Origin of the sequence: Pedobacter cryoconitis, assembly GCF_001590605.1 — a bacterium.
Classification (GTDB): domain Bacteria; phylum Bacteroidota; class Bacteroidia; order Sphingobacteriales; family Sphingobacteriaceae; genus Pedobacter; species Pedobacter cryoconitis_A.
Genome location: NZ_CP014504.1, coordinates 518,872 through 1,441,617 on the forward strand (window position 1 = coordinate 518,872; position 922,746 = coordinate 1,441,617).

A 922,746-nucleotide genomic window follows, 5' to 3' on the forward strand; every position below is an offset into this window, starting at 1 on the left:
AAATAGAAGATTACGCCAAATGTGTTCTGCTGCATACTCATATCATTAAATTTGTTTACAAATGTTTTGTCATTGGCTTTAATGGTATTGTACCCTGTTTCAAAAGGGGCACAACAGACATCAAAAACAAGCAAAATAAAATATATAATTTATTGATAATCAAATAGATAAATTCTGATTAGTGCCCTAATATAAATATTATAAATGGGGCACCGAATAGGGCACGTTTTTCTTGATTTCGATTGATATAGATAGGGTTGAAATAAAACAAAAAACCCCTTAAATCTTTGATTTTAAGGGGTTTCGGTGCCTGTTAGCACTTTTTGTGTCGGGGTGGCAGGATTCGAACCTACGACCTCCTGCTCCCAAAGCAGGCGCGATACCGGGCTACGCTACACCCCGAAAAATTGGTATCACCTTTGTCCCTCTTGCGAAGGGTCTGCAATCCTGCAGAGACCAGACTTCAAACGATCATAAATGATCTTTCTGATTTGGTGTGCAACAAAGGTAAGTAAAGAATTGACATTTTTATCGCTCACGAGCATTTAAACTGTAAAAATATCTTAATGTGTTGCTTTTCAAGGAGAAAAAATTTCAGAGCAGATGTGGATACAGAACAGATAGGAGGGGATTACTTGAAAAAAGCAGTTCAGGCACGTGTTTAAACTTATAAAACAAAGCTTAACACGCACCTGAACACTCAAAATCTCCTGAAAATTCAATTAAGCTATCAATTTTTTTCTTCTGTAGTGCCTGAAAACAAAATAACCAGCAACAGCCAACACTATTAAAGCCCATAAATTAGCCAGGATCAGAATAAATTCCTTAAACACACTCCATCCATTCTCAAAACTTAACCAGAACCGTTTAAAAAAATCAGGCCGATAATCGGACAACTCATCATTGACCACTATCATTTTTTTAACCGTATTGTCCTGGTAAAAATTTAAAGTAATCGTACTGTACCTTACATTCCGGTCAGTCATCAAATTATTCACCTTATTATCTACCAAATCATCTTTCAATGCTAAAGACCTTTCCGCAACACTGATCTTTTTTCCTGAAACAGAATTATTCAACTGCGTTACCGCTTCAACCTTATTCTTATTTTTCAACTGATTGCTCAAATAATTCAAGCTCACATCATCCTGTTTTAAAGACTGTTCATCAATGAACACTGCCATTCTTGTGACCTGGTTCGTAAAATCATCCAGCTTTTCAGAAGGGATTTTTGCAACTACCAGACCCTCCACGCGGTAAGAAATTAATTCCAGCAGAGAATCAGCCGAATACTTTACCTTATCATTCTGTATGACCACACTATGCGTATTAAACTCAGCAATCGTACCACCCTCAGCCCTCAGGATCTTCCCCAGCGTTTCCTTCGTAAGCTGGACATCCTTTACCCTGAACTTCATGTCTGCAGTTTTAACAATTTTTTCAGTTAATGCAGTATCAGATGATAAGGCAGAACTCTGTTTTTGCAGATCAGCAACGTCATAAGCACCCGATTTTTTGTCACTGCTACAACCCAGGGCAGTTAAACCTAGTATTCCATAAATCAAATATTTCTTCATCATGTTAAGGATTAAATTTTCCCTTAATACTGCTATACACCATTAAGTAACCCTATGTCATCAACATATCTCAGAACCCTTACTCAATTAATTTAAAGCCGCTTTAACCAGAAGCAACCTTCCATATCGGTAATCAACCCTTTCATTTTGGAAGGGTTTTAACCTTCTCAATTTTCTTGTAAAATCCATTTACCTGCTTAAAATGCTTGTGTACAGCTATTTAAGTTATGTTGCTTTTCTTTGGTATAGCGATTGGATAAGGCCATAAAAAATAAACACCATGATGACTGTACTATTATTAATCGCTCTTCTGATCCTGACGTGGATCTGCTACAAATCAATCGACTGGTTCGAAAAAATCTAAAATTATGATCGCACTATTTATTATCGCAATCGCAGTATTTATCTATATGATTTACGTGCTGATTAAACCCGAAAAATTTTAATTGAACGCTATGAACACTGAATTATTTGGAATCTTCGCTACCTACCTGCTTACCCTGGTTATAGCTATTCCTTTAGGCAAATACCTCGCAAAGGTATTTGCTGGTGAAAAAGTCTGGACTGACTTCTTAAAACCTATTGAATCTGGTATCTACAAACTTTCCGGAATTAACCCTAACGAGCAAATGAATTGGAAACAGCACATGAAAGCGCTGATGACCATCAACCTTGTATGGCTAGTTTATGGATTCTTCGTTTTAATGAATCAGGATAAGCTGCCACTTAATCCCGACGGTAACCCAGGAATGTCTCCTGATCTTGCCTTTAACTCAATTATCAGTTTCGTTGTAAACTGTAACCTTCAACATTATTCAGGAGAAAGCGGTGTAACCTATCTTACACAACACTTTGTGATGATGTTTCTTCAATTTGTGAGTGCCGCAACCGGTATCGCAGCTGCTGTAGTCTTCTTTAAAGCCTTCAGAGATAAAACCTCTACCAATCTGGGTAACTTCTGGGAATTCTTTGTGAAATCAATCACCAGGTTATTATTACCTCTTTCCCTGATCATGGCTGTTATCCTTGCCTTTTCAGGTACGACCACCAGTTACGAAGGAAAAGACAAATTCATATCATTACAGGGCGATACTGTAAACGTATCAAGAGGCCCGGCAGCTGCATTTGTAGCTATAAAACACTTAGGAACAAATGGCGGTGGCTGGTTTGGTACAAACTCTGCACACCCCTTAGAAAATCCATCCTATTTCACCAATTCGGTAGAACTAATTGCACAGGTGATCATTCCTATAGCGATGGTTATTGCTTTCGGTATTTTTATCAGGCGCAGAAAACTATCCTGGATGATATTCGGCGTAATGACTATCGGTATGCTCTTACTGCTGATCCCAACCGTAAGCAGTGAGCTGGGTGGGAACCCTGCAATTGCAAAAATGGGTATTTCGCAGCTTACCGGTGCAATGGAAGGTAAAGAAGTACGGTTCGGGCCGGCAATTAGTGGTTACTGGAGTACCGTTACCACTATTATCTCTACAGGATCAGTAAACAGTATGCATGACAGTTCGATGCCACTAACAGGCTTATGGCAATTATTAGGGATGATGATCAACTCCTTTTATGGAGGCTGTGGAGTAGGGGTGCTCAATTACTTTATCTATCTCATTATTGCTGTATTCATCTCTGGTTTAATGGTAGGCCGGACACCAGAATTCCTGGGGCATAAAGTAGAAGCAAGAGAAATTAAGATTGCAGCATTAATCACCCTGTTAAGTCCTTTTCTGATTCTTGCTGGTACAGCACTATCAAGTTTTATCATCGTCAATCATGCAGATGCGGCATGGGCAGTACAACCAAAAGCATGGTTAAATAACCCAAGCTTTCACGGTTTCTCAGAGATGTTATACGAAATGACTTCTTCCAACGCAAACAACGGTTCTGGATTTGAAGGCTTAGGCGACAATAACGTGTTCTGGAATGTGTCTACAGGATTTTTATTATTCCTGGGCAGGTTCTTACCAATTATCGGCCCTATTGCTATTGCTGGATTACTGGGTGCTAAAAAATATATCCCGGAATCTGCTGGTACTTTAAAAGCAGAAACACTGACTTTCAGTCTGATGACTTTTGCGGTGATCATTGTTTTAAATGCCCTTTCCTATTTCCCTGCCCTGACTTTAGGCCCGTTGGCAGAATATTTTACCCTGATTAAATAGATTATCATGAAGTCTTCTAATAAATTATTTGAACCTGCATTGGTTCAAAACGCCCTTAAACAATCCTTTATAAAACTTGATCCAAGGGTGATGGTGCGTAACCCAGTGATGTTTACTGTCGAAGTAGGAACACTGGTGATGGCATACGTTACGGTTTATTCTTTCAGCCACGCCGGACAAGGATCACCACTATATAACTTCTTTATTTTCTTAATTCTGTTCCTGACCGTACTGTTTGGCAATTTTGCAGAAGCCATTGCTGAAGCCAGGGGTAAAGCTCAGGCAGACAGCTTAAGAAAAACCAGGGAAGAAACACCAGCTAAAGTAGTTCTGGCAGACGGAACTTTAGAAATGCGTTCATCCAGTCAATTAAAAAAAGGAGATGTTTTTTTCTGTGAAACCGGAGATACCATCCCAACAGACGGAGAAATCATTCAAGGTATAGCTACCATCGATGAGTCAGCTATTACCGGAGAATCTGCGCCAGTAATCAGAGAGTCCGGAGGTGATAAATCGTCCGTAACAGGGGGTACTAAAGTACTATCGGATGAAATTAAAGTGATGGTGAGTACTGAACCAGGAGAAAGCTTTCTGGACAAAATGATTGCGCTTGTAGAAGGAGCATCCCGTCAGAAAACGCCAAACGAAATTGCCTTAACAATCCTCTTAGCAAGTTTTACCTTAGTATTTGTGATTGTCTGTGTAACCTTGAAACCTTTCGCAGATTACGCAAATACACCGATCACAATAGCTGCATTAATCTCTCTGTTCGTTTGTCTGATCCCTACCACAATCGGTGGCCTGTTATCCGCTATCGGGATTGCCGGAATGGATCGTGCCTTACGTGCAAACGTGATTACCAAATCAGGTAAAGCAGTGGAAACCGCAGGTGACATTGACGTACTGTTATTAGATAAAACAGGAACGATCACTATTGGTAACCGCAAAGCGACCAACTTTTACCCTACAGCAGCAGTAGACGTTAAACTGTTTACCAATGCCTGCGTACTGAGTTCCTTAGCCGATGAAACCCCAGAAGGAAAATCAATTATTGAGCTGGCCAATGCACAAAATAATTTTGCATTGCCAACTACTCCAGAAGGCGCAGTATTTATCAAGTTTACTGCCGAAACCAGGTCCAGCGGAATTGATACCCCAGATGGAAGACGTATCCGTAAAGGAGCTTTTGACTCTATCCGTAACATCGTTCAGAAAGCAGGAAATATTTTTCCTCAGGATATCGAAGACGAAGTTAAAAAGATCGCTTCCAACGGAGGAACCCCGCTTGTAGTTTCAGAGAACGAGAAAGCACTGGGTGTAATTGAATTACAGGATATTATCAAACCAGGGATCAGCGAACGTTTCGACCGTCTGCGTAAGATGGGTGTAAAAACAGTGATGGTAACCGGAGATAACCCGTTGACGGCTAAATTTATCGCAGAAAAAGCAGGCGTAGATGACTTTATTGCTGAAGCAAAACCTGAGGATAAAATGAACTATATCAAAGACGAGCAGGCCTTAGGCAAGCTGGTTGCGATGATGGGTGATGGTACAAACGATGCTCCAGCCTTAGCACAAGCAGACGTTGGTGTAGCCATGAACAGTGGAACACAGGCTGCAAAAGAGGCTGGGAACATGGTCGATCTGGACAATGATCCAACCAAACTGATTGAAATTGTAGAGATCGGTAAACAGCTGTTAATCACGCGTGGTACCTTAACAACATTCTCTATAGCGAATGACGTAGCTAAATACTTTGCTATTGTTCCGGCCTTATTTATTGGTTCAATACCAGCTTTACAAGCTTTGAATATTATGGGTTTACATTCCCCTGAAAGTGCAATTATGTCGGCTGTTATTTTCAATGCGATTATCATTCCGATCCTGATTCCACTTGCTTTAAGAGGTGTAGCTTATAAACCAATAGGCGCCAGTGCATTATTACGCAGGAACCTTTTGATTTACGGTCTGGGCGGAGTTATAGCACCTTTTATCGGGATCAAGCTGATTGATTTACTAGTTGGACTATTCGTTTAAAAACATAAAATCATAAAAACATAAAGTCATAATAAACACAAGATCATAATAAACAATAAAAGATCATGAAACCTGCATGAGCTAACAGCTCTCCAATAATTGATCAAGCTCATGCAAGCTTCATAACCATAAAAAAATTAAGAAACCATGAAAAAGTACATCTTACAATCTATACGTCTTACCGCAGTTTTATTAGTGCTGTTATGCGTAATATATCCTTTAATCGTTGCCTTTGCCGGAAGTTTCTCTAAAGGCAGCGGCGGTGGTGAAAAAATCATTCAAAACGGTAAAGTAGTAGGTTATGCCCTGATCGGTCAATCCTTTACAAAACCTCAATATTTCTGGGGCAGACCATCCTCAGTAGGTTACAAAGCAGATGGATCTGGTGGATCAAACAAAGGCCCGTCAAACCCAGATTACTTAAAAGAAGTAAACAGCAGGATAGACTCTCTGCTTAAATACCACCCTTATCTGAAACGCAGTGATATTCCTGCCGATATGGTGACTGCCTCTGGTAGTGGACTGGACCCTGATATTTCTGTAGAAGGGGCAGCTATTCAAATTAAAAGAGTAGCCATGAACAGAAAATTAAGTGAACAAGTCGTATCTGACCTGGTTAAGAAAACTGCGAATGGCCCACTGCTGGGGCTATTTGGCCCAAGTACAATCAATGTACTGGAATTGAATGTTGCATTGGACAACCTGAAAAAATAAGCTGAAGCCAGTTTAAACGAAGCCTGTTTAAAATCAATAATCATAGCCAACCCTGTCCGATTTTAAACAGGCTCTTAAAATTCCTCTGAATTAATACCCTTATCAACAAGAAAAACGCCTTATAATTTTATAATAAAAAATACAATGAACAAAATTTTGATGACAGCTGCCACTGTTTGTATGGGTTTGGGTGCCTTTGCGCAAGACGAACCGAAGATTAAAATTTCTGGTTATGCCGAAGTATACTATGGACACGACTTTAACAAACCAGAGAACAACAGCAGACCTGGTTTTATATATGCACACAATAGAAGTAATGAAGTGAATCTGAACTTAGGTTATATTAAAGCCGCCTACGACTCCGGAAAGATCAGAGCTAACCTGGCCATCATGGCCGGCACCTACGCCAATGCCAATCTTGCTGCTGAATCAGGGGTGTCAAAAAACATCCTGGAAGCAAATGTTGGCTTTAAAATATCCAGCAAAGCCAACCTTTGGATAGACGCGGGTGTATTTTCTTCGCACATTGGTTTTGAAAGCGCAATATCAAAGGACTGCTGGGTATTGACCAGGAATATATCTTCAGAAAATACCCCCTACTTCGAATCCGGAGCGAAGGTTACTTACAGCACCGATGACAACAAGTTTACCGCTTCAGCCCTGTACTTAAACGGCTGGCAGCGTATCGCACGTCAGGACGGGAACAGGCAACCAGCCGGAGGCCTGCAACTTACCTGGAAACCAACCGATAAAATTACAGTAAACTACAGTAATTATCTTGGAACCGAAGGTGCTGACTCCGTGAGAGTAACCCGTTTCTATCATAACATTTACGGTATATTCCAACTGGCTGATGCTTTTGGCGTAACCGTAGGATTTGACTACGCTACACAGCAAAAATCCAAAACTGACCACAGTAAAAATGAAGTATTATCCCCCGTGGTTATTGCGCGTTATACCATTAACCCTAAATGGGCGATGGCAGGCAGATTTGAATACTATCAGGATAAAAATGGGGTCTTGATTGCTACTGATACCCCTAATGGATTTAAAACCAAAGGTTATTCCTTAAACATTGATTATGCCCCGGTACCAAACGCAGTGGTCAGACTAGAAGGTAAAGTATATGATAGTAAAGACAAGATATTTAAAAGAGAGATAAGTGCTGTAAACTATAATGCAGTAGTTACTGCAAGTGTTGCAGTCTTCTTTTAACTCCTTTTAATCCCTGTTGATTCTCCTTTTTAAAAGGATTGACCAGGGAAATGATTTTAAAATGATTAGCCGGAGAAATAAGATCTCCGGCTTTAAAAACTAAAAATTAAAAGCTATAAACATGGAAACATTTTTAGAATTTTTATTTACCGCTTCAATCACTGTTTTTGCAGGATTTCTGTGCTTAAAATACGGACCAAAAACAAAGAGAAAAGCAAGAATTGCCCGGCTGAAAAGAGGGCAGGAAGTCAGGCTTAAAAACCCGCATCAAACGATTGCAATTCAAACAAATTACCGGAATTATTCCGTTAAATTTATATTGATTTTATTAATAGGAATTACGTTCATTACCGGTGTATCCTATCTCGTTGATATTGGATATGTGATCATTACATGGTAAACCGATTATATTGTGGAAGATAATAAAGAACAATCAGTACGTCAATTCCTTGACCTCGTGAAGAAATCACGGCGCGGCAAGTTCAAGATCTATATCGGCATGAGTGCAGGCGTTGGAAAAACCTACCGGATGCTGCAAGAAGCGCATGCCCTGCTCAAAAGCGGGATTGACATACAAATCGGCTATATCGAAACCCATAACAGGGAAGAAACCCATGCCCTTTTAGCAGGAATACCGCTCATTCCCAGGCGTAAACTATTCTACAAAGGCAAAGAAATGGAAGAAATGGACGTGCAGGCCATCCTCAGCAGGAATCCCGAGGTTGTCATCGTGGATGAGCTGGCACACTCCAATATTGAAGGAAGTAAAAACACAAAACGCTGGCAGGACGTCATGGATATCCTAGAATCCGGAATCAGTGTAATCTCGGCTGTGAATATCCAGCACCTGGAAAGCATGAATGAGGAAATCGAGAAAATCACTGGTATTCCCATCACAGAGCGCATCCCGGATAGAGTATTGGACATTGCAGATGAGATCGTCAACATTGACCTGACCGCTGATGAGCTCATAGACCGGCTTAAATCCGGTAAAATATATGATAAAACAAAAATAGAAAGAGCTTTAGGGAACTTCTTTCAATCCGAGCGTATCCTTCAACTCAGGGAGCTCGCTTTGCGGGAAGTGGCTCACCACGTAGAAAGAAAAATCAGTGTAGAAATCCCTAAACAAATCAAACTCAGACCAGAACGATTTATGGCCTGTATCTCTACCAATAACATAACCGCAAAGATCGTTATCCGTAAAACAGCCAGACTGGCATCCTATTACAGATCCCCCTGGATTGTACTCTATGTGCAGAATAATAGTGAAAGTAGTGACCGGATTAAACTAGATTTGCAACGGCATCTGATCAATAACTTTAAGCTCGCTACAGAACTCGGAGCAGAAGTAATTAAAGTAAAAAGTGATGACGTCACTAAAACCATTATAAGAATTGCCCAGGAAAAAGAAATTACCACAATCTGCATCGGTAAACCTCACTTGAACCTCTTTCAGGTCATTATGAGAACCGCTGTCTTCAATGAATTACTCAGAAATATTTCATCCACAGAAACAGACCTCGTCATTCTATCCTAAAGCAATCCAACTAATAAATCAATAAGTGAACCAACTAATGAACTACAATAAGCAATTGAATCAGAAATCCAACTAGTGAACCAATAAGCGATCCAACTAGCAAATCAATAAGTAAACCAATTAGTAAATCAATGGCAATCCAACTAATAAACCAATAAGCAACCCAACTATTAACCCAACAAGTAACTCAATAAAAAAAAATGAAATTGTATGCTACTTTGCAACAGATAAACCTAACTGGATATCCTAAAAAAATATAGATGGTGCTAAGGTGAAGAGCATTGTTTATTCTGCCCATTTCGGGCCTGAATAAATGCCGCTCGAACATAGCACCTCTATATTTTGCGAAGCCAGACAAACCCTTTTTTAAGCAATATACAATGAAACCTGCGGCATTTCGCAAGCTTCATTACCAAAGAAGAACAATAAAAAACGCAATGAAAATAAAAACCAAACTCCGCCTCGGATTCGGATTCCTATTTGTGGTGGTACTCTTATTCGGCTCAATCTCACTCTACTACATGAACCAAATCTCGGTCAGTGCAAAAGTGATTCTGAAAGACAACTACGAAACCCTGAGTTACACCAGAGAAATGCGTTCCATACTCGACCAGAACGACCTTCCCCTCACCACAGAACTACAGAAAAAATTCACAAAACAACTAAACCTCGAATCAAAAAACGTGACCGAGAAAGGAGAAAGAGAGGCCGTAAATAATCTCAAACAATCCTTCAGCGAACTCACTAACCCTGCAAAGCAAAAAACAGCACTTGCAAAGATCAGATCTCAACTCACGATTATCGACAAACTCAACATGGACGGTATCGTCAGAAAAAACGATGTCGCTCAAAAATCCGTTGAAAAAGCCAGCCTGTACCTGATTACCGCGGCCAGCTTCTGCTTCCTCGTTCTATTCTCCTTCATCGTCAACTTCCCGGGATTTGTCGCCAACCCCCTAAGAGAATTCTCCGAAGCCATCCAGGAAATCGGGCGTAAAAATTACAAACAAAGACTCGAATTTGACGGCACTGACGAATTCGCAGAACTCGCCAGATCATTCAATGAAATGGTTGAACAACTCAACAAATGGGAAAACAGTAACCTTGCTAAAATCCAATCAGAAAAACTACGGATCGAAGCCATTATCGAACAAATGCAAGACGCCATCATCGGGCTTAACGAAAAACAAGAAATCCTTTTCATGAATAAAGTTGCCGCACAAATCCTGAACCTTGACAAAGGAAAAGTAAACGGATCCAACGTCAAAGACCTCATGAAGAAAAACGATCTTCTGGCCAGGATCATGAATAACGAAAAAAACGACCAACCCATAAAAATCTACGCAGACCAGAAAGAATCCTACTTTCAACTCCAAAAAAGAGAAATTATCGTACCCATATTCGAAGACCAGGAACTACCCGTTCTGCAAACCGGTAAAACAGCCGGGACAGTCTACATCCTCAATAACATTACCCAATTTAAAGAACTCGACGAAGCTAAAACCAACTTCATTGCTACCGTATCCCACGAACTTAAAACACCCATATCATCCATAAAAATGAGCCTTAAACTCTTGGACGACGAAAGGATCGGGCTCATGAACACAGAACAAAAACAACTCGTTGAACACATCAAAGACGACTGCAGCCGTCTGTTAAAAATTACCAGTGAACTCCTTGACCTTGCACAAGTAGAAACAGGTAACCTGCAACTAAACTTTGTCAAAGCCAATCCATTGGAAATCGTAAACTACGCCCTGAACGCAGTCCGTTTCCAAGCCGGGCAGAAAAACATTCAACTCGAACTCATCAGTAAAGAAAACCTGCCGCTTGTCAACGCAGACGTAGAAAAAACAGCCTGGGTGCTCATTAACTTTCTATCCAATGCCCTGCGCTACAGCTCAGAAAAATCAAAAGTTCAAATCGAAATACAAGAAAAAAAACAAGGAATAGAATTTTCCGTAAAAGACTTCGGAAAAGGAATAGACGAACAATATCAAAAAAGACTCTTTGACCGCTACTTCCAGGTACCCACAGACGGAAACAACAAATCAGGCTCTGGCTTAGGACTGGCAATTTCCAAAGACTTTATAGAAGCCGAAAACGGTAAAATATGGGTAGAAAGTGAAATAGGGGAAGGAAGCCGCTTCTGCTTCTTCCTTCCCGTTGCTGAATAATCTTTTGGTTAGGTGATCATGCTAAAGGCCAGCGCGGCAGCTAACTTAGCCGTGCGCTGGTCTTGATCAAAAACCGGATTACACTCTGCAATATCCATGCTGATAACCTTTCCACTAGCCATCACCGCCTTCAAGCAACTAAAGAAAAACGCATCAGGAATAAGACCACTAAAAGCAGCAGCACTTACCCCGGGTGCAAACGAAGACGAAAATACATCCATGCAAATCGTCAGGTAAATATGCGTTGAACCCGCAATAAACTCCTCCAGCTGACGCTGAATCAACTCCTGATTTGAAGCCATAAAACCTTCTGCAGCAATATGCTGAACACCCAGTCCCGCAGCCGTATCAAATAAATACTTCGTATTGCTGTTCAGCTGGATCCCAACAGGCATATACCTGAATGGCTTGCCCGATACCTTGCAATCCTGCGCAATCTGAAAAAAACCAGTACCAGAATTTGTACCATGCGCATTAGGCTCGCGCAAATCAAAATGCGCATCAAAATTGATCACACCAATATTATCCCCCTTAGCTATATAACTATCGATACCCGTATAATGTCCATAAGCAACCTCATGACCACCACCAATAACCAAAGGCCGGTAACCATCTGCTAAAGCAAAGCCAACAACCTCAGCAAGCGAACGTTGCGCACCCTCCATATCCTGATCCGTACAAAAAATATCACCTAAATCAAGGAAAACAGTATCTTCAGGAAAATGAACAGGTAAATTGCAACAAGCCTTACGGAAATGAGCCGGGCCATCTTTTGCACCAACTCTGCCACCATTACGTCTCACTCCCTCGTCACAAGAAAAACCAATCAAAGCAATTCCCTGCTGACCCGGTGAGAGCAACGGGATAACCCCATGTAAAAGATCAACTAAAATCACCCGCTGATGCCAGCGTTGAACAGCCAGATCAGTCCCATCATTACGTCCAGACCAAGTCTCAACCCATGTTTTGCGATAAAATAAAGAGTCTATCATACGATTGTTCCGTTTTTCCAGACCATACCTGGTTTAATTTTTCCCTGATGGTATAAAATCTCCCGGTAATCACTACAAGGATAAGCCTGCATATCAGCTAACATCCCCTCGGTCAACGTACCACGATCCTTTAAACCCAATGCCTTTGCAGCTCTGAAAGTCAATCCTGCGAAAACCTCAGCTGTGCATAATTTCTCTGCAGCACTCATGACCGCAGCTTGCATCAATAAATCCCCCATAGGCGCAGAACCTGGATTCCAATCACTTGCAATAGCCAGACAAGCACCTGCATCCAATAATTTCCTTGCAGGCGCATATTGCATCCCTAAACCCAAAGAAGCACCAGGAAGCACAACAGCTACCGTCTCAGTACCCTTTAACAACGCAGCTTCTCTTTCCGTACTCGCTTCCAGATGATCTGCCGAAACAGCCCCAACTTCAATAGCTACTTCCAGTCCACTGGTCGTAAACTGATCCGCATGTACTGTAATTTCAAAACCCAGCGCTTTTGCAGCCAGTAAATAAGGAACTGAGGCCTTGCGGTCAAAAGCACTCTCTTCGATGAAAATATCTACCCGGTTTGCCAGATCCTCCGCCTTCACCAACGGTAATAAATCTGCCAGTACATGATCCAGATACTCCACCTGTGAACCCTCAAAATCTTTCGGTAAAAGATGTGCTGCCAAACAAGTAGGAATCAAATCGGCAACAGTAGTTAAAGCAATCTCTTTAATCGCTCTCAGCATTTTCAGCTCATTGCTTACATCCAGTCCATAACCACTCTTAATTTCTATCGTAGTCACTCCATCTGCCAAATGCCGCTGTACCCTTTGCTCCAGTAATTCCACAAGCTTTGGCAACCCTGCTGCGCGCGTTTGCGTTACAGAATCCCAAATACCACCACCACTTTTCGCAATTTCCAGATAAGTTTTGCCTTGAATACGCAAGCTATAATCCTTCGCTCTGCTTCCTGCAAAACAGATATGCGTATGGCAATCAATAAAGCCAGGAAGCAAAACCTGCTCCCCCTCAATTTTTTCCAGCGGCAACTCAGGATTTGCAAGACGTAAACTCTCAAAATCACCAGTAGCCACGATCTTTCCATTTTCTACAATAACCCCACCACCAGGAATCACTTCAAGCTGGTCATCATTTATAGCACCATTCAGCGCTAATCCCGATAAGGTCAGGATCTCGCTGAATGGACCGATTAGTTTTTTCATCTCAAATGTGTTAAACTATCCTATTTTTAAACCGAACTTTTCGGCCCATATTTCTGCCTGCTCATAACCTGCATCTGCATGACGGAAGATACCCATAGCCGGGTCATTGTACAATACACGGCTGATGCAACTCGCAGCGCGCTCAGTTCCGTCTGCCAATACCACCATACCCGCATGCTGCGAATAACCCATTCCTACACCACCACCATGATGGAAAGAAACCCAGGTTGCGCCACCCGAAGTATTGGCCATCAAGTTCAATAAAGGCCAGTCAGAAACTGCATCAGAGCCATCTTTCATAGACTCCGTTTCACGGTTAGGGGATGCAACAGAACCACAATCCAAATGATCGCGGCCAATAACGATCGGCCCTTTTACTTTGCCGCTTGCGACCAGTTCATTGAAAATCAGACCTGCTTTTTCGCGTTCACCCATACCTAACCAGCAAATACGTGCCGGTAAGCCCTGGAAACTAATTTTATCCTGCGCTTTTTGCAGCCAGTTGATCAAATGCGTGTTTTCCGGAAATGCTTCCATCAACGCACGATCAGTTACATAAATATCTTCAGGATCACCAGATAAAGCTACCCATCTGAACGGGCCTTTACCTTCACAGAATAACGGTCTGATATAAGCAGGTGTAAAACCAGGGAAGTTAAACGCATCTTTTTCTCCACCTTGTTTAGCAAACTCTCTTAAATTATTTCCATAATCAAAAGTAACCGCACCCAGTTTTTGCAATTCAAGCATGAAACCTACATGGCGGGCCATACTTTTCAATGACAATGCTTTATATTTTTCGGGATCACTTTTTCTAAGCGCCAGAGCTTCAGGTAAAGATAAACCGTTAGGCACATACCCATTCAAAGGATCATGTGCAGAAGTCTGGTCAGTCAGGATATCCGGAACTAAACCATCAGCAGTTAAACGCTCCAGTAAATCACCGGCATCCATGACAATTCCGATAGAAATAGCCGCACCAGAAGCTTTAGCTTCATTGACCCAATTAATCGCTTCTTCATAAGCATGCGTAATCCGGTCAATGTATTGTGTATCTACACGTTTTTGAATTCTGGTTTCATCTACATCAGCACCTAAAAAGATAGCACCTGCCATAGTTGCTGCCAGTGGCTGCGCGCCACCCATACCACCAATACCAGCACTTACAATCAGTTTGCCCGTCAAATCATGATTGAAATGCTGACGGCCACACTCTACAAAAGTCTCGTAGGTACCTTGTAAAATACCCTGCGTACCAATATAAATCCAGCTACCTGCTGTCATCTGGCCGTACATCATTAATCCTTTGCTGCGCAATTCATTGAAATGCTCCCAATTTGCCCATGCAGGTACTAAATTACTATTCGCAATTAAAACGCGTGGTGCCTGGGGATGACTTCTGATGATACCTACCGGTTTGCCCGATTGTACCAATAAAGAATGGTGCTCATCCAGTTCCAATAAAATTTCAATGATCTTGCGCAATGATTCCGGGTTACGGGCAGCCTGGCCAATACCGCCATAAACTACTAATTCTTCCGGGTTTTCGGCAACCTCACCATCCAGGTTATTCAGCAACATGCGCAATACAGACTCTGTCTGCCAGCTTTTAGCATGTAATTGCATCCCTCTTGGTGCTTTATAAAACGGATGCTTGGCGTAGGTGTTAATAAATTCTGAAGTCGTCATCGTTGAATAGGTTAATATGGTTAGCAATGGCAGTTTCATTCGCAGTCTGCAATAATGAACCGTTAGTTATCAAATGATGTAATTGATTAATATCGTCTGCAAAAAGACGGTCTTCCTTGATATAAGGAACATGTTTTCTGATTAAATCATGGCAGGCCTCAATTACCGGTGTTGATTTCAAAGGCCGTCTGAATTCTATAGCCTGTGCAGCATATAAAAGTTCAATCGCCTGGATAAATTCAAGGTTATCAATCACCATATGCAGCTTTCTTCCGCTAATAGAGCCCATAGAAACATGGTCTTCCTGCCCTAGAGAAGTAGGGACGCTATCCGCACTTGCCGGAAAGCATAAAGTTTTATTCTCGGTTACCAATGCTGCTGTTGTATATTGAGGGATCATTAAACCAGAGTTTAACCCTGCATCAGCAATCAGTAATTTTGGTAAATCATATTTACCTTCATTCATCAGGTAACAACGACGATCTGCAATATTTCCTAATTCTGCTGCGGCAACCGTTGCATAATCAAGCACCATAGCTAAAGGTTGTCCGTGGAAATTTCCTCCACTGATCGTATCTTCTGCACTAAAAATAACCGGGTTATCAGTCACTGAATTCAGCTCAATCTCTGTTAATTCTTTTAAATGTAACCAGGCATTACGCGAAGCACCATGTACCTGCGGCATACAGCGGATAGAATAAGGGTCCTGTACACGGCTGCAATTGATATGTGAAGTTCCGATTGCTGAACCTTCGAGGATTGCAGATAAGCGGTGGGCAACCAGTTTAGTGCCTTTATAAGGTCTTAAATTATGTAAACGCTCATCAAAGGGGCGGGTAGAACCAGTCAGGCCTTCTAAAGACATTGCTCCGCTTAAATCAGCCAGATCCAATGCATCATTCAACCGCTGAACCGCTTTAACAGCAAAAGCAAGAATAAACTGCGTGCCATTAATCAGCGCTAACCCTTCTTTTGGGCCTAATACGATTGGTTTTAAATGATATTGTTCCAGCATTTTTGCAGCTGAGACTTTTTCTCCATGGATAAACACTTCACCTAAACCAATTAAAGGCAGAAACAGGTGAGATAGGGGAGCAAGGTCACCAGAAGCACCTACCGAACCTTTTTCAGGAACAAAGGGAATAATGTCATTGTCAATATGCCAGATAATACGGGTTAATGTTTGTGGGGCAATACCAGAAAATCCCTTTGCTAAAGCCTGAACTTTAGTAATCATCATGATTTTGGCAATTTCCAGAGGAATTGGCTTACCTACACCAACACTATGACTTTTAAGGATATTGCTTTGTAAAAGCGAAGTGTCTTTTTCCGAAATATGGGTATCACATAATGGGCCGAATCCTGTGTTAACGCCATATACAGGTTTTTGACTGCGGACAATCTTTTGTACTTCTTCCCACGAAGATTGAATATTTGCTGCTGCTTCAGGACTAACCTGGCCCTTGGTCTGACCAGCTGCAATAGCCAGGCAAATTCCACTGGTCAGGTGGTCAGTTCCATAAAAAAATGAGTTATGCATTGGATGGAGATTTAACAGGGTGATGAATTTTGTGTTGAATATTTTTAACGATATCGATGGATTTGAAAGTAGTTTCCAGTTTAGTCAGCGTGGCTAATATCGCGCTGCCTTCTTCGCTTGCGCCTGCTACTTCTTCCATGGTTGCAGTGATGGCATCCCAAACAGGAATGATCCGCTCTAAAAGTGCTTTTCCTTCTTCACTCAGGGTCACTAATTGTTTACGGGCATCTTCAGCGCTGGTTGTACTGATGACTAAACCTTTGTTTTTGAGGTTGGTAACCAACTGGCTCGCTGCGGGATGAGAAACTTCAATCTGTTCACATAGTTCCTGAATGGTTAATGTTTTATTTTCAGAGAGTAGGTAGAATACTGGGAACCAGGTGGTTTCAAAGACGATACCTTCTGCCCTGTATGATTTGTTGATTTCTGAAAGAAAGAGTTCACTCAACCGTTTCAACCGGCTGCCTAACACTAAATATCCTAATGACTGATAGTAATTCATACTCAAATATATAAGTAATTATATAAGTACTTATATAATTTGGTGAAAATAATTGTAAATACTATGATAGTTAGGTGCTTAGCTGTGTCTGAGCAGTAGTTGACAAAAGGTTAAGCTCTACTTTGATAAAAGATAAAGCGCATTTTAAACAAGTCTCTAGCTGGGTTCTGTTGCAGTTTGAAGCGGGTTTGATACGGGTTTGATACGGGTTTGAAACGCCTCGACCCGTATCAAACCCGTATCAAACCCGCTTCAAACCCGTATCAAACTGTAAGAGAACACAACCAATGTTACTACTGTTCTATTGTTCTTCGGGTAGACAAATAGAATCTTAAAGGGAAAGTAGCGGTCGTATATGCGCACAAAGAGATAGTGAAGATGATTGCTTTGTTTCTGTCCGGCTAAATTTTATCATTTTGAAATACCTTATTTCTGATAAAAATCATGGATTAAATTTCAAGAAAATCTGAAGCAGATATTAAAGGAATATTAAGGAAAAATAAGATATGATAATTATTACTTTTTGATAGTCAATTGTTTATCTATCCTGTTAAATTTTTGCTTTTCTGACAGATACTCAGGAATTTTTTCGGAAATACTTCTTTTATATTTATTACGTTTAGTTTTTTTTACAACTATTTAATGATAGGTTTGGTAGCTCTTATCAAATGATATATGGTCCCATTAATATTTAAAGGAAGGTACAGTGTTCTGTTTTCCTTTTTTGCTGTTTTTTTATTCAGCTCTTTCTTAATCCGGACAGGTCTGCTGGCCGTTTCATCTGGTAAGACAGATTTTTCCATACTATCCATTATTCAATTATATTTTACAGGCTTTTTCTATGACTTTGGCGTAGCCCTTTTCCTGGTTACACTTTTCAGTATATACCTTTTATTTTTACCTCAGAAGTGGGTAAACACCCTTACCAATAAAATCATTACTTATAGCTGGTTGTTCCTGATCCTGTTGATTTCCTTTTTCTCTTTCTTCGCAGAACTTACCTTCTGGCAGGAATTTGAAAGCCGTTTTAACTTTATCGCGGTTGATTACCTGATTTATACCTACGAAGTTGTAAACAATATCAATGAATCCTATCCATTACCACTTTTGATAGGGGGTGTGTTATTATTGGTATTACTGGTAATGTTTCTGTTTGCGAAAAGAAAAGTTTTTACCCATGCTTTTCAATCTAATACTCCGTTCCGTACCCGGTTAATGATTTCTGGTTCATTGTTAATCCTGACCATACTTTATCCTTTATTTGTTCGCAATTCATTCGCTGAAAGAGGAACTAACCGTTATCAGAATGAATTGTCAAAAGCTGGTATATATTCTTTTTTTGCTGCTTTTAAGAACAATGAACTGGACTATAATGATTTCTATGCTTTGTTACCTGAAAATGAGGCTTTCAAGGTAATCAGGAATGAATTAAAAGAGCCGAACAGTACTTTTGTGACTAACGGAAATTCTATCAAAAGAGAGATCAATAATACAGGAACTACCTATAAACCCAATGTAATAATGATTACGGTAGAAAGTCTGAGTGCTGATTTTATGGAACACTTTGGCAATACGCAGAAGCTGATGCCTGTGCTGGATTCTCTGGCCACAACTAATCTGCTGTTTACCAATATGTATGCTACCGGAACCAGGACAGTGAGAGGGATGGAGGCTTTGACTTTAGCCAGCCCACCGACACCAGGGAGCAGTGTGGTCAGAAGACAAGGAAATGAAAAACTAACTACAGTAGGTCACATTTTTGAAAAAGCCGGTTATAGCAGAGCCTTTTTTTATGGTGGCGATGGCTACTTTGATAACATGAACGAATACTTTGGCAGCAATGGATTTGATATTATAGATAGAGGAAGAAATATTAAACTGGATGATGTTTATGAAACCAAAAGAACAATTATTCAAGACGATCAGGTTCATTTTGAAAATGCCTGGGGAATAAGTGATGAAGACTTATTTGCTGCGGTTACACGTGGTGCTGATGCAGAATTCAAACAGGGTAAACCATTTTATAATTTTGTGATGACAACTTCTAATCACCGTCCATTCACTTTTCCAGAAGGTAAGATTAAGTATACGTCGGGAAGTGGAAGAGAAGGAGCAGTGCGCTACACGGATTATGCAATCGGTGAATTCCTGAAGAATATCAGCAACAAACCATGGTATAAAAATACAGTCATTATTATAGTTGCTGACCATTGTGCAAGCAGTGCAGGCAGAAATGAAATTGATATCAATAAATACCATATTCCGTGTGTTATTCTCAATTTGCCAAAAAAGGGCAGCCAGGTAATTGATAAAATGTGTTCTCAAATTGATATTTATCCTACATTATTCAGTTTATTAGGCTGGAAATATGAAAGTAATTTATATGGGAAAAACCTTTTTGATCCCACTTATCAGCCCCGTGCGGTCTTGGGTACTTATCAAAAGCTGGCTTACCTGAAACAAGATAGCCTGGTGATCCTTGGCCCTCAGCAAAAAATGGAAACCTTCTTGTATAACAAGGCAAAGAATGAACAAGTTCCTGCTAAATTATCAAAAAGGGTAACCGATCAGGCAATCGCGAACTATCAAACTGCTTACGACTTATTCAAAAGCGGGGGAATGCACCAGTAGCTACAAATTTCCTTCAGTATTCAATAGTTTCTTTGCTTAATATCTATAAGCTTAAAGATTATTGCATGAAGTTTTTCAGTTTTATCTTCGCGGTATGTTTACCCGGAATGGTGTTTGCCCAGCAGGTGGATACCCTCAGTAAAGATTCAATTCAACACACGCCAAAACAATCGGTGATGAAAACGCGCGGATTGAATCCTCCTCAAATTAAATCCTTTATAGTCCCGGCAGTACTGATCAGTTATGGCCTGGTATCTTTAGGGAATAATGCCATCAGAAGACTGGATTACAGTACCAGGGCAGAGTTGCAGGAAGACCATCCTACTTTTGCCTTGCATGCGGATAACTTTCTTCAGTTTGCTCCGGGAGCTGCTTTTTACGCGCTGAATCTTGCAGGCGTGAAGAGTAAACATGGAATTGTTGATGGTACGGCAATTTATGTACTGGCCGAAGCGATCATGAGCGGCTCAACTTTCAGTGTAAAGCATATGGTTGGCCGTGTGCGTCCGGATGGGGCAGATAACTACTCTTTTCCTTCAGGGCATACCGCAAACGCTTTTGCAGCAGCCGAATTTCTGAACCAGGAATACAGAGATGTCTCCCCATGGATCGGCTATGCGGGTTATACCGTAGCTACGGCAACCGGTGTTTTAAGAATGTATAACAATAAACATTGGGTAAGCGATGTGGTTGCCGGAGCCGGATTTGGTATTGCTTCTACTAAGCTGGCTTATTTAATTTACCCACACCTTAAAAAACTGGTGATGGGTAAACAGGCTATGAAATATTCTTTAGTACCGATGTATCAGCAAAAGGCAGCAGGACTTTCATTCAATGGCACATTTTAAGACCCATATACTTTTTCTGGTGATGGCCGGATTTGGACTGTGTCCGGTTAGGGCACAGCAACCAGTTAGAAATCTTGAGTATTTTTACCAGGAGGCAGTTAAACGCAGTCCGTTGTTAAAAGATTACCACAATCAGCTACAAAGCAGCAAAATTGATAGTATGCGGGTTAAAGGAGGTCATCTTCCACAGGTTTCAGCATTGGCCAATGGAATGTATGCACCTGTGGTTAATGGTTATGGTTTTGATGAGGTGCTGACCAATGGGAAAGCCCTTGAAGCGGTACTGAATGTAAATTATAACCTGGCCAGTAAAAAGAATATCAATAACCAATTGGAAGGTATCCACCTGCAAGCTGATTCTATCCGGTTTGCGACTGGTCTTTCTGCACTGGATTTACAAAAAGCAGTAACAGATCAGTATATCACTGCATTTGCCAGTCAACAGCAAGCTGCATTTAACCAGGAAGTTTATCAACTGCTCCATGAAGAGGAAATCGTGTTGAAAAAGCTGACGCGTGCAAACGTCTATAAACAGGTAGATTACCTGACTTTTCTGGTTACTTTTCAGCAGCAGCAATTACAGTGGAAGCAAGCTGAACTGCAATTGAAAAATGATTATTCTACACTGAATTATTTAACTGGTATTGCTGATACTACTGCGCACGAATTAGCGGAACCAATGATTGAACCAGTCTTGCTCAATGTTGAAACTGGTTTTTTTTATCAAAAGTTCGGAATTGATAGTTTAAAGTTAATCAATCAGAGAAAAGCGGTTGACTTTAATTATAAGCCTAAAGCCAGTGTATATGCGAATGGTGGATACAATTCATCTTTTGCTTATCAGCCTTATCGGAATTTTGGTGCAAGTGCTGGTTTCACTGTTGCAGTACCAATTTTTGACGGACATCAGCGGAAAATGCAATATGATAAACTGTCAATTTCACAGCGGACTATTAATGTATATAAAGAGTTTTTTCAAAGTCAGCATACCCAGCAGCTTAACCTGCTCAGACAGCAGATTGCTGATCAGAATGGGTTATATAAACAGGTTTCTGAACAGATAAAATTTACTAAAAGCCTGATCCAGGTTGACAGCAGATTATTACAGACCGGAGATATCAGGATCGCTGATTTTGTCATTGCAATTAACAATTATCTGGCAGCGCAAAACCTGAAAAGACAGACTAATATTACCCGGTTAAAACTGTTTAATCAGCTGAATTACTGGAACAGATAACAATACTATTTTTAATAGGTAAACAGGCATCCCAATAGATAACCAGGCTATCCTGAAAATGGAAAAGCTTAAAAATATAAAAATGAAAAAGCTAAAAGTTAACGCCTTATTTCTCCTTCTATTTAGTGGAATACTCGTTTCTTGTCAGCAGTCTTCTAAAACTGCGGCAGAAGATACTCCCGTTCCGGAAACTCCGGTACAGGTTACTACAATAAGTAAGGCGACGCTGAGTGAAGATGTCGTTTTAAATGCTTCTTCTGCTTATCAGGAAAAGAGTTTTGTCAAAGCAAATACAAATGGCTATTTGCAAAGTTCAACATTACAAGCAGGTGCGGCGGTTAGCAGTAACCAGGTTTTATTTAAACTCATCACTAAAGAGGCCAGGGCAATTGGCAATTCGATTAATCAACTCGACCCTGGGTTTAAATTCTCAGGAATCTCAACTATCCGTGCAGAAAAAAGCGGCTATGTTATCCTGGTGAACCATCAAAAAGGTGATTATGTACAGGATGGTGAAGCGCTGGCGACAATTATCAATCAGTCGAGCCTGGTGTTTTTACTGGATCTGCCTTATGAAATGAGGAGTGTCCTGTTGCAAAATAAAGCTTTGGAATTGACACTTCCTGATGGAGAGAAATTAAAAGGAACGATTACTTCCTCTTTGCCTGCTGTTGACTCTTTAGCGCAGACGCAGCGAATAATCATTAAGGTAAACGCTACGCACCCGATTCCTGAAAACCTGATTGCAAAGGTGAAAGTGGTTAAATCGGCAGCAGACAATGTGCAAGTGCTGCCCAAATCGGCTGTGCTTACCAATGAAACCGAAGATGAGTTTTGGGTCATGAAACTGATCAATGATTCTACGGCAGTTAAAACGATCGTGAAAAAAGGAATGGAAGATGGAAAGTCGATTCAGATTTTGTCCCCGGTTTTTGGAGCGAAAGATCGTTTAATCACTATAGGGAATTACGGATTGGCGGATACGGCAAAAGTTAAAATCATGCATTAATGAAAAACTTCTTTATTTCCCATAAAAATCCGCTGCTGGTCGTATTGATCCTGATATTGGCGGGTGGACTGTTTTCTTATCAGCGGTTAAAAACTTCTTTGTTCCCGGAGATTACTTTTCCTAAAATAAAGATTATCGCAGATGCAGAATTGCAGCCTGTAGATCAGATGATGATCACAGTGACACGGCCGCTGGAAAATGCAGTGAAACAAGTGCCAGATCTTCATGTAGTGAGAAGCACAACCAGCAGAGGAAGCTGTGAGATTTCTGCTTACATGAACTGGAATGCTGATATTGATTTGAGTCAGCAAAGGATTGAATCTCAAATCGGGAAGATTAGAAATAGCTTGCCTCCGGGCGTAAATATTTCGGTAGAGAAAATGAATCCCTCGATTCTTCCGGTAAGTGGGTATACTTTAGAGAGCCATACGGAATCACCGATAGCGCTGAAAAAATTAGCTACTTATACGATTAAACCATTTTTGTCGCAGGTCGATGGGGTTTCGGAGATCAGGGTAATCGGTGGAAAAGATAAGGAATACTGGATTCAGCTGGACCGGCAGAAAATGAGTGCTTTGTCTATTAGTCCGGATTTACTGAATACGGTACTTACGCAGACAAATTTTATCAAATCCAATGGTTACTTATCAGATTATAACTATCTGTATTTATCAATTACCGATGCGATTATCAAAACAAAAACGGATCTGGAAAACCTGATTGTCAGTAAAAAGAATAACAGAATAGTTAAGGTCAAAGATATTGGTGAGGTCAAAATACAAGAAGCAGTAGCTTATACCCGGATTAATGCAAACGGTAAAGATGCGATCCTGGTTGCCGTGATTAAACAGCCGAATGCAAATCTGGTTGATTTGTCGGCGCAGCTACAGGAAAAGATAGTGGAGCTTAGAAAAATATTACCAAAAGGAGTAACGATCAAGCCTTATTATCAACAGGCTGATTTTGTAGAAGCATCGGTTAAAAGTGTCAGTGATAGTCTATTGATCGGATTGGTTTTAGCAATTGTTGTGGCCATTATTTTCTTACGTTCTGTGAGGGCGAGTGCAACGATACTGATTACCATCCCAATTACGCTGTGTTTAACTGTGATGGTGCTTTATGGGATTGGATATTCCTTGAATATTATGACTTTAGGTGCCATTGCAGCGGCTATAGGGTTGATTATAGACGATGCTATAGTTGTAGTGGAACAGATTCACCGGACGCATGAGGAATACCCGGAAGAGCCTACTGTTAATTTGCTTAAAAAGGCAATAGATTACTTATTTCCGGCGATGTTGGGATCTTCTATCAGTACAATCGTAATCTTCGTTCCGTTTATTTTAATGACTGGAGTTGCTGGCTCTTATTTTCAGGTGATGACCAATACGATGATTATCACATTAGTGTGCTCGTTTTTTGTAACCTGGATAGGTTTACCGGTGGTATATTTACTGTTAACAAAGGATGCTGCTTCCAATTCAGTTAAATCGGTCGTGCATCAGGTGCATCAGCAAAACTGGGTTTATTATTTTATAAAAAAGCCCTGGATCAGTTATGTTTCTATGGTGATTTTAGCGGTCATTATCTTTTTAATTCTGCCGCGGTTGGAAACTGGATTTCTGCCAGAAATGGATGAAGGTAGTGTCGTAGTCGATTATACTTCTCCTGCGGGAACTTCACTGGTGGAAACAGACCGGATGTTAAAAGAGGTGGAAAAATTGATTATTAAGATACCAGAGGTACAAACTTACTCCCGCAGAACAGGTACTCAAATGGGATTCTTTATCACTGAACCTAATACTGGTGATTACCTGATCCAGCTAAAAGCAGACCGAAAAAGAAGTACAGAGGAGGTGATTAGTGAGATCAGAGCGAAGATACAAGCTTCTCAACCTGCATTAGTGATAGATTTTGGGCAGGTGATAGGAGATATGCTGGGTGATTTAATGAGTTCTACCCAGCCTGTTGAAGTTAAAATATTTGGTAACGATCAGGATAAGTTAAAGGCTTTATCAAAGCAGATTGCAGCACTGATCGGTAAGGTTACCGGAACTGCTGATGTGTTTAATGGGATCGTTATCGCTGGCCCGTCTGTTAATATTCAGCCTGATTTTGCCCTGCTGGCACAATATGGGATTACACCGGGAGATTTTCAGTTTCAGGTTCAAAATGCATTGCAGGGAAATATTATTGGGAATGTATATGATCAGCAGCAGCTTACACCAATCAGGATGATTTATCCGGGGAGTAAACAATTCGGAGTGGCTGACGTCAGTAAATTACAATTGTTTTTACCAGGTGGCGGCGTGGTTCCTGTTCAGCATCTTGCCAGCGTAGCTATAAAAGCTGGCGATGCAGAAATTAAAAGAGAAAATTTACAGTCCATTGGTGTGGTCACAGCAAGGCTGGAATCCAGAGATCTGGGAAGTGTAATGGCCGATATTCAAAAAGAAATTGGCGCAAAGATTAATCTGCCTGCGGGTTACCACATTGAATATGGCGGAGCTTATGCGGAACAGCAGCAGTCTTTTAAAGAGTTGCTTACTATTCTGGCAGCTTCAAGTTTACTCGTGTTTAGTGTAATCCTGTTTCTCTTTAAGGATTTTAAAATTGCTTTTCTTATTCTGATTATATCCTTATTGGGGATTTCGGGAAGTTACCTGGCTTTATATTTAACGCATACACCTTTAAATGTAGGAAGTTATACGGGGTTGATTATGATTGTGGGGATCATCGGGGAGAATGCAATCTTTACTTTCCTGCAATTTAAAGAATCTTTAAAGGATAAAAATGTAGAGGAAGCTATTGTTTATTCTATATCAACACGGTTAAGACCCAAGTTAATGACTGCTTTGGGTGCAATCATTGCACTAATGCCACTGGCTTTAGGAATAGGGGCAGGGGCGCAGATGCATCAGCCGCTGGCTATAGCAGTGATTGGTGGTTTTATTATCGCATTGCCATTACTGCTGATTGTTTTACCGAGTATGATAAGAAGGCTTTATGAGGATAAATAAGCAAAAAGAATTATTTATTGATAATAAGTTATTTTAAGTAATTTTTAGATTATTAATTTTACAATAGGGATGTGTAGTAATATTGATCAACTAATATGTATTTTTGTGAATCGCTTAAATAAAACAAATGCAGGAAAAGATATACGTAGAAAATTTTGGGCCTATTTCTAGTGTTGAAATAGAAATTAAAGACATTAACGTATTTATAGGAACGACTTCAAGCGGAAAAAGCACAATTGCAAAATTGATCTCTGTTTTTAAAAGTGACCAGCTACATTATAAACCAGAATGGTTCGATGGTTCACAGGGGGAAAGTTCTTCCTATATTCTGCAATTTAATAAATTATTGGTTAGTTATAATATTGATTTTCCAATAAAAAGTAATACGCTGATCCGGTACGAAAAGAATGGACAATTTTATGAGATTAAGAACGGAAATATTAACAGCAATTATTCACTTTACAGTAATCCTGGACATTGCAATGCTATTTATATTCCTGCAGAGCGGAATCTTTTTTCTACGCTTTCGCAATCCATTTTCAGCCTGATCAGCAGCGATATTGCACTTCCAAAGTGGCTTCTTGATTTTGGGAAAAAGTTCGAGAACGCCAGAAGGGATATAAAATTCCTTGACATCGATTTTCTTGATATCAAATATAGATTTTCAGAGGGCAACGACATTATTGAGCTTAAGAATAAGGAAACAATTAAACTTTCTCAGGGATCAAGCGGGCTTCAATCAGTAATTCCTTTGATGATGGTTATTCAGCATTTAACGGAGGATATTAATAATATAGATAAAGAGGTAAACTATGATCTTTTTGTAGTTGAAGAACCAGAAATGAATCTATATCCTTCTTCTCAGAAAGAGCTATTGGAATTTATTATTCAACGGGTAAAAAGATGTAAAGACAAACTGATTATTACCACACATAGTCCATATATATTAACCACTCTTGATAATCTTGTTCAAGCAGGAAATGTCAATATCAAAGACCCGAAAACAAGGAGTATGCTTGGAAAAATTGTACCAGATTCATTGTGGACTGATTTTGACAAAGTATCCTGTTATTTTTTCGATGGTGGAACTGCAAAAACTACTTTAGATCATGAATTACGTACATTAGGCTCTTCAAAAATAGATGATGTTTCTGAAAACTTAAGTACTGTATTTGATGCTATACTTTCTTTAAAATATCAGGATAAATGAGTTGTATAGAACTGAAAAGGGTACTCGATCCGAAAAATTTTCATGAGAATTGCTTTTCTTTTTCTTCAGTTGCCACTGAAAACGGAAAAAAGTTTAGGATTGAGAACAAAAGCAATGCGGATATTTGTAAGGTAAAGGTTGATGGATGTTTAATTACCGATAATACAGTCCGGAAATGTGATTTCTTATTTGAGGTTAGCAGCACTACAAAAACTTATTTACTTGTCGAACTTAAAGGTGGTGATTTGAACTCAGCTGTAAAGCAAATAGAATCTACTTATGATTTACTGCATAAAAAACTCAATGTTCCAGTAGAGAACTTCAAAGGTATTATCGTTTCAAGTGCAGTACCTCGCGCTGCTAACTTAGCTTTCAGAAGATGGCAGGAAATACTTCGTAGTGCTAAAGGATTACATCTGGAAAGAAAAACGGATCAGTGTATTTATACCATATTGTGATCTGTTTTATAATCATCTTTTTTACGGCGCGTAAAAAACTAGCGGCACAAATAAATACCTGGTCAATCTCTTAGAATTAATTAATATTTACTATTAGGTATTATATTTTTTATATTTATAAATATATGATCGGTGTATATCTTATATTTATCAGGTCCATATTCAATTACGCTCATCATGAAATTAAGAATTATTAGTGCTTTGCTACTTATAGCATCGTTAAATGCTGTAGCTCAGCAACCAGTTATTAAGGCGGACAGCCGCTTGAATGGGTTAGACACTACTTTTCAACGGGTACTTAAAACCTGGAATGCCGCAGGTTTTGCTGTTGCCGTTATACAAAAAAACAAGGTGATTTATGCCAAAGGTTTTGGTTACCGGGATGTGGCAAATAAATTGCCTGTTACATCAAATACTTTATTTGCGATAGGCTCTTGTTCAAAGGCATTTACGACTACATTGGTTGGCAAGCTGCAAAAGGAGGGGAAAGTAAATATTGATCAGCCTGTAAATAATTATCTGCCCGCATTAAAGTTTTACAACGAGGACATGACCAATCACATTACGCTTCGTGATATGATGAGTCACCGGACGGGGTTGTCCAGGTTTGATATGTCCTGGTATTTATTTAATACATCTTCTGCTGACAGTCTTTTAAAACGTATTCAATATATGGAACCCAATGCAGGATTGAGAGAGAAATGGCAGTACAATAACTTTATGTATATGGCACAAGGGGCACTAATTGAGAAAATAACCGGTAAAAGCTGGGCAGATAACATCAAAGAGAAAATTTTTATACCATTGGGTATGACCCATTCAAATATTAATATACCTGAGCTTTTAAAAGGTGGAGAGATTTCTAAAGGATATGGTGTAAAACCTGATCACACATTAGATCAACTGGATTATTTTAATATTGACGGTATGGCACCTGCTGGTGCTATTAATAGTAATGTAAATGATATGGCGAAATGGATGAGCGCCTGGATCAATAACGGAAAATACGAAGGCAAAGAAATTATCCCCGAAAATTTCCGTAACCAGGCCATCAGTTCACAAGCTATTGTTGAGGGAGGTTTGCCAGAGAAGGAATCTAAGGACATTTATTTCGGAAACTATGGTTTCGGCTGGTTTCTGGATTCTTATAAGGGGCATTACCGTGTGGAACATGGCGGCAATATTGATGGATTTTCAGCTATTTCTTCCTTTTTTCCGGCAGATAGTATAGGCGTTGTTGTACTTAGCAATCAACATGGTTCAAAGGTGCCTGTTGTGGTGAAAGACATCATTGTTGACAGGCTGCTCCACCTGAAATATCAGGACTGGATTAGTCAAATTAAAAACGGGCAGGATAAAGCTGAACTGGCCAGGGATAAGGAAAAGAAAAAAACAATAATAGCTCCGCATCATGCTTCTACCCATCCTATAGCAGATTTTGCAGGGAGCTATAGTCATCCTGCTTACGGTACTATGAAGATTTATGTAGAGAATGACTCTCTGTTTGCAAAAAGTAAAATCCGTGCTTATTGGTTAAAACAAGCTAATTACGATATTTTTGAGTTTTATGATAAAGATCCTAAAGATGGAGTAAATACTGCTACAGGTTATGCTGGTTTTAATCTGCAGTTTCATATGAATTTATCCGGAGATATTGATGGTTTTGAAGCGCAGCTTGAAAGCAGATTAAAACCATTTTTATTTGTCAGAGCGAAAAATGTTAAACAGGCTAAGGCTCCTGAATAAAATAAACTTAAGGGAGTTGTCAACACTCCCTTAAGTTTATTTTGGTTTATTTTTCCTGAAAAATGGAAATTTAATCAATTGAAGAAAGTTAGCCGGAGAATGCCCATGATATACATCCAGTCCGAATTTTATTTCACTGGCCTTCATTTCTTTATAAGTACCAAATAACCTGTCCCAGATACTCAATACATCACCATAATTGCAATCTGTATAAGGCAATTCAAAGTGATGATGTACATGGTGAAGGTTAGGTGTAATAAATAGCAAGCCACATATCTTTTCTGTTTTAGCGGGTAGCTGCAAATAGGTATGTGCAATTAAATTTGCAAACGTCTGCACGGTTTGTCTCAGTAAAAGCAAACCTATAGAAGCTCCGGCCAGAAATACCCAGATTACCTGGAAACATACCCTGACAAAAGTTTCTCCGGGATGCTCTCTTACTGTCGTTGAAACATCCATTTCTATGTCGGTATGGTGAACCAGGTGGAAATTCCAGAGTGGGCCAGCCTTATGCATGATCACATGATACACATATTCGAAAAAGTCCATTAAAAAGAAGCCGGCAACATATTTTATCCATGCGCTTTGACTATGCGGTAACAGGTATAAAATACCCCAATGATGAAGGGTGGCCCAGCCTGAAACGAAGATTACAAGAACGGTCATGGCCAGCTGAACTGGAAGGGCAGTCAGGATAAACATCAGGTTAACCGAAGTATGCTGCCATTTTTCTTTAAGAGAATGCAAGGCAACTCTGAATTCTGCAAGCCATATAGAAACGATAACTACAAGATATAAAATGATTTGTATAAGTGTTCCATGATCATTTAGCATGGATGATATCGTGTTCATGTTGTGGTGTTTATGAATTTTAAATTTAATATAAACGGGGGTGTAAATTAATATTGAAGCAAAACTAAAGTTATAACATGTTTGCATATCACCACATTAAAAGGCGATTAAAATCCATTAACTCAGATTTTGTGATTTCCCTGATTTATCATTAATTTGTAGCAGCTATGAGCTCCCTTATTCTAAAGATTTCCCATTTATGTTTCACGCGCAACTTTTAATTGTACTTACGCTGCTTTTTGCTGTTTTTATCCTCACTATGCTGGGGCAAAAACTCCATATATCTTATCCTATTTTTTTAGTACTGGCTGGTTTGGGAATAAGTTTTATTCCGGGTATGCCCCGGATAGAAATAGAGCCGGAAATGATCTTTCTGCTCTTTCTTCCACCACTGCTTTATGAAGCAGCCTGGTATACTTCATGGAACGATTTCTGGAAATGGAGAAGGGGCATCGGGATGCTCGCCTTTGGCTTGGTATTCCTCACTTCTACAATTGTAGCCTTCGTTTCTACAGCCATGATTCCTGGTTTTACTTTAGCTATGGGCTTTTTGTTAGGAGGGATTATCTCGCCACCTGATGCAGTTGCTGCAAACTCAGTTTTGAAAACCCTGAAGCTTCCTAAACGTTTGACAGCAACATTGGAAGGAGAAAGCCTGATCAATGATGCGTCCAGTTTAATTGTTTTTCGTTTTGCATTGGCAGCAGTATTGTCGGGTTATTTTTCTATGGGACAGGCTGTTGGTCAGTTCTTTTTGGTGGCAGGAATGGGTGTTGTCGTTGGTTTGGCAATTGCGCATATGATGTATGTAGTGCATCGGTTTTTACCCACAACACCGAGTATAGATGCTGCCCTGACCTTGATTACTCCTTATATGATGTATATAGCTGCAGAAGAATTTCACTTTTCGGGTGTAATGGCAGTAGTGAGTGGAGGATTATTTTTGTCTTATCGTTCTCATGAGCTATTCACAACTGGTAATTCGCGTTTGCAGACCATTGGCGTATGGGCTACTGTCATCTTTATTTTGAATGGCCTGGTCTTTATCTTAATTGGTCTGGAACTTCCGGTAATTATGGCCGATATGGGCGGTTATTCCATCGCTGAAGCAATCAAGTATGGAGTAGTGATCAGTTTAATTACGATTGTAGTCAGGATTATTTATGTGATGTCACTCGCTTATGTACCTAAATGGGTTGGAAGTACCAAAAGAATGGATCATTACAATCCGACTTGGAAGGCACCACTGATTGTAGGTTGGGCAGGGATGAGAGGCGTAGTTTCTTTAGCCTCCGCATTGGCTATTCCATTGTTATTAACCAATGGGCAGGCCTTTCCACACCGCAGCTTGATCTTGTTCATCACTTTTGTAGTGATCCTGATTACTTTAGTTTTTCAGGGATTGACCCTTCCATTAATTATCAAATGGGTTAAAATGAAGGATACTGGTGATTATTTGCCAGATGAAGAGCAAGATGCGGGGATCAGCCTCAGGTTAATGAATATTGCAGTGAAAGAGCTGGATGAAAAATATACAGATGAAATACGGAATAACCCATTTGTAGGCTGTTTGAGAGACCAGCTGCAAAATGATAAGGTCATTATGGAGCAGCGTTTAGAATCTTTGGAGTGCGATGGGATGAGAAGAGAAGAAGTGGAGCATTATAACCGGATATTATTGCATATTTATAAACTACAGCGTAGTGAGCTACATGTTCTACGGAAGGAAAATTTTTACAGTGATGAAGAAATCCGTAAGCACGAGAGTCAGCTTGACCTGGATGAGACCAAATTGATAAAAGCTGAACATTAGCGGACAGTAGTTGTTCATTTCCGTACAGTTGATTCCTAATAATACCTCTTTTTTGCTTCTGTAACCTGCTTTTTAGCATGGCACCAGGATGGCTAATAATTTCTGGAAATCAAGCACAATTATGTTTCAACATCATTTATTACTGATCTATAGAAATTTCAAAAAGTATAAGAGTTCATTTTTTATCAATCTGATCGGATTGAGTGCAGGGTTAACTTGTGCTTTACTGATTTATTTATGGGTAAGTGATGAGGTTCAAATAGATCATTTCCATGCTAAAAGCGGACAGCTTTATCAATTGATGGAAAATGAGCAGACAGAAAGTGGAATAAATACTACTGATCAGACTGCCGGTATTTTAGCTGAAGCTTTAGCTAAAGAAATGCCTGAAGTGGAAGATGCTGTAGCAGCTTCGCCTGCGTATTGGATCGCAGAAACTAAACTCTCCGCTAAAAATGAGATGGCTGTGAGGGGTGGTGGACTTTTTGCGGGAAAGGATTTTTTTAAAGTGTTCTCTTATCCTTTGATTGCAGGAAATATCAGCCAGGTGCTGACCGCCAAAAATTCTATTATTGTTTCCGAGCTGCTGGCCATGAAGTTATTTCATACCATAGATGTGCTGGGCAAAGAAATAGTTTGGGAAAATGCAGATATGACCGATGAAAACCACGCCTTGATTTCGGGTGTGTTTAAAGCTATACCAACCAGTTCTTCGGTGCAATTTGATTTTGTCGTATCCCTGCAATTGGTCATGGGGCCATCTTCTTCCTTCTTAAGCTGGGGGAATCATGGGCCAAATACTTTCATTGTGCTGAAAAAGGGTGCAAACCCGGAAACTTTGAATGCAAAGCTTAAGGGCTTTATGAAAGCAAAGGGAGAAAACCGCAGGGAACTCTCTATACGGCCCTATGCAAATGGCTACCTGTATGATCAATACGAAAATGGTAAACAAGTGGGTGGCAGAATTGAATATGTTAAACTGTTTGCACTGATTGCCATTTTCATTTTGATTATTGCTTGTGTGAACTTTATGAACTTAGCTACTGCCAGAGCTGCCGTCAGAATGAAAGAGGTGGGAATCAAAAAAGTAATGGGGGCGAGCCGCCAATCATTGATGATGCAGTACCTGGGGGAATCTGTTTTATTAACTTGCTTGTCTTTATTCTTCTCCTTGCTTTTTGTAGAGCTGTTACTTCCACAATTTAATGTACTGACGGGTAAACATTTGTTCTTACATTTTGACTGGAAGCTTATTTTAACTTTAACAGGGATCATCATTTTTACCGGGTTAATTGCGGGTAGTTATCCGGCTTTGTATTTATCAGGATTTAATCCCGCGGCTGCGTTAAAAGGAAAATTAAGTCATAGTATGGGGGAATTATGGACGCGTCAGGGCTTGGTCGTTTTTCAATTTACACTTTCAGTTATTCTGATCGTTTGTGTATTGGTGGTTTATAAGCAGATCGAATTTGTTCAGCATATTCAGATCGGGTACAAAAAGGACAATGTGTTATATATAGAGAGTGACGGGAAATTAAAAGAGAATCCTGGTGCTTTTATCGCAGAGATCAGAAATATACCGGGTGTAATGAATGCTTCTAGTATAGACAAGCGCTTTATCGGAGATCTGAAAAGCACAGTTGGCTATTTTAACTGGGAAGGAAGAGATCCAAAACGGGTGATCAAATTTCAGTTTGCAGGCATCAATAGCGGTTTAATTGAAACCATGGGCATGCAGATGGCTGGTGGACGTTCTTTTTCCAGCAAATTTGGTGCTGACAGTACGAAAATCATCCTTAATGAAGCTGGAATAAAAATGATGGGTTTAAAAAATCCGATTGGCAAGATATTCAGTTTATGGCATAAGGAATTACAAATTATAGGAATCGTTAAAGATGTCCATTTTGAATCGATGCACGAGGTCGTGAAACCTATGTTTTTTCTGTACAATTCTAAACAGGCGAGCAGGATTATGGTTCAGATTAAAGCGGGACAGGAAAAGGAGGCTATCACTGAATTGCAGCAACGTTATCAAAATTTCAATCCCGGAGCTGGCATGGTTTACCGGTTTTTAGATCAGGATTTTCAGGCTCAATATGTAGCTGAGAACAGGATCTCCCTATTGTCAAGATACTTTGCTGGACTGGCTATTCTTATTTCTTGTCTGGGGCTTTTTGGACTGGCTTCTTTTACGGCACAGCGAAAACTTAAAGAAATTGGTGTCAGAAAAGTACTGGGCGCAAGTGAATGGGGGATTATTTACAGCCTGTCTAAGGATTTCGTTAAACCTGTGCTCATTTCTATAGTGATTGCTTTGCCTTTAAGTTATATCGTTACGAAACACTGGCTGGATACTTTCGCTTACCGGATAGATTTACAGTTTTGGTATTTTGCAGGAGCTGGATTTCTTGCACTCTTTATTTCCTGGCTTACGGTTAGTGTGCAGGCGATCAGGGCAGGGCTGAAAAATCCGGTGGAGTGTTTAAGAGACGAATAAGCAGCAAAGGTGAATAAGATTGGCCATTAAACAAGAATTGCTATCATCTAATAGGAAGATGATAGCAATTTCTTTGTTTAAGCCTATAGTTTAGTCCAGTAAAGTCCAGGTTCTTTTGGTCTGAACCTGTTGTACCATTTGCTGTTCTGCAACCACAATGTTTTCTTTACGCTGCCCGATGTATTCAAGCATGCTGAGTTTATTCCAGAGTGCAACCATTACTTTTAAGAATTCTTCAATGGTTGACATCGAGGCCTGGATATTCTGGTGGTCATAAATCATTTCGATGTTACGGGCCAGCAGTTCTTCAAAGTTTCCGGGAGTCACATCACGCCATTCGTAGAAGTACTTCAACATTTCTTCTCTTTCTTTAGGTTCGATCAGTTTAATGCCTGTAAAAAATACATGCGCCAGGTTTGAGCAATAACCTGCAATGTAAACAGGTGACTGCTGATAACCCAGGTTTCTGTAATTGAAAAAGATCTGGGCAATATAGTCCAGTAGTTTTTCAGACAGTAAACGAATGTTTTTTCCCAGCGGGGTAATCGCATCTCTTGCGGCAGTTTTATCAATGATTTTAAAAGCCGCCAGCTGCAAATCATTGATCAATGTACTAAACGATTCATAATACCTGATTAGTCCCGGGTGGCTCACGATAGAGCTGCTTGGTGGGATATAACTCGTGTTGATAGCAATCCTGCCATTCTCCAGTACAAACTGGCCGATAGTCAAATGATAGTTATCAGTAGCATTCGGAGTCATCTCTGAGGCCGGAAGAATTGAAATACTATACTTTTTGCTGATGTCGGGGTATCTTGGCGGGTTATCCTGTGGATCTGGAGTTCCTGAAGGTACTCTGTCAAAAGGATTTACGAGCAGCAGGATATTATAGATGGCAACTTTAGAATAATCGGTGTTTTCATTGCTGAAAAACTGACTGTAAGAAAGCTGGTTATCATAGTTTGATGTGTTTGGAATATCAATTCTGCATCCTTCGGCAGTAATTGCATTACAATGTCTTACTTTGATTTCAATATGATTTGTTGCCTTTTCTGAGATTTCTATATCATGTGATACGCGCTCACCTGCAAATGGGGGGAGCAGACCATAATTAAAGTTGTTGAGCGATATCGAGTTGGCATCTCTCACAAAGTCCTGGTTAAACTGATCTGTAGCAACAAAATGGCTGCTGGATAGTTTCATCCCATCCACCCAGTTAACGGGTTTGTATTTTAATGGTGAAATCATAGTAATTTAGTTAGATGAAAATAGATTCGTCTCCGATAGTTTCGGGTTTATTGGCGTTTTCAGATACTCTTTTTGCATAAATAGTAATCTTCTCTGTAATCCGGTTATTGATAATATCATGGTCAGGATCTATGAAGATATTCTTTCTGAAGAAAGATGTTTTGATGAAAAATATCCATTTATAAGATTCTCCATCTTCGCCAGTATATTTAACCGGGCTTTTAGGGAATTTCAGGTTGTAATCTTCAATAAATTTATAGAACCAATTACCGAATATCATATTCTCTGGTGCTTTGGCTTTAACACGCAAAGGCTCCGGGTCACTGGTGTTTTTATACAGTTCAAGCTCCAGTACCAGCATCCGGTCAAAATCCAGGTGGTCCATATCAATATTGATTGGACTGGCAGGGTATTGCCAGATCTTATAAATCTCTGTCGGGATACTGATCAGCGCTACATAGGCCCACCAGAAAAGTAAAGGGACAACAAAGGTCAGGATACTGGTTGCTGCCCATAGCCCAAAGTGAATATCACTCAGCCAGTTGAATGCAAGTTGAAACAGGTAAAAACTAAGCAGTGAACCGACTAATATGCCGAATACAATAAAAAGCTTTCTGTCCAGCAGTTCTTTTGGATATTTTTTAGTGAACAGGTAAACAAAAAAGGTACCGGTCATCAGGTAGTAAATCTGGCAGATAATATATCCCCAGGGCATAAAATCAAAGCTCAGGAAGCCAAGGAAGCCAGGCAGTGCCAGTACTATACTTAATACGAGGATGCCAATGATCAGTCTTTTGTTATTAAGAAATTGATTTTTCTTATTTACAATTGAGAGCAAAGCAGCGGATACAACAAATATTAAAGGGAATAATAAATATCGGATAAAGAATGATTGAACGTCCATTAAATTGTACTTGATGTTTTTGTTTAACTGTTAACAAATATAATACCTTAAATCTATCAAAATAAGAATGGTATAGTTATTAGTGTATATTAGTTTAATTATACCGTAAATAAATATATGAATCCTTGATGATTGTTTTAATCATCATTGATCCATCTGACAAAAGAAAAGCAATAAATATAAACAGATGAAACAGAGACTGCATTTAAGGAATGATCTCAATACTGATTTTGAAGCTATCACAAAAGTTGCAGAGTTAATAGAGAATGGTGATTTTCACACTGATCAGATTGCAGTACTCCCTGTCGGCGCTAAACAAAGGGCTTATGCGAAGGATATCAGCAATTATTCATTTTATTATTCGGATAGTAAACGCAAGGACTGTTTAACTATAGAGGTTAACCAGGAAGGTTTTTATGATATGCTCCCTGAGGGCTTGTTCCATACGCCGCCTACTGGCAGTGCGGGCATGTCTGAAGAGGAAATGGTAGAAGATGTACGCCTGAGAAGAACGGAAGAAAAAGACGCCAGGAAGTTCTTTATGCCTTTTGAAGCTGAGGTGAATTATCTTAAAACAGTATTGCAGCTTTATGAGAACAGGTTGGATAAAAGAACTACTTATAACGACCTGACGAATATCTTTGCGGCTGGCTGGAAAGAGTTTGAATTGCTTGATAAAGAGCAAAGTATAATCTGGATGCATTTTTTACCGGTGATCCATCAGAAAAGAAATGACCTTAAATTTCTTGGGCAATTATTGACTGTCCTTTTTAAAGTTCCGGTAGAAGCGGTTTTAAAAAGTACGAATGTGAAGCCTTCACCGATCGATGAAGGATTGCAGTTCAGGCTTGGTGCTGGCGCATTAGGGATAAATTCTATTATCGGCAGCAGTTTTTTGAGTGATGAGGAACAGGTATTTATCAATGTAGGGCCTGCTGATATTAAAAAACTAGTCAATTTTATGCCAGGTACAGCACATGCACATTTAATAGATCTTGCGGTATCTTACCTGGTACCTGTTGAAACTGAAGTGACTACAAATTTAATAGCGAATCAGCAAAACCAGGTTGGATCGCTGGGCGCGGATACCAATAACTCCTATTTAGGGTATACTGTTTATCTTTAGCCCAGGACCGCTTGTTTTTTTTAATTAGTAAAAGTTCTTTTTTAACTTAATAAAAGCCTGTAGTGGATATTCATGGTGCTTCGGATTTCCAGTTTAGATTTGGTTAAACTGAGCATAGATTTCCATTCTTCTTCGTTTAATTCGTTTTGCTGGGCAGGAGTAATGATAATATCCGTGGTTTTAAGAAAACCTTCTTTTGGATTTTGTGCAGGCATCAACCCTTTGCGGATATTTACAGCCTTGATCTTATTCCCTAACTCGAAAAAGCAAAAGTTAATAATGTCTGACTGGGTAACCAGCCTGTTACCGGTTGTGAGCCCGTATTTATAAGCCTGAACTCTGTTGGTCGCATTTAATCTGGATCTTCCCCCTTTAGTATTACTTAATAAAAACAGACTTTCTGGTATCGTTTTGCTGCTTTCAAAGGATTGCAGGTGACTTCCGGATTTAATTTGGTTCCCCATTTCGGCGTTCGTTGACCAGAATTCAAGAAAGAGTATATCGGCGTTATTCAATGGTTTGACAATGATATAATTCAGCAGTTCTTTAATCGTAATGAGCTGTGCTTTTGTCTTTTGTTCAATAATGGAGATATTTTGCTCCAGTTCTTTCAGGGAGCTGTTGAGGAAATCAGATCCATAGGCAGAAAATGCAGCTTTCTCGTCCCTTAACAGTTCAAAAAGATAGTCTACAATTTCCTTCGCATTTCTGTTGTCAAAGCGTTCTGAACCTCCGTAACGTATTGAAAATGAACCTGCATTCGCATCATCATCATGGCTGTGCGGAATTTCAGTATAATAGTTCCCTGCTTTGTCAGTCAGGGAGTCTACACACAGAAACTGGTCATGGTCCTGAAGTTTGATGGGCATAATATTGGTCATCATTTTGAGCCGGTGCTTAAAGTCATGTATCCTTTTATTAACCACGGGAAAGGCATTGATAGCAACATGCAGTTCATCAAGCATGGCCTCATTAATTGCAGCTGGGAAAACGACTTTTAACCACAATATTGGTTTTTTGAAGCTGCTCACGCTGCCTGCCTGGAAGACTGTGTCAAATTCTTTCGGGTAATTTTGAAGATAGGGTTGATGCGGGAATATGTTTTCCTCATCAACGGTCAGGAACCTGTTCGCATAGAAGGCATTAACGTCTTGGGTGATCAGGTTTAAAACATCCTGATTATCAAATGGAGACTGGCTGTTTTGTGCTGTTTCCAGGTAGAATTTATTTAAGGAAAGGTTGACCGGCAGATCATCTAAAAACCATTTAGACAAGGCAATCAGGTCGTATACATTATCATTAACAGCGTAATTACGCCAGTCAAAATAGAAGCTTAGTCCAGGTATAAGGTTTATTGCCGGTGGGTTTTCTATTCCGATATAGAGTGTATTTTTCTCCAGGCCTTCCCCTGGATTACTATGGGTAAGTAAAGTCTTATTGTGCTGCGCATCAATTTTAAATATATTACTTCCGTTGGCGAGGTAAGCTATTTCAGAATGAAATACTTTAACAGCCTTTAAAGGGCTAAAGAAGATGTCTGATGTGTTTTCTCCGCTATTTTCACTTTTATCTTTCAGCCTTTTTCTAAAAAAGAACTGGGTTTTGGTATCAATTGTTTCTGTAGGCTCAATAGCGCGTGCATGTAATATCGCATGCGCTGGGAGGGCAGAGGTTAGGGTGTCTGAAGCTAAAATGCGGGAAATACGATCCAGAATACGGTTCTCCAGATTTTTTACATCATTGGAAACATTGAAAAGTTCTGTACTTAAGGCTTCAATCAGCAATTTAACCAGCGGATCAAAATCATTGGTGTTTTTTATACCCCAGTAATCTAATGCATTTTTTAAAATCCTGTTCCTTATTTCGTCTTTAGAGGAGTAAAATATGTTCTTCATTTAGCGTTTGTCGTTTAATGGGTGATGAAAATGATTTTCACCTTTGTTTTTTGCGCTTAATCGCATTAAAGATCGTGTAAGCTTAAGTAAATTAATTTAAACCAGTAGCATTGTCCTGTCTTTATCGTATTGTAACAGCTTTGTGATGTAGCAGGCTGTATATAAATTAGTTCAGTGTTTCCTTAAAATAGAACACTCTGGTTAACTTGAAAGTGGACTTAAGAATAAGCCAGTGTTAAAATAATATTTTTCTCCTGTGATATTCATTTTTCCCCAGATAGAAATATCCACTTTTTTCTTGATTTCTGTAACATTTCTGAGAGAAAATTTCTTCTCTACTTCGGTCATATTGATTTCAACCTCAACCTGATAGAGGCGACGTTCATATTCTGTAATAGATCTGAGCAAAGATTGCCTGAATTTTTCTTCCCAGGTTGTCTCGCTAACTATTAATTCGAAGTCTAAATCCCATATTTCGCAGCCAAAGTTCCTGTTATGCCTGTGTTCTCCATATCTGGTAAAAATAATCAACTCTATATTCTGAGAGATTGATTTCCCCAAATCGGCCTCTGTAAGGTCTTTGTTGTCGAGAATGTTTTTTAATCGAAATGGTTTGTTATATAAGAAATCTGACATTGGTTAATACTTAAATGGAACAATAATTGGTAAATGGTTAATCAATATTACGTCCAAAATTTATATATTGGAATAGAATACTAACAGACTTTTAATAAACATGTTATTATAATTAAAATCTTACACCTCTCAAATCTAATCAACTTCCGATGAAACCTATAAATGCTCAGGAACTGAACAAGTCATACCGGCTCTTTATTTTTAATTTCATTTCCGTAACCATTTTTGCCGTAATCTGTGTTTATCTGTTTTTTGCAGCTTCCAGATTTGAATACGAGCTTTTGGAAAAGGAAGTGAAACAAACAGAACAGTTGCTTTCTAAACGGAAAGATATCAATACTAAATTTGATATGATCCTGTTAAGATTCAAAGAACTTTCCAAATACACCTCCATCAATTCTGAGGAGATGAATAATCAGGCGATCATGCTTGAAGATATTCAAAATACAAATTTCAAAATCAAAGACATCATTAAAAAAGAAAAGACAACAGTGAGTAGTTTTCTGTTGTATAAAAAAATGACTGAAGATATTTCTCAGATGGCAGGAATCCAGGATTCTTTGTTTACCACGAGATTTCAGATTGAGAATGTAAAAACACAATTGGATGCTTGTTTTCAAACGAACAACAATGCGGCTAAAAAAATAAGAGGGGGAAGGTTTACCAGGTAATTATGATTAAATTAAGTATAAAAGAACGAAGAGATCAATTCCTTTTTTTTATCGGAATATTTCTATTTACTACCGGATTACTAAGCTTTGGTTTGTTTTACGATTATGGTAACGGCAGGGTAGTTTCAAAACAGGATCTTGCTGATAAACTGGAACAGAATGCAGAATTTGAAGCTACGGTTAAAGAACAAAGAGCCACTATTGATACGACTTACAAAAACATTATGACTTTTGATCCCGGGGTACAGGCTGTATTCCTGGAGAATGATATCAAAAACTCAATGGCTTCTATCAAATCGAATTATGAACGGAAAGCTTACGATGCACGTTACAAAACATTTCTGCAGGCTTCTCAGCTTTATAGTGATTTGTTTTATAACAGAAGAGAACTCAAAGGAAATAACAAGGATATTGAGAAATTAAGCAAATCCTTAGAAGATTGTAAGTTATCTACTCGCCAGCTCAGACAGACCATGGGCAGCCAGCCGAACCAGAGATAACCAACCAAACCGAATTAATAACAACAAAATATAAACCTATGGCCGATACTAATACTACGAATGGAAAATCAGTAAGCAGTAATTCACAGGGATACATCTTCCTGTATATTTTTATTGCAATCCTGATTATTGCTGCACTTATCTTTTTATTGAAAAGCTCATTTTTTGATAAACGCAGTGTTGATGCAAGAATCTTAAAAGATGAGATGTACCTGAATGAAGATCTCGTATTTACCGACAATACCAGGAGCGCAAAAAAATGGCTTTGGGAGTTTGGTAACGGGGCGAAATTAACGACACAAAACGGGAGTTACCGCTATACTAAATCAGGTTCTTATATCATCAGGCTAACTGTTGACGGAGAATTAAAAGAGCAATTCCCGGTTACGGTAAGAGATACTGTTGTTGCCGCTTTGGATACGATGGTCACGATCAGCGGTCCAACCTCGGGGGTGGTAAACGAAGAGGTCAGGGTAGAGGCAGAAGGAAAGGGTAACCAGTTTGAATGGTCTTTCGGAGAAACCAACCGGGTAGATGTAAAAGGCAGAACTGCTTTATATACTTTTCATACTCCGGGTAAGTTCATGGTGAAGTTAACAACCGACAGAAGTCACAGACCTATTTATCATACTATTTTTATTACAGATCCAAATGCGGAACTGGATACGGACATGGTGGTACCTGGTGAAGGGGAGCAAAAAGTTATTGATGATATCAGGGCACGTTTGCAGGCAATTGCGAATGGGGCAGATTTCAATTCAAATTATTACTACCTGATCCGCAGGTATATGTGTAACAATGAAAAGGTTACTGTAGCCGTTGACCAGGACGGGGTTAAAAAGTCGAGTGATTTTTATTCTTATTGTATGGGACTGACTTTCGGAGGTGAAATTGTTGTTGATGAAGCTCAATTGACAATCAGCCCTAATTCTACTTGTGCCACTCTGGTAAATATCAAACAACATTCAGCCAATACAGTAAAAAAATAACCACTATGAAAAGAATTATATCCCTCTCTATATTGATTGCCCAAACTGCTTTTGTCATGGCACAATCGCCGGCAGCTTTTGGAAAAAAAGTAAAGTACATGCCTAAGGCTTATGCCAAGCCATCTGCTTTAACGAACCTGAGTGAAGATGGTAGCAGAACTAAACTGCCGTGGATTGTTTTCTCAGACAGAGATGAAAACTATACCACTACAGCACCAGGAGGAAGCCTGATCATGAAAAAGCTGAACTTTATGGAGCCTTTTTATGTTTCTAAAGATGAAAACGGATATTTAAAATTGATTAAATATAAGGCCGGAATGATCAGGGGAAGAAAGATCAATGATAAGAAAAGTGCAATTAGCTATGGCTGGATTCCAAAGTCAAAAATGTTATTGTGGCAGCGTTCTTATTCTAATCAGAAATCAGGCTATCCGGAAAAATCAATTGCTATTGTAACCGGTAAAGTGCCGATGACGGAATCTAAATTCTATTACGACAATACCGATTCTGCTTTCGTTTACAGTTCTCCTGAGCTTAAAAAGAAAGTGAGCAAGGTGAGGTTGCATGAGCTGAATTATATCTTTAAAAAATCTGAAGATGGTAAAAAATACCTGATTGGAAATGAAGATCAGCTGGTTACCGATAGTGCTGCTAAAAGTATTTACGGATGGATAGCTTCTGATGCTGTGCATAGCTGGGGTGACAGGTTATATATCACACCAAAACAAATTGATTCTTATGATCAGAGTGATTCGGTTGCTTTAGCGCTGACTGGTGTACATATGGATCCGCTTTTAGCTGCAAATGATATTATCCTGAGAAGTTCTCCAGTGGTAAATGATGATGGTGCAGGGAATTATACTTTAGGGGTAGCCAGTGATGTCTATAATAAATCAAATAATAAACTGATTACGATTAATGGTGCAACATTGTCTTACCTGACTTATTTGGAGTTAAGAAAAAACATCCACCAGATCAATGTGATTTTTGTTGTGGATGGCGGAAGTCCGATGTCACGTTACTTTTCAGGGTTAACGAATACGATTCAATCTTTTGAGAATATTTTCAATGACTATGGTAAAAAGCATAAGGTAAGTTACGGTGCTGTGGTTTATAGAAATGAGGCTGCCGGAACGTTAAGCACGCCTTCGATCTCTCCTGATTACAGGAAATTAATGAGCTTCCTTTCTACAGAGGCCACGAGAACTGAAAGATACAATGGGAGAATTGTTGCTGAACCTGTTTTTGATGGGGTAAGAGCTGGTTTAAATATGCTTAAAAACCATAAAAACGAAACGAACCTGATTGTGCTGATTGGTAGCACTGGAAATGAGACTTCTTCTGCTTACCGTTTAACGCAGCTGACTGAAGAGTTTGCCCGTGCTGATGCCAGGTTATTGGCGATTCAGTTGTACAGTGATTATGATCAGTTGTTCAATAATTTTGTATTACAGTCTAAGAAACTGGTTTCTGAATCTGCAGTTTATTCGGCAGATAAAAAGAAAAGATTTTTAGTGAAGGGTGAGGGATTGAACAATACACAGGCTTACAATACGAGTCAGCTGGATTCAATTTCTTATTATCTTGATTATCCAAAAAACAGCTTAATCCAGGGCGGGGTAGTTTTCCCGACCAAAGGTTCCGTGAATTCAAATGAGTCTATGAATATTGCCATGAGACGCTTCATCAAAGAAACGGACATGGATATCAATAACCAGGTGAGTTCTCTGGACAGTGCTTTCAGGTTAACCGGGATTGAACGTAAAAACCTGTCTCCGATTGTGGAAGCTCAGCTGAGTGCGCCTGTTGGGGAAGAAGTAGCGGATAAAATGCCGCATAATGGTTTTAAATATTATATGACTACTGGTGTGCATTCAGATATTGTATCGAAGAATAAAGATTTGATGCAATATGCATTAATCCTGAATACCATGGAGTATAAGCAGATTGGTGATATTTTCTCTTTAATGATCGGACAAAATCTTCAGCCTGATCAGTCTTCTTTCAGAAAGAAGTTACAGAAAAACTATTTTAATATTCTCCGTAATTTCCTGGATGTTGATATTTCAAGAGGACATATTAAACCAATGACTTTAGCCAAATATTTCAAAACGGTAACAGGTTTGCCAGTTACCAATGAACTGTTGAATAAATACACAGTTGGCGATTTAAGAAGCCAGAGCAAAATGCCACAGGCAGATTTTGAGTCTTATATTAAATTCCTGATCAACTCAAATGAGCAGATTAAAAGAGGAACGCAGGTTGGTCAGCAATTTATTTCCAACGGAAAAACTTACTACTATATCACGGAGAAGAATTTTGTGCAGGCCGCTGCCAGTGAAAGTGCAGTAAAAGAAACACCTTAGTATCAGATATTATGAGTCTTACAAACATTAGTGAATCAGTAAAGCTAGCAATCAGGGTCGCGCAATCCCTTGCTAAAGAGTACCGTAATCCTGAATTTACTGCTGCTCACCTTTTAAAGGGGTTAATGCATAAGGAAGTTGGATTGAGGGGGTTTTTATCTTCTATTGGAAAAGATGAGGAATATATCAGTGAATGGGCTGAAGTAAGAATTGAAGAGTTAGAAAAGACTTCTTCCTCGCAGGAGGAAGTAAAAGGCAGTCCTGAAATCGCAAAGGTTTTTGAGGAAGCTGACCTGGTAAGGATTAAGCTTGGACTGGATTTAATTACACCTGTATGTGTACTTACTTCTTTATGTAAACCTACGGTAGGGTTTAAGCCGGATCAGTTGAAGTCCTTTCCAATTAAGGAAAAGGAATTGCTGGACCTTTATTTAAAGGATGAAGAGTTACAGGCTGTTGTGGCACCAGTTTCCGGAAGTGGAAAAGGGGCGCAGGGCGGTGTTGGCACGACTGCTTTACATAAGTATTGCATTGACCGGATTGCACTCGCCCGTGATGGCAAAACGGATCCGATTATTGGCCGGGATAAGGAAGCGAGAATGATTATGGAAATCCTCTGCCGCAGAACTAAACCAAATGTAATTATTACTGGTGATGCCGGTGTTGGTAAAACAGCTCTGGTCGATGGTTTTGCACAGGATATTATTGCAGATAATGTTCCTGAGTTATTGAAAGGGGTGCAGCTTTTTGAACTGGATCTGGGTTCTTTAATTGCAGGGGCTTCTTATAAAGGAGAAATTGAAGACCGTTTGAAGAATATCTTAAAAGAGATTAAGCAATTTGATAAGGCTGTATTATTCATTGATGAGATTCATACTTTATTAGATAATAAGGGCCCTATAGGTGGCGGCGTTGGTAATTTATTAAAGCCTGAACTGGCCAGAGGCGAGATTACGGTCATTGGTGCGACAACCATTGATGAGTACAGGAAAATTATAGAGCCGGAACAGGCTTTTAGCAGAAGGTTTGAGGTTTTGCAGGTGAATGAACCTAATGAAGCCTCAGCGATTAAAATGCTGGAAAAACTGACGGTAAAATATGAGGAACATCACCAGCTGAAAGTTCAGCCAGATGCGATTCCTGAGTGTGTGCGGTTAGCGAAACGCTATATGAAAGACCGCAGGCTCCCGGATTCTGCTTTCGACTTGCTGGACCGTTCTATGGCGGCCATGAAAATGATGAACGATACTTCAGAGAAAGTGCTGGAAGAGTTAACCCAGACGCTTGCTGAGTTAGAGTTATCTGATATTGACGAAGTAACTGAACTGACTGACTACAAATGGCTATACAACCAGTTGCAGGATAAAGTAAGCCCGGTATTGTTGGGACAGCTGACGGATGAAACACAAGTAGAGGCTTTTGAAACAGCCGATGAGTATCACCAGTATATTGCTAAAAATCTGGATGCGCTGAAGGTATTGACCGAACGTAAATCAGACGAAGTGACCAAACAGGATATTGCTTCTATTGTTTCTTATAAGACAGGTATCCCACTGGGGAAAATCCAGGCACAGGAGAAAGAAAAACTGATGAACATGGAAGCTTTCCTGAAAAGAAGGGTTGTTGGACAGGATCAGGCTTTAAAGGCTGTTTCTGATGCGATTCTGGAATCAAGAAGTGGGTTGAACAAAAAAGGTCAGCCTATTGGTTCATTTTTCTTGCTTGGGCCAACAGGAACAGGAAAAACAGAACTGGCCAAGTCTATTGCTGAATTCTTATTCAATGATGAAAAGGCAATGATCCGTTTTGATATGTCCGAGTTTAAGGAAGAACATTCTGCGGCTTTGTTGTATGGAGCGCCTCCGGGATACGTGGGTTATGAAGAAGGTGGTATGCTGGTCAATAAGATCAGAGAGCAGCCTTATTCTGTGTTATTATTTGATGAAATTGAAAAAGCGCATCCTTCGGTATTTGATACTTTCTTACAGATTCTGGATGAAGGGCATATGCATGACAGGCTGGGTAAAGAAGGTGATTTCTCCAATTCGCTGATTTTATTCACTTCTAATATTGGTAGTGAGTGGATCTCTGAGCAGGTGGGACAGGGAATTATCCCGACTTCACAGCAGTTAATGGAGATTATGGCACGTCAGTTCAGACCGGAGTTTTTAGCGCGTTTGTCTGAGATTGTACCTTTCGCGCCAATCAATGAAAGCAACGTAGTGCGGATCTTCGAGATTCAGCTCAAAAGTTTAATTGATGCTTTACACAAACAAGGCATAGCTTTTGAGATTGAAGAAGAAGCAACAAAGATGCTGGCACTGAGTGGTTTTACGCCTAAGTATGGGGCGAGACAATTATCGGGGGTAATCCGGAATGAGTTAAGAAGACCGATCTCAAAATATATTATTTCTGGTGCTTTGAAAAAAGGCAGTACGATTGTAATCAGAAAGCATGAAACAGAAGAAAAGCTGGAGTGGGAGATTATTGAGCAAACTCCTGTTACTGAATTAGAAAACGAATTATAGAATTATTACTGTTTTATAAAATTAAATTCAATATTTTTATTGTAAATAGATCTTAAACCCTTAAATATCAACACTATGTTTAACTATGAAATTGGCGGAAACGAAAGAAAAGTAGATACTTCGGAAGCCTTCGCAGATATTGCCCATAATAAAACACTTTTTATCCAGAAATTAACAGATAATGAACCGATCAAACCTGAAAAAGTAGAGGGTTTAAAAACTGTACAGGAGGTCTTTAATCATTATAAACCTAAAGTTAATGTGGGTTTTGAGCGCCAGGATGGTATGCCTGTAGCAGAAACCCTGCATTTCAACAACCTTGGAGACTTCTCTGTAAAAAGTATCATTAACCAAAGTACACACCTGAATAATATCAATATTGAGCGTGAAATGTCTTTAAATGTGATTAAACAGTTGAAATCAAATAAGACATTGAAATCTACGCTGGACGATGCGGAAACTAAACATGCGTTTATCAGTGCATTGAAGAATTTCGTAGCTGAGTTAGAAGAGAATAAATAGATCAGGTATCATAGGTAGAATATAAAATATATTATGGCAACTCCAGAAGAACAAAAAATAACACAAGATAACTCCCAGGCTGCGGGCTTCAAGCCAGCAGAAAAGCAAGAAATGGGGAAACTGTCTCTCCAGGAGAGTTTAGATAAATTAGCAAGAGTTGGTGGTTTCGATTTATTGGAAGCAACTGTTGATGGTTTGCAAAATTTAAACCCTGAAAGAAAAGCAAGAAAGCAGATTTTCCTGACAGGGGATGAAAAGAAAAAAGAAAGAGAAGAGTTAAAGAAGAAAATCCAGTTGTGGATTGATGTATTGGAAGATTCTGATTCTGTAGCTTCCATGACGACAAAAAGTACAGAGAAGTTATTGGCTGCAGAAGAAAATCTGAATAAAAATATAGCTTCTGCGCTGGAAAGTACCAGGGAGTTGGAGCAGGCTTACCGTTCGGTGAATTTGTTTTATCAGAATACTGAGGCAGACAAATTGAAAAATGTAGTCTTGCTAAATGCTTCTATGGATCAGATTAAAGATCTGGACAATCCAAGGTTCGTTGATTATGTGAGCGATGAGCTGAAACAAAAATATGATCGTCTTGATTTACGTGAGAATTACTCTTTAATGGTTATCCCAGGTTATATGGGCTCTAATAAAGTGGTGGAGAAGTGGGGTAAAGTGGCTTATGAAAATAAAGCCATGTTAGTAACTGACTTCGCCGATCTGGATCAGCCTGATGATGTGATTGATTTATTCACGGCAGCTAATTTAACTGGTGCTGATGCTTTCAGATCAAATGTAATCATGACTTGTAACTGGTTAGTAGGCAGGGGTAAAGTGAGTGAGGTTGGTGAGGAAGATGATTTAACGATTCCTGGTTCAGCTGCATTGGCTGGAAAAATGTACTATACTTTGATGTCACAGGTAACTGCTGGTAAAAAGCATGGTGCGATCAATGATGTAGATGGAGTTAAATTTGATCTTAAAAAGAGTGAGATTTCTCATCTGGAACGTATTGGTTTAGTGCCAATGGTGAATGAGTATGGAAAAGTAATGGCTTTTTCTGCTAAAACATTGTTCAATGGTGATAACATTGGCTTACAGACTTATTCTGTAGTGCGTGTGTTTGATTATGTAACTAAAGTGCTTTTTGATTTCTTAAACAGAAGGGCTTTTGAGAACTGGACTTCTAAAACTGAACAAGATCTGCGTGGACAGATTGTGAAGTTCCTGGATGGTATTCAGGGGCCTGAGCGTTTAATTGAGCGTTTCAAAATCATGCGTTTTGAGCGCGATGAATTACAGAAAGATAAAATTCACCTGGATATCCATATTACTCCTTATTTCCCTGCAAAAAGTTTCGTAGTGAAGCTTGATGGACAAAAAGGGGAGGATGAAGAGACAACCTGGAGTTCAGAATATGCACAGCAATAAACTAGGTTCAATGACCAGCTGCTGCTGGTAGCGGAATATTTATTTGTTTTCAAAATATCCGGACAGATTCAAGTAATCTGGACCGGATATTTTTATATATATCGGTTCACATTTCCTGGCTTAACAATTTCTTCATATTTTAGCAATTGATTCTTACATAGGCCCGCAAATAAATGAAACAACTATTGATCATAAATGGTGATCCTGAAAAAACTGCTGCTACAAGTTATTTGATCCAGGCATATGTTAAGGGTGCTAAAGAAGCTGGTGCACATATTAAAGAGATTGCAATTGTTGACCTGATCTTTAATTCCAATAAACAATTCAATAACCGGGTAACTGAACTGGAGCCTGATTTGAAACGTGCGCTTGACCTGATTTTATGGGCAAATCATGTGGTTTTATTCTGTCCTGTCTATTTATCATCTATTCCAACACGTATTACTGGTTTTTTTGACCGGTTATTTATGCCTGACCAGGTTTTTCATCCTTCTCAGCAGAAAGTCAACACTAATTTTAGCGGCAAGTCTGCACGAATAGTTTCTATTCTTGACCAGGAAACTTTTGAGTACTGGAAACAAGACAAGAAAATTACTTACTTGTCTATTAAAAGAAACGTTTTCGAAAATTGCCGGTTTCATCCGGTCTTAACCAATACTATAGGACAGTTATATTCTTTGGATAATGACTACAGTAAGAAGTGGTTAAGGAAGCTTGAGGCCTTCGGATCGAAGATTATTTAGTCTTAAAGCGCTTTTTGCAGTTTTATTTAGAATTATTTATTATCTTGTTGGTAATAAGGTGATTTGGCAAACTATTTGCTATTGTCTTAGTAATTATAAATAATAACCCTAAAACAAAAAGTTATGGCTTTCAAAGCAAGATTAAACTTTTCGGGCAAGGAGTACGATGTACTTCATTGTGCCTATTCTCTAAACCGTGATGTGGATGCAAAAGGAAGACCTTCTTCCGGAGTGTATGGTGGAACAATCGATATCGAACTCGAATCTACTGAAGATACCTCAATTGTTGAAGCAATGGTAAACAATCAGTACAAACCTTTAACAGGCACTTTGCTTATCAAAAAATCTGATGAGGATGCAAAGATGAAGGAAGTTCATTTTGAAGATGGATACATTGTTAAGTATTCAGAAGGAATCAACATCACTGGAGATAATCCAATGACTTTGAAATTTCAGATCTCTGCCCGTAAATTAAAACTGGGTAATGCAGAGCACACTAATGACTGGCCTAAGGCTTAATTGTAATTGACCGTTTAACATTTAAAAAAAAATTATCATGGCGTTTAAAACCAGATTGAACTTAGGTTCTAAAGAGTACGATGTGTTGCAGTGCAGCTATTCATTAAACAGAGATGTAGACGCAAAAGGCCGTCCATCATCAGGAGTTTACGGTGGAACTATCCATCTTGAAGTGGAGTCTACTGAAGATACTTCGGTGATCGAATCAATGGTGAACAACCAGTACAAGCCTCTTTCAGGAACGATTGTGTTCAAAAAAGGCGAAGAAGATGCAAAGATGAAAGAACTGTCATTCGAAGATGGTTATATCATCCAGTACAATGAGGGAATTGCCGTTAACGACAATACACCAATGACTTTAGGTTTTGTAATTTCAGCACGTAAGTTGAAAATCGGTAATGCCGAGCATACTAACGACTGGCCTAAAGCTTAATTAAAATATAATTGAGGGAAAGTCTGCCGCAGCTTAGGTTGCTGGCAGACTTTTTTTTTGTCCCAATGTGTGAACGTATTTTTTTGGTTAATCAATAATTAATTGGCGGAATCCGTTCTGATGGTCCATATAGAGCTTTTCGCAATAACGGCAAACTTTTTGTTAGGGTTTGTATAGTAAATACTAAAAATTTCACCCAAAAATTAAAGTTATGGCTTTCAAAGCAAGATTAACCTTTTCGGGCAAGGAGTACGACGTGCTTCATTGTGCTTATTCCCTAAACCGTGATGTAGATGCAAAAGGAAGACCTTCTTCTGGTGTATACGGTGGTACGATCGATGTAGAAATCGAATCAACTGAAGATACTTCTATTGTAGAAGCGATGGTCAATAATCAGTATAAACCGCTGACCGGGGTATTACTGATCAAAAAAGCTGATGAGGATGCAAAGATGAAGGAGGTTCATTTTGAAGATGGATACATTGTGAAGTATGCAGAAGGAATCAGAATTACAGGAGATAGTCCGATGACAATGAAATTCCAGATTTCTGCCCGTAAATTAAAGCTAGGCAATGCAGAACATACAAATGACTGGCCTAAAGCTTAATTAACCTTTAAATTCTGAGCGTATTTTGTATATAGTATCCTAATTGCGATATTTATACAGATTTCTCAATTTTATTGCGTTAATCAATTAACAAATTTTTACAATAAAATATTATCATGGCTTTTAAAACCAGATTAACTCTTGGATCAAAAGAGTTCGATGTGCTGCAATGCAGTTTTTCATTAAATAGAGATGTAGATGCTAAGGGCCGTCCTTCGTCAGGTGTGTATGGGGGAACTATTCATGTTGAAATCGAATCAACAGAGGATACATCGATCATTGAATCAATGGTGAATAACCAATATAAAGCTTTGTCTGGAACTATCGTTTTTAAAAAGGGCGAAGAAGATGCAAAGATGAAAGAATTATCATTTGAAGATGGTTATATCATTCAATATAACGAAGGAATAGCTGTCAATGATAAAACACCGATGACTTTAAGTTTTGTATTGTCTGCACGCAAGTTAAAGCTTGGAAATGCAGAACATACAAACGACTGGCCAAAGGCTTAAGTTTTTCTTTAAGGCCATCATGTATAGATATGATGGCCTTAATTATAAAATCATTTTAGTAATCCCTTGTATCAATTGATAAGTTATCCAGTACGCAAGCATGTGTTGCAAATTGGATTTAGTAATAGGAGATAAATAATCAGGCTAAAAAATGGTTGAAAAGGGTAATATTATAAAAATATCCAGTGGAACATTCAGTGAAACTGCATCGAAAGACTATACTGCGCTTGCTAACACTATCCATAGCAATGCAGCACATAAAATTATAGAAAATTCTAAAGAAGGTATTGTATTTGGTGAACCAGAGGACATGAAATTTACAACTGTAGATGGAGTAGATGTCATAGCAGGTGTTTTTTTTGATGGAACATTAAATAATATGTACAATACAACAAGTAAAACTGGTGAGGGGAGCTATCAAAATGACTATTCCAATGTTGCCAGGTTATTTCTGGTATGTAGGGAAGTTGGGACTACTATCATAAAGATATATGTTGAAGGAATGGGGAGTAAGAAAGATGAAGAGGATGATTCCGATGGTTCTGGATTTGGAACAAGTAAAACTGGTATTCCCGCGAGAGTTTTAGAGGGCTGTGGAAGTTTGGCTGATCAGATTTTGTCAAAGGTGCCAACCAAAAATATTAAAACACTAACGATTGATGTCTTTGGTTTTAGCCGTGGGGCGGCAGCAGCAAGAAATTTTATTTATGAAGTGGGACTTTCAGATTATCCAGCACATGTTTCAGGACTTTTTAAAAATAAGTTTGATATTCATGGGCAACGTACCACAATGGATAATTTACCAAAGGGTGGTGAATTGGGAAGAAGATTATTGGAGAATAAAATAAAAGTTAAGGATATAAAAATTCGATTTGTTGGTCTTTTTGATACAGTTTCATCTTATAATAGCTCTTTTTCACTTATGCCAGATTTTAGTGATGATGTAAAGGAACTTCATCTGAATTCTCTTGGCAGAGTAGAAAAAGTAATTCATCTTACTGCGGCAGACGAACACCGGAAATACTTTGCACTCACTCATATACAAAGTGCTGGAATTAAGGGTATTGAAAAAGAGATGCCAGGAGTACATTCTGATATTGGCGGAAGTTATCCAGATGGTGAAGAAAAAGTAGAAAGTATTTTAAAGGGTAATAATGAGATTCTGCAAAAAGAGAAGCAACGTTTAGTTAAGGAAAGTTGGTATTTGGATAGGCAGTTGGTAATTAGCAGTGGGAAATTAATTGGTACACGGGACTTTAAAAATCATTATAGCTTTATTCCATTACATTTTATGTGTGAATTCAGTTCAAAATTCTCTAAGCCACTACCTATTGACCAAATTGCTCTTGAAAAAAGATATCCAATTAGTAAGAACCCGAAGTATTTATTGTGTTTTATTAAAACAAGATTACATAATTATGTATTTGGAAATGAGGGGCCGCTTAGATTCAAATATTTTAGTGAATTAGATGAGATGCTAAAAATTGGTAAATTAACTAAAGCTATGTATGATAAAGAGTTTGTTGAACAGAAGAATTTGCGTCTTTTAAGGAATGGCTATTTACATTGGTCATCTAATTTTGAGGGAATAGCAAAAGCATTTCAACCGAATTATGACAATAATAAACAACGTAAAAGAATTCCTTATGACGGTTAAAAAAGCTATAATACTCAAGCTAATCATTATACAATTTATTTTGTCAATTCAATTCTCATCATGTCAACTTATGGAAAAACAAGAATATAAGTGGATTCCTACTATCGGAGCGCCAGAAGAGTATCCAATAAGAATTATAAAAGGAGAGTTTATTTCAATTGATGGCCACAATACTACATTGCCAGGATCTGAGTTTGTCAATCAGGGTTGGGGAACTAGTGGAAGCGTAATGGTGAGTGGCGCGAAAAAAAAAGCTATTCCAGATAGTCTTGCCCTGACGTGGCTTTCTTATGCTGATAATAAATTCTACAGTGGGCGCTTTGCGCTACCGAAACAAAAAATATCAGATTTGTTTAAACTTGGCTACTTAGATCATGATATAAATGAGCAAAGAACTTATAATTACCTAACAATTGGTATGACACCTGGAGGTGGAGTTGTTTTATGGGTTACTGGTGGAGTGAGACAAGTACAAGTGAGTGATTTTTATGCAAAAGAAGTTAAATTGACCAAACAAGATCTTAGGCCAAATGATACTTATTTATTTGAACCAGGCTTTGCAAAGGAGGCATATGAGCGAAATTTAGCACCTGAAATTCTTGAACGTGTAGAAAAAGAAGGAATTAATAAAGACTTGCTTACAAAGTGGTTGAAAAGGTATAATTTGAACTTTACTGTTAATTCAAAAGCTGTTAAGTTTTATCAGCTCAGGTTATTTTACTTAAACGCAGAACAGGAAGAAATTTTTGGCTCCGATTTGCTTGATCATAAATCTGAACAAAGAGCTGCTCCCAAGGAGACTTATGTACAGTGGATTGATTCGAAGGGACGTAAAATGATCACGAAAATAGTCTTTGATGCGGATGAAATTCAGCGTGTATTTAATGAGCTTCCTCAAAATGCTAAAGCAGAATTAAATTTTGAAGTAGATCCTGACGAATATACTGTTGCTGTTACTTTCAAAACAGACGGGAAGGAAATTAAAATAACAAAGCAAAAATCTAAAACTGAGCACGAAACCACTTAAATTAAAACTCAAAGGTCTTCTTCATTATACTTTTGCTGATTTGAAGGTGGCATAGCGGGAGGACTCCCGTTTTTCATGGCTTGGTAATGTGGTGAAATAATCTACGCCAGCAGCATTAAATTCATTCTGAATATTTCAAACAGCTTACTATAAATCAGAGCCTGTTTATTGGCCTCTCTGGTATAGGCATTGATCTGATAGGAGACATAAAAATCATCAAGACTGGTTTACAACAATAAAAATTTTTGGGCTTCCAGTATATATTCGTTCTTTAAGGCTACTATGATTAACATTTTATAAATATCGGTGTAAGGAATATCACAGATCAATGTTAGCGTCTGGTGTATAATAAGACAAGACTTTTTTGTATAACTTGAATAGATGACCCTGCTGCTCGAAACTCTCATCGAGTTTGGTACGATAGGGGTTACTTTAACGAGTTAAGATAATATAAAACTAAAAAAAAGGAAACATGTTTTAAGCCTGGAAATATATTCACTATTTCGGATGTGGATGTTGTAGAGCGTACCCGCTATGATATATCATTCAAATATTTCTTGGAGATGTCTCCTGAAGAGGTTGTGATCAACCCCAGTTCTCGGAAGAAGTTCAGAAAGCTTATTACTGCGCAAGGCAGCGTATCTTGTGGATGATGATTTCAAGAATCAAATGCTAGAGGAAAACGAATCAAATGATATCTTAAAGGAAATAGCATATTGTAAGGAATTACAAAAGTGTATCGAGTCTGATGGGATACTAAGCGAGATACCTGCTGTAAAGAGAAACTCAACTTGTTGAAGCATCTCATACATTGTTTGTCAAAAAATTACCCCGTCAGTAGCCAAACAATGTCACCTGCCAATGCATACAGGAGTCGTATGTCCACTAGCTAAAACATGCCGGATTTAACTTCTGAACCTCGTATATCACGAGTTAGATAGCTGAATTTGCTGTTAAAGCTATATATTCATGTTTTTTATTGGAATTCCGCCATTTTATCTTGACTTTAGAGCGATCGTTAAGCTGTTTACTTTTGATAATCAGGTTCGTATCAGGTCTTTTTTATACACACCACATGAATGATAATAGCGCTTTACCCGATTCGGATCTGGTTATAAGATTAAGGAATGGGGAAGAGGTTGCCTTTAAAATTATCTTTGACAGATGGTTTAAGAAATTGTATTATTTCAGTTTCAGATACCTGAAAAGTAAGGAGGAAGCAGAAGAGATGGTACAGGAGACGATGCTGCAGTTGTGGGTTACCCGTGAAAAGTTAGATGAAAGATATCCCGTTTCTTCTTACTTATATACGATAGTAAAGAGACTTTCCTTAAACAGGCTTAAGCAGATTGCCAGCTCAAAATCTGCGGCTGAACATCATTTCGTCAATTTGAAAGTGACTGTTAATACCACAGAAGATGCATTGTCTTTGAGCGAGCTTAAAAGAATCACTGCGGAAGCATTAGCTTTAATGCCAGAAAAACAGCAGCAGGTCTACAGAATGAGTAGAAATGAGGGGCTTTCGCTTGATGAAATTGCTTTTTCTTTAGGTATTCTTAAAAATACTGTCAAAAAACATCTTTCTGAGGCTTTAAAAATGATAAGAATTCATTTTGCTTCCCGTTATTACCTTCTTGTAGTTTCATTGGTTTCAATTATCAATAAATAATTCATTCAGATATTCTTTGTTTAGAGAGTTTGGACGGCGTTTTGCCGATGGTTAATTTTTTTTTATAAAAAAAATGAAAATTGACTACTTCTTTCTATCACCTGAATTGTATTACTATTAAATCAGATCTATAAAATATCTGATGGCCTACCGGATGAATAGCGAAAGACTAAAAGACTTATTATATAGTTACCTGAACGAAACAATGGATCAGGAAGAATTTGATGAACTGCTTTTGTATATAGGCGATGCCGATTATGAAAGTGTTTTTTATGAATCCATGGATAATGAGTTGCAGGCGGACAGTGTTAAGTCCTTATTAAAGCTGGATGACCAGGAAATATTTTTTAAAAGAATAACAGAAGATCATCGTTTTTCGGCAGCAGTTACTAAGTTGCCTTCGTCAACTGAAGTACCCACGTTGTCTGAAGTACCGGCATCAACTGAAGTACCTGCATCAACTGAAGTACCCGCAGAAAGATTTAAAATTTATAATAAAAAGTTGCTGAGTGCTGCGGCAATACTAATTATCGTTGCTGCTGGTCTATACTTTGGCACCTCTCTTTTTCGCACACCATTATCACCAGCACAGGCATATCAATTTAAGCCAGGTCTGGGAAAAGCTGTTTTGACACTTGCTAACGGCAGCAAAATTAATTTAGAGAAGGCGGGAAAAGGTCAGCTAGTGAATATGGCTGGTATTCAAATTACCAATACAAAGGAAGGCAGCATCGTATATAAGGTTGTAGACCAGGATAAGAAAAGCAAATCTTCACTGAATACTCTGCAGACCCCTATTGGAAGCGGATACCAGTTGCAGCTGCCGGATGGAACCAGGGTATGGCTGAATGCAGCCTCATCACTTACCTATCCTTCGAGTTTTGCCGGTGCCAAAGAACGCAGGGTTATCCTTAAAGGAGAAGCCTATTTTGAAGTGGCACATCAGAAAGATCAGCCTTTCAGGGTAGTGACTCCTCAACAAATACTGGAAGTATTGGGAACGCACTTCAATCTTAATGCATATGATGATGAACCCGATCAGAGAACTACCTTACTGGAGGGATCAGTAAAAATTAAATCCAATGGCGCCAGACAGTTCATCCTTAAACCTGGTCAGCAGGCGCGCGTAAAGCCAGGCTCTGCCCGGATAGTCAATGTGGATCCAGAAACGGTATTAGCCTGGAAAAACAACGATTTTGTTTTAAAGGATGAAGATTTCAGCGCAATCATGCGCAGGATTGCCCGCTGGTATAATGTAGAGATTATTTATGACGCCTCTGCTCCGGAAGATCTGGAGCTTGGCGGATGGGTGTCGCGCACTAAAAATTTAGGTGCTGTGCTGAAAGTGATTGAATCAACCGGAAAAGTTCATTTTAAAGTTGAAGGAAGGAGGATTACTGTGACGAAATAGCTACCCCACATTTTCAACAGTAATGCCTGCAAAGAAAGAAGCCAGAGGTGCGCTAACACCTCTGGCAGATGGTCTGGCCTTACGTCAATAATTTGCATCAGTATCAACTAAACCAACCAAACCTACCAAATGTATAAAATTTATACTAAACCATTTGGCGTGCCGAACAGTCATGTCCATAAATTCTTGCTGATTATGCGATTAACCCTGCTCTTGACCATAGTGGCGATAATGCAAGTAAGTGCTGCTGTATATGCGCAGCGCATTACCCTGAAGGAAAACAATGCACCGCTTGAAAAAGTTTTTAAAGAAATCCGTAAGCAAAGCGGGTATGACTTTGTGTTCGACCGCAAGCTTCTGCTCAAGGCAAATAATGTAAATATCAATGTCAATAATGCTGCGCTGAAAGATGCGCTGGCAGCCTGTTTCGCCAATCAGCCCTTTACTTATACTGTAGAAGAGCAAACCGTGATTGTGAAGGAACGGGTAAAAATAGAAAAACCAAAAAATGATGTGAATGATATTATTGTTACCGGTACGGTGGTTGATGAAAATGGGAAACCACTGCCCGGGATAACAATAGCTATAAAAGGTATTCCCGGAAACATCGTCACCAATAATGTGGGGAGTTTTATTATTGCCAATGTAGATGAAAACGCTGTACTAATTTTTACTGCAGTAGGCAGAGAGCGGGTAGAGATTAAAGTAGAGGGAAGGACCCATGTTATTGTAGTGGTTAAGAGCAGAGTAAGCGACCTGCAGGAAGTTGCAGTAAGTACAGGTTACCAGTTGCTGAAGAAAAGCAATATGGTAGGTGCCACTTCTACCGTCAAAATGTCTGATTTATATAACAATGGTATAAGTTCTATAGAACAGCTGATCCAGGGTAAACTGGCCGGTGTAACCGTTACCAACACCAACGGACTGGTGGGGGCAAGGCAACGGACCAGGGTTCGTGGTACCTCTACACTGTCTGGTTCAGCAGAGCCGATCTGGGTAGTGGATGGTATAGTGCAGGAAGATCCGCTGCCTTTCAAAGCACAGGAATTGAATACACTAGGGGCTATTACACCAGATAATGCTGATTATATCAGAAACTTTGTAGGCAATTCCATTGCCTGGTTAAATCCAAATGACATCAATGAAATTACAGTACTGAAAGATGCCGCTGCAACCGCAATATATGGCGTAAGGGCTGCGAATGGCGTAATTGTGATTACGACCAAACGAGGGAAGGCCGGACCAGTTTCGATCAATTATTCTGTGGCCATGAGTAGCAATGAACGGGTTACTTACGATAAGTTAAACCTGATGAATTCAAAAGAACGGGTGGCTTTATCACGGGAGATTTTTACCCGCGGACTGGTATCAAACCTTGTGAACAATAATATTGGCTACGCTGGTGCGGTAAATGATTATCTGTATGCCAAAACGATCACTGCAGATCAGTTCAATACACGCGTTGCTGCACTGGAAACCATGAACACAGATTGGTTTGATCTCCTTTTCAGGACGCCGTTCAGCATGAGCCATAACCTCAGTGTTTCGGGCGGCAGTAACAATACATCCTATTATACCTCTTTTGGTTACAACGATGTAAAAGGAACAGCAATAGGCAATGATAGTAAAGGCTTCACGGGCAATATCAGTGTAAGTTCCCAGGTTACAAAAAAGTTTAATTTGTCTGCCAGATTATCTGCTTCGAAAAGAACAACAGCAGCTTTCAACCAGGTCGATCCTTATGGATATGCCTCAAAAACCAACCGGTCAATAGCGGCTTACAATCCGGATGGATCGCTGTCATTTTACAGGAACCCCAGTGAAAGAAAGTTTAATATTTTAAATGAAATAGCGAATACCGGAAATACAAATAATGTGCTCTCTGCAAATGCTTCAATTGATGCCAATTATGATATTTTACCTGGCCTTAAAGTACAGAGTTTACTCAGCTATAACTCCATTGCTACAACGGGAGAGAGTTATGCTACAGAGCAGTCTGAGTATGTTGCCAAAACCTACAGGTTTTACGATTATGGGATGTTTAAACCAGTAGATGCGGGGTACCAACAAAGTAAAATGCCTGTTGGAGGTGAATATAATATTGATCAGAACAGTAATACTTCATGGAGCTGGCGTAACAGTATTTCTTACAATAAAGCATTCAATGAGAAACATGTACTGGCGATAATGATTGGTCAGGAAATGAACAGTTCCAGATATACCGGCTATGCAAATACTTCGTTAGGTTACCTCAGAGACCGGGGAAAAGCATTCGCTACACTTCCGGCAAGTACAATCTCTTTCGGGACTTCGTCTGTGAATGATTACACTACCCGTTTCGTGCCTAAAATTACAGATAACCTTACGAATACCACAGGTATATACTTCACTTCGAGTTATACTTATGATAACCGTTATGTGGCCAATTTCAGCTTGCGTAATGACAGGTCAAACCGCTTCGGACAGTTCACCAATGCAAAATTTACTCCTGTATATGCAGGTGGGATAAGATGGAATATGGCCAATGAGAAATGGTTTGCTTCCTCTTACTGGCTCTCTAATCTGAGTCTCAGCGGCTCTTTTGGTTATCAGCGAAATATCTCTGCTGCGGTTAGTCCGGATTTGGTTGTCAAAACACCAGGCTCAGCGGTGCAAAGTGGTGTGATCGATGAGAACACAGGAGATGTGCTGCTTACCATTGGCTCTTTACCTTATGGCAATCTGCGATGGGAACAGAACAGTAGTATGAATTTAAGTTTGGATTTCAGTTTACTCAATAACAAGGTACAAGCATCGTTTTCTTATTATAGCAAACGTGGTAAAGACCTGATTACTGCACTGCAGGTACCGCTGGAATATGGCGTGACCAGTATGCTGGTCAACGGAGGGTCCATGAATAATTCCGGGTATGAGCTATCTGCAAACTTTGTACCCATCAGAACCAAAAACTTTACCTGGTCGGTTGGTATCAATACGTCAAAAAATAACAATGAAATCTTAAATTCAGGCGCACAGCTCCGTACCTGGCGCACAGCAGTATTAGGAGGGCTCAATAATCCTGGTGATCCCGTGTCTGGTTTTTATGCGTTTAAAAATGCCGGGATTGATCCGGCAACGGGTATTCCTAAAATAGACCTGAGTGTGGCCAATGGTAAAGATCCACTCACAGATCCAACGGCTTATCTGCAGTATATGGGAAAAATGGATCCTGATTTTATTTCCGGCCTGAATATGAATTTCCGCTACAAAATGCTCTCGCTGAGCAGCAGTTTTTATCTGCAGCTGGGTGGTAAAAAGTTTCTCACGCCGCTCTATGACGGTGATCAGAAACTCCCGAATGAGTTTGAGAATTTCTCCAGAAATGTGTTGAATAGATGGACGCCAGCTCATAAAGATTCGACTATTCCCGGACTGCCTGATTATACAATTCCTTCTGTAATGATTCCGGGAAGTACACGCGCCGAAAAGATCTATGATTTATATAATTATAGCGCAGACCGTGTGGTAAGTGGTTCCAGTTTACGCTGCCAGAATATCAATGTTTCTTATTCCTTAAGTAAAGAACTGATCAAAAGATTGCGCTGTAAAAACGTAAATATTGGTGCGGGTATCAGTAATCCTTTTTCGTTCAATAGCAAAGCCTTTGAAGGACAGGATCCTGAAGTAGCCACTGGCGGGCAGCCAAGAACCAGGGCATATACACTCAATTTAGCTATCAGTCTATAATTATCAGATCATGAATAAAAAGAAATTTACGCTATATAGCCTTTTACTTATAAGTATAGTATTTGGCTCCTGCAAAAAGTTCCTTGCAGAATACAGTCAGGATGCCATCAGGCCAACTACAACCGCAGATCTGGAAGCATTGATGTACAGCGATGCCTATCCTTATAATACGCCATTTGATAGTTTCGATCTGTTGACTGATGATATCCAGTGTAATGGTTTGGCCAAAGGAAATGACAATCTTCCGGTAGCAGGATATAGTGATATTTTACAGGTGGGCATGGGTATGTTTAAGTTCGACCCTCAGATGTTTGAAGGCTCTTCTGTCATCGCTGAGCGTGCAAATGTATATACTGCGTATTATACTAAAATTAAAGGATGTAATGTGGTGCTGGATTACCTGGATAAGGTGTCCGGAAGTGAAGCCAGTAAGAATGCTATTTTAGGTCAGTGTTTGTTTTTAAGGTCTTTTTACTATCTGAAACTGGTCACTACTTATGGGAAACCTTACAGCGGGACTGGTGTAAATCCGGAAGCAGCGCTTGGTGTACCACTTATACTGTCCAGCCAGGTTAAAGATGGTGGTGTGAAAAGAAATACGCTGAAAGAAGTTTACGATCAGGTTGAAAAAGACCTGTTGCAGGCCGCAGATTTGCTTCAGAATAATTTTGAACCGCCTACCACTTTCAGGGTTGGTGCAACTTCAGCCAATGCATTGTTATCACGTTTTTACCTCTACCGGGGCTTGAATACAGACTGGGACAAGGCTATTGCCTATGCGGGCCGTGTATTGACGGTAAAATCATCATTGACGCAGTTGATTAGTTATTATGCAACAGGTTTTTATATTAATCAGGGCATTTACCTTTCTACCGGGCCAGAAGTTTTATGGGGTTACGGAGGTTCTACAACCACAGAGAGCAATCCTTACTTTCCTTCACAAGAGCAGTTTTATCCACCATATGCTGTTTCTGCAAGTCTTGCTAACCTGTATAACAGAGGAGACGGAGCAAATACAGGCAATGAGGGAGATTTACGCTACAAAACATACTTTCTTACTTATGATAATGGTAGTGTATTCTTGTTTAGGTCAAACAAAGCACCTTCAAATGCCAGGTATGGTGGTAAAGGGTTGCGTGTAGCAGAGGTCTATCTGAACCGGGCAGAAGCTTATATCAAACGTTTTATTCAAAGCGGAAATGCAGCAGACCGGAATGCAGCTTTGTCTGATCTGAATTATTTGAGACGCAACCGTTATGATACACGCAATACACCTTACACGCCAGTGGAGATTACAGATGCTGCTGCATTGTTTAAATTTTGCCAGGATGAGCGGCGCAGAGAACTTTGTCTGGAAGACGGGCATCGCTGGGTAGACATTAAAAGATGGGGGCTTGCTGTTACGCATACTTTTATTGCTGCGTCCGGCAGTACAACACAACATGTACTGCAAGCCAATAGTAATTTGTATGCTTTGCCAATTCCTTATGTTGCTTTTCTCAATAACCCTCAATTGGTCCAGAATCCTCAATAATGCTGCTGTCAGTTGCGATTATCAGTCTTATCTAAATGAATCATCAGATGAACTATAAATATACCTTAAGTCTGCTCACTTTATGTGCGTTGCTTATTTTAAACTCCTGTAAAAAAGAGGAGGGTGCACTAACTCCTTCCGGTAGTATTGACAGCTATGTGCTTCCGCAAGGGAACAATGCATTTGACAATACGATTGTGGGCTACTATCAAAAATACAATTCTTATTTATTGTATAAATTTAATCGTAAAGATATCTACTGGAGGCCTGATGGCTATAACATCCCTGACGAACGTGAGGATAAAACCGGCCATGAAGTAGAGATGGCTGAAGTGGCCTATATTCCGGCACAGCTTGAGCTGATCAAAACGAGTTTTTTTGATTTATATTCAGATAAATTTCTGAAGAAGTTTTTACCTGCAAAAATTTTGCTTTGCAGCAAAGTAGATTCGGTGAGTGGAGTATTTGATTTTGAGACTTTAAAATTCAAGAAGTCAGCCGTAAGTGTGGGTGCCTATACTTATGATAACAGTATTTGCGTGAACTATGGCAATGTGAAAGTTACGACCATGACTGCCGCGGACAAAGTTGTTTTTCTGAAAAAAATCAATACCATGTTTGTGGATAACATCGCTGCCCGTAGTTTATCCTTGCCTACCACTGAATTTACGAATTCAGCTGATTATGCGTCTTCCATGACTACTTATGCTGAAGCGTATGGCAGAGGGATCATTGCTGGTTTCAGTGCAACAAGTCCGTCAATGGATTGGAATATGTATATCAGGGCAATGGTCACCTTGTCTGAAACAAAGCTCAACCAGGAAGTACAGGTGCCTGCATCAGATATATACCCGGCTCCTGAGCCTGTAGGTATTCTGAATCCTGTGATAGATACCAATGGTCAGATCAGGAAGCGCTATACGCTGGTCAGAAATTATTTTATCAATACCTATGGCGTCGATTTGCAAACCATAGGGAATGCGGCCAATCCATCAAATTAAAAATACACATACACACCATGAATCCTTCATGCACCTGTTCCCTGTTTCGGCTGGGGGCAGGACATGAAAAAAGACCAGCCTAATCCAGAATGATGAAAATTAGTAAAAAAATACTGTTGTACCTGCTGCTGCTATTGTCTAGTCAATATCTGCATGCACAATCAGAACAGGCTATCCCGCAAATCAGTAAATATATCAAGCCGGGAGCCAAAACTTTTAAAGGGATGTTTAACATTTATGTACAGGATGATAAATATCTGGTTGAAATTCCCGATCAGCTCCTTGGCAGGGAAATCCTGACCAGTGTAACAATTATCAGCGGTTCTGCACAGCGTAAACGTAATCCGGGTATGCGTTTCGGTTTCGCCGGGGATGCGGTAAATGACCGGGTGATCCGTTTTAAAAAGGGAATAAACGGCAAGATGAACCTGGTTGCACCAGATTTTATTCAGGCTACCGATACCTCAAGCGTGTATTACAATTCGATCAAAGCTAATCTGGTACCCACCTTGCTTGCATTTGACATTATCGCTGTCGGAAATGCGAGCTCACTGATTGATATCACCTCGCTGTTTGCTGGCGATAGTGATCTTTTTTCTCTAAAGGGAGCTGCTGCAGAACTGAAACTGGGAGGATTTGAAGCCGCTAAATCCAGGATACTGGGGGTGAGCAGTTTTGAAAACAACGTCGTGTTTCGTTCCATTAAAAGTTATGGTGAAGCTGCTGCTTCGCCACCAGGACAGGTTGAAGCACCGAAGCCGGACGCACCTGCAAAAGCAGAAGAAACTAATCCTACCATGTGGGAGGTGGGGTCTAGCTGGTTTCTGCTACCACAGCTGCCTATGCATCAACGTTATGCGGATAAGCGAATAGGCTACTTTACCACAAGGTTGACCAGTTATGATAAAAATCCTGAAAAAACTGAAGATTTAGTTGTCGCGAACAGGTGGCGGATGGAACCCAAACCAGAAGATCTGCAGAAATTTAACAATGGTGAACTGGTAGAACCTGCAAAACCTATTGTTTTTTACATTGACCGCAATACACCCGCTTACCTTATTCCTTATATGATTGAGGGCGTAAATGCATGGCGCAAGAGCTTTGAGAAAATAGGCTTTAAGAATGCCATCACAGGTAAGCTGGCACCTACGCTGAAAGAGGATCCCGACTACAGTATGGAGGATGTCAGGTATTCTTATATCTCGTACAAACCTTCGGAAGTGGCCAATGCCTATGGTCCGCAGGTAGTCGATCCGCGTTCCGGTGAAATCCTGACCTCACATGTTGCTGTATTTCACAATATTCTTGAGTTGTTGCAACGCTGGTATTTTTCAATGTGTGCAGCTACAGACCCGGGGGCTCGTAAAATCCCGATGAGTAAAGATTTAATGGGCGCCTTGGTTAAAAACGTGATTACGCATGAAGTAGGTCACACCCTTGGCTTGCGTCATAATTTTGCAGGCAGTTCCTCTTATCCGGTTGACAGTATCCGTAACCGTGATTTTATCAGGAAAAACAGTTTCGGCCCTTCTGTGATGGACTATATGCGCTTCAACTATGCAGCGCAGCCGGAAGATAAGATGACCCCTGTAGATTTATTGCCGGTAATTGGTGTATATGATAATTATGCGATTGAATGGGGATATAAATATATGCCTGAAAAAGATCCAAAAACTACAGCGGAATATCTGACTAAATGGGTTTCTGAGAAAAGAAAAGATCCTAAGTTTTTCTATTTAGAGGAGTCGGATGCTTTCGATCCAAGAGTGCAGAGTGAAGACATTGGCGACAATAACATGAAGGCAAACGCGCTCGGTGTAGAGAACCTGAAAAGGACTATGGTCAACCTTAATCAATGGGGAGACGGTCCGGATCAAGACTATTCTACGTTAAGGTCGATGTACCGTGCCGTTGAAGGACGCTATTTTCAATATTTGCAGCATGTAGTTAAAAATATAGGGGGCGTAAATAGTGACAATGCATTGCGTACTGAAAATAAAAGTAATTATATTCCCGTAAGTGATACCCAGCAAAAGGAGGCAGTAGCCTATTTAAAGAAATATATGCTCACTGAACCCGAATGGTTATACCCTGCAAACATAGGTGCCAAAACAAAATTTAACTTCAATACCGATGTTGAAGATACTTATAGTGATTTATTAGGCAGACTGATGGCTAAATATAATCAGTTGGCCACGATAGAAAATATCACAGGTAAATCAGACTATGCTCCGGGTGAATTTTTAGCTGAGTTGCAGCAGTTTATTTTTAGGGATATTGAAAATGGTAAACCCATTTCGCGTTATAACAGGATGCTGCAAAGGGCCTACCTGAATAAAATTTTATTGCATGTAGATAATCCGTCAAATTTCGGCAACAACATCGGCCTGATTATGAATAAGCAGATGCTGCTCATTCAGCAGCAAGCGAAAGCTGGTGCGGCAAAACAGAGCGATTTCATTACTAAAAGTCACCTTGTTTCCATCGCAAATATGATTGCAGTGTGGCACAGTGGTAAGAATGACGCTTATTTAACCAAATAACCCATATGCTGAGCGCAACAAGTGATATGTACCTTATTGAACCAACAATTTCAACAACTAAAATGAAAAATAGCTTAATTATATTATTTACGGTATGCTTTTTCTTTTCCTCTGCTGCAGCTTCTGCACAGGGAAAACAAAAACCAAAAGTCAAAGCGGTGACCACGGTACCGGCAAATGTGGTGCCGGCCAATGAGCTGATGCCTTTTGATAAGTTCTTTAAAAAAACAATGAAGATTACGCCGGGAGAATTTACCGTTTATCAGGATGACTCGAAGTATTTCCTGGAGATTCCTGCTTCTGCATTAAATACGGATCTCCTGGTAATTGGTGAGATTATACGCGGATATTCGCAAAGTGTTGCGCAATCTTCCGGAATCGTGCGTTTTATCAAAGCTACAGGCAACAATTTGAATGTGACCAGAGAGGTGTATAAAGAAGCACTGTCGCCAGACTTTAACCAGGGTATGGAAAGTTTAGTACAGAAATCCAACCTGATCCCTGTTAGTTTTGTCCTTCCGGTAGAAGCTGCCGGAAAAACGAAGGGAAGTTATATTATTGATGTTACCAGGCAGTTAATGGAAGGCGGAGATCTTTTTTCTTTCAAAGATGTGAGTGATTTAAGTAATTCTGATGCAGCACGTTCTGGTGTACAGCAGGTAAAAGTGGGAGAGAAAGGGGTGGTTTTCACTGTACTGCGTACACAGACACAGCCCGGCAATAACGTTAACGGTAACAAAGCAGTAGACCGTGCCATAGCACTTATGCTGAACCTGAGCATTCAGCGCCTGCCGGATGCGCAGATGAAGGTAAGAGAAGCAGATGTCAGAGTAGGTTTTGGTACGGTGAATTACAACGATTTTGGTAAAAATCCATATGGGGTGCGCAACGTAAAAGTCATCACCAAATGGAATCTTGAAGTGAAGGCGGCCGACCGCAAGAAATATGCTGCCGGAGAATTGGTGGAACCGCTAAAGCCCATCAGCATTTTTATTGATCCGGTTACGCCTGCACCTTTTGTACCTGCTATCAAAAAAGCAATACAGCAATGGAATACTGCGCTCGAGACTGCAGGATTTAAAAACGCGCTGGTAGTGATGAATACTGCAAAAGACAATTGGTTGTCTGCCGGCAAATTATTGATCGAATGGGGAAGTCCAGGTCAGGGTCTTCCAACCAATGTGGTTACGGATCCGCGTACCGGAGAAATACTGGCAGCAAAAATGGATGTCGGCGATAATTTAATCAATGACCTGCTGCCTTCTTATTTTGCTAAATGTGCATTTATAGATCCAAGAATCAAGAAAGACCTGTACCATCCTGAAGTGAGAAAAGAAATATTGGAATGGAAAGTAGCTACGGCATTGGGTGAATTGCTGGGTATGATACCAAATCTCCATGGTAGTGCGGCGTATAGCCCTAAACAACTCAGGTCTGGCGCATGGCTGAAAACCCATAGTTTCACTTCGTCTATTACCGATGATACCGAGTTTAATTACGTATTACAACCAGGAGATCAAGTGGATGTGGCAGATCTGCTGCCGCATGTATCCAGTTATGATAAAATGGCTGTAGGCTGGGCTTACAGAGTTTTTAGCGAGCCTGCTGCGGAGAAAAAAGCTTTAGCCAGCTTAAAATCTACAGATGCCGAACTACTTTTCCTGGAAGAGAATAAAAATGATCCTTTTACACGCAAAGGCGACCTCTCTGATGACCAGCTTGAGGCATCAGAACTGGGCATGAAAAACGTGGAGCGTTACTATCTCCAGGTAGAGCAGATGACAGCAGCAATGAAGGACAAGGATGAGGACTGGACCAACTTCAAAATACTTTCCAACGCTTTTCAAAAAAGTTACCAGCTGTATACAGACAATGTGGTGAGTTATATTGGTGGGATCTCTACCCGCCCGATGTTAAAAGATTACAATGATGTACCTGTAATTTATACGTCTAAAAAAGATCAGAAAAGCGCAATGGCACTATTGAATACCTGGTTCTTCAATGGCCCGCCTGTTTGGATACAAAGTAAACAAATGAATTTACTGAACAGTGAATCTGAAGCTATTAAGATGGGCAGAAGTACGCAGGATGCATTGCGCAAATTCATCACACCGGAAGTGCTCAATAACCTGATTAAGGCAGAATATGCCCTGGGAAAAGATGCCTATACCGTGAGTGATTTATTTGCTGATCTTGACCGTTATGTTTTCAAGGATTTTGATACTACGCTTCCTTTCAATGAATATATCATGCTGATGCAAAATAATTTTGTGTACGATCTTACAGATGCTGCGGTGAAGAACACCAATATTACTGGCGGACTAACTGATGCGAGTGAAGTACTCCATATGTATTTCATCAGAACGATGGCGCATGTTGGAGAAATGGGCGAAAAACACCAGGATCCAAGAGTACGTGAACGGTATAAAATGATGAAGCAGAAGATTGAGCGCGATATCAACCAGAAACCAAATTAATTTATTGACATCCATGATTGATCGTGGCCTGAGGAAATGATGGTCATGATCAATTTTATGCATAAAAAAGATGATGAAACAGATAATGATAGTGTTCTTGATCACCTTCGGCACCACTGCATTTGCGCAGCACCAAAAGATCAATTTTGAGCAGATAACTATTCAGGAAGCATTAAAAAAGGCCAAAGAACAGCATAAGCTGGTTTTCGTAGACTGTTTTACGGAATGGTGTATTCCTTGCAAACAAATGGAGGCAGGCGTTTTCAAGACGGACAGTGTTGCTGCTTTTTTCAACAGCAATTTCATCAATGTGAAAATGGACATGGAAAAGGGGGAGGGACCGGGCACGATGAAAACTTATGCTATAGGCGCTTTTCCTTCTTATCTGCTATTTGATACTGATGGAAAACTGCGCTACAAATTTGTTGGGGGAATGCCTGCAGCAGAATTTATGGCCCATATCAGAAAAGGCATGCATACCGATAATGAGGAATCGAAACTGACGGCCAGGTATGATGCCGGTGAGCGCCAGCCCGATCTGCTGAGGGCACTGGTCCTTTTAAAAATCCGTGTTGCAGAAAGAGGTATAGCAAAAAAGATCAACGATGAGCTGATGGCTGTTCTTACGCCCGCACAGCGTGCCCTGCCGGAAAATTGGGTGCTATTTGGTGAAAACAGGTACGCCATGTACCTGTCTGATGTGGATAGTCCTAATTTCAACTATCTCGTTAACAACTGGAAAGATTTTTCAGTACAGAACAAAAAAGACACAGTAGATCATAAAATGTCTTTTATTTTTAGAAAATTAGCTGGTGAATGTCTGGAGGGCTATTATTTCAAAGATAAGCCTTACAATAAACAAGCATTTGAACAGTACAAAGCGCAGATTGAAGCTACTGAAATGCCTGACAAAATGCAGTTGCTGGTACTGATTGACATGGCAGAGGCAGCGGGCCGGAAAGATTATAGTAAGGTTACCTCCCTGTTTGAAAAAAACGCCAGTACTTTTTCTGAAGATAACCTGAGGATTATGTGGCCATATATCACGATGTGCTCGGTGATTCCCGACTATAAATATCCCCGTGCCAAAGAGATTGCTGATGAAGTGATCAGGCGGACTAAAAATCCTTTTCTGGTTTCAAGCTGTGAAATACTGAAAGAGAATCAAATCAGGGCAAACCAACCTTCCGGCAAATCAAATTAAACCAGGATGGATCAAATTAATGTACTCGGCAAAAGGGCTTTTCTTCTCTTTAAAAGCAAGCATACACTGATATGGCTAATCTGTTATACGCTGCTGGCTATCCCTGCAGAGCTGTGCGCTCAGGTACCTGACTTCACTGCTGCGGAAAAGTTTGATGCACCGAACCTGCAAAAGCTGATGGGAACTACGCAGGTGATCCCTTTTTTCTTAAAAAAGAGCAATCGGTTCTGGATGACAGCAGAAGATCTGCTTGCAAAATCATCATCAGGCAAGAAAATGTCATCGGTGCAGGTGCAGGTGCAAGTGGAAAATACTTCAGTTGAAAGGCAATATTTTCTGGTAGATATGGACAGGAAAGAGAAAAAGCTGCTATTCAATAAAAGTGTAATTCTGGCCCGGCTCGCAAAGCTAACTGGTAAGCCTGTTGAAAAACAGCGAATTGATTATACTGGTGATTTTTCTGAAGATGAAAAGACCGTCAGTATCAATTATGATGGGATCAGGTATGATTATGCTTATCAGCAGGAGACATTGGTTCAGCATGTAGCGCAACAAAAATCAGCCCCTGTTTATCTGATAGGGAATAGCTCACCTGATAAAAAGTGGCTGATTTATGCCCGGCATCATAATCTATATCTTAAGAAAACATCGGGAACAGCAGATACTGCAGCGCGCGTACTTTCTGCTGATGGCGCTGCACATTTTTCGTTTTCCATAAATGATGAAGATCAGTTTGCCAGTAATAACACAGAAACAGATGCCGTATGGGCAGATGACTCCAGAAACTTTTATATTTTGCGGAAAGATACCAGAAAGGTTGAGCATATGACAGTGGTCAATTCATTGTCTGCGCCAAGGCCTTATGTAGTCACTTATCCCTATGAGCTACCCGGAGATCAGTATGTAGCACAATTTGAATTGTTTATTGGAAATACTGCTGCAAATACCTTAAAAAAAGTAGACATTGCACGCTGGCCAGACCAGGAAGTGAGTCTGGTCAGGAACGGTATCCTTAGCAATGGGGAAATCCTGCTGGTTCGCAAAAAAAGGAGCCGAGATGAAATGGAACTGTGTGCTGTGAATTTAAATACCGGTAAACTGCATGTGCTGATCAACGAGGTCAGTAAGCCATTTATCAATGAAGATTTATTTAATGTATCAGTGATCAACGGTCGGAAAAATATTTTATGGTGGAGTGACCGTACGGGTTGGGGACAGTATTACCGCTATGATTTAAATGGAAAACTGCTCAATGCGGTCACTGCCGGAGAATGGACTGCAGGTAAAATTGCCACTGCGGATGATGCGAAACAATGCCTTTACTATTATGGTTACGGGAAAGAGAAAAACTGTAACCCTAATTATGCTTTCGTTTACAAAGTTGGTTTTGATGGAAGGAAGGATAAACTACTGACTCCTGAAAATGCTACCCACGCTGTTTTTATATCGCCAACCAAAGCGTATCTGGTAGACAATTATTCTGCAATAAACCTGGAGCCAAGATCAATAGTTAGAAATAATGAAGGTGGATTTGTGCAGGAAGTGCTAAAACCAGATTTTAGTCAATTGTATACCTACGGATGGAAGCAGCCGGAGATGTTCACCGTTAAAGCAAAAGATGGCGTCACAGATCTTTATGGACTGATGTGGAAACCTTATCATTTTGATCCGGATAAAAAATACCCTATCATCTCACAGGTCTATCCTGGTCCCTTTACAGAAACGGTGTGGAACGAATTCACCGTACTTGACCGTTATAACAATACCTCACTGGCACAAACAGGATTTATAGTGGTGGTAATGGGGCATCGTGGAAGTTCACCTTACCGGAAGGCCAGTTACTATAAATTTGGTTACGGTAATTTAAGGGACTACGCTTTAGAAGATGATAAATACGGACTGGAACAATTAGGTGCACGTTATCATTTTATAGACATGAACAAGATTGGTATTTTCGGTCATTCCGGCGGTGGGATGATGTCTGCGGCCGCAATATGTACTTATCCCGATTTTTATAAGGTAGCCGTTTCTTCATCGGGCAATCATGACAATACTATTTATAACCGTACCTGGACTGAAAGCTATCAGGGATTTGATCAGCCCGTCGCTTTAAATCAGAGTCTCGCTAAAGATCTGAAAGGACATTTGCTATTGGTTTCAGGCGAATCTGATCAGAACGTAAACGTAGCCAATACCTATAGAATGGCAGATGCACTGATCAAGGCTGATAAAGATTTTGATTTGCTGATCCTGCCGGGTCAGAGCCATACTTATGAAGAACCTTACAAAACCTATTTTCAAAAACGTTTAAGAGCGTATTTCGCGAAATATTTACTAATTAAATAGCGAATCAGTAATTAAAGAGCAGACCTGTAATTTTATTACTTAGCAGACTTTAATTAAATATAACTCTTCCTCCCATTAAAAACAGCTATTTTTAATGGGAGGAATTTTCTGACGCTTTAATTGAAACTGCAATCGGATTGCATAGTTTTATTAAATTAGGTGATTAGCTGATTTCTTTATTACCTTCGTCTAAGTATATGAGATTATTATCATTCATAGGGATTGTATTAGTGCTGGCTCTTAATTTAGTGCCATGCGGAGATGCTGTAGCCGGTTTGAATAGTAGTGCCAAAATTGAGCAAGCGCATCATTCAGAAAGAAACAACGATAATTGCAGCCCTTTTTGTAATTGTGCTTGTTGTGCTACTGCTTCTGTAATCAAAGATGCTTTAGTAATTTCTACTCCTTTTGCTGAACATTTACCTGTACTTGCGGTACATTTAGCAGGAAAGTTCATTACTGTCAATCTTCCGATCTGGCAGCCACCACAATTGATTTCTTAACCATCTTCATTTTTCTATACGTGCCTTGCGCATGCTATAGGTCATTATTATTATTTAATAATTCCATCAATGCTTTTATCAAGGATTAGCTGATTCCGTTTGGGAATTATTCTTTGATATCTCATTATAAATAAGATATGCTAAGTAAGCTCATAAAATTTTCCATTCACAATAAATTGGTGATTGGTCTGTTTACCCTGGCGCTGATTGCGTGGGGGGTATATTCACTGAAACAATTACCTATTGATGCTGTGCCGGATATTACCAATAACCAGGTACAGGTGATCACTTTAAGTCCTTCTCTTGCTTCAGAAGAGGTAGAACGGTTAATCACTTTTCCCGTTGAACAAACAATGTCTACCATTCCTGAAATTGAGCAAGTACGTTCTATTTCCCGCTTTGGACTTTCTGTAGTGACTATTGTTTTTCACGATGATGTAGATATCTACTGGGCAAGACAGCAGGTCAACGAAAAGCTCTCCGAAGCGAAGAATAATATACCTCAGGGAATCGGGAATCCGGAAATTTCGCCTATTTCTACTGGTCTGGGGGAGATTTATCAATATGTAATTCATGCTAAACCGGGTTTTGAAAAGACTTATGATGCCAGGGAATTAAGAAGTATTCAGGATTGGATTGTCAGAAGGCAGCTTTTAGGAACGCCTGGAATTGCCGAGGTGAACAGTTTCGGTGGGTTACTTAAGCAATACGAGATCGCTTTGGATCCAAATAAACTGAATAGTTATAATTTAAGTATCAGTGATGTATTTAAAGCACTGGAAAGAAATAATCAAAATACAGGTGGGGCATATATTGATAAAAAGCCCAATGCCTATTTTATCCGTAGTGAGGGATTGGTTGGGAATATAGAAGATATTAATAAGATTGTAGTTAGGAATACCAGTTCGGGCCTTCCTGTTTTAGTCCGTGATATCGCAAATGTACAGCTGGGAAATGCGATACGTTATGGTGCTTTAACCAGAACAACGGCAAAAAGTCATGGGGAGGCGGTTGGCGGAATCGTGATGATGCTGAAAGGCTCAAATGCCAATGATGTAGTTAAAAAGGTCAAAGAGAAGATTGCAAGGATTAATAAAACACTTCCAAATGGTATTGTTGTGGAAGCGTTTTTAGACAGAAGTGCTTTGGTAGACCGTGCAATTGGTACGGTGGCGAAGAATCTGATTGAGGGAGCGCTAATTGTCATCTTTGTATTAGTCTTGTTCCTGGGTAATTTCCGGGCAGGTGTCGTAGTGGCATCCGTGATCCCATTGGCAATGCTATTCGCTATTTCCCTGATGAATGTGTTTGGGGTTTCTGGTAACCTGATGAGTTTAGGAGCTATCGACTTTGGGTTGATTGTAGATGGGGCAGTGATTATTGTAGAGGCTACAATGCACCTTTTGGGCGCAAGTCAGCTGACCCGGAAAATGACACAAGATGAAATGGACCAGCAGGTAGAACAATCTGCTACCCGGATGATGAGCGCCGCTGCTTTTGGACAGCTTATTATTTTGATTGTATATCTGCCGATTCTTGCATTGGTGGGTATTGAGGGTAAAATGTTTGGCCCAATGGCTCAGACTGTTTCCTTTGCTATTTTGGGTGCATTTTTATTGTCATTGACTTATGTGCCGATGATGTCTTCTTTGTTACTAAGTAAAAAGCCAGTTGTTAGAAAGAATTTTTCTGACCGGATGATGGATTTCTTTCAGAAGTATTATACACCATTAATTACGGGTGCTTTGCGTAAACGTATAACAGTTGTTGTTTTATCAGTTGTTTTACTGGTCATCAGTATCTTTTTGTTTACCAGGATGGGTGGAGAGTTTATTCCTACTTTGGAAGAGGGTGATTTTGCTGTGGAAACACGTTTATTGACCGGAAGTTCATTGAGTCAGACGATTGATAAGGTTAATCAGGCATCCAAAATCTTATTAAATGAGTTTCCTGAAGTGATAGAAGTGATTGGTAAAGTCGGTTCTGCTGAAATTCCAACAGATCCTATGCCAATGGAAGCTACTGATTTAACGATTATACTGAAGGATAAAAAGGATTGGGTAACTACAAAATCCAGAGAGGAATTAGCTGATAAAATGGCCGCAGCACTGGATAAGGTTACCGGGGTTACTTTCGGTTTCTCCCAACCGATTCAGCTAAGATCTAATGAACTGATTTCGGGAGTGAGACAGGATATTGGAATTAAAATATTTGGAGATGATCTGGAGACCCTGACAGCTATTTCTCAGAAAATAGGGAAAATTGTGACTACTGTTAAGGGGGCAAAAGATTTATACCTGGAGCAGGCTACTGGTCTTCCGCAGATTGTGGTGAAAATTAACAGGGATCAGCTGGCACGTTATGGAATCGACATTGAAACCGTTAACCAGACTATTAATTCTGCTTTTGCGGGACAGTCGGCAGGATTGGTTTATGAGGGGGAAAGAAGGTATGATATGGTGGTACGTTTATCTGAGCAAAACAGGCAAGGGATAGATGATGTGAAAAACATCTATATTTCTGCACCTAACGGGACTAAAGTTCCATTGATCCAGTTGGCTTCGGTCGAGTTCAAGATCGGCCCAAATCAGATTCAGAGAGAGGATACTAAACGCAGAATCATTGTTGGGTTAAATGTTCGTGGTCAGGATATTTCCACTGTTGTTGGAGAGATTGAGCAAAAGGTCAACGAGAAAATTAAATTGCCTCCGGGTTATTATATTACTTATGGTGGTCAGTTTGAGAATCTTAAAGCGGCAAAACAGCGTTTGACAATTGCTGTCCCGGTAGCATTGTCGCTTATTTTATTATTGCTGTACTTCTCTTTTGGATCAGTGAAACAATCGGTCTTGATTTTTTCTGCTATTCCGATGGCTGCTATAGGTGGCATATTCGCGCTGTTATTGCGGGGCATGCCATTCAGTATCTCTGCTGGGGTTGGCTTTATTGCTTTATTCGGTGTGGCCGTGTTAAACGGGGTTGTGCTGATCACTGAGTTTAACAGGTTGAAGGCTAGCGGGATCAGCGATCTCAGGGAGATTGTGTTGAAGGGTACAGCGCTGAGATTAAGACCTGTATTAATGACAGCGACAGTAGCCTCACTGGGTTTTCTTCCGATGGCACTTTCTACTGCTGCGGGCGCCGAAGTACAAAAGCCATTGGCTACTGTAGTGATCGGAGGCTTATTAACTTCTACAATTTTAACTTTACTCGTTTTACCTGTGTTATATACTTATTTCGAAAATTTCAAAAAGGGCAAAAAGGAAATTGCAACTGCAATGGTTGCTTTGCTGATGGGTTTATTTTTCATGCCGTCAAAAACGATGGCACAAAGCCCGGTAAACAGCAGGGTTATCACTGTGCAGCAAGCTGTAGAAATTGCATTGGCTAACAATCAGTCGGTTAAGTCTTCTCAATTGCAAATCAGCAAACAGCAGGCCATTCAAGGTACTGCATTTGATTTGGGGAAGACCAACCTGAATTTGCAGTACGGACAGTTCAATAGTATCAAAAGAGATAATAACATATCAGTGCAGCAGAATATCCCATTTCCGGGATTGATTAAAAACCAGCGCAATTTATATGATGCGCAGGTCCGCAGCAGCGAGCTAAATCTTTCAGTGACACAAAACGAACTTATTCGCCAGGTAAAGAGTACTTATGCACAATTAAGTTATTTTAAAGCGCTTCAAAAGTTGTATAAAAGCCAGGATTCTATCTTCAGTAATTTTCTGAAAGCATCTTCTCTGCGCTATCAGACCGGAGAAACAAATATGCTGGAACGTACTACGGCCGAAACCCAATTGAATGAAGTACGTAATCAGTCTGAAAAGAATGTGGCTGATATATCAATTTATAGTGTTGAATTACAACGGTTGCTGAATACAAAGGAGATGATAGATGTAAGCAGTGATTATTTAAAGAAAGAGAACTGGAATCTGATTGCCCCTGATAGTCTGGCTAATACTTCTTTGTTGGCTTTACAACAGCAGCAGGTAGAAATCGCTGATCAATCTTTAAGGGTAGAGCGTGCAAAGGCAGGCCCTGATTTTACAGTAGGTTATTTTAATCAGTCGATTATTGGCAGTCAGACTATAAATGGACAAGATCGGATTTTTAGTGCAGGTAAGCGTTTTCAGGGGATACAGGCAGGTATTTCCATCCCGCTATTTTATAAGCCATTTGCAGGGAGGATTAAAACTGCTAAAATAGAGAAACAGATTGCGCAGACTGAGTTCAGTTTATTTCAAACTAATCTGCAAACTCAATATAAGCAGGCCGAACAGGATTTGCTGAAGAATTCACACAGTGTTGATTATTATGAGAAAAATGCTTTGCCAAATGTCAATCTGATACTGAAACAATCACAAATTGCTTTTCAAAGTGGTGATATCGGCTATCTCGAATTTTCACAGGCTTTACGGACTTATTCTGATATCCAGTTTAGCTATTTGCAAGCAATTAATCAATATAATCAATCGGTTTATACACTTCAGTATCTGATTGACCTAAAATAATTTAAAAAACGATATACGATGAAAACAAGAATTGAATTCAAACAGGCTATTTATATACTTTCTTTTGCTATGGTTGTCCTTGCTTCCTGCGGGAATAAAAAAGTAGCAGAAGATCATACTGCTGCTGCTGCTGCTGCTGCTGAAGCTCAGGCGAAGGAAAACGCAAATACAGTGGAATTGAGTGCTGCGCAATATAGAACTAGCGGTGTTACCTTGGGAAGGGTAGAGAAAAAATCAATCAGCGGAGTCCTGAAAGTGAATGGGACAATAGATGTCCCACCTGAAAATCTGATTAGTATCACTACACAAATGGGTGGGATTGTGAAATCTACTCCTTTGCTGCAAGGTTCAACAGTAAGTAAGGGGCAGGTTATTGCTGTACTTCAAAATCAGGAGTATGTGCAGTTACAGCAGGATTATCTGGAAAATAAGAGTCAACTTGAATTGGCAGATTCTGAATATAAAAGACAGCAGGAATTGGCGAGGCAGAATATAAATGCACAGAAAGTGCTGCAGCAAGCCAAGTCCCAATATCAAACGATGTTATCCAGAGAAAGTGCTTTAAGACAACGTTTGATGCTGATTAATATCAATTCAGCTACTTTAACACCGGCCAATATCCGGAGTACAATTAATATTTATGCACCAATAAATGGCTATGTGACCAAGGTAAATGTAAACTCGGGCAAGTTTGTGAGTCCGAATGATGTGATGTTTGAGATTGTAAACAGTGCAAATTTACATGTGGAACTGAAGGTGTTTCAAAAAGACGTAGATTTAATTAAGAAAGGACAGAAAGTTCGTTTTTCGTTACAAAATGAGGCTGAAGAGCGTGTAGCCACAGTTACGTTGGTGGGTAGGGAAATTAATGAAGATAAGACAGTTACTGTTCACTGTGTGGCGAATACGCAAAGCAGAAACCTGATACCGGGAGCTTATTTAAATGCATTGATTGAAACCGGAACTGAAGAGGTAAATGCTTTACCAGAGTCTGCTATAGCTGATTTTGCAGGAAAGAAGTATATTTTTATCGAGACTGGGCAGCGCAAAGGAAAAAATGCTGAGCTTAATTACCATTTTCAGCTTTTAGAGGTCACAGTTGGATCGGCAGCTGCAGGATATGTTGAAGTTGAACTTCCTGAAAGCTTCGATCTGACCGGTGCTAAAGTGGTGACTAAAGGAGCATATGATTTGATATCAAAGATGAAAAATAGTGAAGAAGAGTAGCCGATAAGTATTTTATAACAGCTGATGTGTCCATAGCCAATATTGTCTGTGAAAATTACAATTACATTCGCGCGTTTTTGTTGAGCATACAGCGTAATGAAGGAAGTTAATTAATCAGAACACTTAAATAATATGTTTTCATATTACCAAATTCAATACTTTTACAAGGTGAAGTTCCTGACGATGCTTTTATCCTTTTATTTCCCCCAAATACGGTTTATAAATCTCCGGCTGGGACGTTCCACCCATTGATAAGTAATATAAGAGATCATAATGAGCAGGATCAGATAGGTTACGCAGTATAAAACTCCGCTTGAAAAATCAATATTCTGTTTACCTCTTCCTATTCCTGTAATCCCTGGCAAATAAATACCATGTGAAAATGGTTCTTGCAGAAAGATCTGCATGAGATAAACTGAATAAGAAATATCTCCCAGGAATTGCGGGATTTTCCGGTTGCAGAACTTTGCGATTTTACCAGTATTAGCTGTAAAGCTAAGTACCAGCATAGCGAACAACAAGACTGTGAGACTATCATTAAGTGCAAAATGCATAGACATAATGATCGCGAAAATTATAAGCAGCGCAGTTATATCATGGGATAAAGCTTTTCTGACAGCGAGCAATTCGTAAAGCAGGTATACAAGAATACCAGTTGTAAATCCAGCTATTCCACGGATATATCCATAATCAAAAGTCGTATTCAGGTTATGAGGGACTGGAATGGCAGGATTTATAGGGTTTTTTCGCGGAAGCAAGTACATAATGGAATAATATGCAATTACGATAAGCAAGATCAAAATGATAACAGAAATGGCTTTTTTCTTGTTAATACATAAGGCAATGATTGGAAAAAGCAGGTAAGCAGCCCATTCGGCACTAATGCTCCAGGAAGGGATATTCCAATTATAGATCTTTGTAAAACCAAAGGAATGGAGCAGGAAAATATTCGGTAAAATGTCAGCTGGTTGCTCAAGGATAATTGGAGGATTACCCCAATCTGTAAGCCAGCGCACAAGGACTACGAGCAGCAAGAGTGAAAACAGGTGCAAAGGATAAATTCTGGCAAACCTGGCAACAAGAAAGTTTTTCAACGATTTTGCCTGGATCTTATCTTTAAATTGGCTGTTATATACATGCAGCATGATAAAACCACTCATGATAAAGAACAGATCTACCATCAGGTAACATTTTTCGAAAAACATAGATTGTGCAGCAGGAACAAACCTGGCAACAGCCATTTCAAAATGAAAGACTGCGACTAATAATGCTGCAATTCCACGTAAGGCGGTTAATGAAGAAAGATACTCAACTTTATGGGCTGTGATCTGAGTGGTTTGATTCATATGGGGTTTATAGCTGGTTATATTTTCTTCTTCATTATTCAGGAGATTTTAAAAGTTACGGTATTTTTCTTCCAGAATATAGAGCGTGTCGCTGAGTGATCTTATTAAACATAATTGTTACAAAAATAGCTCGCTATATAAAAGCTTTTGGAAGCAGACATCATACGGTCTGAAGCTTAGGATAGTGAGACTGGAATTAGGGTTGGTTTTTTGCTGAAAGGCCAAAAAAGTGTTCTGATTTAAATCCTTGCGCTCAGATTTTTTTCTTAGTTTGTAATATTGAAGATTTGAACATGGCCAACCAACAAATACAACGTATAAAATCCATCAGCGAATATCACCGGCTCAGGGGCCTGCATCAACCTGAGCATCCATTAATCAGCTTGGTGGACTATGCGGCCATGAAAAATTCACCCGACAACAACAAAATAAGCTGGGTATATGATTTCTATTTCATTGCCTTGAAGAAAAATATGAATGCCAAATTCAAATATGGTCAGCAGGATTATGATTTTGACGAAGGTGTTATGTTTTTTATTGCTCCGGGACAAGTTTTCAGGATTGAAGTGATGCAGGATGCCCCGGATAAATCAGGATGGATGTTATTGATCCATCCTGACTTTTTATGGAATTTTACACTGGCAACCACTATAAAAAAATATGAATATTTTAGCTATTCTGTTCATGAGGCTTTGTTTCTATCAGAAAAAGAAGAGGCTGTAGTTTCGGGAGTTATCCAAAACATTCAGCAAGAGTATCATGCTAATATTGATACATTCAGCCAGCAAATTATCATTTCTCAAATCGAAGTGCTGCTGAATTATTCCCAACGTTTTTATCACCGCCAGTTTATTACCCGCAGAATTGCAAATCACAAAGTCTTCTGGATCAACTGGAAGCTTTACTGGATCAGCATTTCAGCAGTAATGCGATGATCGAAGGACTACCTACCGTTCAATATATTGCGGGGCAGCTTAATCTTTCCGCTGATTATTTAAGCACTTTACTGAAAGTAACTACCGGTCTTAATACGCAACAGCATATACACGAAAAACTGATAGAAAAGGCAAAGGAAAAACTAGCGGGCACTGTGATGTCTGTAAGCGAGATCGCTTATGAATTAGGATTTGAACATTCACAGTCCTTTAGCAAGCTGTTCAAGTCCAAAACCAATCTCTCGCCAAGGGAGTTCCGGCAATCCCTGAGTTAAGGATCGGTTCAGGAGTTTAGAAAGACTTTAAAAGGGATGGGGGTAAGCTTAAAAATATCGTGTTCAAGGGGCACTGGGCTGAGGGAAATATAGCGCAATAGTAATCATTGAGTAATATCCATCCGGTTTCTCCCAACAATCCTTAAAGTTCACTGTTGTCCCTTGTAAATTATAAAAGAGAATGGAGCAATATCTGGTTATACTTACAATTATAGGAGTAGGAATTCTTGGAATGGCCTGGATGCCCTCTTTTACTGCCAAAACCAAGATATCTTATTCAATTGTTTACCTCCTGATCGGTATGCTGCTTTACAGTATTTTTGATTTCCTGCCTGCTCCGAACCCAAGAACACATGGTGAATTTACGCTTCACCTCACAGAACTGGTACTTATTGTCTCACTGATGTGCACAGGGCTGAAAATCGACCAGAAATTTTCATTCAGGACATGGATAATTCCGTTCAGACTGATCACCATTACTATGTTCCTTTGCATCGCAGCAGTTGTAATAATAGGTATCTATTATTTTAAAATGCCGCTATCTACTTCAATATTACTTGCTGCAGTGCTTGCACCTACTGACCCTGTATTAGCTACCGATGTGCAGGTAGGAGACCCCAATGAGCAGGACCGTGACAATGCTAAATTTTCCCTCACTGCCGAAGCTGGTCTTAATGATGGCATGGCCTTTCCGTTTGTGTGGCTTGCCATTGCGTTGGCCATGACCTCAGGAGGTGACACTTCCTTTTTGGTTACCTGGGCATTGAAACATGTATTTTACCAGATTATTGTTGGTATACTTTGTGGATTCTTACTGGGTAAATTATTAGGTTATATACTCTTTACACTTGCTGAGAAATACGAAAATTTCGTCACTCAAGATGGCTTTGTGTCTGTCGCAGCAACCCTGGTTGTTTACGGTGCTACTGAAATTACTCATGGATATGGATTTATTGCCGTATTTGTTGCTGCAATCACACTTAGAGCTTACAAAAGAGATCATAAATATTATAACCGTTTGCATGCATTTTCAGATCAGATTGAAAGAATCCTTGTCGCCATTATGCTGATTCTCTTTGGAGGAAGTCTGGTACGTGGGATTATGAACAGTCTGACCTGGCCAATGGCGGCATTTGGGATTGTCTTTATCTTTGTTATCCGGCCATTGTCCGGGCTGATCGGTTTAATTGGCACAAAACTCAAAATCCAGGAGAAACTGGTCATCAGTTTCTATGGTATTCGTGGAATGGGATCTATTTATTATCTGGCTTTTGCTTTTGGAACCACCTTTTTTAAAGATCAGGATGCCCTTTGGTCAATTATAGCTTTTATTGTACTCATTTCTATTGTTATACATGGCATTACTGCTGGCTTTACCTTTAGAAAGCTTGAGCAAGTATTGCCTGAGGACAATGAAATAATTGCCAGATAATTCTTACTCAAGCTTTAAATTACTAGTTTGTTTTACCAGGGACAGTTTGATTCCGGAAAATATTCTTCACTGTTGGTTATTGAGTCAAAGCAAAGATAATTATAGAAACTGATTGTAATTTTCTGGAAGGGGATGCCTGGTTTTTAATAAGATGATAATGATATATTAATATCAATTCTACCACATATAGACCAGCGCTGCTTACTTTTGCGGCGAAGGAAGAATTGTCTTTTGTTATTTATATCGTTTCCTTCTGGTCAAATCAAAAATATGAGAAAATTAAAAAATCTGAAATCTGCTTTATTCTTATCCGTTGCAATGGGTACAATCCTGGTGTTTGTGAGTATGAAAACTATTGTACCCCGATTGAAACCGGACGTATTTTATACTGTAGGCCATCGTGGCACAAGGGGTCTGATGCCTGAAAATACTATTCAAGCGATGAAAAAAGCAATTGATCTGGGTTCCAATACTATAGAATTTGATATACATATCACAAAAGATGGGCAGGTCATCGTATACCATGATTTCTCATTTAATCCTGAGTATACGCTTTTGCCAAATGGTAAAGAATTTACTGAAGGAGACCGTAAACAATATACCTTTTACCAAATGAATTATGCAGATATCCGCAAGTTTATCATTGGTGAGAAAAAATATTCATCTTTTCCACAACAAAAGCAAGTGGCGTGTTATACACCTCTTCTAAGTGAATTGATTGATTCTGTAGAAACATATACCAAAACCAATAAACTTCCCGGAGTTAATTATTTGATAGAGATTAAGTCTAATCCGTTGACTGATGGTTTTGAACAGCCTGTCCCTGAGATTATGGTAGATAAGATGATGGCCGTAATCAATACCAAAGAAATAAGTAAAAGGTTTATCATCCAATCTTTTGATATACGTCCGTTAAAAGTAATGCATCAAAAATATCCTGAAATCCCTGTGGGGCTTTTAACATGGGACCGTAAAATCAGTATGGCTGAGAATCTGTCTAATATGGGATTCAGTCCTGATTTTTATAATCCTCACTATGGGATGGTTACTCCGGAGCTAATTGATTCCTGCCATAAGAAAGGTATGCTGATAGTTCCGTGGACAGTGAATGAAATTGCTGATATGCAGCGGATAAAAAAGCTTAAAGTGGATGGGATTATAACTGATTATCCAAACTTTTTTTCTGATCTTTTGAAGTAAAGAGCTGCCGCTGATAAGATGTTATTTCAAGGGTTATGCAATCACTTGCTATTTGTTATATATATTCCTGTATCACTTACCAATATTCCTGATTAGCTGGATGAAGTGATCTTTTAGCAGATTCTTATCGTAATTTTGATGTAGAAGATTTGCTAATGAAACCAATAACGAAGCTTGAAAGTGTAACTCATTTTAATGAAGAAAGGGGGCAGGAAGCTTTCCACCCCTTAATTACCTTATTAGATCAAATCCAATAAGGGTACACCGCTTCTTATCAGATCTGTACATTGTTTTTTTTAAGCATGAAAAATGTGCTGACATAATCTATGGTCGCAGTCCATACGATTATCAAGAAGAATCGCTTCTGTTTATAGCACCAGGTCAGCTTGCGGGTTTTGAGGAGGACGGTACAGTGATACAGCCTAACGGCTGGGCCCTTGCTTTTCATCCCGATCTGATCAGAGGAACAAATTTGGGAAAGACGATGAGAGACTACCATTTTTTCTCTTATGATATTCGGGAGGCATTACAGTATCAACAAGTAAAGCACAGAAAAAAGATAATCGCATGGCGGCATTAAATACACATCAGCAAACCTTAGCTGCAATAGCAGCGCTAACTGCAACTGGAAATTTATCAGAACTGAAATCTGCTTTGAACAACGGACTCGATGCAGGTCTTACTATCAATGAAGTAAAGGAATCACTTGTACAATTGTACGCCTATTGTGGTTTTCCCAGAAGCCTGAATGGTATGAGTACATTGATGACCGTGTTGGCAGAAAGAAAGTATAAAAATATAAAGGATCTGGAAGGTAAAGATGCTACACCTGTAAAGGATAGCAATAAGTATCAATCAGGAAAGCATAATTTACAGCAATTGACAGGAGTTGAAGAGAAAGGGCCCAAAACCGGAGTTAATGCTTTTGTACCAGTAATTGACGTTTTTTTGAAGGAGCACTTATTTGCTGATATCTTTAACCGTGATGTTTTGAATTACCGCCAGCGGGAATTTATTACTATTTCAGCATTGGCCGCAATGCCAGGAGTAGAGCCTCAGCTGAAAGCTCACCTATTGATGGGTAAGAACACAGGTATAACTGATACACAGTTAACGGATCTTGCCAATGTGATCGAAATAAACGCTGGCAGAACACAGGCAAATATTTTAAGAAGGCTGATTGATAAGCCTGAATTACCTGTCGTACAGTTTGATATGATGGTGAGGATATCTGAAATAGAAATTCTTCCAGAATATCTTGAAGAATATAAGCGTATTCTTCAAGAGGAATCATCACAGTCTGTAAAAATTGAGCCTGGTGTAATTTCGATCCTCCCGATGTACCAGAAAGAAAATCCAATGCAGTTCAGGCTTTTGGAGATCTATGCCAGTGCGGCTGCTTATCAATCTCATTTGCAGTCAGCGCATTTCAAACATTACAAAACTACCACCTTAAAGATGGTGAAAACATTGAAGCTGGTAGATATGGCTACGCTGGATCCTGAAACGATTGAATTCATCTTTGAAAAACTAAAGTAAAACGTTAATTTTTATTCAGCAGCAAGACTGGCTCACTTTTGAAAATGTTCCCTAAGCCTCCTGATAGGCAGATATCGGGTAGCTCTTGTTTGGTGGTAAGTTTTATCACAACATCATAAAATTTCTTAGATTACCTGATTTATAATCGATAATATGGTCGCTGTTCCAACTTTTTAACGGGTCATAGCTTTGGCACTTGAAACTGCTGTTACAATTGCGCCTTTGGCTACTGCATGATTAAAGTTAAAATTAGGTGTAAATAGTTGGACATCTTTTAAGTTGTTGAAAGATTTAAGCAAAGCATTCTCAGAAACAACCTTCTTGTATTGTTCGTACAATGCTTTCGGGATTAATCGTAAATTCATTTTTCCATATAGTTTTTCCTTTGAGAAAGGGGATTAGCTTCGCTGATTCCTGGGGGGGGTGACCTCCCCCGAAAATCTCTACTTTATAAAAGTCCGGTTTTACGGGGAGAAGTCAATATAATTTACCTGACTAATTTTATTATGACCTATCTTGGGGCGGATTACAAGAAACTTCCGCATTTAAAAATTTCAGCCAAGCTGTACAACAAAGAATTAAAGATGTTATTAAAATAGAGCAAAGCGGAGAAGATACCAACGGCAATAAACGTACTCCTAAAGGAGATACTAAGGGAGGATGTTAAATTTTAAAATATGAAAATCTTAATCAATGTAGCTGCGATTTTTACCTTAATAATTCTAAATTCTAGTTGCTCTACTAACCAAGGATTAATAAAATCGAAAGAAGGAGCTTACGAGATCATTATAAATAAAAGTTCTTCAGATAACGACCCGGTAATTTCAGGGCATGTCTATGAATTTGGAACAAAGGATCCTGTTCTCGCGGCGTTTGTATGGAATGACAAGCATTACGATGTTAAAACCCAAGTTGATTTAAAAGGCAGATTTAGGTATACAACTAAGCCAGGTAAATATAAAACACATGCAAGTTTTGTAGGATTCAGGCCATCATTGACAAAGTCATTTGTAGCTTCAAAAGGAGATACAGTTTATATAGACTTCTATTTGAAGCTTGATACATCTGGTTTTCCCGATCCTGTAATTAAAGCGAGAAAAAGTCAAAAAAAATAAATCTTCTTAAAAAAACTACATCAAAGGGGTCTAAGGTAAACTTAGATCCTTTCTTCTTTGTAGATCCGAGATAAAAATCTTTCTATTTCTGATAATCAGAGGTTGATGCTAAATACAAAAACTATGATTAATACAAAATTAATTCGATCAATAATTTTAACTGCTCTAGTGTATTCTGCTTTTACAGGATGCGTAACAAAGCAATGATTAATAGAAAAGACACTAGGTAATTATGATATACATATATCAAAATCCAATTCAACTAAAGGCCCTTTTGTTTATGGTGATATAAAGGAATATAAGACAAATGACCTATTGAATGGTGGTATAATCAAAATTGATAATAAGATCATTAACAAAGTAAATAACGCGGGTAAATTTAAGTTCAACATCAAATCGGGAAGACATACTTTTACTAGTATGCTTATGGGATACTATGGAATTGCAACAATAAAGTAGACATTCGGTTAAGCTGCAATATTTTGTTTGTTTAAATTTCTTCCGAATTCCCCTGGGGACAAGTATCCCAGTGCAGAATGTAGCCTTTTGCGATTGTACCATGTTTCAATATACTCGAATACGATACGCGCTGCTTGGTCTTTGTCAGTGAACTTATACTGGTAGACATATTCAGTTTTAAGGAGCTTAAAGAAGCTCTCAGCTACTGCGTTGTCCCAGCAATTACCTTTTCGGCTCATGCTCCTGATGATTAAAAGATTTTTTTCCAAGAAGCATCGGAATTCATTGCATGCATATTGAACTCCACGATCAGAATGAAAGATGAGTTGCTGAGTAACTGGTCGTCTTGATTGTGCCATTTTGAAGGCAGGGATTGCGGTGTCATTTGCTTTGATCGTTGTACTTAGCGCCCAGCCGATGATTTTTCTATCCCCCAGATCAATCTCCGTTGTCAAGTATAATAAGATTCAATAATTTCTAAGGTTCCGGAGACCCTCGTTTTGCTCGTAATAGAGCGTGTTTTATAAGCCAAGTAATGGGTTGAGTATTTATAATAGTTTCTGGCTCTTAATCTTTTTCCGTAACAGACTTTGGTAGCATCAATAAAAAGGATAAAGCTTTTGAATAATCCAGATCAGGATATTCCAGACCTAATGCTCTTATATTATTGTAATAAGTCGCATGTTGCATATAGTAATATTTCTCGGACTGGATAAACCAAGCTTTATTTCCTAATTTCTGAGCAAGAAACCATTTCTCAAACAAACGTCCACTGCGCCCGTTGCCATCGTTCCAAGGATGTATTTTTACAAATACTAGATGGATCATGCTGGCAAAAAAGAAAGTCTCTGATATTGTTAGTTCAGTATTCAATAATATCTCCAGATCAGTGTACAATTTATCCATTTCAGACGGCACTTCAAAAGGAGAGGCGGCTACGTATTCAATACGTCCATCTTTTGTCGTTACAAACATATTCTGATTCCTGAACTTTCCCAGCCAGTTTGTAGATACGATGTGTCTGGCTAAAAGGGAATGCATTTCTGCAAACGTTTCTTTGTCTGGTCTGTTTTCTGAAGCAAATTGATAAGCAATATACAGATCGTCTATTTTACGGGTATAATCAGGTTGAAATTCAATATGGAAACGTTTATGTTTAATATAGGAATCCAATTCTATAGCTTCTCCTTCAATTTTGCTGGAATAAACAGAAGCTACTGAATTATAAAAACTAAATTCCTCTGTAGAAAGAGGAGCATCTTCCAATTGATTAAATGCTGTAAATAAGGCTTCCTCGTTAACAGTTGTCTTGTACTGTTCAAGCAAGTCTTTTGGGATGATTTGTAAACCCTCAATTACCAGCATGTTCCTGAATTTAGTTATAAAACAAAAAAAGCTTTAAATCTAGATTTAAAGCTTTTTAGGTATTTCAGCGGAGGAAGAGGGATTCGAACCCTCGGTACCGTTGCCAGTACGACAGTTTAGCAAACTGTTCCTTTCGGCCACTCAGGCATCCCTCCGTTTAAATTTGTTACCCGTTTTCCGGGGTTGCAAATATAGTAATACAATCATTAATTCAAAAATATTTTACACATTTTGTAGGTAATCTATACGCACATGATAGATGCTCATAAGCATCGTCTTGAATATCAGCTTTATAGTTTCTATATCTTTTAACGTTAAATCGCAATTATCTAATTGATTTTGTTCCAATTTGTAATTAATGATGCGTTCAACCAGATCATTTATGTTTTGGGCGTTAGGATTTTTGATACTTCTTGAGGCTGCTTCGACCGAATCGGCCAGCATTAACACCCCTGTTTCCTTAGAAAAAGGGATAGGACCAGGGTAACGGAAGATATTTTCGTCCACAAATTTCTCTGGAGAATTCTTCAGGAAGGACTGGTAGAAATAATCTACACGTGTATTTCCATGGTGCGTTCTGATAAAGTCAATCACACTTTCCGGCAATTGATGTCTTCTGGTAATTTCAATTCCTTTATGGACGTGCTTAATGATAATCTGTGCGCTCTGTTCGTAAGGTAATTTATCATGCGGGCTCAGGGTCGTATTCTGATTCTCTATAAAATATTGAGGATTCTCAATTTTACCAATATCATGGTACAAAGCACCAGCTCTGACCAGCAGGGAATTTCCACCGATTTTGAAGATTGCTGCTTCAGCTAAATTCGCTACCTGTAACGAGTGCTGGAATGTACCCGGGGCTTTAAATGCAAGCTCTCTTAATAGCTTGTTATTTGTGTTTGTCAGCTCGATTAATGCAACATCAGAAGTAATACCGAATACACGCTCAAAAGCATAGATCAGTGGATAAGCTAATAAAGATAAAAGTACACTGATAATGAAAGGAACAAAGTTCATCCACTCAATTTCCTGGAACGAACCATCCCTTAATAAGGCGATTCCGACAAAACAGATAAAATAAGCCGTTAAGATGAATAAAGCAGATAATAACAATTGCTCTCTTTTGATCAGGTTTCTGATACTATAAATTGCAACCATACCCGCAGTCACCTGGTAAAAGACAAATTCAAAACTATTAGGGACAAAGAAGCCCGCTATCAGGATAACAAGCAAATGCAGGTACAAGGCAAGGCGTGTATCAAATAATATCCTGATGATGATCGGAACGATACAGAACGGGATATAATAAAGGCTAGGCAGGTTAAGCTTGATAGACCAGGTCAGTGCAAGCAGCAGCATGGTAATGATCAATAATAACAATGATAACTGCCTGTTATCACTAAAAATATCTTTTCGGAACATCGAAAGGAAGACCATCAATAAACTCAGGATAAAACCTACCAATAAGATCTGGCCCAGGTAAACTAACTTGCTATCCCCAATAGTCTTGGTTTGTGCTTCATACGTTTCTTTGAAAGATTGAAGCTTCTGAAATACCTCATCATCGATCACATTATTTTTAGCGATGATCAATTCTCCTTTTTGAACCATTCCACGAGTCGTAGAAAGGCTGTTTATGGTGTTATTTTGTACAATTGCAGTCAACTTCTCATCAAAAACAATGTTTGGTTGTAAATGATCCTCAACCAGGTTCATCACGACCTCTTTTTCTTTGACTTTAGTCGAAGTAAAAGTTGTATTGAAATAATCAAGCGCTGTTTGTACCGTAAATGCATCCTGTGTGCTGATTGTCTTTGAAATATTATTATTTAACAGCGAGATATCGTAATACTTGCGGCCTTTCTGATGCTTCGGATTGACTGCTATAATTCCCTTTTCATAAATGCTTTTTAATAATTTAAGCGAGGCTATTTTATTCGGTATTTTTTCTTCTTCAGGAAAAGCATTTCCACGCCATTTTACATCAAACTCATTGCTATAAGCTTCTTCAACTGCCGTATATAGCTCAGGACTGTACCGGTAAATTGGAAGGACGTTCTCCAATGCGTCCTGTTTATCTGTGGTAACCTGCGGATTAGTCTTCAAAATGGCGAAACTAAATGGAGAGACAAGGTCTTTGTTCAACCAAACTTTACCCTTTTGAAATTCATACCTGAAACGCGGTTGTTTAGGTAAAAAGAACGTAATGATAAGTACAGTCAGCACCATCATAATATATTTAATATTAGAAGAATACTTTCTGTAAAGGATTTTATGGGAATTCTTTTTGATTTTAGCCAAAATGGTGAAGGTTTTTTATTGTACAAAAATAAGATTTTTTAATGAATATGACCGTGTTACCAATAAATACGGGATCAAGCTTGATTACATCTGTCTTATTATAACTATTTTTGATGAAATTTTTAACCATGCAGCAAAGTGTCCTGATTATTGATGATGAAAAAAAGATATGTAGTCTTTTAGCAAGAATTATAGAATTAGAAGGATTTACAGTGTATCAGGCCAATACAGGGAAAGAAGGACTTAAGGTGCTGGCTAATCAGGAAGTCCATGTAGTGATCAGTGATGTGAAACTACCGGATGTAAATGGCGTAGAGCTGGTTAAACAAATTAAAGAGATAAAACCTTATGCAGAAGTTATCAATCTGACTGCTTTCGGAACCATTCAGGATGGTGTAAAAGCGATGCGTAACGGTGCATTTGATTACATCACTAAAGGAGATGATAATGATAAGATCATTCCATTAGTCTATAAAGCGATGGATAAGGCCAAACTCCAATACAGAGTCTTTGAGCTGGAATCTAAAATACAAAAGCAATACGATTTCAATTCTATACTTGGACAGTCCAAAACTATTTTAGCAGCGGTAGACCTGGCCCGCAGAGTTGCGCCAACAGACACGACCGTATTACTGCTGGGAGAAACGGGGACAGGTAAGGAAGTTTTTGCACAAGCCATACATTTTGAAAGCGAGCGCAAAGTAAAGCCATTTGTTGCTCTAAACTGCAGCGGCTTTAATCCGGACCTGCTCGAAAGTGAACTGTTTGGGTATAAACAAGGAGCTTTTACAGGAGCTCAGAAAGATAAAAAAGGATTACTGCAAGAAGCAAATGAAGGAACACTCTTTTTGGATGAAATAGGAGAAATGAACCTTGATTTACAAGCTAAACTTTTAAGGGTACTGGAAAATCAAACCTTTATCAAAGTAGGGGATACCCAAACCACTAAAGTAAATGTCCGGATTATAGCTGCAACGAACAGGGATTTGAAAACCGAAGCAGAAGAAGGCCGTTTCAGGCTGGATCTGTTTTACAGGTTATCTGTCTTTTCCATAGAGCTTCCTTCTTTAAATGAAAGAAAGGGCGATGTACTGCTGATTGCGAAATATTATCTGAAGCAATTTGCTGCTAAAGTAAATAAACCAGACTTTACGATGGATGAACAGTTTAGCGAAAACCTGCTTAACCATGTTTGGAAAGGGAATATCAGAGAATTGAAAAATGTCATAGAAAGAGTAGTCATTCTATCTGACGGTCAAATCCTGAATGCAAGTTTGCTCCCTTATGAATTTCACCATGGCGCAGCTGAAGGCGACGGGATGAAAATGGAGACTGTAGAAAAAATGCATATCATTAAAGTATTAAAGTATACAGGTAATAATAAAACTGAAACCTCCCGTTTACTGGGAATAGGATTAACTACGCTTTATCGTAAACTGGAAGAATATCATATCTCTTAATCAATTATATAAACTTTAGCCATTCAATGATAGCGAATTTTAATGAAGAACATGCTTTCCCGATCGGGCGTTATGTTCCAGCCGAAACTTATACACCACAATCCCTTAACTCCTGGATAAATTCTATCAAATCTCTCCCTTTGCTACTGGATTATTGTATCGAAAACCTCGATGAAGCACAATTGAATGTACCCTATAGAGAAGGGGGCTGGAATACCATACAGGTAATTCATCATATAGCCGATAGTCATATGAACGCCTATATCAGGTTGAAACTGGCGCTGACAGAAGATCGTCCTACCATTAAACCTTATGAAGAACAACTTTGGGCAGAGTTGCCTGATGTTACGGATGTGCCTTTAAATGTTTCCATCACCCTGGTACACGCTTTACACCGCCGCTGGACATCTTTGCTATTACAAATGACAGATGAGGACTGGAAACGTGAATATCATCATCCCGCATCTGATACTTATGTCCCATTATGGCAGATGACAAGTCTATATAACTGGCACGGCAAACACCATGCTGAACAGATCTTATCATTGCGTAAAAGAATGGGCTGGTAGCTTAAAGCTGCGGATAAATCAGCAGTTTAGTCTGTGACTCAAATAGATGTTCCAGTTTACGCTGCGTATAAGTAAGTGAAAGCAAGTAAGTTGTTTCCAGCTTTCTATCCAGCACAACAATCATGAAATCATCAGGCATGATCCTTTCCTTTAATTTTCTCCAGTCTTTCCAGATTTCTGTGGAATCGAATTTAAAACTGACACTCGATTTCATCAGCAGTAACGCATGTTCAATATGTTTTTTCGTAGACTCGTCACAAAAGCAATCTACAGATAGACTCAGCTCAACACTCAGTTTACAAACCTTGGCAAGCCATACTTGCATATTCTTCTCCATTAAATAAGCTGGTGGACAAACCAATTGGATGCTGGTATGTACAGTAATCGGCTTATGCAAATGCAGGATAAATAAATTTGCTGGTGAGTTTTCAATCAGTGCAGCAGACTTGTCTCCTAAAAACTTATCAATAACGGTGTTCTTCCTCGGCCATCCGCTAATGATAATATTCGCAGATTTTTCCTTGGCAATCCGCAGCACACCACTCGAAACGTTGTGATCCAAAGTAGCAATCACTTTGACCATCGTATCATTTCCAGAAGCATATTTGGCAGAATCATTCAGCTTTTTACGGGCGATAAGCAAGTTTGCCTGTGCATTATCACTATCCGGCACAACTGACAATAAATTAATGGGCTGATCAGAATTCTTATCTTTAAACAATACTGCAAGATCCAGCATGGTGTTCATATTGTTGAAATCTGCAATAGGAATTAAGATATTCTCTTGATTTTGAATCATCTCCGGCCCAGTAAGCTCTTCTTCAGAAACAATGTTCCTGCTAGCTTTCTCCGTTGCAAAAGAAGCAAATACGCAAGTAACCAGGATCAGGATAATAGTTCCGTTCAGGATATTGTCATCAATAATTTTTGCCTGGTAACCCACTAAGATAATCGCTAATGTAGCCGCCGCATGGGCACTGCTTAAACCGAAAATAAGCAAACGCTGGTTTTTAGTATACTTGAAAATCCACTGTGTTAGAGTAGCCGAAAAATATTTACCAACTATAGCAACTACTGTTAAAGCACCAGCAACAATCAAGGCATCAGGCCCCCTGAAAAGTACACGTAAATCAACAAGCATCCCCACGCTGATCAGGAAAAAAGGGATAAACAAAGCATTACCCACAAACTCAATTCTGTTCATCAGGATAGACGAATGGGGAATCAGCCTGTTTAAAGCCAGCCCAGCTACGAAAGCTCCGATAATAGGTTCGATACCCGCAAGCTGCGCTAAGAAAGCAGAGAAGAAAACGACCGATAAAACAAAAATATAGTGAGAAGTCTTTTCACTTTCCAGTTTAGTAAAGAACCATTTCGCAATTTTTGGGATGACAATAAATACCGTTGCAGTAAAAATAGTCAGGGATATAGCCAGCTGAATCCAGAAAGAACTGTTCAGCTCACCCTCCACAGAACCCATAATCACGGCCAGGATAATTAACACCGCAGTATCTGTCAGAATCGTACCTCCAACAGTAACCGCTACCGCTTCATTTTTAGCAATTCCGAATTTATTGACAATAGGATAGGCTACCAGCGTATGCGTAGCAAACATGCTTGCCGTTAAAATGGAAGTCAGTAAAGAATAATGCAGCAAATAATAGCAGACCGGAAAACCAATTAAAATAGGAACAGCAAAGGTCAGAAACCCGAATATAAAACTCTTGTGCTTTTTCTTCTTAAACTCTGCCAGGTCAAGCTCAATACCCGCAATAAACATGATGTACAATAAACCGATGGTTGCAAAAAGCTCTATCGCAGAGTTTTTCTTCAGGATATTGAAACCATTGGGGCCGATCAGGATTCCGGCGATAATAAACCCTACAATGCCAGGGATTTTGATTCTGCCCAGTAAAATCGGGGCAATCAGGATAATAAACAGTAATAAAGAAAATATCAGTACCGGATTGGTAAAAGGAAGCTGGAACTGCTTGGTGATATGGTCAAAAATATTTGTGTGCATATATTCATTATGAATTATTTTACCAATTTGTTAACTACCTTATTTAAGGTTAATCCCTGCACGATAATCGAAAATATAACAATGATATAACTGGCCGAAACAATCAGGGCTTTATACGGAGAATCTGGTAAAGATAAAGCAAGTGCAACAGAAATCCCGCCTCTTAATCCTGCCCAGATCAGAATGCCCAGCTTGTTATAATCAGTCTTTAAAGATCTTCTCATCAAAATACTTGGTACAGCAATACTCAAGCCTCTGGCAATCAGTACAAAAAATACAGAAAGTAAACTAATCAACCAGTAGTTATTGAAGAAAGGAATCACTACGATTTGCAATCCAATCATTACAAAAAGGATCGTATTCAGCAAATCATCGATTAATCCCCAAACCTTATCTAATATATCTTTAAGATCTATAGTATCCGCATTTTCTCCTAATTTCATGTTGCTTAACATCAATCCGGCGGTAACCGCTGCCAAAGGGATAGATACGTGCAATAAACCACCGACTACAGAAATCCCCATCACCATAGCGAGCGTAATCATTAAGATCGTTTGCAACTCATCTACCTTTTTAACCAGTCTGGTGCATAAATAACCTGAGGCCACACCCAATAATATACCGCCAAATACTTCCTGTGCAAATAACAAAGAAGAATGTGACCAGGAAAAAGCTATATCCGTATTTTCAGTAAGCTCCCGCAGGGTTACAAATAAAAGGATACCCACACCATCATTAAACAATGATTCACCACCAATGATGGTTTCCAGTGAAGGTGGGATTTTGGATTTCTTTAAGACTGACAATACAGCCACAGGATCGGTAGGGGAGATCAGCGCACCAAACAGGAAACAATACATTAACGGGATTTCTATATGCAAAAAAGAAGCTGCCCAGAAAAACAGAAAACCAAATATTGTTGTACATCCGATTACACCTACCGTACTCAAAATAAGTACCGGTCTTTTTTGTGCTTTAAGCTTTTCATAATCGAAATGTAATGCACTGGCGAAAAGTAAAAATGCCAGCATCACATCCAATAAGGTTTTGGTGAAATCTATACTCGAAGTAAGTTCGGAAATAAAATTATAAGCTGCCGGGAAAGTCTTTCCCGTAATCAGGATCAAGACAGAAAGGCTGATTGCAATCACCATAATACCTATCGTACCAGGTAATTTAACGTAACGGTGATTGAGGTACGAAATGAGCGCGCTGATGGTTACCAGGATGGTAATCGTAGTAAAAGTATCCATTAATTAAATTAGGGTTTTCATCTCAATTTATTGTTTAAACCACAAAATAGGCTAAATTGTTCATTTTTGGATACATTTATTGGACTCTTTTCCTATTTAAGCACAGCAAACTAAAAGGAATTAATCCTGTTTACCAGAGAAAACCAGAAGGAATTAATCCAGCAAATACCAAAAAATCTACAAACCAATTCAGGGAGCGATAGTCAATAAGTTAAAACAAAACATTGATAAACAGTGCTTAATAAACAATCCTGTAAATCTGTTGCAGAACTAAAAAAAACGATTAATTTAGTCTGCTTGGCAGAACGCTTAAAAATAACACTGGCTGCCCTTAAAATAAGCATAAACACGATACCTAAATCAATAAAATGCAATATTCAAAACTTGGAAGATCCAGTCTGGAAGTTAGTAAAATTGGATTTGGCTGTATGTCCTTAACCGGAGGCACCAGCGAAAACCAACTGATTATTGACCAGGCACTAGACCTGGGAATCAATTATTTTGATACCGCAGATCTTTATGAACATGGAGAAAATGAAACTAAAATAGGTGCATTATTGAAATCCAGGCGGGATCAGGTAATCCTGGCGACCAAAGTTGGCAATCAGCACCGGGCTGATGGAAATGGATGGGACTGGAACCCCAGCAAAAAATATATCCTGTCCGCAGTAGAAGATAGCCTGAAAAGACTGCAAACAGATTATATTGACCTTTACCAGTTACATGGAGGTACTATTGAAGACCCGGTTGATGAAACTATTGAAGCCTTTGAAATTTTAAAACAACAAGGTAAAATCAGGTATTACGGAATCTCTTCTATCCGGCCAAATGTGATCAGGGAATACGTACAGCGCGCTAACATAGTGAGTGTGATGATGCAATATAGCTTACTCGACCGCAGGCCAGAAGAGGAATGCCTGGAATTGCTTCATGACCACAATATTGGTGTAGTGGGGCGCGGAAGTATTGCACAAGGCTTATTAGCAGGTAAACCCGCAGCACCTTATTTGAATTATAGCGAAGCAGAAGTTGCTCAGGCAGCAGAAGTTATCCGCTCCATTACCGATCAAAGCAGCTCTTCAGCACAAACAGCTATTCGTTTTGTTTTACAGCATCAAGCATTGGACAGTGCAGTGATGGGAATCCGTACATTGGCACAATTAAAAGACATTGCTGCAGCAGGAGATTTTCCACCACTTTCTAACTGGGAAATTGAATTATTAATCAAAGCAGTACCTGCAGCTTACTATACAGCACACAGATAATATGAAACTATCATTTGGCACAGAAGTCAATCATCAGCCTAATTATTTTCTGGAGAAAATATGGAAAGGCCTAATGCTGGGGCCTGGTAATCTGGAAGGAAGTTATCAGGATTACCAGCGCCGTCACCTGGAGAAATTTGGGAAATGCTGGGATGGAGATACCTTCGGAGAATTCCTGGAACCAAAAATTCATACTATCCGCAGAGACTTAGACAATGAATGGCGTGCGGGAATGGAAATACAGCTCGTTATTCATCTGAATTCAACCGATGAATTTCAATTTGCACCCATCCTGAGATGTCAATCCGTACAGCGGATACAAATTGATTATTCCAATCTGATCAATGATAAAGGACCGGCTGTTTTTATAAACTATGAATTGATAGACAAAGAAACTTTAGTGCAGCTGGCTATTAATGATGGCTTTGCCACAGTAGAAGACTTTTTTCTTTACTTCAACGAAGAGTTCAGCGGGAATTTAATTCACTGGACACCATTAAAATATTGAAATAGCTTTAATCTACCTGTAACCCATTGCCTGCAGATTAAACAATTCCGCATAACGTCCGTTTTTATCCAGCAATTGCTGATGACTTCCAATTTCTACCAGTTCTCCCTTTTCCAGCACAAGGATTCTGTCGGCCATCCTTACCGTAGAAAAACGGTGAGAAATCAATACCGCTGACTTTCCATGAGTCAGCTCAGAAAAACGTTGAAAAACTTCATACTCGGCTCTCGCATCAAGCGCTGCAGTCGGTTCGTCCAGAATTAGCAACTGTGCATCCTTCATATAAGCCCTTGCCAAAGCCACTTTCTGCCATTCTCCGCCAGAAAGCTCCACACCCTCTGAAAATCTTTTTCCCAGCATCTGGTCATATTGCCCAGGTAATTTTTCTGCAAGCTGATCGGCCAGGCTCTGATGTGCAGCAGATTTGATTAAACTCTCATTTTCTTTCTCCTTGATATTACCAACCGCTATATTTTGAGAAAAACTCATTTGATACCGGATATAATCCTGGAAAATAATCCCCAGGTTCATTCTTAAATCCGCAAGATCATATGCTTTTAAATCTATGCCATCCAGTAAAATCCGGCCTTCTGTAGGATCATATAAGCGCGCCAGCAACTTAACCAATGTTGTTTTTCCAGCACCATTTTCACCAACCAACGCCAGTTTTTCGCCGGGAAACAACGTAAAACTTAAATGCCTGTTCGCCCAGCGTTCAGAATTCAGATAGCGGAAACCAACATCCTCAAAAGTAAAACCTGTTTGAATAGTCTTTGGAAACGGAATAGGTTTGTCTGCTGTAGTAATCTTTGGCATTATCTCAAAGAATTCGAAGAAATCACGCAGATAAATAGCACCCTGGGATACCGCTGTGAAACGGGTCAGGATTCCTTCCAGTAAAGTCCTGAGCTGCCGGAAAGAACCCGCTAAAAAGGTAAGTTCCCCAATTGTTACTTTTCCTGAAACCGCGTCCAGGATAATCACTACATAAGCCCCGTAATATCCTGCCGTGCCCAATAAGGCAAAAAACACACCCCATGCCGAACGTTGTACAGCCAATCTTTTATTCGCCTTGTAAAACCTGTCCGATAAAAGCGAAAACCGGTCAATCACAAAACCAGAAAGATTAAATATTTTGATTTCCTTCGCTGTTTCATCACTAGCCCCCAAAAAACGCAGATAATCCAGCTCCCTTCTTTCGGGCGTCTGGCCTCTGGTTAACGCATAACTTTGATCGTTAAAATAAGACTCCCCCAAAAAAGAAGGCAGAATGGCCACGAATAAAAGTAAAATCAACCATGGATTAAATACAATCAGGCCCGCTGCAAGAAAGCCCATCGTAATCAGATCCTGTAACTGGCTCATCACCTGCGAAAGTAAAATTGTACGTCCCACAGTTTGCTGCCTGGCCCGTTCCAGTTTATCATAAAAAATAGAATCTTCAAACTGATCCAGATCGAGCGTAGCGGCATGCTCCATGATCTGTACAGAAGTATGTTTAGAAAAAAGATCTCCCAATAAACTGTCCAGTAGCGAGATCGCTCTGCTCAATAAATCTGAACAAATAGCCAATGCAAATTCCAGCGCAATCAATTCCCACAAATAAGTCAGATCATGCTGTTGTGGCGTTTTACTGAATAAGATCACCTGATCGATAATCAATTTACCCACATATAACATCGCCAGCGGAGTTGCTGACCGCGCTATCCGCAAAAACAAGTTTGAAATGGTCATCCGGGGGCTTGTTTGCCAGACCATTTTAAAGAATTCCGGCAAATTACCTAAAGCTGCAAGTCTTTCTTTGAGCGTTAAACTTTCTTTTTTGGAATTCTGAAGAGAAGATTTATTGAACAACCTGTTTGTCGCCATGCTTACAAAAATACGTAAACTCTTCGAACAGACTGGCATCTTCACCTGGTTTCAACCCCTCATGCGGAATGGCATAGTATTTTCCATTGATTTGATGTCCCAGCTCAGTTTTCTCAATTTCCAGATTTAAGAAACCATGCTGCATTGTACATGCATTTTCTAAAGTAACGTGATCAAAAAGGTCGCTTTTATCCGTAAACTCGAGGTCATCACTCTCCACTAACCAGTGCATCTCGTCAAAACCGCCCGCACCACAAACGATAAATGGAACTACTTCTCCATTCGCATAAGTTTTATTAAAGCGCTGATAATTATGTACATGTCCACTTAATACAAGATCTGGTGTTACCCCTGCAGCCTCAAAACAATCTTCCAAGAAATTAATCATTGGTAAACTGGAGCTATGGTTAAAATCTGCCGAATAAGGTGCATGGTGAACACAAACTACAATTGCTTTCTCTGCACGTTCAGTAGCAGCCTGTTTCAACTCCTCAATAAACCATCGTTTTTGTTCTTCAGTAATGACCCCGAATTTAGGGACATTGCTATGCAGGCCTATAATATTAGCCAATGGCGTTTGTAAAGTCCAGTACACATGAGGCTGCATTCCACTCATACGATTTAGTTTAGTACCGAAAGGGACCGGTCTTGGCGTCTTTCCGCAAAACACACTCGTAAAGGAAGCAAGACTTGAATAAGGTGTTTTTACATTCGGGTTTACATCACTATCATGGTTACCCGCAATGGCATAAATCGGAGCAGGATAGTCTTTATAGGGGATGAAAAATTGGCGCTCGTACTGTTCAGCTTCTCCAAAATGATAGACAATATCACCCACATGGTAAAGAAACAGCGGCTGATCTGCCGGGCTTTTAGCCTGATGATATTGCTTGCTCATTTCTTCTGCAATAAGCTTTTGAAAAGAAGGGGACTTTAATCCTCCTGTATCACCAGCAATCTGGAAGACCATTTTATGAGGATCAGGCAAAGTTAATCCTGAATTTAACCGGTAAGGATATTCTCCGAACGGTTCCGGCAGCGGCTGAAATTTATAGGTATCGTCTGGTTGGTTTAATTTAAATAAAGGTGTTTTTCTATTTTCTGATGACATGCTTATTTATGCGTTTTTAATCAGGATAGCCTCGAGCACATTCGCTGCATCATCGCATTTATCGGTAGCCATCTCCAGGGTCTGGAGAATCTCTTTTTGCTTGATGAGCTCGATCGCATCTGTTTCTGAGATAAACAAACGGGCGATGGCAGTGTTGCAAAGAAAATCTGCCTGGCTCTCTCCCTTATTAATTCTTAAACAAACATCAGCAATAATATTGGTATTTTTGAAATTACGGAGTTCCATTATCGCTAATTCCAGATCTTTGGACATTTCTGTGATTAACTTGGCCAGATGTACAATTTCCTGACTAAAAACAGTGACTTTATACAATTCAATATTTAAAGAAGTCGCGTAGATATAATCCGCCACATCATCTAGCGCACTTACTAAAGCATGAATATCTTCTCTGTCAAAAGGAGTGATGAAATTTTTGCTCAACTCCAGGAAAATTGAATGTGTAATATCATCTCCAGCCTGTTCCAGCCTTTCCGTTTCTCTGAATTGTGCAATCTGCTGCTCCTGGTCCTCAGTCGTTACCGTTAATAAAAGGCTTTGGGAGATCTTAACCAGATTTTTAGCATCCTGCTCAAACAGTGGCTGGAATTTTTTGTCTTTCGGACTGAAGAAGTTGAATACAGAATTCATCGGAATGGGGTTTCTGTAAAAATAAAAAGGTAATGTTAAGTCTTCATCAACTCTGTATGAGATTAGCTATCAGGCAATAAGTTTCTGTATAGCGGCTTCGGGGATTAAAGTCGGGTCCTTGAATTGTTTGTTTAGTAAACCTCTGCTAATGCGGACTGTACGCGTTGTAGTGACGATAACCGCACCAGATTTGGTATAACTATGGGACACATAAGATCCGATTGAAGGATCAAACAACTGAATTCTAAAAAGTAGTTCGTGGAAAATGAAAATGGGTATCGGCACGTTGTAAAGGTAAATTAACGATTTGGTAATGTTTAATTATCATTCTGTTAATGATGATTTTAAGTTAACATAGATTTAATATTGGATTGGTGTTTTGTCTCAGATGACCTTTATTATATCTATAGAAATTTGTAAGATGTTTAAACAGATTGGATTAAATATTAATTTTTTAAATTATAGTACTCTTCAATGTAGAACAATCCCTACATTTGCGCCACTCAAATTAAAAAAATGGCAAATCATAAAGACGTCAATAAGCTAACCGCGGCAGGTTTATTAATTAGCTTAGGGATTATTTACGGGGATATAGGTACTTCTCCACTCTATGTTTTCAAAGCAATTATTGGCGACAGGTTAATTACTGCAGACCTGATACTGGGAGGTTTATCCTGTATCTTCTGGACATTAACACTTCAAACAACTATAAAATACGTAATCATAACCCTGCAGGCAGACAATAAAGGGGAGGGCGGTATTTTCTCTCTATACTCTTTGGTTAAACGTAAAGCAAAATGGCTCATTATTCCCGCCATGATTGGTGGCGCAGCCTTGCTCGCTGATGGAATTATGACACCAGCGGTAACTGTTTCTTCAGCAATTGAAGGTCTGGGTATTATTTATAAGGATCTGCCAACCGTGCCGATCGTTATCCTGATTATCACTTTCCTTTTCGGTATCCAGCAATTCGGAACTTCATTTATTGGTAAAGCTTTTGGTCCGATTATGTGGATCTGGTTTACAATGATTGCTGTTCTGGGCGCAGCTTATGTCATGCAGTTTCCGGAAATCCTTAAAGCAATCAACCCTTATTACGCCTATCATATCCTGACTACTAATCCTGAAGCATTCCTGATTATCGGTGCAGTATTTTTATGTACAACAGGGGCAGAAGCACTTTACTCTGACCTTGGTCACTGCGGACGCTCTAATATCCGTGTGAGCTGGGTCTATGTTAAAATCTGTTTGATTTTAAGTTACATGGGACAAGGCGTATGGTTATGGCAATTACAAGGTAAACACCTTGGCGAAATTAACCCATTCTTTCATATTATGCCAGACTGGTTCTTGATCTACGGAATCCTGATTGCAACTGTAGCAGCCGCTGTAGCCAGTCAGGCGCTGATATCAGGATCATTTACCCTGATTTCAGAAGCTGTAAGATTAAATTTATGGCCTAAAGTTAAAATCAATTATCCTAGTAATTCAAAAGGCCAGTTATACGTGCCTTCCATGAACTGGGTCTTGTTTATCGGTTGTATCCTGGTGGTCTTGATTTTCCAGAAATCAGAGCATATGGAAGCAGCATACGGTTTATCAATTACCGTAGCCATGCTGATGACAACTATCCTGGTCTCTATCTTTTTAATGCGTAAAAAGGTTCCGATGTACCTGATTGTGATCTTCCTGACGATTTACGGAGTGATTGAATTAACCTTCCTTGCAGGTAACGCAGTGAAAATCCTTCACGGTGGATGGTTTACATTAATCCTGGGTATGTCTCTTTTTTCTATCATGTGGGCCTGGTCAAACGGTCGCCGGATCAGAAACAGGTACATGCGTTTTGTGGATATTGAGAAGTATTTTCCAATCATCAGTAAGATCAGTGAAGATGAGACTATTCCTAAATATGCCTCTCAGTTAGTTTACCTGACCAGTGCCAATTTCAACTTTGAAATTGAATCTTCCATCATGTACTCTATCATTCAGAAACATCCAAAAAGAGCTGATGTATATTGGTTACTACACGTTGATGTAACCGATGAACCTTTTACAATGGAATATAAAGTAGAGCAGTTAGTTGATAAAAAACTGATCAGAATTGATTTCCGTCTTGGATTCAGAGTAGAGCAGCGCGTAAACGTACTGTTCAGAAAAGTAGTAGAAGAGATGGTTAAAAACGGAGAAATTGATATTACCAGTAAATATGCTTCCCTGAAAGAGCACAATATTGCAGGAGATTTCAGGTTCGTTGTGATAGAGAAAGTACTTTCAAACTCCAACAGTTTACGCTTTATCGAACGCTTTACGATGGCTTATTATACTATTCTTAAAACGTTTAGCGTACCAGAAGAAAGAGGATTCGGACTGGACTTAAGCTTTGTCGCGGTAGAAAAGGTTCCGCTGATCGTTGATATACCAACTGATTTTTACTTAAAAAGGCTGGATTAATCCTTCTTGCCAAAATCTGACGGCCTGATGTTTGTGAGCTGAAAAAATGCTTTACTGAAGGCCGCCAGACTATTATACCCTGTTAAATAGGCTATTTCTGTAGTCGTCTTATCACCCAGCATAATGAATTCTATGGCCTTTACTGTTCTGATCAGCTTTAGGTACTGTAAAAAAGAGATACTCATTGTAGACTGAAACAAACGCGATAAAGTACGTTCACCCATTCCAAAGCGGCTGGCCAGGTTTTCCAAAGTCAGCGGTTGCGCAAAATTCTGAGAGAGATATAAGACAATAGGCCTTAACTTCGTATTCGATGTCGTGGGCAAAGCAATCGGAAATGATTTGGTACTTAATTGTGGTAAAATATCTTTGATCGCTACCAGGAAATTGTAACCAGGATCTTTCTTTTCAATTGTTCCTGTCCAGTTCTCTGCAAAGACCAGCATCTCAAATAACAGGCTGTTTACCGGATAGATCCCTAATTTCTGATAAAAAGGGTCTAAATGATCATCTTCCGTATAAAAGTATAAGTTATGGGTCACCGTAGCTGCATTTCTCACATTCAGATAATGTTCCAGGCCTCCTGGTATCCATACATAATGCCTTGCCGGAATAATATAGGTCTTACGCTGGATATGAATATAAGCAATTCCACCTTCCACATAAGTGAGCTGCCCTTTGGTATGAGCATGTCTTGGAAGGCTGCGTTCTAGCTTCTCATGGACAATAAAAATACTTTTTGGCTTAAAATCTATGTTTTTAAGGTAGGCTGCTGTGTCTAAAACTGGCATTGGCTGGAATGGACAAATATTTGGTAATATAGATAAAATTACAAGTATTTCATAGCCGTAATTTTGTATCATTCTTAAAGACATGTACTACATTAATAAAAAACTCGTTTTGTTGCTCTTCCCTATTTTCCTGTTCAACAGGCTGAAAGCACAAGAGACCACTCCAATTTCAATGTCACTGAACCAGATCTGGGAAAAAGTGACCGAAAATAATAAAACCATACAAATGCAGGACCTTCGGGTAAAAGGAACTGCAGAAGGAATTAAGGATGCTAAAGCAGAGCGTCTTCCTGAAATTTCTGCCGAAGGCGAATACGCAAGAGTCAGCAATGTCCCTATTTACGAAAATGGGCTATTCCATACTCCGAGTCAATTTGAAGTGGTACATACCTCCTATAAATTTGGCGGCAGCGCTTATCTTAACTTGTATAACGGGAGTAAAACTAATATCAAGATTGCGGAAGAAAAGAAAGAAAATGAGATCGCTATTGAACAGCGTAACCTGACTAGTTCGGAAATGAAATTAAGGGCTACTGCTTATTTCCTTGACCTGCAAAGGAGTAATATTTTTAAAGCTTTGCTATTAAAAGATATCAGTGATCAGGAAAAACAACTGGCAGAAATCAAACAATTGCTTAAAAATGGGGTCGTACTGAAAAGTGATGTACTCCGTGTGACCCTAAAATTATCCAGACAGAAAATGGCGCTGGTCCAGCTGAACAATGACCTGGCTATTGCCAATCAGAAATTGAACATACTGACCGGATTGCCTGATGAAACAGTGATTCAGCCGGCAGAAGATTTAAAAGCTGATTTGCCGGTGTTGAAGCCTTACAATACCTATTTATCAGATGCGATGGCACATTCTTTTGCTTATAAAATATCCGAAAAAGAAACAGAGTTACGTAAGCTGGAGGTAAAGAATGTAAAAGCAAATGTGTCTTTTAAGCTAGGTTTATTTGCCAATTACGCTTATTCATATCCTCAGATTTTGCTTTACCCTTATTCAATAGCCGTTTACGGCTTGGGTATGACCGGGATTAAAGCAAGTTTCCCGATTTCAGCTTTTTATCATAATACACATAAGGCGAGGGCCGCTGAACTCAAATATCAGCAGCAGGAAGTTGAACATTCGGATACAGGAGATAAAATCAGGCAGGAAGTGAATGAAGCGTATTTGAGATATAAGGAATCGCTCACGAGGATTGATGTGGCGAAGGAAAATATCACTCAGGCGACAGAGAACCTGAGGATAGTAAACAATACTTATTTCAACCAGTTAGCCTTAGTGACAGACTTACTCGATGCAGATACACAATTGCTTCAGACGCGTTTCGATTACGCTGCGGCCAGAATCGCAGCACAACTACAATTTTATCAATTACAAAAGGCAATAGGTAACCTCTAACATGAAAACAAAGAATAACTATACGAATACGGATCAGCTGATTACAAAAATAACAGCCTGGATTGCTGGTGTCATTGCTGTAGGGCTTGCCGTCTGGGGAATTATATCCCTGGTTCAGCTATACAATTACGAGGATACGAATGATGCACAGGTAGAAGAATATATCAATCCGATTACTTCACGCGTGGGTGGTTTTATCAAGGAGATCAAATATGAAGAAAATCAGGAAGTGAAAAAAGGAGACACTTTACTAATCATTGATAACAGTGAGTATCAATTGCAACAAGAAGAAGCTGAAGCTGCACTTTCCAATGCACAGGCGCAGATTTCTGTATTAGAAAGCAATGTTTTAACGACCTCTAAAGTTTCGCAGGCAAGTCAATCACAAATTGCTTCTGCAAAAGCAAAATTGGTAAGACAACAACAAGATTATGACAGGTACTCTAAATTATTTAAAGTAGAATCTGCCACGCAACAACAATTAGAGAACAGTAAAGCAGCGCTGGATGTAGCTACGTCAGAATATCAGGCCGCTCAGGAAAATTACCAGGCATCCTTATCTAAAGTCAATGATATCAGGTCGCAAAAAGGAGTTTACGAAGCGGAAATCAAACGTCGCAAAGCTTTGCTGAACAGGGGTAAACTCGAGGTGAGCTATACGGTTATACGTGCACCATACCATGGTAAAATGGGCAGAAGAACAATTCAGCAAGGGCAACAAATCCAGATTGGACAAACACTGGCCTATATCGTAAATCAGGAGGCAGGTAAATGGGTGATTGCTAATTTTAAAGAAACGCAGATTGCAAAAATGAGAGTCAATGGAACAGCAGAAATTACTGCCGATGCTTTTCCTGGTCAAACATTTAAAGGTGCTATCGTTTCTCTTTCTCCGGCAACAGGAGCAAGGTTCTCCTTACTTCCTCCGGATAATTCTACCGGTAACTTTGTGAAAATAGTTCAGCGTATACCTGTTAAAATTAAACTGACAGAAAGTAAAGAAGTCGTAGATCAGTTGCGTGCAGGGATGAATGTCAATGTCAAAATAAGTAAAGACTAATGAGTTTAACACTGCCAGTATTTAAATCGTGGGTGCCAGTCTGGTTAATCAGGGCAGCTATCTTTCTGGTTATCTTTCCGGGACTTTTGCTATTCGGCTTATCAACTGCCAGTGGCGCCGGAGCAGCTGGATATTATGGTATTGAACCAGCAGACGTCCAGTACTCTATGGTGATTTTTTATGCGGCAGTAGCCGGATTCTTTGCGCTGGAAAGAAGGTTTTTCATTTTCATTGCTACCAGGGAATACTTTATACTCAGCATTCTGATCCAGATGGGGACGGCTTATGTTTGTTTTCATACACAGAATTTATATATCTTATTGTTTTTTAGATTCCTGCAGGGGATGTCTAATTGTATGTCTACCAGTATTTGCATTACGCTGATTTTTGGCAGCCTGCACAATGAAAGAGCAAGGGAAATAGGTTATTCTATCTTTTATGGAATGCTATTGTGTATAACACCCATATCCACTATCATTACCGCACCTATATTAGACGCCTTTGATTATAATGTCTTATATAAGTTTATCATTTTCGCTTATATCCCAGGCGGGATTTTGCTTCTGGTGATTATGAATAATATCAGGCTGAACAAAAAGATGCCACTTTATCAGCTGGACTTTTATAGTTTTATCATTTATGCGCTGGTCTTATGTTTATCAGGCTATACACTAGTCTACGGACAGCAATATTACTGGCTTCATGATTCAAGGATAGTCTGGAGCTTATCGGGAACGCTGGTATTGATAACTTTACATGTCATTCGTCAGCTCCATCTCAGACGTCCATACCTGAATCTGGATGTCTTTAAGCACAGGAATTTTAATGTAGGGATGTTTATGATCTTCATCTTATATCTGGTACGTGGAGCTTTAGGAATTATCCCGGTTTATTTCGCTGTTATTTTAGGGATGGACCCTATACATATAGGCTATATCATGGCGGCGAACATTGCCGGTATTCTATTGAGTGTACTGATCTCCTCGCGTTTGATCATTATGAAAAGACCAATCCGGCTGGTTTGGCTCTATGGTTTTATATTGTTATTGATTTTTCATGTCTGGATGTGGTTCCTGTTTACTACACAGGCTGATCCCTCTACTTTTGTTCTCCCCTTAATTATCCAGGGAATGGGGGCAGGGATGCTGATGACGCCAATTATTGTTTTTGCGATCTCCTCAGTACCTGAACATTTAGGGAGTTCTGCCTCTGCAACCGGCGTATTCTTTCGCTTTACTGGATTTTGTTCCAGCATTGCGCTAATTAATTACTTTCAGCTGCAACAAAAGAGTAACCACATCAACCGTTTCCAGGAACACCTGAGCGGGCTGAATACTGTGGTTACTGAACGCCTTGCGCAATACACAGGTGCGTTAACCAATAAAGGTATGGCACCCGATCAGGCAGCCAAAGTAGCGAGAGGTTTATTGAACAGGACTGTAGACAGCCAGGCACAATTAAGGGCTATGATGGACTATGATCTGCTGATTAGTATTTTGCTGATCGCTGTATTGCTCGTTATCGCTTTATTTCCGAAGCTGAACAGGACTAAAATTAACCTGAAATCCAATCAGCCAGCTCCGGCATCTTATTAAAAACCTGTTTATTCTGATCTCCTGTACGGCAGGGGATCAGGTGCGGATTATCTTCTCTTTTTCATCTTCGTCTTCATCCCTTTGACCTGCACCGAGGTCAGTTTTGGTCTTTTTGCCATACAATGGGTCATCATTTTTCGTCATATTATTGTCAGAATCATTGTTTTTGGCGTCTTTTAGCTGATCTTTTATTCCTTCCTGTTGATTTAGATTTTCAATGGCAGGAAGCTCAGCTCCATCCCGGTGTTCGCTGGTACTATTGTACCGTGGTAAGGTCTGTTCTTGTGGTTTGTCTGTGTTAAAGTCTTCTGAATCAGCTACTTTATGTTTTTCTTGTGAATTGTCTTTTTTCATGCTTTTATGAGTTAGTGAATCATAGCATCTTTAACAATACCCGGTAGAAATGGTTTTAAATAAACATCCAGACATATTAAAACCCAATTATCGTTCGTTAATCATTTGGAAGAAAACAAACAATTATTAACTTTAAGCCCAGAAATCAAATTTAATTAACAAAAATATCATGGAAAAATTCGCAAAATTAAAAGAGTTAATCGCCGGAGTTGAGGCAGATGCAGACAAGTTTTACAATTCAGGTAACGGTGCAGCCGGTACTAGAGTACGTAAAGCAATGCAAGATTTAAAAACACTAGCTCAAGACATCCGTACTGAAGTAACTGAAAAGAAAAACAGCGACAAATAATAATATTTGTACCTGCATTAGCAGGCTTAATAAAAAAACCGGTTCATGATTAATGGATCGGTTTTTTTATTGGAAGAGATTGCTGAATTGAGTATAGCAACGGTAGTAAAAATTAAAACCCGTTTTACTTTTTCAGCGCCAATATATTACCTTCTCCCGGATGAAATTCATTTTCAGTTTTTGCGATTACAATCGTAGCTACCCCATTTCCAATGATATTCGTGATTGCACGCGCTTCACTCATAAACTTGTCTGCCCCTAAAAGGAACGCAAGCCCCTCTACAGGGATTTTATGGATCGCAGTAAGCGTAGAAGCCAATACGATAAAACCGCTGCCTGTCACGCCCGCAGCCCCCTTAGAGGTTAACATTAATATACCAATGATACTCAGCATCTCTGCAAATGATAAATGAACATTATACAACTGCGCTAAAAAGATAACTGCCATTGATAAATAGATAGATGTCCCATCCAGATTGAAAGAATAACCAGTGGGAATAACCAGTCCGACAACCGATTTACTGCAACCCAGCTGCTCTAGTTTTTTCATAATAGAAGGCAAAGCCGATTCCGAAGAAGAAGTTCCCAAAACAAGCAGCAATTCTTCTTTGATATATTTAAGAAAACTAAAGATGCTTAAATTAAAATACCTGAGGATAGAGCCCAGAATTACAAATACAAACAGTGCCATGGTTAAATAGACCGTACCCATCAGTTTTCCTAAAGGGATCAGTGTTTGCAAGCCAAATTTACCAATCGTATAAGCCATTCCTCCGAAAGCACCAAGAGGTGCGAGGTACATTACGTATCTTAAACCGCCAAAAACTAATTTTGAGGCTTTACCTAAAACACCGATAACCGCTTCTCTTTTTGAATAAAAATTGAGTGCAACCCCAATCACAATCGCAACGGCCAAAACTTGTAAGGTCAGGTTAGACATAAAAAACTTGCCCCAGTCAAAACCAGCACCCGATTCGGCAGCTTTAGTGTATTTAGAAGGATCTTGTATATTCAGGCCTGACCGGTCAATGTGCCCCGGACGTATTATATAAGCCACAAATATGCCTATAGCTAAAGCGAATGTAGTTACGATTTCAAAATAAACCAGTGACTTCACACCAATCCGGCCCACCTTTTTCAGGTCGCCCATGCCGCTGATTCCTAAAACAATAGTCAGAAAAATAATCGGCGCAATGAATAGTTTGATAATATCCACGAAGGTCTTACCTACAATTTCCATTTTTATAGCCAATGCAGGATTTGTGGTTCCCAGAACAATCCCGGCAATAATTGCAATCAAAACCCAAAAAGTGAGATTTGTAAATAGTCTTTTCGTAAAGCTCCTTTTTTGTATTTGATCTGAAGTAGTAAGATTAATTTCCATATTGAAGGATTAAAAATAATGATTATTAGTTTAGAATTTTAACCTCTTTTTGGAAAGATCTATAATAGACTTCAGTATAAAACCCAATATTAGCCCGATATTTTTTTGGCGCCTGAGCAAAGGCTGTTTTACCAAAAATAGTAAATAGTGTAAGCAAAAGAATGCCAGTCACCTATAAATTAAATCCCGATATAAACTTCTTTGCCACTCTCTTTTACTGCCGTACTCAGCAAGTATTTGATATCTGGCATGATAGCAAGTGAATGGAAATTTATATTTATGATGTATACCGCGAAGTTTCAAATGGAGTGTGGCTGCGAATGCTGATTTAAAACAGCTGGCGCTTACTGCTTTTGGGAATAAAGATGAGCAGGGCATATTTCATGTAGCGTAAGTTTAACTTACGCTACATTTTATGGTTTTGGACGATGTGTTTTCATCCAGTTATCTACGGAGTACGGTCCCGAACCTACTACCCAAAAAAGAACCAGCAGGAGCAATACAATGATTGACAGCCATAATTCTGAATTGAGAAAAGAGAACCCTTTAGAAATATTAACAAAGAAAATAGCACCCAACAGAATTGGGATTTGTATCACAGCAGCAAAGCGCGTAACCAATCCGATCAGGATCAGTAAACCACCGACCAGGTGCGCAAAAGCCACCGTATGTAATACCGCAACAGCCATTAATCCTGAAAATCCAAGCGTATTGTGCTGTATAATCCATTCTTGCTGAACTCCGGTGTCACTGACAAAGGCAATACCTTTGCTTAAAATCAGTAATCCGAGCCCGATACGGACTATGTCGAGCGATTTGGTATGATGGAGATCACCCCAGTGCTCAATTTTTTGAACCATATTCATAAAACCTCCTTTTTAAGATAAACTCATTTGGTATAAGTAAGTTAAGGATAAAATATAGTTAAAACACAAATAATTGCTGCTTAAATGTTTACGATTTAAAACTTAGGCCATAATCAGTTCGTGGTTAAGCATAGCACCCGCAATACTACCTGCTGCCACTGCGTTTGCAACAGATCTCATCGGACTTGTATTATCTCCTGCTGCATATACTCCCGGAATTGTAGTTTTTTTGAAATCATCAGTCAAAATATAACCTCTTTTATCCAATTCACAGCCCATTTCTGCAGGCACAAGGCAATGTTGTACAAATGGAGGCCTGGTATAAAGTGCATCAATTTTTTCCAATGTTCCGTCTAAAAACCGAATGCCTGTCAATTGTCCTGCTACATGTTCGATGCCCGCGATTGGCTTTTCAATAACGGTAACTTTTGAAGCGCTGATTTCCTGTTGTTGAGCGGCACTGAATTTTGGCGTTCCGTTGGTGAAAACGCGGAGATCTTTGTTCCAGTTGGAAATTAATTTGCTGAAATCTACTGTGTTTTCATCATTTGATAAAATCCCCATTGGCTGATCTTTATATTCATAACCATGGCAATAGGGGCAATGAATAACAGAAATTCCCCAGCAGGACGAAAGTCCGGGAATATCAGCAAGCTGATCTGCTACACCGGTCGCAAACAAGAGTTTTTTCGCGCTGATCTGTAAGCCTGAAGCAGTAGTTACTGTGAAATTAAAGTCTTCCCCAATAGCACTGACCACAGCATCTTCCATAAACTGGATTGTTGGATAAACTGACACCTGATCCTTCGCTGCTTTCGCAATTTGCGCCGGACTAAAGCCATCCTGTGTAATAAAATTATGAGAATGTGGGGTTTGACGGTTACAGGGTTGATTACTGTCAATGATCAATGTTTTTCTGATTGCCCTGCCTAAAGACATCGCTGCTGATAAGCCACTATAGCTACCACCAATAATGATAACTTCAAATTCTTGTTTTTCCATTTTTATAGTTTATTAATTCCGATTCCGTTACTGAATGAAAACCAGGCAAAGCCTTTAATGTCGTTTTTTGCTACCGCTCCACTGGTTGAAGATTGAATGGTCGCTGTGACAATTCCGCTCATCAACAAATTGATCCAGGCAAGCGTAAGGTTAGGACTGATAATTCCCCTTTTTTGTAATTCCTTAATGACAGCTGTAGCCGGAGAAAAAGTCTGGTCATAGGTTGCGCAATCCTCATCTTCTTTCTGGTGCTGATGCCCCTGATACTGATGTAATTTTTGAAAGAAAGCATATTTAGAACCGCAGTCTATACTTGCATATAAAACCCGCTCTAACTGGATAAGCGGATCTTCAGCGCTATTGATGGCATTGGTAATATTGATTTTGCATTTGTTCTGCATTTCAAGGTGGCAAGCCTTTAGCAAATCATTCCGGTCTGTAAAATACCGGTGGAGTGTTCTTCTGGTTACTTGAGCCCGTTCAGCTATCTTTTCAAGTGCGCTTGAATAGTCATCATTAAAGATTTCAATAGCAGTATCAATAATTTTTTGTTTGGTGTCTTTCATGCGTATTCAATTTTACATTTCAATTTATTCAGACACAATTTTAGGATTAATTTCTCAAATGTGAGACATTTAGCAAGACAATTATAGGTGCATTTCTGCTAATCAACTGATTTTTAATCAATTGATTAGCGGTAATAATTTAATTAAGCAATGAAATTAAGGAAGGTAATCCAGTATTTTTTCTAGTAATTCACTCTCTTTGTATGGCTTAACGATATAGTCATTCAAACCTGAAGAAATGTAATTCTGATGAGATTCAGGAGAAATCTGGCCAGTTATAGCGATAATTGGTGTCCTGCATTTTTTTATATCATAGTGCGCTCTGATCTTCTTAGTTAGCTCAACACCATCCATACCCGGCATTTCTATATCTGTTAACACCATATCATAATGTTGGGCATCAAATGCTTTTAAGGCATCTTCACCATTGGTTGCAGTATCAAAACTAATTTTGTGCTTATTAAAAATCATTTTGATAACCAGTAAATTCATATTTGCATCATCCACTACCAGTAAATGAATGTTTTTAAAAGCATCTACTCTGGAAACCAGGGCCTCTTTGTCTGTTAAAACTTCTTGTGGATGCGCTGCAATTGCATAAGGCAGTTCCAGGTGGAAAGTTGTGCCTTTACCCAAAATACTATTCACCGTTATTTTTCCATGATGGAGATCAACCAGCTTTTTGCAAATTGGTAATCCCAATCCTGATCCTTTTTGCCAGTCCATGCGCTTGTTGTTGATGACTTGTGAAAACTCATCGAAGATAAAAGGCAGTTCTTTTTCTGAAATCCCTATACCAGTATCACTGACTTCAATCAACAATAAGACCTGACCAGTTTCTGTTTTCTTACTATTGACCTTTACCCGGACTTCTCCCTGGTCCGTAAATTTAATTGCATTAGCAATCAGGTTGACCAGGATTTGTTTTAACCGGTAAGGATCACCTGTGATCAATAGCTCTGGTGCATCCTTTTGATTCAATATCAATTTCAATCCTTTCTGATCGGCAAGTACAGCGGTGGCTGCAACAATTTCATGCAGAATAGTTTTGTAATGAAAAGGGGTTTTTGAAAGAGACAATTTTCCTGTTTCCATCCTTGAAAAGTCGAGGATTTCATTGACAGCAGACAGTAACATCGAAGAAGAGGTTTCCAGCAAATTTGCCATCGCCGCTTGTTCAGTATTTAATGGAGTAGCTTTAAGCTGTTCTGTTGCGCCCAGAATTGCATTTAACGGTGTCCGCATTTCATGACTTATGCTGGTAAAGAACCTGGATTTAACGATAACCTGTTCAGAAGCTAATTTGTTGGCTTTGACAATCTTATTATAGGCACGATAGAGTATAATCAGCAAAGAAATAATCACGATCATTGAAACTATATTGATCAGGAAATTGATCTTTCCTGAAGTGCCTATGACTTCTAAAGAATGCAATGTTTGGTCTCTTAATGACATCTTTCTAGCTTGCTGAAGCTGATGTTCCCTGGTTCTGAATTCATTAAACATCACTTTGATATTGTCCAGGATCTGTCCGTTGGTTTTTAAAATTGCTCTTTCATTTTCGGTCAGCAACTTGTGATTCCCACGCTGACTTTCAAAAAGGTTTTTATAGAATTTTTCTACATCTTCCAGATTTTTTCTGGTATAAATGTTGTCATTTTCATTAGCCTCGATGATAACGGTCTCTGTTTTACTGGTCAGGGCAGTATCTTTTTTATCATCTTTATTGAGTATGGCACTTTTTATACGCTGAAAGAACTTGGTCTTCTTCGCTTCAGGAACGGGCTTGATGACTTCGGTTTTGATAATCTTTTTGACGACAGGCCGTGGTGGTTTCCTAAAGGAAATGGTGGCAGGTAAAGTTGTACCAGTATCAACTTTCAAATTGACAGACATCAGGGAATCTGTCATCTTTTTGATTTTAGCATAAAGTAAAATCTGCTTATTCCTTTTAGCTAAATCGCTGGAAATATCACTGGAAACAGCATTTAAATCTTCTTTTGAGAAGCTTTCCAATAGAGAAGAGATATGCCGGATGCCCTGGCTATATTTGATGAAATATTTCTTTTCCCATAGGGAGGTGTACATTCTGAAGTTGTTTTCCGCTTCCTGCATTCCCATATTAATGGTATCCAGCTTGTAGATTTGCTCGTTATTTGCATCTCGCTGCAGACTTGTGGCCTGAAGTGTTTTTTGCTCAGTATATTGGTTGAAAGATGTTCTTAACAGCAACCCAATAAATAAGACAATAATTACCAGAATTACTATAAAAGAGATCCGCTTATTCTTCATTTTATTTTTTTTTCAATCTTATTTCCTGTTTTTTTCTACGAAGGAATTTTGGTCCGTGGATCGTAAAAAATCTTACAAGAGGTTTCAGGCTAGGCTATAAACCAGGACAATTTTCAGAAATGGCTTATAAAAGGTTGTAAATGTAGTTGAAAAATTTGTTAGAAATATATCCGGGGGAGAAGCATTCTGATTTGGACCGGACAATATTTTATTTATTGCCATTTTATTAAGACCTTGGCCAGCTATGTCAGACTTTCGTTTAGAAGTTTTTTATACCGTAGCCAAACGGCTTAGTTTTACTAAAGCTGCCGCTGCTTTATTCATCACACAACCTGCGGTGACCAAGCATATTTATGAATTGGAACAGCAATATGATAATAAACTTTTTGAGCGGAAGGGGAATAAAATTCAGCTGACACCTGCCGGAGAGCTCTTACTCAGTCATACGGAATCATTATTTAATATCTATCGGAATATTGATTTTGATATGAATGCCCTGGTTCATAAAAAAGAAGGAATTTTAGCATTAGGGGCCAGCACTACTATTTCCCAGTATGTAATCGCGCCGATCCTTGCAGGGTTCAGGAAAAAATTCAGCGCAATAGCAATCAATTTGATGAATGGAAATACTGAACAGATCGAGAAAGCTTTACTGGATAAAGAAATTCAGCTTGGAATTATAGAGGGAAGATCTAAACATCAGGAAATCAGTTATACCGAGTTTATCAGAGATGAAATTGTATTGGTTTGCGGTCAGGACCATCCTTTGGCTAAAAAATCCGAACTCAGTAAGGCGTTACTGCTGGAAAATTCTTTTGTAATGCGTGAGCAGGGGTCAGGCACACTTGAAGTTATAGATTACGCTTTAAAAGAGATTGGAATGGGGGTATCAGACCTTAAAGCAGAAATACACCTTGGCAGTACCGAAAGTATTAAATCTTACTTAATGCATTCTAACTGCCTGGCTTTTATCTCTATACATGCGCTAACCAATGAACTTCAGCGCGGAACTTTAAGGGTGATTGATGTAGCAGGACTCCACATAGAACGTCATTTCTATTTTATTCATCTTCAGGGTAAGCCAGATGGTTTATCGGAGGTTTTTTTACGGCATGCCCGCTTAACTCATCACCTGAAGTAATGGCGGATTAATTTTCGCGATTTGACCTGCGTGGGCATTAGGGACATCTTTGCAGCATAAATAACTAAGATGATGCAAATGAGCCTGAATACCCGAAAAATTATATTTATTGTTGCCACACTAGTTTGCCTGTTGCCTTGGATGTCCCCGCCATTAGCCCTTTTGCTGGGCCTGATAATTGCCCAGTTAATGGAACATCCATTTCTCAGTTTTAATCCTGTCGCAACTAACTGGCTGTTAAAATTAGCTGTAATCGGGCTTGGATTTGGAATGAACCTTTCCTTTGCACTGAATGCTGGCCGGGAAGGCTTTTTGTTTACAGTATGCTCAATTTTTGGTGTGCTTACACTGGGTTTCCTCCTCGGTAAGGTATTTAAGACCGAACGTAAAACCTCCTTTTTGATTTCTTCTGGTACAGCTATTTGCGGAGGGAGCGCTATTGCAGCATTATCTCCAGTCATGAAAGCCGGAGAAAAAGAGATTTCCGCAGCATTGGGTATTGTATTTATACTGAATTCTGCTGCCTTATTTATATTTCCGGTTATAGGGCATGCTTTGAATTTATCGCAAAGCCAGTTTGGAATCTGGTGCGCTATTGCCATTCACGATACAAGTTCTGTGGTTGGGGCAGCCAGCAAGTATGGGGAGCAAGCTTTACAGATTGCCACCACAGTAAAACTGGCAAGGGCATTATGGATTATTCCGGTTGCGTTTGGTACAGCCTTTATCTTTAAAAGTGACCAGAAGAAAGTTAAAATCCCTTATTTCATTGGATTGTTTGTACTGGCAATGTTAGCGAATACTTATTTACCATTCATTAAACCATTCACTCCGTATGTGGTAAATGTGGCTAAAACAGCATTGACTTTGACCTTGTTTTTGATAGGAAGTGGCTTATCATTTAAAGTGATTAAAGCAGTGGGGATCAAGCCTTTTTTACAAGGAGTTATCTTATGGATCGCTATTTCAACAGTTTCGCTATGGGCAATTATGCTTTTAGCTTAGGAAACTGGATCCAGAGAATAATTTTTGTGCGAACGTTTGATGATTCGCTGTGAGCCATTCCTGACAATATTTGATAAGCTGCTGTAAGCCATTCTTGACAATAACTACGCATAAGCCTTTAAAAAAAGGCCTGCTAAAATGATAGCAGACCTGTTTTAATTGGTGGTTGTGAATTTCTTTGAGTGGTGGTGGAAACGATTCTTATAGAAAGGCAGCATCTTGTGGAAAGGGAGCGGGTTTTTATGGAATTGCTTTTTACAATTTGTTAGCAAAAAACAAGGTCTGAGGTCAGTATAATTACAACAATTTTTGTTTTTCTCATGAAGTAATATTTTTACTATGTATATGATTTTAGTAGATATTCTTATTTTAATGGATAGTTTGGTTAACTAAATAAACTTTAAGTGAATGTAGGTAAAAATATTGTATGTTTTTTGATAATTAAATTTAAAGGCACAGGTGGGGATGACCAGAGGAGCGGACATGGCTTTTATGAAATTTGGCTCATGATTTCCTAAGCAGATTGTTTACAAACGATTAGCTAAGGAGTTACAGGCAACCAGATCAGGAAATGGGAAATTACCGGCTACAGTTTTATAAGACTATAAGCTATTCATTAGTTACCCGGCTGGTTTCTGATCTGTAATTCCTGTTTTGCGCCATCTGCTGTACTTAACAAAACTCTGGCTTCGAATGCTTGGGCTTTTTTCGTTGTAGGGAACCAGTTTCTGTCGGGAGTAACTAAGATCAGCAATCCGTTTTCATCACCGATAACTGCGAAGTTTTCTGTTTTAGGTTGTTTAGCGTAATAATCAAGGCCGTATTGACTAATCAGTTTTTCTGCAGTCGCAAGTACATCGCTGGTTACTATACCAATTTCACTGGCAAATAGTATCGAGCTACTCTCAAATGTAGTATTGGATTGATTGTCAGCATCAAAACGGCAGATCAATTCGAGCAGGTTCCCATTGTTGTCATAAAAATAGAATGACTTTGCATTCCAGGCTTCAAAGGAAGAAAATTGGCTGTTCGTTGTTACTGGTAATACTGTTGTTCTTTTTTTTAGCCATTGAAAGGCTTCTTCCAGCTTATTATTTGGGATATCAAATGCAAGGTGATAATTAGGATCCTGAACAGCTGATTTTTGAAAAGATACCTTTGTCTTTCCAATCAGAAAAGATACTTCATTTTCGCTTTTTGAATTGGTTTTAATATCGAGTATAGTGTTGTAAAATTGCTCGGTTTCTATAATATTATTGCTAAGTAATTCAATCGCTTCAATCTTCATCAAAAGGGTTTTAGTGTGTTCTGTTTGTTTAAAATAGGGCTGTTAGTGTCAATATACCCTTAAATCTTTAATTTTAGCTATCGAAACAGGATGTTGACAATAGCATTATTTTTGAACGATGATAAAGGTGGAACTAGTCCTATTAGCCCCAGCTATCTATTGATATGTGTATGAATAATTGATTTATTTCTTTCTTCAGGAGGTTATTGGATTAATCTGCATCGAATAAATAACCGCTATAAGCAAGGCCTTTGGCAACGCTTGTAAAATTATCTCCCGAATTTACCGGGATATGAGGGAATTTATTCCTGAAAAGATCTTGTACGCCTCCAACTAATGAGCTTCCGCCGGTAAGGAATAAACTATCAATTTCTTCAGGTTTGATCTTATTTTTTAACATGAATTCATCAAGATAAACACTGATCTTTTTGATATCTTTTTCAATTACTGCAGCATATTGTTCTCTGGAAACTTCTTCATCTATTTCAATTTCCATATTTGAATAGGTAAATTGAGAAACCTGCTCATCAGATAAAGTAATTTTTGTTTTTTCAATAGCACGAAAGATAGAATAACCCAGGTTATGATCAATTAGCGTAATCAGGTTTTTGAACTTCCTGTCTTTTTTAGAATAGTGGTAATAATCCTGTAAGTCTTTTTGTATCCTCAACCCGTTAAAGAAGTTCATTTTATCCCAGGTACAGATATTCGCGAAAAGCGACATTGGAACAGTCAGCACTTTTCCGGGCGTAGCTTCATATAAGGTATTCTTCCCGAAATATGGTGTGCCTTTATCCCACATAAAAGCAGAATCAAAGCTGTCTCCACCGATATAAATACCACCAGAGGCTATCATATCATTTCTTCTGTCTTTGTTGCCGGAATGATCAGGATCAAGCATCAGGTAAGTGAAATCTGTCGTTCCCCCACCTAAATCGGCTACCAGTACTTTTTCTTTTTTTGTAATCGTCTTCTCGTAAGCAAAAGCAGCACCAATGGGCTCAAACTGAAAACGTACTGCTGTGAAACCTGCATTTTCAGCTGCTTTACTCAATCTTGTTTGCGCCAGGGTATCTTTGGATGCACTATCATCATCAAAAAATACAGGGCGACCAATCACAGCCTTCTGACAATCATATCCGATGATTTCATCAGCTTTGGTTTTTAAGTCTTTCAGGATTAAAGCGACAAGGTCGGATGCATTGTATCTTTTATTATGAATCCGTGTTTCTATAAAACTGCTTCTGGATAAGATTTGCTTGATAGATTTGATAAACCTTCCCTTCATCCCATCGCTTAGATAAGCATCGATAGCATTTTCACCCACCACGTAATTTAAGGGCAGGGTTGCACTTTGTTCTTGCTGAAAATACAAGAGCGAAGGAACTGTTATAGTACTTATGATTTCTTTCTTTTCTTCGTCATAAATAGATAGTGCAGAATTGGTTGTTCCAAAATCAATTCCATATAGAAACTTACTCATCTCAAAAGGGGAAATATTGTTTTATACTTAATTTTTATGCCGGTCTTTTTCCTTTGGTTATTGGTAATAGGATAGGAGTGAAGACCTTACAGACTATTCAGATTGATATACGCTGTTTTGGCGCGTGCAAAGGTAAAATATTAAAATAATAATTAGATTATAACCTTGTATTTAATGTTTTTTAGCGGATTATTCAGCGTTTTGGACAGCATGCTGCCTACGCCTATATTATAGAAACTGTCAGGGAAAATACTATCTTGTTGTCAATTAATCTTTAATACTATGCATTCAGGAGGTATTCCTTTTCAGAACACAGATTGGGAGAATATTCCCGCGATACAGCATCCGGGAGAAACTGGTGTAGCTTATTGGAAAACTTTAGAATTTGGTGATTTACGGATCAGGGTAGTAGAGTACTCTGAAAACTATAAAGCAGATCATTGGTGCTCCAAAGGACATATCATTTATTGTATTGAAGGTGAAATGATTTCTGAATTGGCCGACGGGAGCCAGCATAAGCTTTCAAAGGGAATGTCTTACCAGGTTTCAGACGAATTGAGTTCGCACCGCACGTTTTCTGAATATGGTGTGAAGCTGTTTATTGTAGACGGTTCTTTTCTGAAGTAATATTTGACGTGCTGACCAATTCTGTTTTTTATAGTCAGCACATCAGCTTTCTTATCTTTTCTGCAGAACGTTCACAATATTAAATATCTGTTTCACTTCATCAAGATGAATATCGAAATCAGGATAGGCAACTTTGTCCGGATTTAACGAATGGCAAGTAATGATACCCGTTTCAGTATCATGGTTTGAGATCCGTTTCGCGATAATACCCATCTTACGGTGTACAATGACATAATCTTTAAATCTGTGGGTATGAAATTTAGAAGTCCACAGGTGCTGCTGGATTTCTCTTCCAGTGGCAATACTTCCATCGCTGATACTCTCTTTAGTGTTATCATCCATACTGTCACCAACTATTTCAAATGCTCTGTAACTGCCTTTATGATATTTGTCCACGATTATTGTATGCTTTGGTAATACTTCTAAATACTCAGTGTCCTTGTAGCCGGATAAATAGCCAGCATAAGCATATTCATTCACTAAAGGTACCACCATTAAATACTGCCCATCTCCCAGGTCTATAAAAGGAGAGTCCGTAAAGTCTAAGGGATATTGTATTTCGCCAATTGATCTGGCATTTGGTTTTACGGTATTCACAGTCATTTCCCCTTTGCCAGTTTCCAACCATTCTATATTTAAAGAAAATTCTTTAAAAAGTGCATTTTTGATATCTCCGGAAACCTTCACTTTTCCTCTTTCGACATCCGCGAAACTTCCTTGTTTTAGTCCGGTAACCATCCCGAACTCCATTTGAGTTTTATTGAGTGATTTCCTGAATATTTTAAGACGTTGATTTTCAGTATTTTCCATGATTATTTAAAGAATATTCTATTTAAGTATTGCAAATATAGAATATTCTATATTATATTTGTATCGTACAACGAAGTAAATGTACAAAAAATAGGATTATACAGGAAATAGATAATTGGCATAAGCTGATTAGCTATACAGATAAAAGGAAAATATGAGTGATTTCAGCATAGCAAAACAGTTGACAGGAATAAATGAAGGCGGATATGTGAATGATCCGAATGATAAAGGAGGAGAGACTTATGCGGGTATCTCCAGAAATAATTGGTCCGGATGGAGAGGCTGGCTGATCATTGACGGGCTGAAAGATACGAATGGTGTTTCTGCTGCGCTGATCAACCAGAAGGCAAAAGCCAATGTGCAGTTAACTCAACTGATCTGGTCTTTTTACAAACAGAATTTTTGGGATATCAATCAGTTGAGTTTGATTCATGATCAGCAGCTGGCCAATACGGTTTATGATTTCGGAGTGAATTCCGGAACGGTAAGGGCGGCTAAATATTTACAGGATTCAGTTAAGCTGGTCTCTGCTATAAAGCTGTCTTCAGACGGCATTATAGGCCCCTTAACTCTCCAGGCAGTCAATAAAAGTGACCCAGCTAAACTTACTTTAATATATAACAGTAAAAGACAGGCTTTTTACAGTTCGATCGCAAAAGGGACACAGGCCAGGTTCCTGAAAAGTTGGTTAAGCAGGATTAAACCTTATAAAACTTAATTACCATGGAAGAAATACAAAATCCACCAACAGAAACACAAGACATGATAGACAGAAAAGCTGCATGGATTGAAAGAATGTTTGACCGGTTGTTTACCGCTGTTCAGCAGAACCCTTTTGCTACGATGCTCCTGCTTTCTGTCGCAATGAACTTTTGGCAATACAGTGTCCTGAATGAGATGAACCAGCTTCGGATCAGAGATATAACCTCATTAAATGAGAAAATTAACCTGGCTGTAGAAAAAGGTGTTCAGCAGGAATTGCCTAAACAGCTTGCCCCTTACAAGGAGCAGCAGGATAGCAATAACAAGAAGCTGGATACTTCTTTAAACCATTTAAATGGAACGGTAGAATCGGTCCGGAAATACTTTAATGAAAATAAGAGATGAAGAAGCTTTTAGCGCTGCTCGGATTGCTGTTGCTCACTGGTATGCTGTCAACAAGGGCCCCCCCTGAAAAAATAGAATTTATAGAAATCACGGACTATCCGGTTAACTGCAGGCTGGATAGCCTTAACAATACTTTGGATGAGTTGAATAAACTTATGAAGCAGTTCGCAGATAAAAAGAAATTTTAAACCATTAAAACAATTAAATTATGAGTCAATTTTCAGTACACTCAACAGCAGCCGCTGCACAAGATCAAACAGGTTCTATTACTGTAAACGGTCAGATCATTACTTACACGGTGAAGGGCAATATCATCATTTATTCTGATGGTAAAGTTGCAGCACCCTCCATCACAAGCACAGATTTTCAAAAGGCTTATGCAACGGCAATTGTGCCGGTAGTAACCCCGGTAGATCCTCCTGTAGATCCTGATTTTGTAAGTATAGGTACAGGTTCAGGTCAGCTGATTCTGGAACCACTTGCCAATACCAATGTGAAGATTGTTCCGGGTAATTACGATTACATCTATGTCGAAAAAGCAACTAATGTCAGAATGGATGCAACAGGAGTAGTCCTGAAAGGTGGATCTATTGATGTTGGTCAGGCAGATAATTTCGAGTTATGGGGAGCATCAATTATTGATCAGTCTTACCGTGCTATTTCTTTTGAAGGCCATAGCAATGGAGTTTATTTGCATGATATCAGCTTTAAAAATGTGGGTGACTATACTATTTCTTATCACTACAAAGGGATATATGATGGTACGGATGCATCTACTTCTAAAGACTGGAAATTGGAGCGGCTTACTTTTGAAAATACGAGTAGCGGGTTTCATTGCGATGGCGCATTTGCAGCAGAAGGGATTGTAAATCTGATGCGAAACTTTAAATTCCTGAATTGTGTAGTTAAGAATTGCCCGGGTATTGGAAATGTAGCTTATGTTGGACAGGTTGATGGTTATGAGATTGCCGGAAATATCATTGATAATATCAATACAAGATATGATGATCCTAATGCGCCAAATGGCTATCATAATGGTATTTTCCATATGAATGGTAATGGATCTTTCCATGATAATAAAATCACAAACCACCAGGGAAATGCAATTCGTGCATGGGGCGTATCCTATGGCGCTGAAGCCAAAGATATTTCGATTTATAATAACATCGTTTGGAACAGTTGGAAGTATTCGGCGTTTGAGCTTCAGGTTACTCCGGAAATACAGGATTATCTGGCGGCTTATCCTTCCAGAATTAAACCTACTAATGCAAAGGTATATAACAATACTGCAGGTCATCTCAACAGATCTCATGACTGGGACGGGGTAATGATTGATTTGTATCATACAGGTGGTACGCTGGAATATTACAATAACCTTGGTTTTGAAATGTACAGACAGGATCAATCCCGTTCAATAGGAGATATGATCAATATGGGCGGCCCGGAAATGATCCGTAATGAGAATAATCAATACTTCCCTACGCAGCAGGAAGCGGTTGCTGATACCGTTACTTTTCTGTCGTTGATACCTGGAGTTGGTGCTCAATAAACTATCAAATAATACCTGTTAAAATTAGTTCATCCGGTCAGCATATTGCACGCTATTGCACAGAGGGAATAACCCCGGGAGCTTTGGTTATCAATATGCTGCACCGGTTTGATTATCAAAATATTAAATATATTCTTATGAAAAATATACACCTTAAAGAATCCTTGTTCTTCATTTCCATACTGATGATTTTATCGGGCTGCGGAACTTCCCGACGGCTGTTTCAGGCAACGGGAAAAATGAAACAGGAAACTGCCCGGCAAATTAAAAAAGATACAGTGAGTTTAACGCTTGATCATTCATTAACTACCATCAGAGAAAAAGCGGATACCATATTGGTTATTCCCGGACAAGTGATTACCACAGATACCTATATTGATTTCGATGAGCTGGTTAACGGAGTAATGGCTATTAAAAGCCCGCTTGCAGAAGTAAGTTTAATCTTAAATCCTGTAACCAAAAAACTTTCGGCCAGAGCTTTGATCAAGGAGCAGGTGATCCCGCTGAAAATTAATAAAGAGACAGTGATACAAAAGAATTTAACGGTACTGTCAAAGAAAAATGAGCTGAGTTTAAATACCAACAAGACTGAAGTTGAACAAGCTGTTAAAGAAAAGGAAACCTTAAAATTAAGCGCATGGCTTCCTGCTTTGTTAGTGTTGATTGTCCTGGGATCTGTTTATTACTGGGTAAGAAATAAAAGCTGGTCATGAACAATTGTTTCCTGTGGTCTTGGATTAAAGGTACCAATGAAACAGCCCTGTTTTTAACTAATGGCGGAGACGATAAATCTTCTCCTTTGCCATTTTAGCTTTTCAGTTCAATAATTTATTATTGCTTATTCACAAAGATACCTCTGAAGGCAGACCAGCACGCGTTCTTTATATCAATAGGAAGTGCGTCTTTTACATAAAATTGAATACCGTTTTCATCATAGAAATAACGGAAATAATTTCCTAGTCTATCAGGTTTCTCACCCGTATGAATATTTTCACGATTAACCAGCCAACGAGAGTAAGTTACTTCAACGCCATTCAATGCATCCTCAAGATCTTTAATCTTGCCAGAGTTCTTGTCGCTGTTAATCATATCACTATAGTCTTTCATATTAAAATATCCATTTAATTGGCAAAGATACGGAATATAAAAGGGTTAAGAGACTATTGATTAGATTGCTGAATAATCGTATTCAAATCTTTACTTGATTTGAGTATGATTATTCAGCAATCTGGTTATCTTCTTTCGGTAAATGCGCCACCGAATTCATTACCTGCTTCATTTAACATTTTGTTAATACGTCTGTCATTTGGCAGCTCTAATTTTGCCCATATTTTATGGGCGAAAACAATACTGTCGGATTTAACGGAGATGATGTAAATAATTTCGATGGAAAAGCATTCGGGGAGCTTTACCGGCGCATGTATCCTACGCTAAAAAAATATGCGATTTACCTGGTAAAGGATGTTGAAGAAGCTCAACTTATTCTGAATGACGTGTTTATTGCCATCTGGAAAAATAATACCCGGATTTCAAATGAAAAAGCATATTTGTTCCGGGCAGTAAAAAATGCTTCAACGAATTACCATAAGGTTTCCAGGATAAATTTTCTGCACCTGGAGGAAGAAGAATTGCCTGACATTCTGGATGAAACAGCAGATCCTGCTCAGCTTTACCTCGATAAGGATCGCAACAGGATCTTATACAGCTTGATTGATCAGATGCCAGAACGCAGGCGTTTGGTTTTCTATCTATTCCGTATAGACGGTTTTAGCTACAAAGAAATCGCCGCTTTATTGGATATTTCAGTCAGAACAGTCGAAGATCATTTGGTTAAAGGCTTTCAGTTCTTGCAGGAAAGGGTGCTGAAAAACGAAGCAGAATTCAGGTAAAAATACCCTTAACCATTTCTTAACGTAATGTTAACGTTTTGCGGCCCGTAGTGCATGCCCGCTTTCTTGTCTTGTTTCTATAAAAGCATAGGAATGGATCAAGAGAACTGGAAATTTGTAATGGATTATTTATCCGCAAAGGAGCATGCCAGCGGCGACGTTCAGAAAATTGAACAAGAAGAGAAAAAGATACAAGAGTGGCTTAGTAAAGATTCCGGACATCAGAAAGAACTGGATCAGGCTTTATGGTTATGGAAGCATACTGCAACGCTGCCGGAAAATGACGAATGGAAGGAAAGTTTCAATGTTATTCAAGCTTCTTTACTTCAGGAGGCACCACAAAAGACCATTAACTTTAAAATCTGGCTAGCTGTTGCCGCTATTTTTACGGCAGTAGCCTTGTTCACTTTATTCTATAAAATACAGCAACCGGTTTTACAGCAGACCAGTATGGCCTGGATCACAAAATCGGCAAGTTCCGGAAAGATGATTAACGTGATGTTGCCAGACGGTACACAAATCTGGTTAAACTCCTGCAGTAGTATCAGCTATCCGGAGAACCTTCGACATGCTGATTTAAGAACGGTAAAACTTAAAGGTGAAGCCTTTTTTAAAGTCAAAAGGGATGTGAAGCATCCTTTTATAGTTCATAGTTTGAACATCCAGACGCGCGTGCTTGGAACAAGTTTTAATATCCGTGCCTGGCAAGGACAGCAAACCGAAGTCACGGTGCTCACAGGTAAAGTGGCCGTTTCCAGAGATTCAGCAGGAACACAATCGGCAGCTATTCACTTATTGCCAAATCAAAAGGCTGCCGGTAATTCTGCTAAACTACATTTGGAAAATGTAGAAGATGCCCAGACTGCTATTGGCTGGACTGAAGGCAAAATGGTTTTTGATCAGTTACCTGTAAAAGAAGTTTTTGAGACTTTAGAAAGGAGATACGCAGTGAAAATTATTGCAGACCAGTCCTTTAAAGGCTGTAAACTCACCGCGAAATTTAATAATGTCAGCTTAAACGAAGTATTGAAGACCCTTCAAATGACTTTAGATATCCATTACACAATCAATAAACACACCATTTATATAAAAGGAGGTAAATGTAATTAGACAACTATAAAGAAAAAGCCGAAGCATGTTGACGCATGCCCCGGCTAATGATTTCAATTTTATTTTAACCCATTCAATGATTAAAACATACAAAGTTATGAAAAAGTCCGCAGTGACTAATCAATTAATTTTTAAAGTAATGCGTTTCCTCACTCTCCTTTATTTTATGCTTACTGTCCTGTTCTTTGCTGCGCAAGCATCGCCTTTAAAGGCGCAGGAACTGAATAACAGGATAAGTTTCAATTTTAAAAACGGCACTTTAACAGAATTGCTGAAAAGCATAGAGAAGAAAACCAAGCTGTCTTTTGTTTACACCAATAAAGATGCAGTCTTAAATCAGCAGATTGATCCTGTTAAAGCCGAAAACGAAATGGTGAGCAGCCTGCTTAACCGGGTTTTGATCCCAAGACAATTAACTTACATCATCCAAAACAACCAGATCATTATTAAAAAGGCTGTTCGGGTCAAAGGTAAAGTTACGGATGAAAAAGGTTTACCTGTACCGGGGGTAAGTGTTTTGGAAAAAGGGAGTAATAATGTCAGCACGACCAATCTGAACGGCGATTATAGCTTAAATGTAAGAGAGCCATCCGCCACTCTGCTATTTAGAATGATGGGCTATCAGCCTAAAGAATTCGTGCTAAAGGGAGAAACAGCAGTCAATATCAGCCTTATTCCGGATGAAACTGGTTTATCTGAAGTAGTGATTACTGCTTTGGGTATTAAGCGGAATGAAAAAGCGCTCGGTTACTCTATCGCTACCCTAAAAGGCAGCGATGTGAATACGGTAAAAGAAGTGAATGTGGTGAATTCCATTGCCGGAAAGGTAGCGGGTGTAAATGTGGTGAGTACGGGCTCTGATCCGGGATCTACTGCGATGATTACCATTCGCGGACAATCATCTATTGCAAGCGATAACCAGCCACTTTTTGTAGTGGACGGTGTTCCTGTAGCACATTCGCTGCGGGCTACTTCCGAAGTTGGCCGTTCTTCTGTAGATTATGGAAGCCCGGTTGCTGATATCAGCCCTGATGATATTGAAAGCATCACCATCTTAAAAGGAGCCAGTGCTGCGGCTTTATATGGCAGCAGGGCAGGAAGTGGAGTGGTATTGATTACCACCAAAAGCGGTTCATCAGCTAAAAAAGGCTTGGGTGTAAGCTTCAACTCCAATGCGATGTTTGACCAGGTGTGGATGTTTCCGCATTTCCAGAATCAGTTTGGTGCAGGGGAATATACGGATGATCAGGCAGTGAGCACTACCTCGGCCTGGGGCCCGCGCCTGGATATAGGAACCAAACATTTGCAATGGAACAGCCCGCTTGATGCCCAAAGCGGAAAAGCTATACCTACCGACTGGGTATCACACCCAAATAATGCTAAAGATTTTTACAATACAGGTTCTACCTATACGAATAACATTGCCATCACCGGTAAAAATGCAGATGGCAATTACAGGTTATCTTATACCAATATGGTCAATAAAGGGATTGTCCCGCATACAGATCTGAGCAGAAATACCTTAAACCTGGCAGCGACTTATGTATTGCATCCTAAAGTAAAAATCAGTACCAATATTGGTTATGTAAATAATAAAAGCGATAACCGCCCTTCTGCTTACAGGGAAAGCGTGACGCAAATGGTTTATTCCATGCCTTCCAATATGAATATTAATGATTTGAAGAATTACTGGAAACCAGGCCGGGAAAACTTAGAACAATTTTCTCCGGATGATTCTGATAACTCCTACTTTGTCGCTTATGAACATACCAATGGCTACGATAGAAACCGTATAACCGGAAACGTACAAGCAGTATTTGATATCACGAATGATTTAAGCTTAATGGTGCGTACCGGACTTGATCTATACAATGAAGCGCATGAGACCAAACGTCCTTTTAGTGCGAAGCGATTTAAATTCGGTGGTTATGGGGTAGATAATTCTTTCTTCAAGGAGCAGAATACAGATTTCCTGCTTAATTATAAGAAAACGCTGAACCAGGATTGGTCTTTCGGTTTGTCGGTTGGTGGGAACCAAATGGACCAGACCAATAGAAGTACTGCTATGCGTACCGAAAGTCTGAGTATTCCAGGGATTTATAATATCAATAATGCACGTGCAGGAACGATCACCAATGCACAGTATAATTCCCGTAAACGAATCAACAGTTTATATGGAATGGGACAGGCTGCATTTAAGAACATGGTATTTCTGGATGTAACCGGCAGAAATGACTGGTCAAGTACCTTGCCTGCTCAGAATAATTCTTATTTCTATCCTTCAGTTTCATTAAGCACTGTTTTAACGGATGTGTTTAAGCTCAAATCTGAGCTGTTATCCTTTGCTAAAATCAGGGCGAACTGGGCACAGGTAGGGAGTGACACTGATCCTTACCAACTCTACAATACAATCCCTTTTAACCAGGATTGGGGAGATGTGAAAAGGGCGACCATTGAGTTTAACCTGAAAAACAATTTCTTAAAGCCTGAAATCGCAACTTCTTATGAGTTCGGTGGAGACCTGCGCTTTTTGAACAACAGGTTAGGTCTGGATGTGACCTGGTATAAAACCAACAAAAGAAACCAGATAATTAATATCCCAACAACGATTACTTCTGGTGCATCGAACCGTTTAATCAATGCCGGAAACATTCAGAATAGTGGTTGGGAAATTGGCTTGAATGCGGTTCCCGTTCAAGGTGCATTTAAATGGGAAATCAATGCAAACTTTACCAAGAATGAAAATAAGGTAATCTCATTAATGGAGGGCTTGCCTGAATATTCTATGGGGAGTGCCGATGGGGATAATATTCGTTATTTAATAAAAGAAGGAACTAAAATAGGAGATTTTTATACACCAAGTTATACTAAAGTTCCAGGCGGACAGTATGCCGGAGCAGCTTTACTGGATAAAACAGGACATTATATCCGTAATAACGCTGAATATATAAAAGTTGGAAACTATAATCCTGATTTTACCATTGGTTTTAACAATACTTTCACTTATAAAAACCTGACGCTTAATTTCCTTCTGGACTGGCGCAAAGGTGGTAACTTCTACTCTTATGTGGTTAAAAGTCTGATCAATGCAGGTTTAACGGATAATACCATTGCCGGCAGAGATGCAGACACCGGAGGTCTGCCATGGGTTGATTCGCAAGGTAACAAGCGCAACGACGGAATGATAATTCCTGGTTATATAGCGAGTTCAGATGGTACTTATAATGAAAATAAAGTCATTATTGCAGCGTCTGATTTTTACAATAACACTTACAATAAGTATTATGAGCGTTTAACCTATTCTGCTTCTTTTCTGAAGCTCAGGGAAGCTTCTATAACCTATGTGTTTAGTAAAAATGTGTTGCGTAAACTTCCGATAAGCAACCTTTCTATTTCGTTGATCGGCAGGAACTTATATACCTGGACTGCGAATGGCCTGGGTTATGATCCGGAAACTACGATGAGTGTTACCGAAGGGTTTAAATTGGGTGTTGGCCATTGGACCTTACCAGGGACACGCTCTTTTGGCTGTAAATTAAGTTGTAATTTTTAATCCGTATCCAAATGAAATTCAGATATAAAACTATCCTGGTGTTGTTCATGGCCATACTGAGTGCCTGCACCAAGGATTTCGACAAAATCAATACCAATCCTAATTCTCCGGAAACGACCAATACAGAGTTCCTGATGTCCGAAGTGATCTTGTCTACAGCTTATGCTTACCAGGAAAATTCAGTGGGCAGAAGACCTGCTTCTGCTGCAAGATATCTTACACTGATCCGTAATACTGGTTATGACCTGTTTGACTGGGGACCGGTGGACTGGGACGATACCTACGCACGTTTATCGGTGAATAAAACCTTGCTGGAAACTGCAAAAAGCCGTTCCGAGAATCAGTACGTCGCAATCAGTAAAATTATGAAGGCTTTTAATTTTGCTTACCTGACTGATCTGTATGGAGATATTCCTTATGCTCAGGCGCTGCAGTCGAAAGAAAGTAACCTCATTTATCCTGAATATGATCAGCAACAGGTTATTTATCCTGATTTATTGAGAGAATTGCAGGAGGCTAACGAGCTGCTGAAAGGAAGTACGGGAGAGATTAATGCTAAAGGTGATGTGCTGTTCAATGGCAAGGCCTTGCAATGGCGTAAGTTTGCCAACACTTTGCGCTTAAGGATGTTATTGCGGATTTCTAAAGTATATGGTGCCGCATTTACAGAGATGCAGACCATGGTGAATGACAAGAGCACTTATCCTGTTTTTGAAAGTAGTGCCGATAATGCAGCAGTTGCTTATCTGGGGAATTTAGCTGCCTATAGCTGGCCTGGAGGCCCATTGGCGATGATTGATTTTGATTATCAAAAGACAAAGGTAAGTAAGGAGCTGGTAGACAGACTTGTTCAAAGAAATGATCCGCGATTAGGTCTTTGGGTAGAACCAGTTAAAAGTACGACAGGTTCAACTGTAGATCTTAATAAATATGTTGGCGTGCCTAATGCTATTGATGCACCTGCTGCTTATAATGGGGGAGAGGACCATGTCTCTGTTTTCTCTTCTTCTTTTTTCAGAAAAAATGGTGGATCCACTAACCCTTTATTGAATGCCAGTCTGATCACTTATACTGAGCAATGTTTTATTCTGGCTGAGGCTATCCAGAAAGGTAAAATCACTGTGCCGGGAGAAACTGCAGAGTCGATGTATTATAAGGGAATCAAGGAGTCCATGAAAAGTTATGGACTTACAGCACCCTCAAATTACTTTGACCAGGCCCTGGTTAAATATGATGGCACATTGGAACAGTTGATCACTCAGAAATGGATAGCGATGCTGTTTAAAGGGTCGGAAGGCTGGTTTGATCAGCGCCGAACTGGTTATCCTGCTTTTGTTACCGGTCCTTTGGCTGCGGGCAGGGGAATTCCAAAACGTTATGTTTTTCCAGATTCTGAAAGTGCTAAAAATAAGTTGAATTACCAGAAAGCTATCGCTGCTTTCGGCCCTGACAAAGAATCCACGCTAATGTGGTACCTGAAATAATTTAAAATTTATCAAATGAACAAATCTATATATACTGCTGCACTACTTGTTATTGCAGCGTTTACAAATATTCAAGCTCAGGACTTTAATCCAAAACCTTTTCCAGACCGCGTCATTTTAACCTGGAAAGGCAATACTGCTGTTAGTCAGACGGTAACCTGGCGTACTGATACTACAATTACAGGGGCTAAAGCACAAATTAAAGCGGAAGATTCCAGTCCTGCGCTGGAAGAGGCTATTACAGCTTATGATGCAGATTCACATGTATTGTCTGGTGGCCAGAATTATGCGACAGCGAAGTATCACCAGGTTACTTTTAACAACCTGAAGCCCGGAACGGTATATGCTTACCGCGTTGGTGCAGGTGAATATTGGAGTGAATGGTTCCAGTTTACCACAGCATCTGCAGATCAGAACAAGCCTTTTTCTTTTATTTATCTGGGGGATGCACAGAATGATATCCGTTCTAAATGGTCGCGCGTAATCCGTAAAGCATTTACTCATGAACCGGACGCACGTTTTATTATCCATACCGGTGATTTGATTAACCGGTCAAACAATGATCAGGAATGGGGCGAATGGCACTATGGTGGTGGTTTTATCAACGGAATGGTTCCGAGTATGCCTTCCCCTGGAAACCATGAGTATGTTCGTGATGAGAAAAGAAAGCTGGTTTTAGATCCGCATTGGGGTGTACAGTATACTTTGCCTGGAAATGGCCCGAAAGGTTTAGAGGAGTCTGTTTATTATATCGACTATCAAAATGTACGTGTGATATCATTGGATTCTCAAATGATTATCCTGGATGAGGCTGCTGCAAAGGCTGAGTATGAATGGCTGGAAAAGGTTTTAAAGGAAAACACAAAATTATGGACAGTGATCACTTTTCACCATCCTATTTTTTCTACGGCCAAAAGCAGGGATAATAAAGATTTCAGAGAGCGGTTTAAACCTTTATTTGACAAGTATCATATAGACCTTGTTTTGCAGGGACATGACCATACGTATAGCCGCGGACAGAATTTACCACGCGGATTATCTGGTAGAGAAGCCAGCGGACCAGTTTACCTGGTTTCTGTGGCCGGCCCTAAAATGTATAAGGTGGATGGCGCTAAGTGGATGAATGTTTCTTTGGAAAATACACAGTTGTTCCAGGTGATTCATGTGGATGGCGGAAACCTGAAGTTTGAAGCTTACAAAACCTCCGGAGAATTATTTGATGCTTTTTCGCTGAAAAAATCAAATAGGGAGCATGCCGCGGAATTTACAGATATGAACCCTGCTGCAAAGCATTAATTAGTTAATGATGAATTGTAAAACAAACTTACTGGTAATGGTATTCAGCTGTTTTGCTTTGATCACATTTGGGCAGCGGACGGTAGCTCCGCTTCCCAAATGTAAAAATGGCTTCGTCGTAATTGCCCATCGCGGAAGCCATCTGGTCAAACCTGAAAATAGCATAGCCGCAATTGAAGACGCGATCAGTCTTGGTGCTGATTATGTGGAACTAGACCTGCGCACAACCCGTGATGGTCAGCTGGTTTTAATCCATAATGAAACCGTTGATCATACGACTAATGGCAAAGGGAGGATTCAGGATTTAAACCTGGATGAGGTGGCGAAGCTGACTTTGAATGCTAAGGATGGTCATTTATATAGCTTGCCTTCTTTTAGAGAAGCTTTAAAAGCTTGCAAAAACAGGATCAATATTTACCTGGACTTTAAGGAAGCTGATGTAGCACAGGCCTACGGGGAGATTAAGGATGCGGGGATGGAAAAGCAAGTGCTGGTTTATCTCAATAAAGCGGAGCAGTATACTTTATGGAGGGCAGTGGCCCCTCAAATGCCGCTGATGTCTGGCCTGCCTTCGTCGATAAAAACAAAAGAAGAATTGAGCGCTGTTTTACGTCAAATGCCATTAGAAGCAACTGATAATATTTCAGATCCAATGCTTGTCGCTGCATTAAAGGAAAGCGGATTGTCTGTGTTTTTGGATGTGCAAATGGCTGATGAAGATGCGATAAAATGGAAAGCGGCAATGGATAAAGGAGTTCAGGGTGTTCAAACCGATCATCCGGAGGCACTGATCAAGTACTTAGAAACAAATGATTTGCGTGATGGTTTGAAGGTTTCCAGGCTTTAGATCTTTACGTGGAATTAATTTTTTTGGCGTATATATTACCCCCCGCGGATGTTATCTAAGGAGTTTGGTTTCTGAAACTATGTGCAACTTACCTTATTTAATAATGTTAAGTTAACACTGAAAGTTATTTTTATCATTATTTTATATGTAGGTTTGCTGATAAAGGCAACATAGTTGTATTTAAGTTTAAACAATCCATGATTCTGTTATGAAAAATCAATCAAGCACTATTTTTCAAGGTGTAAATAAGAAAGAATTTTTAATCAGAAATACTTTCAGACTGGCTATATTAATTGTTTTATTTTTAGGCATCAATACGTTTAAAGCAAGTTGTTTAAATAAACCTCCTCATGTAATTATCGGTTATGTAGCAGGTTATGATGGTTTGGTTGATATGAATATGATCAAACCAGAAAAGTTGACACACCTTAATTATGCGTTTGCTAATATCAAGAACAATAGGATCAATTTAAAAAATGCGACTACAGATATTGTTAATTTAAGAAATCTCAACAAATTGAAAATTAAAAATCCAGATTTGAAGATCCTTATTTCAGTTGGCGGATGGACCTACAGTAATAATTTTTCAGATATGGCGCTGACAGATACTTCCAGAAAGGCATTTGCCAGGAGCGCTGTTGCATTTGTAGAGAAATATAAACTTGACGGACTTGATATTGACTGGGAATATCCGGGGCTGCCCGGCGCAGGCAATGTTCACAGACCTGAAGATAAACAGAATTTTACCTTATTGCTAAAGGCTTTAAAAGAAGATCTCAATAAGCTGGGGAAGCGAATTAATAAAAAACTTGTACTGACCATAGCAGCAGATTGTTCTAAAGATTTTCTGGATCATACAGAAATGAATAAGGCGCAAGCATACCTGGATTATATTAATTTAATGGCGTATGATTTTCTAAATGATCCTCCGGGAAAAACCTTTCATCAGGCGCCGCTATATCCCTCGAAAACTTTCAATAACAATAACTCTATTGTGCAATCCGTTCAGCGGTATTTAAAAGAAGGCATACGTCCGGAGAAAATGGTATTGGGAATACCTTTTTACGGACACATTTATCAGATCAAATCTGATGCGCGCAGTGCTGTCGGAGCAGAACTTAAATCTGCTGTAGGTACCAAAGGTTTTGCGGATATAAAAGACAGTCTCATCAATTCAGGACAATTCCAATACCACAGGGACACAACTGCTAAAGCTGCATACTTATTCAATCCTCATAATCAACAGTTTGTTACTTTTGAAGATGAATGGTCGATCCGGTACAAATGTAAATATTTGAAAGATCAGGGACTAGCAGGGGTGATGTTCTGGGAATATAGTAATGATGAAAAGGGAATTCTTTTGCAGGAGCTTAACCGAATGATGAAATAAGCATCAGGCTCTGCTGTTACCTGATTTTTGTTGCTGATTAAAGCACGGGTTGAATTTTATGGGTTCGTTGTTTGATTCCTTTTGAATTCACTTGGCCTCATTCCATACTTTGATTTAAAGACTGTAGAAAAATAATTTGGGGAAGAAAAGCCAACCATATAGGTGATTTCTGCTATACTATATCTTTCATTGGTCAATAGATACCTTGCTTTCTTCAATCTCCTGTTCAGTATATAATCGTTTACACTACAATCCAGTAAAGCTTTTATTTTTCTATAGAGCTGAACTCTCGAAACCCCTAAAGTCTTACTGATCTGCTCAACACTGAAGTTTTCATTACCCAGGTTCTGTTCTACAAGGCCAGAAAAATCATTGATAAATTTCTTATCCAGACTTTTGGAAATGGGCTGTTTAGCAATTGAACTGATATCGCTTGTATAGTGAGACTTTAACAACAATCGGTTTTTTAGCAGATTCCTGACATTGGCCAGGAGATAATTATAATTAAATGGCTTGATAATATAAGCATCTGCCATGCTTTCAATACCGTTTATCTGCTGCTCGAGGCTGTCTTGGGCTGTTAACAGAATGATCGGTATATGTGAGGTACGGACATCGGATTTAAGCTTTTCTGAAATTTGTCTGCCTGAAAGGTCAGGAAGAACAACATCACAAATAATCAGATCTGGTACTTGCTCATAGGCAGAAGTGATACCACTTTCTCCTGTATTAGCGATGAATATCTCATATTCATCGTCAAATTTATCTCCCAGATAATAAAGCAGGTCAGAGTTGTCTTCAATAATCAATATAGATTGTTCTTTCAGTTGTCTGAGCGCGTCACTGCTTTTTTGTTCTCTGTGCTCCTCTAAATCTGTGGTATAAATTTTTGCATTTTCATGCAGTTCCTCTTTGAGCAAAGGTTCAACGGATTTCTCTTTTACGCTGAAGTGATCTTCCCCGGTTAATAATTTTATAGTAAAGGTCGTACCATACCATTTTTTACTTTCTACTATTAAATCTCCATGATGAAGTTTCATCAGTTCTTTGGATAAGGACAGGCCTAATCCAGATCCTCTTGCAACATTTGATTCGGCCTGATAAAAGTGCTCAAATATATGATTAACCTCCTCGGGCTCCATTCCAGTTCCATTGTCTTTAACTTCTATGGCTATAAAACGGTCCTGACGCTTGATGGTTAAATGTATTGTTCCATTCGCAGTGGTAAATTTAAGGGCGTTGGATAAGAGATTAAAGATCACCTTGTCTAACATATTTGCATCAAACCATACTACAATATCTTTTTCCGTTGAGATCAGCCTAAGGTCTATATTTCTTTTTTTTGCGCTGTGCTGAAAACTTTCCAGTATTTCATTCACAAAATCAGTCAGCTTATTTGCTGATGCCTTTATACGCATTTTATCAAGTTCTATTTTTCGATATTCGATCAGCTGATTAATGAGCCTGAGCAATCTGAATACATTTTTATGAATCAATTTTAAGTTTTGCCCGGCCAGTGCATTTATTTTTTCATTTTTAATCAGATCTTCCAGGGGCGAAAGTATCAATGTTAATGGGGTACGGAATTCATGCGAAATATTTGTAAAGAAATTGAGTTTGGCCTCAGTAGCTGTTTTTGCTTTCTCTGACATCTCGATCAGCTGGTTACGCTGATTTAAGATTTCCAGGTTATTGGCCTCCAGTTTTTTATTGATCTTCCTGTTTTCCTGAAGGGAGAAGAAAGCTAAACCACCAAATACAAAAGAAAGTACCAGTGCAATCACTATAATGTTTAAAATAAACTGCTGGTTATCAAAAAGAGACCGTTGCTCTTCCAATAAGGTCTGCTGACGTTCAATATCCTGCTGTTGGCTGCTGAATTTATTCCACTGCATTTTCATCAGTTGAACATTTGATGAATCAATAACCAATGAAGGCAGTATGTTTTCTTTATCAAAAGATGCTTTGCCCAGTATTTTGAAAGCAGTAGAAATAGCCTCTTTACCCCCGGTAGGGTATAACATGCTTGCATTAATTACTTTACTGTCAATCATCTGCAGTCCACCACCTGCTCCGGGCAGTGCATCTATACCAATAATTTTAATTCTCTTCGTTAAGCCGAGCTGTTGGAGTACCTCTTTTGCGCCTGAAGCCATTTGATCATTATGCGCAAAAATAAGGTCTGTGTAAGTCAGTGCTTCTTTAAATTTCAAGAGTTGCTTTTCTGAGTTGGGCTTTAGCCAGTCTCCATAAATTTGTGCAGAGATTTTGATCCCTTTGAATCTTTCCAGTCCTTTTGAAAATCCTTTTTGCCGCTCAATTGCAGGAGAAGATCCCGGCAGCCCCATAATTTCAATAATATTTCCCTTTCCGGCAAGTAAAGAGCCTACATACTCACCAGCCATCTTACCAATCTGATAATTATCGGCACCAACATAAGCGGTATAGGAGGATGAAGATATTTTACGGTCAATGATAACCACCGGAATACCTTTATTATAGGCCTGTTCTACAATAGGTGTAAGAGGGTTGGCCTCATTTGGAGAGATAATAAGGAGGTCAATTCCTTGGTCAAGCATTTCTTTGACCTGTTTAACTTGCCTTTCGCTGCTGTTGTTCGCATCTCTGTAAATTAATTTAGCATCGGGATGAAGTGAAAGCTCCATTTTCATTTCTTCCAGCATGGTTCTTCGCCATAAATCGGAGCCTACACATTGAGAAAATGCGATTACATATTCAGGATCTTTCTTTTTCTTTTTTCCGCACGATAAAAGGAGCGCACTCAGTAAGACTAAAATAAATATCCTGGCTAGCAAGAGATGTTTTTGAACCATAGTTATCAGTTGATATGAACTGGATTTACCTGAGCAAAATTTATTTGGTTAGATCCTGCTTTTAACAATTTCTATTAAAGGTAGAGAAAATAGACATGGGTTAGAAGATAAGTAGCCTTGACGGGAGAGAACAATTGGAACGTAATGTATCAAAAGTATAAAATGAATGTTTCAAAAACATAAGTCTGGATTTTATTTAACATTATAAATCATTTAAATGACTGAATATCAATGTTTTGTTTATTGTTGATAATTTGTATGTTTTTGAAACAAATTTGATGTTAATGAGCTGTGGTTTTAGGCAACTTACACTCCACAACCAATAATAAACTCTTTATGAAAAAACATTCCGTCCTGGCTTGGTCCATGGTCGTAGCCCTTGGCGGCTTTCTGTTCGGATTTGATACTGCTGTGATTTCTGGTGCAGAGAAATCAATTCAGCAATTCTGGAATCTTTCTGCTTTTGCTCACGGTCTTACGATCTCTATTGCACTTATAGGAACTGTTATTGGCTCTCTTATCGGTTCAAAACCATCAGATCGTTTTGGAAGAAAAAACACTTTATACTTTGTTGCGGCAGCTTATCTGCTCTCTTCGCTGGGAACTGCTTTAGCAGATAACTGGCATGTATTTTTAGCATTTAGATTTCTGGGAGGACTGGGTGTAGGGATTTCTTCAGTTACCGCACCTATCTATATATCTGAAGTTTCTCCCGCGCACCGCAGAGGCAGACTGGTAGGCTTGTTTCAGTTCAATGTAGTACTTGGAATCCTGATCTCTTATCTTTCAAATTATCTTTTAAGCCAGGGAGGAGAAGCGTCCTGGAGATGGATGCTTGGTGTGCAGGCATTCCCTTCCATTATCTTTTTGGTACTGATCTATTTTATTCCGGAAAGTCCCCGCTGGTTAATCCTTAAAAGAGGAGCGACAGAAAAGGCGCTGGAAATCCTCAGAATCATCAATCCGCTAAACTGCAATGAAGAACTTGCTTCAATTCAGAAATCCGGTTTAGACATTCAGCAGAATAAATCAGCAGATGGGCTTTTTTCCGGTAAGTATAACAAACCAGTCATGCTAGCCGTTTTATTTGCTTTTTTCAACCAGGTTTCGGGCATTAATGCGATTATTTATTATGCGCCAAGAATATTTGAAATGGCTGGTCTGGGTGCACATTCTTCGCTGCTTTCTACGGTTGGTATTGGTATGGTCAATTTCATCTTTACATTGCTGGCCATCAATATCATTGATAAAGTAGGCAGAAGAACACTCATGTTAATCGGATCTATTGGATTGATTGTTTCATTGGCACTCATTGCATTTACTTTTTTAGGCGCAAAATCCAGTGGGTTTCAGATTCCAATCTATGTGATGCTTTTTATTGCTTTTTTTGCTTTTTCGCAAGGTGCGGTAATCTGGGTCTTCATTTCGGAGATCTTTCCAAACCAGGTACGCGCAAAAGGGCAAACGCTTGGAAGCTCTACGCATTGGGTCATGGCAGCATTGATTGCATTCTGTTTTCCTTATCTGGCAGAATCCTTTGGCGGTGCTAATATCTTTTTCTTCTTCTGTGCGATGATGGTATTACAGTTAATATTTGTCTGGAGAATGATGCCTGAAACAAAAGGTCAGTCTTTGGAACAGATAGAAACTGGAATTGTAATGCATTAAAAATTAAACCAAATTATAAATCTTATGAGAAAATTTTACCTCACCTGGCTTTTTGTCCTGGTGGCGATTGGCTTGGCATTGGGCCAGACCAAATCTGTCAGCGGAGTCGTTACCGATAGCGAGTCCGTTCCCCTGGAAGCAGTTACTGTTGTTATAGTCGGTACACAGAAAATTACAAGGACAGATGCTAATGGTGCATTTAGAATCGAAGTAACTGCCGGGCAGTCTTTACGGTTTATTTATATCGGTGCCGATCCATTAACCTATCCGATAAATGCAGAATCTGCCAATTTAAAGATCAAATTAGGGATTTCGATCAACAAGCTCAACGAGGTTGTGGTAACGGGTTATCAAAAAGAACGCAGGAAAGATATAACCGGCGCAGTAAATGTTGTTGATGTTGCTAAAATTAAGGATATTCCATCTGGAAATGCAGTGAAGTCACTTCAAGGCCGTGTACCTGGCGTACTGATTACGACAGATGGTTCACCAACCGGGCAGGCAACTGTCAGAATTCGTGGAATTGGTACTTTAGGTAACAACGATCCCTTGTATGTTATAGATGGCATTCCAACCAAAAATGGTATGGAGCAGCTCAATCAAAGCGATATAGAATCTATTCAAGTGCTTAAAGATGCATCGTCAGCCACGATATATGGCTCAAGAGCTGCAAATGGAGTTATTATTATTACCACAAAAAAGGCAAAGAAGGGTTACTCCAAGGTTGATTTTAATGCCTCTGCTTCCATCCAGAATTATGCGACGAAATTAAAAACCCTGAATGCAGAAGAAAGGGGAAGAGCTTACTGGCAAGCCTCTGTCAATGATAAGGTCAATCCTAATAACAACCAGATCTATCAATATAACTGGAATAATAATTTTAACAACCCGGTATTAAACAGCGTAATTTTTCCAGAATACATTGATGCTGCTAAAACTATGAAGCCTGCAGATACGCACTGGTTTGATGAAATTTCTCAAAATTCAATAATTCAGTCTTATGATGCCACAGTTTCCAATGGCGGAGAAAAGGGAAACAGCCTTTTTTCAATTGGTTATTATGACAACAAAGGGATTGTCAGGAAATCAAGAAGTCAGAAATATACGGCAAGATTTAATTCTGATTATAGTTACCTGAATAACAAACTGAAAGTTGGTGAGAATTTTTCGTTGAGCTATATTAAAAATGCACTTATTCCATCGAGCGACATTCTTTTTGCCTCGCTTGTTCAACAGCCGGTTGTTCCTGTACATACGGTAACAGGTGGTTGGGGCGGCCCTGCTGCAGGGATGACCGATAGACAGAATCCTGTAAGGCTAATTGAGGACAATACACAGAATAGCGCTAATTTCTTCAGGCTTTTCGGAAATGCATATGCAGATTACCAGCTTATTCCAGGCTTAAACTTCAGAACCAATTTTGGAGTAGATTATAATGGTACTTACCAGAGGTTACTTAAAAAATCATATACTTCTGGCTTTTTATCTGATCCGGCTAACCAGGTGAGCAATTCTCAAGCCTATCAGGGTAATGTGATCTGGCAGAATACCTTAAATTATAAGGTCACCCGTGAAAAACATAATATTGAAGTCTTGCTTGGGCAGGAATACATTAAAAACATTAACCAGGAATTCTCTGCAAGCAGACAAGGCCTTGCGCTTGAAAATATTGATTATGCCTATCTTAATGCAGGCACAACAAATACGCTGAATGGTGGGAGTGGTGCAGGAAACACATTATTATCCTATTTCGGAAAAGCCAATTACAGTTATAACGATAGATACATTGCATCTGTTACTTTAAGAAGAGATGGGTCTTCGCGTTTCGGTAAAGAAAACCGTTATGGAATATTTCCCGCATTCTCGCTGGGCTGGAGATTGAGTGAGGAGAAATTTATAAAGGATCTTGGTCTGTTCTCTGATCTGAAACTTAGATACGGCTGGGGCCGTTCAGGAAATCAGGAAATTCCAAACAATGCAACGCTTTCTCTGTATTCAGCTATTTATGGTACCGATCCAACATGGGATTTTGATCGTGGGACGGCATATGATATTAAAGGGGCAGGTACTGGTCAGCTTCCTTCTGGTTTTACTTCAATTCAGCAAGGGAATGACAAGCTGAAATGGGAATCGTTGAAAGAGTCTAATTTTGGTGTTGACTTTGGCCTTTGGAACAATAAGGTTACCGGATCAATTGATTATTTTATCAAAAAGACTTCAGATATCCTGATCAGTCCGGGTTACCTGGCCGTACTTGGTGACGGTGGTAACAGCTATAGCAACGGTGCTTCCTTGCAAAATAAGGGGCTCGATGCGATCATTAGCTATGAAGATAAAATTGGAAGTGACTTCAGTTTCAATCTGACTGGTAATTTTTCTCTCTATAGAAATAAGGTAACTTATTTACCTAAGGATGTTTTAGCTTCCTATCCAGGAAATGGTACAGATAAAAATGTACTTGGAAGGCCCATCAATTCTTACTTTGGTTATGTCGCAGATGGGTTGTTTACCTCTCAGGCAGAAGTGGATGCCTATGCCAGTCAACCAGGAAAAGGGTTGGGACGGATTAAATACAAGGATCTGAATGGTGATGGCGTAATTAACGATCTGGACAGGGATTTTATCGGCAGTAACAGTCCTAAATTTACTTACGGTTTAAACGTATCACTTACTTATAAAAACTTTGACATGAGTTTTTTCCTTCAGGCGATAAACGTAGATGTGATGAACGAGTTTAAGACCTATACTGATTTTTCTTCGTTATGGACCGGGACCAACTGGGGAAGCAGAACGCTTGATGCCTGGACGCCAGCTAATCCAAATTCTACTATACCTGCTTTAACGCTGGTAGACCGTAACAATGAAGGCAGATCTTCAACTTATTTCATTGAGAACGGTTCCTACCTGAAGTTGAGAAATCTGCAGATTGGTTTTAACCTGAAAAAGGCGCTGAATATGAAAATACAGAATCTAAGGGTTTATATTCAGGGCAGTAATTTATTCACTATTAAAAGCAAGTCATTTACAGGGACGGACCCGGAAATTCCAAATTACGGATTTCCTGTACCCATTGTTGGAACCATTGGCTTAAATATCACATTATAAAATCTTAGCTATAAAGAAGATGAAGAAAATATTCTACCTACTTGTTTTTTCCTGCATGATACTTTCTTCATGTGAAAAAGCACTGGACGAACCAGCGCAAGGCGTGGTTTCAGGAGAGGATCTCAGTACTCCTGAAAATATTGATAAAATGGTAATAGCGGCCTATTCCGCTCTTGGTAATGACCACTATACCTCACCCTATTCTAGTATGTGGCCTTATGGAAGCGTACGCGGTGGGGATACTTACAAAGGTGGTGATGGCCCCGGAGATCTTTCTGAGTTCCATTTGTTCGAAACCTTTTCATTGAACAGACCGGATAATGCACTTCTTGATCAATTATGGTTCAGGTTGTATATCGGCGTTGGAAGAGCGAATGACGCCCTGATAAAAATGGATGGCGTGGCCGAAAGTGCTTATCCGAATAAAGTACAACGCCAGGCAGAATTGCGATTTTTAAGGGGACATTTTTATTTCCTGTTGAAAATTCTTTTTAAATACGTGCCTTATATTGACCAGAATACAAAAAAAGCTGACTATGCAACCATTTCGAATAAGGCATTGAGCAATGATGCCCTCTGGACCAAAATTGCTGATGATTTCAGAGCTGCGGCAAAAGACCTGCCTGTAGATCAGGGAGATCAGGGAAGAGTAAGCAAAAATGCAGCAAAGGCCTATTTGGCGAAAGTTCTGTTGTATCAGGCTTATGTACAGGGAGAGAATAATAGCGTGAGTGGAATTGACGCTGCTAAATTAAATGAGGTAAATACACTTTGTGATGAGGTAATTGCTTCTGGTAAATTCAGCTTGAATACTGATTATGCCAGTAACTTTCTGTCAGCAGGGGACAATAAACCGGAATCTGTATTTGCTATTCAATACTCAAAAGATGATGGCACACCAAAAGGCAGGTTAGATTACGGGCATGCTTTGAACTATCCAATGAACCAGGAATACGGATGCTGTGGTTTTAATATTCCGAGTCATGATTTGATTAATGCTTTTAAAACAGATCCCAATGGATTGCCGTTATTTACTACTTACAATAATACTGATGCTGCAGCAGCTTTGGATTTTCAGACCAGCTCATTTGACCCGCGTTTAGATCATACGGTAGCCAAACCAGGTGCACCGTTTAAATATAAGTCTGCTTTTGTTTTTCAGCGTTCCTGGGCACGTGCTCCTGCAATTTATGATGCCTTTGCCAGTATGAAAGAAGCTGTGCTGCCTGATGATCCATCTTTTCAAAAAGTTCCGCCGTTTATTGGCAGTTCTAAAAACTGGGCAGTTATCCGTTACGCAGATGTATTGCTTTGGAAGGCCGAAGCACTCATAGAGCTAAACAGACCTTTTGAAGCTGTACCCCTGATCAATCAGCTTAGAAACAGGGCTAATGCAAGTAAAACCCTGCTAAAAAATGCCAGTGGAAATGCAACTTCCAATTATAATGTACAGCTTTACCAACCAGGGGTGAATTGTAACTGGACACCTGAGTATGCGCGGCAGGCCCTGAGGTTTGAAAGAAGACTGGAATTTGCTACAGAGGGTTATCATTTCTTTGATTTGGTGAGATGGGGAATGGCTTCCCAGACGATGAATGCTTATTTCAATATTGAAAAATCTAGGGTTGCACACCTTGGTGATGCCAGATTTACAGGCGGCAGAGATGAATACTTTCCTATTCCTTTAAATCAGATTAACTTTAGCGGCGGTGTATACAAACAAAATAATGGCTGGTAGTCAGCTCAATGTTCAGAAGTATTACGCCGAACATTTAAATTAATTTACATTAAGCAATCTTTATCATATGAAAATCAGCCATATATTACCCTTGCTACTTTTATCCTTTGCTACGATTTCAACTCAATCTATAGCTCAATCTGTTCAGCAAGAAGAATACAGACCGCAGTTCCATTTCTCTCCAAAAGCCCATTGGATGAATGATCCAAACGGAATGGTTTATTACAATGGGACTTATCATCTTTTCTTTCAATATTATCCTGATGGTACCACATGGGGGCCAATGCATTGGGGCCACGCCACCACCAACAATTTTTTGAAGTGGGAGGAGAAACCTATTGCACTTTATCCGGATAGTTTAGGGATGATATTTTCTGGTAGTATCGTTGTTGATCAGCACAATACAGCAGGTTTTGGAGAAAATGCTTTCATTGCGATATTTACGCATCACAATCAAAAGATAGAGGAGGCTAAAACAGGGCTGCACCAGTATCAAAGTATTGCATATAGTAATGATGAAGGAAAAACCTGGACAAAATATAAAGGAAATCCTGTGCTTCCAAATCCCGGGATAAGCGATTTCAGAGATCCAAAAGTAATGTGGTATGAGGCCGGTAAAAAATGGATCATGACCCTGGCTACAAAAGACAGGATAACTTTCTATTCCTCAGCAAATTTAAAGGACTGGAAAAGAGAAAGTGATTTTGGTGCAAATCTTGGTGCACATGGAGGGGTATGGGAATGCCCGGACCTTTTTCCACTGGAACATAATGGCAAAACCGTTTGGGTACTTTTAGTCAGTATCAATCCCGGAGGGCCAAATGGAGGATCAGCGACCCAATATTTCACAGGTGATTTTGACGGTAATAAGTTTGTACCAGGTTCCAAAGCAGAGAAATGGATAGATTATGGAACAGACAACTATGCTGGCGTAACCTGGTCAAATACTGGTAAACGGAAAATCTTTATTGGCTGGATGAACAACTGGCAATATGCAAACGTGGTACCCACAAAGAACTGGAGAGGTGCGACAACAATTGCCAGAGATCTGTCTCTGGAAGAGAAAGCAGGCGATTTTTACTTGCGGTCTGTCCCGGTAAAAGAAATGAATGCACAGCTCAGACCAGTTTATAAAAAACAAGCTTTAACGCTCCATAAGGAAATTGAGTTGTCTGCTTATGCTAAAGATCTCCATGGAAGGTTAAAGCTGGACTTTACCTTTAATACGACTAAAAGTATTCAGGTTGTGCTGAGTAATAAAGAAGGGCAAAAGCTGCTGGTTGGTTATGATCATCAAACAAAAACATACTATATTGACAGAACTCATTCTGGTGCTGCTGACTTTGAAAAAGGGTTCGCAAAAAAGCACAGTGCGCCAAGAATAGCTACTGCAATAAATGCCAGAATCAGCCTGATACTGGATGTGGCTTCAGCAGAACTTTTTGCGGATGATGGTTTAACAGTGATGACTGATATATTTTTCCCTAAAAGCTTAATCAATGGAATTAAGTTATCCGGAAATGGAAACCAAAAAATAACTAACATCGTTATCTCAGCAATACCTTCTTTTAAATAGGTAAGATCTCTGCTTCCGGGCAGTAAAAATACAACGCAATCAGCTCAAGAGCCTGCTCTACACTGCCCCAAATACACTATTTTGGGGGCAGTGTAGAGCAGGCTCTTTTAATATCGCATTCACTGGCTATACTTATTTATAGCTTACAGTTTTTATTTAAATAATTGAGCTAAAGTCTGGTTTAATTCTTCTCCTCTTAAATCTTTTCCTACGACATTGCCATTGGGATCAATAAGGAAACTGGCTGGTACCGCTCTGACACCATATTCTTTGGCAGCGGAATTTTGCCATCCTTTTAGTTCAGAAACATGTGTCCAGATTAGGCCATCAGCTTCAATGGCTTTCAGCCACGCATCTTTTTTTGAATCCAGAGAGATGCCCAGAATTTCAAAGCCTTTATCATGGTATTTCTTATAAGCAGCAACCACGTTAGGATTCTCTTTTCTGCAAGGGCCACACCAGCTTGCCCAGAAGTCAATCAGTACATATTTGCCTTTAAAATCTGACAAATGAACGATCTTACCATCCTTGTTAGACATACTAATTGCCGGAGCAGCCTTACCTTTAGCCGTTTTTGCATCCGTTGCCAGTGCTTTGGTGATCAGGTCACCTATAGCAGATTGCTGGGCTTCTTTCGTTAAACCCGCAAACAGTTCCCTGGCGACAGGAAAGTTTGGATAGCCGATAAAACGGTCGTAAATAATTGCTGCAGTTCCGGCAGAGGAAGAATGCTGATTGACGTATTCTTTTACTGCGATTTGATTTTTTTTATCCAGGTCTGCAAATTCCTTGTCAAATCCGGCACGTGTTAAAGAATCTACTTTAGTTCCGGCAGCTTTGGCGGCTTTTTCCGCTTTATCGAGCCTGTCATAGATACCACCTGCTATTGTGGTAATTTCTTTCCATGGGCCTTTGTAAAAACTTTGGTATACCTCCTGAGCTGAAGATCCTTTGATTTCAGCGCTGGCAAGACTGTCTGCCGGTTTCGTTACAGTAATAGCCGAATTCTCCAGGATAAACTGAATAGGGTATTTCAGGCCTTTAGTATTTAAACTGTAAAAATCCGGGGATTTTACCGATCCTTTGAATACGAATTTACCATTGACCACTTGAGCAGAATCGACTTTAACAGGATTGCCGTTCAGCTCATGCTCCAGGTAAATCTTACCAGATGCAACGGGAATATTTCCCTTCAAAAGGTATTTTCCATTTTGAGCAAAGCTTTGTGCGCCAGAGCAGATCATTACTGCTGCGAAGGGCAATATTGCGAATGCTTTTTTAAAATTTTTCATCTTTGTATTGTTAAATGTTAGGGGTCTTTATAATTTCATTTTAGCGAGCATTTCTTCAAGGCTCAGATTTTCGGCAATAACTATCCCTTTTTCATCAAGTAAAAACATTGCCGGAATGGCTTGTATTTTCCATGCGGCTGAAGTACCCCCATTGTCCAGGAAGCTTGGCCAAGGCAATTGCTCTTCTTTTTGCGCCTTTGTCCAGTCTGCTTCTTTTTTATCAATAGAAATACTCACAATCTGCAGGCCCTTGTCTTTCAGATCCGCATAAGTTTTTTTGAGATGGGGGATAGACTTACGGCATGGCACACACCACGAGGCCCAGAAATCAACCAGCACATATTGATGTCCTTTGGTTAAAGCAGCCAGATCCTTTGTTAAAGTTCCATTACTTTTCAGGTCTAACAAAGGAGCAGACTTACCTGTAAAACCAACCGGATTGATCAATTCACCAAGTATTTTTCCGTAATAGCTGTCTTTGGCCTGTTTCGGGAAAGCAGCATACATAGTATTATCTTTTGGTGTATAATAGCTGTAAAGCTCCAGGGCTAAAAACGGCCCCCACCAGCTGTCCTTGTTGTCACTGACTGCTTTTGCCAGGCTTTGCTCAGCAAGTTTAAAGAATGCAGATTCATTGTCCGCAATCTTTTTCCATGCAGCAGTTTCTTTCAGCTGTTTCACCAAAACTGTATCCTTGGCCTGATATGCTTTGTTCACCTGATCCATAAATCCTTTGCCCGCTTCATTATTGGCTTTATAAAGGGAATCGAGCATATACTTTGGCGCCACTTTTTTAAGGTACAGCAACTGTGCCGCACTACCTTTCACTACCACATCAGTAAATTCATAATACTCGTTTTGACCATCACCTTTCAGCGTAGCAACTGCCTGAAAGTTGATTTTAGCAGGCTCCACCATCAGTGACGTTGCACCCGGAGTTCCTTCTACCTGAATAGAGAAGAACCGTATACCGTCCACTTTACTATTAAAAATGAACTGTCCTTTTAAAACTGTTGCCGTTGCAACTGGTTTTTCATCGGTATGAGTAGCGCCAGGAACGAGGTTTAATTTTGTGCCTTCCGGCAATCCTTTGATACTACCTGTAATGGTAAAAGGTGCTAAAGCTGCTGTTGCAGTACCCACAAACGCCATCAGCAGAAGGAATGTTAGGGTAGCCTTTGTCGTATATTTCATATGCTTTTTAAAATCAGGATTATTTATTTGTCGACATTTTGTTTAATGGTCCCGTTGCCCGGATTTTTAAATGCGCCCTGAGGGAAAGGCATTGTCCACAAATGAGAAGATGGGGACAGGGAGTAATTTTGTCCATTTTCTGTTTTTGTCAGGGTCGTCGCATAGTTCGGGTCTTTATTTAATCGGCGTGCATCAGCGAAAGTGGTAATGCTGTTGATCAGCTCATTGGCTTTGGTACGTTGAATCAGCTTCACTGCCGTTATCATATTCGATGCCGTAAGTGGAACATAGTTTTGTGCGAAGATCCTTTTCACACGAACGGCATTCAATGTGGCCATCGCTCCTGGAATATCATTCAAACGTGCCTGACATTCAGCTTTAATCAGATAAACCTCAGTTGTGGTCAGGCCGCCATAATTATAAAAACCAGTGGTGATGCTGGTATAATAAGTGTCAGCAGCGACAGTTCTTAACTTCCAGCGTGAAGCAAACCTGGCATCACCAGTTTCAAATCTGGTTGCGCGATCAGTTCTCAATGCAGATTCACGTGCCGCATTATAGTTTGTGCCATGTCGGAAATAATAGTTCTCTACAAAGTCAAAGCCCATTGGTGACTGGGCATTGGTATACACATCCGGTTGTTCGATCTGTGTTTTATAAGTTGTATAAAACTGCGTCCAGTCGTATAATTTATCGTTATACTTCAATGCCTCATTTGCCGAGCTCAATGCTGCTGCATACTGGCCCATAGTGAGCAATAAACGAGCTTTGAGCGCATAGGCTGCACCTAAGTTCGGATGTAAAACTGTTGCACTGGTGGCGCGGAGATTTGGAATTGCCTCCTCAATATCTTTCAGCATGAAGGTATACAATTCTTTAATGCTGACCTGCGTATGAGGCGCATTGATGTCGGCACTTAAGATCAGCGGCACTGCTAATTTACTGGCAGCATTAGCCTCCTCATAGGTATCAGCATAATAGTTGGTCAGTACATAATAATTGAGTGCTCTTAAAACTTTTGCCTGGGCAATCAGCTGCGCTTTATCGGCTTCTGAACTTTCTGTTGCAGCAGGAACATGCTCAATCAGGAGGTTACTTGTTGATATCGCGGTATAGGCATTGTAATAGGTTGTCTCGTCACCATTATTCAGTGCGATCCTGTCCGCATTCTCATTCCAGAAATAATTTGCCGAGTATAATGGATAATAATTCAGGTTTGCTGTAGTTTCAAACTTATCATTCATTAAGAGTACCGCCTGCGTTATAGTTGTACGCTGGTTTCCATATTCATCACGAATCATTGCTTCATAATCGGCCAGCGTGGTTGGAACTTTTACTCCTTTTGGAACAACATCCAGAAATTTCTTGCAACTGCTCAAACTAACTAATAGTATCAGTGCTGAGATTTTCAGTGTATTTGATAATATTTTTTTCATCTCTTCTTGCTTTAAAAATTAACATAAACACCCCATACATAATTTGCCGGGAGATATCCATTCAGTAAATATTTAGCGTCTTTGCTTTTCGCTATCGTGAATGCATTCTCCACATTGAACTGGAACCTTAAATTCTCCAGGTTTGCCTTTTTGATAAACGCTTTCGGTAAGCGGTAGGCAATGGAGATGTTTCTAAGACGGATGTTTGACGCATCAATCACATTGATATCTGATTTCTGATAGATATCAGCGCTCTGGCTGTTATAGGCCGGATCTTCTGCAAATACCAATCTGGGAATATCAGTTCTGTTCTCATCACCAGGATTTTTCCATCTGTTGGTAATTTCTTTATTTACCGCAGTAATTTCAGTTACATAACCCCCAAGGGCGCTATTATAGGAACTTCCCAGCGCTGGTAAAAATGTATTTCTCATTTTATGTCCACCTTCAAACGTCAGCAAAAATGAAAAAGAGAAGTTTTTATATTCCAGCAGGTTATTCCATGAACCACTATAAACAGGAACTGTAGAGCCACTGTAAACAATAGATTCTAAAGTGGCTGGTGAACTCAATACTTTTTCCCCTTTCTCATTGTAAACCTGCGGCAGGCCATCTGCGCTTAATCCTGCCCAACGGTAACTATAAAGCGCATTGTAAGGATTTCCAATCCGCGGATATGCCTGTGGCTGATCCAGTTGCAAATAATATACTGGTGCTTCGATGTTAACATAAGTCACCTTATTTTTGTTATGCGCATATAAAATACTGGTATTCCAGGTCAGCTCTTTGCTGCGGATAACATCGGCAGAGATAGAGATCTCAATTCCTTTGTTTGTCATTTCTCCATTGTTGATCGCATAAGTAGAATAGCCAAATCCTTCTGTTGGTACACCCATGGTGCTTGCGAGCAGGTCTTTACCTTGTTTATGGTAGTAGTCAACAGATCCGCTGATGCGGTTTTTGAACAAGGCAAAATCAGTACCGATGTTGTTGGTTGTTGTTTTTTCCCATGACAATAAAGGATTTGGCCGGGAACTTACCGTACCCGACTGACCACCTACATTATTGTTGCTATTGTAATAAGCCGTCAGGTATGGCGCTGCATCCTTTGCGATATTTCCACCGATACCATGCGACACCCTTAGTTTTAGCAGATCTACCCATCCGGCATTGAAGAAAGATTCTTTATAAATATTCCATCCGCCACCAACAGACCACAGAGGTTTATTCTGATATTTAGAATTGGTACCCCATAAGTTGGAACGGTCCCAGCGCAAACTACCAGTTACCAGATATTTACTGTCATAGGCATAAGCTGCATTCGCGTAGACAGACACGAATCTGTTTACATTTTCACGCTGAGTGGCAATATCACTATTCGAAAAATATTTACCACCCAGAATTGCACCTTGTACTGCGGCCAGCGCTTTGGCATCAATCAGATCAAATGTCAAAACATTCGGATCGTAGTTATACAGATACTGATCTTTAAATTCCAGCTTTGTGTTTTTTATTTCAGTACCCACAATGGCAGTCAGGTTATGTTTATCTCCAAATGTTTTGTCGATATTCAGTTGCTGACGGAAATTAGAGGCGGAAGTAAAGTTATTCTGATCGTAATTGATGTTTCCATAAGGCATGTTAAAAGTTACCGGGCCCTGGCCAACCTTTCCGGCATAACCATTGATCATATCTCTCACATAATAAGAGTCTTTTTCATACAGCCTGTTGAAGCGGTCTGAACCAAACTCATATTGAAAAGTAGAACGGTAAGACAGCCATTTTGTAATATTTGCATTTAATTTAATGAATGACCTGTTACTAAAACTTTTTAACCTGCCGAGATTACGGCCCTGCTCATCCAGCGGCGTAATGTCCATGTTGTAAAGGCCATTGGTACTGATCAGCGACATCGTATTTGCACTCAGGCGCGAAGCAGCAGTGGAGGTAAAGTTAGTTCTATCTTCATTGGTCAGCCTGTCATATGGCAAATAGGTATAACCCGGAGATGAAGTGTTATAACTTTGCTGTGCCGCATTATTATAAGACAAGTAATTGCTGAGTTCCAGTGTCAGCCATTTATTGATTTTTGTTGTATTGTTTATGTTTAAGCCGAGGGTTTCGTCTTTTGTATATTTATTTTCAGACTTATCGTTGCGATAGGTAAGTGAAGAATAAAAAGAATTGCTTTCAGAGGCCGTGCCAGCACTCACATTATATTGCTGATAAAGTGGGTTACGCTTGCTATACTTTTTGACATCGTCATAGTATTGATAGCCACCGGATGCCAGCTGATTTAACTTCGCATCCAGCTGCGCCTGAGTTAATGTTCCTGCATATTTTGCCAGGATTGCTTTAATTCCCTGGCTCTGATAACCTGCATTGGTTAATAAATTGGCTGCATAAGCAGCAGAATTTACAGCCTTTAATTCTGGATTTCTGATTTCCCACTCTTTTTCAATATCGATAATATCAGCCGAACTGGTCAGGTTACCGGTATATACTGCAGGTGAGGAAATTGTCAGTGTACTGGAAGCAGAGATTTGAACTTTGCCTTTTTTAGGTTTTTTTGTGACAATAACAACAACTCCATTTGCTGCTCTTGCCCCATAAATAGAAGCCGCTGCAGCATCTTTTAATACTGTAATACTTTCAATGTCTTCCAGATTTAATCCTGGCAGGTTCTCTGTAATCGTACCACTGGTATTGTATTTTGTATTTTCTACCGGAAAGCCGTCAATTACATATAAAGGATTGGTCACGCCTCTCATCGAGGTCGTTCCTCTGATCAGGCCATTGTTATATCCTGCAACCCTGCCTTCCAATAATGAATTCAGACTGCTCAGGCGCTGCTGTTCGAGTTTTTTTACCGGGATGGTGGAGAATGCCCCGGTAACACGCTCTTTTGGGAGCGTCTGATATCCGGTAGAGACGGTAACTTCTTCCAGCTGGCCGGTTTGTTCGGTCAGCTTAATGATCCCCATATTTTCCTGAGCAGGAATTTCCTTACTTTGATAGCCTAGAAAAGATATGACCACAACAGCCTGATCATCAACATTACTTAGATTAAATTCACCATTTGAATTCGTAAGTGTATGTTTCTTTGTCCCTTTAATCTTTACTGTTGCTCCCGGAAGAGGAAGGTTATGCTCATCAAGAACTTTCCCTTTCACCTCAATCTCCTGATACCGGCTGATCAGTTTATCAACGAAACTAAGTTTCTTTTTTTTGATCAGTACGGTCTTGTTGCCGATGCTGAATTCAAGCGGCTGATTTTTGAAAATTTCATCCAGAACATCTTTCAGCTCTGCATCCTTCACATTGATATTTACTTTGTGTGCATCTTTCAGCAACGAGTAGGTGACTATAAAATCATATCCGCTCTGGTCGCTGATCCGATCAAAAATCCTGAACAGTTCTGCATTTTTTGCGGATAACGTGATCTTCTGTGCATAGGTTCCTGCACTGACTTGCATGATCAATGCAAATAAGAGAAAAGTGGTTAGCTTCATGATTCTCCATAGTTTAGACTGCGCGTGCGGAAGGCACAGCAGATGGGTGCAATTTTTGTACATTTGTTTAGGTTGGTTCTGGCTTTTGGCTTTGTATTTTGAGATCGTGGCCTTAAGCGGTTAGTTGACAATTTTGTTGATAGCCAGCTTGTTTTATATACCAGTTCGATTGGCGTCGGGCTGGTATTTATTGGTTCTTCTGGCAGTTAAATTTCAGGTAGTTTTTATTGCATTACGGTCACCCTCCTTCCTTCCACTTTAAATCTCACTGCATTGGAATAGCTGAGCATATTTAACACCTCGCTGATATTCTTATACCGGGAGATTTTCCCGCTGAATTTTTCTTTGGATAGAGTTCCCTGATAGGCAATGTCCATATCATACCATCGGCTGAGTTTCAGCATAACTTCATCAATCTGCTCTCCGTTAAACCGGAAGTACCCGTTTTTCCAGGCCATTGCCGATTTAAGGTCAGCAGGAGAAATCAAGATTTCTGTACCCTTGTTCACGAGCGAAGTTTCCCCTGGCTTGATCAGCTGTTCTTTTTTATGCTTGTTGGTAATCCGCAGACTTCCTTCCAATAGGGTAGTACTGGTCTGCTGTTTATCCTGATAACTGTTGATATTGAAATGCGTTCCCAGGACCTGTACTTCCTGCTGATCTGTTTTCACAATAAAAGGATGTTTCTTGTCTTTTGCAATTTCAAAGTAAGCTTCTCCTTTCAGTTCTACACTACGGTTCTTCAGACCGGCAAAAGATGCCGGGAACCTGATCGAAGAAGCGGCATTCAGCCAGACTTCACTGTGGTCGGGCAGTTGTAACCTGTAGCTCTCCCCATTTACCGTAGATAGCATGTGCATTTTACTTGAAGCATCAATATGCTGACCATTTTCACTATAGATCAACTGGCCGTCTGCTGACTTGCTGATAACGACTCCTGCTTCAGCTGCAAATTGTCCGCTGCCGGCTTCCGAAAGCAGAACTTTCTTACCGTTGTCAAGGGTTAGTGTTGCTGAGTTTTTACCCGCTGGAATGTCATTGCGAAAAATATTAACCGATTGCTGCTGACTGCCTTTCTGAAATACCAGTCCAATGGCAGTCATCACAAATATTGCTGCTGCAACTGCTGAAACCTTCAGCCATAAACTGATGGGCTGACGAGTGATTTCATGGACAGGATTTTTAGAAGGGGCTTCAGGTTCTACCTGTTCCCTGAATTCAGCCCACTTGCTATCGGTATTGAATGCCTGGTATATTTGTAAAGCTTCTGCAGCATCCGCACTGATCCCCTGAAGCTCTTTAAGCAGATTTTTTTCTTCAGCACTAAGCTCCAGACCAGCATCCTGATTTTTCTCCAGTTTTTCCAGAATTTTATCCCAATCAGGATTAAATGGGGTGAGTTTATTATCCATATCAACTAATTGTCGTAAGAAAGTGGGAAATGGGTGACACTAAACTGAAAAAAAGACATCACTAATAAACAAGTGTATGATTATGAGTGGTTTAAATATTGAAAATCTAGAATATTCCCATTAGCAGACCAAGAGTTTTGCTTCTTAATGCGGTATAAGCTCTCCGCAATTGGGTTTTTACAGTGTTGATGGAAATACTTTGTTTTTCAGCAATCTGAGTATAGCTGAGTTTTTCCATCGCATGGAGTATAAAAATATTTCTGCGCTCCTGTGGCAGTGACTGAATCATCTCCATGATTTTTATATAGCGCTGGTGCTGAAGTTCCTGGTCTTCCTGTTCTTGGTACAGCACTGCTTGTTCTTCGATTATTGTCAGCCTCGTATTGAGCTTTTCAGTAGTGGCGGTTTTTCGGATATAGTCGATACTTTTATATTTTACGGCCCTGCGGGCATAGGCCTCAAAGCTGGTGTTGAGCTGTACAAGATCCCGTCTCTGCCAGTAGCTGATGAAAAAATCCTGCACTACATCTTCAGCAATATAAGGATCATGAACGTAGTCCATAGCCACCATACACAAGAATTTATGATTCTTACGAAAAAGTACTTCGAATTCAATAATACTGAGTGCGGCGCGTTCTTCCCCCTCCATAAACCAAATATATAAATATACTTATAGAGAATTCAGCATAACCCCGGCGATTTCAGAAATTTAAAGCTGAGGAAGATTATTGCACTGAAAATTTCATCCGGAAGGAAGATGGCTTAAAAATTTTCTTTCTTAGGTATACACACAAATACTGAAAATTAATTAAAGAAAGCGGTGCTTTCAAAAGGTCCGGAAGCTAAAGATTATTAAAACCATTTTATTGTAAAAAATCGTAAGTTAGGAATATAATAAAATGAGAATAAATGTTATTCTGCACATCAAATGGTTTTTTGTTTAATAACCAGTGGTAATTAGGTGAAAAAATATTAACATTTTTCTTTATGATTAAACGGGTGATTCGTAATTATCGTGCGCTTTTAGCTACAGAACCTAAAATACTAAATAAAGCAAGGATCAGGCTTTTAACTATATTACTGCTTACTTTTATTTTTCAGCGCTTATGTTTGCTGCTTTTTCTGTTTCATGAAGTTCCTGAGCAATTTATCTTGCGTACTGTTCTATTTCTGGGAGTTTTAGTAGCAGGGTTTGCCTTCTTGTTTATTTTTGGATACTGGAAAGCGGTTGCGCATTTCTTTTTGCTCAGTATCAGCTTTTTGATATGGTCAACCATTATTTTTTTTGATCAGGGTTTGAATTTGGTTGTTTTACAATATACTTTAATCATTATATCTTGTGGTTATTATATATTGGGTTCGAGATGGGGATTGGTTTATTCCCTTGCAAATCTTCTTCCGATTATCTTCCTTTTATTGTTTTCGGCATACACAGGTTTTAATGTTAGCTATGATGATCAGAAGTTAAACGTTAATATTTTTAATTTCCTGCTGGTCTATAACTTTCTGGTACTGCTGTTTACGCATTATTATTTTTTCAATGCGTTCAAAAAAACTAATCGGAGGGAGCAGAAATTGAAGGCTAATTTGAAAAAATTATTAAAAGATGCGGAAGAGATTGCATCTGCCAAGACTAACTTCCTTTCTAAAATGTCTCATGAGCTGCGGACACCACTAAATGCTGTTGTTGGTATGGCTAATATACTTTTGATGGATGAAGTGAAAAACAGCAAGAAAGAGAACCTTGAGGTTTTGTTGTTTTCAGCGAATAACCTCATGTTTATTATTAATGAAATTTTAGATTTTGACAAACTTGATTCTGGGAAAATCATTCTCAATAAACAACCTTTCCGTTTTGATGCTTTACTTAAAAATATAGAAGCTGCTTTCAGACCGCAAGCGGAGGCAAAAGAAATCGTTTTCGATATTGTCAGCGATACTTCTATAAACAATCTTGAAATCGTTGAAGATCATAACCGCCTTTCTCAAATCTTTTTTAATCTGGTTGACAATGCCATTAAATTTACGCCAAATGGATCTGTTTTACTGAAGGCTGAAGTCAGGTTACTGACCACAAAACAGCTGAAGGTTTTATTTACAATTCAAGATACAGGTATAGGCATTTCTTCCATACAGCAAAAGGATATTTTTAATCCATATTTACAGAAAAATAGTTCAACAGACCGGCAGCATTACGGTACAGGTTTAGGATTGACGATAGCTAATAAATTGCTGCATCTTCATGACAGTAATTTAGAATTACTCAGCACTGAAGGGAAAGGCACAACTTTGAGTTTTGAATTGAGTTTTGAAGTATGGAATGACACGAGTTCAGTTCCTGCTGAGAGCCAGGGGGAGCATCTTTCAGATTTGACTGCACTAAGAGTTTTGGTTGCTGAAGATAATGCTGTAAATATTCTGGTTATCAATAAAATGTTGAATAAATGGAATATCTTCCCAAAAATAGTTGGGAATGGAAAGGAAGCTTTAGAAGCCGTTTTGCTAACAGATTACGATGTGATCTTAATGGATATAAATATGCCGGTTATGGATGGATTTGAGGCTGCAAAGAAAATCAGACAATTACCGGACGAGAAAAAATCATTGATTCATATTATAGCCGTAACAGCTTCTATAGGTGGAGCAATTGAAAGTCATCCTGGTTATAAATACATTGATGATTGTGTCCTTAAGCCATTTCCTCCGCAGCTGCTAAAGGAGAAACTGGATAAATTAAATCTTTTAAGGTATTGAGGAAAAATAGCCGGCTCATTTAGTAACTTTTGTTCTGGTGATTACTCTAATAATTATAGCCTTATCAAGACTTGGGGTAAGAAAAAAAATCATGAGAATTATTGAGAACAATACTGAACTAAGACCCTTCTGGGCTAAAATTTTTAATTTCGATTGGAAGTTTGGTTCTTTTTTAATCCTTATTATTTGTATTCCCAGGTTCCTGCTTGTTCTTGATGCAAACGCAAGTGGCAACTATAGTTTGATTGGCGCAGTAATGATCGTATCTGCAATTGCACCATTTATCTTTTTAAGTAAAAGCGGCCGAAGGAAAATAGGGATTATAGGAACCCGAAAATATAAGTGGATTTTAAAGTCTCTCATTTTTGGTGCAGCAGCCAGCCTTTTACTTTATTATCTAGGACATATTCTCTATGGTATATCTTATGAAAACTGGTTTGCTTATATCGCAAAATCGTATAAAATCCCAAAAGAAATATGCGGAACGCAAAAAAGCATTCTGTTTATTATTATGGCTGTTACAGGTATGACTTTTAGCCCTATTGGTGAAGAATTGTTCTTTCGGGGAATTGTTCATTCAAGTTTTGCAAAATCTCTGGGAGAAAAACGGGCTTTGCTTATTGATGGTCTTGCCTTTTCTATTACTCATATTTCTCATTTTGGACTTGTTTTCCTAAATAATCACTTTAAATTATATGTGGTTCCAACTATCCTGTGGGTATTGTCTATGTTCCTGTTGAGTTTATTATTTTATTACTGCAAGAAGAAAACAGATTCTCTATTGGGGCCTGTAATCTGTCACGGCGCATTTAATCTGGGAATGATTTACAGTATATTCTACCTTTTATAAAACTATCTTCAGGAGTCGTCAAAAATGAAGGTGAAAAAATATATTTTTGATGTAAGGGCAGAGAACTATGGAAATTTACATTAACAGGGAACATTTATTGAAGGATATTGAATATCCGGATCGTTATCTTCCTGGCAATTTGCTTAAAACTTCGGCTGTTATATTTAGTATTATTCTGTTATTTCTTTTATTGTTTAAGCCCTTTGGCGTGTCTGCGCCGGAACAAAAGATAGACTATTTTCTGATCTGTGTGTTTCATGCATTATCTCCGGCAATAATTATTTATGCTTATTTTGGAATCCTTAACTATTTAAGAGAAAGATCGCAAATGAATAGCTGGACTTTACTTCAGGAGTATGTTCAGATCGGAATTGTCCTGCTCTTAACGGGTATTGCGGGCTTTTTAATGCGTGACTTAATTTATCAGCATATTGATAATTGGTCCTGGTATTATTTGTGGGAAGAAATAAGAAACAGCTTAGTGGCAGGCAGCCTTTTTTATTTTGTTTTGCGAATAGGTAATTTCTATTTTCAATCCAAAAAAGGCGATCCGTTTGTACTTCAATTTATTCCACTGCATATTGAACCGGGGGAATCAGCTGTGTTATCTCCGGTCTTTATTAAAACACAAGTTAAACAGGATGATTTTAGTTTGTATTTAGGCGAACTGCTTTTTGCTAAAGCAGAAGGCAATTATATTGAGCTGACAAGTTATAAAGATGCTCGGCTCAGTACCGAACTTAAAAGAATTTCCCTGACACAGTTTGATGCACAAATTTCCAGTCATCCTCACTTCTTTCGCTGCCACAGAGCTTACCTGGTAAACATGCTCCAGATTGAAAAAGTGTCAGGTAACTCTCAGGGTTATGTACTTGCTTTCAGGTTTACCGAAGCAAAGGTGCCTGTTTCAAGGGCACAGTTAAGCAATTTTAACGGACTTTATGAACAGCTTCAGCAGCAGTATAGTACCTAAGCTTGTTGTTCGTCACAAAGGCTAGTTATTGGTAACAAGTACTTAGGAGGGTGTTTTTTGTTGTGGTAGGTTTGCCATCAGTATCAGTGAAGCTATCAATCCTAAACAAAAATCAATCATGTCCTTAACAAAACCACTCAACCACTCAAACAAGGTATTTTACATCGGCAATATTAAAGTATTGTTAACGCTGCTCGTGGTGCTTCACCACACATTTATTGCTTACGGGTTTTCTGGTGGTTGGTATTATACAGAGAAAACGACTCATATTGGCGCAATGGTTCCTATGACGATGTTTGTAAGTATAAATCAATCTTTCTTTATGGGCTTTTTCTTTTTGCTGTCAGCCTACTTTACAGGCCCTTCTTACGATAAAAAAGGAGCTAGTCAGTTTATGACTGACCGTTTGCTAAGGCTTGGTATTCCGTTACTGTTCTATTCTTTTGTATTATCACCTTTTATCAGTTATCTGGTTTATTATTTCGCGAAAGGACATCGTATCACTTACCTGCAATATTTATCCGGATATAATACCTGGATAGATTTTGGAGTACTGTGGTTTGTGGCTGCTTTATTGGTTTTTACCTTAATCTACCTGACAGGAAGAAGCCTGGTTAATATTACCTTCAAAAAGCCGGTGCCTGTACCGGGGGCTGTGGCTATTCTGCTTTTTGCTGTTTTATTAGGGATAATAAGTTTTTTGACCAGAATATTTTTTCCGGGTGGGTGGGTGCTTAAGCCATTGGGATTTCAATTAGGGCATTTTCCACAATATATTGCATTGTTTATGGTTGGATTGCTGGCCTATCGGAACCAATGGTTTGATGGCTTGTCCGAAAGCACAGGAAAACGTCTTGTATGGTCTGCATGGTTATGCTTATTGTTTTTTCCGGTATTTTTCATGATCAGGGTCAAAATGAATATACCGGTTGCCTGGTACTCTGGCGGGTTTCACTGGCAGTCTTTATTTTACGCTGTATGGGAACAATGGATTGGACTTTCTATCCTGACTGCGCTGCTGAGCAGGGCAAAGCGGTCATGGAATACTTCATCACCGCTGCGTGGCAAGTTATCCCGCTGCTTGTTTGCGGTTTATATTTTTCACCCGCTGGTGATTGTTGCGCTAACTCTTGCGGTAAGAAACTGGGCCGTTGATCCTGCGATCAAGCTTATGCTGGTAGCTCCTTTAGCCGTATTGGGCAGCTTTATGCTCGGAGCATTTGTTTTACTGATTCCGGGAGTGAAAAGGATTATTTAAGCAAAAGCTGTGGTCGTCGTAATATCACTACTTAATTGTTCAAAGAAAATTCTAATAGCCGGAAGTCAGTCTTCCTGAAGATAACTCTTATGGAATTCATAAATGTTTTGTTTAATAACTATAGGAATAGCAGTTACAATTTTCCAGGTATCAATTAAGCAGGCTCAGGAAGAATCAGAATTGGACAGCGTGCCTTATGGATAACATCAAAAATATCACTTCCAAAAATAAAATCTTCAACCTTCTTATTGTGTCCACCCATAACAATCATATAGATTTTTTTTTCTTTTACAACGGACTGAATATTTTCTGCCAGTGAACCCTCTAAATTGAATGTTTTAATAGTTGTTTATTTTGAAACATAATTATTGGTTGCCATAAGTTTCTCTATTCGCTTTGCTTCTTGGATAAGTTCATCCGTACTTTCGTCCTTGTATATGGCTAATAAATGTTTAGGACCAGTAACCGTTTCTGCTACACCAAATGATTGCAGGTAAATGTTTAATGAGGAGCCTATGGGCTGTTTTTAATTAAGGGTCAGATTTATAAAGATCAGCAAGAATGATAAATATTATGGGTTAATACATATTATCTTATTGGTTATCATTTGTTTATGTGATTTTGATCATATTTTAGCCTGAATTTTTTTCTAAAATTTGTTAAGAGGTTTATGGAGGTTATATCCTTTATTAAAATATATTTTATGAAAAAGATCTTAGTCCCAACTGATTTTTCTATACCAGCCGAAAATGCAGCTCAGTATGCTGTAAAGCTGGCAAAATCCTTAAATGCAGATATTTTATTGTGTAATGCAATAAAGGTGCCCTCCGAAACACCAATAGCTGCACAAGTGGCCTGGCCTTTAATGGATTACTCAACGCTGAAGGAAGAAGCTACAACTGAGCTTGATACACTGGTTGAAAAGCTTTGTAATACTTCCGGTTTGGATGAAGAAGAAAATGTTTGCCCAAGGATAGCATGTGAAAGTAATAAGGGGACTGTTCATGAGGTAGTCGGTAAGCTTGTGAAAGAGCGGGAAATAGACCTGGTGGTCATGGGGATGGCTGGGGCAAGTGGGGTGGTTCAATTCTTATTGGGAAGTAATAGTAGAGAAATGATTGAAAAAGCAGATTTTCCTGTTTTATTTATTCCTTATACTGCTGGTTTTAAGAAGATTCGCAAAATTGTATTTGCGACAAATCTGGACAGACACGAATTGGAGCCTCTGCAATCATTAATTAATCTGGCTAATCTACTGGATGCTGAAATCACAATTACCCATATTACCAATAAAGAAATTGATAGAAAGAGCAAGCAACAGCATAAGATTGATGATTTTATGAAAGAAGTTGTTGCGAAGGTAAATCATCCTGAAATTAAATTTGAAAAGGTGTGGAATATAGATGTTGATCATGGATTAGAATGGATTATTGATCAGCAGGATGTAGACCTGGTAGCTGTTGTTCACCACCACCACGATATTTTAAAAAGAGTATTTAATGGAAGTCATACCCAAAGGCTTTCAAGGCATATAGAAATCCCTCTTTTGGTATTTCCACCAGATAAGAAAAATTAAATCACTAATTCAAAAATACATGGAAACATTAATTAAGTTATCCGCGCGTTCGCTTGAATATTATATTAATGCCAAACGATGGAATGCTGACCTTGAATTTTACAAGGATGAAATTGATTTTCTGAATAAATTACTTAAAGAAAAATTTTCACATCTCACCAATACAAAAAGAAGTATCGTGGTTATTCATTTGATAGATAAATTGGCTGAGGTAGTTAATGAAAAGCATCAGGTCAAAGAATTGCTGGATAATCAGCTTAAAGACCTGGAGCTTTTAGCTGAAGATCTGCTCATTGAAAATAAAGAAACTATTGCAGGTAAACAGGCGCATTTAGAATATCTGATAAGGGATCTGGTAAATGAATACCGGGAAATAAAAAAGAGCATTTTTGTGCTGCTGGATCAAATTCTGACCGAAGACAGGTTAATAGTAAATTAACCCGTCATGGAAAAGCCTGAGCCATCCATTCAACAATTCTGGCATTTAAAATTAATCAGTAAATATTTCGAATTTGGTAAGATATCTGCAGCATTACAAGCTGGCATTCAGGAACCAGATTTTGAAAGAGATAGGGATATCCTTTGAACTTATAAAAATTGTACAATTCCCGAAGGTAAGGTTGACTTAAAAGTTTAATGATCAGAACAGTAATCACGTATTAGACTATGCCTGGCTAAACGCCTTTATGCAGCAAAGATTCTATAACTGATCCATATCATTATTTCATCTAATAGATATCATGTTGTCATTGTTTTTTTTAACTCAACTTTAGGTGTAGAATCTTCTTTGGCTTCTTAGCATCAGGTATTATGAAAATTACAACATTATTAACTCTGCTGGTTTTTTCCTCTATATTCTTAATTGGAAGCCCAAAATTGGAAAATAACAGACTGAAGCATGTCAATGACACTGTTGCCATAGCAAAAGCAATACATGAACAACTTAGAAATAATAAGAATGACCTGTATTATCCCGAAACTGTAAAAAGGTTTTATACAAAGACTGATTATAAACTTTTATGGGTATTACCAGACACAGTAAAAAATCATACCTGGGAAGCTATGCTGATGTTGGACTGTGTTTTGCAATTTGGATTAAATCATGCAGATTTTCATCCGGAAAAATTATTGTTTGACAAGTTGCATAAGTTGATTGATCATTATGATACCATAAGTTATACAGAGAAGGCAAAGTTCGATGTGTTATTAACTGATGCCATGATCACTTTTATGAATCAGTTACATTATGGGAAACTTAATCCGGATTATCCCGCAAGAAAGATTGATAGAGAAAAGGTAGACTTTAGGGCTGATCAAGCTCTTTTTAATGCATTTCAAAGTAAAGAATTTATGAGTGCCGTTGTGGATGCTCAGCCCAGGTCACGCCGTTATCGCGCTCTTCAGGAACAGATGCGTTTAATGACCGGACAATATGTTGGTGATTGTTATGAAGTTCCCGAAGGACAGATCAAAAAGGTTGCCATCAATATGGAGCGTTTACGCTGGATCAATATGAATGAAGATAGATTTATTGAGGTCAATATACCTTCTTCTATGTTATCTGTTCATGAAAGTGATACGGTTTATAACTTCAAAGTAGTGGTTGGCCGCCCGGCACATCCTACTCCAATATTGCAGAGTACTATTGGTTATCTGATGACTACAACACGACAAAAAAGTAATTACACTGCTGCATCAGCATCTATTGATTTTTGTTTCCCCAATACTTTTGATATCGGGCTATATGGTACTGCCGGAAAAAAACTATTTGAGAAAAATGACCGTGCTTTTAGCAATGGAAATATATGGGTTGAAAATGCTGGAAAGCTTGCTGCGTTATTATTAAAGAAGGAAAAAGACATTTCTAAAATGGCCTTAATGTATAAAGCGATTAAGAATGGTGAAATCAGGACTTTCAGTCTGAAAAAGACAATGCCGATCAAAGTAATTTATATTACCAGTGAGGTAAAGAATGGGGTAATAGTGACTTATCCAGATTTGTATAACCTGGATAAGTCTATGGAAAAAGCCTTATATAGTGTCAATCCGATTTTAACAATTGTGAAGTGATGAGATTTATCCTAAAATGTAAAAAGGGTAAAAAACCCGATCTGAAAAAGGCAACTGTCACATTGGATATCCATGGAGCTAATTTAGTTGATGGCAGCCTGTTTCCGGTTATGGTATTGATAGATCTTGAAGAGACAGACTTGAGAAGTCTCAAAGAAGAGCTGGATCAGGAATGGGAAATTTATCCTGAGAAAATTTACCAGGTTCCTTCACCAAGGAAGGTAATTAAAAAGTAGTAAGATGATGTTATGAAAACAATTTTAGTACCAACGGATTTTTCAGATGCCGCTCATAACGCGTCTACTTACGCTTTTAACTTAGCAAAGAAGCTGAAAACCAGACTCAGGTTGTGTAATGCGCTATATTTGCCTGAAAAGGGTAATGTATTCTAGCCATCTGATAATTACAATACGCTGAAAAAACAGCAAAAAGATGAATTAAGGGTTTTAGCCAGAAAATTGGTTGTGGAAAGTAAACTATTGGAACCCGAGCCAGCATTACCTGGTATGAAAAATCTTCCTGACCCTGAGATTAGTTATCGCAGTGAGGTGCAGTTATTAATGAGTGTGGTGGTTGGGTTCTTATCTGTAATATGGTATGAAGTGGTGAAATGGAAAAACAAATTTTAACCGGGTAAAATTAATAACGGTGATTTCTGATTTGTAACTAATCTTTTAATCTTGCTTTCATGAAATAGTTTCCACAAAAAAGAATGTTTTTTATGGATTAGCACAAGAAGATCAGCATGTGTTTCTTCTTCAAATTCTATGAGATCCTGAATAATATTCTTTCCTTGTATATTTTTAAAAGATATTTTTTTGAAGGTCAGTTTACCCATTTCCTGAATGAATTCAGATAGATGATATTCTTCATTAAAATCAATTACAATCGGAGTTGGAGGCGAGATATGACAGACGTGAATATGAGATTTAAACAAATCAGCCTTTTCTGTTAGAAGTTTTAATTGTTTTATATCTTCAATTGCAAGGTCTGTTGCAAAGATTATAGTTTTTATAGCATCAGTTAGCACTTTTTCAGAGATCAACAGCACAGGACAATTACTTTTATTGACAATAGTATTGATACCTCCACCAAATAGGAATTCGTTACCTTGATGATGACGGGTGCCTATAGTTACCATCGTTATATTTTTCTCCTTTTTGATTAAGTTTGCTATGGTGGAGAAAGTGTGGTCTTCATCTATAATTGTTAAACCTGGTATTCTGGAGATATCAGTGTCCCTTTTTAAAATGGACTGAAGTCTTATTTTTTCAATTTTAAGGCTATCAATACTTTGCTGTTTTGCAATATCCTCATATCCAGTTGGAAAAAGGATTTCCGCTGAAGATCGTACTGCAGGCACAGGATAAATATTACACAATATAATATCCATTTTCATTTTGTCAGCCAGACTCATTGCAGATTCTGCCGCATTTTTGGCGTACCCGGAAAAGTCAGTTAAAACTAAAATACTTTTCTTATTGATCTTTCTCATATGAACTGGTAGAATTGCAATTGTTATTTTAATGTTCTGCCTGCACTTTATTTTCTGATTTTTCAGCACCTGCTAATTCATGAATAAAGCAGGTAAATATCCTTCTTCCTCTATTTTCAAACCTGCTTGTTGCTAATTGAAAGGGAAAAACTGTACCATCTTTCTTTAAACCAGTTACTTGAAATGTAATGCCTGTGATATCCGGGATTATCCGTGGCAGATAGCGCTGCCTGTAACTAAGAGACTCCAATTTATTTGTACAGGGCATAAACGTTGAAATATTTTTTCCGATTACTTCCTCCGGTGTATAACCGAAAATTTTACAGGCCGCTGGATTTACAGATTCAATCTTGCCAATAAAATCTACAGTAATAATGCCATCTATTGCATTATTGAGGATGCTGATTAATGCGAGGTTGTCCATCGTATTTAATTTAAAATATGTTATCGTTCATAAAAATATAAGATTAGTTAGTGTTGTAACATGATGATTATCAGTGATAAAAATGAGGGATGTCACTTTTTTTTCTTCCAGGTAGAGCGAGCTTAGTAAGCAGTTACCACTGTTATGAAAAGTAAGCTTTCTTCCTATATTTTATGTTTGAATTCAGGCTCTTCGAGTTTAAAGTTTAGTCTTTATGATCCTGTTTCCAGGCAAATGGAAATTGCAGGAGTAATTAATGCTATAGGAACATTAAATGGATGGTTTAAAGTCAGTGACAGTCGGGGTACTTTACTGAAAAATGAGGCCGGGTTGTTCAAGGATATGCATACCGCAGTTGAGTCGTTAACCAAATGGCTGGATGAGCATCAAAGTAAATATCCATTGACTGCTATAGGGCATAGAGTGGTACAAGGAGGGCCTGATCACAGGGCACCTGAAATGCTGACTGAACAACTATTGAAAACACTAAAGCAGTTCATTTTTCTTGCGCCTAACCACTTACCAGAGGAGCTTGCAATAATTCATATATTTCTGGAAAAGTTCAGAAATCTGCCACAAGTTGTTTGTTTTGATACTTTTTTCCACCGTGATATGCCCTTTTGTGGCCATCACTATCCTTTATCATCGAAGTATACTAGTAAAGATCTGATCCGATATGGATTTCATGGTCTGTCTTATGAATATATTATGCTTAGGCTTAAAGCCAAGCACATACCCATAAAAAGCAAAAAGATTATAATTGCTCATTTGGGGAATGGAGCGAGCCTGGTTGCTGTAAAAAATGGATGTTCTATAGACACAACTATGGGTGTTAGTCCAATTGGCGGGCTTGTGATGAGCACACGCAGTGGAGATCTTGATCCCGGAGCAATATTGTTCTTATTAAAGCATAACAAACTCTCGGTAGATGAATTAGATAATTTATTGAGTAAGGAGTCTGGGCTGAAGGCAATTGCCGGAACAGGCGATGTAAGAGAGTTATTGGAAGTTGGGCATACTAATGCAACTGCTGCCAAGGCCCTGGCTTTGTTTTGTTATACAGTCAGAAAACAGATAGGAGCATTAACAGCTGCTATGGGTGGCTTAGATATTCTTGTATTTACGGGGGGAATAGGGGAGAATCTGGCTGTTATTCGTAGCCGGATTTGTAAAGATCTTGCTTTCTTCGGAATAGCATTAGACAGCAGGTTAAATCTTTGCAACCGTGAAGTTATTTCCTCAGAAAAAAGCCGGGTTCTGGTTCACGTAATTAAAACAAATGAAGAACTGGTCATTGCCAGGCATACTCAAAATATGGTCCAACTTAAATAATTAATCATCATGAATGTAATTTCTGATCAAACCATTGAAAAAATGCACGCCTACTGGCAGGCAGCCAACTTTCTTGCTGCCGGGCAAATCTATCTTCAAGATAATCCTTTATTAACAAGCCCGTTGAAGCCGGAGCATATTAAGCCCCGTTTACTTGGTCATTGGGGAACTTCACCAGGGTTGAACCTGATTTATGTTCATCTCAACAGATTGATTAACGAAACAGATGCTGACATCTTGTATGTTTGTGGCCCTGGACACGGAGCTCCGGCTATCGTTGCAAACACTTATCTGGAAGGTACGTATACAGAAGTTTATCCCGCAATTACACAAGATAAAACCGGAATGAAGCAGTTATTCAGACAGTTTTCTACTCCAGGAGGGATTCCAAGCCACGTAAGTGCACATACACCAGGGTCAGTTCATGAAGGCGGGGAGCTAGGTTATGCACTTTCACATGCATTTGGTGCTGCTTTTGACAACTCAGAATTGATTGTGGCTTGCGTGATAGGCGATGGGGAGGCAGAAACAGGCCCATTGGCCGGCAGCTGGATCGGAGCCTCGTTTTTGAACCCGATGAGAGATGGCGCTGTATTGCCAATTCTCCATTTAAACGGATACAAAATATCTGGCCCGACAGTATTGGCCCGTAAAAATGATGAAGCCTTAACCCAGTTATTCAAAGGGCAGGGATATGAAGTGTTTTTTGTGGAAGGAAATGATCCTATGACTGTACATCGCCAGTTCGCAGAAGTACTTGATGAGGTATATCGCAAAATTAAGCTCATCCAGCAAAATGCAAGAATCAGGGGTACATTTAACGATATCTATTGGCCGATGATTATTTTGAGAACCCCTAAAGGATGGACAGGTCCTAAAGAATGGAACCATGTCCCTATAGAGGATACCTTCCATGCACATCAGGTTCCTTTGGCTGGTGTTAAAGAAGATTCTGGGAAATTAAAATTGCTGGAAGAATGGATGCTGAGTTATCAACCCGAAAAGCTATTTGATCAGGATGGACGGCTTATCCCAGAGGTTGCTGCTATGGCTCCATCAGGCAATAAAAGAATGAGTGCATCTGCCTATAGTAATGGCGGTCTTTTGCTGAAAGAATTAATTTTACCGGATTTTAAGGATTATGCACTCCCAATTTTAGCACCTGGAAAGATGGAAGCAGAAAGTACCCGGAATTTGGGCCGTTTTATAAGAGATGTTTTTAAACTGAATGCGGAAAGAAAAAACTTCAGACTATTCTGCCCGGATGAAACTACTTCTAATCGGTTGGAAGCAGTATTCCAGGTTACTAAGCGATGTTTCATGGAGCAAATTATCGATAAAGATGAAAGTCTCTCCCGGGATGGCCGTGTGATGGAAGTGCTGAGTGAGCATCTTTGTGAGGGCTGGCTGGAAGGATATCTATTAACAGGCAGGCACGGAGTTTTTCCTTGTTATGAAGCATTTGTGACCATTGTGGATTCGATGTTCAGTCAATATGCCAAGTGGATTAAAACTTCTAAAGAATTGCCCTGGCGCAAACCAGTGGCTTCACTGAATTACCTGTTAACGTCACATGTATGGAGACAAGATAACAACGGGTACAGCCATCAGGGGCCAGGATTTATTGATACTGTGGCCAATAAAAAGAATACAGTGATCCGTATCTATTTACCGCCTGATGCAAATACACTTTTATCTGTAATGGATCATTGTTTTCGCAGCAAAGACTTTGTAAATGTAATTATAGCTGGTAAACAACCTGAATTGCAATGGTTAACAATAGAAGAAGCGGTTGAACATTGCAGAGCAGGAGCATCTGAATGGAAATGGGCTGGAAACGCAGGGAAAGAAGCTCCTGATGTGATCTTAGGCTGTGCAGGAGATGTTCCTACGCTTGAAACGGTAGCTGCGGCAAGTCTTTTGCGGGAACATTTGCCAGAATTAAAAGTACGTTTGATTAATGTAGTTGATCTGATGTCTTTATCGCCGGTGGCTTATCATCCTCATGGCATGAGTGAAGAAGTTTTTGAATCACTATTTTCTAAGACTACTCCGGTAATTTTCGCTTTTCATGGTTATGTCCGTATTATTCACGACCTGGTACATGGACGGCCAGATCCGGCAAGGTTTCATGTTAGAGGGTATATGGAAGAAGGAACGACAACTACGCCATTCGATATGGTCGTGCTGAATCAGATGAGCCGTTATCACCTGGCAATGGAAGCCGTAAAAAGAGTACCTCATTTCCATCAGCAAGCAGATTCGTTTATTGCTTATTGTGAAGGTAAACTAAAGGAGCATAAAAATTATATCTGTACTTATCTCGATGATATGCCCGAAATAAAGAATTGGAAATGGATAGATAAGCCAATTATTGAAAAATAATTCAGTAACAAACTATGTCGTTTTAACACCGAAAAGATAGCCTACAGCAGCAGTCATTAACATCGCTGCTGTTCCCCAAAAACAAATCCGGATAACAGCTTTGCCCATAGAGGATCCGCCTGCCTGAGCCGCAACAATTGCAGAAATAGCTAAAAATACGATCGAAAAACTATATTGACAAATGACCATCAGGTGAAGTGGCGCGAAAATGGAAACCAACATTGGGAGCATTCCGCCCGTGATAAATGAGCCTGCCGAAGCTAAAGCAGCTTGCATTGGTTTTGCCTGGGTAATCTCATTGATACCAAGTTCATCCCTCGCATGTGCACCTAAAGCGTCATGCGCAGTGAGCTGCATAGCAACCTGCAAGGCCAGATTTTCTTCCAGGCCTCTCTGCTGGTAAAGTTTGGCTAGCTCTTTCAGTTCAATTTCGGGCATCTTTTCCAATTCCATTTTCTCCCTTTTCAAATCGGCAGTTTCAATATCCGATTGTGAACTCACAGAAACGTATTCTCCGGCAGCCATAGACAACGCTCCGGCAACCAATCCTGCTAAGGCAGCCAATACAATTGGTTCTCGTGTTGTACTCGCTGCGGCAATGCCAATGGCCAGACTGGTTGTAGAAAGAATACCGTCATTTGCGCCTAAAACTGCTGCTCTTAACCAACCGCTTCTATTGGTGTAATGTTCTTCAAGTTCCATATTATGTTTTTCCTCCGTTAATCATGTCTGATACTATCCCTTTGCTTTCTTTCCGTTCTGCCAGCAGTACACCAACGATATGTACCAAGATAAAGATCAGGATTAAATACATACAAAAACCATGAAATCCTTTAATGCTGTGACTTAGATTTTGACTGATGCCTAATTCCTGATCAAATGTCATAGATAAGCCTGTTAAAACCATGAGGACAAGTAATGAATAGAAAATGAGGTACAAGCATTTAACCGTAAACTCGTGTAAGGCTGCATGAGATTCCTTACTATGTTTACGATAAGCCTGGTAAGCACTTTTTAAGTTACCGAAAAAGCCTTGCCTTGTAGACGGAGAAAATACAGAGAGCAGCCGGAACAAGAATAATGCTGCAAGTGTATAACCAAAGTAAATATGGATACTCCAAATCTGATCTTCCATACCATGTGCTATATCTTTGGCTTGTTGAGCGGTTATTGACGTATCAGATTGCTGTAGTATAAATTTGGTATTACTTTTTACATCGAATAAAGTTGAGTTTAACAGCACTGTGAGTAGCGATCCGGTAATGACCAGCAGATTTAGCCAATGCCACAGCCTGACAGATTTGCTGTGCTTTTTCAATTTAGCAAGATGATCAATGTCGTTTCTTAATGGTTCAATGATAGCCATGTTGATTGCGTTTTAATGCATCTGGATTTTATGTTCCAGATGCATTGTGTTTTTATTTTACTTTTAAATTTAAAGTAATGATGTTGGAAACCAATCCTGTAGATCTGCTATAGTGTCCGTATCTCAGTTCTAGCATATTCAGATGTTGCCAGCCAAATACACCGTGCGGAGGTGCAAGCCGGATTCCCGCCCCATAAAAATCACTGTTCAGGGTTGACAGGTCATAATCACTGGTAAAATAGGTAGCAGAAGTATCATGTTGCCCATAGGGTGCAAAATATCGGGTTCCTGTTTGCTTGTTATAGCGGTAAAATGGACTTAAGGAGATAAATGAGGTGAGTTTCACCGGAACTTCTATTTCTGCGGTATGTGCTCTGATGCCCCAGTTATCCATAAAATAACGGTAATAAGTCCGTATAATCACCTGGTCAGTGGCAAAGTAGTTTAACCTTGCGGCAATAGGTAATTTATATCTTTTATCAGGTAGCGTTTCTGCTCTTAAAGAACCATCTGTAAAATAATCACGTTGGTATTTGGTGGCTAGTAAACCCTTTTGATAAGCAGGTTCAATAATAATCAGTGCCTGAAGTTTTGGATTGATAACCTGTGAAATAGAGAAAGAAGTGCTGAATGAATTTCTTGGGCTAGAGCCTTCACTTCTCGGTTCACGACCGTTGCCGCTTGTTGCGGGCCTCAGTTCAATAGGCAAAATGACTTTCCATGTATCTAAAAATGCCTGTAGTTTAAAATCAAACTGAGTATTTTTATCTTTCGATAAGCGGGTCAGGTTAAACCCTGCACCTAGTGACTGATAATCATATTCCCTGGAGAAAGAACCTGTAAAACCAAAAGCATTTCCGGTTTTTTCATTGCTTTGCGTCCAGTTTAAAGATGGATAAATACGAGTATCGGCCATCGATGCTGAAGAAATCGTACTTGGATCAATCTTATCAGAAGAAGCAGAAGTATAATGATCTACACCCAGTTCAAACAAAAAGGTGTTTTTCTTGCCTGCTTTATTGAAATTGGACATTTGCAGATCGATTGTATTAGCGAAATCTGTCAGTTTTTCAGTTCCAATGCCACCTGTAACGGCCGAATTGTTGCCGTTTTGATGATAGTACGCCGATACCAGGTTGATCTCGTCTAGTTTAAGTTTCCTGCTTTGATAATTACTGCTGTCGGCAGGGGCAGGTTTGATTTTAATTTGTCCATGGGCACTTAAAACACCGAGGAACAGCAGCAGTACATGCAGATAAATCTTTCTCATGATTTTTATTTAGTTACAACCACAACCACCACCGCTTTTGCCACCATTGGCACCAGAACCACCCTCACGGTATAACTGGAAACTCTGTTCAAACTTTTGCGCTGTTCGGGAGGATAAAGCCATTTCAAAATCATTGAGCTTATTTTTCTGATACGGTTTTACTGTTGCACATGCGCTCAGCAGGCTTATTGCAAAAATGCCCGAGCCGAGTAATACTGCTATTGGAATGGACTTTCTCATATCATTGTTTTACATTAATGTTCTTCGAAGTATATAGCTGATCCTGGTCATCTATAATGATACAGGCCACATGTTTTAACTGGTTGATCAAATCAAGGCCTATCTGCACACCCATCACGATCACAGGTGTGGCGAGTGCATCGGCTAGTTCGGCGCTTGGACAAATGATGCTTACACTTTTAATTCCGCTAACCGGTAAACCCGTCTTGGGATCAATCGTATGGGAGTATCTGCGACCATTTATAGTAGCATACTTTTCATAATCGCCAGATGTTGCAATAGCCATATTGCTAATGTTTAGCGCAGAAAAAGGGCGGCTGCTTTGATCAGGATCGGCGATGCCAATTGTCCAGGGCTTGCCAGTTGATTGGCTGCCCCAGGTAATCAGGTCACCTGCTGCATTTACTATTCCGTGTTCGATTCCTATACGCTGCAATACTTGTTTAGCCCTGTCGGCTGCATATCCTTTTCCTATGCCACCAAACCCGATCCGCATGCCTTTTTGTTTAAGCATGACCGTAGAATTTTCAGGATCTATAATTACATGCTGGTAGTTGATCAGGCTGACCGATTGACGTGCTGTTTCAAAATCTGGCAGGGAGGTCATATTGACATCAAAGTTCCAAAGGCTTTTATCGATAGAGCCATAGCTAATGTCGAAGGCACCCTGGGTAATGTCTGATATTTTTACTGCACGCTGAATGAGCTCAATCACTTCGGGATCAACTTTAACGGGCTTTATACCTGCACATTGATTGATGAGGCTAGTCTGGCTGGTCTGTTTGAATGTACTCAGTAATTCTTCAATCCTGCTAACCTCGGCTATAGCTGCATCAATAGCTTTTTCGCCAGCAGTTTCATGACCCGCAATTACCGTAAACTCAAAACGGTTACCCATGAGTTTTAATACCCTATTGTAAGTTGCGTCTGCCATGTTATTATTTATTAACAGATTTAGTGCTTGTGATTTCCTGAACAAATTTTTCAGGAGTTTCATTAGGATAGCCGTCCCATGATTTTAAAACTTTCCCATTTTCATCCAGCAGCAGGGTGTAAGGGAATTTACCATCAGGGTTATATTTTTCTGCCAGGGCTTCATTTAGTTTAATCTGTTCGGCAGACAACTGGTTTTTCTTTTGCCGTGGGAAATCTGCACGTACTAATACTAAATGAGCTTTAGCATAAGTTTCAAAAAAGTCTGATTCTAAGATTTCTTTTCTTAAACGGATGCAGGGGCCGCACCAATCTGACCCAGAGAAATTAACCAGAATTTGTTGATGAGTGTTTTTAGCCTGCTGTTGTGCCTGGGTAAAATTGCTCATCCAGCTTAACGAACCAGGAAGAATTGATAATAGTATGATTAGTAATAGTTTCATCTGTCTGTCCTTAATGTTAAGCTAATATCAAGGCGAATTCTGAAGACATTATGAAGTTGTCTGTTAAAAAATTTTAAAGCGTTATTAACTGACTTTTATCCCCGAAGCTTTTAAAATTGATAATGAATTGGTGACATTCCTGATTATAATTGTAACTCAATTCATAGTTTTGTTTTAAACAGACCTGTTTCAGAATGGCCAGGCCCAGACCTGTACCGTCTGAAGCATTGTCTTTATAGAATCTTTCAAAAATCTTTTGAGAATGAAGCGCGGTAGGTAAGCCAGTGTTTGAAAATATAAGGCTATCATTTTTTATGGTAATCATCATTGAGCCACCATCGTTATTGTGTCTTATCGCATTGCTGAAAAGATTATTGATTAATATCTCTATTAAAGAACGGTTTGCAAAGACAGAGAATGCGCTGATCCTTGTTTCTACCTGTAGCTCTCTTCTTTGAATGAGCTCCTGGAAATAGCCGATTTTCTCCTCAATTAGTGCTTTAATGTCGATTTCTTCTTTGTCCTGAAGCTGATCATTGTCAATTTTGACTAACAGCAGGAGTGATTGATTTAACTTCGTCAATTTTGAGGTAGCCTTATACAGATCGGCCAGAATTTCACTCTCTTCTTTACCGAGTGTATTAAATTGCAGCATAGTGTCAAGTTTGGAATTGATCACTGCAAGGGGTGTCATCATTTCATGGGATGCATTTTCAGTAAACAGCTTAATCTCTTTGTAATCTGATTTTACTTTCAGCGATACTTCAAGAACGGCATTACTCAGCTCTCTGAATTCTTCAATATTGGTTTGAACCGGCTCAAATACATTCTCCTGGTTAATGTTAAATGCTTTGATGTTGATTAACAATTGGCGGAATGGCAGCCACATTCTTTGAATCAGAATTCTGTTGACCAGCCATAAAATCAATAACAAAACAATTACTGGTAATAAAATAATCAGAATAATACTTTTGATCTGTTCCTGCCGCTCAAGTTTAGAAGCCATGATCATCACTTCGTATGGTTGTCCGTTTAAGATTAATTCTGTTTTCAGATACCTTGCTGATTCATCGTGTTTCTTTTTAGGATTGTAGAAAGTTGTATCGGCGAAATATTTACGTTGATCAGATAGCTTGTTTATTTTTTTATAGTCAACAATAACATCATCAAATCCATCCGGGGATGGGAGGATGTTTTTAACGTGCGTAAAGTCACGTACCTCGAGAAGCTCCTCGTAAAGATGATCATCAATCTGTTTATTGATATATTGTCCGAGCGTTTGATAAAAAAGAAATCCTATAACAATAAGACCTGTGAGTGTGATGATAGCCAAGATCCTGTTATAACTGCTGAATAATTTCATGAATCAGTAAATTTGTAACCCACTCCATAAACCGAATGAAAATAGTCTTTGCATCCTGAATCTGTTAGTTTTTTTCTCACATTTTTAATGTGGGTATAAATGAAATCGAAACTATCTGCCATATCAGCATCATCGCCCCAAATGTGAATTACTGCTGCGGCTTTAGAGATTACTTTATTTTTGTTGACTACAAAGTACAATAGGAGTTCAAATTCCTTTCTGGTCAGGTATATAGGTTTTCCGTTTACTTTCGTTTCCTTAGCAGTAGTATCAATTTCTATCTCATTGAAATGAAGTATACTATTTCCATTGAAATGCCGGCGTCTTACTATGGATTGTACCCTGGCGTAAAGCTCAGACAAATGGAAGGGTTTGATCAGGTAATCATCAGCACCAAGACTTAATCCTTCAATTTTCTGATCTAAAGAATTGCGTGCAGAAATAATCAGTACACCGTCTGCTTTATTTATTTTTTTAAGATATTTTAATAGTTGAAGACCTTCTCCGTCAGGTAGGGTTAAGTCCAGTAAAATACAATCATAATCATAAATGGATAACTTCTGATAACCTTGTTCATAGGTAGAGGCATGATCACAAATGTTTCCTTCAACTGTCAGATATTGATTGATACTATTTCTCAGGCCTTCTTCATCCTCAACAATTAGAAATTTCATAAATAAATATAATGTTAAAATCTGAAGACTTTCTGAAGCTGGCAGGATTAATGAGTCTGGATTAATCCATAACAAATGCATTTTTCGAGGAACTTATCTAAAATTGATTTAGATCAAAGCTGAATGGTGGAAATGAATTGAAAAATTATGGTGCAAGGGTTTACCTATCAGGATGTTGATTAAACTGATAAAAGACGCTATATAATGCCTTTTATCAGTTTAAATAGAGAAAGACTACCAGAACTTCACATACAATGCAGCAATAAGCAGCAGGGTAACTACGATCAGTACCATTGTAGGAGGTTCAACTTTGAACATGGATTTGTCCAGTTCGAAAGCTTTAGGATTTACTTTAGGTCCGGTCAAGCTGATCAGAATCATAATGGCCATGGTAAAGAAAAAGGAAAGTCCCATACAGATATGGAAAGGAATCTCAAAGCCGCCTTTACCATTTGGATACGCGGTATAAAGCAACGTATCATTACCCAACAGGCTTGGTGCCATTTCGTTGAAGAATACAGATAATAGAAATCCTGCCAGCACACCAACAATAGCTGCACTTCCGGTTGTTCTTTTCCAGAACATACCCAGGATAAACATCGCAAACACACCCGGACTGATGAAGCCTGTATATTTCTGGATAAATGTAAAACCACCCGCGCCCCCAATTCCCAAAAGATCATTCCAGGTAAAGAGTATAGCGAGGATCATTCCAACGAATACTGTTGTTCTGCCCACCAAAACCAGATTCTTTTCTTCTGTACCTTTCTTAAAGTACTTTGCATATATATCCAGCGTAAAGATTGTAGAGATACTATTTACTTTCCCTGCAAGAGAAGCAACAATGGCTGCGGTAAGTGCAGCAACAGATAGCCCTTTAAGACCGGTAGGTAAAAAAGTAAGTATTGCTGAATAAGCTCCGTCTTTACCGCCTATTAATTGAGGCAAATGTCCGCTTTTATACAAAACATAAGCTGCGATACCTGGCAACATTACGATGAGTGGCATCATCAGCTTCAAAATGCCGGCAAAAAGAATACCTGTTCTTGCCGTTTTAATGTCCGCACCCAATGCACGCTGGGTAATATACTGATTGCATCCCCAGTAGTTCAGGTTAATGATCCAGATACCCGCAACATAAGAAGCCAGTCCGGGGAAAGTCAGGTATTTACTAATTTCATTTTGTGTAGATGCAGCAGTAGGTTTTGGGATAATCATTTTGAAGTGCTCAGGAGCCTGCTCCATCAAAACATTGAAACCAGCAATGGCATTAGGGCCAACACCGAATTTCTCGCCAACAACAGTTAAAGCAATGTAAGTGGTCACCAACCCTCCAAAGATCAATACAGCTACCTGAATAACATCAGTATAGGCCACTACTTTCATACCTCCAAGGGAAATGATCAGTGCAAATACAGCGAGCCCGATCATAATCACATGGAGATAATCTCCGCCTGTGAGGCCGTTGATGGCTACTGCGCCCAGGTAAAGTATAGAAGTCAGATTCACGAATACGTATAAGAATAACCAGAATACAGCCATGATCAGGGCAACAGATTCATTATACCTGGTCTTTAGAAACTGTGGCATGGTATAAATCTTATTCTTGAGGTAGACTGGAATGAACCACACGGCAACTATGATCAGTGCAATGGCTGCAATCCATTCGTAGGCCGCAACAGCTATTCCAAGAAAGAAACCTTCACCACTCATGCCAATAAATTGTTCGGCAGAAATGTTTGAGGCAATCAGCGAAGCACCAATGGCCCACCAGGTTAATGTTCCTTCAGCCAGAAAAAATGCTTTGGCGTCATGCTCATTTTTTTCGCGCTTCCGGTAAATGTAATACCCATAGCCAGAAACGACTAAAAAGTAGATGATAAAAACTACATAATCTGTAGTGACTAAGTTGTTGTTCATAGTAGGCTATTTGGTTAGTTTGAACAGGTTGCTGGTTTATTTATAAAAGATTTCATTCCATTGAAGCTCATTTCTGAACTGGTTGATTTTCGTATCAGCCCCAATGTTTATATATTCTATGCCTGCAATGTTGGCAAAATCCAGTAGGTGTGCAGTGGTCAGGTTCTGACTGTAAGCAGTGTGGTGTGCACCTCCTGCATAGATCCAGGCTGCACAAGCTGTTTTCATATCAGGAAGAGGTTTCCATAAAACTTTTGCTACTGGTAGTTTTGGTAATTCATGTGCTGGCTCCACGGCTTCTACTTCATTTACAAGTAAGCGAAAGCGATTGCCCATATCTATAATAGAAGCATTGAGTGCATTTCCACCTGCCACGCTAAAGATCAGTCGTGCGGGATCAGCTTTACCGCCAATGCCAAGTGGGTGAACTTCCAGTCTTGGTTTTTCATTGGCCAGGGAGGCATCAACTTCCAGCATGTGTGAGCCCAGTACCATAGAATTAGCAGGATCGAAATGATAGGTATAATCCTCCATAAAGGCGTTTGCCCCAGGTAATCCGGCTCCCATTACTTTACAGGCGCGTACCAAAGCTGCTGTTTTCCAGTCGCCTTCTCCGGCAAATCCGTATCCTGCTGCCATTAATCGCTGTGCGGCAATACCTGGCAGTTGGATCATGCCATGTAAATCTTCGAAGGTATCGCTGAAACCTTTAAAATTACCATCTTCAAGGAATTTTTTAAGACCAAGTTCTATTTTTGCAGCTTCATAAACGGAAGTATGCCTGTCTCCGCCACGGAGCAGGTCAGTAGTCATCTGGTAAGTTGCTTCATACAGCGTCAGGAGTTCCTGAATGGATTCCTCAGGAATACTGTTAATCACTGCCACCAGGTCACCTATACCATAAGTATTGACTTGAAAACCAAACTTAAGTTCTGCTTCTACCTTATCACCATCAGTAACCGCTACATAACGCATGTTATCGCCAAAGCGCGCAAATTTGGCACCTTGCCAATCATGCCAGCCAGCAGCAGCCCGTGTCCAGGTATCGATTTCTTTCAACACTTCCGGATCCTGCCAGTGTCCTACCACCACTTTTCTGTCTTTACGCATCCGTGTGACCATAAACCCAAATTCACGATCACCATGGGCACTCTGGTTAAGGTTCATGAAATCCATGTCAATGGTACTCCATGGAATATCACGGTTAAATTGCGTATGCAGATGTAATAGTGGTTTCTGAAGAATATTCAATCCTCTTATCCACATTTTTGCAGGAGAGAAAGTATGCATCCAGGTGATCACGCCAATACAATTTGCTGTGATGTTGGCCTGTTGCAGGGTTTCAAATATCTCTTCAGGTGTTTTTACTATAGGTTTATAAACTACTTTAACGGGAATCTGCGGGTCTGAGTCAAGCGATCCGGCCACCTGCTGTGCATGTTCTGCTACTTGTTTTAAGGTCTCTTCTCCGTATAAATTCTGGCTGCCAGTGATGAACCAGACCTCTAACTCTTTTAAATTTATCATATTTTTTTATGTTGTCTTTGTTTATTTAATTTGTGAAATACGGAACAGGGCTGCTCCATGTTTATTGACCTTAGCAGTAAGGATTCCTTTGACATTACTTTTGTTGGTTTTGCTCCAGAGGTCTCTTACCTTACAGGGTTTGCTAAAACCAATGTCGTTCAGGTTTACAGAAATATCTGCCGCCCCGTTATCGTCTCCGGGATTAAAAAGTGCGACATATTTATCTCCGGTTTGCGGATCATCTGCGACCCAGCAGATCCCATTTGCATTACGAAACAACTGTCGGTTATTAGTGCTGTTTTTCAGGATATTGATCACTTCACTGTTGTTCAGTAATGATAGTGTAAATGCGTCATTTCCCGGCAAATCGCCACCAAACATCAATGGTGAACGGAATATTGTCCACAGGGTCATCAGGGTATATTGTTCATCTCTGGTAAATGCTGTCATTCTTGGATTTCCGCGCTCTGCACGAATACCTATTTTCCCAAGCGGGAGCATATCCCCATCTGGCCAGGCACCAGGTGCACGATAGTTGTTCCAGCGCTCAAATACATCAAAATGATCTTTCAGCATAGTCCAGTTGTCCCAGAAATCGTCTACAGTACGCCACATATTGGCATGGTTCTGCACATGGGCAGCATTTGCTATGGGAGTTTCTCCGGGCGAAGTGCTCAGCACAATCTTTCTGCCTGTGAGTGCGATTGCTTTACGGATCATCTCTATTTCCCCGGTATGGTAAGGTCTGGAAAGGTCATCCACCTTAATGAAATCTACTCCCCATGAACTATACAGTTTAAATAGCGAGTTATAATATTCCTGTGCACCATCACGTCCAGCCACTACAGTGTACATGTCACGCAGCCACTTGCATTGCAGTTCTGTGCTGTAAATATCTTTAGCGGTTGCCTTACTTCCCATAATTGGAAGATTGCGTTTTACAGCTTCTACTGGAATGCCCCGCATGATGTGAATGCCGAATTTTAATCCTTTTTGATGAATGTAATCTGCCAGAGGTTTAAATCCCTTACCGTTTGCAGCAGATGGAAAACGGTTGACAGCCGGCTGGAACCGGCCATAGGCATCGAGTACATAGTCAGGATCTTTTTCATTATAGCCGTTTGCTTTGTCGTTACCTACGTACCAGCGGATGTCTACCACTACATATTCCCATCCAAATGCTTTCAGATTTTTATGCATATAATCTGCATTGCTTTTTACTTCAGATTCCACTACCGTGGGGCCAAAGCAATCCCAGCTGTTCCAGCCCATTGGAGGCGTCTCAGCCCAATTGTGAAAATCTTTTTGTTGTGCATTCACTCTGGTAAGCATTCCGGTCAGGAGTGCAAATGCCAATATTATCTTTTTACTGACCATAATAACTATCCGGACCATGTTTACGTTCAAAATGCTTTTTTATCAGTGCCTCTTTTAATTTTGGTGACTGCTGGTTAATTTGTCTTGTCAGCAGGGCCATATGCGCAACGGTTTCCAGTACAGCACTGTTATAAACTGCTTTTTCGGCTGTCTTTCCCCAAGTAAACGGTGCATGATTTCCAACCAGGATCATTTCAACCTCATGATGATCATAACCGAGTTTTTTAAAATGATTGATGATCTGAAAGCCAGTTTCGTATTCGTAATCTCCATTGATCATTTCATCACTCATTGGAGGAGCACAAGGTATATCCACAGTAAGGTGGTCGGCATGCGTAGTACCAAAAATCGGAATATCTGTTTGTGCCTGTGCCCAGGACGTAGCATAAGTAGAATGGGTATGGACTATCCCATTGATCCCGTCCCAATGTTTGTAAAGTACAGCATGGGTTTTAGTGTCAGAAGATGGTCTGAGTGTTCCTGCTACAATGTTGCCGTCGAAATCAACGATGACCATTTTATCTGGTGTCAGCTCTTTGTATGGCACGCCGCTTGGTTTGATCGCAAATACACCTCTATCTCTGTCTGCTGCACTTACATTTCCAAAAGTAAAGAGCACAAGTCCTAACCTTGGCAGTTCCATGTTGGCCTCGTAGGCTGTTTCGCGTATTAGTTTATAATCGGTCATGATACATAAGGTTTGATGTCCTTTTTGCTGTATTTCTCTACATATCTGCCCAATGCCAGATATTCCTGATAATGCTGGTTATACATCTTTTTCTTTTTCTGATTTGGCTGATATTCTGCTTCGAAACCTGTTCCCATAATTTCCATTGCGGTTTCGATATTTGGATGGATTCCAGCAGCTACAGCAGCGAACATGGCCGCCCCAAGTGCACAGGTGTGCTCAAACCGGTGAATTTTGATAGGCATTTCTAATACATCAGCCATCATCTGCATGATATAAGGTGATTTTTTTGCGACTCCTCCAATACCGATTATTCCTTTTACCGGAACCCCCTGTTCTTTGAATCTGTCAACAATGCTTTTTGCACCAAAACAGGTTGCAGCAGCTAAGGCACGGAAAAACCTTGGTGCATCAGTACCCAGGCTTAAACCGGAGATCGCACCTTTCAATTCCTGGTTTGCGTCTGGAGTCCGCCTTCCGTTCAACCAGTCAATGGCCAGCTCTGCATAATCGTTATCACCTAATAGTTCGGCCTGTTCACTTAGACTTGAAATAATCTTAGCTTCCAGTTCATCTTTTAAAGCAACTGCGGTTGCCTGGTCAATTAAGTCTGATTGAGTGAGAAGATGATCTAATGGCCAGCTAATTAGATTTTTAAACCAGGCATAGACATCGCCAAAGGCCGATTGACCAGCTTCTAAACCCATTGTTCCGGGAATAACAGAGCCATTTACTTGTCCGCAAATACCTTTGACCAGTTTACCATCAAGGTCAGCCAGCGGTGCTACAAGGATGTCGCAAGTGCTGGTGCCCATGATTTTACACAGGTAGTAAGGTGATATCTGCCCGCCAACTGCCCCCATATGTGCATCAAATGCGCCTACGCCAACTACCACATCTGTTGATAGTCCCAGCCGGCTTGCCCATTCTTCACTCAAGGTGCCTGCAGGCTCATCAGAAGTATAAGTATCCTGGAAAAGCTTTTCTCTGAACCCTGACAATAGCGGGTCTAATTTGCTGAAAAATTCTTCTGGAGGAAGACCGTCAAACTCTTCTGCCCAAAGCGCTTTATGTCCTGCTGCACAGCGGCTCCGTTTCATTTTTCTGGCGTCGTTGCCCCCTGTTAACAGGAAAGGAATCCAATCGCAATGCTCTACCCATGAAAAAATGGCACTGCGAATTGCGGGATCTTCCTTCAATACATGAAGAAGTTTGGCCCAAAACCATTCGGAAGAATAAATTCCACCTACATATTTAAGATAGTTTGTCTTGAATTTAGTGGCGTGATCGTTGATCTGTGCCGCTTCTTTGATTCCTGTATGATCTTTCCATAATACAAACATGGCGTTTGGATTTTCTTCGAGACCAGGGGTGAGGGCGAGAGGGGTTCCGGTGATGTCAACGGCTACAGGAGTAGAACCTGTCGTATCTACAGCAATCCCTTTGATAGCAGCAGCTACTGCTTCGCCGCCGGCTTTTGCGATACAATCTTTAATAGTATGCTCTAACCCCTCAATGTAGTCAAGAGGATGTTGTCTGAACTGATTTAATGCAGGCTCACAATAAAGTTTTTTTTGCCACCTTTTATAATAATAAACTGAGGAAGAGAGCTCTGCTCCATTTTCGGTATTTACAATTACAGAGCGAACAGAATCCGATCCGTAATCTATACCGATGACATATTTGGTTAGATTCATGGTAATTATAATAAACGTCTAATTAACGTTTATTTTTTTGAGAAATGAAAATTATTCTGAAATTTATTTCAGGTTTCGTTATTTCCAGGCTTATCAGATGCTTTTTGGGCTGGGGCTGAAATTTCAAAATAAATAATAATCGTTCATTTGACATTTAATTTAAAATTTATACATTAGCCTGGGCTGCAATTAAAGCCTCGCGGCTTACTCAACAAACAGAACCAGATAACCAAGAACAAGAGCCAGGTATGAATTTTTTAAAGTTGCGGCCGGGGCTGCTGATTTATGGTCGTGTGCTCTTGATGAGCGTTATTATTTTTACATTGACAAGCGGGGCTGCGGTGGCCCAGAAATCAAAAAATACGGCTTATCTTTTTACCTACTTTACTGGTAATAAAGGGTTGGAAGAATCAATCCATTTTGCGATTAGTGATGACGGTTACACCTATCGCGCATTAAATCATAATCAGCCAGTCATCAGTTCTGCTGCAATCAGTTCAACAGGTGGAGTACGCGATCCGCATATTTTACGCGGATCGGATGGAAAGACCTTTTATATGGTTGTGACAGATATGGTCTCAGCTAAAGGCTGGGATGCTAACCGGGCAATGGTATTGTTAAAGTCTGCAGATCTTGTGAACTGGACTTCAAGTATTGTCAACATCCAGAAGCGATTTCCTGATCAGGAGAATTTACTGCGTGTGTGGGCACCTCAAACTATATATGACAAGAAAGCTGGTAAGTATATGGTTTATTGGTCTATGAAACATGGGGCTGATCCGGATAAAATATACTGGGCTTATGCCAATAAGGACTTTACAGATCTGGAAAATGAACCTCAACAACTTTTCTTTAGCCCAACCAATGGTGCTTGTATTGATGGAGATATCATCTATGATCAGGGAAAATATCATTTGTTCTTTAAAACTGAAGGGGAGGGCTTAGGGATTCGCGTTGCAGTTTCGGATAAGCTGAAAGAAGGCTATATTTTACGTGATGGATATGTGCAGCAGACGAAAGATCCTGTAGAAGGTGCCGGGGTTTTTAAACTTAATACTGGAGAAGGGTATATCCTGATGTATGATGTCTATACAAAAGGCCGCTATCAATTTACCAAAACAAAAGATTTAAAACATTTCAGTGTGATTGATCATGAGGTAAAGATGGATTTTCATCCGCGGCATGGTACAGTTCTTCCAATTACTGCACAGGAAGCAAAAGTATTGTTAAGAAAATGGGATATCAGGTAATCCGGGTGTTGATTACAAAGATATTGTTTGTCATTAATGCGCTAACGAATTCAATAACTACAAAAATGCGTTTACTGCAGTTGATTATTTTTGTTGTTTTTTTTGGAATTCAACCTTACGCTGTCCAGGCGCAGTTATGGTCAGAAAATAGTGGAAAGTCACTCTATGGTGATTATGCATTTAAAACCTATACCATTGCTGATGGACTTCCATCTAAAAGTACAACCGCTACCTTCAAAGATAGCAGAGGGTTTATATGGGTTGGTACAGAAAATGGTTTATGCCGTTTTGATGGTTACACCTTCAAAATTTTTAATCACAAGCCTGCCGACAGTACGTCTATCAGTAACAATTTTGTAAGCAGCATTGTGGAGGACCGGAAAGGAATGTTATGGGTAGGTACAATGGACGGCTTGAATAGGATGGATCCGATGACCGAAAAATTCCAGTCCTTTTATCATAAAGAATCGCTTCCCTCATCTATTAGTAATAACAAAATATGGGCATTGCTCTGCGACAGACAGGGGATAATCTGGGTAGGAACTGATGATGGGTTTAACAGGTATCACGAATCTACCAGATCCTTTACCGCCTATCAGCCCAATTCTAAATTGCCATATACCATGGTCGGCAAGTCTGTTAATGCTATTATTGAAGATAAACAGGGACAGCTCTGGCTGGGGAACTGGAGCGGAGGGTTAAACAGGTTCGACAAACGTACGCAGCGCTTCAGTAATTTTAGGCAAAAGCAGTTGCCCGGATCCAAAAATCCGAACGATATCTGGACGCTCACCTCTGATAAAAACGGAATGATATGGGTAGGTACCTATTGGAATGGATTATTTCGTTTTGATACCGGAACAAATTCCTTTACTCCAATTACACCTCCAGATAAAAGTAGTACAGGAGTTTATAGTATCCTGCCTTTAACGGAGCATATTTTGCTTGTTGGTGGAAATAATGGCTTTTACTGGCTGGATACCCGGAACAATAAATGGGAGGCGATTAAAAACCTGGTAAATTATCCTTTTGGTGGTGCCTATAAAGATAAGGATAACATTATCTGGATCAACGCCAAGAATGGGTTTTTGAAGATTGACAGTAAACAATATAAGTTTGAGCTGGAAGACCTGAAACTAGGCAATACTGAAGTGAAAAGCATAGCAAGTAAAGATGACCGCCTTTGGATCGGTACGAATAAGGGCTTGTTTGTATTTGATTACCGAACGGGACAACTGTCAGTTCTGAAGAAAAACGGGACGAAAAACAGCCTCAAAAGTAATGATATCAGTAAACTTTATTTTGATACCAAAGGAATCCTGTGGATCTTAACTGAAGATGGATTCGATAGTTATAATCTGCAGAAAAAGGAATTTTCCCACCATTTCCATCATTCTATTTTGGGCAGTCTTTTCAATGAAGACGTTTTCAGGGACATTCTTGAAGCCGAGCCTGGTATTTATTATCTGGCTACTGATGCTGGCCTGAAAATTTACAATAGCTTCAACAATACTTTTAAGCATTATTACAGCAATAAGAACGACAAATATGCCTTAAGTAATAACCACCTTTATTCTTTATTAAAGGATCAGAATGGGGAGATATGGATTGGAACTTATGGTGGTGGATTGAACCACTTTAATCCTGTTACTGGACGTTTCCGGGCTTTCGGGCCTGCGGAAAACTCCGGGAGTGGGGTTAGCAGTAATATTATCAGGGGGCTATTCCGGGATTCAGGTAACAATATCTGGGTTTCCACGCCAGATGGACTTAATAAGTATGATTTTAAGCGCAAACGGTTTGTAGTTTATTCTAAAGTTGATGGTTTTTCCAGTAATGTATTCAGGGATGTTACGGAAGATCGTAAAGGTAACATCTGGGTAACTACTGAAAACGGGTTGTCAAAATTAAATCCTGCAAATATGGTTATCAATAATTTTGATGAGGCGGATGGTGTGTATGTGAATTCGGTGATGCTCAATAATGGGGAAAGTATTTATCTTGCCGGAGCACGGGGTGGGGTAATTAAATTCAATCCGCTTACCATCCAATTTAATAAGATGGTACCTCCGGTTTATTTTACAGATTTTCAACTGTTCAACAAATCTATTGTTGCTGATTCGGGAGGGCCACTCAGACAAAACCTGAACATTGCAACCGAACTGACGCTGGATTATGAACAGAGTGTGTTTTCCTTTGAATTTGTTGGACTCAATTATCGCCATTCGGAAAAAAATCAATACGCTTATATGCTGATTGGATTTGATAAAAAATGGAATTACGTAGGTACGCAACGTAAAGCCACCTATACCAACTTAAACCCGGGAACCTATAAACTCTGGATCCGGGCTTCCAATAACGATGGGGTCTGGAACAAGGAGGGCAGGGTGCTGATGATTTGCATTCGCTCGCCATGGTATTGGAGATGGTGGGCTTATGTAGTTTATGCAGTTGCAGCCGGTCTGCTGATCTATTTGTACTTTATTTACAGGAAGAAACAAGATGAGCTGAAATACAAGATAAGGGTGGCCAGTATAGAAAGTGAAAAGGAAAAAGAGCTCAGTGAAAAGAAACTCTCCTTCTTTACTAACATCTCCCATGAATTTCGTACACCACTTACCTTAATTATAAATCCGATCAAGGAACTGTTGTATCATGATGATAAAAATGTGGATATCAGTAACCTTAATATTGTATATCGGAATGCAAAACGTCTCCTTAGCCTGGTAGATCAGTTACTGCTGTTCAGAAAAGCGGATTCCGGGGCTGATCTGCTGAAGGCTGCTGATCTGGAAATTGTGAACCTGTGTAAAGAAGTTTATTTGTGTTTTTCTCACCTCGCCAGCTCAAGAAATATCAGGTATGAATTTCTGAGTGCTGCAACACATATCTGGATATACGCTGATAGGGGAAAATTAGAAATTGCTATTTTTAATTTGCTGTCAAATGCGATTAAGTTTACCCCGGACGGGGGAAGTGTAAAACTTGAAATTCTTGAAGCATCCGATAGGCTAACTATACAAATCAGTGATACAGGTTGTGGCATTCCTGAAGCAGCCGGAGAGAAAATCTATAACAGGTTTTATCAGGAAGCAGATGAAAATAGTTCTTTAAGAACGGGGTTTGGAATAGGGCTGTTTTTGGTACGTAATTTTATTGAAAGCCATGGCGGATCTATTACTTATAAGAGTATCGCTAATCAAGGGACTACTTTTTCGGTTGAATTGTTAAAAGGAAAGTGCCACATCAATCCTGATCAGCTTATTCCAGAAACGGGAATGAGCTCTCAGCTGTTGATGGAATTGAGTGATGAACATGGAATCCAATCAGAACAGCTGATTACTGAGCAGTATGATCATGACCTGACATCAGAAAAAAAATCAATCCTGATTATAGATGACAATCCATCCATCAGGAATTACTTAATTGGGATTTTCAAAGCGCAGTATCAATTGTTTGTTGCAGAAAGCGGGGAGCAGGGGATGGAGATGATTCGTGAAATACTGCCTGATTTTATTATCAGCGATGTAATGATGCAGGGGATTACCGGGATAGAGATTTGTAGCCTGGTCAAGGAAGATGCTGCTTTATGTCATATACCGGTAGTACTATTAACGGCCAGTACTTCTCCGGAAATTAAATTGAAAGGACTGGAAATTGGTGCTGATGATTATATTAGTAAACCTTTTGATAAAGATTTGCTGATGGCCAGGGTGGCTGGAATTTTGAAAAGTAAGAACAGCCTTCAGAAATATTTCTACAATGAAATTACGCTGAACCCAAATAATTCAAAGATCTCAGCAGAGTACAGGGATTTTCTCCAGCAGTGTATCCAGATTGTAGAGCTGTACATTACCGATCCAAATTTTAATATTCAGGTACTTGCGGATGAGATTGGCATGTCCCGGTCCAACTTGTTTGTTAAAATTAAATCCATATCCGGCAGATCCTCTAACAGTTTTATTCGCTTTATCCGGCTTCGGAAGGCGGCCGAAATATTTATCAATACAGATAATACGATATCTGAAACCATGTTTATGGTTGGGATTATTGATAGTAAATATTTCAGAGCGCAGTTTCATAAACTCTTTAACATGAATCCTTCTGATTATATCCGGAAATACAGAAAGAACTTTTCTAATCAGATCAGCCTTGGCAAAGGCATCAAAACAAATCCAGGCCGCTTTGATCCGTAATTGCCCGTCATCCCTCATTTTTTATGTTTTTGATTATAAAACCAAGTATTTACCCCTTAAAAATTGTCTGTTTACCCCCCTTCATTCTCTTTGAAACCATCGAATTTAGCCCCGGTTAAGCTATTCGAAATACCTGAATTCCGGCCAGGCCCTGAGCAAATGCCTGCCTGATTCATTCGTTAAAAGATTAACTAAAACACTAAACCAAATATAAAGCGATATGAGAAAAGTTATACAAAACGTATATTCTCCCTTTTGGCTGTTGACAAAAAAAGTATTTGTTGTAACTGCAATAAATGCCTTGCTGCTCTCAGTCCAGTCTACAAAAGCTTCTGAAATGACGACCTTAAATGTCCGTCAGCAAGTGATAAGCGGTACGGTCCACGATGAAAAAGGGGGCGTGTTTCCTGGTGTTGGCGTCACTGTCAAAGGTACGGCCATTACAACAGTTACCAACGCACAGGGTAAATACTCCATTAAGGTTTCTTCCGATAATGCAGTACTGGTATTTAGTTATGTAGGTTATGCCAGCATGGAACTTCCTGTCAATGGAAAAACTGTTGTGGATGCCAGGCTTTCGGCCGATGACAGATCGCTGAACGAACTGATTGTTGTAGGTTATGGTACGCAAAAAAAGGAAACCGTAACAGGCTCAATCTCGCAGGTTAAAGGTTCAGACCTGGTTAAAAGCCCGCAACCCAACCTGTCTAACGCGCTTGCAGGGAGATTCTCCGGTGTAGTGATCAGCAACAGAGGTGGGGAGCCAGGTTATGACGGATCAAATATCACCATTCGGGGGCAGGCAACAACCGGCAGTAATAGTGTGCTGGTCGTAGTTGACGGGGTTCCTGGACAGGTTGGAGGACTGGAACGTCTGGATCCGAATGATATTGAAAGTATATCGGTATTGAAAGATGCCTCGGCTGCGATTTATGGAAACCGCGCTGCCAATGGTGTCATTTTAGTGACTACTAAAAGAGGTAAGACTGGTAAACCTACAATCAGTTACAGTTTTAATCAGGGTTTCAGTTCCCCGACACGTTTACCAAAACTTGCAGATGCTGCGACTTATGCACAAATCATGAATGAGATCAATTTCGATTCCAGTCCCTCAGGAGGAATGAATCAATCTTACAGTGATGCGCAGATACAAAAATTCAGGGATGGGTCCGATCCATTATTGTTTCCAAATACAAACTGGACTAAGACCGTACTGAAGGATGTGACCACACAAAGTCAGCACAGCCTGTCTGTAAGTGGTGGTAGTGAAGACGTTAAATATTTTGTTTCGCTAGGGGCTATCAATCAGAACGGACTCTTTAAAAATGGGGTAACCAGCTATAAACAATACAATTTCCGGTCAAATATTGATGCTAATATCAGTAAACGCCTGAAAATCGGATTATCACTGGCCGGAAGGGAAGAAAACCGTGAATTTCCAATTACTAAAGCTGATGATCTGTTCCGTTCACTTTACCGCTCTAAACCTATTGTAGCTCCGTTCTATCCAAATGGATTACCAACAAGAGGTATAGAAGGCTCAAATCCTGCTGTTCTGGTAAGTGATTTGGGCGGTACAAGTAAAAGCCCTACACAAGTGTTAAATGCTATCTTAAAAGGAAGTTATCAGATCCCGGGAATTGAAGGATTATCAGCTGATGGATTCTTCGCTGTGGATAAACTCAATACTTTTGTAAAGACCTTTGACAAACCTTATGTACTCTATGACTACAATGCATCAACCGGTATATACGCCCCGGGGATTTACGGTGGAAATAATCAGAAAGCTACATTAAAGGAATCTCAGCGGCGCGAATCACTCTTGACTTCAAACCTCAAATTGAATTACGCACGCCGCTTCGGCAAGCATGATATCAATGCTTTTGCCGGCTTTGAACAAAGCAGTAACAATATTGAGTTTTTTGACGCCCAGCGTTTCAATTACCTCTCTAACCAGTTGCCTGAGTTATCTCAGGGTGGAACAGCCGCTACTGATTTTCTGAACTCCGGTTTTAGTTCAAACTATACCAGAAGGAGTATCATTAGTAAACTGGCTTATACCTATGATGACAAATACCTGTTTGAAGGACAACTTCGTCGTGACGGATCTTCAATTTTTTCTAAAGGCAAACAGTGGGGCACCTTTCCTTCAGTCTCTGCAGGCTGGCGTATCAATAAAGAGAAATGGTTTGAAAACATCAAATTCTTTGATGAGTTGAAACTCAGGGCTTCGTACGGATCACTGGGTAATGACAACGTAAATGCTTTTCAATATTATGACAATTACATTTTAGTAGGGAACGGCTTTGTGGCACAGGCACCAGGAGGGACGCCAGCCATCCAGCCGGGAGTTGGCTTGTCGAAACTGGCCAATCCTGACATTACCTGGGAAGTCTCCCGGAAACTGGATATTGGTATGAATGCAACCTTCCTGAAGAACTTCACTTTTGAAGCCATTTATTTCAAACAAAAGCGTTCTGATATTCTTTCCTCACGTAATGCATCCCTTCCTGGTTCCTCAGGTATTGTTAACCCTTATGATGACGGCAGTCCGACTTATAATCCTTTAGTACCCTCAGAAAACATAGGTAAAGTTAACAGTGAGGGGTTTGAGGCTACACTTGGCTATACGCATCGTGGCAATGAATTCAACTGGGGCATTTCAGGTAACTTCACTTATGCAAAAAGCAAAATCATCTTCATTGATGAAGCTTCGGGTACCTTAAAAGACCAGCGGCAAACAGGCCGTCCATTGAATACTTATCTTTTGTACAATAGTACAGGGATTTTCCGTACCCAGGCAGAGCTGGATAATACTCCGCATGTTCCAGGTGCAAAGGTTGGTGATTTGATCTATCAGGATCTTAACGGAGATGGCGTACTGAATGCGGACGATATGGCCAGGACAAAATATGGTAATATCCCACAGATTACTTATGGTTTTAACCTCAATGCCTCGTATAAAAATTTCGACCTGTCTGTATTATTTGCAGGCCAGGCACAGGTAAGCCAGTATGTACTTCCCGAATCAGGCAGTATTGGTAACTTTTATAGCAGCTGGGCTGATAACAGGTTTAGTGCTGCTAATCCAAATGGTACCTTCCCAAAGGTGTCTGAACGGTCATCTAATTCAATCAGTGGGGGAGCCTACAAAAATAATTTCTGGCTTAATAATACGGCTTTTCTGCGACTTAAAAATGTAGAACTGGCCTATAACGTGAAAGCAGATTTTCTGTCAAAAATGAAGATTTCGGGGTTAAGGGTGTTTGCAAGTGCATTCAATCTGTTTACTATCACTAAAGTAAAAGATTATGATCCGGAGGGCAGCAGTGAAAGCGGGCAGTTCTATCCTCAGCAGCGGATCATCAATTTAGGTGCAAACGTTAAATTTTAAATCTTATCAAAATGAAGTACAAATATAACCTACCAGTTTTTATTTTATTAGTTAGTGTACTGGCACTGAGCTCATGTAAAAAAGATTTTCTGGACGTTACTGCAACTGACAGAATTCCCACCGTTACGCTGGAAACCGATACAGCAGTATTTGAAGCTTTTGTAATCAACTCTTACCTTGGTACAAGACTTCAGAGTAAAGAAGCAGAAGGAACCAATCCCGGATTTGGGCGGGGTTTTGAATACAGTATGTGGAGCTCGCTGACTGACGAATCCATTTATAACAATGATGACGATACCTGGTTGATCCAGCGGGGGCAGCTGGCGCCGGAGAACCTGGGTGCACTAGGCGCACTATGGGGCAGAAGTTACCGGAGTATACGTGAATGCAATTATGCATTAAGTGTTTTAACCAAAATCCAGATGAGTGCGGGTCGTAAAAAAAGGCTTGAAGGAGAGCTCAAATTTATAAGGGCATTCCGTTATCAGGACCTGATCCGGAATTATGGAAAAGTGGTACTGGTGGGAGATCAGGTACTGGGTTTAAAAGATAATCTGCAGGACCCGGCCTTATTTAAACGCGCTACAATTAAAGAAGGGATGGATTACGCAATCGCCCAGCTGGATGACGCAGTATCGAAATTACCGCTGGACAATAGTGGTGAATGGATGGCAGGCAGGGCCACAAAAGGTGCTGCCCTGGCATTAAAATCAAGACTTACACTTTATGCAGCCAGCCCTTTATATGCTGCAGGTAGCTGGGAAGCTGCTGTTGCAGCGGCACAACAAGTCATCAGCCTCAATAAATACAGCATTTATCAGGGAGGGTATGGTAATTTATTTTTGACCAATCAAAGTAATGAGTCTATATTCGAACGCCTGTACACCAAGAATGCCAATCACGTGCATCTGGAGATTGCAAACGGACCAAATGGCTATGGAGGTTGGGCAGGAAATACACCAACCCAGACCCTGGTAGAGGCTTATGATTTGACCAACGGTTTACCTGCAAATATCACCAACCCGCTTTATGATCCGGCCAAACCCTATGAAAACCGCGATCCGCGCTTTAAAGCTACTGTCTTGTATAATGGCGCTCCATACCGCGAACGTAATATAGAAACTTTTATACCGGGTGGAAGAGATAGCAAGGATGGAAATGACAACTGGAACACCACAAAAACGGGTTACTATCTTAAGAAATTCATGAATGATGCTTATCCTTTACAAAATCCGTGGGGTAATGCGGGTTTCCAGCCATGGATCTATTTCAGATATGCCGAAATACTACTTAATCTCGCTGAAGCTTCAAATGAAGTCTATGGACCAGATGCAGTAGGGGCTGGCGCAACGATGAGTGCACGTCAGGCTATCAACATGATCCGCTCCAGAGCAGGGGTAAACATGCCGCCAGTTACAGCAGCATCTCAGAGCGATATGCGCACAGCGATCAGACATGAGCGTCAGATCGAGCTGGCATTTGAAGAACATCGTTTCTATGATGTCAGGAGATGGAAAATTGCTGAAGTGACCGAGAATTTGCCATGCAGAGGGGTGATCATTACTAAAAATACCGATGGCAGTTTTACCTATACTTCAAAGATAGCACTGGATGGGCGCAAGTTCGAAACCAAGCATTACTGGCTGCCAATTCCCAGGGCCGAAATTCTTGCTTCAGGCAACCTGCTGGAACAAAATACCGGGTATTAAATCTGGTAAATGAAATATGTTCAAATTTAAGACGTCCGGAATTAACCTTTCCGGACGTTTAATCCTTTAGTCTAATTAGAAAGATATGTCTGGAACTAAAAGTTCTGTTATTGCAATTATATTTTTTGAAATATTGATGGCGCTTCCTTTTTTGATAAGCGCGCAGGGGATTAATCCTGTTAAAGTTGAAATCGATCTCCGGCATCCTGCACAGGTGATTGAGGGATTTGGTGCTTCTGATGCCTGGTCCTGTCAATATGCGGGGTTATGGCCGGAAGAAAAAAAGAAGAAGATGGCCGATTTGCTTTTCAGCCGCGAGCTTGACCATCAGGGAAAGCCAATTGGGATTGGCCTGAATTTCTGGCGTTTCAGTATAGGTGCCGGAAGTGCAGAGCAGGGTGAAGCAAGCGATATCAAAAACGAATGGCGGAGACAGGCTTCATTTTTAAAATTAAATGGAAAATATGAGGATGATGCTATGACGGGCCAGTTGTGGTTTATGAGCGCGGCCAAGGCAAGGGGCGTGAAGAATTTTCTGGGGTTTGTCAACAGCCCTCATGTTAACTTTACCTTAAACGGGAAATCTTATTCTGGTGATGGCAAATGTAACTTCGACTTTAGCAAGACAGCTGCTTTCTGCCAGGATCTGATCAGCAACATTCAAATTATAAAAAAACGTACAGGCATCACATTAGACTACATCAGTCCTGTAAATGAACCTCAATGGAAGTGGAATGAGGCTAAGCAGGAAGGTTCCCCTTATACAAACAAGGAGATCGCCCAACTGACCAGAGCACTAAGTTTGTCACTGAAAAAGGCAGATCTCAATACTAAAATACAAATTGCGGAAGCCGGGCAGCTGGATTACCTGACCAATCACAAAGATTCGCTCAAAAGCCGGCAAGTAAGCTATTTCTTTGATAAAAAATCTCCGGGTTATCTTGGTGACCTGTACAATATAGACCAAAGCATTTCAGGACATAGTTATTTTACCACAAGTTCTGAAGATAGGTCAGTACGTATAAGAAGTGCAGTGGCCAGTGAAGTAGAAAAAATTAAGGGGCTCCGCTTTTGGATGTCGGAGTACTGTATTCTTGGAGACAGCCTGATGAAAGGAGAAGGCCGGGATACTGGGATTTCTCCGGCATTATTTATTGCAAAACTTATTCACCACGATTTAAGCTATGCGAATGCAACCTCCTGGCAATGGTGGCTTGCCATTTCACCAAATGATTATAAAGACGGATTGGTTTATATAGATAAAAACAAAACGGATGGCAAAGTATACGAAAGCAAAATGCTTTGGGCCCTGGGGAACTATAGCCGCTTTATACCTGCAGGGAGCCACAGGCTACCTGTGAAACTGGAGAACGCTGATCAGGTTTACGTATCCGGTTTCCGCAATCAGGGGAAAATTATCATTGTAGTTGTCAATTCCAGAAAAGAAGCCGCTTTACTTGAAATCAATGGCATTCATAAAAAACAAATAAAAACCTATACCACATCAACTACATTAAACCTGGCTCCTTCCACATCAAATTCAAATTTGATCCGTGTTCCACCTGAGTCAATAACTACACTCCTAACTGATGAAAAATAAGCAGATGAATAAGTTTCCAATGAAAATATTAAAATATACTTTTTTCTTAATGGCCATTCTTCTGGCTATAATCACTGAAATTAACCCTGCACAGGCACAACACACTTTTACCCTGAGTGACAGTACATTTTTATTAGACAATAAGCCCTTCCAGATCGTCTCAGGGGAGATACATTATCCCAGAGTTCCAAGAGAGGCCTGGAGACACCGCATGAAGATGGCGAGGGCGATGGGACTCAATACAATTGGAACTTATGTGTTCTGGAACCTGCATGAACCTGAAAAGAACAAGTTTGATTTTGGCGGTAACAATGACATTGCTGAATTTGTGAAAATAGCTAAGGAAGAAGGGCTGTGGGTAATTTTAAGACCAAGCCCCTATGTTTGTGCAGAATGGGAGTTTGGCGGGTACCCTTACTGGTTGCAAAATGAAAAAGGGCTGATTGTAAGGAGTAAAGAAAGCCAGTACCTTAAAGAATACCAAACCTATATCAAAGCGTTAGGTAAGGAATTGGCCCCTCTGCAAATTAGCAATGGTGGAAATATACTCATGATCCAGGTAGAAAATGAATATGGTTCTTATAGCAATGACAAAGAATACCTTGCTATTAATCAAAAACTATTCCGTGAAGCAGGGTTTAATGGATTGCTATACACTTGCGATCCGGAATCTGATCTGGAAAAGGGGTATTTACCAGGACTATTGCCAGCCATTAATGGGCAGGACAATCCTGAAATTGTAAAACGTAAAATCAGAACTTTGAATGGTGGTAAAGGCCCGTTTTTCATCGCAGAATGGTACCCTGCATGGTTTGATTGGTGGGGGGCTCCTCATCATACCGTCCCGGCTGAGCAATATACAGGTAAGCTGGATTCGGTATTAAAGGCTGGTATTTCTATTAACATGTACATGTTCCACGGAGGGAGTACCCGTGATTTTATGAATGGTGCCAATGCTAAAGATACTACCCCTTATGAACCACAAACCAGCAGTTACGATTATGATGCGCCTTTAGATGAAGCAGGTAATGCGACAGACAAGTTCATGAAGTTCAGGGCAGTTATTCAGCGTCACTTGCCTGTTGGACAGGTGCTTCCTGAGGTTCCGGCGAATAAGCCATCTATGGTTATCCCGGCAATCCGGCTTCAAGCTGCCATTAAATTAGCTGATCTTTTAACTACTCCGGTACATAGCCTCAAACCGATGACTTTTGAAGACCTGAATCAAGCCTATGGATTTGTATGGTACCGCACACAGCTCGAGGGTGGTAAGACAGGTATCCTTAAAATAAAAGGTTTAAGAGATTATGCTGTGATCATGATCAATGGAAAACGTGCCGGTATTTTGGATCGGAGGAATGCTCAGGATAGTTTGTCTCTTAAACTGGCGCCAGGAAAGGTAGTCCTTGATATTTTAGTGGAAAACCTTGGCAGGGTTAATTATGGCCCCAATTTACTGAAGAATAAAAAAGGGATTACAGGTGATGTGACTTTTGCAGGTACTGAACTTCAGGATTGGGATATGTTCAAATTCCCTTTCAAAGAGGTTAAAAGTTTGAAATTCAAGCCAGGTTACCATGCTGATCATACCCCGGTAATCAGAAAAGGAACATTTATGCTGGATAAGGTTGCAGACACTTATCTGGATATGAGAAACTGGGGCAAAGGTATGGTTTGGGTAAATGGTAAAAACCTGGGGAAATACTGGGAAATAGGGCCGCAGCAAACGCTTTATTTACCTGTAGAATGGCTTAAGAAAGGTGAAAATGAAATTATTGTGCTGGAACTTTACAAGCCTGAACAGCAATCATTAACGGGACTTGATAAACCAATTCTGAATCAATTGCATCTCCGGTAACATGCAATTGATTCACGGAAACTCTTATCCGGATATTAATTTATCCGGATTAGGGATGAAGTTTAAAAAGGCCTGAAAGTTTGCTATGTACTTTTTCTTGTCAAGTTTAAAATAAAAAGCACCTTTTTTTGACGCTGATTTATCTTTTTCAGGGAGTTTGATCAGCAAACCCGTAGAGGTTAATTTTCTGATGAAATTTCTGTTATCAATATTGGTATTGTACACGTCTTCATATAAACTTTGCAATTGAGGTATGGTGAATTTTTTTGGTAAGAGTTCAAAAAGTATAGGATGAAGCGCTGCCTTATATCTGATCTTCTTCTTCGCATTTTCTACCATTTCATCATGATCGAAAATTAGTTCTGGTGCATCCTTTAACAAAAACCATTCGGCATGATATTGATCCGTAATTTGCATTTTATACTTATTGATATCTATTAATGCAAAGTAAGTCACAGAAAGTGTCCGCTCAATAGGATCTCTTAAAGGATCACCATAAGCATGAATCTGTTCCAAATAAACACCTTCCAGTCCAGTTAACTGGGTAAGTACCCTATTGGCAGCATTATCCAGACTTTCTTTGGGCCCGACAAAACCACCCATTAAACTCCATTTATCTTTTTCAGGTTCAAAACCTCTTTTGATCAGGAGCAATTTTAAGTGTTCTCCATCAAATCCAAATATAATGCAATCAACAGCTATTAAGAACCGGTCCTGATTTGTATACTTTGTCATTGTGTTAAATTAATAAAAAATATGATGTCTTAATTTGAATGTAAAGTTATTATAATACTCATATTAATCGTTAGTTTGACGTTTAATATTCTTTTTATACATTAGTATTACCGAATCTTAAAAACTTAATATGAACAAGAACTATAATTTAATTTATCTGAGCATTATTTTATTACTCACCTTAACCAGGTGTGAAAGCAATTCCAGTCCGAAGTCCAAATCTGTAACTACCGATTCGGCTTCCGTTTCAAAGTATATTATTCCGGAAGCCGGTGGTTTCGAAGGAAATATAGATGGCAAAGCTATAACCTTATATACACTGAAGAATAAGAATGGAGCAGAAGCTGCAATCACAAATTATGGCGGCCGGCTGGTTTCCTTATTGGTTCCAGACAGGAAGCAGAAATTGACTGATGTGGTTTTAGGTTATGATAGTTTAAAATCTTACCAGAAAAAAGGCGAACCTTATTTTGGTGCAATCATTGGCAGATACGGTAACCGTATTGCAAAAGGTAAATTTGTTCTTGACGGAAAATCTTATCAATTACAAGTGAATGATGGAACTAATACATTGCACGGTGGCGCTGACGGATTTTATTCAAAGGTTTGGACGGCTAAAAAAACAGATGCACAAACTTTAGAGCTGAGTTATCTTGCTAAAGATAATGAGGCGGGTTATCCAGGTAATTTAACAGTGAAAGTGACTTATAAGTTAACCGATGACAATGCGCTTATGATCAGCTATAGTGCAGTAACAGATAAGACAACTATAGTTAATCTAACCAATCATGCCTATTTTAATTTAAATGGCGCTGGAAATCAGACGATCACAGATCATTTATTAACAATTGAAGCCGATGCTTATACCCCAGTTGACAAAACTTTAATTCCAACCGGCAAAATTGAGAAAGTAAGCGGTACACCATTTGATTTTACAAAACCTACCCTTATTGGCGAAAGAATTAATGATAAAAATGAACAACTGGAATACGGAAAAGGATATGATCATAATTTTGTACTCAGATCCGGATCTGGTTTACGTAAAGCAGCAACAGTGATGAGTCCGAAAACTGGCATTGCTATGGAAGTTCTTACAACGGAACCAGGGATTCAGTTTTATAGTGGTAATTTTCTGACAGGTAAAGATCAGGATGGTAAAGGTAAAGTGAGCTATGCTCACCGTTCTGCTTTTTGTCTGGAGACACAGCACTTTCCTGACGCACCTAATCAGCCCTCATTTCCTGCTACTGTATTAAAACCTGGAAAAGTATATCAAACAACTACAGTATATAAATTTTCGGCGTTGAAATAACCGGTCTCCCAAGTCTGTTATTATAAGAAAATGAGTACCTGCTCCTTAATTTTTTAGACTTTAATTGATTTTAATTTTAGGCTTTACCAATCTTATTTAATTTATTCTGCTATTTTTTATTTTTTTTAAACCCGCAAAAAGCTATCCTTAGATATGTTTTATGCGGGTTTTTATGCTTTTGTAAATAATTATAAACGTATAATTAACATTTATTTATAAACGTCTATTTGACGATTAATAATTATTTTATACATTCGATTATTAATCAATCAAATTGATTAGGCCAAATATAAATTTTGCAAGGATAGATGAAATCACCAGGTCTGTAAAGGAGTGTGGTTAATCTGGATATATGCAAATAATTAACCTGTTATGAGCAACTCTAAAAGGGCTAAACCTGCTTTAGCGATCATTCCGTCTTTAGATTTCACAAGACTTTTTGTCTTCATGATGTGCTTATTCAAATTAAGCAGCAATTCACCGGCCGGTCATTCAAAAAACACCTTAACAACAGCTAATCAATCACTAATTAAATAATGATTTCATGAATATTTATATACTTAATAATAGTTTTCGCTATGTCCGGTTTGGGCTACTGCTGATCGGGCTGTTTTTGTCGACAATGGTACTGGCACAAACCTCACCAATTAAAGGAAAAGTAGCTGATGAAAGTGGTGCAGGCTTACCGGGTGCTACCATCAGAATTAAAGGAAAGACTGGTGCAACAGCTTCAGATGCCAATGGTAATTTTGCCATACAGGCAGTTTCAAATGACGTGCTGATTGTTAACCTTATCGGTTTTACTGCACAGGAGGTGCCCATAAACGGGCGTCCCCAGCTATCCATTCAATTGAAGCCAAGCGTAAAAGAATTAGGCGAAGTGGTGGTAGTGGGCTATGGGACCCAACTAAAAAAAGATTTGACAGGTTCCGTTTCTATTGTCAATACTAAAGAGCTGAAAAAGACCTCTGCAAGTGATATAGGACAATTATTACAAGGAAGAACTGCAGGAATTGCAGTGACAAACGATGGACAACCAGGCGCTTCACCTACTATTCGTATCAGAGGACTGGCCTCCTTTAATAACCAGCAGCCACTTTATGTAGTAGATGGAATTATGCTATCTAATACCCCGCGTGATTTTAGTCCGAATGATATTGAATCCATGCAAGTTTTAAAAGATGGAACTGCAGCAGCAATTTATGGTGCAGCAGCAGCGAACGGGGTAATTATTATTACGACCAGGCAAGGAAAGAAAAACAGCCCGCTGAGTATTGAATACAACACCTATTTTGGAGCAGATAAAATCTGGCAGAAAATACCCGTAGTTGACCGTGCCGGGTATCAGTTATTGAATAACGAATCTCAATTAAATGGGGGACAGACCATGGCACCCGCAAACGATCCGGCCAGTCCAAAATATATAGGAAATATTGACACCGACTGGCAAAAAGAAGGATTGAAGACAGGGTACCGGATGAACCATAACCTGAATTTCTCTGGCGGTGGTGAAAACTCCACATTCAATGTATCTCTGGATTATTTTAAACAAGGAGGTACTTTTGTGGGGAATGGACCGGATTATAACCGTTATACCGGACGGATCAATACCACCCAGTCCAAAGGGATTTTCAAATTCGGGCAATCACTAAGCTACACACATTCCAAAGAAAACTCATTGACTTTTCGCGGAGACGTACTTACAGGCGGCAGACCTCCGCTGATCAACGATCTGGTCATTGCCATCCCAACACAATTAGTTTATGATCCAACAATGCCTAATGGTTATGGAGGTACACAATCTGACAGGGAAAGAGCGATTTCTTTAAATGTACCAGCTGTGAATTCGATGTTCACAAACTTTACAGAAGTTGACCGGATTTTTGGTGTGGCCTGGGCAGAAGCGCAGTTATTGAATCTAAACGGTCACAGCCTGAAATACAAAGTCAATGCGGGTTATGATAAAACTATAGCACGTGATTTTGCATTTCAGCCAACATTTGATCTTGGATTTTTCTTCAAACAAACCGTAAACCGTCTGGACGATAATTCAAGAACATATACAAATGCCCTGGTTGATAATACACTTACTTATGATAAGAAATTTGATAAACATACTTTTAATGCAGTTCTGGGGGTGAGTTACAATAAAAATACAGCTCTGGTCAGGTCCGGACATGCGGAACAACTAGATCCCAACTACCTCGTTTTAGGGAACGGATCAAATAAAACGGTAGATGGAAGTCTTACTCCTTATGCTTTTTTTGGACTCTTTGGAAGGCTAAACTATAATTATGATGACAAATATTTACTGACAGCAAACTTCAGACGTGATGGTTCATCCAGATTTGGTTATGGGTATAAATATGGAAATTTCCCTGGTATCTCAGCAGGCTGGAGAATCAGTAAAGAAGCATTTATCCACCTGCCAAAGTGGATTACAGAATTGAAGTTAAGGGGCGGGTATGGACAGCTGGGAAATGCTAATATTGGTGATTTCAGATATTTGGCATTGCTTAATCCTAACATTGTCTATAACTTCAATGGAACCAAAGTGACCGGTGGAGCACAAACAAATGTGATTGATCCAAATATCCATTGGGAAACAAAAACGACATCAAATATTGGAATTGATGCCACTTTTTTTGATGGAGCAATTGATCTGACTGCTGAATATTATAATAATAAAGCTACGGATGCGCTGATTGGTGAGCCCATTCCGGCGTCCGTGGGTTCTAATGATACTGCCCCGTTAACCAATGCAGCGAGTATCAGGAATACGGGTATTGAAATTAATATTGGCTATCATAACAATAAAGGGGCTTTCACTTATAATGTTTCAGGTAATCTGAGTACAGTGAAAAATACTTTGCTGGCATTAAGCAGCGGAGAAACATCCAGAATTGTGGGTGGATTTGTCAACACTGTCGGGCATGAAATTGGCCGCCATTATGGGCGTGTAGTTGAAGGCGTTTTCCAAAACGCAGATGAGATTAAAAATCATGCATTTCAAAATGCCTTTACTGCTCCGGGTGATTTGAAATTTAAAGATATCAGTGGCCCTGATGGTAAACCTGATGGGGTAATCAATGACCTTGACCGTGCAGATCTGGGCAGCTCTTTACCGAAAGTATATTATGGGTTGAATTTTACTGCCGGCTATAAAGGTTTTGATTTTACTTTATTCCTGTCTGGTGCTGCGGGCAACCTGATCAATGGATCTTTGTATCGTACACTGATGCATACCACTGACTATCTCAATTATCATGAGGATGCTTTAAACCGATGGACACCAGCAAATCCAAATAATGAATATCCAAGACTGGCGGCAAATGATCCGAATCAGAACGGAATAGAGTCTGACCGGAAAAACTGGCTGCAAAAAGGGGATTATTTGAGGATCAATACGATTTCTCTTGGCTACACGATTCCCAAGCTTAAAGTGAAATGGTTACAATCTATCAGAGTTTATGCAACTGCGCAAAACGTATACACCTTTCAGTATTATAAAGGATACAATCCTGATTTTGCACAGACCCGTCCGTTTGAGCCCGGTTATGATCCAGGATCTTTTCCAACGCCAAGAACACTGATGATGGGTTTACAAGCCAGATTTTAGAATTAAGAATACAGAGATAGGATAGCTTCATTACCAATTAACAAGCAAATAGATACTGATGAAAAAAATATTATGCTATATACTTTTAGGCCTGTTAAGCACAGGTTGTAAAAAACAGCTCGACCTGCAAAACCCCAATGCCAAGACCATAGATCTTTACTGGAAAACGGCAGATGATGCACAAACGGGTGTAAATGCGATCTACAATAGTCTGATCCAGGATGGTACTTATATGCGGATGTTTCCAGCCCTTACAGATGTAAGGGGGGATGATTTTGCAGGAGACAGTCCCTGGGGTGATCTGGTACAGGTTGGAAACTTTAGTATCCCTTCCAATTCCGGACCTGTTCAGTGGATCTGGGCAGCACATTACCAATTGATCTGGCGTGCAAACCAGGTAATTATCAATGTACCTGCAATTGCTATGGATGAAGATTTGAAAAAGCGGATTATCGGGCAGGCACATTTTTTACGGGGTCTGGCTTTATTCAATCTGGCGAATACCTACAGAGATATTCCTGTTCCATTAGAATTGCCGGTTGATAAATCAAAATACCGTACACCTACCGCAACAGATGAAGTTTTATGGGCACAGATCTTTGCTGATTTCAAAGCTGCTAAAGAGGCACTTCCTGTTACTTATGCTGGCCTAAACGGGCCCGATGCAGGGCAAACAGGGCGTGCTACTAAAGGAGCGGCTACAGGAATGCTCGGTAAAGCGTATTTGTATAAAAAGAAATGGGTTGAAGCTGCTGCTGAATTTAATGAGCTGATCAATGGAGCCCAAAAGGGAAAATACGCTTTGATGGCTAATTACAGGGATAACTTCAAAGAAGTGAATGAAAACAATGTGGAATCATTGTTTGAAGTACAATTTGGTCAGCCAGATGCCGTAGGTGGTACGGTGATGAACTATGGAGGTGAACCCAATGCCAACTGGAAACAGGTGAGCTCTGTAGGAAGAACTTACGCCATGGATGGTTATGGCTATTCAGATTTCCTGCCAACCAGATGGATGTATAATGAATTCAAAATAGAAAAAACTAAAGATGGTAAAAGTGATCCAAGGTTGCTGGCCACGATTGCTTCTTATGAACCTGCTGATAATTCCATTACAGTTTATGGAAACAAATGGCCTTTTGCTTTAACCGCAATCTATCCGAGAAAATATACGCATGATGGCTTAAACTGGCCAGGGAATGACGACCAGGAAAACTCAGGAATTAATAACAGGATACTCAGATATGCAGACATATTGCTCATGTATGCGGAGGCTTTAAATGAGACGGGAAATACCGCAGATGCTTATACTTATATCCAGCAGGTAAGAAACAGAGCAAATCTGTCAGATCTGAGTACCACCAGCCCCGGCATGAATCAAGTGCAGATGAGAACGCAGCTGGCACATGAACGTGCGCTGGAATTTTCGATTGAATGTATCAGGATCAATGACATTATCAGATGGGGATGGCTATATGATCCCGCTAAACTGGCAGAGTTGAAAGCGCACGATGCAGATTTTAATACCTGGACTCCAGGCAAAGAATATTTACCAATTCCACTTTCAGAATTAAATGTTAATCCTAATTTGAAACGTAATCCCGCAAACTAAATCCCAACCATAAATTTGATCATGATGTTCAAAAAAAATATAATCAAAACACTAGGTATATCCCTGCTTATGCTGGGCAATAGCCACTTGCTGACCGCACAACAAACTACGGTAACTTTAAGCGCAGATAAACCCTCAGGACAGATTAGTAAACATATTTACGGGCACTTTGCAGAACATCTGGGCCGCTGTATTTACGATGGATTTTATGTTGGAGAAAACTCTAGTATACCCAATACTGAAGGCGTAAGAAATGATATTATTGCAGCCTTAAAGAACCTGAATATTCCAAACTTAAGATGGCCGGGCGGTTGTTTTGCAGACCGGTACCATTGGAAAGATGGCGTAGGGCCGAAAGGTCAGCGGCCTTCAATTGTAAATACCATGTGGGGTGGGGTGACCGAAGACAATAGTTTTGGTACCCATGACTTCCTGAATATGTGTAAACTACTGGGTACAGAACCTTACCTTGCCGGAAATACCGGTAGTGGCACAGTACAAGAGCTTTCAGATTGGGTACAGTATGTTAATTTTGAAGGTAAAAGTCCAATGTCCGATCTTAGGGTGAAAAACGGTCAGCAAAAACCATGGAATGTGAAATTCTGGGGCGTAGGAAATGAAGCATGGGGATGCGGAGGAAATATGACCCCAGAATATTATGTTGGTGAATACCGCAGATATGCTACATTTATGGAGGGTAAAAACCTTTTTAAAATTGCATCCGGAGCTAACGTAGACGACTACCACTGGACAGAAACCTTAATGAAAGGTATTCCGCTGCACATGATGGATGGTATTGCTTTACACCATTACTCTTTTCCAAGCTGGGATAAAAAAGGTCCTGCTGTTGGTTTTACTGAACAGGAATATTTCGAAACAATGAAAACAGCATTGCGTATGGACGAACTTATTACCAAACATGCTGCCATTATGGATAAGTATGATCCGAAGAAAAAAATAGCTTTGGTAGTAGATGAATGGGGTGGATGGTTTGATGTAGAAACTGGCACAAATCCCGGATTTTTATATCAGCAGAATACGATGCGTGATGCGATGATTGCAGGAACCACCCTTAATATTTTTAACAATCATAATGACCGGGTTAAGATTGCGAATCTTGCACAATGCGTCAATGTACTTCAGGCTGTTATTTTGACTAATAAGGAAAAAATGCTCCTTTCTCCAACTTATCACGTGATGGAAATGTATAAAGTTCATCAGGATGCGACCTTACTTCCTGTAGTAGTGAAAAGCGATGATTATGTGGTAGGCAATGAAAAATTACCAGCTGTATCGGTATCTGCTTCTAAAGATGCGAAAGGCTTGACACATATCTCGGCAGTTAATATCGACAGGAATAAGAGTGAATCCATAGAGATTATTTTGAGTGGTGCACAGTATAAAACTGTCCGCGGCAGAATTTTAACTTCGGCCAAAGCAGATGACCATAATACTTTTGAAAAACCAGATTTTGTAAAACCGGCTGAATTTAAAGGTGCAAATCTGAAAGCAGGTAAATTAACAGTAAAAGTTCCACCATTCTCTATTGTCGTACTGGAATTAGAATAACGGCTGATGAAAAAAATGAGACGAATGGATTTTCAAAGGCATTTTAAATAACGGATACAAATGACTACAGAAGGATTAAAAGGAGAAAAATAAGATGCTAAAAAAATGCTTTTTTACCGCAATTGCCACGTTCAGCTTACTGAATGTGATGGCACAGAAAAATATAACGATTGCTGTTAACCCAGATAAGATCACTGCTAAAATACAGCCCGAAATGTGGGGCGTTTTTTTTGAAGATATCAATATGGGCGCAGACGGAGGTATTTATGCAGAGTTGATTAAAAACCGTTCTTTTGAATTTTATAAGCCTTTAATGGGCTGGACTATTCAGGGAAGTAAAATTCAGGAAGGTGACCTGCAGGTATTGAATAAAGGCGAAAAAGATGCTAATAATCCACGTTACCTCAGGGTTATTTCCAGAGGAACAAATAAAGCTGATTTAAATATTACGAATGAAGGATTCAAAGGAATAGGCGTTAAAAAAGGGCTTTCTTATGATTTTTCCGTGTTTTACAGAGAATCTTCTCCAGCAGTAAAACTACATGCTGAACTGATTGACAGTACCGGGAAAGTATTAGGGAGTGCTGTTCTTATTCCAGAAAAAAGTGATGGCCAATGGAAAAAACAATCCGTAACCTTTACTGCAAACCAGACCGTTAATAAAGCAAAATTCAACCTTTGGTTTGAAGGGGCTGGCCAGATAGACCTGGATCAGATCTCTTTATTTCCGGGTGATACCTGGAAGAACAGAAAAGGTGGCCTGCGTGGAGATATGGTACAGATCCTGGCAGATATGAAGCCTGGCTTTATCCGTTTTCCAGGCGGATGCATAGTAGAAGGGCATGACCTGTCTACCCGCTATCAGTGGAAAAAAACGATAGGCCCTGTCGAAAACAGGAAGCTAATTGTCAACCGCTGGAATTCAGAATTTGCACATCGGCCTGCGCCTGATTATTACCAGACCTTCGGACTTGGATTTTATGAATATTTCCAGCTTTCTGAAGATATTGGTGCAGAACCGCTGCCTATTCTGAACTGTGGGATGTCGTGTCAGTTTAATACAGCCGAACTGGTGCCATTAGATGAACTTGACCCTTATATTCAGGATGCATTAGACCTGATTGAATTTGCTAACGGAGATGTGAATACTCCATGGGGCAAAGTCAGAGCAGAAATGGGGCATCCAGCACCTTTTCATTTAAAAATGCTCGGCATTGGTAATGAAAATTGGGGCCCACAGTATTTAGAGCGCTTAGACTTGTTCACTAAAGCCGTTAAAAGTAAATATCCGGAGATTAAGCTGATCAATAGTTCCGGAACTGATCCTGATGGAGCACGTTTCGATCTGCTCAATACTTCTTTAAGAAAAATGAAAGCAGACATCATTGATGAGCATTATTACCGCTCACCTCAATGGTTTTTAGCAAATGCAAAGCGGTATGACAATTACGATAGAAACGGATCGAAGGTATTTGCAGGTGAATATGCTGCGCAAAGCGATGGAATTGCTAAACCAACCAACAAAAACAATTGGGAATGTGCGATTGCTGAAGCCGCATTTATGACCGGTTTGGAAAGAAACGCAGCAGTGGTACACATGGCTTCTTATGCGCCTTTATTTGCACATGCCGATGGCTGGCAATGGACGCCTGATATGATTTGGGTAGACAATTTAGCTATATATGGTACCCCAAATTACTATGTACAGAAGTTATATTCCTTAAACAAGGGAACGGATGTCATCGATATTCTGAGTGATCAGAAAGTAATAGCAGGTGAGGATGGGATTTATGCTTCTGCCGTATTGGATCAAAAAACAAATGAGGTAGTTATTAAGGTAATTAATGCTTCTTCATCGGCAAAATCGAGAAATATTGTAATCAATGGAAGTAAAAAAACGGCTTCCGGCGGGAAACTTATCCAGTTGCAGAATGAAAACCTAAGCGCTGTAAATACTTTCGCCAATGCTGTAAATGTGAGCCCAAAAGAAAAAGAAATAACGATTAAGAATAATCAGACCTTGTTAGAGTTGCGACCTTACTCGTTTAGTGTTTTAAGGGTTCCTTTGAAATAAACCGGAATGAAAAAGTATTTGATTTTAATCTTGTTTCTTTTCGGGGTATTCCGCTTAAGTGCTCAGGAATATCAAACAGCTATATCCGTCCACGATCCTGTAATGATCAGGCAGCATAACCGGTATTACCTGTTCAGTACTGGCTGGGGCATTAATGTCTGGAGTTCAGCTGATAGGAAAAGCTGGAAAAAAGAACAGCCTGTTTTTAGTAAAGCACCTGAATGGGCAGTTAAAGCTATACCGGAATTTAAAGGCCATATCTGGGCACCAGATATCTATTTTCACGAAGGAAAATATTATCTGTATTACTCCGTATCTGCTTTTGGTAAAAACACTTCGGCTATAGGAGTAGCAACTAATGCAACACTTGACCCGGATTCTCCTGATTTTAATTGGACAGACCATGGGAAAGTAATTCAGTCTTTTCCAGGGAAAACAAATTGGAATGCAATTGACCCTAATGTAATCAGTGATGAAAAGGGTATGCCATGGATGGTCTTTGGCTCATTTTGGGACGGGATTAAACTAGCTCAGCTCAGTAAAGACCTGCTGCATATTTCAGCGCAGGCTGATGACATACCTACTATTGCCAGCAGAAAAAAGGTTCCTGGAGCACCGAATCCTCCTGCTGTAGCTGGAAACCCTGTTGATGCTGGCGGCAATGCTATTGAGGCACCTTTCCTTTTCAAAAAAAGCGGGTATTATTATTTATTTGCTTCCATAGACTATTGCTGCAAAGGTGAAAAAAGTACTTATAAAATGATTGTTGGACGTTCCAGGTCAATTAAAGGTCCTTATCTGGATCAGAATGGTATCGCAATGACTAAAGGAGGAGGGACATTGGTACTGGAAGGTGACGCTGGCTGGTATGGGGTCGGTCATAACGCAGTCTGCTCTTTTGATGGGATAGATTATCTCATCTTTCATGGCTATGATGCGAAAGATAGAGGAGTGCCAAAACTCAGAATTGAAAAATTAAACTGGCTGAACGAATGGCCGCTTGTAGTTGAAAAATGATGAAATTAAACAAGATCTTAACGCTGTTGTGCTTTTTCTCAGGCACTGTTTATGCGCAGAAAAAAGATTATCCGATTCAGCCGGTGGCTTTCACTCACGTTCATGTAAATGATCAGTTCTGGGCCCCAAAAATGGAGATCAATGCCAAAGTAACTATTCCTCATACCCTGCAGCAATGTAAAATGGATGGAAGAATAGCTAACTTTTTAAGAGCTTCCAAAACTATTCCCGGAGACAAATTAACTGTCTTTCCATTTGATGATACGGATATCTATAAAGTGATAGAAGGTGCATCTTATGCGATGCAAATGAAAGCCGATCCGGTGATGGAGAAATATGTGGATACACTGATCAGTATTATTGGTGCTGCTCAGGAAAAAGACGGTTATCTCTACACTTTTCGTACAGTCAATGCGGCTAAACCTCATCAATGGATTGGCAGCAAACGCTGGGAAAAAGAAGAAGAACTTAGCCATGAGCTCTATAACTCCGGGCACTTATTTGAATCTGCTGCTGCCCATTATCAGGCTACAGGAAAGAAAACTTTATTAAATATAGCCCTGAAAAATGCAGATTTGCTGGTCAGAGATTTTGGCTACGGTAAAACAGAGCGATATCCGGGGCATCAGGTTGTAGAAATAGGACTGGTTAGATTATATAGGATCACTGGTAATGAGCAGTATCTTAATCTGGCCAAATTTTTTCTGGATAAACGTGGGCCTAAAGGCAATGCTTATAACCAGGCCCAGGCGAAGGTCGTTGACCAGCATGAAGCAGTTGGACATGCGGTAAGAGCAGCCTATATGTATACTGGTATGGCTGACGTAGCCGCAATTACGGGAGATAAAAGGTATCTGAAGGCCATTGATGATATCTGGGAGGATGTTGTGAATAAAAAACTTTACATCACTGGAGGAATTGGTTCAATGGGTGAAGGTGAGGCCTTTGGTGAAGCTTATCATTTGCCCAATATGTCTGCTTATGCAGAGACCTGTGCGGCAATTGCTAATATTTACTGGAACAGCCGGATGTTCCAGCTACACGGTGATTCTAAATATATCGATGTTTTAGAACGCACCTTATATAATGGTTTACTATCGGGAGTTTCTCTTTCAGGAGATCGTTTTTTTTATCCTAATCCTTTATCTTCTATGCACCAGCATGAGCGTAGTGGATGGTTCAGTTGTGCCTGCTGCATTTCTAATATGACCAGGTTTTTACCTTCTGTACCAGGTTATGTATATGCTCAAAATGAAAATAACTTATATGTAAACCTATTTATGGGGAATACGAGTGAGATTAAACTTCCTGTTGCTCAAGTGAAAATTGCACAGGTTACCGCTTATCCATGGGATGGAAAAGTGGAGATAAAAATAGATCCGGAAAAAAATGCAGCATTCACTTTACATATCCGTATTCCTGGATGGGCACGTAATGAGCCTGTTCCAGGTACATTGTACAATTTTGTGGAGACGAAGCCTTCACCGGTTATGCTTACTTTAAATGGTAAGCCATTTAAATATACAGTAGTTAAAGGTTATGCAGTTATTGACCGCACCTGGAAGAAGGGTGATCAGTTAGTGTTTGCTGTTCCGATGGAAACCAGAAAAATTTTAGCAAATGAAAAAGTAAAGGATGATAAAGGCCGCTTTGCTTTCCAGCGGGGGCCTGTTGTTTATTGTCTGGAAGGTCCGGATAATAAAGACAGTGTAGTTCAGGACATTATTATAGCTAAAAATGCGGTGGTAACTTCACACTTTAATCCTGATTTACTAAATGGAATAGAAGTATTAACTGTACCAGGCTCAGGCACGCACAGAAAGCTCAATAGTAATGAGCTGATTAAAGTTGATCAAAAAGTTACTGCAATACCTTATTATGCCTGGGCAAACCGGGGAGCTAGTGAGATGACCGTTTGGGTACCCTATGAAGAGTCTGTTTCAAAACCCAGGCCTGCTGCAACTATTGCCTCCAGGAGTAAAGTGTCAGGATCATTAACTAATAAACAATTGCTGGCTGCTGTAAAAGATCAATATGAACCGGCTGATGCTAAAGATAAAAGTTACCCTTATTTGCATTGGTGGCCCAAAAAGGGTTCAAATGAGTTTCTGCAATACGATTTTGATCAGGAATATGAAGTTTCAGCCTCAAAAGTCTATTGGTTTGATGATAGCCCATGGGGTGGGTGCCGGGTTCCTGACAATTATCAGCTTCTTTATTTAAGTGAAGGAAAGTGGGTTCCTGTAGAAGCAGTTACTGATTATCTTATTGAAAAGGATAAGTTTAATGTTCTTCGTTTTAAACCTGTAAAAACTAAAGCGTTGAGACTGAAAGTTCATCTTCCTAAAGATAATTCTTCTGGAATTCATGAATGGATAATTGAATAACTTAAGGATTTTTTAGTATTTCCAGATGAACTTGTAACTAGGTTGTGGCTGGGTACTGTAGGGGTTGTGGCATACATTGAAGTAGTACTGAAATAGGGTTGAAGTAGGATTGAAGTAGCCTGAGGTACTTCAAGGGTAGTTGAATGCTACTTCAACCCTACTTCAATGTATGCCACAACCCCTACAGTACTACACCAGAATACGGGTTAATATTAAGATTAATTACCTGTCCTGAATGGGGATTTTATTTGAAAAGTGAAAGACTGACCGGATTAGTCAGTTCCATAAGCTCATATGATCCAGATCATAAAAATTGGATAATTATATGCTTAGATTTGAATACTTATGAGAAAAAACATCCTTCCCTTTTTACTTACAGTATTGTTGATGAGTGCCATAAATTTGGTGCAAGCTCAGCAACATGCATCAGATGATCTAAGAATTCGTGAGCTGGAAAAAACCTGGACAGCGTTTTTAGATAAAAATGATACTACTGCACTCAAAAAAATCTGGACTGAAGAATATGTTGTAAATAATGCAAATGGAAAAATAGCTACCAGAAAGCAAATTTTAAATATTCTCAAAGGTGGACATGTATTTTCGAAGGTGGACAGAAATATTGAACGGATTACATTTAATGGTGATATTGCAATTGTTATGGGGGCTGAAACTGAGTTTCAAAATGCAGCTGGCGAAAAATCAGCTAAGCAGCTTAAAAGACGATTTACTAATATCTGGGTAAAAAAAGATAACGATTGGAAACTGGTTGCAAGGCAGGCTACACCAGTTAATTTTTAGCAATTGAAAGGTGGTTTTTTCAAGAGCAGTTTTTGTAATCAGTAACGCTATCCTATAGCCTCTATGAGGTCTTCTTTGATAAATATCCATTCTTTATTTTTAAGACATACCGGATCAAAATCATTATCCGCTGATTCAAAGTTTGTGAAACCAATGGTCAGGAAAAAACCAGATTTACAAAACACAATAGATATTGGTTGATTAAGTCAGCAGAATTGTATTGGATACCTTAAAGGAAAAGAAGATGACTGAAGCAAAACTTGCTGTTTGGTTGAAACCAACCATAAATATCAGTAAGATATTTGTCCTTGATTTCTGCCAATATTATATTAAAATTAAACAGGAGAGTTGAAAAATTAGATGTTCAAACTACGCCTTATCCTATCGCTATTTTTCTTAAATTTGGACTTCTGATATTCTAAAACCAATATATGAGTAAAATCAAAATCCAAAACTTTGGTCCCATTAAAGAAGGTTTCAATCAAAATAATGGTTGGATGGAGATTAAAAAAGTGACGGTGCTAATTGGCTCACAAGGTTCTGGCAAAAGTACAGTTGCAAAGTTAATTTCCACAATTAGCTGGATTGAAAAAGCTTTAATGCGCGGTGAAATTTCCGAAAAAACAGCTGAAGAGAAAGGGTGGTTTCGCAATCAATGTGCCTATCAGAATATTAAAAGTTACTTTCATCGCAACACAAGCATCTATTATAAAGGGGACGGAATTGATTTTAGCTACGTTGGGGGCCTGGTTAATATTGAATATAGGATACAGAACAACTATTATCTGCCAAAAATCATGTATGTACCGGCAGAAAGGAATTTTATTAGTGCAGTGAGGAATGTGAGGGACTTGAAAGGTTTGCCAAGCACACTTTATACCTTTGCTGATGAATTTTTTGATGGGCTTAAGGCGTCGAAAGAATCTTTGATTTTGCCTATAAACGATACATCACTTATTTACGATCCAATATCTGAAATTCCAATGCTAGTTGGAAAAGGTTTTAAATTAGAGCTTTCAGAAGCAGCAAGTGGTTTTCAATCGCTGGTGCCTATATACATAGTGACTAAGTATCTCTCTACATTGATCAACAATCGGGCTGACAAACATAAAAGCCAGCTTAGTCTTAGAATATCTGAAAATTTGCGGAGAGATGCCGAGAGTATTATAAAAAATCCCAACATCTCAGAAGAACTGAAGAAAATATATCTTGAGAATATGACCTCACGCTATTATTATTCAGCCCTTTTGAATATTGTTGAAGAACCGGAGCAAAATCTATATCCATCTTCTCAGCGTAAAGTGCTCAATATGCTGCTTGAGTTTAATAATCTTCAAAAAGATAATGTTTTAGTTATGACAACTCATAGCCCGTATATCATTAACTATTTGACATTAGCCACTAAAGCTGGAGAGCTATTAGCTAGTATGAAAAATATGACTAGTAGTGATAGGGCTGATCTTAATAAGATAGTTCCTGCAATGGCAGCAATTTCGGGAAATGAACTTGCTATATATGAGCTTGATGAGGATAAAGGAGCAATTAATTTACTAGAAACCTTTGATGGACTACCATCGGATGATAATTGGTTGAATGAAGAATTGGGAACCGCCAATGACCTTTTTTCTGATTTGATTGCTTTTGAACAAAAAATATCTCGATGAGTACAAATTTTCTTACTGAAAAATGTTGGAGTAGCTCAAACTTGAGACGGTTTGGAATATGCGACGATACTCCACCGCCATCGATACCTGCATACCTTAATGAAATAGATGGAAAAAAGTGGATAGCAGTTGTGCATAATGACCGTCAAATAAAGGTAGAATTTGTCGCTATTGATAACTGTATTGAGTTTTCTAAGAGAGACGATGGTAAGGATAAAAAACGTTGCGATGGCGCTTTGTTCTATGAAGATACTGTAATCTTTGTTGAGTTAAAAGATATCGTTGGGGCTGCTAAAAACTGGGCAGATCCGGAACAGCTGATGAGTGCGATAGCAGAATTTGAAACAACCGGCTTAGCAAAGAAATATTCGGTGAAAAGAGCCCATTTAGTTAACAAACAGCGACCAGTCTTCGATCGGGGGCAGGCTGTGAAAATTAATACCTTTTTTAAACAAACTGGTTATGAACTTCGTCTAAATGTACATATTGATATTTAATCTGATATTCTGGATTATAAAAATACAATAGTCTAATATAGAAATTAGGAATTCTGAGCTTGATGCATCGAGATTTTCCATTGTAATTGTTTATATCTTAATCTATAACAACCTTTTTATACAAAAAAAGGCAACGTCTGGAGCAACGTCGCCTTTAATTAAGAGATAAATCTCCTGTACACCCAATAGGATTCGAACCTATGACCTACGGTTTAGAAAACCGTTGCTCTATCCAGCTGAGCTATGGATGCATTTCCCCTTGTTAGGGACGACAAAGGTAAGATTAAAGTACTTTAAACGCAAATATATTTTAAAATAATTCTAGAAGTGTATAGATTTTGAGATTTCAATCCTTTGCTGAGGATGGGATTCTGCATAAGCAAGAACCATATTCAAAATATAATCATTTGAAGTATAAGGGACTATACAAGATTTTAGGTTTTCCAAATCAGTAATATCACTGTGAGAAGAAATATAACCCATCCCATAAAATTTACCCTCTTCCACCCATAAACAGCTCTTTTCATCCTTATTTCTACCTGAATCTATCAGCGCAAAGGAGGGAAGTGCAACTTTTAAATGGGTAATAGCCTCATTCACTCTGGTATTATAGTTGGCCGGATCTTCTATTCCCAGGCAAGCACCATGACAATTTCCTTTCTCATGCGCAGTACAAGCCAGTCTGTTCTTCTGAATAAAACATAACTTTTCACATAGCGTATGTTCGTTGATCATTCCCCGTAACATACTTTGTCCAGACAGCAAACTGTTAAAAGTATATAAAGCATGACTGTTTTTCTTATACTTATCAATACCTAAACGGATATAACCCTTCTGGTCTTCAAAATCATATAAAGCATATTTCTGTTCAAAGCGCTTTAAAGCTCTGTTTTTTTCTGGCCAGTGTTTCTGTATTTCTGAAGCTTCCAGAATCAGCGCCATCAACTCCGTGCCGCAAATCGTGAAATCAACTTCATGAATTTGTTTAAGGAAATCCTGCCTTTGCTGATTAGTCTTATTTCCGGAGAAATGAGAATATACCCTTTTCTTGATATTTATAGCTTTACCAACGTAGATAATCTTCCCTTTTTGATCTTTAAAATAATAGACACCGGGTTGCCCGGGTAAAGCATCAATACTATCCCTTGATAAATTTGGTGGCAAAACTTGTTCTTTGGAGCTTTTCAATAAGGAAAGCGGAATAACTCCTGCCTCATCTTTTTCCAATAAAAGCTTAAGCAATAAAGCCGTTGCTGCAGCATCACCACCAGCGCGGTGACGGCCATTTAATGGAATACCGAGTGATGCACAGAGCTTGCCTAAACTATAAGAAGAAAGTCCGGGGACAATTTTTCTGCTCATCCTTACCGTACATAACTTTTTCGATTGTAACACAAATCCCGAATGTGCAAGCTGATGCCTTACAAAAGAGTAATCAAAGTTCACATTGTGCGCTACAAAGATCTTATCCTTTAAAAGCTCATAAATTTGAGGAGCTACTTGTTCAAACAGCGGAGCACTGCTAACCATCTCCTCACTGATGCCGGTTAAAGTTTGGATATAGATTGGTATATCCTGCTGAGGATTAATTAATGTTTCAAAGCGGTCTATGACTTTTGAACCATCATGAATCAGGATAGAGATTTCTGTAATCCCATTACCGGCGGCAAAACCACCGGTAGTTTCAATATCGACTACTGCGTATTTCAACATTTATTAAGCTATAGGTATATACAAATGTGCTAATAAATTTAGTAAAATAGCAGGTTTCTCAAAAATTTATGCCAAAGTTGTTTCTATTTGTATAGGATTGCTCAACATTTTATGAATAGGACATTTATCTGCAATTTGCATTAGCCTGGTTAATTCTGCTTCAGACAGGTTTCCGCCAAATTCAATTTTGCGTGTAATCTTGGTTGAAGTAGACATCTCTTGCTCATTACAGATAGCCAGATGGATTTTAATGGTGTCCAGCGCCATTTCTTTCCGGTCTGCATACATTCTGATCGTAATTGCAGTACAGCTTCCTAAACTGGCTAAAAGCAGTGCGCCGGGATTCATCCCTTCGTCAGTTCCGCCAACATCGGCAGGCTCATCTGCATAAATAAAATGTCCGCCTGCATAAACTTTGGTCAGGTAATGGGAACGGTCCAGTTCGGTAACTGCGGTGATTTGTTTCTTATCCATAAGGTTTTTTTGTGGTTAAATTTAAGCTTAATATAAGCAGGAACTTAACAGAAAAATGTTGCCGGCTTAAAATTAGTTAAACATTTGATAACCATATTTGTTATGATAGACCAACTAACCAATTATGACCATGTTAAGTAATTATCTCAACTTCCAGTTTGATGTGCAAGGCAAACCTGTCAGCGGTTTTTGCCTTCAGATCCAAGACGATTTTCATGAAACCTATGCCGTAATAGTGGAAGGCTACCATTCATTTTGTATCTGGCTTGATCAACCTTCTTCTACCTGGCGCTCCTCCAGATATACTAGTGTAGAACCCGGGGTACTGGAAAAAATCATCAACTATCTCAACAGTCATAAATCGGCCTGATTCCAAAGGCTAATGGAAAAATAAATAAGCTACAAACACAGCAGCAATGATTCCTGCTAAATCTGCAATCAAGCCAAATGGAATTGCATAACGTGTACGCTTAATACCTACTGAACCAAAATATAGGGCTACAATATAAAATGTTGTATCTGCTGAGCCGTTAAAAACACAAGCTAAACGGCCTACAAATGAATCAGGACCAAAAGTCTTCATCGTATCTACCATCATTGCTTTTGCCCCGCTTCCGCTCAGTGGTTTGATCAATGCAGTCGGCAGGGCTGGCGTAAAGTCAGTATTGACGCCCAGATGTACAAAACACCAGGTAAAACCATCCACGATATAGCCCAGTACTCCAGAATTTCTTAGTACGCCAATCGCAACCAGCATCCCTACCAAATAAGGGATAATCGTAATACAAGTAGTGAAACCATTTTTGGCGCCCTCAATAAAAGCATCATATACATTCACTTTTTTGCGGACAGCACCCAGAATAAAAGCAATAATAATAGAGAAAAGGATAAAATTGGAAGCTACCCGCGAAACCACCTCAATCTGTTCCTTAGTCAGGTAGTTTGTGAAATAATAGATCATTCCTACCAGAAACACGGTAATACCGCCTAACCAGGAAATGACTACTGTATTGAACAGGTTAATCTTTTGCTTAATCGCAACAGCTACTAAACCCACCAAAGTGGCCACGTAGGTCGCAATCATACAAGGAATAAATATATCTGCTGGATCTGCGGCTCCCAGAATCGCTCTCTGGGCCATAATGCTAAGTGGGATCAGCGTAAGACCTGAAGTATGCAACACTAAAAACATAATCTGCGCATTGCTGGCAGTATCCTTATCAGGATTAATTTCCTGTAAACTTTGCATAGCTTTTAAACCAAAAGGAGTGGCAGCATTATCCAAACCCAGTAAATTGGCAGAGAAGTTCATCACCATATGGCCAGTAGCAGGATGGTTTTTTGGTACTTCAGGAAAGATACGGCTAAAGAAAGGGCCGATAATACGGGACAGGAAATTGATAGCCCCCGCTTTTTCACCGATATTCATAATGCCCAGCCATAAGGTCATAATACCCACCAGCGGCAAGGCAATATCCATCACACCCACTTTTGCAGATTCGAAGGTACCATCTACAATCAGTTTGAATATTTCTGTATCACCAAAAAAGATTAATCTGATCAGTGCAACAACGAATGCGATAAGAAAAAACGCAATCCATAGATAATTTAATGCCATATTTTAGTTTGAAGCTATGAATGTAAAAAAAAGGATCTGTATTCATCAGCATACAGATCCTTTTTTATCATCAAAACGAATAATATAGATTAAGGCTTGTCGCCGGTCAGCTCAAAACCCCATGTTTTACCTTTTTCTGTAGCTGGTATTCCGCCAGTCATCCAAACAGGTGCTTTGGCACCTTTCAGGTAATAATCAAAAAACTGCTGTTCGCGGATTTGAATATCTTTTCTGTTTTGACGAAGCACTAAGTTATGTGCTTCATTGTTGTAATTTAATAACCATGCGGGTTTACCTAATCTTTTCAAACCAGTAAACATCTCGATTCCCTGATACCATGGTACGGCTCCATCTGCATCATTAGACATGATTACTACCGGAGTAGTCACCTTTGGCAAAGAGAAAAGTGGTGAGTTTTCGATGTATAGTTCTGGTTTTTCCCATAGTGTTGCACCAATTCTGCTTTGTGTTTTCTCATACTGGAATTGTCTGTTCATCCCAGATTCCCAGCGGATACCGCCATAAGCAGAAGTCATGTTAACTACAGGGGCACCAGCCCAGGCAGCAGCATACATGTTCGTCGCTGTAATTAAGTGCGCAACCTGGTAACCGCCCCAGCTTTGGCCCTGGATACCTATTTTTGTCCCATCAACCCAACTGTTCTTTTTCAGTGATTCTACACCTGAATTGACATATTCTTCGGCAGATTTTCCTGGATATCCTTTCTCATAACTAATATCTGGTGCAAATACCAAATAACCATTGCTCACAAAGAATGAGATGTTCAATCTTGATGGAGTAGGGGCAGGAGCCACGTAATTGTAAAGTCCGTCTGTCAGTTTCTCATAGAAATAAGCGATCATCGGATACTTTTTAGCCGGGTCAAAATTCTCCGGTTTATATAAAATACCTTCTGCTTTATATCCTTTTGGCGTAGTCCATTTAACCAATTCTGCAGTTCCCCAGTTATAATTCTGTTGCTGCGGATTGGTGTTGCTTAATTTAGTTTCAGTTTTTAAATCAACAGATACATAAACATTAGGGGAGGCAGTATAGCTTGCTTTGTCGTAAATAAAACGCTCAGCAGCTTTTGCTTTAACTAATGGCGAGTATTTAAACTTAGCCATTACAGCAAGTTCCGGACTCTTGGTGTCTCCTGCTTTTGTTTTATAGAAACCTTTTTCTTTCGTGATGTTGTTATACGCGCTCAACCACATCTCATCTTTTTTGCTGATGAATTGTGCAGCGGTATCTAATTTTTCATAACGGAATGTAATGCTGTTCTGTCTTCCAAAACCATTAGTCATGTTTTTTGGCGCAGATTTTCCATCTGGTGTAAAGCTCCAGATATCATATTTGTCGTAAATTAAAATTTGCTTGTCTTCTTCAGTCCATCCTGCGATACCATAAACTTTTGGATCATCAGGCATGTCGTTATCTTCGTCTGCGAACTTTACAGTAGTATTGGTATTTAATGCAGTAATTTTAGCTGTAGCTACGGTATAAGCAGACCAGATCCCTGTTTTATTGTTATAGAACAAGACGTAATTTCCACCTGGAGAAACAGATGCCTGACCATCTAAAGCTGATATAATCTTCTTTCTGGTCCCAGTTTTAGTGTCGACCAGGTAATAGTCGCTAAGTGATAAACCAGTCCATTGTGCTTGTGCTCGGTTTCCGTAATCTGTAGAAGCCAATACGAAATTAGCATCTCCTTCTTTAACGATGCGCGCTTCCGGAAGTTTAACGTCTGTTAAAGGAACGATTTTAGGATCGCTGCTAAAGATGTCGATAACTGAAAGATAACTTCTCTTAGCTTCTTTATCCGCGGTTTTTAGCTGAATAGGCTGCAGATAATCATCTTTATATCCCCAGATATCTAATTTGGCATGTTCAAAGTCTACCAGGGTAGTATCTTTCTCTTTTTTTATTGGCGCAATACCGAAAAACAATTTGTTTCCATCTTTACTGAAAGTCAATTTTCCGTCTCCGCTAACAGACCATTTAGCAGGCATACCGTCAATTTCATAATCTACTAAAGCTTGCGCAGTGTCCAGTGTAAGGGTATTGAAGTAAATGCTGTAATCTTTGATCTCTTTTTTCTCTGGAGAAGTCTCCCCTAAAAAGGCTATTTGCTCACTTGCTTCATCGAAAATGAAACTCTTGAAATTGCCTTTAGCACTCACCAGTGTTTTAATAGTTCCTTTTTCAGTATTCAATAAAAATACACCAGGTTTTACTGTTTTATCTTTTTTTGATCCAACACAGTTATAAACCAGTTGTTTACCGTTTTTACTGAATTCATATTCAGTGACATATTTAAAAGTTCTTTCAGTACCGGTTAACAGATTTCTTAAAACAAGGTCAGAACCTGCTTTATTAGCTGCGTCCTTTTTCTCCTCTTTTGCTAAGAAATCATTTGCTCCATCTTCTTTTTCTTCAGCAGTAGATTTTGCTTTCTTAGCCGTATCTAAAAGCGGTTCTTTCTGATAAGCCAGGTAATTTCCTTCATTTGCAGGTATTTTGAATGATTTTATTCTGGGTACTTTAAGGATGGCAGCAGTACTCAGGTTGACAAAACCTAAAGAGTCTTTAGTCATTTCGTCTGCTTTTTTCTTTTTAATCTTTTCCTGGCGCGTAGTGGCAAATAGAGGTTTAATTAAAAAAGCAGCAAACTTTGAGTCCGCGCTGAACATTAATCTTTCACCTCTTGGTATCTGTATTTTAGTAGTATTTGTCAGGTTGTTCAGGTACAGGCTGGCATCGCCTTCTTGTTTAACGATGGAATAAGCAGCCCATTGCCCGTTATCTGATAACTGTTTAACGCCGACATTTTCCCATGAATCATAGACCGTATGGTCTAATGGTTTTTTCTGGGCGAAGGCAGCGCTCGCAAAGAATAAGAGAATAAGAGTAAGGTTTTTCTGCATAATTGAGGGGTTGGGATTTAAATTCAGCCTTAAAAATTGTAATTTTTTACCAATATATGCCATTTGTATATTAAATTTTACATAATTCCTAAACAAAGAAATGGTATTAAAATAGAAATGGCCGCCTTTCTTAGAGAAAAGCGGCCATTTACCGGAATCTTTTGAATACTTATTTATTCTTTTTTTCTTGTGTTTTAACTTGTTGCTGCTGACGCATGTAATCGTCTAAACGAGTCTGGAACTTAGATTTTTTCTTTTGCTCTTCAGGTTTCTTTTTGTTTTCCTTCAGAATATTGTGAATTTTCTCATCGTTAACCATTGACTTGATCAGGAACTGCTGACCAAAGGTTAGCATATTCGCCAGGAAGTAATAGTAGTTCAAACCAGCAGGATAGCTGTTCAGTACACCTAAGAATACAACTGGCATAATGTAACCGATGTATTTCATTTGTCCGGTGGCACCTGATACCTGGTTATTGAAATAAGTATAAATCAAGGTAGAGATGGTCATCAATACACACATTAAACTTAAGTGGTCACCAATAAATGGAATTGTAAATCCAAATTTAATGAAGTCATCATAAGTTGAAAGGTCATGCATCCATAAGAAACTTTGTCCTCTTAATTCGAATAAATTCGGGAAGAAGAAAAAGAACGCCATTACGATAGGCAACTGAAGCAGCATCGGCAAACAACCGCCCAGTGGATTTACACCCACCTGTTTATACAGCTTAAGATATTCCTGTTGTAATAAAGTAGCATTGTCTTCACCTACTTTGGCTTTAATCTCATCCATTTCTGGTTTTAAGATTCTCATTTTAGCCATAGAGATATAAGACTTGTAAGTCAATGGTGACAATACAACTTTTAAGGCAATAGTTAAGACTAAGATAATCAGTCCATAGTTCCAGCCAAAGCTCTCCAGGAAGTTAAATACTGGCAATACAACAAATCTGTTAATGTATTTCAATGGCCAGTAACCCATTTCTACCAGTTTCTCAATTTCTTGTCCCTGAGCTTTCAGCACTTTGAACTGATTGGTTCCGAAATAGAACTTCATCTTGTAGTTCTGTGCATCAAGCTGGTTGAAAGGAAGGTTTACTTTTGCAGCATATCCTTTTACATGACCTGGTTCAGTCAGGATTCTTACGGCAAGGTTAACCTTGTTAAAAGGATCAGCAGGAATCAGCACAGCTGAGAAAAAGTGTTGCTTGAAAGCAATCCACTCAATTTTAGCTTTAGACAAATTCTCTGTTTCATCTTTAGCAATGCTCAGGTGATCAGGGTTTTTATCCGCATACTTGTAATAAGGTGCAGAATATTGCTGCTCGTTTTTCAACGATTTTTCCTGTTGAAGTAATACAGTTTCCCAGTCCAGTGAGATACTATCTCTCTGAATAACCTGGTTCATCCCTTTTAAGTTGATGTTGAAACCAACGTTATGAGATTTAGGCTGTAAATCATAAACAAATTCAATGTATTTATCCGCACTGTAATTAGCGCGCATCACCATTGCATTAGCTGTTTTTGTTGCTGTAAAATAAAGATCATTGGTCTTTACCAATTTACCGCCAACGTTTAAGGTTAAGCCGAAAATGTTTTCGTCACCATCAAACAATACGACTGGTTTATCAAGGTAAGTCTTTTCACCTTTTACTTCTACAGCTTTAATTTTACCACCTTTATTAGTGAAAGTTAATTTTAAAGCTTCATTTTCTAATACGCTGGTAGTAGCGGTACCAGAAATACTGGTTCCGAAAGGACCTTTCAGCGCTGCTGAGTCTAATTGCGGAGCCGGTGCATTTTCAGCAAGAGCAGCAGGTGCATGTTTAACACCAGCTTTACTAGCGGAATCAATAGAGATCCGCTCCCGTTCTTTCTTCATTTCAGCCTCACTTGGCTTGAAGAAATAGAAAGAACCCGCCAAAACGATCATGATCAGGAACAATCCTGTGAATGTATTTTTATCCATTATTGTTATTTAAACGCGTATTAGTTTGTTTTTTTCTTCGCATACTCCATCGCAGCGGCGACAAATTTAACAAAAAGTGGGTGAGGATTAGCAACTGTTGATTTTAATTCTGGATGAAATTGTCCACCAACGAAAAAAGGATGGTTTTTAAGCTCTATAATTTCCACTAAATGGCTGTCAGGATTAGTACCTGAAGCAATCATTCCAGCTTCTTCATATTGGCTTAAATAAGCACTGTTAAACTCATAACGATGTCTGTGACGCTCATTGATGTGTTGTTTACCGTAAGCTGCAAATGCTTTGGTACCTTTTTTAACATCACAAGGATAAGAACCAAGGCGCATTGTACCACCTTTAGTTGTTACTGTTTTCTGGTCTTCCATCATATTGATCACAGGATCAACGGTTAATTCATCGATTTCAGTTGTATTTGCTGTTTTTAAGCCCAGTACATTACGGCCAAACTCAACAACCGCACACTGCATACCTAAACAAATACCAAAGAAAGGAACGTTATTTTCACGAACGTAACGAATAGCATCAATTTTTCCTTCAATACCACGGCTACCAAATCCTGGTGCAACTAAAACACCGTCTAAATGACCTAATTTCTCTTTTGTATTTTCTGAATTAACCTCTTCAGAAGGAATATATTCTACTCTTACTTTACATTCATTTTTAGCACCTGCATGAATGAAAGCTTCAATAATTGATTTATAAGCATCCGGTAATTCCACATATTTACCTACCAGACCGATTCTCACTTCAGAAGTTGGGTTTTTAAGTCTTCCTAAAAAGTCTTTCCAGCTTTCCATATCAGGCTCATTTTTCTGTGCCAGTTTAAGTTTGCTCAATACTATTTTATCTAATTGTTCCTTCATCATTAACAATGGAACAGAATAAATAGAAGAAGCATCGATAGATTCAATAACTGCATTGACGTTTACATTACAGAACAAGGCGATCTTTTTACGGATATCCATGTTAATATGCTGCTCTGTACGGCAAACCAGGATATCTGGCTGAATACCATATTCCAGTAATGCTTTAACTGAATGTTGTGTAGGTTTTGTTTTAAGCTCACCAGCTGCTGCAAGGTAAGGGATCAGTGTTAAGTGGATCACAATCGCGTTATTCGCGCCAGCTTCCCATTTGAATTGTCTTACAGCCTCAATGAAAGGAAGAGATTCAATATCTCCAACAGTTCCACCAAGTTCAGTAATCACAATATCATAGTCACCTGTTTCACCAAGGATACGCATATTGCGTTTAATCTCATCAGTGATATGCGGAACAACCTGAACAGTTTTTCCCAGATATTCACCCTGACGTTCTTTGTTGATTACATTCTGATAAATACGACCTGTAGTGATATTGTTAGCCTGTGATGTAGGTACATTTAAGAAACGCTCATAATGACCTAAATCTAAATCAGTTTCAGCACCGTCTTCAGTTACGTAGCATTCACCATGCTCATAGGGATTTAACGTTCCGGGATCAATGTTGATATACGGATCGAATTTCTGAATGGTTACACGGTAACCTCTTGCTTGTAAAAGTTTGGCCAATGAAGCGGAGATGATGCCCTTACCTAAAGAGGAAGTAACACCGCCCGTAACAAAAATATACTTAGTCATGTTTGTGAGTTTGTGAAATAAAAGCCGCTTTTAAGGGCGTTTTTATTGTTTTTGTACGGGATACAAAGCTACGGAAATATTGTGGAATTGGGAAACTAATTGTGAATCTAATCGAATAACCGTGATCAGATGGCACCATGCTTCAAAAAAAAAGACCAGATAATATACCCGGCCTTTTTCTATTTTATATTTGGTTAGAATATGCGTAGTTCAATAAATGCTAAAACACGAGGCCATAACACTAAGGTAAATCTAATATTAATTTTAGAAATTAGTATACACATTGGTGAATAAAACCAATTATAATTGTAATTAGCTGATTTACAATGAGATTAATTATGTGTGTTATTTTGATTTATCGTTTTAAGATGTGAATATAGCGCCAATCGACAATTTTATGGTAAAAACCGGGATAGGAGCAATTAATTATTACGGGCGGTTGTCATACACTAACATTGTCGCGTTATTTGCAGCATTCATAATAGTTTCTGACCTTTTTTTCCTGCTCAGACCAGGCAATATAAACCTTGCTTTCTTTGCCTAAACGGTATTTGAAACCATTCACGCCAGTTTTTTTTAATTCTTCAAAAAAGTTTTTATCTGGTGTATTGTTGTCAGGTTTTTCTGATTCGGTGACTGCAGGTTCAATAAAATTCTCTTCATCAAAGAAAAGGGAAAGTTCTTCTCTCATAAATTGCAGCTGCTCTTTCTTTTTGCCCAAATCAATGCTCTCTTTATAATTGTCGAGCAGGGCTGTGGCTTTCAGTGTTTTGGCGTAAATCTGCTGACCGCTCTGTGTCGTAATTGTAAAAACAAGCTCCATGTTTTTTGGCTCATCTCCATTCAGGACAATTTTAAACGTATCCAGTTTCGTCGTATCACTAAAGGAACGCAAAGCAGTCTTTATATGGGATGCACCATCTTTTAAGTGAGGTGGTTCTGAGGAATTACAAGCTGTTAAAAACAGGGTTAAAATTAAAAGGGAACTATAAACGCTTTTCATGCAGAGGTATTTTCTCCCTAAGATAGGGAATTAATTGCCCTTGATCCTAATAATTATCTCCAGATCTTCGGGTGTGTCGACGGCAAATGTCTCTAAATCAGTTACCTTAGTTTTTATTTTGTAGCCGTTTTCCAACCATCTGAGTTGTTCCAGGCTTTCTGCAAGTTCTAGTGTAGAAGGCTCGAGTTGCGTGATTCTTAACAAGGTTTCGGTTGTATAGCCGTAAATTCCTATATGTTTATAGAATTGAAAAGCCTTCAGCCAATCTTGTGGTGCTTTATTCCGTTGGAAAGGGATAGTCTGTCTGCTAAAATAAATGGCTTCCTGATTGGAATTGAGTACGACTTTGGGGATACTCTGATTGAATAATTCCTCTTCAGTATATATTTTTTTGATTAGTGTAGCCAGTTTTACCTGCGGATCTTCAAAGCAGGAACTCAATAAATCAATCTGAACGGGATCAATAAAGGGTTCGTCTCCCTGTATATTGATAACCACATCAAAACCAGGATATTTTGTGGCCACTTCAGCGCAACGATCTGTGCCACTTTGATGATCAGCCCTGGTTAAAGCATATTCTCCGCCAAATCGCTTTATTTCGGCAATAATTCTTTCGTCATCTGTAGCAATGACAACTTGATCAAGGCTTGCAGCGCTGCAAGCCTGTTCATAAACACGCTGAATCATACTTTTACCGTTGATATCGATCAGCGGTTTGCCCGGGAACCGCGTTGACGCATACCGGGCAGGAATAATTCCTAGTTTAGCCATTTTAAAAAAGTCCGTGTATTTCTGCTTCGATAGCTTGTATCACTGTACCCAGATCTTCCGGATTGTTTGTGAAATCTAATTTGTCTTTATCCAGGATCAGTAGTTTACCCAAGGAGTAGTTCTTAATCCAGGCTTCATACTTCTCGTTTAGTTTTGACAAATAATCCAGGCGGATACTTGCTTCATAATCACGGCCTCTGCGTTGAATATTGTTCACTAAAGTAGGGACCGAAGCGCGCAGATAAACCAGTAAGTCTGGCGGTTTGATGAAAGAAGTAATGTTTTCAAAAATATCCCTATAGTTCTGATGATCTCTTGTCGTCATTAAACCCATTTCATGAAGATTTTCTGCAAAGATATGTGCATCCTCATAAATGGTCCTGTCTTGTATCACGTCCCTTTTATTATTTTGGATAGCTACGATCTGCTGAAAACGATTGTTCAGGAAATAAATTTGCAAATTGAAACTCCAGCGTTTCATATCACTGTAGAAATCTTCCAGGTAAGGGTTGTTGTCTACTTCTTCGTACAAAGCTTCCCAACCATAATTTTTAGCCAACAGGCTTGTTAAAGTAGTTTTACCGGCGCCTATGTTGCCAACTATTGCTATATGCATATGATCCTCTGATGAGCTTAAATTAATCTAAGGTATTAAAATGGTTTGAAACCGATCAGTTCTCTGACCTCTTTTATTGTTTTCCTTGCACTTTCTCTTGCTTTCTCTGCACCAAGATTAGCTATTTTACGCAGATAATCGCTGTCCTTAGAGATTTCTTCAATACGTTCACGGATCGGACTGTTAAACACAATCATATCTTCAGCAAGCTGTTTTTTGAAATCGCCATACCGGATCTGGCATTTGTTGTAAAGTTCACCAAAGTGCGCAATGGTATCTGGTGTGGAAACAATTTTCATCAGATCAAACAGGTTTTGAATCGCTTCTGGCTTTGGCTGGTTCTCTTCTGTAGGGCCGCCATCAGATACTGCTTTTAATACTTTTTTACGGATGATTTCCGGAGAATCAGCCAGGTAAATGCAATTCGCATCGCCTTCTGATTTTCCCATTTTTCCTTTTCCATCCAGACCAGGTACTTTAACCAGGTTCGCTGAATAGTTGAATGCAAAAGCTTCAGGGAAATAATCTGAATTGTATAAACGGTTAAAACGGTTACCAAAAGTACGGGTCATTTCCAGGTGTTGTTCCTGATCTTTACCTACAGGGACTTTAACCCCTTTATGGATCAGGATATCTGCTGCCATTAAAGCTGGGTAAGTTAATAACCCGGCATTCACGTTGTCTGGCTGAGAGCGGACTTTATCTTTAAAAGAGGTACTTCTTTCCAATTCGCCCATATAAGCGTTCATGTTCAGGTACAGATAAAGTTCGGTGACTTCCGGAACATCAGACTGGATATAGATAGTTGCTGTTTCCGGATCGATGCCGCAAGCCAGGTATTCTACCAGTACGTTTCTAACGTAACCGTGCAGGTCTCCAGGGGTAGGGTGCGTAGTTAAGGAGTGTAAATCAGCAATGAAAAAATAACAATTATACTCGTGCTGCATCTTTATAAAGTTGGCTACTGCGCCAAAATAATTGCCCAGGTGTAATTTTCCTGTTGGACGTATACCGCTTACTACTGTTTCTTTCATTTTGCTGGATTTTTTTGCTGAAACCTTTATTGTTTAACGTTAATTGACAGTGCTGATTTCTGCCAGTATAGGTTCCTGAAGGTCAAAATTAAGAAAAAACACCCATCCGAAGGTTTAATAATTGATTTTTATGTATGAACAGACTGTGTATGACCGATATAATGTTTGAAAACTTGCGCTGTATTCCCTTAACCGGCAGGGCTATATTTTAGCGTGGAATATTACTTGTAAAAGCGTATTTTTGAATTCCTCTCTGATGGAAAAGAGGAACAGGTATTAATATGCTTTAAAAGAGATGGAAATTGCTAAAGAAACGATTTATAAGGTAGCAGACCTTGCAAGAATAGAGATTGCGGAACAGGAAGTGGAAACTTTGCAGGCTGATATGAACAAAATCCTGACTTTCATGGAAAAGTTAAATGAGCTGGATACCCAAAATGTGGAGCCGCTTGTTTATATGAACCCTGAAGTGAATGTGTGGAGAGAAGATGTTGTTCAGCAGGATATTACTGTTAGTGAAGGTTTGAAAAACTCAGCTTTGCACAATGAAGACTTTTTTCTTGTCCCGAAAATACTGGATAAGTAATTGTAACAACAGAACACCGGCGCTGTCTAACCTCTAAAAGCTAATCAAGCTTTTCATCGTTAAAATATAGGTACAAATGGAAAAACCGTTAATAGATATCAAGGAAATAGGCCGTAAATACGTGATAGGGACTGAGGTTATCCATGCCTTGAAATCAGTTTCACTAAATATTAATAAAGGTGAATTTGTAGCCCTGATGGGGCCTTCGGGTTCAGGAAAGTCAACTTTGATGAATATTCTGGGCTGTCTGGATACGCCAAGTAAAGGTGATTACATCTTAAACGGAATCAATGTAAGTCAAATGACGGACGATGCACTGGCAGAAGTAAGGAACCAGGAAATCGGCTTTGTATTCCAAACCTTTAACCTGTTGCCAAGATCAACATCATTGGATAATGTTGCTTTGCCACTGATCTATGCTGGTATTACCAAAAAAGAACGCGATAGAAGAGCCACTGTAGCATTGGAGAACGTAGGTTTAGGAAACCGGGTTACACATAAGCCTAATGAACTTTCGGGCGGTCAGCGGCAGCGTGTGGCTGTTGCAAGAGCATTAATCAACAATCCCTCTATTATTCTGGCCGATGAACCTACGGGTAACCTGGATACCAAGACTTCGGTAGAGATCATGGGATTGCTGGAAGAAATACATAGCAAAGGAAATACGATCATTCTGGTTACACACGAAGAAGACATTGCTTTACATGCACACCGGATTGTGAGAATGCGTGATGGACTGATTGAAAATGATTATTTGAACACAGATATCAAGACTGTTTCTCCGCGGCTTTCTAAATTAATGGAGGCAGGCGAAGATTTTGAAAAAATGGGACATAATTAATGAAGATATATACCAAGACTGGTGACAAGGGGGAGACCTCATTAATCGGTGGGACACGTGTCCCAAAATTCCATTTGCGCATTGAATGTTATGGTACGGTAGATGAACTTAATTCCTATGTTGGTTTGATCCAATGTCAGGAAATCGATATTCATGCAAAGCAGATACTAAAGGAAATACAGGATCGTTTATTCACCATTGGCGCTTCCCTTGCTGCAGACCCTGAAAAGTCAAGGATGAAAATTCCTGATTTAAATTTAACGGATATTACGTTGCTGGAGACAGAAATGGACGAGATGAATGAAATTCTGCCGGAACTCAAACATTTTGTACTGCCCGGTGGGAATACTGTAGTTTCTTATTGTCATATTGCAAGATGTATTTGCAGAAGGGCAGAAAGGTTAACAGTACATCTGGCCATGGATAGCTTTGTTGACGATAAGGTCACGATCTATCTGAACAGATTAAGTGATTATCTGTTTGTGCTGTCAAGAAAGCTTGCTTTTGATGATAAAACAGATGAAAGTATCTGGTTACCAAGGTTATAAAATGGTGGAAAAAAAATTTGTTTTCATCAGTATTTTTAATATACTTTTGCAAAATAAATAAGAACAATAAAATAGTATAGAATATGTATTGGACATTAGAATTAGCATCGCATTTGGAAGACGCTCCATGGCCTGCAACAAAAGACGAACTTATTGATTACGGTATCAGATCAGGTGCACCTGTAGAGGTTATTGAAAACCTGCAAGCATTAGAAGATGACGGTGAACCGTATGAAACTATTGAAGAAATCTGGCCGGATTATCCGACTAAAGATGATTTTTTCTTTAATGAAGACGAATATTAGATTTACTTGAATTTAAAGTTATTCTTAAATACGCATAATTGAAAGCCCCGTTAACGGGGCTTTCTTTTTTTGGAACGATGATTGTTTATGAAATGTCAGGAGTTGTCTCAACTTTTTTAATCATTTAATTAACGAACCAAAAAAATTACAATTATGGGAAATTTACTTTATTTAGTTGCAGTAGTGTTAATCATTCTATGGGTAATAGGCTTTTTCTTCCATGGCTTTGGCGATGTAGGAGGTCTGATTCACGTATTATTGGTGATTGCAGTAATTGCCATTATCTTGAAAATAATCAACAGAGCTGCTTAATAGCTCTACATAGCGAAAAATATGTATAGAGGCTCCTGAGAAATCAGGAGCCTTTCTTTTTTAACAGAAAGGAAGCAAGTTCCAGGTCTTGTGTATAAGTTATTTTGATATTATCTCGTTCTCCCTGAAGCAAATGGATGCTGAACCCTGCTCTTTCAACTACTGAAGCATCATCTGTGAATTCATTCCGGTAGGGTTGAAGATAAGCCTTCTTTAGTTGCTCGGTCTGGAAGGTTTGCGGGGTCTGAATCAGGTAAAGTTCATCTCTGTTTAAAGCTTCAGAATCCTGTCCTTCGCGCTTTATTCTAACAGAATCAACAGGTTGTATCGCTGTAATTGCATTCCCTTTTTCTGCTGCCATCTGGTAAGATTGCAGGATTACTTCTGCTGTAATTAAAGGACGAACAGCGTCATGTATGGCCACAATAGCTTTTCCTCTGATTACTTTCAGTCCATTTTTTACAGAATTAAAGCGTTCTTGTCCTCCTTTAATAACCTGGTGTGGTATTTTGAAGTCATGTTTGGTGCATAATTCTTCCCAAAACAGGTGTTGGTGGATATTCAGTACTAAAATAATTTCAGGATTTAGGACACATTGATGGAAGGCTTCCAGGGTGTGCATTAAAATAGGCTTGCCATCCAGTTCTAAAAATTGTTTTGCGACGGCCAGATTCATCCTGTTACCTTTACCGCCTGCAACAATTATAGCATAATATTTCATCTGTCTAATTTAATAAAGTCAGGAGTTTTTCTGTTATTAAAGCCTTTTAGTTTTGCTTAATCATAAGCACAGTGCTAAATTTATAAATTTTTAACAGATTCCAGGTCAAAAAAAATAGGAGAGATCAAAAGATCCTCCTATTTTTTTATGGTTTGTTTAAGCAATTAGATGATTAACATTGCATCACCGTAGCTGTAGAAACGATATTTTTCTTTCAATGCAACTTCATAAGCATTTCTAACATAGTCATAACCTCCAAATGCACTAACCATCATCAGTAAAGTTGATTCAGGTGTGTGGAAGTTGGTGATCATTGAATTTGCGATACTGAAGTCATATGGAGGAAAAATGAATTTACTTGTCCAGTCGTTCGCTGGTTTAAGCATTCTTCCTGAAGAAACAGCTGATTCAATGGCACGCATAGAAGTAGTACCTACAGCGCAGATACGTCTTTTTTCATTCAATGCTTTGTTAACTATATTAGCTTGTGATTCTTCAATAATGAATTGCTCTGAATCCATTTTGTGTTTTGTTAAATCTTCAACTTCAACAGATCTGAATGTACCTAATCCTACGTGAAGGGTTACTTCTGCAAAATTAATCCCTTTCAGTTCCAGACGTTTCATTAACTCACGGCTAAAGTGCATACCTGCAGTTGGAGCGGCAACAGCACCTTCGTGTTTAGCGAAAATAGTCTGGTAACGTTCTTTATCCTGAGCAGTAGCTTTACGTTTAATATATTTTGGAAGCGGAGTTTCTCCAAGGATCTCAATGTTTTTTCTGAATTCTTCGTCAGTACCGTCGAATAAGAAACGGATAGTACGGCCACGTGAGGTTGTATTGTCTACAACTTCTGCTACCAGTAAATCGTCATCACCAAAATAAAGTTTGTTTCCTACGCGGATTTTACGTGCCGGGTCTACTAAAACATCCCATAAACGTAATTCTTTATTCAGTTCACGTAGTAAAAACACTTCAATTGTAGCACCTGTTTTCTCTTTATTACCATATAAACGTGCAGGAAAAACTTTGGTGTTATTCAAAATCATGACATCCTGATCATCAAAATATTCTAAAACATCTTTAAATATTTTATGTTCAATTTTACCGGTTTCTTTATGCAAAACCATTAAACGGGCTTCGTCCCTATGTTCTGAAGGATTATTGGCAACTAATGATTCAGGTAGATTAAACTTAAATTGAGATAACTTCATGTTTTTTATAAAATAATTAAGGCCGCAAATTTAAGAAATTTAATGCTCATTTGTATATAAATATTTATTCTGATAAATTTATGTTAAATTTTCGTTGCTACATTAATATTTTCAATGGTAATGTAGCTATCATGTACTACTTGATTTGATGCGTTTAGTTTTCTGCTGTATAGGATGGTTCCATCGGAATTGTAATGTTTTCTAACGTTGTTGGCTTGGAAAGATTGTGGTCCTGATAAACCTCTTGTAAAGATTTTCTGATAATAAATTGAATTTCCTGTAACCTTTTACCCGTTTTTTAATCTAAAGTGTAATTATGATGATATTCAGACTTATAGGTGAAAGTTTCAGGTTTGCTGCCGATGCACTCCGTCAGAATAAACTTCGGACGATGCTCTCTTTGTTAGGGATCACAATCGGTATATTCACGATTATTGCCGTTTTTTCGGGGGTAGATACGCTGCGCAATAAGTTACAGGAAAGTGTCGATAAATTAGGATCAAACACTCTTTTTGTCCAGAAATGGCCATGGGGTTTTGGTGGTGATTATCCATGGTGGAAATATATAAACAGGCCTGATCCAAGTATCAGAGACTATGAGGCTTTAAAAGAGCGGATGGGAAATGTGGACGGGATTTCTTTTGAGGCTTCTGCGAGCAACAGAACGATCAAGTACAGAAGCAGTTCTGTAAATGGGGTAACGTTAAATGCAGGAACTCAGGATTATGATAAAACCTGGACGCTTGATTTCCAGGAAGGAAGATATTTTACGGAGAGTGAGGGTAAGTCTGGTGCTCCGGTAACCATAATTGGTGCTGATGTGGCTTCGGGATTATTTAATGGTGAATCTGCTGTTGGTAAACAGATTAAGGTCATGGGACGCAGGTTGACGATTGTTGGGGTGTTCAAGAAGGAGGGAGAGGATATGATCGGGATGTCGCAGGATAAAAATGTATTGATCCCTTTGAATTTGGCAAGGGGATTATTTGATGTTCAGAATGGTAATTACGGGCCTCAGATTACAGTGAGAGGAAAAGCAAATATTCCGTTAGAAGAAGTTGAAAGTGAGCTTGAAGGGGCTATGAGGTCTATTCACAGGACTAAACCTGGTGCTGAAGAAGATTTTGCATTAAATAAAACGACCATGATTTCTAATCAGCTGGATATGATGTTTAAAATGGTCAGGATAGCGGGTTGGGTGATTGGTGGGTTTTCTATTTTAGTAGGGGGATTCGGTATTGCAAATATCATGTTCGTTTCTGTAAAGGAAAGGACAAATATTATTGGGATACAGAAGTCGCTGGGGGCAAAGAATTATTTTATTTTATTGCAGTTTATGTTTGAGGCGGTTGCGCTTTGTGTTTTAGGAGGGTTGCTGGGGTTGTTTCTGGTGTATAGTTTAACGCTGGTGTTTACGTATGTGGTGAAGGTTGAAGTGGTTTTATATATGAAAAACGTGATCATGGGGATTGGTATTTCCGTTGTTATAGGCATGATATCTGGTTTTTGGCCGGCTTTCTCGGCTTCAAGGTTGGATCCGGTAGAGGCTATACGTTCTTAATTTTTTTCTGGAAGAATAAAAAAAACGGTTATGCTACATGGAGAGCTGCATATTTCGCCCTGAAGGGGGCTCGAACGCTAGGCTCTCTATGTAGCATAACCGTTTTTTTTATACACAAAAAATTGACGGATAGCCTGTTTTGAATCCACCAGTTTAAGGAGGAAAAGCAGGCGAAAAACTGGATAAAGATCCTATTCAGGAAATACTTTTGGGTTGGGTTGGGTTGTGCAGGGAGGTGAGTATGGTGATTGGCTATAAGGAGCTTAAATCTGAAAATTGACGGATAATCTGTATTTAATGTGGCAGATCCGGGTTCCAGTTTAAGGAGGAAAAGCAGGCGAAAAATTCATAAAGATCCTATTCAGGAAATACTGTTGGGTTGTGCAGGGAGGTGAGTATGGTTCTTGGTTATAAGGAGCTTAAATTTCTTTAATGTACTGATCAGAAGTTAGCTGATTATTCTTTTCTTTTGCTGGTAATGAATGAGTACAGCGAGTACGAAACCAATAAATACAACTGTCATGCTAAAGGGGAAGATGTACAGCATTCCAAAATGACTGGCCACTGCGCCGACTAATGGTCCTGTAATTCCAAGAGACAAATCTATGAACAGACCATAACCTCCCAATGCGGCACCTTTGTTAGAGGCTGGAACTAATTTAACGGCTTCTACGCCTAATGCTGGAAAGATCAGCGAAAAGCCAAGTCCTGCAATTCCGGCTCCAATGAGTGCGAGGTGAGGGGTTGTAGCCAGAGAAAGGATAAACAGACCCACTGACTCAAGGGCCAGACAAGCTATCGCTGTTTTCATTCCTCCGTATTTTTCGATAGAACGGCCAAAGATAAGACGGCCAACTATAAATAGCAGACTGAAAACGGACAGACATAAGACTGCGCCAGCCCAGTTCAGGGAAGCATAGTAAAGTGTAATGAAGGTAGAAATTGTACCGAAGCCCAGGCCACCTAAGGCCAGGCAGATTCCATAGGGTGATACTGTTTTTAGTACTTTGAGAAAGGGTTGTCTGGGTTCTTTCTGGTCGCCTTTCATAGCTTGCTGAGTTCTGGCATAAAAGAATCCGGTTATTCCGACTACAATAATCAGTAAGCCGATGCTACCAATGCCATAGGCGTTGTGTAAAATTACGCCTAAGGGCGCTCCTACAGCAAGCGCTCCATAACTGGCGATGCCGTTAAAGGAGATGGCTTTGCCGGTATGCTGATCGCCGACTGCAATTATTGCCCAGTTTACAGGACTAGCTCCAATCAGTCCTTCTCCAAAGCCGGTTACGAAACGTGTTAAGACCAGAATTCCTAGGCTTAGTTCCGGGATGTCTTTGAAATGATAGGCTGCAAAGAGTAATATTCCACTGATGGCAAATCCTCCCATACCGATTAATACTGCTGGTTTTGGCCCTTTTTTGTCAACGATGTTTCCGGCATATCCGCGGAACAGGAAAGTCGTTACGTATTGCAGACTGATTACTATCCCTGCAATCATTGGACTGTAGCCTAATTGCTGGTGAATGAAAACTGGTAGTACTGCCAGCGACAGACCTATAGTGAAGTAGCCGAGAAAAGAGAATGTAACGAACTTTGTGATTGTTAAATGGACTTTTGATAAAGATGTGTCCGTGATTGTAACTGCTTGCATAACGTAAAATAATCCCTCTTAAATGTAATAAACCCCTCAATGCTAAGACGAAGCGACAAAGCTAAAGAGATTTGTCAGGAACCGCAGAATTAATGGGGTGGAGGCTTGTATAATTACTTTAAGATGAAATTAAAGAAGTTTTTGAGGCTTTACCTTTAATAGGTATAAGTGGTAATTGTAACAATTTTATCTCTTCATAACTAATATCGTTCTTATATTTGATTATGGGACTTATAAATATTCAGGAAAAAAGAGTAATCGTAGTTTTTTGGAAAAATAATATGGAGAGTCCTTTTGAAGTATTTTCTAATCTAAAGAATTTTTGTTTAAGCTATCCACAGTTTAACTATAATACCATAAGTAATTATTTGAGCAAGGCTAAAGTCGCTTATGAAAATCAGGAAATACGGATAGAACGTAAAAATATTATTTCTAAGCCTGCTCCCGAACTCCGGATTAGAAAAATAGCACCTGTACTAAGAAAGGTTATGATGAAAGATGCCAATGATGAACAACATGACTTGAAATATTGGTTGGGCCGACCGGTAAAAGAGCGTGCTGCTGCAGTTACTTACATCATTTCTCAATCTTTAGCAAAGGGACAAAGAATGGATAAAACTAAGCTGGTAAAGAAAAGAATGTACGCATGACATTAGCCTTAAATCAACAAATCTGCTATAAAACATTAAAAGCCAGTGATCATGATAATCACTGGCTTTTTTGATATTGCTTATTTTAAATAAATTTATAATTCTAATTGATAAACTAACTCAATTTAGCTAACGCTTCTTTGATTCTTGATACTGCTTTTATCAATTGCTCTTCTGCTGCTGCATAAGAAATACGGATACAGTCTTCGTTTCCGAAAGCCTCACCTGTAACAGTTGATACATGCGCTTCGTTTAATAAATAAAGACACAGGTCTTCAGCATTGGTAATCACTTTACCATCAAAACTTTTTCCAAAATATTCTTTCACTTCAGGGAAGAAATAGAAAGCGCCGTCCGGAAGGTTTACCTTAACACCCGGAACTTCTTTCAATAGTCCATAAACCAGGTCTCTGCGTTTTCTGAACTCATTTTTCATTTCAACTACACTGTCCAGGCTACTTTGATAAGCTGCAAGTGCTGCACGTTGTGAAATTGATGAAGTTCCTGAAGTAATCTGACCTTGTAATTTATCACAAGCATTTGCGATTTCAGTATTAGAAGCCATGTAACCTACTCTCCAGCCTGTCATTGCATAGGCTTTTGAGAAACCATTGATAATGATAACACGGTCTTTGATTGCATCAAAAGAAGCAATCGAAGCATGTTTGTCTACAAAGTTGATATGTTCGTAAATCTCATCAGAGATGATATAGATATTCGGGTGTTTTTCAAATACAGCTGCAAGGCTGGCTAATTCTTCATGGCTGTAAACCGATCCTGTTGGGTTACATGGGGAAGAAAACATAAAAAGTTTTGTATTTGGGGTAATAGCGGCTTCAAGCTGATCTGCAGTGATTTTGAAATCATTCTCTACTGTTGCATTGATGAAAACAGTTTCACCTTCTGCCAATTTGATCATTTCAGAGTAGGAAACCCAGTAAGGGGTAGGTACAATTACTTCTTCTCCCGGGTTAACCAAACACATTACTGCATTAGCTAAGGATTGTTTTGCACCAGTTGATACTACAATCTGATCAAAAGTATAAGTTAATCCATTTTCATTCTTCAGCTTTTCAACAATTGCCTTCCGCAGTTCAGGGTAACCGGATACAGGAGTATAATAAGAATAGTTCTCATCGATTGCCTTTTTAGCGGCCTCCTTAACATGTTCTGGTGTAAAAAAGTCAGGCTCTCCGAAGCTTAAATTAATTACATCAATTCCTTTAGCGGTGAGTTCTCTCCCCAGCTTTGCCATTTTAATGGTCTGTGATTCTGATAGGTTATTGATTCTTTTCGATAAAAATGTCATGATTCGCTTATAAGAAAGCAAATATAAAAACCTGGAGCAATTTGGCACTAAAAAAAGTAACTTATAATATATAAATTATTGATTTTTTATTTAAAGGGGAGTCTGATTATCAATTTAATAATGAACATATCCGTTATATGCTTGTAGAATTGTATTTTTGAGGCTAAAATCAATCCATTGCAGCCCAAAAAGAAAGCAATACTCGTTTCACTCTGCATTAGCGTTGTCCTGATGCTGGCCAAATTCGGTGCATACTTTATTACACATTCCAATGCAATTTTAACAGACGCCGCCGAAAGTATTGTCAATGTATTAGCCAGTAGTTTCGCTTTTTACAGTATCTACCTCGCTACTTTGCCAAAAGATGAAAATCATCCTTATGGTCATGGTAAAGTAGAGTTCTTTTCTGCTTTCGTAGAAGGCGTACTGATCGCGGTCGCAGGATTAATTATCATTTTTAAATCCAGCTATGATCTTATAGTTCCAAGAGAAATTCATCAGTTGCTCGACGGAGCAATCATTATCGGAATTACCGGGGTGATTAATCTGCTGGTTGGTTATTATCTGATCAATACGGGTAAAAAACACCGTTCGCTTACTTTGGAGGCTGATGGTAAACACCTGCTGACGGATGCAGTAACCAGTGGTGGTTTGGTTATGGGTATACTTTTAATCAAAGTCACTGAAATTTACTGGTTAGATAGTGTAATTTCTATTCTGCTTGGTTTCTATATTGTATATAGTGGGTACAAGCTAACCAGAAAATCTGTAGGTGGGTTAATGGACGAAAGTAATGTGGAACTTGTTGAAACCATCGTAGGCATCTTGCAAAATAACAGGCATAATTCCTGGATTGATGTTCACAATTTAAGAGCTCAACAGTATGGTTCAGATCTTCACATTGATTGTCATTTAACACTTCCTTATTACTATGACTTGAATCAGGTACATACTGAAATTTCATCAATTGATCATTTAATTAACGGAAATGCCGACAGGAGTACCGAACTGTTTATACATGCCGATCCTTGTTTACCAGAATGTTGTAATTATTGCAAGCTAAAAGATTGCCCGGCCAGACAGGAAGCGTTTGCCGGAGAAATTGGCTGGAACGTAGAGAATGCGACAAAAAATAAAAAACATTTTAGCCAATAGGAAACTCTTTTATCATAGCATGGGTGAGATGTTTGTTTATATTTGTCCCCTTATTAGTTGCCTTTATGAAATATTTGCGCCGTGAAAACTTCGTATTTTATTTGAGTCCAGGTAGCTGAATATATAAATATCAGCAAAACAAACATTTCAACCATGAGTTATTTTAATGTAAGAGTTTACGGTCTGTTAATCAATGCAGATAATCAGTTATTGGTTAGCGACGAACAATCAGGAGGACGAAGCTTCAGCAAGTTTCCAGGTGGTGGATTAGAATACGGTGAAGGCCTTATTGATGCACTAAAACGTGAATTCATGGAAGAGTGTAATGCTGAAATAGAAGTCTTAAGCCATTTCTATACCACAGATTTTTACGAGAAGTCTTCTTTCAATGATAGCCAGATCATCAGTATCTATTACCTGGTCAGAGAAGTAGATACTTTAACCATGAAGTTCAAAACAGAAGCTCTTGATTTTGATCCTGAAACTCTGCAATCATTCCGCTGGATTGATTTGAATGAGCTGAAAGAAAGTGATGTGACTTTTAAAACTGATCAAACGGTTGTTAATATGTTACTTTCATTAATCGCTGAGTCTGCAGATTAAACTATAATATTTATGCTGGTTTAATCGGGGACATCTTCTGATTAAACCAGCATTACTTTACCTGATCAATCAGGATTACCCTTTCTGGGGTAATCGCATAAAATAAATCGCCCTTTTCAGCCTTAACTTTACTTAGACCCGTAAAGACACTGAAAGCAGGCAAGATTGCACAATTCTTTCCGAAATAGAAACAAGGCAACCTCATCAGCTGACGTGCTTTTCCATAGATCGTTACCCCCGGATGGATATGTCCTGTAATATTGTAATACTCATCGGTTAGCTCAGGCTGATCATGTATAAATCTGAAAGGTGCAGCTAATAATTCTTTTTGATAGGTTTCAATGCCTAAGCCTGAATAATCTTCTGGTTTTAACCGGTCATGGTTTCCTTTGATCAGGATAATTTTCAACAGCGGATATTGCAATCTCCACTGGCGGAAAAGCTCTGCTTCACTATTCATCTGATGATGAAACATATCGCCGGTAATCAGTAAACAATCAGGCGAAAATTCGGTAATCAGCGCTGTTAGTTTATTCAGGTCTGCTGTATTTAACGTGACTGGAATCTGGATACCCGCTTTTCTGAAATGGGCTCCTTTGCCCAGGTGCAGGTCACTAATAATCAGCATCTTTTTGCTTGTCCAGTAAATTGCTCTTTGCTGGCTCAATACCAGCTCTTCTCCTTTAATATTAATGATCATTTTTTATCTGCGTATGGTCTGCTTTTTATCTGCTTCAGCAGTCATTCTTGCTATCCGTTCTCCCAATTCCTCGGTACTCATATTCTCTCTCAAACTATCTACTTTTATCGGAAAGCACAAAGGTGTATAACTTTCAGCTTTGATAATAATTACTTTGCTGGCTTGTATTCTGTGCAGCGCTGCGGCCAGCCTTGGTTCTTCAATCTGCTGATAAAATGCTTCATCATAGGCCTGACGCAATAATAAGTTATGTTTATCATAATCACTAAAGACATTGAAAAATAAAGAAGAAGAAGATTGTAAATATTTGTTCGCAACATATTTACCAGGATAACCCTGAAAGACCAAACCAGAAATACAGGCAATGTCCCTGAATTTCCGCCTGGCCATTTCTGTCGCATTGATACTCGCTACAATATCTTCCCCTAAATTAACCGGGCTGAAGAGCAACTTGATGTTTTCCTCATCTAAAGGAATAGGTTGTTCACTAAGCAGCTCAAAGCCGTAATCGTTCATCGCAATAGAAAAACTTATAGGTTTTACTTTACCCAGCCGGTAAGCTATCAGTGCTGCCATGATTTCATGCACTTGTCTTCCTTCGAAAGGGTAAGCGAAAAAATGATAGCCATCCCTGGTTTTAATCAGTTCAATCAGGAACTCATCATCCTTGGGAACATGTGAAACCTTTGCCTGCCGTTCAAATAGCGGAAGAATAATATCAAGCTCTTCGTCCTGATGTGTTTTATCCAGTGTCTCATTATACTTTTTTCTTAAAATTGCACCAAGATTAGCAGTTAAAGACATTCTTCCACCCATCCAGCTTGGTGTAATAGCACTTTTGAGTTTACTTTTACGCACCAGGACAGTCATTTCTTTGACCATCACAAATTCGAGCACCCTGCCTGCTAAGGTGAAACTATTACCAGGTTTCATTTTTGCCATAAATGATTCTTCAAGCATCCCTACATATCCGCCGGTCAGATATTTAACTTTGATCATCGCATCACTGACAATGGTTCCGATATGTAAACGATGCCGCATAGCTAACTGTCTGCTTTTAACTTTCCATAAGCCATCTTCTTTTTCTACTTTACTGAATTCAGTATAAGCGGTTAAACTATCGCCGCCAGTAGTGATAAACTGCATCATCCAGTTCCATTCTGAAAGTTCCAGCTCTCTGAAAGCGAAGGTGTTTTTTACTTCTTTATATAATTTCTGCTCATCAAATCCGTCACCGACAGCCAGCGTCACCATATATTGAATCAATGTGTCAAAAGCCATGACTACAGGTTGCCGGCTTTCAATGTTCTGCGTTCTCGCTGCCTCTTTAATTGCTGCAGCTTCGACCAGTTCCAGTGCGTGGGTAGGTAAAAAGTAAATTTTAGAAGTCTCAAAAGGAGAGTGGCCGCTGCGTCCGGCACGTTGAAGAAACCGCGCAACCCCCTTAGGAGAACCAATTTGAACTACCGTATCTACAGGTTTAAAATCTACACCCAGATCAAGAGAAGAAGTGCTGATTACTGCTTTCAGTATTCCGGTATGAATCGCTTCTTCAATCCAGTTGCGCAATTCATAATCTATTGATCCATGATGAATAGCGATTTGCCCTGCCAGGTTTTCATCAAGTTTCAGCAGGTTCTGATACCAGAGCTCAGCTTGTCCGCGGGTATTGCAGAAAATTAAAGTGGTTTTACTCTTTTCAATAATGGGCAATAATTTATGCGCAAGTTTATGGCCGAGATGACCTGCCCAAGGCAACATGTCAATATGATCGGGCAGGATCGACTTAATCTGTATCTTTTTCTCTATATCAGCAACGACAGTTGTTTTTAAAATATCCTGGTCAGGAACCAATACATCCAGCGCCTCTTCCATATTTCCTATCGTCGCCGAGATGCCCCAGACTCTCAATAGCCTTTCGGGATGTTTCTCTTTGACCAAACCTTTAATTCTGGAGATGGCAAGTTCTGCCATTACCCCGCGCTTGCTTCCTAATAATTCATGCCATTCATCTGCAACTATGCATTGTAAATCTTCGAAATAACTCAAACTGTTTTTCTGCGCAAGTAACAGGTGCATGCTTTCAGGCGTAATAATTAAAACTTCTGGCATCTGTTTTTTCTGCTTCAGCTTTTCATTTTGAGGAGTATCACCATTACGCACACCTACTTGCCAGTCGATTTCCAGTTCCAGACAAACTTCGCGCATGGCTCTTGCCAGATCTTTAGCTAAAGAACGCAATGGGGTAATCCAGATAAGTTTTAGTCCGGTGCTCTTTTTTCTTTTTTTTAATGCGCTGACTTTTACCGCACCCGCTTTTACTGCGCTGGCTTTAACAGGTAACTGTGTATTCAATTCATCGATCACGACAGCCAGAAATAGTGAGAATGTCTTTCCAAAACCGGTAGGTGCATTCACAAGACCACTGTAACCTTCCGCGTAATATTGCCAGGCATCAGTCTGGAATTTAAAGGGCTTTTTTTTCTTGCCTTTTAACCATTTGATCACTTTTTTATAACCCGTACTCTTTTCCAGTATCATAATCTTGAGTTTCGTACCCGTATGCTATTGAGCCGTTCAAAGCATACATGAAGTTCTTATAACGTTGAAGCTAACAATTGTTTTAAATCGTCCAGCGTATTGATTTCTGAAGCATTTTTATCTTTTCGCCAGCGGGCGATACGGGGGAAACGCAAAGCCAGGCCTGCCTTATGCCTTTTGCTTTCAGCGATACCTTCAAATGCAATTTCAAATACCAGTTCGGGTTTCACCGTTCTTACAGGGCCAAACTTCTCTATCGCATTTTTCCTCACAAAGCTATCTACTTGTTTAATTTCTACATCGGTTAAACCAGAGTAGGCTTTGGCAATTGTAATTAACTGCTCCCCATCTCTCACTGCAAAAGTATAATCGGTAAAGTGATTTGCCCGGCGGCCACTTCCTTTTTGTGCATAAATCATAACGGTATCAACGGTATAGGGATTGATTTTCCATTTCCACCAGTCACCACGCTTACGGCCGCTGTGGTAAAGAGAATCCAGCTTTTTCAGCATAATACCTTCACTGTTATTCGCTCTTGATTCTTTTCTGATCTCTGCTAACTGATCCCATTTGTCAAAATCAATAACAGGGGAGAGAATTGCAACATCTTTAATCTGGAGTGCAGCAATAACTTCCACCAGAATTTTTCTTCTTGCCGACAAGGGGGATGTTCTGATATCCTGACCTTGAAATTCCAGAACGTCATAGCAATAAAAGCCTATAGGCGCATCCTTTAGTTGTGATTTATGAATAGTTTTTCTGTTTAAACGTTGTTGCAGAATACTGAAAGCCTGTACATTTCCATCTTTAACAGATAATATTTCTCCATCGATTACGGTTCCATCCGGCAGTTCATCCACTAGAAAATGTAATTCCGGAAATTGATCAGTCACCAGTTCCTCTCCTCTGGACCAGATAAACAACTCGCCATTGCGTTTTACGAGCTGACCACGGATACCGTCCCATTTCCACTCTGCCTGCCACGCAGTAGTTTCACCCAGGTTTTCTGGTGTGGTATCCAGTGCATAAGCCAGACAAAACGGGTATGGCCATGAATTATCAGTGTTTACATGTGCACCATTGATGAGTTCCTGATAAGTGATTTCTGCGGGCATCCATTTGCCCATGATACTATGCATGATTTTATTGCTGTCAGTATCACTTTGTTTGGCCAATGCATTCACGAGCATCTTGTTAGATACCCCAATTCTGAAATTTCCGGAGATTAGCTTATTAAATATAAAACGCTCCCGGGTATCCAGGCTATTCCATGCGTTCAGGATAAATTCTTTTTTTGCAGCATCATCCTTGTTACTGATCAAAGCAAGATCTATAATCCATTCATGCAGTTTGCGGTCTGTAATGTTTTGAGCAGGAGGGAGTACCAGTGCAATTGTTTCACTCAAGTCACCCACACTGTGATAGCTTTCTGCAAACAGCCAGGCTGGAATGTTGCTTAATTCTATAGCCCATTCTCTGATTAGTGCTGTTGTGACAGGTCTGCGCGGTTTTTTTCCGGTAAACATGGCGATCACATAGGGTTTGTCCCTTTCATCGGCTGTGCTAAAATAGCTAACCAGGGCCGCGATCTTATCGTTGGTCTTATTGCTGGTTTCCAGCTGCTGTATCAATTCCGCGAACCTTTTCAAATTAAGCTTCTTTTAAGATTTCTTCTTCTTCCCCTTCGTTTCCGTAACGTGTTGTTACTTCTTCTGCTTCTATTCCTATTTCATTGAGGTATCTGGAAAATGTAGACACAAATCCGTGTGTTACAAATACCTTTTCGGCCTCAGTAGCTTTAATTGCAGACAATAAGCCTGGCCAGTCTGCATGGTCACTCAATGCAAACCCCGCATCAGCAGATTGCCATCTGCGGCCTGCCCTAACCTGCATCCACCCAGAACAGATTCCTGTCGAAGCACTCATTAAACTTTTCATCCATTTGCCATCTGCAAGTGCAGGAGGAACGATTACGATTCCCTTTTGTAGTTCTTCTTTCTTAAGATCAGGTGTAATTCTGATGGTTTTAGGAAGGTCAACACCAGCACTGATAAATCCTTCATTGAGGTTGGCGATGGATTGATGTACATAGATATTCTGATCGCCTGCAAGGTTTTTAATCAAGCGTTGTGCTTTTCCTAAACTATAAGCAATCAGTACACTTGTCTTTAACTGTTCATGGTTATCTGAAACCCAGTTTCTTATTTTTCCAAAGACTTCTTCTTGTGGCTGCCACTTATAAATAGGCAGGCCAAAAGTGCTTTCTGATACAAAGGTGTGGCATTTTACAGGCTCAAAAGCGGTGCTTATCCCATCATATTCTACTTTGTAATCTCCGGAAATTACGCAGATTTCACCTTTATATTCCAGTCTTATCTGGGAAGATCCAATCACATGTCCAGCAGGAAAAAGACTTAGCTTAACACCATTGATTGTGATTTCCTTATAATAAGGTAAGGTCTGAACAGGTAAATCTGCACCCAGACGTTGTAATAAAACAGGTTTCGTGAGCTCATGACATAAATATGCTTTATTGCCGGACTTTACGTGGTCTGCGTGTCCGTGAGTCGTTACAGCCAGATCTACTGGTTGCCAGGGATCGATATAAAAACCGCCCTGTTTACAGAATATACCCTTATTAGTGAATGAAATCAGTGCCATTGGATGTTACAACAAACAGGTATCTGTAAAGTTTTATGTGAAATGTTTAAGCTGCTTTAAAATAGGTTAACTATCAGATACACTAAAACATATCCTGTTTTTTATGGTTAGTTAAGTGGAGCTGATTCACAATAAGTGCTGGCTCTTAATCAACAAAACAGCTTGGAAATTATAAATATACAATATGAAGAAACTGGAAAACAAAACTGCATTGGTAACCGGATCGGATTCAGGAATCGGACGTGCAATTGCAATTGAATTCGCTAAAAACGGGGCAAATGTAGTGGTGTGTTATCATAGTAAGGAAGAAAGAGGGCAGGAAGCATTGAAAGCTGTAGAAGAACACGGTGGAAAGGCTTCGTTAATTGAGCTTGATGTGAGTAACGAGCAAGACGTGGAGGCAAAAATGGAGGCTATAATTAAAGAATTTGGCGGAATTGATATTCTGGTCAACAATTCGGGTGTAAACGGTTCTGGAATTCCTATTGATGAAATGGACACAAAGATATTTGACCGGACAATCAAAACTAATTTATACGGAACATTTTTCTGTAGCAGGAAGTTCATTCAGCACCGCAAGGGGATTAGCAAGCCTGGTAAGATCATTAATATTTCTTCTGTTCATGAAGAAATCAATGCACCTGGAAATGGAGATTATAATGCCTCTAAAGCTGGTATAAAAAACCTGATGCGGACCATTGCACTGGAAGTCGGCAAATTTGGAATCAACGTAAATAATATAGCGCCAGGAATGATTTTGACTGCGATGAATCAAAAAGCAGTGGATGATCCGGAGATCAGGGAAAAAGCTGAAGCAAATATTCCGCTGGGCAGAGCAGGAAGACCAGAAGAAATTGCTTACCTCGCTCTATTCTTAGCTTCTGAGGAAGCAAATTACGTGACCGGAAGTACTTATGTAATGGATGGGGGATTGATGATTAACATCGGGCAGGGAGCTTAATAGATCTCTAAAGCTAAAAGCCCTTTATTTGCATTGCCCCAATAAGTATTTAACTTTTTTGGGCAATGCAAATAAAGGGCTTTCGGATTTAAATACTGGTTATTTGCCTCCTGCAGGGCAATAAGTTTGCAGGAACTTAGTGTAAGTTTTAGAAAGATGTTCTCTTGTACCTTCACCTTCGGAAATTCCATGTGTACGATTCGGGTACGACATCATTTGAAATACTTTCTGGCTTTTAATAAGCTCATTGATCAGCATTTCTGCATTTTGATAATGTACATTATCATCACCTGTACCATGTATATACAGTAAATTTCCTTTTAAGTTGTGTGCATTGGTAACCGGCGAACCCTTAATGTAAGCTTCTTTAGTTTTTAATGGCGAACCCATGTAACGTTCCTGGTAAATATTGTCATAAGTAAGCTGATTGCCAACTGCTGCAATAGCAATACCTGTTTTGTAAATTTCAGGGTATTGGAACATCAAATTAAGGGTTGATGAACCACCGCCGCTCCATCCCCACACCGCAACTCTGTCTTTGTCTACAAAAGGCCATTCGATAATCTTTTTCGCAGCCATCGCCTGGTCACGGATATTTAAAACGCCGATGTTTTTGTAAATAGACTTGCGGAATTCACGCCCTTTTGGTGCTGGTGCGCCTCTGTTTTCAATAGAAATATAGATATAGCCATCCTGAGGCATATTGCCAGCATATAAAAAGTTATAACTAACGCCATAAGTATCCAATACAGTTTGTGCACCTGGTTCACCATAAACATAAAATACAACAGGATATTTTTTGGTTTGGTCAAAGTTATCTGGTTTTTTCATCCATCCGTCTAATTCCACCCCATCTTCAGTTTTGATTTTGAAGAATTCTGTTTTGTTCTTCGGTGGGCGTACCCTTGCCATTTGATTGGTCAGACTTCCTTCCATTGTGAAAGGATTACCCGTATCCATTTTCATCCATTCACTGATAGGGGCTATGTTTGCACTTTGATAAGTGTGTTTGGCAAAAATCCCGTTAGGAGAAATATCATATTCATGTGTTCCAGGGAAAACAGAAGGAGTAACCTGTTCTAACTGCCCTTTACCGTCAAGTTTTGTTTTGTACAGGTATTTTTGCGTTGCATTGGTTGGTGAAGCAAGGAAATAAAAAGTGTTGTTCTTTTCGTCCACCAGGCTGCTTTCAATGACATCATAATTACCTTTAGTGATCAGCGTCTGTTTTTTTCCGTCTTTACTGATTCGGTAAAGGTGACGCCAGCCATCTTTTTCACTTGGCCAGATAAATTCTTTTCCATTGTTGATCCATTGCCATTCTGGAGCAGCATCAATCCAGGCTTTATCAGTTTCTGTATAAATGTTATTTACGGATCCGGATTGTGTGTTCGCTACAAATACACGACTTGTATTTTGCGCTCTGTTGAGCTGTTGTAAGATCACATCGTTCGTATTCGGAACCCAATCCATTCTCGGGATATAATTCTGTATCGCATCCCCTGGTACTTTAACCCAGGTAGTTTGTGCAGTGCTGACATTGACTACACCAATTTTGCACGAAGAAGGATCTTCTCCAACAATAGGATATTCTACAGGTACAGTATACGGATAAATTGAATCCGTATTATTGATCATAAGGAAGTTTTTGATCTTTTTGGCGTCAATCTGCCAATAGGCAATAGAAGCTCCGTCAGGGCTCCATTTAAAGCCATCCCTGCAGTCAAATTCTTCTTCATATACCCAATCAAAAGTTCCATTGATCAGCCTGGCTGTACCATCTGTAGTCAGTGCTTTACTTGTTCCGCTGCTCATGTCTTCTACATAGATATTATGTCCGCTTACATAAGCAACTTTACTTGCATCCGGAGATAGTTTGGCAAACATCAGAGAAGAAGCTGGTTTATCTTTTCCAATTTGAACCAGTTTATTGGTCTTTAAATCGGCCAGCCAGTAATCTCCTCTGGTTTCATAACGCCATACTCTTTTACTGTTTGTATAAATCAGGGCTTTAGTACCATCAGCAGAAAGTACGAAATCTTTAATTGATAGTGGCTGATTCTGGCCTGATGGGGTAAGCAGCGCACTGCTGATTAAAGTTTTGGTTTCGCTTTTAGGTAAGGTAACTATCTCAATTCCTCCAGATGAATTCTGGTAATAACCATTCCCATCTTTCGTCCAGTTGATTCCTTCTTTTTGGTGTTGGGCATGGGCTGCCGTAATAGCGAAGGATGTGATAAACAGGGCAATAGATAATTTTAAAATAATGAGTTTTCGCTCCATTTGATTTCGTGGTTTTAATTTATTTCAGCAATCAGGCTCTTGCAGAATTTTATAATGTATCCTGCTTTTTTTGCTGTTTTTTTGATCTTTCCTGCGCTTCAAATGTAATACATTGTTTGTTTCCTTTAAAGCACATTTGAAAACAATTGTGACTGTAACAGCGTAGCAATTGTTTTCAAATAAAAAGGCCCTCTGGTCTGCATTCTTGAAATGCTTACTCAAAGGGCCTTTTAAATAGAGTTCAGCGCTTATTGACCGCCCATTGCTCTTAAAGCATCCATCGTAGTTACTTCATAAGCTGGGGGAACGTCTAATGTGATCGGACCAACTTTGTCTTCAGTTAATGCTGTGATCGTTAAAACTGCCTTTACACCGTTTTGTACACGTGTAAATTTGATAGGTGTACCTTTTAATGCTTTGAATTCTTCGCCAATGATTCCTTCAGGTAATTGAATATCATTTGTTGCCCAAAGTTCATAAGCAGTACCTTTATCGTCTTTGTAGGTGTATTTCTCTGTGTTATAGTTTCCTATTTTTAATTTTTCGCCAGTACCTTTGAAATCACTTAGAACAGGAGGTTTACCCATAGTCTGCTCAGTTTCTTCTTTCGTAGTTTTTACTGCATATTGTTTTTGAATAGGAGGAACGTCAACCAATACCAATCCGTTTTTCTGAACACCATCCGAGATGATAGTGATTTTTGCAGGCCCTTGCTGCATTTCTATTTTTAACAGGTTTCCACTGAATTTTAATTTAGTCTCTGCAGGTAATTGTGAGGCCATAGACTGCTGTTCTGCAGTCAGCTCATAAGTAATACCATAGGTAAGTGTACCTTCATTTACTTTTTTCTGTGCATGTGCAATCACAGCTGTGCTGATTAATATTACAGCTAGTACACTTGTTTTAATCGACTTTAACATATTTTTTAGTTTTTAATAGTTTACCATTTAATTTTTTCCTTGCTGAGAAATGAAGCAATCCCTTTTTTAAAGTCTTCACTTTCTCTAACTCTTGCATTAATTTGTACCGCTAAATTCAGGCTTTTTTCCAGTTCAGGATTCGTAGTCTGACCAATGAGTTGTTTAGTCACCATTAAAGCGTTTCCGGAGGCTTCATTGCAAAGCTTTTGCGCAAAATCCTGTACCTTCTGACTAATTTCATCTTTATTTGTTACATAAGTAATCAAATTATAGGCCAGTGCTTGCGCTGCAGAGAATAAATCGCCTGTCAGCAATATCTTTTTGGCAATTGTTTCGCTGGTTTTACGCATCAGAAAGCAGGAAACGATTGCAGGAACAAAGCCCAGTTTTACTTCTGTATAGCCGAAATTCGCCTCAGGAACAGCGAAAGTAACGTCGCAAACCGTTGCCAGGCCACAGCCGCCAGCAATAGCGTGCCCTTCAACTTGTGCAATAACCACTTTGGGTAAATAATAGATTGTTGTGAATAACGTCTTTAGATTTTGACTGTCCTGAACATTCTCTTCATGGGTATTGTTTTGTAATTGTTGTAGATAAGCAAGGTCAGCACCAGCACTGAAAACAGGGCCAATGGCCTTTAAAATGATCACTTTCACCTCTTCGTCATCAGATGCCTGCAATAAAGTCTCTGTTAAAGAACTAACCAGTTCCGGACTAAAGGCATTGCGTTTATCTGGACGGTTCAGCGAAATCGTAGCGATACGGTCGGCTACAGTATATAATATCAGTGGTGATGTCATGTATAGCGTTATAAAATATGAGGCTTATTTTAGTCAAAAGTAAATAAAAAATAATGCAAAGAAATGGCATATTTCACATCCTGATAAATTGACCAGCTTCTTGTTATTTACGGCAAAAACTTTCAATTCTATTTGCTTTACTAAAAATATTAGTATAATTTTGTGGTGCTATGGAAAAAGAATTCAATAAACAATTGAACAATCACCTGAATCAATGGGTACAAAACAGTCAGTCTTCAAGCTGGTCAATTACAGCAGGGGATTTCTTTAATGTCGATGAAGATAGTTCTGTAAAAGTTAACCTGAACAAGTTGAGTGAAGGATACAGGACGAAACAAATTGTCAATCAACCAGGTGATTATTGTAATGTATTCTTACAAGCGATAGAACCCTATCTGGTTCAGTTTTTAATTCAATTTGGTGTTAAATCTTATAAATTCAGATTTGTTTTTATTCTATTTGGCACTATAGCAAAGGATTACTTTGTGAGTACCACTAAGATGATATAAAAAAAATATGATAGATTCATCCACTAATGAACAACAGCAAGCACATTTTATTGATGTCATTGTACTCATTAAGGAAGCACTGCGCCAAAATTGCTGGATTTATGAACCGCATACTGCAATGTGGTATACGCCAGAAGAATTTGGAGCTAAATATCAGGATAGTAATTTTGAACAGGGCTGGATTGAGCAGTTTAAAATTATGAATCCTGTAGATTAGCGGAAACCTGGTTTTAAAATCAGTGTCGGTTTACTAAAATTTATAGTATCCGTCCGATGGCGCTGAATAGTATAATTCCTGTTCGTTGCGTCTACCCATATTTCTTTGAAAGTGATAACTGATCTCAGTTCACCCATTTTTAATTGTGGCTCACCGTGTACCCAGACCGCATCAAAAACAGCTTTTTCCTTGATACCCCAATTGTTAAAAGCAGTATCCAATAACAATACCTTGAAATTTTTAAAAAGAAGCTGATGTTCCCTGACCTGGAGAGTTTTTGAAGTCAAGGTTTCTTTCCATTTCAGACAGGTGATTTCACGGATCTTCAATTGATCCAGTGCAGGCTGAATATGGAATTTAAATGCTGGATCGCCCGGAAGTAAATCAGTAATCAGCACAGCCTGAGTTGAGCTGATAAAAGCAACAGCATAATTTCTGTTTAAGGTAAAAGGAATGATCTTTTGCTGCCGCGCTGCACTGAGTTCACCTTTGACAAACATCACCTGGAAGCAGCCTGCAGCAAAAAGCGAAAGTGCTAAATAGTATTTGTTTTTTTGTTGCAGGGCCATACAGCTAAAGAGCAGGAACAGGCAAAGTAAAATGAGCTCAGTTTTTGTAAACCAGATCATATGGATGCTGGAGTAGGGGAGAGCAGCAATTTTTTCTAATCCACGGTTCATGAAAATAATCAGCCACTCAAAAAGTGGGGCTATCCAATATAAGCGAAATAGTAAGAGTAACATACCTATATACATCAAAAGTGTAACTGGAAGTACGATAAATAGATTGCTGAGAATGAAGTATACAGGAAACTGATGGAAATAATAACTGCTCAGCGGGAAAGTGAAAAGCTGTGCTGCAATGGAAAGGCTGATCAAGCTCCAGAGCTTTCTTAACCAAAGTGATTTGAAATTAATGAGCTGTTCCAGTTTTGGCTGCAGATAAATTAAGCCTGACACGGCCAGATAAGAGAGTTGGAAACCTACATCCCAAAAGAAAAAAGGATTATAAAGCAGCAGGCAGAAAGCTGAAAAATATAATACCTGATAGTTGTTTGCCTGGTTATGAACAGCCTTAGCCAGGATAAATATACTGAGCATAATCGCCGAACGTAAAACTGAAGCGGAGCAGCCTGTTAATACAGCATAGCCCCAGATCAGGAGTAAAAGCAGCAGGACTTTGCTCCATTTTAGCCAGACTTTTCTGTCCATCCAGCCCAATGCCTGGTTAAGCACCAGATAAATAATCCCCACATGCATTCCTGAAACAGACAGCGCATGAATAGTTCCTGTTTTTGAATAGGCTGCCAGGGTTTCTGCACTTAAATCTGCCCGGTAACCAAGGATTAACGTAGAAGCTACTGCAAAAGCATTGTCGTCTTTAATTAAACGTCTGTAAAGAGCCACCTGATTTTTCCGGAGTGCCAGTGCAAAGCTGATCAGTGCGTGTCCTGTTTTAATTTTGGAAGGAATTAATTCTTCAGGCTGAAGGAAGATTTGATGGTGGATATTTTGCATGGCCAGCCAGGATCTGAAGTCAAATTCTGCTGGATTATAAGGAGGGGCTATTACTTTATAATGGGCAGGGATATAGTAATTTTCTCCATAATGAAGTTGGGCAGGGGAGGCTGAATCCCAGTGCAGGGCGACCAGTAAATAGCCGGATGTCTGCTGTTTTTGATGACCAGTATAGTTTGCCAGAACCCTTGCTTTAAATCTTAAAATTGAACCATGTTGCTGCGGCTCATCGGCTATTGATATGCTCAGAAAATTTGCCTGATGATGAGAAAAGTTGTTCGGATTTTGAATCAGATTTTCATTAGCATACACAATTAAACCCAGACTGAAAAAGAGTAAATTAATCAGAATTGCCAAAAGTCTTTTGTAATGGTAAACTTTAAGTGATTTGTATAAAAAACTGATTATTAATGATAAAATAAAGATAGAAATTGCAAATATTAGTACTGGCAAATTTAATTTGGTATTATCTGCTGCGTGCAAAATCCATAATCCTATGCAAAACGGGAGCAGGATTTTTCCGAAAATACTTATGTTTTGCCGTATACGCATTTAGAACTGATAACGCAGTTGAAGCTTGATTTCAGACTTTTGATTGCCGCTGATTTCTTCCAGTCCGGAACCTGTTTTCTCCATTCCCGGATACAGGTATACTGCATATCTTCCCCATACCCTGAGTTGCCTGGATAAGTTATAACTCAGGTTAAAATAAGACCTGATCCCTTCTCCGCTATAAATACCAGAACCCGTACCATGCAGCACGTCATCTTCGTAAGCATAGATCCTGCTATTGTAAGATGGAGTATGAAAAAAAGCCAGCCTGAGATTCGCAGAAATTCTGGAAGACATGGGGTGGTAAGCTACATCCTGATAAAATACATATCCATATTCAGCATTAACAGTCCCCTTTTGATACCGGGTCAGTTCAAAGCGGTTTTGCAGTGTTATTTTCCGGTTGACCTTAAATGTACTCTCCGCTCTGAAATTATCCTTCCTGAGGTCAGTTATCGGGTTCACAGGCTTGCCTGAACTTGCGTTCTGTTTGCTGTGTTTGGTTTGATAACTCAATAAGGCTTTAAACTTTTTATCTGGCTTAAAAGTAATTCGTCCGGTCAATTCATATCCTGAAGAAGCCTCATCAATTCTATACTTTGCCCATGGGAACCAAAAAATATCGCCATAGGCGGATAAAGACCACTTTTTAGTCAGATTGATATGAAAACCAGTATAAATTCCTTTCTCGTTTGCAGCTGTACTTCCTTCTCCGGCCGCTTTGTTGTAAAAACTAAGATGTTCTTTTTCATAATTACGGAAAAGAACTATCGCAGAGATACGGGGCGATAAGCTGGCCATAGCCCCGGTGAGTACTGCGGTACCACCGGGTATGCTATGCGCCACTTCACCAAAAAAATAAATATTCCGGAATGTATAGTTGTAATGAAGTCCGAGATTACTAAGTTCACGGCCAGTGAAATTATACTGTTTGTAACGTGGGGTACCCGTAATAAATCCATGCTCATAACTGGAATGGTACGCAGTAATACCAATATCTAAACTGTTTTTGTTATAGGTTAAGGCCATCCCATAAAGCAATAATCCCAGCTTTCCTTTATGCTCGTTCTCGGCTGCTGTCCGGTGTAAACCACTAGTACTGATTGCCGATAACTGCGCATTCCTGCCAGTAGATTTTGATAAGCTTGCGTCTAGTTTTCTAAGTGACAGGAAACCTGTAAAGTCAATGTTTTTTAATAAATTATAAGTTACACCAGCACCTCTGAAAAATGAATACTCGTTAGCAGAAGTATAAGGTTTAAGTCCGGTATCTTTTTTTGCGATACCCGCTACATCATCCCCTTTTCCAAAAGATGAACCAGACCAAAGACTTAAACCCTGACCAAATTGCAAGCTGTAATCTCCAGCAATGATCTTTTTAAACCTGCCGGATTTATAGAAGGCCAGGCTTCCCGAAATAAAGTCAAAACCACTTTTGCTACTGCCGCTGAAAAAGCTTTCTCCGGCATCTTTTTTGGCTACGATGGAAAGTGCAGCCTGATCATTCAGATGATAGCTGTACTTCAGCAATAGTTTTTCAGGAGTGCCCAGATATCTGCTTCCTGGCAGGTCTTTATAACCTTTTTGTTTTTCCAGCAGCCGTCCATATCTCAGGGTAAGCTCACTTAATCCTTTTCCTGCTTTACTGAAATCCAGCGGTGACTCTTCCTTCACGGTAACAAATGGGAGCAACCTGGTAATGGTCGTGATATCAAAGCCGGCTATGGCCTGAAGTTCCAGCACATCCTTTAGTTTTCCACTGAGCCGGATATGCGTGAAAAAGTTACTGATCTGTAGTGAGGAAAGAAAGAATAGCTCTTTTAGCTGCTCCGGGCTGGTTCTGTTAAGGTCTAAAGGGTGTTTCAGGTAAAAGGAAAGCTGTTCAGTCAGCTCAGAAAGATCTTCTGCTGTAAAATTCTCTGAAAGCGTTGCGGTTATTTCTTTGATTTGCACCTCTTCCTGGGCGCATGCAGTGCTGCAGGGGCAAGAAAGGACTAAGGAGAGCAATATTCCGTATCCCGGCAAAGAGATCCTGATACTTTGCGATCCGGGACACTGGATGGAAGAATTAGCTGGCTTTGGCATAATGAAGCCAAAGTACTGCTGATTTTATTAATTAAGTTAATTTATTAATTAAATTTCGTCGTTTAACTTTAATAAGAAGTCTTTTAGTTTTTCCAGTGATGCAATGATCTTCTGGTTCTCTTTAACGTCTGCACTGTTATTCTTTAAATGATCTTTTGCACCTTTTAGTGTAAAACCTTTATCATCTACCAGGTGGAAAATGATCTTCAGATTTTCAATATCTTCCGGAGTGAAAAGACGGTTTCCTTTCTTGTTTTTCTTAGGCTGGAGAACGTCAAATTCCTTCTCATAAAAGCGGATCTGTGAGGCGTTTACATTGAACATTTCCGTCACCTCACCCATCGTATAATACATTTTATTAATTTCCCGTTCCTTGTAAGGCATACTTCTATGTTGATATTTAGTGGTTTATAGCTTTTATGTAAAGCATTCAAATGTAAAGGGATTTTAGTAGAATACCGCAATAAAATTTTAATTTTGTTGGATAATTTCTACTACGAATGACAGCAAAAGAAATCAGACACGCCTATTTAGCATTTTTTGAATCGAAACAACACCATATCGTTTCATCCGCACCTATCGTTGTAAAAAATGATCCGACACTGATGTTTACCAATGCAGGTATGAATCAGTTTAAAGACATTTTTTTGGGAGAGGCACCTGCCAGGTATCCAAGGGTAACCGATACACAACGTTGTTTACGGGTTTCCGGTAAACACAACGATCTTGAAGAAGTGGGGATAGATACCTATCACCACACTATGTTCGAGATGTTGGGGAACTGGAGTTTTGGTGACTATTTCAAGAAAGAGGCTATTGCCTGGAGCTGGGAATTATTGACAGAAGTTTATGGTATCCCTAAAGATAAATTATACGTATCTGTTTTTGAAGGAGATGAAAAAGAAGGTCTTCCAAGAGATACGGAAGCTTTCGAATTGTGGAAGCAATATGTTCCTGAAGACCGCATTGTTTTAGGAAATAAAAAAGACAATTTCTGGGAAATGGGCGACATGGGGCCCTGTGGTCCATGTTCGGAAATCCATGTAGACTGCCGCCCTGATCATGAACGTGCAGCCACCAGCGGGAAAGAATTGGTCAATGCTGATCACCCGCAGGTGATTGAGATCTGGAACAACGTATTTATGCAGTTCAACAGATTAAAAGATGGTTCATTACAACCATTACCTGCACAACATGTGGATACCGGGATGGGCTTTGAACGCCTGGTCCGTGTATTACAGGATAAGGCTTCAAACTATGATACTGATGTATTTCAGCCACTGATCCAGTTCATCGCCAAAAAGGCTGGTATAGCTTATGGTGCTGATGAAAAAACGGATATTGCGATGCGCGTTATGGCCGATCATATCCGTGCGATTTCATTTGTAATTGCAGACGGACAATTACCGGCAAACAATAAAGCAGGCTATGTAATCCGAAGGATTTTAAGAAGAGCTGTACGTTATGCTTATACTTTCCTTGACTTGAAAGAACCTTTCTTAAACCAACTGGTGCCTGTTCTTGCTGAACAGTTCAAAGGTGTTTTTGAGGAATTGGTTTTACAGCAGGACTTTGTTCAGAAAGTGGTTTTGGAAGAAGAGGTTTCTTTCTTAAGAACACTGGCTACAGGTATTCAGCGTTTTGAAAATTATACCGCTAAACAAGCAGATTTCCTGATGTCTGAAAATGCAATTGACCTGGAGAAATCTTTTGAAGATCCATGGGTTTACAGCATACTGAAAGATCAGATGGTGATTTCGGGTGATTTTGCTTTTGAATTGCAGGATACTTATGGGTTCCCGATTGACCTGACTGAACTGATGGCCAGGGAGAAAAGATGGAGTGTGGATATGGAAGAGTACCAGAAAAGCCTTCAGAAGCAAAAAGCAAGATCAAGAGCGGCTACAGCCATTGATACAGGCGACTGGATTACAGTTCATGATGATCCCGAAACAGAATTTGTAGGTTATGACTTTCTGGAAATTGAAACTAAAATTTTAAAATACAGACAAGTTACTGCAAAAGGAAAAGAGCAATATCAGATCGTATTGCAGAAAACCCCTTTTTATGGCGAAAGCGGAGGCCAGGTAGGTGATACCGGCCGTCTGGAAGACCATAGCAGGATGTTCTCTATTGAAATTACAGATACCAAAAAGGAAAATGGGGTAATCGTACATTTCGCAGATTCCTTACCTGAAGATATAGACGGTCAGTTCTGGGCTGTTGTAGATGAAGATAAGCGCGTACAGACAAATAACAATCACTCGGCGACACATTTATTGCACGCGGCACTAAAGAGCGTCCTTGGTGACCATGTGAATCAAAAGGGATCTTTGGTGAATGCTGATTACCTGCGTTTCGATTTCTCTCACTTCACAAAGATTACTGAGGATGAATTAGCAGCAATTGAGCATATCGTTAACAAAAGAGTAAGAGACAACATCGCTTTAAAAGAGCAAAGACTTGTTCCTTATGAAGAAGCATTGTCGAGTGGGGTAACTGCTTTATTCGGAGAAAAATATGGTGATTTTGTTCGGATCATTACTTTCGATGATAATTATTCAAAGGAATTATGTGGCGGTACACACGTTCAGGCAACTGGTCAGATTGGTTACTTTAAGATCATTTCTGAGAGTGCTGTAGCTGCAGGTGTAAGACGTATCGAAGCAATTACAGCAGATCGTGCAGAAGAGTATGTAGTTAACCAGGATAAAGAAATAAGCCAGTTAAAAGCATTGCTTAAAGGAAATAAAGACCTGACTGCTGCGGTTACTGCTTTGATTGAAGAAAATAACAAGCTTAAAAAAGAGGCTGAAAAAGCAGTTGTAGAGCGTTCAGGAAATCTTAAACATGAAATCGTTCACCATATGAAAACGATCAACGGCATCAATATGATAGCTGTTCATGTGGATCTTCCCAGTGCAGATGCAGTGAAGAACCTGGCTTTTTCAATCAAGGATATCGTAGATAACCTATACCTTGTTTTCACGACACTGATCGATGACAAACCAGGGATCAGTGTCATGTTATCTGATAATCTGGTGGCGGATAAAAAACTCAATGCCTCGAATATGGTTAGAGAATTAGCTAAAGATATTCAGGGCGGCGGTGGAGGCCAGCCTTTCTACGCTACTGCCGGAGGAAAAAATAAAGATGGATTAGCTAAGGTGCTGGAAAAAGCGGCAACTTTAATTCAGTAAGCAAACCAACCATTTCATATAAAAACGGGCTGTCTCTTTTCTTTAGATTTAGAGGGCCCGTTTTTGTATAGTTAGTAATTGCGCGCTGCATTGAAAAGTTATTTTAAGCTAAAGACCGCTTTGGGTTTTAGAAACATTCTTCCGTTTGCATCTTTGCTCCAGTCATAATGAGTTTCCGGCCACTTTTTTTTCTTGTCCTGTAATGGACTTTGATATTGATCCGCAGGGATACTATCTGTTTCAAATTTGCCGCTTGGATAATGGAATTGATAGATATAGTCAAAATGATCAGTAGAACTGCCCTTTGCATTAAAAACTACAGTTTTTTTATCAGGTGACAGGATTGTAAAGTCTGCCTGCATTCTTTCTTTCGGATCTGGTCTTGGGATCAGGTAGGCCTTTGCTGTGCGCTGATTAAAAAGATAATCGTTGTTTACCAACAGCAGATGACCACCTATTTTAGAAATACCCCGATAGATACTTTCATCTCCTGAAGAGATTTGTTCTTTAACTGGACGCTCAATCCGGTAAACTTTTAAGCCGTTTGGCTGTGCACGAAACACAAAAATACGGCTGCTGATATTGGAAGGCCCCGGCATATCCGCAAGGAATGCAGTTTTTTGTGGATTCAGATAATAGATTGTATAGAAGTCTGATAAAGGTATTTCATCTGACTGATAATCCTCAACCAGGTTTTTCAGGTTAGGATTAAAACGGATTGTTGTATCTCTGTAAGTGATAATATTCCAGGACATGCGCCCCCTGCGCCCAAATATACCACCTATCAATTCTTCCTTTTTATTAGTCAATGTTAGTCTTTTAAAGAGCTGCGCTGTACCTTGTGCAGGTATATTCAAGTCTGTCTTTTCCGTAAATAATTCTGCTTGATAAACCCTTTCTTTTGGTTGACTACAGGAAATTAAGCTGATGGTTAGCAGACTTAATTTCCAAGTATTTTTTATTCCCTGTAATCTTTTCATTTCAGGGATGAAGATAATTAAATTAAAGCTTCATTTTTTGAATTCTGACCGCATTTAAGATCGCCAGTAAAGCAACACCTACATCTGCAATTACAGCTTCCCATAAAGTTGCAACTCCACCTGCCCCTAAAATCAATACGATTACTTTCACACCCATGGCCAGTGCAATATTCTGCCATACAATGTTTTTAGTCAGTCTTCCGATTTTAATCGCTGTAACAATTTTTGAAGGCATATCGTTCTGAATGACAATATCCGCAGTTTCAATAGTTGCATCGCTTCCTAATCCGCCCATGGCAATCCCTGCATCAGCTAAAGCAACAACCGGAGCATCATTAATTCCATCTCCAACAAAAGCGATATGCCTGCCTTGTTGTTTCAGCTCTTCTACTTTTTCTACTTTGTTTTCTGGTAAGAGATCACCAAAAGTACGATCTATGCCTAATAATCTGCCTATTTTGCTAACCACAGCCTGTTTATCGCCGCTAAGCATCACGGTCTGGATTTTCATTTCGTGCATTTCCTTTACGGCTTGTATGGCATCTTCTTTCAGCTCATCAGCAATCGTAATAAATCCCGCATAAATCCCTTCAATGGCAACTACAACCACAGTATCTTCTTCCTGAACTGCTTCATCAGCATAAGCAATGTTAAACTGATCCAGCAGTTTGATATTTCCAGCCAGTACCTGTTTGCCGTCAATCAAACCTTTAAGCCCTTTTCCAGGCACTTCTTCCACTTCACCAATCTTTGTGCCCTGTAAAACATCGCCCGCATGTAAAGTTACCGCAGTAGCAATAGGATGGGTAGATTTACTTTCAATAGCTGCAGTTAAACGTAATAATTCTTTTTCATCACCATTCACAGCAACCACGCGCTGTACTTTGAAAACACCTTTAGTTAATGTTCCGGTTTTATCCATCACTACAGTATTAATCGTAGTCATTACATCCAGGAAGTTTGATCCTTTGAACAGAATACCGTTTTTAGAAGCCAGGCCTATGCCGCCAAAATAACCCAGTGGAATAGAAACGACTAAAGCACAAGGGCAGCTGATGACTAAGAAAACAAGGCCGCGGTATAACCATTCTGCAAATACATAATTGGTTACAAATAGATAAGGCAGGGCTACCACTAATACTGCCAGAGCGAATACAATGGGTGTATAAACTTTGGCAAATCTCGAAATAAACAACTGGGTTTTAGATTTTCTGGCTGTTGCATCCTGTACCATTTCCAGAATCCTGTTCAGCTTACTATCTTTAAATAGCGACAAAACTTTAACCTCTATTACTGTATTCAGGTTAATCATTCCGGCCAGTACACTGTCCCCTTTTGCTTTAGAATCTGGCTTGCTCTCTCCAGTCATTGCAGCAGTATTGAATGTCCCTTTAGCAGAAACCAGTTCACCATCTAAGGCTACTTTTTCTCCGGCCCTGACCTGGATCAGCTCACCAATTTCAACATCGGCAGGTTTAACAGTGCTGGTTTTTCCATCCCTGATGACATCTACTGTATCCGGACGAATGTCTAATAGTGCTTTAATACTGCGTTTTGCATTAGATACAGCAACATCCTGGAACCATTCTCCGATAGAATAAAATACCATCACCGCAACACCTTCACTGTAAGATCCGATAGAGAATGCACCAATTGTCGCTACACTCATCAGGAAAAATTCGTTGAAGAAATCCAGTCGCATTGCTTTTCGAAAGGCTAATTTCAAAACGTTATAGCCTGCCAGCAGATAAGCAGCCCCAAAAATCAGCAGGGAAACCGATTTGGCTGGTATGATTTTAAAACCATATTCCAGCGTTAGCATCACGGCAAGTATCGCTAAGGAAATTAATAAAGGGATCTGGCCTTTCCAGCCTGAATTTTCACCATCTCCATGGTCGTGGTCGTGATCATGGTCATCATGACTATGGGCGTCGTGACTGTGCCCGTCATGACTATGCGCATTATGCTGATGTGGCTTATGTGTTGCAGCAGGTTTTTTATCTGCAATGGTAGCTGTGTCACAGCAGGTGTCTATATTTTTAGTGGCCATAATGGTATCTTAAGTCAAAGAGATTTATTAAGCTAAGCTTTTTTTGATTCTCTAAAACAAAGGTACTTTAAACTATAGCGCAATGGTATTGCAAACTATTGAACACATTTATTACAAACGCCTTTAACGATCAGGTTAACTTCTTCAGATTTAAAGCCGTCTGGTAAGGCAATTTGCGGGATATGGTGTTTAGGCAGACAAGAAGTCTCCCGGCAGGTATTACAGAAAAAGTGAACATGCAGGTCGTGGTGATGTCCGGCTTCGCAATCATTTTCACAAAGTGCAAATTTGGTTGCACCAGAACCATCATCGATACTGTGTACCAGTCCTTTTTCTTCAAATTTCTTCAATGCACGGTATAAAGTGATCCGGTCTGAAGGGTCTAATCCTTTCTCCAAATCCGTCAGGCTGATCGCTGAAGACTGCTTCAACAGAAAATCCAGCACCAGTAACCGCATAGCAGTAGGGTTAATGTCTTTCCGGATCAGCATTGCTTCAATATTCTCAGTCATCATGAATCAGGTTAATATAAAATGGTAAATAGCCTATAAAAATAAAGTATCACAACCCAAAGGTCGTGATACTTTACAATAAGAATTAATAATATCAGTAATTTATTGGTAATATCTATTAATTACGGCCACCTCTTCCATGTCCACCACGGTCGCCACCATGGTTTCCTCTGTCTCCGCCATGGTTTCCTCTGTCCCAGCCATGGTTGCCTCTGTCTCCGCGATCATGTCCGCCATTTCCTTTTCCCCAGCCATTTCCTCTATCATGACCTCTTCCCCAGCCGTTACCATTTCCTCTGTAATAATCTCTTCTGTCGTTACGGTAATTATTTCTGACTACGACCCGCGATGGTCTGCTGTAATAGTTATTGCTTACATATTGCGTTCTGTAATAATTGTGTCTTGTCCATGGATTAGCATAGTTATTAATCACAACTTTTCTGCCACCATACAAATCATAACCTCTGTATCTGGAAGGAAGAGAACGCGCACGGATCCACCTGTTGCCACTTAAATAAACAAATTGACGGGTTGGTACATAGTAATAGCTATCTACATCCGGCAGGTAATAATAATCAACGTGATCATACCCTCTAGGGCCCCATTGGGGTTGTGACCCAATATTTATACTTAAACTCACCTGCGCTTTCGCTGCTGGTGCAGCTGCAAGGGAAGCAATTCCGATAGCAGCAATTAAAAGTAATTTTCTCATAACGTTTCAAATTTGTGTGTGTATGTAAATTGTCAAAGTTTATGCCATGATTATAAATGCATCCTAAACCCATGGTCGTAAACTTATTTGGTTATATTTGTGAGACAGTAATTCACGACATTAGTTTAATTTATTGCCTTAAATGAGTACGAAAACTGCTATTTCTCCCACAGCATTTGAATTGGTATCAGGCTTAGAGATTCACGTTCAGTTAAATACAAAATCGAAAATATTTTCTTCAGATAGCGCAGCTTTTGGTGCAAAACCTAATGCGCACATCTCTCCGGTTTCATTGGCTTTGCCTGGTGCATTGCCTAAAATGAATAAAGAAGTAGTTGGAAAAGCGATCAGAATGGGGCTGGCCCTGAACTGTACAATCAATCAGACCAATTACTTTGACCGTAAAAATTACTTCTATGCCGATCTGCCTAAAGGGTATCAGATTACTCAGGATAACAAGCCGGTTTGCCAGAATGGATATATTGACCTGGTTTTAAGTGATGGCACGGAAAAGCGAATCGGAATCAACAGGATTCACATGGAAGAGGATGCAGGTAAAAGCATGCATGACCAGGATGATCACTATTCTTTTGTTGATTTGAACAGGGCAGGGGTGCCTTTGATAGAAATCGTAACTGAACCTGATATCCGTTCTGCCGAAGAAGCTTCTGTATTGCTAACCGAAATGAGGAAGCTGGTGAGGCATCTTGATGTAGGGGACGGAAATATGGAAGAAGGAAGTTTCCGCTGCGATGCCAATATCTCTGTCCGTGAAAATGGAACGGAAGAATTCGGTACGCGCTGCGAGGTGAAAAACCTGAACTCAATCCGCAATGTACGCAGAGCAATGGAATTTGAATTTAACCGCCAGATCGGGGTGATCACAGGCGGGGGTTCAATTGTTCAGAGCACTTTGACTTTTGACGCTGACCACGGAACTACAGCGCCAATGCGGACCAAAGAAATGGCAAATGATTATCGTTATTTCCCTGATCCGGATCTTCCGCCGATAGTGATCTCAGATGAATGGCTGGCTGCTTTGAAAGCGGGGATGCCGGCATTACCCCGTGAAATTACAGCAAAACTAATGGCAGATTTCGGGCTGAATAATTCAGAAGCTTCAATTTTCACAGAGGACAAAGAATTGCTGGACTATCTGAATGCTGCTTTAGTTTTGGTGAAAAATCCTAAAAACCTGATTAACTGGCTTACTGGCCCGATCAGAGCTTTATTAAATGAACAGGATGCAACTATTACTACTTTCAAAGTGAGTCCTGCACAAATGGCCGCGGTCGTTAACCTGGTAGAAGAGAAGAAAATTACGCAGCAAATTGCTTTACAACAATTATTACCGGCTATACAGTTGGCTAAAGATGCAGATGTTGCTGCATTGGCCGGGCAGCTTAATCTGCTGATTGTAGAGAACGCTGATGAACTGGATGGTTTTGTAGATCAGGTGCTGGAAAAATTCAAACCACAGGTTGCAGCTTACAAAACTGGTAAAAAAGGAGTTTTAGGTTTATTTGTCGGAGAAGTGATGAAACTGGCGAAAGGGAAAGCAGACCCGGCAAAAATTAATGAACTGTTATTGGGAAAATTAAAATAAGGATTAATCTATAGAGTATATAAATATGAACAGAATAGCCACCCTTTTAATCGTGTGCGTTGCATTTGTCGCTTGTAATGACAAAAGCAAATTTGAGATCAGCGGGAAATTTGAACACGCTAAGCCACAAGCAAAAGTTTATTTATACGGAATTAACAAAACAAGCGAGACACCGCTCGATTCTACAGTATTATCCAATAAAGGAGAATTTAAATTCAACAGAAGTACACCTGAAGTAGATTTCTTTAGAGTGAAGATTGAGAACAGCGAATATATGCTGATCGCTAAAAATGGAGATGTCATCAAATTAGAGGCAGATCTTGAAGATAAAAATCTTGCTTATAAACTATCAGGAGCAGCAGAAGCTGACAAACTGGAAGAATTGAATAAGAACAAAAATCAGTATGTGGCGAAGCTTGCAGCTTTACAGGCACAGTTTGAAGAAAATGTAGCGAATCAGCCGCACAACAGAGATGCTATCGCAAATCAAATGAGACCAGCGCTGATTAAAGAAAACGAAGGATTGGTAAACTATATTCTGAAATTTGCCATGGACAATACGACTTCCCTTGCTGGATTCTATGCTATCAACTCTTTAAATCCAAGTGATTATGAGAAAGAAATGATTGCATACTCAGAAAAAATCAAGAGTAATTTCAATAAAAATGAAGCAGTAACTGACTTTTTAGTGAGAATGGCTAAATTGAAATCTGTACAGATCGGACAGCTTGCGCCAGATTTTACCATGAATACACTGGATGGCAAAACGGTTAAACTATCAGATTTAAGAGGTAAATATGTTTTGCTTGATTTCTGGGCTTCCTGGTGCCAGCCTTGCAGACAGGAAAATCCAAATGTAGTAAAGGTCTATAACAAATATAAAGACAGGAAATTCACTATTCTGGGTGTATCCTTAGATAAGGATCCTGTAGCATGGAAACAGGCGGTAATTGCCGACGGATTAACATGGACGCATGCCAGTGAACTGAAAGATTTTGAAAGCCCTACAGTAAGAATGTACCAGGTTGAAGCTATTCCAAGCTCATTCATATTAGATCCATCCGGTAAAATCATCGCTAAAAACCTGAGAGCTGAGGAATTGGATACGTTTTTAGAAAAGACTTTACGTTAATCCTAATTCAATGTTAAACTATCAGGTGTCATTAACAATTTGTTAACTTACCTTTAACCTGGTTATGCAAATGATTACTTAATTTCGTAACAAATATTTAAAGACATGAGCGCCGTAAAACAAAAGATACTGATAGTTGATGATGAACCTGATATCTTAGAGTTAGTCGAATATAATCTTAAAAAAGAAGGTTATCAGGTTTACCTGGCCAGTAACGGACAGGATGGGATTGCAGTTGCGAAGAAAGTGCATCCTGATCTGATCATTCTGGATATTATGATGCCTAAGATGGATGGAATTGAAGCCTGCCGTCTGATGCGTGCTATTCCTGAGTTTAAAAATACTTTCATGGTTTTTTTGACTGCAAGAAGTGAAGAATACTCAGAAATTGCTGGTTTTAATGTAGGTGCAGATGATTATATCGCTAAACCAATTAAGCCGCGCGCTTTAGTAAGCCGCATCAATGCTATCTTGAGAAGAAATGTAAGTAATGATGAAGTTTCTGAGAACAAAGTTGAAATCGGAGATTTAGTGATCGACAGAGAGGCTTATCTTGTTTATCAGAGCGGACAAAAAGTAGTATTGGCAAAGAAAGAATTTGAATTGCTGTACCTGCTGGCTTCTAAACCTGGTAAAGTATATACAAGAGAGTCAATTCTTAAAAATATATGGGAAGATTCTGTAGTAGTCACTAACCGGACTATAGATGTGCATATCCGTAAATTGAGAGAGAAATTGGGCGAAACTTACGTGGCAACTGTTAAAGGAGTAGGGTATAAATTCGAACTTTCTTAATCATTTACATTCTTATTTCAAATGGTAAAGGATGAAATTGTACTTTTGTACTGTTTTATAAATCCACACCATTGAAATATCCTTCATTTAAAGACCTCATTCTATTCGAAGACGATAACCATATCGTTGTAAATAAGCCGCCATTTGTTGCCTCATTAGACGAGCGTGGCGGCTCAGGCGAAGTTAATATACTTCGCCTTGCAAAGCAGTATTCAGCTGATGCCCAGGTTTGTCACCGTTTGGACAAAGAAACATCAGGTGCAATTATCATTGCTAAAAACCCGGAAGCCTATCGTTCAGTCTCGATGCAATTTGAGAAGCGTAAAGTTCAGAAGACGTATCATGCCGTTGTTGACGGGTTGTTTACGTTTAAAGAGCTTTTCATTGACCTGCCTATCTTAAATGATGGAAACAGGAGCGTGACGATTGACCGTAAGGAAGGAAAGCGTGCTGAAACCATTTTTAATTCTATTAAGTTTTACAGACATTATACTTTAGTAGAATGTAAGCCGATTACTGGCCGCATGCACCAGATCAGGATTCACCTGGCTACCCAGCGTGCTGCAATTTGCGGGGATACTTTATATAAAGGTAAACCTGTATTTTTGTCCAGTATTAAAAAAGGGTACCGGATTGCAAAGGATGATGAAGAGCTTCCGATTATGAAGCGTTTCGCCCTGCACGCCAAACATGTGATTTTTAAAGGACTGGATGGGGAAGACATCGAAATTGATGCACCATATCCTAAAGACTTTGCTACACTGATTAAATTGTTAGATAAATTCGATTGCTAAACTCATAAGAAATGTACGTAAGATTGGTCAACTATCTTGACGCTTTAAATCAATACCGAAGGACAAAAATCTCCAATAGAAACTTCCTCGTTATAGCGGCCATGATAGTTGGCGTTTTGGCCGGACTGGCTGCGGCACTGCTAAAAACGATTACCCATCATATTGAAGACTTTTTACAGGACGGTTTTCACTGGCAATATAAGTATTACCTGTTCCTGGTTTTTCCATTTATAGGGATACTGCTTTCTGTAATGTATGTAAAGCGTTTTATCCGGAAAGGGAAATTCGAGACTGGTTTAACACCTTTATTGTATACCATCTCTAAAAAATCAAGCCGGGTAGAGCCCCATAATATCTATTCTCAGATTATCACTGCGGCCTTAACAGTTGGTTTTGGTGGATCAACCGGACTGGAAGCACCAATTGTAACTAGTGGTGGGGGTATCGGATCTGTTGTAGGGCGCTTTTTAGGACTCTCTTACCGCGAAACTACCATGCTGCTGGCTTGTGGTGCAGCTGCAGGTATTGCAGGCGCATTTAACAGCCCTATTGCGGGAATCGTTTTTGCGATTGAAATCCTGTTACCTGAATTTACTATTCCGGCATTTATACCGTTGTTACTTTCTTCGGCTACGGCTGCGGTTGTGGCGCGTTTCTTTTACAATGAACAATTGTTCTTTTTGGTTACCGAAGGATGGAAATTCAATTCATTAGTCTGGTATGTTGTACTGGCTGTGCTGATTGGTCTGTTTTCGATGTATTTTACCAAAGCCAATTATTTTATCAAAGGACTGTTTTATAAGATCAAACATCCTTATCAAAAGGTTGTAGTTGGGGGGATCGTATTAGGGGCAATGGTTTTCCTGTTTCCTACACTTTACGGCGAAGGATACATCACCATTAAAAATCTTTTGGGCGGAAATTATACGGCTGTCATTACAAACAGTATTTTTTCTGCTTATAGCAACATTCCTACCGTTGTCATTTTATTCACTGCGATTACGGTATTTGCAAAATCGGCAGCTACCCTGGTTACCCTTGGAGCTGGCGGTAACGGAGGGATTTTTGCACCCAGTTTAATTATGGGTGGATTGATCGGCTTTTTGCTTGCTTTCACAATTAATACTTTAGGAATTGCCCATGTGAATGTTTCCAACTTTATTGTTGCGGGGATGGCGGCTTCATTAAGTGCAATTATGCATGCACCGCTCACCGGAATATTCCTGATCGCTGAAATTACTGGTGGGTATGTACTGATGGTGCCTTTAATGATTACCTCAGCAATTTCTTATCTGATCAACAGAAGTACTAATAAATATTCTATTTATACCAAACCTCTTGCTGAAAGTGGTGAACTGATGTCTCATGAAGACAAAGACACTACGGTACTGCACATGATGAAGTTAAAATACCTGGTAGAGAAAGATTACCTGGTATTGAATGAAGAAGAAACTATTGCAGAAAAGCTGCCGGAGATCCTGCAGTCTAAAAGAAATATTTTCCCGGTCATTGCAGAAGACAAATCTTTTAAGGGTTTGATCTTTGTGGAAGATGTATTGAAAAAAGCAATCAATAATCCGGCTAATCCGGATTTAACGGTACACGATTTAATGCAGACAGCTCCTTCTATTGTATTCATTACAGATTCTATGAAAATTGTATTGAAAAAGATGGAAAAAGAGAATGCATGGCTGTTGCCTGTTTTGAATGAACAGGAAGAATATATTGGCTTTGTTTCCAAAACTGCGGTGTTCAATAAATACCGTGCTTTATTGAGCCGCCAGGCCGATTATATGGAGTAAATTTTAAGCGGCTCCTGTGTTTTTTGGAGCCGCATCATTTTCATACCTCCATTTTAATGTTGTTTTAATCTCCAGAAGCTTCATTCTCAGTACTATTCAATTCTTAACCCTTATTTAAGCTAATAAATTGATAATCAACATTAAAATCCTTTAATGTAGGTTAGAATCCTATGCGTTAGGGGTATCTTTGGGGCAATCAATATGCACTCATAATTAGAAGGAAAATGAATATTTTAATGATTGAAGATGAGCCTAAGGTTGCTGCATTTATTAAAAAGGGGCTGGAAGAACAATTAAATACTGTAACCGTTGCTTATGATGGAAATATGGGCTGTAAAATGGCCCTGGAGAACGATTATGAGCTGATTATATTAGATGTTATCCTTCCTTATCTGAATGGGATGGAAGTTTGTAAACAAATCAGGCAACTAAAAAAGGAAGTTCCTATTTTAATGCTTTCTGCTTTAAATACGGTAAGTGATAAGGTACAAGGGCTGGAGAACGGTGCTGATGATTATTTAACTAAACCCTTTCACTTTGCAGAATTGCTGGCCCGGATCAAAGCCTTAGGCAGACGCCGCGATCAGGTTTTACCAGGAACTATTTTCAGGATTCATAACCTGGAAATGGATTGTTACAAAAAGACTGTCACTCGTAATGGTAAAAATATCATTTTATCCGCTAAAGAGTTTACACTGCTTGAAGTGCTGATGGCTAATAAAGAGCGGGTATTGTCCAGAGTTTATATTGCTGAAGCGGTTTGGGGAATATCATTCAACAGAGGTACTAACCTGATTGACGTTTACATTAATTACCTGCGGGCTAAAATTGACAAAGGTTTTGATCAGCAACTGATCCATACTGTGATTGGAATGGGTTATGTAATCAAAGGATAATTAATGAAGTAAAAGCCATCCCGATGAAAGTTAAAAACAGACTGTCACTGCAATTTACCTTTATGTTTGCCATTTTACTTTTGGTGGTACTCACAGGTATTTATGTGCTTGTAGAACATAATCGCTTAAAGTCTTTTATGAATAAGCTCGATGAAAGAGCAGTAACAGTTGCGCAGTTTTATCTTGCCGAAGATAATTTATCAAAAGATATATTCCGCCAGGTTGCCAAAAAGTTCCCTCAATCACTTACCCACGAATCTATCCGGGTTTACGATGACAAGTTTAACTCCAAATTTACCAGAGAGGATTCTATTAGCTGGAAACACGATTTCCTGTCACAGATCGTTAAAAAGAAATCCATTCATTTGCGGCAGGGAGAGACGCAGATTACAGGGATTTATTATCCCGATAACTCAGGAAATTTTATAGTCGTGGTTTCTGCAATTGATGACCGGGGTTTGCATGATATGGAGCAGCTCAAACTGATCATGACGGCATTTTTTATCAGTTCTCTTTTTATTACTTTCTTCATCGGGCGTATCTTTGCGCGCATTTCATTGCAGCCTATCGTTTCCATTACAGACAACCTGAAAAGAATCAGGGCATCCAGCTTACACCATAGATTAAGCGTTAATCAGGCTAAAACTGATGAAACAGATAATTTATCTTCTGCTATTAATCAACTGCTGGAGCATCTGGAACAATCTTTTGAAAGTCAGAAGTCATTTGTTGCAAATGCTTCTCACGAATTGCGTACACCAATCACTTCTATATTAGGGGAGGCTGAAATCACTTTGATGAAAGAGCGCAGCCCTGAAGAGTATAAACATGCTTTGCTGGAAATTGTAGGCAGTGTAGAAAGGTTAAACTATATTATTAATAGTTTAATGGAGCTCATGCAAACCAATTTAGACAACAAAGATTTTCAAAGTATAAGAATAGACGAACTGATTTGGGAAATTGCAGATGAATTAGCTTTTAAGACCAATACTGATCCGGTTAAGATTAGCTATGATTTACCTGCCGATCAATCCAAAAGGACCTTACAAGGAAACAGGCAATTGTTATTTATTGCCATTAATAATATCCTTAAAAATGCGATTAAATTCTCTGTTGGCCAGGAAGTCTTATGTACAGTAAGTTATAAGAATCAACAAATGGTGATCGCTATCAAGGATACCGGTATTGGCATTAGTTCAGCCGATATTAAAAAGATATTCCAACCCTTTTACCGTTCAACCAATGCGTTGAATTTTTCGGGCTATGGGATTGGTCTTTCTTTAACCAATAATATTGTGAAGCAGCACAACGGTTCTATTCAGGTGGAATCAGTTTTAGGACAGGGTACTGTCTTCTATGTTTACCTGCCGATAAATTAGCCTGCATTAAAGCTTTCTAATGAACTTCTAATGCCCATATAATCTGTCCTTAAGTAGTCCCTAATACCCATACTATAGCTTTGTTGTTCAAATAATAAAGCTATGCAATTGAAATTTGTGCTCCCTGTATTGCTGTTAAATCTCTGTGGTTTTACCGGAATTGATTCAGTAATTGCAAGGGATGATGGAAGAAATGATACACGTGATTCCTTAAATATCACGATTAAACAGGCAGAAGACCTGTTTCTCAAAAATAACCTGAATTTAATAGCTGGTCAATATAATATTGACGATGCCAGGGCACAAGTGATTACCGCCCGCTTGTTCGATAATCCGGAAGTATCCTATGAGAACATATTATATAATTCCGCAAACAAGAGGATACTGGATGTCAGTAAACAAACCGGGCAGCGTGCTGCAAGTATCTCCCAGCTTTTTCAAACTGCGGGTAAACGGAATAAGAATATCCGGCTGGCCAAAATGGGTGTACAGCAAGCAGAATTTCAGCTTTTTGATCTTTTGCGTACGCTTAAATATACTTTGAGAACTGATTTTTATAAAATTTACTATCAGGAACAATCTGCAAAAGTATATGCCAGAGAGATCAGCTCTTTATCAAAAACCCTGGTTGGATTTAAGCAGCAATATGCTAAAGAGAATATTGCACTAAAAGAAGTATTAAGGATTCAATCTCAATTGTACACGCTTCAATCAGAGCTAAATGAACTGAAAGATGATATTGATGATGTCCAAAGTGAATTTAAACTGTTAACCCGTACCAATGCTAACCTGCAAATTGTACCTCAGCTTGAATTTAAGCTGGATGGCAAAGATGTATTGCAACAGGTTACCTATAAAAAACTGCTTGACTCTGCTTATACCAACAGGTACGATTTAAAGCTATCACATGCTGTGATTGAATCCAGTAACCTCAACCTCCGGCTGCAAAAGTCGATGGCTATACCAGACGTCACGATGTCGATCACTTATGACCGTTTTGCAGGTTATACGCCTAATTATACGGGTCTTGGAATCAGTATACCGCTTCCACTTTTTAACCGGAACCAGGGAAATATCAGACAGGCAAAAGTTGCGATTGATGTCAGTAAAAATGCTTTGGCACAACAGGAAGACCAGCTGCAAAGCGATCTGGATAATAGTTATCAGGCTGCGGATAGATTGGAGAGACTTTACAACAGCTTTGACCCTAAGTTTAAAGCAGACTTTACCCACCTGATCGAAGAGGTTTATAAGAGCTATGAAAAACATAACATCAGCTTGCTTGAATTCCTTGATTTCTATGATTCCTATAAAACCAATGCAATCCAGCTGAACAATCTGCAGCTTAACCGGATCAGCTCTTTAGAACAGTTGAATTTCGTTACCGGTACTCCATTCTTTAATCAGCAATAACCTCTTTATATGCATACTTATAAAATATTTACGTTGGCAGCTGCATTTGGTACTGCCACTTTATTATTCTCGTCTTGCACACGTCACGATGCAGCCTCAAAACCTGAAGATAATAAGTTTAAAGTCACAGATAGTTTATTGGGCAGTCTGTTAGTGGATACTGTTCAGCAGGCCAGTGCAATTTCTCAAATCACACTGACCGGGACGATAGAACCTGATGAAAATAAGGTTGCTAAAATTTATCCCATGGTGAGTGGGATCACTGAAAATGTAAATGTGCTGCTGGGAGATGTCGTGAGCAAAGGGCAGACGCTGGCCAGTATGCACAGTGTAGAAGTTGCTGGCTACTCAAAAGACCTGATTAGTGCAGAAGCAGATTTGAGGGATACCAAAAGAACGCTGGAGGCTACAAAAGACTTGTATCAGAGCGGCCTGGCTTCGGGTAAAGATCTGGAACAGGCAAAATCAGACTATCAAAAGGCATCGGCAGAAAATAGCCGGGCACATTCAGTGATGTCAATCAATAAAAGTGATCAGCGTGGTTACCTGATCAAAGCACCGATCAGCGGATATATTGTAGAGAAAAATATCACCAGCAATATGCAGGTGAGAGCTGACAACACAGAGAACCTGTTTACCATTGCTGATCTTTCTTCTGTTTATATCATCGTGAATATTTACGAGTCTGATATCACGAGCGTACAAACGGGTTATCCGGTTCAGATTACTACGCTGGCTTATCCGGGAAAAGTATTTACCGGGAAAATAGATAAAGTGTACAATATGATTGACAAGGACAATAAGTTAATGCGTGCCCGGGTGAAAATCAGCAATCCGGGAAATTTACTGAAACCGCAAATGTTTGCCAATGTAGTGGTACAGGCAAAATCAGGAGAGAACCTGCCGGTGATTAATACCCGTTCAATTGTACTGGATAATGACCGGAATTATGTAGTGGTTAAGGAGGGGAAATCGCAGGTACGTATACAGCCAATTACTGTTTCCAAACGTGTAGAAGACCGTGCCTATATCAGTGCAGGCTTAAAACCCGGTGATCAGATTATTGCGTCAAGACAGCTGTTCCTGTACGAATCTCTGAAATAACATGATCCGCTTAACCCGTTTAAATTCAAGCAATGAATAAAGTAATTAAATCAGTACTGGCTTTTTCTCTTAAGAACAAGTTCTTTATATTTTTCATGACGTTCCTGCTCTTGGTAGGAGGGTATTTCAGTTTTAAAAGCATTGCCATAGATGCGTTTCCCGATGTAACGAATACTTCACTGACTATTATTACCCAATGGCCCGGCCGCAGTGCAGAAGAAGTAGAAAAGTTTGTAACCCGGCCGCTGGAAATAGCGATGAACCCGGCACAGAAAAAAACATCCATCAGATCCTCTTCTTTATTTGGCCTTTCGGTAGTTAAAGTCACTTTTGAAGACAATGTAGAGTATGATTATGCGCGTTTACAATTGAATAATCACTTGGGCGATGCCGATTTACCAGAAGGCACAAAGCCTGAAATTTCACCGCCTTACGGGCCAACGGGTGAGATTTTCAGGTACACTTTAACCAGCAGCAAGAAGTCTGTTAAGGAACTAAAGACACTAGAAGAATGGGTAGTTGAACGTGAAATACGTTCTGTGCCTGGTGTAGCGGATGTAAATAGTTTCGGTGGCCCTACTAAAGCTTATCAGATTACAATTGATCCTGAAAAAGCTGTGCAGTATGGCGTTACGCCACTGGAAGTTTACGAGGCTGTTTCTAAAAGTAATATTAACGTAGGTGGTGATGTGATCGAGCAAAGCGGACAAGCTTATGTCGTGCGGGGAATTGGTTTGCTGAATAATATCAATGAGATTAAAAACATCATCGTTGATAATGTGAAGGGGACACCAATCTTTGTGAAAAACATCGGTGAAGTTACAGAATCCAGTTTGCCACCTCTTGGACAGGTTGGCCGTGATGGTGATCCTGATGTAGTGGAGGGAATTGTAGTGATGCTGAAAGGTGGAAATACAAATGATGTAATTCAAAGCCTTAAAGCAAAGGTTGATGAACTGAATAATAGTATTTTACCGGATGATGTAAAGATCAATGCTTTTTATGACCGGGAAGATCTGGTAGATTTTGCAACGCACACCGTGCTGCATAATATGGCTGAGGGGATTATTTTCGTCACTGTCATCGTGTTCTTGTTTATGGCCGATTGGCGGACTACCATCATTGTGGCTATTGTAATCCCACTGGCTTTACTCTTTGCATTTATCTGTCTGAAATTTAAAGGCATGTCTGCCAATTTACTCTCGATGGGGGCGATTGATTTTGGGATTATCATAGATGGGGCGGTCGTGATGATGGAAGGTATCTTTGTGGTACTGGATCATCGGGCAAAGAAAGAGGGGATGGAGAAGTTCAATAAGCTCAGTAAGTTGGGCATGATCAAAGAAGCTTGTCTGATCAATGGTAAAGGCATATTTTTCGCGAAATTGATTATCATTATTGGTCTGCTTCCTATTTTTAGTTTTGAAAAGGTAGAGGGTAAAATGTTTTCTCCTTTAGCCTGGACATTGGGTTTTGCTTTACTGGGTGCACTGATTCTGACTTTTACCCTGGTGCCGGTTATGGCCAGTGTCCTACTGAATAAGAATGTCCGTGAAAAGCGCAATTTTTTCGTAGAGTGGATTACCCGCAATTCCATGCGCCTTTTCAATATTTGTTTTAAAGGCAGGAAAATTGCCTTTCCAATAGCTATTGTCATCTTAGCAGTCAGTCTTTTCTGCTTTAAGTTTTTAGGTACAGAGTTTTTGCCGCAACTCAACGAGGGCACTATTTACGTGCGGGCAACCGGGCCTTTGAGTACTTCGCTGGGTGAATCTGTTAAACTCGCTAATGATATGCGCAGAACCTTCAGAAGCTTTCCTGAAGTTAAACAGGTTATTTCTCAAACAGGCCGTCCGGATGATGGAACAGATGCAACAGGATTTTATAACCTGGAGTTTCATGTGGATCTCTACCCACAAGAGCAGTGGAAAAGCAAAGAGAGTAAGCCTGAGTTGATTCAGCGCATGCAGGAAAAATTGAAGTTCTTTCCGGGGATTGATCTCAACTTTTCTCAGCCAATTTCTGACAATGTAGAAGAAGCTGTATCTGGCGTAAAAGGATCTATAGTAGTGAAGTTATTTGGTGATGATCTCAAATTTGTCGAAGAGAAAGAAGAGAAAATTTTCAAGATCATGAAGGATATTAAGGGAGTGGAGGATCTTGGGATTATGCGGAACCTGGGACAGCCAGAACTGCGGATTGATCTGGATCAGGAAAAAATGGCCTTTTATGGCGTAACTACCGCAGATGCGGGGGCGGTTATTGAAACGGCAATCGGCGGGAAAGCAGCCACACAGATTTACGAAGGGGAACGTAAGTTTGACCTGCGGATCCGTTATCCTGAAAACTTCAGGAACAATGCCAATGCGATCGGCGATTTAAGGGTGCCAACACTTTCGGGCAATAAAGTTCCGCTGCGGGAGATTGCTAGTATCAGAAAACTGGTTGGCCCGAGTTTGATTTACCGCGATAAGCATAAGAGATATGGTGCAATCAAGTTTTCTGTTCGCGGCCGGGATATGGGCAGTACAATTAAAGAAGCCCAGGACAAAGTAAATGCTCAGGTTAAGCTGCCTAAAGGTTATCATATAGAGTGGGCAGGAGATTTTGAGAACCAGCAAAGAGCAACTCAGCGTTTAACGCAGGTGGTGCCAATTAGTATATTGTTGATTTTCTTTGTGCTGTTTATCTTATTCGGAACCATCAAAGATTCATTACTCGTTTTAAATAATGTACCGTTTGCAATTGTAGGTGGTGTATTTGCATTGCTGCTTACGGGGATAAACTTTAGTATTTCTTCGGGGATCGGATTTATAGCTTTATTCGGGATTTGTGTCCAGAATGGGGTTATCCTGATTACCAAGTTTAAATCAAATATTAAGGAAATGCGGCATAATCATCCTGAATGGACGTTTATTGATGCGCTTAGAATTGGTGTGGAATCCCGCATCCGTCCGGTAGTGATGACTGCAATGATGGCAGCGATTGGATTATTACCAGCAGCCATGTCAACAGGTATCGGTTCTGAGACTTCTAAGCCACTGGCTACAGTGGTGATTGGAGGATTAATTTCTGATACTTTATTTAACCTGTTTATATTCCCGATTGTATTTTATTGGGCTTACCGTAAAAAGGTAATGAAACAAGATAAGCCTTATACCGCTATTGCTGAATAGCACGGATTAAAGAAGGACTATCCGGGATCATATTGTGTTCGGTGTTGAGAAGGGGTTGGTAAGGCTATTGGCCTTACCAACCCCTTCTCAACACCGAACACTTATAGAGGTTAAAGCATTCCATTATTGTTGGAACTTTTCCTGCATTCTTAATTAGACAACTCTAATTTAATTGAGGAAAATAATAGCTAAATTTGCGCCGCAAATGAATAACAATAAATCTTTTACATTACCACCAATTCCTGCCGTTTTTTTATCAATTATCAGTGTTCAGTGCGGAGCTGCAATAGCTAAAGGTCTGTTTCCCGTTTTAGGCGCCCAGAGTACAGCCTTGATCCGCATCGGTCTTTCGGCTATTATCCTGATGGCTGTTAACCGGACAAATTTAACGAAGCTTACCGCTAAACAATGGAAAGCAGTTATTCCTTATGGGGTATGTCTGGGTTTAATGAATCTGATTTTCTACATGGCGATTGAGCGGATACCACTTGGTTTAGGGGTTACGCTTGAATTTGTCGGGCCATTAATTGTGGCCATCTTCGGATCTAAACGTATCACTGATTATTTATGGATTTTACTGGCCGGAATAGGGATTGCGCTTATTGCACCCTGGACCGGTAAAGGAATTGATCTCATTGGTGTTTTATTAGCGTTGACCGCAGGAGGTTTCTGGGCAGGTTATATTTTAATGGGCGGAAAAATTTCCAAGATTATGAATGGTGGAGATGCAGTTACAGTAGGTATGTTATTCGCTACCATTGTCGTTGCACCATTTGGAATTGGAAGTGGAGGACTGATGCACTTAACGCCAGCTCTTCTTTTAATGGGATTCGCATTGGCACTTTTGTCCAGCGCGATACCGTTTACACTTGAAATTAATGCGTTGCGGCAAATGCCTGCACGCACGTTTAGTATCTTAATGAGCCTGGAGCCCGCTGTAGCGGCTTTGAATGGACTGATTTTATTACATGAATTTTTAACTTTTAATCAATGGCTGGCCGTTGGCTGCGTAATCATTGCCAGTGCAGGGGCAACATTGACGACCAGGAAAGCCGTTGTACAAGAAAATGTATAAAAAAATCCGGGTCTGATGTAATGCCCCATAATTGTGTCACTTTTGGGGGCATTACATCAGACCCGGATTTTTCATAAAAGCTTATTTTGACAGGTATAATGTCCTATTTTGACAAACCATCTTTTTTAGCTTTTTCTAAGATTTTTGCTGCGCGTGAACCGCTATCAGGATGTGAACTTAACATCTTTTCAGTTTTACTTTTTTCAGCGCCAGACGATTTTTCCATATCAGCGAATTTCTGGAATGCACTTGCTAAAGCAGTTACTTTATAATTGTGCTTTTTCATAAACTCGTAAGAATAGTCATCAGCTTCACTTTCTTGTTTACGGTTGTATTTACTATCTAAAAGTGCATTGGCAAAACTTCCCAGCTGACTTTGTGAAAGTGAATTCACTACGCCTGATTGAGAAGATGCTGCATCTGATATCGCTTCTCTTTTATAAGCACTTCTCACTGCATCTCTGGTATCCTTATTGGCAACATGTCCAATTTCATGACCGATAATTCCTAATAATTCATCATCACTCATGATATCCATCAGCGAAGAAAATACGCGTACACTGCCATCTGCACACGCAAAAGCATTGATATCTTTTACTTTATATACTTTGTAGTTTAATTTAAGTCCGCCTTCATTTTGATGTTTTGAAAAGATTTTATTCAAGCGGACAGTATAAGGATCTTTAGCAGCGGCAACAGTATTATGTTCATCCATCCAGGTTACAGCTTCACCAGCAAGTTTTGCGGCATCAGCATCTGAGAAGGTCGCTGCTTTTACGCCCTTTTGTAATGCACCAAGACCTTTACTGTTTAACTTAATTTGTGCGGAAGCAGCCTGCGTTCCAAGAGAAAGGGCTAAGCCCAGCAGAGCGAGAGGTAAGATAGTTTTATTCATTTCTTATTATTTAGTTGTTTGTTACGTATGCATGAACAAATAATATACAAGAATTGTTTGCCTGGTAAATAATAAATTATTCTTTGTGATTAATAGAAGGAGTGCTTTTTTTAAGGAAGGTTGCCTGCTTCTTTTTTAAGTCCAGTGTATAGGCCTTGTTCACATATTCATCGTTAATACGCCGGTTAGCTTTATAATAATCCTGAAGTATTTCTTCTCTGCTTAGCAGGGAGAGGGTGGGCATAGCAATTGGCTCATGTTCATTCTTGCTATATTTATCTCTGGGAAAGGCCAGGGTAGGAAGTCCGGTAAAGTAGATATTCCATTTTTCCTGTTCCAATGCACCGTACATCAGGTAAACATAATCCAGCTTGGCCAGTGTGTCCTTGTCCTGGACGAGTAATAGTAAATAACATTTGTCTTTTCTACTGTTAAAAAACACAGCCTCATCTAACTTCCAGTTACTCTTTTTGAGCACCTGAATATCTTTCAGATCCTCAGAAAGCCATTTCTTCAGGTTTTTATTCGTAGTAGTCTGTACATCATGATAAATGTCGTTTTCCTTAAAGACATCCAGTTGTGCATCAAACAAAGCTCTTCTGCGATCTGTATTAACACAAGCAAAGAGCCCTATAATTGAAATAATTATCAACAAGTACCTTTCTCTATGTTTATTCAGCATCAGTTCCTGTGTTTCCATGAATTATACCTAATCAAGGTAAGAATTTTAACCTGAATTTTACAGAAATAAAGATTGTTACAGCAGCGGAAACCTATTTTTGACGATAAGAAATACTCACCAGCAGCAACAGCCCGGCAATCACACAGAAGGCGACAGAAAGAGAGCTGTAATAGGCAATAAAACCAATCCCTGCCGGACCAGCCAATGAACCGGTATAACCTATGGTCGTTACTGCGGGTAAAGAGACTGAAGCAGGGACACCTTTTACTTTGCCAGCCGCACTGAATAAAACAGGGACAATGTTCGCAGCTCCCAAACCTACCAGTACAAAGCCTACCAAAGAAAGCCATCCCCACGGACTGAATACAGCAACAAGGTATCCTGATGCTGAAATAGCGGACCCAAATAAAATTATCTTTTGAGGACTTACTTTGTCAACGAATTTATCACCCAGTAAGCGCATCGCTGTCATTGCAATTGAAAATGCGGCATAACCTGCTCCGGCAATAGCTGCGTCAAAGTTCTTGATATCTTTTAAGAATACAGCACTCCAGTCCAGGATTGATCCTTCTGCGAGAAAGACAATAAAACACATTAAACCCAGGAAAATTACAGCGCGCCCCGGCCAGGAGAATTTTGTCTTTTCTGTAGTTGTTGATTCCTGGTCTGAAGATAAAAGCGTTTGATATTGACTGACTGCAATCAGCAGCAGTAAAACAGAAATACTTCCTATCGCAACTATAGGCTGCAGACTGAATTTGAGCATTCCACCCATAAACAGTGGGCCCAGGATTCCACCCAGGCTAAACAGTCCATGAAAAGAAGACATGATATGCTTTGAATAATGACGTTCTATATTGATGGCCTGAGCATTCATCGCTACATCAATCGTTCCTATAGCAGCGCCAAAAATAAATAAGGTAAGCCCCATTGTTAATGGCGTATCCATAATAAGCAGCAAAGGAAGCAGGATTGACAGTAATATAATCGCGCTCAGAATGAGTTTTTTACTGCCATGTTTTCGGATCAGCATTCCGGTAATTGGCATCATGAGTAAAGCACCTGCGCCCATTAAAAGCAGTAGTAATCCTAAATTTGCATCATTAAATCCAAGACGTTCTTTAGCATAAGGTACAATTGGTGCCCAGCTGGCAACAGCCAATCCACACACTAAAAAAATAAGCATGGTCGATCTGCGTGCACTAATAATGGAAGAAGAAGGTTTGGTGGTTGTTTGCAACATGGTGCAAAGTAAAGCAAATCTACACAGTAGTGCAGCATATAATCCTCCCTGAAGGCATTTTGAATTTTCCTTAGTTGGCTAAAGGGTATAATTCTTTTGCTATTAATTTCAAGGCATGCAATGAATTAATTTCGGTGATGATGAACAGCAATAAAGACATTTTAACCGGATCTGTTGGTTTTTGGAAGCCCGGAATCTTAAAATGGGGCAATTGATTGTCATTGATTACGCCATGAAAATGTTCGTAAATTCCTATACTGTTTAAGTTTAAGGTAGTAAGCAGTTTAAGGATCCTGTAATTATTGGTTTCATCATCCTGCCCCTGCAGATAGATTAGCAATTCCCTTTGTACTTTCAAAACATAAGTATATACGGCAAAAGAGATTTCTTCATTAGGTTGCTGATCCTCAAATCTGAGGACAGTTAATAAATGGGTAACTATAGTAGTATTAATGCCTCTTTCGAGTAGTGTTTTTTCTATGAAACGATGATTTCTTTCCTCCTGATACTGATGTTGCTCAATAAAGCTAAAAGGGACTTTTCCATCAGTTTTAAAGAAATTTTTCAGTTGTGTCTGCATAAATTGCAGGATGCCCACCAACGCATTATAGAGGCGTTGTAAAATAAGTTCGCTATCATCATCTTCGTCGTCCTCATAGTCCTGAATGTTTAAGAAAGTATAAACTTTTTCGGCCATGTTCACCAGTTCATGCTGGTACTGATGGAAATATTTGGTAAAGAGTACCGCATCTTTTTGCAAACTTGCGTCTTTAAATATCTGACAAATACGTACAGCCTCTATGGCTATATTTTCAATAGGATTACGCTGCTCAGTCATCCAGGTATCAATGCCTTCACTTTCGTGTAAGGTATTAACCAGTGACTTGAATTCCTGCAGTTCATATTTCATGGTATTTCTGGCGTTTATTGAAAAATTGTGTTTTAGTTTTTTTATTTTTCAGGGGCCTCATAAGCCCATTTAATAATATGACGTATCGTTTTTGTGATTTCTGCTCTTCCTTCAATGCCATTGATATCAATTCCACAAATAGTGCCCCCATTAATCTTTGCTTGTAAAATAAGGTAATAGATGCCCGATACAAGCAATGCACTCACCGCTCTGAAATTCACCTCAGAATCTTTAAAATGGGGATCAGTATGTTTGAGTAAGCTTGCACCAATATTTCCCCTGATATTACATATGCTGGCCATTAATGGGCTTTTAGAGGTCAATTCTTCTAAAACCATATGTTGCATAGCTTCTTCCTCATATAAAAAGGTAAACTGACGTTCCAGCATAGCTGATATAATTTCTTTTGCCTCATCAGGAGTTTTGATGTCATTGAATTCCTGTAATTTGTCTGCAAATCCCAGCCAGTAATCTTTTTCCAGGATATAGGTTTCTACCAGCGTGTTTCCGTCGCCGAAATAACGATAAATGAGTTTTTTATCTACACCTGCTTTATTCGCAATTTTGTTTACGCCTAAACCTGAGTATCCTTTTTCTATAATAATTTCCCCTACGGCCTGAAGAAGTTTTCTTTTGGTCTGTTCTTTATTTCTATGTTTGACGTTGTCTTTACTTTCCATTGCCGGGATGTGAATGCTCCATTCTTAATTTTCAGTAATCATCAGCCTGGAACATAATGTGCGTCAGACTGGGGAAGATCTGCGCAAAATTATCTTTAGGTAAAATAATTTTCATTGGAGGTAGTTAATGATGTTTCCTAAAAGGCAATATAGTGGATATTTTATTCAAAAGTGGTGACTTAGTATTTTTTTTAATTTTCAGGCATTTTATACTGAGGAAGTTAGCGTGAACTCCGGTAATAAAAGAAAAATACAGGCTAAATTTTATGGATAAATTTTGTCAAAAGACGATATACGGTAAAGATGAAATTATCCGTTATTTTGTAATATGAAAGGATTTATTACATTAAAAAGAATGATTATTGCCGGGCTCTTACTGACTATTTCAGTAAATGGCTTCGCACAAAAAAATGACCTGCGAAAAAGACTTCAGCACATAGTTAGTTCACATGCTGCAACTATCGGATTTTCATTAATAGATTTACAGAATGGAGATACAATTACAGTGAATGGAGCAAAACATTTGCCGATGCAAAGCGTCTACAAATTTCACCTCGCTTTGGCCATCTTAAATCAGGTAGACAAAGGTAAACTTCGGCTGGATCAGAAAATCCTGGTTAAAAAGGCTGACCTGCTGCCAGATACCTGGAGTCCGTTGAGAGAGAAATATCCAAATGGCGAGGTTGAAATACCTTTATCAGAAATTTTAAGCTATACAGTTTCGCAAAGTGATAATAATGGCTGTGACCTCTTGTTCAGATTAATGGGAGGACCGGCAAAGGTTAATCAATATATTCATAGTCTGGGCATTAAACAGGTGGCTATAGTGGCTACAGAAGAGCAAATGCACAAAGATGAAAATGTACAGTTCACCAACTGGACAACCCCTGTTGCTGCAACAGATTTGTTAAAGTTGTTTTATAGTCAAAAAATCCTTTCTAAAACTTCACACGATTTCTTATGGAAAGTAATGACTGAAACGGTTACCGGCGCAAATAAGCTCAAAGGTTTATTACCTGCTGGTACTCTAGTTGCGCATAAAACGGGAAACTCTGGTGCAAATGCAGCTGGTTTAACAACAGCGACCAATGATATTGGTATTGTAACACTACCAAATGGAAAACATTTTGCTGTTGCTGTATTTGTATCGATGACTAAAGAAGATGAAAAAGCGAGTGATTTAAGCATTGCTGAACTGACTAAAGCCAGCTGGGATTACCTGGCTGCAGGAAAACCTTAGTTTTGGGCTTTGCCGTGCTTAAGATGCAAACAGATTGTTTCAATAATTACAATCCATGAAATTCTAACCTAACTCATTTATAAATAATCTTCTGATCAAATGCAAATCAAAATAATTGAAGGCAGTTATTTTGATTTGTTAATACATTTCCAGGAATGCTGCCAATAACTTATCCTTTAATCTTGTTTTTCTATAGACAAGTATAGTCGCCGATGTTCCAAGCTCCTTACCAATTGAAAACGTCTTTAATTTTCTATTTTGATAATACTGTTCAATTAACTCAGCCGGCAATATGGTGATGGCCAGATCAGCCTCTACAAAGTTTATGATGCCTTCTAAAGAATTAACCACGATACGTTTGTAATTGACAACCCCTTTAAAGCTGAGCCACGATTCCAGTCTGGCTCTATAATTACAGCCCTGATCGAATACCACTATTTTCACTTGTTTATCCTGAATAAGCTCTTCAATCTTTTTATACTTAGTGGAAGCTACCATCACTAGTTGTTCTTCTTTAATTGTTTGTTGTGCCAGCTCAGGTACCGAAACAGGTGCAGCTACAAAAGCAGCGTCCAATTTATAATTAAGCACATCATTGATTAGGTTTGGAGACATATCCGCTTTAAATTCAAGCTCAATATCCGGATACATTTCGTTGAATTTATTGATCATATCAGGCGCTTTCAAAGCCATTGTTGTTTCGATACAGCCAATTCTAAGCTGACCAATTAATTGATCACTCTGAGCTAACTCTCTTTTCGCCTCTTCTATTAATTGCCCTATCTGTTTAAAATAATGCATTAATGTTTCACCCGCGGCAGTCAATTCAACTTTTCTTGAAGTTCTTGTGAAAAGTGAAACAGCAAATTCGTCTTCTAAACTTTTAATTCTCGCTGTCACATTAGACTGAACGGTAAACATCGCCTCTGCAGCTTTGGTAAAACTTCCGTTTGCTGCTACAGCTTCGAATATTTTAAAATCATTAGTATTCATAATAAATCATTAATTGTGATTATTTGTATCTGTATTAATCGTTTTTAAAGATTAAATATATGGATTACTTTTGAATTATAAAAACAAATAGAAGAGTTATGATGATCAATAAACAATACTTAAAGCTGTTGCTGGCTTGCTTAATCACCCTGGGAGCCAATCCAGTTTCAGGTCAGTCAAATACTCAGGTTAATTCAAAAAAAGAAATCATGAAAACAGAACAAATTCATTACCACAACATCAAAGTCAACGGGTTAAATGTATTTTACCGTGAAGCCGGATCAAAGGATGCTCCTGTAGTTTTACTATTACATGGCTTTCCAACTTCATCCTTTATGTTCAGAAATCTGATACCTGAACTGAGTGAAAAATATCATGTAATTGCACCGGACCTGCCAGGTTTTGGATATTCTGATGCACCAGCCCACGATCAGTTTGACTATACTTTTGATAACCTGACTAAAACTGTGCAGGCATTAATTGATGAATTGGCTTTGAAACGCTTTGCTGTTTATGTTTTTGATTATGGAGCACCGGTAGGTTTCAGATTGATGCTTGCTAACCCCGAAAAAATTACTGGTGTTATTTCTCAAAATGGCAATGCTTATGAGGAAGGGCTGAGTAAAGGCTGGAATCCTATTCAGAAATACTGGCAAGATCCATCTGCTGAAAACCGGAACAACCTGAAAGAATTTGTGAGTCTGAAATCTACTAAATTTCAATATTTTGAAGGCGTAAGCGATCCCGCATTGATCGCACCCGAAACTTATACCTTAGATCAGCATTTTCTTGACCGCCCGGGTAATGTAGAAATACAGCTTGACCTGTTGAAAGACTACCGCACAAATGTTGCGCTCTATCCAGAATTTCAAGCTTACTTCAGAAAGTATAAACCACAATTATTAGCTGTTTGGGGAAGTGAAGATCCTTATTTTTTACCAGCCGGAGCAGAAGGGTATAAAAAAGATAATCCAAACGCTATAGTGAAATTTTATAAAACGGGCCATTTCGCGTTAGAAACTCACATGAAGGAAATCAGCCAGGATATACTGACTTTTTTAGCCGGTTTACCTCAATAAATTCTTAATTAGCCCTGGTGTGATTGGCATCAGGGCTAATTTAAGCTCAGGACTTTTTTTAATCAGTGCCTCATAGCATGAAAATATCAAAGCAGGTCTTAAAAAACAATATCTTTGGGTTCGCCGCTAAATAATGGCGGGCCGGAAATGAATACTAAGGTGAAGCAACCCAGAGAACTCAATGTCGAATTGTTGAGGATAGTCCTGATGATTATGATTGTTTGTCATCACTTTTTGATGCGGGGGAGAGGACTTCATCTTTTATATACTTCAGAAAGTCCATTGATCAATCAAGACGCATTGCAGGGGCTGTTCATTGATAGTTTTCTGATTATGACGGTCAACTGTTTTATATTTATCTCTGGTTATTACGGAATAAAATTCAGGGTAAAAACAATACTCAGCCTATTTATACAAGCAGTTACCTATAGTATTGGAATTGATATTGTATTTGGTTTATTTAACGGAGAAAGTCTTTCTTTTGATACTATACTGAATGGATTACTCTCTGTGCCCAATGGCCAGTGGTGGTTTATTACCACCTATTTCTTCCTATATCTGTTAAGCCCTTTTCTTAACCTGGCTGGTAAATACTTATCTAAATATCAGTTTTTATATATTTTGGGTATGTTAACGCTCATTAACTTTATCATTGGTTTTACACTTAATCCTGATTCATTAGGCGTACTGAATGGATATTCTTTATTCAGCTTTATCTGCATTTACTTTTACGGACAGGCTTTCGGCCTGTATATTGACTTTAGAAAAGGCAAATTCTTCTATCTTATGGTGTATTTGATTTGTTCACTCCTGATCTTTGGAATGTTTTTTACCAGTATGAAATATCTGAGTATAGGTCTGGCCTGGCGCGCATTTTTCTACAATAACCCACTCGTGCTCATCTCTGCCATTTCTTTCTTCTTCTTATTTAAGAGCCTCAAAATATCTTATAGCAGGATATCTTTCTTTTCTTCTTCGGTACTGGCTATTTATTTGATTCATGAACATCCCAGATCGGCTGATTTTCTAACTGATAATCTGAACCGGATTGCAACAACTTATACGATCGGGAGTGTGTACTTCACCCTGTTTTTAATCGCCGTATTATTATTTGTATGCGGTACATTGATAGAAAAAGTGCGTTCAGCAGTTACTGAGCCATTTTTAAACTTCCTGGTTGCGAAATTCAGATTGGATCGTCTGGATGAAAAAATGAAGTAACCTTCAGATTGATCCAAGCATTTATCTATTGAAATCTGATACTCCCGCCAAATAGCTGGAATTGACGGGAGGGCCAGATTGATAACCGAAGCCATTAGAAGCCGGTTGAAGTAATCATCTCTTTTAGATTTTCAAGATCTCCTTTTACGGCATCCATTTTTGCATAAGCCAGGTCATAAGCATCCTGTCCTAAAAATAAATGAAGCGGAGGATTTTCTTCGGTTGCTACTTTAATAATTGCCGCCGCTGCTTTTTCAGGATCTCCGGCCTGGTTACCATCAATAAGGTGCTGATGTTGATGCTGACTTTCACGAACCTCTTTATAAGCCTCAATTGGATGCTTAGGTACATTTAAAGAGCCTGTAGAAAGAAAATTGGTGCGGAAATATCCTGGAGAAACAATTGTGGCATGAATCCCGAATGATTTAACTTCTGCAGCCAATGCTTCTGTGAAACCTTGTACTGCAAATTTCGTAGCACAGTAAATTCCGAATCCAGGGAAATAACCTGTAAAGCCACCAATAGAAGAGATATTAAAAATATGTCCAGACTGCTGCGCACGTAAATGCGGCATTACTTTACGGATCACATTTAAGGAACCAAATACATTGATGTCAAAATTTCCTCTTGCTTCTTCATCGCTCAACTCTTCCAGGCTACCTGAAAGGCCGTATCCTGCATTGTTCACTACAAAGTCAATGCGGCCAAACTGGCTGATTGCTTTTTCTACCGCCTGTTCAACACTTTGCTCTACTCTGAGGTCAACGCTCAGTGGCAGGTAGTTTTCTGATGCTGTAGCACCCACACCTTCATTTAATTCATTGATACTTCTGGAAGTTGCAGCTACCTGATATCCCTGTGCTAATAATTGTTTAATTAACGTAAGTCCTAACCCTTTGGAAGCCCCGGTCACGAACCACACTTTTTGATTTTCCATAATTTGTGTTTTTTTTGTAAGACAAATGTACCTCGGATACCCTGCGAACAGTTTGCACAATTCAACCCATTAGTTGCGAAATTCAAACCATGGAAATTTATTTAGTCATAAATGCATATATTCAGTTCAATTTATGCTACCCACAGAACAGGATAAGAATTATTGGGAACAAATGCTGCTTGGGGACAAGAACGCGTTGTTTGGCTTATATAATAACTTGTATTTCCATCTCATCCGCTTTGGTTTAAAAATTAATCCTGACGATGAGCTGGTCAAAGATTGCGTTAATCAGGTATTTCTTAATCTATGGGATAAAAGAGCCCGGCTTACTCCGGTTGAAAACGTAAAATCTTATCTGATGACCTCTCTCAGAAGATGTATGCTGGATCAGCTGGCTTATATTGACCGGACCAATCTGGCAGTTAATAAAATGGGAAAAGGGGAGGCGGCGAATGAGTTGTCCTACGAAGAGATTATGATTGGCGTACAACAGGATGAAGAACTCAAAAATAAATTACGGGTTGCTATCGCACAACTTACCCCGAGACAATCGGAATTGATTCAGCTTAAATTTTTTGAAGGATTAAGCTATGAACAGATCGCAGAGCGGACTTCTCAAACTATCAAAACTGCTTATAATACTATTTATGATGCAATAAAAATACTGAGGAAGATCCTTAAATAAAGAAAATTGATTCTTTTTGAAAATAAATCTGCATTTCTCTTAGGAAAATTAAGTCATTTCTCCGTCTATAAGATAAAACGGATATATGAAACTTCCTGATCGTGGGTTTTTGGTAGAAGAATTAGTTTGTAATGATTCCTTTCAACAATATTGTCTGGGAATAAGTCTGGAAAATCATATTTTATGGGAAGAGTGGATAAATAATACCCCTGAAAGAGCAGCAGATATAATTCAGGCGAAAAATCTGGTGAATATTTTGACTATTAAACAAGGAAACAGACTTGAACAGGTTAAAGCATTAAAAAGCGGATTCAGACAACAGGAAATATTAACACAATTATTGAATACAGTTCCAGATGAAACCCCGATGAGTACTAATGGACGCAGTAATATTAACAGATACTTATATTCTGATAAAAAGACCATTTTAAAGACACCTGCTGGTTTTTATAAATACATCAGCTTTGCTGCTGCGGCAGTAATTATTCTGATCTCTCTTTATTTTATTCAGCAAAACTACTCAACTTCAAAAGACCTTAAGGCTGAGCACCCGCTTTCGGCCTCAGTTTTCTCTTCTGGTCGTGCACCTAGAAAAACCGTAATCCTGATTGATGGAACGGTAATTACTCTTCATCAAAATAGTGAAATCAAACTGGCTAAAAATTTCAATCCCGCACAAAGAGAACTTTGGCTTAAAGGCGAAGCTTTCTTTGAAGTCAAACATGACGCAAAACATCCCTTTATTGTACACACACCTTTTAATGATATCAAAGTACTGGGAACGAGTTTTAATGTCAAAGCCTATCCAAATTCAGGTCTGATCGAAACCTCTCTGATTCGTGGCAGTGTACAAGTAGAATCGAAAAGATATCCCGGGTACCGGGTCTTGCTGAAGCCTGATGAAAAACTATCATTTCATAATACCCCTGCTCATCAGGACGAAAACCTTAAAAATATCTTCAAAGTTTCAGCTCTTGAACGCAATGCACCAGGCAATAAATCTGAAGAAATCCAATGGATTCATCACCCGATAAGTATTGACAATGAACCATTGGCTGCAATTGCAAAGAAATTACAAAACTGGTACGGTATCGAAATCTATATCGCTGATCCGGAAGTTGAAGCTTATCGCTATTCTGGAACCTTTGAAAATGAGAGTGTTATAAAAACTCTTGAAGCGCTGCAAATGGCCTATCCTTTTGCTTTTAAAGCGGAACAAAACAGAATTATCCTGAGTAAATAAAAGCTGGACTATGAACACAATGTGCAAACACCGACAGAACCTGCAATCACTAACATTACCTGCAATCACTAACATTACCTGTAATTAACAACAAAAACTAACCACCTATACAGTATATCAAACACCTTAAACTAACCAATATGAGAAAAACCTTACGCTTAGAAAGAGCTGGTAAGTATTTGATTAACAGCAGGACCTTGCTGCTCACCAAACTTACAGGCTTCATTTTACTGATGATGTGCATGCAGGTTTCGGCCACAGGATTTGCACAACAGAAAATAACCATTGATGCAGATCATATCAGCATCAGAAATCTGCTGAAAACGATTGAACAGCAAACAGATTACCGGTTCGTTTACAGTGATCAGACCTTGTCAAAAGAGGAAAAAGCCTCATTAAACCTCCATATGGTTTCGCTTGACGAAGCGATGAAGTCTATTTTAAAGGAAACCAGGCTTACCTATACGCTGAAAGAAAACAATCTTGTGGTGATTTACCCGGCAGCAAAAACACGAATTGATCTGGTGATTTCTGGTCGTGTGGAAGATGAGGCAGGACTACCATTACCCGGCGTATCCGTTAAATTAAGCGGATCAACTGTAGCTACTACAACAGATTCGAAAGGAAATTACGCAATCCGTGTGCCTGATGCAGCTGCGATCCTTGAATTTTCTTACGTAGGCTATATTAAACAGACACTTTCAGCCAGTGGAAATCCAATCAATGTGATCTTAAAAAGTGATAACCTGAACTTACAGGAAGTTATAGTTACAGGTTATACAAACTACAAACGTACCCAATCTGCAAGTGCAGCAACTTTAGTTACTGCAGAGAAAATTAATGATGTAGCAGGGCTGACCTTTGACCAGATTTTACAGGGCAGAGTGGCAGGAATGAGTGTGATTTCCAGTTCAGGACAACCAGGACAAAGCGCTGCAGTGGTAATCCGCGGGGTTGGGAGCGTAAATGGATCTTCTGCGCCATTGTATATTATGGATGGAACGCCAATAGAGGCAAGCTTCTTTCAAACTATCAATTCTGCTGATATTGAAAATGTGACCGTATTAAAAGATGCCTCTGCCAAAGCACTCTATGGATCAAGAGGATCTAATGGTGTTATTGTGATCACTACTAAAAAAGGAAAAGCAGGTAAAATACAAGTACAGTATACTTCACAATATGGTTTTTCGAAACTAACAGATCCTAAATTCACCATGATGAATACCGCTCAGCGCTTATCATTTGAAGAAGGTGTAGGTCTTGATTTTGGGAGAGACCTTGGACCGGGATGGACTTATTCTCCTAAAAACCCTGATTATATATCCGGAACTCCAGGTTTCAGACAAAATGCAGATCATACTTTAGATAGTATAAGAAATATCAATATTGACTGGAGAGATGAATTCTATCAGCAAAGCAAATTCCAGGAACAACAGGTTAGTGTGAGTGGTGGAAACGAGAATGTACGTTTTTATAACTCGCTGAATTATTATAAACAGGATGGGGTTGCTAAACGTACGGGGCTGGAAAGATATGCCCTGAAAAGTAATCTTGATTTTAAATCAGATAAGTTTTCAGGAAATGTAAACTTGAATATTGGCTATTCTAACCAGAGTTTTACTGAAGGGGAAGGGAGCAGCAGAGGGGGTACAGCGATGTCTGCAGTTTATTATGCGCTTCCTTATGAAAACCCTTATGCACCTGACGGTACTTTGATTCATCCGGGTAACCAGGATCAGTATTTTATTGCAGATCAGCGGGAAGGTAGTCAGGCATTGGAACGTTTATTTAATTCTTCCAGCAAAACTGATCAGTTAAAATCTATCATTGGTGTGGCTTTAGCTTATCAAATCCTACCAGAACTGAAGGTTACGACCAGAGCAGGTATAGATTATAGAAATTCAACCGATCAGGCTTATATCAATCCGGATTCTTATTATGGATCAACTGACAATACCAATACGCTGGGTGGAAAAGGCAGATTTGATGAAGGCACCAGAAGGAATTTCAATATCATCTCTACAACAGGTTTGACTTATGCTAAAACCTTCAATGGAAAACATGATTTTGAAGCTTCTGCTTTTTATGAATATGTCTATAACAACTATAACTCTTTTGGTTTTACCGGCTTTGGATTAGATGGAAGATTACCAGAAACACCAGCTGGAATTACCAATAGCGTAGATTATCTGCCTAATGTAGGTGGTTCAAAAACAAGCAGCGCATTAGCTTCCTTTATGAGTGTGGCCAGGTATACTTATGATAGCAAGTATACCCTGACCGGGAGTTACCGTTATGATGGGTCAACGAAAGTTGCTCCACAAAATAAATGGCATGGCTTTTACTCGGTGGGCGCAAACTGGAATGCTAAAAATGAAGATTTCCTGAAAAATAGTACGCTTATTTCAGCATTGAGTTTCAGGGTCAGTTATGGTACTTCAGCGAGTCCTTTTGGAACCGGAGACTTCTTATATCTGCCAACTTATGGCGCAAATGTAACTTATGGAGGTAAACCAGGAGTCAGCCCGATTTCTGCTGGTAATCCCAATTTCGACTGGGAATATGTGAATGAATTCAATACAGGTTTTGAACTGGCTTTATTTAAAAGTCAGCGATTACGGTTGTCGGCAGATTACTATAATAAAATCACTAATAATATGTTCATCGATCAGCCGCCATCAGCTACAGCCGGTTTTCCACTGCTGAGTTTAAGTACCGGAAAGATGAGAAACAGGGGGGTAGAGTTTGATTTGAGTGGTGATATCCTAAAAACCAGAGATTTTACCTGGACTGTTGGGGTGAATGCTGGTTACAATAAAAACGTAGTACTCCATGTAACTGATGTTGCGGATTCTTACCCTGATGGGGATACAAGGATCTTACAAGTTGGTTTGCCGTATGGATCTTATTATGCGCCGCAATGGGCAGGTGTGAATTCACAAACTGGTGAAGCACAGTACTATAATCTGGATGGAAGCATTACTACAACTTATAATTCCAATACGCAGAGTGTAGCGAAATCCGGGAGTTTATATCCTTCATTCACAGGAGGTTTTAACACTAGTTTAAGCTGGAAAGGAATTACCGCAAGTGCACTATTTTCTTTTGTATCCGGAGTTTCCCGTTGGAACAATGAAGATTTTTACAATGAAAATCAGCGTTATGCAACCAGTAACCAGTCTATCAGAATGCTGGATGACCGCTGGATGAAGCCAGGTGATGTGAAAGCCTTGCAGCGTTTTGATATCCCGAGAAATTTCACCTCAAAAGATATCCAGGATGCTTCTTTTTTGAGGTTAAGAAATGTAAATATCAGTTATACTTTGCCTAAAACGGTGCTGGAAAAAATTAAGGTGTTCAGTAACTTAAAGGTTTTTGTACAAGGACAGAATTTAGTCACCTGGACCAAATGGAGAGGATTGGATCCTGAAAATAATGGTGTTGCGGGACTTTTCCAATATCCAAACGCAAGAACATATACCGCAGGAATTAGTGTTAACTTTTAAAATTACAGCCATGATTAATCCTATAAAATATACCCTAGTACTCTCTCTGTTCATGTTCTTTTCTTCCTGCACCAAACTGGATTTAAAGCCTACAGATACTATAGATGCAGAAAAGGCTTACCGAAACCTGAATGATGTCAATTTAGGACTGATTGGAGTTTATGCACAACTCAATTATACTTTGATAGGCGTGAATGCTATTATTTCTGACGAAGTAATGCTGCCTACAGAGAATACAGTAAGTAATACAGATGCTCACCGGTGGCTTTATACTGCTGATAATGGCTCTGTTACGAGTTCTTACAGTGACTATTATGTCGCAATAGACAGGATAAACAGAGTTTTGGAAGGTTTGGATAAACTCACTAGTACTGATAAGGCAACTGCAGACCGGTATCGTGGAGAATTGCTCGCCTTAAGAGCTTTTTGTCACTTTGAATTACTCAGAATGTATGGTTCAGCATATCAAAATGGAGCTCTCGGTGTTCCTTATATGAAAACCTCAGTAATCAGCTACCCGGCAAGAGATGCGTTTGAAGTTGTGGTAGCTGCCGCTAAAGCCGATCTTTTAGCAGCTAAAGCATTGATCCCTTTATCTTTTGATGATAAAACAAGAGTTACTAAAATTGCGGTTTCAGCGATACAGGCAAGACTGGCATTGTATGAAAAAAACTGGGCAGAAGCAATAACCTATTCTACCGAAGTAATCAATTTAATGCCGCTGGCCACAACAGCACAATTTCCTGGCATATGGACTGATGCTGCAGATGATGAGGTGATATGGAAGCTAAAAAGGATGCCGGATGAAACAAGGACCGGTGATCTGTTCTTCCGTCAAACCGGAAGTATAGTTTTATATGCACCATCTTTTAAATTGATCAATTCTTTTGATCAGGAAAATGATATCCGTTATCAAGCTTATATCAAATTTGATGATACAAGAGGGCTGAAGAAATCTCAGTACTTAGTCAATAAATATGCAGGTACTGCGCTTTCGCCAGGGTTAGCAGATTTGAAAATGTTCCGCACAGGAGAAATGTATTTAATCAGGGCTGAAGCCGAAGCAGAAAGCACCGGGAATGCAACCGGAGATCTGAATACTTTGCGTGCTGCCAGGATTAAAGACTACACCGCAGTAAATTTTGCTGGTAAGGATGATTTAATTCTCGCAATTTATACTGAACGTTTTAAAGAATTAGCTTTTGAAGGCCATCGGTTTTTTGACTTGAAACGCAGAAATTTACCTGTAGAGAGATTACCTGAAGATGCCATAAATACTTCTGGAGCGATTAAATTGCTGCCTTCAAAAGCACAATATTCACTCCCATTACCTGCATTGGAAATTTCCGTTAATAAAAATACTGTTCAAAATCCTAACTATTAATAAGTCTTTGAGTGGAGATCTTAAATTTTTCTCCACTCAAAAATTGTTATTATATTTCAAATCACCTTCAACCAAAATAAAAGAACCAAAATGATGAATAAGAACTTAAAAACAATAGCTGTCCTTTTGTTATGTTTTGCAGCTAACCTGGCTTATGGACAAGAAAAATACGTTATGGTTATCCATGGGGGAGCGGGGACCATTACCAGAAAAAATATGAGCCCTGAAAAGGAAGCAGCTTACGTTGCTGCATTAACTAAAGCATTACAGACAGGATATGAGGTGTTGAAATCCGGAAAGACCAGTTTAGATGCAGTAGAAGCTACTATTCATGTGATGGAAGATTCTCCATTATTTAATGCCGGAAAAGGTGCTGTATTTACCCATGACGGGAAAAATGAAATGGATGCTGCAATTATGGACGGGAAAACAATGATGGCAGGAGCTGTGGCAGGAGTAACGACAATTAAAAACCCTATCTCGGCAGCAAGGGCTGTAATGGAAAAATCTGAACACGTGATGATGGTTGGCCCTGGTGCAGAATCATTTGCGAAACAGGCTGGAATTGAAATTGTTGATCCTGAATATTTTTATACTAAGGAGCGTTGGGACGGCTTGCAAAAAGCTATTCAGGAAGATTCTACGAAGTCTGTTTTAGACCATGGTAATAAAAAATCGATGAAATTAGGTACTATTAACCCTGATTATAAATTTGGTACTGTAGGGGCGGTAGCCTTGGATAAAAATGGAAATCTGGCGGCGGGTACTTCTACTGGTGGAATGACTAATAAAAAATATGGCCGGATAGGGGATTCTCCGATCATTGGTGCAGGGACTTATGCAAATAATGCAACAGCTGGTATTTCATGTACAGGATGGGGCGAATTCTATATTCGCAATGTAGTCGCTCATGATATTTCGGCCATGATGGAATATAAAAATATGTCTGTGGCAGATGCTTCCCGTGCTGCATTGGATAAAGTAGGGAAAATGGGTGGTGATGGTGGTCTGATTGCCATGGATGCAAAAGGTAACGTAAGTATGCCTTTCAATACCGAAGGGATGTACAGAGGTACCGTTACTGAAAACGGGAAGATTGAAGTGTTAATTTATAAATAAAGGGACGATGATTTATAAAATTCAACTGCGTATTCCCCATTTAATTTTCCTGGTCTTATTGTTTGTAGTGCATTCGTCACTTGCGCAATATAAAACCAAGCCAGTAGTGCCGGTTTTACCAAAAGGAAGCTTATTTATTATAGGAGGCGGTGATCGTTCTCCTGAACTCATCAGCGCGCTGATCAAAACGGCCAATCTCAGACCGGATGATTATATTATAGTCTTACCTATGGCAACAGCCGAGCCGGAAGCTTCATTTGAAGCGATTAAAACACAATTGTCGGCAGTTGCTAAAAATAATATCTACAGTTTCAATTTTGCGGGAGAGAAAGTACGGGACCAGTCCTGGCTTGATTCTCTGGCAGGGGCAAAGTTGGTTTTTATTACCGGTGGAGATCAGAACCGTTTCATGAAAGTTGTTCTGAATACCCCAGTTTACAGCGCAATTCATAAAGCCTATCAAAACGGGGCGACTATTGCTGGCACCAGTGCCGGAGCTGCGGTAATGAGTAAACATATGATTACCGGAAACCAGTTGCTGGATAACAATTACAGGGAAACATTCAATAAACTCAAAGCAGATAATATCGAATTTGAAACTGGAATGGGGTTGTTGGATTCCGTAATTATCGATCAGCATTTTATAAAACGCAGTCGTTACAATCGTCTTTTATCTGCAATCACTGCCTATCCGGGATATGATTGTATCGGAATTGACGAAGGCACAGCCATCATTGTACAAGGTAAAAACATTACCGTAGCCGGGGTAAGCCAGGTAATCCGGGTAGCTGATCCTGAAAAGATGAAGGTCCGGGAAAACCAGCTGGTTACTTTTGATAATTTAAGGTTTAGCGTTTATGGACCCGGAGATAAGTTTAAGCTGAAGTAGCTCAATTAAAACGCACAGTCATTTTTTACGAAATGGCTGTGTTGTTCAGAAATATCTTAGCTTAAGGGTAAAAAATATAAGATGAAGATATTGGCTGAAACCAGTCGTTTAGTTTTGCGGGAGCTCTTATGGTCTGATACTGAAGGTATGTATGAAATGTATACTGATCCTTTAGTTCTTCAGTATTTGGATGAAAAGCCATTTACTCATATCAAACAGGCAGAGGATGCTATTGAGTTTATCAGAAAGCAATACATTGATCATGGAACTGGCCGGCTTGCGGTGCTCAAAAAAGAAACAAATGAATTTATAGGCTGGGCAGGGTTAAAATATGTAACCGCAAGCTATAATAACCATAGCAACTACTATGAAGTCGGCTATCGGTTTATGCAGAGATACTGGGGTAAAGGTTATGCCACAGAAGCTGCTCAAGCTTCTGTGGACTTTGGTTTTAATGAATTAAAACTCCATGAAATCTATGCTATGGCAGATTCTGGCAATGTAAGTTCAAGAATGGTGCTGGAAAAAATAGGGATGCATTGTCTGGAGAAGTTTGATTTATCAGGACATGAACATGACTGGTTTAAAATTACCAGGATGCAATGGGAGAAAGGGAGCTCTTAGTGCGTACCGATTCAAAACCATCAATATCAAGGGTTTTTAGTTAAAATTTGTTAAATCTATATCAACAAATAGCTTTTCGCGCTAAATCGATCTTTCAAATACTATATTTGTAACAGGTTTGTTTCAGAACGCTAACCATTTGATGTTCACCTTAATACTAATTAATGAAATCCATATTACTGTAATCAGCCTGCCTTTTCTAAGGGTTTATTAGCGCAGTCCCCAATTATTTAATGATTCACTTTTTTTTATGCACTGACATTATATAAATAGTCTTTACATTGTGATTACAATCTATAGGAATTAAAACGCAGATCTCAGCTTTAACAATTTATTACTATGCAGGTTAAAGAACTCACCTTCTTTCTATTTCATTTTCCCGGCAAAAAACAACAGCTATGCAGTATAATCCTTGCATTAATGGTCACTGTTTTAGGCATCAACGTTGTATATGCACAGCAATCTATAGTGATCACCGGAAAAATAACGGATGGACAAACCGGTGAGGCTATACCGTATGCAACTATCTTTGTAAAGCTCAAAAATGGAACAATCAAGGGTACTGCTTCTGATTTCGATGGACTATATCATTTAGCGATTCCTCATGATATTGCCAACGACTCTATCTATACGGCCTATGTCAGTTATTTGCCCGGCAAAAAACTGTTGCCTAAAACTCCGCATACTATAGTTGATTTTCAATTAGCGGTTAACGGGCGCACTTTAAATGGAGTTACCATCAGCCCTAAAACTTATGTAAACCCAGCCTGGGAAATCATGGATAATCTGGTTAAAAACAAGCCCGTCAATGATCAGAAATATCTGAAAAGTTATCAATATCAGAGCTATAACCGTATTGAGATATCGGTCACTAATATCAGTGAGAAGATGAAGAAAAATAAGGTGATTAAACAGGTTTTACCCTTGATGGAGAATTTGCAGAAGATTGCCGGGGAAGAGGGAACACCTATTTTACCCATATTTATGTCTGAAACAGTTTCTGATTATAAATATACCACCAGTCCGGAACGCAAGACAGAAAATGTGCTGCGGACCAAAGTAAGTGGGGTAGGCATAGAAGATGAAACATTGATTTCTCAATTAGTAGGCTCTACGTTTTTGCAGTATAACTTTTACAGTAACTTTCTAAAACTCGCCAACAAAGATTTCATCTCGCCTACCAGTGACAACTGGAAAACACATTATAATTATGAGCTGATTGATGCTTATGATAAAATAAATGGCAGAGAATGCTATAAAATTGAATTCAAGCCAAAAAGATCACATGATCTGGCTTTTGAAGGGGTGATGTGGATTACAAGAGATAGCTACGCCTTATTCCAGATTGATTGTAAAGTTTCAAAAGATGCAAACCTGAACTTTTTAAACAAAATCAGGATACAGCAGGCGATGGTAAAGGCAGAAGGGACTACTGCATGGTTACCAGGACAGACCCGTATCGTTGTGAATGTAGGGACTACACAAAAGAAATTATCTGGTTTTATTGCCAAGTTCTATTTATCCAATAAAAATATTGAAGTCAATAAGAACTATCCGGCTTCAGATTTTAAAGAGAGCCTGGTGATGAGTAAAGATGTCAATAAAAAAGATGACCAGTACTGGGTGAAAAATCGTGCAGATTCCCTGACTGCTGCTGATAAGGCCGTTTATAAAATGATAGACACTGTTAAGAATCTGCCTTTGGTGAAAACCTATGCGGATATAGCTGGGATGCTAATCAACGGCTATTATAAAGTCGGTAAGCTAAGTTTCGGCCCTTATCCTTACACTTATAGCTATAACGATTTGGAAGGAAACGTACTTAGAATAGGGGCAACTACCAATACTAATTTTAGTGATAAACTGATTCTGAGTGGGTTTTTAAGTTACGGATTCAGAGATGAGCGCTTTAAGTATAAAGCTGCTGTCGATTATATTTTTTCCCGTAAACCGTGGGTACAAGCGGGTGTTTCTTTTCAGCATGATATCGGTCAGACAGGTTATCAATTTGAGAATTTCATTAATAAAACGAATAATGTATTTATGGCTTCTATCCGGAATGGCAGAGTGATCAGAAGGGGGCCATTTACTCAAAATATAAGTCAGGCTTATATTCAAACTGACATCACACCGACCATAAGAGGTAAACTGACTTTAGCTCACCGTACTTTTGACCCCTTATTCAATTTTCATTACCATGATCAGGCAGATCAGCGGACTTATAACCGGTATGAGGTTTCTGAAATTACCTCAGAAGTACAATGGACACCAGGAAGACGTTTGCTGGAATCTTCTAAAATCAACAAAAGATTAATCATTGGGAATGGAAACAGTAATCCAATATTAACCTTCAGATATATCAGAGGGACTAAAGCTTTATATGGAGATTTCGACTACAACAAATTCTATTTTAACATTAGTCAGCGACCGCGTATGGGGATTTTGGGAATCGGGGATTATTCTCTGACCGCAGGATATATTCCAAGTGCAATCCCTTATCCATTACTTGAAAATCACCGTTATAGCTTCAATACAATGCGCTTTATGGAATTTACAAGTGACAGGTTTATCTCGTTGAACTATACGCAACATATGGAAGGACTGATCACCAATAGTATTCCATTGTTAAAATCCTTAAATGTGCGTACTGTTGCTGTTCTGAATATACTGCAAGGCAGTCTATCAGATAAAAACAATGAGTCCTTTTTAAGAGGGCGTACCAATCTGAACCGGAGTTTAAATAATGTCCCATATGTAGAGATCGGTTATGGCGTAGAGAACATCTTTAAGATTATCCGCATTGATTTCTTACATCGCCTCACTCAAAAGGAACATTTAAGTGAGCCTGGATTAGAGCCTTCAAACTTTGCAATCAGAACTACCTTACAATTCCGCCTGTAAATTGTTGATTTTACCCCAATCTGAAAGTGATTGGATTACCTGATCCATTGATTTTCCTAATGGTGATAATTCATAGGTATATAGTTTTTTTTTCAATGTGGATTCCTGCCTGAGAATCAATCCACTTTTTTCCAGTTCTTTTAATTGTAAGGCCAATACACGCTCACTAATAGCAGGAAGCTCTCCTTTAAGTTCAGAAAATCGCTTACTACCTTCGCGCAATTTTACCAGTAATGTAAGTTTCCACCGGCCACTTAACTGTGATAAGGTATACGCTGCATCGCATAACCCATGTAATTTTTGTGCGTTGATATAATTGGTCGAAGTAATTTTTCTCATCTGATGAACAGGAAACCTGATCGCTTACAATTTTGTAAGTTCATTACTATAAGCGCTTCCGGCTGTAAATTTGAAGATAAATTCTTAAATTATGGCAACACTAAAAGATGATATCGGCATAACAGGCTTACACCATATTGCAATCAGAGCAGAAAATTTTGAACAGACTGTTCAGTTTTACACCGGAGTGATAGGGTATACCGTTAGTCATACCTGGTCATTACCGGAGTTTAAGCTTAAACAGGCGGCGATGCTCAAATCGCGTGATGGTTTTAGTTACCTCGAAATATATGATAACCAAGCTGATATCCCCGCGCAGGGAAGGAAAAAACTAGCAAAAGAAGAATTCATTCAAACTGCTTTATTACATATTTGCCTGACCGTCAAGGATTCAAAAAAAGCCTATGAAATGGCTATTGCAGGTGGAGCAACAGCTTGTCTTGAACCGATGGTGCTGCATTTGGGCAATCCAGCTATTACGGTGCATAATTCATTGGTTTATAGTCCAAATGGAGAAGTGATAGAATTCATGGAAAAGGCAGGATTTTAAAGAGTGGATTTAATCCACTCTTATCTTAAATAGTCCAATACCTCTTCTGCATTTTTATCAGGAGGAAAAACAGGATAAAAATATTTGGTGATTACTCCATCTTCAAAGATCAGGGTAACCCGTTTCAAATACTTAAGGTGACCTACCAGGTGAAGTGGTAGGTTTAAGGCTTTTGTAAATGCCAGATTTTCATCACTTAATAAGTCAAAAGGAAGATGCAGCCTTTCTTTTGACTCCAGCTGGTCCGCAGTTGATTGTGTACTCATTCCGTACACTTGTGTATTCAACTGTTTCAATTCCTGATAATGATCGCGAAAGGAACAGGCTTGTGGTGTACAACCTCTGGCACCGGGAATAGCATCCCAACCCTCAGGAAGCGGAACTTCTGCGGGCCCGGTCATCGGATAACAATAAATTACCAAAAGGCCTTTAATCCTGGAAAGCGCTACTAATTCGCCATGCGTACTATGCAACGACAACTCAGGCATAGTTAAACCTAACAGATGACTGCATGCTCCGTCATCTTCAGGAACAGGTAAACCCGGAGGCAGGATCTCTAAATTCGTCTGATCGGTCATCTTGCTTAGTTAATTGGGATTTCAAACAGACTGAAAGAACCGTGTTTATAATGCGCAGGTAAACTGCTGACATCATCCAGTTGTGTAACACCCAGGTAGTTGAAACCACAGCTGATATAGTAATTATTCAATTTATCATTACCACTTCCAGTATCCAGTCTGACAAAAGAACGTTGATTTTCCTTCGCATACTGAGTTGCCCAGTCAACGATATGTTTAACATATGAATTGCCTCTTAAGGAAGGATTTGTGGCGATACGGTGGATATAAACTGATGGATCTTTGTCTTTTTCTTTCCAGATGGCCGGATCATTAAGGGTAATGCAGAAAGTACAGGCGAGTTGTCCGTCAACCATGATCTTATAATGCCTGTTTTCATCAATTTCTTTCTGAATAAGTGATCTTTCAAATCCTTGCCAGAATAAAAGGCCTACTTTTTTCATATGCTCAGTTGCTTGATCGTAAAGGCCGAATATGGCGTCAATGTCTTTAGTGGTACTATGTGTAATTTCCATAATGAATTTTCTGTATAACTACTTTCTCTATTAATTAAGGCAAAGTTAAGGTAAATATTGCTATGTATGCAGATGCAGTTTTGTTATATTTGAGCATAGCAGTTTAAGATTATGCAAGATAAAGTAGCTCAAAAGGATCATTTGTATCAGCGGATAGCAAATGTATTAGAACAGCAGATTAAAAATAATGTACTGGCTATTGGCGACAAACTTCCTTCACTCCGTGAATTTTGTAAACGTTATGGAACAAGTCAGACTACCGCTATAAAAGTCTACTATGAGCTTGAAAGTAAAGGGCTTATTGAAACCAGGCCAAAATCAGGATATTACATAAGCGGTTCTTTAAAACGAATTCCTGCACTGCCAAAAATCAGTGAGCCCAGCGCTGAAACCAGTCAGATTCAAATCGAAGATCTATTGGAAAAAGTTTACAATAATGCGGCCCCGATGAGTATTACATTGGCTCATGCTGTTGTGGCCGATGAACTGCTGCCCATCGCAAAGCTAAATAAAGGGATGATTCAGGCCATGCGGGAGTTAAAAGGCAGCGGTACTGCTTATGGGGAAATTCAGGGGAACGAGAAATTAAGAAAGCAAATTGCCCGGCATGCTTTTACGATCCCAGACTTAAGCCATGAGAATATTATTACGACAAATGGTTGTATCAATGCTATTTCTTATGCAATGATGGTACTGGGCAAACCAGGTGATACTATTGCAGTGGAAAGTCCGGTATATTTTGGGGTTTTACAATTGGCCAGGAGCCTTGGCCTGAAAGTGATGGAACTACCTACACATCCGCAAACCGGGATCGAAATAGATGCCTTGAAAAAAGCACTGGAGGCGAATAAAATTAACTTGTGTTTGCTGGTAAGTAATTTCAGTAATCCTTTAGGAAGTTTAATGCCTGATGAAAATAAAAAGGAAGTCGTGAGATTGATACAAAAGCACAATGTCCCTTTAATAGAAGATGATATTTATGGAGATATTTACTTTGGGACCAACCGTCCTAATACTTGTAAAACGTATGATGAAAGTGGATTGGTGCTCTGGTGCAGCTCTATATCAAAAACGCTGGCACCGGGTTATCGGGTAGGTTGGATATCACCAGGGAAATTTAAGTCAGAAATTCTCAGAATGAAGCTTTTTCATGCGATTGCTTCTACAAATATTACACAGGAAGTGATTGCAAACTTCCTGGAAACAGGGCGTTACGAACATCATTTGCGTAAGCTGAGAAATACATTGCATACCAATAGCCTGCAATACATCCGCGCTATCAACGATTATTTCCCCGAAGGAACAAAAGTGAGCAGACCGCAGGGAGGGATGGTTTTATGGGTGGAATTTGATCAGAAAATAGATACAATTCAGTTGTATGACCTGGCTGTAAAAAAAGGGGTTAGTATTGCGCCAGGCAGATTATTTACTTTACAAAATCAATTTGCTAACTGTATGCGCCTGAACTATGGGATGCCATGGAATAATCAGCTTGATAAAGGGTTGAGGAGCCTGGCCGATATTGCTGCTGAACTGAATCGATAGAATTCTTCAAAATGACAAAAAAATGACATCTAAAACATTTTAGTTTGCGTTCATATTTTATGAGGCTGGCTAACCAGGCTTCGATCAGCTTATGAATTTATTTAAGGTATATTTCTCCGAAGGTAAAGCGCATTCTCCGGAACTTATGGAGATCAAAAATTTTCATGTAGATCGGATCTGCACAAAAACCGGGGAGCTAAAATGGCTGATTGTAATAGCCGAAAGTAAAGAGAAAGCAATCATGCAGGCTGAAAAAGGTTATGAAGCTATTGATACTTCCAGGTATAAATCCACGCGTGGTTATCTGAAAGTTCATTGGTGAGACTCTGTTGCGTGAAAAATTAGCCGCGCTAGCCACCGCTGTTTATTGATTGCACATTACTAATAACTAAGTTATACTACATTCTTCCAGTAAATCCAATATAGGTAGTAGTAATTTACCTTTTTCAGTATTCCTTATTTATCGCATCAGATGAATTCTCTTTTTTCATATGAACTTCTTTTTTTGAGTAACTCTCAAATTAGTGAACATAACAATCACTTTAAGGGGTCATTTACCTTTACAAAATACTTATAACAAAGATGAAAAACAGTAGTATGAAAGGAACTCGGGGTCAGAAGCTGGTGATGGTTAATAGCTAAAGAGATTAAATATATCGAGTGTAATAGCATATCTTAAGCTCTGATAATACCCGTAAGGGTATTATCAGAGCTTAATTTGTGTTTTTTATACCCATACGGGTATAAAATGAACAATTATCGTTATATTGTACCCGTAGGGGTATTATTATGGAGTCAATTATTGCATTTATTAAAGAATCCAGAAAAAAAAATGGTCTTTCTCAAGAAGAATTGGCTTTTAAGGCTGGTGTTGGGTTACGATTTTTACGTGAACTGGAAAGAGGAAAAACAACCGTTCAGCTTGATAAAGTGAATAATGTATTGAACATGTTTGGCAAACAAGTGGGCGTAATTGATAAAGAGCCGGGTCATGACGAATAAAGCAAAGATATTTTATAATGAGGCGCTTGCCGGCTCTCTTGAAAAGAATGATGACGGCTATAGTTTCATCTATGATGACGTTTACTTAAAAAGTAAAGATTCAAAACCTGTAAGTCAAACGTTGCCTCTCCGCCCTCATCCTTATACCAGTCGTGTTCTTTTCTCATTTTTTGACGGATTGATACCGGAAGGATGGTTATTAAATATTGCAAGCAAACACTGGAAAATTAAAGGAACAGACCGTTTTGAATTGTTAATTACCCTTTGCAGAGATACTATAGGCGCAGTGACCGTACTGCCAAATGAAGAGGAGGATGTAAATGGCTAATTGTTTATTTTGTTATAGGCCAGTTGAATCAGGATTAGCTTACCATGCCAGCTGTTGTAAAAAGTTTTTCGGGATAGAAAAATTGCCAGAATTAAAACTGGATAAAGAACTGCTGGACAAACTTGCAGAAGAGACCGTAAATAAGCGCATCGCAGTAACAGGCGTTCAGCCCAAGCTTTCTCTCGATCTGGAAAGTATTGAAGTCGGAAAAAGATTAACTATAGTAGGTCTTTGGGGAAGATATATACTGAAACCTCAGAATGCGGAACTTGCCCAAATGCCTGAAGTAGAAGATCTCACCATGCATCTGGCTAAGTTATTCAGGATCCGGACCTGCGAACATTGCCTGATACCGACTGCGGATGGTAGGCTAGCTTATGTGGCCAAAAGATTCGACAGGAAAGATAACGCAAAGATTCATATGGAAGACTTTTGCCAGCTGGGTGGATTTCAAACGGAGCAGAAATATGATAGTTCTTATGAGCGGTGTGGTAAACTAATTAACCTTTATTGCACTAATAAGGGATTGGATCTATTCAGCTATTTTGAACTCCTGGTATTTTCTTTCCTGAGTGGGAACAGTGACATGCACATGAAAAATTTTGCCATCTTGTATCCAGGAAACGAGATTGTATTTTCACCTGCGTATGACTTGGTTAACAGCGCACTGGTATTTCCAAAAGACAAAGACGATATGGCAATGCTACTTAGCGGCAAGAAAAGAAATATTAAACTTAAGGATTTCCAAAATCTTGCAAGTTCACTCGGATTAAGTACAAAAATTTTTACCAGGATCATAAATAAGTTAACAGGTAAGGAGGTTGAAGTTTTTGATTTAATCGACAGGTCTTTTTTATCGAAGGAATACAAAGCTCAGTATAAGAAGATATGGTTGGAGCGGACTGCGAGATTGCATTGAGGATTTAACGACATTTCAAATAGAATGAAATTAAGAATTAGCAATTTGCAAGAAATGCATATTGCTAATTCTGACCAACCAGTAACACTTTTTAGCTACAGGAAAATATTACTCTTATTCAAACACAGCCTGAATCTCTACAGCTGAATTCATCGGTAGTGAAGATGCACAGGAAGCAGTATTTCCCTGAAGAATAGTTTTATCCCGGATCTGAGGTTTCTGCCAAAGGATTCCTGTTCCAGTCTATCTTAGCCGATAAATACATCAGCGCAGCTACGATAATAAATAAGCCAACACTTCCGAATAACAAAGCCACGTCCTGTAATTGGATGATCACGTAAACAAATCCGTAGAAAATAGTCAGGATCCCTACAAATATCATCGCGGGTTTCCTGTTCTTCAATAAAGCTGCGATAAAACTACCAATCAGCGAAACCGTCGCAACCGAAGCAATGAGGTAAGCAAGATTAAAACCAACGCGCTCACTAAATGAGAGCAATAACGTATAGTAAATAATCATTGCTGCACCAATCAGCACATATTGTAAAAGATGTACCTTTCTTTTGTTCAGCAACTCTGTGAAAAACAGAGAAATGAAAGTCAGCATAATGATTAGAATTGAATATTTACCCGAACGCATAGTCTTTTGATACTGATCAACAGGAAGAATGAACTGGACACCAAAAGAGCCATCTTTTAAAGGTGACTGTACCGAAGTTTCCTGCATTGGATTTTCTTTAATTGCAGGAACGTTAACCAGCGTTGTATTTTCATTAATCCACTGCTGAGAGAATGGTCTGTTAAAATAGGGCATTTTCCAGGTTGCTGAAAATGCATTAGCCGATACATTGCGCTGTTCAGGAAGATAACGTCCTGTAAATTTCGGATTGCCCCAGCTTCCGTCAATTTTCACGGTTGTGCTCTTTCCAATATGGAGGAAACTCAGCTCATTACTGCCTCTTAAATCCAGGTCAAAACTGAAATCCAATGCTGTGTTTTTACCCGCACTCAGATCAGGCTGAATAATCAGGTTATTCGTAAATAAAGAAAGTGTAGTGAAATCTGGCTCCACAGCATAATCTTTACCTGCTAATTTAATAACCGGATTGTTTTTTAAACCTTTCAGATCGCTTAACCCAATAGCTACCTTTGCCTTATCCCATTGAACCATATCGGGGTTAATACCAGACTTTCTCAATTCCATCGCACTGAATTTTCCATTTACCCTGATCTTTGAATTGTAAACCACCGCATCAAATATTCCGCGATGCAGCAATTGCGGTTCTGCTTTCCCAGTAATATTCAAGGTCTCGGGCATGATGTAGATATTGGTTAACACTTCTTTTGTAGTCACCTTTCCTGCACTGTCCTTGTGGTTAACTGTGGTTTTGTAAGGAATGACTAAAATCGGGCCCTCCACCAATTGACTCCCAGACCACTTATCTGATATTTCATTGTTCACTTCTTGTTGTCTGGCCTGTCTTTCTACAATCAAATTCTGAACCAGGCTCGAAGGAATGAGCAGGAGCAAAGTTAAAACGCCTATAAGACATAACTTTACGATCACGGATTCCGAGAACCAAGTTCTGAATCCATTGTTTTGTTTTTCTTGTTGATAGTTCATATTGATGGTTTAAAAGTACTTTGAAATTCAAAGTATATAGGTAAAAAAAAGGTTATTACTTTTGTTGTTTAATTAAATTTTCAAGTGCTTCCAGGTGTTTTTTAAACGCAAGGATACCTTTTGCCGAAGCAGCATATTGTGTATTAGGTTTACGGCCGATGAAACTTTTGGTTACAGTAATGTATTCTTCCTTTTCCAACGCTTTGAGATGGGAGGCGAGATTACCGTCTGTTGCATTCAGCAGCTCTTTCAACGCATTGAAATCATAATACGCATTGGCAACCAGTACGCTCATAATTTGCAGGCGTATCCGGTTTTCAAAAGCTTTATCGAAAGATTCCAGGGAAATTTTCACTGATTGTATTTAAAGTGCATGATTGAACCATAAAGAATATGCAGGATACCAAAACCGATAGTCCAGAAAACAATTCCATAACCTGGGATTAAGGCCGCCACTAAACCCAGAATAATCTCACTAAATCCAAGCCATTTTACGTCAGATAACGTGTAATGACTTGCAGCTATAAGGGCGAGGCCATAAAAAATCAAGCAAGCAGAGGAAATAATTGCATATTCACCGCGGATCAGCAAGATCAGGATAAATAGTCCGCCTGTTAGCAGGGGAATGGTCATGTTTACCAATAAGCGTTTACTTACCGGGTTCCAGAATTTTTCTCCTTTTTTACGCGCCTGACGGATAGTCAGCCAAATCCCTGTCACCAAAGAAAGCACTAAAACACCAGCAGCAATACTAGTTAATTGCCATAAAATCTGTGATTCACTAATATAACTGTTTCTATATTGCAAAATACCTTGCGCATTATAGACTATTTTATAAGCGATGAATGCACCAATTAATGAATATATTCCAGCCATAATCCCTGACAAACCACTCAGGGAGATGAATTTGGAAGAACGTTCCATCAGGTTACGGATAGAACTCAGCTCTGAATAAATATCTTTTTCTTGCATTTTAAAAGAACTTTGAATTGCAAAGTAAAACATAAAGATTTAATTTTGCAAGAACTATTTATTAAACAGGAGCAATTCCTGTAATAAAAAAACTGACCGTCATTATCCAGGACGGTCAGTTGATCATTAATTAAATAAGCCAGGCTACTTTTTGTTCGGATTGATGCGGGCTTCCGATAATATCTTTGTAAAGCTCAGGTCTTCTGGCCTGGATATAGCGATGCCCACCTGCTTGTATTAATTTTTCAGGCGTAAGCACCGCTATTACATAAGCATCACCTAAAGTTTTACATTCGGTAAGAACATCTCCGAAAGGATCAATAATCATGGAACATCCATTTTTCAGCTGGTCATCATCCATCCCGATCGGGTTAGCGAAAACCGTATAAATTGCATTATCGTAAGCTCTGGCAGGTAGCCATTTCATTAGCCAGTCGCGGCCTTTCATGCCTTCAAACTCCAGGCGGAGAGAGGTTGGATCATTTGCTCTGTTTTCCCAGAGCGCCGGATTTACAAATCCTGCTCCAGGTCTGGTAGAAGGCGTACACATGGTCACGTGTGGCATAAAAATAATAGCTGCACCTAAAAGCTTGGTTGCTCTTACGTTTTCAATGATGTTATTGTCATAGCAAATCAAAATTCCGCACTTCCAGCCGTAAAGCTCAAAAATGCAGTATTCATCTCCTGGTGTAAGGAAAGGATTTATAAAAGGATGTAATTTTCTAAACTTGGCAACCAGCCCACTTTTGTCTATGCAGACATAGGCTTTAAATAAATTACCTGCTTCATCTTTTTCAAAAAGGCCGGCCAGAACAGCAATATTATGTTTGGCTGCTATTGCTTTAAGCGCTAAAATACTTTCTCCCGAAGGAATTAATTCTGCCAGCTCAAGCATTTGTGTTTTAGAAAGATTTCTGGCGAAAGTATAACCAGTTACCGAACATTCATGAAAAGCGATGACCTGTGCGCCATCCTTTGAAGCTTTTCCGGCCAGCTCATCTATAACTGACAGGTTATAGTGTTTATCTCCACTTTTGTGCTCAAATTGTGCTGTAGCAATTTTTAGGTTTTCCATCATTAGCTGTTTTAGACAAAGATATTGGCTGGGAATTCCATAAAAATGTACAAACCCGACAACTGGTAAATTAGCCGGGTAACGAGATTAATCAGGTTAACAATCCGTGCTGGCCGGGCTGATAACTCAGGAAATTGATAGCCAGCGGATCAGCAATACTGCTGTATTGACCAGGCGTTAACCCTGTATGTTTTTTGAATTCACGGATTAAATGCGGCTGATCGTAATATCCGGCCTCGTGACCTAATAAAGTCAGGGTTTCCTGAATTGGTTGATCTCTGAGCTGTTTCAGAAATACATGCAGTTTTACAATCGTACTGAATCTTTTTGGACTGATCCCGATATTGGTTATAAAGGTCCTTTCCAGTGTTCTTTCATGGTAACCAGTAAAAGCGGCTAATTTACTGACCGGAAGTAAACCTTTATTTTGAGTAATAAAGTTAAGGGAAGCCAAGATTAATGGCTGATCAGGAAGCTGTCTGCTAGCAATTAGTTTTCTGAAAAAGTCTTCAGCCAAAGTAATTTTACTAGTGATTGCAGTGCTGTCGGATAGTTTTTCATAAAGTGCTGTACCCTTAGACCCAAAGAGGTCTTCTGCCTTTATACGTTGATTTTTAAGTTCCTGGGAAGGAATACCCAGTATTTGACTCAGCCCATGAGGATGGAAAACAACAATCATTAAAGAAGTTTCTCCCTGGCAATATAAATCCTGAAAAGAATCAAGCTGACCGTAAATAAAAGAATCCGGAAGTTCAACACGTATACCTGAGCCGGCAAAATGTGAAATAAGCGGGGTCTTAAAAGAAAACACCATTCCTGTATTTCCGTCAGAAAACAAACGCAGTTTTTTTACCTCTTCACTTTGAGTAGTTAAAAAGAGATAATGCTTAATCGTTGCTGACAAATCTAGGGAAGGCAATACCTGCATTTATTGGTTTGTTGCTGTATTTATAACGTAAAGTAAGAGGTCTTTGTTGTCGATCATCAGGTCTTTATCATAGCTGAGTCCAAGTTTTTCCAGCAATTGAATAGATTTGACATTGTTTCTTAATACAGTTGCCAGGATTTTTGGATGAACAGGATCTTTTTTTAACTCATCCAATACGGCTTTTGCAGCTTCAAAAGCATATCCCTTTCCCTCATGATCAGGATGAAAAGCATAGCCAATATCATGGTGTTCCAAATAATCGCGTTTCATAAAAGTGACTACGCCAATCGGGAGTTGTTGCTCAGTTAACTTAACCAGGAAATAATTTGTACCCGGACCTGTTGTTAATTTCAGAATGTAATTTTTGGCATCTTCAATGGTTTTAACATTCCGGTCTCCAATAAATTTAAGCCATCCGGGTGTATTGACCAACTCCAGAATGAAGCCTGCGTCATGCAACGTTACAGCTTGTATATGGAGTCTTGTGGTATTTATACCTTTTTCTTTCATCCCTCAGCTAATTATTGTTTGGCATTTAGCACTTCAAACGCTTTATAAGTACTATGGTGTAAAATAGTTAAGTGGTTTTCTGCCGGCATGGGGTTAAAGGTAACCTGAAAACTCTGATCTGCCGATTTTTTTAAGACTGCTGCAAGGTTTGCTGCATCATTCTCCATAACTTTTCCTTCTGTACCTACAGAAACATATACTTTAATATTTTTAGCCAGACCTGATTTTAATAACTCAGGAGCTTTTGCAAGCAGGGATTCATTATCCCACCATAAGCTTGGGCTGATAATTATATAGTTATTGAAAAGCTGAGGTTTTTTCAGCAAAACTTCGGTCGCAAACAAACCACCTAAAGATTGACCAATAATTGTCCTGGTGTCATTGGTTCTGTATTTCTGCTGAATGTATGGTTGTAAATCCCTTTCCATAAAGGCCATGAATTTTTCTGATTTTCCTGTTGTTGGGAAATCTTTTAAATCCTGCTGGACAGAAGTAGGGAAGGTAAAATCTCTTTTTCTGTCAATATTTGCGATACCCACGACAATGGATTTAGGCATCATCTGTATCATCGTGCAGTATTGAACAAGGCCTGCAATATGGATGAAATCTTCATTAGCAGATCCATCCAGAAGATAAATAACCGGGTAGGTCGTTTGAATGTCCTGATCATAACCTTCAGGTAAATAAATATTCAAAATTCTTTTTTCTGCTAATTGAGCAGATTGAATTTCATCAGTTATCCCTAATGTGAAGGGTTTTGTTGAGGTCTGTATGCTGGCCGTTTTATCCTGGCTTTTGGAAACGTTACTGAATAGGGCTATAAATAATAAAAAGAAAGTTAAATGCTTCATTGTGCAAAGCTACTACTTTTAAATACGATTGAAAAAAATGAAGACCAGCGGATGAACGGGAAAATCCGCGTTTCTGCGGTTATTTTGCAGGAATCCGGATTTCTAATTTGAGGTATGCTGGTTATCTTCCAGGCAGTACTAATCTGGTAAATCTTTACTTGCAGGAATAATATGTATCTCTCTTTGCGGATATGGAATGCCGATATTGTGCTGATCCAATGCCTCTTTAAGTGATTGAAAATTACGATGATAAGTTGCCCAGAAATCGCCATTGGCAGACCATGATCTGATTGTCAGATTAACCGCATTATCTCCCAGAGAAGAGACTAAAACAACGGGGGCAGGGTCTTTTAAAACCAATGGATCATTAGTCAGCACATTCAGGATAACTTTTCTTGCCGTATCTATATTGGCATTGTAAGATATGCCGATACTATATTCCTGCATCCGGTTTGTATTATCTGAAACATTGTTGATGACTGCATTAGCCAGCGGGCCATTTGGTGCATAAATCGTAGTCCCGTTACCAGCTTTTAACGTGGTGTAAAGGATATCAATTTTAAGTACCGTACCACTTACATTGTTGCTGGATGAAATAAAGTGGCCTACTTTAAAGGGCTTGAACAACAGGATTAATACACCACCTGCAAAATTTGAAAGGCTCCCCTGAAGGGCCAGGCCTACTGCAAGACCAGAGGCAGCTAAAATTGCGACAAAAGATGAAGTCTCTATTCCAAGGGTTGATGCAACTGTAACCAATAAAAGGATATAAAGTATAACTTTTAAAATGCTGATTAAAAAGTTAGAGAGTGAAAGGTCAATCTTTCCTTTATTCAAATGATTATTTAAAAACCTGACTAAAAATTTAATGAGCCAGAATCCTATCAATAACGTAATCAGTGCTAGTAAAAGGGTAGGGGTTTTGCTGATAAATGTATCCAGCAAACGTGCTAAGTTGAGTTCTATTCTATCCATAAATTGTTTTTTATAGCCGTAAAGCTATTCTCGCAGATTGTTTTAAATTTAACATTTATGGTGCCATGTTTTTTTTACATCCTGCTGAACTATTTTAAGCCGCCTGTTAGTAGTTAATTTGTAAACCTACCGCAATAAACACGTTTTTGAAGACTTCATCACTCATAATGTCTTTAAAGGCAATGAAGATTCATAACTGTTCTTTTTGATGTAATGTGCATTTAAGGGGAATTATGTTTTAATTCATCTCTTCGTGCACCACTGTAATTAGCATGTACACGTCCGTAGGTTTTATTGTATAACAGGATAATGGCGCTATCGTTTGGATTGCCTGTCGCAGTGATATCCTTCTCCCAGGTGAATTTAAAGGCGTTTTTCGATATAATAACCTTTACATTTTCCAGTTTTTTAATTTTAGCCGGAACAAAAAGATTGATGATGAATTAAGGTGGGGATAGTAATGGAAAGTGATAATGACAGCGTTTGCTGAACAATACGGTTACCAGCTTGAGAGCTGATTATCTTAAAGCGCACAAAAATATAATGAACAAAATGGCAATGACTTTTGTATTTATATTTGTTATAACACTAAATAATTGAAAAACGATGAAAGCAGTAAAATCCTATGCAGCGCAGAGTGCTGATAAACCATTAGCTCCCTATCAGTTAGACCGTCGTGAACCGGGAGCTGATGATGTAGAGATTAAAATCTTGTATTGTGGTGTATGCCATTCAGATATACATACCGCAAGAAACGAATGGGGAGGAACGATGTACCCTGTAGTCCCAGGACACGAAATTGTTGGAAAAGTAACTAAAGTCGGAGATCAGGTGACCCGTTTTAAAGTAGGTGATACCGTTGGCGTCGGCTGTTTTGTGGACTCTTGTGGTCATTGCAGAAACTGTGAAGAAGACAATGAGCAATATTGTGAAAATGGACATTCACAAACCTATAATTCGTTATTACAGGACAAAAAAACAATTACTTATGGTGGTTATTCCAGCCATATTGTAGTGACTCAAAAATTTGTATTGAGTGTATCTGATAAATTGCCTCTTGAAAAAGTAGCCCCTTTATTATGCGCAGGAATTACTACTTATTCTCCATTGAAACACTGGAATGTTAAAAAAGGAGATAAGCTTGCAGTAGTTGGTTTAGGCGGATTAGGGCATATGGCAGTAAAAATTGCGGCCTCAATGGGTGCGGAAGTAACGGTATTAAGCCGTTCTAAAAGCAAAGAAAAGGATGCACAGGAATTAGGAGCACACCATTTTGAGATTACCACGGAAAAGGAAACGATGAAAAAGCTGGCTAACAGTTTTGATTATATCATTGATACGGTATCTGCGGAACATGATTACAATGAGTACCTGGCCTTATTGCGTACCAATGGGGTGATGGTTTTATTAGGTGTACCACCTAAACCTTCAGATGTGCAGGCATTCCAATTGATTGGTGGCCGTCGTAGTCTGGTAGGCTCATTGGTAGGAGGAATTAAAGAAACTCAGGAGATGCTGGATTACTGCGCGGAACACAATATTACTTCAGATGTAGAAATGATTAATATTGACCAGATCAATGAAGCTTATGAGCGCACGCTTGCCGGAGATGTTCATTATCGTTTTGTAATTGATATGGGATCGTTGAACTAGTCAGCTTAATTTGAACAATAAATAGAAAAAAGGCACTTTTCGGGTGCCTTTTTTTATATCTCCCTGATAGTTAAAGTCTATAAATATAATAGACTATTGATGATTATTATTACTTTTGCGCCGAACATGATTGTATTAAAAAATATAACTAAACAATTTCATCAGAAAAACAGGGAGATTACGGCTTTGTCGGACGTCTCTTTAACTGTTCCCAAGGGTAAAATCTATGGGGTGATCGGGGCATCAGGCGCAGGAAAAAGCACCTTGATCCGCTGTGTGAATTTGTTGGAAAGACCGACATCTGGTGAAGTTATTGTAGATGGGCTGAACCTGATTGATTTATCACCGGCAGCGCTGGCTAAAGAAAGAAGACAGATCGGCATGATCTTTCAGCATTTCAATTTATTATCTTCCAGAACGGTTTCTGAAAACATTGCATTTCCTTTAGAATTGGATAAAGTACCTAAAGAACAGATCCAAAAAAGAGTGGCTGAATTGCTGGCTCTGGTTGGGCTTGAAGATAAAGGAAAAGACTATCCGGCTAATTTATCTGGTGGACAGAAACAAAGGGTTGCGATTGCCAGAACGCTGGCGAGTAATCCAAAAGTGCTGTTATGCGATGAGGCTACAAGTGCTTTAGATCCGGCAACAACAAAATCTATTCTTACCTTATTAAAAGATATCAATAAAAGGCTGAACATTACTATTTTGTTGATTACCCACGAAATGGATGTAGTGAAGAGTATTTGTGATGAGGTTGCAGTTATCAGTGCGGGTAAATTAATCGAGCAGGGAACTGTCAGTGAAATTTTTGCCCATCCTAAAGCAGAACTTACCCGTGAATTTATCGCTTCATCCTTGAAAATAAATATCCCGGAAACGTATATGGAAAGACTGAGCCCTACGCTGACTGCAGATAAAAAGCCATTATTAAAGCTTGAATTTACCGGGCAGTCTGTAGATGATCCTGTACTATCAGAAGTGAGCAGGTTATTCAACCTCAATAACAATATTATTTACGCACAAATTGAATATGCCGGAGGTGTTAAATTTGGCGCTATGGTGATTGAAGTTTCCGGTGCACAGCAAGACAGCCTGAAGGCAATAGCATATTATGAAGAAAAACAGATCAAAGTGGAGGTTTTAGGGTATGTCTGATGCGATGATTTTAATGATGTTCAAAGGAACATGGGAGACTATAGTGATGACCTTTGTCTCTGGTTTTTTCGGTTTTGTGATCGGATTACCGACCGGAGTCATGCTTTATCTGACCAGAAAAGGTCAGGTACTGGAAAACAGAACGCTGAACAATATTGTATCAGTTTTCGTCAATGTTTTCCGTTCTATTCCGTTTATTATCCTCATTGTATGGATGATTCCTTTTACCCGGATGCTGGTTGGGACTTCTATCGGTATTGAAGCTGCTTTAGTTCCTTTAAGTATCGGAGCGGCACCTTTTATTGCCAGAATGGTAGAAAATAGTTTAATCGAAGTGCCGGGTGGTCTGGTTGAGGCGGCAAGGGCGATGGGGGCAACTCCTTTTCAGATCGTTTGTAAAGTATTATTGCCAGAAGCATTGCCCTCACTAATTAATACGGCTTCGATTACTTTGATCACACTTGTTGGTTATTCGGCTATGGGTGGCGCAGTTGGTGCAGGAGGATTAGGCCAAATCGGTTATCAATACGGCTACGTAGGTTATGATGTACTGGTGATGAACGCGGTATTAATTGTACTGGTTGCTTTAGTTTTCGCAATCCAGTTTACCGGAGATTTTCTTGCTAAACGTGCAGACCATAGGAAATAAGTAGTTTTAAGCTAAAAATAAATAAGAGGGACCAGGTTTGCTCTTAAGTTCAATTAAAAATATAAATACTGAGAACAACAACAAATATATACTGATGAAAATAAAAATCAATTTACTGGCGGCTGTAGCTGTAATCGTTTCAGTATCCTTATTCAGCTGCGGCAGAGGTGCTAAAAAGAATGACCCGAACCATATTAAAGTAGGGGTAGAATCGGGGCCGGAATTTGCAGTTGCTGAAGCTGCTCAGAAAGTTGCCAAAGAGAAATTTGGCTTAGAAGTAGAATTGGTACAATTCAACGATTTCGTGATGCCTAATGAAGCGCTTAGTCAAGGGGATCTGGATGTGAATGTATTCCAGAATAAACCTTATTTAGATGTACAAACTAAACAACGTGGTTATAAATTTGCAATTCAGGGAAATACTTTTGTTTTCCCATTAGCTGGTTATTCTAAAAAAATCAAGAAAATTGAAGAGTTAAAGGAAGGAAATACAATTATCATTCCTAATGACCCGACAAACGGTGGCCGTGCTTTACTTCTTTTACAAAAATCAGGTTTACTGAAATTAAAAGATGGTGTTGGCTTATTACCTACTGTAAATGATATTACCGAAAATCCTAAAAAGATAAAGATCCTTGAATTGGAAGCTCCGCAATTGCCAAGAGCACTGGATGATCAAAATGTAACTATCGCTGTGATCAATAATACTTTTGCTAGTTCTGCAGGCTTAATTGCAGACCGTGACGGACTAATTGTAGAAGATAAGAAATCACCTTATGTAAATATCATTGTATCCAGAGAGGATAACAAAGATGAGGAGAAGATTAAGAAATTTGTAAAAGCTTTTCAATCTGAAGAGGTAGAAGCCGCTGCTGCTAAAATATTCAAAGGTGGTGCTGTTAAGGGGTGGTAAGAATTAGTTTTAAACTTTTACAAAAACGGTTGTCTGATCAAAAAGGCAACCGTTTTTTTGTGAATAGCGTGTTCAGGCTAAGCTGCTAATTCATTCTGATCTTAACCAGGGGAGATTTGGTAGCCCAAAAAAGGAAAGCTTAATTCATAACTATGATCAGATATTGAGGCCCAGGAGACCAAATATCTTATAAAGTTCAGCTTTTGCTTGCTCAGGGGCTTCAATGTCAAAATCTCCTCTGTTCGTTGCGTTGGTTATTCCAGTCTTCAGATAAGGTTTTAATCTTTGGTATATATCAGGATTGCTGCGCACAAAATATTTTTCTGACTTTTCATAAGTTTTTAGTGGATCATGGCTTTTCAGTTCCTTTCCAACAGGATCGCATGCTCTGAAATACTTGCCACTATTCTTCACATGCATCAAAAACCAAAATTCAAGACAAGGCGTATTAATCAGTACATGGATTTTTTTAATGTTTTCAGCTTCTTTTTGATACTGCTTTAATTCCGGGATTTTTCCTTCAGCAATGACTACATCGAGATCAATAACCCATATCGATAAGTCATAAATTCTGGCATTTGTCTTTACCAGCTCAAACTGTTCAAAAAGGGTTTTCTTTTTGGGAAGTTCGGGCAGAATAGATATTCCATGAAGTGTCTCGTTTTTCCTTAACATTTGCAGATACCAAAGTTCAGTTTCTCCATCTACAACCAAAGAAAAAGTCTTTCTCCCTAAGCCCTTTTTTGTACCGCTAACTCTCATTATCGAAATCCAGATAATAATCTTCTAATTGTGGTACGGCACCAAGCTTGCCCGATTTGTATGCATTGAATACAGATGTAGTATCCCGGATAACACTTGAATCGAAGTCACTCAATGCGTAAAGCTCTATACTGCCATCTGAAATTTTTTCTGTGAACCATATGGCATCATCCCGAAATATATCTCTTTCCATCAGTAATTCCCGGTAATGGGTAGTCGCTATGATTTGAGAACCCTTAACATTGACAAGAAATAGCAAAAGAAAATGCTTTAATAGTTCTGGGTGCAGTGAAGATTCGAGTTCATCGATTAAGATTACACTACTTTTCCCAAGTATCTGGTCTAAAAGGCCACTGAATTGAAAATACCGCTGTGTCCCTTCTGATTCTTGTGCGTATGGCAAGATATAACTATCAGAGTGATCACCATTCAACACTGAGTGACGGAAACCAATTTCAAGTAAGTCCAGCGATTCAGGATCCTTTTCAGAACTAGAGCTTGGTGTTCTAGAGGCAATTTGTTTGTTAATAAAACGCATGATTTTACGCATATCATCATCATAATCAATTGTTCTTTTTTCCAGTGCTAAGTCGGTAATCTTGAAATCTGCTTTTTGAAGAAATTTAATTATATGATCCTTATTAATCTCTTTATTTTCAATTGCTTTATTAATTGAATCACTCAAGTCAGTTTTAGGGGTAATCAGCTTTCTAAGCACCTTATCGAACCAGTCAGTTACGTCTCTGAGTTCAGGAGAGTCAATATTTGACTTTAAAAAGCCACTTAGTACAGGATTATTCCACAAGGTATTTGCCTCTAAAATTTCCTCCTGAGTCCGTTTGAGCTTGGCCTTAGTACCAAATTTAATTTCAGTCAGCTGTTTCTCAATATTCGTTTCGCGTTTATAAATCAAAGATTTGTTAGGAGAATAAAATTCGAGCTTTTCAAAAGTAATAGCCTCCTTTGTGAAAGCAATCTCGTAACTGTATTTGATTCCGTTTTGGAAAAATATTAATTCAAACTTCGTTTCCTGAGCTGATGTTAATGCGTTAAATAGAAATGGGGTGTAATTTAATGTCGTCTGTTTCTGTAATGGTGAGGAGACGATTAATGTCCTTAAAGAATCAAGAGCCTTTAAGATCGTAGTCTTTCCTGAACCATTAGCACCATAGATTAAACCTAATTTTAATAATCTTTGTCCTGGAGCAGGTTCGAGAATAAAATACTTTTCCAGATCCTGAGATTTATCAGCTTCGAAAGACAGTGTAACAGTATCTTTTATACTTCTGAAATTTGTTATAGAAAAGCTTACAATCATAATTTTTCCTTGTTATCTGTAAATCGCTTACAAATATAGCTAATAATCTGTCTTGTTTTATAAATAAACGATTTCCATTTCCGCCAGCTATTTGATAAGTTTAGATATTATTATAGGATAATGTGGCTAATATGACTGCGGCTATTTTGAGTCAGTAGAATGGAAGAGATGATAATAATCAGTTGTTGTGTCTCTCAAAATAAGCTGTTGCGTATCTTAAATAATTGAATTAAAGGCTATCATTCGATGGCCTTTTTTTTGTTCCTGATTTTAAATAAACATTGGAACTAAAATTGTAGTAATTTTACCACACACAGAGTTGAATTAGCTTAAATGAGTAAAGTATTTACGATTACTGAAGGTCTGGAAAATATGGGCGCATTGCGTACCGGAGGCCAGGGTTCAGTTTACAAGGGAAGAAGGTTTGGTCCTATTATAACGGCAGTGAAATTATTGCCAACACCGGTTCATACGGAAAGTACAGAAGATAAAAACTTCAGGAGTTTCCAGAATGAGGTGGAGAAATTGAAAAAGGTAAATGAGGAGCCTAATCCTAATATCGTTAAGATCTTAAATTCAGGAATTACAGAAAGCGGATCGTTTCCATTTATAGAAATGGAGTTTATTGATGGTCCTGATCTCGAAGAGTTACTAAAAGAACCGCATGATAAAATATTCCCGGTCAAGGAAGTGATTAAGGTGGCCGATCATTTGGCAAATGCTTTAGCGCATTGTCATCAGGTTACGGTAAAGCATGGGGATATCAAGAGTAATAATGTTAAATTTAATATCCATACGGGCAATTATGTCTTACTGGATTTTGGTTTATCGGCGATGTCTGATGAGCAGCGCAGAACGAGTATCCGCCATGCGGGTGCAATCGAATTCATGGCTCCTGAGCAGAGTGAAGGACAAATGCTACTGGAAACGGATATTTACAGTTATGGCATAATCCTGTATGAGCTACTGGCTGGCCAGGTTCCTTTTCCTTTACTGGATAACGGGCAAAAGTCAAGGAATGATGTGCTGGTTGGACATTTAGAATCGCCAGTTCCTGATTTGCTGACTTTAAGGCAACAGAATTTGCCCGAAGGCTGGTCGGAGGAGAAAAAGATGCATGAGATGCAGGTTCCTGCATGGTTGCTGTCTGTGATTAGTAAATGTCTGGAGAAATCACCGTCAGACAGGTATAAAAGCGGAATGGCTTTACAGTATGCAATTGTCCACAGTAGTATTGCTGATGCGGGAAGTGCTATAGCTGATGCTCCGGGTACTGCCTTATTGCAAAAAGAAAATGAGCGTTTGCAGACTTTACTGAGGCATTATCAGGAAGCGCAGGATGAAAAACCTGTTGTTCGTGATGCTGGTATAATTGCGATTTCCAAGCCTGTATTTTATGTTTTATCAGCTGGGGTAGTTTTTATGATTGCATTGTTGAGTTACTTTTTACTGTTTAAGGAGGCCGATAAACCTGTTAAAAAGGAGGTCCCTGTGAAAACAACGATAACTCCGGCGACCGTAAATACAGCTGAAGAAGATAAGGGGTATAGCTGGGATAAAGAACGCGATTCTTTAAAAGATAGTGGAAATACAGAGACGCAGCCAGTACAGTTAAAGCCTGTTCCACAAACTCCGCGTGATACAACAACGATGAATCTGGACACCACACTTCATTTCTAAAATTTGATTAACCAGGGTTTTCCTACATAAAAAAATAACATGGCAGAAAAGTCAACTTTCTGGAAAAAGACAGGTCTTCAGGACTGGTTTCTTCCAACAGAAAAAAGTAAAGCTAAAAAAATAGTCAAAGGTTTAACGCCTGACGAGGTTTATAAATATATACTGGATAAATTCAAGGAGTCTATTGGGCAGCTTTCTTTTGCGAACCGTGTAGTTTTTTATCATGAATACATTATTTGTTTCAATGAGGAAGATTATAAAGAATTTCTGGATCATAAACAGGGTTTGTTCGGAATCATTGTGCATGAGTCTGTGAACCAGTTTTATGAGGTATTAAAGGAATACCGCAAAGCGGGTAAAACGGTGGAACCTTCGAGTTCCAAATGGGTTTTCAGATTGGCTTCTCACCCGGATTATGAGCGTGGTGATAAAGGCTTTATCGGTAAATTATTGCCGGGAAGTACTAAAAAAGAGGAAAATTTAAGAGTCACTTTTATTCCAAGACAAACAGGAATTGCAGAAACGCTTGATGTGAACCAGGATATTTTAAATGGCTTCACCTATTATAGTGAGGGTTATTATGAATTGCCTTATGCAATGGATCTGGAAAACGCTAAATTGGTTAAGGGGAAATCTGATAAGGTTCTTGCACGTTTTGAAACGATTATGCCAGATCAGAATTTCAGGGGTAAAAAGCTGGAATATCTGATGACCACGCAAGAGATATTGATCTCTGGTAAGGATGAAGAGCGAAAAGAACCTTATATTTTTAGTATTCCTTCAGATTGGGTGAATACGCCTCATCTGAGCATCCGGTATGCAGAGGCTGAGGGTAAGTTTTACCTGGCCTCTTTCGGAGAGAAAACAATGGTCAATGAGGTGGAGGTATACCGGAGTTCGGTAGATGCTCCGGATTGGGTAGCACTGCCTTTTAATTCAAAGATCCTGCTGAACGGTATTATCGGGATCAACATATTTAAACCTTAGATCCGGATGGGGAATTATTTATCAATTGGGTTGCTGGCTATAGGCGTTTTATTGCTGTTATGGCATTTTACAGATATTAAAAAATCACAGAAATAATGGCGGATCGTCTATTTGGAATTACTGACGCAGGCAGGGTAAGAGAGAATAATGAAGATGAATTCATTATTCAGGAAGTCATGCAAAATAAGTTTATGATTGCGGGTGTGATTGATGGCGTAGGTGGATATGCTGGCGGTGAAATTGCGGCTGCGTTAACTAAAGAAGTTATTTTAAGGGAGCTGGAAACGATTGAGCCAGATTTGATCAGCCAGCTGAGCAGGGTTTTTTACCTGGCTAATGAACAGATTGCAACGCATAAACAAGGTGATCTGGAATTGATGGATATGGCTTGTGTAGCAACGCTTGCGGTGATAGACAGACAAAATAACCTATTGTATTATGTGCATGTGGGGGATACCAGGTTGTATTTATTTCGTGATCATTCGCTGATTAAGATTTCACATGATCAGTCCTTTGTTGGTTTTCTGGAGGATTCCGGCAGGCTTACCGAAGAAGCAGCGATGCAGCATCCTAAACGAAATCAGATTAATCAGGCTTTAGGGCTTACGAGCCGTGAGGGAATGACTGATGCTTATTTTGAAACAGGTTCTTCTCCTTTTTTACCGGATGATTTGATCTTGCTTTGCAGTGATGGATTAACGGATATGGTAGATGCGGCATTGATTACGGCAGTATTGAATGGCCCGGAAACACTCGCGGTAAAGGCCGCACGTTTAGTGGAGGAAGCAAATCAGGCGGGTGGCAAGGATAATATAACAGTGGTACTGGCAAAAAATGATAAAGTAAGAGCGTCTTACGAGTTTTCAAAGCCGGAGCCAGTTAAGCCTGTAGTGAGCAGTGCTGTTACTGCGACGTCTGTTACTGCTACAGCTGTTGCTGAGCCTTTTAAAGGAACGGTTAAAGCTGCGTCTGAACAAAATATAGTTCAACAAAAAAGTGGTAAGGGGCTGATTATATTGCTGTCTGCTTTATGTTTATTGTTTTTAGGAACAACAATCTGGTTATTTTTATACCATACTGCTGAAGGAACAAAATTAGAACAGCCGGGAACGGTTTTGGTTACGCCGGTCAAACCTGGATTAAATCCTCAGGAAAAAAAGATCAGCGATATGCTTTTAAGTTTAAAAGGGGATACGCTTTTGCTTGCCGATACCGTATTTAAAGTACCTGTTCATTTAAGCCAGGCATTGACGATTGACAGGGATACACTGATTCTTAAAACGAAAGGGAATATTGTTTTTCAAAGTGATTCTGCTTATAAAGGGCCTGCGTTAATTCTTTCTCCAAAATGTAAGTATGTGAAGATCGATCAGCTGGTGCTGGAGAATTTTGAAACGGGCGTAGTTTCTTATAACAATTCGCTGGATTTAAAAAATATACGTTTTAATAAAGTTAACTATCCGGTACAAGTGAGGTTTGTTTTTCCAGACCAGTTTTATGTGAATGGAAGGTTATCTAAGCGAAATTATGCGGCTGATTCGCTGGCTAAGAAATAAGTATGGATAAGAGAGAGACTGAAGCTAAAGGTAGAGGGCAGGAACGCTTGTTTTTAGGACTGATCGCTATTTTAATGGTGGTGCTGTTCGTCAGGTTATTTGGTGTATTGCAGGGACGGATTAAGGAGGTAGATCAACGCCTTAAAGATGGAACGGTGGTGAATTTAAATGCACCTGAGCCAGCTAAAGCTGTGAAAGGATTACTAACCAGGGGATACTATCTGGAAGATCCGCTTGACGTAGAAGTTGTGCGTAATTCTATTGCTGCGCAAGAGGCGAAGGGTTTGTCTTTTACGAATGTCGGTGATCTGAATAAAAGAAGGTTTAATGTGCTGGCTGATGACGCTTATCGCAATGGTGGATCTGCCTTTAAGAAAAGGGTGGCTGTGTCGAGGTCATTGCTGGGATTTACCGGGGATGATGAAGTTCGTTATACTCAGGAAAAAAATAATGCGCCTGCAATGCCTGCGGTTAAATCTGCAGGGATGGGCAACGGGGTAATTAAGGGTAAGATAGAACATCAAGGGGATGCGGTAGCTGGTGTTCTGGTGAGGTTGTCGACTGTTCTTCCTTCGGATAGTATAGAGGCGAAATCATTCAGGATTTATGCACGTACAGATGCTTCTGGTCAGTACTCCTTCACGCAATTACCGGAAGGAAAAGCTTATGAGGTTATTCCTTTAAAACCAGATGCTGAGTTTGGACAGGTTAAGGGTGTACAGGAACTCAATGGTTCAAAGCAACTTAATTTTAGTGAAATGCCACATATGGTCAGGTTGCTTTCTTCGCGTGAGTTTACGCTGCTGAAAAATGACGGGGCTTTAATTGTACGGACACCTGAGCAGTTTAAAGTTGGATATTGGTGCGTTGCGGGTGGTTTTTTACTGGCTTTTTTACTGATACATTTGCTGTTGTCTTTTAAATTTCCGGAGGCTGATCAATTGATGTTGCCGCTTTTAATGTTATTGACTGGTTTGTCTTTTCTGACATTACTGAGTTTGCAGGATCCGGTGAGAGATCGTTTTCTGGCAGTTGATTCTTTAGGGTTCTTGTATTTTGGTGTTGTTGGTTTAGGTGTGTTATTATTTTTGAATATCAAACGCTTTACGGCTGATTCTGGTGTATACCGTTTACTGATTTTCAAAGACCGTTCAGCAGCTAATGGGTGGCCCTGGATTGCATTGGCAATTGCGCTTTTAGGGGGTACGTTATTATTTGGTGGCGGGCCTGAGGGGAGCGGTGTAAAAGTGAATTTGTTAGGTGTACAGCCAAGTGAGGTGGTTAAATATATTGTGGTCTTATTTTTAGCTGGTTTCTTTGCGCAGAATGAGCAGTTCATTGCTACGTATTCGAGCTGGAAAAAACGCTGGTCATTTTTCTCTTTTGCATTGGCAGCTATCTTATTTACGCTGTTCTTGTTTTTACTGCTAGGAGATCTTGGCCCGGCAATCGTGATCTGTTTCACTTTTATCCTGCTTTTCTCTTTCTCAAGAGGTGACTTTATGGAGATGGCGGCATTTGTGCTGCTATATGTACTGGTGGCGTGGTTTGTAGGGAATGTATGGCTTGATGCTTTAATTACTTTTGCTGTTTTAGTCTTATACCATGTGTTGAAACGCAAATCTATGAGCGAGTCGGCAGTGATGGCATTGATTGTGATTACAGCCTTTTTAACGATTGATAAAATTCCTTATCTGGATAAAATTGTTCCTGGCCCGGTAGCGAGATTGGCTGATAGAAAAGCAATCTGGCAGGATGCGTGGAATAATGAAGTTTATGGGGGAGATCAGGTTGCAAACGGCCTTTGGGGTATTGCTACTGGTGGAATTACCGGACAGGGTACGGGTGAGGGTTTTGCGAAAACTATTCCTGAAGCACATACGGATATGATTCTTCCTGCGATTGGGGAAGAGTTTGGGTGGACTGGGATTACCTGTGTCTTCATCTTATTTTTAATCTATTTGCATCGTTCGATCATTATTGGCCGGCGAACGGGAACTCCATTCTTGTTTTATATTTGCGCAGGTATCGGTATTTGTACTTTCATTCAGTTTTTACTGATTGCCGGCGGATCGATTGGCGCACTGCCTTTATCGGGGGTATCCCTTCCTTTTGAGAGTTATGGCGGATCTTCTCTGGTCATTAATCTGGTCGCTGCCGGGTTCTTATTGTCAGCTTCTTCGGTTAGGGGAACAGCTGTACAGATGAAATATTTGACCGGACAGCAGGATAAAAACCTGGTTCCGGCATTAATTGCTGCTTGTGCGGCTATCTTATTGTTGGTAATCAATATTTCGCGTTATAGTTTTAATACACCTGCATGGGTAGTTAAGCCAGCTTTAGTCGCTGATAAAAGCGGAAGCCGGATGTTCAGCTATAATCCGCGGATAGGGATCTTAATGAAAAAACTGGAAGCGGGAACTATCTATGACCGTTCAGGTTTAATTTTAGCAACGAGTGACCCTGAGTTGGTTAAAAAGCAAATGCAGGAGTTACGGGAGGCTGGTGCAGTTGATTATAAACTGGATTCTGCCAGACATAAAAGGGTGACGCGTTATTATCCCTTTGAGGAACAAATGTTCTTTTGGACTGGTGATGCAAATACCGGAGTATTTAGTGGTGGTATCAACGGGTATTTTGCGGAGTATGAACATGCGGCAGAACTAAGAGGATTTAAAATGCCTTTGACAAGTTATACCTTGATTGCTTCCCGTTATAAAGAGGATCGTTTTTTGCCAAGAGGGCCGAAAGAAATGACTGTGCTTAAGAAGGATTATGCTGAATTGACTTCTTTATTGGTTTCTGGTTTAGACAGTGCAGAGATCCAGACTTTTAAAAAGCGTAACAGGGAGGTGAGGTTAAGTGTGGATGCCAGTTTACAGACGCATTTGCAGGCTGGTTTAGCGAATGATCCTAAGTTGAGTAAAAACAGGGTTTCTGTAGTGGTTATGTCTGCTAATACAGGAGATGTGCTGGCTTCGGCGGCTTTTCCTTTGCCTCCGGTTAAGAATTGGGAGCAGTTGACGATGAGTCTTCCGGATCAGAATAAGCTGGATTCCTGGACAACTACAGCTGACCCGGGTTTCGCGATTGCGACTCAGCCTGGTTCTACTGCTAAATTGTTGACCGCTATGGCTGGTTTTAATAAATTAGGGTTGGCTGCTGCAAAGCAAACTTACCTGGTTAAAGCGAATGAAAGAATTCGTACTCGTGGTGCTGAGCCAGATGAAACAGGACTGATTGATATGGAACAGGCTATTGTAAAATCAAACAATGTTTATTTTATCAAATTGGCAAACCAACAGCACTTGCAGGAGCAAATGGGAGCGTTGTATTTGAAAACGGGTATGTTTTTGCATGGGGTTGGCGGTTATTATTATAGCCGTAAATCTGTGAATGAAGAACAGGAGCAGCGCTGGCTTGATTTGTGGCGTAAAACTGAATTCAGCAGCGCTTATAATCCAAACAATATTTACAAAAACCGCGCAACGGGTATTTCAGGTATGGCCTGGGGGCAAGGGGAATTAATTTCTACACCTGCTGCTATGGCACGTTTAGGTTCAGCTATTGCGAATGGAGGAGTTTTAGTGCCTAACCGTTATGTCTTGAAGTTGGCAGATTCGACTATCAGGCAAAGAGAGGGTGTGGTATTGGCTAAGGATCCGGAAGCTGCGGCTCTGTTAAAACAGTATATGGTTGAGCAGAGTGCACGTAAGGCTGGCGTATTTGGAATCTCTGTAGCAGGTAAAACGGGTACGCCTGAAAGGATTATTAAAAAGAAGAAGGTTAATGATGGCTGGTATGTGTTTTTTGCACCTAAAGCTGCTGAACCAGGTTATACCGTAGTGTGTATCCGGGTGGAGTCGGCAAAAGGCTCTTCGGAGGCTGTAAGGGTTGCGGCCGAAACTGTAATTCCTTTGCTGGTGCGTAAGGGATATATGAAAAGTATAAATTAATTATATAAAGATGTTTGATTTTTTTAAGAAAAATAAAGTGGATACGCCTTTAGATGCGAAGGGGTTAAGAGATGAGATTTTGCAGTTTATTAAAGAGGAGTTGCAGCAACTTGATGGTGGCGAGGGCAAGTATTTAAAATCATTAGCGCTTTTTGTAAGGGCGAGCGCTGAAGAGTTGTTTAGTTATGAAACTGCTTTATATAGTGCTGCGCCTGAAAAGTTTCAGGAGGAAGTACAGCGTATTGCTGATAATTTTGCTTTAGACCTTCCTGAAGGATGGAAGTTAACAGTACATTATGTAGCTGAGTTTCCGGAAAGTGTTATTGAACGTAAGCACTTGAAAGTAGGGCTGGTGCTGAAAAATTCTGGTTCGCCTGTGAATACTGCAGTTGGCTTAACTGCAAGCTTAAAGGTGATTACTGGCCGTGCTGAACAGGAAGTTTATAAGATTGAGGCAGGAATGGGACGTATTAATATAGGCAGAGAAAGCAATGTACAGGGAAGTGATGGGAGTTTCAGGATCAATACGATCGCCTTTCCGGCAGACGCTCAGGAGCGTAATAAATATATCAGCAGGCAGCATGCGCATCTGGAATGGGATCAGCAACAGGCTTGTTTCAAGTTATATGCTGATGAGGGTGGGGTTCCTCCGGGAAATAAAACCAAAGTAAGAGTGGCGAAAGATGAGACGGTGCATAAATTAAATTCAACGCAAATCGGTTATAGTTTAAAACATGGAGATCAGGTCATTTTAGCTGATGTAGCAACGCTTGAGTTCACTATATTAGCATGATATTTAATAAATAAGAAATGTTTATTTGCAGATTTAAAAGATTCTGCGTGCGATTTTATTTAGTTTAGCGCATATTTCCCAAAACCGTTTAAATTAAATGACTATAAAAGCACTGTACCTTATACCTTTGCTGATTTTTCTAACTATTTTTGAGATCAGCGCGCAAACGAAACATACCATAAGTGGTTATGTGAAAGACGCCCAGACGGGTGAACAATTAATTGGAACGACAATCAAAGTGGATGGAGCCACTAGTGTTTCTACAACTTCCAATGAATACGGCTTTTTCTCTCTGACTACGCAAAGCGGCAGCTATAAATTACTGATTGGTTCTGTAGGGTATATTTTAGATACCAGAGCCATTAATCTGGACAAAAATATACAACTTAAAATTTCTTTAGTTCCTCAGGATAACAATCTTTCTGAAGTCGTGATCTCTGCGGCACCGAAGGATGAGCATGTGCGTTCTGCAAAAATGGGCGTTGAAAAACTCAGCATGAAAGAGATTGACAGGGTTCCTGTTCTTTTTGGGGAACGTGACCTGATTAAAGTCGTACAGCTTTTACCTGGGGTAAAATCGGCTGGTGAAGGAAACAGTGGCTTCTTTGTGAGAGGTGGTGCTGCGGATCAGAACTTGATTTTACTGGACGAGGCTATTGTTTATAATCCTTCCCATTTATTGGGTTTCTTCTCTACTTTTAATTCTGATGCGATTAAGGATGTAACCTTATATAAGGGAAATACGCCTGCGCAGTATGGTGGACGTTTGTCTTCGGTGATGGATGTAAAGATGAATGAGGGAAATAACCAGAAGCTGAGTGTGAATGGGGGAATTGGGATTATTGCTTCAAGGCTGACTGTTGAGGGGCCTATTGTGAAGGATAAGGGTTCTTTTTTAATTAGTGCCAGACGTACTTATGTGGATGCTTTTTTAAAGGCGAGCAGTGATACGGTAATCAAAAAGAGTGCTTTGTACTTTTATGATTTAAACCTGAAGGCCAATTACCAGTTTGGGGAGAATGATAAAGTTTTCTTATCTGGTTATCTTGGTCAGGATAAGCTTGGTCTTGGTGGTTTATTCGGCCTGGATTGGGGGAACAAAACGGCTACTTTAAGATGGAATCACCAGTTCAGTCCGAAGTTGTTTGCTAATACTTCATTGATTTATAGTGATTACCGTTATAATATTGATTTGACTAATTCTTCTTCGTTCAATGGAAAGATCACTTCTCAGATTAAGGATTGGAATTTAAAAGAGGAGTTCAGTTTTTATCCGAATACAAATAATACGTGGAAGTTTGGGGTAAATTCTATTTATCATACGATTAAACCGGGTGAGTATAGTGGTGATTTTACTTTGAAGAGCCAACCTTATACCCATAGTTGGGAAAATGCTGCTTATGCGAGTAACGAGTGGAAGGCTTCTGATCGTTTAAAGGTTGAGTATGGGGTACGTGTAAGTGCTTTCTCTGTTTTAGGTGGAGACAATAATTTTTATACACTGAATCCAGCTGGTGCGATTGTAGATACGCTTCATTATGGTAAGGGTAAAATTGTAAAGACTTATTTAAATGTGGAACCGAGGTTTTCGGCGGCTTATCAGCTGAATGCAGTGTCTTCTTTTAAGGCTGCTTATGCGAGAAATACGCAATCTCTTCACCAGTTATCAAATTCTGCAACGAGCAGCCCGACTGATAAATGGGTAGCCACGAATAATATTATCAAACCGGAGACTTCTGATCAGGTTTCTCTGGGTTATTTCCGTAATCTGAAGGACAATGCTTTTGAGTTTAGTGCGGAAACTTATTATAAGGTGATGAATAATCAGGTGGATTACAGGGATGGAGCGAATGTGAGAAGTAATGATCCGATTGAGCCTCAGCTTTTATTTGGTAAGGGCAGGGCTTATGGGATTGAGTTATTGCTACGTAAAAAGACGGGTCGTTTGACGGGCTGGATTGGTTACACTTTATCGCGTTCGGAAAAAATGATTGATGGGATAAATGATGGGGATTGGTATGCTGCGAGACAGGATAGGACGCATGATCTTTCTGTTGTGGGGATGTATGAGGTAAATAAGAAGTGGTCGCTTTCAGCAACTTTTGTGTATTATACGGGCAACGCGGTTTCTTTCCCAAGTGGTAAATATTATTCGGATAACCAGGTGGTTTTCTTGTATACGCAGCGTAATGCTTACCGGATGCCTGCTTATCACAGGTTGGATCTGAGTGCTACCTGCAAGTTAAAGGAGCGTAAAAATTTCTCTTCTGAACTGGCTTTTGGGTTGTATAATGCTTATGGGCGTGAGAATGCTTATGCGATTACTTTCCGTGATAATCCTGATGATCGTTCTCGTACGCAGGCTGTACAGACTTCTTTGTTCAGGTTCGTTCCTTCTTTTTCTTACAACTTTAAATTTTAAAAATGATGAGACGCAGTATTGGTGTTTTCTGTTTATTGATATTACCGTTTATTTTCAGTGCTTGTGAAAAAGTGATTGACGTGAAGCTGGATGGTTCGGCTATTCAAATTGTGATTGAGGGTGAGGTGACTGCAAATGCGGGCCCTTATCAGGTGAGTGTTTCGGAGACGAAGGATTTTAGTGGTGATAATAATTTTGTGGGCCGCAATGATGCGGTGGTCGAAATTAAGGATGTAACCACGGGGGTAAATGAGACGTTAACGAATAAGAGTGCTGGGGTTTATGCAACGAGTGCTTTACAGGGGGTTGCTGGGCATACTTATCAGCTGACGGTAAAGTTGAGTGGGAAGGTTTATGTGGCGGCTTCTACGATTCCTTTGAAGGCGGTTAAGGTGGATAAGCTTTATGCGAAGCGTTTTGAGCTGGATAATGACAAGATTTTTATGGTGCCGGTTTTTACTGATCCGGTGGGTAAGGGGAATTATTACAGAATCAGACAGTGGGTAAATGGTGTGTTGGTGAAGGGTTCTTTTGTACGCAATGATGAGGCGATGGATGGCAGGACTTTCGATAATGATCTTTATTATGAGACGGATAAGAAGTTTGGTAATCCGCTAATTAATAATGGGGATTTAATGCGGGTGGAGTTGCAGTGTATTGATAAGGGTACTTATGATTATTACCGGACTTTAAATGCGACGATTGGGCAGGAGACTGATAATCCTGCGAATCCGCTAAGCAATATTTCTGGTGGTGCTTTGGGGGTGTTTAATGCTTGTCAGTCTACGAATATAACTGCGATAGCTAAATTTTAATTGTAATTTTGCGGATCGGGTGGTTTGGTTGTTATATTTTATTTTATTTTATTTGAAAATGGATAAGTCTGAGGTTGAGCAGGTGTTAATTACGGTGAAGTCTGGAACGGAAGAGGCTCTGAATATAAAAATTTATAAGAGTGGGATCCTGGCCCGAAGGGGTTGTGGTGGTTTACCTGGGGTAAAGGTTTCGGGTATGAGCTTTACGGGTGATTCTACGTATTTTGACAGGTTAATGGGCAGTGTTTCTCAACAGGTGCTGGATGAGAATATAAATCATGAGGAGAAGATTGTAACGGGGTCGCTGGAGTATTTGGTGGCTTTTTACGGGGTGAGTGGTAATGGGGATGTGGGGGAGCGTGCGGAGTGGACGAAGTCTACGGGTTTAAGGTTTTTTATGGATGAGGGGACTAGTTTCAGACATAATTTACTGGGGTTTGTGGATGGGTTGGCTATTGAGGCTATGAGGTTGACGGATTCGTGGTATTTTGATATTATGATGTTGGGGTTGGATAAGATGAGGTCGTCTTCGCTTCCTGTACAGACGCTTGCGAATGCGCCGAAGAGTGAGGAGGGGTTGTTGCAGGATTTTCAGAGTTATTTTGAGCAGGTGAGTAAGAAGGGGTTGCCTGGTTTTGCGGAGGGAAAGGTTTATGTGAGTGAGGGTGGGGTTGAGCATGGGTTGTCGTTTTCTAGTGAGGGGGAGGGGTTGACGTATAAGTTTACTGCGATTTAGGGCTCTGAAACCATATATGTGTTTTCTGATTTGCATTCCCTGAATGGGGGCTTTGTAAAAGGGAAATAATAAAAAACCCTATAAGTGTTTTCCGACTGGTATTCCCTGAATGGGGGCTTTGTAAAAGGGAAATAATAAAAAACCCTATAAGTGTTTTCCGACTGGTATTCCCCGAACGGGAATAAGGTCTGGAAAACACTTATAGGGTTTTTTTATTTCTCTAAACTGGCGAAAGGGGGATCAAGTCATAAACTTGTGGATTAGGGATTAAATTTCAAGTTTTGGGTTTGATATTTACTTAGTTCAAAGCAGATGGTTAGGATTCTTTAATAAGCTAATTACTTCCTGATTTTATAGTTCAATTTATCAGTATTAAACGCTCCTGGTTACTTTGATAAGATCGGTCCACGCTTCAGCTGAATTCTTAAGGAAAGGAAAGATCATGATTTTCCAGGCTTGCTACTTTTCCGAAAGTTCTCTGATGGCTTTGGGTTTCCATTGCTTGTTTCCTTGTGCCCGGTACAGAACTTTTGAAACAATCTGTAGTCCAAACTGCTGCTTTAAAAATGAAATCGTCCAGGATTCCCCTTGAAAATTTACCCGTTAAACTTCCCATAATAAATAAATGCCTTTCCACCAATGTAAGCTATTCGTGTTAAAGATTATCCTGATGCGTGAAAAATGTCCGTAATTGTCCGCAGCTGTCTGCAATTGTCCGCAGTTGTCCGTGGGTTAGTCCAATGGAAAATTATAATTTCATTAATCTTCAACTAGTTATGATTTGGTTGTGCTTGAGTGGTGGTCGGGGTGACACCAGGTTGTAAACAGGCTGTAAGCATGGCAAGTCCATGTTTTTTCAACTAGTTGTTTTGACTTGGACTTGCCATGGACTCAACTTGCTCTTACCTTGGTCTTACCCTAACGAGTACCCGACCAGTACTCAGGCAGTACCCGGGCGATATAGCTTTATTATTTAGCTATTTTGAATTTATTTACGAACAGCCCGGCCTTGTTTCGGCCGAGTCATTCCCCTATAAATTGAAAGCTTTCATCGCAAATTCCACAGGCATAAAAACATCCGTGACAGCAAAGACTTTCTGTTTAGCGTGTCAAAATTTATGCTTAAAAAAGAGCCTGCTCCACAAGTTTATGATTTGATCCCGAATGGGTTGTTATCAGGGTTGCTTTATTGGATTATTCGGTGCTGATATCCTTAGGATTGCTTTCAGAATTGTTATGGTTTACTGATTGGATTGCTTCCAGGATTGCCGATGGTTAACTGAATAGTTCGATAAGGTCAGCTTTTGATAGTGATTTTAAGAGGGAGGTATCGGTTTGTATGATATCGTTAACGAGTTCCTTTTTTGTTTCCTGAAGTTTCATGATCTTTTCTTCGATGGTGTTTGGACAGATTAATCTGATAGCGACCACATTTTTCTTTTGACCGATCCGGTAACAGCGGTCGATGGCTTGATTTTCTACGGCTGGGTTCCACCAGGGGTCTACGAGGTATACATAGTCTGCCTGGGTGAGGTTGAGGCCGGTTCCGCCTGCTTTCAGGCTGATGAGGAAGACGCGTATGTTGTCGTTTTGCTGGAAGTTTTCTACTTTCTTTTCTCTGTTTGTTGTTTTTCCACTGAGGTATTCGAATGGAATATTTTTGTGCTCGAGTTCTTTTTTGATCAGGTCGAGCATGGTAACGAATTGCGAGAATACCAGGATTTTATGCTGGGGTGAGTGGCTGTCTATTTCTTCCATCAGTGTCGTGATTTTAGAAGAGGTGGCACCGTGAAGAAGGTTGTCTTTGAGCAGGGCAGGGGAGTTACATATTTGTCTGAGCTGGGTTAAGCCTTTGAGGATGTGTAGGGTGTGCTTTTCTTCATGGTCGTCTTTTTTAGATAGCAGGAAGTCTTTGTATTCGTTTTTGCAGGCGTCGTATGCGTTTTTTTGAGTAGTTCCCATTTCACAGTAGATCACCATCTCAGTTTTGTCCGGGAGTTCTGAGGCTACTTCTTTTTTTGTTCTGCGCAGGATAAATGGACTTACTTTTTTCTTTAGGTTGGTAGCCGCACGGGTGTCTTTGAATTTATCTATTGGGGAGGAGTAATGATCCCTGAAGTATTGTTTGCTGCCGAGTAGTCCGGGACAGGCAAAGGAGAGTTGTCCGTAGAGGTCAAAGGTGTTGTTCTCGATCGGGGTACCGGTTATAGCAATTTTATTTCTGGATTGCAGCAGACGGACTGCGCTGTAACGCAGGGAGTCAGGGTTTTTGATGGTCTGGGATTCATCGAGAAAGATGTAGTTAAAGAAGTACTTTTTAAGCCAGCTGATGTCATAGAGCAGGGTTCCGTAAGAGGTTAGAATGATCTCATAACTGCTGAAGTCTTCGTGGTCTTTTATTCTATCTGCGCCGTATATGGTGTGGATTTTAAGGTCGGGGGCAAATTTTGCTATTTCTGCCTGCCAGTTAAAGATCAGGGTAGTGGGTACAACAATGAGGTTGGTGTTTTGGTGCCCTTTGTTGCGTTGGGAAAGTATGAATGCAATGATCTGGATGGTTTTTCCAAGTCCCATATCGTCTGCCAGGCAGCCACCGAAGTTAAATTCATCAAGGAAGTTCAGCCAGTTCAGGCCTTCTTTTTGGTAGTCACGGAGTGTGGCGTTCAGGGCAGCAGGGATTTCTACTTTTTTGATGTTCTTAAAGTCAGCGATCTTAGTTTTGTAGGCTGATAGTTCAAGTTTTACTTCTGCTGATAGTACTTCGTCTTCGTAAAGGTCTGTGATTTCGGTGAAGTTTACTTTCGGGGTACGGATGGATTCGTCAACGATTTCTCCTGCGTCGAAGTATTTGGTGAGCCGGTCAATCCATTCCTGAGGGAGCAGCCCCATGGTGCCATCACCGAGCTTTACAAATTTGCTTTTGTTCCTGATTGATCTGTGCAGGTGTTTGAGTGGTACTTTCTGGTTGCCGAATGTAACTTCAAATGCAGTGTCAAACCAGTTGAGGCCACTGTTTACGGCTATGGTTATTTTAGCCTTGTTAGGGTTAACGTGATTGCCTTTTAATTGGTTAAAGCCCAATATGGTGATGTTTTGTTGGCGCCATTCTTCAAAGGCGGCTAAGAACCATCCTTCGTCAAGGAAACGTTTTTTATGCAGGTAAAAGCAGTCTTTGTCGAGTTGTTCTTCAAAGTGGGGGTGTTGCCGGGTCATGGAAGAGATGAATTGAAGCTCTTCTTGTTCATCACGGGTTACGGTAAATATATTGCCGGCATGGTCTGCGGCATGAATTTGCTTTCTGGACAGGACAGGAACCTCAACGTTTCCATATTTCATCACGGGAGTAATTAAAACGTAGTTTTCAGAGTCTGAAAGATAAATGATCTTTTCTGTAGACTGGTCAAAGTGGGTTTCTTTTAATTGTTCGTGAGTTGCGGGTTTCAGGTAAGAGTAATTGATATGAATTTTATTCTCCAGCTTAGAGAGGATGTCTTCTTTGAAGTCTGCATATTTCGATTCGTGGATAACCAGGTGGTTATTATTCTGCCTGAAGAAGTCCACAACTCTCAGGAAATCTGGGTTGTCAATAAGGTATAGGATGCCGTTGTAAAAGATAAAGTAGCTGAATTTTATATTGAGGAGTTTTAAATCGTAGGCTTTGTTTTCCAAAATAAGTTCACCTGAAATGGTATAGAAGCCGTTGGTGAGATTAACGGCCAGATGAATATCAAGTTGAAGGCTTTCTAGTTTAACAGGAATAATGGAGCTGATTGTTAAATTAGGAGAGATTTTTGGGTCATGGTAAAATACATCCAGCTGGAGAGGGTTTTTGACCAGGGCTTTTAGTCCATTGATATCGGCTTCTGCCTGAGCGGTTTCATAATTCTGCTGGAATTTGGAAATAGCAGTATAGAATTTTAGTTCTTCGGGGTTTTCGGTGGCCCATATGTAATCCATTGCATTCAATTGCTTCAGAGGGTTACGTATTTTACCAGTCGCTGTGAGTGTACATTCTAGTAGGTCGGCCTGGAAATGGGAGTAGTAACGGTGCTGTTTTAAAACAAGGATTTTATTGGTGTCTTCTTCTACTGGGTTATGTTTTAGGAATGGGAGTCCTGGTTTCGGTAATAGGAGCTCCTTGATCAGGTTATTATTCTCTTTTGTAATAGGAAGGAGGTCTTTGATCACCGGAATGATCTCGAATTTTTTATTTCCGTATTCGATGGTAAATAAATCATCAGGACTTTCATTCTCCAGACCATAGGCGGTTGCGAATGCTCTTATTTTTTCATGTCTGAGCTGCTGGTCAAAAAAGATCCTGAGTTCCGGCCGTTCTATCAGGTTAAACAATACCTGCATCTGATGTTCGCATAGCCGGTTTTTAATGGCGGTACAGCGGCAGGATAAAATTAGGTTGTTTTGATGAAGCCGCACATCGGCTTGTGGAAATTTAATGGCATTGCCAGGATTTAGAAAAGAAGCATAACCAATAGAAATATGCTGTGGCACGAGATTAAAATAACCTGGTGCTGTGGTATCTGCCTGGGCGGAACTGTGTTTTAATATAAAGACCGTATTGAAAAGGGCCGGTTTAAAATCTGTAATTATATAGGTTTCAGATGGGTTTTTAGCAGTTTCAAATAGGTTTGGGAAGTCGGCCATAGTGTAGTTGATAAAGATAAGGCTTTCCGCTGAATGCATAAAATAGGAGAAAGAATAAATATATTTAAAATAAATTCTACTATTTAAGTAGACATTATTATATTTGCTGTCAGTAAGAGAGAATTGTAAGGATTTACAAAGAGCAAAAAAGAAAATTTGTGTTGTTTCTCTCTGACAAAATAGTCATGTGGCCGAGTGGTGAGGTGTGGGTCTGCAAAACCCTTAACGGCGGTTCGAATCCGCCCATGACGTCAATTGTAATCTTAAGGATTGCGTAGGGTACTTGATTTTAATTAGATCTAAGTTTTGTTTTGTTGATACTCCAGGTTGGATGACCTGGAGTATCTTAGTTTACAGGGATATCAAACTAGTGATTTTGCTGCTAAAACAAATCAGATGTGGATTGGAAACCACCTCATGTTGTTGTTTGCGTAGGTCAATGACTTGTTGACGTAAAAATATTTTAAGATCGAAAACTCTTCCTTAGCTTTATACTTAAGCTCAGTTTAATAAAGGTTTGACTTTGTACTTTTAAACTAAGCCCTCAAATTGGTGTGTTTGATATACTAAAGGGGAATCTAGGTTCCCCTTTAGTTATTTATAGCATTTCCCATTTATCCTGCTTTCTTTTAGCTCCAGCTTTTTCTTCCTAAAAATTTAATTGTTACAGGTTCTGTATTGAATGTTTGGAAATCGTTTAAATTAATAATTGTATCTATATATTGATATTGAATTGTTGTTAATCCATTTGTCTAATTATTGTTCGAATTGTCTATACAAATGTGTATGGTTTTTGGGACATCTGTGTTTTGGAAGAAATAAAATTACATATATAAGTGCTTTTATTGGAAAATAACTTGATATTTTGCTCATGTCAGCCAACTGTCAGGCTAAAGTGCCAGAAATTGGTATGCACTTTGTATTTGTGTTTATATATAATCTGAAAAACATAAACACTATGAGTAGCAACGACTTTAATTTTCGACTTTACAGTTACAAGGATTCTTTACAATCATTTGCTATTTCTTTCACCAGGGATATGGAAGATGCGAATGATTTGGTCCAGGATACAATGTTAAAAGCTATTAATTATTCTAACCATTTTAAGGAGGGAACAAATTTTAAAGCCTGGTTATATACTATAATGAAAAATACGTTCATTAATAATTACCGCAGAGCAACGAAAACAAATTCTATCATGACTGTGACAGATGAGATCACTTCGGATAAATTACACTTTAGTGCTTCGGTAAACGATAGTGATGGAAAGTTTGTTATGGAAGACATTTATAAAGCACTTTCTAAATTACAGCCGGAATATTATATTCCATTCCTTAAGTATTTTGAAGGTTTCAAATATCATGAAATTGCTGAACAGCTGGAAATTCCAATTGGTACAGTTAAAACAAGAATTCATATCGCGAGACAGCTGCTTAAAAAAAGTTTAAAGATGCATAGCGATAGTTTTATGCGAAAAGTTAATTAAAAATTATTTGCTCAGATTTTAAAGCGTCTTCATGTGTTATCAAATAAAAGCAGCAATATCCTTGCTGCTTTTATTTTTAATTTGATTACAATTGTGTAGTCAATTCAAATCATTTATCATCTTCATGAATATAGCCCGGCTGGATGCTCACCATAAATTGTACCTATCGTTAATTGTAGCATTGGTCGTTTTTGTTTTGTGCTATGGGAAGATGTCAGCCTCAACACAGTTTATATTGGTCTGGATTGGTTATGCTTTAACGCAGTTAGGACTTTCATGGGCAACGATTTTTACCGTACATCCTCTTGAAATGAAGAAGATTTCAAAGGTACAGGATAATAACCGCACCCTTATTTTTATGTTTGTATTGGTAGCTGCATTAATGAGCCTTTTTGTAGTAGTGCTTCTATTAAAATCAACCCAGCATCTTACAGGATCTGCGCTTACTTTACATATTTTATTATCAATAGCGGCGGTAATGTGTGCATGGGCATTAGTGCATACTATATTTGTATTCAGATATGCGCATCTTTATTACGAATTTAAGGGTAAAAATCTGACTAAAGCTGTTAAAGATGGGAATGCTGCAAAAAAATCTGATACTGTAATAAAAGAAGAAGATCCCTCTAAGTATAAAGAAGGATTGGAATTTCCTGAGGAGAAGACTCCAGATTATCTTGATTTTACTTATTTCTCATTTGTAATTGGGATGACTTTCCAGGTTTCTGATGTTGAAATCAGTTCCAGAAGAATCCGCCGTCTGGCGCTGATGCATAGTTTAGTCTCTTTTGCATTCAATACCGTAATTGTTGCTTTGAGTATTAATATTATTTCAGGTTTAATGACCAAATAGTCTTTTTATTTAGTAAAAACCATTTCATATAGCGCTTGTTATTGCAGTTTAATGGTTGAAATAAAAACTAACGGGATGAATTATAAAAAGACGATTATCTTAACTGCTTGTACAGCAATTATGCTGCAGGCTTGTAACCAATCTGCTAAAACTGAAGATCAAGGTACATCAACAATATCCGCTGATACAGTTTTAAGTGAATCTGCCGCTGGTGGACATAAAAACAAAGCAGCAAAACTAAAGCCGGAAGAATCTTTATTTATAGAGAAGGCGGCAGTAGGTGGATTGATGGAGGTTGAAATTGGGAATCTGACCCTGCAAAAAACGAAAATTGATCAGGTAAAGGACTTCGCTAAACGAATGATCAAAGATCATACGCAGGCGAATAATGAACTTCAGACCTTAGCTTCGGGCATGGGAATCAAATTGCCTGACGCATTACCTTCGGCAGAACAGAGTCATCTGGCTGGGATGAAGCAAATGATGGGAAATGAATATGATCAGAATTATATGGATATGATGGTTAATGATCACGCAAAAACTATTGATTTATTTAATGGTGCAAGCAGATTTGATAATCCTGAATTAAAATCTTTTGCCTTGAAAATGCTGCCAGTATTACAAGAGCATAATCGAACGGCTCTTAAATTGGATTCATTGGTTAAGTTGAAAAATAGAGGTCCTAAGGGTGATGATTTACCTAATGTAGATAAAAAACATAAAAACTAATTGTTTAAAAGATTTGAAAATCTCCGGTATCTGCTCCGGAGATTTTTTTTTGCGTAATCATTCCGGTGTATTTTATGGTGATCGTTTGGAGCGTGTTTAATGAATTAAAACAGCATGTCTTTTTGGTTTATTTTTCTTCAAACAAATTAATAGTTAACATGATTTTGTTTTAATTTGGAGATGATTTTTAGAGTCAAAATTAAAGAAAGCATAATTTTAAGTACTTAACATATTGTTAACATTGACTTAATACACGACATTTACCTTCGTGCTGCTTTTAATTCAGAAAGCTAAAACATTTAACCTAAAAAGAATTTGCATTGGCTTAGATTTATCTCTAATTCAGCATAGCCTTGTGCAGGTTTTAATCCAAACAAAACATCTATATGAAAAAAACTTTACGCTTATTATTAATGCTGCTGACCTTGGTGTGGGCTGGAAATTCTGCTTTTGCTCAGGGGGTAACAACTGCTTCCATCAATGGAGTGGTAACGGATGGCAAAGCGCCGATACCGGGCGCAACTGTAGTCTTAACACATGTACCTACCGGGACAGTTTATGCGGTTGAAACCCGTAGTAATGGACGCTATAATCTGATCAATGTTAAGATTGGCGGGCCATACACATTGAAAATATCTTATATTGGTTTTAAACAATATGTTCAGAATAATTTAACGCTTTCAATTGGACAGGATCAGGCTATTAATGTTAAAATGGATGATAGTTCCACTGACCTGAAAGAGGTAAAAGTAGTAGGTACACAAGGTAAAGTAATGAATTCTTCACGCACTGGCGCAAGGGAAACAATTACCCGTGCACAGATTGATGCTTTACCAACCATTAACCGGTCTTTAGCGGATTTTACTAAGTTGACTCCTTCTGCAAGTAGCACAAGTGCAATGAGTTTTGGGGGAAGAAGCAGTACTTTTAACAATATCACGGTTGACGGTGCGCTGTTTAACAATTCTTTTGGTCTTTCTGGTACGCTGGGAGGACAGGCAAATTCGCAGCCGATTTCTTTGGATGCAATTGATCAGATACAGGTTGATCTTGCTCCTTATGATGTGCGCCAGGGTTTTTTTACTGGTGCTGGTGTAAATACAGTTATCAAATCTGGTACAAATGATATTAAAGGTTCTGTTTATTATTATGGTCGTGGTACTGGTTTAACTGGGTATAAGGCGGGTACTTCTGAAGTCACTAAAGTTCCTTTTGATTACAATACCAGGGGCTTAAGTATTGGCGGGCCAATTATTAAAAACAAACTGTTCTTTTTTGTTTCTGGTGAGCAGGAAAGAATCAGTAACCCGGGTAATACATTCGTTGCCTCAAGACCTGGTTTAAGTGGTGGAACAGTTTCAAAGGTGAGTGCATCAGTTTTGGATGATATTTCTAATACCCTAAAATCAAGATATGGTTACGATCCGGGAGCTTATGAGAACTACAGTTATAAGACACAGAGTGATAAGATTACGGTGAAGCTGGATTGGAATATTGATAAGAATAATACTTTGAGCGCAAAGTATTTTTATCTTAAATCATCCAAAAATCAGCCTCCAAATAGTTCAGGAGGAATTATAAATGATAAAGTTGGCGCTGGGTCAACACGTGGTGCTGGTCCTGGTTCTCTGCCATTCTTTGGCGCGGGATATACAATAAATAATAATTTTAATATAGGAATGCTGGAACTGAATAGTAAGATCAGTAATACTATTTCTAACAAATTAACTGTTGGATATTCTGCTTTACGCGATTTCCGAGACCCGTTATCTTCCAAAAATGTACCAATGGTTGATATTGATAATGGGGTTACTGATGCTACAGGAAAAATTATTACTGCCCCGAGTGGGGTTTTAACAAGCTTTGGCTATGAGTTATACACTGCTGGTAACTTGTTGAGTTCAAATATTGGTCAGCTTTCAGATGACTTAACCATTTTTGCGGGTAAGCATGAGATTACATTAGGTACGAGTAACCAGTCTCAAAGTTTTGTGAATGGTTTTGCACCTAATTATAATGGTTTATATACCTATAACTCTGCTTCCGATTTTATCAATAACCTTCCAGCTGCGTCTTATAATTACCGTAATGCTGCAAATGGTGGTGATTTGCCATTGGTTCGTATTAAATCCTATAATTTTAGTTTATATGCACAGGATAAGTTCCGTGTAAGGGATAATTTTGTACTGACTTATGGTTTAAGAGCTGATTATAATTATTACCCGACCAAGCTTGATCCAAATCCAAATGCTGCAGCATTAACTTTTCAGCAGGGTATACAGGTTGATGTTTCTAAATTGCCTAAAAGCAGAATTCAGTTGTCTCCACGTGTAGGTTTTAACTGGGATGTAAATGGTGATCATACGACTCAGGTTCGTGGGGGTACCGGATTATTTGCTGGTTTAACTCCATTTGTATGGATTTCTAACCAGGCTTCAAATACAGGGACATTATTTAGCTCCGGTACGGTTAATGGAACTAAAACACCTAATGATCCACGGTTGATTTATAATCCTGATGTGAATGGTAATCGTCCTTCGGGGGCAGTTGCAGCGAATACTTCCTATGAGCTGGATGTTACAGATCCTAATTTGAAATATCCAAAAATCTGGAGAACTAATCTTGCGGTAGATCAGCAATTGCCATTTGGTATTATTGGTACTTTAGAGGGATCTTTTACGAAAGATATTAATGCTATTTATCATCAGAATCTGGTTCTTCCTGATAGTTATACTACTTTACCTGGTGTTGAAGGTCAGATCCGCTATACTTCTAACAACAGAACATCTAACAATGGTGCGCCTGTTAGTGCCGCTAATCCAAATATTTCAGGTTTATATTACCTGACCAATACGAATAAAGGTTATTCTTACTTCGTAACTGCACAGTTACAGAAAAGCTTCCTGAATGGGTTTTATGCGAACATCGCTTATACACATACAGGTTCTAAAGATGTGAATGATGGCGGATCTACGGCTAGCATTATCTGGGCGGGCAGGCCAACAACTGGTAATCCTAATGACCAGAGTTTATCGAACAGTACTTATGTAATGCCAAGCCGCTTTATTGCTTCACTGGCTTACAGAAAGGAATACCATAAGAATTATGCAACTTCAATTGGTTTATTCTTTGAGGCTGCTAATAATGGTGCGGTTTCTTATATCACCAGTGGTGATCCAAATAATGATGGCGCAGCAAATGATTTGATGTTTGTTCCTAAAAATAAAGGTGATATTAATCTGGTTGCTGATTTTGCCGGAGATACCAGGACAACTGATCAAATCTGGAATCAGTTAAATTCATTTATTAGTCAGGACAAGTATTTAAGCCAGCACAGGGGAGAGTATACGAAAAGAAATGGGGTAATCTTACCTTATTTTCAACGTGCAGATTTAAATATTACTCAGGATTTCTTTGTGAAGTCCGGGAAATCAAGAAGTCAGAAAAATACAATCAGAGTTGAGTTTAATATGATCAATTTGGGTAATTTCTTAAACCGTAACTGGGGTTTATATGAGAATTCATTCAATGGATTTAATACAGGCTCGGTAGCTGTTCTTAAATACCAGGGTACTGATCCGGTTACAGGCAAGGCAAATTATTCGTTCCCATATCTGGATAAGGATAATCTAATTCCAGTAACGAATTCAAAGAAAGTAAATACGGATCAGATTTCACGCTGGCAGGCACAGATCGGAGTGAGGTATATCTTCAATTAGGCATTTTCATTTTAGATAAAAAAACAGGATATCGTCAAAAGATAGCCTGTTTTTTTATGCGTAAGGCTCTGATTGCAGTATTGTAGCACCTGGCATAAAAATGACCTGAGGTGTAAAATAAATATACATGGTTTTTGTAGGCAATTAGCTAAGTTTACCTGAGTAAAATAACTTGTTAAACTTACCTTATGGAAACTTCAGAACCTAAGATACTTTTTTTTGATATTGGTGGCGTATTGCTAACCAATGGCTGGGGACATGATTCCCGCAAATTAGCTGCGGAAAGATTCGGACTTAATTATGATGAGCTAAATACATTGCATAATTATATTTTCAATGTATTTGAAATCGGAAATATTACACTTGATGAATATTTGGATACCGTTATTTTTAATCATCCAAGGGATTTTACCCGGGAAGATTTTAAAGAGTTTGTGTATTCAAGATCCAAAGAACTTCCTGGTTTATTGCAGTGGATGAAGGAGTGGAAAAGAGATTGCGGGTTCCGGGTCATTTCTATTAATAATGAAGGTAAGGAGTTGAATACTTACCGAGTGAAGAAATTTAAATTGCATGAGTGTTTTGATGCTTTTGTTTCTTCCTGTGATGTGAAGATGCGTAAGCCAGATCCAAATATCTTTTTACTGGCTTTAGGGATCGCACAGGCCAGACCTGAACAGTGTTATTATTTTGATGACAGAATATTTCAGGTGGAAACAGCAAAAAGCCTGGGTATGCATGCTTATCACCATACAAGCTTTGAAGAAACGAAAGCAATTCTGGAAAGAATAAAAAAAGAAATTTCCCAGCCTCAATAATTATTTAGTAGCGGTAGTTTCTACAATACCTTTGACCAGGCTTTTCCATTGTGGATAGGAGAGACCAATTTTTGCAGTCCAGCCAACAAGGGTATTTCTTATGTTATCGGTTAGGTTTGAGGTGTCTGTATTGGGCACCTCATTTCTACCATGCTCTTCTGCAGATACGGTTGTGCCTGATTGTTTGACCTGGAAAGTTGACGTTGCCTGCTGGCTGAAAAAATGTGCAATTTCTGGATTTTGCTGTGTGGGGTTAGCTGCTGGTCTTGCCTGTAAAGTGATTACTGAAGATGGGGTTGTAATTTCTTCTTCGATTTTTTCGATGCGCACCCAGTCAAAGCCATCTCCGGTACGCGTCGCTGGTCCGGGAATATCAATTTTCAGATAATCACCTTCTTCGGCTTCTCTGATTACTTCATTGCCATTTTCATCTGTTAAAGTAAAAGTGGATAAGGGGACTTTACAGATTTCTGCCCAGCAAGACACATTTAATAATCTGTTTTTTGCAATCTGATAGAATGCTTTAGCTTCTTCTGGAGTAAGAAATTCAGTTTTTGCAGTGGTATCTAGTTGACTGCCTTCTTGTTGCTTTGGGATTTGGTTTTTCATCGCGTTTTTATCCTTTAACGGTTAAGTGATGAAAATGTTTAAGATTTTATTTGACGACCCAATAGCCAACAGCTAGCCAGATCATCCCTTTCACCAGAAAGAATAGGAATCCCCATATGCCAACTCTGCCAATCCACTTGAGGAAGATGTCCTTTTTTGAGTCCTTTTTCTCCTGGTCCATGATGTTATAAAATTAAACAAAATCTTTAAAAAGAGTGATTGTAAAAATAAGTTTGACTCTTTTTTGTCATATAAACGATTTAGTGTAAAATTTATTTTTTTAGGTAAACTTTATGGCACAACCGTTGTTCATTAGTTGACAAATCACCATTATTATGAAAGATCAAATTAAAATTCAAAGTACTAGCGGCAAAATTAACGAGGGAGGTCTTTTTATTGGAGATCAATTGCAAAATCAAGGACATATTTCACCAGTTTCCTTTAAAAACACCAGTGATATTAAGAGATCTTTGCCGTCAAGTATGCAAAAGAAAATCAATCCAAGACTTTTGATTTTGTAACTATCGCTGTTTAAAATCTAAATATAGGTTCTCGCTAATCAGTGCGGAGAAAGGGAGTTTCAAACAGAGGCTCCTTTTTTATTGGATAATGTTTCTAAATAGAAATGAGATTTCCGGCTTTCCATTCAGACTTCTATTTTTGTTGCAAACAAACAAATAGATGTCGAAGACAAAACTTACAATCAATAACAATGGGTCTGTAAAGATCGAAGGCGATTTTGAAATCGTTGACAGAAGTGGAAATGTGTATGGGCTGCAGGGCAGAGAAGTACTTTCAATTTGCCGTTGTGGACTATCAAAAAATAAACCTTTCTGTGATGGTGCACACAATGGCCATTTTGAGCACGAGGCTATTGCATTTGATCTTCCTCCTAAGAAAGTTTAAGAAATTTAAAAATCCGCTTCCATTAAATTGAAAGCGGATTTTTTGTTAATGAATCGATTTAAAGCTCTCTGATCCAGATATTACGGTAGCTTACTGGTTCACTTTTGTCGCCATGGGCCTGTAGTTTAACAGGTAGCGGACCGTGTGCTTTTTTATAAGATGCCTCCCCAACATATTGAGTTGGTCCTTTCAATTCAAAGTTATTCTGAACTAATACGCCATTGTATAATACAGTTACTTTTGCTGGTGTATTTACTGTACTGTCTGCTTTAAAGGTCGGTGCAGTCCAAATTACATCATAAGTTTGCCATTCTCCTGGTTTTAGAGAAGGGTTAACCAGTGGAGTGGTCTGTTTATAAATACTTCCTGCCATACCATTGGTATAAGTGTTATTGTCGTACGAATCCAGAATCTGAAGCTCATATCCTAAATCGCCTTTACCCATAGATGCCAGAAAAAGACCACTGTTGCCGCGAAGTTGTCCTGTTCCTGTTATATTTTTTGGTACTTGCCACTCTATGTGCAACTGGTAATTTCCGAAAGATTGTTTGGTCTCAATATTACCGGTTTTTTTATTAACGGTTAGCTGGCCATTGGCAACTGTCCATTGTGCAGGTTGTGTCCGGTCATCGGTCATCACCCAGGAATCAAGGTTTTTGCCGTCAAATAAAACTACAGCATCCGAGGGGGCTGCATTGATTGTTTTCCCCGGAGTTACTTTCTTTGGTACGGGTGTGTAAAATTCTGTATCCTCATGTTTAGCCTGGGCATTTGCTGTTGCCAGCCCTATTCCGGCGATCAGTGCTGAGGTAATAATTACTTTCTGTAGATACATATGATAACGATTTAGTTTTCTTTAAAGGTTTATTTTTGATGGATCAATATAAGAAATTAATGCTGATTAGCTGTTTTATCACGAAGTTGTTGCTTGGTAAATTTCGCTTGTTTTTTGTTTTCGGCAAACCTGTTTAGGTATCCACACCTATTTGCTTTTTATAGGATGAAGGTGTGCAATTGTATTTTGATTTGAAGACTGTAGAAAAATAAGTAGGGGAAGAAAATCCAACCTGATAGGTGATTTCGGAAATAGAGAGGTCTTCATTGATCAAAAGATATTTAGCTTTTTTGAGCCTCCGGTTTAATATATAATCGTTAATTGTGCAATCCAGGAGTACTCTTGTTTTCCTGTATAGTTGAATCCTTGAAATTCCCAGGGCGCTGGCAATGTCGTCTACATTAAATTTGTCATTAGCGATATTCTGTTCAATCACATTGGTGAAATCATGCATAAACTTCTTATCCGGCTTGCTTAATGCAATTGTTTGTGGTGTTGCCGGGCTTTCGTTCCCGAATTTTCTTTTGATTAATTTTCTATTCCAAAGCAGGCTTTTTACACTTTCTTTCAGTAGGATGAAATTGAAGGGTTTAGTCATATAAAGATCTGCCATTTGTTTAAGCTCACTGATTTTATGTGCTTCGTCACCATTTGCTGTTAATATAATAACAGGTATATGAGATGTTCTGTCATCATTTTTTAGCGCAGGTGTGATTTGCAGCGTAGATTGCTCATTCAAAGTTATATCAGTTATAATCAGGTCTGGAATCATTTCATAGGCTAACTTAAGCCCTACAGAATTACTGCTTGCAGTCAATACTTCATATTCTTCTTTGAAACTGTTTTTTAAATATTCAAGCAGCTCTGCATTTTCTTCAATAATGAGCAAAGTTTCTTCATTTAAGTAACCATCTGGTTCAGTAAGGATTTGCTCTGGTAAGTTATCTGGCAGAATACCAACAGTATACTGACTTAATTGATCGGTATTTATGGTGAAATCACCGTTTATAACGGGCGTTTCAGTAATGTTGTGTTGTTGTTGTAAAGGCAGTTTAATATAGAATGTAGTTCCATATCCTTTTTTACTCTGAATATCTATGGTACCTTGATGTAATTCAGTAATTTCTTTAGAGAGAGAAAGACCAAGACCAGAGCCAAAGAAATTGCCTTTGTCTGCTTGATAAAATAGTTCAAATACATGTTTAATTTCTTCTTCGGTCATTCCATTGCCTTTGTCTGATACGGAGATTTCCACGTTCTGGGCACCCGGATCATTTTTTATCCTGAGTTGAATTTTCCCATTTTCAGGACTAAACTTAATGGCATTAGACAATAGATTAAACAACACCTTATCAAACATATTTTTATCAAACCAAACCATAATTTCTTTGTCAGAGCTGGATAGTTTTAATTCTATGTTTTTTCTTAAAGCAAGTACTTTAAATGAAGATATAATATCTCTGGAGAAAGCAATAAAATCCTGACAGGTTAAATCAAGCTTCATTTTATCGTATTCTATTTTTCTGAAATCTGTAAGTTGATTGACCATCAATAATAACCGCTGTACATTTTTGTGAATCAGATTCAATTGTTGTTTTGGGATATTCGGTGAATTTCTATGGTCAAGCATTTCCTCCAGCGGGAGAAGAATTAAGGTAAGTGGAACCCGGAATGCATTAGAAATGTGTGTAAAGAAACTAAATTTTGCTTCTGCTGTTGCCTGTGTGGCTGTCGATAAGGCAATGAGCTCTTCCTGTTGTTTTAGGATTTCTTTGTTTTTTAATTCTAATTCTTTGTTTTTTATGTGGTTCTGGTAAAGTAAATGACATGCGATACAAGCAAATATGGTTGTAATTATCAATGCAGTTATCAGAAAGTTTAAACTATCTTGTTGTATAAGCTGTATGGGTTCCTTAATCAGGGTAGTCTTATTTTGTGTTTTTTCAGGAGAACATCCGGAAACGAAAGTGCTGGTCATCAGTATTGAAATAGAGATGAAAAGCAGGCCTCTCTTTTGGTGTGCTTGCATAGGTTTGGGTAGGTAGTGATAAGCTGATAACAAGGTATATAATTTTTTTGTCATACTGTATTCAATACACTATGTCTGGTAATAATTTATGATTTTATCATTATAGTATTCATCTCTACAATGTTACAATTTCTAAATATATTAAGAAAAGATTAAATATTTTAGCACACATATTATTATTTTATTTATGTAATATATTGTTTAATAGTGTTTTGTGATTTGTTTAATGATAAATTGATTTTAGTTTTAATTGATACAGAATCAATAACTTGAGAGCTTATTTACACATATATTGCTTTGACTAGCCGGTATAGAAAGGCTGGTCATATTGTGAAATCGAATTGTCCATTATCTAATTAAAAAACACATCAAAAAACAGAAAGCCTTTCTTATCAACTAATAACTAAACCAAATAATTATGAACGAGTTTTTACTACAAAAAAAGTGGTTTATCTTTTTAGATAAACCCAAATCTCAGCTGCTGCAAAAAACAATTTTCTGTTGTCTTGCTTTACTCAGCTTTAACTTTTCTTCTTATGCCCAATCCGTAGTTAAGGGTGTGGTGTCGGATAATGAAAAGAATACTTTAATCGGTGTGACCATCTCTGTTACCGGGACGAATGTAAGGGCAATGACAGGTGCTGATGGTAAGTACGTGATCAATGTTCCTGCAACAGGAAAATCACTGACTTTCAGTTATGTCGGGCTTCAATCACAAACGATAGCTATCAATAGCCGGACTACGGTTAACATTACTTTATCTTCAGGTACTGATCTGGATGCAGTAACGATTGTAGGTTATGGATCTGTAAAGAAGAGTGATTTAACCGGTGCTGCAACTACAGTTTCTGCCAAGGATTTCAATAAAGGACCACTGATTGCTCCTGATCAGCTGATTCAGGGTAAGGTAGCAGGTGTTCAGATGATCAACAATAGTGGACAGCCAGGTGGTGCCTCTACAGTTAGAATCAGGGGAAATACAGCTGTGACTGGCTCTGGACAACCGCTATATATTGTTGATGGGGTGGCACTTGATGGAAGATCTGCCAGACCAACTGGTAATGGTGGAACAGCTACGGCTCCCGGCGACAATAAGTTAGCTGCTTCTGGTACTTCATCAGCCGGAAATCCACTGAATTTTATTAATCCTGCTGACATTGAGTCGATGGAAATTTTGAAAGATGCATCTGCTACTGCGATTTATGGTTCGAGGGCTGCTTATGGTGTGGTTTTAATTACGACTAAGAGAGGTAAAAGTGGCGAAACAAAAATTGATGTAAGTGCATCTGCTGGGGTAAGTACATTGGCAAGAAGCCTTAAGACATTGGACGGTGGTGAATTTCGTAATGCTTTAAGTAAGTATGGCTTAACTGGTCTGGATTATGGCGATAACGTGGATGCAATGAAAGCAATTACCCGTACTGGTTATAACCAAAACTATTCGGTTGCAATTAGTGGTGGTAATGACGGAAATGTTTTCCGTGCTTCTCTAGGTTATCAAAATCAACAAGGTATTATCAGAAAAAGTGATTTCAAAAAATATAGTGGAGCGTTTAACGGGAACTTCAAGTTTCTGGAAAGTAAGAAATTAGGATTGGATGTCAATATGATTAGTAATCAATATATTGAAAATCTTCCTCCAATATCTACAGATGCAGGTTTTACAGGTAGTTTAATCGGACAAGCTTTATCCTGGAATCCTACCCGTTCGATGTATAATCCGGATGGATCTATATTTATTGATCAACAATCAACTACGATTAATCCAATGGCCATGCTGGCGGCTTCAAATGATAAGTCAAAAGTAACGACGGTTTTAGGAAGTGTATCACCTTATTATAAAATTACGCCTTGGTTAGAGTTCAGGATGCTGGCAAGTATAAATTATAGTACTGGTATCAGAAGAGCTTCTACCCGCAGTTTCTTAAATCTGGAAGGGGTAAAACCAAATCTGCCATTTACTGGTGGAGTAGCTAGTTATTCCAATACTGAATTGATTACACAGCAATTTACCAATACACTGAATTTTAATAAAGAAATTGCAAATAAGCTTAATCTGAATGCGATAGTTGGTTATGAGTTTACCAATTATATCAATAAAGGTCAGAATATGACTGCGAAAGGATTTGGAGACGTAGATGTTGATTATACAGATATCTTTCATGCTGTTGCACCAGTAAACCGCACGGCAAATTCTTATTATGATCCGACTTATCAATTGCAATCTTATTTTGCAAGAGCGATTTTTAATTATGATAATAAATATTTGTTAACTGCAACTTTCAGGGCAGATGGTTCCACTAAATTCGGTTCTGATAACCGTTATGGCTACTTCCCTTCATTTGCTGTAGCATGGAATATCAAAAACGAGAATTTCATGAAAGATGTTGCGTGGTTAAATCAGTTAAAACTGAGAGCTGGATATGGAAAAACAGGTAATCAGGAATTCCCATCAGGATCTGCTCAACAACGTTATGATATCGTTTATTCAGGAACAAGCCAATCGCTGGTAGGGGTAAACAATGAGAATAAAAAATTAAAATGGCAATCTGATAAACAGATGAATATTGGTGTTGATTTTGGTCTTTTTAACAATAAGATTACTGGATCGGTGGATTACTTCGATAAAACAACAACCGATCTTTTATTCCCGCAAATTCCATTGCAGCCAGCAAATCCAGGCGTAACGGTAACCTGGATTAACTTACCGGGACAGATTAAGAATAAAGGTATTGAGCTTACTTTAAATGCGAATATCATTGATAAAGAAGATGTCTCTTTCTCTGTAGGTGGTAATGCTACTTTTATTAAAAATAAAGTAAAAAATGTTGTAGGTATTATTAAAACAGGTACACTAAACGGGCAGGGGTTAAGTGATGTAACCTTAGAGGTTATTCAGGATGGTTTACCACTGTTTGCTATGGTAACCAGAGAATATAAGGGATTAAATGCTGCTGGTTTATCTCAGTATACTGAAGATGGCTATAAATCTTATTATCTGGGTAATCCGAATCCAAATGTCATTCTTGGCTTTAATCTGAATGCGAGATATAAAAAACTGACATTCGGTGCGAATTTCAATGGCTCATTAGGTCAGAAGATTTACAACAATACTGCGAATTCAGTATTGCCAATTTCTAATCTTGGAATCGGTAGAAATATTGCTTCTGAATTGTTGAATTCTCCTATTCAGGAGTCTCTGGCGAATCCAATTGCTGCATCTTCCAGATATATTGAAAATGGAAGTTATGTGAAATTGGCTAATGCTACAATCGGTTATTCAATCGGTAATCTTGGAAAAACAATCAAAGGAATGAATGTTTTCATCAATGGACAGAATTTATTTGTAATTACTAAATATACTGGGTTTGATCCTGAGGTAAATGTGGACAAAAGCTTAAATGGAGTACCTTCGGCAGGGATAGAATACATTCCTTATCCAACGTCCAGAACGTTCAATTTAGGTGTAAACTTTTCTCTTTAACTAATGATAATTCAAATGAAAAATAGATATATAATTGCTTTTATGGCGCTGACAATATCCTTGTCGGGCTGTACAAAATTAGATGAGAAATTAAACGGACAAATTGGTAATGGTGGAATTAATAGCGGGAACGTTGCCGATTTGTTAAATGGAAGTTATAAGGCTATGCGTAGTCCTTTTCAGGGGCCATTTGGTTTTTGGGCATTGCAGGAATTTCCTTCAGATGAAGCGATTGTACCTACAAGAGCTGGTGACTGGGATGATAATGGTGCCTGGCGTGCTTTACACTTACATCGCTGGGAGGCAGATCATACCCGTATTTCCAGTAGTTTCAGAGATTTGAACGGCGTGAGTTATGCGGCTACAAATGTATTGTTATATAATCCAACACCTGTACAGGCAGCAGAAGCGAGATTTCTTCGTGCATTTGCACAGTTTTCTATTCTGGATGGCTGGGGACAGGTTCCTTACCGTGAGCCTGGAGATGATGTGAGTTTACCTTCGAAGGTTAGAAAAGCATCGGAAGAAATTGCTTACCTGATCGCAGAACTGACTGCAATTATCCCTTCGCTTCCTGATGGGGCTAATTATCTTGCAAATAAAGATGCAGGAAAAATGTTGTTGATGAAGTGTTACCTGAATAAAGGTGCATTTTTAAATCGTGCGGTACCAACTTTTGATGCTGCAGATATGGCAAAAGTTATCACACTTGCTGATGAAATTATCAATTCTGGTAAGTATCAGCTGGCAACAAACTATTTTGATAATTTTGCGCCTAACAATGATGTGATTTCTAAGGAAAATGTATTCACATCCCAAAACATTGGTGGTTCTGATGCGGGTGGAGTGAGAGATATGTGGACGATGCCTTTGCATTATAATCAAAAACCAAATGGTAATAATGGATTTTCAACTTTATCTGATTTCTATAAGAAATTCGAGGCATCCGATCAACGTATTGGTGGTGCATACGCTGGAGTAACAAATATTTCTGGTGTTAAAGTGGGCTTTTTGATCGGTCAGCAAGTGGATGAGAAAGGTGCATTAATTAAAGACAGACGTAATAATAACCTGATCTTTACACCGGAAGTAAGTAATGTGGAAACTGACGCTAACCACCTGGAAGTTGCAGGTATCCGTGTTATCAAATATCCTATTGATTATACCTATGGTTCAACTGGAAAAGCAGACAATGACTGGGTGTATTACAGATATTCTGATGTATTGCTTATGAAAGCTGAAGCACAGGTGAGAACAGGCTTAGCTGGACCGGCCTTGACGGTGGTTAATGGACTAAGGACTGTCAGAGGAGCTAGTGCTTTAGGAAGCTTAACATTGGATAATTTACTGGATGAACGTGGACGTGAGTTTTTCTGGGAAGGGGTAAGAAGACAAGATTTAATCCGTTTTGGTAAATTCTTAACGCCATGGCAAGAGAAACAAGTTGACAATCCGAGAAATCTGGTATTCCCTATACCAGATAATCAATTATCGAATCCAAATTATATTCAGAATGCTGGATATTAACAGCAATTAATTCCATTAAAAAAGGTTAATCTGTGTAATGCAGATTAACCTTTTTTGTTTTTAGGGTACATCAAATGAACAGAAAATAATCAAGGTTTATTACTTCTTTAAAACTTAATAGATTTTTAATTACTTTAGCATAGCACGAAATATGCTGTAAATGATTTTGAATAAAGGAAATTCGCCTGAATTATAGGTAACTATTGACGGAAGAAATATTATGTCAGACTTCAATGATTAGGATTCAAAAATACCGTATTCTGTTTTTTATCCTGTTTTTATTGCTTATCCAGGCTGGATATGCACAAAACAAATATACAATTGCCCAGATCCCAGATCCAAAAGCCAGCGGTAATGGTTATGTCAGTAATCCTGATCTTATTTTAAGTCCTGCTGGTGTTGATTCTCTGAATAGAACAATTACCGATCTGGAGCAAAGAACAAAAGTTGAAATGGCTGTAGTGGTTGTCAATGATTTTGACGCAGGTCAGGAGGAATATGATTTTGCGTTACAACTTTTCAGACAATGGGGAATAGGGAAAAGTAAAGCAAATAACGGACTTTTATTATTCATTGCCGTTGATCGTAAACAGTATCGCTTCATTACGGGATATGGTCTGGAAGGCTTATTACCTGATGCAGCGCTCAAAAGAATTGGAGATCATTTTTTGATTCCTGCTTTTAAAGAAGGAGATTACAGCAAAGGCGTGGTCAATGCTTTAGGGACAATTGCTGCTTATCTGAATCAGCCAGGAAATCAAAAGGAACTCAGTCAATTACTACCTCCAGATCCTGGCCAGCGCAATACGTGGCTATGGACGATTGCCAATACAATATTAGTTATGGGTTTATTTGCTGCTGTATTTTTCGGGATCAGGAAAAAGACTCCTGAAATTTCCAAAAATAAAGCTTCTGCCAAAACTAATGCCTATGATAAAACTATTGGTTGCGGATGCGGAGGTTTATTTATGATTCTTGTAGCTGCTGGTTTTATTATCGGATTTACGACTGGTTATAGCTGGGTCAAGTCTTTGGATATGCGTACAATCCCTCTTGTGCTTTATCTTATTTTATCTATTATACTTCTTGCCAGGTATATGAATGCGATCAGCGTGTTAAGAAAAATACATCAGGACGACCTGAATTTTAGCCAGGCTGTGAAAGCATTAAACCGATCTTCAATTTTCTACCTGGTTGCCTCTCCGCTAATTTTAATTGTGATGCTTATGGAGGCTTACCGCAGAACGCAAGCTGCCAGCCGTTTTAAACCACAGCTGGATAGTCAGAATAGGGAAATGAGCAGGGTTGACAGAGATCAAACTGCTCCTGATCAAACTTTTTTGACTAAAGGACAACTAAAAGAAGAGCAATTAGAGGTCAATCATTATGATATTTGGTTGAGCAGTGACCAGGCAGCGCATAAAATTATTGGTTATCCGGGGAGCAATTTTGCTGATTTTACTGTTTGTCCAACCTGTAATGCCAAAACTTTAAGTAAAGAAAAGCTAGTCACACTAAAAAAAGCAACTTATACTAAAGAAGGTGAAGGCAAAGAGGTTAAAATATGTGAAAATTGCGGATATGAGGAATTTATCAAATCGGTTATTATTGCTGTACGGACCAAAAGTGATGATTCCCGTTCATCTGATTCTGGCAGTAGCAGCAGCAGTTCCTCATCCTCAAGCAGTAGTAGCGGATGGGGCGGTGGAAGCAGCGGTGGTGGTGGTGCCGGAGGAAAATGGTAAACAAACAGCTATAATTTGATCAGTTCATTGCGAAGTGCAAATAAAACAAGTCCTGTACGGGATTTTATCTCAAATTTCTGAAAGAGGGATTCCCGATAGTTATCTATCGTATGCGGGCTGAGATTCATCTTGTCTGCTATTTCTTTATAAGTGAATTCAGAACAGCAATGCTCTAAAAACTTGCGCTCATTTGCAGAAATTTCCTGTAGCAGATTTTTTGAAGAACTATTGTTTTCCTGCAAAGATCTGATTAGTTTTCCTGAAACAAGGTTATTCATAAAGTAGCCATGTGCAGCTATGGTTTTGATAGCCGTAATCAGATCTGAGGTTCTGGACTCTTTTAACAGATATCCTCCGGCACCACTTTTGAGCATTTCAATAATGGGTTTGTCATCATCATACATACTTAAGGCGAGGACTTTAATTTGAGGATAGTTAATGGAAAGCCACCTGGTAGCTTCATACCCATCCATTTGAGGCATATTAATATCCATTAGAATCACTTGAGGAAGCTGATGCTGAGCAAGCATGCTGATCATTTCTACGCCATTGGAAGCATCAAACAGAATATTAATTTCATCTGATTCATCTAAAAGGCTAACCATTCCTTTTCTAAATAAAGTATGGTCATCAACGATTGCAATAGCTATTTTTTCTTCTTCCATTTTGAGCGTTCTTAAAAATCTGTTGATTAATGATCTCCATTAAACGGCCTAAATTTATAAATTAAAAGTGTTTTTTGTCTTTTTAAAATGAAACAATGCAGAAATCTTAGTGGATTAAATCATTATTTTATTGATAGGGGATTGAAATCTGAATTTCAGTACCAGCGCCTGTGGTGGAATTAACCGTGAAATTCCCGTCCATCATCAATGTCCTTTTTTGAAGATTAGCCAGACCTAAGCCATCGCTTGCTTTTAGTTTCTCCTCCAGGATGAAACCTTTCCCGTTATCCTGTACAAAAAGAGATAAAATATCTTTGGTTTGACCGATGGTGATTTTGATCCTGGTCGCATGAGCATGTTTAATAATATTGCTCAGGATTTCCTGGAACAGCCGGAACATAATTAACTCTTTGCTGGCATGTGCTGAAATAGAATGCGTGGTATTGTCAGTGAACACAATTTCGTAAGCCAGACCTTTCTTTAGCCAGTCCAGTTCATAAGCAATAGCGTGGCCAAGACTCTTTTTGATGAGTTCCTGTCCGTTCATTTTTTTTGAAAGCTGCCGCAGTTCTTTAATTGCACGATGCGTTAATTCCGCGGCAGTATTAATCTTCTGCTCTCTTAAATGATCTGCTTTAATAGAGCTTAATGTCATACTGGTCAGACTTAATAATTGTCCAATATTATCGTGCAGGTCACCTGCGATAGTTTGCAGGATATGCTCTTGCACTTCTATCTGGCTCTTTAATAATTCCAGTTCAAATGCTTTCTTCAGTACTTCTTTTTCTTCAAGATGCTTTGCTTTCTTTTTATTGTATAAAAAAATGTAAATAATCAGGAAAAGGGGGGCAATCAGGAAAATGAAGGTGATTATGGCAATTAATAGAATTAATTCCTTTGACGATATCTGCATATAAAAGCGTAAGACCAACAACTATATAAAAGTATATTCAGAATATTAAAAGTAACATACCTTGTAGATAAACTCAGTGAACGGGCTTTTTCTTGCAAAAGATAGTCAAAAAACACGTTACATGCAGTGCTGCCGAAATAGAAAAACAAGACACCATTAACGATCCAGAAAGGAGGGTAAGTCTCCAGCTTTCTAAAATGTTCGTCTTTTAGAATCAGCACATAATAATACAGGCTCGCAATAACGAAAACAACAGACATGAAAGCAGCTGTTTTATAAGCAAAATTACTAAAATGATTCGTAAACAATTCCAGTAGGAAAACTGAAATAAACAAACCTAACCAGCTGTAAAGCTGGCTAGGTTTATGGTGATATTTCCTGTACAAATGATAAAAAAAACAACTTATCATGGTACATTCAATCACCAGGAACCAAGTATAGAGAGCGTAATTTGGTTTATGTTCCAGGCGTAAACTGATGCCAACCGTTTCTACGATACAGACCATTAAAAGATAGAGCATAAAGGATCTCCAGTATACATTTTTATCTTTATACAGGCAGATAACACTTATTAACAGGCAAATAAGTTCCGTAACAGTATTGACAGTGAAAAACGCGTGCATATTATTTCTTTGAGAGATCAGTTTTTTGTATTGGGTCAAGCAATGTTGCTCCTTCGAATTCGCAAGTTGCTGGCGGAGGACATAATTCACCTCTGTTTTCAGGAACGAAAGTCACAATAAACCCTGGTTTTTCTGATTTTGCATTCTTTTGTGCCACACCTTCCTGGTTAACCATGTTTTCATAATAATCGAAATGCAATATTTCATTACCAGTTTTAACAGGTTTGGTTGAAACCATGAGTAAGGTATTATATCCCCAATATTTTTTTTCAGGCACCAATGTTTTTCTGCCTACCAGGGTAGTATCATACTTTTTGTTATAAGTAATCATATAGAAACGTACACCGTCTCCGTCTTCTTTCTCCAGCTTGTTCAGCATTTGCTGTAATCTTGTTTTACTGAACCAAACGCATCGTGTATCTGGTTTTTTAGGTTTGCGTGCTCTTTCTTCCTCTTCAGTCGGGTCTACAAAACCTGCATGTGAAGCATAATTATTGACATATTCTCTTGCGGTTCTTACATCAACCAGAACCGAATCAGGTATAATCGCACCCTTTGAAGTAGTAGTAGCTCCTTCGGCGGTTGTTTCTTTTTGTTTACAAGCAACAACACTGACTGCAATTAAAGCAGTGAATAGAATAGTAAATTTTAATTTCATAATGTGGGTGTTTTTTTATGCTAACCTAGGTAAAATATTTCTTACCGAAAACTGTCTTTTGCCTTTTAATAAAGCTAAAATGCTGAAACCGAAAAGCTGTTTTCACCCTGCCCTTTTTCGGTCATCAGCTGGATATTTGATCTAAATATTTGTTCTTAAACCATTACAAGTTATGTGTACGCAAGGCGTTATTCAACTCATCGGAAAGCCGGTAAATGAAAAGCAGGCAGCCGTTTCGTTCAATCTATTACCTGGTTCAGATCCGGGAACTATGGGGTGCTTTCTTTCTATTTGGGAAGGAACCCGTGTTCTTTCGGCTTCTGAGGCATTGCAAACCAGGAGGATAATTAGCGGTGAGTTATTTGGAGAACACCTTTTTGATGAACTTTCTATAGGCAAAAAGAATTATATGATTGGATTGGGGATAGATAAAGGGAAGGAAACAGAAACAATTGTTGCCACTCTTTCTTTAAGTGTATCCGCTATATTAAATCACCCGCTTCCCACTGTATGCAGTAATATCAGTGTGAATTCAGATAATATTGGAACGGATTTTCTGATTGCACATTTTGCTGGTCCATGCTGTAATCAGATCAAAGCAAACAAAAAGTGGATTGCATTGTTCCAAGGGGAGTTTAATGCTGGTATTTATGACGGAACAAATATGATCGCTACCAGTAAAGCTGCCCCTTACCAATATTCAGGAAGTATTATTATGAAAAATATACCAAAGGGACTGGCTCGTTTTGAAACCTACACCTTAATTTTTGGACAGGGACTGGATAAATTCGGTAATCTTGATTATAGTAAGTTGATCAGCAGCTGTACTTTTATTGTTTGGAGATCTAAAATTTATATTGGCGCTTCAGCCACCAGTCCCATTTTGGCCTATTCACCTATTTTACTTAACGCGATATAAATTACTTGTTATGGGCTTGGAAATATCTCTTCGTTTTCTTCTGATTATATTCCTTCTGATTCCTCAGAATGTAGGTGCTGAAAAGCCTCATCCACACCCTTTAAAAACTTTCCAGGTTATTAAATGAGGTCATTGAAATAATTTTACTTAAATTTCAAGCCTTCTCTATCCAAAGTTTTTTTATGATGAATACTAACGAACTTCAACTCAGAACCGTCAGTGTAACACGTTATGTTACGCCGTTACGCGAAGGAGGATCTATGCCTGCTATTGCAGAGGCCGATGATGATTTTCTTTATGTCCTTAAGTTCCGTGGTGCAGGGCAGGGAGTTAAGGCATTAATTGCAGAAATTATCGGTGGTGAAATTGCCCGTGCACTCGGATTCAGAGTGCCGGAAATTGTGCTGGCTAATTTGGATGAGGCCTTTGGCCGGACAGAACCAGACGAAGAAATACAGGATCTGCTTAAAGCCAGTGTCGGCCTTAATCTTGCGCTTCATTACCTTTCTGGTGCAATTACCTTTGACCCGGCAGTGACCAGTATCGATGCAAGATTAGCCTCGCAAATTGTATGGCTGGATTGTCTGCTGACCAATATGGACCGTACAGCCCGCAATACGAATATGCTGATCTGGCATAAGGAATTATGGCTGATCGATCATGGCGCTTCTCTTTATTTTCACCATTCGTGGCAAAACTGGGAAGAACAAGCACAGCGTCCCTTTACGCTAATCAAAGATCATGTATTACTGCCATGGGCAACCGAACTGGAGGAAGTAAATGCAGCGTTTAGCCCAATGCTTACTAAAGAGCTGATTCAGGCTATAGTTAACCTTATTCCAACAGAATGGTTAGGGGAAGAGCAAACTTTTAGTTCGGCAGAGGAACACCGCAATGCCTATGCACGGTTTTTGGAATTGAGAATTGCTAAATCAGAAGTTTTTGTAAAAGAAGCACAAAATGCAAGACAGTCACTTATTTGAGTACGCAATAATCCGCGTTGTGCCCAGGGTAGAACGTGATGAGTTTATGAATGCAGGTGTTATCCTGTATTGTGCTAAACAAAAGTTTTTACAAGCAGAGATCTTGTTAAATAAAGAAAAACTGAGTGCTTTTTCTAAAAATACGGATATTAAAGAAATCGAAGATAACCTGCTGGCTTTAAAACAGATTTGTGCTGGTGGAAAGGAAAGTGGACCAATTGGTCAGCTTGATGCAGCCTCGAGGTTCCGATGGCTTACTGCAATGCGGAGTACGGTGCTTCAAACTTCCAGGGTACATCCTGGATTTTGTAAAGATGCCAGTGAAAAAATAATAGCGTTGCTTGAAGAACAAGTCCTTTAACTAAAAGCCCCCTTTTGAAGATTTTAATCTTTAAAAGGGGGCTTACATTTTTTATAATCAGCTTATTTCTGATCGTTAATTTGCTGTTCTGCTTCTCCAATAAGTTTTACAGAAGAACTGTCATTTTGATCCTTACGTACTTTTTTTAGTTGATCAAGAACATTTAAAATAACCGGAGCTGCTCCCTGTGTTTTATATTTGACTCCTATTTCTTTTAACGCATTGATTCCTTGTTGCGCATATTCAGGACTTTTAACACGGGCAGTCATAAAAGCGAAATCTTTAAGCATTTCAAACTTGGTCTGCGGATCACTTTCTTCAAAGTTTTTAAACACAAAAGGCCATTCTGTATCACCACCATTTTTTGCATAAACAGCAATAATAGCTTTTGTTAAATCCCCTTTGTTATCTTTTTCAAAAGCTTTAGCCATATTTAATGATCCGGCTGGTTTTAAATTTGCCATGGCAAACAAGGATGCCCCCTGTACTGCATAAGAATTGCTCTTTAAACCCGCTTCGAAAAGTGATAATTGTTGCGCTGCATCTTTAGTCGTACTGATTATTTTTAATGCCTGAGCTTTTGCAAGATTGTTATCATCATCCTTAGCTATTTTAAGGATAAAAGGTATTGCTGCATTAACTAGTGCTGTATTTTCCGGATTGATGCTGCTCATCGTTCTCATACGTAATCCATAATACTTATCCTGTAAAGCAGCCAATAATATTTGCTGGGCTTCCGGAAGTGTTTGCTGTGCAGTAGCTGCATCTATCGCCTCTAGTCTGTCCATATATAATGGCGCATGCTGATACTGGAATAAAAATTCTGTGATATTCTTGTGATCTGTCTTTTGACTTAACGTAATTTTATCAGCGTCTGCATTAACCAGCTTAGGCTGAGCGGCAACCTTAAAAGTCAAAGTATCCGACTTACTTCTCATCCAGATTTGGTGACGTATTTTCTGTGTCCCATTATAGAGGTCTACAGCCATAGGCAGCTGAAATGCTTTTCCTTCCTGTGTTTGATTCAAATAAACAAATTGCGTTTTTGTTGCCTCATCCCATTTATACTTAATGTCCAGCAGAGGATGTCCAGCACCATAATACCACTGATTGAAGAACCAGTTCAGGTCTTTTCCACTTGCTTCTTCCATAGCTAAACGCAGTTGCTGTGCTTCACCATTTTTAAATGCATTGGTTTTCAGGTAAATATTTAATCCTTTGAAAAATACGTCAGGAGTTAAAAAATGACGCAGCATATTCAGGATACGGCCACCCTTTTTGTAAGACACTGCATCAAACATGTCCATTGCATCATGGTAATGGAAACGTACAAGATCTTTCTTTGCATTTTCAGGATTCTCCAGGTAAGTTTGCATCGCCTCATTGTTGTGCTCATCACCCGTATCTTGTCCATACTTATGCTCAGCCCATAAAGTTTCACTAAAATCTGCAAAAGATTCATTCACAGTAAGATTACTCCAGCTTTCGGCAGTGACATAATCACCAAACCACTGATGGAACAGCTCATGAACAATAGTGCTTCTTCCTTTATCATAATATCTGTCAGCTAATTCGCGGGCGGTTCCCTGTACATAAGCACCGTGGAGTGTAGCCGTTGTATTTTCCATTGCACCACTGACATAGTCTCTGACTACAATCTGTGAATATTTATTCCATGGATAATCTACCCCTAAAGTTTTAGAATAGAATTCGATTGCTTCGGGAGTGAATCCAAATATATCTTTTGCATAAGGCGCATAAGCAGGTTCCAGGTAATAACTAACTTCTTTATCACGCCATTTATCGCGGTAAATCTTAAAATCACCAACTGCCATCATGAATAAATAAGGAGAATGAGGGAGTTCCATTTTCCACGTATCTGTTCTTGTACCATCCGCATTCTTTTTCTGCGAAGCAAGCCTGCCGTTAGATAAGGTTACGTATTTACCCGGTACAGTCATACTGATTTCATCAGTGGTTTTCTGGTTCGTCCTGTCAATAGTCGGAAACCAGGCAGAAGAGCTTTCCAGCTCACCCTGGGTCCAGATCTGTACTGGTTTACCTTTTTCTGTACTATCAGGATTGATGAAATAAAGTCCTTTAGCATCTGTTATTGCTGCACCAGCCTCAATTTTTAACTCATCTGGTTTTGCAGTATAAGCGATGTAAATAGTATAGTTTTCTGTATTCTGATATACTTTATCCAGTTTAATCGCCAACGAAAGGTTGTCGTAAGTATATTTAAGTGGGATATTTTTTCCATTTCTGACTACCGCAACGGTTTTGATATCCATACCTTTTGCATCCAGTCTTAAACTATCGGTCGCGTAAATATGGGGCTTTATTGTTACCCATTCTTTACCATATAAATGACGTTTTTTATAATCAAACCTGACATCCAGTTTAGTATGAATTAAATCATTGATCTTTTCTGCACTACCTCTGTAAATCTTTAATAGAGGATCCTCCGGTTTTTGTTGTGCAAATGCTGGCATTGCAATCGCTGAGGCGATAAAAAACATCGTCTGTAAGACTGCTCGCTTATAAGTTATTGGTTTTATAATCATTTTAAGATCTTTAAAATATCCGCGTAAATCTAAGCGGAAAAACAAAATAATCACAATAAACTCATTTATTTGTAATAAACAAAGTAATTCCTTTGTTTATTACCCTTGTTAGCTATCTTTGTGGTCTGCTTTATCTCTCCAGCTATCCGAATGCTGCAGATAAAGTTCCTAAACTGAATAACAATGGAAAAAGATGATTTGATGCTCGAACAACTGGCAAACCGTGAATACGAATTTGGCTTTGTTACAGCGATTGATATGGATATTTCTGAAATCGGACTCAACGAAGATACAGTAAGGTTTATTTCTGCAAAAAAGAATGAACCCCAATGGCTACTCGATTGGCGCATGAAAGGTTTCAAAGCTTTCCAGAAGCAAGAAATGCCACAATGGCAAAACTTTAAGATGCCCGAAATTGACTTCCAGTCTATTTCTTATTATGCCGCTCCCAAACAACAAGCTAAGTATGCCTCACTGGATGAAGTAGATCCTGAGTTGCTACGTACCTTTGAGAAACTAGGTATTCCGATGTCAGAACAAAAACAGCTGGCAGGTGTTGCTGTGGATGTTGTATTTGATAGTGTTTCGGTAACTACAACTTATAAAAAACACTTAAACGAGCTGGGAATAATTTTCTGCTCGATCAGTGATGCTGTTAAAGAACATCCAGAACTGATACAAAAATATCTGGGCTCGGTAGTACCACATACAGACAATGTTTTTGCATCTCTGAATACTGCTGTATTTTCTGATGGATCTTTTGTATACATCCCTAAAGGGGTTAGATGCCCGATGGAACTTTCTACCTATTTCAGGATTAACGCTGAAAATACGGGTCAGTTTGAACGTACATTGATTATTGCTGACGAAGATAGTTATGTAAGTTACCTGGAAGGTTGTACTGCTCCAATGCGTGATGAGAATCAATTGCATGCTGCTGTGGTAGAATTAATTGCCATGAAAGGTGCAGAGATCAAATATTCTACTGTTCAGAACTGGTATCCTGGAGATAAAGAAGGAAAAGGCGGGATTTTCAATTTTGTGACTAAGCGTGGAGCTTGCCGTGGTGAGCGTGCTAAAATTTCATGGACACAAGTAGAAACTGGTTCAGCAATTACCTGGAAATATCCAAGTATTCTTTTGCAGGGTGATTATTCTTCAGGAGAGTTTTATTCTGTGGCAGTGACCAATAATATGCAGATCGCAGATACTGGTACAAAAATATATCACCTTGGAGCGCACACTAAGAGCAGAATTATCTCTAAAGGTATTTCGGCTGGAAAAGGACAAAATAGCTATCGTGGTTTAGTGCAAATGGGCCCTAAAGCGGCATATTCACGGAACTTTACACAATGTGACTCTTTATTAATTGGTGACCTTTGCGGTGCACACACCTTTCCATATATCGAATCTAAAAATAATACTGCTACCATAGAGCATGAAGCCACGACCTCTAAAATTGGAGAAGATCAGGTGTTTTACCTGAATCAGCGTGGAATTGATGCAGAACAAGCTATTGCGCTGATCGTTAATGGATACGCAAAAGATGTACTGAATCAATTGCCAATGGAATTTGCAGTAGAAGCTCAAAAATTACTTTCTCTTACACTCGAAGGCAGCGTAGGGTAGACCATAAAAAAATAAAGAATACTATGTTATCAATAAAAAATCTTCATGCGAATATTGAAGGAAAAGAAATCTTAAAAGGAATTAATCTGGAGGTGAAAGCCGGTGAAGTACATGCGATCATGGGCCCTAATGGTTCGGGCAAAAGTTCATTGGCATCTGTACTGGCAGGTCGTGAAAATTACGAAATTACTGAGGGTGAAGTTTGGCTTGATGGTAAAAACCTGTTGGAAATGAAACCAGAAGTACGTGCACGTGAAGGTGTTTTTCTTGCATTTCAATATCCTGTAGAAATTCCTGGAGTATCGAATATTAACTTCTTAAGAACTGCATTAAGCGAAATTAGAATTCACCGTAATCTTCCACCGCTTTCAGCTAAAGAATTCCTGAAGATGACGAAGGAAAAACAAGCTTTGGTAGAATTTGAAGCCAAATTGGCCAATCGTTCTCTCAATCAGGGCTTTTCAGGTGGAGAGAAAAAAAGGAATGAAGTATTTCAACTCGCCATGCTGGAACCAAAATTATCAATTTTGGATGAAACAGACTCAGGACTGGATATTGATGCTTTGCGTATTGTATCTAACGGTATCAATAAATTACGCTCGGCGGATAATGCTTTTGTACTGATTACACACTATCAACGCTTATTGGAATATATCATCCCAGATTTTGTACACGTATTATACAACGGTCAGATTGTACGTTCTGGTACAAAAGAACTGGCATTGGAACTTGAAGAAAAGGGATACGACTGGTTGAAAGAAGAATTCCATGGCAATGAATCAATAAATAAAATATAAGATGGTAAATCAGTTAACAGCTCCATTCTATAATCAATTGATTGCTGAGTTTGAAAATGCCCCAAAAGGTGAAAATACCAATGGCGATTTATCAAAATCAAGAGAAGATGCTTTTGAGCTATTTAAAGCGAAAGGTTTTCCGACATCAAAAGATGAAGATTGGAAATTCACTAACCTGACTCCGTTTCTTACTGATACTTTCTCTTTAACTATAGGGGAAACAGATCAGCAAGAGGTTAAACAAGCAATAACTTCAGCTACTATACCAGGGCTGGATGCTTGGTTATTGGTTTTACTGAATGGTAAAATCCAATTTGACTTATCAGTTTTACCAGAGGTGGATCAATTGATTGTTCTTCCGCTTGAAAGTGTGATCAATACAGAAAGCTATAAAAACTATATCACCTGTAAAGAAGCAGAAGGTAATAGGATGTATGCATTAAATACTGCATTTTTTACAGATGGATACTTCCTTGAAGTGCCAAAAAATGTAGTATTAGACAAGCCTGTACAGATTATACATCTTTACACCGCTACAGAAAATATGCTTTTTCAGCCACGCCACTTAATTGTTGTGAACGAAAATGCAAAAGCAGAACTAATTGATAGCGCGGTTTCCTTAGGGAATGCACAGCGCGTATTGATGAACAGTGTAACACAGGTAACAGTAAAAGAAAATGCAAACCTGATCCAGTATGTGATTCAGGATAATGCAGCAGCAGACAGGCTGATCAATTATAACCACATTACACAAGAGCGTAATAGCCGTTATGATAACTTCATGTTCAATTTACCAGGTGCAGAACTGATCCGGAATAACCTGGAAATTGTGCTGAATGGTACTGCAACAGAAACGCATTTGTTAGGTCTATACCTGGTAGCAGGTCATCAATTAACCGATAACCATACCGCTATTCACCATCGTTTCCCGCATTGTGATAGCAATGAGATTTATAAAGGAGTATTGTTAGATAAAGGTAAAGCCGTATTTAACGGGAAAGTATTTGTAGAGCGTCCAGCTCAGAAAACCAATGCTTTTCAGCAAAACAGTAACCTTTTACTAAGTGATAAAGCACAAGTATTTGCTAAACCACAGTTAGAGATCTTTGCAGATGATGTGAAGTGTAGTCATGGTTGTACCGTAGGACAATTCGATCCTGAATCCTTATTTTACCTGCGTTCGAGAGGGATTTCTGAAGAATCTTCACGTAAACTACTGGTAGAAGCATTTATGTTTGATGTTACTCAAAAAATTGAAAATGAAGCAATAAAGGATTTTGTTCAATCTTTAATTTATAAAAAGATGGAAAATTCATTAGCAACAATCATTTAAAAGAGGTTGAAAATGGGCAAATTAATAGCAGAAAATATCAGAGAAGACTTTCCAATACTACAAACAAAAGTATATGGCAAGGACTTGGTTTATCTTGATAATGCAGCAACAACACAAAAACCCAAAGCAGTTTTAGCTGCTGTAGCGGATTATTATAAAACTTGTAACAGCAATGTACACCGCGGTGTACACTTGCTTAGTCAGCAAGCAACCGCTGCTTACGAAGAAGCCCGTCATAAGGTGAGTCAATTTATAAATGCTGCTTTTAGTCACGAGGTTATTTTCACTAAAGGGACCACTGACGGAATTAATCTGGTTGCTTCCTCATTTGGGAAAAAATTCCTTCAAAAAGGAGATAGTATCCTGATTTCTGCCATGGAGCACCATTCCAATATTGTACCCTGGCAAATGATTTGTGAAGAGCAGGGAGCAACCTTAAAGGTTATCCCTATGGATGAAAATGGCGTATTGCGATTAGATACCCTGCCTGAACTTTTAGAGGGAAGTGTAAAGCTGGTCTCAGTTACTTATGTATCGAATTCTCTTGGGACAATTAATCCAATCAGGGAGATTATTAAACAGGCACATGCCAAAGATATTCCTGTAATGATTGATGCTGCGCAGGCTATACAGCATTTACCTGTAGATGTACAAGAACTGGACGTCGATTTTCTTGCTTTCTCAGGACATAAAATTTACGGGCCTACCGGGATTGGTGTACTTTATGGTAAAGAAAAATGGCTGAATATGATCCCTCCTTATCAGGGAGGTGGAGATATGATCAAAACGGTTACTTTCGAAAAGACGATTTACAATGATCTGCCCTATAAATTTGAAGCAGGTACTCCAGATATTTCCGGGGCGATCGGACTGGGGGCAGCTGTAGATTATGTTAATGCTATTGGTCTGGATGCTATACAAAAGAAAGAGGATGAATTATTAAATTACGCACTGCAGCAATTGGCAGGTTTAACGAACCTTAAGTTTATCGGTAAATCCGCGCAACGGGCAAGTGTAATTTCATTTTTAATTGATGGTGTGCATCCTTACGATCTGGGAGAATTACTCGATAAACAAGGAATTGCGATCCGTACAGGACATCACTGTACTGAGCCAATTATGGACTTTTTTGGGATACCAGGAACATGCAGGGCCTCATTTGCCTTTTACAATACACATGCAGAAGTGGATTTACTGGTAGCAGGAATCAAAAGAGCTGCTGCGGTACTCCTTTAATTTTTACAGATGACAATTAACGAACAACAGGACGAGATTATAGAAGAGTTTGAACTCTTTTCAGACTGGATGGATAAATATGAGAATATCATCGATATGGGGAAAGAACTTCCTTTAATTGATGCGCAATATAAGATCCCGGAAAATCTGATTAAGGGATGTCAGTCCAGTGTCTGGTTACATCCGGAATACGTAGCCGGTAAAATATTATTTACGGCTGATAGCGATGCTATTATTACTAAAGGCTTGATCAGTATGATGGTCCGGGTTTTATCCGGACATACCCCACAGGAAATAATAGAGGCAGATTTGTATTTTATAAATACCATAGGCTTACAAAATCATTTGTCTCCAAACCGTTCGAACGGATTGCTGTCGATGTTAAAACAAATGAAAATGTATGCCCTGGCTTTTAAATCACAAGATTAAAAGATAGTATGATGAACGAACCATTGTTAAGAGATAAAATTGAAGAAGCGTTGCATACAATTTATGATCCGGAAATACCAGTTAATATTTATGAGCTGGGCCTGATCTATAAAATTGATATGCTGGAAGATAACAACGTACATATTTATATGACGCTGACTGCACCAGCGTGTCCTGCTGCCGGAGAAATTCTGGGAGAAGTAGAAACTAAGGTGAAAGCTGTAGAAGGCGTAAATGAAGTAGAAGTACGGCTTACTTTTGATCCGCCATGGGATAGAGATATGATGAGTGATGAAGCAAGATTAGAACTGGGCTGGTTGTAATGGAAGAAAGTAAAGTGCCATTTAGGGAAGGTGCCGTAAACCTGCTGAAAACCAGCGGGCCGCAATCTCTATTGTCGCTTGCGCGGGAATTTAAGGTAACAGTAGAGGGTGCGCGTTTCCAAATGCTCCGGCTGGAAAAAGAAGGTTTGGTCACTTCGAGTAAAACAGTCACGGGAAGAGGCAGGCCACAACAATTATGGTCACTCACCAGTATGGGACAATCCAGATTTCCTGATACACATGCTGCGTTAACAGTGAAGTTAATGGAAGTGATGAAAGAACTGCTGGGCGAAGGGGCAGTTTCGCAGTTGATTACTGCAAACGGCGAAAAAGGTACTCACAAATATCTAAAAGAATTAGAGGGAGTCTCTGACCTCGAAAAAAGAATTCATAGTTTTGTCTCTATCCGGACAAAAGAGGGCTATATGGCCCAGGTAATCAAAGATGAAGAAGGGTTCATCTTTATTGAAAATCATTGTCCTATCGGTGCTGCTGCTCATGCAAATCCCGCAATATGCAGTGCCGAGTTTAAAACTTTACAAACCGTTATGGGCGAGAATGTACCTATCAAACGTATAGAGTATATTGTTGACGGGGGCAGAAGGTGTGCTTACCGTATCTCTTCTGCTAAATCATAATTTTTTTGTTCTCCATCTTTCCTTAATTAAATTCATCATTTACATTTTCTTAATTGGCAAATATTATTTAATTGATTATCAGTAGATTAGTTGAATTGTTCTTTTTTTGATTTCAACTAACACCTAAAAAATGTTCATTATTCTACAATAGGTGCGGATTTTTTGATAAATTTCGGGCGTTTGGGGCTGCTCCCAATATTGCCAAATATAATTACTGCTCAAAATGTCTGAATTTATCGTAGCTCCATTTTTACTCGTCCGGTCCCCAGCTTACAGCTGTGAAAATTTTAACGAAGTTTTTCTCCAGCAACAATTAAAAACTGATTTCTTCAGGGCAAGTCTGTTTTTTGCGAGTCAGACGCTGTATATTGAATTAAAGAAAAAGAATTTTGACTATGCTCAATTCAATGAACAAGTAAAGACTACGCTGTGGAAATATCTGAACAGAATGTGCTTCAGACCATTACCTTATGGTCTTTTTTCTTCCTTTTCCGTTGCAAAATGGACCTCCGGAAAGAATAATCTATCTTTTAGTGGTAAAGGTGAGTTGACAGCTCTTCCAGATTTTGTATCCGTTCTGGACTACATTCATGGATTAAGAATAGCGGACCTGTCAGCTATTCGTTACTATACAAACAATTCAATGTATACAGCAGCAGGAGAATTGTATTTTGTTAGCGAGGCCTATACTGAACAGGATAAACATGTTATTGTCCATTTAAAAGTTATCCCCGGCCTCAAGAGCTTGTTAAAATTTATAAGCCAGGGGCAGACCAAAGATGCTATTATAAATTATTTGATAGCACATTACGGTGAAGATGCTGGTGCTGATAATTATTTTAATCATTTAGTTCATGGAGGGGTCATTGTTTCAGAACTCCTGCCAAATGTTACGGGAGTATTATATAATGAGCGTTGCGTTGAGCTGCTGAAAGAATATACTCAACTTGATCTGAAGGGGATCAGCACTTTCTCTATACCTGTTAATGATCAGCATAATGAATTACCCGGGCTGAATAAACACATAGAAGAAATCCTGGTCAGGAATGAAAAAAGTGCGCCATATAGTCTATATCAACGCGAAATTTCCGGTGGACTAAACAAGGAAGTACATCCTGAATTTATTTCACTGGTCAATAACCTGGACAAGCTAACCAAAGATAGGAATGAGGAACCAATGCTTGCCTTTAAAGCCGCTTTTATAAAAAAATATGAGCGCCAGGAAGTTCCATTAATGGAAGTTATGGATCCGGGAGTTGGTATTGGATATGATAACCTGACTTCGGCTTTTGATAATCAGGATGATGAATTTATAGTTGATTTACGGAGACCAAAGGAATCAAAAAGCACGATAAAATGGGGAGCAGCAGAAAGAATGCTCTTTGAAAAATGGAGTAATTTTTCAGGAAAGGGACCGGGCAAAATCCAGCTCACACAAGAGGATATAGATTTACTTCCGGAAAGTAAATCTATATTACCGCCTGGTATGTTTCTTTTATACAAGAATGTTGATCAGGAATTGTGGATAGATCAAATAGGGGGGATGTCAGGAATCGAACCCGGAGCCAGGTTTGGAATTACAAATTCAGAAATTGATAGGCAGCTTCAAGAGATATGTGAACAAGAGATGTCTGTAAACCATGATTTTATATTTGCCGAAATTGCCTTTTCTCCAGCTAACAGAACCTCAAATATCAATCAGCGGGGGCATTTTTACCCTTATGAAATTCCTATACTAACGCATCCGACACGTTCGGCGGAGCATACCATTAAATTGAATGATCTGGCTATTTCGATTAGTAATAATACTATTTTGTTAAGATCAATTAAACTCAATAAGTATATCATACCAAGACTTTCTTCAGCTTATAATGTTCAGCTCACCACTATTCCTGTATTCAGATTTTTGTGCGATCTGCAGTATCAGGGAATTAAGGCAAGTTTATCATTTTCTTTGAAAGATTTTTTTCCTGGTATGTCATTTTACCCACGGGTACAGCTCAACAATGCCGTTATTTCTGCCGCAACCTGGATATTAAATCAGGATAAAATAAATAAAGTAATTGCACAAAATCTGGATTTTTGGGAAGAATTGGCATTGCCTGCCTATTTCAGTTTGAATGAAATGGATAACTTTCTTGTCTTTAACAAGCATAATAATGATGACCTTAAATTATTTAGAAAATGCATCAGAAATAAAGAATCGGTAACCCTAAAAGAATATGTTTTTCCTGATTGTGCAGCTATACAAGATGCAGAAAAAAGACCTTACGTGAGCCAATATATTACATGCGTAGTTAACCAGTCTAAATCATATGCTGCACCTCATTTAAAATCCAATAGAACCGCAAGTGTTAAGAAATTAAAAGTTAAACGGACATTTTTTCCGGGCGATGAATGGCTATACCTTAAATTGTATGCGCATGATTCGTTAATGGATAATATTCTAATGGATACAGTGTTACCGGTTATTCAAAAATATAAGAAAAAAAATGCGGCGTTTAAGTGGTTTTTTATCAGGTACAATGAAAACGGCCACCACCTTAGATTACGGTTCTTTATCGATAGAGAATTGGCTCATACCTTATTATCGGAGCTCAACACACGATTGAAACCATTATGTAGCTCGGGGAAAGTATCAGAGATTTCGCTGGATACTTATCAGAGAGAACTGGAGAGATATTCTGGAGAATTAATACAGGAAATAGAATCGTTATTTTATCACGATAGTGAATATATCCTGACCGCCTTTCAAATAGGTGGACTTGACTTAAGGTCTAAATTAAGCTTTGCAGTGCATTCTGCACTTTTAATAGTCAAGAGTTTCCTAAAAGATAAAGCGCAACGGTTTGAGTTCTTTACTCAAGTGCTTTCCGGCTTTTCAAACGAATTTAATAACACCGATAAAATAATTATTCGTAAACTGGATCTTAAATATCGGAATTTCCGGAAAGAGCTGATTGAAAGTGAACATTTTTCTGACAGAGAGAATAACAGTGCTTATCCCTGTTTTAATCAAATGCTTCAGGACCTCAACGACAAAATATCACACTGGACACCTGCAGATAAAAATAATTTAATCGCAAGTCTGATCCATATGCATATGAATAGAATATTTGAGAATAAGCCGAGAGAATATGAGTGCCTGACCTATCATTTTATGAATAAGCATCAGGCTTATCTCAATTATACTACTAACGATGAGTTTTGATAACGTTGCTATTTACCTTTTTTAAGAGCTGATCTTTAAAAGAAGAGCCGATAGGCAGGATCATCTTATCAATCATAATTTTATTGCCCTCCATCATCGTTACTTTGTCAATATTGATAATATATGATTTATGGATTCTGATGAAATTATTAGTTGGTAACCCTGCTTCGATCTCCTTCATTGTCAGGTATATAATATGGTTGTTTTGAGGGGTATGAATAACAATATAGTTATTTAGCCCTTCAATATATTCCACATCATCATAATTGACTTTGAGCATTTTACCTTTGATCCCTGGATTAACGAAAAAATAACTTTCATTTTTAGGTAAGCTCTGTGGCCGCTGCCCTTCAATTTTATCAATAACTTTAGTAACTGACTTTAAGAATTTTTCAAAGGAAATAGGTTTTAGCAAAAAATCAGAAATATTCTTCTCAAATCCCTGTACTGCATACCCTGCATGCCCGGTTGTGAAAATGATGGCTGTGTTTTTATAAATTAAATCTGCTACATCCAGACCAGACATTTCCGGCATATCGATGTCAAGGAAAGTAATATCTATATCTTTATTTTCATTAATATATTTAATAGCTTCCAGTGGATTTTGTGAGGTGGAAATGATTTCCAGCTGTGCACTGTCTGCAGCATATTTTTTTAGTGTTTCGATGGCATGGGATTCATCATCTATTATAAAACATTTATACATAAAGGTTATAAGGTTATTTGAAGCTTGAACGTATAATCATCTGCAGTTTCTACGATTTGGATTTCATGAGTATCCGGATAATATGCGTCAAGCCTTAGTTTTAAATTTTTAAGACCTATACCGTGGCTGTGAATAGGTTTTCTGGTTCTTATTTTTCTGTTGTTTATCGTAAATTCCAATTCATTGTTTTTAATCTCAAGATTGATTTTTACTGGGTACTCTGTATTTTTAAGGTCTGCATATTTAAAAATATTTTCAACTGGTGTTAATAAAATCAGAGGAAGTATCTGAAGGTTAGCAGTATTTCCCGTAATGGTGAAAGATAACTGTAAATTATGATCAAACCTAAATTGATTTAAGTCTATAAAAGAAGCAATTTGTTCTATTTCTTCTGAAAGGTCTACTTTTCCATTTTGCGGTATTTCAGTTAAGGCATAACGCATAATATCAGAAAGTAATAGGATGGGTTTAGTTAATTGAGGTGCTGTTGTTATTGCCGAATTATGAAGGAAATTTAAGGTATTGAATAGAAAATGAGGATTGATCTGTGATTTTAAATAGGCGACCTCAGAATCAATGAGCTTTTTCTCCAATTGCTGATGGTGAACCTGGTCCAGTAGTTTGTTTTTCTCCAGATCCGTGATCTCTTTGCGTTGCGTAATAATATTTAAAGCAAACCAGTAGGCCGTACTTAGTCCGAAAATATAGATAAACCTATAGGCAATCCTTGCAATAGAGTCTAAGGTCAGTGTAAATGGTACGACCGTTGAATTACCAAGCGCAACATAAAACCAGGTTATCACGTATTTTAATACTAAATAGGCAATTAACTCCAGCAATATGAACACTATACCAATATATGTAGGCCTTTTATAGACCAGCGGCCATACGAAATAGGTGTTAATATAGAAAAAAATAATGTTCAGTGTATAAGCAAAAATATAATCTGCAGGAGAAGACATTGGGATATGCAGCAGGAATATAAGGAGAAATTCATAAGCAATAAATAATGTCCATACAAAAATATGAGCACGGTAAAATTTGAAGTTTTTTGAGCTAGATGAGAAAATCATTATTTCAAATATAAGAGATTATATGATTATTTACCCTGACAATAAAGCCGTTCGTGTAATAACTTTTTGAATGTTAAAGGATACTCTTATCATTATCAAAAACCAAACGCTGTTATTATGAAAAAAATAAAATCGACTCTTTTGAAATTAGAACTAACGCCAGTATATCAAATCTGTTCAGTAAAGAAATCTCCGGACACTCAGTATCCCTATACTTTTACACCCGAGACTATTGTCAGTATAACTATTGGCGGAAACTTTTAATTACAAGAACATAGCAATACATCTACCTGCCCTAAATAATTAATCCATAAAGAGTACCAATGATTTCATTACAATCATTGGTGCTTTTTTTTTGAATTAATTTAATCTTGGCTCTGAATTTGATTAACTGTTCATAGTTAATAATGAATTCAAATCAAACCCGTTCTATTATGAAAACGATGAAATTATCGAAGTTGAAAATTGCGCTTGTTTTGTGTGCAAGCTTATTCTTAAGCGCTTCGGTTAATGCACAGGAAAAGGAAGAAAAGAAGGTAAAAGATGCAACAACAGTTCTTGCAGATTTTAGTAAGATGAAGGAATCAATCCCATCAGAATTACTGGCTGTTACGCAAGGGATAATTGTCGTGCCAAAACTGATTAACGCAGGTTTTGTAATCGGAGCGAAAAGAGGTAAGGGTGTTGCCATGGTTAAACGTGCCGACGGTACATGGAGTAATCCTGTTTTTGTAACCATTACCGGAGGCAGTATTGGTGCACAGATAGGTGTTCAGTCGGTAGACCTGGTATTAGTCTTTAAACATAGCAATAGTCTGACTGATATTAAAAAGAGCAGTTTTACGCTTGGTGGTGACCTTTCTGTCGCTGCTGGTCCTGTAGGCAGAAATTCTACCGCAAATACAGATTATAAACTGGAAGCTGAAGTTTATTCCTATTCCCGTAGTAAAGGTCTTTTTGCAGGTATTTCATTAAATGGGGCTTCTCTGGCTATTGATGCACCTTCGAATACTGCTTTTTATGGAAAAGCAATGACCGCACATAAAATATTCGATGCCGCTGACAATTCTTCAGCAATCGTCAAAGAACTAAAATCGACCCTGACAAGTATGCAAAAATAATTTGCACGGAATCAATGTCCTGAAATTCCCGGCTGTATCATGCAGTTGGGAATTTTTTTTAAACTAAATTTCAGATTATCGGTTATTATCATGTCTTAAATTAAAGATTAAAATCATGGCTGAATATTCAAAAAAAGCAAGCGTGAAAGTTGAAGAAACTATGCATGAAATGAAAGAAGGTAAATTGAAATCAGGGAGCGGAGCAAAAGTGACCTCTAAAAAACAAGCAATAGCTATCGGTCTTTCTGAAGCAAGAAAAGCAGGAGCGAAAGTGCCAAAGAAAAAATAACTAAGCTTGACGGTCGATTAAAAATTCACGCTGATAATTCAGTGGACTTTTGCCTGTAATAGACTTGAAATATTTATGAAAGCTGGCAAAATTGTAAAAGCCACTCTCATAGCAAATCTGTTTCACGTTAATCTTGTTTTCAATTAACAACTTACAAGCATGACCTATTCTTATTTCATTGATGAATTGAGAATAGGTTTTTCTAGTTCTCGATTTGAAATATCTGCAAAAATAATTTACGCTCACATGTGCAATATCTGCGACCTCCTGTGTTTGAATTTTACGTTTAAAATTGGCTAAGGAAAATTCATAGATCGCATGTATCCTGTCATTTTCTGAATCTTCAAAATCATGTTTAAAGCCTATCGAAGAAAGTAGTCTTGTTTTAGTACAATTGCCAATGGCAGTGAGCGCTTCCATCAGCAGGATGATTTTCTTTGAGCCCTCTGCTTGTAAAAGTTGTTCCAGTAACTCACCAATACTGTTTTTCATTGATCCGCCAATCTGGAGCCCTCTTTTGGCTTTTTCAAGCGTAACCTTTATTAACTTGTTTTCCGGCAGGTTGAGAAAAACATCTCCCCAGAAATTCTCATTGAAATGAATCACACGTACATCAGCACTCGTTTTTACCTGCTCATCAAAATACACATCATCAAATCTCCAGTAATGCGGCAGGTGCGCGCCGATTAAAATAACGTCACCAGATCTGAAGCGTTTTATACTATCTCCAATAAACTGGGTACCATTACCTTTCTTGAAATGAATCAATTCTACTTCGGTATGGTAATGCCAGCGGTTATTAATATAAGGCACATTATCCTGTCTGGCATTGAAAGAATGAATTGGGTTCGGAGATGCTTTTAAAAGTTGAGGTTTCATTTTTTGTTATAAATCATGGCTGATGAAAGGTAAATATGCCAAAATCATTTAATCTTTCGTTCAAATGATAAAATAAATAAAATCAAAAATACTTTCCTTTGAATAAATAAAGATACAAACGCTCTAAAAATTGAAAATAGATAAATGAAGACCTATTGTTTAACGCTTGATTTGATTAATGATCCGGAACTTATCCGGGAATACGAAAAATATCATCAGAAAATATGGCCTGAAATTTATGCCAGCATTAAAAACTCAGGAATAAACAGGATGCAGATTTATCGTTTCTCCAACCGGCTTATGATGCGGATGGAAGTGAATGATAGTTTCAGCTTTGACTATAAAGCAGCACTCGACGCAGAAAATGAACGCGTGCAAGAATGGGAAAAACTGATGTGGAAATACCAGCAGGCCCTGCCAGGAGCCAAGCCCGGAGAAAAATGGATGTTAATGACTCAAATTTTTGAACTTGAATAATATGGCGTCTTTAGAAACCACTTACTTTATACAAATCCATCCATCAGACAATGTTTTGGTCGCACTGGTTGATTTACCAGCAGGATTTAAAGTAAAGTTTAATGCGCTGACTTTTGATATTATCACACCGATAGCCGCCAAGCACAAATTTACCATACATGAGCTGTCTGAAGGGAACAGTATTTTCATGTATGGCGTGTTGGTGGGTAAAGCAAACGGAGCCATACCAGCCGGACACCCGATTACAGTAGATAACGTAAAACATGCCGCTGAAGGCTATCAATTGGGAGAAAGAAAAACCCAATGGCAGCAACCAGATACTACAGCTTTCATAGATAAAACCTTTATGGGATTTCATCGGAAAGATGGTGCAGTTGGTACCGCTAACTATTGGATTGTGATCCCGCTGGTATTTTGCGAAAACCGCAATGTAGAAGTTCTTAAAGAAGCGCTGACCGATAAATTAGGCTTTAAAAAGACTAAAAGTTATGAAAATGAAGTAGACGGGCTGATCGCTTTATATAAAACAGGGAAAAGTATAGAAGAAATTTTGCAGGCCGACCTGCAGGATACCGCTTCAGCAGCCCCAGTCAATAAACTGTTTCCAAACATAGATGGGATTAAATTTCTGAACCATGATATGGGCTGCGGTGGAACAAGAATGGATTCCGATGCACTTTGTGGTTTGCTGGCTGGATATATTACTCACCCTAATGTGGCCGGAGCAACGGTGCTGAGTTTGGGCTGTCAGCATGCACAGATTAGTATTCTGGAAGCGGAAATTAACAAAAGAGATCCCAAATTCAGTAAACCACTGGTTATTCTGGAACAACAAAAATTAGGAACTGAAAGTAAGCTACTGCAAGAAGCACTCAAACAAACATTTACCGGTTTAATGCTGGCTAACCAGGAAGAAAGAGCGCCCGCACCCTTATCTAAATTATGTATAGGCCTGGAATGCGGAGGCTCTGATGGATTTTCAGGGATTTCGGCTAACCCGGCACTTGGCCATCTTTCAGATTTACTGGTCACTATGGGCGGAAGTGTTATTTTGGCTGAATTTCCAGAATTATGCGGCGTTGAACAAGAACTGAGTGATCGTTGTATAGATATAACTACTGCTAACCGGTTTATGGGGCTAATGCGTACTTACAATGCCCTGGCAGAAGCTACAGGATCTGGGTTTTATGCAAATCCTTCTCCCGGAAATATAAAAGACGGCTTAATTACAGACGCCATAAAATCTGCAGGTGCCGCAAAAAAAGGAGGTAATTCTCCTGTGACCGCTGTTTTGGATTATCCGGAAAAAGTAACAAAACCTGGCCTTAACTTATTATGTACCCCAGGCAGCGATGTAGAAAGTACAACTGCTGAGGTAGCCTCAGGCGCAAATATTGTACTTTTCACCACGGGCTTGGGAACCCCGACAGGGAATCCTATTGCGCCAGTTATAAAACTCTCCACAAATACAGTTTTATTTAATAAGATGCCTGATATTATTGATATTAATTGTGGTACTATCATTGAAGGCACTGAAAGTATCCAACAGGCAGGAGAACGTATACTGCACTATGTAATTGAGGTGGCAAGCGGGCTGATCAAACCTAAAGCAGTACTATTAGGACAGGATGATTTTATTCCATGGAAAAGAGGTGTTTCATTATAATTTAATATATGTTTAGTTTAGAAGGAAAAATAGCCATTGTTACCGGTGGTGGAAGTGGTATCGGAAAAGCTATCGCTATGCTGTTTGCCAGACAAGGTGCAGCTGTACATATTATCGAACTCAATGCAGCAGCAGCAGAGGAAACGGTCAGTGAAATCCAGAAAAATAAAGGAAAGGCTCATGGACATAGTTGTGATGTAAGTAACCAGAACCAGGTATTGGATATCTTTAACCAGATTGGCTCAGTAGATATTTTGGTGAATAATGCCGGCATAGCACATGTTGGAAAGGCTGGTACTACAAGCGAAGAAGATTTTGATAAAGTATTTGCCGTGAACGTGAAAGGGGCCTACAACGCTTTATTCGCAGCAATTCCCTTATTAAAAGAAAGTAAAAGTCCAGTGATTTTGAATATGGCCTCTATTGCTGCTGTGGTAGGTATTACAGACAGATTTGCCTATTCCATGAGTAAAGGAGCGATATATGCCATGACGATGTCTGTTGCAAGAGACTACCTGGAAGATGGTATTCGTTGTAACAGTATTTCTCCGGCAAGAGTCCATACGCCTTTTGTAGACGGTTTTATCTCAAAAAATTATGCAGGGCAGGAAGAAGAAGTATTTGAGAAATTAGCTAAAAGTCAGCCGATTGGAAGAATGGGCAAACCTGAAGAAATAGCTGCACTAGCTTTATATTTATGTGCAGAAGAATCAGGATTTATTACAGGAAATGATTATCCTATTGATGGAGGATTTATAAAACTTAACAACTAAAGATACTTATGAAATTAATAAGATGGGGCGGTGCAGGCCAAGAAAAGACAGGCGTGATTATCAATGATATTAAATATGATACTTCTGCTTTCGGCGGTGATTACAATGAAGATTTTTTTGAGAAAAACGGATTGGCAAGACTAGCTGAATTTGTCAAAGCAAATGCCGGTAAACTAACTATAATTCCAGACTCAGCACGATTAGGCTCACCAATTGCACGTCCGTCTAAAATTATATGTATTGGTTTAAACTATGCAGATCATGCGAAGGAAACCAATGCACCGCTGCCAGTTGAGCCCATCATTTTTATGAAATCAACCACAGCATTAGCAGGACCAAACGACGCGATTATCACGCCTAAAAACTCAGTTAAAACAGACTGGGAAGTAGAGCTTGCCGTAGTTATTGGTAAAAAGGCATCTTATGTGGAAGAAGCCGAAGCCCTGGACTATGTTGCAGGATATACCTTGCACAACGATGTTTCGGAACGTGAATTTCAAATCGAAAGAAACGGAACCTGGGATAAAGGTAAAGGCTGTGATACATTTGCGCCCTTAGGCCCATTTTTAGCTACTCCTGATGAATTGGGTGAGCTCAATAAATTACGCTTGTGGCTAAAGGTAAACGGCAAAACGATGCAGGACGGTAATACTTCCAACTTTATTTTTACGATTCCATTCGTAATTTCTTATGTAAGCCAGTTTATGACTTTACTTCCCGGAGATGTCATTTCTACAGGAACACCAGCCGGAGTTGGACTTGGATTTAATCCACCAGTGTACCTGAAAGCCGGTGACGTAGTAGAGCTGGGTATTGATGGCCTGGGAACTTCCAGACAGGAAGTGAAAGCTTATGTTAAAAATTGATATCATTTAATCACTAATAATGGATCTGCAATTAAAAGATAAAATAGTCATCGTTACTGGCGGGGCAAAAGGGATTGGCGAAGGAATTGTTCGTCAATTGGCAAATGAAGGCGCAATACCTGTGATTATCGGCAGGAAAGAAGCCGATAACCTGAAACTCGTCAATGAAATCAGCAGTGAAGGGAAACAAGCCTTTCAGCTCGTTGCAGAACTGACAGATCCGCTGATTGCAGCACAAACCATTCAGACAATTATCAATACTTTTGGCCGGATAGATGGGCTGGTCAATAATGCCGGAGTGAATGATGGGGTAAGCCTGGAAAATGGAAATTATCAGGATTTTGTAGCCAGCCTGCATAAAAATGTAATCCATTATTACCTGATGGCCCATCATGCACTTCCTTATTTGAAAAAAAGCAAGGGCTCGATTGTAAATATTGGCTCGAAAGTAGCAGAGACAGGTCAGGGAGGAACATCAGCTTATGCCGCATCAAATGGTGCAAGAAATGCGCTGACCAGAGAATGGGCTGTAGAATTGTTACCTTACAGTATCCGCGTAAACGCTGTGATCGTAGCTGAGTGTTACACCCCATTGTATCAAACCTGGATCAGCTCGCTGCCAGAACCTGAAAAGAAACTGAAAGATATTACGGCTAAAATTCCATTTGAACAGCGCATGACCACGACAGAAGAGATTGCCAATACCGTTGTTTTTCTACTCTCGCCAAGATCAAGTCATACCACAGGACAGTTGGTTTATGTAGATGGAGGTTATGTACATCTTGACCGGTCTATCAGTTCCTGAGATATTTTGCAGCAGAAGCTGTAAACAGCCTGTAAGATTTCTATATTTGCAAAATGTTCAGAAGCATTCTTGTACATCTGCTGATTTTTACCACATTGACCGCTAATTTTAGCCAGGTCTTTGTGCAGGCAGGGTTTGAACTGAACGAGAACTATATCGTCTCCAAACTCTGTATTAACCGCGATAAGCCGCAAATGCACTGCAATGGTAAATGTTACCTGATGCGTAAATTAAAACAGGCAGAGCAAAAGGAAAAGAGCAGGGAACGCGAAACTCAAAGAAGTATGCACCAATTGGGTGTAGTCGTTGAGAAACTATCATTTAATCCTTACCTGACCCTGGTGATGCAGGAGTATAAGGAAGAGCTACCTTTCCGCCTGCCAGCCTATGCAGCTGAGATCTTTCAGCCACCCCGCGTATAATTCTATACTTATTGAACCGGAATTCCAGGATTTTTTTTAAAAATCTCTAAGGAACGGTATAACATTCCCGGTCATCTTGTCCTTCCAATAGTTTGAAATTCAGGTTTTAAAAACGAAGGAAAGCAAGGGTACGGGCAATATTTATATGAATTATAATTTTCCAATTAATGAAACTTTTCAGATTAATACTGCTATTGGCTTGTTTTGCCTTTTTTAAGCAGAACGTTCAGGCGCAAAACCAACCCGTAACAGGTAATATATATGATTCTCAAACCAGGCAGGCACTCGCCGGGGTCAGTATCAAAACTTCCGACAATAAATTGCTCACTATATCCGATAAAAATGGGCATTTTAAAATTGAAAATACCACCCCAGACCAACATTACAAATTCTTTCTGGTCGGTTTCAAACCACAAGAAGTTGATTACAGTAAAAAAGAAGGAAGTCTGAACATCCAGCTCGATGCAGATGAATCCAGTTTAAACGAAGTACGCGTCACAGGTTTTTCCGGAAACCGGACCAAGAAAGAAACTGCAGGTTCCATCGGAATGATCACCAATGCAGACCTCAACCGGGGCAGCGGACTGTCCTTTCAGTCGGCCCTGAATTCTATTCCAGGAGTAAGAATGGACCAGAGCACGCTCTCTGAAGCCAGAATTTCGATCCGAGGAAACGGCGTCAGATCTTCTTACGGATTAAGAAGCATCAAAGTTTATCTGAATGATATTCCAGTTACAGAGGCCGATGGAACAACCCGGATTGAAGCTTTAGATGTGAACAGTATTGGCAGGGCCGAAGTCATTAAAGGACCAGCCTCAAGTATTTACGGTGCAGGCACAGGCGGCGTGATTAATTTCCAATTACAACGCTCTCCCTATCAGGAACAAAGTCTGGAAGCATCAGGCTTAGCGGGTAGTTACGGTTTACATAGACTGGCAGCAACTTACCGGAACGGCGGAGACAAGATTAACAGCTATGTTTCTTACGGATGGCAGGAGTATGACGGATATAGGGCGCACAGTAATGATATGCGCAGGTTTTTATCCGGTAATTTTCAGCTATTTCCAAGCAATAAGCGGATCATTACCCTATTGCTGAACAGAACGACGCAGTATTCGCAGATCCCAGGATCGCTGACAGCCGATCAGGCGAGCGCTAATCCACTGCAAGCTAATGCCAGCAATCTGGATAAGCAGGCCGGACGGTATCAGACCTGGACCAGGGTTGGCTTAGGGCAACAATATCAAATCAATGATCAATTGTCCAATAGCACCAGTGTTTTTACTTATTCCTATGACCTGAATCACCCCTTACCTTATGCTTATCTGAGAAATTTTTATCAAAGTTATGGCGGAAGAACAAGCTTTACATATAACCCTGGTTTCTCCAGGCTGCCCACTAAGTTCATTGTAGGAGCAGAATTTAACGAAGGCCTGACTAAAGGGACCCAATACGTCAATAATAAAGGTACCGAGGGCGCAATCAATGGAAATATAGATTACCGGAACACACTCTACTCCTTATTTTATCAATCCGAGACACAACTCGGAGCAAATACATTGTTAACCCTGGGACTGAGCTATAACAGCCTGAAATATGATGTCTCAAACTATTTGGTGCCAACACAAAGCGGAATAAAAGATTTTAAACCTCAGGCTACCCCAAGAATTGCAATCAGTCACCATTTCTCTGAAGCACTGAGCTTACATGGAAGTGTGAGTACCGGTTTTTCTCCACCATCTAGCTCAGAAGTGAAAAACGTGGATGGCTCAATTAATCCAACCTTACAGGCCGAGAAAGCAATAAATTATGAAATCAATGCTAAAGGTAACTTGTTAAATTCACGTTTAAGCTATGACCTTTCTGTCTTCAAAATGGACATGAAAGGGGAGTTGATTGGACAATCCGTACAACAGGGCATTACCATTTATAACAATGCAGGTAAAACAACACACAACGGAGCAGAACTAGCTTTATCCTGGCAAATTCTAAAACCAGAAGATAATCAGGAAATAGCCAGCCTGAGACCTTTCGTAGCTTTAACCTATTCAGCTTTCAAATTTAAGGATTACCAGATTCTGGATGCGAATAATGCAGTGACTGCTTCTTATAATGGAAATGCACTGACTGGAATTTCACCTTGGGTGATCAGTGCCGGACTTGACCTGGAAACTCGTTTTGGATTATATGGATATCTGAATTATTATTACAATGATAAAATGCCATTAAATGATAAAAACACAGACTATAACGCAGCATACCAGGTAGTCGGCCTTAAAGCGGGCTATAAAAAAAGATTGGGAAAAATGTTCGAGGTGAATGTTTACGGTGGCATTGATAACTTATTTAATGAATCCTATAGCTCGATTCTATCCTTAAATGCAATAGGCTATAGCGGTGCGCAGCCAGCCTACTTTAACCCTTCGCCTAAAAGAAACGGTTATGCAGGACTTAGCTTAAAGTATTTCTTCTAAGGGTCAGGGAATGGATTCTTAACATCCAAAATCAAAAGAACTTTAAAAAAACAGGCTTTGCTGTTTCAAGACATTGGCTGCCCCTTCAGGCAGGCGTCGACTTGAAACAGCAAAGCCTGTTTTTTTAAAGCTAAATGGAAAAACTATTCCTGTGTAATCTGACGAACCGAAATTGAATTTGCAGTAGACCCTGTAATATAAACAGTGTAAATTTTATTTGCAGCAAGCGCTGTTAAATCGAAATTCCCTAAACTTGTAGACTGGCCGGCAGCAAAAACCTGAAGAGAAAGAACACCAGGAGCTATCGTAGCGAAATTTGTTGCCACATCGCGGCCAAGATTTGCAGCCAGATTTTCACCAGATGAACGTCTGATGTCAATATTAGCCGGAGCCGCATCACTTAAATGTACAAACCTTACTTTAGCTTGTCCGCTAACAGGTGCACTTCTGTCATCTTCAAAAATTTTAACTCTGGCAGCTTGTCCGTCTCCAGCTAAAAAAACAGTATAATTAGAACCATTTCTAATATCCGCTTTACCCGTTGCATAAGCCGTTGAAGAACCATCAGTTCTGAATTCCATAACCAGGTTATTACCTGAATTAGTAGAAATATAAGCTGATGCATTTGCAAAAGCTAATCCTCCATTTACAACAGCTGTATTTGCCAGGTAAAATCCTTGATTAGCAGAGGATGGTGAAGCATTTACAACCTTAACATTTGCCGATCCTGAACTATCAACATCGTTTTTCTTACAAGAAGTTACCAATACAGCCAGAGATAAAATAGCGGTGCCCTTCAATAAGTTTTTTAATACTGATCTTGTTTTCATAAAATTGATTTAAATTAAACAGGTAATTAATTTTGAATAACATTGTTGTTACGATTAAGCGTTTGCAAGAATTAATCCTCAGCACCTCATTCCTAAGTTTAAAATGAAAAATCAAAATATATTTAACAGATAATCAGCTATTTATGGTGTTTTTAAATAATATTTAAAACTTTTAAGGGTAATTTGAGATTTGCAAAAATAAGTGTACTGAATAGTGTACATCATAGTCTGGCTAACACGGTTTTGTATCCAGAAGAAATCAACTGTTGATACCGTGTGTTAAACATTAATGAGTTGAAAAATTGGAATTAAGTTGTGGAGGTTAACCACCAGGTATTCCCAAAAGGATCCTGGATACCTCCACACCTTCCATAATCCATATCAGCTACTTCAGTAACGACAAAAGACCCATGGAAGATAGCCCGCTGAAATGTTTCATCCGCATCGCCTACGTAGATAAAAAAATTACCAACTGCTTTCCCATACTTATCTGCCGCTTCTGAAAGCAGCAGCATACTATGTCCAACTTTAATTTCCGCAGATAAAACGGTTCTGTTATCACTTGCTATATTTAATGACTTTGTCTCTGCATTAAAAACAATTTTGGCAAATTCAATAAATTCTATTGCATTTTCGAGCATCAGGTAGGGGAGAGTCGTATGTTGATCCTTGTAATTATTCATGAACGTAATTTTTCGTTATCCCTGCTGTTGTTAAATTGGCAAGGTGATAAGTTTAACAAATAAGGTGACCAGCTGTTTTTTTATTCCTGTCAATAGCCTGAAATCTTTCTTATTAATAACTTAATATACGTGTAAAAAAGATCAATTTAATGATATAGCTCATAAATGTATAAACACAAGAAACATACAGCTTTTAGTCTTTTCATAAAAACTGACTATGTACTTAAAGTTGTCAGAATGTAAAATTTAATCATCTTATCATAATTATCTCTATATTGCCCAAAACTATACTGGAAATAATAATCGGATTTCTATTTTTGCGGAGATTTAGATGGATGAATTCTGCCTTTAAGCTCTCCGTCTGATAAATTTAGAATAACCCAAGTTCAAACAATGCACAACCAAGGAAAGAAAATCAGAGTTGCAATTTTAGGCGTAGGTAATTGCGCCAGCTCATTAGTACAAGGCGTGGAATTTTACACTAAACATGCAGAAAAGACATCAGGATTGATGGCTAATGATATCGGTGGATATAAAGCAGCTAACATTGAATTCGTTTGCGGATTTGATGTAGATGAAAGAAAAATCGGTCAGCCATTAAAGGAAGCTATTTTTGCCAAGCCAAATTGTACGATCATATTAAATGCTGACATAGCATCAGAAGCACCTATCTACAGGTCACCAGTTATTGATGGAGTATCTCCACAAATGATTGCTTATCCTGAAGCTAACAGATTCATCATCAAAGATGAATTAAAGAATACTGATATTTTGATTGATAGCGTAACCTATGATCAAGCTCAGGTAACTGCTTTACGTGCCGAAATTGTTGCGCAATTGCGTAAACACGAAGCCGAAGTATTAATAAACTACCTTCCTGTTGGCTCACAACTGGCTACAGAATTCTATGCAGAAATTTGTATTGAATTAGGTATCTCTTTAGTGAACTGTATCCCTGTATTTATCGCTTCAGATCCTGCATGGGAGAAAAGATTTATAGATGCTGGTATTCCAATTATCGGAGATGACATGCGCAGCCAATTCGGTGCAAGTATTGTTTCTCAGATGCTTCAGGAACTGGCTTTCGAAAGAGGTCACCATGTGAAAGCTCACATTCAGAGAAATGTTGGCGGAAATACAGATTTCCTTAATATGGAAGACAAAAATCGTCTGAAATCTAAAAAGATCTCTAAGGAAAACGTAATCCGTGCACAAAATGATATCAGAGGTATCTCTACAGAAGACAGTTTCCTTCACGCAGGCCCTTCAGAATATATCGCTTATTACGGAGACAATAAAGTAGCTAACTTCCGTCTGGAATTAGAAGGCTTTATGGGTGCACCTGTAATCTTTGATGCTCAACTATCAGTTCAGGATTCCCCTAACTCTGCAGGTGTAGTGATCGATGCGATCAGATACGTTTATGTAGCCAGAGAATTAGGTCTTGTAGGTGCTCTTAGAGGACCATCAGCTTCTACTCAGAAAACTCCACCAGAGCAAATGATGTTTAGTGATGCAATTTACGAATGTCATGCACTTGCTAAACGTGAGTTAACAGCATCAACAAGAAAACAATTAAAAAAATAGAACTTATAGCCCTATAAAAAAACGGCTCCAGACCTGAAAGGTCTGGAGCCGTTTTTTTATATAGAAATTAGCAGACTACCAGTTTCTTTGCGGACAAGTGACTTTGTACCTGTTATTCAGCAAAATGCCCAATACAATTTCATGCGTACCATTACTTATTGAACCCAGTTCAGAAGTTGTAAAATCATAAGCATAACTCAGCACAAACAGTGAGCTGATATTAAAACCTGCCATCGCAGATACCGCATCCTGCGGACGGTAACTTCCTCCAATCCAAAACTTATCTTTAAATGCTACTTTAAAATTTATATCTGCAGACAAAGGGGCAGGCTGGACTTTTTTGAACATGACTGAAGGAGTTACCGAAAGCTGCTCATTGAGGAAAAACTTATAGCCGCCTGTGACAAACAGATGAGGTACCTGTTTCCCCTCAACTGCCGCCTGAGCATCAGAAAAATTAAGCGGTTTATTCAATAACTGCTGAACGGATACACCTGCAAAAAAATCAGGTCCATATAACCAGATCCCTGCATCAAGATCGGGCTGTGTTCTGGTATTAAAACCTGGAGTAATTGCAGGATCAATACTATTTTCAAAACTCAGTTTTGAAAAATCCAATGACATTCTTGAAATTCCTGCGGCTACCCCCAAACTCAGGTTTATTTTTGGGCTTAACCCAAGATGGTAAGCATAAGAGGCCTTAAGGTCCAGCACTTTAATAGGTCCTGTTTTATCCAATGTCCCGGAAATACCAATTCCATGATGCGGCTCAGCAGCCATATAATTCTGCAGATAACTACGTTCCATAGGATTTGCACCTTTTTCCGCAAAAGAATTTGAGTTTCCATATAAATATTGCTTGCCCAATGGCGCATGAATAGAAAAAAAAGAGGTAACCGGACCATCATTTATTCCAGTCCATTGTACCCTGGAACCTACTTTTACATCGGTATAATTCTCTATACCAGAAAGTGCAGGATTGAGCAGGTAATTATTGAAAATATACTGGGTATACTGTGGCCTTTGCTGACCATAACTAACCTTAAGAAGAAAAAAACCAGTTAATATCAGGAATACTGTTCTCATAAATTACCTCAATACCGTTAAGGAGCCCGATTGTGTTTTTTGCCCATCATGTAAATCAATCACATAATAATACACCCCTACAGGCACATATTCTCCATTATATTTCCCGTCCCAGCTTTTTCCATCACCGGTTCCAGCATAAATTCTTCCACCATATCTATTGAATACATATACATCAGCAGCAGGATAGCTATCCAGAGCAGCGATAGCCCAGGTGTCGTTGATACCATCTCCATTTGGCGTAATGGTATTCGGAATGCTTAGTTTTTTCAGTACACGAATAGAAACATCCTGCGCACTGCCCGCACAGCCATTTTCTGACCAGGCAGTTAAAGTATAAGTGACATCGTGCGGAGGGCTGGCTACAGGATTCAATTTGGTTGGATCGTCCAGGTAAGCTGCAGGTGTCCATAAAAACCTGGCATGATCTCCAGATACCTGTCCATCCAGCGTAACCGTTTGTCCTTCAATGATTGTCCGGTTGCGCCCTGCGCGGGCCGTTATTTTCTTAAATACATCCAGCGTCACAGTCGCTTGCTTTTCACAGCTGCCATTGGAAATTGTAACCGTATATAAAGTGGTTTGCAAAGGAGACGCGACCGGATCAGCAATGTCTGTAGCCGACAAACCAGTTGCCGGTGCCCATTTATATTGTGTCCCTCCTGCAGCGTGAAGTACTATCGAAGCTCCCTCACAAATAGGCGCCGGAACATCAATAAGTGGAATTGGAACTGGCAACATATTGACCTTGATTTTCGCAGCAGCAGTGCAAGTACCCAGCGTTGTGGTAACCTGATAATCGCCAGCGCGGTTAAGGGCTGCATTTTCGATGACGGGTGATTTTTCTGTTGAGCTGAAGTTATTCGGCCCAGTCCATAAATATGGGCCATCCGCACCTGTCACGTCCAGCTGAATTGTATTGCCCTCGCAAACTGTCTGCTCAGCCACAACAACGGGTTTTGGCAAAGCTTTTACGTGAATATTAATTGGCGATGATGTAGTTCTGCAAGCCGGTGAACTAAAGTTTGTGGCTTCTGCAGCCATCAGGCGATATTGGAAATCCCCAACCTGTAAAGACCCCGCATTCAGGTTGAGTTGTATTGCGGTTTCCCCGTTCAGATCTGACCACTGGCTATCTACCATTTGTTGCCATTGATACTGTAGCGTTGGTGAACCTTCGACAGTAGCAGACAGTACGACGCCATTTCCCTCACAAATCGTCTTTTCTGTCTGGCTTGTATGGTCTGTTAACGGTGTGATCTTTGGTCCGCAAGCTCTGAAAGTAATGTCGTCCAGGGCAAGGTCATTTCCATCCCCGCCCGGTCCGTTATTGGTAATTCTGATTTTAACTCTGGTCGTATTACTGGTTCTGAACAAAAAACCATATTGTTTCCACGTAGCTACAGCGGTTTCCGGAATATTTCCGGTAATGTAGGTCCCTAACAGCTGATCATCCAGAGTCAGTATTGAAAAAGTAAGATTGGGTTTGTTGCCTGAATAAGTCAATAAATTGGTGACCCAGGCTGCGAATTCATAGGTGGTATTCGGACACAAGTCTGTGTTAATGGCTGTTTCATAGAAAACACCAGGCTGATAGCTGGCATTAATCATCATCATATAACCATCCGGGTCATTTGGTGTGTGATTGACCGTATTAAACCATGATCCCTGACCGATACGCTTCACAATTGTATAAGAGCCATCACCAGGGGAAAGTGAAGCAGTATACTGATAGTTCGTACTTGAACCCAGGGACGGACCGAAATTACCTTTGCCTCTCCCAAAATCAATATTCACAACCGGGTCGCCAAAGCTGCCCGAACAGATCTGTGAAAATACTTTTTCCGGTAAAGTAATGCTACAGTACAAAAGAACAATATATAAAATTTTACACTTCAATACTCTACAATATTGTATAACCTTCAAGTCTTTTTTTTCTAAATCGGGTTGAATCTAAGGATAAAATTCATGAATCTGTTTTAGATATAATACACTCATTTGTAGTTTTTTATAGTTTTAAATCCCGCTATGATCTATTCCCTGGGAATGCTAAAACATTATAGTTTTGAGTATTCTACGTAATTGTAGAATAATGAGCAGTGAATAAGTATTCCTCAAAGTGGTGAATAACTCCCTGTAGCTCTAAAAAAAACGGGACATGATGTAAAAGATCATGTCCCGTTTTTATCAAAAGGTTTGAAATTATTGAAATGAATTATTTTTCAAGCAACGCATTGATCTTTTTTTCAAAAGCTGCCTTATATCTTGTATAATAATCTCCAGTACCAGGCCCGTAAAAATCGGTTGTAATTTCCGTTACCTTTCCACTCTTATCCAGAATCAATGTAGTTGGAAACACCTTGATAGCAGTGAGCTGCGGTAGTGTTTTCTCCGTATGTAAAGAATCAGAAACAGTTGCAGGGGTGATCAGCAAAGGATATTTCACCTTAAATCTTTTCTGAAATTTGCGCACACTTGCAGCAGAACGTTTGAAATCAGTAGTGTACTCGTAAGCAAGCCCGATAACTTCTACACCTTTCTTATTGTTCTTGTCATAATACTCGCTTAGGAAGGCTGTTTCGTCCATACAATTAGGACACCAGGAGCCCATTAGCTGAATAATAACTACTTTATTTTTAAATCTTTTATCCTGAATTGAAACCTGTTTTCCATCGATATCGGGAAAGCTGAAATTTAAATGTCCATCCTCACCGTCTTTGAGCCTGGTCACCTGCTCAGTGGATAATGCTGCCTGATCATCCTTTTTAGCAGTCCATACCTCTTTTGAAACCGGGCCACTATATAAATTACCGTTTGTAATATTTCCCTTATTAATCTTTCCGGTAAATACCATCGCATGGATACCATCAAAAGTTGATATCTGGAGGGAATCTCCAGTAACTATTCCGGAAAGATAGCGGTAATCGCCAGAAGGGGTAAGGATAGATCCGGTAACCTGGTTGCCATTTTGTACAAACTGTCCAATAGCTTCCCGCTCAGAATTATTACTTCTTGTAAAATCAATTTTCCATTTACCAGCTACACTTTCAGTGGCATCCCCATGAACAGCCGGAAAACGATAGGCCTCCTGAGTTGTCGCAGTAAAAGGCATGACAATATCTTTTGAGGTAGTTTTTCTGATCCATGTTCCCGAAAGGCTATCTTTTGAGATTATCTTTAACCTGAAAGCAGATTCAAAAACCGGCATATTAATAAATACAGAGTCCTTTACAATAGTTACCTCGTCGGCAAGCATTTTTTCAGGCTCATTAACGATATAAAAAACTGTTTTTCCTTTCTGCTGTTGAATGTCAAGATTGAAAATGATCTTATTTCCATCATTTCTTAAAAGTGCAGCACGCCAGGCCCCATGCCGAAGAGAAGTCTGTGCAGAAGCACCAAGAGATAAAAGAGCAAATAAACCTATAGCAAGGGTCTTTTTATACATATGCGTAATTAATTTTTGATCGATTGTTATCATAATGGACGAATATACTACATGTAATTAAAATCTACTAACTCTGTAGAGTAACAATACCGTCAAATTATCATAATGCCGGTTTGAGTTCCCATTGATAGTGGCTTTCATTCGTCCCTATCAAACTAAATCCCAGGGATTTTAAAACTTGTTGTGAACCTCTGTTTTTGACTTCGCAACTTGCTGTGATCACTTGTAATCCAGGTTGTTGAAATGCCCATCCGATCAAGCCCTTCACGGCTTCGGTTGCATAACCTTTGCGCCGTGCACCCGCTATAATTCCATAACCCACATCTGCTTCTCCTTTTAAATCAGGTAAACCTTTAAAACCAGTATCCCCAATAACAGTATGTGTTTGCTTTTCAATAATCATCCACGATTCAAAACCAGACGGAGTGCTTACCAGGTCAAGTTTATTTATAATCCGGGGTAATGTATCCAGCATATCAGCATCCGGCCATCCATCACCTGGCTTTAAGCCTAAAGCATTTAAACCGCTAAAATCCTTTTTCAACACCTGTTCACAAATGGAATAGGTAAAAGGAATTAAATAGAGTCTTTCTGTAATAATCTTTTTAAAGGACATTATATTTTTGGTTACCACACCTAACGTAATGATAATTTTCAGGATGATTGCATATTTTATTAAATCATTTTAGGGTTATTTCTTCGTACCCCTAAAATAATTACGCTTGAAGCAGGAACCTGTAATCAAAATTTCCATTTGCTTTTAGCAACGGAAATTGGCGGCTTAGGTTGAATGAATTGCATTGTTAAGCTCTGATAAATTGTGTAAGCTTGCAAATCATGGAAAATCAAAGGAAGCTCAGGCCTGTCATGTTTGTTGGAACCTCATCTGATGTAGGTAAAAGTGTGATTACTGCCGGATTCTGCCGGATCTTTAAGCAAGATGGCTACAGGCCTGCACCATTTAAGGCGCAGAATATGTCGCTTAACAGTTATGCTACTCCTGAAGGTTTGGAAATAGGCCGTGCACAAGCAGTGCAAGCAGAAGCTGCCGGGATTCCCTGTCATACCGATATGAATCCTGTGCTGCTTAAACCAACGAATGATCAAACGGCACAAGTGATCCTGAATGGGAAATCTATTGGAAATCAAAGTGCAAAAGAATACTTCTTATCAAATGATCGTGCAACCCTCTTTGAAGAAGTTAAACTCGCCTATCAAAGACTGGCCTCCCGCTATTCACCCATCGTTATGGAAGGGGCGGGGAGCATCTCTGAGCTGAATCTTAAAAAAAGAGATATTACCAATATGAGGATGGCCATTGCAGCTGGTGCAGCAACTTATCTGGTGACAGATATTGACAAAGGCGGTATTTTTGCCAGTCTTTATGGAACGATGCAGCTGCTGGAGCCAGAAGAAAAAGCATGTATCAAGGGAATTATTATTAACAAATTCAGAGGCGACCCGGATCTTTTCCAGGATGGAAAAAAGATGATAGAAGATTTATGCGGAGTTCCTGTTATCGGAATTATTCCCTACTTCAAGGATATCTTTATCGAAGAAGAAGATGCCGTTTCTCTGAAGCTCAAAAGAAATCAACCTGTGCCGGGCAAAGTCAATATTGCGGTGGTTTTAGTAAGCAGAATGTCTAATTTTACTGATTTTGACCGGTTAGATAAAGATAGCCGGGTCAATCTCTATTATACCCATACCGCAGCAGGGATCGCTCAGGCAGATATTGTAATCCTTCCTGGCAGTAAAAATACTATCGAAGATCTGATTGAACTCCGGCATAACGGATTGGCAGAAGCGATTATCCTGGCGCACCAAAACCAGCGGACCGTGATTGGTATCTGCGGAGGATATCAAATGATGGGGAAAACTATTAAAGATCCCGGTCAAATAGAATCTGCTGCAGGAGAAATTGATGGTTTAGGTATTTTACCCGTCGAAACCCTTTTACGCGATGAAAAAACGACCAGACAATGTAGTTTTACCTACCGTGATTTCTCTGAAAAATGTATTGGATATGAGATTCATATGGGGGAGACTAAAGTTCAGGGAGCACCACAACCTGTAGCCCATTTAGAAGAAAAACAGACTGATGGCTATTTTTTATCAGAAAAATGCTGGGGTTCCTACCTGCATGGTATTCTGGATAACGAGGTCGTCATCAATGATTTGGTTGCCCCCTATACCGATTTGCAAGTACCGTATGTAGATTATTTGCAATTCCGAAGCGAACAATATGATAAATTAGCGGTATTGTTAAGAGAAAACCTGGATATTGAACAGGTATACCAGCATATAAAAGATTAATAAAATGTTTCAGGGACACGGAGACGATGGATATTTACATCAGCAAACATTAGCAGCAGATTTTAGTACGAACGTATGGCATGGTGGAGCACCAAAAGGCCTGAAAGAACATCTTTTTACGCAATGGGACCACGTGCAGCGTTATCCTGAAGTACTGGCAGAAAGCCTTACTCAAAAGATAGCCTCTTTCTATGGCTTTAAATCTGAAAATATATTGGTCACCAATGGTAGTACCGAAAGTATTTATCTGGTTGCTCAGGCTTTTAAAAATGGGAAATCAACAATAACTATCCCTGCTTTTGCAGAGTATGAAGATGCTTGTAAATTATTCGGGCATCAGCTGCATTTCCTGAATTGGGACGATTTGGAGACCGGTATTTCCAGTGATACCGGATTGCTATTTATCTGCAACCCGAATAATCCTACCGGATCAGTTTTTAAAGAACTGGAAACCTTAATTCATAAACATCCAAAAGTCCTGTTTGTTGTTGATGAAGCTTTTATTGAATTTACTTTATCGATTACCTCAGTACTTGGTTTAATTGAAAAATACAGCAACCTGATCGTTTTACGCTCTATGACCAAAGCCTATGCTATTCCGGGTTTAAGGTTAGGTTATATCGCTGCCAATCCAGTGTTAATTGACCGGTTAAAGTCATTTAAATTGCCTTGGGCAGTGAATGCAATGGCTATAGCAGCCGGTCATTTTATTTTTGATCATCTCCATACGATACAAATTCCCCTGCAGCAATTGTTAACAGACAGGAATGAGTTGATCAGGAAACTGGAGGGCAGTCCGCTGAAAGTTTATCCCAGTCATACCCATTTTTTTCTGGCTACTACAAATCAGCATACCGGCGCGATATTAAAACAGTTTTTACTAAAAGAATTTAATATATTGATCCGTGATGCGGGGAATTTCAGAGGACTTACCGAAAAACATATCCGTATCGCCACTTTAAGTCAAAATAAAAATCAATTGCTGATTAATGCTTTAGCTGAATGGAAAACTATATAATCATTGTAATTCCCTTGCTTGCAGGTTATCTGCTGGATTTACTCTTTGGTGATCCCGAAGGTTTACCACATCCAGTCCGGTTTTTTGGCAGTCTGATCAATTTGGGTGAAAAGTACCTGAATCAGGGGAAATTCAGATTTCTTAAAGGAATGATCATGGTGCTGATCTTATGTTCCGGAACATTTTTAGTTTTTTACGGAGCGATCCATTTTATGCTGAGCCACAGTGTGCCTGTATATTTTCTTTTTGCCACTGCTTTTGTCTATTACGCTCTGGCTAATAAAGGACTGATTACCGAAGGGAAACAAGTTTTTGATACTTTGAAATATAAAGGGCTCGAAGCCGGGCGCAAACGCTTATCCCGTATCGTAGGGCGTGATACATCCAATCTTGACGAACAACAGATCCGTGTTGCCGTTTTTGAAACTATGTCAGAAAACCTGAGCGATGGCGTAATTGCACCGCTGTTTTTCTACTTTATAGCTGGTATCCCTGGTATGCTTACTTATAAAATGATTAATACATTGGATTCCATGATCGGTTATCGCAATGACAGGTATGAATATTTTGGGAAATTCGCAGCGCGTCTGGATGACGTTGCCAACTTTATTCCGGCAAGAATAACAACCGTATTAATGCTGCTAGTAACTTTTAGTATGCGGGGCTGGCAATTCGTAATGAAATATGGGCATCAGCATCAAAGCCCGAATGCTGGTTATCCTGAAGCGGCACTCGCCGGTATACTGGATGTTCAATTTGGGGGGCCGAATGTTTACCATGGGATTTTGGTTGACAAACCACTTATCGGTAGCAACAGCCGTGAAATTAAACACGAAGAATTCAAAATAGTGAGCAGTATCAATCAGGGGGTTTGCCTGCTCATGGTGCTATCCATCAGCATCTATTTCTTTCAGCTCTAAACACTCCATGACCAGTCCAGTACAAAAATATATCATTAGCGGAGGCCCCGGCTCAGGTAAAACAACCCTGATTAACGGATTGCAGCAACAAGGTTATTTTTGTGCTGAAGAAATATCCAGAAAGATGATCATTCAGGAGGCCGCAAAAGGATCATGTTGTTTGCCCTGGATAGATATTTCCTGTTTTTCAGCTAAAGTTTTTCGGGAAATGATCCTTTCCTGGAATCAGGCACCTGCAGATCGTATTGTTTTCTTTGACCGTGCTATTCCTGATATTATTGCTTACCTGAATGTAGCTGAAGTCGCTGTTTCGGAAGAATATTATACTGCTTTAGCGCTTTACCCTTATCACAAGCAGGTTTTTATACTCCCACCATGGGAAGCTATTTATGTAAATGACAGTGAACGCTGGCAAACCTATGAAGAGGCAGTGCTCCTGAACGAAGCCATCAGTAAGGCTTATACTGCCTGCGGATTCGAGCTGATTGATGTTCCCAAAAACTCGCCGGCAGCGCGCATTGCATTTATCCTCGATTTTATCTAGGTTTGCAGTCTTAAGGCTGCATTTTAGGGAAGCATCTGTTTTAAGCGCATTAAAAATTGAACAAGTGCCCGTAAAATGCTTTAAGGGAATCCCGGCGTAAATCCGGAACAGTCTCCGCTGCTGTAAACCTCGTTATTGAACTGCTGTTAAAACCACTTTCGCAAAGAAGGGAAGGTCGCAGTTTGAGGAAGTCAGAAGACCTGCCTTAGGAATAGTTATTAAATGCTTTCGGAAGAAAGGCTAAACTTTATGATGAAAAAAACAAATTATTCATCATTCAGGGGAATATTCTCCTGTCTGATCGTTTCTCTGTTGCTGATTACCTCCTGCAAGCAGAACCAGTCTGGCCAAAAACATACCTCCGCAAAGACCGGCAGTGCGGCAATCAAATACGCCAAAGGCTTTAATATCGATTATTATGAGGACTATAAAGTGGTCAGTATTTATTCCAGTATGGGCGCACATGCAGACACCGTTCAATATGTTTTATTAGCGAAAGGGGCAAAGGCTCCGGAAGGCTATAAAAAAGCACAGTTGATACAAATTCCTGTCCAAAGCCTAATAGCCATGTCATCTATGCACATCGCATTAGCTGATTTTGCAGGTTCAGCAGATGCAATAACAGGTTTGGGGAGCTTAAAATATGTAAGTTCTGAAACCGTAAGAAAAAACATAACTGCGGGTAAAGTCAAAGAAGTTGGTATAGACGGAACCATGAATGATGAAATGCTGATCAGTATGAAACCAGGTCTGGTGATGGTGATGGGAAGCCCTGATGCTAAATTCAGTAAATACGAAACGCTGACCGGTGCGGGTGTACCTGTAATGCTCAATTCTGAATGGCTGGAAACTACGCCGCTTGGCCGTGCAGAATGGGTTAAGTTAATGGCCGCATTGATGGATAAGGAAGACTACGTTAATACTAAATTTGATGCAGTAGAAAAAGAATATAACCGCCTGGCAGCCATAGGGAAAAAAGCGGTAACTAAGCCTACGCTGGTTTGTGGGATGCCTTATAAAGGAACATGGTATGTACCGGATGGTGACAGTTACATGGTTCAGTTTCTGAAGGATGCCGGCACAAATTATAAATGGGCAGATGTTCATGGAAAAGGTAGTTTGCCACTTAATTTTGAAACTGTTGCCCCAGTTGCCCTAAAGGCAGATTTCTGGTTGAATGTAGGAACCGTAGATAGTAAAAATGAGATCAAAGCAATAGACAATCGTTATGCTGATTTTAAACCATTTAAAGAAAACCACATTTTTAACTTTAATAAAAAGGTAAATGATATTGGTTCCAATGATTATTGGGAATCCGGAGCTGTTAACCCACAGCTAATCTTAAGCGACTTAATCAAGATCTTTCATCCCGAATTACTACCGGATTACCAGCTCGTTTATTACAAGCAATTGAATTAATCCTAAGAAATTGAACAAAATAAAAGTTTTAGTATTGCTCGCCATATTAGTGGTGGCTTTCTTGCTTGATGTAGCCCTTGGTTCCGTCCATATCCCTTTGAAAGACGTAGTCAAGGTCTTATTTAGCGCTGATTCAGGAAATGATACCTGGGTTTATATCATTGAAAAAATCAGGTTACCTAAAGCCCTGACAGCTGTTATTGTGGGCTGCGGCTTATCTGTCAGCGGTTTACAGATGCAAACACTTTTCCGCAACCCACTTGCAGGGCCTTCAGTTTTAGGAATAACTGCTGGTGCTAGTTTAGGGGTAGCCCTGGTCATGCTGTCTGCCGGGAGTATTACCAGTTTATACACCATTAAAGAATTGGGCATTTCGGGAAGCTGGTTAATTATTGTGGCTTCTTCTTTAGGAGCAGCATTGATCATGATTTTGATCGTGTCCATTTCCTCTTCTTTAAAAGATAACGTTATTGTATTGATCGTTGGCGTGATGATTGGGAATATCACACTTTCAGTAATTAGTATCTGGCAGTATTTTAGCTCACCTGAGCTGATTAAAGATTATTTGCTCTGGACATTTGGTTCTTTGGGCGGGGTAACCGGCGGGCAACTGTTAATTTTAGCCATTGTCGTATTTGCGGGCTTATTAATTTCATTCCTGTCTTCAAAATTGCTGGACGCTTTACTCCTGGGCGACAATTACGCCAGAAGCATGGGGTTGACTGTAAAGCGTGCACGAATTCTGATTATTGGCAGTACAAGCATTTTAGCAGGAGGGATTACTGCCTTTTGCGGTCCAATCGGTTTTATAGGGATAGCTGTGCCGCATTTAGCAAGAGCTTTATTCCATACTTCAAGCCACCGTATTTTAATTCCTGCTTGTTGTCTGATTGGAACAGTCTTAATGCTGATTTGTGATCTGGTTGCACAATTGCCAGGAAGTCAGACTGTTTTGCCAATCAATGTGATTACTGCACTGGTAGGGTCACCTGTTGTGATCTGGATTATTGCCGGGCCAACTAAATTAAGAGGATTCTAATGGAAGCGCAAACCTCATTATTACAGACCTCAGCATTGGCCATAGGTTATAAAACAGGAAAGGGGAAATCCAAAGTGATTGCCGGCCCTTTAAATTTAGAACTTCATGCCGGGCAGCTGGTTTGTCTGCTAGGTCCGAATGGTTGCGGTAAATCTACGCTGCTCAGAACTATTTCTGGATTACAACAGCCGCTGAAAGGTGAAATTATACTGGACGGTGCAGTGCTGAACAAGCTTAAACCAGCGCAGGTTGCAAAAAAAATAAGCCTGGTACTCACTGATAAGGTCAGCGCTGGTAACCTGGATGTTTATTCGCTCATTTCATTGGGCCGCTATCCTTACTCAGGGTGGCTGGGCATATTGACTGAACAAGACAAACATATTATTGAACAGGCTATAAAGGCTACAGATACCGGAGCTTTTATAGGCAGAAAAATGGATAGTCTGAGCGACGGGGAGTGTCAGAAAGTGATGTTGGCCAGGGCAATGGCACAAGATACCCCGCTGATTATTTTAGATGAGCCTACTGCTCACCTTGATTTGCCTAGCCGGATACAACTCATGCGTTTATTGCATCAGCTCGCTAAAGAAACTAATAAAGCGATTTTACTTTCTACACATGAACTTGATTTGGCACTGCAGGTTGCTGACCAGATCTGGCTGATGCGCAATGGTGGACAGCTGGATGCCGGATTGCCAGAAGAGCTGGTCTTAAATGGGGCTTTTCAACATGCATTTGAGAAAGATGGAATTGTCTTTGATGCGGCGAGTGGCACCTTTAATATTCATTATTCAGGGAAACGCGATATCAAAGTGACAGGAGAGGGCGTTGCTGCTTTCTGGACTAAAAAGGCCTTGGTCAGAAATGGCTTTAGTATATCCTCAGCAACAACTCATACTTTAAAATCAGCAACAACTCATACTTTAAAAGTTTCTGTGAGCGGAGAAGGGCCGGATACACTTTGGACTGTACAAAAGAATAATGAATCAGCTACCTATACTTCCTTGCGTGGATTTCTCCAGGCACTTTAATATTCCGATCATCTGAGCTATTACAACACAAACACACCAATACTAATTTATATGAATAAAAATTTACCTTTATTATTTAAAAACCTGCTTATAGGTACGGTTTTACTCAGCAGTTCTGCATTAGCGCAGGAAAAAAAAGCTGATTCTGTGAAGACGAATGCACTTGACGAAGTGGTCGTTACTTCTTCAAGGACGGAGATTAAAAGACGTCATGTACCGCAAAGTATGACGGTCATCAGTAAAGCAGTCATAGAGATGACTTCTTCGCAGGAAGTAACGGATCTATTGAAAAAAAACTCTTCCATCAGTATTGTACAATATCCGGGTTTGTCTTCTGGAATTGGTATTCGTGGTTTCAGGCCACAAACAAGCGGCTTAAATCAACGTTCTTTATTATTAGTTGATGGTCGTCCGGCGGGTACAGCAAGTATTGCTACGATTAATCCATCGGATATCGAGCGTATTGAAGTGCTCAAAGGGCCTGCTTCTGCCTTATATGGCTCATCGGCTATGGGTGGGGTAGTGAACATCATCACTAAAAAATCTTTTGGTGATATCCATGGGAATGTTTTTGCCGAGTATGGTTCTTATGAAACGACTAAACTAGGTGCCTCTGCAGGTGGGAATATCAGTAAGAAATTAGACTTTGATTTGTCTTTTCTGAATTACGACAGAGCTAAAAACATGAAATTAGGGAAGGGTAATTTGTTCAGAAAGATGCTTGGTGCTAATGCTGCACTCTATAATTATACCACCGGGCCTGTTGAAATGGATGATAAACGTTCTGATGGATTGAGACGGGACTATACAAAATTGAACTACAATACAGGAAGTCTGAGATTAGGTTATCAGTTTGATGCCAACTGGAGACTGGATGTTCGTGGAGAACGCTTTGTTGCCAAAAATGTAGAATCTCCGAGTGATATACAATTTGGAAACGGACAGCCGAGTACAAAAGATATTGAACGTCATAATGAGGAAGCAACGCTTTCCGGTACTATCGATCAACACCATTTAACCTTGAAAGGCTATACTTCTCAGGAAAATAACCTGAACAATACCTTACTGACCGTAAATGGACTTGTAGCACCTTACGCATCTTATAAAAGTGTAACCAGCTGGAAAGGCATACAGGCCAAAGATGCTTACCAATTAGGAAATCATTCAGTGGTTTTTGGTCTGGATTACAGCAATGCTTTAACAAGCTCCCAATCTTTTAATCCTGATGGTTCTGAATCTGCTCCATATTCTCCAAACTACAGTCTTTCTTCTGGCGCGGCTTATATTCAGGGGCAATTAAATTTTCTGGACAATAAATTAGTTATTAATCCAGGTGTACGTTTGGATCTGATTACTTATAATGTGAAGCAAACCCCATTGTTGACCACTTATGCAGGTGGAAAAAAAACAAATCCTTTCTTTAGCCCAAGTTTAGCCGCCCAATATTCGCTTAACAAGTTATTCACTGTTCATGCGACTACAGGCCGTGCTTTTGTAACGCCAGACGCTTATAACGTAGCTGGTTATTCTGAAAGAGTTAAGGATGGTAAAGCAAGTGTGATCCAGGGTAATGCTGATCTGAAAAATGAGAACAGTATTTCATGGGATGCAGGTCTGAGATTCAATAAATCTGAATGGGGGCTGACTGCTGATTTCACTTATTACAATACCTATGTTAAAGACAGGATCACCACGCAGACCAGCGTACCTGTGCCGGCTGAAAATACACCAAGTGGTTTTCCAATTAGCAGCCGTATGACTTATATCAATGCAAATAAAGCAAATATCAACGGTTTTGAGGCTGAGGTTGCATGGGATTTCGGAACACTGGCAGCAAAAGACTATTCTTTAAAAGTTTTTGGGAATGCAACTAAATCATCTAAAGCAAAAGAGGTTACGATTGCAGCTAATGGTACTGAATTGACTAAAGACATTTACAATGTACCCAACTTTACCTCAAGCTATGGCTTTGAATTCAACAACCTGAAAGGGCTTGATTTAAGATTAAGCGGCAGATACGTTGGTAAACGTAAGGATACTGATTTTAATGACCCTAAATTTCCTGAAATTGTTTATCCTGAATTTATGACAGCAGATTTTGCAGCCAGTTATACTTACAAGAAAAGACATACAGTTACTTTTCTGATGAATAACATTACAGACGAAAACTATTATGAAAAACGCGGGTTTAACCTTGCAGGAAGGAACTTCTCTCTAAGATATAACATCAGCTTCTAAAAAAGGGTACTATGGTTAGACTGCGCCCAAAAAGTTAGACAATTTCTGGGCGCAGTCTAACCATAGTACCCTTTTATATTTAAAGACTTTCTATTTCTTCCCTGGAGAGCGCAGTAAATCCGGCAATTTTATCAATATCAAAATTCTCTTCCTTCATTTTTCCTGCAATAGCCAGCGCAGTTTCATGTTTACCTTGCGCTATCCCTTTTTCTAAACCTTTTTCGATCCCCTTTTCTATTCCTTTTTCCATTCCCTCTTCTATTCCTTCTCTTATTCCTCTGCGTTCTGCAGATTTAAGCCGGCTATAATCGTCCTCTTCCCGCTGTAAAATCGAGTCGTACACAAATTGTTGTTCTGGTGATAATTTCTTCATTTCAGCGATATTAAATATTTTTTCAAAAATACGTTTATCCAGGTATTTAGGAATCTGATCCAGGCTGTGCATGTGCTTAAGCAGATAAACCCATTTGTCCAGCTCATTCTCCAGTTCATTTTCTTTCTTGTCAAATTTAGGCAGTTCCAAAAATTTAAATCCCAGTCCATTGTGGAATATTTTACCAGTACCCGTATTGACCAGTGAAATACTTTGCAAATAATGGTCACTGAGGCAATTTTTCCTATTAAAATCCAGAATCGCAATCAGAAAAACCTCTTTCATCTTAACTTCCCAGTGCCGGTTACTCTTTAACTTTTGCTGATGGATCAGCCGGCTCAGGTAAAAAATGCAGCGGTCCTCAAAATTATCATGATCTGCCCGCTGCATTTCTACAATGAACTGTTCTCCGGTGTCCCCGGTGCACAGCAAATCGAAACTTACCTTTTTATGATCCCTGTCATCCCCGGCAAGTTCAGTTGGGTTGTAGACAAGATCGGTAATGTGTTTTTCTCCTTCAAACAAGGCGTTTAAAAAAGCAATCATGATCTCTTTGTTGGGCTCACCACCGAAAAGATGTTTGAATCCAAAATCTGTTAATGGATCAATGTATTTATTTGTACTAGCTGACATAATTCTTTATGATTTAGGTCAAGCTACTTCTATTTTATATTTAAAAGGTAATAAATATCTCTATTGTGAATAATTAAATTAATAAAGAAAATAAAACTGATTATGTTACTTTAGTATTTTAACTTTAGGAATTGAGGTGATGGACTAAGAACGCTTTTTAGATTTTATTTATTAAAATTGTACTGCTTATTAAAATTGTGCTGCCGACCGGCTGAGCAATGATCAGCAAAGCTTGTCAAACCAAAAACAAATTCATGAAGATATATACTAAAAAAGGGGATAAAGGGACTACCGGGCTTTTCGGAGGGAAACGTGTAGACAAAGATGATGTACGGGTAGAATGTGTAGGGACGCTCGATGAGGTAAATTCTACTATAGGTATGCTGAGAGTAAAGCTTGGTACTGCCCATGAGTGGCAAAGTAACCTGCATAAAATTCAGAAAGACCTGATGGATATGATGTCACATCTTGCACGGCCATCTGATGCGGCAAAAATCAATACCAATCCAATGCCTGCCGACGGCCCTGTTTTTTGTGAAACATGGATCGATGCGCTGGAAAACGCAATGACAAATCCGTCAGATTATTTTATCCTGCCCGGTGGAAATGAGATTTCAGCACTTTGCCATATGGTCAGGACACAAATGCGTAGAGGAGAAAGAAGATTAGTCAGTTTGATTAAAACAGATGAAGTTGAGGAAACAATCCCTGCCTATATCAATCGTTTGTCCGATTTGTTTTTTACGCTTTCACGGGCTGAAATGGATAAGGCTGGTGTAGCAGAAGAGAAATGGCAACTGTTTTTATATAAGAGATTTAAGCATACTGATCCAGCTGTAAAACCATAAATATGCTGATTTTTATTACAGGAGGAGTGAGAAGCGGTAAAAGTGCCTATGCACAAAAGCGGGTGAAAGAACTTTGTCAGGATCCGGTATATGTGGCAACCGCTAAAATATGGGATGATGATTTTCAGGAAAGGGTAAAACGTCATCAGGATGACCGTGGGCCAGAGTGGACAAATTTTGAGGCTTACCGGGACTTACATCTTTTACCCTTGCAAGGACGGCATGCAGTGATTGATTGTGTAACGTTATGGTTAACTAATTTCTTTATGGACCACAATAATGATATTGATCTTTCTCTGGCCGATTTCAAAAAGGAAATTGATCAGCTGCTTGAAATCCCTGGCACTTTCTTTATCATTTCGAATGAATTGGGTATGGGATTGCATGCCGACACTCCAGTGGGCCGTAAATTTGCCGATCTTCAGGGCTGGGCTAACCAATATGTAGCGGCAAAAGCAAATGAGGCTGTTTTTATGGTGTCGGGACTTCCGTTGTTTTTAAAGCAATAATAATTATATTAGAAACTGTTTAAATTTAAACGGGCCCTTGAAGCAAAGAAATGCCAATTGATAAGAATATATGATCACTGAAGATTTAAAAACATTAATAGATAATAAGACAAAACCTCCGGGGTCTTTGGGCTTACTGGAAGATCTCGCTTTACAAATAGGAGAAATATTAGGAACAACAGGTCCGCAGTTAATTAATCCTCATCTGGTAGTTTTTGCTGCAGACCATGGAATTGCTAAAGAAGGTGTCAGCGCTTTTCCTCAGGAAGTGACCCGGCAAATGGTGCTTAATTTTTTAAACGGGGGAGCTGCAATCAATGTTTTTTGTAAACAACATGATATTCGTCTTCAGGTAATCGATGCAGGAGTGAATTTTGATTTTGATGATGGATTGCCATTGGGCGATGGAAAAATTGCGAAAGGAACAGCTTCGTTTTTACACGGCCCGGCAATGACTACTTTTCAGGCAGAACTTTGTTTATTAAAAGGTGAAGCCGTAGTTGCAGAAATCGTTGCAAAAGGATGTAATGTCATTGGTTTTGGAGAGATGGGGATAGGAAATACTTCCAGCGCTGCGGTCCTGATGAGCTTACTGTGTGATTTGCCACTCTCAGAGTGTATTGGCAGAGGCACAGGACTAAATGACGAACAGCTGCTTAAAAAACAGCAAATTCTGGAACAAGCAGTTGCAAACTATAAAGGAGACCGTGACATTTTCAAATTGATGGCATATTTTGGCGGATTTGAATTGATGGAAATGACCGGAGCTATATTAGCTGCGGGAAAAAGAAAAATGGTAATCATGGTAGATGGGTTCATTGCAACGGCAGCCTATCTTTGTGCCTATCGTATAGATCAAAGTATCAAAAAAAATGCTGTTTTCTGTCATGAGTCAGAGGAAAAAGGACATCGTTTATTATTGGCATACCTGGAGGCAAAACCCTTGTTAAGCCTTCACCTTCGTTTGGGGGAGGGAACTGGTTGTGCGCTGGCTTATCCGCTGCTTAAAAGTGCTGTAAACTTTTTAAATGAAATGGCTAGTTTTCAAAGTGCGGCGATTTCTAATAAATCCTGATGAATCAACAACTGAAACTTTTTTTTACAGCTTTATCTTTTTATTCCAGATTATCAGGTCCAGCTTATATACATCAGGATAATGCGCATAATTTGCCAGATTCAATCCGGTATTTACCTGTTGTTGGCTGGATTATCGGGCTGCTTACTGCTGCAGTTTTTATGGGGGCAACTTACCTGTTTGGTGAAGCTGTTGCAATTTTACTGGCTATGGTCGCTTCCATTTTGTTAACCGGGGCCTTTCATGAGGATGGCTTTGCGGATGTATGCGATGGTTTTGGAGGGGGATGGGCAAAAGAAAAAATTCTGACTATCATGAAAGACAGCCGCCTGGGCACTTATGGTGTTGTTGGACTGATCTTGTTACTGGGACTTAAATTTGCTGCTTTACTGCAGCTGTTTACCGAAACGTTTATTGCTGCAAATATGCTGACTATCACCGGGTTGTTTATCGTTGCACATGCGTTAAGCAGATTTGCAGCGATCACATTGGTTTTTAACCATAATTATGCACGTATAGAAGAAAGTAAAGCGAGTGGTGCTGTTGTTAAAGGAAAATTGATCAATCTGATTATTGCTGGTATTTTTACACTGATCCCGCTGGTTGGGTTAACTGTTTATCTGGCTCAGCCTTTATTGTTACTGACGGTAATTCCTGTATTGCTTTTTAGTTTTTATCTGGGTGCTTATTTTAAGAAATGGATTGGTGGTTATACTGGTGATTGCCTGGGGGCAGTACAGCAGCTTACTGAAGTGACAGTTTACTTGTCTTATATTCTGATATGGAAGTTTATCTGATCCGGCATACTACTCCTTTGATTGCAAAAGGGTTGATTTATGGCCGCATGAATGTTCCGCTTGCTGCAAGTTTTGAGCAGGAGAAAGATTTGATACTGCAGCAAATTCCAGCTGATCTGGATCAAGTGTATTCAAGTCCTTCTTTCAGGTGTCAGGCTCTTGCTGCTGAAATTTCCGCAGTTTATACGCAAAATGAGGCTTTATATGAACTGGATTTCGGAGATTGGGAAGGGGATACCTGGGATACGATTGACCGGGTGGAATGTAGTACCTGGATGGAAGATTTTGTGAATCTGGCACCACCTAATGGAGAGACTATGCTACAGATGGAGCATCGGGTTTTGTCTTTTCTGAAAGAAGTTCTACTGCAGCCTTTCCGGCAGGTCGGGATAGTGACTCATAGTGGGGTAATCCGCATTATTCTGGCACATTATCGTCAAATTGCTTTGAAAGATTCTTTTAGTTTGAAAATTGGGATTGGGGAGGTGTTTGGGCTTAAGCTATAAAAAAAGATAGAAACTAATGTTCGGCTAAACTCTACGCCGGACCGGCTCGAGTTTCAGGCCTTCACATTTAGTCTCTGTCTTTTTTTTCTTTCTCCAAGCCGGTATTGGATTTATTGGTTAGGAGAAAAAAATTGGGTGCATAATTTGGGAGAAAAAAGTTAGGGCTTAATTTTTAAAGCTCCCGCAATAGACGCTTTTGGGGACTTCATCGCTCATGACATCTTTAAAGACGATAAAAACCTCATAGGTCCTACCCCTTGGTAGTGACTGGACTGGAGGCATAAAGTGTCTTTTTTATGCAGATTTTTGAGACAACTGACCCTGGTTTTTGAATGGGTTTGTTCGTAAATTGCTTAGGCCATCCAGAATTATCAGAGGAGTTGCACTACTTGCTGGTACCATCCTTTAGCTCACTGACTATGCGCTTATACTCAATTCGCAGTTCTTAACAATGAAATTTTGGATGGCATTTTTTAAGCGGATTATTCGCTTGGTTATCTGGTTTTTAGTTCCTTTTAAAAAAGTAAAAACTCAGATATTGACACAATATGTACAATTAGCACCCTATTTATCGATATTTTGCTAAATTTGGGTTGCGCTTAAAGGATACACCGGACGGGTTAGCAATTTTATATTACATGGGATTATTCGATATTTTCAAAAAGACTGAAACAGCAAAGGAAACGGAAACTGGGAAAACGGTTAAGAGTGAGTCAGTTGCCGGTGCAGGAAAACAACAGGTACCTCAGGAGTATCTTGGAGATTTAGAAAAAACACAGATGCTGTCTGTACTTTTGGCGGTGCCAATGGAGCATAGAGATGAGGAATGGGTAGGCCGGTTTTTAGCTGATCTGCCGCTGGCCAGCTTACGTTGCGGAACACCACAAATTATAGCCGGACCTGATGGGTTCCCTTATTTTCAATTATTTGTTCCTGAGCCTGGTGAAGAATATCAATCATTTTATATTGAAAGAATGATTAGTGATTTCCTGCTGGAAAGAGGATATGGAGTTGTAATTAATCCTGGAGAAGGACAGCCTGACTGGGTACTTTCTTATGGAGATCTTTTAAATTATCACCTGAATGGCAGTTTCTTTACAGCTGAAGACAGCCAGTTCAGTATGAGTAGCAATACAGAAGAAGTAGTCGCTGAGGGGGAAGAAATTATGGTCGGACAGCCTGCGGAAACTATTCTTCCAACCGAAACAAGAAAGCTTCTGAAAGATTTCTTTGAACTGAATGGTATCGAAGGCCCTAAAGTTTTGTTAATGGCCCGTACAGTAGGCGATGAACTCAAGCAAGATTTAGCTTTTAATATTACACCTGATCGTTTTGAGACAGAAACTCACTATAGAAATATGATGCAAACCGTTACCTGGTATCTGCCAAGACACTATTCTGTAATTGGTTTACATGATGACAACATTGAAAATGGCTTTATGCCTTTATAGTCAGCCAATTTTTTCCCTCCGTAAAACGCGTAACTAACATAGCTGCTACGGTGTCGCCGGTAGAATTTAATAAGGTGGCCATCGGATCTACTAACGTTCCGATGATCATCGCCGGTGGTAATGCTTCAGGGGGGAATCCGTAAGCGGAAATGAATAATAATTCGCCTACATAACCTCCGTTCGGAATACCTCCCTCAACGATACTGACCAGCACGGTCATTCCTAAAGCTATGGTTATCGTTTCTATATTGTCAAAGCCTTTGCCAAACATGGCGAATACAACAGCCATTTTAATAATGGAAGAAATACTTGATCCGTCTTTGTGCAGGGTTGCTCCGAGTGGGATCGTCACATTGGCTATGTAGGAGGGGATACCTATTTTTTGTGCAGCGTCTAAATTAGCAGGTATATTAGCAATACTGCTGCAAGTCCCTATCGCAGTGGCTGATGGGATAATGTTATTGTTCCAGTACTTTTTAATGCCTTTCATCCCTCCGGCCACGAAGGCGTAAAGGGTGAAAATAACCACAAAATAAAAAGCCCCGGTCCCGTAGTAGAGTCCGAGGGACCTGGCATAAGTCCCAAATAACTGGGGGCCAAAAACACCGACCTGGTAGGCGAAATAAGCTCCAAGTCCTAAGGGAGCCAGTTTCATGATAATAATAAATACATTTTTGAAAACTTCATTTCCCGCAGTCAGGAAATTGGAAAAAGCCGTTCCATAGGAGCCAGAACGTAAAGTCGCAAAACCGGTCAGTACAGAGAATATAATCATGGCCAGCATACTTTTCCTGGATAGCAATTCAAAGAACTCGCTGGTGGTCAATAGTTGCGTAATCTGATCACCAAAAGGTTTTTTAACTATAGTTTCTGCGAGCGGAGTATTGGTCATGTGCTCATGAACAGGGAAAATCCGGACTGCCATGATAGTTAAAGAAGCGGAAACCAGAATGGTCGATAGAAATACCAAAACCATCACTGCCATCATTTTACTGAGTTTGTTAGTTTCTTTCAGGCCACCAATAGCCGATGAAATAGAGAAAAATACCAGCGGGATTACAGCAGTAAATAAAAGATTAAGGAATATTTCTCCAATAGGCTTTAATACTTTAACACGTTCGCCAAATATTAAGCCGGCCAAACTACCGGCAATGATACCAGCTATCAGCCAGATTATTCCTTTATAACTCTTATAGAAGCTGTTCATGAGGCTAATATAGTTTTTATTGAGATAAAATAACTATTAAAATACTAGACATTATAGCGTGCCTGCTCATAATATAAATACAAAGAGGCTCCGATATCTAAAAAAAATATATAATATTGGCAGCTTGTTTGATGCTTTAACCTGGAAGCGCCTGAATTTTACAGACGCGGAGTTAATCTGATAGATAATTAATGAAAAGAAGATCATTTGTGCAGAAGGCGGGACTTTTAACTGCTGCCCTGGTGTCGGGAAAAATGTTATCATTTGCCGCTGACCCCGGGTTTCCAATTGTAAGAAAATCAATAGAGCTACGTCGTTTTACCAGCAGAGCAGTTGAAAATGCGATTACAGAATTTACAGATAAAGTGAAAAATAAAGAGCTTGGCTGGTTATTCAATAATTGTTTTCCAAATGCACTGGATAATCTGGTTACTTATAGCGAAGTGGGCGGAAAGCCGGATACGTTTTTAAATACCGGAGATGTAGATGCCATGTGGCTGAGAGACAGTAGTGTTCATATGTGGACTTATTTGCCGTTTTTAAAGCGCGATAAAGGCTTGAGGAACCTGGTGGGCGGGGTCATTAACAGGCAGATGTCTTATGTTCTTAAAGATCCTTATGCCAGCTCTTTTTATAATGACCCGCTAAAAGTGGGTTCTATGAAAGATGACCTGACTACGATGCTCCCTGGTGTACATGAGCGCAAATGGGAACTCGATTCGCTGTGTTATCCTATCCGCTTGTCTTACAGATATTGGCAGCAGACTAAAGACACCAGTTTTTTTGATGCCAAATGGCAAGATGCAATAAAAACTATTCTGAAGACTTTTAAAGAGCAGCAGCGTAAGGACAATTCCGGGCCTTATCATTTCCAGCGTACCACTTTGTGGGCAACTGATAGTTTGCCGATGGAAGGATTTGGTTATCCGGTAAAACCAGTCGGATTGATTTGTTCTGCTTTCAGACCAAGTGAAGATGCGACCGTTTTTTCTTTCCTGGTTCCTTCAAATTTCTTTGCAGTAGTGAGTTTGCGTCAGGCTGCTGAACTATTCAGGGTAATTAAAGCCGATGAGTCATTGGCTAAAGAGATGGAAGCGCTTGCATTGGAAGTGAGATTGGCCTTGCAAAAATATGCAATTATAGAGCATGCCACCTATGGTAAAGTCTATGCTTATGAAGTGAACGGAATGGGAAGTTATAACCTCATGGATGATGCCAATGTACCCAGTTTGCTTGCTTTACCATATTTGGGTGCTATCTCTATGACAGATCCGGTATATCTGAATACAAGGAAAATGGTCCATTCTGTGGATAATCCATTTTTTTATAAAGGAAGTTTGGCCGAAGGAATAGGAAGCCCGCGTATTACCAAACATATGATCTGGCCAATGAGTATTATTTCCAGAGGATTGACCAGCACGGATGACGAAGAAATTAAGCTTTGTTTGAAAATGCTGCAGAAATGTCATGGAGATACAGGTGTTTTACATGAGTCTTTTGATCCGGATAACCCGAAACAATTTACTGGCTCTCCCTATGCCAGGGCAAATAGTTTGTTTGCAGAGTTTTTGTGGAAAACCTATCAGGAACGGCCTTATTTATTGGTTTAGCTTCTATAGGAGCTTTATTGTCATCGAAATGAAATTATGAAGAATGCTTAACATTAACTTAACATTAGGTTGGCATATTTGTAAATGTTCTTACCGATACTCGCTGCCACGTTTTACTTATTTACATTTATAGCTGCTTTTAAAATGGAAACCCCTTTAAAAGGGTTGCTGTTTATTCTTGCTGTTGCAGGGATCAGTGCTATACTTTATCTTTTTATTCTGTTTCCAGGTATATCTGGTGTCGCGGTGGCATTGATGCTGGGTGCATTTATTTTACGTCAGGGAAGCCGGTAAAAAAAAACCACCTGGCTAAAAAGCTCAGATGGTTTATATTCCTGTTGAATACTGGTGTACTTAAAACCTGTGAAGGCTTGAAGTGATGCTTAATTGTTTCGCTGGAACTGTTGCTCCCAGTAAGCCTTTAGCATAGATCGTATAAAAGTTTCCGGCTGTAATTTCCACATCTGCAAGCGTAGCAGCAACTGCTTTGGTAGTTGGGTTAACCAGTGATACTTTGTATTTAGCTGGTTTAAGGTTTTTAAACACTGTGTACTCCTTGAAAGCCCTGTTTTTGAACGAAGTCGTATCTCCATCAATAACCAGGTCATAAGCTGGCGAGTTTGAAGAAAGGTTGATAAAACGTATTTTACCCTGACCTGCAGCAGGTGCAGTGAAGTCATCTTTAATCACAAGGAAAGCAGAGCTATCAGCTTTGTTAATCGTCTGACTGGTGATGTAAAGCGAGTGATACTGGTTGGTTACCAGGTCAAAGTTCGAACGGTAAAAAGTTTCTACCGAACCTGCTTTCGCTAAAGCCCCCAACTGTTTTCCTGAAATCAGCGTAAAATAGTTATAGGTCTTTCCATAAGGTAAAGAAACTGAACTTACTTTTCTGTTGTTCAGAATAAAATCGATAGAATCATTGAGCGGTGAAGCATTTGTAATCGATAATGCTGAACGGTCCTGCTGAATAGGGCTATCTTTTTTACAAGCATTGAAAGAAAGAACAGCACCAGTAATTGCGGTAAGGACTAAAGTTCTCTTGATGTTTTTCGAAAATGAAGTAAGATTAAATTTCATGTCTTAAATGTTTTAATAAGATTTATTGAGTGTTTTTGGAGGTAAAACGTAGCCAGATTAGAAAACGCTACAACGTTTCTGGAGAAATATTGAAAATGGAAGAAAAAGCCCATATTTGTAAATTTATTGAATGTTGCTGTAGCGTTATGCCGGTGAGCTGCGTTTATGCTTTTAATCCGGTTCTGTTAAATTAATGGAGATGGTTACAATCTGCGTTCAGGCAGGGTATAATAGATATAATGACTTATTAGGTTTAGCGAAGCGTGGATAATAAAAATACAATGTTCCAGGAGATCATTGCGGGTCTTGGTGCGCGTGATGAGCGTATACAAGAACGTATTTATGTCCACTACTGGGGTTATCTGATGGGTATATCGACACGTTATTTTAAGGATAGAAACGCTGCTAAGGAGGTGGTAAACGATAGTTTTATGAAGGCATTTAAAACCATGTATGACTTCAGGCATGACCACAATCTAATAGATTTTCAAAAAACTTTTAAGGCCTGGCTGGCCAAAATAACGGTTCGTACTGCATTGGATAGGATCAGGGCCAGCAAATCTGTGCTGAGCTATGTAGATGAATATGAAGAGGGGACTGTGGGTTATGTGGAAGTAGAAGAGAAGCTTTTTGCTGAAGATATTCTGAAGCTCCTGCATGGGATCCCTGATTTACACCGTACTGTTTTCAATCTTTATGAGATTGAAGGCTTCAGCCATGACGAAATAGCTTCATTGTTAACAATCCCGGTCAGCTCGAGCCGGACTTATCTTACCCGGGCAAAGCAAAAGTTAAGGGAACTCTATAAAAAAAGCATTGAAATTACTGATGGAATATCCTAAGAAAGAACTGATAAAGGAGATTGCTGATCTTTTCGAAGATTATCAGGAAACCTATGTGCCGGGAGAATGGGAGTCATTTTCAAAGGTAAAAAAGAAGAAGAAGTACCCGTTTGCTGCGAACTGGATCAGAATTGCAGCAGTATTTATATTAATGGCATCTGTATTGCCTTTTGCATTTAATCAATTATTCCGTCAGGAAAAGACTCCCCGGATAGCTGTTATCAAGCAGGTTGCCCCGAAGGTACAGGGACCATTGGCTGCTGGTGCTGGCAGTAAAGCGGCAACGCCTGCAGAAGAAGGCCTGGTTAACGCAGGTCAATCCGTTGTGGTTGCTCAATCTGCAGAAAGCGTGGCTTTGAATAATGGTAATCGTTCTGGTATGGCTCAGGCAAGTGCAGAAGATGTTGTTTCTGAAATCAGGCGGCAACAGGTTCCGGATACGGTTTCTTCCGGAAAAATACAGTCCTTGCAGCTGCAGCAGGAATTAAGTCTGCAACAGAAAAAAACGGCACAGGAATATGCGTATGCTAAAGAAAGGATTCAAGCCTTTCCGCAGGCAGGCGCTAAAGATACAGCGAGCCTTGCTCCGCATGAAAAATTAACGACGGCCGAATTTCTGCTGGCTGAATCAAAGCATGCGGGCAAAGCCTTGAAAGTTAAAGAACAAAAAGGATCAGATTGGGATTTTGGATTACAGGTGATGCCAACTGCGACCAGTGACCGGATGAATATCGGGGGTGGGGTGACTACGGCTTACCGCCTTTCTGATAAGTTCTCGCTAAGCTCGGGAATTTCATATCTCCAGATGCAGGCTGCGGGAGAGGTTCCGGCACAAGGGAACAGTGGAGCGGGCATCAGTACTTTTGCTGAGAAAAAGCTGGTCGGTGTTGACGCTAATCTGAAAGCTATAGATATTCCAATTGCGCTGGTTTATAAACTGAATAAGAGTTTTTATACGAGTGCAGGTATTTCTTTTTTCAGCGTGCTTAGCGAAAAAAGAAATAATACTTTTGAGCAGACTGCTCAGGTAGATTTGAATGGCTATGATTTTCAGACTGGTGGCCCTTCAACTTTTAAGGCGGTATCAGTTGAGCATGTCGAGGAGCCAACTGTAGAAAGGCATTTAAGGGGCAACAGTTATATTGGCTATTTTAATTTTTCTGTTGGACGTCAGCAAAATATCTTCAATAAATACAAAGTCCGCATCGAACCATTTATTAAAATCCCTGTAGGCAGACTTTCTTCAGAGGATTTAAATTTAACGAATAGTGGTATCAAATTTCAACTGTCATTTTGATAATTTTCAGGATTATTCATTTTATGGCCTGATGTTTGACGTGTTGCGCACAGTACATTTGCCTGTCTGACTTTTCTACTTATTAAAGCAATATGTTTTGCTTGTCAGTCAGTTCTTTTAAGAAATTAGCGAAAATCATCGTCTTTTTTCTGAAGAATGTATTTATTTATCATTAGTTGTAATAAACTATAATGTTTTAGCTTAAAAAATAACTTAATGATGTAAATATTATGTTAAATAATTTCTAATTTTATTTCAAAACAAACTCACGATTTAAATAATATACAATGAAAACACTGGGACAGAAATTCAAAATTCTCCGTCAAAAAAGAGGCCTTAACCAAAAAACTATGGCCGAGTTATTAAAAGTATCTATTCCTGCTTATTCAAAATTGGAAACAGGCATTACTGATCCAAACTTCAGCAGGATTCATCAGATTGCAAAAGTACATGGCTTGGATATCAGACAACTATTGAATACAGGAGAGGATGATAAAAGCGAGGTAGGGGAAGAAAATGAACGCTTAAAGCAAAAAGTGATGGAACTTGAAACAAGTGTAATCCGTTTGCAGAGTAAGTTAATTGATCTTTATGATAAAGAAGATCTTCGTGCTAAACCGGGACAGTCTAAATAAGAGGACAATCTTACAGCTTTTTTTATTTTTAATTTAATACCATTATCATTTCAATGTCGGATTTGACAGGGAAAGATTGTGGAATGAAATATTTACAATACTTTTGGACCATAATTGAATTTCGGTCTAATTATTTATTAGCAGTTTTGAATGGAAAAGGATGAGATTGTAATAGAGGAGATATTATCAGGAGCAAAGAAACTATTCGGTAAACATGGGTTGAAAAAAACAACCATGGAAGAGATAGCAACTGCTGCTGGTAAAGGAAAGAGTACGCTCTATTATTATTTTCCAAGCAAAATTGAGATCTTCGAGGCCGTTGTTGAAGATGAAATGAAAAATGTAGTGAAGCGGATCCGCGAAGCTGTCAACGTTTCATTAACGGCCAAAGAAAAACTAAAAGCTTATTTACAAGCACAAATCACCTCTATAATAGGTTTTCATAGCTTTAGAGAGGTATTGTTTGATGATGTTGTTGATAGCATGAGAATGCTGATTTGTATCAAATCCAGGTATGAACAGATTCAGATTGATATGATTACGGAAATCCTCCTTGGAGGAAGCCAGTCTGGCGAATTTAAAGAAATGACACTGGAAAGAATGAATAAGATTTCTTTCGTCATGGTCACCGTTTTTCGTGGACTGCATTTCCCTTTATCCATAGAACTTTCTGAGCAGCGGACACATGAATATTTTGATGAAATGATCGATATGCTAATTACAGGGATAGGTAAGGATGCTTTAAAAAAGAAGACTGAGAATAATTAATCTGAAGGGTATTTCTTGTTTTAACGGGAAATATAAGGAAGATTAAAACAATAAAATAAGAGATAAAAGGTGTAATTATTTATTTGACAATAATATTATAGACTAAAATACGGTTATGGTCTAAGAATAATTTACTTTTGTGTATCTTAAAATTAACATATTTTTAATATATTAGATCATGTTTCATTGCGGTATTTTTTGTATTAGGCTGTGTATGAATAAAATAAATTATGAATCTATCTGAAGTAAACATTATACAATTCAGGCATGCGTAAAAAATTGGGCGATAGGATTGCAGCATTTAAAGATGCAAATGCAATTAAGGAAAAAGGATTATATCCTTATTTCAGATCGATAGAGTCGGCACAAGACACTGAGGTCATCATTGAAGGAAAAAAAGTTTTGATGTTTGGATCAAATTCTTATCTGGGTTTAACTAATCATCCGAAGATTAAAGAAGCTGCAAAACTTGCTGTTGATAAATACGGAACTGGTTGTGCCGGATCAAGATTTTTGAACGGAACACTGGATATCCATTTAGAATTAGAAAGAAGACTTGCAGCTTATGTAGGTAAAGAGGCTGCGGTATTGTTCAGTACAGGGTTCCAGGTTAACCTTGGGGTGATTTCGTGCTTACTGGAAAGAAACGATTACCTGATCCTTGATGAATATGATCACGCTTCTATCATTGATGGTAGCCGTCTTTCATTTTCACGTACCATCAAATATGCACACAACGATATGGAAGACCTGCGTAAGAAATTAAGCAGATTACCGGAAGATTCAGCAAAACTGATCGTTGCAGATGGTATTTTTAGTATGGAGGGAGATATTGTTAAACTTCCGGAAATTGTACAGCTTGCCGATGAATTTGGAGCAAATATCATGATGGATGACGCGCACAGTTTAGGTGTTATCGGATTTAACGGTTCAGGAGTTGCTTCTCACTTTAATCTGACTAATGATGTAGATCTGATCATGGGTACTTTCAGTAAATCATTTGCTTCCTTAGGCGGGTTTATTGCAGGAACAGAGGAAACAATAGAATACATTAAACACAGAGCACGCTCATTGATGTTTAGTGCAAGTATGACTCCTTCGGCTGTAGCGAGTGTAATTGCAGCATTGGATATTATAGAGTCAGAACCAGAACGTATTGATAAACTTTGGGATAACACGAACTATGCAAAAAAACTACTTTTAAATGCGGGATTTGATATCGGTCATACTGATAGTCCAATCATACCTGTTTATATCAGGGATAATGATAAAACTTTCCTGATTACCAATATTCTGCACAGGAACGGGATATTTGTTAATCCTGTGGTTTCACCAGCTGTACCTTCAGATTCATCTCTGATCAGATTCTCTCTGATGGCTACACATACCTTTGCTCAGATTGAGGAAGCGGTAGACAAACTTTATGCTGCTTTTAAAGAGGTTCAGCTAACCCCGGTTAAGGTTAGTATCTAAGCTATGAAACAGAGCGTTGCCCGTAATGGCAAAAAGGATTTGAGTTGTGTTCCTGAGTTATTTGTAGTTCAGGAGCATATATTTAGCTTTTACAAGCCTGGTTTTAGGCAACGGTCTGTTAAAAATGGTCTTACTTCTTATTTGCAGTTATTTGAAAAAGCGATATGAAAAAGCGTGTATTGATAACTGGGGCAAGTGGTTTCGTTGGATACCATTTGATTGCTGCAGCCATTGCTTCTGATTTAGAAGTTTTCGCAGCAGTAAGGCCAACTAGTCATATTAAACATCTTCAGGATTTTAATATACAATATACGCACCCTGATTTCAGTGATATCGATTCACTTCAAAAAGAGTTAGCAGAAAAACAATACAGTTACATCATACATGCTTCTGGTATTACCAAAGCTAAAACTCAGGAAGAATACAATACTGTCAATGCAGTATATACTCAAAATCTTGCTTTAGCAGCCATTGCTGCAGATATCAACCTGGAGAAATTCATTTTTGTGAGCAGTCTTGCGGCGCTGGGGCCTTTAAAGGATCTGGCTGGCCTGATTGAAGACAATTCTCCTGCTCATCCTGTAACTAATTATGGCGCAAGCAAACTGTTGGCCGAACAATACCTGGCAGAAATCAAGGGATTACCACTGCTGGTTATACGCCCGACAGCAGTTTACGGGCCCAGGGAGAAAGATATTTTTATCTTACTACAAACTATAAATAAAGGACTGGAGCCGCATATCGGTAGTTTTAAACAGCAGATCAGTTTCATCTACGTGAAAGATCTTGCCAGAATTATTATAGAGGCGCTGTTCTCTGCTGTAACAAACAAACAGTATAATGTGTCTGATGGTGGTATCTATGACAGATACGCACTCGCAGAAGGGGTAAAGAAAGCATTGCAGAAAAAAACATGGAAGTTTCATCTTCCCGTTCCGGCAGTGGCCGGACTGGCAGCAGTTATGGAACTGATTTATAAAAATTCTGAGGATGCGCCTACACTGAATAAAGAAAAAATGAATGAACTGACGGCCATCAACTGGGCATGCAGTATTGAAGGACTCCAAAGAGATTTTGGGTTTAAACCTGTTTATAATCTGGAAAAAGGATTAGTAGAAACAGTAAATTGGTACAAGAATAATAAGTGGCTATAAATGGCTGCGTTAGTTAAATAGAAATATTTATAATATTAGTTTTAAATTGTTATTTGTTGATATGAAGGTGTTTGTGGAATATAAAATGGATCTTTTTTTTGCTCTAATTATTGACTTTTTTACTGCATTAGTCCGTCCGCAGGTATTTTTTTTGAAATTTGTTCTTATATAATTATGAAACCACACCTAAAAAAAATCATACTGATCTGTGCTTTGGTAATGCCATTTTTTGCATTTAAAGCTGCAGCTCAGCAAACTGTGCCTGCTTCACGTACTGTGATCACAGGTACTGTGTCTGATGCAACAGATAAAGATCCTGTTCCTTATGCTACTGTGCTCTTTAAGGGGACAGGGATCATCACTAAAACGGATGTGGATGGTAAGTATACCATTTCAACCAGTGAAGCGCATACGCAGTTGCAGATTAGTTATGTAGGCTATAAGACATCTTATGTGACTGTTAAACCAGGGGAAACGCAAGTGGTTAATGTAAAACTGCAGTCTGAATCTCAAAAATTGACGGAGGTTGTGATCAGTTCTAACAAAAGGCCTGCTTACAGAAATAAGAATAATCCAGCAGTGGAGCTGATTAGAAAAGTAATTGAAAATAAGGCTAAGAATCAGAATAAGAACTACGATCACGTAGAATATCAGCAATATGAGCAAATGCTGTTTTCTCTAAGTAATCTGTCTGAAAAATTCCAGAACAAACGTATTTTCAAAAACTACCAGTTCCTTTTTGAAAAACAGGATTCTACAAAGATTGGTGGTAAGCTGACACTTCCTGTTTTTATGGAAGAAAAGGTGTCACAGGTTTACCTGCAGAAGTCTCCGGATAAGAAAAAGACGATTATTACGGGTGATAAGCATGTGAATTATGACAGTAAATTCATTGACACCGAGGGTCTGAGTAAGTATTTCGAAAGGATGTATGCGGACATTAATATTTATGACAGTAATATTTCTATAGTGAGTAACCAGTTTTTGAGTCCGATCGCTGACTCGGCACCTACTTTCTATAAGTTTTTTATTACTGATACGATTAAAACGCATAGTCCTCAGCTGATTGAGCTTTCTTTTATTCCAAGGAACAATTCGGATCTTTTGTTTGAAGGTAAGATCTACATCACAATGGACGGTAATTATGCTGTTCAGGATGCATTCCTGACCGTGAATAAAAATATCAACCTTAACTTTGTCAGAGCATTGGAGGCTAAGCTTGATTTTGATAAAAATCCGGATGGCAGATATCATTTGTCTAAGACAAATCTGATTATCGATTTTGGTATCAATAAGAATAAGGGCGGAGGTTTTACAGGGCAACGTACAGTCAAGTTTAACAATTACAAGATCAATAACCCTCAACCGGACTCTGTTTACAGAGGTGCAGCTTTAGTGGTTAATGCACAGGCTGGATTACGTTCAGAACAGTTCTGGGATAGTCAGAGACAAAATGATACTTTAGTAGGTGCCAATCTGAAAATCTATAAGAATATTGATACTTTACAAACGATCCCATCCTTTAAAAGGACGATGGATATTGTAACCTTGTTCTTTGCCGGCTATAAAGATTTCGGGCCATTTGAAATGGGACCAGTCAATACTTTTTACAGTTTCAACAGTGTAGAGGGCTTCCGTTTACGTCTGGGTGGCCGTACCACTCCTGCATTAAGTAAAAGAATCTATTTTGAGACTTATGGAGCCTATGGTTTTAAAGATGAAAAGTGGAAGTATTTCCTGAGTGGTACTTATTCTATAAACAATAAGTCAATTTATGCATTCCCGCAGAACTTTGTTCGTGCAAGTTTCCAGAGGGATACCAAAATTCCCGGACAGGAACTTCAGTTTGTACAGGAAGATAACTTCCTGCTCTCGTTCAAACGCGGGGAAAATAATATGATGACTTATAATGATATTTATAAGATTGATTATACCAAGGAATTTGAAAACCATTTTTCTTATGGTTTGAGTTTCCGTAAATGGACACAAAAACCAGCAGGATCATTAGGCTTTTATAGCTTTAATGCTGACAATATGGTTACACCTATTGATAAAATCAATACGACTGAGCTGACTGTAAATTTACGTTATGCGCCTTATGAGAAATTTTACCAGGGAAAAGTATACAGGACACCAATTATTGATAAATACCCTATTTTCAATCTGCGCTATACCGCAGGCTTGAAAGGCGTATTGGGTGGTCAGTACAACTATCACAATTTCATGGCCAGTATTGATAAGAGATTCTATCTGTCGCAATTTGGCTATACGGATGTGACTGTAGAGGGCGGGTACATTCTTGGAAAGGTCCCTTTTCCTTTATTGACTATCCACAGGGCCAACCAGACCTATGCTTATCAATTGATGTCATACAATTTAATGAACTTCCTTGAATTTGTCAGTGATCATTATGCAAGTATCATGATCGATCATAATTTCAATGGTTTCTTCTTTAATAAAATACCGTTGCTTAAAAAGTTGAAATTCAGAGAGCTGGTTTCATTCAAAGCATTGTATGGCGGATTAAGGAATGAAAACAATCCAAACACAAATCCATCACTGTTCCAGTTCCCTAAAAATGAGCAGGGCGTATCGACAACGAATGCATTAAGCAGCACTCCTTATATTGAGGGAAGTGTAGGGGTAGGTAATATCTTTAAATTACTACGTGTGGATATGGTGAGAAGATTTAATTACCTGGATAATCCGGGCGTATCAGAGTGGGGTATCCGTGCGAGAGTTAAATTCGATTTTTAGAAAAAGAAATAGTCAAATATATTTACCATGAGAACATTATCGTTCCGTTTGTTTTTTCTGTCAGCAGCAATAGCTTTAGGTAGCTTTGCCACTGCTTTCTCACAAACTCAGGATCAAAGTAACCCCTCGCCGCTGAAGTTTCCGGTACCCAGGGGAATTAGCAATCAGCTGTTCTACTTGCAGCGGGACCCGAACACCAATACGATTATCTGTGAATTAAATGCTGATGTCAAAGGACAGGTCAATAAAGATGAACCAATTCTTGTATACTGGATCCGCTATGATGAAAATGGGGAGAAAAAAGAATTGGGTTACGTTCAGCGCAAATTTGCTTATGGTATAAGTGCCAAAGCAATTGGTAAAGATCAGTATGAATTACGTTTTGTTTCTCATAAGAAATTACCAATGTACCTGGTGAAATCTGAGGAAGATAAAAAATATCATGTTTATGTGACAGTGAATAATAAGAAAATCCAAATAGAACGCATATTTTTGCGGATAGAAGGTGGATCGTTCTGGTTACCTAATGTGAAGTACGTCGAGATCAAAGGTGTAAATACTTCCAATAATGCGGTTATTACTGAACGAATCAAAATTTAAAATAATACCCTTAATTATATTGCTATGAAGAAAAATTTTATTTCGAATTCTTCTGATTCTATCAGGATGTTCAAAAGTGGATTTTTAGAGAGCTTGTCCAAAGTTCATTTTTACGTACCCCTGATTGTTTATATTCCGGTTATTGGTTATCTGTGCTGGCTTGCTTTTACTGACGTACATATGAATTTCTTCAGCTTTATTGGATGGGGGGCGCTGGGATTATTTATCTGGACTATTGCTGAATATATTCTGCACCGTTATATTTTTCATTTTTACCCCAAATCCAATATAGGGAAGAGAATACATTTTATTTTTCATGGTGTTCATCATGATTATCCAAATGACGCCAAACGGTTGGTAATGCCTCCAACAGCGAGTATCCCTATGGCGTTGGGACTTTATTTCTTGTTTTTATACCTGCTTCCTGCGGGGACTATATACGCCTTCTTTACAGGCTTCTTAGTTGGATACCTGGTCTATGATATGGCGCATTATGCCTTGCACCATGCTAACTTTAAAAATCCTTTCTGGAAGAAGTTGAAACAGCACCATATGCTGCATCATTATTCTGATTCAACTAAAGGGTATGGAGTGAGTTCAGCATTGTGGGATAAAGTTTTAGGTTCAGACTTTGATAAAAAGGTAAATACTTAATATAAGGTCGTTCAAAAGACGGACTTGCAAAAAACCTTCTGATATTTTATCGGGAGGTTTTTTTTTGAAGCGCTGTTGTGAATAAGTTTCTTTTGTGGTCATTTAATGTAATTTTAATTGATGAATATATAACTGATGTTTAAATGAATTTCATTTATGTATTGCTATATTGGACTTTTAGTTACCTGTTCCTGTTTGATTTATGTTGAGATGGTATTTTTTGATGTTCCTGCTTTTTTTACTGCTGTCAACGCTCAGGTCAGCTGCCCAGGTTGCTAAAACAGATTCAAGTGGCGTGAATTTAAAGGAAGTCAATATTGTCCGTAAGCGGCAGCCAGTTGTAATCAAAAAAGATACTATTGAATATGATGCGGCATATTATGGCGTGGATTCCAGTTTAATGGTCGAAGAATTGCTTAAACGTTTGCCCAATATGGAAATAGGGCAGGATGGTAGTTTAAGGTACGAAAATAAGGAAGTTTATAAATTAAGAGTGAATGGGAAGGACTTCTTTACCGGAGATGTAAAGGAGTTTATCCGCAGGCTTCCTGTGGGAATAGTTTCCAAAATTCAGCTAATCGAAGATTATGGTGACCATGCTGCTTTTACAGGGATCAGGACAAAGAGTCCGCAGAAGATGATCAATATTGTGACCAAAAACGGTATAAACAGCGGTAAATTCGGAGTTGCCGGGTTGAGTGCTGGTAATAATTCAAAAGCAGGACTGGATGCAAGCGGAAACTATTGGCTGGATGACAAGCAGATTTCTTTAAACACCAATTTAAACTATGCAAAGAATGCACTTGGTGTAGACAATTCAAGTAGTTTTAATACAGTGTATAATGACAAATTCAGTGATAAAGTTAAAATTACCTCAAATTACAGGTTTGATCAAAGAGGTAATAATTCCAATAACAGTTCGTTTATAAAAACTATTGCCCCATCGGGTGAGATTCTCAATTCCAGTACTGCTAAATCCGAAAATAAAACACAACAGCACCTGGTTAATTCATCGTTGATTTATAATCCTGCCGAAGAAACAGAAATAAGGATTTCTCCATCTTTATCTTTTTCTGATTCGCACCTAAATATGGATAGAGTGAGTAGTCAAACAGGGATAATTAATCAGGATTTGAGTTCAAATGCCAGAGTTGCAAATCATTCCAGTTCTTATCAGGCTGATTTTTCTATTGATCATCGTTTTAAAAAGGAAGGCAGGTCTTTGTCTTTCCAGGGATCGGTTCAAAGAGATCAGGGCAAACAAGGAAGTCAAACATTGAATACGATGCGGGATTATCTTTTTCCCGGAGATACGGGAAGAGATTCGGTTATCAATTTATTGATTAATGAAAATTCAGTAGAGAATAAAAAGGGGTTTAGTCTAGATTTTCGGGAACCTTTAAGTGAACATAGCAGTTTACAGTTCAATTTTTCAACTGAATTGTCAAAGCTTAGCTCAGATTTCAAAACGGGAAAAATTGATGCTGATCAAAAGATAACCAATTCAGACTCCCTGAGCAATCATAGTCTGGTCAGGACAAATACTCAGATTTATAGTTTGAGTTATAACTTTTCCGGTGAGAAGATGGATTTTGTGGCTGGTGTAAATTTAAACCGGAACCTGTTGGAAAATCAACAGGAGAAAATAGCGGAGACCCGGTTTACTAAAGTTAACCAGGTTTATCCGGCAGCCAGTTTTAACTACTTATTTAACAGCAGGAATTCTATTAAATTTACCTATACCGGGCAGGGTACGTCTCCCTCTATATTGCAATTACAGCTCAATACGGATGATTCAGATATTCAGAACAGAATAGTAGGTAATCCAGCTTTAAAACCTTCATTTAATCATACCAATGAGCTTGTTTTTCGAAATCAAGCTAAAAATGGCCGGTCTTTTCTGTTATCCGTAAATTATACAATCAGAAGGAATATGATCAGTTTAAACAAAACACTTTTTACAGATTCTTCTGGTTTGATCAAACAGCAGACCAGCTATGTTAATTTAAATGGCTCTTATTCAGTTGCACCATACTATTCTTATACTATTCCGTTGAAATTAGCCGGTTTACCGGTTCGTATAGCTGTGAATGGGCAAGTAGCCTACAATAACTTAGTGACGCTCACTGATGGGCAAATTAACCGGAATAAAGTCCTTACAATTTCTCAATCCGTAAGCGGCAATATAGATGCGCAGCAATTCAATGTACAGGCAGCTGCTATGTTGACCAATACTTCCAACCAATTCGCTATGCTGCCTGATCAAAACCTGAATATCCGGACGTTCCAGTTTAACCTGTCCGGAGCACTGACTTTTGGGCAGTATAAAGCAATTGCCAATGCCTTGAAAAGAATCAATTCTGGTTATACAAATATGCTGGCCGGAAATCCCCTGATCATTAACCTGAGTTTAGAGCGAAAGTTGTTTTCGAATAAAAAAGGTACAATCGGTTTGCAAATTTCTGATTTACTGAATCAAAATAATAATGCGATGAGGTCTTTCGCAGGTAATTCAACAATTGATGAGAAATCAGTAATTGTTACGCGTTATTTTATCTTTTCATTACATTATAGTCTGAATAAATTTGCTAAGAAGTAATTGTTAAAGGTTATTTATTTTCATTTTTGTGTTTTTAATGTAAATAAAAATTTCTTTTTAAATATTTTAATTTGATTTTAAGTTTGTATTTTGTAATCTTAAGTTGTTTTTGAAGCTCGGCTTCAGGGACTCAAATTATTTTAAACTAAAATCAGACCAAATGAAAAAAATCTTATTTATTTTTACCGCAGTGCTGTGTGTGACACTTTTTAGCCGTTCAGCTAAGGCTCAGGGTAATTACAGTATCGTTCTTTTTGAAGAAAATTATGAAACTACAAGTGATCTTTATACGAGTGGGACCTTTGGTAGTGGCCCAACGGTTAGAAAGGATAAAAATTCTTATTTCAATGCAGGAATCGGATACCGTGCTAATTTGAAGAAGTACAAGGTTTATGAATTTGTAACCAATTCATCTTCTTTGAATGACAGGGCAAGATCTGCTAAAATTTATTCAGATGGTCCCATTACATTTACGGTTTATGATAGTCCTGATGCTAAAACAAATGATGATTACACAGTTATCCGGGTTAAAACGGCTGCTAATGGTGTTTATATTTCTTCATTTGAGAACAATTATGAAGATGATAATTTAAAGGTCACTTATTATCGTAAAAATGGTCTGGATGGAAAAGTATCTTCACTGATTATCACGCAATAATATAAGTAGTCAGTTTGTTAAATATCGCTGCTGTGATGAGGCTGTATCATAAATTATGATCAGCTTCATCACAGCAGCGATATTTTTTTTGCCTGGCTGTTTGATAAGATTACAGTTAAAATTATACCTGATTTGTCTATTGGTTTTAACTGGCATCTTATATGTGGTTTTAAATGGTATTTTGCACCTGATGAGATTGGCATAAGTTAACTTATGGTTATTAATATACATTTATATGTTATTTAATAACGGCTTTTTTTGCCTACCCAGTTATTTATCCTGTTGTTCTCTGACGGGGTGTATTTATTTAATTTGTTTTTATATGGTGTTTTAAATTAATTTAATGTTAATTAATATTAATAAATATGCTTTTTAGCTGATTGAAATATGTTTTTATTATTTATTAATATTTTTTAATAAAATTAATTGTTGTTTTTAATTATTTAATGTAATTTTAAATTACTTAAAACATATGTTTTATAATTCATTATTTAATTACTAATAAAAAGAGAAATGAAAATTAAAAAATTATTATTCGTTGCTGTTGCTGTTGTTGGTGGTACTCTATTTAGTAAAGCTGCAAATGCACAGGCATTTGCTGAAATCCAATTGTATGAAAACAATTTTGGTGATGTTTCTCACCCATGCGGGGTGTTTGGCTCTATTGCGGCAACTCAGCCAGCTACTGTAAATAATCCTTATTATTCAATAGCGCTTGGTGGTACTGCTAACCTGAAGAATTTTCTGCTTCATCCTACTGCTTCATTTACGTCGATAAATGACAGAGCTAGATCTGGAAAACTTTCCGGTACTGCTGGAAGAAGTGTTACTGTTTTTGATAGTCCTGATGGAAAAACAAACGATGATTACACTGTAATTGAATTCAAAACTACTGTAACTGGTTATTACCTGGATACTTTTGAGAAAAATTATGAAGATAGTAATGTGAAAGTTACTTATGTACGTAAAAATGGTTTGGATGGAAAAGTTTCTGCTATCCGTATCCAATAGAAACAGGGATTGATTTCCTGGATATTTTAAAGATGGTTTTCCAGCTATAACTGGAAAACCATTTTTTTTAACTTTTCTATTCATCGTCCATGAGCCATTAAAGGTTTCATCTGACAGAAATAATAACGCAATGAAAGTAAATATTTTAGTAGCCCTGTGCTTATTAGCCTGCGGGTGCAAAAAGAGTGTGGAGCCTTCCAGTACTTTAAAGTCTCCATCTGCTGATGTGACCGTAAATGCGGCTGATCTTTCAAAAATCAAAGTCATAGTCAGGCTGCATCCTTCAGAGGATTATTTTCCGATGGAACCCCTCGATTTTATAAGAAAATCCCGCTTCAGACATGAAAGATCTGGTTCTGATGAAGGGTATAATAAAAACTCAAATAAATTTGTCAGAAATAATTCTCATAACAATGAGTATTATGATATTCCTGTAAATGTTATTAATGGGTATGGGCTGGAAAGCAGTGGCAGGAACAGAAGGCCAAAAGATGACAATAAAGGAGATTATAATGTGTTCCTTGAGCCCGATGATAATTTGCCGGGGGATCATGATCCTAATACAAGGGTTTCATCTTTTCTTTATACGCCAGATAATATCAGATTACAATACTGGTTGTTTTATGGGTACAATTATTCTAATGTATCGGGGCTGAGTTTTTCTCATCAGGGAGATTGGGAAAGTGTTACACTGAATGTTTTAAATGACAGCATTGAAGGCGCATGGCTGAGTGCTCATGGTGATGACAAATATTATGATAAAAGTGCACTTGAAATCAGCGTAACCGATGGGATTCAGACTTTATATATTTATAGTGCAAAAGGAACGCATGCCTTATACAATCATCCGGGAAAGTATCATATTCTTAATTCAGACGATGCTTCGGCTGGTGGGTATGAATGGTTAATCACTACTAAAGTTTCTAAGCTGGAAAACCAGTCCTGGAAGGATTATGCTGGTGCCTGGGGTGAAGTGGGGAGCAGGCAGCTACTACAGGGCCACTTGGTCCATGGTTCAAAAAAATCAAATAAAATCTGTCTTATTATTGCCATAATATTTTCTTAACACACCATAATCCTGACTATTTTACTAATTTCGTCTATTAATTTAAATTCTGGCGCTTTAAATTTTATTTAAAGCGCTGTTTTTGAATTGCATATATTGTAAATGGAAGATTCTTACTATTTGAATTTTTTCGGTTAAATTTACTTTATGCGTCTTAATTTGAAGAAATAAAAAATACGATAAGTTTTATGTTATATGCAATAATCGCTGCGGGAGAAGGTTCCCGTCTTTCCAATGAGGGCTATATAGGTTTAAAGCCTATGGTCATGATCAATGGGGAAATGCTGATTGACCGGTTGATGAGAATTTTCATTAATAACGACGCGGAGGTAATCTATATTATAATTAACGAAAATTCTTCTGAATTAGCAGAATATTTAAAGAATTACGAATCTGCCGTACCGCTTAAAATCATTACAAAAACCACGGAGAGTTCTTTGCATAGTTTTCATGAATTGTTAGAAGAATTTAAGGATATAGAAGAGTTATGTCTGACTACGACTGATTCGGTTTTTGAAAAAGAAGAGTTCCAAAACTATATTGAAGATTTTAAAGCAAACAAAAATGATGATGGACTGTTAGCAGTTACGTCATTCATTGATGATGAAAGTCCATTGTATATCAATTTTGATCCTAACAATGTAATCAAACAAATTACTGACCATGCAACTCAGGAAAAATCATTTGTTTCTGGTGGGATTTACTGCCTGCGTAAGAAAGCACTTGATCTGGTTCCTGTAGCAATTAATAGCGGACTACACCGGATGAGAAATTTTCAAAGACTTTTAATACAAAATAACCTGGTGGTAAGAGCGCATAGTTTTAATAAAATTATGGATGTTGATCATGTTTCAGATATTGAGAAAGCTGAACACTTTTTAAGCGAGGTAGAAAGATAAGTGGACGAAAACGTAAATAAAATAACCCTGCTTGGGGTTAAAAGAGGGAGCATATTTTCTCCTAACCATATTGGTAACGACGAGGCAATTTTTAACCTGACCATTTCGGAACTGGAAAAACTGGGTCACCAGGTTACGGTATGCACTGAAAATGAATTTTTAACTATGCCTGAGATAAAGGAAGAATTCATTTTTACGATGGCCAGGGAGAAAGATGTAATCTTAAAGCTGCAAGTACTGGAACGTTCTGGGAAAACTGTTATAAATTCTGGATTCGGTATTGAGAATTGTTTTAGAATTAATATGACAAATGCTCTGATTAACGCAAATGTACCTTATCCTAAAAGTAAAATTACCTCAACGGAAGAGCTTGCTGCAGATTTGTTTCAGGATTTACCCGGAGATGGATTCTGGATTAAAAGGGGTGATTTCCATGCCATTCATAAAGAAGACGTAACATATGTGGAATCTGAGGAGCAGGGAAGATATATTTTAAAAGAGTTTAGCCTCAGAGGAATACCTAATGCACTGATTTCTCAGAATTTATTAGGTGACCTGGTTAAGTTTTATGGGATCAGGGGAAGTGAGTTTTTCTACTTGTTTTATCCCTATGATCATAACCACCATAAATATGCTCAATATGAACAAACCAATGGAAAGACTTTCCATTATCCCTTTGATCAGGAGCTGTTAAAAAGTGTAGCGAATACTGCTGCTGAAGCATTAAATATATTTGTTTACGGTGGCGATGCTATTGTGAGCAAAGATGGGACGTTTCGGATCATAGACTTTAATGACTGGCCAAGTTTTGCACCGTGCAGAGCACAGGCTGCGCCATATATCGCACAATGTCTGATAGAAAATTTTACATTAAAAGTTGATGAAAGAATTTAACCTGACTGAGGAACAGTCAAAAATATCATTTGAGAATACACTGAAATCTAATGATACAGAAGAGAAAATAGATATCTACTTTTACCGCCCTATTGGTTATCAGATTGCACTATTTTGTGCGAAGCTCAATATTACTCCAAATACGGTTACGATAATCAGTATCTTTTTTGGTGTGGGGGCGGGGATTATGTTCTATTTTCCAGATTTATGGCTGAATGTGATTGGGATGGGCTTGTTAATATTTGCCAATTCTCTGGATAGTGCAGATGGACAGCTTGCCAGGATTACAAATAACAAAAGTCGTCTGGGAAGGATCCTTGATGGTTTTGCCGGGGACTTTTGGTTTGCGTCCATTCATATTGCGATTTGCTTGCGTCTTCAGAATGAAGGCTGGCCGGCCTGGATTTGGGTATTAGGTGTTGGCGCAGGGGTTTCCCATATTTTCCAGTCTGCTATGGCTGATTATTACCGTAATGTACATTTGTTTTTTATCAAAGGTGTGGCTGGAAGTGAGCTGGATAATACGGACGATTTGCAAAATGAATATGACAGGGATGTTAAGCAGACCAGTTTATTTTTACGGATAGTTGCTAAGGGGTACATTAATTATACCCGGTTACAGGAAAGATGTTCTCCTTATCTGCAGAAGTTTTTAAAGCTTGTCAAAAAAAGATACACAGCTGAATTACCTGCAGATTTAATCAGTGAGTTTCGCACATTGAATAAGCCATTAATGAAGTATACAAATATTATCCAGTTCAATACCAGGGTAATCTTTTTGTTTCTGTGGTTGTTTCTGAATGAGACCTGGGTTTATTTTGTATTTGACCTGGTCGTTTTAAATTCGATCTTAATTTATATGGTGAACAGACAGGAAAAAATAAGCCGCATGTTTTACGAACGTCTGTCGCTTAAAGCTTAAATCAATGAATAGTAAGGCTTATAAGGTAATATTCATGGCACTGGGCATTGTCACGCTCGGCTTTATGATCTACAAACTGGGTTTCCATGAAATTCTGGGAAATATAGAAAAAACGGGCGGATGGTTCATTCCTATTATAGGAAGCTGGCTGGTTATTTACGGACTGAATGCGCTTGCATTTCGTCAGATTATTGAAGAGCCTGCGTTACCTGAAAGTAAGTTGCCTTTTTCAACGGTTTTGCGGTTAACGATTACCGGATATGCAATCAATTATGTTACTCCTTTTGTAGCCCTTGGTGGTGAGCCTTACCGGATCATGGAGCTTAAAAAGTTTATGGGTATTCATAAAGCAACTTCTTCTGTGTTGTTATATGGAATGATGCATGTCTTTTCACATATTGTTTTCTGGGTGCTTTCGATCTTATTGATCCTGGCAGTATTACCGCTGGAATCAACGATGGTTATTGGTTGTATTATTGGCTTTATTGTAGGTATCCTGATTATTTTATGGTTTTTAAGTATCTATAAAAAGGGTTTCACGGTCAATACTTTTTTACTCTTGCAAAAGTTGCCTTTTGTCAAAAAATATGCGACTAACTTTTTAAAGGAGAAATCGGAATCTCTGCACGAAGTGGATGATCAGATCCGGATGTTATATGAACAACGGAAGTCACGTTTTTTGATGGCACTTCTGTATGAAATCCTGGCCAGGATAGTTACTTGTGCAGAGATCTATTTTACAGCGGTGGCCATTGGTTTGGATATGACAGTTTCGCAAGCGCTGATTATCAGTTCGGCTTCTTCATTATTTGCAAACATTATTTTCTTCTTTCCTATGCAGCTTGGGGTAAGAGAAGGAGGGCTGGCACTTGCACTTCGTAGTGTGGGTTTACCAGCAGAAACTGGTATTTTTATTGGGATCATCATGAGAATCAGAGAAATAGTGTGGATTATCTTTGGCTTTATTTTAATGAGAGTTTCAAAAAGATAATTTGAAAATATCATGTACTTTTGTCAGGAATAAAATATTCAATCATATGATAAAAGGACTCTTATTTGATTACGGCGGGACGATTGATACCAATGGCCTTCATTGGGCAGTAGTATTAAAAAACAGCTATCAGAAATTCGATATACAAATACCAAAAGACTTATTTTTCAAGGCCTATTCTTTTGGAGAAAGAAGCCTGGCTATTCACCCCATTGTAAAGCCTTCATTTACCTTTTTACAAGTATTACGTGCAAAAATTGAACAGCAGTTTATTTTTTTACAGGAGAATGGATTTGAAATTGACAAAAAATACATTGAACTGATTGCCAGTGATTGTAATGCGTTTGCCAGACAGACTGTTCAAAATGCCAAAGTTATTCTGGAAGAATTAGCTGCAGCTTATCCTTTAGTTATGGTTTCTAATTTCTATGGAAATCTGAATGCCGTACTGGAAGATTTTGGGATCAGACATCTTTTTGCTGAAGTAGTTGAATCTGCTGTAGCAGGGGTAAGAAAGCCTGATCCTGCAATTTATGGGTTGGGTGTAAAAGCTTTAGGTTTTAATCCTGAAGAGTGCATGGTCATAGGAGATTCTTTCAGTAAGGATATTATCCCGGCTAAAGAGATTGGATGCCGTACAGTGTGGCTGAATGGTATTGGATGGGAAGATGATGACCATTTAAGTGCTTCCAATACCAACGGTGTCCTGGCTGATGAAGAAATCAAGGATTTTTCAGCGCTTAAAAAGTACCTGGTTACTACCTGAGTTTAATTGTAATACCCCAGAAAATTGGCAGCAATACCCGCTATTAAATTATCCGAACTTACCCGTCAGATTCAGGAAACAATCCACGGTGTTTTTGGCTCGAAAACATTTTGGGTAATTGCCGATATTACGAATTATACTTATAAACCTCAAAGTAATTTCCATTATTTTGAACTGGTTGAAAAAGATAAATCTTCTGCGAAAATCCTGGCTAAAATAGGAGGGAGAGCATGGGGTAATGCTTCTGTGAATATTTCTAATTTTGAGAAGGCTACGGGGCAGCAATTTAAGAATGATATTAATGTGTTAATTCAGGTTGCAGTGCAGTATAATCCTTCTTTTGGGTTACAACTTAACCTGCTTGATATTGATACTACATTTACTTTAGGCCGATTTGAACAACAGCGTAAAGAAACGCTGGACAGGCTGGTGAGGGATAATCCTTCATTTATTCGTGTGGTAGACGGTCAATACCGGACCAGGAACAATGAGTTGCCTTTAAACAGGGTCTTACAACAGATTGCGGTAATATCATCTGATACTTCTGCTGGTTACCATGATTTCAAGCATACACTGGAGAATAATACTTTCGGTTATCATTTTGACGTTGATGATTACTTTGCGTTGGTGCAGGGAGAAGGGAATGCGGGGCAGTTTTTAACTAAACTTATCCAGGTATTTGGTTCAGGCAAGCAATATGATGCATTGGTGATTATCAGGGGAGGTGGTGCTCAAACAGATTTCCTTATTTTCGATAACTATGAACTTAATCGCGCGATTGCGAAATTCCCCATTCCGGTAATTACAGGGATCGGCCACCAGAAAAATGAAACTATTGCCGATTTAATGGCACATACTTCTACAAAAACACCAACAAAGGCGGCAGAGATGCTGATTGCACACAACAGGAATTTTGAAGAAGCTGTATTGTCTGTTCAGCAGCACCTGGTAATCCGGACTTTTCAAATGATGAACCAGCATAAGGAGTTGCTGACCAGGTTAAACCAGACGATTATTAACTCATCGAAAAACCTGCTGCACGAAAAACACAGGGATATCCTGAATCTTTCGGGCATGGTGCTGACCAATCCTAAAATTATGATCTCCAATAAGCGCAAAGACCTGAAAAACCTGCTGGAGAACTTTAAATCCTTTAACCGGATGTATTTTGCGAATCATAGCAGGTATATTGGCCATTTTGAATCTGTAGTGAGAATGATGAGCCCGCAGAATATTTTGAACAAAGGATTTGCCATTGTAAAAATAAATGGCCAGATTGTAAATAATGCCGATGCGATTGAGCCTGGAACGGAGCTTACTATAGCTTTGAGTTCAGCAGAAATCAATACAAAAGTTTTAGCTAAAATATCCCGCAATGGAAAAGAATTTGAATTATGAAGCGGCTTATAGTGAACTGACACAAATTGCCCAGGAAATAGAAACTGAAGCTGTTTCTGTAGATGTACTTGCCGAAAAAGTAAAACGGGCTTCCGAACTGATTGCTTTTTGTCAGACAAAATTGAGGTCCACTGAGACTGAAGTCAACAAAATTATAAAGCAGATGGAAAACCAACCCTTATAGTTACATTCGTCCACCATTTAATTTAAAAAATCAGCCATGTTAGTTTATAGTCCAGAAGAAGAAGAAGTATTTTTTGATCAGATTGATCAGGTTTATACACTGACTGAGTCTCAGAATTTAGAAGAAGCTGAACAGCTTTTATTAGAGATTAATGAATCGATCCCTCATCCTAAAGAAAATTGCAGTGTTGGCGGCATATTGCTGGACAGCATTTTCTCTTTTTATGAGCAGACCGGTCAGGTTGAAAAGGCATTGCCTCATTTTTTAAAAGAAACTGAATATCTGCAGGAAAAAATGAAGACTGAAACTGTAAAAAGTTCTGGTCATTTTATTACCACGGGCAGCATTTATTATGCGCTTGGCGACCTGGATAAAGCAAGAGTATATTTTAAAATTGCCCATGGTTTAGGGAAAAATAGCATTTTTCATGATTTTAATGCAGATTTTCTGCATATGGCAGTAACCTCTGATGTGGAATTTGAAGAGTTCAAACAGAATTTTGTTCCTGTTGATGGTTCATTACAAGAAGAGCTGACGGATGAGCAGCAGGACTTGATGGAAGAATATTGTGAGCAGGGAAACCTGGAGATGGATGCAGAGAATTTCGATAAAGCTGCCGGATGGTTCCAGAAAGCGTTAGACGTATTGCCAGCGCCTAAAGAAGATTGGGAAGCAGCAGGGTGGGTTTCTGCCTCTTGTGGCGATGCTTATTTCAATGCAGGGAAATACAAGGAAGCTTTGGAACATTTGCTTGTAGCGCATGATATTTATATTAGTGAGGAAGAAGTGAACCCTTTTGTATTGCTTAGATTAGGCGAGACTTATTTTGAGCTGGGAGATCATGAAAATGCAACCTCAAATCTATTGGCAGCTTATGAAATGGAAGGGGCTGAGCTATTTGAGGATGACCAGAAATATCTGACGTACCTTAAAACAAAACATAAACTTTAAGCACTGATCAGTTGGTGCGCTATTGTGGAGAGTAAGAAAGAGATATCGAATGGTTTAGCTACAACTTCATCTGCACATATCTCTTTCACTATCTCCGGTTTAGGATGCGTTGATAATACGATCACCGGAATATGGCTGAAGTCTTCTGCGGCCTTAATGGTTTTACATAAAGCGGTTCCTTCTTCAGTAGGACTGATTACGTCCAGCAGAATTGCATCAGGCTGGAAATTTCTGATATGTTCGAATATTTCTTTTTCTGAAGACAGCAAGTCGACATGATAGCCTTCATCTGTCAGTACAATATTAATCAGTTCAAGAATATCTCTGTTCTTTTCCAATACTAATATCTTTTTATTCATAAGGCTTTATATCCTGTTCTTTATTGGAAGATAGTTAAACATCCGGTGAACAAAAATAAGTACAAATTTTGACCGGTATGAAATTACAGCGTCATTTTTCTTCCGCTTCCAAAAAGACGATTATAGCTTATTTTTCAGATAGGATAGCAATTAAAATGCTGTTCTATAGGTTTAATTCCCAAAAGTTATATATTTGGCTCTGTATAAAAAATTAAACATGGAAAAATTTTCAAAACTAAAAGAATTGCTTGCTTCTGTTGAAGTTGATGCTGAGAAGTTTTATTCTGCAGGTAATAGTGCAGCGGGAACAAGAGTACGTAAAGCGATGCAGGATTTAAAAGTTCTTGCTCAGGATATCCGTACTGAAGTAACTGAGAAAAAAAACACAGCTAAATAAAGTTAGCACAACCTTACCTGAAAAGGGGGTTTCATTACCCTCTTTTTTTTTGAATTTTTCTATGCCATACCTAGCCAAACCAGAACGTTATACTCAAATGCAATACCGCCGTTGCGGTAAAAGTGGTTTAAAATTACCTGCTATCTCTTTAGGGTTATGGCATAATTTCGGACACGTTGATCAGCTGGAAAATTCCAGGAATATTATAAAATTCGCTTTTGATAGTGGAATTACACATTTTGATCTTGCAAATAATTATGGTCCGCCTCCCGGATCAGCAGAAGAGAACTTCGGTACAATCTTAAAGCAGGATTTTTCGGCTTACCGGGATGAAATGATTATTTCTTCTAAAGCTGGTTATACGATGTGGGATGGTCCTTATGGGGACTGGGGATCTAAAAAATATTTAGTTTCCAGTCTGGATCAGAGTTTAAAACGGATGGGACTTGATTATGTAGATATCTTTTATCACCATCGTCCGGATCCGGAGACGCCTCTGGAAGAAACAATGGCTACACTTGATTTAATGGTCCGTCAGGGAAAGGCTTTATATGTTGGGATTTCAAATTATGCTGCGCCTGAAGCGGCTGAAGCCTTGCGTATTTTAAAAGAATTGGGTACCCCATGTTTAATTCATCAGCCTAAATATTCCATGTTTGAAAGATGGATAGAGGGCGGGTTATTAGACTTGTTGGGTGAACAGGGTGTTGGTTGTATCCCATTTTCACCGTTGGCCCAGGGTTTACTCACGAATAAATATCTGCATGGGATTCCTGAAGATTCAAGGGCGGCAAAGCCACATGGATTCTTACAGGAAAACCAGATTACTGCGGAACGTCTTCAGCAGTTGCAGGAATTAAATACTTTAGCGGTTAAACGCGGACAGAGCCTGGCACAAATGGCTTTATCCTGGATTTTAAGAGATGATCGGATCACTTCGGTACTCGTAGGGGCAAGCAGGGCAGAGCAGCTTGCAGATTCGATTAAATGCCTTGATCAGCTGTCTTTTAGCGAAGAGGAATTGAGTCTGATTGAACATGTTTTATCTGATCCGGCTAAAAACTGATTTTACTGACCGATATAAAAAATCAGTAAGTTTGCAGCCTTAAACGGAAACAGGTGGTTTGTTTGCAAGCCGCCTGTTTTAATATATATAAATAAAAAATGACTATAGAAGAGAAGATTAAAGCATCAGAGACCCGAATTTTTAAAGCCGTATTTCCCAATACTACCAATCATTATGATACTTTGTTTGGCGGAACAGCCATGCATATGATGGACGAAGTGGCATTTATTACCGCAACCAGGTTTAGCCGCCAGAGAATGGTTACGGTAAGCAGTGACCGGATAGATTTTAAAATGCCTATTCCTGCCGGAACTATCGTGGAACTTGTGGGTACGGTAAGCCATATTGGAAATACCAGTATGAAAGTAAAGGTGGAGATCTATGTAGAGCAGATGTATTGTGAGGATCGTGAAAAAGCGGTGACTGGTGAATTCTCATTTGTAGCGATTGATGAACATAAAAAGCCTACAGCAATCCTTAAATAAGTTTTAAGCTGTCGCATTAAAAGGGCCGTATTTTAAGGAATAAGGCCCTTTTATAATTTACTTGCTTTCCAGTATCGTAATTTGACTGATAATCTGTTCCTCTTGTACAGGATAAGGTTTATCCGCTCTTATAGTTTGATAAACTGCTTCGAATAAATTAAGATAAGAGGCTTTACCTGGTGGGATGCTTGTTTTTGTGATTTGACCACCTGCATCAATTGTACTCAAAATGCCTTCTTTTCCTGGTAATTCAATTCCGTATAAAGGGTCATCAGGGCTCATGTTTTTTAGCAGTTGTGTTTCCTGGATGTCTGAACGGTGTTTGAAATAAGAGCCTTTGGTTCCGTTCATCACAAATGCTGGCTGCTGCTCTACCACAAGCATACTCATAGTAATAAATACTTGCAGATTTTCGGGATATTTTAAGTGCAGGTAAGCATAGTCATCTACCTGAGTATCGGGACGGTAATAACCTAATGTTTTAGTCCATGATAATGGCTCACCAAACAGGGCAAATACCATGTCAAGCAGGTGAGGGCCAAGGTCATACAATAAGCCACTGCCTGGCATTGGTGTTTCTTTAAATACTTTAGGGCCAATCGTATACCGATACCTGTCGTAACGGATATGGGCTTCTACGAGCTGTCCTAGTTTTTTACTGTCTACAATGTCTTTTGCGGCTAAAAAATCGCTGTCGTAACGCCGGTTTTGATAGGGAAGAATATGCAGGTTAAGCTCTTTTGCCTCTTTAAAAAGCAGTTTAGCTTCTGCAGTGGTCACTGTAAATGGTTTTTCTACCAAAACATGTTTACCAGCGCGAAGGGCTTTTTGTGCGAATTCAAAATGCGTATAATTTGGGGTATTGATAATGACCAGTTCTATTGCCGGGTCTGCAATAAGTTCAGCTACAGAATTATAGCTTTTGATTTCCGGAAAACGGAGTTGTGCTGTTTTTTCTGATCTTTCTACTACTGCATACAGTTCAAATCCGGGATGTGCAGCTACGAATGGGGTGTGAAATAACTTTCCAGACATTCCAAAGGATAATATGCCTGTTCTTATCGGTTTTTGCATGGATAAATATATTAAATTTAGCCCGGATACTAATTCTATTCAGATGCATTCCTTGTTTTACGGGATGGCTGCTAAATGCAGTTATTGCAGGGTTGAATGGAATTATAAGCAGAACATAATAAAAGGGGGTTAAAAGTATCAGATGATACTTTTAACCCCCTTTTATAGCTGGATATGGTGGATTAAATACCCAGGTTTTTTCTGATTGCTGCTGGTATTCCGCCTTTGTTCAATAAGAAAGCAGTCGTTTTATATTTTACATAATTCTTGGTTACGTATAAATAACCTTTATAGTCATTGGTTACGCCCCATGAATTTTTAACGATATAGTATTCTCTGCCATTTTGATCCTTAGCTAATCCAACGATATGCATACCGTGATCATCAGTAGTTTCATAGTTGTCAAAAGCTAACTGACGGTTCTCCTGAGTGATTTCCATTTCTGGTTTTGGCTCACTGAACATACCCGCTTTTTCCTGCTCATTCATTTCTTCATAGGGTTTAGCAGGGATATAAGCTACGCCATTTTTGTAGGAGAAAGATTTTTCACTTACATCAGTAGCCCATGCTACAGAGTAACCATTTTTCAATGCGTTGTCAATGATGTCAGTGATTTCATTGACTTTAACGTTATAAACCTGGTCAAATGACCAGTTGTCTTGTACTAATAAAGTGAATTTACTGTAAAAAGGATAGTCATTAAATGAAGACAGTTCTACATAGTCATCAGGATTAATACCTACGACTTGTTTTGCAAAAGTTTGTGGCGTGTAGCTTTTGCCTTTGTAATCGAATTTTTCAGGAACCTGGCCTAAATAAGAATCAATTGCTGCTGTATAAGCTTTCTGCCAGTTTGGCGTTAAGGTTTTGTTTTTAACTACAGCTTCTAATATGCCAGTAGTAATTGAACCCATTTCACCTAATTTATTGATTTTAGTACCGTAGTTTAAACCGGTATAATTTACTTGTGGAACTGCACCGTATTTTCTGTACATATTGATTACATCGTGCAATGCACCACCGTCACCTAAAGAAACAGCACCGTGCATACGTACATAGTTTTTACCTTTTTCCACATAAACGTTACGTGCTGAGAACATTTCTGATAAAGCTACAGGCTGTTTACCCATTCTGATCATTTCTGATTCCAGGAAAGAGTTGGTAGAATAGCTCCAGCAAGTTCCTGAAGAACCCTGGTTCTTTACAGCTGTGTTTTCAAGGTTAATCACATCCGTGAATTTAAAACCTGAAGTACTGTTTGCTGATTGATTGTTTTTTAATGAATTGACCAGGTTATCCTGAGCAAATCCAAAAGTAGAAGTTAATAATAGTCCTGAGGCGAAGACTAAAGGTTTAAATATTGATTTATTCATTATTGTGTGTTTGATTAGTATTCAACGTGATATTTGTTGCGCAACAATGTTGCATTTGCGTATCTTTGTCTGGCAATGTACATCTTTTAGGCAATATTGAAAAAATATTACCGGGAAAATATCCTGAACAACATAAAATTTACACAGCGGACTATTGAACGTTATTTTATTTGGCTAAGAATGGACGTAAACAGTAAGTTTGTAATTAAATAGAGCTCAAATTTCAATAAATAAATGAAAGCAAAAGAAGTCACAATCCTCACAGGGTTTTTAGGTGCAGGAAAAACAACAGTCCTGAATGCGGTAATTTCAAAGATGAAAGATACCCGTTTTGCGATTATAGAGAATGAGATTGGATCGGAAAGTATTGATGCGGGATTGATTATCAAAGGGGATGAGGATATTGTGGAATTGAACAACGGATGTATTTGTTGTACGCTGAATGATGATCTGTTTGAAATTTTAAATAATTTGTGGGATAAGAAGGATTCTTGGGACCATTTGATTATAGAAGCTACCGGGATTGCTGACCCTGCAAATATTGCCCATCCTTTTTTGACTATGGACCAGGTAAAAAGGGGATATGATTTAAAAAGAGTAATTTGTATTGTAGATGCGGAGCTGATTGAAGATCAGTTGAAAGAGCGTCCGGAGGCGATTAAACAGATCGCTTTTAGTGATAGTATCTTATTGAATAAGGTGGAGCGGGTAAGTGAGGATTATGTGAAAGAGCTGCAGGCCGTTTTGAAGGCTATTAATCCATTTGCAGAGATACTGATTGCTGCTCAGGATGATTTTCAGGTACGTAAAATGTTTGCCAGAGAACGCTTTGCTAACTTTTACAGTAATCCAAAGCCTGTTTCAACGCCGAGAGGGATGTTTAGTTTGAGTAATGGTACCGATGAAAAGCAATCTTTATTAGCTTTTGCGGCTTCGCATCAGAAACATGAACATAGTGATATTGAAACGATACTTTTAAAGTATAAAGAGAGTTTGAATATTGAAGAACTGGAGCATCGGATGATGGTTTTTCTGATTGTGCAGTCGGCCAATGTATACCGGATCAAAGGAATTATTTACAGCCATCTCTTTCAAAGCAGGATCATTTTGCAAACCGTTGGTAAGTCACTCTCTATCACGCTTGGGGAGAATTGGTTGCCTGATGAGATTAAGGAAACAAAGATTGTTGTGATTGGGAAAGGGCTTAAAGTATTTGGTTTCGATAAGATGTTTCGGACCTGTTTATATACTGAATCTGAACTAAAATAGTAAATTGCCGGTATGGTTCTTCGCTATAAAATATTGTTATTGCTGGTTATTGTGCTGACTTCCTGTTCTTCGCGAAAAGCAGATCCTGCGGTTCCTGTAGTGGAAAATGGAGTAAGCAGGTCGCTGGCAATTTATCGTAAGTCAGTATTGACGGCAATTCATTATACGCTGGAATTCGATATTCCAGCTGAAAAAACGAAATCAATTTCTGCGCATGAAATTCTGAATTTTAAACTTGGTAGTGCCAGAACACCTTTACAGCTTGATTTTAAAGAAGATCCTGCAAAAATCAGCTTGCTGACGATTAACGGAAAAACGGTTCCTGTAACGTATAGTAAGGAACACCTGATCCTTCTTCCTGAGTTTTTGAAAAAAGGGGACAATGAGGTTCGTATCCTGTTCCGGGCAGGTGATGGGGCGTTGAACAGGAATACTGATTATCTGTATACTTTATTCGTTCCGGATAGAGCACGGACGGTTTTCCCCTGTTTCGATCAGCCTGATTTAAAGGCTAAGTACACCTTGACGCTTCATTTGCCTAAAGATTGGAAGGCGATAGCCAATGCGGAGCTGAAAGATTCTGTGCAGAAACAGGAGCGTAAAACTTATCATTATAAGAGTTCTGATTTGTTAAGTACTTATTTGTTTGCTTTTGCGGCTGGTAATTTTCAGCTGGGCAATAGTACGGTCAATACACAGCAAGCGAGTTTTTTATACCGGGAAACTGATGCTGCAAAGATTAAATCAAGTTTGCCCGCTATATATGCTATCCATGCTGCTTCATTAAAATATTTGGAAGACTGGACTGGGATCCCTTATCCTTTCCAGAAATTCGGATTTGTAGCTATTCCTGATTTTCAGTTTGGTGGAATGGAGCATCCTGGTGCGATACAGTATAAGGCAGCCAGTTTGTTTTTAGATGCTGGTGCAACTAAAGATCAGCTCAATGCGCGTAATAACCTTATTGCGCATGAAACTGCACATATGTGGTTTGGTGATCTGGTTACAATGGACTGGTTTTCTGATGTTTGGATGAAAGAAGTTTTCGCTAATTTTATGGCGGATAAAAGTGCGGAGGAAGCTGATGGAAAGGATAATTATGCGCTTAAATTCCTGATTGATCATTTTCCTGCAGCTTATGCGGTTGACCGCACAGCTGGGGCCAATCCTATTCGTCAGCCGCTTGATAATTTAAAGGATGCAGGAACGCTTTATGGGAATATTATTTATCATAAGGCTCCTATTATGATGCAACAGCTGGAAAAGCTGATGGGGAAAGATAAATTTCAGCAGGGTGTGAGAGAATATCTGAAGAAATTTGCAAATAGTAATGCTTCATGGCCGGATTTGATCCATATTCTGGATAGTCATACTGCTGTAGATCTGGAAAAATGGAATAAGATATGGGTAAATGAGAGCGGCAGGCCTGTAATTGATTATAAGATAACTTATCAGGGAAATAAGGTGAGCAATCTGATGGTTATGCAACAGGCTGAATCAGGAGCTCAAAGAGAATGGCCACAAAATTTTGAGGTAACTTTATTTTATCCACACGCTGTTAAAGTAATCAATGCTGATTTAGTGGGAGCCCAGCTGGATCTTAAAGAGGCTGTTGGGTTGGATAAACCATTATTTATTCTTTTCAACTCCGCTGGAGATGGTTATGGACAATGGCCGGTTGATCCTTTGGTTCAACAATATTTGTTTAGTCTGGAAATGCCATTGCACCGTTCTGTTGCCTATATATCATTGTATGAACAGATGTTAAGCGGGAAAAATATTCGGCCTGCTGATTTGTTAACGCTTTTTAGCCAGGGTTTGGCTAAAGAAGGAGAAGAGTTGAATATCAGGTTACTCAGCAATTATATCAGTACGATTTACTGGCAATTCAGTGGGGTTAAAGAACGGCAGCTTTTATCAGTTGGGCTGGAAAATAAATTATGGGATGCGATGCTGCAACAGAAGAGCAGTAATAATAAAAAGCAGCTTTTTAAAGCTTATCAGGATATTTTTCTGAGTCAGGTGGCGAGAAACAAGCTGTATCAGGTCTGGAAGAGTCAGAAAGCTCCTGCTGGTATCACACTTTCTGAAGATGATTATACTAGTCTGGCACTTTCTCTGGCGGTGAGAGATGATGCGGATAGTTCTATTTTGCCTGCCCAGGAGTCCAGAATCACAAATCCTGATCGTAAAAAACGGTTTGAATTTATGATGCCGGCTGTCTCAGCAAAGAAAAGTGTAAGAGATGATTTTTTTGATAGCTTAAAATACCCTGCTAACAGGGCAAAAGAGTCAAATGTTCTGGCTGCTTTATATTATTTACATCATCCTTTGCGCCAGCAATTTAGTGTCGTTTATTTGGAGAGGAGCCTGGAATTACTGGCCGAAATCCAGGCTACTGGTGATATTTTCTTTCCGCAGTCCTGGCTGCAGGCTACCTTTGGGAATTATCAAAGTAGCGAAGCTGCTGCTATTGTAAGGGATTTTCTTAAAAATCATCCAAATTACAGCCCACGTTTGAAGGCGAAGATCTTACAGGCAACTGATAATTTAGTCCGGGCAGAACGGTTATCGTCACGGCGAAGTAAATAAGGGCACTTACTGGCGGTGCTAAATAAATATACGAATTTTTTCAACACTGACATTGAAAAAATTCGTATATTAGTCTTCTAAAACTCAAAGATATGTCAGCTACAAGTGTATTACTTTCAGATAAACGCACAGAGACACTTCGCGTCAAGTTTAATGCAATTGATGTAAGCGATGATATGAAGGTCTTTCAATATGCGAGGCAGGGATTAAAACCCGGTTTATTCTATGATTTTGCTGAAGCGATTAATATTTCAAATAAATCACTGGCAGAGTTGATTAATATATCTTCCAGGACAATCAGCAATTATAAAGAGCAAAAGAAATTATTAGAACCTGTTTATGGGGAACATTTGCTTAAACTCATTGGGCTATATAAAAAAGGGGTGGAGTTATTTGGCTCTGTAGATGAGTTTAGTTATTGGTTAAATAAACCTTTCTGGAATTCAAAAGAACGGCCTATGGACTGGTTGACAACTCCTGGTGGAGTAGATCTGGTTGCTGATGAACTCTTGAAAATGGCTTATGGTGACGCCGTTTAAGTGTTCATATGATCGTATTCAGAATAGGGCATAAAAATTATGCAGGTTCGCTTACTGCTTCAGGCGCAAATGGACGATGGGCTTCTGCTGGCAAGCCAGTAATTTACTGTGCGGAAAATATCCCGCTTGCTTTCATGGAAAATATGGTCAGGCGGCAGGGGGTTGGTTTTAATCAGGATTTTAAGACAGTTTTTATTGAAATTCCTGATGATTTACTGATCAGTACAGTGGAAGAAAGTAAACTGGATCCGGACTGGCGCGATCCTTATGATTATAGTCATTGTCAGCCAATAGGCAATAAATGGTTTGATGATCTGCGGATACCTGTGCTGAAAGTTCCGTCAGCTGTAATGCCTGAGTGCAATAATTATGTAATCAATACTTTGCATCCTGATTTTAAAAAGATTAAGTTAATTGCGGTGACGGACCTTGTTCCTGATGCCAGAATAGAAGATATCCTCAAAAAACACCATTAAAATAATGTTCAGAAATTAATGCAGATGATCAAACCAGCTGAGGGAATCTTGTAATGGGTTTTAAAATTATAAAGTTTATATTTTTTGGCAACTATTTTATAGGTTTACTGGCCGTGGCTTTGACTATAGAGTCCACTTTACAGTTAAAAGTTCCTTTTAACTCTCTAAATTATTATACTTTATTATTTCTTGCACCAATAGTCTATTATACCTATGCGTATATGGGGGCAACGAATAGTCAGAAAACACAGAATCCCAGAACAGCCTGGTATGCGGAACACCGTAGTTTTATACGGGTAAGCCAGCTTTTGCTTAGTCTGATATGTGGAGGACTTATTTTCTATATGGCCGGCAGTAATTTTGAGGCAATTTTACATTTACCGCTGGAGTATTGGATGGTTGTTGGTGTGATTATAGCGATGGCTGTTTTATACTATGGGTTAGTGCCTGTGTTTTTCTTTAATCTCAATTTACGAAATACGGGCTGGCTGAAGCCTTTCATTATTGGTTTTGTATGGGCGGCTACTGCCAATTTATTACCGCTGATTTTGTTGAAAATAGAAGCTGGTACTGATGTAACCAGAACGACACTCTGGTATTTTCTTTTTGTAAAAAACTGGATGTTCTGTACGGTAAATGCGATCATGTTTGATATGAAGGATTATGCGATCGATTCTAACAATCAACTTAAAACTTTTGTGGTCAGAATAGGACTTAAGAAAACAATATTTTATGTGCTGATCCCACTTTTAATTACGGGGATTATATCGCTGTTAGTTTTTGCCAATATTGAACATTTCCCGCCTTCAAGGATCTTTTTTAACCTGATCCCTTTTGTATTAACTGCATTGGTTGCTTACTCCATGAACAGGAGAAAGAAAATATTTTACTATCTTATCGTTATCGACGGTTTAATTATGGTGAAGGCGATTTGTGGTATTATTGCTATGCAGTTTATTTAATTTGCTTTAACAGACGGAAATGAAGAATAATTATGACAGTATAGCTGATTATTATGATGTACTGAGCAGAATGATCTTTTTCCGGTCACAAGTGAAGGCACAGATTCAGCAGTTGAGTGCTATTCCGGCTAACAGTACTGTTTTGATTGCAGGTGGGGGAACGGGCTGGATATTAGAGGAACTGGCTAAAGTTCATGCTTCTGGTTTAAATATCACTTATGTCGAGATTTCATCCAGGATGCTTGAACGCTCAAAAAAAAGAGAGATCAAGGGGAATAAAGTGGAGTTTGTGCATGCGGCTATGGAAGATTTTAAACCTTCTGGGGTATACGATGTGCTGATCACTGCTTTCTTTTTTGATAACTTTTCTGCGGACAATATCCAGCTTATCTTTAATCAGCTCCATGCTTTACTTAAGCCTGGTGGAATATGGCTTTTTGCGGATTTTTATTATACAGAGAAAGCAGGAAAGAAGTGGCAATTGTTTTTGTTAAAGTCTATGTATTTATTTTTCAGTAAGATTTCATCCGTAGAAGCAAAAATGCTGATTAATACAGAACATTTTTTTGAAGAGCAGTCTTATAGTATCATAAAAACAGCTTTTTATTATGGTAGGTTTATTAAGGCAATAATTTATCAGAAACCTGGACAGCTTATCTCTATTTTAGAGGACTAATTGGCTTTTAGGCTTGAAAATTTTTCTTTTTTCATGGTTTTAAGCGCTTTTTGAGTCAGTCTATTGTCATATAAAGCAGTTTTTGATTGATTATGGATATAATTTCTCTTAAATCTCCATTTAAAAGCCCTTAATAGCCCTAAATAGTAGTTTTTGAGCCTAATTGTTTGAATTTAATAAGTATTGATTTGAACTGAATATTTCTGATTGATGTGCTAACAGATACTTTTGCAATGTACAATAAACACTAAGTAGAATATCGATTTAATTTAACATCATTCTAATGCCCCGAATATCATTTTCTACCCTTCTTTTTTCCTCTTTCCTATGTACTGCTATTGGTGCTGACGCGCAAACTTTAAATATGAAGGATGCGGTGAATGCAGCGATTACAAACTATGGAACTATAAAGGCGAAAGGCAATTACGTGAGTGCCTCTAAACAGTCAGTTGAACAGGCCAGAAGGGAGTATCTCCCAAATTTAACGCTTGCTGCACAGCAAGATTATGGAACAATTAATGGTCAGAACGGACCGCTTTCTGCTTTAGGTGGGTTAAGCACGGCCTCGTCTGGCCCGGCACTTGCCCAGCAAAATTGGAATGCTGCTTTTGGAGCGCTTTATCTCAGTAACATAAACTGGGATTTTTTCAGCTTCGGAAGAATCCGTGAAAAGATCAAAGTTTCGAAAGAGGTCCTTAAGCGGGATGAAAATGATCTGAACCAGGAAATATTCCAGCACGAAGTGCGGGTGTCTGCTGCTTATCTGAATCTACTGGCGGCTCAGCGCCTGACTAAGTCTCAGCAGAAAAATCTGGAAAGAGCTACAATTTTTAAAGATAATGCTGCACTGCGTGCAAAAAATGGTTTGATCGCCGGCGTAGATTCTGCATTAGCTGCTGCAGAGGTATCTAATGCTAAAATTTCACTAACCAAGTCAATTGACCTGGAGCAAGAACAGGCAAACAAACTGGGGATTTTAATGGGGGTCACTGCTACTGATTTCAAAGTGGATACTGCATCTATTAACCATGTTCCGAAATCAATTTTATTAACGGATACTGATGTGAATTTCAAGGAGCATCCGCTTTTAAAGTTCTATAAGAACAGGATAGAGGTTAGTAACCAACAGTTGAATTATTATAAAAAACTTGCTTACCCAACTTTTTCTTTAATTGGGATATTACAGGGCAGAGGGTCTGGATTCGATGCTAATTATCCAAATAACCTGAATGCATATTCACATAGTTATGGCGATGGGGTCAATCCAACAAGAGGTAATTATTTATTTGGTGTTGGCGTAACCTGGAACTTAACAACAATTCTGCGTAATTCTCCGCAGGTTAAAGCACAACGCTATATTTCCAGTGGCCTGCAGAATGAATATGAGCTGGTTGATCAGCAATTACACGCGCAGCTGGCACTTGCTGAAACCAAGATAAAAAATGCAATGGATAACTATAATGAAGCTCCAGTGCAGGTTAAGGCCGCGAGTGAGGCGTATTTGCAGAAAAGTACTTTGTATAAGAATGGGTTGACAACGATTGTTGATTTAACGCAGGCACTTTATGCGCTGAACAGGGCAGAGACTGATCGTGATATTGCTTATACCAATGTATGGCAGGCTTTATTACTGAAATCGGCCGCAATGGGTGATTATAATCTATTTATTAACGAATTTTAAGCTGCTACCCAGATATGAATTTAATACGTTTTGCATTGCGAAAACCCATTTCAATAATGGTGTTTGTTGCCGGTTTACTGTTTTTTGGTATCAGTGCCATGACCAGTATCAAGGTCGATATTTTACCTCAGATGAATTTGCCGGTTATCTATATCGCCCACCCGTTTGGGGGATATACACCTACTCAAATGGAGTCTTATTTTGCTAAAAACTATGTCAATATCCTGCTTTTTGCAAATGGTATAAAAAGCATTGAAACTAAAAATACACAAGGTTTGATGCTGATGAAGCTGACCTACTATGAGGGAACGAATATGGCACAGGCAGCCTCAGAGTTGAGTGCGCTGTCCAATCGGGCCCAGGCGATCTTTCCCCCCGGGTCCCAACCCCCCTTTGTTATCAGGTTTGATGCTTCGTCATTACCTATTGGACAGCTGGTATTAAGCAGTCCGACCCGTAGTAATAATGAGTTGCAGGATTTAGCGAATACCTATGTCCGTGCTTCTTTTACGGCCATTCCAGGTTTACTGGCCCCGGCACCTTTTGGAGGTAGTCCGCGTACGGTAGAAATTAACGTAAATCCAGGTTTAATGCGGTCGCATAATCTTACTATAGAGCAGATTGTAAGTGCTATCAGTACCAATAACCAGACGGCTCCTTCGGGAAACGTGCGTATAGGGGATAAAAACTATATTACACCAACCAATTATACGATTAAAGAAATTAAGGATTTTGAGAATATCCCATTGTTTAAAGGAGGGGTTCAGAATCTTTATTTACGGGATGTTGCCAGTGTAAAAGATGGAGCAGATATAACTAATGGTTATGCGTTGATTAATGGTAAACGTTCTGTTTATCTGAGTATTGCAAAGTCGGGAGATGCTTCTACATGGGACGTAGTTAAGAACCTGAAAGCTAATTTGCCGAAAATTCAAAATACATTACCTGAGGATGTAAAGTTATCTTATGAGTTTGACCAGTCTGTGTCTGTGATCAATGCGGTAGAAAGTTTAATCAGTGAGGGTGCAATAGGAGCTATTTTGACGGGATTAATGGTATTGTTATTTTTAGGAGATAAAAGAGCTGCATTAATTGTTATCCTGACCATTCCAACTTCAATTATTGCAGGTGTATTGTTCCTGAAATTATTTGGACAGACCATTAATATTATGTCGCTTTCGGGGCTGGCACTGGCGATTGGTATCCTGGTAGATGAGTCTACGGTAACTATAGAGAATATCCACCAGCATTTTGATATGGGTAAACCTAAAGCACTGGCTATATGGGATGCTTGTAAGGAGATTGCTTTTCCTAAGTTACTGATCTTATTATGTATACTTGCTGTATTTGCACCTGCTTTTACGATGACAGGTATACCTGGAGCCTTATTTTTACCTTTAGCGCTGGCTATTGGTTTCTCCATGATCATTTCTTTCCTGTTGTCTCAGACTTTTGTACCTATTCTGGCCAACTGGTTGATGGTGGCACATCCACATAAGCATGTCAAAACTAATCCTGCAATTACTGAGGATGAGGATGCCTTTAATCAAACCGGCTTAACATTGGAATCTGAGCAGGAAACACTAAATCAGAAAAAAATCCTGGTAGAGCGTGAAGGTTACCAAGAGGGTGGAAAGGTGACTTTGTTTGATAAATTCAGGAATCGGTTTATGCGTTTCATTGATCGTTTATTCCTGATCCGTAAACCGGTAGTTATTATCTACCTGATCGTTATTATTGGTTCTGCAATTTTGATGTTATCGAATATTGGCCGTGATGTATTGCCTAAAGTGAATTCAAGCCAGTTTCAGCTGAGGATGCGTGCTCCCGATGGCACACGCATAGAAAGAACAGAAGAAAAGGCAAATATGATTCTGAAAGTCCTGAAAAAACTGGTAGGGCCTGAGCATGTGGGAATTACTTCTGTTTATGTTGGACAGCACCCTGCACTTTTCTCAGTGAATCCAATCTATTTATTTATGGGTGGACCTCATGAGGCTGTTTTCCAGATCGCATTGAAAGATTACCATGTGAATATGGATGAGCTGAAAGATAAGTTGCGTGATGAAGTTAAAAAAGAGATTCCTGATGTAAAGTTATCATTTGAGCCTATCGAATTAACTGATAAAGTATTAAGTCAGGGTTCTCCAACTCCGGTTGAAGTCAGGATTGCTGGTAAAAACAAAAAGATAAATGAAAAGTATGCGGGTAAAATCGTCTCTGAATTAAAGAAAATAAATTACATGAGAGATGTGCAGATTGCACAACCGATTAAATATCCTTCTTTGAATATTAATATTGACAGGGTACGCGCGGCTCAACTCGGAATTGACTTAAGTGATATCTCAAAATCACTGGTTGCCTCAACTTCGTCTTCCCGTTATACGGATAAAAATAACTGGGTGGATGAGAAGGTCGGTTTATCTTATGGTGTTCAGGTACAGGTTCCTTTAAACCAGATGAACAGTAAGGATGATCTTGGTGAAATTCCTCTGCTTAAAAACAGCAGCAGACCTGTGTTAAGTGATGTAGCTACGATTAAAGCTGATACGACTTATGGTGAAAATGATAACCTTGGGGCTACGCCATATTTATCTGTAACTGCTAATCTGAATGATAAAGATTTAGGATCAGCCAATAAAGATGTGGCTTTGGCTATCAAAAATCTTGGTGAACTGCCAAGGGGAGTTGTGGTAGAACAGATTGGTCTGGGAAAAGTGCTGGATGATACGCTGAGTAGTTTGCAGACTGGTTTATTAGTGGCTATTGTTGTGATTTTCTTAATGTTGGCAGCTAATTTTCAGTCATTCAGAGTACCGCTTGTTATTTTGGCAACAGTTCCGGCGGTAATATTAGGTTCGTTATTGCTGTTAAAATTGACAGGCTCTACGCTTAATTTACAGTCTTACATGGGTATTATCATGTCGGTCGGGGTATCGATTGCCAATGCGGTACTGTTAATTACGAATGCGGAAGAATTAAGAAAACATAATGGTAATGCACTGGAATCTGCCAGAGAAGCAGCGGGGTTACGTTTACGTCCGATTATTATGACCAGTGTAGCGATGGTAGCGGGTATGTTGCCGATGGCTATTGGTCATGGTGAAGGCGGGGATCAGGTATCTCCATTGGGAAGAGCGGTAATCGGAGGATTAATTGCTTCAACTTTCGCCGTATTAATTATCTTGCCTTTGGTATTTGCCTGGGTACAAGGTAAAGTTTCTACGCAGTCTTTATCATTAGATCCGGAAGATGAAGAAAGTGCACATTTTATTAAAGGATTACATGAAGGTAAATAATAATCAGGTGTTGAACACCTTAGGTACAAATAAGAACAGATACATAGCATCTCCTATAATGAACAAAGAAATATTCCGCCGGACTTCCTTTTTTTTAAGCAGTATTGCATTGGCAGCTTTATTAAGCAGTTGTCACCATGAAGAGAAAAAAGAAAATAAGACTACTGAGAAAAAAACTGAGATCAAGACTTTTGTTTTGAGCAAAGAGAAAATGGCTACTTCATTAAAAATGCCTGGTGAGCTGATTGCTTATCAACAGGTTGATCTTTATGCTAAAGTGAGCAGTTTTGTGAGAACGTTAAAGGCAGATATTGGGTCTGAAGTTAAGCAAGGACAATTGTTAATGACTCTTGAAGCGCCAGAACTGGCTTCGCAGCTTGCTGCTGCGGAATCTCGTTTGAAATCTCAGGAAGCTGTTTATACGGCTAGTAAAGCAAATTATGACCGTTTGTTTGAAACCAGTAAAACTCCCGGAACAATTTCCAAGAACGATCTGGACCAGGCGATTGCCAAAAGAAATTCAGATTTTGCGCAGTTTAATGCTGCAAAGGCTGCTTATAGAGAAGTTGGTTCTATCCAGAATTACCTGGAAATCCGTGCTCCTTTTGATGGGGTGATTTCTTCAAGAAATGTGAATCTTGGAGCTTATGTAGGGCCTTCGGGAAAAGGATCTGAATTCCCATTATTCACTTTACAGCAGCAGAAACATTTACGTCTGGCCATCTCTATCCCAGAATTATACACGGGTTATCTTAAGGAAGGAGATGCAGTTACTTTTACAGTGAAATCACAACCGGATCTCTTGTTTACTGCTAAAGTAAAAAGGTTGTCTGGTGCACTGGATCAGCGTTTACGTTCAGAAAGGGTAGAAATGGATGTGCCTAATTTACTGAAGCAGCTTTTACCCGGAATGGTCGCAGATGTTTCTATTCCTTTGCCAGCGAATGCGAGTACTTTTACTGTTCCTAAAACGGCTTTAGTGGAGAGTGCTGAAGGAATATATGTGATTCGTGCGCAGAATGGAAAAGCAGAAAAGGTAACCGTAAAGAAAGGCCGTGAGACGGATGACAGGATCGAGATCTTCGGTGATATCAAAGAAGGAGATGTACTGGTTAGTCAGGCAAATGAAGAAATTCATCCTGGAGACGTTATCAAACCATAATATTACAATAAAAATATAGGGACATCTTAAAATTTATGCAATTTTAATGCGTGAAAAAAAGTATGTCCCTTCAGGAGTTTTATGAGATGTTTGCTGTTAACCGACCAGACGTCACTATTCCCAATACAATACTTGATGCACATACCGGACATTTTAATGTATTTAAAAGGTTCGGTTACTGCACCTTAAATCCTTCTCCTTATAACAGGAGAGATTTTTATAAAATTGCCTACATTATTGGAAAAGGGGTATTACATTATCCAGACCGTCAGATAGAAATTGATGGTTGTGCATTGATGATTACCAATCAGACTATTCCATATTCGTGGCAGTCAACTTCTGAATTCCAATCTGGCTATTTCTGTTTGTTCACTGAAAATTTCATGCGTCAGCGTACAGAACCGTTAAAGAATTCTTTGCTGGCCAGGATACAGGATAATCCTGTGTTTTATATCAATAAGGAACAACAGGGACATGTGGGCAGGATCTTTGAAAAAATGTTGGTAGAAATGGAGAGTGATTATACTTATAAGTATGATCTGATCCGTAATTATGTCAATCTGCTTATTCATGAGGCGATGAAAATGCAGCCTGGTGAAGTACAGGTAAAATCAAATAATGCTTCTTCCCGCATTGCATCTTTGTTTTTTGAACTGCTGGAAAGACAGTTTCCCATTTATTCTCCTGAGCATGTATTACAGCTTCGTACAGCGAATGATTTTGCTGCAAGGTTGTCTATCCATGTCAATCACCTGAATCATGCGGTGAAGGAAGTAACTGGTAAAACGACTTCAGAGCATATTTCCGGGCGTATTGCAAATGAGGCTATTGCCCTGCTTAAGCATACGGAATGGAATATTTCAGAAATAGGCTATTGCCTGGGTTTCGAATATCCTGCAAACTTTAATCTTTTCTTTAAACGCCAGACCATGGCCGCGCCAAAAGCATTCCGGGAGAAAACAATTGGCTTAAGTTAGTGTTGTTGCTGTGGCCTATAGCTATGCAGTCTGTCCATAAACATATGTTTTTGATTTTTTTTATGTTACAGTCATAAATTGGTATGATTTTTAACATACATTAACATCTTAATTGAGAAACATTTGGTTAATTAGAGTTATTATGTGGTATACAAATAGTTATCATCTAATACACAGCTGATCAGTGTCGTGATTAAGCAGTTATTTGCATAAAAATATTAACAAAAAGACTTAGGCCAGGCGTTTTAGATTATGATTGATATCCAGAAGAAGTCTTTTTGTGTACTAACTGTACTTGTTTTTCTTTTTACATTCCAGGCTGCAGCGCAGCGTACCGTAATTTCAGGAACTATAACAAATATTAAGGATAGAAGCGCTATTCCTTATGTTACAGTTTTGTTTAAGGGTTCAAAAATAATGGCAAGAACAGATATTGACGGAAAATACGAGATTAGTACGACTGAGCCTTATACGCAGTTACAAGTCGAATATATAGGCTTTAAAACACGCTTTTTTCCTGTGGTTGCTGGTCAGTCTCAGGTACTGAATATTAAGTTGCAGGAAGAGTCACAGAATCTGAGTGAAGTAAAGATCAGTTCTAATAAAAAGGCTCCTTACAAGAATAAGGGAAATCCAGCTGTTGAACTGATCAGGAAAGTAATTGAGCATAAATCGATGAACAGGCTTGAAAGTGCAGATGCAGTGCAGTATCAGCAGTATGACTGGATGCAGTTTTCACTTAGTAATTTATCAGAGAAATTTAAGAATAAAAAGCTTTTCCGTAAATATCAGTTCTTATTTGATCAGCAGGATTCGTCTGCAATAGGTGGAAAAAACATTTTACCTATTTATCTTCGTGAACGGTTTTCTCAGAATTATTACCGTAAAAATCCTGAAAAAACAAAAGTGATTATGCTGGCTGATAAGCATGTGAATTTTGATAACGGGCTTGTTGATAATAATGCTATTGGTAATTATTTTGAAAGAATGTATGCAGATGTAAATATCTATGATAACAATATCATTTTTACAAATAGCCAGTTTTTAAGCCCTATTGCTGCTAGTGCACCTACATTTTATAAGTTTTTTATTACCGATACGATCAGGACTTCAAAGCCTAATTTAATTGAGCTTTCGTTCGTGCCCCGTAATAAAAATGCACTGTTATTTGAAGGAAAGATCTATATCACAATGGATGGGAAGTATGCTGTTCAGAATGCATTCTTGAAAACGGGCAAAGATGTAAATATAAATTTTGTCCGGGCTATGGAGGTTAAGCTAAATTTTGAAAAGGATTCATTGGGCAAGTTTTACCTGAGTAAAAGTCATTTATTAGTAGACTTTGGTTTGGGAAGTGATGGGGGCAGAGGCTTTAAAGGAGAGCGGACGGTCGTGATTAAGGATTATAAAACAAACGTAATGCAACCAGATGCGATTTATAAGGGGGAAAGCCTGGTTGTGGTTCCGGAAGCAGAAAGCAGGTCTGATCAATTCTGGGCAAATAATCGTCTGGATACTTTGGCGAAAGAAAAGATCAAAATTTACCGCAATATGGATAGCCTTGGTCAAATGAAGTCTTTCAAGCGTTTAATGGATGTAGCTTCTATTCTTTTTATAGGTTATAAAAAATATGGAAAGACTGAGGTTGGCCCTATCTATAGTTTTTATAGTTTCAATAACCTGGAGGGCTTCAGATTAAGGTTCGGAGGCCGGACGACTACAGACTTCAGTAAAAGATTTTATTTTGATACTTATGCTGCCTATGGTTTTAAGGATGAAAAGATGAAAGGTTATCTGAGTGCTGCTTATGCTTTTAACAATAAGTCTATTTATACTTTTCCCCAAAGTTTTATCAGAGCGAGTTTCCAGCGTGATGTTGATATTCCTGGAGATGGTGCTAAAAATATAATTCCAGAGGATAATTTTATTGCATCTTTTAAACGTGGAGAAAACAATCAATTCTTATATAGTGATTATTACAGGGTTAACTATATGCAGGAATATAGCAATCACTTTTCTTTTAATCTTGGGTTTAAAAAATGGGCGCAAACTCCTGCTGGATCGCTCATTTTCGCTAATTATGTAGCGAATAAAGCGGTACTAACTGATCGGGTTATCAGTTCTGAATTTAGCCTGGATCTTCGTTATGCACCCTTTGAGAAATTTTATCAGGGTAAAACTTTCCGTGAGCGGATTATCGAAAAGTATCCGGTATTTAACCTGAATTATTCAAGAGGAATAAAAGGGTTATTTGGAGGACAATACAATTATCATAACATTATGGGCAGTATTGATAAGCGGTTCTATATGTCACAGTTCGGACGTTCAGATGTGAGATTAGAGGGTGGTTATATAGCGGGTAAGGTGCCTTTTCCATTACTGGATATCCATAGAGCAAATCAAAGTTATTCTTACCAGATATACGCTTATAACCTGATGAATTTTATGGAATTTGTAAGTGATCATTATGTGAGTTTGAATATTGATCATAATTTCAATGGATTGATATTAAATAGAATACCATTGATCAAAAAGCTGAAATTAAGAGAGTACATTACTTTCAAAGGTTTATATGGTGGTTTGAGAAAAGAGAATGATCCTAATCAGGATGCTTCTTTATTGCAGTTCCCGGTAAATGGTGATGGCGTAAAAACCACTTATTCGCTCGGTAAATTACCATATATAGAAGGAAGTATAGGGATTGGGAATATTTTTAAAGTTGTCCGCCTGGATTTAGTCAGAAGATTCAATTATTTAGACAATCCTGGTATTTCTAAATATGGGTTAAGGGCAAAGGTTCAGTTCGAGTTTTAGAAGGCTTCGTTGATGCCGACGAACACACCATTTGACCCATTACCAAAGCCATAATCAAGACATAGGTTTGTTCTTGTATGTTTGTTGAATAAGATACGTAATCCGGCTCCTCCACCTGGTTCCCAATAGTCGAATAGACGTGTGCGGGACTGGTTATTAGCAGTTTGCATATTGAAGAATGTGACGCCGCTGATTAGTTTATTCGCTGTAATGGGGAATCTGTATTCCAGTTCATTGTAAAAATAAGAGGGACCTTTAAAGCGGGCAATTGTATAGCCACGGCCCATACGCTGATAACTATCGCTTCCTGTTCCTGGCAATTCCAAATAGGGGATTTTTCCTTTTAACAGATAAGAGCCCCATAACCAGAAGGCAAGCACGTGCTCAGGATTCTTTCTGGATAGTGACCAGTATTTCCTCAATTCTGTTTTTAATTGTGTGGCATTCTGGTCACTGCCTAACCATTTTCTATTTGATCTGAGCGATAGATTGATATAAACCCCTTTATAAGCACGAAATGGTTGGTCACGTGTATCATATAATAGATTTACTGAGAGTCCGCTGGCTGTATATCCATACGTAGGGAAGCCATTTTTAACACTGTAAAAGTGATTCCTGGTTTTTGACTTGGCTGAATTCTCGCGTTCGTCGTCAATATTTGTATAATAATTAAAAGCCAGGCCTGCTCCGGCATAAAAGTTATCAAATATCTTGCGGTATATATTTTCATATAACTTTGCATAAGTATACTTGATCGGAGATATTCCAGGGTCATCTTTGCCTGTGCTAATCCCATGGTCAAGAACAACAGTTTTTCCAAATTCCCAACTTCCTTCCAAATACCATTGATTGGCTTCAGAATAGACGTTATGTTTTAATTGTATCAGGGCAAGCTGGTTAGTTGAAACTGCTCCGAAAGCATCAAAAATTGATATTGTAGTGGTTTTAGGATTGCCGAATATCTTAGTTACGGCAACATCTGCACCGAACATGAAGCCTGTACTTGGGGTATATCCAATGGTTGGCAGAACGGCCAGACTGCTGGTCTTTTTTAAAGTAGTATCCGTTTTTTTCTTAAACAATATTCTAAATATATCGTTTACATCTTGCTGTGCTACAGTGTCTTTTAAGGCAGATTTTTCCTGTGCAATTAGCGCACAAGAAGTACTCATCAAAAGAAATAACGCACCCAGAAAATAACGAAACATATATTTTTTAAAATTACAAAGAATATCTTCAATCTTGTCAAGGCTGTCTCATAAATTTTAATACTTTTAAGCATGTTGATTCAACACACCGCTCTTCCTGTTGCTATTTTATTGATTGCAGGCGGATATTTTAGTGTCTATTTCCGAAAGTTAACTATAGGAGCAGCCACTACCGGGGTATTATGCGGAATACTCATTTTTCTTGGAATTGGTTATGCAGGACTGGCTTTGCTGGCCGCTTTTTTTTTATTGGGGACACTGGCTACAGCATGGGGCAGGAAAGCGAAAACGCAACTGGATAAACCTGGGGATGCTGTTCAAAGAGAATCCGGACAAGTGCTGGCTAATGCTGGGGCAGCAACGCTGCTTTCTTTTGTAGCGATAGTTTTTCCTGCGTATAAAGAGGTTTTACTCTTGATGGCAGCTGGAAGTTTTGCCTCAGCTACAGCGGATACTTTATCTTCTGAGTTGGGTGTATTATATGGGAAAAGGTTTTATAATTGTTTGAACTGGAAAAGAGAGCGAAAAGGGCTCGACGGTGTCATCAGTTTAGAAGGTACATTGATTGGTATAGCAGGGGCAGGTGTAATTGCATTAATCTACAGGCTGTTTAGCGTAAGCGCTGGTGGCATGGTAATTCTTGTTTTTGCAGGTTTGATGGGGAATTTTTCGGATTCAGTGCTGGGAGCTGGTCTTGAACGGCGCAATTTTTTGGGCAATGATTGGGTGAATTTTCTAAGTACGTTATTTGCCGCAGGCATAACTCTGGTATTAATCAGCGTTTTCTGATGGTTTTAATTTTCTGATCGTCAAATGAAATATTTATATTGGAGATTATTGAAAAAGACCCTTAAAATTAACTAAAATTGTCAGTATAAAACAACGAGTTGGCCCGGGTTGTTAATCTTCATTAGAAAAAAATGAATAAAATAAGGGATCGATGCAAATATGCGACCCCTGAGAATTGAAATAACAAATTATGAAACAAATATTGAAGATAGGACTGGATTCTGCAGCGCCTTTTCCTTTACACAGCGATTATAATTCATCTGTATTTGAAGGATTTGAGGTAGACATGATCCGGGCAGTTGCTGAAGTTTTGAATCTCGAACTACATTATGAGGTTTCATTATGGAAAACTATCCTCGAAAAGCTATATAAAGGTGAGCTGGATATGATCTGCTCGGCAGTGACTATGACTTCTTCCAGGCAAATGATCCTGGAATTTAGCAAGCCTTATTTGCAATTCCAGTTATGTGCGGTGGTTAATGGTGGAGATGGTCTGGTTGATCTGAGTAGTTTTAAGAATAAAAAAATAGGGATCAGGACTGCTACTGAGGCTGAAAAATATGTCATGGCCCAGTTTCCCGGGAATGTAACTGTACATACGGATACAAATGATGAACTCTATAAAAAGCTCCTTGCGCATAAAATCGATGTGCTCATAGATGATTCACCTATTGTGGGTGGCTTTCTTGCAAAACATCAATCCCTAAAGATTGGTATGTTTATGCCGGGAACAGAGTCTGAATATGCTATAGCAATGAAAAAGGGTGATCTTGCACTTAAGCATCAGATTAATGAAACTCTTGATTTGTTAAGGCAAAATGGGATTTATGATGCTATTCATGACAAATGGTTTAATAGTATTAAACTTGTCTGATTATCATCTCATTAATTAATTGTAATTTTGTATCTTAATTATTGTTTTTAGAGCTGTAAGATTTGTACCGTGGATAAGAAAAAACATAAAGATAAAAAGCATTCCAAATCTAAAAAGAAAAAGGAATGTTGTGAGAAGTATAAAAAAGGTAAGCGCTGCGATAATTGTCCTTTAGGGTAATTTAATCTTCAGGCCTTTACAGACTTTGTAGCATCCTGTATAATCCCAATTAAACGGGGGTTGTTTTCGCGGTATGCCTCGCTGAGCCAAATATATTTTCCCATTTCTATATCGTAAATTGCAACGCTGGGACCATGCTCAGGCCCAAGTTCGCTAAAATATTGATGGCAGGCTACAATAGATCCTAATCTGCAGTACCAATCCTGATCCAGTTTATAATTGATGTTGATTGCTAAGTATCTCATACTTCAAACTTAAGCAGTGGTGTAAGGCCCTTCAAGAAAATTATATAAAATAGCCGATATGTTATATATTAAACCAGTTGCACCAAACAAAACGGCTTTTTGATTGCTTTTATAGTATAGTTTTTACCCAATAAGTTATCAATTATGGAAAAAATAATACAGGCCTTGTTCAATACCGATTCAGAGGCATTTAATGCCATGCAGGCTATACGTCAATTAGCTCATTCACAAGAAATTTCCTTAGGGGAATCTTATATTCTAAGTAAGGATAAGGATGGAAATACAGCGATTCGCTCTGCTAAAGATGAAGCGGAAGGTTACAGTGCAATAGGAGGAGGGATAATTGGTGGATTAATTGGATTATTGGCCGGACCGCTTGGTTTTCTTGTAGGTATAGGTGCTGGTATGGTTGCCGGTTCTGTTGGCGATACAGTCAGGGCAGAAGGAGTATCAGATTACCTGGATAAAGTTTCTGCAAATATTCCGAACGGTAAGTCTTTATTGATTGCTCATGTTTGGGAAGATTGGGAAACTCCTGTTAATACTGTTCTGGAGCCGTTAACGCAAGATATTACCAGAACAAGTGTAGACGATGAGGCCTTTATTCCAGCACCTGCCAAACTTGTCGCTCTCCGTGAAAATCAGTTGTCACGCTGGGTAGATAATCATCATGAACATAATGCCGACAGAGGTACTTTAGAAGCTCACTCGCAAGAAAAACAGGGCCGGATGGAAAGTCGTATCAAAGAACAAAAAGAAAGGCTTGAGCAGCTTAAAAAGGATAGGTAGTTTTAATTTATTTGCAGGTAGTAATTATTCGTTTTTAAGGGAGTCTGCTGGGTTTGATTTAACTACTTTAATGGATTGAAAGCTTACTGTCAGTATGGTAATTAGTAGCGAAAGTCCAATTGCAATCGCAAAAGGTAATATAGAAATAGCTATTCTGAAACTATAGGAGGCCAGCCAGTTGTTTATAAGGAGATAAGCAACTGGAAATGCGATTAAATTACCAATAGCTACCAACTTTATAAAATCTTTGTTCAATAGGGTAATAATATTTAAATTACTTGCCCCTAGTACCTTACGGATGCTTATTTCTCTTTTTCGTTGTTCTGCCATAAATAAGGCCAGCCCTAAAAGTCCAAGGCAGGAAATGAAAATAGCAAAACCACCAAACCAATTTGATAAAATGCCCAATAGCTTTTCGTTATGAAATTTCGTCTCGAAACTTTCATCTACAAAATGCCTTTCTACCGGAAAATCTGGATTCATCGTTTTAATTATATCATCAATCTTATTGACTGAATTACTTACATTCTGATTAGGATTCAGCCTGGCAATGATTGTATATATTTCATTCATATTATAACTAATAGCCATCGGTTCTGCCCTTTTATAGGGAGATTCCATAACAAAATCTTCCATTACCCCTATAATTGTTAATGGTTGGTTAGCATATTTAATTACAGTACCTACAGGATTTTTTAAACCCATTATTTTTACCGCTGCTTCATTTATGATAATTGTTGCTGAGTCTTTATATTTGGGAGAAAAATCCCGTCCTGACAACATTTTTGCACCGGTTGTTTTAGTGAAATCGTATCCTGTGTTCCGGTAATTAAAGATGAATATATCACTTGGTTTTTTACCTGCCCAGCTAAAATCACTTGTATTATTCCCTCCATCATCGAGAGATTGACTGAAATAAGTTACATCGGTGACGGCACCGGATTTAAGTAATTGATTTTTGATCAAAAGTAATTGAGATTTGGTCCTTATTTTTCCTTCGGCAAATATGTCTATCAGACCGGCCTTGTTATATCCAATCGGTTTATTTCTTACATAATTCAATTGCTGATAGATTACAGCAGTACAAACTATAAGGCAGGCGGCGAAGATAAACTGGAAGACTACAAGTATTTTACGGATTGAAAGAGAAGAATTTCCAGCGGTATTAAATCCCTTCAATACTTTAACTGGTTCAAAGGAGGAAAGATAAAATGCGGGGTAACTTCCTGCTACAAATCCGGTCAATAAGGTTAAACTAACTAATACTGACCAGAATTTCCAGTCTTTATAGTTAATAGTCAGTTCCATATGTAGTAACGCATTAAAATATGGGAGACTGATTTCCAGTAAGGTAAAGGCTATCAGCATGCCAATAAATGCTAATAACATGGATTCCAGCATAAATTGACTGATCAGGGATTTTCTGGAAGAGCCAATTACTTTGCGCACACCAACTTCTTTTGCCCTTTTTTCAGATCTTGCTGTAGAGAGGTTCATGAAATTTACGCAGGCAATCAGCAAAATAGAAAAAGCGAGCATCAGGAAGATCCTGAGCTGATCAATTTTACCACCTGTAGATTTTCCATTTTCAAATTTATCATATAAGTGCATTTTAGAAACAGGATGTAGAAAGGCTTCACTGGAAGAGATAGTTCTGTTTCTTTTATAAATCCCTTTCATCTGATTGTTGACCTGATTGAAAAACTGATTGTCTTTGAGTTGTACCAAAGTCATGCAGACATTGCTTTTCCAATTGGGTTCTTTGAGAGGTGGATTATGCTTCTCATTTAATGCCCAGGGCAATAGATAATCGAACCTGATACTATTGTTTATGGGAATATCTTCAATCACAGCTTCGACTTTCAGGTTTTCAGTGTTTCCCAGTTTTATTATTTTATTAATTGGGTCTTCACTGCCGAATAGACTTTTAGCTAGTGTTTCGGTCAGTATTACTGTGTTTACTTGTTTTAAGGCAAGGGCTGGATTACCTTTAATAAATTTATAGTCCAGTATTTTAAGGAAAGACGGATCGGCATAAATTGCTTGTTTTTTGAAGTTGTTATGTTTATAGCTGATTAATGTTTTTTCTGGGAAGGTAGAGTGAGAAGTGTAGGCTACTCCTGGTATTTTATCCCTGATCTCTCTGGCCATTGGCGCAGGAGTCCATGGCCAGCTTGTGATCTGCCCATTGGCGGTTAAATTATCAATCGCCAGGTAAGTCTTCTCATGATGAGTAAACTGCTTATCGTAACTCATTTCATAAGCGACATACAGTAGTAAAATGAGACAACTGGCCATACCAATTGCTAAACCACCAATGTTTATGAAAGTAAATACCTTGTTTTTCCAAAGATTACGCATTGCTATTTTGAAATTCAGTTTAAACATATCTGTTATTAAATAAGGATCAATTGATGAATTGATCGTTTAGCTAAGGATATGCCAATAAAAAAAATGTTAATCCAATAGCAATAAACTATGTTTTCTAAATTAAGTTAAAAATAATCGTTCGTAAATGAACATATAGTGTGCATCTGTGAACAATAGATAAATTTAATATGCTAATTTTATTAGCTAAATTTATAGCTTTGAGCTATGAACCGAATAGACCGCCTCTCTGCTATACTCATTCAATTGCAATCACGCAGAACGATCAGAGCACAGGATATTGCTAACCGTTTTGAAATTAGCTTGCGAACAGTATATCGGGACATAAGATCTCTGGAAGAAGCTGGAATACCAATTATTGGTGAAGCAGGGGTGGGATATTCACTGACAGATGGCTACAGGTTACCGCCGGTGATGTTTACCCGTGAAGAAGCTACAGCATTCATTACTGCAGAAAAGCTAGTCGTAAATCTCACTGATACTGCGAATGGTAGTTCTTACAGCAACGCGCTTTATAAGATAAGAGCTGTTTTGAAAAGTGCAGATAAAGATTACCTTGAAAATCTGGATGACAAAATAGAGGTATTTAAGGCTACGCATGTATCACCAGCACTTCATGCGCATCATAACCCTTTACAAAGTATCTTGAATGCCATTGCAGGGAAAAACGTAATGCAATTAAATTATTTTGCCTACTACAGGCAAGAACATACATCAAGGCTGATTGAACCAGTTGGTGTATTTTATCTGGATAACTACTGGCATCTGATTGCTTATTGCAGAGAAAGAGAAGCGTATAGAGATTTTCGTTTTGACAGGATCACAGATCTTAGTACATGCCCGGAACTCTATAATGACCGTCATCCATCGCTGAAAAATTATCTCCGTGATATGTTTAAAGAGATTAAGTTGGAAGAAGTGATTATAAAAGTTGACCAGTATGCTTATCCATATCTTGGACAGCAAAAGTATTATCATGGATATGTAACTGAAAATCAGCTGGAGGATGGCATTGAAATACAGTTTCTCACTAATTCTTTAGAGGGTTTTGCCCGTTGGTTTATTGCTTTCGCTGATCACGCTGTTGTTTTACAACCAGAGGCATTGCTGGCCAGAGTGAGATGTATTTATGCTGGTATTGGTGAAAAACTCGCTTAATAAAAAGAGCTACTGACATAGGGTTGTCATCGGGCATTTGTTTCTTTGACTTAACAAATAAAACAAATATGACGTCAACTATTCAAAACTTACTAAAAGAACTAACCGAGGAATCGATAGTTACCCGTAAAATGCTGGAACGTACTCCAGCTGATCAGCTGGATTGGCAGCCGCATGAAAAAAGTATGTCTATCAGTAAATTGGCTGGACATATTGCTGAATTACCAGGTTGGGTGAGCATGACTTTGAAAACGGATGGACTAAATTTTGCAGACCAGGGTTATCAGGCGCCAGTGTGGAATTCTAATTCAGAATTACTTGAAATCTTTGAAAAATCATTGGCTGAAGCAGTGGCAACGCTGCAAACTACAAAAGAAGAAGATTTATTGCCAAACTGGACATTAAAAAATGGGGAGCAGGTGCTGATGTCAAAAACAAAAGGGGAAGTTATCCGGCATTCTATGAGTCAGATTGTTCACCATCGTGCTCAGTTAGGCGTTTATCTTCGTTTATTGGATATCCCTCTTCCGGGTAGTTATGGGCCAAGTGCAGATGATCCGAATTTATAAGCTTTATATTTTCTTTAAAAAAAGGCCTTCATCTTATTATGAAAGCCTTTTTTTTAGTTATTTCTTTTAACTTCGCAAGATGTCAATAGAAGAATTAGAAGCCTATTTTACTGGAATAAATTTACCTGATCAAATTGAACTGGAACGTGGGGTTATGGTCATGAATGTACCTCTTTTTTTAGAGTCACATCTAAATTATGTAAAGATCAATCCTGACTTAAGATCTGCTGAAGTTTTTATTCACCGCTTAAATCAACTGAAGGATAGGTTAGAAGAACTTAATGCCTGATTTCTTATACTTCCATTAGTATTACCCCTGCGAGGGCAATCAATGTCAGTACAATGTTTACTTTAAAGTGGTTAGACCATCCTAATTTTGCAAATAAACCACCGCAAGCACATGGGTATTGGTCATAGATTTTAAAGACCACTCCTCCCACATAAAGTGTAAATGCACCCATCATAAAAAAGGATGAATACATTCCTATCAACCTGGTCTGTGGAATTAACAATAATCCAACTAAGATAAGCTCAGACAATGGTAAAACGTAAACTAGAATCTTTCCCACCCATTGGGGAAATACCTGTGTCATCAGTGCTTGTTTAAACTGATGGAGATTAAATAGTTTTGATAAGGCTGCATATGCCCATAACAAAACGAGCATTCCGGTAATGATGATAATAAAAGGATGTAGGTTCATAATTTTATACATTAGGTTAATTCCAAATCAATTAATTGCAGAACTGAACGAAATAGTCATTCTAGGGAAGGACGTGTAAAGACATATTTTTGTCAGTCTGCAATTAATAGGGATCGTTAATTTATCTTGTTTGATGAAGGCAATTTACTGACGGATTTGGCGCTAAAAAAGGGACAAATGTCCCAAAAGGATTAAAGTTATAGTACAAAAAAAAAGCTGTAACCCCTGGTAGAGGGAAACAGCTCGGTAAGGCCGGTAAAATGCCGGCTGGTCAAATAATTTGAGAAAGTATAAGGGGAAACTGCGCGGTTAACTGCTGATCCTAAAATCTTCTGGTTCTGGATCTTATGCGGTTTAGTGTTTTTCGGGATATGCCAAGATAGGCGGCAATACTTTCTACTGATGCTTTCCTGAAAATTGCAGGACAATCTCTCATTAAGTGCAAATAATGTTCTTCGGGTGTATAAGCAGCGAATTCAAGAATTCTCTTCTCACTCATTTGCTGGTAATCCTGCATAATCTTCCGCACATATTCATTTGATTCAGGGAAACTTAGCAATATTTCTTGCACGTCCTCAAAAGATATGGATAAAAGTACACCAGGCTCCAAGAGTTCTATATAAGTGTCTGAGGGAATCTGATTGAAAAAACTATTGAGTGGAACCATAATGTCATTCTCATTCCAGAACCAAAAAGGTACTTTCTTTTCTTCTTTAAAAACAAATCCCATAGCAGATCCTTTTTCGATAAACCAAGCGCGGTTGGGGATTTGTCCTGGTTTTAAGATAATCTGACTTTTGGCATAATACTCCCTCTTAATCATTTCGTTGAGTTTTAATTCTAACTCTAAACGCAAAGAATTCTTTCCTGCTAGCAGTCTGAACAATTCTTTATTTTCCATTTCATATTATAATTTAAAAATGACACGAATTATTAATTAGTCTGTAAATGTGATCTGCACTTAAAGTCTAGATTTTATGCAAATCATTATAAAATAACTCAATATTTTATTGTTAAGTTGGTACGAGCAGTTTGATGTGCATACATGGTGTTATAGGTTAATAATCAACAAAATACGAAAAATATCATTTACTTTAATTATTATAAAAATAAATGTATTAACAATTCTCTATCAATTAAGAACTTTATATTCTCTTTATACTCAAAACATTGCTTAGAACCTTATTAATCTGATGTTTTTAAAAATATTTAGAAATTTAGCTGGGGAAAAATCTTTGATTTTATACACATATATGTGATGTGTCATTTGTCACATCACAATTGGCTTATTGATTCTATGCTTTTTTATTTATGTTATTTATTTAGGGTCATTAGTTCCACGAAATTTGAAATTATAATTTGCGTTTATTAGTACTGAATTTTTATAATTATTTAGTTATCAATATGAGAATTATGATTTAATCCGATTCAAACGCTTTGAAAAATCAATTGATATACTGAATTTATATTTATTGGTTTGTTCTGCAGTAGGATGATTTTGCTGGTGTTAATTTGCAGTATGGAAAAATGGCGATATCAAAAAATAATAACAGCGTGCATAAATGTAATTTATGTACGCTGTTATTATTTTGGATGTTTGATTTTTGTATATAGCGTATAGAAATTAAATAGACTGCTTGCTCATCAATAAATTTCAGGATGGGCAAATGGAGCAGGCTATTATAGTTCATATAATTAGGTCTAAATAACGATAACTTGTTTGCCTCCGCGTAATTTGACTTCCTGCCCTTTCCAGTTAAATGTTCCTGAGGTTTGTTGTGGTAGTAAAATCTCTGCATGGATTCCGTCTTTTCCAGTTCGTTTAAGTGTAACAGATACTTTTCCAGAAGGAATAGGCATTGTACCAGTAACTTCTTTTAATTCACCTAAAGAGGGTTTAATTAATACTGATTTAAAACCAGGGCTTTCTGGCATGATACCGCAGATCGTAGCTAGAAAATCATAATCCGGACTCGCACTCCAAGCATGACAATCAGACCTGGTAGGTTCAGGTTTTTCTGCGAAAGTTGTTAATCCCATTTTTAGCATAGCTCTCCATGGTTTGAGCTCCTGATAATATAGATCGCCCATCTCAGCCTTTTTTAAAGCCTGCGTTAAATAAAATCGATAAAAAAAAGTAACCTGACCAATTGATTTATCATTCAGAACCTTTCTCATCATTGTTTGTGCTTCCTGTAGTGTAACACCTCCACTTAGTATGGCCCAAATACCTGCATGCTGACTATAGGTTAGTTTTTCTGGGGTATCTGCCATCAAGCCATTTGCTTCATTATAACAGTACCAGTAAGTGTGGTTATTCAATTCTGATGCGAGCATTACCTGATCATCCGCCTGTGCGGAATGGTTAAAAGCTCTGAATAGTTCTGCGGCTTGATTTAAGGTATAGGCATATTGTAAAGTGATGATAGAAGAGTTTCCCTGATCAGCTCCTGGAGCGGTGCCCCATTCATTGAAATTATCCCAGTCTACAAAATTCCACCATGTGAGGGGGCCTAACATCTTTTTCTTTTGATCAACACGGGTATGAAACCATTCCAGCGTCTCATTGATAGCCGGAAGAAATTGTTTGACAAAGGCATCATCATGCCGATGCATCCAATAATCATGAACCATAGATACCCAAAATAAAGAGAAGGTGGGAATGATTTGTAATCTGTTGCTTGGATAACGCCCTTGCGTTAATCCTTCGGGAGTGCGGGAATGATAAAAATCAAGAATCGCTTTTCGCATGAGCCTGTCATCGCCAGAGGTATAAAGAGAGATTAAAGCTTGTATACGACTATCGCCTGTATATTGTAATTGCTCATAATATGGCGTGTCATAATACATATCTCCAGCACAAAGTTGTGCTGTACGCCAGCCTACCTTCCATATTTCCTGTAATGAAGGATCATTGCTGGAAAATGAAGCCTTCATTTTTAGCGGATAGCCCGTTTTCATCCCATATATATCATTCAAAATCAATGGGGCATCAGCAGTCATAATATCCAGCTGCAAATACCGGTAAGCTCTAAACCATAAAGGACGGAATTTTCTATTCCCTTCACCATCGGGCATAAAAATGTCGTAATTTCCTTTAATTTCTTTTCCTTCTATCTCATTTCTATTCCCTTTTTGATTTTGTTTATCAAATAATGCCTCAGAATATGTCATCTTGACTCTCGATCCTTTGCCGCCTGAAACTATTAATTCGGGATAAGCAGCTGTCATTGCCTGCTGGTCCAGTAAAATACTGACCCTTTGGTTAGCTGGAATAGTAAGTGGGCTCTTCCCTGTTAGCAAATCTTTTGTTACTTTAATACTGTTTGTACGGCGGATGGCTGGAAAACGTAATATACTTTCCGTAAATAAGGGAATATTTCTTGGCGCTAAAGTCCATAAATTATCAGTTCCATAGCCTACAGGCTGAGGATGTGTGAGCTCTGCTGCAGCGTTCCACGAAGCATCATTATATTCAAGAGTTTCCCAATCCCATAGATACAATTTGCCATCTACCTGGTCCCCCGGGCCAACGACCATATAGGCTTTTAATCTTTCTCCATTATCCAGAGAACAGGGGATATAGGCATTACTTTTTTTGACCTTCCAGCTCAGATTAGTATTGACCATTTGCTCTGCGTCAGAATTACCCTGCAGGACAAAAGCTGTTTGATTAGAAACTTGTGCCACAGGAGCAAGGTTACCCATATTCCATACCAATGCGGCAAGAATATTCTCTCCTTCGGTTAAATAGGGAGCGATATCTATGGTTTCATAAAACCAGTTAAACAGGTCACCGCGAGCCGGGCCTGAGCAAACCGCTTTACCGTTTACAAATAGACGATAGCGATTATCTGCACTTACATGAATTAAAAAGGATTTTGGTTTAGTAGCTGTAGGAAGTAGAAAAGTTTTTCGGAAATGATAGACTCCGTATTCACGTTGTTGTGTGGCTGGAGAAGTAATCCAGGATGCAGGCCATGCATTTTGAAGCAATTGTGGATTATTGGAGGGTGGCGCCTGACTCATTACCTGATTTATGCCACAGAATATGGTGCACATTATAAGGATTAATCTGAATTTCATAAGCTCAGTTTATACAAAGGTGTCGGATATATTTGGTTTTATTAAAATGGTAAAAAAACCGATTCTATACATATGTGTAAATGTGATAGTCGGCATGGCGAATTTACATAATTCTTTATATTTTAGATAGTTAGTTTTAAAAATAGGTGTAAATACGTTGATTTGGAATTCACTATTTTTTAAATAAATGCGGTCATTATTTTTTTAAATGCATTTAGCCGGATTCAACTTTCTGCTTATTAAAAATTTAGAAAATAGATTTTTGCCAGTACTGAAAATTTTGTGATTTAACCACTTAGTTATATAAATATGAGAACTACGCAATTGGTTTATCATTCTTACTCTGATGTGGAATTAACTGCTTACTTGAAAGAAGGGGACAGGGCTGCATTTGAAGAGATTTACGAAAGGTATTGGAAAAAACTCTACAACGAAACTTTTAAACGGTTACGAAATATGGAACTGGTGGAAGAAGTTGTTCAGGATGTCTTTAGTAATCTCTGGATGAAAAAAGAAAAGAAAAACATTGATAACATCTATCCATATCTTTTAGGGGCTATCCGCTATCAAGTATATATACTTTATAAAAAGGGTAAAACACCACCACATTTTGAAGCCCCGCTTGATCATCTGCTTTTATCTACACTACAGGCTGATTCTTTATTTAAAGCGAAAGAACTTAAATGGTGTATTTCTATCTGGCTGACAATGCAACCCGTAAAACGGGCGGAAATTTTCAGAATGAAATATCTGGATGACCGCTCTACAAAAGAGATTAGTGAAATACTTCATATTTCCCAAAAAACGGTGCAGAATCAATTACTTCATGCTTTTTCAGACTTACGGGCTTTTTTAAATAGAATTATGGTGTTTTTATATTTATTATAGTGTTAGTTTTTAATTAGCCTTTTGCTCTTCCTCATCTTCGAAAAACTTGATACTCGTATTATTTGAATGTAACCTGGCTATAAAGCCCTGAAAATAATCATGGGCAAAAACTCTCGCTCCTGAATTTCGGATATAGTCATCGTCTTCTCCTATCTGAAGATCTTTAAAGGGGTGCTGCTCCCAAAATGATTTTCTATAAATCAGACTTGCACCGGTTAGCCAGGGGCGTTTAGAATTACTATTTTTTGTCATCCAATAGCGATTAAGAGTGGGAGCGAAAAATTGCACCTGGTCGATGCCACAAATGTCAGCATCAGCATTCATTAATGCTTGAACCTGGTGGGAAATCCAATCCTGTGCGTACCAGTCATCATCATCCCAGTGTGTAATTAATTCTCCATTGGCTATTTCACAAGCGATATTACGTTTTATGCCTATTTTGCCAATTGGTTCAAAATAAAAATACCTGATGCGTGGATTTTCATGTATTAAATCAATTATAGATTCTTTTCCGTCATCAATAATAACGAGTTCAGCATTCATATAATCTTGCTTCAGAAAATTGGCTATCGCATCAGGAATAAAATCTTTACGATTAGCAGTTGGCATAATACAACTTACCAATGGCAGGTCTGAACTGGTCGAAAAGATAGAGTGCTTTTCACATACTTCCGGAGCATCCATCTTTTTCACCCATTTTTCTACTCTTATTTTTTTTCTTGGATCTTCATACATTAGGATGCCAGAATTTTCTCTGTGGATGACGCTGATATAACCATCAATGTAGTTATGGGGACGTATTTTAGTTTTGGATGACTTCCAGATAAAGTCATTATCTTCTCCAGCCTGCAAGCCGTGGAAGGGTTGCTGGCTCCAGAAAGATTTCCAGTAAGCTAAAGTTCCACCATAAACCCATGGCTTTTCTTTTTCAGTATCTCTGTAGGTCCAGCTTTTATTGGTAAAAGCAGAAAAAAAATTGATATCGCATAGACCGGTAATATCTGCACCAGAGCTAATTAAAGCATTGGCCTGCTGGCTCACCCAATCCTGCGCATACCAGTCATCATCATCCCAGTGAACAATAATTTCTCCTGTAGCCCTTTCGCAAGCTATATTTCTAACCTTGCCAAGACTGGTACCGAATGAATTATTATATACGTAATGGATATTTGGATGTTTGGGGATCAGTGAAGCGATAGAATCTTCACTGTCATCAATAATAACGAGCTCTGCATTTGGATAATCCTGGTGCATAAAAAAATCAATAGCATAGGGAATGAAAATCTGCCTGTTTGCTGTAGGCATGATGCAGGAAACTAGTGGTAAATCCATAATCAGGTTTTTTTACAATTTAGGCAAGAATGGAAAAGATTCAGAGGGACAAATGTCCCAAAAGGTGTTAATTAAATAATTTGTAGCATCAATATTTAAAATATTTTCAATTGGCATAGGAGATTGACTGGTTTTGATATACTGTTATAATAAAGGATATCATAGCACACCAAATTAAATGAACTCAAAAAAAATTAAAGACGAATTTATAAAGGCGGTTAAAGCTTATTTAGAAGGTACTGCTGACGAAACTCAATTGTTATTCGTGGAACAATACTTCGATCTTTTCTTAGACACGGAAGATGTTTTCGAATCTATGGATAATGATGAAATACAAGATATCCATGACCGGATGCTTTGGAAGATTAATTATGAAATTGAAAAAAAAAATAGAATTTTCCCTGGTAACATGGAGACTGTGCGGTCATTTTCGAAGTATCTCTACATAGCTGCTGCGGCTGCTTTCGTAATTCCTATGAGTCTTTATATATATCAAAGGAATCAGGTTAAGCCAGTGAGTACTCAACTGGTCACTAAAATTACACCTGGTGGAAATAAAGCTGTTTTGACTTTGGCCAATGGATCTAAAATATCTTTGGCTGATGTGAAAAATGGAGAGGTTGCGAATCAATCGGGTATGGTTATTACTAAAAGCAGAGATAGTCAATTGGTTTATCAACAAACCTCAATGTCTTCTACTGTTAAAGAAATAGCATATAATAAAATAGAAACCCCTAAAGGCGGACAGTTTCAACTCATTCTTTCTGATGGAACAAAAGTCTGGCTTAATGCATCATCTTCATTACGTTATCCTTCTGTATTCGGTCAGGATGAACGCAAAGTTGAATTGGATGGAGAAGCCTACTTCGAAGTTGCTAAAAATACGGCCAAACCCTTTTTAGTTTCTTCAAGCAAACAGATAGTGGAAGTTTTGGGTACGCATTTTAATATAAATGCGTACACGAATGAACCTGTTGTCAGTACTACTTTACTTGAAGGAAGTATTAAAGTGACCAGCCCTTCAGTAAATGCTTACAAAATTATCAGGCCCGGCCAACAATCATTAATTGATAGAGATGATGATGATTCGGGAATTAAAGTGAAAAATATCGATCCTGATGAAGCTGTCGCCTGGAAAAATGGATATTTCATGTTCGAGAAAGAAGAACTTGGAAGTATACTGAGAAAGGTATCGAGATGGTATGATGTCGAAATCGAAAACCCTCAAGGGGAGAAATTGGACAAGCTGTTGTTTAGTGGAACAGTATCAAAGTACAGTGATGTATCGAAAGTATTGAGAAAACTGGAGTTAACGGAGTCTGTTCGCTTTAAGACAATAGGGAGGAGGATTATAGTTATGAAGTGAAACGCTACTCAAATGAAAATCAAATAAGTCAGGGGTGCGGAAACACCCCTAACTGTTTGGTTTATTTAAGATTTAAGTAACCTATTACTAATGCAGAGAGTGTACCCTAGAAGATATTTCTCTTTGCAAAAAAAACCAAGCATATAAAGGTATGAATTATTATACTAAACTTTCGGGGTGCCTGACGGGCAATCTGAATAAATTTTTATTAGTAATGCGACTGATGATTATTTTGTTTTTTGTGGGTATGATGCAAGTGTCCGGAGCCACGTATGGACAGAAAATAACCTTGAACCAAAACAAAATAAAAATCACACAGCTTTTTAAAGAAATTAAAAGACAAACCGGGTATGATGTACTGTGGCAGTCTGAAATGCTGAATGAAAACAAGATAATTAGTGCAAATTTCAATAAAACTGACCTTAGGGAAGTTATGGCTCAATGCCTTGCCGGGCAAAATTTAACATTTGCGATTGAGGACAATAGTGTTGTGATTAAGCAACAGTTAGCTATGATTCATCCGGTAAGTACTTTGGTTCAGGATTCTATTATTTATAGAGGGAAAGTCTTGGATGAACAAGGTAAACCTTTACCTGGCGCGACTATACGTTTAAAAGGGGGTGTAAAAAGCTCTGTAGCTACAGAAAGTGGATATTTTGAACGGTATGGGACTAAAAAAAGTGTCCTTTTGATCTCCTATATAGGATATAGTACTAAAGAAGTTTCTTTGGTTGGCTTAAATCCTGCAGACATGATTTCGATTAAAATGAGTCTTCAGTCTAATGTTCAGTTGGGTGAGGTAACGATTGCAAGTAATGGTTATCAGGATATACCTAAAGAGCGCATTACAGGTTCCTTTGAGGTAATTAGCAAAGAACAATTGCAGCATACGACGAATACAAATCTGCTTAAACGGTTGGAAGGTATAACAACCAGTATGGATTTTAGGAATGATCTGACTCCTACAAATTCAGCAAACAGAGCAAATATAACAAGCAGATCTCCGCTTACAAATTTGACTATCCGGGGAAAAAACACCTTGACGGTTGCAGGATCAGATAACAATAGTGGCAGACCCTTAGTAGTTATAGATGGGATTGCAAGTCCATATTCTATTGATCTGGTGAATCCAAATGATGTGGAAAGCATGACCATATTAAAAGATGCTGCGGCAGCTTCTATTTGGGGGTCCAGAGCAGCAAATGGAGTAATCATAGTGAAAACTAAGAAAGGAAATTATCAAACGCCTTTAGAGATTTCATTTAATGCTAACGTGAACATAACTGAAAAACCGGATCTTTTTTATCAAAAGATAATGAGTACGTCAGACTATATTGATGCGCAGGTGCTTAAATATAATAAGGACTATCCTGATCCGTCTACTCATATACCTGATCCGATAGTTATCCTCGGACAGGCTGCAAATTCGCCTGTAGCTGAAATCATGGATCGGCAGCGACGAGGACAAATTAGCCCTGATATGGCAAAATCTCAACTAGACGCATTGCGTGGTAATGATGTGCGTAACGATCTGAATAAATACTTTTTCCGTAATGCTGTTACACAGTCTTACGCGCTGGCACTTTCGGGCGGAACTCAACAATTGGCACAGCGATTTTCTGTTGGTTATGATAAGGCATTAGATAATACGAGAAATTCTGGTTCGAACCGTGAAGTGCTAAACTACTCAATTTCTGCAAAACCTTTAGCTAAACTGGACCTTCAGGCAGCTGTCCTTTACGTCCAGTCAAATACGAATGGGCAATCAGGTTTTGGTAATTTTAGCGGAACAAGTAGCCCGACTGGCACCGTATCCTTGTATCCTTACAGCAGGTTAGTAGACAGTCAGGGTAATCCAGCAGCGATTCCCAGAGGCTACAGTCAGGCACTTTTAGATCTTTTAAACACAACTTACGGAGACAAACTCTTGAGCTTTGACTACAAACCATTACAAGATATTAATGACGGTTATGTCAAATCAAAATCGCAGAACATCAATATAAATTTAGGAGCAACCTATAAAATTTTGCCAGAACTATCTGCTAATGTAACTTACAATTATAATCTCAGTTCTAATAACGTGACAGACTTGGAACGACCTGATTCCTGGTATATGAGGAACAGAATAAATATGTTTACATCTCCTGTAAATTCCTTTGATCCTCAAACCGGCTTAACAGTGATACCAGGCACCAGAAATATACCTTTGGGGGCACAATATACAAAGGCTGTTACTACAACTAACAGTCAAACCTTAAGAGGACAGTTAAATTTCAACAAAACCTGGAATGATAAACATAATATTTCTGCGATTGCAGGAATTGATATTTTCAGAAGTTATTCTAAGCTCATGTCCAATGGTTATTTAGGATATAATGAAAAAGATCTTTCCTTTGCTAATAATTTAAATTACAATTATTTATATTTTTTATTATTAGCTGATCCTGTATCCGGTCTGGGTATTTCCAACATTTCTGTTCCTGGGAATTCGATATCCGATGCAACTGGAAGAACAATCAGTTATTTTAGTAACGCAGCGTATACATATAATAACAAATATACATTATCTGCAAGCTTCCGAAGAGATTTATCCAATGTGTTTAGTTCGGCAGGAAATAACGGAGGAACTCCTTTTTATTCTGTGGGTGGTAGCTGGAATATTAATAATGAGAAATTCTATAATTTCTCTCTGGTGCCAAATCTGAAATTAAGAGCAACTTTCGGATATAACGGGAATACGAATCCTGCCGCATCTGCCACACCAATTCTAAGTTATGTGCCGGCAAGCCAGGTGTTTGATGGTAATTTACTTGGATATGCAGATATACAGAATCCTTCAAATATCAAATTAAGGCCGGAAAAAACTGCCGTATTAAATTTCGGTCTTGATTTTGGTATAAAAGGCGGGCGTTTATCAGGAAGTGTGGAATATTATCAAAAAAGAACCAAAGATCTATTGGCAAATAATGCAGCTGATCCGAGTATAGGTTTTAATCAATTGACATTCAATTCAGGTAATTTGTTTGGCAAAGGTATCGATCTGACTTTAAATTCTTTAAATATAAGGACCGGACTATTCAGGTGGACAAGTAATTTCTTGTTCAGCTATAATAGAGTTAAGATTACAAAGATATATTCGCCTATAAGTTATACTGCTGGTACTTATGTATCTACCCCTATTCTTTTTACTGAAGGCGCTGATCTTTCCCGGGCATACGCTTATAAATGGGCAGGATTAGATCCCCAAACCGGTGATCCCAGAGGTTATTTAAACGGAAATATGGTTACTATAGATAATAGTACAGCTGGTAATGATGCATATAATGCAATTAGCACACAACCTGCCAGTTCTTTACATTATTTTGGTTCATTGATTCCTGTTTATTACGGATCTTTTCGTAATACATTCAGCTATGGGAATTTTTCACTTTCAGCAAATCTGCTTTATAAATTGGGCTACTGGTTTAGAAGGCCTCTTTCTAATATGGTTCAATATAACTTTTTATATACTGACGGTAACATCCAGGGAGGAGAATATGCAAACCGCTGGCAAAAACCAGGGGACGAAGCATTCACTAACGTACCTTCAGCCATTTATCCTGGTAATGTAAACAGAGATGCATTTTATAGAGGTGCAGATATCAATGTTTTGAAAGGTGACCATGTCCGTTTGCAGGAAATCAATCTCTCTTATACGCTGAATAAAAAGAATTGGGTGCTCAAAAATACTAGAATTTACGCCAATGTAAGCAACCTGGGTGTGATCTGGAGAGCAAATAAACAAGGCCTTGACCCGGATGTATTCGATTATCCGTTGCCAAGAACCTATAGTCTTGGTTTAAGTGCTAATTTCTAAAATTGAAGAAAATGAAGATTTATAAATTCTTATTATCAATCCTTATGCTCAGTTTAATGCTGGGTTCCTGTAAAAAATACCTGGATGTTAAGGTTTCTAGTCAGCAAGGAAAAGCTGAGACTGCTGAAGACTGTCAATTGCTATTAGACAATTATACGGTTATGAACACAGGATATCCAAGTGATGGAGAACTTTCTGCAGATGATTATTTTATGCAACCTAATAATTACAGTAGTCTTAGTGATCCTGTTGATCGCGCCCTATTTATTTGGTCGGCTGGTGCAAGACGTGCGTCTGCAGCTCCACAGTGGCAGAATCCATATAAAACAGTACTCCATGCAAACCTCGTTTTAGAGACTATTCAAAAATTGCAGGGGGGGGCTACAGATCCGGTGACCTTAAATACTTTAAAAGGTTCAGCATTATTTTACAGGGCATATGCTTTTTGGAATGTTGCACAGTTATATGCGAAACCATATACAGCAGCAAGTGCCGGCCAGGATATGGGTATTCCATTGAAAATGTCTTCTGATTTAAATGATAAATCGGTGCGTGGTACTGTTCAGCAGACCTATGACCGGATTGTTCAGGATCTTCAGGATGCTGTTAATCTATTACCTGCTACTTCGAGTGTTCCTACAAGGCCAAATAAAGCGGCTGCCTACGCTATGCTTGCACGTACCTATTTGTCGATGGAAAATTATCCGGGTGCTTTAAATGCTGCAACCTCGGCATTACAGCTTAATAGTCAGTTGCTGGATTATAATTTGATCAGTGCCTTTTCTAACTCTCCTTTTAATCCGCGCTTTAATAAAGAAGTGATTTTTCATTCCACCACCAATCCTGGGAAAACCTTGGTGCCTAATCTTTCCGCAGCAAGGATAGATGCAGATTTAGTTGCGTCCTATGATAGTAATGATTTAAGGGGGCAGATTTTTTTTAAACGCATTGCAAGTGACGGGACCTACCGTTTTACAGGGAATTATGAAGGTTCATTTTTAGCGTCCAATTTCTTTAATGGATTGGCTGTAGATGAATTGTACCTGATTCGTGCAGAATGTTATGCGAGGGCTGATAAACCTACGGAAGCAATGACGGATCTGAATACTTTGCTTACGACCAGGTGGAAAGTTGTTCTAGATGGAGATGGAAATCCGACTACAACAAGTACTTACGTTGATTATGTTGCAACTAATGCAGCTGATGCTTTAAATAAAGTGTTAACAGAACGCAGAAAAGAATTAGTGATGCGGGCGCAGCGCTGGACAGATTTGCGTCGTTTGAATAAAAACACTGCAACTGCAAAAAAAATAACCAGGACACTATCAGGTATAGGGTCTTTCGAATTGCCTGCAAATGATTTAAGATACGTTTTGTTAATCCCTGATGAAGTAATAACAAATTCTGGTATAGTACAAAACCCTCGTTAAAACAAGTATTTAACCAAGTAATCATAATAATTAAATTAACATGAAACGATTGATGAGATGGCTTCAATTGTCCGGTATTAGTCTACTGGCGGTTTTAGCGGTAAATGGGTGCAAAAAAGTTCAACCTCAAGAAACAACGACCAAGACCGATGTACAAGTAACTTCTTTTGTTGGCAGTGGCGGTACGCTTGGCGCATATATTGATGGAATAGGCAAATTAACAGCATTTAACAACATAACTGGTATCGCAATTGATGCTAAGGGAAATGTGTATGTAAATGATCAGAACAACTTTTGCATTCGTAAAATCACACCTGCGGGTGTGGTCAGCACTTTTGCTGGTAGCGGGGTAAATGGTTATGCTGATGGAATGGGTACAGCAGCGCAGTTTAGTTATCTTGAAGGCTTGGCTATTGATGCCTCTGATAATTTATATGTATCAGATTATGGAAATAATGTAATCCGTAAAATTACTCCCGTAGGAGTGGTTAGTACTTATGCAGGTAATGGACAACGGGGTTTTGTAGATGGGCCAGTTGCAACTGCACAATTCAATCTTCCAATGGCTTTGGCAATCGATAAAGCTGGTAATATGTATATAGGAGATAATGGTAATGTTTTAATAAGGAAAATTTCAGCTGGTGGGGTAGTCAGTACTTATGCTGGTATTCTAAATACTCCAAATTTTAACCCTAGTCCCTATAGTGGACCCGCCAATGGTGTTAGTTTTGGACCTATAATATCTGGAATTACATTAGATGCTCTTGGAAATGTTTATGTTTTAGATAATTATAACGGTTTAATATACAAAATTACTCCGACAGGAAACGCTGTTACATGGGCTGGTGATGGAGTTAGAGCATATGGAGACTTTGTCCCATATAGAGATGGAATTGGAGTAACTGCGGAATTTAATTATCCATATGGTATTGCAAGTGATGCAGAGGGAAATATATATATTGCTGATACTGATAATCAACGAATCCGCAAAATTACACCAGATAGTGAGGTTACTACGTTGATTGGTAATGGCGAATTCGGAGAGGCTGATGGAAAAATTGCAGACGTGAAACTTTCAAATCCAAAAGTATTAGTATCAAATCTAAATGGAGATGTTATCTATTTTACAGAACGAAACCGTATTCGTAAACTAGAATATATTACTACCACTACTAAGCCACAAAATAGCTGGAATAACCCTCAAAGTTGGGGAAATTCTCATTAATAAAAGACAATATAACTATTAATTTATTATCAATAAAAGCTTAGTAAAATGAAAAATATATTTATGGCAATCGTCATTTTTGCAATTTCAATCTTAACAGTCAGTGCACAAGAACAACAAGAAAAAATTAAGAAAAGAATAACTTATAGCTTTGGAGGACATATAGGAATACCGGCTGGCTATGTGGCAAACTATTCATCGATAGTTGTGGGGGGCTCTTTACAAGCAGAGTACCCGATTTTTAAAGCGACTGGCATTACTGCAAGCGCCGGCTATCTTGACTTTATAGCTAAACGTGGCGGTAAAGGAGCTTCCTTCATACCGGTTTTACTTGGAGCAAAATACTATTTAGCACCAAAAGTTTATGCTTCGGGTCAGGCAGGTCTTTCTTTCTACGGTGGCAGGGATTATGCGGATGGTAATGGAGGGGGGAGCGGTGAAAAATATTTTACATATGTGCCTGGTGTTGGCTTTCATACTTCCAAACATTTTGATGTATTGCTTAAATATGAAGCGGTTTATATTGCTTCTTCTGCAAGAACATATTCTTCCGCCGGCGTAAGAATCAGTTATAATTTCAATTTAAATTAAACAATGAAATTAACATATTATGTTGCCTCTCTTTTAATGCTGTTTTCATTAAAAGGTCTGGCACAAACAGACACTAGTTCTTTTAAATACAGGAAACCTCTTTTTGACTTTGATTATCAAAAGCCTGTTTTTAAATTACAGAATGAACAATTGACAAATAAGAATAAATTTTTGCGTTTTTCTGTTGTTACAGGATATAGAGAGGGTGTTCAATCAACTTCTGGTGCATTTGGATTAAATTTTAATTCATCTATAAATAAAGTGACTGGCTTACAGCTGGTCACTATGTACAATTTATCAATTGCCGATATACTGACTCACGGTATGGTGGAGTATGGCAACATATTGCTGGAAGTAGATGACCCATCAAAATACATTTATAATCCAAAATATGGTGATAAGGAAAGTTGGATGAGAAAGAATGCTTTTTGTTATGAACTGGTCCTCCCAATTGGCGTGGTCAAAGGTAGTAAAACGTTAGATGAATATCTTGCCAATGCATTTGGAGTTAAATTCGGTATGGAGAAAAAAATGGTTAATGCACTTATTCTTGTACATACTTCGACCGTCGATAAACTAAAATCAGCTGGAAATGGCGAAGCAAAATATGATATGAAAGGTTATTTTAATAACGTTACCATGGATAAGCTAATTTATGAGTTGGCTGAAGCCAGATTACAACCTATAATAGATGAAACCAATTATAAAGAGCCTATAGATCTTGACCTTAAGATTGATTCATGGACAGATCTTCCGGCTTTGCGTAAAGAATTGAATCGGTATGATCTTGATCTGATTGATGGAATGCGTGAATTACAAATGTTTGTTATAAAAAAAGATAACCAATGAGATTAACAATAATATTAGCCGTAAAGTTCTTCTTAATGGTTTTGAATGTGAATGCACAACAAACCTACACTGTACCAGATCAGAAAACAACAAATCTCCCAAATTTATCTATTGGAGATCAGTTACCCCATTTTTCTATAAATAAGCTTATTAATGCAAATAAAAAGACAGCATTGACAACTGAATTTAAGGATCAATTATTAATAGTAGATTTCTGGGCAACAAATTGTTCTGGTTGTGTTGCTGCTCTTCCTAAAATGGATGCTTTGCAAAAGAAATTTGGTCCTAAAATCAAGATTCTACCGGTAACTTATGAGAAAGAGGCTAATGTACTTGTTTTCTGGAAGAACAATAAATACACTAAAAATCTTTCGCTACCATCTGTCGTGGAGGATAAAATATTTGCTACATATTTTAAACACCGGTCTATTCCACATGAAGTTTGGATCTATAGAGGTAAAGTTATCGCAATTACTTCATCCGATTTTGTAGATGCAGACAATATTCAAATGGTACTTAACGGTCAGCAGGTTAGTTGGCCGGTAAAGAATGATTTTGATGTTTTTGATGCTACAAAGCAGTTCTTGTTTACTCCTGATCCGAATCAAGTTGATACTTCATCAACATTTATGAAATATACGGCAATATCTGATTATAAAGCGGGTGTAAATGCAGAAGGACTTGGTGGATCTGGTATTATAAGAGATTCCCGAAAAAAAATAATCAGGGCATTTTTTCTGAATTATCCTATTTATAATGCTTATCAGATCAATTGGAACTATTTAATAAAACCTGCAGATTTAGTAAGACCAAGTTCTACGTTAATGCCAAACCAAATCATATGGGAAGTCTTGGATAAATCCAGGTATATCTTTACTGAGGGAAAGGGTGCATTGCAAAATTGGCTTACAAGAAATGGTATCTGTTATGAATCTGTAAATCCTGATACTGGGCAAACCGATATTATAATTCATAAATCCATTATCGCTGATCTGGATCGTTTGCTGGGCTTACATGCTCGTTGGGAAAGAATAAAAGAAAATGTTCTTGTTTTAGTTCGGAATGATAAAAATATTTTATTAAAAAGTAAAAAAACTTTAACTGGTGAGTATGATGATCATTTAATCGTCAAAGGATCTTTGCATCAATTCAGGGATTTACCATTAAATAGTTTAATTACTCAGATGAATCGCCAGGCTGACAATCCGTATGTTTTTGATGAGACTGACTATACAAATAAATTAGATATGGATTTGAATTTCTCTTCATGGACCGACATTGCTGGAATAAAAAAAGCATTGAAACCTTATGGTTTGGACTTGAAAGAAGAAGAAAGATTGGTGGATAAATTTGTTTTCACTGAAATAGATGGGGGAGCGTTGGCTGATCATAGAGCGATATCTGAAGCAAATGCAAAAAGAGAAGCGCAAAAAGATATGAAAGGGCCCTTACCTGAAGAAAACAATTTTTTTTTATTAACGAATAAAAAAAGACCTGGTGTGGTAACTTTACCTTCTGGCTTACAATATAAAATTATCCATCAGGGGAAAGGGAAGAAACCTGGTTTAACAGATAAAGTGAGTGTGAATTACACAGGTGCGTTGGTTAATGGGAAGATTTTTGATAGCTCTTTAGAAAAAGGTCTCCCATATATTGTAAATGTTGACAAAACTATACAAGGCTGGACAGAAGCTTTGCAGTTAATGCCGGTTGGATCTAAGTGGATGATTTATGTTCCCGCAGCTCTTGCGTACGGAGGTAGGAGTAATTCAGGGCAGATACCACCAAATAGCACACTGATTTTCGAAATAGAACTACTACAGATTATCAAATAAACATGAGAGGTCAAAATATAGGAGTTGCAATCTTTAGGAGATTAATACTAGTAGTATTTATGCTGATATCAGCAAATATTTTATTTGCTCAAACAGGTGAAAAAGTTAAAGATAACTGGCAAAACCTGGATCTTAGAACTGATAGTGTATTTGGAATTAGTATGGAAATGGCATACAAAGAATTGTTAAATGGAAAGAAAGCAATTCCGGTTATAGTTGCTGTGATTGATGGAGGTGTAGATATAGCTCATGAAGATCTTAAATCTGTAATCTGGACAAATCCAAATGAAATACCAGCAAATGGGAAAGATGATGATAAAAATGGTTTTATAGATGATTTACATGGCTGGAATTTCTATAACTCAACAACGAAAGAAGACGATAAAACGAAAACAATATTAATAAAAACTAAATTAGAAATTGTACAGGCAGATCAGAAAATATTAGATCAGATCTTGCAAAAGATAGGAAAACCGGCTCCTGTTATTAAAGATTTCAAGGACTATATTCCAATTAATGAAGCTGAATTTAAAATGCAGACTAACTTAGTAGCTGGGTTGAAAAATTCTTCAGAGTTTGTGACTTATAAAAAGATTAGTTTACAAAGAGGAATTAGTTATTATAAGATGCAGCTTGCGTATTATGAAAAACAAGATTTTGATCCTATTACAGGAGGTCCTTCTTCTTATCATGGCACTCATATTGCCGGTGTTATTGCGGCTGCTCGTAACAATAATATTGGGATTAAAGGTGTAGCTGATCATGCACAAATAATGGTTATAAAAGCTATTCCCGGGATTGATCCGTTGGGTGAGGGTGGACAACAAACATCATTTGCTCAGCTGAGTTCTGTAATTCAGGATGAAAGGACTAAAGCCCTGGCAGATGCGATTTTTTACGCTGTGGATAATGGCGCAAAGGTGATCAATATGAGTTTTGGGCAGCCTTGGGCTAAAACATCTGTGGCAGTTGATAAAGCAATAAAGTACGCGATAAGTAAAGATATATTGATCATTCATGCTTCGGGTAACGAAGGAAAGGATCTGGATCAAATGATTATTTATCCTGACCGCGAAAATCCAGAAGGACAGGCAATAGCAGCTTGTTGGATAGAGGTGGGAGCTTCAGGGTGGAAGAATGACGAAAATATAGCAGGTCGATTTTCTAATTATGGAAAAAGTAGTATAGACGTGTATGCTCCAGGTATGGAAATTACTTCTACAATTCCGAGGTCGGCATATCTTGACGATACAGGAACAAGTATGGCTGCACCTGTAGTTGCAGGTTTAGCTGGCGTTATTAGAGAATATTATCCGGAATTAACCGCTAAACAGGTAAAGGTGATCATAATGAAATCGGTTGAACAAGTCTGGGCCTTAAAAGACAAATGTATTTCTGGAGGGATAGTCAATGCCTATAAAGCTTTCCAGTTGATTAAACCTAATAACTAAATGAATTCAATATACCTGATTTAATAATACAATAAACAGCATAAGATTATTGTATTATTAAATCAGCTTACAGTTAACAATTTTTTCCATAAATATAATATTTAGAACCCAGTGGTTCAAATGGTTGTGGTAAGGCTGAACCCATCGAAAAATTAACAATATAAGTCCTGATATTGTTAGACAAAGGTGATGATGGATTACCAGAACCTGGCGCATAAATTGCACAAATTCTACATCCTGTGGAACAAAAAGGTTTGATAGATAATAAATTATAACTACTAGATAGAAGCGGGTTCCCAATTCCATCATGAATGTACCAAAATCTTGCCATAATATGTGGTTTTTCTGATTTGCAATATTTTAGCACTTTCGATTCTTCAAAATTCTTGCCAAAATATAATTAACAATACTTTAAGAGAAAATACTCCATCCCTATTTCAGGTTGTTGGATTCCCCTTATTAGCGAATTTGTAATATATGTTCTGATATTGAGTGATAATTACGGAGATGGATTTAGACTGCCTTGTACATAAATAGCATAGATTTTACGTCCATAGGAACATAATGGAGGCGCTATAGTAAAAGTATACCTGCAGATAATAAAGGATCGCAATCCATTAAAAGCATAACAATATCTTGTCATAATTCTACATACTTTTATTTATCAAAAAGTGATCAAAAAACTTTAATCTATTCTATTCTTTTTAAGATTTTGCTTTCCCTGAATTATATTTATTTATACCATCAAAATATGAAGATAAGTTGTTAGCATCCTACTTTGCCATAAACATATTTTTTAATGTTTGCACTTGAATCTGGTTGCGCAACTTGATTAGCCATAACAGTGACTATATAAGTCCTGAGATTTGTAGATAACGGTGATGATGGAACACTCGAGCCAGGTGAATAAATAGCACAGATAGTGCATCCATTTATACAGACTGGTTTAAAAGGTAGTAAATTGTAACTTCCAGATAAAAAAGGATCACCAATTCCGTTGTAAGCATACCAAAATCTTGCCATAATAAATGATTCTTTTATATATCAAAAAGATATCAAAAAACTTTAATATATGCCTACTCTTTTTGGGGTTTTCGGCTTCTCCCTGGTTAATCATAATTCAGTTCTTGATGAAATTTTGAATGCTTAAAGAACTTTATAGTAGATACTATTGTACAGTATTTTACTTTATTTAATAATTCAGAGAACCTATATGGTTCCCTGAATTATTAACATTGATGTTAGATATTTTTGCCATATGCATATTTTTTAACAGCCAAACTTGAATCTGGAGCTCCAAGCAGTGTTAATTGAACATTGGCAATGTATGTTCTAAGGTTGTTAGATAAAGGTACTGATGGATTACCAGAACCAGGTGAATAAATAGCACAAATATTAGCCCCATTGGTACACGCAGGTCTAATAGATGCTAAATTATAACTTGAAGGTAACAAGGGATCACCAAATCCGTTGTACGCATACCAAAATCTTGCCATAATAAGTGATTCTTTTTATTAAAAAGAGATCAAAAAACTTTAATTTTCACCTACTCTTTTTAAGGTTTTCGGTTTCCCCTGAATTTCTAGATTAGTATCAAATTGTAGTAAATTGAGATCTAAAGATTTTTGCCATATACATATTTTTTAACACCCAAACTTGAATCTGGAGCTCCAAGCAGTGTTAATTGAACATTGGCAATGTATGTTCTAAGGTTGTTAGATAAAGGTAATGATGGATTACCAGAACCAGGTGAATAAATAGCACAAATATTAGCCCCATTGGTACACGCAGGTCTAATAGATGCTAAATTATAACTTGAAGGTAACAAGGGATCACCAAATCCGTTGTAAGCATACCAAAATCTTGCCATAATAAGTGATTCTTTTGTCTATCAAAAAGAGATCAAAAACTTTAATTTTTCGCCTACTCTTTTTAAGGTTTTCGGCTTCCCCATAATTATCATTGTGATAAGAGAAATTTGTAACCAATTAAATCATAACTTTTATTGCTGCAGACTATTGAAAGTTTTTTCTTGATTTAATTTACGTTTGCTTTATCTTCCGGATGAAAAAGCAATAACTTTTATCAATGATTTCATAATACTAATTTACGAAGGCCTGTCTTGGTTTGCTAGGGTCAGTAGTCCCCAACTGTTAATCCTTTGATTTTTTTTAAGGTCAAAAAAAACCCTCAATAAAGAGGGTTTAATATTTGTTATATTACGCTTCATTTTTAAGTGAAGCTATTTTAAAACTCCCGTGGCGGGTTCGGCAGACATTCTTACTTCTAATGGAACAGGAGGGAAACTGGAGGACGGCTGGCCTTTGCTTTTAGCAAGGGCACGGATAATATAGATAAGTAATCCTGGAGTTCCTTCAATATCAGGTCTGCGATCTGGGTCATCAGGAAGCTCATCTGCGAAAATAGCGGATAAATAAGGACCATCTACAGTTTCAGGTGCTTTGTCTAATACAACATAGCTATCTGGATCACAAATATCCAGTTCATTGTTAATCAATTGATACCAGGGCATAGCATATTCTTTTAATAATAATACCTACTCTTTTTAGGGTTTTCGGTTTTCCCCTCAAAACTAACATCCATCCAGTTGCTGGCATATTGTCTTTTATGTCTTGGGTCTTCAAAAGGTTTTAAAGTCGTGTTTGAGTTATGTAATGTTGCAATAAAACCATCAGAATAATTGTGTGCATGAATTTTAGCACCCATATTCCATGCATAATCATAATCCTCTCCAATTTGTAAATCTTTAAATGGATGTGCTTGCCAGAAAGATTTCCTGTATGCCATAGTTGCTCCCGCTAACCATGGGTGCTCTAAGCGATCCCCTTCATATCTCCAGAATTTTCCAGCTCTTGGAGAGAAAAAGATAATTTGGCTCAACCCTGATATATCTGCTTTAGATTCATTTAAGAAATTAACCGATTTACTGATCCAGTCATATGCATACCAGTCGTCATCATCCCAATGCATAATAATTTCTCCCTGTGCTTTTTCACAGGCAAAATTCCTTTTGAGCCCTATACTTCCTAAAGGGTCAGTATAAAAGTATTTAATACGGCGATGATTGGGTAATAAAGGCCTGACAGATTTCTTTCCGTCATCTATAATGATCAACTCTGCATCTCTAAAATCCTGGTTTAGAAAGTGCTCAACTGCTAACACAACAAAATTCGGACGGTTAGCGGTTGGCATAATGCAGGATACTAAAGGTGTGCTCATGATTCCTTTTCATCCTCTGGTGCATCCCAACCAATTGCATGTTTTTTATGCTTTGGATTTTCAACAGGTTTAATACTCGTATTATGTGCGTGTAAAATTGCCACAAATCCTTGCACATAGTCTAGTGCAAAAGTTTTTGCCCCAGAATTCCAGACGAAATCGTAATCTTCACCAACCTGCAAATCAATAAAAGGATGTTGTTGCCAAAATGATTTTCTATAGGTCATTGTAGCTCCGCATAACCATGGTTTATCTACATCGCTATCTTCATACATCCAGCGCTGGTTTGCTGGCGGAGAGTAAAATACAACGCGGTTCAGACCGGCTATATCTGCTCCTGAAGTCAATAGTGCATCTGTCATTTTGCTAATCCAGTCGGGGGCATAATAATCATCGTCATCCCAGTGCATAATAATTTCTCCCTCAGCCTTTTCACAAGCGTAATTACGTTTAATGCCAATAGTTCCTAAAGGTTCTGTATAAAAGTATTTGATTTTTGGATCATCTGGTATTAACGAAGCAATGGAATTAGTCCCATCATCTATAATCACAAGTTCTGCATTGGGATAATCCTGTTTTAAAAAATATTCAATAGCAAAAGGGATGAATTTTTGCCTGTTTGCAGTAGGCATAATACAGGAAACAAGAGGTGGATTTATCATAAAATTGTTTTTTTAAGGATTATTGTTTTAATTATCTATCAGTTTGATAATTTTATTCGAAAGCTCTTCAGCTAGTAGCTCACTCTGTTTCATAAAGGATTCGAAGTGTTTATCATCATGAATATTTGCACCGTGATAAATATGAATGTATAGAAATGGGGCATCATCAATCTGGCATAATATCTTTCTGCCGGATAAAAATGTAGTTATAGAGGTATTCTCTCCGTCTTTAGTATATGGATTCAGCAAAAATATTTCCTTTCTGCACAATAGGGTTCCATCCCAGTTATGGGAAAAAGCATGATAAACCTTTTTTGTACCAGCATCGTATAGCATAATCCGGGATAATACACTACCCTGATAGCGTTCTCCAACAATTTGCATACTGTTGAATTGAAACATCAATCTACTAGGGTGATACCAGTCATTGTCATCCCAGATGCACAAATAATCTCCTGTACATTTATTAATAACATGAATTTTCGCTTTCTCTAAAGGCTCATCTCCGGTGTGTTCTACTGTGACTATTTTCAAAATATCCTTTTGCCGGGTATTTTCAACTATCTCTTTAGTAAGGAGGTCATTCTTAAGGTAAGAAATCGCTAACTCTTTATTTGGATAATTCTGATCGGCAAAACAAGAAATAGCTTTTTTTAGCTGCTCAGGCCTGTTATTTGTAACGCATATACAGGAAATCAAAGGATAAGATTGATTCATAAGAAAATATTTAAGTCAGAATTTTATGCATTTCTCAGATACACATACTTTTTACTGCCTATAGGCGTTTCCGGTTGTAATTGACCAGTTAAAAGTGCATTTTTAATATATTTATGCATATTAGGAGAAAGAGGTATATCTGGATTAATACCTACACCTGTTGCATAAATTGCACAAATACGATCTCCGCATAAACAAGAATGTTTAACCGTTGCTTTCCAATATCTCTCAACGTCAGTCGGGTCACCACCCGGGATAAAAGCATACCATGATCTAGCCATAATGAATTTTTAATATTTAGCTAAAATTACATGAATCGGTCTGGCAGTTATAGGGTCAAATGTCCCAAAAGTTTAAGCTGTTGCCCGGCATTTTGAATTCTTTGTAACTTGTCGGAAATAGATTTAAATAATGAAAAACAAAGTACAAGTTGATCTCATCATTTTGAGTTATGCACAAACGGATGAATTAAAGAAAGTTACTGTTGACTGTGTCGAATCATTGATGCGGTCTGAAAACCCCGAAGAAATTAAGTTTAATGTGATTGTAATTGAATCAGAAAAATCAATAAAGCCATTTCAATATGAACAGACGAAAACTATTTATCCGAATGATGAATTTGGTTATCATAATTTTATGAATATTGGAATCGAAATGACAGCATCACCCTATATCTGTATCTGTAACAATGACTTGATTTTCCATCCCGGATGGGCAACAGAAATTCTTAAAACCTTTGACAAATTTATTGACCTTTCCAGCGCTTCCCCATTCTGTACCTTACATCATCCTAAAATGGGATTTAAAAAGAATGATGGTCCTAAATTAGGCTATCGCATTCGAAATGAAGTTGCAGGATGGTGCCTTTTTTTTAAGCGTGATTTATTACGTCTGACAGGACAACTAGATAGAAACTACAAATTCTGGTGTGCAGATAATGACTACTCCAATACCCTCTGGGTATTAAAGTTAAACCATATGTTAGTGACTTCCTCTTTTGTGGATCATCTGGAAAATAAAACATTGAATAGTCAGACACCAGAGCGGCAGGAAGAGCTTACTGAAGGAGAATCTATTTATTTTGATAAGAAGTGGAAGTGCAGGACGGGACAAGGCTGGGTTCTATTATGACCCAGTCTTGGCTTTATGCTTAGGGTTTTCAAAATACTTAACAGTGGTATTGCGGGGATGTAAAACAGCTACAAATCCATCAATATAATCATGCGCAAAAATTATTACTCCCGGTTTCGAGATGAAATTATCATCTTCTCCGGTCTGCATTTCTTTGAACGGATTTTCAGCCCAGAAAGCCTTTCTATAGGCCAGGGTTGCTCCACTTAGCCATTGACTTGGATTTGACGGATTATTCCTGTTCATTGCAGTTCCCATCCATAAGGTATCAGTTACGGGCGAAAAAAAATGAATATGTTCAATACCACAGATATCAGCTCCTGATGTTATCAAATAATCATATTGTTTACTAATCCAGTCAGGAGCATAAAAATCATCATCATCCCAGTGCATAATAATTTCTCCATTTGCAAGGTTACATGCATAATTTCGCTTTGCGCCAATAGTTCCTATAGGATCTGTATAAAAATATCTGATCCGGGAATCATCAGGTAATAAAGGAGCAATAGACTCTACTCCATCGTCTACAATAATCAATTCTGAATTGCTATAGTCCTGCTTTAAAAAATGGCTTAACGCAAGAGGGATGTATTTCTGTCTGTTTGCCGTAGGCATAATACAAGATATAAGTGGTTGATTCATGATGCTTTTAATTTGTATGTACCTAATTTAGTTAGGTTTAAGTGGTAGAGGTAGGGTCAAAAGTCCCAAAAGTTTCCTGTACTGTACTTGGATTCTTGTTTTTTGTAACTTGTTGCAAATGAAGAAGAATATGAAGATATATCTAATAAGCTATGGCGATGCCAGGTATGCCAGACAGATAGAGTTTTTTAAAGAAACAGCTTTGGCCTCCTCTTTTTTTGACGAAGTCACTATTTTTAGCCCTGAAGATCTTGAACCCGTATTCAGCAAGCACTTTCAGGAAGTCCTTAATCAACGAAGAGGCGGAGGATATTGGATCTGGAAGCCATATTTAATACAAAGAGTACTAGAATCCCTTGATGACGATGACATTTTAATCTATTGTGATGCTGGCTGCATGATCAATAGTAACGGTAGCAAACGTTTTAAAGAATATATCGGGCTATTAACTCAATCAGCAACTGGTTGTATCAGTTTTGAATTGCCGCATAAGGAAATAGAATATACAAAACAAGAAGTTTTTGATCATTTCAGCCCCCCGGAAAATGTAATCCATTCTAATCAGTTGATGGCTACAGTAATCATGTTAAAAAAATGTCAGCATACTACCCATCTCGTTAATAAATGGTACGCATCCTTATGTGAGAACCCAATGCTATTTACTGACGACAAAAATGAAACCACTCAACACCAGGAATTTATTGACCATCGTCATGATCAAAGCGTATTCAGCATTTTGAGAAAAACTTATCAATCAGAAATTATCCCTGATGAAACCTATTTTCTTGATTTTATCAGAGAAGGCCAGCCTTATCCTATTTGGGCATCCAGGTTGAGATGATAAAGCTGGCATCATAAATCAGGAGGGTAACACCTCCACTTTGACATCCAGAAGACTACGCATCCAATCTGTACTTTCCTGATCGAGCTGTTCACTTTTCTTTAAATAATAAGAAAAATGGAAATAGCTCAAAGCATTGTTTCCGTGGTAAACGTAAAGATAAAGAAAGGCACTGTCTGAAATATAATCAACAAGTTTTCTGGATTCCAAATACTTGATTACTTGTGCATCTTCAGCTACCTTATTATCTGTAAATGGATGTTGTAAAATAATGTCCTTTTTGCATAAAAGGCTCCCACACCATAGATAAGGAAAAGAAAGATATCCCTTCTGAGTCGTCGCATCATATAACATGACACGTGTGAGTATACTAGCCTCACGAAATTGTCCTTTAGTCCGCATGGTGTTGTACTGATGGGCTAGTCTTCTGGCATGGTACCAGTCATCGTCATCCCATAAACAAATATAGTCTCCATTGCAATTGGCAATCGCATGATTTCTTGCTTCTCCTAGTGACTTGTTTCCTTCACGCTCTAGCCGGACAATTCTCAGATCAGATACTTCTAATATGCTATCGATCAGATTTTTCGTTTCCGTATCCTCTTTTGGATAAGAAATAACCAGTTCTCTATTTGGATAATTCTGGGTATCAAAACTAACTATTGCCTTAAGCAATAACCCAGGTCTGTACGCTGTAATACATATACAGGAAATTAGCGGGTGTGATAATTTTATTTTCATGATTTCCTCTCTTTTATCTCACAATTTAAAAAGGATTCACACTTTATGATAGGGCCAAAAGTCCCATAATCTGGCCGTCAACACTATTCAGTCCGCTAATTTTTAACTTAGGAATAAGCAAAATTATAAACGATGAAGATTAGATTTTTTTCCGATTACGAGGTTTCTGAGAACCTGATCACAAGATTCAAAGCAAACTATAAAATCAATGATGTATCATTAACTTTTACAGCCGCCGATGATTACGACTACGCTGTAGTTTTTAACAGGGCCAATGATCCCCTGAAACCCGGAGCTAAAATTATAACAGTAATTCAGGAACCCTCCTGGAGTGAAGCACATCAAAATAAGTTTTTTTTGACCAGCAGTGACTATATCATTGTCCATGACCAGGAGCTATTTGAGAGAATCAACAAGGTGAAATTAGGGGGGAAGATCATTGAATCCCCAACTTATATGTTTTATCATGATCATGTAGACCATTCCTTTTATAATCAGACCTGGCAAATCAAAAAAGAAAAAAAGCTCTCTATGATTGTATCTGGGTTATACTCCAGTAAGGCCAATTACCAGAAAAGGATAGAGGTGTTAATGAATATTCTGGAATCTGATCTGGATATTGATGTTTACGGTCGTGGCCTGAATATACATGATTCAAGATATAAAGGAGATCTGGAATATAAATACACTGGTTTGTTACCTTATGAATATTCTATAGCCATAGAAAACTCTAATGAGAAAAACTACATCACAGAAAAATTTGTAGACTGTGTTTTATGCAACACCACACCTATTTACAATGGAGCACCAAACCTTTCAGAAGTATATGATCAGCGTTATTATAGAACAATAGACCTGGACAGTCCTTATATCGTTCAGGATCTTAGAGAGATCATCGCCCATCCTGCTCCTGGCTCATCCATAAATAAAGATATTTACTTCAATGAATACAACTTATACACCAAATTAAAAGAAATTATATATGGCTAATCACCCGCATATATAGAAGGTGGATTTGTTTTTTGATGAGGCTCAGGTTTTGTACCTACCCAATACAAGAACACACATAGATATACGATTATTGCCAGCAGCAATACAAATAAGATGATTTTGATTAACCTTGACATAGTTTTCTTTTAACCTCAAGATAACTAACAACTACTCAGGTTGAGCGGGTCAAAAGTTCCATAATTACTATAAAAAAGCAATAAACAGGGTCAAATGTCCCTAAATACAAGACTGCGGATAACCTGCTGATTTTGTTTGTAACTTGTCATCACAAATACAGGTACCTATGAAAAGCAAGACCGAAATTGACGTTATTATTTTAAGCTTCGCACAAAACGAGGAATTGAAACTAATCACCCAGCATTGCATCAATTCTTTGATGGCCTCAGAAGATCAGGAAATTATCAAATTTAACGTAGTTGTGATGGAATCACAGCAAGAAATGAAACCCTTTCAATACAAAAATACGACTACCATATATCCTGAAGAAGCGTTTGGTTACCATAGATATATGAATATCGGAGTTGATATAACTTCCTCCAAATACGTTTGCCTCTGTAACAACGATTTGCATTTCCACCCAGGCTGGGCTACTGAAATATTAAAATCATTCCATAAATACTATGACCTGTCTAGTGCATCCCCATTCTGTTCTTTTCATCATCCAAAAATGGGATTTGAGCAGGATAATGGAATTTACCCTGGCTACCGTAGCAGATATGAAGTTGCAGGGTGGTGTCTCTTTTTAAAACGTGACATTTTCAGACTTACTGGAAAACTGGATGAAAATTATCAATTCTGGTGTGCTGATAATGATTATGCCAATACACTGGCTGCATTAAAACTCAGACATGCACTGATTTCATCTTCCATAGTGGATCATCTGGATAGTTGTACGTTAGATCAGCAGGCAGAAGAAGCCGCAATTGCTGCCAGCGAATTCTTCTACCTGGAGAAAAAATGGAACCACAGAAAAATGGCAGGCTGGACCTGTGTATAATTCCGGGCTTAGTGTCCGGAATTTTTTGAGAATAAATTAATTACAATCACACCGATGATAATGAGCACAATGCCAATAACAGCGGGCATATCTGGCTTTTGCTTATAAAAAATGGCTCCCAGTGCCGTAACCAAAATTATACCCACACCAAACCGCATAGGCAATTCCAAGATCTATTTTTCTTAAAGTCAGGCTGAGAAAATAAAAAGCAATAGCATAACCAAAAATCACAATAACAGAGGGCCATAGTCTGGTAAACTCCGCTGATGCCTTTAAAGCGGTAGTTGCTATAATCTCTGAAATGATAGCGAGGAATAAGAATAAATATGTTTTCATAAGTAGGTAGTTGTGCAATTATCCTGAATATATTCAGGATTGGTTAGTGGTTCTTTTTGTGATTGCGGTTTTCGAATGATTTAATTGTTGTATTATCAGGATGCAGCATAGCTATAAACCCATCAATATAATCGTGTGCAAATACCTTAGCTCCGGGAGTTTGAACAAAGCCCTCATCTTCACCTTTTTGTAAATCCTTAAAAGGATGCTGTTCCCAAAAAGATTTTCGGTAAACCATCGTGGCCCCTGCAAGAAAAGGCTTTGAATTTGGATTATTTCTATTCTCTGCATCACCCTGCCAAAATGCCTGCATGATCGCAGAATAATGGTGGATATGTTTGATTCCGCAAATGTCTGCCCCGGAGCTCAGCAGAAAATTGACCTGCTGGCTAATCCAGTCATACGCATACCAATCATCATCATCCCAATGCACAATGATCTCACCCTTTGCCTTTTCACAAGCATAATTGCGTTTTGCTCCAATTGTACCCAGTGGAGGGGTGTAAAAATACTGGATGTTAGGAATCTCCGGTAATAAAGGAGCAATAGACTCCTTGCCATCATCAATAATAACTAATTCAGCATGGTGATAATCCTGTTGTAAAAAATAATCTACAGCAAAAGGAATGTATTTATGCCTGTTGGCAGTCGGCATAATACAGCTAACTAAAGGTTGTTTCATAATGATCTATTTGACCTCAATTTAAAAACGATTGACACTGCTTTGCAGGGTCAAAAGTCCCAAAAAATCAATCACCTGATTACGCTTTCGATTTCTTTGTAACTTGGAACTGACCGTGAATCCAACACTAAATTTAACAGCAGTTTATGAGTAGTATGACATCCTTTTTAGCCTATGCAGAAGCCAGAAACCGTGTTTTAAAACCTATTGATGGAATAATTATGTATCCTTTTGAAGAAACTGCCATTCCCCAGTACGTCTATTTTATGCCCAAAGGATTGGCTGAAGGAGAATGCCTGAGTGACTTTTTCAAGCAGCAGTTTCTTCACCTTCCTGAGCTGTTTTATGTATTGTATTTTAATCCCATCCGGTGGATACTTCCTGATCTCGCAGAACGTATTCACGCGCTGCAATGCATCCCCGTAGGTTATGGCAAAGACCGGAAACTCTTTCAGTTAAGCTATGGAAGAATCACCTTCGATGTTACACCAGTAAGCGAAGAACCGGACTTTGAAGAGCAGACCGTATTCAGGGTACCGCTATACATTGCTGAAACGAATTTCTTTGTCAATGTAGTGGAATTGCCCAACAACATGGGAACGCCTAAATTATTCGAAAAGATAGACTTTACCTGGCAATAGCACCTTAAAGTATCAAATAACCCATTCAATCAATCAGATGAAACTAATAGAAAAAATTGACCGGCATGAAGTCCTCAGAAGATGGGCAATAGGAGAGGTGTATTCAGAATTCTTTAATCCACTTTATGAATCAGGAAGAGAAGAGACTATGAAAATGCTCTTTTCGGGCAATCGCTATCTCGAACGCGAGGGGATAGACGTAGTTTTGGAGTTTAAACAGAGCTTAGTAGACTCGATTTCGTTATATGTTAAATGGTATAAAGCAATACTGGAAATTAACAGATCAGATCTGGATATGGTTTACACGTTGCAGCTGCCTGGCTGGGAACGGAATACAGATGGATCTTATCTGGTTGCAGATGCAGCTAAAAACATTAATGAAATGCCATTTCTGGATCCCCGGGTTACCGGTATCTACAATGCGTTGAAAGATAGAGAAGTTAAACTACAAGGAATTACTCTTTTGGCCGTAGATAAGATCGGGCCATATGTAGCAGTAGAAGGAACAGGAAGACTAACCAGTATTTACATGGCGCAACAACTGAATAGCCTGGATTTGATTAAGGACAATCAGGTGGAAATCGCTTTAGGACTATATTAATGGGATACATCAACAGATTTAATTGCGGAAGATACTATAAATACCGCCATTACCATAAAAGTTTAGGCGCAAAATATAATTTAAAAAATTATTGCATAAAGCTATATCGATTATTCAGAAAAACTAAAACAAATTAGCTTTTTTGTTTGCTATCTATTTGATAATCTAATGTTTATATGTTTGTTTGATGGTTCGTATTTCTTTTGTGCTTTCAGCTATTTAATCAATTATTAATCAATAATGAATACTCAGGAAGTTGCGGATAAATTCATTCAATTTTGGCGTGAAGGTAGAAATGATGACGCTATTAAAGCGTTCTATTCAAACGAAATTATTCACCAAACCCCGGGCTTTCTGTATGCCAGGAAGATGGAACAAACCAGTGCCGCAGAGATTTCTGAACTATTGGTGGTTGGAGAATATTTTTGTTTGAGATTAAAAATGGATATAATCCTTAAAGATATTGGCAGGAGCACTTTAAATGAGTCGTGGGTATTCGAAGTAAAAGAAGGTAAAACTGTGTATGAGCGCTTTTTTAACTATAACACTACAGCCGTTTTAGCTTGCTGAGAAAAATATTATTCGTTTTTTTAATGGTATATGAAAATATATAACTACATTTGTGAATATTTATAATAATAATACAATGCAAGAAGGAGTAGTAAAATTTTTTAATGAAACTAAAGGTTTCGGATTTATCGTACCAGCAAATGGCGACAGTGAAATCTTTGTTCATTCAACAGGCCTTATGGCTAGCATCCGTGAGAACGATAAAGTTACTTATGATGTAGAAGAAGGCCGTAAAGGTCTTAACGCAATTAATGTTCAGTTAGTTTAAGTTTATTAACTATATAATTGACCTGGACCGGTCCGATTCATCGGACCGGTTTTTTTATGCCCGATGGGGTCATATGTCCCAAAATAAGCAGATACTATGCACTGCTTTTCTCATTCTTTATCTTAGTTATCTATAAAAAACAGATACCTATGACGAAGATCAAATTTCTCTCCAATTATGACGATTCAGAGAGTCTATTAAAAAGATTTAAAGCAAATTATCTTATTTACGACAATGATTTAGACTTTACCATTGCGAACGATTACGATTATGCTGTGGTATTCAATCGTACTGATGAACCCATTATTCCGAGAGCTAAGGTGATTACTGTCATTCAGGAACCATCGTTTAGTAAGGCACATGAATATATAGACTTTCTCTTGCACAGTGACTATGTGCTCGTGCATGATCCTGAATTATTTGAGAAAACACATAAGCTTCACATAGGTGGTGATGTGATCACATCACCTTCTTACATGTTTTATCATGATCTCGTACCTTATCAGTTTTTTGACGCAGCTATAGTTATTAAAAAAGAGAAAAAATTATCCATGATCGTCTCTTATTTAAACAAACCAGTAGGGATTTACAATAAACGCATTGGTCTTCTGAACAAGATCCTGGATTCGGATCTGGATATCGATATCTATGGAAAGCGGCTGGAAATTGAAGACCGGAGATTTAGAGGTTGGCTGGAACACAAGTTTACCGGTTTACTTCCTTATGAATATTCTATTGCAATCGAAAACTCAAACGAGTGGAATTACGTGACTGAAAAATTTGTGGATTGTGCTTTATGCCGTACAATTCCTATTTATAATGGTGCGCCAAACATTGCTGATATTTACGACGAGCGTTATTTCAGAACAATAGATCTCGATAGTCCTGATATTATAGGAGATATTAAGAAAATAATTAAAGAACCTGCTCCACTATCAACAAGAAATAAAGATATTTATTTTAATCACTATAATCTTTATACAAAACTAAAGGAGATTATCCTGGAGAAACGTTATGGATAAAAAACAGGTGGGGCCTCCAAAAAGCCCCACCTGCGTTTAATAAATTTCCAGTGCTCCCTCAATCTCTCCATAAATGCGGTCAAGATCCTGATCACTGATACAATAAGGCGGTAAAACGTAAATTACGTTTCCCAGCGGACGCATTAAAATCCCCTTATTCAAAAAGTAATCATATAATAAATTCCTTAAGTCATCAAAATAAGAAGTGCCGGTCTCCGTACGCCATTCAATGGCCAGAATTGTTCCTGTTTGTCTTGCTGATTCTACCCGCATATGCTTCCTTATCTTTTGAATAAAGCCAGCATGTTTGCGGCAAATCCGGTCTATATGCTGTTGAGTTTCTTCCATTAGCAATAAATCAATGCTCGCTGAAGCTGCTACACAAGCCAGTGGGTTCGCTGTAAAAGAATGGCCATGGAACAAAGTCTTCATCTTATCTTTAGATAGAAAGGCATTATAAATCTCTTCCGAACAAGTAGTTACTCCCAAAGGCATTGTTCCTCCCGTTAAACCTTTAGAAAAACACATCACATCAGGTTCTTCCACCAAATGATTTGCAGCAAAATGTTTTCCTGTGCGCCCAAACCCGGTAAAAACCTCGTCTTGTATCATTAATACTTTTTCCGATCTGCAATGTCTCATTAACTCATCCAATTCGGCAGCCCCGTACATTAACATTCCCGCAGAACCTTGAACCAAAGGTTCGTAAATAAAACACGCCAGCTGATCACTTATCGCAGAGATCTGTTTCTTCAGCTCAGGTAAATTTTCTGCTGTTGGAAGATCAATGTAAAACACTTCAAATAAATAAGCATCGAATGGAGCTGTCCATGCGCTGCGGCCGCTAACCGACATCGCGCCAAAAGTATCCCCATGATATCCATTATGAAAAGCCATTACCTTGATTTTCGGTTTATCCTGATTGTGCCAGTATTGCATGCACATTTTTAAAGCTACCTCTACAGATGTAGACCCGTTATCTGTATAAAATACTTTCTCCTGATTTTGAGGCAGGAGACCTAAAAGCTTTTCAGCAAGTTCAACCGCAGGCTCATGAGTGAAGCCTGCAAAAATCACCTGGTCAAGTTTTTTGATTTGTGCCGATACCCGGTCTGCGATATAAGGATGGGAGTGGCCATGGAGAATTACCCACCATGAAGATATCGCATCTATATAGCATTTACCCTCCTCATCAAATAAATAACTGCCTTCAGCACGTACAATTGCTGTAGGGATGATGGCATTTAACATTTGGGTATAAGGATGCCAGATAACCTTTAGGTCTCTTTCAGTTAAACTTAAAGTATCTTCTTCTATTAAGTTCATAATGATGGTATTGTGTTTGTTATTTTTTCTTTTTGCATAGGCTTTAGGCCTAACAGCTCAAACATTTTACGGTCATCATCTAACCTTGGATTTGGTGTAACCAGCAACTCTTCACTTTCACTTGTGAAGATAGAATTGGCTCCAGCCATGAAACACCAGGACTGTTCTTCTGTTGTCATTTCTGCGCGCCCGGCACTTAACCTGACCATAGATTTTGGCATCAGGATCCTTGCTGTAGCAATCATTCTGACCATTTCCCAAGAATCAACTTTTGGTAAGTCAGCTAAAGGCGTGCCCTTTACCCTTGCCAATGCATTTACCGGAACGGACTCAGGATGTTGTGCCAGTGTTGATAAAGTGTGGAGCATATTGATCCGGTCTGCATGCGTTTCCCCCAACCCGATGATTCCACCAGAACACACAGAAATTCCTGCTTTTCTGACATTGTTCAAGGTGGATAACCGGTCGTCATAGGTACGCGTATTGATAATTTCCTGATAGTAATCTTTAGAAGTGTCCAGGTTATGATTATAAGCATATAATCCGGCCTCTTGTAACCTTGCAGCTTGTGTTTCAGTGATCATACCGAGTGTGCAACAAACCTCTAAACCAATCTCATTTACACCCTGTACCATTTCAAGGATATTTTCAAAATCCCGGTTGTCACGTACTTCTCGCCATGCTGCGGCCATACAAAATCGAGAAGAGCCAGAATCCTTAGCTCTTTGTGCAATCGCCACTACGTCATCTTTTGACATTAATGCTTTTACGGTAATTCCTGTATGATAACGGGCAGCTTGCCCGCAATAAGAACAATCCTCAGGACATCCCCCTGTTTTTACAGACAACAAAGTGCAAACTTGTACTTCACTTGCCTTATGCCACTGGCGATGCACCGTTGCAGCCTGATAAATAAGTTCCAGCAGCGGCTGATGATAAATGTTTTCGATTTCCTGGATAGACCAGTCATTGCGTATAGTCGTATTACTGTTCATGCTCAATAAATTTAATTGATAATTGGAATTGGATTAAACTGAAAAGGTGCATTTGCAATCGAATCTCTGTTGATTGTTGTGAATTCAGGTAATTTACTCCATGTACTGTTTTTTGGCAGATGATGGAGCAGGACATTCAGGGTGTCAAAATCGAAATCCCCATTGAGCACCAGATGTTTCAATGGAATATTTTTACTTGTTAATGCATGGATGCTTAATAGGGTATGATTAATACAGCCCAGGTAATTTCTCACTACCAGTATGGCTTCTGCCCCTAAAAGCCGGATCAGGTCAATCATCAGAAACCGATTAGAGAGTGGGACAAATAATCCTCCTGCGCCTTCGATCAATAACTGATTGTCTGTTTCGGGAAGATGAAAATCCTGGACGCGTATTTCAATTCCTTCACTTTTTGCAGCGCGATGTGGTGATGCAGCCATCTCGAATTGAAAAGTCTCAGGATGAAAAACACTTTTGGTGTTGCTAATCAGTTGTTTTACTTTGTTAGTGTCCGTGTTGTCCAAATCTCCGGCTTGTACTGGTTTCCAGTAATCAGCTTTCAATTGTTCAGTAATTACGGCAGAAACAATGGTTTTTCCGACTTCGGTACCAATGCCAGTGATGAATAAAGGCTTCTTGTCCATATAATTTATTGGCTCTGTTGTTTGATATGATGGCATAATTCAAGTATCTCATTGTCGGTATTGTGGGTATGTATACAAATCCGCAGCCTTTCACTTCCTTTTGGAACAGTTGGGCCTAAAATTGGGCGCACGTCAAAACCTTTACTTTGTAATAGATGACTGAACTGGATGACTTTTGTATTGCCAGAAATAACCAGGCAATTTATTGCTCCTATATTATTGCTGCATTTTATTTGATGCTGGAGCGGTAAATTAGCCCTCAGGAGCGAAGATTTGTAGCGTAAGGTAATTTGTAGTTCAGGATGTCTTAAAAGATGCCTGTAGGCAGTTTGTATCGCTAAAAGATTGGAAAAGGGTAGGGCAGTAGTATAAATAAAGGGACGCGCGAAGTTAATGAGGTAATCTCTCAGTAAATCAGTGCCTAATATAATTGAGCCATGTAAGCCTAGCGCTTTTCCAAACGTAACCAGGCGCGCAAATACCTGCTGCTGTATTCCCAGAGAATCGACTAATCCAGTTCCGGTCACACCAAAAGCATGTGCTTCATCAACGATTAAATATGCCTGATACTTTGCACACAAAGCGGCAATCCCAATTAGATCAGCACTATCTCCATCCATTGAATAGATGCTTTCAACCGCAACATAACAAGCCCCAGTACTTCTTTTTAGCTTCTTTTCCAGGTCTTCCAGATTATTATGGCTGAACTTGAACCGTGCAGCAAAACTCAATCTTGCGCCATCAATCACAGAAGCATGAATGAACTCATCATAAAGAATGGTATCACCTTTCTGCGGCAGACAGGAAAACAGGGCTGAATTCGCAGTATAACCAGAATTAAAGATCAATCCACTTTCACTCTGGTGATAACTTGCAATCTCTTCTTCAAGCGCTTCCGTGAAAGCAGAATTTCCACTAAGTAACCTTGAACCTGTTGCGCCATTTGATGCGTTTGGATGCTTTTTTAAAGCTTTGTCAATTGCCTGACGCAGCTCTGCTGAGTGTGAAAAACCTAAATAATCATTTGAACTAAAATCATATAAGTTGTTCTCTGTCTTTAAACTACGGAAAGTAGAGTCAGTCTTTCTTAACCTTAATTTATCGAGCATCATTTCATCAGCGCCACGTATCATTTTATACAGCTTTAGCTAAGTCATTGATCCAATTTTGATATAAAGTGGCTTCTATAGTAGTTATCTTTTCTGCATGACTCTCCCAAGTTGTGGAGAATTTTTTGAGTTGTACAGTCATTTCTTCCAGATGACCTTGCTCTTCGAGGATGATAGAACGTACACTCACTTTGCTCTTATGCTGCGCAAGTACGGCTTGATAAATCGGGTAAATCAGATCTGCACGTACCTCAATCGCATAGGTTACCAATAAATAAGCTGCAAATTTTAAGGCTGAACCAGTTAACTGCAGGTTATCCCTTAAATAGCGGCTGGTCATCAGGTCCAGTTTATTCAGGTAATACTTGCTGCTATAAGGTGCTAGCAGGTAGTCCGGTTCATAAGTAGGACAGGCGGCTGCATTTAGTCTGGCTATTTGTTTCTTCAGATAGAAGGCATGCCGGTGTTCTTCTGCTGCATGTTTTAAAACCATATAGGTTGATGTTTCCGGTCTTTCGTTCGCTGATATCTTCCTGGCCCCGATATTCTCCTGTAAAGAGAGTGTATTCAGGAAGCGTGCGTGTAGGTGATCATTACTGACTATATGTTGAAGAAGCTCTTCTAGTTCCATTGATTTCATTAGTTTATGCCAAAAGTATTACCTTGCCGGATAGTTAATAGGTACCAGTTTTAAGTTTATGAGTAGTCCGGTTCAAATTTCTTTTCCAAGTGTTATCCGTATAGATCGGTTATTAGACCGTCCTGTATACCTTCAAATTGCCCATCAAATGATCAATGCAATACAAAGAGGGGTGCTTTTAGCTGGAGTTCAGTTGCCTGGAACGCGCAGCCTTGCAGAAGACCTGAAAGTTCACAGAAAAACCATTATTGCAGCATATGATGAGCTGGATGCTCAGGGATGGACTGAAATAAGGCCTAATAAAGGCACTTTTGTAAGGAACAAAGGGCCGCAGGAAAATATTGCCCTGCAACCTTACGATGAAAAATTTCTGACCAGTTATCCCGCAGAAACCGGGTATCGTTTCAAACAAAGCATTTTGCTTGATGTATTAACTGTTAGTTCCACAGCAGGACTGGAATTTAACGATGGTCTGCCAGATATCAGGCTGCTTCCGCTGGACAGACTATCTAAGGTTTATGGTGGAATCCTGAAGAGTAAAACCAACTATAAACATTTTGGTTATTCACACGTAGAAGGAAATGAATATTTTAGAGAAACCCTGGCGTCTTATCTGAACAATACCAGAGGACTACATATTAATAAAAATAATATACTGACTACCAGGGGGATTCATATGAGTATTTATATGGCATCCAGTATGCTGATAGAACCTGGAGACCTGGTTATCGTTGGTGATTTGAGTTATTATCTCGCCAATATGTGTTTTCAGCAGTGTGGAGGCAAAATTATTTCTGTTCCAGTAGATGCAGATGGAATATCTGTAAATGCGATCCGTGAGTTGTGCAAAACGAAAAAAATAAGGATGTTATATCTTACGCCACATCATCATTATCCAACCACAGTTACCTTAAGTGCGGAGCGCAGGGTAGAGTTGTTGCAACTTGCCCTCACTTATGGTTTTATCATTCTTGAAGATGACTATGACTACGACTTCCATTACAATGGTAATTCAGTACTTCCATTAGCAAGTGCAGACACGAATGGGATGGTCGTTTATATCGGCTCATTTTGCAAATCACTCGCACCTGGTTTCCGTTCCGGATATTTAATTGCTCCTGAAAATCTAATCCGGGAAATGGCGAAATTCCGAAGGCTCGTAGACCGGCAAGGGGATATGTTAATGGAGCAGGCTTTGGCCGAATTACTAGAAGAAAAAGAGATTCAGCGCCACCTTAAAAAGGCGGTGAAAATCTATCAGGAACGCCGGGATACTTTTGTGGATTTACTACAGAAACAGCTCGGTGAAGAGCTAAGTTTTTCTTCTCCACCCGGTGGACTATCGGTCTGGACAAAATGGAATCCTCAGCTTAATCTGATGCGGATCAGTAAAAATTGTTTGAAGAGAAATCTACATCTTCCTCAGGAATTATTGTACCAGACAGATAGCTTTACGGCGATGAGATTAGGTTTTGGAAATTTAACGGTAAGTGAACTTGAAGAGGCTGTTGAAATCTTAACAAAGGCTGTTAGAGAAAGTTAAAAATAATAATAATTTAAGTTATCATTTGATAATTTGATTTTTATAATCAATTGTTATTCAGATATATTTTTTAATTTATATAGTTTTTTAGTTTATTTAATATGATAGGTTTCCTTATTGGTTTTTATCTGACCTGCTAGTGAAACTGCGGCCGGTGAAATTAGTAAAGTAACTAAAATTAAGCTCAATTTTGCTATCGAAAACTGGAGTGAAAATTGCCTGTAAAAACATATAAAGCTCTGCAGCAATGCATGGCTTTATGTGTTTTTACAGGATAATAAGTCATCTGAATTTTGGGACATATGACCCATTTTGAGCCTTGAAAAAGTGTGTAAATTGTTCAACTATTATAGAAATATAATACGATGATACCATGCAGAACGTAAGATGTCAAAAGAATATAAAGCAGACAAAATTGTTAAGAGCCTTGAAAACTTGATATATAATCATCTTTATAGCACTATCGATATTAATAGTGAATCCCTGGTTAAAAATTATACGCAGGAAACTGTAAATGACTATATAAACAGATGTTCGGATCTATGGGAGCCAGTGATCAGCCGACAAATGTTTTAAAAACTTATAAAATCTCAATTCCTTTTTCTTCTAATTCATCGAAAATTATCGAATTGATAGTACTCTTGGTATTTTCAGCCATAGAGATATCCTTACACCAGAAATAAACCTTAATCGTACTGCTGACCTTGTTTTTCGGAACAATGATCACCTTGGGCTCTTTACTCGTAAAAATGTTATCACTCGATGCGACAACACCCTTAATCAGATCAATAACTTCTTCTCGCTGGAAAGGATTACTCACGGAGAACTCGATCACTACACGCATCTGATTATTAGTCAGCGTCCAGTTGATAATATTATTAGATAAAATAGCTCCATTCGGAATGATAATTTCCGCACCATCGTCAGTCAATAAAGTACTTGCCCGTATCCCTATCTCTTTAACTCTGCCTTTTTTATCACTGATTTCCACCACATCACCAATACGAACAGTTTTATCAAAAATCAGGATAATACCAGAAACGAAATTACTGACAATATTCTGAAGCCCTAAGCCGATACCTACGCCCAAAGCGCCCAGTACTACAGTAATCTTATCAATTGGTAATCCTGAAGCCGCTACGGCCAGTAAAAAGCCACCTATAAGCAAGACTAATTTGGTTACTATCAATTTAGAACGCTCCCCTTTGTTATCATCCAGCGAATCATCACCCGTATCTCCAAAGAAGTAAGCAATGTATTTCTGCAGAAAGTTGGCTACCCAAATAATCATCAGGAACAATAGAATGCCCCAAAAGGTAAATACAAGGGTTCCAATTTTGCGTTTTTCGGTTAATACAGCTACTAAAGTGGTATATAAACTGTCAAATATGTTCAGGTTGACCAATAATAGAGTCAACCAGATCAAAAATACCCCGATACCTAATAATCCACGCAGACTTTTTACAACCGGCTCCCAATCAAAATGCTCCGGATAATTCTTCTTGATCCTGCTCGTTTTGATCTGCAATAAAAAAGCCTCAGTAATCACTCCTGCAAGGATAATCAAAGAGATTGCGTGTAGTAAAGAACTTACAGCGCTACTGTAAAAAATCTGGGTTAAAGTAAAACGGCCAAACAAATTACAGCTAATAGCCAGGAAATTAAAGACGATGTAAATGATACCAACACTCTTCAATAGCCTGTATTTTATGGCTTTCTCTTTTAAAATTTTGTAACTATACAATCCAAAAACAAGAGAGGCAATACCGAATATCAATAATAACCAGCGTTGATAACGCGCAGGCATTCCCAAAGAACGCAAGATAACCGGGAAAATAAGCAACACTACAAAAATACACCACTTGTAAAAAACCTCTCTCGGGAGTCTGTTAAAAAGTAACGCAGTAATGCTCAATGCCAATAAAACATGAATTGACTCTATATAAAGCGCAGGAGCCAATAAGTCAAAAACAGGCGCCAGTGTTAAAATGAAGATCAGCGTAATCAGGTAAGGTTTTTGCCTGATAAAAGTAAAGTTCAAATCTTTAACCGACTCTAATTTACCTCTTTGCTTCAGGCTCTTAAAATTGAAATATACCCAGAAGAAAAAAGCAGCCCCAAGCACCAGTAATAAAAATCTGCTGCCCTGCGTATACTCGAAATAATAACCTGAAATTTGCTGCTCACTTTTTATAAATCTCTGGAAGTCGGTTCTTTTATTCGCTTTTTGATCTACCGATTCCCATAAATACCGTCTTTCCTTACTAAAAGCTTTGATGCTTACAGAATTAAGTTGGTTATCAGCTGTATACTTCAATTCCCTGACTGTGATAATATTAGCAGATGTACGTGCCTGAAGATTGTTGATTAAACTGGTATTGGATTTAATCAGGCTATCCATCACAATGCGTTTCTTACCCAACTCTACAAATTCAGCCTTAAACATCCGCTTTAAAGAATCTGTTTTGAAGATTTTCATCAGCACAGAATCCTTACGTAACGTAAGAATCTGAGTTTTAAGCCCGTTTAATTCTTTGTCATACCGCTGCAGGTCATCCATACAACCTAAGTTGTTGGTCTCCAATTCATCCAACAAGGTCTGGTACATTTGCAGATTCTGCACATTCAGGGTCCGGTCACTTTGTGACAGACGGTTTTTCAACAAGCCGATTGCCGCTTCGTCCTTCATTAAATGCATCGCGATAGGCTTCAGCAAATAAAAAGAAGAAGTAGTGACCTGTACCTGGTTGATAGTTTCAAACACTTTACCTAACCTGAGCAGATAATCACTCTTGTTGAGTACCGTCGAATCGCTCAGGTAAGAAAGATCATTACTTGCTTTAACAGCTTTCTTTTGCTGCGCCAAAAGCCCCGCACTATTAAAAAATAATACGATAAACAGGATCAGCAATCCCGGGCGCTGAGCAATTGAAAAATGACTGTTAAACTTCATGTATACCTCTCGGGCCTTAAATTGTTTTTTCGTAAATTCTGTATTTTTTATAAGGATCCCCCTTGATTGCCTTGATTGCATTGTTCACTAAATCATTGTGTTCTAGTGTCCATGATGCCTCTGCGTACTTTAATCCTTTAGCTTTATAAGCTTTAATGATATTTCCATATAAACAAGCCTCAATTCCCATTTTACGGTAACCTTCTACTACACCCAGCAATAAAATCCTGATTCCAGAAACCTTTTTCTTATTCAGCAGCAGTTTAAAAATACCAGTAGGGAATAATCTTCCTCTTTTGATTTTGATCAGGATTTCATTGATATCCGGAATAGCTACGCCAAAACCAACAATCTTTCCTTCCTGTTCAGCAACCAGGCAAAAATCCGGATCTAAAATCATTTTAAGATCTTTAGCCTGATAATCATATTCTTCATCATTCAACGGCACAAAACCCATGTTTTTATCCCATGCTTTATTGTATACTTCGCGAAGGTTTTCTGCTTCCTCTTTGAATTTTTTCATGTTAATTTTACGGATAGTAATATTGCTTCGTAACAAACGTGACTGCAATTTATCCATTAATTGTACAGAACGGTCATCATAAGCATCACCATCCCACTTCCAGGCAATCAGATCTACCTGTTTCGCGAGGCCATTTTGTTCCAGCAACGCAGGATAGTAAGACGCATTATAAGGCATCATCACTACTGGGCGGGAATCAAAACCTTGTATCAGTAAACCGCAAGGTTCATTGGTAGAGAAATTAACCGGGCCGATCATTTTAGTCAAGCCTTTCGCTTTTAACCATTTTTCAGCTTCCTGAAACAATAAAGATGCACTCTCTGCATCATTGATACAGTCGAAAAATCCGAAGAAACCATCATTGGAATTGTTTGCAATATTGTGGTTGTTATTCTGGATTGCGGCAATACGACCAGTTACCTGATCTCCATCATACAGCAAAAAAGTCTGCAGCGAAGAATGCTTATGAAAAGGGTGGGTAGTTAGTAAATCTTTTTGAGCAATGAACAATTCCGGAACATAGTACGGATCATTTTTGTAAAGCTCATGAGGAAAATCAATAAATGTTTTAAGTTCTTTTTTTGATTTTACCGCAATTATTTTTTTCATATGAATAATTTGATTGGAGAGGTTGATACCTGTTTGTAAGCCGATTTTATATTTCGGTCTTCAAATATATTCAAATGCATAATAGATTGTATGATTCGCTGGCATTTTGCCTGCATCATTCTCCCCAGGCAGTTAACAGGATTGCTCTTGAACCCCCATAATTACGGTGTTCACATAGGTAAATTCCTTGCCATGTACCGAGCGCTAAACGCCCATTACGAATTGGAATCATCAAAGAGGTATCCAGCAAAGCTGTTTTCAGGTGGGCAGGCATGTCGTCCGATCCTTCCTCATCATGCAGATAATCCGGATCATTCTCCGGAACTGCTTTATTGAAAAATATTTCGAAATCATGGCGTACTGTCGGGTCAGCATTCTCATTAATCGTTAGCGAAGCAGAGGTATGTTGAATAAAAACCTGGCAAATACCCGTTTTTAGCGTACTGATTTCCGGAAACGCCTGAAGAATATCAGAAGTAATCAGGTGAAAACCTCTTTTTCTTTCTCGCAGAAGGATAGAATGCTGATAGAATTTCATTTTTGTTATTTAGGGTTCTATTATCATCAACGGTATTTCTCCTGTAATCATATAATCAGGTTAACAAAAAAAGGGGCAACCATTTGGATGCCCCCTTTAAAATCGAATACCAGCTACTAATAGTTAATCGTATAACTTACGTTATAAGTACGACCTCTGCCTAAGTAATAATAAGTTTGAGGAACCCCCAACGTGCTGTAAAGAACCTGAGCACGTTTACTCCAGATAGTTTGATACTCTTTATTTAATAAGTTTTGTACACCAAATGATAACGTTCCAAGAGGTAACTTAACATGGCCTAACAAATCTACTGTTGTATATCCTTTCAATTCGTTGTTCACATTGTCTTTCAAGTCAAAAGAGTGAAAGCCTTGCGCTTTAAATCCAATTGACTTATTGCTCCATCCAATAAATGCGGTTGCTTTTGACGGACTTGCATTGCTGATATCCTGTGATTTCCACGAGTCATCCGCTTTGAATTGAGATTTGATATACAAACCATTTCCACCAATTTCAAAACCACTTGGTAAGGTCGCTGAGACAGAAGCTTCAGCACCAAAATTACGTTGCTTACGGTCAATTACTTCAACAGCGAAGTTGGCTGTATTTGTTTTCATGTCTTTATCAGACCAGGAATAGAAAGCAGCAACCTGTGCATTCAGTACTTTACCGCGATGACGCCATCCTGTTTCTAACTGGTTGGTTTTTAATCCTGTAAGTGGAGATGTGGTTACACTGCTTCCTTTAACTAAATCCCAGTTTGCACCATTTAGCGCATAAGTACCCTGACCATAATATTTAGCCGGGTCAGCCAGGTTAAAACCTTGTGCAAAGTTAACCCAAACCTGCTCAGGTGCAGAGATTTTGTAAACCAGACCACCATTTAACAAGTTAACGTCATAGTTACTTTTACCACCTGGAATAGTAGCAGCAGTTTTACCTAAACCAAAAATAATAGGTACTTGTGCATTAATTCCAACAAAATCGGCAACTTTTACATACATTCTTTGCTGTCTGACACCACCTGATAAACTCAACTTGCTTGTCAGATTCCATTGCGCCTGCATAAAACCAGAAAGACTATTGATATCAACACCAGGATAACGGCGTACTGTTGCAATTCCATTGTTGATCATTCCACCGCTTGAAGCAGCAAGCGCTCTGTCAAATACAGTTTGATTACCAATAAAGTTTTCATTATCACCGTCAACACCATAAGTTAAATTAAAAGCTGACCATTGTTTGGCAAGCACTAACTTCACCGCACTATATCTGGTCGTTTGAACCGTAGAACCTGCATAAATAAGGCGGCCACCGGGTATCGCCGGGTTAATCACCTGACCAGGGAAAGGGTGGAAGCTGAATTTTTCATTTCTGCTTGATCCCTGGATATATAAATCCTGGCCACCTAAAATATCCGAAGCATGGTATTCAGCATTGATCGATGCACGTGATGTTTGTGGTTTTACAGAGGATGAAAAACCATTTCTCATTTCTAAAAGCTCTGGTTTAGCTAATAAACCAGCATAATTAGCACCTAGAAAAAGATCTTTATTACCTACATAACCAGAATTGTAATACTGTGCATTTACTTTCAAAGTTTGTTTGGCAGTCAACTTAAATTCTGTATTTGCGAAAATATCAAAAGATTGGTTGTACTGTAAATCTGTTTGTGTAATATCTGTGAAGATCTGTTTGTTATTCGCATCGAAAGCAGCATTGTTTTTCTGATAAGCAATACCAATTCTGCCTTTAAAGTTCTCACTGCCACCAGAAATAGACTGCGCAAAACGCACATCATGATCAGCATTTTGTTTTAAACCACTGCGGATACCAGCTTCAGTTGTGAAAGCAGGAGGGCCAGCCTGTCCTTTTTTAGTGATAATATTGATAATTCCACCCGTTGCGCCGCCACCATAAATTGAGCTTGCTCCAGAAAGTACTTCAATGCGTTCAATGTTAAAAGGATCAACCGAATCAAACTGTCTGCTGACCGATCTTGTACTGTTTAAAGAAACACCGTCAATCATCACCAGGACATTTCTGCCTCTTAAGTTCTGACCAAAGTTTGTACGGCCTTCAGGACCGGCGTCCAAACCAGGAATCAATCTGGCTAAAGCCTCTTTTAAGCTAACACCACCTTTAATCTGTTCCTGTAAACGTTGATTGTCAATGATCCATACTGTTCCTGGAATTTCACTAACCTTACTCGGTTTACGTGAAGAAACTACAACAACTTCATCCATAGTATTGCTTGGATCAAGTGCCAGCTCCAGGTTCAACTGTTGATCTTTAACTAAAGTTACTTTTCTAACGGTTTGGTTGTAACCGATATAACTCACAATCAGATTGTAAGTACCTGGCTCAAGTTTTAATTCAAAATGTCCTTCCTTGTCAGTACTGGTTTCCAGCTTTTTGCCCTCAATTTTGACATTTGCTCCGCTAAGCGGTTCGGTATTGTGACTAATGATTCCACTTATCGTCTGCGCATTGGCGCCTGCGTTAAAAGCAATCATTAATATTAAAATTAAGTATAGATTTTTTCTCATTTGTTTGGGTTTTTGATTTTTACACCGCAAAGCAATGATTTATTTGGATTAATTCCAAATAATGACTTATTTTTATATTTTTAATCAAATATTAAGAATGAACTTGAAGAAGATTGCGCGTCTCGCACACCGGTGGTTGGGTTTAACCTCTGGATTAGTGGTATTTATTGTGAGTATAACCGGTTGTCTGTACGCTTTTCAAGATGAAATAAGAGATGCTACAGAACCCTGGCGTAAAATCGAAGTACAAAATAAACCAGTACTTTTGCCCTCTAAACTCAGCGCAATCGCAAAAGGAGTTCATCCCGAACTCGAGGTAGGCAGAATCGTTTATGTCAGTAAAGACAGGGCAGCCGTAATTTTTTTAACAGGAAAAGGACAATTCTACACCGTTCATATTAATCCGTACTCTGGCCAGGTACTCCATGATCAAAACCTGCGCAAAGACTTTTTTACTATTGTCCAGTTTATCCATATCTACCTGCTATTGCCCGGGCCAATCGGGAAAATGGTAGTTGGTGTATCCGTATTTATATTTTTATTCATGCTGATTAGCGGAGTGATCATCTGGTGGCCTAAACGAAAAACACAAGTTAAACGGTCATTGACCATTAAATTCAATGGAAAATGGCGACGTGTAAACTATGATCTGCATAGCGTTTTAGGAGTTTATACTTGCGTAATCGCTTTTGTTCTGGCCTTTACGGGTCTGTCAATTAGTTATGACTGGTTGAAAACAGGGGTAAAGAACACAATTAACCTGGGCAATGCCTACGCGCTGGAAGAAAAAATTCCGGTGGTGAAAGTAACCAAACTGCTGGACTCAAATAAATTATTGGATGTTGCCTTTTTGCAAACTGTAAAAAAATCTCCGTATTCAGACATGTTTCTGATTGCTCCACTAACAAAAGGCTCAGCAGTACTGGACATCACAGTTTATGAGCAAGCACTATTCTATTACAAAAGTGACCGGTATTACTTCAATGCCAATACTGGTGCTTTAGTCAAAGAACTGGCTCACCGTGATAAAAGCAATGGACTAAAATTAAATGAAATGTCTTATGATTTGCACACCGGACAGATACTAGGCACAACAGGTAAAATCATTGCCTTTATGTCCAGTTTTATCTGCGCCAGCTTACCCTTAACCGGCTTTCTTTTCTGGAGAGGCAAGCGAAAAGACAAGCGAAAAGCCCTCGCCAATAAAAGTTAAAAATATTTCTTTCTTTTTATCGATTTAGCAGCAAAGCAGCCGCATGGAACTGCTATGTTATAAAAATATTAACTCAATATTTTAAAAATAATATTAAAATATCGCTGTAAATCAGTTGTTTGTGGCATTATTGGTAATTAGTCTAAATATAATTTGTAATTGTTCTAAATAACATCTTACTTAGCGAAGAAATTTAAACTGTAATGAAGAAGAGGATCTTAAATCTTGTTTTCGCTCTTATTGGTTTCCCTTCTGCTGATTTAAATCCGCACCGGACTTCATATTTATACAGGATCACAAACACGCTTATTAATACCCCCCTAATTATATAAAACCGTGAATAATTAAGACCGATATGCTATCAATCAACCTACAAGAAGAACAGTTAATCACATTATTTGAAAATAATCCTCAAAAGGATATTTTCCATCACGACAACCAGGAAGAATATCTGGATGCCATAGGTAAAGTAACCCTTGCCGTAAAGCGTTTCCTGGATAACAATAAAAAACCATTCAGCGGAGTAACTCCGGCAGAATTACGTCCATTATTTGCAAAAGTGGATTTTGATAAGCCCTTACCAGACTACGATAGTCTTTTGGATGAGGTAGAAAACCTATACACCAACCATGCTGTAGCCTTTCATCATCCAGAATATATTGCCCATTTAAATTGCCCGCTGGTTATTCCTGCGATTGCGGCAGAGGTGATGATCTCTTCTATCAACTCATCTTTAGACACTTGGGATCAAAGCGCTGGCGGAACCTTAATGGAACAGAAGCTAATTGAATGGACATGTAAAGAAATCGGTTTCGGTGACCTTTCAGATGGAATCTTTACCAGTGGCGGTACCCAAAGTAACCTGATGGGCTTATTGCTTGCCAGAGATCATTATGCCTTTAAACTCTTGAACCACAATATCAAACAAGATGGTTTGCCGGCTGAAGCTTCACGTTTCAGGATCTTTGTTTCAGAGATGGCCCACTTCAGCATTCAGAAAAATGCTTCTTTACTGGGACTGGGTGAAAAAGCCGTGGTGAAAATTAAAACCGATCGTAGCTTCAGAATGAACTCTGTACTGCTTGAAGATGCCATTAAACAAGAGATCGCCCTAGGAAATATCCCTATTGCGATTGTAGGTACCGCAGGAACGACCGATTTCGGGAATATTGATCCCTTACAAGAGATAGGCCGTTTAAGTACTAAATATGACTTGTGGTTCCATGTAGATGCTGCCTATGGCTGCGGTTTACTGTTAGCCAATAAATCCCGCAAGCTGATCAATGGAATCGAACTGGCCCATTCAGTAACAGTAGATTATCACAAATCATTCTTTCAGCCAGTAAGCAGCGGAGCCTTTTTGATTAAAGACAAGAAGTTTTTCGGTCTGATCACGCACCATGCTGATTACCTGAACCCTAAAGATCACGATCATGATGGTTTACCTAATCAAGTTAATAAATCTATTCAAACTACCCGTCGTTTCGACGCCTTAAAACTTTGGTTTACCCTGAGAATGATGGGGAAAGAGAAATTAGGAGGGTACTTTGAGACAATTATTCATACTGCTGCCCAAATTGCTGCTATGCTGCAAGCAGACCCAGCATTTGAATTGATGAACGAATCCGATATCAGTGCCCTTGTTTTTCGCTACAACCCAAGAGACGGACAAGCAGACCTGTGTGCAATGAATCAATTCATCAAAAAAAGTATGTTCAACGGTGGAGAAGCACTTGTTGCAGGTACTAAAATCAACAAACAATTCTACCTCAAATTTACCTTACTTAACCCGCTCACTACAATTGACCACGTTAAAAACATCTTCAACATCATCAAACAACATGGAAACGAATACCTACAGTTTAATAAAACTACAACAGAATTCTGGAGAAATTAATTTCAATTCTCTCTTAAACTGCTATTGCAGGGAGTTTAGCAATTGGAGCCGCTATCAGGGAATTCCCAAATATGACCAGCCACTGGCTGACTATATGGAACTGACAGGACATCAATTACACTTACGTTTCGATTTTTCTGAGTTTGGATTTGAAGTATTTGCCCCTTTGAAACACTATGCAGAAAGCGGAAGACATGTATTTCACTTTCCTGTAATCTCACGTGAACTGGCTACCGATGAAATCAAGCCAATAGATGCCTTGCGCTTTATGGAGCTGATCATTCTATTTGCAAGTGCAGAATTCCCGGAAATTAATGCAGAACTGGTGAAATCTCGTTTATTGAATAGTATTGAGAACTTGACAAAGTACCAGGAATATTTCAACCGTACCGGGAAACTGGTTAACCGGGTGAAAATGAACTTTATTGAAACAGAACAATCCTTAGCATTGGGACATAGTTCACATCCGCTGACTAAAGGAAGAATGGGTTTCAAAAACGAGGAAGAGCTCTTGAGATACTCTCCGGAAACAGCCGGACAATTCCAATTAGCATATTTCTTGATTGCACCTAACCAAGTGATAGAGAAAAACGCAGAAGGATTTGATATTACTGATACTTTCAAAGCAGAATTGTTGCAAGCAGTTCCGGCAGATCATCAGATAAAGTCATTAATAGATCAGTATCCAGACTGGAAAGTATTGCCAATGCATCCATGGGAGGCAGAATATCTGCTGGCCCTGCCCGAAGTAAAAGCAATGGAAAAAGAAGGTTTATTATATAGCCTGGGTAACTGGGGAGCTATATATACGCCAACTTCTTCTGTACGCACAGTATATAACCGCGAAAGTGAGTGGATGTATAAATTCTCACTGCATGTGAAAATTACCAACTCCGAACGCGTAAACTTAACCAGAGAATTGCACCGCGGATATGATGTAAGCCGCTTATTAAAAACAGACCTGGGTAAGACATTGAAAAAAGAATTTCCGGAGCTTGAATTTGTAACTGATCCTGCTTTTTTCTCTATAACGTATCAAGGGAAATTTATCGATGGCTTTAACACCAGTATCCGTCATAATGTGTTTAAAGATGAAGCTGCAGATAAAAATGTGACCTTATTGGCCGCGCTCTGTCAAGATAGCTTATTAGGTGAAAAACCAAGAATGGTCAATGTCATCCAGCACGCTGCAAAGCTTAAGAATAAACCCGTTGATCAGGTAGCCATTAATTGGTTCAAGCAATATCTGCATATCTGTGTAGGGCCGATCGTTGGAATTCTGAACAAGTATGGGATGGCTTTTGAATTTCACCAGCAAAATGTACTGGTGGAGATGGATAGTCAGAATTTTCCGGCTAAACTTTATTTCAGAGATAACCAGGGCTTCTTTTTCAGAGCAGGTAAAGCAGAAGAATTATTAAGCTATCTGCCAGACTTAGCCCAGGAAAGCGGATCTATAGTTCCAGAGGCTTTAATCTTTCCAAAATTAACCTATTACCTGCTCATCAATAACCTGCTGGGTATTGTGAATGCCTTGGGCTGCAATGGCCTGGCAGACGAAAGAACGCTTATCGATCTGATTTACCTTGAATTTAAGCAATTTGAAGAATCTGATACTACTGGTTTTGTTGATTATGTAATTAACAGCAGAAGCTGGGAAGTCAAAGGTAACCTGCTGACCAATCTGATTAATATAGACGAAGCGAGTGCGCCTATTGACAATCCGGCAATCTACAGAGCCTACCCTAATCCATTGAATAAGTATTTTTTCTGTGATAACCTGATTAAACCGAAAATTGACGAGGTTATTTACAGCAGATATTTCCCTAAGGAAGATATCACAATCTCACTGCGTTCATTTGACGTAGACAGAGATTTGGAAATGGTACATGATTGGTTTAACCAGGAACATGCCAAGCCAATCTGGAAAATGGATGGGCCAATCAAAGAGCTGGAAACTTTTTACCGTACGTTGATCCCAAGTGATCATTCCCATAGTATTATAGGTGAAATTAATGGCGAGCCTACTTTTACTATCGAACCTTACTGGCCAATGCGTGATACTGTAGGTGCTTATTACGAAGCATCGGCTACAGATTATGGAGCCCACCTATTAATTGCCCCAACTGACAAGAATAAAAAATACAGCTTCTGTATCGGACAAATGATTATGGATATGGTCTTTATGAATCCGGTTGTCGGGAAATGTATTGGTGAAGCGGCTGTAGAGTCGAGAGCTATGCACATTTTCGTGACCAGGTTAGGGTTCAAATTCCAACGTGTTATAAAAATGCCTACTAAAGATGCAAACTTAACATTTTGCTATCGCGAGTGGTATTGGGAAAAGTTCCCCGAAAGTAAAGATGTAGCGTTAATGGGCCAGGTGGCCGGAGTATAAATTCTGAGAATAAATGAAAACACAAAAGATTTACGACATCATAGGTATTGGTATCGGTCCTTTTAACCTGGGAATGGCCGCACTGGCAGCACCTTTAGAAGATTTGTCGGTTATATTTTTCGACCAGGCAGCGGTTTTTAACTGGCATCCTGGAATGATGCTGAACGATGCTACCCTTCAGGTTCCATTTATGGCCGATCTGGTAACTTTAGCAGATCCAACAAGTCCTTACAGCTTCCTTAATTTTATCAAACAAACCGATCGCTTGTATAAATTTTATATCCGGGAAGATTTTTATATCCTGCGTAAGGAATACAATGCCTATTGCAAATGGGTAATCGCACAATTGCCTTCTTGTCAGTTTAATCAGAAAGTATTAAGTACTGACTATGACGATGCGCAGCAGCTTTATAAATTAATTGTTGAGGATCAGCGTAGTTTGGAAAAACAGGTTTATTATACACGTAAACTGGTTTTAGGTACCGGCACTGTTCCGAAAATGCCAGACTTTATAGAACCAGGCAAGCCCGCTAATGTAATCCACACTTCTGCTTATCTGAATACCAAAAGTGAACTGTTGAAGCAGCAAAACGTAACTATTATTGGTTCAGGACAGAGTGCTGCAGAGATTTTCTATGATCTTTTGCCGGAAACCGAAAATGGATTAAAACTCAAATGGTTTACCCGTCCTGATCGTTTTTTTCCAATGGAATATTCAAAACTTACTTTGGAGCTCACTTCACCAGAATATGTTGACCATTTCTATAATCTACCTGATGGAAAACGCAAGCAAGTATTGAGTAAGCAAAACTCATTGTTTAAAGGCATAAATTATAGTTTAATCAATCAGATTTTTGATAAACTATATGAATTAAGTGTGGACGGTGAAGAGCCCAATGTGAAATTAAGCCCGAATTGTCAGCTCAATAATATTACTGTCGCCGAAGACGGTAGTGCCAATCTGCATTTTTACCATACAGAGGTGGAAAAAGAATTTGTAGAGCAAACTGATTTTGTCGTGCTAGCTACCGGTTATAAATATAAAGAGCCTGCATTCTTGCAAGGCATTCATCACCGGATTTCAAGGAATGATGATAATTTGTATGGAGTCGGGCGTAATTATGCCATAGATACCAATGGTGATGAAATTTTTGTACAGAATGCAGAATTGCATACGCATGGTTTTGTAACTCCTGATTTAGGGATGGGCGCTTACCGGAATTCCTCAATCATTAACACCGTGTTAGGCAGGGAAGCCTATAAAGTTGAAAAGAAAATTGCCTTCCAAACTTTTGGTGTGGCAACGGCCGATGAATCAGAAAACCCACTTAAAGATATTCTTGCAACAGAAAACCTGGCAGTTTAAGGCACTGTCCACAGTTAAAATAAAGACCATGAATTACAATCATTTTGACAATATTAAACCGCTTAAGAAAGCAGTTTGGGATAAGGTGAATTTAAATTATATCGCCAAAGCCATTGTAGAACTTATGCACGAAAAACTTGCAGCGCCTGAAATTACAGGAACTGATACTGCTGGTTTGACGCATTTCCGTTTAAATACGGATCACGAAAATATCTATTATACTTTTGCTGCAAGTCTTCGTGCTTTAGATTACTGGCATATCCAGAAAGAATCGCTGCGTAAATTTGTGGATGGAACAACTGTACCGTTGGATAATGCGCCTGCATTTTTCACAGAAACACAGCAGACTTTTGGCGTGAAATCCTTTACACTTGCACATTTTGTAGAAGAAACACTAAATACCTTATATGCTGATGCATTTATCCATGAAAAAGGGCGCTTAACCGCAAATCAGCTTGCTGATGCAGATTATCAGACTATTGAAAGCCAGATGGACGGGCATCCCTGGGCCACGATTAATAAAGGCAGGATTGGATTTAACCACAGCGACCAAGGCAAATATGCACCAGAGGCAGGCCAGTCAACGCAATTAGCCTGGTTAGCAGTTCATCAAAAGCGAGCTGATTTTAAATCTCTGGCATCTATTGATCGGACTGTATTTTATGAAGATGAATTAGGTTTTGAGCAGATTAACCAGTTTAATGAAATACTAAGTGATAAGAACTTAAACCCTGCCGATTACTTATTTATTCCTGTTCATGAATGGCAATGGAATAACAAGATCGTTTTACAGCTTGCCCATGATATTGCCAGTCAATATGTTGTGCCCCTGGCTTTAGGAAACGATCTTTATAAATGTCAGCAAAGTATCCGTACTTTCTTCAATATTAGTAACCCACGTAAACATTACGTTAAAACAGCGATTTCGATCTTAAATACTTCGATCTTCAGAGGTTTATCGCCTAAAAAACTAGCTATTGCGCCAAGAGTTACCCAATGGGCAAAAGATATGCTGGATGGTGATGCTTATCTGAAAGAAACTAAGGTTGTTTTATTAGGAGAAGTGGCTACCGCAGCTTATACCCATCCTCAATATAGCGCAATCCCCCAATCTCCTTATCAATATCAGGAATTTCTGGGGGTAATCTGGAGAGAAAGTGCAGAGAATTATTTAGAAGAAGGGGAGAAAATTATGACGATGGCTAGTTTGCTGTATGTCGATGATCAAGGGAAAAGTTTGGTTGGGGCAATGATTGAAAAATCTGGAATTAGTCCACAAGAATGGCTTCAGGCTTACTTAAAGGCCTACCTTAAACCTATCTTAAGGATTTTTTATAAACATGCTTTCTTCTTTAGCCCGCATGGGGAAAATACAATTATGGTGATGAAGGACTATATCCCTCAGCGGATCATCATTAAAGATTTCGTAGAAGAGATCGTATTGACAGAAGAATCAAAATCGAAGTTACCTGAAGATCTCGTTAATGTTTTGAGAGAGATTGACGATGAATTAGCACCATTATTTATTTTGTCAGGAATTTTTGATGCTGTATTCAGATATTTAAGTAATATTTTCCACTCTTATATTGGTTTGAATGAAGAGGAATTCTGGAAAAACGTAGCAGATACTATTTTAGAATTTCAAGAAGAGAACCCTGAACTAGCCGCTAAGTTCTCGAAATTTGACTTGTTTGTTCCTGAATTTGCAAGAGTTTGTATCAATAGAGTTCGCTTATTGACACATGGTTATAGTGAAAGTACAGATGTACCAACACCAGAAGTGATTGGAACTTTGGTTAATCCTGTAGCCTTTGCGATGCAAGCTAAAGAGCAGGCTGTTTTAAGTTATTAACTATTAGAAAGGCGGATAGCGGTTGCATAATTGCTATCCGCCTTTTATATTTAAGCTTCAGGAGCTAACCTTCATTAACTGGATTACTTACAACCATCCCTGACTGCACACGAATTGGCTGATCCGAAAATTCAGTGGCGTTTAGATCCTGCAATTGCCGGAGGCGGGCTTTTTCATGACATTGCACTATAACGATTAGTGCAAAACCAATACTAAGATTGTCTGATTCTGCTTTTTTTTATTAAAATTGCAAAAAGCATTACGCTGATCCGAATAATTACAAAAAATATGAATTTTCAAAATACATTATCATTTGCCAGGACAATGGATGAACAGGATCCGTTGCGTAAATTCCGCGATGAATTTTTATTTCCACAGCAAAATGGTAAACCTTTTATATATCTGTGTGGTAATTCACTGGGTCTTCAACCCAAATCGGCACGGGAAGTGCTTGGAAAAGAATTGGACAATTGGCAGAATCTTGCAGTAGAGGGCTGGTTTGAGGGAGACAGTCCATGGATGTTTTACCATAAAGAACTTAAAAAACTAATGGCACCAATTGTTGGCGCAACGCCTGCCGAAGTTTGTCCAATGAACACGCTGACAGTTAACCTTCATTTGTTGCTGGTTAGCTTTTATCGCCCGGAGCAGAAAAAATTTAAGATCATTATGGAGGCCGGTGCTTTTCCTTCTGATCAGTACGCACTGGAAAGTCAGGTGCGTTTTCATGGGTATGACCCTGCAGAAGCCATTATAGAAATCGCTCCAAGAGCTGGTGAATACACTTTGCGGACAGCAGATATTATTGCCAGTATTGCTGAAAATGCAGATGAGCTGGCCCTGGTTTTATTTGGTGGGATCAACTATTTTACCGGTCAATGGTTTGATATGAAGGCTATCACTGAAGCTGGTCATGCTGCTGGTGCAATTGTAGGATTTGATCTGGCGCATGCAGCCGGAAATGTGCCAGTGCAGTTACATGAATGGGATATAGATTTTGCCTGTTGGTGTTCTTATAAATACCAAAATAGTGGTCCGGGTGGAATAGGAGGCATATTTGTCCATGAAAAACACTTTAAGGATGATACCTTAAACCGCTTTGCAGGTTGGTGGGGATATCAGGAATCTACCCGTTTTAAGATGGAAAAGGGATTTGTTCCTGAACCCGGAGCAGATGGCTGGCAAATTAGCTGTTCGCAGGTGATGCCAATGGCTTTATATTATGCTTCCCTGCAAATTTTTGAAGCTGCAGGTTTTATGGGACCAATCAGGGATAAAAGTAAAATTTTAACAGCTTACCTGATTTATATTATAGACCAGGTAAATTTGGCGATTGGCCATCAGCAATATCAGGTGATTACGCCCGGAAATGAAAATGACAGGGGTACACAGGTTTCTATTATTGCCTCTGGAAATGCAAAAGGTGTTTTTGAAAAATTGGTTGCACATCATGTATTGGGGGACTGGAGAGAACCGAATGTGATTCGATTAAGCCCCGTACCTTTATATAATTCTTTTGAGGATGTTTTCCTGACAGGTGAATTGTTGTTGAAAATAAGTAAAGAGATAGCTATATGATCAATTACAATCCTAAAGATTGGTTCACGTTTATTTTTCATATCCATAAAGCAGATACATTTCGGAAATTATGGCCGCTAATGCTTAGCGTAGCTGTGTTTTCCGGTATCATCGCTTATTCAGAACTTCATTTCTTAAAATTGGCACAAACAGCAACAGTCAAGAATATAGGGATGATGCATAGTTTGCTGGGTTTTGTGATTTCCATGTTATTGGTTTTCCGGACAAATACTTCTTATGACCGTTGGTGGGAGGGCAGAAGATTATTGGGAGAGCTGACAAATATCAGCCGTAACCTGGCAATCAAGATCAAATCACTGAAGTTGGGCGCGCAGGAATATGAGTATTTCAGTTATGCAATTCCAAAGTATGCCTTTGCACTAAAAGAGCATCTTCGGGAGAAACAGTATTTTGGTAAGAACAGTTTTTTGGTAGAAGTTGATGGTGGAAAGCATATTCCTAATCAGGTTGCAGCAAGTCTTTCTGCGCGGATTTTTGATTTGGAGGCTGCGGGCAAAATTTCAGGCGAGCAACTGATTATATTAAGTGGCGATCTGAACCGTTTTACAGATATATGCGGAGGTTGTGAGCGGATTAAGAAAACGCCTATCCCTTTTTCATATAGTGCTTTTATTAAAAAGTTCTTATTTATCTATGTGATCACGCTGCCATTCGGCTGGGTATTTAGTCTGGGTTATTTCGTGATTCCGATTGTACCTTTTATCTTATATGTACTGGCAAGTTTAGAGCTTATTGCCGAAGAAATAGAAAATCCGTTTGGCGAGGACGCAAATGATTTACCTGTTGACGAGATTTGTAATAACATTGAAAAGCATGTGGGAGAGATTCTGAACTAAATGATAAAAATAGCTTATCATCCTTTGTATGCACATCCTTTACCAGAAGGACATCGTTTCCCCATGTTAAAGTATGAGCTGATACCTGAGCAGCTGTTACATGAAGGTGTGATCAGTGCTGATCAGCTTTTTGCACCTGAAATAGTAAGTGAAGAGATCGTATTGTTGTCGCATGATTTTGGATATTGGTCGCAGCTGAGAGATTTTACTTTACCACCCAGAGCGCAACGCAGAATAGGTTTTCCACTCAATGCGCAATTACTGGAACGGGAATTAAGAATTACTCAGGGAACTATTGACGGGGCACTGTTCGCGAAAGCGTCTGGCCTTGCTTTCAATGTGGCTGGTGGTACGCATCATGCAGGTTCTGACTGGGGGGAAGGGTTCTGTTTGCTGAATGACCAGGCTATTGCTGCAAATTATCTGTTGAACAAGGGCATTTATAAACGGATTCTGATTATAGATCTGGATGTGCATCAGGGAAATGGGACTGCCCAGATTTTAGAGAATGTACCGGGTGTATTTACCTTCTCTATGCACGGGGAGAAGAATTTTCCCTTCCGCAAGGAAGTTTCTGATTGGGATATAGGATTGGATGCCGGAACACCTGATGACGTTTATCTTTCATTGCTTGGCCATGTATTGCCTGAATTATATGAAAGGCACAAACCGGAGTTTGTATTTTATTTGTCTGGAGTAGATGTTTTGAAAACAGATAAGTTAGGGAAGCTGGGGATGAGTAAACAGGGATGCAGAGAAAGAGACAAGATGGTTTTTCAATTTTGTAAAGAAAAAGGGTTACCCGTACAGGTGAGTATGGGTGGTGGATATTCACCTGCTATTAAAGACATTGTAGAAGCGCATTGTAATACCTTTAAAGTTGGTTTGGATTTGTTGTCTCCAATGTGAAAAAGACAGGGATATGTAAGCTGCGCATTTATTCCTGATGCCAAAATAAAATCCTGCTTCAGCTGGATTTCACCTTTTTTTCAACATCCATCCCGTTCTGGACAGCTATCCATTGTGATGCCAGATCTCACTGATAATGAGTGTTGAAAAGCCAGCAACCTATTCGCTGACATTATATTCTTTAAGTGTTTTGGAGAGGTTTATGCAGCTGGGAAAGGAGCTAATGGTTTTTTAATGTGAAGTATTTTGATGAAATTTAGGGATTCTAAAAAAGGAGAATAGATGAAGATTGTAATTGCAGAGAAACCATCCGTTGCACGTGAATTAGCTAAAGTATTTGGCGCAACGGGTAGAAAAGACGGATACATTGAGGGGAAAGGTTATACTTTCACCTGGGCATTCGGACATCTGCTGCAATTGGCACCCCCGCAGGAATATGGCTTTATTGGCTGGAGAAGACAACATCTGCCCATGCTTCCGGCTAAATTTAAACTGGCGATCCGGAAAATTAAAACCAAGGATGGTTTTGTTGAAGATCCAGGCGTAAGAAAGCAGCTCGATATTATCAAGAAACTTTTTGATGAGGCTACAGAGATTATCGTCGCAACGGATGCCGGGAGGGAAGGTGAACTCATTTTCCGCTATATCTATTATTTCCTGAAATGTAAAAAACCGTTTAAAAGACTTTGGATCTCCTCGCAGACTGACGAAGCTATTAAAGAAGGATTCCGGAACCTGAAACCCGGTACTGATTATGACACGCTATTTAATTCGGCACATTGCAGGTCAGAATCTGACTGGTTGGTCGGAATGAATGCTACTCAGGCCCTAAGTATATCCGCTGGTTCAAGATCAGTACTTTCGCTGGGCAGGGTACAAACACCCACTTTAGCAATGATCTGCTCCAGGTTTATTGAAACTAAGAATTTTGTACCCCAATTATATTATCAGCTGGGGATACAGCTGGATAAGGACGGACAACTTTTTAAGGCCGTTTCTATAGTCAACTTTAATGTAAAAGAAGAAGCTCAGGTTTTATTTGACAAGATTGAAGATACAGGCTCTGGATTCCCAACCGGAGGAAAGATCCTGGATGTGGAAGCTAAGCCGCGTAAAGAACCCCCTCCATTATTGCACGATTTAAGTAGCTTACAACAAGAGGCCAATAAGCGTAAAGGTTATACCGCAGATCAGACGCTTAACCTGCTGCAGAATTTATATGAAAGTAAACTGGTTTCCTATCCGCGTACAGGTAGCAGGTATATTGGAGATGATGTTTTTGCTGGTGTTCCTCAACTGATTACACAGCTGACAACACACCCTGATTTTGGAAAACAGGCAGAGTTCTTAATGACTGTACCTTTGAATAAAAGAAGTGTGAATGCAAAAAAGGTTACCGATCACCACGCTATTTTACCAACAGGGGAAACCCCTGCTCATTTAAGTGCAGATAAACAGGCTGTATATGATATGGTTGTGGGGCGTATGCTGGAAGCTTTCCATCAGGAATGTATAAAAGAGGTAACTAAAATAACGATTGAATCCGGTTCCCTGTTTATTGCAAATGGAACAGTAATCCGCTCTGCAGGATGGCGATCGGTATTAAATGATAAAGAAGAAGATAAGAAAGATGAGGATAACCCTTCTCTTCCAAAAGTTAAAAAGGGTGAACTGTTACCTATTGTAGAAAAGGCCTTATTAGAGAAACAGACTAAACCTAAGCCTTTGTATAATGAAGCATCTTTATTGAAAGCACTGGAAACTTCTGGTAAAGAGATTGAAGATGAAGAACTTCGTTATGCAATGAAAGATAGTGGACTGGGAACTCCGGCAACCAGGGCATCAATCATCGAAACCCTGATTACCAGAGAATATATTATGCGGGAGAAAAGAAATCTTGTCCCGACTTTTAAAGGTCTGGCAGTTTATGATGTAGTGAAAGATCAGAAGATTGCACAAGCAGAATTGACTGGCTCTTGGGAAAAAAGACTGGAAGAAATCCGGTCTGGAGCTTCTGTTGCAGACTTTAAAGCAGAAATCTCTGAATATACAAGATCAATTACCAATGAATTACTTGCTGCAGGAGCAGGGCTGGCAGAAAAATTAGTTCCAAAGAAAGAAGATCCGGCGGTCGTATAGCAATAGCATTTTTGAATTTGTTTTCAAAAAGGGTAATATTTCAAAAAGGATATTATCCTATTTTCTTCAGCAGCAAAGCAGATAATTGGGTGGTAATCTTTCCCACTTTACCGTCACCAATTTCTTTACCATCTACTTTTAGCACCGGAAGGATATTTTTCGTTGTGCTGGTCATAAAGGCTTCACTTGCATTATAAAGTTCCTCCACGCTAAACTCACGTTCAGTTAGTTGAAAACCTGTGTCTTCGAGATTTAAGATGTTTTTACGGATTACTCCAGCCAGAATGTTGTCTTTAGCAGTAACGACTTCACCCTCAGTAGTTACTATAAAAAAGTTGGCCCTTGGCGTTTCTCTGACAAAGCCATTATACTGATACAATACATCATTCGCATTCTTCTCTTTAATAAATGGTTGTAACCAGATTGCCATAGCATAATCCAGCGTTTTCATTTCTGAAAACTGTCTTTGATAGGGATAAGTAACCAAAGTAGTTCCTTCAGCTTGAAGCCCCTTAGGTAACGTTAAGGCCGTCTGTGTAATGATCAGGTTCTGTGCAGCCGGAAGGGTATAAGCATCAGCAGCATAACCACCTGTTAAAGTCATCTTGATCCCTGAATCCGGTAAATTATTTCTTTGCATCAATTCAGCAATAATATCTTTTAGTTCTGCAGGAGTTTGACTGATCTGCAGATGCATTTTTTTTGCTGAATTATAAAATCGGGCTATATGGTCATCTAAAAAAACAGGTTTACCATTTATTGTTTTAAAGAAATCAAATATTCCATAGCCTCTTTGTATGGAAAGATCTGTAACTAATAAGGAAGCTTGTGTTTCCGCTATAAAAGCATGGTTTAGAAAAACAGTATTAACTTTCATTATTCGCTCTCTTTAGGGTATGGTAAGGTATTACAATTAAAAAGGTGCTGCTAATTAACAGGTCCGTGCAATATTAATAAATTTCCCGGGCTTGATACTTCATCCAATTGTTATATTCGTTCTAGAATTTCTATGTATAACATTTTAAGCTGATGTTATTGCATAGTTTTTATAATTAGCTATTCTGAACCTATGTATATCACTTTATTTATTCTCGGCGCATTATCCTTATTGGTTTATGCCATTTTAACCTTACCGGTTTTTGGTCGTTTGCCTGAAGGTGCAAGGCTGGAACGTATCCGGCGGTTGCCTAATGCACAAGGCGATGAACTCCAAAACCAATCTTTAACATCCATGGTGCCAGAAGATGGTTATTTTGCAATTTTCAAAGCCATGCTGAAAGGTAACCCTAACAGCAGGCCGTCAGCTATTTTACCACATGTTTCACCAGAACTCGATTCCGTATCAGGTACAAAAGTTACCTGGTTTGGACACTCGTCTTATTTATTGCAACTGGATACTTTAAAAATACTGGTGGATCCCATATTTAGTAAAACACCATCTCCATTTTCTTTTATCGGTAAAAAACAATACGCTGGTACTGATTTTATCAGCGCAGAAGATTTTCCTGCAATTGATGTGCTTTTGATTACCCATGATCATTATGATCACATGGATTATCAAAGTATATTAAAGCTAAAGGATAGTGTAAAACACTTTTTAACCTCGGCAGGTGCAGGATCTCATTTAATCCGCTGGGGAATTCCAGCAGAAAAAATTACCGAATTGGCATGGGAGGAAGAAGCTGTTTTATTTGGGCTGAAATTCACAGCAAAACCAGCAAGACATTTTACTGGAAGATTGTTTAAACGCAACCGTACCTTATGGTCATCGTTTATTTTGGAAACTCCTGAACATAAGTTGTTTTTGGGCGGAGATTCTGGTTATGACAGCCATTTTAAGCTTATTGGTGAGGAACAGGGCCCCTTTGATCTGGCAATTTTAGAATGCGGGCAGTACAACGAGTTATGGCCTTTAATTCATATGTTTCCTGAACAAACAGTGATGGCAGCAAAAGATCTGAAAGCAAAAGTACTTTTGCCTGTGCATTGGGGAAAGTTCACGCTGGCTTTACATGACTGGAATGACTCTGTTTTACGGGTTACCAAAAGTGCTGAAGAATCAGCCCAGCAGATCACAACTCCATTAATGGGCGAAACCTTTGTACTCGGTGGACCTTATCCAGATACAAAATGGTGGCTAAATGTAGAGAATGGTAAACAATAGTTTTTAATGCTTGTTATACCTGTGAATTCAAAATATGAAAGCTATGAAAACGGATCTTATAGAAATTTTTCAAACAATCAGGGCAACTTTACAACCTTATACTACTTTAGGCTTCAACGATGGGACAAATAGCGATCAGAAATACGATCTTTGGGCTGCTTCTCCTGCACAGCAGGATGGAGAGGGAAAATCTGGCGTATTCTTTCTCAGCATAGAGATTAAGGATGACCATGTTGCTTTTGAATTATTGCCTGATTCTATTCCTCAGCATGAGCGCACAATGTTTATTAAAGAGCTGGATGATGTAACTTTGAATTTAATAGAAGATAAAGTTGCTGCCGGCTACAAGATATTCAAAGCGCATGAATGGGTTTAAGGAAACTTGGAATTGAGTGGAGATAAAAAGAGCAGGTATTGCTATAACAAAAAACAAGAGTGAGTATACAAGAAATAAGCTGGCAACAAGAGCTTAAACAAGCGTTACTGGATATTGGCATGGAGTCAGAACTTTATACTTCTGACTCTTTTCTTTTATTGAAGTTCCTGGATAATGATAAATTGTATCTTAATTTATTAAGTATAACAATCCATCCTGGTTCAGCAGAAACGTTACGATTGCAACAGGAATATGCGGCTTCAGGTAACCAATTGATTCAGCTTTGGGAAGATATCTGGGCTGATAAACCAAAACAGATTCTGAGTCGTATTCGTGCATTAATGGGAAAGAACCAGCGGATTCATGGTAGAAAAACTTCTGTGGTGAATATAACTCAACCTCAGGCAGATACTTTTTTAAAAGAAAATCATCTTCAGGGATCAGCTAAAGCGAGGCATAGGTATGCCTTGGTTTTCGATAGTCAGTTCGTTGCTGTAGCTACCTTTAGTGGCAAAAGGAGAATGACCAGAAGACACGAAGATTATACCTCTGTTGAACTGATCAGGTTCGCCACTGCCGATGGATTTACAGTACAGGGTGGCCTAAGCAAGCTGATTAAGCACTTCATCAAAGCTGTTCTCCCTAGTGATGTGATGACCTATGCCGACCTGGACTGGTCTTATGGAAAAGGATATACCAAGCTAGGCTTTGAACTGGTTGGGCAAATTCCCCCGGCAGAAATATGGCTGGATACGGTGAATAATATCCGCTATTTTCCGCATCGCTTGCCAGAGGAAATCAGTGTTGTTATTGCTCAACTAACAGGAGCAGAGAAAGCAACCTATTTAAAATCTTTAAACTATAGCCGTGTTTTTAATATGGGGAACCTGAAATATATCATACCATGCAAATAGAGAAAAACCCACTTTTAATTATACTTGGTCCAACGGCCTCAGGAAAAACTAAACTTGCGGTTAGTGTTGCAGCTGCATTGGATGGAGAAGTTATTAGTGCAGATAGCAGGCAGGTATTTAAGGATATGGATATTGGGACCGGAAAGGATCTGCATGAATACAAGATCGGTGAAAAACTTATTCCCTATCATTTGATTAATATCAGAGAGGCAGGTGAGCATTACAATGTGAATTCATTTAAAGAAGATTTCTATCAAATAGTTGAAAATCTTAACCAGCAGCATAAAGTACCAGTGCTGTGCGGTGGCACAGGCATGTACATTCACAGTATCCTGCAAAACCATCAATACACTGCGGTTCCTGTCAATGAAGAATTGCGCACAAGTCTTCCATCCCATGATATTGAAGCATTACGTAAAGTATTAGCAGGTTATCCGGCAGCATTAACAGCCCATGCAGATCTTTCTTCTGCTAAGAGGTTAGTCAGAGCTATTGAAATTGCAGCATATTTACAACATCATACATTAGTAGAAGAAAATCGTCCCTTGCTGAATCCTCTGGTGATCGGGTTGGGTGGAGCAGTTGATTCCCGCAGAGAAAGAATTTATAGCAGGCTAAATGAGCGTTTTGACAATGGTCTTATTGAAGAAGTCGAAGGGCTTTTAAAGCGTGGTGTAAGTGCTGAAATGTTGCTCTTCTATGGTTTGGAATATAAATTTATCACCGAATATCTTCAAAATAAGCTCAGTTTACCAGACTTAAAAGATAAATTGTACATCGCAATCCGCCAATTTGCAAAGAGGCAGATGACTTTTTTCAGAAAAATGGAAAAAGACGGTATTATGATAAACTGGCTTGATTCAGCAATGGAACCCATCCAATTAAAGCAGGAAGTTATCAAATTATATACGGAGTCATTTGGCCAGTAAGCGGCTGTTACATAAGCTGATCAAGTCTTCTTGATCAGGCGCTGCAAGATATGTCGGCCTTGGTTATTGCTGAAAAACTTCCTGATTTGAAAAACGCTATCTATACCGTATTGAAGCTTGTTTGATAAGGAAAAAGAGCTGTTGATTATTGTAGTGGCATACATTTTGTATTTACCCCATGAAAGGTTGATAAAAATTGTCAATCGTCAAAACACATGAATAAATATAATAAAATGAAAAATTCTACTAAATATCTTGCTTCGGCAGCAGCTGTTGTGGCAATGTTTTTTACAACTAATGTTAGTGCTCAAAAAATAGGTGTTGGTGCAAATATAGGTATCCCTACAAATAACAATTATAGTGTTGCTGCTGGTATCGATGTGCGTGCACAGTTTGACCTAACTAAACAATTATCGGTTCCAATCGCAACTGGTTATAATCACTATTTTGCAAAAGACCGTGTATATAGTGTAGGTGCTGTCAACAACATTGAAGTTCCTGACTATGCTTACATTCCTGTAAAAACTGGTTTAAAGTATTTCTTTGATCCAACGGGTTCAGGTATCTATGCAATGGGTGAAGTAGGTGCTGCTTTTGGTGTATCTAAAGATTCAAAAACAACTTTCCTTTATGCCCCAACTCTTGGTTACTCATGGAGTAATGGTTTAGACTTAGGTATTAAGTATGAAAATACTGGTAAAGGTGATGCATTACGTTATGCAAATAACTATGATAACAAAAGTGTAGGACAGATCGCTTTGCGTATCGCTTACGGTTTTAAACTATAGTCAAAAAGATAAGTTAAATATAAAAAGGTGGGTGTCTTAAAAAGATACCCACCTTTTTTGCTAAAAGAAATACCGGCAAGCCGGTATTTAACTAAGTCCATTAAAACCAGTTGCGTCAAATATAATCTTCCTGAATTACCGGATCACCTTATTAAACAATAGTTTAACCCTTATATTCACTAAGCCTGTAAAAACCATTTGTTCTACGGTAGTGCATTGATAACTTATTTAAGCATTCTCAACAGCTGATCCTGCATAATAGATACTTTCGCTTCCAGATCATTGAACCTGTTATAAAGCTCTCCTGGCTCAGGGAATTCAAAGATAAAACCTGCTCTTAATTTCCATACTTCTATTACATCCGAAACGTCTAAAATTATATTCGGATATTCTCTCTTATTTTGATTATCAGATAGCAGGATAAGTTTTCCTGTTTCATGAATTCTGTTTAAAGAGCAGATAATTGGAAATGTGTTGCTCAAAGCTATATTTTATTTATTATTTCATTAATGAATGAATATTCACTTATATTTGATTAATCATTTAATACTTATGCGTACAAGAGATATAGAGAAAGAGAAGCTGGTAAAAAAAATTGCTGTAGAAACCATTGCAAATGGTGGTTTTGAAAGTTTTAGTATGAATAAGCTCGCCAAAGCTTGTGGCATTTCCGTAGCCACACTTTATATTTATTACAAGGACAAGGATGATCTTCTTTCCCAGCTTGCTGTAGAGCATGGTAGGGTGTTAGCAAAATCAATGCTGCATAATTTTGATGCTGAAGCTTCTTTTGAAGACGGGTTACGCCAGCAATGGGAAAACCGCTATCGGGAGTTGATCAATAACCCAATATTAAGCAAGTTTAATGAACAGTTGAGGGCGTCTGTTTATCAGGATCAATTTCTCTCTACGTTAATGGAAGATGTTTTAGTGAAATTCAAAAGATTTAATGATAATATTATCTCCCGCGGAGAAGTCAGGGAGATGCCTTTTGAAGTTTACTGGTCAGTTGCATTTGCACCGCTTTACGCTTTAATTAAGTTTAACAATGAAGGACAAAGCCTTGGTGGAAAGCCATTCAAGATGACAGATGAGATGTTATGGGAGGCTTTTGATCTGGTTGTGAAAGGATTGAAGAAGTAAATTAAATGATAATATATATAATTAAACAGCATTAAGAATGACAAAAAAATGGAAAATTTCAATCATATCCTGCTTTTTAGAACAGATATAAAATCTGAAGCGGATAAACAGGCTTTACAGCCTTTATTGGACGAGAACAAAAATATTGAACAATGGAATGTGGATCTTGATGATGAAGACTATGTTTTAAGAATAGTTTCTTATAACCTAAAGCATGAGCAAATCATCCAAATGGTCCGTGATCACGGCTATATGTGTTGTGAATTAACTTAGAATTATGAAAACTGAAGGAACTATACCTTTTTCGGGCTATCAAAAGATAGTAATCTTTATTTTAGCAATGACTCAATTTACTGTTATACTTGATTTTATGGTAATGTCTCCTTTGGGAGATATGCTGATTAAGTCTTTAAGTATGAAGCCTTCCTCTTTTGGGATTGCAGTTTCTGCTTATGCTTTCAGTGCAGGTATCTCAGGTTTATTAACTGCAGGTTTTGCAGATCGTTTTGACCGTAAGAAACTGCTTTTATTCTTTTACAGTGGTTTCATTGTTGGAACCTTTTTATGCAGTTTAGCCAATTCCTTTGAGCTATTGGTTGCTGCACGTATTATTACCGGCTTATTTGGCGGGGTAATCAGCTCTATTTCTATGGCTATTATTACCGACCTTTTTGGTTTACAGCAAAGGGGAAGAGTAATGGGCTTTATACAAATGGGCTTCGGTGCAAGTCAGGTATTGGGTATCCCCATAGGTTTATATATCGCGAACAAATGGGGATGGGAGTCACCTTTTGTGATGGTAGCTGCGGTAGCCATAATCATTGCCATTTTAATTGTGGTGGTTTTAAAACCAATCAACAAACATCTTGGTTTGCAACATGACCGGTCTGCATTTAAGCATCTTTGGCATACAGTATCCAAAAAGAATTACCGGGTTGGTTTTGCAGCAACAGCTGCACTATCCATAGGTGGTTTTATGATGATGCCTTTTGGAAGTGTTTTTGCAGTTAATAACCTGCATGTTACGGCTGGAGAGTTACCTGTATTATTTATGGTTTCCGGGGTAAGTTCATTGATTATTATGCCTTTAATTGGAAAGCTGAGTGATACGGTGAGTAAATTCAGAATTTTCAGTATTGCTTCTATCTGGACCATACTGATCTGTGTAGCTTATACCAATTTATCTGCAACACCATTCTGGATCGTAATTGGCCTTAACGTGCTGATGATGATAGGGATTATGAGCCGTATGGTTCCAAGTTCCGCTTTAACAAGCGCAATCCCTGATATGGAAGACAGAGGCGCATTTATGAGCATTAATTCTTCTATGCAGCAAATTGCAGGTGGAGTAGCGGCAGCAGTTTCAGGGATGATCGTCGTTCAGCAGACTAAATTTAGTCCTATAGAACATTATGATATCGTTGGTTATGTGGTTGTAGTGGTCACATTGATCAGTATATTTTTAATGTACAGAGTGAACCAGCTGGCTAAAAAGAAAACAGTTACTGCATCGCCTAAGGCAGAAGAGCCTGACCTGGTTATGTCGGAGTTTTAACAGTATTTACGGCTTTTTCGGCCAGTATGTTAAAGTAAATTAACGGAACGTATTGTGGTCGGTGTTGAGAAGGGGTTGGTAAGGCCATTGGCCTTACCAACCCCTTCTCAACACCGACCACTGATACTTGCTGAATAGTTCATTGTCTTTTGGGTAAAGACGACAACTAGCCGGGCTCTTTTATTATTTATAATAGTATTATCAGCTCCTTCTGATACCTGATTTATCTATCATTTGATTAAATGAATCTTTAATAACATGGTTTAATTCCTGCTGTTTATAACCAGCCGTCAATTGATCGAGCTGATGTAAAACAGACAAGCTTAATCTTGTATCCTGCAAATAAGCCTGCTGGAATTCCGGGGCCAGTGTACAAACATAGCTGAACTCCTGAGCAAGGAAACCAGCTGTTTCTTTAGTCAGCTGATTCGCCTCTTTAATCCGGTTGAGCGCATATAAATTCTGAATGGTACTAATCCTGTTTACCGTATCTCTTACCGAATAATTAGTCAATGGTAAATCTCTCAGACATTTCTGCATTAAATATGCAGCCTTTGCAGATTTCCCTTCCATAATCAGATTACCAGCAAGTGTATTGTTAAATCCCCAGGTAGAAAAAACAATTCTTTTGGATTCCTGATCCAGATAAGAAGCCTTATTGAATCCTGTATAATCCATTTTATGCATCACATTTGCATACATTACATCCGAATTAGTCTTGTCACTTTTATCTCTGTTATCCTCGGCTGAAGTTTTAAAAGGGAGTAAACGATACGCATACCCTTCCAGGTAAAGGTATTGATCAAGACCTATATAAGTATCTTGTGATACCGAAGTTGCAAAGTATATCGGGCGTTCCCAATTGTTATGAATGAGAATATCAAATAGGGCTAAATCGCCTTTACTAGCATAAGATTTATTAAAGTTCCATTCCATTGTTTTGCTCACCTGCGCTTTTTGAGCAGGAGTGATGGTATGCGTTTTAACGAGCTGTTCGGGATCTATAGTGAGTTTTAGCTTTTTAGTGGGCAGAAAATTCATAAACGTGCCATCGGTCATCTGTACCTGATCTTCTTTGTTTTCAGAAGTCATTACCGAAAACAAATCCTTCAACTCTACACTATCAGTCAGTCCATAATCTACGTAAGGCAGATAATCCCTGACACCAGTAACATACTTTTCTTCAGCCATCGTGATAGGTAATGCTGCAGATTTATTCATTTGCTTCTTCAATTGATTGATAAAAGAGGCATCGGGTAAAAACTGCATACAGATTACACGTACATCTGTTCTGAAACCCTCTACTTCCTGCGCGTACCAAAGTGGAAAAGTATCATTATCTGCATTCGTAAAAAGGATCGCATTCGGTGCGCAAGAATTTAAATAGTTCTTAGCCCAGTCTGTTGCTGTGGTTTTATGAGAGCGATCATGATCATCCCAGCCTTGTACACCCATTAATACAGGTGCCGCCAGTAAACATATTCCTGTAGCAATGATCAGACTTAATCTCTGCCTGGCTATTTTTGATAAAAGTTCTTTGAGGGCCAGTACACCAAAGCCAATACAAATGGCAAAAGCATAAAAAGAACCTGCATAAGCATAATCCCTTTCCCTTGGTTGCAATGGATCTTGATTTAAGTAGAGAATAATTGCTATTCCAGTAAAGAAAAACAAAGTAATCACCACAATTCCATCTTTTTTATTTCTGCGGTAAAGCCAGATCAGTCCGGCAATTCCCATTAATAATGGTAATCCATAATACATATTATGTCCAGCATTGGTGGTGATTGTGGCAGGGAGATCAGCTTGACTGCCCAAGCGTAAGCTATCCAGCGGTTTGATACCGGTAATCCAGTTACCATCTTGTACGTTTCCAACGCCCTGGACATCATTTTGTCTTCCTGCAAAGTTCCATAAGAAATAACGCCAGTACATAAACCCCAATTGCCATGAAGTAAAAAAGCTCAGATTCTGGGTGAACGTTGGTGTTTGTCCTTCGTTCAGACTTAGCCACTGTTGATAATATTTATCGTGTCCTGCTTTCTGACTAAAGGTTCTTGGGAAGAGGATGTTTTTGTCGTAAACAGTTTTGTAGGTTTTTCCGGATATTTCGTATTTTGAAGCTCCTTTGCGGTATGTATTTCCGGTTTCTTTTTGCTCTACTACTTTAGCATCAAAGGTATTACCGTAAATTAAAGGTACAGACCCATAATTTGTACGTCCCAGGTAGTCGTAGAGAGAAAATGGCTGATCCGGATTGCTTAAATTGATATTGGTTTTTGCATCTGCTCTGATCAGGATCATCAGGTAGGAGCTAAAGCCAAAAAGAACAAATACCAGGCAAAGCAGCCCCATGTTCAGGTTATATTTTTGGTGACGTATGGAGTAACTTATTACGCTATACAAAATTGCAGCAAAGAGTAAAATGAAACATATTGCACCTGACCCAAAGAAAAGGCCAAAAGTATTTACAAAAAGAAGGTCGGCCTCTGCGGCGAAAAGAACAAAATACTGGATCAGCACAAACTGAACAATTCCGACGATCAAACAGCCAATTAAAAAGGCTTTAATGGTTCCCAGGACTCCACGCTCCTTCACTTTTTTAAAGTAATAAACAAGAGTTACGGCAGGTATGGTCAATAAACTTAAAAGATGAACACCAATAGAAAGGCCCACAATAAAGGAAATGAAAATGAGCCAGCGGTTATTGGTTTCGCTCTCCCATCTCAAAATGGCCCAGAAAGTAACTGCAGTAAATAAGGAGGAGAGCGCATAGACTTCAGACTCTACTGCTGAAAACCAAAAGGTATCTGAGAAGGTATAAGCGAGCGCACCTATAGCTCCTGCTGCAATGATACTGAAGGTTTTACTGCCAACTTTTTCTTTGCTATAAACTTTGGAAGCAAGCGCTGTGATAGTCCAGAAAAGAAACATAATCGTAGCTGCACTGGCAAGCACAGCACTGAAATTAATCCAGTAAGCAATTTTTGCGGTGTTACCCATGGCCAGCAGGCTGAACATTTTACCGATCATCAGAAAAAGAGGAGCACCTGGCTGGTGTCCGACTTGTAATTTGTTAGCGGTCGCAATAAATTCTCCGCAATCATAGAAACTTGCAGTTGGTTCCATGGTGAGCCAGTAAGTTAGCAGCGCAATGCCAAAAAGTGCAAAACCAGCAACCGTATTGATCAGGCGATATTTCTTTTTTTCTTCTGGTGTATTGATCAATTCACTGAATTCTGTATCAATCAATTCACGCACTTCAGTCATATTGAATTTAGCAGAAGCCGGTTTCTGTTCCAGAGCAGTAAGAAGGTGATCATATAATTCGTCGAGCATGTTTTCAGTGAGCGATAAACTCAGCAGATGCTGGCGTATTTCTAAATGTTGCTGCGCGGTTAATTTCATGAGAGCTTAGATTTGAGGTTAAGCAGCAATTGCAGATTCCCAATAAAACTCTCGGCTTCCTGAAGTTTGTTTTCTACTTCTTTTTTGCCCGCAGTGGTCAGCGCATAATATTTGCGCACTCTGTTGTCCACTAATTCTGTACTGGTGCTTAACATACCATCAGCTTCCATTTTGTGGAGGCTGGGATACATTGCACCTTCTGTTAGTTTAATTTCTCCATTGGTGATTTCCTTCACCTTCTGGGTGATTTCATAACCATACATCTTCTCATTTTCCTGAAGAAGTTTCAAAATGATAGTTTGCAGGCTGCCCTTTAACATTCCGTTTGCTGTACTCATAACACAAATATATAACTTTCTTATATACATAGGAAAATTATGTATACTGATTTTTAGTTATTTAATTCATTTTATTGACGGTAATTGTAAAAGGCAGCCTTTTTAAAGAGAAAAACAGATTCAGATTTACTTTATTTTAGTATAAATTTCCACGATTTCCTGATTGATATTTAAGCTATCAATTTTCTCAATACCTTTCTGTGTGATTGTATCATTCTTTAAAGTCAATGTGAATTTAAAATCTCTGTTTTCCCAGTTGCGGTAATTACAATATTCTAAATGCTCCTGGTATTGATCACCTTTAAGGGAAAAAGTTCCTGCACCAGCATCGTAAACTGGAACAGGTACAGCTCCTTTTGCCAGGTCATGTTTGAAAAAAGCAAAATGTGTCCCATTAAATAATTTTATCATTTCCTGTCCTTTTACAGGGTAAGTAATTTCTGTTTTAGCACCTCTAGTGACCTTACTGGATACCAATTTCCAGGTACCAGCAATAGATTGATTTGTTAACGCAGTGGAGGGCGGATTTTTGTCTGTGCAGGCAGCCAGGCTGGTAAGTCCGGCGAGTAGTAAGAATTGAAATTTCATTTAATTTGGTTAAGGGGTTAATTTAGGTTAAAGTGATGTTTTAATTAAAAAATTAAAACAGATACAATCTAGTAAAATAATTGTATAACAGGATGGTATAAATTATACGTTTAGTCCTGTGATTTCCGGAGGATACAATCGTTTGAACCTGAATTTGAAACAGTCAGATTCCGGGCCATAGTAATTCCTGATTTATTTTCCAGTAAAGAAAATAAATCAGGAATTACCCTAAGAAAATGTTTGAATTTTATTGGTGCAGAACCAGTTCACAGTCTACCATAACTTCTTGGTATCCGGCTGCTTCTGTTTTATGGTCAATTAATTTTAAAAGTAGTTTAATCGCATTTTCACCCATAGACTCAGGATTCTCTTCGATAGAGGCCAGGGGAGGGTTGTCCAGGTAACGGATAAATGGCATATTTCCGAAACCAATGAATTCTGTTTGTTCCATTTTTTCATATTTATTGGCACGAAGGTATTTCATGGCATCAAATAGAATCTGCTCTTTAAAAGCTACTAATGCGGTAGGCGGGTTTTCACTATTGTAAAATAGTTCTTTAATTGCAGTATTGGTATTCTCCTTGTCAAAGTCTGTATAAGCGACAAGGCTGGCATCAAAAGGAATATGGTTATCATTCAATGCGTTGATATAACCTTTAAACCTATCATGTGTAAAACTGATCATTTTCGGGCCACCCAGGTAGGCAACTCTTTGATGTCCGCGCTTAATCAGGAAATCTGTTGCTTTATAACATCCCTGATAAGTATTACTTAATACTTTATGACAACTTAAATTAAAGCTTGGGTTTCTGCCATAATAAATAATTGGCAGGCCAAGGTTTTCAAACATATCTAAATGGTCAAAGTTCTGTGTATTCTTAGAAATGGCAATAATTAAACCGTCAATACGACTTTTAAGCAGCATATTGGCCAGATCAACTTCCTTTTTCAATTCATCGTAAGATTGACCTATAATTACATTATAGCCATATTGCCGGGCATGCTGTTCAATTCCGAAAATGCTTCTGGTAAAGTAATGATCCATCAGATCTGGTAAAATGATACCAATGGTATAAGATTTCTGAATCTGTAGATTAAGCGCAGATTTGTTCGGCGTAAAATGCAGCTCAGCAGCCATTTGCTTTACCCTTTCTTTGGTATAGGCATTAATGGTAGGATAGTCGTTAAGAGCTTTGGATACTGTAGATATTGATATTTTTAGCTTTTGAGCTAAAAGTTTCAGGGTTACGGGCGTTTTTGTACTCATTAGGTTAGTTAACGATCGCCTAAATATAAAGATAATAAACTATCAAATGTTTGATAAGCACGGTCAGCATGTTTATCGCCTGAGGATTAAGAATTAAAATGTTCCTCAGCTATTTTAATTATTAAATAAATCTGATATTGAGTAACCATAGCAAATGCTGTTAAAAGGCTATAAGACCTAATTTATTTCAAACGTTTGAAACGAAGAATCAAACGTTTGACGGCTAATTTTAACAGGTTATATGAATGATATGCCTTTAACGTTTTATAAATTGCATCTGCATAACGATGGTTTTTTAGCATAGTTTTATTGAAAAGATTTGAATAATGAGTGTAACAGAAAAATCAGTTATTTATAAAATGATACAGACCATGCGCTGGTTTGGTCCAAACGATCCCGTGATCCTGAGTGATATTCTGCAGGCAGGCTGCAGCGGTATTGTCAGTGCTTTGCACCATATCCCGAACGGGGTAGTGTGGGAGATAGGGGAAATTGAAAAACATAAACAGTTGATCGAAAATGCAGGTTTAACCTGGGATGTAGTAGAAAGTTTACCCGTACATGAAGCGATTAAAACACAGGCCAAAAACTTTGAATACTCTATAAATAATTATAAGCAATCTTTGAAGAATCTTGCGGCTTGCGGCATCCATACTGTTACTTATAACTTTATGCCTGTGCTGGACTGGACGCGTACCAACCTGGCTTATGAATTGCCAAACGGAGCCAGAGCTTTGAAATTTGAAAAAGCTGCAGTCTGTGCATTTGATGTTTTTATGCTAAAAAGACCAAATGCTTCAATGGCCTATACCAAAGAAGAGCTCCTTAAAGGAGAATCCTGGTTTAATCAGGCTGATGAAGCGCAGAAAAACCTGGTACAGCGTAATATCATAGCGGGCTTACCCGGAAGTGAAGAAAGCTTTACCCTGGAACAATTTCAAACTGCTTTAGACCAATATCATGGAATAGATGAGGAAAAACTAACCAGTCACCTGGTACATTTTCTTTCGGAAATTATGCCTGTGGCCGATAAGTTTGGAATTAAAATGGTCGTGCATCCGGATGATCCGCCTTATGCAATTTTTGGATTACCACGTGTAGTAAGCACTGCAGCACACCTGCGTAAAATATTTTCAGCTGTACCCTCTCTAAATAATGGCCTTTGTTTCTGTACAGGTTCTTTCGGCGTTCGAGAAGATAATGACCTGCCAGAAATGATCAGAGAATTTGCAGCAAGGATCAATTTTATACATTTAAGAAGTACGAAAAGAAATGCTGAGGGTGATTTCTTTGAAGACAATCATTTAGAAGGTGATGTAAATATGTACCAGGTAGTTAAAGAATTGTTTAATCAGCAGCAATTGCGAAAGCTCAGTATTCCTGTGCGTCCTGACCACGGCCATCAGATGCTGGATGATTTACGCAAGAAAACTAATCCTGGATATGCTGCAATTGGCCGTTTAAAAGGCCTGGCAGAATTAAGAGGACTTGAATTTGGAATCTTTAATGAATATCTGCTGAAGAATAACTCATAAGGGTTGTATTAACCAGTATAACGCTGCAAGACAAATGTTATAACCAAATATTAAACTGAAAATTAGCTGATATGACGGAAAGTACGATCATTACTGATAACTTTTTATTAAGTAATAAAAAGGCAGTTTTGCTTTATCATGAATATGCAAAGCATTTGCCTGTAATTGATTTTCATAACCATTTGTCTCCGCTGCAAATTGCAGAAGATAAAAAATTTGATAACCTGACTGATATCTGGCTAAAAGGTGACCATTATAAATGGAGGGCAATGCGGGCATTAGGAGTTGATGAAAGGTTCATTACCGGGCAGGCCAGTGATGAAGAAAAATTTAAAGCCTGGGCAGAAGTCGTACCCGCAACCCTAAGAAATCCCTTATTTCATTGGACACACATGGAGCTTAAGAATCCATTCGGGATCAATAGCTATTTAAATAAAGATTCCGCAGACAGGATTTATCTGCAGGCCAATGAACGCTTAGCTCAGGATGAATTCTCAGCCCGGAGTTTATTGAAAAACTTCAAGGTAGAAATGTTAAGCACCACGGATGATCCTTGTGATGATTTAACCCATCATCAGCAATTGATCAAAGAAGGTTATGAAATTAAAGTCAAACCTTCCTTCCGGCCAGACAAGGTTTTTATGATTGGCGAGCCTGTCACATTTAAAGCCTATCTTAAAGTATTAGGTCAAAAAGCAGGAGTTGAAATTACCACTATAGCTTCCCTGCTGGAAGCCTTAAAAAATAGAGTTGACTTCTTTGCTTTACAACAATGTTCTATATCAGATCATGGTTTAAGTACCTTACCAACCCATTTTACATTAAGCCTTGCGCAGGAACAAGAGTTCAAAACCTTCCTTAAATCTGATCAGGCTGTATTCTCGGATCCTGATGCCTTTGCGGGTTTTATTTTAACTGAACTTTGTAAAATGTATCATGAAAGGAATTGGGTACAACAATTTCATGTAGGAGCTATCCGGAATAACAATCCACGAATGCTGCATAAACTGGGCCCTGATACTGGTTTTGATTCTATCGGGGATTATAAACATGCAGAGAATTTGACGGCTTTTTTAAGCCACCTGAATTTAACAGATCAACTGGCACAAACCGTTGTTTACAATCTCAATCCTGCGGACAACGAAGTTATTGCAACTATGCTGGGCAATTTTGCTGACGGCAGGATTAAAGGGAAGATGCAATTTGGATCAGGCTGGTGGTTTTTAGATCAGAAAGATGGGATAGAAAAACAGCTCAATGCTTTATCAAATATGGGAGTGGTCAGTACATTTATTGGAATGCTGACCGATTCGCGCAGTTTCCTGTCTTATTCCCGTCATGAGTATTTCAGAAGAATAATGTGTAATCTTTTCGGCTCAGAAATGGAAGCCGGCTTATTGCCTGATGATGAAAAATGGGTGGGAGAGATGATTCAGAATATCTGCTATTACAATGCTAAAAACTATTTCGGACTAAACCGGGGCTAATCAATACTATAGTAATGGAAAATCTATGCTCTTTAAAAGGTAAAGCCATTGTAGTGACTGGAGGAACGGGATATCAGGCTAATGTCTGATCCATATCAATCAACCTGAACCAAAAACAAACCAAATATAATGAACGAACAAAAAGTGGGTAACTACCGCTGGACAATCTGTGCGCTGTTATTTTTTGCAACTACAGTAAATTACCTGGACAGACAGGTTTTAAGCCTTTTACACACCAGGCTCGAAGCAGAGTTTAACTGGTCAAACAGTGACTATGCAAATATTACCTCTGCTTTTCAATTGGTCTATGCGATTTCCATGCTATTTGCAGGCCGGATAGTTGACCGTTTAGGAACAAAATGGGGATATGCCGCTGCCTTGATTATCTGGTGTTTAGGTGCGATTTTGCATGCTAAAGCCATTTTTTTAGGCGAAGGGCTCTCTTCTCTATTAGCTGTTTTAGGAATCACCGGTATTTCTGTTTCTGTACTCGGATTTATCTGTGCAAGAGCAGTATTAGGTTTCGGAGAATCAGGCAATTTTCCCGCTGCTATTAAAGCCACAGCAGAATATTTCCCCAAAAAGGAACGCTCACTTGCCACTGGTGTTTTCAATTCTGGTGCAAATGTAGGCGCTATTCTGGCTCCATTAACTGTGCCCTGGATTGCTGAGAAATGGGGATGGGAATCCGCATTTCTCAGCATTGGGGCCATTGGTTTTCTATGGTTATTTTTCTGGTTCATCTTTTATGAAAAGCCAGAAGCGCAAAAACGCTTATCTAAAGCCGAACTGGAATATATTCAGTACGATCCCGATGAGAAGGCTGTTGCAGTGGATGATACTGAAAAAGTTTCCTGGTTTAAATTGCTAGGTTATAAACAAACCTGGGCATTTACCTTTGGCAAGTTCATGACAGATGGTGTATGGTGGTTTTTTCTTTTCTGGTTGCCTTCTTATCTTAAAGTTCAGTACGTGATGGACAATACAGCCATCATGGTTCCACTAGCAGTTTTATATAGCATGACAATGATTGGAAGTATTGGTGGGGGATGGTTTCCTATGTATTATATGAAAAAAGGATATACGCCATACGATGGCAGGATGAAAGCCATGTTGATCATTGCCCTTTTTCCTTTAGTGGTTTTATTGGCACAGCCTCTGGGACATATCAGTGTCTGGATCCCTGTAATTTTAATCGGTATTGGTGCTTCTGCGCATCAAGCCTGGTCGGCTAATATTTTTACAACGGTCTCTGACATGTTTCCCAAAAAATGTATTGGCTCTGTAATAGGTATTGGCAGTATGGCTGGTGGCCTGGGAGGAGTGTTTATGTCTAAATTAGGTGGAGGGCTTTTTGATTATTATAAATCATCAGGCCATATTCAAACAGGTTATACAATCATGTTTACAATTTGTGCTTTAACTTACGTAATCGCATGGGCAGTGATGAAATTTCTGGTTCCAAAGTATAAAGTGATTACTGATTTATAGTTTTTTATAACCAGTAGAATTTCTAATGATAAGTTCAGAAGGTATTGTCGTGATATCTTGCTGAACTTTATTGTTTTTTGGATCAAGTGAATTCAGGAGTAGTATTGCTGCAGTTTGTCCAATCAGAAATGCGGGCTGAGAAATAGTAGTTAACGATGGATTCAAAATCCCGGCTGTCGGATTATTCGAAAAGCTAATCACCTGCAGGTCCTGAGGGATTTTTAAATTTAATTTTTCACAGGCCAGATAGATCGGTAAGGTTAGTTTATCGACGATCGCAAGGAGACCATCTGGTCTGTTTTTAGCTTTTAAAGTATTGTATAGCTGGTCATAACATTGCGTATCGTCATCGCAAAACAAAACGTGAGTTTCTTCCAGCGGAATATTATTGTCGGTCATTGCCTTTTGATAACCCAGGATTCTCTGCTTGCTGATCTCCAGGTTTGTAGAAATCGTACAGACGCTTATCTTTTTGCAGCCGCAAGTCAAAAGATGCTGAGTAGCCTGATAACAACTTTCAAAATCATTCGTTACCACCATTGGCAGCTGCATTTGCTCCATGACTCTGTCGAAAAATATAACAGGGATATTTTCCTGTTCCATGGCGGCAATATGATTGGTAGCTATCGTATTTTTAGTTACAGAGATCAATAACCCATCTATTCTTCCTTTTTTGATATAATCCAGTATTTCTTTTTCCCGGTTATAATCTTCGTGCGTCAGATAAATCAGCACATGATAGCCTTTTTCCCTGGCTACAGTTTCTATACCGTTGATGACCAGCGCAAAAAAATGATCAGTAATTTCGGGTAAGACAACAGCTATGGTCTCACTTTTCCGGGTTCTTAAACTCCTGGCATAGGTATTTGGCGTGTAATTGAGCGCTGCTGCCAATGCCCTTACTCTTTGCTTTGTAGGTTCACTGATCTCGTGGCTATCCTGCAGGGCTTTAGAAATCGTAGTAGCGGATAAATTCAGTTTGCTGGCCAGTACTTTGATAGTTATGTTTTCCATAAGGAGCTCAAGTTTACCCAAAAAATACAGAAAATAATCGATTATTTACTTTATCGTTAACGTAAATAATTAATAGGAGACCGGTTGGTTTAAGGAAACAAATCGTGATATTTAAATAAGGTAATTGTTTAATAAACAGATCAGTTGATGATCAGAATTTTAAAACTTATAAAATGAAAGAAGCCATCAAATCAACCCAGGAAAATCCATTGAATTCACTTGATCAATGGGAAGACGATCTGTTAGCACGTTACCCTGACCCCAAAGCAATTTCTCAGGAAAAAGATACTGCTGCATTCAGGAATTATGAAACACCTGAAAAAGCATCTGTAAAAGAATTTTACCGGTTGCAGCATCTCAACCAGACTTATGATTTTGTCCAGCAGAAAAGAGCAGAGTATCTGAAATTTGATAAAATGGAGATGTCAGTCTGGGAAGCTTTTGACTTTTTAAACCAATTGGTAGATGACTCAGATCCGGATACTGACCTTGATCAGCTCCAGCATTTATTACAAACCAGCGAAGCGATCAGAAGTGAAGGGCACCCCGATTGGATGGTATTGACTGGTCTTTTTCATGATATGGGAAAAGTACTTTGCTTATTCGGTGAGCCACAATGGGCGGTAGTAGGGGACAGTTATCCTGTAGGCTGCGCTTATGCTGATAAAATAGTTTTCTCTGAGTTTTTTGCAGAGAACCCTGATTTCAAAAATCCATTATACAATACGAAATATGGTATCTATGAACCCGGCTGTGGATTGGATAACGTAACCATGACCTGGGGACATGATGAATATGTCTATCATTTATTAAAAGACTATCTGCCGGAACAAGCTCTGTATATGCTCCGTTACCACTCATTTTATCCTCAGCACCGCGAAAACGCCTATGCACATCTGATGACCAGCCATGATAAAGAAATGTTTAAATGGGTAGATCTGTTTAATCCCTTTGATCTCTATTCTAAAAGTGCTGTCCCGCCAGACTGGAAAGCGCTAAAACCTTATTATGAAGATCTGGTTGCTAAATATCTGCCTGCTAAATTGCGGTTTTAAGCAAAGGTATACCTGTCATTTCTTTTAGATTCATTACATTTACCTAACACGGTTAGCTGTAAATGTAATGAACTTAATGCCCTCAATTCTACAACCAAATATCAGACTATGAACTCGAAACTCTCCATAGGGGGTATTGGCGTCTTTGTAATTTATTTTATCATCGTCGCTTTATATGGATACTATGTTTACAAAAAGAAAAGTAAGGTTAATGATTCTAAAAATTTCTTTTTAGCCGAAGGGTCACTCACTTGGTGGGCAATAGGAGCCTCAATTATTGCCTCTAATATATCTGCAGAACAATTTATCGGAATGAGCGGAGAAGGGTTTTTCGCTGGTATAGCAGTTGCTGTCTACGAATGGCTTGGGGCTGCGGTACTGATTCTGGTAGCTGTATTTTTTATGCCTGTATATATCAAGAATAAGATCTATACAATGCCGCAATTCCTTAAAAACCGTTACAATGGCAGTGTAGCATTGATCATGAGTGTATTCTGGATTTTCCTGTACGTTTTTATCAATTTAACGTCTATCTTATATTTAGGAGCCTTAGCTATCAATGGATTGATAGGTGGTGACTATTTTCATATCGTCATGATCTGTCTGGCAGTATTTGCGATAATAATTACGTTAGGTGGCATGCGTGTAATTGGCTATACTGATGTGATCCAGGTAGGTGTCCTGATTATCGGTGGCCTGGCTACCACGTATATGACTTTAACTATTGTTGGCGAGAAGTTTGGCGTTGGCAGTGAAGCTATTGCAGGTTTTAAAGTTTTACTGAGAGAAGCGCCAGAACATTTTCATCTGATGCTGGCCAAACCTAAGCCAGGTGCTTCGCAGGTGGATATCAATAAATACCTGATTCTCCCCGCTGTAGGGATGTATGCAGCAGGTCAGTGGATCAGTAATCTCAATTATTGGGGTTGTAATCAATATATCACACAACGTGCACTGGGTGCTGATTTACAGACTGCCCGTACAGGTATTCTTTTTGCGAGCCTGCTTAAAATATTAATGCCAGTCATTGTCATGTTGCCGGGGATTATCGCTTATGTGCTATACAAAGGTGGTCATTTACAGTTGACAGGAGGCAAAGACAGTGCATATTCTGCTATTCTTAGTCTTTTGCCGCCCGAATTAAAAGGTTTGGCTGCCGCTGCTTTAACTGCTGCCATTGTGGCCTCACTGGCTGGAAAATGTAATAGTATATCGACTATTTTTACACTTGATATCTATAAAAAACATATCAATATACAATCAAGTGAGCAGCGAATGGTATGGACAGGACGTATTGCTATTGTCATTTCCATGGTTGTCGCAGTATTGTTTACCTGGAATGATTTACTGGGAATCGGAAGGGCAGGTGGTTATACCTTCGTTCAAAAATACACCAGTTATATCAGTCCAGGGGTTTTTGCGACTTTCATTTTAGGGATGTTCTGGAAGCGTACCAATAGTATAGCTGCCTTTACAGGCATTATCTTTGGCTTTCTGATCTCTGTTTTCTTTAATGAATTTGCAGTAAAAGTATTTGGCCCGGAAACAATTTTATATACAGCTTTTCCAAATATGGATGGGATATATGAAATTCCATTCTTTATTTGTCTGAGCTGGTCATTTATCATCACTGTGCTGGTTATGGTTGGTACAAGTATTTTAGGTCCCCGTATCAATCCTAAAGCTTTTGAACTCGATGCACAAATGTTTAAGCTAAAACCATCATCAATAGTATTAATCGTATCTATAATGCTGCTGTTAATTGCAATTTATGCACGTTTCTGGTAACTAATCGTATCTCATTCCCGGGTAGCCCAATAACCTCCTCCATAAAGTAAGCTGGCCGATGCAGCTGGCTTTTTTTTATGATGATTAAAAATTAATATTAACCATTGAGATTAGCTGTTTTTATTGCCTGATCAACCTGATCGCAGGTTGATCAGGCAATAAAAATATCTGGTAATTCTTTTTTTGGAAGCTTATGCTCAGGTGATTCCTGAAATTTATTTTTGCCCCAGTCCCAATCTTCTCTGAAATCTTCATCTGCGTGAAAATAATATCCGCGTTTACGATAAGAATAACCTCTAACAGGGTCAAACTTTTCTTTTTCTTTGTTTTTCATTTTCATAATCTGATCGCATTTATTCTGTATTTCCGGCTATAACAAGCTCTGTTATAAATGGTTTGTCATAAAATAAAATTGGGCTATTCAATGTGGTATACGATCCCGGAACAATTGATATCTTCGCACCTATCCTATAATTATTTGTCCCTGCCTGTTTTTACAATAGCTGTTCTGATATAATTATAAAAAGATTCTCTATAGGTTGAGCCCAATAAAAGAACGGTCTTATTTTTAAGTACAACCATATTTCCATCAATATGAATGATCTTTTTATGATTAACAATAAATGATTTGTGTATTCTGAGAAAGATATCAGGAGGGAGTTGGATAATTATTTTTTTTAAGGGTACTTGAACGATACAAGTTTTTTTGTCTAAATTAAAGATCACATTATTGTTATTGGATTCAATATAAAATATATCATCAAGCTCTACTTTAAATAAGCGGTTTGTTGCCAGTTCTTTCAAATAAATATAGGATGGATTTAAAGATTTAGGTTGTTGCGTAACCATTGAGGGCTGGGGCAAAGCATAGATGATTTTGCCAATACATTGAATGAATTTCAGTTTCGAAACTGGCTTTAGCAGATAATCTATAGCATTATGCTTAAACGCTTCGAAAGCATACGCTGTGAACATACTGATGTAGACAATTTTGGTAATGGAGGCAATCTGAGCAGAAAAACCGGCTCCTTCAGAAACAGGCATATCAATACCTAAAAAGACAAAATCCGGCAACATCGTTTTCACCTCGGCTATACCTTCTTCAGCTTTGGTATGGAACCCAATCAGTTCAAGAAAAACAATGTCGTCAATATGCTTTTTCAGCGTATCAATTGAATTAAGATCTTCATCGATAATATAACAAGTTATCTTCATCTCACTTTCTTTAATTACTTTAACCTATCCAATTCTGCCTGGTTGCTCAGGTCTTTTTTAGGTGCAGTAGGCTTACTACCAAATTTGTAATTAAAGCTTAAACTGAACCTTCGGTTTTCATTTTTATTATAAAAACTGCTGTACAAACCCGCTGTCTCATTTACTCCTTGATTGATATAACTGTAGAAAATATCTGTAACCCCCAATTTAACAGCTCCTTTATTTTTTAATACCGCGTACTTTAAGCCTGCATCAACTCTGTATCTAGAGTCAATCCGACGCGTGAGGACTATGCGTTTTGATTTGAACAATCCCATAATTTCAAAAGACAAGCGGGGATTTAATTCAATAGAATTGAGCAGATTGAGGTTATATGCTCCTTGTTTCAGATCAATATAGGTATCAAGGATGGGCGTTTTGTATCTTTCATAAAAAAAATCTCCGTTTGCGGTGAGATTCCACCACGATGAAACTCTCTTATTGTAACTGATTGATAAGTTGAGTGTATTGTAATCTTTAAAATTATCTATAGTCTGTTTAGTAGCCCCAGTGCTATCGGCCAGTGAGGTAAAATAATTAAAATAATTTTTTGTTTTACTGTAGGAAATTGCCATGCTCAGATCTTTTTTAAATAAGTAGCTGAATTCAATGGAATGGGTAGTCTCTGGTTGAAGTAAGGGATTGCCCTGTGTATAAAAGTATGGAGAAGAATAGTCAATAAAAGGATTTAAATCCTCGTAGCCGGGCCGTCCTATTCTGCGGCTATAAGACAAGCTGATTTGGTCTTCTCCGATATCTCTTAACAGGAAAAGGCTTGGGAAAAGCTGGAAATAGATTCGGTCAAACTTTGCTCCTGTAGTTATAGAGTTACCCTTATAATTAGTTTGTTCTCCTCTTATGCCTATCTGAAGGTGGGTTAATTGACCTAGTTTTGTTATATAGTTAAGATAAGCTGCGTTTATATATTCCTTGTAATCGAAAGTATTGCTTCGATTGAGATCTGTGATAAGATTGCCCTGTACATCTCCATTTTGGAATAGGATATTACTATTGGAGTGGGTATAAGCTGTTTTGATCCCTATTTCAAACTTGGCATTTTTAGAGATAGGATTGGTATAGTCAAGTTTTGCTGTGTAAACCCTGATATCAATATCCGAAGCATTTAGTACCTTTTCCTGTGGTCGGTTTAAGACCTCATCTTTGTTAAAATAACTATTGATAAAGGTATTCGGATTCGACGACTGGTAAGCGGTATAATCTGCATTAAATAAAATTACATGTTCATCAGCTCCGAAAATGTGTTTTGCGTTAATATTCAGACCGTAGGTATTATAGGAAGCCCTTCCATTGTTTAAAGAAGATAGACTGGAATCAGGCTGGCCACTGTTAAAATCTTTAAATAATGTATTTTGCGTGAAATCTGACCGGTTAGTGTTGTTATTTAATGTGCCCAGTATTCCGATGGTATTATGTTCATTAACTGTATAGTCAGCACCCAATCTTAAATTATTGGAAATAGATCGGTTGTGCGCTATTTCATGCTGGTTATACTTAATGTTTTCAGGTCCGGTTATAATCTTATCACTCAGAAATGTTGAAGTTTGCAGGTTATGCTGGAAGCTATAGTTACTGAAAATGTTCAGCTTCTTTGCTTTAAAATTCAGAGTTATACTTTCAGTAAACCTCGGTCGTACACCCACAGTAAATCCAGTAGTTACTGTACCGTTGAAGCCAGGATTACTGCCCTTTTTAGTTTTGATATTTATAATTCCCCCTTTACCCTCTGCATCATATTTAGAAGAAGGATTGGTAATCAGTTCAATTTTATCAATCGAATTTGCCGGCATACTTTGAAGCAGGGTACCGATCTCAGCCGCAGATAATTTTACCGGTTTATCGTCTATCATTACAATTACCCCCTGTTTTCCTTTCATGCTAATTTGCTCGTTATCAATGGAAACTCCAGGTGCAATTTCCAACAGTTCATTGACCGAGCCGCCGCTTGCCAGTATGCTGTTGTCTACATTCATAATTGTACGGTCAATTTTGCGCTCTATAAACTGTTTTTTTGCAACCACACGCACTTCGTTCAACTGTTTGGAGGACAAAGGAAGCAGTACAGGGGGCAGTCTGACACCTGCTGAGGTTAAAGCGAAAATATTGCTTAAAGTAGTTTTATATCCCATTTGAAAGACTTTAATCAAATAATTTCCGGTCGCAATATTTTTAAAAGTATATTTCCCTGTACTGTCACACAAGCTGCTTTTTACCAATGATGTATCTTTAGCTTTCAATAGCTGAACTGAACTGTAGGCCAATGTTTTTTTAGCATGATCATAAACATAACCCGTAACCGTTGCCGGTTGAACCGTATCTTTAACTGTACTGCTCACGTCTTTAACGGGCAATAGCAAGACCTCTTTTTTTGATCTGGTATAGATGATATAATTACTATTCTCTACATGATAAAAAGACAGGTCAGACTGTTTAAAGAGCTGACCAAGTACTTGTTCTATATTTTGACCGGCAATTGGATCTATCTCAAAAGTGGTAGTTTTTCCTGTAAGTAATCCGTCCTGATACATAAAATTGATATGGTACTGATGAGCTATTTTGTCAATTATTTCCTTTACAGGACGTTCATTAACTGAAATCTGCGAGGCATAGGAAGGATTAGAAAGATGAATAAAACAGATAAGTGCAATAAAAAAGGTTAAATACTTCATAAAGATGTAAATGGGATTATTGTACAATTAACTGTTTAGATGAACTTTTAGTGAATGTTATATCCAGTGCAATAGAAAGTCCTTTTAAGAATGCGGATTCACTTCCGGTCACAAAAGTTCCTGTGAGTTTCTTCTCCAGTATTTTTGGGTTGCGAACTACTACCTTATAACCATAGAGGTCTTCAATCTGTTTAAATACTTCTATTACAGGTGTCTGTGAGAATTCAAGTTTGTTGTTTCTCCACACAATTTTCTGGACTGCTTTTGTCTTTTTTCTAATGATGGTATCCTGACCAGATTGATATTCAAATACTTCCCCTGGTTTCATCACAAATTTTTTGGCTTTAACTGCCAGGCTAACTTTACCTGTAACAAGAGAAACATTGATCAGCCCACGTCTGTCGTTCACATTAAAAGTTGTTCCAAGTACTTCGATGGCGAGCTGACCGGCATGAACCACAAAATTATCTCCCGGTAGTATAGTGCCAGACTGATGTAAATGATTTACCACAAAAAAGGCTTCGCCGGATATCCAAACTTCTCTTTTTTTATTGCTGCCCCAGTTCTTCAAATAATGCAGTTTACTGTTGGCATTGAGTACGACCTGGGAATGATCGGGAAGAATGATGGTTCTTTTTTCTCCGAAAGCAGTAATATACGTTACCTGGCGATTTGCCTGATATAAAAAGAATGCTCCTCCAACCAGAAGTAACACAGCAGCTGTACTGATTATTCTCCATAATTTTGTGGTGTGCGATATTTGATGTATGGTAGTTTTTGCAGCTATGTTGTCCCACAACACATCTTCTTCCTGCTGATCAAAAATCGCAGGTTTTAAAGTGATACCGGATATAATTTTAGACGCCTGCTCCATGTTTTTAATTTGTTCAGGATGACTAAAACGTACATTTTCCCAATAAGCTGAAAGCTCCGGATTGGGTAACAACACCCATGATATGAAGGAGAGATCTGTGACGAAATCTTCCAGGTTATAGTGAGTTAAGTCCGGATTTGGTTTGATCATATTACTGCATTTATAATGATTAGCAGTTTTGATCGGTTTTTACCCCACCAAAATTAAATTAAATTTATTGAAATATATAAGTAGTTTGTTTTCAGTTATATAAGGTTAAATGTAATGTAAAAATATAAATCTGAAATCTTTTAACGTTAAGTTTTTTCGCATTACGGCAATGGCCCTTCCCAATAGTTTATATGTTCCTTTCGCAGAAATATTCATTATCTCAGAGATGTCTTTAAAGGAGAGTCCTTCATAGTACCGGAGATAGATCACCTCATATTGTCTGGCGGATAATTTTTTCAATGTGCTCTCCAGTTTTATCTTAATATCAAGATGATATTCTTCTGTGATCATCTGCGCCTCTTTGTTGAGTGTAATTTCAAATAAAGGGAGGTCATGTACTGATACAAATTGACTATCAGCATTCACTAGTTTAAGGAGATTAATCCTGAAAGCTTTAAACAGATAATTTTTAATATGACCAGTACTATTTAAATGCGCTCTTCTTTCCCAGAGGGAGACAAATAAATCCTGGATGCATTCTTTGATCAGTTCTCTGTCTCTGGTGAATCTTGTACCATAACTGAATAGAAGACGTGAATGCGATCTGACTATTGTTTCGAAAGCTATACGGTCACCTTTCCTAAAAGTATCCCAGGTTATGGTATCGGATTTAATGACTGATTTTTTCAAAAGGAATATTAAAAATTAATATTATAAATAATGAAACCTGTTTTTTTTGTAAAAATAGTAACTGTAAAAGTGTTTCAAATGTAATAAAATTAATTATTGATCTATATAGGTAAACCTGTAAATATCATTAGTTCACATGAATAGCGTCCGCCTTCACCATACTTGTGGCGAAGTTCTATTTTGTTACGATTATATTTAGTTACAATCTTAAACCAATTTATTTGTTATGGAAAATTCAAAAGAAAACCAATTCGATCCAAAAGAGTTTTTGGATGCAAAAGTTATTTCTCCTCTTGAACAAGAAAAACTTTTAGGCGGTACAGCTGAAGCTGTTGAAAAAGAAACGGTAAGAGAACATGTAAAAGAGAGCTAAAAATTACTCTTTAACATAACAAGCCAGACTGTGAATACAATCTGGCTTGTTCATTTCAAGTTAAGATTAATCCTGATCAAATGGAATTAACTAAGAAAATTACTAAAAGTGAAGACTCCCAATCTGCATGGAGCAAAGAATGGTGGACAACCTTTTTAAAAAAGTCTGATTTTTTTAAAGATTCAATTCTTATTCCCGGTGTAATGGATGAGGAAACTGTTGACAGTTTTAATGGTATGACAGGTTCTATGTTAAGGGAGATTTTTATTCGGCAGAATACATCCTATGACTTTAGGTTATATCTCAACGGGAAATCTCAGTCCAGGAAATATATGGTCGATAACCTGTTCAACTTTCCACCATTAATTACGGAAACGCTGGCAGAATGGGCTGACCGTGTTTTTAGTGATCAGAAATTCGGACTGATCATTAATTCCGGGGAAAAGTTCTCTAATGAAATGGCAGAGAAGATCGCATTGTATCTGAATCCATTGTTAGAACAGGCAGGATTGCCGTTAAAAGGGATCAATATTACTGTTTTTGTTGGCAACTACGGGTTTACTCCATTGGGCATACATACCGATCATCCTGGTGAGAATGTAATGCATTTGCATCTTGGACCGGGTGAAAAAACGATGTATAACTGGGATATAGAGGCCTACAAAGAACTTGCGGGCGATGTATCGAACAATAAAAATATAACCCCCTTATTGCCCTACGCAAAAGCATTCCAACTAAAAGAAGGAGATGTTTACTTTATGCCCTGGAATAAGTTCCATATTGGTAACACAGAGGATTTTTCTGTAGGAGTAAGTGTTTGGTATAATAATATGCCATTAAATAAGCTATTTGAAAATCTGATCAAATCATTTAAATATCAATTCTTAAAAGAAGATGATACAAATGATAAATCTATGATTGTCAGGCCTTATAAAAAGCCTGATGCAGAAGAAGGATTTGAGCAGATACTTTCCGCTTTGGAGATGGATGAAAATAGAATAAATAAAAGTCTGAAAAATCTGTCTAAAGAAGTTTTTGAAGCTTATATTCTCTCTTTGTACAGTAATCAGGGATGGAAATCGCGGCCTATTTCTGTTGAGGATGAACTATCTCAGGATGGTGTAAAACAAGATGCCTCTACATTTCATCATTTGAAAGGCAAAATTATCTCTGTTCCGAAATCCTATAAAATGACCTATAAAGTTCTGGAGAATGGTCAGCTAAGAATTTATGCAAGGGGAACAAAAATTGAAATAAAATATCATCCTGAGCTTATCGCTATAATAGAAAAACTAAATGAAGGTGGAAGTTATCTTACAGAAGAACTACTTACAGCATTAAGTAAGGACTGGCCTGAAGATGCTGGTCTTTATATACTTAATCTTTTATACCTAAAGAGAGCAATAGTTTATTAATAAACAATCAAACAATAGAATATGTCAAATGCGCCTTTATCAATTGTCAATTCTACAGAAAAATTTCAACTAAATCGTGCTGGATGGGAAAGCATTCTTCATAAGACGGCTAATTTTACTGCGCCTGATGTACAAACTAATGTACTGGAATCAGAAGATAGGGTAAACTTCAGAAAGTGGATTTTTGATGTGATTCGCCATATTTGTATAAATAAAACAAATGCCTACGGCTTCCGTGTATATCTTAACAGTGAAATTGTCAATAAAGATTACCTCACTGAAAACGTATATCCTCATATACCTGCGTTAGAAAGCGATGGAACACAGTGGATCGAGGATGTCTTTCAAGATCAGAAATTTGGTATTATCCTTAATTTCAGCGAGAAATTCAGTATGCCGATGGCTGACCGTCTTTCAGTATTGATTCATCCACTTTTAGATCATCTTGGAGTTCCTTCTAATGGCATGCACACTACTGTATTTATAGGTAATTATGGTTTTACACCATTAGGAATCCATCAGGATCATTTTGGCGCTAATGTTATTCATTTTCATCTTGGCCCGGGCGATAAAACTATGTATACATGGGAAGCTGGACTTTTTGAATCTTTAGATGGGAAAAATAAACCCCTGGCGGAATTATTGCCTCTGGCTAACGCTTATCATTTTGAGCAGGATGATCTTTTTTTTATGCCTTGGGATCAATATCATATTGGGCAAACTGACAATTTATCTGTTGGCCTTACCGTATGGTTTGATAACCATAGTAACCACGCATTAGCTGAAAGACTTCTGAAGTCTATTACCGTGCAAATGGATAATGAAAATCTTCAGGAAATTACTAAAATGCAGCATGGGATAGCTGATATTGATTATAATCCGGTTGAAGAAATATTTAAGAACCATTCTAAGATTGCCGATTTACCATTTAAAGATCTTTTGAAAGAGGTCTTTAGCGATTTTAAAATGGCTTTGTTCAGTAATTGTGGGTGGACATCCATACCAATTACTATGGAGCAGATTTCTGATGATTTTAAAGTAGATGAAAATTTCGGGTTGTTAGAAAATGTCTATGTTCAGCTACCTTATCCCTTCCAACTTTATTATACCAGAACTAATGCAGAAGAAATAACTATATATGCCAGAGGAGCCAAAATAACCATCAGATTTAATCAATTGCTGGAGGATATTATAAATCGGCTGAATACCAATGAAATTTTCCATACGGGTTCATTGCTAAAGCAATTAAATGAAGAGTGGCCACCGCAGGCTGGGTTATATTTTTTGGCTCTGCTATACAATAAGCGGGCACTTTACATTACTGACTAGTTTCGTACTCTTAATCTGTTTGTATTGAATGAGAAGTTTTCCGCATTATTCACAATTTGATTCTATTGATTGCGGGCCCGCCTGCTTGCAGATTATTTCCAGATTTTATGGCAGAGAATATTCCCTCAATTTATTACGTAGTTTAAGTAATGTTGGGCGTGAAGGCGTATCAGTATTGGGTATCTGTCGTGCTGCGGAAAAACTAGGCTTCAACTCTACACCAGTTAAAATTAGCTATTCAGATTTGGCTTCGCGTGTAAATCTTCCGTGTATTGCGCATTGGCAGCAAAATCATTTTCTGGTAGTCTATAAAATAACAGCTAAGTATGTTTATCTCTCGGACCCTGGTTCTTCCAAACAGAAAGTTACTGTTGCTGCTTTTAAAAAAAACTGGATAAGCGATGTTGATGGCGATGAAAAAATTGGAATTGTCATCGCTTTAGAGATGCTACCAGCATTTAAGACTATAAACCTGGAAGATTCAACAATCACGCAAACCAATAAAACAGAAGGGTTGAAATATCTTTTCCAGCATTTGTTCAGTCATAAAAAAGTGATTATTCAAATTGCATTCGGACTATTTTTCAGTACTTTATTTACGCTGATTTTACCCTTTCTTACTCAGGGCATTATAGATTCCGGGATAAAAGACAAAGATATTAATTTTATATACTTACTGATTTTTGGACAAATAGCTATTTATACGGGCCAGTTAGTCATAGAATTTATCCAAAACTGGCTACTGATGTATGTTGGTTCCAAGATTAATGTGACCATGGTCTCTGAGTTTTTATCAAAGATTATGGCTATGCCCATTAAATATTTTGATACTAAACTTTCGGGAGATCTGTTGCAGCGGATAGATGACCATAAAAGAATAGAGAGGTTCCTGACCTCTAAAACGCTGGGACTACTATTCCAGGTGCTATTGTTTGCAGCCTTTGTTACCGTACTTGCCTTCTATAATGTTACCGTATTTATTTGTTTTATGATTGGTACTGTAGCCTATATTGGATGGGTATTGTTATTTCATCGTAAAAGGAGAATACTCGACTTTCAAAAATTTATTGAATTGTCTAAAAATCAATCCAAGCAAATTGAAATTATTAATGGAATGCAGGATATTAAACTGCACAATTCAGAAAGACAGAAACGATGGGAGTGGCAGGAAATACAAGCAAGGTTATTTGACATAAACCTTCGATATTTGTCATTGGAGCAATATCAGCGACTGGGCGCAAAATTTATCAATAGCATTAAAAATATTATTATTACCCTGATCGCGACAAAGGCCGTAATTGCTGGTGAAATGTCTTTAGGCCAGCTAATTGCTATCCAATTTATAGTGGGTGAGCTCAATTCACCATTAAGCTCGGCAATAGATTTCATCCAGTCTTACCAGGAAGCCAAAATCAGCCTGGATAGAATCGGAGAAATGCAGACCCCCCAGACAGCTGGCAATAGCCTTACAGACCATTTGTTACATCCACTTTCTTCTGGATCTTTACAATTAAAAAAAGTCAGTTTCACCTACGCAGGAACACACTATTCAAAGGTTTTGAAAGAAGTCGACCTTCATATTCCTGAAGGCAAAACTACAGCAATTGTTGGGTTGAGTGGTAGCGGTAAAACCACTTTATTAAAGCTTCTGATGAAATTCTACGAACCTACTGAAGGACAGATTATTGTTGGTGATATCAACCTGAAATCTATAAATGAGCATATTTGGCGGGATAAATGTGGTTCTGTACTACAAGATGGATATGTTTTTTCTGATACTATTGCAAGAAATATTGCTTTAGGCGTAGAGAGTATAGATCATGAAAAATTGTTTGAGGCAGCAAAGATTGCTAACATTCAGGAATTTATTGATTCATTACCCTTAGGTTATAATACAAGAATTGGTCCGGAAGGTATAGGTGTAAGTCAGGGGCAGCGCCAACGCTTGCTCATTGCCAGGGCCATTTATAAAAATCCGGATTATATATTTTTTGATGAAGCTACAAACGCTTTGGATGCAAACAATGAAAAAAAGATCATCAGAAATCTTGATGAATTTTTTAAAGGAAGAACAGTGGTCGTTGTTGCACACAGGCTCAGTACGGTGATTAATGCTGATAAAATTTACGTGCTCGAAAATGGATCTATTATTGAATCAGGGTCTCACCGGGAGCTCATTGATAAATCTGGCGCCTATTTTACTTTAATAAAAAATCAATTAGAGTTGGGGAATTAATTAAGATGGAAAAAAAGATTAAACTAATAGACGATAAAACAAATATGATATTGAGCCGTCCTCCTGGATGGGTCTATCGCTGGGGAATGGTAGTGACTATTGCTTCTGTTTGTTTACTTATCTTTTTATCATTTGTTATCCCTTATAAGGAAAGTATCTCCTGTAAGGTTAAGCTTACTACTACACAGCAAATTATGCCAGTGGTAAGCCCTGTAGACGGAATTGTTAGTGAAAAGACATTTTACGAAAACAAAGGAATAAAGGCTAATCAACTTTTATTTACTATTTATGACGTATCACGTAAGAAATACATGGATATAAAGGCGCCTCATTCTGGGCTTTATATGACTTCACGGTTTTTTTTTACAGAAAAAACTTACGTGAAGAAGAATGATACTTTATTTTATATTGCACCAGAAATCACAAGTAATAAAGATCTATATGGCACGGCCTCGGTAAATGCCTTTGAACTATCAAAATTGAGAATTGGCAATCAGGTTCAGCTTAGCATTGAACAATTTGGAAAAGTAATTAGTTTTTTTGGCAGAATCTCTTTTATTTCCCGTATTCCTAATCAGAAAGGAGATTATCCATTTTATATTCTGCTGGATAATAAAGATATCCAGTACTTGACTTCTCATCAACTTATTTATTTTAATCAGGCTGGTACCGCTCAGGTTAACTACCGTAATCAAAAACTGATTTACAAGTTGTTTAACTTTCTGTAATAATTCAAAAGTATTCAAAAGCTTAACAGATGGAGCTTTTTACCCAAAATTTGACCTTGATCTCAACTTTTGGCACTGATCCGATAAATTGAATATTTCGGAGGGTCTGTAAATCAAAAAAGTCTTTAATCATATGATTAAAGACTTTTTTGATTTATCAAGATTAAATCTTGCGGACCGGACGGGTCTTTATGAAAGTAGGCTAACAGCCTTTAAATGACGTTTTTTATGCTTTTTCGATTTTGACTCATGAATTACTCACTAATTTCATAGTATAATATAGCTGCAATGCTATGACACTAATATACGGAAAATATGTGATATCGCAAGAATAACCACCAAACATGCTAAATAGTAATTATTACTAACTAGAAATAAACATTATTTCAGAAGAGACTTAAATGTTTAAAATATTCCTTATCATTACTGTAGTTCAATTAAATGACATAGTAAAAGAGATGTCAAATATATATTGTCATAATTATTTTGGGAGTATAGTTACATACATCACTAAACACTGACAATTTTTTCATGATAATTCTATTTAACGCTCAGAAATGGAAAACAATTTTTTTTTATACAGTGAAACAGAGAATAAAGTACAAATCGAAAGATTTCATATTTGTACTTGGGAATTTAAAACAATTGAATCATTTGTTGAATTTGGTTGTGAAATTAATAAAGAATCCTTGGCTGGTAATGATAACCTCAAATTAAACTTATCTATCTCCTGGCTCAAAAAGGAATGCAAGGTTAAAGATTTATATCTTCAACTTTACGACACAGCTAATAGTAGATTTATATTTAATGATTCAGTATTAGCAACTACTTCTTTAGATGGAGGCGCTAATAGAGCAGGTATAATACACAATTTTGAAGAAAGGGAAGATTTATGCATTCTTCCGGTTGTGTTGCAATTTGAACCAACAAATAAGCTTAGTATCGAAATAGATTTAAAATCTTATAACAAGCAAGATAATAAACCAAACGTCTATTTCAGATTTTACATTATGCCTAAAGGACATTATCTATCAACAAGGAAGTTGGGAATCAATAAATCAACTATAATTTATGATACTAAAATAAATGAGAGAAGAAATATTCCAATAGAACAAAATGCTGAATTTTTAAACAAAAAACTTTGCAATATAAAAAGCTGTTTTTCTTTCAATATATTACCAAACAGATTTGATATGATGTTTTCAGATACATCTCTAAAAAATGTGAGAACCCTTGAGCATTCTTCATTCCATCAATATTTAGGTAAACTAATCGATATACCAAAGGATGAACTTATGGTTGTGTTTAATAAAAAAGATAACCTTACAGCTTTTACCTTTTTCTCCATTTACACAGATGAAAGGATAGGACCCGCACAGTTTATCTATGCAATTTTGGTGAACATAATATGCGGAATATTATTATTTATACCATCATATCGAAAATCTTTTCATCCAGAAATGAAATTTATCAATGTTTGGGGGAATTTACCTGTTGAAATTTATACCGCTATCTTTTTAGTCTGTTTTACATTAGTATGTTTTTTATGGCCAACTCTTAAGTTTTACACTAAATCATTAGTTCAACATGTATTTTATAAAAATTGATTAGGATGAAAGCACTACTAGACACTAATATAATAATACATAGAGAATCAGGAAGGGCATCAAATCAGGATATAGGTATTCTTTTTAAGTGGTTGGATAAGGCCAAGTATCAGAAATGTATCCATCCTGAAACCATAAAGGAGATTAATAAAAACCCTAATAAAGCTACTGTTGATTCTTTTAACATAAAAATGGATAGCTATGAATTATTATTAACCACTGCTCCAATGTCAGCAGAGGTCGAAATGATATCAAATAAATACGATTCAAATCAAAATGACGAAGTAGATTCGATATTATTAAATGAAGTATTTAACTACCGTGTTGATCTACTGATTTCTGAAGATAAAAAAATCCATAAAAAAGCTCTTGAGCTAAAAATATCTGAGAAAGTTTACACAATAAATTCATTTCTGGAAAAAATTTATGCTGAAAATCCAGAGTTAATAGAGTATAAGGTCTTAAGTGTAGAGCAAAGGCTATTTGGTGAATTAGATTTAAGCGATCCCTTCTTTGATACATTAAGAGAGGACTATTTCGGTTTCGACAGATGGTTTAATAAAAAAGCAAATGAAAGGGCATATGTAACTTTCAATAAGGAAAATAATAAAATCCTGTCTTTCTTATATATCAAAAAGGAGGATGAAAATGAATTGTATACAGATTTTAATCCAACCTTTGCTCCAAAGAAAAGACTTAAGGTTGGGACATTTAAAGTTGTTAGCAATGGAGTTAGATTAGGGGAAAGATTCTTGAAAATAATATTTGACAATGCACTTGCACAAAAAGTTGAAGAAATTTACGTGACAATTTTTAACAAAAGAAGTGAACAACTTAGATTAATTTCGCTATTAGAGGAATGGGGATTCAAATTTTTCGGAATAAAGGGTCAAGACGGTGAATTAATATATACCCGAGATTTCACTCCCAGATTTGATTTGCAAGATCTTAAAGGCACTTATCCTTATCTTGGACTAAAAAATAACATATTTCTTTTACCAATATACCCAGAATATCATACCGAATTAATGCCTGACTCAATTCTTCACACTGAATCAAAATCAAATTTTATCGATAATGAGCCTCATAGAAATTCTATTGGTAAGGTATATATTTCTAGATCGTGGGAAAAAAATATTAGAATAGGAGATATTCTTGTCTTTTATAGAACTGGTGGCTATTACAAAAGTGTTGTGACCACGATAGCAGTTGTTGATAATGTTTTCTTTAAGTTTGACGATGAAAACGATTTCATAAAAAAATGTAGAAAAAGGAGTGTCTTTACTGATGAAAAGCTTAGAGAATATTGGAATTATTCCAAAAACAACCGCCCATTCCTAGTTAACTTTTTATATGTTTACTCTTTACCAAATAGAATTAATTTGAAGAGATTAATTGAGCTTGAGGTAATCAAAGATTTGGAGAGTGCTCCAAGAGGTTTTCAAAAAATAACTAAAGAGAAGTTTTACAAAATATTAAAGGACACAAAAAGCGATGAAAGTATTATTGTCGATTAAACCAGAATACGCATTTAAAATATTCGACGGCACAAAAAAATTTGAATTTAGAAAGGTGAGATTTAAAAATCCTAATATAAAGACAGTAATAGTGTACGCTTCTTCACCTGTACAAAAAGTAATTGGAGAATTTGAAATTGAGGACATTCTAAGTCTTGATCCAAAAAAAATCTGGCATATAACTGAAAAATTTTCTGGCATATCAGAGGATTTCTTTTACAAATACTTCGAAAATCGAGAAATCGCGCATGCAATAAAAATTAAAAGTACTAAACGATACATAACGCCACTTTCAATTAAAGAAGATTTTAACGTTTTTCCACCCCAATCATATTTATATCTATAAGATAAGAGATTCAACTCGAGAACCTTTACAATTTCATTAGCTTATAAAATGCTGCTGATAGAATTGTATCGGCTACAATATGGACATTTCAATTTTATTCGATTTCTTTGCTTCATCATTGGCATAGTCAATCACTGTTTGGATATTATCAAATATCAGTTTAAATGCCTCAAAATTAAACGAATCGAACCCATCCACCTTATTAAATATATTTTCCGCAAACTGATTTTTACTTAGTGCAAAGTTTATATTCTCTGTGTTAATAACACCGCTGTCAATTATTTGAACTCGCCTTGCCTGTAACTTATTAACATGTTTAATAGTTAGCTTTTCTTTAGCATGCTGTCCAGTTTCCTTATTAAATTCGTTACTTAAATAGATCCGTCTTCCGTTCTTATCTTTCGTTGTGATTTCTTTATCCGTATAAAAATGCTCAATACATATATCAGTAAATTTCCGATGATCTGGTATAGGAAGAACCATAGAAAATACTTTGTTACCCCATTCCTTAAAAGTGTTTTTTGTCGAAGCCACATTTGCAAGAAAATTTTCATCATCCCTATCGAATAAGCAGATTACAATGGAACCAGTTTCATGACTTTTTGAAAACGTTTCACAAAATTTTAATAGCTCACCATTTGACATCTTATCCTCTTCTTTATAATGATGAAAATGTAAAGACAGATTATGATATAATCCTTGACTTCTAAAATGACTGAATGCGGCTTCAATATGCTTTATATCAGATTTACCTTCAGTAAATAGAATTGGGTCTTTAGAACTTTGAATTTGTCTTCTTATAATTGAAAGCATAACCGATGGAGCTAATACTTTAATCCTAGTGTAAAGCTTTTCGTAAATTCCATCATCTCTTCCTCTAACAATCCCGATATAATTAATCTTACCTGCCAGTTCTTTTGTGTAAGCCAATTCTATATCGCCAGGCATATAGGTTTTGGGATTAAATTTCGAAAAGTGTTCAAAAGCGGCCAAATAAAGTCCATATTTTTCCCATGCATTTAACATTGACTTTACTTGACGAAGATAGTCCCTTTTAATATTTATAAATTTATTAACTATCAAACCGGTAACCTCCTGTCTGTTAGTTTTTAATGCAAATCTTACTTTGTTATAATTAATTTTAAAACCATTCTTGTGGAGAATTTTTTTTATTTCGTTGCTTAATTCAAGCTTATCAGTTTCTATAATACCGATTGATTGTGGTAAGGATTTCAAATTAGTTGAAATAGTAATATCATCAGCATATCGGCTATATAAAACTTTCGATGTTTTTGAAAGTTTCATAAACTGATTATCTAGTTGCCTACAAACGAAATTCGACAATATTGGTGATGTTGGTGCCCCTTGTGGCAAACTTCCATCATGGCAACAAATTCTTGTCAGTGCATTTGATACTTCCTCATTAAAATTAAAAGGGTGATTTAAAAATATGCCCTTAATGCGTCCAAAGCTAATCGATGAAAAAAAATCACTCAAATCTATGTTTACAAGAATCTTCTTATTAATATGTAATTTAGCATTTGTAATGATACTTTTGTTTTGTACGAATCCATGAACAGATGGTTTTCCTGCATATAAATATTGAAATATTATTTGTAATATCTGTTGGATTTCTTTTAACCTTTCAGTTGGGGTGGATATACTCCTTAAATTACCATTTCTTTTTTGAATCTTAAATATTCTATACTTTTTCTCATCTGGAGCATAAAACAAAAAATACTCTAATGCACTAATCCTTAGATTCAGAAATGTAGATAGTTCTTTTATGGAATTTAGTTGTAAAAATCTCTCTAAATATTCAGGGGCTAATTCTTCTTTTTTTTTCATTAAATAAGGTGCTCACTTTATTCTACTTATTATTAAAAGTATTTTATAGTATTATGATTTCGATCAGACAGAATTTCAATCAGACGAATTTTCAATCAGGCGAATATTGTAATAGGATTATATTGTAATTAATATACTAGCATTCCTATAATTGTTGCAGGAATACAACAAAAAGCAATTTTATTGTGAACACCTTATAAAGGCTAATATATAAATATAATTGTATCATATCACTATATTATTGTACACTTAACGATATGTGATAAATTGAGATCACCTCACAGAGATTCATAATGATAAAATATTGCCCAGTAGATCTTTGCCGGATTTCAATTGTCAAAGAATTTAAAAGTCTATTATCTAATAATTTTGTGATAAAACATTAAAACATTATACCTATTGATCTGCTGAATGACAATTGCATGTGCTCTAATACAGCAGTTTTTTTCGTAAACCCAAAGCACCCCCCCCTCGGTTTTGCAGGCCGCAAATGAGCGGAGGGATTTATATAAGCTATGGTGTCTTTGTGGCGATTATACTATATGTTGGATGATAATGTTTCATTATTAATTTCATAAGCTCCCAATACAGTGCGTATTGACATTGAAATGCAGCAAATGGAACCTTTGCTGTAGTGTTAGCTCACTTGGCTATCGCATCAATATGACGGGAGCTGTTTACGATAGAGATCTGTAGAAAATGTAATTCAAAGCACAGGGTGCAGCGGAGTTACTAGCAAAGCAATTTTCTTTCAAGCCGAACTGCAATACATATAGGAATAGGCTATCTATTATTTGTAAAACTAGTAAAGATGTTGAAGGAAGATTACTTATATCACTACGTATGGTCACCCTAGGGAAGTGCAAGGAAAACTGTAACCTTTCATAGTGATTTCAGCCATTGGATAGAATTGGGGTTGACATAAAAGCTTAAGTTTTTATGTTCTATTATAGCTATTGAATCACAATATATAGTAAACATCTCAATGGAACCATTGGCACAAAATATAGTAAGGACTGTCGTAATTTGACCTGGAAATTCTCCGTCAGCATAAAAAATATCTGACTTAAATAATCCAAGCAAAAATGCTTTTACTTGGTCATTTATTATCTTATTTTTAGAGGGCTTATTAACTTCAATAATTTTAGCCTGAATTCGTAAAACACTTTCAAAATCAATACCGGCATCGATATTGATGTCATGTAACAGGGGCGCTGAGATCATAGATACGTTCAAAATCGGAGGGGGTGGATACTCCATAGTTGGTGTCGCCATTTGCCAGGTAGAATTTTCTTCAAATTCCATCCAATTTTGGCTACCTTTATTAACAGCTCTCGTTATTCCTGTTCTTGCCTGTACAGGTACACCCCACATTTTAGCAAGTAAGAACAGTAAGATTGAGCCACCCATTCCAGCTCCGGTATTACAGCTGTAAATCTTTACTAACTTAGTATTATGCATTTTTAACTGCTTCAAGTATTCTAATCCACTCTGATAAGAAGCATGAATAATGTTTTCCTCTGAAGCTACTCCTTGACCATAACCAGTTTCAAGTTGACCTTCATTTCCATGACCGCAAATTTTTATTATTGCCCCATTCATTTCGGTGATTCGTAAATCTGAAGTATACCAGAGTGCAGGAGGCCGGATAACTTTCATTTCTAAAAGTTTATTGTTAATATTCAAAACCAATTGCTGGGTGGTCGAATGCCTCATACTATCTGACAATGAGTTAGCCATGATTCGATTTGCCCCATTATCAGGACCTGTCGACACAGAACTTATAGTCACAGGATCAAGATACCGACGAGGCGTGTCCTCTGGTTCCCTGTAGAATAGAGCTGATATATTTATCATGTCTCGTTATACTAAATCCAACTGCTTGCTCCAATAACATATTCAAACTTTTGACCAGTCGGTCCTGGAATAGGACATGCTAAAAAAATCTCACTTGCTGGTAACACTGTAAATTCCTTCGACTCTGTCAATATTCGATGACCAAACTCATTTAAGGTATAAATATCGATACGAGTCCAAATACTAGTTTTAGAATGACTATTTCTTAAATTTAAACCATATGAAACCCATTCTGGATTACATAGTTTACCAGTAATTATAATACTGATATAGTTAGAAAGTATAGCAGCCTCGGTGTTTAATTCAAACTCTCCCATATTTATTAAGCATTATTTATTACAATTAAGTTTAAATCTGCTTGAAAATACAATTAATTTCTTGAATTGTATGCAAGTTTGTATTCCCATTATTAGGAATATTTTGTTCATTAATCGTCCAGATAAAGGTTAAATTGAGTAAATTAGTATCGAAAGGGATCTAAATATAGATATATGTCCATTGTTAACAACCTAATTGAGTGCAGTATAAGAGGAATTGCCCAGGGACGAAAGAACTTTCTGTTCTGTGGTTCCCATGACAGGGCGCAAAGAAGTGCTATGCTATATTCTTTCATGGGAACATACAAGCTATTAGGCATTAATCCAATGGTCTGGATGATAGATGTGCTGAAAAAAATCAATAAACAGCCCGCAGACCAAACTCAAGATCTTTTACCGCACCGATGGAAAAAGCTGCAGGAAATCGAACCTGTGCTGTAGTGTTAGCTTATTTAATTTCAAATTATATTACATTTGGTTAAATAGAAAATTGCCAAATATGTTTAGAGGTTTTAATTTGAGTTTTTATGATCATCAAATAGATGACTATTATAAGACTGGTTTACAACGTTACAATGAAGACAGACTAGCAGTTAAGGAAGGAACGGAACGTTTTCTTTTGCCAGACGGTAGTTTAGATGGTGAACTCATGGAGTCTGAATGGTTTCCAAATGTTGAGGCTGATGTTTTCATTTCTCATTCTCATGCCGATCAGAAGTTAGCCATAGCATTTTCAGGTTGGTTGTATGAGACGTTTAAGCTTAAATGCTTTATTGATTCTTGCATTTGGGGACAGTCAACAAAACTTTTAAAAAATTTAGATGATAAGTATTGTGTAAGTACGAGACATGATGATGGTAGCGTAAAGACTTTTAGTTATGATACTCGAAATCGTTCTACAAGTCTTGTTTATTTAATGCTATCTACTGCTTTGACCAAAATGATTGACAGAGCAGAATGCCTTATGTTTTTAAACACTCCTGAATCGACTACAACCAAGAAGGTTATTTCAGATTCTACTTATTCGCCTTGGATTTATTCCGAGATTTCAATTAGTCAAATGATTAGAAAGTTGATCCCAGAAAGATATGATAGGCGATCTATAAAATTTTTTAGTAAAGGTGGAGTAGCTGAACCCATCACAGAATCCTTAAAAATGAAATTTGTCATGAGTTTAGGTCATTTAACTGATATTTCTAGCTATGATTTAATTAAATGGGGTGAAAAATACGATGAATTGGGCAGTGATAAAAGATATCCGTTGGATTTATTATATGAAAAATTTCCTATAGATTTGTCCTCTTATAAATAGTAAAATGGAAAAAAAATTAAAGCATCTTGAATTTATCCAGGCTGTAATCACCAGGGCAAATTCAAATTCTTTCTTACTTAAAGGATGGGCTATTACACTTGTTTCTGCTTTAGTTGCATTTGCTGGTGAGGCAAAAAATGCGAATTATGTTGCTGTAACTTTTATAGCTATACCTATTTTTTGGTATTTAGACGCATATTATTTGGCTTTGGAGAGGAAGTTTAGATGGTTATACGATGATATTCGTTTGCTTAAAGATGAAGATATTGATTTTTCAATGGACATTAAACCATATAAAGACAAGAAAAATGTTCAATTTTTTAATTGCTTTAAATCCGGTACAATAGCAACAGTTTACCTTGGGATACTTTCTATTTCCCTCATTCTAATCTACGTTTTTAAGTTTTTATAAATCAATTTAGAAAGAAAAGCCTGATTAGAGAATCAGGCTTTTCTCTTTACTGTATTTAGTGAAATTATAATTTCCCTTTTCTCTTCTTTAACCGTTTGGCTTCTTTTTTAACTTCTGCCGCTTCCTTTGCCGTCTTTTTAGCTGCCGACTCGACTTCTGCTAGAGTAAGTTGTTGGGCTTCCAACTGCTTGGTTTTCTTTTCTATCCCTTTGGGATCTCGATAGTACAACGTATCAGCTTTATAAGCTATGTTTGGTACCATCTGCCGTACTATTCTAAACTTAATATCATTGTCTTTCATCCTACCATTGTCATTCCAGAGATAAACGCAGAGACCTATTGAAACTGCTGATAATGCAAAAAGGACTAACCCTCCAATCATAAAACCTTTGGTTTTGTCTTCAAAGCGGTGAAGTAGTTTGACCCGCATCTCTTTAGGGAAGTTTTTGAAAAGTACTTCCTGCTTCTTGATACTCGCCTCACTGCTCAACATCAACTTTTGCGTAGCAATGATCTGCTGGCTGATTTCTTCCTGTATAGGGGCAGTTTTGTCCTGTTCAGCGTTTTTGATGATCAGCTCTTTTAACTCGTCAAGCTGACCGCTATAATCTTTAACATACATAAGTTTAGCTAATATTTCTTCGGCACTGCTCATTCTTTCCCCTAATTTAATGGTGAGTTCCTGATTGTCCTGTAACTGTTCCTGTATTTCCTGTGTGTTCATCGGCTTATTCCGTTAGATTGTTCCTGATCTGTTTGCTGTCCGGTCTTCTTCTTTTTCTTCTTCCGGTAAATTTTGGCATCGTCCTGATCGCCTGATTGAGCTGGTGCAAATTCCGGGCTTAGCAAGATTTCCAGTAAATTTTTACCCCCGCTAAAGACAGGCTGACTGTCGTGCTGGTAATTTGTCCTTAGTACTTCCCTGATCTGGTGCGCTACAGAAGGACTGTTCTCTATACAGGCAATACGCTGTTGCTCCCTTTGCTGATTGAAATTGAGTTGTGCATTTAAATTGCAATAGCTGAATGTCCTATCAATAGCGGAGCCTTTCATCTTGAATCCGTCTTTCTCAAAAGATATGCCCTGTACTTCATTTGTACCGCTCCTCATTTTAAAGTCAATCTGTATGCCTTTAGCCTGCAAATTGCTTTCTAATCCTTTCCAGCTGACAGACTGTTTGAGCGCTGATTTAATGGCATCGAATAATTCATATCTTGATTTCTCCTTTCCTGTTAATGCGTGACGGTTTACCTGTTCTTTACCTTTTCCTAAATGGTAGCCGTGTTTTAGGGTTATTTCTTTACAGGCTTTGATGTTCTGCCCGTAACTATTGTTATCAGAAATGGTATTGCCCTTGTTGTCTACCCGATTGTAAATGATGTGCATGTGCGGGTTTTTCCCATCATGATGCCTGACCATCACATATTGGGTATTGCGGATATTCATTTTCTCCATGTACTCCTTTGCCCGCTCTACCATGATTTGATCGCTCAACTTGGGCAGGTCCTCATTGCTCCAGCTTAAAACCAGATGTCCCACGGCTTTACCTAATCCCGGTCTTGTTTTCCTTTGCTGGTTAAGATCCTGGGTAATTAAATAAGCATTTTGCATCCGCACACCGTTGGCATCCAAGATTACAGCATCTTTCTTGTCAACGACATAACGGACACAACCGCCAAAGCTTTTTCCTGTAATGGGCTTACCGATCATGTTTAGTAATTTTTAGCATCACTTCTTCTACCTGTGTGAGCATCATCCGGCACTTGGCGGATAAGGACAATAGTCCTTCAACGTGAGCCAAATGGGTAAGCTGGTTCAGGTTGTTGGCAAGCCCTGCCAATAATCTATACCATCCACTTTCCTCTGTAGAAAAGCGGGGCACTATGCCTGCACTTTTTGCCGCCCTTCTAAACCACTCGCTGGGTTTTACACCTGCCCTTTTAGATTTGTCCTCGATCAGTAACCGCTCGGTAGGGGTCAACCTGATCATCAGGATTTCACTTCTTTTGATCCCTTTCTTTGGTCTGCCGGGCAACCGTTTTTTTACAGGCTTTTTATTTTCATCTTTGACTTGCATCCCATTTTCTCCTTTCTCATTTTTCAATGTGACCATCGGGAGCCAACCGAAATTTTTCCCCAAAAGGGAAAAATCGAGTGTTTTTGTATAGCAAAAACATTAACTCGCTCCCTCATTTTCTCCAATTTGTACCGTTATAGAACTTCGTCAGAAGTTCTGCAATCGGGGCAGGAATTTGGTTTCTTCCCGCTGGTTTCAGCCAATTTAATTCTGTCCATCTTCGTTCAATAGCCATATTGAACTGGCATGGGTCGGGTGGTAGGATGGCTCATAAATGATATACCCGAAATCAATTAAATCCTTCAAACATTTGTGATAGGTGGCAATGGACTTAATACGGGAGAAACGCATGAGCCTGCTCCGGCTAACCCGTGTAGCTGCTCCCGGTGAATGATCAGTGCGGAAATAAAATACCACCATCAACAGACTCAAATGGGAAGGCAACAGACGGTGATCGTCTGCTGCTCTTTTCATAAAAGTGGTGGGCGGGTAATTCATACCGCACCTCCTTCCTCTGGGCTGTCCCCAAGCATATGATTAAGATCTTCAGATTTGTAGTACATCGTTCCCCCGACCTTTTTAAAATGAAGTGTGCCATTGATACGAAGGTTCTGCAATGTTCCCGGTGAGATACTTAATATCTTTCTGACTTCGGCACTTTTTAGCCAGGTCTTTGCAAATGGCTGTTGTGGCTGTAGTACTTCTTTAAGTTCTGCGATCAGTTCTGATTTAAAAAATTTTAAATCTTCCGGGGTGATAATGTCAATATTCATAAGATCATATTCAGGTGAAACAATAGGTATAACTGAATAGCTGTGTATCTGATCAGCTATATCGCTGTAGGCATGGCTATACAGTTAGGTACTGTTTTCAAAGAAGCGGTGATCTTGAAATCGGGCGAATGTGGTCTTTTTTGGATTCATCTGTTTGCATTTTGATATGACTCAAAGGAACAGGATTGACCAACATGTTCATGACCCTTCAAAAAACGAGGGTAACGGGATTAGAAGAGATATTAATGTAAGGCATAGTTAAGCCATTATCTACCAAATAGATACAAATAGTATGGCGATGAAGAAAAAGGAAGGGGAATGAGACGCTAATTAAGCTCTCTTTTTTGCGGGCATGATTTTAAAGAGCTTTTTGTTTGCTGGAACGGGTGCGTGTTTCACACTTGATGGGTTGTTATTGTCGGCAGGGAAGTACCTTTTCAAGGTGCTCAACTTAATTTCCTCATGATCTTCTGTGAAGTAATTGTTAATCATTTTCATCCAGACAGCCTGTGTTCTGGAAAATAACAACTCCTTGCCATCGTCCAATTTTAGGTCTTGCAGTTGCAGCAACAGGTCAACCAGAACTAAATAACTATCGGGATGAAGATTGATTTTATCAGTGGTTTCTTTCGATTTATACATTTTTACTTCCTCGTCACGCTCCATCAATTTATTGGTCAGTCTGTGGTTTTCCATTTGCAAGCGTACATTAATGGCCTTTTCAGTTTCATGGGAGTTCCATTTGTCAACAGAGAGCAGAAAATGAGTAAGACTTCTTAAATGCTCGATTTCCTGCTGATCCCGTACGTGGTTTTTACTTTCATAAATATCTTTCTCCACCAGTGTCTTTAAGCGGGTTTCGATCAGGCTCCAAAACCTCTTAAAAAAAATACTCTTCCTTGCCATCTGTATTTTTGCCCAAATAATATTTCAGATGATGGTTGTAAAATTCTGCCCATCTACTGGCATCAATGGCGAAGATTCTTAAAAAGAAATGCTTTAAAAAGCTCTTTTTATTCCAATGCAAGTAATTGCCAATGTCTAATTTATTCTTAGAGAAATCAAAAGTGTCTCGTGGTCGGAAATAGTCTAAACTCATAGGATGTGATTATATCCAAATATAACCAAAACCCTTGGTGATATTCCTTAAAGTTGTGGGAGGTTTAATTAGAGTTAAAGACTATCTGTAATGTATTTCGCCCGTTCTGCAAGTACAATTTTCAGCCATTGCCTCATAATGTTCCTTCCGGTGGTTAAAGAGGTTTCGCATGATGCCGGATTAGCATCATAATTATATTGCATGGCCTGATCAAAGGTATCCAGATAACGTTCTTCGAGTTCCCTGTTTACTTCATAATGGGATAATTCCACCTCTAAAAATTGAAGAAAAAACAGCGTGCCCCAGCGATTATTGTTACTGGGGCTACTATAGTATTCAGGCAGGGATACCTGATTGATGAACTGCTGTACAAAATATTCTGGATTGATCTGGTAGATCGAACACAGGGTCTCAAAGTCTTCTGACAAGGTAATGTGAATAGTGGTTTCCATAGGGCATAGGTTTAATTGGGGTTCATGGTCTGATAATGTATGTGGTAAAAATCCCGAAGCGTGTCTACCTTTCTTTTAATGTCACGGATAATGTAAACTTCCAGACGGAGTTCTTCCAGCCGGTCGTAGAAATCAATCTCCCAATCAGTCAATTCTATCCTGATATGTGGATTTCTGCCAAGACCATTGGCGATTTTCAAAAAAAAAAGTATTGACGAAATTGGAGTATCCTTTTAGTCCAAAACCTACGTCGGCATCCGCTACAGAGATATAGCCCATGAAATATTCCAGAAATTCTTTTGGATAACAGTCATATACCTCACAAAGCACACAAAAGTCCTTACTTAATTTTAAGGCAGAATAGTCATCAAGATAGATCATATCAGATGGCGTATATAGGCGCTCCATTGCATCAAAGATGTTCTCCACAAAACAGCGGGTGTAACTGCGTTTGGTAGTGGTTTTCCATCCTCTTCGTTTCATATGGGCAAGGAGTTCAATTTGTCCCATATTACGCAAAAATAGTTCCCTGCATTTCCTCATTCCTGTACTGAGGATACGGGGCTTTTTCTTCCTTCTGTAACAGAAGATCAGGCAGTGGCAAGCCTCTGAAAATCCCTCATGATAGGTATTGTTGATAATGTCATAGACTGTTACATGATCAATAAACACCTGCAAGACCTCTGCCACATCCATTTTATATAAACTACAGGCTACTTTAAATTCCATCGGAATAAGGATGAGTTCATTTTTCTTCTGTCTCATTACCATAAATTTAAAATCAACAATGTATTATTTGGTCTGCATCTTGGTATAGAGGTAGCTGGCATCTAAAAACTCCATAAACTGGGTATAAAAGCACAGCATATCTTTGATGGTTTCTTCGTTGGCATATTGTGAAGACTGGATTACCCATCCTTTATACAATTCCCAAAAATTCTCCCTTGTTTCGTGGATAGGGAAATCGTGAAAGAAATAATCCATAGTTTCAAAAGGATCCTTAATCTCCCGTGCTTGCAGGCGGGTCGGCTGGTAATTCAGCTCTTTCATTATCTTCTTCCTTTTCATGGCTTTAGGCTTCATCAATTTTTAATTCACTTTCCCCTTTTAGCTCTTTGTATACAAGGGCTTCATGCTCTAATTCTTCAATTTTAGCAAGGCACATCTCTTTAACAAGGTCTACAAATGCAGATACACGGTTATACAGATGATTGGCATCCTGCGCACTAACTTTAAAACCTTCACCGTAACGTGAGCCGGAATAACTTTTCATTAAGAGGTTAAAGAGTCTTTCATCTTCGGGATTGCCTGATAAAAATGTTTGTAGTGGTTTTTCAGAAAATGCGGTGCATAATCGCAGCATGCGTAACAAGTTATGCACTTCTGTTCGGTAGGCAATATGTACCCTGACCACCAAAATACAGCACTGTTCAACAACTTGGTGTAGCATAAAAGTGGATACATTATAATCCTCTTTAGACAGGCATTCCCCTGCACCACGTAAAAATCCTTCGGCAAGGGGCATGCGATGGTGATAATGTTTTTGTGCTTTTTTTGCAGATTGAGTGGGAATGAACTTTTCCATGAAATCAAAATTGCCCATACCGTCACGACTATATAACAACTGTCCGGTAGTATAAACGGTCATGAAAAATCGGTTATTGGCTTTAATTGCAGCCAAAATACTTTCCTGACCTTGACAGATGATCCCAATCCTGCCATGTTGATAGTAAGTATTGGAAAATTCCTGTACCTCGTGATCAATACGGGTGGCAGTTTCTGTTACCATCAGTAAACTATAGTTGCTGTAATGGCTGTTTTGGTGATCTTTAAAACAGCCTGTAGTTTCCGTTAATACTTTGGTTTTGGCAAAACAGAAAAGCTGTAGGGGTTGAAACTTGTCGACCAGGCTTTGGACAAATCTTTTGAAGTAGCCCGTTTGGTGATCTGTTGCTGAAAGAATGTGCATTTCCATATCAGTTGGTTTTTGATTTATTTAAATCAAAAATGCCGGGTAACACTGCTGTGATCTACTAATTTCACTGGTGGTTTACTAAAAAATCTTGGTAGTTTACTATCGTAAAAATCATTATATTTGTTATTATGGAAACACCTACTAAATCTAGCAAAATGCACTTAGGCCGAAAGATCAGAGGAATACGGGAACTTCGGAATATAAAACAAGATTATTTGGCTACTCAACTTGGTGTGAGCCAACAGACGATTTCAAATATTGAGCAGAGCGAAGAAGTAGAAGAAACTACCTTAGATAAAATTGCGAAGGTCTTAGGGATTTCAGTTGAGGGGATCAAAAATTTCACGGAAGAGGCTGTAGTCAATTTTTTTAATACATTCAACGATACTAGTGCATTTAATAATCATTGCACCTTCAACCCATTAGATAAATTAATGGAAGTCGTTGAGGAAAATAAACAACTATATGAACGCTTACTTGCAAGTGAGCGTGAAAAAATTGAGTTGCTGAAAAAATCATAAGCAAAAAAAAGTGGCATGATCAGGTGACCATGCCGCTTATCTAAATTAACGCTCTCCACATAAAGACGTTTGATAAAGGGAAATATTGTGTACCCTATAAAATTACGCTGCCTCTGATTTATTTTTCAGTACTTCCATATCTTCACCCACCTTGTTATCCATGATCTTGGCATAAATCTGCGTAGTTTTTATGCTGGTATGCCCAAGCATCTTACTTACGCTTTCAATTGGGATACCATTTGCCATAGTTACGGTGGTAGCAAAAGCAACTCTGGCAACCTTGAACGTTAGATGTTTTTCTACTGCGCTTAAATCTGCAACCTCTTTCAGTGGGCTAGGCCAACAGCGCTTTGCCACCTTGCGGTGGTAAGTCTCTGCTAACCCGCCCCCGAACCGTACGTACATGTCTCCATGTATACGGCTCTCCATTGTCAACATAACCTTACTGATCATAGTTTTTGTGGATTAATGCACCGCAATCTTGACAGACTGCGAGTGTTTTACGATGGCGTTTGATCATCACTGCATTCCATTTGGTATCAGCTTTAAGCTGATTAATGTTACGTACGTGATGCATCACGAGGTCTCCCATTACACCGCAAAGTTCACACTTTCTCTCTCTGAGCCTTTCCACAAGTGTGGGGGCAGGAAGATACATGGTATTGGGAGCCTTGTCGTAATAATTATCCTCGTAGATGTCTTTGAAGCGTTTACATCTGAATCCCCCATTATACCACACTCTTTGTTTCGCGTTGCCTTTATTATCCCTATAGGGGATGACCACATCCGTCCCGTCTCTATACTTCTCAAGTATTTGTCCGACAGTTCTTTTGTGCTTACGGCCGAGCGTTTTGAGCATGCTATATTTCATGAAGTAATTGAACTTCCATCCCCGATAGCCGATGTTGTCTGCGATGGAATAGTAGTTGTAGAATCCCCGCAATTCAAGATTGTATTGCGCCATGATATCTGCACCTTGCCTATTCACCATATACTTGCGAGACGATGGCTTAAGCGTTTGTTTCCTGTCTACTTGTGTGATAAGCACAGCGTTATAGGACTGAAGTCGCTTAAGTACGGTTTCGTAAGATAAATTTAAGACAATTGTTCCTGACCACGGACGGCGCTGTAGTCCACATCGTGTACGCGTGTGGTCCATGGACCGGCGTGCAGTGATTTCGTATCCAAGGAATTTTGCGGGTTCTTGTGCGCTGGTAATCAAACTCTTCTCTTCAGACATTTCCAATTTGAGTTTTTCACTCATGAAAGTGGTAATATCAGCTTTGATTTTTTCACATTCTCCCTTGCTGCCGATTACTCCGATGAGGAAGTCATCAGCATACCTTATGTACTTCAATCTTTTGAACGTGTCATCCATGTCCCTTGTTGCTGGAATATCCAGCATTTCCGTACGCATTTCGGCCATTTTCAATTTCAGTTCAGCTTTGCGGTTTTCATCCGTTTCCGCTTCCAGTTTCCATCGTAATGCATTTCTCTGATTCCGGTTACGCTGATACTCAGTGGTTAGTCTACGTGATTTGCCTTTATTGAAACTTTCTGCATACTGTTTTACATACTTATCGAACTTGTCAAGGTAGATGTTAGCCAGGATAGGACTAATGATTCCGCCTTGCGGTGTTCCTGAGTAGGTATTGTTGTATGTCCAGTTCTCCATATAGCCAGCATTCAGGAACTTACGGATTAAACGCAGGAAACGATCATCAGAGATACGTTCTCTGAGGATATCGATCATTACATTATGGTTGATATTATCAAAGAAACCTTTAATATCGCCCTCAATAAACCATCGTGTTCCCTTGAATGTAACCTTAATGTCCCTTAATGCCGTGTGGCAGCTTCTGTTGGGACGGAAGCCATGTGAGGTGTCTTCAAATTGCCCCTCATAGATGGCTTTCAGAATCATATGTACCACTTCCTGCACGAGTTTATCCTCAAAAGAGGGAATACCCAACGGGCGTTTCGTTCCATTCTTCTTGGGTATATACACCCGGCGGGCAGGATGAGGCTGATACGATTCGTCTCTCAGACTTGCCACAAGTTTCTGAATGCGGTGAATGCTCATTCTGTCGACGGTTCTGCCGTCGGTGCCCGGCGTCATATTACCTTGATTGGCATATTTACGCTGATAGGCGATGAAAAACATTTCCTCATTAAACAGAATTCGGTAGAGCCTTTGGTAACGGTAGCCCGAATCTTTGCTATGTTCGCATAAAGCGTTTAATACTTGCACTGGATCTCTCATACGTCTCACACGTTTTCCTTAGTTTGTATTAAGTTGACAACTGCTTCCCTTCGCCATGTACAGGGTATTACCCTGCTCGGACTACTACGGAAGCTCCGTTTCCATATCGGGTATTCAGTATCTTTATACATAGCCCTTTTTTTTTTTATATGGGCATCCCGACTTAGGAAATCCCCGTTTAGCTTCGTAATGACTGTTAGCGCGACAGACTGTCGGATGCGACTTTCGTTCTTTTCTCCGCTTATTGCGGTTGTGCCGTAGCGGTGTTCTATGCTCTCAAAGGCTACCTGTCAATTGAGATAGCTACGGTGTGACAATACAACTGCCTTTCGTCACAGGTTCAACATGCCCCACTGAACTATCATTCAACCAGTATAGGCTTCATCCTCGTGTCTGTCTTTCTCCCCAGCAATGCACTCGCCTTTGGCAATTAAAGCGGCCATGCTGTAAACCGACATGCTACACTCCCTATCAGGTTTCCCCTCCAGATAAGTCGGTCGGGAGTAGACTTGGAACCTAGTCTAGTCTCTTGCTAAAGAGACATTCATTACGCAACCTTTACGGGCGCACGATAAGCGTTCATTTTTTGGTTGCTGTTCATAGGTAGCACCAAGCCAGTATCAACACAAAGTGGATGATCAGCATATCGTTCAAAAATTTCTAAAGCAATTGGCAATAATGGAACATTACAAGGAATACCAGACTTATGCCTTTTTTTAATAATCCATAGTGATTGGTCAATGCCAGTAACAACTTCTGATTTCCTTAGCTCCACCAAATCAATAAAACTTAAACCTGTATAACAGCAGAAAATAAAAGCATCACGGACAATCCTTAGCCGCTCTATTGCAAATACTTTATTATAAATAGCTTGTATATCGGTAGGCATAAGAATTACCTGCTCAACCTTTGTAATTTTGTTTTTATGAGCTATAAAGGGATCATAGGTCATCCAACGATTTGCAAGGCAGATCCTTATTACTTTACCAAGATTTTTAATATGTTTTACTGCTGCGTTATTTGCACAACGGCATTTGCTTCTCAAATAAAAATCAAATTCGGTAATAAAATAGTTGTCTACTTTTTCAACGAGTAGATCAATAACTTTAAATTTATGCAGAATGAATGATGTAGTATGCATTAAAGTGGTATTGTACTTACTTAGGGTTCCTTTTGTAAAGTCTTTTCCTATCAGTGCTTCCATCTTATCATTATGGTCTTGAAAAGCAGTGAGCAGAGTATGTGCCTTTTTCTCAATTCCTAAAAACTTATTTTTAAGGGATAATGCTGTAATCTCCTTATCTGCTTTAAATAGATCAGTATGTGCCTGATCTACCTTATCTTCAACTATTTTAAGATAGGTATTGATTGTTTTTGCATCTTCTTTTTTTCCGTCTAAGCGGTTAATCTGCGGATTCCAGCGTTCTGGATCGCATTGTTTTCCAATTGATAATTCTTTAGGTACTCCATTTACAGTAATACGCATGTAAATTGGCATTGTGCCAGCAACATAATTTTTTGGCTTCTTCAAATAGAAGAGCAGGCTAAATGTGTTTTTCATCTTTTTCAGATTAGAGTTAAACAAAATTAGCGTTGCAGCTATAGGCAGTCAAGATGTTCAGATTATGAACTAGCTGTAATACAATTATTTACATGCTTTTCAGTGAGTAAGGCATCCGCCTTGATTGACTCACTGAATTAGGATCAATACCAAAACTTGTGGGGAAGCGTGAAAATTTTTAGTTTTGGGCTTTGAATTTTACAGATGTTATCAAGTTACCAAGAGCTCCTACGTTTATTATTACCCGATTTTATATTAGAGAATTTTGAGTTGAAATCTGCTCGTAAAGAGCATGATATTTTACATATTGATCTGGAAGAGGTGAATTCTATTCCAGTGGCATTTGAAAATGATAAACTGGAGTCCAAAGGTTTCTTTCCTACCATCACCGTCCAGGATTTCCCCATGCGCGGACATCAGGTCTTTTTTCATATCAAACGACGCAGATGGCTGAACCATACCACAGGAAAAGTGGCTTACCGAGACTGGAGCCTGGTTGCTAAGGGAACGCGAATGACAGGGGAATTCGCGGCTTTTTTAAAACAACTCAGTCAGTACCGCCCCGAATGATATTCAAACGATCGGGAACTTTTATGGAGTAAAAGGCAGAAATCTTGGGCGTCAGTACAAGGATTTTTTGAGTGGTTTTAAGAGTTGGGATCAAAAAGAACATGCCAGTAAATGGTTGCTTTATCCAGACAATCTGGGTACACAACTTTCCATAGATGAAACCAGCGTGTCCCATGGCGAGCTTTATACCATTGTCACTAATAAAGCTGCCAAAGGCAAAAAAGGGGCAATTGTAGCGATTGTTGCAGGTGTAAAAGCAGAAACTGTCATTGAAGTGCTTAGAAAAATTCCATTGAATAAAAGGCGGAAGGTGAAAGAAATTACGTTGGATATGGCTGGTAATATGGAACTGATTGCCAAAAGAGCATTTCCTGTTGCGGTCAGGGTAACCGACAGGTTTCATGTACAGCAACTGGCCACAGAAGCCTTGCAGGAAATGCGAATCAAGCACCGATGGGCAGCATTGGATGCCGAAAATGAAGCGATAGAAAAGGCGAAAAAAGAGAACTATGATTTCCAGTCCAGCTTTCTCCCTAATGGGGATACCCTCAAGCAATTACTGGCCAGAAGCAGATACGTTTTGTATAAACGTGCTGAATATTGGACTCAAAGTCAAAAAGAAAGAGCAGATCTGTTATTTGAGCATTATCCGGATCTGAAGCAGGCCTATGATTTAAGTATGAACCTCAGCAATATCTTTGAAAAAACTACCGATAAAGTGTATGGTTTGGCCAGGTTGGCCAGATGGCACGAAAAGGTAAGGCAAGCGGGATTTAAAGCTTTTAATACCATTTCAATAACCATTGAAAATCACTATCAAACGATCTTGAATTATTTCGACAACAGATCTACCAATGCTTCTGCGGAATCTTTTAATGCCAAACTCAAAGCTTTTAGATCCCAATTCAGGGGGGTGAGAAATATCGAATTTTTCTTGTACAGACTATCTCGGATTTACGCCTAATTTAATTCAGCCCCACAAGTTTTGGTATTGATCCCCATAAAGGGTGGAATATGGGGCTCGAACTCAAAAACAAAAAACCCTCAACTTTTTCAAGTTAAGGGTTTTTAGCGGACCGGACGGGACTCGAACCCGCGACCTCCGCCGTGACAGGGCGGCATTCTAACCAGCTGAACTACCGGTCCGTTCTCCTTTGCTCTTAACTCACATAAATGTTTGTTTAGATGCGCTTGGGGCTGCAAATATACATTGTTTAATTAAAAAATAGCCTAAAAATCACTTATTTTCATAGATATTGCATAACTCGCTGGATGTGAGTGTGATTTATTACAAAGACTTGTTTCCTGATATTTTGAAAACAAAAGTTAACCTCTGATTAGCACTGGTGCAAACTTAAGCAATTGAATAAAAACAGTTCAAGCGGGTGTTTTAATGGCTAATACGTTTATTTAACGACAGCTAAACAATATTGAAATAACATTTTAAATTGCGGTATTTCAACATTAACTTGTACGCATAGAACTGACAGCTATATTTTTATTGGTCAGCTATTGATATACTATGATTGTTTGTGCTAAAGTAACAGTATTCCCGGAATATGCTTTGATGCTTCAGGAGGTTAAATCTGCCTCGCCGCATTGGGATAATCATTTTAATAGCGGTAACTATGAAGGTAACTGGAAAGTATTACCATTAAGATCAATCGGGGGACAGAATACTATTATTCCGGGTTTAACAGCAAATGATATTTTTGCAGATCATCCGAATCTGGATATGTTCCCGTCTATCCGAAAATTACTGGCCGCTTTTCAGTGTACAGTCAAATCTGTAAGATTATTAAATCTGGCCGCCGGGGCAGTAATCAAGCCACATTCTGATCAAGAACTTTCTTTTGAACAAGGAGAAGCAAGACTGCATATTCCCCTGATCACAAATCCGGATGTCGCATTTTATGTCCAGGATGAGCGGATAACCATGCAGCCGGGAGAATGCTGGTATATGAATGCTAACCTGCAGCATCACGTTACAAATGGAGGGAAAACGGACCGGATACATCTGGTCATAGATTGTGAAGTAAATACCTGGTTACGGGACCTGATAAATTCAGCTGATTACATCAGTCGTAGACCTGCTTATAGCCAGCAACAGCTCCTTGATATGATTTGTGAATTAAGAAATCAGAGTACCTTAACAGCGAATCAGCTGGCAGATGAGTTTGAAAAGCAGTATGATCAATATTGTCCTCTGGATCAGATTTTATCCTTCTTGCAAGAGATAGGGCTGGCATATCAGCTGGAAACAATTGAAGAAGATACTTTTTTACCCGGTCTTAAAATGCGGAATGGTGCTTTGGTGATCGATACAAATCGATTGCTTTATCCGGGTGATGTGTTACATGAAGCCGGGCATCTGGCCTGTATGCCGCCCGGTACCAGGCAAAATATGAATGATAAGCTGGAAGATTGTGATATGCACAGGGGTGGAGAAATGATGGCTATCGCCTGGTCATATGCAGCCTGTATCTTTCTTAAAATAGATCCTGAAATTGTATTTCACCCTGATGGATATAAGGGTGCAGGGCAAAATCTAATCCAGAACTTTGATGCTGGGAATATCATTGGTTTACCCTTGTTACAATGGTATGGGATGAGTTATGACAAGTCAACAGCAGCGGCATCCGGACATCAACCTTTTCCCCATATGATAAGCTGGACTTGTCTGAATCAACCTTTTGAATAATATTTTAAATCAGTTACTATGTTTTCTACTTCACTAACGCCTTCACAGGAAACAGGAAAATTAAAGGTCATGCACCTGAAAAGATTCTGGGAAAAGACTTTATTTAAAAGGAATGGGAAAATAATTGACAATGAGCTTAGAGGAGAATGGAGGTTCGATAAAGTCCTGCTGTCTGCATTAGGACTGGGGCTGGAGCAGACATCAGTTTACTTGTTTGCAAATGCACCTGATTTTGAAGAATTTGAAGACTGGATTATTGAAACAGCAGGTATGCCTGTGCCTGAAACTATTGCCCGTTATAATAATGAATTTGGCGGCAAGAATTTGTTAAATAAAGATATTCCTGATGTGCTGAGCAATGAACAGCTTAAATGCTGGGATCAAAACGGATACCTCATTTTAAAAAATGCTGTTTCTAAAAAAGAATGTGATGAAACGATTGAAATCATCTGCCAGTCTATAAAAGTAAAAAGAGAAGAATCCGAAACATGGTATCAGCATCATGCTTCCCGGCAGGGAATTATGGTGCAGTTATTTCAACATCCTGCAATACAAAAGAATAGGGAGTCGGCTATTATACGCCAGGCATATGAACAGCTATGGGGCCGTACAGATTTATGGTGTACAGCTGATCGTGTAGGTTTTAATCCACCAGAAACAGCTGAATGGAAATTTCCAGGACCAGATTTGCATTGGGATGTAAGTCTAAGTTTACCTGTTCCTTTTGGTTTACAGGGGATACTTTACCTGGCCGATACAGCATCAAACCAGGGTGCTTTAACAGTTGTTCCGGGTTTCCAGGACAGGTTAGAGAACTGGATGAGTGAACTGCCAGCGGGTGCTAATCCAAGACAGCAAGACCTTCATGCACTAGGTAGTTTCCCTATTGCAGCCAATGCGGGCGATTTTATCATCTGGCATCAGGCTTTGCCGCATGGTAGCAGTCCTAATACTTCACAAAAGCCAAGATTTGTTCAGTATATTAATTATGAACCTTTAAATCTTTTTGAAGCTGAGAAATGGATTTGATAGGCCGGATTCTATTCTTTGCAGCGTTTGATGATTAACAAAAGCTCAATATCATCAATTGATGATTTGTATGTCCGTTAATGCACATACACCTGTCCAAAAACGAACAGCATATCTTAGTCACTTGTATGTACTTATCTGTAAAACAGTACATTAATGTGTTTTCAGCCCGTGGTATGAAAATGGTACCTGAATTTATGATCAGATTCAAATCATCCCACTATGTTTAAGCTAAACTTTAAAGTAGCCCTTCGTAATCTTTGGAAAAACAAAGGCTTTGCCTTGATCAATATCGGAGGGTTAGCTATTGGCTTAACCTGCTGCCTTTTGTTACTTCTTTATGTGAATTATCAGTTGGGGTATGATAAGCAGTTCAAAGATATAGACCGCATCTATGGTGTACCTAAACATGCGGCTAATACCGCTGGTTTTGATCGTACGCTTGGCCCGCTGGACAATGGCTTGCCTGCAACACTTGCTGCGGAGGCACAAGAAAAAATACAAGGTATCGAAGCCGTAAGTCGTTTGATAAATATTTATAAATTAGTTAATTACAAGAGTAATAGTTTCAAAATTAATAGCTGGGCCGTTGATCCCCAGTTCCTGCAAATATTTGAATATAAATTTATAAAAGGTAATGCCCAAACCGCCTTTGCGGATCCGAAATCAATATTGATTACAGCAAAAATGGCCGATAAGCTTTTTGGAAAGACCAACCCGATAGGACAGGTTATCAAATGGGATAACCGGGAAGCACTCAAAGTAACAGCTGTTATTGAAGATTTACCAGGCAATCAAACCATACAATTTGAAGCGTTGACTACATGGACTTTCTTTCTGATGAATAATCCCGGATTTAAGGATTTAGGCTGGTATACCGGCTATACCAATACTGTCATTAAATTAAAAGACAACAAGTACTTCGGGTCTGCTGATGCCGCTTTAAGAAAAATGATCATTGAACATTCAATGGATAAATACGATCGTACCGAAGCCTTTCTGTTCCCTTTCAGTAAAACACATTTGTATACCCAATTTGAAAACGGAAAATCAGTTGGTGGGAAGATTGATCAGGTCAAACTATTTCTGTTCCTTGCTTTTTGTGTTTTGGCTATCGCATGTATCAATTATATGAATCTTTCTACGGCAAGATCTGAAAAAAGGGCGCGGGAAGTAGGGGTAAGAAAGGCTTTGGGGTCTACCAGGAAAGCTATTGCCGGACAATTTATGGTGGAATCATTGGTACTATCATTTATCGCCATGACAATTGCGTTCGTGCTACTCGAATTTTGCCTTCCCTATTTCAACCATCTGCTCGATATTGAAATGACTATTAATTATGTTTCTATACCTTTTTGGTTGGCTCTATTGGCACTAATCCTGATTACAGGAATTCTTGCTGGCAGTTACCCCTCATTTTACCTCTCCTCATTTGTACCCGTAAAAGTTTTGAAAGGCTTTACTGGAATTGGAAAAAAATATTTGCCTATTCGCAAGGTATTGGTTGTCGTACAATTTGGCTGTTCGGTTTGTATGATCATCTGTGCCATCATTATTTATAAACAAATCAGCTATATCAGGAATAAACCTTTAGGATTTAATAAAGAAAACCTGGTTGAGCTGGAAGCTACCGGAGAGTTCAGCAAACCTGGAAAACGGGAGATATTCAGGAGAGAACTGATCAGATCGGGGGCTGTCCTTTCAGCAACGGATTATTCTACAGGATTAACAAATCATGGTAACAACTCTTCTGATGTTACCTGGCCGGGAAATAATGACAACTGGAAATATTCGTGGAACAACAGGGTGACTGGTTATGATTTTATCAAAACTATCGGTGCTGAATTGGTATCGGGCAGAGATTTCGCCAGAGAATTTGCTACAGATACCAGCAATGTATTATTGAACGAAAGTGCGGTTAAAGTGATGGGGTTAAAAAACCCAGTGGGAACTATGATTACTAAAGCCGGAAGTCCGTTCAAGATCATAGGTGTTATCAAAGATTACAGCTATGAGTCGCCAGCCTATAAAGTATCACCTACAATTACTTTTCTTGCAACACCTGCCACACCGAAAAGAGAAATTTATGTAGAGTTACTAAGGCTAAATCCTGCACAGAATTTGAGTACTTCTATACAAATGATTAAAGATCTGAGTTTAAAGATGAACCCGGCATATCCTGTGGAGTTATATTTCGTGAACAAGGAAATGGAAGATAAATTGGCTAATGAGCGTTTGTTGAGCGTCTTATCGAATCTATTTGGAGGGTTTGCCATCTTGATTTCCTGCCTGGGACTATTGGGGCTGGCTTTATATATGGCAGAGCAAAGAAGCAAAGAAATCAGTATCCGTAAAGTATTAGGTGCAGATCTGAGCCATTTACTGATCTTGTTGAATAAAGATTTTATGAAATTGGTACTGATCTCCAATTTGATCGCTTGTCCAATGGCCTATATCATAAGTTATCAATGGATACAGCAATTTGATTACAGGGCGGAAATAACGCTCTGGCCAATGATAGCTACGGTGGGGTTGTCGATAGGTATTGCGCTGCTTACTGTCAGCTTACAGACTTTTAAAGTTGTCCGGGCGAATCCTGTTGATGCGTTAAAATATGAATAAGATTTAATTCTATTCCTTTGGCAAGTCTTGATTAGCTCACTGAATTACTCAAGGTAGTATGAGGAAAATCGAATATTTCGGAGAGGTCTGTAAATCAAAAAAGCCCTTAATCTTACGATTAAAGGCTTTTTAATGTTTTCAAGATTTACATCTTGCGGACCGGACGGGACTCGAACCCGCGACCTCCGCCGTGACAGGGCGGCATTCTAACCAGCTGAACTACCGGTCCGTTTCTCCCTTGCGGGGCTGCAAAGATAGAAAACAATACTTCAAAACCAAATCTATTTTTTCTTTTTTTTCTTTTTCCTGTTTAACCAGATCATAAACCCGGTTACAGGTAAGCTAGCTGCAACTAAACTGGCTATAAAAGCTATAATTTTTCCAGGTAAGCCTAAAATAGCACCCACATGGATATCATAATTCATCCCGATAAGCTTTTCTCCAGCATTTTGCTCCTCATAATTCCTTCTGTACAGTAATTTTCCAGAATACTGATCAAATTGTAAAGCATCAGCATGATAATACGTTTCCTTGCCCTGTATTCCATAAATATAAATCACCCCATCCGCACCAGCAGCAGGGGAGACGTTTATCCTGTCTGAAGCCGGTAATAATATTTTCGATTTATTAAATACAATATCTACCGGATACGATACAGAAGTGACAGGTTTTGATTTCACCTGCTTGATTTCAGGAGGCGTTATTGATCCGGAAGCTACTACATATACCATAGTCTGAAACCACTTAAATGCGAATACCATGCCCGTTAAAGCTAAAACCAGCGTAATTAACATCACGTAAAACCCAGAAACATTATGAAGATCATAAACTACTCTTTTAAATCCAGCCTTCCATTTGATCTTAAAACTTTTATTAATATTAGTTTTACTCCATTTTTTTGGCCACCACATGAGCATACCAGTAATCAGCATGAACACAAATATCAATGTACTATAACCAACAATGTTTTGCCCGTAAGTATCATTTAATAACAAACTCCAGTGAATGAATTTTACAATATTAAAGAAGTCATACTTATAATCATGGAAGCCTGTAACTGCCCCGGTATAAGGATTAATGAAAACAGACTCATAATAATCAATTGATCCAAAGTACGTTAATGCTTTTGGATCACCTGCTTTATAAGTCATGAATTCCCATGCATGCTCCTTATCCTTATAAGTCGTAGAGAAATTAACCGGCCGGTCCTTGCCTAATGCCTGTTCAGCTTTCTTTAAAAGCGTGCTGTAGGGTAGTGTAACCGCTGATAAAGGTTGCTTCACAAAGAATGTTTCCCGATGAATAAGATCAGATATCTCTTTTTGAAAAACAAATAAACAGCCAGTAATACTAACGATCAGCACAACCACTCCAGTAACTAAACCTAACCAGAGATGTATTTGACCTATTATTTTGCGAAATCTTGTCATTAGAATTTATAAGCAAAACATACGGCTTCAGACGTAAAAGTGAGCATTGATTGTTTTTATTTAAGAAGGGTTAATTCTTTCAACTGCTATCTAAGCAATCTATTTAGACTCATTAAAAATTATGCAAATCAACAAATATTTGATCTTAACATCAAATATTTTAACAATTCTTTTTCAGTTAAATTATCAAAAGGCGTATTCAGAGCCATTCTTATACTTATTTTAATCAATATCTTACGATATGATAAGATTATTGATACGGGGAAACTCTAGCTTTGCCTGTGTAAAAAGAGCAGGGATTTTAACTCATCACCTGAATTTTAGCAGGAGAATAAATTGGCAGGTAATTAATTACACAGGATAATGCGAAAACAAATCCGTTCTATAAGAGACAATTTAATCGGATATTATATATCTCTGCATTTCAAAATGTATTAGATTTGCTTAGAATATGAAAAGGATTTTAACTTTAAACTTAGCATTGCTTTTAGCTTGCGGGTTTTCAATGACTGCAAATGCTCAGGAAGTAAAAAAAACTTCAAACGATGAGCCGCGATATAATTTCTCTCCAGCTTATGAATTTCTGCGTTCTACGCATGGCAATTACTTTAATGGTCCTTCATTCAAAGTAACCAGAAATCTCGAAAGCCGCTTTAAACCAGGTATTGGAATCGGTTATGCCACTACAAAGCTGCATTTTGATAATGCACTGCTACTTCATAACATGAAACTAATCCCGATTTATGCCAATGCAAGTTATGATATTACGAATAAATCTAAGTTTGAACCTTTTGCAGAGGCTTCAGCAGGTATTACTTTTCTTAGATATGACCGTTCCAGTGAAGCAGATCCATCAACTGTAAACCGTATTAACGAAAGAGGATTATATCTGTACGGTGGCTTTGGTGTCCGTTATAAAGTAACAAATCATATCGCACCCTATATCTCAGCTGGCTTTAAAGGATTTAACAATACCCTTAACGACCTTGATATTAATCCTCATGGTATAACTTTTCAAGCAGGGGTACGATTTTGAGTACTGCCGACGAACAGATAACTCATCATCATAAGCGTTTCGAAAACATAAACTACGAAGACAAACATCTGGTTGGCCGTTATTTTGAAGGATGTACCTTTTATAAATCAACTATAAAGGGGTGTCTGTTTGAAGACACTACTTTCAATAACTGCACTTTTGAAGAGTGTGATATTTCACTGATTAAATTTAAAGATACTTTTATAAGTAATTTAACCGTAGTAAACTGTAAAGCTATCGGTATACTTTGGTACGATACTTTAAATCCTTTCTCCATCATTGCCAGAAATTCTATACTGAGTTACTCTAGCTTTTTTGGAAAGAATCTTAAAAAAATACAACTGACTAACTGTACAGCAAGGGAGGTAGATTTTTCCAACTGTAACTTGAGCAGTGCTGATTTTATTGGTACTGACTTTTTAGGTTCGACCTTTTCCAGTACTGACCTCAGGATGGCTAATTTTACAGCAGCACAGAATTATCAGATAGATCCCGCAGGTAACAAGATCAAAGGAGCTATTTTTCAATTACCAGCTGCTATCTCTTTTTTAGATAGCCTTGGGATAAAAATCGTTGATTAAATGATCAATAAAAGAGGAAGTATCATCAATGAAATCCGGTCTCTGAAAATTGAATATTCGAAAATACCCCTGGGGGGCTACGAGTAAAAACAGCAATAAAAAGAGCTGCCATTTTTTTTAAAATGGCAGCTCTTTTTGCAAAATACCTTAATAAGCAGCAGTAAAACGTTGCTTTACATGTTTTGCATTTTCCAGTTCATCTATAATAGCAACCGCTAAATCTTCCACTGATAAGATACTTCTGCCATTTTCATCAAACACCGGTGTATCCAGGCTTGTTCTGTAAGAACCTTTACGAATTCCTGAAGTTTGTGGCCCCATTTCAAAAGCGGGACTGAAAAACGTCCAGTCTAAATCTTTTTCTTCCTTAATAATATTCAGATAATCTCTGGCAGCAGTCGCACCGGGCTTATAAGCTGCAGGGAAATCAGGTGTATCAACAGCCTGCACACCAGGGGCAACCTCTAAACTTCCGGCGCCGCCAATTACAATATATCTTTTCACATCTGATGCACTGATACCAGCCTGTATAGCCTTTGAACCTCTTAAAAACTCTGCATATATATCAGGATTAGTCCATCCTGAATTATAAGCGCTGATCACTGCATCCTTTCCATTTACAACCTTGGTTACCTGAGCAGCATCCAACACATCAGCTTTTTCTATTTTCAGGTGATCATGATGTACTGTGATTTTTTCCGGGTTCCGAACGACAGCAGTTACCTCGTGCCCTCTGTTTAATGCTTCTTTTAAAATTGCTGAACCTACAAATCCTGAGGCTCCGATTAAGACTATATTCATGCGATTGAAATTTTATATTTTAGGATACTGATTGAAATTTTTCACCAAACTGTTTCAATGTTTTTTTCTCTAGCTTGCTGGTCAGCGAAAGTTCCGCCTCTGTGTACAGCTCATCCAGGTGCTGATTAATCTGGCGGCCTACAATACAGGAAGGGTTTGGAGTATTGGAACGGCCAAGCAGGGGAGGCGTGCGTACAGCTTTATAAATTTCTGACAACAAAATTTCTGCTGAAGGCCGGGCAAGCGTACAACCCCCGCCATTACCCTCCTTACTGGAAATAAACCCCAATTTGCGCAGATTACTGATTTCCTTACGGACCAGTGCCGGATTCAGGTTAATACTACCAGCAATCCATTCTGAAGATAACCTTTCGCCCTTGGCTAAATCAAGTAAAGTAAGGATATGTATAGCCGTAGCAAACTTCGCGTTATTCATCTGTAATAATAATTGTTACAGTACAAATGTATGTAAAAGAATTACTTAGTCAGATTTATTCTGTCTTATTTATGTAAAATGAAATTAGCCTGTTATTTTGAAAGTCTCTTCTCTAAAATTACAGTGTTCCCGATTTTGCGTTTTCTGGAATTGTTCAGAATCACATTATAGTCACCCAGGAAACCTGTGCCTACTATATTTTGCGGAAAAGCAGAGCTTAACTGAATTTTTTGCTGTGGCAATTGAATTCCATTGAAAAGCAATCCAGGTACATTTACCTCATAAATGGTATCCAATACTTTTTTGGCATGGATATCAGAAAGGATTCTTTTAACTGGCTTAAGATTATAATCTGCAATTAATTTACGGCCTAAATCCGATCTGGAATTGAGCTGGAAACCCGCACCTGATCCGAAATCCAATGCGAAATTAGTTTTGATACCAGCAATTTCAACCGCAACTTTTGGATAAGAATCATTCTTATAATTGATCGTTGTAAAAGCCGCTGATGGCGCAAAAGGCTGTTTAGAAATAGAAATTTGATTCTGATCATTATTGATTTTCCAATTATAGCGGTAAACCATTTCAGTTCCGGTAGCTCCGGCTATAATGGTATCAGGAAAAGCATAATTTACAATAGCCTGCTCACTTCTGAATTTGAGGTTTCCAACCATAATCTTTGGAGAATAGAAAAGCAAACGGTTATGGGGCCTGCCATTGGGCGCAACTAAAGTCAGCACATCTCCGCTTGGAGAAAGAGATCTTTTACTTTGGAAGTAGGGAGTTAATCTTAAGGGTTTAGCATAAGTGCCGAATAAAAGGGACATACTATCCCGGTCAATCTTTACGGGAATAAAGATCCGGTTGTACTTATCCTTTTGAAAGTTTATCTTAGTAATTACAGGTGACTGTGCATTTGAATGCTGTGATAAAACAGAACAAAGAAAGGTGATACAGGTTACTGTAAAAATTGACCTTAAAGTTTTTTTATAGTCTGATTTTATGGTGTTCATCGTCGTGTGGATTTATTGATATAAAAATAATCAATTTAAGAGAACAAAGCTACCTTTAAACAATTTCCTTATTTTAAATGTTATAACGCAAACACTCTTCTATGCCTCTTTGGTTAAAACGCTCCATTCAAATATTTTCTGGTCTTATTCTCTTAGTCATTGTAATCTTTATCGGCCTTGCAATGTATGTGAGCGCTAATAAGAAGGAATTGCAAGCTGCTATAACCAAAGAATTAAATAAGAATCTCAACGGTAACCTGACTATTGAGACTATAGAACCCACCTTTCTTAAAGGCTTTCCCAATGTGTCTGTCTCCTTAAAAAAGGTAGAAATTAAGGATAGCTTATGGAATATTCATCACCATTCGCTGCTAACTGCAGGAGACCTTGATATTTCTGTCAATACGATGGCACTGTTAAAAGGAACTATAGAGATCAGGAAAGTTACGATCAACGACGCCTCAATTTACCTATATACTGATAGTAACGGTTACAGTAATACTTCAGTATTTAAGAAAAAACCAGAGAAAGAACCGGAAGTTAAAGAGGAAAGTTCGTCCGCTACTCAAATCAGACGTTTTGATCTGAATGCCGTCCGGTTTATCCTGGATAACAGGAAAGGTAATAAACTGTTCTTATTTGCGATACAAGACTTTAGTGGTAAAATAGATTATCCATCCTCAGGCTGGAAAGCAGACGTAAATTTAAAAACGCTGGTACGCAGTCTGGCCTTTAATACAAAAAGGGGAAGTTTTGTAAAAGATAAACTGCTGGAAGGGAAAATGGACATCTCTTACAATGAAAAAGCAGGTATGATTGAAGTCAAGCCCAATACTTTAAATATAGGAACAGACCCCTTTATCCTGGGGGCAAAATTTAAGCTATCAAAAGATCCAGTTGAATTCTCTATCAGTGTAGAAGCACCTCATATACTTTGGAAAAATGCCTCTGCGCTGCTTGCTCCAAATATCACTTCAAGACTGAACATGTTTAACCTGAATAAACCTATTTTTGCCAAGGCTATTATAGAAGGAAATATGGGCGCAGGGGGTGACCCTTCGATCTTCGTAAAAGCAAGAATAAAGGACAATACGCTAACCGGTTTTGGCGGTGTAGTTGATAATTGCAACTTTGCCGGAGTTTATACCAATAACTTTATCAATGGAAAAGGTTATACGGATGAGAATTCCGCAATTAAACTTTATCATTTTTCTGGTAGTTATAAAGAACTTCCCTTTACCATTGATACCGTCTTTATTCATAACCTGGATAAACCAGTAGCGACAGGTATTTTTAAATCTCAGTTTAATGTCGCTAAACTGGGAACTCTTTTGGGAACCGATGTTTTAAACTTTACTAAAGGCACGGCCGATGTAAAATTGAACTACAGTGCGGATATTGTAGACTTTAAGTTGAATAAACCGATGCTGACAGGAACAATCAATGTGAAAAATGCAGATGTAAGTTATGTGCCGAGAAATGTGAACTTTAAAAACACCTCTATTTTTCTTGACTTTAAAGGGCCTGATTTGCTGATTCATGATATCAGGCTTCAAAGTGGTAAAAGTGTAGTTTTTATGGATGGAAGTGTCAAAAACTTCTTAAACCTTTATTATAATTCTCCAGAGAAAATCCTATTGAACTGGAGGATGCATAGCCCGGACCTTTATTTAGGTGACTTCCTTGCTTTTCTGGGGACAAGAAAGAACAGGGTACCTGTTAAATCGAAGAATAAAAGCAATAGTTTTGCTACCCAGATAAATACAATGCTCGAAAAAGGCAATGCAGAAATTAATTTACGGGTTGATAAAGTTCATTACAGCAAGTTTACAGGAACAAATGCAACTGCAGATGTTTTCCTTTCTGAAAATGGACTGAGTTTGAAAAATGTAAGTTTAAAACACGGCGGAGGTTTGATTAAACTGAACGGGAAATTGCAGCAGAATGGTCGTTTAAACAATTTTGCATTAAACACAGTGGTCTCTAATGTGAATATCAGTAACTTCTTTTATTCATTTGATAATTTTGGTCTGGAAAGCCCGACTTATAAAAATCTGAGAGGGAGCTTCTTCACCAAGACCAATATTACAGGGAGCATAGATGGCCAAGGTAAACTTATTCCCAGGTCAATGAATGGAAACGTCAGTTTTGATCTTAAGAAAGGGGCTTTAGTGAATTATAACGCAGTGAAAAGTATTGGTAAGTTTGCTTTTCCGTTCAGGAACCTGGATAATATTACTTTTGATAACCTTAACGGTAATTTTGATATTAATGGAAGGCTTGTTACTATCAAACCGATGATGATCAATTCAAGCTTATTGAATATGAATTTAGCAGGTGTTTATGCGACTACCGGAAAGGGGACTAACATACTACTTGATGTGCCACTCCGAAACCCAAAGAAAGACGAAGATATTATAGATAAGCAGGAGCTTAAAGAGCGGAGGATGAAAGGTATTGTCGTACACATCCTCGCCACAGACGGAGAGGACGGTAAGATCAAATTTAAGCTGGTTGGGAAAAAAGATAAGGAAAATTAAGGCTGTAAGCTTTCAAATTTATCTCCGATTAAAAAGATAAGATCTTCATCTGCAGTTACCTCATCATTTGTTACCCACATATCATCCTCAGAGAGAAATATTTCAAAGTTTTCCTGACCAGGTATGTCAACGATAAAAATTGAATCGTCATCATTTTCAACTTCAGTAATGATCACAGGAATTGTTTCACCTTCAAATTCTACTGAGAATTCTGTTTTTAAATCTGCCATGGGCCAAATATATTAAATTTTCGCATCCAGATCTAGCTTGATGAGGGGGATAGGGGCATAAAAATGATTCAATGGTCCTTTACCTTTTCCTGTTTTTACATCAATTCCCTCAGCAATAGCACGATGTACATAAGATTCTGCATTTTTAATAGCCTCTGGCATTTCCATATTTCTTGCCTTAAAACAGGCAATCGCAGCAGAAAGCGTGCAGCCTGTACCATGCGTATTCTGACTTGGAATGCGATCATTCCCGAAGGTGAACTCTCTACCTGTTTTATCCAGGTAAAAGTCATAAAGTTTGTTTCCTTTCAAATGCCCACCTTTAATCAATACCGCCTGTCCACCAAAGTTCAGAACCTGATGTGCTGCAATTTTCATTTGTTCTACGGTAGAAATTTCCATAGCTGTTAAAATAGCGGCCTCATCCAGATTTGGGGTAACCAGGGCAGTGAGCGGAATCAATAAATTTTTCATTAATTCAATAGTATCTTCTTTCACTAACCGATGTCCGCTTGTAGCCATCATAACCGGGTCCAGAATCACAGGGATTTCGGGGTAAAGCTTTAAAATATCAAATATGGCCTTTAATAAGTCTGGATTTGGGATCATACCTATTTTAATGGCGCTGGGCCTGATATCTTCTATAACTGCTTTAATCTGGTCAATGACTACCATAACAGGTAATTCAAAGAGATTGGTTATCCCCATGGTGTTTTGCGCAGTAATTGCTGTAATTGCAGAAGTCCCATAACAACCTAAAGCCGCAATGGTCTTCAGATCAGCTTGAATTCCTGCGCCTCCACCACTATCAGAACCGGCAATCGTTAATACAGCGGGATAAACATATTTAAAGTCAGTAGGCATGCTTGTTTTGAATATAATTGTATTATTTAAAGTAAAACTATCAATATATATACTAATAACAAGGAACTGTGATCAAGCTGATCATCCATGAATATCTTTTTTATAATTGTTTGAAGAATATTTTGATGCCGTAATTTTATCTTAAAAGCCATCTATCCGGGCTGTGCGCTCTTTTCTTAATTCAAAGAAAGTCAGAACCCTATCTTCTTGAAAACTAAATATATTCTTGGTCGTTTTTTTGTTAACGTATAGTAGATATCCAGGGAGATTTTTAATTATTAGTTTTTAACCTGACTGTATATCCTGCCTTAATTAAAAAAGGCACCGAGCCACATCAAAGATTAGTTGGTGATCTATCTGATACCTCCGGGTATGTAGAAGAATTGGAATTAATTTTTAAAAATAAAGTATGAGCGCTCAAAAAACACAAGAACAACTGCTGGCTGAAATAAAAGAATTGAAAACTCAACTGGAGAAAGCCAATGATACTATTGAGGCTATCAAAACAGGCAGAGGCCTCTCAGTGAATCAGGAACATTTTATGCTGCTTGCTAATCATATTCCCCAGATTGCCTGGACTAATTTGTTATCCGGAAAATTTAATTTCTTTAATGAGCGCTGGTATGAGTACACAGGCTTATCATTTGATGCCACAATTGAAGAATCATGGGACAATATTATTCATCCTGATGATCTGGCAGCAACCAGGGAGGAATTCAACCGCTGTATAAAAATAGGAGAGATGTTTGAAATTGAAAACCGGTATAAGCGGAATGACGGTGTCTACAGATGGCATCTTAACCGGAGTGTCCCTTTAAGAGATGAAAATAATGAACTCTTGTTTTGGGTGGGCACCGCAACTGATATTGACGATCAGCGAAGGTCTATTGAAAAGAAAGATGAATTTATTGGAATAGCCAGTCATGAACTAAAAACACCATTAACCAGTTTAAAAGCCTATTTACAGCTGATCTCCAACTATAAAAAAGAGGTCGTTCCTGGCCAGGTGAAAACTTTTATTGTCAAAGCCGAAAGTTCTATCGTCAAGTTGCAAAATCTGGTTAATGACTTGCTGGATGTTAGTAAGATACATGCTGGAAAGCTGGATTTTAGTCAATCACAGATGAGTGTCAAAGAGCTGATTACTACTTGTGCAGAGCATGCGGGCTATATGTTTCCTGATTATAATATTATTTTTAACCCTGGTGCAGAGGTCAGGATTAAAGGAAATACAGAACGCCTGGAGCAAGTACTAATGAACCTGATTAATAATGCGGTAAAGTACTCTCCACTCCATAAAGATATCATTTTATCATGTACGAAAGAAGGTAATCAGGTCCGGATTTCTGTAACTGATTACGGGATCGGGTTATCCACCAGTCAGCTGGATAAGATTTTTGAAAGATTTTATCGTGTTGATGTTAAAAATACCATGGCAGGCGGATTGGGAATGGGTTTATACATCTCTATGGAAATTATCAAAAACCACAAAGGTACAATAGGTGTTCAAAGCAGAATTAATAAAGGCTCTACTTTTTACATTTTATTACCTTTGCTTTCATGAAATATGCGTTAACATTCTTGCTTTGTCTTTTCGGCTTGTTCAGCTGTGCTCAGCACTTTAAACTAAACCAGCTTGAATCACTTATAGGTCAGCCAGTTTCTTCTGTTACTGATAGTCTTGTACAGCATAGATGGGAAGTAAGACCTGAGTTGTCAGGGAAACAAGGACATCAGTTATATAAAACCTTCTCTTTCGGAAACCATGCCTCTGAACAAGGTAAAGCATTGTCCTGGTTCAGGATTCAGGCAGATAACGAGATTACCAATCAACTTTACTATCAAGTTAGTGGTGCTGAAGCATATCAATTGATTCTGGAAGAAATCAAGCAGACAGGAGCGGAGAAAAAAGATATACAGGAAATAGAAGCGCAACAAATCAGTACCTACTATATCTCAACTGATTATATTTTCCAGACGATAGTAGGTAATGATAGTTATACAATAATGGTAATGCCGAATCAATAGCCTTAGAAAGCTTCTCCAAGACCAATAGAAAAGCCGGAGAATCCTTTACTTACGCCATAATCAACAGCTATATTCGTATTAGAACCCTTGTTAAATTTGATCCGCATACCAGCTCCAACCGCGGGATGTATTTTCTTAAAGGAATTGGTTTCCGGTTCAGCGACTGAAGTTGCATTTGCAAAAACCACGAAGCCTAATAAACCATTGTCAGTAATATCTCTTCTGTACTCACTTTCTACATAAAATAGAGATTTCCCTCTGTATCTGTTTTGATCCATACCTCTGCCAGACTTGTTATAAGGGTCCCAGCCAATACTCGGTAAGTTCAGGTAAGGAATGCCATTATTTAATCCTGTCCAGAAATAAGACCATAATGCCAGGGTATTCTGTTGATGTGGTTTGGTATTCAACGAGATGTATTTTCTTGCATCTACATAAAGTGATTTCCAGCTCGTTTTACTTCCCAGAAATTTAGGGTTGGTTCTTAAAACGAAGTTCAGATAACTTCCCGGCAGCGGATTGATAGCGTTATTTCGTGTATCATATAATAAGTTGAAAGATATACCCGAAGAAAAAGAGTTACTTCCCTCTTCAGTTCCCGAATTATAGCCAGTAAATTTCTGAAGACCGGGATCGGATGCTCTTACATTTACAAAGTAATCGAGTGTATAACCAAAACCTGCATAAAAATAGGGTTTGATTCGTTTCAATGCACTCTGATAAAATCTGATATATTTATAATCTACTAATAACTTCTGATCTTCACTTCCACTTCCTAAACCCCAGGTATACTGCGGGTAAACCAGGAAACGTGTATCTCCCTGAATATTCCAGGTATTGTCTGCTAACCAGATATTGGAACGCAGAGGCAGTCCAAACCGGCTTTTCAAATTCCAGTATGGCGTAAATGTGACGTTCGAGATATTCGTTGTCTTGCGGTCACCTAAATAAAAACCCGCACTGGTTGAGGTAATCAATGCTGTTCCTCCTCCTGGCACATTACCTCCGATAGGTAAGAGTGAAAAGAAAACTTTTCTAGGCTGATCTCCAGTTTTTACACCTGGTTTTATTTTAAATAATATTTTGGCATAATCTATCAAATCCCGTTTAATCGAAGTATCACGGACTTGATTATTTGCAGAAATAGCATCAGCTGCATTTTGTGCACTGGCACTGTAAGTAATCAATAAAAAGGAGAACAGAAAAATAGATTTTTGCATTAGGCAAGAAGATAGTTGGTGTATAATTACAGCTTAACCAAATGCCGTGCCGTATTGTTTATTTTTTTATTAAAATACTTAATATTTCTGCTGGTTGTTATTTGTTACCTTTGGAATACAGGTGTTATTTTATTAAAATATACCAATACAGTTTGGCTATGAAACAATACCGATATGAAGAATTTACAATAATTATTGAAGCTCAGATCAAAGAAGGAGTCTATAAACCAGGACATAAATTACCATCGGTGAGAGCTTTAATGCGAAGATATGCCATGAGTACGGGTGCTGTACAACAAGGTTTTGACTATTTAATGAGTAAAGGTTTGGTAGAAAGCATTTATAAATCTGGCTATTATGTGGCTAATTTGCCTGAAAATCAGGTCAGTATTGGTAGTATAAAACGAATGCCAGTAATCAGAGATGCTGTGTTTAAGCATAAATTATCACAGACAACTTCTTTGCGTGCCAGCAGGAATTCTTTAACCGAGTTTAATGTAGCTGCTCCGGGAGACTTGTTAGTCCCTCAAAAAATGATTTTGAGAACTATGCAACAAGTCATCAGAGAACAAGGTGCCGGACTATTAAGATACTATCCATCAACAGGATCCGAAGAATTAAAACATAACATTTGCAAACATGCTGCCCATTATAATGCCAAACTTAATGCGGATGAGCTGATCATTACCGATGGTGCACTGCAGGCGTTATACATTGCCCTGGTCTCCATTTGTTCTCCTGGTGATATCGTTGCTGTAGAAAGCCCTTGTGTATTTTCCATTCTTCAGGTAATTAAGACCTTACAGCTAAAAGTGATAGAAATTCCAATGGATTCCCAGACTGGATTTGATATCGGGCATTTAAAAAAAGCATGTTCCACTATAAAAATAAGAGCAATTATAGTGACCCCGAATTTTCAAAATCCTACGGGGATATTACTTACTGACGAACAGAAAAAAGAGTTACTGGCCGTTGCACACCATCAGGGGATAGCTATTATTGAAAATGACGTATATGGAGATTTAAATTTCACAGGGCAAAGACCAGCTAATCTTAAATCATTTGATGAAAGCGGCCTGGTGATGACCTATTCTTCGTACGCTAAGACACTGGCTGCGGGAATCCGGCTGGGTTGGTTATCTGCAGGACAGTTTTTTCAAAAAGCAGAACAAGTGAAATTTTCGACTGGCAGCACTGTTGCCCCCGTCTATCAGGAAACCGTAAATAAACTGCTGAATTCGAAAAGTTATGACAGGCATATCAGAACCTTCAGAACAGAGTTATCAAAAAATGCTTATTATACACTCAATCTGCTGCGTACTTATTTTCCAAAAGGTACGCATGTAGCTATGCCCGCAGGGGGATATAATTTATGGGTAAAGCTGGCTGATGAGATTAACATCAAAGATTTTTATCTGCATTGCGAAAAAGTAGGCGTAAAATTTACACCGGGAGAGACCTTTTCTTTCTCTAGTGATTTTAAACGGTTTTTCAGAATAGTATTTGCTGATCAGTATTCTGCAAAGCATATCGAAGGGTTGAAACTTGCAGGTAAAACTATGTTGTAAATCCAGAAATCTACGGGCGCCAATAAGATAGATTGCACATCAATGAGATCAGGTGATAACTGTATCGGTCATTTAGCTGTAATGTGTATCTGTATCGGTTAATGATCCTGTTTACCTTTGATCCTATAAAATTAAAATCATGGATCAAAAAGTTATCACGAAATTCAAAGTAGCAACTGAAGATGCAATTTCTGAATTATTGTACCTGACCAGGACTATTGCTTTAGAAAAATATGCACATTTAGTAAACGAAGAAGTCATCGAAGCTTATATTTCACTTCATTATAATGATAAACAAATAATTGATGAAATGAATAGTTTTGGTAACCAGTGGCTGGTTGTCTATGTAGATGAAAAAGCAGCTGGTTATGCATTTATAACTACTCAAGGCAAAAGACCTGTGGTATTAGAGGGTAAAAAGGCAGTCTCTATTGCTGATTTCTGTGTTTTAAAAGAGTATTTACCTGGCCAGGCTAAACAATCCCTGCTCAATAAATGCTTAACTATTGGTAAAGGTTATGAATCAATATGGCTGACAGAACAAATTGATAGTCCGTTAATATCATTTTTTGAAGCCCATGGACTTCAGCCTATAACAGAAAGAAATGAACATATCCATCCAGACATCCCGATGTGCTATCTGATCAAAGAGAATTAGTTTTTAAGGAGCAGCTTATAGAACCTGCTGCTCCTTATTGCTAAATCCTGGAGCCCAGGTGTCTGTCTTTCTGATCCCCGCTAATTAAATAAGTCAGTTCATCACAATAACATAGTTGATCCCCTTGAAAACGAAATTCTCCGATGACTTGTATTTTCATATCCCCGGCCGATTTTTTACTGACGATATGATTGGAGAAAACAGTGTAGCCTTCCTGAACTAATGTTTTGATATCAATTTGAATCTCAGGCATATCTTTTTTCAGTTTTTTCATATGCTGAGTGAAGCCCTCAAAATTCAGCATATGACCATCTACATGCTGCACATAATTTGGACTAAAATATTTACTAACAAGCTCTTCATTGTAAACAGGACTTTCAAGTACTTCTGAAAACAGCTCTTTTAAACGCGATTTATAATCTATCATCTCTCTATTATTTGACTACAAAATTATCATGGATAAGCTGCTGTACAATGGCATATAGGTGGCAATTATTGGACTATCCGCGGAAGCCCGGTTCTGTTTTTCGTCTATTTCTTAAGTGGACAAATTGATTTGTGGTTAGGTATGTTTAAACGTTGTTAAGAATTCATAATGCCAATTACCTGTATGAATTTTTCCTTGCCATTGCTCGTGTTTCTGAGGTCTGCTATGGATTACTATTCTTTAATGATCCTGGAATTAGTGTAATCATTATTCTTATCATTTTTCTACCGGGAGTTAAGCAGGTATTATTAGTCTTCAGGAGTAAAGTAATACCTTATTAAGCGGTATAAATAGTATACTAATTGTTCGCATTTCTGAAAATATCTGACGAGATTTTTTCAGGCAATCCAGCTATGTTTTGTAGGGGTTGTGGCTAGGTTGTGGTATACATTGAACTAGCCTTGAACTAGTATTCGACTACCCTTGAAGTAGCCCAGGCTACTTCAATCCTACTTCAACGGTTCTTCAACCCTACTTCAATGTATACCACAACCCCTACAGTACCCCTACAAAACCAGGCCTTAACTATGCGCTGTCCTGGCCATGGAATTACCTTCAGAAAGGTGAGGTTTTATAATGAATTATATTGTTTTGATTTAACTGTGATCGGCCCGTAGCGCCAATCATTGTGCATACTTTTTGCGGTATTCAGTAGGCGTGAGGTAAGTATGTTTTTTAAACGAAGTATTAAAAGATGATTTAGAGTTAAATCCTATCTCATATAAAATTTTAAGGATGGTCAATTTCGCCTTTGCCGGATCTTTCAGGATTTTCATTGCCTTTTCAATCCTGTAGGCGTTTACAAAATCAAAGAAATGCTGATCCAGGTGATTGTTAATCAGAATAGATAAATCCTTTACAGGCATATTTACCTGACTGGCAAGATCCTGTATAGTCAGTGCAGGTTCAAGATACGGCTCTTTTTGAAACATATAATCCCTGATGCGTTGAAGCTCTTTTTGATCCTGAACGCTCAAAACACCTTTAATCGGCTGGCTGGCTAGATGAGCTTCCAGTACTAAATTTTCGCAGGCTGAATTTCAGAATTTATCCCTCTAAAAAGGTCAGGATTATATAAGGCCTTCAATACGAACCAGTATAGGATGAATACCGCATTGATTCCAACAATAATTTGTGCACCGTTAAAAACATCGTTACTGACAATAAATTTTAAAATATCCTTTAGCATAACTATAGAATGTACAACCGTGATCACAATAATGAGTTGAAACAGCCATTTATAAGTGATTGTCCTGCTATCTGCATAGTTTTCCAGGTAAATCTTCCTGTATTTTCTTAAGACCAGGAAAACACCAATAAAATAGCATGCAAATTGTAAATGTCCCATTTAGCAACATGGTTTTTGCAGCTGGCCCTTCTCCATAATTTTCAAGAAAAATTGCTTTTGCAGTAATATCCGCCAGATAAAACCTCGGTAATAACACCAGGTTATAAACAATAAAAGGGAGCGCATGCGGCAAATGTTTAGCTTTTAGCTTGAAATCAGAAAAACAAATGGACAACGCATACAAATAAAATACAGGATTGATCAACCAGGAAGTAGAGCGTCTGAATAACTCCAGATCAGGATGATATTTGGTGAAACCGTAAATAAACCAGGCGCTCAGATCAATTGCATTCAGTAAAATAAAGCCAGCCAACAAGACATTTCCTAACTTTCTCTCACGGTGTACAGTGAGCAGAAAAAATGATAAAAGGATAGAAACAAAAACTGCAATCAGACTGATTATGCTTATCAAATTAGTACTATCTATTTAGCGCATATTGGTGTCAACTAAATTAAATATATTGTTTAATTACACAATATTATATTGATACTGTCTTTAAACTGACTCCAGAAAACGGGCATGAAAATCGGAAATATCACTTTCCTGAATTGCCTTCACCACCATGATTGCCCAGCAGACAAGGAATCTGCAGGTCCCTGATCCGTTTCGATCACTTCATTTTTCCAGGGCGCAAAATCTACCAGGTCATCCAGACCATAGACCTGATCCGCTTTTCGTTTTCATCATGAGTTCATTAATTCATCATGAGTTCATTAATATGGAACAAATTTACAGCTGAGATATTCTTAATTGTTCATGCTTTACTGCTTTGCATCGAGTATTTGCCTACCTTGATTTTAAGCATTTACCAACCAAATCAGGTGGATTGTAAACGATATACGGTAATTCCTTAGAGACAGTTGAGGACAGTGGGTTGCGTGACCTTCTATACCTTCGTATTCACTTAAAAACATACGCATGAAAGTAGCGAAGTATTTATGGATAGCAGGGGCCATGCTAATGAGTCAGACAGCATTGAAAGCACAGCTGGCCCAGATTCCATATGAAACCCGCGGATCGCACCTGATCGTCAAAGTACAAACCAATAACAGTGATTCATTAAGCTTTATTTTTGATTCGGGTGCCACTAATATATCAATAGATTCACTGACAGCAGAGCGTGCTGGCATTAGTAAAGAGAACCGTGAAACTGTCGCAGTTGGTGGATCTGGAGGAACTCAGAACTATAAAATGGCTTTACATCAGAACTTAAAGCTAGGAAACCTTGAAATCAAAGATGTCAATATGGTATTGATAAATTTCGCTTCGCTTTCTAAAGCGATAGGCGTAAAACTGGATGGTATTATTGGATATGAAGTTTTGAGCAAATATGTAACAAAGCTCGACTTTGAACGTAAAAAGATATCATTTTATGATCAGATCAAATCAGTTGATACGACAGGTTATACCGTGATCCCTTTTGAATTTAATAAAAACATACTGATCCCTCGTTTTCCTATTGCTATTACTTTAGCGAACGGAGAGACTTTTACGGGCAGGGTCATGTTTGATACCGGCAATGTTTTTACGCTGATTGTGAGTACTCCTTTTAGTAAGTACCATAACTTCGACAGCAAGCTGGGAGAAACCAGTGTGCAAATGGGCAGGGGCTTAAATGCGATCACACAAGATCAGCTGGCAACCATTAATTCTATGTCATTTAATGGGTTTAATTTTGGTAAAATGGGCATCAGGCTGACAATTAATGATCAGGCCGAACCTAAAGAAGGCTATTTAGGGATTTTAGGAATGGAAGTGATCAGACGTTTTGACGTTATCCTGGATTATATGCAGAAAAAGATCTACCTGAAGCCTAATAAAGCTTACCACGATGCTTTTCCTGCCGAACCTAAAAAAGCAGGGATCTATAAAGAAAGCGAAGACTTTTTGGCTAAAAATAAGACCAGGCCTGGCGTAAAAGTTACCCCGTCAGGTTTGCAATATAAAATTATCAAACAGGGAAATGGTGAAAAACCCACTATGGAAGATAGGGTAAGCCTCAATTTTACTGCTACCCTGGTCAATGGTAAAAAAGTATGGAGTACCTATGACGAGAAAAAACCATGGGTCCACCGTTTAGATAAGGCTTTAGATGGCTTGGGAGAAGCGGTGCTGATGATGCCTGAAGGCTCTAAATGGATGCTTTATATTCCTGCTAAACTGGCGTTTGGAGATACAGGAACAGAAGAAGTTCCACCTGGTGCAGTTTTAATTTACGAAGTAGAACTCTTGAAAGTAGCGCGTTCCTGAACTGTTGATTGGACACAAAAAGTGACATGCCCCAAAAAGTGTCTAACTTTTTGGGGCATGTCACTTTTTGTGTTAATTGTGTATTTTATCCCTGTTTTCTTACATACTTAGTCAGGATCACAATGACCTGGCCTTCAATTTTACCTTCTATCTGATCAGTATTATTATCTACTAAACGGATGTTTTTAACTACCGTACCCATTTTTGCATTTAACTGAGAACCTTTTACATCTAAAGACTTGGTTAATACCACAGTATCACCAGTTTGCAATACTGCACCCAAACTATCTTTGTGTACCTCTGCAACACTGGTATCATTATCTAATCCGCCAGCCGCTTTTGCCCAGGCCAGTCTCTCGTCATCAAGATACATCATGTCCAGGTTATCCATAGCCCAGCTCTCATTGCTCAGACGGTTAAGCATACGCCATGAAACTACTTGTACTCCAGGTATTTCACTCCACATGCTTGTCGTTAAACAACTCCAGTGTTTGCTGTCCAGTTCTTCTTTTCTGTCAATTTGTGCCAGACATTTCTCACAGATAATGATGCAATTATCTTCATTGCTGCTTGATTGTGGTGGTACCTCGTATAATTTAAGAGTTTCTCCGGATCCGCATAACTCACATTGATTTTCGCTTCTTTTCAGCAATTGTTCTTCCAATTTCATATCCTTCTGTTCAAATAAAGAGCGCGAAGATAATTATTTTAGCCGGAAATAACGTTTTCTACTTTTAATGGTGTTTTTTAAGGACAAAAAGCAGTATCCTACAAGTTCAAAAGACAGTATCCTTCAAGGTCAAAAGGCAGTATCCATATTGTGACAAAATCGTTTGAAATACCCCGAAGACGTCTGCTATTTTTTCTTATTTTGGGTTTTATGAAACAACTTGTATCCGCATTATTTATTTCCGCAGTTTCCATCTTTCCTGCAGCCGCGCAACAAACCCAGAAACCAGTATTACACGGTAAGAACTGGATGGCGATTACGGGTAAGCCACTGGCTGCAACAGCAGGGGCGATGACCTTTCAAAAAGGCGGAAATGCAGTGGATGCAGCTTGTGCAATGCTGGCTGCAACTTGTACCATGTGGGATACTTTAAGCTGGGGAGGTGAAACCCAGGCATTGATCTATAATCCAAAAACTAAAAAAGTAATCGCAATTAATGCAATGGGTGTCGCACCAAGCGGAGCGACTGTCGACTTCTTTAAAAATAAAGGTTATAATTTTCCTCCGGAATATGGCCCTCTGGCTGCGACTACTCCTGGTACACCCGGCGGACTTTTATATATGCTGGCCAATTACGGAACATTAAGTTTGGAACAAGTACTTTCTCCGGCTATGGAAATGGCAGCAGGTTACCCGATAGAAGCACAGGCAGCCAATAGCATTGAACGTGGAAAAGATAAGATTAAAGAATGGCCTTACAGTAAGGAAGTTTTTCTGACACATCCTGGTGAAAAAAGAGAAGCACCTGAAGCAGGTGAAATCTTTGTTCAAAAAGATTTGCTGGCCACACTTCAGAAAATGGTAGCAGCAGAAAAAACAGCTTTGAAACAAGGAAAGAATAGAAAACAAGCAATTATGGCTGCTTATGACCGTGTTTATAAAGGAGATATTGCCCGCGAATTTGTACGCAGCAGTCAGGAACAAGGCGGGCTGATTACAATGGAGGATCTGGCCAAATGGAAACCTTTGGAAGAAGAACCGCTGATGGTCAACTACAAAGGGGTTGATGTTTATAAATTACAACAATGGACACAAGGCCCAATGCTATTGCAAGCACTAAATATCCTGGAGAATTTTGACTTGAAAGGCATGGGATATAATAGCACGAAGTATATCCATACCTTATATCAAGCGATGAATCTTGCATTTGCAGACCGTGACTTTTATTATGGTGATCCTGCTAGTGGGCCAAAAGGGCCTATGAAAGGCTTATTAAGCAAGGAATATGCAAAAGAAAGAGCAAAACTTATACAATATGATAAAAATGATGTGGCTATAGGCCCTGGTAATCCCTATCCTTTTGAGGGAAGAAAAAACCCTTATATCAAACTATTGAAAGACAGGGGTTATGAACTGGATACCACAAAAAGGAACTTTGCACCTGCGCATGATATGACCAATAATATGCCCGATGCAGCCTATCAGGACAGACTATGGTTAGGTACTACTTCTGTAGAAGCCGCTGATAAAGAAGGCTGGGTAGTTTCGATGACTCCTAGCGGCGGCTGGTTACCAGCTTGTATTGCCGGGAAAACAGGGATGGGAATGAGCCAGCGGATGCAAAGTTTTGTGCTGGACTCTACTTTAAATCCTTTTAATGTAGTGGCACCAGGTAAAAGACCGCGGGTAACTTTATCACCTTCTATGGCTTTAAAAGATGGTAAACCATTTTTGGCTTCTGCCGTTCAGGGTGGAGATACCCAGGATCAGAATCTATTGCAATTCTTTTTAAATGTAACAGAATTCGGAATGAATGTACAGCAAGCTACAGAAGCTGCAAACTTCAATACCAATCAGCTCTGGCTATCGCTGGGGGGTACGAAAACAACAGACCGTCAGCCTAAACCCGGACAGATCTTATTAAATGATAACACCACGCAAATGGTGAGGGACGAACTAAAGAAAATGGGTTATACCTTAAGCTTTGGAGGCAGGACCAGCGGCCCGGTCAATGCAGTTTATTTTGACTGGAAACATGGCGGCCTTTGGGGAGGGTCCAGTAATCATGGCGAAGATTATGGAATAGGCTGGTAATTTTATGGCATAAGTAGTTAGTTTTATAGGATAGACAGGTAAATTTTGTATCTTAAGGGATAATTTTCTACGATGAACGGTACACCTGATCCAACGAATGAACAGGAGAAATCTCCTGCAGCTGAACCTGGAAAATTCCATCTGGGGATTTGTATGGCTGGTGCAGTATCTGCCGGAGCTTATACGGCAGGTGTAATGGATTATCTGCTGGAGGCGCTGGAAGCATATGAAAAAGTAAGAGGGCAGCCAGGTATACCCCAGCATCAAATCGAAATACCAGTAATGGGCGGCGCTTCGGCAGGAGGAATGACCGCTATGCTTACCGCTGCAGCTTTACAGCGTGAAATGCATCCAATTGAACATCCCGGGCATGATATCTTAGCAGAGCATAAAGATCATATTTTATACCATTCATGGGTAGACCTCACAGATAAAGATATGTTTGACAGAATGCTCAGGAACGATGATATCGAAGGAACAATAGTCTCTGCACTGAATTGCATGTTTATTGACGAGATCGCTGACCGGGTATTGAAACCTAAAGATCCTGAGTCTGTTAGCTGGAAACCTTTACCCGTTTTTTTTCCTCGTAAACTAAAACTATTTACCACCTTAAGCAATCTTGGCGGGTTTACCTACAATGTGAATTTTAATGCGAGTGGGTCAAGGCGTCCTTATTATATGAAAGTCCACCAGGATTATGCTTGTTTTGAACTGACTTCAGAAGAACAGGAAGTTAACCCTTCTTCAGGCTGGATGCCGCTTAATTTCAGAACCGGAACTAATGCTCAAATCGCAGTTGATGCTGCGCTGGCTACAGGTGCATTTCCAATAGGGTTCAGAGCAAGAAAAGTTACCCGTTCTAAAGATACAGTCAATAATAATCCGTTGTTTGATGAAAAAATGCTTCGGGCAATTCAGATTACGACTGATCCTTATCAATCACTGAATGTGGATGGAGGTATGATCAATAATGAACCTTTTGATAAAGTAAGGGAAGTGCTAAGCGCGGTTTGCGGACAGCAGGCCCCAGCACTATACAATGATTACAATACTTTCAATTCCACAGTATTAATGATTGCGCCGTTTCCCAGTACAAAGCCAGTTGACATTAAGCTGTTTGATAAATTAATGCATGTGATGGGGCTCACTTTATCAGCGATGGTCAGCCAGATGCGCTCGAAAGCCGCACAAGTTGTGGATGCAATGAATGAAAGTTGTGCTGGTCAGTTTCTGATTGACCCTTCCCGTGAGTTAAGAAAAACGGATGGTACTAAAATCGATCTTCAAGGAGAGCGTGCTATTGCCTGCGGTGCACTGGGAGGCTTTAGCGGCTTTTTGAACAAAGAATTCAGGGTGCACGATTATTTCCTGGGCAGACATAACTGTAAGATATTTTTGCGTGATTATTTTACAATTCCTGACCTTGCTAAAAATGAAAATCCAATTTTTAAAGCCGGATACCAGGGAATTGATTCTGATAAATATCGTTCAAAGGTAGATGGGAACTGGCAGATTATTCCAATAGTTGGGGACGTTGATTATACATTCCCTCAATTAGCCTTTAGTTCTGGCAGCAACTGGCCAGTGCAAAACTGGGAGGCAATCAGCCAATATAATGGTGTCCTGAAAAGACGTGTACAAGCACTGATTCTTAATCTGGTGAAATATAAGGCAGTACAAAAATTCTTTTTGTGGATTGGGACCCGGATTTTATTGCGGGGGATGATTACCAAAGCCATGCTGGCAACCATTAAGGATGAACTTAACCGCTGGCAGCTGCTGAAATAGTATACTATGAATAAATAATATACTATGAATAAATGGTATGTTATAAATTGAAGTCGATATAGGTTGTTGGATCATCGTAATAAAGATCATCATCAAATAATATCCGGTTATAACCGCTGCCAAGAAATTTAATTGTCGTATAATCTCTATTGTTATTTGTATACAATGATACATTTATAACAGGCAGATTATGATTGAAAGGAATGGAACGGTAACCGGAAACATTGTATGTCTGAACATTAAAGCCATTTTTAATGGAGATTACACAATTGTCACAGGATACTTCAAATCTATAATCAGAGTCAGGTCCGTCATTTGTTTTAACACAGGAACTTAATAAGAAACAAATTAATAATAGGGCTGCAAGCTTATTCATTATGGAAAATTATAAATACCAAAGGTAATTATTTAATGCAGCTTCCTGTTGTTTGATCGTGGAATGAAGGTTTTTTATTAAATGCATATTTCATTCCAGGATGAAGTATGTATTTTGACAATAGGGTATATTTGAAGATGGAACTTGAAAATTTAGCCAGTGTGGCAGGATTGATCGGTGAACCAGCACGTATTAAAATGTTATGGGCATTGATGGATGGTAAAGCTTATACGGCGACCGAACTAGCTTTAGTAGCTGGGGTATCCCCGCAAAGTGCAAGTATGCATCTTGGAAAAATGGTACTGGCCGATTTATTAAAGGTGAGTAATCAAGGGCGTCACCGGTATTTCAGTTATGCAAGACCAGAAGTTGCTTATGCGGTCGAAGCTTTGTCAAACTTGGTTCCGCATCAAAAACAGGAGATTGTCCCGGTCAGTAAAGATATCCCTTTTGAATATTGCAGAACCTGTTACGATCATATTGCGGGCAGGGCGGGGGTAATGATTAACGAAAGGTTATTCATACTGGGCTATCTGACAGAGAAAGACCAGCGTTACGAAATGACTGCTAAAGGTGAGGTGTTTTTTAAAGATTTTGGGATTGATACAGACAGTTTATTAAAGCAAAAACGTCCATTCGCCAGACCTTGCCTTGACTGGAGCGAGAGAAAGCCGCATCTTGCAGGTGCGCTGGCTATGGTCATCTTAAAGAAAATGATTGCTGAAGACTGGATGAGAAAAATTCATGATTCCAGAACTTTGATGATTACTGCTAAAGGGCAGTCAAATTTATATGATTTATTAGGTGTTAAAATTTAACCTGTATGGCTACCAAAACTATTGCTTACCTGACAGATGCGCATTTAGGTCAGAAAATTATCCTGGATAAGGAGACCGGTCATATGCGGTATGAGGAAAATATAGAAGAACATAAAGATAAGCTGAAATTTATTCTGGAAGATATCCGTTCGGCTGGGATTACTGAAATCATATTCGGCGGTGATATCGGTACTCAGGAAGCTAATCAATGGTTCTTTGAAACTATTGATGGATTTAATTTCAAGCTTTTAATGGTGCTTGGCAATCATGATACCTATTCGCAGGTTAATCAGTACTATAAAAAGTATCAGTATTATAAAAAGAACCAGTACTATAAAGATGATCAATACTATATACATCCCGATAAGTATGGTGATGAAAACGGTAATAAACAAGATGCTGAATCTGGCAATGAACTGAACTACGCCTATGAAGAAGGAAACTTTAAATTTATTTATTTGGATTCTTCTTCTAACGCGGTTAGTACGGCCCAGCTGAACTGGCTTGGGCAAGAACTAAATACGGATAAGGAAATATTACTTTTTATACATCATCCTGTTTTGGAAATCAGAACTCCATTGGATAAAATAGGGGCTGCTTTAAAAGGAAGAGACGAAATTAAAGCATTGCTCTCGGCGCTTCAGAAAGAAGTCCTGATTTTTTGCGGACATTACCATATGGCTGATGAATTGACGGCTGGAAATATAAGGCAGTACGCTACACCGGCATGTTCTTACCAGATAGAAAAACTATCAGAAAAGATTGAGATTGATACTTTGACATTTGGCTACAGAATGATTACTATCAATGATAATCATATAGTTACAACAGTTAAATTATTTGAGGCATTATAGTATATTTAAAATATGATAAAGATAAGTTGTCCTTATGATTGGGTTTGCGGACAGGAGTTTACTATAGACGAGCTGAGCGCTCATGATCAGGATTTTGTAATTAGCGCTGCAGCTAAGAAGATGAAATTAATCTTTATTGATTGTCCTGTTTGTAAAGTCACTTTCTCTTATAATCCATCCAGTAATGTAAGTACAGCATCCGAAATGATCAATCCTGATCAAAAAGATAAAAAAGGGCCTGTACGTAAAACTTTGAAAGAATTTAATGCGTTGTTAAAAAAAGATAAAATAGTGCTCCTTCCAGCATATCTTGCTTATTTAAAAAGCGCAAAATTCAAGGCTCAATTGAAAGTATTTAAAGATCAGGATGCATTTGAACTTTTGAGTTACGATTCCATGCGTGAAGTAGTCAATATTGATGGAAGAGACTATGTAAATGCCAGACAACTCAAAGGATTTGCATTGTCTTTAAGCGAATTGGAGCCAGAAAATAACAGGAGTCAGGAAACTGGTGTCAGTTCAGCTTATGGAAAGGACAATTATTTTTTTACACTCGATGAACTGGCTGACAGTATAGTTATTGGCCAGTCTGGTACCCGGCTTTTATTTATTGATAGCAGAGATCAGGATACTTTATTTGTTTTTCATCCGGATGGAGGAGATATAGAAAAAACAAGTTTGTCTCTGAGAAATTTGATGAATCTATTAAACAATTGATAAACGTTTTAATTTATTATTATTACTTCAGTTTTTCCAGTTTTAGTTTAATATCAGATCTATATTTTATGGTCAGTGCTTTTTCAAAATATTTAGCTGCGGCTGGCTTATTATCTTTTGATAAGTAATAATCGCCCATACTATCATAAGCATTAAAACTCTCAGGATAATAATGAATATTGAGCTTAAAGAACATTTCAGCTTTGCTATTGTCTTTTTGCTGAAGAAATATATAGCCCAATCTATTCATATCCTGTTCTGAAGGACGGACGTTATAATCCATTTCATTCGACAAGGATTGGTAGTGCGAGCTGATTAATTTTTCCAACTCAGCTGTAGTTGATTTCTTATCGAAAAACTGATTTATAGGTTGAGTTTGTGGGAATTTATAGTGTCTGAAAATAAATTTTAAGGCATCGTATTCAGCAATTAAAGGAACGGAAGTATGATCTTCATCAGGATAATATTTAAAGCACCACTTCAAGCCCTGGACTGAACTCAGTTGATCTGAAAGCGCTAGAATTGATCTTAGATGTTGCGTAACCTGCGTAGTATCTTGTCTGACCGCAGCAGTATCCATTCCGGGATTTATTGTATTTGCTGCTCCCAGAAAGAGTGATGTTTTTATAAACTCTTTTTCCAGGAATACGGGCTTAGAATTAGTGAGTAGTTTACCCTGATCATAAGATATACTTGGATCAATTGCAACATATGCATTAAATAATGAGGTATGGTGGATTAGGATGTTCATTACGGTCAATCCTCCTAAAGAATGTCCTATCAGTGTCCGGTAGGGGGCAGCCGGATAATTTTTATCTACATAAGGGATGAGTTCCTTTTCCAGAAATGAGGTGAAATCCTCTCCTCCACCTGAATTTCCGAAGATTGAACTTTTGAAGGGTGTCAAATCTCTTGTCCTGTTTCCAGGCGTATTAATAATGCCAACAATGATCATTTCCGGGAAAATTTTATTGCCATTAATTATGCTCAGCTGGTTGATCATGGCTGTTAAAGTCAGGAAATTATTTTCACCATCTAAAATATACATTACCGGATAATCAGTTTTGGAAAAAACACTCGTATCAAGGGGGGGAGTATAAATCCATAAAGACCTTTTTTCATTTAATATAACTGAATGTAAAGTATCTGTATGACCTATAGAAAGAGGTGGTTGCTGTTGAGCGTTTCCATACATTGAATTCACAGCGAAGACTACACTTAAGAAGAAGTTTTTCATATTTAGCATCCAGCAAGGATACGGTACTTCAATATAGCTTTGAAAGAAATGTGACCAAATTGTTCTTTCGTGGGGTGAATGGTTTCTATGCTTATCTTAACCGGCAGATTATTTCTGGGAGGTGGTGCCTCAGTATACTAATTTTACAGAAGTAGTTGATTTTTTTGAAAGTAAGAGTTCTTGTTTATATATTGACATGGGACCTTCAGGAACCAGTGCTGCTTTTGTGAAATATATTTTACATTTGGGTACTGCGTCTGAAATCTTTCAAATTAGGAGTCCTTATCAGGGAGAAATGAAACAATTGAAGAAGTTACGGGCTATTATAGGGTAAAACAGGAGCACATGGAAGTTAAACTTTTTCGGGTATCTAATGAACATATAAAAAACCAGTGTTATCTTATCTATGAAGGTAATTCGGGTATTTTGGTTGATCCTGCATGGGATTATGAGTTGATCAATGATTTTTTGCAGGAGAATGAGATTACATTAAAGGGGGTACTTTTAACGCATTATCACCATGACCATACTAACCTTGCGGCGGCCTTTGCAGAAAAAAACGTTGTTCCTGTCTATATGTCTGCAATTGAAATCAAGGAATATGGCTTTACTGTTCAGCATCTGATAGCGGTACAGCACTTACAAGAGTTTGTGGTGGATGACTTTAGGATTACTGCTTTACTGACCCCCGGTCATACTAAAGGCAGTATGTGTTATTGGATTGGCGGGCATTGTTTTACAGGGGATACTATTTTCATTGAGGGAGTAGGGATCAGCAGTGAGCTGAATGTCGGCTCTTTATTCAATTCTGTGCAATTTATAAAGCAATACTTGCCGGCGCATACGCTGATCTGGCCTGGACACTCCTTTGGTCAGACTCCAGGTAAAGAACTTAACTTTTTGTTGAAGAATAATATCTATTTTCTGCTGAACAAGAAAGAGGCATTTATAGAATTCCGAATGCGTAAAAATCAACCTGATCCTTTTGCTTTTAAATAATATTTATGCCCATTACTGTTGAAAAGATTGTTTTACAAAGAGCTAACGGTCAATTTCCTGCTGCTATTGCTATAGTGAGCCAGACATTGAGTGAATTAAAAGACAATCGCTATTCGTTTTTGCATCCCAATGAACTGAACTTCTTTGCTGCTTTCAAATTTGAGCGGGCTCAGCATAGTTATTTGCTGGGAAGATTTGCTGCTAAAAGTGCCTGGAGTGCTTTTGCAGAAAATTTTGCAGAAAATAACGTGATGACGGCAGTTGAGGTCACCGCTGGAATATTTCAGCAGCCAGTGCTGTATTTGCCTGATGGAGGAAATGTACAGCTTAGCATCGCGCATACAGAAAAAATAGGAATGGCTATAGTTTATCCGGAGGGTCATCCGATGGGAATAGATGTAGAACTTATTAATCCGGAGCAAAGTGAAACGATCAGAGAGGTTGTCGGTTTGAGAGAACAGGGCAAACTCCATTTGATCCATAGTGATGTGCACAAAAGCCTAACACTTTTATGGACCATCAAGGAAGCTTTATCGAAAGTGCTAAAAACTGGTTTAATGACTCCTTTTGAACTGTTTGAAGTAGAGAATATACAGCATCTGGAGGATATCGTGATTTGTGATTTTATTAATTTTCCGCAATACAAGTCCTTATCATGGTTAGCTGGTGGTTATGCCTGGTCTATTGTTTTACCACGCAAAAGTAAAATGGACCTGGCAGTGATCAGGAAGTTATATTGGCCAGATCTGGCAGCTCAGGTATCCTGAATAAAGAAATTACCGATTTCAATCGGCTGCTGATACTTTTTGATAAAGTTTCTTACGCTCGTAGGCAGGTATAGATAACCAATTCCATCACTCCCTAACAAACCACTATGGATGGGGCTGATAGCTGAAATCAGTTTATCTTCTAGTTGCAAAATAAACTCCGGCCCAAAGAACCCTCTGAATACAGGGGCGAAATTTGTCATGATCTGCGGATCTATATTGATGGGTTCTTGCAACCAGGCAGGAAATTGTGCCCCAAATTTTGATGTGGTTAATTTTGAACCTTCAAACCATTCTTGTCCTGCCGGAAAGTCATCTTTTGCTTCCTGTGCTGAGAATTTAGTCAACACTATTTTTCTTTCTGGAATAGGAGCCGGCAGATCTGCTAGCGCTACCGCTTTCCCGGTATCATAATGTAAAATAACTTTTACTGTACCATTCTTTAGTTTTTCAGCTTGTCCGGGATCATTGACAGTATAAAGACTTGGCATATGCGTACCAATTCCAAATTCCGGATGTATTTTAACAGCTAAAAATACGCTGATGCAATAATTGCTGTCTTCCAGTAAATTGTTAACAGCAAAACCGCTATCAAAAAGATCTTTCTTTAAAGACATTAAAAGCAGCATTGGTTTTTGTGTAACCGGACAAACAGGATAATCTGCTGTTTCAATGTTAGCTACTCCGCCAATACGGGAAGTATGCTCCTGTTGTCCAGAATTTGTAGTTGTTAGGTGATACATAATTAGCTTAAACTGGCAGCAAAATAGTTATAATCTTCGTTTTATTGCCTGCTTTCATTTAATTACCTACTTTAAGCGCTAGCTTCAGGCATTGATCATAGGTTTATATTTACCCCAGTTATCTCCGATGATCCAAAGATTGATCAGGAAAAATGGCAATGCAATGGCTAAACCAGCTGGTTCGTAAATGGCGTTATGGATTATAATGCCTACCATTACAGGGAAAATAACAATTGCACCAAGGGCTCTGTATTTTGGTAATATAAAAAGCAGGCCGCCTATGATTTCAACGATTCCTATAAACGGCACCAGCCAGGAAATTCTAACAAAAGCTTCCATGAGTTTCATTTGCTCCGCCGTCATTTTTGGCATAGGCATGTAATTGAAGAGTTTATTTAATCCGGCATTGATAAACATCAAAGCGAAAAGAATACAAAGCACAGTTTTTAAGATTTTCATGTCAATTAGATTTTGATGGGATTTAAATTACTGTTTTATATTTGAAAATCAATGAGTTAGCGCTAAAAAAAATAACCTTATTTTATGTGTTGCTTTCTGTATTTTGATGGAGACAGCTTGATAACGGCCTTAAACTGCTTGCTAAAATGTGCCCAGCTGTTATAACCACTATCGTAACAAATATCTAAAACAGGGCGGTTGGTCTCTCTCAAAAGTTTACAAGCATGTCCGATTCTGATCTCTTTGATGAAATCAAAATAGCTTTTCTTAATATTCCGTTTAAAGAAACGGCAGAAGGCAGGGATGGACATATGGGTAATCCCTGCTACCTCTTTTAAAGAAATCGGATCGAGGAAATGTTTAAAGGAGTAGTCAATAATTGTTTCAATGACTGAGTTTTCTTCACCGCTGGTCATCGTGTCAAAAGCCGTTGTAATGGTTTTTTGCTGCGTTGACGTACTGATTTTTTGCATGCAACTGATCAGGAGCAGAATACGCTCAATCCCTGTGGCAAATTCCAGTTTTCTGATTAATACAGCAATATCATCTGATAAGTTTTCCAGGAGTTGAATACCTGTGGTTTTGCTGTCTAATAACCCAGCTATATTTTTCATTTCCGGCAGGGCCAGAAAACCTTCACCCCAGAAATCTCTCATAAAATGAATTACAATCGCACTTCCAATGGTGGTATTCTGTGATTTTCTAAACCAGTGCGGTACGTTGGTATTGAGTAAAAAGATATCTCCCTGTTTATATTCTCCAATATAATCACCGATCAATGCAGTTCCATTTCCTTCGGTAATCAGAATTAATTCACATTCCAGGTGCTTATGCCAGGCCGTTTCAAAATCAGGTGTTTTGTAAGTCCGGCAAGCGAAAGAGTTATATTCTTCTACATGAATTTTCTGAATGAGTGTCTTCATAAAAGTGGAAATATATGTTATTTAACTGCTATCTGAACATGAAATAACGTTGCTGAACCTAATAAGTGATCAGATAGCATATTTTTTTCAATAAATAACGGTTGAACAGGGCTTGTGTTATTCTGTAGATTTAAAACTAAGGAATTCTTTGACGCTGAGACAATTTTAACCTGAATAAAACCAAATATATTTTTATGAATGAAATTTCAATAAAAGCTGATTATGGAAGATAGTACATACGATGCGATTGTAGTCGGGTCTGGTATCAGCGGTGGCTGGGCCGCAAAGGAGCTTTGTGAAAAAGGTTTAAAAGTCTTGATGCTGGAACGTGGTGGCCCTTATGATCATGTTAAAGATTATAAGACTGCACAAAAAAATCCCTGGGAATTTGAGTACCGGGGAGGTACAACAGCTGAACAGAAAAAGAATTATCCTGTGATTCATCGTGGTTGGGCAGCCAACGAAGCGGTAATGGATGCCTGGGCAAATGAGCAGGATTGTCCTTATACTGAAACCAAGCCTTTTACCTGGTGGCGCAGTTACCGGATGGGTGGCCGTTCTATTTTATGGGGCAGGCAGTCTTATCGCTGGAGCCAGATGGACTTTGAAGGCAATGAAAAAGATGGTATAGCTACGCCGTGGCCGATTGGTTATGCTGATTTGGCTCCCTGGTATGATCACGTAGAGAAATTTGCAGGCATCAGTGGTTCTATAGACAATATCGCGCATTTACCTGATGGGCACTTTTTACCTCCTATGGAGTTGAATTGTGTGGAGAAGGATATGGCACAAAGAATAAAAAAAGAATACCATGAAAAGCGGCATTTAATTATTGGAAGGGTAGCCAATCTTACTGCTGCAATTCCCGGCAGAACTAAATGTCAGTTCAGAAACCGCTGTTGGGAAGGATGCCCATTTGGAGGCTATTTCAGCACCCAGTCTTCTACTTTACCTGCAGCAATGAAAACCGGAAATCTTACGGTAAGACCTTATTCTTTAGTGAAACAGGTTCTCTATGATCAAAATTCAAAAAAGGCGACGGGAGTAGAGATACTGGATACCGAAACTAATCAGACTTACGAATTTAAAAGCAAGATCGTTTTCCTTTGTGCCTCGACGTTGAATACGGCCTGGGTTTTATTGAATTCTGCGACTGATATCTGGCCCGGTGGTTTAGGAAGCAGCAGCGGCGAATTAGGACATAACGTGATGGACCATCATTATAATGTAGGTGCTTCAGGATCGGTTGAAGGGTTTGAAGACCAGTATGTGTATGGCAGAAGAGCCAATGGATTCTATATTCCAAGATTTGTGAATTTAGGAGGAGATAAAAGAGATTATCTGCGTGGTTTTGGCTATCAGGGTGGTGCAAGCCGGGAAGGTTGGGGACGAGAGATTGCTGAGCTGAATATTGGCGGTGATTTTAAGGATGCTTTAGCTGAGCCAGGAAAATGGACTATCGGGGCAAGTGGATTTGGAGAAATTCTCCCGTATCATGAGAATAAAGTTTCATTGGATAAAAATAAGAAGGATAAATGGGGCCTTCCTGTACTGGCTATGGATGCGGAATTGAAGGAGAATGAGCTGAAAATGCGCAAAGATATGAAGGAAGAAATGAGGGCAATGTTTGATGCTGCAGGAATAAAAAACATCAAAACCTGGGATAATGGACATGCATTGGGGCATGGTATTCATGAAATGGGAACCGCCAGAATGGGAAGAGATCCAAAAACCTCTGTTCTGAATAAATGGAACCAGGTTTGGGATTGTATGAATGTGTTTGTGACTGATGGTGCTTGTATGACTTCTTCAGCTTGCCAAAATCCTTCCTTGACTTATATGGCTTTAACGGCAAGAGCAGTAGATTATGCAGTGAGTGAATTAAAGAAAAATAATATTTAAGCTGATGGAAAGAAGAGAACTTTTAAAGATGATTGCATTGCTTACTGGCGGTGTTATTATTGGAGGTAATACTCTACTGACTGGCTGTAGCCCTGAAAAGGGGAAATTGCAAAATAAGCTGGTCTTTAGTCAGCAGGATCAGGATTTTCTGGATGAAGTTGCTGATACGATATTGCCTGCTACCAAGACTCCTGGGGCTAAGGCAGCTAAAGTAGGTGCTTTTATGACGGTTATGGTGAATGATTGTTATGAAGAAAAAGATCAGAAAGTGTTCAGGGAAGGCATCGATAAACTCAATGCGGCCTGTGAAAAGATGCATGGCTGTGAATTTATGAAAGCTACGAAGGATCAAAAACTATCCTTGTTGGGTATACTGGATCAGGAGGCTAAAGCCTATCAGGCTAAAAGAGGTGACTTACCTGCTCATTATTTTACCATGATGAAGCAATTGACACTTTTAGGCTACTTTTCTTCAGAACCTGGTTGTACAAAGGCAATGCGTTATATCGCTGTACCTGGCCATTACGAAGGATCAGTTCCTTATAAAAAAGGCGATAAAGCCTGGGTTTAAGACATATGTATTTACTAGGAATCGATATAGGTACATCTTCCATCAAGGTTTCGGTGGTGGATATTGCAACAAGGAAAAGGATTGCCACAGCGCAATATCCTGATGAAGAAGTTGAAATTAATTCGCTGCGGCCTGGCTGGGCTGAGCAGTCTCCTGAAATTTGGTGGCAGCATGTTACTCAAGCTATACTCAGGTTAAATGCAACCGGGGGTTTTGATCCTAAAGCTATCAGGGCCATTGGTATTGCTTATCAAATGCATGGACTGGTGCTTGTAGATAAAGACCAGAATGTATTGCGGGATAGTATAATCTGGTGCGATAGCAGGGCTGTTGAGTTAGGTGAAGAGGCTTTTACGGAAATCGGAGAGGAAAAATGTTTGCATCATTTGTTAAACTCTCCTGGAAATTTTACAGCTTCAAAACTGGCTTGGGTGAAGAATAATGAGCCTGAGCTTTATCAAAAGATAGCTAAAATAATGCTTCCAGGTGATTTTATTGCAATGAAGCTGACGGGGAATATCACAACAAGTATTCCAGCACTGTCTGAGGGAGTATTCTGGGATTTCCGTCAGGATGAATTATCAAAAGATATTATGGAGTATTATGGTTTTGATCAAAATATAATACCCGATATCCAGCCACTTTTCTCTGTACATGGGCAGCTTAATTCAGAAATTGCAGCACAATTGGGTTTACAGGAAGGAATTCCAGTCGCTTATAAATCTGGTGATCAGCCTAATAACGCACTTTCTTTAAATGTGCTCCGGCCTGGAGAGGTTGCGGCAACTGCAGGTACGTCCGGAGTAATTTACGGGGTCAGTGATGCCTTGATTTATGACCCGGAGTCCAGGGTAAATACTTTTGCCCATGTTACCTATAGTACAACTCAAAAACACACAGGTATGTTGTTGTGTATCAATGGCACCGGAAGTATGTACAGATGGGCAAAGCATAATTTTGCACCAGATTTGTCTTATAATGCGCTGAATGAGCTGGCAGCAACTGCTCCTATTGGAAGCAAGGGCTTAAAAGTTCTGCCTTTTGGCAACGGGGCAGAGCGGATATTGAATAATAAGTATACGGGTGCACAATTACTGGGAATCGATCTTAATGTGCACGGAAAGCCTGAAATCTTCAGGGCGGTACAAGAGGGGATTGCTTTTGCATTTCGTTATGGGCTGGATATAATGCGGGAAAATGGAATGCAGCCAACAGTGATCAGAGCGGGAATGGCGAACCTGTTCCTAAGCGAGCTTTTTGCGCAGACATTTGTAGATGTGACTGGCGTTCCTGTAGCGTTGTACGAAAATGATGGCAGTGTGGGTGCTGCAATAGGTGCTGGTATTGGTGCAGGTATTTTTGAAAGTGTGGAAGAAGCATTCCTCCATCATGAACCAGTCAGGTATTTAGAACCTAAAAATACAGAGGCCTATGAGCCTTTGTATACCGAATGGAAACTTTTTTTAAATAAAGCTTTATAAAGCTGAATAAAAACATAGATATGACAAGAATAGTAATTGGAGAAAAAGAATTTTTTAAAGGGATAGAACAAGTTCAGTTTGAAGGTTTGGAAAGTGATAATCCGCTGGCTTTTAGATGGTACAATCCAAATAAATTAGTAGCAGGTAAAACTATGAAGGAACATTTTAAGTTCGCTTGTGCTTACTGGCATTCATTTAATGGAAATGGGGCCGACCCTTTTGGTGGAGCTACCCATGTTTTCCCTTGGGATGAAAAGAAGGATCCCATAGAAAGGGCAAAAGATAAAATGGATGCTGCTTTTGAATTTATGACGAAAATGCAATTGCCTTATTACTGTTTTCACGATGTGGATGTCGTTGATTATGGCAATGATATTGCTGAAAATGAGCGCAGATTACAGGCTCTGGTTGATTATGCCAAAGCAAAACAGGCGAGCAGCGGGATAAAATTACTTTGGGGAACAGCCAATTTATTTAGTCATCAACGCTATATGAATGGTGCATCAACCAATCCTGATTTTCATGTATTAGCGCATGGCGCTGCCCAGGTAAAGGCTGCTTTAGATGCAACTATAGCTCTTGGTGGAGAGAATTATGTTTTCTGGGGAGGCAGAGAAGGTTACATGAGTTTATTGAATACCAATATGAAGCGCGAGCAGGAACATCTGGCTAAATTCCTTCACACTGCTAAAGATTATGCAAGAAAAGAAGGGTTTAATGGGACATTTTTTATTGAACCTAAACCTTGTGAACCGTCTAAACATCAGTATGATTATGATTCAGCTACAGTAAAAAGCTTTTTACAGGAGTATGATCTGCTTGCTGACTTTAAACTGAATATAGAAGTGAACCATGCAACTTTAGCAGGACATACTTTTCAGCATGAGTTACAAGTTGCTGCGGATAGTGGTTTATTAGGATCTATAGATGCCAATCGTGGTGATTATCAAAATGGTTGGGATACGGATCAATTTCCGAATGATATTAATGAACTGACTGAAGCGATGCTGGTTATTTTAGAGAGTGGTGGATTAAAAGGTGGAGGGGTGAATTTTGATGCCAAAATCCGCAGGAATTCAACTGATCCTGCTGATTTGTTTTATGCTCATGTTGGTGGTATGGATATTTTTGCACGGGCGCTGCTTACTGCAGATGCTATCCTTCAAAAATCGGATTATAAAAAGATAAGGGCTGATAGATATGCTTCTTTTGATAGTGGTAAAGGTGCCGAGTTTGAGCAAGGTAAATTAAGTTTAGAAGATTTAAGGAACTATGCTGTACAAAACGGGGAACCTGAAATACGAAGTGGAAAACAGGAGTATCTGGAAAACCTGATTAACAGATATATCTAGATTGTTTGAAATTCGCAAATAACGGATTGAAATCTTCAAACTAGAGGTTATGCTTTAACAGATCTTTGTGGTATCAAAATAAAGATATGATTATGGAGAACCAACGTAAAATAGCATTAGTAACAGGCGGTAGCCGTGGATTAGGTAAAAATATGGCACTTAAACTTGCAAAGAAAGGTATTGATGTTATTATTACTTACCTGACTAAAGAAGATGAAGCTAAAGAAGTCGTTGCGCAAATTAAAGCGGCCGGACAAAATGCTGCGGCTCTTCGCCTGGATACGGGTGATGTGAAAAGCTTTGATCAGTTTTTTGAACACTTAAAAGGAGTGCTTAAGGATACATTTCAAGCAGACAAATTTGATTTTTTAATCAATAATGCTGGGGTGGGGCACAATACCTTAATTAAGGATATGAGTGAGGAAGTGTTTGATCAGCTGACGAATGTACATTTTAAAGGAGTTTATTTTCTGACACAAAAAGCATTGAATCTATTGAATGATCAGGGTGGTATTGTGAATGTTTCCTCTGGTCTTTCGCGGGTGAGCATGCATGGATATTCTGCTTATGCATCCATGAAAGGGGCAATTGAAGTTTTTACCAGGTATTTGGCGGCAGAGCTTGGTGCAAGGGGTATCAATGCAAATTCTATAGCACCTGGCGCTATAGAAACTGATTTTGGAGGTGGTGTTGTGCGTGACAATGAGCAGATTAATCAGCATATTAGTGGTATTACTGCGCTTGGGCGTGTTGGTTTACCTGAGGATATTGGTGGTGTTGTAGCTTTCTTATGTACACCAGATGCCAAATGGGTTAATGCGCAGCGTATCGAAGTTTCAGGGGGAATGAGCATTTAATCTCTCCATTTATTTTCAATACGGAGTGTTATATTTGATTTTTGCAAAACGGTATGCCACAAGAAACGTCTTTAGAAGAATTTTATCAAAAAGTTACGGCCACTCTTCCTGTAGATATCAACAGGGAGATTGGCCATTTCAATGTTTTTGAAATTGATAAGCTATTTGATAAAAAAACCGGTACCCGGATTATGCCTTATAGTAGAAGGGCTTATTATAAGATTAGTTTGATCAGGGGAAAAAACAGGGCCGAATATGCTGATAAAGTAATTGAGATCCCGGAAAGTGCCCTTCTTTTTGCGACACCAAGAATACCTTACCATTGGGTCGCCCATGATGATGACCAGACCGGTCTTTTCTGCATTTTTACAGCAGAATTCCTGGCTAAAAATAAGGTCGGGATTGCGCTGGACGACTTGCCTATATTCCAGCCCGGGGAATTGCCCATCTTTCAGCTTTCAGCAGAAGAGAGCGCAGCGCTTGAAATTATTTTCAGAAAAATGCACAGGGAAATGGACTCCAGTTATATTTATAAATATGACCTGATCCGTAACTTCGTAATGGAAGTGATCCATTACGGGCAAAAGCTACAGCCTATATCTCCATTCCATGTGGTACAAAATGCAGCAGAAAGAATCACTTCATTATTTGTAGAACTATTAGAAAGGCAATTTCCAATTGAAACTTCGGGGCAAAGATTGATGCTCCGGACGGCTAAGGATTATGCAGACCGGCTGGCTGTCCATGTAAACCACCTGAATAAAGTATTGAAGGAAAGTTCTGGCCAGACTACGACCAGTATTATTACACTGCGGGTAATTCAAGAGGCGAAGATCTTGCTGAAGCAAACTGACTGGAGTATTTCGGACATTAGTTATAGCCTGGGGTTTGATGATTTAGCCCACTTTTCAAACTTTTTCAAAAAGCAAACCGCTATTACACCGATTGCCTTTCGCTCGTAATCCCAATTGCGTTTAGCGCGCAATCTGTTTAAACCGATCAATCTTAAACCAACAAAATCCCGGCAAAACATATGTTTGCCGGGATTTTGTTTAACTCCTTTTAAGATAAAGAGATATTTTCGCTGTCGATTAATTCTACCTTTTTACCCATTTTCTTTTGAATGATTTCAAAATGGTGTAATTCATTCTGGCTAACCAACGAAATCGCGTCTCCTGGCTGATCTGCACGACCAGTTCTTCCGATACGGTGAACATAATCTTTAGGTGACCGTGGTAATTCGTAATTGATCACAAAAGGAAGAAAATTAATATCAATTCCTCTGGCCATTAAGTCTGTAGCTACTAATACTTTAAGTTTGCCTGATTTAAAATGCGTTAAGGCATCAGTTCTTGCACCCTGGCTTTTCTTACTGTGAATAGCTTTGGCATCCATGTTATTTTTACGAAGCTTGTTGACAATAGCGTCAGCCTGCTTAACTGAAGAAGCAAAGACCAGTACTTGTTTCATTTCATGATGATTAATCAGGTAACGTAAAAACGGCCCTTTTTTTTCATCCGAAACGATATAACCTACCTGGTTGATCAGTTGGAGCGATTCCTCTTCTTCTTCTATCTTGATGACTACAGGATCATGCAATAAGATTTGGTGAATATGTTGAAGATCGGCATTCAATGTAGCTGACAATAGTATATTTTGACGCTTTTCAGGTAATAGCGCAATGATTTTATTCACTTCTTCTTTAAATCCCAGGTTAAGCATTTTATCTGCTTCATCCAGCACCAATGTTTCAATACTGGATAAGTGTACCGCCTTTGAGTCTACTAGTTCCAATAATCTTCCTGGTGTGGCAACCAATACATTTACACCCTGCATAGCCATCATTTGAGGGTTAATAGAAACACCACCGTATACCGCTAATGTTTTAACAGGCTCAGGAATTGCTTTGCTGAAAGTTTGAAAAACTTCTTTAACCTGTTCAGCAAGTTCACGTGTAGGCACCAGGACCAATACGTTTGCATGGCGGTTTTTTACACCCAATGTTTGTTGCAGGTTCATTAAAAGTGGTAAAACATAACTTGCAGTTTTTCCAGAACCTGTTTTGGCAATGGCTAAGACATCTTTTTTATTTAGTATAGCTGGTATAGCTGTTTGTTGAATAGGAGTAGGTACTGTAAACTTCTGATCTATCAGCGCTATGAGTAAAGCAGGCGATAAACCCAGGGATTTAAAAGGCATATTACTTAATTTTTCGTGTAAAAGTAAACAAAAATCATTGTTAGCCGTTGGAGAAAGAGGAGAGACTTTTTGGTTATTGTTGTTGAAAAGAAAAAATATTACATATTTTAATGGAAATTTTAGGCATTAGCTATGAATGATGATATACGTATGGCAGTTTCTCTGCCTCAGGAGTTAGAAAACGAAGTGTTTGAATTAAGCGACCTGGCTTGTGAATTACTAGAGGAAGGTAAAGTTGAAGAAGCATTAGAAAAAATAAAGCTTGCCTGGGATAAAGTGCCGGGAACAAAGTTTAATACTTCCGTGTCTCATCTGATCTTATGCGCTTTAATTCCTATTTTAAATACAGCAGGTCAATATAAGGAGGCATTGCACTTGGCTAAAGAATGGATAACAGATCTGGAAACCTCTGGTTACAAAATCTATCATACTATACCTTATATCTTACACGGGGAAACCTTATTATTTCTTAAAGATGCAGATGCAGCAAAAGAATCTTTTTATCAGGCCGTAAAGTATGGTGCTAAAAAAAGAGATTTTAGTGATCAGGCTGCTTTTTATCTGGAGGTTGCTCAAAAGAAACTGAATGACAATCAGGAGATTATGGCACTCTTTCAGGAGAAAGTTTTGTCCCGTTCTGTGACCATATTAAGACCTGAAATCGTGGAGCTTGCTGAAGAGGTCAGTGCGCGTATTGAAGAATTAAGTGAACAGGGAAACGAGTTGTTTGAGGAAGAAAAGTATCAGGAATGTATTGAGGTTTGGAGTGCGGCTTTGGCCTTGATTCCTGAACCCCAAAACTCCTATGGCGAAGCTTTCTGGCTGGAAACTTCTATCGGAGACTGTTATTTTATGTTGAAGGATTTCGAGCAGTCACTGGTACACTTTTTAAATGCAAAAGGGAATATAGAGTCCAATGCATACGAAAATCCATTTGTGATGTTGCGTTTAGGGGAGTTGTTTTTAGAAGGGGATCATTTTAATGATGCCAAAGAATTCCTGCTCCGGGCTTATATGTTGGAAGGGGAAGAAATATTTAAAACAGAAGATGAGAAGTATTTTGTGTTTTTAAAACAAAATGTTGAACTCAATAAGCCCGGTTAAGGGCTCGTATTTATTGTAAATAGCGGACAAACATAGCAATCCGGACAAATATTAAATCTCATAAAAGGCTTTTGACATGGGAAAGCAAGCTTTTATTACTAGTTTTGCGCGCAAAGCATGAATTATGGAAGCGAGTGAATTAAGAATTGGAAATTATACCTTAGATCATGGCCATCCTGAGCAAATACCATATGGATCTGATATTGATTCTGCAGGATTAATGGATCCGATTCTTTTAACAGAAGAGTGGGTAGTTAAATTTGGTTTTGAACGTTTTGAATTTGAATACGAAGAAGGGACTGAAACCACTTATGTATTAGAGAAAAAGAATGGTCATCAATTCGTACTCAATGAAAGTTTACAGCCTATGGATGGCGAAATAGCCATGTTAGATTACAAGTTGCAGTATGTTCACCAGATTCAGAATCTTTATTTTGCATTGACTAATGAGGAATTAGTGATCAAAGAATAGGATCTGAATTTTTTCCTGTTTAAATAGCCGGATGATTCCGGAACCTGTAATGTCATCTTGTTCCTCAAGCTGAAGAAACTAAATTCAACAAGTCTGTTTTTAAATTTATTCTCCTGATTTAAAGAAAATAACTATTTTTGTATCGATTAATACAAAATAAAAAAATGAAAGGAAGACCAGTTACTTTTGACAACGAAGAGGTGATCTTAAAAGCCCAGAAAATTTTTTGGGAAAAGGGATATACAGCCACTTCACTTGCCGATTTGCTGACTACCACTGGTATGGGCAGCGGCAGTTTCTACAATACTTTTAAAGGGGGGAAAAAGGAGCTCTTTAGAAAAGCGATACAGCAAAGGCGGGAAGCATTTTTACAGTTCAAGACTGAGCTTAATAACAATGAATCTCCAATTGATTTGATTAAGGATTTTTTCAGGAGTATTGCTGCTGCTGATAAGCAAACACATCTGCAAGGTTGTCTTATTTCAAATACAGTAACAGAGATGACTTTTGTTGATATTGATCTTGAAAATGAAGCAATAGCAATTTTAAAAGATGTGGAGAAAATGTTTGCTGCAGCTATTGAAAAAGGACAGCGGGATGGTCATATCAAAAATCAAACTGATCCGCTTATTCTGGGCAGATACCTTGTCACATTCTGGAATGGGTTGAATGTGACCAGGAGAATGTATCCAGACAATAAAGTTCTCCAAAAACAGATTGAAATGCAGCTGGATATCATCAGTTGATTTTTTTTGTTCAATTATGTATCAATCATTACAAAAATAAAAATATATTATGGATTTACATTTAGATTCAAAAACAGCATTTATCAGCGGTTCTACGCAAGGTATCGGCTTTGCGATAGCCAAACAGTTAGTAAAGGAAGGCGTAAGCATTATTCTTAATGGGCGTAACCAACAAAAATTAGACCTGGCTATACAAAGTTTGCAAAAGGAATATCCTGATAGTAATATTTCAGGAATTGTGGCCGATTTTTCTAATGGAGACGAAGTTAAGGTATTAATCGCTGCATTACCTCCTGTTGATATTCTGATCAATAATGTGGGGATTTTTGAACTCAAATCTTTTGGGACTATAACAGATGCTGAGTGGACGAGGTTCTTCGAGGTCAATGTAATGAGCGGAGTAAGGCTTTCGCGTGCGTTGTTACCCAAAATGCTGGATAAGAACTGGGGCAGGGTGATTTTTATCAGCAGTGAGTCTGGGATTAATATTCCTGAAAATATGATTCATTATGGGATGACTAAAACGGCATTGCTTTCGATAAGTAATGGTTTGGCCAAATTAACGAAGGGCAGTCAGGTTACAGTAAATACCATATTAGGCGGGCCAACTTATTCGGATGGAGTAGCAGAGGCTATAGTGCAAATTGCTCATGCTCAAAATCAGGATCCAGAGCAGCTTAAAGCCTATATCAGTACAAGTACCAATCCGACCTCTTTGCTGCAGCGTTTCATCGAACCGGAAGAAATTGCCAGCCTTGCTGTTTATCTTTCGAGCCCTTTGTCGATTGCTACAAACGGCGCCAGTTTACGAGCAGATGGTGGTGTACTAACAGGCATTTAAGTTTTAATTGCTCAGGGTGGTTAAATAGACTTCATAATTGAAACCTCACTTTTTTGTGAGGTTTTTTAAGGTGAATACCAACAATGATAAACCAAGCAAAATAATACTTGTCCAGGGTAGCTGATGAATACCAATGTTCACGATCGCTAATCCGCCAACTGTTGAGCCGATTGTTACGGCAAGATTTCCGCATGAAGTGAAAATACTATTGATGAATTCAGGGGCTTCTGAAACTGAAGAAGTGATATTTACATTGCTAATCAGAAAGCCACCTGCATGGATGAATCCCCAAAATACGATGACCAGTATCATAAAGTTATAATTAGCCCCCAGAAAATATGTTAAGCTATGGATTCCTAACAGTGATAACATAAAAAGTAAGGTAGTTCTTTCTATATTTTTGCTTAAAAATTTGCCGGAAAAGTAATTCCCTGCAATGCCGGTTATGCCAAATATCAACAACATTAATCCAATTTCTGAACCATTCATATGGGTTACATTTTTCAAATAGTCAGCCATGTATCCGTAAGTAGAGAACATGGCGGCAATCATCAGGCAGGCTAATAAAAGACTTAATAACAGCTTCCGGTTACCTAGTATTCTCCAATAGGAAGTTTTGATTTTAACATTGGAAATGGGGATAAAAGGAAGAAAAATCCAGATTGATAAAAATGAAATGATATTGATAACTGCAGATAAGAAGAAAGAGGCTCTCCAATTAAACATTTCTGCTATAAATGTTGCCATCGGTATCCCGAAAACTGTTGCCAATGTTAGCCCACCAAATACGACGCTAACAGCTTTAGGTGACTGTTCTGAAGGAACAGATCCTGCAGCAACGGCCAGGGCGATGGACCAGAAAACCGGATGTAAAATAGCAGGTAGTGCACGGGCAAAAAGTAAAAATGAAAATGAAGGCGTAACAGCTGAAAGTATATTGGAAATCGAAAAAAACGGCCACTACCAGTAATAATGTTTTTTTTCTATTAGCATTCGAGAATGCTAATGTTATAAAAGGGGCAGAGATAGCTATGATCAGTGCAAAAATACTCAATAACCATCCCGCCTTATCAATAGTAACATGATAAGTATTTGCTATTTGTGGTAAGATACCAATCACACCAAATTCGGTCGTTGTAATTCCGAAAATCCCTAAAGCCAGTACATAAAGTGTTCTTTTCATAGTTGTTTTTTATGCAAATTTGAAGCATAAATAACCTGATCAGATGATATGCACTTTTATGTGCGATACTATCAAAAGGGAAAGTATACTGATAATTAGAAGCTTAATCATGCCAGAATTTTTTCACGATAAAAAACTATACTATACTCCAATTGAATTTGCCTTAAAACATATTGGAGGGACATGGAAAATGCCTATTCTCTGGAGGCTTCAGACTAATATTCTCAGATATGGAGAATTGAAAAAAGATATTCCGCATATCACGCACAAAATGCTGGCGAGTCAGTTGCGGGAACTGGAAGATAAACAACTTATTGAACGGACGGTTTATCCCGTTGTCCCACCTAAAGTTGAATATAAGATTACTGCTAAAGGATTAAAAGCAATCCCGGTAATTGAGCATATTATGAAGTATGGTTATGAACTAATCCAGGAAGCAGGTATTGAATATCCACCAAAGATTTAATTAACAATAGGTTACCTGCTGAGAAACATCATCATTTGATTAATGATGATGTTTCTCAGCAGGTTTTGTTTTATAGTTAATTATTCAATTTATAGCAATTTTTCCTGCTCTTCATGCCATTTTGAAATTTTGATCAACGTATCTATGAATTGTTCATATTTTCTGGCACCAATTAAATTTATATATTCTGCAGTCATGTCATCTGCCATTTGACAGATCGTATCATGGAGTTGCTTTCCTTTTTCGGTCAGGAAGATCATGATTGATCTTGCATCAGTTTCACTTTTCCGTGTATAAGTCAAACCTAATCTTTCCAGTTCCTTTACTGTTTTACTCACGCCCTGCTTCGTTACCATGATCTTGTTTACCAGGTCATGATTAGAAATCCCGCCATGACCAATATTCATAAAATAAGGCATAAAGGTCATATTGAAATCACTATGTACTAAGTTCGCTAAATGGGTGGTGGCCGCTTTATCAGTATGCCGCTTTAAAATATAGACCTGTTTGAAAATTAACCTTTCATAATTGTTCGCATCTTCCATGGTTGCGAATTTAATATAAATATTACTTATTTAACTCATAACTATAATGTCATCTAAATCTAATATTGACAATCTTGTTAATAAAATAAGTAAACTTAGTTGACTATAATGGTCAACTAAGTTTACATTTGTTCCGTTAAATATATATTATGGAACCAGTAGAACAAACCCAATCCTCCGCTAAAAAAGTTGTAAAACTATTGATTGCCGGCCTTGTAGCTATTTTTATCTGCTACTTCGCTTTCAACAAAATTACGCATGCGCTGACCTATGAAAGTACTGACAATGCACAGCTCGAATCAAATGCTGTTCCTGTTCTGAGCAGAGTTTCCGGTTATATTAATGATTTTAAATTGTTGGATTATCAACAAGTACGAAAAGGGGATACCCTTGTGGTTATTGATGATAGTGAGTATGTACTTGCCGTAAAACAAGCTGAAGCTGATCTTTTAGCAGCAAAAGCCGATTTGAGTAGTGCGGAATCTCAAATCCCAACTATTGGTTCCGATCAGGATGTGGCTTCTGCAGGGATCAGTGTAGAAGAGGTGACTTTGAAACAAGCGAAACGTGATGTAGGCCGCGATGAAACTTTATTCAAAGAAGGATCAATTACCCAAAGGCAATATGAAAGAAGTCAATCAGCTTATCAGACTGCTGTTCAGATGCTGGCTTCCAGCAAAAGTAAACTCAAACAAGCAGGGACGCAAAAAGGGAATGCCAATGCATTGATCCAGCGTGCAAAAGCAAACATCTCTGCGCGTGAAATCGCACTCAAAAAGGCGAAGCTAAATCTAAGTTATACAAGAATTATAGCTCCTTCGGCTGGTAAACTGGGTAAAACCAATCTTAAAAGCGGACAATATGTACAAGGTGGGCAGCAATTGTTTAACCTGGTGAGCAATGATAATTACTGGATCGTTGCCAATTTCAAAGAAACCCAGATTGAACATATGAAAGTAGGGCAACTGGTAGATATCGTCATTGACGGATATCCGGATCATAAAATTACGGGTACTCTTTCTGGTTTCAGTGATGCTACAGGAGCAAAATTTTCTCTGCTGCCACCAGATAATTCTACCGGAAACTTTGTGAAAGTTACGCAACGTGTGCCGGTTACTATTCAGATCAATGATGCCGGAGCGCTTAAAGGAATATTAAAGGCCGGCCTGAGTGCGGCTATCGATGTAAAGGTGAAATAGTCATGAAGGATTTCAATTTTACCAAATTTTAAAATGGAAGGCGAAAGAAACAAATTCATAAAAATAATCATTGTAATTACCTGTATCACAGCTGCTATAATGGAGTTGATTGATACCTCGATTGTCAATGTGGCGCTGACTAATATTAGCGGGACTCTGGGCGCGACTCTTGAAGACGCCTCATGGGTAGTGACTGCTTATGCTATTGCAAATGTGATCGTGATCCCTTTAACGGGTTTTCTAAGCCGTTATTTTGGAAGAAAGAACTACTATCTCGCCTCAATTATCTTGTTTACCCTGGCTTCGTACATGTGTGGTAATTCATCTTCTTTATGGATGCTTGTGTTTTGGAGGTTTGTGCAGGGAATAGGAGGTGGTGCGCTGCTTTCTGTTTCTCAGGGGATTCTGTTCGACCAGTTTAAACCTGAAGAGAAAGGTATTGCTGGTGGTATATTCGGAATGGGTATTGTTATCGGGCCCACCATCGGACCTATCCTTGGTGGATATATCGTAGACAATTATCATTGGGCATTGATATTTGATATCAATATTCCTATCGGGATAGCGGCGGCCTTGCTTACCTGGAAATTTGTAGACAAGAAAGCTGATGAATATAATATTGATAAGAAATCAATACCAATTGATTATATCGGTATACTATCTTTAACCATAGGTGTTGGTGCCCTTCAGTATATCCTGGAAAAGGGGCAATCTGATGACTGGTTTGAGGACGAAAATATTCGTTACCTGACCGCTGCTGCCATACTAGGGTTGGGACTGTTTATCTGGTGGGAACTCACGACCAAAAATCCGGCTATCAATTTAAGAGTAATGAAGAGCAGAAACCTGATTGGGAGTAACATCCTGACCTTTGTCTGTGGCTTTGGGTTATTCGGTTCTGTTTACCTTTTCCCGGTGATGGTTCAAAGGGTAATGGGATATACGCCAACGGAATCTGGCTTATCGATGATCCCAGGCGCACTGGTCACCATATTTGCAATGCCGTTTATTGGTGCAGGTTTGGGCAAAGGGGTAAAGCCAATTTATTTTGTATCTCTGGGTTTTGCACTGTTCATTTTACATGGATACACCTCTTCACAAGCTGCCCCGGATGCTGATAAATGGTGGTTTATTGTGACGCAGATCTGTCGTGGAGTAGGTACAGGGTGTTTAACTGTGCCTTTATTAAGCCAGGCTGTAGTCGGGTTAAAACCAGCAGATATGCCCTATGGTATCTCTCTTAACAATATGTTCCGTCAGCTTGGAGGAGCATTTGGTATCGCAATTATGAATACTTATGCCACTAACCGTTTTGCAACGCACCGGATGGACCTGGTTTCTAATTTACAGGGCAATAATCCGCTGTTAGGGGAGCGGCTGAATGGAATAACACAAGGTTTAATTGCTAAGGGAATGAATCCTTCATTAGCCAAACAAGCTGCCTATGGCGCATTAGACCACAGTTTATCCAATCAAGCTCAAATGCAGGCCTATTTAGATGGTTTTCTGCTGATCGCTATTTTCTTTGTCTGCACGATCCCATTTATGCTCCTGTTGAAAAATGAAACGATGGATGCAGAAACAAGAGCAAAAGTTGCAGCAGCGGCACATTAATATGAAGGCTGCAAATTGTCATTAATCAAAAAAACATGAAAAAGTTATTCCTTATTATATCCCTGATTTCTCTGGCTCCAGCTTTGCATGCGCAGGAAAATGCAGGAGATCTTAGCACATTGATCAATCAATCATTCACTTATTTCCCTCAGTTTAAAGAACTCGGGCAAGCTATAGATGTCGAACAGCAGCGCATAACGCTGGCTAAGTCTGCAGGATTACCTGTTGTGCAGGCAACAGGCAGCTACAGGTACACAAGTCCGGTGTCTCAAATTAGCATTCCCGCCGGTGACAATGCACTTGATCTTCAGATCATGCCTAAAAATAATTACAATGCATCACTAGATGCAAGTTATACCCTTTGGGATTTTGGAGTAGTTAAAGCAGGTGTGGACCGTGCTAAAGCTGGGCTGGAATACGCAAAAGATAACCTGGAATTTAACCGGAACCAGTTGGCATTTCAGGTTGGGAATATTTATTACCAGATTGCTTACCTCAAAAATGCAATCTCGATTCAGGATAGTGTGATCAATTTTTTGGAAGTCAATAAAAAAGATACGGAAATAAAGTTCAAAAATGGAGACGCTTTGAAATATGATGTGCTTTCTATTCAATCCAGCATTGATCAGGAGGGAAATCGTAAAATAGACCTTCAAAATAACCTGAATAAACAATATGCCTTAATGGAGTATGCAACAGGAACCAGGATTAAGGCGAATTCTTCAGATTTTGTTTTCCCTGTAGCAAATAAATATGACCTGAATGAGGCTTTGGCCGAAGCACAAAATAACCATCCGGAGTTCAAGTTGATTAAGGACAAGATTCAACAAGCAGAAGCAGACCTTAAAGTCAGTCAGACTAACGGTAAACCTGCATTGGTGATGAGCGGTGGAACAGGGTATAAGAATGGTTTTACACCAGATCTTGATAAATTCAGGTATAATTATTCTGCGGGTGTTACCTTAAACATTCCAATTTACCAAGGTGGAAGAGCTAGAAAGCAGGTCAGGTTATCGCAAAGTCAGCTTTTACAGACTAAGTATTCAGAAGAAAGTCTGAGCAATACCTATCGTAAAGATATTCAACAAGCTATGATTGATATTGCCAGCAATACCTCTAGTCTGGTAAATTCGGCAAGACAGGTTACAGAGGCCAAAGAAGCACAAAAACTTGCGTATAGCCGCTATAGAAATGGAATTGGGACAAATTTGGAATTGACCAGTGCAAGTACCAATGTTCAAAAAGCAGAATTAACTAATCTACAATACAAATACCAGTTATGTATTGCACAATTGACTGTTGCAAAATTAACTGGACTAAAATACTGGTAAATATATGTGTCAATTTATATTAATTCTTTCGACAACGATAAAGACTCCATTTGACCTGGACCGGATCAAGCAGACCATTGATAATTTTAGCAGTATCATTGAATGGAGTCAGGATCTTGATGACATCGACAAAATTCTTCGCATAGTTGCTCACGAAGATATCAGCGAAAAACTGGTGCTGAATCTGGAAAGGGCAAAAGTAAGCGCATTGGTCATGCAGGTATTTGAAAGATTATGATATAATAAATCAGAAGAAAAGGATTCAAAATATAAGGTCTGCAGTTCAGTTATAGCCTTATGTTTTGAGTCCGCTGATAATATTAAGCCCGGCAAAACCCAATACTAAAATAATTATAGATATTTTTGTCAGGAAATACAATTCCATTTTGAAAACAGATCTTTTCCTTGTTACGCCTCCTTTTACCCAACTGAATACCCCGTATCCTGCAACTGCCTATATCAAAGGTTTTTTAAACACTAAAAATATCACTTCAACTCAGGCCGATTTAGGTATTGAAGTTATTTTGGCTTTATTTTCCAGAAAAGGCCTGGAAGATCTTTTCTTTCAAGCTGAAAAGCTGACTGAGCAGCCAAAAAGTTTAAATGCGAAACGGATCCTTGCTTTAAAAAAGGAGTATATCAGGACTATTGATGTGGTCATTGCTTTTTTACAGGGTAAAAATCCAACCCTGGCTTTACAAATTTGCCAGGAAGACTTTTTGCCGGAAGCTTCAAGATTTATGCAATTGGAGGAACTGGACTGGGCATTTGGTTCAATGGGAACACAGGACAAGGGGAAACATTTAGCTACCCTGTATCTGGAGGATATTTCAGATTTTATTATTGAATGTATAGACCAGAATTTTGGTTTTAGCCGTTATGCCGAAAGATTAGGCAGGAGCGCGAATTCATTTGATGAGCTTTATAAAGCTTTAAATCAAAAGTATACCTACATGGATAAACTTTTGATTGACATTTTAGAAAAGAAAATTGCCGTTATTCAACCGAAATTATTCTTGATTTCTGTTCCTTTTCCGGGTAATTTGTATGCTGCTTTCCGATGTGCACAATATGTAAAACAGCACTATCCTGAGATTAAAATTTCGATGGGTGGTGGTTTTCCCAATACAGAATTGCGTTCCGTTTCTGACAAGAGAGTATTTGAGTTTTTTGATTTTATCTCATTGGATGACGGGGAATTGCCGATTGAACTCATCTATAATTCGATTGTTAAAGCCGGGCCTTTTAATCTTTATAAAAGAACTTTTCTATTGGAAAATGGAGAAGTTACTTATAAAAATGATGCTTTAAGAAGTGACTATAAGCAATTTGATGTAGGGACGCCGGATTATAGTGACTTACAACTCGATCAATATATTTCGGTCATAGAAATTGTAAATCCAATGCACCGGATGTGGAGCGATGGCCGCTGGAACAAGTTGACCATGGCGCATGGATGCTATTGGGGGAAATGTACTTTTTGTGATATTTCTTTAGATTATATTAAGGTCTATGAACCCGTTGCAGCTAAACTGATTGTTGACAGGATTGAAGAATTAAGTGAGAAAACAGGGCAGAATGGCTTTCACTTTGTGGATGAGGCTGCACCACCGGCCCTGATGCGTGAGGTAGCGCTGGAGATTTTAAGAAGGGAAATTTCTGTAAGCTGGTGGACAAATATCCGGTTTGAGAAAAGCTTTACCAAAGACTTATGTATTTTGCTAAAGGCATCAGGCTGTATCGCTGTTTCTGGTGGTTTAGAAGTGGCATCAGATCGGTTATTAAAGCTAATTGACAAAGGAGTCTCAGTGGAACAAGTAGCCCGTGTTACCCGAAACCTGACAGAAGCGGGGGTATTGGTACATGCTTATTTAATGTATGGCTATCCAACGCAGACTATTCAGGAAACTGTAGACAGTCTGGAAATGGTGAGACAGCTGTTTGAAGCAGGCGTTTTACAATCTGGTTTCTGGCACCAGTTCGCGATGACCGCGCATAGTCCTGTTGGCATGTTTCCGGAGAAATTTGGTGTGGTTAAAGAGACTGAAGTGATTGGAACCTTTGCTAATAATGATATTAATTATATTGACAAAACAGGAATAGACCATAATAAATTTAGTTTCGGCTTAAAGAAATCGCTTTTCAATTTTATGCATGGCATTTGCCTGGATTACAAATTACAAGATTGGTTCGATTTTAAGATCCCCAAAGTAATGGTCCCCCCGGATTTTATTGAGAAAGCTTTAAAGGAAGAAAGCAAGTTTGATACTAAACCAACTGCCAAAGTAGTTTGGTTAGGAGGAAATCCAGAGACGAAATGCTTTTCAAAGAGTAAAAAAGGTAATGCTATGGAAACTATGATTTTAACTTTCCACGATAAAAAAGAGACCTTTACCATTCAGACTAATAAAAATGAAGGAGAATGGCTGGCTTCAATCTTACAAAAAATAGCAGTTTCCAATACGAAGATTTATACTTTCCAGGAAATTAAAGTTGATTTTGAAACTACAATGGAATATTTTGAATTGTTCTGGTATTCAAAACCTATTTATACTTTAAGAGACTTTGGGCTATTGGTTTTATAGCCCAAAGTTCATTGTTTATTCGTATTTCAGTGCTTCAACAGGGTTGGCTTTTGCGGCCTTATAAGCTTGAAAGCTAATGGTTAAAAATGCGATGATTACTGTCCCGGTTATAGCTATCAATATAATTGAAAAGGATACAGCTGTTCTGAACTCAAAACTGGTAAGCCATCTGTTCATCACCTCATAAGCCAAAGGAACACCAATACAAGCAGCTACGAATACCATTTTCAGAAAGGAAACTGAGAGCAGGTTCATAATATTGCCAACTGAAGCGCCCAGTACACGGCGAACCCCAAATTCTTTCGTACGTTGTTCTGCACTATAAGTAACCAGCCCGTAAAGCCCCATACAAGAGATTAGTATTGCTATACCTCCAAACAAGTTGGCCAGAATCCCCAGAATCTCTTCTGAATGCATTTTCCTGGAATATAGTTCATTGATAAATTCAATTTCCACCGGATATTCCGGATTTATATTTTTGGTAACGGCCGAAATCAGCGCTATATTTTTACTTAAGCTATTGGCAGGATTTAACTGCATATTAATAGTTCCACCCTCATTTTTACTAAAATTGATCACCATCTGGCGTCCAGAACGGTAAGGAGAATCCCAATTAAAATCTTTGAAAATGCCGATCACTTTTAGTTGTTTTCCAAAGAGCTTTACTGTTTTTCCTACAGGGTTTTTAAGCTTCATTACATTCACGGCTGTATTACTTAGCAAAATTGCTGCTGTATCTGATGCAAAATCCCTGGAGAAATCGCGACCTGCTATCAATTCTACACCGCTTGTTTTTATAAAATCATAAGAGGTCTGAAGGCGGTTAAAAACAATTTCCTTTCCTTTTTCTTCCATTCCCGTCCATTCAAATCCATAAAACCAGTTTCCTACGCTGATCATGCTCTGGGATGACTGGTTTACGGCAGTAACCGCCCCGGTTTTCAGTACTTGCGCTTTAAATAATTCAAATTTACTATACAATTCACCATCCTGAGGCATCTCTGCCATTAAATTGATATTATACCCGACTGGCTTGTCCTTGATGAACTGCATCTGTTTATAGATCACCATTGTAGCGATGATCAGCATAATGGCAAAGCTAAATTGTGTAACGACCAGCACTTGTCTTAAATTGATGGGGATGAGTTTCGCCCTCGCAGTTTTCTTTTTTAAAGTTTGATTTGGGGTAAAGGAAGAAAGGAACAAAGCTGGATAAGCTCCAGATAAAAGCCCGGTTACTAAGGCAATAACCAGAATACCCAACCAATAACCTGCATTGTTATAGTGAATTGTAATATTTATTCCCAGCAGGTTATTGAACAGGGGCAAACTAACTTCAACAATAGCAGTAGCCATCAGTACTGCTATTGTAGTCAGCACCATAGCTTCGGTCAGGAATTGAGTCACCAAAGAAGCTCGTGTTGCACCAATAGTTTTCTTGATCCCGACTTCTTTTGCCCTGCGCTCTGATTTAGCAGTAGCCATGTTCATGAAATTGATACAGGCGACAAGCAAAATACCAAAAGCCAATGCGATAAAAAGATAAATACGTTCTATGTCGCCACCTACACTTTTACCGTTCAAAAATTCGCCATGTAAATGTTTATCTGCTAATGGGAACAGGAAATTCTCATTCTTTTGGGTTGTATAATTTTCATTGAAAAGCTTTTTTACTTTAGAATTAATCAGGTCAATATTGGCTGAATTATTAACCTTGGCCATTGCAAGAAAGCTAAAATCTCCCCAACCTGGGTTTTTAACATAACTGTTTATACTTTCAAAAAAAGACCAGGGCATCAAATAATCAAATCTGAGGGAAGTATTGGCGGGAAAGTCTTTGATTACACCTGTAACCTTTAAATCATTCGTGTTTTTATACCTGACTGTTTTATTTAATACAGCTGTGGTGCCGAATAAAAGCTTTGCAGTCTCTTGTGTTAAAATGATCGAATTCGGCGTATTCAGTGCCGTATTGGGGTTACCAGTTATAAATTCGTAATTAAAAACTTTCAGGATTTCCGGATCAGCAAAGAGATCCGTTCTTTTAAAAACATTTTGCTGATTCGCGATGAGCGATTTATCGCCTCCACCAATCCGGGTGATTACATCTATCTCAGGTATTTTGGCCTTAATAGCCATTGCGATCCCATTTCCTGGTGATACTCCTGTACTTGTAATTTTTCCATTGGCATCCTGAAAATTGGTCATTACCTGGTAGATTTTGTCCGCATCTTTAAAGTGACCGTCAAAATTGCGCTCATAATTGATATATAAGAGCAGGAGCAGGCAGGCAGACAAACCAATTGCCAGGCCAATTATATTAATCACAGAAGAAGTCTTGTTTCTCCAGAGATTACGCAAAGCGATTTTTAAGTTGAGTCTGAACATGTCAGCAATGATTTATTTAATTAAACAAATACAATTGATCTGCAATTTACTAAGTTTATGCCAAGAGTTGTTTTTGTTTTAAATCGTTGCTGTACAGTGTTTTAATTTTTAATCGTTTGTGGGTTTGTTCACTATCGAACGGTAGGCGTACACTGCCGGACAGTGGAAGTTTACAGCAAAATCCCAAACCTGATATTTTGGAGATTCTACTGGCTTCCAGGATTAAATGTCGTTGTATGTGCTGAGATACATTATATCCTGTTATTTTATTGACAGTATCATTCAAGTGAGAAACTGATATGGACATGCAGCTTGCATACTGCGAAGGTCTTTTCCAGGTTTTATAATTACGTTTCAGTAAAATCTGAAATTGTTGTTCAAGATTCGCAGTTCTGCTTTCCATTGGTGAACTGTGTTTAGCAGATAAAGTGGAACCTATTATTAAATTAAGAATGGACAACAAAAGAGAATGAACGGCCTGGTAATGATATATATTTTCTGCATTATTGTACATCTTATACATTAAGCCACTCATCTCTGCAAGCTGTTGTTGCAAATCTTTATCTAAAATAAAATCATGGATTTGATTTTGATGCAGTAAAGCTTGCAGCTCGGCAGAAATAATATCTGGAAGAAAATCAATATTATATACTTCAACATCATTGATGGCGATGAGTTGATGCACCTGTTCTGGCTGGATAAGTAATACAAAAGGTCCCTCAAAAGAAAGTTCTTTAAAGTCCAGCATTACCTTCATTGTGCCTTGTAAACTCACGATCAAGATATACTGTTTGTCTCTATGGGGCACAAATATGTTATGAGCAATACTTTTTTCTATGGTCCAGTTTTTGGTAATTGATATCCCGATTTTATTGGAAGATGAGATGTCAAACTCCAATATATCTTTATTCCTGCTATCCATTAAACTTTATCATGAAAAACGGGTTTTAATATAATTTCATTAACTGTTTGAATAGTTGGTTTTTAATCTTTAAGTGGTGATGCTAAAGATTGTGCCAAATGTATCAATCCAATTTTAATAAAAACAGTTATTTAAGATAAAAAGACGAAGAAATTGGTTGTTTGTAAGTATAATAAGCTTTTTATTGGTCTATAGATTACATTAAATTAGTCAATATACTTCAGCATACGCTTTGAAGACAAAAGCAATAATCTGATAATTTCTTCAATATCTTGCTCCACTAAAAATATTAGCATAGATTTGTGTGCTGCTGAATTCCTGCAGCATTACTATATGGAGCCTAATTCTTCTATATTCCTAAACAATGATCAGCTCCGAAAGGAATCTCCTGGTGGATTGGAGAAAAATCTGAGGAATCATTATGGAGAAACAGCATGGCATCGAAATTGGAAAGCAGCTTTTCCAGAGGCCTTCAGAGAGGTAAGTTTTTCTGATGTAAAAATGGGAGAACTTCATCGCGCAGATGTACATACTCCTTGCGGTACTACCCTTGAATTTCAGAATTCTCCTATTTGCCTGGAAGAATTAAAAAGCAGAGAAGCTTTTTATCCGAAGCTGATCTGGATTCTGAACGGGAAAAAATTTAAAGGTTTCCGGGTTTTGAAAAACTTACCGGATGTAGATGATCCCAGAATTGCTGCTTATGATTTCTGCAATACAGACCATCTGTCGATGATCAGAAAGGCTGATTTCCTACAAGGGACAACCCGGGTGCTGAATTTTCAACATCCTGAACTTAAGAAACTTCCACTAACCTCTTATTATTACTCATTTTGCTGGAAGCATCCGCATCGGGTATGGTATCAGGCCAAAAATCCAATCATTGTGGATTTGGGAGGACATTTTATTTATCAGCTGAAGCAGCGCAGGCAACTATCCGAAGATTATCCCTACCTGCATATGATGACCAGAAAATCCTTTATTGAGCAATATGTCTGCTGATTTTATTAAAGTATTACAACCTATTGTGCACTACAGTTTCCATTTTTTAGTGCCTGGAGCTATTGCATTTTTATTTTTCAGAGCGCAGTGGAAGCGGGCATGGCTCATCATGATCTGCACTATGCTGGTAGACGCTGATCATTTATTAGCGACACCAATATTTGATCCTGGAAGATGCAGTATTGGTTATCATCCACTGCATTCTTATTATGCTATTGCATGTTACTTTATATTGCTGCTGTTCCCTAAAACCAGGATAATTGCAGTTGGATTATTGTTTCATATGTTTACGGATTGGCAGGACTGCCATTGGGCTGATATTGCAATGAACCTGCAAAGTATTATTGTTTTGTTTTGACATTGGTCGTGGGAAAGAAGCCATCCTTGAAATTAAAACCCATAATATTTGTTTCAACCACTTTTTAGCTCACACTATTTTTGATTGGGTGATTAATTTAGATAATTTGGGGCAACAGCAAATTATATGCTACTGCCAAATTAAACTTATTGATAAGATATACATTAAATGGATAGGGAAAAAACCACCGCGATACCTCTGCAAACAAAACAACATTTCGAAATTTTAGATGGATTAAGGGGCATTGCAGCCTTAGCAGTTGTCGTATTTCATTTTATGGAATGGGTTTTTACAGATCCCAGCAAGAACTTTATCGGACATGGTTTCTTAGCTGTCGATTTCTTCTTTTGTCTTTCAGGGTTTGTAATCGGGTATGCCTATGACAATCGGATAGTAAAAATGGGAATGCTTAACTTTTTTTCATCAAGGATCATCAGGCTGCATCCATTGGTTATAGCAGGTTCTGTACTGGGGTTGCTGGCATTTTTGTTTGACCCCTTTGGCGGCCACCTCGAATTGTATAGCACTGGTAAAATCATTTTGACTTTTTTTTGCTCGCTCTTCCTTATTCCCTTACCAGTAATAGCTGACCGTGGATTTAACCTGTTCAGCTTCAATGCACCGGCATGGTCGTTGTTTTGGGAATATGTTGCCAATATTGTTTATGCATTCGTACTTTATAGGATAGCCCGTGGCTACCTGTTGCTGTTGACCTTACTATCGGCCGTGGCTATTTGCTATGTAGCTTACCATTCCGGCAATTTATTAGGTGGCTGGAGCGGTCCAACCTTTTGGGATGGAGGCGTTAGGATAGCGTATTCTTTTTTAGCAGGGTTACTTATTTACCGCTCCAACTGGATTATTAAAAACAGACTTGGATTTATCGGCCTGGCCATATTACTGCTTCTGGCCTTTATAATGCCATTTTCAAAATGGAACTGGTTATCCGAACCTCTGATCGTACTGTTTTACTTTCCCTTGCTGATTGCTTTGGGAGCAGGCGCTACTTTGGCAGCTGACTTGAAAAAAGTTTGTATATTTTCTGGAAAGATCTCTTACCCATTGTACATGACGCATTATGCTGTGTTATGGATGTTCGGTAATTATTATACCAGTCATAAACCTGGTAATATGCATTTGACTTTCATCATCCTGTCAGGGCTAATTCTGTTAGTTGGGGCAGCATACCTGGTCATGGTATTTTACGATATCCCTGTAAGAAAATATTTAAGCGATAAACGGAATGCCAAACAAAAAGCTAATAATGTTTAGATCAGCCTGGCGTTTCAAATATTTGTCCTATTAATCAATTTTAAACAGCCAAAACAGCTTATTGCTGCCTAACCGGGAAACCCTTAGTCGTTTATAATACTACTGATGGTGACCTTGATCACCTAATGATACTGACGTTTAAAAAATCATTCCTTGATTTGCTTACAAGCTTCAGGGGTTTGCATACATCCGCGTGATTTGGCTTACCGACCTTTGGATTATGGAAATAAAACAAATAGCATTGGGCAGCCAGGGTTTGGTTGTGCCTATGATCGGCCTGGGCTGTATGGGGATGACGGGTTTTGAAAACGCGCATATGTATGGTCCTGCGGATGAGCAGGAAGCAATCGCAACGATTCAACGTTCGCTTGAATTAGGTGGTAATTTTTTAGATACTGCCGATCTGTACGGACCGTTGAAGAATGAACAGTTAATCGCTAAAGCGATTAGTGGTAAACGTGATCAGTATATTTTAGCGAGCAAGTTTGGCTGGGAGATTGATGATAACAATAAGGTAACCTGGGCCATCAATGGTAAGAAAGATTATGTTAAGAAATCTTTGGAGCGTTCGCTCAAAAATCTGAATACGGATTACATCGATCTGTATTACCTGCACCGTCTGGATAAAAATACGCCAATCGAAGAAACAGTTGAGGCGATGGCTGAGCTGGTTCAGGAAGGTAAAGTGGGTTATATCGGTTTATCGGAAGTTTCGTCTGAAACAGTTAAGCGGGCGCATGCCGTGTACCCAATCACTGTCGTACAAAGCGAGTATTCTTTGTTCGAGCGAACGGTAGAAGAACGTGGGGTTTTGGCAACCTTAAAGGAACTGGGTATTGGTTTTGTAGCTTACTCACCGCTGGGCCGTGGATTCTTATCCGGACAGATCAAAAGTATCGATGACCTGCCTGAGAATGATTTCCGCAGGGCAATCCCGCGTTTCCAGGGCTTACAGTTCGACAAGAATATTGAATTGGTGAAAGCTATTGAAGTCATGGCTGAAGCCAAGCATGTTACTTCTTCGCAACTGGCATTGGCCTGGACCATGAGCAAAGGCATCCTGCCGATCCCGGGAACAAAACGCCGGAAGTACCTGGAGCAAAACATTGCGGCTACAACTATTGTATTAACTCAGGCGGATCTATCACAGCTGGAAAGCATTGTGCCTTTAGGTACGGATACCGGCGCGCCTTATGATGAGTTCAGTATGAGCTTAATTGATTAATTTTGTTTATGAACTCCATTAACTCTATATCCGAATTTCACCGTTTGCTGTCCTTAACAGAGCCCCGACATCCGCTGGTGAGCGTGATCAATCTGGCGGAAAGTGTTTTTTTGGAAGATGAAATCTGGAAAGGTTTCATTAACCGCTTTTATTGCGTGGCGCTGAAACGCGAAGCCAAAGGTAAGATCAGGTACGGACAGCAGCATTATGATTACGATAAAGGAGTATTGAGTTTTACTGCGCCTAACCAGGTGCAACAACTGGATCTGCAAAATATGGAATGCGGGTCCGGTTATCTCCTGATCTTTCACCCGGACTTCCTGTTACAACATAAGCTGGCAAACGACATTCATCAATACGGTTTTTTCGATTACGCAGTTAACGAAGCGCTGCACTTATCGGCCGGGGAAGAAGATGACCTGATCACGATCCTTCATAAAATCGATAAGGAGTGCCAGCATATCGATAAGCATACTCAGGAGATCATTCTGACGCATATAGAGAGCCTGCTAAAATATTCCAACCGTTTTTATGAGCGGCAGTTTTTAACCCGTAAGAATAATAATTCAGCGCTGCTGACCAGGTTTGAGCAGTTGATCGATGACTACTTTAACAGCGATGTACAGGGTTTACTCACCGTACAATATATTGCTGCGCAGCTGAACCTGTCACCGAACTACCTGAGTGACCTGCTTCGGGTTCATACCGGGCAGAACACTCAGCAGCATATTCATGAAAAACTGATCGCGAAAGCCAAAGAAAAACTTTCCACGACCAGTCTTCCGGTCAGCGAGATCGCTTATGCCCTGGGTTTTGAGCATGCGCAATCCTTTAGCACGCTTTTCAAAAAGAAGACAAATTTATCGCCGCTTGAATTTCGTCAGGCTTTTAACTGATGACCACGGACAAACTGTGTCCCGGCCATGTGTTTTTGTATAAAGTATGGTGTGTTTAAAGCCTTTCGTTATTGACAAGACAAAACTCTGGTTAAAAAAGAAGAATGATGTATGACTTTATCACATTTAACTCAAACTCAGTGATTATGTAATGCAGGTCACAATGATGGCCTTAAGGTCTGAAATTTACGGTAGATAGTATTAAAAATACAGGGAGTCTATGATTTCTGCTATTGCAGATAAATGGTTAATAATCCTAAACTCCGAACGCAAGAATTTAAATCAAATTGATCATTTTTTGAATACAGATATCAAAGGATAATGGGTTCTGTTCCAATCAAGTCTATCGTTTTTCCATATATAAATTCTTTGCATGAACAACATTGAACCTAAATTGATTATACCGGTATTTCATATCAATTAAATAGGTGTCTTTTGATGCCGAAAATCTATGGGTTTGAAATTATTGTTTTCAAGGAGGAGGCCAAAAACTTTTGTGAAAATCAGATCCTCTTATAAATTCTTAATTAGATAACTTAAATTCTATGAATATAATTTATTATTGTGGTTAAAATGCGTTTTGGAAGCATTTTAATGAGGAGATGCCAGAAATAAAATGACGAAATAAATAAATCAGCCTCTGGTTTTCATTTATAGATGTAACCATGCAATTAAAATTTATATTTTTTATAAATACGATTTATTGAAGTCTATTTAGTGAAATTTAGTTGTCTTTCTTCAGCTAAAGAAGTATAGGGTTATCTTCCATAAAAGACAATTATTTTAACATTATCATATTAGTTTTTATATTATCATTAATTATCCGGATAAAATGAATTTATTAACTTTTTTTTATCATAATTGAATATACAATTTGTTTATGTAATTAATGTTTGTAATATTTGTTAATAATAAACAGTGCCAAATATTTGCCTAAATAATTAGTATAGTTAAATACATCAACAGACTTTTAAAGATTGATTACCAGGAGTAGAAAAGCTACCGGAGCTTCAGCTGAATTTTCTAAGAAATTAGGAATCAGAAAAAGAAAAATTTTAAAGTTGATTGGGTAATTTACGGCTATTGGAATGTTGTGTGTTGCTATAAATTAAACAATTTAATCATGAAAAGTAATAATCTTAAAATCAACAAGGGAATAATTATCTCGCTTGATGAAGACAATTGTTTGAATTAACAGACACCCAGAAACAATATAGTGATAAACTAAGGCTTTTAAATGTGCCTTGAAACAAGCATGCGCAAGGATAGAACCATATTGCAATGCTTAATTTGAATATACTTTATAATTTGATGAACGAGATAGAGATTTTATCCAATATTTTTTGGCAGAACAAAACTAAAAACAAAGAAAAAGTTATTTTCTCAAAAGGGGAAGTTAAACATGTTAAAATAGAAATTTCAAAACATCAACTTGAAAGTTTTACAAAAGTTTCAAAAAATAATTTTCTGTCAAAGTTTTCAATTGTTTCTTCTGTTTTTTCGTTCATCATAAGTGATTATTTTGAAAATTATCAGGGTATAATTAAAGTATACCCATCCCACCTGATCGATTTAGATAAATGCCTATTGCTGGAAATTGAGGATAATAACCCAGAAACATTTAAAGAGCTATTGCAATACGTTACTTATGAGATTAAAGAAGCTTTTTCTCATAAACATTATAATACTTTAGAATTGGATCTTGAATTGTTTTCTAATTTTTCAATTCAATTTGGGCAAAAAACGGCAGTTTTAAAAGATGATATCTCTTTGTTATATGAGGAAACAGAAGACAGCCTGGTTTTAACATGTTATTATCAGCCTGGACTTCTGGAATGTGTTATTGAAAGTTTACTGCGCAATATTGCAAATATTCTTTCCCATTATACATTGCTATTAAATAGTCAGCTATGTTTATATTCTTTTGTTACTGATTGGGAAAAAGAACGCATTCTTAAATTCAACCCAACAGCGGTTGAATATACCGACAATAAGACCATTGTTGAGTTGTTTGAAGAGCAGGTAGAAAAAAGTGGTGACGATACAGCCATTCTTTTCGAAGGCGTGGAACTTAGCTACGGCAAGCTTAACGAGGCCGCAAATCAGCTTGGCAGATATCTCCGGAAAAATTATCATATTAAGGCAAACGACCTGGTTGCAATAAAACTAAATAGGAGCGAACATATGCTTATCGCGATTCTGGGTATCCTGAAGAGCGGAGCTGCTTATGTACCCATAGATCCAGAATATCCTCAGGATAGAATAGACTACATAGCGCAGGATGCAAAAGCTAAAGTTACAATAGACGCAGAATTCCTGCTGAAATTTGAATCAGAAAAAAAAGCTTATACCAAAGAAAACCTTCCTATTATAAGCGCACCCGAAAGCCTCGCTTATGTTATTTATACTTCTGGTACAACGGGCCGTCCGAAGGGCGCCATGATAGAGAACAATTCTCTGATCAACCGTTTACAGTGGATGCAGAAAGCCTATTCTCTTCATGCTGAAGATACTTTGATACAAAAAACGACTTATTCTTTTGATGTATCTGTATGGGAGTTGATTTGGTGGATGCTTTATGGTGCAAGACTTTCTGTTTTGGCACCTGGTTCAGAAAAAAATCCTGCTGCGCTCATTGATCATATCGCTAATAATAAGGTAACGGTAATTCACTTTGTACCATCAATGCTACAGGTGTTTTTGCAATATCTGGAAACGGATCTAAACTCGGTCCGTCAATTAGTTAGCCTTCGCCAGGTATTTGTTAGTGGTGAAGCATTAACAATTTCACAGCGAACATTATTCTATAAACTACTGCCAAATGTTTCATTGATGAATTTATATGGCCCAACGGAGGCGAGCATTGATGTTACATTTTATGATTGTATTGAAGCGCATTTTGCAGGGAGTGTCCCTATAGGCAAGCCAATCGACAATACCCGTATTTATATACTTGATAAAAAAAAGACTTTGGTTCCCATCGGAATTGCAGGTAAACTCTATATATCAGGCGTTGGGTTATCGAGGGGCTATTTGAATAAGCCTGAATTGACATCTGAAAAATTTATAGAGAACCCTTTTGAAGATGGAGGCAGGATGTATGATACTGGAGATTTGGCCAGGTGGCTGCCAGATGGCAATATAGAATATTTGGGGAGGAAAGATTTTCAGTTAAAGATACGGGGCTTTAGAATAGAGCTTGGGGAAATAGAGACAAATATATTGAATTTCAGTCCGGCTATTAAACAGGTAATTGCTGATGCGAAAGAAGTAAATGGAGAAAAAGTATTGGTTTCTTACTACGTTGTAAATAACGGATCAACAGTAAATAAAACTGAACTCCGTGAATATCTGCAAAATAAACTGCCCGGGTATATGGTGCCAGGTTTCTTTGTTGAGTTGGAGAATATTCCATTGACCCCTAATGGTAAAGCCGACCGTAAGGTATTACCTGATGTTATTTGGCAAGATTTGATCAGAGGAGTGTATATAGCTCCGAGAAATGAGAACGAATATCAACTTGCAAAAATATGGCAGGAGGTATTGGGAGTAAATCAGGTAGGGGTTACAGCTAATTTTTTTGAACTGGGAGGTCATAGTTTAATGGTGGCCCAGGTTCTGAACAGGATCTACAAAAAATTGGGTATGCAGATAACCTTTAAAGATTTCTTTGCTTATCCTACTATCGAAGGCAATGACAAATGCCTCAAGAGTAAACATTACACTCCCATACCAAAATCAGCAGTACAGGAGAATTATCCGTTAACCCCATCGCAGCACAGACTTTGGGTGCTTAGTCAATTAGAAGGTGGTTCGCAGGCCTATAACATGCCAGCTATAGTTACCTTAAAAGGAAACCTTAATATCAGCTATTTTGAAAAAGCCTTCAGTATTTTTATAAACAGGCACGAAATACTTAGAACATCATTCAGGCTGGATAATATATCGGGTGAAATCCGCCAGTACGTTGCTCCGAAAGAAGAGATCAGGTTTAAAATTGAAGTGATTGATTTTACTGAAAAGAATGAAGCGGATATAGAAGAGTTTTTACAGGCGGCCAATGCCAAAACCTTTAATTTAGAACAATCTCCATTAATAAGAGCAACATTACTGAAGAGGAAAAAAGGCGAAAATCTATTTCTTCTGTCTATGCACCATATTATTGGTGATGGTTGGTCGACAGAGGTTCTGATATCAGAAGTAGTTGGCAATTATAACAAACTTCTTCAGGAGGGAGATCTGGAAGATGATGGGTTTGAAGAAAATGAATTGTCTATCCAATATAAAGATTATTCGGTATGGTTACAGGAAGAGATCAAAAGCGAAAAGTATCAAATTGCAGAAAAATATTGGTTAAAGCAACTTGAAGGTGAACTTCCGGTATTAGAATTACCGAGCTACAATACACGTCCGCTAATACGTACTTACAATGGAAACAGTGTAAGTCATCTGTTTTCGGAAGAATTTACAATAAAGCTCAAAAATTATTCAGCGAAACATGAATCTACGCTGTTCATGGTCCTGATGGCAGGTATCAAAGCTTTGCTTTACAGGTATTCTGGTCAGAAAGACATTATTGTCGGAACCCCGATAGCAGGAAGGGAACATCCAGATCTGGAAAACCAGATAGGGCTTTACATTAATACTTTGGTGATAAGAACGGTAATGGAGGATGACAATAATACTTTCGAAAGTTTATTGCAAAAGGAAAAATCTACCTTATTCTCTGCTTACGAACATCAGATGTATCCTTTTGATGAACTTGTAGCAAAGCTGAATAGCAAGAGAGATACAAGCAGGTCGGCGTTGTTTGATGTCATGGTCGTTTTCCAGAATCAAAGTCAGCTAAAATTAGGCAATACCAAAAATGATATAAAAGATTTAGAGATAGAGCGGTATGAATACCGCAGAAGAACATCTCAATTTGATTTGACATACAATTTTTCGGATGAAGGAAAACATATAAAACTGGATATCACCTATAATAAGGATATTTATGATGCACCGCTGATCAATAGAATGTTTAATCATTTCGAAAATCTGATCTCCCTGATCATAGATGATGAAGACAGCGGTAAGAGTATTGAAGAAACAGATTTCCTTACTGAAAAAGAATACCAGCAACTTCTCGTTGAATTTAATGAGGTAAAAGTAACAAATCCGGAAAACAGAACCATAATCGATAGGTATGAAGCGCAGGCATTTCTGGTACCGGATAATATTGCCCTCGTTTTTGGTGATGTGAAGCTTACCTACCGCGAATTATATGGCAAGGTTAATACCATAGCTTCTATCCTTGGGAGCCGCGGTATAAACCCTGGAGATAATGTGATTGTAAGTATACCCCTTTATCCCGAAAAGGCCATTATCAGTGCTTTGAGTATTATGAAATTGGGTGCAGTATATGTTCCTGTAGAGGCTGATGTTCCGGATGAGCGTTTGAAGTTTATTGTTGAAGACGTTCGGGCTAAAATAGCTTTAGTAGACCTGGATACTGTATCCAGATTTTCAGGATTACTCCCTTTATTAGCCATAGAGAAAACAGAACTTCTGGAAGAAGAGCATAGTGTGGTTAAGAACAGGTCACAACAAGATGAAATGGCATATATTATTTACACTTCAGGATCTACAGGTAATCCGAAGGGGGTAATGATCAGCCACAGCAATCTCAGCGATTATTTTGACGGGCTTGATTCAAAAATATCCATCGCAGCCAATAACTCATTTGCCATGATGTCTACTATTTCTACAGATCTTGGTAATACTGTTTTGTATTCATCATTAATCCATGGTAAAACTCTTCATGTTTTTACCCGTTCTCAATTGAGAGATGTAGAATATATCAAAAAATATTTTAGCGATACAAATGTAGACTGTATCAAGGTTGTTCCTTCTTATTGGAAAGAGTTGGTGCAGGATAAAAATACAATTGATTTCCCTGCTAAAATGATAATTTTCGGTGGAGAAGAACTTAACAGTAGTATCATAGCCAATATCCGTTCAAAAAATAAGGGAATCAGTATTATAAACCATTACGGACCAACAGAAACAACCATAGGTAAATTATTGTACAATGTTAACGGAAAGGGTATTTCTAATAAAGTTCCAATCGGAAATGTATTTGGGAATAATTTAGGCTATGTTGTAGATCCAAAAGGTAATTTATGCCCTTTAGGCGTAGTAGGAGAACTTTTAATAAGTGGAAAAGGAGTTTCCAAAGGCTATATCAATAATATGCCTTTAACGAATGATAGTTTTATAGATTATAGGCTAAACGATCTTAATTCAAAAGCCTATAAAACCGGTGACCTGGTCTACAGAAATGAGGATGGAGATATTATCTATGTTGGAAGAGCAGATAATCAGGTTAAGATTTTAGGGAACAGAATTGAGTTCGGTGAGATTGAAAAAGCTGTAAATACCTTTCCAGGGATTATTGATAGTGTAACGCATATAATATTGGACGAAAAAGGGGAAAAAAAGATTGTTTCCTATATCGTTACCACTAATGCTACCTACCAAACACAGGAAATAAAACAGTACCTTAAAAATAAGCTGCCATATTTCATGGTTCCGCATATTATCCATCCGATTGATGTGATTCCGCTAAGTTCGAATGGAAAAGTCAACCGTAAAGCATTGCCCAAACCACAGCTGGACATTGCTTCCCATTACAGCAGTATTCCACGAAATGATCTGGAACGTGAGATTGCCGAAGTATGGGCTAAGCTATTAAACAGGGAGCTTATCGATACAAGAGCTAATTTTTTTGAAATTGGTGGAAATAGCCTTAAGGGCGTAAGGTTTGTTAATTATATCAGAAAGAAATTCAACCTTGATTTTGGACTGGAACATATCTTTCAATACCCAACGATAGCTGAAATAGCTGATTTTATGGAGAAGATCGGAAGTAAGCAGAGAGAAAATGCAATTGTAAAAATAAACCAGAAAGAGGGAGAACTTTTTGATCTTTCAAGTAACCAAAGAAGACTTTGGGTTCTCTCTCATGACGAGAATACATCTAGCGCATATAATATAACTTCTGGGCTATTGGTAGAGGGTGAGCTGGATCTTGAAAAGTTGGTTTCTTCTTATCAACATGTCCTCAATAAGTACGACAGTTTCAGGTCATCCTTCATATTTGATGGAGAGCGGCCGATGCAGAGGATTCAGGATAGAGTAGCACCTATTGTTGAAATAGTACATCAGGAATATATTGATGAGGACCAGCTGCAAAGAATTCTGGAGAAGGAAAATGATGTTGCATTCAACCTCGAAATAGCACCTCTTTCCAGGTTAAAAATATATAGCATATCACCGGTTAAACATTTTTTAGTTTTAAAAGCACACCATATTATAACCGATGGCTGGTCTACGGGTATCTTAATACACGAGTGGTTCAATAGCTATAAAAAGCTGTATCATGCTAACGAACTTGATCAGGAAAAAAGTGAATATTCATATCAGGATTTTGTAAACTGGCAAAAAGAGTTTAATAACGGTGAAAAAATTAAGGAAGGAGAAAAGTACTGGAATGAAAAACTCAACAGCACATTTTCATTAGATCTTGAAGATTATGATTTTTTCAGTAAAGTTCAAAATAAATCAAACATAACCACTTTTAAAGTAGAAGACCAGCTTTACGAGCGTATGAAATTACGCTCAGTTGAGTATAAAATATCGGTTTATTCTATTTTGCTCTCGTCCTATTACCTTACGCTTTATTATCTTACAAAACAACGGGATATTGCTTTAGGAACATCAGTTGCCGGACGTCCGGAGCAGGAGTTTGAAAATGTAATAGGTTTCTTTGTCAATACAATTCCGGTAACCACCCATATCAACCCTAAATACAAACTATCGGAATATGCCCAGCAGGTATATCAAAATATCACAGCTGATATTTCTCATCAGTATGTTTCGCTTGAAAGTATAATAAGTAATATAGGAACTCATCTAAATGAGTTATTTCTGGGAAGATTTGTTCTGAATGAAGATCAATATAGCTTTTCTGAACTTATTGAAACTACCGATATCAGATCGGTTAAACTCTATACTACCGATACCACTGTTTCTAAGTTTGACCATAGCATGGTTATGAGGATATCCGGAAATTCTTTATCAGGATCTATAGAATATAAATCTGACAAATTTTCCGGGCAGTATATGGAATTTATTACGAAGGCCTATTTAAAAGTACTGGGAATATTTATTGAAAATCCTGAGGCTGTAGTAGAAGAAAACACATACCTGGTAGACATGATGAAAAAAGAATATATAGAAAAGAAACAAAATAACTCATTTGAAAACTTCTTAAAGAGCATAAACTAATAAATTATCTGCGACATGGAAAATAACTTTAATACCCTCATCAATATACAACCTAAAGAAATCAGTAATCACTATCCTAAAGACATAAAGTTTGAAATAATTGGGAATGAATTTACGAAAATAGCAGTAATAACATCAGTGGGAGACAATGAGCTGGAGGATTGGCTTTCAAAAAATAATGATTTGGTGGATGAAATTTATGAGAAAAACAGAATCATTCTATTTAAAAAATTTAAAAGCTTTAGCTCTAAAAAAGAATTTTCTTCAATTGTTTCCAACTTGTCGACAGGAGGAGCACTCGACTATGCCGAGCCTTCTTCTCCCCGGACACAATTGGAAGATAAAATATATACTTCTACAGAATATCCTAAAGAACAGTCAATACCTCAGCATAACGAACATTCTTACTCAAAATCCTGGCCTAAAAAATTATTCTTTTATTGCGAACACCCTTCGGAGGTTGGGGGGTGTACACCTATTTGCAACAGTTCTGCTGTGTACAATAAAATACCATCAGCTGTTACAAAACGGTTTGAGGATAAAGGTGGTGTAATGTATGTGAGAAACTTCAGCCAGGAAATGGATATTCCGTGGGAAACTTTTTTCGGAACAAAAGATATCAAAGAGGTAGAGAAATACTGTAAGGAACATCATATGAACCTTAAGCAGATTGATCAAAACAGGCTCAGAATCGACTATGTTGCACAGGCTACACTTCTGGATAAACCTACCAATAAAAAAATATGGTTTAACCAGGCACATCTGTTCCATTACAGTAATCTGGATAGTGATGTTTACAACTATTTAATAGATACTTATGGAATAGATAACCTTCCGCGTAATAGTTATTATGGAGATGGAACAGCCATATCCATAAGCGATCTGCAGCTCATCAGAGAGGCTTATGAAGATGTTGCTTTCAGGTTCGATTGGGAGCAGGGAGATTTGCTCATGATGGACAATATTAATTTTACCCATGGCAGAGATCCATATGATGGTACAAGACAACTCTATGTGTCTATGTCAGAAGAGGATGGTATTCATAATTACTTAAAAGCTGCAGCTACGACAAAGGTAACTGAAGCCAGGAAAAATACTGCTGCTTTTTTTATTATCAATGAGTCTAAGTATGGAGATAGTAAAGCAATGCTTAAATATAAACTTGCCTTATCGTGCAGAATGCTGAGAAGTCTTCAGCTTGATGAAGGAAGCATCAGCGGGCATATCAGTATGAAAGTCCCTAATGAGAAAAACTTATTCTGGGTAAATCCTTTCGGAATATTGTTTGATGAAATAACACCCGATAACCTGATATTGGTTAATAACGATGGGGAAGTGCTTGAAGGAGATTATCCGATTAATGTGGCCGGATTCTGTATACATTCAGAAATACATAATACCAGCAGAGAAGCCAATTGTATTGTACATACACACTCGCCATGGGGAACACTTTTTTCATCGCTTGAAAAGCCCGAAATCCTGATGCTTGATCAGAACAGTTGCATGTTCTATGATAACTATGTATTGTATAATGAATTCGATGGCCCTGTTAATACAACCGACCGTGCCATTAAATTGGCTGAAAAACTGAGAGATAAAAATATTGCCGTTTTAGCGAACCATGGCGCGATTTCTTGTGGGGAAAGTATTGAAACGGCTATGATGTATATGATCAGTTTGGAACGTTCATTCAGGCTGAATGTACTGGCAAGACAGATGAATGAAAAAGTAAATCTGATCGATTCCAAAACAGCACAAAATTCCAAAGAGTGGATCAGCAATCCTATGGGCTTTAAAATTGAATTCGACGCTTTGGCCAGAAGAATTGAACGTGAATATCCTGACATCAAAAACTATTATCCAATTTCTTTAAGTATATGATAAAAAGATATAATCTGTCACCTCAGCAAAGTATCACTTATCTAACTGATAGTGATGCATACAATGTAATGGCTTTTTCTCTGGACAAAACTTATAGTCAAAAACTTTATGATGCTATACAGGAAGTTCTGAATGATGAACTATGTATTTACATGAGTATTACTTCTTTGGGGAAAGAACCTATTTTAAGTGTGGGGGAGGAAAGGAATTTCGAAGTGAAATTATCGCCGAAAGAAGAGATAGAAAACGTAGAAAATTTAGCCTATAAAAAGCATAACCTGAGTATTACCATTGTTCAGAATGATGAGAATGCAGTGAGCTTAACATTTAAGTATTGCCTTTACTATTTTGATAACTGGAGTATAATAACGCTGTACCACCGTATTTTAGAGAAGTATCATACCGGAACTTATCATAAATCTGATGTGGACTACTTGCAATACTCAGCTTGGCGGGAACATATTAACAGTGAAGAAGGAAATGAAGAAAATCTGAAATTCTGGAGAGATACAATGACAAATTTCCGGCCTTTTAGAACAAATTTAGAATTGAACCTTTCTGAGGCAGGAAAAAGGAAAACACAAATTCATAAACTCGGTGATAAGCTGGTAGAGATATTACGAAAGCCTCCAATTGATAAAGAGATACTGTTGCTGTCAGGATGGCATTATACCCTTTCGCAGGTATCTGCAGATAAAAATGCGGCATACGGATTAGGCTATGTAAGTCATGGCAGAAGTTTTGATCAACTTTACAATAATATAGGACTTTACGCCAATCCTTTGCCTTTCTATGCAGAAGCAATCAAAGATTTTTCAAAAATAGAAGAATACTGTGGCAGCATAGCAAAATTAATGACGCTACTGAATAGCCGTAAAGAATATATTCCCCATAATCAGGACTATTCGGATTTTATGAAATCAAATTTCCGGTATATTTTTGAGTTTATTGATTTGGGCATAATTACCAAAGATAAAACCCAGGTGAGTCAGCTCATAGATCACCGGAATAATTACTCCGGTTTTATTACTCAGGTTTATTCCGCAGAAGATGAAACAACTATTGCACTGCACCATAATGATATAATCAGAAGTGAAGATGTAGCCTACCTGATGCAACTGTGGGAGCACAATACGATTCAATTGATAGAAAAATTTCATGAAAATATAGACGCTATTGAATCTTACGGGACAGGCAGTGCAAAACAGCTGAAAAAAGAAAGTACGGAAACCGGAGAATCTCTTTTGGACAGATATTTTGATACAGTTCAGCATTTTCCTGATAGGATCGCTGTAGAGGATGAAAACGGAAAATATAGCTATAAACAGATCAATGATAAGTCAAATGAACTGGCAGCGTTAATTTTGCAGAAAATATCCGATACTTCTTCTCCAACAATTGGAGTAATGTATGATGCTGATTATCACTTGATCGTTGCTTTTTTAGCAATACTAAAGATCAATGGCAGTATTGTTCCTATTGATCCTAATGATTCCGAGCAAAGAATAAAACATATTCTTACCCATGTAAATGCTCAGCTTTTAATTACGGGAAGCAGTTATCAAAAGGAAGAATTTGAGCCTAAGTTTTTTCTGGATATGCTGAATTTAACAGGAGCAAATCCTAAGGCTGATAATTCCTTTAAGTCTACAGTAGTCCGTACGCCAGACAGCACTTCATATATCATATATACTTCAGGAACAACTGGGGTTCCTAAAGGAGTTTGTATCCAGGATAAATCTTTGCTAAACTATGTCGATTTTCTTAATGGAACACTCGATATAAGCCATAATGACACTTCTATACTACTTTCATCCTATGCTTTCGATTTGGGCTATACGAGCTTATGGGGAACTCTGCTTTCGGGAGGAAAGCTACAGATGGTAAAAAAAGATACATTGTACGATGTAGACGATGTAATCAGTAAAATTATAGATAAAAAAGTCACTTATATTAAAACAACCCCTTCCTATTTCAATGCAATATTAAATGCAAAGGACTTTCATAAACTTGAAGGATCAGCTCTCAAAAAGATCATTTTAGGAGGAGAAAAAATAAAAACAAAAGATTTAACAGACTTTAAAAATTATTTTCAGACTATAACGCTAATTAACCACTATGGTCCCACAGAAACCACGATAGGAACTGTCTTCAAAAGGATAAGGAGCATAGAAAAGTATGTGGAAAGACCAGTAATCGGAACCCCGATCCCCAATAATTTTGTTGTTGTGTTGGATGACAGGAATAAAGAAGTTCAAAAATATGAAACAGGTAATATTTATATTGGAGGTATAGGGCTCGCTAAAGGATATCTGCATGACGATGACCTTACCTCTGAAAAATTTATTGTCCATCCTGAATATGGAAGGATGTATGCTACGGGAGATGTAGGTTTCTTTACTTTGGAAAATGAAATCATGTTCTTGGGAAGAGGAGACAGTCAAGTAAAAATCAGGGGTTACAGGGTAGAGCCGGATGAAGTGAAAAATGTAATCAGGTCTTTTCCAGAAGTAACGGATGCTGTAGTATTGCCTATAGAAAATGGTGGAGAGACAGAACTTTGTGCTTTTATAGCCGGTTTCTCCAAAGAAAAAGCTTCGGTTCTGGAAGCATTTCTAAAAACTTCTCTGCCTGAATATATGATTCCGGCCAAAATTCTATTTATAGATAAAGTTCCTTTAACAACAAATAATAAAGTTGATTTAAAAGCTCTTCAACATCTCTATGAAGAAGATAAATCGGGAAAAGGCATTCCTGAGTTGTACAAAGAAATGGAGAGTTTTGTAACTACAGAATTGCATGGACAACTATCAAGGATCTGGAAAGAAACCCTGATGGTGGATGAGATTACAGGTAGCAGCAACTTTTTTTCTCTAGGAGGGCATAGCTTAAAGGGGATACAAATGCTCAACAAAATCTATAAAGAGTTCAATGTAAAAATAAGGTTAGGGGATATTTACAAATATCCGGAGTTTGAAGGCCTGTCTGGATTTTTGCTGGAAAAAGTAAATCAAAGTGATGAATCCAGCTATACAAAGATTTACCCTGTGCCAGTTCAGTCCAGATATGAAGTTTCAAACTCTCAGAAACGGATGTGGTTATCTACAATAAATAAAGAAAGTGCGGGCTTATTTAATGTGCCCATGCATTATTCAATTAATGGTGCTCTTAATATTGACGCAATTAAGGCTTCTTTTTTAGCGCTCATACAAAAGCACGAAACCCTTAGAACCGTATTCAAATATGAAGATGGGGATATTTATCAATATATTTTATCAGCAGAAGATATTGATCTGCATATTCCTGTCGTAAACATAACCGATACACCGCCAATTATATCTTTTTTGAGGCAGGAAAGATATAAGTCTTTTGATCTTTCCCATGAACTACCAATAAGGTTAACTTTAATCAAAAAATCCGAAACGGCGTATATTCTTGCAACAACGCTTCATCATATTATTTCTGATGGATGGTCACGGGAACTTTTGTATAAAGAGATCAAAGAAAATTACAATACTTACCTTAAAGATAGGCACATCAATGTTAAGCCTTTGGCCATACAGTATAAAGATTATGTAAGCTGGCACAAAAGAAAGTATAATACATATGAGGATTTCTGGAAAAACTTCTTTTCTGAAGATATTCCTGCCCTGGATTTTCCGATAGACTATGTGCGCCCGGGCATGATCTCTTATAATGGAACTGCCATAAGCACAACATTGACAAAAAACCTGGCTGGCTTGAAGCAAAGTCTTAAAGAGCGGTCTCTTTCCCTTAATAATTACCTTATAGGTACTTATGGCTTATTAATCCATGCTTATACTGCGCAAAGTAAATTCTACATCGGAACAATTTCTTCAGGAAGGACTCATGTGGATACAGAACAGATTATCGGATCCTTTATCAACTATTTGCCTTTAAAAATTAAGGTTTCATCTGGTATGAACTTTCATACATTCCTTGAAGAAAACACTAAAGGGTTTGTGCAGGTGTATGAAAATGAAGATTATCCTTTTGATCTGATGGTGGAAAAATACTTGCCCAGCAATGATGCATCCAGAAATCCTTTCTTTGATACGACAATTGTCCTGCATAATGAAGAAGAAATTTCCCGTAAGGTCTTTTTTGATGACGGAGTAGAAATAGAAGAATTTACCCATGAAGAAGAAATTGGAACTCACTCCAAAATAGAATTCAAAATAGATCTTACGATAAGAAAAGAAGAACTCAACATTCGATTGGAATATAATACCGACATTTTTTCTGAAAGTAAAATGAGGAAATTTCTGCAGTTATATTCAGATCTGATTGAGAAAATGGTGAATAATTATGAGGGGACCCTGGATGAAGTTATTGATGCACTGCGCATTGAGATTAGCCAGGATCAGGAATTTTTAATATAGTTAAAAATAAATATGGAGATTATACATATTTTAAAATCACTCGATAAAAAGGGGATTAGTTTAGCGGTTGAGCTTACACAGCTTAAGCTAAAAGGGAACATTTCTCAACTTTCTGTAGAGGAAAAAACGTTTTTGAAAGAGAATAAAGAAAGGATAATAGATTATTTCGTCAAAAAAGATAAATTTTATTTCTTCCGTGATGTGCTTTATTTTGGAAATGAAGAATTAGATGCACTTGATTTAAATGATTTAAGGAGTAGTGGAAACATGCTGCGTCAATTACCTTCCAGAATAAATAAAACCATTTCGGTTACGGAGTATAAAGAAATAAAAAAAATCACAAAAGAACATAACATTACTTTTCAGTCTTTATTTCTTGCTGCTTACAGAGCGCTATTATATCGGTATACGGAACAAAAAAATGTCATTCTGTATACCAATCTTTTAAATGCAGACGGAAAAGAAACCTTATTTATAAAGAATAAAATAGAAGACAATGAGACTATAAAAAGTCTTATCGGAAAAGAAGAGATAGCAATTCATGCTGCATCGGCTGGAGGTCAACGGAAAGATTTAGTGGCTGATCAGGAAAAAAACACCTTACTGGATGAGTTTGTAAAAACAGGGATGTTTTTTTTTAGTGGTTCTGAAAATCAGCTGTATAATCCAAGGCCTGAAGGCATAAGCACTTCGTATATTGATATCCTGATTAATGATGATGAGGAACAGTTTAATATTAGTATTGATTCACATCCTTCGTATAAACAGGAACATATACAGCGGTTGCTTAAGCACCTGGTAAACATAATCAAGAATCTGCCAGTCTATTTTAATATAGCTCTTCATGAAATTGACTATAGGGGTGAAGGTGAAAATCAGATCCTCGAATATCCGGACCCTGATCAATCACAAGCATGGGAAAAAGAAAACCTGATTGCAAAATTTGAGGCGTCATTTAATAAATATTCTACAAAAACGGCGATTGATTTTGAAGGAAAGTTGTTATCGTATGGAGATGTAAAATATCTGTCGGATAAAGTAGCTTATTACATTAGCAGTTATACAGGAAACGAGAAAAGCTATATTAGTATCTGTCTTAATAAATCGGAATATTTTATACCAGTATTATTAGGTGTTATAAAATCAGGAAATGCGTATGTCGTGATTGATCCTTTCATCCCTGAAGAAAGGAAAAAATCGTTGCTCGAAGATATAAGCTGTAAATTGATATTCGATGAACTTCAACTTCAGGATTTTTTAGAAAAGATAGAATATATTATTCCATCACAGCTAAAACCTAATATGCATCAGGACGATCCAGTATATCTAATGTGTACATCGGGGTCTACTGGAAAACCTAAAGTGGCTATTAATACCCATAAAGGATTGCTGAACTTGTTACAGTGGTATAAAAATGATATAGGAATCGGAGAAGAGGACAACATTGGTATCATCAGCAACATCAGTTTCGACCTTACCCAGAAAAATTATTTTGCACCGCTTTTAGCGGGTGCTACAATTTACCTGGAGAATACAGGCTTGTATAATATTCCTGGCTTTATTGATAAAAATAAAATAACAATAGCCAATGTTGCACCGGCTGTATTCAGTTCCTTCACTGATGCAGAATATAAGGTATTAGGCTCTTTGCGTAAAGTTATATTTGGTGGTGAGAAAATAGATCCGGCAATTGTTAAAAACCTAAGGAATGTGGTAAATAACATTAGAATATACAATTCTTACGGGCCAAGTGAAGCAAGTGATGTTTCTTCATTTTATGAAATAAATAAAGAAAATACAAATATTTACCCTATAGGAAAAGCCATCCCTAACGTAAAAGTATACATTATGGACAGTAAATATAATGTTTTGCCTTTAGCACTAAAGGGTGAAATTGTTATAGGAGGGATAGGTGTAGGTTTAGGATATGTAAACAATCCCTCTGAAACAGATATTCGTTTCTACGAACATCCCAAATATGGAAGATTATACAGGACTGGAGATTTAGGAAGACTGTTGGAAGACTATAATTTTGAGTTTTTAGGAAGGAATGATTTTCAGGTGAAACTCAGGGGAAACAGGGTAGAATTACAGGAAATAGAATCTGCGACCACCAATTACTCCAGCCACATCAGAACTGTTTTGGCAAATATTGTTTCTTCTAATTCTGAAAAATATATCGCAGTATACTATTCTTCTGATCTGCCAATTAACAATGTTGAGTTAAAAAAATATTTGACGAAATATTTGCCAGACTACATGATTCCTATGTATTACATTTCATTGGGAGAGTTTCCTTTGACCCCTAACGGAAAAATTGATAGAAAAGCTTTGCCGCCAGTATCATTTAAGGATACAATACAAACAGCGTATGTTGAAGCAAAGGGCGATTTCGAAATTAAAATCCGCAGTATCTGGGCTGGCCTTCTAAATCTGGAAGAATCGCAGATAAGCACTAATGCTAATTTTTTTGCAATAGGGGGTACTTCTTTAAAACTTTTACAATTGGTTAAAGAAATCAATCAGTTGAAGGAAATTAAACGGGAAGTAACACCTGTTAATATTTTTGAATTTCCTCAAATTTCAGAATTAGCTGGTTATCTGAATGGAGAAACAGCCAATTCTGATAATACCAAAGCTATTGAAGAGTCTTTGAGTACCATGGATGAGACACTTAGCATTTTAAATAATTATTCAACAGAATAACATGAGCGAATACACAGGTTTAGAAATTGCAGTTATAGGGATATCTTGCAAGGTACCCACTGCAGATAATCATCATATATTTTGGGATCAGCTTAAAAAAGGATTTGAACCTATTGATGAACTAACTATTGATGAAATAGTTGCTTCAGGTGTGCCAAGAGAATTAGCGGAGAATAAAGAATATGTATCCAAAAGCAGGCGGTTGAAAAATAAAAAAAATTTCGATTATTCTTTCTTTGGCTATAATAGGAACGAAGCCCAGTTACTTTCTCCACAAACCAGAATGCTTCATCAATCTATATGGGAAGCAGTGGAGGATTCTGGAATTGATATTAAAAATATAGACAATAGCAGTTTGTTCGTCAGTATTATAGAAGACTTTACATGGCAAATGCATGTCAGGTCATTAAGAGATAAATTGCCGATAGATTTCTATTCTTTCAATTTTTTATCTGCCCATCATTTTACTCCCGCGCTGTTATCCTATAAATTTGGCTTTACAGGTTTGCCGCTGCCCATTATGAGTGCGTGTTCAAGTTCACTGGTTGCTATCCATGAAGGATGTAAAAGTCTTTTATTGGGAGAATCAAAGTATTCTATAGTAGCTGGTGTCAATTTTTTTAATAGTAAAGAGAAGGGCTACCTCTATAAGGAGGGGGTAGAATCAAAAGACGGGCACTGCAGGGCTTTTGATGCAGATTCATCAGGAACATCCTGGGGTGAAGGTATTGGAGTTGTAATTCTGAAAAAATTAAAAGATGCGATAAGAGATAAAGATCATATTTATTCAATAATTAAAGGTAGTGCATGCAATAACGATTCTAACAGGAGAATAGGATATGCAGCTCCAAGTGTAATCGGTCAGAAAGAATGTATTGAAAAAGCACTAAAATTCAGCAGGGTTTTACCTGAAACTATAGCTTATGTAGAAACTCATGGTACAGGAACATCTTTGGGAGATCCTATTGAAGTTGAGTCGCTTACCCAAGCATACAACTTAGGAAAGGAAAATAGGATTCCAATAGGCTCTCTTAAAAGTAATATAGGCCATACCAGTTATGCAGCCGGAATATTAAGCTTTATAAAAGCTACGCTTTGCCTGGAAAACAGGCAAATTCCGCCAAGTATTAACTTTAAAGCTCCCAATCCAAACATCAACTTTGAACAAAGCCCTTTTTATGTAAACAATGAGGTTCTGGACATAGAGAAAAAGAATTCGCCTTTGAGAGTAGCCGTAACTTCATTAGGGATAGGCGGCACTAATGCGCACATTATTCTGGAGCAAGCCCCAATTGTCGAACCTAATAAGCTAGAAAACAGTTTCACTGATATTCTTACAATTTCTGCAAAATCTGAAAAAGCACTAAGAAAAATAGCCTTAAATGTTTCAGATTTTATAGAAAATGAACGCGTAAATATTCATGACCTGGCTTATACTTATCGGAAATCACGATCCGGTTTAGCGCTTAGAAAAAGTTTTATATTCAAATCCCGTGAAGATTTAATTTCGATGCTACGGAATTTCTATAAGGAAAATTCGAACTTACAAACAGTATCCCTAAATAATAAGCCCGTAGTTTTCGCCTTCTCCGGGCATGGCTCAGATTACAGCCAGATGGGTGTTCAGATGTACCATAATTCTGAGGTTTTTAAAAATTTTATGGATCTGTGCTTTTCTCTACTAGAAAAGATTTCTGATATAGATTATAGAAAGGCATTTTTCAACGGAGAAGAAATTGACCAGAAAAGATTAGATTATACAAATCCTCTGATTTTTTCTTTTCAATACGCATACGCACAATTATTAATAGAGATGGGACTGAAACCATCTTATTTGATTGGACACAGTTTCGGAGAATATGTTTGTGCATGCTTAAGTGGGGTTATTTCTCCTGAAGAAGCGCTAGGTATTGTATATAGGAGGGCAAAATTGCTAGCGCGTTTGCCTGAAGGTAAAATGATCAGTGTTCGTATTCCCCTGGCAAAACTTGAAGGTATACTAAAAGAAAGCGAAAATGTATTTATATCAGCATACAATTCACCTGATAGCTATACTGTTTCTGGCTTGCTGGATAATATGTTACTAGTACAGGGAAAATTAAAAGAACAGGATATATACTTTACCGAATTAGCATCTGATGGCCCTTACCATACTCCTTTTACGGAGATGATAAAAGATGAGTTTAAGTCCTTTTTAGATAAGTATACATTTAAAAAGCCTCAAATTCCATTTACTTCTTGTGCAAGTGGGGGGATGGTTAACGAAAACTTTGTGATAGGATCAGAATATTGGCTTAATCACATGGTCATGCCTGTTTTATTTGATAAGTGTGTCGATACAATTTTTTCAGGAAAAGATAACCTTACAATTATAAACATTGGTCCCGGAAATACGATCTCCAAAATACTAAAGAATACAGATATCAGTATCCAAACGTATGATACCTATAATAAGGATACAACTGAATATGACCAGATGTTTAACTTCATTACGTTATTATGGGAGAAAGGATATCAGATAAGCTGGGAAAAAACATTTCAGGACCGTAATATCATATCGGCGCCGGTATACCCATTTGAAAAGGTTGAGTTTATCGATGAAATTATAATGAATCCAGTGCTGCAAAAGGAAGAATTCCAGGCACCTGAAAAAGAATATTATACCTATCGGGAAAAATGGGAAGTTCATACAACAGATGCCTCTGAAAGCAAAACCAATCAGGATGAAGAACAGATCATTGTGATCTCTGATGATCATCATGTTTATGAAAAGCTTTCTTTCTTTGGCAATAATGCCATATATATCTGTAATCAAGACAAAGATAATTGTTCAATTGAAATATCTGAAAATATCTTATCTGTTGACTTTTCAGATGAGAAACAAACTTCCGGGCTTTTCTCCGATTTAAAGAAAAATGGTATTGTACCAAGAACCATATATTATGTCTGGTTTGGAGATAAGAAAACTGAAGAAGGACTTTCCTATGGTTACCGTTCTATTTTTCATTTCGTAAGGGGATTTGATAGTGTATTTTTCGATAGGGAACTCAATATTACTTTGATAGGAGATTCTTTATACAAGGTAAAACCAGATGAAAAAACGAGTGCAATAAAGGCTACCGCATATAACGCCCTGAAAATGATCAATGTGGAATTTGAGAATATTACAGCCAACAGCTTGGACGTATCCGAACTTGGCTATCTCTCACAGGATATATTGTCTCTGATTAAAAAGAACGGAAAAATACATTTTGAATATGCTATCAGAGAAAAAGAGTTGCTCACCAAAAAATTTGAGGAAATTGAGCTGCCGTCAGATCCTTACAAACTTTCACAGTCAAATACCTATCTGATAACAGGTGGTTTAAGGGGACTTGGTTTTACAGTAGCTAAACATATTGCTGAAAATTGGCAGGCTAACTTAATAATTATTGGGAGAGGAGATGAAAATACCGAGAATCGCAAGTTACTCGAAGGCTATGGGTCCAAGGTTATGTATCTGCAGGCTGATCTTTCAGATTTCACCGTGCTTAAAGAGAAAATAGAATTTGCTCAGCAGGAAATAGGAAATATCACTGGAGTTATACATGCCGCTGGAGTAGGAGACTATAATGGAATTATTCTAAGAAGGGGAACGGATGATTCAGCTGTGTTTAATCCTAAAATATATGGTACTGAAAACTTAGTTCATGTATTGAAAGATAACACTCTTCAATTTTTCCTGGGCTATTCGTCACGTGCAGTGTCAAAACCGTTTATAGGCCAGTTGGGGTATATTGCGGCTAATGCTTATTTAGACAATTGCTTATCAAATATCAATGGTATAACGGTTCACTGGCCAATTGTATCAGGAGTAGGAATGATTAATGAAGCATTAAAAAATGTACCTGAATACAGGCATAAATCTATTTTAAGCAGATCAATTACTGTTTCTCAAATGCTCGAAATACTTTTTAAATCTATTTCATCTGGCGAGCATCTCGTCATTGCTTCCAGAAGCAGAATGGACGTAGAAACAGGATATCTCGAAATTACAGAAGAAGAAGATCTGGACCATGTAACGTTCTCTCAGGAAAGAGTGTTTACCAATAAAGAATATTTAGCACCGGAAACAGAAACAGAAATTAAGCTGGTGAATATAATTAAGGAAGTATTGTGTGTGGATGAGGTGGGAATAAAGGATAATATGTTTGAGCTGGGTGGAGATTCTTTGAAAGCAATGGTGATCCTGAATAAAATAAAATCAGAATTCAGTTTAGAATACAGTCTGAAAAAACTCATGGATGCTGTAGACTTTCAGCAAATCTCAGAAGAAATACAAACAATAACCGATAATAAAATAACATTAACATTTTAACTAATGGAACTTAAAGAATTATTGACATATATTGAGGCTAATCATATTGATGTAAGCCTTAGCGAATCCTATAACTTAAATATCGTCTTAAATAAAAAAGACGCTGAAAATAAAACGCTAATTGATGCTATCAGAAACAACAAGGAACACCTGATCAAGCACCTCGAAACGAAAAATAGTGCAAACCTTATTCCTATTTACAGGATGACGCCTTTTCAAGAAGGTTTAGCAGGGTTTGTTAAAAATAATCCGGAAAGTTCCAGATATATCATCCACCTTACTTTTAGATCAGAAAGAGAGATAGATTATAATGCTTTCAAAAAAGCATGTGGATTTCTGGTATCAAGCCATGAGATTTTGAAATCTTCATTTGATTATGATGTTACAGAACAGGTTTTTAAATCGAAAATTATTGATACCGGTGAGTTTTTTTGTGAAAGAATAATTCCCGAAGAGGAGGAGGCTTTCAGACAGGGAAGTTTTGATATTTCCAAAGAATCACTGATAAAATTTGCATTGCTTGATAAGCATATTATCATCATAAAAATACATCATATCATAGCAGATATTGTATCTGTGCAGCTTATGCTAAAACAGTTGTTTGGCTACTACAGCAGTTTTCAAAATAATATTGCCCCTGAGGCTTTTCCATCAGTTCCTTTTTCAGAATATACTAAATGGCTATTGAAACAGAACCATGAAAAAGGGTTGTCCTATTGGAAAAATCTGTTAGAGGATTATGAGGCAACACCAATAGAGCAAATAGTTCCTGCCAAGAAAACACTTCAGGAAAGTTATGCTGAATTAAATGTTACGTACGACTTGAATAATGTCACTCAGAACATATTAAAAAACCATAAGCTTACAAACAACACAGCGATTAACTTCTTCTTTGGATTGGTTTTCGCTAAATATTTCAGAAGCAGAAAGTTTGTATGGGGCAATACAATAACCCATAGATACATGGATCATGATAATTTTAGAGATATTATTGGTCCTATGATTACAACAATACCAGTAGCAAATGATTTTGACCAGCATGAAACGATTATAAAGTCTATTTTTGATTTTCATTATCAGCTTTTAGATTCCCGTGAGCATTCCTATATTTCTACCCCGGAAATCTATGAGGCCATTAATTCTAAAAACCTGTTTAGTGCGAATTTGAGTTTTCAGGATGTTTCGGAAAATAACGATGATACATTTAACGATGTCAGTATTCAAAGGCTGGTTTCTGAAAGTCAGAGTATATCCCATTTTCCGCTTTCTATCCTGGCATCTTTAAAAAATGATAAAATTTCATTTAGCATTAGTTATAGATCAGATATATTTTCTCAGGATATAATCAAAGATATGACCGACATTGTAATAGGCCTTTATAATAATCTTGAAAATCTGACTGATCGAAAGTACTCGGAACTGGATATTTTTGAATATAAAAAAGATGTAGAAAGGTCCATTCTGACAGGAGAAAATTTCGACCAGGAAGATATGTGTATACAAAAGCTATTTTCAGATGCATTAAGAAAGTATAAAGAAAAAATAGCAATAGAAGATGTCGAAAATAATTCCCTCACATTTACCGAGTTGGATGCGAAGAGTAATTATGTTGCCAACCAACTGATACAAAAAAATATTACGGGTGCAGTTGGGGTTCACCTTAAGTATACTAACAATTTAATTGTAAGTATTCTTGGGATCTTAAAAGCCGGATGTACAGTGATTAGTTTAGAGCATGGTTATCCAATAGAGCAGCTTAATCTTATAACTTTAGAAACTGATTTGAAGGCCTGTATCCTAAGCTCCGAAGAAAAAACATTATTTGGGGATCGTTTACCCTATATAAAAGAAAATTGTACCCTAATCCGTATTTCGGAATCTGTCCCTTCAGAAAATAGCCTTATTTCCGAAAGAAAAAACCAGTTAGGAGACACCCTGTCACTTTATTATACATCAGGATCTACCGGGATTCCTAAAATAGTCAGGGTATCGCATGAAAATACAATAAATGGGTTGCTATACCTACTGCAAAATTATCCTTCCAGTGTTCAGGATATCTTTTGTCTTAACATCAGAGTTTCCTTTAGCCCTTCAATAAGAAATATATTAGAAGCAATTATACAAGGTAATAAAATAGTTATCCTTCCAGAATATCTGTATTATAATATAGATAAGTTCGTTGAAACTGTAGCCCAGAAAGAAATATCACGGCTGTCACTTACGCCAAGTTTTATCAAACTTCTTATTGAAAGCGGCAAAGAAAACTTCCTGAATAAACTTAATTTCATAGAAGTACGCGGGGAAGCAATTTCTATGGAAGACATCAGATTATTTAAAAAACTTATGCCTGCAACAACAATTGTTAGTAGATATGGGTCTACAGAGGCGTCTTCTACTGCCTATAATGAAGCTTTGAATGCTAATATTAATAACTCTTCGAGATATTTTGCTCTTGGTAAACCGATACACAATACCCTGTTTAAAATTATTGACGATAATAACAATGTGCTGCCATCAGGAATTATCGGAGAAATATATGTCGAAAGTAAAAGTGTGGCACAAGGCTATATTGGAAGTCCAAATAATAATTTTATTTATGATAAAAACCAGCTTACAGGATTAAAAACCGGAGACTTAGGCTATATAGATCAGGATGGTATTTTACAGTTTATCGGAAGAAAGGATGCGATGTTAAAACTGAGGGGATATCGTATTGAGCCCGAAGAAATAGAACTTGCCATGGAGAAGTTTGAAGGGGTAATGAAGGCGAAAATAGTTCCTGTAGATGTAGAAGACCCTACGATGGCAAGGTTAGTGGCTTTCTGCCATGTAAAAACTGTGGAAGAGTTTAGCGATATCAATCTTAAACACTTTTTAAAGGATATGTTGCCTAACTATATGATCCCTAACAAAATACTCTTTGTTGATAAATTTCCACGAACTAATACGGGTAAAATAGACATACAATCCCTGAAGAGGTTAATAAATGTAACAGATAAAAACAGAACTGAAACAAAAAGCATCACTGAACAGAGGATAAAAGAAATTTTCACAGACATTATGCCAAATTCTGTGATTTATATTGATGAAGAATTTTTTGAAATGGGGGTAAATTCCATTTTAACTATGAAGGCTGCCTATAAATTAAGCGTTGAGTTTAATGTAAGCTTAAAAGGGGCAGAGCTTTTTCAGCATGATACTATTGAGAAACTGGCGGTGTACATAGAAAATATGATCCAAAATAAAAACTTCAAAAGAGAAGAGATATATCATATTCTGAATCGCAATGATGATAATAAGGATATTTTCTTCCTTATACCACCACTTACCGGAACATCATTATTTAATACATTGAAACCTTTTGTTCCAGAAGAAATTGATTTTTATGTTTTCGAAACTATTGCTGTCGAAGAGTACAGTGTACTGGCAAAAGATTTGGAAACATTGGCAGGATTTTATAAGAATTCTGTTCTTCAGCTTTGTAAAGGCAAAAGAATACATATGGGCGGTTGGTCTTTTGGAGGAAGTACAGCTTTCGAAATAGCATTACAACTACAGGCTCTTGGCGTGGAAGTGAGCTCTTTGGTATTATTGGACCCAAATATGTACAGGCCTGAATTTGATAATGATGATAAACAGAGAGAAGATTATGAAAAAATAATCCGGGCTTTACTTGTTCAGGAAAATATTGACCCCGATGAGATCGGTATGGATAGGTTTATAGAGCAGGCTTACCATTCTAATTATGTAATTAAAAACTACAGGCCAACTTCTATATATAAAGGAGATATTGCCCTTATTAAGCCCGAATTAACTTCAGAATTTGAGAGAAACCATGACACTCCGTTCAACGGTTTCCGTGAATATTGTGATGGCGAAATTAAAATTAGCTTCACCCCTGGAAATCATATGACCATGGCTACCGGTCCTGCAAAAGTTGTTGCGAATCTTATATTCTCGAATTTAAATCTGGAAGCTAAATAATTATGATAAAAAAAGGCTTGTTTTTTCTTATAGGGATATTACTACTTAACGGGTGTAAAATACAACATTCCACTTATACGCTAACTGAAAATAGGTATTCCCTGAACGAGATAAAGGAGAAACGAGGGGAGGTAATGAAGTTGAACGATTCGTTATATAAGTATGGAAAATTTAATTATAAAGATTCCATACTTAATTATAGAATTTTGATGCCCGTTTCAGTAAAGGAGGGGAAAAGATATCCGCTTGTTATTATATTTCCCCATTCAGGTGGGATAGGAAAAGATAATATGAACCAGATGACAACGCTTCCTAAATATTGGTTACAGGAAAATGTCCGTAAAAAATATCCTGCTTATGTAGTAGCCATACAATATCCGGTACGTTCATCAAACTATCTTTTTGACCAATTTAAACGCATGTATTCAGTACCGGACGACTATTGTATTGAGGCCACTTCCGAACTTATAAAAAGTTTAACACAGCAATTGAAAGTAGATGATCAACGTGTTTTCGGAATAGGTTTTTCAATGGGGGCCTCTACTTTGTATAATTTGCTAAACAAACACCCGGATTTATTAACCGCTTCCGTAAGTATTTCCGGAATTCCTGATCAAGACTTCAGCGAAAAAGTGGCAAAGTCGCCAATATGGATAATACATGGGAATGAGGATAGTGAGAATCCTATAACTCCGGACAGGATGCTGGTAGAATATCTCAAAAAAATAAATAATAAAAACTTTACCTATTGGGAGATTTCAAGTTTAGAGCATACGGTATATCCAGATCTGTATGATACTGATATGATCCCAGAATGGTTGTTTAATTTGAAAAAATAAACGTTTTACCAGTAAATTATAATCAAAATCAGGATAGATATCGGTTAATAAAAATTAGATAGCTGATTAAAAGGAACAGTAGAAATAAATGAAAAGAACTAAAATCGGAATATTTGGGCTAGGGGTAGTAGGTAAAGGAGTATATGATCTTTTAAAAGGGATGCCTGAATTTGAAGTAGGTGCAATCGTTGTAAAAGATAAATTCAAACCGAGGAATATAGACGAAAAAATCATTACTTATGACAAACATGACATCCTGGATGATTTGGATACGGATATTGTAATTGAACTTATAGATGATGCAGAAGAGGCATACGATATTGTGACCACTTCTTTAAAAAAAGGAAAGGCTGTTATATCCGCAAATAAAAAAATGATATCGGCTCATCTTAGAGAACTTATAACTCTTCAAAAGGATACACAAACACAATTTTTATACGAAGGCGCTGTTTGTGGGAGTATTCCTATTATAAAAAACCTGGAAGATTATTATGCAAATGATAATGTATTATCTTTAACAGGTATCGTTAATGGATCTACAAATTATCTTCTTACAAAAGCTTTTGAAGAGAAGGTACCTTTTAGTGAAATAGTACATCGGGCGAAAGAATTGGGCTATCTTGAAAGTGACCCTTCGCTGGATATTAATGGTTACGATGCCAGATCAAAACTAAAGATTCTGATTGCACACGCTTTTGGAAAAATAGTAGAACTGGATAGTATTCTGATGATTGGTATTCAGAATATTTCTGATGCAGATATTGATTTTGCAAAAGATCAGAATTTGAAAATAAAATTGATCGCAAAATCTTACTCACATGAGGGAAACCATATTAACTTGGTTGTACCTATGTTTATTTCAGATCAGAGCGATTTTAATCCTATCAATGATGTGTTTAATGGAGTGGTTCTGAACTCACAACTTTCTGATAAGCATATTTATATAGGCAGGGGAGCGGGAAGTTTACCTACAGCTGTTTCCATTATACAGGATCTGTTTTTAATTAAACAGCAGTATTCCTACGCCTATAAGAAACTGGAAAAAACAACAGATTTTTCAATAAACTATCCTTCCTATAAAATATACATCAGTTACTCTACTACAAACCATTTATTAAGTGAGGTTGAACAACATTTTAGTAATGTGATCAGGAAAGGGGTATTGAATAATAATAGTTATATCATAGGCGAAATGAAGCATGAAGAATTATGCCATGTACAGCATAAATATGAGGGAGCGGGGATTTCTGCAATATTGTTTGATACTATCCAGCCAAATAACCAATAAATCGACATCTAAAAATGAAACTGACTCTTCCTCAACAAGATATTTATTTCGAACAGCTTTTGTTTCCAAATGAACCTATTTACAATATAGGAGCAAGAATTTCTATCAAAGGATATTTAGACAAAGAAAAATTTGAACAGGCGTATATCGCTTTAATACAACAGCATGATGCCTACAGGTGCCATTTAAAAGAAGTGCATGATAACGTGGAAATGCTGATTACAGATAAAATCCGGCAACTCGAATTTATTGACTTTTCGTTTAAAGAAAATAAAGAAACTGCAGTATTGGATTTGATGCAACAAGAGTTTAAAAATCCTTTTAGTATAGAGAAGGATATATTTTTATATCGTTTTGTTCTAATAAAAGTAGACGATGATTTCCATTATCTGTTTTCTGTTTACCACCATATAATTACCGATGGATGGGGAACATCTTTGATGTTTACACGTTTGGTGAAAAACTATAACGATATTATGGAACACGGAGCCATAATTACTTTATATCCATATTCTTACGAGAATTTTATTATTGAAGATCAGGAGTATTTCAACTCTATGAAATTTATTAATGATAAGGAATATTGGGCTGGGAAATTTAAAATTATTCCTGAAAATTTATTTCAAAAAATAGATCCTTCACTAACAATCAATACCAGTTACAGAAAAGAATTTATAATAAAAAGAGCTGTTTATGATGGATTGGTAAGATTGGCTTTAGAAACAAAGTCGAGTACCTTTCATATTATCCTTGCAATTTTATATACTTATTTGGCTAAAAAATCTCAAAATAACCATGTTTCAATAGGATTGCCTGTTTTAAACCGTTCGGGAGCTAAATTTAAGAAGACTGTGGGTTTATTCATGAGTGTAAATCCTTTACTACTTTCAATTGATGAAGAAGAAACGTTTATTGATTTAGTAGAAAAAATCAAAGCACAGCTAAAACACGACTACCGTCAACAGCGTTTTCCCTTGGGGCAATTGGTAAAAGAATTGGGGGTATTTAATCAAAAGGAAAGGATATTCAATGTTACATTGTCTTACGAAAAGCAGGATTATTCAGCTCATTTTATAAATACAATTACTAAAGTGGTGCCGCTTAGCCATGAATCAGAAAGAGTAGCTTTAGCATTATATATAAGGGAATTTGACGAAAGGGAGGATGTGAAAATTGATTTTGACTATAATCTGAATTACTTTACACAAGAAAGTATTCATAAGCTTACAGAACATTTCCAGCTACTTATGGAGTCAGTTTTGAGTGATTCCGGTCAAAAAATAAAAAACCTGAATTTCCTCACCGAACACGAATGTAGAAAGCTTTTAATAAAATTCAATAACAGTGAAAAAGCTTATCCTAACAATAAAACGATTATTCAGTTATTTGAAGAACAGGCTGCGAAAGCGCCTGATAGCATAGCGGTATGGGATAAGATAACAACCTTAACGTATAAAGAACTAAAAGAGAAGTCGGATAATATAGCAAAGTACCTGCTTTCAGGTTTTGGAGCGCATAATATGCCTGTTGGCGTATGGACTGAAAGGTCTGCAGAACTTATTATTATTCTTTTAGGAATACTTAAAGCTGGGAAATGCTATATTCCTATCGATCCAATGCTTCCGAAAGAGCGGGTCGAATACATTATTGGACATAGTCAGGCCTCACTCATCATAACCGAAGATACACTTTTAAAAGAATTTGAATCAACAGGAACATCAGGCGATAAAAATCAAATACATTTTATTACCAAAGAGGAACTGCTGCGGTTTGAATATACATCGGCGACCGAATTAAATTATAATGCTAACCCTGGCGATACAGCCTATGTTATTTATACATCTGGTTCTACAGGAAATCCAAAAGGAGTAGAAGTAGGGCACCTTGCGCTAACCAACTTCTTAACAAGTATTCAAAACATACCACAAGTTCAGGCAAATGATGTGCTGTACTCGGTTACCACATATTCCTTTGATATCTCCATTTTAGAATTTTTTACGCCACTAATATCTGGAGCAAGCGTATTTATTGCTGGTAAAGCAACATTAAATAATATAGAACAATTAAAAAAAGAGTTAGCGCAAATAGCACCGAGTATTATTCAAGCAACTCCAAGCTTTTACCAAATGTTATTTAATGCAGGCTGGAAAGGAAATGAAAATCTTAAAATACTTTGTGGAGGAGATAGTCTGAATGAATCTTTAGCAGAAAAACTCATAACACACAGTAAAGAAGTGTGGAATATGTACGGACCAACAGAAACTACAATATGGTCAAGTGCAAAGAAGATAGATAAGCCTTCTGATGCCTCTAATATAGGAAAACCAATTAATAATACCCAAATCTATATTGTTGATAAATTCCTTAATCTTTTACCTGAAAACACTGCAGGGAGAATTTTCATCGCTGGAGATGGAGTGGCGAAAGGATATTACAAAAATGAAAAACTTACCCAGGAGAAATTCATTGATAACCCTTTTTATATAACTGAAAAAAATAATCCTAAAATGTATGATACAGGCGACTTAGGAAAGTGGAATGGGGAAGGAGAAATAACATTTTTAGGACGGAATGATTTTCAGGTTAAAGTAAGAGGATTCAGGATAGAATTGGGTGAGATCGAAACCCATATTTTGAGGTTCAGCCCGTTAATCAAACAGGTTGTAGCGGATGCAAAAGAAGTAAATGGAGAAAAGGTATTGGTTGCTTATTACAAAGTAGATAGCGCTTTAGATAGAAGCTTAGAGATAAATAAGATCGAATGCAGAGTATATCTTCAGGGCAGGTTACCAGAATATATGATACCTGGTTTCTATATAGAGTTAGATGATATCCCGTTAACTCCTAATGGCAAAGTTGACCGTAAAGCATTACCAGATTTTACGGAAGGAGATTTAATCAGAAGAAAATTTGTTGCCCCAAAGAATGAAATAGAGAAAAAGCTGGCGGAAATATGGCAGGAGGTACTCGGAATAGATGAAATAGGTATTACCGATAATTTCTTTGAACTCGGTGGGCATAGCTTGATGGCAGGGAAAATAATAAATTGTATTTCCAGAGAATTAAATCATGAGGTTTCATTAAAATCTATCTTTCAGAATCAAACTATCGAAAGTTTAGCAAAAGTATTAGGGAACGATAGTAAGGGAAAAATGTTCATTCCTAAAGCAGAGATAAAAAACTTATATGCATTAACAAATGATCAAATGAATATTTGGTTGGCCTCTCAGAAACTGGATTTTTCCAATTCCTATAATATGTATTCCGTTTTTGAAATAGAAGGAGATATAGACGCGCTTTTATTGGAAAAGTCAATCAACTCCATTATCCAGGAAAATGAAATATTAAGAACAAATTTTGTAGAAAAAAACGGCGAAATATACCAAATAATCAGAGCGGATAGAGAATTCAGTTTAGCTATTCTTGACCTCAACGGAAAGGATTTTTTGTCCTCAATTAAAGGCTATGTTTCGCAAAATTTCAATTTAGAAACGGATTTGCTTTTCAAATCAATTATTGTTCATTATAATGCTAAACAATATCTGATTTTCTTAACCCATCATATTATAGTTGATGGCATTTCTTTAGAAATCATATTGACCAAACTAATTAGGATTTATAATGGGATACCTGTAAAATCAACGAGTGACATTCAATTTAAAGATTATTCTGAATGGCTGAGGGGACAAAATAATTTTCAGGCCGAATCAAATATCCCGAAAGTTTACTTAGGAAATAACACCTATACGAAAGTTCTGATTAATAGTCAGATACCAGGAATAGTAAAAAGTAAGGTATTTCATTTATCGATACGTCAGTACAATGAATTAAGAAAAATTTCAAGTACCAACAATACAACATTGTTTTCTTCTATTCTTACCATATTAAGCGTTGTTCTAAATAAGATATATCAACAAAATCCAATTTGCCTGGGGACTGTTTTTAGCGGCAGGAATAATGTCCAGCTCGAAGAAGCTGTAGGGATGTTCATAAAAACCCTTCCTTTCCGGCTTTCTGTAAAGAATGAACTTACTTTTAAAACATTGACAGAAAATACCCAAAATAATTTACTGGTTTTGGAGGAGAAAATTACACAGCCGCTAACGAGTAATCTTGATACATTGACCGAATTTTTAGTGGTCTATCAACATTCGGATGTACTGCTAAAAGAAAGCATCGACTTTGGAACATTTACATTAAAAAAGCAAACCATACAGGCTACATTACCAAGATTTCCACTTGTATTCAACTTCTTTGAATCTGGCGGATTAAGGTGTGAAATGGAATACGTTGAAAGTATTGATGATACTATCGTAGAGATGATCTGGGATAAAATAACGCTTATGACCGATTGGTTAACTAAGTATCCGGATGAGATTATTGAAAAGGTAAACTTATCAACTCATAGAGAAATACAAATAAACAGTTCAGTAGATATTGATTTTGATTTTTAGATCAGGGAAATATTATTTTATAAACAGATTATGATAAAAATCAAGAAAACGAATTTTTTCTTTCTTATAATATATTCACTGGCAAATACATTTTTGACGTTGGGAATTTTATATATTGTTAACAAAACTGTAGCCAATAAAGAGCTTGTCAATAACGGGCTTGCTATACCTTTTTTTTCATTTATAATATTTTCATATCTGCTGAATATTTTTTTTCAGAAAAAAATCATCAGGATCTCGTATGATTTCGTTTACGATAGCGAAATCAATATAACCAACAGTCTTAAGGATATAACATTAATACGCCTCAATTCTTTAGGAACGGAACGGATACATGGGATATTGGAAGATATTAGGGTATTTATATTTCTTCCAGGAGTTATTACCAATACGCTGAATTCGTTACTGTTAATCCTTTTATGCATTGGTTATCTTTTTAGCCTTTCTATAATGGGAGCAGTTGTTATTGTTTTATTGATTTCTATAATTTCATATCTGTACTTTTCGATGAGTAAAAAGTTATCTGCTCAATTACTCGATCTCAGAAACAGTAATGATGATTTCAATAAATTTACACAAGATATATTACAGGGATTTAAAGAATTAAAAATTAGTGCAGCAAGACAATATAATCTATCACATAATTTTATTATTCCCAATAGAAATGATGCCAAAGAAACTGATATATATATCAGCAACAGTTTCAGCGCCATTAATGTTCTTAGCCAGTATGGCCTTTATTTTATTTTCGGAGTAATTCTGTTTGTATTGCCGTTCATTGGCATAGTTTCAATAGATAAAGTCGTTTCATTCATTGTGATCTTACTATTTATGTCAGGACCCATAAACAGAATTATCACGATGCAGAATCTTTATATGAGAATAGGGGTTTCTCAAAAGAGGATAAGGAAGTTCTTAAAAGAAGTAGACATCAGCGCCACTTCCGATAAACAACCTGCTGTTTCTTCCCCTCTCTCATTTAATATTTTGGAGTTTTCGCACTGTGTATTTGATTATGACTCATTTACATTGGGGCCAATAAATCTCACTATCAAAAAAGGAGAAGTAATATTTATTGTTGGCGGAAATGGCAGTGGTAAAAGCACATTTATCAATTTACTTACAGGCTTATATACTCCTTCAACAGGAAAGGTTTATTTGAACGGGGGCGATATCTCGAACAATATAGAAGGTTATCAGAACTTGTTATCAACCATATTTACCGATAATTATATTTTTTCTCAGAATTATGATAACTACCAGATTAAAAAGAACGCTAAATATATTGAGTATCTCAAAATGATGGAAATGGATAGTATTATAAAAAATGATGACGACTCTTCGGTCAGGAGAAAGTTTTCCAAGGGTCAAAGTAAGAGGATATCCATGATTCTTGCCCTGCTTGAGGAAAAGCCCTTGTTAATATTGGACGAATGGGCAGCAGACCAGGATCCGCATTTTAGAAAATATTTTTATGAAAACCTTATTCCTTTCCTTAGGCAGCAGGGAAAAACCATTATTGCAGTTACTCATGATGACAAATATTTTAAACATGCTGATAGAATTTTAAAATTCGAGTACGGTAAAATCATACAGGATATTGCTGTGGAAAAAGAGGAGGATTCAGCAATAGTAAATATTTGAATCCATAAGAATGATTTCCTCTTTGAATAGAGTAAGTAGCTGTAGTGATCTTATAAAAGAGATATAAAACATGGCTGAACTATCAATAAATATTAATTTTTTTAATTTGAGACAAATGAAATTTTTTTTAGCAATCTTCTTATCATTATCCTGTAACTGTATATATGCGCAGTACAAAATAACAGGGAAAATTTTTGATAAAAATAACAACCCTTTGCCTTTCGTTGATGTAAAAGTCAATAATACCAAGATTATTAAAGTCTCACTTACAGATAAAGACGGTGTTTATACCATAACTAATCTTCCGTCATCAGGTTATGAAATTACAATCCACACCTTATTGTCCAAAGAAATTAAGAAAAGTGTAACGGTTATAGATAAAGATTTGGATTTGGGGATTACCTATATAGATCAAGAGAAAAACCTACAGGAAGTTGTTATAACTGGTCAAAAAAAACAACAGGTAGAACAGAAAATAGACCGCCTGGTGATAAATGTTGAAGGAACCCCAATCGGGATTTCAGGATCGGCTTTAGAAGTTCTTCAAAGATTACCTGGAGTAGAGATAGGTTCTAGTGGCAGTTCGATTACACTGAACGGAAAATCGGAAGTTGGCGTATTGATAAATGATAAACTAACCCGGATTCCTATTTCTTCATTAATCCAGATTTTAAGCAGTACAAACGCAAAAGATATTGAAAAAATTGAGCTTATTTCAATCCCACCGGCAAAATACGATGCAGAATTTACAGGAGGATTAATCAATATCAAACAGATTAAAAAAAACGCAAAAGGCACTAATGGAAGTATCGTTGCTGGGCTGGGGTATGGAAAAAAAGATAAAGAGAAATTTGGGATTAACTGGAATGCGCGCAATAATAAAATCAATTTTTATGGTGATCTGAACTATGATAGGAATAATACACCCAGAACCTTTACAAATTCTGGTACAAGCCGCTCTTCTGATCAATCACTAACCAGCAGTTTTACCGAAACATACAGGGATCCCATTATTACCGGGTATTCAGGACGATTAGGATTGGACTATTATATCAATCAGAAATTTACGTTTGGCGTATTGGTAAATGGAAATTTAAATAATTTTAAGCAGGATGCAAGCGGATTTAATATAAAGAACAACCTAAATAACACTACCTATACGGGTTTATTTAATGATGAAGATAGTTACAGAAATTTATTCACTTCCAATTTAAACCTCAATTACAAAATAGATTCTCTGCAGGTGATAAATTTTGATGTGGACTATCTGAACTACCTCAACAAAGCACCTAACAATTATAACAATCAATATTTTGATAAAAATGGGGCGTTAGAAAGAAATGAAATGTTTTCTGTTAAAAAGCACACCCCGGTAGGTGTAGGAGTTGGGAAAATAGATTACTCCCGAATACTTAATGAAAAAATTAAATTAGATTTTGGCGGTAAGTATACTTATTCAAAACTAAACAATACCGTATTAGTAGATGACCTTATTGATGGACAATATGTTCAAAATAATAACCTGAGTGAAAAATCAAACTTAACTGAAAATATATCGGCTACATATTTATCGGTAGATTGGGGGGCTAATGAAAAAACAAATGTTAAATTAGGTTTACGTTATGAATACTCCACACAGAAGCTTGATTTACTTAGTGCTGGAAATGCATTGGATACTAAGCTAAGCGAACTATTCCCTTCGCTATTTTTCTCAAGAGAGATCGGAAAAAAATCTAGTTTACAAGCTTCTTACGGAAGAAGAGTGTCGAGGCCTACTTATTTTGATCTGGCTCCTTATGTATTATTTTTAGATCCCAATACTTTTTATTTTGGGAATATCAGGTTAAAACCTTCAATTAGCAATATTCTGTCCCTAAACTATAAATTCCAAAAATATATAGCAAGCGTAGAATATTCTCATGAAAAGAACTCAATTGCAAGATCTCAAACAGTTTTCTTACCTGAGTCTTCTCAGCAACGTTTAACATCTCTTAATCTTGATTATCTAAATACTTTAACCTTTTCAATAAACGCACCTTTAAAAATCAATAAATGGTGGGAGATGCAGAACTCTTTTCAGCTATCTTACATAAATCAGAAGATTAATGCCCAGGAAAATGATGATACTTTTTTTATAGTACGCACTACACAAACATTCAGTTTACCTAAAGATTTTTCAATTCAGCTGTTTTCAGCATATAATTCCAACCGTTTATCAGGCGTTAGCAAAATCAAACAATATCAAAGGGTAAACCTTAGTGTAGATAAGAAATTAAAAAAAATGAATAGCAGTATCCAGCTAAGTTTTAATAATGTATTTGGTCAGATATATAGCTTTGAGTCTATTGAAGCCGATAACAGTTCTTTTGTAAAATATAGCTACGAACCAAGAATTATCAGGTTTACTTATACTTATAATTTTGGAAACTCTAAGATCAGCAAGCAAAGAAAAAGAGAAGTATCTTCTGAAGAGATCAAAAATAGATTGGATTAAACAACAGTATAATGCTTAGAGAAAGAATAGAACAGATTAATCAAGGAATAGAAAAAGTACTGAAGAATAATCCAGATATCAAAGCCCTGATATCCGTAGGTAGTTTCTCGCAGGGATATATAGATTTATTTTCAGATATAGATCTATATGTATTTACTACAATTCCCAAAAAATACATGAATAATACGGATGATAGCTGGATTTCGCATTTAGGCAATATTATTTCCAGAAGGGTTTTTAGGGATTCGGGTGAAGGTATTGATAAAAATAAAATAATTTTGGACAATGGCTTAATGTATGATATAACAATCGTAAACCTCTCGCGGTTCAATATGATTAAGTATTATTTCATGTTGAAAAAATACAGATTGATAGGTGTATTACCTAAATTTTTAAGCAGGTCATTGTCAGGAAATATTATCAAATTTTATAGTACAATACAAAGGGGATATAGAATTCATGCTGACAAAATTAATTTGGAAAAAACACTTAATTATGCAATCAATTTTTCAAAAACAAAAAGCGTTACACTAACGGAAAAACAGTTTTTGAATGGATACAATTTTTTTTGGCAATCCTGTTACACGGCATCTGTTAAATTAATAAGAGAAGAATTTTATTATGCCTTGCTTGTTTATGATCACTACTTAAAAAAAGAATTAATAAGGATGATTGAGCAAAAGTGCTTGCTTGAAGAAAAGGAAAAAGATGTTTATTACAATGGTCATAAAATTAAACAGTGGGAGGGAGAAGACATATATAGAAAGCTGTATAATACCTTACTTAAAGACGATATAATTTCTATGCAAAATGCATTGATACAAACAGCAAAGCTTTATCAGTATTACTCAGCAATAGTGGCAACTCATAATGGATTCAATCTCAACATTGAGTTTGAAAAATTTGTATTAAACTTTATCAAAAATGTAGCCATTCCGGAATGTGAAAAACAGCAGGACGTTTATAGAAGTTAACTATACGCAGGTGGCAGGAAGCAAAGGCAAGCTTATGAGGTAAATGTTCATGGTCTTCTGCCATTTTAGACTGAAATTTTGAACTACTTATCGATATTTAGTTTATTGGATATCGATAAGCCTCAATTCCTGGTGAATTTTTCTTTAATATATTCCATTCAGCGGATATTTTTGCAATGATAAATGGTAATGTTCTATAAAGTAAAAATGACCTGTTATTTTTTTTTAAAGATATCAATAAGTGAAGATTATTTATGCAATATGGCATCCAAAGAAAATCTCAAGGAGAGCCAGGTAAAAATACAACAGATTGAATACTCGTTATAAAATAATCCCCCAAAATGCTAAGTATATAATCAATAAGATATAGGAGAAAATCAGACCATAAATCAGCTCAATATTATTAATGGTATTTCGTTTGACAAGAACCAAACCAAAGCATACTAATGTACTAACAATGTATATATAAGCGAGGTAAATAACAAATTCAAACTTCTTGATAAGACCAAATAACAAAATGTAAATATTTTGGTTGGTAGTTTGAAAGATTCCCAAGCTTAAAGACAAAAACAACGCAATTCCCAGAAAGGAATTAAATAAAATAAGAGAATATAATGTACGATTCCCGGGTGCTTTTAACTTAGGGATAAAAATAAATATAGAACTTATAATCAGTAACAGGGCAATAATCAAGGACGATAAAAATAACCAATTAGGTTTATTAAAGTTTTCTGCCAATTTAGATATCCCTTTATTGTAAAATATATTATGTGAAACAAACTGAACTTCGGGCGCTTTATTTCCAGTTTCAATAGCCGAACCGCTTATAAAACGCGCTAGCATCTGTTTCCCTTCTTTAGAGAAACTAGTCCCATGGCCATATAGCATTTTAACCAAATAGCTGTTTTTTAGTTTTTTAGCAAGTTTTTCGCCGTTTGATAAGGGAGTAATTGGATCATACTTACCTGCAAAAATCAAAGTTTTATAGGTGCTGTCACTTTGTTTATCCTCATCGCTTGTGGGTTTTTTAGTAATTCCCCAGCTTTGACAAACGAATAAATCAGAACGGTAGAATAATAGCGCTCCATTTTTATCATGCTGTTTTGAATTTTCATCAAAAAGAGAAATACTTTGATTGTTATATACATCATTGCACGTCACACAATAATAGGTTCCGAAATCTCTTTTTAGCGACTCAGAAAAAGATTCCACAAGACTGGATAATACATCTTTATTTTCTTTATTAAATGCGTCTATGATTAATGGAATAACCTCTATCAGCTGTTTGTTATAAAGAGATTGTTGAATAATAAGTTTAAATTCATCTGCATTATAGGTAAAATGCCCATTAGGGATGATTTTTTTATCAACAATTACTGAAAAACCTTTTCTGTTCAATTTATTAATTACCGAGTAGTACTCTTTTTCCAGATCAGGGAATTTGCTTTTAGAATCTTTAAATAATAGATGTAAACTATTAAGGTAATTTGAAGTGTTTTTGCTATAATAATCAGATATTTCGGAAATAGGAGAATCTAGAATTAAACCTTTAACATCGCCAGGATATGTTTTGGAATAAAGCTGGGCAATATATGTTCCATAAGATATTCCATAGATAAACCACTTATCAATTCTTAATTCAGTTTTTAAAGTATGTAAATCCTGAGCAATATTATTACTGTTGTATTCTGCGGGGTCTATTTTATCTTTCAGAAGATGTTCTTTACATTCCTTCGAAATATCTACAATAGCATTTATCTCTTTGTTTCCCTGGGTATCCTGGCTGAAAACATTTAATATCTTTTTTCCAAGATCTGGGCAGAGGCTAGGTTGGGAGAATCCTGTTCCTCTTAGATCAAGCAAAATTATATTAGCTTTTTCCCTTAGTGGATGATTAAGCCATTTTTTTATAGCACCAATTGACCATCCTCCCGGACCTCCCGAAACAAAGACAACATTTTCATTTGTTTTTTTTAGAGATAAAAGTTGGACAACTGCCAATTTTATTTGTTTTTTAGGATAATTCCAATTTTCCGGAACATTAAAAAAATAGTATTTAATATCTTTATTATTTACTTCTTTCCAATCTGGGAAAAATGTATTACAAATCTCCAATTTGGTTTTTGGGTTTTGAGCGTGAGTAGCAAGAGAAGCGAATAGAAATAGAAAAATTAAAAATCGGCGTATCATAAAGAAAAAATATAGTTTGAATATAGTAAGATTACAGTGAAATTTATATTTTTATTAAATTTACACCAATAATTACTTCTGCAACAACATCTTTTTTTAATAGCATTTAATCGTATTATCCAATAATTTATTTTTCAGCTTTTATCTGACCAATAGCACTTTTTTTTTATTTTTGATTTTATCCTTGGAGATAAAGCAAAGCCATCTAAATTCATGGTCTATATACCTAATGTTAAGATCGCTTTTCTGATTTTTAACAAACAGGTATTTTTTTACATGTCTTTGCAATACCTTAAACCTTTTCAGCATTCCTCCGGCATAATCTATCTTTTCTACCAATTCCTCTATCTTTTTGTTATGAATTTTGAGACCTGCCTTAGTGTTCCTCAATTCCGGTTCACATTCTCTGCTGGTGCAAAGTTCTGCAGATTTTCTGTCAACAGTAATCCTTAAATAGATGGATACAATAGCTTTAACATAGTTTTTTTGGTTTTTTTAATTAGAAAAAGCAGCATGAAATCCATTTTTCATAATGACCGATTTAAGGTTAAAGAAAGTTAGCCTTGCAGTTCTATGTACACAAGATGTTCAGATTATGAACCGACTGAATACCAATTGATTAATACAAATTAGGGGAGTTTGATGAAATAAAGAATAACGCGCCTAATGACGCTCATTTTTCATGTGATTTATTGCATAATTTGGTATATCCCATAAAACACAAAACCCTGCAATCTTTTGATTTGCAGGGTTTTAGTTCTTTTTGATACTATTCTCTGTGATCCCGCTGGGATTCGAACCCAGGACCACTACATTAAAAGTGTAATGCTCTACCAGCTGAGCTACGGAATCAATTAATTCCCTTTGTTTAAGGAGGTGCAAAGATAGAAATTAAATATTAAGATGCAATTAAATCTGAAAATAATTTCAATAAAAATATTGATTTACTTGCCCGTCTAAACTAATTCATTGAAAATCAGAAGAGGATGTATTATAAGTAAAATTGAGCCTCTGAGAATTGAATATTCGAAAATACCCCTGCAGGGGGGGCGGGTAAAAACAGAAGAAGAGGGTAATCATTATTTATGCACTGCGCCCCAAAAGTTAGACACTTTCTCGGGACACTTCATTATGATATACCCTCTTCAAAGCAAAAATGTAAACTATATTAAACAATCACTAAGACTATTTCAAAATATACATGATACCATTGATATCATCATTTCCACCATACTGACTCTGTATCGCAATTTGATAATTTGCGGCATTTGCAGTACGTTCATACTCGTGATACTGAAAGCGGCTTGCAATACGGCCACCATTTCCAGTACCCGGACCAGTGGTGAAAGTAGGGATACCTGTACGGCGATAAGTAAAATAAGACTCCAGTCCCGAATGACGGAATAAAGCCAGGTACTTTTGCTGTACAATCTGTTTAAGGGCAGTTGCTGTATTATACTTTACTTCAAGCTGATTGTAATAAGTATTCCAATCTACATTGATAGTATAAGTATCATAGTTAGCACCTAAAGCAACGTTCGTTGAACCCGGACGATAGAAATAAGCAGTAAATGTTCCCGTGCCTGTAGGGATTTTATAAGAATCCATAGAACTTTTAATACCCGCAGTATAATAACTCTCTGCATCCCCAGCAGCCCAACCGCGATAAATCCCCTCAGCAATATTGAACATCAGTTCAGCATAACCAACCTGGATACTTGGCTCACCAGTATACGTTGAATAATAACGTTTTCTGTTTAAAAATGAATACTTCTGTAAACCCGCGTTGTTATACATAATACCAAGATCCTGCCCAGCATCAGCTCCAATAAAAGAAGCGAAATCTGTAGGGCTCAGTTTTAAAGAATCTACCTGATAACGGGAAGGTTCGGCAGTTACAAATACCCTTGGATCTTTTAACTTTGTTAACAAACTGATATAAGTAGCAGAAGTGTTTTTTCTCGATCCGCTCTGTCCAAAGTTATCAGGAGTCTGTGGGTAATAGTTCGTTGGTGATATATAAACATATTGCATGTTATCAGCAGCACTTTCCATGATAGGATATTTAGTTTTATTGCTGATAATATCAGAGAATTGTTTTTTTACATTTAGCTGTGTATCGTCATCAGCTCTTTTACTTAGCTGAATCAACAAGCGGATTCTAAAAGTATTGACAAGTTTTTGCCATTTCAGCAAATCACCATTAAAATAGATATCCCCGGTAAGTATATTCTCTTTTGCTGTGATTAAAGTTGTTAAATCTGTGTTCGCACTTTCTAATAATGCCAGAGATTGTAACATCACATTTTTCTGTGTATCATAAGCAGGAGTAAGGTTAGCTATTCCGGCCAGCGCATCAGTCATTGGAATATCTCCCATTTCCATGCTCATTTTAGTGAATAAATAAGCCTTAAAGAACTTACCAAGCGCAGCATAAGAGTTAACAGCTGCCCCAGTCTTACTAGCTTGTTTTTCCATTTCAACGACGTTTTTTAACACCGTATAATAATCATCGCCATACTTGAAATCATAGCGGTTATTGCCATAATAATCATAATTATTCAGGTAATACTGACTATTTGTTTCTTTAGAACCATCAGGACCTTCTACAAGGCCATTGCCAGTTAATATTCCATTTAATAGTAAAGAAGCTTGTACTGCAGTTGGTTTATTATTATTGATCGTTTTCTCTTCGAAGTCCTTCTTGCAGCCAGAGATGGTCACCACAAGTAAAAGGGGTAGCAAAGAATAAAATTTGAATATCTTTTTCATCTGTATATAATTGTTTTTTTCGAAATCTTTATTGTTTTTGATTGAACTCAAGAGCACTTCGTGGTTTAACGGTAATGAAGCTATCATGATTTTATATTTTTCACCAGTATCGATTTGATTTTTGTGTTTAAGAGCGCGCAGGCCCGTTTCATTTCGTTGTGTGATTTGGAAAATCATGATGGTTTCCTATTGGAAATTATAATGTAACGTTAATGTTAAACCCATAACTACGTACCGTAGGTGATTGTAAGCCAGTTAGAGGAGTTTCTCCATTATACTGATCTAAATCAACATCCTTAAACCTTTTGTCTTTATAGAAGTATAATAAATTACGGCCTACCAAAGAGAAAGAAGCTTTTTGAATGAAAGTACCCGCAAGTAATTTCTTAGGAAGTTCGAATCCAAGCGTAACCTCGCGAAGTTTTGCGAAAGTTTTACTCATCAGGTTGGCCTCATCGAAATTATAATATTTACTTACGTAATCCTGAACAAATACCTTATTTGTATTTGGCGAAAAAGCAAGGTCGCCGTAATTCAGAATCGCACCAGTTTTAGAATCATAGTTGATAGATGCACCATTAGAAATCACTACACCTTCACCAACATAAGTACCATTATAGCCTTTCTTACCATAATTAGCCCAATCCTGGTAACGCGCATCGCCTAAAGTACCTTGAGCAGTTTCGATATTTGAACCACCACGCATAGTTTTGTTATGCATGTAATCAATAGTTTTCCCACCTACACTACCATCAAACTGAACACCTAAACTCCAGCTTTTGTAATGAAACTTGTTATAAATACTCCATGAATAATCAGAGTTCAAGTTTCCAAGGTATTGATTAGCACCACCGTTGACCAATGGTTTTCCAGCTGCATCATTAATAATCTGTCCGTCCTTAGTTCTCACGAAAGCAGTTCCATACAATTTGTCTGTACGATCTCCCTCTTTGAAAAATGTCTGATAAGTATCTTGTCCTTTAGGAAGTTCTTTATAAACGCGCTTATAAGTTGACCAGTTGACTAAAACGTCCCAGCCAAAACCACCCATATCTTTAATTGGTGTGCCGCTCAGGGAAACCTCATAACCAGTCTTTTTTGTTTTTAATGCATTCAGATATAATATATTATAACCCGTAGCAGTAGAAATCTGGTTCGCTAAAACCTGTGGCCCATCTATGTACTGGAAAGCTGTAGCACTTAAACCTAATCTGTTCTCTAAGAATTTGATATCAAAACCTTCTTCGTAATTTACACGTGTAGTAGTTTTAATACCATTTTGATATAAATAATCCGGGCCATAACCAGCAGCCTGATTGTTATATGGTTTATTGATATTAAAGGCTGTATTCAAAGAATAGTTTGGCCCATTATAAGGAGACATATAAGTATTGCCATAACCTAGTGGATTGTTTGTCAGGTTAGATGCTGTTTGTCCGCCAAATGCTGTAATCGAACTGAAAGGAGCAGGACCAATACTTGCACTGGTTGCATCTGTACGTACATTGGAAAATGATGCTCTTGCTTTCAGGAATGAAATAAGATCTGGCATTTTGATATAATCAGAAATTACAGTTGCCAATGATACACTTGGATAATAATAAGTTGTCGGCGTCTGGAAAGCAGAAGACTTATCAATTCTGCTCGTTGTTGATAAAGTTGCATATTTACCGAAAGCGGCATCTAATGAGAAATAACCACTCAGTACCATCATGCTGGAGTTGAAACTCGTAGACTGTACTGGATTTTTAGAGTTACTAAAAGAATAAACTTCAGGAACATTCAGGTAATCAGTAGATGTCCAGCTTGAATTATAAGATAAGGTACGAAGATTTGTTCCGACCAAACCAGAAAGATTTACAAAGTTTTTAACGTTATAATTGAAGTTTAATAATAACTCATTGTTGTTCTCAAATAAATTACGTCTGTCTTCGCGATAGTCACCCTGATTTCCTTCACGTCCGTAGGGGTGAGCAGAGAATGGAAGTTTTTCTGTACGTAAAATACTGTACGTATCAAATTGAGAACGAAGTGTTGCGTTTAAATGGTTATCAATTTTGAAGTTTGCAGAAAGATAACCGTACACGTCATTTTTATAATGTCCGCGTAACCACTTTTCTGTCATCAGATAAGGGTTATGGTAACGCTGATATTCAGCAAACTGCGATTGAATACCTTCCTTACCTGGCTGCCAGATTGCTTTAATGTCAGGTGCATTCACATCCCAGTCTGCACCAGTCCAGATTGCTGTACTATAGATTAAACTTGAAGGTCCGTAATCCGCATCAGGAAAGTTATCTGTAAATTGTCTGTTAAAATCAAGATTACCTTCGATTTTCAATCTTGGACTTGGATTGAATGAACCATACATGTTGAAATTGACAATGTTAAGTCCGCTATTAGGGATATAACTTGATTGTTTTGATTGTGAAACTGAAAACCTCGTTGTATAAGTCTCTCCATTAGCACTTAAAGAAACATTATTGTTAGTTTGATACCCAGTTTTCAAGAAGTTCTTTAAATTGTTTTTACCTCTGGCTGTATAGGGAGTCGCTTGTCTTACCCCATTTATTACCGGGCTATCATACTGAGGGATTAGTTGTCCGGCGAAATAAGGGCCCCAAACATCGTAATCTCCATCAACACCACCTGGTGCACCACCTTTACCATCTACGAATACGTACTGTGTATTCTCACCAGCGCCATATGAATTCTGTATACGAGGAAAAGTCAAAAATCCACTATTAATAACTGTGCTGCTGTTAAAATCAACAGTCAGTCCTTTTTTATTCTTATCACCTTTTTTAGTCGTAATCAATATCGCTCCATTTACTGCACGGCTACCATATAGGGCAGCAGCTGCAGGGCCTTTTAATACGGTATAAGTTTCAATATCGTCAGGACTGATATTCCAGGTATCAGTATTGATAGGAAATCCGTCAATCACATATAAGGTTAACTTATCACCGCGGATCATCACGTTCGGCTCTCTTAATACCTCAGGAGAAGGGCCAACAGATAAACCGGCCACTTTTCCTATCAAACCACCGATTGGATTCGGGTCACGTGCTTTTAGCAAATCATCACCATCAACGGTCTGTAAAGCATAACCAATTCTTTTGGTGTCTTTCTTGATGCCTAAAGCGGTAACTACAACCTCAGAAAGCGCCTTGCTATCTCCTTTTAGCAATACATTAATGATAGTTTCATCACCAATAATGATTTGTGTTTTTTCATATCCAAGATATTGGAAGGATACTGTTTGCCCTTTTTTTGCTGTTAAAAGAAAGTGACCGTCCATGTCTGTTACTGTACCTTGTTTGGTACCGTCAACCAAAACACTTACCCCCGGTAAGGATTGTTTAGTTTCGTCACTAACTGTACCTGATATTTTAATTTGCGCCGCTAAGGTCATCGGGGCAAACAAAAATAACGCAACAGTTATTACTTGTTTTAATTGCTTGTAAAGCTGTTTCATTGATGTGGATTTAGGTTGTTATGTGTTTTGATTTTACACAGCAATACTAAACTTTGTTTATTAAAACTAAACCAATTTAGTATTATATGTATTTAAACTTTTGCTGTTTTAGCTGATGCTAAACGCGTCTTTAGCAACAGGTTCGTTACCTATTGTTAATAGCATTTTAATGAAGACTTTATGGTTTACTATTATTGTGGTTGAAAAACCGTTTTATTTGTGTGTAAAATTATCAAATGATAATAGCTGCTGATATTATTCAAGGAAAGAAGCAGAGTTGAAGCAGTTATCGTAAAAGAGGCTTAGTCCATGAATTTTAAACAGGCTCTAAAAAATAATGTTCACATTTGTTGTTTAATTATAGCATAATGGACATACTGGTTATAGAAGATGAACAAAGAGTGGCTGAACTGATCAAAAAGGGATTAGAAGAACTTGGGTTTCATATTACACTTGCCTTTGATGGAGAAATGGGCAAGAGGCTGGCTTTAACAAAAACATACGACCTGATTCTCATGGATTTGATTCTCCCAAAGATCAATGGTATTGATCTTTGTAAAGAGGTGCGTATTGCCCGGCCTGATATTCCTATCATTATGCTGACTGCTTTGGGGACTACGGATGATAAAGTTGAGGGGTTTGACGCAGGTGCAGATGATTATCTCGTTAAGCCTTTTGATTTCAGGGAATTGCATGCCAGGATACGTGCTTTAATTAAAAGAAATCAGACACAGAATAATACTTTCAGCCAGGGATTTATTTTGCGTTTTGCAGATCTGGAAATGAATCTGGAAACCAAACTTGTTAAGAGGAATGATGTACCAATAGATCTTACACCTAAAGAGTTTCGCTTGCTTGAATATATGATGGGAAATTCTGAAAGGGTTTTGTCGAGAACAGAAATTGCAGAGAAGGTTTGGGATACTTTTGATTCAGGAACGAACTTCATTGATGTATATATCAATTATTTAAGGAAAAAGATAGATAAGAATTACGAGGTGAAACTGATTCATACCAAACCTGGAATGGGTTTTATATTTAAAGAGGGATGAAAATAAGAGCGAAACTTTTGTTATTGTTTTTAACACTTTTTGGTGCTTTGCTTTTGGCATTTGCGGTGTTTATCTATATTTCTACAGCGCAGAGCAGAAAGGATCAATATTATAAGCATCTTAAAAGAGAGGCGATTACGAAAGCGAATTTGCTTTTTGATGCGAAAGTTCCTCCAACGGTGTTGCAGTTGATTTATAAGAATTCTATTAACTCTTTATTTGAGGAAGAGGTTGCTGTGTATGATACTTCGTTTAATCTGCTGTATCATGATGCGGTGCAGATTGATAAGGTTAAAGAGACCAAACAGATGATCAATCAGATTATTCTTCAGAAGGAAATAACTTTTGAACAGGGATCTTTGCAGGTTGTGGGACTTTTATATCTGCATAAAGGCAAAACTTATGTGATTACTGCGGCTGCAAATGATAAGTATGGACTGACCCGTCTGGAAGAATTTAAGTATACTTTGATTATTTCTTTTATCATTATTATCAGTTTGACGATTGCTGCGGGTTATTATTTTGTAGGTAAGGCGTTAAATCCGGTTGCGGAGATTGTGGATAAAGTGGAAGAGATTACTGCGACTAATTTATATAAGCGTGTACATGTCAAAAATGAACGGGATGAGATTGGTGAGCTGGCTATTACTTTTAATAATATGCTGGATAGGCTGGAGCAGTCTTTTGATGGTCAGAAGAGTTTTGTAAGTAATATTTCTCATGAGTTGAGAACTCCGCTGGCAACGATTGTCGGGGAGTTACAGCTGGCTTTAATCAGGGAACGCAGTGTTGAGGAGTATAAGGAGGTGATCAGGTTGTCGCTGAGTGATGCGCAAAGGTTAGTGAGGTTGTCTAATGGTTTGCTTGATTTAGCGAAAGCGAGTTATGATCAGACTACGGTAAGTATGAAGGTTTTAAGGACGGATGAATTGTTGATGGATGCAAGGGAAGCGGTTCTTAAGGGATTTGAAGATTATAAGATTGATATTGTCTTTGATAAGGAGATTGATGATGATAATGAGATTTCTGTTAAGGGAAATGAGTATTTGCTGAAGGTGGCGTTTATTAACCTCATGGAGAATGCGTGTAAGTTTTCTGCTGATCATAGGTGTGTGGTGAGTATCAATTTTGATAAGGGGTCGGTTATACTTGGGTTTAAGGATTCGGGAATAGGAATTGAGAGTGAGGAGATTGGTAAGGTGTTTTCTGCTTTTTACAGGGGAATGAATAAGGGGTTTAGTGCGGGGAATGGGATCGGGTTGTCGCTGACGGAAAAGATTGTGGGGATGCACCAGGGGGAGATTAAGGTGAGGTCTATTGTAGGGGTAGGGAGTGAGTTTACCATTGTTATGGCACATGTGGTTGTTTCACCTGGGTAAAAAAAACCGCAACTGTATATTTGACTGGTACGCCTGAATTAGGCGTAAGGTCTGCATATACAGTTGCGGTTTTTTTTCTTTATCCACGTGGTTTATGTACCATTTATATTGTGTTTAGATAATGGTTTATTTATATTGTTGAAGGAGCTAATTGCTTTACAGGTGTTGTTGAGGAACTAATTGCTTTACAGGTGTTGTTGAAGGAGCTAATTGCTTTACAGGTGTTGTTGAAGGAGCTAATTGCTTTACAGGTACTGTTGAAGGAGCTTAATTGTTTAACAGCTATTGAAGAAACTGATTGCTTTACGAAGGAGTTTAATGGATACCTTATAATTTTCTTGTAGTATCATTCTACGAAATCAACCTTTTTATAATTTCTACACTTCTGGCCAGATCTTCTTTGGTGGAAGATGCAAAGCCTAAGCGAATGGCATTGGTATCGTAGTCTTGATATTTGTGGGCTTTTCCATCGGATAAGAGTAATCCTTCGCGGTAAGCATTTTTTGCAAGTTTTTCCAGGTTGATTGATTTGTCAAAGGTTGTCCATACTGACATACCGCCTTCGGGAGGGGTAAAGTTTATGGCTTCTTTGAGTTGATTACTGAGCAGATTGCAAAAGAAGTCGCGCCGTTCTTTGTAGGTTGAAAGTGTTTTTCTGAGGTAACGCTGGATTGTACCGTCGTTCAATAAATCAGCCATTGCGTTGTCAAGTACGTGATCGCCTTGCCGGTCCAGTAATATACGGACTTTAGCGAGGTGTTCAATGATGTTTTCGGCAGCTACCAGATAGCCCATCCGAAAGGCCGGGGAAAAGCTTTTACTAAAGGAGCCGCAATAAATGACCATCCCGTTTTCATCAGCGCTGGCCAGGGGTAAGAGCGGGCGGTGTTTGAAGTGGAAGTCAAAATCGTAGTCATCTTCAAAAATGATGAAGCCATATTCATTGGCGAGTCTGAGCAATTCTAGTCTACGGTCAATTCTTAGGGAGACTGTGGTTGGGTATTGGTGATGGGGGGTAACGTAGACCATCCTTATTTTTTGTTTTGTGCAGATTTTTCGGAGTTCGTCAACTATTAAGCCGTGTTCGTCTACGGGGATTCTAATGAGTTTAGCACCGGCGTGCAGAAAGTTATGTTCAGCGCGTCTCCATCCTGGGATTTCAGAAACTACAATGTCGCCGGGGCTGATCAGGGCATTGCAAATCAAGTTAATACCCATTAAGGTACCTCTTACTGAAAGAATGTTTTCGGGAGTGGTTTTCAGTCCTCTCGTCGTATTGAGGTATTCAGCTATAGCTTGTCGATAGGGGTAAGGGCCGGCAGGGTTTCCGTAATTACCAAATTTAGGGTATAATCCACTTCTGGTGAGTTGGTTACGATAGGCGCGGTAAAATTCCTTTAGTGGTGCAAGTCTGGGGTCGGGGTAACCGTCGTCTAAATGAAGGCCGGGTACGATTGTTTCTATGAGCGTATCAGGGTAATCTCTGGGCTGAAAAGTGAATCCTGCGGTCTTTGATGAGGTGGATGTGATTGACTTTAGCTTTTCTGGTGCGTGGTCTGCTACATGACTGGAAACAAAAGTGCCACGGCCTATAGCGCTTTCAAGCCAGCCTTGCATCTGCAGTTCTTCGTATGCTTTAGTCACTGTAATTCTATTGATTTTTAAAAGATCAGCGAGGTCCCGGCTACCTGGAAGTTTTTGGCCTGATCGTAGTTTGCCACCCCGGATTAGCGATAACAGGGTGTCTGCTAGCTGAAGATATACGGCACGTTCGGCGGAACGATCAAAGGATAGATCTGCAAATAGTTGATTGATAATTGGACTATTCATTATCTTATAATTGGACTACTAAGATAATCCAATTACAACATACTTTTGTTTAATCAGCTCATTAATCAGTTATTTGGATAGAAATCATGTATATACCTAAGCAATTTGAGATTGAAAAAGAGGCAGAAAAGATAGCCTTCATGAAGCAGTATAGTTTTGCAACTATAGTGACTACTAAGGCGGGTATTCCAATTGCTACGCAACTTCCGTTTTTGATTACAAAGAATACCGGTAGTCTGGTGTTGAGTGCACATTTTGCCTTGGCTAATGAGCAGACAGGCTTTATTGAGCAGAATACCTCGCTGGTTATTTTCTCAGCGCCACATGCTTATATTTCTCCAGCTCATTATGATAAGATGGAGAGTGTGCCTACCTGGAATTATGTTGCTATACATGCTTATGGAAAGTCGAAAATTGTTGCGGATGAAAATGCGAAAATTAAAGCATTGGAAAACATGATCCTGTTTTACGAACCTGGTTACCTTGGACAATGGAACAAGTTGTCAGAAAAATTTAAAAAGGGAATGATCAAAGGAATCGTAGTGTTTGATTTGATAGTGACAGATTTACAAGGACAGAAAAAAATAAGCCAGAATAAAACTAAGATGGAACGGGAAAGGATAGCTGCCCATTTAGAAAAAAGTGACGTCAGCTCAGAAAAAGCAATAGCAGAATTTATCAGAAAAATATAAGATGGAACAAATTGAAATTATTAGCGCATCTCTTGAGGATTTTAAAACTATACAATTAATAGGCAGGCAGACTTTCTTAGAAACATTTGCGGATAACAATACGGAAGCCGATATGGCTAAATATTTGGAAGAAAGCTTCAATTCACAACAGATAAAAGCTGAATTAGCTAATCCGGATTCTATGTTTTTTATAGCCTGGGAAAATAAAAATCCTATAGGTTACTTAAAAGTGAATAGCGGTAAGGCACAAACGGAATTACATGATAGTAACGCTATTGAGATCGAACGCATTTATGTTAAGAGAACGCATCACGGTAAAATGGTAGGTCAATTGCTTTATAATAAAGCACTGGAAATGGCCATACACCAAAATAAAGCTTATCTGTGGCTGGGGGTATGGGAACAAAATCCCCGTGCCATCAGGTTTTACGAAAAGAACGGCTTTGTTGCTTTTGATAAACACATTTTTAAAATGGGGAATGATGAGCAAACAGATATTATGATGAAAAAGATATTAACTCCTGCCTCATGAATTTTAGCATCCAACCACAGTTAACCAATGAACGTGTCGGACTCTTACCGCTTAAGGAAACCGATTTCGAAGAATTATACCGCATAGGGTCTGATCCAAAAATATGGGAACAACATCCTAACAAGGACCGCTGGAAGAGGGAAGTATTCCAGAACTTTTTCGATGGTGCGATAAAGAGTGGAGGCGCATTTAAAATCGTTGATGAGCTTACCGGGAAAGTGATGGGCAGTACCCGGTTTTATGATTATGATGAGACAGAGAATGTGATTTTTATCGGCTATACTTTCTATGGTACAGCTTATTGGGGAATTGGCGCCAATCTTTCAGTGAAAAAAATGATGCTGGATTATATATTTCAGTTTGTATCAAAGGTGCAATTCCATATTGGAGCAGAGAACGTTCGTTCACAAATCGCTATTGGCCGTATTGGAGCCGTTAAAATAGCTGAGGAGCAAGTCACCTATTTCGGTGAAGCTCCAAAGCTCAATTTTGTATATGTAATCGACCGGGATTTACATTAATTATACTTGTTTGATTTTTTGAATTCCTGGTTGTAAATTTTCAGGTTACTTTTCAATAGCTGGCGCGCTACATGAATTCTCGTTTTAACAGTACCAATAGGTATATTCAGCATATCTGCTATTTCATGGTATTTATAACCTTCGAAATATTTGATAAAAGGTGTGTAATATTCGGTACTTAACATTGCTAATGCTTTATTTACATCATCACTAATGAATTTATTATCAGCCTGGTTATGAGAAGCACTTTTATACAACTGAGCAGAATTAATTTCTTCGGTAGTATCTATAATGCTGCGTTGTTTTACCGTCCTTCTATAATCGTTTATAAAAGTATTTCTCATGATCGTATATAACCATCCTTTCAAGTTTGTTCCTTCAACATAAAGTTTTGAATAACGAATAGCTTTTAATAAAGTTTCCTGAACTAAGTCATCAGCATCGTCCATGTTTTTTGTGAAATTCAAGGCGAAAGTTTTTAAAGAAGACTTGTGGTCATTAACTTGGTAGGGGAAGGAATTACTGATCATAAGTTGAAAGATTAGATTATAAATGCTGTTGATTAAATACATTTTTTTTATTCCAACTCTTATACCAATTAATTTATTAAAAATCAAAAAATAGATTACCTGGAAAGTTTATTATTTTTCTGATTTATGGTAAATTTAGAATGATATGAAATTTATTTGTTTTTAAGAATATTTAATTTGTTTATTCGTGTTTGTTTTTATCGTTTAGTGGTGGTATTAGGCATTGATGTAATAAGATTTAAGTTTTATCAATTCATAAAACGAACTGTTAATTTGATTTTGGATCGAAATTGTACCTAATTTAATATGTACTGTTTTTAGTACTTTTTTTGTTAAACAGGAGAAATCATCAAGACGAAAAAGATTTAATTTGATGCCAATATTCTACATTATAGCTTTCAATTCTTAATTTATTTGTATAATCAGGGAAGACGAATGTTAATATCAAAAAAATCATCAGCTAGATTGGAACTGAATTTTTAATTGATATTGAAAATATCTTTGCACGTGGCAATATTCCTAAACTTTATAAAGATTAGATTCTTCCAGGCGTAAAGCTTGAAAGGATAAATCTGCAGCAATTTTATTCCTCATGCTGCAAACCGGATCTGCATCGCGGTCTCTAATGAATTTCTAATGAATTTCTGTTTGTCCTCTAACAGCCTTTTCCAGTGGGGTGTTTTATATTTGCAGCAGATTAAAAAAAAGCAAATTATGGACTCAGGCCCCAATTCAAAGGTACGATTAATCGTACCGTCAAAATCAAATCAATTCATTATTTAACCGCCTGCTAGCGCTTATAACTTCTGTTATGCCGGTAGAGGCATAAAACAGAGTTATGTTCATTTTTTCAAAAATACAGATAAAATATACCCGCTATATTGTAGATTATGATTATCCAGTGAAAATGGATACCAGGCCTGCTATCACATTTGGGGTGGCTGATCATATCTTCAGCAGACAAAATTACTATCAATCTATTTCGTTCAGACAGCTTTTCTTTGGCACATATAATTTGATATTAAATGTGATCAAACTTGTTGCCCAACAAATTAAAAAATGGAGGGCCTGCTATGACAATATTTGAGTTTACGCTAAGGCTCGCCATCGCTTTTGCACTAGGCGCAGCAATCGGTACAGAACGCCAGTGGAGGCAGCGAATGGCTGGCTTAAGAACAAATATGCTGGTTTGCCTGGGCGCCTGTATGTTCGTTTCTCTAGGTGTTAAAGTTGGTGGAGATGCCTCTGGAAGAGTGATTTCTTACGTAGTGAGTGGAATTGGTTTCCTGGGTGCGGGTGTTATTATGAAAGACGGGCTGAACGTAAGAGGATTAAATACAGCAGCTACATTATGGTGTTCTGCTGCAGTTGGAGCCTCTTGCGGCCTTGGGTTCCTTCCTGAAGCAGCAATCGTTACAACTTTCGTCATTCTGACCCATGTTTTAATGCGTCCGTTGGGCGTACAATTAAGCAGGCTTCCTTTAAAGAGTACTAAAATCCCTGTGGCTTATCTGCTGATTATCAAATGCAGACAGGATGTAGAGAATCATTTGAGAGTTCTGCTTCTCCAGTTTACAAGTAATGACAAAAAGCTATTGCTCAGATCCCTTAAAAGTACAGATGACGGTGATCCGGGCAAGGCTGTAATTACAGCAGAAATACTCGCTAACAGTAATGAAGACGTAATTATGGAACGGATCGCCGGACGATTAACTATCGAACACGAGGTTTCTGAAGTCAGCTGGAATAAGGCCGGAGATGAGAACGACTTATAGCCATAAATGAATGATTTATAAAAACATATAAACTACTGCAAGCAACAACCTTCTACTTACTGCAAGCAATAACCTTCTACTTTATAATATGATGACTATCGTAAAAAGAGGCTTAAAAATAAGAGCCCTCGCAGACAACAAAAAAATGATTGCTAATGGCAGCGATGAGGCTGCAGCAACTAAACTTCAGAACGTTTCCCGCTCAGACCAGGACTTTTACCTGGCTATGCTGGATAGTTCAACGGAAGGTTTGTCGGGCATGCAAGCTAAAGAAAGGCTTGGCAAGTTTGGAATGAATGAAGTTCATCATGAAAAAGCTCCGGCATGGATTAAACAATTGATCCAGGCTTTTATAAACCCGTTTATCGGTATTCTCCTGATTATTGCTGTCATCTCTTTTATACTCGATGTCTGGCTCGCTGCTCCGGGAGAAACTGATTATAAAACAGTCACGATGGTCGGTATTATGGTGATGGTCAGCTCATTATTAAGGTTTTTTCAGGAGTACAGAAGTAATAAGGCAGCAGAGCAACTTAAAAGCATGGTGAAAACTACAGCGACTGTGGTGCGCAAGCCTACCGGGAAGAAAGAACTGGATATTAAAAAACTGGTACCCGGAGATCTGATTCTGTTGTCGGCAGGAGATATGGTCCCTGCAGATTGCCGCATTGTACAATCTAAAGATCTTTTCGTTAGCCAGTCCATGCTGACAGGAGAATCTTTACCTGTAGAAAAAAGAAGCCTGGTAGTAAGGGATGCGGAAGAAAAACCATTGGTAGAACTGGATAATATCTGCTTTATGGGGACCAATGTCGTGAGTGGGTCTGCAACTGCAATTGTCGTAAATACAGGAAATCAGACCTATTTCGGCTCACTTAGTAAAGTAATTGTAGGTAAACGTGCGGAAACGAATTTTGATAAAGGGGTCAATAAAGTGAGCTACCTGCTGATCAGTTTTATGATCGTAATGGTGCCTTTGATCTTCCTGATTAATGGATTGGTTAAAGGGAATTGGTGGGATGCGCTGCTTTTCGCAATCGCCGTTGCCGTAGGCCTGACGCCAGAAATGCTGCCGATGATTGTGACCGCGAACCTTGCCAAAGGAGCTGTGAATATGAGTAAGCACAAGGTAATTATTAAAAGACTGAATGCGATACAGAATATTGGGGCAATGGACGTGCTGTGCACGGATAAAACCGGAACGCTAACCATGGATAAAATTGTATTGGAAAGACACCTGAATATTTTCGGACAAGAAGATGAAGAAGTACTCAAATGGGCTTATCTCAATAGTTTTCATCAAACAGGATTGAAAAATCTGCTTGATGTTGCCGTGCTTGAACATGTCGAATTGCATGATTACCTGAAAGTGGAAGAGTACTTTTTAAAAGTCGATGAGATTCCTTTTGATTTCCAGCGGCGCAGAATGTCTGTGGTGCTGAAACAACGCAATGGAAAACATTTACTGATCTGTAAAGGTGCTGTAGAAGAAATGCTTGACCTGTGCAGCCATGCCTTTGATCCTGGAGATGATAAAGAATTACATATAGAATCTGATAAAGTAATTCCTATGGATGAAACCATGCGGAATATGATCCTTCAGACTTCAAAAAAACTCAATACAGAAGGGCTTCGGATCCTGCTTGTGGCCATTCGTGAATTTGATGACCGTGCACTGAATTATGCCGTGGAGGATGAAAAAAACATGATCCTTACTGGGTTTATTGGCTTCCTTGATCCCGCCAAACCTTCGGCGAAAATAGCTATTGAAGCTTTGCAGAAATTAGGTGTGAGCATCAAAGTGCTGACAGGGGATAATGAGATTGTCACTAAAAAAATCTGCCGTGATGTAGGTATTCCTTTCGACAAAATCCTGCTAGGCGCGGAAGTAGAAAAAATGACCGATGCAGAATTACAGGAACAAGTAGGAGAGGTTTCTATCCTCGCTAAATTAAGTCCGGTTCAAAAGTCGCGTGTGGTTAAAATGCTGCAAGTAAAAGGCCATACTGTAGGTTTTATGGGAGATGGGATCAATGATGCTGTAGCCCTTAGAGATGCTGATGTAGGGATCAGTGTAGACACAGCAGTTGATATTGCTAAAGAAAGTGCTGATATCATTTTGCTCGAAAAAGACCTGATAGTTTTGAGAAAAGGGGTAATCTATGGCCGCAGGACCTTTGGTAATATTATCAAATATATCAAAATGACTGCCAGCAGTAATTTCGGTAACATGTTCAGCATGTTAGGAGCAAGTGCCTTTCTACCATTCTTGCCAATGCTTCCTGTACAAATTTTGGTTCAGAATTTATTATATGATGTTTCGCAGATCTCCATCCCATGGGATAAAATGGATGAAGACTTTATCGAAAAACCCAAAAAATGGGATGCCTCAGGAATTAAAAGATTTATGCTTTATATAGGCCCCATCAGCTCGGTATTTGACTATGCCATGTTCGCAGTGATGTTTTTCGTTTTCAAAGCGGATACTCCTGAACATCAGCGTCTGTTTCAAAGTGGTTGGTTTATCGAAGGATTATTGTCCCAAACACTCATTGTACACATGATCAGGACCCGTAAAATCCCATTTATTCAAAGTTGGGCAACCACACCGGTAGTCGCTTTGACCTCATTGATTATGGTTATCGGCATTTTTATACCGTTTTCACCTTTTGCAGGGGCCTTAAAGATGGAGCAATTGCCACTAAGTTATTTTCCATGGTTGATTGGAATCCTGGCTTGCTACTGTCTCCTCACGCAATTTATTAAAGGATGGTATATCAAAAGATTTAATCAATGGCTATAATCAGGGCTGGCAGACAATGGATAATGGCTATCGTATTAATTATACTCGTTATCGTATTCGCAGAATGGTTGGAATACCATTTTCATAACCTATCTAATTTCTCAAACAAAGACAAAGCACAATATGAACTTAAAAAATAAGCGTCAGTCGTATCTGACTGGCATTGCCATGGTCATTATCGGAATGACTGCATCCTGCAAACAGCAAGTAACCAAAGAACCTGCCGCTGATTTTACTTTGGAAGGTGATGTTATTACTGTGCCTGAAAACTCAGGGCTGAAAAGTAAACTGAAATTTATAACAGTTAATACTGAACCTTACCGGATGCAAATGATGACCGCCGGAACGGTTAAAGCTATTCCTACCCAGTTTGCAGAAATTGCCCCGCCTTTTCAGGGCCGGGTAACTAAAAGTTATATCAGATTGGGGATGAAAACGACCGCTGAAACACCCTTGTTTGAAATCAGTTCTCCGGATTTTATTGCCGCTCAAAAGGTGTTTTTTCAAGAGAAATCGCAAATGCAACAAGCTGAAAGGACTTTGAAGCGCCAAAAAGACCTGATGGCTAATGGCGTTGGTACACAGAAAGATTTGGAAGAAGCGCAGACCGGTTATGATGTAGAAAAAAAGGAATATGAAAATGCAGTTATAGGCATTAAAATATTCAAAGCAAATCCGGAAAAATTATCCTTAGGACAAGCGCTTGTAGTACATGCGCCAATTACCGGAGAAGTGATTGAGAATAAAGTGGTTTTAGGCCAGTTTATCAAAGATGACGCAGCCAGTGTAGCCACCGTAGCCAATCTGAATAAAGTATGGGTTGCCGGGCAGGTTAAGGAAAAAGACATCCGTTATATCCATGAAAAGGACGAATGTGAGATAGAAGTAGCCGCGTTACCTGGTAAAAAACTTCAGGGAAAAGTTTACCATGTCAATGAAATTGTTGACGAAGATACGCGCAGTGTACAAGTTCTGATCGAATGTGACAATAGCGACCATACGCTTAAACCGGGAATGTATGTCTCTGTTAATTTTATTGACGCACCCACATCGGCTGTGCTTATTCCACTGAAAGCTATCCTGCAAATGAACGATGCAAATTTTGTTTTCGTGGTTACTGCAGCTGGTAAATATATCAAAAGAAAGGTGGAAACAGGCGATACAGAAGGAAGTCGTGTGGTCATTAAAAGTGGTCTGGCCAAAGGCGAAAAGATCGTATCAGAAGGCGGTTTTTATTTATTAGAAGCTAAGTAATCACATTATTAGAAGCCCAATATCACGCTATAAGCCCAATCATATGAAGCAATTAATTTTTACCGCAATAAAAAAACGCTGGCTCTTTGCAGCTCTTTTTGTACTCCTGGCTGTATTCGGATTTTACTCCTGGAAACAACTTTCCATAGAAGCGTATCCGGATATTGCGGATGTAACTTCTCAGGTAGTTACCCAGGTGCCAGGTCTGGCAGCCGAAGAAGTAGAACAACAGATTTCTATCCCTATAGAACGTGCACTCAACGGTTTACCCGGTATGCATGTGATGCGCAGCCGGAGTTTATTCGGTCTGTCGCTCATCACTATGGTCTTTGATGATGGTGTCGATGATTACTGGGCGAGGCAAAGAATTCAGGAACGGTTAACTGATGTCAAGCTTCCTTTTGGCGCGGTTCCGGGACTTGATCCGCTGACTTCACCAACCGGAGAAATCTACCGGTATATTATAGAAAGCAAAAATCATGATTTAAGAGAACTCACTGATTTACAGAACTGGACAATTATACCAAAGATTAAACAAGTACAGGGTGTGGCTGATGTGACCAACTTTGGAGGGATTACTACCCAATATCAGATAGAAATTGACCCTGCTAAATTAGCACAATATCATATTGCGCTTGCCGATGTACAAACGGCAATCAGTAATAATAACACCAATGCAGGGGGGAGTATTTTAAACCGTGGAGAACAAGGGTATGTCGTTCGGGGGATAGGTCTGGTCAAAGATTTAGCCGCTTTAGGTGATGTGGTTATTAAATCTGTCAATGGTGTACCTGTATTTGTAAAAGATCTGGGCGAACTGAAATATGGTACACTGGAACGCAAAGGGGTATTGGGTTATACGGATCGCAAGGTGAATTATTCTGATGGAATTGCAGGAATTGTAGTGATGCTGAAAGGACAAAATCCTTCCGTAGTACTCGATGGAATTCATCAGGCAATAACAGAGCTGAACCATGGTGTTTTACCTGAAGGAGTAACTATCCGTGCTTATCTGGACAGGACAAACTTAATTAATACTACGCTTGATACGGTTTCTCATACGCTTTTAGAGGGAATGGCATTAGTTATTGTGGTGTTAATTGTTTTCCTGGGAAGCTGGAGAGGCGCATTAATTGTAGCCATCACAATCCCAATAGCGCTGCTTGTTGCATTTATTCTCATGCATTTTACGAAGATCCCTGCCAATCTGCTCTCTCTGGGTGCAATTGATTTTGGGATTATTGTAGATGGTGCTATTGTAATGCTGGAAACCATCCTGAAAAAAAGGGAAGATCATCCTGATCAGGAATTGGAAGAGGTTTCTATTAGTCAGAGTGCTTTAAGCGTTGCCAAGCCTGTTTTATTTTCAACGATTATCATTATTACCGCTTACCTGCCTTTGTTCTCTTTTGAAAGAGTAGAGAAAAAACTATTTACACCCATGGCTTTTACTGTAGGTTATGCTTTGCTGGGTGCATTGGCAGTTGCATTGCTATTGATACCGGGACTCGCTTATGCCGTTTATAAAAAACCAGGCAAAATCTATCATAATACATGGTTGGAAAAACTGACTGCATGGTATGAAAAGCGTCTGAGTAAAATCATGGACAAGCCAAAAAAGGTATTTATGCCGTTGGTTTTAGTGTTGGTAAGCGCTATTGTCCTGTCAGTTATCGTTGGAAAAGACTTTTTACCACCATTAGATGAAGGTTCAATCTGGTTGCAGGTATCGTTGCCTCCCGGGGTTACTTTAGAAAAGTCAAGGGAGATGAGTGATGCACTGAGAGCAGCAACGATGAAACACCCTGAAATCACTTATGTGAATGTCCAGGCAGGTCGTAATGATCAGGGAACTGATTATTTTACCCCTTCACATTTTGAAGTTTCTGTAGGACTAAAGCCTTATAAGGAATGGGAAAGCGGCCGAACTAAAGCCGCTCTGGTTGAAGATTTGTCCAGAGAATATGCTGCTATGCCAGGTTATTCAGTAGCTTTTACACAGCCAATGATTGACGGGGTAATGGATAAAATTTCGGGTGCACACAGTGAATTGGTAGTTAAAGTGTTTGGGAATGATTTTAAGGAAACCAGGAGAATCACTGAAAACGTGGTTTCTACTTTAAGAAAAGTAAAAGGAGCTGTTGATATCGCAATTGATCAGGAACCTCCTCTGCCACAATTACAAATCAGGATAAACAGAGATGCTGTAGCCAAATACGGACTGAATATTAGTGATGTAGCCGAATTGGTTGAGGTTGCTATAGGTGGTAAAGCTGTTTCACAGATCTTTTCGGGCGACAGAGTTTATGATGTGATTTGCCGTTATAAAGAAGCAAGCCGGAATACACCTGAAAAAATAGGGAACCTGATGCTAACTTCATCAACGGGAGCAAAGATTCCTCTGTCGCAGATTGCTGAAGTGAAAACTGATCTGGGCGAAAGTTCTATTTCCAGGGAAATGAACCGCAGACAACTAACTGTCAGGTTAAATTTAAGAGGAGTTGATTTAAGTTCATTTTTGAAAGATGCACAGGCAAAGATTACAAAGCAGGTTAAATATGATCATGAAAAGTATAAAATAGAATGGGGCGGCCAGTTTGAAAATCAAAACCGTGCTTACGCTAAACTAGGAGTTGTTGTGCCTTTAGCCTTAGCCATTATGTTTTTATTACTTTATGGCGCGTTTGGAAAGTTCAGACAGGCAGGTTTGATTTTAAGCATTGTTCCGCTCGCTTTATTTGGTGGGATGTTAGCTTTAAATATCAGGGGAATGACGCTGAACGTTTCTTCAGCAGTAGGTTTTATCGCACTATTTGGTGTCGCTATTCAAAATGGTGTGATTCTGATTTCTCATATCAACGAATTGCGCAAAAAAGGATATGATTTACTCAGGGCAGTTTTAGATGGTGCAAAACATCGCTTCCGGCCTGTTCTGATGACTGCAACAGTAGCGGTATTAGGTCTTTTGCCTGCTTCTTTAGCTACGGGTATAGGCTCTGACGTTCAAAGACCACTGGCTACAGTGATCGTTTATGGCTTGTTTGCCGCAACAGCAATTACATTGTTCGTTTTACCAGCACTTTATTACCTGCTGGAAAGTAAATGGGGCAAGGATGATTTTCAGCCATCGAAAGTGGCTGGTTAATAAATCGATTAGAAACAATCAATCAATAAATCGATTAGAAAAGTAATGCAATAAATCCATTGGAATAAGTAATTCAATACTAAATACATGAAAGTTATTAAATGTTTTTTGTCCTGGTGCCTGTTTACAGGTATCACCTTGAATGGACAAGCACAGGTAGATACCCTGTCTTTAAAATCAAAAATATCTGTGCTTCAGTTCCTGAACCGTGTAGGAAAAGAAAACCTGGGTTATGCCGCAGAAAAGTACAATGTAAATATTGCAGAGGCGGGGATTGAAACCGCGAAGATCTTTCCAGACCCTCAATTTTCAGCAGGTGTATTTGATAATCAGCAGGGTAAATTGAAACTGGGGCAGGGGGTAACATTGGGGCTGGGAACAACCATTGAATTGGGTGGCAAAAGAAAGGCCCGGATTAGCCTTGCTCAAAGTGTGGCTGAATTAAACAAAGCATTATTGCTTGATTATTTAAGGAATCTGAGAGCTGATGCTGCACTGGCTTATTACACGGCAATTCAACAGTACGAATTATTGCAGGTGCAACATTATTCTTATCAAATGATGAAACAACTGGCAGACGCAGATGCGATCCGTTATAAACTGGGCGCAATTACAGAAACAGATGCTAGACAATCCAAACTGGAAGCCAGCAATTTACAAAATAATGTTTATCAGAATGAAGCAGACTGGAAAAATTCGCTGATTAAGCTAAGTGCTTATCTTGGTAAAAAGAGTGCAGATACTTTAGTGATGCCAGATGGCGATTTTGAGAACCTTTCGCGTGATATAAACTATCAGTCCTTAATCAATAATGCGCAGCTCATCAGGGCAGACGCTGTAGCAGCATTAAATAATAAAATTGTCGCGGACAGGAGCCTGGCTTTGGTAAAAGCAAACCGGAAAGTTGATTTAGGAGTTAATGCGGGACTACAGTTTGCTGGTGTTTCGACAAATGAAATTGCGCCAACGCCTTATCACCGTACTTTTAATGCCGGATTTAGTGTTCCGTTGAAATTCTCAAATCATTATAATGGGGATTTAAAAGCTGCTCAATTTGCGATTAAGCAGGTTGGTATTCAATATGAACAGGTTCAGCAACAGATTCAGGTTGAAGTAACACAGGCTTATTTTAATTATACTGCAGCCCAGAAACAGGTTCAGCAATATAAAACCGGGCTGCTGAGTGAAGGGGAAAAGATTTTGACGGCTAAAATATATAGCTATAAACGTGGGGAAACTTCTTTGTTGGAAGTTTTGAACGCGCAAAGGACGTACAATGAAGTACAGCAAGGATTTTATGAATCACAATCGAATTATGCAGCTGCACTGATTGAATTAGAACGTGCTGCGGGGATCTGGGATATTAAATAAGCCTATTGAATGAAATTTTGTTGCTACACTAGCAGACGTTGCGCAGTTAAACATGGTTACTGATCAGCCAATAGTTGGTAAGGCAGTACACGGAGAAGTCATTACACTGGTTAGCATAAGTAATGATTTATGGTGGTTGGTACGTAAAGCCGTCCCATTTATTTGGGATGGCTTTTTAATTGGTAAACCTTCCGCAATACACGCTTTTGGAGACTTCATAACTGTTTTCAGGCTGATTATATGACTGATTTTTCAGAAATTTCCTTTTCGTTTGACGAATATTTAACCAGGTGATTCTGCAAATGCAGTAGTGCAGGATTCGGATTTTCTTTTCTATTGAGCATAATCAACGGAACAGTTTCTTCTGTGTTTTCCAGTGGTATGAATTTTAGTTGTAATGCATATCCATTTTCTACATTTTCAGGTAAAAGTGAAATGCCAAAACCACTTTCAACCAATCTCAACACCGAGTTTAGCTGAGAAGCATGATGTGAGATTTGTGGTGTAAACCCTGCATTTGAACATAAAACTAAAAAACTATCAAATATAGTGGGGCCACATTCGCGCGTGAATGTGATAAATTGTTCATTCGCCAGTTCTTGAACAGAGATCTTTTTTTTTGCGGATAGTGAATGTGTTATGGGTAAAACAGCTACGAATTTTTCTGAGAGAATCAGTTTTTCTTCTAGTTTTTCGGGATGCAGCCAAGTTCTTACAAAAGCGGCATCCAGCGTACCATTATTTAATTCATGGACTAATTTGTGGTTAGGTAATTCCTCAAATTGTAAATTAATGTGTGGATGACTTTTTGTAAATTCTGCCAGCAACGCAGGAAGATTACTATGCATAACTGCACCTACATAGCCAATTCTCAGCGTACCCGTTTCTCCCTGACCATAAATAGCCAGTCGTTTCTTTACAGTTTGCATCTGCAAAATCATTTGCTTGGCATCTTGTAAAAAGTCTTGTCCGGCAGGGGTAAGTATAACGCTTCTTTTAGTCCGTTCAAAAAGTAATACACCCAGGTCATTTTCTATCAGCTGAATCATTCTGCTCAGTGGAGGCTGTGAAATATGTAACCTTTCTGCAGCCCTTCCAAAATGTAATTCTTCTGCTAAAACCAGAAAATAATTCAAATGTCTTAAATCCATAGTAATACTATTCAGGTATTAATTGGTGATAAAAATAGTATTTTAGGTATTAAAAGGTAAATGTAATTTTGTATATGATCTATTGTCAACATGAAAAACTATTTACTCATCCTCTTATTTATTTATTCTTTCCCTGTTATGGCGCAACAAAAAGATAACCTGGTTCAGGCATTACCTTACAGCAAAGTGAAATCTGCTAAAGATTTTATTTTCCTGTCCGGACAAATAGGCATCAATAGTGCTACCGGATTATTAGTAACCAGTAGTTTCGAAGCTGAAGTACATCAGGTGATGAAAAATATTGGAATTTTACTTCATGAAAAGGAGTTAACTTACAGTGATCTGGTGAATGTTACTATTTATTTGAAAAGCATGGACAACTATCCCATAACTAATCAAGTGTATCGTAGCTATTTTACCGGAGATTTTCCAGCCAGAGTTTGTATTGCTGTTACTGATCTTCCTGCGAAAGCAAATATTGAAATTGCGGCTACGGCATTGAACCAAACTAACTTTTCTGCTGAAAACAAACAATTGATCAGACGATTCCTGGAGGAAGTACGCTCGGGTAAAAATCCTGATCGCGCCGGGTTATATATGGCAGATACTTTACTGGCGCATCAACTGAATGCGGAGGCAGAAACAACGGTTAAAAGAACACCGCAGAATTATGCTGAACACGTAAAAGAATTTCTGACTTTATACGGGAATTTTCATTTTGAAATCACTGAAATTATTGCAGAAGGTGACCGTGTTTATGTCCGATGGAAACAAACTGGCAAACATATGGCTACCATTGACGGGCATCCGGCAACGGGAAAACCAATAATTGAAATTGCAAGTGCAGTTTACAGGCTCGAAAACGGAAAGATTAAGGAGTATTGGATTCAGATTGACAGACTCGGACTTGAAAAACAATTATAACCTGGAGATTGTAAAATAAACCGTGTTTCTAAGTTAATAATTAATGAGTTGACAGGGTTTATTTTACATACGCAGGTTGAATCCTTTTTTACTGGTTGGCGGGTGCTTTTATACTGATTGTCGGTTCCTTTTTTACTGATTAAAATAATTGTAATTTCTGATCAATCCGTCATAATCGCTATCTAATCCTTCGATATCACTGCTGCTCAGTCTGCCATTTTCTCCGGCATCACGCAATGTCTTTTTGGTATGTAATAAAAAATTGTGGAAGCTATCATAAAAGTTTTTGTAGTTACCCTCTTTGTTTGCTTTTTTTGCGTTTTCCATATTCAGTCCGGCATTTTTAGCCTGCGCAATTTCTAAGGCAGCAAACCCTGCTTGTGCCTGAGCACTGATCTTTGTATAACTATTTGCATTATCTGATAACAAATCAATAAAATTACGGATGTTCTTCATATCAGTTTTCATCGCAATAATATACTCTTTAAGCGGACTATCTTTCAATACAACGATTTCTGCGGCATCAGCGATCTCGTTCACTTTTTTCATGAGCACAATTTTTTCTGTATATAGTTTTTGAACGGTGCCTCTGATGGTATCAATTAAAGCATAACTTTTAGCTCCTTTGTCATCTTTATAATCCTGAGCGGTCAGATAATCTTTTAACTGCTTATAGTCAGTATTCATTTTTTCGAACTTCGCATTGTACTGTGTTACCTGCGTTTTAAAATAAGCCTGATTCTCTTTTCCCAGTTCAGGAACTGGGTTTTCTATGGTTATACCGTTCATATTGTTAACGGTAAACTTGGTCAAATGAGGATGAATGATGCGAAGGAATCCGAATTTATCACTGGGATTCTTTAAGGCTTTTTCGATTTTTTCAGTGCTTCCGAGAATATCTTTTAAATAAGAATTATGACTGTTGGCCATATCTACAACAAGGTTGGTATACTCAATAACACGGCTTGCAGTATCTGCAGCTCCTTTATCGGTAATTTCTGATGTGGTTTGCTGCGGGGCTTTCTCTTTTTTTTTCTTGTCTTTACAAGAAACAGCTGTAAGGAGTATTACTACACAATAGGAGATATAAATGATAGTTTTTTTCATAGGATAAAGCTTGATGAATGGCAAGGTAAAGATATTTTTTATAACAATAAATAACAGGATGGGACTCATGAGGCCAAAAAACAAAAAGACAAAATTTGATGCTTGATTAGTAAAACGTTTTGACTTATGTGCGCCCGATATACAATTGCGTGTTCGATATACCCTGAAAAAGTATTGTATTTCATTATCACTTGCGATGTGTGACGCCAGATATTATAGTATTCCAGTTTAATTATTAAATTATTATTATTATAGCATCCTTAGGCTTGATTCTTCAGCATCATATTTAAAAGATTCAACATTGGATTGTCCCAATTTGGCAGTACAGATGCTGACTGTGTAAATTATGTGATTTATGATAAATAAATTATCATTGTTGTAATTTGTAATTGTATTTTTATATTGCTTTTGTGTAGTTTTGAAGAAGTGTTTTTAATTTAAACCAATAATTTATGAAGACTAAAAATATAATATTCAGGAGTAATATTGCCTTTAAACACATATATGGAAGCTAATATAGATACTAGAGATCGACGGTTCAGCGGACTCAGCATTGGTACTGGAACGGTTCGCTACTCAGATCTTAGCTATTTGATTACCACGAACGACATCTCTATCAGCGAAGGTTACACAGGTTCGATATTGTTCGGTTTGGATCGTGGAACCTGGGGCGCAGGTACAGTGCCATGGCTTGCCTGTTCGGGAACGGTCTGCCATGTGCCTGCCGAACGTTACCTGGTGCTAGGTGCCGATGGATCGGTAAGAGTTAGTGGCGGTGGCGTTATAAAGGAAGAGGTGCCCATCTCAAGCTGTGGAGTAGACCCGAGGAAGCGTGGACCTCTTCGTGAAGTACGCGGTATTGCGAAAGGTAAAGCTTATGCTGTAGGAACCTGCCGGCAGGCTTATGTTCGCGATGATGAGGATCAGTGGAGATGCATTGACCAGAGCGCCCAGGTCGGTGACACCCCGATCACCGACACGAGCTTTGAATCTATCGATGGGTTCAGCGAAGAGGAAATTTATACCGTGGGTTGGGAAGGAGAAATCTGGAAGTACGACGGTTCTGTCTTTAGCCAGCAGGACAGTCCAACCGAGCTGGCGCTCTACAAAGTTCGCTGCGCACCGGACGGTTTTGTCTATGCCTGTGGTCAGCTGGGAACCTTGCTCCGGGGACGCGATGATCAATGGGAAATAATAAAGCATGAAAGCACCCGGGACGACCTCTGGGGTATGGAGGTTTTCGATGGACAATTGTACGTGTCTTCTACCAGTTTCGTCTATCGACTGGAGGATGGCAAGCTCAATCCTGTTGATTTTGGGGACGACATTCCGAGGACTTGTTATCACCTGAGTGCGGCTGATGGGATTATGTGGTCAATAGGGTCCAAGGATGTAATGGAGTTTGATGGTTCGAACTGGAAGCGAGTTTTGCGAATTGACTAACTGGCTGTCTAAGCCAGGCAAGCCTTTGGCATTGTCTTTCTGATCTGTGATAGAATTAATTTGAATTTAAAAATTCATGGACAGTATAAAAATGAATAGGAGATGTGAGTTGCATTTTTAACCACAAACTAATAAATTATGGAGACTAAAAATATAATATTCGAGAGTAACACCACCGTTAATTTACACATATATGGAGACCAATATGGATACTAGAGATCCGCGGTTCAGTGGACTTAGTATTACTACTGGAACCGTTCGCTACTCTGACCTCAGCTACTTGACTACTACGGACGACATTTCTATCAGCGAAGGTTATACGGGTTCGATACTGCTCTCTCTGGATTGTGGAATTTGGGGTGCTGATACTGTGCCATGGCTAGCCTGCTCCGGAACTGTCTGCCATGTGCCGGTAGAGCGTTACGTGATGCTGGGCACCGACGGATCGGTAGAAGCCAGTGGCGGCGGCACTGTAAAGAATGAGGCCATCGCCAACTGCGGAGTAGACCCGAGGAAGCGAGGTCCTCTTCGTGAAGTACGTGGGATTGCGAAAGGTAAAGGCAGAGCTTATGCTGTAGGAACTTGTCGGCAGGCCTATGTTCGCGATGATGAAGATCAGTGGAGATGCATTGACCAGAGTGCCCAGGTCGGTGACACCCCGATCACCGACACCAGCTTCGAATCTATAGATGGGTTCAGCGAAGAGGAAATTTATACCGTAGGTTGGGAAGGAGAAATCTGGAAGTATGATGGTTCTGTCTTCAGCCAGCAGAACAGCCCGACCGAGCTGGCGCTCTACAAAGTTCGCTGCGCGCCGGATGGTTTTGTCTATGCCTGCGGTCAGCTTGGGACCTTGCTACGGGGACGCAATGATCAATGGGAAGTAATAAAGCATGAAAGCACCCTGGACGACCTCTGGGGTATGGAGGTTTTCAACGGACAATTGTACGTGTCTTCTACCAGTTTCGTCTATCGACTGGAGGATGGCAAGCTCAATCCTGTTGATTTTGGGGACGACATTCCGAGGACTTGTTATCACCTGAGCGCGGCTGACGGGATCATGTGGTCGATAGGGTCCAAGGATGTAATGGAGTTTGATGGTTCGAACTGGAAGCGAGTTTTGCGAATCGACTAACCCAGCTATACTTTTTATTTCAGGAATTTTAATAATCGAATCTGTCATTGAGTTAATTTGAATTTAAATTGGAAAAAAAAACAGGTGCTTTTAGAGAATTTTTTTAACTAAAACCAATAAATTATAAATGCTAAATATATATTATTCAGGAATAATATGAGTGTTAATTTACTCACATATGGAGGCTTATATGGATTCTAGAGACCCAAGGTTAAGTGGACTCAGCATTAGTACCGGAGTAGTTCGTCACTCAGACCTTTGCTATTTTATTGCCACGCACGACGAGGCTATGAGCGAAGGTTACACCAGTTCTATACTTTATACGCTGTATGGTGGAATCTTGTATGCCGACCTGGTGCCATGGCTTGCCTGCTCCGGAACTGTCTGCCATGTGCCGGTAGAGCGTTACGTGATGCTGGGCACGGACGGATCGGTGGAAGCCAGTGGCGGTGGTACTAAAATTGACGAGGACATCGCCAGCTGCGGAGTAGATCCAAGGAGACGCGGGCCTCTTCGTGAAATACGTGGTATCGCAAAAGGTAGAGCCTATGCTGTAGGAACCTGCCGTCAGGCCTATGTTCGTGAAGACGAAAATCAATGGAGATGCATTGACCAGAGCGCCCAGGTCGGTGATACGCCGATCACCGACACCAGCTTCGAATCTATCGATGGGTTCAGTGAACAGGAAATTTATACCGTCGGTTGGGAAGGAGAAATCTGGAAGTACGACGGTTCCCTGTTCAGCCAGCAGAACAGCCCGACCGAGCTGGCGCTCTACAAAGTTCGCTGCGCGCCGGATGATTTTGTCTATGCCTGCGGTCAGCTTGGGACCTTGCTTCGGGGACGTAATGATCAATGGGAAGTGATTGAGCATGAAAGTACCGAAGAAGACCTCTGGGGTATGGAGGTTTTCAACGGACAATTGTACGTGTCTTCTACCAGTTTCGTCTATCGACTGGAGGATGGCAAGCTCAATCCTGTTGATTTTGGGGACGACATTCCGAGGACTTGTTATCACCTGAGCGCGGCTGACGGGATCATGTGGTCGATAGGGCCCAAGGATGTAATGGAGTTTGATGGTTCGAACTGGACGAGACGTCTGCGAATTGACTAAGCCGGGAATTTTGTAGGCTTAAGCCAGATTATCAAATAATAAAATTGGTCTAAACCGAAATTTGCAGAAGATTAACAAAATAGGATTTATGATAAAGCATAGATCCCATTTTTGTTATTTCAAACCAAGCAAGAGTTAATAAGAAAATTTAAAAAATCTGATCAATTATTATCGCAATACACATCCAACTCAACACGAAATAAAAAAAAACAAGAATGCCAGTCCCGGATACCTTAACTTTGCAATCATCTTTTATAACCGCTCAACAATGTATCAGGCACTGAGGGAACATATAGAAAAAATCACACCACTTAGTGAGGATGAGTTTGCTTTTGTCTGTACTCATTTTAGTATTAAAAAGTTCAAAAAACATCAATTTCTGGTTCAGGAAGGGGAAGAGGTAAAGTATTCTTACTTTGTCGTTTCCGGACTTCTGAAGTTGGTACATACTGATGATACAGGGAAGCAGCGTGTTGTTTCTTTTGCAATGGAAGATTGGTGGGAAAGTGATTACTATGCATATTTCACTCAGACCAAAGCGACCATGTCGCTAGAGTGCATTGAAGATACGGAAACCTTATGCCTTTTACTTGAAGACTATAAAAAGCTATGTGATAGTTTGCCAAAGATGCAGCGTTTCTTCCTTGAAAAAGCGAATTTCGGTTTTATAGGATCGCAACGACGCATTATATCCTGGCTAACCTCTAATTCCAAAGAGCGTTATGAGCAGTTAATTAAACAATACCCCTCACTTATTCAGCGCGTACCCAAGAGCCTTCTTGCTGCGTATCTGGGCGTTTCGCGCGAAACCTTAAGCAGGTTATCTCCTTAATATAATCTTTCTTAATTTGTTGGTTTAACAGCTCTCAATTCTTAGTGTGACAAACCTCACTTTTTAATCGTGAGGTTTGTCAAGAGTCAATTCCAGCTCTTATGAACAACTTTGCAGTACAAATTTTAAACTGCAATCATGAAGAAAAGCAGCAAACTTTTAGCATTTCTATTCATAACCAGTGTACCAGTATGGGCACAGGCTCAAAAGACTAATCAAATGGAAAAAAGAAGCATTAACCCCTGGAAATGGCAGGATGAACGCAGTTATGTACAAGCTGTTGAAGTGAAAAATGTAGAAAGTACGCTTTATGTTTCAGGACAGACTGCTATCAGCGCAGATGGAATATCTAGTAATGAAGACATGAAGTCTCAATTAATTCTGGCTTTACAAAATCTGGAAAAGGTTATTGGTGAAGCCGGATATGAATGCAAAGGGATCGCAAGATTAAACATCTATACGACTTCCACTGCAGAGCTTTGGCCACACTTTGCTGTTTTTCAAGACTGGATAGCGAAACATGAAGTTAAACCAGCACTCACTTTGCTGGAAGTTAAAAGCCTTTTTGAAACCTTGAAGGTTGAACTAGAGGCTACAGTTGTAAAATAAGTAGTCAATGTTATAAAAAAGCCGAATCATTATAAAGATGATACGGCTTTTTTTGTAAATAATAATATTATATAGGTTTAACTATTTGTTATCATATGCATAACTGATCATCCATTGAACGCCAAACTTATCATTAAACATTCCGAAGAAATCACCCCAGAAAGCTTTGGCCAGTGGCATGGTCACTACACCTCCTGCGGAAAGCCCATTGAATAATTTTGTAGCTTCTTCTTCACTGTCTGCTTTGATGGCAATATAAGCATGGTCACCTTTGTTGACCGGCCCATAACACGCTGGTCTGTCACTATCCATTAAAAAACTTCCACCACCAATTGGTAAGGAAATATGCATAATCTTATTGATTTCGCTTTGATCAGGCCAGTATTCTTCTGGCATAGTATCAAATCTGGAAACCATTTCGAATTCACCTCCAAATACGGACTTATAGAAATTAAATACTTCTTCGGTATTACCATCAAAGTTTAAATAAGGGTTGATTGCTGCCATGATTTATGATTTTAGATTATAAATTTTGTCTGTTTTGAATTGTTGTATAACAAATGTAAAAGCATTTTAATGTTTTGATAGGGTATGAATTAGCCAATCTTAGTGGTTGTTTGCGACTAAGAAATCAGGTATGTTATAGTTGGATTAATAATAACTACCGAGATGGAGATGATTGGTTTTTTGGAAATTACCGATCCTATGATATAGAAATAGTTATAAAATGAGATTAATAAAAAGAATGTTTTTTTTTAGGCTGATTTGTGTGTTTTCTGCTACCTTGTACTCAAAAAATAGCGATGAGAAAAGTTGTTGCCGTATTCCTGGTAATAAGTAGTATAGCCTTTTCGGCTTTTAGTCAGCAGGCAACTGTGTCTGCTGAACTTGAACAAGCATACCGGGCTTCTTACCAATCGGTTATGGATGCTTATAAACAGAAGGATTATGTTGCAGCGGAGACAGAACTTATTAAATTTCGTAACAAATTTATAGGTATGCCTGCTAGTATAAAGCGTAATTATCCTGATGTGATGGCTAATCAATATTATAGCCTTTCTTGTGTAAATGCCCTGAATGGCAATAAAAATAAAGCAATGCTATATTTAGACAGTGCTTTCCGCAATGGTTACAGTAATTATAAAAATATGCTGACAGATACTGATCTGAATCTTTTGCGTAAGGAAAAGCGATTCAAAATAGTATTACAGCAAATTAGAGAAAAAGGGGATTACGGTTATATTCTTCAAAAATCTGGTGCTTATAATCTTAAAGATAAAAGGGTAGTGGTGAAATTTACTTATCAGGATCCGAATGCACCCGAGCTGGTTAAATTCAGAAAGCAATATAAACTGGATTCTGTAAGTGGAAATGGAGATGAAATCAGCAGGTTTAAAAATTTGCTATTTTGGGTACATAATGTGATCAGGCATGATGGCAATTCAAGTAATCCAATCCATAAAAATGCGATTGATTTAATAGACATCTGCAAAAAAGAAGATAGGGGAGTGAATTGCAGGATGATGGCGACTGTGCTGAGAGATACCTACCAGGCTATGGGGTTTAAATCCAGAACGGTTACCTGCATGCCAAAGGACACTGCTGATCTTGATTGCCATGTTATCACAGTTGTCTGGTCTGAAACCAAAAATAAGTGGTTATGGATGGATCCTACTTTTAATGCTTATGTAAGTGATGATAAAGGCACCCTGTTAAATGTAGAAGAAGTAAGAGCGAAACTGATCAAAGGAGAACCATTGGTTTTAAATGAGGATGCGAATTGGAATAACAAAACTAAGAAAACCAAGGAAGATTATCTGGATTATTACATGTCAAAGAACTTATACTGGATCAATTGTGATGTTAAAAACGAATGGGATGTGGAGACCCGGGGAATTGGAAAACCGCTTCTGGAGATTGTCCATTTATATCCGGGTGGATTTTCCAGGATTAAAGGAGATAAAGTGATTAATAAAAGTGACATTACTTATGCAACTAATAATGCTGTTGATTTTTGGGCTAAACCGGGCAACTAAATAAGCTTACTGTAATTGTTTGATATTTGCTATGATCTGTTTGATTTGAGCAAACAGGAGTGTCCCATGCTGTAGTACTTTTATGGAATAATTCCTTAAAAACAAAACAGAATGGATTTAACAAATTACAGAACCCTTGGGAAATCAGGGTTAAGGGTAAGTCCGCTTACGCTTGGAACAATGACATTTGGTGAAGAATGGGGGTGGGGCTCAACTCCTGCAGATGCTGAAGCCATAATGTCTGAATATATAGCCGCTGGCGGAAACAGTATTGATACTGCCAACATTTACACTAAAGGGCACTCTGAAAAAATTATCGGTGATTACTTAAAGAGTACTGATATTCGCAGGGATCAGTTAGTCCTTTCCACTAAGTTTTACTGTAACCTGTATCCGGGCGATCCTAATGCGGGTGGTGCAAGTAGAAAAACAATTATAAGTTCCCTGGAGAATTCATTGAGAAGATTGCAAACCGATTATGTGGATTTATACTGGATGCATGCTTTTGATCCATTTACGCCAATTGAGGAAACGATGTCAGCTCTGCATGATCTGGTTACTGCTGGAAAAGTTCGCTATATCGCGATTTCTGACACACCTGCTTGGAAGGTTGCACAGGCTCAAATGATTGCTCAGTTTCGTGGCTGGTCTGCTTTTGCAGCATTACAAATTGAATATTCACTGCTGGAAAGAACTGTGGAGGGTGAATTGATCCCAATGGCACAGGATCTTGGAATAGGAGTAATGCCCTGGTCACCTTTGAGAGGCGGGATTTTAAGCGGGAAATATACAAGAGCAAATCAGGGAGAGACCCAAAGCGGAAGAAATAGTCTGGAAGGAGGCACTCATTTTGATGAAAATACTTACCAGATCATTGATCGCTTAACTGAACTTGCAAAGGAAAAAGAAACTACTCCTGCCAGTGTTGCTTTAGCCTGGGTAGTGAGCAGATCCGGAGTTACTTCTACTCTAATTGGCGCACGTACAATGGGGCAGCTGGATCAGAACCTGCAGTCTTTAGCTGTGTCATTATCCAATAATGATATTGCATCATTAGATGCGCTTTCAAAACCAGTGTTAAATTTCCCGATGGAGCTTATCAATAACCGGGCAGCAAATTTGGCTCAGGCAGGTACAAGTGTGAATGGAGTAAGCTCTTTAAAGCTTCCTTTAGCACCACAAAGCATTAAAGAAGTCTATTAAATTTTTAGGCTTAAGCTAAAAGCCCTTTGATAAGTGGTACTTGTGCAATGGCTCTGTGATAAACGGGGCCATTGCACAAGTAAGTGGATAGTCGATCGGCTGATTTTATGTACTTTGAACTGCTGATTTCAGAGAGAGCTCCAGCACGATTCCTCCGGGAAATTTATCTTCCCATACCGGGTCTGTTGATAATATCCTGCTATTATAATCCAGTAAGTTTGCCATGAAAATTATCTCTTCTGCGCTATAAATATGATCAGTTGATGTAAATTCCACGGTTTCAGAATGTGCTGCCGATTGAATGTTAAATGTTATCGGAACCTCTGCTGTATGGCTGAAATGATCCCATTTAATTTTACCGCTTGGCCAGGCATACTTAATCAGTTCGCCTGCTGAATTTTGAACCTCCTTATACGTAACTACAGGATTTGCAACATATTCCATAGTATAAAAAACATCATGTAACTCTATAAATATTTTTCCTTTATCACTTAATAGTGGTTTAATATAGAAGAGTAGATCGAAAACTTTATGCATAGGTATTGCACTGAAGGCGCTGTATAAGCAAGCAATACAATCAAATTTAACGTTACCAGTATTATTTAAAATAGATTCGGGCAGGTATCCAACAATGTAATGATCAGGTTTTAGAAATCCCTGCGACACGGCCAGCTCCTTCATTTCCTGACTTGAATCTGCAGCCCATACCTCTATATCACCTTTTTTAAAGGCTTCTATAGCGTGCAACGATTGTCCTGCAAATAGTTCGATAAATGACTGACATGGATTCTCCGGTTGATAGGTTTGGAGTATGAGTTCAAGCTGGCCTTTGAAATCTCTGTTATTAGTTACAGCTGCATAGGAGCTGGCATATTTTTCATATAGTTTATTATTCATGTGCAGTAGATTTTGCAGGCTCTTTTCGAAAAGATAATTGTAGCACAACTGAACTCGGGTAAAGCGCTGCCCAAGTTGGATGTTCTGTATAGATCATGGATTCCAATCCAACAAGTTTTGCAAGAAATACGATATGTTCTGCACTATACATGGTGTCATAAGAAGTAAATTCCAGTTTATCAGTACGTTGTGAAGACTGAACTAAGAATTGTACCGGAACTTCTGCGCGGTAAGTGTAACGATCCCATCTTATTTTGCCGCTTGGCCATGCATATTTAATGAGTTCCCCTCTCGAATTTTCTATCTCTGTATAATGGATTTGTGGGTTTGAAAGGTATTCAGTCATTAAAAAGATGTCATGCATTTCGATAAATATTTTGCCGTTTTCACTTAATTTGTCTTTGCAGTGATTGAGCATAAGAAATACGTCTTCCATATTCAGGTTACTAAGACCATTATATAAACAGGTAATACAATCGAACTTTGTTTCTGTAACGCTTAACAATGCATCTGGAAGATCTGCAACTATATACTTTTCCGGGTTTTCAAATCCTTCAGCTAATGCTAGCCGTTTCATCTCAATACTTGAATCTATAGCCCAGACATCAATACCGTGTTTTCTTTGTGCTTCTATACTGTGCAGTGATTGTCCGGCGAATAATTCCAGTAATGACTTGCACGGATGAGCCGGGTCATAAGTTTCAAGAATGAGCTCCAGCTGGCTTTTAAAATCTCTGTCATTGGTTACATCTGCATAATAACTTGCAAACTCCTTATATAGTTTATTCTTCATACTGATATAGTTTATTGTTTCTTTTTAAATACTCCGCAAACCTTTGAATGCCTAAGCAATTTAACTTGGATTAACAGATTATTTTAGGGTCAGATGACCCTAAATGCGCTTAAGAATCCAGCACAGTACTCAGTTAATCGCTTCCCATTTCCTGCCTAAACGGTATCCCCATTTCTTCTCATAGTAAATATCCTGTTTCCACATCAGCTCATTAAACCGCTCTGGCTCTTGCTTATTTAGTGTAGTATGATCCAGGTGATCTACCAGAGAAGAAGTAACCAGAACATGCACTAAATTTAATGCTGAAAGTAAATGTGTATAATCGTGGGAGGCATGTCTGAAGATAAAGTTCTCATCTAAATGGCCTGTTACATGGAGCATACTGCGCTTGAAAAAAAGGCACCATCCAGAAACCTCAACACGTTCTCTGTAGCCTTGAAGTAAACCAATATTGGGTTCCATACCTATTTTAGTATGATGAATAGTACACATTGGAGAAGCACTGGAAACATTCCAATAAGTGTTAAAAGGTTTCAATATTTCCGTTGCCCATTGCGGATGGAAAAGCAAATCATTATTGCATAAACAGATATAGGGTGCTGAGGTCATTGCAATACCGATATTCATATAGCGGTTGTAACCAAAGGGCTGATCCGGATAAACCGTCTGGCCATACTCGTATTGAAAAGGCTTTAAATCTTTTTGAGATTCAACAACGATGATGTTGAATTTGATCAGTTCCGGATCTTCAGAAGCCATTAATGAAGTGAGGCAGTTCCTGGTAACTTGCTTTAATTCATCTGTTTGCGCAAAGCTTAGAATGATAATATCTATTTCCTTGATTTTTGATGCCATAGTTTATGAATTAAGTTTAACCAAACAATTAGCGTTAAACTATTTTCTAAATTATGACAATCCTAAAGAATTATTTAGGGTCAATAGTCCCAATTTACTGTGGGATTACTTTACAATCTCCAACTGAACTGGTCCTTTTAATCCTGAGGATTGTAATTTTACAGTGGGATCATACCAGTCATAATAAGTTGAGGTTATTCTTTTGTTTTCAGGCAGTTGATGATCCCCAATCAGCCTGTTTATCCAGTTATTGACGACTTTGATTTCCAATTCATTTTTGCCTGGCCTCAATGCTTTGGTAATATCAATTTTGTAAGGTGCGCTCCACACTCCGCCAACAGCTATTCCGTTAACCTTAACTTTTGCTATAGCGATAACATTTCCCAGATCTAATACTATTCGTTCTTCATTTTTAACTTTTGACAATTCAAAACTATGATGATAATAAGCGGGGCCGGAGTAATATTTAATAAGCTCATCTTTATTTTGGATCCAGTCTTCTAATTGTTTAAAGATTACTGGTTTGGAAGGCCCATTCAGGTTAACATCAAAGTTAACCAACCACGGGCCTGTGAGTAGTATTTTTTTGACTGGCTCAGGATAATTTAAGTATTTATTTTTTTGAATACTGTCCTGCTTTCTGAAAACTATAAAAGCGCTTTCATAAGCTGTTAATTTTAAGGGAACTATGGTGGATCTGGCAGTTTGAGTATATTCAGGAAGGTCACGAATATGGCCTGTAGTTGCGTCCCATAATTCAGGGATTTTTCCGGAAATCCGGAATTCAGGACTTAGCTGTACAACCTCGCTTTTTTGATTGGAAATAAAATAAACTGAACCATCTTTTAGTGCTCTGTGAATGAAAAGTACAGAATCGGTTACAGCTGTTTTAAAATCGGGGATGATGTTCTTTAATTTAAAAGCATCTTCCAGACTCATTCCGTCAATCACCATTCCTTTCCCGAAGTGATTGACTTTAATAGTGGATGAATTGATATTTCCCCAAAGTTCAGCAGTTAGCTGCTGAACTTCGAGATCTGCCTTGCCGAGGTTTTGTAAACTTGGTGATCTGGATGGTCTGGGGCCTAAAATTACTGCCCCTTTAGCTACCATTTCTTTGAGCTTTGCCAGCAATTCAGGCCTCATGCTTTCCAATCTGGGCAAAACCAGGATCTTGTACTGCATCCCATCGGGTAAAACCAAATTGCCGTCTTTTACCGTTAACCTGTTTTTAATCACCTCTGCATTGATATAATCAAACGCATAGCCATTGGGGAGGGCCGGTTCTTGTATTCCTGTCATTTTTGGAGCGTCTTCGCTAATGAAATAAGCAACATCTGCTACATATTTTCCCTGCTGCAAGATTAGATTACATCTTTTGATATATTTTAAGAAATCATCCATATCGTAAAACCACGTATTTTTGCGGTTAAATTCAGTTCCGAAATAAGCGTTCATCCCTGGTATTTTACCTCCGTCAGGCTGCTGGATATAAACATGCAGCAAAGTGTTGTTAATTCCTTCAGTAAAAGAGCGGTCTGCACGTTGTTTCAATGTAGCGGGGTAATTCATGAAGTACTGATCTGTTGTTGTAAAAGATTCAGCAGAAACTTTTGTTTTTCCGTAGATATGTGCACAGGACGAAGCAGCTTTGTTTTCTATGATACCCTTGATGCCTTCATTCCAGAATTCACCACTAACTTCATCAGACTGTCCTCCATATTGTAGAAATTCTCCGGGAAAACCATAATGACCGTAATTTTCCAGCCAGATAGTTAATCCGTTTTGATGACAGATGTCTCTAAGTCCGCCCACATAATCATAAGCGACTTTATCAGCTATAAAACGTCTGATATCCCATAGAAAACGATCCGAATGGTCAGCGCTTCCCACCACATTTCCTTGCAATACCGGAAGATAGGGAAGCGGATCATAGCCATAAGTCAGTTTAAACGCTGTGATGAACTGATCAGTCCAATTCTGGCTGCCAGTTTCATAACTATCTCCTACGGCCACTTTCCAAGTTTTACGATCTTGTGCAGGAATACGGCGTATAATTTCTCCCAAAAAGGCATTAAAGTGTGCAGTAATATGTGATCTGCTCATTTTATCAACTTCAAGCCCTGTTCCTTCAGGAGTTGCATGTGCATTCTGAACTTTTGTAGGTGTCATTCCAAGACGTTCAATAATCCATTTTCCTGCCGGCACCTGCCAGTTTAAGGTACCATCAGGCAACATGTATTTCGAAATATCCAAAACTTTATCCGGATCAATTACATAGGTTTTGTCTTCGATAACAGGTTGAGGCTGCCATTGATAGGCAGGCCAATATACATAACCATCAGGCCACATCTTTGCGAGCGTTTTTTCCAGATAATTTTCTACAAAAGGTACAGATGAGAACTTAATTTCTGCAATTCCGCAGTTTGCTTTATAAGCAGTAAATATTAACCGGAAATCTTTAGCTGTAGTAGCAGGAAGTGAAATAGTTGCCGGGCCATAAGGAATAAAGCCGTTCTTAAGGTTTGGATTTGTACGGTCTATAATAAAATGTTTTATGGTTTGATAGGTCTGGTTGATTTTGACTTGAAGATCACCTTCTAAACGAGCAGGAACATGCGCTGTATAAATGACAAGACTGCGGGCGGTATATGGTTTCTCTGTAGAAATATTTAGTATAAAAGGTTTTTTAGCAGGGAGATGGAGAATTGTTTGTTCGTTTTGGTCTGTTAAGTTATCCAGGTTTTTTAGTGTGGGGATAGCGCTAAGCTGAGGTTTCAGGTGCCGGATATCTGTACCATAATCTTTAGGCGCAGGATAAGCAATTACTTTCACGTCCTGGAAAACAGAATCAGGTTTTTCTAGTTTTTGATGGATTTGAACTGGACCATTAATCACAGTTTCTGAAGCAGTAAGATAGCGCATAGACTGCGCTGGTTTAACCCATGGACCTCCCGATTGACTCCATCCCGGGCAATTAAAAATCCCTATTTCGATGCCTAATTTAGTAGCTGTTTTTAAGGCGGTATGCAAAATGTCCCACCAGGTTGCTGTAAATAGTTTTACTGGGCCCGCATTCTTTTCACCCCAGGTCACATTTGCAATAAATGCACGGTTAATTCCCACCTTTTTCATAGCTTCAAGATCCTTTATCACACCTTCTTTTGATATGTTTCCAGAAACCCAGTACCAATAAACACTAGTTTGAATACTATCTGGAATCTGATGAAATCCCATTTCTAATGCAGCCATCCGGACACTAGCTTTAGGTTGTGAATGTGCCTTAAATGCACTAATAGTAACCAGTAGCAAACAAAGAAAAATTGTTTGGATAGTAAAAACCAATTTAGTAAGCATAGGATACATCACGCTTCTTTATTTTTTCAGTTCATTTTTATAAATGGTTCCGCTTTTCATGACAAAAGGAATTTGCTCTAGTAAGGTGATGTCGTGGAGCGGATTATCTTTAACTGCTATCAAATCAGCATATTTACCCTTTTTTAGTGAGCCGACCTTATTTTTCCATCCTAACAGATCTGCAGCATTGATGGTGGCGGCCTGTATAGCCTGCATCGGGGTGAGCCCGAATTTAACCATGTATTTAAACTGTTTGCCGTTCCAGCCGTGTGGATAAACACCTGCATCTGTACCAAAAGCTATTTTTACACCTGCTTTAACTGCGCGCTGAAAACTTAACCGTTGTTCTTTTCCTACCAGCTTTTCCTTATTGATAATGATTTCAGGGGTACCATGTTTTGCATAGTCACTGAGAATGTAATCGTCATTATAAATATCTGCCACCAGGTAAGTGCCGTGTGCTTTCATGAGTTGTATCGCTTCATCATCGAGGAAACTACCGTGTTCTATGGAGGCTACACCAGCTTTAACAGCCATTTTTATAGCCACCGTGCCATGTGCATGGGCACAGGCCTTTAATCCCCACAAATGAGCTTCCTGGACAATTGCATTCATTTCTTCTTGTGAGAACTGTGGGGCGCCTACACTTACTTCTTCTGTCAGTACACCAGCACTTGCGCCAAATTTGATTACTTCGGCACCGTATTTTATATTATAACGGACTTGTGCACGTACACCTTCTATGCCATTGGCGACACCAGTCATTTGTTTAGGGCCTATCCAGTCTAAAAAGGGCGAGAATCCGTTCAGGTCGCCATGGCTGCCGGTACTCCCAATAAATAAGGTAGCGACGAGTAGTCTGGGGCCAGGTATATCACCCCGGTTAATTGCGTTTCTTAAGGATACATCAATAAATGCTGAAGCCCCTACATCTCTGCAGGTTGTAAATCCGGCCTCTAAAGTTCTTTTTGCATAGCTGGGGGCAACTATAGCCAGATCTACTGGAGTGCGGCGGAAAATGTCCTCATAGTAATTTTCTCCGGGCTGAAAGGTCATATGGGTATGACAATCGATCAATCCAGGCAAGACTGTCGCATGGCTGAGGTCTATAATTGTTGCACCAATTGGTATAGTCAGGTCCGGGCCAATGCTTTTTATGGTGTCATGGTCAATTAAAATCAACTGATTAGTTAGTGTTATTCCTCTTTCTACATCAATCAGGTGGCCGGCTTTAATCACTTTTACTGAATCGTTTTGCTGCTGCGCAAAGCCATTAAATGATAAAATTAGCAAAGTTAAAGTGATGATTTTTATACGGAATTGAATCATATATGAGCGTATTTGGTTTACTAGCAGCAATATATGAAATAATTTTAGTCATACTGAGTGGATGATTTTTCATACCTGGATAGCTATGAATTTAGCCGGTGGTTATGCTTTTGCTTATTATGAGGTTATTCATAAACTGCTGATTTTGCCTGGTTTCTGGCTAATTTAAAGATGAAATACATTAAATTAGGCCACAGTGAAAAATAATTAATGAATCAAGAAATCAGAATATTACATACCGCCGGATTAGTTGTTATTAAAGAAGGAAAAATTCTTTTGGCTTTTAGTGGGAATAAAAAAGCCTGGTATCTTCCAGGCGGAAAGATTGATAGTGGAGAAACTTCACATCAGGCCATTCAACGGGAAATAGACGAAGAATTGAATATCAAAATGAATCCAGACCTGTTGAAATTTTACTGCCATATTACTGCACCAGCTTTTGGTGAAGAAAATAACCTGGTTATGGAACAGGATTGTTTTATTTATGACTTAACGGAAAAAATAGCAGCCAGCAATGAAATTGATGAAGTCGGTTATTTTGATCTGGAAACTTACTTGCAAGAACCAGCACAGGTTCCAGGGGTACTGACGCTTTTTGCAAAGCTGGAAGAGGATGGTTTATTGAAAAGTATTTTTAGCAACTAGCTCAAGAAAAAGCTATCACAAGAAAAAGCCGTATTATTAATATAGCACGGCTTTTTCTTTGAATTACATGAATTACAAAGTCTCCAATGTAGTTTTGATAGTTTTCTCTATAGCCTTTACGATTGAATCTTTATAGGCGATAAAGTTATGCTGACGTGTTTCATCTGAATCACTTTCCTTAACTGCTTTTCTACTTTCTTTTACTTCTTGTAATTCATTTTTGTATAAATCACCGAATGTATCAGGTTCTTTGTTTTTCAATATTCTGACAGTGTGTGAATATTTTTCATGGCTGTCAACAAGATTAGCTAAACTTTTCTCATCATAAGTAGTTAAACCAACGATTCTTGTCAATAGCTTCTCAAGCTTTCCTCTTTCTTTTGCGTAACCCATAATTGGGGCAAATATACCAGAATTATACTATTTATAATAGTTAGTTTATTATTTTACAGCTACCTGTGTCAATTTTCTGAAAATTTCATCCAATGTTCAGTTGTGTACATAAGCTGTTCAATAACGAACAGTATAATTACAGACAGACCTTTAAATAAGTTTTCAACGTATTTTATTTGATATTTTTGGACTGGCACACAATTAGACTTCATTCGGAAAATTATCGCTATGTTTTTCATAAACTTTAAAATTGCCTTACGTAATATTCAAAAAAACAAGTTATTCTCACTAATGAACATTGGTGGATTAGCTATTGGTATGGCCTGTTGCTTATTGCTGCTGCTTTATGTAAGCTATGAATGGGGTTATGATAAACAGTTTGATTCAATTGACAGAGTCTATATTACCCGGGTAAATATTAATATTAATGAAGGACTTGCTACTTCTATTGCTTCACCAAACAAGCTTGCTGATGCTGCATTACAGCGATTACCTGGAGTAGAGCTGGTAAGCAGGATGAATCTTGGAGGTGACTACAACAAGCTTTTTAGTCATGATCGGGAAAATTATAAGCTGGACGCGCGTTCTGTAGACCCTTCTTTTCTGAAGATCTTTGAGCAAAAGTTCATTTATGGTAATGCTGCTACTGCATTCCATACGCCAGAATCCGTAGTCATTACGACCTCAACTGCACGCAAATTATTTGGGAAAAAGAATCCAGTTGGGCAAATTGTAAAATATGACAACAGACGATTGCTGACTGTATCGGCAGTGATTGAGGATTTGCCAGAAAATCAAAGCTTTCAGTATGACGCTTTATTGAGCTGGGCCTTTTTCGAACAGGAACACCCTGACAATAAGAACAATGGCTGGGGGTCTATTACTTGTACCACACTGGTTAAATTAAAAGATAAAAATCAGTTTGAGGCGGCAGATGCAGGGATGAGAAAATTGATCAGGTCAAATGATCCGAAAACGCAATTGGAAGCTTTTCTGTTTCCATTCGCTAAATATCATCTTTATAATGAATTTACAAATGGTAAAGTTTCCGGAGGCAAAATAGATCAGGTAAAATTATTTTCTTTGCTGGCTTTTTGTGTACTGCTGATTGCAAGTATCAATTATATGAACTTATCAACTGCCCGCTCAGAGAAACGGGCCAGAGAAGTAGGCGTCCGAAAAGCATTGGGTTCTACCAGAAGCAGTTTAATGGGACAGTTTTTTATTGAGTCTATGCTATTTTCCTTAATTGCTGCAATTGTTGCTTTCGGATTACTGGAATTGTGCTTGCCTTATTTTAATAACCTGCTGGGTATAGCGATGAAGATTGGTTATGGTGGTTATCCTTTCTGGCTTACACTTGGCATATTGGTTTTAGTGACTGGTTTACTTGCTGGAAGCTATCCAGCGTTTTATCTGTCTTCATTTACACCAATAAAAGTTTTAAAAGGCTTAAAAGGTATTGGCCGTTCTTCTTTGCCAATCCGTAAGGTTTTGGTAGTGCTTCAATTCAGCCTTTCTATTTGCATGATTATCTGCGCTATAATTATTTACTCTCAAATTCAGTTTATGCGGAACAAACCTCTTGGTTTTTCTCAAAATAACCTGGTTGAGCTTAATTTAGAGGGCGAGTGGAGAAAACCGGAAAAACTACAATTATTTAAAGCAGAACTGAAGAAATCGGGTGCTGTTATAGCTGCAACAGAATTTGCACAGTCTTTCACGAGTGATGGTTCTATTACCGGTAACTTTAGCTGGCCTGGTAAGGCTTCAAATGATCAGTCCATAATTAACTACAGAAGTATTGGTTATGATTTTAGCAATACCATAGGGGCAAAGATAATCGAGGGAAGAGATTTCTCTCCTGAGTTTGTGGCTGACACATCGACTTCCGTTTTAGTTAATGAGGCATTAGTAGAGAAAATGGGTATCAAGTCTCCGGTAGGAAAAATAGTCCATTGGGGAGATAATCCACCTTTAACTATTGTTGGAGTTGTTAAAAATTATTCCAATGAAACGATAGGAGGAAAGGCTGTTCCGACCTTCTTTTATTACAATGTGAAGAAAAGTAATATTTTGATCCTGAGCATTAATCCAGCTATGAATTTAAGCGCTGCTGTAGGTACTATTAAACAGATCAGTCAACAGCTTAATCCTGCCTATCCCTTAGCAGTGACATTTATTGCTCAGGATTTGAAAAATAAGCTGAAAAGTGAACAGCTTTTGAGTGTATTGTCAAATCTATTTGGTGGATTTGCCATTTTTATTTCCTGTCTGGGTTTATTGGGACTGGCATTATATATGGCTGAGCAACGCAAAAAAGAAATTAGCATCAGAAAGGTTTTGGGTGCTGATCTGAAAAGTATTCTGATCTTATTGAATAAAGATTTTATCAAATTGGTCATCCTTTCAAATGTTATTGCTTTTCCAGTTGCTTTTATTTTAGCGAATAATTGGTTGAAAAGCTATGATTACAAGATTTCAATAGCTGCAGCGCCTTTTATTGCTGCAGCAGTACTATCGTTGGGTATCGCTTTGTTAACGGTAAGTTTGCAAAGTTTTAAAGTTGCAAAGGCGAATGCTGTTGATGCGTTGAAATATGAGTAATTATTTGAGCGGTATCCGGGGCTTAAACCTAAAATTATGCTAAGCATAATACTGTTTCATAAAATAAAATAATACTTTTCTTCAATTTTAGTGAGCAATTTGTTACAGCAAACTTTTTTCCGTTCCTGATAACTTAATGGCCTGATTAAACTGTATTCTTCTGGTAGAAATAACTTGTTTTCATCAATAATCAACAGGAGCTGATTACCTGAAAACTGATTAGCAACTGCCTGGACTGTTTCTTCGCTGGTAATCAGAAAATATGTTGTGGCAAAGTCTTCCTGTAAAAAATATTCTATAAGATTGAGGAGGAATGGATTAGCGTCTTTGCCTAAATATATGACTGCAAAGGCATAAATCCCTTTGGTCTTATTTTGAAGTACCTCAATATGCTCATCGGTAAATATTGATTTATAATATAAGAATTCTTCAAAAAATGGACTGCTGGATTTCAACTCTTGCGCTACAGTGTCAATAGAAATCTGGTACTTGTTCCTGAAATAGTTGTTGATCCACGCACACATGGCCGGGCCATAATCTGGGTCTCCGAAATATCCGCTGGTTTGAAAACCAGGATAATATTCAGGATGAAAACCTGTGAAATTTGCTTCGATGATATAATATTCATCTGCATGGGTTATGCCGATGTCCCAACCGATCAAAGCGCCTTGTAAAATCGTTGCTGGTAGCGAAGCCAGTACTTTTTGTACAAATATTTCTGCAGCAGAACTTTTAGAAGAATCCACACCAGCCATGATAAAAGTCAGGCCATATATTAGATCGTTGCCAAAAGTATGAACCCTGAATTCTTCGTTAAGATCTAATCTTTCTTGCAGCATCCACTTTTCCGGCTGATCTTCCCTTTCCTGACTTTTCTTTTCCTGGTAAAGCTTAATAATGTCTTCCAGTTCGGCTGTTCTGTCAAAACTAGCTGCCTGGCCTGTGCGATGTCCTAATGTAGATTTGACAAAAAAACCATGCGCACATAGTTCCCTGATTTTCTTAAGTCCATTATTTTCGGCTAATAATTCTGAAAGACCAATTGTTTTGGCAACACAACCAGGGAAATAGTGATTTAAAATTTGATACTGTCTGTATTTATTATCCAGCCTCCACCTGAAAACATGATGTTCATTTACATTCAGTTTTTTTAGGATCGCCCTGATAAACAATACTCCCATATTACCAGAGATGTTAGCGAGTAAAACAGGATCACGCCATAACTCAAAGGTCTCGTTTACTGATTTCCTTTTAATAACCTGGACACTGGAATTTTCAATATCAGATATTATGCTTTCTAAGACATTCGTATATAGCTCCATAAAATTCTAGTAATTTCATGAAGCTACAAACAATATAATAGCTAAATAGGGGTCAAAGGTTACAAAAAATAGTTTAAAATTCCAGATTGAGTGTGTCGAAAATTTCTCCCCTGGTAAGCTTGTCATTGATTTTGGCAATAACTTCAACTTTAGCTTTCAGGCATAAAGCCTGATCTGTCAGGCGAAAAATATCTTCAAAAAATACCAGTTTTACGCCTTGTCGTTCCATTCTTAATTTGACCTGAAAAGTATCTCTGGAGGTGAGTGATCTTTTAAAGTCCATTTCTATTCTGGATACCATTAACAGAATGCCTTTTGCGGTTAGTTCCTTAAAGGAAATCAGCTTTGATTGCAGATATTCGTGCCGGGCATGTTCCAGATAACCTTGATAAACTGCATTATTTACGATGCCTTGTATATCGCATTCGTAATCTCTTACCTTAAGCTGAATTTCAAATATATAGTCTTGCATAGTCAGGTGTAAATATAAAGCAATTGAATTATTAAATTTTAGATGAGCTGTATTTACTTTCAGTTTTCTGACGAGTTTACAAACTGGAATTAGTGAACTTGAAGATGGATCTTTTTATGAGCTCTGCAGCAATGGCTTTTTAATTGAGTGTAGTTGTGCACTCTATGTTAGAATGATAAAATAGAACTATCTAATCTTTATGAATTGTGTAGGTGAAATTCATTTGTATCTGTATATTAATAGTTTATATTTAAATACATTCTTGCGTTATATAGTGTATGATGATTGCATACAGAAAGAAAAAATACTTTTCCAGATCATCAACTCGCTGGTTTTGCGACGTAATTCATTGTCTTTGCCTTGCTTTCTCATAGTCAGCAGCCCAAGCAGTAAAGATATAGCCCTTACTATCTTGTCAATTTGCTCTAAACTTAGGATAATGCCATAATCATGAAAAATGTATGAGTAGAATTAAGCCGTAATGACCGGAACAACGTGTCTTTTAGTGCTAAGATATTTGTTCATTATTATCTGTAGGTGTAGTCTGTATATGTCTGATGATTAATTGTTTATTTTAAGTGTACTTTCGGTTTCTTTCGTTTCTGAAAAAACGAAATACACGGATAATTGAAAATAATTAACAAGTCTCTGGAGGATTGATTTTAACTACCGTTTGGGTTATATGCCTGAAACGGATTATCTTTTACCACTACGTATAAATATTTATCACCTGAAGAAGCTATTAATATATATAAAGTTTTTTATCAGGTATGCTTAAGAGCTGAGGATATAGGGCTTGCTATGGATGGATGAGGCAGGGAAATCATTTCACGACTAACGATCTCGGGACAGATGGTTTTGTGGGTTGGTTATAGACTTAATCGAGTTCTTAGCGGTAGTAGTGCTGGCCACCATAACCATTAATGTACTGGCTAGTGCAGCACCTTTCTGACCATTGCAGGCAGTAGCAACTTTTGCTTTGATTTCGGGATTCTGAACCCAGTGAAATTGAAATAGTGTGCAGCTATTCAAGTAGTCAAAGCGCAATGTTATCAATATTTGATGCAATAGATGTATTGAAGGACAGATGGCGACTAACGATTATTCTATCCCTGATTTTTGGGAATAAAAGGTTCTGTCAGTTATCCAAAGAGGTAAAAGGTGTCTCTGATAAAATATTAGCGAAAGAGCTCAAGGAATTGGAAATAAATAAGCTGATCAAACGTACCATTTACGACACTTTCCACCCACTGTAGAATATTCAATTACTACACATGGAAGATTAGTGGAAAAGTTATTATTGAACTAAAAAACTGGGTGACCTGCATAAAACAGCTATAATTGGAAAATAAGATTTGCTTTTGTAATCCCGTTGGGATGATTAATGATTTTGGGTCTTGGATCTGGCAGAATCATGTGAATTAAATCAGCTGCACAACTCACAAAAAGTGGTATTTTAGCATAAATTCTAATGATGAAAAGAAACTTATATCTGATTATTCTTTTGTTGATGGCGCAGGTTGTGCATGCTCAAAAGAATCCTGATTATAAACAGGCAGCCAATTTGATCTATAAAAATATCAATGCCAGTTTTTATGAACCCTCAACAGGTTTATATACAGAGACGAATTCAGTAGCCAATAATCCTAACAAACATTCCTGGTTATGGCCTTTATGTGCATTGATACAAGGTGCTAATGAAATGGAAATCCTTGATCCGAAAAAGGATTATATGTCTGGTGTGGCTGCGGCGATTGATCAATATTATTCCACAGTTCCTCCCGCACCTGCTTATCAGGATTATGTGACCTCAGAAAGATTGAGTTCCAGATTTTTTGATGATAACCAATGGATCGCGATTGCTTATCTGGATGCGTATCATAGAAATAAAAACCCCGTTTACCTGGAAAAAGCAAAGATGATTTATCAGCATATGGTTAAAGCTGGCCTGGATACTGTTGCTGGTGGAGGTTTATATTGGAAGGAAGGGGAACTGAATAGTAAAAATACATGTTCCAATGGCCCGGGAATTCTGGTTGCGCTGCAATTGTATAAGTTCACCGGTGAACAGCAATATCTTGAACTTGCATTAAGTCTGTATAGCTGGACGAATAAGCACTTGCAGGCTCCGGATGGCCTTTATTATGACGCGATAAAGATTCCTTCTTTAAAAGTTGATCAAACCTTATATACTTATAATACTGGATCTATGCTGCAAAGCAATGTGCTTTTATACCAGGTAACAAATGATAAAAAGTATTTGGACGAAGCTTATCGGATTGCTATAGCGGGTAAAAAACATTTCTTTAAGAATGGCAGGCTTCCTGCTAACTATTGGTTCAATGCAGTCATGCTAAGAGGTTATGCAGAATTGTATCAAGTAGATCATAATCAGGATTGGATCGTATTTTTTAAAGATGATGCCGACAGGATCTGGAGAGAAGAAAGAGATGGGAATAATTTGCTGGGTAAAAAACCGGTGAAAGAATTAATAGATCAGGCAGGGATGCTGGAGATTTATGCAAGGCTTAATGCATTGCTGAAATAAAACTGATACCAATAAAAGGATATTAGCCTGTTTAATGGTAAGACTTGTATAAACCTTAGCAAAAATCATGTTGCCGGGTTTATACAAGTCTTTATTGAACTATTTATTATACTTTAAGATCGCCTTCAATAGAGTCGTCCATTGTCTTGCCCACAGCTGCCCCAATTACCATTTTAATTCCGGCAATTACATTTCCATGTTTATTATCCCAATAGTATCCTGTATCTGGTGCTACTTTGATAATAGCAATACGAGGATCATCTTCCCCTTCAGTAAACCATGTTTTCATGATTGGGTCCCATAACTCCTTAATTCTGTTTTTATCTGCTGAAAGTATTGCAGCACCTTCAAGAAACAGGAAGTCGGAATGTGCAGAGCCCTGAAAGTATAATTTCACTTTAGAATTAGCACTGATATCCTGATAGGTATGGCTATCATTAGCAACCAGGAACCAGATTGTACCTTGTTCATCCACTTCCTGAACACTCATTGGACGTGTGCCGTTAGATTCTCCGGCTGAAGGTTGTGTACATAGAAAACAGGTTTTTGCAATTCCAGTTAATTCCTTGATCTTCTCAATAGCTGATGTGCTATCCAGATTCTGGTGATTCTGCTCAGTTTGGTTTTGATTAATGCTGTCCATAAATTTATATTTTATTGAAACAGTACAATTAATATAATTATTTGTTTTGATTTTAGAATATTACGATAGCTTTAGATTTTCCCTTTGTAATCAGTTTCAATGAAAAAAGCGGCAATACCACTACATGAAGGCGAACTTAGACACGTAGGGCTAGAGTTCAAAGCCATGAAGGAATTTAATCATTTTATACATATTCCGCATCGCGATGATCATTATATGTTCCTTGTTCAGCAGAAGGGAAACTTCCTGTTAGCGGTGGATTTTAATGAAGTAGTTTTAAGTGGTCCTTCTCTTTGTTTTATCACGCCCGGACAAGTGCATAGCTATATCAATTGCCAAAATTGTGAAGGCTGGTTCATTTTTTTGGGCCATGAACTAATTTCAAACCAATACCGTGAACTCTTCGATACTTATCTCCATATCAAACAAACTGTTGCTGTAGCAGCAGATGATGCCGCTTTTAAAATAGTGCCAATAATGGAAGAAATGGCCAGCCAGAAATCGATCCCACTCCAAAAAACATTGATTAATTCATTAGTGGATACTTTAGCTGGTTTAATTGCCTCAAGAATTATACAGTCACAAAATTCCGACCTTAATATCGGCGGACAAAAGTACAATACCGTTGTCCGGTTCAAACAGTTAATTCATGCCAAATATAAAGCGCTAAAACAGGTCCATATTTATGCCTCACTGCTCCACATAAGCCCGCTTTACCTGAATGAACTTACCAAAGAAATCACCGGTTTTCCTGCCAGTTACTGGATAAATCAGGAGATTTTACTAGAAAGTAAACGGCTTCTATATTATACAGATCTTGATGTTAAACAAATTGCCTATGAATTAGGGTTTGAAGATCATGCTTACTTTTCCCGCTTTTTCAAAAAACACACTGGCATGACAGCTTCCGGATTCAGAAGTCTGAAACCATGATTTGTCCAATCATGACCATTGTATAGTCAACTTCGCCGGGCATTGTCTTTCTAATTTTGTACTTGTAATATTCAACTTAATAATACAAGACAAATGTTAGAAAAAAACGAAACAAGATTAGTTATTAGCGGTAACCGTGGCCCGGGGAAAAGTATTTCTTTAAAGATGGCCGCTAAGGGTATTGACATAATCCTTACTCACCACAAAAGAAAAGAACAAGAGCTGCAGGTTGTTGCTGGCCCCATTACAACAGATTTTGCCCGTTGGATTAGCGCACAACGCATTGAATTAACTGGAGGTATGAATTTATAATACAATGGAGCACAAGATAAATATGAATATCGGGAACCCTGCAGAAAGAGATTTTATTAGAATTTTAACGCCTATTATTATATCAGTTTTTACCATATACCTAACCATTGGAATGACTTTGGGAATCCTTCCTGGATTTATAACACACGATTTGAATTTTGGAGGCTTGATTGTTGGTATAGTGATGGGTTTACAATCTTTAACTACCTTATTGACAAGAGCATATTCTGGAAAAATAGCGGATACAAAAGGGGCAAAGACAGGTTACCAAAAAGGAATATTGTTTGTGATTTTTTCTGGTATGATCTATATGGCAGCAGCATTTTTCAGCCATAACATTTTAATAGCATTGAGTCTGATATTCTTAGCAAGAATTGTTCACGGCATATCAGAAAGTTTGTCAATAACAGGGGCATTAACTTGGGGAATAGGCTTGACCGGTGCTGAAAAATCAGGAAAAGTAATGACCTGGAATGGCATCGCGATGTATGCAGGGATTGCAATAGGAGCACCTGTGGCTATCTGGATAAACAGCTATTTTGGTCTGACTTATGTTTTTGCTTTGATTATCGTCCTATCGATTTTTGGCTGGACTCTTACCACTAAGCTTCCTGACCTGGTTGTAGCTAAAATACATATCAGAACGCCATTTTATAAAGTGATTGGCCTGATTGCGGGGCAGGGTTTAGGATTGGCATTCTCTTCTATAGGGTTTGCCTGTATCTCTTCCTTTATTTCGCTATTATTTGCTGAAAATCATTGGGGAAATCCATCCATAGCGTTCATGGCTTTTGGAATATTTTATATCCTTACCAGGGTATTTTTCTCTTCCTTTCCGGATAAATACGGTGGATATAAAGTTGCACTTGTTTCTTTAATTATAGAGATTACCGGCCAGCTTTTGATTGGGTTCTCTTCCTCAGAAATCATGGCATTGGTAGGGTGTAGCTTGACTGGGATTGGATTTTCGCTGATTTTTCCTGCGCTGGGTGTATTGGCTATAAAGAAAGTAGAGCCACAAATGCGTGGAACAGCTTTAGGTGCTTACGCTGCATTCTTTGATTTTTCTTTAGGATTAGCCGGACCCGTAGCAGGTATTATTGCAGGTTGGTACAATTATCAGGCTATCTACCTTTTTGGTGCAATCAGTTGTTTGCTTGCTATGTTCATCTTGCTGTTCAACAATAGAAATAAATAGTTATATATTCAGCTATTGCAACAAACCTCAATCCTGGAATTGAAGTCTGTTACAATAGCTGTTTTCTCTGCTCTACAGTTATGGAAGCATTAAATTTTACTGGTTCTTAACTGATCCATTACACACATCTCCTTCAGGAATGCCATCCAGCCATACTTTTAATACTTTAATCCGGTCTCTGGTTAATGCTTCCAGGTAACCGGCTCTGCACATTGCTTCTGCGGATCCATATTTTCCCATCTCTGGATATCTGGCAGCCAGGTCAGCATTTCTTAATTTTATCCATAACAGTTGGGCTGCCTTGATATTCTTAATGAATTGCGTTTTAGCAGCATATTCCTTTAATATCTTTTGATAGATAGTATTGAGTTCATTGTCTGCTTTTTTATAACTGCTGGCAGCAGTTGAGTTCATCGCTGTCTGGGTCTGCCCGTAAGAATTGTTAGTCATCAAAGCCATGCATAATACAATAGATGATGCTATGACTATAGATTTGAAATTTTTTAAGCCAGATTGTTTTTTCATAACTTGTTTTGTAAGGTGAATTTTGGTAAGGTAAAAGTTAATTAAATATAATTTAATCACTGAACGGTCTGCGTGCTAAAATGGTATAGCTGAAGTAAATATTTCCTGTTTTTTGATCTTGCGTTTTTGCAACTCAGCTGGCTTTTTAAGTCTGATATACCTGCTGCAAAATCTGATATACTTCCTGTAAAATCTAATATAACCTGCTGCAAAAGAAGTTTAAATGGATAGGGATTAAGCAAAAAATTAAGTCAGAGAGGGTGTAAAGACTTTAAAACTTATAAAAAATCGTCTATAAAAACTATTTATAACTATTGATTTGTTTATTTTTAATCAATCGTGTAAATACTTGCTTAAAATTATTTTTAAGCTATCTTAGGGCTTTAAGAATATTATGGCGTACAGGTGTGTAATTATTGATGATGAGCCTCATGCAATAGAGGGCTTAAAGAACTATATGATAAAGATCCCTGAACTGGAATTAATAGCTACTTATACTGATCCTGTATATGCATTACAAGAGATTGCTAAAGGAGATGCGATTGATTTGCTGATCACTGACATTGAGATGCCAGAAATATCAGGATTGGAGCTCGCTGGGTTAATCAGGGCAAAAACAGATAAATTGCTGATCACTACTGCTCACACTAAATATGCTTATGAAGCTTTTGATATACAGGCAGATGGCTATTTGCTAAAGCCTTATTCCTTTGCCAGATTTTTGGACACAATCCATAAATTATTTCCTCCATCAACCCAGGATTCAGATTTTGCCGGAGTCCAACGTGACCAGAACTTTTTTTTTATAAAAAGTAAAGACGACAATTTGAAACTGGTTAAGATCCGTTATGATGATATTGTGCTGATTGAAAGTAAACTTAACTATGTGATGGTTTATACAGTCGACAGAAGTATTCTGACCTATATCTCCTTAATAGAGATTTCAAATAGAATGACCAGAGAAAGAGGTTTTGAACAGTTTCACCGCAGCTTCATTCTGAACAATAAACACATTGAATACATTGAAGGTAATACGATCGCATTGAATAACGGAAGAAAAATTACCGTAGGTGAGCATTATAAAAAGGATTTTAATGCATTTGTAAACCGTAGTCTGTTAAAAGCAAAACGCAAACCATAATTAAGCTCAGAATATATTTATCCTGTAAATCTACCTTTCTATAACGTATTAAACCCTGTTCATCCAAAATATTTCCAATTTATGTTTTATCGGATTAGTTTAAATGAAAACTATTGAGATCAAATTAATGAAGTTAAAAGAAAGTTTGATGCGCTATTAATTTCATGAGACCTACTGCCTTTAATATGATGAAAATTGTTCAGACCGTATTCCTTGTTTTCTGTTTTTATGCAGCTTCTGCACAAGTATCTATCAGTGGGAAGGTAACAGATGATCAAAGGATACCATTGCAGTTAGTTGTGGTCAGCCTGCAGCAGGGATCAGCTGTGATGGGTAATTCAATTACAGATAGTCTTGGATATTATCATTTTAAAAACATTGTTAAAGGAAATTATAAGTTTGTTTTTAAGTATGTGGCTTATAAAGACACAGTGATACCAGTCAATGTCAAAGCCGATACCATAATCAATTTGCAATATCAAAATATACAAAGCTTAAAAGAAGTAACAGTACGCGCAAAGAAACCAATTTTTGAAAGGCAAATAGACAGGCTCCGCTTTAATGTCGCTGAAACAGATCTTGTGTTTGGAAATAATATTTGGGATGTTATTGAAAAAACGCCCCTGGTAAATGTCTCTTCTGACGGTACCATTCAAATCAGCGGTACTTCGGGGGCAATCGTATATATAAATAATAAACGGAAAGTACTTACAGGAAATGCACTGAAAAGCTACCTAAGCAGTATTCCATCAGATAACCTGCTGGCAATTGAAGTGATCACCACTCCGTCCAGTAAATACGATGCAGAAGGCGGTGCTGGAATCATCAATATTCTGACCAAAAAGAATAAGGAAGAAGGGCTGATTGGAAATGCAGTATTAAGCACAAGACAAACTGCTGTCAATTCTGAAGCGGGAAGTGTTTATCTCAATAACCGCAAAGGGAATTGGAATATATATACTGATTTATATATGAGCAACAGAAGCAGGAAGCCAGAACTCAAAAAGGAAATTTACTATCCGGCAGGGACTACAGATAATTTGACGCTCAGAAGTATTAATTCTCTAAATGATTTCCAGGACTTGTCCCCTGGCGGAAATTTAGGGATTGATTACCAGATTAATGAAAAAAATGTAGTTGGGCTTTTATTCGATTATGCAGGAAGCTGGCACAAAGAGACGCGTAATGCTTTCAGACGTGATTATTTTAGTGATGCGGATTCCCTTAGTCTCACCAACAATCGGGATAAATTAAATTCACAGACCTATTCTCTTAATTTAAATTATCAGGGTAAACTTGATTCTTCAGGAAAGCAGCTCAGTATTGATTTTGATGCACTGGAATATAGATCCAAAAACAATTCCGTGAGTAAAACCGATGCATTGGATCTGTTAACCAATCAATCCTTATTTGTTCAGGACTGGTTCAGGAGTTCATCTCCGCAGCATATCAGCAATCAATCAGTTAAGGTTGATTTTGAATGGCCTGTCAATAAAAATACTTCCCTTGATTTTGGTGCAAAAACATCCTTCTCGAAAATTAATAATGATCTTCTTTTTGAGGACAGATTAACTGAGAATGTTTGGGTAAAAGATCCCAAAATAAGTAACCTGTTCAAATACAATGAGAACATAAATGCACTATACGGTATCTTAAACCGGACGATAAATACAAAATGGTCTTATCAACTGGGATTAAGAATTGAAAATACAGTTGCAAAAGGTTGGCTTGAAAGTATAAAAGTTGTAGATAGAAATTACATTAACTTTTTTCCGACTGCCTTCTTAAAATATACCACTGGAAAAGAAAAGACCTTTGTTCTGGCAGTTTCCAGCAGAATAACCAGGCCAAGTTTTTGGGATGTTAATCCATTCAGAACTTATACGACTGATCAGACCTATTTTGAGGGAAATCCATTTTTATTGCCATCCAAGTATTACAGACAGGAACTAAGCCATACTTTTAGCAATAAAACAGGGACTTATTCAATTCAGTTTGCCGCCAGTCAGCTGCTGGATGAATTTTATGCACTTCCTTATAATCCTTCGGAAAATGTTATTGCCAATAAAAAAGTGAACTATGGTAATAAATATGCTTTTTCAAATACAATAACCTATTATAGCCAGCTATTGCCCTGGTGGAAATTAACGGCATCAACGCTGACCGGTTATGTCATGTCAAAAGGATCTTATGGCGATCATATAGCTATCGATAACAGGTCTTTTCTTTTTAGTATTTCAACCAATCAAACATTTAATATTTCTAAGAAGAAGGGGCTTAGCTGTACAGTAATAGCTAATAACACCTTTCCTGTTACTATTGTAAATACGGAAATCGGAAACAGACTCGAAACAGAAGTCAGGCTGAGGAAATCGATAGGTTCCTGGAATATCACTTTATCAGGGCAGGATTTTTTTAAGAGCAACCAGGACCGCTATAAAATCAGGTTAAATGAACTCAGGATCATGGACCAAAACTATTATGATACCCGGAGTGTGGCACTTTCAGTGAGTTTTAGTTTTGGAAAATCAACTGTAAAGGACAAAAGGGACAGAGATCCAGGATATGAAGATCTCAAGCAAAGAACGATGTAAAATTGGTTAGTTAAATAGGATGTATTCTCTTGTTTCATTCAAATAAATATATAAATGAAAGGGCAAATGCCATGTCCTTACTGATGGCTGATTTTCAACCTTAAACTATAATCCCATGAAAAAAAATGCAAAAATCGCATCAAGCTCAGAAGAAAAAAGTATCCTTAGCGATGCTGTTAATTCTTCAGAAAACGAACAATTGGATCTTTACAAAGCCATTTTTGGTGGAGTAAGTTCTGGCTGCTCAGTTGTTGCTGTTGGCAACCTGCGTTCGAAAGTGTCTGCTTATGATAAGCATGAAACATTCTTACAAGCAATTAGCTAATTGATTTCATAGATAGCCAATTTTAGCTAATTGGCTATCTATTTTTTATGGAGGCTTAAGACTGAACCACAATCACATTGAAATAACCTGAACTTTATTTAACTATGAAAAAAGTAATCTCTTATGTGCTTAAGATTGCTAGTCGCTGCAATCTTAATTGTTCGTATTGCTATATGTACAATTTAGGGGATCAAACCTATCTGAAACAGCCAAAATTCATGTCTTTAGCTACAGTGGCGGCATTGTCTGAACGTTTGAAGTCCTATTGTAAAAACGCAGGTATAGATTATGTTCAGATCGTATTTCATGGAGGAGAACCACTTTTACTGAGTAAGGAATATTTCAAACTCTGTATCAATCTTTTTAAGGATACTTCGCCGGAAATTGAATTTGGTTTTACCATTCAAACCAATGGGGTGACAATGGATAAAGAGTGGTATGACTTATTCAAAGCTCATGATGTTAAGATTGGGATTAGTATAGACGGGCCTAAAAAGTATCATGATGCCTTCCGTGTATTTCATAATGGAAAAGGTTCTTATAATCAGGTTGCCGAGGCAGTTAAATTGGGTAGGGGAAATGGCCTGTCGGGTATTCTTATGGTGATGAATACAAACATTCCAATCCAGGAATTTTACAAGGAGCTTAAAGAACTTAAAGTAGGCAATTTGAATTTACTGTTTCCAGACGGCCATTATGATAAACTCCCTGAAGGATTTGATGCAGTGAGATTTGGTGAGGATGATTACACCCCCTATGCTGATTGGCTGATAGGACTTTTTATCCTATGGAAAGGGGATAAAAACAGACCTGTAATCAGGTTCTTTGAAACGCTGATCGAGATGATTGCAGGAGAAGAAAATGTGGGGAACCAGGCTTTCGGCAAAAAGAAAAACGGAGTAGTGGTTATAGAAACGGATGGCGGGATAGAAGTGGTAGATTCATTACGCGCATGTTATGAAGGGATTACCAGGAATAACCTTAATATTCATGAAAATGAAATCTCAGATCTTTTTGAGGATGATATTTTTGAAGTCTACTACAATGCACATGATATGGTGTGTGAACAATGTCTGAACTGCCCGGTTTATGATTTCTGTGGTGGTGGTTTTCTAGGCAGCAGATATGCGAATGATAATGGTTTTGATAACCCAACCATTTACTGCAAAGATATTATCAGGATTTTAAGTTTTATACAAAATGATATTCTTGATAGTCTTCCTGTTGAGGTTACGGCTAAAATGGAAGCTGAAAAATTAGTTTATTCAGAACTCATTCAGGAACTCAAAAATCCTCCTTTAATTGAAATAGAAAGTAACGTTAAGCAAAAACTAATTTCTTTTAAGCAGCCAGCTGTATTATGTACTTAAAAAAAGGACTTCACATTTTTAGTGACCTGGACACTATAGCAGAACAATTATCTATTAATAATGGGACGATGCCGGCAACCATTGAAACAGGATTGAATTATCATGAAGAATCCTATATTCCAAAACGGGAGTGGCGTAAACTGGAGCTTGCCGAACAGCGGATATTAATAGCGGATCACCGGAATACTGATTTCCGGCGAAGCATTTATATTGGAGAAATCCCTGAGAATTTAAAGGAATCACTTCTTTCACTCGGTTTGCAAGAATGTACGCAATTGGATCAGATATACCCTAAGATGAAAGAAGACGAGGAAAAAGTGAAGGCCATTAATACGGAGCTGGATACATTTTTACACCCTTTTTCCTCTGCTAAAAATTATAAATTTCACCGGATCACAAGAGCAATGCCCAATCGGGAAACCATAACCTGTCTTTATATGGAAGAGAAGTTTATCTATATAGGATTACATATTGATCAGAGTAAGCATTTTACTCCTCATACAGCCCATAAATCCGGCAATCGTATTTCCATAAATTTAAGTAAAGAAACCCGGCATCTGGCGTTCACTAATCTTTCTTTAATACAGGCCTTTAACATGGTAAAACAAAAAACAGGCCTAGCTGGTAAAGAAATTAATCCTGATAATATAGCTCATTTATTTTTTAAACATTACCCAGATTATCCTGTGATCAGAATTGCTCAGAAACCTTATCAATATTATATAGCACCTACAGATAACTTTTTTCATGATGCAACCACACTCGGTAACAAGGAAATAGATATTACCATCGTTTATACGGGTGTTTTTGATAGAGCTGGAATAAATAATTGATATATGAAGATAAAAAAGGGTATTATGCTCCACCGTCAATCCTTTGAAGATTATGAGCTGATCAAGATCAATTCGGGAGTAACTCATTATACAAAACAAGATACGGGAAAGGTTATTTACGAAGACCTTTCATTTTTACCGTCTTACGAAGAAGACGCTTTTACTCCAAAAAAGAACTGGAGAGTATTGAGTGCTCAGGAAATTAAAACACTGAAATCAACTGATAAACGCAGTGATTCAAATACGATATATATTGGGGATATTCCCGAAAACCTGAAAAATTCATTTCAGAAATTGAATTTAGCGCAATGTAAAAACCGAAATGATGTTTTTGCAAAGTTTAAGGCGAATCCGGAAGCAACTTTAGAAATTAATCAGGCGACAGAAGAATTCTTAAAGTCTAAAGCTGATGGAAAACCATTCCGCTTTCATTATTTGGGTACAAACCTGCCAAACCTGGAAGTTGTAGCCTGTGATACGACCGTATTGCCAGCTGACCATACCGAAGAAGATAAAAAGTATATGGGTATTCACAATGATGGTACCAAGTTCGTATCACCCCATGCATTATATAAATCAGGAAACCGTCTTACAATCAATCTTGGAAAAGAAACGCGTTCTTTTTTGTTTATAAACCTGACTATGACGCAAGCTTTGAACATGTTAAAGCAGAAAATTGATACTAAAAAACATCCTGTTGATATCATCAATATCTCTAAATATTTTTTTGAACACTTTCCTGACTATCCAGTGATTAAAATTGATCAGAAACCATATCAATACTATATCGCTCCAACTGATAATTGCTTTCATGATGGCTCTACACTTGGAATGAAAGGATTAGATATTATCATCGTCTATTTCGGAGCATTCAGATTTTAAATTAAATACGTATTACCTGGAATTTTATTATTTGAAAGAATGAAGCTAAAAAAAGGAATTTTAATACATAACCAGCTAGAACAAGGTTATGAAGTAGTCCATATTAATTCTGGAACCGTATTACATACAGCACTGGTGACCGAGCCTGTTAACTTTCACGGCATGGTTTATACGCCTCAGTATGAAGATAATGCCCGTATCGCTAAAAGAGACTGGAGAGCTTTAAATCGCGAAGAAATAAGAGGCATACAAGCGAAAGATAAACGGAACGATTATAATACGATTTATCTGGGTGATATTCCTGAAGCATTAAAAGCATGCTTTAAGCGATTAGACCTGGCTAATTCCAAGAGCCGCGAAGAGGTATTTGAGAAATTTTCAGGTGATGCAGCATTGACTAAAGAACTAAGCTCGAACCTCAATTCCTTTTTATCGCCGCTTGCAGACAACAAACCATTTAATTTTCATTGTATTGGGACCAACTTGCCTAATATAGAGATGGTTGCCTGTAATACGACTAAATTACCCAAGGATTTTAAACCTAAGGATATTAAATATATGGGTATGCACAATGATGGGACCCAATCTATGACCATCCATACCGCTCATAAATTCGGGAACCGGATTTCTATTAATTTAGGCAATGATACCCGGTCATTTTTATTTGTAAACCTATCCATGATACAGGCTTTAAATATGATCGGAAAGAAAATAGACCTCAAAAAGAACAACGTTAATATTGCAAACATACCCAAGTTCTTTTTTGAACATTTTCCTGATTATCCGGTCATCAGGGTGCAGCAAAAACCTTATCAGTATTATATTGCTCCAACTGACAATTGCTTTCACGATGGTTCCACTTTAGGCAATAAGGAATTGGATATTACGATGGTTTATTTTGGGGCTTTCCAATGCTGAAATTTTACAAGTATCCCTTTCAGAAGCAATTAGACTTAATGGACTGTGGTCCCGCTTGTTTAAAAATGATTTCTGAATATTATCAGATCACAACCAGTATATCAGAATTAAGAGAGCTATGCAATACTTCGCGCCTTGGAAGTAATATCGGGGATATTATGTACGGCGCGGAACAGGTGGGCTTTAAGGCTTTGGTATTTAAAACTACGATAGACTATCTTAAGGAAAAACAACCTTTTCCATGTATTATTCACTGGAGGAAAAACCATTATGTTGTTTTATACCAGATTAAAAATGGGAAGTATACGATTGGTGACCCTGCCTATGGGTTTGCAGTTTTGTCCGAAAAAGAATTTACAGAGGGCTGGGCGGGCAATGGGGAAAAGGGGATCGCTTTATTTGTCGAACCTGATTTAGAAAGTGATTATATCACAAAAACTGCCGGCGCTGAAGGAAAAAGTATAGGCTGGCAATTTGTAGATTTTCTCAGGCCACATGTAAAGCAGATAGGCTTTCTTCTTTTGGTGATCATGATTGCCAGTGCGATATCCATGCTTATTCCAAGAACTATTGAGTACATGACGGATAAGGGGGTAGAAAAGAAAAACATAAATATTATATGGAAAGTCCTGCTGTTTCAATTTGTATTATTCGGGAGTTTAACCTTTACAAATTATATCAGAAGTTTAATCCAGGCAAAACTGAGCACTAAGTTAAGTATTGGTATTATCTCAGATTTCCTGGTAAAGCTACTGATGCTGCCGATTTCTTTTTTTGACACCAAGAACCATGCAGATATTTATCAGCGGATAGATGACCATTCCAGAATTGAAACTTTTCTGTCTACAAAATTGGTGTCTTTTATCTTTTCGATATCGCTTTTAGTGGTGTACATTTTACAGATGTTCTTTTTTGATAAATACATTGTAATAAGCTTTCTATTGTTCACAGCTTTATCATTTGTGTGGTTTTTCTTGTTTATGGAGCGGCGTAGAAAGCTTGATTACCGCAGATTCGGGCTCGCTATTGAAGAAAGACATTATTTGAATGATTTGATCTCAGGTATGACGGAGATCAAGCTTAATAACGCACAATCGGGAAGAGTAGACAGCTGGCAGGAATTGCAACATAAATTATATGATTTCAAGTTAAGTAACCTGAAACTTTCACAGCTACAGCAGAATGGGATAAATACAGTCAATCAGTTGAAAAGTATTTTTATAACTTTTTTATGTTCGTACTGGGTAATTAACGGCACGATAACTTTTGGGGTGATGCTGAGTATCGGTTATATCGTTGGTCAGCTGACGCTGCCAATTCAGGACATCATGAATTTTTTTCACGACTATCAGGACGCAAAAACTTCCTTTGAAAGATTAAATGAGATACAATTAAAAACAAATGAAAATGATCAGGGGAAAATTAGTTTTCCTGGTGAGCTGAATAGGGGATTCGATGTAAATAATCTGTCTTTTAAATACGCTGGGATTCATAATCCTTATGTGCTGCGGGGAATAGACCTATTTATCCCCAAGGGAAAAATTACGGCTATAGTTGGTACAAGCGGCAGTGGTAAGACCACATTAATGAAGCTATTGTTATCATTTTATCAGCCTCAGGACGGTGCTATTTTAATTGATGATATCAATTTGCAAACTATCAATACAGATGAGTTCAGAAGCCAGTGTGGAGTAGTGATGCAAGACGGATATATATACAGCTCGTCTATTGCACAAAATATAGCCATGAGCGAAAAAAATGTAGATATTGAGCGGGTTTACCAGGCACTTAAAATTGCTTGTCTAGACGAATTTGTCGCATCACTTCCACAAAAACACAACACAGCACTAGGCAGTACCGGAGTAGATTTAAGTGGTGGGCAAAAACAACGTTTATTCATTGCAAGGGCAGTCTATAAAAATCCTCAGATCATTTTTTTTGATGAAGCTACGAATGCACTGGATTCAAATAATGAGCGGGCAATCATGGATAATCTGGAGCATTTTTTTATTGGTAAAACTGTATTGGTAATTGCACACAGATTAAGTACTGTTAAGAATGCAGCACAAATTGTGGTGCTGGAAAATGGAGAAATTGTAGAGCTTGGCTCTCATGCAGAGTTAACCAGAACCAGAGGCAAGTATTATGAGTTAGTGAAAAATCAGCTCGAGCTCGGTTAAAGCAGTCCATTTATGCTTTTTTATCAGCTGTAGTGAATTTTTTTACTATTTTAGTTAGCGATAAAATACTAATATTCTAACCAAGCTAATGTATGGGCCGGAGACGCTTCTTCCTGATTTTTTGTATTCTGGCAATTTTTGTGTTTGCGATTGTAAAATGTACACCAGTAAAAAGTAAAAGTAACGACAGCAGGGGACCAGCCTACGCCGGGAGTGCTACCTGTGTAAGTTGTCATCAGGACCTTACAAAATCTGCGGTGCACAATTCCCATTTTAATGCTTCAAAAATACTCACTGCACCTGGTTCTGCAGACAGCCTGCATATACCTGATGGAGAGTTCATTTTTAATGAAAACACTAAAGTGCAGGTAAAAAACCGTGCTGATGGCCTGTATCAGTCTGCGCTGCTCAATGGTGTGGACAGAAAAACTGAACATACAGCTATGATTTTTGGTGCAGGAAAAAGCGCGTATACATTCGCATTCTGGTACGGCAAACAACTGATGCAAATGCCATTGAATTACCTGACCAAAGAACATCAATGGGTAAACAGCCCGGGTTTCCCTGAAGACCAGATTTATTTTGGCAGGCCAATCATTGCGCGTTGTTTAGAGTGCCATAGCTCTTTCGCGGACAAAAAGCTGGTACAAGGGCCTAATTTTTCAATCACGGAAGAATATGTTAAAAACTCCATTATCGCAGGTATAGATTGCGAACGTTGTCATGGCCCTGCGGCTCAGCACGTCACCTTTCATCAAGAGAACCCTACGGTGAAAACGGCCAATTTTATGGTGAGTTATAAAAAACTGGCGTTATCCCGAAGAATAGATGCATGTGGGGTATGTCATTCAGGAACGGGTATCCAGACGGTGAGTTCAACCTTTAATTTTAAACCGGGAGATACGTTAAAAACATTACCTCAATATAATGCGTATAGCGGAGAAGATCCCGATGTACACGGTAAACAAAAGCCACTGCTTGAGGCTAGTTTGTGTTATAAAATTGGTAAAGCAGAATGTATTACCTGCCATGATATGCATGATAATAAGAGCTCTGGCGTGGCAATTTATTCCGCTAAATGTATCAGCTGTCATCAGGATGTGAAACATGAAACATTGAAAGAGAAGAACAAAGCTGTGCTGGCAAAGAACTGTATCGACTGCCATATGCCCATCAAAGAATCTCACGCTATTGGTTTTCAGATGAGCAACAGCAAAGAAAAGATACCCTATAAATTACGTACGCACCGTATTGCAATTTATAATGAGCTGGTTAAGAGAAAATAATAGTCATGAAATGATTTGTAGCTGTAATGAATTTTAAGCGTTGAACTTCAACGCTTAAAATCCTCTAAATTATTTAACGTATACCGTTTTGATATTTACAAATTCAAGAATCCCAAAACTACCCAGCTCCCTGCCATAACCAGAAGTCTTTATACCTCCAAAAGGTAAGCGCGGATCAGATTGTACGCGTTCGTTTACAAAACATGAGCCGGCTTCCAGTTCAGTTGCTGCAATTCGCTCGCCTTTGGCAATATCTTTGGTAAATACGGCTGAACCCAATCCAAAAATGCTGTCATTCGCAATACGAATGGCATCGTTTTCGTCTTTTGCTGAAATAATCGACGCAACCGGGCCAAAAAGCTCTTCATCATACCCTGTCATACCGGGTAATACATTGGTGAGAATAGTGGCAGGATAATAAGCATTGTTCCCTTCAGGTAATTCACCACCAAGAATACAAACTGCTCCTTTTTCAATTGATTTTAAGACTTGTGCATGAAGCTCGTCGCGTAGATCTATCCGTGCCATCGGTCCAATGTCTGTATCCATTTCAAGTGGGTTGCCCATTACGCTTTTCTTCATTTTATCCAGGAACAGTTGAGTGAACTCAGCAATAACTGATTCTTCAACAACAAATCTTTTAGCAGCAATGCAGCTTTGACCACTATTAGTGAGACGGCTGGCGACACAGATTTCTGCAGCCTTTTCCAAATCTGCGTCTGCCAGAACCACGTAAGCATCGCTACCTCCTAATTCCAGTACTACCTTTTTAAGCATTGCACCTGCCTTACTGGCAACAGTAATACCAGCGTTGGTACTGCCTGTAAGTGTTACAGCCTTGATACGTGGATTTTCGATGACTTTTTCAACCATCTTGCTGCCAATCAAAAGCGTTTGAAAAACGTGAGCAGGAAAGCCGGCCTGAACAATCATTTCTTCAATAGCTAAAGCGCAACCCGGAACGTTTGAAGCATGTTTTAAAACACCACAGTTTCCCGCGATAAGTGTTGGTGCCAAAAACCGGAATACCTGAAATAATGGAAAGTTCCAGGGCATTACGGCTAAAACTATACCGATTGGCTGGAAGCTGACATAACTTTTTGAGGCTTCAGTTTCGATAATTTGATCTGCAAGCAGGCCCTCTCCATTGATCGCGTAATATTCGCAGCATAAGGCGCATTTTTCTGCTTCGGCCAGTCCTTGTTTAACAGGTTTTCCCATTTCATTGGCCATTAATATGGCCAGCTCATTTTTACGCTCCCGCAAAATTTCGGCAAGCCTGTTCATTAGTGTTCTGCGTTGTATAGGAGTGGTTTTTTTCCAGTCCAGCCAGGCGCTATGTGTTTGCTCAATCTTCTCAGCTACTTGTTTTTCATTAAGCGTTGGATATTCTTGAATTTGCTGCCCATTAACCGGATTTATTGATGAAATATTCATAGGTGCGGATTTTTTATTTTGATTGTCAGTATTTTTTTTCTGTTTAATTACCTGCCAAAACTGAGCCAAATAAACAAGATTACGATGTGCCTTGTTAAGGCATGGTTTTGGTATAGTACTGTAGGGGTAGTGGTATACATTGAAGTAGGGTTGAAGAAGCGTTCGACTACCCTTGAAGTAGCCCAGGCTACTTCAATACTACTTCAATGCTAGTTCAATACTAGTTCAACCTACAACACAACCCCTACAGTACCCCTATAAAACCCTATCAGATCTTACCGTGAAATTACTTGAAATCATGTCTTATAGTAAGATTGAATTTGCACCATTGCAACAGCAAATATGGAATTACAGCTTATTTATTTTAAATGCTCGTGCAACGTTTCGCTATAAAAATTGTCAGTATTAAAAGTTGGATTACAAATGGAGAATCCAATCACGGCAATAGCCAGATTTAGTTTAGTTAATTACTGAAAGCATGTTAAAGGTGGATGCCACACATGCTTTCTAAATAGTGAACAAAGGAGCATGTTTATTTACATGATACCAGCCAAATTCTTCATGGCTCATACTGCTGCATCTTCTTAAGGATATAGTGAGTTTGATCCTATTTATCCATACCCATTTGAGCGTGTATCAATGGAGATTTAGGCGCCAGAAAATATCCTGTTAAACTTGCGAAAATAATAGGTACAATATTTTGAAAGCCTGTCATTGCACCAAGTAAAATAGTAATACTCACAGGCGTTCGTGTAACCGAGGCATTTAAAGCGGCCATGCAACAGACAGTAATTAAGGTAAGGTTTTGTCCGGGAAATAAATGATAGATAACTAATCCCAGAACAGTGCCAGCGAATAGTAGTGGGATAATAAAACCACCTCTCCAGCCTGAGGTTGCTGTAATTGCAATGGCTATTAGTTTCATAATCAGCAATAGGCATAAGAACTGGATCGTGAAACTTCCGCTAAGTACTGCTGTGAGTTGCTCATGCCCAAAATATCGGGTAAGAGGAATAAAATAAGCAATCGTTCCCAATAAGAAGCCGCCCAATGCCAGTTTATAATAAATAGCTAATGAGATTTTATTGAAGAGCAGCTTAAATGACTTGATGAACAGGGTAAATAGCCATCCGGTAGCCGCACCAGCTAAAGAGTAGGCAACAGCATAAAAGATGTCCCAGATTTTTGGGTTCTTATACGGAGGAAAGTTCCAGGCAGGCCCGAGATTAAGGTGTGTGATCAATACAAAAACGAGGTAACTTGCACAACTGGCCACCAGTGCTGGCATAAAAGCCTTATAATACTTGGTAACGTGCTTATGATCTAATATTTCTAAAGCAAATAAGCTTCCTCCAAGCGGTGCCCCAAAAAGAGCTGTAAATGCGGATGCCATCCCAGCAATGGTAATAGAACGTACATCTTCTCCTTTATAACCTAATTTACGTGAAATATACGTCCCTGTAGATCCAACCACTTGTACTAGTGGTGCTTCTGGCCCTAAGCTGCCTCCAGAGGCTATGCAGATCAAAGAAGATAAAATCATTGATGGATTGCTTTTGGGGTTCAGCCGGCCTCCTTTAAAATGTATATTATCTACCATCAAATCAATTTCGCCCGGATCACCCAGTTTATAAATGATCAATCCTGCTGCTAATCCGGCAATAGTCATTAAAGGAATAACAAATATTCCTTCTATAATTTTTAAAACTGTTGTGATATGCTCTAATACAATCCAGTAGCCACCAGAAATGATACCACCGATTATACCAATGATAGTCCAGAGCAGAAAGTCTTTATTGTAAACAAAGGGGTTAATTTTTAAGGGGTTCTTTAAGGTGTGCCGTAATTCAAAAATCTTTTTTGAGGTGGAATGTTTCATTGTTAATCAAAATATTTTTATTGTATTATATATTGCAAATGTAATATAAATATGGTTTTTTTATTTAAAAATGTTAATATTATATTGCTTGTGAAATATTAATAGTATTTTTGAGGTCTAATGTATATGTTATGAAAAAGATAAATGTTTTGTTAATAATTATAGGGATTATATTTATTGGCGTTGGTTTTTTAACCTTTACTAATCTGACAACTGTGAATAGCGTAGATTCGCATGCATGGACTATAAATTTGAATGGAATCAAATCTTTTCAATGGCCGGCTTTTACAGGCGGGGTTCTGATTGTAATTGGAATTATTTTCCATATCGCAGATGATGGACATGATAAAATAAAGATTGGCTAAATTCGTGCAGCTAAATGATGGTAAAATAATAAGGATGACAAAAACAAAAAATACCTGTGATTTAAATACCTGTTTTTTATGCAGGTTCTGTTTAAAAGAATGGAAACTTGCTATCGATGCCAATAAGCAAAATATCAAAATTAAAAAAGGTCAGCAGGTATTTAAAGAAGGAGAGGAAGTCAGGGGTATATTCTTTGTCTATAGCGGAAAAGTGAAAGTCCATAAGAAATGGGATGATGAAAAAGAACTTATCGTTCGTTTTGCCCAAAAGGGTGATGTTATAGGCCACCTGGGATTAGGTGGCTCAGGACATTACCCTGTTTCTGCCACTGCAATTGATGATGCTATAGTTTGTTTTATTGGGCTGGATTTTTTGGAATCAACGATGCATGTGAATACGGACTTCGTGATACAACTGATGCGCTTTTTTGCTGGTGAATTACAAGAATCAGAAAGAAGAATGAGTAATCTTGCGCATATGAGTATCAAGGGAAGAGTACTGCAGGCGCTTCTTTCGCTGCAGGATCAATTTGGTGTCGATGATCAGGGCTTTATAAATATTGAGTTGACCAGACAAGATATTGCTTCTTATACCGGCTCTTCTTATGAATCATTGTTTCGGACAATCAACGATCTTTTAGCCGAGAATATGATTGTAATTTCGGGTAAAAGCATTACAATTACTAACATTGATGAATTTCGTAAAATAACTGAAAATTATTAAGAATTATTTTTGTCCTTTAATCTTAAACCTTTGGAAGAGCTTTTAAAAGAGATCCGGGCCTGCATAATCTGTAAGGGGCAATTACCTGATTTTCCAAGGCCCGTAGTGCAGGCTAGTGTTGAATCTAAGATTGTTATCATAGGGCAGGCCCCCGGACAAAAAGTTCAGCATAGTGGTATTCCATGGGATGATCAGAGCGGAAATGAATTAAGAAGATGGTTGGGGGTGAGTAAGGAACAATTCTACGACGATAAACTGTTTGCTTTAGTTCCAATGGGGTTTTGTTATCCTGGCAAAGGTAATTCTGGTGATCTTCCCCCTCGTTCTGAATGTGCACCCAGATGGCATCAGTCCTTAATGGCTGAGATGAAAGATATTAGATTGATCATGCTTATCGGCCAGTATGCCCAAAACTATTACCTGAGAGATATAAAGAATACGACACTTACTGAAAGGGTAAGGGATTTTAAGAATTACCTGCCTTCATTCTTACCGATTGTACACCCGTCACCAAGAAATAAGATCTGGCAAAAGAAAAATCCGTGGTTTGAATACGAGGTCGTACCATTTTTGAGAGATTTGACAGCTGACATTATTCAGTTGAGTTCTATTTAAGCTGCCAAATCATTCAAAATTCCTGCTGGTGATCTGTTTTGTCCTCTTAGTCTTCCATTGGCACCCAGCCTTTCAGTGTTTCAAATATTGCCATTAATTTTGATGGGATTTTTTTGTCTTCTGCTGTATTAGGTTTAAGGATTGAAATGATTTTTTCTTCTTCTCCATTTTGAGTTAATTCTACCCAATCAGGATTGATTACTAAAGTTCTGCCTATTGCCACCATAGAAACACCGTAGTCTAAAACCTGATTGGCCATTTGAGGTGTTGTAATGCCTCCGGCAACAAGAACAGGAACTCTGTTATTCACATAATTGTTTAATACAACTGATATAGGCTGTGCTGAATGTCCCGGATCAACTGGTTTTTGATTGACAGCATCAAACAAAGAGAAATGCAAATAATCGATCTGCTCAGTAATTAGTCTATCCATCAGAATGTATGTTTCTGATAGTCCATAAGTCTGTTGCGGCATTTCTTCAGGTGAGATTCTATAGCCTATAAGAAAAGGAGCTTTAGCGTGTTCAGAGACTACTTTTTTCACCTCTCTTACAATTTCCATGCTAAGTCTTAAGCGATTTTCAAGAGAACCTCCCCATTGATCATTTCTTTTATTAAAAAATGGAGATATAAAATTTTGAAGCAAAAATCCGTGGGCTCCGTGAATTTCAACTCCATCAAAACCAGCTTCAATCGCTCTTCTCGTGGTTTCACCAAATGCTTTGATAATTTCTAAAATTTCATTTTCACTCAATTCTTTTGGAATATTTTCTTTATCAGATAGTAGAATAGTTCCACTCAAAACAGCGCTTGAACTTACCACCTCGCCATTAGGAATAAGACCAGGGATTGCTTTGTTCCCTGCATGAAACATCTGTAATATTGCTGGTGCTCCGCCACTTTTAGCTGCATCTGCGAGCTTTTTAAGGCTTGGAAGGAAAGTATCGTCGTATCCTGCAAATTCGTGTGTAAAACCGATGCCATTTGCCGTAACATGCGTACATCCTGTGATCACCAATCCTACACCATTTACTCTTTTCTTATAATATTCTACTTCTTCGTCAGCTATAGTAAAGTCATCATTAGATGCCCAGGTAGTCATAGGTGACATAACGATTCTGTTCTTTAAACTTATACCATTCCCAAATAATAAGGGAACAAACAGGTTATTGTATTTATTCATTGCTTAAAAATTAAAATTATACTACGAATTACTTAGACCGATAACTTATTGGATTCTCCTGTAATTTGTGAAATATTGCAAAAAACTCTTTAGAGTAGGATTGTTCATTATGTAAACTCAGCCCATCTAAACTTTCCCATTTTTCATTAAGAATAAAGATGTTTTTGTCTTCAATGCTTTGATGAACATCGTATCCGATGCAGGCATCTTCTTTTTTAGACAATTCCGGAAGCTTGTACAATAGATTTTTCACCTCTTGTTGATGCTCCGGCTTTGCCTTTACAATAACTGTTAAATAAATATTCATATAATTGTGTTTTGATATTAAAATGCCAGTTCATATGCTTTTGGAACAGGGATTTCTGAACGAAGTTGTTTTGCTGCTTCTAAAGGAAAATAGGGGTTTCTTAAAAGTTCACGTGCCATGAAAATAAGATCGGCATCTCCATTGGCCAGAATAGTTTCGGCTTGATGTGGATTGGTGATCATCCCTACGGTCCCAACAAGTAATTGATCTTTAATTTCGCGTTTAATAGTACTTGCAAACGGTAATTGATAGCCTGAACCGACTGTAATTTTAGCATCTGGAACTGTACCACCGCTGGAAACATCAACAATATCAATGCCCTTCTCAGCTAATTTTCTGCTTAACCACAATGAATCATTTATATTCCATCCTTCTTCCATCCAGTCTGTCGCTGAGATACGAACCGCAATAGGAAGTTCTGCAGGCCACACTTCTTTTACCTTATCAATAATTTCGAATAAAAATTTCGCTCTGTTTTCAATACTTCCACCGTAGCAATCGGTTCTTTTATTTGGAATAGGAGATAAAAATTCATTGATTAAGTATCCGTGAGCGCTGTGAATCTCAATCAGTTCAAACCCTGATTTTAAGGCCCTCACAGCAGCATCTACAAAAGCTTGTTGTACTGCTTCAATGTCTTTTATAGTCATTGTGCGAGGTGTTTGCATTGCTGGTGAAAAAGCAATGTCAGAAGGTGCAATTACTTCCCAGCCATTTTCATCATCAGGCAGTAGTGGACGGCTCTCCCGTCCAGAAGCCCAGGTACTTCCTTTTCTGCCGGCATGAGCCAATTGAATAGCAGGAACACTTCCAGCGCTTTTTATAAAAGACGCAACTTTGGTGAGCATCGCTATATGTTCATCTTTCCAGATCCCCAAATCTCCGACTCCGATGCGCCCGTCAGCCCGGACAGCTGTTGCTTCTAACATGACTGCACCTGCTCCCCCTATGGCTCTGGAGCCATAATGTACCAAGTGCCAATCACTTGCAAATCCATCCTCAGCCATATACATACACATAGGTGAGGTGACAATTCTGTTTCTAAGCGTAATTGATTTTACAGTCAACGGACTGAATAATTTTGACATTTCTATTTTTTTGACATAAAGCCCCACTGGAAGCAATAATATGCTCCCAGTAAAACTCTGAAGTAATGATTTTTGATTATTTATTTAGTGTACAGATGGAATAGTTTTGCAACAACTTTCCATTCTCCATTAATTTTGATCAATGAATGGTAATCCGTGAAATCCTCATCTGCAGCATCATGTTCCATTTCAATGCGAACAATTGCTGTGGTAGGTGTTTTATGTAAAACCGTAAGATTGGTTTTGATATTTGGTGCTGCGCCAAATTTTTCAACGTAGGTATAAAGATTATCTATGCTACCTTGTGATAAATCATCGCCTAAATGGCCATACATAACCGCATCTTGATGGAAGGTCTTTTTTAATTGCTCAACGTTTCCGGTTTTTAATCCCTGAACATATCCTTCCATTGCTGCCAGGACATCTTCATAATCTTGAACAGTGTTGATATTTTGATTTGCTGACATGATTTCTATTTTATTACCTGATAAATTTTACTGATGATTTTCCAATCGCTGCCGTCTTTTACCAATGTAAACATATCGGCATATTTGTCAGCTCCAAATTGTGATTCGATTCTTACTATTGCGGCATTTCCTTCTACATCCAAAGTGATCAGTTTATAACTTGCTTCCATTGGCTTCGCTGCCGAAAATCCATCAAACAATACTTGAATGGGAACACTTTTTAATTCTCCGTTTTCTGACCAGGACATCGTTGCAGTTGACGCAAATGCTGGTTTTGCAATATTACCGTCGCCTTTTCTTCCTGCTTCCACATACAATTCTATTGGCTTCAGGATGCCATCTTTTTGTTCTTGATTGTTTTGCATAACTTCTTTTTTATTATTTTGACTATAACTATTTTGAGATGAAATTAATAGGCTTCCAATTGTCAGGGCAGAAAATACTAGTACAGTTGGAATTGAGGAAAACAGTTTTTTCGCTATGTTTCTACTGCTTTTTTGTGATCCATCAGCATTTAATTTTGCTGAGTGGGTAAGGTCATTTTGTTTATGATTGTCTGGCATAAGTTATCTCGTTTATTTTCAGTATTCTTTAAATGAGATTAATATACTGTCAAGTAATAGCAGAATTATTAAGCTCTTTTTCTTTAACAAAGATACAGTGACGAGAATCCGATGGTTTTTCTAATTAGCTCAAAGATTTTGACTAATTAGTCCTTTTTTGGGATAAAAGGAGTTGGGGAATTTATTAACTGATTATTAGTTTAAGATAACATTCAATAGGGGGGATGCTTATCTGACACATTAATAGGGTATTATTCAGGATAGACATGGTCTATGTTATCCTGACTGAATGTAAAGCATCATGAATTGGAGTATCCCCGTCCTGCATAAGAATTACCTTTCCAATGGTTGAGTCATCTTCCAGTATCGCCACAAGCGTAGCTACAACATTAGCAATAGAGTTAGCTCCCGGGCTGGTTACATTTGTTTCTATTTTTCCAGTGCCCTGTTCCTCTTTGAGCGCCCCAGGTTGCAGTATAGTATAATCTAACTGAGTTTGAGTAGTGAGGTATAAGTCAGCGTAATGTTTAGCAATATTATAATCTGTTAAATCATTCAGGAAAGATTCCTTCCAGTGTTCCGGTTGTAAAGCGAAAACAGAACTAAGCAAGATATAGCGTTTTGCCCCAACTCTTTCTGCAGCCTGCATAGTTTTTATTGCTCCATGTAAGTCTATTTGTAAAAGATTTTTACCTCTGGATCCGGATACAAAATATACGGCATCTACTCCATTCGTGCTTTCTGTAATAGAATTTACATCATCTAGTAAATCAATATAGCGATGCTCAACATTACCAGAATTATTTATTGGTTTTGCATGTCTTGAACCAGCCACAACTTGATGTTGAGTGGCCAGTTTTTTGATTAAAAGTGAGCCAACTCTTCCATTTGCTCCGATTACTAATACTTTCATAGCTTCTTATTTTGATTATTTAAAGACGAAAAACAGTAGGCGCTTGCCCATGAAATTCTTTGAATATTCTTGAAAAGTGAGATGTATTCTCAAATCCTAAAGTGTAACAAATCTCTGAAACAGACATCATTGTTGTTTCCAGCATGTCTTTCGCTTTTTCAAGCCTTTTTTCTCTTATCCATGTTGCAGGTGCAACATTGTATATATTTTGAAAATCTCTCTTGAAGCTAGACACACTTCTACCAGAAAGGTATGCCAATTCTGAAACAGACACGGGAGAAGCATAATGTTGTTCCATCACGTTTCGGATATCAGTCCGTACAGGCTCGTGCAACTGCAGGATCTGTAAAAACATATTTCGGTTACATTCAGCAACATCATATAACAATTCGATAATTTTTAGACGAAGCTGTCCGGGATGAACTACAGAATGATCGAAAAAATAGGGTTTAAGGGATTGGGCAAATGCAACAAGACATTCATTCATTGGGTAAACGCCTGTTTTGATTTCACCCTCAGGTTTTGATACCTTAATTTCTGAGGTTGACAGAAATGACTTTAGAAGATCATCTTTAATGCTGAACATTAAGCTGTCGTAAATATTATCATTATCTGTATTTCCGAATTTATGATATTTTACAGCAGTTGCTTTTTTTAGCAAAATCATATCGTTCTTACCTAGCTTATATTCTTGTTTTCCATAAGTGAGAACGACAGATCCTTCCAGTACAATAAGGAGTAAATGCTGTTCGAGATACATCGTTCCCTTAACTTCCGTACTGTGTATGCACTGCTCGATTACAGAACAACCATCTAACATCAGGGAGTTTTGCGGAGCATCACAACCAATCAATGAAGTTGGAACTTTAATCATTTTTTTCATTTAATTATTTTTTGATGTAATATGGCATTATACAATCGACGGTACCAGATTAGTATGGTGTTTCATGAATTTGGATATTTAATGCTCAATCTTGCAAGTAATTTATTGTATTGATATTCGGTAGTTCGCCTTCAAAACCTGAAAGTTATAATAAGAAAAATATGATTAATCTTCAATTCTATGGTATCGATTACAAAGGTATAACGCATTTATACATGCGTATGTTCTTTTAAGGTCAAATATTTTTACTAAATAGTCCATTTCTTACTTATCCCTTGAGATACTAATTGTGTGCAGTTTTGTAAATCCTCAAACAATTTATTCTGCCTGGAAATGATCAAATGTCAAAGAGCATGTTGCTAAAAACAATGGGTTAATGAGAAAATAAAAAGAGAAGATCCATTTTGATAGTCTCTCAATAACCCCGAAAAATTAGTAAAAAATCACATTAGCGATTTGGCAACCGTAATCCGGCTTTTAATTAAAGGAGTACTTACTTGCTTTCAAGTCGACCAAAGCAAAGCCAGCTTCATTGTCGTTGCAGGACGACATGAAGCTGGCTTTTTGCAGGTACTGTTTATCACTTATAAGGATTTGGGCTGGGTATTTGTGAATTTTACTTTGTAAGGGAATTTAGGTATTTGACTTGCTGTCATTCCCCATTCATGATTAAAGTGTGTTTGAGGAGCTCCTGAAACAACAAGCCATACACGGCTTGTATTAGCTGGTTTGGTGAATAAAAGCGACCCCTGGGCATCTGCTCCTATTGTACTGTAAGTAGGTATTCCACTGCTGTTCACACTTACAAACCCATATCTCCACCCCTGTAGATTAACAAATGTCCCATTGTTGATGCCACTAAAGTTTACTGTTGCAGTATTGGCTGTAGGGACATTCAATTCAATAACATTAAAACCATAACATTCAGGCGCAGTCGCCTGGTCAACCGTATAATACTGATCGGCCGGGTTATAATTCAGTAGTGTTTTAAATATAGCATTCTGGCTTTGTGCAGCTGCCCTTACGTATTGGCCATTAGGGAGATCCCAATTTACGCAACGTCTGGCATAATCAAGGATTTCATTGTTAAGTACTGACTGGCTGCTGTTGGTAATGCGCTTGTAGGTTTGCAGTGGATGCTCAGGGCTAGTGGCCGAACGCCATAAGCGGCCAAGAAAGTCTTTCCCATATTTCAGCTTCCAATATTCCTGAAGATGAAAGGACTGGTACCGTATTTCTTCATTTGAAAAATTCTTATAGCAATTGTCATAAAAGAATTTTATATCATCTAAAGATCCTGCAGGATAGGTCTGACGCGACATATATTGGGCGCATTGTTCCCAGAAAGAACCCACATAATTTTGGTCCCTGTAGCCATAAGTTCCATCACAATGAACCTGATATTGAAAGGTATGTCCCAACTCATGTGCAAGGACAGAATTTATATTTACTGCGGCAGGTGAGACCCATAGTGCGCCAACAACGTTGTCAAATCCGGCACCTTGGGCTAACCAATCTGTGGAGTATTTCACTAAAATCATCAGTTTTTTTGTGTCCAGGTTTGATGCCTGTCCCGTAAATTTTAAGGTATCACGATAGCTCTTGTAAACCTGCTCTGCTTTCAACAGTATATCTGCTTTGTTGAAACGCAAACTTACGTTTGGAGCTTGAGAGGGATTGGTGGTAAAGCCTTTATCCCAAAATATAACAATATTGGCCGAAGTAGCCATTCTTGCGTAACTCCATTCAGAATTGTCATTATTCAGGTCTATACCTTGCCATTCATTTGGAATATAAATGTTTTTCTCCGCTGCCAATGCTAAATTAGCTCCCATCAATGCTGGTTTTTCATTTGTAGCGTCTTTTACATTTGCAGCCTCTTTTTTACAAGAGGCAATCATTACCGCAAGTACGATAATCATCATTTCTAATTTTCTTTTCATAGGTTGAGTTAGGTTGGTTTATTGTTTTTCAGAAACATTACATCTGGTATGTCATATTTCTATTTTTTTAGTCTACAATTTCTTATGGTTTTATGTTAATAATAGACGTTTAAATTTATACACTTAGTGGTAATAATAATTACCTTATATTAACTGATAGTCATTGTAAATTGTCGCAGAGTTATTCCTGAAATACTGAATTATAACTTGTAGAATTACCTTCATTTCTAAGATTTTCTTAATAGGAAGCAAAGAAGTGATTTGGAAATAAATAATAACTTTAAAAATAAGATGTTATGCTAAAAAGTTTTGTTGCGCTTTTGTTGAGGTTGGAAGCTATGTTAAACGCTAGTAATCGTTATATGGTGAAAATAACCAGATGCAAAAATCAAGGTTTAAACAATATGTGGATGGTTTTGGAATTCGACTCGCTGGATAACGCACCTTTTTTTAATATATTTCAGCTGCAAATGCTGTATTTCCAATACACAAAATAAATCTCAAATACGGGTAGAGCAAGAGCTGAAAAATATATAGTTTTAGATTAAGGCTATATTCGAGGCTAATTCAGCTGAATGGCGTTGAATAGTTTTTGTGTGATGGGGATACTGACTCTTTGATGAAATGAGTGAAGACGAAAGACGAGCTGCTCCAGGTTAAAATAATCATCATAAGTGACGAGATTTATGTTGCTATGAATAATCCCTTTCAACAAAGCTTCAAACAGACTTATTCAGCTATTGCCCCAACTTTCCAAAGCATCAGGTACAACAGTATTTATAATAGATCAGTGGCACTGGCCATCAGTTGGAAATTTGGGGGGGGGCGTCGGGAAAAAGAAAATGGCAACGGTATCGAAGAACACATTAATAAGTCATCAGTACTGCGGTTAAAACCATGAAATCTAGTAGCAAATCCACCAACATAGATATTTGCATATACCTGATTCCATTGAGTAAACTGATTCTTTTAGAGAGGCTAAAATAATTATAATTTCATATATATTTGGTTACGTTAAATTGAGTGATCCCAACTGAACATTATATGTACGAAATTATAACGCAATCTTTACGTGCTTTGGTAGATTTTAATGATGAGGAGCTTTTCCTGTTCATGCAGCGGCTTAAACCATTGAATTTAAAAAAGCATGACTTTTTTCTTGAATCGGGTAAGGTTTGTAAGGGAATGGTTATTATTCAGAAAGGCGGATTGAGGTATTTTTCAAGAAGTGAAAAGGGTGATTATACCTTAGGATTTTCATTTGAGGGTGATTGGCTTGGTGATTATGAAAGTTTTCTCTTGCAGACGCCATCTGCTGATTATATAGAAGCTTTAGAAGACAGTGAGTTATTTGTTTTAAGTTATGCAGATATGCAGGATTTGTATAGCTATAGTCAGCGTTTTGAAAAGTTTGGCCGGCTAATCGCTGAAAGACTCTTTATCGATGCCGTTAAAAGCAAGCGAAATTTAATTATCCAGTCTGCTGAAGACCGCTATCTGGAATTAATTGAAGGTAAACCTCAGATTTTGAACAGACTTCCTCAACATCTTATCGCCTCTTACCTTGGGATTCAACCGCAAAGCTTAAGCAGGATTCGGGCAAAATTGGCCAACCGACGTTAACATAGGTTAATAAGCCAGTTACGCTTTTTAACTCCATATCATTTTATAGCTAAGAAATTCCCTTCACTTTTGTGGTGTTCAGTTTAACAACTTAAACCACAACTCAAATGAATCCAGCAAATGTTTTTTCAGTCGTCGGGGCAATTGCCGCCCTGCAATGGTTTTTGTTAATCTTCTTGCCTCATTGGAAGATTACACAATTGTTAGTTCGATATCGTGTCATTCCAATGGTTCTTTCTGCCATTTATTGTATATACATTATCGGATTTTTTAGTGTTCAAGGAGCAGGTTTTGGGTCGATTGCTGAAGTAAGAACGCTTTTCAATAACGATCAATTGCTCCTGGCAGGCTGGGTACATTATCTTGCTTTTGATCTTTTGATTGGTTTTTACATTCTTCAATCTGCTCAGTCAAAAGCCATTTCGCACATACTGGTAATTCCATGTCTGATCCTGACTTTTATGTTTGGACCCTGTGGTTATTTACTGTATCAGGTTATACGAAAAATCAAAACTTCCATATGAAAATGCTATTTAACAGGATCAAGGCTATAAGCCCAATTTTATATTACTTTTCCCTGGGATATCTGGCTTTATTTTTAATGTTGGTTATGCTTGCTCAGTTTGACCACAGGCAACTTTCAGGTGTTAATTTGTGGCTCAAACCTGGTAAATTTGCTTTATCTATTGCCTTATATTGCTTAACATGGCCGCTTTATTTACAATTTCTGCCCTTTAAATTGTTAGGTCGCCGTTTTGCAAATTTTACAGTCTTCGCGATGAGCTTTGAAATGATTGCAATCGTTTCGCAGGCAGCTAGAGGACAGATGTCTCATTATAATATTTCAAGTACCTATAACGCGCTTGTTTTTAGTTTGATGGGTGTTGTAATAGTTGCACAAACGTTATTTGCATTATATGTTGGCTTCACATTTTTCAAAGTAAAAGCGCTGAGCCTGAGTCCCGCTTTGCTATGGGCAATCCGGTTGGGAATCATCGTTTCGTGTATTTTTGCGCTTGAAGGAGGTATAATGGCCTCAAGGCTTTCACATGCTGTTGGCGTACCTGACGGGGGGCCTGGTTTACCCCTATTAAACTGGAGCCGAATTGCTGGTGACTTACGGATTGCACACTTCATCGGAATGCATGCATTACAGATTTTGCCTTTATTTGTAATACTCAGTGGTATAAAGAATAGCCGTCCTGTCCTGATCTTTGCATTGCTCTATTTTGCCCTGGTCTCTCTGTTATTATATAATGCAATGCTCGGAAGACCACTTTTCTAAAAAAAAACTCATTACTAGATAAAAATATGAAAATTTTAATGTTCGGCCCGGGAGTTATCTCCGCTCAATATGGATGGATAGTAATCTGGACAAGAATGAACAACATTCAAATTCCGCGCTACAAAACATGATGATTCCACTTCCGATACTCAGTAGGTCGTAATCCCGTCTTCTCCCTGAATATTCTTGAAAAATAGAAACTGGAATCAAAGTTTAGCTTTCCCTCTGGGAATACCAACGTTTACTTCTAAAAAAATCAGATTCCCAATACCAACCTTTTTCATCGATTCTAAATCTTTAGTCATGGTTTCGGCAGTCATATTGCCATCCATAAAATACCAGTAAACCCCAGGTTTGTAACTGTCATCAGGTTTCAAAAATTCCAATTTCATTTTTGTTAGCTGTTCATTCGATACATTGGCAAAAAAGCAGGAAATTGCAAAAGGATGGGAAAAAGTCTTATACTTATAATTTTTAGCTATGCTCAAATGTTTAAGCTGTTTGGTTTTGCAGAAGATGCTTAAAAGTATAGAAAGTGGCCTGCTCATCAAATGGATTATTTGATAAATAAAATGAACATTTTGTCTTATTGTAAATTTTGCGGGTAGTCTCTATAGACGGTAATAAAAAAAATTACTCCAAACATTACATCAGAACGAAATATATCTTTATTTAGACGCTCATTATCAGATAATTCGGTAACGCATATTTTTGGAAGTTCTTTAAGATTGTCTTTGGTTTCTTTTTTCATATCTCTCCTAAATTATATTGTGATTTAAACATACTATCTGGATTACACAATCTCAGTTAGGTATGATAACTAAGTTTAGTGGTACCCAAAGGTGTCTTCAAATTTATGATAGGCTTTCCCGGATTTCCATAAATAGTTTCTTTTCCACTAATGTAGACCATTAGCGTTAAGGATTATCCTCATGCGTAGAAAATGTCCGTAATTGTCCGTGGCTGTCTGCAATTGTCCGCAGTTGTCCGTGGGTTAGTTCAATGGAAAATTATAATTTCATTAATCTTCAACTAGTTATGGTTTGGTTGTGCCTGAGTGGTGATCGGGATGACACCAAGTTGTAAACGGGCTGTAAGCATGGTAAGTCTATGTCATTTCAACTAGTTGTTTTGACTTAGACTTGCCATGCTCTCGCGTTACTTTAGCATTGCTCTTACCCTAACGAGTACCCGGCCAGTACTCAGGCAGTACCCGGACGATACAGGTTCACTCGGTGCTGATCAAGTCACCCGGGCTTCAAGTATAGCGAATTGATTTGGGACGATCATCTATCTAAATAATTGCCCGGATTTTTTCGACTTTTCAGCAGTCTGGTTTTTCGGGGGGAGGTCAACTTCAGTGCATAAATGACATGGATTTTAAAAGTACGTCCATTTTTTGCATTTATCAATCTAAAAACACATTGTCGGCAGAAAAGAAAATGCATGGTTTCAAATTTTATTTATTATACTAAAAATTTATAAAAATTAAAGTAAATTTAAAAATCGAACACTTATTGCGCTATTGAAAATAGTTCATGATTAAATTAATATTTATAGCTACAATTTATGATAAGAATTTTAATGTTGATTGTATCAATGCTCGCAGCTTCATGTTCCCAACAGAAATCTACTTATAAAATAGATGATTTAGATTCGAATGGCGAAATCAATTTACAAAAATGGAATTACATCATCTTTCATGATGATACATTGCATAAAAGTCCGGATAAAAATAAAGACTATATGAAATCAATTGGTTTAGGTTCTGAATTAGATTTTGCTAGCAACCCCAATTCTAATGGAATTTTCAGAATAAATCACTTTTTCTCAAAAGTTCCTCACACAGATGGCTTCAAAAGTTCAAAAGAATCTATTGTCGGGTTTGAAGAAATTAGCAAGTCGGATTTAACTGGATCTATTATTTATATGTATTGTAACATCATTTCTTCAAAAGATCAAACCGGATATATGATGAGTAGGTCTACTGATGGGTTAAAATTATGGGTTAATGGTAAAGAGATACTTCATACCGCTGAAACACGTGGATTTGAACAGTATTTCTCGGATTATGTAAAAATCAATTTGCATAAGGGTGATAATAACATTTTATTGAAGAAGGTTGTAAATAGTACCGATTTATTGATTGAAGTTAAATTAGCCAATTACAGCAGTGCTGTGAGAGAATATAAAAAGACTTCTACCGGGCTTATTCTAAGCAATGCCATAGTTCTAGATACGATTAAACTTAGAGAAAACCAGGAGAAGTCCTTGAAAGAAGCGGTTTCTTATCAATTTAAAAATATTCAGGGCAACATTGTTTATACCACAACCAAAACACCTAATTCCTCTCAAAATATAATTACTTCATCTTTAACAGAAGGCTGTGCCTACATGTGCTCATTAACATTAGGCGGTCAAGTGATTAGTCAACCTTTTTTTAAGGGAAACCCAGATAAATATTATGAAAGAATAAATACAAACAGATATTCATTTAATGATCACGTGCAGCAACAGATTGAACCATATATGTATAGACTGGATAAACTATTGAAACATGATTCCAGGAAATCAGATTGGTGGTGGTCATTTAAAGTTGCCAATTTAATATATGAAATAGAAAATTGTATAACTAAGCAAAAAAACAAATACCATAACGATCTAACATTTGGAATCCAGTACAGAACCTATCTTTCGACACTTGATTCAAGTATGCAGGATTACTTGCTGATAACCCCAGATAGTTTAAGCAGTCATGAAAAAGTGCCTCTGGTTTTGGTATTACGGCCATTCATAGAAACCCAGCACCCTTTTTTGACATCACCACAAATGTCAAGATATTGGGGATTATTATGGGCAAAAAATCTTTCAAATAAATATCGATATACGATCTTGATGCCCTCAGCCAGGCTCTATCAGCACGAACCAATGACCCCCATTGCTGAAGCTGACATTTTTCAGGCTATAGAAGATGTGAGTAAATTTTATTCAATTGATAAAAATAGAATTTACCTGCATGGGAATTGTTCTGCCGGATATAGATCCCTGGTCTTAGCAGAACATCATCCCCACTATTTTGCTGCTATGGGACTTTATGCACCTGTTACTCATTTGCTCAATGAAAATTCATGGATTATTAAGAATTCTCCACAAAAAAACATGAATAGTTATAAAACTATTCCAACAATATTACATTATGACCCTGTAGACACACACAATCCATATTCTGAATTTAAAGATTTCATTAAGGATTGTCATATAAAACAAATCCCTCTGACTATTTCCACAAAGAAATATTCTGGCTTACATTACAATGTTCACCTTGTCGGTGAAGAGGCATTTGATTTTTTTAAAGATAAAAAGAGGTCGACCGAGTTTAAAGCAGCTATTAGTCGTTCAGAAAATCCGGAGCGCACCATAAACCAACCTGTTATATTAGATTTTTTTGGCCACCCTTATCTATTTGTGGTAAATGAAAAAGATCTGGCAAAGCAGGGTAAAACAGCTTATGTGGCAAGAATGATCATGAAAGAATATGAGAAACTACTATTTGCCCGCTGTCCTATTAAGTATGACAGCGAAATTACTACCCATGATTTTGAAACTAAAAATTTGTTTTTTATCGGACATAATTTTAATAATAATCTAATTAAAAAATCACTTAAGAATATTTCCCTTTCGATCAAACATGATCAGGTAAAAATAAACAATACCCTATACCAGGGGGAAGGCATTACATTTGAAGCAATTTTTAGCAGCCCAATTAATAGCAAAAGGAATATAATTGTTTATAGTACAAACTCCATTTTGAAGTTTGAGCATAAAATATTATCCCCTTGGAAAAGTGGGTTTCAAAGACAAATAGCAATTTATGATAATTAAATCTATTAAATAATCAATTTAAGTTGTATTAAATTTATACTACACGATATGGCTTTTAAAAGTTTAAAAAAATGATATTAATTTCTAAATAAAATCATCAATTAAATAAAATATCGTTAAAATACTCTAGTTATATTAATAATATAACAAAAAACAACATTAATATTAAATAATTAACTCAGAAAATTAAAAATTAGAATTAATTATTATATTTGATAGAACTAAACAATATTTTTAATATTATGAAAAAATCACAAAAAATTTTAGGCCTAACCCTTGGTGGCTTTCTTGTTGCTGTAGGATTTGCATTTTCTGGTTTATCAGCTAGTGCTTCCGATTTATCAGAATTATCGGCTAAGGCTGGTGACTATTGCACCGGATCTTCCAATACGGACTGCAGATCATCTGCAACAGGGAACATTTATCCGCACATGGAATCTTCGAATTTTTAATTATCAGATCTTTCCTAAACACTAACAGAGGGCTACATTTGAGTAGCCCTTTTGTTTAGCGCCAACTTCACACAAGAGATATGTCTAATAAATAAATAATGTTTAAATTTCAGAACAGGCAAATATTCGCACTCATCACCGCGCTTCTTTTTTTTGTCACGTCGTGCAAAAATGATGCTGATCAAAAATGGAAAGAATACAATAAAAAATACAGCCCTATTACTCAAAATGTAATTCTCTCAGACTTTCCGAAACCAGATACGATCATCTTTCGGAAAACGGGACTGAACTTCGCTGATGGGATAATCGATATGGAATTCGTCGATACTTCTCTTGTATTGTCCAGTCGAATTGATTCCTTAAATCTGATAACAATTGGTTCCAGTTCCAGCCGGGTAACTCACAAGTTGATTACTCGTGGGAAGGATAGAGATCAGTTTCTCAATGTCTCAGACATTATACTTACCGATTCGGATAAAATATTTTATGCATTTGATATCACATTAAGAAAGTTTTTCAAAATGAATATTGAGCATATTTATAAGGGCAACTATAATCCTCTCCAAGTTCTCGAATTCAATTATAAAGCGTTAAAAGGAATCAAGTCTCCAGCAGTAATTTCACCGGATACTTTTGCAGCTACCAGTTATTTTAACAGTAAGTGCCGGTATCTAATCTTTAAATCGAATGATTCTTTATACAAGGGAATCGGCGAAATGCCACCGGCAGTATCTGGATGGCCGCAAAATGAGGAAGGAGAACTAAGCGATATCAGATCAATGAGCTACAGTGCAAACCTCAAAAGAAAGCCATTTACTAAAGATATAGTTGTTGCATATACCACTATGCCGAGAATAGAAATCTATTCAAAAAATAGGCTGAACAAGGTTATAATTGGTCCTGATAATTTTGATCCTATATATAAGTTTGACAAAGAAGGATCCAGGTTCTTTCCTGTCGAGTATGATAAAACGAAATTCTCCAATGTCGGGCTCAAGGTTGACTCAAATTACATATATAGCTTATATTCTGGTAAATCAAATTTTGCCTCATCCGCCGAAAAGCTACTGATATTTGATTGGAAAGGAAAACCCAAGAAAGTTGTTAGTCTGGGATTTACGGCTAGTAATTTTGCGATCAGGCGCTTACCCGAAAATAAAATGATCATGTATATAATTGATAAAAATACAGGTGATCTCTTAAAAGGTGAAATTTAAATAAAATTCTATGAAATATTTCTTTGTAATTGCCCTGTTTATTTGCAGTTCTTGCCGTCAATCGTGCTCTAAAGATGAAGCTAAAAAAGTTATGGGAGATTGGTTTTTACGCAAAATTGAACTTCCTGAAAATATGCGTTTGATAAATTCTGAAAATGTAGATGAGAAACTGGAATTTAATATCTATACAAAAAAGTCTCATAAATATATTCTTCATTATTTCCTTGCGGACTGTGATAAATGCGTTAACGAACTTCAAGAAATTCAGAGTTATTTTAATGCACACAAAGAACAATATAAAGACACCAAATTACTTTTAATTGCCACTGGTCCAATCGATCTTTACGTAAAAGATGCAGCAAAGAAGCTAAATTTTCAATACCCCATCTATTTTGACAAAGATTATCAATCATTCAAAATTTCCAATAAACTTCCTCTTGGAGATAAGCTTTATAACACTATGCTTTTAGATGGCGATGATAAACTTTTAATTTTCGGCGCATTTTATAGCAATTCCAAGGCTGAAAAATTATATGAAGGATTAATAAGTTGTGATTAAAATAACATGAAAACCCTTAAAAGCACCACCTATTTTATTTCTATTATTTTAATCGGCTTTGTTTTATATGTATTCATTATCAAGAGGTTTTTTATTGTTTATAGAGTTGATCAACATTCTATGGAAAATACTTTGATTGATGGGGATAAGGTATTGGTTAAGCTAACAGATAACATTTCAAAAAATGATATAGTGATATTTCAATACAACAACACAGCCTTTATTAAAAGATTGATAGGAAATCCGGGCGACTCTTTATACATAAAGAATAATATTGTATATGTTAATAACCAAAATATAGTCTCCCTCTACAATTTAAAAAATGGAGCTTCAAATTCTGACAAAGACATCATGATACTCAATTCTTTTGGTAAAAGATGGACTTTAAGCAACTGGGGGCCGGTAGTTATTCCTAAAAAGGGAGTTTCGATAAAGTTGACATCCGACAATTATTCGATTTACCAACGAATAATAGAAGAAGAACAAAGGAAAAATATAAACTTCCAACAGCTTAAGGATGTGAGTTACAAATACACATTTAAACATAATTATATTTTTGTGCTTGGCGACAATAGATTGCATTCTGATGATTCAAGGCTATTTGGGTTTATTCCAACTGCTAACATCATTGGAAAAACCAATTTGGTACTCTTTTCAATGAGCGACATTTCACGTATTTTCAAGACAATTAAATAAGAGATGAGTATCAGACATGCGAAAATAAGTTGGGATGTGTTTTTAACCCTGCAATTGATATTTCTAAATATTGCTCTTTTAGTGATAATAGATGGGTTGCCATTGTCGGTATTTTCAAGTAAGTATTTTGTGCTTTTTTTTTTCGCAGTCCTGACCGCTTTAACAAATTTCTATTTTTTTTTTAGATTTTCGATGGTCTTCAATAAGTTAGATGCGGCGGTTTTGGTGCTCATACTATACTTAGTAATTACGAATTTTCATTTGCCAATGCCTGAGCTGGTAGAAAACAAGAAATTGATAATTTTTTGCAATTCTGTATCAATTTATTTTTCACTTCGATTGCTCAATCTTTCGAATTTCACATTTAATCCAAGGTTATGGATATTAGCTTCTGTTTTTGTTTATTCAATTACAAATTGTGTCCTTGTATTCCTTCAAAAACTTGGATATGCTTCCTCCAATAACCCCTCCTTTAAAGCTACCGGGACATTTTTTCATCCAGCTCCTCTCGCAGGATATCTAAGTGTCATCTTACCTCTATCCATTTATACATTCTACGTCTTAGGTTTTCAAATAAATGGTCCTAAAAGATCACTTTTGGGAATAATGAAGTATTTGTCGTTGGTAACATGTACTTTCATCATCCTCACACTCCCATCACTACATTCCCGGGCAGCAACAATTAGCAGTATAGCAGGAATTGCGTTTATCTTTTTAGTACTATATAAGGGGAAATTTTTGAATCTACCTGGAAAGGCAAAAATAATCATAGTGGCAACTTCGATAGTAATTTTCAGTGGATTTTTATTTGCCCTTTGTTATATCAGGATTGACTCGGCTAAAGGCAGGATGCTCGTATGGAAAATATCTACCAAAATGATCTGTGATAAACCAGTATTTGGGCACGGTTTAGATTCATTTAAAGCTGAGTATCCAAAGTATCAGATGAGTTACTTTCAGCAGCAAAACTTTAATAATGCTAATGAAATTGTGCTATCTGATGAGGTAACAATGCCGTTTAATGAATTAATACAATTAGTTGCAGAAATTGGGTTTGTGGGCTTGTTTTTAATTTCTTTGGTTTTTGTCTGCGTATACACTTCTAAAAGTCCAGTACCATACGCACTAAATCCTATTACACCGCTATTCAGGTTAGGCATCAAGTCTTCCATTTTTAGCTTTATAGTGTTTTCATTATTTTCTTACCCCTTTTCGGTTGTGGAGTTGACTGTACTCTTCTTTATCCTTTTAGGTCTGCTTATTTCTGACGCAGAGGTTAGCCTCGATTCATATACCAATTCAAAAGCACAGTTTGTACTAAAAACATCCTTTGTATTGCTTAGCTTTTTTATTTTTACCATGACAAAACCAATATTGGATCAGTACAAGGGTTATAAGCTATGGTACAAGGCCTTAAGCACAAATTCTTCCTTAGCGGCGAATTCTTCATTTAATCAGGCATATCAAATATTGAGAAAAAATGCAGTCTTCATATCCAGTTATGGAAAGTTTTTTATTGCACAGGGCAACTATAACAAAACGGTAGAAATATTAAGTAAGAAACCAGCCAAAACTTATAGTGATATGATGTTACTCGGGGATAGTTATTCTAGTCAAAGATTGAATCCGCTAGCGATAAAAACATATTGGGAAGCCTATTTTCTTCTTCCTCATAAGTTTCTCCCACTGGCTAACCTGCTTGATATTTATCTAAATGAACATAATGACATCATGGTCAAAAAAGTAGCTAAACAGATAATAATGAAAAAGGTAAAATTGCCTTCCAAAGAAGTAGATGCTATACGTCAAAAAGCAATGTCGATCTGTTTTCCAAAACAAAAATAAATCTCCACTGAAAGCATCTTTTACAATACTATTTCAGCTTTCTAAAAAAATATTATTTTTTTCCTTACAACTTTTTGTAAAAAGTGACTCTTTATTATAAACCCCAAAAGCAAAGAACTCTTGAATGTTGAAGATTACGTAAAAAGCGCACAGAACGGTGATGAAATATCACTTGGAGTTTTGTATAAGTTATATTCTAAAGCGATGCTTAATACTTCTATTAGAATACTTAAAGAGCGTCATCAAGCCGAAGATGTAATGCAGGATGCATTTATTAACGCTTTTCGAAATATTGGCAAATTAAAGGATCCCAAAAGTTTTGGGGGATGGTTAAAAAGGATTACGATTAATGAGTCTTTAAAGCATATTAAGAAATCTTTTTTATGGGTTGAGGTTTCTGAAGAAATGGATATACAGGTAGATAGTGATGCCATCGAGGATGAATGGTGGAAAGATTTTGAATTCACAGAGCTCCTTAACCTTATTGACATTCTTCCAAGTGGATGCAGACTAATTTTTAATCTATTTGCTATAGAGAGTTTGAGCCATAAACAGATCTCTGATAGATTGAATATTTCGGAATCCACGAGTAAAACACAGTATAGAAGAGCGAAGCAAATGCTTCGTAATATGGCATTATCACAAAGGAAAATAGATGGATAAGTTAAAAGAATATTTACAGAATAACAGAGACAAGCTAGATATATATAAACCTGATGGTATCGAGTTTGAAAAGATATTATCGGAGGTAAAAGGACAACCTAAACCTCCAAAAATAAAACGATACTGGTGGATTGGGATTGCGGCATCTATCGTTCTGGGTTTGATCATATCTCACATAGCATATAAAAATGACCCAAGAAATGTAATAAGGGAGAAAGAGGTTGCCACGATAAGCCAGCGTAAGATTGTCGCGAAAGATTCGGTTGTCAAATATGAAGAACAATCTACTGTAAATGAAAATGCACCCTTAGCGCATAAAGTAGATCATACCGAAAATATATTAGCTGGAGTAAACAAAGAAAAGAAAAGTAACGATGTCCAGCTCAAGAAAGTCAAAGAAATAGACAGCATAAACTTGGTTTACAAGAAAATCATAAACAAATATCTTATTGATATTAATCGCGTTCTGGCTTCTGACCAAGTTGAACTTAAAGAAGTCAATAGACAGCTTCAGGAGATGGAATTAGATGAAGAAAAAATTCGTGGACTAATTCGTGAATTTGGTCCAAAGGAAAATCTCATAGAGGCAATGATACGGTTAAACCAACAAAAGATTATTTATTTAAAACGTGTTTACCAACCGCTAGTCAAAAGAGAAAAATTTCTGTAAATAATTTCAAATAATAAACTCAAAGGATATGAAACACTTACTGTTATTGCTATTAACAATGATTTATCTATGTAAGATGCCTGCAAAAGGTCAGACTACGACATTATATCGGAATGGAGCCAGTTCAAGCTATGATACCAAAGATAAATATGTTAACGTGAAGAAAAGCTTTAGAATCGGAAAAAAAGTTGATTTGAAAATTATAAAAAATAAATTCAGGAATATTGAAATCCGGCAAGGCGGCACGGACTCATTAACCATAGTAGCAAAGATTCGCTTAGACAACTCTAAATCAATAGATGAACGGGGATTATGGGAAAAAGCAAAAATTCGAACACGAACTGAAGGGTCTATTTTTTTCATTGAACCTATACTGACTCCTGACAAGATTCCAGCGGAGGGAGGTGCGACGACATTGAAAAGCGGTGATAGTAACGTGCTTTTTAACAGAAGTTTGAGGAAGAATGTTTCGGAAGAATCTATAATTATATACCTACCAAATACTAGTAACATATCAATTGACAGTGAGTTCTCAGATATAGTTGTGTCAAGCGGGTTTAAAGATATCGATCTTGTTTGCAACAACTGTTTTATAAATATTCCTACTATCCGAAAAGTTAATGCCAATCTGAAATATTCTGATCTTATTATAGAAGAAGTGGATTCCGCTAAACTAGATGTAAAACTTGGTACGCTGAATGTACAAAAAAGCCGTGCCATTGATGTTATTTCTAACATTACAGAAATTAAGCTCGGTCAGATTAAGTTTATGAAGTTGAGCAGCATCAATGATGAGATTGAGATTGATTCTGTAGATTTTTTTTTATGCAACAAAAAGAATGGATATCTACGAATAAAAAAGTTAGGTACTAATTTCACATTCGCCGGAATAGGATCTGATTTAACCATTGAAAGAATCAGCCCCGTCTTGAAAAAATTTGATCTAAAAAACGAATTCGCTAAGGTAGATATTTCTCTGGGTGATCTGTCAAATTATCAGGTTGAACATAGTGGTAAATTCTCAACTTTATATGCTCCTTTTCAGTTTCAGAAAGTTAAAAGAGGAAGCAAGGAATCAGATCTTTATCAATCTCCAGGTAGCAAAAATAGCAGCGTGGCGATTAATCTTGATTGTAATAATTGTAAAATTTTCCTCAAATAACCTTCAATCAGATGAATCGAATTATACTGTTTATCTTAATAAATTGCTTCTTTTTATCTGTAAAAGCTTCAGATATATGCAAAATTAATGGTCACTTAGCAGACAGTACGTCAAAAGTTTCAGTGAATAACGCTCTCCTCAATATTCGGAATGAACAAGGAGATTTGATACAAGTCACGAAAACGGATAATAATGGAAACTTTTACTTTACTTCTGAAAAGCATTCAAACTTAAAAATCGAGATTATAGCTTTAGGATTCTTATCTAAAACAATAAAAATCAGTAATCAGCAAGTGGCTGGCGATAGTTTAAATATTGGAGATGTATTTCTACATGCAATTGAAAAAGTGCTCCAGGAAGTGGTAATCACCGAACGCAAAAAACTCATCACCCAAGAAATAGGGAAAATTATTTATAATGTGCAGGGAGATCCGGAAAGCCGATCACAAAATATGTTTGAGATGCTGAGAAAAGTGCCACTTATTTCTGTAAGTGCAGAGGATGAGATTATTATGGCCGGAAAGGGAAATTTCAAAGTTCTCATTAACGGAAGAACATCGGCATTAACAGTAGGTAAACCAAGTGATATTTTTAAGTCCTTGCCTGCTCGTCTGGTTCAAAGAATTGAAGTCATTACTCAACCGCCGGCTAAATATGACGGTGAAGGAATTGGTGGAATAATCAACGTGATTATGGATCAAAAGTTGATATACGGCTATTTGGGCGGATTAAATTTTGGACTGGGTAAAATGAATTCGAATACAAGCGGAAACTTTGCAATTAGGTCAAATAAGATTTCTGTCTCTACCTTTCTGAACGGATTTTGGGAGTATCCCCCCAATAGTACATCATCCAGTATTATAAGAAGCGGTTTACAAGAAAGTAACAGTATTTACCAGAACGGTGGTATGAAAAATCGTGCAAATTCCAAAGTAGGAGCATTTACTATAGGATATGAAATTGATACCCTCAATCTTGTACTTATGGGAGCTAGTCTAAAAAAAGGCTACAATGATATCGTAAATCAGTTATCAACGTCTATTTTAAACTTTAATTCAAATAACAAATCATTTTTGACCGATAATTATTTTAAATCAAATAGTTCTGGTGGCTCAATTGATCTGAATTACGAACGAGGGTTCAAGAAGAGTAAGCAGCAGCTATTGACATTTTCATTGAATTATAACAAATCATCCAACAAACAGATTGGAGAAAATTTTTACAGTAATAAAATCAATTTTGACAATAACAATTTCTATCAAATAAACAATTCAGATTTAGAAGAAAAGGTTGCACAGATTGATTATGTGCATCCCATAAAATCTATTGAAATATCAGTTGGAGCTAAATTTACTTCTCGAGATGGTGAAAGCGAATTTTACCCTTCGCTTCCTGTTGGTAGTGATAATTTCAAGGATCTTGAAGGAAACAGATTTATCAATAAACAAGAGATATTTGCGCTCTATAACTCCTATAACATAAAAATTAAAGATTGGGGGATTTCAGTAGGAGCTAGGCTTGAAGGAACAAATAACAAGGCTGACTTTTATTCGACAGAAACCCAACTAGATCAAAGTTATCATAATTTAATCCCATCTGTTTTGTTTTTAAGAAAATTCAATAATACAGCGAGTCTGAACTTTGGATATACTCAAAGAGTTCAAAGGCCGGATATCAATCTCATGAACCCTTTTGTTAATAAGTCTGATCCTACATTTTATTTTACAGGAAACCCTTATTTAGCTCCTGTAACTAATCATACTTTCTCTTTAGGATACAGTTGGTTTAAAAAAGGATTTATAAACATTGGCACGTCCTATTCGTTTGCAAGGAATACGATACAACGTGTTATTGAATTACATTCCGATAGTATCAATTATTCAACCTACTATAATATCGGCAAAGACAAACGTCTTGATATAAACCTTAATGTTAATTATCCAATTTCCAATGTACTAAATATTTCTCTTAGCGGAACTGCAACGTACGCTGATATCAATGGAAGTGTAAGTGGTACAATGTACACGAATAATGGTATGCAGGGAAACGCCTATATGTACCTTAGTTATACCTTGAAGGACATTGCCCGTTTATCTGGGAACTTAGGATTTTATAGCCCAACAGTAATCTTACAAGGTAGCTCTCAAGGTTATCTTTACTCGTCTTTCTCAGCGGCCAAACAGATTTTTAAAAATAAAGTTACCCTTTCCACATCTGTAAGCAATCCTTTTCAAAAATACAGAACTGTAGAAAACCGGATAAAATCTCCTGACTTTGAGCAAACACATATTTATAAAAATTATTTCAGAAACTATTCTTTTAGTATAAGCTATAATTTCGGGAAATTAGACAAACCAATAAAGAAAAACAAGAAAGGGATAAAAAATGATGATAAAATTGAGAAAACAGAAAAAGCTGAAAAAGGGGGTACGCTATAGATCCGGACTTACCTAATCTTCTTTTCCAATGGCAATTCCACTACAACTGGCTAAGATCACATAGCTCATTGAATGGTCGTGCTCCAATTCAGGTAGTAACAGAATTATCAAATAAACACCTCTATGGGCTATCAGCGGTTATTGCAGCTCCGTCCATTTAGCGCACATTTTATATGCGATTTCGTGCATATTTTGCTATAATCCGTAAAAGCAAAAACCCTGCAATCATTTGATTTGCAGGGTTTTAATTCTCTTCGATATTGTTTCTTGTGATCCCGCTGGGATTCGAACCCAGGACCACTACATTAAAAGTGTAATGCTCTACCAGCTGAGCTACGGAATCATTCTCCTTGTTTAAGGAGGTGCGAAGATAGAAAATAAATATTAATATACACTATACTTCATAAAAAAACAACGTTAAAATAACTGCAACGTCGTAGACTGCTGATTTCCAGACGATGTTTTTGTCTTTACACTGGCCTTTGCATGATGTTCTGTGATCCAGGAAACATAATTTTCAACCTTAATTGGCTCTTTTAACAAACCTGTCGCTAACTGTAACATAGCAATCCGGTGTTCAATTACCGGTCTGTACTTCTGGAAAAGGTGTTGCAGCTCTTGCTGAACTTTATTTTTCGGCTTAATCCTGATATTTTTATTCACAGGGTTTAAAACCTGTAAATTAATCTCCTTTGTGAAATAAGTTGCTGCAGATTCAATTCTTTCCTGTAAAGCCGGCAAATCATTAAAACCAGTTTGCTTATGTAAATTGATAACCTGAACCTGAAAACGGTCAGCCAAAACAATCAGGTTTTTAATTGACTTTCTAAGCTGAGAAAATAATACCGCATATTCTGGAATGTTTGACCTGACAATTTCAGGGCGGGAGGTAACCACTTCCAGCTCACTCAGCAGTTTATTCAATGAAAAGTGGTTCAGAACAAGCTGAAGTATAAATGCCTGCTGTCCGCTCACCAAAAGGTCATCCAGCTCCTCATCCTGCACAGACTTCATATAATTGATAACTTCTGTATTTAATCTTAAACTTTCCGTGCTAATCTTTGATTTCAAAATCAAACCATTCAGCGTCCTTACACGACTCAAAGCCACATATACCTGTCCGGCTATAAATGACTTTCCCGCATCAATTATAGCATGATCAAAAGTTAAACCCTGACTTTTATGTATCGTTACTGCCCAGGCCAGTTTAATCGGATACTGAGAAAATTCACCAACCTTCTGCTGTACAATAATCTCTTCAGTATCTGTTTTATATTCAAAAGATTGCCATGAAGTCTTCTCCAACAACAGATCGTCTTCATGAGGGAAGGAAATATAGATCTCCCCATCTTTAACAGACTTTATTTTCCCAATCTTTCCATTATAAAACTTTCTATTGTCCCCGGTATCATTCTTAATGAACATGACTTGTGCACCTTCCTTTAATTTCAGCGTTTGTTCTGCTTGTAGACCTGCATCTCTGAACTCACCGCTGGTCTCAGCCATAAAAGTATACTCTTCGCCAGGAAGTTCATCTAATTTCGCTTTATTAACGGTATTAGCTTCTGCATTATGCGAAGTGATAATTATCGGGCTAAATTCATCCGTTGCAAGAAAATCCGGATCATATCTTTGATTAAGCAAAGCCAAATCGGCTTCAGTAATCTGATTGTTCCTGATACTATTTAGAATATTGACGAATTCTGGTTCAGTCTGCCTGAATACTGTAGTTAATTCTATCTGTAATAGCGGATTTCTGCGAATAACATATCCCTCAAAAAAATAGGGGGAAGCATAAGCCCTGCTCAAAAATGCCCATTCTTCTCTTTTAGTTACCGGAGGTAATTGATACAAATCACCTATCAATAGCAGCTGTACACCACCAAAAGGAATATTATTTTTTCTTACTGAACGCAGGATGGCATCAATCATATCCATTAAATCACAACGGACCATAGAGATCTCATCGATAATCAATAATTCTAATTCATTAAATAGCGCTGTCTTTTCTCTATTGTAACTTAAATCATTGACCATAGATTCAATAGAGGTAATACCCAATTGTAAATCTTCCAGACCAATTTCGCCGGGGAAAAAAGAACCAGCAGGTAATTGAAAAAAAGAATTGATTGTTGTGCCTTTAGCATTCATCGCAGCCACACCTGTAGGAGCCACCACCACCATTTTTTTTGAACTCTCTTCTTTTATTCTTTTAAGAAGTGTAGTCTTTCCAGTTCCAGCTTTTCCAGTAAGAAAAATGTTCTGATTAGTGTATTCAATAAATGATAATACCTTGTCGAAAATTGAATTAGAAGGCCCGCCGTTACTCATTCCGCAAATTTAACCGATTAATTACAAAATGCTAACGTAAATTTCTGTGTTTTTTTCCATTAAAGAGTCTATCTTTGCAAATGGCAAAATACTTAAAAGAAACCTCGAGAACTTTCAGCGAATTTCTCCTAATACCAGGACTAACATCTTTTGACTGCGTACCTGATAATGTATCCTTAAAAACCTCACTGGTTAAATACCGGAAAGGTGAAAAATCAACAATAGAACTTAATATACCTTTCGTGTCTGCAATTATGCAGTCAGTTTCTGATGATCAGATGGCTATTGCTTTGGCAAAAAATGGCGGCTTATCCTTTGTATTTGGATCTCAAACTATCCAAAAACAAGTAGAAATGATTGAAAAGGTTAAACAACATAAATCTGGCTTCGTAATTAGTACAGCTAATCTGATCGCAGAAAATACATTAAAAGATGTTATTGCTTTAAAAGCGAAAACGGGCCATTCAACTATTGCTATCACCGATAATGGTACAGCAAATGGTAAGCTGGTTGGTATTGTTACTGGCAGAGATTATAGGATTGGTACAGATCTGATGGATAAGAAAGTCAAAGAATTCATGACTCCATTTTCAAAACTGATTACCGCAAAAGTTGGTATTACTTTAAGCGAAGCCAATAGCATCATCTGGGAACATAAGTTAAACAGCCTGCCTGTAGTTGATGAAGATAATAACTTCAAGTTTTTTGTTTTCAGAAAAGATTATGATAACCATAAAGACAATCCTTTAGAACTATCTGACGAGACTAAGAAACTAATCGTAGGGGCTGGGATCAACACCAGAGATTACAAAGACAGAGTTCCTGCATTGGTGAATGCCGGTGTAGATGTTTTATGTATTGATTCATCTGATGGATATTCTGAATGGCAAAAAGCAACTTTGGAATATATTAAAGCAGAATATGGTGACAGTGTTAAAGTTGGTGCTGGAAATGTGGTTGACAAAGAAGGGTTTTTATACCTTGTTGAAGCAGGTGCCGATTTTGTGAAAGTTGGCGTTGGAGGTGGTTCGATCTGTATCACCAGAGAAACAAAAGGAATAGGCAGAGGACAAGCAACTGCTTTAATTGAAATTGCTGAAGCAAGGGATCAATATCTCAAAGAAACAGGAATCTATATTCCAATCTGTTCGGATGGTGGAATAGCTCAGGATTACCATATGGCAATTGCACTGGCTATGGGAGCTGATTTTATTATGATGGGAAGATATTTTGCCAGATTTGATGAAAGTCCTACCCATAAAGTATTAGTTAATGGTAATTACATGAAAGAATACTGGGGCGAAGGCTCTAACCGGGCCAGAAACTGGGAACGTTATGATATGGGCGGTTCTACAGGATTAAAATTTGAAGAAGGTGTTGATAGCTATGTTCCTTACGCCGGATCTTTAAAAGATAATTTAGAGGTTACAGTTGGAAAAATTAAATCAACTATGTGCAGCTGCGGATTTACCAGCATCGCGAAGTTTAAAGAAGATGCGAAACTTACCTTAGTTTCTTCTGTAAGCATTGTAGAAGGTGGAGCGCATGATGTGCTGGTTAGAGAATAAACTGATGCATAGTATTCAAGGTGCCGGTCTTGTACCTTGAATACTGATTTATAATACTTAATGCTGGTCGCCGAGTGTAATCCTAAGACGGTTCAACGCATTCATTAGCGAAATACTGGCGGTAAGATCTACTAATTCTTTTTCGCTGAAATGAACCTCCAGCTGAGATTTTAATTCCTGAAGATCAGGCTGCATCCTGGTAATTGATTCAGCCCATTGAAGTACCAATTTCTGTCTTTTATCAAAAACTGATGCATGTTTCCAGCCAGGCAGCTGATCAATAATATTTTGCGCCATACCCGACTCGCGCAATTCATTCGAGTGAAAACTACAGCAATACGCACAGCCATTTAACTGTGATACATATAATTCTGCCAGAATAATCAACTGGCCGTCTATTTCCGATTTTCTTATACTTTGATGAGATTTATATAAATAGCCTATGGTCTCTTTTGATATTTCCTGATAATTCATTTGATCTTTTTTATACAGCAAAAGTAGGACGGGAGTTTTTCTGGAGATGGTAAATAAGATTGAAAAAACAGTAATATCATTGGATCTTGCTTCAAAAAGTAAATGAATAGCTAGTTTTGCAGCATGGATTTTCTACATGACAGCTTTGCTTTAGAGATCGCCAGTTATGCAGAATGGCAGGAGAGGAGCAGGACTAACAATTTTTTCGAACTGGTCTATATACTAGAAGGAAAAGGTTTACAAAGTGTAAATCACATTCAGTTGCCATTTCATGAAAATGATATTCATCTGCTGCCTGCTGCAAAATGTTATAAATATTTGATTGAAGAATCTACACGTTTTCTATTTGTACGTTTTACAAGCAGTTATTTTGTCCCTCTATCAAATGATCAAGTGGATTATAGTTCATGGTTTAGCCGTTTAAATTTTATTCTGGCTAATCATCACCATCATCCTGGTGAGCTTATCCAGGATTTAGGAGATAGAACTCAAGTTAAAAAATTACTCGATGCCGTACTTTATGAGTATGAAAAGAAAGATATTTGTTCTGCTTTTATTATAAGAACGACATTGGTATCTATTCTGGCGATTCTTTCCCGTAATGCGCAGAAAAGAGTTTTGGATGGGAAGATGATCAGTGATTCCAAATTTGCAGATCTTTTAAGCTTTGTTAATTTCCATATTACCAATAAGAACAGGATCACTGTAGATTATCTTTCTGAACATTTTGGTATTTCGGCAACTTATTTTAGTGAATATTTCAGGCGAAATTCAGGAGAAAGTTACAAGGATTATGTATTGAAATCCAAACTTAAAATTGCAGAATCCAGGGTAGTTTATACCACGACTTCCATCAAAGAAATTGCATGGGAACTGGGATTTACTGACAGCAGCCACTTGAATAAAATGATGAAAAGACATTATGGAAAAGGAATGCTGCAACTAAGAAAGGGGCGCTGAGAAATGATTTGTTCATAGCAAATTAAAGTTGATGCATCTATCACAAGTATGGCTGCTGAAATTTATATTTAATTCTACCTTGTAGATGGGGGTTTTTATATATAATTGTAAATGTTTGACATTTTCTTCGCTCATATTCTGGCAAAAGTATCACTAACCGAAGCGGAGAAGGCAACTGTAGAAAGTTTTTTTACCCCCAAAAAGCTTCGGAAAAAACAGTATTTACTTCAGGAAGGGGAGGTGTGTAAATACATGTCATTTGTAGTCAAAGGTTTGCTCAGGTCTTACAATGTTGATGAAAAAGGTGATGAGCATATGAGTATGTTTGCATGGGAAGGCTGGTGGATTTCAGATATGAGCAGTTTCTTCTCTGGTGAAAAAGCTGTCTTCAACATAGATGCCATAGAAAATGCTGAACTTTTGACAATCACCCACACCGCTTTTGAAGAAATGACATTAAAAGTCCCGGTAATGGACCGTTATTTTCGTATCCTTTTTCAAAATAGTCTGGTTACTAAAGAGCGAAGATTAATCAGCTCTATTACAGACGCAGCAGAAGAAAAATATATCAGGTTAACGGAATACAGTCCGGAAATCATTCAAAGAATTCCTCAGAATCTGATTGCATCTTACCTGGGAATCACTCCTGAAACTTTAAGCCGTATCAAGAAGAAGATTGCATTGTGCAATAACCAGGATTGATATAGATCAAGTCAATTTCTTGTTTTAAGTCAACTGTTAATCTTATCAGGTAAGCTATCTTTGTATACAGATAGTTAACCTTATAAGACATCTCATGCTGAATAAAACAATCCCAAAAATATTAATTACCGGGGCAACCGGACAGGTTGGTCGTAAAACAATCAATTTTCTCCTGTCAAATAAAGAAATAGAACTGGTGGCAGCGGTACGTTCCCCAGAGAAAGCAGCCGCGTTCACAGCTAAAGGGATTGCTACAGTTATCCTTGATTTTGATGACGAAAGTACGCATCTGACTGCTCTTAAAGATATTGATCGTATTTTGATAGTTACCGGTTACACCGTTGATATGTTACGTCAAAGTAAGGCTTTACTGGACAATGCTAAAGAGGCAGGCGTAAAGCATGTCGTACATCTGGGGGCATGTGGTCGTGATGATACTACTGTTGCACATTGGGCATGGCACCAGTTGATAGAAAGATATATTGAGTGGTCTGGATTTTCTTATACGCATTTACGTCCCGAAACTTTTATGCAGAATGTATTGAGTTATGGAGGTAAAAGAGCTATCGAAAATGGTGTAATTCATGCTTATGTTGAGGGTGCACGACTGAGCTGGGTTGACGTGGATGATGTAGCACAAGTTGCCGCTTTGGCTTTGGCTTATCCCGAAGTGCATGGGGGGCAAACTTACAGGTTGGGTTATGATGCGATAACTTTTGATGAAATGGCTGGATTGATGACTTCTATCGTTGGAAAACCTTTTTACTATGAGCCGCTTTCTCCTGAAATCTTCTTGCAACAAATGAAGGATTCTGGTGCAGAAATGGCTTATATGGGTTGTGTATACGACCATTGGAAAAGGTATGCTGCTGGCACTATTCCCGGTGCTGATGATACTTTTGATAACTTCTTTGATATTACAGGAAAACAACCTGTGAAATGGATTGATTTTATTGAAAAGCACAAGGCTGAGTTTGATTATTAAAATAACTAAATGGGCTTTTATAGGATCTGAAGCCAAATAAAGATGGCTTCAGATCTTCCTTTAATTTACTTGTAACTTTTGATTTAGAAGTTACTCTAAAAATAAAAGGAATATGAAATCTTTATATAACTATGCTGTTCTGGCGACATTGAGTGTTATAGCCGTTTTGCCCGCAGCCGCCCAACATCAAAATAATGGAGTCCAGCATGGCGACTCGTTATATCAAACAGTATCCAGATTGGATAGTACCATGTTTTCAGCTTATAATAAACGTGATTTGGAAACTTTTATGAGCCATTTTTCTCCAGATCTTGAATTTTATGACGACAGAGGTGGTTTATCCGACTATGCACATAATTTAGCTGCATTTAAAAGGAATTTCACAGATCCTGCTCACTCTTCAAGACGTGAATTGGTTAAGGGAAGTCTGGTCGTTTATCGTTTAGGCAATTTCGGTGCATTAGCTATTGGAGTTCACAAATTTTATGGCACTGTTAATGGCAAGGAAGAATTAGAAGCTACTGCAAAGTTTACTGAAGTTTGGGAAAACAAGAATGGAAAATGGCAAATAAAACGGGAAATGAGCTATGATCACAGGTAAGCTGAGTTAGCCAGGATCGTATTTCTAACCTGTAAGTTTAATTGGTTTTTTATAGCTCCTTAACCAGTAAATCATCAATGGTTGCTATTGCATCATAGGCTCTGACTCCAACAGTACCACTTTTAAACGTAGTATCTGTCACAGAAATTAAGGGTTCCGCAGTTTTATTAAAGTATATTTTAATAGAACTGCCTTTTGCCTCTATCCTGACCTTATAAGGTATTCCGATTTCCAATTTTTCGTCTTTTGATGCCAGTAAAATCCATTTCTGATCAATTGATTTACCTAATTCCACTTTTCCTGAAGATGCATCAATTCCTAAATAGTAACCATGATAGGCATCAGCGCCGATAACCTGATCGCTGACTCTGAATAATAATCCTGCATTACCACCCTTTGAATCAAGCCTGATTAATGCTTCGTAACTCAGATCTTCAAACAATGTACCGCTTGCAATCGCTTTTGACCCATGTATCCCATATCCCCACGAGCCTTTATTGGAAGCAGAATGAAATGCTCCATCCTTAATAAACCAGCTTCCGCCATAAATCAACCAGTCCTTAAGGGTTGCCTTGTTGAAATCTTCTTTAAACTGTTTGCCTGAACTTTTGGGAATACCAATAACAGGGAAATTACTGATCCTGATGTTTTCACTTCCAAACGGTGTAAGTGTAATTTCTTCTGTTGGTTCTGATGAGGCAACCGGGCTGGCTGGTACTTCTAAAGCATGCATTTGGTTATAAGCTAATGTCCATGCAGGTATCTTTTTAGCTGAAACTTTAAGTTTAACAGGAGTAGTGGCCTTGATAAATGGATTCTCCGGCATGGCAGTCTTTTGAACTTTTATTGCGCCTGCAAGATCATCGCGGTTAATAACTAATCCGTAATTCCAGGCAGAAGCAGCAGACACCTCATAATCGAAAAAACCGTTTACCGGATGTGTTTTAATACTATCATATTTCGCATCTGGTTGCAATGCATATACGATCGGGCCGCGTTCTACGGTTACAGAATTATTTACCTGATCAGTTAGGTACACTTCCATAGGGAAGTTAAGCAAAACCTGGTCCTGGGTATTCCATGTTCTGTTAATTGTATAAATCTGACCAGTTTTAACACCGGCTGCTTTTTTGCCATTAATGATAATCTGCGGATTTTTGCACCATGCCGGAACCCTTAACTTTAAGGGAAAAGAAGCCCTTTTTGCCAACTCTATTTTAATTCTTATTTTTTCCTCAAACGGATAGTCCGTTATAACCTGAAGCTTAACAGGGACTGAGTTTGCAACAAAAGCATTGACTTCAACTGGTGCATAAGCAATAACTGCCAGGCCTTTATCCGGAGTTGCTGTCCAGCTGTTTTTTACAAAATAAGGCCAGCCCATGTGCATATTATACCTGCAACAACCCATGCCTGAATACGGACTTAAAAGCAGTGCCCCATCATAATCCTCATCAAAGCCGGAATTTCCATGTTTACAAACTACCTGATTTGGCTGGGTATAATATAAATGAGATTTGATATCCCTGCTAAACTGTGCCGGCAATGTATTAAAAGCAATCTTTTCCAGTCTGTCTCCCAATTGTGCATCATGAACTATTCTTGCTGCGGTTTCCAGACTTTGCATCCATTCTACTACGGTACAGGTTTCAGTTCCTTGAAAAGAACTCTTTCCTGCCAGAAATTCAGTTCCGGACGCAATTCCTGAGGCCTGGCCATGATCTCTTATCAAATGAGCAATTCCTTTTTCAGTAGCCTCCCTGTAAAAAGTGGTCTGTTCAAATTGTGAATAGACCACTGGAAATTTAAGGGCCTGACCTACACTGACACTGTGTTTGGTATGGAAATCGTCACCATAAAAATAAAATTGATTGTTGGTGTAAATTGCTGCCCACGGATAAGCTTGCGATTTTAGTTTTTCGGCGAGTGTTAATAGTGATTTCTCCCCAGTTATATTGTAAAGCCAGAATACAATTTCTATAGTATCGCCTGTCCTCGATTTACTCCATTCCGTTAGCGGTTTTTTATCCAGATTGTTGAGCTGATATCTGAAATATCTGGTAAAAAAATCAATTACCCTTTTGTCATTAGTAGCCTCATAATAACTTTGTATCGCATACATCATTGGCATCCGGGGCCACCAATCTTTCATTTTTACAGGGCCGAATGCACCATTAGGTTGTTGATGCGTTAGCGTCCAGTTTATCCATTTTTGCGCCTTTTTCTTTAACATTGCATCATCCAGCGTATAAGCGAGCGCGACCAGACCTTTTACATAATAGGGGGCACGTTCCCAGCTTTCACCTTTGCCGCCAAGCCAGTCAGAATCTGCGCCAAGATTGGAAGCTTCCGGATAAAGTTCTTCAGCATGTCCTGTTGCTCCGTCTTTTTGCAGTTCCAGTTGTTTCAATAACCAGCCTTTAGCTTTGATGCTGCCTAGTGGGAGTTGTACGTAGCTAGCTGCTTCAAGAGGAGCACGGTTATAATGATACGGTGATTCCTTTTTATTTTGCGCAATAAGCATTGAAGGAACCAGAGCAAGTGCTAAGATTATAGATTTACTGACGTTCATGTTTATAAATGGCTATGCGATCTGAAAAGCAAGTTTAGTATAAATAATATACGTTTTACTGTCTGGACTATAAATTGATACGATATGAAGAAATTTTGAAATAATTGATAGCTGAATCCTGAAAAAAGAAGCTGTCAGTTCATTTATAGTACATGAAATGTCGTTATTTGTAAATATTGACTGGTGATTGAACTTTTGATAATGAAAAGTAACACAAAAAATAATTATTCTCTGCAGCGTCTCCTTCCGGCTCAATGGGAGGATTATAAATCGATAAGACTAGAAGCATTGCAAACTAATCCTGCTATGTTTGGTAGCAGTTACCTGAAGGAGTCTGCCTATAGTCAGGGTGAGTGGGTGTCTTTTTTAGAAAATGATAAACGTGCTATATTTGCTTTGTATGCTATGGAAGCGTTAATCGGTCTGACCGGCGTGATCCTGGATAAAGATGAGGCAACAAATGCGGTTTTATTTGCCTCTTTCATTAAGCCAGAATACCGTGGTAAAGGCCTGACGAAATTATTTTATCAAGCCCGGATTGATTGGGCGCAATCAAAAAACTGTAAGTTAATTACGGTCTCTCACAGAGCTGGTAATGAGATTTCCAAAGCTGCAAATCAACGTTTTGGCTTTAAATATGTGAACTCGAAAAACGTTGACTGGCCAGATGGAACCTATGCAGATGAACTTTTTTATTCTTTACAACTTTAGCGTTAAACCATGCCTAATCATCTAACACTTTTAGGTTACGGAATAAGATCTGGACTACTCGCCTAAACAGCAGCTCGTGCGAGAGAGAATTTTGACATCTCTGTCTTGCTGCAAGATGCATTGGATGAAATCAATCGTATTCAGACCAGGCAGATACTGAATGGGGCTGTGAAAACAGGCATACCGGGTTTCATCGCAAAAGATAAGTGATACTGAAAAATCAAATATTTCTTTTAGTAAAGACAAGTCAATCCGCTCTACAAAGTGCGGGCGATTTGTCTTTAAAAGTTAGATAATTCCAAGCTGGAGAATTAAAAGAAGATTTTAATCAATCTTTATGCTATCAACCGCTTTCTGCATAGCGTGTTCTTTGACTCCTGGTACTTTTAAGCCTTCAGCACGAAATACAGTCAGGTCTGTCATCCCTAAAAAACCGAGAAAAGCTTTTAAATACGGAGCAACAAAGTCATTGACTTTTCCTGGACCTTCTGAATAAACGCCACCGGAAGACATAGCCACATATACTTTTTTTCCTGTTACCATTCCAACAGGGCCATTTTCGCCATATCCAAAAGTTATTCCAGCCCTGGTAATGTGATCAATCCACGCCTTTAGTGCAGTATGGATGGTGAAATTGTAAAGCGGAGCACCAATGACAATGGTGTCTGCGGCTAATAATTGTTTAACCACCTTGTCAGAAAACCGGATAGATTCTTTTTCTTCTGCAGTCAGCTGATCTTCAGGAATAAAAAATGTGCGAAGGACGGCGGGGTTAAGGTGTGGGATTTCGATATCGACCAGGTTTACTTCTTCAAGTGTGCTGCCCGGATATTTTTTCTGGATTTTTTCGACGATAGTTTGACCCAGCTTAATGCTGTACGATTCTTTGCCTTGCAGGCTTGAAATTAAATGAAGGATACGTTTCATAAAAAATTATTTATTTAGTGATATGATCAATTGAAAATTCTGAGGCCCTTCATGTTGATGATGAAGAGGCCATTCGCTAGGATTATCAAAACAAAAGTAGGGTTACCAGGTGATCAAAGGTGAGTACTTACCTAAAGGAAAGCGGTTACATTGAGGTAATGTGATTACCTTTATGTCTATGAAAATGATTATAAATGAGCTGCTTCCGAGCAACGAAGAATGTGCTGGTTCGCTCAAAAATGTCCTTGATGCGCTATATGTCCTCAATGGAAAATGGAAGCTGGCTTTAATTCTTAGCCTGGTGCAATCATCAAAACGTTTTAACGAGATTCAGCATGCAATCCCTGAAATCTCCTCCAAGGTATTGGCTAAAGAATTAAAAGATTTGGAGTTGAATGATTTTATCAAACGTAGTGTATATCCGACTACACCGGTAAGCATTATCTATGAAGCAACAGCGTATAGCAGGACGCTGAAAAACGTGATAGGTGAATTAAGTGCCTGGGGAGAACAGCATAGAGAAAAAATTAAGCAAAGTATGCGGAAACCATCTGTCAATACTATTGGAGAACAAAAGGTGTAAAAACATGATTTGCAGAAAATATTTATTTCCTTATAATTACTATACAAATTTATTATAAGCAATATGCAACGCAGGAATTTATCCAATCTTCAGTGGCGGTTACTGCGGGTTTAGCATTAAATAGTAAATAGACAGCTCGATATTGAATATTTTAAATTAAAAAGGAAGCTATCAGTGGCTGTTCTACAATGGCCACTGATAGCTTCCTTTTTAGCTGTGATTTTTCTAAGAATGTTGTTCTTCGTGAATCCCTTCTGCAAATTCCTCCACCATTTTATCGTTAAATGCGGGAAGATCGTCAGGGCTTCTACTGGTTACAAGTCCTTCATCAACAATTACTTCTAAATCGTCCCAATGGGCACCTGCATTCACAAGGTCAACTTTTATAGTTTTTGTTGAAGTCATTTTTCTACCTTTTACAACCTCTGCTGTGATGAGTACCTGGGGAGCATGACAAATAGCTGCTACCGGTTTTCCCGCACTGAAAAATGCTTTAACAAAAGCAACAGCCTGATCGTTTTTTCTTAAGGCATCAGGATTTAATACTCCGCCAGGAATTAGTAAACCATCGTAGTCCTCAGCGCTGGCTTCGGCTATTGTTTTGTCAACATCTATTTCAATAGTCCATTCATGATCATCCTTCATCGCTTGAATCTTTCCTAACTTGGAAGAGATGATATGAACTATAGCACCTTCTTCTTTTAATCTTTGAACCGGGCTGGTCAATTCTGTTTCTTCAAAACCGCTTTCCGATAAAACGGCAATGTTTCGATTATTTAATTGTCCCATATTATTTTACTTAAGTTTATCTTTTAATTACCATAACTACAAATCCTGCCAGCAGAAAGTTTTTAAGATTATTATTTTAGAATAGTAAAGAAGGGGGATCCAGTTCCAAAAAATAGTTATGCGCTATTTTTATATAGTTTTTTTACTTCAATGCTGAATTTTCTCAATTCCGATGGATTGATTCAGTGAAACACTAAACTTTTGAGGGCTTTGTCTGTTTGCTAAATCAGATGATTGTAAATTATACAGAATCAGGATGGGAAATCATAACGCAGCGGTCACATGGATTACTGGCTGCACAGATCTGTGCGCATTGGAATAAAGCGGATCAGGGAAGATACTGGGTAGAAACAATAGTCGCTACAGCTGAACATGATGATGTTTACAACGAATTTGAAAACCAGGATCTGATTAATGCTCAAGGTGGCCCGGTAAATTTTAAGATGACAGAATTTAAAAAGGAGTATGCGTTCCGTTTGATACAGATGGCAGAAACTAAGGGTGCCTGGATCGCTTTAATGGTTTCCCGTCATATTCAATTCGTGCACGGAAAAGATCCAAAAGCCTTAACTTTTATTAATGATCTTAAAAAGCGAGAGAAGATTTGGATGAAAATATTGTCGGTTTCTCCGTCAGAAATAAGCTCAGCTTATCGTTTATTGGAATTTTGTGATGCTTTCTCTTTATTAATCTGCCAGCATGCTATTCAACCTGAACAGCGTAAAATGGACATTAGTACCGGGCCGGATAGGGTAGTTTATTCCATGTGGGAGAAGTCAGCGCAAGTAATGGAAGTTGATCCATGGCCATTTGAGATAGATAAGTTTAAGCTGAGTTATGAGTCCAGGACAATAACACAATTGTCTTTTAAGGATGTCTCTGAATTTCGTAAAATAGTTTTTGAGACTCCAGCGGTTTTGCAGGAGCTGATAATTAAAAGAGGTTAAATTTATCAAAAGGGTTCAACAAATAGATTTATGAAAAAGATACTAACTATAGCCAATAGCATTGCCTTAATCATCACAATTGTGATCAATTATCTTGCTAACACCGGAATATTTAATGGCAATACCATGAAAACGGTTTCTGATAAATATTTCAATTATTTTACCCCTGCAGGTTATGCATTCTCAATCTGGGGACTCATTTATCTCAGTTTATTAGGTTTTGTGTTTTATTCGTGGCGTAGTCTTCTTAAAGAGAAAGAAGAGGATTCACTACTCTTAAAAATCAATTGGTGGTTTGTCCTTTCCTGCTGTGCTAATTCCCTATGGGTTATTGCATGGCTTTATGACTACACAGGCTTATCAGTTGTTATTATGGCTGTTTTATTGGGCTCCTTATTGAAAATTATCATGAATACAGGTATGGAATTGGAAGCTCGTCCCTTAAAAATGTATCTTTTCATTTTTTGGCCTTTTGCCCTTTATTCCGGATGGATTTCTGTAGCGATAATTGCAAATATTGCAGCCTATCTAACTAAAATCAAGTGGGATGGATGGGGAGTTTCTGATGTGACCTGGACAATTATTATGATTTTAATAGCTGGTTTGATCAATGTATTTATGATCAGAAAACGAAACTTACGCGAATATGGTGTAGTAGGGATTTGGGCATTAATGGCTATCTCTGTATCAAATAAATCTGCAAATGGCAGCACGGCTGTCTGCTATGCTTGTTACGCCGTTGCGGCAATCTTATTGGTTTTTATAGTATTGAGCGGTTTGAAAAACCGGAATAGTTCAATTGATAAGATGTAATACTTGGTTATATTCGGACGTTTTAAAAATTAACTATGCGCACACATTCAAAAGAAACACAAAGTAGCTTGACACCTGATCTGGCACTTGAAATTTTAAAAGAAGGAAACGAGAGATTCGTAAATAACTTAAAAGCAAACCGGAACCTTTTACAGCAAGTCAATGAGACCTCTGCCGGGCAATTTCCTTTTGCCACTATTTTAAGTTGTATGGATAGTCGTACCTCTGCAGAATTGATTTTCGACCAGGGGCTTGGTGATATTTTCAGCATCCGGATTGCAGGGAATGTTCTAAATGAAGACATTTTAGGGAGTATGGAATTTGCCACTAAAGTGGTGGGCACGAAAATAGTAATCGTGCTAGGGCATACTAAATGTGGAGCTATTGTTGGAGCTTGTAATAATGTGAAAATGGGAAACCTTACAGGATTACTGGAGAAGGTAATGCCGGCAATAGAAAGCGAAAAAATCACTGAGGAAAACAGAAATGGATCGAATCCTTCCTTTGTAAATAATGTCACTAAACTAAACGTGCAATTAACAATTGAACGCATCAGAAACGAAAGTCAGATCGTATCTGAATTGGAGCAGCAAAAGAATATTAAAATTATAGGAGCTGTTTATGATGTGGATAATGGGAAAGTCGACTTCTTCGATTAGCTGTTTACCTTGTAAAAGCACGGCCCACTAATTAAACTTGGTGGGCTGTGCTTTTTAAAGCATGGCATTTAACTTTCTTTATGGCTGAATGTTAAACGAAAAGTTGAACCAATTCCTAATTCACTTTCAGCAACTATTGTACCCTCATGTTTCTCGATAATTCTTTTTACAATTGCTAACCCAACACCCGAACCTTCAATATCCTTGACATTGTCCATCCTGTTAAATAGTTCGAATATGCTCAATAAGTCATTTTGGGCAATTCCAATACCATTATCTATGATACTATAATGGACTTTATTTCCAATTAATTCACCAGATATATGGACCTTAGGAGCGCTGGAATGCTGCGAATATTTAACCGCATTACCAATTAGGTTAGAAAACACTTGTAATACCATAATAGGATCGCCTTGCATATCTGGAACTTCACCGACAATGATTTTTAAATTTTTGTTAGCGTAGATCAGCTGAAGATCGTTGATTATTTCAGTTATTAAATCTTCCGTTTTAATAGGTTGGAAGAGCATTGCTGTACGCCCAACACGTGAATAATCAAGAACAGCGTTAATCATTAAATTCATTTGATCTGCCCGGTCAGCTATTCTATGCAGCATTTTTTGGCCGCGCTCTAAAATGTTTTGGTCCCTGATCAGTAATTGGGCATAACTTTTAATCGAGGCAATAGGATTCTTCAAATCATGGGAAATCGTATAACTAAAGCTTTCCAGCTCCTGATATGCCAATTTAAGCCTTTCATTCATCATACGGGCAGTTCCTGCTTTGTGGTTTAGTCCATAGTTGACTTCCTCTTTTAGTTTGATAACTGCCTTAATATCTTCAATAGACCAACCCTCAGCAACACCACTTATCGTTTCTGTCCATATTGCAAATGAATTTCTAGGAGAAATGTTAAGTAATCCATTGCTATCCATAATTACTGGTTTGTCTGGATTTCCTGCCCATTTAACGTTTTGAACCTGTTCTGCACGGAACCAAATCAGATAATCTCCCAGTTCTTTAGAAAGTACCGAAATCAATATTCCGCTTGCGCTATCTTTATAGGCAGAAGCTTTAGGGTACACAGCAGAAAAACTATCAGTTTGGTATAGCGTATCTTTGACCTGATCATTTATCCAAAACATCAAATCAAGTAATTGTTGATCATTGGGCGTTTTCCCCAATTTATATATTTTATTATCGTGCACAAGCACGGCTCCATCAGACTTAACTACATCTAATAATGTTGTTTCTTCTGAAGTCAGTGCTTTCTCTATACTTTCGGTTTCAAGCAGTTGTTTAATGATTTTTTCCAGGCTGTTTTTGAATTCATTTTCATTTCTCAGGATTTCTTCATTTTGTCTGAACTCAAGTGCGGACGATGTTATCTGGCCGATTAGTTTAGCATATTCCCTGGATTTAAAATCAATAAAACGTGGTGTATAATTATGACAAGCTATTAATCCCCATAATTCATCTTTAAATTTCAAGGAGATACTGAAACTGGAAGCCACGTCCATGTTTTTTAAGTACTGAATATGGATAGGGGATACAGCTCTTAATTGACTAAATGTTAAATCCAGGTCTTGGGGATTATTTTTTGCTTTATTAATTCTTGCCGGGTGTGCTTCAACATCGGCAATTAATCGCGTTAAGTTCAATTTATATAATTCACGTGCCTGCCTGGGAATATCGGATGCTGGATAATGTAAACCAAGCCATGGAGACAAATCCGGATTTTTAGATTCAGCTACAACTTCACCGTGCCCATCTTTTGCAAAGCGATAGATCATTACTCTATCAAAATTTATAACCTGTTTTACTTGAATAGCAGTATTTTCCAGTAATTCCTCCAATTTGGAATAGGTAAGGATTTCAGCAATGGTATTGCCCATCAGTCCTTGTACATCTAACTGGAAACTGGATGCCGATAACTCGAATTCTAAAATATATTTTCCGTCACTTACGGAAATGATTAAATAATATTGGATTCCTGAAATCGTTACCGGAATAGGATTAATCCTTTCAAAACCTTTAGCTTTTCCGGAAGAAATCAGCTGCCTGCTTGATCAGGTTGATAATCCTGATCAAGCAGGCTTTCTATATGACCAATCGATTTACCTATCAATACATCAGGGACCGGAGCAATAAAATTGTTGATGTTATCACTGTGAAACTGAATACTCATTTCATCATCTATGACGACCAGGAAACCGTGAGATTGTATCTGTCCTGGAATGTGAATAGGCTCAATATCACAATTAGTTAAATCAACTTGGAAATTAGACATCACATTTAATTAGATTGTAAATATGGACTATTTATTACGGTTTAAAAATCTTTATTAAGCTATCGCAAATTATAATCGAAGATATAAATGATTAATTTTTTTTTAAATAGTAATTTATCAAAGGATAAATAAATTCAGGAAAATAAGCAAGTATTTTGAATGTGCAGCGTTATCATAATATAAATTAACCAGATACAGGATTAAGCAGCTTATCAAATGGAATATAAAATCAAATTAAAAGACGGAACTACGAAAATTATTCAAATCCTTGCGACCACATTTAAAAAGCTTAAAGTATGGAAAGTTGGTTTTGATGGAAAAGAGTTTCTGCTTTACAAAGTTGGGACAGAATGGATGCAACGCACAGAAGATTATCTGGAAGAATGTTATGTCATCTCCATAGGAGCCTATATTGATAGCCTGGAATTAAATTAAAAAATATTCATCTTAGCAATTTGCAAAATATTATAAGCGCGGGTTAATTCCTTTTTGCATTTTCAATTTCCGGTATTACATCTTCCTGAAGTAAGAAGCCTGCTTTGACCAGATCTTCACTCTCTTAATCGTATTGATGATTATCAAATTCAAAAAACCGTGTCTTTACTTATACGTTTCATTAATTTCTTTTAAAGCCTTGAAGACAGTTTAGAGAGGGTTTTCATGAAAGAGGACTTTTAAATAGAATTAAAAAACAACTTTAAAATAAAGATGTTATAGCCAAAAATACTTATATTATGGATAACAAACAGAAAACGGGAAATCCTGACAAAGACAGAATTAATGTAAAAGAAAGCTATGAACTGGAATATTGGTCTAAAAAATTTAAAGTTACGCCAGATCAATTAAAGCAAGCGGTTAAGTCAGCAGGAACTTCAGCGATTGAAGTGGAAAAACTTTTGAAAAAACTTAAGTAATTCGGATTGTGATGATGAACCTTCAGTCAAAATGCAGCCCTCGGCTGTATCCTTACCAGGAAAATGACATCAATATATTGTTTGAAAAATTAGGAGCTCATGAGCGCAATCACAGATTACTCTACCAGTTACCAACCGGTGGTGGAAAAACTGTGATCTTTTCGGAGATTGCACGCAGGTATATTGCTAAATACCAGAAAAAGGTGATCGTGCTCACGCATCGCAAAGAACTGTGCAGGCAAACTTCCTCGGTCTTGAAAACTGCAGGTATAGCTAACAAAGTGGTGAATAGTGCGCTCAAAAAAATTGGCAGGGGAGATGGTTATCCTTGTTATGTAGCGATGGTAGAAACGTTAAAGAACCGGATCAATGATGGTTTAATTGATTTGAAACGTGTAGGTCTGGTTATTGTAGATGAGGCCCATCACAATTCTTTTCATAAACTCCTCAGCAAGTTTGAGTATGCCTCCGTCATTGGTGTAACTGCTACGCCCTTCAGCTCAGATATCAATTTACCGATGAATAAAAATTATGATGAGTTGGTGCTTGGCGCCCCTATTGGAGAGCTCATTGCGCAGGGATTTTTAGCAAAACCAAAGACTTTCAGGTACGATGTAGAGTTGAATACTTTGAAAACAGGTTTAAATGGTGATTTTACGGTAAGTACTTCTGATGAATTATATGCTTCCCCGGCAATGCTTGAACTGTTGGTCCACGCCTATGAATCTCATGCTAAAGGTAAAAAAACTTTAATTTTTAATACGGGAATTTTTACCTCACGTAAGGTTCTGGAGGTGTTTTCAGATCTTGGTTATCCTATAAGGCATCTGGATAACAAGACCAGGCCTGAAGAAAGGGAGGAGATTTTACACTGGTTGAAAAAAACCAAAGGTGCCATCCTGACCTCCGTCTCCATTTTAACTACTGGGTTCGATGAGCCTTCAGTACAGACGGTAATCCTGAACAGAGCAACCACTTCGTTAACGCTTTATCACCAGATGATCGGTAGGGGGTCGAGACGTCTTCCCCAAAAGAAAACTTTTACGATTGTAGATCTGGGAAATAATACGGATCGCTTTGGCCACTGGAATGCTGCGGTTGATTGGAAACATGTTTTTGAAAATCCTGAGGTTTACCATGAAAGTTTAACGGCAAAAACCAGTTACCAGGCACACCAGATGCCTGCTGAAATGCGTTCTAAATTTCCTAATAGTTTTGAGATTTCTTTCGATGTGCAGTCAGCACATCTGCTGGCCTTGGCAAATGGCTTAAAACCTAAAATTGTTATTCGTGATTCTATCAGACAGCATGCATTAATGTGTGCAGACAATAGCGACTGTATTCCTGATGCCATTGCATTGATCACTGAATTGGAGAGAGAAATTGATTGGAGAATCAAACAATATGCAAAATGCCTGGGTAAGGTAACTAAAAATTATACAGAGTGGCTTCGTGAAGATTATCATCAAAAGCTGAAAATACTCATTGAAAAGCTAATGCGCAGAAGAGAGTTGATGCGAATGGCTGTTTAGTGAAGCATTTAAAAATGAAATTTAACGACAGCCGTTTCTGGAATGTCCCAGGATCTAATTGAATTCTTGTGAAACAATATATCAACTTACCTGTTCCAAATTAAGCAAAGCTTAAACTCATTTTTTATGAAAACACAACTTCCAAATCTGAAGATATATGCTGAAAAGCTGAACACCAGCAATACAATTATTCTTTCCACTGCAGGTTTTCAAGGTTCGCAAACTGTTGACCCGGCTAATTCAAAAAGCCTGACGATGGATTTTCTGGAGGAGTTTAAAGAAGCCATTAATTCAGGAGATGAAAGCCTCTGGCGGATGTGGCGTTAATAGGGGTAGAAAAAACAGGGATCAGGATTTATTTAAGTAATTTAAAATCTCTTTTTGAGCATCAGTAATAGATATTTACTATAAAAAACCGGATAGTTATTTGACTATCCGGTAAATTACCCATTATTATTTATGAATTTATAATTGATCACTACTTACCGGTTTCCAGATGTGGCGCATCTACTGGTTTAGACTCTGGAGAGCCTTTTTGACGTAAGTAAATGGTTAAAAATACGATTGAGGCTACTGACAAAAACTCGCTTTGCCAGTTCTGAAAGGTTTCAAACCAAAACTCTGACTCCCCGAGGTAATCCATTAAAGTTATTGTTGGAAGTTTTTTAGCAAGCTGTTCAACGTTGTGGTTATCCCAGCTTCCGTATAAGTGCATGGCCCAGCTGGCAAGAAACAAAATCACAAAACAAATAGAAAGAGAATTACTATATAATTTCAGGATCCAGCCACCCTTTCTTACGGGCCAGGGTGCATGAGGTGACGGTATTGGCTCCCTATCGACTTCTTCGGGCTGATCGAGCTGTTTGGACTCTGCAGAACCAATTTGGCGGAGGGAAATTGTTAGCATCACATATAACGCCATTTGGAGAAATTCACTTTCGAAGTTTTCGAAAGTTGCCGAAATGAAATGACCACTTTTAAGATAAGTACCTAAGCTGATTTCCTGTACGTGATTTTCCTTTAAATCCTGGTTATGTTGCTTCCAGCCTGTCAATGCCTGAGCACCAAGTGTAATCACAAATAAAAAAAGGAAGACTATAGTGAGTCCGTTACGATAGAAGTACGAAGATTGTACTGGTTTTGTTTTCATGCTTCAATTTATAAAAGGTTAATGCTATGAGGGGAGCCGCTCCGCTGGGTAACCATCATACTAATCATAAATTCAAACAAATTTTATTGCAGGCCAAGTCAACATTAGCTTGGCCTGCAATAAAATTACTCAGCAGCAGCCTCTTCATTGATGAAGCTTTCGGCTACTTCAGTCAATGCTACATCAGTTGCCTTTTCGTTGTCTAAAGTGAATTGCAATAACTCAGCAACATCAGTGTGCCCCATATTTTGTGCGAAGACTACAAGCGTCCCGTAGGTAGCGATCTCATAGTGCTCTACTTTCTGTGCGGCAAGGATTAAACCTGCGTCACGGATCATCGTACCCGCATCAGTATCTTCAATGATACTGTCCGCTTCTTTTAACAGGCCCTCCATAGCATCACATTTTTTTGCCTGTGGCTTTTCATCTAATAAGGTGAATACCTGCTCCAGGGTTGCGATGTGTGTATTGGTCTCTTCAGTATGTTTTTCAAAAGCAGTAGCCAGTTCAGGACTGGTCGCTGCTTTTTTCATTTTCGGTAAAGCTTTAACCAAATGTTTTTCTGCCCAGTAAATGTCTTTCAACTCATCCACAAAGAATTCATGGAATTCAGAGTTTTCCATCTTACCGGTTTTTCCAGTGGATTTTGAACCTTTTGTTTTGGCGTTTGCTTTTGAAGCTGATTTTTCGTTTGATTTTGGTGTAGTTGCCATAATTATTTGATTTAAAGATTGTTTATTATGTTTCTTTTTACATGCATTTAATCGAGCTTAGGGTACAACCCTATAATTTATTCTTTGTTTATTTTTTTTGAATTTTTAAATAGGAGTGAGATGTAATTAAATAATCAGAATAAACATATCTGATCAGCCTTTTTAAAAGTCTGAGTTTTTTTGAGGATTTTGGCGATGGGACAATGTTGAATACGTTTAGGCATCAATGTACTAAGACGTTCAATTATACTAATTTGAGTATAGGAATAAGGGTTGATTAAACTAGTTGAAAAAGGAATTTCAACTAGTTTAAAAAAACAACTTTAAAATAAGTATGTTATAGTTGAAAAAATATTGAAATAATAAATAGTCATTATGCCTGAATTACCTGATCTGGAGGTTTTTGCTAAGAATTTGCAAAAGCGTTTTAAAAATAAAATTCTGGAAACTGTTGAAGTGAAAGTGGCTAAAAAACTAAATGTTCCCGGTAAGGAATTGAAGCATGTGTTAGAAGGCCATCAATTGAAAAGTGTCTCCAGGGTTGGAAAGACTTTGCAATTGCATTTCGATAATGATGCGATACTGGGGATGCATTTAATGCTGCATGGTGAACTTAAAGCATTGGAAGAAGAAGAGGTTAAATTTCAAATTGTTTCTTTTCATTTCAAAGACGGAGACGGCTTTGCTTTGACAGATTTTCAAAAAGCAGCAACGCCGACGCTGAATCCAGAATATTCTGATGTACCTGATGCTTTGTCTTTGAATCCTGCACATTTTAAAGATTTACTGGCAAAAAAGAAGGTACAGATCAAGACTTTACTGATGGATCAGCACTCAATCAGAGGAATCGGTAATACTTATGCAGATGAGATTCTCTGGGAGGCTAAAATCTCGCCTTTTTCTATAGCAAAAGCGATTCCTGAAGCTGGAGTGGAGAAATTGCTAAAGACAATTATTCATGTCTTGTCTAAAGAATCTGCCGATATCGCCAGAAAACTTCCAGACGCGTTAAATGGGGAGGTAAAAGATTTTCTGAGAATACATCACCCTGATTTAAAGCAAAGTCCAACTGGCGCAGTGATTCAGATTGAAAAGAAAGGCGCCAGAAAAACTTATTATACGGATGAGCAAATATTGTATACACTTTAAACTGATTGCCTAAACTTATTTATGATGAAGCGAATACTAATGATCCTTACATCCCATCAGCAGATGGAAAATACTGATAGTAAAACTGGCGTATGGCTTGGAGAATTTACTGATCCTTATTATGAATTTATTGATCAGGGATATCAGGTAACTTTAGCTAGTCCTTTAGGTGGTAAGCCACCTGTGGATACAATGAGTGAACTAACTGAGCATGTTACAGGTGCTAATCGCAGATTTACGGATGACGAATTTGCTCAAAGTGCGTTCAAGCATACACATACATTGGTCGGGTTATCTGCTACTGATTTTGATGCGGTTTTTTTTCCTGGCGGTCATGGTCCAATCTGGGATTTGGCTAATGATGAGTTGAGCGCGAAATTAATTCTGGAGTTCTTTGATTTGGATAAGCCAGTAGCTGCGGTTTGCCATGGACCGGCGGCTTTGATTAAGGCAGCAGAACTTTCTCCGGGATTATTAGCTGGTAAAAAGCTGACAAGTTTTACCAACACAGAAGAAAAATTGGTAGGAAGATCAGCTAATATCCCTTATAAACTAGAGGATAAACTTATTGAACTTGGAGCTGATTTTAAATCTGCTTTGCTTCCTTTTCTTGTTAATGTGGAAACTGATGGGTTATTAATTACAGGGCAGAACCCATTGTCAGCAGGACCTGTAGCTAAGGCTTTAATAGAAGTTTTGGAGAAGGAGATTGAAAGTGAATTTTAAAATAAAATGCCCCGCAAGGGGCTTTTTTTTGATGATATTAAGGGTACAAACTTTTTTTTTATAAAAATGTTCTACCACTAAATATAACTTAACGGATAATGCTTGAAAATATTTATTTAGAGAAATTAAGCAACATGTTTGTTGCCGAAAAGAAGTACATTCTTTGTTTGAAAAAACTTTCGGCAGCGGCATTAACAGATGAATTGCGCAGAGGATTATTACCAGATTCTTCTGATCAGCATATGCATATTGAGCGTTTAAAACTGTGCTTTGAAATACAAAAAGCAAAAAAGGTTGGGATAATCTCACCACTTGATGCGTACTTTTTTGAGCACAGTAAGGATGTGGTTAAAGGAAAAGTTCCTTCATTGGAGAAAGATATTTCTCTCCTTCATACTTCCCAACAGATTTTTCAGCGAAAAATTCATGGCTATTATTCTTTGCAGCAAATGGCAATAGCTTTGGGCTTGGAACAAGCTGTTCTGTTGCTGGAGCAATGTTTTAAGGATGACCAGAATGCATATAATTATCTGGTACAGATTTCGCAAAACATTATTTATCCTAAAGCAGTAATTTAGTAATGACAAATTAGTCTGAAAGCCCTTCGCAGGACGATAAAACAATTATAACTTATAGTTGTTCTTTACGAGATCTTAAATACACGATCATTTTGTTGGCTAATGCGATTACATCTATGCAAACTAAGAACGAACTAATTAACGAATTGAGTGAACTTAATGAAGAACTCGAAAATTATTTCAGCAATACTATTATTCCACAACTTTTCATAGATGCAAACCTTGTGCTGAGAAAGTTTACACCACCGGCAATGAAGCAATTCAATCTCAAGTATGAATTTATTGGAAGAAATATAGGTGAAGTTCAAGAAAATTTTAGATTTCCAACTTTTATAGACAATATAAAAATGGTGATTGATACTGGGACTATTTTGGAAAAAGAGATCCAAACTACTGATATGCACTGGTATCAAATGAATATTCTTCCTTATCTGGTGAGGAAGGAAAATAAAACTAATGGTGTGATCATTACCTTCGTAGATATCACACCTCGCATCAGAGATTTAAAAGAGCAGGAAAAGCTTATCACTGAGCATGAATTATTATTAGATACGATTGCTCACGATATCAAAAATCCACTGCTTGCACTTGGCTTAACCATTCAAATGCTCAAGAAACTTCCAGAAAAAAAGATAGAAAGATTCCCTGTACTTCTTGAAAATGTGGAGAGAAGTCTGTTTCAAATGAAGAAAGTAATTGGTGATCTCGTTGATTCCCGCTGGCAGGAACAACGGTATCAGGCTGAGAATGAATTGCTGGATTTACAGAATATAATTGAGGATGTTAGGTTAACGCTCGCTCCACAAATTGCTGAAGCCAAAGCATCAATAATAGTCAAGAATCTGGAGACTTCTCAAATAAAATTTGTTAGGCGTAAGTTGCGTAGTGTCATTTATAACCTGCTAAATAACGCAATAAAATATGCTCACCCAGATCGGAGCCCCAACATTTTGATCTCCTCTTATCAGGAAGACTGTTATATGGTTATCAGCTTTGCTGACAATGGAATGGGCATAAGTCAAGAAAACCAAGGTTCAATATTTGAAAAGTTTGAGCGGGTAGAAGGAATAAAGGAAGGATCTGGTGTGGGTTTGTATTTGGTTAATACCATTGTCACAGCAGCTGGAGGAAAAATTATCATTGAGAGTAAAGAAGGTAAGGGTTCTGTATTTAAAGTGTTTTTGAAAGCCGACAATTAAACGCCTGAATAAATTTAGCTAGTCAATCAATTATGTAGACAACATAAAATCAAACCTCCTTTTTTTTAGTATTTTTTTGTACTAATAAAATATGTAATATCATTTTTAAACAATAAATACTACTTATTTGTACTTAATAGTGTATTATTGTACTAAATTATTGGAGATGATGTATTACGATTTAATAAGTGAAGTGATAGGGCTCATTAAGATTTATGAAAAGGAAACTGATCATAAAAGTCAGGACGGACACTTATTTGCGCAATGGATGAACGAGCATTATAAAAAAAACGATCATCAGATTATTTCAGAACCAGAATGGGAGGGGAAGTCCAATGGACGTTCTGCTGACAGTGTGATTAACACTTCATTGGTACATCTTTACCGGTATGCTAAACTCAATGCAAAAGCAGCAATAGCCAATACATCTTTTTCTACTCCCGATGAATTTATTTATTTAATTAGCCTGGTTTCATTAGGTAGTATGACTAAAACGGCCCTTATTAAGTTAAATGTTCATGAGAAGTCTGCAGGAATGCAAATCGTAAATAGATTGATCAACAATGGGCTCGTTGAACAGGCCTCGCTGGACAGCGATAAAAGGAACAGAATGATTCATATCACTTCAAAGGGAACTCAAGTGCTGAATGACAGTATGCAGAATATTAAAAAAGCCTCAAGCGATGTGACTGAGCCACTATCACACCTTGAAAAATTGGAGTTGATCAGGTTAATGACAAAACTTGAAAGCTTTCATGAATCGAAAACAAGAATGATTTCTTAAGAACCTATGAAAGAAATATTTGATAATCTATCGGACGAGTTTAGTAAAATGATTACTAAACGTTACAGTACCAGTTTCTCATTAGGTATTTACTTCTTAAATGAAAAGATCCGTCAGCCTATTTATTCTATTTATGGTTTTGTACGGCTGGCAGACGAGATTGTAGACAGCTTTCACGAGTTTGATAAAGACATCTTATTAGCTAAGTTTAAAAGGGATTGCTTTGAGGCTATTGCTGATGGAATCAGTTTGAATCCGGTACTAAATTCTTTCCAGCAAGTCGTGAACAAATACCATATTGAAAAAGAGCTTATTGAATTATTTATTCAAAGCATGGAAATGGATCTCAAAAAGGAATATTATACGGTTGAAAAGTATGATCAATATATTCTGGGCTCTGCTCAGGTGGTAGGTTTAATGTGTTTGCAAGTCTTTACAGAAGGGGATAAAACAGGCTACGAAAAATTAAAGAATCCGGCAATGAAATTGGGTGCTGCATTTCAAAAGATAAATTTTCTCAGAGATATAAATGCAGACTATTATACCTTAAGCCGCAACTATTTTCCAAATGTGGATCTGGCTACCTTTTCTAACATTGAAAAATCAATTATAGAAGACGACATTGAAGAGGACTTCAAATTGGCATTAGATGGGATCCGGCAATTACCTTCATCTTCCAGAAATGGTGTTTACCTTGCCTATGTATATTATAAAAAGTTATTTAACAAGATTAAAAACAGTCCTGCCGAAAAAGTAATGACCGAAAGGATCCGCATTTCCAATGCCCGTAAGTTTGGGTTGATGTTCGACTCAATTATTCGATACAAAACCAATACAATATAATATAAATGGAAAGACTTCAGCGTGATCAGATTTATCAATTGGAAAAGCAATACAGGATAAGCCTGATCAATAGCTTAGTTGGCTACAAATCTTTGAACCTTTTAGGGACTATCAGTAATGAAGGTATTACTAATTTATGCATCATTAGTTCTGCATTTCACTTAGGGGCTAATCCGCCGCTTTTGGGTATAGTAATACGTCCGGAACGTGCACACAATGATACCCTTACCAATATTAAATCAACAGGACAATATACTTTAAATAATGTATTACCAGATTGGTATATGCAGGCTCACCAGACCAGTGCTTCTTATCCAGCCGGAGTATCTGAATTTGATGTCTGTGGATTGAAAAAATTATATGTTAATGGTTTTAAGGCACCTTTTGTGCAACAATCCACTATTCGTATAGGTTTGGAACTAAGGGAAGTCATTGATATAGAAATTAACGGTACAACTATTTTAATCGGAGAAATTGTTCAAATATTATCTGATGATCAAATGATTGCAGCAGATGGGACGGTTGACCATGTTAAAGCAAAGACAATGACTGTTGCTGGGCTGGATTCCTATTTTCTTCCAGAATTTGTTGGACGTTTAGCTTATGCAAAGCCGGGGATTGAAACCCATGAATTAAAACAATCTTAATGTAGCTGACAAAAAAACATCATAAGCTCAATATTTCCTGCAAAAACCACTAAATGATAGAAAAATGTAATTAATAGTTTCATATTTTTTTATTTTTGAATGAAGTGAATTAGTATTACTGTGGTTGAATGTTAGTGCCTATGGAAATTAAAAATTTAGAAAATATTGAGCTGGAAAAATTGGTGTCTGTTATCAATTTATCATTTTCGGACTATATCGTGCCGCTGCAAATGACTTTGGAGTTATTGAAATCAAAAATAGTAGCAGAGGATATTCAACTTAAATTGTCTACCGGAGTATTTGATGGAGATCAAATGGTAGGTTGTATGCTCCATGGATTACGGGATAGTGATCAAGGACAGGTAGTGTACAATGCTGCTACAGGAGTAATTCCAGACTACCGTGGAAAAGGATTAGTGCGTGAAATGTATACTTATTTGCTGCCTGAATTGAAAAAAATACAGGTAAAGAAGATGATGCTGGAAGTGATTACAGGAAATCATGCTGCAATAAAAGCATATGAGAGAATTGGCTATACTGTTGCCAGAAAACTAGATTGCTACACAGGGAAACTTAATGTCGAAAAAAGCACTTCAATAAGCGCATTGAAGGAAATTGACAGCTTTAACTGGGCCGCATTCCTTTCTTTTTGGGATATCATTCCATCCTGGCAAAATGCAGGTCAGTCATTGGAAAACAGCAAAGAACACTGTTGCACTATTGGAGCTTTTAGCGATGAGCTATTAGTGGGTTATGCAATATTTAATCCAACATCAAGAAAAATAAATCAGTTCGCAGTTGCCGAAGCCCATCGTCGTAAAGGTGTTGGTAGTCAGCTATTTTCTTATATCAATGAAACTGTTGGGCAGCAGGATGTATACGTTTATAATGTTGATCATAGTTCTGCCTCCACAATGGGATTCTTAAAAAATCTGGGACTTCGTGAAAAAATAGCGCAGTTTGAAATGACCAGGCTGGTAGAGGATAAATAAAGGTCTTTTTTGCCTTTGCATATTTATTAGCCTATTTTAGTGTTTTTTATAAATGATGAATTTAACAGATAGTCCGCTCCTCAAGACCATAGTTGAAAGTGCTCCGGTAGGGATATGTATTCTTAATGCAGAAGATCTTATCGCAGAAATGGTTAACGGGAAATTTCTGGAGATTGCAGGGAAAGAGAAAAATGCTATCCTTGGAAAGTCTTTCTGGGAGCCATTTGCAGAGATTAGCGCCTATTATCAGGAGGCTCTTTCACAGGTAATTGTGACAGGAGAATCCTATTGTACAAATGATGTCAATCTTATGGTTATAAGACATGGCAAGAAGGAACAGATCAATGTAGCTTTTGTCTATGCCCCTGTGCCCGATGAAAACGCTGTGGTCAGCAAGGTAGCAGTCTGGATGATGGAGAACACTCCTCAAGTACGCAACAGGGAAAAGTCTGATCAGGCCACTGATAACCTCGAAAAGATATTGAATATGTTACCTGCTTCGGTTGTAGTGATCCGCGGACAGGAACTTATAGTAGAGATGATCAACGACACAAATCTTTGTTACTGGGAAAAGTCCAGAGAGGAAGTAGTGGGGAAACCATTTCTGCAAATATTACCAGATCTTGCCGATCAGCCTTTTGCCGGGCAGCTGCGCCGGGTCATAGAAACAGGAGAGGTGATCGATGTAAAAGAAAGCCAGGTACTGTTTACCATGAATGACGGAACAATACGCGAAACCTATGTTGATTATACTTACCAGCCGCTTTCGGATCTGGAGGGAAATAGGAATGGTGTTCTTGTAATGTCTTTTGAAATTACTGAACGTGTATTTTCCAGGCGGCTATTGGAAAAATATGCGCAGGAACTAGCTTCAGCGAATGATCAGCTTTCTATTTCAAATAATAAGTTAGCAAAGAGCGAGGCGCGTTTTAAGTTCCTGATCCAAGAGGCTCCGGTTGCGATCGGGGTATTGCATGGCAGAGATTTGGTGGTGGAAACAGCGAATCAAAAGATTTTGCAGGTTTGGGGGAAGACCAAACAAATTGTCGGTCTTCCGCTTGCTGTGGCACTTCCTGAACTCGAGGGGCAGCCTTTTCTGGGGATATTAGACAAGGTTTATACCTCAGGGAAGGCCTTCTATGCGAATGAGATCAGCGCGATGTTAGAGCATGGTGGTGAGTTGAAGAAGATATTTTTCAATGTGGTTTACCAACCGGTTGCCGGTTTGGATGGCGCAGTTTCGGATATTCTGGTTGTTGCAGTAGATGTGACCGAACAGGTAAATTCCAGAAAGCTGGTGGAGAAGAGTGAGCAGCATTTCAGAAGGCTGGCCGATCTGGTGCCTGCAAAGATTTCCAATGCGCTTCCCAATGGAGAAGTCACATTCTTTAATAAACAATGGTTGGATTTTGGAGGGATGAGCTTTGAAGATCTTCGGGATTTTGGCTATCACCAGATGATGCATTCAGATGAGATTGCTGCTTTCCAGGCAGGGCTTGCTGAAGCGTCACGTAATGGTGTCCCTCACATTTCTGAGATGCGTTTCAAGAATATTGATGGAGATTATATTTGGCACCTTAACGTAGCTTCGCCCATTTTAGACGATCAGGGAAAGATAACCATGTGGGTATGTTCAACGACCAATATCCAGTCGCTGAAAGAGGAAGAACAGCGTAAGAGCGATTTTGTAAGCATGCTGAGCCATGAGCTAAAGACCCCTGTGACTTCTATCAAAGGACATGTGCAATTGCTGTTGAGGCTGCTTGCCCGGGAAACTGGTTCAGAATTCCTGGGTAAACTGAATTCTTCTTTATCGCGTATAGACGCCCTGCTATTACAGTTGACCGGACTTATAGGCGATATGCTCGACCTGAGCCGGATTGATGCAGGAAGGATGGATTTGAAAAAGGATCGCTTTTTTATTGATGGTTTGGTTACTGAGGTGGTCGAAGACTTCCGTTTAAGTCATCAGCAGCATTTCTTTCATTTAACTATTGATAACAATATCGAAATTACTGCAGATAGAGACCGCATTAGCCAGGTACTGATTAATCTGATTGCTAATGCTATCAAGTATTCACCTTCCAGCAAAGTTGTCGATATTTCAGTAGCCCTTGCAGAAGATGAAGTACTTTTATCTGTCAAAGATTATGGCATCGGAATAGAGGAAAAAGATCAAAAAAAAGTATTTGACCGCTTTTTTAGAGTAGAAGGCCATAATGAAAAGTATTATAGCGGTTTTGGGATCGGACTATTTTTGGTCCATAACATTGTATCAAGACATGGGGGCAGGATTTCTGTGGAAAGTCAGCGGAATAAAGGATCTTTGTTTACCGTGCATCTTCCAGTATTGTAATAGAGATTAAACGTAAATCATTAGCGGAAAAGAAAGCCTCTTTGGAGGCTATTCTTTTGATAATCCAATGGGCGTAAACTGTTTGATCAGTTTTTTAATTGATTCCTCAGAAGGGGAAGCAAAATCTTTTATCTCTTCGAGTGCCTCTTGTCCTAGTAACTTTGCTCTTAACTGCATTTGGTTTTCATAGGCTGCAATGGCGGCTTCTATATTTTGAAATCCGCCACTGGTCAAACATTCACTTAAATCCAAAGCATCCAGCATTGCCGTATTCACACCCTCACCTGAAGGAGGCATCAAATGCGCTGCATCTCCAATAAGTGTGAGGTTCGGTTTTGCTTCCCAATGCTGATCTAAAGGGAAATAATTCAATGGTCTTGGAACAAAATGACTACATGCTTTAAAAAGTGTAAAAAATATTGGATCCCATCCTTCGTAATAGTTCACTAAGTAAGTATAAACTTTTTCACTGTCATTAAAATCTATCCCACTGGTCTTGATCCAATCTTCAGGGTAAAGAGAGGAGGCATAATACGTGAGCCCGCCATCACCTCTTGGTTGTGCAGCGATAGTTTTGCCGGAACCCATCGCAATAAGATTGCCTTTGTTAACCAAGGCATAAATTTCAGGACATTCCTTTTCAGGATCATCTATTTCACCTTGAATGATAGTTGCGCCCGAATACAGGGCTTTAATGTCTGTTACATAAGGACGGATTTTTGAGCGATATCCTTCTGCTCCGATCACAAGGTCTGCAGTCGCTGTTGTGCCATTTTTAAATTGTAGTTCCCAGATATTATTTACTTGCACCATGTGCTCAAATTGACTATCCCAAACAACGGTATCAGGCAGAAGACCAGCTATTAAAATGTTCCTTAACGCACCTCTGTCAATCTCTGGTCTGAAGTGTTCGTCGCCAAAACTTTCATCAGAACTTTGCTCATGTTCATCTGCGAGAATTTTCGCATTCTTGTCAACCAGACGAAACTTGTCGGCCCCAGGCATGTAATTAGCTTTGAAAGCCTCCATTAAACCTGCGTCTTCCATAACTTTCAGGCCAGATTCAAAGTGTAAATCGACGATTGCACCCTGTACACGTGCTTCATTATTGAAATCCCTTTCATAAACTTTCACATTTGCTCCTTTAAGTTGTAAAAGCCTGGCTAATGTTAAGCCACCCGGACCACCACCTACGATTGCTATTTTCTTATCTTGTAATAGATTTATTGTTTCCATTTCTTTATCCTTCTTTTGATACAAAGGAACATCTTATACACAGTGCAAGCAATGCGGATACGCAGTGAATATAGGACTATTCGAGGTTTTTAGTCCGGAAAGCTAGTGGTGTCATCCCTGTGATTTTTACAAATAACCGGGTAAAATAAGAGTAATCATCATAACCAAGTCCACCTGCAATCTCCTTTACGGATTTGTTAGAATGGTAGAGCAATCGTTTGGCTTCCAGAATAACACGCTGTTGTATATGGTAGGAAACTGGATGTCCTGTTATAGTTTTGACGCATTCATTTAAGTAGGGGGCAGATATGTTCAACTGTTCAGCATAGATCATTGGACTTTTTATCTTTATAAAATAATGATCTAATGAAGATTTAAATGATTTAGTGATCACCTCAGAACGTGAAAAGTTATCTGTGGTTTTAGCTTCAGATAAATACTGGGATACGACTAAGGTGACTAATGTGTTAAAACTCTCTTTCAGGATGAAATTATATAGTTTCTCGTGTTTCCTTTCAGAAAATTGTATGCATAGAGAGGCCGTTTCTGAAATAATAGCAAGTGTCTCTGTTTTTAAAGCCAGAATATTTGCAGGAGTGAGGCCTGCCAGTAATTTCAGGGTGTCCTGATGCAGGTTTTCGCTGGTGATTATCCAGCTGGTGGTTGTTGCATTTTCAAATGCGATTACGCGATGTATTTGATCAGGATGTATATAGATAATGGAAGGTGCTTCTATACGATGTTTTTGAAAGTCAATTTCAATATGGGTGGCTCCTTTCTCCTGTAATATAAATAAATGCCCATTGTCACGATGCGGGCGCTCAACTTCTTTAATATCAGGGGGGCCATTGAAAAATTTTCTCTCCATAAATATTCCTTCTCTGATTCCTGAAGGCAATGTATTTACATGAATATGGTTGCTTTTTTTTGACATCGTAAGCTACATTTGCTTTTTGGCTCCAATAATCCCGAAAATAAACAAAATACCTGTCATTTTTTTAATTCAAGCCGCTCAATAGTTAATGTAACAAATCTTCCATATTCTATTCTAAATAAGATTATTGAAAGATTCAATTCGGGTAAATTCTTGTATTGTAATCTCTTATTTTTATATAAAAATCATGATACGGAAATTTAATGCCATTCTCCTTTTTCTTACACTGCCTCTTTTTGCATTGGAATCCTATGCACAGAAAATGACCTTTTTTGATTTCAGGCCTGCAAGAGATAGTATCCAGACTTCTCGCGCTATCTCTTCCTATAATGTCGGTTCAGACAAGGATTTGTACCTGTTGCTCTCACCAGAGGCTTCCCTTCAAGCTGAACTTGCTAAATTCGCTCCTGCACTAAAAGCAGAAGAGCTATTGGCCAAGGGTAATTATAGTTTCAATTTTTATGTAGATGGTAAAAAGGCTTATACTGAAAACCTGGGGCCAGGTGCCATCCTGCCACAAGATAAGACTACTAACCGTCCTCTGGATATCGTTCTGATCAGCTCGGGCAGGTCTGGTTTATGGAGCATTAACCTTTGGGACCGATTTATGGCAAAAGCTGGAATGTCGCTTTTGAGTGCGCAACCTAAGGTGCTGGAAATAGGTGTGAGCGTATATATTGAACAGAATGGCACGAAATATAGTTCTGAGCTGATAAAGGCAAAAATTAAGGTGACAAGAATTCCAAAGAAAATCGATCCGCTGAAAATGGGGCCACAGCACATCGCCGCAGAAAGTGGTTTTAAACTTTCCAAAGCGAAGCTGAATAAAGAACTGATTGTTACACTAAATACAAAGATTGCCGATCATACCTACCGCATGATCAACGGGATCGTAGTCTTGAAGAAAGGGGAATTGCTTTTGGAACAGTATTATAACGGAGAAAAAAGGGAAACGCTGCACGATCCGAGATCGGTAAGTAAATCGATAACTGCAACCCTCACAGGAATGGCTATCAAGGAAGGTTTTATAACTTCTGAAAATCAGAGGCTCATGGAGTTCTATAAGCTCCGGAATTATGCGAATTATAATACCAAAAAGGACAGTGTAAAAATTGTAGACCTATTGAGTATGAGTGCTGCATTTGAAGGGAATGATGAGGTGGAAACCTCTGCTGGAAATGAAGAGAATATGTATCCAACAGCCGATTATACGAAATTTGCACTTGACCTTCCAATGGATCCTGCACGCCAGAATGGTCAAAGCTGGTCATATTTTACCGCGGGTACTAATTTGGTAATGGATATTCTCGACAAAAGTATACCGGGCGGGGCAGAGGCATTTGCTCATAAGAGACTCTTTGTACCATTGGGTATAGACAAACTTGAATGGGCACGAACACCTCAGGGCAAGCCTTTTGGGGGTGGCGGACTCAGGTTACGCGCGCTTGATTTTGCGAAGTATGGTCAATTATATGCTAATGATGGCATATATAATGGTAAGCGGCTGCTTGAAAAATCATGGGTAGCGCAAAGTTTTTCTCCTTTACAAGTACTTCCAGCTGATAGACCTGGTTTTTACGGGCTTCTCTTTTGGAACAAGGCTTTTGTTGTAGCTGGTAAATCTTACCAGGTAAATTATAGCAGCGGAAATGGTGGAAACAAGATTTACATGTTCAAAGATCTGCCCGTTGTAATCGTGATCACCGCTTCGGCCTATGGTAAAGCCTTCGCACACGTCCAGGCAGATGAAATTGTAGAAAAATACTTGCTACCTGCAATATTATAATGTTTTAAATTAGCAAGGCTAAATGTCTTACACTCCTGAAGCAAAAAGACATTTAGCCTGGCAGTTTTTAGGCTAATCCTTATTTCGCAGAATAAGCTGTCAGTTGACCAGAGATTTCCTTTATTGTCTTTATACTGAAAGAATGTCTGCCTGTTAGCCATCTTTTGATTTCATCAGGATTGATATCTACGGAAACAGCCAGTTCATTTTCTGAGATACCTCTATTGGCTAACGTTTCTGCTGTTTTACTGGCAACGTCCAGGTTGAGTTGCGTTAATTCCGCTATGGCAGGGTTTCCGTTTTCTTCCAGCCAGATTGATACAAAATCGTTATCTTCCATTAGTATTTTTAGTAATTTTCTAATTGCTCCGGGCCTTGCGCGCGGTATGTTCATTTGGGCGGCAAATTTAGTATAAATAAATTGCAACTAATCCTGCTATGGTCAGAATCAAGCATATTGCCCCTCATTTTAATATTGTTATCACTTATTTTAGTGACTACTTCAGGAATAAATCCGGCATCAGCTATCGGGCATATATAAATGAATATCATATAAAGCTTATTGAAAAGCGGTTAATGGTCCTTCATTAAGTATGAAACATATTGCTGATGAATTTGGCTTTACAGATAAAAGCCATTTGTCTCAATTTTCAAAGGCAGGAGAAAACTAAGTCCGGTGAACTTCAGAAAACAAGCCTAAGTCGTTTTACGATTTCATCCTTCATCTTTTTAGTTTTAGCAAAAGTCAACAAGCTTTCTAAAGTGTGCCGGTTTGATCTCTTATGTGCAAGTACATATTCATGGAAGTATTTATCACCCTTTTTAATTGCCGATAAATACAGTTGGGGTATTTTTAATTTCAGGATTAGGAAAGCCAAGATCAAGAGGTACTGCTTTTATATTTAAATTCATCGTGTAAGAGTTGGATGAGTAATAATTGTAAAAATTGGCTAAATTAGCCACACCAGGTCAATGGATAAATAAGGGCATATCATAAAGCTACTAAACCTAACCTGTATGCAAAAAACAAATTCTGAAAACAGACAATGAAAAATGATTAATGGACAAAATTAATTTATCAGTTACAATCGCTGTAATCACGATGTTCATTTCATTATTTCTATCATTTTTTCTGGTTACAGTCAAAACAGAACATAAATTAAGTAATCGTCTTTTTGCATTTTTCTTGATTTTAAATGCGATTGATATTAGCGTGAATCTAGGCTACTTTTTTGATATCCCTTTAAATGCAAGAGTTTTTATAAGCTCAATTTTTTTCTTACAACTTCCTGCTTTTTATTTATATGTCTTATCCGTTTGCTATGCTGATTTTAAGCTAAAACCAAAACATTTAATTCATGTGAGTACTTTTTTAATAGCCAATCTGATCTTATTGCCTCGCTTTTATACTGTCAGCCTGGCTTCTAAAATTAGTTTTCTTAAAAAAAGCAGCAGTATGCTGGAAATACAGTTCAATCATGTTTTAGTGCATATTCAAATTATATTATACCTCATTGCGGCTTTTATGATATTAAGAAAAGCAAAAAAAATATATCTTGAAAACTATGCAGGAGCAAGCATGGAGTCGCTTAACTGGTTATTTCAGTTTACCGTAGCGCTATCAACCTTTTATTTTATTGCGCTGTTAAAAAACATCTTTAAGTTTACTGAATACCCTGATATTTCCGAATCGTTAAAAATTGGGCTTTTCTTATTTGAACTGATTATTATTTTTTGGTATTTATATAAAGCATTAAATAATCCAGGCCTATTTAGAAATATCGATTCAAGATTAAAACTTGTAGCGGATATAGTTTCCGAAGACAAAAATAGTGCACAGTTAATTGATAGCGAAAAAGAGTACAATGAAGATTTATTGAAATTAAAGAGCTATATGATGGAAAAAAGGCCATTTCTTAATCCTTCTTTAACGATTCAAGATGTTTCTAAAGACCTTAAAATTCCTGTTCGGGATTTATCAGTTTTAATCAATCATAAATTAGAACAGCATTTTTATGATTTCGTGAATACCTATCGTATAGAGAATGCGATGGATATTTTAAGAGATGTTACCAAAAGTAAGGTCACTGTTTTAGAAATTCTATACGAGGTAGGTTTTAATTCAAAATCTTCTTTCAATACGGCCTTTAAAAAGCACACTGGTAATACACCTACTTCTTATCGTAAAAGTTTGTAAAACAGTGATTTGTAATTACTCGTACTTTTCTTTTTAATTACTCGTACTTATTTTTTGAAACAAATGCGTTCGACAACTTTTATTCGGTCGCACAGTCTTGATCCCTTCCACATATTTGTATCGAAATAATTTTTAACCTAAAACCCGATACAGTGAAAACATCATTAAAATTTTTAGCAGTGCTATTATTAGTAAGTAACGTTTCTTTTGGACAAGATATCCCGCAAAGAATTGATTCATTAATAAAAGATAATTACAAAAAAAATCCTAACGTGGGTATTAGCGTTGGTTTTATCAAAAATAATGAAGAATACTATACAGCTTATGGCAATCTGAATATAGAAAGTCAAATTAAGATTGATAAAAATTCCCTATTCGAAATCGCATCTATCACTAAAATTTTAACCTCAAATTTGATTGCGCAAGCTGTAGTTGAGCATAAAATTAAAACGGATGATTACATCGACGGTTTCCTTCCAAAAGCGTTTGTATTACATGAAAACCTTAAGAACAAAATAAAAATTTCAGACCTGGCGTCTCATCAATCTGGTTTGCCAGATATAGATTTTGCAAAGTTAATAGAACTCAATCCGCAACAGCCTGTAAATAATGTAACTATAGAAATGCTGACTGCGATAATCAATAATTGTACTGACCTTAAAGATTACGGGAAATACCGTTATTCTACGATTGGTTATACTTTATTAGGGCAAATACTAGAAAAAGTGTATGGCAAGAGTTATGATGAAATTATAAGGGAGAAAATGATTAAACCGTTAAAGATGTCAAATACATTAACGAAAGACTTTAACGTAAAAAACAGGACAACTGCTCATAATCCTGAAGGCGGCATTCAGGAATTCTTCAAATGGAATATTACAGCACCTGCTGGATTAGTAAAATCTAATGCTTCTGATATGGTTACGTATTTAAAAGCAGTCTTAAATGAAAAAACTGCAGTAGGAAAGGCTGCGATAATTACTGAAAAAATATACTATAAAGATAAAAATAGAGAACTGGGATTAGGACTAAATATTGGGACAGATGAGAATAATACACTTTATTTAAAATCAGGTGATTCTATGGGGCAATCATCGATTATATGTTACAATAGGATTAAAAATTGGGGTATCATCCTACTTCTGGATCAAAGGAATTCAAAAATGAGACAAGAGCTGTTGAATCAAATTTGTGATACTATTTTAAAATAAATATTTTAGTGATGAATAATGTGGCGGCTAAAGGCAAGAATCCGGTACCGTTCTTTTGCCGGCGAATATTCTGGTTGCTAGTGCTGGCCTTTATCAATTCTGCCTTCTGGTTTGGGTGCTTTGTTACTTGATGAAAAAGGAGCATTATATTCGCATTATGAAATCTATCAGTGCGGGAATATTATTATATCGAATTAATGGTGAATTAGCTGAGGTATTTTTAGTTCACCCTGGTGGCCCTTTTTTTCGAAATAAAGATAGGGGCTACTGGACTATTCCTAAGGGAGAGCCTGTTGGCCAGGAGGAATTGATGGCGACCGCTTTGCGTGAGTTTTGCGAAGAAACTGGTTATTTACCAGAAGGTGATTTTAAGCCGTTGAACCCCATTGTGCAGAAAGCCGGAAAAGTGGTGCATTGTTGGGCAGTAGCGGGGAATTTGGATCCTTTAAATATGGTCTGTAATACTTTCACTTTGGAGTGGCCACCTGGGGCTAGTAAATTTGTTGATTTTCCAGAGGTTGATAAAGGGGAGTGGTTTTCTTTGGATCAGGCAAGACTGTTTATCAATTTGCGGCAAATTAGTTTTTTGGATGAACTGGAAGGGATTCTTTCAGCTGGCTGATAACATTAGTTCGTTGTCTGTTTTACATAATTATGCATAGCTTTCTTAAGGCTGTTATTTTAAGCATACGTGTTTTGTCTTTCGGGATATAGCGTGTTTTGATTGACAGTTAGAAGTTTTAAAACATTCTTTCCAGGTGCGTGTTTAGTTGAGACTAACCAAATTTATATAGTATCAATATGGAGGATTTTAATTTAAATGCTGAGACTTCTGGTGTGAACAGAGAAGGCGATTTTCCTAAAGGGATTAAAAACATTGTTGTTGACCAAATTTCCGGACCAGCCGGTGCTGAAGTTAATTTGGATGGTGTTCAGCAAAGTTCCAATTTGTATCCGCTTGAGCAAGAATTGGATAGGGAAGGAGCTCCTGGTCATCAAGATGAAGATTTAGGCATCAATTCTGATGGAACTAATCCTGGTACAGAATATTTTCCACCATTGAATGAGCCTTGAGTGGATTTGCTGTTATGAAAAAAAATAATGTTCCTGTTTATTATTCAGGTACCAGTGGCTTACTATTGCCGGTGCGTAATAAGCTTTTTTATCCTGAGGAATTCAAAGAGAAAAGCAGGTTGTGTTTTTATGCTTCGATGATGAACAGTATTGAGATCAATAGTTCTTTTTACAAAATACCGATGGGTTCAACTGTTGCGAAATGGGCTAAAGATGTTCCGGAGAATTTTAGGTTTACTTTTAAGCTTCCTAAGATAATTACACACAATAAGGGACTTGCTTTTGATCCTGAATCTGTAAAACAGTTTATGCAGGTTATCTCTTTAGCAGGTGATAAGAAGGGTTGTCTGCTGGTGCAGTTTCCCCCTGGCGTACGTATTGGAAACTTAAATCAGCTAACTTTATTAATGGCCTGTCTGCGTGAATGTGATAAAGATGGTGACTGGAATATTGCCTTGGAGTTTCGTCATGTGTCTTTATATTGTGAGCAGGTTTACAGCTTACTTGATGAATATGGTTTGGGAATAGTGATACAGGATAAGCCACCTGCCATTACGCCTATGCTGAATACGGATCTCAACTTTGTGTACCTGCGTTTCCATGGACCTGGAGGAAGTTACAGGGGGAGCTATCAAGATGATTTAATGTATGAATATGCTGAATATATCCGGGAATGGATGGCAGAAGGAAAAACGGTGTATGCTTATTTCAATAATACTATGGGTGAGGCAATTGCTAATTTATTTACGTTGAAAGATTTGGTTCTTGGAACTGTAAAGGATGATTTGTAACAAGTTTTAGTGTTGAATTAGTAATACTTCTAAGAGCTCATCAAAATTTTTGACAGGTCATGACCGAAGGGATTTACAGCCAGAATTTCAGGAGAATTGCATTTGAATCAGCTTACACGATGTTTTTTAGTTTCGCTTGGGCTGTATCCAAAGTGACTTTTATACAAGCGTGAGAAATGTGAAACGTTTTCATAACCAACTTCATAGCAAACATTTGCAATTGTTAGTTGAGTAGAAAAGAATAAGCCCTTGGCTTTTTCCAATCGCTTTTCTTGTATCCATTTCGCAGGTGTTTTCTGAAATAAAGATTCAAATTCCCTCCGGAAGGTCGATAAACTTCTTCCTGAAATATCAGCTAATTCCTGCAACGTATAGGGTTGAAGGTAATATGCCTCAATAGTTTTTAATAAATCTTTAGTTTCATACCGATTGAGGCTTATCAATTGTTGTAAAAACTTTGGATTTTCCTGCGAAAGGCTATAAAGTAATTCTAGAATTTTTAATTTGAACAATCCCGTTTTTACATTTTGATTGTCATCGAAATAAGGCTTCATAGATGCTAGGAACGATTGTAAACGTCCTCCGTACTGATGAATGATGATTTCATCATCCAAAACTGCCTCTCTTGGATAATCATCCATTTCAATTAATTTTATAAAATCGATGATGATATCTTTCTTTAAAGTAAAAGAAACACTTTCATACATATAATCATCCAAGGCATCACCTGCTTTCACAATCTCTACATAAGTAGCCTTTTTTATTAATAACATTTCTCCCTTTTTTAATTGAAAAAAATGTTTTCCAATGTGCAATTCATTAGTTCCATCCACTGCAAATAGCAAAAAATGTTCTTTTAACATATTCTGTTTATGAAATGGGATTTTGTGCTGTTGACGGCAAATCTCTGTTGTGCCGATTTCCTCTGATGTTAAAATAATATGTGTCCCTTGAAATGAACTTTGATCTGCTATTTGTTTTACAACATCCATGCTACTGTTTTTTAACAAAAGTATATAATTTCTGGTTCCTGATTCATCGTAGAATCTTTTTTTCAGATGACGCGAAAAGTCATGAATTATGGAGTTTTCAGCAATCTAAATGTATAACATATAGTAGAACTTTGAAAAAAAATAATTCATAACAGTTATGCTACAATTTAAAAATTCAGAAAAGGTATTTGCAATAAAGGGGTTGTCTCAAGCCGTTGAAATCCCATTTGGTGACCAGAAAATGATTATACTATCGGGACAAATCCCCCTTAATAAGCAGGGTGAGTTAGTCGGTAAAGATGTAAAAACACAGACCATTCAGATTTTTGAGAATATCAGAGATATTTTAGAAACCTGCGGTGCTAGCATTGATGATATCATAAAACTTGGGATTTTTACTTCAGATATTTCCCAAATAGCTCTCTATAGAGAAGCCAGAGATCAATTTATTAATTCCAATAACCCACCCACAAGTACGCTTGTTGAGGTAAAAGGTTTATTTAGAAGCGATGTAATAATTGAGATAGAAGTTACTGCTCTAGTAAAAATATAGGTCAGTCAGCTTAAAATTGCCAATTTTCTCAAAATAAACCAACGATTATTGTTTTTATGATGATTAATTAATTTTCTTTATGAAATGTACATATGTTATTATGCAGCTATTTATTAAGAAAATAAATGTCAGGAAAACATTAATGCTAAATTTATAAATGGCTTTGGTCAAGATCACCACCCAAAGCAAAACTTACTTTTTGCTTTGGGTGCATGCTTGTAAAAACCATAAGGCACAACCAGCAACGGATAATATTACCGTATGTACAGTACGTCATTTCCTGTCGGGAAGATGTGTTTAGTATTGCAAGTTGTAAATACTTTTAAGATGGTCCATAAATGGTCATGAAGTCCAGGACGCTCATGCGGGCCAATTCCGTTGAATCAATACTTGAAGCTTTATCAACACAAAAAATTACTGGATATCGTGCCATCATACAGAGTTGAATAAGTGTTCTGGCAGCTCTGCCTGCATCTCCCGAAGGTAATTTCCCAATGCTCATTTGTGTTTCTAAAAAGTTTTCGAGTAACTCCTCCGTAGCTTTAGGCGCACGTTCATAAAACAACCTTCCCACTTCTGGGAAACGCGCACTCTCACCAACTGCAAGCCGATGCAAATCAATCGATTCTGACGAATATATTTCGTCAATATAGTGCTTCGCAAAGTCTCTAAGGGATTGTTCCAAAGGTTTGTCCGATTTTAAGTTTGGTGCTAACCTTCCACGAAAAGATGCCGTAGCATGCTCAATATATGCTGCAAAAAGAACTTCTTTGTTAGGGAAGTAGCGCCACAAGGTTTCTTTTGAGCCACCATAAGCTGACGCAATTGCAGACATCGTAGTCGCACCATAACCATACTCAAGGAATTGTTTTCCAGCTATTTCTATGATCATTTTACGCCGGGATTCTTGTTGCAATTCTTTTGACATACTTTTTTATTTGCTTTTTACCGTACTATGTAGTACGTTTGTCGGAGTCCGTACCATGTGGTACGGCTTAACAATTTAGTGATGAGTTTTACAACAAAGATACAATCCTACGATGGCGTAGGCAAGTTCAACGTCTATGTAGCTGAGCCCGATGGAAGACCCCGGGGAGCGGTTATCGTTATTCAGGAGATTTTCGGGGTAGATACCGACATTCGCTGGCGTTGCGATCTTTTAGCCCAGAGCGGTTATCTGGCTATTGCACCCGATCTTTTCTGGCGTCTGGATCCAGGCATGGAATTAGACCCGGATATAACGTCTACCATGAAACGGTCCGTGGATGTGGTTATTCGCTTCAATACAGATAAGGGGGTACATGACGTACAAACCACAATTAACAAAGCCCGTGAAATTGTAGGCAATAAGGCGAAAATTGGCCTGATCGGATATTGTCTTGGTGGGCGAATGGCCGCATTTGCCTCAGCCCGTACTGATATTGATGCAGCAGTTTCTTATTATGGTGTACAGATTGAGCGTATGTTGGGTGAAAAAGATGCCATCAGAAACCCACTCATGTTACATATGCCTGAGTTTGATGAGCACGTTGGTCAGGAAATTCAAAACCAGATTCATGCTGCATTCGATGGCAACGAGCAAATTACAATCTTCGACTATCCAGGACAACATCATGGATTTGCATGTGCTCTGGGCAAACGCAGGTCGGAAGCCACGGCAAAAGTAGCTAACGAACGTACCGCTCAATTTTTAGCGGAACACATTGGCTGATGTACTCAAAAACTAAATTATCTAAAAAAGAATAATGAAAATAATAGCTTTAGAAGAACATTTTGTACCTCGTCAGGTTTGCGAAGCCTGGGAGGCAACTGCTAAAATACAAGACTTTACAGTCTCCATGAATGGTAATCAATATGCCAGACAATTGGAAGATCTGGAAGATATTCGTATTCAAGCAATGAATGATGCCGGTATTGACGTTCAGGTGTTGTCCTTGCCGTCACCTGGTGTTCAGAATTTTAAACCAGGAGATTCCATATCGGTTGCGAGAGATTTTAACGATATCCTCACTGATGCCATTGCAAAACGTCCAGATCGCTTCGATGGGTTTGCTACCCTTCCTGTACCGTCGCCAATTGCAGCTGCAAAAGAGTTACAACGTGCTGTGCAGAAGCTTGGACTTAAAGGAGCGCTTTTAAATGGACGTGTCCATGAGCGTAATATGGATCATAGTGATTTCAATCCAATCTATGAGGCTGCAGAGGCACTGCACGTACCGCTATATATCCATCCGCAGCTTCCTCCATCGGGGGTGCGCGATGCTTATTACTCTGGCATAGGGCCGATTGCCGACATTATGCTTTCCATGGGAGCGATTGGCTGGCATTACGAGACTGGTATACAACTCCTGCGCATGGTACTTACCGGAGTCTTTGACCGTTACCCCAACCTTCAAGTAATTGTCGGTCACTGGGGGGAAGTAGTCCTATTCTATTTAGATCGCATTGCACAACTAAACCATGCAGGCCTGAAACTGGAACGCCCCATTGCTGACTACTTTAAACAAAACGTTTACTACACTCCAAGCGGTATCTTCAGTCAACACTACTTTTCTCGAACGATTGAGATTGTAGGAGTCCAACGAATGATGTTTTCCCAGGATTGGCCTTATCAAAGCTGCGGCGAAAACGGTGCCCGCACATTTTTAGAACAAGCTTCAATATCTCAAGCTGAGCAGGAAGCTATAGCACATGGAAATTGGGAGCGGCTTGTTAGTGGCATATTGCGTAACACAGATACTGAAACAGGAGGTTCAGGAAAGCTATGACTAGCATAGAGGAACGGCTTAAAGCTATAGAAAATGAGCATCAAATCCGAGCGCTGACTGATTCCTTTGCAGACATCTGTCTCTCTGGAAATGCGCAATGTTTTGAAGCACTGTGGATAGAAGATGGCATCTGGACGTTAGCCGAACCTCTTCATATAGAAAGTAGAGGTCGCGACAGTATTGCAAAGCTATTCCTTAAACTTGCAACAGGCAAACGTTTTTTTTGTCAGAAGCTTCATTCAGGTATAGTTACGATCTCGGGAGATACTGCAACTGCGCGCTGGATTTTGTCGGAAAACGCCACCAACCACGATGGATCTTTATATCAAAGCACAGCAATATATGATGATCGGCTTGTATTCGACGATGGAAGGTGGCTATTTCAGTCGCGATATTGCAAATTCCTTGACATATCCCATACTGGAAATAATTGTTAGTGAGCTCGACAGCTAGTAACTGCACACGAAATCATGTGCAGTTACTACTAGAAATGACGTTTTACATTTATAAAGAAATTGTAAATTTTATTAGTGGTTACCTATTATACAGATTTCATAATTTAATCAATAAACATACAATATGAAAGAATGGAATGATTTTTTTTTAGCCACAGCAGCGGGAGCAGCAACTTTGACGGGATTGATATTTGTTGGAATTTCTATCAACCTCACACATATATTATCATTCCCACTCTTAGTAATTAAAGCTTCAGTGGCTTTAATATTATTATTAATGATCTTAATTTTTTCGGCTCTTTTACTCGTTCCCCAGGAAAGTCATTACTTAATTGGTTACGAAACCATCGTACTTGGATTGATAGTCTGGATCTTAATAACCAGGGCAGATTTTAAAATATATTATCAATCATTGAAGGAATTCAAACGCATTTATCTTTTTACATTATTGTTTGATCAACTTGCTACAATATTGTATATCATAGGTGGGATCTTTCTTATACTATTCGGTAATTCTGGACTTTATTGGACAGTAATGGCTATCTTTTTATCATTCATCAAGTCCGTTTACGATGCATGGGTATTACTTATTGAAATTAAAAGGTAATCTAAATATAATTGTTTTTTTGAGCTTTTGCTGGCATGCTGTTGCCAAACCCGTAGCTGAACTATCCGAAAATCTTTACTTTATAAAAGTCCGGTTTTGCGGGAGAGGTCATATCGCAATCCATCATAGTTTGCTCCACGTTTTAATGATGAGATACAACGGCTCTTCCAGCGTCCTTACGGATAGCCTTAACCTTGACTAACAATGCGATAAATACCCCGGCTAAAAGCATTGAGATGCCTGCTGTGACGAATACACCAGAGATACCGGCATAATTAAATAGTAATCCGCCAATGGCTGCTCCCGCTGCAATGGCGCCTTGTACTGCTGCTACAACCATTCCTCCAGCACTTTCTGCCTCATCTGGAACTGCAGTGGACACCCACGTTGACCATGCAACTGGCACACCGCCGAAAGCCATTCCCCAGACGGCAATTAGCAATGCATGTCCAGTAAAAGAGGGCGGTAACAATACCAGGAGCAATGCTACAACTCCAACCAAAATTGGCATAATTATTAATGTCCAGCGCAGACTGTGTTCCATGAGCCGTCCTGCCAGAAGCGTACCGGCAAAGTTCGCAGCTCCAAAGCCCAACAACATCATGGCTATTCCATCAGCGCCAATTCTTATTGTATCCTCTAAGAAGGGGCGGACGTAAGTAAAAAGGGAATAGTGGCCCATATGTGCCAGCACGCAGCCCAGCATTCCTACTATTATGCCCGGACGCAGCAGTACTTTAAGCACTGTTGTAGATTTGGCTGCCCGCTGCGAAGGCAGGTTCGGCAAAGTAAACCATTGAAAAACTAACGTCACTATACCAACTGCCGCCGCTGCATAAAAGGCACTGCGCCAACCGAACAAGCCTCCCAGATAGCTACCCAGAGGTACAGAGACCACAGTTCCGACGGCTATGCCACTGAAGATTATCGATAAGGCGCGTGGCACCAATTTCAAAGGTACAAGACGCATTGCTACTGCTGCTGCCATTGCCCAAAAGCCTCCAAGAGCAATTCCGAGCAAAGTACGCATCAATAAAAGCACGATTATGCTTGATGAGAAAGCAACAAAAAGATTAGAGACGATCATCAAAGCAGAAAAGCTGAGCAATACGATCCTTTTGTCTAGAGATCGTGTAAGTCCGGGTAGCAACAATCCGGAAAATAATGCAGCTATCGCGGTCACAGTTACTGTCTGACCTGCTACCGCTTCTGAAAGCCCTAGTTCTGAAGCCATCGGTGTTAGCAGACTGGCGGGCAGGTACTCCGCTGTTAATAATCCAAAGACGCCCATTGTTAGCGAGAAAACCGCTATCCATGCTGGAGAGATCGGTTGAGTATTATCCTTATTAAAAAGGTTGACATCTGGTACCTGAGCACCATTACTATTTTTTTTACATAGATTTTCACTTTCCATAAATACATTATTTTTATGAAGCAAAGCTCCATTTTATGGTTAGTTTAAAATTATGCTAATCAAACACATGATTATTAAATTGGTGTAAGATTGGACATTTATAGGAAATCTACAGTTAGACAGCCATATTTCTAATTACATGGTAAGGTATAATATATCCGGAAGCAATAAAGGGATGTAGTAAGGTGATTTGATGTTTTTCTTTATAATTTGGAAATAGGTGTACAGAGAGTTTTCCTGTACTTTAATGGGGTTATATTTGTAAGCTTCTTAAAAAAAATGATAAAATTGGCCGAATATTCAAAACCCAGGCTATAGGCAATTTGAGTTATATCCCAATTACTGAACTGTAATAACGCTTTTGCCTCGTTAGCAATTCTATTGGCAATCCATTCCGTGGTAGTTTTGCCTGTGCTTTCTTTCAAAACTCTGTTCAGCGTATTGGTATGTATATTGAGCTGCAAAGCAAATTCTTTAGCTGTTTTGAGTTTCAAAGTTTGTGTAGGGGAGTCAATGGGAAACTGCAGTTCTAACAGTTCCAGGAACATAGTAGTGATACGCTCTGCTGAATTGACTGGCTGATAAAATGTATCTGCAGGTTGTATTTTCATTGCTTCATGCATAATGATCTGCACGTAGCTTCTTAATAATTCATATTTATGAGCGTATCCGGAACGGATCTCAAGGAACATGTTTTCAAAAATACCTTTTAACAACTCAATACTCTCTATTTTAGGAAAAAACAAATGATTGCCTCCTATCTTAAATAAAGGGGAGTGTGAAAGACTCTCACTTTTAAGGCTTTGGTTTATGAAATCCTCAGTAAACAGACAGAAATAGCCGGCTTTATCATTCGAAGTAGGCTCCCACGAGTAGGGAATTAAAGGGTTAAAGAAGGTAATGGATGGTTTATCAATCTTGATGACTTTATCAGCATAGCTTAATATTCCAGTACCTCTTGTGATCATAGATATTTTATAAAAATCCCTGCGGTTTGGCGGCAGGGATGTACTGTCACAAGAAAATTCTTCTCTGTTATAAACGTTGAATTGTCCGTTTTTAGGATATTCCCATCCATGCCGGCTATGAAAATCGCTTATATTTTCTTTCCTGTTCATCTCACAAAATTATGAAATAAAAACATTTAGAAGTTTTTGTTTATTTGAGATTGCAGGATTATGGTCACTTAGCTTGAGTCTGTTTTACAACGGGTTTAAATACTTCGTCATATTTTTCAAATGCAATTTGGTAATTTTCATTAGCATGAAATTCTTTAGCCAACAGCGTTGCACCCTGCATAGCCAGACTGGTACCCATCAGTAGCTAAATCATTTATCACAGGAACTTAATGGAAGATTCAAGCATAATTATATATCAAACTGAAGATGGTAATATAAAAATAGAAGCCCGTTTAGAGGATGAAAACGTTTGGCTTACAATTGAGCAGATGGCTGAACTTTTTAGTAAGTCCCGTTCAACAATAAATGAACATATCTTGAATATCTATAAGGAGAATGAACTTATTAAAGACAAGTTTAGTAGAAAAATCGGAATTTCCGATTTTTCTACTAAACCCACTAATTACTATAATTCAGATGTAATTATATCTGTGAGTTACCGGGTTAAAAGCCTGCAGGGGACAAAATTCCGTCAATGGGCTACTGCAAGACTCAAAGAATATATTGTGAAAGGATTTACAATGAATTAGTGAAAAATGCAGGTACTGTAAGTGGATCAAGTCATCAACTTGTGGAGCAGTCTCTTTTTTAAGCATAAATTTTTGACACGCTAAACAGAAAGTCTTTGCTATCACGGATGTTCTTATGCCTGTGGAAGTTGCTTTGAAAGCTTTCAATTTGCATGGGAATGACTCAGTGGAGACAAGGCCGGGCTGTTCGTAAATAAATTCAAAATAGCTAAATAATAAAGCTATATCGGCCGGGTACTGTCCGAGTACTGGTCGGGTACTCGTTAGGGTAAGACCAAGGTAAGAGCAAGTTGAGTCCATGGCAAGTCCAAGTCAAAACAACTAGTTGAAACAACATGGACTTGCCATGCTTACAGCCCGTTTACAACCTGGTGTCATCCCGACCACCACTCAGGCACAACCAAACCATAACTAGTTGAAGATTAATGAAATTATAATTTTCCCTTGGACTAACCCACGGACAACTGCGGACAATTGCGGACATTTTTCACGCATCAGGATAATCTTTAACGCGAATAGCTTACATTGGTGGAAAGGCATTTATTTATTATGGGAAGTTTAACGGGTAAATTTTCAAAGGGAATCCTGGACGATTTCATTTTTAAAGCAGCAGTTTGGCGTACAGGTTGTTTCAAAAGTTCTGTACCGGGCACAAGGAAACAAGTAATGGAAACCCAAAGGCATCAGAGAACTTTCGTAAAAGTAGCAAGCCTGGAAAATCAGGATCTTTCCTCTCCCTAAGAATTCCGCTGAAGCGTTAACCGATCTCTTATCAAAGTAATCAGGAGCGTTTAATACTGATCAATTGAACTATAAAATCAGGAAGTAATTAGCTCATTAAAGAATCGTAACCATCTGCTTTGAACTCAAAAAATGGATCAATACCAAAAAATATCAAACCCAAAACTTGGAATTTAATCCCTAATCCACAAGTTTTGGTATTGATCCCTGTAAGTCATCTGCAAGCCTTAAAAAAAGCAACTTAAGAATGTGACAAATTTAAAGAGCAAAACAAAAACCAGATTACTGAGGTTAGAGAAACATTTTATTAAGCAAATTGAAGAGGTATCTAAAAATATCCTGAAAAAATAGTGTAGTAGGCATTTTCTGAAATATCATTTAATATAAAAAGCCCCAATTTGCATTGAGGCTTTCGTGATCCCGCTGGGATTCGAACCCAGGACCACTACATTAAAAGTGTAATGCTCTACCAGCTGAGCTACGGAATCATCATTCTTTTCAGAATAATACTAGAAACGTTTCCGTTTTCAGTGATGCAAAAGTATCATTTTAAATTGAATAAATGCGTTCTAAGTGATAATAAAGCAGGATGTTTTGATTTTTGTTGCTAAAGTGTTGAATCATAGTTATAATAATTTTCATCATTCTATATCCCTTGTCTAGGAAGCTGGCTTTATTGAACCATTATCCAATCGATTTAACCTTTAAAGGAGAAAAATACATCATGAAAACCGCTTTATCTTGTAAAATATATAACACGACACAGCAGGAGAGGAGTCTTTACATGTTCAATAATTAAAAAGCTAATGTATCAACAGATTACCTGCACTGTACCCTATGCTCCGTTTATTTTGTGATCAGTCTTCAGCGCATTAGAATAACCCCTGGCTAAAAGTCTGTCTTTTTTAAGATCCCATAATTCAAACTGAACATTGATGATCTGCCTGCCAGCTTTAATAACCGTTGTTTTACCTGTGATTACATCTCCAACTTTTGCAGTAGAGAAATAATCTATAATATTATTAATCGTCGTATAAAAATATTCCCTTCCCAGGCTAATAATGGTAGCGCCGATCATATCATCCATAATAGCAGCCGTTACACCACCATGCAATGTACCAATCGGATTGGTCATTTCATCCCTTACAGTATATTCGAAAGTTATACTTCCATGTTCTATATCGCGTACTATTGGAGCCAGCCACAACATAAATGCTGATGGGGAATTTGTTACTGTTTTTCCAAGCTGATCGATCAAACCCTGCCTGATTTGAGTAGTGTCATTTTTCATATAAACCTTCTTTTGAGATTTAAATATACCAATTGGTATTATTATACTTGCTCATTATTTTAAAAAATTAGCTTATTCATATTTCAGCGCATCAATAGTATTGGCAACAGCTGCTTTATAAGAACGGATACTAACAGTTATCAAAGTAATCAACATTGAGATTAAGAAGGCCAGCGCAAAAGGCCAGACACCTAATTCTATACGGTAGGCAAAGCCCGACAACCATTTTGAAACCAATAGATAAGCTAACGGCCATGCAACAAGGTTAGCCACGAAAACCATTACTAAAAATGAACCATTCAGCATTTTTACCAATTCAAAAGTTGATGCGCCCAATACCTTTCTGATCGCTACTTCTTTGGTACGTTGAGTAGCCACGAATGAAATTAATCCGAATAGACCAATAAAAGATATGAATATGATTACCCCGGCGAAAACCCGAAATAATATAGCCATGATTTTTTCACTTTGATAATAACGGCTAACAACATCACTGACAAATTGAGCATTATAAATCTCATTAGGAAAAGTGCTGTTCCATAGCGCCTCAACTTCTTTCATAGCGGGCATAAGCTGAGCCTGATCCATCTTTATTGCGACCTTATAATAAGCATTCTTTTGCGGGTAAATTATAAGCGGAGAAATACTTTGTTGAAGCGATCTGTCATTAAAATCCTTAACTACACCTACAATCGGCATTTTAGTTTCATTCTGACTGATGATTTTACCAATTACCTCTTTCGGATTACTAATATTCATCTTCTTCAGAAAGGTTTCATTCACTACATAGCCATTCACGGTATCACTATTTAAAAATACTTTTCCTGCTATTAGTTTTAGATCAAATACCTTAAAATAATCAGCATCTGCTGAAGAGCGCCTGATTTCGAAATCTTCGTTTTGCTGTCCATTGTAAGAGAAATTAGTGGTACTCATTTCATTAGACAGTGGGGGAAGCTGGCAATAACTAAAACTTTGAACACCATTTATTTGCAGCACTCTTTCTTTAAAATTCTTATGCTTTGTCAGAGCAATACTATCATTTGGTACATTCATAATGGCAATAGCATCAGTTTTAAATCCTAATGGTTTTTGATGTACATAATTCATCTGCTCCATGATAATCACTGTGCCAATAATCAGGATAATAGTAATTGAAAATTGGATGACAACCAAAACTTTACGTAAACTCATATTTCCAGAGTTTACCGTGATTTTATTCTTGATCGCTAAAGCCGGACTAAAACCCGAGATAATTAATGCCGGGTAAAAACCAGCAAGCAAACTCACAACCACTACTAATGTAATCAGAAAGGTGAAAATTACCGGATGCTCAAAAATGCTGAAAGATATCTGGGTTTTAAATAAGCTTTCCATTTGAGGAAGCGCTAATTCTGTTAAAATACAAGCAATTATTAAAGCGATCAATGTGATGGTAAAAGTTTCAGTTAAAAACTGAACGATCAATTGCTTGCGTTTACCGCCCAGTACTTTGCGTATACCAACTTCTTTTGAGCGGTTAATTGATTGTGCTGTAGTTAGGTTAATGAAATTTATACATGCTGTAATGAGTAAGAATAAGCCAATTACACCAAGGCCGTACAGCTCACTTTTAACGGCATATAACTCTGCAAAATTACCTTGTTTCTCACTAAAATGGATGTCTTTAAGGGCTTGCAGCGCATTAGTCTGATTACCTTCGATCTTTTTGTCCTGATAGTATTTCTTATTAAAAAGTCTTAAAGGCTCTTTTAAAGCTGCAGCTCTGAATCCATTTTTCAGCAATACATAACACTCCGTTTGTGAACTTACCGAATCCCAACTCTTATTATTCTTTTGGGGAAAGTTCTGATAGCTGATCATGATTTTAAGCGGGAAACTACTGTTTTTAGGCATATTCCTAAATACTCCCGTAACTTTCAAGCCCGTTTTATTACGAAAGAAAATGGTTTTCCCAATTGCATTTTCTATGGTGCCAAAAAAACTCTTAGCAGTTTCTGCGGATAAAGCCACGGTATTAGGTTCCGTAATCACTGTTTCTGGATTACCATTCAGCCAGCCCATTTCAAAAATCTCAAAGAATTCTGGTTCGGCATAATGTACAACTTCTTCTGTCTTGATCCGGTCTGTTCCATTCTGGTCTTTAACCTGGATAATGCCATAACCCATTGATATGGTTGCAATCTTTTCTATTCCAACCAGCTCATTTTTCGCTGCTGCAGATAGCGGTATAGGAACTCCCTGTGTATCATCCTCGAAATTGCTGTATTTCCAATGTGTGGTGAATCTGTAAATTCTATCCTGGTTTTTATAACCTTCATCAAAACTCAGTTGATAACGAACAAAAATAAAGATGAGGATGCAGCTTGCCATCGCAATAGAAAGCCCCAGAATATTGATCAAAGTATAACCTCTGTTTTTCCAGAGGTTTCTCCATGCGATCTTTAAATTTAACTTGAACATATGAGATAGTTATAACTCTGGATTAGCTAATGGTATGCCAACCGAAAATTACTCAATAATATATGCCATAACCACTTTTCTTTAAAATAAAGCTTTTATACTGTTCATGAATGAACAGTTAACGATCGGAAACGTACAGTGAAAAAGATAAAAAACACGCTATAAATTTCTGGATTGATAGTTCCTGACGATAAAACTCATCAATAACACCGCTATATTTATTCCTGTTAATATAACTACATAGCTTAAGCTGTTTGCATGAGGCATACCACCCAGATAATCATTAAAAGTAAGCTTATTGATCACAGCATAAGTAAGTATGAAAAATATGATTTCATATAGTTTTTTACCATCAGTTATAATTCCGATACCTGCAGCTAATGAAATGATTAATACTGCTCCATTGATTATATTAACGACAGCGTATATATCTGCTAAAAATGCATACCTCAAAATTACAGGTAGTGCAAGTACAATCGCTAAGAGAATACCAGACAGAATTTGTGCCGGCAATATTCTGAACAATGGCCTGTAAGATGCAAATGTGAAATAATGCAGCCTGTTTGTTTTCTCTTTAGTCGTTAGATCTGACCAGCGCGTAACCTGTAAAAACCATAGAATAGGGAGTAAGTAAGCGTGTGCTATAGCTAAAGGAGCAAAGCACATACTTAGCCATAGCCCCATATTAACCAGCCAAAACCATTTGTTCCCTTTTCTGACGAGCAGGAGCATTTCAGTCTTTACAAAAGGTAAAATACTATAATCTGTAACCAAAGGAGGCATTAAACTTCTGTTGATCCCCTGGGGTGTCAGGTTTAATCCATCAATTTGCTTTGGTTCAGTTACTGCTTTCTTTTTAGCAGCAGACTGTTTGAAATCAAACCGGTGAAAAAAGAAAGAAGAAATATAAACAAGCAGTATACTAATTGCTATCCATAACAGCCGGCTAACCAGAAAAGGTATCTGCCAGTGAATTCCTTCATATACAAAAACTTTAAACGGTTTCTTGCCAATGAAGATAAAGCCGAATGACGGATCTTTAACACCTGTGTGAAATTGAGAACTAATTTCCTGAGCAATACTACTGGTGATTGTTTGCAATCCAAAAGGATCAAGCAGTGTAGCCAGGCTATTGGTTTGCTGCAATTTAATAGCGGCCATTGTTATCCCAAAAAGCATAAAGTAAATCAGAAATTGCAGCACAGTTCTTTTACCCAAAAATACTTCTGCCAGAATTGCCAGGGCAGAGACTAAAAACATGGCCGGAATTGGTAATATCAGGTAGGGTAAAACAAAATTGACAAGTACAAAAGGATAACCTGAACCCCTGATAAAAAACATAATTATGCTCACGATAAAGGTGCAGCAAACAATAGTAAGCAAGACCATTAAATTGCTTAACATTTTGCTCAACAGGTAATTAAAGTTGGTGATTGGAGTACAGGCAATGATCAGGCCTACCTCAGTATCAATATCTTTCTTAATGCCGCTATTCACCAAAAGAAAACCATACATAGAAAGCATCACAGTGACCATGATAGCCGAAACATAACCAGCCCATGCTGAATTATAAGCCCCCTTGAAACCTGGAACGTTTAAGGTTGTATAACTTGCGGTATGCAGTGGCACAAATAAATAGGCCATATATACCGTGAAGACCAAAGTGATTAAAAAAGAATAAGTACGTGTACGCTGTAAATAATCGGCCTGGAGAAGATTGTAGAAGTATTTCACAGGCTATGGATTATTTTGAGTTAGAAATAAATAAGCATCCTCTAAACCCACTTTAACTGGAGCAGAGGAAGGTGCAATAGCATTCAGGTCACTAATGTAACGCACGCGAACCTGATCAATTTGCCTTGCTGTATCAATTACCCGATATTTACTTTTAAATGCAGGAAGTGATGCAGGAGCTATAAGAACCTCAAAAACCTTATTTTCTGCGTATTTTATAATATCTGGCTGGCTGCCTTTCGTAATTAACTTTCCACCTTGCATAACAGCTACTTCATCGGCAATCGTTTCAATATCTGAAACAATATGTGAAGAAAGAATGATGATACAATTATCTGCAAGATCAGAGATCAGCTGACGGAACCTAACCCGTTCTTCAGGATCAAGGCCCACCGTCGGCTCGTCAAAGATCAGGACTTTAGGATCATTCAATAAAGCCTGCGCAATACCGATACGTTGTTTCATCCCACCAGAATAAGTGCCAATAGGTCTTTTTGCATCAGCCATCAGGTTTACACCTTCAAGTAATAGTTCAATCCGCTGATTCAAACCCTTTCCACCAACACCTTTCATCGCAGCTATATAGCTTAGAAATTCATAAGCGTTAAGATTTGGATAAACTCCAAAATCCTGAGGTAGATAACCAAGAATTTTGCGGATATGACCAGGACTCTTCACAATGTCAACACCATCTAAAAACAAAGTCCCTTGTGTTGGTTTACTGATTGTCGAGATAATTTTCATCAGCGTAGATTTACCTGCTCCGTTTGGCCCAAGCAAACCCAGTATCCCATTTTCCAGCGTAATTGAATAATCTTCCAGGCCAGTTTTATGCCGGTTGTATTTCTTTGTAAGATTTTTAATTTCCAGTACCATGCGTTAATTTATATGAATAAGACATAGCAGGCTATATTAAGTTACATCCTGAAAAAAATAAATTAAAGCTTAAAATATCACGTTTTAATTCAGCTATAGAAGCTTTCCCGGCACCACACAATTTATTTGACCTGGTTAAAATCAAATTATTTCAAACGCTTGAAATGATGAAAAAGCGGCCTTTAGCGCGTTTTTGGAGATTTAACTTAGACCATTTAGAATGCTGTTGTTTAATTTCAATTCCTAATCAAACTAAACCAAATATAATATGGCATATTCTCTAAACCTCCCTCCGGGGTATCTGCATCTCTATGTATCGTCCGCTAATCTTCAAATTAATCAAGCCCTCCCTGTATAAGTAAATCAATGGTCTTTCCAATTCCACAAATTGGGTAAACAAGCAAAATCAACCAAATATTTCAAAAATTATGGATAAACTTTACAGCTATTTTCTTTGTATCTCCCTGTGCTGCTGTCTTTCCCTCACTGCGCACGCACAACAAAAGATAACAGGGACAGTGAAAGACATTCAGGGTTTACCATTACCCGGTGTGAGTGTGAAAATTAAAAATACCACCATCGGCTCGTTCACTAACTCGAATGGCCAGTACAGTATCTCTTCTGCCAACCCAAATGGCGTCATCATTTTCAGTTTTGTAGGCTACCTTTCTAAAGAACTTTCCTTGAATGGAAAATCGGCGGTCAATGTAACCTTAGATGAAGATACACAAGGGCTTAATGAAGTTGTTGTAGTCGGTTACGGAACGCAGAAAAAAGTAAACCTAACCGGTTCTGTAGCGCAGATCAGTGGCGATGTATTAACAAACCGGCCAGTTCCAAATGCAATTGCTGCACTTCAGGGAATTTCACCAGGAGTGACTATTACCAGGAATAGTGGGAAACCAGGAGCAGAAAGTTATGGATTGCGCATCCGTGGTTTTTCGTCTGCTAATGATACTAAAGCCTTAGTATTAGTAGATGGGGTTGAAATGGATCTTGCCTTGGTAAATCCGGATGATATTGAAAATATATCCATTTTAAAAGATGCAGCCGCAGCCTCTATTTATGGGGCAAGAGCTGCTGGTGGTGTAGTTTTAGTGACTACTAAAAAATCTACAAGTGGTAAAACAAAGATCAATTTTAGTAATAACTACAGTCTAAATATTACAGCAAGACAACCCAAACGTTTAAACTCGTGGGATGAACAAGAACTAATTGATGAAGCCAGGTTTAATGCAACAGGAGCAAAGGAGTTCACAGATGAGCAAGTGGAGTGGCTTAAAAATCCAAACTTTAATTACAGACCCAGTTTAACCGCAGATCGCTGGGATTATTACGCGAATACAGACTGGATTAAAGAAGGAATGGATAAAGTGAATGCCTCACAAAATTATGCACTTTCTGTGGGTGGTGGAAAACAAGAATTAAATTACCTTTTATCCGGATCTTATTTTAAACGTGATGGTGTGATGCGTTATGGGCCTGATGACAATTCAAGGCAGAATTTACGACTATCAGTAAATTCGCAAATCAATAAATATGTGAGTGTAGGCCTGATTGCTGGTTATGTGAATTCAACCATTCAGGAAAACTCTTACGATTCAGGTAATATCATAGATTTACTATATCGTATACGGACAAGACAACCTGTTTTTACACCAGCCGAAGATGTAACTGGTCAGCAGTACAACGGTGACTTGCAATTGAACCCTATTGACATAGAGAAAAATGCGGGAGTTAAAACGACCAGTTATGAAAGTTTTACTGGGAAAATTAATTTAAATATAAAAAACGTGGTGAAAGGACTGGCATTCGATGTCTCAGCTTCCAGAAACCAGGACATGTATAACTTAAGATCAGAGAAAAGAACATTAATCTGGTATGGTAAGAGTACTAATACAATAAGAAACGCTATCAATACACCAAATCAACTTGATGTCACAAAGAATAAAGGTTACCAGGATAACCTGACAGGTCAGTTTACTTATGATTTGCAGCTGGCTGATAAACACAACTTTAAATTATTGGCAGGTGCTTCATTTGAACAATACCGTAAGGATGAAATCTCAGCAAGTGCAACCAGCATGGTCAGCAATGATTTCTTCAGTCTGAATTTTGGAGATCCTGCAAATAAAACGAATAATGATAAAATTGAAACCTGGGCTATTGGGTCTCTTTTCGGCAGATTAAACTATAATTATGACGGAAAATATCTTTTAGAAGCCGTGGTACGTCGTGATGGTAGTTCGCGTCTGGGGCCAGATAACCGTTTCCAGATATTCCCTGCATTCTCAGCAGGATGGCGCATTAGTGAAGAACCGTTCTTTAAAAATAATGTCCGCTTTGTAGACAATCTGAAAATACGTGGATCTTGGGGACAGCAAGGAAATGGTTCTGTGTTAGGTCTGTATGACTATATTTCTTTAATTACCAGTGGATTAACTATTAACGATCAGCCAAATCTGGTTTTCAATGGTACAAAAGCTCAGTATTTGTTTCAAAAAGACTTAGCATCCAAAAATAAAACATGGGAAACTGTGGAATCAAGTAATATCGGTATTGATGCAAGTTTATTCAAAAACAGGTTGACTATTACTGCCGAATACTATCAAAAGTATAATAAAAATATGCTGGCTACTTTAAACCTGCCGAGTATTATCGGCGTTGGTATTCCAAGTAGTAACGTCGGTGAATTGAAAAGCTGGGGTTCAGAATTGGAAGTAAAATGGAGAGATATCTTTAAAAACGGTGATTACCATATCGGCTTCAGCATTGCTGACAATCAAAATAAACTGACTAAATATGATGGTAAAAATTCTATAGGATCAGGCGGCAGAGTTGGTTTGTTACAAGGATATCCTTTAAACAGTCTTTGGGGATATCAAACTGACGGCTATTTCCAGACTCAGGCAGAAGCGGATGCTTATAAAACTAAAGTGAAATATCCATTTTTTGCAAGCCCAGCACCGGGTGATGTAAAATACAAAGATCTGGATGGTAGTGGAGTGATTGATGCTGGTGGAGGTACGCCAGATAAACCAGGGGATTTAGTTTACCTGGGTAACACCAATCCGAGATATACTTTTGGAATTGACTTAGGTGCAAGCTGGAAAGGATTTGATTTCTCTATGTTTTTCCAGGGTGCGTTGAAACGTTCGTTCTTTATTGAAGAAAACACGTTGTCTCCAATTCTCGGAACTTCAAACATGCCATGGACCATACACCAGGATCACTGGACGCCGGATAATCCGGATGCCTTTTTTCCACGGATGTATCAAACAAGCGCGCATAATTTCAGGCCTTCTGATAAATGGGTTCAGAATGGAAGTTACATCCGTCTGAAAACTGTACAGCTAGGCTATACTTTTAAAGTGAACAGGAAATATATTCAGAACCTTAAAGTGTATTTCTCCGGACAGGATTTATTTGAAAGAACAAATGTGCTGAGTGTATTTGATCCGGAACTGGGAGATAATGACAAAAACGTAAATGCGTCAACTTATCCATTTTACCGTTCAGTATCATTTGGAGTAAATATCACTTTATAAGGAAATTATCATTAAAATAAAACGTAGAGATGAAACAATATAACCTACTACTAATCTTTGTGCTGATGGTTACTTTACTTAACCTGAGCTGTAAAAAGCTGGACAGATTACCAGAAACATCTTTTACAGATGATCAGTTCTGGAACACTGAAAATGATTTAATAAATGCATCAAACAGAATGTATCAGCAATTGGCTGGTTATACCATAGATAATCGTGGAGACGATAACGTGAATCAGTCTGGTTTAAACGTGGTCAGTAACGGTAACCGTGGGGTTGCAGGTACTAGTGATGACTGGACAGTTCCGTACAGACAGATTTTTACAGCAAATAATATCCTGGAGAAGGCAGGTAAAGCACAAGTTACCGACGCGGTAAAAAACAGATATTTTGCAGAAGCCCGTTTTTTTAGAGCTTATGCGTATGCGGCTCTGGTGCAAAAGTACGGAGATGTACCTTTGCTGTTGAAAACGCTGACTATTGAATCACCAGAATTAACGATGCCACGTACAGAACGTACAAAGGTGGTGCAATCTATTTATGATGATCTTGATTATGCAGCACTTTGGTTACCAACCAGAGCTGCATTACCAGCTGCTCAATATGGAAGAGTGACTAAAAGTGCAGCCTGGGCCTTAAAAGCGAGAGTTGCATTAGATGAAGGTACCAGGGGCAAGTTCTTTAACACGCCGAATTATCAGCAAAATCTTCAACTTGCCGTACAAGCAGCAACCTTGGTCATGGGGCAGGGGCATACGCTTTTCGCTAATTACCAGGGAATGTTCACGCACGATGGTGAAGGAGCTGGCAATACAGAGAATGTTTTTGTAAAACTATACGGTTTAACAGCTGCATTAGGTTTAACGCATAATACCTCGCGTGATCTGGAAAACGGAAGAATTGCACCTACCCGTAATTTAATCCGCATGTTTTTATATAAAGATGGCTTGCCAGCTTACAATACTGACAATACCCCTTCAACCACTAAATCTACCTTTTTTGTGAATGAAAAAGACGAGGTAAGTTACAACACCATTCTGGATAACAGAGATCCGAGGATTACCACTTTAGTTTATAGAAGCGGGGAACAATCTTATCAGAGAGCCTGGGTGCCAGGGACTTCTTTAGGGACAAGATCAGCTTATGCCGCAAAGAAAGGGTTTAATTCTGCAGATTGGACAACAAATAACAATGCGACTGTACATAAACCATTGATCCGTTATGCAGAAGTCTTATTAATTTATGCAGAAGCAAAGTATGAAATGGATGGAGCAATCAGCGATGCAGATTTAAACCTGTCCGTGAACGCGCTAAGAACAAGAGCCGGTTTACCTGTTAAATTAACCAATGCCTTTGTGACTACGAATAACCTGAGCATGCGCGAAGAAATCAGGAGAGAAAGAACTGTGGAACTATGTCTGGAAGGTTTCCGTTACAACGACTTGTTGCGTTGGAAAATTGCAGAAACTGTTTTGCCGAAAACTTTACTGGGTGCTAAGTATAATGTGACAGAATGGGTGGGTACTACGGCTGCGTCTTTGAATTTGAATGCAGATAAAGTTTTAATAGTGGAAGATGCCAGTAAAAGGACTTTCGATCCGAAAAGGGATTATTTATATCCTGTTCCATTGCAGGAAATCTCACTGAGCGGAAATAATGTCGTACAAAATCCAGGTTGGAATTAATTTTAAAAACATGAAGAGAACAATTATATATTTAACCGCTTTTGCACTTTCATCCCTTGTTTTTACGGCCTGTAAAAAGGATGACGATAATTCAAAGAAAGGCTTACAGGAATATGAGAATTATTATTACGCCGGATTTCTGCCCTGGAATAATACAGGTACAGAATCAGTACTCCGTACACAAACTAAACTTGTGAAGTTCCCTGTTCAATTTCATTCGGCTTATGTGCGTGACTACGATGCAATAGCTCAATATACCTTCGTCACTAAAGGAATTGCAAATCCTGCGGTTGCCGGACAGGACTTTACCGTGGTTGATAAAAATGGGAATGCAATTACAGCAGTAAATGCGATATATTCACTTAATTTTCCACAGGCGAAAGCATTAGTTGATACGATATATATAAAGGTATTGAATAGTGCTGTTGCCGGAACAAGGAAAATAGAACTTGACCTGATTAAAAATACGAATGAAAAATACACAGTAGGAACCTTTACACAATCCTATATACGCTTTTTGGAAATCAAATAAAGATATATCCCGGGTTAACAGAGGGTTAATCCGGGATTAATAATGAATTGTAATTTAAACCCTGAATTTTGAAATATACTTGCCGACACCTCATCACACTGCTGATACCCTGCGTTTTATTAGGCGCATCTACTAGCTATGCGCAAAATAAACCAGCCAAACTGATCAGCTTAAACGATCAGTGGAAGTTCAGTAAAGACCAGGTAGCTGGTCAGGCTCCTTCTCCGAACCTGAGCTGGGGAAATTTCAGTATTCCACATAGCTGGAATACAACAGATGTTATGGACGATGAACCTGGTTATTACCGTGGTACAGGCTGGTATAAAAGAAAACTCAAACTCGATGCAAGTTTAAAAAGTAAAGAAGTTTTCCTTGCTTTCAATGGTGTAAACCAGGAAACTGAAGTTTATGTGAATGGAAAGCTGGCGGGAACTCATATTGGTGGATATACAAGGTTCGTTATCCCCTTACGCGGTTTTCTGAATTATAAGGATGATGAGGTTCAAGTAAAAGTAACCAACCGGTTTAATGAAGATATTGCGCCTTTGACCGCTGATTTTACCTTTTTTGGAGGTATTTACCGGAATGTGGAGTTGATGGTTACAGAACCGGTGCATTTCTCTAAAAATGACCATGGTAATAGCTCCGGCGTTTACCTGACTACACCAGAAGTTTCCAAAGAAATGGCTAGTGTAAAAGCGAAGATCTTAATTGAAAACGCTTCGGCAAAAGAAATTAAAGTTCAGGTACATACAGCTTTGACAAATGCTGATGGTGTAGTTGTGGCTAAAAGCACAGCCACCTTAACCGTACCTGCGCATCAAAAAAGTACTTTTGAACAAGACCTTAAAAATATTAAAAGCCCTCAGCTATGGTCTCCTGAAAACCCATATCTATACCGGGTTATTACGCAACTTATCGATGTTAAAACTAAAACTGTTCTAGACCAGGTATCTAATCCATTAGGCTTCCGGTGGTTTAAGTTTGATGCTGAAAAAGGGTTTTTCCTTAACGGAGAGCCTGTTAAATTAATTGGGGCGAGTCGTCATCAGGACTATAAAGGTATGGGAAATGCTGTTCCTGATGCTTTACAAATAAGAGACGTAGAATTACTGAAAAAAATGGGTGGAAACTTTCTGAGAGTTTCACATTATCCTCAGGATCCTCAGATCCTGGAAGCTTGTGACCGTTTGGGTATCCTGGCATCCGTAGAAATTCCTGTTGTCAATACGATAACAGAGTCGGCGGCATTTACCGAAAACTGCAAAAACATGCAGGTAGAAATGATCCGTCAAAACTTTAACCGTCCAAGCGTGGTGATCTGGGCTTATATGAATGAGATTTTATTGCGTCCTAAGTTTACAGATGACAAACCCAGGCAAGCCGTTTATTTTAAACATATCGTTACGTTGGCACAGACACTGGATAGTTTAACCAGAAAAGAAGATCCTTCCAGATATACAATGATTGCAAATCATGGTTCTTTTGATAGCTATCATAAAATAGGCTTGACTAAAATACCGATGATTGTGGGTTGGAATCTTTATTCTGGTTGGTATTCAGGTAATATTGAAGATTTTGGTAAGTTTTTAGACCGTCATCATCAAGAGTTAACAGATAAACCCATGCTGGTTACTGAATATGGTGCAGATGCAGATCCGCGTATCCGTTCCTTTTCACCTGTCAGATTTGATAAAAGTGTGGAATATGCGATTAGATTTAACCAGGTTTATTTAAATGATATTATCAAAAGACCTTTTGTAAGTGGTGCAATGGTTTGGAATTTAGCTGATTTTAATTCTGAAACCAGAGCGGAAACTATGCCTCATATTAACAATAAAGGTTTGTTAACCCTGGGCAGGGAGCCAAAAGATATTTACTTACTTTATCAGGCTTATTTACTAAAAAAACCATTCCTTAAAATAGCCTCAGGGACATGGAAAATCAGAACTGGAGTTGCAGATTCTTCTAAATCGTTCGCTACTCAGCCTGTACAGGTGACCACAAATCAGAAAACAGCAGAGTTGTTTGTCAATGGTCAGAGCCTGGGCGTAAAAGATGCAGTAAATCATGTTTGTTCCTGGGAAGTCCCATTTGTCAATGGTTTGAATCAATTAAAAGTAACCTCTGCGGCTTATAGTGATGAGCTGGATGTAGATTTTACCTTGCAGCCATTTGAATTTTCAGACCGTCAGGTTCCATTTAAAGAAATGAATGTTCTTTTGGGAGCAAAACGCTTTTATATAGATAATACTACGCACCAAATCTGGATGCCGGACCAGCCTTATCAAAAAGGCAGCTGGGGATATATCGGAGGTGAATCTTTCAAAGGCACGAATAACAGAATGTCTTATGGAAGCGATAAAAATATCATGGAAACTGACAACGACCCTGTTTATCAAACTCAGCAAGTTGGAATCAAACAATTCAAATTGGATGTACCCGATGGTGAATATGAACTTTCTTTATACTTCGCTGAACTCATTGGGGGTGTGACTAAAGAAGCTTTAGCTTATAACTTAGATAATAATCATCAAAAAGAAATAGTTAGACAGCGCATATTTAATGTAAGTATTAACGGAGAAAGCTTTCTGGAAAACCTGAACCTGGCTGCAGATTATGGGTATACCACCGCTGTAAAGAAAAGTACAAGGATTACGGTGCAGGGTGGAAAAGGAATCACTTTAGACTTTAAGACAATAGAAGGTATGCCAGTATTAAATGCTTTAGGGCTTAGAAAAATTTATTAATGATGATCAGATATTTTTGTGTGTTTGTTATTCTTGGATCTCTGCTTGGAATTCAGCCGGCAGAGGGACAGGAATCAAAACGTTTAAACCAGAATTGGGAATTTGTAAAACAAGATTTAGGCGGGATCTGGGAAGCTGTCCGCCCAGTTGGCAAAGGAAACCCTGAAAGTGTACCACTTTGGGAATCCGTGACCTTACCACATTGTGTAAATGCCACAGATGCGGTTGATCCTGATGTAAATTATTACCAGGGGCCATCCTGGTACCGTACCGCTATTGAGGTAAATAATCCTTACCAAAAAGGGCGTACGTTATTACATTTTGAAGGTGCGGGACAGAAAACAGCAGTCTATGTTTATACTACAAAAGTCGGCTCACATGTAGGTGGTTATGATGAATGGACGGTTGATATTACTGACGCAGTAGAAGCTTTCAAAAAAACAGAAGTCTACCGGAAACAGTTTAAAGGTAAAATCCCGGTTTCTGTACGTACCGACAATTCAAGAGATTTGGAAATGATTCCTTCAGATCTTTCCGACTTTAATATTTATGGAGGTATTTATCGCTACCTGAACTTGGTATATACGCCAGCGCTTTCTACTGACAAACTCTTTGCTAAAGCAGAGGTCGATGGGGACGGGAAATCTGGTCAACTTACGGTCAGCACGAGATTCTATAACCCAATGGGAATCAGTGAAGCTAAGGTTTTATTGAAATTAGTTGATCCTTCAGGTAAAGTTGTCGCCAAAACAGAAAAGAAATTAAATGGCTTATCAAATGATACTGGGTTATGGAAACTTCAGGTCAAAAGACCTGTCTTATGGTCGACAAATCAACCTTCATTATATACGCTTCAATATGAAATCCATTCTTCAGCTGGTGTTGCTAAGGGAACGGAAAAAGTTGGTTTCAGGAACTTTGAGTTTGTAGAAAAAGGGCCTTTTATGCTGAACGGAAAACGGTTACTGCTCAGAGGTACGCATCGGCATGAAGACCATTCAGGAGTTGCAGCTGCCATGACAGAAAATATGATCCGTGAAGAAATGATCCTAATGAAAGATATGGGGGTTAATTTCATCCGTCTGGCACATTATCAGCAATCCCGTATTGTTTTGAATCTGTGTGATAGTCTTGGAATTATGGTGTGGGAAGAAATTCCATGGTGCCGTGGCGGATTGGGTGGAGATGTTTACAAAGAACAGGCCCGCCGGATGCTGACCAATATGATCGAACAACATTATAACCATGCTTCAGTTATTCTTTGGGGAATGGGGAATGAAAATGACTGGCCTGGTGACTTTCCTGAGTTTGACAAGCAGAAGATCAGGGTTTTCATGAAAGAACTAAATGATTTGTCCCATCAATTGGATAATTCACGTTTAACGGCGATCAGGCGGTGTGACTTCTGCAGTGATCTTGTAGATGTTTATTCGCCTTCAATTTGGGCAGGCTGGTACCGTGGTAATTATACCGATTACAAAGCCGTTTCTGAAGAAGAGTTTAAAAAAGTAAAGCGTTTTATTCACGTAGAATGGGGTGGAGACAGCCATGCGATGCGACATTCAGAAAATCCTGATAAAGCATTAAGTAAAATAAAAACTGGTCTGGGAGCCGACGAGCGGGCAGGAGATGCTTCCTTATTTGGAGGTGCAGCCAGAATTTCCAAGGATGGAGATTGGAGTGAATCTTACCTGGTAAACCTGGTGGACTGGCACTTGAAAGAGCAGGAAACTATGCCTTGGTTAAGTGGTACTGCTTATTGGCCATTTAAAGATTTTTCTACTCCTGTAAGACCAGATAACCCGGTACCTTATATGAACCAGAAGGGGGTGGTAGAAAGAGATCTGACTAAAAAGGAAGCTTTTTACGTTTTCCAGTCTTATTGGACAACGCAGCCGATGGTACATATTTATGGACATACCTGGCCGGTAAGATGGGGAGAACAAGGGGAAGAAAAAATGGTGAAAGTTTATGCTAATTGTACAGAAGCTGAGTTATTTCTGAATGGTAAAAGCTTTGGTGTTAAGAAAAGAAATAGTCAGGATTTTCCTGCTGCGGGATTACGTTGGAACCTTCCGTTTGTGAAAGGCGAAAATACAGTTACTGTGGTCGGTAAAAAAGGTAAGGTTACGGTGAAAGATGAAATCAAGTTTACTTATCAAATCGAAAAATGGACTAAACCAGCAAAACTAACTTTGACTAAAATTGACCAGAAAGATGATATAGCAACCGTAGAAGTGAAACTCTATGACGATAAAAATATACAATGTCTGGATGCTGTAAACTGGATTAACTTTTCTTTAGCTGGAGAAGGTAAGCTCATGGACAATTTAGGAACCTCATCTGGTTCAAGAAAAGTACAGGCTTACAATGGCCGGGCAATTATCAAAGTGAAATTAAATAAAGGAAAAAGTGTGGTCGCTGTCCAGTCTGATGGTTTATCAGCCGCCTTTACCAATCTTTAAGCAACCTGAACAAATGAAATTAACCTATTGATTTAACCAAGCACTATGAAAGTAATATTTTCCATTTTATCTGCAGCTGTTATCTATATAAGCCCGGCGGTATTTGCCAATGACTATTCTCCTGCTGGAAGGGATACTATGATTGTTCAGGCTCCAGAGCCTTTGCCGGGCATATCCGTGTTGTCTGTTCAGAACGAATCTTCAACTCAAAAAGCATCTGATTCTACTGTCCAAAACGCATCTGATTTTACTGTCCAAAACGTATCAGATTTACCTCAGAAGGAAGGAATCATAAAGGGGGCGACTATTTTGCTGCGGAAGCAAATCCTGGCTGAGGCAGCCTGGGCAATGACCCAGAAGCCAGTTACGATAACAGACGCTTCCTCGCCCAGAAGTGCGGGTGGTAAACACGACTTTTTCTCTGAAGCTGATTATTTCTGGCCAGATCCTCAAAATCCTGATGGGCCATACATCAACCGGGATGGACTAACCAATCCTGATAATTTTGTAGAACACCGCAAAGCCATGATCCGTTTAAGTAAAGTGATCGGGGCGCTGGCTTCTGCTTATCAATTAACCGGAGATGAAAAATACGTTACACAAGCGATCCTCCATCTGAAAGCATGGTTTGTAAACCCTGAAACTCTAATGAATCCGAACCTTAATTTTGCGCAGGCAGTGAAAGGGAAATTTACCGGGCGCAATTATGGTATCATTGATACGATCCATTTAATGGAAGTTGCACAAGGGATGATTGTTATGGAAAAGGCAAGCGTATTTGATCTTCAAACTGCTTTAGCGATCAAAGGGTGGTTTTCAGCTTATACCAATTGGTTAAATACCAGTAAACCTGGGATTCAGGAGAAAATGGTAAAAAATAATCATGCCACTTGCTGGGCAATTCAGGTATCGTCATTTGCTAAATTATGTAACGATCAACCGATGCTGGATGCTATGCGTGTACGCTATAAGACTGTACTTTTACCCAATCAAATGGGAGCAGATGGTAGTTTTCCATTGGAAATGGCACGTACAAAACCTTATGGATATGCTATCTTTAATCTGGATGCGATGACGGTCCTTTGCCAGATTTTATCTACCCCGGCAGACAATCTCTGGGAATTTAAAACTGCCGATGGTAAATCTATCAAACTAGGGCTATCTTACTTATATCCTTTTATTGCTGATAAAAGCAAATGGAGTTTGAAGCCGGATGTGATGTATTGGGAAAATTGGCCGGTTGCACAACCTTTTCTTCTATTCGGAGCAAATGCTTATCAGAAAGAAGCCTGGTATGCAACCTGGAAAAAATTAGACCATAATCCACAAGTAGCAGAAGTGATCAGGAATTTGCCTATCCGCTATCCGCTGATCTGGTTGTAATAGCTGGTGCCATTCAATGAACAAAAAACAAGCATAAACCAATAAAAACTAAATAGATGAAATTGAAAATAAACTTAACACTAGTTACCTTATGGTGTCTCTCTGTGGGAAGCACGGTAAATGCACAAAATGTGAATGTAGCTAAAGCATTGGCCCCTGCTGAAAAACAAGTTGAGATCTTGCTTAAAAATTCAGTAAAAGTCATCGCATCAGAACCAAAGTATATTGCGCCACGTACGCTGGAAAATAATCAATTGAAATTAGTAATTGGGAAAGACTGGACCAGTGGTTTCTTTTCTGGTATGTTATGGTATCTGTATGAGCTGACCAAAGATCCTAAATGGTTGGAACCAGCTAAAGAATTCACGCAAAAACTGGCACCACAACAATTCAATACCGGAACACATGATTTAGGTTTTATGATTTATTGCAGTTATGGTAACGGCTATCGTTTAACCAATGATACCAGCTATAAATCGGTCATCATACAAGCTGCAAAAAGTTTGTCTAAAAGATTTAATCCAGTAGCAGGAGTGATCCGTTCCTGGGACCATAATGCAGATAAATGGCAGTTTCCGGTAATTATTGATAACATGATGAACCTGGAATTGCTTTTTGAAGCGACTAAATTAACGGGAGATTCTTCATTTTATAAGATTGCAGTGAGCCATGCAAATACAACTCTTAAAAACCATTTCAGAGAGGATTATAGTTCTTTCCATGTAGTTGATTACGACCCTGCAACGGGTGCAGTAAAGTGGAAAGGAACCGCTCAGGGCTATAGTGACCCATCTGCCTGGGCAAGAGGACAAGCATGGGCTTTGTATGGTTATACTTTATGTTACCGTGAAACAAAAGATATCGCTTATTTAAAACAAGCAGAAGGTATTGCTAAATTTATTCTGCGTAATCCAACACTTCCTGCCGACAAAGTACCTTACTGGGATTATAACGATCCTCAAATTCCAAATTCGCCAAGAGATGCATCAGCAGCAGCTATTACTGCTTCAGGTTTGTATGAATTGAGCGGCTATAGTAAAGAAGGTAAAAGCTATAGAAAAACAGCAGATCAGATCTTGAATAGCCTGATTAAAAATTATACTAGCAATGCCGGAACAAATGATGGTTTTATTTTAGCGCATAGTACTGGTCATAAACCAGCAAAATCCGAAATAGATGTACCTATTATTTATGCAGATTACTATTATTTAGAGGCTTTGAAAAGAAGTAAAGGCGGGAAATAACCATTTAACGGAACGCCGGATAGGTGACCGGAAAAAAAAGCCGGACTACTTTTCTGAGGAGAAAATGGTCCGGCTTTTTTTTATTGAAGTACGACTTTTGTTAAATCACTTATAGTGAATATTTTATATGTTGATTTGTTGTTTTGAAACTATTCGTCATCCAGTAAAGAAACGCAATCTTTTCCAAGCAGTGCTTTACGTTCAGGAAGACTTGCTAAAGAAGTGGTGTCCTTGATACTTTTGTAAAGTGAAGTCAGGATACCTAACGTTCTTTCATCGGTTTCGCAAGCCTCTGATTTTTCAAAATAGGGAATAGTTTTCAGCACCTGGATTTTATAAGCTTTAAAAGCAATCGCATGTAATGCTGCATCCTTAAGCTTTGCAGCTTCACTTACTTTACGTCCTAAAGTATCACATTTCTTTAAATTGATAAATCCCAATGAGGTATAAGTTACATAGTAACCTGGAACAAGTTTAGTCACGGCTTCATACAGAGGCTCTGCTTTTTCTGGTTTACCCATGGACTCATATATCCTGGCCAGGTGGAAACTAACATTAGCAACTTGTTTGTCGTTCAATTCCGCAGAGCGGCTCAATAGGGAAGAAGCTTTCTCAACTGTTGCTGCATTCTGATCTTCATTCATTCTGGACTGTGTGTAATCAAAGTATAACTCTTTGATATCTTGCTTTTGAGCAAATGCTGTGCTGATCCCAAGTAATAGGAAGAAATTAAATAATACTGTTTTTTTCATAGGTAGTTTTTCTGATCATTTTGTCTTTCTTTTTTAATAAAGACAGTCTAAGATGCGATTATTTTAATTTATTATTACTTTTTTCTTTTTAATTACCTGGATAGTGTTCTGTATGTGGCTTTTAATTAATTTAAGGTAAACTCCATGATGGCCCAGTGATTTCAAATAGCTAATGAGCCCCTGTTTAACTTCCTGTTCAGCTATTTGTTTAACTACCTGAAAGCGCTTTGATCCGATTTGAGGCATTCGCATTTTTAGGATTCAAAGCAAATGATTTTTTATAGCTCAGCACAGCTGCTTTATAATCACCCGTGATTTCCAGGATTTCTCCGAGACTATCATGTGCATTTGCACTTTCCGGATAAAGTATAGTATTCAATTTAAAAATTGATAAAGCCTTTGCCATTTCTTTCTGACTTAACAGTTTATATCCCCAGCCATTCAGGTCATTCTCACCTGGAGAAAAAGTTGAATCTTTCTTCTTGAGTTCAGCTACGATAGCAACCGACTTATCGAAACCCTGTTTAAGAAGTGCTGTCCTTAACTTTTGAATAACCGGAGGTAGACCAAAACCATTTGTTTCGTGCATGTCCGGAATATAGTATGCGCCTATTTCATCAATAAACCTTTCTGGATTAGCACCCATTAAATTGGTCAATACCACTATAGAAAGATCATCCTTTAAATAAACAAACAAAGCAGATCTGCCACCACCTACCGGGCCAACAGCAGGATGTTCAGCTCTGGTCACTGTTGGCCATCCAAGCGCATAGCCATTAGTCAACTGATTAAATCCACCAATTTTTCCATTATTTAATAGGGCAGGTGACCATAAAGCATCTATGCTGGTTTTATCTTTTAATAGTTTGCCACTTTGCAGCGCCATGAGCCAGTTTGCCATATCTTTTGAAGTAGATAAGATGCCAGCTGCTGTTCTGAAAAATACAGGGAACTGTATATAACCAGTACCAGGCGTTTTACCTCTGACCATGCGGCTGTTAACATATTTACTCATCGTATAAGCTCCTGCCGAGTTCGGGATTACATCATATGAATCGCCAAATCTTGTTAATTGCATTCCAGCTGTTTTAAACTGTCTGTCTTCTATGAATTTTGTGAAATGTAAACCACTTAGTTTAGTGATAATTTTTCCAAGGATAACATAACCAGTTTGATTATAACTGAATCTCTCCCCAGCATTAAATTCCAGAGGTAAGGTTTTTACTTTTTCCCACGAGCGTAGCTCATCTCCATTTTCCAATACCTGTTCATTGGCATCAAGAATATCTGGTAAGCCCGATGTATTAGTTAATACCTGCTGCAAAGTTATTTTCTGCCAGGAAACCGGTAAACTATCTAAATAAAGTGAAATTGGGTTGGTGATTTTTAATTTTCCTTCTTCAGCCAGTTGCATCACTGCAACCCCTGTAAAAGCTTTGGTAATGGAATTGATGGAAAAAATACTTTGATCTGTTGCAGGAATAGAATTTTCCAGATTCGCAGTTCCATAAGTTTTTTGTTTGATCAATTGTCCGTGGCGAACTACTGCCAGTTGTAAAGCAGGAATGTGTTGTTGCTGCATTTTTTGTTTTACAAATACATCAATACTATCTGGCTGATCGGAATTTTGTGCTTTAGACAAAGCAGGGATCAGCATTCCGGAAATTAAAAGTGTTACTGCGAACTGTTTGAAATTCATTTTGTAAAAGAGGTTAATGATGTCTTAATTATAGCCGCCTCAATAAAGAGGAAATATGCTATAAGATCAGCATTAACGATTTAAATTACATTAGATATTCAAAAAAAATCCCTGCAAACATAAAATTTGCAAGGATAATCAAGTATTGCTATAAGTTTTATAGCCAGTAATGTTATTATATAACTATGAACAATATAAAACTCCCAAAGTAATAAATACCCATACTCCAATGTAGAAAAAACCTAAAAGGGCTGTTATTGTGTTATCTTTCATATCTTTTGTATTAGACAGCAAACATAAAAATTTTTTATAAATTATTAGCCTAATCATATGCATTAATACGTATTTATATGGTTTCTAAAGCTGTATAGTTACTACTAAAAGAATCTTTTGCTTTTGTAGTAAAAGAATAATGTTTGAGCTATCTCGTAATATATTTATTTAGTTATCTTCCGCACTGATTACAACCGACATTTAAAATCTCACGAGAATGGATAAAGCTTTGAAGATAAGCCGGAAAGAATATATACACAATCTGGAAGCTAAGGAAATCAATCCGATCAGTAGTTTTTTTACCAGTACCGTAGGAAAATTAATCGCAACGTCAACTATTGCTTTAAGTGCTCAACATGAAATTTATGTCAATCAATGCGAAGTAAATGGTACTCACCTTAAACTCGTATTTACTACAGGGCTTTTTGAATTTCAAAATATAGAATTGTGTCTTTGTTTACCGCAAGAATGGGAATTAAGGCGCTTTGCTTCTTCTCAGTTCATAGAAGAAACTTTTATAGTTGACTTGTTAAAAGAGATGACTATAAAAATGGAACGTAAAAAATCGGCATTTCAAATCGTTGAAGGACTTTTTCTTGATCAAAATAAGACACCCTGGAACAAGCTTTCATGGGATCAGGAAATTGAAGGTTTAGTTCTTGTTGACTACAATTGGAATAAAAATACTAAGCAAGAGGAGGGCCGGAATGAGGCAGATGAAATCATCACAATCTATACTTTAATGCCAGTTTATAAAACTAAAGGTAAAATTAAAGATAAGCTGAATGAAATACTCCTATCAAAAGATCAATTAGGCTGGGAGCAGCTTGCTTTTCCTTTGAATAAGGCAATAAGACTTCAAAAGATGTTAAATGATGGAGTAACTAACAACAACATGGAGAAAGTTCAGGAGGCAGTGGAGGGAGGTGCAGAGATTAACAGAGGCTATATAGAAGAGCATTGGCAAATGGGTTTTTATTCAAATCAAACAATTTTAACCCGTGCTTTTGATACTGAAAACGTATCATTGATTAAATATCTGGTTGAAAAAGGCGCAGAAGTACCCGTGAATGCACTGGCTTATCTTGGAGGCTGGGGGAAACGGGACATTTTTGAATATCTGATCAGCAAAGGGGCAGATATTAATGCGGAATCTGTAGGAATGTCGGCGCTGCAGCGTGCAAAATCTTTTAAAAATGCAACAGGTTTTGATGACTTAATCGCTTTAGGTGCGGTTAACTGATAATCAGGTTTGCTAATAACCAGATTTGCTAATAAGGAAGTTCGCCAATAAGCAAGTTCGCCAATAAGCAAATTTATTAATAATCAGGTTTGAATTGGATTATTCTTATTGCTGATGAAAAGGAATAAACCCAATTACCAATTGAAGAAAATATGAATGCAATAAAACAATATATAAAAGATAAAAACTGGCAGGAAATCTTAAATTATACTAAGACTTTAAATGCACAAGAACGTGTTGAAATGATTGCTTATCTGCATACTTTAGATCTTAATATTGATTTAATGGGTGTTTTACCCGATCAGGTAAAAGACCAGGTTCAGCCTGATTTTTATACTAATAGATTAGCTATAGAAACTACCTTGAATTATGCATTTATTACTTGCACAAGGACAATACAAGAACTTAAACTAACAGAAAATAATAAGAATGGCTGGGTTCAAAACCCATTGTGGCAGTATTTGAATTCCGGTGTGTTCGGAGCAGGGCCCTTATTAGAACTGTATAAACTGTTCCCACCAGCATATTTAAATCAAGCGATCAGAGAAGCTTCAAAAGCCCGTTTTCAGAATTTTGATTTTACCATATTATGGGACTTATATACGCATGGGCTTATTCCTTTTGAAGAAGAATTTTTTGTAAAGGTATTCTTTACTATTCCCATGTTTAAAAGAAATACGCAAAAAGATGCTGATTTTCTGTGGCAGAATCCAGAAGTATTGACAAAAGTTTTTCTTCAGTTTTATAAATATGAGGTTCCAGTTTTAGATACCTCAAAATGGGATACCCCCAATGGATTTGTTTGTAAAAGAGTAACTGAATTCTGGACAGAAGTATTCCAGTTGCTTTTAGAAAAGGGATATGTATTTAACCGGCTGCTTGTTCAACAGCTCATGGAGTCACTTTTGAACAATTGGAAAAAACCACAGCTGGATTGGCATATCCGGCTATTGGAGCTTTTGAAAACCACTTCAGCAGAATACTTAAGCTATCAAAATCTCTTATTTTCCTTACTCAATACCGGAAGCGCAAGTCTGATTAATTTTGCGGTCAAACAAATCCATTTGCTATACAAAGCCGAAAACTTTGATGCAGCTGGATTTATAGCTAATATCCCAGCTATTTTTTCAAAAGAGAAAGGGGAGAAATCAATTCTGACGAGCCTGGAAATATTAGATTACTTATTATCTAAACCTGATTATAAAGATAACGGGATTGCCGAACACTTGTCCTTACTCTTGATACAGCCTGATGTTAAAATCCAGGAAAGAACTGCATTGATGTTGGTTAAATACACTGATAAAGGATTTTTAAGGGAACTCGTGTCGCCTTATTTAACTAACTTAAAAGACAAACCTAAAACTATTCTTGGCCTGAATACCATATCAGCAGCTATAAATCCGGAGGTTCACAACCAAGAATCTAAAATTGTTAACCATAAACCTGAAGTCGAACATCCCCGATTAGCAGAAGATATACTGCTTGTCCCTGTGAATATTCCGTCTACCTGGGAAGAACTGCTTTTTCAGGTAGGGGCTTGTATCAGAACGAAGTCGGCATTAGATATAGACCTGTTTTTCGAAGGATTAAATCAGTTGCAGGATATCATCCCTTCAGGCTTTGAGAAGCAACTTAAACCGTATGGTAAACAGCTTTTTAACAAGTTCTGGGGAAATGAGGTGATGACTTGTTTTACTGAGTTCATGGACTATTGGATCAATAAGCAGATGATTGACAACAAGGAGAGTGAAGTTGTGCCATTTTTAAAACATAAGTGCCTGTGGATGCAGCAAAAGCTGGCCTCCAATAGTTTAGCCTCTGGTAATTCAGTTTCCAATCCTAAAGTACCTTTTCTTTCTACACCTACGCATGCCCCGTTTTATATTCATCCCAAAACACTTATTGAACGTCTGCTCCAATATGAAACACAAAAGGTAAAGGTTGAACTTGAGGATTTGATTGTCGCCTGTAACAGAACGCTTTATTCCTTAGCTGATGAAGAAAGTATCCATTTAGCCAAAACATTAAAAGGGAATTATACGGCCGCAATTCATTACGCGCTTGACATTACTGACCAGGCTGAACTAAACGAAGAGTTATTGCCGCTTTGGACACAGCTTACCAGGATAAAACATCCATCTGCTACTTTAAATGTATTCGGAAGTACCAGTGCTAAAGAATATCCAGCTGTTTGTAAACCTTTTAAGCTCAACTTTAGTGTTGAGATTGATAAAAATGAATATGCTACCTGGTATCGTTTAGCATTAGAAGATAACTGGAACGCTGCGTGGTTCTATAAAAAGAAAACAACATCTTATCCGTCCCTTTTTTATAATCTGGCTCCATTTAAAGCAGGTTACAGAGAAGAGATTCCTTACCAGATGAGTTTGACACCCCAATATCTGGAAGCTTTGTTATGCAGATATATTCCCGATACCTCCAGTGGAAATGAGGTCGCAGAACTGGAAGATTGCCTTTATCCACTTCAATTTTTGCTGGATCATCAATTGACAATTTATGATAGCGGATGGCTCTATATTGCGGTCTGTTTAGTATTCGAAAAGAAAATTTCCAGGGAGCTGGCTTCGGAGTACATTCAGCTTTCAATTTTAGGCAAACAGCAAGATTTAACGCTTTTGGCTGAAATAATAGGGAAATTGATCTCACTGAATTTTTCTCCCGTCAATAGACTTATAGAATACTTTGATAAGCCTGTGGATGCTATCAAAATAAAAGAATTTCAGCTGTTGGTATTAGAAAGTTGTATTCAGCATTTTGATGCCGGTAGATTGCCCGCGAACAGCAAGAAAATTATTGCTTATTATCTGGATTGGTCCAAATCCCTGCATAAGGAAATTGATACTGATACTTTATCAAAATTGAAAAGCAAATGATGCAGGATTTTGAATATCACTATAAAAGCTCTTCTACCATAGCGATTAAAGGAGCAGACAAGTCTTTTATGCTTGCTCACTGTTCAGAAGTAGAGAAAGATAATAATATACCCTGTTTTTTTTATGGAAATATTATCAATTCATTTGTTGCTTCAAAATGCTTAAGCGCAATGGCCAAAACCGTTCGTGCTCATTTTGCAATTACCCCTGATCAGCGGATAAGTCTGCGTGATCCGATTGTTTCTGTAGGCAATGAGCAGTTGCATTTTGAAGCATTTTCTTCTTGTAATAGTGTATATGCAAGAATAGATGTGCTTAAAGAAGGCATAGATGGTGAATTTATTCAATCGGGTTGTACCAATGTAGATTTTAACGATGCCACTATAAGAGCCTTTAATTCAGTTGTGAGAAATGAAAAACTGCTAATTGCTGTGGGGTCCAAAGAAATGCAGGTTATTACTGAAAATGCTTCAACTACAGAGAAGAAAGTAAGTTTGCCAGACCGGTGGATCAAAGGATTGGGAAATGTGCAGGTTTATTTAGCTCAAATGAATTTGATTTTTAAACTTGACAGAATCCAGGCTATACAATTGTTTAGAGGTTTGCCAAAGACACCCGTTAAAGTAGCTTACTTTCTTTTAAAGTCAGGTAATACTTATAGTTTCTCTACGCTGCCAAAACCAGGAAGTGTCAGGATTGGAGGTATTCATAGAATGGGGCTGATCGAAAACTTATTGATGTTTACTGATCATGTTTCTTTTTATCAAAGTCAGGATCAGCAAAGCATCGCAGTTATATTAGATTTTAAAGATATCCGTATGTTATTCTTATTATCTGATGGAGTTTACAGAGGATTTTCAGGAGAAGGAAAAAATCTTGAAAATCTGACTACTGAAGTTTCTGATGAACTGATATCAACTATTAATCATCAATTCAAAACGAATGAAATCTTTCAGCCAACGCTTATATCTATTGCAAATGATCTTCAATTTCAGACCATGGATACTTTGCAGGCTTCCCTTTCCAGTATTGGCTTATTAGGTTATGACTTACACACTAATTCTTATTTTTACAGAAAATTACCGTTTAAATTATCCCGGCTTAAAAGCTTGAATCCCAGAATGCAGAGTGCCATTAAGCTAATTAACCAGGGGGATGTTGAAATCTTAGTACAGGATCAAAATAGTATAAAAGCCCAGGTCAAAGGAAGTTCGGGAGTGATACATACAGTTCTGGGAAAGCAGGATGATTTTCAATGTACTTGTAACTGGTTTACTACGCATCAAAATAAGAGAGGTTTATGTAAACATATCCTCGCATTAAAAATGAAACTAGATTTATAACCTTCCGGGTTCGAAGATTGATAGGGCTTACTCTTGCAGCCTGATCAGTTCTTCCAATCGTTGGTGCGCGTACAATTCATCATATCAACGATAGTATAAAAACTGCTTCTATTCAATTAACTCCGGCTCATCTTACCCAGCTCGATCAACTGAGCGCCGTTTCTTTAGGCTATCCGCATGATTTACTAGCTACCGTTCAAAGTCGGCCCTGGCAGATTCGTTTTTCTTCTGAATGAATTACAGGAATGAACTTATTTCAACTGTTTTCTGATCTGTTTTACTTTTGAATAAAATCCAATACTTTCTTTATCAATAAGGAAATCCATGGTTTGAATAAGTTCTTCTTTAATCCAGCTATGTTTAATACTTAGATTGGCTAAGATGTTCAGGCAGTGTGACTTAATGGCCACTGGTACTTCTTCGTCTATCAGCCAGCTGAAGACTGTATTCACCAGAGCCTCGGTATCATAATTAGCCAGCAACTCTTTTAAAGCAGCTGATGCACTTTTTTTAGTCATTAAAGCCAGAATTTTGCTGTAATGTCTGCGTGCTGAAAGGTTGTTTTGGGCTGGAAATTTGAACAGAAAATAGGTAGCATGAGGAAAAAATCTGTCCTGATGTAAAGAAAATATGTTTTCTAAAATCCACGCAGCTCTGAAAGCGATTTGTTCGTCTTGATGAAAAGTTATATCGATGAGTTCTTGTACCGAAAAGGTTTGTTTTCCTGCAATTGAAGCCAGTTTTTGTACTTTGCTTTTTTGCAGTGTGGTTTTCAACGTATCAATTAAGGAATAGGACAGCATAAGTTAAAAATAGTATTTTTTTAAAAGAAAAACCACGCAATAGTGTAACTTATAAAGCTGGACAATTGCGTGGTTTTATAAGCAGTACATTAAAACTTATTATTTGCCATTCAAATAAATGCTGTCTATTTTCTTGCCAATCTTTCTTAAAGTTACTAAGGCGCCATCGTCTGTAAAACTTACTATCCTGTTAGCCAGAGGATATAATTGAGTATATAAAGGGTCTTTTTCCAGAATCATTGCATCTGTATAGTAATCTTTATAAGCTGGAAGTAAATACCTTGGACTATCTCCAGTATCGGGGATTAATGCTAACCGGTAAATCTCAGTACTGACACAGAACCTGATAAATTTCATTGCATCGTTAAGTTTGGTACCCGATAAGCTGGTATCCAGGCATAAAGCGTCCACCCAACCAATGGGAGTTGAGCCATGATCTGATAATGCCCATAGCCTGTGCTTAAGAGCTGGCTAATATTTTATCTTTTATCCTGAGAAATGGCAACTCAATGCAATATCTCAAGATAACAGCACCTAAAAAGGTTGTTCCAATACAGAAAATCAATGTTAAGCTACTGTCTTTTTCAAGTCCTGCCTGCTCCAATAGATTTTGGGTCATATGGATCGTGATCTTATGAATCAGGTAGATTGAATAAGATAATGCTGCCAGGTGGAAAGTGAATTTTGATTTAAATTTATAAAGTATACAATCCGGGCACACGGCTGAAGCTACGATAGCACCGAAAGCCAGCGATATCAAAGGAAAGCCAAAAATGGAGCTGTTAAAACTATGCGGATTAATGCAGATAAAACAAGCGCTTAATAAAAGGAGCAGACCAGATAGGAGCAGCCAGTTTGCATATTTATTTATTGTTTGATAAGCCAGCGGATAAAAAGCAAAGATTGCTGCAATTCCTACGCCGGTTAATAAGCCATCAAGCCGATTGTAAGTTGGATAATATATATACTTGTACCATATAAATAAAAAACCATCGCTGCTTAAATGTGGTGCAACTAACTGGTTCCAGCTCCATAATCTAAGTGCAAATCCTAAGATAAAGAAGCCTGTGAAAATATATACTGATTTTTTACCAAGTTTAAAATATTGGATCAGCAATACTATCAATGGCAATATCAAATAGAATTGTTCTTCTATGCACAATGACCATGCATGTGTAAAGGTGCCGGTTTTTCTAAGATCAAGATCCAGGTTTAAAGTAAAAGTGAGGTATTGCCAGATTGGAGCAAGCTGTGCTCTTTCACGGATAACCGGGATAGCCAGATAAAGTATCAATACAACCAGATATGCGGGGATGATCCTGAAAGTCCGTTTGATAAAGAACTCTTTTAAAGATAAAGGTCTTCCTTTGCTGATTCTCCTGAAAATTTGTCCGGCAATCAGAAAACCACTTAAAACAAAAAACAAGTCAACACCAATCCATCCCAGGCCAATAATTTCTTCTGGCCAATCCGGATGCGCGAAATTCTGATAATGATAAAAGAAAACTAAGGTAATCGCAAGCGCCCTAAGATGATCCGGGCCTGAAAGTTGAACAGGGGCAATCGAAATATGATGCATTAAGTTGGGGAAGGGAATATCGTGTTGACAATTTTTTTCCAAATTAAGTCTTTTATACCTAAATCGAACATGTTTTTATATTTACGTTTTAGTATTGAAATCTATTCCCTTCCTATGGAATAAAAATGCTTTTTCCCTTAAGGAATAGCCTGTAATTATTGCCGTTTTTTTTCCATCTGAATGATAATCTGTATATTGTGGTGTATATTCCACGCAGGTTTGCACAGAATTAACGCTCTCATGAAAACGAACAACAAGCCAACCTGGCTTGACTATTTGAATGCGCTTAAAAATAGAGGAATCGAAGCTGAACAGTTAAAATTAACAGGCTTTGATGATTTCTTCCTCGCTAATAACTTCGCTCAATCGTTTTTTATGCATAGTATCCCTTTTATCTATCTATTGGATTACCAAAGTGGCTTATACATTAATATGTCTGAAAACTTCGCAGGCTATAGCGCTGAATGCTTCCTGAAAGACGGTATTAACCATACCCTGGAAATCTATCAGCAAGACCATTTGAGATTGTTTGATGAAGAGATTTTTCCGGACCGTTTGCGGATTTTGGAGGAAATAGCACCCGAAGATCATAAAAATCATATATTCTCTTATCAATCTCTGATCAGGAACAGGTACGGTCAACACGAGCACTTTTTACAACGGAACTGCTTTATCTCAGACGAGGAGCGAAATCCTGTTTATAGCATGGGAATACTGATAAAAATCAATGATTTTGGAGACTATAGCCCCGTTGTGCAAACTGTTGAGCGGGTTGATACCGGCAGAGAGAAGGAAAATGAACTCATTTGTAAGAAAATTTACTACTTAAATAAAGAAGATCAGATTTTTTCCAAACGTGAAAAAGAAGTGTTGTCGTGGATGGCTGAAGGCTTAAGCAGTAAGATGATTGCGGATAAGTTATTTGTCAGTGAACATACAGTGATCAACCACCGCAGAAGTATGCAGCAAAAAAGCAATATGCCTAATGCGATTGCGCTCGTTGGATTTGCAATTAAAAGCGGGATCATTTAAGCAATTTGTCAGGATATCGATATATTTGATATTGCAGTTAGCAGAATTTAACCTATGGGCATATTAGATCTATTCAAAAAGAAACAACCAGTAACGACTACGAATGAAGATGACAACGGAGAATTGCCGTTACTAAGCGATTTTAAATTTTATTACCTCTATGGATTTACAGATCAGCCCAACCAGGTTTCAACCGATTTTGAGCAGTTCAATGCACTTTATAAATTAGTCATCGGACAAGTTGGGGGAGTGGCCATTACGAATTCTTATCATCCATATTTTATCGTCAACCCAAAAGGGACAACTGTTTGGGCAGCGGCATATATTAAATTATATATCAACGAAAAGAAAGGTGAAGTATTTAACAACATCAGCACTGCAGCTGCTATTTATGGGGTTGATACTTCACCTATTCTTAAGGACATGCATATATGGCCTGATACGAGGTTAACAACTACTGAGAATCCTGTTTTCAGCAAATATGTTCCGTTTATTATACCATTTCTGGTTTCAGCTAAACACCAGGAATTAAACTGGGATAAAGAGATTAATTCAGGTATGGCTACAAAAGGTAATGCCGCAGCTTATGTAGAACAAGTAACTGCAGCGATTAAATTTTTTATGCCTGAACCTGCTTTCATCATTGGCTTTGATGAATTTGACGAAAATAATCCTTCGGGAATGATTGACAAGTTTATTAAATGCAAATCAATGTTTAAGGCGTAAGTTTAGAATAAGCTTTAATCCTAAACTTAAGAAGGATTATTAAAGCTGCCCAGATAGACCAGGTTATTATAGCTGTTTAATGGTTTTTCTATAATCAATTCGTCATCTGCATAACTGATAATCGCATTGATTAATGGAAGCCCCTTTTTTACGCCGGCCTGGTAGATTGCAACTTCTAACTGATCGTCCCAAATTGGTAACTCCTCAATAGCACTCTGGATACTAATCCTTTTTCTGCTATGGTAAACGGTAATCCAGTCTTCATCATAGGCTTTTTCCAGGTTCAGATCTTTACCGAACTGGCTGCGCTGATTAAGGTCTGAATTGTCTTTGATGAATTTAGACTGATCAAAATATTTATCAAACTGTTCTTCAGTCTTATCTGTGGTCCCTGCCCATACGTGAATCTTTTGCTGTGCCATCTTTCTTTATTAACTCCGGTTTTTAATGGAGCCTTGCAAGGTAAGGGTTTTGTGAGGAAAAATAAGCATCCATTACCAGGTTTCCATCTCGAACATTCTGAACGGCATAACCACTGCTTTTTAAGCCATGGCTAACATTGGGAGAGGAGAGAAAAAGAGCGAATGAATCAGATCAGGTTCATTCTTTCTGCAATGCGGCATGCCTCCAGAGAGTTACTGACTCTTAGTTTCTCTAATATGTTCTGGCGGTGCCTGTTAACTGTATTGACACTGATTGATAACAGGTCCGCTAATTCTTTGCTCATTTTACCTTTCCTGATCAGTTTTAATATTTCTTTTTCACGAACTGATAGTATCTTATTATACTCTTTTTGATCTGGCTTAAGCATAACACCAGTAGCAGAATTAAGAATTACACCAGCTGTTGCTATGGTTTCATCATAAGATAGGTTATAAAGACAAAGCGCTAACCACAGACTACCATTTGAAGAACTACATACATAAAACATCCGGTGTTCTACGTAGCTGTATTTTCCATCTTTGTTGAGCATCCGGATTTTGCTTTTAACATGGTAATCAGATCTTTCAGCGATGGACAGGTTTTTTAATAAATTAAAGAACTGCAGCTCCAGGAGGTGTTTTTCAACAAGGTCATCCGGATGGATCTTGTTGAAAATATCATCTTCCCAAATGGAATTTATTTCTTTCGCATGATCATTTTCATCAAATCCCAGTTCTTTGGCTACTCTTCCATTATAGATATAACTTTTATTAGCTTCCATGTCACTAAGTACAGCTAAAGAATTTTCTATTTTGGAATACATGAAAGCCATATATTGGTATTGAGCAAGGTTTGCGGGTTTAGTATGCTCTTCTCCAAAAGGTTGCTTTAATAGTTTTTCATTGAGGGTATTGATAATATTCATTTAAATATGGTTATTAATCAGCATTGGAGAGCCGTTCACTGGAATTTACATTTGTACGTAAATATAACGTATGGTTATTAACTCAAAACAACAAATGAAGAAAATTATTTTATGCATCATTACATTCGTAATTGCGCAAACAGGATTTGCTCAGACCTTGGAAAAGATGCAGTGGTTTAATGAGCCGCAAAAGTGGGAAATTAAAAACAACGCACTGACCATGTCTGTAACCCCTCAAAGTGACTACTGGAGAATTTCACATTACGGCTTTACCGTTGATGATGCCCCTTTCTATTACAGCACTTACGGTGGAGAATTTGAAGCTAAGGTGAAAATTTCCGGAAACTATAAAGTCCGGTTCGATCAAATGGGATTAATGTTACGTACCGATCATGAGAATTATATCAAAGCTGGAATCGAATTCGTAGATGGTAAATACAATTTAAGTACTGTAGTGACACATAAAACGAGCGATTGGAGTGTAACTACACTAGATAAAACACCTGATTTTGTCTGGATAAAAGCGGTAAGAAGGCTTGACGCTGTTGAAATATTTTATTCTTACGATGATAAAACATATGTGATGTTGCGGAATGCCTATTTGCAGGATAATAAGCCTGTAATGGTTGGATTTATGGCAGCTAGTCCTGATGGAAATGGTTTCAACGCGAAATTTGAAGGTTTTTCAGTAAAACAACTTGCTGATCAGCGAAGATTGGAATGGTTGAAGAAAAACGCGGATTAATATAGATTTTCCTGAGTACTGGAAGTTGAGATAAACCCCTGCTAACGTGACGTTGGCAGGGGTTTATGCGTTTGTCGTGAATTGCACCTGATAATGGCGTTATTGCCCCTTATAGATTTTAAACGGAGGTGTTAACTTTAAGAAAAGAAAGAAGCTATGGAAAAGATGGAATTTAGTATTACGATTAATGCCCTGCCAGACAAGGTGTGGGATGTGATTATCGGAAAAGATACGTATGAATTATGGACAGCACCTTTTTGTCCTGGTTCAACGGCAAAGACAGATTGGAAAAAGGGAAGTAAAGCAATTTTTGGAGATGGTAAGGGGAATGGTATGGTTTCTGAGATCGTGGAAAGTATTCCTGGAAAATTTTTATCCATTCATCATCTAGGTGAAATAAAGGACGGGGTTGAAGATCCAACAACTTATCAGAACGAAGAATGGGGAGATGCTTTGGAGAATTACACCCTTGAATTGGTGAATGGTAATCAGACACTATGGCGCGTAAATATGGATATGAACGGTGAGTATGTAGACTTTATGGAGAAAACCTGGCCATTAGCGCTGCAAAAGGTAAAGGAACTTGCCGAAGCAGAATAGGTCCTGGTCATCCGGTATCCGTTTTTCGATGTTAAAAAAGTGAGCTGGCTAAATGATTAGCCAGCTTTGATCCTTACTCTTTAACAGCCTGTTTTTTCCAGGCAGTAGTCCCTGCCGAAGGAACCCTGATTTTTGTCGTATCTTTTCGTTTATTTTCTGGCCCTTGTAACTGATCAGCATGCTCGCGGTTGGTTTCTCGCAAATCATCCAGCAGCTGATCCTTCAACTCTTGATGATGTCCCTGCTCTTTTGAAGGGTTAAATGTTTTTGCCAATAATAATCTGGATTCGCGTCCGGATCTGGGTGCTAATAATACAGCTATAGCAGCACCTGCTGCGAGTCCGGCAAGAAGTGCAAAGGCAGTCAGATTATTATCTTTTTGGCCGTATATTACACCTTTAATGAGTTTTCTATAGTTCATAAATTTAGGTTTAATAGTTATTAAGATTCTTTGATACTTAACCAGTCAATTGCCTGCGGTAATTCCGACAGCTCGTAGCCTTTAGCTTCTCCAGGGCTTACATAACTGAAAATATCTGTGAATTTTTCAACAGACTTCTGGTCGGTTACAATGGCCATTTTTTTCCATTGGGTGAGGTGTTTAACACCTGCAATCAGATCCTGTATCCAGGCCCCGGCTGTAAAGTTCTTCACATCCGTCTCCAGCACCAATAGATAATAAATTTCTTTATAGCGTTCACTTAATGCCTCCAACCCAGGTAATAATACCTGCTTTAAGTCATCTTGAGTGACCTCGTCACTAGCGCGCACACCGAATACATGATCGGGTAAATTTGGAATGATAGTCAGCATATCTCATAAGTTAATCAGATGGTTATAACAAGATGAGCATGATAAGGTTTTTAAAATCCTGAATTAAGATTGTGGAAGTGGCAGGCTAAAGCTGAATGTTGAGCCTTTGCCGAATTCACTTTCACACCATATCTGGCCATGGTGCCGGTGAACGATTTCAGCACAAAGATATAAGCCAATTCCAAAACCAGAAATCGAGTACATATGGTTACCTTCCACACGATAATACCGGTCAAATATTTTACCAATGTCATCAGTTTTAATACCCATTCCCTGGTCTTTTACACTGATTTTTACAGTACCATGTGCTATGGAACAGGTTACGTTAATTATACTGTCCTGAGGAGAGTATTTTACTGCATTACTAATCAGGTTATGGATTACCTGTCCGATCTTATCCCGGTCAGCACTCAAAATGGTCGTTTTAACTGGGTCAAATATGACTTGATGGCTTAATATAGTTGCCAAAGACTCGTCTTCTGATTCTTTGAGGAGTAAAGCAAGATCAAAGTTTTGGCGGTCTATATGTATTTTACCAGATTCTAACCTGGAAATATTCAGAAATCCATTGATCATACCAGTCATCTTTGTGACCTGGGCATTTACTTTTTCCAATGCATTTATAATGAAATCATCTTCCTGTTTTGTCAGCTTGACAAGTAATAGCTGCATATAGCCTTTGATTGAAGTAAGCGGCGTTTTCAATTCATGACTGACCATTCCTATGAAATCATTTTTGCGGATTTCATCCTGTTTTTTCTCCGTAATCTCATGAAGGATACCGGTAAAGTAATCCCCACTCTCGCTATATTGCATCTCACCAATTCCACGTACCCAGCGAATTTTGCCATCGTGGTAACCAATGATCGGGTGCTCTGAGTCAAACCGCGTACCTTTGGTAAAAGCGGATTCAGCCAAATCTGAAACTTCTTGCCGATAATCTGGATGGATCTGGTTGAGGGCTGCCTCATAAGTAACTTCATCATCCGGATAGAATCCAAAGAACTCCTTTAGCTTTGATGACACTATAAAACTACGATCTTTAGCATTGATATAAAAAGTACCTAATCCGGCAGCATCAATCGCTATGCGCAGATTTTCTTCTGCACGTTTAATTTCTGTGGCTGCCAGGTATTGTTCTGTAATATCCATCACCACACCGGTAAAAGCAGAAAAAGTACCGGATGGATCCATTTTTAAATTACCAATTGCCCTTAGCCAGCGTAACCGGTTGTCATTAAGCCCGATTACAGGATAGGTAACATCGTAATCGCCATTGTTATAAATAGCGTTATCCATTTTTGCCGCTACGTAACTACGGTATTCTTCAGGAATCTGGGCTAGTGCCTGCTCAATAGAAAGCGATTGCTCAGGATAATAGCCAAATAGTTCTTTTAAGCGGGCATCAGTAACGAATTCCAGTGTAACTGAATGAATAAACCAGGTGCCAAAATTAGCCGCATTGACGGCTAAACGAAAGGCCAGTTCACTTTCCTCAATCTTTTGCTGGGCAATAACCAGTTCCTGATTAATAAAGGCCATTTCCTCATTCATTGCAATCAACTCTTCGTTGGAGGCGGCGAGTTCTTCATTGGTTGCAGCGAGTTCTTCGTTGGTAGCAGCCATTTCTTCATTGGTAGCGGCAATCTGCTCGTTAATATTTTGTAATTCCTCCGCACTTTTTTCCAGTGACTCCTCCCATTGTTTGCGTTCAGTAACATCTCGTGTAGTGCCGGCTACAGCTTCTACCTCACCTTGCTCATTGAGTACTGGCGTTAAAATGTAATCATAAACCCGTCTCCCTAAAGTGGCATGTGGAAAAGCCACTTCGCCGCGAATGGGTTGTTTGGTTATTTTAATCTGATCGATCTCCTTTTCATGCATCTCAGCATGCCAGGGCTCGTATCCGTTTTCTATTAACCTTTTTCCTATGGCAGTTTCCCAGGTTTTGCCCCACATGGAAAGAAGTGCGCTATTTACATAAGTAAAGCGGTAATCAAGATCAAAAACATACATCAGATCTGGTGTACCTGATATAATTGTTTCATATACTCTTTTTTGCTGGTCGGATTGCGCTCTGGATTCTCTTAAAGCTTCTTCAGTATTTTTGCGTTCAGTAATATCACTGGCAGTACCGAACCATTCCATGATTTGACCCTGATCATCCATTATTGGAACTGCTCTTGAAAATGTCCAGCCAGGTGTACCATCAGCTCTGATTACCCGATGTTCCAATTGAAATATTTTCTTTTCACGTATGGAATCAGCTATGGATGCCTTTACCTTTTCCATATCCTCTGGATGGATATTGTTTGCCTTCCAATCATTCGTAGGCTCGTGAGTGTCCTTTAAAAAACCACGGCCATCCAATTCACGCATCACTTGCCAATCTGCGCTCATGCTATAAATTACATCAGAAGTAGCGTTGACCAGCGCTGCAAAACGGGCCTCACTTGCAGCAAGTGTATGATCATTTGATATATTTTTGTCGAAGGAATTAGTCATAACTAAGAATAAAAACACGCAATAATCGTAAAAAAACAAGAAAAGATATAATTTGTTTTTCATCTGAAAAATAGCTTATGAAAATCATCATTTCCAGCTAAAAATAATTTCCCGTAAAACATTTAATAACAAATGGTGTTGATGCTGTAATCTTCATTTAAGACTGCAAAAAATTGGAAAACATTAAACATATTGGTATTCTTGGCGGTGGCCCGAGTGGCTTGTTCATGTTCAAACGGTTGATAGAATCGGGTACGACAGATCTGGTGATTAAGATATTTGAAAGAAAAAATAAATTAGGTGCAGGTATGCCTTATAGTTCAGAAGGGGCTAATGATGAGCATATTACCAATGTATCAAGCAATGAAATCCCACTATTGGTCACTTCACTTGCCGACTGGATTAAATCCGTTCCCAAAGATACGCTTGATAAGTTTCATATTGATCCCTTGCGTTTTAATGAATATAAAGTTCTTCCACGGCTGCTTTTCGGTCAATATTTAACAGCTCAATTTGAGCTGTTAAAAAAGATGGCCAGCAAAAATGGTATAGATTACCAGGTGTATTATAAGACTGAGGTAACAGATATTACAGATGTTCCAGCTCAGAAAAAGATAATAGTAGAGATAAACGGGAAGGAACAATTTGAATTTGACCAGGTGATTATCTGCACAGGTCATAAATGGCCGGATAAGCATGAAGGGAAAGTTCCCGGATTTTTTGATTCCCCATATCCGCCTGTTAAGCTGGCCTTAAAGCTTGACCATCCGGTTGCTATCAAAGGATCTTCCTTAACTGCAGTTGATGCTATCAGAACGCTTGCCCGCCATAATGGGACTTTTGATAAGGATAATAATGGTAACCTTTCTTATCAGCTGCTTGACCATAGTCCCAACTTTAAATTGGTATTACACACGCGGAACGGAATGTTACCTGCAGTCAGGTTTCATTTGGAAGATTCCCACTTATCCAATGATTCTTTATTGACTAAAGAAGAAATCGCTGAACATATCGCCTCAAATCATGGTTTTTTATCTTTAGATTATATATTCGAAAATGATTTCAAGTTGCCGATAAAAGAAAAGGAACCTGAGTTTTATGAAAAGATAAAAGACATGAACCTGGAAGAGTTTGTGGACGCAATGATGGAATTAAGAGAGCGTCTTGATCCTTTTCAATTGCTGAAGGCTGAATATGCCGAAGCTGAAAAATCAATCTCCAGGAAGAAATCCGTTTATTGGAAGGAAATGTTGGGCGTCTTGAGTTTTGCCTTGAATTATCCGGCAAAGTATCTCTCCGCAGAAGATATGCAGCGTTTACATAAATCTCTGACCCCATTAATTTCTATCGTAATCGCTTATATTCCTCAAAGTTCGAGTGAAGAAATGTTAGCGATGTATGAGGCAGGTGTGCTGGAACTTATTCCGGTAGGGGACGATAGTCACATTGAAGCGATGGATGAGGGTGGTGCAACCTACCATTATACTGATGAGGCCGGAAAGGAACAATCCGTATATTTTAATACTTATGTAGATTGTGTAGGTCAGCCTCACCTGGCTTTTGAAGATTTTCCTTTTAAAAGTTTAGTAAGCGGAAGAACTGTGAGCCCGGCCAAGCTTAAATTCCGTTCTGCAGAAGAAGGTCAAAAGGCATTAGCGCATGGTAAAGAAGTAACAGTGGATCAAAATGAAGACTATTATTTGAAAGTTTCAGGAATTGCAATTAATGATCATTTTCAGGTAGTTGATTCCTATGGAGCGTTGAATGATCGTATTTATATCATGGCGGTACCTTATATTGGTGGTTACAATCCTGACTATTCTGGTCTGGATTTCAGTGAAGCGGCATCTGCTGCAATTATCAAACAATTATTAGCATAAAATGAACGAAGAAATATCAGGAGAACTTAAATTATACATGATTTTATTAGGCTCGAAAGCCCCCAAAAGGAATGTCGAGCAGCACGATTTCTTTTTTGGTATCGCACGTAACTTGAAGGAACTGGTTCCTTCCATTCGCTCTTTTTGGCCAGAAGCAGGTAATAGTATTCATTTAGATGGCTGGCGCGAGATAACGATGGTAGATGGCTATCAGGTTAAGGTTGTTTTAAAAGAGGAAGCCCCTTTACCGTCATCGCCTTTACTTTCACCGAAAAAGCTCTTCTTTATTAACCTTGGCGGGTATCAGCCTGATATTCTGGAAGAACAGCATTATACGGTTTTGAGTGTGCACGAAGAACGTACACAGGCCATTCAGGAGGCAAAGAAAACTGTATTTTTTAAAAATAATAAAGTTAAAGGTGCGGGGTCCCATATTGATGAAAAATACGGGATAGATGTAGATGATATTTATAGAATCGAGGATATCCTTGCTGATGAATTTAAAGACCATTATCATTTATTGATTACCCCTTCATCAGGACAGGAAAAAGATATCATCAATTTAGGTTATCTGAAACTTGATAAGATCAAATGATAGCCGATGAAAAATTAGCGGATTGGGTAGCATCAAAGCATGCCGGACAACTTATAAAACGTACCGGAAAACCATACTTTGATCATTTGCTGGCTGTTGCTGAAATGGCAGCACCAGTCGTTGCCCTTGGCTATGAAACTGGTCTTTGTCATGATTTGCTGGAAGATACAAATACGAATGAAGAAGAGCTGATAGCGGCTTTGATTAGCTTTGGTTATACGGTTTCCAACGCTAATAAAATCGCATTTAATGTGACTGAACTTACCGATGTTTTTACAAAAACTGCTTATCCAAGGTTGACTAAGCTGGAACGAAAAGCACGGGAAGCCGAACGTTTGATGAAAATTAGTCCAATTGCCCAGACCGTTAAATATTGCGATCTGATTTATAATATTGATTGGGTTTTAAAGTTTGATCAAAAGCATGCGCAAGCGTATTTAATCAAAAAGAAGTTATTATTGACTGCTATGGTTAAAGGAGATGAGGGGTTGCGACAGCTTGCGCTGCACGCAATTGACAATGGCTTAAAGGCATATTTGTTTTTTAAACCGGAAAAATAAAGCTGATTTACTCCTGTATATTTTGAAATATCTATGGTATGTTTGGATATTGATTTACCTGATAATAATCCAATCCAGTTAATGAAAAAGTATTTTACTGTATTTTTTGCCTTTATTTTATTTCAAGCCCAAGCTCAATCCGTAAGTAATTATCTGGAAAAAATCAGGAATAATCCATCAAAGCTTACTGCTTTCTTTTCGCAAATGCCTAAGGGAGGCGATCTTCATCACCATTATAGTGGCTCTGTTTATGCAGAAAGTTTTATCGATTATATTGTTAAAAATAATTACTTCATCAACAGGGAAACACTGGCAATAGCCGAAAAGAAACCAGCAGAAGATAAAGAATGGAGCAAGCTAGGTTCCCTGAAAAAAGAAGGCCAGCTGGATGACTATAAATTCAGGCTATTAAAGAAATGGTCTGTTAAAGATTATAATAATGTTAGCATTCCTTCTGATAAGCAATTCTTTGAAACCTTTCCTAGTTTTGATGTTGCAAGTGAAAAAAATATCGATTCTGGATTACTGGAAATAAAAAACAGAGCAGTCAAAGAACATGTAAGCTATATAGAAACCATGCTTGGCTCTATTAAATGTGCCCCTATCAATGACCTGAGCTTACAATTTGATCCGAAATTTCATACTGTACTGCAGCAAAAAGATGAGCAGTATTGCCAGGCGTTACTCGATACACTTTATGGTAAGCTCATGGAAAAAAACATCTTTTCCTGTGCAGATAACTTCAGTGAAAATACCATTAACAAATTACATCATGCGATGCATTTGGATGATGATTCATTTATTATGCGTTACCAGACTTATACGGTAAGAACTTTAGAAGCCAGCGAGGTTTTCAAAAGGTTGCTCTTAGCTTTTGATGCAGCCAGTAAAAACCCGCTTATAGTTGGTGTAAACATCCTTTCTCCAGAAAATAATGAGGTAGCTATGCGTGATTATTGGTTGCATATGCAAATGTTCAGGTACTGCCATAAAAAATATCCTTCGGTTAAATATACAATGCATGCGGGTGAACTTACGCTTGGACTGGTAAAACCTGAAGAATTAACCTGGCACATTAGTTCAGCTGTTTATGATGCAGGCGCTTCGCGTATTGGACATGGTGTAGATATTCCTTATGAAGCAAATAGCTATGCATTGATGAATTATATGAAAGAGAAGGGGATCGCGGTAGAAATAAACCTGTTCAGTAATGAATTTATTTTGAAAGTGAAGGGTGACCGTCATCCGGTAACACTTTATAAAGAATTTAATGTACCCATTGTGATTAGCTCAGATGATGCGGGAGTGCTGAGGACCAATCTGACTGAACAATATGTTTTACTGGCCAGCAGATATCCTGAATTTACTTATAATGATATTAAAAAGATCATTTATAACAGTATAAATTATTCTTTTATTAAGGAGCCAGCAGTCAAGACGAAATTGCTTGCGAAGCTCGACCGTGATTTCACAGCGTTTGAAAAACTCATTATAAATACTCCGCAGAAGAAAAATTAAACAAAATTTCAATGATGGTCAAGATATTAAAGGCAGGGCTTCTTCTGTTTTGTGCAGTAGCTGCAGGATGTAGTAAAAATAATAGTTCATTACCAGACAGTCCGGTTAATCCTGTTGTAGTTACCGGTAAAAAGGGTGCTGATTTCAATGTGAATAATCAGAATGGCACATGGTATGGAAATGTGATTAACCTGCAAAGCCATTGGTATTATACCTGGGGTACAGATCTTCCACTGCAGTCCGCACCGCAAAATTGTGAATTTGTACCAATGTTCTGGGGCAGATCAAACGTGAGTGATTCGAATATTGCCTATGCTAAACAGCTTGGAGTACAAGGGAAAGCAAAATTTATCCTTGGATTTAATGAGCCTGATTTAGGCGATCAGTCAAATATGACCGTACAGGAGGCACTTGCTGCGTGGCCCAAACTTGAGTCCATAGGCTTGCCCTTAGGTAGCCCTGCAACGGCCTGGCCAACCAGACAGTGGATGTACGATTTCCTGGATCAGGCAATTGCGCAAAATAGACGTGTTGATTTTATCTGTGTACATATGTATGTAGGGACAGATGATGTTGCCTTTGTCAAAGTTTTACAGGAGCTGCATGATAAGTATAAAAAGCCGATCTGGATCACTGAATTTGCAACTGTTGCAAATAATGCAACGACTATGGCACAGAATCCATATACGCCGGAAATGGTGCTGGGCTTTATGCAAAGATTATTGCCCAAACTTGAAGCGCTTGATTTTGTACAGCGGTATAGCTGGTTTTCTGGTTCACCGACCAGTGCAAGGCTATGGTCTTCTGCCCTTGTAGATGGGAATGGTAATTTGACGGAGCTCGGAAAATGGTATGCTGCTTATAAGCCGAATACAGGGATTAAAAAGTAGTTTATCCCGATCTGTTAAGACCAGGATAAACTACTTTGCCAGAGTAAACTACTTCGCATTAATTAATGCTAAATTTTAATGCCAGAACCTGCTTGAAGTATTGTGACGTCTGTATTTTTTGATAGCCGCAAAATTAGCTTTTAATAGTTTGTTTTTCGATGATGGGTTTGCGGATTCATAATTGCCAACTGCTTTCATGGCCATGACCATATCATAATCCATAGCGACCTGCCCCTTATCAAAAGGCACATTGCCAGCGTTATTTCTGAACCATAATTTCCATTTAGCACTTCCTGGTGTATAAACGTAAGTGGCAGTGTCAGTACTTTTAGGGAAGGGCCCAGGCAATACGAATGATACAAAATTATCCTGTGCAGGGCTGTGACAGCTCATACAAGAAGATAAAGCCAGGTTTTTATACACTTTGCCAGTCGTTAAATCAACTGCCTTTTGTGCAACCGCACCGTCATTCGGACCACTAAGCCTGCCTCCCCAGCCTAAGGTCTCTTTACTGTAGAATGGTGCTTTAGGATTGATTATCGTTTCGGCCAACTTAGGATAAGGACGAACAACAGGACTATTTACATCAGGGTCATCGCCCCACATGGCGCCTAATGGTACCATCTTTTCCCAGAATGATCCTTTAGCATCTTTGTCATATACAAAAGTGGAATAAACCCAACCCGTTTTTGGAGATGTCTTACTATCTTTAACAATCACATCCATTTGAAAAAAGCTAACCTTACGGATCTGATATCCTTTTTTTGGATTTTCACTTGTTGGAATAGTATCATAAACACTAAAGGTTTGCGCATCTTTCATCACAGGCCATTGCGGATAATTGACATTTGAAAAAGCGAACTTTACAATTACACTGCCTTCTTTAAATTGAGCAGCATCATTCAGTAAATTAACTTTTTGCCCGGTCTTACCCCAGATTTGACCGACTGTATAAGCAGCAGTAGCATCATATAAGACCAGTGCATATCCGGCTTCATCTTCTTTCAGTGTGGTGAACATGTTTTTTGGGTTTCCATTTCCGAGGTAGACGCCTAATATGGCCTCCCTGTCTATCCCAAGCCAGGGTTCGTTGAACCAACCGTATTTAGCTGAGGTCCACTTTTTATTGTCCGTAAAAAATGGGATGATGTTAGGTGCAATATGGCTTTTTAACGAGTCCATATAAGCAAATACATTGGTATCGGAGATTGGCTGCCCGTGTAAAGCCTGTTGCCAGGAAGGATTGATCACGGGCTTAACTGTCGTTGGATAATCGTGACTGAGCACAAATAGGGGGCCATCGTATTGCTGTTTAGAAGGTATTGAATCTCTATAGTTTAAAAAGGCGCCATTTGTTGCTAAAGCTGCTGGATCAGATTTAAGTTTGCCGTCTTTGGAATTGCCCTGGTTATTACAGCTGTAAGCAATCAAGGCGATTGCGGGCAGTAAAATCAGGGTGGTGCAGCGGTTAATTTTTCTTTTCATATGGTTTGAAATTTAGGTTTGATTATTTAGTTTAAGGGGCGATTTTCTTCTGGTAACTGGTCATGTATTTTTTTGATTTAGCAAGTGGCTGTAGTATTGGCCGGATCGTCTTATTAATAAAGTAAAATAAACTCTTTTATCTGAAAATCTCAGGGAGGTATCTAGCTAGATGTTAAGGGTGTTTTAACCCTTGTTGTAGGTATTTATACTTTTAATTGGTTAGGGAAGAGGTTGGATTAATTTATGAATGCGTATGGCCGAAATTAGAAATCATTGTATATGAAACATTATCAGGTTTAGCGATGTTTCCTTCGGTAGATATGAACGACAAGCAGTGCAAATCGCAAACAAGTCCTAAAATTATCAGGTGTCTCCAGTCACTTAATTTTTTTATGGCAGATATGCAGGCCGGTATTGGCCCTTTCCTTGGAATATTCCTTTTGGCACATGGCTGGAAAAGTGGGATGATTGGTTCTGTAATGACCATTGGAGGGATGGCTGGTATGCTCATGACCGCACCAGCAGGTGCATTGATTGATGCGACAAAACGAAAACGCATGTACGTGGTTATCCCCGGGATATTTACTGTGACAGCGTCGGCCGTTATTCTGTTTTCGCAAAATTTCTGGATAGTCAGTATCTCACAGGTGGCAACGGCTATTGCGGGCTCGGCAATAGGGCCGGCAGTGATCGGTATGACCCTTGGAATAGTCAAGCAAGCAGGGTTTAATCGCCAGAATGGTTATAATCAGGCCTATAATCATGCCGGTAATGTAGTTGGTGCAGCGTTGTCAGGTTATTTAGGCTATAAATTTGGGATGCATGCTATCTTTTATCTGGCTGCATTTTTTGGTTTGCTCTCTATCATATCTGTATTAATGATTCCTGGTAAAGCTATTGATGACAGTGCTGCACGCGGATTAAATGAAAATGAAACTGATACTAAAGCAAGCGGCTTAAGTGTGTTGATCCAATGTAAACCCCTGTTGATACTGGCTGCCGCACTTGCCTGTTTCCATTTGGGAAATGGTGCGATGCTGCCATTATATGGATTGGCTGCTGCAACTAAAAATCAAGGTGATCCAACTATTTTTGTCGCTATGACTATCATTATCGCACAGCTGGTCATGATCGGCGTATCTATTCTTGCGATGCGAATGGCAGAAAAAAGAGGCTATTGGTTAGTCATGCTCATTTCTTTTATTGCATTACCAGTGCGTGGCCTGATTGCTGCTCATCTAATTAGCCACATTGGATTATATCCTGTACAAATATTGGATGGTATCGGCGCCGGCCTGCAAAGTGTGGCTGTTCCGGGATTGGTTGCACATATTTTAAATGGAACCGGTAGGGTGAATATCGGTCAGGGAGCTGTGATGACAGTCCAGGGATTAGGAGCTTCTTTAAGTCCTGCTATTGGTGGATGGATCGCACAAGGAATTGGCTATAGTTCTACATTTCTGATTTTGGGCTGTTTCGCTACCATTTCCATATTATTGTGGTTGGTATTTTCTTCCACGCTAAAAACCGCCTGCGAAACCACAGCCAAAGTGGAATAATAAAATCAAATTAAACCCCTTAATTACTATATGGCACATATTTTTATTTGGATCATTTCCTTCTTAACTATTGCAGGTGTTATTATCCGGCCTTTTAAAATATCAGAAGCTATCTGGGCAGTAGGTGGGGCAGTGCTATTGCTTATTGCAAGGCTAATTTTACCAACTGAAGGATGGTCGGGGATCATTAAAGGCACAGACGTTTATCTGTTTTTAACTGGTATGATGTTATTAGCAGAAACCGCACGTGAAGAAAAACTGTTTGACTGGCTGGCTGCCCATGCAACTAAAATGGCCAAAGGATCAGCTAACCGTCTATTTTTATTGATTTACCTGGTAGGTATAATTGTTACTGCATTTTTATCCAATGATGCAACGGCTGTAGTATTGACACCTGCAGTTGCAGCTGCGGTTAAAGCCGCGAAGGTAAATAAGCCTTTGCCATATTTGCTGATCTGTGCATTTATTGCCAATGCTGCCTCATTTGTGTTGCCTATATCTAATCCAGCTAACCTGGTGATCTATGGAGCACATATGCCTCCATTATTGCAATGGCTGCCGCAATACATTTTACCATCGTTCTTTGCCATCGTATCGACCTATTTTATGTTACGTTTCACACAGCGCGATGCCTTAAAGGAGCGTATCGAAACTAACATTGTTATACCTGCACTTTCACAGGGTGGAAAGACAGCAATCATTGGTATTGCTGCGACAGCGATGATTCTGCTTATATCCTCTGCAATCGATATTCAGCTAGGTTTACCTACTGCTATTGCTGGAATTTTAACCTCGGCAATTGTCATCATCCGGGCAAGAAAAAATCCATGGATAGTTATCAAAGGTGTTTCATGGGAAGTTATTCCCCTGGTTGCCGGGCTTTTTGTCATTGTGGAGGCGCTTAATAAAACCGGAGTAACTCAATCACTTACAAATATCCTTGTGAATGCTAATGTAGCTCATGGAATTACCAGCACCGCCTGGTACAGTGGTGTTATCGTTGCTTTTTCTTGTAACCTGCTGAATAACCTGCCTGCAGGCCTTATTGCTGGTCATGTTATTCAAGCCGCTAATGCCCCAGAATTGGTGAAAAGTGCAGTCCTGATAGGTGTTGATTTAGGACCCAATCTTTCCATTACAGGCTCCCTGGCAACTATACTTTGGCTTGTTGCCTTACGGCGTGAAGGACAACATGTTAGTGCCTGGACGTTTTTAAAACTTGGTGCATTGATCATGACAGTAGCCCTTTTATTTTCCTTGGCGGCTCTTTGGATATAACTCATTTCTTAAGTATGTAAAAAAAATAGATTTCAAACTAGACCTTAAATATAGCCCTGGCTTTTGAAACTTAACCAAGTTGGCAGATTACCGGATGGAAACTCTCTGTCAGGATATTAATTAATATATGTGATAAATTTTCAGGACATAGTTTTAAGAATTTCTTGTAAACTTGCTATATCTTGATATTTAGCCCATAATTCTCATGCTTATTATAAAATACACACCGGTTTTCAGAGCGGACTGTATCGAAATCTTTAAGAGTAATTTACCTAAATTCTTTGCTCCGGATGAACTGCAATTATTTGAAACCTTTTTAGATCATGATGCAGAAGATAACTATTATGTTATACAGGAGGATGGACATGTATACGGCTGTGGTGGCATCTTTTTAGATGAAAAAACTGATGAGGCGGGCTTATCATGGGGGATGGTACATGCCTGGCATCACCTAAAAGGAATTGGTAAATTATTTACACAATATAGGATAGACCTCTTAAAGAAATTATACCCGGCAAAAATCTATAAAATTGATACTTCACAACATACCGCGGCATTTTATGAAAAAAATGGTTTTCACACGGTGGATATTATACCAGATGGTTTCGGTAAGGGAATCGATAAATATATCATGAAAATGGAAAATAGGTTAATGTAAGGAGGCTAGCTATTGATGAACTAAGTATTATACTTTTAATTTGATAGGGAAGAAGTTCGTGTGAAGAAGTATTGGTTTGCTAAGTAATGCGGATATTTGATAAGTGGAAATATAATACTAATAGCATATTTTGTTGTAATTTTAGTAAATTATTTTTCAACAAAAGTCTTTGTTTATGGGAAGGTTACCGCTGGAATTCAAAATTTTAAGACGTATTAAGGAGAAGTTGGATAAACTGATGTCTGATAGAGGAACCCCGGTTGAAATCAGATCAAACTTTTTATATGATTATATAATCAGAGATGAAGAACTTAAAAGGGTGTTCACTAATCGAAGGGTGTTTAATCAATTTTTAAGAGCACAGCATGATGGTGGTAATTTAAAGCAAATAATTCCCAATTATAGGGTTGATACTTCAAATCATAGTCATTATCAATGGCACTTTTATAAAGACACCAGTATAAATGCAGGGCAGGGAAAAGGAATTGAAACTGTTGGTAGTCAATTGACTTTTAAAGATGATGAGTTGATTGTTTCTGCTTCAGACGGAACATTATTGAGGACTCATCAAGAAAGAGGAATTTATGAGAAGCTTTTAAAATGTAATTACCTGACGATTGAATATGAGTTTCCTGTTTCAATCGACGGTCATAAGAAGTATGTTGATTTTAGAATTTTGAACAGAATGACTCAGAAAATATATTTTTGGGAACATTTTGGTATGACAAATTCTGATGGTTATCTGAAAAAAATGGAAGAAAAGCTTTTATGGTACAAGAATAATGGCTTTAAAACCGTTGAGGATGGTGGAAATTTAATTTATACCATTTATTCAGACCAGAATAAGCTTCAGCGGGATACTGATAATTATATAAATATTATTATCAAGTAGGGGTAAGGGGTTGGTAATTGAAGTAGATTTCGTTTAGAGATTTTATCAAAATCATATATTATAATAATCTGAATCAGGGTTTATTCAGTTACGGAAAACCGTAATTTATTCAAAGTGATCTCCTCCCTGAAAACGGGACTTTTGTAAAGAGATTTTCGGTCTCAAAATATAAAATTGAGATAATAATTGTTTACTCATTACAATATTTTCAGGATACGGTACTATATCCGATATGAAAAATAGGTACTGGTAATACGATTTCAATAATGGGTGAAAAAGGAATTTTAGAAAATCAACCGCCTTGTAGGCTTTTCCTTTGGATAGATGATCCTGATTCAGGAAGAAGATATGAATTATATAAAGAATAGGAATTGGTTTTCAAATTGGAATCCGACATTGTCGCCACGTCCTTTGTGGGAACGAATACTTGAGTAGCTAATCGTAGATTTTAAATAAAAAAGCCCCGTATTGTAAGACGAGGCACTTAATGTTTTCACAACGGAATAATCCTTATTGTGATTTGCTTTCATTCAAATATAGTGATTATTTATAACTTGGTATACGGGAAACCGTATTTTATTAAAATTTTAGTTTTTAGTTTTAAAAAATGTTAATTCAAGATTATGAAGAAAATTTTAGGACTTGATTTAGGCACAACTTCTATTGGATATGCACAGGTTAATGAAAGTGAGGACTTCAAAGATTCGTCGATTGAACGAATTGGTGTACGTGTCAATCCATTAAGTGTTGATGAACAAACCAATTTTGAGAAGGGTAAGCCAATTTCTATAAATGCTGACAGAACTTTAAAATCTGGCGCAAGAAGAACACTTGATCGTTATCAGGATAGACGCTCTAATCTGATTGATGCTTTAGTTAAGTCAGTTATCATTACAGAAGATACAGTTCTTGCTGAAGATGGTAAAAATACCACTCATTCCACTTTTGCCTTACGTGCAAAATCGGCTAGCGAAAAGGTAGAAAAAGCGGAGTTTGCTAGAATACTATTGGCTATCAATAAAAAAAGAGGGTATAAAAGTAGTCGTAAAACTAATAATAATGATGATGAAGGGCAGGCAATAGATGGCATGGCCATTGCCAAAAAATTATATGATGAGAACTTGACACCAGGTCAACTGGCCTATCAATTATTAAAAGAAGGTAAAAAATACTTGCCCGATTTTTATCGTTCAGATTTACAGGCAGAATTTGATAAAATATGGACTTTTCAAAAACAGTTTTATCCGGAGATTTTAACTGATGAACTTCAAAAAGAATTGGCAGGGAAAGGACAAAGGGCTACATCAGCTATTTTTTGGAAGAAATATGATTTTAATACTGCAGAGAATAAAGGTACCCGAGAGGAAAAGAAACTGAAAGCATATGAATGGCGAAGTACTTCGGTTGACAAAAAATTGCAGAAAGAGGAAGTCGCCTATGTGATTACGGAAATCAACAATAATCTAACTAATTCCAGTGGTTATCTGGGGGCCATCAGTGACAGGAGCAAAGAATTGTACTTTAACAAGCAAACTGTTGGTCAGTATCTATTTAAGCAAATTCAGAAAAACCCACATACTAAATTAAAAAATCAGGTTTTTTATCGTCAGGATTACTTTGACGAGTTTGAAATAATTTGGGAAACACAGGCTAAATTTCATCCCGAATTAACAGAAGAATTGAAAAATAAAATACGGGATATTATTATTTTCTACCAGCGGAAATTGAAGTCGCAAAAAGGATTAATAAGCTTTTGTGAGTTTGAACGTAAGGAGGTTGAGATAGAAAAAGGTGGACGCCGAATGAAAAAGACTATAGGTTTAAAAGTGGCGCCAAAATCATCACCTTTGTTTCAGGAATTTAAGATTTGGCAAGTTTTAAACAATGTTTTGATCAGAAAAAAGGGTAGTAAAAAGCGTAGAGTAAAAGAGCCTGATCAACTTAATTTAGTTGAACAAGAGCAGGAAGTGATGTTTTTTGATATGCAAACGAAACAAACCTTGTTTGATGAACTCAACGTTAAAGGAAACTTAAAGGCTAAAAGAATTATTGAATTGATAGGTCAAGATGCAAATGATTGGGAAATTAATTATTCGGAAATCGAAGGAAATCGAACTAATAAAGCTCTATATGATGCATATCTGAAGATTCTGGATTTAGAGGGATATGATACGAAAGCGTTGTTGGATGTGAAAACAAGTAAAGATGAGGTGGAGCTTGATGATATAAATATTTCCGGACCGGAAGTCAAAGATCTGGTTAAACGTATTTTTGAATCTTTAGAAATAGATACTCAAATTTTAGAGTTCGATGCAGAGCTAGATGGAGAAGTTTTTGAAAAGCAATCATCTTATTTGTTATGGCATTTACTATATTCTTATGAGGGCGATGATTCGCCAAGTGGAAACGAAAAATTGTATAAACTTTTAAAACAGAAATTCGGTTTTAAAAAAGAGCATGCACAAATTTTAGCGAGTATTACCTTATCTGATGATTATGGAAGTTTGAGTGCAAAAGCAATGCGTAAAATCTATCCATATATTAGAGAGCAGACTTTTGATAAAGCAGCTTCACTTGCCGGATACAGGCATTCTGCCTCATCATTAACCAAAGAAGAAATTGCCAATAGACCGTTAAAGGACAAATTAGAGCTTATAAAGAAAAATAGCCTGCGCAACCCTGTTGTAGAAAAAATTCTTAATCAGGTTGTGAACATTGTTAATAGTTTAATTGAAGCAAACAGTGAAAAAGATTCTGATGGAAATATTATCAGTTATTTTAAGTTCGATGAAATCAGGATTGAGCTTGCTCGTGACTTAAAGAAAAATGCAAAAGAGCGGGCCGAAATGACCCTGAATATCAATGCGGCAAAAATCGTCCATGAAAAAATATTCAAACTCCTGCAAGCTGAATTTGGAGTAAAGAATCCAACCCGAAATGATATTATCCGTTATAAGCTTTACGAAGAGTTAAAGAACAACGGCTATAAGGATCTATATACAAATATATATATTCCCAGGGAGATTTTGTTTAGCAAACAGATAGATATTGAGCATATTATACCGCAATCAAAAATGTTTGACGATAGTTTCTCAAACAAGACTATCGTATTCAGAAAGGATAACCTGGATAAAGGTAATAGTACAGCTTTCGACTATATAGATAGCAGGTTTGGGAAAGATAAGTTAACCGATTTTGAACAGAGAATTGAATTTCTTTTTGAACAAGGAAAGAAAAATAAAGAAGAAGGTATCTCTAAAGCTAAATATCAAAAACTACTGAAGAGAGAAGCTGATATCGGTGATGGATTTATAGAACGTGACTTAAGGGACACCCAATACATTGCTAAAAAAGCGAGAAACTTGCTTTATGAAATCTGTAGGATAGTTACACCAACGACAGGAAGCATAACTGATAGGCTACGTGAAGATTGGGATCTGGTCAATATTATGCAGGAGCTTAATCTCGATAAGTTTAAGAAATTGGGTCTAACCGAAATGGTTGAGAAAAAAGATGGTAGTTTTAAAGAACGTATTGTAGATTGGAGTAAACGAAACGACCACCGTCATCACGCAATGGACGCTTTAACTATTGCTTTCACTAAGCATAGTCATATTCAGTATTTAAATTACCTGAATGCCCGTAAGAATGAAAATCATAAACAGCATCATAATATTATTGGTATTGAAAGAAAAGAAACTGAGTTTGTTATTGATGATTTAGGCAACAAAAAACGTAAATTTCATTTACCGCTTCCAAACTTTAGAGAAGAAGCTAAAAAGCATTTGGAGAATGTTCTTGTTTCATTTAAAGCGAAAAACAAAGTAGTTACTAAAAATAAGAATAAAACTGCATCATCAAAGGGCGAAAAAATCAAAGTAGAGCTTACACCAAGAGGTCAATTGCATAAGGAAACTGTTTATGGTAAATATAAATTTTACGTAAGCAAGGAAGAAAGGATAGGGGGCAAATTTGATCAAAGGACAATTGAAAGAGTCGCAAATTCTACTCATAAAAGGCTTTTATTACAGCGCCTGTTGGAAAATGACAATGATGCCAAGAAAGCCTTTACCGGGAAAAATGCGTTGGCTAAAAATCCAATTTATTTAGATGATACAAAGACTTTAACTTTACCGGAAATAGTAAAGTTAACCTGGTTGGAAGAAGATTATTCTATCAGAAAAGATATTACACCTGAAAATTTCAAAGACATTAAAGTAATTGATAAAATTTTAGATGAAGGGGTGAAGCGAATTTTGAAAGAAAGATTAGCTAAGCACAATAACAATCCCAAGGAGGCCTTTTCTGATCTAGAAAAGAATCCCATTTGGCTTAATGAAAAAAAAAGCATCTCAATTAAAAAGGTTAAGATCAGTGGCATCAATAACGCAGAAGCTTTACATTATAAAAAGAATCATTTGGGAATAGAAATCCTTGATGATGAAAAAAAACGTATTCCTGTCGATTTTGTAAGTACTGGCAATAATCATCATGTGGCTATTTATAGAGATGAAAAAGGCAATTTACAAGAAGATGTCGTTTCATTTTTTGAGGCAGTTGCAAGGGTAAATCAGAACTTGCCAATTATTGATAAAACACTAAAAGCATATTTGGGCTGGACATTTTTATTTACAATGAAGCAGAATGAATATTTCATATTCCCAAATAAGCAAACTGGTTTTAATCCTACTGAAATTGATCTACTAGATTCAATGAATAATAAATTGATTAGTCCTAATTTGTTTAGAGTGCAAAAATTCACAGTTAAGGACTATTTCTTTAGACATCATTTAGAAACTAATGTAGAAGATGATTCAAAATTAAAGAATACTACATGGAAAAGGGAAGGATTAGGTGGAATAGGTAATATTGTAAAAGTCCGTATTAATCATATAGGACAAATTGTGAAAATTGGAGAATATTGAGGATGAAAAAGCATTAGATAAGACCAAAGTATAAGGACGTAAATAATTATCCTCTCATGATTAAAAGAACTCTCCACTTTAGTAATCCTGCATATCTTAGTTTACAACAGAATCAACTTTCCATTGATTTGCCCCATTTAAAATCTCTAGGGGAAAAGGAATCGAGAAAGCTTGTTCCAATAGAAGATATTGGAATAATTATACTAGATAATCAACAAATAACTATAACACATGGTTGTATTGCAGCATTATTATCTAATAATGCTGCAATCATCACCTGTAACAAAAGTCGCCATCCTACTGGTATGATGCTTCCAATTGATGGACATAATACACAGAGTGAAAGATTTCGATATCAAATAGATGCCTCGCAGCCTTTAAAAAAGCAGCTCTGGCAACAGACAGTTCAGGCTAAAATCTTAAATCAAGCTGCAATACTCTTTAACCGGGATATTCCTTGTAAAAACATGATCCATTGGGCAAAATCAGTACGTTCAGGTGATCCTGATAATTATGAAGGCAGAGCAGCTGTTTATTACTGGAAAAATGTCTTTCCTGAAAAAATAGATTTCTTTAGAGGCCGTGATGGTGATCCCCCAAATAACTTACTGAACTATGGCTATGCCATACTACGTGCCATTGTCGCTCGTGGTTTGGTCTGTTCTGGTTTGTTGCCGACATTAGGCATTCATCATCGGAATAAATATAATGCTTATTGTCTGGCTGATGATATTATGGAACCCTATCGTCCTTATGTAGATGAAATTGTGTTAGGAATAATAGATCGGGGTGAAAATTTCCTGGAGTTGGGTAAAGACATTAAAACACAACTTTTAGGTATCGCAACAGTTGATGTTCAGTTTGAAAAAAATAGAAGTCCTTTGTTGGTTGGTTTACAAACCACAACTTCTTCATTAGCTAAATGTTATGAAGGTACGATCAGAAGGATTAACTATCCAATAATGAAAAACTTCGAGACTAAGAGGGGATCGGGCTTCGATGAAAGCGAGGACTGAAATTCGATTTCTGTTGAACAATAGAGTAAGAAAGAAGATTCTAATAAATTATGATTTTAATTGATGCGTTTAAATGAATATCGAATTTTGTGGGTATTAGTTTTTTTCGATCTGCCAACCGAAACTAAAAAAGAACGAAGTATTGCGTCTAAATTTCGCAAAGAGATTTTACGGGATGGTTTTGCAATGTTTCAGTTTTCCATTTATTTGAGGCATAGCAGCAGTAGAGAAAATGCAGATGTACATATTAATAGGGTTAAAAGACTGTTACCAGAAAAAGGGCATATTGGAATTATGACAGTAACAGATAAACAATTTGGTATGATGGAGTTATTTTATGGAAAGAAAGAAAAAGTGTTACCGGATACTCCTCAACAACTCGAATTATTTTAAATGTCAACTTTACGAAAGTAAAAACACATAGAATAAAAATCCGGAAGCTTTTTTGTCCGGATTTTTTTAATTCTATTTATTAATGTAACTATCTGATATATAAACGTTTGTTGTAGTTCGTGTTGTTGTAAATATCAGTAGTTCAAAGGATGAAAGCAAATCACAACCGCTTGCTTGCTTGCCTTTATCACCGTTTAGTTGTTGTAAATATCAGTAGTTCAAAGGATGAAAGCAAATCACAACATGAATTTACAGAATACCTGAAAGATCAAAGTTGTTGTAAATATCAGTAGTTCAAAGGATGAAAGCAAATCACAACCGGCCAGTTCTTTAGCGAAGATGGCAGGTTGTTGTTGTAAATATCAGTAGTTCAAAGGATGAAAGCAAATCACAACTTCCAAATTATCTTTCGTTAATTCCTGAGCGTTGTTGTAAATATCAGTAGTTCAAAGGATGAAAGCAAATCACAACCAGTTGCCCCTTTTCTACCCAAATTTGTTTGTTGTTGTAAATATCAGTAGTTCAAAGGATGAAAGCAAATCACAACAATACATTCGCCTTTACAACCGACGAATCAGTTGTTGTAAATATCAGTAGTTCAAAGGATGAAAGCAAATCACAACGGGCAACTGCAACGGAGGATAAGGAAAATTGTTGTTGTAAATATCAGTAGTTCAAAGGATGAAAGCAAATCACAACTTCTTTTTTATATTTATTTATTTTACTGTGTTGTTGTAAATATCAGTAGTTCAAAGGATGAAAGCAAATCACAACAAGGTTTACGTCCCATTTATTCCCTTGTGAGTTGTTGTAAATATCAGTAGTTCAAAGGATGAAAGCAAATCACAACGCCAAAACGCATGAACAGCTAAAGGCGACTGTTGTTGTAAATATCAGTAGTTCAAAGGATGAAAGCAAATCACAACTATTTTCTTATCGAACGGTATTTGAGTGCCGTTGTTGTAAATATCAGTAGTTCAAAGGATGAAAGCAAATCACAACGAAGACGGCGAAGGTGACGCAGCGGTGGAAGTTGTTGTAAATATCAGTAGTTCAAAGGATGAAAGCAAATCACAACCAGTGCGTGCTGATTATACTCAACGTAGGCGTTGTTGTAAATATCAGTAGTTCAAAGGATGAAAGCAAATCACAACAGTCCTGATCTCGTGAGTAGGGCCTTCTTTGTTGTTGTAAATATCAGTAGTTCAAAGGATGAAAGCAAATCACAACGGAATTGAACTGCTTGGATTTATTTGTAGGTTGTTGTAAATATCAGTAGTTCAAAGGATGAAAGCAAATCACAACCAACACCCTGTAACCATCACTTACATTCCAGTTGTTGTAAATATCAGTAGTTCAAAGGATGAAAGCAAATCACAACTAAGTTGGAAAAGGTTAAAGAAAACCTCCGGTTGTTGTAAATATCAGTAGTTCAAAGGATGAAAGCAAATCACAACCATTTTGGAAACTTAGGAAACTATTTTATGTTGTTGTAAATATCAGTAGTTCAAAGGATGAAAGCAAATCACAACACATAACTTTGAACAGTATTTGTATCCTTGGTTGTTGTAAATATCAGTAGTTCAAAGGATGAAAGCAAATCACAACGATGCAGGTGCTATCCTTTACGATGATATGTTGTTGTAAATATCAGTAGTTCAAAGGATGAAAGCAAATCACAACTAATTGCCTCTTAATGTGCCTTCGATTCTGTTGTTGTAAATATCAGTAGTTCAAAGGATGAAAGCAAATCACAACCCCAACCGTGATATTTATCTATTTGCTTTGGTTGTTGTAAATATCAGTAGTTCAAAGGATGAAAGCAAATCACAACTTGTGCTCTAAAAAACGGTGCCGAAATCAAGTTGTTGCAAATATCAGTAGTTCAAAGGATGAAAGCAAATCACAACGTAGCACTACGAGTACTTTCCGGCAAACCGTTGTTGTAAATATCAGTAGTTCAAAGGATGAAAGCAAATCACAACTGACAGACCAAGTGTCGTTGGTTGCGCTTCGTTGTTGTAAATATCAGTAGTTCAAAGGATGAAAGCAAATCACAACTTTATCTCTTTTATCGATCAGGACCATTGTGTTGTTGTAAATATCAGTAGTTCAAAGGATGAAAGCAAATCACAACCCGCCAAACAGTTTTTACGATACTTAGAAAGTTGTTGTAAATATCAGTAGTTCAAAGGATGAAAGCAAATCACAACTATACCATTAAACTTGCATTTGTGTGTTGTGTTGTTGTAAATATCAGTAGTTCAAAGGATGAAAGCAAATCACAACTCATTCGAGTTTTGGAACTGGTTGAAATAGTTGTTGTAAATATCAGTAGTTCAAAGGATGAAAGCAAATCACAACATATCATTGCCTTTGCAGCTACGCTAACATGTTGTTGTAAATATCAGTAGTTCAAAGGATGAAAGCAAATCACAACACGAAAAGTCAAATTGATAGTATTAGTAAAGTTGTTGTAAATATCAGTAGTTCAAAGGATGAAAGCAAATCACAACTGCAGGATAGTCGCGCATTGCTTTTTCTAAGTTGTTGTAAATATCAGTAGTTCAAAGGATGAAAGCAAATCACAACCACGGATTGAAGGTTATTACCATATCTGGGGTTGTTGTAAATATCAGTAGTTCAAAGGATGAAAGCAAATCACAACATGTTCTGATGAAAATGAAAGGTCATCATGGTTGTTGTAAATATCAGTAGTTCAAAGGATGAAAGCAAATCACAACCGCGCCCGCAATTCTTTTTTCATGACAACGGTTGTTGTAAATATCAGTAGTTCAAAGGATGAAAGCAAATCACAACAAAGAATCAGCGAATTGCTTAATACTAGGAGTTGTTGTAAATATCAGTAGTTCAAAGGATGAAAGCAAATCACAACACGTAATAGTCGATAAACTTACGCTCCGTAGTTGTTGTAAATATCAGTAGTTCAAAGGATGAAAGCAAATCACAACTAAAAATGAATCTAGATTATTGGTCATTTTGTTGTTGTAAATATCAGTAGTTCAAAGGATGAAAGCAAATCACAACTAAGATTAGTACTCTCAGAATCTGACATTGGTTGTTGTAAATATCAGTAGTTCAAAGGATGAAAGCAAATCACAACAAACTTCTTCCTAAGAAAAATAATTCAATAGTTGTTGTAAATATCAGTAGTTCAAAGGATGAAAGCAAATCACAACACGTGACATGAAGGCCATTCCGGATGAATAGTTGTTGTAAATATCAGTAGTTCAAAGGATGAAAGCAAATCACAACCCAAGAGCAGCAACAGCTAAAATAATCGCAGTTGTTGTAAATATCAGTAGTTCAAAGGATGAAAGCAAATCACAACATTGCGCCTGCAGTTCTCTTATACGTTTATGTTGTTGTAAATATCAGTAGTTCAAAGGATGAAAGCAAATCACAACCATGGTATTGAAAGAATGATCTCCTTTAACGTTGTTGTAAATATCAGTAGTTCAAAGGATGAAAGCAAATCACAACCTTTCAGCCCCCATTTGACACCTCCTTTACGTTGTTGTAAATATCAGTAGTTCAAAGGATGAAAGCAAATCACAACGTTTTTTATGGTACTATCAGGGAACTTAATGTTGTTGTAAATATCAGTAGTTCAAAGGATGAAAGCAAATCACAACTTGTCAAGAAACCTCTGTTTTACTGCATTTGTTGTTGTAAATATCAGTAGTTCAAAGGATGAAAGCAAATCACAACAACGCCATCCACATACATTTTGAATCCTATGTTGTTGTAAATATCAGTAGTTCAAAGGATGAAAGCAAATCACAACCAAAGCGGTTACAGCCTCTCAATGGCTTTGTTGTTGTAAATATCAGTAGTTCAAAGGATGAAAGCAAATCACAACTGGTGGAATTGAAGGCTCTGCGCTTTCCCTGTTGTTGTAAATATCAGTAGTTCAAAGGATGAAAGCAAATCACAACTTACAGTTAAAGACGGAGTTATCGCAAGCGGTTGTTGTAAATATCAGTAGTTCAAAGGATGAAAGCAAATCACAACTAGTGGGTTTAGTGGCAATGTTTATTGCGGTTGTTGTAAATATCAGTAGTTCAAAGGATGAAAGCAAATCACAACGCATTAACAAATTATTTTAAATTATCCACAGTTGTTGTAAATATCAGTAGTTCAAAGGATGAAAGCAAATCACAACTAATGGGACCGCAACTATCAGAGCGTCACAGTTGTTGTAAATATCAGTAGTTCAAAGGATGAAAGCAAATCACAACCTCTTAATACTCGTTTACTTTATCTCTAATGTTGTTGTAAATATCAGTAGTTCAAAGGATGAAAGCAAATCACAACATTGCGCCTGCAGTTCTCTTATACGTTTATGTTGTTGTAAATATCAGTAGTTCAAAGGATGAAAGCAAATCACAACCGTTGAACCAGTTCATAAAATAATTATAAAGTTGTTGTAAATATCAGTAGTTCAAAGGATGAAAGCAAATCACAACCAACTGTCCCTTTTCTACCCATATTTGTTTGTTGTTGTAAATATCAGTAGTTCAAAGGATGAAAGCAAATCACAACAGCATATCCTTAATGAATTGCGAACAATATGTTGTTGTAAATATCAGTAGTTCAAAGGATGAAAGCAAATCACAACATGTAAACCGATAAGGCCTGGAATTTTAAGGTTGTTGTAAATATCAGTAGTTCAAAGGATGAAAGCAAATCACAACGATAACGGGATAACACGGTATCTGCTTTTAGTTGTTGTAAATATCAGTAGTTTAAAGGATGAAAGCAAATCACAACTCGGTGGTGGCCATTGTTGAAAACTTGCAGGTTGTTGTAAATATCAGTAGTTCAAAGGATGAAAGCAAATCACAACGGATCGAGTTGCAAGAAGGAAGATCAGCCGGTTGTTGTAAATATCAGTAGTTCAAAGGATGAAAGCAAATCACAACTCCTGCCGGAAAAGCCCAATTGCCCACTTGGTTGTTGCAAATATCAGTAGTTCGAAGAATGAAAGCAAATCACAACTTTCAGTGATCGTGGTGTCATCGCAAAAGTGTTGTTGTAAATATCAGTAAGAGTATTTACCGGATGGCTTATTGGGTGAGAAATGGTAGAAGGTTGTGGTGAAAGGTTTTTCATTTCTCTTATAGAAGTTAAATAATTTTTTACTATAGATTATTTAACTTCATTTTTAAGTGGCAAAATTTTTGCTGATAAGTTTTATTTATAAACATGCTCATAATTTATATACATGATTTTCAAGAGAAGTGATACTGTAGTCGTAAACATTTTCAATTATGAGTAAAGGAAACATTATTAAAATATCCAATGGTGTTTTTAATGAGATGTCAAAGAATGACTATACTATTTTTGCGGAGACAATACATAAAAATGCCGCAGGAAAAATTGTGGAGAACTCAAATGATGGTATTGTTTTTGGAGAGCCAATTATACCATCAAAGCAAATAGATGCTAAAATAATTGTTCATTTTAGGCCTAAAGTTGGCTGGAAGGGCGATGGTTATGGTTTTGATTGGTTAAGGCTTGCAGATGTAAGCCCAACTATGGTTGGTGATGTAAAGTATGAAACTATTATAGGGAAATAATATAGCAGAACACCTCATACTCCGGCAAATATCTATAAGGATATCAATTCTGCCGGTCCGGATTTTAGTGTTAATAATGGTCAAAATGTATTGAATTCCGGTCCATTTTTGGCTTTAAAATCTGAGTATGATAAGCACACGGTTCCATGGCGAAATAAGAAAAATAGTTCTGGTGTGGAAATTAAAGATGCCAATAACAATCCTATTAAAGAAGAATACTTTGTTTCGTGGTTGAGTTTATTTCCTAAAATGATTAGTACTCCTGAACGTCCAACTACTTATTCTAATACACAGGCAGTTTTAAGTCTGATTGTAGATATTGAAGAAGATGCAGATTCATTAGAATTTGATGATAATCCAAATTTTGTAATTACACCAAAACAAGTGATTGCAAGAGGGAAAGGGGTTAAGAGATTAAATGATGCAGTAACTATTGAGTGCAAGAAAGAATCGCAGTTGACCAGGTGATAACGATACGTAGTATTAAAACTATTGTTAATGGGACAAAAACGAGCGTTGTTGCCGGAAGATTAAAAGTTTGGGCTAATGTTCAGCGAAAAAAGAAAAAAATTGTACTTGTTGCTGTTAAAACAAGTATTTCTAATGCCTACATTGCAACTACAGGTCAGGAATATCTTTTTAGGAATTTTTGAATCAGGCATTAATTAATCCAGAAGTGGCAACTGATATGCTGGATGTGAGTTCGCTTCCTGATTTTGATAGTAAATATATCAATAGCGGACAAATTGCATCCTATTATGCAGATGATTATTCGACTACTCCGGTTACAGCAAATTCACATCGACCCAGTAATTTTCAGGCTATGGAAGTGTTTCTGAGCAGCCTTCTTCCTCCTAAATATAATGGGTATTTTAAAGCATTTTATCTCAATGATGGTGGTGGATATGTTGATACTTCTAATACTGTGCAGGGGTTGAATGGATATTCATCAGGGGATAATGTTGTTCTTTTTCCAACGAAAAATGATGAGACGGCAGCGCATGAGTTTTTACATTCCCTGGATCTGCCTCATACGTTTGTCAATGAAGAGGCTGCACCAGAGGCAAAATTCACCTTCAAGATTCAGAAAACAGATAATGTAATGGATTATAGTCATCAGGTTAATATACAAAGAACTAACTTATGGCATTGGCAATGGAAAATTGCACATGCTGCAGCAGAAAATGAATAACAGGCGATTATTACAATTAACCGTCATGAAGAAAATAAATAAGCAGTTCCGTATTAAAACTTTAGTTGTTGCTATTCTTTTAGCTGGAACGACATTATCTTGCAGTGGTCAAAAACATCAACCGAATACTACTACAAATTCTAAAAATATGCAACTACCAAAGGTCTCAGGTGATTTTGAAAAACTTGATTTAAACGAGTTGAAGGCAAAAGCCAATAAAAGCCATGGGATTAAAGTACTGCCTGATCGGAAGACGATTGAGATGGAAGTTTATGATTATCGATTTCAGGCAGAAAACGGTGACAATATCAGGTTCTCTGGTGATGATTATGGAGAGTACAGATTGGAGCAGCGAATCAGCAATGCGTATTTTAATCTGATAAAGATTTATTATCAGAATGGGAATGTAAAAAGTAAAGGTCTGGAGTTTAATGTATTTTATGGAACCTTTAAAAAGGGCACCTGGTACAGTTTTAATCCAGAAGGGAAGTTAACTTCAACCATTAATTATGATACACCTTTCAAATTTACCTTTGAACAACTTGTTCAATATTTAGAACAAGAAAATATTCCATTAAAAAAAGGACCTATAGCACAGAACCCCGGATATTTGACTTCAATTAAGAGGGCTGTTCCTGATAATCAATCTCCAGTTTGGCAAGTTAGCTGGTTAAAGGCTCCGGACAAAATTGAAGATATAGTAATTAGTGGTATAACTGGAAAAGTGATATCAAAAAGGATTCGGAATTATATCAATAATTAGAGATTATTAGTACAGGATCAATTCAAATTAGAGATATATTGTTAACTATTGATTGTATTTACTTGCAATTATATTTATGATTTCTTTTCTAAAAACTAAAATATGTAAGATTATTTCTAAATTTTTCCTGTTGTCTGGTTTGAGCGGTTAATTAAATTTACTTATATTTACGAAGAGAACGGATGGTGTCTCCTTATTTTTCTGCCATTCTTCATTATATCTGATTTTCTAAATTCAAGCCCTCCGGTTATTCCATTACCGATAACATGACAACAAACGCAGACGAACCCCGATATTCAGTTGCTGATCCTTACCCATGGTATAAATGGGTTCAGCAGAAAAAACCCATTTACAGAACGCCCGAAGGTATGTGGATGATCACAGGCTATGAGGATGCAATGATGTTATTAAGCGATCCACGTTGTTCGCATTGGGGGCAGGACAGCAAAACTTTTCAGTATTTGAGTCCGGTTGAAAAAGCCATTGCGCAAACATTACATGCGCTGGCACCTGGTAATACACCCGCATTTCGTAAGCAGATCATGCATCAGCTTGCTGCCAGAACGCTCCAGATCGATGAAGATGACATGAAGCGGCAAGCAGATGAAATTCTTGATGGGCTGCGTTCTTCCTCTGGTATGGAATTCATGAATGATTATGCCCATCCATTTACATTCGGAACGATTTGCAGTGTGATGGGAGTGCCGCAAGAAGAGGTGGGTGCGTTCTCCAAAATAGTGGGTCGCTTGCAAGGGGGGTACCTCAGTTTTATTGATGAAAAATCATGGTCAAATGGTGAGGACGAACAAAAAAAAATATTCATCGATACACTGCGAAGGCTGATCGGATTGAAACGGCAAACACCTGGTAAGGATTTATGCAGTGCTATCCTGGCAGTTGTGCCAGCTGATGAACAGGATGATTCTTATCTGATTTCACTCATGGTGCTGCTTTTTTATGCCGGCCATCAGAATATGATGAATTTTATGGGAAATGCTTTGGTGGCACTACAAGACAGAGTCGAAGACCAGTCAATGCTTCGCGAAAGCCTGCCATTTGCAATAACAAGTGTAGATGAACTGATCCGTTATGATTCTCCGCTGCAATCCGTTTTGCTAATTACTCAGGAATCGATCAATCTTCACGGCACTATTATTCCTGCCGGTAGCCAATTGCTCGTTAGTATAGGTGCAGCAAACAGGGACGCTGCAAAATTTGACGACCCTGACCAATTAATATTAGCGAGAAGACCAAACCATCTTGGTTTTGGCGCGGGTGCTTTCAGGTGTATAGGCGCGAGACTTGCGCAAATTCAGGGCGGTATTGGCCTGCACCGTTTTTTTGCGCATGTGAACTCTTACGCTCCTGTTGCTGATCCTATAAGCTGGAGTCATTTCAGCGTTCAACGAGGACCTTCTTCTATTTTATTGGATATAAACTGGAATCATGAAAGATGAATTGGCCACTGAGGGTGGTTTTATTGAGCGGTACGATCACATGATCCTGTCTGATGCCATGAAAGCCATGTATGGCAATTCAGGTTTTTATAATGTAGGCGATTGGACCAACAATCCTTCGACCCTGGAAGCTGCATGCGAGGCACTTGTAAACAAACATCTTGATCAGGTAGCAATGCAAGATCCCATCAGCATATTGGATGCGGGATGCGGACTGGGAACAGGTTCTGACGTCATTGCCCGACGGTTCGGCAACGCCCACGTTGTTGGTATCAATATTTCTGAAAAACAGATTTCTTTTGCACAGGAAGTCCATGCTGGTATTGATTTCAGGGTGATGGATGCTACACGAATGGAATTCCCGGACGAACATTTTGATTTAATCATCAGTGTTGAAGCTGCATTTCATTTTGATACCCGAAAAGATTTTCTTGATTGCGCCTACCGAAAACTTCGTCCAGGCGGTCAGCTTATTTTTTCGGACATGTTATTGAACAATACCGATTGGGTTGGAAACTGGTCTGTGCCGGATGCAAACCTGATTACTGACCTAAATGATTATACTGAACTATGCACCGGAGCCGGCTTTCAGTTACTCCAATGCACGGATATCAAGCATTTTTCCATACAGGGATTTTGTAATTATCTCCGTACTTCAATGCAACTGACAACTCTCGCCGATGGGCTTGAAAACTCGGTTATTGCCTACCTGCTAACAAGTTTGAAGAAACAATAAGTATAAAAAATAATGGTCGTTATAGGCACAATTAAACGATAAATAGTTTGATATTCCGGCGATGCACTCATCAGCCAGGATGCCAAACTATTTAAGAATGCCTGATTGCCAGGGTTATCCAATTACAGCCCGTACATAGTCGTTCAGGAAGAGGTTGCCGGGATCCTGTTTGGCCCTAAAGCTTTCGAATGCGTTTACCCGGCCATTTTGTTGATTTCTACGCTTCGTCAGCTCCTTCAGAAAGCCAGCATTGAATGGGGCAGAATAAGATCCCGCAGGCGCAGCCGGATCATAAAATCCAAACATCTTTCCATTATGTGTGATACCGCCCATCGCTACCCATTCACGTTCAATATCGGCAAAAAACTGTAACATCGCAGTGGGGTAAGCAGACGCTACTGTAGGCTCAATAAAGGCTATAAGATCAAGGTTCACAAACGTTGAATTTGGATTGTCGGTATAAGTTCCTGCCAATGCCGCGTTCCCTCCTTTTATAAAACGGAACTCCATAGGTGCAACGATCAGGAAATCCTTTGATTTTTTCAAATGGTCCGTCACTACATTCAGCCCTTTCCATACCAATTGCATGCCTGCATCACTCAGATCCGGTAATTCCACAAAATAAGACATGAACATCACCCTTGCTGCTTTACTGAGCCACAGGTCGGAGTATTTTGCCGCCGCAGTGTCAAAGAGGTTTTCTATTTCACCGTAGGCAAGATCCATCACTATTGATGCCGCAAATGTACTTCCGGAAGCCTGAGCTATTAACCCCGCAGCCTGTCCAAAAGGTTCGGCTATGCCTTCAAGTGGTGCACCATATTCATCACTTTTGGCCATTTCACAAGCATTAAGAACTGTGGATAAAATGTTCGGCGTTTTTGTAACAGGATTTGAATCTACATCCCACCTTAAAGACAGAAACTTGCTGGAGTAGGGGTTGTAAAAAGTCTCCATGCGTGTATGCTGCGCTACCAGTGCTTTGAATTTTGTAACAAACGAATTTTGATCGCTGACTACGAACGTTTCCCTTTCGGGTTTTAGGGTGGTGGCCCATGGGCGATCCATTACATCTACCGTAACTGAGGTAACAATACCCAATGCACCCAAAGAAACCCTGGCGAATTGTATGGGCTGCCAGCCGTTAACTGCCGGGGTATTTGAATCAATAGTGCTCACACTACCATCCGCGGCCATAATGGTAAAAGCTGAAGTTGTTTCCGAAAAGATGGGGGCGGCCGTAGTCGCACCATGCACATCCACAGCTGTCATCCCTCCCAGACTGAAAAACCCTCCTGCGGTAGCAGTGATCAGCATTTTATTATTCGATGTAAGAAATGCATCAAGTTCATCTTCGCGGACACCAGTGTTTAGCGTCACCTGCTGGCCAGATGGGTCCATCATGATATGCTGACTGCCTGCAGGACCAAGATCGGCATAGCAGGACATATCGATCAGCCAGCTTACTTTTTTGGGAGTATCACCGTTTCGGTTGTCGTCTGTAACAAGCGGTGGCTGCGAATGCCGCTGGCCGGAAACGCGTACCTGGACGCCTGCAGTAGCAGCACTCTGCAGAATGGCCTGCAGATCCGTACGGTTTTTTGGGTAATAATAAGTCTCCGTATTTGCAGGGGCATTGTAAATAATATTCCTGCTCCAGTTATGCCACGGTAGCAATACAAGTACCGGGGCCCAGGCGTATTTACTTACATTGTACTTTACATTCAGGCCATTGCCCTTCTGGTACTGGAATACTTGCGGCGCCTCGATATCCGTGCCCCACAATACATATACATACAGCTGTACTGTGGCACCATCCGGTACCCCTAACTGCGCAGGATCTACCGTTTTAGAAGTAAGCCCATTGATATCGCCCGTTTGGATGGACAATTTTTTGGGGTCGCTACCTACCTGGTACCTTACCTGGATTCTTGCAACGAATGCCCCCGAGTTTTCCAGGGTGATCATTCCGATTTTTTGTAGTGACATAGAAGTTGTTTTGCGTGTTTTTAATGTTTACAAATACGCTTTGCTTACGAAGACATTTTTCTGAAATGGCTATACGATGATCATGTTGAAACTTAAAGCAATGCGCTCACTGGATGAAAGGTTCTGGCCTACTGAATGCGGGACTTTGCTGTTAAACAAAATGAGACGCCGATCTTCCGGTGTATACCTTATCGTATTGAAGTTTTCGGATTTTGTACGGGCTGATGCCCATAAATTGTCCGATAGCTCTTCAAACGAAAGATCACCACAACCCGGGGCCGTACTGATGTAATAAACACCACTGATGTAAGATCCGTCATGCGTATGCATACGTTCATAATTTCCAGAGGAGGAAATACTGATCCATGAATCAGAGATGGCAAACTTGTTTCCAGGCCGGGTTTCCAGGATATCAAGATATTGGCTGATCTCCTGCACCAGTGCATTGTGCAAAATGCCAAATTCGCTGCGTGCAAAAATGTCTGGAACAGATCCGTACGTAGTGTACAAATTGGCTCTGGTAGAAATAGGGAACTCCTGCCGCAGCGAATGAGCGGCTTCAACCAACCGCTCGTTCGCTTCTTTACTGATGAGGTCGTCCTTATAATAAAATGCTTTTGGAAAGAAATATTCTACAGGCATATACTGATTAAATCAATGGTTCAAAGATGAAAAATAGTGTCACGCCCCATGTTGCATTTTCACAAGGCAGCTTTTAAATAAGGTTGTCAATATCTGATCCGGTTTGAAACCTGCAATCCGCCAATTGATCCGCTGAGCGCTGAGCTGAATACAACCTGGCTAAGACCAGCATCCCAGTTATTGCCAAGTGCCAGGTTCTTGCCAGTATTGACGGAAAATCCGATGGCCTCGCTCTTAATGAGGCCGGTTCCAATTCCCTTAGCCAAAGCTCCCCATCCTGCGGTTACAGGTCCGTTGGTAGCCAACCCGGCAAGTGCTGCGCCTTTCTCGGTGACCCATGCGCCTGCCTTCACAGCTGTTGCTACTCCAGGCTGACCGAAAACTTCTAATAGTCCTGCGGTAGCGCGCGCGGTAGCAGTAAATTCTGTAAGTGCTACCTGGGTTGATTTTGCTGCCATACCCAAACCAGCTCCGAAACCTCCGCTGAGTGCGCCAGTAAGCGCACCAATACCCATTTGGATACCATAATCTTTCCAGCTAAAATCATCGAAGTGAAAAGCCGAATAGGTAATCGAACTCACACCGGCTCCGTAGAAGACACCGGAAAGTGCCGCCAGTCCAATGGACACTGGTGTGCCCAATCCAAGCGTAAGTACGTCGAGAACCGCAGCCACCACATCGATAACTACACCTATCAGGATCTCTACAGCACCAATAAATATTCCTGCGATGGCACTAAAGAAACTACCGATGGAGAACATACCTGTTGGATCAATAAACAACACTGGATTGTTGGATGCATAGATATAGGGGCTAAAATACTGGCGGCCGGGATCTGTTGCAATGAACCGTCCGATTGCAGCACTGTAAAAACGGGCCCTGTAATTGTACAATCCTATTTCCGGATCAAATTCCTGACCGGTGTAAAGGTAGGACAGGAACCCGGGATTCGGCTCATTCACATTCGACAAAGCTCCAAATGTGAGATACTCATATGAGGCAACCACATTTCCACTGAGATCAATAACCGCCCTTGCAGACCCAAGATGATCTTTTAGGATATGGTACAGCGTTGCAGCGGTACCGTCAAACTTTCGCATAGCGATGAGACCGCCCGGGCCATAGACATAGTTTACAGAAGATCTTGTTTTTCCATCGGCACTGATAAAGATCTCCTGTAACGGCATCGCGCTCGTACCCCTTACGTACAATTTTGTACCCGCCGCAGATGTAGATCCTCCGGTAACGGTTTTTAGCAACCGTTCGTTACGGCAACCGTACGTGAAATTCAACGTAGCACCACCCGGTGTAGTATCTGCAATACTGACAGCCAGCATAGAAGCAGGGTCGTAAGTAAAGCCAAGGGCAAATTGTTTGCTGATCTTTGAATCGGCTGTGGTCATGGAAATAGGGTTCCCATTGTGGTTGTAGCCAAACTGTGCGATCACCTGTGAGCTATTCACATCACTAACGGTGTTTACCTGTTGGTTACCCTGGTTATAGGCGTAAGCACAAGAGATACTGCTACCCGAAAAGTTCTGTATGTTGCCGTTTGGATCATAACTCACATCTGGTGACGCTGATGAACTTGACGGTGAATTTGACGGTGAGCTTGCCGGGGCTTTCGCGTGCTGTAGTTGTCCAATGGAATCATAGGCATACTGTAGCTGTTCATTGGCCTGGCCACTAACCTGGGCGGCAGTAGAGGCAATGGTGCCATCAAAATATCCTGCGCCGCCATAGCCTCCTGAGGTGTAAGTAAGGGTTTCCTGAAAAATACTCGAGCCGCCCTGGTTCTGATTATTGATGTTCAGCAACCAGTTTGGTGCATTGAAACCATAGGTCTGTTTGATCGTTGCATTTGTGAGTGCAAGATGATTTTCCAAAGGTGTACCCACTGCATCATAGCTGAAATTTCCGATCTTACTGGTTCCCGATTGCCCAGGTGTCTGGGATGATATTTCGTCGGTAATGCCGGTAATCTGGTTCAATGAATTTAGCTGGTAAAAGATAGCATAGTCATAGGTTTCATTCGGATATTGAATTTGGGTAATGGTGCCAACATCATTGTAGCCGTAATTAACAACCCGGTCGTTACCGTTATCAAAAGAATTCACGGTCAGGATGTTGGTAATTGCATTGCCAAAAATATCGTAAGCCAGGCTTTCTGTTACATCTGCGGTTCCGGTAGTACCATTATTGGCTTGCATGGAAGAAATCCTGCCGATTGCATTTGAACCAATACCACCTCCATCATACACGTTCTTTTGTCTCCAGGTCGGCGTGTTTTGTGGCCAGAGTGGATCAGTATTGGCATATTGCTGCAACTGCTGCTGGTTCCAGGTCCCTGCAATGTAGCCGGTTTCAACTGGGCGGAAAAGGAGATCATATTTTATATAAATGAAATTTCCATCTGCTGCTCCCTGCGGATCCTGTTTGAAGCGGATATTCCCCGCCTGGTCATAGATAAATGTAGCTGGCGCATTCGTTCCCTGCTGCAGCGTGAGTAGCTGGTTTAAATAATCAAAAGTCTGTAGTGTTACCCAATCTTTCTGCACAGAATTGGCAGGCGGGTTGAAATAGTTTGGAGAGCGGACGATTGTCGGGTTGCCAGCATCATCAAAGCCAGTTTCATTTTTGATTTCAGTGCCGGTAGCAGACACGTTTTGGATCACCTGGCCCAGCAACGTGCTTACCTCGTAGAAGACGTTGCCGTTGGGATTCGTTGTCGTCTTTTTCGAATAAATCATAACTCCCGGCTGGTTAGCAGCAGCACTATAACGCGTATGGGTGCATTTGCCACCATTTACCCTAAAATCTTCACCAGGCACACTTTCCTGGACTACCCGGGCAAGTGGAGATGTTTCAAATGTTTGCCTTGCAAATGGATAACCATTATCAGCAGGATAGGCCGTGCTCACCAGTCCTGTCATGGTTCCCGCAGTCCAGTTCATGCCGGCAAAACCGCTACAGTAGCTAAACATCGGGTTTTGTTGGGGAGAAATGTAGGCCTGTTTCGTTCTTACGGCCATTCTGCCCAGATTGTCGGATACCAGCTGACCAACTACCATTTGTGAGCCAGCATATTGCTGCGCCTGGATATGCATGCCATTTGCATCGTCGAATGCGATAGCAGCCATTGGCGTTACCGCAGTAGCGATTTGTGAAATGGCTACTTTGTTGCCAAAGAAAATCGTGGGCACACCAGAAAAATCAGCAGATGCCGTATAGCTGAAGATCATTTTTCCATCTGCCCAGAAAACAGCGGTTGACTGGCCAGCAAGCAATGTCCACTGCTTGTTCATGGTATACACTGCGATGTTAGCGCCATCCAGTTTCAGCGCATAACGATAAGCGTTGCCGGGACTTGTAATCGTCCAGCCTTTGCCCGTAGCAGCGCCTTTGCTGATCGTAGCATTTGCAGGAAGCAAGAAGCCGGAATTATTAAATGCACTGCAAAGAGCATCCGACAAGGTACCTGCATCAAGCTGGGCTGCAAACGGATTCTGGGGAAGGTTAAATGCGCGTGCATCTACAGCAGGCAGCACGTTTACTCCGGTTGAATCCAGCAATTGCCAGGAAGTTAATTGCGGATTCCACTGAACGGTAAGCGCCGATCCCAGGCGGATACCCAATGGCGTAGCAGGTATTTCCAGCAGATTGAATTCAACATCCAACGCATAATCTGAGGTCAGATTATTGTCGGCATACGTGAGCGAGCCTGCTGTACCAGCTGATTCCTGCGTAAGGACGGTACCAGTTACCTTCCAGTTGCCGGCTCCTTGCTGCCATACCGAGGACCACTCTGAGCCACGTGTAAATTCGGTGAGCTCGCCACCATTGGCCCCGGTAATCGTGACTGAAGAATTGGGATTTGTGGTCGCAAATACACCTAGGTTTCCACTACGGGACAAGTAACCATTTTGAATTTTTGAAGTCCTGTCTGCCGCATTGGTCGATAAAATCTCCTGTTGGAAACTGTCTAATATTTTACGGCTTGTTTCGCCATTCGCGCCAAGTACTGCTGTAGGCTCTTCTAAAGGATTATTATAACCGTAAGCCTCAATAATACAAGCTAACGGTGTGAATCGCAGATTATCTACAAGCACATTGCAGGCTGTGTTCCCATTTTCACAAGTGATGGTAATCTGCGTATTGCCTTTGGGGTTGGGAAGCTCAATTAATTGGGATAAATACACCCATTGGCCAATGGTATCAGGGAAGTTGACAACAGACGAAGTGCTGCCGGCAACCGATATTTGCCACGAGGCATTACCGGCGCTATTGTTAAATGTTGAAGGTTTTTTGACCCAGGCAGAAAATACATATTGCTGATCCTGACGGATAGGGGTAAATGAGCCCTTCAAGCCTGCTGCGCCGGTGCTGCCTGCTGAAATGCTTAGACTGCTGGTGCCGGTATGGGCGTCCACTGCGGTATGCTGACTGTTGGGAATAATAGCGCTGCCAGATCCAATCGCCCAGCCAATTGGCGTTTCGTAAGTTTCAAAACCATAATAACTCACTTCATTTCCCGAAAGGCTGCCGTTTGGAAACTTAGCAACCAACGACTGCTGATTTTTATCGTAAATGAAAGAGGAGACAAGCTGATTGCCATCTACCTGCTCTGTGATGAGGTTGCCGGTACCTGATCTGGAAATAATTTTAGTCTTTAACCGCCATGCAGCTGTTGGCGTGTCAGGGGGGAATTGTGGTGCCACAATGCCCGGTGTCGTCCAGTCAAAAATTTGATAAGCAGCCAGCTTGCAAGAACCGGAACCGATACAATCGGTGTTCACGGTATTGTTCGCCCAATTACGGAAAATGGTCGCCTGGCTCTTGACATAATTCCTTGAACTATGATCTGCCGGAGCTACACTTTGCGTTGTCATGGCCACCGTAGAGAACATGTGCAACTTGTTGAACGAAGCAGCATATGCCGGAACCTGGTAAGCGTATAAGGTTTCTGTGCGGAGATTTTTTTGTACACCGTCCGCATCATAATAAGATTTCTCCTGCGATAGTAATACGCCAGTGGTCTTGTCATAAGTGCCAGTTGACCATTGCTCGATGCCATCTTTCATGTTGGCCGTCTTTTCGCAACGTGCATATCCGCCCAAAAGATATTTACCAGCTACATCTTTTGAATAGACCGTCCAGTAATTCAGCTGCGAGGATACGAGGTTGCCGTCGTCTGCAAAATCTTTCTGGCCCAGTTGAATTCCATTAAGGATATTCTGAAAATTCTGGAGCCCGCCAGAAGGATAAAGCGTCGATTGCTGGGCCAGTCCGTTGGAATAGTAAAACTGACTACTTCCTTCTGGTGTGGATGTTGGCAAAGCAGCCTTCTCTTTAACGCCGGGGACCACAATTACCAGTGGATATTGCGCCACGCCCATCAAGGCATTGTAGGCAATTTGTGACTCGGGTGAGTTCGCATAATAGTAGGATTGTGTAAAACTTTGTGTGGCGTCATATTGATCCTCAATCACGAGGTATGCCACCGGTGTATCCGTCACCGACTGGTTGAAATTAACTTCATCCAGGTTCCATAAATCCATGGTCGGGCTCGCCTCGAAAGAAGCTGCAGACGAAGGGTAAGTAACCAGGAAGCGGCCGGCAACCAACTGTGTCCCGGGGGTACCATTGGGTACGTATGATTTTACATTATTCAGCTTCTGCGGCACTTGCGCAGTCCCGTTTTTTAAAGCTGCTACGTAGGATGATGCTGTATTGTCGCTGGCATCCTGGTAGCTAATAAATCTTGGGCCCCGGTTTTGGAGACTTTGCGGATAATTGAAACTGCCGAGTGGTGTTGACAATGCGCGCCAGGTGCCATCTGTACCCCGGAAATATATGGTTTTGCCCACCGTCATATAATTACCGGAAACACTTGGGTTGGTCCCGGATGGAACATTTGACAAAACAGACCAGGAGCCGGCATTGGGATTGAAGGCCGCCCATTGATTGGCCGCAGAACCACTGGATGGAGAAAGAATGGATATATCCTCACCAGTGGCCATGTTCAAACCAATTGTAGCGCCTGGGGATGAAAAGCTTTTCTGATTCCACACAGAGCCATAACGCTGATCGCCGCCGGCATCCCGCAACAGTGCCAGGTTATTATTGACAGTGGATCCAACAATGGATGTCTGGAATATTTGATAGAGCGTATTTCTATTTATAACGGGCGAAGACAAATCAACGGAGCCTGGTGATGACGGGTTTAAGACAAAGAAATCCGCATCCCAGTTAAATAATCTGACGCTATAGTTGATCGCTGTACTGGTCGTAGTTGTCGCAAATGTAAGTACCAATGAGCTTGGCGTGGGGCTTACCGCGAGGTAAGCCATATTGGCAGGCTGATCCACTACTACATCAATATTGTTTAAAGTCCATGTGCTGCCGGCTTTCCATGTGCCGTCTAAAGCGCGGTAAAACAGATAATTTTTCAGTTGCCGCGAACTTTGGAGATAACAGGACACTGCATAAAAATTCTGAGCCGCAGTAATAGCAGCCAGTACGCAATCTGAAGAATTGGGCAGCAGCGGAGATCCGTTTCCATTCCACATTCCATCCTGCCAATTATACGAGAATCCCTGTACCCGGTTGGTGTTATAATCGGTATTATAAGCCATTACAAAACTGTCTCCGGCCACAAATACAGACTGGGCTTTTGAATTCGCCTTTACGGTAAGCACAAAAGGCTGATTATTGTACATGACCCAGTTTCCGAATTTTAAGTCCTTTCCTGCGTCATCGTTACGGAACAGGTACAATTCATCGTTGCCCGTAGAGCTGTTGCGGAAAGAAAGCGCAAAGAAATTCTCCGTTGTCTGTACCATCAGGCTATCGGTCGCTACCGTTTTGCTAATGCTCACAGTTTGGTTGACCCACTGTCCATTCCACGACTGGATTTTTACCTGTACCTGGTTGCTGCTCTGGTAGGTGAAGACAACGTAATTGGATCCAAACCATACGCGGGGGATACTGCCTGTGATCGGATTTTGTAGCTGTACTTTTTTTGATGAATTACCAGATGTTATAGTCTGTGCTTTGTATTCAAAGGACGCCTTGCCGCCTTCGGGGTATACGACTGCGCTTAGGGCGCCAGGATTGATGCTGGACGGATTTGCAGGAAAATATTCAAAATTCATTGCAGGAAGCGTCTCGCCATCATTGGTGTATTGAAACACTGACTGGAGACACCGTTTGTACATTAACGAATAATTGCTGTCTGATGAGGCCGCATTATTCATGAATTCGTAGGTAAACTTCATGCCCGATAGTGGGTTACCATCTGCATCTGCCACGTCAACAGCATCTAAAAAGTAGGTTTCATACCTGTCTTGATAGGCGTTGGGAGAGGGCGGGGTTATCTGGGTATGTAACGGCTGATATTCGACGATCGGAGTGCCGTCATTTGCGCTGCCTGGATTAAGGATGCCGAATTTATTTCCATAATTCAAAGTAATGACCCGGCCGTAACTGTCAATTACTTTCCCCAGATAAGAAGCCTGGGTATAGGCAAGGCCTGAAGAGATTAATTTCTGCGCTACATTGATATATTGATAATGAATTGAATTGCCCATTGGCGTCACAATGGATACCAGGTTCCAGGCCGTAGGATAAAGTACCTGCGTTGCGCCCACATTGCTGGAGCCCATCCAGTTTCCCCAGCTTATACCCCATTGGGTGCCATTTGAACTGGTGTCATTTCCAGCACCGTAAGTGTAGGTAAACCCATCTTCTTTGAGGATGATCCAAACCTTCAATGCGGGATTATACTGTACAGACCAAAACTGGAAATTCCGCAGTTGAAATATCCAGTTACCGCCTGTGGTTTCCCCGGTTTTTACCATTGGGTTGGCGCTGCCACTGGAGACCAGGTAGTACGTATCGGACGTTACCGATGCGCTTCCCGCTTTGTCTACTGTAATCATTTCAATAGGCATTTGCCAGCCTAAACCCAGAATGCTGGTAGGAGCCTCCGTATTCCAGGTATTTAAATTGTTTTTTATGTTGCTGGAATAAAGAACAGATAGCTTTACATCAAGGCCTTCGAGCCCCGGTAAAGTCATAAGATCCAACGGCATGGATACACAGCCGCGAAATTTGTTGACACTGCTCTTAATGTTTCCTATTGCCGTTTTATCAAACTCAAAAGAGTGTAATGCAGGCACTTCAGATTGAGCAGCACCGCTGCTGTTATTTGATGATTTAGTAGACATAATGGGATGGTTTTATTTTACGGACTTGTGTGATTGAAGTTGGATATCTGTATTCTTCCGGCTAAAATGTCAGCGTTTTATTTTTAATTCAGAACAGTAAACTGTCTTCCGATTTTTTCTGGAGAAAGGGGCTCTATTTGCCGCGGAATGGTTTTAAAACAAGTTCCTTCTTTGGGCAGGGTTGTCATCATATGTCGTAGGTAGAAGTCATCGGGCACCTGGAATACATTTGTATTCGCGGGGTCTGCCTGTTCATCTACATGGCAACAAAGCAACGGTAAATAGGCTGGTATGGCTACACCTGCAGCAACAGGTCTCATAGCTGCGCTTAAATTAGGCGGTGAGCCATGGATTACTCTTGTATTCATGAAAAGCACTTGTCCCGCCTTCATAGGAATGTAATGCATGTACCCCGCTTCAATAGTGTCTACCAATTCGGGATAAGGCAGCATGCCAGGAGCACGGTAAAGATTATTTAAGCGATGGCTTCCCGGCAAAACACCAAGGCAACCATTGGTTTTATCTACGTCAACCAGGGGGCACCAGATACTAAGCCCTGCGTGGTTTTCTTCTTCTACAAAAGTAGGGTCCTGGTGCAGCGGGAACTTACCATATTCCGATGCTGCCCGCTTGGCCACGAAGCTCCCTAAAACAAATTTATATTCATTTAATGCGGGAAGCAGGCTCCGTTCAAAGACCTGTAAGATATTTTGATGGATGAAGCTCCGCATTTCAATATCCTGAAGTACCACAGAAGCGACAAAATCAAACGTATGTTGCACCTCCACAGCTTTAAATACCGACTTTAAGTCAGCTATATCTTTCGCGGTAAGAAGGTCCATGACCAAATACCCGTGCTCCTGGAAAGTTGCATCATATTGTGGGTCAAGGAATATGTTTTGTGCCATAATTTGTTGGATTTAAAAAAATGTAAATCACATCCAGTTATACATAATATCGCTGTTGTGTGGTGCTTTTGACGAGATAATTTTTGAAAGAACCCGTATGATAGTTGCAGTGGTAATGGTGGATTTTTTGTCTTCGTAGTATTTTCCCGAAGGATTGTTCCAAGGCTCGTAACAGAAGTTATCTGTCACACGGAGATTTGCCGAACCATACCACTGCCCATTCCCCGCCTGCCAGTTGAGCAAGGCCCGGAGATGGGTGCCAATTTTTTCATCAGAATAACCTCTGATGCATTCAATGCCAATATAACAGGCAAGATCAAAAGCATTGTCAATCTGGATGGAGGATGCATCATATTCATACGCATCCATTGGCTCTTCCAGCCCTAAACGATCCAGTACTTCCAACGTAATGAAGGTGCTGTAATAGGGATTTCGCCACCAATAAGAGCGCCAAAAGCCGTTGTCCATCCGGTGGGTGTGCAAAGCTTTTTTAAAAGGATCAAGAAATGTGATCCTGTCTTCCGTCGACATGCCGTGATAACCCCAGGGTGTAACATCCCAGTGACCTGTTGCCCATGCATCAGGTTCGGTATAGGTGGCAATACAATCACCATCCCGCCAGTGTTCCCGGAAGAATAAACGATCAGCCGCGTTAACGGCAAGTCCAAGTTCATCAAATAACGCTACAACCATCGCGGTTGAGTCTACATCAGGTCCTGTCCCGCCATTGAATCCCCATCCGGAATTATAACTTCGTTGTGCTGCCAGCCATTTGGCGGCTTTTGTTGCGGCATTAATAGCTTCGTTATTACCGCTTTTTTTGCCATACTGCGCCAGCGCCTGTGCTGCGTACGCAGTAACCCATTGGTCTGACGTGCCTACGGGCAGGTGATAATCGTCCCAACTGCCATTTTCGTTTTGAATCGATAGGAGGTACCGCATTGAATCTTTGAGCGATCCCCATATTTCATCTGATTGCGGCATGCCGTTTTGTATAGCATGCTTTACGTAGAGATTCAATCTGGGTTTTAGATCCTGGGTAAGTCCAAACCCGATGAAAGCTATCTGGTATTCCTGACTGTCCAGTATCATGCCGGTATCGACAGGCGTAAGTGAAAAGCGGGTTGTTAATTGGCTAATAATCGATGACCATTCGTCAGCAGTATAGCTGAGGCAATGGCCGCACAGGTCAGCTTTTACATCAGCATGTGCTCCGGTCAGGAGATTAAAGCCAACACTCATTACCAGCCCATTCAAATCCACCTCATATTTCTCTGTTGCAATGGCAAGAAAATCTTTCATTTCCTGCGATGAAAACAGGTCGATCCCTAAATGCTGGAAGTCTGTAGTTTCGCGCATCCGGAAGTAAATCTTTGCCCGCGAATTTTCTGGGTTGCTGCCTTCCAGCCCTGCACTTGCAACAGTACAGTGTTTTTTTAATTTATTTATTAAAGTTATTGCATCATTGGCTAATGGCAAAATTGCTTTAAGCCAATTTGTTACAGTATCCCAGCCTTTTTTCTGGCTTAGGGGTGCCATTTCCAGGTAGAAAGCAATTCCGGGCTGCTGCGGGCTTGTGCCAATCCATACAAATCCTTGTTTGTAAATATTGCGGTCAACCTTATTTTTTGGCAACAGCATTTCAATCGTCTTTTCAGTAACGGCTTTCAGCTCACTGCTTCCGCTGCTGTGAATAGTATGCAGAAGTGTCTTAATGGAGGAATGATAACGCGATTCAGTGGCCGTATGAAATGCGCCTGGATCGCCAATAACGCGTAGCGACGTTCCCTTGCCGGAAGTTGTAAGACAAAGCTGCAAGGGTGAACCATCATTGTTCAGACATGAAGCACCGGTAATAAAATCTTCAGAGCCAGCGTCAGAATCAAGGAGCTGGTAACAGCTACCTGTTAAAGAGTTGGCCGCAGGTTGGAGCCGTTCAGCAAGCGAAATAAGCCGTTGAACTTTTTGGCCGATACGTACACTACGAATCATATAAATATTAAAGTTGATGGACTTGATCAGTCCGTTCTGGTTTAGGAATTTAAAACCCAACGGTCGATTTGAGAATCAGCCGCTGGGTTTTAACAGGTTGAATTGACTGTTGCAACATTCTTTTGTTACCACAGTCAATTAGGCATTAACTACCTTGTTGAATGTTGATCTGTGGGGCCTGACCAGCATTGGTGCCTGCTGTACCTGATGTGCCATTTGACCCTGCATTTCCAGGTGTTCCGTTTGCGCCACCTGGTGAACCGCCTGTACCAGCTGAGCCACCTGTGCCACCAACACCGCCACTACCACCATCACCTGGAAGACCTGAAATTGGATGGCCAATAAGCTGAGAGCCGGAATCCAGACTTCCGTAAGTAATATTGATCACATTACCGGAGCCACCATTGCCACCATTGGCTCCGGTGCCGCCATTGCCGGCTGCTGCACCGTTGCCGCCATTATAGCCACCACGGGAATAGGCTCCTGAACTACTACCATTACCACCATTACCGCCACTACCGCCCTTTCCGCCATTACCGCCCGTGCCGCCTTGACCGCCATCGCCGCCGCCACCTACAACGGAGAAAGTGCCGGTAACTTTACCAATGTACATGGTAGTAGCGGGAGAGTCGCCGCCGTTGCCGCCATTGCTGGCATTACCACCATTGCCACCCACTGCGCCATTGGTGCCATTGGATCCGTCGTTGCATCCGGAAGCCCAGTTGCAACTTGCATTCTGACCAACTAGTCCATTTTGACCCTGTGCACCTGGCTGGCCATTTGTGCCCGCCTTACCTGATGCCCCAAGAATGTTAATGTCGCCGGGGATTTGCTGTCCGGCTAATTCCTTTGAAGCAGTAGTTGATTTGATGAGGTTAGCAATGGAAATTTTACCTGTTGTCTGGACAAAAATTTGTCCACCTGGTAAAACTTTTACTGTTCCGAACTGATTGTTAGCGTCCGTGATGTAAAGTGGACTTGTCGAAGTTACTGTTACGTCTATTGGTTTAGACTCTGATGAGGTTGACATAGAAAGTTTTTTAAGAGGTTAAAATTTAGTATTTAATATAGAAAGTGTTGTGTTATTAGAGCTATTATTTTATATAAAAATAATATAATTATATATATTTTCATAATAATTTAATTATTTTTAAATTATAGTTAAGGCGTTCGATGATAATTAGCTAAAACCACACGTCAAACTAAGCCTGGCAATATTTCTATGCAAAATAGTTATCGGATTTTTCTTCCACCCGAAGGCATTTTCCATTAGGCAACAGTTTTTCTCCATAGATATCTTCTTATATGGGGCCATAATTTGATCGATTATCAGGAAGATTACGCATTGCATTAAAGATGTCTTTTTTTAACCTGGCAGCAGGTAAAAATTTTTCATCAGGAATGCCTGATGAAAATAGATTAATGTCTTTATGAATCAGTGTATTATACCTACCTTAAAAATCATTTGTATACTGCGTATGGGAGGAATTCTATTGCCAGATTTTAATTGCTGCTGGCAACCTGATCTTTGGTTACTTAGGCAATTTTCAGGTATGGGGCTTCCTTATTTATCTGTTTTTCTTTCAAAATATAGCTTATATACTCGTAATTATTATACCTGATTACATTTTTCAGTCCAGTTGTTTAGTACTTTTATTGAAGTTTTAAGATGGGTTTCGCTTTAGTCGTCTTAGTTAAATATTAAATTAAAAATTTAAAGCTTGCTCTTTTAAAGTTTGTATGATTTCCTGTTCTTTAGATTCCTTAATGTTAAAACAATTAATTTCAATAGAATTGTCCAGATTAATAATGGCGGAGGTAAATCCTATTACTTTTTACCATAACTGGCAATAACTAAAGATAAACCTGAATGAGTTATTGAAACAGCTTGTCCAGGTGAATGATGACTATAAGAAGTTGCTTTAAGATTTTTATAGAAATTCATAACCAGCTTTAATTCTGAAAGATGGACAGCCTCAAATTTTATTTCCTGCAGTTTGCTAACTTGTATATTCACAGTTCAGTTGTGCTATGCAATATATAGGGATCTTGTTTTAATGGGTACAGATTAGTATTTGAAGACTCATTGCCCGATCCCCTGACAGGTGTATATTGTATTATGTCAGAATAAACGTATATCATTAACAAAGTTAAATTTTGATAAAAAATTAAAATAAAATTGATCATTTGTATAAATAATAATTTAATATTTAAAATAATTATAGTTAATAGGTTAATTTAGTAATTTTTTTAATCTTAATTTTGTTTTTTAAATATATTTAATTACACTATGGTGAATATTTGAGATGGAGCAGTATGAAGTAACATATATGTTTTATAGTAGTTGTGGTATAGTACTGTAGGGGTTGTGGTACACATTAAACTAGTATTGAAGTAGGGTTGAAGTAGGGTTGAAGTAGCCTGAGGTACTTCAAGGGTAGTTCAATCCTACTTCAACCCTACTTCAATGTATGCCACAACCCCTACAGCACTGCCACAGACCCTAGTGATAATTAGGATTCTGTATTGGAATTATTTTCGTATCTTTAATAGAAAATATAGGTTGATTATGTAAAAAATAATTTTAGCAACCAAAAGTAAATTCACGTTTGGGATTCAGAAAACAGATAATGTAATGGATTATAGTCATCAGGTTAACTGTATCCTGGAGTTTGGATCAAACATCCTGGAGATCGGATCAAACATTCAATTTCCAGAAAGGAATAGAGACCATGTCTGCGAAGCAATGGGCTCAGCTAAATATTAAATGCAAGTAGGTTCCACCCGGATTGACAGCTGGACAAGAATTTAATATGAAATTCTAATTCAATCTTATTTTTAACTATGGACCATTAGGATTAAAATAATAAATTACAAAATGAATCATCTACATCCCTCAGGCAGGTTCTGCTTTTCTTTTTTATGCGTATTGCTTTTTTCTCTTACTTCATTGCAGGTTAGTGCCCAGCTGTTCAGCCAGGATAGCTTAAAACTCATCTCCCGCCAGTTTACCTTCACTGAAGGGCCGGCGGTAAATTCAAAAGGCGATGTTTATTTTACGGATCAGCCTAATAACCAGATCTGGAAATATAATACAAACGGTAAACTTTCTTTGTTTATAAATAAAGCCGGCCGCGCAAATGGAACCTATTTTGATAAACATGGCCAGCTGCTGGTTTGTGCAGATGAAAACAATGAGTTATGGTCTGTTAGTGAAAATAAAAAGGTAAAAGTACTGCTGTCAACTGTAGATGGCAAGAGACTGAACGGGCCTAATGACCTTTGGGCTGATGCTAAAGGTGGGATCTATTTTACAGATCCTTATTACCAGCGTGATTATTGGATAAGGAAAAAGCCGGAAATTGAAGGACAGAAAGTTTATTACTTGTCGCCTGGTAAACAGGCTAAAGTAAGAGTGGTAGCAGAAGATGTAAACAAGCCAAATGGTATCGTAGGCTCAGCAGATGGTAAATACCTGTATGTTGCAGATATTCAACGGAACAAAATATACCGGTACACGATTGGTAAAAACGGTGATCTAAGTGGCCAGACTCAGCTTATTAACCAAGGCGCTGATGGAATTACGCTCGACAGCAGGGGGAATTTCTATCTTGCGGGCAATGGCGTTACTATATTTAATCCCGAAGGTGTACAAATTGGTCATATTGAGATAAAAGAACCATGGACAAGTAATGTGTGTTTCGGTGGAAAAAACCGTTCAGATCTCTTCATTACTGCTTCAACCGCAATTTATACGATTCCAATGAATGTTAAGGGAATAGAATAAGAACAATGTATTGTTAAAGGAATAGAATAAGAAACTGTGGAATAGTTTTGAGCTTGAATCCTAAAAGGCGCAATCTCTTGCGACTTTAGTAATCCCGCTGATTGACTTATGAATCCAATCGGTAACCAAGGGTATTATATAGTGCATACAGATAAAAAAATGTTTTTTTTCAGGTTGACCGACCTGAACGCCCGTAAAAGCAGAAATTTTCTGGTATTAATGCTTATTTTAATAAGTTTTATGGAATTTAATGAGTTCCATTGTTCTAAGGTAGTCTGTTTACCATCTTTGGTATAATCAATCACCTAACAAACCAAATGAAAAAGAACCTATTTATTTTGCTTGTCTTTATTGCACTGGCAGGCTTTAGTGCAAATGCTCAAATACTGGAACCAGTGAAATGGAGTTATGCTGCAAAGAAATTAAACGCTAAAGAGGCCATAATCTATCTGAAGGCAACTATCGAACCCGGATGGCACCTTTATTCGCAATATGTCAAAGATGGGGGGCCGGTTGCGACCTCATTTACTTTTCTTTCCTCCAAAACTTATAGCCTGATAGGCAAAACCATCGAGCCAAAGCCGATCACTAAAAATGAGCCTGTTTTCTCTATGAACGTTAGTTTCTTTGAACGTTCAGCAATTTTTCAGCAAAAGGTAAAACTGGTTGGCAAGTCAGTAGTGGTCAAAGGAAAAGTAGAATTCATGGTTTGTGATGACAAGCAATGCCTTCCACCCAGTGAGGTTGAGTTTAGTGTCGCTGTGAAATAAAGTATATCATGAATCTTATCAAACAATTTTCTTTACTGTTCTTTTTTATAATTGCATTTTCGGTCAGCGGATTTTCACAGGAAACTACCAAGCCTGATGAGCTGGAGTTCACCGAGATTACTGCGCCTGTAGATTCTGTTTCAAAAAAAGTAGATAGTGTGGCCCCCAAACTATCTAAACCTGTTTCAATTGAGGTCAAAGCGCCGGCGGTGGACAAACTGGAAAAGACCACTTTTTGGGGAATTTTCATTTCGGGCTTTATAGGTGGGCTCGCTGCATTGCTGATGCCCTGCATTTTTCCGATGCTACCCTTAACGGTGAGCTTTTTTACCAAAGGCGCAGAGAAAGGAAAAGCCTTTACCAAAGCGGCCTTATATGGATTTTTTATCATTCTGATTTATGTGATACTGGGTTTGCTCGTTACTGTAATTTTTGGTGCAGATGCGCTGAACAGTCTTTCGACTAATGGTGTATTCAATTTTTTCTTCTTTTTATTGCTGGTAGTTTTTGCCGCGTCTTTTTTCGGAGCGTTCGAGCTTACGCTTCCATCCAAATGGGTAAACAAGATGGACGCAAATTCTGACAAAGGTGGTGTTGCCGGTCTATTTTTTATGGCTGGAACCCTGGCGTTGGTTTCTTTTTCTTGCACAGGTCCAATCATTGGGACTTTATTGGTACAGGCAGCGACAACAGGGGCATTATTGGGGCCTGCAATTGGCATGTTTGGGTTTTCCCTGGCACTGGCAATTCCATTCGCCTTGTTTGCACTCTTTCCCTCTGCAATGAGTGCGCTGCCAAAATCTGGTGGCTGGCTGAATAGCGTGAAGGTGGTTTTGGGATTTCTGGAACTTGCTTTTGCCCTTAAGTTTTTGAGCAATGTAGATCTGGCATATCATTGGGAATGGTTTGATCGGGAGATCTTTCTGGTGCTTTGGATCGTGATCTTTGCGATGATGGGGTTCTATCTGCTGGGTAAGCTGAAACTTTCACATGATAGTCCGCTTTCGTACATTTCTGTGCCAAGATTGTTGATGTCGATTGTCATTCTTTCCTTTACTGTGTATCTGGTACCGGGATTATGGGGAGCGCCGCTGAAATCGGTTTCTGCCTTTCTTCCACCAATGGAAACGCAGGATTTCGATCTTTATACTCCTTCGCTGATCGGTGGTTCGCATAGTACAGATCCGCGTACATTGGATGAGAAACCGCATAAATATTCAGATATCTTTCACTCACCGCTTAAGCTAAATGCCTTTTTTGATTACCAGGAAGGTGTTGAATATGCCAAAAAGATGAATAAACCGATATTGATTGACTTCACGGGGCATGCCTGTGTAAACTGCCGTAAAATGGAAGCCAATGTATGGCCTGACCGTGAGGTGTATAAGATGATCAGCCAGGATTATGTGTTGATCCAGCTTTATGTGGATGACAAGACCGATGTTATGCCCGAAGACGTAATCATAAGCTCGAAAGGCAGGAAATTGAATACCATTGGTAAAAAATGGAGTGACCTTCAGGCCTCGAAATTCAATTCCAATTCCCAGCCGTTTTACGTGCTTTTGGATCCAGGAACTGAACAACCAATGGTCGCTCCGCAAGGTGCTGATTATGATGTAGAAAATTATAAGAAATTCCTGGAAGCCGGATTGGCAGCTTACGGGAAAAAATAAACTGGCTTTTTGTAGAAGTGCCAGAGTTTAGTTAATGAGAAATAGGGGGATAAGCTGGATGGCTTGCCCCTTATTAGTATAAAGGGCTGCTAAACTGAACAATGTTTAGGATATGAATTGTTAAGGGGCCTGGTGGATCCGAACCGATAATCAAATACCCGGATCCGGATAGATGAACCCAATAGAAGGGCAGATTACAAATGAGACAAATCTGGTAATTTAGGAGATAGGATAGGCCGTGTCACTTTTGGCTTCAGAGAGCACGAAAAAGCTTTGGACAGTGGTAATATTAGGAAGTGTTGCAAGTTTTTGACGGTAGAAGGTATGATAAGTGTCCATATCACGGGTAGCAATTTTTAAAACAAAGTCGAAACTTCCAGTCATTTGAAGGCACTCCATAACTTCCGGAAATTTTACGACCTCATCCTCAAAGCCTTTAAGTGTGTCTGCGGCGTGGTCATTTAGCAATACCTGGCTGTATGCGATCAGGTTCATTTCAATCTTTCGTCTATCCAGAATAACGACAGTCCGCATAATATACCCCAACTTTTTCAGCCTTCTGATCCTTTCATGAATAGTTGCCACGGATTTGTAAAGCTGTTCTGAAAGTTGTTTGTGGGTGATGCCCGCATTTATTTGAAGAATCCTAAGGATCTCTTTATCTGTTACATCTAGCTCTGTCATATGGTTATTTAATTTATCTGTTTATAAGAATAAAAGCCGGATTATTTTTGCGACGATCGAATGGCACTGAATCCCCCTAGTACATTGATGCATTTATTATATCCTCTCGATTTCATCATTGAAATGAAAATCATAGAACGATATCCACCTGCGCAATATACCAAATACTCTTTAGATGAATCAAATATCTCAGGAATTTCAAAATTTTTCTCAAGTGAGATATTTATTGATCCGTTAATGCAATCCTTTGCCAGCTCTGATTTATTCCTGACATCAATGAATTGTCTGGATTTATTAGCTGTATAAGCGTCGAAGTCCTTTGCTTCTATACTCGTTACCTCTCCTAATGGTTTTTCCGCTTTAATCCATTCGGCCATTCCCCCTGCCAGATATCCAGCGCATTGGTCATAACCGACCCTGCCCAGACGAGTGATTGTTTCTTTTTCGCGTCCGGGTTCACAGACTAATATGATTTCTTTCTGATCTACTGCAATCAATGCCCCAACCCAGGGTGCAAAACTCCCGTCCAGTCCTATATTGAGCGCTCCAAGGATATGTGCTTTTGCGAAGTCTTCCGAAGACCTGACATCGAGTACCAATGTGTCAAGATTATCCATCCGCTGCTCAAATTGATCAACTGATAAAGCATTTTCTCCACGATCGTAGGCACTTGAAAGCGAACCATAACCTTTTTTATTCAGGTTCACGTTCATTGAAAAATACGGAGGGGGAGCTTGAAGACCATCACAAACCAGTAAAATAAAATCTTGTTTGTTCAGCGCTGGATTCAGTGCATAGTTAGTCTTGCGTTGGTTGCCAAGTAAATCATACCGGTCTGTACTCAGGTTTTTACCACAAGCGCTGCCGGCTCCGTGCCCAGGATATATCATCAGCTCATCAGAAAGGGGGGAAATCTTCTTTCTCAACGAATCATATAACATTCCTGCCAGATCTTCCTGACCAAGATTTATTTTACTATCCTGTGCAAGATCTGGTCTGCCTACATCTCCAAGAAAAAGTGTGTCACCTGTAAATATTGCATAATCTTTTCCAGATTCATCCTCAAGCAAATAGCAACAACTCTCCAGGGTATGTCCCGGTGTATGCAGGAGCTTGATTCTGATCCCGTTTAGCTCAAAAAACTCTCCATCTACGGCATGGTAACTTTCGAACCCGGTTTCAGCACCAGGACCAAAAATGATCTGTGCTCCTGAACTGTTTGTAAGTTCCAGATGTCCACTGACAAAGTCGGCATGAAAATGAGTTTCGAAAATATATTTAATATTTGCTCCATCCTGCCTTGCCTGCTGAATATATTGGCTAGTATCCCGAATCGGATCAATAATTGCCACTGCACCATTGTGTTCGATGTAATATGATGCTTGTGAAAGGCATTTTTCATAATATTGTTTAATGATCATATTTTAGACTTCTGGATTTGTTTAAGGAAGTATAATAGACATTGTTTAGCTTGTGGTTAAGACACAAATTGCGGCGATAACATGGAACTGATTGATTCAAGCGTGAAGTCGATATCTTTCTCACTGGTCATTTTACTGAATGAGAACCGTATGGTTGCACCAGGGAGATTTTTCTTTAAGGCTGTGATCACGTGACTTCCTTCATCCTCACCACTACTACAGGCACTTCCACCAGATGCGCAGATTCCTTTATTGTCCATCAATGCCAACATCAAATCGGTGTTGGTTCCAGCAGGGAAATTTACACTTAGAACTGTATAAAGTGACATTTCTGTGCTGTTGAAGCTGATATCTTTCGAGAGTTTCTCCAATCCAAATCTCATTCTTTTATTCAGGGATTTAATGTGGGAATGATCAGGTGAAAAGTTATCCATAGCTAAAGCAAGGGCTTGCGTAAAGCCTATAATTCCATGAACATTTTCTGTACCGGCACGTTTTTTCCTCTCCTGGCTTCCGCCATGGATAAGCGCACCGAACTTTGTTCCATCGCTTACATAAAGGATGCCCGTCCCCTTAGGTCCATGAAATTTATGCCCGGAAGCCGAGGCAAAATGAACTCCATAGTCAATCAGGTTTATGGGATAATGTCCGATGGTTTGAACGCAATCCGAATGAAAGATCGCGCCATGATTGCGGGCGATAATACCTACCGCCTCAATCTCCAGCAAAACACCAATCTCATTGTTTGCGTGCATAAGGCTAACCAGACATTTATGACCTTGTTTAGTATAAGCTATCAATTGATTTTCCAAATCCAGCAGGTCAACTTCTCCCATAGTATTGAGCTTAACTAAAGAACAGCTGAGTTGTTTTTGCTTACAATAGTGTTCAATTGTATGCAGCACTGCATGATGTTCTATCGGTGAGGTAATAATATGTGTGCAGCCCAATTCATTTATTGAGGATAGGATTGCTGTATTATTGCTTTCTGTTCCTCCGCTTGTAAAATAAATGGAAGTTGCTTTTACGCCAAGCATTTCAGCAACCTGTTTTCTTGCAGATTCAATGGCCAGCCTGCTCTGTCTGCCCAGAGAATATATGGATGATGGATTTCCGTAGTATTCTCCCATGTAAGGAATCATTGATTCGAGTACCTTTGGGTCAAGTTGGGTCGTAGCAGCGTTATCTAGATATGCTATTTGGTTCATCATGAAAAGTTTATGTTAAACTTATTTTAGTTAAGCAAAGTTCATGTTGTTATAGTTCACAATCAATCATCCGTAAGTTTTCCATGATTATTCCGGAAATTTGGGTTGATTTAACCCTTATGATAGAATATTATCAGCTTTATCAGGTCGGAAGCATAAATTTTTCAGAATTATTTTAAATTTAAGCGATATGTTATGTCTGCCTTATATGATTCTAATGCAGATCCGTCTAAAAATATCCTGAAAAATAGTGTATTAAAGATTACATGAAAATTAGTAGATTAAGGGGTAGGTTTGAACGGATGCAGAATTTACAGGAGGGCTTTAAGGAAGGGTATACCCTAATGTTAACCAAGTTCGACAAGCTGCTGACAACATTAATGTAGAAATAACAAATTTAACTACTTAAAATAAAAACCATGAGAGCAATCAATCCCTGGATTAACTTCAATGGCAATGCTGAAGAAGCATTCACCTTTTACAAATCAGTTTTTGGCGGAGAATTCACAAAGATCATTCGTTTCAAAGACCTGGCAACTGCCGAATTTCCGGTAGCAGATAATGACGCAGATAAACTCATGCACATTGCGTTGCCTATTGGCCCAAATAACGTATTAATAGCCAATGACGTCCCTGAATTTATGGGACGGGTCAGCGAAAACGAAAACCGGTCAAAAATAGCAGTGAGTGCCGAAAGTAGGGAAGAGGCTGACAATATCTTTAACAGGCTATCAGCAGGTGGTGATATTGAGGGGCAGATTGGCGAAAGTCCATGGGGCACCTATGCTGGAATGTTTAGAGATAAATACGGCATTGAATGGATTGTGGAATTTGACCCAAATTACAAAGGATAAAATTACAATGAGGAAAAGGATCTCTTTAGCCTTACAAACAGCTAGTTATTTTAAATATTGCTCACGAACCTATGTAGATAAGGTTGGGATTCAGTAAAGTATTTTTTAGTGAAAATCTCCAATCTTAAGAGCCTCATTTACGAGTTTTTTTCTTGTTAGTTTTAAATTTCGTATATTTAGGTAATATTGATTTGAATCTAAATCTTATAAAAATATGACGACAATGACACTTCAGGTGCCTGATTTTCTGGAAAAAGACCATGAGGATACCGTCCGTTTTTTTGCTGCGAAATTATATGAGTCCGGTAAATTATCGCTAGGACAAGCTAGTCAGGTAGCAAATATGGGTAAATGGGAGTTGCCGAAATTCTAATCGATTACGATAGTTATAGCACTGAAACTGATGAAAACTATTTAAGCTGTTATGTTTATTTCGCACTGTGCGATTTAATGGAACACCATCTGGTGAATGCGATTTTGATGATTATTATTGGCCAGACTTTTTTGATGATAAAATGCAAAATAAGTTTTTAGTAACAGTGAAATCTAAAGGAGAGCTAAAAGTAATTTTAAATACTATATATCGTAGCTTATGTAAGCCAGTGAAATATTTGCCGAAAGTTAAACAGGATAAAGCTGTGATCAGGGATACTGGTGAGGCCATACCGTAAACTTTAACAACAGACGAGCAGTTGATAGGTTACTGTTTTCTATACATACGTAGCTTGAAGTGGCGTACGAATCATGTTCCGTTTTTAATATCCTATAATGGAGTTCCTGGTAACGATAAAAAATCTTTTAAGTGGTTTCATCGCTATATTTTAAAGTTAGGGATTTACCTGTACTGGAAGTTATCGTTGAACAGCAAACGTTAAGAGATATTTGCTTTTTAATGAAAGAATTAGCTCCTTTTAAATCTCCAAAAGAAAATGATAGCGAAAATAGAAGAGCTGAACTTAAGAAGTTGAAAAAGGCTAATTTTAGCAGGGTTTTTACTTTATGGCATGAAGCGTTTCGCACTGTTGCAGAGTAGGCGATATACGCATTATCACTTTACTTACGGTATGCGAAATATCAAAGTGAAACCGGTAAAAATGAACATGTCACCTTGTATATTTAGTAATGAGCTGCCTGAGTTATATTTTCTGTGGAAAGAGAAATCGGATTACTATAAACTTGAGCTTCGTTTTAAGATAGGTGATAAGTTATATGAATCGCCTAATTATTTCAATGCCTCCTTTTTTATGGCATCATGCATGAATCCTAGAAAAGGAAAGGACACGGATGTTTAATCCCTTATATGGATAATTGTGCTCAGTTCGGGCGAATAACAGATGACAATATAGATCCAATTTTAGTTTAGACTATTGTAAGGATGATTAACGATTATGAGGAGTTTGAACCTGATGTATGATTTAAAATCATGATAATTGAAAGAGAAAAATACGGGTCTCCGTATTTGCTCAATTTTCACCATGTAAAAGACTCATTTGGCGTAAAAAAAGAAATTACACTCAATTTAATTACGATACTTGATTAAATCTAAATTAAGTATGAGAAAACAATTTTTATTGAAACATCTATTTTTAGTTGTTCCTATAATGCTCTTTTTACATTCCTGTAAAAAAGACAATGTACCCGAGGTTGCCAAAGACCAGCCTT

At 38.4% G+C, this 922,746-nt stretch carries 761 protein-coding genes, 9 tRNA genes, 2 pseudogenes, 1 CRISPR repeat array and 1 riboswitch (2 of these 774 cut by a window edge); of the genes and pseudogenes, 485 read left to right on the forward strand and 287 right to left on the reverse strand.

Annotated elements, in window-relative coordinates:
- From AY601_RS02305 to AY601_RS02315, 3 genes are all read right to left on the reverse strand, one after another.
- Positions 1-35 carry the start of a site-specific integrase gene (locus tag AY601_RS02305; protein WP_232324682.1) on the reverse strand. Its footprint begins 988 nt before the window's first position, so only the first 35 of its 1,023 coding nucleotides appear in the window; the start codon lies at positions 33-35; the stop codon falls past the left edge of the window.
- 293 nt (positions 36-328) lie between these two features.
- A tRNA-Pro gene (locus AY601_RS02310) sits at positions 329-402 on the reverse strand.
- Positions 403-722: 320 nt separating this feature from the next.
- Positions 723-1,580, reverse strand: coding sequence for a DUF4349 domain-containing protein (locus tag AY601_RS02315; protein ID WP_232324683.1), 858 nt, complete (start codon positions 1,578-1,580; stop codon positions 723-725).
- 365 nt (positions 1,581-1,945) lie between these two features.
- On the opposite strand from AY601_RS02315, the gene AY601_RS25220 reads away from it, so the two are divergent.
- The 8 genes from AY601_RS25220 (at position 1,946) to AY601_RS02350 (ending at position 11,434) form a co-directional block, all read left to right on the forward strand.
- The gene (locus tag AY601_RS25220; protein WP_082035969.1) at positions 1,946-2,023 is read left to right on the forward strand and encodes a potassium-transporting ATPase subunit F; all 78 of its coding nucleotides are present in this window, start codon (positions 1,946-1,948) and stop codon (positions 2,021-2,023) included.
- 9 nt (positions 2,024-2,032) lie between these two features.
- Complete coding sequence (gene kdpA / locus AY601_RS02320; protein WP_068395858.1) at positions 2,033-3,751, forward strand: potassium-transporting ATPase subunit KdpA; 1,719 nt, start codon at positions 2,033-2,035, stop codon at positions 3,749-3,751.
- 6 nt (positions 3,752-3,757) lie between these two features.
- Positions 3,758-5,788, forward strand: coding sequence for a potassium-transporting ATPase subunit KdpB (gene kdpB, locus AY601_RS02325; protein WP_068395862.1), 2,031 nt, complete (start codon positions 3,758-3,760; stop codon positions 5,786-5,788).
- Between the two features lie 147 nt (positions 5,789-5,935).
- The gene (locus AY601_RS02330; RefSeq protein ID WP_068395865.1) at positions 5,936-6,502 is read left to right on the forward strand and encodes a K(+)-transporting ATPase subunit C; all 567 of its coding nucleotides are present in this window, start codon (positions 5,936-5,938) and stop codon (positions 6,500-6,502) included.
- 144 nt (positions 6,503-6,646) lie between these two features.
- On the forward strand, positions 6,647-7,717 hold the full coding sequence (locus tag AY601_RS02335; RefSeq protein WP_068395868.1) for a porin: 1,071 nt from the start codon (positions 6,647-6,649) through the stop codon (positions 7,715-7,717).
- A gap of 121 nt (positions 7,718-7,838) precedes the next feature.
- Positions 7,839-8,117, forward strand: coding sequence for a hypothetical protein (locus tag AY601_RS02340; protein WP_068395871.1), 279 nt, complete (start codon positions 7,839-7,841; stop codon positions 8,115-8,117).
- Positions 8,118-8,126: 9 nt separating this feature from the next.
- Entirely contained in the window at positions 8,127-9,257 is a 1,131-nt protein-coding gene (locus AY601_RS02345) for a sensor protein KdpD (RefSeq protein WP_068395874.1), read from the forward strand.
- A gap of 380 nt (positions 9,258-9,637) precedes the next feature.
- Positions 9,638-11,434: a HAMP domain-containing sensor histidine kinase gene (locus AY601_RS02350; RefSeq protein ID WP_335340586.1), complete on the forward strand. Its 1,797-nt coding sequence runs from the start codon at positions 9,638-9,640 to the stop codon at positions 11,432-11,434.
- An 8-nt stretch (positions 11,435-11,442) separates the two neighbouring features.
- On the opposite strand, the gene hutG is transcribed toward AY601_RS02350, so the two are convergent.
- Genes hutG through AY601_RS02375 form a run of 5 tightly spaced genes read right to left on the reverse strand, consistent with a single transcriptional unit; the run spans position 11,443 to position 17,380 of the window.
- A complete protein-coding gene (gene hutG, locus AY601_RS02355) occupies positions 11,443-12,426 on the reverse strand; it encodes a formimidoylglutamase (protein WP_068395877.1) in 984 nt (327 codons plus the stop codon).
- Positions 12,423-13,649, reverse strand: coding sequence for an imidazolonepropionase (gene hutI, locus AY601_RS02360; protein WP_068395880.1), 1,227 nt, complete (start codon positions 13,647-13,649; stop codon positions 12,423-12,425). Before hutI ends, hutG begins: the two co-directional genes overlap by 4 nt.
- A 15-nt stretch (positions 13,650-13,664) precedes the next feature.
- Positions 13,665-15,338 (reverse strand): urocanate hydratase, encoded by a 1,674-nt coding sequence (hutU, locus tag AY601_RS02365; RefSeq protein ID WP_068395883.1) that lies wholly within the window; start codon positions 15,336-15,338, stop codon positions 13,665-13,667.
- On the reverse strand, positions 15,316-16,878 hold the full coding sequence (gene hutH, locus AY601_RS02370) for a histidine ammonia-lyase (RefSeq protein ID WP_068395886.1): 1,563 nt from the start codon (positions 16,876-16,878) through the stop codon (positions 15,316-15,318). The genes hutU and hutH overlap by 23 nt, the downstream gene beginning before the upstream one ends.
- Positions 16,871-17,380 (reverse strand): MarR family winged helix-turn-helix transcriptional regulator, encoded by a 510-nt coding sequence (locus AY601_RS02375; RefSeq protein WP_068395889.1) that lies wholly within the window; start codon positions 17,378-17,380, stop codon positions 16,871-16,873. The genes hutH and AY601_RS02375 overlap by 8 nt, the downstream gene beginning before the upstream one ends.
- 675 nt (positions 17,381-18,055) lie before the next feature.
- On the opposite strand from AY601_RS02375, the gene AY601_RS02380 reads away from it, so the two are divergent.
- From AY601_RS02380 to AY601_RS02415, 8 genes are all read left to right on the forward strand, one after another.
- Positions 18,056-20,011 carry an LTA synthase family protein gene (locus AY601_RS02380; RefSeq protein ID WP_068395892.1) on the forward strand — a complete coding sequence of 652 codons (1,956 nt, stop codon included), beginning with the start codon at positions 18,056-18,058 and terminating at the stop codon, positions 20,009-20,011.
- Positions 20,012-20,076: 65 nt separating this feature from the next.
- Complete coding sequence (locus AY601_RS02385; protein ID WP_068395895.1) at positions 20,077-20,859, forward strand: phosphatase PAP2 family protein; 783 nt, start codon at positions 20,077-20,079, stop codon at positions 20,857-20,859.
- On the forward strand, positions 20,846-22,096 hold the full coding sequence (locus tag AY601_RS02390) for a TolC family protein (RefSeq protein WP_157287649.1): 1,251 nt from the start codon (positions 20,846-20,848) through the stop codon (positions 22,094-22,096). The genes AY601_RS02385 and AY601_RS02390 overlap by 14 nt, the downstream gene beginning before the upstream one ends.
- An 82-nt stretch (positions 22,097-22,178) precedes the next feature.
- On the forward strand, positions 22,179-23,105 hold the full coding sequence (locus tag AY601_RS02395) for an efflux RND transporter periplasmic adaptor subunit (protein ID WP_198163589.1): 927 nt from the start codon (positions 22,179-22,181) through the stop codon (positions 23,103-23,105).
- Positions 23,105-26,125, forward strand: coding sequence for an efflux RND transporter permease subunit (locus tag AY601_RS02400; protein WP_068395904.1), 3,021 nt, complete (start codon positions 23,105-23,107; stop codon positions 26,123-26,125). Before AY601_RS02395 ends, AY601_RS02400 begins: the two co-directional genes overlap by 1 nt.
- A gap of 127 nt (positions 26,126-26,252) precedes the next feature.
- Positions 26,253-27,335, forward strand: coding sequence for an AAA family ATPase (locus tag AY601_RS02405; protein ID WP_068395907.1), 1,083 nt, complete (start codon positions 26,253-26,255; stop codon positions 27,333-27,335).
- A complete protein-coding gene (locus AY601_RS02410) occupies positions 27,332-27,793 on the forward strand; it encodes a hypothetical protein (protein ID WP_068395910.1) in 462 nt (153 codons plus the stop codon). The genes AY601_RS02405 and AY601_RS02410 overlap by 4 nt, the downstream gene beginning before the upstream one ends.
- 177 nt (positions 27,794-27,970) lie before the next feature.
- Entirely contained in the window at positions 27,971-29,539 is a 1,569-nt protein-coding gene (locus tag AY601_RS02415) for a serine hydrolase (RefSeq protein WP_068395913.1), read from the forward strand.
- 36 nt (positions 29,540-29,575) lie between these two features.
- Here AY601_RS02415 and AY601_RS02420 read toward each other — a convergent pair whose 3' ends face one another.
- Positions 29,576-30,391 carry a sterol desaturase family protein gene (locus AY601_RS02420; protein WP_068395916.1) on the reverse strand — a complete coding sequence of 272 codons (816 nt, stop codon included), beginning with the start codon at positions 30,389-30,391 and terminating at the stop codon, positions 29,576-29,578.
- Positions 30,392-30,590: 199 nt separating this feature from the next.
- Here AY601_RS02420 and AY601_RS02425 point away from each other — a divergent pair, with 199 nt between their 5' ends.
- Together AY601_RS02425 and AY601_RS02430 are read left to right on the forward strand one after the other, a co-directional pair.
- Complete coding sequence (locus AY601_RS02425) at positions 30,591-32,204, forward strand: Na+/H+ antiporter (RefSeq protein ID WP_068395919.1); 1,614 nt, start codon at positions 30,591-30,593, stop codon at positions 32,202-32,204.
- Between the two features lie 121 nt (positions 32,205-32,325).
- Positions 32,326-34,701: an ABC transporter permease gene (locus tag AY601_RS02430; protein ID WP_068407043.1), complete on the forward strand. Its 2,376-nt coding sequence runs from the start codon at positions 32,326-32,328 to the stop codon at positions 34,699-34,701.
- A 90-nt stretch (positions 34,702-34,791) separates the two neighbouring features.
- On the opposite strand, the gene AY601_RS02435 is transcribed toward AY601_RS02430, so the two are convergent.
- Together AY601_RS02435 and AY601_RS02440 are read right to left on the reverse strand one after the other, a co-directional pair.
- The gene (locus AY601_RS02435; protein WP_068395922.1) at positions 34,792-35,949 is read right to left on the reverse strand and encodes a hypothetical protein; all 1,158 of its coding nucleotides are present in this window, start codon (positions 35,947-35,949) and stop codon (positions 34,792-34,794) included.
- 10 nt (positions 35,950-35,959) lie between these two features.
- Entirely contained in the window at positions 35,960-36,853 is an 894-nt protein-coding gene (locus AY601_RS02440) for a TssN family type VI secretion system protein (protein WP_068395925.1), read from the reverse strand.
- Between the two features lie 187 nt (positions 36,854-37,040).
- Here AY601_RS02440 and AY601_RS02445 point away from each other — a divergent pair, with 187 nt between their 5' ends.
- On the forward strand, positions 37,041-37,979 hold the full coding sequence (locus AY601_RS02445) for a type VI secretion system baseplate subunit TssG (protein WP_068395928.1): 939 nt from the start codon (positions 37,041-37,043) through the stop codon (positions 37,977-37,979).
- A gap of 41 nt (positions 37,980-38,020) precedes the next feature.
- On the opposite strand, the gene AY601_RS02450 is transcribed toward AY601_RS02445, so the two are convergent.
- Both AY601_RS02450 and AY601_RS02455 read right to left on the reverse strand, forming a co-directional pair.
- Positions 38,021-39,874: a type VI secretion system baseplate subunit TssF gene (locus AY601_RS02450; protein WP_068395931.1), complete on the reverse strand. Its 1,854-nt coding sequence runs from the start codon at positions 39,872-39,874 to the stop codon at positions 38,021-38,023.
- A gap of 201 nt (positions 39,875-40,075) precedes the next feature.
- Positions 40,076-40,510, reverse strand: a complete 435-nt coding sequence (locus AY601_RS02455; RefSeq protein WP_068395934.1) for a GPW/gp25 family protein — start codon at positions 40,508-40,510, stop codon at positions 40,076-40,078.
- 149 nt (positions 40,511-40,659) lie between these two features.
- On the opposite strand from AY601_RS02455, the gene AY601_RS02460 reads away from it, so the two are divergent.
- The 27 genes and pseudogenes from AY601_RS02460 (at position 40,660) to AY601_RS02585 (ending at position 79,167) form a co-directional block, all read left to right on the forward strand.
- Positions 40,660-41,181 carry a hypothetical protein gene (locus AY601_RS02460; protein WP_068395937.1) on the forward strand — a complete coding sequence of 174 codons (522 nt, stop codon included), beginning with the start codon at positions 40,660-40,662 and terminating at the stop codon, positions 41,179-41,181.
- Positions 41,182-41,183: 2 nt separating this feature from the next.
- On the forward strand, positions 41,184-41,681 hold the full coding sequence (locus AY601_RS02465; RefSeq protein WP_068395941.1) for a type VI secretion system transmembrane protein TssO: 498 nt from the start codon (positions 41,184-41,186) through the stop codon (positions 41,679-41,681).
- Between the two features lie 38 nt (positions 41,682-41,719).
- A complete protein-coding gene (locus AY601_RS02470; protein ID WP_068395944.1) occupies positions 41,720-42,670 on the forward strand; it encodes a PKD domain-containing protein in 951 nt (316 codons plus the stop codon).
- Positions 42,671-42,675: 5 nt separating this feature from the next.
- Positions 42,676-45,036, forward strand: a complete 2,361-nt coding sequence (gene tssR / locus AY601_RS02475; protein ID WP_068395946.1) for a type VI secretion system protein TssR domain-containing protein — start codon at positions 42,676-42,678, stop codon at positions 45,034-45,036.
- Between the two features lie 11 nt (positions 45,037-45,047).
- A complete protein-coding gene (locus AY601_RS02480) occupies positions 45,048-47,564 on the forward strand; it encodes an ATP-dependent Clp protease ATP-binding subunit (protein WP_068395948.1) in 2,517 nt (838 codons plus the stop codon).
- 75 nt (positions 47,565-47,639) lie between these two features.
- Positions 47,640-48,086, forward strand: a complete 447-nt coding sequence (locus AY601_RS02485; protein ID WP_068395950.1) for a hypothetical protein — start codon at positions 47,640-47,642, stop codon at positions 48,084-48,086.
- 33 nt (positions 48,087-48,119) lie between these two features.
- Positions 48,120-49,511, forward strand: a complete 1,392-nt coding sequence (locus tag AY601_RS02490) for a DUF5458 family protein (RefSeq protein ID WP_157287651.1) — start codon at positions 48,120-48,122, stop codon at positions 49,509-49,511.
- A gap of 173 nt (positions 49,512-49,684) precedes the next feature.
- Entirely contained in the window at positions 49,685-50,254 is a 570-nt protein-coding gene (locus AY601_RS02495; RefSeq protein ID WP_068395953.1) for an NAD(P)H-dependent oxidoreductase, read from the forward strand.
- Between the two features lie 123 nt (positions 50,255-50,377).
- Entirely contained in the window at positions 50,378-50,773 is a 396-nt protein-coding gene (gene tssD / locus AY601_RS02500; RefSeq protein ID WP_068395956.1) for a type VI secretion system tube protein TssD, read from the forward strand.
- A gap of 37 nt (positions 50,774-50,810) precedes the next feature.
- Positions 50,811-51,206: a type VI secretion system tube protein TssD gene (tssD, locus tag AY601_RS02505; RefSeq protein ID WP_084359035.1), complete on the forward strand. Its 396-nt coding sequence runs from the start codon at positions 50,811-50,813 to the stop codon at positions 51,204-51,206.
- A gap of 211 nt (positions 51,207-51,417) precedes the next feature.
- The gene (tssD, locus tag AY601_RS02510; RefSeq protein ID WP_068395962.1) at positions 51,418-51,813 is read left to right on the forward strand and encodes a type VI secretion system tube protein TssD; all 396 of its coding nucleotides are present in this window, start codon (positions 51,418-51,420) and stop codon (positions 51,811-51,813) included.
- 116 nt (positions 51,814-51,929) lie between these two features.
- Positions 51,930-52,325 carry a type VI secretion system tube protein TssD gene (tssD, locus tag AY601_RS02515; protein WP_068395965.1) on the forward strand — a complete coding sequence of 132 codons (396 nt, stop codon included), beginning with the start codon at positions 51,930-51,932 and terminating at the stop codon, positions 52,323-52,325.
- A gap of 151 nt (positions 52,326-52,476) precedes the next feature.
- A complete protein-coding gene (locus AY601_RS02520) occupies positions 52,477-53,982 on the forward strand; it encodes a T6SS phospholipase effector Tle1-like catalytic domain-containing protein (RefSeq protein ID WP_068395967.1) in 1,506 nt (501 codons plus the stop codon).
- Positions 53,983-54,052: 70 nt separating this feature from the next.
- Entirely contained in the window at positions 54,053-55,009 is a 957-nt protein-coding gene (locus tag AY601_RS02525) for a DUF2931 family protein (RefSeq protein WP_068395970.1), read from the forward strand.
- Positions 55,010-55,500: 491 nt separating this feature from the next.
- A pseudogene (locus AY601_RS26280) lies at positions 55,501-55,629 on the forward strand (transposase); the annotation flags it as partial.
- A 455-nt stretch (positions 55,630-56,084) separates the two neighbouring features.
- Positions 56,085-56,678 carry an RNA polymerase sigma factor gene (locus AY601_RS02530; RefSeq protein ID WP_068395973.1) on the forward strand — a complete coding sequence of 198 codons (594 nt, stop codon included), beginning with the start codon at positions 56,085-56,087 and terminating at the stop codon, positions 56,676-56,678.
- Positions 56,679-56,820: 142 nt separating this feature from the next.
- Positions 56,821-58,089: a FecR family protein gene (locus tag AY601_RS02535; RefSeq protein ID WP_068395976.1), complete on the forward strand. Its 1,269-nt coding sequence runs from the start codon at positions 56,821-56,823 to the stop codon at positions 58,087-58,089.
- Positions 58,090-58,218: 129 nt separating this feature from the next.
- Positions 58,219-61,815, forward strand: a complete 3,597-nt coding sequence (locus AY601_RS02540) for a SusC/RagA family TonB-linked outer membrane protein (RefSeq protein ID WP_068395979.1) — start codon at positions 58,219-58,221, stop codon at positions 61,813-61,815.
- A gap of 10 nt (positions 61,816-61,825) precedes the next feature.
- Complete coding sequence (locus AY601_RS02545; protein WP_068395982.1) at positions 61,826-63,349, forward strand: RagB/SusD family nutrient uptake outer membrane protein; 1,524 nt, start codon at positions 61,826-61,828, stop codon at positions 63,347-63,349.
- A gap of 47 nt (positions 63,350-63,396) precedes the next feature.
- A complete protein-coding gene (locus AY601_RS02550; RefSeq protein WP_157287653.1) occupies positions 63,397-64,350 on the forward strand; it encodes a hypothetical protein in 954 nt (317 codons plus the stop codon).
- Between the two features lie 89 nt (positions 64,351-64,439).
- Positions 64,440-66,893 (forward strand): zinc-dependent metalloprotease, encoded by a 2,454-nt coding sequence (locus tag AY601_RS02555; RefSeq protein ID WP_068395988.1) that lies wholly within the window; start codon positions 64,440-64,442, stop codon positions 66,891-66,893.
- A gap of 62 nt (positions 66,894-66,955) precedes the next feature.
- Positions 66,956-69,370: a zinc-dependent metalloprotease gene (locus tag AY601_RS02560; RefSeq protein WP_198163592.1), complete on the forward strand. Its 2,415-nt coding sequence runs from the start codon at positions 66,956-66,958 to the stop codon at positions 69,368-69,370.
- 70 nt (positions 69,371-69,440) lie between these two features.
- Positions 69,441-70,574: a thioredoxin family protein gene (locus AY601_RS02565; protein WP_068395993.1), complete on the forward strand. Its 1,134-nt coding sequence runs from the start codon at positions 69,441-69,443 to the stop codon at positions 70,572-70,574.
- A 6-nt stretch (positions 70,575-70,580) separates the two neighbouring features.
- Positions 70,581-72,920, forward strand: coding sequence for a S9 family peptidase (locus tag AY601_RS02570; protein WP_084359039.1), 2,340 nt, complete (start codon positions 70,581-70,583; stop codon positions 72,918-72,920).
- A 197-nt stretch (positions 72,921-73,117) separates the two neighbouring features.
- Complete coding sequence (locus AY601_RS02575; protein WP_068395996.1) at positions 73,118-73,423, forward strand: DUF6660 family protein; 306 nt, start codon at positions 73,118-73,120, stop codon at positions 73,421-73,423.
- A gap of 137 nt (positions 73,424-73,560) precedes the next feature.
- On the forward strand, positions 73,561-77,940 hold the full coding sequence (locus tag AY601_RS02580; RefSeq protein ID WP_068395999.1) for a CusA/CzcA family heavy metal efflux RND transporter: 4,380 nt from the start codon (positions 73,561-73,563) through the stop codon (positions 77,938-77,940).
- 18 nt (positions 77,941-77,958) lie between these two features.
- Positions 77,959-79,167 carry an efflux RND transporter periplasmic adaptor subunit gene (locus tag AY601_RS02585; RefSeq protein WP_068396002.1) on the forward strand — a complete coding sequence of 403 codons (1,209 nt, stop codon included), beginning with the start codon at positions 77,959-77,961 and terminating at the stop codon, positions 79,165-79,167.
- Between the two features lie 197 nt (positions 79,168-79,364).
- On the opposite strand, the gene AY601_RS02590 is transcribed toward AY601_RS02585, so the two are convergent.
- Positions 79,365-80,513, reverse strand: coding sequence for an acyltransferase family protein (locus AY601_RS02590; protein ID WP_068396005.1), 1,149 nt, complete (start codon positions 80,511-80,513; stop codon positions 79,365-79,367).
- A 293-nt stretch (positions 80,514-80,806) separates the two neighbouring features.
- On the opposite strand from AY601_RS02590, the gene AY601_RS02595 reads away from it, so the two are divergent.
- The 5 genes from AY601_RS02595 (at position 80,807) to AY601_RS25495 (ending at position 85,894) form a co-directional block, all read left to right on the forward strand.
- Positions 80,807-81,448 carry a hypothetical protein gene (locus AY601_RS02595; RefSeq protein ID WP_335340587.1) on the forward strand — a complete coding sequence of 214 codons (642 nt, stop codon included), beginning with the start codon at positions 80,807-80,809 and terminating at the stop codon, positions 81,446-81,448.
- Positions 81,445-81,723 carry a helix-turn-helix domain-containing protein gene (locus AY601_RS26250; protein WP_335340588.1) on the forward strand — a complete coding sequence of 93 codons (279 nt, stop codon included), beginning with the start codon at positions 81,445-81,447 and terminating at the stop codon, positions 81,721-81,723. The genes AY601_RS02595 and AY601_RS26250 overlap by 4 nt, the downstream gene beginning before the upstream one ends.
- Before the next feature lie 181 nt (positions 81,724-81,904).
- Entirely contained in the window at positions 81,905-83,155 is a 1,251-nt protein-coding gene (locus AY601_RS02600; RefSeq protein WP_068396008.1) for a cation:proton antiporter, read from the forward strand.
- A 270-nt stretch (positions 83,156-83,425) separates the two neighbouring features.
- The gene (locus AY601_RS02605) at positions 83,426-84,355 is read left to right on the forward strand and encodes a glycerophosphodiester phosphodiesterase family protein (RefSeq protein ID WP_068396011.1); all 930 of its coding nucleotides are present in this window, start codon (positions 83,426-83,428) and stop codon (positions 84,353-84,355) included.
- A gap of 567 nt (positions 84,356-84,922) precedes the next feature.
- The gene (locus AY601_RS25495) at positions 84,923-85,894 is read left to right on the forward strand and encodes a carboxymuconolactone decarboxylase family protein (protein WP_157287655.1); all 972 of its coding nucleotides are present in this window, start codon (positions 84,923-84,925) and stop codon (positions 85,892-85,894) included.
- A 173-nt stretch (positions 85,895-86,067) separates the two neighbouring features.
- Here AY601_RS25495 and AY601_RS25500 read toward each other — a convergent pair whose 3' ends face one another.
- Positions 86,068-86,259: a hypothetical protein gene (locus tag AY601_RS25500; RefSeq protein ID WP_157287657.1), complete on the reverse strand. Its 192-nt coding sequence runs from the start codon at positions 86,257-86,259 to the stop codon at positions 86,068-86,070.
- 312 nt (positions 86,260-86,571) lie between these two features.
- Here AY601_RS25500 and AY601_RS02615 point away from each other — a divergent pair, with 312 nt between their 5' ends.
- The gene (locus AY601_RS02615) at positions 86,572-87,009 is read left to right on the forward strand and encodes a hypothetical protein (RefSeq protein ID WP_068396014.1); all 438 of its coding nucleotides are present in this window, start codon (positions 86,572-86,574) and stop codon (positions 87,007-87,009) included.
- A gap of 467 nt (positions 87,010-87,476) precedes the next feature.
- Here AY601_RS02615 and AY601_RS02620 read toward each other — a convergent pair whose 3' ends face one another.
- The 4 genes from AY601_RS02620 to AY601_RS02635 form a co-directional block, all read right to left on the reverse strand.
- A complete protein-coding gene (locus tag AY601_RS02620) occupies positions 87,477-87,923 on the reverse strand; it encodes an IS3 family transposase (RefSeq protein WP_068396017.1) in 447 nt (148 codons plus the stop codon).
- A 112-nt stretch (positions 87,924-88,035) separates the two neighbouring features.
- Positions 88,036-88,833, reverse strand: coding sequence for a Fic family protein (locus tag AY601_RS02625; protein WP_068396020.1), 798 nt, complete (start codon positions 88,831-88,833; stop codon positions 88,036-88,038).
- Positions 88,834-88,901: 68 nt separating this feature from the next.
- Positions 88,902-88,988 (reverse strand) — tRNA-Ser (locus AY601_RS02630).
- Between the two features lie 67 nt (positions 88,989-89,055).
- Positions 89,056-91,134: an HD family phosphohydrolase gene (locus AY601_RS02635; RefSeq protein WP_068396023.1), complete on the reverse strand. Its 2,079-nt coding sequence runs from the start codon at positions 91,132-91,134 to the stop codon at positions 89,056-89,058.
- A 128-nt stretch (positions 91,135-91,262) separates the two neighbouring features.
- Here AY601_RS02635 and AY601_RS02640 point away from each other — a divergent pair, with 128 nt between their 5' ends.
- On the forward strand, positions 91,263-92,594 hold the full coding sequence (locus AY601_RS02640; protein ID WP_068396026.1) for a sigma-54-dependent transcriptional regulator: 1,332 nt from the start codon (positions 91,263-91,265) through the stop codon (positions 92,592-92,594).
- 26 nt (positions 92,595-92,620) lie between these two features.
- The gene (locus AY601_RS02645; RefSeq protein WP_068396029.1) at positions 92,621-93,163 is read left to right on the forward strand and encodes a YfiT family bacillithiol transferase; all 543 of its coding nucleotides are present in this window, start codon (positions 92,621-92,623) and stop codon (positions 93,161-93,163) included.
- A 1-nt stretch (position 93,164) separates the two neighbouring features.
- Here AY601_RS02645 and AY601_RS02650 read toward each other — a convergent pair whose 3' ends face one another.
- Both AY601_RS02650 and AY601_RS02655 read right to left on the reverse strand, forming a co-directional pair.
- Complete coding sequence (locus tag AY601_RS02650; protein WP_068396032.1) at positions 93,165-95,186, reverse strand: cation:proton antiporter; 2,022 nt, start codon at positions 95,184-95,186, stop codon at positions 93,165-93,167.
- Positions 95,187-95,200: 14 nt separating this feature from the next.
- Positions 95,201-96,439, reverse strand: a complete 1,239-nt coding sequence (locus AY601_RS02655) for a cation:proton antiporter (RefSeq protein ID WP_068396035.1) — start codon at positions 96,437-96,439, stop codon at positions 95,201-95,203.
- Positions 96,440-96,807: 368 nt separating this feature from the next.
- Between AY601_RS02655 and AY601_RS02660 the strand changes: the two genes are divergently transcribed.
- Both AY601_RS02660 and AY601_RS02665 read left to right on the forward strand, forming a co-directional pair.
- Entirely contained in the window at positions 96,808-97,704 is an 897-nt protein-coding gene (locus AY601_RS02660) for an aldo/keto reductase (protein ID WP_068396038.1), read from the forward strand.
- Position 97,705: 1 nt separating this feature from the next.
- Positions 97,706-98,212: a hypothetical protein gene (locus AY601_RS02665; protein WP_068396041.1), complete on the forward strand. Its 507-nt coding sequence runs from the start codon at positions 97,706-97,708 to the stop codon at positions 98,210-98,212.
- A 12-nt stretch (positions 98,213-98,224) separates the two neighbouring features.
- On the opposite strand, the gene AY601_RS02670 is transcribed toward AY601_RS02665, so the two are convergent.
- The 4 genes from AY601_RS02670 to AY601_RS25505 all read right to left on the reverse strand — a co-directional run bounded on the left by AY601_RS02670 (position 98,225) and on the right by AY601_RS25505 (position 102,125).
- On the reverse strand, positions 98,225-100,081 hold the full coding sequence (locus AY601_RS02670; protein ID WP_068396043.1) for an ABC transporter ATP-binding protein: 1,857 nt from the start codon (positions 100,079-100,081) through the stop codon (positions 98,225-98,227).
- Positions 100,056-101,192, reverse strand: a complete 1,137-nt coding sequence (locus tag AY601_RS02675; protein ID WP_068396046.1) for a metallophosphoesterase family protein — start codon at positions 101,190-101,192, stop codon at positions 100,056-100,058. The genes AY601_RS02670 and AY601_RS02675 overlap by 26 nt, the downstream gene beginning before the upstream one ends.
- 6 nt (positions 101,193-101,198) lie before the next feature.
- Positions 101,199-101,840 carry a DUF47 domain-containing protein gene (locus AY601_RS02680; protein WP_198163593.1) on the reverse strand — a complete coding sequence of 214 codons (642 nt, stop codon included), beginning with the start codon at positions 101,838-101,840 and terminating at the stop codon, positions 101,199-101,201.
- 69 nt (positions 101,841-101,909) lie between these two features.
- Positions 101,910-102,125: a hypothetical protein gene (locus tag AY601_RS25505; RefSeq protein WP_157287659.1), complete on the reverse strand. Its 216-nt coding sequence runs from the start codon at positions 102,123-102,125 to the stop codon at positions 101,910-101,912.
- A gap of 231 nt (positions 102,126-102,356) precedes the next feature.
- On the opposite strand from AY601_RS25505, the gene AY601_RS02685 reads away from it, so the two are divergent.
- A complete protein-coding gene (locus AY601_RS02685; protein WP_068396052.1) occupies positions 102,357-104,294 on the forward strand; it encodes a KUP/HAK/KT family potassium transporter in 1,938 nt (645 codons plus the stop codon).
- Here the strand turns inward: AY601_RS02685 and AY601_RS02690 are convergent.
- Complete coding sequence (locus AY601_RS02690) at positions 104,291-105,085, reverse strand: helix-turn-helix domain-containing protein (RefSeq protein WP_068407052.1); 795 nt, start codon at positions 105,083-105,085, stop codon at positions 104,291-104,293. The genes AY601_RS02685 and AY601_RS02690 overlap by 4 nt on opposite strands.
- A gap of 82 nt (positions 105,086-105,167) precedes the next feature.
- Between AY601_RS02690 and AY601_RS02695 the strand changes: the two genes are divergently transcribed.
- Genes AY601_RS02695 through AY601_RS02705 form a run of 3 tightly spaced genes read left to right on the forward strand, consistent with a single transcriptional unit; the run spans position 105,168 to position 109,148 of the window.
- Positions 105,168-106,493, forward strand: coding sequence for a TolC family protein (locus AY601_RS02695; RefSeq protein WP_068396055.1), 1,326 nt, complete (start codon positions 105,168-105,170; stop codon positions 106,491-106,493).
- A gap of 1 nt (position 106,494) precedes the next feature.
- On the forward strand, positions 106,495-107,553 hold the full coding sequence (locus AY601_RS02700) for an HlyD family secretion protein (RefSeq protein ID WP_068396059.1): 1,059 nt from the start codon (positions 106,495-106,497) through the stop codon (positions 107,551-107,553).
- On the forward strand, positions 107,553-109,148 hold the full coding sequence (locus tag AY601_RS02705; protein WP_068396062.1) for an MFS transporter: 1,596 nt from the start codon (positions 107,553-107,555) through the stop codon (positions 109,146-109,148). Before AY601_RS02700 ends, AY601_RS02705 begins: the two co-directional genes overlap by 1 nt.
- Before the next feature lie 36 nt (positions 109,149-109,184).
- Here the strand turns inward: AY601_RS02705 and AY601_RS02710 are convergent, their stop codons facing one another.
- Positions 109,185-109,502, reverse strand: coding sequence for a hypothetical protein (locus AY601_RS02710; protein ID WP_068396064.1), 318 nt, complete (start codon positions 109,500-109,502; stop codon positions 109,185-109,187).
- 169 nt (positions 109,503-109,671) lie between these two features.
- On the opposite strand from AY601_RS02710, the gene AY601_RS02715 reads away from it, so the two are divergent.
- A complete protein-coding gene (locus AY601_RS02715; RefSeq protein ID WP_068396067.1) occupies positions 109,672-109,851 on the forward strand; it encodes a histone H1 in 180 nt (59 codons plus the stop codon).
- A 124-nt stretch (positions 109,852-109,975) separates the two neighbouring features.
- Here the strand turns inward: AY601_RS02715 and AY601_RS02720 are convergent, their stop codons facing one another.
- The 5 genes from AY601_RS02720 to AY601_RS02740 form a co-directional block, all read right to left on the reverse strand.
- Positions 109,976-111,235: a cation:dicarboxylate symporter family transporter gene (locus AY601_RS02720; protein WP_068396070.1), complete on the reverse strand. Its 1,260-nt coding sequence runs from the start codon at positions 111,233-111,235 to the stop codon at positions 109,976-109,978.
- Positions 111,236-111,648: 413 nt separating this feature from the next.
- A complete protein-coding gene (locus tag AY601_RS02725; RefSeq protein WP_068396073.1) occupies positions 111,649-112,101 on the reverse strand; it encodes a DoxX family protein in 453 nt (150 codons plus the stop codon).
- Positions 112,102-112,203: 102 nt separating this feature from the next.
- Positions 112,204-113,103 (reverse strand): NAD(P)/FAD-dependent oxidoreductase, encoded by a 900-nt coding sequence (locus tag AY601_RS02730; RefSeq protein WP_068396076.1) that lies wholly within the window; start codon positions 113,101-113,103, stop codon positions 112,204-112,206.
- 2 nt (positions 113,104-113,105) lie between these two features.
- The gene (locus AY601_RS02735; RefSeq protein WP_068396079.1) at positions 113,106-113,669 is read right to left on the reverse strand and encodes a TetR/AcrR family transcriptional regulator; all 564 of its coding nucleotides are present in this window, start codon (positions 113,667-113,669) and stop codon (positions 113,106-113,108) included.
- 156 nt (positions 113,670-113,825) lie between these two features.
- Positions 113,826-115,961 carry an ATP-binding protein gene (locus AY601_RS02740; protein WP_068396082.1) on the reverse strand — a complete coding sequence of 712 codons (2,136 nt, stop codon included), beginning with the start codon at positions 115,959-115,961 and terminating at the stop codon, positions 113,826-113,828.
- 244 nt (positions 115,962-116,205) lie between these two features.
- Between AY601_RS02740 and AY601_RS02745 the strand changes: the two genes are divergently transcribed.
- Both AY601_RS02745 and AY601_RS02750 read left to right on the forward strand, forming a co-directional pair.
- Positions 116,206-117,102, forward strand: coding sequence for a LysR family transcriptional regulator (locus AY601_RS02745; protein ID WP_068396085.1), 897 nt, complete (start codon positions 116,206-116,208; stop codon positions 117,100-117,102).
- A gap of 78 nt (positions 117,103-117,180) precedes the next feature.
- Positions 117,181-118,107, forward strand: a complete 927-nt coding sequence (locus tag AY601_RS02750; protein WP_068407055.1) for a YeiH family protein — start codon at positions 117,181-117,183, stop codon at positions 118,105-118,107.
- Between the two features lie 616 nt (positions 118,108-118,723).
- On the opposite strand, the gene AY601_RS02755 is transcribed toward AY601_RS02750, so the two are convergent.
- The gene (locus tag AY601_RS02755; RefSeq protein ID WP_068396088.1) at positions 118,724-119,395 is read right to left on the reverse strand and encodes a VOC family protein; all 672 of its coding nucleotides are present in this window, start codon (positions 119,393-119,395) and stop codon (positions 118,724-118,726) included.
- A gap of 211 nt (positions 119,396-119,606) precedes the next feature.
- The gene (locus AY601_RS02760; protein WP_068396091.1) at positions 119,607-120,878 is read right to left on the reverse strand and encodes an Hsp70 family protein; all 1,272 of its coding nucleotides are present in this window, start codon (positions 120,876-120,878) and stop codon (positions 119,607-119,609) included.
- Positions 120,879-121,160: 282 nt separating this feature from the next.
- On the opposite strand from AY601_RS02760, the gene AY601_RS02765 reads away from it, so the two are divergent.
- Positions 121,161-121,505 carry a DHCW motif cupin fold protein gene (locus tag AY601_RS02765; RefSeq protein WP_068396094.1) on the forward strand — a complete coding sequence of 115 codons (345 nt, stop codon included), beginning with the start codon at positions 121,161-121,163 and terminating at the stop codon, positions 121,503-121,505.
- A gap of 51 nt (positions 121,506-121,556) precedes the next feature.
- On the opposite strand, the gene AY601_RS02770 is transcribed toward AY601_RS02765, so the two are convergent.
- Positions 121,557-122,315 carry an XRE family transcriptional regulator gene (locus AY601_RS02770; protein ID WP_068396097.1) on the reverse strand — a complete coding sequence of 253 codons (759 nt, stop codon included), beginning with the start codon at positions 122,313-122,315 and terminating at the stop codon, positions 121,557-121,559.
- Between the two features lie 154 nt (positions 122,316-122,469).
- Here AY601_RS02770 and AY601_RS02775 point away from each other — a divergent pair, with 154 nt between their 5' ends.
- From AY601_RS02775 to AY601_RS02795, 5 genes are all read left to right on the forward strand, one after another.
- Complete coding sequence (locus AY601_RS02775) at positions 122,470-123,033, forward strand: glycoside hydrolase family 108 protein (RefSeq protein WP_068396101.1); 564 nt, start codon at positions 122,470-122,472, stop codon at positions 123,031-123,033.
- Positions 123,034-123,038: 5 nt separating this feature from the next.
- Positions 123,039-123,422 carry a hypothetical protein gene (locus AY601_RS02780; RefSeq protein ID WP_068396105.1) on the forward strand — a complete coding sequence of 128 codons (384 nt, stop codon included), beginning with the start codon at positions 123,039-123,041 and terminating at the stop codon, positions 123,420-123,422.
- A complete protein-coding gene (locus AY601_RS02785; protein ID WP_068396111.1) occupies positions 123,419-123,610 on the forward strand; it encodes a hypothetical protein in 192 nt (63 codons plus the stop codon). Before AY601_RS02780 ends, AY601_RS02785 begins: the two co-directional genes overlap by 4 nt.
- A 20-nt stretch (positions 123,611-123,630) precedes the next feature.
- Positions 123,631-124,971: a hypothetical protein gene (locus tag AY601_RS02790; protein ID WP_068396114.1), complete on the forward strand. Its 1,341-nt coding sequence runs from the start codon at positions 123,631-123,633 to the stop codon at positions 124,969-124,971.
- Between the two features lie 137 nt (positions 124,972-125,108).
- Positions 125,109-125,684: a hypothetical protein gene (locus tag AY601_RS02795; RefSeq protein ID WP_157287661.1), complete on the forward strand. Its 576-nt coding sequence runs from the start codon at positions 125,109-125,111 to the stop codon at positions 125,682-125,684.
- A gap of 118 nt (positions 125,685-125,802) precedes the next feature.
- Here AY601_RS02795 and AY601_RS02800 read toward each other — a convergent pair whose 3' ends face one another.
- Entirely contained in the window at positions 125,803-126,078 is a 276-nt protein-coding gene (locus AY601_RS02800) for a hypothetical protein (RefSeq protein WP_068396121.1), read from the reverse strand.
- A gap of 227 nt (positions 126,079-126,305) precedes the next feature.
- On the opposite strand from AY601_RS02800, the gene AY601_RS02805 reads away from it, so the two are divergent.
- The 7 genes from AY601_RS02805 (at position 126,306) to AY601_RS02835 (ending at position 136,540) form a co-directional block, all read left to right on the forward strand.
- Positions 126,306-126,860: an RNA polymerase sigma-70 factor gene (locus AY601_RS02805; protein WP_068396122.1), complete on the forward strand. Its 555-nt coding sequence runs from the start codon at positions 126,306-126,308 to the stop codon at positions 126,858-126,860.
- Positions 126,861-126,953: 93 nt separating this feature from the next.
- A complete protein-coding gene (locus tag AY601_RS02810) occupies positions 126,954-127,970 on the forward strand; it encodes a FecR family protein (RefSeq protein WP_198163595.1) in 1,017 nt (338 codons plus the stop codon).
- Between the two features lie 97 nt (positions 127,971-128,067).
- Positions 128,068-131,523, forward strand: a complete 3,456-nt coding sequence (locus tag AY601_RS02815; RefSeq protein ID WP_198163596.1) for a SusC/RagA family TonB-linked outer membrane protein — start codon at positions 128,068-128,070, stop codon at positions 131,521-131,523.
- Positions 131,524-131,534: 11 nt separating this feature from the next.
- Positions 131,535-133,007, forward strand: a complete 1,473-nt coding sequence (locus AY601_RS02820; RefSeq protein ID WP_068396131.1) for a SusD/RagB family nutrient-binding outer membrane lipoprotein — start codon at positions 131,535-131,537, stop codon at positions 133,005-133,007.
- 15 nt (positions 133,008-133,022) lie between these two features.
- Complete coding sequence (locus AY601_RS02825) at positions 133,023-134,303, forward strand: purple acid phosphatase family protein (RefSeq protein ID WP_068396134.1); 1,281 nt, start codon at positions 133,023-133,025, stop codon at positions 134,301-134,303.
- 7 nt (positions 134,304-134,310) lie between these two features.
- Positions 134,311-135,150: a glycerophosphodiester phosphodiesterase family protein gene (locus AY601_RS02830; protein ID WP_198163597.1), complete on the forward strand. Its 840-nt coding sequence runs from the start codon at positions 134,311-134,313 to the stop codon at positions 135,148-135,150.
- A 208-nt stretch (positions 135,151-135,358) separates the two neighbouring features.
- Positions 135,359-136,540: a glycoside hydrolase family 18 protein gene (locus AY601_RS02835; protein WP_068396137.1), complete on the forward strand. Its 1,182-nt coding sequence runs from the start codon at positions 135,359-135,361 to the stop codon at positions 136,538-136,540.
- Positions 136,541-136,596: 56 nt separating this feature from the next.
- Here AY601_RS02835 and AY601_RS02840 read toward each other — a convergent pair whose 3' ends face one another.
- Positions 136,597-139,374, reverse strand: a complete 2,778-nt coding sequence (locus tag AY601_RS02840; protein ID WP_068396140.1) for a substrate-binding domain-containing protein — start codon at positions 139,372-139,374, stop codon at positions 136,597-136,599.
- Between the two features lie 336 nt (positions 139,375-139,710).
- On the opposite strand from AY601_RS02840, the gene AY601_RS02845 reads away from it, so the two are divergent.
- From AY601_RS02845 to AY601_RS02860, 4 genes are all read left to right on the forward strand, one after another.
- On the forward strand, positions 139,711-141,042 hold the full coding sequence (locus tag AY601_RS02845) for a sugar porter family MFS transporter (protein WP_068396143.1): 1,332 nt from the start codon (positions 139,711-139,713) through the stop codon (positions 141,040-141,042).
- A 24-nt stretch (positions 141,043-141,066) separates the two neighbouring features.
- Positions 141,067-144,147, forward strand: a complete 3,081-nt coding sequence (locus AY601_RS02850; RefSeq protein WP_068396144.1) for a SusC/RagA family TonB-linked outer membrane protein — start codon at positions 141,067-141,069, stop codon at positions 144,145-144,147.
- 19 nt (positions 144,148-144,166) lie between these two features.
- The gene (locus AY601_RS02855; RefSeq protein WP_068396145.1) at positions 144,167-145,885 is read left to right on the forward strand and encodes a RagB/SusD family nutrient uptake outer membrane protein; all 1,719 of its coding nucleotides are present in this window, start codon (positions 144,167-144,169) and stop codon (positions 145,883-145,885) included.
- 67 nt (positions 145,886-145,952) lie between these two features.
- Complete coding sequence (locus AY601_RS02860) at positions 145,953-147,461, forward strand: glycoside hydrolase family 32 protein (protein WP_068396147.1); 1,509 nt, start codon at positions 145,953-145,955, stop codon at positions 147,459-147,461.
- 152 nt (positions 147,462-147,613) lie between these two features.
- Here the strand turns inward: AY601_RS02860 and AY601_RS02865 are convergent, their stop codons facing one another.
- The 6 genes from AY601_RS02865 to AY601_RS02890 form a co-directional block, all read right to left on the reverse strand.
- The gene (locus AY601_RS02865) at positions 147,614-148,753 is read right to left on the reverse strand and encodes a TlpA disulfide reductase family protein (protein ID WP_068396149.1); all 1,140 of its coding nucleotides are present in this window, start codon (positions 148,751-148,753) and stop codon (positions 147,614-147,616) included.
- 27 nt (positions 148,754-148,780) lie between these two features.
- Complete coding sequence (locus tag AY601_RS02870; RefSeq protein WP_068396154.1) at positions 148,781-149,947, reverse strand: TlpA disulfide reductase family protein; 1,167 nt, start codon at positions 149,945-149,947, stop codon at positions 148,781-148,783.
- A gap of 23 nt (positions 149,948-149,970) precedes the next feature.
- Positions 149,971-151,383 (reverse strand): RagB/SusD family nutrient uptake outer membrane protein, encoded by a 1,413-nt coding sequence (locus AY601_RS02875; RefSeq protein ID WP_068396157.1) that lies wholly within the window; start codon positions 151,381-151,383, stop codon positions 149,971-149,973.
- Positions 151,384-151,394: 11 nt separating this feature from the next.
- Entirely contained in the window at positions 151,395-154,895 is a 3,501-nt protein-coding gene (locus AY601_RS02880; protein ID WP_068396164.1) for a SusC/RagA family TonB-linked outer membrane protein, read from the reverse strand.
- Positions 154,896-155,119: 224 nt separating this feature from the next.
- Positions 155,120-156,307, reverse strand: coding sequence for a FecR family protein (locus AY601_RS02885; protein WP_068396167.1), 1,188 nt, complete (start codon positions 156,305-156,307; stop codon positions 155,120-155,122).
- A 106-nt stretch (positions 156,308-156,413) separates the two neighbouring features.
- Entirely contained in the window at positions 156,414-156,956 is a 543-nt protein-coding gene (locus tag AY601_RS02890) for an RNA polymerase sigma-70 factor (RefSeq protein ID WP_068396170.1), read from the reverse strand.
- A gap of 338 nt (positions 156,957-157,294) precedes the next feature.
- Between AY601_RS02890 and AY601_RS02895 the strand changes: the two genes are divergently transcribed.
- From AY601_RS02895 to AY601_RS02910, 4 genes are all read left to right on the forward strand, one after another.
- Positions 157,295-159,061: an ATP-binding protein gene (locus AY601_RS02895; protein WP_068396172.1), complete on the forward strand. Its 1,767-nt coding sequence runs from the start codon at positions 157,295-157,297 to the stop codon at positions 159,059-159,061.
- 91 nt (positions 159,062-159,152) lie between these two features.
- Positions 159,153-159,911, forward strand: a complete 759-nt coding sequence (locus AY601_RS02900; RefSeq protein ID WP_068396175.1) for a CPBP family intramembrane glutamic endopeptidase — start codon at positions 159,153-159,155, stop codon at positions 159,909-159,911.
- Positions 159,912-159,978: 67 nt separating this feature from the next.
- Positions 159,979-160,884 (forward strand): LytTR family DNA-binding domain-containing protein, encoded by a 906-nt coding sequence (locus AY601_RS02905; protein WP_068396178.1) that lies wholly within the window; start codon positions 159,979-159,981, stop codon positions 160,882-160,884.
- Between the two features lie 118 nt (positions 160,885-161,002).
- Positions 161,003-162,142, forward strand: coding sequence for an acyltransferase family protein (locus tag AY601_RS02910; protein ID WP_084359043.1), 1,140 nt, complete (start codon positions 161,003-161,005; stop codon positions 162,140-162,142).
- A gap of 154 nt (positions 162,143-162,296) precedes the next feature.
- On the opposite strand, the gene AY601_RS26285 is transcribed toward AY601_RS02910, so the two are convergent.
- Entirely contained in the window at positions 162,297-162,485 is a 189-nt protein-coding gene (locus tag AY601_RS26285; RefSeq protein ID WP_084359045.1) for a universal stress protein, read from the reverse strand.
- A gap of 360 nt (positions 162,486-162,845) precedes the next feature.
- On the opposite strand from AY601_RS26285, the gene AY601_RS02915 reads away from it, so the two are divergent.
- The 6 genes from AY601_RS02915 to AY601_RS26290 all read left to right on the forward strand — a co-directional run bounded on the left by AY601_RS02915 (position 162,846) and on the right by AY601_RS26290 (position 166,180).
- Entirely contained in the window at positions 162,846-163,718 is an 873-nt protein-coding gene (locus AY601_RS02915; RefSeq protein ID WP_198163598.1) for a universal stress protein, read from the forward strand.
- Between the two features lie 19 nt (positions 163,719-163,737).
- Positions 163,738-164,157: a hypothetical protein gene (locus AY601_RS02920; protein ID WP_068396198.1), complete on the forward strand. Its 420-nt coding sequence runs from the start codon at positions 163,738-163,740 to the stop codon at positions 164,155-164,157.
- Positions 164,158-164,163: 6 nt separating this feature from the next.
- Complete coding sequence (locus tag AY601_RS25510) at positions 164,164-164,304, forward strand: hypothetical protein (RefSeq protein ID WP_157287663.1); 141 nt, start codon at positions 164,164-164,166, stop codon at positions 164,302-164,304.
- Positions 164,305-164,594: 290 nt separating this feature from the next.
- Complete coding sequence (locus AY601_RS02925) at positions 164,595-165,788, forward strand: L,D-transpeptidase family protein (protein WP_198163599.1); 1,194 nt, start codon at positions 164,595-164,597, stop codon at positions 165,786-165,788.
- The gene (locus tag AY601_RS02930; protein WP_068396204.1) at positions 165,788-166,024 is read left to right on the forward strand and encodes a hypothetical protein; all 237 of its coding nucleotides are present in this window, start codon (positions 165,788-165,790) and stop codon (positions 166,022-166,024) included. Before AY601_RS02925 ends, AY601_RS02930 begins: the two co-directional genes overlap by 1 nt.
- A gap of 12 nt (positions 166,025-166,036) precedes the next feature.
- Positions 166,037-166,180, forward strand: a complete 144-nt coding sequence (locus AY601_RS26290) for a universal stress protein (RefSeq protein ID WP_084359047.1) — start codon at positions 166,037-166,039, stop codon at positions 166,178-166,180.
- A 233-nt stretch (positions 166,181-166,413) separates the two neighbouring features.
- Here the strand turns inward: AY601_RS26290 and AY601_RS02935 are convergent, their stop codons facing one another.
- Together AY601_RS02935 and AY601_RS02940 are read right to left on the reverse strand one after the other, a co-directional pair.
- Positions 166,414-167,283, reverse strand: a complete 870-nt coding sequence (locus AY601_RS02935; RefSeq protein WP_068396207.1) for a universal stress protein — start codon at positions 167,281-167,283, stop codon at positions 166,414-166,416.
- A 28-nt stretch (positions 167,284-167,311) separates the two neighbouring features.
- A complete protein-coding gene (locus AY601_RS02940) occupies positions 167,312-167,707 on the reverse strand; it encodes a PAS domain S-box protein (protein ID WP_068396211.1) in 396 nt (131 codons plus the stop codon).
- Between the two features lie 144 nt (positions 167,708-167,851).
- Here AY601_RS02940 and AY601_RS02945 point away from each other — a divergent pair, with 144 nt between their 5' ends.
- Both AY601_RS02945 and AY601_RS02950 read left to right on the forward strand, forming a co-directional pair.
- On the forward strand, positions 167,852-169,039 hold the full coding sequence (locus AY601_RS02945; RefSeq protein ID WP_068396214.1) for an acetate/propionate family kinase: 1,188 nt from the start codon (positions 167,852-167,854) through the stop codon (positions 169,037-169,039).
- 9 nt (positions 169,040-169,048) lie between these two features.
- Positions 169,049-171,424 (forward strand): phosphoketolase, encoded by a 2,376-nt coding sequence (locus AY601_RS02950; protein WP_068396217.1) that lies wholly within the window; start codon positions 169,049-169,051, stop codon positions 171,422-171,424.
- 12 nt (positions 171,425-171,436) lie between these two features.
- Here AY601_RS02950 and AY601_RS02955 read toward each other — a convergent pair whose 3' ends face one another.
- The 13 genes from AY601_RS02955 to AY601_RS03015 all read right to left on the reverse strand — a co-directional run bounded on the left by AY601_RS02955 (position 171,437) and on the right by AY601_RS03015 (position 184,922).
- A complete protein-coding gene (locus tag AY601_RS02955) occupies positions 171,437-172,126 on the reverse strand; it encodes a VIT1/CCC1 transporter family protein (RefSeq protein ID WP_068396219.1) in 690 nt (229 codons plus the stop codon).
- 1 nt (position 172,127) lies between these two features.
- A complete protein-coding gene (locus AY601_RS02960) occupies positions 172,128-172,790 on the reverse strand; it encodes a cytochrome b/b6 domain-containing protein (protein WP_068396222.1) in 663 nt (220 codons plus the stop codon).
- Between the two features lie 52 nt (positions 172,791-172,842).
- Positions 172,843-174,060, reverse strand: coding sequence for a DUF3570 domain-containing protein (locus AY601_RS02965; RefSeq protein ID WP_068396225.1), 1,218 nt, complete (start codon positions 174,058-174,060; stop codon positions 172,843-172,845).
- A gap of 9 nt (positions 174,061-174,069) precedes the next feature.
- Entirely contained in the window at positions 174,070-174,300 is a 231-nt protein-coding gene (locus AY601_RS02970; RefSeq protein WP_068396229.1) for a DUF4266 domain-containing protein, read from the reverse strand.
- A gap of 1 nt (position 174,301) precedes the next feature.
- Entirely contained in the window at positions 174,302-175,234 is a 933-nt protein-coding gene (locus AY601_RS02975) for an FAD:protein FMN transferase (RefSeq protein ID WP_068407061.1), read from the reverse strand.
- 4 nt (positions 175,235-175,238) lie between these two features.
- Positions 175,239-175,676, reverse strand: coding sequence for a thioredoxin family protein (locus AY601_RS02980; RefSeq protein WP_068396231.1), 438 nt, complete (start codon positions 175,674-175,676; stop codon positions 175,239-175,241).
- A 73-nt stretch (positions 175,677-175,749) separates the two neighbouring features.
- Positions 175,750-177,039 (reverse strand): sensor histidine kinase, encoded by a 1,290-nt coding sequence (locus tag AY601_RS02985; protein ID WP_232324684.1) that lies wholly within the window; start codon positions 177,037-177,039, stop codon positions 175,750-175,752.
- Positions 177,036-177,713, reverse strand: coding sequence for a response regulator transcription factor (locus AY601_RS02990; RefSeq protein WP_068407064.1), 678 nt, complete (start codon positions 177,711-177,713; stop codon positions 177,036-177,038). Before AY601_RS02990 ends, AY601_RS02985 begins: the two co-directional genes overlap by 4 nt.
- Before the next feature lie 234 nt (positions 177,714-177,947).
- The gene (locus AY601_RS02995; protein ID WP_068396234.1) at positions 177,948-179,633 is read right to left on the reverse strand and encodes a sodium/sugar symporter; all 1,686 of its coding nucleotides are present in this window, start codon (positions 179,631-179,633) and stop codon (positions 177,948-177,950) included.
- A 36-nt stretch (positions 179,634-179,669) separates the two neighbouring features.
- Entirely contained in the window at positions 179,670-181,160 is a 1,491-nt protein-coding gene (araA, locus tag AY601_RS03000) for an L-arabinose isomerase (RefSeq protein ID WP_068396237.1), read from the reverse strand.
- 21 nt (positions 181,161-181,181) lie between these two features.
- A complete protein-coding gene (locus AY601_RS03005; RefSeq protein ID WP_198163600.1) occupies positions 181,182-182,555 on the reverse strand; it encodes a glycoside hydrolase family 27 protein in 1,374 nt (457 codons plus the stop codon).
- Complete coding sequence (locus AY601_RS03010) at positions 182,527-183,225, reverse strand: L-ribulose-5-phosphate 4-epimerase (RefSeq protein ID WP_068396239.1); 699 nt, start codon at positions 183,223-183,225, stop codon at positions 182,527-182,529. The genes AY601_RS03005 and AY601_RS03010 overlap by 29 nt, the downstream gene beginning before the upstream one ends.
- Positions 183,222-184,922 carry a ribulokinase gene (locus tag AY601_RS03015; protein WP_068396242.1) on the reverse strand — a complete coding sequence of 567 codons (1,701 nt, stop codon included), beginning with the start codon at positions 184,920-184,922 and terminating at the stop codon, positions 183,222-183,224. The genes AY601_RS03010 and AY601_RS03015 overlap by 4 nt, the downstream gene beginning before the upstream one ends.
- A 248-nt stretch (positions 184,923-185,170) precedes the next feature.
- Between AY601_RS03015 and AY601_RS03020 the strand changes: the two genes are divergently transcribed.
- The 6 genes from AY601_RS03020 to AY601_RS03045 all read left to right on the forward strand — a co-directional run bounded on the left by AY601_RS03020 (position 185,171) and on the right by AY601_RS03045 (position 198,929).
- Positions 185,171-186,172, forward strand: a complete 1,002-nt coding sequence (locus tag AY601_RS03020; RefSeq protein WP_068396244.1) for a glycoside hydrolase family 43 protein — start codon at positions 185,171-185,173, stop codon at positions 186,170-186,172.
- Positions 186,157-190,368, forward strand: a complete 4,212-nt coding sequence (locus AY601_RS03025) for a two-component regulator propeller domain-containing protein (RefSeq protein ID WP_068396247.1) — start codon at positions 186,157-186,159, stop codon at positions 190,366-190,368. Before AY601_RS03020 ends, AY601_RS03025 begins: the two co-directional genes overlap by 16 nt.
- Before the next feature lie 220 nt (positions 190,369-190,588).
- A complete protein-coding gene (locus AY601_RS03030) occupies positions 190,589-193,762 on the forward strand; it encodes a SusC/RagA family TonB-linked outer membrane protein (RefSeq protein WP_068396250.1) in 3,174 nt (1,057 codons plus the stop codon).
- An 11-nt stretch (positions 193,763-193,773) separates the two neighbouring features.
- Entirely contained in the window at positions 193,774-195,471 is a 1,698-nt protein-coding gene (locus tag AY601_RS03035) for a RagB/SusD family nutrient uptake outer membrane protein (protein ID WP_068396253.1), read from the forward strand.
- Positions 195,472-195,556: 85 nt separating this feature from the next.
- Positions 195,557-197,071, forward strand: a complete 1,515-nt coding sequence (locus AY601_RS03040) for a glycoside hydrolase (RefSeq protein WP_068396258.1) — start codon at positions 195,557-195,559, stop codon at positions 197,069-197,071.
- Complete coding sequence (locus AY601_RS03045; protein WP_232324685.1) at positions 197,061-198,929, forward strand: glycoside hydrolase family 35 protein; 1,869 nt, start codon at positions 197,061-197,063, stop codon at positions 198,927-198,929. Before AY601_RS03040 ends, AY601_RS03045 begins: the two co-directional genes overlap by 11 nt.
- A gap of 24 nt (positions 198,930-198,953) precedes the next feature.
- On the opposite strand, the gene AY601_RS03050 is transcribed toward AY601_RS03045, so the two are convergent.
- Positions 198,954-199,664 carry an NUDIX hydrolase gene (locus AY601_RS03050; protein ID WP_068396263.1) on the reverse strand — a complete coding sequence of 237 codons (711 nt, stop codon included), beginning with the start codon at positions 199,662-199,664 and terminating at the stop codon, positions 198,954-198,956.
- Between the two features lie 130 nt (positions 199,665-199,794).
- Here AY601_RS03050 and AY601_RS03055 point away from each other — a divergent pair, with 130 nt between their 5' ends.
- The 10 genes from AY601_RS03055 (at position 199,795) to AY601_RS03100 (ending at position 216,213) form a co-directional block, all read left to right on the forward strand.
- Entirely contained in the window at positions 199,795-200,976 is a 1,182-nt protein-coding gene (locus AY601_RS03055) for an aldose epimerase family protein (protein ID WP_068396266.1), read from the forward strand.
- Positions 200,977-201,520: 544 nt separating this feature from the next.
- Positions 201,521-204,595, forward strand: coding sequence for a SusC/RagA family TonB-linked outer membrane protein (locus AY601_RS03060; protein WP_068396269.1), 3,075 nt, complete (start codon positions 201,521-201,523; stop codon positions 204,593-204,595).
- Between the two features lie 58 nt (positions 204,596-204,653).
- Complete coding sequence (locus tag AY601_RS03065; protein WP_068396275.1) at positions 204,654-206,207, forward strand: RagB/SusD family nutrient uptake outer membrane protein; 1,554 nt, start codon at positions 204,654-204,656, stop codon at positions 206,205-206,207.
- A 21-nt stretch (positions 206,208-206,228) separates the two neighbouring features.
- Positions 206,229-207,776, forward strand: a complete 1,548-nt coding sequence (locus AY601_RS03070; protein WP_068396279.1) for an alpha-N-arabinofuranosidase — start codon at positions 206,229-206,231, stop codon at positions 207,774-207,776.
- 94 nt (positions 207,777-207,870) lie between these two features.
- A complete protein-coding gene (locus AY601_RS03075; protein ID WP_068396282.1) occupies positions 207,871-209,850 on the forward strand; it encodes an alpha-L-arabinofuranosidase C-terminal domain-containing protein in 1,980 nt (659 codons plus the stop codon).
- 6 nt (positions 209,851-209,856) lie between these two features.
- Entirely contained in the window at positions 209,857-210,867 is a 1,011-nt protein-coding gene (locus AY601_RS03080; RefSeq protein WP_068396284.1) for an arabinan endo-1,5-alpha-L-arabinosidase, read from the forward strand.
- Positions 210,864-213,254 (forward strand): glycoside hydrolase family 127 protein, encoded by a 2,391-nt coding sequence (locus AY601_RS03085; protein WP_068396293.1) that lies wholly within the window; start codon positions 210,864-210,866, stop codon positions 213,252-213,254. Before AY601_RS03080 ends, AY601_RS03085 begins: the two co-directional genes overlap by 4 nt.
- Before the next feature lie 345 nt (positions 213,255-213,599).
- Positions 213,600-214,052, forward strand: a complete 453-nt coding sequence (locus AY601_RS03090; protein WP_068396296.1) for a nuclear transport factor 2 family protein — start codon at positions 213,600-213,602, stop codon at positions 214,050-214,052.
- Positions 214,053-214,483: 431 nt separating this feature from the next.
- Positions 214,484-215,716 (forward strand): AAA family ATPase, encoded by a 1,233-nt coding sequence (locus AY601_RS03095; protein WP_068396298.1) that lies wholly within the window; start codon positions 214,484-214,486, stop codon positions 215,714-215,716.
- Positions 215,713-216,213, forward strand: coding sequence for a hypothetical protein (locus AY601_RS03100; RefSeq protein WP_068396304.1), 501 nt, complete (start codon positions 215,713-215,715; stop codon positions 216,211-216,213). Before AY601_RS03095 ends, AY601_RS03100 begins: the two co-directional genes overlap by 4 nt.
- Before the next feature lie 177 nt (positions 216,214-216,390).
- Here AY601_RS03100 and AY601_RS03105 read toward each other — a convergent pair.
- From AY601_RS03105 to trpS, 11 genes are all read right to left on the reverse strand, one after another.
- A tRNA-Arg gene (locus tag AY601_RS03105) sits at positions 216,391-216,464 on the reverse strand.
- Between the two features lie 70 nt (positions 216,465-216,534).
- On the reverse strand, positions 216,535-217,926 hold the full coding sequence (locus AY601_RS03110; RefSeq protein ID WP_068396315.1) for an exonuclease domain-containing protein: 1,392 nt from the start codon (positions 217,924-217,926) through the stop codon (positions 216,535-216,537).
- A 66-nt stretch (positions 217,927-217,992) separates the two neighbouring features.
- Positions 217,993-218,400 carry an OsmC family protein gene (locus AY601_RS03115; protein ID WP_068396318.1) on the reverse strand — a complete coding sequence of 136 codons (408 nt, stop codon included), beginning with the start codon at positions 218,398-218,400 and terminating at the stop codon, positions 217,993-217,995.
- 379 nt (positions 218,401-218,779) lie between these two features.
- Complete coding sequence (locus AY601_RS03125) at positions 218,780-220,018, reverse strand: nucleoside recognition domain-containing protein (RefSeq protein ID WP_068396322.1); 1,239 nt, start codon at positions 220,016-220,018, stop codon at positions 218,780-218,782.
- An 89-nt stretch (positions 220,019-220,107) separates the two neighbouring features.
- Positions 220,108-222,948, reverse strand: coding sequence for a prolyl oligopeptidase family serine peptidase (locus AY601_RS03130; RefSeq protein ID WP_068407073.1), 2,841 nt, complete (start codon positions 222,946-222,948; stop codon positions 220,108-220,110).
- Positions 222,949-223,117: 169 nt separating this feature from the next.
- On the reverse strand, positions 223,118-224,920 hold the full coding sequence (gene yidC / locus AY601_RS03135) for a membrane protein insertase YidC (RefSeq protein ID WP_068396324.1): 1,803 nt from the start codon (positions 224,918-224,920) through the stop codon (positions 223,118-223,120).
- Between the two features lie 20 nt (positions 224,921-224,940).
- Positions 224,941-226,557, reverse strand: a complete 1,617-nt coding sequence (locus AY601_RS03140; protein WP_068396326.1) for a CTP synthase — start codon at positions 226,555-226,557, stop codon at positions 224,941-224,943.
- Between the two features lie 463 nt (positions 226,558-227,020).
- A complete protein-coding gene (locus AY601_RS03145) occupies positions 227,021-227,560 on the reverse strand; it encodes a hypothetical protein (protein WP_068396328.1) in 540 nt (179 codons plus the stop codon).
- Positions 227,561-227,590: 30 nt separating this feature from the next.
- Entirely contained in the window at positions 227,591-228,331 is a 741-nt protein-coding gene (kdsB, locus tag AY601_RS03150) for a 3-deoxy-manno-octulosonate cytidylyltransferase (protein ID WP_068396330.1), read from the reverse strand.
- Between the two features lies 1 nt (position 228,332).
- The gene (locus AY601_RS03155; RefSeq protein ID WP_068396332.1) at positions 228,333-228,947 is read right to left on the reverse strand and encodes a deoxynucleoside kinase; all 615 of its coding nucleotides are present in this window, start codon (positions 228,945-228,947) and stop codon (positions 228,333-228,335) included.
- A 35-nt stretch (positions 228,948-228,982) separates the two neighbouring features.
- On the reverse strand, positions 228,983-229,981 hold the full coding sequence (trpS, locus tag AY601_RS03160) for a tryptophan--tRNA ligase (protein WP_068396335.1): 999 nt from the start codon (positions 229,979-229,981) through the stop codon (positions 228,983-228,985).
- Between the two features lie 295 nt (positions 229,982-230,276).
- Between trpS and gatC the strand changes: the two genes are divergently transcribed.
- The 5 genes from gatC to AY601_RS25515 all read left to right on the forward strand — a co-directional run bounded on the left by gatC (position 230,277) and on the right by AY601_RS25515 (position 232,573).
- Complete coding sequence (gene gatC, locus AY601_RS03165) at positions 230,277-230,567, forward strand: Asp-tRNA(Asn)/Glu-tRNA(Gln) amidotransferase subunit GatC (protein WP_068396345.1); 291 nt, start codon at positions 230,277-230,279, stop codon at positions 230,565-230,567.
- Positions 230,568-230,643: 76 nt separating this feature from the next.
- Positions 230,644-231,408 (forward strand): ABC transporter ATP-binding protein, encoded by a 765-nt coding sequence (locus AY601_RS03170; RefSeq protein WP_068396348.1) that lies wholly within the window; start codon positions 230,644-230,646, stop codon positions 231,406-231,408.
- The gene (locus AY601_RS03175; RefSeq protein ID WP_068396351.1) at positions 231,408-231,956 is read left to right on the forward strand and encodes a cob(I)yrinic acid a,c-diamide adenosyltransferase; all 549 of its coding nucleotides are present in this window, start codon (positions 231,408-231,410) and stop codon (positions 231,954-231,956) included. The genes AY601_RS03170 and AY601_RS03175 overlap by 1 nt, the downstream gene beginning before the upstream one ends.
- Positions 231,957-232,039: 83 nt before the next feature.
- Complete coding sequence (locus AY601_RS03180; RefSeq protein WP_008240955.1) at positions 232,040-232,261, forward strand: DUF2795 domain-containing protein; 222 nt, start codon at positions 232,040-232,042, stop codon at positions 232,259-232,261.
- Between the two features lie 153 nt (positions 232,262-232,414).
- Positions 232,415-232,573 carry a lmo0937 family membrane protein gene (locus AY601_RS25515; RefSeq protein WP_111632538.1) on the forward strand — a complete coding sequence of 53 codons (159 nt, stop codon included), beginning with the start codon at positions 232,415-232,417 and terminating at the stop codon, positions 232,571-232,573.
- Positions 232,574-232,616: 43 nt separating this feature from the next.
- On the opposite strand, the gene AY601_RS03185 is transcribed toward AY601_RS25515, so the two are convergent.
- Together AY601_RS03185 and queA are read right to left on the reverse strand one after the other, a co-directional pair.
- Complete coding sequence (locus tag AY601_RS03185; RefSeq protein WP_068396354.1) at positions 232,617-233,294, reverse strand: 2-C-methyl-D-erythritol 4-phosphate cytidylyltransferase; 678 nt, start codon at positions 233,292-233,294, stop codon at positions 232,617-232,619.
- 164 nt (positions 233,295-233,458) lie between these two features.
- Positions 233,459-234,508 (reverse strand): tRNA preQ1(34) S-adenosylmethionine ribosyltransferase-isomerase QueA, encoded by a 1,050-nt coding sequence (gene queA, locus AY601_RS03190; protein ID WP_068396357.1) that lies wholly within the window; start codon positions 234,506-234,508, stop codon positions 233,459-233,461.
- 316 nt (positions 234,509-234,824) lie between these two features.
- Between queA and AY601_RS03195 the strand changes: the two genes are divergently transcribed.
- Positions 234,825-236,069, forward strand: coding sequence for an ABC transporter permease (locus AY601_RS03195; RefSeq protein WP_084359049.1), 1,245 nt, complete (start codon positions 234,825-234,827; stop codon positions 236,067-236,069).
- A gap of 448 nt (positions 236,070-236,517) precedes the next feature.
- Here AY601_RS03195 and AY601_RS03200 read toward each other — a convergent pair whose 3' ends face one another.
- Positions 236,518-237,720 carry an MFS transporter gene (locus AY601_RS03200; protein WP_068396364.1) on the reverse strand — a complete coding sequence of 401 codons (1,203 nt, stop codon included), beginning with the start codon at positions 237,718-237,720 and terminating at the stop codon, positions 236,518-236,520.
- A 224-nt stretch (positions 237,721-237,944) separates the two neighbouring features.
- On the opposite strand from AY601_RS03200, the gene AY601_RS03205 reads away from it, so the two are divergent.
- The gene (locus AY601_RS03205; protein WP_068396367.1) at positions 237,945-238,370 is read left to right on the forward strand and encodes a hypothetical protein; all 426 of its coding nucleotides are present in this window, start codon (positions 237,945-237,947) and stop codon (positions 238,368-238,370) included.
- 115 nt (positions 238,371-238,485) lie between these two features.
- On the opposite strand, the gene AY601_RS03210 is transcribed toward AY601_RS03205, so the two are convergent.
- Positions 238,486-239,679 carry a pyridoxal phosphate-dependent aminotransferase gene (locus tag AY601_RS03210; protein ID WP_198163601.1) on the reverse strand — a complete coding sequence of 398 codons (1,194 nt, stop codon included), beginning with the start codon at positions 239,677-239,679 and terminating at the stop codon, positions 238,486-238,488.
- Positions 239,680-239,856: 177 nt separating this feature from the next.
- Between AY601_RS03210 and AY601_RS03215 the strand changes: the two genes are divergently transcribed.
- Both AY601_RS03215 and AY601_RS03220 read left to right on the forward strand, forming a co-directional pair.
- A complete protein-coding gene (locus AY601_RS03215) occupies positions 239,857-240,834 on the forward strand; it encodes a cation diffusion facilitator family transporter (protein WP_084359051.1) in 978 nt (325 codons plus the stop codon).
- A 153-nt stretch (positions 240,835-240,987) separates the two neighbouring features.
- Positions 240,988-241,437, forward strand: coding sequence for an NUDIX domain-containing protein (locus AY601_RS03220; RefSeq protein WP_068396373.1), 450 nt, complete (start codon positions 240,988-240,990; stop codon positions 241,435-241,437).
- A 52-nt stretch (positions 241,438-241,489) separates the two neighbouring features.
- Here AY601_RS03220 and pdeM read toward each other — a convergent pair whose 3' ends face one another.
- From pdeM to AY601_RS03240, 4 genes are read right to left on the reverse strand one after another with little or no spacing between them, the layout of a single operon-like run.
- Entirely contained in the window at positions 241,490-242,137 is a 648-nt protein-coding gene (gene pdeM, locus AY601_RS03225) for a ligase-associated DNA damage response endonuclease PdeM (protein WP_068396376.1), read from the reverse strand.
- A gap of 3 nt (positions 242,138-242,140) precedes the next feature.
- Positions 242,141-244,678 carry a ligase-associated DNA damage response DEXH box helicase gene (locus AY601_RS03230; protein WP_068396378.1) on the reverse strand — a complete coding sequence of 846 codons (2,538 nt, stop codon included), beginning with the start codon at positions 244,676-244,678 and terminating at the stop codon, positions 242,141-242,143.
- A 56-nt stretch (positions 244,679-244,734) separates the two neighbouring features.
- Positions 244,735-246,327, reverse strand: coding sequence for an ATP-dependent DNA ligase (locus AY601_RS03235; RefSeq protein WP_068396381.1), 1,593 nt, complete (start codon positions 246,325-246,327; stop codon positions 244,735-244,737).
- A gap of 1 nt (position 246,328) precedes the next feature.
- The gene (locus tag AY601_RS03240; RefSeq protein ID WP_068396384.1) at positions 246,329-247,339 is read right to left on the reverse strand and encodes a ligase-associated DNA damage response exonuclease; all 1,011 of its coding nucleotides are present in this window, start codon (positions 247,337-247,339) and stop codon (positions 246,329-246,331) included.
- A gap of 184 nt (positions 247,340-247,523) precedes the next feature.
- Between AY601_RS03240 and AY601_RS03245 the strand changes: the two genes are divergently transcribed.
- On the forward strand, positions 247,524-248,300 hold the full coding sequence (locus AY601_RS03245; RefSeq protein WP_068396387.1) for an SDR family NAD(P)-dependent oxidoreductase: 777 nt from the start codon (positions 247,524-247,526) through the stop codon (positions 248,298-248,300).
- 99 nt (positions 248,301-248,399) lie between these two features.
- On the opposite strand, the gene AY601_RS03250 is transcribed toward AY601_RS03245, so the two are convergent.
- The 3 genes from AY601_RS03250 to AY601_RS03265 form a co-directional block, all read right to left on the reverse strand.
- Positions 248,400-250,583 (reverse strand): S9 family peptidase, encoded by a 2,184-nt coding sequence (locus AY601_RS03250; protein WP_068396389.1) that lies wholly within the window; start codon positions 250,581-250,583, stop codon positions 248,400-248,402.
- 248 nt (positions 250,584-250,831) lie between these two features.
- On the reverse strand, positions 250,832-251,503 hold the full coding sequence (locus AY601_RS03260; protein ID WP_068396395.1) for a DUF4412 domain-containing protein: 672 nt from the start codon (positions 251,501-251,503) through the stop codon (positions 250,832-250,834).
- Positions 251,504-251,523: 20 nt separating this feature from the next.
- Positions 251,524-252,303 (reverse strand): enoyl-CoA hydratase/isomerase family protein, encoded by a 780-nt coding sequence (locus AY601_RS03265; protein WP_068396398.1) that lies wholly within the window; start codon positions 252,301-252,303, stop codon positions 251,524-251,526.
- Positions 252,304-252,473: 170 nt separating this feature from the next.
- Here AY601_RS03265 and AY601_RS03270 point away from each other — a divergent pair, with 170 nt between their 5' ends.
- A complete protein-coding gene (locus tag AY601_RS03270; RefSeq protein WP_068396401.1) occupies positions 252,474-252,812 on the forward strand; it encodes a hypothetical protein in 339 nt (112 codons plus the stop codon).
- 7 nt (positions 252,813-252,819) lie between these two features.
- On the forward strand, positions 252,820-253,029 hold the full coding sequence (locus AY601_RS03275) for a hypothetical protein (protein WP_068396407.1): 210 nt from the start codon (positions 252,820-252,822) through the stop codon (positions 253,027-253,029).
- On the opposite strand, the gene AY601_RS03280 is transcribed toward AY601_RS03275, so the two are convergent.
- From AY601_RS03280 to AY601_RS03290, 3 genes are read right to left on the reverse strand one after another with little or no spacing between them, the layout of a single operon-like run.
- Positions 253,026-255,098: a ComEC/Rec2 family competence protein gene (locus AY601_RS03280; RefSeq protein ID WP_084359053.1), complete on the reverse strand. Its 2,073-nt coding sequence runs from the start codon at positions 255,096-255,098 to the stop codon at positions 253,026-253,028. The genes AY601_RS03275 and AY601_RS03280 overlap by 4 nt on opposite strands.
- Positions 255,099-257,183, reverse strand: coding sequence for a helix-hairpin-helix domain-containing protein (locus AY601_RS03285; RefSeq protein ID WP_232324686.1), 2,085 nt, complete (start codon positions 257,181-257,183; stop codon positions 255,099-255,101).
- Between the two features lie 48 nt (positions 257,184-257,231).
- The gene (locus tag AY601_RS03290) at positions 257,232-257,567 is read right to left on the reverse strand and encodes a MerR family transcriptional regulator (protein ID WP_068396413.1); all 336 of its coding nucleotides are present in this window, start codon (positions 257,565-257,567) and stop codon (positions 257,232-257,234) included.
- Positions 257,568-257,683: 116 nt separating this feature from the next.
- Here AY601_RS03290 and alaS point away from each other — a divergent pair, with 116 nt between their 5' ends.
- Positions 257,684-260,383: an alanine--tRNA ligase gene (gene alaS, locus AY601_RS03295; RefSeq protein WP_068396416.1), complete on the forward strand. Its 2,700-nt coding sequence runs from the start codon at positions 257,684-257,686 to the stop codon at positions 260,381-260,383.
- 98 nt (positions 260,384-260,481) lie between these two features.
- On the opposite strand, the gene AY601_RS03300 is transcribed toward alaS, so the two are convergent.
- The 4 genes from AY601_RS03300 to AY601_RS03315 all read right to left on the reverse strand — a co-directional run bounded on the left by AY601_RS03300 (position 260,482) and on the right by AY601_RS03315 (position 264,637).
- Positions 260,482-261,363, reverse strand: coding sequence for a hypothetical protein (locus tag AY601_RS03300; RefSeq protein WP_068396424.1), 882 nt, complete (start codon positions 261,361-261,363; stop codon positions 260,482-260,484).
- 22 nt (positions 261,364-261,385) lie between these two features.
- Positions 261,386-263,413: a heavy metal translocating P-type ATPase gene (locus AY601_RS03305; protein WP_068396426.1), complete on the reverse strand. Its 2,028-nt coding sequence runs from the start codon at positions 263,411-263,413 to the stop codon at positions 261,386-261,388.
- 95 nt (positions 263,414-263,508) lie between these two features.
- Positions 263,509-263,928, reverse strand: a complete 420-nt coding sequence (locus AY601_RS03310) for a Fur family transcriptional regulator (RefSeq protein WP_232324687.1) — start codon at positions 263,926-263,928, stop codon at positions 263,509-263,511.
- A 115-nt stretch (positions 263,929-264,043) separates the two neighbouring features.
- On the reverse strand, positions 264,044-264,637 hold the full coding sequence (locus tag AY601_RS03315) for a hypothetical protein (RefSeq protein WP_068396429.1): 594 nt from the start codon (positions 264,635-264,637) through the stop codon (positions 264,044-264,046).
- Between the two features lie 142 nt (positions 264,638-264,779).
- Here AY601_RS03315 and gatB point away from each other — a divergent pair, with 142 nt between their 5' ends.
- The 11 genes from gatB to AY601_RS03370 all read left to right on the forward strand — a co-directional run bounded on the left by gatB (position 264,780) and on the right by AY601_RS03370 (position 279,809).
- Positions 264,780-266,243, forward strand: coding sequence for an Asp-tRNA(Asn)/Glu-tRNA(Gln) amidotransferase subunit GatB (gene gatB / locus AY601_RS03320; protein ID WP_068396430.1), 1,464 nt, complete (start codon positions 264,780-264,782; stop codon positions 266,241-266,243).
- Between the two features lie 25 nt (positions 266,244-266,268).
- Positions 266,269-267,375: a TlpA disulfide reductase family protein gene (locus AY601_RS03325; RefSeq protein WP_068396431.1), complete on the forward strand. Its 1,107-nt coding sequence runs from the start codon at positions 266,269-266,271 to the stop codon at positions 267,373-267,375.
- Between the two features lie 105 nt (positions 267,376-267,480).
- The gene (locus tag AY601_RS03330; protein WP_068396433.1) at positions 267,481-268,170 is read left to right on the forward strand and encodes a response regulator transcription factor; all 690 of its coding nucleotides are present in this window, start codon (positions 267,481-267,483) and stop codon (positions 268,168-268,170) included.
- 71 nt (positions 268,171-268,241) lie between these two features.
- On the forward strand, positions 268,242-268,964 hold the full coding sequence (locus AY601_RS03335) for an RluA family pseudouridine synthase (protein ID WP_068396435.1): 723 nt from the start codon (positions 268,242-268,244) through the stop codon (positions 268,962-268,964).
- Positions 268,965-268,975: 11 nt separating this feature from the next.
- Positions 268,976-270,766 carry a chloride channel protein gene (locus tag AY601_RS03340; protein ID WP_068396437.1) on the forward strand — a complete coding sequence of 597 codons (1,791 nt, stop codon included), beginning with the start codon at positions 268,976-268,978 and terminating at the stop codon, positions 270,764-270,766.
- A 224-nt stretch (positions 270,767-270,990) separates the two neighbouring features.
- Positions 270,991-271,662, forward strand: a complete 672-nt coding sequence (locus tag AY601_RS03345) for a response regulator (RefSeq protein ID WP_068396441.1) — start codon at positions 270,991-270,993, stop codon at positions 271,660-271,662.
- Positions 271,663-271,685: 23 nt separating this feature from the next.
- Complete coding sequence (locus AY601_RS03350) at positions 271,686-273,041, forward strand: sensor histidine kinase (protein WP_068396444.1); 1,356 nt, start codon at positions 271,686-271,688, stop codon at positions 273,039-273,041.
- Positions 273,042-273,143: 102 nt separating this feature from the next.
- On the forward strand, positions 273,144-274,454 hold the full coding sequence (locus AY601_RS03355; RefSeq protein ID WP_084359055.1) for a TolC family protein: 1,311 nt from the start codon (positions 273,144-273,146) through the stop codon (positions 274,452-274,454).
- A 9-nt stretch (positions 274,455-274,463) separates the two neighbouring features.
- Positions 274,464-275,558 (forward strand): efflux RND transporter periplasmic adaptor subunit, encoded by a 1,095-nt coding sequence (locus tag AY601_RS03360; RefSeq protein ID WP_068396446.1) that lies wholly within the window; start codon positions 274,464-274,466, stop codon positions 275,556-275,558.
- Positions 275,559-275,590: 32 nt separating this feature from the next.
- A complete protein-coding gene (locus tag AY601_RS03365) occupies positions 275,591-278,734 on the forward strand; it encodes an efflux RND transporter permease subunit (RefSeq protein ID WP_068396449.1) in 3,144 nt (1,047 codons plus the stop codon).
- 205 nt (positions 278,735-278,939) lie between these two features.
- A complete protein-coding gene (locus AY601_RS03370) occupies positions 278,940-279,809 on the forward strand; it encodes an EamA family transporter (protein WP_068396452.1) in 870 nt (289 codons plus the stop codon).
- A 103-nt stretch (positions 279,810-279,912) separates the two neighbouring features.
- Here the strand turns inward: AY601_RS03370 and AY601_RS03375 are convergent, their stop codons facing one another.
- The 5 genes from AY601_RS03375 to AY601_RS03395 all read right to left on the reverse strand — a co-directional run bounded on the left by AY601_RS03375 (position 279,913) and on the right by AY601_RS03395 (position 284,219).
- Positions 279,913-280,704: a M48 family metallopeptidase gene (locus AY601_RS03375; protein ID WP_068396455.1), complete on the reverse strand. Its 792-nt coding sequence runs from the start codon at positions 280,702-280,704 to the stop codon at positions 279,913-279,915.
- A gap of 76 nt (positions 280,705-280,780) precedes the next feature.
- Positions 280,781-281,404 (reverse strand): hypothetical protein, encoded by a 624-nt coding sequence (locus tag AY601_RS03380; RefSeq protein WP_068396458.1) that lies wholly within the window; start codon positions 281,402-281,404, stop codon positions 280,781-280,783.
- Between the two features lie 73 nt (positions 281,405-281,477).
- The gene (locus AY601_RS03385) at positions 281,478-282,629 is read right to left on the reverse strand and encodes an MFS transporter (RefSeq protein ID WP_068396461.1); all 1,152 of its coding nucleotides are present in this window, start codon (positions 282,627-282,629) and stop codon (positions 281,478-281,480) included.
- A 70-nt stretch (positions 282,630-282,699) separates the two neighbouring features.
- Positions 282,700-283,539: a hypothetical protein gene (locus AY601_RS03390; protein WP_068396464.1), complete on the reverse strand. Its 840-nt coding sequence runs from the start codon at positions 283,537-283,539 to the stop codon at positions 282,700-282,702.
- Between the two features lie 41 nt (positions 283,540-283,580).
- Positions 283,581-284,219, reverse strand: coding sequence for a TetR/AcrR family transcriptional regulator (locus AY601_RS03395; protein ID WP_068396467.1), 639 nt, complete (start codon positions 284,217-284,219; stop codon positions 283,581-283,583).
- A 328-nt stretch (positions 284,220-284,547) separates the two neighbouring features.
- On the opposite strand from AY601_RS03395, the gene bla reads away from it, so the two are divergent.
- On the forward strand, positions 284,548-285,459 hold the full coding sequence (gene bla, locus AY601_RS03400; RefSeq protein WP_084359057.1) for a class A beta-lactamase, subclass A2: 912 nt from the start codon (positions 284,548-284,550) through the stop codon (positions 285,457-285,459).
- Positions 285,460-285,597: 138 nt separating this feature from the next.
- On the opposite strand, the gene AY601_RS03405 is transcribed toward bla, so the two are convergent.
- Complete coding sequence (locus AY601_RS03405) at positions 285,598-286,452, reverse strand: LysR family transcriptional regulator (protein WP_068396470.1); 855 nt, start codon at positions 286,450-286,452, stop codon at positions 285,598-285,600.
- A 209-nt stretch (positions 286,453-286,661) separates the two neighbouring features.
- Here AY601_RS03405 and AY601_RS03410 point away from each other — a divergent pair, with 209 nt between their 5' ends.
- Both AY601_RS03410 and AY601_RS03415 read left to right on the forward strand, forming a co-directional pair.
- A complete protein-coding gene (locus AY601_RS03410; protein ID WP_157287665.1) occupies positions 286,662-287,531 on the forward strand; it encodes an alpha/beta fold hydrolase in 870 nt (289 codons plus the stop codon).
- Positions 287,532-287,645: 114 nt separating this feature from the next.
- A complete protein-coding gene (locus AY601_RS03415; RefSeq protein WP_157287667.1) occupies positions 287,646-288,752 on the forward strand; it encodes an acyltransferase family protein in 1,107 nt (368 codons plus the stop codon).
- A gap of 94 nt (positions 288,753-288,846) precedes the next feature.
- Here AY601_RS03415 and AY601_RS03420 read toward each other — a convergent pair whose 3' ends face one another.
- Positions 288,847-289,689, reverse strand: coding sequence for an SDR family NAD(P)-dependent oxidoreductase (locus AY601_RS03420; RefSeq protein WP_068396479.1), 843 nt, complete (start codon positions 289,687-289,689; stop codon positions 288,847-288,849).
- 133 nt (positions 289,690-289,822) lie between these two features.
- On the opposite strand from AY601_RS03420, the gene AY601_RS03425 reads away from it, so the two are divergent.
- The 8 genes from AY601_RS03425 to AY601_RS03460 all read left to right on the forward strand — a co-directional run bounded on the left by AY601_RS03425 (position 289,823) and on the right by AY601_RS03460 (position 302,040).
- Positions 289,823-290,374: an RNA polymerase sigma factor gene (locus tag AY601_RS03425; protein WP_068396482.1), complete on the forward strand. Its 552-nt coding sequence runs from the start codon at positions 289,823-289,825 to the stop codon at positions 290,372-290,374.
- 85 nt (positions 290,375-290,459) lie between these two features.
- The gene (locus AY601_RS03430; protein ID WP_068396485.1) at positions 290,460-291,617 is read left to right on the forward strand and encodes a FecR family protein; all 1,158 of its coding nucleotides are present in this window, start codon (positions 290,460-290,462) and stop codon (positions 291,615-291,617) included.
- A gap of 140 nt (positions 291,618-291,757) precedes the next feature.
- The gene (locus tag AY601_RS03435) at positions 291,758-295,123 is read left to right on the forward strand and encodes a SusC/RagA family TonB-linked outer membrane protein (protein ID WP_068396488.1); all 3,366 of its coding nucleotides are present in this window, start codon (positions 291,758-291,760) and stop codon (positions 295,121-295,123) included.
- Positions 295,124-295,133: 10 nt separating this feature from the next.
- Positions 295,134-296,507, forward strand: coding sequence for a RagB/SusD family nutrient uptake outer membrane protein (locus AY601_RS03440; protein ID WP_068396491.1), 1,374 nt, complete (start codon positions 295,134-295,136; stop codon positions 296,505-296,507).
- Positions 296,508-296,597: 90 nt separating this feature from the next.
- Positions 296,598-297,626 (forward strand): isoaspartyl peptidase/L-asparaginase family protein, encoded by a 1,029-nt coding sequence (locus tag AY601_RS03445; protein WP_084359061.1) that lies wholly within the window; start codon positions 296,598-296,600, stop codon positions 297,624-297,626.
- Positions 297,627-297,633: 7 nt separating this feature from the next.
- Positions 297,634-298,515: a cyanophycinase gene (locus AY601_RS03450; RefSeq protein ID WP_084359063.1), complete on the forward strand. Its 882-nt coding sequence runs from the start codon at positions 297,634-297,636 to the stop codon at positions 298,513-298,515.
- 81 nt (positions 298,516-298,596) lie between these two features.
- Complete coding sequence (locus AY601_RS03455) at positions 298,597-299,139, forward strand: GNAT family N-acetyltransferase (RefSeq protein ID WP_068396493.1); 543 nt, start codon at positions 298,597-298,599, stop codon at positions 299,137-299,139.
- A gap of 339 nt (positions 299,140-299,478) precedes the next feature.
- Positions 299,479-302,040 (forward strand): DUF5686 family protein, encoded by a 2,562-nt coding sequence (locus tag AY601_RS03460; RefSeq protein WP_068396497.1) that lies wholly within the window; start codon positions 299,479-299,481, stop codon positions 302,038-302,040.
- Here AY601_RS03460 and AY601_RS03465 read toward each other — a convergent pair.
- Positions 302,023-302,379, reverse strand: a complete 357-nt coding sequence (locus tag AY601_RS03465; RefSeq protein WP_068396499.1) for a winged helix-turn-helix transcriptional regulator — start codon at positions 302,377-302,379, stop codon at positions 302,023-302,025. The two genes, AY601_RS03460 and AY601_RS03465, sit on opposite strands and share 18 nt — an antisense overlap.
- 91 nt (positions 302,380-302,470) lie before the next feature.
- Here AY601_RS03465 and AY601_RS03470 point away from each other — a divergent pair, with 91 nt between their 5' ends.
- Positions 302,471-302,929 (forward strand): VOC family protein, encoded by a 459-nt coding sequence (locus tag AY601_RS03470; RefSeq protein WP_198163603.1) that lies wholly within the window; start codon positions 302,471-302,473, stop codon positions 302,927-302,929.
- Between the two features lie 20 nt (positions 302,930-302,949).
- On the opposite strand, the gene AY601_RS03475 is transcribed toward AY601_RS03470, so the two are convergent.
- The gene (locus AY601_RS03475) at positions 302,950-303,507 is read right to left on the reverse strand and encodes a peroxiredoxin (RefSeq protein WP_068396502.1); all 558 of its coding nucleotides are present in this window, start codon (positions 303,505-303,507) and stop codon (positions 302,950-302,952) included.
- Positions 303,508-303,512: 5 nt separating this feature from the next.
- Positions 303,513-304,022 carry a GNAT family N-acetyltransferase gene (locus AY601_RS03480; RefSeq protein ID WP_068396506.1) on the reverse strand — a complete coding sequence of 170 codons (510 nt, stop codon included), beginning with the start codon at positions 304,020-304,022 and terminating at the stop codon, positions 303,513-303,515.
- Positions 304,023-304,133: 111 nt separating this feature from the next.
- On the opposite strand from AY601_RS03480, the gene AY601_RS03485 reads away from it, so the two are divergent.
- The 5 genes from AY601_RS03485 (at position 304,134) to AY601_RS03505 (ending at position 307,816) form a co-directional block, all read left to right on the forward strand.
- Positions 304,134-305,567, forward strand: a complete 1,434-nt coding sequence (locus AY601_RS03485; RefSeq protein ID WP_068396509.1) for a PLP-dependent aminotransferase family protein — start codon at positions 304,134-304,136, stop codon at positions 305,565-305,567.
- A gap of 91 nt (positions 305,568-305,658) precedes the next feature.
- Entirely contained in the window at positions 305,659-305,889 is a 231-nt protein-coding gene (locus AY601_RS03490) for a hypothetical protein (RefSeq protein WP_068396512.1), read from the forward strand.
- A gap of 467 nt (positions 305,890-306,356) precedes the next feature.
- Entirely contained in the window at positions 306,357-306,569 is a 213-nt protein-coding gene (locus tag AY601_RS03495; protein WP_068396515.1) for a helix-turn-helix domain-containing protein, read from the forward strand.
- Positions 306,559-306,897 carry a HipA N-terminal domain-containing protein gene (locus AY601_RS03500; protein WP_068396518.1) on the forward strand — a complete coding sequence of 113 codons (339 nt, stop codon included), beginning with the start codon at positions 306,559-306,561 and terminating at the stop codon, positions 306,895-306,897. Before AY601_RS03495 ends, AY601_RS03500 begins: the two co-directional genes overlap by 11 nt.
- A gap of 82 nt (positions 306,898-306,979) precedes the next feature.
- On the forward strand, positions 306,980-307,816 hold the full coding sequence (locus AY601_RS03505; protein WP_232324688.1) for a HipA domain-containing protein: 837 nt from the start codon (positions 306,980-306,982) through the stop codon (positions 307,814-307,816).
- A 199-nt stretch (positions 307,817-308,015) separates the two neighbouring features.
- On the opposite strand, the gene creD is transcribed toward AY601_RS03505, so the two are convergent.
- The 8 genes from creD to AY601_RS03545 form a co-directional block, all read right to left on the reverse strand.
- Positions 308,016-309,440 (reverse strand): cell envelope integrity protein CreD, encoded by a 1,425-nt coding sequence (gene creD, locus AY601_RS03510; RefSeq protein WP_068396524.1) that lies wholly within the window; start codon positions 309,438-309,440, stop codon positions 308,016-308,018.
- Between the two features lie 55 nt (positions 309,441-309,495).
- Complete coding sequence (locus AY601_RS03515; RefSeq protein WP_068396527.1) at positions 309,496-309,795, reverse strand: winged helix-turn-helix domain-containing protein; 300 nt, start codon at positions 309,793-309,795, stop codon at positions 309,496-309,498.
- On the reverse strand, positions 309,792-310,445 hold the full coding sequence (locus tag AY601_RS03520; RefSeq protein ID WP_232324689.1) for a hypothetical protein: 654 nt from the start codon (positions 310,443-310,445) through the stop codon (positions 309,792-309,794). Before AY601_RS03520 ends, AY601_RS03515 begins: the two co-directional genes overlap by 4 nt.
- A 97-nt stretch (positions 310,446-310,542) precedes the next feature.
- Positions 310,543-311,487, reverse strand: a complete 945-nt coding sequence (locus tag AY601_RS03525) for a nitrilase family protein (RefSeq protein ID WP_068407102.1) — start codon at positions 311,485-311,487, stop codon at positions 310,543-310,545.
- A 91-nt stretch (positions 311,488-311,578) separates the two neighbouring features.
- Positions 311,579-312,406 carry an AraC family transcriptional regulator gene (locus AY601_RS03530; RefSeq protein WP_198163604.1) on the reverse strand — a complete coding sequence of 276 codons (828 nt, stop codon included), beginning with the start codon at positions 312,404-312,406 and terminating at the stop codon, positions 311,579-311,581.
- Between the two features lie 9 nt (positions 312,407-312,415).
- Positions 312,416-312,925, reverse strand: a complete 510-nt coding sequence (locus tag AY601_RS03535; protein WP_068396530.1) for a GNAT family N-acetyltransferase — start codon at positions 312,923-312,925, stop codon at positions 312,416-312,418.
- An 11-nt stretch (positions 312,926-312,936) separates the two neighbouring features.
- Positions 312,937-313,776 carry an alpha/beta hydrolase gene (locus tag AY601_RS03540; RefSeq protein ID WP_068396532.1) on the reverse strand — a complete coding sequence of 280 codons (840 nt, stop codon included), beginning with the start codon at positions 313,774-313,776 and terminating at the stop codon, positions 312,937-312,939.
- 138 nt (positions 313,777-313,914) lie between these two features.
- Positions 313,915-314,751 (reverse strand): mechanosensitive ion channel family protein, encoded by an 837-nt coding sequence (locus tag AY601_RS03545; protein ID WP_068396535.1) that lies wholly within the window; start codon positions 314,749-314,751, stop codon positions 313,915-313,917.
- Positions 314,752-315,357: 606 nt separating this feature from the next.
- Here AY601_RS03545 and AY601_RS03550 point away from each other — a divergent pair.
- From AY601_RS03550 to metQ, 4 genes are all read left to right on the forward strand, one after another.
- Entirely contained in the window at positions 315,358-316,404 is a 1,047-nt protein-coding gene (locus tag AY601_RS03550) for an NAD(P)-dependent alcohol dehydrogenase (RefSeq protein ID WP_068396538.1), read from the forward strand.
- A 99-nt stretch (positions 316,405-316,503) separates the two neighbouring features.
- Positions 316,504-317,562 carry a methionine ABC transporter ATP-binding protein MetN gene (gene metN / locus AY601_RS03555; RefSeq protein ID WP_269465583.1) on the forward strand — a complete coding sequence of 353 codons (1,059 nt, stop codon included), beginning with the start codon at positions 316,504-316,506 and terminating at the stop codon, positions 317,560-317,562.
- Positions 317,555-318,211 (forward strand): methionine ABC transporter permease MetI, encoded by a 657-nt coding sequence (locus AY601_RS03560; RefSeq protein ID WP_068396542.1) that lies wholly within the window; start codon positions 317,555-317,557, stop codon positions 318,209-318,211. The genes metN and AY601_RS03560 overlap by 8 nt, the downstream gene beginning before the upstream one ends.
- A gap of 94 nt (positions 318,212-318,305) precedes the next feature.
- Positions 318,306-319,124 (forward strand): methionine ABC transporter substrate-binding lipoprotein MetQ, encoded by an 819-nt coding sequence (gene metQ / locus AY601_RS03565; RefSeq protein ID WP_068407109.1) that lies wholly within the window; start codon positions 318,306-318,308, stop codon positions 319,122-319,124.
- A gap of 156 nt (positions 319,125-319,280) precedes the next feature.
- Here the strand turns inward: metQ and AY601_RS03570 are convergent, their stop codons facing one another.
- Positions 319,281-319,886, reverse strand: coding sequence for an RloB domain-containing protein (locus AY601_RS03570; RefSeq protein WP_068396545.1), 606 nt, complete (start codon positions 319,884-319,886; stop codon positions 319,281-319,283).
- Positions 319,876-321,204 (reverse strand): AAA family ATPase, encoded by a 1,329-nt coding sequence (locus AY601_RS03575; protein WP_068396548.1) that lies wholly within the window; start codon positions 321,202-321,204, stop codon positions 319,876-319,878. Before AY601_RS03575 ends, AY601_RS03570 begins: the two co-directional genes overlap by 11 nt.
- Before the next feature lie 333 nt (positions 321,205-321,537).
- On the opposite strand from AY601_RS03575, the gene AY601_RS03580 reads away from it, so the two are divergent.
- The 8 genes from AY601_RS03580 (at position 321,538) to AY601_RS03615 (ending at position 334,149) form a co-directional block, all read left to right on the forward strand.
- The gene (locus tag AY601_RS03580) at positions 321,538-322,884 is read left to right on the forward strand and encodes a serine/threonine protein kinase (protein WP_084359067.1); all 1,347 of its coding nucleotides are present in this window, start codon (positions 321,538-321,540) and stop codon (positions 322,882-322,884) included.
- Between the two features lie 39 nt (positions 322,885-322,923).
- On the forward strand, positions 322,924-323,871 hold the full coding sequence (locus AY601_RS03585) for a hypothetical protein (RefSeq protein WP_068396551.1): 948 nt from the start codon (positions 322,924-322,926) through the stop codon (positions 323,869-323,871).
- 95 nt (positions 323,872-323,966) lie between these two features.
- Complete coding sequence (locus tag AY601_RS03590) at positions 323,967-325,427, forward strand: PP2C family protein-serine/threonine phosphatase (protein WP_068396554.1); 1,461 nt, start codon at positions 323,967-323,969, stop codon at positions 325,425-325,427.
- Between the two features lie 2 nt (positions 325,428-325,429).
- Positions 325,430-329,383, forward strand: a complete 3,954-nt coding sequence (locus tag AY601_RS03595; RefSeq protein WP_068396557.1) for an FtsW/RodA/SpoVE family cell cycle protein — start codon at positions 325,430-325,432, stop codon at positions 329,381-329,383.
- A 10-nt stretch (positions 329,384-329,393) separates the two neighbouring features.
- A complete protein-coding gene (locus AY601_RS03600; protein WP_068396560.1) occupies positions 329,394-330,176 on the forward strand; it encodes a hypothetical protein in 783 nt (260 codons plus the stop codon).
- Positions 330,177-330,273: 97 nt separating this feature from the next.
- Positions 330,274-332,598 (forward strand): TonB-dependent receptor, encoded by a 2,325-nt coding sequence (locus tag AY601_RS03605; protein ID WP_068396563.1) that lies wholly within the window; start codon positions 330,274-330,276, stop codon positions 332,596-332,598.
- A 2-nt stretch (positions 332,599-332,600) separates the two neighbouring features.
- Complete coding sequence (locus AY601_RS03610; RefSeq protein WP_068396566.1) at positions 332,601-333,413, forward strand: DUF4249 domain-containing protein; 813 nt, start codon at positions 332,601-332,603, stop codon at positions 333,411-333,413.
- Between the two features lie 58 nt (positions 333,414-333,471).
- Complete coding sequence (locus AY601_RS03615) at positions 333,472-334,149, forward strand: hypothetical protein (protein WP_068396569.1); 678 nt, start codon at positions 333,472-333,474, stop codon at positions 334,147-334,149.
- A gap of 424 nt (positions 334,150-334,573) precedes the next feature.
- Here the strand turns inward: AY601_RS03615 and AY601_RS03620 are convergent, their stop codons facing one another.
- The gene (locus tag AY601_RS03620) at positions 334,574-334,765 is read right to left on the reverse strand and encodes a hypothetical protein (protein ID WP_068396572.1); all 192 of its coding nucleotides are present in this window, start codon (positions 334,763-334,765) and stop codon (positions 334,574-334,576) included.
- Positions 334,766-335,424: 659 nt separating this feature from the next.
- A complete protein-coding gene (locus AY601_RS03625; RefSeq protein WP_068407111.1) occupies positions 335,425-338,811 on the reverse strand; it encodes a DEAD/DEAH box helicase in 3,387 nt (1,128 codons plus the stop codon).
- A 181-nt stretch (positions 338,812-338,992) separates the two neighbouring features.
- Between AY601_RS03625 and AY601_RS03630 the strand changes: the two genes are divergently transcribed.
- The 6 genes from AY601_RS03630 to AY601_RS03655 all read left to right on the forward strand — a co-directional run bounded on the left by AY601_RS03630 (position 338,993) and on the right by AY601_RS03655 (position 346,416).
- Positions 338,993-339,063, forward strand: a tRNA-Cys gene (locus tag AY601_RS03630).
- Between the two features lie 706 nt (positions 339,064-339,769).
- Positions 339,770-340,297 (forward strand): RNA polymerase sigma factor, encoded by a 528-nt coding sequence (locus tag AY601_RS03635; RefSeq protein ID WP_068407114.1) that lies wholly within the window; start codon positions 339,770-339,772, stop codon positions 340,295-340,297.
- A gap of 124 nt (positions 340,298-340,421) precedes the next feature.
- The gene (locus AY601_RS03640) at positions 340,422-341,150 is read left to right on the forward strand and encodes a DUF1345 domain-containing protein (RefSeq protein WP_084359069.1); all 729 of its coding nucleotides are present in this window, start codon (positions 340,422-340,424) and stop codon (positions 341,148-341,150) included.
- Between the two features lie 75 nt (positions 341,151-341,225).
- Positions 341,226-341,879 (forward strand): DUF4142 domain-containing protein, encoded by a 654-nt coding sequence (locus AY601_RS03645; protein WP_198163605.1) that lies wholly within the window; start codon positions 341,226-341,228, stop codon positions 341,877-341,879.
- A gap of 386 nt (positions 341,880-342,265) precedes the next feature.
- Entirely contained in the window at positions 342,266-345,598 is a 3,333-nt protein-coding gene (locus AY601_RS03650) for a TonB-dependent receptor (protein WP_068396578.1), read from the forward strand.
- Positions 345,599-345,786: 188 nt separating this feature from the next.
- Positions 345,787-346,416 (forward strand): HAD family hydrolase, encoded by a 630-nt coding sequence (locus AY601_RS03655; protein ID WP_068396581.1) that lies wholly within the window; start codon positions 345,787-345,789, stop codon positions 346,414-346,416.
- Here the strand turns inward: AY601_RS03655 and AY601_RS03660 are convergent, their stop codons facing one another.
- Positions 346,417-347,025, reverse strand: a complete 609-nt coding sequence (locus tag AY601_RS03660; RefSeq protein WP_068396584.1) for a hypothetical protein — start codon at positions 347,023-347,025, stop codon at positions 346,417-346,419.
- A 335-nt stretch (positions 347,026-347,360) separates the two neighbouring features.
- On the opposite strand from AY601_RS03660, the gene AY601_RS03670 reads away from it, so the two are divergent.
- On the forward strand, positions 347,361-347,546 hold the full coding sequence (locus tag AY601_RS03670) for a hypothetical protein (RefSeq protein WP_068396590.1): 186 nt from the start codon (positions 347,361-347,363) through the stop codon (positions 347,544-347,546).
- Between the two features lie 160 nt (positions 347,547-347,706).
- Positions 347,707-347,931, forward strand: a complete 225-nt coding sequence (locus AY601_RS03675; RefSeq protein WP_068396593.1) for a CDGSH iron-sulfur domain-containing protein — start codon at positions 347,707-347,709, stop codon at positions 347,929-347,931.
- Positions 347,932-347,989: 58 nt separating this feature from the next.
- Here the strand turns inward: AY601_RS03675 and AY601_RS03680 are convergent, their stop codons facing one another.
- Both AY601_RS03680 and AY601_RS03685 read right to left on the reverse strand, forming a co-directional pair.
- A complete protein-coding gene (locus AY601_RS03680) occupies positions 347,990-348,766 on the reverse strand; it encodes a 3-keto-disaccharide hydrolase (RefSeq protein ID WP_068396596.1) in 777 nt (258 codons plus the stop codon).
- A 133-nt stretch (positions 348,767-348,899) separates the two neighbouring features.
- Positions 348,900-350,795: an ATP-binding protein gene (locus tag AY601_RS03685; RefSeq protein ID WP_198163606.1), complete on the reverse strand. Its 1,896-nt coding sequence runs from the start codon at positions 350,793-350,795 to the stop codon at positions 348,900-348,902.
- A 418-nt stretch (positions 350,796-351,213) separates the two neighbouring features.
- Between AY601_RS03685 and AY601_RS03690 the strand changes: the two genes are divergently transcribed.
- The 3 genes from AY601_RS03690 (at position 351,214) to AY601_RS03700 (ending at position 357,551) form a co-directional block, all read left to right on the forward strand.
- Positions 351,214-354,279 (forward strand): SusC/RagA family TonB-linked outer membrane protein, encoded by a 3,066-nt coding sequence (locus AY601_RS03690; protein WP_084359071.1) that lies wholly within the window; start codon positions 351,214-351,216, stop codon positions 354,277-354,279.
- A 42-nt stretch (positions 354,280-354,321) separates the two neighbouring features.
- On the forward strand, positions 354,322-355,806 hold the full coding sequence (locus AY601_RS03695) for a RagB/SusD family nutrient uptake outer membrane protein (RefSeq protein WP_232324690.1): 1,485 nt from the start codon (positions 354,322-354,324) through the stop codon (positions 355,804-355,806).
- A gap of 233 nt (positions 355,807-356,039) precedes the next feature.
- Positions 356,040-357,551, forward strand: coding sequence for a TPM domain-containing protein (locus AY601_RS03700; RefSeq protein ID WP_068396604.1), 1,512 nt, complete (start codon positions 356,040-356,042; stop codon positions 357,549-357,551).
- 8 nt (positions 357,552-357,559) lie between these two features.
- Here AY601_RS03700 and AY601_RS03705 read toward each other — a convergent pair whose 3' ends face one another.
- The 3 genes from AY601_RS03705 to AY601_RS03720 all read right to left on the reverse strand — a co-directional run bounded on the left by AY601_RS03705 (position 357,560) and on the right by AY601_RS03720 (position 360,410).
- A complete protein-coding gene (locus AY601_RS03705; protein WP_068396607.1) occupies positions 357,560-358,216 on the reverse strand; it encodes a response regulator transcription factor in 657 nt (218 codons plus the stop codon).
- Positions 358,217-358,343: 127 nt separating this feature from the next.
- Positions 358,344-359,129, reverse strand: a complete 786-nt coding sequence (locus AY601_RS03710; RefSeq protein ID WP_068396610.1) for a sensor histidine kinase — start codon at positions 359,127-359,129, stop codon at positions 358,344-358,346.
- Positions 359,130-359,753: 624 nt separating this feature from the next.
- A complete protein-coding gene (locus tag AY601_RS03720) occupies positions 359,754-360,410 on the reverse strand; it encodes a hypothetical protein (protein WP_068396617.1) in 657 nt (218 codons plus the stop codon).
- Between the two features lie 172 nt (positions 360,411-360,582).
- On the opposite strand from AY601_RS03720, the gene AY601_RS03725 reads away from it, so the two are divergent.
- The 3 genes from AY601_RS03725 (at position 360,583) to AY601_RS03735 (ending at position 362,673) form a co-directional block, all read left to right on the forward strand.
- Positions 360,583-361,329 (forward strand): hypothetical protein, encoded by a 747-nt coding sequence (locus AY601_RS03725; protein WP_068396619.1) that lies wholly within the window; start codon positions 360,583-360,585, stop codon positions 361,327-361,329.
- A gap of 185 nt (positions 361,330-361,514) precedes the next feature.
- On the forward strand, positions 361,515-362,312 hold the full coding sequence (locus AY601_RS03730) for a HipA family kinase (protein WP_068407123.1): 798 nt from the start codon (positions 361,515-361,517) through the stop codon (positions 362,310-362,312).
- Complete coding sequence (locus AY601_RS03735) at positions 362,290-362,673, forward strand: DUF3037 domain-containing protein (RefSeq protein ID WP_068396622.1); 384 nt, start codon at positions 362,290-362,292, stop codon at positions 362,671-362,673. Before AY601_RS03730 ends, AY601_RS03735 begins: the two co-directional genes overlap by 23 nt.
- Positions 362,674-362,735: 62 nt before the next feature.
- Here AY601_RS03735 and AY601_RS03740 read toward each other — a convergent pair whose 3' ends face one another.
- Positions 362,736-365,240: a M1 family metallopeptidase gene (locus AY601_RS03740; protein ID WP_084359488.1), complete on the reverse strand. Its 2,505-nt coding sequence runs from the start codon at positions 365,238-365,240 to the stop codon at positions 362,736-362,738.
- Positions 365,241-365,423: 183 nt separating this feature from the next.
- On the opposite strand from AY601_RS03740, the gene sufB reads away from it, so the two are divergent.
- The 8 genes from sufB (at position 365,424) to AY601_RS03780 (ending at position 374,836) form a co-directional block, all read left to right on the forward strand.
- Positions 365,424-366,869, forward strand: a complete 1,446-nt coding sequence (sufB, locus tag AY601_RS03745) for a Fe-S cluster assembly protein SufB (protein ID WP_068396625.1) — start codon at positions 365,424-365,426, stop codon at positions 366,867-366,869.
- Between the two features lie 23 nt (positions 366,870-366,892).
- Positions 366,893-367,666, forward strand: coding sequence for a Fe-S cluster assembly ATPase SufC (gene sufC, locus AY601_RS03750; protein ID WP_068396627.1), 774 nt, complete (start codon positions 366,893-366,895; stop codon positions 367,664-367,666).
- A 1-nt stretch (position 367,667) separates the two neighbouring features.
- Positions 367,668-368,999: a Fe-S cluster assembly protein SufD gene (gene sufD / locus AY601_RS03755; protein WP_068396630.1), complete on the forward strand. Its 1,332-nt coding sequence runs from the start codon at positions 367,668-367,670 to the stop codon at positions 368,997-368,999.
- A 12-nt stretch (positions 369,000-369,011) separates the two neighbouring features.
- Positions 369,012-370,235, forward strand: coding sequence for an aminotransferase class V-fold PLP-dependent enzyme (locus tag AY601_RS03760; protein WP_068396634.1), 1,224 nt, complete (start codon positions 369,012-369,014; stop codon positions 370,233-370,235).
- 9 nt (positions 370,236-370,244) lie between these two features.
- Positions 370,245-370,664 (forward strand): SufE family protein, encoded by a 420-nt coding sequence (locus tag AY601_RS03765; protein ID WP_068396637.1) that lies wholly within the window; start codon positions 370,245-370,247, stop codon positions 370,662-370,664.
- Positions 370,665-370,672: 8 nt separating this feature from the next.
- On the forward strand, positions 370,673-370,987 hold the full coding sequence (locus AY601_RS03770; protein ID WP_232324691.1) for an SUF system Fe-S cluster assembly protein: 315 nt from the start codon (positions 370,673-370,675) through the stop codon (positions 370,985-370,987).
- Positions 370,987-371,625, forward strand: coding sequence for a helix-turn-helix transcriptional regulator (locus AY601_RS03775; RefSeq protein ID WP_068396643.1), 639 nt, complete (start codon positions 370,987-370,989; stop codon positions 371,623-371,625). Before AY601_RS03770 ends, AY601_RS03775 begins: the two co-directional genes overlap by 1 nt.
- 223 nt (positions 371,626-371,848) lie before the next feature.
- Positions 371,849-374,836 carry a lantibiotic dehydratase gene (locus tag AY601_RS03780; protein ID WP_068396646.1) on the forward strand — a complete coding sequence of 996 codons (2,988 nt, stop codon included), beginning with the start codon at positions 371,849-371,851 and terminating at the stop codon, positions 374,834-374,836.
- On the opposite strand, the gene AY601_RS03785 is transcribed toward AY601_RS03780, so the two are convergent.
- Together AY601_RS03785 and AY601_RS03790 are read right to left on the reverse strand one after the other, a co-directional pair.
- Complete coding sequence (locus AY601_RS03785; protein ID WP_068396649.1) at positions 374,820-375,542, reverse strand: LytR/AlgR family response regulator transcription factor; 723 nt, start codon at positions 375,540-375,542, stop codon at positions 374,820-374,822. The genes AY601_RS03780 and AY601_RS03785 overlap by 17 nt on opposite strands.
- A 5-nt stretch (positions 375,543-375,547) precedes the next feature.
- On the reverse strand, positions 375,548-376,615 hold the full coding sequence (locus AY601_RS03790; protein ID WP_068396652.1) for a sensor histidine kinase: 1,068 nt from the start codon (positions 376,613-376,615) through the stop codon (positions 375,548-375,550).
- A gap of 117 nt (positions 376,616-376,732) precedes the next feature.
- Here AY601_RS03790 and AY601_RS25520 point away from each other — a divergent pair, with 117 nt between their 5' ends.
- From AY601_RS25520 to AY601_RS25850, 3 genes are all read left to right on the forward strand, one after another.
- Positions 376,733-376,879: a hypothetical protein gene (locus AY601_RS25520; protein WP_157287671.1), complete on the forward strand. Its 147-nt coding sequence runs from the start codon at positions 376,733-376,735 to the stop codon at positions 376,877-376,879.
- Positions 376,880-377,049: 170 nt separating this feature from the next.
- Entirely contained in the window at positions 377,050-377,736 is a 687-nt protein-coding gene (locus tag AY601_RS03795; protein ID WP_068407129.1) for a lipid-binding SYLF domain-containing protein, read from the forward strand.
- Positions 377,737-377,851: 115 nt separating this feature from the next.
- The gene (locus AY601_RS25850; RefSeq protein ID WP_198163607.1) at positions 377,852-378,025 is read left to right on the forward strand and encodes a DUF6496 domain-containing protein; all 174 of its coding nucleotides are present in this window, start codon (positions 377,852-377,854) and stop codon (positions 378,023-378,025) included.
- Here AY601_RS25850 and AY601_RS03800 read toward each other — a convergent pair whose 3' ends face one another.
- Complete coding sequence (locus tag AY601_RS03800) at positions 378,026-378,904, reverse strand: AraC family transcriptional regulator (RefSeq protein WP_068396655.1); 879 nt, start codon at positions 378,902-378,904, stop codon at positions 378,026-378,028. It lies immediately after the preceding gene.
- Between the two features lie 144 nt (positions 378,905-379,048).
- Here AY601_RS03800 and AY601_RS03805 point away from each other — a divergent pair, with 144 nt between their 5' ends.
- The 7 genes from AY601_RS03805 (at position 379,049) to AY601_RS03835 (ending at position 386,387) form a co-directional block, all read left to right on the forward strand.
- Positions 379,049-379,381 (forward strand): L-rhamnose mutarotase, encoded by a 333-nt coding sequence (locus tag AY601_RS03805; RefSeq protein WP_068396658.1) that lies wholly within the window; start codon positions 379,049-379,051, stop codon positions 379,379-379,381.
- A 1-nt stretch (position 379,382) separates the two neighbouring features.
- Positions 379,383-381,047: a UxaA family hydrolase gene (locus tag AY601_RS03810; protein ID WP_068396664.1), complete on the forward strand. Its 1,665-nt coding sequence runs from the start codon at positions 379,383-379,385 to the stop codon at positions 381,045-381,047.
- Positions 381,048-381,055: 8 nt separating this feature from the next.
- On the forward strand, positions 381,056-381,820 hold the full coding sequence (locus tag AY601_RS03815) for an SDR family NAD(P)-dependent oxidoreductase (RefSeq protein ID WP_068396666.1): 765 nt from the start codon (positions 381,056-381,058) through the stop codon (positions 381,818-381,820).
- An 8-nt stretch (positions 381,821-381,828) separates the two neighbouring features.
- Positions 381,829-382,686 carry a fumarylacetoacetate hydrolase family protein gene (locus tag AY601_RS03820; protein WP_068396675.1) on the forward strand — a complete coding sequence of 286 codons (858 nt, stop codon included), beginning with the start codon at positions 381,829-381,831 and terminating at the stop codon, positions 382,684-382,686.
- Between the two features lie 19 nt (positions 382,687-382,705).
- Complete coding sequence (locus tag AY601_RS03825) at positions 382,706-383,491, forward strand: SDR family oxidoreductase (RefSeq protein WP_068396678.1); 786 nt, start codon at positions 382,706-382,708, stop codon at positions 383,489-383,491.
- Between the two features lie 53 nt (positions 383,492-383,544).
- Complete coding sequence (locus tag AY601_RS03830) at positions 383,545-383,913, forward strand: hypothetical protein (protein WP_068396685.1); 369 nt, start codon at positions 383,545-383,547, stop codon at positions 383,911-383,913.
- Between the two features lie 167 nt (positions 383,914-384,080).
- Positions 384,081-386,387, forward strand: a complete 2,307-nt coding sequence (locus AY601_RS03835; protein ID WP_068396689.1) for a TonB-dependent receptor domain-containing protein — start codon at positions 384,081-384,083, stop codon at positions 386,385-386,387.
- A 143-nt stretch (positions 386,388-386,530) separates the two neighbouring features.
- Here AY601_RS03835 and AY601_RS03840 read toward each other — a convergent pair whose 3' ends face one another.
- Positions 386,531-387,217 (reverse strand): DUF4397 domain-containing protein, encoded by a 687-nt coding sequence (locus AY601_RS03840; protein ID WP_068396692.1) that lies wholly within the window; start codon positions 387,215-387,217, stop codon positions 386,531-386,533.
- A 308-nt stretch (positions 387,218-387,525) separates the two neighbouring features.
- Positions 387,526-387,900 (reverse strand): VOC family protein, encoded by a 375-nt coding sequence (locus tag AY601_RS03845; RefSeq protein ID WP_068396695.1) that lies wholly within the window; start codon positions 387,898-387,900, stop codon positions 387,526-387,528.
- A 393-nt stretch (positions 387,901-388,293) separates the two neighbouring features.
- Here AY601_RS03845 and AY601_RS03850 point away from each other — a divergent pair, with 393 nt between their 5' ends.
- Complete coding sequence (locus tag AY601_RS03850; RefSeq protein ID WP_068396698.1) at positions 388,294-389,487, forward strand: inositol-3-phosphate synthase; 1,194 nt, start codon at positions 388,294-388,296, stop codon at positions 389,485-389,487.
- Between the two features lie 75 nt (positions 389,488-389,562).
- Here the strand turns inward: AY601_RS03850 and AY601_RS03855 are convergent, their stop codons facing one another.
- From AY601_RS03855 to AY601_RS03870, 4 genes are all read right to left on the reverse strand, one after another.
- Complete coding sequence (locus AY601_RS03855; protein WP_068396700.1) at positions 389,563-390,573, reverse strand: type IX secretion system membrane protein PorP/SprF; 1,011 nt, start codon at positions 390,571-390,573, stop codon at positions 389,563-389,565.
- 3 nt (positions 390,574-390,576) lie between these two features.
- Complete coding sequence (locus AY601_RS03860) at positions 390,577-392,442, reverse strand: gliding motility-associated C-terminal domain-containing protein (protein ID WP_068396703.1); 1,866 nt, start codon at positions 392,440-392,442, stop codon at positions 390,577-390,579.
- 346 nt (positions 392,443-392,788) lie between these two features.
- The gene (locus AY601_RS03865; protein ID WP_198163608.1) at positions 392,789-394,054 is read right to left on the reverse strand and encodes a peroxiredoxin family protein; all 1,266 of its coding nucleotides are present in this window, start codon (positions 394,052-394,054) and stop codon (positions 392,789-392,791) included.
- A gap of 67 nt (positions 394,055-394,121) precedes the next feature.
- Positions 394,122-394,637 (reverse strand): GNAT family N-acetyltransferase, encoded by a 516-nt coding sequence (locus AY601_RS03870; RefSeq protein ID WP_068396706.1) that lies wholly within the window; start codon positions 394,635-394,637, stop codon positions 394,122-394,124.
- A 221-nt stretch (positions 394,638-394,858) separates the two neighbouring features.
- Between AY601_RS03870 and AY601_RS03875 the strand changes: the two genes are divergently transcribed.
- The 8 genes from AY601_RS03875 (at position 394,859) to AY601_RS03910 (ending at position 404,546) form a co-directional block, all read left to right on the forward strand.
- Entirely contained in the window at positions 394,859-396,337 is a 1,479-nt protein-coding gene (locus AY601_RS03875) for a cobyric acid synthase (protein WP_068396709.1), read from the forward strand.
- A 4-nt stretch (positions 396,338-396,341) separates the two neighbouring features.
- Positions 396,342-397,355 (forward strand): pyridoxal phosphate-dependent aminotransferase, encoded by a 1,014-nt coding sequence (locus AY601_RS03880; RefSeq protein WP_068396712.1) that lies wholly within the window; start codon positions 396,342-396,344, stop codon positions 397,353-397,355.
- Positions 397,340-398,275 (forward strand): adenosylcobinamide-phosphate synthase CbiB, encoded by a 936-nt coding sequence (cbiB, locus tag AY601_RS03885; protein WP_068396715.1) that lies wholly within the window; start codon positions 397,340-397,342, stop codon positions 398,273-398,275. Before AY601_RS03880 ends, cbiB begins: the two co-directional genes overlap by 16 nt.
- A gap of 7 nt (positions 398,276-398,282) precedes the next feature.
- Positions 398,283-398,819 (forward strand): AAA family ATPase, encoded by a 537-nt coding sequence (locus AY601_RS03890; protein WP_068396718.1) that lies wholly within the window; start codon positions 398,283-398,285, stop codon positions 398,817-398,819.
- A 45-nt stretch (positions 398,820-398,864) separates the two neighbouring features.
- Positions 398,865-399,042, forward strand: a riboswitch (cobalamin riboswitch).
- 26 nt (positions 399,043-399,068) lie between these two features.
- Positions 399,069-400,238 carry an ABC transporter substrate-binding protein gene (locus AY601_RS03895; RefSeq protein WP_198163609.1) on the forward strand — a complete coding sequence of 390 codons (1,170 nt, stop codon included), beginning with the start codon at positions 399,069-399,071 and terminating at the stop codon, positions 400,236-400,238.
- A 10-nt stretch (positions 400,239-400,248) separates the two neighbouring features.
- Positions 400,249-401,277: an iron ABC transporter permease gene (locus AY601_RS03900; protein ID WP_068396721.1), complete on the forward strand. Its 1,029-nt coding sequence runs from the start codon at positions 400,249-400,251 to the stop codon at positions 401,275-401,277.
- Positions 401,277-402,308: an ABC transporter ATP-binding protein gene (locus tag AY601_RS03905; RefSeq protein ID WP_068396724.1), complete on the forward strand. Its 1,032-nt coding sequence runs from the start codon at positions 401,277-401,279 to the stop codon at positions 402,306-402,308. Before AY601_RS03900 ends, AY601_RS03905 begins: the two co-directional genes overlap by 1 nt.
- 51 nt (positions 402,309-402,359) lie before the next feature.
- Positions 402,360-404,546, forward strand: a complete 2,187-nt coding sequence (locus AY601_RS03910) for a TonB-dependent receptor (protein ID WP_068396727.1) — start codon at positions 402,360-402,362, stop codon at positions 404,544-404,546.
- 79 nt (positions 404,547-404,625) lie between these two features.
- Here AY601_RS03910 and AY601_RS03915 read toward each other — a convergent pair whose 3' ends face one another.
- Positions 404,626-405,552 (reverse strand): Rpn family recombination-promoting nuclease/putative transposase, encoded by a 927-nt coding sequence (locus AY601_RS03915; RefSeq protein WP_068396728.1) that lies wholly within the window; start codon positions 405,550-405,552, stop codon positions 404,626-404,628.
- Positions 405,553-405,806: 254 nt separating this feature from the next.
- On the opposite strand from AY601_RS03915, the gene AY601_RS03920 reads away from it, so the two are divergent.
- The 6 genes from AY601_RS03920 (at position 405,807) to AY601_RS03945 (ending at position 410,738) form a co-directional block, all read left to right on the forward strand.
- Complete coding sequence (locus AY601_RS03920; protein ID WP_068407137.1) at positions 405,807-406,400, forward strand: cob(I)yrinic acid a,c-diamide adenosyltransferase; 594 nt, start codon at positions 405,807-405,809, stop codon at positions 406,398-406,400.
- Between the two features lie 2 nt (positions 406,401-406,402).
- Complete coding sequence (locus AY601_RS03925; RefSeq protein ID WP_068396731.1) at positions 406,403-406,909, forward strand: bifunctional adenosylcobinamide kinase/adenosylcobinamide-phosphate guanylyltransferase; 507 nt, start codon at positions 406,403-406,405, stop codon at positions 406,907-406,909.
- A gap of 70 nt (positions 406,910-406,979) precedes the next feature.
- Complete coding sequence (cobT, locus tag AY601_RS03930; RefSeq protein ID WP_068396734.1) at positions 406,980-407,984, forward strand: nicotinate-nucleotide--dimethylbenzimidazole phosphoribosyltransferase; 1,005 nt, start codon at positions 406,980-406,982, stop codon at positions 407,982-407,984.
- Entirely contained in the window at positions 407,984-408,781 is a 798-nt protein-coding gene (locus AY601_RS03935) for an adenosylcobinamide-GDP ribazoletransferase (protein WP_068396737.1), read from the forward strand. Before cobT ends, AY601_RS03935 begins: the two co-directional genes overlap by 1 nt.
- Positions 408,766-409,287, forward strand: coding sequence for an alpha-ribazole phosphatase family protein (gene cobC, locus AY601_RS03940; protein WP_068396740.1), 522 nt, complete (start codon positions 408,766-408,768; stop codon positions 409,285-409,287). The genes AY601_RS03935 and cobC overlap by 16 nt, the downstream gene beginning before the upstream one ends.
- 638 nt (positions 409,288-409,925) lie before the next feature.
- Positions 409,926-410,738: a hypothetical protein gene (locus tag AY601_RS03945; protein WP_068396743.1), complete on the forward strand. Its 813-nt coding sequence runs from the start codon at positions 409,926-409,928 to the stop codon at positions 410,736-410,738.
- Here AY601_RS03945 and AY601_RS03950 read toward each other — a convergent pair.
- The gene (locus tag AY601_RS03950; RefSeq protein WP_068396746.1) at positions 410,725-411,945 is read right to left on the reverse strand and encodes a dicarboxylate/amino acid:cation symporter; all 1,221 of its coding nucleotides are present in this window, start codon (positions 411,943-411,945) and stop codon (positions 410,725-410,727) included. The genes AY601_RS03945 and AY601_RS03950 overlap by 14 nt on opposite strands.
- Positions 411,946-412,136: 191 nt before the next feature.
- Here AY601_RS03950 and AY601_RS03955 point away from each other — a divergent pair, with 191 nt between their 5' ends.
- Together AY601_RS03955 and AY601_RS03960 are read left to right on the forward strand one after the other, a co-directional pair.
- Positions 412,137-413,555, forward strand: a complete 1,419-nt coding sequence (locus tag AY601_RS03955) for a glycoside hydrolase family 125 protein (RefSeq protein WP_068396748.1) — start codon at positions 412,137-412,139, stop codon at positions 413,553-413,555.
- Between the two features lie 144 nt (positions 413,556-413,699).
- Complete coding sequence (locus AY601_RS03960) at positions 413,700-413,849, forward strand: hypothetical protein (protein ID WP_157287685.1); 150 nt, start codon at positions 413,700-413,702, stop codon at positions 413,847-413,849.
- A 60-nt stretch (positions 413,850-413,909) separates the two neighbouring features.
- Here the strand turns inward: AY601_RS03960 and AY601_RS03965 are convergent, their stop codons facing one another.
- Positions 413,910-414,635, reverse strand: coding sequence for a DUF4397 domain-containing protein (locus tag AY601_RS03965; RefSeq protein WP_068396754.1), 726 nt, complete (start codon positions 414,633-414,635; stop codon positions 413,910-413,912).
- A 281-nt stretch (positions 414,636-414,916) separates the two neighbouring features.
- Here AY601_RS03965 and AY601_RS03970 point away from each other — a divergent pair, with 281 nt between their 5' ends.
- From AY601_RS03970 to AY601_RS25855, 21 genes are all read left to right on the forward strand, one after another.
- Entirely contained in the window at positions 414,917-415,477 is a 561-nt protein-coding gene (locus AY601_RS03970) for an RNA polymerase sigma factor (RefSeq protein WP_068396757.1), read from the forward strand.
- Positions 415,464-416,774 (forward strand): hypothetical protein, encoded by a 1,311-nt coding sequence (locus AY601_RS03975; protein WP_068396759.1) that lies wholly within the window; start codon positions 415,464-415,466, stop codon positions 416,772-416,774. Before AY601_RS03970 ends, AY601_RS03975 begins: the two co-directional genes overlap by 14 nt.
- Positions 416,775-417,061: 287 nt before the next feature.
- A complete protein-coding gene (locus tag AY601_RS03980) occupies positions 417,062-417,409 on the forward strand; it encodes a helix-turn-helix domain-containing protein (RefSeq protein WP_068396761.1) in 348 nt (115 codons plus the stop codon).
- Positions 417,410-417,559: 150 nt separating this feature from the next.
- Complete coding sequence (locus AY601_RS03985) at positions 417,560-418,177, forward strand: TetR/AcrR family transcriptional regulator (RefSeq protein WP_068396765.1); 618 nt, start codon at positions 417,560-417,562, stop codon at positions 418,175-418,177.
- Between the two features lie 267 nt (positions 418,178-418,444).
- Positions 418,445-419,650 (forward strand): serine palmitoyltransferase, encoded by a 1,206-nt coding sequence (gene spt, locus AY601_RS03990; RefSeq protein WP_068396768.1) that lies wholly within the window; start codon positions 418,445-418,447, stop codon positions 419,648-419,650.
- A gap of 164 nt (positions 419,651-419,814) precedes the next feature.
- Positions 419,815-420,804: an NAD-dependent epimerase/dehydratase family protein gene (locus tag AY601_RS03995; RefSeq protein ID WP_068396772.1), complete on the forward strand. Its 990-nt coding sequence runs from the start codon at positions 419,815-419,817 to the stop codon at positions 420,802-420,804.
- A 174-nt stretch (positions 420,805-420,978) separates the two neighbouring features.
- Positions 420,979-423,561, forward strand: coding sequence for a DUF5686 and carboxypeptidase-like regulatory domain-containing protein (locus AY601_RS04000; RefSeq protein ID WP_068396775.1), 2,583 nt, complete (start codon positions 420,979-420,981; stop codon positions 423,559-423,561).
- 27 nt (positions 423,562-423,588) lie between these two features.
- On the forward strand, positions 423,589-424,161 hold the full coding sequence (locus AY601_RS04005) for a DUF4833 domain-containing protein (protein WP_068396779.1): 573 nt from the start codon (positions 423,589-423,591) through the stop codon (positions 424,159-424,161).
- 24 nt (positions 424,162-424,185) lie between these two features.
- Positions 424,186-424,815, forward strand: coding sequence for a sterol desaturase family protein (locus AY601_RS04010; RefSeq protein WP_068396782.1), 630 nt, complete (start codon positions 424,186-424,188; stop codon positions 424,813-424,815).
- A 223-nt stretch (positions 424,816-425,038) separates the two neighbouring features.
- A complete protein-coding gene (locus tag AY601_RS04015) occupies positions 425,039-427,414 on the forward strand; it encodes an outer membrane beta-barrel protein (protein WP_068396785.1) in 2,376 nt (791 codons plus the stop codon).
- Positions 427,415-427,574: 160 nt separating this feature from the next.
- Positions 427,575-428,072: a hypothetical protein gene (locus AY601_RS04020; protein ID WP_068396788.1), complete on the forward strand. Its 498-nt coding sequence runs from the start codon at positions 427,575-427,577 to the stop codon at positions 428,070-428,072.
- Positions 428,073-428,585: 513 nt separating this feature from the next.
- Entirely contained in the window at positions 428,586-429,083 is a 498-nt protein-coding gene (locus tag AY601_RS04030) for a hypothetical protein (RefSeq protein WP_068396795.1), read from the forward strand.
- 130 nt (positions 429,084-429,213) lie between these two features.
- A complete protein-coding gene (locus AY601_RS04035) occupies positions 429,214-430,149 on the forward strand; it encodes a Vps62-related protein (RefSeq protein ID WP_068396798.1) in 936 nt (311 codons plus the stop codon).
- Between the two features lie 188 nt (positions 430,150-430,337).
- Positions 430,338-431,048, forward strand: a complete 711-nt coding sequence (locus tag AY601_RS04040; protein WP_068396801.1) for a nucleotidyltransferase family protein — start codon at positions 430,338-430,340, stop codon at positions 431,046-431,048.
- On the forward strand, positions 431,049-431,942 hold the full coding sequence (locus AY601_RS04045) for a hypothetical protein (protein ID WP_068396804.1): 894 nt from the start codon (positions 431,049-431,051) through the stop codon (positions 431,940-431,942).
- A complete protein-coding gene (locus AY601_RS04050; RefSeq protein ID WP_068396807.1) occupies positions 431,929-432,864 on the forward strand; it encodes a CDP-alcohol phosphatidyltransferase family protein in 936 nt (311 codons plus the stop codon). Before AY601_RS04045 ends, AY601_RS04050 begins: the two co-directional genes overlap by 14 nt.
- Positions 432,865-432,868: 4 nt before the next feature.
- Entirely contained in the window at positions 432,869-433,855 is a 987-nt protein-coding gene (locus tag AY601_RS04055) for a lysylphosphatidylglycerol synthase transmembrane domain-containing protein (protein WP_068396810.1), read from the forward strand.
- A gap of 46 nt (positions 433,856-433,901) precedes the next feature.
- Positions 433,902-434,621 carry an HAD family hydrolase gene (locus AY601_RS04060; protein WP_068396813.1) on the forward strand — a complete coding sequence of 240 codons (720 nt, stop codon included), beginning with the start codon at positions 433,902-433,904 and terminating at the stop codon, positions 434,619-434,621.
- Positions 434,622-434,645: 24 nt separating this feature from the next.
- Positions 434,646-436,019 carry an exodeoxyribonuclease VII large subunit gene (gene xseA / locus AY601_RS04065; protein WP_157287687.1) on the forward strand — a complete coding sequence of 458 codons (1,374 nt, stop codon included), beginning with the start codon at positions 434,646-434,648 and terminating at the stop codon, positions 436,017-436,019.
- Positions 435,997-436,203: an exodeoxyribonuclease VII small subunit gene (xseB, locus tag AY601_RS04070; protein WP_068396816.1), complete on the forward strand. Its 207-nt coding sequence runs from the start codon at positions 435,997-435,999 to the stop codon at positions 436,201-436,203. Before xseA ends, xseB begins: the two co-directional genes overlap by 23 nt.
- 36 nt (positions 436,204-436,239) lie before the next feature.
- Entirely contained in the window at positions 436,240-437,154 is a 915-nt protein-coding gene (locus tag AY601_RS25855; RefSeq protein WP_068396819.1) for a tetratricopeptide repeat protein, read from the forward strand.
- On the opposite strand, the gene AY601_RS04080 is transcribed toward AY601_RS25855, so the two are convergent.
- A complete protein-coding gene (locus tag AY601_RS04080) occupies positions 437,151-437,513 on the reverse strand; it encodes a response regulator transcription factor (RefSeq protein ID WP_068396823.1) in 363 nt (120 codons plus the stop codon). The genes AY601_RS25855 and AY601_RS04080 overlap by 4 nt on opposite strands.
- A gap of 217 nt (positions 437,514-437,730) precedes the next feature.
- On the opposite strand from AY601_RS04080, the gene AY601_RS04085 reads away from it, so the two are divergent.
- The 3 genes from AY601_RS04085 to AY601_RS04095 all read left to right on the forward strand — a co-directional run bounded on the left by AY601_RS04085 (position 437,731) and on the right by AY601_RS04095 (position 439,461).
- On the forward strand, positions 437,731-437,910 hold the full coding sequence (locus AY601_RS04085) for a histone H1 (RefSeq protein ID WP_068396825.1): 180 nt from the start codon (positions 437,731-437,733) through the stop codon (positions 437,908-437,910).
- Positions 437,911-437,971: 61 nt separating this feature from the next.
- Positions 437,972-438,976 (forward strand): L-glyceraldehyde 3-phosphate reductase, encoded by a 1,005-nt coding sequence (gene mgrA, locus AY601_RS04090; RefSeq protein ID WP_068396828.1) that lies wholly within the window; start codon positions 437,972-437,974, stop codon positions 438,974-438,976.
- Positions 438,977-439,074: 98 nt separating this feature from the next.
- Positions 439,075-439,461 (forward strand): acyl-CoA thioesterase, encoded by a 387-nt coding sequence (locus AY601_RS04095; protein ID WP_068396830.1) that lies wholly within the window; start codon positions 439,075-439,077, stop codon positions 439,459-439,461.
- A 57-nt stretch (positions 439,462-439,518) separates the two neighbouring features.
- Here the strand turns inward: AY601_RS04095 and AY601_RS04100 are convergent, their stop codons facing one another.
- The gene (locus tag AY601_RS04100; RefSeq protein ID WP_068396833.1) at positions 439,519-440,535 is read right to left on the reverse strand and encodes a Gfo/Idh/MocA family oxidoreductase; all 1,017 of its coding nucleotides are present in this window, start codon (positions 440,533-440,535) and stop codon (positions 439,519-439,521) included.
- Positions 440,536-440,717: 182 nt separating this feature from the next.
- The gene (locus AY601_RS04105) at positions 440,718-441,908 is read right to left on the reverse strand and encodes an aminopeptidase C (RefSeq protein WP_068396835.1); all 1,191 of its coding nucleotides are present in this window, start codon (positions 441,906-441,908) and stop codon (positions 440,718-440,720) included.
- A gap of 234 nt (positions 441,909-442,142) precedes the next feature.
- Between AY601_RS04105 and AY601_RS04110 the strand changes: the two genes are divergently transcribed.
- The 11 genes from AY601_RS04110 to AY601_RS04160 all read left to right on the forward strand — a co-directional run bounded on the left by AY601_RS04110 (position 442,143) and on the right by AY601_RS04160 (position 458,355).
- The gene (locus tag AY601_RS04110; protein WP_068396838.1) at positions 442,143-443,177 is read left to right on the forward strand and encodes a CobW family GTP-binding protein; all 1,035 of its coding nucleotides are present in this window, start codon (positions 442,143-442,145) and stop codon (positions 443,175-443,177) included.
- Positions 443,178-443,189: 12 nt separating this feature from the next.
- Entirely contained in the window at positions 443,190-445,769 is a 2,580-nt protein-coding gene (locus AY601_RS04115; protein ID WP_068396841.1) for a M1 family metallopeptidase, read from the forward strand.
- A 92-nt stretch (positions 445,770-445,861) separates the two neighbouring features.
- A complete protein-coding gene (locus tag AY601_RS04120; protein WP_068396845.1) occupies positions 445,862-446,308 on the forward strand; it encodes an antitoxin Xre-like helix-turn-helix domain-containing protein in 447 nt (148 codons plus the stop codon).
- Between the two features lie 8 nt (positions 446,309-446,316).
- Complete coding sequence (locus tag AY601_RS04125) at positions 446,317-446,784, forward strand: RES family NAD+ phosphorylase (protein ID WP_068396848.1); 468 nt, start codon at positions 446,317-446,319, stop codon at positions 446,782-446,784.
- Between the two features lie 113 nt (positions 446,785-446,897).
- Positions 446,898-447,746, forward strand: a complete 849-nt coding sequence (locus tag AY601_RS04130) for a hypothetical protein (RefSeq protein WP_232324744.1) — start codon at positions 446,898-446,900, stop codon at positions 447,744-447,746.
- A gap of 19 nt (positions 447,747-447,765) precedes the next feature.
- Positions 447,766-448,422, forward strand: coding sequence for a class I SAM-dependent methyltransferase (locus tag AY601_RS04135; protein WP_068396854.1), 657 nt, complete (start codon positions 447,766-447,768; stop codon positions 448,420-448,422).
- Positions 448,423-448,705: 283 nt separating this feature from the next.
- Complete coding sequence (locus AY601_RS04140; RefSeq protein WP_084359075.1) at positions 448,706-450,103, forward strand: TolC family protein; 1,398 nt, start codon at positions 448,706-448,708, stop codon at positions 450,101-450,103.
- A gap of 14 nt (positions 450,104-450,117) precedes the next feature.
- Entirely contained in the window at positions 450,118-453,402 is a 3,285-nt protein-coding gene (locus AY601_RS04145) for an efflux RND transporter permease subunit (RefSeq protein ID WP_068396856.1), read from the forward strand.
- Positions 453,403-453,460: 58 nt separating this feature from the next.
- On the forward strand, positions 453,461-454,564 hold the full coding sequence (locus tag AY601_RS04150; protein ID WP_068407147.1) for an efflux RND transporter periplasmic adaptor subunit: 1,104 nt from the start codon (positions 453,461-453,463) through the stop codon (positions 454,562-454,564).
- Between the two features lie 62 nt (positions 454,565-454,626).
- Positions 454,627-455,541, forward strand: coding sequence for a helix-turn-helix domain-containing protein (locus AY601_RS04155; protein ID WP_068396859.1), 915 nt, complete (start codon positions 454,627-454,629; stop codon positions 455,539-455,541).
- A gap of 252 nt (positions 455,542-455,793) precedes the next feature.
- On the forward strand, positions 455,794-458,355 hold the full coding sequence (locus tag AY601_RS04160; protein ID WP_068396862.1) for a DUF5686 and carboxypeptidase-like regulatory domain-containing protein: 2,562 nt from the start codon (positions 455,794-455,796) through the stop codon (positions 458,353-458,355).
- On the opposite strand, the gene AY601_RS04165 is transcribed toward AY601_RS04160, so the two are convergent.
- Positions 458,352-459,563, reverse strand: coding sequence for a BamA/TamA family outer membrane protein (locus tag AY601_RS04165; RefSeq protein WP_068396866.1), 1,212 nt, complete (start codon positions 459,561-459,563; stop codon positions 458,352-458,354). The two genes, AY601_RS04160 and AY601_RS04165, sit on opposite strands and share 4 nt — an antisense overlap.
- A 72-nt stretch (positions 459,564-459,635) precedes the next feature.
- On the opposite strand from AY601_RS04165, the gene AY601_RS04170 reads away from it, so the two are divergent.
- Both AY601_RS04170 and AY601_RS04175 read left to right on the forward strand, forming a co-directional pair.
- Positions 459,636-460,352: a DUF92 domain-containing protein gene (locus AY601_RS04170; RefSeq protein WP_068396869.1), complete on the forward strand. Its 717-nt coding sequence runs from the start codon at positions 459,636-459,638 to the stop codon at positions 460,350-460,352.
- Positions 460,353-460,542: 190 nt separating this feature from the next.
- Positions 460,543-461,226 (forward strand): substrate-binding periplasmic protein, encoded by a 684-nt coding sequence (locus tag AY601_RS04175; protein ID WP_068396873.1) that lies wholly within the window; start codon positions 460,543-460,545, stop codon positions 461,224-461,226.
- Between the two features lie 188 nt (positions 461,227-461,414).
- On the opposite strand, the gene AY601_RS04180 is transcribed toward AY601_RS04175, so the two are convergent.
- Positions 461,415-461,651 (reverse strand): hypothetical protein, encoded by a 237-nt coding sequence (locus AY601_RS04180; RefSeq protein ID WP_068396876.1) that lies wholly within the window; start codon positions 461,649-461,651, stop codon positions 461,415-461,417.
- A 144-nt stretch (positions 461,652-461,795) separates the two neighbouring features.
- On the opposite strand from AY601_RS04180, the gene AY601_RS04185 reads away from it, so the two are divergent.
- Complete coding sequence (locus AY601_RS04185; protein WP_068396879.1) at positions 461,796-462,440, forward strand: DUF1269 domain-containing protein; 645 nt, start codon at positions 461,796-461,798, stop codon at positions 462,438-462,440.
- Between the two features lie 24 nt (positions 462,441-462,464).
- Here the strand turns inward: AY601_RS04185 and AY601_RS04190 are convergent, their stop codons facing one another.
- On the reverse strand, positions 462,465-464,828 hold the full coding sequence (locus AY601_RS04190; protein ID WP_068396882.1) for an ABC transporter permease: 2,364 nt from the start codon (positions 464,826-464,828) through the stop codon (positions 462,465-462,467).
- Between the two features lie 207 nt (positions 464,829-465,035).
- On the opposite strand from AY601_RS04190, the gene AY601_RS04195 reads away from it, so the two are divergent.
- From AY601_RS04195 to AY601_RS04205, 3 genes are all read left to right on the forward strand, one after another.
- Complete coding sequence (locus tag AY601_RS04195; protein ID WP_068396885.1) at positions 465,036-465,986, forward strand: helix-turn-helix transcriptional regulator; 951 nt, start codon at positions 465,036-465,038, stop codon at positions 465,984-465,986.
- 68 nt (positions 465,987-466,054) lie between these two features.
- On the forward strand, positions 466,055-466,555 hold the full coding sequence (locus AY601_RS04200) for a DinB family protein (protein WP_068396888.1): 501 nt from the start codon (positions 466,055-466,057) through the stop codon (positions 466,553-466,555).
- A gap of 79 nt (positions 466,556-466,634) precedes the next feature.
- Positions 466,635-466,844 (forward strand): DUF6965 family protein, encoded by a 210-nt coding sequence (locus AY601_RS04205; protein ID WP_068396891.1) that lies wholly within the window; start codon positions 466,635-466,637, stop codon positions 466,842-466,844.
- A gap of 4 nt (positions 466,845-466,848) precedes the next feature.
- Here the strand turns inward: AY601_RS04205 and AY601_RS04210 are convergent, their stop codons facing one another.
- The 3 genes from AY601_RS04210 to AY601_RS04220 form a co-directional block, all read right to left on the reverse strand.
- The gene (locus AY601_RS04210) at positions 466,849-467,256 is read right to left on the reverse strand and encodes a MauE/DoxX family redox-associated membrane protein (RefSeq protein ID WP_068407151.1); all 408 of its coding nucleotides are present in this window, start codon (positions 467,254-467,256) and stop codon (positions 466,849-466,851) included.
- A gap of 322 nt (positions 467,257-467,578) precedes the next feature.
- Positions 467,579-468,157 (reverse strand): Crp/Fnr family transcriptional regulator, encoded by a 579-nt coding sequence (locus tag AY601_RS04215; RefSeq protein WP_068396895.1) that lies wholly within the window; start codon positions 468,155-468,157, stop codon positions 467,579-467,581.
- An 800-nt stretch (positions 468,158-468,957) separates the two neighbouring features.
- Positions 468,958-471,285 carry an alpha-L-rhamnosidase N-terminal domain-containing protein gene (locus AY601_RS04220; RefSeq protein WP_198163611.1) on the reverse strand — a complete coding sequence of 776 codons (2,328 nt, stop codon included), beginning with the start codon at positions 471,283-471,285 and terminating at the stop codon, positions 468,958-468,960.
- Between the two features lie 366 nt (positions 471,286-471,651).
- Between AY601_RS04220 and AY601_RS04225 the strand changes: the two genes are divergently transcribed.
- Positions 471,652-472,230 (forward strand): RNA polymerase sigma factor, encoded by a 579-nt coding sequence (locus AY601_RS04225; RefSeq protein ID WP_068396900.1) that lies wholly within the window; start codon positions 471,652-471,654, stop codon positions 472,228-472,230.
- A 9-nt stretch (positions 472,231-472,239) separates the two neighbouring features.
- On the opposite strand, the gene AY601_RS04230 is transcribed toward AY601_RS04225, so the two are convergent.
- Positions 472,240-473,562, reverse strand: coding sequence for a glycosyltransferase family 2 protein (locus tag AY601_RS04230; RefSeq protein WP_084359079.1), 1,323 nt, complete (start codon positions 473,560-473,562; stop codon positions 472,240-472,242).
- Between the two features lie 178 nt (positions 473,563-473,740).
- Between AY601_RS04230 and AY601_RS04235 the strand changes: the two genes are divergently transcribed.
- The 8 genes from AY601_RS04235 (at position 473,741) to AY601_RS04270 (ending at position 486,165) form a co-directional block, all read left to right on the forward strand.
- Entirely contained in the window at positions 473,741-474,928 is a 1,188-nt protein-coding gene (locus AY601_RS04235; RefSeq protein ID WP_068396907.1) for a FecR family protein, read from the forward strand.
- 151 nt (positions 474,929-475,079) lie between these two features.
- Positions 475,080-478,784, forward strand: coding sequence for a SusC/RagA family TonB-linked outer membrane protein (locus AY601_RS04240; protein WP_068396910.1), 3,705 nt, complete (start codon positions 475,080-475,082; stop codon positions 478,782-478,784).
- An 11-nt stretch (positions 478,785-478,795) separates the two neighbouring features.
- Positions 478,796-480,214: a RagB/SusD family nutrient uptake outer membrane protein gene (locus AY601_RS04245; RefSeq protein WP_068396913.1), complete on the forward strand. Its 1,419-nt coding sequence runs from the start codon at positions 478,796-478,798 to the stop codon at positions 480,212-480,214.
- 40 nt (positions 480,215-480,254) lie between these two features.
- A complete protein-coding gene (locus tag AY601_RS04250) occupies positions 480,255-481,439 on the forward strand; it encodes an NHL repeat-containing protein (protein WP_084359081.1) in 1,185 nt (394 codons plus the stop codon).
- A 48-nt stretch (positions 481,440-481,487) separates the two neighbouring features.
- Entirely contained in the window at positions 481,488-482,030 is a 543-nt protein-coding gene (locus AY601_RS04255) for an outer membrane beta-barrel protein (RefSeq protein ID WP_068396919.1), read from the forward strand.
- 3 nt (positions 482,031-482,033) lie between these two features.
- Positions 482,034-482,879 (forward strand): DUF3738 domain-containing protein, encoded by an 846-nt coding sequence (locus tag AY601_RS04260; protein ID WP_068396922.1) that lies wholly within the window; start codon positions 482,034-482,036, stop codon positions 482,877-482,879.
- Positions 482,876-484,714 carry an FKBP-type peptidyl-prolyl cis-trans isomerase gene (locus AY601_RS25860; RefSeq protein ID WP_068396925.1) on the forward strand — a complete coding sequence of 613 codons (1,839 nt, stop codon included), beginning with the start codon at positions 482,876-482,878 and terminating at the stop codon, positions 484,712-484,714. The genes AY601_RS04260 and AY601_RS25860 overlap by 4 nt, the downstream gene beginning before the upstream one ends.
- Positions 484,715-484,773: 59 nt before the next feature.
- The gene (locus tag AY601_RS04270) at positions 484,774-486,165 is read left to right on the forward strand and encodes a S8 family serine peptidase (protein ID WP_068396928.1); all 1,392 of its coding nucleotides are present in this window, start codon (positions 484,774-484,776) and stop codon (positions 486,163-486,165) included.
- Positions 486,166-487,406: 1,241 nt separating this feature from the next.
- On the opposite strand, the gene AY601_RS04285 is transcribed toward AY601_RS04270, so the two are convergent.
- The 7 genes from AY601_RS04285 to AY601_RS04315 form a co-directional block, all read right to left on the reverse strand.
- Positions 487,407-487,661, reverse strand: coding sequence for a hypothetical protein (locus tag AY601_RS04285; protein WP_068396937.1), 255 nt, complete (start codon positions 487,659-487,661; stop codon positions 487,407-487,409).
- A 119-nt stretch (positions 487,662-487,780) separates the two neighbouring features.
- On the reverse strand, positions 487,781-488,035 hold the full coding sequence (locus AY601_RS04290) for a hypothetical protein (RefSeq protein ID WP_068396940.1): 255 nt from the start codon (positions 488,033-488,035) through the stop codon (positions 487,781-487,783).
- Positions 488,036-488,407: 372 nt separating this feature from the next.
- Positions 488,408-488,698: a hypothetical protein gene (locus AY601_RS04295; protein WP_068396943.1), complete on the reverse strand. Its 291-nt coding sequence runs from the start codon at positions 488,696-488,698 to the stop codon at positions 488,408-488,410.
- A gap of 11 nt (positions 488,699-488,709) precedes the next feature.
- A complete protein-coding gene (locus AY601_RS04300) occupies positions 488,710-489,405 on the reverse strand; it encodes a glycosyltransferase family 2 protein (RefSeq protein ID WP_068396946.1) in 696 nt (231 codons plus the stop codon).
- Positions 489,402-490,067, reverse strand: a complete 666-nt coding sequence (locus AY601_RS04305) for a glycosyltransferase family 2 protein (protein ID WP_084359085.1) — start codon at positions 490,065-490,067, stop codon at positions 489,402-489,404. Before AY601_RS04305 ends, AY601_RS04300 begins: the two co-directional genes overlap by 4 nt.
- A gap of 27 nt (positions 490,068-490,094) precedes the next feature.
- Positions 490,095-490,784, reverse strand: coding sequence for a glycosyltransferase (locus tag AY601_RS04310; protein ID WP_068396952.1), 690 nt, complete (start codon positions 490,782-490,784; stop codon positions 490,095-490,097).
- 23 nt (positions 490,785-490,807) lie between these two features.
- Positions 490,808-491,065, reverse strand: coding sequence for a hypothetical protein (locus tag AY601_RS04315; RefSeq protein WP_068396955.1), 258 nt, complete (start codon positions 491,063-491,065; stop codon positions 490,808-490,810).
- A 130-nt stretch (positions 491,066-491,195) separates the two neighbouring features.
- Between AY601_RS04315 and AY601_RS04320 the strand changes: the two genes are divergently transcribed.
- Positions 491,196-491,915, forward strand: a complete 720-nt coding sequence (locus AY601_RS04320) for a glycosyltransferase family 2 protein (RefSeq protein ID WP_068396958.1) — start codon at positions 491,196-491,198, stop codon at positions 491,913-491,915.
- Here AY601_RS04320 and AY601_RS04325 read toward each other — a convergent pair.
- Positions 491,910-492,557, reverse strand: a complete 648-nt coding sequence (locus tag AY601_RS04325) for a glycosyltransferase family 2 protein (RefSeq protein ID WP_084359087.1) — start codon at positions 492,555-492,557, stop codon at positions 491,910-491,912. The two genes, AY601_RS04320 and AY601_RS04325, sit on opposite strands and share 6 nt — an antisense overlap.
- A 130-nt stretch (positions 492,558-492,687) precedes the next feature.
- On the opposite strand from AY601_RS04325, the gene AY601_RS04330 reads away from it, so the two are divergent.
- On the forward strand, positions 492,688-493,398 hold the full coding sequence (locus AY601_RS04330) for a hypothetical protein (RefSeq protein ID WP_068396964.1): 711 nt from the start codon (positions 492,688-492,690) through the stop codon (positions 493,396-493,398).
- An 18-nt stretch (positions 493,399-493,416) separates the two neighbouring features.
- Here the strand turns inward: AY601_RS04330 and AY601_RS04335 are convergent, their stop codons facing one another.
- Positions 493,417-494,139 (reverse strand): glycosyltransferase family 2 protein, encoded by a 723-nt coding sequence (locus AY601_RS04335; RefSeq protein WP_068396967.1) that lies wholly within the window; start codon positions 494,137-494,139, stop codon positions 493,417-493,419.
- A 132-nt stretch (positions 494,140-494,271) separates the two neighbouring features.
- On the opposite strand from AY601_RS04335, the gene AY601_RS25865 reads away from it, so the two are divergent.
- Both AY601_RS25865 and AY601_RS04345 read left to right on the forward strand, forming a co-directional pair.
- Entirely contained in the window at positions 494,272-495,129 is an 858-nt protein-coding gene (locus AY601_RS25865; RefSeq protein WP_068396971.1) for a glycosyltransferase family 10 domain-containing protein, read from the forward strand.
- Positions 495,130-495,433: 304 nt separating this feature from the next.
- The gene (locus AY601_RS04345) at positions 495,434-496,147 is read left to right on the forward strand and encodes a glycosyltransferase family 2 protein (protein WP_068396976.1); all 714 of its coding nucleotides are present in this window, start codon (positions 495,434-495,436) and stop codon (positions 496,145-496,147) included.
- An 8-nt stretch (positions 496,148-496,155) separates the two neighbouring features.
- Here AY601_RS04345 and AY601_RS04350 read toward each other — a convergent pair.
- Positions 496,156-496,483: pseudogene (locus AY601_RS04350) on the reverse strand (DMT family transporter).
- A gap of 43 nt (positions 496,484-496,526) precedes the next feature.
- Positions 496,527-497,165 carry a glycosyltransferase family 2 protein gene (locus tag AY601_RS04355; RefSeq protein WP_068396978.1) on the reverse strand — a complete coding sequence of 213 codons (639 nt, stop codon included), beginning with the start codon at positions 497,163-497,165 and terminating at the stop codon, positions 496,527-496,529.
- Positions 497,166-497,311: 146 nt separating this feature from the next.
- On the opposite strand from AY601_RS04355, the gene AY601_RS04360 reads away from it, so the two are divergent.
- From AY601_RS04360 to AY601_RS04380, 5 genes are all read left to right on the forward strand, one after another.
- Positions 497,312-497,806 carry a hypothetical protein gene (locus AY601_RS04360; protein ID WP_157287689.1) on the forward strand — a complete coding sequence of 165 codons (495 nt, stop codon included), beginning with the start codon at positions 497,312-497,314 and terminating at the stop codon, positions 497,804-497,806.
- Between the two features lie 37 nt (positions 497,807-497,843).
- Positions 497,844-498,407 carry a hypothetical protein gene (locus tag AY601_RS04365; protein WP_068396984.1) on the forward strand — a complete coding sequence of 188 codons (564 nt, stop codon included), beginning with the start codon at positions 497,844-497,846 and terminating at the stop codon, positions 498,405-498,407.
- A 240-nt stretch (positions 498,408-498,647) separates the two neighbouring features.
- Positions 498,648-498,977, forward strand: coding sequence for a SnoaL-like domain-containing protein (locus tag AY601_RS04370; RefSeq protein WP_068396988.1), 330 nt, complete (start codon positions 498,648-498,650; stop codon positions 498,975-498,977).
- Positions 498,978-499,053: 76 nt separating this feature from the next.
- Entirely contained in the window at positions 499,054-499,245 is a 192-nt protein-coding gene (locus AY601_RS04375; RefSeq protein ID WP_068396992.1) for a cold-shock protein, read from the forward strand.
- A gap of 149 nt (positions 499,246-499,394) precedes the next feature.
- Positions 499,395-500,267: a glycosyltransferase family 10 domain-containing protein gene (locus tag AY601_RS04380; RefSeq protein ID WP_068396995.1), complete on the forward strand. Its 873-nt coding sequence runs from the start codon at positions 499,395-499,397 to the stop codon at positions 500,265-500,267.
- A 36-nt stretch (positions 500,268-500,303) separates the two neighbouring features.
- On the opposite strand, the gene bioA is transcribed toward AY601_RS04380, so the two are convergent.
- From bioA to AY601_RS04405, 5 genes are read right to left on the reverse strand one after another with little or no spacing between them, the layout of a single operon-like run.
- Positions 500,304-501,593, reverse strand: a complete 1,290-nt coding sequence (bioA, locus tag AY601_RS04385; protein ID WP_068396998.1) for an adenosylmethionine--8-amino-7-oxononanoate transaminase — start codon at positions 501,591-501,593, stop codon at positions 500,304-500,306.
- A complete protein-coding gene (gene bioB, locus AY601_RS04390; protein ID WP_068397000.1) occupies positions 501,590-502,588 on the reverse strand; it encodes a biotin synthase BioB in 999 nt (332 codons plus the stop codon). The genes bioA and bioB overlap by 4 nt, the downstream gene beginning before the upstream one ends.
- Before the next feature lie 11 nt (positions 502,589-502,599).
- Positions 502,600-503,232, reverse strand: a complete 633-nt coding sequence (gene bioD, locus AY601_RS04395; RefSeq protein WP_068397003.1) for a dethiobiotin synthase — start codon at positions 503,230-503,232, stop codon at positions 502,600-502,602.
- A 5-nt stretch (positions 503,233-503,237) separates the two neighbouring features.
- Positions 503,238-504,365, reverse strand: coding sequence for an aminotransferase class I/II-fold pyridoxal phosphate-dependent enzyme (locus tag AY601_RS04400; protein WP_068397006.1), 1,128 nt, complete (start codon positions 504,363-504,365; stop codon positions 503,238-503,240).
- A 1-nt stretch (position 504,366) separates the two neighbouring features.
- Positions 504,367-504,972 carry a hypothetical protein gene (locus AY601_RS04405; protein WP_068397009.1) on the reverse strand — a complete coding sequence of 202 codons (606 nt, stop codon included), beginning with the start codon at positions 504,970-504,972 and terminating at the stop codon, positions 504,367-504,369.
- A gap of 67 nt (positions 504,973-505,039) precedes the next feature.
- On the opposite strand from AY601_RS04405, the gene AY601_RS04410 reads away from it, so the two are divergent.
- A complete protein-coding gene (locus AY601_RS04410) occupies positions 505,040-506,524 on the forward strand; it encodes a PLP-dependent aminotransferase family protein (RefSeq protein WP_068397012.1) in 1,485 nt (494 codons plus the stop codon).
- Positions 506,525-507,104: 580 nt separating this feature from the next.
- Here the strand turns inward: AY601_RS04410 and AY601_RS04415 are convergent.
- The 4 genes from AY601_RS04415 to AY601_RS04430 all read right to left on the reverse strand — a co-directional run bounded on the left by AY601_RS04415 (position 507,105) and on the right by AY601_RS04430 (position 513,696).
- Entirely contained in the window at positions 507,105-509,477 is a 2,373-nt protein-coding gene (locus AY601_RS04415; protein WP_084359091.1) for a mechanosensitive ion channel family protein, read from the reverse strand.
- A 16-nt stretch (positions 509,478-509,493) separates the two neighbouring features.
- Positions 509,494-510,609, reverse strand: a complete 1,116-nt coding sequence (locus AY601_RS04420; RefSeq protein WP_068397015.1) for a hypothetical protein — start codon at positions 510,607-510,609, stop codon at positions 509,494-509,496.
- 115 nt (positions 510,610-510,724) lie between these two features.
- Positions 510,725-511,147 (reverse strand): secondary thiamine-phosphate synthase enzyme YjbQ, encoded by a 423-nt coding sequence (locus AY601_RS04425; RefSeq protein WP_068397018.1) that lies wholly within the window; start codon positions 511,145-511,147, stop codon positions 510,725-510,727.
- A 116-nt stretch (positions 511,148-511,263) separates the two neighbouring features.
- The gene (locus AY601_RS04430) at positions 511,264-513,696 is read right to left on the reverse strand and encodes a TonB-dependent receptor (RefSeq protein ID WP_084359093.1); all 2,433 of its coding nucleotides are present in this window, start codon (positions 513,694-513,696) and stop codon (positions 511,264-511,266) included.
- A gap of 97 nt (positions 513,697-513,793) precedes the next feature.
- Between AY601_RS04430 and AY601_RS04435 the strand changes: the two genes are divergently transcribed.
- The 9 genes from AY601_RS04435 (at position 513,794) to AY601_RS04475 (ending at position 527,905) form a co-directional block, all read left to right on the forward strand.
- Entirely contained in the window at positions 513,794-514,909 is a 1,116-nt protein-coding gene (locus AY601_RS04435) for a PepSY-associated TM helix domain-containing protein (protein WP_198163612.1), read from the forward strand.
- A gap of 355 nt (positions 514,910-515,264) precedes the next feature.
- Entirely contained in the window at positions 515,265-516,806 is a 1,542-nt protein-coding gene (locus AY601_RS04440) for a pyridoxal phosphate-dependent decarboxylase family protein (protein ID WP_068397024.1), read from the forward strand.
- On the forward strand, positions 516,751-519,204 hold the full coding sequence (locus AY601_RS04445; protein ID WP_068397027.1) for a GNAT family N-acetyltransferase: 2,454 nt from the start codon (positions 516,751-516,753) through the stop codon (positions 519,202-519,204). The genes AY601_RS04440 and AY601_RS04445 overlap by 56 nt, the downstream gene beginning before the upstream one ends.
- 13 nt (positions 519,205-519,217) lie before the next feature.
- Positions 519,218-520,570 carry a lysine N(6)-hydroxylase/L-ornithine N(5)-oxygenase family protein gene (locus tag AY601_RS04450; protein ID WP_068397030.1) on the forward strand — a complete coding sequence of 451 codons (1,353 nt, stop codon included), beginning with the start codon at positions 519,218-519,220 and terminating at the stop codon, positions 520,568-520,570.
- A gap of 28 nt (positions 520,571-520,598) precedes the next feature.
- The gene (locus AY601_RS04455; protein WP_068407159.1) at positions 520,599-522,422 is read left to right on the forward strand and encodes an IucA/IucC family protein; all 1,824 of its coding nucleotides are present in this window, start codon (positions 520,599-520,601) and stop codon (positions 522,420-522,422) included.
- Between the two features lie 288 nt (positions 522,423-522,710).
- On the forward strand, positions 522,711-524,000 hold the full coding sequence (kynU, locus tag AY601_RS04460; protein ID WP_068397033.1) for a kynureninase: 1,290 nt from the start codon (positions 522,711-522,713) through the stop codon (positions 523,998-524,000).
- Entirely contained in the window at positions 523,997-524,857 is an 861-nt protein-coding gene (locus AY601_RS04465; protein ID WP_068397036.1) for a bestrophin family protein, read from the forward strand. The genes kynU and AY601_RS04465 overlap by 4 nt, the downstream gene beginning before the upstream one ends.
- Entirely contained in the window at positions 524,858-525,766 is a 909-nt protein-coding gene (locus tag AY601_RS04470) for a histone deacetylase (protein ID WP_068397039.1), read from the forward strand.
- 282 nt (positions 525,767-526,048) lie between these two features.
- Positions 526,049-527,905, forward strand: a complete 1,857-nt coding sequence (locus AY601_RS04475; protein WP_068397042.1) for a DNA topoisomerase — start codon at positions 526,049-526,051, stop codon at positions 527,903-527,905.
- Between the two features lie 52 nt (positions 527,906-527,957).
- Here AY601_RS04475 and AY601_RS04480 read toward each other — a convergent pair whose 3' ends face one another.
- The gene (locus AY601_RS04480) at positions 527,958-528,782 is read right to left on the reverse strand and encodes an aminotransferase class IV (RefSeq protein WP_068397045.1); all 825 of its coding nucleotides are present in this window, start codon (positions 528,780-528,782) and stop codon (positions 527,958-527,960) included.
- Between the two features lie 192 nt (positions 528,783-528,974).
- Between AY601_RS04480 and AY601_RS04485 the strand changes: the two genes are divergently transcribed.
- The 5 genes from AY601_RS04485 to AY601_RS04505 all read left to right on the forward strand — a co-directional run bounded on the left by AY601_RS04485 (position 528,975) and on the right by AY601_RS04505 (position 533,076).
- On the forward strand, positions 528,975-530,069 hold the full coding sequence (locus tag AY601_RS04485) for an MBL fold metallo-hydrolase (protein WP_068397048.1): 1,095 nt from the start codon (positions 528,975-528,977) through the stop codon (positions 530,067-530,069).
- 43 nt (positions 530,070-530,112) lie between these two features.
- Positions 530,113-530,445, forward strand: a complete 333-nt coding sequence (locus AY601_RS04490) for a hypothetical protein (protein ID WP_157287695.1) — start codon at positions 530,113-530,115, stop codon at positions 530,443-530,445.
- 59 nt (positions 530,446-530,504) lie between these two features.
- The gene (locus tag AY601_RS04495; RefSeq protein WP_068397054.1) at positions 530,505-531,359 is read left to right on the forward strand and encodes a hypothetical protein; all 855 of its coding nucleotides are present in this window, start codon (positions 530,505-530,507) and stop codon (positions 531,357-531,359) included.
- Complete coding sequence (miaA, locus tag AY601_RS04500; protein WP_068397056.1) at positions 531,350-532,288, forward strand: tRNA (adenosine(37)-N6)-dimethylallyltransferase MiaA; 939 nt, start codon at positions 531,350-531,352, stop codon at positions 532,286-532,288. The genes AY601_RS04495 and miaA overlap by 10 nt, the downstream gene beginning before the upstream one ends.
- 233 nt (positions 532,289-532,521) lie before the next feature.
- The gene (locus tag AY601_RS04505; protein ID WP_068407162.1) at positions 532,522-533,076 is read left to right on the forward strand and encodes a hypothetical protein; all 555 of its coding nucleotides are present in this window, start codon (positions 532,522-532,524) and stop codon (positions 533,074-533,076) included.
- Between the two features lie 224 nt (positions 533,077-533,300).
- Here AY601_RS04505 and AY601_RS04510 read toward each other — a convergent pair whose 3' ends face one another.
- Entirely contained in the window at positions 533,301-533,558 is a 258-nt protein-coding gene (locus AY601_RS04510) for a hypothetical protein (protein ID WP_068397059.1), read from the reverse strand.
- A 70-nt stretch (positions 533,559-533,628) separates the two neighbouring features.
- On the opposite strand from AY601_RS04510, the gene AY601_RS04515 reads away from it, so the two are divergent.
- The 3 genes from AY601_RS04515 to AY601_RS04525 are packed head-to-tail and all read left to right on the forward strand — an operon-like array spanning position 533,629 to position 535,774.
- Entirely contained in the window at positions 533,629-534,219 is a 591-nt protein-coding gene (locus tag AY601_RS04515) for a TetR/AcrR family transcriptional regulator (protein WP_068397062.1), read from the forward strand.
- 48 nt (positions 534,220-534,267) lie between these two features.
- Positions 534,268-534,492 (forward strand): hypothetical protein, encoded by a 225-nt coding sequence (locus tag AY601_RS04520; protein ID WP_068397066.1) that lies wholly within the window; start codon positions 534,268-534,270, stop codon positions 534,490-534,492.
- 4 nt (positions 534,493-534,496) lie between these two features.
- Positions 534,497-535,774: an MFS transporter gene (locus AY601_RS04525; protein WP_068397069.1), complete on the forward strand. Its 1,278-nt coding sequence runs from the start codon at positions 534,497-534,499 to the stop codon at positions 535,772-535,774.
- 201 nt (positions 535,775-535,975) lie between these two features.
- Here the strand turns inward: AY601_RS04525 and AY601_RS04530 are convergent, their stop codons facing one another.
- From AY601_RS04530 to AY601_RS04545, 4 genes are all read right to left on the reverse strand, one after another.
- Positions 535,976-539,182, reverse strand: coding sequence for a protein O-mannosyl-transferase family (locus AY601_RS04530; RefSeq protein ID WP_084359095.1), 3,207 nt, complete (start codon positions 539,180-539,182; stop codon positions 535,976-535,978).
- Positions 539,179-539,520: a PadR family transcriptional regulator gene (locus AY601_RS04535; RefSeq protein ID WP_068397072.1), complete on the reverse strand. Its 342-nt coding sequence runs from the start codon at positions 539,518-539,520 to the stop codon at positions 539,179-539,181. Before AY601_RS04535 ends, AY601_RS04530 begins: the two co-directional genes overlap by 4 nt.
- Before the next feature lie 126 nt (positions 539,521-539,646).
- A complete protein-coding gene (locus AY601_RS04540) occupies positions 539,647-540,108 on the reverse strand; it encodes a lipocalin-like domain-containing protein (protein WP_068397075.1) in 462 nt (153 codons plus the stop codon).
- Between the two features lie 247 nt (positions 540,109-540,355).
- Entirely contained in the window at positions 540,356-541,375 is a 1,020-nt protein-coding gene (locus AY601_RS04545; protein ID WP_068397078.1) for a LacI family DNA-binding transcriptional regulator, read from the reverse strand.
- Between the two features lie 326 nt (positions 541,376-541,701).
- Between AY601_RS04545 and uxuA the strand changes: the two genes are divergently transcribed.
- The 3 genes from uxuA to AY601_RS04560 all read left to right on the forward strand — a co-directional run bounded on the left by uxuA (position 541,702) and on the right by AY601_RS04560 (position 545,888).
- Entirely contained in the window at positions 541,702-542,910 is a 1,209-nt protein-coding gene (uxuA, locus tag AY601_RS04550) for a mannonate dehydratase (protein ID WP_232324692.1), read from the forward strand.
- Between the two features lie 71 nt (positions 542,911-542,981).
- Entirely contained in the window at positions 542,982-544,397 is a 1,416-nt protein-coding gene (gene uxaC / locus AY601_RS04555) for a glucuronate isomerase (RefSeq protein WP_068397081.1), read from the forward strand.
- A 129-nt stretch (positions 544,398-544,526) separates the two neighbouring features.
- Positions 544,527-545,888: an MFS transporter gene (locus AY601_RS04560; protein WP_068397084.1), complete on the forward strand. Its 1,362-nt coding sequence runs from the start codon at positions 544,527-544,529 to the stop codon at positions 545,886-545,888.
- On the opposite strand, the gene AY601_RS04565 is transcribed toward AY601_RS04560, so the two are convergent.
- Complete coding sequence (locus AY601_RS04565) at positions 545,883-546,902, reverse strand: LacI family DNA-binding transcriptional regulator (RefSeq protein ID WP_068397087.1); 1,020 nt, start codon at positions 546,900-546,902, stop codon at positions 545,883-545,885. The two genes, AY601_RS04560 and AY601_RS04565, sit on opposite strands and share 6 nt — an antisense overlap.
- A gap of 173 nt (positions 546,903-547,075) precedes the next feature.
- Between AY601_RS04565 and AY601_RS04570 the strand changes: the two genes are divergently transcribed.
- Positions 547,076-547,957 (forward strand): inositol oxygenase family protein, encoded by an 882-nt coding sequence (locus AY601_RS04570; RefSeq protein WP_068397090.1) that lies wholly within the window; start codon positions 547,076-547,078, stop codon positions 547,955-547,957.
- A gap of 108 nt (positions 547,958-548,065) precedes the next feature.
- Complete coding sequence (locus AY601_RS04575) at positions 548,066-549,745, forward strand: sodium:solute symporter family transporter (RefSeq protein ID WP_068397093.1); 1,680 nt, start codon at positions 548,066-548,068, stop codon at positions 549,743-549,745.
- Between the two features lie 151 nt (positions 549,746-549,896).
- Here the strand turns inward: AY601_RS04575 and AY601_RS04580 are convergent, their stop codons facing one another.
- From AY601_RS04580 to AY601_RS04600, 5 genes are all read right to left on the reverse strand, one after another.
- Positions 549,897-550,085, reverse strand: coding sequence for a hypothetical protein (locus tag AY601_RS04580; RefSeq protein ID WP_068397096.1), 189 nt, complete (start codon positions 550,083-550,085; stop codon positions 549,897-549,899).
- Positions 550,086-550,219: 134 nt separating this feature from the next.
- Positions 550,220-550,960 (reverse strand): LytR/AlgR family response regulator transcription factor, encoded by a 741-nt coding sequence (locus AY601_RS04585; RefSeq protein WP_068397100.1) that lies wholly within the window; start codon positions 550,958-550,960, stop codon positions 550,220-550,222.
- A gap of 14 nt (positions 550,961-550,974) precedes the next feature.
- On the reverse strand, positions 550,975-553,686 hold the full coding sequence (locus AY601_RS04590; RefSeq protein WP_068397103.1) for a TonB-dependent receptor domain-containing protein: 2,712 nt from the start codon (positions 553,684-553,686) through the stop codon (positions 550,975-550,977).
- A gap of 16 nt (positions 553,687-553,702) precedes the next feature.
- Complete coding sequence (locus AY601_RS04595; RefSeq protein ID WP_068397106.1) at positions 553,703-554,710, reverse strand: FecR family protein; 1,008 nt, start codon at positions 554,708-554,710, stop codon at positions 553,703-553,705.
- A 105-nt stretch (positions 554,711-554,815) separates the two neighbouring features.
- Entirely contained in the window at positions 554,816-555,400 is a 585-nt protein-coding gene (locus AY601_RS04600) for an RNA polymerase sigma factor (RefSeq protein WP_068397109.1), read from the reverse strand.
- 226 nt (positions 555,401-555,626) lie between these two features.
- Between AY601_RS04600 and AY601_RS25530 the strand changes: the two genes are divergently transcribed.
- The 8 genes from AY601_RS25530 to AY601_RS04635 all read left to right on the forward strand — a co-directional run bounded on the left by AY601_RS25530 (position 555,627) and on the right by AY601_RS04635 (position 564,951).
- Complete coding sequence (locus AY601_RS25530) at positions 555,627-555,773, forward strand: hypothetical protein (protein ID WP_157287699.1); 147 nt, start codon at positions 555,627-555,629, stop codon at positions 555,771-555,773.
- 80 nt (positions 555,774-555,853) lie between these two features.
- On the forward strand, positions 555,854-557,188 hold the full coding sequence (locus tag AY601_RS04605) for a hypothetical protein (RefSeq protein ID WP_068397111.1): 1,335 nt from the start codon (positions 555,854-555,856) through the stop codon (positions 557,186-557,188).
- 21 nt (positions 557,189-557,209) lie between these two features.
- On the forward strand, positions 557,210-558,517 hold the full coding sequence (locus AY601_RS04610; RefSeq protein ID WP_068397114.1) for a hypothetical protein: 1,308 nt from the start codon (positions 557,210-557,212) through the stop codon (positions 558,515-558,517).
- Between the two features lie 28 nt (positions 558,518-558,545).
- Positions 558,546-560,753, forward strand: coding sequence for a peptidase domain-containing ABC transporter (locus tag AY601_RS04615; RefSeq protein WP_068397117.1), 2,208 nt, complete (start codon positions 558,546-558,548; stop codon positions 560,751-560,753).
- 5 nt (positions 560,754-560,758) lie between these two features.
- Positions 560,759-561,481 carry an HlyD family secretion protein gene (locus AY601_RS04620; protein WP_068397120.1) on the forward strand — a complete coding sequence of 241 codons (723 nt, stop codon included), beginning with the start codon at positions 560,759-560,761 and terminating at the stop codon, positions 561,479-561,481.
- 557 nt (positions 561,482-562,038) lie between these two features.
- A complete protein-coding gene (locus AY601_RS04625) occupies positions 562,039-563,088 on the forward strand; it encodes a hypothetical protein (protein ID WP_068397123.1) in 1,050 nt (349 codons plus the stop codon).
- 5 nt (positions 563,089-563,093) lie between these two features.
- Positions 563,094-564,605, forward strand: a complete 1,512-nt coding sequence (locus tag AY601_RS04630; RefSeq protein WP_068397126.1) for a hypothetical protein — start codon at positions 563,094-563,096, stop codon at positions 564,603-564,605.
- Positions 564,583-564,951, forward strand: a complete 369-nt coding sequence (locus tag AY601_RS04635) for an ASCH domain-containing protein (RefSeq protein ID WP_068397130.1) — start codon at positions 564,583-564,585, stop codon at positions 564,949-564,951. Before AY601_RS04630 ends, AY601_RS04635 begins: the two co-directional genes overlap by 23 nt.
- Positions 564,952-565,023: 72 nt before the next feature.
- On the opposite strand, the gene AY601_RS04640 is transcribed toward AY601_RS04635, so the two are convergent.
- From AY601_RS04640 to AY601_RS04650, 3 genes are all read right to left on the reverse strand, one after another.
- Positions 565,024-566,799 carry a reverse transcriptase domain-containing protein gene (locus tag AY601_RS04640; protein ID WP_068397134.1) on the reverse strand — a complete coding sequence of 592 codons (1,776 nt, stop codon included), beginning with the start codon at positions 566,797-566,799 and terminating at the stop codon, positions 565,024-565,026.
- Between the two features lie 882 nt (positions 566,800-567,681).
- The gene (locus tag AY601_RS04645; RefSeq protein WP_198163613.1) at positions 567,682-568,539 is read right to left on the reverse strand and encodes a DUF4347 domain-containing protein; all 858 of its coding nucleotides are present in this window, start codon (positions 568,537-568,539) and stop codon (positions 567,682-567,684) included.
- Positions 568,540-568,667: 128 nt separating this feature from the next.
- Entirely contained in the window at positions 568,668-568,973 is a 306-nt protein-coding gene (locus tag AY601_RS04650) for a hypothetical protein (protein WP_068397139.1), read from the reverse strand.
- Positions 568,974-569,147: 174 nt separating this feature from the next.
- On the opposite strand from AY601_RS04650, the gene AY601_RS26295 reads away from it, so the two are divergent.
- Genes AY601_RS26295 through AY601_RS04665 form a run of 3 tightly spaced genes read left to right on the forward strand, consistent with a single transcriptional unit; the run spans position 569,148 to position 570,697 of the window.
- Positions 569,148-569,414 (forward strand): transposase domain-containing protein, encoded by a 267-nt coding sequence (locus AY601_RS26295; protein WP_068397142.1) that lies wholly within the window; start codon positions 569,148-569,150, stop codon positions 569,412-569,414.
- A gap of 58 nt (positions 569,415-569,472) precedes the next feature.
- Positions 569,473-570,285: a hypothetical protein gene (locus AY601_RS04660; protein ID WP_068397144.1), complete on the forward strand. Its 813-nt coding sequence runs from the start codon at positions 569,473-569,475 to the stop codon at positions 570,283-570,285.
- Positions 570,286-570,289: 4 nt separating this feature from the next.
- On the forward strand, positions 570,290-570,697 hold the full coding sequence (locus AY601_RS04665; RefSeq protein ID WP_068397147.1) for a hypothetical protein: 408 nt from the start codon (positions 570,290-570,292) through the stop codon (positions 570,695-570,697).
- Positions 570,698-570,761: 64 nt separating this feature from the next.
- Here AY601_RS04665 and AY601_RS04670 read toward each other — a convergent pair whose 3' ends face one another.
- From AY601_RS04670 to AY601_RS04715, 11 genes are all read right to left on the reverse strand, one after another.
- Entirely contained in the window at positions 570,762-571,421 is a 660-nt protein-coding gene (locus tag AY601_RS04670; protein WP_068397150.1) for a hypothetical protein, read from the reverse strand.
- On the reverse strand, positions 571,418-572,407 hold the full coding sequence (locus AY601_RS04675) for a relaxase/mobilization nuclease domain-containing protein (RefSeq protein ID WP_068397153.1): 990 nt from the start codon (positions 572,405-572,407) through the stop codon (positions 571,418-571,420). Before AY601_RS04675 ends, AY601_RS04670 begins: the two co-directional genes overlap by 4 nt.
- On the reverse strand, positions 572,397-572,810 hold the full coding sequence (locus AY601_RS04680) for a plasmid mobilization protein (protein WP_068397156.1): 414 nt from the start codon (positions 572,808-572,810) through the stop codon (positions 572,397-572,399). The genes AY601_RS04675 and AY601_RS04680 overlap by 11 nt, the downstream gene beginning before the upstream one ends.
- Before the next feature lie 168 nt (positions 572,811-572,978).
- On the reverse strand, positions 572,979-573,248 hold the full coding sequence (locus AY601_RS25535) for a hypothetical protein (RefSeq protein WP_157287701.1): 270 nt from the start codon (positions 573,246-573,248) through the stop codon (positions 572,979-572,981).
- Positions 573,249-573,268: 20 nt separating this feature from the next.
- Complete coding sequence (locus tag AY601_RS04685) at positions 573,269-573,547, reverse strand: helix-turn-helix domain-containing protein (protein ID WP_068397160.1); 279 nt, start codon at positions 573,545-573,547, stop codon at positions 573,269-573,271.
- Positions 573,548-573,877: 330 nt separating this feature from the next.
- Positions 573,878-574,453, reverse strand: coding sequence for a hypothetical protein (locus AY601_RS04690; protein WP_068397168.1), 576 nt, complete (start codon positions 574,451-574,453; stop codon positions 573,878-573,880).
- Positions 574,454-574,720: 267 nt separating this feature from the next.
- Positions 574,721-575,098 carry a hypothetical protein gene (locus tag AY601_RS04700; protein ID WP_068397173.1) on the reverse strand — a complete coding sequence of 126 codons (378 nt, stop codon included), beginning with the start codon at positions 575,096-575,098 and terminating at the stop codon, positions 574,721-574,723.
- An 11-nt stretch (positions 575,099-575,109) separates the two neighbouring features.
- Positions 575,110-575,250 (reverse strand): hypothetical protein, encoded by a 141-nt coding sequence (locus AY601_RS25540; RefSeq protein ID WP_198163614.1) that lies wholly within the window; start codon positions 575,248-575,250, stop codon positions 575,110-575,112.
- Positions 575,243-575,863 (reverse strand): hypothetical protein, encoded by a 621-nt coding sequence (locus AY601_RS04705; protein WP_157287704.1) that lies wholly within the window; start codon positions 575,861-575,863, stop codon positions 575,243-575,245. Before AY601_RS04705 ends, AY601_RS25540 begins: the two co-directional genes overlap by 8 nt.
- 27 nt (positions 575,864-575,890) lie before the next feature.
- The gene (locus tag AY601_RS04710; protein WP_068397181.1) at positions 575,891-576,181 is read right to left on the reverse strand and encodes a hypothetical protein; all 291 of its coding nucleotides are present in this window, start codon (positions 576,179-576,181) and stop codon (positions 575,891-575,893) included.
- Positions 576,171-577,073, reverse strand: a complete 903-nt coding sequence (locus tag AY601_RS04715; RefSeq protein WP_068397186.1) for a HEPN domain-containing protein — start codon at positions 577,071-577,073, stop codon at positions 576,171-576,173. The genes AY601_RS04710 and AY601_RS04715 overlap by 11 nt, the downstream gene beginning before the upstream one ends.
- 128 nt (positions 577,074-577,201) lie before the next feature.
- Between AY601_RS04715 and AY601_RS04720 the strand changes: the two genes are divergently transcribed.
- On the forward strand, positions 577,202-577,594 hold the full coding sequence (locus AY601_RS04720) for a helix-turn-helix domain-containing protein (RefSeq protein ID WP_068397189.1): 393 nt from the start codon (positions 577,202-577,204) through the stop codon (positions 577,592-577,594).
- Positions 577,595-577,696: 102 nt separating this feature from the next.
- Here AY601_RS04720 and AY601_RS04725 read toward each other — a convergent pair whose 3' ends face one another.
- The 3 genes from AY601_RS04725 to AY601_RS04735 form a co-directional block, all read right to left on the reverse strand.
- On the reverse strand, positions 577,697-577,999 hold the full coding sequence (locus tag AY601_RS04725) for a tyrosine-type recombinase/integrase (RefSeq protein WP_335340589.1): 303 nt from the start codon (positions 577,997-577,999) through the stop codon (positions 577,697-577,699).
- 37 nt (positions 578,000-578,036) lie between these two features.
- The gene (locus tag AY601_RS04730) at positions 578,037-579,857 is read right to left on the reverse strand and encodes a reverse transcriptase/maturase family protein (RefSeq protein WP_068397195.1); all 1,821 of its coding nucleotides are present in this window, start codon (positions 579,855-579,857) and stop codon (positions 578,037-578,039) included.
- A gap of 547 nt (positions 579,858-580,404) precedes the next feature.
- Positions 580,405-581,418, reverse strand: coding sequence for a site-specific integrase (locus AY601_RS04735; protein WP_068397198.1), 1,014 nt, complete (start codon positions 581,416-581,418; stop codon positions 580,405-580,407).
- A 204-nt stretch (positions 581,419-581,622) separates the two neighbouring features.
- On the opposite strand from AY601_RS04735, the gene AY601_RS04740 reads away from it, so the two are divergent.
- Together AY601_RS04740 and AY601_RS04745 are read left to right on the forward strand one after the other, a co-directional pair.
- Positions 581,623-581,988 (forward strand): transposase, encoded by a 366-nt coding sequence (locus AY601_RS04740; protein WP_068397200.1) that lies wholly within the window; start codon positions 581,623-581,625, stop codon positions 581,986-581,988.
- 10 nt (positions 581,989-581,998) lie between these two features.
- Complete coding sequence (locus AY601_RS04745; protein WP_068397203.1) at positions 581,999-582,952, forward strand: transposase; 954 nt, start codon at positions 581,999-582,001, stop codon at positions 582,950-582,952.
- A 108-nt stretch (positions 582,953-583,060) separates the two neighbouring features.
- On the opposite strand, the gene AY601_RS04750 is transcribed toward AY601_RS04745, so the two are convergent.
- Positions 583,061-583,134: transfer RNA gene (locus tag AY601_RS04750), tRNA-Asp, on the reverse strand.
- Positions 583,135-583,510: 376 nt separating this feature from the next.
- Here AY601_RS04750 and AY601_RS04755 point away from each other — a divergent pair.
- The 3 genes from AY601_RS04755 (at position 583,511) to AY601_RS04765 (ending at position 588,340) form a co-directional block, all read left to right on the forward strand.
- Entirely contained in the window at positions 583,511-584,689 is a 1,179-nt protein-coding gene (locus AY601_RS04755) for an aspartyl/asparaginyl beta-hydroxylase domain-containing protein (protein WP_068397206.1), read from the forward strand.
- A gap of 18 nt (positions 584,690-584,707) precedes the next feature.
- Positions 584,708-585,718, forward strand: a complete 1,011-nt coding sequence (locus tag AY601_RS04760) for a phytanoyl-CoA dioxygenase family protein (RefSeq protein WP_068397210.1) — start codon at positions 584,708-584,710, stop codon at positions 585,716-585,718.
- Between the two features lie 222 nt (positions 585,719-585,940).
- Positions 585,941-588,340: an ABC transporter permease gene (locus tag AY601_RS04765; RefSeq protein WP_068397213.1), complete on the forward strand. Its 2,400-nt coding sequence runs from the start codon at positions 585,941-585,943 to the stop codon at positions 588,338-588,340.
- A 155-nt stretch (positions 588,341-588,495) separates the two neighbouring features.
- On the opposite strand, the gene AY601_RS04770 is transcribed toward AY601_RS04765, so the two are convergent.
- Both AY601_RS04770 and AY601_RS04775 read right to left on the reverse strand, forming a co-directional pair.
- Positions 588,496-588,569: transfer RNA gene (locus tag AY601_RS04770), tRNA-Asp, on the reverse strand.
- Between the two features lie 52 nt (positions 588,570-588,621).
- Positions 588,622-589,770, reverse strand: a complete 1,149-nt coding sequence (locus tag AY601_RS04775; RefSeq protein WP_068397216.1) for a PepSY-associated TM helix domain-containing protein — start codon at positions 589,768-589,770, stop codon at positions 588,622-588,624.
- Positions 589,771-590,221: 451 nt separating this feature from the next.
- On the opposite strand from AY601_RS04775, the gene AY601_RS04780 reads away from it, so the two are divergent.
- The gene (locus tag AY601_RS04780) at positions 590,222-590,806 is read left to right on the forward strand and encodes an outer membrane beta-barrel protein (RefSeq protein WP_068397218.1); all 585 of its coding nucleotides are present in this window, start codon (positions 590,222-590,224) and stop codon (positions 590,804-590,806) included.
- Positions 590,803-591,387: a pentapeptide repeat-containing protein gene (locus tag AY601_RS04785; RefSeq protein WP_068397219.1), complete on the forward strand. Its 585-nt coding sequence runs from the start codon at positions 590,803-590,805 to the stop codon at positions 591,385-591,387. The genes AY601_RS04780 and AY601_RS04785 overlap by 4 nt, the downstream gene beginning before the upstream one ends.
- A gap of 147 nt (positions 591,388-591,534) precedes the next feature.
- Here the strand turns inward: AY601_RS04785 and AY601_RS04790 are convergent, their stop codons facing one another.
- From AY601_RS04790 to AY601_RS04800, 3 genes are all read right to left on the reverse strand, one after another.
- Positions 591,535-592,188, reverse strand: coding sequence for an NAD(P)-dependent oxidoreductase (locus AY601_RS04790; RefSeq protein WP_068397220.1), 654 nt, complete (start codon positions 592,186-592,188; stop codon positions 591,535-591,537).
- A 19-nt stretch (positions 592,189-592,207) separates the two neighbouring features.
- Positions 592,208-592,624, reverse strand: coding sequence for an Rrf2 family transcriptional regulator (locus AY601_RS04795; protein ID WP_068397222.1), 417 nt, complete (start codon positions 592,622-592,624; stop codon positions 592,208-592,210).
- A 92-nt stretch (positions 592,625-592,716) separates the two neighbouring features.
- Complete coding sequence (locus AY601_RS04800) at positions 592,717-593,637, reverse strand: hypothetical protein (protein WP_068397225.1); 921 nt, start codon at positions 593,635-593,637, stop codon at positions 592,717-592,719.
- Positions 593,638-593,738: 101 nt separating this feature from the next.
- Here AY601_RS04800 and AY601_RS04805 point away from each other — a divergent pair, with 101 nt between their 5' ends.
- Positions 593,739-596,177, forward strand: coding sequence for an AsmA family protein (locus AY601_RS04805; protein ID WP_068397229.1), 2,439 nt, complete (start codon positions 593,739-593,741; stop codon positions 596,175-596,177).
- Here the strand turns inward: AY601_RS04805 and AY601_RS04810 are convergent.
- Together AY601_RS04810 and thiD are read right to left on the reverse strand one after the other, a co-directional pair.
- On the reverse strand, positions 596,174-596,407 hold the full coding sequence (locus tag AY601_RS04810; RefSeq protein WP_068397232.1) for a hypothetical protein: 234 nt from the start codon (positions 596,405-596,407) through the stop codon (positions 596,174-596,176). The two genes, AY601_RS04805 and AY601_RS04810, sit on opposite strands and share 4 nt — an antisense overlap.
- A 12-nt stretch (positions 596,408-596,419) precedes the next feature.
- Positions 596,420-597,271 carry a bifunctional hydroxymethylpyrimidine kinase/phosphomethylpyrimidine kinase gene (gene thiD / locus AY601_RS04815; protein ID WP_068397235.1) on the reverse strand — a complete coding sequence of 284 codons (852 nt, stop codon included), beginning with the start codon at positions 597,269-597,271 and terminating at the stop codon, positions 596,420-596,422.
- A gap of 409 nt (positions 597,272-597,680) precedes the next feature.
- On the opposite strand from thiD, the gene AY601_RS04820 reads away from it, so the two are divergent.
- Both AY601_RS04820 and AY601_RS04825 read left to right on the forward strand, forming a co-directional pair.
- Positions 597,681-598,835: a sensor histidine kinase gene (locus tag AY601_RS04820; protein ID WP_068397238.1), complete on the forward strand. Its 1,155-nt coding sequence runs from the start codon at positions 597,681-597,683 to the stop codon at positions 598,833-598,835.
- On the forward strand, positions 598,832-599,299 hold the full coding sequence (locus AY601_RS04825) for a hypothetical protein (protein ID WP_068397241.1): 468 nt from the start codon (positions 598,832-598,834) through the stop codon (positions 599,297-599,299). Before AY601_RS04820 ends, AY601_RS04825 begins: the two co-directional genes overlap by 4 nt.
- A 2-nt stretch (positions 599,300-599,301) precedes the next feature.
- On the opposite strand, the gene AY601_RS04830 is transcribed toward AY601_RS04825, so the two are convergent.
- Entirely contained in the window at positions 599,302-600,519 is a 1,218-nt protein-coding gene (locus tag AY601_RS04830; protein ID WP_068397244.1) for a BamA/TamA family outer membrane protein, read from the reverse strand.
- 158 nt (positions 600,520-600,677) lie between these two features.
- Here AY601_RS04830 and AY601_RS04835 point away from each other — a divergent pair, with 158 nt between their 5' ends.
- Both AY601_RS04835 and AY601_RS04840 read left to right on the forward strand, forming a co-directional pair.
- A complete protein-coding gene (locus tag AY601_RS04835) occupies positions 600,678-602,087 on the forward strand; it encodes a PLP-dependent aminotransferase family protein (RefSeq protein WP_157287708.1) in 1,410 nt (469 codons plus the stop codon).
- A gap of 139 nt (positions 602,088-602,226) precedes the next feature.
- Entirely contained in the window at positions 602,227-602,745 is a 519-nt protein-coding gene (locus AY601_RS04840; protein WP_068397247.1) for a hypothetical protein, read from the forward strand.
- A gap of 40 nt (positions 602,746-602,785) precedes the next feature.
- Here AY601_RS04840 and AY601_RS04845 read toward each other — a convergent pair whose 3' ends face one another.
- From AY601_RS04845 to AY601_RS25875, 3 genes are all read right to left on the reverse strand, one after another.
- On the reverse strand, positions 602,786-603,172 hold the full coding sequence (locus AY601_RS04845) for a hypothetical protein (protein ID WP_068397255.1): 387 nt from the start codon (positions 603,170-603,172) through the stop codon (positions 602,786-602,788).
- A 683-nt stretch (positions 603,173-603,855) separates the two neighbouring features.
- Entirely contained in the window at positions 603,856-604,209 is a 354-nt protein-coding gene (locus tag AY601_RS25870; RefSeq protein WP_198163615.1) for a helix-turn-helix domain-containing protein, read from the reverse strand.
- A gap of 279 nt (positions 604,210-604,488) precedes the next feature.
- Positions 604,489-604,992: a hypothetical protein gene (locus AY601_RS25875; RefSeq protein WP_198163616.1), complete on the reverse strand. Its 504-nt coding sequence runs from the start codon at positions 604,990-604,992 to the stop codon at positions 604,489-604,491.
- Positions 604,993-605,499: 507 nt separating this feature from the next.
- Between AY601_RS25875 and AY601_RS04855 the strand changes: the two genes are divergently transcribed.
- Positions 605,500-606,831, forward strand: coding sequence for an FKBP-type peptidyl-prolyl cis-trans isomerase (locus AY601_RS04855; protein WP_084359101.1), 1,332 nt, complete (start codon positions 605,500-605,502; stop codon positions 606,829-606,831).
- Between the two features lie 85 nt (positions 606,832-606,916).
- Here the strand turns inward: AY601_RS04855 and AY601_RS04860 are convergent, their stop codons facing one another.
- Positions 606,917-607,501: a PhnA domain-containing protein gene (locus AY601_RS04860; RefSeq protein WP_068397263.1), complete on the reverse strand. Its 585-nt coding sequence runs from the start codon at positions 607,499-607,501 to the stop codon at positions 606,917-606,919.
- A 210-nt stretch (positions 607,502-607,711) separates the two neighbouring features.
- Here AY601_RS04860 and AY601_RS04865 point away from each other — a divergent pair, with 210 nt between their 5' ends.
- Complete coding sequence (locus AY601_RS04865; protein WP_068397265.1) at positions 607,712-609,595, forward strand: gamma-glutamyltransferase family protein; 1,884 nt, start codon at positions 607,712-607,714, stop codon at positions 609,593-609,595.
- A 72-nt stretch (positions 609,596-609,667) separates the two neighbouring features.
- A complete protein-coding gene (locus AY601_RS04870) occupies positions 609,668-611,386 on the forward strand; it encodes a patatin-like phospholipase family protein (RefSeq protein WP_068397267.1) in 1,719 nt (572 codons plus the stop codon).
- Positions 611,387-611,426: 40 nt separating this feature from the next.
- On the opposite strand, the gene AY601_RS04875 is transcribed toward AY601_RS04870, so the two are convergent.
- On the reverse strand, positions 611,427-611,762 hold the full coding sequence (locus tag AY601_RS04875; RefSeq protein ID WP_068397269.1) for a hypothetical protein: 336 nt from the start codon (positions 611,760-611,762) through the stop codon (positions 611,427-611,429).
- A gap of 137 nt (positions 611,763-611,899) precedes the next feature.
- Between AY601_RS04875 and AY601_RS04880 the strand changes: the two genes are divergently transcribed.
- Genes AY601_RS04880 through AY601_RS04890 form a run of 3 tightly spaced genes read left to right on the forward strand, consistent with a single transcriptional unit; the run spans position 611,900 to position 614,151 of the window.
- Positions 611,900-612,580 carry an ArsR/SmtB family transcription factor gene (locus tag AY601_RS04880; protein ID WP_068397273.1) on the forward strand — a complete coding sequence of 227 codons (681 nt, stop codon included), beginning with the start codon at positions 611,900-611,902 and terminating at the stop codon, positions 612,578-612,580.
- A gap of 5 nt (positions 612,581-612,585) precedes the next feature.
- Positions 612,586-613,434: a metallophosphoesterase family protein gene (locus AY601_RS04885; RefSeq protein WP_068397279.1), complete on the forward strand. Its 849-nt coding sequence runs from the start codon at positions 612,586-612,588 to the stop codon at positions 613,432-613,434.
- Between the two features lie 12 nt (positions 613,435-613,446).
- Positions 613,447-614,151, forward strand: a complete 705-nt coding sequence (locus AY601_RS04890) for a hypothetical protein (RefSeq protein ID WP_068397281.1) — start codon at positions 613,447-613,449, stop codon at positions 614,149-614,151.
- Between the two features lie 22 nt (positions 614,152-614,173).
- On the opposite strand, the gene AY601_RS04895 is transcribed toward AY601_RS04890, so the two are convergent.
- Positions 614,174-615,388 carry an alpha/beta hydrolase-fold protein gene (locus AY601_RS04895; RefSeq protein ID WP_068397282.1) on the reverse strand — a complete coding sequence of 405 codons (1,215 nt, stop codon included), beginning with the start codon at positions 615,386-615,388 and terminating at the stop codon, positions 614,174-614,176.
- A gap of 345 nt (positions 615,389-615,733) precedes the next feature.
- On the opposite strand from AY601_RS04895, the gene AY601_RS04900 reads away from it, so the two are divergent.
- Together AY601_RS04900 and AY601_RS04905 are read left to right on the forward strand one after the other, a co-directional pair.
- Complete coding sequence (locus AY601_RS04900; protein WP_068397285.1) at positions 615,734-616,387, forward strand: MBL fold metallo-hydrolase; 654 nt, start codon at positions 615,734-615,736, stop codon at positions 616,385-616,387.
- Positions 616,388-616,392: 5 nt separating this feature from the next.
- Positions 616,393-617,154 carry a 4'-phosphopantetheinyl transferase family protein gene (locus AY601_RS04905; RefSeq protein WP_068397287.1) on the forward strand — a complete coding sequence of 254 codons (762 nt, stop codon included), beginning with the start codon at positions 616,393-616,395 and terminating at the stop codon, positions 617,152-617,154.
- On the opposite strand, the gene AY601_RS04910 is transcribed toward AY601_RS04905, so the two are convergent.
- The 3 genes from AY601_RS04910 to AY601_RS04920 all read right to left on the reverse strand — a co-directional run bounded on the left by AY601_RS04910 (position 617,142) and on the right by AY601_RS04920 (position 619,279).
- The gene (locus tag AY601_RS04910) at positions 617,142-617,897 is read right to left on the reverse strand and encodes a hypothetical protein (protein WP_068397289.1); all 756 of its coding nucleotides are present in this window, start codon (positions 617,895-617,897) and stop codon (positions 617,142-617,144) included. The two genes, AY601_RS04905 and AY601_RS04910, sit on opposite strands and share 13 nt — an antisense overlap.
- A gap of 84 nt (positions 617,898-617,981) precedes the next feature.
- A complete protein-coding gene (locus AY601_RS04915) occupies positions 617,982-618,356 on the reverse strand; it encodes a DoxX family protein (protein WP_068397292.1) in 375 nt (124 codons plus the stop codon).
- Positions 618,357-618,433: 77 nt separating this feature from the next.
- The gene (locus AY601_RS04920; RefSeq protein ID WP_068397296.1) at positions 618,434-619,279 is read right to left on the reverse strand and encodes an AraC family transcriptional regulator; all 846 of its coding nucleotides are present in this window, start codon (positions 619,277-619,279) and stop codon (positions 618,434-618,436) included.
- A 222-nt stretch (positions 619,280-619,501) separates the two neighbouring features.
- On the opposite strand from AY601_RS04920, the gene AY601_RS04925 reads away from it, so the two are divergent.
- The 6 genes from AY601_RS04925 (at position 619,502) to AY601_RS04950 (ending at position 626,404) form a co-directional block, all read left to right on the forward strand.
- Positions 619,502-621,181 (forward strand): GMC oxidoreductase, encoded by a 1,680-nt coding sequence (locus AY601_RS04925; protein WP_068397299.1) that lies wholly within the window; start codon positions 619,502-619,504, stop codon positions 621,179-621,181.
- A gap of 4 nt (positions 621,182-621,185) precedes the next feature.
- Positions 621,186-621,752, forward strand: a complete 567-nt coding sequence (locus AY601_RS04930) for a gluconate 2-dehydrogenase subunit 3 family protein (RefSeq protein ID WP_068397302.1) — start codon at positions 621,186-621,188, stop codon at positions 621,750-621,752.
- Between the two features lie 5 nt (positions 621,753-621,757).
- The gene (locus AY601_RS04935) at positions 621,758-623,233 is read left to right on the forward strand and encodes a xylulokinase (protein ID WP_068397305.1); all 1,476 of its coding nucleotides are present in this window, start codon (positions 621,758-621,760) and stop codon (positions 623,231-623,233) included.
- Between the two features lie 20 nt (positions 623,234-623,253).
- Entirely contained in the window at positions 623,254-624,585 is a 1,332-nt protein-coding gene (gene xylA / locus AY601_RS04940; RefSeq protein WP_068397315.1) for a xylose isomerase, read from the forward strand.
- A gap of 92 nt (positions 624,586-624,677) precedes the next feature.
- Positions 624,678-625,442: an SDR family NAD(P)-dependent oxidoreductase gene (locus AY601_RS04945; protein ID WP_068397317.1), complete on the forward strand. Its 765-nt coding sequence runs from the start codon at positions 624,678-624,680 to the stop codon at positions 625,440-625,442.
- A 53-nt stretch (positions 625,443-625,495) separates the two neighbouring features.
- Positions 625,496-626,404 (forward strand): helix-turn-helix domain-containing protein, encoded by a 909-nt coding sequence (locus AY601_RS04950; RefSeq protein WP_068397318.1) that lies wholly within the window; start codon positions 625,496-625,498, stop codon positions 626,402-626,404.
- Positions 626,405-626,504: 100 nt separating this feature from the next.
- Here the strand turns inward: AY601_RS04950 and AY601_RS04955 are convergent, their stop codons facing one another.
- Entirely contained in the window at positions 626,505-627,641 is a 1,137-nt protein-coding gene (locus tag AY601_RS04955; protein ID WP_068397321.1) for a DEAD/DEAH box helicase, read from the reverse strand.
- Between the two features lie 132 nt (positions 627,642-627,773).
- On the opposite strand from AY601_RS04955, the gene AY601_RS04960 reads away from it, so the two are divergent.
- From AY601_RS04960 to AY601_RS04975, 4 genes are all read left to right on the forward strand, one after another.
- A complete protein-coding gene (locus AY601_RS04960; protein ID WP_068397326.1) occupies positions 627,774-628,745 on the forward strand; it encodes a tetratricopeptide repeat protein in 972 nt (323 codons plus the stop codon).
- 124 nt (positions 628,746-628,869) lie between these two features.
- Complete coding sequence (locus AY601_RS04965) at positions 628,870-629,217, forward strand: hypothetical protein (RefSeq protein WP_068397329.1); 348 nt, start codon at positions 628,870-628,872, stop codon at positions 629,215-629,217.
- Between the two features lie 164 nt (positions 629,218-629,381).
- The gene (locus tag AY601_RS04970) at positions 629,382-629,963 is read left to right on the forward strand and encodes a TetR/AcrR family transcriptional regulator (protein WP_068397332.1); all 582 of its coding nucleotides are present in this window, start codon (positions 629,382-629,384) and stop codon (positions 629,961-629,963) included.
- A 49-nt stretch (positions 629,964-630,012) separates the two neighbouring features.
- Positions 630,013-630,804, forward strand: a complete 792-nt coding sequence (locus AY601_RS04975; protein WP_068397333.1) for an SDR family NAD(P)-dependent oxidoreductase — start codon at positions 630,013-630,015, stop codon at positions 630,802-630,804.
- Between the two features lie 45 nt (positions 630,805-630,849).
- On the opposite strand, the gene AY601_RS04980 is transcribed toward AY601_RS04975, so the two are convergent.
- The gene (locus AY601_RS04980) at positions 630,850-631,749 is read right to left on the reverse strand and encodes an MFS transporter (protein WP_198163690.1); all 900 of its coding nucleotides are present in this window, start codon (positions 631,747-631,749) and stop codon (positions 630,850-630,852) included.
- A 347-nt stretch (positions 631,750-632,096) separates the two neighbouring features.
- Here AY601_RS04980 and AY601_RS04985 point away from each other — a divergent pair, with 347 nt between their 5' ends.
- Positions 632,097-632,453, forward strand: a complete 357-nt coding sequence (locus tag AY601_RS04985) for a winged helix-turn-helix transcriptional regulator (RefSeq protein WP_068407174.1) — start codon at positions 632,097-632,099, stop codon at positions 632,451-632,453.
- 89 nt (positions 632,454-632,542) lie between these two features.
- Here the strand turns inward: AY601_RS04985 and AY601_RS04990 are convergent, their stop codons facing one another.
- The gene (locus AY601_RS04990) at positions 632,543-632,998 is read right to left on the reverse strand and encodes a MarR family winged helix-turn-helix transcriptional regulator (protein WP_068397335.1); all 456 of its coding nucleotides are present in this window, start codon (positions 632,996-632,998) and stop codon (positions 632,543-632,545) included.
- 149 nt (positions 632,999-633,147) lie between these two features.
- Between AY601_RS04990 and AY601_RS04995 the strand changes: the two genes are divergently transcribed.
- The 5 genes from AY601_RS04995 (at position 633,148) to AY601_RS05015 (ending at position 639,727) form a co-directional block, all read left to right on the forward strand.
- A complete protein-coding gene (locus AY601_RS04995) occupies positions 633,148-634,197 on the forward strand; it encodes an HlyD family secretion protein (RefSeq protein ID WP_068397339.1) in 1,050 nt (349 codons plus the stop codon).
- Between the two features lie 33 nt (positions 634,198-634,230).
- Positions 634,231-635,811 carry a DHA2 family efflux MFS transporter permease subunit gene (locus AY601_RS05000; RefSeq protein WP_068397342.1) on the forward strand — a complete coding sequence of 527 codons (1,581 nt, stop codon included), beginning with the start codon at positions 634,231-634,233 and terminating at the stop codon, positions 635,809-635,811.
- Positions 635,812-635,846: 35 nt separating this feature from the next.
- The gene (locus AY601_RS05005; RefSeq protein WP_068397345.1) at positions 635,847-637,142 is read left to right on the forward strand and encodes a TolC family protein; all 1,296 of its coding nucleotides are present in this window, start codon (positions 635,847-635,849) and stop codon (positions 637,140-637,142) included.
- A 4-nt stretch (positions 637,143-637,146) separates the two neighbouring features.
- Positions 637,147-637,380, forward strand: coding sequence for a hypothetical protein (locus AY601_RS05010; protein WP_068397348.1), 234 nt, complete (start codon positions 637,147-637,149; stop codon positions 637,378-637,380).
- A 148-nt stretch (positions 637,381-637,528) separates the two neighbouring features.
- Positions 637,529-639,727, forward strand: coding sequence for a B12-binding domain-containing radical SAM protein (locus AY601_RS05015; RefSeq protein ID WP_068397351.1), 2,199 nt, complete (start codon positions 637,529-637,531; stop codon positions 639,725-639,727).
- A 15-nt stretch (positions 639,728-639,742) separates the two neighbouring features.
- Here AY601_RS05015 and AY601_RS05020 read toward each other — a convergent pair whose 3' ends face one another.
- Positions 639,743-642,115, reverse strand: coding sequence for an ABC transporter permease (locus AY601_RS05020; RefSeq protein ID WP_068397353.1), 2,373 nt, complete (start codon positions 642,113-642,115; stop codon positions 639,743-639,745).
- Between the two features lie 55 nt (positions 642,116-642,170).
- Entirely contained in the window at positions 642,171-643,037 is an 867-nt protein-coding gene (locus AY601_RS05025) for an AraC family ligand binding domain-containing protein (protein WP_068397359.1), read from the reverse strand.
- A gap of 333 nt (positions 643,038-643,370) precedes the next feature.
- On the opposite strand from AY601_RS05025, the gene AY601_RS05030 reads away from it, so the two are divergent.
- The 17 genes from AY601_RS05030 to AY601_RS05110 all read left to right on the forward strand — a co-directional run bounded on the left by AY601_RS05030 (position 643,371) and on the right by AY601_RS05110 (position 685,145).
- Complete coding sequence (locus AY601_RS05030) at positions 643,371-644,039, forward strand: competence protein (RefSeq protein WP_068397362.1); 669 nt, start codon at positions 643,371-643,373, stop codon at positions 644,037-644,039.
- A complete protein-coding gene (locus AY601_RS05035; RefSeq protein WP_068397370.1) occupies positions 644,029-644,397 on the forward strand; it encodes a DUF6122 family protein in 369 nt (122 codons plus the stop codon). The genes AY601_RS05030 and AY601_RS05035 overlap by 11 nt, the downstream gene beginning before the upstream one ends.
- A 168-nt stretch (positions 644,398-644,565) precedes the next feature.
- The gene (locus AY601_RS05040) at positions 644,566-645,669 is read left to right on the forward strand and encodes an acyltransferase family protein (RefSeq protein ID WP_068397372.1); all 1,104 of its coding nucleotides are present in this window, start codon (positions 644,566-644,568) and stop codon (positions 645,667-645,669) included.
- 220 nt (positions 645,670-645,889) lie between these two features.
- Entirely contained in the window at positions 645,890-646,894 is a 1,005-nt protein-coding gene (locus AY601_RS05045) for an aldo/keto reductase (protein WP_068397375.1), read from the forward strand.
- A gap of 8 nt (positions 646,895-646,902) precedes the next feature.
- Positions 646,903-647,790: a helix-turn-helix domain-containing protein gene (locus AY601_RS05050; protein ID WP_068397378.1), complete on the forward strand. Its 888-nt coding sequence runs from the start codon at positions 646,903-646,905 to the stop codon at positions 647,788-647,790.
- Positions 647,791-649,101: 1,311 nt separating this feature from the next.
- Positions 649,102-656,121, forward strand: a complete 7,020-nt coding sequence (locus AY601_RS05055) for a non-ribosomal peptide synthetase (RefSeq protein WP_068397381.1) — start codon at positions 649,102-649,104, stop codon at positions 656,119-656,121.
- Between the two features lie 15 nt (positions 656,122-656,136).
- The gene (locus AY601_RS05060; protein ID WP_068397384.1) at positions 656,137-658,002 is read left to right on the forward strand and encodes a class II aldolase/adducin family protein; all 1,866 of its coding nucleotides are present in this window, start codon (positions 656,137-656,139) and stop codon (positions 658,000-658,002) included.
- A complete protein-coding gene (locus tag AY601_RS05065) occupies positions 657,999-662,405 on the forward strand; it encodes a non-ribosomal peptide synthetase (RefSeq protein ID WP_068397386.1) in 4,407 nt (1,468 codons plus the stop codon). The genes AY601_RS05060 and AY601_RS05065 overlap by 4 nt, the downstream gene beginning before the upstream one ends.
- A gap of 12 nt (positions 662,406-662,417) precedes the next feature.
- Positions 662,418-665,111, forward strand: a complete 2,694-nt coding sequence (locus tag AY601_RS05070) for a non-ribosomal peptide synthetase (protein WP_068397389.1) — start codon at positions 662,418-662,420, stop codon at positions 665,109-665,111.
- 1 nt (position 665,112) lies between these two features.
- On the forward strand, positions 665,113-669,468 hold the full coding sequence (locus tag AY601_RS05075; RefSeq protein ID WP_068397392.1) for a type I polyketide synthase: 4,356 nt from the start codon (positions 665,113-665,115) through the stop codon (positions 669,466-669,468).
- Positions 669,469-669,471: 3 nt separating this feature from the next.
- Positions 669,472-673,452: a condensation domain-containing protein gene (locus AY601_RS05080; RefSeq protein ID WP_068397395.1), complete on the forward strand. Its 3,981-nt coding sequence runs from the start codon at positions 669,472-669,474 to the stop codon at positions 673,450-673,452.
- Between the two features lie 209 nt (positions 673,453-673,661).
- Complete coding sequence (locus AY601_RS05085; RefSeq protein ID WP_198163617.1) at positions 673,662-674,291, forward strand: dienelactone hydrolase family protein; 630 nt, start codon at positions 673,662-673,664, stop codon at positions 674,289-674,291.
- Between the two features lie 88 nt (positions 674,292-674,379).
- Positions 674,380-675,579 carry a homoserine dehydrogenase gene (locus AY601_RS05090; protein WP_068397401.1) on the forward strand — a complete coding sequence of 400 codons (1,200 nt, stop codon included), beginning with the start codon at positions 674,380-674,382 and terminating at the stop codon, positions 675,577-675,579.
- A 14-nt stretch (positions 675,580-675,593) separates the two neighbouring features.
- Positions 675,594-680,033, forward strand: coding sequence for a non-ribosomal peptide synthetase (locus AY601_RS05095; RefSeq protein WP_068397411.1), 4,440 nt, complete (start codon positions 675,594-675,596; stop codon positions 680,031-680,033).
- Positions 680,034-680,483: 450 nt separating this feature from the next.
- Positions 680,484-681,677, forward strand: a complete 1,194-nt coding sequence (locus AY601_RS05100) for an ATP-binding cassette domain-containing protein (RefSeq protein ID WP_198163618.1) — start codon at positions 680,484-680,486, stop codon at positions 681,675-681,677.
- A 115-nt stretch (positions 681,678-681,792) separates the two neighbouring features.
- A complete protein-coding gene (locus AY601_RS05105; protein WP_068397416.1) occupies positions 681,793-684,171 on the forward strand; it encodes an outer membrane beta-barrel family protein in 2,379 nt (792 codons plus the stop codon).
- An 11-nt stretch (positions 684,172-684,182) separates the two neighbouring features.
- Positions 684,183-685,145: an aminoglycoside 6-adenylyltransferase gene (locus AY601_RS05110; RefSeq protein WP_068397424.1), complete on the forward strand. Its 963-nt coding sequence runs from the start codon at positions 684,183-684,185 to the stop codon at positions 685,143-685,145.
- Between the two features lie 321 nt (positions 685,146-685,466).
- On the opposite strand, the gene AY601_RS05115 is transcribed toward AY601_RS05110, so the two are convergent.
- The 4 genes from AY601_RS05115 to AY601_RS05135 form a co-directional block, all read right to left on the reverse strand.
- Positions 685,467-687,335: an alpha/beta hydrolase gene (locus AY601_RS05115; RefSeq protein ID WP_068397426.1), complete on the reverse strand. Its 1,869-nt coding sequence runs from the start codon at positions 687,333-687,335 to the stop codon at positions 685,467-685,469.
- Positions 687,336-688,114: 779 nt separating this feature from the next.
- Positions 688,115-688,187 (reverse strand) — tRNA-Lys (locus tag AY601_RS05125).
- Between the two features lie 333 nt (positions 688,188-688,520).
- The gene (locus AY601_RS05130; RefSeq protein ID WP_232324694.1) at positions 688,521-690,194 is read right to left on the reverse strand and encodes a SusD/RagB family nutrient-binding outer membrane lipoprotein; all 1,674 of its coding nucleotides are present in this window, start codon (positions 690,192-690,194) and stop codon (positions 688,521-688,523) included.
- Positions 690,195-690,303: 109 nt separating this feature from the next.
- On the reverse strand, positions 690,304-693,585 hold the full coding sequence (locus tag AY601_RS05135; protein ID WP_068397431.1) for a SusC/RagA family TonB-linked outer membrane protein: 3,282 nt from the start codon (positions 693,583-693,585) through the stop codon (positions 690,304-690,306).
- A 368-nt stretch (positions 693,586-693,953) separates the two neighbouring features.
- On the opposite strand from AY601_RS05135, the gene AY601_RS05140 reads away from it, so the two are divergent.
- Together AY601_RS05140 and AY601_RS05145 are read left to right on the forward strand one after the other, a co-directional pair.
- Complete coding sequence (locus AY601_RS05140; RefSeq protein ID WP_068397433.1) at positions 693,954-694,637, forward strand: response regulator transcription factor; 684 nt, start codon at positions 693,954-693,956, stop codon at positions 694,635-694,637.
- Positions 694,634-696,016, forward strand: coding sequence for a HAMP domain-containing sensor histidine kinase (locus AY601_RS05145; protein WP_068397443.1), 1,383 nt, complete (start codon positions 694,634-694,636; stop codon positions 696,014-696,016). The genes AY601_RS05140 and AY601_RS05145 overlap by 4 nt, the downstream gene beginning before the upstream one ends.
- Before the next feature lie 351 nt (positions 696,017-696,367).
- Here AY601_RS05145 and AY601_RS05150 read toward each other — a convergent pair whose 3' ends face one another.
- Positions 696,368-697,846 (reverse strand): PLP-dependent aminotransferase family protein, encoded by a 1,479-nt coding sequence (locus tag AY601_RS05150; RefSeq protein ID WP_068397447.1) that lies wholly within the window; start codon positions 697,844-697,846, stop codon positions 696,368-696,370.
- An 86-nt stretch (positions 697,847-697,932) separates the two neighbouring features.
- Between AY601_RS05150 and AY601_RS05155 the strand changes: the two genes are divergently transcribed.
- The 3 genes from AY601_RS05155 to AY601_RS05165 are packed head-to-tail and all read left to right on the forward strand — an operon-like array spanning position 697,933 to position 699,591.
- A complete protein-coding gene (locus tag AY601_RS05155; RefSeq protein WP_068397449.1) occupies positions 697,933-698,538 on the forward strand; it encodes an FMN-binding negative transcriptional regulator in 606 nt (201 codons plus the stop codon).
- Between the two features lies 1 nt (position 698,539).
- The gene (locus AY601_RS05160; RefSeq protein ID WP_068397451.1) at positions 698,540-699,070 is read left to right on the forward strand and encodes a GNAT family N-acetyltransferase; all 531 of its coding nucleotides are present in this window, start codon (positions 698,540-698,542) and stop codon (positions 699,068-699,070) included.
- The gene (locus AY601_RS05165; protein ID WP_068397453.1) at positions 699,067-699,591 is read left to right on the forward strand and encodes a GNAT family N-acetyltransferase; all 525 of its coding nucleotides are present in this window, start codon (positions 699,067-699,069) and stop codon (positions 699,589-699,591) included. Before AY601_RS05160 ends, AY601_RS05165 begins: the two co-directional genes overlap by 4 nt.
- Here the strand turns inward: AY601_RS05165 and AY601_RS05170 are convergent.
- Positions 699,588-700,121, reverse strand: a complete 534-nt coding sequence (locus tag AY601_RS05170) for an RNA polymerase sigma factor (RefSeq protein ID WP_068407180.1) — start codon at positions 700,119-700,121, stop codon at positions 699,588-699,590. The genes AY601_RS05165 and AY601_RS05170 overlap by 4 nt on opposite strands.
- A 1,073-nt stretch (positions 700,122-701,194) precedes the next feature.
- On the opposite strand from AY601_RS05170, the gene AY601_RS05180 reads away from it, so the two are divergent.
- From AY601_RS05180 to AY601_RS05200, 6 genes are all read left to right on the forward strand, one after another.
- Positions 701,195-701,896, forward strand: coding sequence for an MgtC/SapB family protein (locus AY601_RS05180; protein WP_068397462.1), 702 nt, complete (start codon positions 701,195-701,197; stop codon positions 701,894-701,896).
- 88 nt (positions 701,897-701,984) lie between these two features.
- Positions 701,985-704,699, forward strand: coding sequence for a magnesium-translocating P-type ATPase (gene mgtA / locus AY601_RS05185; RefSeq protein WP_232324695.1), 2,715 nt, complete (start codon positions 701,985-701,987; stop codon positions 704,697-704,699).
- Positions 704,690-704,839 carry a hypothetical protein gene (locus tag AY601_RS25550; protein ID WP_157287711.1) on the forward strand — a complete coding sequence of 50 codons (150 nt, stop codon included), beginning with the start codon at positions 704,690-704,692 and terminating at the stop codon, positions 704,837-704,839. The genes mgtA and AY601_RS25550 overlap by 10 nt, the downstream gene beginning before the upstream one ends.
- Positions 704,823-705,953 carry an efflux RND transporter periplasmic adaptor subunit gene (locus AY601_RS05190; protein WP_068397463.1) on the forward strand — a complete coding sequence of 377 codons (1,131 nt, stop codon included), beginning with the start codon at positions 704,823-704,825 and terminating at the stop codon, positions 705,951-705,953. Before AY601_RS25550 ends, AY601_RS05190 begins: the two co-directional genes overlap by 17 nt.
- Positions 705,954-705,996: 43 nt before the next feature.
- The gene (locus tag AY601_RS05195; RefSeq protein WP_068397466.1) at positions 705,997-709,098 is read left to right on the forward strand and encodes an efflux RND transporter permease subunit; all 3,102 of its coding nucleotides are present in this window, start codon (positions 705,997-705,999) and stop codon (positions 709,096-709,098) included.
- 87 nt (positions 709,099-709,185) lie between these two features.
- Entirely contained in the window at positions 709,186-710,469 is a 1,284-nt protein-coding gene (locus tag AY601_RS05200; RefSeq protein WP_068397469.1) for a TolC family protein, read from the forward strand.
- Between the two features lie 236 nt (positions 710,470-710,705).
- Here AY601_RS05200 and AY601_RS05210 read toward each other — a convergent pair whose 3' ends face one another.
- Entirely contained in the window at positions 710,706-711,620 is a 915-nt protein-coding gene (locus AY601_RS05210) for a LysR family transcriptional regulator (protein ID WP_068397475.1), read from the reverse strand.
- Between the two features lie 138 nt (positions 711,621-711,758).
- On the opposite strand from AY601_RS05210, the gene AY601_RS25880 reads away from it, so the two are divergent.
- Positions 711,759-712,544: an ester cyclase gene (locus AY601_RS25880; RefSeq protein WP_198163619.1), complete on the forward strand. Its 786-nt coding sequence runs from the start codon at positions 711,759-711,761 to the stop codon at positions 712,542-712,544.
- 132 nt (positions 712,545-712,676) lie between these two features.
- Here the strand turns inward: AY601_RS25880 and AY601_RS05220 are convergent, their stop codons facing one another.
- Positions 712,677-713,651 (reverse strand): hypothetical protein, encoded by a 975-nt coding sequence (locus tag AY601_RS05220; protein WP_157287713.1) that lies wholly within the window; start codon positions 713,649-713,651, stop codon positions 712,677-712,679.
- Positions 713,652-714,155: 504 nt separating this feature from the next.
- On the opposite strand from AY601_RS05220, the gene AY601_RS05225 reads away from it, so the two are divergent.
- From AY601_RS05225 to AY601_RS05245, 5 genes are all read left to right on the forward strand, one after another.
- Complete coding sequence (locus AY601_RS05225) at positions 714,156-715,094, forward strand: hypothetical protein (protein ID WP_198163620.1); 939 nt, start codon at positions 714,156-714,158, stop codon at positions 715,092-715,094.
- A 193-nt stretch (positions 715,095-715,287) separates the two neighbouring features.
- Positions 715,288-716,229, forward strand: a complete 942-nt coding sequence (locus AY601_RS05230) for a hypothetical protein (protein ID WP_198163621.1) — start codon at positions 715,288-715,290, stop codon at positions 716,227-716,229.
- A 289-nt stretch (positions 716,230-716,518) separates the two neighbouring features.
- Positions 716,519-717,343 (forward strand): hypothetical protein, encoded by an 825-nt coding sequence (locus tag AY601_RS05235; protein WP_198163622.1) that lies wholly within the window; start codon positions 716,519-716,521, stop codon positions 717,341-717,343.
- A gap of 268 nt (positions 717,344-717,611) precedes the next feature.
- Positions 717,612-718,175, forward strand: coding sequence for a Crp/Fnr family transcriptional regulator (locus AY601_RS05240; protein WP_068397483.1), 564 nt, complete (start codon positions 717,612-717,614; stop codon positions 718,173-718,175).
- Positions 718,176-718,313: 138 nt separating this feature from the next.
- On the forward strand, positions 718,314-718,784 hold the full coding sequence (locus tag AY601_RS05245; protein ID WP_232324696.1) for a RidA family protein: 471 nt from the start codon (positions 718,314-718,316) through the stop codon (positions 718,782-718,784).
- An 81-nt stretch (positions 718,785-718,865) separates the two neighbouring features.
- Here AY601_RS05245 and AY601_RS05250 read toward each other — a convergent pair whose 3' ends face one another.
- Positions 718,866-719,291 carry a VOC family protein gene (locus AY601_RS05250; protein ID WP_068397485.1) on the reverse strand — a complete coding sequence of 142 codons (426 nt, stop codon included), beginning with the start codon at positions 719,289-719,291 and terminating at the stop codon, positions 718,866-718,868.
- 296 nt (positions 719,292-719,587) lie between these two features.
- On the opposite strand from AY601_RS05250, the gene AY601_RS05255 reads away from it, so the two are divergent.
- Both AY601_RS05255 and AY601_RS05260 read left to right on the forward strand, forming a co-directional pair.
- On the forward strand, positions 719,588-720,820 hold the full coding sequence (locus AY601_RS05255; protein WP_068397488.1) for a TPR end-of-group domain-containing protein: 1,233 nt from the start codon (positions 719,588-719,590) through the stop codon (positions 720,818-720,820).
- A gap of 111 nt (positions 720,821-720,931) precedes the next feature.
- Positions 720,932-722,023, forward strand: coding sequence for an aldo/keto reductase (locus tag AY601_RS05260; RefSeq protein WP_068397491.1), 1,092 nt, complete (start codon positions 720,932-720,934; stop codon positions 722,021-722,023).
- Between the two features lie 105 nt (positions 722,024-722,128).
- On the opposite strand, the gene AY601_RS05265 is transcribed toward AY601_RS05260, so the two are convergent.
- The 5 genes from AY601_RS05265 to AY601_RS05285 form a co-directional block, all read right to left on the reverse strand.
- A complete protein-coding gene (locus AY601_RS05265; protein ID WP_068397493.1) occupies positions 722,129-722,920 on the reverse strand; it encodes an SAM-dependent methyltransferase in 792 nt (263 codons plus the stop codon).
- Complete coding sequence (locus AY601_RS05270; protein WP_068397496.1) at positions 722,913-723,713, reverse strand: class I SAM-dependent methyltransferase; 801 nt, start codon at positions 723,711-723,713, stop codon at positions 722,913-722,915. The genes AY601_RS05265 and AY601_RS05270 overlap by 8 nt, the downstream gene beginning before the upstream one ends.
- A gap of 129 nt (positions 723,714-723,842) precedes the next feature.
- On the reverse strand, positions 723,843-724,568 hold the full coding sequence (locus tag AY601_RS05275; RefSeq protein ID WP_068397503.1) for a glycosyltransferase family 2 protein: 726 nt from the start codon (positions 724,566-724,568) through the stop codon (positions 723,843-723,845).
- Between the two features lie 105 nt (positions 724,569-724,673).
- Positions 724,674-727,820, reverse strand: coding sequence for a glycosyl hydrolase (locus tag AY601_RS05280; RefSeq protein WP_232324697.1), 3,147 nt, complete (start codon positions 727,818-727,820; stop codon positions 724,674-724,676).
- 123 nt (positions 727,821-727,943) lie between these two features.
- Positions 727,944-729,254 (reverse strand): metal-dependent hydrolase family protein, encoded by a 1,311-nt coding sequence (locus AY601_RS05285; RefSeq protein WP_068397507.1) that lies wholly within the window; start codon positions 729,252-729,254, stop codon positions 727,944-727,946.
- Positions 729,255-729,464: 210 nt separating this feature from the next.
- Here AY601_RS05285 and AY601_RS05290 point away from each other — a divergent pair, with 210 nt between their 5' ends.
- The gene (locus AY601_RS05290) at positions 729,465-729,899 is read left to right on the forward strand and encodes an NUDIX hydrolase (protein WP_157287715.1); all 435 of its coding nucleotides are present in this window, start codon (positions 729,465-729,467) and stop codon (positions 729,897-729,899) included.
- 72 nt (positions 729,900-729,971) lie between these two features.
- Here the strand turns inward: AY601_RS05290 and AY601_RS05295 are convergent, their stop codons facing one another.
- Positions 729,972-730,292, reverse strand: a complete 321-nt coding sequence (locus tag AY601_RS05295) for a hypothetical protein (RefSeq protein ID WP_068397509.1) — start codon at positions 730,290-730,292, stop codon at positions 729,972-729,974.
- A 228-nt stretch (positions 730,293-730,520) separates the two neighbouring features.
- Between AY601_RS05295 and AY601_RS05300 the strand changes: the two genes are divergently transcribed.
- Positions 730,521-732,899: an ABC transporter permease gene (locus tag AY601_RS05300; protein ID WP_068397510.1), complete on the forward strand. Its 2,379-nt coding sequence runs from the start codon at positions 730,521-730,523 to the stop codon at positions 732,897-732,899.
- Positions 732,900-732,955: 56 nt separating this feature from the next.
- Here AY601_RS05300 and AY601_RS05305 read toward each other — a convergent pair whose 3' ends face one another.
- Together AY601_RS05305 and AY601_RS05310 are read right to left on the reverse strand one after the other, a co-directional pair.
- Entirely contained in the window at positions 732,956-734,221 is a 1,266-nt protein-coding gene (locus AY601_RS05305; protein ID WP_068397511.1) for a hypothetical protein, read from the reverse strand.
- 73 nt (positions 734,222-734,294) lie between these two features.
- Positions 734,295-734,693, reverse strand: a complete 399-nt coding sequence (locus AY601_RS05310) for an acyl-CoA thioesterase (protein WP_068397512.1) — start codon at positions 734,691-734,693, stop codon at positions 734,295-734,297.
- A gap of 1,046 nt (positions 734,694-735,739) precedes the next feature.
- On the opposite strand from AY601_RS05310, the gene AY601_RS05315 reads away from it, so the two are divergent.
- Both AY601_RS05315 and AY601_RS05320 read left to right on the forward strand, forming a co-directional pair.
- On the forward strand, positions 735,740-735,949 hold the full coding sequence (locus AY601_RS05315; protein ID WP_198163623.1) for a winged helix-turn-helix transcriptional regulator: 210 nt from the start codon (positions 735,740-735,742) through the stop codon (positions 735,947-735,949).
- 215 nt (positions 735,950-736,164) lie between these two features.
- On the forward strand, positions 736,165-737,241 hold the full coding sequence (locus AY601_RS05320) for a glycoside hydrolase family 76 protein (protein ID WP_068397519.1): 1,077 nt from the start codon (positions 736,165-736,167) through the stop codon (positions 737,239-737,241).
- Positions 737,242-737,347: 106 nt separating this feature from the next.
- Here AY601_RS05320 and AY601_RS05325 read toward each other — a convergent pair whose 3' ends face one another.
- Positions 737,348-737,884 (reverse strand): pyridoxamine 5'-phosphate oxidase family protein, encoded by a 537-nt coding sequence (locus AY601_RS05325; protein WP_068397521.1) that lies wholly within the window; start codon positions 737,882-737,884, stop codon positions 737,348-737,350.
- Positions 737,885-737,983: 99 nt separating this feature from the next.
- Here AY601_RS05325 and AY601_RS05330 point away from each other — a divergent pair, with 99 nt between their 5' ends.
- The 3 genes from AY601_RS05330 (at position 737,984) to AY601_RS05340 (ending at position 740,327) form a co-directional block, all read left to right on the forward strand.
- Positions 737,984-738,817, forward strand: coding sequence for an AraC family transcriptional regulator (locus AY601_RS05330; RefSeq protein WP_068397524.1), 834 nt, complete (start codon positions 737,984-737,986; stop codon positions 738,815-738,817).
- Between the two features lie 93 nt (positions 738,818-738,910).
- Positions 738,911-739,129, forward strand: coding sequence for a hypothetical protein (locus AY601_RS05335; RefSeq protein WP_068397527.1), 219 nt, complete (start codon positions 738,911-738,913; stop codon positions 739,127-739,129).
- A 4-nt stretch (positions 739,130-739,133) separates the two neighbouring features.
- Positions 739,134-740,327, forward strand: a complete 1,194-nt coding sequence (locus AY601_RS05340) for an MFS transporter (RefSeq protein WP_084359111.1) — start codon at positions 739,134-739,136, stop codon at positions 740,325-740,327.
- A gap of 96 nt (positions 740,328-740,423) precedes the next feature.
- On the opposite strand, the gene AY601_RS05345 is transcribed toward AY601_RS05340, so the two are convergent.
- Positions 740,424-740,852 carry a lysozyme inhibitor LprI family protein gene (locus AY601_RS05345; protein ID WP_084359506.1) on the reverse strand — a complete coding sequence of 143 codons (429 nt, stop codon included), beginning with the start codon at positions 740,850-740,852 and terminating at the stop codon, positions 740,424-740,426.
- 394 nt (positions 740,853-741,246) lie between these two features.
- Here AY601_RS05345 and AY601_RS05355 point away from each other — a divergent pair, with 394 nt between their 5' ends.
- The 9 genes from AY601_RS05355 (at position 741,247) to AY601_RS05395 (ending at position 752,381) form a co-directional block, all read left to right on the forward strand.
- Positions 741,247-741,993, forward strand: coding sequence for a LytR/AlgR family response regulator transcription factor (locus AY601_RS05355; RefSeq protein ID WP_068397539.1), 747 nt, complete (start codon positions 741,247-741,249; stop codon positions 741,991-741,993).
- Between the two features lie 164 nt (positions 741,994-742,157).
- On the forward strand, positions 742,158-744,587 hold the full coding sequence (locus tag AY601_RS05360) for an outer membrane beta-barrel family protein (RefSeq protein WP_068397541.1): 2,430 nt from the start codon (positions 742,158-742,160) through the stop codon (positions 744,585-744,587).
- Positions 744,588-744,702: 115 nt separating this feature from the next.
- On the forward strand, positions 744,703-744,912 hold the full coding sequence (locus AY601_RS05365; protein WP_068397543.1) for a hypothetical protein: 210 nt from the start codon (positions 744,703-744,705) through the stop codon (positions 744,910-744,912).
- A 104-nt stretch (positions 744,913-745,016) separates the two neighbouring features.
- Positions 745,017-746,282, forward strand: coding sequence for a radical SAM protein (locus AY601_RS05370; protein ID WP_084359113.1), 1,266 nt, complete (start codon positions 745,017-745,019; stop codon positions 746,280-746,282).
- Positions 746,273-747,115, forward strand: a complete 843-nt coding sequence (locus AY601_RS05375) for a hypothetical protein (protein ID WP_068397548.1) — start codon at positions 746,273-746,275, stop codon at positions 747,113-747,115. The genes AY601_RS05370 and AY601_RS05375 overlap by 10 nt, the downstream gene beginning before the upstream one ends.
- Before the next feature lie 3 nt (positions 747,116-747,118).
- The gene (locus AY601_RS05380; RefSeq protein ID WP_068397551.1) at positions 747,119-747,997 is read left to right on the forward strand and encodes a hypothetical protein; all 879 of its coding nucleotides are present in this window, start codon (positions 747,119-747,121) and stop codon (positions 747,995-747,997) included.
- 39 nt (positions 747,998-748,036) lie between these two features.
- The gene (locus AY601_RS05385; protein WP_068397556.1) at positions 748,037-748,915 is read left to right on the forward strand and encodes a hypothetical protein; all 879 of its coding nucleotides are present in this window, start codon (positions 748,037-748,039) and stop codon (positions 748,913-748,915) included.
- Complete coding sequence (locus tag AY601_RS05390) at positions 748,909-751,095, forward strand: peptidase domain-containing ABC transporter (RefSeq protein WP_084359115.1); 2,187 nt, start codon at positions 748,909-748,911, stop codon at positions 751,093-751,095. Before AY601_RS05385 ends, AY601_RS05390 begins: the two co-directional genes overlap by 7 nt.
- Before the next feature lie 92 nt (positions 751,096-751,187).
- Positions 751,188-752,381, forward strand: a complete 1,194-nt coding sequence (locus tag AY601_RS05395) for a multiheme c-type cytochrome (RefSeq protein ID WP_068397558.1) — start codon at positions 751,188-751,190, stop codon at positions 752,379-752,381.
- A 69-nt stretch (positions 752,382-752,450) separates the two neighbouring features.
- Here the strand turns inward: AY601_RS05395 and AY601_RS05400 are convergent, their stop codons facing one another.
- Together AY601_RS05400 and AY601_RS05405 are read right to left on the reverse strand one after the other, a co-directional pair.
- A complete protein-coding gene (locus AY601_RS05400; RefSeq protein WP_068407213.1) occupies positions 752,451-753,818 on the reverse strand; it encodes an NAD-dependent succinate-semialdehyde dehydrogenase in 1,368 nt (455 codons plus the stop codon).
- Positions 753,819-754,425: 607 nt separating this feature from the next.
- The gene (locus AY601_RS05405) at positions 754,426-755,697 is read right to left on the reverse strand and encodes a chloride channel protein (RefSeq protein ID WP_068397560.1); all 1,272 of its coding nucleotides are present in this window, start codon (positions 755,695-755,697) and stop codon (positions 754,426-754,428) included.
- A gap of 131 nt (positions 755,698-755,828) precedes the next feature.
- Here AY601_RS05405 and AY601_RS05410 point away from each other — a divergent pair, with 131 nt between their 5' ends.
- Genes AY601_RS05410 through AY601_RS05420 form a run of 3 tightly spaced genes read left to right on the forward strand, consistent with a single transcriptional unit; the run spans position 755,829 to position 757,401 of the window.
- Positions 755,829-756,062 (forward strand): hypothetical protein, encoded by a 234-nt coding sequence (locus AY601_RS05410; protein ID WP_068397562.1) that lies wholly within the window; start codon positions 755,829-755,831, stop codon positions 756,060-756,062.
- A gap of 34 nt (positions 756,063-756,096) precedes the next feature.
- Positions 756,097-756,786, forward strand: a complete 690-nt coding sequence (locus AY601_RS05415; protein ID WP_068407217.1) for a Crp/Fnr family transcriptional regulator — start codon at positions 756,097-756,099, stop codon at positions 756,784-756,786.
- 30 nt (positions 756,787-756,816) lie between these two features.
- Positions 756,817-757,401, forward strand: coding sequence for a uracil-DNA glycosylase family protein (locus AY601_RS05420; protein ID WP_068397565.1), 585 nt, complete (start codon positions 756,817-756,819; stop codon positions 757,399-757,401).
- A 46-nt stretch (positions 757,402-757,447) separates the two neighbouring features.
- Here the strand turns inward: AY601_RS05420 and AY601_RS05425 are convergent, their stop codons facing one another.
- The 8 genes from AY601_RS05425 to AY601_RS05460 form a co-directional block, all read right to left on the reverse strand.
- Complete coding sequence (locus AY601_RS05425; RefSeq protein WP_068397568.1) at positions 757,448-758,584, reverse strand: NADH-dependent flavin oxidoreductase; 1,137 nt, start codon at positions 758,582-758,584, stop codon at positions 757,448-757,450.
- Between the two features lie 28 nt (positions 758,585-758,612).
- The gene (locus tag AY601_RS05430; protein WP_068397571.1) at positions 758,613-758,891 is read right to left on the reverse strand and encodes a putative quinol monooxygenase; all 279 of its coding nucleotides are present in this window, start codon (positions 758,889-758,891) and stop codon (positions 758,613-758,615) included.
- A gap of 17 nt (positions 758,892-758,908) precedes the next feature.
- Positions 758,909-759,979, reverse strand: coding sequence for an NADH:flavin oxidoreductase/NADH oxidase (locus AY601_RS05435; protein WP_068397573.1), 1,071 nt, complete (start codon positions 759,977-759,979; stop codon positions 758,909-758,911).
- A gap of 80 nt (positions 759,980-760,059) precedes the next feature.
- Positions 760,060-760,446, reverse strand: coding sequence for a nuclear transport factor 2 family protein (locus AY601_RS05440; protein ID WP_068397575.1), 387 nt, complete (start codon positions 760,444-760,446; stop codon positions 760,060-760,062).
- Positions 760,447-760,451: 5 nt separating this feature from the next.
- Positions 760,452-761,009, reverse strand: a complete 558-nt coding sequence (locus AY601_RS05445; protein ID WP_068397578.1) for a nuclear transport factor 2 family protein — start codon at positions 761,007-761,009, stop codon at positions 760,452-760,454.
- Positions 761,010-761,280: 271 nt separating this feature from the next.
- Positions 761,281-761,922 (reverse strand): SDR family oxidoreductase, encoded by a 642-nt coding sequence (locus tag AY601_RS05450; protein WP_068397581.1) that lies wholly within the window; start codon positions 761,920-761,922, stop codon positions 761,281-761,283.
- A 19-nt stretch (positions 761,923-761,941) separates the two neighbouring features.
- Positions 761,942-762,805, reverse strand: a complete 864-nt coding sequence (locus AY601_RS05455; protein WP_068397584.1) for an AraC family transcriptional regulator — start codon at positions 762,803-762,805, stop codon at positions 761,942-761,944.
- Positions 762,806-763,389: 584 nt separating this feature from the next.
- The gene (locus tag AY601_RS05460) at positions 763,390-764,748 is read right to left on the reverse strand and encodes a DUF6055 domain-containing protein (protein ID WP_068397587.1); all 1,359 of its coding nucleotides are present in this window, start codon (positions 764,746-764,748) and stop codon (positions 763,390-763,392) included.
- Positions 764,749-765,376: 628 nt separating this feature from the next.
- Here AY601_RS05460 and AY601_RS05470 point away from each other — a divergent pair.
- The 4 genes from AY601_RS05470 to AY601_RS05485 all read left to right on the forward strand — a co-directional run bounded on the left by AY601_RS05470 (position 765,377) and on the right by AY601_RS05485 (position 767,656).
- Entirely contained in the window at positions 765,377-765,649 is a 273-nt protein-coding gene (locus tag AY601_RS05470) for a hypothetical protein (RefSeq protein WP_068397593.1), read from the forward strand.
- Between the two features lie 143 nt (positions 765,650-765,792).
- Positions 765,793-766,371, forward strand: coding sequence for a Crp/Fnr family transcriptional regulator (locus AY601_RS05475; RefSeq protein ID WP_068397596.1), 579 nt, complete (start codon positions 765,793-765,795; stop codon positions 766,369-766,371).
- A 107-nt stretch (positions 766,372-766,478) separates the two neighbouring features.
- A complete protein-coding gene (locus AY601_RS05480; RefSeq protein WP_068397599.1) occupies positions 766,479-766,895 on the forward strand; it encodes an ABA4-like family protein in 417 nt (138 codons plus the stop codon).
- Positions 766,892-767,656, forward strand: a complete 765-nt coding sequence (locus tag AY601_RS05485) for a hypothetical protein (protein WP_068397602.1) — start codon at positions 766,892-766,894, stop codon at positions 767,654-767,656. The genes AY601_RS05480 and AY601_RS05485 overlap by 4 nt, the downstream gene beginning before the upstream one ends.
- 118 nt (positions 767,657-767,774) lie before the next feature.
- Here the strand turns inward: AY601_RS05485 and AY601_RS26300 are convergent, their stop codons facing one another.
- The 3 genes from AY601_RS26300 to AY601_RS25575 all read right to left on the reverse strand — a co-directional run bounded on the left by AY601_RS26300 (position 767,775) and on the right by AY601_RS25575 (position 768,407).
- Positions 767,775-767,894, reverse strand: coding sequence for an AraC family transcriptional regulator (locus tag AY601_RS26300; protein ID WP_420480555.1), 120 nt, complete (start codon positions 767,892-767,894; stop codon positions 767,775-767,777).
- Positions 767,863-768,048, reverse strand: coding sequence for a glycosyl hydrolase (locus AY601_RS25570; RefSeq protein WP_232324699.1), 186 nt, complete (start codon positions 768,046-768,048; stop codon positions 767,863-767,865). The genes AY601_RS26300 and AY601_RS25570 overlap by 32 nt, the downstream gene beginning before the upstream one ends.
- Positions 768,049-768,242: 194 nt before the next feature.
- Positions 768,243-768,407: a hypothetical protein gene (locus AY601_RS25575; protein WP_157287719.1), complete on the reverse strand. Its 165-nt coding sequence runs from the start codon at positions 768,405-768,407 to the stop codon at positions 768,243-768,245.
- Between the two features lie 818 nt (positions 768,408-769,225).
- Here AY601_RS25575 and AY601_RS05495 point away from each other — a divergent pair.
- The 10 genes from AY601_RS05495 to AY601_RS05540 all read left to right on the forward strand — a co-directional run bounded on the left by AY601_RS05495 (position 769,226) and on the right by AY601_RS05540 (position 781,240).
- Complete coding sequence (locus AY601_RS05495; RefSeq protein WP_157287721.1) at positions 769,226-771,538, forward strand: hypothetical protein; 2,313 nt, start codon at positions 769,226-769,228, stop codon at positions 771,536-771,538.
- Positions 771,539-771,780: 242 nt separating this feature from the next.
- Positions 771,781-771,990, forward strand: a complete 210-nt coding sequence (locus AY601_RS05500; protein WP_068397621.1) for a hypothetical protein — start codon at positions 771,781-771,783, stop codon at positions 771,988-771,990.
- 98 nt (positions 771,991-772,088) lie between these two features.
- Positions 772,089-773,207, forward strand: coding sequence for a BF3164 family lipoprotein (locus AY601_RS05505; protein ID WP_068397624.1), 1,119 nt, complete (start codon positions 772,089-772,091; stop codon positions 773,205-773,207).
- A 10-nt stretch (positions 773,208-773,217) separates the two neighbouring features.
- Positions 773,218-773,766, forward strand: coding sequence for a hypothetical protein (locus AY601_RS05510; RefSeq protein WP_068397627.1), 549 nt, complete (start codon positions 773,218-773,220; stop codon positions 773,764-773,766).
- Positions 773,767-773,772: 6 nt separating this feature from the next.
- On the forward strand, positions 773,773-774,462 hold the full coding sequence (lepB, locus tag AY601_RS05515) for a signal peptidase I (RefSeq protein WP_068397633.1): 690 nt from the start codon (positions 773,773-773,775) through the stop codon (positions 774,460-774,462).
- 3 nt (positions 774,463-774,465) lie between these two features.
- A complete protein-coding gene (locus tag AY601_RS05520) occupies positions 774,466-776,307 on the forward strand; it encodes an O-antigen ligase family protein (protein ID WP_068397636.1) in 1,842 nt (613 codons plus the stop codon).
- A gap of 120 nt (positions 776,308-776,427) precedes the next feature.
- Positions 776,428-776,970, forward strand: coding sequence for an RNA polymerase sigma factor (locus AY601_RS05525; protein WP_068397639.1), 543 nt, complete (start codon positions 776,428-776,430; stop codon positions 776,968-776,970).
- Positions 776,963-777,640 (forward strand): hypothetical protein, encoded by a 678-nt coding sequence (locus tag AY601_RS05530; protein ID WP_068397642.1) that lies wholly within the window; start codon positions 776,963-776,965, stop codon positions 777,638-777,640. The genes AY601_RS05525 and AY601_RS05530 overlap by 8 nt, the downstream gene beginning before the upstream one ends.
- Positions 777,641-777,668: 28 nt before the next feature.
- Positions 777,669-778,802: a hypothetical protein gene (locus AY601_RS05535; protein ID WP_157287723.1), complete on the forward strand. Its 1,134-nt coding sequence runs from the start codon at positions 777,669-777,671 to the stop codon at positions 778,800-778,802.
- A gap of 11 nt (positions 778,803-778,813) precedes the next feature.
- Positions 778,814-781,240 carry an outer membrane beta-barrel family protein gene (locus AY601_RS05540; protein WP_068397647.1) on the forward strand — a complete coding sequence of 809 codons (2,427 nt, stop codon included), beginning with the start codon at positions 778,814-778,816 and terminating at the stop codon, positions 781,238-781,240.
- A 270-nt stretch (positions 781,241-781,510) separates the two neighbouring features.
- Here AY601_RS05540 and AY601_RS05545 read toward each other — a convergent pair.
- Both AY601_RS05545 and AY601_RS05550 read right to left on the reverse strand, forming a co-directional pair.
- Positions 781,511-781,583: transfer RNA gene (locus AY601_RS05545), tRNA-Lys, on the reverse strand.
- A 74-nt stretch (positions 781,584-781,657) separates the two neighbouring features.
- Positions 781,658-783,571, reverse strand: coding sequence for an ATP-dependent DNA helicase (locus AY601_RS05550; RefSeq protein ID WP_068397650.1), 1,914 nt, complete (start codon positions 783,569-783,571; stop codon positions 781,658-781,660).
- An 80-nt stretch (positions 783,572-783,651) separates the two neighbouring features.
- On the opposite strand from AY601_RS05550, the gene AY601_RS05555 reads away from it, so the two are divergent.
- Complete coding sequence (locus AY601_RS05555; RefSeq protein ID WP_068397653.1) at positions 783,652-785,139, forward strand: IMP dehydrogenase; 1,488 nt, start codon at positions 783,652-783,654, stop codon at positions 785,137-785,139.
- Positions 785,140-785,196: 57 nt separating this feature from the next.
- Here the strand turns inward: AY601_RS05555 and AY601_RS05560 are convergent, their stop codons facing one another.
- On the reverse strand, positions 785,197-785,613 hold the full coding sequence (locus AY601_RS05560; RefSeq protein ID WP_068397655.1) for a carboxymuconolactone decarboxylase family protein: 417 nt from the start codon (positions 785,611-785,613) through the stop codon (positions 785,197-785,199).
- A 123-nt stretch (positions 785,614-785,736) separates the two neighbouring features.
- Here AY601_RS05560 and AY601_RS05565 point away from each other — a divergent pair, with 123 nt between their 5' ends.
- The 4 genes from AY601_RS05565 to AY601_RS05580 all read left to right on the forward strand — a co-directional run bounded on the left by AY601_RS05565 (position 785,737) and on the right by AY601_RS05580 (position 788,861).
- Positions 785,737-786,573, forward strand: coding sequence for a helix-turn-helix domain-containing protein (locus tag AY601_RS05565; RefSeq protein ID WP_068397656.1), 837 nt, complete (start codon positions 785,737-785,739; stop codon positions 786,571-786,573).
- A gap of 111 nt (positions 786,574-786,684) precedes the next feature.
- Positions 786,685-787,275: a Crp/Fnr family transcriptional regulator gene (locus AY601_RS05570; protein ID WP_068397658.1), complete on the forward strand. Its 591-nt coding sequence runs from the start codon at positions 786,685-786,687 to the stop codon at positions 787,273-787,275.
- Between the two features lie 94 nt (positions 787,276-787,369).
- On the forward strand, positions 787,370-788,260 hold the full coding sequence (locus AY601_RS05575; protein ID WP_198163624.1) for an SDR family oxidoreductase: 891 nt from the start codon (positions 787,370-787,372) through the stop codon (positions 788,258-788,260).
- Positions 788,261-788,372: 112 nt separating this feature from the next.
- A complete protein-coding gene (locus tag AY601_RS05580) occupies positions 788,373-788,861 on the forward strand; it encodes a nuclear transport factor 2 family protein (RefSeq protein ID WP_068397660.1) in 489 nt (162 codons plus the stop codon).
- A gap of 49 nt (positions 788,862-788,910) precedes the next feature.
- Here AY601_RS05580 and AY601_RS05585 read toward each other — a convergent pair whose 3' ends face one another.
- Entirely contained in the window at positions 788,911-791,433 is a 2,523-nt protein-coding gene (locus tag AY601_RS05585) for a beta-L-arabinofuranosidase domain-containing protein (RefSeq protein ID WP_084359117.1), read from the reverse strand.
- Positions 791,434-791,634: 201 nt separating this feature from the next.
- On the opposite strand from AY601_RS05585, the gene AY601_RS05590 reads away from it, so the two are divergent.
- Entirely contained in the window at positions 791,635-792,144 is a 510-nt protein-coding gene (locus tag AY601_RS05590; protein WP_068397663.1) for a GNAT family N-acetyltransferase, read from the forward strand.
- A gap of 324 nt (positions 792,145-792,468) precedes the next feature.
- On the opposite strand, the gene AY601_RS05595 is transcribed toward AY601_RS05590, so the two are convergent.
- Positions 792,469-793,071 (reverse strand): FMN-dependent NADH-azoreductase, encoded by a 603-nt coding sequence (locus tag AY601_RS05595; RefSeq protein ID WP_068397666.1) that lies wholly within the window; start codon positions 793,069-793,071, stop codon positions 792,469-792,471.
- 178 nt (positions 793,072-793,249) lie between these two features.
- Here AY601_RS05595 and AY601_RS05600 point away from each other — a divergent pair, with 178 nt between their 5' ends.
- Complete coding sequence (locus AY601_RS05600) at positions 793,250-793,654, forward strand: winged helix-turn-helix transcriptional regulator (protein WP_232324700.1); 405 nt, start codon at positions 793,250-793,252, stop codon at positions 793,652-793,654.
- Between the two features lie 225 nt (positions 793,655-793,879).
- Here the strand turns inward: AY601_RS05600 and AY601_RS05605 are convergent, their stop codons facing one another.
- A complete protein-coding gene (locus tag AY601_RS05605; RefSeq protein WP_068397668.1) occupies positions 793,880-794,443 on the reverse strand; it encodes a type 1 glutamine amidotransferase domain-containing protein in 564 nt (187 codons plus the stop codon).
- A gap of 230 nt (positions 794,444-794,673) precedes the next feature.
- Between AY601_RS05605 and AY601_RS05610 the strand changes: the two genes are divergently transcribed.
- The 3 genes from AY601_RS05610 to AY601_RS05620 are packed head-to-tail and all read left to right on the forward strand — an operon-like array spanning position 794,674 to position 796,862.
- Positions 794,674-795,390: a DUF3891 family protein gene (locus tag AY601_RS05610; protein ID WP_068397670.1), complete on the forward strand. Its 717-nt coding sequence runs from the start codon at positions 794,674-794,676 to the stop codon at positions 795,388-795,390.
- Between the two features lie 30 nt (positions 795,391-795,420).
- On the forward strand, positions 795,421-796,203 hold the full coding sequence (locus AY601_RS05615; protein WP_068397673.1) for a hypothetical protein: 783 nt from the start codon (positions 795,421-795,423) through the stop codon (positions 796,201-796,203).
- Between the two features lie 35 nt (positions 796,204-796,238).
- Entirely contained in the window at positions 796,239-796,862 is a 624-nt protein-coding gene (locus AY601_RS05620) for a carbonic anhydrase family protein (RefSeq protein WP_068397679.1), read from the forward strand.
- Positions 796,863-796,930: 68 nt separating this feature from the next.
- Here the strand turns inward: AY601_RS05620 and AY601_RS05625 are convergent, their stop codons facing one another.
- Together AY601_RS05625 and AY601_RS05630 are read right to left on the reverse strand one after the other, a co-directional pair.
- Positions 796,931-798,757 carry an ATP-binding protein gene (locus AY601_RS05625; RefSeq protein WP_068397681.1) on the reverse strand — a complete coding sequence of 609 codons (1,827 nt, stop codon included), beginning with the start codon at positions 798,755-798,757 and terminating at the stop codon, positions 796,931-796,933.
- 158 nt (positions 798,758-798,915) lie between these two features.
- The gene (locus AY601_RS05630; RefSeq protein WP_068397683.1) at positions 798,916-799,152 is read right to left on the reverse strand and encodes a hypothetical protein; all 237 of its coding nucleotides are present in this window, start codon (positions 799,150-799,152) and stop codon (positions 798,916-798,918) included.
- 216 nt (positions 799,153-799,368) lie between these two features.
- Here AY601_RS05630 and AY601_RS05635 point away from each other — a divergent pair, with 216 nt between their 5' ends.
- From AY601_RS05635 to AY601_RS05650, 4 genes are all read left to right on the forward strand, one after another.
- The gene (locus tag AY601_RS05635; protein WP_068397685.1) at positions 799,369-799,587 is read left to right on the forward strand and encodes a hypothetical protein; all 219 of its coding nucleotides are present in this window, start codon (positions 799,369-799,371) and stop codon (positions 799,585-799,587) included.
- 299 nt (positions 799,588-799,886) lie between these two features.
- Positions 799,887-800,066, forward strand: a complete 180-nt coding sequence (locus AY601_RS05640) for a DUF3606 domain-containing protein (RefSeq protein ID WP_068397687.1) — start codon at positions 799,887-799,889, stop codon at positions 800,064-800,066.
- A gap of 11 nt (positions 800,067-800,077) precedes the next feature.
- Positions 800,078-801,598 carry a DEAD/DEAH box helicase gene (locus AY601_RS05645; RefSeq protein WP_232324701.1) on the forward strand — a complete coding sequence of 507 codons (1,521 nt, stop codon included), beginning with the start codon at positions 800,078-800,080 and terminating at the stop codon, positions 801,596-801,598.
- A 126-nt stretch (positions 801,599-801,724) separates the two neighbouring features.
- Positions 801,725-801,925 (forward strand): hypothetical protein, encoded by a 201-nt coding sequence (locus tag AY601_RS05650; protein WP_068397689.1) that lies wholly within the window; start codon positions 801,725-801,727, stop codon positions 801,923-801,925.
- A 151-nt stretch (positions 801,926-802,076) separates the two neighbouring features.
- Here AY601_RS05650 and AY601_RS05655 read toward each other — a convergent pair whose 3' ends face one another.
- Together AY601_RS05655 and AY601_RS05660 are read right to left on the reverse strand one after the other, a co-directional pair.
- A complete protein-coding gene (locus AY601_RS05655; protein WP_068397690.1) occupies positions 802,077-802,748 on the reverse strand; it encodes a DUF6766 family protein in 672 nt (223 codons plus the stop codon).
- 125 nt (positions 802,749-802,873) lie between these two features.
- Positions 802,874-803,461, reverse strand: a complete 588-nt coding sequence (locus AY601_RS05660; RefSeq protein ID WP_068397693.1) for a ferritin-like domain-containing protein — start codon at positions 803,459-803,461, stop codon at positions 802,874-802,876.
- A 375-nt stretch (positions 803,462-803,836) separates the two neighbouring features.
- Here AY601_RS05660 and AY601_RS05665 point away from each other — a divergent pair, with 375 nt between their 5' ends.
- The 9 genes from AY601_RS05665 to AY601_RS05705 all read left to right on the forward strand — a co-directional run bounded on the left by AY601_RS05665 (position 803,837) and on the right by AY601_RS05705 (position 812,735).
- Positions 803,837-804,610: a DNA-formamidopyrimidine glycosylase family protein gene (locus AY601_RS05665; protein WP_068397696.1), complete on the forward strand. Its 774-nt coding sequence runs from the start codon at positions 803,837-803,839 to the stop codon at positions 804,608-804,610.
- Positions 804,611-804,634: 24 nt separating this feature from the next.
- Positions 804,635-805,336: a type 1 glutamine amidotransferase domain-containing protein gene (locus AY601_RS05670; protein WP_068397698.1), complete on the forward strand. Its 702-nt coding sequence runs from the start codon at positions 804,635-804,637 to the stop codon at positions 805,334-805,336.
- A 98-nt stretch (positions 805,337-805,434) separates the two neighbouring features.
- Positions 805,435-805,914, forward strand: coding sequence for a DUF892 family protein (locus tag AY601_RS05675; protein WP_068397701.1), 480 nt, complete (start codon positions 805,435-805,437; stop codon positions 805,912-805,914).
- Between the two features lie 116 nt (positions 805,915-806,030).
- Positions 806,031-807,113 carry an ATP-binding protein gene (locus AY601_RS05680; protein WP_068397704.1) on the forward strand — a complete coding sequence of 361 codons (1,083 nt, stop codon included), beginning with the start codon at positions 806,031-806,033 and terminating at the stop codon, positions 807,111-807,113.
- 166 nt (positions 807,114-807,279) lie between these two features.
- Complete coding sequence (locus AY601_RS05685) at positions 807,280-807,897, forward strand: MarR family winged helix-turn-helix transcriptional regulator (RefSeq protein ID WP_084359123.1); 618 nt, start codon at positions 807,280-807,282, stop codon at positions 807,895-807,897.
- 6 nt (positions 807,898-807,903) lie between these two features.
- Entirely contained in the window at positions 807,904-808,740 is an 837-nt protein-coding gene (locus AY601_RS05690) for a phytoene/squalene synthase family protein (protein ID WP_068397714.1), read from the forward strand.
- Positions 808,741-808,745: 5 nt separating this feature from the next.
- On the forward strand, positions 808,746-809,387 hold the full coding sequence (locus AY601_RS05695; RefSeq protein WP_068397716.1) for a flavin reductase family protein: 642 nt from the start codon (positions 808,746-808,748) through the stop codon (positions 809,385-809,387).
- Positions 809,388-809,527: 140 nt separating this feature from the next.
- A complete protein-coding gene (locus AY601_RS05700) occupies positions 809,528-810,379 on the forward strand; it encodes a GNAT family N-acetyltransferase (RefSeq protein ID WP_068407229.1) in 852 nt (283 codons plus the stop codon).
- Between the two features lie 52 nt (positions 810,380-810,431).
- Complete coding sequence (locus AY601_RS05705; RefSeq protein ID WP_068397718.1) at positions 810,432-812,735, forward strand: PAS domain-containing protein; 2,304 nt, start codon at positions 810,432-810,434, stop codon at positions 812,733-812,735.
- Positions 812,736-812,783: 48 nt separating this feature from the next.
- Here AY601_RS05705 and AY601_RS05710 read toward each other — a convergent pair whose 3' ends face one another.
- Positions 812,784-813,971: an FAD-dependent oxidoreductase gene (locus tag AY601_RS05710; protein ID WP_068397721.1), complete on the reverse strand. Its 1,188-nt coding sequence runs from the start codon at positions 813,969-813,971 to the stop codon at positions 812,784-812,786.
- Positions 813,972-814,047: 76 nt separating this feature from the next.
- Positions 814,048-814,905: a helix-turn-helix transcriptional regulator gene (locus tag AY601_RS05715; protein ID WP_068397724.1), complete on the reverse strand. Its 858-nt coding sequence runs from the start codon at positions 814,903-814,905 to the stop codon at positions 814,048-814,050.
- Positions 814,906-815,092: 187 nt separating this feature from the next.
- On the opposite strand from AY601_RS05715, the gene AY601_RS05720 reads away from it, so the two are divergent.
- Positions 815,093-816,691, forward strand: coding sequence for a serine hydrolase domain-containing protein (locus tag AY601_RS05720; protein WP_068397727.1), 1,599 nt, complete (start codon positions 815,093-815,095; stop codon positions 816,689-816,691).
- Between the two features lie 79 nt (positions 816,692-816,770).
- On the opposite strand, the gene AY601_RS05725 is transcribed toward AY601_RS05720, so the two are convergent.
- Complete coding sequence (locus AY601_RS05725) at positions 816,771-817,085, reverse strand: hypothetical protein (protein ID WP_157287725.1); 315 nt, start codon at positions 817,083-817,085, stop codon at positions 816,771-816,773.
- 666 nt (positions 817,086-817,751) lie between these two features.
- Between AY601_RS05725 and AY601_RS05730 the strand changes: the two genes are divergently transcribed.
- From AY601_RS05730 to AY601_RS05750, 5 genes are all read left to right on the forward strand, one after another.
- Positions 817,752-818,888, forward strand: coding sequence for a helix-turn-helix domain-containing protein (locus tag AY601_RS05730; protein WP_068397733.1), 1,137 nt, complete (start codon positions 817,752-817,754; stop codon positions 818,886-818,888).
- A gap of 152 nt (positions 818,889-819,040) precedes the next feature.
- A complete protein-coding gene (locus tag AY601_RS05735; RefSeq protein WP_068397736.1) occupies positions 819,041-820,099 on the forward strand; it encodes a serine hydrolase domain-containing protein in 1,059 nt (352 codons plus the stop codon).
- Positions 820,100-820,229: 130 nt separating this feature from the next.
- Complete coding sequence (locus tag AY601_RS05740; RefSeq protein WP_232324702.1) at positions 820,230-820,721, forward strand: NUDIX domain-containing protein; 492 nt, start codon at positions 820,230-820,232, stop codon at positions 820,719-820,721.
- Between the two features lie 179 nt (positions 820,722-820,900).
- Positions 820,901-821,173, forward strand: a complete 273-nt coding sequence (locus AY601_RS05745; protein ID WP_068397742.1) for a hypothetical protein — start codon at positions 820,901-820,903, stop codon at positions 821,171-821,173.
- Positions 821,174-821,187: 14 nt separating this feature from the next.
- Complete coding sequence (locus AY601_RS05750) at positions 821,188-821,964, forward strand: DUF72 domain-containing protein (RefSeq protein WP_068397745.1); 777 nt, start codon at positions 821,188-821,190, stop codon at positions 821,962-821,964.
- A gap of 107 nt (positions 821,965-822,071) precedes the next feature.
- Here AY601_RS05750 and AY601_RS05755 read toward each other — a convergent pair whose 3' ends face one another.
- On the reverse strand, positions 822,072-822,956 hold the full coding sequence (locus AY601_RS05755) for a helix-turn-helix domain-containing protein (RefSeq protein ID WP_068397748.1): 885 nt from the start codon (positions 822,954-822,956) through the stop codon (positions 822,072-822,074).
- Positions 822,957-823,113: 157 nt separating this feature from the next.
- Between AY601_RS05755 and AY601_RS05760 the strand changes: the two genes are divergently transcribed.
- Positions 823,114-823,509: a RidA family protein gene (locus tag AY601_RS05760; protein WP_068397751.1), complete on the forward strand. Its 396-nt coding sequence runs from the start codon at positions 823,114-823,116 to the stop codon at positions 823,507-823,509.
- Between the two features lie 322 nt (positions 823,510-823,831).
- On the opposite strand, the gene AY601_RS05765 is transcribed toward AY601_RS05760, so the two are convergent.
- Positions 823,832-824,437 (reverse strand): TetR/AcrR family transcriptional regulator, encoded by a 606-nt coding sequence (locus AY601_RS05765; RefSeq protein ID WP_068397754.1) that lies wholly within the window; start codon positions 824,435-824,437, stop codon positions 823,832-823,834.
- A gap of 81 nt (positions 824,438-824,518) precedes the next feature.
- On the opposite strand from AY601_RS05765, the gene AY601_RS05770 reads away from it, so the two are divergent.
- From AY601_RS05770 to AY601_RS05785, 4 genes are all read left to right on the forward strand, one after another.
- Positions 824,519-825,220: a dienelactone hydrolase family protein gene (locus AY601_RS05770; RefSeq protein WP_068397757.1), complete on the forward strand. Its 702-nt coding sequence runs from the start codon at positions 824,519-824,521 to the stop codon at positions 825,218-825,220.
- A 34-nt stretch (positions 825,221-825,254) separates the two neighbouring features.
- Positions 825,255-826,277 carry an amidohydrolase family protein gene (locus AY601_RS05775; protein WP_068397761.1) on the forward strand — a complete coding sequence of 341 codons (1,023 nt, stop codon included), beginning with the start codon at positions 825,255-825,257 and terminating at the stop codon, positions 826,275-826,277.
- Positions 826,274-826,714, forward strand: coding sequence for a nuclear transport factor 2 family protein (locus tag AY601_RS26305; protein WP_068397765.1), 441 nt, complete (start codon positions 826,274-826,276; stop codon positions 826,712-826,714). Before AY601_RS05775 ends, AY601_RS26305 begins: the two co-directional genes overlap by 4 nt.
- 142 nt (positions 826,715-826,856) lie before the next feature.
- On the forward strand, positions 826,857-827,339 hold the full coding sequence (locus tag AY601_RS05785) for a hypothetical protein (protein WP_068397768.1): 483 nt from the start codon (positions 826,857-826,859) through the stop codon (positions 827,337-827,339).
- Positions 827,340-827,481: 142 nt separating this feature from the next.
- Here the strand turns inward: AY601_RS05785 and AY601_RS05790 are convergent, their stop codons facing one another.
- The 3 genes from AY601_RS05790 to AY601_RS26190 form a co-directional block, all read right to left on the reverse strand.
- Positions 827,482-828,753: an MFS transporter gene (locus AY601_RS05790; RefSeq protein ID WP_084359127.1), complete on the reverse strand. Its 1,272-nt coding sequence runs from the start codon at positions 828,751-828,753 to the stop codon at positions 827,482-827,484.
- Positions 828,754-828,956: 203 nt separating this feature from the next.
- On the reverse strand, positions 828,957-829,871 hold the full coding sequence (locus tag AY601_RS05795; protein WP_068397771.1) for a helix-turn-helix domain-containing protein: 915 nt from the start codon (positions 829,869-829,871) through the stop codon (positions 828,957-828,959).
- 64 nt (positions 829,872-829,935) lie between these two features.
- Positions 829,936-830,070: a hypothetical protein gene (locus tag AY601_RS26190; protein ID WP_257722236.1), complete on the reverse strand. Its 135-nt coding sequence runs from the start codon at positions 830,068-830,070 to the stop codon at positions 829,936-829,938.
- Positions 830,071-830,101: 31 nt separating this feature from the next.
- On the opposite strand from AY601_RS26190, the gene AY601_RS05800 reads away from it, so the two are divergent.
- Complete coding sequence (locus AY601_RS05800) at positions 830,102-830,461, forward strand: virulence RhuM family protein (protein WP_068397774.1); 360 nt, start codon at positions 830,102-830,104, stop codon at positions 830,459-830,461.
- A 549-nt stretch (positions 830,462-831,010) separates the two neighbouring features.
- On the forward strand, positions 831,011-831,202 hold the full coding sequence (locus AY601_RS05805) for a hypothetical protein (RefSeq protein WP_068397777.1): 192 nt from the start codon (positions 831,011-831,013) through the stop codon (positions 831,200-831,202).
- A gap of 415 nt (positions 831,203-831,617) precedes the next feature.
- Here the strand turns inward: AY601_RS05805 and AY601_RS05810 are convergent.
- The 5 genes from AY601_RS05810 to AY601_RS05830 all read right to left on the reverse strand — a co-directional run bounded on the left by AY601_RS05810 (position 831,618) and on the right by AY601_RS05830 (position 837,566).
- A tRNA-Lys gene (locus AY601_RS05810) sits at positions 831,618-831,690 on the reverse strand.
- Positions 831,691-832,037: 347 nt separating this feature from the next.
- Positions 832,038-832,493, reverse strand: coding sequence for a PaaI family thioesterase (locus AY601_RS05815; RefSeq protein ID WP_068397780.1), 456 nt, complete (start codon positions 832,491-832,493; stop codon positions 832,038-832,040).
- A 72-nt stretch (positions 832,494-832,565) separates the two neighbouring features.
- Positions 832,566-834,956 carry an ABC transporter permease gene (locus tag AY601_RS05820; protein ID WP_068397783.1) on the reverse strand — a complete coding sequence of 797 codons (2,391 nt, stop codon included), beginning with the start codon at positions 834,954-834,956 and terminating at the stop codon, positions 832,566-832,568.
- Between the two features lie 159 nt (positions 834,957-835,115).
- On the reverse strand, positions 835,116-836,690 hold the full coding sequence (locus tag AY601_RS05825) for a hypothetical protein (protein ID WP_157287727.1): 1,575 nt from the start codon (positions 836,688-836,690) through the stop codon (positions 835,116-835,118).
- Between the two features lie 3 nt (positions 836,691-836,693).
- Positions 836,694-837,566 carry an ABC transporter ATP-binding protein gene (locus AY601_RS05830; RefSeq protein WP_068397791.1) on the reverse strand — a complete coding sequence of 291 codons (873 nt, stop codon included), beginning with the start codon at positions 837,564-837,566 and terminating at the stop codon, positions 836,694-836,696.
- 428 nt (positions 837,567-837,994) lie between these two features.
- Between AY601_RS05830 and AY601_RS05835 the strand changes: the two genes are divergently transcribed.
- From AY601_RS05835 to AY601_RS05865, 7 genes are all read left to right on the forward strand, one after another.
- The gene (locus AY601_RS05835; protein WP_157287729.1) at positions 837,995-841,114 is read left to right on the forward strand and encodes a SusC/RagA family TonB-linked outer membrane protein; all 3,120 of its coding nucleotides are present in this window, start codon (positions 837,995-837,997) and stop codon (positions 841,112-841,114) included.
- A 29-nt stretch (positions 841,115-841,143) separates the two neighbouring features.
- A complete protein-coding gene (locus AY601_RS05840; protein ID WP_068397798.1) occupies positions 841,144-842,799 on the forward strand; it encodes a RagB/SusD family nutrient uptake outer membrane protein in 1,656 nt (551 codons plus the stop codon).
- A 10-nt stretch (positions 842,800-842,809) separates the two neighbouring features.
- Positions 842,810-843,331, forward strand: coding sequence for a hypothetical protein (locus AY601_RS05845; RefSeq protein ID WP_157287731.1), 522 nt, complete (start codon positions 842,810-842,812; stop codon positions 843,329-843,331).
- A 68-nt stretch (positions 843,332-843,399) separates the two neighbouring features.
- Positions 843,400-846,081, forward strand: coding sequence for a glycoside hydrolase family 2 TIM barrel-domain containing protein (locus tag AY601_RS05850; RefSeq protein WP_068397804.1), 2,682 nt, complete (start codon positions 843,400-843,402; stop codon positions 846,079-846,081).
- 2 nt (positions 846,082-846,083) lie between these two features.
- Entirely contained in the window at positions 846,084-848,546 is a 2,463-nt protein-coding gene (locus AY601_RS05855) for a glycoside hydrolase family 2 TIM barrel-domain containing protein (protein ID WP_068407235.1), read from the forward strand.
- A 45-nt stretch (positions 848,547-848,591) separates the two neighbouring features.
- On the forward strand, positions 848,592-849,929 hold the full coding sequence (locus tag AY601_RS05860) for an alginate lyase family protein (protein WP_232324703.1): 1,338 nt from the start codon (positions 848,592-848,594) through the stop codon (positions 849,927-849,929).
- Positions 849,930-849,985: 56 nt separating this feature from the next.
- Entirely contained in the window at positions 849,986-851,173 is a 1,188-nt protein-coding gene (locus AY601_RS05865; protein ID WP_068397808.1) for a glycoside hydrolase family 88 protein, read from the forward strand.
- Between the two features lie 149 nt (positions 851,174-851,322).
- Here the strand turns inward: AY601_RS05865 and AY601_RS05870 are convergent, their stop codons facing one another.
- Positions 851,323-851,925 (reverse strand): hypothetical protein, encoded by a 603-nt coding sequence (locus AY601_RS05870; RefSeq protein ID WP_068397811.1) that lies wholly within the window; start codon positions 851,923-851,925, stop codon positions 851,323-851,325.
- Between the two features lie 208 nt (positions 851,926-852,133).
- The gene (locus AY601_RS05880; RefSeq protein ID WP_068397817.1) at positions 852,134-853,624 is read right to left on the reverse strand and encodes a serine hydrolase; all 1,491 of its coding nucleotides are present in this window, start codon (positions 853,622-853,624) and stop codon (positions 852,134-852,136) included.
- A gap of 490 nt (positions 853,625-854,114) precedes the next feature.
- Here AY601_RS05880 and AY601_RS05885 point away from each other — a divergent pair, with 490 nt between their 5' ends.
- The 3 genes from AY601_RS05885 (at position 854,115) to AY601_RS05895 (ending at position 859,377) form a co-directional block, all read left to right on the forward strand.
- Complete coding sequence (locus tag AY601_RS05885) at positions 854,115-855,140, forward strand: ankyrin repeat domain-containing protein (protein WP_068397820.1); 1,026 nt, start codon at positions 854,115-854,117, stop codon at positions 855,138-855,140.
- A gap of 152 nt (positions 855,141-855,292) precedes the next feature.
- The gene (locus AY601_RS05890; RefSeq protein WP_068397823.1) at positions 855,293-858,034 is read left to right on the forward strand and encodes a DUF6493 family protein; all 2,742 of its coding nucleotides are present in this window, start codon (positions 855,293-855,295) and stop codon (positions 858,032-858,034) included.
- Positions 858,031-859,377 (forward strand): SWIM zinc finger family protein, encoded by a 1,347-nt coding sequence (locus AY601_RS05895; protein WP_198163626.1) that lies wholly within the window; start codon positions 858,031-858,033, stop codon positions 859,375-859,377. Before AY601_RS05890 ends, AY601_RS05895 begins: the two co-directional genes overlap by 4 nt.
- A gap of 251 nt (positions 859,378-859,628) precedes the next feature.
- Here AY601_RS05895 and AY601_RS05900 read toward each other — a convergent pair whose 3' ends face one another.
- The 3 genes from AY601_RS05900 to AY601_RS05910 form a co-directional block, all read right to left on the reverse strand.
- Positions 859,629-860,180, reverse strand: a complete 552-nt coding sequence (locus tag AY601_RS05900; protein ID WP_068397826.1) for a hypothetical protein — start codon at positions 860,178-860,180, stop codon at positions 859,629-859,631.
- A 99-nt stretch (positions 860,181-860,279) separates the two neighbouring features.
- Positions 860,280-860,537 carry a hypothetical protein gene (locus AY601_RS05905; protein ID WP_157287735.1) on the reverse strand — a complete coding sequence of 86 codons (258 nt, stop codon included), beginning with the start codon at positions 860,535-860,537 and terminating at the stop codon, positions 860,280-860,282.
- 103 nt (positions 860,538-860,640) lie between these two features.
- On the reverse strand, positions 860,641-861,801 hold the full coding sequence (locus AY601_RS05910; protein ID WP_157287737.1) for an acyltransferase family protein: 1,161 nt from the start codon (positions 861,799-861,801) through the stop codon (positions 860,641-860,643).
- Between the two features lie 198 nt (positions 861,802-861,999).
- On the opposite strand from AY601_RS05910, the gene AY601_RS05915 reads away from it, so the two are divergent.
- A complete protein-coding gene (locus AY601_RS05915) occupies positions 862,000-862,791 on the forward strand; it encodes a response regulator transcription factor (protein WP_068397835.1) in 792 nt (263 codons plus the stop codon).
- 54 nt (positions 862,792-862,845) lie between these two features.
- On the forward strand, positions 862,846-863,517 hold the full coding sequence (locus tag AY601_RS05920; protein WP_068397838.1) for a hypothetical protein: 672 nt from the start codon (positions 862,846-862,848) through the stop codon (positions 863,515-863,517).
- A 26-nt stretch (positions 863,518-863,543) separates the two neighbouring features.
- On the opposite strand, the gene AY601_RS05925 is transcribed toward AY601_RS05920, so the two are convergent.
- Positions 863,544-863,939 carry an immunity 22 family protein gene (locus tag AY601_RS05925; RefSeq protein ID WP_068397841.1) on the reverse strand — a complete coding sequence of 132 codons (396 nt, stop codon included), beginning with the start codon at positions 863,937-863,939 and terminating at the stop codon, positions 863,544-863,546.
- A 167-nt stretch (positions 863,940-864,106) separates the two neighbouring features.
- The gene (locus tag AY601_RS05930; protein ID WP_068397844.1) at positions 864,107-864,865 is read right to left on the reverse strand and encodes a response regulator transcription factor; all 759 of its coding nucleotides are present in this window, start codon (positions 864,863-864,865) and stop codon (positions 864,107-864,109) included.
- Between the two features lie 94 nt (positions 864,866-864,959).
- Between AY601_RS05930 and AY601_RS05935 the strand changes: the two genes are divergently transcribed.
- On the forward strand, positions 864,960-865,610 hold the full coding sequence (locus tag AY601_RS05935) for a DUF1349 domain-containing protein (RefSeq protein ID WP_068407242.1): 651 nt from the start codon (positions 864,960-864,962) through the stop codon (positions 865,608-865,610).
- A gap of 156 nt (positions 865,611-865,766) precedes the next feature.
- On the forward strand, positions 865,767-866,210 hold the full coding sequence (locus AY601_RS05940; RefSeq protein ID WP_068397847.1) for an SRPBCC domain-containing protein: 444 nt from the start codon (positions 865,767-865,769) through the stop codon (positions 866,208-866,210).
- Positions 866,211-866,283: 73 nt separating this feature from the next.
- On the opposite strand, the gene AY601_RS05945 is transcribed toward AY601_RS05940, so the two are convergent.
- From AY601_RS05945 to AY601_RS26005, 3 genes are all read right to left on the reverse strand, one after another.
- Positions 866,284-866,631, reverse strand: a complete 348-nt coding sequence (locus tag AY601_RS05945; protein ID WP_068397850.1) for a YtxH domain-containing protein — start codon at positions 866,629-866,631, stop codon at positions 866,284-866,286.
- Positions 866,632-866,651: 20 nt separating this feature from the next.
- Positions 866,652-867,023: an STAS/SEC14 domain-containing protein gene (locus AY601_RS05950; RefSeq protein ID WP_068397853.1), complete on the reverse strand. Its 372-nt coding sequence runs from the start codon at positions 867,021-867,023 to the stop codon at positions 866,652-866,654.
- 63 nt (positions 867,024-867,086) lie between these two features.
- Positions 867,087-869,528: a PAS domain S-box protein gene (locus tag AY601_RS26005; RefSeq protein ID WP_068397856.1), complete on the reverse strand. Its 2,442-nt coding sequence runs from the start codon at positions 869,526-869,528 to the stop codon at positions 867,087-867,089.
- Positions 869,529-869,701: 173 nt separating this feature from the next.
- On the opposite strand from AY601_RS26005, the gene AY601_RS05960 reads away from it, so the two are divergent.
- From AY601_RS05960 to AY601_RS05980, 5 genes are all read left to right on the forward strand, one after another.
- Positions 869,702-871,408 carry an FAD/NAD(P)-binding protein gene (locus AY601_RS05960; protein WP_068397859.1) on the forward strand — a complete coding sequence of 569 codons (1,707 nt, stop codon included), beginning with the start codon at positions 869,702-869,704 and terminating at the stop codon, positions 871,406-871,408.
- Position 871,409: 1 nt separating this feature from the next.
- On the forward strand, positions 871,410-872,003 hold the full coding sequence (locus AY601_RS05965; RefSeq protein ID WP_068397862.1) for a DUF1543 domain-containing protein: 594 nt from the start codon (positions 871,410-871,412) through the stop codon (positions 872,001-872,003).
- Positions 872,000-872,563, forward strand: a complete 564-nt coding sequence (locus AY601_RS05970; protein ID WP_068397865.1) for a hypothetical protein — start codon at positions 872,000-872,002, stop codon at positions 872,561-872,563. Before AY601_RS05965 ends, AY601_RS05970 begins: the two co-directional genes overlap by 4 nt.
- 81 nt (positions 872,564-872,644) lie before the next feature.
- Complete coding sequence (locus AY601_RS05975; protein WP_068407245.1) at positions 872,645-874,081, forward strand: adenosine deaminase; 1,437 nt, start codon at positions 872,645-872,647, stop codon at positions 874,079-874,081.
- An 11-nt stretch (positions 874,082-874,092) separates the two neighbouring features.
- Positions 874,093-874,971, forward strand: coding sequence for a glycosyl hydrolase (locus AY601_RS05980; RefSeq protein ID WP_232324704.1), 879 nt, complete (start codon positions 874,093-874,095; stop codon positions 874,969-874,971).
- 75 nt (positions 874,972-875,046) lie between these two features.
- Here the strand turns inward: AY601_RS05980 and AY601_RS05985 are convergent, their stop codons facing one another.
- Positions 875,047-876,456 (reverse strand): hypothetical protein, encoded by a 1,410-nt coding sequence (locus AY601_RS05985; RefSeq protein ID WP_068397869.1) that lies wholly within the window; start codon positions 876,454-876,456, stop codon positions 875,047-875,049.
- A gap of 215 nt (positions 876,457-876,671) precedes the next feature.
- Here AY601_RS05985 and AY601_RS05990 point away from each other — a divergent pair, with 215 nt between their 5' ends.
- From AY601_RS05990 to AY601_RS06055, 13 genes are all read left to right on the forward strand, one after another.
- Entirely contained in the window at positions 876,672-878,015 is a 1,344-nt protein-coding gene (locus AY601_RS05990; protein ID WP_232324705.1) for an MFS transporter, read from the forward strand.
- A gap of 30 nt (positions 878,016-878,045) precedes the next feature.
- Positions 878,046-879,293, forward strand: a complete 1,248-nt coding sequence (locus AY601_RS05995) for an arsenic transporter (protein WP_068397871.1) — start codon at positions 878,046-878,048, stop codon at positions 879,291-879,293.
- 205 nt (positions 879,294-879,498) lie between these two features.
- Complete coding sequence (locus tag AY601_RS06000) at positions 879,499-879,951, forward strand: GNAT family N-acetyltransferase (protein WP_068397874.1); 453 nt, start codon at positions 879,499-879,501, stop codon at positions 879,949-879,951.
- Positions 879,952-880,126: 175 nt separating this feature from the next.
- On the forward strand, positions 880,127-880,843 hold the full coding sequence (locus AY601_RS06005; RefSeq protein ID WP_068397877.1) for a hypothetical protein: 717 nt from the start codon (positions 880,127-880,129) through the stop codon (positions 880,841-880,843).
- Between the two features lie 623 nt (positions 880,844-881,466).
- Positions 881,467-885,768 carry a type II CRISPR RNA-guided endonuclease Cas9 gene (gene cas9, locus AY601_RS06010; protein ID WP_068397880.1) on the forward strand — a complete coding sequence of 1,434 codons (4,302 nt, stop codon included), beginning with the start codon at positions 881,467-881,469 and terminating at the stop codon, positions 885,766-885,768.
- A 56-nt stretch (positions 885,769-885,824) separates the two neighbouring features.
- Positions 885,825-886,784, forward strand: coding sequence for a type II CRISPR-associated endonuclease Cas1 (cas1, locus tag AY601_RS06015; RefSeq protein WP_068397883.1), 960 nt, complete (start codon positions 885,825-885,827; stop codon positions 886,782-886,784).
- A 63-nt stretch (positions 886,785-886,847) separates the two neighbouring features.
- Complete coding sequence (cas2, locus tag AY601_RS06020; RefSeq protein WP_068397886.1) at positions 886,848-887,177, forward strand: CRISPR-associated endonuclease Cas2; 330 nt, start codon at positions 886,848-886,850, stop codon at positions 887,175-887,177.
- A 121-nt stretch (positions 887,178-887,298) separates the two neighbouring features.
- Positions 887,299-892,199: a CRISPR direct-repeat array (repeat unit 46 nt; unit sequence GTTGTTGTAAATATCAGTAGTTCAAAGGATGAAAGCAAATCACAAC).
- Between the two features lie 272 nt (positions 892,200-892,471).
- A complete protein-coding gene (locus tag AY601_RS06025) occupies positions 892,472-892,780 on the forward strand; it encodes a hypothetical protein (protein ID WP_068397891.1) in 309 nt (102 codons plus the stop codon).
- 108 nt (positions 892,781-892,888) lie between these two features.
- The gene (locus AY601_RS06030; protein ID WP_157287741.1) at positions 892,889-893,248 is read left to right on the forward strand and encodes a hypothetical protein; all 360 of its coding nucleotides are present in this window, start codon (positions 892,889-892,891) and stop codon (positions 893,246-893,248) included.
- Between the two features lie 181 nt (positions 893,249-893,429).
- Positions 893,430-893,972, forward strand: coding sequence for a hypothetical protein (locus tag AY601_RS06040; RefSeq protein WP_068397899.1), 543 nt, complete (start codon positions 893,430-893,432; stop codon positions 893,970-893,972).
- A gap of 25 nt (positions 893,973-893,997) precedes the next feature.
- Positions 893,998-894,735, forward strand: coding sequence for a hypothetical protein (locus tag AY601_RS06045; RefSeq protein WP_157287743.1), 738 nt, complete (start codon positions 893,998-894,000; stop codon positions 894,733-894,735).
- Positions 894,736-895,001: 266 nt separating this feature from the next.
- Positions 895,002-896,192, forward strand: coding sequence for a cytochrome P450 (locus AY601_RS06050; protein ID WP_068397905.1), 1,191 nt, complete (start codon positions 895,002-895,004; stop codon positions 896,190-896,192).
- Positions 896,182-896,928 (forward strand): SAM-dependent methyltransferase, encoded by a 747-nt coding sequence (locus tag AY601_RS06055; RefSeq protein WP_068397908.1) that lies wholly within the window; start codon positions 896,182-896,184, stop codon positions 896,926-896,928. Before AY601_RS06050 ends, AY601_RS06055 begins: the two co-directional genes overlap by 11 nt.
- A gap of 114 nt (positions 896,929-897,042) precedes the next feature.
- Here AY601_RS06055 and AY601_RS25260 read toward each other — a convergent pair whose 3' ends face one another.
- From AY601_RS25260 to AY601_RS06085, 6 genes are all read right to left on the reverse strand, one after another.
- Positions 897,043-898,917, reverse strand: a complete 1,875-nt coding sequence (locus AY601_RS25260) for an FAD-binding protein (RefSeq protein ID WP_084359129.1) — start codon at positions 898,915-898,917, stop codon at positions 897,043-897,045.
- Between the two features lie 69 nt (positions 898,918-898,986).
- Positions 898,987-899,559 (reverse strand): TIGR02466 family protein, encoded by a 573-nt coding sequence (locus AY601_RS06065; RefSeq protein WP_068397911.1) that lies wholly within the window; start codon positions 899,557-899,559, stop codon positions 898,987-898,989.
- 86 nt (positions 899,560-899,645) lie between these two features.
- Positions 899,646-907,787, reverse strand: a complete 8,142-nt coding sequence (locus tag AY601_RS06070; protein WP_068397914.1) for an RHS repeat domain-containing protein — start codon at positions 907,785-907,787, stop codon at positions 899,646-899,648.
- Between the two features lie 83 nt (positions 907,788-907,870).
- Positions 907,871-908,695: a phytanoyl-CoA dioxygenase family protein gene (locus AY601_RS06075; RefSeq protein WP_068397917.1), complete on the reverse strand. Its 825-nt coding sequence runs from the start codon at positions 908,693-908,695 to the stop codon at positions 907,871-907,873.
- 27 nt (positions 908,696-908,722) lie between these two features.
- A complete protein-coding gene (locus AY601_RS06080) occupies positions 908,723-910,747 on the reverse strand; it encodes a hypothetical protein (RefSeq protein ID WP_198163627.1) in 2,025 nt (674 codons plus the stop codon).
- 85 nt (positions 910,748-910,832) lie between these two features.
- A complete protein-coding gene (locus AY601_RS06085) occupies positions 910,833-911,717 on the reverse strand; it encodes a hypothetical protein (protein WP_068397923.1) in 885 nt (294 codons plus the stop codon).
- 1,848 nt (positions 911,718-913,565) lie between these two features.
- On the opposite strand from AY601_RS06085, the gene AY601_RS06095 reads away from it, so the two are divergent.
- The 3 genes from AY601_RS06095 (at position 913,566) to AY601_RS06110 (ending at position 916,917) form a co-directional block, all read left to right on the forward strand.
- On the forward strand, positions 913,566-914,474 hold the full coding sequence (locus AY601_RS06095) for an SMP-30/gluconolactonase/LRE family protein (RefSeq protein ID WP_068397928.1): 909 nt from the start codon (positions 913,566-913,568) through the stop codon (positions 914,472-914,474).
- Between the two features lie 317 nt (positions 914,475-914,791).
- Positions 914,792-915,244 (forward strand): protein-disulfide reductase DsbD domain-containing protein, encoded by a 453-nt coding sequence (locus AY601_RS06105; RefSeq protein WP_068397933.1) that lies wholly within the window; start codon positions 914,792-914,794, stop codon positions 915,242-915,244.
- Between the two features lie 8 nt (positions 915,245-915,252).
- Positions 915,253-916,917 carry a protein-disulfide reductase DsbD family protein gene (locus tag AY601_RS06110; protein WP_068397936.1) on the forward strand — a complete coding sequence of 555 codons (1,665 nt, stop codon included), beginning with the start codon at positions 915,253-915,255 and terminating at the stop codon, positions 916,915-916,917.
- 219 nt (positions 916,918-917,136) lie between these two features.
- Here AY601_RS06110 and AY601_RS06115 read toward each other — a convergent pair whose 3' ends face one another.
- From AY601_RS06115 to AY601_RS06125, 3 genes are read right to left on the reverse strand one after another with little or no spacing between them, the layout of a single operon-like run.
- Positions 917,137-917,601, reverse strand: coding sequence for an Lrp/AsnC family transcriptional regulator (locus tag AY601_RS06115; RefSeq protein ID WP_068397939.1), 465 nt, complete (start codon positions 917,599-917,601; stop codon positions 917,137-917,139).
- Positions 917,602-917,642: 41 nt separating this feature from the next.
- Positions 917,643-919,022, reverse strand: a complete 1,380-nt coding sequence (locus tag AY601_RS06120) for an MBL fold metallo-hydrolase (protein WP_068397942.1) — start codon at positions 919,020-919,022, stop codon at positions 917,643-917,645.
- Between the two features lie 56 nt (positions 919,023-919,078).
- Positions 919,079-920,233 carry a cysteine desulfurase family protein gene (locus AY601_RS06125; RefSeq protein WP_198163628.1) on the reverse strand — a complete coding sequence of 385 codons (1,155 nt, stop codon included), beginning with the start codon at positions 920,231-920,233 and terminating at the stop codon, positions 919,079-919,081.
- Between the two features lie 416 nt (positions 920,234-920,649).
- Between AY601_RS06125 and AY601_RS06130 the strand changes: the two genes are divergently transcribed.
- The 5 genes from AY601_RS06130 to AY601_RS06145 form a co-directional block, all read left to right on the forward strand.
- A complete protein-coding gene (locus AY601_RS06130; protein WP_068397946.1) occupies positions 920,650-921,084 on the forward strand; it encodes a VOC family protein in 435 nt (144 codons plus the stop codon).
- Between the two features lie 214 nt (positions 921,085-921,298).
- Positions 921,299-921,457: a UPF0175 family protein gene (locus AY601_RS26010; protein WP_232324706.1), complete on the forward strand. Its 159-nt coding sequence runs from the start codon at positions 921,299-921,301 to the stop codon at positions 921,455-921,457.
- Positions 921,458-921,524: 67 nt separating this feature from the next.
- Positions 921,525-921,755 (forward strand): hypothetical protein, encoded by a 231-nt coding sequence (locus AY601_RS25885; protein ID WP_068397949.1) that lies wholly within the window; start codon positions 921,525-921,527, stop codon positions 921,753-921,755.
- 221 nt (positions 921,756-921,976) lie between these two features.
- Positions 921,977-922,117 carry a hypothetical protein gene (locus AY601_RS25890; protein WP_198163629.1) on the forward strand — a complete coding sequence of 47 codons (141 nt, stop codon included), beginning with the start codon at positions 921,977-921,979 and terminating at the stop codon, positions 922,115-922,117.
- Between the two features lie 520 nt (positions 922,118-922,637).
- Positions 922,638-922,746, forward strand: partial view of a hypothetical protein gene (locus AY601_RS06145; RefSeq protein WP_068397954.1) — the beginning only. Its footprint extends 1,151 nt past the window's final position; 109 of the gene's 1,260 nt are visible here — the first part of the coding sequence; the start codon lies at positions 922,638-922,640; its stop codon lies beyond the right edge, outside the window.

Bases quoted from the DNA above. Each gene is read 5' to 3' on its own strand.
- AY601_RS02315 (WP_232324683.1), bottom strand. From the start codon at position 1,580: ATGATGAAGAAATATTTGATTTATGGAATACTAGGTTTAACTGCCCTG.
- AY601_RS25220 (WP_082035969.1), top strand. From the start codon at position 1,946: ATGATCGCACTATTTATTATCGCAATCGCAGTATTTATCTATATGATT.
- kdpA (WP_068395858.1), top strand. From the start codon at position 2,033: ATGAACACTGAATTATTTGGAATCTTCGCTACCTACCTGCTTACCCTG.
- kdpB (WP_068395862.1), top strand. From the start codon at position 3,758: ATGAAGTCTTCTAATAAATTATTTGAACCTGCATTGGTTCAAAACGCC.
- AY601_RS02330 (WP_068395865.1), top strand. From the start codon at position 5,936: ATGAAAAAGTACATCTTACAATCTATACGTCTTACCGCAGTTTTATTA.
- AY601_RS02335 (WP_068395868.1), top strand. From the start codon at position 6,647: ATGAACAAAATTTTGATGACAGCTGCCACTGTTTGTATGGGTTTGGGT.
- AY601_RS02340 (WP_068395871.1), top strand. From the start codon at position 7,839: ATGGAAACATTTTTAGAATTTTTATTTACCGCTTCAATCACTGTTTTT.
- AY601_RS02350 (WP_335340586.1), top strand. From the start codon at position 9,638: ATGAAACCTGCGGCATTTCGCAAGCTTCATTACCAAAGAAGAACAATA.
- hutG (WP_068395877.1), bottom strand. From the start codon at position 12,426: ATGATAGACTCTTTATTTTATCGCAAAACATGGGTTGAGACTTGGTCT.
- hutI (WP_068395880.1), bottom strand. From the start codon at position 13,649: ATGAAAAAACTAATCGGTCCATTCAGCGAGATCCTGACCTTATCGGGA.
- hutU (WP_068395883.1), bottom strand. From the start codon at position 15,338: ATGACGACTTCAGAATTTATTAACACCTACGCCAAGCATCCGTTTTAT.
- hutH (WP_068395886.1), bottom strand. From the start codon at position 16,878: ATGCATAACTCATTTTTTTATGGAACTGACCACCTGACCAGTGGAATT.
- AY601_RS02375 (WP_068395889.1), bottom strand. From the start codon at position 17,380: ATGAATTACTATCAGTCATTAGGATATTTAGTGTTAGGCAGCCGGTTG.
- AY601_RS02380 (WP_068395892.1), top strand. From the start codon at position 18,056: ATGGTCCCATTAATATTTAAAGGAAGGTACAGTGTTCTGTTTTCCTTT.
- AY601_RS02385 (WP_068395895.1), top strand. From the start codon at position 20,077: ATGAAGTTTTTCAGTTTTATCTTCGCGGTATGTTTACCCGGAATGGTG.
- AY601_RS02390 (WP_157287649.1), top strand. From the start codon at position 20,846: ATGGCACATTTTAAGACCCATATACTTTTTCTGGTGATGGCCGGATTT.
- AY601_RS02395 (WP_198163589.1), top strand. From the start codon at position 22,179: ATGAAAAAGCTAAAAGTTAACGCCTTATTTCTCCTTCTATTTAGTGGA.
- AY601_RS02400 (WP_068395904.1), top strand. From the start codon at position 23,105: ATGAAAAACTTCTTTATTTCCCATAAAAATCCGCTGCTGGTCGTATTG.
- AY601_RS02405 (WP_068395907.1), top strand. From the start codon at position 26,253: ATGCAGGAAAAGATATACGTAGAAAATTTTGGGCCTATTTCTAGTGTT.
- AY601_RS02410 (WP_068395910.1), top strand. From the start codon at position 27,332: ATGAGTTGTATAGAACTGAAAAGGGTACTCGATCCGAAAAATTTTCAT.
- AY601_RS02415 (WP_068395913.1), top strand. From the start codon at position 27,971: ATGAAATTAAGAATTATTAGTGCTTTGCTACTTATAGCATCGTTAAAT.
- AY601_RS02420 (WP_068395916.1), bottom strand. From the start codon at position 30,391: ATGAACACGATATCATCCATGCTAAATGATCATGGAACACTTATACAA.
- AY601_RS02425 (WP_068395919.1), top strand. From the start codon at position 30,591: ATGTTTCACGCGCAACTTTTAATTGTACTTACGCTGCTTTTTGCTGTT.
- AY601_RS02430 (WP_068407043.1), top strand. From the start codon at position 32,326: ATGTTTCAACATCATTTATTACTGATCTATAGAAATTTCAAAAAGTAT.
- AY601_RS02435 (WP_068395922.1), bottom strand. From the start codon at position 35,949: ATGATTTCACCATTAAAATACAAACCCGTTAACTGGGTGGATGGGATG.
- AY601_RS02440 (WP_068395925.1), bottom strand. From the start codon at position 36,853: ATGGACGTTCAATCATTCTTTATCCGATATTTATTATTCCCTTTAATA.
- AY601_RS02445 (WP_068395928.1), top strand. From the start codon at position 37,041: ATGAAACAGAGACTGCATTTAAGGAATGATCTCAATACTGATTTTGAA.
- AY601_RS02450 (WP_068395931.1), bottom strand. From the start codon at position 39,874: ATGAAGAACATATTTTACTCCTCTAAAGACGAAATAAGGAACAGGATT.
- AY601_RS02455 (WP_068395934.1), bottom strand. From the start codon at position 40,510: ATGTCAGATTTCTTATATAACAAACCATTTCGATTAAAAAACATTCTC.
- AY601_RS02460 (WP_068395937.1), top strand. From the start codon at position 40,660: ATGAAACCTATAAATGCTCAGGAACTGAACAAGTCATACCGGCTCTTT.
- AY601_RS02465 (WP_068395941.1), top strand. From the start codon at position 41,184: ATGATTAAATTAAGTATAAAAGAACGAAGAGATCAATTCCTTTTTTTT.
- AY601_RS02470 (WP_068395944.1), top strand. From the start codon at position 41,720: ATGGCCGATACTAATACTACGAATGGAAAATCAGTAAGCAGTAATTCA.
- tssR (WP_068395946.1), top strand. From the start codon at position 42,676: ATGAAAAGAATTATATCCCTCTCTATATTGATTGCCCAAACTGCTTTT.
- AY601_RS02480 (WP_068395948.1), top strand. From the start codon at position 45,048: ATGAGTCTTACAAACATTAGTGAATCAGTAAAGCTAGCAATCAGGGTC.
- AY601_RS02485 (WP_068395950.1), top strand. From the start codon at position 47,640: ATGTTTAACTATGAAATTGGCGGAAACGAAAGAAAAGTAGATACTTCG.
- AY601_RS02490 (WP_157287651.1), top strand. From the start codon at position 48,120: ATGGCAACTCCAGAAGAACAAAAAATAACACAAGATAACTCCCAGGCT.
- AY601_RS02495 (WP_068395953.1), top strand. From the start codon at position 49,685: ATGAAACAACTATTGATCATAAATGGTGATCCTGAAAAAACTGCTGCT.
- tssD (WP_068395956.1), top strand. From the start codon at position 50,378: ATGGCTTTCAAAGCAAGATTAAACTTTTCGGGCAAGGAGTACGATGTA.
- tssD (WP_084359035.1), top strand. From the start codon at position 50,811: ATGGCGTTTAAAACCAGATTGAACTTAGGTTCTAAAGAGTACGATGTG.
- tssD (WP_068395962.1), top strand. From the start codon at position 51,418: ATGGCTTTCAAAGCAAGATTAACCTTTTCGGGCAAGGAGTACGACGTG.
- tssD (WP_068395965.1), top strand. From the start codon at position 51,930: ATGGCTTTTAAAACCAGATTAACTCTTGGATCAAAAGAGTTCGATGTG.
- AY601_RS02520 (WP_068395967.1), top strand. From the start codon at position 52,477: ATGGTTGAAAAGGGTAATATTATAAAAATATCCAGTGGAACATTCAGT.
- AY601_RS02525 (WP_068395970.1), top strand. From the start codon at position 54,053: ATGGAAAAACAAGAATATAAGTGGATTCCTACTATCGGAGCGCCAGAA.
- AY601_RS02530 (WP_068395973.1), top strand. From the start codon at position 56,085: ATGAATGATAATAGCGCTTTACCCGATTCGGATCTGGTTATAAGATTA.
- AY601_RS02535 (WP_068395976.1), top strand. From the start codon at position 56,821: ATGGCCTACCGGATGAATAGCGAAAGACTAAAAGACTTATTATATAGT.
- AY601_RS02540 (WP_068395979.1), top strand. From the start codon at position 58,219: ATGTATAAAATTTATACTAAACCATTTGGCGTGCCGAACAGTCATGTC.
- AY601_RS02545 (WP_068395982.1), top strand. From the start codon at position 61,826: ATGAATAAAAAGAAATTTACGCTATATAGCCTTTTACTTATAAGTATA.
- AY601_RS02550 (WP_157287653.1), top strand. From the start codon at position 63,397: ATGAACTATAAATATACCTTAAGTCTGCTCACTTTATGTGCGTTGCTT.
- AY601_RS02555 (WP_068395988.1), top strand. From the start codon at position 64,440: ATGATGAAAATTAGTAAAAAAATACTGTTGTACCTGCTGCTGCTATTG.
- AY601_RS02560 (WP_198163592.1), top strand. From the start codon at position 66,956: ATGAAAAATAGCTTAATTATATTATTTACGGTATGCTTTTTCTTTTCC.
- AY601_RS02565 (WP_068395993.1), top strand. From the start codon at position 69,441: ATGATGAAACAGATAATGATAGTGTTCTTGATCACCTTCGGCACCACT.
- AY601_RS02570 (WP_084359039.1), top strand. From the start codon at position 70,581: ATGGATCAAATTAATGTACTCGGCAAAAGGGCTTTTCTTCTCTTTAAA.
- AY601_RS02575 (WP_068395996.1), top strand. From the start codon at position 73,118: ATGAGATTATTATCATTCATAGGGATTGTATTAGTGCTGGCTCTTAAT.
- AY601_RS02580 (WP_068395999.1), top strand. From the start codon at position 73,561: ATGCTAAGTAAGCTCATAAAATTTTCCATTCACAATAAATTGGTGATT.
- AY601_RS02585 (WP_068396002.1), top strand. From the start codon at position 77,959: ATGAAAACAAGAATTGAATTCAAACAGGCTATTTATATACTTTCTTTT.
- AY601_RS02590 (WP_068396005.1), bottom strand. From the start codon at position 80,513: ATGAATCAAACCACTCAGATCACAGCCCATAAAGTTGAGTATCTTTCT.
- AY601_RS02595 (WP_335340587.1), top strand. From the start codon at position 80,807: ATGGCCAACCAACAAATACAACGTATAAAATCCATCAGCGAATATCAC.
- AY601_RS26250 (WP_335340588.1), top strand. From the start codon at position 81,445: ATGATCGAAGGACTACCTACCGTTCAATATATTGCGGGGCAGCTTAAT.
- AY601_RS02600 (WP_068396008.1), top strand. From the start codon at position 81,905: ATGGAGCAATATCTGGTTATACTTACAATTATAGGAGTAGGAATTCTT.
- AY601_RS02605 (WP_068396011.1), top strand. From the start codon at position 83,426: ATGAGAAAATTAAAAAATCTGAAATCTGCTTTATTCTTATCCGTTGCA.
- AY601_RS25495 (WP_157287655.1), top strand. From the start codon at position 84,923: ATGGCGGCATTAAATACACATCAGCAAACCTTAGCTGCAATAGCAGCG.
- AY601_RS25500 (WP_157287657.1), bottom strand. From the start codon at position 86,259: ATGAATTTACGATTAATCCCGAAAGCATTGTACGAACAATACAAGAAG.
- AY601_RS02615 (WP_068396014.1), top strand. From the start codon at position 86,572: ATGAAAATCTTAATCAATGTAGCTGCGATTTTTACCTTAATAATTCTA.
- AY601_RS02625 (WP_068396020.1), bottom strand. From the start codon at position 88,833: ATGCTGGTAATTGAGGGTTTACAAATCATCCCAAAAGACTTGCTTGAA.
- AY601_RS02640 (WP_068396026.1), top strand. From the start codon at position 91,263: ATGCAGCAAAGTGTCCTGATTATTGATGATGAAAAAAAGATATGTAGT.
- AY601_RS02645 (WP_068396029.1), top strand. From the start codon at position 92,621: ATGATAGCGAATTTTAATGAAGAACATGCTTTCCCGATCGGGCGTTAT.
- AY601_RS02650 (WP_068396032.1), bottom strand. From the start codon at position 95,186: ATGCACACAAATATTTTTGACCATATCACCAAGCAGTTCCAGCTTCCT.
- AY601_RS02655 (WP_068396035.1), bottom strand. From the start codon at position 96,439: ATGGATACTTTTACTACGATTACCATCCTGGTAACCATCAGCGCGCTC.
- AY601_RS02660 (WP_068396038.1), top strand. From the start codon at position 96,808: ATGCAATATTCAAAACTTGGAAGATCCAGTCTGGAAGTTAGTAAAATT.
- AY601_RS02665 (WP_068396041.1), top strand. From the start codon at position 97,706: ATGAAACTATCATTTGGCACAGAAGTCAATCATCAGCCTAATTATTTT.
- AY601_RS02670 (WP_068396043.1), bottom strand. From the start codon at position 100,081: ATGGCGACAAACAGGTTGTTCAATAAATCTTCTCTTCAGAATTCCAAA.
- AY601_RS02675 (WP_068396046.1), bottom strand. From the start codon at position 101,192: ATGTCATCAGAAAATAGAAAAACACCTTTATTTAAATTAAACCAACCA.
- AY601_RS02680 (WP_198163593.1), bottom strand. From the start codon at position 101,840: ATGAATTCTGTATTCAACTTCTTCAGTCCGAAAGACAAAAAATTCCAG.
- AY601_RS02685 (WP_068396052.1), top strand. From the start codon at position 102,357: ATGGCAAATCATAAAGACGTCAATAAGCTAACCGCGGCAGGTTTATTA.
- AY601_RS02690 (WP_068407052.1), bottom strand. From the start codon at position 105,085: ATGCCAGTTTTAGACACAGCAGCCTACCTTAAAAACATAGATTTTAAG.
- AY601_RS02695 (WP_068396055.1), top strand. From the start codon at position 105,168: ATGTACTACATTAATAAAAAACTCGTTTTGTTGCTCTTCCCTATTTTC.
- AY601_RS02700 (WP_068396059.1), top strand. From the start codon at position 106,495: ATGAAAACAAAGAATAACTATACGAATACGGATCAGCTGATTACAAAA.
- AY601_RS02705 (WP_068396062.1), top strand. From the start codon at position 107,553: ATGAGTTTAACACTGCCAGTATTTAAATCGTGGGTGCCAGTCTGGTTA.
- AY601_RS02710 (WP_068396064.1), bottom strand. From the start codon at position 109,502: ATGAAAAAAGACAATTCACAAGAAAAACATAAAGTAGCTGATTCAGAA.
- AY601_RS02715 (WP_068396067.1), top strand. From the start codon at position 109,672: ATGGAAAAATTCGCAAAATTAAAAGAGTTAATCGCCGGAGTTGAGGCA.
- AY601_RS02720 (WP_068396070.1), bottom strand. From the start codon at position 111,235: ATGGAAATTAATCTTACTACTTCAGATCAAATACAAAAAAGGAGCTTT.
- AY601_RS02725 (WP_068396073.1), bottom strand. From the start codon at position 112,101: ATGAATATGGTTCAAAAAATTGAGCACTGGGGTGATCTCCATCATACC.
- AY601_RS02730 (WP_068396076.1), bottom strand. From the start codon at position 113,103: ATGGAAAAACAAGAATTTGAAGTTATCATTATTGGTGGTAGCTATAGT.
- AY601_RS02735 (WP_068396079.1), bottom strand. From the start codon at position 113,669: ATGAAAGACACCAAACAAAAAATTATTGATACTGCTATTGAAATCTTT.
- AY601_RS02740 (WP_068396082.1), bottom strand. From the start codon at position 115,961: ATGAAGAATAAGCGGATCTCTTTTATAGTAATTCTGGTAATTATTGTC.
- AY601_RS02745 (WP_068396085.1), top strand. From the start codon at position 116,206: ATGTCAGACTTTCGTTTAGAAGTTTTTTATACCGTAGCCAAACGGCTT.
- AY601_RS02750 (WP_068407055.1), top strand. From the start codon at position 117,181: ATGAGCCTGAATACCCGAAAAATTATATTTATTGTTGCCACACTAGTT.
- AY601_RS02755 (WP_068396088.1), bottom strand. From the start codon at position 119,395: ATGAAGATTGAAGCGATTGAATTACTTAGCAATAATATTATAGAAACC.
- AY601_RS02760 (WP_068396091.1), bottom strand. From the start codon at position 120,878: ATGAGTAAGTTTCTATATGGAATTGATTTTGGAACAACCAATTCTGCA.
- AY601_RS02765 (WP_068396094.1), top strand. From the start codon at position 121,161: ATGCATTCAGGAGGTATTCCTTTTCAGAACACAGATTGGGAGAATATT.
- AY601_RS02770 (WP_068396097.1), bottom strand. From the start codon at position 122,315: ATGGAAAATACTGAAAATCAACGTCTTAAAATATTCAGGAAATCACTC.
- AY601_RS02775 (WP_068396101.1), top strand. From the start codon at position 122,470: ATGAGTGATTTCAGCATAGCAAAACAGTTGACAGGAATAAATGAAGGC.
- AY601_RS02780 (WP_068396105.1), top strand. From the start codon at position 123,039: ATGGAAGAAATACAAAATCCACCAACAGAAACACAAGACATGATAGAC.
- AY601_RS02785 (WP_068396111.1), top strand. From the start codon at position 123,419: ATGAAGAAGCTTTTAGCGCTGCTCGGATTGCTGTTGCTCACTGGTATG.
- AY601_RS02790 (WP_068396114.1), top strand. From the start codon at position 123,631: ATGAGTCAATTTTCAGTACACTCAACAGCAGCCGCTGCACAAGATCAA.
- AY601_RS02795 (WP_157287661.1), top strand. From the start codon at position 125,109: ATGAAAAATATACACCTTAAAGAATCCTTGTTCTTCATTTCCATACTG.
- AY601_RS02800 (WP_068396121.1), bottom strand. From the start codon at position 126,078: ATGAAAGACTATAGTGATATGATTAACAGCGACAAGAACTCTGGCAAG.
- AY601_RS02805 (WP_068396122.1), top strand. From the start codon at position 126,306: ATGGGCGAAAACAATACTGTCGGATTTAACGGAGATGATGTAAATAAT.
- AY601_RS02810 (WP_198163595.1), top strand. From the start codon at position 126,954: ATGGATCAAGAGAACTGGAAATTTGTAATGGATTATTTATCCGCAAAG.
- AY601_RS02815 (WP_198163596.1), top strand. From the start codon at position 128,068: ATGAAAAAGTCCGCAGTGACTAATCAATTAATTTTTAAAGTAATGCGT.
- AY601_RS02820 (WP_068396131.1), top strand. From the start codon at position 131,535: ATGAAATTCAGATATAAAACTATCCTGGTGTTGTTCATGGCCATACTG.
- AY601_RS02825 (WP_068396134.1), top strand. From the start codon at position 133,023: ATGAACAAATCTATATATACTGCTGCACTACTTGTTATTGCAGCGTTT.
- AY601_RS02830 (WP_198163597.1), top strand. From the start codon at position 134,311: ATGATGAATTGTAAAACAAACTTACTGGTAATGGTATTCAGCTGTTTT.
- AY601_RS02835 (WP_068396137.1), top strand. From the start codon at position 135,359: ATGAAAAATCAATCAAGCACTATTTTTCAAGGTGTAAATAAGAAAGAA.
- AY601_RS02840 (WP_068396140.1), bottom strand. From the start codon at position 139,374: ATGGTTCAAAAACATCTCTTGCTAGCCAGGATATTTATTTTAGTCTTA.
- AY601_RS02845 (WP_068396143.1), top strand. From the start codon at position 139,711: ATGAAAAAACATTCCGTCCTGGCTTGGTCCATGGTCGTAGCCCTTGGC.
- AY601_RS02850 (WP_068396144.1), top strand. From the start codon at position 141,067: ATGAGAAAATTTTACCTCACCTGGCTTTTTGTCCTGGTGGCGATTGGC.
- AY601_RS02855 (WP_068396145.1), top strand. From the start codon at position 144,167: ATGAAGAAAATATTCTACCTACTTGTTTTTTCCTGCATGATACTTTCT.
- AY601_RS02860 (WP_068396147.1), top strand. From the start codon at position 145,953: ATGAAAATCAGCCATATATTACCCTTGCTACTTTTATCCTTTGCTACG.
- AY601_RS02865 (WP_068396149.1), bottom strand. From the start codon at position 148,753: ATGAAAAATTTTAAAAAAGCATTCGCAATATTGCCCTTCGCAGCAGTA.
- AY601_RS02870 (WP_068396154.1), bottom strand. From the start codon at position 149,947: ATGAAATATACGACAAAGGCTACCCTAACATTCCTTCTGCTGATGGCG.
- AY601_RS02875 (WP_068396157.1), bottom strand. From the start codon at position 151,383: ATGAAAAAAATATTATCAAATACACTGAAAATCTCAGCACTGATACTA.
- AY601_RS02880 (WP_068396164.1), bottom strand. From the start codon at position 154,895: ATGAAGCTAACCACTTTTCTCTTATTTGCATTGATCATGCAAGTCAGT.
- AY601_RS02885 (WP_068396167.1), bottom strand. From the start codon at position 156,307: ATGGATAATAAACTCACCCCATTTAATCCTGATTGGGATAAAATTCTG.
- AY601_RS02890 (WP_068396170.1), bottom strand. From the start codon at position 156,956: ATGGAGGGGGAAGAACGCGCCGCACTCAGTATTATTGAATTCGAAGTA.
- AY601_RS02895 (WP_068396172.1), top strand. From the start codon at position 157,295: ATGATTAAACGGGTGATTCGTAATTATCGTGCGCTTTTAGCTACAGAA.
- AY601_RS02900 (WP_068396175.1), top strand. From the start codon at position 159,153: ATGAGAATTATTGAGAACAATACTGAACTAAGACCCTTCTGGGCTAAA.
- AY601_RS02905 (WP_068396178.1), top strand. From the start codon at position 159,979: ATGGAAATTTACATTAACAGGGAACATTTATTGAAGGATATTGAATAT.
- AY601_RS02910 (WP_084359043.1), top strand. From the start codon at position 161,003: ATGTCCTTAACAAAACCACTCAACCACTCAAACAAGGTATTTTACATC.
- AY601_RS02915 (WP_198163598.1), top strand. From the start codon at position 162,846: ATGAAAAAGATCTTAGTCCCAACTGATTTTTCTATACCAGCCGAAAAT.
- AY601_RS02920 (WP_068396198.1), top strand. From the start codon at position 163,738: ATGGAAACATTAATTAAGTTATCCGCGCGTTCGCTTGAATATTATATT.
- AY601_RS25510 (WP_157287663.1), top strand. From the start codon at position 164,164: ATGGAAAAGCCTGAGCCATCCATTCAACAATTCTGGCATTTAAAATTA.
- AY601_RS02930 (WP_068396204.1), top strand. From the start codon at position 165,788: ATGAGATTTATCCTAAAATGTAAAAAGGGTAAAAAACCCGATCTGAAA.
- AY601_RS26290 (WP_084359047.1), top strand. From the start codon at position 166,037: ATGAAAACAATTTTAGTACCAACGGATTTTTCAGATGCCGCTCATAAC.
- AY601_RS02935 (WP_068396207.1), bottom strand. From the start codon at position 167,283: ATGAGAAAGATCAATAAGAAAAGTATTTTAGTTTTAACTGACTTTTCC.
- AY601_RS02940 (WP_068396211.1), bottom strand. From the start codon at position 167,707: ATGGACAACCTCGCATTAATCAGCATCCTCAATAATGCAATAGATGGC.
- AY601_RS02945 (WP_068396214.1), top strand. From the start codon at position 167,852: ATGAAAAGTAAGCTTTCTTCCTATATTTTATGTTTGAATTCAGGCTCT.
- AY601_RS02950 (WP_068396217.1), top strand. From the start codon at position 169,049: ATGAATGTAATTTCTGATCAAACCATTGAAAAAATGCACGCCTACTGG.
- AY601_RS02955 (WP_068396219.1), bottom strand. From the start codon at position 172,126: ATGGAACTTGAAGAACATTACACCAATAGAAGCGGTTGGTTAAGAGCA.
- AY601_RS02960 (WP_068396222.1), bottom strand. From the start codon at position 172,790: ATGGCTATCATTGAACCATTAAGAAACGACATTGATCATCTTGCTAAA.
- AY601_RS02965 (WP_068396225.1), bottom strand. From the start codon at position 174,060: ATGAGAAAGATTTATCTGCATGTACTGCTGCTGTTCCTCGGTGTTTTA.
- AY601_RS02970 (WP_068396229.1), bottom strand. From the start codon at position 174,300: ATGAGAAAGTCCATTCCAATAGCAGTATTACTCGGCTCGGGCATTTTT.
- AY601_RS02975 (WP_068407061.1), bottom strand. From the start codon at position 175,234: ATGGCAGACGCAACTTACAATAGGGTATTAAAACTCATGGGTAACCGT.
- AY601_RS02980 (WP_068396231.1), bottom strand. From the start codon at position 175,676: ATGAAACTATTACTAATCATACTATTATCAATTCTTCCTGGTTCGTTA.
- AY601_RS02985 (WP_232324684.1), bottom strand. From the start codon at position 177,039: ATGAAATTATTCAGCAGTTATAACAGGATCTTGGCTATCATCACACTC.
- AY601_RS02990 (WP_068407064.1), bottom strand. From the start codon at position 177,713: ATGAAATTTCTAATTGTTGAGGATGAAGAAGGCCTGAGAAATAGTATC.
- AY601_RS02995 (WP_068396234.1), bottom strand. From the start codon at position 179,633: ATGAACAACAACTTAGTCACTACAGATTATGTAGTTTTTATCATCTAC.
- araA (WP_068396237.1), bottom strand. From the start codon at position 181,160: ATGATAAATTTAAAAGAGTTAGAGGTCTGGTTCATCACTGGCAGCCAG.
- AY601_RS03005 (WP_198163600.1), bottom strand. From the start codon at position 182,555: ATGGTCCGGATAGTTATTATGGTCAGTAAAAAGATAATATTGGCATTT.
- AY601_RS03010 (WP_068396239.1), bottom strand. From the start codon at position 183,225: ATGACCGATTATAAACTAATACGCGAAACAGCCTACGAGGCCAACATG.
- AY601_RS03015 (WP_068396242.1), bottom strand. From the start codon at position 184,922: ATGAATCTAACCAAATATGTCATCGGTATAGATTACGGATCGGATTCT.
- AY601_RS03020 (WP_068396244.1), top strand. From the start codon at position 185,171: ATGAATTTTTTAAAGTTGCGGCCGGGGCTGCTGATTTATGGTCGTGTG.
- AY601_RS03025 (WP_068396247.1), top strand. From the start codon at position 186,157: ATGGGATATCAGGTAATCCGGGTGTTGATTACAAAGATATTGTTTGTC.
- AY601_RS03030 (WP_068396250.1), top strand. From the start codon at position 190,589: ATGAGAAAAGTTATACAAAACGTATATTCTCCCTTTTGGCTGTTGACA.
- AY601_RS03035 (WP_068396253.1), top strand. From the start codon at position 193,774: ATGAAGTACAAATATAACCTACCAGTTTTTATTTTATTAGTTAGTGTA.
- AY601_RS03040 (WP_068396258.1), top strand. From the start codon at position 195,557: ATGTCTGGAACTAAAAGTTCTGTTATTGCAATTATATTTTTTGAAATA.
- AY601_RS03045 (WP_232324685.1), top strand. From the start codon at position 197,061: ATGAAAAATAAGCAGATGAATAAGTTTCCAATGAAAATATTAAAATAT.
- AY601_RS03050 (WP_068396263.1), bottom strand. From the start codon at position 199,664: ATGACAAAGTATACAAATCAGGACCGGTTCTTAATAGCTGTTGATTGC.
- AY601_RS03055 (WP_068396266.1), top strand. From the start codon at position 199,795: ATGAACAAGAACTATAATTTAATTTATCTGAGCATTATTTTATTACTC.
- AY601_RS03060 (WP_068396269.1), top strand. From the start codon at position 201,521: ATGAATATTTATATACTTAATAATAGTTTTCGCTATGTCCGGTTTGGG.
- AY601_RS03065 (WP_068396275.1), top strand. From the start codon at position 204,654: ATGAAAAAAATATTATGCTATATACTTTTAGGCCTGTTAAGCACAGGT.
- AY601_RS03070 (WP_068396279.1), top strand. From the start codon at position 206,229: ATGATGTTCAAAAAAAATATAATCAAAACACTAGGTATATCCCTGCTT.
- AY601_RS03075 (WP_068396282.1), top strand. From the start codon at position 207,871: ATGCTAAAAAAATGCTTTTTTACCGCAATTGCCACGTTCAGCTTACTG.
- AY601_RS03080 (WP_068396284.1), top strand. From the start codon at position 209,857: ATGAAAAAGTATTTGATTTTAATCTTGTTTCTTTTCGGGGTATTCCGC.
- AY601_RS03085 (WP_068396293.1), top strand. From the start codon at position 210,864: ATGATGAAATTAAACAAGATCTTAACGCTGTTGTGCTTTTTCTCAGGC.
- AY601_RS03090 (WP_068396296.1), top strand. From the start codon at position 213,600: ATGAGAAAAAACATCCTTCCCTTTTTACTTACAGTATTGTTGATGAGT.
- AY601_RS03095 (WP_068396298.1), top strand. From the start codon at position 214,484: ATGAGTAAAATCAAAATCCAAAACTTTGGTCCCATTAAAGAAGGTTTC.
- AY601_RS03100 (WP_068396304.1), top strand. From the start codon at position 215,713: ATGAGTACAAATTTTCTTACTGAAAAATGTTGGAGTAGCTCAAACTTG.
- AY601_RS03110 (WP_068396315.1), bottom strand. From the start codon at position 217,926: ATGTTGAAATACGCAGTAGTCGATATTGAAACTACCGGTGGTTTTGCC.
- AY601_RS03115 (WP_068396318.1), bottom strand. From the start codon at position 218,400: ATGGATAAGAAACAAATCACCGCAGTTACCGAACTGGACCGTTCCCAT.
- AY601_RS03125 (WP_068396322.1), bottom strand. From the start codon at position 220,018: ATGGCATTAAATTATCTATGGATTGCGTTTTTTCTTATCGCATTCGTT.
- AY601_RS03130 (WP_068407073.1), bottom strand. From the start codon at position 222,948: ATGCAGAAAAACCTTACTCTTATTCTCTTATTCTTTGCGAGCGCTGCC.
- yidC (WP_068396324.1), bottom strand. From the start codon at position 224,920: ATGGATAAAAATACATTCACAGGATTGTTCCTGATCATGATCGTTTTG.
- AY601_RS03140 (WP_068396326.1), bottom strand. From the start codon at position 226,557: ATGACTAAGTATATTTTTGTTACGGGCGGTGTTACTTCCTCTTTAGGT.
- AY601_RS03145 (WP_068396328.1), bottom strand. From the start codon at position 227,560: ATGAAAAGCGTTTATAGTTCCCTTTTAATTTTAACCCTGTTTTTAACA.
- kdsB (WP_068396330.1), bottom strand. From the start codon at position 228,331: ATGGCTAAACTAGGAATTATTCCTGCCCGGTATGCGTCAACGCGGTTC.
- AY601_RS03155 (WP_068396332.1), bottom strand. From the start codon at position 228,947: ATGCATATAGCAATAGTTGGCAACATAGGCGCCGGTAAAACTACTTTA.
- trpS (WP_068396335.1), bottom strand. From the start codon at position 229,981: ATGAAAGAAACAGTAGTAAGCGGTATACGTCCAACAGGAAAATTACAC.
- gatC (WP_068396345.1), top strand. From the start codon at position 230,277: ATGGAAATTGCTAAAGAAACGATTTATAAGGTAGCAGACCTTGCAAGA.
- AY601_RS03170 (WP_068396348.1), top strand. From the start codon at position 230,644: ATGGAAAAACCGTTAATAGATATCAAGGAAATAGGCCGTAAATACGTG.
- AY601_RS03175 (WP_068396351.1), top strand. From the start codon at position 231,408: ATGAAGATATATACCAAGACTGGTGACAAGGGGGAGACCTCATTAATC.
- AY601_RS03180 (WP_008240955.1), top strand. From the start codon at position 232,040: ATGTATTGGACATTAGAATTAGCATCGCATTTGGAAGACGCTCCATGG.
- AY601_RS25515 (WP_111632538.1), top strand. From the start codon at position 232,415: ATGGGAAATTTACTTTATTTAGTTGCAGTAGTGTTAATCATTCTATGG.
- AY601_RS03185 (WP_068396354.1), bottom strand. From the start codon at position 233,294: ATGAAATATTATGCTATAATTGTTGCAGGCGGTAAAGGTAACAGGATG.
- queA (WP_068396357.1), bottom strand. From the start codon at position 234,508: ATGAAGTTATCTCAATTTAAGTTTAATCTACCTGAATCATTAGTTGCC.
- AY601_RS03195 (WP_084359049.1), top strand. From the start codon at position 234,825: ATGATGATATTCAGACTTATAGGTGAAAGTTTCAGGTTTGCTGCCGAT.
- AY601_RS03200 (WP_068396364.1), bottom strand. From the start codon at position 237,720: ATGCAAGCAGTTACAATCACGGACACATCTTTATCAAAAGTCCATTTA.
- AY601_RS03205 (WP_068396367.1), top strand. From the start codon at position 237,945: ATGGGACTTATAAATATTCAGGAAAAAAGAGTAATCGTAGTTTTTTGG.
- AY601_RS03210 (WP_198163601.1), bottom strand. From the start codon at position 239,679: ATGACATTTTTATCGAAAAGAATCAATAACCTATCAGAATCACAGACC.
- AY601_RS03220 (WP_068396373.1), top strand. From the start codon at position 240,988: ATGAGTTATTTTAATGTAAGAGTTTACGGTCTGTTAATCAATGCAGAT.
- pdeM (WP_068396376.1), bottom strand. From the start codon at position 242,137: ATGATCATTAATATTAAAGGAGAAGAGCTGGTATTGAGCCAGCAAAGA.
- AY601_RS03230 (WP_068396378.1), bottom strand. From the start codon at position 244,678: ATGATACTGGAAAAGAGTACGGGTTATAAAAAAGTGATCAAATGGTTA.
- AY601_RS03240 (WP_068396384.1), bottom strand. From the start codon at position 247,339: ATGGCACTGATTTCATTCACTAATAAGGGTATATTCTGTAAACAGGGC.
- AY601_RS03245 (WP_068396387.1), top strand. From the start codon at position 247,524: ATGAAGAAACTGGAAAACAAAACTGCATTGGTAACCGGATCGGATTCA.
- AY601_RS03250 (WP_068396389.1), bottom strand. From the start codon at position 250,583: ATGGAGCGAAAACTCATTATTTTAAAATTATCTATTGCCCTGTTTATC.
- AY601_RS03260 (WP_068396395.1), bottom strand. From the start codon at position 251,503: ATGTTAAAGTCGATTAAAACAAGTGTACTAGCTGTAATATTAATCAGC.
- AY601_RS03265 (WP_068396398.1), bottom strand. From the start codon at position 252,303: ATGACATCACCACTGATATTATATACTGTAGCCGACCGTATCGCTACG.
- AY601_RS03270 (WP_068396401.1), top strand. From the start codon at position 252,474: ATGGAAAAAGAATTCAATAAACAATTGAACAATCACCTGAATCAATGG.
- AY601_RS03275 (WP_068396407.1), top strand. From the start codon at position 252,820: ATGATAGATTCATCCACTAATGAACAACAGCAAGCACATTTTATTGAT.
- AY601_RS03280 (WP_084359053.1), bottom strand. From the start codon at position 255,098: ATGCGTATACGGCAAAACATAAGTATTTTCGGAAAAATCCTGCTCCCG.
- AY601_RS03285 (WP_232324686.1), bottom strand. From the start codon at position 257,183: ATGCCAAAGCCAGCTAATTCTTCCATCCAGTGTCCCGGATCGCAAAGT.
- AY601_RS03290 (WP_068396413.1), bottom strand. From the start codon at position 257,567: ATGCCTTACAAGGAACGGGAAATTAATAAAATGTATTATACGATGGGT.
- alaS (WP_068396416.1), top strand. From the start codon at position 257,684: ATGACAGCAAAAGAAATCAGACACGCCTATTTAGCATTTTTTGAATCG.
- AY601_RS03300 (WP_068396424.1), bottom strand. From the start codon at position 261,363: ATGAAAAGATTACAGGGAATAAAAAATACTTGGAAATTAAGTCTGCTA.
- AY601_RS03305 (WP_068396426.1), bottom strand. From the start codon at position 263,413: ATGGCCACTAAAAATATAGACACCTGCTGTGACACAGCTACCATTGCA.
- AY601_RS03310 (WP_232324687.1), bottom strand. From the start codon at position 263,928: ATGATGACTGAGAATATTGAAGCAATGCTGATCCGGAAAGACATTAAC.
- AY601_RS03315 (WP_068396429.1), bottom strand. From the start codon at position 264,637: ATGAGAAAATTACTTTTAATTGCTGCTATCGGAATTGCTTCCCTTGCA.
- gatB (WP_068396430.1), top strand. From the start codon at position 264,780: ATGAGTACGAAAACTGCTATTTCTCCCACAGCATTTGAATTGGTATCA.
- AY601_RS03325 (WP_068396431.1), top strand. From the start codon at position 266,269: ATGAACAGAATAGCCACCCTTTTAATCGTGTGCGTTGCATTTGTCGCT.
- AY601_RS03330 (WP_068396433.1), top strand. From the start codon at position 267,481: ATGAGCGCCGTAAAACAAAAGATACTGATAGTTGATGATGAACCTGAT.
- AY601_RS03340 (WP_068396437.1), top strand. From the start codon at position 268,976: ATGTACGTAAGATTGGTCAACTATCTTGACGCTTTAAATCAATACCGA.
- AY601_RS03345 (WP_068396441.1), top strand. From the start codon at position 270,991: ATGAATATTTTAATGATTGAAGATGAGCCTAAGGTTGCTGCATTTATT.
- AY601_RS03350 (WP_068396444.1), top strand. From the start codon at position 271,686: ATGAAAGTTAAAAACAGACTGTCACTGCAATTTACCTTTATGTTTGCC.
- AY601_RS03355 (WP_084359055.1), top strand. From the start codon at position 273,144: ATGCAATTGAAATTTGTGCTCCCTGTATTGCTGTTAAATCTCTGTGGT.
- AY601_RS03360 (WP_068396446.1), top strand. From the start codon at position 274,464: ATGCATACTTATAAAATATTTACGTTGGCAGCTGCATTTGGTACTGCC.
- AY601_RS03365 (WP_068396449.1), top strand. From the start codon at position 275,591: ATGAATAAAGTAATTAAATCAGTACTGGCTTTTTCTCTTAAGAACAAG.
- AY601_RS03370 (WP_068396452.1), top strand. From the start codon at position 278,940: ATGAATAACAATAAATCTTTTACATTACCACCAATTCCTGCCGTTTTT.
- AY601_RS03375 (WP_068396455.1), bottom strand. From the start codon at position 280,704: ATGAATAAAACTATCTTACCTCTCGCTCTGCTGGGCTTAGCCCTTTCT.
- AY601_RS03380 (WP_068396458.1), bottom strand. From the start codon at position 281,404: ATGGAAACACAGGAACTGATGCTGAATAAACATAGAGAAAGGTACTTG.
- AY601_RS03385 (WP_068396461.1), bottom strand. From the start codon at position 282,629: ATGTTGCAAACAACCACCAAACCTTCTTCTTCCATTATTAGTGCACGC.
- AY601_RS03390 (WP_068396464.1), bottom strand. From the start codon at position 283,539: ATGAAATATGAACTGCAGGAATTCAAGTCACTGGTTAATACCTTACAC.
- AY601_RS03395 (WP_068396467.1), bottom strand. From the start codon at position 284,219: ATGGAAAGTAAAGACAACGTCAAACATAGAAATAAAGAACAGACCAAA.
- bla (WP_084359057.1), top strand. From the start codon at position 284,548: ATGAAAGGATTTATTACATTAAAAAGAATGATTATTGCCGGGCTCTTA.
- AY601_RS03405 (WP_068396470.1), bottom strand. From the start codon at position 286,452: ATGAATACTAATGATTTTAAAATATTCGAAGCTGTAGCAGCAAACGGA.
- AY601_RS03410 (WP_157287665.1), top strand. From the start codon at position 286,662: ATGAAAACAGAACAAATTCATTACCACAACATCAAAGTCAACGGGTTA.
- AY601_RS03420 (WP_068396479.1), bottom strand. From the start codon at position 289,689: ATGGAAAATCAAAAAGTGTGGTTCGTGACCGGGGCTTCCAAAGGGTTA.
- AY601_RS03425 (WP_068396482.1), top strand. From the start codon at position 289,823: ATGCTACCCACAGAACAGGATAAGAATTATTGGGAACAAATGCTGCTT.
- AY601_RS03430 (WP_068396485.1), top strand. From the start codon at position 290,460: ATGAAACTTCCTGATCGTGGGTTTTTGGTAGAAGAATTAGTTTGTAAT.
- AY601_RS03435 (WP_068396488.1), top strand. From the start codon at position 291,758: ATGAGAAAAACCTTACGCTTAGAAAGAGCTGGTAAGTATTTGATTAAC.
- AY601_RS03440 (WP_068396491.1), top strand. From the start codon at position 295,134: ATGATTAATCCTATAAAATATACCCTAGTACTCTCTCTGTTCATGTTC.
- AY601_RS03445 (WP_084359061.1), top strand. From the start codon at position 296,598: ATGATGAATAAGAACTTAAAAACAATAGCTGTCCTTTTGTTATGTTTT.
- AY601_RS03450 (WP_084359063.1), top strand. From the start codon at position 297,634: ATGATTTATAAAATTCAACTGCGTATTCCCCATTTAATTTTCCTGGTC.
- AY601_RS03455 (WP_068396493.1), top strand. From the start codon at position 298,597: ATGAAGATATTGGCTGAAACCAGTCGTTTAGTTTTGCGGGAGCTCTTA.
- AY601_RS03460 (WP_068396497.1), top strand. From the start codon at position 299,479: ATGCAGGTTAAAGAACTCACCTTCTTTCTATTTCATTTTCCCGGCAAA.
- AY601_RS03465 (WP_068396499.1), bottom strand. From the start codon at position 302,379: ATGAGAAAAATTACTTCGACCAATTATATCAACGCACAAAAATTACAT.
- AY601_RS03470 (WP_198163603.1), top strand. From the start codon at position 302,471: ATGGCAACACTAAAAGATGATATCGGCATAACAGGCTTACACCATATT.
- AY601_RS03475 (WP_068396502.1), bottom strand. From the start codon at position 303,507: ATGACCGATCAGACGAATTTAGAGATCCTGCCTCCGGGTTTACCTGTT.
- AY601_RS03480 (WP_068396506.1), bottom strand. From the start codon at position 304,022: ATGGAAATTACACATAGTACCACTAAAGACATTGACGCCATATTCGGC.
- AY601_RS03485 (WP_068396509.1), top strand. From the start codon at position 304,134: ATGCAAGATAAAGTAGCTCAAAAGGATCATTTGTATCAGCGGATAGCA.
- AY601_RS03490 (WP_068396512.1), top strand. From the start codon at position 305,659: ATGAATTTATTTAAGGTATATTTCTCCGAAGGTAAAGCGCATTCTCCG.
- AY601_RS03495 (WP_068396515.1), top strand. From the start codon at position 306,357: ATGGAGTCAATTATTGCATTTATTAAAGAATCCAGAAAAAAAAATGGT.
- AY601_RS03500 (WP_068396518.1), top strand. From the start codon at position 306,559: ATGACGAATAAAGCAAAGATATTTTATAATGAGGCGCTTGCCGGCTCT.
- creD (WP_068396524.1), bottom strand. From the start codon at position 309,440: ATGAACTATCAACAAGAAAAACAAAACAATGGATTCAGAACTTGGTTC.
- AY601_RS03520 (WP_232324689.1), bottom strand. From the start codon at position 310,445: ATGTTTTACTTTGCAATTCAAAGTTCTTTTAAAATGCAAGAAAAAGAT.
- AY601_RS03525 (WP_068407102.1), bottom strand. From the start codon at position 311,487: ATGGAAAACCTAAAAATTGCTACAGCACAATTTGAGCACAAAAGTGGA.
- AY601_RS03535 (WP_068396530.1), bottom strand. From the start codon at position 312,925: ATGAAAGAAAAAGGTATAAATACCACAAGACTCCATATACAAGCTGTA.
- AY601_RS03540 (WP_068396532.1), bottom strand. From the start codon at position 313,776: ATGAAGCATTTAACTTTCTTTTTATTATTTATAGCCCTATTCAGTAAC.
- AY601_RS03545 (WP_068396535.1), bottom strand. From the start codon at position 314,751: ATGGATAGAATAGAACTCAACTTAGCACGTTTGCTGGATACATTTATC.
- AY601_RS03550 (WP_068396538.1), top strand. From the start codon at position 315,358: ATGAAAGCAGTAAAATCCTATGCAGCGCAGAGTGCTGATAAACCATTA.
- metN (WP_269465583.1), top strand. From the start codon at position 316,504: ATGATTATTATTACTTTTGCGCCGAACATGATTGTATTAAAAAATATA.
- AY601_RS03560 (WP_068396542.1), top strand. From the start codon at position 317,555: ATGTCTGATGCGATGATTTTAATGATGTTCAAAGGAACATGGGAGACT.
- metQ (WP_068407109.1), top strand. From the start codon at position 318,306: ATGAAAATAAAAATCAATTTACTGGCGGCTGTAGCTGTAATCGTTTCA.
- AY601_RS03570 (WP_068396545.1), bottom strand. From the start codon at position 319,886: ATGAGAGTTAGCGGTACAAAAAAGGGCTTAGGGAGAAAGACTTTTTCT.
- AY601_RS03575 (WP_068396548.1), bottom strand. From the start codon at position 321,204: ATGATTGTAAGCTTTTCTATAACAAATTTCAGAAGTATAAAAGATACT.
- AY601_RS03580 (WP_084359067.1), top strand. From the start codon at position 321,538: ATGAGTAAAGTATTTACGATTACTGAAGGTCTGGAAAATATGGGCGCA.
- AY601_RS03585 (WP_068396551.1), top strand. From the start codon at position 322,924: ATGGCAGAAAAGTCAACTTTCTGGAAAAAGACAGGTCTTCAGGACTGG.
- AY601_RS03590 (WP_068396554.1), top strand. From the start codon at position 323,967: ATGGCGGATCGTCTATTTGGAATTACTGACGCAGGCAGGGTAAGAGAG.
- AY601_RS03595 (WP_068396557.1), top strand. From the start codon at position 325,430: ATGGATAAGAGAGAGACTGAAGCTAAAGGTAGAGGGCAGGAACGCTTG.
- AY601_RS03600 (WP_068396560.1), top strand. From the start codon at position 329,394: ATGTTTGATTTTTTTAAGAAAAATAAAGTGGATACGCCTTTAGATGCG.
- AY601_RS03605 (WP_068396563.1), top strand. From the start codon at position 330,274: ATGACTATAAAAGCACTGTACCTTATACCTTTGCTGATTTTTCTAACT.
- AY601_RS03610 (WP_068396566.1), top strand. From the start codon at position 332,601: ATGATGAGACGCAGTATTGGTGTTTTCTGTTTATTGATATTACCGTTT.
- AY601_RS03615 (WP_068396569.1), top strand. From the start codon at position 333,472: ATGGATAAGTCTGAGGTTGAGCAGGTGTTAATTACGGTGAAGTCTGGA.
- AY601_RS03620 (WP_068396572.1), bottom strand. From the start codon at position 334,765: ATGGGAAGTTTAACGGGTAAATTTTCAAGGGGAATCCTGGACGATTTC.
- AY601_RS03625 (WP_068407111.1), bottom strand. From the start codon at position 338,811: ATGGCCGACTTCCCAAACCTATTTGAAACTGCTAAAAACCCATCTGAA.
- AY601_RS03635 (WP_068407114.1), top strand. From the start codon at position 339,770: ATGAGTAGCAACGACTTTAATTTTCGACTTTACAGTTACAAGGATTCT.
- AY601_RS03640 (WP_084359069.1), top strand. From the start codon at position 340,422: ATGAATATAGCCCGGCTGGATGCTCACCATAAATTGTACCTATCGTTA.
- AY601_RS03645 (WP_198163605.1), top strand. From the start codon at position 341,226: ATGAATTATAAAAAGACGATTATCTTAACTGCTTGTACAGCAATTATG.
- AY601_RS03650 (WP_068396578.1), top strand. From the start codon at position 342,266: ATGAAAAAAACTTTACGCTTATTATTAATGCTGCTGACCTTGGTGTGG.
- AY601_RS03655 (WP_068396581.1), top strand. From the start codon at position 345,787: ATGGAAACTTCAGAACCTAAGATACTTTTTTTTGATATTGGTGGCGTA.
- AY601_RS03660 (WP_068396584.1), bottom strand. From the start codon at position 347,025: ATGAAAAACCAAATCCCAAAGCAACAAGAAGGCAGTCAACTAGATACC.
- AY601_RS03670 (WP_068396590.1), top strand. From the start codon at position 347,361: ATGAAAGATCAAATTAAAATTCAAAGTACTAGCGGCAAAATTAACGAG.
- AY601_RS03675 (WP_068396593.1), top strand. From the start codon at position 347,707: ATGTCGAAGACAAAACTTACAATCAATAACAATGGGTCTGTAAAGATC.
- AY601_RS03680 (WP_068396596.1), bottom strand. From the start codon at position 348,766: ATGTATCTACAGAAAGTAATTATTACCTCAGCACTGATCGCCGGAATA.
- AY601_RS03685 (WP_198163606.1), bottom strand. From the start codon at position 350,795: ATGCAAGCACACCAAAAGAGAGGCCTGCTTTTCATCTCTATTTCAATA.
- AY601_RS03690 (WP_084359071.1), top strand. From the start codon at position 351,214: ATGAACGAGTTTTTACTACAAAAAAAGTGGTTTATCTTTTTAGATAAA.
- AY601_RS03695 (WP_232324690.1), top strand. From the start codon at position 354,322: ATGGCGCTGACAATATCCTTGTCGGGCTGTACAAAATTAGATGAGAAA.
- AY601_RS03700 (WP_068396604.1), top strand. From the start codon at position 356,040: ATGATTAGGATTCAAAAATACCGTATTCTGTTTTTTATCCTGTTTTTA.
- AY601_RS03705 (WP_068396607.1), bottom strand. From the start codon at position 358,216: ATGGAAGAAGAAAAAATAGCTATTGCAATCGTTGATGACCATACTTTA.
- AY601_RS03710 (WP_068396610.1), bottom strand. From the start codon at position 359,129: ATGCAGATATCGTCAAAGGAATTAATTCTATTAATTGCCATAATCACC.
- AY601_RS03720 (WP_068396617.1), bottom strand. From the start codon at position 360,410: ATGAAATTAAAATTTACTATTCTATTCACTGCTTTAATTGCAGTCAGT.
- AY601_RS03725 (WP_068396619.1), top strand. From the start codon at position 360,583: ATGTGTACGCAAGGCGTTATTCAACTCATCGGAAAGCCGGTAAATGAA.
- AY601_RS03730 (WP_068407123.1), top strand. From the start codon at position 361,515: ATGAATACTAACGAACTTCAACTCAGAACCGTCAGTGTAACACGTTAT.
- AY601_RS03735 (WP_068396622.1), top strand. From the start codon at position 362,290: ATGCAAGACAGTCACTTATTTGAGTACGCAATAATCCGCGTTGTGCCC.
- AY601_RS03740 (WP_084359488.1), bottom strand. From the start codon at position 365,240: ATGATTATAAAACCAATAACTTATAAGCGAGCAGTCTTACAGACGATG.
- sufB (WP_068396625.1), top strand. From the start codon at position 365,424: ATGGAAAAAGATGATTTGATGCTCGAACAACTGGCAAACCGTGAATAC.
- sufC (WP_068396627.1), top strand. From the start codon at position 366,893: ATGTTATCAATAAAAAATCTTCATGCGAATATTGAAGGAAAAGAAATC.
- sufD (WP_068396630.1), top strand. From the start codon at position 367,668: ATGGTAAATCAGTTAACAGCTCCATTCTATAATCAATTGATTGCTGAG.
- AY601_RS03760 (WP_068396634.1), top strand. From the start codon at position 369,012: ATGGGCAAATTAATAGCAGAAAATATCAGAGAAGACTTTCCAATACTA.
- AY601_RS03765 (WP_068396637.1), top strand. From the start codon at position 370,245: ATGACAATTAACGAACAACAGGACGAGATTATAGAAGAGTTTGAACTC.
- AY601_RS03770 (WP_232324691.1), top strand. From the start codon at position 370,673: ATGATGAACGAACCATTGTTAAGAGATAAAATTGAAGAAGCGTTGCAT.
- AY601_RS03775 (WP_068396643.1), top strand. From the start codon at position 370,987: ATGGAAGAAAGTAAAGTGCCATTTAGGGAAGGTGCCGTAAACCTGCTG.
- AY601_RS03780 (WP_068396646.1), top strand. From the start codon at position 371,849: ATGTCTGAATTTATCGTAGCTCCATTTTTACTCGTCCGGTCCCCAGCT.
- AY601_RS03785 (WP_068396649.1), bottom strand. From the start codon at position 375,542: ATGTATAAATGTTTTATAATAGATGATGAATCCCATGCCATCGAAACA.
- AY601_RS03790 (WP_068396652.1), bottom strand. From the start codon at position 376,615: ATGATTTTCTCATCTAGCTCAAAAAACTTCAAATTTTACCGTGCTCAT.
- AY601_RS25520 (WP_157287671.1), top strand. From the start codon at position 376,733: ATGAAAAAAATAAAATCGACTCTTTTGAAATTAGAACTAACGCCAGTA.
- AY601_RS03795 (WP_068407129.1), top strand. From the start codon at position 377,050: ATGAAAACGATGAAATTATCGAAGTTGAAAATTGCGCTTGTTTTGTGT.
- AY601_RS25850 (WP_198163607.1), top strand. From the start codon at position 377,852: ATGGCTGAATATTCAAAAAAAGCAAGCGTGAAAGTTGAAGAAACTATG.
- AY601_RS03800 (WP_068396655.1), bottom strand. From the start codon at position 378,904: ATGAAACCTCAACTTTTAAAAGCATCTCCGAACCCAATTCATTCTTTC.
- AY601_RS03805 (WP_068396658.1), top strand. From the start codon at position 379,049: ATGAAGACCTATTGTTTAACGCTTGATTTGATTAATGATCCGGAACTT.
- AY601_RS03810 (WP_068396664.1), top strand. From the start codon at position 379,383: ATGGCGTCTTTAGAAACCACTTACTTTATACAAATCCATCCATCAGAC.
- AY601_RS03815 (WP_068396666.1), top strand. From the start codon at position 381,056: ATGTTTAGTTTAGAAGGAAAAATAGCCATTGTTACCGGTGGTGGAAGT.
- AY601_RS03820 (WP_068396675.1), top strand. From the start codon at position 381,829: ATGAAATTAATAAGATGGGGCGGTGCAGGCCAAGAAAAGACAGGCGTG.
- AY601_RS03825 (WP_068396678.1), top strand. From the start codon at position 382,706: ATGGATCTGCAATTAAAAGATAAAATAGTCATCGTTACTGGCGGGGCA.
- AY601_RS03830 (WP_068396685.1), top strand. From the start codon at position 383,545: ATGTTCAGAAGCATTCTTGTACATCTGCTGATTTTTACCACATTGACC.
- AY601_RS03835 (WP_068396689.1), top strand. From the start codon at position 384,081: ATGAAACTTTTCAGATTAATACTGCTATTGGCTTGTTTTGCCTTTTTT.
- AY601_RS03840 (WP_068396692.1), bottom strand. From the start codon at position 387,217: ATGAAAACAAGATCAGTATTAAAAAACTTATTGAAGGGCACCGCTATT.
- AY601_RS03845 (WP_068396695.1), bottom strand. From the start codon at position 387,900: ATGAATAATTACAAGGATCAACATACGACTCTCCCCTACCTGATGCTC.
- AY601_RS03850 (WP_068396698.1), top strand. From the start codon at position 388,294: ATGCACAACCAAGGAAAGAAAATCAGAGTTGCAATTTTAGGCGTAGGT.
- AY601_RS03855 (WP_068396700.1), bottom strand. From the start codon at position 390,573: ATGAGAACAGTATTCCTGATATTAACTGGTTTTTTTCTTCTTAAGGTT.
- AY601_RS03865 (WP_198163608.1), bottom strand. From the start codon at position 394,054: ATGATAACAATCGATCAAAAATTAATTACGCATATGTATAAAAAGACC.
- AY601_RS03870 (WP_068396706.1), bottom strand. From the start codon at position 394,637: ATGTCCTTTAAAAAGATTATTACAGAAAGACTCTATTTAATTCCTTTT.
- AY601_RS03875 (WP_068396709.1), top strand. From the start codon at position 394,859: ATGGAAAATCAAAGGAAGCTCAGGCCTGTCATGTTTGTTGGAACCTCA.
- AY601_RS03880 (WP_068396712.1), top strand. From the start codon at position 396,342: ATGTTTCAGGGACACGGAGACGATGGATATTTACATCAGCAAACATTA.
- cbiB (WP_068396715.1), top strand. From the start codon at position 397,340: ATGGAAAACTATATAATCATTGTAATTCCCTTGCTTGCAGGTTATCTG.
- AY601_RS03890 (WP_068396718.1), top strand. From the start codon at position 398,283: ATGACCAGTCCAGTACAAAAATATATCATTAGCGGAGGCCCCGGCTCA.
- AY601_RS03895 (WP_198163609.1), top strand. From the start codon at position 399,069: ATGATGAAAAAAACAAATTATTCATCATTCAGGGGAATATTCTCCTGT.
- AY601_RS03905 (WP_068396724.1), top strand. From the start codon at position 401,277: ATGGAAGCGCAAACCTCATTATTACAGACCTCAGCATTGGCCATAGGT.
- AY601_RS03910 (WP_068396727.1), top strand. From the start codon at position 402,360: ATGAATAAAAATTTACCTTTATTATTTAAAAACCTGCTTATAGGTACG.
- AY601_RS03915 (WP_068396728.1), bottom strand. From the start codon at position 405,552: ATGTCAGCTAGTACAAATAAATACATTGATCCATTAACAGATTTTGGA.
- AY601_RS03920 (WP_068407137.1), top strand. From the start codon at position 405,807: ATGAAGATATATACTAAAAAAGGGGATAAAGGGACTACCGGGCTTTTC.
- AY601_RS03925 (WP_068396731.1), top strand. From the start codon at position 406,403: ATGCTGATTTTTATTACAGGAGGAGTGAGAAGCGGTAAAAGTGCCTAT.
- cobT (WP_068396734.1), top strand. From the start codon at position 406,980: ATGATCACTGAAGATTTAAAAACATTAATAGATAATAAGACAAAACCT.
- AY601_RS03935 (WP_068396737.1), top strand. From the start codon at position 407,984: ATGAATCAACAACTGAAACTTTTTTTTACAGCTTTATCTTTTTATTCC.
- cobC (WP_068396740.1), top strand. From the start codon at position 408,766: ATGGAAGTTTATCTGATCCGGCATACTACTCCTTTGATTGCAAAAGGG.
- AY601_RS03945 (WP_068396743.1), top strand. From the start codon at position 409,926: ATGGGATTATTCGATATTTTCAAAAAGACTGAAACAGCAAAGGAAACG.
- AY601_RS03950 (WP_068396746.1), bottom strand. From the start codon at position 411,945: ATGAACAGCTTCTATAAGAGTTATAAAGGAATAATCTGGCTGATAGCT.
- AY601_RS03955 (WP_068396748.1), top strand. From the start codon at position 412,137: ATGAAAAGAAGATCATTTGTGCAGAAGGCGGGACTTTTAACTGCTGCC.
- AY601_RS03960 (WP_157287685.1), top strand. From the start codon at position 413,700: ATGGAAACCCCTTTAAAAGGGTTGCTGTTTATTCTTGCTGTTGCAGGG.
- AY601_RS03965 (WP_068396754.1), bottom strand. From the start codon at position 414,635: ATGAAATTTAATCTTACTTCATTTTCGAAAAACATCAAGAGAACTTTA.
- AY601_RS03970 (WP_068396757.1), top strand. From the start codon at position 414,917: ATGTTCCAGGAGATCATTGCGGGTCTTGGTGCGCGTGATGAGCGTATA.
- AY601_RS03975 (WP_068396759.1), top strand. From the start codon at position 415,464: ATGGAATATCCTAAGAAAGAACTGATAAAGGAGATTGCTGATCTTTTC.
- AY601_RS03980 (WP_068396761.1), top strand. From the start codon at position 417,062: ATGAAAACACTGGGACAGAAATTCAAAATTCTCCGTCAAAAAAGAGGC.
- AY601_RS03985 (WP_068396765.1), top strand. From the start codon at position 417,560: ATGGAAAAGGATGAGATTGTAATAGAGGAGATATTATCAGGAGCAAAG.
- spt (WP_068396768.1), top strand. From the start codon at position 418,445: ATGCGTAAAAAATTGGGCGATAGGATTGCAGCATTTAAAGATGCAAAT.
- AY601_RS03995 (WP_068396772.1), top strand. From the start codon at position 419,815: ATGAAAAAGCGTGTATTGATAACTGGGGCAAGTGGTTTCGTTGGATAC.
- AY601_RS04000 (WP_068396775.1), top strand. From the start codon at position 420,979: ATGAAACCACACCTAAAAAAAATCATACTGATCTGTGCTTTGGTAATG.
- AY601_RS04005 (WP_068396779.1), top strand. From the start codon at position 423,589: ATGAGAACATTATCGTTCCGTTTGTTTTTTCTGTCAGCAGCAATAGCT.
- AY601_RS04010 (WP_068396782.1), top strand. From the start codon at position 424,186: ATGAAGAAAAATTTTATTTCGAATTCTTCTGATTCTATCAGGATGTTC.
- AY601_RS04015 (WP_068396785.1), top strand. From the start codon at position 425,039: ATGTTCCTGCTTTTTTTACTGCTGTCAACGCTCAGGTCAGCTGCCCAG.
- AY601_RS04020 (WP_068396788.1), top strand. From the start codon at position 427,575: ATGAAAAAAATCTTATTTATTTTTACCGCAGTGCTGTGTGTGACACTT.
- AY601_RS04030 (WP_068396795.1), top strand. From the start codon at position 428,586: ATGAAAATTAAAAAATTATTATTCGTTGCTGTTGCTGTTGTTGGTGGT.
- AY601_RS04035 (WP_068396798.1), top strand. From the start codon at position 429,214: ATGAAAGTAAATATTTTAGTAGCCCTGTGCTTATTAGCCTGCGGGTGC.
- AY601_RS04040 (WP_068396801.1), top strand. From the start codon at position 430,338: ATGTTATATGCAATAATCGCTGCGGGAGAAGGTTCCCGTCTTTCCAAT.
- AY601_RS04050 (WP_068396807.1), top strand. From the start codon at position 431,929: ATGAAAGAATTTAACCTGACTGAGGAACAGTCAAAAATATCATTTGAG.
- AY601_RS04055 (WP_068396810.1), top strand. From the start codon at position 432,869: ATGAATAGTAAGGCTTATAAGGTAATATTCATGGCACTGGGCATTGTC.
- AY601_RS04060 (WP_068396813.1), top strand. From the start codon at position 433,902: ATGATAAAAGGACTCTTATTTGATTACGGCGGGACGATTGATACCAAT.
- xseB (WP_068396816.1), top strand. From the start codon at position 435,997: ATGGAAAAGAATTTGAATTATGAAGCGGCTTATAGTGAACTGACACAA.
- AY601_RS25855 (WP_068396819.1), top strand. From the start codon at position 436,240: ATGTTAGTTTATAGTCCAGAAGAAGAAGAAGTATTTTTTGATCAGATT.
- AY601_RS04080 (WP_068396823.1), bottom strand. From the start codon at position 437,513: ATGAATAAAAAGATATTAGTATTGGAAAAGAACAGAGATATTCTTGAA.
- AY601_RS04085 (WP_068396825.1), top strand. From the start codon at position 437,731: ATGGAAAAATTTTCAAAACTAAAAGAATTGCTTGCTTCTGTTGAAGTT.
- mgrA (WP_068396828.1), top strand. From the start codon at position 437,972: ATGCCATACCTAGCCAAACCAGAACGTTATACTCAAATGCAATACCGC.
- AY601_RS04095 (WP_068396830.1), top strand. From the start codon at position 439,075: ATGACTATAGAAGAGAAGATTAAAGCATCAGAGACCCGAATTTTTAAA.
- AY601_RS04100 (WP_068396833.1), bottom strand. From the start codon at position 440,535: ATGCAAAAACCGATAAGAACAGGCATATTATCCTTTGGAATGTCTGGA.
- AY601_RS04105 (WP_068396835.1), bottom strand. From the start codon at position 441,908: ATGAATAAATCAATATTTAAACCTTTAGTCTTCGCCTCAGGACTATTA.
- AY601_RS04110 (WP_068396838.1), top strand. From the start codon at position 442,143: ATGAAAGCAAAAGAAGTCACAATCCTCACAGGGTTTTTAGGTGCAGGA.
- AY601_RS04115 (WP_068396841.1), top strand. From the start codon at position 443,190: ATGGTTCTTCGCTATAAAATATTGTTATTGCTGGTTATTGTGCTGACT.
- AY601_RS04120 (WP_068396845.1), top strand. From the start codon at position 445,862: ATGTCAGCTACAAGTGTATTACTTTCAGATAAACGCACAGAGACACTT.
- AY601_RS04125 (WP_068396848.1), top strand. From the start codon at position 446,317: ATGATCGTATTCAGAATAGGGCATAAAAATTATGCAGGTTCGCTTACT.
- AY601_RS04135 (WP_068396854.1), top strand. From the start codon at position 447,766: ATGAAGAATAATTATGACAGTATAGCTGATTATTATGATGTACTGAGC.
- AY601_RS04140 (WP_084359075.1), top strand. From the start codon at position 448,706: ATGCCCCGAATATCATTTTCTACCCTTCTTTTTTCCTCTTTCCTATGT.
- AY601_RS04145 (WP_068396856.1), top strand. From the start codon at position 450,118: ATGAATTTAATACGTTTTGCATTGCGAAAACCCATTTCAATAATGGTG.
- AY601_RS04150 (WP_068407147.1), top strand. From the start codon at position 453,461: ATGAACAAAGAAATATTCCGCCGGACTTCCTTTTTTTTAAGCAGTATT.
- AY601_RS04155 (WP_068396859.1), top strand. From the start codon at position 454,627: ATGTCCCTTCAGGAGTTTTATGAGATGTTTGCTGTTAACCGACCAGAC.
- AY601_RS04160 (WP_068396862.1), top strand. From the start codon at position 455,794: ATGATTGATATCCAGAAGAAGTCTTTTTGTGTACTAACTGTACTTGTT.
- AY601_RS04165 (WP_068396866.1), bottom strand. From the start codon at position 459,563: ATGTTTCGTTATTTTCTGGGTGCGTTATTTCTTTTGATGAGTACTTCT.
- AY601_RS04170 (WP_068396869.1), top strand. From the start codon at position 459,636: ATGTTGATTCAACACACCGCTCTTCCTGTTGCTATTTTATTGATTGCA.
- AY601_RS04175 (WP_068396873.1), top strand. From the start codon at position 460,543: ATGAAACAAATATTGAAGATAGGACTGGATTCTGCAGCGCCTTTTCCT.
- AY601_RS04180 (WP_068396876.1), bottom strand. From the start codon at position 461,651: ATGAGATACTTAGCAATCAACATCAATTATAAACTGGATCAGGATTGG.
- AY601_RS04185 (WP_068396879.1), top strand. From the start codon at position 461,796: ATGGAAAAAATAATACAGGCCTTGTTCAATACCGATTCAGAGGCATTT.
- AY601_RS04190 (WP_068396882.1), bottom strand. From the start codon at position 464,828: ATGTTTAAACTGAATTTCAAAATAGCAATGCGTAATCTTTGGAAAAAC.
- AY601_RS04195 (WP_068396885.1), top strand. From the start codon at position 465,036: ATGAACCGAATAGACCGCCTCTCTGCTATACTCATTCAATTGCAATCA.
- AY601_RS04200 (WP_068396888.1), top strand. From the start codon at position 466,055: ATGACGTCAACTATTCAAAACTTACTAAAAGAACTAACCGAGGAATCG.
- AY601_RS04205 (WP_068396891.1), top strand. From the start codon at position 466,635: ATGTCAATAGAAGAATTAGAAGCCTATTTTACTGGAATAAATTTACCT.
- AY601_RS04210 (WP_068407151.1), bottom strand. From the start codon at position 467,256: ATGAACCTACATCCTTTTATTATCATCATTACCGGAATGCTCGTTTTG.
- AY601_RS04215 (WP_068396895.1), bottom strand. From the start codon at position 468,157: ATGGAAAATAAAGAATTGTTCAGACTGCTAGCAGGAAAGAATTCTTTG.
- AY601_RS04220 (WP_198163611.1), bottom strand. From the start codon at position 471,285: ATGAGTCAGGCGCCACCCTCCAATAATCCACAATTGCTTCAAAATGCA.
- AY601_RS04225 (WP_068396900.1), top strand. From the start codon at position 471,652: ATGAGAACTACGCAATTGGTTTATCATTCTTACTCTGATGTGGAATTA.
- AY601_RS04230 (WP_084359079.1), bottom strand. From the start codon at position 473,562: ATGGATTTACCACTAGTTTCCTGCATCATGCCTACAGCAAACAGGCAG.
- AY601_RS04235 (WP_068396907.1), top strand. From the start codon at position 473,741: ATGAACTCAAAAAAAATTAAAGACGAATTTATAAAGGCGGTTAAAGCT.
- AY601_RS04240 (WP_068396910.1), top strand. From the start codon at position 475,080: ATGAATTATTATACTAAACTTTCGGGGTGCCTGACGGGCAATCTGAAT.
- AY601_RS04245 (WP_068396913.1), top strand. From the start codon at position 478,796: ATGAAGATTTATAAATTCTTATTATCAATCCTTATGCTCAGTTTAATG.
- AY601_RS04250 (WP_084359081.1), top strand. From the start codon at position 480,255: ATGAAACGATTGATGAGATGGCTTCAATTGTCCGGTATTAGTCTACTG.
- AY601_RS04255 (WP_068396919.1), top strand. From the start codon at position 481,488: ATGAAAAATATATTTATGGCAATCGTCATTTTTGCAATTTCAATCTTA.
- AY601_RS04260 (WP_068396922.1), top strand. From the start codon at position 482,034: ATGAAATTAACATATTATGTTGCCTCTCTTTTAATGCTGTTTTCATTA.
- AY601_RS25860 (WP_068396925.1), top strand. From the start codon at position 482,876: ATGAGATTAACAATAATATTAGCCGTAAAGTTCTTCTTAATGGTTTTG.
- AY601_RS04270 (WP_068396928.1), top strand. From the start codon at position 484,774: ATGCTGATATCAGCAAATATTTTATTTGCTCAAACAGGTGAAAAAGTT.
- AY601_RS04285 (WP_068396937.1), bottom strand. From the start codon at position 487,661: ATGGCAAGATTTTGGTATGCGTACAACGGATTTGGTGATCCCTTGTTA.
- AY601_RS04290 (WP_068396940.1), bottom strand. From the start codon at position 488,035: ATGGCAAGATTTTGGTATGCTTACAACGGATTTGGTGATCCCTTGTTA.
- AY601_RS04295 (WP_068396943.1), bottom strand. From the start codon at position 488,698: ATGCCCTGGTATCAATTGATTAACAATGAACTGGATATTTGTGATCCA.
- AY601_RS04300 (WP_068396946.1), bottom strand. From the start codon at position 489,405: ATGAGCACACCTTTAGTATCCTGCATTATGCCAACCGCTAACCGTCCG.
- AY601_RS04305 (WP_084359085.1), bottom strand. From the start codon at position 490,067: ATGATAAATCCACCTCTTGTTTCCTGTATTATGCCTACTGCAAACAGG.
- AY601_RS04310 (WP_068396952.1), bottom strand. From the start codon at position 490,784: ATGAATCAATCTTATCCTTTGATTTCCTGTATATGCGTTACAAATAAC.
- AY601_RS04315 (WP_068396955.1), bottom strand. From the start codon at position 491,065: ATGGCTAGATCATGGTATGCTTTTATCCCGGGTGGTGACCCGACTGAC.
- AY601_RS04320 (WP_068396958.1), top strand. From the start codon at position 491,196: ATGAAAAACAAAGTACAAGTTGATCTCATCATTTTGAGTTATGCACAA.
- AY601_RS04325 (WP_084359087.1), bottom strand. From the start codon at position 492,557: ATGAATCAACCACTTATATCTTGTATTATGCCTACGGCAAACAGACAG.
- AY601_RS04330 (WP_068396964.1), top strand. From the start codon at position 492,688: ATGAAGATATATCTAATAAGCTATGGCGATGCCAGGTATGCCAGACAG.
- AY601_RS04335 (WP_068396967.1), bottom strand. From the start codon at position 494,139: ATGAAAATAAAATTATCACACCCGCTAATTTCCTGTATATGTATTACA.
- AY601_RS25865 (WP_068396971.1), top strand. From the start codon at position 494,272: ATGAAGATTAGATTTTTTTCCGATTACGAGGTTTCTGAGAACCTGATC.
- AY601_RS04345 (WP_068396976.1), top strand. From the start codon at position 495,434: ATGAAAAGCAAGACCGAAATTGACGTTATTATTTTAAGCTTCGCACAA.
- AY601_RS04355 (WP_068396978.1), bottom strand. From the start codon at position 497,165: ATGAAACAACCTTTAGTTAGCTGTATTATGCCGACTGCCAACAGGCAT.
- AY601_RS04360 (WP_157287689.1), top strand. From the start codon at position 497,312: ATGAGTAGTATGACATCCTTTTTAGCCTATGCAGAAGCCAGAAACCGT.
- AY601_RS04365 (WP_068396984.1), top strand. From the start codon at position 497,844: ATGAAACTAATAGAAAAAATTGACCGGCATGAAGTCCTCAGAAGATGG.
- AY601_RS04370 (WP_068396988.1), top strand. From the start codon at position 498,648: ATGAATACTCAGGAAGTTGCGGATAAATTCATTCAATTTTGGCGTGAA.
- AY601_RS04375 (WP_068396992.1), top strand. From the start codon at position 499,054: ATGCAAGAAGGAGTAGTAAAATTTTTTAATGAAACTAAAGGTTTCGGA.
- AY601_RS04380 (WP_068396995.1), top strand. From the start codon at position 499,395: ATGACGAAGATCAAATTTCTCTCCAATTATGACGATTCAGAGAGTCTA.
- bioA (WP_068396998.1), bottom strand. From the start codon at position 501,593: ATGAACTTAATAGAAGAAGATACTTTAAGTTTAACTGAAAGAGACCTA.
- bioB (WP_068397000.1), bottom strand. From the start codon at position 502,588: ATGAACAGTAATACGACTATACGCAATGACTGGTCTATCCAGGAAATC.
- bioD (WP_068397003.1), bottom strand. From the start codon at position 503,232: ATGGACAAGAAGCCTTTATTCATCACTGGCATTGGTACCGAAGTCGGA.
- AY601_RS04400 (WP_068397006.1), bottom strand. From the start codon at position 504,365: ATGATACGTGGCGCTGATGAAATGATGCTCGATAAATTAAGGTTAAGA.
- AY601_RS04405 (WP_068397009.1), bottom strand. From the start codon at position 504,972: ATGGAACTAGAAGAGCTTCTTCAACATATAGTCAGTAATGATCACCTA.
- AY601_RS04410 (WP_068397012.1), top strand. From the start codon at position 505,040: ATGAGTAGTCCGGTTCAAATTTCTTTTCCAAGTGTTATCCGTATAGAT.
- AY601_RS04415 (WP_084359091.1), bottom strand. From the start codon at position 509,477: ATGAAGTTTAACAGTCATTTTTCAATTGCTCAGCGCCCGGGATTGCTG.
- AY601_RS04420 (WP_068397015.1), bottom strand. From the start codon at position 510,609: ATGAAAAAAATAATTGCGGTAAAATCAAAAAAAGAACTTAAAACATTT.
- AY601_RS04425 (WP_068397018.1), bottom strand. From the start codon at position 511,147: ATGAAATTCTATCAGCATTCTATCCTTCTGCGAGAAAGAAAAAGAGGT.
- AY601_RS04430 (WP_084359093.1), bottom strand. From the start codon at position 513,696: ATGAGAAAAAATCTATACTTAATTTTAATATTAATGATTGCTTTTAAC.
- AY601_RS04435 (WP_198163612.1), top strand. From the start codon at position 513,794: ATGAACTTGAAGAAGATTGCGCGTCTCGCACACCGGTGGTTGGGTTTA.
- AY601_RS04440 (WP_068397024.1), top strand. From the start codon at position 515,265: ATGCTATCAATCAACCTACAAGAAGAACAGTTAATCACATTATTTGAA.
- AY601_RS04445 (WP_068397027.1), top strand. From the start codon at position 516,751: ATGGAAACGAATACCTACAGTTTAATAAAACTACAACAGAATTCTGGA.
- AY601_RS04450 (WP_068397030.1), top strand. From the start codon at position 519,218: ATGAAAACACAAAAGATTTACGACATCATAGGTATTGGTATCGGTCCT.
- AY601_RS04455 (WP_068407159.1), top strand. From the start codon at position 520,599: ATGAATTACAATCATTTTGACAATATTAAACCGCTTAAGAAAGCAGTT.
- kynU (WP_068397033.1), top strand. From the start codon at position 522,711: ATGAATTTTCAAAATACATTATCATTTGCCAGGACAATGGATGAACAG.
- AY601_RS04465 (WP_068397036.1), top strand. From the start codon at position 523,997: ATGATCAATTACAATCCTAAAGATTGGTTCACGTTTATTTTTCATATC.
- AY601_RS04470 (WP_068397039.1), top strand. From the start codon at position 524,858: ATGATAAAAATAGCTTATCATCCTTTGTATGCACATCCTTTACCAGAA.
- AY601_RS04475 (WP_068397042.1), top strand. From the start codon at position 526,049: ATGAAGATTGTAATTGCAGAGAAACCATCCGTTGCACGTGAATTAGCT.
- AY601_RS04480 (WP_068397045.1), bottom strand. From the start codon at position 528,782: ATGAAAGTTAATACTGTTTTTCTAAACCATGCTTTTATAGCGGAAACA.
- AY601_RS04485 (WP_068397048.1), top strand. From the start codon at position 528,975: ATGTATATCACTTTATTTATTCTCGGCGCATTATCCTTATTGGTTTAT.
- AY601_RS04490 (WP_157287695.1), top strand. From the start codon at position 530,113: ATGAAAACGGATCTTATAGAAATTTTTCAAACAATCAGGGCAACTTTA.
- miaA (WP_068397056.1), top strand. From the start codon at position 531,350: ATGCAAATAGAGAAAAACCCACTTTTAATTATACTTGGTCCAACGGCC.
- AY601_RS04505 (WP_068407162.1), top strand. From the start codon at position 532,522: ATGAAAAATTCTACTAAATATCTTGCTTCGGCAGCAGCTGTTGTGGCA.
- AY601_RS04515 (WP_068397062.1), top strand. From the start codon at position 533,629: ATGCGTACAAGAGATATAGAGAAAGAGAAGCTGGTAAAAAAAATTGCT.
- AY601_RS04520 (WP_068397066.1), top strand. From the start codon at position 534,268: ATGGAAAATTTCAATCATATCCTGCTTTTTAGAACAGATATAAAATCT.
- AY601_RS04525 (WP_068397069.1), top strand. From the start codon at position 534,497: ATGAAAACTGAAGGAACTATACCTTTTTCGGGCTATCAAAAGATAGTA.
- AY601_RS04530 (WP_084359095.1), bottom strand. From the start codon at position 539,182: ATGAAATTAACCGCGCAGCAACATTTAGAAATACGCCAGCATCTGCTG.
- AY601_RS04535 (WP_068397072.1), bottom strand. From the start codon at position 539,520: ATGAGTACAGCAAACGGAATGTTAAAGGGCAGCCTGCAAACTATCATT.
- AY601_RS04540 (WP_068397075.1), bottom strand. From the start codon at position 540,108: ATGAAATTTCAATTCTTACTACTCGCCGGACTTACCAGCCTGGCTGCC.
- AY601_RS04545 (WP_068397078.1), bottom strand. From the start codon at position 541,375: ATGAGTACAAAAACGCCCGTAACCCTGAAACTTTTAGCTCAAAAGCTA.
- uxuA (WP_232324692.1), top strand. From the start codon at position 541,702: ATGAGTGTAACAGAAAAATCAGTTATTTATAAAATGATACAGACCATG.
- uxaC (WP_068397081.1), top strand. From the start codon at position 542,982: ATGACGGAAAGTACGATCATTACTGATAACTTTTTATTAAGTAATAAA.
- AY601_RS04560 (WP_068397084.1), top strand. From the start codon at position 544,527: ATGAACGAACAAAAAGTGGGTAACTACCGCTGGACAATCTGTGCGCTG.
- AY601_RS04565 (WP_068397087.1), bottom strand. From the start codon at position 546,902: ATGGAAAACATAACTATCAAAGTACTGGCCAGCAAACTGAATTTATCC.
- AY601_RS04570 (WP_068397090.1), top strand. From the start codon at position 547,076: ATGAAAGAAGCCATCAAATCAACCCAGGAAAATCCATTGAATTCACTT.
- AY601_RS04575 (WP_068397093.1), top strand. From the start codon at position 548,066: ATGAACTCGAAACTCTCCATAGGGGGTATTGGCGTCTTTGTAATTTAT.
- AY601_RS04580 (WP_068397096.1), bottom strand. From the start codon at position 550,085: ATGAAAATGAAAAACAAAGAAAAAGAAAAGTTTGACCCTGTTAGAGGT.
- AY601_RS04585 (WP_068397100.1), bottom strand. From the start codon at position 550,960: ATGAAGATAACTTGTTATATTATCGATGAAGATCTTAATTCAATTGAT.
- AY601_RS04590 (WP_068397103.1), bottom strand. From the start codon at position 553,686: ATGAAGTATTTAACCTTTTTTATTGCACTTATCTGTTTTATTCATCTT.
- AY601_RS04595 (WP_068397106.1), bottom strand. From the start codon at position 554,710: ATGATCAAACCAAATCCGGACTTAACTCACTATAACCTGGAAGATTTC.
- AY601_RS25530 (WP_157287699.1), top strand. From the start codon at position 555,627: ATGGAAAATTCAAAAGAAAACCAATTCGATCCAAAAGAGTTTTTGGAT.
- AY601_RS04605 (WP_068397111.1), top strand. From the start codon at position 555,854: ATGGAATTAACTAAGAAAATTACTAAAAGTGAAGACTCCCAATCTGCA.
- AY601_RS04610 (WP_068397114.1), top strand. From the start codon at position 557,210: ATGTCAAATGCGCCTTTATCAATTGTCAATTCTACAGAAAAATTTCAA.
- AY601_RS04615 (WP_068397117.1), top strand. From the start codon at position 558,546: ATGAGAAGTTTTCCGCATTATTCACAATTTGATTCTATTGATTGCGGG.
- AY601_RS04620 (WP_068397120.1), top strand. From the start codon at position 560,759: ATGGAAAAAAAGATTAAACTAATAGACGATAAAACAAATATGATATTG.
- AY601_RS04625 (WP_068397123.1), top strand. From the start codon at position 562,039: ATGGAAAACAATTTTTTTTTATACAGTGAAACAGAGAATAAAGTACAA.
- AY601_RS04630 (WP_068397126.1), top strand. From the start codon at position 563,094: ATGAAAGCACTACTAGACACTAATATAATAATACATAGAGAATCAGGA.
- AY601_RS04635 (WP_068397130.1), top strand. From the start codon at position 564,583: ATGAAAGTATTATTGTCGATTAAACCAGAATACGCATTTAAAATATTC.
- AY601_RS04640 (WP_068397134.1), bottom strand. From the start codon at position 566,799: ATGAAAAAAAAAGAAGAATTAGCCCCTGAATATTTAGAGAGATTTTTA.
- AY601_RS04645 (WP_198163613.1), bottom strand. From the start codon at position 568,539: ATGGCTAACTCATTGTCAGATAGTATGAGGCATTCGACCACCCAGCAA.
- AY601_RS04650 (WP_068397139.1), bottom strand. From the start codon at position 568,973: ATGGGAGAGTTTGAATTAAACACCGAGGCTGCTATACTTTCTAACTAT.
- AY601_RS26295 (WP_068397142.1), top strand. From the start codon at position 569,148: ATGTCCATTGTTAACAACCTAATTGAGTGCAGTATAAGAGGAATTGCC.
- AY601_RS04660 (WP_068397144.1), top strand. From the start codon at position 569,473: ATGTTTAGAGGTTTTAATTTGAGTTTTTATGATCATCAAATAGATGAC.
- AY601_RS04665 (WP_068397147.1), top strand. From the start codon at position 570,290: ATGGAAAAAAAATTAAAGCATCTTGAATTTATCCAGGCTGTAATCACC.
- AY601_RS04670 (WP_068397150.1), bottom strand. From the start codon at position 571,421: ATGAACACACAGGAAATACAGGAACAGTTACAGGACAATCAGGAACTC.
- AY601_RS04675 (WP_068397153.1), bottom strand. From the start codon at position 572,407: ATGATCGGTAAGCCCATTACAGGAAAAAGCTTTGGCGGTTGTGTCCGT.
- AY601_RS04680 (WP_068397156.1), bottom strand. From the start codon at position 572,810: ATGGTCACATTGAAAAATGAGAAAGGAGAAAATGGGATGCAAGTCAAA.
- AY601_RS25535 (WP_157287701.1), bottom strand. From the start codon at position 573,248: ATGAAAAGAGCAGCAGACGATCACCGTCTGTTGCCTTCCCATTTGAGT.
- AY601_RS04685 (WP_068397160.1), bottom strand. From the start codon at position 573,547: ATGAATATTGACATTATCACCCCGGAAGATTTAAAATTTTTTAAATCA.
- AY601_RS04690 (WP_068397168.1), bottom strand. From the start codon at position 574,453: ATGGCAAGGAAGAGTATTTTTTTTAAGAGGTTTTGGAGCCTGATCGAA.
- AY601_RS04700 (WP_068397173.1), bottom strand. From the start codon at position 575,098: ATGGAAACCACTATTCACATTACCTTGTCAGAAGACTTTGAGACCCTG.
- AY601_RS04705 (WP_157287704.1), bottom strand. From the start codon at position 575,863: ATGAGACAGAAGAAAAATGAACTCATCCTTATTCCGATGGAATTTAAA.
- AY601_RS04710 (WP_068397181.1), bottom strand. From the start codon at position 576,181: ATGAAGCCTAAAGCCATGAAAAGGAAGAAGATAATGAAAGAGCTGAAT.
- AY601_RS04715 (WP_068397186.1), bottom strand. From the start codon at position 577,073: ATGGAAATGCACATTCTTTCAGCAACAGATCACCAAACGGGCTACTTC.
- AY601_RS04720 (WP_068397189.1), top strand. From the start codon at position 577,202: ATGGAAACACCTACTAAATCTAGCAAAATGCACTTAGGCCGAAAGATC.
- AY601_RS04725 (WP_335340589.1), bottom strand. From the start codon at position 577,999: ATGTACGTACGGTTCGGGGGCGGGTTAGCAGAGACTTACCACCGCAAG.
- AY601_RS04730 (WP_068397195.1), bottom strand. From the start codon at position 579,857: ATGAGAGATCCAGTGCAAGTATTAAACGCTTTATGCGAACATAGCAAA.
- AY601_RS04735 (WP_068397198.1), bottom strand. From the start codon at position 581,418: ATGAAAAACACATTTAGCCTGCTCTTCTATTTGAAGAAGCCAAAAAAT.
- AY601_RS04740 (WP_068397200.1), top strand. From the start codon at position 581,623: ATGTTATCAAGTTACCAAGAGCTCCTACGTTTATTATTACCCGATTTT.
- AY601_RS04755 (WP_068397206.1), top strand. From the start codon at position 583,511: ATGATTGTTTGTGCTAAAGTAACAGTATTCCCGGAATATGCTTTGATG.
- AY601_RS04760 (WP_068397210.1), top strand. From the start codon at position 584,708: ATGTTTTCTACTTCACTAACGCCTTCACAGGAAACAGGAAAATTAAAG.
- AY601_RS04765 (WP_068397213.1), top strand. From the start codon at position 585,941: ATGTTTAAGCTAAACTTTAAAGTAGCCCTTCGTAATCTTTGGAAAAAC.
- AY601_RS04775 (WP_068397216.1), bottom strand. From the start codon at position 589,770: ATGACAAGATTTCGCAAAATAATAGGTCAAATACATCTCTGGTTAGGT.
- AY601_RS04780 (WP_068397218.1), top strand. From the start codon at position 590,222: ATGAAAAGGATTTTAACTTTAAACTTAGCATTGCTTTTAGCTTGCGGG.
- AY601_RS04790 (WP_068397220.1), bottom strand. From the start codon at position 592,188: ATGAATATAGTCTTAATCGGAGCCTCAGGATTTGTAGGTTCAGCAATT.
- AY601_RS04795 (WP_068397222.1), bottom strand. From the start codon at position 592,624: ATGAATAACGCGAAGTTTGCTACGGCTATACATATCCTTACTTTACTT.
- AY601_RS04800 (WP_068397225.1), bottom strand. From the start codon at position 593,637: ATGAACACCATAAAATCAGACTATAAAAAAACTTTAAGGTCAATTTTT.
- AY601_RS04805 (WP_068397229.1), top strand. From the start codon at position 593,739: ATGCCTCTTTGGTTAAAACGCTCCATTCAAATATTTTCTGGTCTTATT.
- AY601_RS04810 (WP_068397232.1), bottom strand. From the start codon at position 596,407: ATGGCAGATTTAAAAACAGAATTCTCAGTAGAATTTGAAGGTGAAACA.
- thiD (WP_068397235.1), bottom strand. From the start codon at position 597,271: ATGCCTACTGACTTTAAATATGTTTATCCCGCTGTATTAACGATTGCC.
- AY601_RS04820 (WP_068397238.1), top strand. From the start codon at position 597,681: ATGAGCGCTCAAAAAACACAAGAACAACTGCTGGCTGAAATAAAAGAA.
- AY601_RS04825 (WP_068397241.1), top strand. From the start codon at position 598,832: ATGAAATATGCGTTAACATTCTTGCTTTGTCTTTTCGGCTTGTTCAGC.
- AY601_RS04830 (WP_068397244.1), bottom strand. From the start codon at position 600,519: ATGCAAAAATCTATTTTTCTGTTCTCCTTTTTATTGATTACTTACAGT.
- AY601_RS04835 (WP_157287708.1), top strand. From the start codon at position 600,678: ATGAAACAATACCGATATGAAGAATTTACAATAATTATTGAAGCTCAG.
- AY601_RS04840 (WP_068397247.1), top strand. From the start codon at position 602,227: ATGGATCAAAAAGTTATCACGAAATTCAAAGTAGCAACTGAAGATGCA.
- AY601_RS04845 (WP_068397255.1), bottom strand. From the start codon at position 603,172: ATGATAGATTATAAATCGCGTTTAAAAGAGCTGTTTTCAGAAGTACTT.
- AY601_RS04855 (WP_084359101.1), top strand. From the start codon at position 605,500: ATGAAAGTAGCGAAGTATTTATGGATAGCAGGGGCCATGCTAATGAGT.
- AY601_RS04860 (WP_068397263.1), bottom strand. From the start codon at position 607,501: ATGAAATTGGAAGAACAATTGCTGAAAAGAAGCGAAAATCAATGTGAG.
- AY601_RS04865 (WP_068397265.1), top strand. From the start codon at position 607,712: ATGAAACAACTTGTATCCGCATTATTTATTTCCGCAGTTTCCATCTTT.
- AY601_RS04870 (WP_068397267.1), top strand. From the start codon at position 609,668: ATGAACGGTACACCTGATCCAACGAATGAACAGGAGAAATCTCCTGCA.
- AY601_RS04875 (WP_068397269.1), bottom strand. From the start codon at position 611,762: ATGAATAAGCTTGCAGCCCTATTATTAATTTGTTTCTTATTAAGTTCC.
- AY601_RS04880 (WP_068397273.1), top strand. From the start codon at position 611,900: ATGGAACTTGAAAATTTAGCCAGTGTGGCAGGATTGATCGGTGAACCA.
- AY601_RS04885 (WP_068397279.1), top strand. From the start codon at position 612,586: ATGGCTACCAAAACTATTGCTTACCTGACAGATGCGCATTTAGGTCAG.
- AY601_RS04890 (WP_068397281.1), top strand. From the start codon at position 613,447: ATGATAAAGATAAGTTGTCCTTATGATTGGGTTTGCGGACAGGAGTTT.
- AY601_RS04895 (WP_068397282.1), bottom strand. From the start codon at position 615,388: ATGAAAAACTTCTTCTTAAGTGTAGTCTTCGCTGTGAATTCAATGTAT.
- AY601_RS04900 (WP_068397285.1), top strand. From the start codon at position 615,734: ATGGAAGTTAAACTTTTTCGGGTATCTAATGAACATATAAAAAACCAG.
- AY601_RS04905 (WP_068397287.1), top strand. From the start codon at position 616,393: ATGCCCATTACTGTTGAAAAGATTGTTTTACAAAGAGCTAACGGTCAA.
- AY601_RS04910 (WP_068397289.1), bottom strand. From the start codon at position 617,897: ATGTATCACCTAACAACTACAAATTCTGGACAACAGGAGCATACTTCC.
- AY601_RS04915 (WP_068397292.1), bottom strand. From the start codon at position 618,356: ATGAAAATCTTAAAAACTGTGCTTTGTATTCTTTTCGCTTTGATGTTT.
- AY601_RS04920 (WP_068397296.1), bottom strand. From the start codon at position 619,279: ATGAAGACACTCATTCAGAAAATTCATGTAGAAGAATATAACTCTTTC.
- AY601_RS04925 (WP_068397299.1), top strand. From the start codon at position 619,502: ATGGAAGATAGTACATACGATGCGATTGTAGTCGGGTCTGGTATCAGC.
- AY601_RS04930 (WP_068397302.1), top strand. From the start codon at position 621,186: ATGGAAAGAAGAGAACTTTTAAAGATGATTGCATTGCTTACTGGCGGT.
- AY601_RS04935 (WP_068397305.1), top strand. From the start codon at position 621,758: ATGTATTTACTAGGAATCGATATAGGTACATCTTCCATCAAGGTTTCG.
- xylA (WP_068397315.1), top strand. From the start codon at position 623,254: ATGACAAGAATAGTAATTGGAGAAAAAGAATTTTTTAAAGGGATAGAA.
- AY601_RS04945 (WP_068397317.1), top strand. From the start codon at position 624,678: ATGGAGAACCAACGTAAAATAGCATTAGTAACAGGCGGTAGCCGTGGA.
- AY601_RS04950 (WP_068397318.1), top strand. From the start codon at position 625,496: ATGCCACAAGAAACGTCTTTAGAAGAATTTTATCAAAAAGTTACGGCC.
- AY601_RS04955 (WP_068397321.1), bottom strand. From the start codon at position 627,641: ATGCCTTTTAAATCCCTGGGTTTATCGCCTGCTTTACTCATAGCGCTG.
- AY601_RS04960 (WP_068397326.1), top strand. From the start codon at position 627,774: ATGAATGATGATATACGTATGGCAGTTTCTCTGCCTCAGGAGTTAGAA.
- AY601_RS04965 (WP_068397329.1), top strand. From the start codon at position 628,870: ATGGAAGCGAGTGAATTAAGAATTGGAAATTATACCTTAGATCATGGC.
- AY601_RS04970 (WP_068397332.1), top strand. From the start codon at position 629,382: ATGAAAGGAAGACCAGTTACTTTTGACAACGAAGAGGTGATCTTAAAA.
- AY601_RS04975 (WP_068397333.1), top strand. From the start codon at position 630,013: ATGGATTTACATTTAGATTCAAAAACAGCATTTATCAGCGGTTCTACG.
- AY601_RS04985 (WP_068407174.1), top strand. From the start codon at position 632,097: ATGCCAGAATTTTTTCACGATAAAAAACTATACTATACTCCAATTGAA.
- AY601_RS04990 (WP_068397335.1), bottom strand. From the start codon at position 632,998: ATGGAAGATGCGAACAATTATGAAAGGTTAATTTTCAAACAGGTCTAT.
- AY601_RS04995 (WP_068397339.1), top strand. From the start codon at position 633,148: ATGGAACCAGTAGAACAAACCCAATCCTCCGCTAAAAAAGTTGTAAAA.
- AY601_RS05000 (WP_068397342.1), top strand. From the start codon at position 634,231: ATGGAAGGCGAAAGAAACAAATTCATAAAAATAATCATTGTAATTACC.
- AY601_RS05005 (WP_068397345.1), top strand. From the start codon at position 635,847: ATGAAAAAGTTATTCCTTATTATATCCCTGATTTCTCTGGCTCCAGCT.
- AY601_RS05010 (WP_068397348.1), top strand. From the start codon at position 637,147: ATGTGTCAATTTATATTAATTCTTTCGACAACGATAAAGACTCCATTT.
- AY601_RS05020 (WP_068397353.1), bottom strand. From the start codon at position 642,115: ATGTTCAGACTCAACTTAAAAATCGCTTTGCGTAATCTCTGGAGAAAC.
- AY601_RS05025 (WP_068397359.1), bottom strand. From the start codon at position 643,037: ATGGATAGCAGGAATAAAGATATATTGGAGTTTGACATCTCATCTTCC.
- AY601_RS05030 (WP_068397362.1), top strand. From the start codon at position 643,371: ATGGAGCCTAATTCTTCTATATTCCTAAACAATGATCAGCTCCGAAAG.
- AY601_RS05035 (WP_068397370.1), top strand. From the start codon at position 644,029: ATGTCTGCTGATTTTATTAAAGTATTACAACCTATTGTGCACTACAGT.
- AY601_RS05040 (WP_068397372.1), top strand. From the start codon at position 644,566: ATGGATAGGGAAAAAACCACCGCGATACCTCTGCAAACAAAACAACAT.
- AY601_RS05045 (WP_068397375.1), top strand. From the start codon at position 645,890: ATGGAAATAAAACAAATAGCATTGGGCAGCCAGGGTTTGGTTGTGCCT.
- AY601_RS05050 (WP_068397378.1), top strand. From the start codon at position 646,903: ATGAACTCCATTAACTCTATATCCGAATTTCACCGTTTGCTGTCCTTA.
- AY601_RS05055 (WP_068397381.1), top strand. From the start codon at position 649,102: ATGAACGAGATAGAGATTTTATCCAATATTTTTTGGCAGAACAAAACT.
- AY601_RS05060 (WP_068397384.1), top strand. From the start codon at position 656,137: ATGGAAAATAACTTTAATACCCTCATCAATATACAACCTAAAGAAATC.
- AY601_RS05065 (WP_068397386.1), top strand. From the start codon at position 657,999: ATGATAAAAAGATATAATCTGTCACCTCAGCAAAGTATCACTTATCTA.
- AY601_RS05070 (WP_068397389.1), top strand. From the start codon at position 662,418: ATGGAGATTATACATATTTTAAAATCACTCGATAAAAAGGGGATTAGT.
- AY601_RS05075 (WP_068397392.1), top strand. From the start codon at position 665,113: ATGAGCGAATACACAGGTTTAGAAATTGCAGTTATAGGGATATCTTGC.
- AY601_RS05080 (WP_068397395.1), top strand. From the start codon at position 669,472: ATGGAACTTAAAGAATTATTGACATATATTGAGGCTAATCATATTGAT.
- AY601_RS05085 (WP_198163617.1), top strand. From the start codon at position 673,662: ATGCCCGTTTCAGTAAAGGAGGGGAAAAGATATCCGCTTGTTATTATA.
- AY601_RS05090 (WP_068397401.1), top strand. From the start codon at position 674,380: ATGAAAAGAACTAAAATCGGAATATTTGGGCTAGGGGTAGTAGGTAAA.
- AY601_RS05095 (WP_068397411.1), top strand. From the start codon at position 675,594: ATGAAACTGACTCTTCCTCAACAAGATATTTATTTCGAACAGCTTTTG.
- AY601_RS05100 (WP_198163618.1), top strand. From the start codon at position 680,484: ATGGGAGCAGTTGTTATTGTTTTATTGATTTCTATAATTTCATATCTG.
- AY601_RS05105 (WP_068397416.1), top strand. From the start codon at position 681,793: ATGAAATTTTTTTTAGCAATCTTCTTATCATTATCCTGTAACTGTATA.
- AY601_RS05110 (WP_068397424.1), top strand. From the start codon at position 684,183: ATGCTTAGAGAAAGAATAGAACAGATTAATCAAGGAATAGAAAAAGTA.
- AY601_RS05115 (WP_068397426.1), bottom strand. From the start codon at position 687,335: ATGATACGCCGATTTTTAATTTTTCTATTTCTATTCGCTTCTCTTGCT.
- AY601_RS05130 (WP_232324694.1), bottom strand. From the start codon at position 690,194: ATGATAGCTTCATTACCGTTAAACCACGAAGTGCTCTTGAGTTCAATC.
- AY601_RS05135 (WP_068397431.1), bottom strand. From the start codon at position 693,585: ATGAAACAGCTTTACAAGCAATTAAAACAAGTAATAACTGTTGCGTTA.
- AY601_RS05140 (WP_068397433.1), top strand. From the start codon at position 693,954: ATGGACATACTGGTTATAGAAGATGAACAAAGAGTGGCTGAACTGATC.
- AY601_RS05145 (WP_068397443.1), top strand. From the start codon at position 694,634: ATGAAAATAAGAGCGAAACTTTTGTTATTGTTTTTAACACTTTTTGGT.
- AY601_RS05150 (WP_068397447.1), bottom strand. From the start codon at position 697,846: ATGAATAGTCCAATTATCAATCAACTATTTGCAGATCTATCCTTTGAT.
- AY601_RS05155 (WP_068397449.1), top strand. From the start codon at position 697,933: ATGTATATACCTAAGCAATTTGAGATTGAAAAAGAGGCAGAAAAGATA.
- AY601_RS05160 (WP_068397451.1), top strand. From the start codon at position 698,540: ATGGAACAAATTGAAATTATTAGCGCATCTCTTGAGGATTTTAAAACT.
- AY601_RS05165 (WP_068397453.1), top strand. From the start codon at position 699,067: ATGAATTTTAGCATCCAACCACAGTTAACCAATGAACGTGTCGGACTC.
- AY601_RS05170 (WP_068407180.1), bottom strand. From the start codon at position 700,121: ATGATCAGTAATTCCTTCCCCTACCAAGTTAATGACCACAAGTCTTCT.
- AY601_RS05180 (WP_068397462.1), top strand. From the start codon at position 701,195: ATGACAATATTTGAGTTTACGCTAAGGCTCGCCATCGCTTTTGCACTA.
- mgtA (WP_232324695.1), top strand. From the start codon at position 701,985: ATGATGACTATCGTAAAAAGAGGCTTAAAAATAAGAGCCCTCGCAGAC.
- AY601_RS25550 (WP_157287711.1), top strand. From the start codon at position 704,690: ATGGCTATAATCAGGGCTGGCAGACAATGGATAATGGCTATCGTATTA.
- AY601_RS05190 (WP_068397463.1), top strand. From the start codon at position 704,823: ATGAACTTAAAAAATAAGCGTCAGTCGTATCTGACTGGCATTGCCATG.
- AY601_RS05195 (WP_068397466.1), top strand. From the start codon at position 705,997: ATGAAGCAATTAATTTTTACCGCAATAAAAAAACGCTGGCTCTTTGCA.
- AY601_RS05200 (WP_068397469.1), top strand. From the start codon at position 709,186: ATGAAAGTTATTAAATGTTTTTTGTCCTGGTGCCTGTTTACAGGTATC.
- AY601_RS05210 (WP_068397475.1), bottom strand. From the start codon at position 711,620: ATGGATTTAAGACATTTGAATTATTTTCTGGTTTTAGCAGAAGAATTA.
- AY601_RS25880 (WP_198163619.1), top strand. From the start codon at position 711,759: ATGGCGCAACAAAAAGATAACCTGGTTCAGGCATTACCTTACAGCAAA.
- AY601_RS05220 (WP_157287713.1), bottom strand. From the start codon at position 713,651: ATGAAAAAAACTATCATTTATATCTCCTATTGTGTAGTAATACTCCTT.
- AY601_RS05225 (WP_198163620.1), top strand. From the start codon at position 714,156: ATGGAAGCTAATATAGATACTAGAGATCGACGGTTCAGCGGACTCAGC.
- AY601_RS05230 (WP_198163621.1), top strand. From the start codon at position 715,288: ATGGAGACCAATATGGATACTAGAGATCCGCGGTTCAGTGGACTTAGT.
- AY601_RS05235 (WP_198163622.1), top strand. From the start codon at position 716,519: ATGAGCGAAGGTTACACCAGTTCTATACTTTATACGCTGTATGGTGGA.
- AY601_RS05240 (WP_068397483.1), top strand. From the start codon at position 717,612: ATGTATCAGGCACTGAGGGAACATATAGAAAAAATCACACCACTTAGT.
- AY601_RS05245 (WP_232324696.1), top strand. From the start codon at position 718,314: ATGAAGAAAAGCAGCAAACTTTTAGCATTTCTATTCATAACCAGTGTA.
- AY601_RS05250 (WP_068397485.1), bottom strand. From the start codon at position 719,291: ATGGCAGCAATCAACCCTTATTTAAACTTTGATGGTAATACCGAAGAA.
- AY601_RS05255 (WP_068397488.1), top strand. From the start codon at position 719,588: ATGAGAAAAGTTGTTGCCGTATTCCTGGTAATAAGTAGTATAGCCTTT.
- AY601_RS05260 (WP_068397491.1), top strand. From the start codon at position 720,932: ATGGATTTAACAAATTACAGAACCCTTGGGAAATCAGGGTTAAGGGTA.
- AY601_RS05265 (WP_068397493.1), bottom strand. From the start codon at position 722,920: ATGAATAATAAACTATATGAAAAATATGCCAGCTCCTATGCAGCTGTA.
- AY601_RS05270 (WP_068397496.1), bottom strand. From the start codon at position 723,713: ATGAAGAATAAACTATATAAGGAGTTTGCAAGTTATTATGCAGATGTA.
- AY601_RS05275 (WP_068397503.1), bottom strand. From the start codon at position 724,568: ATGGCATCAAAAATCAAGGAAATAGATATTATCATTCTAAGCTTTGCG.
- AY601_RS05280 (WP_232324697.1), bottom strand. From the start codon at position 727,820: ATGGCTGCATTAGAAATGGGATTTCATCAGATTCCAGATAGTATTCAA.
- AY601_RS05285 (WP_068397507.1), bottom strand. From the start codon at position 729,254: ATGATTCAATTCCGTATAAAAATCATCACTTTAACTTTGCTAATTTTA.
- AY601_RS05290 (WP_157287715.1), top strand. From the start codon at position 729,465: ATGAATCAAGAAATCAGAATATTACATACCGCCGGATTAGTTGTTATT.
- AY601_RS05295 (WP_068397509.1), bottom strand. From the start codon at position 730,292: ATGGGTTACGCAAAAGAAAGAGGAAAGCTTGAGAAGCTATTGACAAGA.
- AY601_RS05300 (WP_068397510.1), top strand. From the start codon at position 730,521: ATGTTTTTCATAAACTTTAAAATTGCCTTACGTAATATTCAAAAAAAC.
- AY601_RS05305 (WP_068397511.1), bottom strand. From the start codon at position 734,221: ATGGAGCTATATACGAATGTCTTAGAAAGCATAATATCTGATATTGAA.
- AY601_RS05310 (WP_068397512.1), bottom strand. From the start codon at position 734,693: ATGCAAGACTATATATTTGAAATTCAGCTTAAGGTAAGAGATTACGAA.
- AY601_RS05315 (WP_198163623.1), top strand. From the start codon at position 735,740: ATGTTATCAATATTTGATGCAATAGATGTATTGAAGGACAGATGGCGA.
- AY601_RS05320 (WP_068397519.1), top strand. From the start codon at position 736,165: ATGATGAAAAGAAACTTATATCTGATTATTCTTTTGTTGATGGCGCAG.
- AY601_RS05325 (WP_068397521.1), bottom strand. From the start codon at position 737,884: ATGGACAGCATTAATCAAAACCAAACTGAGCAGAATCACCAGAATCTG.
- AY601_RS05330 (WP_068397524.1), top strand. From the start codon at position 737,984: ATGAAAAAAGCGGCAATACCACTACATGAAGGCGAACTTAGACACGTA.
- AY601_RS05335 (WP_068397527.1), top strand. From the start codon at position 738,911: ATGTTAGAAAAAAACGAAACAAGATTAGTTATTAGCGGTAACCGTGGC.
- AY601_RS05340 (WP_084359111.1), top strand. From the start codon at position 739,134: ATGGAGCACAAGATAAATATGAATATCGGGAACCCTGCAGAAAGAGAT.
- AY601_RS05345 (WP_084359506.1), bottom strand. From the start codon at position 740,852: ATGAAAAAACAATCTGGCTTAAAAAATTTCAAATCTATAGTCATAGCA.
- AY601_RS05355 (WP_068397539.1), top strand. From the start codon at position 741,247: ATGGCGTACAGGTGTGTAATTATTGATGATGAGCCTCATGCAATAGAG.
- AY601_RS05360 (WP_068397541.1), top strand. From the start codon at position 742,158: ATGAGACCTACTGCCTTTAATATGATGAAAATTGTTCAGACCGTATTC.
- AY601_RS05365 (WP_068397543.1), top strand. From the start codon at position 744,703: ATGAAAAAAAATGCAAAAATCGCATCAAGCTCAGAAGAAAAAAGTATC.
- AY601_RS05370 (WP_084359113.1), top strand. From the start codon at position 745,017: ATGAAAAAAGTAATCTCTTATGTGCTTAAGATTGCTAGTCGCTGCAAT.
- AY601_RS05375 (WP_068397548.1), top strand. From the start codon at position 746,273: ATGTACTTAAAAAAAGGACTTCACATTTTTAGTGACCTGGACACTATA.
- AY601_RS05380 (WP_068397551.1), top strand. From the start codon at position 747,119: ATGAAGATAAAAAAGGGTATTATGCTCCACCGTCAATCCTTTGAAGAT.
- AY601_RS05385 (WP_068397556.1), top strand. From the start codon at position 748,037: ATGAAGCTAAAAAAAGGAATTTTAATACATAACCAGCTAGAACAAGGT.
- AY601_RS05390 (WP_084359115.1), top strand. From the start codon at position 748,909: ATGCTGAAATTTTACAAGTATCCCTTTCAGAAGCAATTAGACTTAATG.
- AY601_RS05395 (WP_068397558.1), top strand. From the start codon at position 751,188: ATGGGCCGGAGACGCTTCTTCCTGATTTTTTGTATTCTGGCAATTTTT.
- AY601_RS05400 (WP_068407213.1), bottom strand. From the start codon at position 753,818: ATGAATATTTCATCAATAAATCCGGTTAATGGGCAGCAAATTCAAGAA.
- AY601_RS05405 (WP_068397560.1), bottom strand. From the start codon at position 755,697: ATGAAACATTCCACCTCAAAAAAGATTTTTGAATTACGGCACACCTTA.
- AY601_RS05410 (WP_068397562.1), top strand. From the start codon at position 755,829: ATGAAAAAGATAAATGTTTTGTTAATAATTATAGGGATTATATTTATT.
- AY601_RS05415 (WP_068407217.1), top strand. From the start codon at position 756,097: ATGACAAAAACAAAAAATACCTGTGATTTAAATACCTGTTTTTTATGC.
- AY601_RS05425 (WP_068397568.1), bottom strand. From the start codon at position 758,584: ATGAATAAATACAATAACCTGTTTGTTCCCTTATTATTTGGGAATGGT.
- AY601_RS05430 (WP_068397571.1), bottom strand. From the start codon at position 758,891: ATGAATATTTATTTAACAGTTATTGTAAAGGCAAAGCCGGAGCATCAA.
- AY601_RS05435 (WP_068397573.1), bottom strand. From the start codon at position 759,979: ATGTCAAAATTATTCAGTCCGTTGACTGTAAAATCAATTACGCTTAGA.
- AY601_RS05440 (WP_068397575.1), bottom strand. From the start codon at position 760,446: ATGTCAGCAAATCAAAATATCAACACTGTTCAAGATTATGAAGATGTC.
- AY601_RS05445 (WP_068397578.1), bottom strand. From the start codon at position 761,009: ATGCCAGACAATCATAAACAAAATGACCTTACCCACTCAGCAAAATTA.
- AY601_RS05450 (WP_068397581.1), bottom strand. From the start codon at position 761,922: ATGAAAGTATTAGTAATCGGAGCAAATGGAAGAGTTGGCTCACTTTTA.
- AY601_RS05455 (WP_068397584.1), bottom strand. From the start codon at position 762,805: ATGAAAAAAATGATTAAAGTTCCAACTTCATTGATTGGTTGTGATGCT.
- AY601_RS05460 (WP_068397587.1), bottom strand. From the start codon at position 764,748: ATGAAAAGAAAATTAGAAATGATGATTATCGTACTTGCGGTAATGATT.
- AY601_RS05475 (WP_068397596.1), top strand. From the start codon at position 765,793: ATGTACGAAATTATAACGCAATCTTTACGTGCTTTGGTAGATTTTAAT.
- AY601_RS05480 (WP_068397599.1), top strand. From the start codon at position 766,479: ATGAATCCAGCAAATGTTTTTTCAGTCGTCGGGGCAATTGCCGCCCTG.
- AY601_RS05485 (WP_068397602.1), top strand. From the start codon at position 766,892: ATGAAAATGCTATTTAACAGGATCAAGGCTATAAGCCCAATTTTATAT.
- AY601_RS25570 (WP_232324699.1), bottom strand. From the start codon at position 768,048: ATGAAATTGGAATTTTTGAAACCTGATGACAGTTACAAACCTGGGGTT.
- AY601_RS25575 (WP_157287719.1), bottom strand. From the start codon at position 768,407: ATGAAAAAAGAAACCAAAGACAATCTTAAAGAACTTCCAAAAATATGC.
- AY601_RS05495 (WP_157287721.1), top strand. From the start codon at position 769,226: ATGATAAGAATTTTAATGTTGATTGTATCAATGCTCGCAGCTTCATGT.
- AY601_RS05500 (WP_068397621.1), top strand. From the start codon at position 771,781: ATGAAAAAATCACAAAAAATTTTAGGCCTAACCCTTGGTGGCTTTCTT.
- AY601_RS05505 (WP_068397624.1), top strand. From the start codon at position 772,089: ATGTTTAAATTTCAGAACAGGCAAATATTCGCACTCATCACCGCGCTT.
- AY601_RS05510 (WP_068397627.1), top strand. From the start codon at position 773,218: ATGAAATATTTCTTTGTAATTGCCCTGTTTATTTGCAGTTCTTGCCGT.
- lepB (WP_068397633.1), top strand. From the start codon at position 773,773: ATGAAAACCCTTAAAAGCACCACCTATTTTATTTCTATTATTTTAATC.
- AY601_RS05520 (WP_068397636.1), top strand. From the start codon at position 774,466: ATGAGTATCAGACATGCGAAAATAAGTTGGGATGTGTTTTTAACCCTG.
- AY601_RS05530 (WP_068397642.1), top strand. From the start codon at position 776,963: ATGGATAAGTTAAAAGAATATTTACAGAATAACAGAGACAAGCTAGAT.
- AY601_RS05535 (WP_157287723.1), top strand. From the start codon at position 777,669: ATGAAACACTTACTGTTATTGCTATTAACAATGATTTATCTATGTAAG.
- AY601_RS05540 (WP_068397647.1), top strand. From the start codon at position 778,814: ATGAATCGAATTATACTGTTTATCTTAATAAATTGCTTCTTTTTATCT.
- AY601_RS05550 (WP_068397650.1), bottom strand. From the start codon at position 783,571: ATGAGTAACGGCGGGCCTTCTAATTCAATTTTCGACAAGGTATTATCA.
- AY601_RS05555 (WP_068397653.1), top strand. From the start codon at position 783,652: ATGGCAAAATACTTAAAAGAAACCTCGAGAACTTTCAGCGAATTTCTC.
- AY601_RS05560 (WP_068397655.1), bottom strand. From the start codon at position 785,613: ATGAATTATCAGGAAATATCAAAAGAGACCATAGGCTATTTATATAAA.
- AY601_RS05565 (WP_068397656.1), top strand. From the start codon at position 785,737: ATGGATTTTCTACATGACAGCTTTGCTTTAGAGATCGCCAGTTATGCA.
- AY601_RS05570 (WP_068397658.1), top strand. From the start codon at position 786,685: ATGTTTGACATTTTCTTCGCTCATATTCTGGCAAAAGTATCACTAACC.
- AY601_RS05575 (WP_198163624.1), top strand. From the start codon at position 787,370: ATGCTGAATAAAACAATCCCAAAAATATTAATTACCGGGGCAACCGGA.
- AY601_RS05580 (WP_068397660.1), top strand. From the start codon at position 788,373: ATGAAATCTTTATATAACTATGCTGTTCTGGCGACATTGAGTGTTATA.
- AY601_RS05585 (WP_084359117.1), bottom strand. From the start codon at position 791,433: ATGAACGTCAGTAAATCTATAATCTTAGCACTTGCTCTGGTTCCTTCA.
- AY601_RS05590 (WP_068397663.1), top strand. From the start codon at position 791,635: ATGAAAAGTAACACAAAAAATAATTATTCTCTGCAGCGTCTCCTTCCG.
- AY601_RS05595 (WP_068397666.1), bottom strand. From the start codon at position 793,071: ATGAAACGTATCCTTCATTTAATTTCAAGCCTGCAAGGCAAAGAATCG.
- AY601_RS05600 (WP_232324700.1), top strand. From the start codon at position 793,250: ATGAAAATGATTATAAATGAGCTGCTTCCGAGCAACGAAGAATGTGCT.
- AY601_RS05605 (WP_068397668.1), bottom strand. From the start codon at position 794,443: ATGGGACAATTAAATAATCGAAACATTGCCGTTTTATCGGAAAGCGGT.
- AY601_RS05610 (WP_068397670.1), top strand. From the start codon at position 794,674: ATGATTGTAAATTATACAGAATCAGGATGGGAAATCATAACGCAGCGG.
- AY601_RS05615 (WP_068397673.1), top strand. From the start codon at position 795,421: ATGAAAAAGATACTAACTATAGCCAATAGCATTGCCTTAATCATCACA.
- AY601_RS05620 (WP_068397679.1), top strand. From the start codon at position 796,239: ATGCGCACACATTCAAAAGAAACACAAAGTAGCTTGACACCTGATCTG.
- AY601_RS05625 (WP_068397681.1), bottom strand. From the start codon at position 798,757: ATGGGCAATACCATTGCTGAAATCCTTACCTATTCCAAATTGGAGGAA.
- AY601_RS05630 (WP_068397683.1), bottom strand. From the start codon at position 799,152: ATGTCTAATTTCCAAGTTGATTTAACTAATTGTGATATTGAGCCTATT.
- AY601_RS05635 (WP_068397685.1), top strand. From the start codon at position 799,369: ATGGAATATAAAATCAAATTAAAAGACGGAACTACGAAAATTATTCAA.
- AY601_RS05640 (WP_068397687.1), top strand. From the start codon at position 799,887: ATGGATAACAAACAGAAAACGGGAAATCCTGACAAAGACAGAATTAAT.
- AY601_RS05645 (WP_232324701.1), top strand. From the start codon at position 800,078: ATGATGAACCTTCAGTCAAAATGCAGCCCTCGGCTGTATCCTTACCAG.
- AY601_RS05650 (WP_068397689.1), top strand. From the start codon at position 801,725: ATGAAAACACAACTTCCAAATCTGAAGATATATGCTGAAAAGCTGAAC.
- AY601_RS05655 (WP_068397690.1), bottom strand. From the start codon at position 802,748: ATGAAAACAAAACCAGTACAATCTTCGTACTTCTATCGTAACGGACTC.
- AY601_RS05660 (WP_068397693.1), bottom strand. From the start codon at position 803,461: ATGGCAACTACACCAAAATCAAACGAAAAATCAGCTTCAAAAGCAAAC.
- AY601_RS05665 (WP_068397696.1), top strand. From the start codon at position 803,837: ATGCCTGAATTACCTGATCTGGAGGTTTTTGCTAAGAATTTGCAAAAG.
- AY601_RS05670 (WP_068397698.1), top strand. From the start codon at position 804,635: ATGAAGCGAATACTAATGATCCTTACATCCCATCAGCAGATGGAAAAT.
- AY601_RS05675 (WP_068397701.1), top strand. From the start codon at position 805,435: ATGCTTGAAAATATTTATTTAGAGAAATTAAGCAACATGTTTGTTGCC.
- AY601_RS05680 (WP_068397704.1), top strand. From the start codon at position 806,031: ATGCAAACTAAGAACGAACTAATTAACGAATTGAGTGAACTTAATGAA.
- AY601_RS05685 (WP_084359123.1), top strand. From the start codon at position 807,280: ATGATGTATTACGATTTAATAAGTGAAGTGATAGGGCTCATTAAGATT.
- AY601_RS05690 (WP_068397714.1), top strand. From the start codon at position 807,904: ATGAAAGAAATATTTGATAATCTATCGGACGAGTTTAGTAAAATGATT.
- AY601_RS05695 (WP_068397716.1), top strand. From the start codon at position 808,746: ATGGAAAGACTTCAGCGTGATCAGATTTATCAATTGGAAAAGCAATAC.
- AY601_RS05700 (WP_068407229.1), top strand. From the start codon at position 809,528: ATGGAAATTAAAAATTTAGAAAATATTGAGCTGGAAAAATTGGTGTCT.
- AY601_RS05705 (WP_068397718.1), top strand. From the start codon at position 810,432: ATGATGAATTTAACAGATAGTCCGCTCCTCAAGACCATAGTTGAAAGT.
- AY601_RS05710 (WP_068397721.1), bottom strand. From the start codon at position 813,971: ATGGAAACAATAAATCTATTACAAGATAAGAAAATAGCAATCGTAGGT.
- AY601_RS05715 (WP_068397724.1), bottom strand. From the start codon at position 814,905: ATGTCAAAAAAAAGCAACCATATTCATGTAAATACATTGCCTTCAGGA.
- AY601_RS05720 (WP_068397727.1), top strand. From the start codon at position 815,093: ATGATACGGAAATTTAATGCCATTCTCCTTTTTCTTACACTGCCTCTT.
- AY601_RS05725 (WP_157287725.1), bottom strand. From the start codon at position 817,085: ATGAACATACCGCGCGCAAGGCCCGGAGCAATTAGAAAATTACTAAAA.
- AY601_RS05730 (WP_068397733.1), top strand. From the start codon at position 817,752: ATGGACAAAATTAATTTATCAGTTACAATCGCTGTAATCACGATGTTC.
- AY601_RS05740 (WP_232324702.1), top strand. From the start codon at position 820,230: ATGAAAAAGGAGCATTATATTCGCATTATGAAATCTATCAGTGCGGGA.
- AY601_RS05745 (WP_068397742.1), top strand. From the start codon at position 820,901: ATGGAGGATTTTAATTTAAATGCTGAGACTTCTGGTGTGAACAGAGAA.
- AY601_RS05750 (WP_068397745.1), top strand. From the start codon at position 821,188: ATGAAAAAAAATAATGTTCCTGTTTATTATTCAGGTACCAGTGGCTTA.
- AY601_RS05755 (WP_068397748.1), bottom strand. From the start codon at position 822,956: ATGGATGTTGTAAAACAAATAGCAGATCAAAGTTCATTTCAAGGGACA.
- AY601_RS05760 (WP_068397751.1), top strand. From the start codon at position 823,114: ATGCTACAATTTAAAAATTCAGAAAAGGTATTTGCAATAAAGGGGTTG.
- AY601_RS05765 (WP_068397754.1), bottom strand. From the start codon at position 824,437: ATGTCAAAAGAATTGCAACAAGAATCCCGGCGTAAAATGATCATAGAA.
- AY601_RS05770 (WP_068397757.1), top strand. From the start codon at position 824,519: ATGAGTTTTACAACAAAGATACAATCCTACGATGGCGTAGGCAAGTTC.
- AY601_RS05775 (WP_068397761.1), top strand. From the start codon at position 825,255: ATGAAAATAATAGCTTTAGAAGAACATTTTGTACCTCGTCAGGTTTGC.
- AY601_RS26305 (WP_068397765.1), top strand. From the start codon at position 826,274: ATGACTAGCATAGAGGAACGGCTTAAAGCTATAGAAAATGAGCATCAA.
- AY601_RS05785 (WP_068397768.1), top strand. From the start codon at position 826,857: ATGAAAGAATGGAATGATTTTTTTTTAGCCACAGCAGCGGGAGCAGCA.
- AY601_RS05790 (WP_084359127.1), bottom strand. From the start codon at position 828,753: ATGGAAAGTGAAAATCTATGTAAAAAAAATAGTAATGGTGCTCAGGTA.
- AY601_RS05795 (WP_068397771.1), bottom strand. From the start codon at position 829,871: ATGAACAGGAAAGAAAATATAAGCGATTTTCATAGCCGGCATGGATGG.
- AY601_RS26190 (WP_257722236.1), bottom strand. From the start codon at position 830,070: ATGGGTACCAGTCTGGCTATGCAGGGTGCAACGCTGTTGGCTAAAGAA.
- AY601_RS05800 (WP_068397774.1), top strand. From the start codon at position 830,102: ATGGAAGATTCAAGCATAATTATATATCAAACTGAAGATGGTAATATA.
- AY601_RS05805 (WP_068397777.1), top strand. From the start codon at position 831,011: ATGGGAAGTTTAACGGGTAAATTTTCAAAGGGAATCCTGGACGATTTC.
- AY601_RS05815 (WP_068397780.1), bottom strand. From the start codon at position 832,493: ATGAAAAATGACACTACTCAAATCAGGCAGGGTTTGATCGATCAGCTT.
- AY601_RS05820 (WP_068397783.1), bottom strand. From the start codon at position 834,956: ATGTTCAAGTTAAATTTAAAGATCGCATGGAGAAACCTCTGGAAAAAC.
- AY601_RS05830 (WP_068397791.1), bottom strand. From the start codon at position 837,566: ATGGTACTGGAAATTAAAAATCTTACAAAGAAATACAACCGGCATAAA.
- AY601_RS05835 (WP_157287729.1), top strand. From the start codon at position 837,995: ATGGATAAACTTTACAGCTATTTTCTTTGTATCTCCCTGTGCTGCTGT.
- AY601_RS05840 (WP_068397798.1), top strand. From the start codon at position 841,144: ATGAAACAATATAACCTACTACTAATCTTTGTGCTGATGGTTACTTTA.
- AY601_RS05845 (WP_157287731.1), top strand. From the start codon at position 842,810: ATGAAGAGAACAATTATATATTTAACCGCTTTTGCACTTTCATCCCTT.
- AY601_RS05855 (WP_068407235.1), top strand. From the start codon at position 846,084: ATGATCAGATATTTTTGTGTGTTTGTTATTCTTGGATCTCTGCTTGGA.
- AY601_RS05860 (WP_232324703.1), top strand. From the start codon at position 848,592: ATGAAAGTAATATTTTCCATTTTATCTGCAGCTGTTATCTATATAAGC.
- AY601_RS05865 (WP_068397808.1), top strand. From the start codon at position 849,986: ATGAAATTGAAAATAAACTTAACACTAGTTACCTTATGGTGTCTCTCT.
- AY601_RS05870 (WP_068397811.1), bottom strand. From the start codon at position 851,925: ATGAAAAAAACAGTATTATTTAATTTCTTCCTATTACTTGGGATCAGC.
- AY601_RS05880 (WP_068397817.1), bottom strand. From the start codon at position 853,624: ATGAATTTCAAACAGTTCGCAGTAACACTTTTAATTTCCGGAATGCTG.
- AY601_RS05885 (WP_068397820.1), top strand. From the start codon at position 854,115: ATGGATAAAGCTTTGAAGATAAGCCGGAAAGAATATATACACAATCTG.
- AY601_RS05890 (WP_068397823.1), top strand. From the start codon at position 855,293: ATGAATGCAATAAAACAATATATAAAAGATAAAAACTGGCAGGAAATC.
- AY601_RS05895 (WP_198163626.1), top strand. From the start codon at position 858,031: ATGATGCAGGATTTTGAATATCACTATAAAAGCTCTTCTACCATAGCG.
- AY601_RS05900 (WP_068397826.1), bottom strand. From the start codon at position 860,180: ATGCTGTCCTATTCCTTAATTGATACGTTGAAAACCACACTGCAAAAA.
- AY601_RS05905 (WP_157287735.1), bottom strand. From the start codon at position 860,537: ATGAAATTTATCAGGTTCTGTGTCAGTACTGAGATTTACCGGTTAGCA.
- AY601_RS05915 (WP_068397835.1), top strand. From the start codon at position 862,000: ATGAAAACGAACAACAAGCCAACCTGGCTTGACTATTTGAATGCGCTT.
- AY601_RS05920 (WP_068397838.1), top strand. From the start codon at position 862,846: ATGGGCATATTAGATCTATTCAAAAAGAAACAACCAGTAACGACTACG.
- AY601_RS05925 (WP_068397841.1), bottom strand. From the start codon at position 863,939: ATGGCACAGCAAAAGATTCACGTATGGGCAGGGACCACAGATAAGACT.
- AY601_RS05930 (WP_068397844.1), bottom strand. From the start codon at position 864,865: ATGAATATTATCAATACCCTCAATGAAAAACTATTAAAGCAACCTTTT.
- AY601_RS05935 (WP_068407242.1), top strand. From the start codon at position 864,960: ATGAAGAAAATTATTTTATGCATCATTACATTCGTAATTGCGCAAACA.
- AY601_RS05940 (WP_068397847.1), top strand. From the start codon at position 865,767: ATGGAAAAGATGGAATTTAGTATTACGATTAATGCCCTGCCAGACAAG.
- AY601_RS05945 (WP_068397850.1), bottom strand. From the start codon at position 866,631: ATGAACTATAGAAAACTCATTAAAGGTGTAATATACGGCCAAAAAGAT.
- AY601_RS05950 (WP_068397853.1), bottom strand. From the start codon at position 867,023: ATGCTGACTATCATTCCAAATTTACCCGATCATGTATTCGGTGTGCGC.
- AY601_RS26005 (WP_068397856.1), bottom strand. From the start codon at position 869,528: ATGACTAATTCCTTCGACAAAAATATATCAAATGATCATACACTTGCT.
- AY601_RS05965 (WP_068397862.1), top strand. From the start codon at position 871,410: ATGAACGAAGAAATATCAGGAGAACTTAAATTATACATGATTTTATTA.
- AY601_RS05970 (WP_068397865.1), top strand. From the start codon at position 872,000: ATGATAGCCGATGAAAAATTAGCGGATTGGGTAGCATCAAAGCATGCC.
- AY601_RS05975 (WP_068407245.1), top strand. From the start codon at position 872,645: ATGAAAAAGTATTTTACTGTATTTTTTGCCTTTATTTTATTTCAAGCC.
- AY601_RS05980 (WP_232324704.1), top strand. From the start codon at position 874,093: ATGATGGTCAAGATATTAAAGGCAGGGCTTCTTCTGTTTTGTGCAGTA.
- AY601_RS05985 (WP_068397869.1), bottom strand. From the start codon at position 876,456: ATGAAAAGAAAAATTAACCGCTGCACCACCCTGATTTTACTGCCCGCA.
- AY601_RS05995 (WP_068397871.1), top strand. From the start codon at position 878,046: ATGGCACATATTTTTATTTGGATCATTTCCTTCTTAACTATTGCAGGT.
- AY601_RS06000 (WP_068397874.1), top strand. From the start codon at position 879,499: ATGCTTATTATAAAATACACACCGGTTTTCAGAGCGGACTGTATCGAA.
- AY601_RS06005 (WP_068397877.1), top strand. From the start codon at position 880,127: ATGGGAAGGTTACCGCTGGAATTCAAAATTTTAAGACGTATTAAGGAG.
- cas9 (WP_068397880.1), top strand. From the start codon at position 881,467: ATGAAGAAAATTTTAGGACTTGATTTAGGCACAACTTCTATTGGATAT.
- cas1 (WP_068397883.1), top strand. From the start codon at position 885,825: ATGATTAAAAGAACTCTCCACTTTAGTAATCCTGCATATCTTAGTTTA.
- cas2 (WP_068397886.1), top strand. From the start codon at position 886,848: ATGCGTTTAAATGAATATCGAATTTTGTGGGTATTAGTTTTTTTCGAT.
- AY601_RS06025 (WP_068397891.1), top strand. From the start codon at position 892,472: ATGAGTAAAGGAAACATTATTAAAATATCCAATGGTGTTTTTAATGAG.
- AY601_RS06045 (WP_157287743.1), top strand. From the start codon at position 893,998: ATGAAGAAAATAAATAAGCAGTTCCGTATTAAAACTTTAGTTGTTGCT.
- AY601_RS06050 (WP_068397905.1), top strand. From the start codon at position 895,002: ATGACAACAAACGCAGACGAACCCCGATATTCAGTTGCTGATCCTTAC.
- AY601_RS06055 (WP_068397908.1), top strand. From the start codon at position 896,182: ATGAAAGATGAATTGGCCACTGAGGGTGGTTTTATTGAGCGGTACGAT.
- AY601_RS25260 (WP_084359129.1), bottom strand. From the start codon at position 898,917: ATGTCACTACAAAAAATCGGAATGATCACCCTGGAAAACTCGGGGGCA.
- AY601_RS06065 (WP_068397911.1), bottom strand. From the start codon at position 899,559: ATGCCTGTAGAATATTTCTTTCCAAAAGCATTTTATTATAAGGACGAC.
- AY601_RS06070 (WP_068397914.1), bottom strand. From the start codon at position 907,787: ATGTCTACTAAATCATCAAATAACAGCAGCGGTGCTGCTCAATCTGAA.
- AY601_RS06075 (WP_068397917.1), bottom strand. From the start codon at position 908,695: ATGGCACAAAACATATTCCTTGACCCACAATATGATGCAACTTTCCAG.
- AY601_RS06085 (WP_068397923.1), bottom strand. From the start codon at position 911,717: ATGTCAACCTCATCAGAGTCTAAACCAATAGACGTAACAGTAACTTCG.
- AY601_RS06095 (WP_068397928.1), top strand. From the start codon at position 913,566: ATGAATCATCTACATCCCTCAGGCAGGTTCTGCTTTTCTTTTTTATGC.
- AY601_RS06105 (WP_068397933.1), top strand. From the start codon at position 914,792: ATGAAAAAGAACCTATTTATTTTGCTTGTCTTTATTGCACTGGCAGGC.
- AY601_RS06110 (WP_068397936.1), top strand. From the start codon at position 915,253: ATGAATCTTATCAAACAATTTTCTTTACTGTTCTTTTTTATAATTGCA.
- AY601_RS06115 (WP_068397939.1), bottom strand. From the start codon at position 917,601: ATGACAGAGCTAGATGTAACAGATAAAGAGATCCTTAGGATTCTTCAA.
- AY601_RS06120 (WP_068397942.1), bottom strand. From the start codon at position 919,022: ATGATCATTAAACAATATTATGAAAAATGCCTTTCACAAGCATCATAT.
- AY601_RS06125 (WP_198163628.1), bottom strand. From the start codon at position 920,233: ATGATGAACCAAATAGCATATCTAGATAACGCTGCTACGACCCAACTT.
- AY601_RS06130 (WP_068397946.1), top strand. From the start codon at position 920,650: ATGAGAGCAATCAATCCCTGGATTAACTTCAATGGCAATGCTGAAGAA.
- AY601_RS26010 (WP_232324706.1), top strand. From the start codon at position 921,299: ATGACGACAATGACACTTCAGGTGCCTGATTTTCTGGAAAAAGACCAT.
- AY601_RS25890 (WP_198163629.1), top strand. From the start codon at position 921,977: ATGAAAGAATTAGCTCCTTTTAAATCTCCAAAAGAAAATGATAGCGAA.